The organism is Peribacillus sp. ACCC06369 (assembly GCF_030348945.1).
In the GTDB taxonomy this organism is placed as follows: domain Bacteria; phylum Bacillota; class Bacilli; order Bacillales; family DSM-1321; genus Peribacillus.
In genome coordinates this window covers 1,557,131-2,479,876 of the sequence record NZ_JAUCEN010000002.1, presented here as the reverse complement: position 1 = coordinate 2,479,876, position 922,746 = coordinate 1,557,131, and the positions used below count along the sequence as shown (strand labels likewise).

Annotated in this window: 836 protein-coding genes, 40 pseudogenes and 5 riboswitches (1 of these 881 running past the window's edge); of the genes and pseudogenes, 145 read left to right on the top strand and 731 right to left on the bottom strand. The window is 39.1% G+C overall.

What is annotated here, in order from left to right; all coding sequences use genetic code 11:
* On the bottom strand, positions 1-1,262 hold the beginning of the coding sequence (gene fdhF, locus QUF78_RS12885) for a formate dehydrogenase subunit alpha (RefSeq protein WP_289324954.1). It extends 1,720 nt beyond the left edge of the window; 1,262 of the gene's 2,982 nt are visible here — the first part of the coding sequence; its start codon is at positions 1,260-1,262; the stop codon falls past the left edge of the window.
* A gap of 270 nt (positions 1,263-1,532) precedes the next feature.
* Between fdhF and QUF78_RS12880 the strand changes: the two genes are divergently transcribed.
* Both QUF78_RS12880 and moaA read left to right on the top strand, forming a co-directional pair.
* Positions 1,533-1,751 carry a hypothetical protein gene (locus QUF78_RS12880; RefSeq protein WP_048683094.1) on the top strand — a complete coding sequence of 73 codons (219 nt, stop codon included), beginning with the start codon at positions 1,533-1,535 and terminating at the stop codon, positions 1,749-1,751.
* Between the two features lie 432 nt (positions 1,752-2,183).
* Complete coding sequence (gene moaA, locus QUF78_RS12875) at positions 2,184-3,197, top strand: GTP 3',8-cyclase MoaA (protein WP_289324953.1); 1,014 nt, start codon at positions 2,184-2,186, stop codon at positions 3,195-3,197.
* A 186-nt stretch (positions 3,198-3,383) separates the two neighbouring features.
* On the opposite strand, the pseudogene QUF78_RS12870 reads toward moaA, so the two are convergent.
* From QUF78_RS12870 to QUF78_RS12845, 6 genes and pseudogenes are all read right to left on the bottom strand, one after another.
* Positions 3,384-4,094 (bottom strand): annotated as a pseudogene (locus QUF78_RS12870) (GntP family permease); the annotation flags it as partial.
* A gap of 144 nt (positions 4,095-4,238) precedes the next feature.
* Entirely contained in the window at positions 4,239-5,702 is a 1,464-nt protein-coding gene (locus QUF78_RS12865; protein WP_289324952.1) for an NAD-dependent succinate-semialdehyde dehydrogenase, read from the bottom strand.
* A 58-nt stretch (positions 5,703-5,760) separates the two neighbouring features.
* Positions 5,761-7,056, bottom strand: a complete 1,296-nt coding sequence (locus QUF78_RS12860; protein ID WP_289324951.1) for an MFS transporter — start codon at positions 7,054-7,056, stop codon at positions 5,761-5,763.
* A gap of 131 nt (positions 7,057-7,187) precedes the next feature.
* Positions 7,188-8,432: an iron-containing alcohol dehydrogenase gene (locus QUF78_RS12855; protein WP_289324950.1), complete on the bottom strand. Its 1,245-nt coding sequence runs from the start codon at positions 8,430-8,432 to the stop codon at positions 7,188-7,190.
* Between the two features lie 115 nt (positions 8,433-8,547).
* Entirely contained in the window at positions 8,548-9,753 is a 1,206-nt protein-coding gene (locus QUF78_RS12850; RefSeq protein WP_289324949.1) for a hydroxyacid-oxoacid transhydrogenase, read from the bottom strand.
* A gap of 18 nt (positions 9,754-9,771) precedes the next feature.
* Positions 9,772-11,214, bottom strand: coding sequence for an aldehyde dehydrogenase family protein (locus tag QUF78_RS12845; RefSeq protein ID WP_289324948.1), 1,443 nt, complete (start codon positions 11,212-11,214; stop codon positions 9,772-9,774).
* Between the two features lie 597 nt (positions 11,215-11,811).
* Here QUF78_RS12845 and QUF78_RS12840 point away from each other — a divergent pair.
* On the top strand, positions 11,812-12,477 hold the full coding sequence (locus QUF78_RS12840) for a GntR family transcriptional regulator (RefSeq protein WP_057215460.1): 666 nt from the start codon (positions 11,812-11,814) through the stop codon (positions 12,475-12,477).
* A gap of 780 nt (positions 12,478-13,257) precedes the next feature.
* Here QUF78_RS12840 and QUF78_RS12835 read toward each other — a convergent pair.
* From QUF78_RS12835 to QUF78_RS12825, 3 genes are read right to left on the bottom strand one after another with little or no spacing between them, the layout of a single operon-like run.
* Positions 13,258-14,394 carry a zinc-dependent alcohol dehydrogenase gene (locus tag QUF78_RS12835; RefSeq protein WP_063575945.1) on the bottom strand — a complete coding sequence of 379 codons (1,137 nt, stop codon included), beginning with the start codon at positions 14,392-14,394 and terminating at the stop codon, positions 13,258-13,260.
* 15 nt (positions 14,395-14,409) lie between these two features.
* Complete coding sequence (locus QUF78_RS12830; protein WP_048682441.1) at positions 14,410-14,772, bottom strand: spore coat protein; 363 nt, start codon at positions 14,770-14,772, stop codon at positions 14,410-14,412.
* Positions 14,773-14,784: 12 nt separating this feature from the next.
* On the bottom strand, positions 14,785-15,000 hold the full coding sequence (locus tag QUF78_RS12825) for a hypothetical protein (RefSeq protein ID WP_056519692.1): 216 nt from the start codon (positions 14,998-15,000) through the stop codon (positions 14,785-14,787).
* A 389-nt stretch (positions 15,001-15,389) separates the two neighbouring features.
* On the opposite strand from QUF78_RS12825, the gene QUF78_RS12815 reads away from it, so the two are divergent.
* Positions 15,390-15,689, top strand: coding sequence for a spore coat protein (locus tag QUF78_RS12815; protein WP_048682429.1), 300 nt, complete (start codon positions 15,390-15,392; stop codon positions 15,687-15,689).
* 298 nt (positions 15,690-15,987) lie between these two features.
* On the opposite strand, the gene QUF78_RS12810 is transcribed toward QUF78_RS12815, so the two are convergent.
* The gene (locus QUF78_RS12810) at positions 15,988-16,410 is read right to left on the bottom strand and encodes an alpha/beta hydrolase family protein (RefSeq protein WP_289327420.1); all 423 of its coding nucleotides are present in this window, start codon (positions 16,408-16,410) and stop codon (positions 15,988-15,990) included.
* Positions 16,411-16,431: 21 nt separating this feature from the next.
* Between QUF78_RS12810 and QUF78_RS12805 the strand changes: the two are divergent.
* A pseudogene (locus tag QUF78_RS12805) lies at positions 16,432-16,593 on the top strand (transposase); the annotation flags it as partial.
* A 237-nt stretch (positions 16,594-16,830) separates the two neighbouring features.
* On the opposite strand, the gene QUF78_RS12800 reads toward QUF78_RS12805, so the two are convergent.
* The 25 genes and pseudogenes from QUF78_RS12800 to QUF78_RS12680 all read right to left on the bottom strand — a co-directional run bounded on the left by QUF78_RS12800 (position 16,831) and on the right by QUF78_RS12680 (position 50,022).
* Positions 16,831-18,213 (bottom strand): sigma-54 interaction domain-containing protein, encoded by a 1,383-nt coding sequence (locus QUF78_RS12800; RefSeq protein ID WP_289324947.1) that lies wholly within the window; start codon positions 18,211-18,213, stop codon positions 16,831-16,833.
* 203 nt (positions 18,214-18,416) lie between these two features.
* Positions 18,417-20,192, bottom strand: a complete 1,776-nt coding sequence (locus QUF78_RS12795) for a sigma 54-interacting transcriptional regulator (RefSeq protein WP_289324946.1) — start codon at positions 20,190-20,192, stop codon at positions 18,417-18,419.
* 409 nt (positions 20,193-20,601) lie between these two features.
* A complete protein-coding gene (locus tag QUF78_RS12790) occupies positions 20,602-21,393 on the bottom strand; it encodes an enoyl-CoA hydratase/isomerase family protein (protein ID WP_289324945.1) in 792 nt (263 codons plus the stop codon).
* A gap of 21 nt (positions 21,394-21,414) precedes the next feature.
* A complete protein-coding gene (locus QUF78_RS12785) occupies positions 21,415-21,900 on the bottom strand; it encodes a (2Fe-2S)-binding protein (protein ID WP_101225176.1) in 486 nt (161 codons plus the stop codon).
* 4 nt (positions 21,901-21,904) lie between these two features.
* A complete protein-coding gene (locus QUF78_RS12780) occupies positions 21,905-22,780 on the bottom strand; it encodes an FAD binding domain-containing protein (RefSeq protein WP_289324944.1) in 876 nt (291 codons plus the stop codon).
* A 51-nt stretch (positions 22,781-22,831) separates the two neighbouring features.
* The gene (locus QUF78_RS12775) at positions 22,832-25,252 is read right to left on the bottom strand and encodes a xanthine dehydrogenase family protein molybdopterin-binding subunit (protein WP_289324943.1); all 2,421 of its coding nucleotides are present in this window, start codon (positions 25,250-25,252) and stop codon (positions 22,832-22,834) included.
* Positions 25,233-25,874 (bottom strand): nucleotidyltransferase family protein, encoded by a 642-nt coding sequence (locus QUF78_RS12770; RefSeq protein ID WP_289324942.1) that lies wholly within the window; start codon positions 25,872-25,874, stop codon positions 25,233-25,235. Before QUF78_RS12770 ends, QUF78_RS12775 begins: the two co-directional genes overlap by 20 nt.
* Complete coding sequence (locus QUF78_RS12765) at positions 25,861-26,919, bottom strand: XdhC family protein (protein WP_289324941.1); 1,059 nt, start codon at positions 26,917-26,919, stop codon at positions 25,861-25,863. The genes QUF78_RS12770 and QUF78_RS12765 overlap by 14 nt, the downstream gene beginning before the upstream one ends.
* Positions 26,920-26,952: 33 nt before the next feature.
* Positions 26,953-27,720, bottom strand: coding sequence for a response regulator transcription factor (locus QUF78_RS12760; protein ID WP_144553659.1), 768 nt, complete (start codon positions 27,718-27,720; stop codon positions 26,953-26,955).
* A gap of 157 nt (positions 27,721-27,877) precedes the next feature.
* Positions 27,878-29,437 carry an AMP-binding protein gene (locus QUF78_RS12755; protein WP_289324940.1) on the bottom strand — a complete coding sequence of 520 codons (1,560 nt, stop codon included), beginning with the start codon at positions 29,435-29,437 and terminating at the stop codon, positions 27,878-27,880.
* 962 nt (positions 29,438-30,399) lie between these two features.
* Entirely contained in the window at positions 30,400-31,797 is a 1,398-nt protein-coding gene (locus QUF78_RS12750) for a UbiD family decarboxylase (RefSeq protein ID WP_289324939.1), read from the bottom strand.
* Positions 31,798-31,871: 74 nt separating this feature from the next.
* A complete protein-coding gene (locus tag QUF78_RS12745) occupies positions 31,872-33,284 on the bottom strand; it encodes a sodium:solute symporter family protein (protein WP_289324938.1) in 1,413 nt (470 codons plus the stop codon).
* 114 nt (positions 33,285-33,398) lie between these two features.
* Positions 33,399-34,247, bottom strand: coding sequence for a R2-like ligand-binding oxidase (locus QUF78_RS12740; protein WP_289324937.1), 849 nt, complete (start codon positions 34,245-34,247; stop codon positions 33,399-33,401).
* Positions 34,248-34,304: 57 nt separating this feature from the next.
* On the bottom strand, positions 34,305-35,456 hold the full coding sequence (locus tag QUF78_RS12735) for an iron-containing alcohol dehydrogenase (RefSeq protein ID WP_144553665.1): 1,152 nt from the start codon (positions 35,454-35,456) through the stop codon (positions 34,305-34,307).
* Between the two features lie 17 nt (positions 35,457-35,473).
* Complete coding sequence (locus tag QUF78_RS12730; protein WP_289324936.1) at positions 35,474-36,931, bottom strand: aldehyde dehydrogenase family protein; 1,458 nt, start codon at positions 36,929-36,931, stop codon at positions 35,474-35,476.
* Between the two features lie 18 nt (positions 36,932-36,949).
* Positions 36,950-38,284, bottom strand: a complete 1,335-nt coding sequence (locus tag QUF78_RS12725; RefSeq protein WP_289324935.1) for an MFS transporter — start codon at positions 38,282-38,284, stop codon at positions 36,950-36,952.
* Between the two features lie 81 nt (positions 38,285-38,365).
* Entirely contained in the window at positions 38,366-38,953 is a 588-nt protein-coding gene (locus tag QUF78_RS12720) for a UbiX family flavin prenyltransferase (protein ID WP_289324934.1), read from the bottom strand.
* Between the two features lie 511 nt (positions 38,954-39,464).
* Entirely contained in the window at positions 39,465-40,739 is a 1,275-nt protein-coding gene (locus QUF78_RS12715; RefSeq protein ID WP_289324933.1) for a benzoate/H(+) symporter BenE family transporter, read from the bottom strand.
* Positions 40,740-40,838: 99 nt separating this feature from the next.
* Positions 40,839-41,630, bottom strand: a complete 792-nt coding sequence (locus QUF78_RS12710; RefSeq protein ID WP_101225186.1) for an enoyl-CoA hydratase/isomerase family protein — start codon at positions 41,628-41,630, stop codon at positions 40,839-40,841.
* 31 nt (positions 41,631-41,661) lie between these two features.
* Entirely contained in the window at positions 41,662-43,230 is a 1,569-nt protein-coding gene (locus QUF78_RS12705) for a class I adenylate-forming enzyme family protein (RefSeq protein ID WP_289324932.1), read from the bottom strand.
* A 41-nt stretch (positions 43,231-43,271) separates the two neighbouring features.
* Positions 43,272-43,730: an SRPBCC family protein gene (locus QUF78_RS12700; RefSeq protein ID WP_230175739.1), complete on the bottom strand. Its 459-nt coding sequence runs from the start codon at positions 43,728-43,730 to the stop codon at positions 43,272-43,274.
* Positions 43,731-44,507: 777 nt separating this feature from the next.
* Positions 44,508-45,773: a benzoate/H(+) symporter BenE family transporter gene (locus QUF78_RS12695; protein ID WP_101225188.1), complete on the bottom strand. Its 1,266-nt coding sequence runs from the start codon at positions 45,771-45,773 to the stop codon at positions 44,508-44,510.
* 957 nt (positions 45,774-46,730) lie between these two features.
* Positions 46,731-47,012: a VOC family protein gene (locus tag QUF78_RS12690; RefSeq protein WP_289327308.1), complete on the bottom strand. Its 282-nt coding sequence runs from the start codon at positions 47,010-47,012 to the stop codon at positions 46,731-46,733.
* A gap of 604 nt (positions 47,013-47,616) precedes the next feature.
* Positions 47,617-48,889: pseudogene (locus QUF78_RS12685) on the bottom strand (IS110 family RNA-guided transposase).
* A 269-nt stretch (positions 48,890-49,158) separates the two neighbouring features.
* Complete coding sequence (locus tag QUF78_RS12680) at positions 49,159-50,022, bottom strand: SDR family oxidoreductase (RefSeq protein WP_289324931.1); 864 nt, start codon at positions 50,020-50,022, stop codon at positions 49,159-49,161.
* 226 nt (positions 50,023-50,248) lie between these two features.
* Between QUF78_RS12680 and QUF78_RS12675 the strand changes: the two genes are divergently transcribed.
* The 3 genes from QUF78_RS12675 to QUF78_RS12665 all read left to right on the top strand — a co-directional run bounded on the left by QUF78_RS12675 (position 50,249) and on the right by QUF78_RS12665 (position 53,935).
* The gene (locus tag QUF78_RS12675; protein WP_289324930.1) at positions 50,249-50,689 is read left to right on the top strand and encodes an Rrf2 family transcriptional regulator; all 441 of its coding nucleotides are present in this window, start codon (positions 50,249-50,251) and stop codon (positions 50,687-50,689) included.
* A 638-nt stretch (positions 50,690-51,327) separates the two neighbouring features.
* Positions 51,328-52,455 carry an IS110 family RNA-guided transposase gene (locus QUF78_RS12670; RefSeq protein ID WP_034306249.1) on the top strand — a complete coding sequence of 376 codons (1,128 nt, stop codon included), beginning with the start codon at positions 51,328-51,330 and terminating at the stop codon, positions 52,453-52,455.
* Between the two features lie 658 nt (positions 52,456-53,113).
* Positions 53,114-53,935: an STAS domain-containing protein gene (locus QUF78_RS12665; RefSeq protein ID WP_289324929.1), complete on the top strand. Its 822-nt coding sequence runs from the start codon at positions 53,114-53,116 to the stop codon at positions 53,933-53,935.
* A gap of 1,088 nt (positions 53,936-55,023) precedes the next feature.
* Here the strand turns inward: QUF78_RS12665 and QUF78_RS12660 are convergent.
* The 17 genes and pseudogenes from QUF78_RS12660 to QUF78_RS12580 form a co-directional block, all read right to left on the bottom strand.
* Positions 55,024-56,112 (bottom strand): GerAB/ArcD/ProY family transporter, encoded by a 1,089-nt coding sequence (locus QUF78_RS12660; RefSeq protein ID WP_289324928.1) that lies wholly within the window; start codon positions 56,110-56,112, stop codon positions 55,024-55,026.
* 26 nt (positions 56,113-56,138) lie between these two features.
* On the bottom strand, positions 56,139-57,218 hold the full coding sequence (locus QUF78_RS12655) for a Ger(x)C family spore germination protein (protein ID WP_289324927.1): 1,080 nt from the start codon (positions 57,216-57,218) through the stop codon (positions 56,139-56,141).
* Positions 57,219-57,246: 28 nt separating this feature from the next.
* Positions 57,247-58,782, bottom strand: coding sequence for a spore germination protein (locus tag QUF78_RS12650; protein WP_230162193.1), 1,536 nt, complete (start codon positions 58,780-58,782; stop codon positions 57,247-57,249).
* A gap of 1,044 nt (positions 58,783-59,826) precedes the next feature.
* A pseudogene (locus QUF78_RS12645) lies at positions 59,827-60,311 on the bottom strand (SDR family oxidoreductase); the annotation flags it as partial.
* 122 nt (positions 60,312-60,433) lie between these two features.
* Positions 60,434-61,963 (bottom strand): acyl-CoA carboxylase subunit beta, encoded by a 1,530-nt coding sequence (locus QUF78_RS12640; RefSeq protein WP_289324926.1) that lies wholly within the window; start codon positions 61,961-61,963, stop codon positions 60,434-60,436.
* 23 nt (positions 61,964-61,986) lie between these two features.
* Positions 61,987-62,769 (bottom strand): enoyl-CoA hydratase, encoded by a 783-nt coding sequence (locus QUF78_RS12635; RefSeq protein ID WP_289324925.1) that lies wholly within the window; start codon positions 62,767-62,769, stop codon positions 61,987-61,989.
* Between the two features lie 10 nt (positions 62,770-62,779).
* Positions 62,780-63,688, bottom strand: coding sequence for a hydroxymethylglutaryl-CoA lyase (locus QUF78_RS12630; protein WP_289324924.1), 909 nt, complete (start codon positions 63,686-63,688; stop codon positions 62,780-62,782).
* Between the two features lie 17 nt (positions 63,689-63,705).
* Positions 63,706-63,918, bottom strand: coding sequence for an acetyl-CoA carboxylase biotin carboxyl carrier protein subunit (locus QUF78_RS12625; RefSeq protein ID WP_289316554.1), 213 nt, complete (start codon positions 63,916-63,918; stop codon positions 63,706-63,708).
* A gap of 40 nt (positions 63,919-63,958) precedes the next feature.
* A complete protein-coding gene (locus QUF78_RS12620; protein ID WP_289324923.1) occupies positions 63,959-65,308 on the bottom strand; it encodes an acetyl-CoA carboxylase biotin carboxylase subunit in 1,350 nt (449 codons plus the stop codon).
* A 12-nt stretch (positions 65,309-65,320) separates the two neighbouring features.
* Positions 65,321-66,958 carry an AMP-binding protein gene (locus QUF78_RS12615; protein ID WP_289327307.1) on the bottom strand — a complete coding sequence of 546 codons (1,638 nt, stop codon included), beginning with the start codon at positions 66,956-66,958 and terminating at the stop codon, positions 65,321-65,323.
* Between the two features lie 123 nt (positions 66,959-67,081).
* Entirely contained in the window at positions 67,082-68,224 is a 1,143-nt protein-coding gene (locus QUF78_RS12610) for an acyl-CoA dehydrogenase (protein ID WP_289324922.1), read from the bottom strand.
* A 60-nt stretch (positions 68,225-68,284) separates the two neighbouring features.
* On the bottom strand, positions 68,285-68,896 hold the full coding sequence (locus QUF78_RS12605; protein WP_289327306.1) for a TetR/AcrR family transcriptional regulator: 612 nt from the start codon (positions 68,894-68,896) through the stop codon (positions 68,285-68,287).
* 244 nt (positions 68,897-69,140) lie between these two features.
* Positions 69,141-69,902: a hypothetical protein gene (locus QUF78_RS12600; protein ID WP_289324921.1), complete on the bottom strand. Its 762-nt coding sequence runs from the start codon at positions 69,900-69,902 to the stop codon at positions 69,141-69,143.
* Positions 69,903-69,930: 28 nt separating this feature from the next.
* Complete coding sequence (locus QUF78_RS12595; RefSeq protein ID WP_289324920.1) at positions 69,931-70,977, bottom strand: cytochrome d ubiquinol oxidase subunit II; 1,047 nt, start codon at positions 70,975-70,977, stop codon at positions 69,931-69,933.
* Between the two features lie 18 nt (positions 70,978-70,995).
* The gene (locus QUF78_RS12590; protein WP_289324919.1) at positions 70,996-72,357 is read right to left on the bottom strand and encodes a cytochrome ubiquinol oxidase subunit I; all 1,362 of its coding nucleotides are present in this window, start codon (positions 72,355-72,357) and stop codon (positions 70,996-70,998) included.
* A gap of 1,033 nt (positions 72,358-73,390) precedes the next feature.
* The gene (locus QUF78_RS12585) at positions 73,391-73,897 is read right to left on the bottom strand and encodes an acyl-CoA thioesterase (protein ID WP_289327305.1); all 507 of its coding nucleotides are present in this window, start codon (positions 73,895-73,897) and stop codon (positions 73,391-73,393) included.
* 552 nt (positions 73,898-74,449) lie between these two features.
* Positions 74,450-74,756: pseudogene (locus QUF78_RS12580) on the bottom strand (proline dehydrogenase family protein); the annotation flags it as partial.
* Positions 74,757-75,381: 625 nt separating this feature from the next.
* Between QUF78_RS12580 and QUF78_RS12575 the strand changes: the two are divergent.
* The gene (locus tag QUF78_RS12575; RefSeq protein ID WP_289327304.1) at positions 75,382-76,824 is read left to right on the top strand and encodes a flavin monoamine oxidase family protein; all 1,443 of its coding nucleotides are present in this window, start codon (positions 75,382-75,384) and stop codon (positions 76,822-76,824) included.
* Between the two features lie 102 nt (positions 76,825-76,926).
* Here the strand turns inward: QUF78_RS12575 and QUF78_RS12570 are convergent, their stop codons facing one another.
* Genes QUF78_RS12570 through QUF78_RS12560 form a run of 3 tightly spaced genes read right to left on the bottom strand, consistent with a single transcriptional unit; the run spans position 76,927 to position 80,557 of the window.
* A complete protein-coding gene (locus tag QUF78_RS12570) occupies positions 76,927-78,039 on the bottom strand; it encodes a Ger(x)C family spore germination protein (protein WP_289324918.1) in 1,113 nt (370 codons plus the stop codon).
* Positions 78,036-79,130, bottom strand: coding sequence for a GerAB/ArcD/ProY family transporter (locus QUF78_RS12565; RefSeq protein WP_289324917.1), 1,095 nt, complete (start codon positions 79,128-79,130; stop codon positions 78,036-78,038). Before QUF78_RS12565 ends, QUF78_RS12570 begins: the two co-directional genes overlap by 4 nt.
* Positions 79,127-80,557 (bottom strand): spore germination protein, encoded by a 1,431-nt coding sequence (locus QUF78_RS12560; RefSeq protein ID WP_289324916.1) that lies wholly within the window; start codon positions 80,555-80,557, stop codon positions 79,127-79,129. Before QUF78_RS12560 ends, QUF78_RS12565 begins: the two co-directional genes overlap by 4 nt.
* A 200-nt stretch (positions 80,558-80,757) precedes the next feature.
* On the opposite strand from QUF78_RS12560, the gene QUF78_RS12555 reads away from it, so the two are divergent.
* The 5 genes and pseudogenes from QUF78_RS12555 (at position 80,758) to QUF78_RS12535 (ending at position 85,469) form a co-directional block, all read left to right on the top strand.
* Positions 80,758-82,293 (top strand): spore germination protein, encoded by a 1,536-nt coding sequence (locus tag QUF78_RS12555; RefSeq protein WP_289324915.1) that lies wholly within the window; start codon positions 80,758-80,760, stop codon positions 82,291-82,293.
* A gap of 18 nt (positions 82,294-82,311) precedes the next feature.
* A complete protein-coding gene (locus QUF78_RS12550; RefSeq protein WP_289324914.1) occupies positions 82,312-83,403 on the top strand; it encodes a GerAB/ArcD/ProY family transporter in 1,092 nt (363 codons plus the stop codon).
* Positions 83,400-84,485, top strand: a complete 1,086-nt coding sequence (locus QUF78_RS12545) for a Ger(x)C family spore germination protein (RefSeq protein ID WP_289324913.1) — start codon at positions 83,400-83,402, stop codon at positions 84,483-84,485. The genes QUF78_RS12550 and QUF78_RS12545 overlap by 4 nt, the downstream gene beginning before the upstream one ends.
* Before the next feature lie 244 nt (positions 84,486-84,729).
* On the top strand, positions 84,730-85,119 hold the full coding sequence (locus QUF78_RS12540) for a RidA family protein (RefSeq protein WP_289324912.1): 390 nt from the start codon (positions 84,730-84,732) through the stop codon (positions 85,117-85,119).
* Between the two features lie 181 nt (positions 85,120-85,300).
* A pseudogene (locus QUF78_RS12535) lies at positions 85,301-85,469 on the top strand (twin-arginine translocase TatA/TatE family subunit).
* Between the two features lie 92 nt (positions 85,470-85,561).
* Here the strand turns inward: QUF78_RS12535 and cysI are convergent.
* Positions 85,562-87,280: an assimilatory sulfite reductase (NADPH) hemoprotein subunit gene (cysI, locus tag QUF78_RS12530; RefSeq protein ID WP_289324911.1), complete on the bottom strand. Its 1,719-nt coding sequence runs from the start codon at positions 87,278-87,280 to the stop codon at positions 85,562-85,564.
* Positions 87,281-87,306: 26 nt separating this feature from the next.
* A complete protein-coding gene (locus tag QUF78_RS12525; RefSeq protein WP_289324910.1) occupies positions 87,307-89,121 on the bottom strand; it encodes an assimilatory sulfite reductase (NADPH) flavoprotein subunit in 1,815 nt (604 codons plus the stop codon).
* Positions 89,122-89,471: 350 nt separating this feature from the next.
* Here QUF78_RS12525 and QUF78_RS12520 point away from each other — a divergent pair, with 350 nt between their 5' ends.
* On the top strand, positions 89,472-90,380 hold the full coding sequence (locus tag QUF78_RS12520) for a LysR family transcriptional regulator (RefSeq protein WP_289324909.1): 909 nt from the start codon (positions 89,472-89,474) through the stop codon (positions 90,378-90,380).
* Between the two features lie 215 nt (positions 90,381-90,595).
* Here the strand turns inward: QUF78_RS12520 and QUF78_RS12515 are convergent, their stop codons facing one another.
* The 4 genes from QUF78_RS12515 to cuyA form a co-directional block, all read right to left on the bottom strand.
* Positions 90,596-91,672 carry an alanine/ornithine racemase family PLP-dependent enzyme gene (locus QUF78_RS12515; protein ID WP_289324908.1) on the bottom strand — a complete coding sequence of 359 codons (1,077 nt, stop codon included), beginning with the start codon at positions 91,670-91,672 and terminating at the stop codon, positions 90,596-90,598.
* Positions 91,669-92,757: an N-acetyltransferase DgcN family protein gene (locus QUF78_RS12510; protein ID WP_289324907.1), complete on the bottom strand. Its 1,089-nt coding sequence runs from the start codon at positions 92,755-92,757 to the stop codon at positions 91,669-91,671. Before QUF78_RS12510 ends, QUF78_RS12515 begins: the two co-directional genes overlap by 4 nt.
* Positions 92,758-93,358: 601 nt before the next feature.
* Complete coding sequence (locus QUF78_RS12505; RefSeq protein ID WP_289324906.1) at positions 93,359-93,862, bottom strand: DinB family protein; 504 nt, start codon at positions 93,860-93,862, stop codon at positions 93,359-93,361.
* Positions 93,863-94,119: 257 nt separating this feature from the next.
* Positions 94,120-95,115, bottom strand: coding sequence for a D-cysteate sulfo-lyase (cuyA, locus tag QUF78_RS12500; protein WP_289324905.1), 996 nt, complete (start codon positions 95,113-95,115; stop codon positions 94,120-94,122).
* 454 nt (positions 95,116-95,569) lie between these two features.
* Between cuyA and QUF78_RS12495 the strand changes: the two genes are divergently transcribed.
* Complete coding sequence (locus QUF78_RS12495; protein WP_289316575.1) at positions 95,570-96,283, top strand: GntR family transcriptional regulator; 714 nt, start codon at positions 95,570-95,572, stop codon at positions 96,281-96,283.
* Between the two features lie 195 nt (positions 96,284-96,478).
* Here the strand turns inward: QUF78_RS12495 and QUF78_RS12490 are convergent, their stop codons facing one another.
* The 20 genes from QUF78_RS12490 to QUF78_RS12395 form a co-directional block, all read right to left on the bottom strand.
* Positions 96,479-97,087, bottom strand: a complete 609-nt coding sequence (locus QUF78_RS12490; protein ID WP_289324904.1) for a nucleotidyltransferase family protein — start codon at positions 97,085-97,087, stop codon at positions 96,479-96,481.
* A complete protein-coding gene (locus QUF78_RS12485; protein WP_289324903.1) occupies positions 97,080-98,129 on the bottom strand; it encodes an XdhC family protein in 1,050 nt (349 codons plus the stop codon). The genes QUF78_RS12490 and QUF78_RS12485 overlap by 8 nt, the downstream gene beginning before the upstream one ends.
* 121 nt (positions 98,130-98,250) lie before the next feature.
* On the bottom strand, positions 98,251-99,525 hold the full coding sequence (locus tag QUF78_RS12480) for an MFS transporter (RefSeq protein ID WP_289324902.1): 1,275 nt from the start codon (positions 99,523-99,525) through the stop codon (positions 98,251-98,253).
* A 144-nt stretch (positions 99,526-99,669) separates the two neighbouring features.
* A complete protein-coding gene (locus QUF78_RS12475) occupies positions 99,670-102,048 on the bottom strand; it encodes a xanthine dehydrogenase family protein molybdopterin-binding subunit (RefSeq protein ID WP_289324901.1) in 2,379 nt (792 codons plus the stop codon).
* Positions 102,049-102,061: 13 nt separating this feature from the next.
* Positions 102,062-102,538, bottom strand: coding sequence for a (2Fe-2S)-binding protein (locus QUF78_RS12470; RefSeq protein WP_289327303.1), 477 nt, complete (start codon positions 102,536-102,538; stop codon positions 102,062-102,064).
* Positions 102,538-103,419 carry an FAD binding domain-containing protein gene (locus tag QUF78_RS12465; RefSeq protein ID WP_289327302.1) on the bottom strand — a complete coding sequence of 294 codons (882 nt, stop codon included), beginning with the start codon at positions 103,417-103,419 and terminating at the stop codon, positions 102,538-102,540. The genes QUF78_RS12470 and QUF78_RS12465 overlap by 1 nt, the downstream gene beginning before the upstream one ends.
* Positions 103,420-103,470: 51 nt before the next feature.
* A complete protein-coding gene (locus tag QUF78_RS12460; RefSeq protein WP_289324900.1) occupies positions 103,471-103,920 on the bottom strand; it encodes an SRPBCC family protein in 450 nt (149 codons plus the stop codon).
* A gap of 445 nt (positions 103,921-104,365) precedes the next feature.
* Positions 104,366-105,346, bottom strand: a complete 981-nt coding sequence (locus QUF78_RS12455; RefSeq protein WP_289324899.1) for a VOC family protein — start codon at positions 105,344-105,346, stop codon at positions 104,366-104,368.
* Between the two features lie 19 nt (positions 105,347-105,365).
* Complete coding sequence (locus tag QUF78_RS12450) at positions 105,366-106,154, bottom strand: SDR family NAD(P)-dependent oxidoreductase (RefSeq protein WP_289324898.1); 789 nt, start codon at positions 106,152-106,154, stop codon at positions 105,366-105,368.
* Between the two features lie 42 nt (positions 106,155-106,196).
* Positions 106,197-106,706, bottom strand: a complete 510-nt coding sequence (locus QUF78_RS12445; protein ID WP_289324897.1) for an aromatic-ring-hydroxylating dioxygenase subunit beta — start codon at positions 106,704-106,706, stop codon at positions 106,197-106,199.
* 21 nt (positions 106,707-106,727) lie between these two features.
* The gene (locus QUF78_RS12440; protein WP_289324896.1) at positions 106,728-108,029 is read right to left on the bottom strand and encodes an aromatic ring-hydroxylating oxygenase subunit alpha; all 1,302 of its coding nucleotides are present in this window, start codon (positions 108,027-108,029) and stop codon (positions 106,728-106,730) included.
* A 39-nt stretch (positions 108,030-108,068) separates the two neighbouring features.
* On the bottom strand, positions 108,069-108,854 hold the full coding sequence (gene nadX / locus QUF78_RS12435; RefSeq protein WP_289324895.1) for an aspartate dehydrogenase: 786 nt from the start codon (positions 108,852-108,854) through the stop codon (positions 108,069-108,071).
* A 16-nt stretch (positions 108,855-108,870) separates the two neighbouring features.
* Complete coding sequence (locus QUF78_RS12430) at positions 108,871-110,316, bottom strand: aldehyde dehydrogenase family protein (RefSeq protein ID WP_289324894.1); 1,446 nt, start codon at positions 110,314-110,316, stop codon at positions 108,871-108,873.
* Between the two features lie 12 nt (positions 110,317-110,328).
* Complete coding sequence (locus tag QUF78_RS12425; protein ID WP_289324893.1) at positions 110,329-112,017, bottom strand: thiamine pyrophosphate-binding protein; 1,689 nt, start codon at positions 112,015-112,017, stop codon at positions 110,329-110,331.
* A gap of 30 nt (positions 112,018-112,047) precedes the next feature.
* A complete protein-coding gene (locus QUF78_RS12420) occupies positions 112,048-112,839 on the bottom strand; it encodes an SDR family oxidoreductase (protein ID WP_289324892.1) in 792 nt (263 codons plus the stop codon).
* Between the two features lie 121 nt (positions 112,840-112,960).
* The gene (locus tag QUF78_RS12415; protein WP_289324891.1) at positions 112,961-113,899 is read right to left on the bottom strand and encodes a VOC family protein; all 939 of its coding nucleotides are present in this window, start codon (positions 113,897-113,899) and stop codon (positions 112,961-112,963) included.
* Positions 113,900-114,022: 123 nt separating this feature from the next.
* Positions 114,023-114,556, bottom strand: coding sequence for a cupin domain-containing protein (locus QUF78_RS12410; RefSeq protein WP_289324890.1), 534 nt, complete (start codon positions 114,554-114,556; stop codon positions 114,023-114,025).
* 287 nt (positions 114,557-114,843) lie between these two features.
* Positions 114,844-115,659, bottom strand: coding sequence for an IclR family transcriptional regulator (locus QUF78_RS12405; RefSeq protein ID WP_289324889.1), 816 nt, complete (start codon positions 115,657-115,659; stop codon positions 114,844-114,846).
* Between the two features lie 147 nt (positions 115,660-115,806).
* Complete coding sequence (locus tag QUF78_RS12400; protein WP_289324888.1) at positions 115,807-116,130, bottom strand: alpha/beta fold hydrolase; 324 nt, start codon at positions 116,128-116,130, stop codon at positions 115,807-115,809.
* A complete protein-coding gene (locus QUF78_RS12395) occupies positions 116,109-116,261 on the bottom strand; it encodes a hypothetical protein (RefSeq protein WP_289324887.1) in 153 nt (50 codons plus the stop codon). The genes QUF78_RS12400 and QUF78_RS12395 overlap by 22 nt, the downstream gene beginning before the upstream one ends.
* Before the next feature lie 746 nt (positions 116,262-117,007).
* On the opposite strand from QUF78_RS12395, the gene QUF78_RS12390 reads away from it, so the two are divergent.
* Entirely contained in the window at positions 117,008-118,297 is a 1,290-nt protein-coding gene (locus QUF78_RS12390) for an MFS transporter (protein WP_289324886.1), read from the top strand.
* 315 nt (positions 118,298-118,612) lie between these two features.
* Positions 118,613-118,795 (top strand): YppF family protein, encoded by a 183-nt coding sequence (yppF, locus tag QUF78_RS12385; protein WP_081112928.1) that lies wholly within the window; start codon positions 118,613-118,615, stop codon positions 118,793-118,795.
* Between the two features lie 185 nt (positions 118,796-118,980).
* Here the strand turns inward: yppF and QUF78_RS12380 are convergent, their stop codons facing one another.
* The 6 genes from QUF78_RS12380 to QUF78_RS12355 are packed head-to-tail and all read right to left on the bottom strand — an operon-like array spanning position 118,981 to position 125,051.
* Positions 118,981-120,306 carry a GntT/GntP/DsdX family permease gene (locus QUF78_RS12380; protein ID WP_289316590.1) on the bottom strand — a complete coding sequence of 442 codons (1,326 nt, stop codon included), beginning with the start codon at positions 120,304-120,306 and terminating at the stop codon, positions 118,981-118,983.
* A gap of 56 nt (positions 120,307-120,362) precedes the next feature.
* A complete protein-coding gene (locus QUF78_RS12375; RefSeq protein WP_289324885.1) occupies positions 120,363-121,085 on the bottom strand; it encodes a GntR family transcriptional regulator in 723 nt (240 codons plus the stop codon).
* 17 nt (positions 121,086-121,102) lie between these two features.
* Positions 121,103-122,116 (bottom strand): sugar kinase, encoded by a 1,014-nt coding sequence (locus QUF78_RS12370; protein WP_289324884.1) that lies wholly within the window; start codon positions 122,114-122,116, stop codon positions 121,103-121,105.
* Positions 122,109-122,864: a 2-dehydro-3-deoxy-phosphogluconate aldolase gene (dagF, locus tag QUF78_RS12365; protein ID WP_289324883.1), complete on the bottom strand. Its 756-nt coding sequence runs from the start codon at positions 122,862-122,864 to the stop codon at positions 122,109-122,111. The genes QUF78_RS12370 and dagF overlap by 8 nt, the downstream gene beginning before the upstream one ends.
* Positions 122,861-123,970 carry a DgaE family pyridoxal phosphate-dependent ammonia lyase gene (locus QUF78_RS12360; protein WP_289324882.1) on the bottom strand — a complete coding sequence of 370 codons (1,110 nt, stop codon included), beginning with the start codon at positions 123,968-123,970 and terminating at the stop codon, positions 122,861-122,863. Before QUF78_RS12360 ends, dagF begins: the two co-directional genes overlap by 4 nt.
* Entirely contained in the window at positions 123,948-125,051 is a 1,104-nt protein-coding gene (locus tag QUF78_RS12355) for an amidohydrolase/deacetylase family metallohydrolase (protein WP_289324881.1), read from the bottom strand. Before QUF78_RS12355 ends, QUF78_RS12360 begins: the two co-directional genes overlap by 23 nt.
* Before the next feature lie 800 nt (positions 125,052-125,851).
* On the opposite strand from QUF78_RS12355, the gene QUF78_RS12350 reads away from it, so the two are divergent.
* Positions 125,852-126,358 carry a hypothetical protein gene (locus QUF78_RS12350; protein ID WP_289324880.1) on the top strand — a complete coding sequence of 169 codons (507 nt, stop codon included), beginning with the start codon at positions 125,852-125,854 and terminating at the stop codon, positions 126,356-126,358.
* A 343-nt stretch (positions 126,359-126,701) separates the two neighbouring features.
* On the opposite strand, the gene QUF78_RS12345 is transcribed toward QUF78_RS12350, so the two are convergent.
* Complete coding sequence (locus QUF78_RS12345; protein ID WP_289324879.1) at positions 126,702-127,055, bottom strand: GNAT family N-acetyltransferase; 354 nt, start codon at positions 127,053-127,055, stop codon at positions 126,702-126,704.
* A gap of 809 nt (positions 127,056-127,864) precedes the next feature.
* Positions 127,865-128,296: a MarR family winged helix-turn-helix transcriptional regulator gene (locus tag QUF78_RS12340; protein WP_289324878.1), complete on the bottom strand. Its 432-nt coding sequence runs from the start codon at positions 128,294-128,296 to the stop codon at positions 127,865-127,867.
* A gap of 139 nt (positions 128,297-128,435) precedes the next feature.
* Between QUF78_RS12340 and QUF78_RS12335 the strand changes: the two genes are divergently transcribed.
* Positions 128,436-129,623 carry an MFS transporter gene (locus QUF78_RS12335; RefSeq protein ID WP_289324877.1) on the top strand — a complete coding sequence of 396 codons (1,188 nt, stop codon included), beginning with the start codon at positions 128,436-128,438 and terminating at the stop codon, positions 129,621-129,623.
* Between the two features lie 544 nt (positions 129,624-130,167).
* Here the strand turns inward: QUF78_RS12335 and QUF78_RS12330 are convergent.
* The 24 genes from QUF78_RS12330 to QUF78_RS12215 form a co-directional block, all read right to left on the bottom strand.
* Positions 130,168-131,211, bottom strand: a complete 1,044-nt coding sequence (locus tag QUF78_RS12330; RefSeq protein ID WP_289324876.1) for an oxidoreductase — start codon at positions 131,209-131,211, stop codon at positions 130,168-130,170.
* A 58-nt stretch (positions 131,212-131,269) separates the two neighbouring features.
* The gene (locus QUF78_RS12325) at positions 131,270-131,701 is read right to left on the bottom strand and encodes a DUF1801 domain-containing protein (RefSeq protein ID WP_289316601.1); all 432 of its coding nucleotides are present in this window, start codon (positions 131,699-131,701) and stop codon (positions 131,270-131,272) included.
* A gap of 471 nt (positions 131,702-132,172) precedes the next feature.
* The gene (nagE, locus tag QUF78_RS12320) at positions 132,173-133,648 is read right to left on the bottom strand and encodes an N-acetylglucosamine-specific PTS transporter subunit IIBC (protein WP_289324875.1); all 1,476 of its coding nucleotides are present in this window, start codon (positions 133,646-133,648) and stop codon (positions 132,173-132,175) included.
* 192 nt (positions 133,649-133,840) lie between these two features.
* Positions 133,841-135,079 (bottom strand): exo-beta-N-acetylmuramidase NamZ family protein, encoded by a 1,239-nt coding sequence (locus tag QUF78_RS12315; protein ID WP_483313844.1) that lies wholly within the window; start codon positions 135,077-135,079, stop codon positions 133,841-133,843.
* Between the two features lie 13 nt (positions 135,080-135,092).
* Positions 135,093-137,039 carry a glycoside hydrolase family 3 protein gene (locus QUF78_RS12310; RefSeq protein WP_289324874.1) on the bottom strand — a complete coding sequence of 649 codons (1,947 nt, stop codon included), beginning with the start codon at positions 137,037-137,039 and terminating at the stop codon, positions 135,093-135,095.
* A gap of 208 nt (positions 137,040-137,247) precedes the next feature.
* Positions 137,248-138,258, bottom strand: a complete 1,011-nt coding sequence (locus tag QUF78_RS12305) for a MupG family TIM beta-alpha barrel fold protein (protein WP_289324873.1) — start codon at positions 138,256-138,258, stop codon at positions 137,248-137,250.
* Positions 138,255-139,622 (bottom strand): PTS transporter subunit EIIC, encoded by a 1,368-nt coding sequence (locus QUF78_RS12300; protein WP_289324872.1) that lies wholly within the window; start codon positions 139,620-139,622, stop codon positions 138,255-138,257. Before QUF78_RS12300 ends, QUF78_RS12305 begins: the two co-directional genes overlap by 4 nt.
* 32 nt (positions 139,623-139,654) lie before the next feature.
* On the bottom strand, positions 139,655-140,512 hold the full coding sequence (locus tag QUF78_RS12295; protein WP_289324871.1) for a MurR/RpiR family transcriptional regulator: 858 nt from the start codon (positions 140,510-140,512) through the stop codon (positions 139,655-139,657).
* Positions 140,513-140,523: 11 nt separating this feature from the next.
* On the bottom strand, positions 140,524-141,432 hold the full coding sequence (gene murQ / locus QUF78_RS12290; RefSeq protein WP_289327300.1) for an N-acetylmuramic acid 6-phosphate etherase: 909 nt from the start codon (positions 141,430-141,432) through the stop codon (positions 140,524-140,526).
* A gap of 415 nt (positions 141,433-141,847) precedes the next feature.
* The gene (locus QUF78_RS12285; RefSeq protein ID WP_289324870.1) at positions 141,848-143,029 is read right to left on the bottom strand and encodes an ABC transporter substrate-binding protein; all 1,182 of its coding nucleotides are present in this window, start codon (positions 143,027-143,029) and stop codon (positions 141,848-141,850) included.
* 21 nt (positions 143,030-143,050) lie between these two features.
* Positions 143,051-143,758 carry an ABC transporter ATP-binding protein gene (locus QUF78_RS12280; protein ID WP_289324869.1) on the bottom strand — a complete coding sequence of 236 codons (708 nt, stop codon included), beginning with the start codon at positions 143,756-143,758 and terminating at the stop codon, positions 143,051-143,053.
* The gene (locus tag QUF78_RS12275; RefSeq protein WP_289324868.1) at positions 143,751-144,521 is read right to left on the bottom strand and encodes an ABC transporter ATP-binding protein; all 771 of its coding nucleotides are present in this window, start codon (positions 144,519-144,521) and stop codon (positions 143,751-143,753) included. The genes QUF78_RS12280 and QUF78_RS12275 overlap by 8 nt, the downstream gene beginning before the upstream one ends.
* Positions 144,518-145,513 (bottom strand): branched-chain amino acid ABC transporter permease, encoded by a 996-nt coding sequence (locus QUF78_RS12270; protein WP_375088656.1) that lies wholly within the window; start codon positions 145,511-145,513, stop codon positions 144,518-144,520. The genes QUF78_RS12275 and QUF78_RS12270 overlap by 4 nt, the downstream gene beginning before the upstream one ends.
* 1 nt (position 145,514) lies before the next feature.
* The gene (locus QUF78_RS12265; RefSeq protein WP_289316610.1) at positions 145,515-146,378 is read right to left on the bottom strand and encodes a branched-chain amino acid ABC transporter permease; all 864 of its coding nucleotides are present in this window, start codon (positions 146,376-146,378) and stop codon (positions 145,515-145,517) included.
* 1,459 nt (positions 146,379-147,837) lie between these two features.
* Positions 147,838-149,526 carry a sigma-54 interaction domain-containing protein gene (locus QUF78_RS12260; RefSeq protein ID WP_289324867.1) on the bottom strand — a complete coding sequence of 563 codons (1,689 nt, stop codon included), beginning with the start codon at positions 149,524-149,526 and terminating at the stop codon, positions 147,838-147,840.
* 138 nt (positions 149,527-149,664) lie between these two features.
* Positions 149,665-150,066 carry a MaoC/PaaZ C-terminal domain-containing protein gene (locus QUF78_RS12255; RefSeq protein ID WP_289324866.1) on the bottom strand — a complete coding sequence of 134 codons (402 nt, stop codon included), beginning with the start codon at positions 150,064-150,066 and terminating at the stop codon, positions 149,665-149,667.
* Positions 150,063-150,515 carry a MaoC family dehydratase N-terminal domain-containing protein gene (locus QUF78_RS12250; protein ID WP_289324865.1) on the bottom strand — a complete coding sequence of 151 codons (453 nt, stop codon included), beginning with the start codon at positions 150,513-150,515 and terminating at the stop codon, positions 150,063-150,065. Before QUF78_RS12250 ends, QUF78_RS12255 begins: the two co-directional genes overlap by 4 nt.
* Before the next feature lie 18 nt (positions 150,516-150,533).
* On the bottom strand, positions 150,534-151,298 hold the full coding sequence (locus tag QUF78_RS12245; RefSeq protein ID WP_289324864.1) for an SDR family oxidoreductase: 765 nt from the start codon (positions 151,296-151,298) through the stop codon (positions 150,534-150,536).
* 20 nt (positions 151,299-151,318) lie between these two features.
* On the bottom strand, positions 151,319-152,494 hold the full coding sequence (locus QUF78_RS12240) for an acyl-CoA dehydrogenase family protein (RefSeq protein WP_289324863.1): 1,176 nt from the start codon (positions 152,492-152,494) through the stop codon (positions 151,319-151,321).
* A gap of 26 nt (positions 152,495-152,520) precedes the next feature.
* Positions 152,521-153,672, bottom strand: a complete 1,152-nt coding sequence (locus QUF78_RS12235; RefSeq protein ID WP_289324862.1) for an acyl-CoA dehydrogenase family protein — start codon at positions 153,670-153,672, stop codon at positions 152,521-152,523.
* A gap of 39 nt (positions 153,673-153,711) precedes the next feature.
* Positions 153,712-155,313: a long-chain-fatty-acid--CoA ligase gene (locus tag QUF78_RS12230; protein ID WP_289324861.1), complete on the bottom strand. Its 1,602-nt coding sequence runs from the start codon at positions 155,311-155,313 to the stop codon at positions 153,712-153,714.
* A gap of 330 nt (positions 155,314-155,643) precedes the next feature.
* Positions 155,644-158,088 carry a DNA topoisomerase IV subunit A gene (gene parC / locus QUF78_RS12225; protein WP_289324860.1) on the bottom strand — a complete coding sequence of 815 codons (2,445 nt, stop codon included), beginning with the start codon at positions 158,086-158,088 and terminating at the stop codon, positions 155,644-155,646.
* Positions 158,078-160,063, bottom strand: a complete 1,986-nt coding sequence (gene parE, locus QUF78_RS12220; RefSeq protein ID WP_289324859.1) for a DNA topoisomerase IV subunit B — start codon at positions 160,061-160,063, stop codon at positions 158,078-158,080. Before parE ends, parC begins: the two co-directional genes overlap by 11 nt.
* 384 nt (positions 160,064-160,447) lie before the next feature.
* Positions 160,448-160,858: a CoA-binding protein gene (locus QUF78_RS12215; RefSeq protein WP_289324858.1), complete on the bottom strand. Its 411-nt coding sequence runs from the start codon at positions 160,856-160,858 to the stop codon at positions 160,448-160,450.
* 511 nt (positions 160,859-161,369) lie between these two features.
* On the opposite strand from QUF78_RS12215, the gene plsY reads away from it, so the two are divergent.
* The gene (gene plsY / locus QUF78_RS12210) at positions 161,370-161,957 is read left to right on the top strand and encodes a glycerol-3-phosphate 1-O-acyltransferase PlsY (RefSeq protein WP_289316620.1); all 588 of its coding nucleotides are present in this window, start codon (positions 161,370-161,372) and stop codon (positions 161,955-161,957) included.
* Positions 161,958-162,010: 53 nt separating this feature from the next.
* Here the strand turns inward: plsY and QUF78_RS12205 are convergent, their stop codons facing one another.
* Positions 162,011-163,309, bottom strand: a complete 1,299-nt coding sequence (locus QUF78_RS12205) for a globin-coupled sensor protein (protein WP_289324857.1) — start codon at positions 163,307-163,309, stop codon at positions 162,011-162,013.
* 330 nt (positions 163,310-163,639) lie between these two features.
* On the opposite strand from QUF78_RS12205, the gene QUF78_RS12200 reads away from it, so the two are divergent.
* Entirely contained in the window at positions 163,640-163,783 is a 144-nt protein-coding gene (locus QUF78_RS12200; RefSeq protein ID WP_207438196.1) for a YycC family protein, read from the top strand.
* Positions 163,784-163,832: 49 nt separating this feature from the next.
* Here the strand turns inward: QUF78_RS12200 and QUF78_RS12195 are convergent, their stop codons facing one another.
* Positions 163,833-164,057, bottom strand: coding sequence for a hypothetical protein (locus QUF78_RS12195; RefSeq protein WP_289324856.1), 225 nt, complete (start codon positions 164,055-164,057; stop codon positions 163,833-163,835).
* Between the two features lie 295 nt (positions 164,058-164,352).
* Positions 164,353-164,841, bottom strand: coding sequence for an NUDIX hydrolase (locus QUF78_RS12190; protein WP_289324855.1), 489 nt, complete (start codon positions 164,839-164,841; stop codon positions 164,353-164,355).
* Between the two features lie 88 nt (positions 164,842-164,929).
* Here QUF78_RS12190 and QUF78_RS12185 point away from each other — a divergent pair, with 88 nt between their 5' ends.
* On the top strand, positions 164,930-165,226 hold the full coding sequence (locus tag QUF78_RS12185; RefSeq protein WP_289324854.1) for a HesB/YadR/YfhF family protein: 297 nt from the start codon (positions 164,930-164,932) through the stop codon (positions 165,224-165,226).
* A gap of 37 nt (positions 165,227-165,263) precedes the next feature.
* On the opposite strand, the gene QUF78_RS12180 is transcribed toward QUF78_RS12185, so the two are convergent.
* The 7 genes from QUF78_RS12180 to acnA all read right to left on the bottom strand — a co-directional run bounded on the left by QUF78_RS12180 (position 165,264) and on the right by acnA (position 171,039).
* On the bottom strand, positions 165,264-165,557 hold the full coding sequence (locus QUF78_RS12180; protein ID WP_289316624.1) for a hypothetical protein: 294 nt from the start codon (positions 165,555-165,557) through the stop codon (positions 165,264-165,266).
* 25 nt (positions 165,558-165,582) lie between these two features.
* A complete protein-coding gene (locus tag QUF78_RS12175; RefSeq protein ID WP_289316625.1) occupies positions 165,583-166,014 on the bottom strand; it encodes an acyl-CoA thioesterase in 432 nt (143 codons plus the stop codon).
* 146 nt (positions 166,015-166,160) lie between these two features.
* A complete protein-coding gene (gene tlp / locus QUF78_RS12170) occupies positions 166,161-166,406 on the bottom strand; it encodes a small acid-soluble spore protein Tlp (RefSeq protein WP_289324853.1) in 246 nt (81 codons plus the stop codon).
* Positions 166,407-166,470: 64 nt separating this feature from the next.
* A complete protein-coding gene (locus QUF78_RS12165; RefSeq protein ID WP_057275900.1) occupies positions 166,471-166,614 on the bottom strand; it encodes an acid-soluble spore protein N in 144 nt (47 codons plus the stop codon).
* 139 nt (positions 166,615-166,753) lie between these two features.
* The gene (locus tag QUF78_RS12160) at positions 166,754-166,882 is read right to left on the bottom strand and encodes an FbpB family small basic protein (protein ID WP_289324852.1); all 129 of its coding nucleotides are present in this window, start codon (positions 166,880-166,882) and stop codon (positions 166,754-166,756) included.
* 711 nt (positions 166,883-167,593) lie between these two features.
* Positions 167,594-168,124, bottom strand: coding sequence for a TlpA disulfide reductase family protein (locus tag QUF78_RS12155; protein WP_289324851.1), 531 nt, complete (start codon positions 168,122-168,124; stop codon positions 167,594-167,596).
* A gap of 203 nt (positions 168,125-168,327) precedes the next feature.
* Positions 168,328-171,039, bottom strand: a complete 2,712-nt coding sequence (acnA, locus tag QUF78_RS12150; protein ID WP_289324850.1) for an aconitate hydratase AcnA — start codon at positions 171,037-171,039, stop codon at positions 168,328-168,330.
* A 385-nt stretch (positions 171,040-171,424) separates the two neighbouring features.
* Between acnA and sspO the strand changes: the two genes are divergently transcribed.
* Entirely contained in the window at positions 171,425-171,577 is a 153-nt protein-coding gene (sspO, locus tag QUF78_RS12145) for a small acid-soluble spore protein O (protein WP_289324849.1), read from the top strand.
* Between the two features lie 117 nt (positions 171,578-171,694).
* On the opposite strand, the gene QUF78_RS12140 is transcribed toward sspO, so the two are convergent.
* Complete coding sequence (locus tag QUF78_RS12140; protein WP_289324848.1) at positions 171,695-171,958, bottom strand: hypothetical protein; 264 nt, start codon at positions 171,956-171,958, stop codon at positions 171,695-171,697.
* A gap of 116 nt (positions 171,959-172,074) precedes the next feature.
* Here QUF78_RS12140 and QUF78_RS12135 point away from each other — a divergent pair, with 116 nt between their 5' ends.
* Positions 172,075-172,218, top strand: coding sequence for a small acid-soluble spore protein P (locus QUF78_RS12135; RefSeq protein ID WP_083450736.1), 144 nt, complete (start codon positions 172,075-172,077; stop codon positions 172,216-172,218).
* Positions 172,219-172,410: 192 nt separating this feature from the next.
* On the opposite strand, the gene QUF78_RS12130 is transcribed toward QUF78_RS12135, so the two are convergent.
* The 15 genes from QUF78_RS12130 to QUF78_RS12060 all read right to left on the bottom strand — a co-directional run bounded on the left by QUF78_RS12130 (position 172,411) and on the right by QUF78_RS12060 (position 186,956).
* Positions 172,411-173,430, bottom strand: a complete 1,020-nt coding sequence (locus QUF78_RS12130) for a thiazole biosynthesis adenylyltransferase ThiF (RefSeq protein WP_289324847.1) — start codon at positions 173,428-173,430, stop codon at positions 172,411-172,413.
* Complete coding sequence (locus QUF78_RS12125) at positions 173,427-174,194, bottom strand: thiazole synthase (RefSeq protein ID WP_289324846.1); 768 nt, start codon at positions 174,192-174,194, stop codon at positions 173,427-173,429. The genes QUF78_RS12130 and QUF78_RS12125 overlap by 4 nt, the downstream gene beginning before the upstream one ends.
* A gap of 1 nt (position 174,195) precedes the next feature.
* A complete protein-coding gene (thiS, locus tag QUF78_RS12120) occupies positions 174,196-174,408 on the bottom strand; it encodes a sulfur carrier protein ThiS (protein WP_353957940.1) in 213 nt (70 codons plus the stop codon).
* A 5-nt stretch (positions 174,409-174,413) separates the two neighbouring features.
* Positions 174,414-175,538 carry a glycine oxidase ThiO gene (gene thiO, locus QUF78_RS12115; protein WP_289324844.1) on the bottom strand — a complete coding sequence of 375 codons (1,125 nt, stop codon included), beginning with the start codon at positions 175,536-175,538 and terminating at the stop codon, positions 174,414-174,416.
* Position 175,539: 1 nt separating this feature from the next.
* Positions 175,540-176,151 carry a thiazole tautomerase TenI gene (tenI, locus tag QUF78_RS12110; RefSeq protein WP_289324843.1) on the bottom strand — a complete coding sequence of 204 codons (612 nt, stop codon included), beginning with the start codon at positions 176,149-176,151 and terminating at the stop codon, positions 175,540-175,542.
* A gap of 32 nt (positions 176,152-176,183) precedes the next feature.
* Positions 176,184-176,966 (bottom strand): energy-coupling factor transporter transmembrane component T family protein, encoded by a 783-nt coding sequence (locus QUF78_RS12105; protein WP_289324842.1) that lies wholly within the window; start codon positions 176,964-176,966, stop codon positions 176,184-176,186.
* Positions 176,967-178,436: an ABC transporter ATP-binding protein gene (locus tag QUF78_RS12100; RefSeq protein WP_289324841.1), complete on the bottom strand. Its 1,470-nt coding sequence runs from the start codon at positions 178,434-178,436 to the stop codon at positions 176,967-176,969.
* A 12-nt stretch (positions 178,437-178,448) separates the two neighbouring features.
* On the bottom strand, positions 178,449-179,033 hold the full coding sequence (locus QUF78_RS12095; RefSeq protein WP_289316637.1) for an ECF transporter S component: 585 nt from the start codon (positions 179,031-179,033) through the stop codon (positions 178,449-178,451).
* 13 nt (positions 179,034-179,046) lie between these two features.
* Entirely contained in the window at positions 179,047-179,730 is a 684-nt protein-coding gene (gene tenA, locus QUF78_RS12090; protein ID WP_289316638.1) for a thiaminase II, read from the bottom strand.
* A gap of 136 nt (positions 179,731-179,866) precedes the next feature.
* Positions 179,867-179,995, bottom strand: a riboswitch (TPP riboswitch).
* 135 nt (positions 179,996-180,130) lie between these two features.
* Complete coding sequence (locus QUF78_RS12085) at positions 180,131-180,877, bottom strand: SDR family NAD(P)-dependent oxidoreductase (protein ID WP_289324840.1); 747 nt, start codon at positions 180,875-180,877, stop codon at positions 180,131-180,133.
* A 51-nt stretch (positions 180,878-180,928) separates the two neighbouring features.
* Positions 180,929-182,566, bottom strand: a complete 1,638-nt coding sequence (locus tag QUF78_RS12080) for an AMP-binding protein (RefSeq protein ID WP_289324839.1) — start codon at positions 182,564-182,566, stop codon at positions 180,929-180,931.
* 18 nt (positions 182,567-182,584) lie between these two features.
* Positions 182,585-183,385: a 1,4-dihydroxy-2-naphthoyl-CoA synthase gene (gene menB, locus QUF78_RS12075; RefSeq protein WP_289324838.1), complete on the bottom strand. Its 801-nt coding sequence runs from the start codon at positions 183,383-183,385 to the stop codon at positions 182,585-182,587.
* A 388-nt stretch (positions 183,386-183,773) separates the two neighbouring features.
* Positions 183,774-184,928 (bottom strand): acyl-CoA dehydrogenase family protein, encoded by a 1,155-nt coding sequence (locus QUF78_RS12070; protein WP_289324837.1) that lies wholly within the window; start codon positions 184,926-184,928, stop codon positions 183,774-183,776.
* A gap of 271 nt (positions 184,929-185,199) precedes the next feature.
* A complete protein-coding gene (locus QUF78_RS12065; protein WP_289324836.1) occupies positions 185,200-186,522 on the bottom strand; it encodes a sigma-54 interaction domain-containing protein in 1,323 nt (440 codons plus the stop codon).
* Between the two features lie 5 nt (positions 186,523-186,527).
* Positions 186,528-186,956, bottom strand: a complete 429-nt coding sequence (locus tag QUF78_RS12060; RefSeq protein WP_289324835.1) for a hotdog family protein — start codon at positions 186,954-186,956, stop codon at positions 186,528-186,530.
* A 107-nt stretch (positions 186,957-187,063) separates the two neighbouring features.
* On the opposite strand from QUF78_RS12060, the gene QUF78_RS12055 reads away from it, so the two are divergent.
* The 3 genes from QUF78_RS12055 to QUF78_RS12045 all read left to right on the top strand — a co-directional run bounded on the left by QUF78_RS12055 (position 187,064) and on the right by QUF78_RS12045 (position 187,695).
* A complete protein-coding gene (locus tag QUF78_RS12055) occupies positions 187,064-187,255 on the top strand; it encodes a hypothetical protein (RefSeq protein ID WP_289324834.1) in 192 nt (63 codons plus the stop codon).
* Positions 187,252-187,380, top strand: coding sequence for a hypothetical protein (locus tag QUF78_RS12050; RefSeq protein WP_289324833.1), 129 nt, complete (start codon positions 187,252-187,254; stop codon positions 187,378-187,380). Before QUF78_RS12055 ends, QUF78_RS12050 begins: the two co-directional genes overlap by 4 nt.
* 162 nt (positions 187,381-187,542) lie before the next feature.
* Entirely contained in the window at positions 187,543-187,695 is a 153-nt protein-coding gene (locus QUF78_RS12045; protein ID WP_289324832.1) for a hypothetical protein, read from the top strand.
* Here QUF78_RS12045 and QUF78_RS12040 read toward each other — a convergent pair.
* Positions 187,676-188,142, bottom strand: a pseudogene (locus QUF78_RS12040) (flavin reductase family protein). The gene QUF78_RS12045 and the pseudogene QUF78_RS12040 overlap by 20 nt on opposite strands.
* 325 nt (positions 188,143-188,467) lie before the next feature.
* Here QUF78_RS12040 and QUF78_RS12035 point away from each other — a divergent pair.
* Complete coding sequence (locus QUF78_RS12035) at positions 188,468-189,253, top strand: protein kinase domain-containing protein (protein WP_289324831.1); 786 nt, start codon at positions 188,468-188,470, stop codon at positions 189,251-189,253.
* On the opposite strand, the gene QUF78_RS12030 is transcribed toward QUF78_RS12035, so the two are convergent.
* The 18 genes from QUF78_RS12030 to QUF78_RS11945 form a co-directional block, all read right to left on the bottom strand.
* Positions 189,246-189,368, bottom strand: a complete 123-nt coding sequence (locus QUF78_RS12030) for a hypothetical protein (protein ID WP_289324830.1) — start codon at positions 189,366-189,368, stop codon at positions 189,246-189,248. The two genes, QUF78_RS12035 and QUF78_RS12030, sit on opposite strands and share 8 nt — an antisense overlap.
* 308 nt (positions 189,369-189,676) lie before the next feature.
* Entirely contained in the window at positions 189,677-190,069 is a 393-nt protein-coding gene (locus QUF78_RS12025) for a hypothetical protein (RefSeq protein WP_289324829.1), read from the bottom strand.
* Between the two features lie 206 nt (positions 190,070-190,275).
* The gene (locus QUF78_RS12020; RefSeq protein ID WP_063233522.1) at positions 190,276-190,548 is read right to left on the bottom strand and encodes an HU family DNA-binding protein; all 273 of its coding nucleotides are present in this window, start codon (positions 190,546-190,548) and stop codon (positions 190,276-190,278) included.
* 187 nt (positions 190,549-190,735) lie between these two features.
* Complete coding sequence (locus tag QUF78_RS12015) at positions 190,736-192,253, bottom strand: cobyric acid synthase (RefSeq protein ID WP_289324828.1); 1,518 nt, start codon at positions 192,251-192,253, stop codon at positions 190,736-190,738.
* A 12-nt stretch (positions 192,254-192,265) separates the two neighbouring features.
* A complete protein-coding gene (locus QUF78_RS12010) occupies positions 192,266-192,802 on the bottom strand; it encodes a cob(I)yrinic acid a,c-diamide adenosyltransferase (protein ID WP_289324827.1) in 537 nt (178 codons plus the stop codon).
* Positions 192,803-192,816: 14 nt separating this feature from the next.
* Positions 192,817-193,380 (bottom strand): nitroreductase family protein, encoded by a 564-nt coding sequence (locus tag QUF78_RS12005; RefSeq protein ID WP_289324826.1) that lies wholly within the window; start codon positions 193,378-193,380, stop codon positions 192,817-192,819.
* Positions 193,359-194,168: a uroporphyrinogen-III C-methyltransferase gene (gene cobA / locus QUF78_RS12000; RefSeq protein ID WP_289324825.1), complete on the bottom strand. Its 810-nt coding sequence runs from the start codon at positions 194,166-194,168 to the stop codon at positions 193,359-193,361. The genes QUF78_RS12005 and cobA overlap by 22 nt, the downstream gene beginning before the upstream one ends.
* 14 nt (positions 194,169-194,182) lie before the next feature.
* The gene (locus QUF78_RS11995; protein ID WP_289324824.1) at positions 194,183-195,598 is read right to left on the bottom strand and encodes a cobyrinic acid a,c-diamide synthase CobB; all 1,416 of its coding nucleotides are present in this window, start codon (positions 195,596-195,598) and stop codon (positions 194,183-194,185) included.
* A 16-nt stretch (positions 195,599-195,614) separates the two neighbouring features.
* Positions 195,615-196,739, bottom strand: a complete 1,125-nt coding sequence (locus QUF78_RS11990) for a cobalt-precorrin 5A hydrolase (RefSeq protein ID WP_289324823.1) — start codon at positions 196,737-196,739, stop codon at positions 195,615-195,617.
* A complete protein-coding gene (gene cobM / locus QUF78_RS11985; protein WP_289324822.1) occupies positions 196,736-197,512 on the bottom strand; it encodes a precorrin-4 C(11)-methyltransferase in 777 nt (258 codons plus the stop codon). Before cobM ends, QUF78_RS11990 begins: the two co-directional genes overlap by 4 nt.
* On the bottom strand, positions 197,509-198,216 hold the full coding sequence (cobI, locus tag QUF78_RS11980; protein ID WP_289324821.1) for a precorrin-2 C(20)-methyltransferase: 708 nt from the start codon (positions 198,214-198,216) through the stop codon (positions 197,509-197,511). Before cobI ends, cobM begins: the two co-directional genes overlap by 4 nt.
* The gene (cbiE, locus tag QUF78_RS11975) at positions 198,209-199,423 is read right to left on the bottom strand and encodes a precorrin-6y C5,15-methyltransferase (decarboxylating) subunit CbiE (RefSeq protein WP_289324820.1); all 1,215 of its coding nucleotides are present in this window, start codon (positions 199,421-199,423) and stop codon (positions 198,209-198,211) included. Before cbiE ends, cobI begins: the two co-directional genes overlap by 8 nt.
* Positions 199,386-200,519 (bottom strand): cobalt-precorrin-5B (C(1))-methyltransferase, encoded by a 1,134-nt coding sequence (locus tag QUF78_RS11970; RefSeq protein WP_289324819.1) that lies wholly within the window; start codon positions 200,517-200,519, stop codon positions 199,386-199,388. Before QUF78_RS11970 ends, cbiE begins: the two co-directional genes overlap by 38 nt.
* 5 nt (positions 200,520-200,524) lie before the next feature.
* Positions 200,525-201,172, bottom strand: a complete 648-nt coding sequence (locus QUF78_RS11965) for a precorrin-8X methylmutase (protein WP_230156409.1) — start codon at positions 201,170-201,172, stop codon at positions 200,525-200,527.
* 15 nt (positions 201,173-201,187) lie between these two features.
* Positions 201,188-201,955 (bottom strand): precorrin-6A reductase, encoded by a 768-nt coding sequence (gene cobK, locus QUF78_RS11960; protein WP_289324818.1) that lies wholly within the window; start codon positions 201,953-201,955, stop codon positions 201,188-201,190.
* On the bottom strand, positions 201,952-202,875 hold the full coding sequence (locus QUF78_RS11955) for a sirohydrochlorin chelatase (RefSeq protein WP_289324817.1): 924 nt from the start codon (positions 202,873-202,875) through the stop codon (positions 201,952-201,954). Before QUF78_RS11955 ends, cobK begins: the two co-directional genes overlap by 4 nt.
* An 18-nt stretch (positions 202,876-202,893) precedes the next feature.
* Entirely contained in the window at positions 202,894-204,549 is a 1,656-nt protein-coding gene (gene cobJ / locus QUF78_RS11950; RefSeq protein ID WP_289324816.1) for a precorrin-3B C(17)-methyltransferase, read from the bottom strand.
* 14 nt (positions 204,550-204,563) lie between these two features.
* Positions 204,564-204,932 (bottom strand): (2Fe-2S) ferredoxin domain-containing protein, encoded by a 369-nt coding sequence (locus QUF78_RS11945; protein WP_289316654.1) that lies wholly within the window; start codon positions 204,930-204,932, stop codon positions 204,564-204,566.
* A 149-nt stretch (positions 204,933-205,081) separates the two neighbouring features.
* Positions 205,082-205,271, bottom strand: a riboswitch (cobalamin riboswitch).
* 205 nt (positions 205,272-205,476) lie between these two features.
* Positions 205,477-205,672: riboswitch (cobalamin riboswitch) on the top strand.
* Here QUF78_RS11945 and QUF78_RS11940 point away from each other — a divergent pair.
* From QUF78_RS11940 to QUF78_RS11920, 5 genes are all read left to right on the top strand, one after another.
* Positions 205,656-205,826 carry a hypothetical protein gene (locus QUF78_RS11940; RefSeq protein ID WP_289324815.1) on the top strand — a complete coding sequence of 57 codons (171 nt, stop codon included), beginning with the start codon at positions 205,656-205,658 and terminating at the stop codon, positions 205,824-205,826. Its footprint overlaps the riboswitch before it by 17 nt.
* 20 nt (positions 205,827-205,846) lie before the next feature.
* Positions 205,847-206,590 carry an energy-coupling factor ABC transporter permease gene (locus tag QUF78_RS11935; protein ID WP_230156421.1) on the top strand — a complete coding sequence of 248 codons (744 nt, stop codon included), beginning with the start codon at positions 205,847-205,849 and terminating at the stop codon, positions 206,588-206,590.
* A gap of 1 nt (position 206,591) precedes the next feature.
* Positions 206,592-206,903 (top strand): energy-coupling factor ABC transporter substrate-binding protein, encoded by a 312-nt coding sequence (locus QUF78_RS11930; RefSeq protein ID WP_289324814.1) that lies wholly within the window; start codon positions 206,592-206,594, stop codon positions 206,901-206,903.
* A complete protein-coding gene (gene cbiQ, locus QUF78_RS11925; RefSeq protein ID WP_289324813.1) occupies positions 206,890-207,666 on the top strand; it encodes a cobalt ECF transporter T component CbiQ in 777 nt (258 codons plus the stop codon). The genes QUF78_RS11930 and cbiQ overlap by 14 nt, the downstream gene beginning before the upstream one ends.
* A gap of 18 nt (positions 207,667-207,684) precedes the next feature.
* Positions 207,685-208,530 carry an energy-coupling factor ABC transporter ATP-binding protein gene (locus tag QUF78_RS11920; RefSeq protein ID WP_289324812.1) on the top strand — a complete coding sequence of 282 codons (846 nt, stop codon included), beginning with the start codon at positions 207,685-207,687 and terminating at the stop codon, positions 208,528-208,530.
* Between the two features lie 103 nt (positions 208,531-208,633).
* Here QUF78_RS11920 and QUF78_RS11915 read toward each other — a convergent pair whose 3' ends face one another.
* The 6 genes from QUF78_RS11915 to QUF78_RS11890 form a co-directional block, all read right to left on the bottom strand.
* Positions 208,634-208,855 (bottom strand): YozQ family protein, encoded by a 222-nt coding sequence (locus QUF78_RS11915; protein WP_289324811.1) that lies wholly within the window; start codon positions 208,853-208,855, stop codon positions 208,634-208,636.
* Between the two features lie 214 nt (positions 208,856-209,069).
* On the bottom strand, positions 209,070-210,497 hold the full coding sequence (locus QUF78_RS11910) for an alanine/glycine:cation symporter family protein (RefSeq protein WP_289324810.1): 1,428 nt from the start codon (positions 210,495-210,497) through the stop codon (positions 209,070-209,072).
* A 468-nt stretch (positions 210,498-210,965) separates the two neighbouring features.
* Positions 210,966-212,540: a class I adenylate-forming enzyme family protein gene (locus QUF78_RS11905; protein WP_289324809.1), complete on the bottom strand. Its 1,575-nt coding sequence runs from the start codon at positions 212,538-212,540 to the stop codon at positions 210,966-210,968.
* A gap of 28 nt (positions 212,541-212,568) precedes the next feature.
* On the bottom strand, positions 212,569-213,744 hold the full coding sequence (locus tag QUF78_RS11900) for an acyl-CoA dehydrogenase family protein (RefSeq protein ID WP_289324808.1): 1,176 nt from the start codon (positions 213,742-213,744) through the stop codon (positions 212,569-212,571).
* Positions 213,745-213,913: 169 nt separating this feature from the next.
* The gene (locus QUF78_RS11895; protein ID WP_289316662.1) at positions 213,914-214,819 is read right to left on the bottom strand and encodes a LysR family transcriptional regulator; all 906 of its coding nucleotides are present in this window, start codon (positions 214,817-214,819) and stop codon (positions 213,914-213,916) included.
* 124 nt (positions 214,820-214,943) lie between these two features.
* The gene (locus tag QUF78_RS11890) at positions 214,944-216,182 is read right to left on the bottom strand and encodes an MFS transporter (RefSeq protein ID WP_289324807.1); all 1,239 of its coding nucleotides are present in this window, start codon (positions 216,180-216,182) and stop codon (positions 214,944-214,946) included.
* A 156-nt stretch (positions 216,183-216,338) separates the two neighbouring features.
* Between QUF78_RS11890 and QUF78_RS11885 the strand changes: the two genes are divergently transcribed.
* Positions 216,339-216,509 carry a hypothetical protein gene (locus QUF78_RS11885; protein ID WP_289324806.1) on the top strand — a complete coding sequence of 57 codons (171 nt, stop codon included), beginning with the start codon at positions 216,339-216,341 and terminating at the stop codon, positions 216,507-216,509.
* Here the strand turns inward: QUF78_RS11885 and QUF78_RS11880 are convergent.
* The 4 genes from QUF78_RS11880 to QUF78_RS11865 form a co-directional block, all read right to left on the bottom strand.
* Positions 216,479-216,928, bottom strand: a complete 450-nt coding sequence (locus QUF78_RS11880) for an alkyl sulfatase C-terminal domain-containing protein (RefSeq protein WP_289324805.1) — start codon at positions 216,926-216,928, stop codon at positions 216,479-216,481. The two genes, QUF78_RS11885 and QUF78_RS11880, sit on opposite strands and share 31 nt — an antisense overlap.
* A 21-nt stretch (positions 216,929-216,949) precedes the next feature.
* The gene (locus QUF78_RS11875) at positions 216,950-218,470 is read right to left on the bottom strand and encodes an alkyl/aryl-sulfatase (RefSeq protein WP_289324804.1); all 1,521 of its coding nucleotides are present in this window, start codon (positions 218,468-218,470) and stop codon (positions 216,950-216,952) included.
* Between the two features lie 739 nt (positions 218,471-219,209).
* Entirely contained in the window at positions 219,210-219,335 is a 126-nt protein-coding gene (locus QUF78_RS11870; RefSeq protein WP_289324803.1) for a hypothetical protein, read from the bottom strand.
* Between the two features lie 125 nt (positions 219,336-219,460).
* Positions 219,461-220,339 (bottom strand): LysR family transcriptional regulator, encoded by an 879-nt coding sequence (locus QUF78_RS11865; RefSeq protein ID WP_289324802.1) that lies wholly within the window; start codon positions 220,337-220,339, stop codon positions 219,461-219,463.
* 244 nt (positions 220,340-220,583) lie between these two features.
* Here QUF78_RS11865 and QUF78_RS11860 point away from each other — a divergent pair, with 244 nt between their 5' ends.
* A complete protein-coding gene (locus QUF78_RS11860) occupies positions 220,584-221,213 on the top strand; it encodes a chromate transporter (protein ID WP_289324801.1) in 630 nt (209 codons plus the stop codon).
* An 87-nt stretch (positions 221,214-221,300) separates the two neighbouring features.
* A complete protein-coding gene (locus QUF78_RS11855) occupies positions 221,301-221,843 on the top strand; it encodes a chromate transporter (protein ID WP_289324800.1) in 543 nt (180 codons plus the stop codon).
* Between the two features lie 200 nt (positions 221,844-222,043).
* Here the strand turns inward: QUF78_RS11855 and QUF78_RS11850 are convergent, their stop codons facing one another.
* From QUF78_RS11850 to hutG, 4 genes are all read right to left on the bottom strand, one after another.
* Positions 222,044-223,360, bottom strand: coding sequence for a Na+/H+ antiporter NhaC family protein (locus QUF78_RS11850; protein ID WP_289324799.1), 1,317 nt, complete (start codon positions 223,358-223,360; stop codon positions 222,044-222,046).
* A 173-nt stretch (positions 223,361-223,533) separates the two neighbouring features.
* Positions 223,534-223,642: riboswitch (SAM riboswitch) on the bottom strand.
* A 338-nt stretch (positions 223,643-223,980) separates the two neighbouring features.
* Entirely contained in the window at positions 223,981-224,652 is a 672-nt protein-coding gene (locus QUF78_RS11845) for an SOS response-associated peptidase (RefSeq protein ID WP_289324798.1), read from the bottom strand.
* 60 nt (positions 224,653-224,712) lie between these two features.
* Positions 224,713-224,868 (bottom strand): hypothetical protein, encoded by a 156-nt coding sequence (locus QUF78_RS11840; protein ID WP_155727292.1) that lies wholly within the window; start codon positions 224,866-224,868, stop codon positions 224,713-224,715.
* A gap of 294 nt (positions 224,869-225,162) precedes the next feature.
* On the bottom strand, positions 225,163-226,119 hold the full coding sequence (gene hutG / locus QUF78_RS11835) for a formimidoylglutamase (RefSeq protein ID WP_289324797.1): 957 nt from the start codon (positions 226,117-226,119) through the stop codon (positions 225,163-225,165).
* A 124-nt stretch (positions 226,120-226,243) separates the two neighbouring features.
* On the opposite strand from hutG, the gene QUF78_RS11830 reads away from it, so the two are divergent.
* Positions 226,244-227,146 carry a LysR family transcriptional regulator gene (locus tag QUF78_RS11830; protein ID WP_289324796.1) on the top strand — a complete coding sequence of 301 codons (903 nt, stop codon included), beginning with the start codon at positions 226,244-226,246 and terminating at the stop codon, positions 227,144-227,146.
* 224 nt (positions 227,147-227,370) lie between these two features.
* On the opposite strand, the gene QUF78_RS11825 is transcribed toward QUF78_RS11830, so the two are convergent.
* The 5 genes from QUF78_RS11825 to QUF78_RS11800 form a co-directional block, all read right to left on the bottom strand.
* Entirely contained in the window at positions 227,371-227,901 is a 531-nt protein-coding gene (locus tag QUF78_RS11825; protein ID WP_289324795.1) for an SF0329 family protein, read from the bottom strand.
* Positions 227,902-228,253: 352 nt separating this feature from the next.
* On the bottom strand, positions 228,254-229,009 hold the full coding sequence (locus tag QUF78_RS11815; protein WP_289324794.1) for an amino acid ABC transporter ATP-binding protein: 756 nt from the start codon (positions 229,007-229,009) through the stop codon (positions 228,254-228,256).
* Positions 229,010-229,029: 20 nt separating this feature from the next.
* On the bottom strand, positions 229,030-229,743 hold the full coding sequence (locus tag QUF78_RS11810) for an amino acid ABC transporter permease (RefSeq protein ID WP_241588817.1): 714 nt from the start codon (positions 229,741-229,743) through the stop codon (positions 229,030-229,032).
* A 12-nt stretch (positions 229,744-229,755) separates the two neighbouring features.
* Positions 229,756-230,463, bottom strand: coding sequence for an amino acid ABC transporter permease (locus QUF78_RS11805; RefSeq protein ID WP_289324793.1), 708 nt, complete (start codon positions 230,461-230,463; stop codon positions 229,756-229,758).
* A gap of 187 nt (positions 230,464-230,650) precedes the next feature.
* Positions 230,651-231,523 carry a transporter substrate-binding domain-containing protein gene (locus QUF78_RS11800; protein ID WP_289324792.1) on the bottom strand — a complete coding sequence of 291 codons (873 nt, stop codon included), beginning with the start codon at positions 231,521-231,523 and terminating at the stop codon, positions 230,651-230,653.
* Positions 231,524-231,865: 342 nt separating this feature from the next.
* On the opposite strand from QUF78_RS11800, the gene QUF78_RS11795 reads away from it, so the two are divergent.
* Positions 231,866-233,050, top strand: a complete 1,185-nt coding sequence (locus tag QUF78_RS11795; protein ID WP_289324791.1) for an acyl-CoA dehydrogenase family protein — start codon at positions 231,866-231,868, stop codon at positions 233,048-233,050.
* Between the two features lie 144 nt (positions 233,051-233,194).
* Here the strand turns inward: QUF78_RS11795 and ggt (QUF78_RS11790) are convergent, their stop codons facing one another.
* The 4 genes from ggt (QUF78_RS11790) to QUF78_RS11775 form a co-directional block, all read right to left on the bottom strand.
* On the bottom strand, positions 233,195-235,270 hold the full coding sequence (ggt, locus tag QUF78_RS11790) for a gamma-glutamyltransferase (protein WP_289324790.1): 2,076 nt from the start codon (positions 235,268-235,270) through the stop codon (positions 233,195-233,197).
* A 220-nt stretch (positions 235,271-235,490) separates the two neighbouring features.
* A complete protein-coding gene (locus tag QUF78_RS11785; protein WP_289324789.1) occupies positions 235,491-237,485 on the bottom strand; it encodes a TRAP transporter permease in 1,995 nt (664 codons plus the stop codon).
* Positions 237,478-237,984 (bottom strand): DUF1850 domain-containing protein, encoded by a 507-nt coding sequence (locus QUF78_RS11780; RefSeq protein WP_289324788.1) that lies wholly within the window; start codon positions 237,982-237,984, stop codon positions 237,478-237,480. Before QUF78_RS11780 ends, QUF78_RS11785 begins: the two co-directional genes overlap by 8 nt.
* A gap of 85 nt (positions 237,985-238,069) precedes the next feature.
* Positions 238,070-239,047, bottom strand: a complete 978-nt coding sequence (locus QUF78_RS11775; RefSeq protein ID WP_289324787.1) for a TAXI family TRAP transporter solute-binding subunit — start codon at positions 239,045-239,047, stop codon at positions 238,070-238,072.
* Between the two features lie 450 nt (positions 239,048-239,497).
* Between QUF78_RS11775 and QUF78_RS11770 the strand changes: the two genes are divergently transcribed.
* The gene (locus QUF78_RS11770) at positions 239,498-240,415 is read left to right on the top strand and encodes a LysR family transcriptional regulator (protein ID WP_289324786.1); all 918 of its coding nucleotides are present in this window, start codon (positions 239,498-239,500) and stop codon (positions 240,413-240,415) included.
* Positions 240,416-240,698: 283 nt separating this feature from the next.
* Here the strand turns inward: QUF78_RS11770 and QUF78_RS11765 are convergent, their stop codons facing one another.
* Entirely contained in the window at positions 240,699-242,741 is a 2,043-nt protein-coding gene (locus QUF78_RS11765; RefSeq protein WP_289324785.1) for a sigma-54 interaction domain-containing protein, read from the bottom strand.
* A 268-nt stretch (positions 242,742-243,009) separates the two neighbouring features.
* On the opposite strand from QUF78_RS11765, the gene QUF78_RS11760 reads away from it, so the two are divergent.
* On the top strand, positions 243,010-244,431 hold the full coding sequence (locus tag QUF78_RS11760) for a YfcC family protein (protein ID WP_289324784.1): 1,422 nt from the start codon (positions 243,010-243,012) through the stop codon (positions 244,429-244,431).
* Between the two features lie 36 nt (positions 244,432-244,467).
* Positions 244,468-245,640 (top strand): beta-aspartyl-peptidase, encoded by a 1,173-nt coding sequence (gene iadA, locus QUF78_RS11755; protein WP_289324783.1) that lies wholly within the window; start codon positions 244,468-244,470, stop codon positions 245,638-245,640.
* 26 nt (positions 245,641-245,666) lie between these two features.
* Here the strand turns inward: iadA and QUF78_RS11750 are convergent, their stop codons facing one another.
* From QUF78_RS11750 to QUF78_RS11715, 8 genes and pseudogenes are all read right to left on the bottom strand, one after another.
* Complete coding sequence (locus QUF78_RS11750) at positions 245,667-245,849, bottom strand: hypothetical protein (RefSeq protein WP_289324782.1); 183 nt, start codon at positions 245,847-245,849, stop codon at positions 245,667-245,669.
* 628 nt (positions 245,850-246,477) lie between these two features.
* A pseudogene (locus QUF78_RS11745) lies at positions 246,478-246,648 on the bottom strand (SDR family oxidoreductase); the annotation flags it as partial.
* Between the two features lie 18 nt (positions 246,649-246,666).
* Positions 246,667-246,996, bottom strand: a complete 330-nt coding sequence (locus QUF78_RS11740) for a carboxymuconolactone decarboxylase family protein (protein ID WP_289324781.1) — start codon at positions 246,994-246,996, stop codon at positions 246,667-246,669.
* A 968-nt stretch (positions 246,997-247,964) separates the two neighbouring features.
* Entirely contained in the window at positions 247,965-248,957 is a 993-nt protein-coding gene (locus tag QUF78_RS11735) for an NAD(P)/FAD-dependent oxidoreductase (protein WP_289327298.1), read from the bottom strand.
* Positions 248,958-249,161: 204 nt separating this feature from the next.
* Complete coding sequence (locus QUF78_RS11730; protein ID WP_289324780.1) at positions 249,162-249,410, bottom strand: ferredoxin; 249 nt, start codon at positions 249,408-249,410, stop codon at positions 249,162-249,164.
* A 44-nt stretch (positions 249,411-249,454) separates the two neighbouring features.
* Positions 249,455-250,249, bottom strand: coding sequence for an alpha/beta fold hydrolase (locus QUF78_RS11725; RefSeq protein ID WP_289324779.1), 795 nt, complete (start codon positions 250,247-250,249; stop codon positions 249,455-249,457).
* A 585-nt stretch (positions 250,250-250,834) separates the two neighbouring features.
* Positions 250,835-251,188, bottom strand: coding sequence for an MFS transporter (locus QUF78_RS11720; RefSeq protein ID WP_289324778.1), 354 nt, complete (start codon positions 251,186-251,188; stop codon positions 250,835-250,837).
* Positions 251,189-251,199: 11 nt separating this feature from the next.
* Entirely contained in the window at positions 251,200-252,114 is a 915-nt protein-coding gene (locus QUF78_RS11715) for an MFS transporter (RefSeq protein WP_289324777.1), read from the bottom strand.
* A gap of 733 nt (positions 252,115-252,847) precedes the next feature.
* On the opposite strand from QUF78_RS11715, the gene QUF78_RS11710 reads away from it, so the two are divergent.
* Positions 252,848-253,870 (top strand): NAD(P)H-dependent amine dehydrogenase family protein, encoded by a 1,023-nt coding sequence (locus tag QUF78_RS11710; RefSeq protein ID WP_289316695.1) that lies wholly within the window; start codon positions 252,848-252,850, stop codon positions 253,868-253,870.
* 369 nt (positions 253,871-254,239) lie between these two features.
* On the opposite strand, the gene QUF78_RS11705 is transcribed toward QUF78_RS11710, so the two are convergent.
* From QUF78_RS11705 to QUF78_RS11640, 14 genes are all read right to left on the bottom strand, one after another.
* Complete coding sequence (locus tag QUF78_RS11705) at positions 254,240-254,995, bottom strand: IclR family transcriptional regulator (RefSeq protein WP_289324776.1); 756 nt, start codon at positions 254,993-254,995, stop codon at positions 254,240-254,242.
* 166 nt (positions 254,996-255,161) lie between these two features.
* A complete protein-coding gene (locus QUF78_RS11700; protein ID WP_289324775.1) occupies positions 255,162-256,157 on the bottom strand; it encodes a 5-oxoprolinase subunit C family protein in 996 nt (331 codons plus the stop codon).
* Positions 256,154-256,912, bottom strand: a complete 759-nt coding sequence (gene pxpB / locus QUF78_RS11695) for a 5-oxoprolinase subunit PxpB (protein ID WP_289324774.1) — start codon at positions 256,910-256,912, stop codon at positions 256,154-256,156. The genes QUF78_RS11700 and pxpB overlap by 4 nt, the downstream gene beginning before the upstream one ends.
* 22 nt (positions 256,913-256,934) lie before the next feature.
* On the bottom strand, positions 256,935-257,726 hold the full coding sequence (locus QUF78_RS11690; RefSeq protein ID WP_289324773.1) for a putative hydro-lyase: 792 nt from the start codon (positions 257,724-257,726) through the stop codon (positions 256,935-256,937).
* Positions 257,727-257,816: 90 nt separating this feature from the next.
* Positions 257,817-258,956, bottom strand: a complete 1,140-nt coding sequence (locus QUF78_RS11685) for an NRAMP family divalent metal transporter (protein WP_289327297.1) — start codon at positions 258,954-258,956, stop codon at positions 257,817-257,819.
* A 121-nt stretch (positions 258,957-259,077) separates the two neighbouring features.
* Positions 259,078-259,836, bottom strand: coding sequence for a 5-oxoprolinase subunit PxpA (gene pxpA / locus QUF78_RS11680; protein WP_289324772.1), 759 nt, complete (start codon positions 259,834-259,836; stop codon positions 259,078-259,080).
* A gap of 327 nt (positions 259,837-260,163) precedes the next feature.
* Entirely contained in the window at positions 260,164-261,291 is a 1,128-nt protein-coding gene (gene solA, locus QUF78_RS11675) for an N-methyl-L-tryptophan oxidase (RefSeq protein ID WP_289324771.1), read from the bottom strand.
* Between the two features lie 92 nt (positions 261,292-261,383).
* Positions 261,384-262,943 carry a histidine ammonia-lyase gene (gene hutH, locus QUF78_RS11670; protein WP_289324770.1) on the bottom strand — a complete coding sequence of 520 codons (1,560 nt, stop codon included), beginning with the start codon at positions 262,941-262,943 and terminating at the stop codon, positions 261,384-261,386.
* Positions 262,944-263,026: 83 nt separating this feature from the next.
* Positions 263,027-264,412, bottom strand: coding sequence for an MFS transporter (locus QUF78_RS11665; protein WP_289324769.1), 1,386 nt, complete (start codon positions 264,410-264,412; stop codon positions 263,027-263,029).
* Between the two features lie 72 nt (positions 264,413-264,484).
* Positions 264,485-264,634: a hypothetical protein gene (locus QUF78_RS11660; protein WP_289324768.1), complete on the bottom strand. Its 150-nt coding sequence runs from the start codon at positions 264,632-264,634 to the stop codon at positions 264,485-264,487.
* A 246-nt stretch (positions 264,635-264,880) separates the two neighbouring features.
* Complete coding sequence (gene hutI / locus QUF78_RS11655; protein ID WP_289324767.1) at positions 264,881-266,179, bottom strand: imidazolonepropionase; 1,299 nt, start codon at positions 266,177-266,179, stop codon at positions 264,881-264,883.
* On the bottom strand, positions 266,176-267,852 hold the full coding sequence (gene hutU / locus QUF78_RS11650; RefSeq protein ID WP_289316713.1) for a urocanate hydratase: 1,677 nt from the start codon (positions 267,850-267,852) through the stop codon (positions 266,176-266,178). Before hutU ends, hutI begins: the two co-directional genes overlap by 4 nt.
* 192 nt (positions 267,853-268,044) lie before the next feature.
* Entirely contained in the window at positions 268,045-269,526 is a 1,482-nt protein-coding gene (locus tag QUF78_RS11645) for a response regulator transcription factor (RefSeq protein ID WP_289324766.1), read from the bottom strand.
* A gap of 333 nt (positions 269,527-269,859) precedes the next feature.
* Positions 269,860-271,179 (bottom strand): MFS transporter, encoded by a 1,320-nt coding sequence (locus tag QUF78_RS11640; protein ID WP_289324765.1) that lies wholly within the window; start codon positions 271,177-271,179, stop codon positions 269,860-269,862.
* 492 nt (positions 271,180-271,671) lie between these two features.
* Between QUF78_RS11640 and QUF78_RS11635 the strand changes: the two genes are divergently transcribed.
* The 3 genes from QUF78_RS11635 to QUF78_RS11625 all read left to right on the top strand — a co-directional run bounded on the left by QUF78_RS11635 (position 271,672) and on the right by QUF78_RS11625 (position 274,407).
* Positions 271,672-272,277 carry a TetR/AcrR family transcriptional regulator gene (locus tag QUF78_RS11635; protein ID WP_289324764.1) on the top strand — a complete coding sequence of 202 codons (606 nt, stop codon included), beginning with the start codon at positions 271,672-271,674 and terminating at the stop codon, positions 272,275-272,277.
* Positions 272,278-272,422: 145 nt separating this feature from the next.
* Positions 272,423-273,853, top strand: a complete 1,431-nt coding sequence (locus tag QUF78_RS11630; RefSeq protein ID WP_289324763.1) for an FAD-binding oxidoreductase — start codon at positions 272,423-272,425, stop codon at positions 273,851-273,853.
* A complete protein-coding gene (locus QUF78_RS11625; protein ID WP_289324762.1) occupies positions 273,850-274,407 on the top strand; it encodes an MFS transporter in 558 nt (185 codons plus the stop codon). The genes QUF78_RS11630 and QUF78_RS11625 overlap by 4 nt, the downstream gene beginning before the upstream one ends.
* A 285-nt stretch (positions 274,408-274,692) precedes the next feature.
* On the opposite strand, the gene QUF78_RS11620 is transcribed toward QUF78_RS11625, so the two are convergent.
* On the bottom strand, positions 274,693-275,577 hold the full coding sequence (locus QUF78_RS11620; RefSeq protein WP_289324761.1) for a DMT family transporter: 885 nt from the start codon (positions 275,575-275,577) through the stop codon (positions 274,693-274,695).
* Entirely contained in the window at positions 275,578-276,534 is a 957-nt protein-coding gene (locus QUF78_RS11615) for a DMT family transporter (protein ID WP_289324760.1), read from the bottom strand.
* A 117-nt stretch (positions 276,535-276,651) separates the two neighbouring features.
* On the opposite strand from QUF78_RS11615, the gene QUF78_RS11610 reads away from it, so the two are divergent.
* Entirely contained in the window at positions 276,652-277,995 is a 1,344-nt protein-coding gene (locus tag QUF78_RS11610; RefSeq protein WP_289324759.1) for an aminotransferase-like domain-containing protein, read from the top strand.
* Positions 277,996-278,503: 508 nt separating this feature from the next.
* Here QUF78_RS11610 and QUF78_RS11605 read toward each other — a convergent pair.
* The 10 genes from QUF78_RS11605 to QUF78_RS11560 form a co-directional block, all read right to left on the bottom strand.
* A complete protein-coding gene (locus QUF78_RS11605; protein WP_289324758.1) occupies positions 278,504-279,103 on the bottom strand; it encodes a nitroreductase family protein in 600 nt (199 codons plus the stop codon).
* 110 nt (positions 279,104-279,213) lie between these two features.
* On the bottom strand, positions 279,214-280,191 hold the full coding sequence (locus tag QUF78_RS11600) for a ring-cleaving dioxygenase (protein WP_289324757.1): 978 nt from the start codon (positions 280,189-280,191) through the stop codon (positions 279,214-279,216).
* A 492-nt stretch (positions 280,192-280,683) separates the two neighbouring features.
* Positions 280,684-281,607 carry a DMT family transporter gene (locus tag QUF78_RS11595; protein WP_289324756.1) on the bottom strand — a complete coding sequence of 308 codons (924 nt, stop codon included), beginning with the start codon at positions 281,605-281,607 and terminating at the stop codon, positions 280,684-280,686.
* Between the two features lie 391 nt (positions 281,608-281,998).
* Entirely contained in the window at positions 281,999-282,442 is a 444-nt protein-coding gene (locus QUF78_RS11590; protein WP_375088592.1) for a MaoC/PaaZ C-terminal domain-containing protein, read from the bottom strand.
* Between the two features lie 195 nt (positions 282,443-282,637).
* Positions 282,638-284,104 (bottom strand): GntP family permease, encoded by a 1,467-nt coding sequence (locus QUF78_RS11585; protein ID WP_289324755.1) that lies wholly within the window; start codon positions 284,102-284,104, stop codon positions 282,638-282,640.
* Between the two features lie 255 nt (positions 284,105-284,359).
* The gene (locus tag QUF78_RS11580) at positions 284,360-285,154 is read right to left on the bottom strand and encodes an enoyl-CoA hydratase/isomerase family protein (protein ID WP_289324754.1); all 795 of its coding nucleotides are present in this window, start codon (positions 285,152-285,154) and stop codon (positions 284,360-284,362) included.
* 187 nt (positions 285,155-285,341) lie between these two features.
* Positions 285,342-286,895 carry an acyl-CoA synthetase gene (locus QUF78_RS11575; RefSeq protein WP_289324753.1) on the bottom strand — a complete coding sequence of 518 codons (1,554 nt, stop codon included), beginning with the start codon at positions 286,893-286,895 and terminating at the stop codon, positions 285,342-285,344.
* Positions 286,896-287,339: 444 nt separating this feature from the next.
* Positions 287,340-288,710 (bottom strand): sigma-54 interaction domain-containing protein, encoded by a 1,371-nt coding sequence (locus tag QUF78_RS11570; protein WP_370014722.1) that lies wholly within the window; start codon positions 288,708-288,710, stop codon positions 287,340-287,342.
* 313 nt (positions 288,711-289,023) lie between these two features.
* Complete coding sequence (locus QUF78_RS11565; RefSeq protein ID WP_289316730.1) at positions 289,024-290,007, bottom strand: alpha-ketoacid dehydrogenase subunit beta; 984 nt, start codon at positions 290,005-290,007, stop codon at positions 289,024-289,026.
* Positions 290,008-290,019: 12 nt separating this feature from the next.
* Positions 290,020-291,015, bottom strand: a complete 996-nt coding sequence (locus QUF78_RS11560) for a thiamine pyrophosphate-dependent dehydrogenase E1 component subunit alpha (RefSeq protein ID WP_289324751.1) — start codon at positions 291,013-291,015, stop codon at positions 290,020-290,022.
* 511 nt (positions 291,016-291,526) lie between these two features.
* Here QUF78_RS11560 and QUF78_RS11555 point away from each other — a divergent pair.
* The 3 genes from QUF78_RS11555 to QUF78_RS11545 are packed head-to-tail and all read left to right on the top strand — an operon-like array spanning position 291,527 to position 295,583.
* On the top strand, positions 291,527-292,006 hold the full coding sequence (locus QUF78_RS11555; RefSeq protein WP_289324750.1) for a MarR family winged helix-turn-helix transcriptional regulator: 480 nt from the start codon (positions 291,527-291,529) through the stop codon (positions 292,004-292,006).
* Complete coding sequence (locus tag QUF78_RS11550) at positions 292,003-293,727, top strand: ABC transporter ATP-binding protein (RefSeq protein WP_289324749.1); 1,725 nt, start codon at positions 292,003-292,005, stop codon at positions 293,725-293,727. The genes QUF78_RS11555 and QUF78_RS11550 overlap by 4 nt, the downstream gene beginning before the upstream one ends.
* Positions 293,724-295,583 (top strand): ABC transporter ATP-binding protein, encoded by a 1,860-nt coding sequence (locus QUF78_RS11545; RefSeq protein ID WP_289324748.1) that lies wholly within the window; start codon positions 293,724-293,726, stop codon positions 295,581-295,583. Before QUF78_RS11550 ends, QUF78_RS11545 begins: the two co-directional genes overlap by 4 nt.
* 128 nt (positions 295,584-295,711) lie before the next feature.
* Here QUF78_RS11545 and QUF78_RS11540 read toward each other — a convergent pair whose 3' ends face one another.
* On the bottom strand, positions 295,712-296,164 hold the full coding sequence (locus QUF78_RS11540) for a MarR family winged helix-turn-helix transcriptional regulator (protein WP_289316735.1): 453 nt from the start codon (positions 296,162-296,164) through the stop codon (positions 295,712-295,714).
* 123 nt (positions 296,165-296,287) lie between these two features.
* On the opposite strand from QUF78_RS11540, the gene QUF78_RS11535 reads away from it, so the two are divergent.
* Complete coding sequence (locus QUF78_RS11535) at positions 296,288-296,728, top strand: GNAT family N-acetyltransferase (RefSeq protein ID WP_289324747.1); 441 nt, start codon at positions 296,288-296,290, stop codon at positions 296,726-296,728.
* A gap of 576 nt (positions 296,729-297,304) precedes the next feature.
* Here QUF78_RS11535 and QUF78_RS11525 read toward each other — a convergent pair.
* Both QUF78_RS11525 and QUF78_RS11520 read right to left on the bottom strand, forming a co-directional pair.
* Positions 297,305-298,573 (bottom strand): erythromycin esterase family protein, encoded by a 1,269-nt coding sequence (locus QUF78_RS11525; RefSeq protein ID WP_289324746.1) that lies wholly within the window; start codon positions 298,571-298,573, stop codon positions 297,305-297,307.
* Between the two features lie 30 nt (positions 298,574-298,603).
* Positions 298,604-298,975, bottom strand: coding sequence for a hypothetical protein (locus tag QUF78_RS11520; protein WP_289324745.1), 372 nt, complete (start codon positions 298,973-298,975; stop codon positions 298,604-298,606).
* Between the two features lie 250 nt (positions 298,976-299,225).
* On the opposite strand from QUF78_RS11520, the gene QUF78_RS11515 reads away from it, so the two are divergent.
* Positions 299,226-299,714: a divergent PAP2 family protein gene (locus QUF78_RS11515; protein WP_289324744.1), complete on the top strand. Its 489-nt coding sequence runs from the start codon at positions 299,226-299,228 to the stop codon at positions 299,712-299,714.
* A 287-nt stretch (positions 299,715-300,001) separates the two neighbouring features.
* Here QUF78_RS11515 and QUF78_RS11510 read toward each other — a convergent pair whose 3' ends face one another.
* The 7 genes from QUF78_RS11510 to nikA form a co-directional block, all read right to left on the bottom strand.
* Positions 300,002-300,160, bottom strand: a complete 159-nt coding sequence (locus tag QUF78_RS11510) for a UTRA domain-containing protein (protein ID WP_289324743.1) — start codon at positions 300,158-300,160, stop codon at positions 300,002-300,004.
* Between the two features lie 886 nt (positions 300,161-301,046).
* Positions 301,047-301,748, bottom strand: coding sequence for a twin-arginine translocase subunit TatC (gene tatC, locus QUF78_RS11505; protein ID WP_483313887.1), 702 nt, complete (start codon positions 301,746-301,748; stop codon positions 301,047-301,049).
* Positions 301,749-301,895: 147 nt separating this feature from the next.
* Complete coding sequence (locus tag QUF78_RS11500; RefSeq protein ID WP_063233420.1) at positions 301,896-302,108, bottom strand: twin-arginine translocase TatA/TatE family subunit; 213 nt, start codon at positions 302,106-302,108, stop codon at positions 301,896-301,898.
* 74 nt (positions 302,109-302,182) lie between these two features.
* Entirely contained in the window at positions 302,183-303,925 is a 1,743-nt protein-coding gene (locus QUF78_RS11495) for an alkaline phosphatase D family protein (RefSeq protein ID WP_289324741.1), read from the bottom strand.
* Positions 303,926-304,319: 394 nt separating this feature from the next.
* Positions 304,320-305,150: a nickel transporter permease gene (gene nikC / locus QUF78_RS11490; RefSeq protein ID WP_289324740.1), complete on the bottom strand. Its 831-nt coding sequence runs from the start codon at positions 305,148-305,150 to the stop codon at positions 304,320-304,322.
* 2 nt (positions 305,151-305,152) lie between these two features.
* Positions 305,153-306,091, bottom strand: coding sequence for a nickel ABC transporter permease (gene nikB, locus QUF78_RS11485; RefSeq protein ID WP_289324739.1), 939 nt, complete (start codon positions 306,089-306,091; stop codon positions 305,153-305,155).
* A gap of 37 nt (positions 306,092-306,128) precedes the next feature.
* The gene (gene nikA / locus QUF78_RS11480) at positions 306,129-307,760 is read right to left on the bottom strand and encodes a nickel ABC transporter substrate-binding protein (RefSeq protein ID WP_289324738.1); all 1,632 of its coding nucleotides are present in this window, start codon (positions 307,758-307,760) and stop codon (positions 306,129-306,131) included.
* Positions 307,761-307,914: 154 nt separating this feature from the next.
* Positions 307,915-308,103: riboswitch (cobalamin riboswitch) on the bottom strand.
* 582 nt (positions 308,104-308,685) lie between these two features.
* On the opposite strand from nikA, the gene QUF78_RS11475 reads away from it, so the two are divergent.
* Positions 308,686-308,877, top strand: a complete 192-nt coding sequence (locus QUF78_RS11475) for an aspartyl-phosphate phosphatase Spo0E family protein (RefSeq protein WP_289324737.1) — start codon at positions 308,686-308,688, stop codon at positions 308,875-308,877.
* A gap of 307 nt (positions 308,878-309,184) precedes the next feature.
* Positions 309,185-309,592 carry a DnaA N-terminal domain-containing protein gene (locus tag QUF78_RS11470; protein ID WP_289324736.1) on the top strand — a complete coding sequence of 136 codons (408 nt, stop codon included), beginning with the start codon at positions 309,185-309,187 and terminating at the stop codon, positions 309,590-309,592.
* A 173-nt stretch (positions 309,593-309,765) separates the two neighbouring features.
* Here QUF78_RS11470 and QUF78_RS11465 read toward each other — a convergent pair whose 3' ends face one another.
* The 3 genes from QUF78_RS11465 to QUF78_RS11455 all read right to left on the bottom strand — a co-directional run bounded on the left by QUF78_RS11465 (position 309,766) and on the right by QUF78_RS11455 (position 312,516).
* Positions 309,766-310,131, bottom strand: a complete 366-nt coding sequence (locus QUF78_RS11465; RefSeq protein WP_289324735.1) for a hypothetical protein — start codon at positions 310,129-310,131, stop codon at positions 309,766-309,768.
* A gap of 23 nt (positions 310,132-310,154) precedes the next feature.
* Positions 310,155-310,592 (bottom strand): hypothetical protein, encoded by a 438-nt coding sequence (locus QUF78_RS11460; protein WP_289324734.1) that lies wholly within the window; start codon positions 310,590-310,592, stop codon positions 310,155-310,157.
* Positions 310,593-311,343: 751 nt separating this feature from the next.
* Positions 311,344-312,516, bottom strand: a complete 1,173-nt coding sequence (locus QUF78_RS11455) for an FtsW/RodA/SpoVE family cell cycle protein (RefSeq protein WP_289324733.1) — start codon at positions 312,514-312,516, stop codon at positions 311,344-311,346.
* Between the two features lie 676 nt (positions 312,517-313,192).
* Here QUF78_RS11455 and QUF78_RS11450 point away from each other — a divergent pair.
* Positions 313,193-313,696, top strand: coding sequence for a DinB family protein (locus tag QUF78_RS11450; RefSeq protein WP_289324732.1), 504 nt, complete (start codon positions 313,193-313,195; stop codon positions 313,694-313,696).
* 211 nt (positions 313,697-313,907) lie between these two features.
* Here the strand turns inward: QUF78_RS11450 and QUF78_RS11445 are convergent, their stop codons facing one another.
* From QUF78_RS11445 to QUF78_RS11400, 10 genes are all read right to left on the bottom strand, one after another.
* Positions 313,908-316,295, bottom strand: a complete 2,388-nt coding sequence (locus QUF78_RS11445) for a heavy metal translocating P-type ATPase (RefSeq protein WP_483313886.1) — start codon at positions 316,293-316,295, stop codon at positions 313,908-313,910.
* Positions 316,296-316,399: 104 nt separating this feature from the next.
* The gene (gene copZ, locus QUF78_RS11440) at positions 316,400-316,606 is read right to left on the bottom strand and encodes a copper chaperone CopZ (RefSeq protein WP_289324730.1); all 207 of its coding nucleotides are present in this window, start codon (positions 316,604-316,606) and stop codon (positions 316,400-316,402) included.
* Positions 316,607-316,622: 16 nt separating this feature from the next.
* Positions 316,623-316,961, bottom strand: coding sequence for a metal-sensitive transcriptional regulator (locus QUF78_RS11435; RefSeq protein ID WP_370017022.1), 339 nt, complete (start codon positions 316,959-316,961; stop codon positions 316,623-316,625).
* 209 nt (positions 316,962-317,170) lie between these two features.
* Positions 317,171-318,058, bottom strand: a complete 888-nt coding sequence (locus tag QUF78_RS11430; RefSeq protein WP_289324729.1) for a glycoside hydrolase family 73 protein — start codon at positions 318,056-318,058, stop codon at positions 317,171-317,173.
* A gap of 117 nt (positions 318,059-318,175) precedes the next feature.
* A complete protein-coding gene (locus tag QUF78_RS11425; RefSeq protein ID WP_289324728.1) occupies positions 318,176-319,444 on the bottom strand; it encodes a sensor histidine kinase in 1,269 nt (422 codons plus the stop codon).
* A gap of 106 nt (positions 319,445-319,550) precedes the next feature.
* Entirely contained in the window at positions 319,551-320,198 is a 648-nt protein-coding gene (locus QUF78_RS11420) for a response regulator transcription factor (protein ID WP_289324727.1), read from the bottom strand.
* 83 nt (positions 320,199-320,281) lie between these two features.
* Positions 320,282-321,496, bottom strand: a complete 1,215-nt coding sequence (locus QUF78_RS11415; RefSeq protein ID WP_289324726.1) for a glycoside hydrolase family 5 protein — start codon at positions 321,494-321,496, stop codon at positions 320,282-320,284.
* 333 nt (positions 321,497-321,829) lie between these two features.
* Positions 321,830-322,132, bottom strand: a complete 303-nt coding sequence (locus QUF78_RS11410; RefSeq protein WP_289324725.1) for a hypothetical protein — start codon at positions 322,130-322,132, stop codon at positions 321,830-321,832.
* 175 nt (positions 322,133-322,307) lie between these two features.
* Entirely contained in the window at positions 322,308-323,558 is a 1,251-nt protein-coding gene (locus QUF78_RS11405) for an ABC transporter permease (RefSeq protein WP_289324724.1), read from the bottom strand.
* Positions 323,551-324,450, bottom strand: a complete 900-nt coding sequence (locus QUF78_RS11400) for an ABC transporter ATP-binding protein (protein ID WP_289324723.1) — start codon at positions 324,448-324,450, stop codon at positions 323,551-323,553. Before QUF78_RS11400 ends, QUF78_RS11405 begins: the two co-directional genes overlap by 8 nt.
* A gap of 424 nt (positions 324,451-324,874) precedes the next feature.
* Between QUF78_RS11400 and QUF78_RS11395 the strand changes: the two genes are divergently transcribed.
* A complete protein-coding gene (locus tag QUF78_RS11395) occupies positions 324,875-325,633 on the top strand; it encodes a GTP cyclohydrolase II (RefSeq protein WP_289324722.1) in 759 nt (252 codons plus the stop codon).
* Positions 325,634-326,188: 555 nt separating this feature from the next.
* Here QUF78_RS11395 and QUF78_RS11390 read toward each other — a convergent pair.
* The 26 genes from QUF78_RS11390 to QUF78_RS11265 form a co-directional block, all read right to left on the bottom strand.
* On the bottom strand, positions 326,189-326,416 hold the full coding sequence (locus QUF78_RS11390) for a hypothetical protein (protein WP_289324721.1): 228 nt from the start codon (positions 326,414-326,416) through the stop codon (positions 326,189-326,191).
* A gap of 1,015 nt (positions 326,417-327,431) precedes the next feature.
* On the bottom strand, positions 327,432-327,728 hold the full coding sequence (locus QUF78_RS11385) for a hypothetical protein (protein WP_289324720.1): 297 nt from the start codon (positions 327,726-327,728) through the stop codon (positions 327,432-327,434).
* Between the two features lie 503 nt (positions 327,729-328,231).
* Positions 328,232-329,494: a group II intron reverse transcriptase/maturase gene (gene ltrA / locus QUF78_RS11380; protein WP_289323195.1), complete on the bottom strand. Its 1,263-nt coding sequence runs from the start codon at positions 329,492-329,494 to the stop codon at positions 328,232-328,234.
* Positions 329,495-330,542: 1,048 nt separating this feature from the next.
* The gene (locus QUF78_RS11375; protein WP_289324719.1) at positions 330,543-330,887 is read right to left on the bottom strand and encodes a YolD-like family protein; all 345 of its coding nucleotides are present in this window, start codon (positions 330,885-330,887) and stop codon (positions 330,543-330,545) included.
* Between the two features lie 427 nt (positions 330,888-331,314).
* Positions 331,315-332,475, bottom strand: coding sequence for an acyl-CoA dehydrogenase family protein (locus QUF78_RS11370; protein ID WP_201225323.1), 1,161 nt, complete (start codon positions 332,473-332,475; stop codon positions 331,315-331,317).
* A 55-nt stretch (positions 332,476-332,530) separates the two neighbouring features.
* Positions 332,531-333,325 (bottom strand): enoyl-CoA hydratase/isomerase family protein, encoded by a 795-nt coding sequence (locus QUF78_RS11365; protein ID WP_056520262.1) that lies wholly within the window; start codon positions 333,323-333,325, stop codon positions 332,531-332,533.
* A gap of 47 nt (positions 333,326-333,372) precedes the next feature.
* Positions 333,373-334,299 carry a hydroxymethylglutaryl-CoA lyase gene (locus QUF78_RS11360; protein WP_289324718.1) on the bottom strand — a complete coding sequence of 309 codons (927 nt, stop codon included), beginning with the start codon at positions 334,297-334,299 and terminating at the stop codon, positions 333,373-333,375.
* 276 nt (positions 334,300-334,575) lie between these two features.
* Positions 334,576-335,220: a GntR family transcriptional regulator gene (locus QUF78_RS11355; protein ID WP_289327296.1), complete on the bottom strand. Its 645-nt coding sequence runs from the start codon at positions 335,218-335,220 to the stop codon at positions 334,576-334,578.
* Between the two features lie 171 nt (positions 335,221-335,391).
* The gene (locus QUF78_RS11350) at positions 335,392-336,576 is read right to left on the bottom strand and encodes a CaiB/BaiF CoA transferase family protein (protein WP_289324717.1); all 1,185 of its coding nucleotides are present in this window, start codon (positions 336,574-336,576) and stop codon (positions 335,392-335,394) included.
* Between the two features lie 44 nt (positions 336,577-336,620).
* The gene (locus QUF78_RS11345) at positions 336,621-337,184 is read right to left on the bottom strand and encodes a Fe-S-containing hydro-lyase (RefSeq protein ID WP_321177309.1); all 564 of its coding nucleotides are present in this window, start codon (positions 337,182-337,184) and stop codon (positions 336,621-336,623) included.
* Between the two features lie 5 nt (positions 337,185-337,189).
* Positions 337,190-338,035: a fumarate hydratase gene (locus QUF78_RS11340; RefSeq protein WP_056520270.1), complete on the bottom strand. Its 846-nt coding sequence runs from the start codon at positions 338,033-338,035 to the stop codon at positions 337,190-337,192.
* 4 nt (positions 338,036-338,039) lie between these two features.
* Positions 338,040-338,534 carry a PaaI family thioesterase gene (locus QUF78_RS11335; RefSeq protein ID WP_289324716.1) on the bottom strand — a complete coding sequence of 165 codons (495 nt, stop codon included), beginning with the start codon at positions 338,532-338,534 and terminating at the stop codon, positions 338,040-338,042.
* Between the two features lie 102 nt (positions 338,535-338,636).
* Positions 338,637-338,846 carry a hypothetical protein gene (locus QUF78_RS11330; RefSeq protein WP_289324715.1) on the bottom strand — a complete coding sequence of 70 codons (210 nt, stop codon included), beginning with the start codon at positions 338,844-338,846 and terminating at the stop codon, positions 338,637-338,639.
* Positions 338,816-340,198, bottom strand: a complete 1,383-nt coding sequence (locus tag QUF78_RS11325) for an MmgE/PrpD family protein (protein WP_289324714.1) — start codon at positions 340,196-340,198, stop codon at positions 338,816-338,818. The genes QUF78_RS11330 and QUF78_RS11325 overlap by 31 nt, the downstream gene beginning before the upstream one ends.
* Before the next feature lie 273 nt (positions 340,199-340,471).
* Positions 340,472-341,926 (bottom strand): SLC13 family permease, encoded by a 1,455-nt coding sequence (locus QUF78_RS11320; RefSeq protein ID WP_289324713.1) that lies wholly within the window; start codon positions 341,924-341,926, stop codon positions 340,472-340,474.
* A gap of 121 nt (positions 341,927-342,047) precedes the next feature.
* Positions 342,048-343,061, bottom strand: a complete 1,014-nt coding sequence (locus QUF78_RS11315; RefSeq protein ID WP_056520279.1) for a tripartite tricarboxylate transporter substrate binding protein — start codon at positions 343,059-343,061, stop codon at positions 342,048-342,050.
* A gap of 43 nt (positions 343,062-343,104) precedes the next feature.
* Positions 343,105-344,625, bottom strand: coding sequence for a tripartite tricarboxylate transporter permease (locus QUF78_RS11310; protein ID WP_056520281.1), 1,521 nt, complete (start codon positions 344,623-344,625; stop codon positions 343,105-343,107).
* Between the two features lie 18 nt (positions 344,626-344,643).
* Positions 344,644-345,102, bottom strand: coding sequence for a tripartite tricarboxylate transporter TctB family protein (locus QUF78_RS11305; protein WP_056520282.1), 459 nt, complete (start codon positions 345,100-345,102; stop codon positions 344,644-344,646).
* Positions 345,103-345,337: 235 nt separating this feature from the next.
* On the bottom strand, positions 345,338-346,195 hold the full coding sequence (locus QUF78_RS11300; RefSeq protein ID WP_289324712.1) for an HpcH/HpaI aldolase/citrate lyase family protein: 858 nt from the start codon (positions 346,193-346,195) through the stop codon (positions 345,338-345,340).
* Between the two features lie 616 nt (positions 346,196-346,811).
* Complete coding sequence (locus QUF78_RS11295) at positions 346,812-347,741, bottom strand: NAD(P)-dependent oxidoreductase (protein WP_289324711.1); 930 nt, start codon at positions 347,739-347,741, stop codon at positions 346,812-346,814.
* A gap of 9 nt (positions 347,742-347,750) precedes the next feature.
* A complete protein-coding gene (locus QUF78_RS11290; RefSeq protein WP_289324710.1) occupies positions 347,751-348,320 on the bottom strand; it encodes an amino acid synthesis family protein in 570 nt (189 codons plus the stop codon).
* A gap of 30 nt (positions 348,321-348,350) precedes the next feature.
* Entirely contained in the window at positions 348,351-348,989 is a 639-nt protein-coding gene (locus QUF78_RS11285) for a GntR family transcriptional regulator (protein WP_289324709.1), read from the bottom strand.
* Between the two features lie 331 nt (positions 348,990-349,320).
* A complete protein-coding gene (locus QUF78_RS11280; protein WP_289324708.1) occupies positions 349,321-350,742 on the bottom strand; it encodes an amidase in 1,422 nt (473 codons plus the stop codon).
* The gene (locus QUF78_RS11275) at positions 350,726-352,060 is read right to left on the bottom strand and encodes an MFS transporter (RefSeq protein WP_289324707.1); all 1,335 of its coding nucleotides are present in this window, start codon (positions 352,058-352,060) and stop codon (positions 350,726-350,728) included. Before QUF78_RS11275 ends, QUF78_RS11280 begins: the two co-directional genes overlap by 17 nt.
* A 121-nt stretch (positions 352,061-352,181) precedes the next feature.
* The gene (locus tag QUF78_RS11270; RefSeq protein WP_289324706.1) at positions 352,182-353,957 is read right to left on the bottom strand and encodes a hydantoinase B/oxoprolinase family protein; all 1,776 of its coding nucleotides are present in this window, start codon (positions 353,955-353,957) and stop codon (positions 352,182-352,184) included.
* An 81-nt stretch (positions 353,958-354,038) separates the two neighbouring features.
* Positions 354,039-356,165, bottom strand: coding sequence for a hydantoinase/oxoprolinase family protein (locus QUF78_RS11265; protein WP_289324705.1), 2,127 nt, complete (start codon positions 356,163-356,165; stop codon positions 354,039-354,041).
* A gap of 378 nt (positions 356,166-356,543) precedes the next feature.
* Between QUF78_RS11265 and QUF78_RS11260 the strand changes: the two genes are divergently transcribed.
* Positions 356,544-358,274 (top strand): sigma-54 interaction domain-containing protein, encoded by a 1,731-nt coding sequence (locus tag QUF78_RS11260; protein WP_289324704.1) that lies wholly within the window; start codon positions 356,544-356,546, stop codon positions 358,272-358,274.
* Positions 358,275-358,988: 714 nt separating this feature from the next.
* On the opposite strand, the gene QUF78_RS11255 is transcribed toward QUF78_RS11260, so the two are convergent.
* The 11 genes and pseudogenes from QUF78_RS11255 to QUF78_RS11205 all read right to left on the bottom strand — a co-directional run bounded on the left by QUF78_RS11255 (position 358,989) and on the right by QUF78_RS11205 (position 370,869).
* Positions 358,989-360,353, bottom strand: a complete 1,365-nt coding sequence (locus QUF78_RS11255; protein WP_289324703.1) for an MFS transporter — start codon at positions 360,351-360,353, stop codon at positions 358,989-358,991.
* A 56-nt stretch (positions 360,354-360,409) separates the two neighbouring features.
* Positions 360,410-361,060 carry an isochorismatase family protein gene (locus QUF78_RS11250; RefSeq protein WP_289324702.1) on the bottom strand — a complete coding sequence of 217 codons (651 nt, stop codon included), beginning with the start codon at positions 361,058-361,060 and terminating at the stop codon, positions 360,410-360,412.
* A gap of 102 nt (positions 361,061-361,162) precedes the next feature.
* Complete coding sequence (locus QUF78_RS11245) at positions 361,163-361,852, bottom strand: GntR family transcriptional regulator (protein WP_289324701.1); 690 nt, start codon at positions 361,850-361,852, stop codon at positions 361,163-361,165.
* A gap of 676 nt (positions 361,853-362,528) precedes the next feature.
* A complete protein-coding gene (locus QUF78_RS11240) occupies positions 362,529-363,818 on the bottom strand; it encodes an SLC13 family permease (protein WP_289324700.1) in 1,290 nt (429 codons plus the stop codon).
* A 722-nt stretch (positions 363,819-364,540) separates the two neighbouring features.
* Positions 364,541-364,777, bottom strand: a pseudogene (locus QUF78_RS11235) (hypothetical protein); the annotation flags it as partial.
* A 170-nt stretch (positions 364,778-364,947) separates the two neighbouring features.
* Positions 364,948-366,054 (bottom strand): tartrate dehydrogenase, encoded by a 1,107-nt coding sequence (locus tag QUF78_RS11230; RefSeq protein WP_289324699.1) that lies wholly within the window; start codon positions 366,052-366,054, stop codon positions 364,948-364,950.
* A gap of 115 nt (positions 366,055-366,169) precedes the next feature.
* On the bottom strand, positions 366,170-366,925 hold the full coding sequence (locus QUF78_RS11225; protein WP_289324698.1) for a maleate cis-trans isomerase family protein: 756 nt from the start codon (positions 366,923-366,925) through the stop codon (positions 366,170-366,172).
* A gap of 37 nt (positions 366,926-366,962) precedes the next feature.
* Positions 366,963-367,856 carry a hydroxymethylglutaryl-CoA lyase gene (locus QUF78_RS11220; RefSeq protein WP_260357384.1) on the bottom strand — a complete coding sequence of 298 codons (894 nt, stop codon included), beginning with the start codon at positions 367,854-367,856 and terminating at the stop codon, positions 366,963-366,965.
* Between the two features lie 21 nt (positions 367,857-367,877).
* On the bottom strand, positions 367,878-368,375 hold the full coding sequence (locus QUF78_RS11215; protein WP_260357383.1) for a LeuD/DmdB family oxidoreductase small subunit: 498 nt from the start codon (positions 368,373-368,375) through the stop codon (positions 367,878-367,880).
* Positions 368,375-369,652, bottom strand: a complete 1,278-nt coding sequence (locus QUF78_RS11210; RefSeq protein WP_289324697.1) for a 3-isopropylmalate dehydratase large subunit — start codon at positions 369,650-369,652, stop codon at positions 368,375-368,377. Before QUF78_RS11210 ends, QUF78_RS11215 begins: the two co-directional genes overlap by 1 nt.
* Positions 369,653-369,669: 17 nt before the next feature.
* A complete protein-coding gene (locus QUF78_RS11205) occupies positions 369,670-370,869 on the bottom strand; it encodes a CaiB/BaiF CoA transferase family protein (protein WP_289324696.1) in 1,200 nt (399 codons plus the stop codon).
* Positions 370,870-371,386: 517 nt separating this feature from the next.
* On the opposite strand from QUF78_RS11205, the gene QUF78_RS11200 reads away from it, so the two are divergent.
* On the top strand, positions 371,387-372,061 hold the full coding sequence (locus tag QUF78_RS11200) for a GntR family transcriptional regulator (RefSeq protein WP_289324695.1): 675 nt from the start codon (positions 371,387-371,389) through the stop codon (positions 372,059-372,061).
* 721 nt (positions 372,062-372,782) lie between these two features.
* On the opposite strand, the gene QUF78_RS11195 is transcribed toward QUF78_RS11200, so the two are convergent.
* The 4 genes from QUF78_RS11195 to QUF78_RS11180 form a co-directional block, all read right to left on the bottom strand.
* Positions 372,783-372,938 carry a hypothetical protein gene (locus QUF78_RS11195; protein ID WP_289324694.1) on the bottom strand — a complete coding sequence of 52 codons (156 nt, stop codon included), beginning with the start codon at positions 372,936-372,938 and terminating at the stop codon, positions 372,783-372,785.
* 219 nt (positions 372,939-373,157) lie between these two features.
* Positions 373,158-374,264, bottom strand: coding sequence for a hypothetical protein (locus QUF78_RS11190; RefSeq protein WP_289324693.1), 1,107 nt, complete (start codon positions 374,262-374,264; stop codon positions 373,158-373,160).
* Positions 374,265-374,501: 237 nt separating this feature from the next.
* A protein-coding gene (locus QUF78_RS11185; RefSeq protein WP_289324692.1) for an IS3 family transposase occupies positions 374,502-375,844 on the bottom strand; the annotation gives its coding sequence in 2 pieces (ribosomal slippage) (positions 374,502-375,403 and positions 375,403-375,844; 1,344 coding nt in all).
* 456 nt (positions 375,845-376,300) lie between these two features.
* The gene (locus tag QUF78_RS11180; protein WP_289324691.1) at positions 376,301-377,785 is read right to left on the bottom strand and encodes a PTS transporter subunit EIIC; all 1,485 of its coding nucleotides are present in this window, start codon (positions 377,783-377,785) and stop codon (positions 376,301-376,303) included.
* Between the two features lie 110 nt (positions 377,786-377,895).
* Here QUF78_RS11180 and QUF78_RS11175 point away from each other — a divergent pair, with 110 nt between their 5' ends.
* Positions 377,896-379,623 (top strand): amylo-alpha-1,6-glucosidase, encoded by a 1,728-nt coding sequence (locus QUF78_RS11175; RefSeq protein ID WP_289324690.1) that lies wholly within the window; start codon positions 377,896-377,898, stop codon positions 379,621-379,623.
* A 39-nt stretch (positions 379,624-379,662) separates the two neighbouring features.
* Here QUF78_RS11175 and QUF78_RS11170 read toward each other — a convergent pair whose 3' ends face one another.
* Positions 379,663-380,382, bottom strand: a complete 720-nt coding sequence (locus tag QUF78_RS11170) for a UTRA domain-containing protein (protein ID WP_144553238.1) — start codon at positions 380,380-380,382, stop codon at positions 379,663-379,665.
* A gap of 656 nt (positions 380,383-381,038) precedes the next feature.
* Here QUF78_RS11170 and QUF78_RS11165 point away from each other — a divergent pair.
* Complete coding sequence (locus tag QUF78_RS11165; protein WP_289324650.1) at positions 381,039-382,277, top strand: IS110 family RNA-guided transposase; 1,239 nt, start codon at positions 381,039-381,041, stop codon at positions 382,275-382,277.
* A gap of 216 nt (positions 382,278-382,493) precedes the next feature.
* Here the strand turns inward: QUF78_RS11165 and QUF78_RS11160 are convergent, their stop codons facing one another.
* The 15 genes and pseudogenes from QUF78_RS11160 to QUF78_RS11090 form a co-directional block, all read right to left on the bottom strand.
* Positions 382,494-382,937, bottom strand: a complete 444-nt coding sequence (locus QUF78_RS11160; RefSeq protein WP_289324689.1) for a hypothetical protein — start codon at positions 382,935-382,937, stop codon at positions 382,494-382,496.
* A 128-nt stretch (positions 382,938-383,065) separates the two neighbouring features.
* Positions 383,066-384,055 (bottom strand): annotated as a pseudogene (locus tag QUF78_RS11155) (IS110 family RNA-guided transposase); the annotation flags it as partial.
* A 974-nt stretch (positions 384,056-385,029) separates the two neighbouring features.
* Complete coding sequence (locus QUF78_RS11150) at positions 385,030-385,908, bottom strand: aldose 1-epimerase family protein (protein WP_289324688.1); 879 nt, start codon at positions 385,906-385,908, stop codon at positions 385,030-385,032.
* Between the two features lie 214 nt (positions 385,909-386,122).
* On the bottom strand, positions 386,123-386,866 hold the full coding sequence (gene nagB, locus QUF78_RS11145; RefSeq protein ID WP_289324687.1) for a glucosamine-6-phosphate deaminase: 744 nt from the start codon (positions 386,864-386,866) through the stop codon (positions 386,123-386,125).
* Between the two features lie 238 nt (positions 386,867-387,104).
* Positions 387,105-387,854: an HAD family hydrolase gene (locus QUF78_RS11140; protein WP_260357368.1), complete on the bottom strand. Its 750-nt coding sequence runs from the start codon at positions 387,852-387,854 to the stop codon at positions 387,105-387,107.
* Positions 387,855-388,002: 148 nt separating this feature from the next.
* Positions 388,003-389,154, bottom strand: coding sequence for a YhfX family PLP-dependent enzyme (locus QUF78_RS11135; RefSeq protein ID WP_289324686.1), 1,152 nt, complete (start codon positions 389,152-389,154; stop codon positions 388,003-388,005).
* Positions 389,155-389,169: 15 nt separating this feature from the next.
* Complete coding sequence (locus tag QUF78_RS11130; protein ID WP_289324685.1) at positions 389,170-390,390, bottom strand: phosphopentomutase; 1,221 nt, start codon at positions 390,388-390,390, stop codon at positions 389,170-389,172.
* A gap of 40 nt (positions 390,391-390,430) precedes the next feature.
* Positions 390,431-391,510 carry an aminotransferase class V-fold PLP-dependent enzyme gene (locus QUF78_RS11125; protein ID WP_289324684.1) on the bottom strand — a complete coding sequence of 360 codons (1,080 nt, stop codon included), beginning with the start codon at positions 391,508-391,510 and terminating at the stop codon, positions 390,431-390,433.
* Positions 391,511-391,549: 39 nt separating this feature from the next.
* Positions 391,550-392,419, bottom strand: a complete 870-nt coding sequence (locus QUF78_RS11120; RefSeq protein ID WP_289324683.1) for a phosphotriesterase family protein — start codon at positions 392,417-392,419, stop codon at positions 391,550-391,552.
* A gap of 146 nt (positions 392,420-392,565) precedes the next feature.
* Positions 392,566-393,864, bottom strand: coding sequence for a YhfT family protein (locus tag QUF78_RS11115; RefSeq protein ID WP_260357360.1), 1,299 nt, complete (start codon positions 393,862-393,864; stop codon positions 392,566-392,568).
* Between the two features lie 23 nt (positions 393,865-393,887).
* On the bottom strand, positions 393,888-394,250 hold the full coding sequence (locus QUF78_RS11110) for a DUF2620 domain-containing protein (RefSeq protein WP_260357359.1): 363 nt from the start codon (positions 394,248-394,250) through the stop codon (positions 393,888-393,890).
* 12 nt (positions 394,251-394,262) lie between these two features.
* Positions 394,263-394,628: a PRD domain-containing protein gene (locus QUF78_RS11105; protein ID WP_260357358.1), complete on the bottom strand. Its 366-nt coding sequence runs from the start codon at positions 394,626-394,628 to the stop codon at positions 394,263-394,265.
* Positions 394,629-394,696: 68 nt separating this feature from the next.
* Entirely contained in the window at positions 394,697-395,623 is a 927-nt protein-coding gene (gene yhfZ / locus QUF78_RS11100) for a GntR family transcriptional regulator YhfZ (protein WP_289324682.1), read from the bottom strand.
* 553 nt (positions 395,624-396,176) lie between these two features.
* The gene (locus QUF78_RS11095; RefSeq protein WP_289324681.1) at positions 396,177-396,986 is read right to left on the bottom strand and encodes a histidinol-phosphatase; all 810 of its coding nucleotides are present in this window, start codon (positions 396,984-396,986) and stop codon (positions 396,177-396,179) included.
* Between the two features lie 440 nt (positions 396,987-397,426).
* Complete coding sequence (locus tag QUF78_RS11090; RefSeq protein ID WP_289324680.1) at positions 397,427-397,591, bottom strand: hypothetical protein; 165 nt, start codon at positions 397,589-397,591, stop codon at positions 397,427-397,429.
* 256 nt (positions 397,592-397,847) lie between these two features.
* Between QUF78_RS11090 and QUF78_RS11085 the strand changes: the two genes are divergently transcribed.
* A complete protein-coding gene (locus QUF78_RS11085) occupies positions 397,848-398,087 on the top strand; it encodes a hypothetical protein (protein WP_289324679.1) in 240 nt (79 codons plus the stop codon).
* On the opposite strand, the gene QUF78_RS11080 is transcribed toward QUF78_RS11085, so the two are convergent.
* The 7 genes from QUF78_RS11080 to QUF78_RS11050 form a co-directional block, all read right to left on the bottom strand.
* Complete coding sequence (locus tag QUF78_RS11080; protein WP_289324678.1) at positions 398,080-399,540, bottom strand: NCS1 family nucleobase:cation symporter-1; 1,461 nt, start codon at positions 399,538-399,540, stop codon at positions 398,080-398,082. The genes QUF78_RS11085 and QUF78_RS11080 overlap by 8 nt on opposite strands.
* A gap of 285 nt (positions 399,541-399,825) precedes the next feature.
* A complete protein-coding gene (locus QUF78_RS11075) occupies positions 399,826-400,575 on the bottom strand; it encodes an aspartate/glutamate racemase family protein (protein WP_289324677.1) in 750 nt (249 codons plus the stop codon).
* A gap of 463 nt (positions 400,576-401,038) precedes the next feature.
* Positions 401,039-402,409: an NCS1 family nucleobase:cation symporter gene (gene ncs1, locus QUF78_RS11070; RefSeq protein WP_289327295.1), complete on the bottom strand. Its 1,371-nt coding sequence runs from the start codon at positions 402,407-402,409 to the stop codon at positions 401,039-401,041.
* 469 nt (positions 402,410-402,878) lie between these two features.
* On the bottom strand, positions 402,879-404,123 hold the full coding sequence (locus QUF78_RS11065; RefSeq protein WP_289324676.1) for a Zn-dependent hydrolase: 1,245 nt from the start codon (positions 404,121-404,123) through the stop codon (positions 402,879-402,881).
* 20 nt (positions 404,124-404,143) lie between these two features.
* Positions 404,144-405,922, bottom strand: coding sequence for a hydantoinase B/oxoprolinase family protein (locus QUF78_RS11060; RefSeq protein WP_289324675.1), 1,779 nt, complete (start codon positions 405,920-405,922; stop codon positions 404,144-404,146).
* A gap of 3 nt (positions 405,923-405,925) precedes the next feature.
* Positions 405,926-407,998, bottom strand: coding sequence for a hydantoinase/oxoprolinase family protein (locus tag QUF78_RS11055; protein ID WP_289324674.1), 2,073 nt, complete (start codon positions 407,996-407,998; stop codon positions 405,926-405,928).
* 195 nt (positions 407,999-408,193) lie between these two features.
* Entirely contained in the window at positions 408,194-409,900 is a 1,707-nt protein-coding gene (locus QUF78_RS11050) for a sigma-54 interaction domain-containing protein (RefSeq protein ID WP_289324673.1), read from the bottom strand.
* A gap of 619 nt (positions 409,901-410,519) precedes the next feature.
* Here QUF78_RS11050 and QUF78_RS11045 point away from each other — a divergent pair.
* Positions 410,520-410,681 (top strand): hypothetical protein, encoded by a 162-nt coding sequence (locus tag QUF78_RS11045; protein WP_289324672.1) that lies wholly within the window; start codon positions 410,520-410,522, stop codon positions 410,679-410,681.
* Positions 410,682-411,153: 472 nt separating this feature from the next.
* Here QUF78_RS11045 and QUF78_RS11040 read toward each other — a convergent pair whose 3' ends face one another.
* The 7 genes from QUF78_RS11040 to QUF78_RS11010 form a co-directional block, all read right to left on the bottom strand.
* Complete coding sequence (locus tag QUF78_RS11040; protein ID WP_260357344.1) at positions 411,154-411,297, bottom strand: hypothetical protein; 144 nt, start codon at positions 411,295-411,297, stop codon at positions 411,154-411,156.
* 740 nt (positions 411,298-412,037) lie between these two features.
* Positions 412,038-413,188, bottom strand: a protein-coding gene (locus QUF78_RS11035) for an IS3 family transposase (RefSeq protein ID WP_483313823.1) whose coding sequence is annotated in 2 segments (ribosomal slippage) — positions 412,038-412,939 and positions 412,939-413,188 — 1,152 coding nt in all. Because the reading frame shifts where the segments join, the coding sequence is not laid out codon by codon here.
* 120 nt (positions 413,189-413,308) lie between these two features.
* Entirely contained in the window at positions 413,309-414,406 is a 1,098-nt protein-coding gene (locus QUF78_RS11030; RefSeq protein WP_289324671.1) for a DNA polymerase III subunit gamma/tau, read from the bottom strand.
* 375 nt (positions 414,407-414,781) lie between these two features.
* The gene (locus tag QUF78_RS11025) at positions 414,782-415,492 is read right to left on the bottom strand and encodes a hypothetical protein (protein ID WP_289324670.1); all 711 of its coding nucleotides are present in this window, start codon (positions 415,490-415,492) and stop codon (positions 414,782-414,784) included.
* Positions 415,493-415,649: 157 nt separating this feature from the next.
* On the bottom strand, positions 415,650-416,669 hold the full coding sequence (locus QUF78_RS11020) for a bifunctional metallophosphatase/5'-nucleotidase (RefSeq protein WP_289324669.1): 1,020 nt from the start codon (positions 416,667-416,669) through the stop codon (positions 415,650-415,652).
* Positions 416,670-416,716: 47 nt separating this feature from the next.
* Complete coding sequence (gene tatA, locus QUF78_RS11015; protein ID WP_289324668.1) at positions 416,717-416,944, bottom strand: twin-arginine translocase TatA/TatE family subunit; 228 nt, start codon at positions 416,942-416,944, stop codon at positions 416,717-416,719.
* Between the two features lie 57 nt (positions 416,945-417,001).
* Entirely contained in the window at positions 417,002-418,447 is a 1,446-nt protein-coding gene (locus tag QUF78_RS11010) for an alkaline phosphatase PhoX (RefSeq protein ID WP_289324667.1), read from the bottom strand.
* Positions 418,448-418,963: 516 nt separating this feature from the next.
* Here QUF78_RS11010 and QUF78_RS27825 point away from each other — a divergent pair.
* Positions 418,964-419,140: an IS3 family transposase gene (locus QUF78_RS27825; RefSeq protein ID WP_353957906.1), complete on the top strand. Its 177-nt coding sequence runs from the start codon at positions 418,964-418,966 to the stop codon at positions 419,138-419,140.
* Between the two features lie 60 nt (positions 419,141-419,200).
* Here QUF78_RS27825 and QUF78_RS11005 read toward each other — a convergent pair whose 3' ends face one another.
* Complete coding sequence (locus QUF78_RS11005) at positions 419,201-420,184, bottom strand: tRNA dihydrouridine synthase (RefSeq protein WP_289316796.1); 984 nt, start codon at positions 420,182-420,184, stop codon at positions 419,201-419,203.
* A gap of 728 nt (positions 420,185-420,912) precedes the next feature.
* On the opposite strand from QUF78_RS11005, the gene QUF78_RS11000 reads away from it, so the two are divergent.
* Positions 420,913-422,049 carry a site-2 protease family protein gene (locus QUF78_RS11000; RefSeq protein ID WP_289324666.1) on the top strand — a complete coding sequence of 379 codons (1,137 nt, stop codon included), beginning with the start codon at positions 420,913-420,915 and terminating at the stop codon, positions 422,047-422,049.
* A 338-nt stretch (positions 422,050-422,387) separates the two neighbouring features.
* Here the strand turns inward: QUF78_RS11000 and QUF78_RS10995 are convergent, their stop codons facing one another.
* Both QUF78_RS10995 and QUF78_RS10990 read right to left on the bottom strand, forming a co-directional pair.
* Complete coding sequence (locus QUF78_RS10995; protein ID WP_289324665.1) at positions 422,388-422,804, bottom strand: hypothetical protein; 417 nt, start codon at positions 422,802-422,804, stop codon at positions 422,388-422,390.
* A 231-nt stretch (positions 422,805-423,035) separates the two neighbouring features.
* Positions 423,036-423,275, bottom strand: a complete 240-nt coding sequence (locus QUF78_RS10990) for a hypothetical protein (RefSeq protein WP_289324664.1) — start codon at positions 423,273-423,275, stop codon at positions 423,036-423,038.
* Between the two features lie 550 nt (positions 423,276-423,825).
* Here QUF78_RS10990 and QUF78_RS10985 point away from each other — a divergent pair.
* On the top strand, positions 423,826-424,308 hold the full coding sequence (locus QUF78_RS10985) for a DUF456 domain-containing protein (protein WP_289324663.1): 483 nt from the start codon (positions 423,826-423,828) through the stop codon (positions 424,306-424,308).
* A 260-nt stretch (positions 424,309-424,568) separates the two neighbouring features.
* Here QUF78_RS10985 and QUF78_RS10980 read toward each other — a convergent pair.
* From QUF78_RS10980 to QUF78_RS10945, 7 genes and pseudogenes are all read right to left on the bottom strand, one after another.
* Positions 424,569-425,110, bottom strand: a pseudogene (locus QUF78_RS10980) (recombinase family protein).
* Between the two features lie 76 nt (positions 425,111-425,186).
* Positions 425,187-425,396, bottom strand: coding sequence for an IDEAL domain-containing protein (locus QUF78_RS10975; protein ID WP_289324662.1), 210 nt, complete (start codon positions 425,394-425,396; stop codon positions 425,187-425,189).
* A 576-nt stretch (positions 425,397-425,972) separates the two neighbouring features.
* A pseudogene (locus QUF78_RS10970) lies at positions 425,973-426,202 on the bottom strand (transposase); the annotation flags it as partial.
* 300 nt (positions 426,203-426,502) lie between these two features.
* Positions 426,503-430,039, bottom strand: coding sequence for a GH32 C-terminal domain-containing protein (locus tag QUF78_RS28005; protein ID WP_483313843.1), 3,537 nt, complete (start codon positions 430,037-430,039; stop codon positions 426,503-426,505).
* A gap of 30 nt (positions 430,040-430,069) precedes the next feature.
* Complete coding sequence (locus QUF78_RS10955; RefSeq protein WP_285847389.1) at positions 430,070-431,056, bottom strand: ABC transporter permease; 987 nt, start codon at positions 431,054-431,056, stop codon at positions 430,070-430,072.
* A gap of 2 nt (positions 431,057-431,058) precedes the next feature.
* Positions 431,059-432,555, bottom strand: a complete 1,497-nt coding sequence (locus QUF78_RS10950) for a sugar ABC transporter ATP-binding protein (protein WP_289327293.1) — start codon at positions 432,553-432,555, stop codon at positions 431,059-431,061.
* 144 nt (positions 432,556-432,699) lie between these two features.
* Positions 432,700-433,686, bottom strand: coding sequence for an ABC transporter substrate-binding protein (locus QUF78_RS10945; RefSeq protein WP_289324661.1), 987 nt, complete (start codon positions 433,684-433,686; stop codon positions 432,700-432,702).
* Between the two features lie 269 nt (positions 433,687-433,955).
* On the opposite strand from QUF78_RS10945, the gene QUF78_RS10940 reads away from it, so the two are divergent.
* Positions 433,956-434,729 (top strand): DeoR/GlpR family DNA-binding transcription regulator, encoded by a 774-nt coding sequence (locus tag QUF78_RS10940; protein ID WP_289324660.1) that lies wholly within the window; start codon positions 433,956-433,958, stop codon positions 434,727-434,729.
* Between the two features lie 401 nt (positions 434,730-435,130).
* On the opposite strand, the pseudogene QUF78_RS10935 reads toward QUF78_RS10940, so the two are convergent.
* From QUF78_RS10935 to QUF78_RS10920, 4 genes and pseudogenes are all read right to left on the bottom strand, one after another.
* Positions 435,131-435,268: pseudogene (locus tag QUF78_RS10935) on the bottom strand (IS3 family transposase); the annotation flags it as partial.
* Positions 435,229-435,438: a hypothetical protein gene (locus QUF78_RS10930; RefSeq protein WP_289324659.1), complete on the bottom strand. Its 210-nt coding sequence runs from the start codon at positions 435,436-435,438 to the stop codon at positions 435,229-435,231. The pseudogene QUF78_RS10935 and the gene QUF78_RS10930, both read right to left, overlap by 40 nt.
* A gap of 114 nt (positions 435,439-435,552) precedes the next feature.
* Positions 435,553-436,156, bottom strand: a pseudogene (locus tag QUF78_RS10925) (transposase); the annotation flags it as partial.
* 311 nt (positions 436,157-436,467) lie between these two features.
* The gene (locus QUF78_RS10920) at positions 436,468-436,740 is read right to left on the bottom strand and encodes an HU family DNA-binding protein (RefSeq protein ID WP_207441015.1); all 273 of its coding nucleotides are present in this window, start codon (positions 436,738-436,740) and stop codon (positions 436,468-436,470) included.
* 903 nt (positions 436,741-437,643) lie between these two features.
* Between QUF78_RS10920 and QUF78_RS10915 the strand changes: the two genes are divergently transcribed.
* The 3 genes from QUF78_RS10915 to QUF78_RS10905 all read left to right on the top strand — a co-directional run bounded on the left by QUF78_RS10915 (position 437,644) and on the right by QUF78_RS10905 (position 439,187).
* Positions 437,644-438,072: a MarR family winged helix-turn-helix transcriptional regulator gene (locus QUF78_RS10915; protein WP_056529680.1), complete on the top strand. Its 429-nt coding sequence runs from the start codon at positions 437,644-437,646 to the stop codon at positions 438,070-438,072.
* A gap of 77 nt (positions 438,073-438,149) precedes the next feature.
* Positions 438,150-438,791 carry a nitroreductase family protein gene (locus QUF78_RS10910; protein ID WP_056529677.1) on the top strand — a complete coding sequence of 214 codons (642 nt, stop codon included), beginning with the start codon at positions 438,150-438,152 and terminating at the stop codon, positions 438,789-438,791.
* Positions 438,792-438,893: 102 nt separating this feature from the next.
* The gene (locus QUF78_RS10905) at positions 438,894-439,187 is read left to right on the top strand and encodes a putative quinol monooxygenase (RefSeq protein ID WP_289324658.1); all 294 of its coding nucleotides are present in this window, start codon (positions 438,894-438,896) and stop codon (positions 439,185-439,187) included.
* 193 nt (positions 439,188-439,380) lie between these two features.
* Here the strand turns inward: QUF78_RS10905 and QUF78_RS10900 are convergent, their stop codons facing one another.
* The 4 genes and pseudogenes from QUF78_RS10900 to QUF78_RS10885 all read right to left on the bottom strand — a co-directional run bounded on the left by QUF78_RS10900 (position 439,381) and on the right by QUF78_RS10885 (position 441,244).
* Positions 439,381-439,506: a hypothetical protein gene (locus QUF78_RS10900; RefSeq protein ID WP_289324657.1), complete on the bottom strand. Its 126-nt coding sequence runs from the start codon at positions 439,504-439,506 to the stop codon at positions 439,381-439,383.
* Positions 439,507-439,803: 297 nt separating this feature from the next.
* Positions 439,804-439,953 (bottom strand): annotated as a pseudogene (locus QUF78_RS10895) (IS110 family transposase); the annotation flags it as partial.
* Positions 439,954-440,220: 267 nt separating this feature from the next.
* Complete coding sequence (sigH, locus tag QUF78_RS10890; protein WP_289324656.1) at positions 440,221-440,889, bottom strand: RNA polymerase sporulation sigma factor SigH; 669 nt, start codon at positions 440,887-440,889, stop codon at positions 440,221-440,223.
* Between the two features lie 217 nt (positions 440,890-441,106).
* Complete coding sequence (locus QUF78_RS10885; RefSeq protein ID WP_289324655.1) at positions 441,107-441,244, bottom strand: hypothetical protein; 138 nt, start codon at positions 441,242-441,244, stop codon at positions 441,107-441,109.
* A gap of 203 nt (positions 441,245-441,447) precedes the next feature.
* Between QUF78_RS10885 and QUF78_RS10880 the strand changes: the two genes are divergently transcribed.
* On the top strand, positions 441,448-441,762 hold the full coding sequence (locus tag QUF78_RS10880) for a hypothetical protein (RefSeq protein ID WP_289324654.1): 315 nt from the start codon (positions 441,448-441,450) through the stop codon (positions 441,760-441,762).
* Positions 441,763-441,964: 202 nt separating this feature from the next.
* Here the strand turns inward: QUF78_RS10880 and QUF78_RS10875 are convergent, their stop codons facing one another.
* From QUF78_RS10875 to QUF78_RS10865, 3 genes are all read right to left on the bottom strand, one after another.
* Positions 441,965-442,363, bottom strand: coding sequence for a hypothetical protein (locus tag QUF78_RS10875; RefSeq protein ID WP_289324653.1), 399 nt, complete (start codon positions 442,361-442,363; stop codon positions 441,965-441,967).
* 111 nt (positions 442,364-442,474) lie between these two features.
* A complete protein-coding gene (locus tag QUF78_RS10870) occupies positions 442,475-442,855 on the bottom strand; it encodes a hypothetical protein (RefSeq protein ID WP_289324652.1) in 381 nt (126 codons plus the stop codon).
* 141 nt (positions 442,856-442,996) lie between these two features.
* Complete coding sequence (locus tag QUF78_RS10865; protein WP_289324651.1) at positions 442,997-443,461, bottom strand: helix-turn-helix transcriptional regulator; 465 nt, start codon at positions 443,459-443,461, stop codon at positions 442,997-442,999.
* Positions 443,462-444,195: 734 nt separating this feature from the next.
* Between QUF78_RS10865 and QUF78_RS10860 the strand changes: the two genes are divergently transcribed.
* The 5 genes from QUF78_RS10860 to QUF78_RS10840 all read left to right on the top strand — a co-directional run bounded on the left by QUF78_RS10860 (position 444,196) and on the right by QUF78_RS10840 (position 450,298).
* Complete coding sequence (locus QUF78_RS10860) at positions 444,196-445,434, top strand: IS110 family RNA-guided transposase (RefSeq protein ID WP_289324650.1); 1,239 nt, start codon at positions 444,196-444,198, stop codon at positions 445,432-445,434.
* 264 nt (positions 445,435-445,698) lie between these two features.
* On the top strand, positions 445,699-446,412 hold the full coding sequence (locus tag QUF78_RS10855) for a DUF4247 domain-containing protein (RefSeq protein WP_289324649.1): 714 nt from the start codon (positions 445,699-445,701) through the stop codon (positions 446,410-446,412).
* A gap of 17 nt (positions 446,413-446,429) precedes the next feature.
* Positions 446,430-446,843 (top strand): DUF350 domain-containing protein, encoded by a 414-nt coding sequence (locus QUF78_RS10850; RefSeq protein WP_289324648.1) that lies wholly within the window; start codon positions 446,430-446,432, stop codon positions 446,841-446,843.
* A 314-nt stretch (positions 446,844-447,157) separates the two neighbouring features.
* Entirely contained in the window at positions 447,158-448,516 is a 1,359-nt protein-coding gene (locus QUF78_RS10845; RefSeq protein ID WP_289323635.1) for an IS1182 family transposase, read from the top strand.
* Positions 448,517-448,750: 234 nt separating this feature from the next.
* Positions 448,751-450,298 carry a polyamine aminopropyltransferase gene (locus QUF78_RS10840; protein WP_289324647.1) on the top strand — a complete coding sequence of 516 codons (1,548 nt, stop codon included), beginning with the start codon at positions 448,751-448,753 and terminating at the stop codon, positions 450,296-450,298.
* A gap of 52 nt (positions 450,299-450,350) precedes the next feature.
* On the opposite strand, the gene QUF78_RS10835 is transcribed toward QUF78_RS10840, so the two are convergent.
* The 10 genes and pseudogenes from QUF78_RS10835 to QUF78_RS10790 form a co-directional block, all read right to left on the bottom strand.
* Entirely contained in the window at positions 450,351-450,569 is a 219-nt protein-coding gene (locus QUF78_RS10835; protein WP_289324646.1) for a hypothetical protein, read from the bottom strand.
* Between the two features lie 587 nt (positions 450,570-451,156).
* Positions 451,157-452,290 (bottom strand): MBL fold metallo-hydrolase, encoded by a 1,134-nt coding sequence (locus tag QUF78_RS10830; protein WP_289324645.1) that lies wholly within the window; start codon positions 452,288-452,290, stop codon positions 451,157-451,159.
* 48 nt (positions 452,291-452,338) lie between these two features.
* A pseudogene (locus QUF78_RS10825) lies at positions 452,339-452,460 on the bottom strand (DsrE/DsrF/DrsH-like family protein); the annotation flags it as partial.
* Between the two features lie 7 nt (positions 452,461-452,467).
* Complete coding sequence (locus QUF78_RS10820) at positions 452,468-453,040, bottom strand: sulfurtransferase TusA family protein (RefSeq protein ID WP_483313842.1); 573 nt, start codon at positions 453,038-453,040, stop codon at positions 452,468-452,470.
* Between the two features lie 54 nt (positions 453,041-453,094).
* A complete protein-coding gene (locus QUF78_RS10815) occupies positions 453,095-453,391 on the bottom strand; it encodes a rhodanese-like domain-containing protein (protein ID WP_289324644.1) in 297 nt (98 codons plus the stop codon).
* Between the two features lie 21 nt (positions 453,392-453,412).
* Positions 453,413-453,778: a rhodanese-like domain-containing protein gene (locus QUF78_RS10810; protein WP_289324643.1), complete on the bottom strand. Its 366-nt coding sequence runs from the start codon at positions 453,776-453,778 to the stop codon at positions 453,413-453,415.
* Between the two features lie 27 nt (positions 453,779-453,805).
* Positions 453,806-454,285 carry a DsrE/DsrF/DrsH-like family protein gene (locus tag QUF78_RS10805; RefSeq protein ID WP_289324642.1) on the bottom strand — a complete coding sequence of 160 codons (480 nt, stop codon included), beginning with the start codon at positions 454,283-454,285 and terminating at the stop codon, positions 453,806-453,808.
* 205 nt (positions 454,286-454,490) lie between these two features.
* On the bottom strand, positions 454,491-454,751 hold the full coding sequence (locus QUF78_RS10800; protein WP_289324641.1) for a metal-sensitive transcriptional regulator: 261 nt from the start codon (positions 454,749-454,751) through the stop codon (positions 454,491-454,493).
* 11 nt (positions 454,752-454,762) lie between these two features.
* Positions 454,763-455,083 (bottom strand): sulfurtransferase, encoded by a 321-nt coding sequence (locus QUF78_RS10795; RefSeq protein WP_289324640.1) that lies wholly within the window; start codon positions 455,081-455,083, stop codon positions 454,763-454,765.
* A 188-nt stretch (positions 455,084-455,271) separates the two neighbouring features.
* The gene (locus QUF78_RS10790; RefSeq protein WP_289324639.1) at positions 455,272-455,673 is read right to left on the bottom strand and encodes a YybH family protein; all 402 of its coding nucleotides are present in this window, start codon (positions 455,671-455,673) and stop codon (positions 455,272-455,274) included.
* A gap of 817 nt (positions 455,674-456,490) precedes the next feature.
* Here QUF78_RS10790 and QUF78_RS10785 point away from each other — a divergent pair.
* Entirely contained in the window at positions 456,491-458,125 is a 1,635-nt protein-coding gene (locus QUF78_RS10785; RefSeq protein WP_289324638.1) for an acetolactate synthase large subunit, read from the top strand.
* 27 nt (positions 458,126-458,152) lie between these two features.
* Positions 458,153-459,586, top strand: coding sequence for an aldehyde dehydrogenase family protein (locus tag QUF78_RS10780; protein WP_289324637.1), 1,434 nt, complete (start codon positions 458,153-458,155; stop codon positions 459,584-459,586).
* Between the two features lie 319 nt (positions 459,587-459,905).
* Here QUF78_RS10780 and QUF78_RS27820 read toward each other — a convergent pair whose 3' ends face one another.
* From QUF78_RS27820 to QUF78_RS10735, 10 genes are all read right to left on the bottom strand, one after another.
* A complete protein-coding gene (locus QUF78_RS27820; RefSeq protein ID WP_353957905.1) occupies positions 459,906-460,124 on the bottom strand; it encodes a hypothetical protein in 219 nt (72 codons plus the stop codon).
* Between the two features lie 102 nt (positions 460,125-460,226).
* Positions 460,227-460,406, bottom strand: a complete 180-nt coding sequence (locus tag QUF78_RS10775; RefSeq protein WP_289324636.1) for a hypothetical protein — start codon at positions 460,404-460,406, stop codon at positions 460,227-460,229.
* A 185-nt stretch (positions 460,407-460,591) separates the two neighbouring features.
* Positions 460,592-461,020 (bottom strand): Rrf2 family transcriptional regulator, encoded by a 429-nt coding sequence (locus QUF78_RS10770; RefSeq protein WP_289316855.1) that lies wholly within the window; start codon positions 461,018-461,020, stop codon positions 460,592-460,594.
* 200 nt (positions 461,021-461,220) lie between these two features.
* Positions 461,221-461,604, bottom strand: coding sequence for a YkvA family protein (locus tag QUF78_RS10765; RefSeq protein WP_289324635.1), 384 nt, complete (start codon positions 461,602-461,604; stop codon positions 461,221-461,223).
* A gap of 390 nt (positions 461,605-461,994) precedes the next feature.
* A complete protein-coding gene (gene menC, locus QUF78_RS10760) occupies positions 461,995-463,110 on the bottom strand; it encodes an o-succinylbenzoate synthase (protein WP_289324634.1) in 1,116 nt (371 codons plus the stop codon).
* A gap of 108 nt (positions 463,111-463,218) precedes the next feature.
* On the bottom strand, positions 463,219-464,049 hold the full coding sequence (locus QUF78_RS10755; protein ID WP_289324633.1) for a GNAT family N-acetyltransferase: 831 nt from the start codon (positions 464,047-464,049) through the stop codon (positions 463,219-463,221).
* A 148-nt stretch (positions 464,050-464,197) separates the two neighbouring features.
* On the bottom strand, positions 464,198-465,682 hold the full coding sequence (locus tag QUF78_RS10750) for an amino acid permease (RefSeq protein WP_289324632.1): 1,485 nt from the start codon (positions 465,680-465,682) through the stop codon (positions 464,198-464,200).
* 227 nt (positions 465,683-465,909) lie between these two features.
* Positions 465,910-466,764 (bottom strand): MurR/RpiR family transcriptional regulator, encoded by an 855-nt coding sequence (locus QUF78_RS10745; protein ID WP_289324631.1) that lies wholly within the window; start codon positions 466,762-466,764, stop codon positions 465,910-465,912.
* A 269-nt stretch (positions 466,765-467,033) separates the two neighbouring features.
* Positions 467,034-467,651, bottom strand: a complete 618-nt coding sequence (locus tag QUF78_RS10740; RefSeq protein WP_289324630.1) for an FMN-binding negative transcriptional regulator — start codon at positions 467,649-467,651, stop codon at positions 467,034-467,036.
* Positions 467,652-467,820: 169 nt separating this feature from the next.
* Positions 467,821-468,723: a DMT family transporter gene (locus tag QUF78_RS10735; RefSeq protein ID WP_289324629.1), complete on the bottom strand. Its 903-nt coding sequence runs from the start codon at positions 468,721-468,723 to the stop codon at positions 467,821-467,823.
* Positions 468,724-468,883: 160 nt separating this feature from the next.
* On the opposite strand from QUF78_RS10735, the pseudogene QUF78_RS10730 reads away from it, so the two are divergent.
* Positions 468,884-470,259, top strand: a pseudogene (locus tag QUF78_RS10730) (aminotransferase-like domain-containing protein).
* A 364-nt stretch (positions 470,260-470,623) separates the two neighbouring features.
* On the opposite strand, the gene QUF78_RS10725 reads toward QUF78_RS10730, so the two are convergent.
* Positions 470,624-470,809 (bottom strand): YjcZ family sporulation protein, encoded by a 186-nt coding sequence (locus QUF78_RS10725; protein WP_289324628.1) that lies wholly within the window; start codon positions 470,807-470,809, stop codon positions 470,624-470,626.
* A gap of 175 nt (positions 470,810-470,984) precedes the next feature.
* Here QUF78_RS10725 and QUF78_RS10720 point away from each other — a divergent pair, with 175 nt between their 5' ends.
* Positions 470,985-471,167, top strand: coding sequence for a hypothetical protein (locus tag QUF78_RS10720; protein ID WP_289324627.1), 183 nt, complete (start codon positions 470,985-470,987; stop codon positions 471,165-471,167).
* Positions 471,168-471,300: 133 nt separating this feature from the next.
* On the opposite strand, the gene QUF78_RS10715 is transcribed toward QUF78_RS10720, so the two are convergent.
* The 22 genes and pseudogenes from QUF78_RS10715 to QUF78_RS10610 all read right to left on the bottom strand — a co-directional run bounded on the left by QUF78_RS10715 (position 471,301) and on the right by QUF78_RS10610 (position 493,739).
* A complete protein-coding gene (locus QUF78_RS10715; RefSeq protein ID WP_156324934.1) occupies positions 471,301-471,459 on the bottom strand; it encodes a hypothetical protein in 159 nt (52 codons plus the stop codon).
* A gap of 557 nt (positions 471,460-472,016) precedes the next feature.
* Positions 472,017-473,336 (bottom strand): MFS transporter, encoded by a 1,320-nt coding sequence (locus QUF78_RS10710; protein WP_483313885.1) that lies wholly within the window; start codon positions 473,334-473,336, stop codon positions 472,017-472,019.
* Between the two features lie 940 nt (positions 473,337-474,276).
* Entirely contained in the window at positions 474,277-475,083 is an 807-nt protein-coding gene (locus tag QUF78_RS10705; protein WP_289324625.1) for a sugar phosphate isomerase/epimerase family protein, read from the bottom strand.
* A 29-nt stretch (positions 475,084-475,112) separates the two neighbouring features.
* A complete protein-coding gene (locus QUF78_RS10700) occupies positions 475,113-476,453 on the bottom strand; it encodes an MFS transporter (RefSeq protein ID WP_289324624.1) in 1,341 nt (446 codons plus the stop codon).
* A gap of 210 nt (positions 476,454-476,663) precedes the next feature.
* Positions 476,664-478,031, bottom strand: a complete 1,368-nt coding sequence (locus QUF78_RS10695) for an MFS transporter (RefSeq protein WP_289324623.1) — start codon at positions 478,029-478,031, stop codon at positions 476,664-476,666.
* Positions 478,032-478,289: 258 nt separating this feature from the next.
* Positions 478,290-479,102, bottom strand: a complete 813-nt coding sequence (locus QUF78_RS10690) for a dioxygenase family protein (RefSeq protein ID WP_289324622.1) — start codon at positions 479,100-479,102, stop codon at positions 478,290-478,292.
* A gap of 27 nt (positions 479,103-479,129) precedes the next feature.
* Positions 479,130-480,323 (bottom strand): thiolase family protein, encoded by a 1,194-nt coding sequence (locus QUF78_RS10685; protein WP_289324621.1) that lies wholly within the window; start codon positions 480,321-480,323, stop codon positions 479,130-479,132.
* 4 nt (positions 480,324-480,327) lie between these two features.
* A complete protein-coding gene (locus QUF78_RS10680; RefSeq protein WP_289324620.1) occupies positions 480,328-480,666 on the bottom strand; it encodes a DUF3870 domain-containing protein in 339 nt (112 codons plus the stop codon).
* A gap of 75 nt (positions 480,667-480,741) precedes the next feature.
* Entirely contained in the window at positions 480,742-481,857 is a 1,116-nt protein-coding gene (locus QUF78_RS10675) for a muconate cycloisomerase family protein (protein ID WP_289324619.1), read from the bottom strand.
* Between the two features lie 20 nt (positions 481,858-481,877).
* Positions 481,878-482,510, bottom strand: a complete 633-nt coding sequence (locus tag QUF78_RS10670) for a 3-oxoacid CoA-transferase subunit B (protein WP_289324618.1) — start codon at positions 482,508-482,510, stop codon at positions 481,878-481,880.
* On the bottom strand, positions 482,503-483,192 hold the full coding sequence (locus QUF78_RS10665; RefSeq protein ID WP_289324617.1) for a CoA transferase subunit A: 690 nt from the start codon (positions 483,190-483,192) through the stop codon (positions 482,503-482,505). Before QUF78_RS10665 ends, QUF78_RS10670 begins: the two co-directional genes overlap by 8 nt.
* Before the next feature lie 21 nt (positions 483,193-483,213).
* Positions 483,214-483,933, bottom strand: coding sequence for a carboxymuconolactone decarboxylase family protein (locus QUF78_RS10660; RefSeq protein WP_289324616.1), 720 nt, complete (start codon positions 483,931-483,933; stop codon positions 483,214-483,216).
* A 14-nt stretch (positions 483,934-483,947) separates the two neighbouring features.
* Positions 483,948-484,634, bottom strand: coding sequence for a cyclase family protein (locus tag QUF78_RS10655; RefSeq protein ID WP_289324615.1), 687 nt, complete (start codon positions 484,632-484,634; stop codon positions 483,948-483,950).
* A gap of 240 nt (positions 484,635-484,874) precedes the next feature.
* Positions 484,875-485,708: an alpha/beta fold hydrolase gene (locus QUF78_RS10650; protein ID WP_289324614.1), complete on the bottom strand. Its 834-nt coding sequence runs from the start codon at positions 485,706-485,708 to the stop codon at positions 484,875-484,877.
* Positions 485,709-485,964: 256 nt separating this feature from the next.
* Positions 485,965-486,450 (bottom strand): pyridoxamine 5'-phosphate oxidase family protein, encoded by a 486-nt coding sequence (locus QUF78_RS10645; protein WP_483313841.1) that lies wholly within the window; start codon positions 486,448-486,450, stop codon positions 485,965-485,967.
* A 58-nt stretch (positions 486,451-486,508) separates the two neighbouring features.
* Positions 486,509-487,084: a non-oxidative hydroxyarylic acid decarboxylases subunit B gene (locus QUF78_RS10640; RefSeq protein ID WP_289324613.1), complete on the bottom strand. Its 576-nt coding sequence runs from the start codon at positions 487,082-487,084 to the stop codon at positions 486,509-486,511.
* 44 nt (positions 487,085-487,128) lie between these two features.
* Entirely contained in the window at positions 487,129-488,616 is a 1,488-nt protein-coding gene (locus QUF78_RS10635; protein WP_289324612.1) for a UbiD family decarboxylase, read from the bottom strand.
* Positions 488,617-488,746: 130 nt separating this feature from the next.
* The gene (locus QUF78_RS10630; RefSeq protein ID WP_289324611.1) at positions 488,747-489,574 is read right to left on the bottom strand and encodes a MerR family transcriptional regulator; all 828 of its coding nucleotides are present in this window, start codon (positions 489,572-489,574) and stop codon (positions 488,747-488,749) included.
* Positions 489,575-489,870: 296 nt separating this feature from the next.
* A complete protein-coding gene (locus QUF78_RS10625) occupies positions 489,871-490,128 on the bottom strand; it encodes a hypothetical protein (RefSeq protein ID WP_289324610.1) in 258 nt (85 codons plus the stop codon).
* A gap of 257 nt (positions 490,129-490,385) precedes the next feature.
* Positions 490,386-491,038 (bottom strand): annotated as a pseudogene (locus QUF78_RS10620) (Vat family streptogramin A O-acetyltransferase).
* A gap of 25 nt (positions 491,039-491,063) precedes the next feature.
* Positions 491,064-491,951 (bottom strand): Vgb family protein, encoded by an 888-nt coding sequence (locus QUF78_RS10615; protein ID WP_289324609.1) that lies wholly within the window; start codon positions 491,949-491,951, stop codon positions 491,064-491,066.
* A gap of 1,215 nt (positions 491,952-493,166) precedes the next feature.
* Positions 493,167-493,739 (bottom strand): hypothetical protein, encoded by a 573-nt coding sequence (locus QUF78_RS10610; protein WP_289324608.1) that lies wholly within the window; start codon positions 493,737-493,739, stop codon positions 493,167-493,169.
* A gap of 585 nt (positions 493,740-494,324) precedes the next feature.
* On the opposite strand from QUF78_RS10610, the gene QUF78_RS10605 reads away from it, so the two are divergent.
* On the top strand, positions 494,325-495,080 hold the full coding sequence (locus QUF78_RS10605) for a hypothetical protein (protein ID WP_289324607.1): 756 nt from the start codon (positions 494,325-494,327) through the stop codon (positions 495,078-495,080).
* A 98-nt stretch (positions 495,081-495,178) separates the two neighbouring features.
* Here QUF78_RS10605 and QUF78_RS10600 read toward each other — a convergent pair whose 3' ends face one another.
* The 10 genes and pseudogenes from QUF78_RS10600 to QUF78_RS28000 form a co-directional block, all read right to left on the bottom strand.
* On the bottom strand, positions 495,179-496,777 hold the full coding sequence (locus QUF78_RS10600) for a long-chain-fatty-acid--CoA ligase (protein ID WP_289324606.1): 1,599 nt from the start codon (positions 496,775-496,777) through the stop codon (positions 495,179-495,181).
* 75 nt (positions 496,778-496,852) lie between these two features.
* Complete coding sequence (locus QUF78_RS10595; RefSeq protein WP_101221671.1) at positions 496,853-497,257, bottom strand: PaaI family thioesterase; 405 nt, start codon at positions 497,255-497,257, stop codon at positions 496,853-496,855.
* 82 nt (positions 497,258-497,339) lie between these two features.
* On the bottom strand, positions 497,340-498,524 hold the full coding sequence (locus QUF78_RS10590) for a thiolase family protein (RefSeq protein ID WP_289324605.1): 1,185 nt from the start codon (positions 498,522-498,524) through the stop codon (positions 497,340-497,342).
* A 114-nt stretch (positions 498,525-498,638) separates the two neighbouring features.
* The gene (locus tag QUF78_RS10585; protein WP_289324604.1) at positions 498,639-499,787 is read right to left on the bottom strand and encodes an acyl-CoA dehydrogenase family protein; all 1,149 of its coding nucleotides are present in this window, start codon (positions 499,785-499,787) and stop codon (positions 498,639-498,641) included.
* A gap of 155 nt (positions 499,788-499,942) precedes the next feature.
* The gene (locus QUF78_RS10580) at positions 499,943-501,115 is read right to left on the bottom strand and encodes a thiolase family protein (protein WP_289324603.1); all 1,173 of its coding nucleotides are present in this window, start codon (positions 501,113-501,115) and stop codon (positions 499,943-499,945) included.
* 98 nt (positions 501,116-501,213) lie between these two features.
* Complete coding sequence (locus QUF78_RS10575; protein ID WP_289324602.1) at positions 501,214-502,491, bottom strand: MFS transporter; 1,278 nt, start codon at positions 502,489-502,491, stop codon at positions 501,214-501,216.
* A gap of 95 nt (positions 502,492-502,586) precedes the next feature.
* On the bottom strand, positions 502,587-504,200 hold the full coding sequence (locus QUF78_RS10570; protein WP_483313840.1) for a long-chain-fatty-acid--CoA ligase: 1,614 nt from the start codon (positions 504,198-504,200) through the stop codon (positions 502,587-502,589).
* An 814-nt stretch (positions 504,201-505,014) separates the two neighbouring features.
* Positions 505,015-505,326: pseudogene (locus tag QUF78_RS10565) on the bottom strand (adenine deaminase C-terminal domain-containing protein); the annotation flags it as partial.
* Positions 505,327-505,378: 52 nt separating this feature from the next.
* Complete coding sequence (locus tag QUF78_RS10560; protein WP_289327290.1) at positions 505,379-506,941, bottom strand: benzoate-CoA ligase family protein; 1,563 nt, start codon at positions 506,939-506,941, stop codon at positions 505,379-505,381.
* A gap of 337 nt (positions 506,942-507,278) precedes the next feature.
* Positions 507,279-507,431, bottom strand: a complete 153-nt coding sequence (locus tag QUF78_RS28000) for a PaaD-like zinc ribbon domain-containing protein (RefSeq protein ID WP_483313884.1) — start codon at positions 507,429-507,431, stop codon at positions 507,279-507,281.
* Between the two features lie 557 nt (positions 507,432-507,988).
* Between QUF78_RS28000 and QUF78_RS10555 the strand changes: the two genes are divergently transcribed.
* Positions 507,989-508,396 carry an Hsp20/alpha crystallin family protein gene (locus QUF78_RS10555; protein WP_289324600.1) on the top strand — a complete coding sequence of 136 codons (408 nt, stop codon included), beginning with the start codon at positions 507,989-507,991 and terminating at the stop codon, positions 508,394-508,396.
* Positions 508,397-508,464: 68 nt separating this feature from the next.
* On the opposite strand, the gene QUF78_RS10550 is transcribed toward QUF78_RS10555, so the two are convergent.
* The 8 genes from QUF78_RS10550 to QUF78_RS10515 form a co-directional block, all read right to left on the bottom strand.
* The gene (locus QUF78_RS10550; protein WP_289324599.1) at positions 508,465-511,596 is read right to left on the bottom strand and encodes an AAA family ATPase; all 3,132 of its coding nucleotides are present in this window, start codon (positions 511,594-511,596) and stop codon (positions 508,465-508,467) included.
* Entirely contained in the window at positions 511,593-512,738 is a 1,146-nt protein-coding gene (locus QUF78_RS10545) for an exonuclease SbcCD subunit D (RefSeq protein WP_289324598.1), read from the bottom strand. Before QUF78_RS10545 ends, QUF78_RS10550 begins: the two co-directional genes overlap by 4 nt.
* Positions 512,739-512,901: 163 nt before the next feature.
* Positions 512,902-513,330, bottom strand: a complete 429-nt coding sequence (locus QUF78_RS10540) for a DUF2621 domain-containing protein (protein WP_034312903.1) — start codon at positions 513,328-513,330, stop codon at positions 512,902-512,904.
* An 80-nt stretch (positions 513,331-513,410) separates the two neighbouring features.
* Positions 513,411-513,716, bottom strand: coding sequence for a DUF3219 family protein (locus QUF78_RS10535; protein WP_289324597.1), 306 nt, complete (start codon positions 513,714-513,716; stop codon positions 513,411-513,413).
* A 125-nt stretch (positions 513,717-513,841) separates the two neighbouring features.
* A complete protein-coding gene (locus QUF78_RS10530) occupies positions 513,842-514,069 on the bottom strand; it encodes a sulfurtransferase TusA family protein (RefSeq protein WP_064466206.1) in 228 nt (75 codons plus the stop codon).
* Positions 514,070-514,109: 40 nt separating this feature from the next.
* Positions 514,110-515,165 carry a YeeE/YedE family protein gene (locus QUF78_RS10525; protein WP_289324596.1) on the bottom strand — a complete coding sequence of 352 codons (1,056 nt, stop codon included), beginning with the start codon at positions 515,163-515,165 and terminating at the stop codon, positions 514,110-514,112.
* Positions 515,166-515,379: 214 nt separating this feature from the next.
* A complete protein-coding gene (locus QUF78_RS10520) occupies positions 515,380-515,856 on the bottom strand; it encodes a CcdC family protein (RefSeq protein WP_289324595.1) in 477 nt (158 codons plus the stop codon).
* Between the two features lie 623 nt (positions 515,857-516,479).
* Complete coding sequence (locus QUF78_RS10515) at positions 516,480-517,187, bottom strand: cytochrome c biogenesis CcdA family protein (protein WP_289316882.1); 708 nt, start codon at positions 517,185-517,187, stop codon at positions 516,480-516,482.
* 224 nt (positions 517,188-517,411) lie between these two features.
* Between QUF78_RS10515 and QUF78_RS10510 the strand changes: the two genes are divergently transcribed.
* From QUF78_RS10510 to QUF78_RS10500, 3 genes are all read left to right on the top strand, one after another.
* Positions 517,412-517,618 (top strand): Spo0E family sporulation regulatory protein-aspartic acid phosphatase, encoded by a 207-nt coding sequence (locus tag QUF78_RS10510; RefSeq protein WP_353957904.1) that lies wholly within the window; start codon positions 517,412-517,414, stop codon positions 517,616-517,618.
* A 547-nt stretch (positions 517,619-518,165) separates the two neighbouring features.
* Positions 518,166-518,564: a DoxX family protein gene (locus QUF78_RS10505; protein ID WP_289324594.1), complete on the top strand. Its 399-nt coding sequence runs from the start codon at positions 518,166-518,168 to the stop codon at positions 518,562-518,564.
* Positions 518,565-519,479: 915 nt separating this feature from the next.
* Positions 519,480-520,298: a hypothetical protein gene (locus QUF78_RS10500; protein WP_289324593.1), complete on the top strand. Its 819-nt coding sequence runs from the start codon at positions 519,480-519,482 to the stop codon at positions 520,296-520,298.
* A gap of 680 nt (positions 520,299-520,978) precedes the next feature.
* Here the strand turns inward: QUF78_RS10500 and QUF78_RS10495 are convergent.
* From QUF78_RS10495 to QUF78_RS10470, 6 genes are all read right to left on the bottom strand, one after another.
* The gene (locus tag QUF78_RS10495; RefSeq protein WP_289324592.1) at positions 520,979-522,103 is read right to left on the bottom strand and encodes an NADH-dependent flavin oxidoreductase; all 1,125 of its coding nucleotides are present in this window, start codon (positions 522,101-522,103) and stop codon (positions 520,979-520,981) included.
* A 108-nt stretch (positions 522,104-522,211) separates the two neighbouring features.
* On the bottom strand, positions 522,212-522,526 hold the full coding sequence (trxA, locus tag QUF78_RS10490) for a thioredoxin (protein WP_289316887.1): 315 nt from the start codon (positions 522,524-522,526) through the stop codon (positions 522,212-522,214).
* A 46-nt stretch (positions 522,527-522,572) separates the two neighbouring features.
* Entirely contained in the window at positions 522,573-522,959 is a 387-nt protein-coding gene (locus tag QUF78_RS10485) for an IDEAL domain-containing protein (protein ID WP_289324591.1), read from the bottom strand.
* A gap of 101 nt (positions 522,960-523,060) precedes the next feature.
* On the bottom strand, positions 523,061-523,480 hold the full coding sequence (locus QUF78_RS10480) for an RrF2 family transcriptional regulator (protein ID WP_289324590.1): 420 nt from the start codon (positions 523,478-523,480) through the stop codon (positions 523,061-523,063).
* Between the two features lie 273 nt (positions 523,481-523,753).
* Positions 523,754-523,888 carry a spore coat protein gene (locus QUF78_RS27815; RefSeq protein WP_353957903.1) on the bottom strand — a complete coding sequence of 45 codons (135 nt, stop codon included), beginning with the start codon at positions 523,886-523,888 and terminating at the stop codon, positions 523,754-523,756.
* 52 nt (positions 523,889-523,940) lie between these two features.
* Positions 523,941-524,147 (bottom strand): hypothetical protein, encoded by a 207-nt coding sequence (locus QUF78_RS10470; RefSeq protein ID WP_289324589.1) that lies wholly within the window; start codon positions 524,145-524,147, stop codon positions 523,941-523,943.
* A gap of 184 nt (positions 524,148-524,331) precedes the next feature.
* Here QUF78_RS10470 and QUF78_RS10465 point away from each other — a divergent pair.
* Positions 524,332-524,546 (top strand): annotated as a pseudogene (locus tag QUF78_RS10465) (spore coat protein).
* A 763-nt stretch (positions 524,547-525,309) separates the two neighbouring features.
* On the opposite strand, the gene QUF78_RS10460 reads toward QUF78_RS10465, so the two are convergent.
* The 6 genes from QUF78_RS10460 to yneA form a co-directional block, all read right to left on the bottom strand.
* Positions 525,310-525,525 (bottom strand): YneF family protein, encoded by a 216-nt coding sequence (locus QUF78_RS10460; RefSeq protein ID WP_034312934.1) that lies wholly within the window; start codon positions 525,523-525,525, stop codon positions 525,310-525,312.
* An 84-nt stretch (positions 525,526-525,609) separates the two neighbouring features.
* Positions 525,610-526,050: a sporulation inhibitor of replication protein SirA gene (gene sirA, locus QUF78_RS10455; RefSeq protein WP_289316892.1), complete on the bottom strand. Its 441-nt coding sequence runs from the start codon at positions 526,048-526,050 to the stop codon at positions 525,610-525,612.
* 299 nt (positions 526,051-526,349) lie between these two features.
* Positions 526,350-528,353, bottom strand: coding sequence for a transketolase (gene tkt, locus QUF78_RS10450; RefSeq protein WP_289324588.1), 2,004 nt, complete (start codon positions 528,351-528,353; stop codon positions 526,350-526,352).
* 231 nt (positions 528,354-528,584) lie between these two features.
* Positions 528,585-528,818, bottom strand: coding sequence for a DUF896 domain-containing protein (locus QUF78_RS10445; RefSeq protein WP_289324587.1), 234 nt, complete (start codon positions 528,816-528,818; stop codon positions 528,585-528,587).
* 65 nt (positions 528,819-528,883) lie between these two features.
* Entirely contained in the window at positions 528,884-529,540 is a 657-nt protein-coding gene (locus tag QUF78_RS10440) for a YneB family resolvase-like protein (protein ID WP_289324586.1), read from the bottom strand.
* Between the two features lie 19 nt (positions 529,541-529,559).
* On the bottom strand, positions 529,560-529,871 hold the full coding sequence (yneA, locus tag QUF78_RS10435) for a cell division suppressor protein YneA (protein WP_289324585.1): 312 nt from the start codon (positions 529,869-529,871) through the stop codon (positions 529,560-529,562).
* 155 nt (positions 529,872-530,026) lie between these two features.
* On the opposite strand from yneA, the gene lexA reads away from it, so the two are divergent.
* Positions 530,027-530,650: a transcriptional repressor LexA gene (gene lexA, locus QUF78_RS10430; RefSeq protein ID WP_289316897.1), complete on the top strand. Its 624-nt coding sequence runs from the start codon at positions 530,027-530,029 to the stop codon at positions 530,648-530,650.
* A gap of 272 nt (positions 530,651-530,922) precedes the next feature.
* Here the strand turns inward: lexA and QUF78_RS27995 are convergent.
* Together QUF78_RS27995 and QUF78_RS10420 are read right to left on the bottom strand one after the other, a co-directional pair.
* Positions 530,923-531,288: pseudogene (locus tag QUF78_RS27995) on the bottom strand (LysM peptidoglycan-binding domain-containing protein); the annotation flags it as partial.
* Positions 531,216-531,446 (bottom strand): glucosaminidase domain-containing protein, encoded by a 231-nt coding sequence (locus QUF78_RS10420; RefSeq protein WP_483313883.1) that lies wholly within the window; start codon positions 531,444-531,446, stop codon positions 531,216-531,218. The pseudogene QUF78_RS27995 and the gene QUF78_RS10420, both read right to left, overlap by 73 nt.
* Positions 531,447-531,848: 402 nt before the next feature.
* On the opposite strand from QUF78_RS10420, the gene QUF78_RS10415 reads away from it, so the two are divergent.
* Positions 531,849-532,136 carry a hypothetical protein gene (locus tag QUF78_RS10415; protein ID WP_289324582.1) on the top strand — a complete coding sequence of 96 codons (288 nt, stop codon included), beginning with the start codon at positions 531,849-531,851 and terminating at the stop codon, positions 532,134-532,136.
* A gap of 201 nt (positions 532,137-532,337) precedes the next feature.
* On the opposite strand, the gene QUF78_RS10410 is transcribed toward QUF78_RS10415, so the two are convergent.
* The 4 genes and pseudogenes from QUF78_RS10410 to QUF78_RS10395 all read right to left on the bottom strand — a co-directional run.
* Positions 532,338-533,870, bottom strand: coding sequence for an esterase/lipase family protein (locus QUF78_RS10410; protein WP_289327289.1), 1,533 nt, complete (start codon positions 533,868-533,870; stop codon positions 532,338-532,340).
* A gap of 449 nt (positions 533,871-534,319) precedes the next feature.
* Positions 534,320-534,709: a tautomerase family protein gene (locus tag QUF78_RS10405; protein ID WP_289324581.1), complete on the bottom strand. Its 390-nt coding sequence runs from the start codon at positions 534,707-534,709 to the stop codon at positions 534,320-534,322.
* A 335-nt stretch (positions 534,710-535,044) separates the two neighbouring features.
* Positions 535,045-535,269, bottom strand: a pseudogene (locus QUF78_RS10400) (helix-turn-helix domain-containing protein); the annotation flags it as partial.
* 672 nt (positions 535,270-535,941) lie between these two features.
* Positions 535,942-536,169 (bottom strand): annotated as a pseudogene (locus QUF78_RS10395) (DUF817 family protein); the annotation flags it as partial.
* A gap of 42 nt (positions 536,170-536,211) precedes the next feature.
* Here QUF78_RS10395 and QUF78_RS10390 point away from each other — a divergent pair.
* Positions 536,212-536,702, top strand: a pseudogene (locus QUF78_RS10390) (DUF817 family protein); the annotation flags it as partial.
* 445 nt (positions 536,703-537,147) lie between these two features.
* Here QUF78_RS10390 and QUF78_RS10385 read toward each other — a convergent pair.
* Positions 537,148-537,303, bottom strand: a complete 156-nt coding sequence (locus QUF78_RS10385) for a hypothetical protein (protein WP_289324580.1) — start codon at positions 537,301-537,303, stop codon at positions 537,148-537,150.
* A gap of 47 nt (positions 537,304-537,350) precedes the next feature.
* Positions 537,351-537,575 carry a helix-turn-helix transcriptional regulator gene (locus QUF78_RS10380; RefSeq protein WP_289316901.1) on the bottom strand — a complete coding sequence of 75 codons (225 nt, stop codon included), beginning with the start codon at positions 537,573-537,575 and terminating at the stop codon, positions 537,351-537,353.
* 134 nt (positions 537,576-537,709) lie between these two features.
* On the opposite strand from QUF78_RS10380, the gene QUF78_RS10375 reads away from it, so the two are divergent.
* Positions 537,710-538,348 (top strand): LexA family protein, encoded by a 639-nt coding sequence (locus tag QUF78_RS10375; RefSeq protein ID WP_289324579.1) that lies wholly within the window; start codon positions 537,710-537,712, stop codon positions 538,346-538,348.
* A gap of 1,346 nt (positions 538,349-539,694) precedes the next feature.
* Here the strand turns inward: QUF78_RS10375 and QUF78_RS10370 are convergent.
* Together QUF78_RS10370 and QUF78_RS10365 are read right to left on the bottom strand one after the other, a co-directional pair.
* The gene (locus QUF78_RS10370; RefSeq protein WP_289324578.1) at positions 539,695-540,384 is read right to left on the bottom strand and encodes an N-acetylmuramoyl-L-alanine amidase; all 690 of its coding nucleotides are present in this window, start codon (positions 540,382-540,384) and stop codon (positions 539,695-539,697) included.
* A 528-nt stretch (positions 540,385-540,912) separates the two neighbouring features.
* On the bottom strand, positions 540,913-541,674 hold the full coding sequence (locus QUF78_RS10365) for an alpha/beta fold hydrolase (RefSeq protein WP_289324577.1): 762 nt from the start codon (positions 541,672-541,674) through the stop codon (positions 540,913-540,915).
* Positions 541,675-541,931: 257 nt separating this feature from the next.
* On the opposite strand from QUF78_RS10365, the gene QUF78_RS10360 reads away from it, so the two are divergent.
* Positions 541,932-542,846: a phosphotransferase family protein gene (locus QUF78_RS10360; protein WP_289324576.1), complete on the top strand. Its 915-nt coding sequence runs from the start codon at positions 541,932-541,934 to the stop codon at positions 542,844-542,846.
* A gap of 180 nt (positions 542,847-543,026) precedes the next feature.
* Positions 543,027-543,344 (top strand): CotD family spore coat protein, encoded by a 318-nt coding sequence (locus tag QUF78_RS10355; protein WP_353957902.1) that lies wholly within the window; start codon positions 543,027-543,029, stop codon positions 543,342-543,344.
* A 69-nt stretch (positions 543,345-543,413) separates the two neighbouring features.
* Here QUF78_RS10355 and QUF78_RS10350 read toward each other — a convergent pair whose 3' ends face one another.
* Positions 543,414-543,875 carry a GNAT family N-acetyltransferase gene (locus QUF78_RS10350; protein WP_289324575.1) on the bottom strand — a complete coding sequence of 154 codons (462 nt, stop codon included), beginning with the start codon at positions 543,873-543,875 and terminating at the stop codon, positions 543,414-543,416.
* Positions 543,876-544,561: 686 nt separating this feature from the next.
* Here QUF78_RS10350 and QUF78_RS10345 point away from each other — a divergent pair.
* A complete protein-coding gene (locus tag QUF78_RS10345; RefSeq protein WP_289327287.1) occupies positions 544,562-545,782 on the top strand; it encodes a GAF domain-containing sensor histidine kinase in 1,221 nt (406 codons plus the stop codon).
* A 199-nt stretch (positions 545,783-545,981) separates the two neighbouring features.
* On the opposite strand, the gene dnaN is transcribed toward QUF78_RS10345, so the two are convergent.
* Positions 545,982-547,112 (bottom strand): DNA polymerase III subunit beta, encoded by a 1,131-nt coding sequence (gene dnaN / locus QUF78_RS10340; protein ID WP_289324574.1) that lies wholly within the window; start codon positions 547,110-547,112, stop codon positions 545,982-545,984.
* Positions 547,113-547,655: 543 nt separating this feature from the next.
* Between dnaN and QUF78_RS10335 the strand changes: the two genes are divergently transcribed.
* Together QUF78_RS10335 and QUF78_RS10330 are read left to right on the top strand one after the other, a co-directional pair.
* Positions 547,656-547,985, top strand: coding sequence for a DMT family transporter (locus tag QUF78_RS10335; protein WP_289324573.1), 330 nt, complete (start codon positions 547,656-547,658; stop codon positions 547,983-547,985).
* Positions 547,986-548,010: 25 nt separating this feature from the next.
* On the top strand, positions 548,011-548,358 hold the full coding sequence (locus tag QUF78_RS10330; RefSeq protein ID WP_289316912.1) for a DMT family transporter: 348 nt from the start codon (positions 548,011-548,013) through the stop codon (positions 548,356-548,358).
* 220 nt (positions 548,359-548,578) lie between these two features.
* On the opposite strand, the gene treR is transcribed toward QUF78_RS10330, so the two are convergent.
* From treR to treP, 3 genes are all read right to left on the bottom strand, one after another.
* Positions 548,579-549,292 (bottom strand): trehalose operon repressor, encoded by a 714-nt coding sequence (treR, locus tag QUF78_RS10325; protein WP_289324572.1) that lies wholly within the window; start codon positions 549,290-549,292, stop codon positions 548,579-548,581.
* Positions 549,293-549,323: 31 nt separating this feature from the next.
* Positions 549,324-550,994 carry an alpha,alpha-phosphotrehalase gene (gene treC, locus QUF78_RS10320; protein ID WP_289324571.1) on the bottom strand — a complete coding sequence of 557 codons (1,671 nt, stop codon included), beginning with the start codon at positions 550,992-550,994 and terminating at the stop codon, positions 549,324-549,326.
* An 82-nt stretch (positions 550,995-551,076) separates the two neighbouring features.
* Positions 551,077-552,528 carry a PTS system trehalose-specific EIIBC component gene (gene treP, locus QUF78_RS10315; RefSeq protein ID WP_289324570.1) on the bottom strand — a complete coding sequence of 484 codons (1,452 nt, stop codon included), beginning with the start codon at positions 552,526-552,528 and terminating at the stop codon, positions 551,077-551,079.
* Positions 552,529-552,890: 362 nt separating this feature from the next.
* Here treP and QUF78_RS10310 point away from each other — a divergent pair, with 362 nt between their 5' ends.
* Both QUF78_RS10310 and QUF78_RS10305 read left to right on the top strand, forming a co-directional pair.
* Complete coding sequence (locus QUF78_RS10310; protein WP_289324569.1) at positions 552,891-553,475, top strand: CGNR zinc finger domain-containing protein; 585 nt, start codon at positions 552,891-552,893, stop codon at positions 553,473-553,475.
* Positions 553,476-553,598: 123 nt separating this feature from the next.
* On the top strand, positions 553,599-554,153 hold the full coding sequence (locus tag QUF78_RS10305; RefSeq protein WP_289324568.1) for an HPP family protein: 555 nt from the start codon (positions 553,599-553,601) through the stop codon (positions 554,151-554,153).
* Between the two features lie 204 nt (positions 554,154-554,357).
* Here QUF78_RS10305 and QUF78_RS10300 read toward each other — a convergent pair whose 3' ends face one another.
* The 10 genes from QUF78_RS10300 to QUF78_RS10255 all read right to left on the bottom strand — a co-directional run bounded on the left by QUF78_RS10300 (position 554,358) and on the right by QUF78_RS10255 (position 564,853).
* A complete protein-coding gene (locus QUF78_RS10300) occupies positions 554,358-555,470 on the bottom strand; it encodes a DNA alkylation repair protein (protein ID WP_289324567.1) in 1,113 nt (370 codons plus the stop codon).
* A gap of 144 nt (positions 555,471-555,614) precedes the next feature.
* Positions 555,615-555,830, bottom strand: coding sequence for a hypothetical protein (locus QUF78_RS10295; RefSeq protein ID WP_289324566.1), 216 nt, complete (start codon positions 555,828-555,830; stop codon positions 555,615-555,617).
* A gap of 202 nt (positions 555,831-556,032) precedes the next feature.
* Positions 556,033-556,494 carry a DMT family transporter gene (locus tag QUF78_RS10290; protein WP_289324565.1) on the bottom strand — a complete coding sequence of 154 codons (462 nt, stop codon included), beginning with the start codon at positions 556,492-556,494 and terminating at the stop codon, positions 556,033-556,035.
* A gap of 34 nt (positions 556,495-556,528) precedes the next feature.
* Positions 556,529-557,227 (bottom strand): Crp/Fnr family transcriptional regulator, encoded by a 699-nt coding sequence (locus tag QUF78_RS10285; protein WP_289324564.1) that lies wholly within the window; start codon positions 557,225-557,227, stop codon positions 556,529-556,531.
* Between the two features lie 42 nt (positions 557,228-557,269).
* Entirely contained in the window at positions 557,270-557,695 is a 426-nt protein-coding gene (locus QUF78_RS10280; protein WP_289324563.1) for a DMT family transporter, read from the bottom strand.
* Positions 557,696-558,091: 396 nt separating this feature from the next.
* Positions 558,092-559,000 carry an NAD(P)/FAD-dependent oxidoreductase gene (locus QUF78_RS10275; protein ID WP_289324562.1) on the bottom strand — a complete coding sequence of 303 codons (909 nt, stop codon included), beginning with the start codon at positions 558,998-559,000 and terminating at the stop codon, positions 558,092-558,094.
* A gap of 720 nt (positions 559,001-559,720) precedes the next feature.
* Positions 559,721-560,878, bottom strand: coding sequence for a M20 peptidase aminoacylase family protein (locus tag QUF78_RS10270; protein WP_289324561.1), 1,158 nt, complete (start codon positions 560,876-560,878; stop codon positions 559,721-559,723).
* Positions 560,879-560,897: 19 nt separating this feature from the next.
* Positions 560,898-562,316 carry a YfcC family protein gene (locus QUF78_RS10265; RefSeq protein ID WP_289324560.1) on the bottom strand — a complete coding sequence of 473 codons (1,419 nt, stop codon included), beginning with the start codon at positions 562,314-562,316 and terminating at the stop codon, positions 560,898-560,900.
* Positions 562,317-562,345: 29 nt separating this feature from the next.
* Positions 562,346-563,452 (bottom strand): mandelate racemase/muconate lactonizing enzyme family protein, encoded by a 1,107-nt coding sequence (locus QUF78_RS10260; protein ID WP_289324559.1) that lies wholly within the window; start codon positions 563,450-563,452, stop codon positions 562,346-562,348.
* A gap of 84 nt (positions 563,453-563,536) precedes the next feature.
* On the bottom strand, positions 563,537-564,853 hold the full coding sequence (locus tag QUF78_RS10255) for a MarR family transcriptional regulator (RefSeq protein ID WP_289324558.1): 1,317 nt from the start codon (positions 564,851-564,853) through the stop codon (positions 563,537-563,539).
* 499 nt (positions 564,854-565,352) lie between these two features.
* Here QUF78_RS10255 and QUF78_RS10250 point away from each other — a divergent pair.
* A pseudogene (locus QUF78_RS10250) lies at positions 565,353-565,814 on the top strand (VOC family protein).
* Positions 565,815-565,920: 106 nt separating this feature from the next.
* Here the strand turns inward: QUF78_RS10250 and QUF78_RS10245 are convergent.
* The 7 genes and pseudogenes from QUF78_RS10245 to QUF78_RS10215 form a co-directional block, all read right to left on the bottom strand.
* Complete coding sequence (locus tag QUF78_RS10245) at positions 565,921-566,238, bottom strand: aldo/keto reductase (protein ID WP_289327286.1); 318 nt, start codon at positions 566,236-566,238, stop codon at positions 565,921-565,923.
* A 610-nt stretch (positions 566,239-566,848) separates the two neighbouring features.
* The gene (locus QUF78_RS10240) at positions 566,849-566,974 is read right to left on the bottom strand and encodes a hypothetical protein (RefSeq protein ID WP_289324557.1); all 126 of its coding nucleotides are present in this window, start codon (positions 566,972-566,974) and stop codon (positions 566,849-566,851) included.
* A gap of 65 nt (positions 566,975-567,039) precedes the next feature.
* Positions 567,040-567,576 carry a HEAT repeat domain-containing protein gene (locus tag QUF78_RS10235; RefSeq protein WP_289324556.1) on the bottom strand — a complete coding sequence of 179 codons (537 nt, stop codon included), beginning with the start codon at positions 567,574-567,576 and terminating at the stop codon, positions 567,040-567,042.
* A 369-nt stretch (positions 567,577-567,945) separates the two neighbouring features.
* Positions 567,946-568,185 carry a hypothetical protein gene (locus QUF78_RS10230; protein ID WP_289327285.1) on the bottom strand — a complete coding sequence of 80 codons (240 nt, stop codon included), beginning with the start codon at positions 568,183-568,185 and terminating at the stop codon, positions 567,946-567,948.
* 969 nt (positions 568,186-569,154) lie between these two features.
* The gene (locus QUF78_RS10225) at positions 569,155-570,057 is read right to left on the bottom strand and encodes an aldo/keto reductase (RefSeq protein ID WP_289324555.1); all 903 of its coding nucleotides are present in this window, start codon (positions 570,055-570,057) and stop codon (positions 569,155-569,157) included.
* Positions 570,058-570,336: 279 nt separating this feature from the next.
* A complete protein-coding gene (locus QUF78_RS10220) occupies positions 570,337-570,663 on the bottom strand; it encodes a PTS sugar transporter subunit IIA (protein WP_289324554.1) in 327 nt (108 codons plus the stop codon).
* A 20-nt stretch (positions 570,664-570,683) separates the two neighbouring features.
* Positions 570,684-570,800: pseudogene (locus QUF78_RS10215) on the bottom strand (PTS sugar transporter subunit IIB); the annotation flags it as partial.
* A 331-nt stretch (positions 570,801-571,131) separates the two neighbouring features.
* Between QUF78_RS10215 and QUF78_RS10210 the strand changes: the two are divergent.
* Together QUF78_RS10210 and QUF78_RS10205 are read left to right on the top strand one after the other, a co-directional pair.
* Positions 571,132-571,674: a TetR/AcrR family transcriptional regulator gene (locus QUF78_RS10210; protein ID WP_289324553.1), complete on the top strand. Its 543-nt coding sequence runs from the start codon at positions 571,132-571,134 to the stop codon at positions 571,672-571,674.
* Positions 571,675-571,854: 180 nt separating this feature from the next.
* Complete coding sequence (locus QUF78_RS10205; RefSeq protein ID WP_289324552.1) at positions 571,855-572,148, top strand: ribbon-helix-helix domain-containing protein; 294 nt, start codon at positions 571,855-571,857, stop codon at positions 572,146-572,148.
* Positions 572,149-572,238: 90 nt separating this feature from the next.
* Here QUF78_RS10205 and QUF78_RS10200 read toward each other — a convergent pair whose 3' ends face one another.
* Complete coding sequence (locus tag QUF78_RS10200) at positions 572,239-572,661, bottom strand: VOC family protein (protein ID WP_289324551.1); 423 nt, start codon at positions 572,659-572,661, stop codon at positions 572,239-572,241.
* Positions 572,662-572,877: 216 nt separating this feature from the next.
* Between QUF78_RS10200 and QUF78_RS10195 the strand changes: the two genes are divergently transcribed.
* Positions 572,878-573,225 carry a potassium channel family protein gene (locus QUF78_RS10195; RefSeq protein WP_289324550.1) on the top strand — a complete coding sequence of 116 codons (348 nt, stop codon included), beginning with the start codon at positions 572,878-572,880 and terminating at the stop codon, positions 573,223-573,225.
* A gap of 613 nt (positions 573,226-573,838) precedes the next feature.
* Here the strand turns inward: QUF78_RS10195 and QUF78_RS10190 are convergent.
* The 11 genes from QUF78_RS10190 to QUF78_RS10140 form a co-directional block, all read right to left on the bottom strand.
* Positions 573,839-575,101 (bottom strand): MFS transporter, encoded by a 1,263-nt coding sequence (locus tag QUF78_RS10190; protein ID WP_289324549.1) that lies wholly within the window; start codon positions 575,099-575,101, stop codon positions 573,839-573,841.
* Between the two features lie 401 nt (positions 575,102-575,502).
* Positions 575,503-575,739, bottom strand: a complete 237-nt coding sequence (locus tag QUF78_RS10185; protein ID WP_483313839.1) for a chromate transporter — start codon at positions 575,737-575,739, stop codon at positions 575,503-575,505.
* Between the two features lie 156 nt (positions 575,740-575,895).
* Positions 575,896-577,512, bottom strand: coding sequence for a gamma-glutamyltransferase (gene ggt / locus QUF78_RS10180; RefSeq protein ID WP_289316934.1), 1,617 nt, complete (start codon positions 577,510-577,512; stop codon positions 575,896-575,898).
* A gap of 241 nt (positions 577,513-577,753) precedes the next feature.
* Positions 577,754-578,203 carry an Lrp/AsnC family transcriptional regulator gene (locus QUF78_RS10175; protein ID WP_056521307.1) on the bottom strand — a complete coding sequence of 150 codons (450 nt, stop codon included), beginning with the start codon at positions 578,201-578,203 and terminating at the stop codon, positions 577,754-577,756.
* Between the two features lie 18 nt (positions 578,204-578,221).
* Complete coding sequence (locus tag QUF78_RS10170; RefSeq protein ID WP_289324548.1) at positions 578,222-578,350, bottom strand: hypothetical protein; 129 nt, start codon at positions 578,348-578,350, stop codon at positions 578,222-578,224.
* A 115-nt stretch (positions 578,351-578,465) separates the two neighbouring features.
* Entirely contained in the window at positions 578,466-578,759 is a 294-nt protein-coding gene (locus QUF78_RS10165) for a SunI/YnzG family protein (RefSeq protein ID WP_289324547.1), read from the bottom strand.
* 224 nt (positions 578,760-578,983) lie between these two features.
* A complete protein-coding gene (locus QUF78_RS10160; protein ID WP_289324546.1) occupies positions 578,984-579,145 on the bottom strand; it encodes a hypothetical protein in 162 nt (53 codons plus the stop codon).
* A 5-nt stretch (positions 579,146-579,150) separates the two neighbouring features.
* A complete protein-coding gene (abc-f, locus tag QUF78_RS10155) occupies positions 579,151-580,464 on the bottom strand; it encodes a ribosomal protection-like ABC-F family protein (protein ID WP_289324545.1) in 1,314 nt (437 codons plus the stop codon).
* 433 nt (positions 580,465-580,897) lie between these two features.
* Positions 580,898-581,767 (bottom strand): cation diffusion facilitator family transporter, encoded by an 870-nt coding sequence (locus tag QUF78_RS10150; protein ID WP_289324544.1) that lies wholly within the window; start codon positions 581,765-581,767, stop codon positions 580,898-580,900.
* Positions 581,768-582,062: 295 nt separating this feature from the next.
* Positions 582,063-582,614 (bottom strand): dihydrofolate reductase family protein, encoded by a 552-nt coding sequence (locus QUF78_RS10145; protein ID WP_289324543.1) that lies wholly within the window; start codon positions 582,612-582,614, stop codon positions 582,063-582,065.
* 83 nt (positions 582,615-582,697) lie between these two features.
* A complete protein-coding gene (locus QUF78_RS10140) occupies positions 582,698-583,474 on the bottom strand; it encodes a nucleotidyltransferase domain-containing protein (protein WP_289324542.1) in 777 nt (258 codons plus the stop codon).
* 351 nt (positions 583,475-583,825) lie between these two features.
* Between QUF78_RS10140 and QUF78_RS10135 the strand changes: the two genes are divergently transcribed.
* Positions 583,826-584,152 carry an antibiotic biosynthesis monooxygenase family protein gene (locus tag QUF78_RS10135; RefSeq protein WP_289324541.1) on the top strand — a complete coding sequence of 109 codons (327 nt, stop codon included), beginning with the start codon at positions 583,826-583,828 and terminating at the stop codon, positions 584,150-584,152.
* 587 nt (positions 584,153-584,739) lie between these two features.
* Here the strand turns inward: QUF78_RS10135 and QUF78_RS10130 are convergent.
* On the bottom strand, positions 584,740-585,309 hold the full coding sequence (locus tag QUF78_RS10130; RefSeq protein WP_289324540.1) for a GNAT family N-acetyltransferase: 570 nt from the start codon (positions 585,307-585,309) through the stop codon (positions 584,740-584,742).
* 169 nt (positions 585,310-585,478) lie between these two features.
* On the bottom strand, positions 585,479-586,210 hold the full coding sequence (locus QUF78_RS10125) for a class I SAM-dependent methyltransferase (RefSeq protein WP_289324539.1): 732 nt from the start codon (positions 586,208-586,210) through the stop codon (positions 585,479-585,481).
* A gap of 455 nt (positions 586,211-586,665) precedes the next feature.
* On the opposite strand from QUF78_RS10125, the gene QUF78_RS10120 reads away from it, so the two are divergent.
* Positions 586,666-588,450, top strand: coding sequence for a laminin G domain-containing metallophosphoesterase family protein (locus tag QUF78_RS10120; RefSeq protein WP_289324538.1), 1,785 nt, complete (start codon positions 586,666-586,668; stop codon positions 588,448-588,450).
* Positions 588,451-588,733: 283 nt separating this feature from the next.
* Here QUF78_RS10120 and QUF78_RS10115 read toward each other — a convergent pair whose 3' ends face one another.
* The 4 genes and pseudogenes from QUF78_RS10115 to QUF78_RS10100 form a co-directional block, all read right to left on the bottom strand.
* Positions 588,734-589,159, bottom strand: a complete 426-nt coding sequence (locus QUF78_RS10115; protein WP_289324537.1) for a cytidine deaminase — start codon at positions 589,157-589,159, stop codon at positions 588,734-588,736.
* 52 nt (positions 589,160-589,211) lie between these two features.
* Positions 589,212-589,346, bottom strand: coding sequence for a hypothetical protein (locus QUF78_RS10110; RefSeq protein ID WP_289324536.1), 135 nt, complete (start codon positions 589,344-589,346; stop codon positions 589,212-589,214).
* A gap of 92 nt (positions 589,347-589,438) precedes the next feature.
* On the bottom strand, positions 589,439-590,335 hold the full coding sequence (locus QUF78_RS10105) for a DMT family transporter (protein WP_289324535.1): 897 nt from the start codon (positions 590,333-590,335) through the stop codon (positions 589,439-589,441).
* Between the two features lie 645 nt (positions 590,336-590,980).
* A pseudogene (locus QUF78_RS10100) lies at positions 590,981-591,357 on the bottom strand (DDE-type integrase/transposase/recombinase); the annotation flags it as partial.
* A gap of 60 nt (positions 591,358-591,417) precedes the next feature.
* Between QUF78_RS10100 and QUF78_RS10095 the strand changes: the two are divergent.
* A complete protein-coding gene (locus tag QUF78_RS10095) occupies positions 591,418-591,651 on the top strand; it encodes a hypothetical protein (RefSeq protein WP_289324534.1) in 234 nt (77 codons plus the stop codon).
* A gap of 117 nt (positions 591,652-591,768) precedes the next feature.
* Here QUF78_RS10095 and QUF78_RS10090 read toward each other — a convergent pair.
* Both QUF78_RS10090 and QUF78_RS27990 read right to left on the bottom strand, forming a co-directional pair.
* Positions 591,769-592,090 (bottom strand): annotated as a pseudogene (locus tag QUF78_RS10090) (VOC family protein); the annotation flags it as partial.
* Positions 592,091-592,371: 281 nt separating this feature from the next.
* Positions 592,372-592,658, bottom strand: a pseudogene (locus tag QUF78_RS27990) (hypothetical protein); the annotation flags it as partial.
* A gap of 389 nt (positions 592,659-593,047) precedes the next feature.
* Here QUF78_RS27990 and QUF78_RS10075 point away from each other — a divergent pair.
* Positions 593,048-594,265, top strand: a complete 1,218-nt coding sequence (locus QUF78_RS10075) for a cytochrome P450 (RefSeq protein ID WP_289324532.1) — start codon at positions 593,048-593,050, stop codon at positions 594,263-594,265.
* A 71-nt stretch (positions 594,266-594,336) separates the two neighbouring features.
* On the opposite strand, the gene QUF78_RS10070 is transcribed toward QUF78_RS10075, so the two are convergent.
* From QUF78_RS10070 to QUF78_RS10060, 3 genes are all read right to left on the bottom strand, one after another.
* Complete coding sequence (locus QUF78_RS10070) at positions 594,337-594,480, bottom strand: hypothetical protein (RefSeq protein WP_289324531.1); 144 nt, start codon at positions 594,478-594,480, stop codon at positions 594,337-594,339.
* Between the two features lie 157 nt (positions 594,481-594,637).
* Positions 594,638-595,138 (bottom strand): hypothetical protein, encoded by a 501-nt coding sequence (locus QUF78_RS10065; RefSeq protein WP_289324530.1) that lies wholly within the window; start codon positions 595,136-595,138, stop codon positions 594,638-594,640.
* A gap of 66 nt (positions 595,139-595,204) precedes the next feature.
* Positions 595,205-595,552, bottom strand: a complete 348-nt coding sequence (locus QUF78_RS10060) for a hypothetical protein (RefSeq protein WP_289324529.1) — start codon at positions 595,550-595,552, stop codon at positions 595,205-595,207.
* A gap of 503 nt (positions 595,553-596,055) precedes the next feature.
* Here QUF78_RS10060 and QUF78_RS10055 point away from each other — a divergent pair.
* Positions 596,056-596,211 carry a hypothetical protein gene (locus tag QUF78_RS10055; RefSeq protein ID WP_289324528.1) on the top strand — a complete coding sequence of 52 codons (156 nt, stop codon included), beginning with the start codon at positions 596,056-596,058 and terminating at the stop codon, positions 596,209-596,211.
* Positions 596,212-597,030: 819 nt separating this feature from the next.
* Here QUF78_RS10055 and QUF78_RS10050 read toward each other — a convergent pair.
* From QUF78_RS10050 to QUF78_RS10035, 4 genes and pseudogenes are all read right to left on the bottom strand, one after another.
* On the bottom strand, positions 597,031-597,576 hold the full coding sequence (locus tag QUF78_RS10050) for a hypothetical protein (RefSeq protein ID WP_289324527.1): 546 nt from the start codon (positions 597,574-597,576) through the stop codon (positions 597,031-597,033).
* On the bottom strand, positions 597,576-598,916 hold the full coding sequence (locus QUF78_RS10045; RefSeq protein WP_289324526.1) for an RHS repeat domain-containing protein: 1,341 nt from the start codon (positions 598,914-598,916) through the stop codon (positions 597,576-597,578). The genes QUF78_RS10050 and QUF78_RS10045 overlap by 1 nt, the downstream gene beginning before the upstream one ends.
* Before the next feature lie 412 nt (positions 598,917-599,328).
* Positions 599,329-599,460: pseudogene (locus QUF78_RS10040) on the bottom strand (hypothetical protein); the annotation flags it as partial.
* 11 nt (positions 599,461-599,471) lie between these two features.
* Positions 599,472-599,705, bottom strand: a complete 234-nt coding sequence (locus tag QUF78_RS10035) for a hypothetical protein (RefSeq protein WP_289324525.1) — start codon at positions 599,703-599,705, stop codon at positions 599,472-599,474.
* A gap of 510 nt (positions 599,706-600,215) precedes the next feature.
* Between QUF78_RS10035 and QUF78_RS10030 the strand changes: the two are divergent.
* Positions 600,216-600,921: pseudogene (locus QUF78_RS10030) on the top strand (IS6 family transposase).
* A 196-nt stretch (positions 600,922-601,117) separates the two neighbouring features.
* On the opposite strand, the gene QUF78_RS10025 reads toward QUF78_RS10030, so the two are convergent.
* From QUF78_RS10025 to melA, 9 genes and pseudogenes are all read right to left on the bottom strand, one after another.
* Positions 601,118-602,035 carry an aldo/keto reductase gene (locus tag QUF78_RS10025; RefSeq protein WP_289324524.1) on the bottom strand — a complete coding sequence of 306 codons (918 nt, stop codon included), beginning with the start codon at positions 602,033-602,035 and terminating at the stop codon, positions 601,118-601,120.
* Positions 602,036-602,705: 670 nt separating this feature from the next.
* Positions 602,706-604,205 (bottom strand): UDP-glucose--hexose-1-phosphate uridylyltransferase, encoded by a 1,500-nt coding sequence (galT, locus tag QUF78_RS10020; RefSeq protein WP_289324523.1) that lies wholly within the window; start codon positions 604,203-604,205, stop codon positions 602,706-602,708.
* A 14-nt stretch (positions 604,206-604,219) separates the two neighbouring features.
* Positions 604,220-605,209, bottom strand: a pseudogene (gene galE / locus QUF78_RS10015) (UDP-glucose 4-epimerase GalE).
* On the bottom strand, positions 605,206-606,387 hold the full coding sequence (locus QUF78_RS10010; RefSeq protein WP_289324522.1) for a galactokinase: 1,182 nt from the start codon (positions 606,385-606,387) through the stop codon (positions 605,206-605,208). Before QUF78_RS10010 ends, galE begins: the two are co-directional and overlap by 4 nt.
* Before the next feature lie 282 nt (positions 606,388-606,669).
* Positions 606,670-607,500, bottom strand: a complete 831-nt coding sequence (locus tag QUF78_RS10005; protein ID WP_289324521.1) for a carbohydrate ABC transporter permease — start codon at positions 607,498-607,500, stop codon at positions 606,670-606,672.
* Entirely contained in the window at positions 607,500-608,375 is an 876-nt protein-coding gene (locus QUF78_RS10000) for a carbohydrate ABC transporter permease (protein ID WP_289327283.1), read from the bottom strand. Before QUF78_RS10000 ends, QUF78_RS10005 begins: the two co-directional genes overlap by 1 nt.
* A 123-nt stretch (positions 608,376-608,498) precedes the next feature.
* Positions 608,499-609,764, bottom strand: a complete 1,266-nt coding sequence (locus tag QUF78_RS09995; RefSeq protein ID WP_289324520.1) for an ABC transporter substrate-binding protein — start codon at positions 609,762-609,764, stop codon at positions 608,499-608,501.
* Positions 609,761-610,876, bottom strand: coding sequence for a LacI family DNA-binding transcriptional regulator (locus tag QUF78_RS09990; protein WP_289324519.1), 1,116 nt, complete (start codon positions 610,874-610,876; stop codon positions 609,761-609,763). The genes QUF78_RS09995 and QUF78_RS09990 overlap by 4 nt, the downstream gene beginning before the upstream one ends.
* Before the next feature lie 111 nt (positions 610,877-610,987).
* The gene (gene melA, locus QUF78_RS09985) at positions 610,988-612,313 is read right to left on the bottom strand and encodes an alpha-glucosidase/alpha-galactosidase (RefSeq protein WP_289324518.1); all 1,326 of its coding nucleotides are present in this window, start codon (positions 612,311-612,313) and stop codon (positions 610,988-610,990) included.
* Between the two features lie 127 nt (positions 612,314-612,440).
* On the opposite strand from melA, the gene QUF78_RS09980 reads away from it, so the two are divergent.
* Complete coding sequence (locus QUF78_RS09980) at positions 612,441-613,334, top strand: AraC family transcriptional regulator (protein WP_289324517.1); 894 nt, start codon at positions 612,441-612,443, stop codon at positions 613,332-613,334.
* Positions 613,335-613,649: 315 nt separating this feature from the next.
* Here the strand turns inward: QUF78_RS09980 and QUF78_RS27985 are convergent.
* The 11 genes and pseudogenes from QUF78_RS27985 to QUF78_RS09920 form a co-directional block, all read right to left on the bottom strand.
* Positions 613,650-614,119: pseudogene (locus QUF78_RS27985) on the bottom strand (transposase); the annotation flags it as partial.
* Positions 614,116-614,295, bottom strand: a pseudogene (locus tag QUF78_RS09970) (SDR family oxidoreductase); the annotation flags it as partial. The pseudogenes QUF78_RS27985 and QUF78_RS09970, both read right to left, overlap by 4 nt.
* 422 nt (positions 614,296-614,717) lie before the next feature.
* Positions 614,718-615,218 carry a hypothetical protein gene (locus tag QUF78_RS09965; RefSeq protein WP_289324515.1) on the bottom strand — a complete coding sequence of 167 codons (501 nt, stop codon included), beginning with the start codon at positions 615,216-615,218 and terminating at the stop codon, positions 614,718-614,720.
* A gap of 143 nt (positions 615,219-615,361) precedes the next feature.
* Complete coding sequence (locus QUF78_RS09960) at positions 615,362-615,583, bottom strand: hypothetical protein (protein ID WP_289324514.1); 222 nt, start codon at positions 615,581-615,583, stop codon at positions 615,362-615,364.
* A 642-nt stretch (positions 615,584-616,225) separates the two neighbouring features.
* Positions 616,226-617,638, bottom strand: a complete 1,413-nt coding sequence (locus tag QUF78_RS09955; protein WP_289324513.1) for a DHA2 family efflux MFS transporter permease subunit — start codon at positions 617,636-617,638, stop codon at positions 616,226-616,228.
* A gap of 704 nt (positions 617,639-618,342) precedes the next feature.
* A pseudogene (locus QUF78_RS09945) lies at positions 618,343-619,340 on the bottom strand (ROK family glucokinase).
* A gap of 484 nt (positions 619,341-619,824) precedes the next feature.
* Positions 619,825-620,964 carry an ABC transporter ATP-binding protein gene (locus tag QUF78_RS09940; RefSeq protein ID WP_289324512.1) on the bottom strand — a complete coding sequence of 380 codons (1,140 nt, stop codon included), beginning with the start codon at positions 620,962-620,964 and terminating at the stop codon, positions 619,825-619,827.
* Positions 620,965-621,098: 134 nt separating this feature from the next.
* A complete protein-coding gene (locus QUF78_RS09935) occupies positions 621,099-622,067 on the bottom strand; it encodes a sugar phosphate isomerase/epimerase family protein (protein ID WP_063234584.1) in 969 nt (322 codons plus the stop codon).
* Between the two features lie 62 nt (positions 622,068-622,129).
* Positions 622,130-623,182 (bottom strand): Gfo/Idh/MocA family protein, encoded by a 1,053-nt coding sequence (locus tag QUF78_RS09930; protein WP_289324511.1) that lies wholly within the window; start codon positions 623,180-623,182, stop codon positions 622,130-622,132.
* 23 nt (positions 623,183-623,205) lie between these two features.
* The gene (locus QUF78_RS09925; protein ID WP_063234582.1) at positions 623,206-623,931 is read right to left on the bottom strand and encodes a ThuA domain-containing protein; all 726 of its coding nucleotides are present in this window, start codon (positions 623,929-623,931) and stop codon (positions 623,206-623,208) included.
* Positions 623,932-624,193: 262 nt separating this feature from the next.
* Positions 624,194-624,394, bottom strand: a complete 201-nt coding sequence (locus QUF78_RS09920; RefSeq protein WP_289324510.1) for a hypothetical protein — start codon at positions 624,392-624,394, stop codon at positions 624,194-624,196.
* Positions 624,395-625,563: 1,169 nt separating this feature from the next.
* On the opposite strand from QUF78_RS09920, the gene QUF78_RS09915 reads away from it, so the two are divergent.
* From QUF78_RS09915 to QUF78_RS09895, 5 genes are all read left to right on the top strand, one after another.
* A complete protein-coding gene (locus tag QUF78_RS09915; protein WP_289316957.1) occupies positions 625,564-626,556 on the top strand; it encodes a LacI family DNA-binding transcriptional regulator in 993 nt (330 codons plus the stop codon).
* Between the two features lie 149 nt (positions 626,557-626,705).
* A complete protein-coding gene (locus QUF78_RS09910; RefSeq protein WP_289324509.1) occupies positions 626,706-627,935 on the top strand; it encodes an ABC transporter substrate-binding protein in 1,230 nt (409 codons plus the stop codon).
* Positions 627,936-627,981: 46 nt separating this feature from the next.
* Positions 627,982-628,815, top strand: a complete 834-nt coding sequence (locus tag QUF78_RS09905; RefSeq protein WP_230162282.1) for a carbohydrate ABC transporter permease — start codon at positions 627,982-627,984, stop codon at positions 628,813-628,815.
* Entirely contained in the window at positions 628,815-629,636 is an 822-nt protein-coding gene (locus tag QUF78_RS09900; protein WP_063234577.1) for a carbohydrate ABC transporter permease, read from the top strand. Before QUF78_RS09905 ends, QUF78_RS09900 begins: the two co-directional genes overlap by 1 nt.
* Positions 629,637-629,688: 52 nt before the next feature.
* Positions 629,689-631,362 carry a glycoside hydrolase family 13 protein gene (locus tag QUF78_RS09895; protein ID WP_289316959.1) on the top strand — a complete coding sequence of 558 codons (1,674 nt, stop codon included), beginning with the start codon at positions 629,689-629,691 and terminating at the stop codon, positions 631,360-631,362.
* A 402-nt stretch (positions 631,363-631,764) separates the two neighbouring features.
* Here QUF78_RS09895 and QUF78_RS09890 read toward each other — a convergent pair whose 3' ends face one another.
* Both QUF78_RS09890 and QUF78_RS09885 read right to left on the bottom strand, forming a co-directional pair.
* Complete coding sequence (locus tag QUF78_RS09890; RefSeq protein ID WP_289324508.1) at positions 631,765-632,529, bottom strand: hypothetical protein; 765 nt, start codon at positions 632,527-632,529, stop codon at positions 631,765-631,767.
* Between the two features lie 194 nt (positions 632,530-632,723).
* Positions 632,724-632,994 (bottom strand): annotated as a pseudogene (locus QUF78_RS09885) (IS110 family transposase); the annotation flags it as partial.
* Between the two features lie 861 nt (positions 632,995-633,855).
* Between QUF78_RS09885 and QUF78_RS09880 the strand changes: the two are divergent.
* Positions 633,856-634,542 (top strand): ArsR/SmtB family transcription factor, encoded by a 687-nt coding sequence (locus QUF78_RS09880; RefSeq protein WP_289324507.1) that lies wholly within the window; start codon positions 633,856-633,858, stop codon positions 634,540-634,542.
* A 93-nt stretch (positions 634,543-634,635) separates the two neighbouring features.
* On the opposite strand, the gene QUF78_RS09875 is transcribed toward QUF78_RS09880, so the two are convergent.
* The 5 genes from QUF78_RS09875 to QUF78_RS09855 form a co-directional block, all read right to left on the bottom strand.
* Complete coding sequence (locus QUF78_RS09875; RefSeq protein ID WP_289324506.1) at positions 634,636-635,523, bottom strand: DMT family transporter; 888 nt, start codon at positions 635,521-635,523, stop codon at positions 634,636-634,638.
* 294 nt (positions 635,524-635,817) lie between these two features.
* Complete coding sequence (gene gloA2, locus QUF78_RS09870) at positions 635,818-636,204, bottom strand: SMU1112c/YaeR family gloxylase I-like metalloprotein (RefSeq protein ID WP_289324505.1); 387 nt, start codon at positions 636,202-636,204, stop codon at positions 635,818-635,820.
* A gap of 644 nt (positions 636,205-636,848) precedes the next feature.
* Positions 636,849-637,025: a small acid-soluble spore protein H gene (locus QUF78_RS09865; RefSeq protein ID WP_289316964.1), complete on the bottom strand. Its 177-nt coding sequence runs from the start codon at positions 637,023-637,025 to the stop codon at positions 636,849-636,851.
* Between the two features lie 256 nt (positions 637,026-637,281).
* The gene (locus QUF78_RS09860) at positions 637,282-637,713 is read right to left on the bottom strand and encodes a CBS domain-containing protein (RefSeq protein WP_289324504.1); all 432 of its coding nucleotides are present in this window, start codon (positions 637,711-637,713) and stop codon (positions 637,282-637,284) included.
* 355 nt (positions 637,714-638,068) lie between these two features.
* Positions 638,069-638,812: an SDR family NAD(P)-dependent oxidoreductase gene (locus QUF78_RS09855; protein ID WP_289327282.1), complete on the bottom strand. Its 744-nt coding sequence runs from the start codon at positions 638,810-638,812 to the stop codon at positions 638,069-638,071.
* A gap of 290 nt (positions 638,813-639,102) precedes the next feature.
* Between QUF78_RS09855 and QUF78_RS09850 the strand changes: the two genes are divergently transcribed.
* Together QUF78_RS09850 and QUF78_RS09845 are read left to right on the top strand one after the other, a co-directional pair.
* Positions 639,103-639,831, top strand: a complete 729-nt coding sequence (locus QUF78_RS09850) for a hypothetical protein (RefSeq protein ID WP_289324503.1) — start codon at positions 639,103-639,105, stop codon at positions 639,829-639,831.
* Entirely contained in the window at positions 639,773-640,243 is a 471-nt protein-coding gene (locus tag QUF78_RS09845; protein ID WP_289324502.1) for a LuxR C-terminal-related transcriptional regulator, read from the top strand. The genes QUF78_RS09850 and QUF78_RS09845 overlap by 59 nt, the downstream gene beginning before the upstream one ends.
* A gap of 248 nt (positions 640,244-640,491) precedes the next feature.
* Here QUF78_RS09845 and QUF78_RS09840 read toward each other — a convergent pair whose 3' ends face one another.
* Complete coding sequence (locus QUF78_RS09840) at positions 640,492-641,238, bottom strand: TerC family protein (RefSeq protein ID WP_289324501.1); 747 nt, start codon at positions 641,236-641,238, stop codon at positions 640,492-640,494.
* 321 nt (positions 641,239-641,559) lie between these two features.
* Positions 641,560-642,366, bottom strand: a complete 807-nt coding sequence (gene blaOXA / locus QUF78_RS09835) for a class D beta-lactamase (RefSeq protein WP_289324500.1) — start codon at positions 642,364-642,366, stop codon at positions 641,560-641,562.
* A gap of 197 nt (positions 642,367-642,563) precedes the next feature.
* Between blaOXA and QUF78_RS09830 the strand changes: the two genes are divergently transcribed.
* Positions 642,564-642,743 (top strand): H-type small acid-soluble spore protein, encoded by a 180-nt coding sequence (locus tag QUF78_RS09830; protein WP_289324499.1) that lies wholly within the window; start codon positions 642,564-642,566, stop codon positions 642,741-642,743.
* 49 nt (positions 642,744-642,792) lie between these two features.
* On the opposite strand, the gene QUF78_RS09825 is transcribed toward QUF78_RS09830, so the two are convergent.
* Positions 642,793-643,563 (bottom strand): GH25 family lysozyme, encoded by a 771-nt coding sequence (locus tag QUF78_RS09825; RefSeq protein WP_289324498.1) that lies wholly within the window; start codon positions 643,561-643,563, stop codon positions 642,793-642,795.
* A 557-nt stretch (positions 643,564-644,120) separates the two neighbouring features.
* Between QUF78_RS09825 and QUF78_RS09820 the strand changes: the two genes are divergently transcribed.
* Both QUF78_RS09820 and abc-f (QUF78_RS09815) read left to right on the top strand, forming a co-directional pair.
* Positions 644,121-644,582 carry a general stress protein gene (locus QUF78_RS09820; protein WP_289324497.1) on the top strand — a complete coding sequence of 154 codons (462 nt, stop codon included), beginning with the start codon at positions 644,121-644,123 and terminating at the stop codon, positions 644,580-644,582.
* A 329-nt stretch (positions 644,583-644,911) separates the two neighbouring features.
* Positions 644,912-646,549: a ribosomal protection-like ABC-F family protein gene (gene abc-f, locus QUF78_RS09815; RefSeq protein WP_289327281.1), complete on the top strand. Its 1,638-nt coding sequence runs from the start codon at positions 644,912-644,914 to the stop codon at positions 646,547-646,549.
* 184 nt (positions 646,550-646,733) lie between these two features.
* Here the strand turns inward: abc-f (QUF78_RS09815) and QUF78_RS09810 are convergent, their stop codons facing one another.
* Both QUF78_RS09810 and QUF78_RS09805 read right to left on the bottom strand, forming a co-directional pair.
* Positions 646,734-648,263, bottom strand: coding sequence for a multicopper oxidase family protein (locus QUF78_RS09810; protein ID WP_289324496.1), 1,530 nt, complete (start codon positions 648,261-648,263; stop codon positions 646,734-646,736).
* 196 nt (positions 648,264-648,459) lie between these two features.
* Positions 648,460-648,585 (bottom strand): annotated as a pseudogene (locus tag QUF78_RS09805) (ester cyclase); the annotation flags it as partial.
* A gap of 175 nt (positions 648,586-648,760) precedes the next feature.
* Here QUF78_RS09805 and QUF78_RS09800 point away from each other — a divergent pair.
* On the top strand, positions 648,761-649,597 hold the full coding sequence (locus QUF78_RS09800) for a DUF2935 domain-containing protein (RefSeq protein WP_289316973.1): 837 nt from the start codon (positions 648,761-648,763) through the stop codon (positions 649,595-649,597).
* 233 nt (positions 649,598-649,830) lie between these two features.
* Here the strand turns inward: QUF78_RS09800 and QUF78_RS09795 are convergent, their stop codons facing one another.
* Positions 649,831-650,169, bottom strand: a complete 339-nt coding sequence (locus QUF78_RS09795; protein WP_289324495.1) for a hypothetical protein — start codon at positions 650,167-650,169, stop codon at positions 649,831-649,833.
* Between the two features lie 311 nt (positions 650,170-650,480).
* Between QUF78_RS09795 and QUF78_RS09790 the strand changes: the two genes are divergently transcribed.
* Together QUF78_RS09790 and mscL are read left to right on the top strand one after the other, a co-directional pair.
* Positions 650,481-650,948 carry a DUF2306 domain-containing protein gene (locus QUF78_RS09790; protein ID WP_289324494.1) on the top strand — a complete coding sequence of 156 codons (468 nt, stop codon included), beginning with the start codon at positions 650,481-650,483 and terminating at the stop codon, positions 650,946-650,948.
* A gap of 566 nt (positions 650,949-651,514) precedes the next feature.
* Positions 651,515-651,913, top strand: coding sequence for a large conductance mechanosensitive channel protein MscL (mscL, locus tag QUF78_RS09785; RefSeq protein ID WP_289324493.1), 399 nt, complete (start codon positions 651,515-651,517; stop codon positions 651,911-651,913).
* A 557-nt stretch (positions 651,914-652,470) separates the two neighbouring features.
* Here mscL and QUF78_RS09780 read toward each other — a convergent pair.
* Complete coding sequence (locus QUF78_RS09780) at positions 652,471-652,677, bottom strand: hypothetical protein (protein ID WP_289316994.1); 207 nt, start codon at positions 652,675-652,677, stop codon at positions 652,471-652,473.
* Between the two features lie 303 nt (positions 652,678-652,980).
* On the opposite strand from QUF78_RS09780, the gene QUF78_RS09775 reads away from it, so the two are divergent.
* Together QUF78_RS09775 and QUF78_RS09770 are read left to right on the top strand one after the other, a co-directional pair.
* Positions 652,981-653,490, top strand: a complete 510-nt coding sequence (locus tag QUF78_RS09775; RefSeq protein WP_289324492.1) for a DinB family protein — start codon at positions 652,981-652,983, stop codon at positions 653,488-653,490.
* Positions 653,491-653,532: 42 nt separating this feature from the next.
* The gene (locus QUF78_RS09770; protein ID WP_289324491.1) at positions 653,533-653,697 is read left to right on the top strand and encodes a hypothetical protein; all 165 of its coding nucleotides are present in this window, start codon (positions 653,533-653,535) and stop codon (positions 653,695-653,697) included.
* A 221-nt stretch (positions 653,698-653,918) separates the two neighbouring features.
* Here QUF78_RS09770 and QUF78_RS09765 read toward each other — a convergent pair whose 3' ends face one another.
* The 5 genes from QUF78_RS09765 to QUF78_RS09745 form a co-directional block, all read right to left on the bottom strand.
* Positions 653,919-654,647, bottom strand: a complete 729-nt coding sequence (locus QUF78_RS09765) for a GntR family transcriptional regulator (protein WP_289324490.1) — start codon at positions 654,645-654,647, stop codon at positions 653,919-653,921.
* 67 nt (positions 654,648-654,714) lie between these two features.
* Positions 654,715-655,497 carry a fructoselysine 6-kinase gene (gene frlD, locus QUF78_RS09760; protein ID WP_289324489.1) on the bottom strand — a complete coding sequence of 261 codons (783 nt, stop codon included), beginning with the start codon at positions 655,495-655,497 and terminating at the stop codon, positions 654,715-654,717.
* A gap of 62 nt (positions 655,498-655,559) precedes the next feature.
* Positions 655,560-656,573, bottom strand: coding sequence for an SIS domain-containing protein (locus QUF78_RS09755; protein ID WP_289324488.1), 1,014 nt, complete (start codon positions 656,571-656,573; stop codon positions 655,560-655,562).
* A gap of 137 nt (positions 656,574-656,710) precedes the next feature.
* The gene (locus QUF78_RS09750; protein ID WP_289324487.1) at positions 656,711-658,054 is read right to left on the bottom strand and encodes an amino acid permease; all 1,344 of its coding nucleotides are present in this window, start codon (positions 658,052-658,054) and stop codon (positions 656,711-656,713) included.
* A gap of 24 nt (positions 658,055-658,078) precedes the next feature.
* A complete protein-coding gene (locus QUF78_RS09745; RefSeq protein ID WP_289324486.1) occupies positions 658,079-658,897 on the bottom strand; it encodes a TIM barrel protein in 819 nt (272 codons plus the stop codon).
* Between the two features lie 581 nt (positions 658,898-659,478).
* Between QUF78_RS09745 and QUF78_RS09740 the strand changes: the two genes are divergently transcribed.
* Positions 659,479-660,984: a DHA2 family efflux MFS transporter permease subunit gene (locus QUF78_RS09740; protein ID WP_289324485.1), complete on the top strand. Its 1,506-nt coding sequence runs from the start codon at positions 659,479-659,481 to the stop codon at positions 660,982-660,984.
* 302 nt (positions 660,985-661,286) lie between these two features.
* Positions 661,287-661,877 (top strand): YitT family protein, encoded by a 591-nt coding sequence (locus tag QUF78_RS09735; RefSeq protein ID WP_289324484.1) that lies wholly within the window; start codon positions 661,287-661,289, stop codon positions 661,875-661,877.
* 178 nt (positions 661,878-662,055) lie between these two features.
* Here the strand turns inward: QUF78_RS09735 and QUF78_RS27800 are convergent, their stop codons facing one another.
* Positions 662,056-662,244 carry a DUF2512 family protein gene (locus tag QUF78_RS27800; protein WP_353957938.1) on the bottom strand — a complete coding sequence of 63 codons (189 nt, stop codon included), beginning with the start codon at positions 662,242-662,244 and terminating at the stop codon, positions 662,056-662,058.
* A 169-nt stretch (positions 662,245-662,413) separates the two neighbouring features.
* Here QUF78_RS27800 and QUF78_RS09730 point away from each other — a divergent pair, with 169 nt between their 5' ends.
* Both QUF78_RS09730 and QUF78_RS09725 read left to right on the top strand, forming a co-directional pair.
* The gene (locus tag QUF78_RS09730; RefSeq protein ID WP_289324483.1) at positions 662,414-662,809 is read left to right on the top strand and encodes a hypothetical protein; all 396 of its coding nucleotides are present in this window, start codon (positions 662,414-662,416) and stop codon (positions 662,807-662,809) included.
* 210 nt (positions 662,810-663,019) lie between these two features.
* A complete protein-coding gene (locus tag QUF78_RS09725; RefSeq protein ID WP_289324482.1) occupies positions 663,020-663,418 on the top strand; it encodes a DoxX family protein in 399 nt (132 codons plus the stop codon).
* A 115-nt stretch (positions 663,419-663,533) separates the two neighbouring features.
* On the opposite strand, the gene QUF78_RS09720 is transcribed toward QUF78_RS09725, so the two are convergent.
* The 3 genes from QUF78_RS09720 to QUF78_RS09710 form a co-directional block, all read right to left on the bottom strand.
* Positions 663,534-664,172 carry a class D sortase gene (locus tag QUF78_RS09720; RefSeq protein ID WP_289324481.1) on the bottom strand — a complete coding sequence of 213 codons (639 nt, stop codon included), beginning with the start codon at positions 664,170-664,172 and terminating at the stop codon, positions 663,534-663,536.
* A gap of 1 nt (position 664,173) precedes the next feature.
* Complete coding sequence (locus tag QUF78_RS09715; RefSeq protein ID WP_289324480.1) at positions 664,174-665,586, bottom strand: processed acidic surface protein; 1,413 nt, start codon at positions 665,584-665,586, stop codon at positions 664,174-664,176.
* Between the two features lie 548 nt (positions 665,587-666,134).
* On the bottom strand, positions 666,135-667,199 hold the full coding sequence (locus QUF78_RS09710) for a sulfite oxidase (protein ID WP_289324479.1): 1,065 nt from the start codon (positions 667,197-667,199) through the stop codon (positions 666,135-666,137).
* A 208-nt stretch (positions 667,200-667,407) separates the two neighbouring features.
* Here QUF78_RS09710 and QUF78_RS09705 point away from each other — a divergent pair, with 208 nt between their 5' ends.
* Both QUF78_RS09705 and QUF78_RS09700 read left to right on the top strand, forming a co-directional pair.
* Positions 667,408-667,878 carry a hypothetical protein gene (locus QUF78_RS09705; RefSeq protein ID WP_289324478.1) on the top strand — a complete coding sequence of 157 codons (471 nt, stop codon included), beginning with the start codon at positions 667,408-667,410 and terminating at the stop codon, positions 667,876-667,878.
* 221 nt (positions 667,879-668,099) lie between these two features.
* Positions 668,100-668,564: a hypothetical protein gene (locus QUF78_RS09700; protein WP_289324477.1), complete on the top strand. Its 465-nt coding sequence runs from the start codon at positions 668,100-668,102 to the stop codon at positions 668,562-668,564.
* A 607-nt stretch (positions 668,565-669,171) separates the two neighbouring features.
* On the opposite strand, the gene QUF78_RS09695 is transcribed toward QUF78_RS09700, so the two are convergent.
* The gene (locus QUF78_RS09695; protein ID WP_289324476.1) at positions 669,172-669,486 is read right to left on the bottom strand and encodes an MTH1187 family thiamine-binding protein; all 315 of its coding nucleotides are present in this window, start codon (positions 669,484-669,486) and stop codon (positions 669,172-669,174) included.
* A gap of 529 nt (positions 669,487-670,015) precedes the next feature.
* The gene (locus tag QUF78_RS09690; protein ID WP_289324475.1) at positions 670,016-670,246 is read right to left on the bottom strand and encodes a hypothetical protein; all 231 of its coding nucleotides are present in this window, start codon (positions 670,244-670,246) and stop codon (positions 670,016-670,018) included.
* Positions 670,247-670,854: 608 nt separating this feature from the next.
* On the opposite strand from QUF78_RS09690, the gene QUF78_RS09685 reads away from it, so the two are divergent.
* Entirely contained in the window at positions 670,855-671,172 is a 318-nt protein-coding gene (locus tag QUF78_RS09685) for a hypothetical protein (RefSeq protein WP_289324474.1), read from the top strand.
* A 538-nt stretch (positions 671,173-671,710) separates the two neighbouring features.
* Here the strand turns inward: QUF78_RS09685 and QUF78_RS09680 are convergent.
* The 7 genes and pseudogenes from QUF78_RS09680 to QUF78_RS09650 all read right to left on the bottom strand — a co-directional run bounded on the left by QUF78_RS09680 (position 671,711) and on the right by QUF78_RS09650 (position 678,296).
* A complete protein-coding gene (locus QUF78_RS09680) occupies positions 671,711-673,048 on the bottom strand; it encodes a YjiH family protein (RefSeq protein WP_289324473.1) in 1,338 nt (445 codons plus the stop codon).
* A gap of 144 nt (positions 673,049-673,192) precedes the next feature.
* Positions 673,193-673,378, bottom strand: a pseudogene (locus tag QUF78_RS27980) (urocanate hydratase); the annotation flags it as partial.
* Positions 673,379-673,866: 488 nt separating this feature from the next.
* Positions 673,867-675,225, bottom strand: a complete 1,359-nt coding sequence (locus tag QUF78_RS09670) for an IS1182 family transposase (protein WP_289323635.1) — start codon at positions 675,223-675,225, stop codon at positions 673,867-673,869.
* Positions 675,226-675,547: 322 nt separating this feature from the next.
* Positions 675,548-676,426, bottom strand: coding sequence for a YitT family protein (locus QUF78_RS09665; protein WP_289327279.1), 879 nt, complete (start codon positions 676,424-676,426; stop codon positions 675,548-675,550).
* Positions 676,427-676,885: 459 nt separating this feature from the next.
* Complete coding sequence (locus tag QUF78_RS09660; protein WP_289324472.1) at positions 676,886-677,356, bottom strand: hypothetical protein; 471 nt, start codon at positions 677,354-677,356, stop codon at positions 676,886-676,888.
* Between the two features lie 443 nt (positions 677,357-677,799).
* A complete protein-coding gene (locus tag QUF78_RS09655; RefSeq protein WP_289324471.1) occupies positions 677,800-678,015 on the bottom strand; it encodes a hypothetical protein in 216 nt (71 codons plus the stop codon).
* An 86-nt stretch (positions 678,016-678,101) separates the two neighbouring features.
* Positions 678,102-678,296, bottom strand: coding sequence for a hypothetical protein (locus QUF78_RS09650; RefSeq protein ID WP_289324470.1), 195 nt, complete (start codon positions 678,294-678,296; stop codon positions 678,102-678,104).
* 98 nt (positions 678,297-678,394) lie between these two features.
* Here QUF78_RS09650 and QUF78_RS09645 point away from each other — a divergent pair.
* Both QUF78_RS09645 and QUF78_RS09640 read left to right on the top strand, forming a co-directional pair.
* Positions 678,395-678,633, top strand: a pseudogene (locus QUF78_RS09645) (site-specific integrase); the annotation flags it as partial.
* A gap of 349 nt (positions 678,634-678,982) precedes the next feature.
* On the top strand, positions 678,983-679,231 hold the full coding sequence (locus QUF78_RS09640; protein ID WP_289324469.1) for a hypothetical protein: 249 nt from the start codon (positions 678,983-678,985) through the stop codon (positions 679,229-679,231).
* Between the two features lie 217 nt (positions 679,232-679,448).
* Here the strand turns inward: QUF78_RS09640 and QUF78_RS09635 are convergent, their stop codons facing one another.
* From QUF78_RS09635 to QUF78_RS09625, 3 genes are all read right to left on the bottom strand, one after another.
* Positions 679,449-680,372: a hypothetical protein gene (locus tag QUF78_RS09635; protein ID WP_289324468.1), complete on the bottom strand. Its 924-nt coding sequence runs from the start codon at positions 680,370-680,372 to the stop codon at positions 679,449-679,451.
* A gap of 61 nt (positions 680,373-680,433) precedes the next feature.
* Positions 680,434-680,844: a hypothetical protein gene (locus QUF78_RS09630; RefSeq protein ID WP_289324467.1), complete on the bottom strand. Its 411-nt coding sequence runs from the start codon at positions 680,842-680,844 to the stop codon at positions 680,434-680,436.
* 957 nt (positions 680,845-681,801) lie between these two features.
* On the bottom strand, positions 681,802-682,044 hold the full coding sequence (locus QUF78_RS09625; RefSeq protein WP_289324466.1) for a peptidoglycan-binding domain-containing protein: 243 nt from the start codon (positions 682,042-682,044) through the stop codon (positions 681,802-681,804).
* Positions 682,045-682,085: 41 nt separating this feature from the next.
* On the opposite strand from QUF78_RS09625, the gene QUF78_RS09620 reads away from it, so the two are divergent.
* Positions 682,086-683,219 carry a site-specific integrase gene (locus QUF78_RS09620; RefSeq protein ID WP_289324465.1) on the top strand — a complete coding sequence of 378 codons (1,134 nt, stop codon included), beginning with the start codon at positions 682,086-682,088 and terminating at the stop codon, positions 683,217-683,219.
* Positions 683,220-683,336: 117 nt separating this feature from the next.
* On the opposite strand, the gene glnA is transcribed toward QUF78_RS09620, so the two are convergent.
* The 4 genes from glnA to hflX form a co-directional block, all read right to left on the bottom strand.
* A complete protein-coding gene (gene glnA / locus QUF78_RS09615; RefSeq protein WP_289324464.1) occupies positions 683,337-684,671 on the bottom strand; it encodes a type I glutamate--ammonia ligase in 1,335 nt (444 codons plus the stop codon).
* Between the two features lie 39 nt (positions 684,672-684,710).
* A complete protein-coding gene (locus tag QUF78_RS09610) occupies positions 684,711-685,115 on the bottom strand; it encodes a MerR family transcriptional regulator (RefSeq protein WP_053345434.1) in 405 nt (134 codons plus the stop codon).
* A 186-nt stretch (positions 685,116-685,301) separates the two neighbouring features.
* Positions 685,302-686,570 (bottom strand): methionine gamma-lyase family protein, encoded by a 1,269-nt coding sequence (locus QUF78_RS09605; RefSeq protein WP_289324463.1) that lies wholly within the window; start codon positions 686,568-686,570, stop codon positions 685,302-685,304.
* Between the two features lie 12 nt (positions 686,571-686,582).
* Positions 686,583-687,875 (bottom strand): GTPase HflX, encoded by a 1,293-nt coding sequence (hflX, locus tag QUF78_RS09600; RefSeq protein WP_289324462.1) that lies wholly within the window; start codon positions 687,873-687,875, stop codon positions 686,583-686,585.
* 128 nt (positions 687,876-688,003) lie between these two features.
* Between hflX and QUF78_RS09595 the strand changes: the two genes are divergently transcribed.
* Positions 688,004-688,612 carry a trimeric intracellular cation channel family protein gene (locus QUF78_RS09595; protein WP_289324461.1) on the top strand — a complete coding sequence of 203 codons (609 nt, stop codon included), beginning with the start codon at positions 688,004-688,006 and terminating at the stop codon, positions 688,610-688,612.
* A 36-nt stretch (positions 688,613-688,648) separates the two neighbouring features.
* Here QUF78_RS09595 and spoVK read toward each other — a convergent pair whose 3' ends face one another.
* From spoVK to QUF78_RS09550, 9 genes are all read right to left on the bottom strand, one after another.
* Positions 688,649-689,605 (bottom strand): stage V sporulation protein K, encoded by a 957-nt coding sequence (spoVK, locus tag QUF78_RS09590; protein ID WP_289327278.1) that lies wholly within the window; start codon positions 689,603-689,605, stop codon positions 688,649-688,651.
* 407 nt (positions 689,606-690,012) lie between these two features.
* Positions 690,013-690,246: an RNA chaperone Hfq gene (gene hfq, locus QUF78_RS09585; RefSeq protein ID WP_289317066.1), complete on the bottom strand. Its 234-nt coding sequence runs from the start codon at positions 690,244-690,246 to the stop codon at positions 690,013-690,015.
* A gap of 3 nt (positions 690,247-690,249) precedes the next feature.
* Positions 690,250-691,170, bottom strand: a complete 921-nt coding sequence (gene miaA, locus QUF78_RS09580) for a tRNA (adenosine(37)-N6)-dimethylallyltransferase MiaA (protein ID WP_370017007.1) — start codon at positions 691,168-691,170, stop codon at positions 690,250-690,252.
* A gap of 505 nt (positions 691,171-691,675) precedes the next feature.
* Entirely contained in the window at positions 691,676-692,998 is a 1,323-nt protein-coding gene (locus QUF78_RS09575; protein WP_289324459.1) for a sensor histidine kinase, read from the bottom strand.
* 576 nt (positions 692,999-693,574) lie between these two features.
* Positions 693,575-695,515 carry an FtsX-like permease family protein gene (locus QUF78_RS09570; RefSeq protein ID WP_289324458.1) on the bottom strand — a complete coding sequence of 647 codons (1,941 nt, stop codon included), beginning with the start codon at positions 695,513-695,515 and terminating at the stop codon, positions 693,575-693,577.
* Positions 695,493-696,269 (bottom strand): ABC transporter ATP-binding protein, encoded by a 777-nt coding sequence (locus QUF78_RS09565; protein ID WP_289324457.1) that lies wholly within the window; start codon positions 696,267-696,269, stop codon positions 695,493-695,495. The genes QUF78_RS09570 and QUF78_RS09565 overlap by 23 nt, the downstream gene beginning before the upstream one ends.
* 97 nt (positions 696,270-696,366) lie before the next feature.
* A complete protein-coding gene (locus QUF78_RS09560; RefSeq protein ID WP_289324456.1) occupies positions 696,367-697,428 on the bottom strand; it encodes a sensor histidine kinase in 1,062 nt (353 codons plus the stop codon).
* The gene (locus QUF78_RS09555; protein ID WP_289324455.1) at positions 697,425-698,132 is read right to left on the bottom strand and encodes a response regulator transcription factor; all 708 of its coding nucleotides are present in this window, start codon (positions 698,130-698,132) and stop codon (positions 697,425-697,427) included. Before QUF78_RS09555 ends, QUF78_RS09560 begins: the two co-directional genes overlap by 4 nt.
* 121 nt (positions 698,133-698,253) lie before the next feature.
* Positions 698,254-698,709: an SMI1/KNR4 family protein gene (locus QUF78_RS09550; RefSeq protein ID WP_289324454.1), complete on the bottom strand. Its 456-nt coding sequence runs from the start codon at positions 698,707-698,709 to the stop codon at positions 698,254-698,256.
* 1,182 nt (positions 698,710-699,891) lie between these two features.
* Between QUF78_RS09550 and QUF78_RS09545 the strand changes: the two genes are divergently transcribed.
* Both QUF78_RS09545 and QUF78_RS09540 read left to right on the top strand, forming a co-directional pair.
* Positions 699,892-700,329, top strand: a complete 438-nt coding sequence (locus tag QUF78_RS09545) for a helical membrane plugin domain-containing protein (protein WP_289324453.1) — start codon at positions 699,892-699,894, stop codon at positions 700,327-700,329.
* Positions 700,330-700,364: 35 nt separating this feature from the next.
* The gene (locus QUF78_RS09540) at positions 700,365-701,546 is read left to right on the top strand and encodes an NAD(P)/FAD-dependent oxidoreductase (protein ID WP_289324452.1); all 1,182 of its coding nucleotides are present in this window, start codon (positions 700,365-700,367) and stop codon (positions 701,544-701,546) included.
* 87 nt (positions 701,547-701,633) lie between these two features.
* On the opposite strand, the gene chbG is transcribed toward QUF78_RS09540, so the two are convergent.
* From chbG to QUF78_RS09515, 5 genes are read right to left on the bottom strand one after another with little or no spacing between them, the layout of a single operon-like run.
* Positions 701,634-702,365 (bottom strand): chitin disaccharide deacetylase, encoded by a 732-nt coding sequence (gene chbG / locus QUF78_RS09535; protein WP_289324451.1) that lies wholly within the window; start codon positions 702,363-702,365, stop codon positions 701,634-701,636.
* Positions 702,362-703,705: a 6-phospho-beta-glucosidase gene (locus QUF78_RS09530; protein WP_289324450.1), complete on the bottom strand. Its 1,344-nt coding sequence runs from the start codon at positions 703,703-703,705 to the stop codon at positions 702,362-702,364. Before QUF78_RS09530 ends, chbG begins: the two co-directional genes overlap by 4 nt.
* Positions 703,702-704,049 (bottom strand): PTS sugar transporter subunit IIA, encoded by a 348-nt coding sequence (locus QUF78_RS09525; RefSeq protein ID WP_289317078.1) that lies wholly within the window; start codon positions 704,047-704,049, stop codon positions 703,702-703,704. The genes QUF78_RS09530 and QUF78_RS09525 overlap by 4 nt, the downstream gene beginning before the upstream one ends.
* A 17-nt stretch (positions 704,050-704,066) precedes the next feature.
* The gene (locus tag QUF78_RS09520) at positions 704,067-705,416 is read right to left on the bottom strand and encodes a PTS sugar transporter subunit IIC (RefSeq protein ID WP_289317079.1); all 1,350 of its coding nucleotides are present in this window, start codon (positions 705,414-705,416) and stop codon (positions 704,067-704,069) included.
* A gap of 4 nt (positions 705,417-705,420) precedes the next feature.
* Positions 705,421-705,729: a PTS sugar transporter subunit IIB gene (locus QUF78_RS09515; RefSeq protein WP_289317080.1), complete on the bottom strand. Its 309-nt coding sequence runs from the start codon at positions 705,727-705,729 to the stop codon at positions 705,421-705,423.
* Between the two features lie 290 nt (positions 705,730-706,019).
* Here QUF78_RS09515 and QUF78_RS09510 point away from each other — a divergent pair, with 290 nt between their 5' ends.
* Positions 706,020-706,736, top strand: coding sequence for a GntR family transcriptional regulator (locus QUF78_RS09510; RefSeq protein WP_289318429.1), 717 nt, complete (start codon positions 706,020-706,022; stop codon positions 706,734-706,736).
* A gap of 364 nt (positions 706,737-707,100) precedes the next feature.
* A complete protein-coding gene (gene asnB, locus QUF78_RS09505) occupies positions 707,101-708,990 on the top strand; it encodes an asparagine synthase (glutamine-hydrolyzing) (RefSeq protein WP_289324449.1) in 1,890 nt (629 codons plus the stop codon).
* Between the two features lie 100 nt (positions 708,991-709,090).
* On the opposite strand, the gene QUF78_RS09500 is transcribed toward asnB, so the two are convergent.
* From QUF78_RS09500 to QUF78_RS09490, 3 genes are all read right to left on the bottom strand, one after another.
* Positions 709,091-709,699 carry a methyltransferase domain-containing protein gene (locus QUF78_RS09500; RefSeq protein WP_289324448.1) on the bottom strand — a complete coding sequence of 203 codons (609 nt, stop codon included), beginning with the start codon at positions 709,697-709,699 and terminating at the stop codon, positions 709,091-709,093.
* A 159-nt stretch (positions 709,700-709,858) separates the two neighbouring features.
* Positions 709,859-710,221, bottom strand: coding sequence for a PqqD family protein (locus QUF78_RS09495; protein WP_289317083.1), 363 nt, complete (start codon positions 710,219-710,221; stop codon positions 709,859-709,861).
* Positions 710,211-712,103, bottom strand: coding sequence for an OPT family oligopeptide transporter (locus QUF78_RS09490; protein WP_289317084.1), 1,893 nt, complete (start codon positions 712,101-712,103; stop codon positions 710,211-710,213). The genes QUF78_RS09495 and QUF78_RS09490 overlap by 11 nt, the downstream gene beginning before the upstream one ends.
* Positions 712,104-712,547: 444 nt before the next feature.
* Here QUF78_RS09490 and QUF78_RS09485 point away from each other — a divergent pair, with 444 nt between their 5' ends.
* Positions 712,548-713,201 (top strand): cupin domain-containing protein, encoded by a 654-nt coding sequence (locus tag QUF78_RS09485; RefSeq protein WP_289324447.1) that lies wholly within the window; start codon positions 712,548-712,550, stop codon positions 713,199-713,201.
* A gap of 375 nt (positions 713,202-713,576) precedes the next feature.
* Here QUF78_RS09485 and QUF78_RS09480 read toward each other — a convergent pair.
* Positions 713,577-713,834, bottom strand: a pseudogene (locus tag QUF78_RS09480) (terminase large subunit); the annotation flags it as partial.
* 29 nt (positions 713,835-713,863) lie between these two features.
* A complete protein-coding gene (locus QUF78_RS09475) occupies positions 713,864-714,286 on the bottom strand; it encodes a DoxX family protein (RefSeq protein WP_289324446.1) in 423 nt (140 codons plus the stop codon).
* Between the two features lie 840 nt (positions 714,287-715,126).
* Here QUF78_RS09475 and QUF78_RS09470 point away from each other — a divergent pair.
* A protein-coding gene (locus QUF78_RS09470) for an IS3 family transposase (RefSeq protein WP_483313823.1) occupies positions 715,127-716,277 on the top strand; the annotation gives its coding sequence in 2 pieces (ribosomal slippage) (positions 715,127-715,376 and positions 715,376-716,277; 1,152 coding nt in all).
* A 14-nt stretch (positions 716,278-716,291) separates the two neighbouring features.
* On the top strand, positions 716,292-717,056 hold the full coding sequence (locus QUF78_RS09465) for a hypothetical protein (protein WP_289324445.1): 765 nt from the start codon (positions 716,292-716,294) through the stop codon (positions 717,054-717,056).
* 74 nt (positions 717,057-717,130) lie between these two features.
* On the opposite strand, the gene QUF78_RS09460 is transcribed toward QUF78_RS09465, so the two are convergent.
* The 27 genes from QUF78_RS09460 to QUF78_RS09330 form a co-directional block, all read right to left on the bottom strand.
* Positions 717,131-717,556, bottom strand: coding sequence for a DUF5316 domain-containing protein (locus QUF78_RS09460; RefSeq protein ID WP_289324444.1), 426 nt, complete (start codon positions 717,554-717,556; stop codon positions 717,131-717,133).
* A 739-nt stretch (positions 717,557-718,295) separates the two neighbouring features.
* Positions 718,296-720,236 carry a DNA mismatch repair endonuclease MutL gene (gene mutL, locus QUF78_RS09455; RefSeq protein WP_289324443.1) on the bottom strand — a complete coding sequence of 647 codons (1,941 nt, stop codon included), beginning with the start codon at positions 720,234-720,236 and terminating at the stop codon, positions 718,296-718,298.
* Between the two features lie 23 nt (positions 720,237-720,259).
* The gene (gene mutS / locus QUF78_RS09450) at positions 720,260-722,899 is read right to left on the bottom strand and encodes a DNA mismatch repair protein MutS (protein ID WP_289324442.1); all 2,640 of its coding nucleotides are present in this window, start codon (positions 722,897-722,899) and stop codon (positions 720,260-720,262) included.
* A gap of 253 nt (positions 722,900-723,152) precedes the next feature.
* A complete protein-coding gene (locus tag QUF78_RS09445) occupies positions 723,153-723,692 on the bottom strand; it encodes an outer spore coat protein CotE (RefSeq protein WP_289324441.1) in 540 nt (179 codons plus the stop codon).
* A 212-nt stretch (positions 723,693-723,904) separates the two neighbouring features.
* On the bottom strand, positions 723,905-724,333 hold the full coding sequence (locus QUF78_RS09440; RefSeq protein WP_289317090.1) for a YlbF/YmcA family competence regulator: 429 nt from the start codon (positions 724,331-724,333) through the stop codon (positions 723,905-723,907).
* Between the two features lies 1 nt (position 724,334).
* Positions 724,335-725,879 (bottom strand): tRNA (N6-isopentenyl adenosine(37)-C2)-methylthiotransferase MiaB, encoded by a 1,545-nt coding sequence (gene miaB, locus QUF78_RS09435; protein ID WP_289324440.1) that lies wholly within the window; start codon positions 725,877-725,879, stop codon positions 724,335-724,337.
* Positions 725,880-726,269: 390 nt separating this feature from the next.
* Positions 726,270-727,310, bottom strand: a complete 1,041-nt coding sequence (gene tdh / locus QUF78_RS09430) for an L-threonine 3-dehydrogenase (RefSeq protein ID WP_289327277.1) — start codon at positions 727,308-727,310, stop codon at positions 726,270-726,272.
* Between the two features lie 588 nt (positions 727,311-727,898).
* Positions 727,899-728,765 (bottom strand): 2-oxoacid:ferredoxin oxidoreductase subunit beta, encoded by an 867-nt coding sequence (locus QUF78_RS09425; RefSeq protein WP_289324439.1) that lies wholly within the window; start codon positions 728,763-728,765, stop codon positions 727,899-727,901.
* Positions 728,752-730,509 carry a 2-oxoacid:acceptor oxidoreductase subunit alpha gene (locus QUF78_RS09420; RefSeq protein WP_289317094.1) on the bottom strand — a complete coding sequence of 586 codons (1,758 nt, stop codon included), beginning with the start codon at positions 730,507-730,509 and terminating at the stop codon, positions 728,752-728,754. The genes QUF78_RS09425 and QUF78_RS09420 overlap by 14 nt, the downstream gene beginning before the upstream one ends.
* Before the next feature lie 230 nt (positions 730,510-730,739).
* A complete protein-coding gene (locus QUF78_RS09415; protein ID WP_289324438.1) occupies positions 730,740-731,663 on the bottom strand; it encodes a dipeptidase in 924 nt (307 codons plus the stop codon).
* Between the two features lie 138 nt (positions 731,664-731,801).
* Entirely contained in the window at positions 731,802-732,062 is a 261-nt protein-coding gene (gene spoVS / locus QUF78_RS09410) for a stage V sporulation protein SpoVS (protein ID WP_029281188.1), read from the bottom strand.
* Between the two features lie 174 nt (positions 732,063-732,236).
* Positions 732,237-733,034 (bottom strand): TIGR00282 family metallophosphoesterase, encoded by a 798-nt coding sequence (locus QUF78_RS09405; RefSeq protein WP_289324437.1) that lies wholly within the window; start codon positions 733,032-733,034, stop codon positions 732,237-732,239.
* A 153-nt stretch (positions 733,035-733,187) separates the two neighbouring features.
* Positions 733,188-734,747: a ribonuclease Y gene (gene rny / locus QUF78_RS09400; RefSeq protein ID WP_289317097.1), complete on the bottom strand. Its 1,560-nt coding sequence runs from the start codon at positions 734,745-734,747 to the stop codon at positions 733,188-733,190.
* A 350-nt stretch (positions 734,748-735,097) separates the two neighbouring features.
* Positions 735,098-736,144: a recombinase RecA gene (recA, locus tag QUF78_RS09395; protein WP_289317098.1), complete on the bottom strand. Its 1,047-nt coding sequence runs from the start codon at positions 736,142-736,144 to the stop codon at positions 735,098-735,100.
* A 346-nt stretch (positions 736,145-736,490) separates the two neighbouring features.
* Entirely contained in the window at positions 736,491-737,723 is a 1,233-nt protein-coding gene (locus tag QUF78_RS09390) for a competence/damage-inducible protein A (protein WP_289327276.1), read from the bottom strand.
* 22 nt (positions 737,724-737,745) lie between these two features.
* Positions 737,746-738,330, bottom strand: coding sequence for a CDP-diacylglycerol--glycerol-3-phosphate 3-phosphatidyltransferase (gene pgsA, locus QUF78_RS09385; protein ID WP_034313524.1), 585 nt, complete (start codon positions 738,328-738,330; stop codon positions 737,746-737,748).
* A gap of 162 nt (positions 738,331-738,492) precedes the next feature.
* Entirely contained in the window at positions 738,493-739,401 is a 909-nt protein-coding gene (locus tag QUF78_RS09380; RefSeq protein ID WP_353957901.1) for a helix-turn-helix domain-containing protein, read from the bottom strand.
* Positions 739,402-739,409: 8 nt separating this feature from the next.
* Positions 739,410-740,201 carry a DUF3388 domain-containing protein gene (locus QUF78_RS09375; RefSeq protein ID WP_289324435.1) on the bottom strand — a complete coding sequence of 264 codons (792 nt, stop codon included), beginning with the start codon at positions 740,199-740,201 and terminating at the stop codon, positions 739,410-739,412.
* 239 nt (positions 740,202-740,440) lie between these two features.
* On the bottom strand, positions 740,441-740,698 hold the full coding sequence (locus QUF78_RS09370; protein WP_289324434.1) for a DUF3243 domain-containing protein: 258 nt from the start codon (positions 740,696-740,698) through the stop codon (positions 740,441-740,443).
* An 80-nt stretch (positions 740,699-740,778) separates the two neighbouring features.
* Positions 740,779-741,504 carry an elongation factor P 5-aminopentanone reductase gene (gene ymfI / locus QUF78_RS09365; RefSeq protein ID WP_289324433.1) on the bottom strand — a complete coding sequence of 242 codons (726 nt, stop codon included), beginning with the start codon at positions 741,502-741,504 and terminating at the stop codon, positions 740,779-740,781.
* Between the two features lie 19 nt (positions 741,505-741,523).
* Positions 741,524-742,810 (bottom strand): EF-P 5-aminopentanol modification-associated protein YfmH, encoded by a 1,287-nt coding sequence (gene yfmH / locus QUF78_RS09360; protein WP_289317103.1) that lies wholly within the window; start codon positions 742,808-742,810, stop codon positions 741,524-741,526.
* Positions 742,810-744,096 carry an EF-P 5-aminopentanol modification-associated protein YfmF gene (gene yfmF / locus QUF78_RS09355; RefSeq protein WP_289324432.1) on the bottom strand — a complete coding sequence of 429 codons (1,287 nt, stop codon included), beginning with the start codon at positions 744,094-744,096 and terminating at the stop codon, positions 742,810-742,812. The genes yfmH and yfmF overlap by 1 nt, the downstream gene beginning before the upstream one ends.
* 220 nt (positions 744,097-744,316) lie before the next feature.
* Complete coding sequence (locus QUF78_RS09350; RefSeq protein ID WP_289317105.1) at positions 744,317-745,276, bottom strand: ABC transporter permease; 960 nt, start codon at positions 745,274-745,276, stop codon at positions 744,317-744,319.
* Positions 745,277-746,320, bottom strand: coding sequence for an ABC transporter permease (locus QUF78_RS09345; protein WP_289317106.1), 1,044 nt, complete (start codon positions 746,318-746,320; stop codon positions 745,277-745,279).
* Complete coding sequence (locus QUF78_RS09340; RefSeq protein ID WP_289324431.1) at positions 746,313-747,848, bottom strand: ABC transporter ATP-binding protein; 1,536 nt, start codon at positions 747,846-747,848, stop codon at positions 746,313-746,315. The genes QUF78_RS09345 and QUF78_RS09340 overlap by 8 nt, the downstream gene beginning before the upstream one ends.
* 201 nt (positions 747,849-748,049) lie before the next feature.
* Positions 748,050-749,141, bottom strand: coding sequence for a BMP family lipoprotein (locus QUF78_RS09335; RefSeq protein ID WP_289324430.1), 1,092 nt, complete (start codon positions 749,139-749,141; stop codon positions 748,050-748,052).
* A 152-nt stretch (positions 749,142-749,293) separates the two neighbouring features.
* Positions 749,294-750,019 carry a GntR family transcriptional regulator gene (locus tag QUF78_RS09330; RefSeq protein WP_289324429.1) on the bottom strand — a complete coding sequence of 242 codons (726 nt, stop codon included), beginning with the start codon at positions 750,017-750,019 and terminating at the stop codon, positions 749,294-749,296.
* Positions 750,020-750,335: 316 nt separating this feature from the next.
* Between QUF78_RS09330 and QUF78_RS09325 the strand changes: the two genes are divergently transcribed.
* On the top strand, positions 750,336-750,635 hold the full coding sequence (locus QUF78_RS09325) for a DUF6509 family protein (RefSeq protein WP_289324428.1): 300 nt from the start codon (positions 750,336-750,338) through the stop codon (positions 750,633-750,635).
* Positions 750,636-750,668: 33 nt separating this feature from the next.
* On the opposite strand, the gene QUF78_RS09320 is transcribed toward QUF78_RS09325, so the two are convergent.
* The 102 genes from QUF78_RS09320 to QUF78_RS08815 all read right to left on the bottom strand — a co-directional run bounded on the left by QUF78_RS09320 (position 750,669) and on the right by QUF78_RS08815 (position 854,600).
* Positions 750,669-752,999: a DNA translocase FtsK gene (locus tag QUF78_RS09320; protein WP_289324427.1), complete on the bottom strand. Its 2,331-nt coding sequence runs from the start codon at positions 752,997-752,999 to the stop codon at positions 750,669-750,671.
* A gap of 239 nt (positions 753,000-753,238) precedes the next feature.
* Entirely contained in the window at positions 753,239-753,466 is a 228-nt protein-coding gene (locus tag QUF78_RS09315; protein ID WP_289317112.1) for a YlzJ-like family protein, read from the bottom strand.
* On the bottom strand, positions 753,463-754,212 hold the full coding sequence (locus tag QUF78_RS09310) for a ClpP family protease (RefSeq protein WP_483313882.1): 750 nt from the start codon (positions 754,210-754,212) through the stop codon (positions 753,463-753,465). The genes QUF78_RS09315 and QUF78_RS09310 overlap by 4 nt, the downstream gene beginning before the upstream one ends.
* A 124-nt stretch (positions 754,213-754,336) precedes the next feature.
* Entirely contained in the window at positions 754,337-756,007 is a 1,671-nt protein-coding gene (locus tag QUF78_RS09305; RefSeq protein ID WP_289317114.1) for a ribonuclease J, read from the bottom strand.
* Positions 756,008-756,282: 275 nt separating this feature from the next.
* Positions 756,283-757,152 (bottom strand): 4-hydroxy-tetrahydrodipicolinate synthase, encoded by an 870-nt coding sequence (gene dapA, locus QUF78_RS09300; protein WP_289324425.1) that lies wholly within the window; start codon positions 757,150-757,152, stop codon positions 756,283-756,285.
* Between the two features lie 49 nt (positions 757,153-757,201).
* Positions 757,202-758,428, bottom strand: a complete 1,227-nt coding sequence (gene dapG / locus QUF78_RS09295) for an aspartate kinase (protein ID WP_289324424.1) — start codon at positions 758,426-758,428, stop codon at positions 757,202-757,204.
* An 89-nt stretch (positions 758,429-758,517) separates the two neighbouring features.
* Positions 758,518-759,573 (bottom strand): aspartate-semialdehyde dehydrogenase, encoded by a 1,056-nt coding sequence (asd, locus tag QUF78_RS09290; RefSeq protein ID WP_289324423.1) that lies wholly within the window; start codon positions 759,571-759,573, stop codon positions 758,518-758,520.
* Between the two features lie 214 nt (positions 759,574-759,787).
* Entirely contained in the window at positions 759,788-760,390 is a 603-nt protein-coding gene (locus QUF78_RS09285) for a dipicolinate synthase subunit B (protein ID WP_289317118.1), read from the bottom strand.
* Positions 760,387-761,289, bottom strand: coding sequence for a dipicolinic acid synthetase subunit A (gene dpaA / locus QUF78_RS09280; RefSeq protein WP_289327275.1), 903 nt, complete (start codon positions 761,287-761,289; stop codon positions 760,387-760,389). Before dpaA ends, QUF78_RS09285 begins: the two co-directional genes overlap by 4 nt.
* A gap of 226 nt (positions 761,290-761,515) precedes the next feature.
* On the bottom strand, positions 761,516-761,782 hold the full coding sequence (locus tag QUF78_RS09275; RefSeq protein ID WP_289324422.1) for a YlmC/YmxH family sporulation protein: 267 nt from the start codon (positions 761,780-761,782) through the stop codon (positions 761,516-761,518).
* 169 nt (positions 761,783-761,951) lie between these two features.
* On the bottom strand, positions 761,952-763,178 hold the full coding sequence (locus QUF78_RS09270) for a M16 family metallopeptidase (protein WP_289324421.1): 1,227 nt from the start codon (positions 763,176-763,178) through the stop codon (positions 761,952-761,954).
* Between the two features lie 47 nt (positions 763,179-763,225).
* Complete coding sequence (locus tag QUF78_RS09265) at positions 763,226-764,185, bottom strand: polysaccharide deacetylase family protein (RefSeq protein ID WP_289317121.1); 960 nt, start codon at positions 764,183-764,185, stop codon at positions 763,226-763,228.
* Between the two features lie 156 nt (positions 764,186-764,341).
* Positions 764,342-766,459, bottom strand: a complete 2,118-nt coding sequence (gene pnp / locus QUF78_RS09260; protein WP_289324420.1) for a polyribonucleotide nucleotidyltransferase — start codon at positions 766,457-766,459, stop codon at positions 764,342-764,344.
* A gap of 320 nt (positions 766,460-766,779) precedes the next feature.
* A complete protein-coding gene (gene rpsO / locus QUF78_RS09255) occupies positions 766,780-767,049 on the bottom strand; it encodes a 30S ribosomal protein S15 (RefSeq protein ID WP_289324419.1) in 270 nt (89 codons plus the stop codon).
* Positions 767,050-767,196: 147 nt separating this feature from the next.
* The gene (ribF, locus tag QUF78_RS09250) at positions 767,197-768,147 is read right to left on the bottom strand and encodes a bifunctional riboflavin kinase/FAD synthetase (RefSeq protein ID WP_289324418.1); all 951 of its coding nucleotides are present in this window, start codon (positions 768,145-768,147) and stop codon (positions 767,197-767,199) included.
* 33 nt (positions 768,148-768,180) lie between these two features.
* Positions 768,181-769,101 carry a tRNA pseudouridine(55) synthase TruB gene (gene truB, locus QUF78_RS09245; RefSeq protein WP_289324417.1) on the bottom strand — a complete coding sequence of 307 codons (921 nt, stop codon included), beginning with the start codon at positions 769,099-769,101 and terminating at the stop codon, positions 768,181-768,183.
* A 167-nt stretch (positions 769,102-769,268) separates the two neighbouring features.
* Complete coding sequence (gene rbfA, locus QUF78_RS09240; protein WP_289317125.1) at positions 769,269-769,637, bottom strand: 30S ribosome-binding factor RbfA; 369 nt, start codon at positions 769,635-769,637, stop codon at positions 769,269-769,271.
* An 18-nt stretch (positions 769,638-769,655) separates the two neighbouring features.
* Entirely contained in the window at positions 769,656-769,937 is a 282-nt protein-coding gene (locus tag QUF78_RS09235) for a DUF503 domain-containing protein (protein WP_057913375.1), read from the bottom strand.
* Entirely contained in the window at positions 769,934-772,090 is a 2,157-nt protein-coding gene (gene infB, locus QUF78_RS09230) for a translation initiation factor IF-2 (protein WP_289324416.1), read from the bottom strand. The genes QUF78_RS09235 and infB overlap by 4 nt, the downstream gene beginning before the upstream one ends.
* 19 nt (positions 772,091-772,109) lie before the next feature.
* On the bottom strand, positions 772,110-772,415 hold the full coding sequence (locus tag QUF78_RS09225) for a YlxQ family RNA-binding protein (protein ID WP_061144653.1): 306 nt from the start codon (positions 772,413-772,415) through the stop codon (positions 772,110-772,112).
* Between the two features lie 4 nt (positions 772,416-772,419).
* Positions 772,420-772,695 (bottom strand): RNase P modulator RnpM, encoded by a 276-nt coding sequence (gene rnpM, locus QUF78_RS09220; RefSeq protein ID WP_076366461.1) that lies wholly within the window; start codon positions 772,693-772,695, stop codon positions 772,420-772,422.
* A gap of 17 nt (positions 772,696-772,712) precedes the next feature.
* Entirely contained in the window at positions 772,713-773,843 is a 1,131-nt protein-coding gene (gene nusA, locus QUF78_RS09215) for a transcription termination factor NusA (RefSeq protein WP_061462442.1), read from the bottom strand.
* Between the two features lie 43 nt (positions 773,844-773,886).
* Positions 773,887-774,360: a ribosome maturation factor RimP gene (rimP, locus tag QUF78_RS09210; RefSeq protein WP_289324415.1), complete on the bottom strand. Its 474-nt coding sequence runs from the start codon at positions 774,358-774,360 to the stop codon at positions 773,887-773,889.
* 193 nt (positions 774,361-774,553) lie between these two features.
* The gene (locus tag QUF78_RS09205) at positions 774,554-778,876 is read right to left on the bottom strand and encodes a PolC-type DNA polymerase III (RefSeq protein WP_289324414.1); all 4,323 of its coding nucleotides are present in this window, start codon (positions 778,874-778,876) and stop codon (positions 774,554-774,556) included.
* A gap of 168 nt (positions 778,877-779,044) precedes the next feature.
* Positions 779,045-780,745, bottom strand: coding sequence for a proline--tRNA ligase (locus QUF78_RS09200; RefSeq protein ID WP_289324413.1), 1,701 nt, complete (start codon positions 780,743-780,745; stop codon positions 779,045-779,047).
* 271 nt (positions 780,746-781,016) lie between these two features.
* Positions 781,017-782,285 (bottom strand): RIP metalloprotease RseP, encoded by a 1,269-nt coding sequence (gene rseP / locus QUF78_RS09195; protein ID WP_289324412.1) that lies wholly within the window; start codon positions 782,283-782,285, stop codon positions 781,017-781,019.
* 7 nt (positions 782,286-782,292) lie between these two features.
* Positions 782,293-783,453, bottom strand: a complete 1,161-nt coding sequence (gene dxr / locus QUF78_RS09190) for a 1-deoxy-D-xylulose-5-phosphate reductoisomerase (RefSeq protein ID WP_289324411.1) — start codon at positions 783,451-783,453, stop codon at positions 782,293-782,295.
* 43 nt (positions 783,454-783,496) lie between these two features.
* Positions 783,497-784,294: a phosphatidate cytidylyltransferase gene (locus tag QUF78_RS09185; protein WP_289317133.1), complete on the bottom strand. Its 798-nt coding sequence runs from the start codon at positions 784,292-784,294 to the stop codon at positions 783,497-783,499.
* 25 nt (positions 784,295-784,319) lie between these two features.
* The gene (locus QUF78_RS09180; RefSeq protein ID WP_289317134.1) at positions 784,320-785,093 is read right to left on the bottom strand and encodes an undecaprenyl pyrophosphate synthase; all 774 of its coding nucleotides are present in this window, start codon (positions 785,091-785,093) and stop codon (positions 784,320-784,322) included.
* A 399-nt stretch (positions 785,094-785,492) separates the two neighbouring features.
* On the bottom strand, positions 785,493-786,050 hold the full coding sequence (gene frr / locus QUF78_RS09175; RefSeq protein ID WP_289317136.1) for a ribosome recycling factor: 558 nt from the start codon (positions 786,048-786,050) through the stop codon (positions 785,493-785,495).
* Positions 786,051-786,053: 3 nt separating this feature from the next.
* Positions 786,054-786,776, bottom strand: coding sequence for a UMP kinase (gene pyrH / locus QUF78_RS09170; RefSeq protein ID WP_057913387.1), 723 nt, complete (start codon positions 786,774-786,776; stop codon positions 786,054-786,056).
* Positions 786,777-786,901: 125 nt separating this feature from the next.
* Positions 786,902-787,786, bottom strand: a complete 885-nt coding sequence (tsf, locus tag QUF78_RS09165) for a translation elongation factor Ts (RefSeq protein ID WP_289317137.1) — start codon at positions 787,784-787,786, stop codon at positions 786,902-786,904.
* 309 nt (positions 787,787-788,095) lie between these two features.
* On the bottom strand, positions 788,096-788,809 hold the full coding sequence (gene rpsB, locus QUF78_RS09160; protein WP_056526825.1) for a 30S ribosomal protein S2: 714 nt from the start codon (positions 788,807-788,809) through the stop codon (positions 788,096-788,098).
* 152 nt (positions 788,810-788,961) lie between these two features.
* Complete coding sequence (locus tag QUF78_RS09155) at positions 788,962-789,600, bottom strand: hypothetical protein (protein ID WP_289324410.1); 639 nt, start codon at positions 789,598-789,600, stop codon at positions 788,962-788,964.
* Between the two features lie 311 nt (positions 789,601-789,911).
* Entirely contained in the window at positions 789,912-790,682 is a 771-nt protein-coding gene (locus QUF78_RS09150) for a FliA/WhiG family RNA polymerase sigma factor (protein ID WP_289324409.1), read from the bottom strand.
* A 135-nt stretch (positions 790,683-790,817) separates the two neighbouring features.
* The gene (locus QUF78_RS09145; protein WP_289324408.1) at positions 790,818-791,321 is read right to left on the bottom strand and encodes a chemotaxis protein CheD; all 504 of its coding nucleotides are present in this window, start codon (positions 791,319-791,321) and stop codon (positions 790,818-790,820) included.
* Positions 791,314-791,952, bottom strand: a complete 639-nt coding sequence (locus QUF78_RS09140) for a chemotaxis protein CheC (protein WP_289324407.1) — start codon at positions 791,950-791,952, stop codon at positions 791,314-791,316. Before QUF78_RS09140 ends, QUF78_RS09145 begins: the two co-directional genes overlap by 8 nt.
* 4 nt (positions 791,953-791,956) lie before the next feature.
* A complete protein-coding gene (locus QUF78_RS09135; RefSeq protein ID WP_289324406.1) occupies positions 791,957-792,412 on the bottom strand; it encodes a chemotaxis protein CheW in 456 nt (151 codons plus the stop codon).
* A gap of 109 nt (positions 792,413-792,521) precedes the next feature.
* Positions 792,522-794,561 (bottom strand): chemotaxis protein CheA, encoded by a 2,040-nt coding sequence (locus QUF78_RS09130; protein WP_289324405.1) that lies wholly within the window; start codon positions 794,559-794,561, stop codon positions 792,522-792,524.
* 19 nt (positions 794,562-794,580) lie between these two features.
* Positions 794,581-795,678 carry a protein-glutamate methylesterase/protein-glutamine glutaminase gene (locus tag QUF78_RS09125; RefSeq protein ID WP_289324404.1) on the bottom strand — a complete coding sequence of 366 codons (1,098 nt, stop codon included), beginning with the start codon at positions 795,676-795,678 and terminating at the stop codon, positions 794,581-794,583.
* 10 nt (positions 795,679-795,688) lie between these two features.
* Positions 795,689-796,555, bottom strand: coding sequence for a MinD/ParA family protein (locus QUF78_RS09120; RefSeq protein ID WP_289324403.1), 867 nt, complete (start codon positions 796,553-796,555; stop codon positions 795,689-795,691).
* Positions 796,539-797,696 (bottom strand): flagellar biosynthesis GTPase FlhF, encoded by a 1,158-nt coding sequence (gene flhF, locus QUF78_RS09115; RefSeq protein WP_289324402.1) that lies wholly within the window; start codon positions 797,694-797,696, stop codon positions 796,539-796,541. Before flhF ends, QUF78_RS09120 begins: the two co-directional genes overlap by 17 nt.
* Positions 797,693-799,729, bottom strand: a complete 2,037-nt coding sequence (gene flhA / locus QUF78_RS09110; RefSeq protein ID WP_289324401.1) for a flagellar biosynthesis protein FlhA — start codon at positions 799,727-799,729, stop codon at positions 797,693-797,695. Before flhA ends, flhF begins: the two co-directional genes overlap by 4 nt.
* A gap of 40 nt (positions 799,730-799,769) precedes the next feature.
* On the bottom strand, positions 799,770-800,852 hold the full coding sequence (gene flhB / locus QUF78_RS09105; protein ID WP_289324400.1) for a flagellar biosynthesis protein FlhB: 1,083 nt from the start codon (positions 800,850-800,852) through the stop codon (positions 799,770-799,772).
* A 1-nt stretch (position 800,853) separates the two neighbouring features.
* A complete protein-coding gene (gene fliR / locus QUF78_RS09100) occupies positions 800,854-801,630 on the bottom strand; it encodes a flagellar biosynthetic protein FliR (RefSeq protein WP_289324399.1) in 777 nt (258 codons plus the stop codon).
* A 3-nt stretch (positions 801,631-801,633) separates the two neighbouring features.
* Positions 801,634-801,903: a flagellar biosynthesis protein FliQ gene (gene fliQ, locus QUF78_RS09095; RefSeq protein ID WP_289324398.1), complete on the bottom strand. Its 270-nt coding sequence runs from the start codon at positions 801,901-801,903 to the stop codon at positions 801,634-801,636.
* Between the two features lie 14 nt (positions 801,904-801,917).
* Positions 801,918-802,583 carry a flagellar type III secretion system pore protein FliP gene (fliP, locus tag QUF78_RS09090; RefSeq protein WP_289324397.1) on the bottom strand — a complete coding sequence of 222 codons (666 nt, stop codon included), beginning with the start codon at positions 802,581-802,583 and terminating at the stop codon, positions 801,918-801,920.
* Positions 802,576-803,238 carry a flagellar biosynthetic protein FliO gene (locus QUF78_RS09085; RefSeq protein WP_289324396.1) on the bottom strand — a complete coding sequence of 221 codons (663 nt, stop codon included), beginning with the start codon at positions 803,236-803,238 and terminating at the stop codon, positions 802,576-802,578. Before QUF78_RS09085 ends, fliP begins: the two co-directional genes overlap by 8 nt.
* Positions 803,239-803,253: 15 nt before the next feature.
* Positions 803,254-803,616, bottom strand: coding sequence for a chemotaxis protein CheY (locus tag QUF78_RS09080; protein WP_063231856.1), 363 nt, complete (start codon positions 803,614-803,616; stop codon positions 803,254-803,256).
* Positions 803,617-803,633: 17 nt separating this feature from the next.
* The gene (fliY, locus tag QUF78_RS09075) at positions 803,634-804,851 is read right to left on the bottom strand and encodes a flagellar motor switch phosphatase FliY (protein ID WP_289324395.1); all 1,218 of its coding nucleotides are present in this window, start codon (positions 804,849-804,851) and stop codon (positions 803,634-803,636) included.
* A complete protein-coding gene (gene fliM / locus QUF78_RS09070) occupies positions 804,841-805,839 on the bottom strand; it encodes a flagellar motor switch protein FliM (RefSeq protein WP_289324394.1) in 999 nt (332 codons plus the stop codon). Before fliM ends, fliY begins: the two co-directional genes overlap by 11 nt.
* Positions 805,840-805,891: 52 nt before the next feature.
* Positions 805,892-806,320 carry a flagellar basal body-associated protein FliL gene (fliL, locus tag QUF78_RS09065; protein ID WP_289324393.1) on the bottom strand — a complete coding sequence of 143 codons (429 nt, stop codon included), beginning with the start codon at positions 806,318-806,320 and terminating at the stop codon, positions 805,892-805,894.
* Complete coding sequence (locus tag QUF78_RS09060) at positions 806,317-806,553, bottom strand: flagellar FlbD family protein (protein WP_370014405.1); 237 nt, start codon at positions 806,551-806,553, stop codon at positions 806,317-806,319. The genes fliL and QUF78_RS09060 overlap by 4 nt, the downstream gene beginning before the upstream one ends.
* A gap of 28 nt (positions 806,554-806,581) precedes the next feature.
* Positions 806,582-807,847 carry a flagellar hook protein FlgE gene (locus QUF78_RS09055; RefSeq protein ID WP_289324392.1) on the bottom strand — a complete coding sequence of 422 codons (1,266 nt, stop codon included), beginning with the start codon at positions 807,845-807,847 and terminating at the stop codon, positions 806,582-806,584.
* A 75-nt stretch (positions 807,848-807,922) separates the two neighbouring features.
* The gene (locus QUF78_RS09050; protein WP_289327273.1) at positions 807,923-807,988 is read right to left on the bottom strand and encodes a hypothetical protein; all 66 of its coding nucleotides are present in this window, start codon (positions 807,986-807,988) and stop codon (positions 807,923-807,925) included.
* A 321-nt stretch (positions 807,989-808,309) separates the two neighbouring features.
* A complete protein-coding gene (gene flgD / locus QUF78_RS09045) occupies positions 808,310-808,945 on the bottom strand; it encodes a flagellar hook assembly protein FlgD (protein ID WP_289324391.1) in 636 nt (211 codons plus the stop codon).
* A gap of 8 nt (positions 808,946-808,953) precedes the next feature.
* Positions 808,954-810,264 carry a flagellar hook-length control protein FliK gene (locus QUF78_RS09040; protein WP_289324390.1) on the bottom strand — a complete coding sequence of 437 codons (1,311 nt, stop codon included), beginning with the start codon at positions 810,262-810,264 and terminating at the stop codon, positions 808,954-808,956.
* 28 nt (positions 810,265-810,292) lie between these two features.
* Positions 810,293-810,913 (bottom strand): MotE family protein, encoded by a 621-nt coding sequence (locus QUF78_RS09035; protein WP_289324389.1) that lies wholly within the window; start codon positions 810,911-810,913, stop codon positions 810,293-810,295.
* 4 nt (positions 810,914-810,917) lie between these two features.
* Entirely contained in the window at positions 810,918-811,364 is a 447-nt protein-coding gene (gene fliJ, locus QUF78_RS09030) for a flagellar export protein FliJ (RefSeq protein ID WP_289324388.1), read from the bottom strand.
* 2 nt (positions 811,365-811,366) lie between these two features.
* Positions 811,367-812,686, bottom strand: coding sequence for a flagellar protein export ATPase FliI (fliI, locus tag QUF78_RS09025; protein ID WP_289324387.1), 1,320 nt, complete (start codon positions 812,684-812,686; stop codon positions 811,367-811,369).
* A gap of 2 nt (positions 812,687-812,688) precedes the next feature.
* Positions 812,689-813,453, bottom strand: coding sequence for a flagellar assembly protein FliH (gene fliH, locus QUF78_RS09020; protein WP_289324386.1), 765 nt, complete (start codon positions 813,451-813,453; stop codon positions 812,689-812,691).
* The gene (gene fliG, locus QUF78_RS09015) at positions 813,446-814,465 is read right to left on the bottom strand and encodes a flagellar motor switch protein FliG (RefSeq protein ID WP_289324385.1); all 1,020 of its coding nucleotides are present in this window, start codon (positions 814,463-814,465) and stop codon (positions 813,446-813,448) included. The genes fliH and fliG overlap by 8 nt, the downstream gene beginning before the upstream one ends.
* Positions 814,466-814,477: 12 nt before the next feature.
* Positions 814,478-816,076, bottom strand: coding sequence for a flagellar basal-body MS-ring/collar protein FliF (gene fliF / locus QUF78_RS09010; protein ID WP_289324384.1), 1,599 nt, complete (start codon positions 816,074-816,076; stop codon positions 814,478-814,480).
* Positions 816,077-816,171: 95 nt separating this feature from the next.
* Complete coding sequence (gene fliE, locus QUF78_RS09005) at positions 816,172-816,480, bottom strand: flagellar hook-basal body complex protein FliE (RefSeq protein ID WP_483313838.1); 309 nt, start codon at positions 816,478-816,480, stop codon at positions 816,172-816,174.
* Between the two features lie 22 nt (positions 816,481-816,502).
* Positions 816,503-816,961: a flagellar basal body rod protein FlgC gene (gene flgC / locus QUF78_RS09000; RefSeq protein ID WP_289324383.1), complete on the bottom strand. Its 459-nt coding sequence runs from the start codon at positions 816,959-816,961 to the stop codon at positions 816,503-816,505.
* Positions 816,961-817,356 (bottom strand): flagellar basal body rod protein FlgB, encoded by a 396-nt coding sequence (flgB, locus tag QUF78_RS08995; protein WP_289324382.1) that lies wholly within the window; start codon positions 817,354-817,356, stop codon positions 816,961-816,963. Before flgB ends, flgC begins: the two co-directional genes overlap by 1 nt.
* 761 nt (positions 817,357-818,117) lie before the next feature.
* A complete protein-coding gene (gene codY, locus QUF78_RS08990) occupies positions 818,118-818,897 on the bottom strand; it encodes a GTP-sensing pleiotropic transcriptional regulator CodY (protein WP_053345318.1) in 780 nt (259 codons plus the stop codon).
* A 106-nt stretch (positions 818,898-819,003) separates the two neighbouring features.
* Positions 819,004-820,413: an ATP-dependent protease ATPase subunit HslU gene (gene hslU / locus QUF78_RS08985; protein ID WP_289324381.1), complete on the bottom strand. Its 1,410-nt coding sequence runs from the start codon at positions 820,411-820,413 to the stop codon at positions 819,004-819,006.
* Positions 820,414-820,425: 12 nt separating this feature from the next.
* Positions 820,426-820,953, bottom strand: a complete 528-nt coding sequence (gene hslV, locus QUF78_RS08980; RefSeq protein WP_289324380.1) for an HslVU peptidase proteolytic subunit — start codon at positions 820,951-820,953, stop codon at positions 820,426-820,428.
* Positions 820,954-820,973: 20 nt separating this feature from the next.
* Positions 820,974-821,876, bottom strand: a complete 903-nt coding sequence (gene xerC / locus QUF78_RS08975) for a tyrosine recombinase XerC (RefSeq protein WP_289324379.1) — start codon at positions 821,874-821,876, stop codon at positions 820,974-820,976.
* 59 nt (positions 821,877-821,935) lie between these two features.
* The gene (gene trmFO / locus QUF78_RS08970) at positions 821,936-823,243 is read right to left on the bottom strand and encodes an FADH(2)-oxidizing methylenetetrahydrofolate--tRNA-(uracil(54)-C(5))-methyltransferase TrmFO (RefSeq protein WP_289324378.1); all 1,308 of its coding nucleotides are present in this window, start codon (positions 823,241-823,243) and stop codon (positions 821,936-821,938) included.
* A gap of 419 nt (positions 823,244-823,662) precedes the next feature.
* Positions 823,663-825,738 carry a type I DNA topoisomerase gene (gene topA, locus QUF78_RS08965; protein WP_289324377.1) on the bottom strand — a complete coding sequence of 692 codons (2,076 nt, stop codon included), beginning with the start codon at positions 825,736-825,738 and terminating at the stop codon, positions 823,663-823,665.
* 266 nt (positions 825,739-826,004) lie between these two features.
* Entirely contained in the window at positions 826,005-826,871 is an 867-nt protein-coding gene (gene dprA / locus QUF78_RS08960; protein ID WP_289324376.1) for a DNA-processing protein DprA, read from the bottom strand.
* A gap of 131 nt (positions 826,872-827,002) precedes the next feature.
* Complete coding sequence (gene sucD, locus QUF78_RS08955; RefSeq protein WP_289324375.1) at positions 827,003-827,905, bottom strand: succinate--CoA ligase subunit alpha; 903 nt, start codon at positions 827,903-827,905, stop codon at positions 827,003-827,005.
* An 18-nt stretch (positions 827,906-827,923) separates the two neighbouring features.
* Positions 827,924-829,084: an ADP-forming succinate--CoA ligase subunit beta gene (sucC, locus tag QUF78_RS08950; protein ID WP_289324374.1), complete on the bottom strand. Its 1,161-nt coding sequence runs from the start codon at positions 829,082-829,084 to the stop codon at positions 827,924-827,926.
* Between the two features lie 488 nt (positions 829,085-829,572).
* Positions 829,573-829,845: an EscU/YscU/HrcU family type III secretion system export apparatus switch protein gene (locus QUF78_RS08945; protein ID WP_289324373.1), complete on the bottom strand. Its 273-nt coding sequence runs from the start codon at positions 829,843-829,845 to the stop codon at positions 829,573-829,575.
* On the bottom strand, positions 829,842-831,146 hold the full coding sequence (locus tag QUF78_RS08940; RefSeq protein WP_289324372.1) for a hypothetical protein: 1,305 nt from the start codon (positions 831,144-831,146) through the stop codon (positions 829,842-829,844). The genes QUF78_RS08945 and QUF78_RS08940 overlap by 4 nt, the downstream gene beginning before the upstream one ends.
* On the bottom strand, positions 831,095-831,754 hold the full coding sequence (locus QUF78_RS08935) for a hypothetical protein (RefSeq protein WP_289324371.1): 660 nt from the start codon (positions 831,752-831,754) through the stop codon (positions 831,095-831,097). The genes QUF78_RS08940 and QUF78_RS08935 overlap by 52 nt, the downstream gene beginning before the upstream one ends.
* A gap of 13 nt (positions 831,755-831,767) precedes the next feature.
* The gene (locus QUF78_RS08930) at positions 831,768-832,553 is read right to left on the bottom strand and encodes a ribonuclease HII (RefSeq protein WP_289324370.1); all 786 of its coding nucleotides are present in this window, start codon (positions 832,551-832,553) and stop codon (positions 831,768-831,770) included.
* 187 nt (positions 832,554-832,740) lie between these two features.
* Positions 832,741-833,613, bottom strand: coding sequence for a ribosome biogenesis GTPase YlqF (ylqF, locus tag QUF78_RS08925; RefSeq protein ID WP_289317177.1), 873 nt, complete (start codon positions 833,611-833,613; stop codon positions 832,741-832,743).
* Between the two features lie 17 nt (positions 833,614-833,630).
* On the bottom strand, positions 833,631-834,191 hold the full coding sequence (gene lepB / locus QUF78_RS08920) for a signal peptidase I (RefSeq protein ID WP_289317178.1): 561 nt from the start codon (positions 834,189-834,191) through the stop codon (positions 833,631-833,633).
* A 220-nt stretch (positions 834,192-834,411) separates the two neighbouring features.
* A complete protein-coding gene (gene rplS, locus QUF78_RS08915) occupies positions 834,412-834,759 on the bottom strand; it encodes a 50S ribosomal protein L19 (RefSeq protein ID WP_034313702.1) in 348 nt (115 codons plus the stop codon).
* A gap of 130 nt (positions 834,760-834,889) precedes the next feature.
* Entirely contained in the window at positions 834,890-835,624 is a 735-nt protein-coding gene (trmD, locus tag QUF78_RS08910; RefSeq protein ID WP_289324369.1) for a tRNA (guanosine(37)-N1)-methyltransferase TrmD, read from the bottom strand.
* Entirely contained in the window at positions 835,624-836,142 is a 519-nt protein-coding gene (gene rimM / locus QUF78_RS08905; protein WP_289324368.1) for a ribosome maturation factor RimM, read from the bottom strand. The genes trmD and rimM overlap by 1 nt, the downstream gene beginning before the upstream one ends.
* A gap of 10 nt (positions 836,143-836,152) precedes the next feature.
* Positions 836,153-836,539 carry a YlqD family protein gene (locus QUF78_RS08900; RefSeq protein ID WP_230158129.1) on the bottom strand — a complete coding sequence of 129 codons (387 nt, stop codon included), beginning with the start codon at positions 836,537-836,539 and terminating at the stop codon, positions 836,153-836,155.
* A gap of 224 nt (positions 836,540-836,763) precedes the next feature.
* Positions 836,764-836,994, bottom strand: a complete 231-nt coding sequence (locus tag QUF78_RS08895) for a KH domain-containing protein (protein ID WP_289317181.1) — start codon at positions 836,992-836,994, stop codon at positions 836,764-836,766.
* A 12-nt stretch (positions 836,995-837,006) separates the two neighbouring features.
* Positions 837,007-837,279 (bottom strand): 30S ribosomal protein S16, encoded by a 273-nt coding sequence (gene rpsP, locus QUF78_RS08890; protein ID WP_034313715.1) that lies wholly within the window; start codon positions 837,277-837,279, stop codon positions 837,007-837,009.
* A gap of 152 nt (positions 837,280-837,431) precedes the next feature.
* Positions 837,432-838,772: a signal recognition particle protein gene (gene ffh / locus QUF78_RS08885; RefSeq protein ID WP_289317182.1), complete on the bottom strand. Its 1,341-nt coding sequence runs from the start codon at positions 838,770-838,772 to the stop codon at positions 837,432-837,434.
* Positions 838,773-838,783: 11 nt separating this feature from the next.
* Positions 838,784-839,116, bottom strand: coding sequence for a putative DNA-binding protein (locus QUF78_RS08880; RefSeq protein ID WP_061462382.1), 333 nt, complete (start codon positions 839,114-839,116; stop codon positions 838,784-838,786).
* 270 nt (positions 839,117-839,386) lie between these two features.
* The gene (gene ftsY, locus QUF78_RS08875) at positions 839,387-840,403 is read right to left on the bottom strand and encodes a signal recognition particle-docking protein FtsY (RefSeq protein ID WP_289324367.1); all 1,017 of its coding nucleotides are present in this window, start codon (positions 840,401-840,403) and stop codon (positions 839,387-839,389) included.
* Positions 840,404-840,429: 26 nt separating this feature from the next.
* Entirely contained in the window at positions 840,430-843,993 is a 3,564-nt protein-coding gene (gene smc / locus QUF78_RS08870; RefSeq protein WP_289324366.1) for a chromosome segregation protein SMC, read from the bottom strand.
* Positions 843,994-844,013: 20 nt separating this feature from the next.
* On the bottom strand, positions 844,014-844,757 hold the full coding sequence (gene rnc / locus QUF78_RS08865) for a ribonuclease III (RefSeq protein WP_289318437.1): 744 nt from the start codon (positions 844,755-844,757) through the stop codon (positions 844,014-844,016).
* A gap of 240 nt (positions 844,758-844,997) precedes the next feature.
* Entirely contained in the window at positions 844,998-845,231 is a 234-nt protein-coding gene (locus QUF78_RS08860; protein WP_034313729.1) for an acyl carrier protein, read from the bottom strand.
* A 57-nt stretch (positions 845,232-845,288) separates the two neighbouring features.
* Positions 845,289-846,032 (bottom strand): 3-oxoacyl-[acyl-carrier-protein] reductase, encoded by a 744-nt coding sequence (gene fabG / locus QUF78_RS08855; protein ID WP_289324365.1) that lies wholly within the window; start codon positions 846,030-846,032, stop codon positions 845,289-845,291.
* Complete coding sequence (gene fabD / locus QUF78_RS08850) at positions 846,029-846,976, bottom strand: ACP S-malonyltransferase (RefSeq protein WP_289324364.1); 948 nt, start codon at positions 846,974-846,976, stop codon at positions 846,029-846,031. Before fabD ends, fabG begins: the two co-directional genes overlap by 4 nt.
* Positions 846,977-847,006: 30 nt before the next feature.
* Positions 847,007-847,993 (bottom strand): phosphate acyltransferase PlsX, encoded by a 987-nt coding sequence (gene plsX / locus QUF78_RS08845; protein WP_289317187.1) that lies wholly within the window; start codon positions 847,991-847,993, stop codon positions 847,007-847,009.
* A 24-nt stretch (positions 847,994-848,017) separates the two neighbouring features.
* A complete protein-coding gene (fapR, locus tag QUF78_RS08840; RefSeq protein ID WP_289317188.1) occupies positions 848,018-848,575 on the bottom strand; it encodes a transcription factor FapR in 558 nt (185 codons plus the stop codon).
* A gap of 117 nt (positions 848,576-848,692) precedes the next feature.
* Positions 848,693-850,744, bottom strand: coding sequence for an ATP-dependent DNA helicase RecG (recG, locus tag QUF78_RS08835; protein WP_289324363.1), 2,052 nt, complete (start codon positions 850,742-850,744; stop codon positions 848,693-848,695).
* Positions 850,741-851,625: an L-serine ammonia-lyase, iron-sulfur-dependent, subunit alpha gene (sdaAA, locus tag QUF78_RS08830; RefSeq protein WP_289324362.1), complete on the bottom strand. Its 885-nt coding sequence runs from the start codon at positions 851,623-851,625 to the stop codon at positions 850,741-850,743. The genes recG and sdaAA overlap by 4 nt, the downstream gene beginning before the upstream one ends.
* A 37-nt stretch (positions 851,626-851,662) precedes the next feature.
* Positions 851,663-852,325 carry an L-serine ammonia-lyase, iron-sulfur-dependent subunit beta gene (gene sdaAB, locus QUF78_RS08825; RefSeq protein ID WP_289317191.1) on the bottom strand — a complete coding sequence of 221 codons (663 nt, stop codon included), beginning with the start codon at positions 852,323-852,325 and terminating at the stop codon, positions 851,663-851,665.
* A gap of 223 nt (positions 852,326-852,548) precedes the next feature.
* Complete coding sequence (locus QUF78_RS08820; protein ID WP_289324361.1) at positions 852,549-854,219, bottom strand: DAK2 domain-containing protein; 1,671 nt, start codon at positions 854,217-854,219, stop codon at positions 852,549-852,551.
* An 18-nt stretch (positions 854,220-854,237) separates the two neighbouring features.
* On the bottom strand, positions 854,238-854,600 hold the full coding sequence (locus QUF78_RS08815; protein ID WP_289324360.1) for an Asp23/Gls24 family envelope stress response protein: 363 nt from the start codon (positions 854,598-854,600) through the stop codon (positions 854,238-854,240).
* A gap of 253 nt (positions 854,601-854,853) precedes the next feature.
* Here QUF78_RS08815 and rpmB point away from each other — a divergent pair, with 253 nt between their 5' ends.
* A complete protein-coding gene (rpmB, locus tag QUF78_RS08810) occupies positions 854,854-855,042 on the top strand; it encodes a 50S ribosomal protein L28 (protein WP_034313767.1) in 189 nt (62 codons plus the stop codon).
* 206 nt (positions 855,043-855,248) lie between these two features.
* Here the strand turns inward: rpmB and spoVM are convergent, their stop codons facing one another.
* The 17 genes from spoVM to QUF78_RS08725 form a co-directional block, all read right to left on the bottom strand.
* Positions 855,249-855,329, bottom strand: coding sequence for a stage V sporulation protein SpoVM (spoVM, locus tag QUF78_RS08805; RefSeq protein ID WP_034313769.1), 81 nt, complete (start codon positions 855,327-855,329; stop codon positions 855,249-855,251).
* Between the two features lie 122 nt (positions 855,330-855,451).
* On the bottom strand, positions 855,452-856,105 hold the full coding sequence (locus QUF78_RS08800) for a thiamine diphosphokinase (RefSeq protein ID WP_289324359.1): 654 nt from the start codon (positions 856,103-856,105) through the stop codon (positions 855,452-855,454).
* 102 nt (positions 856,106-856,207) lie between these two features.
* Positions 856,208-856,855 (bottom strand): ribulose-phosphate 3-epimerase, encoded by a 648-nt coding sequence (rpe, locus tag QUF78_RS08795; protein WP_289317195.1) that lies wholly within the window; start codon positions 856,853-856,855, stop codon positions 856,208-856,210.
* A 1-nt stretch (position 856,856) separates the two neighbouring features.
* Positions 856,857-857,738 (bottom strand): ribosome small subunit-dependent GTPase A, encoded by an 882-nt coding sequence (gene rsgA / locus QUF78_RS08790; protein WP_289324358.1) that lies wholly within the window; start codon positions 857,736-857,738, stop codon positions 856,857-856,859.
* A gap of 23 nt (positions 857,739-857,761) precedes the next feature.
* On the bottom strand, positions 857,762-859,783 hold the full coding sequence (gene pknB, locus QUF78_RS08785) for a Stk1 family PASTA domain-containing Ser/Thr kinase (RefSeq protein ID WP_289324357.1): 2,022 nt from the start codon (positions 859,781-859,783) through the stop codon (positions 857,762-857,764).
* Between the two features lie 5 nt (positions 859,784-859,788).
* A complete protein-coding gene (locus QUF78_RS08780; RefSeq protein ID WP_289317198.1) occupies positions 859,789-860,538 on the bottom strand; it encodes a Stp1/IreP family PP2C-type Ser/Thr phosphatase in 750 nt (249 codons plus the stop codon).
* Positions 860,539-860,542: 4 nt separating this feature from the next.
* A complete protein-coding gene (gene rlmN, locus QUF78_RS08775; protein ID WP_289324356.1) occupies positions 860,543-861,637 on the bottom strand; it encodes a dual-specificity RNA methyltransferase RlmN in 1,095 nt (364 codons plus the stop codon).
* Positions 861,637-862,989: a 16S rRNA (cytosine(967)-C(5))-methyltransferase RsmB gene (rsmB, locus tag QUF78_RS08770; protein ID WP_289324355.1), complete on the bottom strand. Its 1,353-nt coding sequence runs from the start codon at positions 862,987-862,989 to the stop codon at positions 861,637-861,639. The genes rlmN and rsmB overlap by 1 nt, the downstream gene beginning before the upstream one ends.
* On the bottom strand, positions 862,976-863,935 hold the full coding sequence (gene fmt, locus QUF78_RS08765) for a methionyl-tRNA formyltransferase (protein ID WP_289324354.1): 960 nt from the start codon (positions 863,933-863,935) through the stop codon (positions 862,976-862,978). The genes rsmB and fmt overlap by 14 nt, the downstream gene beginning before the upstream one ends.
* Positions 863,932-864,417 carry a peptide deformylase gene (gene def / locus QUF78_RS08760; protein WP_289324353.1) on the bottom strand — a complete coding sequence of 162 codons (486 nt, stop codon included), beginning with the start codon at positions 864,415-864,417 and terminating at the stop codon, positions 863,932-863,934. The genes fmt and def overlap by 4 nt, the downstream gene beginning before the upstream one ends.
* Before the next feature lie 95 nt (positions 864,418-864,512).
* Positions 864,513-866,924: a primosomal protein N' gene (gene priA, locus QUF78_RS08755; protein ID WP_289324352.1), complete on the bottom strand. Its 2,412-nt coding sequence runs from the start codon at positions 866,922-866,924 to the stop codon at positions 864,513-864,515.
* Positions 866,925-866,930: 6 nt separating this feature from the next.
* Positions 866,931-868,139 carry a bifunctional phosphopantothenoylcysteine decarboxylase/phosphopantothenate--cysteine ligase CoaBC gene (coaBC, locus tag QUF78_RS08750; protein ID WP_289324351.1) on the bottom strand — a complete coding sequence of 403 codons (1,209 nt, stop codon included), beginning with the start codon at positions 868,137-868,139 and terminating at the stop codon, positions 866,931-866,933.
* A 263-nt stretch (positions 868,140-868,402) separates the two neighbouring features.
* The gene (gene rpoZ, locus QUF78_RS08745) at positions 868,403-868,609 is read right to left on the bottom strand and encodes a DNA-directed RNA polymerase subunit omega (RefSeq protein ID WP_101224607.1); all 207 of its coding nucleotides are present in this window, start codon (positions 868,607-868,609) and stop codon (positions 868,403-868,405) included.
* 3 nt (positions 868,610-868,612) lie between these two features.
* Positions 868,613-869,227, bottom strand: coding sequence for a guanylate kinase (gmk, locus tag QUF78_RS08740; protein WP_034313809.1), 615 nt, complete (start codon positions 869,225-869,227; stop codon positions 868,613-868,615).
* Positions 869,228-869,237: 10 nt separating this feature from the next.
* On the bottom strand, positions 869,238-869,501 hold the full coding sequence (gene remA / locus QUF78_RS08735) for an extracellular matrix/biofilm regulator RemA (protein ID WP_034313813.1): 264 nt from the start codon (positions 869,499-869,501) through the stop codon (positions 869,238-869,240).
* 54 nt (positions 869,502-869,555) lie between these two features.
* Positions 869,556-870,431, bottom strand: coding sequence for a YicC/YloC family endoribonuclease (locus QUF78_RS08730; protein WP_289324350.1), 876 nt, complete (start codon positions 870,429-870,431; stop codon positions 869,556-869,558).
* 157 nt (positions 870,432-870,588) lie between these two features.
* The gene (locus QUF78_RS08725; protein WP_289327271.1) at positions 870,589-873,267 is read right to left on the bottom strand and encodes a calcium-translocating P-type ATPase, SERCA-type; all 2,679 of its coding nucleotides are present in this window, start codon (positions 873,265-873,267) and stop codon (positions 870,589-870,591) included.
* A 405-nt stretch (positions 873,268-873,672) separates the two neighbouring features.
* Here QUF78_RS08725 and QUF78_RS08720 point away from each other — a divergent pair, with 405 nt between their 5' ends.
* The gene (locus tag QUF78_RS08720) at positions 873,673-875,394 is read left to right on the top strand and encodes an Rqc2 family fibronectin-binding protein (protein WP_289324349.1); all 1,722 of its coding nucleotides are present in this window, start codon (positions 873,673-873,675) and stop codon (positions 875,392-875,394) included.
* 57 nt (positions 875,395-875,451) lie between these two features.
* Here QUF78_RS08720 and pyrE read toward each other — a convergent pair whose 3' ends face one another.
* The 42 genes from pyrE to QUF78_RS08510 form a co-directional block, all read right to left on the bottom strand.
* The gene (gene pyrE, locus QUF78_RS08715) at positions 875,452-876,087 is read right to left on the bottom strand and encodes an orotate phosphoribosyltransferase (protein WP_370014377.1); all 636 of its coding nucleotides are present in this window, start codon (positions 876,085-876,087) and stop codon (positions 875,452-875,454) included.
* Positions 876,084-876,797, bottom strand: coding sequence for an orotidine-5'-phosphate decarboxylase (gene pyrF / locus QUF78_RS08710; RefSeq protein WP_289317207.1), 714 nt, complete (start codon positions 876,795-876,797; stop codon positions 876,084-876,086). The genes pyrE and pyrF overlap by 4 nt, the downstream gene beginning before the upstream one ends.
* Positions 876,769-877,710, bottom strand: a complete 942-nt coding sequence (locus QUF78_RS08705) for a dihydroorotate dehydrogenase (protein ID WP_289317208.1) — start codon at positions 877,708-877,710, stop codon at positions 876,769-876,771. The genes pyrF and QUF78_RS08705 overlap by 29 nt, the downstream gene beginning before the upstream one ends.
* Positions 877,707-878,486: a dihydroorotate dehydrogenase electron transfer subunit gene (locus tag QUF78_RS08700; RefSeq protein ID WP_289324348.1), complete on the bottom strand. Its 780-nt coding sequence runs from the start codon at positions 878,484-878,486 to the stop codon at positions 877,707-877,709. The genes QUF78_RS08705 and QUF78_RS08700 overlap by 4 nt, the downstream gene beginning before the upstream one ends.
* Positions 878,483-881,689 (bottom strand): carbamoyl-phosphate synthase large subunit, encoded by a 3,207-nt coding sequence (gene carB / locus QUF78_RS08695; protein ID WP_289324347.1) that lies wholly within the window; start codon positions 881,687-881,689, stop codon positions 878,483-878,485. The genes QUF78_RS08700 and carB overlap by 4 nt, the downstream gene beginning before the upstream one ends.
* Positions 881,668-882,774 (bottom strand): carbamoyl phosphate synthase small subunit, encoded by a 1,107-nt coding sequence (locus QUF78_RS08690; protein ID WP_289324346.1) that lies wholly within the window; start codon positions 882,772-882,774, stop codon positions 881,668-881,670. Before QUF78_RS08690 ends, carB begins: the two co-directional genes overlap by 22 nt.
* Positions 882,771-884,057, bottom strand: coding sequence for a dihydroorotase (locus tag QUF78_RS08685; RefSeq protein ID WP_289317211.1), 1,287 nt, complete (start codon positions 884,055-884,057; stop codon positions 882,771-882,773). Before QUF78_RS08685 ends, QUF78_RS08690 begins: the two co-directional genes overlap by 4 nt.
* On the bottom strand, positions 884,020-884,955 hold the full coding sequence (locus QUF78_RS08680; RefSeq protein ID WP_289324345.1) for an aspartate carbamoyltransferase catalytic subunit: 936 nt from the start codon (positions 884,953-884,955) through the stop codon (positions 884,020-884,022). The genes QUF78_RS08685 and QUF78_RS08680 overlap by 38 nt, the downstream gene beginning before the upstream one ends.
* 202 nt (positions 884,956-885,157) lie before the next feature.
* Complete coding sequence (locus QUF78_RS08675) at positions 885,158-886,447, bottom strand: solute carrier family 23 protein (protein WP_289324344.1); 1,290 nt, start codon at positions 886,445-886,447, stop codon at positions 885,158-885,160.
* A 177-nt stretch (positions 886,448-886,624) separates the two neighbouring features.
* Positions 886,625-887,170 (bottom strand): bifunctional pyr operon transcriptional regulator/uracil phosphoribosyltransferase PyrR, encoded by a 546-nt coding sequence (pyrR, locus tag QUF78_RS08670; RefSeq protein WP_289318440.1) that lies wholly within the window; start codon positions 887,168-887,170, stop codon positions 886,625-886,627.
* 193 nt (positions 887,171-887,363) lie between these two features.
* Positions 887,364-888,281: an RluA family pseudouridine synthase gene (locus tag QUF78_RS08665; protein ID WP_289324343.1), complete on the bottom strand. Its 918-nt coding sequence runs from the start codon at positions 888,279-888,281 to the stop codon at positions 887,364-887,366.
* Positions 888,274-888,744 carry a signal peptidase II gene (gene lspA, locus QUF78_RS08660; RefSeq protein ID WP_289324342.1) on the bottom strand — a complete coding sequence of 157 codons (471 nt, stop codon included), beginning with the start codon at positions 888,742-888,744 and terminating at the stop codon, positions 888,274-888,276. Before lspA ends, QUF78_RS08665 begins: the two co-directional genes overlap by 8 nt.
* 238 nt (positions 888,745-888,982) lie before the next feature.
* Positions 888,983-891,751, bottom strand: coding sequence for an isoleucine--tRNA ligase (ileS, locus tag QUF78_RS08655; protein ID WP_289324341.1), 2,769 nt, complete (start codon positions 891,749-891,751; stop codon positions 888,983-888,985).
* Positions 891,752-892,144: 393 nt separating this feature from the next.
* Positions 892,145-892,660 (bottom strand): DivIVA domain-containing protein, encoded by a 516-nt coding sequence (locus QUF78_RS08650; RefSeq protein ID WP_057913479.1) that lies wholly within the window; start codon positions 892,658-892,660, stop codon positions 892,145-892,147.
* An 85-nt stretch (positions 892,661-892,745) separates the two neighbouring features.
* Positions 892,746-893,519: a YlmH family RNA-binding protein gene (locus tag QUF78_RS08645; protein ID WP_289324340.1), complete on the bottom strand. Its 774-nt coding sequence runs from the start codon at positions 893,517-893,519 to the stop codon at positions 892,746-892,748.
* Between the two features lie 138 nt (positions 893,520-893,657).
* Entirely contained in the window at positions 893,658-893,924 is a 267-nt protein-coding gene (locus tag QUF78_RS08640; RefSeq protein WP_289324339.1) for a YggT family protein, read from the bottom strand.
* Between the two features lie 6 nt (positions 893,925-893,930).
* Positions 893,931-894,395, bottom strand: a complete 465-nt coding sequence (locus QUF78_RS08635) for a cell division protein SepF (protein WP_289324338.1) — start codon at positions 894,393-894,395, stop codon at positions 893,931-893,933.
* 21 nt (positions 894,396-894,416) lie between these two features.
* Complete coding sequence (locus QUF78_RS08630) at positions 894,417-895,088, bottom strand: YggS family pyridoxal phosphate-dependent enzyme (protein WP_289324337.1); 672 nt, start codon at positions 895,086-895,088, stop codon at positions 894,417-894,419.
* A complete protein-coding gene (gene pgeF, locus QUF78_RS08625; RefSeq protein ID WP_289324336.1) occupies positions 895,089-895,916 on the bottom strand; it encodes a peptidoglycan editing factor PgeF in 828 nt (275 codons plus the stop codon).
* 55 nt (positions 895,917-895,971) lie between these two features.
* Positions 895,972-896,241, bottom strand: coding sequence for a YlmC/YmxH family sporulation protein (locus tag QUF78_RS08620; RefSeq protein WP_053345249.1), 270 nt, complete (start codon positions 896,239-896,241; stop codon positions 895,972-895,974).
* 231 nt (positions 896,242-896,472) lie between these two features.
* Positions 896,473-897,252: an RNA polymerase sporulation sigma factor SigG gene (gene sigG, locus QUF78_RS08615; RefSeq protein WP_034313871.1), complete on the bottom strand. Its 780-nt coding sequence runs from the start codon at positions 897,250-897,252 to the stop codon at positions 896,473-896,475.
* A 150-nt stretch (positions 897,253-897,402) separates the two neighbouring features.
* The gene (gene sigE / locus QUF78_RS08610) at positions 897,403-898,122 is read right to left on the bottom strand and encodes an RNA polymerase sporulation sigma factor SigE (protein ID WP_053345247.1); all 720 of its coding nucleotides are present in this window, start codon (positions 898,120-898,122) and stop codon (positions 897,403-897,405) included.
* Between the two features lie 58 nt (positions 898,123-898,180).
* Entirely contained in the window at positions 898,181-899,107 is a 927-nt protein-coding gene (spoIIGA, locus tag QUF78_RS08605) for a sigma-E processing peptidase SpoIIGA (protein ID WP_289324335.1), read from the bottom strand.
* Between the two features lie 524 nt (positions 899,108-899,631).
* Positions 899,632-900,789, bottom strand: coding sequence for a cell division protein FtsZ (gene ftsZ, locus QUF78_RS08600; protein ID WP_289317223.1), 1,158 nt, complete (start codon positions 900,787-900,789; stop codon positions 899,632-899,634).
* A 44-nt stretch (positions 900,790-900,833) separates the two neighbouring features.
* On the bottom strand, positions 900,834-902,132 hold the full coding sequence (gene ftsA, locus QUF78_RS08595) for a cell division protein FtsA (RefSeq protein WP_289324334.1): 1,299 nt from the start codon (positions 902,130-902,132) through the stop codon (positions 900,834-900,836).
* Between the two features lie 252 nt (positions 902,133-902,384).
* Positions 902,385-902,750, bottom strand: a complete 366-nt coding sequence (locus QUF78_RS08590) for a small basic family protein (protein ID WP_289317225.1) — start codon at positions 902,748-902,750, stop codon at positions 902,385-902,387.
* Complete coding sequence (locus QUF78_RS08585; RefSeq protein WP_289324333.1) at positions 902,750-903,460, bottom strand: DUF881 domain-containing protein; 711 nt, start codon at positions 903,458-903,460, stop codon at positions 902,750-902,752. Before QUF78_RS08585 ends, QUF78_RS08590 begins: the two co-directional genes overlap by 1 nt.
* Before the next feature lie 42 nt (positions 903,461-903,502).
* Positions 903,503-904,195, bottom strand: coding sequence for a DUF881 domain-containing protein (locus tag QUF78_RS08580; RefSeq protein WP_289324332.1), 693 nt, complete (start codon positions 904,193-904,195; stop codon positions 903,503-903,505).
* Entirely contained in the window at positions 904,182-904,964 is a 783-nt protein-coding gene (locus tag QUF78_RS08575) for a cell division protein FtsQ/DivIB (protein ID WP_289324331.1), read from the bottom strand. Before QUF78_RS08575 ends, QUF78_RS08580 begins: the two co-directional genes overlap by 14 nt.
* A gap of 138 nt (positions 904,965-905,102) precedes the next feature.
* Positions 905,103-906,011 carry a UDP-N-acetylmuramate dehydrogenase gene (murB, locus tag QUF78_RS08570; RefSeq protein ID WP_289324330.1) on the bottom strand — a complete coding sequence of 303 codons (909 nt, stop codon included), beginning with the start codon at positions 906,009-906,011 and terminating at the stop codon, positions 905,103-905,105.
* Between the two features lie 355 nt (positions 906,012-906,366).
* Positions 906,367-907,473, bottom strand: coding sequence for a stage V sporulation protein E (gene spoVE, locus QUF78_RS08565; protein ID WP_034313896.1), 1,107 nt, complete (start codon positions 907,471-907,473; stop codon positions 906,367-906,369).
* 155 nt (positions 907,474-907,628) lie between these two features.
* A complete protein-coding gene (gene murD / locus QUF78_RS08560) occupies positions 907,629-908,981 on the bottom strand; it encodes a UDP-N-acetylmuramoyl-L-alanine--D-glutamate ligase (protein ID WP_289324329.1) in 1,353 nt (450 codons plus the stop codon).
* On the bottom strand, positions 908,982-909,959 hold the full coding sequence (gene mraY, locus QUF78_RS08555; protein ID WP_289324328.1) for a phospho-N-acetylmuramoyl-pentapeptide-transferase: 978 nt from the start codon (positions 909,957-909,959) through the stop codon (positions 908,982-908,984).
* Positions 909,960-910,052: 93 nt separating this feature from the next.
* The gene (locus tag QUF78_RS08550; protein ID WP_289324327.1) at positions 910,053-911,525 is read right to left on the bottom strand and encodes a UDP-N-acetylmuramoyl-L-alanyl-D-glutamate--2,6-diaminopimelate ligase; all 1,473 of its coding nucleotides are present in this window, start codon (positions 911,523-911,525) and stop codon (positions 910,053-910,055) included.
* A gap of 158 nt (positions 911,526-911,683) precedes the next feature.
* Positions 911,684-913,606 carry a stage V sporulation protein D gene (locus QUF78_RS08545; RefSeq protein WP_289324326.1) on the bottom strand — a complete coding sequence of 641 codons (1,923 nt, stop codon included), beginning with the start codon at positions 913,604-913,606 and terminating at the stop codon, positions 911,684-911,686.
* Between the two features lie 115 nt (positions 913,607-913,721).
* Positions 913,722-915,878, bottom strand: a complete 2,157-nt coding sequence (locus QUF78_RS08540) for a penicillin-binding protein (RefSeq protein ID WP_289324325.1) — start codon at positions 915,876-915,878, stop codon at positions 913,722-913,724.
* Positions 915,879-915,880: 2 nt separating this feature from the next.
* Positions 915,881-916,237 (bottom strand): cell division protein FtsL, encoded by a 357-nt coding sequence (gene ftsL / locus QUF78_RS08535; RefSeq protein ID WP_289324324.1) that lies wholly within the window; start codon positions 916,235-916,237, stop codon positions 915,881-915,883.
* 32 nt (positions 916,238-916,269) lie between these two features.
* Positions 916,270-917,202, bottom strand: coding sequence for a 16S rRNA (cytosine(1402)-N(4))-methyltransferase RsmH (gene rsmH, locus QUF78_RS08530; protein ID WP_289324323.1), 933 nt, complete (start codon positions 917,200-917,202; stop codon positions 916,270-916,272).
* A gap of 52 nt (positions 917,203-917,254) precedes the next feature.
* Complete coding sequence (mraZ, locus tag QUF78_RS08525) at positions 917,255-917,686, bottom strand: division/cell wall cluster transcriptional repressor MraZ (protein ID WP_053345229.1); 432 nt, start codon at positions 917,684-917,686, stop codon at positions 917,255-917,257.
* A 342-nt stretch (positions 917,687-918,028) separates the two neighbouring features.
* A complete protein-coding gene (gene bshC, locus QUF78_RS08520) occupies positions 918,029-919,657 on the bottom strand; it encodes a bacillithiol biosynthesis cysteine-adding enzyme BshC (protein ID WP_289324322.1) in 1,629 nt (542 codons plus the stop codon).
* A 110-nt stretch (positions 919,658-919,767) separates the two neighbouring features.
* On the bottom strand, positions 919,768-920,160 hold the full coding sequence (locus tag QUF78_RS08515; protein ID WP_289324321.1) for a DUF3397 domain-containing protein: 393 nt from the start codon (positions 920,158-920,160) through the stop codon (positions 919,768-919,770).
* A 4-nt stretch (positions 920,161-920,164) separates the two neighbouring features.
* Positions 920,165-921,049 (bottom strand): 2-dehydropantoate 2-reductase, encoded by an 885-nt coding sequence (locus tag QUF78_RS08510; RefSeq protein ID WP_289324320.1) that lies wholly within the window; start codon positions 921,047-921,049, stop codon positions 920,165-920,167.
* 468 nt (positions 921,050-921,517) lie between these two features.
* On the opposite strand from QUF78_RS08510, the gene QUF78_RS08505 reads away from it, so the two are divergent.
* On the top strand, positions 921,518-922,006 hold the full coding sequence (locus tag QUF78_RS08505) for an N-acetyltransferase (protein ID WP_289324319.1): 489 nt from the start codon (positions 921,518-921,520) through the stop codon (positions 922,004-922,006).
* Between the two features lie 42 nt (positions 922,007-922,048).
* Here the strand turns inward: QUF78_RS08505 and QUF78_RS08500 are convergent, their stop codons facing one another.
* Positions 922,049-922,669, bottom strand: coding sequence for an RsfA family transcriptional regulator (locus tag QUF78_RS08500; RefSeq protein WP_289324318.1), 621 nt, complete (start codon positions 922,667-922,669; stop codon positions 922,049-922,051).
* Positions 922,670-922,746: the final 77 nt, after the last annotated feature.

Sequence of the window (922,746 nt, the reverse complement as noted above, 5' to 3'; positions counted from 1 at the left end):
AAGTCTGCAGTTTCAATATCCTGGATAGTTCCAGAATCTCCCCCCAATCCTACTGTCCTTAAGAGTCCTGCAGTAGCCGGAGATTGGCAGTATCTAGAGCAGTTGTCGATATTGTTTGTTCCGATAACCGCACGTGCAAATTTTTGCGCCACGAAGTTTTCTTCATTGGAGCACTTGGAAGAAGCGATCACTCCAATGGATTCAGGTCCATACTCTTCTTTTATTTCCGTAAGCTTACTTGAAATCAGATCTAACGCTTCATCCCAGGTCGCTTCTTCAAACTCTCCGTTTTTACGAATCAAAGGCTTGGTTAAGCGCTGGTCACTGTTAACAAAATCCCAGCCCCATTTCCCTTTTACACAGGTGGAAATACCGTTAACGGGAGCTTCATGGGTAGGCTGAATTTTTAAAATCTGCCTGTCCTTTGTCCATACTTCAAAGCTGCAGCCTACACCGCAGTATGTACAAACCGTCTTAGTCCTCTTAATCCGTGCTTTCCTCATGGCAGCTTCCACTTCTGATATCGCAAAAATTTCTTTATATCCAGGCTCCACTTCTTTAATTAAATCAACCATAGGCTCTAAAATTGGAGCCGGTAGGTTTGTTAAGAATCCTGCTTCACCGAGCATGGATGTTTCCATTAAAGCATTACATGGACACACGTTCACACAGTGTCCACAGGATACACAAGAAGACTCATCAATTGGAACATCATTATCCCAGATAACCCTTGGTCTTTCTCTTCCCCAGTCAATAGTTAAGGTTTCATTGACCTGTAAATCCTGACAGGCCTCAACACACCGGCCGCACAAAATACACTGATCCGGTTCATACCTATAGAAAGGATGGGAATTATCCGGAGGGTAGGGTTTTTCTCTAAATTCATATTTCTGATGCTCAATCTCTAAGTATTCGGCAGTATTATGGACGGTACAATTGCCGTTATTATTATCACAAACAGTACAATACAGTTCATGATTTTCTAGGATCCGTGACATCGCTTCATACTGGGCATCCTTAACAGACTTTGACATTGTATCAACCGTTAAACCTGGAACAGCCTTTGTCGAGCAAGCACGGACCAATTCCCCACCCACCTGCACAAAACATGTATCACAAGTTTGGATCGTCCCCAGATCGGGATGATAACAAATGCTTGGAATGTACAATTCATGACTTTGGGCGACTTGCAATATCGTTTGACCTGGCTGTGCTGTTAATTCCTTTTCGTTGATTCGTATGGAAAAAGAATGGTCAGACATGTGATTCCCTCCTATCTTCGCTGCCGTTAAGCTGAATTATTTTAATAATTAAGCCATACACCAGCAAATGCTGTTGATTCATCCTAGTATTCCCAAAAAGGATATGAATAAAATAAAATAAAATATATTTTTACAGCCCTTAAAAATTATTCTAAAACCACAGTGTATTAAACCTTTCTTTTTTGGCAAGTTTATAGGAGATGATTTGTTGATAGCGAATCGAGTCTACATATATAAAGAAATTTAACTGAAGGCAGGCGAACCGAAGCTATGGAAAAAGAAATTCTTTTGCAGCTAGTTCAATCAATGATCATGTCCTCATCAAAGAAACCAAAATACATGAGCATCTCTACGGTGAAAGTTGCAGACCTCCTAGAAACCTCCATCTCCCATATCGAAAAAGGATTGCAGGAACTTGTACAAGAAGGACGCCTCCGACAATCAAAACTGGAACAGCCGCCGCATAACACCATTTACATGCTGCCATAATAGGGGACCGGCCCCACTTCACTAATTATTTCCCAGAGTGAAGTTTTTTTTTCGCCCTTTTTATACAGTAAAATGGCCCCATCTTGATGGGGTCCTTCTTGTATCTTTAACAATAACCGTATTACCTTAAGCTAGTCCGTTAACTTTCAAGTCTTCTGTCAGAAAACCTAAACCAATCTACAAATTGAAGGTAATTTGGATTTTGAAAGGGTTAAGAATAAGCAAAAAAGCAAAGAGTTTGAGGAGTTTGTAAGAAGTTTTACTGATACTCTTAATTATTTGATGTTAGATGCATATACATTAATAACCTTTTTGAAAGTAGAAAACTATTCATCAGCTCTTTAACTGAAAGTGAACGCCAAAAAGCTTTAGACCGTGGCGCCACTTTTTATGATCTGTTTTTTTCTAATACTTGGGGATGGGAGTGGTTAAGTGAACCGTCATATAAAAGATTCATTGGACAGACCACTAAGGGATTTAAGGATTTCCGTCATTGATCGGTGTAACTTTCGCTGCCAGTATTGCATGCCTGCTGAAATTTTTCATGATAATTTTCAATTTTTGCCTAAAAGTGAGCTCTTGTCATTTAAGGAAATCGTAAGGCTTTCTAAAATATTTGCAAGCTTGGGAGTTATAAAACTAAGATTGACAGGCGGTGAACCTTTACTGCGGAAAGACCTTACAACTCTTATTTCAAAGCTCGTCAAAATTGAAGGTATAGAAGATATCGGTTTGACTACAAATGGTGTTTTTCTGAAAAAACAAGCCGGGAATTTGAAATCAGCGGGATTAAAGAGGGTGAATATCAGTTTAGATAGCCTGGATGATGAACTTTTTAAGCAGATGAACGGCAGGGGTATCGGGATAAAGCCTGTCATAGAAGGTATAGCTGCTGCCAAAGAAGCAGGCCTTGGAGTTAAAGTGAACATGGTAGTGAAAAAAGAAAACAATGAATCTCAAATTCTGCCGATGGCACGGTTTTGTAAAGAAGAGGGCATTCAATTACGTTATATAGAATTCATGGACGTCGGACATACAAATGGTTGGCAGATGAAGAATGTATTTACAAAAAAAGAGTTACTCGAAATCCTCCAAGCAAAATTTGATCTTGAACCAGTTGAAGAAGATTATTTTGGAGAAGTGGCACAACGCTTCCGGTATAAGGGAACTACAACCGAAGTGGGTTTTATAACATCCGTCTCTGAGTCTTTTTGTTCCAGTTGCACCCGTGCTCGTCTTTCTGCTAACGGAAGTTTATATACATGCCTGTTTAATGGAAAGGGGCATGACTTAAAGTCATTGCTCCGTTCCAAGATGTCAGATGAAGAATTGACTTGCTTCATCATTTCACTTTGGAACCAGAGGGACGACCGCTATTCGGATGAGCGGTCAGCGGGAACAGTGAAAAAACAGGATAAAATCGAAATGTCATTCATAGGCGGGTGACAAACAGCAAGTTCTCCTCAATCATAAAGGGGGATGGCAACGTTTCCATCCCTAATTCAAAAATTTGATTATGGAGGGCTTATTTGTTTTCATACAAAAAAGAGCTGCTAATCAGCTTCTGGTATTGAAGTAAAGTATCGTTACTTTAAGTACAATTTATCATGGTCTTCTAATTCCTTTTTATTATTAGACTAATCCAGTTGAGCTGTAGATTAAAATAATTACAAATGCTGCTAGTGTCTTAAAAATTGTAATCACAAAGATATCTCCATATGATTGTTTGTGTGTTAAGCCTGTAACCGCAAGTAAGGTAATAACAGCGCCGTTATGAGGTAACGAATCCATCCCGCTTGATGCCATCGCTATGACACGGTGCATTACATCGGGAGGAATATTATATTGATTAATAGCTTGTATATACTTATCTCCCATCGCACTAAGCGCAATTCCCATTCCACCAGACGAAGAACCAGTAATACCAGATAACTCGTTTGTTGTAACGGCCCCATTTACAAGTGGATTCGTAAAAGTGTGTGAAATACCATCACGTACAGTTGCGAATCCTGGTAATGAAGCAATGACCCCACCAAATTCAGAAGCAGTATTCATAGCTGCTAGTAACGCTCCACCAATACTGGCATTAATGCCCTGTTGAAACCCCGTTGTAACACGTCCCAAATCGTAAGCAACTGTTGCAATAATACCTAATACTAGAGCTAGTTCGACAGACCAAATACCTGTTACTGTCGCAAGATCTACATTCCCAAACAAATCTAGTCCTATCTTTGAAAAGTCAAATCCCTCTGGATACGATTTCGGAATAGAAATAGTAAAAAATTTATTCGCCACACCCACTAAAACTAGCGGTATAAATGCAAATATTTGTCGAACTGGACTTGTATTAACAGCTAAAGGAACCGGTAATGGAATTACTGTTTCTGCAGCAACTGCCGTTAATTGTACTTTTACGAACAGGATAATTATAGTAAACAGGAAAGGCTTAAGGATTCTACTTCACCTTAAGCCTTTTCTTGCCCTATTTTAAAAACCCATCGATATATATTTTTCTTCTAAATATTCTTCAAGGCCTTGATGGCCACCTTCCCTCCCCATGCCGCTTTCTTTCATGCCGCCAAATGGGGCTTGTGCAACGGTGGGAATGGCGTCGTTGTAGCCGATGATGCCAAACTCCAGAGCTTCGGATACCCTGACTCCCCTGCTTATATTCTGTGTGTAAAAATAAGCGGCCAGCCCGTACTCTGTATTGTTGGCAAGCTCGATCACCTCTTCTTCTGTATCAAACGGAATGATTGGCGCGACCGGTCCAAATGTTTCCTGGTATGTGATGAGCATATCCTTGTTCACTCCACCTAGAACGGTCGGTTCATAGAATAATCCATCAGCCAATTCCCCTTCAATTCTTTGTCCGCCACAAAGAAGGCTGGCACCTTTTTCCAGGGCATCTTGTACATGCTCCTCTACCTTTTCCAGGCCATCACTGCTGACAAGAGGCCCGACTTCAACGGTTGGATCAATGCTATTTCCGACTTTTAGAGCTTGTACCTTTTCAACAAAAAGTGTAGAGAATTTATTGATGACAGAACGGTGGACGTAAATTCGATTTGCGCATACGCACGTTTGTCCGGTGTTCCTGAATTTGCTTGCAACAGCACCAGCTGCTGCGGCTTCCAAATCAGCATCCTCAAAAACGATGAAGGGCGCGTGTCCTCCAAGCTCAAGGGAAAGTCTCTTGAGCTGCGGGGCTGACTTAGTAACCAGCAATTTTCCTACTTCAGTAGATCCGGTAAAAGATATTTTCCTTACTACCGGGTTTTCAAAAATTTCATCCGAGATAGGTCCGGCACTCCCTGTTACGATACTGACCACTCCAGCAGGCACTCCCGCCATTTCTACCAATTTACCAAACGCTAACGCACTAATAGGAGATTGTTTTGCAGGCTTGACAATGACTGTACATCCAGCGGCCATGGCAGGTCCTACTTTCCGCGTCATCATGGCCAACGGGAAATTCCAAGGGGTAATGGAAGCAACCACTCCAATCGGCTGGCGGATCACCGATAGCCTTTTATTTGCGGCAGAAGCAGGGATCATTTCCCCATAAATCCGGCGGCCCTCTTCAGCAAACCATTCCAGGTAGCTTGCAGCAAAATCCACTTCACCCCGGGCTTCCGTTAAGGGCTTGCCCATTTCCATACTCATGATTTCTGCTAATTCATCTTTATATTCATGCATAAGGTCATGCAATTTCTTAAGATATTTACTGCGTTCTTGTGCCGTCAGTTTTGACCAGGTTTTAAACGCTTCCTCAGCAGCTGCAATTGCGGCATGCGTTTCTTGGCGGCCTCCATTTGGAATCTTTGCCACCACTTTCCCTGTTGATGGATTTGTTACTGGTAAAGTTTCTCCGTTATGTGCTGCAGTCCATTTACCGTTTACATACATTTTCAGTTCAGATAAATTGATTAATCCACTAGTTTTAAGCATGAATAAGTCTCCTTTTTTTGTTGGATTTGCAAAGCACTTCATTATATACACAAAAAGATTAGAGCCCTGAAACTTTAGTTCCCCCGTCAATGTCCGTGTTAATGGAAATCCTTTCATTTTTAAGAACGAAGGTATACCCCACAGCGGCAATTAGGCAAATGACTACAGGTATGATCAGGGCTATATTGAAATTATTGAACTTCGCTACTAAGATCCCTGTTGCGACTGGAGCAATCCAGCCAGCGAGGTTCCCCACGAAGTTTTGCAGCCCGGCAAGCTTTCCTTCCGCACCCTTTGGAGCAACATCCGAAACAGTGGCCCAGAGAATGCCCGCAGCCAATCCTTCACCGCCGATTGCTATTGAGATGTACGTAAGTGCCATTATGGCGCTGTCTGTATAGATAGTCGGGATTATGGCTAATGGAAAAAGCATGCCTATGGTTAAAATAGTTTTTCTTGCTTTGATGGAATTCCAGCCTTTTTTAATTAAGAAATCCGACAACACACCTCCTAGAATATTTCCCAGAAAGGACATGATCCAAGGCAGCATCGTGAAAAATCCGGCTTTTAAAAGAGTCATTTGCCTTTCGACTACAAGATAAGTGGGAAGCCAGGTCATCATTAAATAAGTAAGATAGTTATGGGCAAACAAGCCATATAACATAGGGTAAACACTTCTGAATTTGAAGAATTTAAATGGCGAGATGTTTAGTGTCGTCGCTTTTTCGGTTTGACTTTGCTCCCCTTTGATATAGGCTACTTCGGCCTCGTTTGCAATCTTACTTTGCTCTGGATGGTTTTTGAAAAAGAATAACCAGAATGCCAGCCATACAAAACCGATGGATCCAATTACCACAAAGGATGCTTGCCATCCCCAAGTCTGGATGATCCATGCTAAAATGGGTGTCGTTATGCCAATCCCGATAGCTGTACCAGAATTAAATATCCCGTTTGCAATGCCCCGTTCGTGTGACGGCAGCCAGTCTGAAATAACGCGCGTATTAGTTGGAAACGCTGGAGCCTCTCCGATTCCCATTAAAACGCGGATACCGATCAGTCCGCCAAGCGAACGTCCCATTCCAGTAAACACCGTACAGAGCGACCACCAAACGATGGCAATCGAATACGTTAAGCGTGCCCCCAATTTATCAACGATTACGCCGACCGGGATCTGCATTAAGGCATACGACCAAAAGAACGCTGACCCCAATATCCCGAATTCTACTGCCGAAAGCGAAAGATCCTTCATCATCGAGGGTCCTGCAATGCCAAGAATTGCCCTATCCATATAATTGATTGTTGTTGCGACGAAAAGGAGTACCACTACAAGCCATCTTCCATTGGTCTTTTTCATACGTCACCTCATTAGATAATTATATTCAGGTAGAAAAATACTGCGGGAAATCCATGTCCGAAAAAAGTTAAAAAGGGGAAACTGATTCGAAACCCCCTGAAATTCCAGGTGATTTTCAAATTGAATGGTTTTTATACATTCACGATGGCTGTTTCTGAATTTTTTGCACTGCTTGCATTTCGATTACCATTATTAAAACCTTCAAAGTCCCCCTCATAAGCCTTCTCTATAATCAGTTGGATATCCGATGCCTTCGTCAGCCTTGGATTAACGACCACGTTACCGCTTCGCATGGAATCTTCCACTAATTTCGGCAAAACGTCCAATGATACTCCAAGCTCTTTAATATTAAGAGGAATATTCATGCTCCGATTCATTTCGATGATGGTTTCGATTGCTTTCTCGGCTGCTTGCGCATTGGATAAACCGCTTACATCCCTTCCTAAAGCTATTGCAATTTCTCTATACTGATCCTCACATGCCGGCAGGTTGAATCTCATGACGAATGGCAATAGTGCTGCATTTGCGATGCCATGCGGGATATTAAAGACTCCTCCAAATGTATGGGAAATGGCGTGTACATTACCCAGTCGGGATTGTGAAAAGGCTACACCAGCTAACAGGGAGGCTACAAGCATGTTTTCCCTGCTTTCCATGTCCGTTCCCACAAAGTACGATCGTGTTAAATTTTCACCGATCATCTTAATGGCATGCATCGCGAAAGCCTTGCTGACAGGGTTGGCAGATTTGGAGGTGTAAGATTCAATTGCATGAGTCAGTGCATCCATACCAGTAGCTGCAGTAATCTCTTGAGGCAAATTCAATGTAAGAGCAGGATCCAATATAGCTAGCTTTGGAAACAAAAGTGAACTAAGTACTCCTAATTTAAAAGAGGTGTCCTTATTCGTTACCACTGTCGAATTAGTAGCTTCACTGCCAGTTCCAGCCGTTGTAGGGATTGCTATGATCGGGAGCGGGGGATTGGAAATCTTTCCAACCCCTTCATAATCCAGGATATGGCCGGGATTAGTAGCCATTGCCGCGATGCCCTTGGCAGTGTCAATGCTGCTTCCTCCGCCTACAGCCAGAACCGCCTCCATCTTTTGTTGCCTAAGATACACTGTCCCCTGTTGGATTGTTTGAGCTGATGGATTAGGCTCCACCTCATCGTAAATCTCAAAATAAAGATTTGCCGAGGCAAGGGATTTTTCAATGCCTTGTAAGAGACCGGCTCCTCTAACCCCTTTATCTGTTACGATCAGCACACTCGATACACCTAAATCCTTAATTAGTTCCCCTGTTTTTCCAGATATTCCGTTACCGCATTCCACCCGTGTCGGCATACTATATGTAAAAGGCATAAGAGACATTTTCATCTTCCTCTCCATTTATATTCTATTAGATAGTGAAACCCTTTCCGCCCCGGTCTGCAGATCCATCATGAATGGTTATGATGCTTAAACTTCCAGGGACACCATTCCTTCAAGCAATCTATAAAGCTTTTCTAAGTAATTCTTCTAAACTACGCTGGGTTGGCACTCTTGGGTTATTCCGAATCAGGCGATCGATCTGGAGGGTCTTCTCAGCAATTTCGGGAATATCCTCTTCTTTGATCCCAATCTTCGTCAGCTTTGTAGGCAGTCCAATTTCCCCCAGCAGGGTAAGCACAGCTTTTGAAGCAGCCAAAGCGGCTTCCTTATCGGAGAGGCCATCCGAGTTCACATTGAATGCCTGGGAAATCCTCACCATTTTTTCTGTTTCTACAGCTGCATTATATTCCATGACATATGGAAGCAAGAGCCCGGTCACCTCTCCATGCGGTGACTTCACAAGCCCTCCGATTGGGTAAGCCAATGCATGGGCTGCTGCTGTACCTGCATTTGAAAAGGACATTCCAGCAAGCAGGCTGCCCATTAGCATATTGGAACGGGCCTCGAGATTGCTTCCTTGCTGCACAGCAAGCGGCAGGTTTTTTGCAATCAATTCAATAGCTCTGTAGGCGAGTGCATCGCTTATGGGGATTGAACCTTGGAATAAAATGTTTCCTTCTGCCTGGATATATGCAGAAGGTTTGGCTGTGTATGCCTCTATCGCATGTGATAAAGCATCAATTCCGGAACAAGCTGTTACATAAGCGGGAAGCCCTAACGTTAATTCTGGATCAAGCAGGGCAACGGTTGGTCTTAGGTAGTTATCCGAGATACCAACTTTCAGGTTATTTTCCACATCGGTCAATACCGCTACTGATGTCACTTCTGAACCGGTTCCAGCCGTCGTCGGAATCGCTACAAGAGGGGCGATTGGTCCGGGAACCTGGTTTTCCCCGCCATAATAGTCCAGGGGATGTCCACCATGGGCGACCAACAGGGCGACGATCTTGGCCATATCAATGCTGCTTCCTCCGCCAAGGCCAATTACTGCATCAATATCCATTTGAGATTTAGCAAACTTATAACAATCCATCGCCGAATCTACCGGAGGCTCCGGTACGACCTGGTCATAGATAACTGTTTCGTAATTTGCTTGCTCCAACAACGATGAAATTCTGTCCACGATACCAGCGTTTTTGATCCCTGGGTCAGTAACGAGCAAAATGTTTTTCGCCTTTAACCTTTGCAGGATTGAATCCAATTGCCCGATCGCCCCGTTTCCAAAAACGATTCTTTCGGTAGAATAAAAATCCCATGTGTTTCTCATATCCCTTACCTCCAAAGTCTATAGATTGATGACGACAAGTTTTTCGTCTGTCATCTCTTGCACGGCATAATGCGGTCCTTCTTTGCCAATTCCGCTGTCCTTCACGCCGCCATACGGCATGATGTCGGCACGGTATGTAGAAACATCATTGATGATCACACCGCCAAAATGAAGTTCCTGTGTTGCCCGCATCGCTAAAGTGATATCGGATGTAAATAAACCAACTTGTAAGCCGAACTTCGTATCATTGGCCTGACAGAAAGCCTCCTCGATGCTATCGAAAGGAATGATGCTGATCACCGGTGCGAACACTTCCTGGCAGACTACCTTCATTTCCGGTTTCACATCTATTAATATAGTAGGTTCTAGAATCGATTCCCGCCTTTTCCCTCCATATACCACTTTGGCCCCTAGACGCTCAGCTTCCTGAATCCATTCTTCCGCACGCCTTGCTTCCTTTTCGGAGATCATGGGACCAATGTCCGTGGAAGGATCTGCAGGATTTCCAACCTTCAAGCCCTGTGCCACCTTGACTGCCTTCTCCACAAACACATCGCAGATATCTCTATGAACGTAGATGCGCTGCACAGAGATGCAGGCTTGCCCTGCATTCACATACCCCCGCGTGACACAGAGTTCAACTGCTCTGTCTAAATCAGGGACATCCTTGTGGATGATATTAGGGGAGTTATTCCCTAATTCCAAGGTAACCTTACGAATTCCCGTACTGCTCTTAATGTGCCTGCCTACGCCGGGACTCCCTGTAAAAGTGAACAACGCAATTCGTTCATCCTCCAAAAGGTATTGACCTGTTTCCTGCCCAAACCCGTTAACCACATTGAGGAAACCTGCGGGCAATCCAGCTTCGGAAAAGATTTCTGCTATCTTGCATGCAATGAGCGGCGTCATTTCAGCCGGCTTCAACACGATTGTATTTCCCGCTGCCAACGCAGGAGCCACCTTGTGGATGGTGAGATTGAACGGGAAGTTAAACGGGGTGATCGCACCGATAACTCCAACAGGAACCCGGATGGTGAAAGCCATCTTATTGTCGTTACCAGACTGCCCCAAAGGAACACCCGTACCGGCAATCCGTTTTGCTTCTTCCGCTGATGCAATCATCGTTTGAATTCCTCTATCGATTTCCCCTCTGGCGTCCTTCAATACTTTACCAACTTCCTGAACCAGAATCATCGCCAGCTCTTCTTTTCTTTCTTTCGCGATTTCCGCTGCACGCATTAGAATCTCGTAGCGTTGATCGGAATCTAGCTTTCTCGTATTAAAGGTTTCCAAGGCATTGGTCACCGCTTCAGAAACAATTTCGCGGGATGCCCTGCCAATCTGGGCAATTTCTTCTTTGTTATATTTGTTCATAACAGCGATTGTTTGTTGATCGGATATCCATTGCCCATTTATGAAATGGCCATAAAATGCATTTTTTCTACTAAGCGATATGCTCATTGAAGATTCCTCCCTTTGAAAAATAACGATCACATTTTTTCACTTCACAGTTATTTCTGCTAATAGATGGAATAAATTCAATCAGGAAAACGCACAAGATAAAGCGCTTTCATTTAAATCTCATGATTTTGTCTGCCTATCAATGCTCTTTAACAAACTGTTTATCATATATTCCAAAAATCATATGTAATCGTTTCCGAAAATATATCACATAATATACAATTGTGTAAATATTTAAAATTAAAAATATTCTGTGTATTTTTTGTAAATGTTGATACAACAGCGTTTTTAACAAAAAAATAATAAATATAGATTAAATATTTCATAATTATTTAATAATTTTATATATAATCCCTCCGAAATCTATCAAATATCATATATAATTATCAGTAATGAGGATATTTTTGTAGCTATCCAGCAAACTATAGAGTCCCCTTATAAACTCTCTATTCTTGATATCAATATGGTTTCGCCTTATCTTATTGATAGGGGCAACAAGCAGAAAGCTACTTCAGTAATAATAATAATTTAAGTTGTTACATCTATATGAAATAACACTCGTTCTCATAGAAATTTTTTTAAGTTAGGGGCATTTCGATGATAAAGGAAAAAGAACGCGGAGAGACAACGGAATATGTCTACAATTTATTAAAAGAAAAGATTTTTGAATGGGATTTATCGCCGGGACAAAAAATCAATATCAGCCACTTAACCCGGGAAATCAACATTAGCGCCATACCTCTCAGAGAAGCATTATCTCGTCTGAACTCTGAGAACTTAGTCATCTTAGAACCAAATAAGGGGTATCGGGTCAGTGACATATTAGATACTGAAAATATGGCGAAAATGTTAGAGGCCCGGATATTACTGGAGACGCATGCGGTCCGGAATATTATCCGCTTAAATAATGTAAGCGTGACGGAAGAAATGGCCGCGCTTACAGATGAAATGTTTTCCACAAACACAGGTGCTTCCAACAAAAAAATACTAGATTTTACTCATTTAGATCAACAATTTCATCATGCCATCATGAACGCTGGAGGAAATCCGTTTTTATTTGAAGCATATAAAGGCATGCACTGTCATCTTCATATAGGCCGGTTTTATCACGTCAAAGGTGAGATCGACCAAAAAGACGCACCATCGGAACATATGGAAATCATTGAGGCCATCCGGACAAGGGATGTATACAGGGCCGAGATTGCGATCTCCAGCCACATACAGGATTCCATAGATCGTTTATTGGAGAGGACAAAAAGATAATACTTGGAAGCTATTGAGGATAATCTTCTTCGGATATCAGTCATCGTAATCGCTTTGATCAAATTTCCGGAATATTCAAGTGGGTGTAAACTATACATTCCCATCTCAAATGCTTGAAAAAAAAAAACAGAATAACATGTGAAAGATTTATGCACCAAGAAGAAAACAAGTGTGATCAAAGGAATGAAACTTAAGACTTCTCTTGTTTTGAAAGATGATGGATGGATTGAATTTGCAAAAAAAAAAACATTTGCTAAATCAAAGTAACAAACTAAAATCCCTATCACAATTGATAGGGATTTTACTATGAAAGAGTATATGCCGAATAATTCGCTGAATGAATCCACTTACTGCTATAACCTTTTCTGATTTTGATCTCCGAAGAAAAGAAAGAGTATATGTGATAAATCCAAACGAAAAAACGAAAAAAAGTAATAAATAACAAAAACCCTATAACTAATTGCCCCTTATAGTTTTTGTAGGTCGTGGGTTTTACTTAATGAAAAAAACCTCTTTGAAAAAAAGATAGCTTAGAGCACCAAAAAAACGATTTTCCCTTAACATGGGCAAAATCGTCTTTACTGGTGCTTAATTTGAATAAGGTAAATGTAGCTCTCAAGACAGGGGTGTTCACTTTTCTAAAATCTTCTTCTATGCGTATTTCATCCAGAAGTAAAAATTACTCCAAAAAGTTAAAAAAGGGTTTGATACCTTCCCTTCTTACTCATAGTCCATATCCATAGTTGTAAAATCTATTTTTCCAAATGAAAACAACCATCTTTATGGCTTAAGGACCACTTTAATACATCCATCTGTCCTTGTATCAAATACTTCATACCCATGCTTTGCTTGGTCAATTGGAAGTACATGGGTTACAACATCGCCAGGATCTACTTTTCCTTCTGATATTAGTTTATAAAGGTAGGGCATATAAGGAATTACAGGAGCCTGACCGGTTTTAATATCCACGTTTCTTTGGAAAATATCTCCTAGGGGGAATCCATTATAACGGCCGCCATAAACGCCTGTTATTTGTATGGTTCCCGCCTTACGCACGGCTTGGGACGCAATTACAATCCCTCCCATGGCTCCCCCATGTAATTTAAGACCCGATGCAAGATATTCCATCGGAGTCATTTTGCCACTCATTCCGGAACAGTCAATAACGATATCTGCACCACCTTTAGTGATTTCTTTAAGGTATTCGCCAGTGTTTTCATATTGTGCAAAATTTACGGTTTCGACTTTATTTGTCCTTTTTGCATGCTCTAAACGATAATCGAGATGGTCGACAGCAATCACTCTTTTCGCCCCTTTAAACCAAGCGAATTTTTGAGTAAGTAGACCTACAGGACCACAGCCTAAAACGATAACCGTATCGCCAGATTTGACACCTGCGTGATCTACACTCCAGAATGCTGTGGATGCTGCATCAGCGAGCAACACCAATTTTTCATCTTCTACCTCGCAGTCTTCTGGGATTTTGAAAGGGGTAAAGTTTCCATAAGGAACACGCATATATTCAGCTTGCCCGCCCGCATACCCACCAGTTGTTTCAGAGTATCCAAAAAAACCACCCATTTCCCCATGAGGATTTGAATTATCGCACTGACTTGTAAGGTCGTGGTCGCAATACCAGCAGCTCCCGCAGCTAACGTTAAAGGGAATAATGACCCGGTCTCCCTTCTTTACCTTAGTTACCCCTGGTCCAACTTCCTCAACAACCCCCATCGGCTCATGACCAATCACATAATCTGTAGGCATATTGGGAATTAATTGATGAATTAAGTGCAAATCGGAGCCGCAAATCGCTGAAGTAGTGACTTTTACAATAATATCATCCGAATTTTTGATGTTAGGGTCTTTAACTTCTTTAACCTGTACATTTTTATTGCCCTGGTAAGTTACGGCTTTCATGATGCTTTTCCTCCTTTATTTATTCGGCGTTGCGAACATGCCGAGTCTGTCAGTATCATTCGGGAAAAGATTCATTCCAGCGATACTAACCGCCATATCGGCTGATTTCAAATCTAATTCCACCTGTTTACCTACATCGTTCGGATAAAGCCAGCCCTTCCTGATCATTAAATCGGATAACTCACCATGTAAGTCAATAGATTGCTCCATTTGCTGGTACAATGCTTTTCTCAATGCGGGATTCGCTGTTTCAGATAATGCAATACCATAAGTATGAATCCCACTTTTGATAGAGAGTAGAAAATCTAGCGCGAAAGAGGAATCAGCCATTTCCGGCATATGTTCAGCGCCTTGAGGATCTAAAAAATCCATTTCCATTTAAATTTCACCTCATTTTTCATAGTTTGTTCGGGCTTCTGTATAAAATCCCTTTAGCTCGTTTATAGCAGCTATAGATTGTTGTACGTCTTTTTCCATTAATGCTTTTAAGTCATTGTCAAAGCAAATTCCTTGCATTAATTTTGATCTCATTAAACCGATTGTTTTAAAATTTAAAATTTCATGCGTTTCCATGGTTTCATGAAATGCCAAGCTTTCATTTTCCATACGTGCACCTCCCTAATCTATATACAAAAATACCTTTCCCAGTTCATCTGTTTGTTATACGGAATATTGACCGATAGGTAGTTTATTTCGCAAAATACACGTTACCTTTGCAAATGATGATGTATAAAAACTTTTGTATTACGAAAGATATGTAAGTGAATTCTCAAAGAAATGGAGTGAAAAATCATGACGAAAAATTTAGGACTGCATGAGACTTTAGAGGCGCACGAAATTTTAACTTTCAAGAGTCTTTGTCTAACAAAGTCCTCTACAATGAGCAGTTTAGTGCAGGATACAGAACTACAAAATATTCTATTAAAAGACATGAGCACTGGGACACAAGATATTCAAACACTCCAGGAAATTCTGACGAATCGAGGGGAACAGTAATGACAAATTTTTTGCAAAATATGGCGGGGATGGGTGGCATGACTGATCAGGTGATTGCAACGGACTTCTTAATATCCGCAAAATCTGGAATTAGAAATCTTGCTTTTGCCATTACAGAAACAAAAACACCTGAATTGAAAGCAGCCTTAAGAGAACAGCTTCGTGTCGCTGTAGAAAGACACGGAGAGATAAGTAACTATATGATTTCAAAAGGTTACTATCATCCACATGATTTAAGTGAACAATTACAAGTTGATTTAAATACAGCAAATACAGCCCTAAACCTTCCTCAACAATAAAGTCACCTCATGGATGTGAAAACAGACAGATTACACAGAGGTTCTGGCAAGTCGAAAAAAGCAATGAATTTCTCGAACTTGAGAAACATTGCTTTTTTTAGGGGTATATTATAGGAAGTTCTTAGCAAAACAAGGTAATAATGGTAATGTAGATGATCCAATCTAAACGATTTTTACTTCTTTCTTACTAGGGTTAAATCGATTTCTTCATGCCACACTCTCTGCATTTACGAATATATTTAACCGAACTTTCAAACTAAGCTTTACCGCAATTGTCATAGCGACCACTAACGTCAGGTTAATCTTCGTGGTCATAAATAATTATGGTGTCATATTCCTTTTTTTCCTCTAGAATTTCTTCAGACAAAGTAAAATCGCCCTGTTTAATAGCCCTACGATGATACTCAACACTCAAATCAACTGGAACATGGCGGTCTAACTCATCATGAATTAAAATTTGCTCGACATTCAAAGGCAACAATTCTATCGGTGAAGCTAACCTACAACGTTCAGATACTTCTTGAGCAGCTACGTGACTACTTCCCCCTTTTTCTTCATGGATTTCCCACATCTTCTTCAGATCCGAAACCCCTGCCAAACTTAATACGCTCTGTATAGGTACAAGCAGAGTATTTCCGATCCCCTTCCGTTTGAACTTTGTTAATTCGGGATGCCAGCCAGAGAGCCAAGTGTTTGCCAGGGCCACTATACGATTTTCCAAATCAGAAAGGTGTCCCTGGTATATAAGATCATCCAATCGATTTCCGGTATAGGAGAAAAAATCGCAGCCACGATTATCTCTGAAATTGGTGAAATCGATCGGTTTAATCATCCGAAAAAACTGGTTGCCTTCGCTGGAGTAGATCCAAGTGTTCACTCATCGGGTAAGTTTACGGCAACCATCTTTCTTCAGTGTGGATGGAAGGGGTGCAGGGTCAAGGAGGGCAAGTTCCTCAATTAAGAAAGTAGACTAGCAGAGAGTACGCTTATATTAATGAATAAAGAAATATGACTATTTAATTTTTTAGTCATTTACTTCGACATAACACTTTAGGGACTTCATCTAGCTGAGAGTGTACAACGACTATCTTTTCCATCTTAGACCCTGGAGAAGATGAGACTTTCCCCCTTTGAGTAGACGTTATAGACCATGTTTTTTCATTTTGCGGATTAAGGTCGTATGCGAAACGCCCAATACCTTGGCAGCCTTGCGAATACTCCCTTCCCGCTGAATCATGCTCTCGATTAGATTTTTCTCCACAGACTTAAATAAGTTACTTTTGGTATCCTCATTTCTTAAGAGTTTTGATAGACTGACTCCCGTATGTTGTTTTGCAATAGGCAAATCCTTCGGTTCTATTACATCGTTTTTAGTGGTTAGGACAAGTCGCTCTATAATATTTGACAATTCTCGGATGTTGCCTGGCCAGTGATATGCGCAAAGAATATCCATAGCATCCATCGTAAATGATTTATTCTTATTATATTCCTCATTAAAATTTTGGAGAAAATGGCCGATTAACAAGGGGATATCATCCTTTCGTTCCCTCAATGCTGGAGTCTGGATAGGGATGACATTCAATCGGTAATATAGGTCTTCCCGAAATTCTCCTCTCAGGACCATAGATTCTAAATCCCTATTGGTCGCTGCCACAATTCTTACATTGACCTGAATCACCTTCGTTCCACCGACCCGGGTAAACTGCTGGTCTTGTAGCACACTTAAAAGTTTTGCCTGAAGATATAAGGGAAACTCCCCGATTTCATCCAAAAATAAGGTTCCTTGATCAGCAAGTTCAAATAATCCCTGCTTCCCATCCTTCTTTGCACCGGTGAAGGCACCGGTATCATAGCCAAAGAACTCAGATTCCAAGAGATCCTTAGGGATGGCCCCGCAGTTCACTTTGATGAAGGCTCCGGAATCTTTCCGCTTACTTGTCTCATGAATTTCCCTAGCCAAGACATCTTTTCCTACTCCAGATTCACCCAACAGAAGTACTGTTGAGTCAGTTGGACCGATATGGTGAATAAGGTCGATAATTTCCTTCATTATCCGGTTAGCGGTAATGATTCCCCTTTTGGAATGGTGCTGTCGAAGTGATAAAAGTTCCATATAATATTTTGCTGAAAGCCTCTCTATTTCTTCTACCTTTTTCTTCATAATTATCTGATCGGTTATATCATGGGTGATGGATAACACCCGAATCAAACGGTTTCCTCCATCAAAGATAGGAATTGCAGTAACCAAGACAGTCCTTCCGTTCTGATACTGTTGGAAATCGGTCACCGTTTGTTTTTCCTGAATAGCCCTCAATGTGACAGATTCTTTTTGGAAGATTCCACTTTCCACAATATCCCTTATATTCCGCCCAGCATAAGCTTCGCGAGGTAAACCACTTAATTTAAGCATGGACTGATTGACCAATAGAATTTTCCCTTCCTGATTCATCGCCAAAATTCCATCATGAAAATTCTCCACAATTGTCCGATATAATTCTAAATCAGGTATCCTCGTAAACTCCATGTGCTCCTCCTACGATCCAAATTGTATAGTTATAAACCATTTCCAGTAACGCTTATGTGCCCTGTTAGCCCTTTCTGAAACGCTTCTCTATACAGTACAAAAGAAATGTACGACAAGCAGAACAAAACAACGACGAATATGAATCTCAATATATAACCGGATCCAAAACGAACAATAATTAGAATAGTAATGTACATAGTTCTTTAGCGTATCGCATTGAGGGTAACCCCAAACTCTTTCATCTTTTTGAGAACCATTGTATGAGTGACACCTATGGCCTTACCAGCTTTTCGCACTGATCCATATTTTTTCAGGGCTTGGATTAGCGCTTCCTTTTCCAGATCGACCAGGTTGCCTCCTTCTGCAGGACCGTAACAAGACAGCTTGAGGATTTGCAAGTCTACCTCAGGTTTACCTTCTTGAATCTTCAGTTTATTTTCTATCTCGTTACATTCACTTACTATATTTGGAATATGCTTCAATTTAATGACCTTGGCACGGCAGGTAAGCACTAGTCGTTCCACTATATTGGATAACTCCCGAACATTCCCGGGAAATTTATACATTAACAATTGATCCACAACTTCTTTTGATAAGCGTTTTGAATATTGATGTTTCTCATTAAATTTCTTCAAAAAATAACCAAGTAGCGGAGTAATATCATCCTTTCTTTCCCTTAGTGGCGGAATTGTTATTGGTATGATATTCAACCTATAATAGAGATCTAGCCTAAATGTTCCTTCCTCCACCATTCTTTCCAAGTTTCGATTGGTTGCAGCAATAACCCTTACATTAATTTTGATCGTTTGTGTTCCTCCAACTCGGATAAGTTCCTGTTCCTGAAGAACCCGCAGGAATTTTACCTGCATGTCTAATGGCAACTCTCCGATTTCGTCAAGGAAAAGAGTTCCGTTATTGGCCAATTCAAAAATACCCTGCTTACCTGCCTTTTTTGCCCCTGTAAAAGCACCCTGTTCATATCCGAACAACTCTGCCTCTAATAGATTAGGAGGAATCGCTCCACAGTTTACTTTCACGAATAATCCTTTTTCAAAACGCAAGCTGTTTTCATGTAGCACTTTGCCAATGACCTCTTTCCCAACTCCGGATTCCCCCAGCAATAATATAGTAGAATCGGATGATGCAACATGATAGACAAGATCAAGGACATCTAGCATTTCTTGGCTATAGGCTATCACTTCTCCTGAACTTTTTATATTTTGAATGCGCACCTGTTTGAGCTCGGTTTGGTAGCCCGAAGGTAAATTCTTGGATTCAGCAAGTTGCTCCTGAAGTCTAGTTAAGTCCGAAACGTCCCTGACGTTTGCCAGAACCCGGATCAATTCTCCTTTTTGGTTGCAAACCGGCGTAGCTGTAACCAGAGTATATATTCCAGTATTTTTATACTTCTGAACGTTTGTATAGGATCTTCCTGATTGTAGCGTCTTCATCACCACAGAATCATTCAGAAATAGGCCATTATCCACCATATCGTTCATGTGCGCCCCGACCATTACCTCCTTGTTCAGCAAAGTGATCTGTTCAAACTCTTTATTGATATGCAGAATATAACCTGTCTCATCTGTTATCAATATTCCATCATAAGAATTGTCTATAACGAGCATCAACTGATTTAATTCTTCCTGCAGGCAACGATGAATCTCATTCCATTTGATACTGCCGTAATAAATTCCATCCTTTACAACAGGAATAATTTGGTGGGTGTTGGAACACGGTAAGCCGTAAATCACTTCCGTCCCGTCGACTGAAACACAGTCTTTATCAATGTACTCTTCGACGAATCGGTCTGAATCAGTATTTAGTAAATCCCTTGCATGAATTATTCCTATGAAATTTTGACCCGACAAAACAGGGATCTCATTTAATTGTGAAGACTTCATGTATTCAGCCACTTTCCAGATAGGATCTGAACTTTGAACGACAGGAACATTTTGTTCAATACGATCTAACCAGTTCATGTATATCACCTTTTTTCATTCTTTTCGAACAGATTAAGGATATTTGGAATTGTTTCTTGTTAAATAGATGTGTAGAAATGAAGCTCTTATATATGAAAACGAATATAAAAATTAACCTAATAAACACCATCGTGAATAATATCAGTAGAGTAAACAACCTCTTAAAACAATAATATTATTACTCTTCAAATAGGTATAACTGTATATCATTCGATAGTTCATTGGTCAACTAAGGATAGAAGATTTTTCTTTTTAATTATTTTAAATATCCAAAGGTGTAAGTCCTTGTAAGGAAGTCAAAAGGAACAAAAAAAGCTTGTAGAGAGAGTAATACCACGCTTTCTCTACAAGCTGGGAAAGAACGGATTCAGGGGTTTCTCAACACCTCAGTTGACTTACTATCCATTATTTACTTTCCTTTAAAAATAGGTTTTCTCTTTTCGACGAACGCATCTACGCCTTCTTTAAAGTCTTCTGTTGTGCGAAGGAGGCCGTAGGCTTTCCCTTCCATTTTCAATCCGACTCCCAGCGGACTTTCTTCAGAAGCGTTCAACACTTCTTTTGCAACACGCTGAGCAAGCGGAGAAAATTGAACAAGCTCCTCAACTAACGAATCCACTGTTTGTTGAAGGTCCCCTTTGGACACTACTTGTGTTAATAGACCCCATTGATACGCTTCATTTGCAGGAATTTTTCTGGCACGCATGATCATGTCCTTTGCTCTTGTTAAGCCCACAATCTTTGCAATTCTCTGTGTACCTCCGCTCCCAGGAATCATTCCTAGGTTCATTTCCGGAAGGGCAAGCAGGGTATCTTCCCGTGCAATCCTGAAATCACAGGCCATCGCAAGTTCTAGGCCTACACCGAACGTATACCCCTGCAGCTGAGCGATGACAGGTTTTGGAGAGCGTTCAGGAGCAGCCACGTTTTCGGCTAAATGGGAAAGCTTTTCTTGATGGGTCGCCATAAATTCTGGGATGCTTCCTCCTGCACTGAAGCATACATCTCCTGCTCCTTTGAGGATAATGACACGCACTTCATCATCTTGATTCAAACCATCAAAAATCTCTGTCAGCTGTTCTCTGCCGAGCATACTGATATAATTCATTTTCTCTGGACGATCGAACACGATTGTTGCCGTTTGTTTTTCTGTATTTTTCTCTACCCGAATATGGTCATACGTTTGCTCTGTTATAGTCATTTGTTATTTCCCCTTTTCTATTTAAGATGAGATCGCTGTTTTTTTATTTACAATGGTTTTCTCGATGGCATTAATGATACCGTCATACCCCGTGCAGCGGCATAAATGGCCAGAAAGCATTTCTTTGATTTCCTTGGTAGAGGGATCTGGCTTTTTTTCAAGATAATCTGTTGTAGACATTAAGATACCTGGTGTACAAAATCCACATTGAAGACCGTGGCATTCGACAAAGTTTTTCTGTAGATCTGTCAACTCACCATTATTTGCTAACCCTTCAACGGTTTTAATTTCGTCCCCATCTATTTGTACAGCAAACATGAGACAACTTCTCACAGCTGTGCCATTTACGTGTACGGTACAAGCACCACAAACACCGTGTTCACATCCAACATGTGTTCCAGTCAGTCCGCATACATCTCGGATAAAATCACTTAACAGCATTCGTGATTCCACTTCTTCTTGATAGACTTTGCCATTAATAGTTACTTCCACTTGATGACGGCCCATTTCTCTACCTCCTTGCCCTTTCATAGGCTTGTGTTAACGTACGCTTCGTTAAAACTTTAGCAAGATGTGTTCGATACTCTGCTGAAGCATGAAGATCTGATTCGGGCTCAACTGCTAATTCTACACTTTCCACTATTTTTCCTAGCAAAGAATCGGACAGTGTTTCCCCTATCATGAAGTCTTCTGCATCCTCTATTAACAAAGGAATAGCCTCAACTCCGCCAAGGGCTAATCTTATGGATGAAATCTTGTCATGATCATCAACTGTCATATAGCAAGAAGCAGCAACTAACGCGAAGTCCCCATGCCTCCTGGCAATTTCCTGAAACGAATACCCTCGTCTACCTCCAATGATTGGAATATTAATCTCCGTTAAGATTTCTGTAGGCATAATATCTGTCGTCAAATAAGTAACAAAGAAATCTTCTGCACCAACGTTTCGAACCTCATCCTTTGATGCAATTTGCACTGAACCGTTCAGTGTTAGCAAGGCAAGCGGGAGCTCGGCACTTGGATCGGCATGAACAATGCTTCCGCCTATAGTTCCCCTATTCCTTGTTTGCACGTGTCCAATTTGGGTAATTGCTTCGGTTAATAGACCGCAGGTATTGGCTACCATTTCAGATTCTTCTACTTTACTTTGTCTTGTTAAAGTTCCTATTTGAAGTAGATTTTGATTTTCATCATTTTTAATATAATCTAGTTCTGTTAAGCCATTAATATCAATTAAGCACTTGGGTGATGCAAGTCGCATATTCATAATGGGAACTAAGCTTTGCCCACCGGCAATGATCTTTCCATCTTCACCGGCTTCTTCTAAAAGATTCAATGCTTCTTTTAGTGTGGTAGGTTTATAGTAATCAAACTTTGGTGGTTTCATATTTCCCCTCCCCTTCGGTAATCCTATTTTTATGAGATTCAGAATATTTGTTTAAGGAGCTGTCACTTTTTCCTTTGCCTCACTGAGTAACTTCCAAATGCGATTAGGACTTAATGGTAGCTCATCGATTATAATATCTAAATGGGCTAAGGCATCACTTACGGCATTGGCAATCGCCACCGGTGCACTCATGGTATTCCCTTCACCCAAGCCTTTGGCTCCTAAAGGAGTAAGAGGGGACGGAGACTCCGTATGTTTAATCGTTACATTAGGGATTTCTGGAGCAGTTGGGCATAAATAATCCATAAATGATCCCGTTAAGAACTGTCCATTCTTGTCATAAGCTAATTCCTCGTATAAAGCGCCACCAACACCATGAGCCAGACCACCCATGATTTGTCCATCAGCAATCAACGGATTTAAAAGCTTTCCAGCATCATGAACGGTGAAATAATCTATTATTTTCACTTCTGCTGTATCCGGATCAATTTCCACGGTCACCATATCCGCAACAAATCCGTATGTGACAGAGGAATTGATCAGGTCGTTATCATCCGGTGGTTCTGCAGCCTGAGGTGTATAATAATGAGTTTCATAGATTCCTGGTTCCATTCCTTCAGGTAATGCAAGCGGATTCCAATGTGCTAGACCTGCAAGGCGCTTGATAGGAAACTTTTTAGTAGGATTATCCCTTACGTAAATGAAACCCTCTCCCAGCTCGAGCTCAGAGACGTCTACACCAAGTTGAGAGGCAGTAATGTTAAAAAGTTTTTTCCTTACCTTTTGGGCTGCATAATAAATAGCGCTTGAACCTAACGAGGCAAATCGACTTGAATAGCTTCCTGAAGCGATGGACCAAGGACTAGTCGCTGTATCAAGTTCAGCGATTATATTTATTTGTTCCCTTGGTATCCCTAAAACTTCAGATACAATTTGGGCTGCCACAGTTTCGTGTCCTTGACCTGTTGGTGCAGTGCTAATTCTCACGTTTACACTTCCTAAGGGATCCATTGAAACAGTAGCCGCTTCTGATGCCCCTGATTTCGGTAAGGATTTCGCTCTTTCTTCTGGTGTTAAGGCAACCGTGATATATCCCATATTTGATCCGGATGGTTCGACGATACATGCAAGGCCGACGCCTAAAATTTTTCCGTTTTTACGCGCTTCTGCTTGTTTTTTTCTAAAGTTCTCATATTTCCCCGTTAAAAGGGCGAGTTCAAATGAATTCTCATAATCCCCACTGTCGTAAATTCCACCCGAAGCTGTTGTGAATGGAAATTGTTGTTTTTTAATCAGGTTTTTTCTAATCACTTCAGAGTGGTCCAAAGAAAGTTCTTTTGCAATAAGCTGCATAATTCTTTCGAGGGCAAAGTAATGCTCCTGTCCCCCGTAACCACGGATTAACCCGGTAGGTGACTTGTTTGTCATGACTGCAAACGCTTCAATATTTAAATTTGGTATATCGTATGCCCCGGTTGAGTTGGCATGGTTACGGTATAAGCAGGCTGGTTCTGGTGCGCGAATATAAGCACCAACATTATCCATTAATTTCATTCTTAAACCGGTGACCTTGCCATCATTTTTGACGGCGGCTTCAATGTAGGTCACGCGATCTGTTCCGCTCGCACTTGATGAAAGATGTTCCTGTCGATCTTCTATCCATTTAACTGGACAGCCGAGAAGTTTACTTGTGATGGAACAAAGAACGATATATGGGAAAAGCCCTGCCTTTATTCCATAACTTCCCCCAATATCCTTTGGAATGATCAGTCTTAATTTATTGCTGGGGACTTGTAAGGATTGAGCCATGATTGCCTGAATAATAAAGGGTCCATGAAAATTAGCATGAACATTATACTGATTATGAGCAGAATCATAGTTTGCAACCACACCATATGTTTCAACAGGGGTAGCCGTATATTTCGGAAACTTATATTTATGCTTGACGATATGATCTGCTTCTTTAAAGGCTTTGTCTGCATCTCCATAATGGAATTGACGATGATTGGCGATATTCGACCCAACATTTTCATGTAAGATCGGTGCATCCTCTTGTACCGTTTTCTCAATATCTACAATGGCTGGTAACTGTTTATAAGAAACTTTAATCTTTTCCATTGCGTCTTCGGCAGTATAACGATCCTTGGCAACTACAATGGCAACAGGTTCTCCAACATACCTCACCTTTTCGATGGCAAGAGGAAAATACTTAACTGGTGCCGTAACCCCAACACTAAATGGTTTTACATGGTCTTTTATGTCTTGACCGGTTACTACTCCCTTTACTCCCTGCATTTTTACCGCTTCGGTTGGGTCTATGGATATTATATAAGCATGAGGATGTGGACTACGTAAAATTGCCGCATAGCCTGTATTTGTTGTGTTACCAAGATCATCAATATAAGTTCCTTGACCGGTTAGTAGCCGTTTGTCCTCCACCCTCGTAGCAGACTTACCTATTACCTTTGTCATGTACAACCCCCCTCTTTTTAATCAATCTTTGATAATCGTCTATTGTGTCAACATCCGGAATAATGTGCTGATTCATTGGTGCATATACAACTTCCCTGCTAAACTTTTGAATGACGGACTTTCCACCACTATCTCCTTCTACCTGTAAAAGATGATGAAACATATCTCGTTTGAATAAAACAGGATGCCCCTTCTCGTTGTTTAAAAAAACCGACTGAACGATGGATGGCCTATTCTTTACTTGGTAGGTTTCAACAATTCTGTTTATTGAGCCTTCATCCATTTCAGGCTGATCGCCTAAAAGAATAACCATGGCCTCTACTTGTTGGGGTAAAGCTTCCAGTCCGACTTTAATCGAAGTAGACATACCTAAATGTGAATCATGATTCTCTACCACTTGTTTTATACCAGGAACAGATACCGCCTCTACCAACCCATTCACTTTTGGATTTATCACAACAACCATCCCATCAAGTACTGAGTGTAAACACGTTTCGATGACATGAAGAACTAGTGTCTTTTGTTGATAGGGCAAAAGCATTTTTGGAGTACCCATTCTGGTTGATAAGCCCGAAGCTAAAATGATCCCCCAGACTTCATGATTCTTATCATTGATAAGCAATCACTCCCCTATGATCTCTAGAGGTATACAAAAGTTCCTTACCCTTCGTTTGTTTTAAATGCATCGAATTACCACCACGATGAACATTAACCAATTCTGCAGCAATACTGATAGCAATTTCCTCAGGAGTTTTTGCACCAATATCAAGGCCTATAGGACTATAAATACGGTTTAACTGTATTTCATCAATAGTGAAACCGTTCATTATCGGTTGGAGCAACTGGTTTGTTCTAGTTGTTGGTCCTAACACTCCGATATAGGCTACCGATGAATGTAACAACGATTTTAGAACCAATTGGTCTTGAGTAAAATTGTGGCTCATCACAATAGCATAACTATGTTCACTTAATGGAACGGAAGTGGGGTGGTCTCGTTCATAGCATATTAATTCATCGGCTAAGGGAAAATTTCTTTTATTTACAAAGCCCGGTCGATGATCTAATACATTTACAGTCCAGCCTAAATTTTTAACCGTCTTCACCAATGGAACAGCGTCTGGTCCTGCACCAAATATGTAAAGGGTAGGAACCGGCGTAATATGGTCATAGAAGACTTCACTGTTATCTTTTATCTTGAGATCCATTGGTTTCCCAATTTGTAAATTGGAGTGAACCCATCTCTCACCGATCTTAGATTCTTCTTCATCACGAGTTATGGTTGCTATGATAATGGGCTGACTTGTTGTAAAAGCCTCTCTCATTAACTTGCTTCTTTCATGTTGACCAACAGGATCAAATAGCTCTATAAAAATCTCAATGGCTCCATTACACCCTACACCTAAGCCCCAAATTTGGTCTTCTTCGCCTCTGAAATCGTAATGGATTTTTTTGGGTTTTTCTGTCTGTAAAACTTCTTTTCCGTGCTCAAGGACATCACCTTCCACACATCCTCCACTTAATAAGCCTATTAACTCTCCATCTTCAGCAAAAAAACATTTTGCCCCTTCTTTCTGGTAGGTTGAACCTTCGACACGTATGACAGTGGCCAGAATTCCTCTTTTCTTTTCTCTGACACACCTGTCCATCTCATTTATTATGGTAATCATAACCACCCCTCCCAAAGTGAAAAAATATTTTTTTCAATTGATATCTTTTTTTCTTTCCCAGAAAAAATGCTCTCGATACTGAGTTGGAGTTTTTCCTTCTATTTTCTTGAATGTTGTTGCAAAGTAACTGGAATTTGCAAAACCGGTGTTATTAGCAATAACATCAATTGGTAGAGAAATCATTCTTAACATATTTTTTGCCTTCTGAACACGAATCCAAGATAAGTATTCTACAAATGTCATCCCTATTTCTTCCTTAAAAGATTTACTAAAGTAGGATGGGCTTAAATAAACCTTATCAGCAATATTTTTAAGAGTAAGACATTCATTGTAATGTAACTGAATGTATTGTACGGCACTTTGAATCGGTTTTCTTAAATCTAATTCGAATTCACCTTCATTTTTAACCGTCTGACTTATTTCCATTTTAATTATTGGTCTTAAAACACGATCGAATATGTTCAAAAGCTGGTTTTTAGTAAGCGGTTTCAATAAATAAGCTGAAAAACCCGCATTAATGGCTGATTGGACGATTTCAAACATTTTTAACCCTGTAATTGCAATGATGGGTAAGTCTGGATAGATAAGTAGTACGTTTTTCCCAAAATCTATGCCATCCATGTTCGGAAGTGAAACATCCATTATAAGCGCACTTGGACGGGATTGTTTAAGCATCATCATAGCCCGTTGTGCGTTATTAGCTTCATAAATACGAAGAAAGTTATAGTCGCTATTTTCAACAATATGACGAATATTGCTTATACAGCTTAGGTCTGTATCAACAATTAGCAGCTCTGCCATAGGACACCTCTTTACTTCTATGTAAATCTATTATAAAAATATTCAGAAATAATTAGTTTTAATTTTTTAAGATGAGAGTTATAAAAATTTAACCACTTTCACTAGAGTTAGAAAATACATCTTTTTCAACACTCTCAGCGGAGAGATTTATTTTATATCAGCCTACAGAATCGCTTTGATTTTGTAGTGCCTCAAAATCACCCTCACGTAATTTTCGGCGTAGGATTTTTCCAACGGGGCTTTTTGGCATTTCCTTAACAAATGTATACTTTCTTGGTCTTTTATAGTTCGACATGTTAGGATACCTTTTACAAAACTCATCTAACTCTTGTGCTGTAACCGTTTCGTTTTTAGAGACAATATAGGCGGATACGATTTGTCCCAATCGATCATCCTGCTCTCCAATAACAATAGCTTCCAAAACGTTTGGATGTTGTGACAGACAATCTTCAATTTCTAATGGATGAATATTTTCTCCCTCAGAGATAATCATATCGTCAAGCCGACCAACAACGAATAAATCGCCGTCTTCATCAAGAAAACCAATATCTCCTGTAAAATACCAACCATTGCGCATCGCTTTAACAGTAGCATCAGGGCGATTCCAATACCCCTTAAATGCTTCAATGGAATCTAAATTTGAAATTATTTCACCAATTTCTTTTTTCCCAACTATATCTTCGGGAGTAGAACGACCGTCGGGATCTGCTTTTACAATACGAAGATTTTGGTGAATACCTGGTTTACCTACACTGCCTGGCTTTTCAGATACATTAGGACAAATAGAAAACGTATATACTTCTGTACTGCCGTAATGATTTACAAATACCTTTGGTTTAAGTAACTTCACACATTGATTTACTAATGTAGTGGTCATTGCAGCACCTGCATATCCAACTTTTTCAAGCTTGGATAGGTCATATTTATTGAAGTCTGGATGTGTTAGCATATCATGATAAAGCGTAGGGATTAAATAAAGGGAAGAGATTCTTTCTCTGTAAATAATCTCAAGAGCATCTCCAGAATCAAAGTCTGGCAAAATAGCAATTTTTCCATTTAATAACGCCATGGTAAGCAGTGAACGAACGCCCATTGTATAATAAAGCGGCATTACTCCTAGTGTACTTTCCCACAACTTGTACTGGTTTTGGACGATATGTGCCATCGCTGAGGCATATTCATTCCTATGGGTACGTGGTACTCCCTTTGGACGTCCTGTTGTTCCTGACGTGTATAACATGATCGAAATATCATTTTCATCTAAAGTAGGCTTTTGATAGCTACCTGGGCTTCGGTCTACTAGTTCAGGATAAGAAATATCTACACCAATATAATTCTCATCACCTATCAAAATTGGCCTTTCAGAAAAGTTCGATCCTAATACGGCATTTTGACTGGCTGATTCATAGACGACAGCTTTCGCTTCAGCATCGTTTACACAATACTCGACCTCTTTAGTGGATAATCGGTCATTAAGCGGAGTATAGATCGCACCAAGTTTTTGTAATGCCCAATAAATGATTACATTTTCAACTCGGTTCTTTAAGATGACTACAACACGATCCTGCTTCTGAATGCCTAGACGCTGCAAAGAGGCTGCAATTTTTTCTATTTCCTGTTGTAATTGGACATAAGTATAGCGTTTTTGGTCTTGAACTAAAGCGACATGGTTTGGGTAGCGCTCAACTGCAAAATCGAATAATGTACCTAAATTCATTTTACATCTCTCCTTTTCCCCTTGAGTTGTGCTTATCTTATCTAAATCACTTTTTACTCGTTTTTTAATTCTAAGTAAGGCCAGTTGTGGTTTTTTAGCATGGAGGCTGTTGCGGGTATTATCCTTGAGTCAGTTGATTCCAAGGCCCCCACACCCTTTACGATTATTCGATAAGATATAGATTTACAATCGAGTAGTCACCCTTCACTGCTACACAACTATAGAAATATCAGCTTAATACATATTTTCTATTTTCTTTAACAAGCTCTATTTTTTTGCACCCCATGATGCATATTTTAAACACCTCTGAATCTACTCCCTAGACTGTTCAATTTCTGCTGACAATTTTAAACTCCCTATACCTTCCATCATGAATACCCCCTCGCTTTATATTACTTTACTAAAATAACATATGATAGAAGAGTTATGTTTCAAAAAATGATTTTAAAATTAAGAATGCATCTTTAAATTTATTAATAGACATAATAATCGATAACTTACTTTTGGTATTCAATATTTCACTTTCCTCATATCAATATTTTCCTTAGTACAAACAATGTACCTATATTGAATCTATTAAAACTGCAAAAAACAAGCCAAGTTCCATTTATAAAAAAACCTAGGCTTCCTGTTCCTTATAATTCCATCTAGAAAAGGTAGTTTAGTTGTTTTGATAGTGGTTTTAAAGGAAAAAAATAAAGCATGAAGCCGTTTATTTTTCAAGAGACTTTGCAGGTCTTTTTTACCCAGTGAATCAAAGGCATACTGTTCAACATGAATTCAAAAGTTTGACTAATACTTTTTGTACAGGTTTGCTTACAATCACATTGAATAGAGGAGAATATGAATGATAACTTGTAGGAAATGAGCGAAGTGTTTTTTTGATTACCCATGTTGAAAAGGCTGACACCAAAAGGTCAAGCACTAAGCCTTTTGAGTCAGCCACAATTTTTTCATATTTTTTAGAAGTCTATATCTCCTTCAAGATGAACTGATTGAATCAATTTATCAGGATTTATATAATCATCTAGATTACATTCATTGTAGCCGGGAATTTGAACTCGCAAGTATTGCATTTCTTCACTGTCTAAGGGGATTGTACAGTCAAATCCCATCTTCGAGCCCACTCCATCGCGTGTTGACGGGTCAAGCTTCGAACTTTGTGCTTCATGAACTACCACTAAGTCTCTGTCTGCTTGAAAGCGGGTTGCGATTGCCCATTCCACTTCTTCCATATTAAAAATATCAACCTCTTCATCCGTTACGACGACATGTTTAATATCAAAACTATTAGCAAGAGCAGCTAAAATTGCATTTTTCGCTTCGCCTTCATTCCGTTTTTTTATTGAAACAATCGCATGATAGCGACATGTGCCACCAGGGCTCATATGCACCGCTGTTACTGACGGGACGGTCTGGCGAATGCTTTGGAATAGACTTGCCTCACGTGGAATCCCACCAAGCAAAAGATGTTCGTATCCCGCAGGAACAATCGTATAAAAAATCGGATTGTTTCGGTGAGTTACTGCAGTAATCTCAATGACCTCCTTGTCACTGCGCGGTCCATAGTATTTTGGGAATTCTCCAAAAGGGCCTTCCGGCTCACGAACATGTGGAAGAATTTTTCCTTCTAATACAATTTCCGCATAAGCCGGGACATCAATATCAACCGTCTTACAACGAACCACTTCTAATGGTTCTCCACGGAGAGCACTTGAAATTTCAAGTTCATCTACTCCGAACGGAGTGCTAGCTTGAGACGCCAGTAAGGTCACCGGATCGACGCCAATGGCGATTGCACATTCCAGTGGTCTCCCCGCCTCTTCAGCCTGCTTATACAAATGAAAAGTATGGCGAGGCAAAATTAAGGCTCCTATCTTATTTTTCCCAGAAATTTGGAGACGATGAATTGAAACGTTCTGCTTCCGAGTAACTGGATCCCTAACAATAAACAATCCAGCGGTGATGTAATTACCCGAATCTTTCTCATGGTGAACCGGAATTGGAAACATCTTCATCAAATCGATATTTTCTAGAATAATATTTTCTTTAACAGGGGCTTCATTTTCATTAACTAGCAGACATGCTTCTGGAGCGGATACCGCCTCTGTGAATTTTGTTATAACATTGTATTGATCCGTTTCCAAAGCTTCTGCAAAATCCTCACGTGTTGAACAAATTCCTGATACGACAGGAATCTCATAATCTTCTACGCTAGTAAAATAGGTAGCCTTTTTTCCATCTAATTTTTTCGCAATAGCAGCAACCTCATATTCTAAACTGACATTTTTATCAATTGTCGCTAAACGACCCGTTGTTTGCAGGTGTGTAAGCCATGTCCGAAACGTCTTTGATCTCATAAATTGAATCCTCCTGATTTTTTTAATAGTTATTATTATTTACTTCATTTTAGCTTCAATTATAGCGTTCATCCCTATATGATTTCCGTCTTGACCTTAGGTTCGTTATACGAAACTCTATTATTCTTATTGATGAAATGATCAAACAACATGACAATTAATGGAGTAACTGCAGCGACATAGATATTATCTATCCCTAATGGATCACCGCCAAGATACCAGACAGTTGTCGTAATCACGGCAAAGACCATTCCCAATACTGCTCCTCGTCCACTACTAAAACGCGGGAAATAGAACATCAAAACGACAATAACGGCTAAGGTGGTTCTTAAAGCTCTAGCAAAAAAGACAGTGCTTAATATTTCTGGTGCAAAAATCGCAAATGGAATCGGAATCAGTCCCATAACAATTGTTGCAATTCGGGCAAACCGCAACGATTTCGTGTCAGAAGCATCTTTATTAAAAATGGGATTGTAGAAATCTTTCAATAGAAGGGCAGCCGACCCAATAGTTGAAGCTGCAACTGTACCAAAGACAGCGGCAATTAATCCAGCTACAACTAGTCCCGCCAGAAACGGATTCATTAACGTTGTCATCATAGGGAAAGCTTCTGCTGGCGCGATGTTCGGAAAAACAATTGAGGCAGTCATCCCAATCAAAGATGCAATGATACCAACGGGAATTACAAGGAAACCGGCATAGATGCTCGCTTTCTTGGCCTTAGCATCATCTTGTGTTGAAGATATCGCCTGGATAATATATTGAGTTGAAAAAATGGAACCGATATTAGCTATTGTCCAAGCAATGATTGTTGACAAGCCGATTCCCGTCCAGTCAAACATCTCAGACTCTAGATTCAAGGATAACCCGGAAAGTCCCCCCGCTGCCGCCAAACCAAATGCAAGCGCAAGTATCAAACCCAAGTACTTGATAAAGGCGTGAATTAAATTGGTATATGCAACTGCAAACATTCCACCTAATGAGACATATACTACGGTTATCACCCCAACAATTATTGCTGCCATTGTATGTGGGACATTAAGAATTGCTGATAATGTAGCCGCTCCGCCAGCGTACATTGAAACATTAACTACTGCCAGGGCATAGATCATAATTAGCGAGGTTATAACTCGTGCACCATTCCCATACGTTTTAGCAATGGCTCCCGAGATTGTATACTCTCCCCGTTCATGAAACTTTTTTGCCATAGTGTAAGCAAATAACGCAAATGCCAATGCAAGTGTAATCAAATTCCATGCTGCCGAAATACCTGTGCTGTAAGCAGTTTGGGCTGTTCCGATCGTTGATCCGGTACCAATAAACTCTGACATCATTAAAACTCCAATAATAAAAGGCCCAAACGCCTTTCCGCCTGTCATGTACTTATCGGAACTTTTTGAGAATTTTTTTGTATATAAACCAAAGAAAGCAGTAAGCAAAATATAAAAGACGACAATTCCTAAAATTATTATATTTCCATTAGGCACAGTAACTCCCCCATTTTAATCTAGAAATGAATTTATGAATTTTCATTTATTCATGTTTGAAGATGCCCAAGCCAGGTACGCAATGGCTATGCTTTCATAATAAAAGAATCCTCATTAAACGGTAACTGATGAACCTAATATGTCTTTAAGTCTGCGTTCTAACATTTTAGACACTCTTTCACGGCCTCGAACTTCAGGTGGAGTTGGGTATTCCCTACCGTCTACAATGACAGGTTGATCATATCGAACCAAGATAAGAGGAAGGTATTCTTCGTATAACGCACGAATTCTCTTGGCATGTTCTGGTTTACGGGCAAACAGCTTTAGCATACGAAGTCCAAAGCCTACATGCCGTCCTTCGTCTTCCTTGATTCGGGCAAATCCTTCACTCAAACCAGGCAATAGGCCCTTACTTCCGTATACACCTCGAAACACATCATATCCAGTCATCGCTTGAACACCTTCTATTATTCCTTGGTAATGGGTTAACCCTTCTACAAGTGCAGCCTCACGTTCCTCTTCTCCTTGTTCAAGAGCATTCAGCATTACTTTTACACGATTATCAAGTTTCTGCTGAACCATATTTTTCACTGAAGGAATTCGCTCACGACCAATTACTTCTTTAAAATAGCGCATAAAAAACTCAGTATGTTTAAATTCCTCGAGCAATTGAGTACTAAGGAATGCCTGTTGTTCTGTAGAGGTACCTAACATGATCCAGGGACAAAACTTTAAGGCAACATTTTCTTCAGCATCGAGAAATCCTGTACAAAAATGAATAAGATATCCTTTAAGGTCTTCATCAAGCGCTTCAAAATCCCTTTTATCCTGGCTAAGATCGATAGCAGCAGGATCCCAAGTCCCAAAACGAATCGCTTTTCGATATAAGTCCCATGCCACTTCATCCGTCGTCTTATCAATACTAGGGATTAGCTCTTCAGTTTTATCGATATTTTCTGTCATTACAATTACCTCCAATTTTATAATAGAATTAATAGTCTTTAATAAAAAAATCAAACTTTAAAACAGTTCTTTCAGTAGATCCAAAATCTCTTCTTCTGTTGCTAGCCAAGGATTAAATTTCCACATTCCACTTTTCACGGAGTCGTGTGCGATCCCCTTAAGGTGCTCTTCTTTAACCCCCACCTGCTGCAATTTCTGTGGAAGCCCGATATCGTTTCGTAATTTAGTCACATCTTCTATTAATTGGTCTGTAATCTTCCAACCAGGTAACGATGGATCAGTTACTCGAAAAACGCTCGCCATTTCAACATGCTTATCGACCAGGGATATCGAATTACGGCGGATAACCTCCGGTAAAAGCAGACCTATTGCCACTCCGTGACTAACATGGGCATATCCGCTTAACGCACTTCCAATGGCATGTGTCAATCCGAGGAATGATTGATTGAATGCCATACCGGCCAAGAGACTAGCTTCTGCCATTTTGATCCTTGCCTCTACATCATTTCCATTAAATACGGCCCGACGAAGGTATTTGCTAACAGTTCGCATGGCTGATAATGCAAGTGCGTCACTGGCAGGCTGGGATATCCGTGACACAAATGACTCTGCCCCATGTGCAAAGGCATCAAATCCTGAGGCTGCTGTAATTTTCGTTGGTGCAGTCATCGTCATTTTAGGGTCCACTATACTTATATCCGGTGCGATGAATGGGCTCGTTACCGTAACTTTTCGATTCTCCTCCCAATCCGAAAAAACAGCAAACATGGTCACTTCACTTCCGGTGCCGGATGTCGTAGGTATTGCAATGAGAGGAATATTGGATGATTGCTTGATAAGATTTACTCCAGCATAATCACGAATACTCCCTCCATTTCCAGCTATTACACGAACACCTTTGGCTGTATCGATCGGACTGCCCCCGCCAATGGCGATTAAAGCATCGCATTCTTCCTGTTGAAACCCGTGAGCTGCTTTGTCAACGGTTTCAACGCTCGGATCCGGTTCCACATCATCATAAATCACATAAGAAATGTGATTGTCCTCTAAGATTTTTGTTACATTTTCGATTAACCCTGATTTTAAGACACCGTTATCAGTAACGATAAAGGCACGTTTTACTTTAAAAGGTATATTGTTAAGTTCGTTGATTTTGTTATATCCAAAATAAATCTTTGTGGGAAGATGAAACTCAAATGATTGATACATAATAGATAGATTCCCCCCTATTCTTCTATTTCAATATTAATATGTTTTGTTTCGGTATATTCCATTAATCCTTCAATTCCCCTTGTACGCCCAATTCCGCTCTCTTTATAACCCCCAAATTCTGCCTGTGGGTAATTTTTGTTATAGGTATTAATCCAAACCGTTCCGGCCTCCACCTTTTTCGCAATTCTCACAGCTCTGTTGACATCCTTTGTCCAAACGCCAGCAGCTAAACCGAAAATTGTTCCATTAGCAAGTGAGATCGCTTCTTTCTCGTCCCTAAAAACTTGTATGGCCAGCACGGGCCCAAAAATCTCTTCTTGTGCTATTCTTGATTCAATTGGCACCTGATCAAAAATGGTTGGCTCAATATAATACCCTTTATCGTAATCTCCACCGGTCAACCTATTACCACCCGTAATAAGTTTTGCATCTTGTCTTCCAATCTCGCAATATTCCAAAATTTTATTAAGCTGTTCTTCCGAGATGACAGGTCCCATATCGGTTGTTTCAATTAACCCGTTACCAACTTTCAATTTTTCAGCCTGTTTACGCAATCCTTCCACCACTTCTTCATGAATCGACTCATGAACAATCACTCTTGATCCAGCAAAACACATTTGGCCGGCAGTAATAAAGGCTGATTTTGCAACGGCTTGAATTGCTTTGTTAAGGTTTGCATCAGGAAATATTATATTAGGAGATTTCCCCCCCAGTTCAAGAGCAAGTTTCTTCACCTTTTCTGCTGCTTTTTTCATTAAGTTTTTGCCAGTAGTCGTGTCACCTGTAAAGCTGATGGCATTAACATCGGGATTTGTAGTCATTTCATCTCCAATAACCTTTCCCGGACCAGACACGATATTCACAATTCCTGGTGGAAAATCGCTATTTTCCTCGATTAATTTGACAATGGCAGTGCTGATAAGTGGTGTCCGACTTGCCGGTTTTAAAACCACTGCGTTTCCTGCAGCAAGGGCTGGAGCAACCTCTCGAATCATTAGCATAGCCGGCCAGTTCCAAGGTGAAATAATCCCTACTACTCCAATCGGCTCTTTGTCAATGATGCCATATGACGTGGAGGAAAGATTTATCGACCTACCGAATATACTCCGAGCCATACCTGCAAAATATTTTAACGTATCAATACAGGCGTCCAATTCTATACGAGACTCCTTTATCGGCTTTCCGTTCTCTGTGGTTAAAATTCTAGCAATTTCTTCTCTATTTTCCTTCAATTTATAAGCCCATTGCATTAAAGCATCAGAACGTCGCGAAGAATTTGAACGCCAGTCGGATGTATGAAATGCTGCCTTCGCCAATTTAATTGCCAATTTAATATCTTCTAATCCCGATTTCTGTGACTCTCCAACGATCTCACCTGTAGCAGGATTTACGGATGTCATCGTTTCCCCAGTTTTGGCTTCTTGCCAATCGCCATTAATATAATTTCTAGTAATCTCTAATTTTGTAATCACTATTTACCCCCCCCGTTTCTATTTGAGATTGCCTTTTGTTTCTGGAACGATGAGGCTTCCAATAATGTAGACAAGAAAAATTACAATCACAAAATACATAAGTGTGTACGGTATATTTTCAATCGAACCGCTTGCTAATGTTACGAAAGTTGGCATCATACCGCCAATTGCAAATCCCATATTCCATGACAGTCCTGTACCCGTAGACCGTATTGATGTAGGAAAGCGTTCATTAAGAAAAATTAACACAGGTGCATAAGCAGCATTTCCTAAAAACACCAGACCCATCGTATTCAAATAAATCGAAGTCGTTGTAACAGAATCGGCTAATGCTAGATAAAAATATGGAAGTCCGACGATATTTAAACATCCAATAACTAAAAAGGTCTTTTTTCTTCCAATAATTTCACTAAGTTGTCCGAACAGTAAAGCCGAAATTATCGTGACAATACTTGAGACAATGAGAACACCTGATAAAACTTCTGAAGATACATTGTTAACTACTTTTAGAAATGTGGGAATAAAACCAGCTGTAAGGTAATAACCTGAACCACCACCAATAACAATCATTAGATTCACAGCTATAACTCGGAAATATTTTGTAAATAGGGTCTTAATAGGAGACTGCGGTATTACATCCTCTTGCCCTTTTTCTTCATTTTCTTTACGTAATTGTGCCCAAAGCGGAGACTCGTTAAGTGTTCTAAATACAAGTAGACCAGCTACTGCACCTAAAATCCCTGTAAAGAACATGACTCGCCAACCCCAATCATTAAACGCTTCACCAGGAAAAAAAGCAGAAACGATGGTAAACGTTAGTGAAGCGAATAATGCTCCTAACCCGGCTCCTCCCCCACCTATAAGACCAGACATCAATCCGCGCCATTTAGGCGACGCAGATTCTGTTCCAATTGTATGTGTAGATGCCACGACACCGCCGACAAAGACCCCTTGAACTAATCGTAGAATTAAAAAAAGGATTGCAGCCGTCACACCAATTTGTGGGACAGTAGGCAAAAGACCAAAGGCAGCTGTACTAACTCCAACCCCTACCACAGAAACAATCATTGCTTTCTTTCGCCCGTTTTTATCTGCATAGGATCCAAATATTGCCGACCCAAGAGGCCGCATCAAAAGCGTTACCCCAAAAGAAGCATAAACAGCAGCTAAAGAAAGCGTAGGGCTGGTTGTAGGGAAAAATAGTACACTAATTGTGGGAGCCACAAAAAGTAGAAGAAAAAGATCATAAAGATCAAAAGACCACCCTAATAGTGATGCTGTCATTGCAGAGACAACCTGACGTCTGTTAACGGTTACATTTTCTTGTTCAGAATGAGCGACTACATTAGACATTAGAGGACCTCCATTTTTTCATATTATGTTCTGAGTCATGTTAAACCGGAAAATAGTTTTTTAATACCCAAAAAATAATGATTATAGATTGGTTATTATTTCATCTTTATTGAGTCCCGACCACCGTTCAAACAGTCGAGCATCAATACCAAACTGATCTAACGCCTTACCTACACTTTGATTAACAATATCATCTAATGATGTTGGCTTATGATAAAAACTAGGAACAGGAGGGAGGATTACCGCACCATTCTCTGCAGCTGATTGCATTAGCCGCAAATGCCCTAAATGCAATGGTGTTTCACGGACCATTAGAACCAACTTCCTTTGTTCCTTCAAAGTTACATCAGCAGCTCTAGTGATTAAATTATCATTAAAACTGTTTGCGATAGATGATAGAGTTTTAATAGAACATGGAGCAATGATCATCCCGTCAACATGAAAGGAACCACTTGAGATGCTTGCACCTATATCATATGAGTCATATACATAACTGCACAGTGATTTTACTTGTTCCACCGAGTATTCTGTTTCATATTCGATGGTTTTTTCAGCAGAGGAACTAATAATTACATGACTTTCAATTTGAAGTTTGTTTAATGTCTCAAGACATCTAATACCGTATATGGATCCACTTGCCCCTGATATACCTATAACAATTTTTTTCACTCTGTTCCCTCCTATATTTGAAAAAAACTTTTTTGATCATGCACTTTGTAGCGGGTAATCCATCCACTTTTGTTCACTGCACGCTTTTCAAAGTTCCCCCCTTCAACTTTCAATATTCATCTCTTATATTTGCAAGTTTCATGCCATTAATAAACTGTTTAAAATTCACTCTTTCCTACCCATTAACCATCCAACTGGAACGAATGACGTTACAACTGGAACGCCTGCAGTTCCGCTTTTCTTGAAGACTAGGGTAAGGCTCGAACCTTACTGGATGGCAAATTTCAAATAAACAAAAAAAATTTTGCTCTTCCTCTGAAACGTCGACACCGATCTGAGTGGCATTCATTTTACTGTCACACCTTGTGAACTGCGTAATATATAGTACTAATTCCGATTCGGTACCTTTCAAAATTGAAGTAAAAAGGATATCCAACTGTGATTGTTTAATGTAAAAGCCCTTCTCTTAATCGAGAGGGCTTTTATTAGAGATGAATGTTTATTATTTATTTCAAACTCCTTGAGAAACGTTAGAATCTGTACTATTTTTACTTTGTTGAACAATGATGGTTTTAAAATCAGGCTTTTCAATAATTAGAGAAACAGCAACACCACCCAATATCGCCCAGAATGAAGAGCTTATATCATAAAAATGGACTCCTGACATCGCAATGATAAGGGCAAAAAATGAACCAACTTGGAATTGGGGTTTAGAAAACGCTTCTTGTAATGAACTTAAAAGCACTCCCATCATAGCCAGTCCTGCAACAGTACTGATTAATACTTTCGGCATTGCAGCTACAAAAGGCATGACTGTACCTGCAAACAATCCAAAGGTAGAAAATAACACACCACATACAACTACTGCTGCATATCTTCCTTCCATTTGACCAGCTTCTTTTGATGCGCAGATTGCAGTCATTGACCCCGCAATATTCGCATTATGACCTCCAAAAAAAGACGTAATAACCCCGCCAATTCCGCTTAAAATCGTCATCTCATTAACCGGTGGTTTATATCCTTGGGTGTTTAACACACCTGTAGCCTGGGCGTTTTCAGCACCAATTACTAAAAGTGCAAGAGGGGTGCCCATTGAAATAATCGCATCAATATTGAATGATGGAGTCACTAGTTGAGGAACGACAAAAACGGAACTCACATCTTTCACTTGGAATTCTCCCATCCAAACCGATAAAATGATAGCAACAGCAAATGATATTAAAATAGGTGGAAATTTTTTTATATAACGGAATGAGAGAAGATACACGAGGATGGATGAACCTGCAATGATTGGTGCTTTTTCGAGGGATGCAATCATCTCAGTCCCAAAACTAATCATTGTTCCAACGACCATCGACATAACAATTGGAACCGGAATCCAGTGCATAACTTTACCAATAACCCCTGCTATCCCTAACATAAAGACAATGAGGCCTGCTGCCAAATAAGCACCAGCAGCTTCATTTAAAGAATAGTTTGACAGTGAACCTACAACAAGTACAGCACCTGGAATTGAATAAGCGCCAGCAATCGGCTGCTTATTTCTTAAGGAGATGAGTATTCCTAATATCCCACCAAAAAAATAAATCGCAAATAACCAAGAAATCATTTGTGTTTGAGTTAATTCACCATTTGATGCTCCGTTTATTATAATTAGCGACGGACCACTACAGCCAAAAATTGCTGCCAGCGTTCCTGCACTAACCGTTCTTACATTTAAATGACTTAATAAACCTTTCTTGTTTTCAGAACTCTTTTTTAGCTGCATACCTTCAATCCTTCCCATATCGTTCTATTAACTTCCCTGAATCAAACATGATTTAAAGCGCTTTTCTTGATCTAAAATGAGAATCACCGGCAGAGGCTGCCGGTGATTCTCATTTTATTACTTCCCTGTAAAAACTGGTTTTCTCTTTTCTACGAACGCATCTACGCCTTCTTTAAAGTCTTCTGTTGTGCGAAGGAGGCCGTAGGCTTTCCCTTCCATTTTCAATCCGACTCCCAGCGGACTTTCTTCAGAAGCGTTCAACACTTCTTTTGCAACACGCTGAGCAAGCGGAGAAAATTGAACAAGCTCCTCAACTAACGAATCCACTGTTTGTTGAAGGTCCCCTTTGGACACTACTTGTGTTAATAGACCCCATTGATACGCTTCATTTGCAGGAATTTTTCTGGCACGCATGATCATGTCCTTTGCTCTTGTTAAGCCCACAATCTTTGCAATTCTCTGTGTACCTCCACTCCCAGGAATCATTCCTAGGTTCATTTCTGGAAGGGCAAGCAGGGTATCTTCCCGTGCAATCCTGAAATCACAGGCCATCGCAAGTTCTAGGCCTACACCGAACGTATATCCCTGCAGCTGAGCGATGACAGGTTTTGGAGAGCGTTCAGGAGCAGCCACGTTTTCGGCTAAATGGGAAAGTTTTTCTTGATGGGTCGCCATAAATTCTGGGATGCTTCCTCCTGCACTGAAGCATACATCTCCTGCTCCTTTGAGGATAATGACACGCACTTCATCATCTTGATTCAAACCATCAAAAATCTCTGTCAGCTGTTCTCTGCCGAGCATACTGATATAATTCATTTTCTCTGGACGATCGAACACGATTGTTGCCGTTTGTTTTTCTGCATTTTTCTCTACCCGAATATGGTCATACGTTTGCTCTGTTATAGTCATTTGTTATTTCCCCTTTTCTATTTTAAAATTTTTATTGGCTGATAGCTTCACTTTCATTGTGCGGTGCATCAATATCACCCTCGCGCAATTTACGGCGAAGAATTTTCCCTACAGGACTTTTTGGAATCTCTTTTACAAACGTATACTTACGAGGCCTTTTGAAATTTGATAAACTGGGTAGATTCTTGCAAAATTCATCCAGTTCTTGCTCTGTAACAGATTCGTCTTTAGCAACAATATAAGCGGTAACAATCTGTCCCCAGCGCTCATCAAGCTTCCCAATTACGGTAGCTTCCCTAACTTTTGGATGTTGAGTCAGACAATCCTCGACTTCTAATGGATGAATGTTTTCTCCCCCAGAGATAATCATATCGTCAACCCGGCCAACAACGAATAAGTCACCGTCTTTATCAATAAAGCCAATATCTCCTGTAAAATACCAGCCATCTCGAATAGTTTTATCCGTCGCCTCCGGGCGATTCCAATACCCTTTAAAGGCTTCAACGGACTTCAGATTTGCAATAATTTCGCCGACTTCTTCTCTCCCAACAATATCATCAGGAGTAGAATGACCGTCTGGATCTGCTTTTACCAGGCGAATATTTTGATGAATCCCCGGTTTACCTGCACTGCCTGGCTTTTCATGTACATCAGGGCAGATCGTAAACGTATATACCTCCGTACTACCGTAATGATTTACAAACAGTTTTGGTTTAAGTAACTCCACACATTGATTTACTAATGTAGTGGTCATTGCGGCACCAGCATACCCGATTTTTTCAAGCTTGGTAAGGTTATACCTGCCAAAATCCGGGTATGATAACATATCATGATAAAGCGTCGGAACTAAATAAAGGGATGAAATTTTTTCTCTTTCTACAATTTCAAGCGCCTCTCCAGCATCAAAGTCTAAGTTTGATAAAAGAGCAAACTTTCCATTTAAAAAAGTCATAGAGAGCAACGAACGAACACCCATTGTATGATAAAGCGGCATTACTCCTAATGTACTTTCCCACAACTGGTACTGGTTTTGGACGATATGTGCCATAGCCGAGGCATATTCATTCCTATGTGTTCGTGGTACTCCCTTTGGACGTCCTGTTGTACCGGATGTGTATAGCATTATCGATATATCATTCTCATCTAGAATTGGCCTTTGATAGCTTCCTGGGCTTCTGTCTACTAATTCCTGATAAGAAATATCCACACCATTATCATTTTCAACACCAATCAAGATTGGTCTTTCGAGAAAGTTCGCACCTGACACAGCACTTTGACTGGTTGATTCAAAGATGATGGCCTTCGCATCAGAATCGTTTACACAATACTCGACCTCTTTGGCGGATAAGCGGTGGTTTATTGGAGTATAGATTGCACCAATCTGTTGTATTGCCCAGTAAACCATAACATTTTCCTGTCTGTTCTTTAAGATGACAACAACACGGTCCTGTTTTTGAATGCCTAAACGCTGCAGAGAGGCAGCAACTTTTTCTACTTCCTTTTGTAATTGGGCATAAGTATAAGATTTCAGGCCTTGAACGAGAGCAATTTGATTTGGATAGCGTTCCACCGCAAAATCCAATAATGTACCTAAATTCATAAAAAATCTCTCCTTTCTCCCCTTGATGGTTCATTACTTATTTAATTGGTAACTTCAGCCTTTTTTAATTCTTTCCCAAATTTTTTGAAGAAGTCTTTAATAACCAGTTTAGATACGCCTCCTAGCATTCGCTGACCGACCATCGCAACTTTTCCTCCTACTTCTGCTTCAAAGCTGTAAGAGAGAACAGTGTTGTTTTCATCTACTGATTCAAGAGTAATATCTGCGACGGCTTCTATGCTTCCAGGTCCTCCCTCACCTTTAACGATCATTTGATAAGATATCGGTTTATTAATATTCGCTAATTCAATTGTTGTAGAGTAATCACCTTTCACTGATGCAACACCCATTGATATATCAGCTTCATATTTATTTTCTTCAACTAATTCCAATTTTTTGCACCCCATGATGCATCTCTTAAGCACCTCTGAATCTAATAACACATCCCAAGACTGTTCAATTCCTGCTGGCAAATTCAAACTCCCTTTACCTTCCATCATAAACTCCTCCTATCCTATCTTTAACAACGTTTTCAAGAAAGCGGTTTCAAATGATAAATAATAAATGAAAAAAAAGTATTACATTAATAATATGGATTGTTTTAATTGTGATTTCACCTTCCATTACTAGCATAATAATCTATAAACTTACTTTCCATTTTCAAAATCTTGTTTAAATCACTTAAAATATTTCTTATTATTTCGAAGATTCAATATTCCCCTTCTAAAATTGCGCACAGGCTTTTAATTTTTTTTAACTTAATATAAACTTAGAGAATACCATTTACTCCAAAGTTTTTTACTATGCCAATATGTTCCCATACCTCAAATATGTTGACTGATAAATTAATATGTCATCTATTAGGTAATTCTATTTTTTTACACATTGTGTAAATGGAAAGACGCTTAGTATAACAATTTCACCCTAATGTCATTTTCTATTTCTCCATTGGCTTCCATTACATCCTCCTCTTTTAAAAAAACTAAAGGTAACAGAATCAATGTCTCAAAAAAGAAGATTAGGATAATTCAAATTGTAATTATGTTGTCATCTTAAAGATGTAATGGATCATAAGTCACGTAAGAACTTAATGAAATAAAACAAAGGCAGACCATTTAGATACGATTATTATTTGAGAGAAACCAATGGAAATTAAAGAAAAGACTCCAGTTCAAATACCATGATCCATATTCTTATAGAGTACCCCTTTTTAATTTGTCCCTTTTAAGGGATATAGTCCAAAGGGGAGCTTCATAAATCCCAAACCCTTTATATTACTATGCAATCTTTGCTCCATCTTTTTTTGAATCCATTTTACTTTTTGCTTTGCTGTAGTCCTCTCGATCAAGTAATAATGAAACGACAAATCCTACCAATAGAGCCCAGAAAGCGGCACCAACAGTAAATACTGTTACATTAGAAATGGCTATAAGAAATGCTACCATGGCTCCATTTTTAAATTTCCCGTTGAAAGCCCCGGCAAATGTACTTATAAACACGTTAAAAATAGCAAGACCACCGAGCACAGAAAGCAATTGACCAGGAACCACCGTCGAAACCGCAATAACCATCCCGGCTACTAAACCAAAACATATCCAAAGTAATCCATCAAAAGTTGCCGCTACATATCTCAAATTTTTATCCTCACCTGCTGCATCGCTAGAAACCATTGCAGTACTTGGTCCAGCTATAACAGTTGGGTGTCCTCCAAAAAGAGAGTTAACGATTGTACCAATACCTGGAATAGTAAACATAGCATTGATAGGAGGTTTATATCCTGTAGCAAATAGGACCCCGACAGCCTGCATATTCTGAACACCAATTATCAATATAATTAAGGGCAACGTTAGTTCTAATGTAGCTTGAATACTAAAATGAGGTACTACAAATATAGGATGAGCAAATGAAGGTTGTATCGACCCCCAGTTCGTTTGCCCAAGGGCTGTTGCGATTATCCCTCCTATTATTATTGCTCCTAGAATAGGCGGGAATTTTCTTGAGAATTTTTTCATCGCCATTAAGAGGAAGAAGACTGCAAAAGAACTCCCTGCAACTGCTGGTGCCTCTACCACAGCCTGTATTGCTTTGATACCAAAAGATAGAAGGACACCCGCAATCATTCCTAGCATAACCGGAAGAGGAATTAATTCTATTACCTTCTTGATTACCCCTGACAATCCAAGAATTGTAACTACTATTCCAGCAACAATAGATGCACCAATTGCCTCATTAAAGGGTATATGCTTTAAGGCATTACCTATTAATATTGCACCAGGTATGCTATAGGCCACCACAATAGGTATGCGATAGCGGAGTGACAAGATAATCGTAAATATACCTCCCGCCGTATAAATAATAAACAACCAAGAAATTGCCTGCTCAACAGAAAGATTACCTTCTTTAGCTGAATTCATTACTATTAAACCTGGCCCCATAATGCTAAACAATGCAGCAACCAAACCAGTTCCAAGAGCAGCGGGAGTTAAATTACCAAAAAAATCCATAATGTTTTTCCTAACGTCTGTACCTCTTTCGATACTCATTTTGGGAACCTCCTTTTTTATCATCTCATTGGATAGAAAAAGATTCTGTCTCTGGCCAACTCCTAGGACGGAATCTAAAACGGAATACTATTACTTTTGGTATTAGCTAACGAAATAGTGGCCAGAGATTTACGTTTTCCTTTTATCGTCCACGTTGTCATCCCTCCTATTTTATGAATCAAATCCCCCCAAAAAAGAAAGCGTTTACCAATAAAGGTAAGGAAAATCTTATAAAGATATTTGAAGTAGAGTTAACCTTCCCTAATAACAGAATAATCAATTAATATAGATCAGTCTTTTAAAATCTTACTATTCTTATTTCAAAATAAATCTGTCAAACAAAACATTCCTCTTCTTTAGCACGCTATTACTGACAGTACGTGAAAAACATACTTCTCGCTTTGATCAGAGCAAACTCTAGTAATAAAGGTTTTTCCTATTACAAAGCTTCTTATCATAGTATTAATAGACAACTTCTTAAATTATTGAGTTATAAATTATTATGTAAATACCAGTTACATGTATATCTAAAGGCATTATAAAATGGTACTCAGCCGACGTAATTACATATTAGCTTTTTTTCTTCGTCTACAATTTTGATACCCATACCATTGTAGTACTACCCTTATGCAACGAATCAAGGAAAAATTAAAAGGCATGAGCCCGGTAGATTACCGGGTTCATGCCCTCAAGGCAACTTAAGTAAATAAAGTGTCTAACTTTTTGGGTTCACTTCAAATACTGATACTGACCTTAATCCAGTCAACCCTAATCCATAGACTAATTAATTAACGCTCTCTTCTTTTTTTAAACGATTGAGCAGGGTCTTCTTAAGTATTGTCATTTTTCATTTTTAAAGAAACTTATTTTCATGGTAGTTTCTTAAGACTTGTTGTAGAGTTGACGCAAACTGCGAAGTTAAAAGGAAGTAGTGTAGCCGACTACTCCCTAAGAAAATTAACCATTACAAATCATTAGTACATTACCATCCGGGTCTTGAAAATTAAAATAAGCAAAATCTCCAATTCGCTCTATTTCTTTGACAATGGATATGTTATTACTCTTGATGAATTGGTGAGCTTCGTCTATATCTTTTGCGTAAAAATTAAATAACACATTATTGGTTGGCTTAAATATAAAATTCGGATCAAACGTATGGTCATCTAAAGTTAATCCAGTTTCACTTGTTACAGGAATATTGTAAACAGGTGATTTTACAGAGTCATTATTCTGAGAGATGCCAAGGAGATTGCAATACCATTCAACTGATTTTTTAAATCTTTAACATGGATAAAAACATTGTTTATTTTACTATTAATCGGAGAACTGGCCATTTTCATCGTTTTCCACCTTTCATTGAATCTTACCTAAAGAAATTCAACAAGTTTCAAAAAATCCCTTTAAGGGTTCATCATAGTTCGATTACACTGCGCTTGTTGAACTCCCTCAGTTTAATCCGATTTTCTCACAAATACTCGCTTATTCGCAGGATTTAATAGTCATATCATTAACCGTTATCTAAGTAAGCTCAGCATTACTCCTCAAGGATAGGGATTTATCGAAAAAAGGGTATACTAAACTAGCCAATTATAGGAAAAAATTAGTTTGAGTAATGTTATGATTGCACTTTAGGATATCCACATGTCTCATGGAGGTCAACCCTCCCATGTCTCACAGAGTCGATGCTCCTACATTCCTTCGTTCAACCTTTCCATGAGGTGGATGTCGGTCATGCTGCCCCACAGGACTTAAGTCCTCACGTTAGTTGCTTTGCCGACTAATCCGTGCTTCACTTTTAAATAAGTGTTAATTAAATGACCGTGTAACCTTAAAATTCAATGAACTATGCGACAGTTTGATGGTCTACAAATGTTGCCATATGAGGGATATCCTTTAACACCTTGTCTTCTTGAAACGTAAATTGTTTTTTACCGATTGAAAACAGAATTCGAATAAGCTTGTTACACAACGCTATCAGAGATTGCATTTTCTTTAAGGGATTGTGAGAACGTGTTGTGTAATATATATGAAGAGCTTTAAAAGCCTTGTTCTTTGCCACCAGTATCATGGCTGCCCGGAATAAGAGAGCCCTTAATTTCTTTCGTCCCCGTTTGGTAATCTTGGTCTGACCTTTGTGCTTTCCGGATGTGTTTTCTTTTAAACTTAAACCTGCTAATTTTACGATTTGGCGAGGATGTTGATAGTCTCTGAGGTCGCCGACCTCTGCGAAAAACCCTGCTACTGTATCTCGACCGATTCCTGACACCTCTAACATCTGTGTGACACCTGGGATATGGTCTAATAACTGATCTAATTGATGATCTATTTCTTCGAATTTCATTTGAATAAAATCATACTTCTCTAGTAAAGCTCTCAACTCTAATTTCGCCATAGCTGCCCCTTGACGAATACCAATCGAACGATTGGCTGCTTCTTTAAGTGCTCGTATCTTCTTTAAGCCTATACTGCGTTTTACCACTTGTCTTAGGGAAAGTAAGAGCTCTTCATCCGTATACTTTACAAGTTCATGTGGCAAGGCTTCTAGCTTTAGAAAATGAATAGCTGCCTTGCCTTCCCAACTTTTGAACACCGTCAAAAATTCGGGAAAGTAACGATCAAGCCAGTTATGAACTTGTCCCTGAACGACCTGTAAATCAACGTTAAGAAGATCGCGAAGTTTTTTGGCCACTCGGAGTTCTGCATAAATTCCTCGTGGAATTGTTGGTTCGGCGTATCTTCCGTCTTTGACTAATTGTGCGATGACTTTCGCATCTTTCACGTAATTCTTTGTAGGTGAACTATCATCTAATTCTTTACTTCGTTTAACATGTAGTGGATTGACAGATACGAACTTAATATTATTCTCTTTTAGAAGATGAGCTAGATTTAACCAGTAGTGACCGGTTGGCTCCATGCCTACAATCACGCAAGTTGGTTAATCCAATCTAGAAATGAACGAAACATGCTTTCATATTTTCAAAGAAACACGTTTTACCCAGTTCCAATCCTCTAAAATCCTGTGCTCTCGCGACATGATTGTGCTTGGCTATATCTACTCCGACAATTAAGGTTTCAGTAGTAATTTGAGAGATTTTATGATTTTGGTTATAATTCATTGTGAGACCTCCAAATAGATGTATTGTCCTTTTTAGCTGGCTAGCTCAGGACACATTCATCTTATCAAGAGGTCTTTTTTCGTTCAAACCTCATTTTCAGTTATTACAGGAATGCTGCCCTTTAGCTCTATAAGAAAAAGGCTGCCTTAGCAACCTTCCCCATGAACATTTTACATATTGAATACAAGTAATCTCTTATTGGCGTTGCATGATTCTTATATTTAAAACCGACCGACCTTTCTAGTTTAAATTAAGTTCAATTATGCTGTTTAAGAGATACCTTTAATGATTTGAGTTAAGCCCTCACTAATTGGTGTAGCTGACCGTCCAAGAAGTTTTTCGAAATCATTGCTTTCTACTTCAAGGGTGCCTTCTCGAACGCCTTTTTGGATATCAATGAGCATAGGAATAAGGAAATCAGGTAAGCCAACACTTTTCATAATATTAGCATAAGTAGCATCATCAACCTGTTGAACAGGTACTTCTTTACCCAATACATTACCAACTGCAGATGCAAGTTCTTCCTGAGTCAATAACTTGCCAGAAAGCTCATAGATTGTATTTTCGTGTCCGTTACCAGATAGTACCGATGCCGCAGCTTCTGCATAATCTTGTTGTAGTGCCCATCCTACCTTGCCATTTCCTGCTGATGTCACCCAAGGAGCTCCTGCTTGAACACCTTGAATACTTGAAATTTCATTCTCCAAATACCAGTTGTTGCGTAAGAAGGAGTATGGAATGCCTGTTTTCAGAATGGATTCTTCTGTTGCCTGATGCGTTGGAGCAAGAAAATTTTTACTTTCCTTTGCATTGGCCAAGCTAGTATAAGCAATAAATTTAACTCCAGCACGCTCTGCCGCAACTACCGCATTTGAATGCTGACGTATCCTTGTTTCATTGTCTCCATCCGCAGAAATAATTAACAAGCGATCAATTCCTGCAAAAGCTGTATCCAATGTTTCTGGACGATCAAAATCTCCTTGACGTACGTCTACTCCGCGAGTTCTTAATTCTTCAGCTTTCTCTGGATTTCGCACACTTACAGCCAGTTGATTAGCTGGTACAGTTTTCAATAAGGTTTCTACAACTTTCGTTCCCAACTTTCCTGTTGCTCCTGTTACTAATATTTTCATTTGGTATTCCTCCAATAATATTTTATATTCAAATTAAACATCCATTAACCTGTATCTATATCTAATACATGTATTTATAATAGATACATGTAGTTGTCTTGTCAACCAATTTATAAACCTTTTATATTTTCTTCAAATTTTAAGGTATAATACGTTGTAATCAAATTAAATTCATGATTAATCTGTGTAATAAACTTTGCGATGAAGTAAAAGGTAGGTGAATGATATGTCCATCAGCAGCCGATTTACCGTTGGTGTTCATATATTAGCTCTTATTGAATTAAATAAAGAGGGAATAAGCTCATCGGAGTTCTTAGCGGGGAGCGTAAACACGAACCCAACCTTGATAAGAAAAATTATGGGTATGTTAAAAAAGGCAGGGTTAATTGAAGTACAACCTGGTATTGCAGGGGCAAAACTAGCCAAGGAACCTTCTTATATAACATTACTTAACGTTTATAAGGCGGTCGATGTTGTGCAGGAAAAAGAATTGTTTAGTGTGCATGAAAATCCGCACCCTGATTGCCTTGTGGGCAGGAACATTCAAGATTCGATCACTCCTGTGTTGTCAGCAGCTCAATTTGCTATGGAAAAGGTACTGGAAAATGTAACCATTGAAGATATTGCTAAGGATATTGTTGAAAAAGAAAAACTTAAAATACAATAATAAATTAATAAAAGACATTCTTGAAAACAGAATGTCTTTTTTTCGTAGTCCAAATCCCTTCTTTAACCTGCCCTGCACCGTTTGTTGCATAACAGAAGGAGCTACTGATTCGCTTGGTAAAGAAGTAAAGCACCCGTTAGTTCTATAAAGACTTATTGTAGAGTTGACACAAACTGTGCATTAATTAGGGTTTGTTAAATTAAAGTAAATAGCTAGTAAGTAAATAATTATATGACACACAGCCCAAATTCTAATCAAAAACATTAAGCAACCTTTTTCACTTTTTAAGAAAATAAGCACTCCAAGAGCCATTATTACAGTGATGATATATAAAGGGCTATAAGTTAGTTGGGCCAATAAAGTAGTCGTCGGTTGTCTTTCTAAGTCAGTCATGTTGCCTCCAAATTAATAAATAATATCTATTTTATCAGAATTATCTTAATGAGTAACTATGGGGAATATTTGAAAGAACCTATTGCGCAGTACGACTACACTACGCTTATGCAACTATCCTGCCCCGTTAGTCATAATGAACGAAAACGGCTCCCATCGCTTAACGTAGATTGCACTTGGTCATAATGTTACTACCAAAAATAAAAAACCAAGTGTAGAGCTACACACGAAAAGGAGCCTATATTATGAAGGATGTTCAAAAATTTGTTGGTTTAGACGTATCTAAAGATTCAATTGCTGTTGCGATTGCTGATTCTGGTCGTGGTGAACCTAGATTTCATGGAACTATTCAAAATAAACCAGAGGATATTCGCAAATTGATGAAAAAGTTAGGGAAGCCTGAAAGCCTATTAGTATGTTATGAAGCAGGATCTTCTGGGTATGGAATTTATCGATTTCTTCTATCTATGGACATTGATTGTATGGTTGTCGCACCCTCCCTTATTCCAAAGCGATCGGGCGATCGTGTAAAAACAGATAAAAGAGATTCTATTAGATTAGCTCAGCTACTTCGCGCTGGAGAGCTTACTTCTGTATGGGTTCCAGATGAAGATCATGAAGCATTGAGAGACTTAATTCGTGCTCGTCATGATGCTCGTGAGGATTTACAAAGTTCTCGCCAGAGACTTGTTCACTTCTTACTTCGCCATGGAATACGTCCTCCGCAAGGAGTTAGAAATTGGTCCGTAAAACATCGTGAATGGTTAAAACGATTAACATTTGAAAGAGCTTCTCAACGTATTGTTTTTCAAGAATATCTTCATGCAATCAATGAAGTTGAAGATCGTATGAAACGTATCGAAGCTCAAATTCATGAAGAAGCCCTTCAAAGTGAACATGCTCCGGTAATTCAAGCTCTTCAAACATTAAGAGGAGTCGCAGAAGTCACAGCTGTTACTTTGGTAGCTGAAATTGGACAGTTTTCTCGCTTTTCAAACCCAAGACAACTGATGTCCTATGCTGGACTTGTTCCAAAGGAATACTCGAGTGGGTCTAGTCGTTGGCAAGGTTCCATTACGAAAACCGGAAACTCCCAAATTCGTCGTTCCATAGTAGAAGTTTGTTGGTCTTATCGCCATCGACCATCTCTTAAAGGTGAATTGCTTAAACGTCAAGAAGGTCAAGATCCAGAGGCAAAACGTATTGCTTGGAAAGCTCAACACCGTCTTCATATGAAATATCATCGCATCTCTGCTAAAGGAAAAGGTGGAAAAGTAGCTGTTGTTGCAGTAGCCAGAGAATTACTTGGTTTTATTTGGGCTATCGGTTGTGCCATTGAGGATAAGCAAGTAAGTGTATCGAATGTTGCTTAAGTAGATCGAAAGTAAGATTATGTAATAAATGATTTTATCGAATCATAATTTTGTGATTTAGAATTGAAGATTTGGCTCGAAGGCAAACCCCCGGGAAGGAGAACCCTCATGTGCAACTATGCACTAGGTCTAGGAACTGAACGTGCGCCGTTAGTCCGAGGCAGCTCCGTGACGGATGGAGTGAAATGTGGTAACCAACCCACGCATATCAGTTTGTATACCACCGTCAACGTTTTTGCCTTCGTGCCAAGTTTTTAAGGTTATCCTTGTTCAACTTTTAGAATTGTATCCATTTCGATTTAGCTTATCAAGGGAAAGTACGCCCTTGACAAGCTAAATCCGAAAGGATATTTGGTTTATAAGTTGAACAAGGAATAACTCTATTCATAGCTGAATGAAACACCATTTAAAAACATTTGGGTGTGGTGGGTTGACAGTTTCGTTCATATCAGTTGCATAAAGAAAAAGCTGCCTTAAAGACAGCTCTGATCTTCAGATAACGCCCGTTAGTTTAAGTAAAAATCTTAACAAGATTAATTAACATAAATACATCCATTTTCCCTTTAAAGTAGAAGCTTATTATAGTGTAAACGGGTTTAGTAATTATAATTACAGGGTAATTATAGTTTTGGTATATAAAAAATAGGGGGATTAAATTATGAAGGGGTCACTAGATACATATAAATTACTGGAATTCATCCAAGAAAATAAAGCGGATTTTGAAAATTCATTATTAAACGAAGCATCTAATGTGAAAGAAAAAATTGAAGAAATTTTAACGATCGGTAATATTGACCTGATAAATAATGCCCATAGGCTGATTCAATACATTATTGAGGCTAAAGAACAGGAGCTTCAATCATTTGCTACACAAGAAGGTATAGCTTGGGCGACACACGCAATTCCATTAACTTTCAAATTAGAGTGGGTGCAAGCCATTCGAAGGACCTTGTGGAGGTTCCTACAAGAATATAACGAGGTAAAGAATAAGGTTATTACTGAAGAATTTTTTTCGGTAGAAAAACAAGTTAATAATCAGGTAGACAGATTTTTAAATGTTTTTTTTATTACATATTCTCAATACAAAGATTCGTTGATAATGGCTCAAAAAGAATTGGTTGAAAATCTTTCAGTGCCTATAATACCAATAACACCCACTATATGTATTTTGCCTCTTATTGGTGCGGTTGATCTTTACCGAACGAATATTCTCGAGGAAAAAGTTTTAATAGAGATTGGAAAATTACGTATTCAAACATTGATTATGGACTTATCTGGAATTATGGAAATCGAGACCGAAGTAATTGATCATTTAATGAAGATTATAGACGGCACTTCATTAATGGGATGTACCACTGTGATTACCGGGTTAAGAGCTGAAGTGGTCAGTAGTATGATAAACGTAGGAATAAGATTAAATGAAAAAGCACAAACATTAGGAACTTTACAACAAGCATTGAATAAATACTTATTAAGTTAAACACGGAGAATTTTAGAGGAGAGTCGCTTTGCCGACACTTTTTTCTTATTTAATATATTCTGACCAACTGTCTAAATATTTGTTCCTGCCCGGCAGTTACGCCTTGGTATAAGCTATAGTTAGGGTATTTAGTTTTTAATTCAACACTAATCAAATCATTTTTTTCTTCAACTAAAATGCCGTTACATAAAGAATGTGCTGCCTTAAAAACAGCTCCTGTTTTCAGCTAACGCACCCGTTAGCCATCCATGAAGCGCAAAAATCAGCGCTTCACCGCAGAGAATGAAAATTGGTCTCTAGGTCGATAATGTTTTAATGGCTGGCGAAGAAGGTTGTTGAACTATGGTGCCTTTGAGCCCATCAGTTAGTCTGACTCCGACGAGCACGGTGTACCATCGACTGCCGCGCCCTTTATGGGTAATACTTTTGGGAGATTAATCCTTTTTTGATCGTCGCGCTAGCCTTTACTTAATTTCCAATGATTGGAGGTTTTGTTTAACGATTTACCAAACTCAATCAGATCACTCATAAGGCTCAGCCTTTTTTAAAAAGCGTTTTTACTGGGTCTATTTTGTTGTGGTTTTTTCTGGATTTTGAGCTTTTTTAATTTTCATGGGAGCTCAATAAGAAAAACGATACCTCTTATTGAAGTATCGCACTCGTTAGTTTAAGAAGTACATCATTAATCAATCAAATGGTTCTCTTCAATTTTCTTTTCTTATTTTAATCTGTAATTAATATTAAAACTAAGATTCTTATGCTTATTCCAAGTATAATTGCACCTACCCTACTTACTCCCATTCCCCCCCTAATTAACTTCAAACCAACAAAATGCGTTATGATACCTTAATTTACAAGAACCAATGGAGAAATATATAGTGGTAAGCTTGATGGGTGTTAAAACATCAGTGTGACAAATCCCCGACTCAATAAGGCGAACTAACACCTCCCTTAGTTTAGGATCATCCATTGTAATTTCTGTGATTTGAATGGTTCACCTTCCTAAATGTAACTGCTGACCTTTTCTGTTGAATCCTTACAAAACGATCTGCCCAGATTGTATTATAAGTTTCTAGAAGCTTTCCGTCCTACTTAGTTATTTTATGCTTAATATGAATGTACAAAAAGAGAAAAGGAATATATAGATACACAAAGTAAAAAGCAATGTTTGAATACATTTCATTCAATCGCTCTATTTGACTCCTCTCTTTGAGCACATTAGCTATAATAAAGAATAGGACCAGAACAATGAACAGACTTATACGTTGTTTCACATTTATTACTTTCTTAATAGCACGACAACCTGCCCATATTTTCACACTGATATTGGGTAATATGAGAAGTAACCAAATCGAAACAACGATAAATTCGACTCTTTCTATTAGAGGGAATTTCGCAATTTTCATTTGAGTTAATGTTGGCCATATTGTATGGTTTAATTGTCCTTCACTAAAGAAGACAAATGTGATGAGTGCTATTATTAGATAAAGTAAGCTTGAGAACAAAAGTCCAAAATGGGCCCATTTTTGTGATCTGTCTGGATTTTTTATGAATGGGTAGAACATGAATAAGGTCTCAAAGCCAACATACTGAAACAACATAGCTTTAGAGGATGATACGATTTCCTTCAGAGAGTGGTTAAAGACGGGTAATAAATTGTGAAAATTGGCAAATTCCAACGAAAAAAAATTAAGGGGAAACAGGATAATAAAAGGTATAATAGTTCCCCAAAAACACATTCCAGTAATCACGCGGAATCCACCGGATACAACATAATAAATGAGGACTAGAAGAATGAGGCTTATTTGCCAGGTCTTCATTAAGGGAAACAGCCAAACTTGAACAACTTCAATATAAACACGGAAGACAATTAACGCTAATATAAGAAAGTAGAAAATCACAAAAATATTGAACAGTCCGCCAATCCATTTTCCAAAGCAAAATTTGTGAACATGTATGATATCATTTTTAGCAATTCCAAGAATACGATAGATCATCCAAACTAGTATATGAATGCTTATACTTGATAAAATGATGGATATCCATGCATCATAACCTGCGTCCTTCGTTATATCTCGTTGAAAACTCATGATTCCTATGCCAATAATACTCGTGTAGATCAGAAAGAAAACGTAAAAGGAAGATACTAAATGTCGTTGGTCTAGTAATGATTTCACGTGGCTCCTCCTCTTATCATGCAGACTTACTCTTCAATACCTGTATTTAGGATGTCAATATTTGTGTGTACAGTGGTTTTTACTTCTGGGTATATGTCCATAAACCGTTGATAGTCCCAATTTCTTGATTTGGCTCTAACCTTTTCTCCCAACCCAATGGGATCTACATTGTATCCTTGTGCCAGTGAAATTAAACGTTGGACCTCTTCCTTAAAGTGTTCATTTAAAATTCGTTCCAATTTTACAATATCTTTATCTTTTTTCAAATCAAACCAGGATGATGCTTTTTCAATCTCTGCATGGATGGTTAAATCAATGAATATACTCGGAATGCCTTCGCTTTTCTCAACCGTATATGTAGTTTTTGCATCCATGTTTTTCAAGAGAATAAAACCTTCCTTTTTATTTTGCGTGATTTTGGCTTTATATTGTCCATTTTGAGACCCATCAATTAATGTTTTTAGAATTAAGGACTGTCTTAAATTAATATGATTTATGTACTTTCCGTTTTTTAATAATGCTAACCCGTCAATTTTAATTTGATTTTCCTCTAGGATAAGGTAAGGTAAAATTTGATCCCTCCCTTCTTGATGAAAATTGTGCAAAAACATGTGCAGATTCATTTTTGGCAAATTACCACTTTTAATGTTTTGATTGATTTTTTTACTTAAATGGAATGAAAGATTCACATGTTTACTGGATTGAAGTATATCTTCGGCTTTGTTTTCAGCAATGCCCAACTGCATTCGACTCGCCGTTCTTGGATTTCGGGCAAAATTAGTGATAACATCTTCGATCCCTTGTCTGGCATATTCCTTGCCGAACAATACAAAATCTAATTTTCCTGTCTCAATAGGATAGGCTGATTTTGCATTCATTCTCGGGAGTATGTCTTCATTTGAATCAGACACCGTTTTATAAATCTTCAAATTGACATTTCCCTGCTCTGCGAAAGTAGGATAAATAGCAATTCCTTTAACTTTGCCTTCTTCCCGATCATATCCTAGAGCTTCAATTATCTGAACTTCATCAATGATCCTCTCATGTATACCACACCCTGATAAAAAGAAAGTTAAGCTAAAAGTTAACAGAAAACATAATTTCATTTAATTCACCTTTATTATCCTTTCCTGATTATTCATCAAAATCACTTTTCTTTTTTTTGTGATTATGTGGGTGGTATCTCCAAATTGATTTAGGACGTAAATAATTTGGCCTTTTGGATGTTTTACTATAAGAGGAACGGATCAGGCTGTCCGTTAAATCCTCAGGCCTAAAAGGATAAAATGGAACGGTATAGGGTGTTCCTAAAGATTCTAACCGTGTAAGGTGAATGATTAAAAAGGCAATCCCGATAACGATTCCTAGTCCCCCCCAAATAGATGCGAAGAGAATTAAAGGAAAACGTAAAAAACGTATAGTGTTCGACATTTTATAAATTGGAGTAGTAAAGGAAGCTAAGGCAGATAAGGCGACTATAATGAGTAAGACATTACTTGTAAGGGACGCCTCAACTGACGCTTGGCCGATAACAATACCGCCCACTATTCCCAATGTTTGTCCTACCTTTGTAGGTAACCGGACTCCCGCTTCACGTAATAGTTCAATCGTGAATTCCAGAAAAATCACCTCTAATACCGGCGGAAACGGGACATTATAACGAGAAATACTAAGTGAACCGAATAAATCGTTTGGAATCATCTCGTAATGGTAAGTGATAACAGCTATATAAATAGATGTTCCAAAAATGGAGAAAAGGACACTGCATACCCGTATTAAACGAAAAAAAGATCCAAGAATCCATGGGAGAAAGTAATCTTCAGGTGACATAAAATAATCAATGATCGTAGAAGGACCTGTAATGACATATGGCGACCCACTACTTAAAACAGCTACTTGTCCGTTAATAAGAGCTTGAACGGCCCTATCCACACGTTCAGTTGGAAGAAGCAAAGGAAACGGTGTAAGGGAATTATCTTCTATAAATTGATGCAGCTGAGAAGTATCAAAAATGACATCAAAATCAATATCTTGAAGCCGTTGGGTCATGGTATTAACATGCTGCTCACTCGTAATCCCATCAATATGAGCAATAATAACTCGAGTATTTGAAGTAGAACCAATGTTTACTTCCTTCGTAATTAGATCAGTTGTATTTATTTGTTGTCTTAATAAATGTATATTTACATCAATATTCTCAAGAAACCCAATTTGTGGCCCCACCACACTAAACTCATTTTCAACGTTATTTTGTTCACGCAATCCAGCTTTATCATTAGATAAGAGAATTAAAGCAACCCTTTGATCATTTTCCTTCATTTGAAGTATCGCATACCCTTTAAGTAACTTTGATTCAGCTTCGTTCTGATTATCCGTTATTACAATATCTTCTATTGCGATGATTTTCTTTATGTCATCAATTTTCTCTAGCCTGTCTAGTTCAAAAGGGGTCTCTCGGAAAATCATTAAAATTTTCAGTTGGAGTTGTTGTTGATCGACCAGTGTATTGTAGTAAGAAATGATTAAATGTCCCGCTTCATCCGTAAGTGGAAATTGTTTAAAATCACTGGATTTTTTAACCTTAGCAAACAGCTGGCCAATATCTTGTGAATTCTCAGTCACGGCCTGTTTGTCTTTATTATTTCTAATCTTTCGTTTTTTGAAGAACATCTAATCACCTCCCTATTACAAAAGAATTCATATCCTTCTATATTATGTAAAGGCATCCCCATTTTTATGTAAATCCGTTTTAGAATAAGCGAAAACTCATAATATAAATATAGCTTAGAGTAAGCAAAGGACCATGATCCTAATAGAAATAATCCCTGTAGGGGTAGGGTAGGACAGCAAAACACAAATTTACAAAGTTAAAACTTTTTCAAAATAAAAAGAGCCAAAAGGCTCTCTTAAATCATCGAATGGAGTTTAAACTCTAATGCCCCCCTCAATTTTATATCTAATTCAGGATACTCATTTAAACCGGTCCATACATTAACCCAACCCTCATTTTGTTCAAACAGTTTGCTATTAGTGTATCATCATTTTCTTTCAAACCTTTTTTAAACTTCATTGATTTATGCCCTCATTATCTACTATTTCAGTATAATCTTAATATCAGCTTCTTGATCATCCTCTACTTTTATATCTGTTGTAATTTTGCGCATGACCCAAATCCACACAAAATCCTCGAAATCATCAAGGGTAAGAATATCTATTCATCGATATTTCAACTACGTAAGACTAAAACTGTTACGCCTTATTGTTTGTACTTTGGTGTGTGCGTGGGAGGCTATTCGCCAGAAATTCTTCTCCCTATTAGTCTTGTTTAATTGATTTGCATGAAAGCCCTTCCACTAAATGATGTGCAATGATGGATCTAGGAGAAGTAGCTCCAGTATGTAACTTTTGTATTATGCTTTCAGCGGTCTGATATCTCAAATCGAAAATATTAATGTATAGAAGAAAAAGCAGGTAATGATAGTTAAGTTGAATGGACTTCCACACTGTGTATAGAAGTTTGTCTGTTATTTTTTAGATTATTGGATAATTCAGCTCGTAACTTGGGTAGCAATAGTATGGTGGTCTAAGTGCTATTTTAGACATTGGCCAGGAATCCTCCATATAGACCATCTTTACTTTTTCATTTGAATGGTTTACTAGCAATAGCTTTACTTCTGGATTAAATTCATATCTCAAAATGGTAACCCCCTTCCATTAGGAATGTTGTGATTCTCCCCCATCAACATGAAGAACTTGCCCAGTAACAAAACGAGAATCATCAGAAGCAAGATAGACAAAGGTTGGTGCGAGTTCAAATGGATGGGCAACTCGTTCCATTGGATTAAATGCTCCATATACAGCGACTTGGTCTGACGAGAAACTTGCTGAAATAAGTGGGGTCCAAATTCGGCCGGGGGCGACGGCATTGACTCGGATCCCTTGTTTCACGACATATTTACCAAGGCACGTGTCCAACCAACAATTGCGCCTTTTGTGGCCGTATAATCAATCATTTGCTGCTCACCTACATACGTCACCACTGAAGAAGTGCAAATGATAGAGCTGCCTGGTTTTAAATGAGGAAGCGCTGCTCTTGTTGTGTAAAAATGAGAGTATATATTAACTTTGAAGGTGTCATCGAATTGCTCATCTGTAATGTCAAGCAGACTTAGTTGTTGGAATTGGATACCAACGTGGTTACCTTCCTTGTGTGATTTAGCAACTCTAAATGGAAAAAAATTTTCTTATTATTTGAAAAGTCATTTATTTTAACACAAGATAAAAAGCCCGGTCATCATGACCGGGCTTTTTATTGAATTAATTAGACTGGATAGACTCCATGTTTACGATCGGTGAATGTCAATTGTTTACTGCTATATGCTTCAAACCTGGCGCACAATTCATCACGCAGGTCATTTGGCTGGATGATGCCATCAACAATCATCTCGGAGGCTAAGCGGTAGATATCAATGTCTTCATTGTATTCATTGCGCTTCTGTTCGATGAATGCCGGGCGCTCTTCTGGTTCCATCGCATTGATTTTATTGGCATAGACGGCATTGACCGCAGCTTCTGCCCCCATGACCGCAATCAATGCCGTCGGTAAGGCAAGAACGCAATCCGGTTCAAAAGCGGGACCGGCCATCGCATAAAGTCCAGCCCCATAAGCCTTACGGACAATGACTGAAATTTTTGGGACCGTGGCTTCACTCATGGCCGATATCATTTTCGCACCATGGCGAATGATGCCTGCCCGTTCGACCTTCGTCCCAATCATGAATCCAGGAATATCCACCAGGAACAACAACGGTATATGGAAAGCATCACATAAATTGATGAACTTGGCTGCCTTATCGGCTGAATCATGGAACAGGACGCCGCCCTTGACTCGCGGCTGATTGGCAATGATCCCTATCGTTTGCCCATTTAGCCTTGCAAGCCCAGTAATTAATTCAGGAGCAAATAGCTTCTTGATTTCACAAAACGATTGCCTGTCTATGATCCTATCGATCAGGTCATACATATTAAAGGCTGCATTCTGATTTTTTGGAATCAGTTCTTCCAATGTTTTTTCGAAATCCGCAGGCAGCTCAGGCTTTGTGGCTTTAGGCTTTTCTTGATAATTTCCTGGAAAATAGCTTAAGTATCGGCGTGCAAACGCGATGGATTCTTCTTCCGACTTAACAAGCACATCCCCGCACCCTGAAACAGAACAGTGCATTTTCGCCCCGCCCATTTCCTCTTCGCTCACCTTTTCGCCAATGACCATTTCTGCCATTCTCGGTGAACCTAAGTACATGGATGCATTTCCCTCAACCATTACGACAATGTCACAAAAAGCTGGAATATATGCCCCACCCGCCGCAGACGGACCGAACAATAGACAAATTTGCGGGACTTTTCCCGATAACTTCACTTGGTTGTAAAAGATTCGTCCTGCACCGCGGCGTCCCGGAAACATTTCTACCTGATCCGTGATTCGAGCACCGGCAGAATCGACTAAATAAAGGAGGGGCAACTGTAATTTATCAGCTGTTTCCTGAATGCGAATGATTTTCTCGACTGTCCTTGCTCCCCAGGAACCGGCCTTTACCGTCGAATCATTGGCCATGACACAGACCCTCTGACCATTGATTTTCCCGATACCTGTAACTACACCATCTGCGGGAAGGCCATCACTGGAACAATTCGCAAAGAAAGCGTCCTCTATTTCGACCCCTTCATCGAATAGAAGCTCTAGCCGTTCACGTACGAAAAGCTTTCCTTTTTCAGCATTTTTTTGATGATATTTTTCTAAACCGCCTTTTTTAATCGTTTCAACCGTTTCGGTTAGTTTATCCGTCGTTACCATTCATGTTCCTCCTTCAATTGAAATCATTTACCCGTAAATACCGGTTTGCGCTTTTCCTTGAATGCTGACAGACCCTCTAGTCGGTCGCGGGTTTTTAAGGTTGTCTGATAGCAGTCTTTTTCAATTTGCAATCCTGTGTTCAAGTCGGTATCAGCCCCTTGATTGATCGCCGCTTTTGCTGCCCTGAGTGCTAATGGGGCATTGCCCGCAATTTCCCCAGCCAGTTTTTTCGCTTCCTCAAGTAATTGTTGGGGCGGATATACATGACTGATGATTTTCAAGGCATGTGCTGCTTTTGCGTCCAATCTCCTTGCTGTATAAATCAGTTCTTTAGCTGTAGGTATTCCGACTATTCGCGGCAGGCGCTGAGTACCGCCGGCGCCCGGGATGATTCCTAATGCCGTTTCCGTCAATCCCACTTTTGCCGTTTCCGATGCGATGCGTATGTCACAAGCTAGAGCCAACTCCAGCCCTCCGCCAAAAGCCGAGCCGTTAATTGCAGCGATGACTGGGACTGGAAGGTTTTCTACAGCCGTAATCGTCTCACCGATCAGCTTGACTGTTTCCTTGACTTTATCATCATTCATCCCAGCTCGTTCCTTAAGGTCAGCACCTGCACAAAACGCCTTTTCCCCTGCTCCCGTTAATATGACGGTTCGTAAATTGGAATCCCTTTTCAGTTCATCCAACCCTTCGATTAAGCAATGAAGCAATTCCGTGGATAATGCATTGGCAGCATCCAGACGATTCAAAGTCACGATGGCAATTCCCTTTTCCTCATGACTGATCTCAACTAATGAAGTCATAAATTCCACCTCAATTTTCTTTTTCCGCGTTATATACAGCCATTTGATGGCTAGGCAATGGCTTTTCCAAAAAGCTTTGCATCATGGTCGCAGCCTTAGTTAGTTTTTCTTGATTGATTCCCGTGTGTATTCCCATATTATGAAGCATATGAATCAGGTCATCCGTTGCCACATTGCCGCTCGCACCTGGTGCATACGGGCATCCCCCTAAACCACCGAGCGAAGAGTCGAAAGTGACCACTCCATAATTCAGTGATTCGAGTACATTAGCGAGTGCCATGCCCCTTGTATCATGAAAATGGAGGGCAATTTGGCTGATATCATATCTTTTAACAGCCTGTTCAAGGAACAAGGCAACCTGTCTTGGAGATGCAACCCCGATGGTATCACCCAATGAGACCTCATTGATTCCGTATTCAAAAAGTTGATCACAAACACGGAAAACCTGTTCGGTTGAAACCTCCCCTTCATAAGGACAGCCGAAAACGGTTGAAACATAACCCCTAACCGTTTTCCCGCTTTTTGCTGCTGTCCCGATGACATCCTTCAATACTGGAAAGGTATCGGAAATCGATTTATTGATATTTTTAAGATTATGAGTTTCACTGGATGACATGAACACTGAAATTTCATCGATATTAGCCTCTAGCGCCGACTCAAGTCCCCTTTGATTGGGTACAAGGGCAGCATAAGTGATACCGGGATTGCGCTTAATTCCCTTAGCCACCTCAACGGCATCACTCAATTGAGGAATCCACTTTGGATGTACAAAAGAAGTGACTTCTATATAAGATAGTCCTGTATCAGAAAGATGGTCGATCCAATCGATTTTGCTTCGCGTAGGTATGATGACCTTTTCATTTTGTAGCCCATCACGCGGACCGACTTCCTTAATTATCACCTTTTCGGGCCAATTCATCTTACCCCTCCGTCCCTTTATTCAATGACGGCCAATACATCGCCCTCATTTACAAAATCCCCCTCATTCACTTTAAGTTCTTTGATGGTGCCGGCATCCTCAGCTCCAATCGGGATTTCCATTTTCATGGATTCCAAGATAATGATATCCTGTCCCTCGGTTACACTTTGCCCCTCGTTCGCTACGATCTTCCAAACGCTTCCTGCCATGCTTGCTTTTAATTCTGCCATCTTATATTCCCCCAGATCATTAATGTTTTAAAAATATGCGTTATACAGTCAATTTTTTTATATATTTCCCAATGAAATCCGTAGTCGTATCCCCTTGGGAAAAAGCTTCATGAGAAATTATTTCCCTCAGCAATGGAAGGTTTGTTTTGATTCCTTCTATGTTATAGCTTTCCAGCGCTTCTCTTAATCTCTCGATTGCTTTATCCCTCGAATCGCCGCTCACTACCAATTTGGCGATCATCGGATCATAAAAATGCGAGACGACAGAAGTTCCATGAACCGCCAATTCATGACGGATCCCCTCACCTTCAGGAAGTTCCATGCTGGTGATTTTCCCCGGTGCTGGGTAAAAGGTTTTCGGATCTTCAGCATATATGCGCACTTCAATGGAGTGTCCATCCTTTTTAATCTTTGCTTGTGTGAATTCCAGTTTGTTGCCTGACGCTATTTTAATTTGCTGCTCGACTAAATCCAGTCCCGTAATTTCTTCGGTGACAGGATGCTCAACCTGAAGGCGCGTATTCATTTCAAGGAAATAGAAATTTTTATCCGCATCAACTAAAAATTCGAGGGTACCCGCATTGCTATAACCAATGGATTTTACCGCTTTCACTGCAGCCATTCCCATCCTGTTTCTTGTTTCTTCGTCTAGGAAAGAAGAGGGAGCTTCTTCCACGACCTTCTGGTGACGCCTTTGAACGGAGCATTCCCTTTCCCATAAGTAAACAGCATTCCCAAAGGAATCCGCCAATACTTGAATTTCGATATGACGAGGTTTCTCTATCAATTTTTCAATGAACATATCTCCATTGCCAAAAAACAATTGGGCACGTTTTTGGTTCCCTTCGAAGGCTTTGGAAAGTTCATCTTCATCGGCAACGGCCTGCATGCCGATTCCCCCGCCGCCCGCCGCTGCTTTTAACATGACTGGATATCCAATCCTTTCGGCAACGGCTGCCGCTTCTGCGCTATCAATTAATGGACGTGAAAATCCTGGAACCAATGGAAGTCCCGCTTCCTCCATCTTTTTCCTTGCCTCGACTTTATTCCCCATCTGCTGGATGACCTCTGGTTTGGGACCAATGAATATCAAGCCGGCTTCTTCGCAAGAACGGGCGAAATCTGCATTTTCACTAAGAAATCCGTAACCTGGATGAATGGCATCGACTCCGGTTTCTTTAGCGAGTTCCAAAATCTTATCGACGTTCAAATAGCTTTCCTGTACTCTTGAACCACCCAATAAATATGCCTCATCTGCCAATCCCACAAATGGCGAATCCGAATCTGCTTCCGAATGGACGGCGACAGTAAGTATTCCCATCTTCTTGCATGTACGAATAATACGTGATGCTATTTCTCCTCTGTTTGCGATAAGAATTTTTCGAATCATTCGATATCCTCCTTATTTAGTGTGTTCCGATAGTAGGTCAAGAGTTTGTTCCCGAAGCTTATACTTTTGGATTTTTCCGGATGCAGTCATTGGATAAGCATCCGTAAATTGAATGTAACGGGGAATTTTATGAAAAGATATTTTCCCTTTGCAATACTCAATCAATTCTTTCTCCGTAAGGGTTTCTCCCGCTTTCAAAATGATCCATGCCGCTACCTCTTCCCCATACTTTTGATCTGGAACGCCGAGTACCTGTACATCGACTATTGCAGGATGTTGATAGAGGAATTCTTCTATCTCACGGGGATATATATTTTCCCCTCCGCGAATGATCATATCTTTCAGCCGACCTGTAATCTTGCAATAACCATTTTCGTCCATCACCGCTAAATCTCCCGTATGAAGCCAGCCTTCCCGGTCAATCGCCAGCTCAGTAGCTTCCGGGTTATTATAATATCCCTTCATCACATGGTATCCCCTTGAACAAAGTTCACCCTGTTTGCCCCGCTGGACTTCTTCCCCAGTAGCTGGATCGATAATTTTCACTTCCACTTTCGGCAAGGCCCTACCCACTGAGGAAACACGAAGTTCGATTGGGTCATCCGTTCTTGTCATCGTAATTCCTGGAGATGATTCCGTTTGACCATAGGTAATCGTAATTTCCGAGATCCCCATCTTATTCACCACACTTTTCATGACTTCGATCGGGCATGTTGAGCCTGCCATGATTCCAGTCCGTAACGAACGTAAATCATACTGGTCGAAGTCATCGAGATTAAGTTCAGCGATGAACATCGTCGGTACACCATGAAGCGCCGTACATTTTTCGGATTCAACGGCCTGAAGGACTGCGCGTGGATTGAATTCCACGATGGGCACCATTGTTGCCCCTACAGTAACAGAGGCCATCGTACCAAGGGAACAGCCGAAACAATGAAAAAACGGAACGGGGATGCAAAGCCGGTCATCCTTGGTAAGCTTCATGCATTCCGCAACATTCAATCCGTTGTTGACCAAGTTTGAATGCGTTAGCATCACACCTTTTGGAAATCCTGTCGTCCCTGATGTATATTGCATATTAATCACATCACTTGGACCCAATTCCCCCATCCTCATGTCCAGCGACTCCTCCGAAATGGATTCGCTCCCACTAATGACTTCATCCCAGGAAAACGTGCCGGGATAACGCGTTTCGCCTAAAACGATGATATTTTTCAATTTTGGCAGTTTCTCAGATTGTAATTTTCCCGGTTCTGCATTTTTCAATTCAGGTACGATTTCATACAGCGTTTCTATATAGGAATGATCCTTATATTGTTCCATCAGGATAATCGTCGTCGAATCCGATTGCTTTAGCAGGTATTCCAGTTCACTTGTACGGTAATTAGTATTGACCGTAACCAGCACCCCGCCCATTTTCGCAGTGGAAAATTGGGATATAAGCCATTCCGGTTTATTGGACGCCCAAATGGCGATATGTTCCCCTTTTTCAATATCGAGTGACATGAACCCCCGGGCTGCCTTTCGGCAAATCTTTTCAAATTCGCGATACGAATGGCGAAGGCCAAGTTCATGGTAAACCACAGCTTCATTATCACCATATTGTTCAGCTGTCTTTTCAAGCAGTTTCCCGATAGTAACATCTAGCAAATCGGACATCATACTCCTCCTATCAAATAAAAGTAAGGATGAACGCTTTTTGCTGTTTAGATAACATCTGCTTTTCACCTAAATGAACCCTAGCATCATTGTTCATTTTGCGTTCCAAAAAGATTAACAGCCTAATTGTCTGGCGATTACGATTCTTTGAATTTCGGATGTGCCTTCCCCAATTTCCAATAACTTAGCATCTCTTAAATAGCGTTCCACTTCATATTCGCGCATGTAGCCAGAACCGCCATGTATTTGAATCGCTTGATTGCTGGCACGGAACGCGGTCTCACTTGCAAAAAGCTTGGCGTATGCCGCTTCCTTTGCAAAAGGTTTTTTGTTGTCTTTTAACCATGCTGCCTTATATACCATATTCCTAGCCAATTCAATTTCCATCGCCATGTCTGCAAGCTTGAATTGAATCGCCTGGAAACTTGAAATGGATTTACCGAATTGAACCCGCTCTTTTGAAAAAGCTAAAGCCTTGTCAAAGGCTGCTTGTGCGATGCCGACGGCCAAAGCTGCAATCGAAATCCTGCCGCCATCCAGCGTGAATAAAAATTGTTTGAACCCTTTGTCTGGATCTCCCAATAAATTTTTCTTTGGCACGCGGACATTATCAAGAATGATTTCACACGTATTGGAAGCGCGAACTCCCATTTTTTCATAATTGCTATTGATAGTAAGTCCTTCTGTATCCGTTGGCACGATGAATGCAGAGATGATGTTCTTGCCCCGGGAATCCTTACCCGATACAGCGGTAACGGTGATGGTTCTTGAATAGCTGGCATTGGTTATCCATGTTTTCTCGCCATTAATCACATATTCATCACCTTCTAATACAGCAGTCGTTTTCGTACCCCCAGCATCCGAACCCGCATTGGGCTCTGTTAACCCGAATGCTGCCAGAGTTTCACCTGTCGTGATTGGAACGAGATATTTTTGCTTCTGTTCTTCGGTTCCAAAATAGTAAATTGGACTTGCCCCAAGTGAAACGGCTGCTGCATAGCTTAAGCCGGTTCCTCCGCATGCCTTGCCAATCTCTTCAACCGCAATGGCATACGAAATCGTATCTCCGCCCGAGCCGCCATATTCTTCGGGGAACGGAATTCCAAGCAACCCAAGTTTCCCCATTTTTTTGAATACATCCTCCGCAAACATCGACTTGGCATCCAATTCTATCGCAATTGGTTTAATTTCCTTTTCGGCAAATTCCCTAACCATTTCCTTAATCATCTGTTGTTCTTTTGTAAGTGAGAAATCCATTTGTTCATTCCCCTTCCTTTTAAGACCGACTAGTTGGTCTGTACAAGTCATATTTTCTGTTTAATCCGCAACCATTTGGTTTTTCAGTAAAAATGGCTGGGTTATTTCCGCTTTCTTTTGTTTATCTGTCAATAATGCCTGGAGAATTAAATCTACGTAGATATCACCGATTTCATCGATTGTTTTTCCGCCGTCCCTTTTGTACCATTTGTAGGACCAGTTCACCATGCCCAGAATCGACATCCCGGTTATTTCAACAGGCAATTCACTGCGGAACACTCCCTTATCAATACCTTCTTTGATGACGGAAAAAATGATTTCCTTATACATTTGACGCTTTTTTTTAATTGCTTCAACATAAGGTGGCTTTAAGTAAATGCTTTCTTGATAGAAAACTGAGATGTGTGGTTTATAGAGGTCAAAAACTTTAACGAATGATTGAATGATCTTTTGCATTTTTTCTGTTGGATGGGTACTTGCTGAAATGGCTTCTTGTGCTTTTGTTAAAACATATGAAATAAAGTAATCATGAATGACAAATAAGAGCTCATCTTTGGAAGAGAAATGGTGATAAAAACCACCCTTGCTAGTTCCGCATGCCTTAACGATTTCGTTAACGGAGACACCATGAAAACCATGCTGATCGAAGAGTGTCAACGATGTTTCAATTATTTTTTCTTTTAACTCCGTAAGACTGCACCCCCTATTTGTATCCGCTTACATTTAACAACATAAAGAGTGTTGCTATGTAGTTAATTGGATTTATTTAGATTTTACCAAATATTTAAAAATTGTCAATTTTTAATTATAAACAAAAAAACAGCCCTCAAATCCAAGAGCTGTCAACTTACTTTATTTAAGTAAGATATGCCTGAACAATGATTCATTCAAATTATCCCTTTACCAATCACACTGATTATTTATTATTCTTTGCCTTGACTGGTTTTACCTGGGCTTTTACAAGCTTCCATCCATGGTTATAATTCCAGACTGATTTAATCTCAAATATCGGATCACGTTCATCGGACCCTTTCACATTTTGGATTCCCATAAGCCCCTTTCCTTTTCCCAAAACGGTCTTGAGGTCCAGTGAAGAGTATGGATCAACCAAAAGCTCGGTAGGTTCATTAAGCTTTCCATTACGATAAATGCCCAATTCATCATACGTTTGTTTTCTGGAACTGACATCTATCACCACTGGCTTTTGCCCTTCAATTCTGATTTCCGCTTTGTATCCGTCTAAAAATTGGGCCATTACGGGAACGGATGGAGGTACTTCCAATTCCTTAACTTTTCCATCTTTAAACGTATAGGCGTAACTGGTTATCAAACGGTCCTTGCCTTCCATCAAAACCGTGACCAATACATCCTGGACCCCGTCATTATTCAAGTCCGCAACCTTGAGATCAGGTTTATACCCTGCGTCAAGCGAGACACTGATTGTACGGCGATTGCTTTCAACGCTTAACTCAATTTTCTTCAGAAACTTGCTTCCTTCCTCATATGGCAACCCCTGAACCTGGATGATGTCTATTTTCTGGTCACCTGTTACATCCCTTTTTGTTGAAATATATGTGCCATCAACCTGAAAATTCTTATCATGTGCTTCAACCGCTTGATAGCTCAAAAAGAGTGAGATGACTAAAACCGCATATTTTAGCAGATATAACTTTTTCATAGTGATAACCTCTCTTTTCCAAGATGAACTAATTTGACATTTGGCGCCGTTTGAACTTTCGACGCTGATCTTTCATGAAGATGGACCAGAAATAATAGAAACCTGGCACTAATATCGCAAAGCCCACGATATATGTGGCAAAAACGGCACGGAATGAAGTCGGGTCGGTAAATCCCGAAAGAATCGTGACATTCGGATAAATGATATAGGGTAAATGTGCGATTCCATACACATAACTGCCGATCAAATACTGAATGATAATCGCTATTACGGCGAGGCGAGGCATCCCTTTAACCTCCCGCTTAGAAAAATAGGGCAGGTACAGAGCTACCCCGCTAATGATGAAAAAGACGAGCGAGACGAGTAATAATGCAGAGTTTCTCATCATCCCTTCGTAGATCCAATACGCTTCATTTTTTAACGTGAGCATTACCAGCAGAGCCATGGCTAACATAAGCGGTCCCGTTATCATCGCATCCCTGCGGTATATTTTGTATGCTTTCATTTCATCAGCCTGTTTTGAGTAATCAGATAGGAGCAAAGATGATAAAAAAAGCGTGCTCATAATCCCAAACCCCACAAATGCATACTCATTCGGGCTCGTGAAAAGTCTCGAAAGATTCAATTCTTCATTCCCTCTCACTCCCTCGACAAATCCCAGATGGGTGATTGGCAATACGCTGATTAATAGTCCGGGTATGATCAATCCCGTTAATCCTGATATATACGTTAACGCTTTTTCATATTTGTCTACGCTATGCGAGAAAACCAAGAAAGCACTCCTAATGCATAGCAGGACCAAAATCAGGCTCGCGGGAACGATCAAAGCTACCCCGATCGGAAAAACTGCACCTGGAAATAAACTGTAAATCGCAATGACAAGACCAACGACAAAAGTATTAGTCACCTCCCAAGTCGGTGATAAATAGCTATTCGCTATCTTCGTAGCATTCGTTTCCTCCTTTTTAATGTAAGTCATTGCCCAGAAGCCAGCGCCAAAATCCATGGAGGCCATGATGGCATAAAGAAAAATAAAGCCCCACACAAGTGTTATTGCAAGAAGAGCATCACTCATTCGCCTTCCCTCCCCCTTTTATGAATTCGAATCGAAAAGCCTTACATTTTTCTGTTCGGCTTTATATATATCATCCATCACGGAATGTCGTTTGAAATAATACAAAAGTGTAAACACGACCGAAACGCATAAAATGATATATACAAGAATGAACATCGTGAAAAGAAATCCAAGGTTTTCGTACGAGGTGACTGAGTCCTCTGTGGTCAGCATCCTGTATATCGTCCATGGCTGCCTGCCTGTACAAGCAAAAATCCAACCGCATTCGATTGATATCACCGAAAGCGGCCCTGCAGCAACAAACAGCCAGAGAATCCATTTCGGATAAGTCTCCTTTTTCAGCCACTTATTCCAAACCAATGCAAACAGTGCTAACGCAATTAAACCTGAACCAATGAGGACCATGGCGTTGAATAAGATATGGACATAAAGCGGCGGCCAATACTCTTCTGGAAAATCATTCAAACCCGTTACGACCGTATCGAAACTATTTCCAGATAGGAAGCTTAGTACCCATGGAAATTCAATCCCATACTTCACTTCCTGGGCTTCCCTATCTGTATAACCGAATAAGGTAAGTCCAGCATGGTCCGTTGTTTCGAACAATCCTTCCGCAGCCGCCAATTTTTCTGGCTGTTCCCTATATAAATGCTGTGTAGTCGCATGACCATTCAGTGCCGTCAAAAAAGAAAAAACCAAACCTAATACAATACTGAGCCTGAGTGCTTTCTGGTGAAAATTAAATTCAGTAGTCCCATATTTATTTTTCAGCATCTTATAGGCTGCAACTGCCGCTACGACAAATGCTCCTGTAGTATAAGCAGTCAGGGCCGTATGTCCTGCAGTCACTAAGAAACTTGGGTTAAAAAATGCCGCCCAAGGGTCGACATCGACGATTTCCCCATTTTCAAACCGGAACCCAGCAGGTGTCCCTTCAAAAGCATGGACATTCGATATCAAAACAGCCGAAGCCATTGCTCCGAATGCAACAAAGAATAAACTCACGATTCGCGCCCATGGCTTGATTTTTTCAGCAGCATACACATAGATCGACATGAACAACGCTTCAACCATGAATGCATAAATCTCGATTTGGAACGGAAGCGCCATGACACGCCCAATCACTTCCATGAATCCAGGCCATAATAGTGACAATTGTACACCCGCAATCGTACCGGTCGGAATCCCGACCCCAAGTAAAACCCCTAATGTTTTGGTCCAGCGTTTAGCCATGACAACATACTGTAAATCCTTTGTCCTTTGATACATCAATTCCGCGGCCAACATCATCATCGGCAACCCGACGCCGATCGTTGCAAATATGATATGTACAGCCATATTCGTCCCGAACATCGCACGGGCCATTTGTATATGATCCATACTGTCTTCCTTTCTAACCTTTGTCTCTTGGTAGTATCTCCTCTGTAAAGGAAAATATTTAATAATTTTCCACAAACAAAGTTTTCAAAGATTTTACAGAAAGTCAGTAATTTACTTAATGATGTTTTTGGATTATTTTTTATTCAATATTCTATCGAGGTTATTCTTAGGATATATATTTCGGTTAATCGCTTCTTAACCTCGCTTAGATTGCATGTACGAACGGCAATTTTATTATAACTGTGCAAGTAATAAAGTATTTATAAAATAAATTACTTCCACTTTAACTTGTAATTTATTCTTCCGCATAACGATCGGGTCACCAAACCATTACCATTGACATCACTAGGAGTGGAATCAAAGATTGCCGCGAATTCTTCACAATCCTCTAAAGAACATTCATTTTTATATTTCCTTCACATAAAAAATACACACATACCCTACAAAATAGTAGTCTATGTGTGTATTGCGGCCGGCATTGACTTTTGCCCAGTTTTAGGAATGATTTTCCTATATATCAAATTAAAAGTACGGGTACTAGCCTATATATATTTATTTATTATCCGTAGAACTATCTTGGACATAAAAAGAACAATACAATTCAAAATTAACTTTATTGCAAAAATAGCTCTATGTTTCCATCGAGTGGTTTTGGCACCATAACGAAGGACTTCTATAATAAAAAAACTTTCAGAAGAGGACATGTTCGGGGGGATCTTTTCCTCCATCAAACATGGATAAAGCAGTTACTTCTGGGTGAAAACGGAAGGCTCAACTCCATCATTTTGTTGAGATCGATAGCCGGTGAAAACTTTTACTTATTCATCACCCATTCGAACAGGTTCTTTCAGTAACTCGTACAATGTTATCTAACTTTTGAATTACTTTTTTTATAATAAACTGGATTGAACTTAGTAAATCAAATACTTCACTTTGCTTATTGTCCGGATTTTCAGCTTGATCGATATTGATAAGGATTGCCTCTTACCTTCTTTCACCTCGTAGGTTATAAGTTTTATCTTCTATATGAAAGTTAAGGATAATCTACATTTAAAAACGTAGCCACATCTTTGCTTTTTTGTTTTCTCTGGTTCCGCATTTTTGCTCGATCTAATGCCGTTTCATGTAATTTTTTTTCTTCTTCTGTCTCCGGAATAACTTTTGGAACACGTGTTGGACGTTTTTGTTCATCAAGTGCAACAAATGTTAATAGAGCAGTCGCTGCAATTCTCCGTACACTGCTTTTTAAATCTTCAGCAATAATTTTTACAAATACCTCCATTGAAGAAGTGCCTGTCCATGCCACATAAGATATAAAACAAACTGAATCCGTTGTACGAATGGGATGTAAAAAGTCAACTGAATCTGTTGAAGCAGTTACACATTCACTTCGACTATGACGTGCTGCAGAAATCGATGCCACTTGATCGACGTCACTCATTAATCGGCCGCCAAATAATGTATTATGATTGTTCACATCATTTGGAAAAATACGACTCGTTCTTATCACCCTTGATTCTTTGCAATATTTTGCTTCTATAAACCCGTCCTCCTAAAACATGGGCCTGAAATCACCTATGTAAACTTTTAGTATATGGTAATATTATGATACAATTTTGAGTTTTTATCCTTCACTTTCGGCCTACATAGCTTAGTGTTCCGAGAATGCGCAGGTTGCTTTAAAATATCATTCACCATCTGCTGTTGCTCCAGCTCTTTGCGAAGCAATAAAAGCTCCTCCTGTTCGAGTAACTGTTGTCTTTCTCTTGGAAGGAACCAGACTTTTCATATTGGTGAAGCCACCGGTCAAGGGAGGACGTGGTCAGATCATACTCATCACTGAGGGTTTTCTTTAATTTCCACTTCCGTTGAAACTGAATCATTATCAATGAATTCTACTTATTATTAACAACGTAAATCTTGCTTCTTATGCATGATCAAAGATAAAGCGGAGAAAGAGACAAGATTTATGCTTATGTTTTTCTATTATAGAAAATAGTAGATGTGCCTATTTGTTTAATTTCCCAGTTTCGAACTCTAAACGTAAAATATCTTACTATGAAAACTTCACCCATTATTATTAACTCATCAATTATTTAGAAAAGAATCCTTTAAGGGCAAATGCAATATTTTGGGGTCTTTCTGCCAAGCGACGCATAACATAACCAAACCAGTCGTTACATAAAGGAATATACACACGCAAATATATCCTTCTTTAGCTAAAATTAGTTGCATGTCTATTCTAAATCCATATAACATCTGAAACTCAAATTGGTTACTTGGAATATTGTGTTTTTAAACAAATTCTTTTACGCTGGCAATTATACGATGATCATGGGACACAATCGCCGTATAACTACCACTCAGCAAATGCTCTTCATGATTCTCATATAATTTTTATGTGTGCACTCACTAAAAATATGAAACTATACGGACTCCAATTGTTGTGCTAAATTAACGTTTGGTTTCAATGGACAAAGCAAGAAAATAAATTCTTGAAATTCAAAACGATGAATTTAATCATTTTGAAAAACTTCCTTGCCACGCTTAATGCCTCAGTTATTTAATATCCACTTTCTTTATTGCTTGATCAACTTTTATTTATATATATTAGATTGGTGCGATCTTTCCAATATTTTAATAAGGTTGCGAATAGCATTCTTCGTTATTTCATCCCATTGTTCAAAAAAGGCTGAACACTGCTTCTCTAACTTTCTAAATTAATTTCGGCTCCATCATAAATAGTAGTCTTAAGATAGTTAGCTGCCGAAAAAAAGGCATCATCTTTTAACCACAAATCAGCAGCTTATTCATCTCCTGTACTTTTAAATTATCTAAAAATTGAGTATTCCACATAAGGGATAAACCTAGTGGAATATGATAGCAATAATCAATCATGACAAATTAATGAAGATCCTTCATAAATGGTGGACCCATGAGAATATGATAGCGTATTAGGAAAGTGTAACAAGAGAGGAGAAAAACACTTTGTCCTTTTTCAAAGATCCGCTATCACCCGATCAAATGCTTGCTGTGATCAGAAATGGCCTGGGTCCTTCCCAAATCCCCAAAAGGATAATAATCATTGGTGCCGGCATGTCAGGGTTAGTTGCAGCATCCCTTTTAAAAGAAGCGGGGCACGATGTAACGATATTGGAAGCAACCGGGAGGGTCGGAGGGCGTGTTTTGACCATACGGGAGCCATTTTCAGAAGGCTCCTACCTTGAAGCTGGTGCCATGCGCATTCCGAATTATCATTACTTAGTTGCGGAATACATCAAGAAGTATGGTTTACGAGTCAACACTTTTGTGAATGCGACTCCTAATGATCCCATTTATGCCAATGGAATCAAGACGACTGCTGCCATATATCAACGAAACCCGGATATACTGAGGTACCCTGTAGCTCCGCATGAAAGAGGTAAAACAGCTGAAGAATTACTCAACATGGCAATTAAGCCTGTGACTGACTTCATCATTCAAGACCCACGTAGAAATTGGGAAATAGTCATTAAAGAGTTTGATAAATACTCCATGAGCTTCTTTTTGCAGTACAATCCAGTAGGAATCAGTCTATCAACAGGGGCGATTGAAAGCATCAAAGTCCTGATGGGTATAGAAGGATTCCCTGAACTTTCTTTTCCTGCCATACTTCGGGAGCTTATGCCGCTCTTTAATCCAGACGTAAATTTTTTTGCAATCGAAGGAGGAAACGACCGGCTTCCTAATGCTTTTCTACCTGAATTGAAGGATAATCTAAACTTCAGATATGAAGTGACAAAGATCGTTCAACATGATAATCAAGTCACCATCCATTCCAAACATACTCAAAGCAAAAGACCCTTAACGGTCACCGGTGACCTTGCCATCGTGACTATCCCTCTTCAATTGCTGCAATTTATGGATATTGAACCCCGGAATTCCTTTTCCCATAATAAGTGGAAGGCAATAAGGGAACTCCATTATGCTGCGTCCACAAAAATTGGACTTCAGTTCACACATAGGTTTTGGGAAAAGGAAGGAATCTTCGGCGGTAAATTGACGACCGATTTGCCCATTAGATTTTCTTATTACCCCAGCCAAACGAGCAACCAGAGTGAATCCGGTCTCATCTTAGCAAGTTATACATGGGAAGATGACGCCACTTTGTGGGATATCCTTCCAGAAAAAGACCGTTTACAGCACGCATTGAAAAATTTGGCAGTGATCCATGGAAAACAAGTATATGATCATTTTTTATCAGGAGCTTCATATAGCTGGACCCTGAATCAGTACGCATACGGCGCTTTCTCCATGTTTAAACCCGGTCAGGAAACGGACTTATTCCCATACATTCCCACTCCAGAAGGAAGGGTCCACTTTGCTGGTGAGCATACATCAACCGTACCTGCTTGGATTGAAGGGGCCGTTCAATCCGGCATCAGGGTTGCACATGAAGTGACGAATCTGCCTAGAACTTTCTATTAGACTTTATATAACGAAGGGACTTTTTGAACCATAAAGTTTCAATCGACTAAAGAGCCATGACAAAAAACCTTCCCTTTGGAAGGTTTTTCTTCTTATGACCATTCACTTTATCCCTCCTTTTGAACCGAAGTCTATGACCCTTAAATCCACATCATAATTAATATCAGCTTTACTGAAAACTTCGTCCCATTTCTGCTTATTTTTCTCCCAAAACTTCGGATGCTGAATTTCCACATAACGATAAAATCCTGCTATCCCTGTTTTATATTCATGCTGTAATTTGTATACGATTTTCTCGACATCCTTCTCAACTTCATCCTCGGCAATTCGCTCAATCTCTTTTAAATAGGCTTCTTCAAATGAATTTTCCTGACCATACCAATCTTCCGAAAGTCTTCCTGTGTAACCGACCTTAACATTTATCGTCAAATGATCCCCGTTCAATTCCGTCGTGATTTTCCTCCTTGTCCTTTTGATCACTTCAACACTTAAAGGCTTACCGTGTTGGACCGTTTCGATTATCCCGCCTTTCAAATTTCCGTTCAACCAATTCAAAGCAGCTATATCCTCATCATTCATGACCCCGACCAACTTTGAATTGTTGATCACCCCTGCACCCTCCAAAATTAATTTCCCTCTCCTAATATTAACGGCCTGAATGGCAAAACTTCCATCTGATTGCAAATTTGAGGAAGCTTTGCCCATCGTTAAAGATGGAAGGATTTTATTCGTTCGATTCACATTATCTTTCAATTCATAAATTACATTCGAAGGGATTTCACCATCGTCGGATAGTCCCAAAATTTCTTTTGTCGGTCTCTTTGTTAAATAAACAAGACAACTTCTCCTTGTATTGTTATCTCGTATGGACTGATTAATGATAGCTTCCATAGGTACTTTCTTTAATACATCTTCATTAATGAGCAGGATACGCTGATGATTGGTTAAAACCGTATTGGTTATGAGCAAAGAATCCCTTATTGCTTCATGCAACGTTTTGGCACTGACGGTAACATTCTTATATTTTAGTTGAGCTTGATTCTCCTGAACACCACTTCCTGGAGGTACCAGAATTTGCTGTGTTAACATAATTTCGTCTTTCTTTTTACTATTATCGATTCCCATTCCGACCACAAGGGATAATTCTTCAATATTTTGACTGTCCCAACAGCCTGTAAGCAAAGGAATAAGCAAGATTAACCATAATCTTTTCATCCGCTTCTTCTACTCCTTTTCACTTGAACGATTGCGAATGTAATAATTGGCAAGCCAATCAATATAAAGGGAAATACATAGCCCAGCAAATCGCTCATTTTAAAAATCTCGGTTGTATTTTTAGGGATTTTGGCGAGAAAAAAAATGATTGGAACCAAAACAATAAGGTTCGTTGAATATGAATTGTTGAAAATTTTCGTCAGTCCTTCTGCTGCGAAGTAATAGTAAATTGCATGTGTACAAAAGAACTGAAGAATCCAGGTGATTAAGAGAAACAGCTCTAAACGCTCTATAAATATCCCTTTTACTTCATACGATTGAATAAAAGAAACGGTTGGCCATGTAACAGCTTTGACTTCAGGTACAGTCAGTGTAGCGACTACCAGAACATATGTAATCACATATAATATCATCGGTATGAAAAAACCCATTAAAACGCCACTTTTTACCTTGTTTTGATTTTTAACGACGCCAAACAAAAAGATGAATAGTTCAATTCCAAAAAAAGACAAAGCCCCGGAGCCCATTCCTTTCATCACAGGTAGAAACCCTTTTCCAAGAACAGGCTGCAGGTTTTTTATATCGACTACTTTTATACTGAACATATAAATGAACAAAACGATGACAATTGTCAGTGGTAGAAAGAAGACGCACACCTTTGCAATGGCTTTAATTTTGCCTGTCAATAGATGGACACTCGCTAAAATCAATGTGAGCATTACTATTTCAACCGGGGTATCCTCCAACAAATAAAATCGGACCATTTCACTCATTGCAAGAACTTCAAAACTGGACACACCTACAAAGTACACCACCACGATCAACCCAATAATTTTGGAGAGCCACTTTCCATATGCCTCCTCCATGTATGTGTAATAGTTAGCCACCTTATGTTTTTTTAACAGTACAACCAATAAGCATATGAAAAGGGCAATAATGATCCCATTAAAAATCAAGACGATCCATCCATCGGATGAATTAACTTTTTCCGTTATCGTCCTTGGAAGCGAAAGCATCCCAACTCCTAACATGGCGCATGAAATGATCGATGCCAATTCCCCACTAAAAATTTTGCCGTCTGCTTGGCTCAAGAAAGTTCTCCCCCCTTTTTCCGCTTCGGTAACCGGAGGAACGCGTCCTTCCAAGTCTTTTTACCGATAAAATCCGTTGGTTGAAAATAAGGTTCTTGAAAGCTAGTCAATTTCGACAAATGGCTGATAACGATGATAAAGAATAAAGTGGTTCCATATAGGCCTAGAACGGCGGAAAAAATCATCGCCCCGAACCTTAATGCCCTGAATGCCAGTCCAAAGCTATATTGTGGTACCGTAAAAGAGGTAATCGTCGTAATCGCAACGATTATGACCATGAGGGAACTCACAATATTCGCTTGAACGGCTGCTTGTCCAATAATGACACCACCAACCAATCCAACCGTTTGCCCAATGGGCGCCGGAAGCCGAATGCCTGCTTCACGAAGCAGTTCAATCGTCAATTCCATGATGATCGCTTCAACAAAAGGCGGAAATGGCACGTTCTCCCTTGTACCAGCAATGGTCATTGCTAGTTCCGTCGGCAGCAATCCAGGGTTGAACGAAACCAAGGAGATATAAATTCCTGAAAGAAAAACGGTAATAAATAAAGAAAAGTAACGAAGGACACGTAGAAAAGAACCCGCGACCCACCTTTCATAATAATCATCAGGTGACTGCAGCAGCATCGTGATCGTCGTAGGTGCCATCAACGCAAATGGCGAGCCGTCAACCATGATGACCACCCTTCCCTCCTGCAGTGCCGCCAATACTTTATCCGGACGCTCCGTATTCTGGATCTGTGGGAAAGGGCTAAACGATGTATCTTCAATTAATTCTTCAAGCATCCCCGAGTCTTGGAGATCGGTAGCTTTTACTCCGTTTATCCGATCATTCACTTCTTTTAACAAAGAATCGCTTGCTTTTCCTTCATAATAAACCAATGCAACTTCCCGCTTTTCAAGCGTCCCTAACTTCTGTTGTTTGACGATTAGGTTGGGATGGTTTGAATATTGTCTTATCAAGCCGATATTTTCCTGGAGACTTTCGATAAACCCAAGCTTCGGTCCACGGACAACCCTCTCTGTCGAAGGTTCACTCAGTGTACGAATTTTCTCCTTTTCCAGATTCAAAACATAACCATTTGTCATTCCATCTATAAATAGAAGTGTTTTCCCGTCAAAAATATGCTCTATGGCTTTTTCATATGTTTCAACATCTTGTTCCCTGACTGAACAGATTTTGGAAATGACCAGCTTCTCGATGGAAACCGGGTGCCTTGATTCGACCTGCGCAGCGGATAAATCCAGGACTATATCATTGAATGCTGGATAATCCATCGTTCCATTGACAAATATAAATAATCCTGAAACTTCATAACCGGGAATGAATATCTGTTTAAAAACTACATCATCCTGCATATCCAATTCAGATTTCAATTTTTCCTGCTTTTGATCCAATCTTATATGCAAGGGTTTACTTTTCATGGTGAACTCCTTTGATTAAATGCGTTTTATTTCAGTTTCCACTTTCTTCAATTATTTTATTCGAAAAGGATATGGTGACAGCTTTTAGACCAAGGATCTTTATAATGTATTCCCTTTCCGAAACGAGCATCCTAAACAATCCAAAATGGTTAATATGTAATTAAATTGCAAATGCTAGGATAACAAGCTTTAGTTTAGAGGTGACAGCATTGTTTAACCGCGGAAAGTTCAAAAAAAAACCCAATCAACCAAACGATAAAAATGATGAATTAAATAAAGTTTCGGATGTAAGGGACCTATTCAATACCCTTTCTTCATCCAATGATTTCATGAACCATCAAGGAACATATAATGGTGTAGGCTATTGGGTATCTTTTTATCGCTCTTTAATCGATGCACAGGAACTTCATAAAAGTGTTCTTTCTGTCATACCAACTCTGGAAGCGATAAATTTGGAGCAAATTAAAGAAAACGTTCCTATAGAAAATACACTTATCACCAATACCAAGGTTGTAATCGAAGAAAGGATCATGAGAGGCGAAATTGCCATTCGTTTAGATGCGAATCTTGATGAATGCCTATTAATCAATGTTGCGGCCCAACAAGGAAGGCAAGTTGATAAACCTGAACTTGAATTTGGAATCATAAGTGCTCAAGAAGCTTTTGTCGAGGATATTGATATCAATCTGAATCTAGTCAGAAAAAGGCTGCCTATCCCTGGATTGCAAGTAAGTGAACTGACTGTGGGGTCGTTGTCTAAAACGAAAGTGGCGGTTTTATCCATAGAAGGAATCGTTGATCAGGAAAATGTCGATAATGTTATCCAAAGGATCAATGACGTAGAGTTTGATGAAATATTGGACGGGTCATATCTCGCGCAATTGCTTTATGATGATTCAAATACCTTATTTCCCCTTTTTCTAAATACGGAAAGGCCTGATCGCATCGCAAGTGCATTGGCTGAAGGTAAAGTAGCCCTGTTAATCGATAGGTCGTCTTCTGCACTTATTACACCAACCATATTGTTGGAATACTTTATAACCATGGAAGATTATAATATGCCATGGGTTCCGGCATCTGCTTTCCGTTTATTAAGGATATTCGCGGTCGCTTTTTCGATATTTGCTACTCCTATTTATGTAGCCGTGCTGACTTATCATTATGAACTGATTCCTAAAGATCTTTTGGAAACGATCGTCACTTCAAGGAATTTGATACCTTTTCAGCCATTGATTGAAGCACTATTTTTAGAGATCTCCATTGAGTTATTACGTGAAGCGGCTGCCAGGCTGCCAACAAAGGTAGGTCAGACATTAGGTATCGTCGGCGGTATCGTTATCGGTCAAGCGGCAGTTGTAGCTGGTCTGACCAGTAATATCTTATTGATCATCGTTGCCCTCTCGGCATTGGCATCATTCGTTACTCCTATTTATAAAATGGGGAATGCCATTCGGTTACTGCGGTTCCCCTTTTTAGTGGGCGCCCAGATTTGGGGGCTGCTCGGCATTACCATAGCGGCCGTGTTTTTGTTGACCCACCTTATCAAATTAACGTCAATGGGACACCCCTACCTTGAACCGATATACCCATTTCGTATGCAAGATTGGAAAGATAGCTTTGTTCGGCTTCCTTTTAATCTTTTTAAATCTAGACCTGTAAATTTACGTCCTGATAATACGTCCAGACAGCCACAGCCCAAAAAAGCAAGAATCAAAAAAAATGATTTTAATGAATGATTTAAATGAGGGTCCTATATGAACCAAGCTGGAGTTAATGAAAAGTATAAAGTGTCACCGTTCTATGTGTTTTTTTTAGTGCATTCCATGCAAACAGGAGTAGGCGTTTTAAGTTTTCAAAGAGTTTTAGCGAAGTCAACGGGAACGGATGGCTGGATTTCGATATTACTAGCCGGACTGATCGTTCATATATTGATTGGGGTGATATATAAAATCTTCAGTATCGTCCCTGGTGATATCATTTCCGCAAATAATCATGCATTCGGGAAATGGATGGGGAATTTCTTCAGTCTATTATTCATTCTTTACTTTTTGATCCTTGGGATGACAGTCATGATCAGCTATATAAATGTCATACATGTATGGATGTTTGAAGAGGTACCATCTTGGGCGTTTGCTTTAATATTCCTGATCCTCATTTATTATATAAATACGGGAGGGTTCCGAACAATTACGGGTATTGCCTTTTTAAGCGTCATTTTGACATACTGGCTTTTATTTGTCCTGTTCTATGCCATGAAATACTCTGAATTCACTAATTTGCTCCCTATTTTTCACCACACTCTATTGGATATATTGAAAGGAACCAGAAGTACTTCCTTAACGATGCTTGGTTTTGAAATGATCCTGATGTTTTATCCGTTCATCAAAGATGCTAAAACTTCACAAAAATATGCTCATGGAGGGGCCTTGACAACAACCTTAATAAACTTATCCTTTTATTTGGTTTCACTGGTTTTTTATTCACAAAAACAATTGGAACTGACTATATGGCCGACACTGTCATTGACCAGCATTGTCGAATTGCCCTTTATTCAGCGATTTGAATATATAGATGTTTCTTGGTGGGCCATCGTAATCATTCCCAACATGACCATCGCCTTGTGGGCTGCCAGCAGGGGTTTCAAGCGTTTATTCAATGTTCAGCAAAAGTATCCATTATGGGTGATGTCCATTATCATCCTGCTTACAAATATTTTTGTTTTTGATGTCGATTCCCTATATATATTGAATAAAATAATCGATCCATACGGCGTGCTCTTCCTTGCTTTATACTTGCCTCTTCTTTTGGTCATCATTTATATAAAGAATAGGAGGAAACGCAAATGAGAAAGTTACTTCTTATTATCTTGACTTTCCCCCTCCTTTGCAGCTGTGCCCAGCCAAGGGTGGTTGACGAAGTCAATATGTCCCAAGCCATTGGCTACGATATACTCAAGAATGATATCGTCGAAGGGATGTTCGTCATCCCTATCTTCCAACAGGACAAGATCGGTAAATATCAAATCTTAACTGGAACATCGACGACAACGAGTGATGTTCAGGCTGTCGTTTCCAAAAAAGCGGATAAGCCTGTGTTTCTTGGACAGACACGCATCGTTTTATTTAGCGAAAAAATCGTTCATGAAATCGGAGTGACAGAACTGACTGATTATCTCTACCGTGAGCCACAACTTGGAAACAGGGTCATATTGGCCGTCGTTGAAGGAAAGGTCAAGGATGTAATAAATACGAAACCTCCAAATACGAATGTGAATGTTGGAATCTTTTTATCGGATTTGATTAATCAACAGAATGAAACAGGGAATGGACCCGATACAAACCTCCATCTTTTTTTAGGAAACGCCCTGGAAGATGGCGGAGATTCGTATCTTCCTTTAATTAAAATAATTAACAATGAAGTTGCGGTATCGGGAGTGGCCTTGTTTCATGAAAATAAAATCGTCAGTAAAGTCCGAACGAGAGATATGTTCGTTTTCAAGACATTGGTTCAATCTCATAGACGGGGAATTTACAAATTCAAATTAAAAGACAAGAAAAAAAGCGATATCGTAGTGGAAAGCATCCGAAGCGGTTCAAGTTATGAGGTCTCCGACTCAGAGAGAAATCCCTCAATCACGATTAAACTTAAAATAAAAGGGCAAATCAAGGAATCAATGCGAAGTGAAAATCTAACCAATAGAAAGATGATAAAAAAAATCGAACAGGATATGGAAGATGATTTAACGAGGCGAGCAAACCGTCTTATTAAAGATTTTCAGAAAAAAAACATTGATCCGATTGGCTTAAAGGAAAAATATCACGCCAAAAATAAAAAAATGACCTATGAACATTGGAAAAAGATTTATCCGAAGATGGACATTAAAGTAAAAACCAAAGTTGACATCATCCAAACCGGGGTCTCAGAATAATAAATATTAAACGAATATCAATAGGGCATTTAATATTCTTCATCTGTTCGTAAAAACTACTACCATATATTGAATATACAACAGGGTAGAATTCATTTTGCTTGTGAATATCACATTTATTAAATCGGTTGCACGGCAGGTGCTTTTAAATCAGCCAGATAGTATAAAAGAAGGTAAGGTCACTACTTGAGTAGGATAAAACATTAACCTTACGATGTTTTTATAATTGAAAGGAGCTGACTTTATGAAGAATACCATAATATCAGTCATCGCTACTTCAATATTAGGTATAAGTTTAATCGTCGGATTCTCTTTAGCTTCCGCAAGTAGCGAAAAAGATGAATTGAACTCGGATAAAGTGACCTTCTTTGGGTCCCCAACTTCTGCGATTTCCAGTTCAGTTGCTGTACCTCAAAGTTATAATCGGATAATGTTTAGTGGAACAGTCTCTCCTCTTTTAAACAAGGATGGAAAAACCACTTATGAGAGATATGGCAATACAGAAAGGCAGGCTATTGGAATTTTAGAAAAATTAAAAGCAGATTTGAAAACAAAAGGACTTTCCCTCGCTGATGTAACCTTTCTTCGTGTGTATGTCGCACCAGATCCAAACAAAGAAGGTACTCCAGACTAACAAGGTTGGTTTAATGCCTATGCTATGTTCTTTAATACAAAAGAAAATCCAGTAAAAACAGCTCGTTCCACAGTAGGGGTGCAAAGTCTGGTTTCGCCGGATTATCTCATTGAGATTGAAGCAGAGGTAGCCTTTAAAAATAACAGCAAGTCAAAAAAATAGACGATAGTAGTGAATGGTCATGTTTCAAAATCTCGGGGTTCCAGGCCTAGTTATCATTCTTATCACTTGTGATTTTTGGTCCTGAAAAATCACTGCGTGCTTTTGGACGAACTTTATCTGAATTCAAAAGTGCAACCAAGGGGTTGATTGATGAGGAAAGTTGGAAGAGAAAAAACTTGAGTTATTGAAGGATACAAGCCAGAAAACTTTTCTACTTAATAAAAAACACCTTAAATACAAACCGAGACAGGAATACTTTCCTGTCTCTCGTTCGTGTTAGTCAATCATGAAAATTCGTTCCATCCGTCACTTCTTTAACAATGCCTGCATTGATGACAAAGTCTCCGAAACGCTCCCCTTCCTGTCGTTCTTTCGCATAACGGGAAAGTAGCACACGCAACTCTTTTAAAATCTCATCTTCACCGATGTTCTCACGATACATTTTGCTTAATCGGCTTCCATCGAATGCAGCACCGAGATACATATTATATTTGCCAGGTGCTTTCCCGATAAAACCGATTTCTCCTAGTGCATGTCGGGCACAGCCATTCGGGCATCCGGTCATTCGTATCGTGATTTCTTCGTTCCTCAGCCCGTTTTCATCAACGATGGCCTCGACTTTATCAATCAGAATCGGCAAATAACGTTCCGCTTCTGCCATTGCCAACCCGCATGTTGGAAGCGACACGCATGCCATCGAGCTGCGTCGGAGCGCTGAATGGCGTGAACCATCCGTCAAACCGAATGTTTCGAGCAATTCAACGATCTTTTCCTTTGTCTCGCTTGATACATTGGCAATGATCAGGTTTTGATTGGCCGTCAAACGGAAATCGCCCGTGTGGATCTTAGCGATTTCGCGCAAGCCGGTCATCAGTTTGTAATCTTTAATATCGGCAATTCGGCCACCCTCGACAAATAGTGTAAAATGCCATTTGCCTTGAATGCCTTCTACCCAGCCATAGCGGTCACCATTATTGTCGAAATGATAAGTTCTCGCCTCCTCAAGTTTCCATCCAAGACGATTTTCCAGTTCAGCCTTTACCGGTTCAAGTCCAAGCCTGTCAACCGTATACTTGAACCGGGCATATTTCCGGACGGAACGGTTTCCGTAATCGCGCTGAATCGTAATGACCTTTTCCGCGACATCCAGTATGTGGTCAGGCTTGCAAAAGCCGATTATTTTGGCTAGCTGTGGATAAGTCTCTTTGTCACCATGGGTCATTCCCATACCGCCACCGATCGCCACATTAAAGCCAACGAGTTTCCCATTTTCAATAATGGCTATGAAGCCAAGATCCTGGGAGTAGACATCAATGTCATTGGAAGGCGGGACCGCAATGCCTATTTTAAACTTCCTTGGCAAATAAAGCGGACCGTACATTGGTTCGACTTCCTCCAATTCAGGTGTACCGACAACCTTTTCTTCATCCAGCCAGATTTCATGGTACGCCCTTGTACGTGGCAATAAATAATCACTCAATTTTTTCGACCATTCATATACTTCGGAATGAATTTCGGATTGAAATGGAATCGAATTGCACATTACGTTACGGTTTACATCCCCGCATGCAGCGATTGTATCCAGCATGGACGCATGGATTTCCTGAATGGTTTTTTTCATATTCCATTTTAAGATTCCATGCATTTGAAACGTCTGTCTTGTTGTCAATTTCAAGGTACCGTTACCGTATTTCTGAGCAAGGTCATCCATGACAAGCCATTGAGAAGGCTGTGCAACACCGCCTGGCATGCGGACACGCAACATGAACTGATAGGCAGGCTCAAGTTTTTGTTTTTGACGCTCATTGCGTAGGTCCCGATCATCCTGCAAATAGCTGCCGTGGTGTTTCATTAACCGATTGTCATCATCTGGAATACCGGCGCTGATTCGCTCCTGCATCACTTCTCCAAGTGTACCTCGCAAATAATTGCTTTTCGCTTTAATTTGCTCAACATCACTAGGCGGGCCTTCTGGTGCTTTTAATAGTGGGTTCACCATGTTGTTATCTCCTTTTCATCCATATTTCAGTACACATCACGTTGATAACGTTTATTCTGTTGCATATCTTCAAGATAAGCTTGCGCATCAGCATGGCTCATCTGACCTTCTTTTTCTATGATCTCAATAAGCGTATTATGGACGTCATGTGCCATGTTTTTCTCATCACCGCAAATGTAAACCGCTGCCCCTTCTTGAAGCCATTCGTATAATTCCGCGCTGTGCTCGAGCATCCGGTTTTGAACATACACTTTTTCATCCGCATCACGTGAAAAGGCAACATCCATTTTCGTAAGTACACCTGTTTTCAACCACTTTTGCCATTCAGTCTGATAAAGGAAATCCGTCACGAAATGCTGATCGCCGAAAAAGAGCCACGTTTTCCCTTTCGCTTCCGTTTCTTCGCGATCCTGGATAAAGGATCTGAACGGAGCAATGCCCGTTCCCGGTCCAACCATGATGATTGGAGCATCTGGATTCTTAGGCTGCTTGAAGTTCTGGTTATGCTGAATATAAACAGGCAGGGTGTCCCCTGGCTGTATTCGGTCCGCACATAATATGGAGCAGACTCCTTTTCGATCCCGACCGTGACTTTCATACCGGACAGCACCTATGGTCAAATGCACTTCATCCGGATAAGCGGATAAGCTATTCGCGATCGAATATAGACGTGCTGGCATTTTCCGGAGTATGGATACGAACTCTTGCGCCGTTTCACCCCATGAGCCAAAGTCACGGAGAAAATCAAGTAAATCACGGCCTTCACGATATTCTTTTAGTCCTTCTTCATTACCTGGTGATAGGAGCTCCTTTAATTCCTCGTTACCTGAAAGCTGGGCGGCCTGCTCAAGGAACGATTTTGTCAAAACCGTAATTTCAAAATCGGAGATGAGCGATTCCCTAAGCTGACGAAGATCCCCCTGCTTATTGACCTTCACGGTTTCTTCAGGGTCCCAATCGAGTTCCATAAGAAGCATATCCACTAATTCAGAATCATTTGTCGGATAAATACCAAGGCTGTCTCCAGGTTCGAATGTAAGACCAGATCCTTCAAGTGATAATTCAAGATGATGTGTCTCTTTATTAGAGCCACGGCCGTTCAAGTTTATATTTTCAAGCACTTCCGCTTTAAACGGATTTGTCCTGGAATACGTGTGTTCACTTTCTGGAGCTTTCGCTGCAGGGACTTCTGTAACGGTACTGCCTTGCTCTTCACTTAAACTGGAAATGACTCCTTCCAGCCATTCTGAAGCCGGCTCATCATAATCAAGGTCACAGTCCATTCGAGGAAATAACCTTGTCCCGCCAAGTTCCTCCAAGCGTTTATCGAATTGTTTTCCCGTTTCACAAAAAAACTCATATGAGCTGTCTCCAAGCGCCAATACCGAAAAGCGGAGTTCTTCAAGGCTTGGTGCCCTCCTGCCATGAAGGTACTCGTGGAAGGACAACGTATTATCCGGTGGATCACCTTCCCCATGCGTGCTAACGGCAATAAGAAGATTTTGGACTTTTTTCAAATTGTTCACCTTAAAGTCACTCATGGATGAAATGGTAACCTGAAAGCCATTACCCTCAAGCTTTCTCGCCGCATTTTCTGCCAGCCCTTGAGCATTGCCCGTCTGTGAACCATAAAGAATCGTAACTTCTTTTGATATTGTCTTCCCGCTGCTTTGAGCTTCCATTACCGGGGTTTCGGCCGTTCCCATATTCGAAACTGACAAAGATGCCGTCAGATAACCGCTCAACCAAATTTTTTGTGTTTCTGTCAAGCTAGGCAGTAGACTGTTAAGAATCTCTGCCTGCTCATGATTAAACGGACTGTTCATTACCTGAAGTTGCACGATTTCCACCTCACAAAGGGATATTAACTTATCTTAGTTGACTCTTATGTATAACGAGTGGGTTTAAACATTTATTTCCATCCGTAAAATCAATTAACTCGTTTACTCCTATAGACCAAGTCGGTTTTAACTGCAAAAAAAATCACAAAGTACAGTTCATACACGGAGGGAACATTTTTTCATAGCAAGCTAGAAATAAAAAATAAGGTTATAAAGGACGTTATCCTTCCCCAGTCTAGACTCTTCCTAAAATAAGTTTCTTATTAAACTTTACCGGAAGGCACATCATTAGTAAAATATATATAATTTATTGTAACTATTAAGAATATTAATAATAAGGTGGTAATTCTATGTACTATGATGCTCTAAAAACATTTGTGACCCTTGTGGAAGTCAAGAATTTTACTAAAACGGCAGAAATGCTTCTAATGTCACAACCAAGTGTTAGCTTGCACATAAAAAAATTAGAGGAAGAGTTCCAAACCAAATTATTTCTCCGCTCCCCTAAATTCCTAAAAGTCACCTTGACAGGAGAAATTCTTTACGATCGGGCTAAGCAAATGATCACAATATATGAACAGACCAGACAAGACATCCAGGAACATGATAGGTCCATTAAAGGAGAATTAAAGATAGGGGCAAGTTTTACGATAGGAGAGTATATCCTACCTTCGTTGCTCATCGACCTTCAAAAGGATTACCCTGAACTTGAACTTCAAGTCGTAATTGGAAACACTGAAGAAATCGTTCAAGCCGTTCGGTTATACAAAGTGGATATCGGCTTGATCGAGGGTCAAACTAATGAAAAAGAGCTTTCTGTACACCCCTTCATGCAAGATGAGCTTTTCGTTGTTTCTTCCAACGACCATGAACTCGCTTATAAAGAAGAAGTGGAAATTACCGATTTACATGACCAAGCATGGGTAACCAGGGAAGTTGGGTCCGGTACACGAGAATACCTTAACCATGTCATACGTTCAAATGGTTTGAAGATTAAATCGATACTTACGATTAGCAGCAATCAAGGTATTAAAGAAACACTTATAAAAAACGGCGTAGGGCTGGCTCTCCTTTCCCAAAGTGTCATTGAAAGGGATGTGCAAAATAAAATCCTTTCTATTATTCAGTTAAAAAATGAATCCTTTAACAGAACTCTTTCCTACGTGTATTCACCAATTATGGAAGATAAAAAGAATGTCAAGACTTTTATAACTGAATTAAACAAAAAATGGCCTATGAAAGCCAAGCCGATAGTTTGATCCTTGCAAAAGATACAATCTATGAATGAAGTACTTGCTGGTAATCCTGATGACAGGAACCTTTTTAAGTGATATAGACTAACAAACTTAACCGAATGATCCGGGATTAGGCTGTTTAACAGTTTGCTTCTGTACTTTATTAGCATTCACAGCCTGCCTTTTGATTTAATGAATGGAGAGGAAAATGGAGTTTATTACGTGGAATGATGACTTGCTTAAATGGCGTTGCTGTATTTTTTATAAACATAAGGAGAAGTCATAATGGAAAGAAGCGCACCATAGTTAAGGTTAAAAGTGACTTCGTCTCCTACTATCAGATTACACTTTTTTGGATCAAGCACGGTGTGATCACTACTCGAACCAAGGATCTCGATATCCGTTGTCGGAATTAACCCTGCCACCAGAACATCCTGATTACCCACTCCAAGAATAACTCTACTCATTTGGCCACGATCTTGAAATTGAGGAAAGACTCCAAAAGCATTCTGACCTATTTCCCCATAGGGTACGGATGGTTTTCTTTTCGATTCAATAACTTCAGTCACGAAAGTGAACGCATCAGTATATAAATCCGGGATGGCCAGTCTATCTAAGGTTTCACGACCCAAATAAATGGATTCGCCCAACCGTAAATTGTTAACCTTCCCTACTGAATCAACTGCCATGAACCAATTATAATTGGCAGAGTTCCCTCCCGATATATAGGAAAGAGGAAGAGAGAATTTCGTTTCAACTGCGCTGGCCAGTAAAGATAACATGCCCATTTTCTGCTCGTTTGGTTTTACTCCTCCAAAGCAGGCAAAGTTAACTCCTATGCCCACTATTTTGACACCTTGGAGTTTCAAGACCTCTGAAATAAAAGAATCTAGATCTTCAGGCATGATTCCTTCTCTTAAATCTCCCATTTCGATCATAAGAATAATCTTCTGCTCCTTGTTATGCCTTAAAGCAGCTTCTGATAATTTTCCAATAACGGAAAACTCGGTATTCAAGCTAATATCTGCATTTTTTATAACAGAATCCACTTCACTTAAAGAAGGAGATTTTAATAATACAAAGTTTGCCTTGATTCCTGCATCACGCATTTTTTGAAGATTGGCAACCTTCGAATCTGCGAGCATATGAATCCCTTGATCCAATAAGATCCTTGCTATTTCCGGAGCTCCGCAAACCGTTTTTGTAACGCCCATAATCTCAATATTTTTTGTGCCATATATTTTAACAAGCTCAGCTGCATTATGGGCAATTTTTGCAAGGTTGATTTCGATCCTTGGTGTAAAAGACTGTGTCATTTAATCAATGCTTTTTCCTGTTTACCATTCAAGTTGGGGAAGGCATCAAAAATACTTGCAATCAGTTTGTCGCAGCCAAATTTTAGTACATCAGTCGTTGGAAGTTTAATATCCTCTTCATATTCGGAAATTGTTTTAGCCAACTCATCATCGGACATGTTTTCATGGTTGATGGTCACCGCAATCACTTTTGCCTTTGAAAAGTTTTCAATAAGATCGATCTCGCTTTTTACCGTCGGCATTTCCATATAGCTAAAGTCACCTAAATGTTCCCGTTTGGGTGCGTGCTGAATGATGACCGCTCCAGGTCTTGAGCCTCTTATTATTCCACACGAACTTATATATGCTGGGTGGCTTAACGCCCCTTGGCCTTCGACAATAATAATATCCGGATTATCATTTTCATATGCCTTCATGATTTGGTTTTCAATTTCACCTGTCATGAATTGGGACGGGATTGCATCAATCGCCACACCGTATTTCGCCCCCTGTATCAGTCCCGTTTGTCCCGTCGCAATAAAAGCGACATTAAAGCCCCTTTTTAGTAAGGCATCTTCGAGCAGAACCGACGTTGTACGCTTGCCTATTGCACTATCCGTACCAAGAACGGCTACAATGGGTGTATCAATGTTTAAAATCCGTCCTGAAAAGAGATGCATATCCTTTTTTCGTGCAGGTTTTCTTACGTCATGGATCGTGATATTGAATTGTTCTGCGTGCTTAATGAACTCTGGGTCATCTGTAAAAAACTCATGAAGAGGGTTAACGATATTCATCCCATGTTCCATAGCTTTGAGAAGGAGATTTCTCTCATCCTTTTTAAGGAATGCCTCTGAAGGAGCTATTCCATATATGAATTGATCAGGAACATTCTGTATATTTTCGAGTGCCTGGTTAAGGTCCTTGAATATAGGTATTCCATTTTTCTCCCCAATAAGGTAATCGCCCGCATCCATTCCAGCCTTTGTACTATCAATCACACCAACAATCTCAAATTTCCTAGAGCTTCTAACTAGTCCATTAGCTGTCTTTCCATCCATTGTCCCAAAATTATTTTCACAATATACTATAGCTGTTTCTTTCATAAGGCTTTTCCTCCCAAAATCTATTTTTACGACCATATCTCGACTTAAAGATATTTTACATATTTAATCAATAAAAGAACTCCTGATCCATAAAAAAAAAGCCATATTTAGGAGAAAAATTGTAACTAATTTTCAAAATATACAAAATTTTCACCCACTTTTACAAGTATAGCATAGTTGACGAATAACTGTTCGATTTGTTTAGTTTTATTTCAAGACTTACGATTTGTTCCGTACCATCCATTTTTTATTATGTAAATATAGTAAGTAATCTCCTTTATCCCTATTTCAGCCGTAAGTATTTTTCAAAGTGAAGTTAAAGTGCTTTTCATTCAAAACAGCAAACTCATAGTAACTGTTCTTATGTTAAAGCCCCATTTTTACGTACAGCTTAATAGCTTTGTTCTCTGCAAAAGCACTTAGCTCCCCCCTTCTGTTTCATAAAAGGAAAAGCTCTTTAAGACAGCCCCGAAGTTTTAAGGGTATTCCACGATTAAAAATCCCAATTTCTCAGTCTATGAATGAGGAATTGGGATTTAAATATTAAACAATAGAACCTTTTTGTTGAAGATCATTACTTAAGCTTTATAAGATAGCATAATTATAGTGGTGGATTTTCCACACCTAAATGAATCCAATCTTCTTTTGGCGGCCCATAAACCCCAGAAGGTTTTATTCCTGCTTGACGCATCAGAACCGTAACTTGTCCCCGATGATGAACAATATGCTTGATTAGCCCCATAAGGATGGACGCATTTGTTTCCTGTCTTCCAAAAGCTTCTTGTATTTGTTCTAAGGATTCGTCTGTCCATTGATGTTCAATAATTTTGGCTGCATGAGAACTTACATTTTTAAAAGTAATAGCTATTTCCTGGGCTGAAGATGGGACGTTTTCTGCACTTTCTATCCGATCAATCTTTAAACCGAAATGAGCTAGATAATCTGGAATGCTTGTTGTGAGATGCCACGCAATTCTTCCCAAAGTACGACCTTCAGGATAAACTTGTTGTTCTAATGAATCATCTGTCAAGCTATCCAAAACCTTTTGAGTCAGTATAGCTTCTTTATTCCATTCTTTAATAAAATCTGAAATTGTAATATACATATAATCCCTCCCTATTCCGATAGATAATTACTTACTCAAAGAACATTATAAAACATATGTTCTCCCCATTCAAATTTAGTTGAAATAAAGAGTTATTAACTAAGAATTAATGACTCATATTGGAATTTGCCTGCATATTAAGTATAGAAAGAATCCCGTTTAGAATACTCTCACTGCTTCTGTTGTCTTGCCAATTGAGCTATGCAAATGAGCGAGCTTTTTCCACTTTAAGATTAGTATTTATTATTCAATGACATTTAATTAAAGAGAGAAGTATTGGCGTATAACGATGAAGCACCACCAGAGTGTACAAAAAGGATGTTATCCTCCGGCTTAAAGGTGCCTTTTTGGATTAAATCAATGAGTCCCGCTGCCGCTTTACCCGTGTATACCGGATCCAGCAAAATCCCTTCTGTTCTTGCCATAAGCTTGACAGCTTCCACCATTTCAGGGGTAGGCAAAGCATAACCAGGACCGACATACTCATCCAAACACGTAACAGCCTCACGAGGGATTGAATTTTCTATGCCGATGTGTGTTAAAGTTTCTCTAACAAGCTGAAAAACTTTCTCTTCTTGTTCAGCTTTCCCTCTGCTTACATTTATGCCAATTACTGAAATTCCACTTTGATTTCCATGAAATCCTGCCACCAAACCAGCATGCATTCCCCCACTGCCGCTTACACAAATAACTGCTTTCAAATCTATCCCTTGCTCAAAGGACTGTGCTAAAATCTCTTGAGCGCATGCAACATATCCCGTTGCACCAATGACATTGGATCCTCCAACGGGAATGATGTAAGGTTTATGTCCTTTCTCCGTTACCTCTTTAGACACTTTCTGCATTTCTTGCATTAAGTCCGCTCCATTAGGTACAACTATAATTTGGTCAGCCCCCAATAAATGATAGAGAAAATAGTTACCGTTAAAATCCGGCTCTGAATTTTTTGAAAGCCCCTCTTCCAACACAAGGATGCATTTCATTTTCTCTTTAACGGCAGCAGCTAGTGTCAAGCGGCAATGATTCGATTGAATGCCTCCACATGTAATCAACGTATCCGCGCCTTGTTCCAATGCATCGGCAACAAGGAATTCCAGTTTTCTTGTTTTATTTCCCCCAGCCGTCAGACCAAGCATATCATCTCGTTTAACATATATGGATGGGCCCCCAAGAACTTCAGAAAAATGATCTAATCTCTCAACTGATGTATATGTTGGTGTATATCGCTTTCTGGGAAATTGTGCTAAATTCATTATAAAAACTCCTCCTGTATCCTCTGTTGTCCATTTGAAAAAAAATCAATCTGACGTTCTCGTTACTTTAGAAAATAAATAATAGCAAACACTTCTATTTCCATCATAGCATGTTTAGGTAAACGAGCAACTTCATTGCACTTCTAGCAGGATAGAATACATCATTCATCACGGCAAAGTGACTATATCAAACCGATGTTTACTGTAAGTTTGCTTCCACTTATTCTATGACTCCCTTGTTTTCCACTATATTATCGGGCAATTCCCTAGATTATATAAGTCACCTCTTGGATTTGAAATAAATGCTAAATCATTAGTTATGCCGAAACAGAAACGGACTCGAACCATTGAAATGTATAAATAATCAAAAGTCTGAAGCATTGAAATGACTTCAATCGTTTTTTAAGATAAAATAAATATACTTGTATATAATTGGATTTTAGAAAGGAGCACCATGGAAACCAAACACTATCAATATATTACAGAACAAATAGAACATTATTCTTCTAAGCCCTTAAGGGAAGCTATATTTTTTGTTATTAAAAATGCGATCATCGAAGGGGTATTTTTACCAGGAGATCGTTTAACGGAAGATGATATCGCCCAACAATTCAATTGTAGCCGTACACCGGTTCGTGAAGCTTTGAGGAAATTAGAACAGGAAAATTTGCTTCAGGTGAAACCTGGTATAGGTATGGTCATATCCAATGTGGATATTGGACTTTTGCAGCAAGAATTGGAAATCAGGAAAATGCTCGAAAACTATTCGATACAAAAAGCATGTGAAGGAATTACGGAAGAGGAATTAAAAAAATTGGAATGGGCAACGGATAAACTGCAAGGGGCAATTAATAGTAATGACCGAATAGCGGCTAGTCGTGCAAACATTGAATTTCACCGCTTATTATATTCCTACTCGAGAAATACCTTTCTCCAAAAGACTACTGATTCATTATGGCTTTCTTTAAGAATTTCCTTTTTGTCGGCCCGTAATGAAGATGTTACAATGGTTGATAAAGGCTGGTATGAGGATCGGAACAACGAGCACTTACAGTTAATCCATGCAATTCGTGACAAAGATGTAGAAAAAGCAATAAAGGTCAATACAATCCATATCCAAAAAAGTCATGATTATTACCTTGATTACATAAAACGTATATCTGAATAAAATTAACATTAATAAAAGGGTGCCTATTTGCGATATTCAGTCCGCAATTGTAGGAACCCTTTTATTTTATGCCACATTTAAAGACCCTCAGGCAGTATACGATCGATTCGCGTGATATTCCAACCTTCTCTCGCTTATTCCGGCCATCCGCGCGATATTTCGTCCAGTATTACTCATGTCATTCATTGGTTTGCATTATGAATCCAAATGCAGTTTCACTTTCAGGAAGTCTTCTGGCGTGTCAATGTCAACTCCCCACATCGGATTATCAAAAGAAACTGTTTCAGTCACCCGGGCATATTTCCTGAGGATTTTTTTACCACCTTGATCACCTTCTATTGAATGGAATTCATTGAGGATCACTGCATCCACTAGTATCGGATGTCCTAAGTCTCCTTTATATTTCGGTTGTACGATCCGTATTCCTTCATCTTTACATGCTGTATATTTTTGAATTAAAGCTTGTATGATGTCAGGGGAAATGAGCGGCTGATCCGCAAGGAAGATCATGACTGCATCCACATGTTCTTTGATGGATTGAACTCCAAGTTTTAAGGAGGTGGACATTCCATCTGCATACTTCGGATTATGAATAATCTTCAATTCTGGAAAATCAGCACAATGTTGACGCATTTCTTCTATATATTTACCGGCAACCAAGAAGATGGGCTGCATGGAACTGCCAAGGATAGGATGAATGACATGACGAAAAAGAGGTTGGCCCCGTAAAGGAAGTAACAGTTTAGGTTCTCCCATTCGAATGGACATGCCTGCCGCAAGTATGATTGCGCCTATTTTAGGCATGAATCTTCACTTTACCATGCAAGGGTGCAGGAATTCTTCCATTCCTTACAGCCATAAGTTCTGACACAATACTTAGTGCAACTTCTTCCATCGTTTCAGCACCGAGGTCCAAACCAATTGGTGAGTGAATTGGACCGCTGTTGAAGTCTTCTCCAATGGTATTGAGCATTTCCGTTGTACGGGAGATTGGGCCAAGCACACCAATATATCGTGGGTCACTTTTTAAAGCCACTTGTAAGGTTTTCTCATCTAAAGACTGGACATGATTCATGACTACCCACCATGATCCAGTGAATTCACAAGGATTTATTTCCTCTGGGCATTTTTGCAAATTCGAACCCAAAGGAAACAGACGATCATTATTGAAATCTTTACGTGAGTCCAATACCGTTACGGAAAACCCAGCTTTTGCCGCCAAATCAACAACTGGTACAGCATCTCTGCCAGCCCCAGCGATTATCAAATGCTCACTAGGCTTTATAGCATCAATTAAAAACCGGTTTCCCTCCAGGTTCACCATTTCCGCACGAGTTTGTGTATCCATCACCATTCTTGCTTTTTCAATGACTTCAGAAGGCACATTCTCATGATTTCCAATGAGGTTACCATATTTATCGATGATTAACCCTTTACCGGTGGAGACATCCAATATCAATGTGAATTTTTGACCTTTCTGGACAATTTGATTGGTCATGATCCAGAATTCGTCATCTGGCTCAATAGGAAGGATAAATATATCCAATTTACCTTTGCATCCGATTCCCAATCCCCAAATTTCATTCTCGCTTAAGTCATATTGGTGTGTAAGGAAAGTGTTGGTTTCCATAGCTTTTTCCGCCCAGCCATATAAATCGTTTTCCAAACATCCGCCACTTATCGTGCCAAACATCTTGCCGTCCGATGCCATCATCATTTTTGCACCTGGAAGTCTGTATGCAGAACCTTTTACACCTATCTGCATGACCATAGCTGCTTTTTCGTGCCGCTCCCATGCTGAATTTATATTTTCCAATACATCCTTTAGTTCTTGTAACCTTGACATACTTAACCCCCTCTTGAAATCTGATATTCACATATTTGGAAGCAGAAAAAAGGGAGACAAATAGAAAATGCCCATTTGTCTCTCCCCCATTATTCATTTTCAGTAATTTAAATCAGATCACCTAATATCCTTTTCTGACTAAGAAAACACTTAAGATTAGGGAGAGGGCAACAAAACATAAAAGAGCAATAAACCCACCATTATATGAACCCCTCATTTGACTGAATAATCCGACAACCATAGGTCCTAGAGCTGCAATTAAATAAGATACACAGCCGAAAACCCCACTGATGCTCCCCATTACCTCCGGTGATGCGACACGGTGAAGCATGGTCATGGTAAGGGCAGCTGGCATAAACAAAAGACCTATCAGTAAAATGCTCAATACGGCCGCAACTGTGCTGTCAGTAGTGAAAAGGGAGAAAAGCATGAAAACGATGATAAGCCCGCATGCCCCGCATACAAAAACAGCCCTTTTCATGAATCGATCAGAGAGAAACCCAGCAACCATTTGTACAACAATCGCTAATGCAAAACCCCCGGCATTTATTACAGCGGAATTTACAAAAGCTATCCCTTTTTCTTCCGTTAAATAGCTTGGTAAAAAGGTGGAAATTCCATAGTAGGCAATGGAAATGCAAGAATAAACAATCGTTAAGATCCAGAACATCGGACTCGTAAGAACCGCTTTTACATTCCCCTTATTTGCGGCAGGAGTTTTCCCCTCTTTTTGATTACTTTGAATATAGTTTAATTCCATTGAATTAACTGCATAATGCTTAGCCGGATTATCTCTTGTCATGATCACAAATATAATCAAGCATACGACCGATAATGCTGCAAGTATAAAGTAACTTTCCCTCCAGCCGTATGTAGACGCTATGATGGCTATTAGCGGAAGCCCGATAACTGGCCCTATCGCATTCCCGTTATACCATGTTGTTTGTGCTTTTGCTTGTTCATTCTGCGGGAACCAGCTTGAGGTCAATTTCAGTGCCATTGGATACAGGACACCTTCTCCGATTCCCAATATGGCCCTGGACCATAAGATTGCACTAATGGAATCGGCCATTCCACCTAAAACCATCGCAAATGCCCATAGAGTGATCCCAATGAGACCGCTGCGTAGTGCACCAATCCTATCAACGATGAAACCCCAAGCTAATTGACCAAAAGCATAAGTCACTAAAAATATGCTGCTAAGTGTTCCTTTCACTAAGTTTCCATCAATGCCCAAATCAGTAAGAAAAGGCTTATTTGCCAGTAAAATATTTATATTTGCCTTATCCATCATGGAAACAGTGAAAAGAATGAGCAAAGGAAAAGCCGTAAAGAACCAACGAGTGTTCGTCATTTTCCCCGATGGAACTTGCAGTTGTGGATTTAAATTATTCAAGAAAATCAGCCCCTATTCATGAAATGTTCGTAACGAGTGTAATCCCCTATTTACACCTTCCATTTTCATGCTCGTCTGTCATTCTGTCATGGCATAGGGTAATATCCATCAACAATGAATCCTGAATCGCTAAAATGAATCCTTTTAACCTACTTCGATTTTATACTGTTTCCTTTCCGCTTCCTTAATCCAATTACGGAGTTTACTAGGGCTAATGGGCAATAGATTGATCATGATTTCTAATGGATCGAGCGCATCAACGACAGCATTCGCTATCGCTGCAGGCGGCGAAATGGCTCCACCTTCACCTACTCCCTTGATACCAAGTGGATTTCTGGTGGAGAGGAATTCTTGATGGGACTTTTCAACAGTCGGGATCTCCATGGATGTCGGCAATAAATAATCCATATAAGATCCAGTCAACAGTTGACCTTTCTCATCGTAAACGATTTCTTCATATAGGGCCGCACCAATTCCCTGGGCTATGCCACCCTGAACCTGACCATCCACGATCATTGGATTGATGACCTTTCCTGCGTCATGGACCACACTATAGCCCTTCAACTCGACAAAACCTGTTTTCTTATCCACCTCCACCATGGCAATGTGGACGGACGATGAAAAAGTAACAGTCGGCGGAACGAAGTAATGTGTGACTTGCAGGCCTGGTTCCATTCCTGCAGGCACCTTGCATCTGTTTCCTGGACGTGCCGCTTCCGCAATTTCCTTATAGGTCACACATTTTTCAGGTTGGGTCTTAACAAATGCTTTACCATTCTCCATTTGTAAATCAGAGGATTTCACTTCAAGCATGGCAGCTGCGACAACCAATACTTTTTCCCTTAACTTTGCTGAAGCAATTTGAATGGCAGATCCAGCATTTACTGCACTCCGGCTTGCGTACGTCCCGGCACCAAAGGCTAAGTTCGCTGTATCCCCGACCCTTATAGTAATTTCATTGGGGCTAAGCATTAATTCATCCGCACAGATTTGGGAGAATACCGTTTCGTGTCCCTGCCCCTGTGGGGATGCTCCAAGATATGCCACAACTTGACCGGAACCATCAATCGTGACATAGGCGCTTTCGAATGGACCAGCACCGGTTCCTTCTACATAAGTTGAAATGCCGACACCGACAAGCTTTCCTTGCTTTTTCCACTTTTTTTGCTGCTCTCTAAAGCCTTCGTAATCAACCATTTTCAACCCTTGATCCAGTGCTGCAGGATAATCCCCGCTATCATAAATCAGCTGTGCTCCATCTTTAACCAAAATCCCTTGGTCATAAGGCATATCCTCCGCTTGAATCATGTTCTTTCGCATAACTTCCACCGGATCCATTTTCAACTTTCTAGCGACCATATCGATAATTCGATCCATTACGAAAACGACCTCTGGTCTCCCCGCTCCCCTGAATGGAACATTCGGTGTTTTGTTCGTTAAGACAATCTGGCAAGTAGAATCATAGTTTGGAATCTTATATGCCCCCCTTAGATGGTAGGCACTATTGTAGGCGCATGTTAAACCAAAATAATTAACAGCGCCACTATCTATAATGAAATGATCTTTAATTCCTAAAATAGTGCCATCCCGATTATAAGCAACCTCAACATCATGGATTTGATCCCTTGAATGGCGGGCACTTGTCATATGTTCAAGGCGGTCTTCAATCCATTTTACAGGTCTATTCATTAACTTGGATAAATATGGAACCATGATTTCTTCTGGGTGAACCCCACCCTTTGGTCCGAAGCCTCCACCTACGTCGGGTGCTGTCACCCTGATTTGCTGTTCAACCAAATCCAATGATCTAGCTATATAAGTTCTAATCTCAAAAGGGAGCTGGGTGGAAGAATAAACATGTAATTGATTGGTTCGGTTTTCATAGGTTGAAACGACCCCCCTCGTTTCGAGCGGGTTGGAAGAAACTCTAGGCGTTTTGATTCTTGCCTTTAGAATATGATTTGCATCCTTAAGCGACTGTACGGCATTTCCTGTCGTAACATGAAAATTTGACTGGATGTTACTCTGTAAGTGTTCTTGAATCAATGGTGCGCCTTTTTCCAATGATTTGAATGGATCAACAACCACTGGTAATGTTTCATATTTCACTTTTATTAAATCTGCTGCATCTTCAGCCACATACCGGTTTTCTGCAACTACGACTGCAATTGGTTGCCCTACATACATCACCTTATTCTTGGCCAGGACATCTTCATAACAAAAATGGATAGTAGGATTGATCGCTTCCACTAGATTGGGAGGCAAAGCACAATGGGATTCAAATTGGACAAGAGGCTTTATTTTTCCATCTATATCCTTTCCGGTGAGGATTGCATGTACACCTTCCAATGCCTGAGCTTCGCTGATATCAATCCCTATGATGGTGGCATGTGCATGCGTGCTGCGGACAAAGACTGCTTCAACCATATTTGCCATTCGGATATCTCCCACGAATTGCCCTGTACCTGTAACCAAACGATAGTCTTCCTTCCGTTTAATACTTTGGCCAACGTATTTCGTCATGCCTCATCCCTCCTTAATTGGACACCGTCTGGGCAGCCTGCTTGACAGCTTTAATAATGTTTGAGTAGCCTGTGCATCGACATAAATTTCCTGATATGCATTTTCTTATTTCTTCTTCACTCGGATTTGAATTTTCTTCCAGGAAACTTGAAAGCGTCATCAAAAAACCTGGTGTACAAAATCCGCACTGCAGGGCATGATTGTCAGAAAATGCTTGCTGTAAGTGACTAAGTTCCCCATTCTCTTGGATCAGTGACTCCACAGTCTTGACTTCACATCCATCCGCTTGGACTGCAAGCATTAAACATGAGCGGACTGGATCACCATTAACCTGGATTGTACAAGCACCGCAAACTCCGTGTTCACAGCCAATATGTGTTCCAGTAAGTAACAGGTTCTCCCTGATAAAATCCGATAATAGCAATCTAGGATCTACTTCCCTCGAAATATCTTGTCCGTTAACTTTTAGGTGTATCTTAATTCCCTCCATCACATCACCCTGCCCCCTTGTGCACGATCGGTCGCTTGCTTTAAGGCCCGGATGACCATCGTACCAGATAGTTCCCTTCTATATTCGGCAGTACCATGGAGATCCGATTCAGGTTCGACCAACTCCATGGTTAAATCACCCGCTTCGTTAAAAATTTCCTCAGTAGGTTCCTTTCCAACTAAAAGCCTCTCCACATCCTCTAAAAGTGTGGGAACGGAGTTCACTCCACCAATAGCTAATTTAACATCAGAAAATCTGCCATCTTCACATAAATCCACTACTGCAGCCACCTCAACCAAACCAAAATCCCCATGCCTTCTGGCCACTTCAACAAATGCCGATCCACAAGTCGGTTTTATCCTCGGGAACCGAATCTCTTTAACCAATTGATCCGGCTGCAAGGATGTTAGCATATAGGTAAGGAAGAAATCTTCAGGGCTCACTATTTCTTCGCCATTTACATCGACAATGACAATTTCACCTCTTAATGCGGTTAAAACGCATGGTAGCTCCGCAGATGGATCCCCATGGGCAATACTGCCACCAACCGTTCCCCTATTGCGAATTTGTTCATGGCCTACCCACCGGATCGCTTCCGATAGCAATGGACACTTTCCCTTAACCAATTCAGATTTTTCTATTTCCGTGTGTTTCGTCAAAGTTCCGATAACCAGTGATTCACCATCTTCCTTTATATAGCTCAACCCTTCAGCCCTACCTATATCAATAAGGTATTTAGGTGTTGAAAGTCTCATATTCAATAATGGGATCAAACTTTGACCACCGGATAAAACTTTCGCATCTTCTCCGTATTCCGATAAATAGTGGACCGCTTCTTCCATGCTCGAAGGTCGAAGGTAATTAAACTTAGCTGGTTTGATAGGAACCCCTCCATTCTTATTTCACCTTTCAAATTGGTTTGAATGACCGCATCAAATTCTTTGATGTGTTTTTAACTGTTTCTCCATATCCTTAAAGAATTTACCTGCCATGAATTTTGCAATACCACCAATGACCCTGCTTCCCACACCAGCGATCATTCCACCTATATCTGCGTTACATTCCCAAATTAATTGGCATCCCTCACCATCAGGAACGATATTACAGGCCATTACCGCAGAAACAAAACCCGGCTTCCCGCTGCCTTCAGCATTTAAGACATACTGATAAGGCACTTCCAAATCCCTCAACTTAACCTTTCCCGTATAGTCACCTTTTACAGCTGCAACACCAAGCTTTAGTTCAACATCGTATTCGCCATCTGCAACTAATGACAGATCTTGACATCCTGGTATGGCATTCTTTAGTAATTTCGGATTATGCATGGCTTCCCAAATCACTTCTGTACTAAAATCAAAGTTTATTTTTCCCGATATCTCCAATTCATTCAGCCTCCATACGTACAAATTTTTGTTATAACCCGTTTGTTTCTTGAAAAGATTAACAACTTAAGATGCATACATGTATACATCTTAAATTAAATTTTTAGAACCAAAGGACGCCCTTTAATAATATTAATATTCAGAATTATTTGTCAACTACTTTTTTCTTTTGTTGCTAAATATCTCACTTTTATCCAACCGTACAAGGCAATGGTGAAGTCCCCCGCTTGCCCATTGCCTTGTAAATGCTTTCTACGGTTTTAATTTGTCCAGTAAGTTTATCAACTGCGAAGGGGGAATGCTGATGATTGGCTGAACTATAGATTATAGTGAATAAAAGTTTCGGATATATAGACTCCTGGAGTTCAATATTCCTGATTATGTAAGTTCAAAGGGCTCAGATAATTGCTTTCGGAACACTTTTTGATGATCAAATGAAATACGATTACGCATCAAAACGTTCTAGCAATTCAATAATCACTTTATAGGTCGAGGATGTATCCATATAGGCATATCGGCCTTTTCCGTTAAAAAAGTTCCCTGTCTGTATGACCGGGTACCCCATTTCTTCCAACATCCTCATTTTATCCTCCATGTCTTCTACGACAAACGAGATATGGTGAACTCCCTCTCCATATGTTTCAAGATGATCTTTCCACGTGCTAGGTGATTCGCCCGGCTCGATCAATTCAATCTGAATTAACGGAGTATCGATAAACATATATCTTGATTTTCCTTCAGTGGGCTGCCCTTTGTAAATCACATTTGTAATTTCGGTGGGACCCGAATGAATGATGGGAGGTTTTTCAATACCCAACAACTCACAATATGCATCTGCAGCCGCATCCAGATCTTTCACAACCAGTGCAAGTTGTTCCACTTTGTTTGTCCCTAATAGCGGCTGAACTCTTGCATCTTCAGGTCTTTCCCATTCCGTTTGTCTTGGTTCTGCACTTTCAAGCAGTTCAACTAAGGTTTTGTGATCATCCAGTGTATCCACATATACATATCTGCCGTCACTTGAAGTGAATTCGCCCGTTTGCAAAACCGGGTATCCACTTTTCTCCATGATTGGCAGTCTCTTTTGGATAGAGTCAACATCAAAAGCAATATGGTGGATCCCTTCGCCCACTTCATCCAGGAACTCACGCATCGTTCCTGGATTTTTATCCGGTTCTATTAGTTCAAATTGCACGGTTGGTGTATTCAGAAAAGCCAGTTTAGATTTTGATTCCGTCGGCACACCTCTAAAAGTGACTTTCGAAACAGAACTGTCCCCAGTTAAAAATGGTTCTGCCTTCTTAATGCCCAGCAGTTTTGTGAAAGCTAGGTTAGCAGCTTCAATATCTTTTACAACAAATGCGAGTTGATTAATATTCCTATTGCCCAATAGTGATTCAGCCATAATTATTAAGCTACTTCCCATAGTTTATTTTGTTATAAACTCATCCCAGTCCGCGAACTGACAATCCCCCATCACTGGAAATGACTTCTCCGGTAATTGCACGCGCTTCGTCCGATGCTAACAGGACATAAGCAGCTACATGATCTTCGGGCATCTGGGCAAGCTGAAGTGGGTTTCTTTTTTTTATGCTTTTGGCCTTCGTATCATTATCCACGATTTTCACGAATGGACTTAGAGGAGGAATGACGGATAATGCTGTCAGTGTACCACCAGGCGCAACAGCATTCACCCTAATATTCGGAGCGAGTTCAAAGGCAAGTTGGCGCATCAACCCTATTTGAGCATGCTTGCTTGCTGTGTACCAAACCCCGCCGCCATCAGGATAGAAACTAGCACCGGATACGGTGAAAATAATATTGCCATTCGATTTTTGCAGTTCTTTAAGAGCGGCTTTCGCACCGAAGAAAGATCCTTTTACGTTGATATCGAGCAGAAAATCATATGCATCGGAAAGTGCCTCGGGAGTTACGTCGGCAAATTTAGCAAATCCATCAAAGACTCCTGCATTGGCAACGAAAACATCCAGCTTTCCAAATTGCTTGACAGTGGCCTGTACAGCCCTCTCATTGTCTTCATATTTACTTACATCACCTTGGTTAATGAGAATCTCTTCACCAAATTCTTCTTTCATTTTCTTTAGCGTTTCTATCGAGCGGCCGATAATGCTGACTTTTGCCCCTTCTTGTATAAAACGTCTAGTGACAGCCTCTCCTATACCTGAATTGCCTCCGGTAATCAACACTACTTTATCCTTTAACGCCATTGCCATTGTAACCAGCCTCCTTGTTTTTCTCTTTTATCCAAGTCCATATTATACGAAGATAGCAAGATTCCTGGTATTTATCGTTGTTTGGTCAACAATGAATATCCGTTTGGAAAGTTTCCATTTACCTTCTTCGAATATGAATTCGTCATTTCGTTCCCCCGAAATCAAATCGTGTTGAATATCCGTGCTTCGGCTTCGATAGATAAGCAGATAACTCTTAACGACTGCCTTTTCACCTTCTACAAAATCTTTAACGCGTACATTAGAGACAAAACGCCGTGTTCTTGATGGTGGTATTTCCGCCCAGGCATAATCTGTTTTCAATCGATCCACGCGCAGCTTCAGCAGCTCAATATCATCATTAAATGTAAACATGTCAGTTGAATAATCCGGGCGTTCCACCCCTTCTTTATTAACACGAACAGGCATTTGATAACGCAAGCTGGTGTGCATTAGATCGAACCAATCATCAAATTCAATATCATCCAATAATTGTGCTTCATCATACAACCACTGTTCAAATTCACATATAAGCAACATTTTCTCCACGTTCATTTCCGTTCCCCCTCCCAGTTATTATTTCGTCATTAATTCCAGCCAGTACTTGTAAAAATTCCGTTGGCTCGCTTCTGTAAATTTATCATCGTAAGCAATACCCGGTCCAATAAAATCAACAGGATCACGATGTAGTCCCATGGTATAATTATAGGTTAAGTTCTTAAGGAAAGGCATTGGACCTTGGGCTGCTTCAGTAATATCAGTAAACACTTCAGTATCATCCTGTTCGAAAATACCGGATGGGCTAAAGGTCAATATAAACGAATCTCTTGATCTATCTTTCCAATCTTGGGAGGCGTTCTTTTCCACGAGCATCCAAGCGATCACTTCCATTTTATTGTGACCGATTGGACGCCACATTCTAATTGAAGTGTTGGAGATGAACTGGTCTTTGATTTTTGTATGGGATATTAAAAAGGATAAGTTGGGGAAAACGTTTCCAATCATATTCTTTAAGTTTGATAACACTTCATATTGTTCTTCAGTCAGGTTACTTTTAAATTCATCTTTCAATTCTTCAGGGAAAGCGAAGTCAGGGTTAGGTGTCCCTAAGTTTAGTCCATGTCCATTATCCATATGGATTTGAAAACCACGCTTTGAATAGGTAGCATTGGGCACCATCCCCAGTTTTGCGATGGAGCCGTGCGTGACCATCGTGTGATAGGAATCACCAGCAAAGTTATCGGAACCCACTTTCCAGTTGGAATTAACGACGAATCTTTGAGGGACGCCGATAACTTCCATTTCTGCACGACCTACAAGTAAGTCCAAATACCATTTAATATCTCCAAGAAACTCTTCAAGCGGCTCTGCATCTTCATTCCAAGTTCCAAATAAAAGACCTTTATAAGATTCAAGCTTCACTTTATGAAGGCCCATTTCTGAACGGTCAAGGGTGCCCCCATAAATGTCCTTTTGTAATGGTACCCCCACGAGCTCACCTGTGTTTTTAAAATTAAATCCATGATAGGGACATGTAAATAAAGACTTGTTCCCTTTATCTGCACGGCATAGTTTCATTCCGCGATGGGTGCACATATTATAAAACGCCCTGATTTCCCCTTCAGCATCACGAGTAATGATGAGCGAGTAGCCAGCAAGGTCACGGGTCATGAAGTCTCCTTTGTTGGGAACTTCAGATTCATGACCGACAAAAACCCATGTTTTCAAAAACACTTTTTCATGTTCTATATCATAAACCTTTTGATCTCCAAGGAGGTATACAGGTATAACGCCTTCCTCTGGTTTAACGGTTTCATTCAAATAGTTGACAACTTGCTGTTTTGACATTTCTTCTAAGGATTTATCAGTTTTAAGCATACTTAATCTCTCCCTTCCATAAACTTGACCAATAATTCATTACCCGATTTGAACGCTCTTTTCCTTGTTTTGCAGAGTAGACAAAACACTTAATGCGGCTAGATAACTCGTTTTCGGATTATTTGGCATCGGATCATTTTCCACTTCAAGCTTTAGTTTCCCGAATGAACCTGACGCTTCAATTAAGTGGTTGTTTTTAAACACTTTTGGATCGGCAATGATTTTCACTTTAGTCTTTTCAGATCCAAGACCAGCCAAAGATAGCACAATCGCGACATTAATGTTTCTCGGAAACTGTTTGATCGCTTCTGCAGCCGATCCTTCGAATAAAACCGTTTCTTCTTCCACTGAAGAACCTGTGGGCAATGCGTTTGGCGGTTTTCTCGTAGTGATGCAAACAGAATCGAGGCCATTCACCGCTTTTGCTGCTTTAAGGACATCGAGACCTCCAATCGCACCAGATGGAAGGAAAATATTCACTTTATTTTTTTTGCAAATCTGGTTTGATTGTTCTTCGAAGGCAGCATTCGCCATCACGCCTATACTGCTTAACAAGAGATTTCTCCCGCTTTTAAGCACTTTCAATGAGTACTCTTCAGCAGCTTCAATCGTTGCAGCCTCTATGACTAAATCTACATCCGATTTAAGGAGTTCGTCGACATCACTATATGGCTGTGTCCTGAAATCTTCAGCCAGTTGAGCTGCGATTTCTTCACGGCGGGCATAAATCGAAACGATTTTCCCACCTGGAAGAAGTCCGTCGTTATTAATTGCCTGAAGCAGAAATTTCCCGATATTGCCGCACCCGATTAAGCCTAACTTCATATAGTTTCATCCTTCCTCAATCAGCAAACCCGTATGAGTCCGCAAAGAATTCCAGCCCGCAATGCCTTGTTTCCCGGGAAACACCACTTTCTTTTAAGCCAGGGAAATCCAGAGCCAAGTCGCCGAAAACGGTATGATTATTATGGAAAACCGCACCAGCTTCGAGTCGATCTGCCATTTCAACAGCTATATCTTCATTATCGGTCCAAACAGACGCACGCAAGGCAAACTCACTATCATTCGCTAATTTTACAACTTCATCAATATCATTGAAAGGTAAAATTGGAATGACAGGACCGAATTGTTCTACCCTAACCACTTCACTCTGCTGATTGACACCAGTAATAATGGAAGGAAGCATATAATAACCTTTATCCCAAGTTTCAGGATTCAGTTGAATGCCAGCAGTGATTATGTTTCCTCCTTCCTTAGCGGTACGTTCGATCAAGCCATTCACATAGTCATACTGTACTTTATTATTCAATGGACCCATCGTTACGTCAGGCTGAATGCCATCCCCAATTACCACCCGGCTAAACTCTTTGGTCAGCTTCTCAACTACCTCGTCATAACGTGATTCATGGACATATACTCGTTTAACCGCAGAACACACCTGACCTGCAGCCCGTAAAATCCCCATCCTCAAACGTTTGATCGCCGCTTCATCCATAGTTGCGTCTTCCAAAATAATGGCAGGATCATTGCCGCCAAGTTCCATATACACTTTTTGCAGGTTTCCAGCTGATTTCTTCATGATATCTTTTCCAGTTTCTGTACTTCCGACAAATGCCACTGTCCGTACACGGGAATCGGAACAAAGTTTGTCGCCGATTGCTTTTCCTGATCCTGAGACTATATTGATGACTCCTGGAGGAAAATGTTCAGCAACTACTTTTAAACAGGTCATTATCGTTAACGGGCAATTCGTTGCAGGTTTTACTACAACCGCATTGCCTGCCAAGACAGCAGGTATGACCCTTTTAAATGTTAATATCATCGGAGAATTCCACGGTGTGATAATTGCCGTGACACCTCTTGCCCTTCTCCGGATTTGGACTTTTTGATTTCCTGGGAGCACTTCAGGCTTCCACCAATCAAGTAGTTCTGCCGCGCAGCCCTTCATGACTTCAACACAGCGTAATAAATCCTTTTTAGCTTCAACTAGTGTTTTGCCATTTTCACGTACAAACACTGTAACATTTTCCTCGATTATTTTTGAAAGTTCTTCTGCCGCTGAATTCATCCGGCTAGCCCGATCCCTGACATCAGAGCGAGACCACGTTTCAAAAGCATTTTCTGCCGCTTCAATCGCGTCATTCACGATTTCCCCAGGGCATTTTGCCACCTGGCCAACTACTTCCGATGTGTTTGCGGGATTGATCACATCGGCTTTTTCAATCATTTCTATCCATTCTCCATTAACAAGGCATTTTCCTGAAACAAATGGGTATGTCGAAATCATTCTCAATCCTCCTTATAGTTTTTTTGGCTTAAATGCTTCTGCAGCTCCTGGTGGTCCACCAAATGGCTTGGCCATTGGACCGACAGCATCCATATCAACAACGATCATTGAAGGTTTACGTCTTTCTTTTGCTTTTTTCAGTTCAGATATGAATTCATCTCCAGATCCAATCCGTACTGCATCAAAATGCATGGACTCAGCCAGTTTCACAAAATCTGGACTTAATAAATCCACGGCTACCTGCCGACCATATGCGGCAGTTTGAATATTGCGAAGAACCCCATAGCCTGAGTCATCGAACAATACGATGATAACTGGTAAGTTTTCTTCGGCTGCCGTAACCATTTCCCCGACATTCACCATAAATCCACCGTCTCCAGCCATAAGAACCACGGTTTTATCTTTACACCCCATTTGGGCACCGATTGCTGTTGGAAGACCTTGACCTATTCCACCGCCAGATGCATGAATGGATGTTCTCGGTTCATAGATTTCAAATAAACGGCTGCCCCACACGTTTGCCTGTACAGTTACATCTCGAACTAAAATGGTATCATCCGGTAATATCTCCCTCATGCCATCTACAAATTGCTCATAGGGTCCAAGCGTTTCCCGAAGTTGAGCACGCACTTCGTTTCTAAGCGAAAGGACTTCTCGTAAATAAGAAGGTTCAGCCTGCACTGAATTTCCTTCCAGATTTTGAATGATGGCAGCTAGCATATCTTTTGCATCGCCAACCAAACCCAGCGTGGCCTTATAATTCCGGTTAATGGCCTGCCAATCCGCATCGATCGCTATATGTTCCTCTGGCACCGGCACTTTCCAGTTGGATGTTTCATTTCCCCTGAATCTTACACCTACACTGATCAATAAATCCGCATTTCTCAAAAACTCTTTTGTTGTTTCATAAGCCGCAAAATGTCCGATGCATTGTTCATGGTTTTCTGGGATCGAACCTTTTCCTGACTGACTGGTTATAACTGCTGCACCAAGGATTTCCGCCAATTTTTGCAGCTCTTGCGAAGCATTGGCAGTGATGACTCCACCCCCGGCCCATATCACAGGACGGCGTGCTTCAACCATTTTTTGCACGGCTTGTTCGGGAATGAATGGCGTTGAATTTGTTTCAGACGTTGAAGCTCGTTGTCCTTCGAGGGTTAGATCTTCTATGATTGCCGATTGATAGTCAATGGGAATTTCCAATGTAACCGGTCCTGTTGGTGCAGTTAACGCCTCTTGGATCGCCTTCCTTACAACTGCCGCAGTTTGCTCAGGATTTCTCAGCCTCACTGCATTTTTACACGCTCCGCTCATCATTGAAAGCTGGTCTTTACACTCATGTATGTATCCTTTGCCTGTGCCAAGATAAGAAGAAGCTACCTCACCAGTAAGATGAAGAAGGGGAACACCAGCTGCCCAAGCTTCCACTAATGAACCAGCAGCATTACCTGCCCCTGTACCGGTACTCGTGATCACTACACCCAATTTTCCAGTAGCGCGGGCATATCCATCGGCCATATTGACGGCACCGCTCTCACCGCGTGAACAAATGAGTTTAATGCTCCCTTCTCTAAGAATTGCATCATAGATGGGCATATTGTGAATACTGACAATCCCGAAAGCCGCTTCCACTCCTGCTAGAACTAGTTCCTTTACGATGGAATCGGCAGTCGTAAACTCTATTTCTTCTTGTATTTTCATCGCGTTATCCTACCTTTTTTAGTAATATATTTAAAGTGCCTTTCCGATCGCTCCTGCTGTCTCAATCGTCGAACCCGCTACATAACTTGCTTTGTCTGAAGCAAGGAAAACAATGACACTGGCCACTTCTTCCGCTTCCCCTACGCGGCCGAGAGGGATATTCCGTTTTTTCGCAAGGTCTCCGTAATATTCTTCCGGGTCCATATCAGGCGCATTTTTCAATCTTCTTCGCTCCCATTGATCGGTCCGGATCAATCCAAGACTCACTGAATTCACCAGTATGTTGTCAAAGGCCAGTTCCTGGGACAAGGTTTTGCTTAAATTAAGGAGACCAGCCCTTGCTGCTGCAGTCGCTACCATGTGACGTTCAGGTTCTTTAGCAAGCGTTGCATTAATATTAATAATCCGCCCCCCTCCCCTTTTAACTAAATGAGGATGCGTTGCACGAACGGCATATATGATGGCAAAAAACTTTAATTGAATCTGTTCATCCCACTGTTCATCCGTAATGTCAAAAAAGTATCCCATAACACTTTGGCCGGCTGCATTCACCAATATATCGATCCCGCCAAACTTCTCAGCCGTACCATTAATGAAAGAATCCACATCCGATTTGGAGGTGACATCACAGGTTGAAGCAAAAATATCATCCTTAGTGCCAAATGAGAGCAATTGACTTTGTGCACTATCCATACGCTCTGTGCTTCTGCCGCATATAGCCACTTTCGCTCCTTCAGCTAAAAACATTTCTGCTGTTTTTAATCCCACGCCCGATGTGCCGCCCATAATGACAGCCACTTTCCCTTTCAATCCTAAATCCATCTTGTCACTCCTTTTCAAAGCCATTTTCCTTAAGTGCGCTGTCCTTTAAAATACAGGAAGTTGTTTCACTGTAACCAATACATCTAGCGCAAGTGCAAATGGAAGTAAGTGGAATACCTTCTCATTTTTTAGACATGACTGAATCATCTATAGCAGAGTCCACCCAGCCAGGATCGGGATCTCCGCCCATTGCTTTGCGGGCTTCGGGTTTCGGCGGCCCTGCAATCCCCCATTGATCCATTAAATGTGGTACCCGTTTCCATACACGTGCTCTCCATTCCGATTCATCTTCAATCGTTTCCAGATAACATGTATACTCCATAACAAAACCGCCTGGATCTTGAAAATAACAGAAAATATTGTCTCCAGGTCCATGACGTCCAGGTCCCCAAAGTTCTGACAGTCCCGCTTTCCGCACATTGCTTATGCCGCGCATCAGTTCATCCACGGAATCGACTTCGTAGGCGATATGATTGACTGACGCATGTTCATCTTGATTGAATGCAATGGAGTGATGCTTTCTGTTGCATCGCAGGAATGACATTTGATGCTCACTCCAATCGGTAACTTTAAAACCAAGTACGTTTGTATAAAACTCAACGATCATATCCAAGTTCTTAGTGTTCATTACAACATGATTCAGCTTCACTGGATCAACATTTTTATTGTTCCAAATTGACGTTTGAACTTCCACCCAAGCCGAAAGCTCTATCACGCGATTTTCCGGATCAATAAACCTTAGGCCATAACCAGCACCTGCTTCATCCAAATATCCAGGCGGTTCAATAATTCGAACACCCTTCGATTGTAATATTCCCGCTGCTCGATCCACCGCATTTTTATCGACCATGCCGAAAGATATATGGTGCAACCCACGTTTTTCTCCCTTGTGAAGGCTTAAAATATGATGTTCCGGTCCTGCCCCCCGAAAATAAACGGTGTTCTCCTCATCCGGAGCATCCACTCTATCCAGTCCCCAAACCTTTTCGTAAAACTCTGCTTGATCGTCGAAATTCGGAGTAATCATGCTAATATGTCGTAAATGAGTAATCCCTAGCATCTTTTTTTATACCTCCCATAAATCAGATTACCTTTAGAAAATTTGCATTGACCACATTAAAATCTATTCGAAAAGGGCGCCTCATTAATTTCCATAATGCAGGTGCCCTTTTCGGCTAAATGATCAGTCTTTAATGATGGCTTCTCTTTCTTTTGAGCGTTGTTTACGCAGTTCTTCCAGCTCGCTGCCTTCAGGATATGTTGGCAAGTTAGGTTTCACTGCCCCTAGCATCACGAGCATGCGCGCTTCAACATCACCGTCATTCCTAATTCCCCGATAAACCCCTGGTGGGCTGCTGATGCAGTCTCTCGCACTTAGTTTAATTTCATGCACTTCACTGAAGCTATCCTCTTGAATTAACGCCGTGACTTCACCCTCAAGAATGAAAAACACTTCTTCAACATCATCGTGAAGATGCAATGGCCCGATACATCCCGGCGGCAGCACCATTGTACTAAGAGTGAAATGCTCACCTGCAATTACATTTGTATCGTTATTTGCGGTGGCACCGCGTCCGATATATCTCATCTGTGCACGTCTATAAGCTGGATCGATTTCTTCTTGGAACTTCAAGACACCCCAATCAAGCGTACGGTCTTTCAATCGGGCAACATATTTTTTTTCAAAATCTTTCACTGAAAAAGTTTCTTTTGTCATTTTAAAATTCCTCCCTTATTTGTTGTTTCTAAACCCCATTGCGTTTCATAAGCAAAACATTGTTTCGTCTATGAATTAATACTAAAATGAAACCGCTTTATTGTCAATGAGTTTTTAGAATATTTAAAACTTTTTTTATAATTCAAACCTTCTCCCCTCTTGGTATAACTTGGAACGATGCAACCACCATATTCCTTTTTTAACACAAAAAAAGTGCGGATACCCTAGAGTAGGGGATCCACACTTTCGAAGATTATTCATTTTTTTAGATTGGCACTCAATCATGATCAGATATCTTCATGCTGAAACGGCGTCACCCCACTATATCCCATATAAACGGATAACTGCCGAGAAACATCAAGGAGTTTAGGCAAGGCGACTTTATCGATGAAATCTTCCTGATAAGCCGACTCCGTCGCCACGACATTCAAGGCAGCCAATACATTTCCTGTGCGGTCAAAAATCGGAGCGGCAACAGAACGGATGCCAGGGTGGAATTCCCCGCTTGTCATCGAATAACCATTTTGCCGAATCGATTCCAACTGTTTTTGAAACTCACCCGGCGTGGTAAGTGTTTTATCAGTATAAGGAGTTAGGTTTGAGATTTTGAACATTTGCATTAGCATTTCTTTCGGTTGATAGGCCAAAAGCAATTTTCCATTGGCCAAAGCATGTGCCGGCAGCCGCAAACCTATGTTCACATTGACAGCGGATACCCCTCTAATTGGGGCACTCCCAACATACACAACTTCCTGTCCATCCAAAATGGACAGATGGCAGGAGGCTCCGATTTCATCACGCAGGTTCTCCATATAAGGTTGGACAATTTCCTGGAACTTCAAGCTATTCAAATAGCTGAAGCCCAATTCAAGTACCTTTGGCGTTAAACTGTAACGTTTCGTATGTTCATCCTGAGACAGATAACCAATATTTTGTAATGTGAATAATAATCGATATGGTACCGTTCTGCTTACTCCCAGTTGTTTTGCAATTTCTGAAAGAGACAAACTCGGCTGTACTTCATTAAAGAGCTTAATGATTTCCAACCCTCTTACCAATGAATTAGCACTATATTTCTCTTTCTCTTTTTCTTCGCTTGCCATTCGAGTATTCCCCCCGTTGTTATTGATTTCTCTGCGAATTATGTACCCTATTGTTAAGATTTCTTCATCTCACTACCTAGAAGGAACTTGCAGTATATGTACATCTCTTCCTGCAATTTCTTTTGGTGAATATTTTTTCATGCTACTTCAATCTTTGCCTGCCTTTTGTCTCAGTAAAAACTCGGTAACATATTCATTGAAAACCCCTGGAACTTCCTGGTAACATAAATGGCCGGGATTCGGTACCATGGCAAACTCGGAATTAGGAATCAATTCATGAAAAATTCTTGATTCACTAACCTGTGTGACCTGATCCAGTTCACCACACATGACCATTGTCGGGATAGATATAGAAGAAAGGATGTCCATTTGGTTTAAATTTGATAAAGAGAAGGCAACGGACCGGTATCCAGCAGAACTTTCACCGTACCCTGGTGCGTCCCAGGCAATTACTCTAAATTCATCATCCAACTGACCGAGCTGTTGTCTCCATGATTAAGAATTGTTTCCCAAACCATGGAGGATAACAAGCGCTTTTCCTTCACCCGATTCCAGATAATGAATCGAGCAATCGAGCTTTCTTCTAAATGGCTAATTGGCATCCTTGCAACCTCACAATCCTTTACTCTTCATGAATATTAAGTGTTTATTTGTCAATTAAAGCATAATTACATTTATAAAACTATTTGAAGGGCCTAGCTTAATTGACGTAACGATAGAATTACACGACTTATCGAAGACATCCCGATCCACCAAATATATCTAAATATGCAAATAAGAACAAATGAAGAATCTTAATACATCAATATTTTTCTACCAAATCATGTGATTTTCCATAATAAGTATTTCATATATAAAACAACCTAAATGAATTATAAATTTTCCTGATTTTAAATTCAATATAAACAAGTCGGAATTTTTAATAATTTAATATTAATTCCTTTTTTTGACACAAATCTAATACACTTCTCTTTTTAAATCCTATATAAGTGCCTTTCCACTCATTTGCTTGTATGTTTTCCCCCACAACGTAAAATAGTGGGCAACGGAGGTCGATTTTAAACATGAATCCCAATGGGTTATTTAAAAATGGCCATCGAATCATTTATTCTAAAAATGGAGAATTATCAAAATATTAAATTGACAATCGAATTATTTTAATTTATCGTTAAGAAAGTAAAACTTTGTTTTCCTTGCAAAACACTTCTGTTCCTTTTTATCTATCAAAATTTTAAAGAAAGGCGGGAAAAATCAAAACTAGTACCTTTCTAAAGGGATAACCGAAAAACACTTATTCTCAAATGTAAGCGTTTTAAGGCATGTTAAAAAGCGATAAGGAGATGGTATTATGTTAAATGGGCAAAAAAGATGGTTGTATATTGCCGTTCCAATTTTTTTCTTTTGGTTTTTTGGACAAATTGATAAAGTTGGCATTTCCATCATTCAAACAGATCCGGAATTCTTGCATGCACTCGGTATGACAGGCGATGACAAAAATGCAAAGATCGGTCTTCTATCATTTGTATTCACCATTGCTTATGGAGTTTCAAATCTTTTTTGGGGCTTCATCATTGATAAATTAGGTGCACGTAAAACAGCCATCGCCGGTTTATTCGTTTGGACACTCACGATGATCACGTCAGGCCTGGCAAATTCATATGAAATGTTTTTAATAAGCAGGATCATTCTTGGTTTTGGTGAAGGGATGATGATTCCGGTTTCCGGAAAATTCATTTCTAACTGGTTTAATAAACGGGAATTGGGGAGGGCCCAGGCATCTTGGCTTACCGGAAACTATTTAGGACCGGCAATGGGAGCCATTTTCTTGGTGCTCGTGATATCTTTACTCCACTGGCAGGCAGCTTTCTTTATGCTTGCAGCATTCAACTTATTTATAAATATCCCGATGTTCATCTTTATGACTCGGAATACACCAGAAGAGCACCCCCGTATAAGTAAGGAGGAATTGGCTTTCATTCGCCAAACGGATGATGAAGTGAAAGAAACAGCTGCCTCCGAGAATAAGAGTTTCGCCCAAGATTATCGTTTCTGGATTGTTTGGTTCGGCATGCTCGTATGCTCCTTCTTATTTTTCGGAATCAGCATTTGGCTTCCTACCTACCTCATTGAAGCAAAAGGATTCGAAAAGGAAGGAATGTCGAGTATTACTTCACTTTCCTGGCTATTCGCTTTAGGATTTGTCTTGGCATGCGGTTTTCTGGCTGACAAAACCAGACGTCCAAGTTTGATGGCCTCGATTCTATTTTCATTGACGGCTGTCTTTCTGACTGTAGCGGTATTCATCCCCAATCCTATTTTGGCCGGGCTATGTATGGGACTGGCAATGGGATGTCAAGGCGGTGTGTTCCATCTAAGTAATATGCTCATGGTAAAATACTCAACACCTGAAACGGCAGGACGGGCCGCTGGTCTAATTGGATTCACGAATATCATGGGCGGCTTTTCGAGCTATATCATGGGATGGCTTCGTGACTTGTCTGGCGGGGATTTCAGTTCATCGATCGCCATGCTGATTTTTGCAGCCCTCTTAGGTTTGGCAGCTTATATATTCTCCATTAAGAGAGAAGCGGCAGAACTGCTTTTATCACCTTTGCCTGCTCAAAAGATACAAGTCTAAAGAGAACGTTCCTTGTAAAATCAGACGAACACTAGTTTAATGGACTATCTCCAACCCTTGAATTTCAAGGGTTTTTTTCTTGGGCGGACCTAAATGCAAGCCGGCACAATAAAAGTTGGAAAGAGCTCATATCAGCGGTATAGCTCTTTTTAGCATTTCCCGATAATAATTCGTCAATTTTTCCAGCGTTCATTCCTAATCATTCCTTTATTTGTATAAATATGTCGATAGTTAAAATATTCAAAAAATGATATTTTTTGTATTACCATGTTATATTGTTAATGGAAAAAAATACTTGTCAAGTAAGGTGAGTGTGTGAATATAGAAGTTTTAATCCTCCATTATATTCAGGAAAAACGTCAAAAGCCTAACCATGCCAATGAATTACTGGATTATATTCAGAATGAATATGTAAACGGGAAGCTGTCAATCTTTCAATATAGAAGTCTCTGTCAGGACTTATATCTTCGAGGAGCAAAACAAACGTCTTCTGGGTGAAAACTGCCCTTGTCACTAGTCAAATCACTTCCATAGCTAAGGCAACTATATTCAATCCTTTTCATTTACTTTAGAAGAGATCCCTTCCCAGAAAGCTTTTCAATAAATAAACCTCCGTGATATGTCACCCCAAGACATATCACGGAGGTAAAAGTTACTTATTCAACAATTGCATCCTTTGTTGACTATATGAATATATCCAAAATTAAAACCAGACCGAATGCCACGAAAGAAAGCAAGGTTTCCATGACTGTCCATGTTTTGAAGGTTTCTTTTACGGTTAATCCCATATATTCTTTTACTAACCAGAAACCGGCGTCATTAACATGGGAAAACATAAGTGAGCCTGCGCCCGTGGCAATAACGAGTAATTCTAGATTAACACCCGTCATATTGGCAACGACCGGTGATACAATTCCTGCTGCCGTGGTCAAAGCGACTGTTGCAGAACCTGTGGCAACCCGAATCAATCCGGCCACAAGGAATGCAAGGACGATGGGTGATAATGATATTTCTTCAGACATGGAAGCAATTGCAGTCCCTACGCCACTATCAATTAAAATTTGCTTGAATCCTCCACCTGCACCGATAATAAGGATTATGGAAGCTAATGGCAATAAGCATTCTTCCGTTAACTTTTTAAGTAGCGATTTGTCCATGCCCTGTCTGAAACCCAAGAAATAGTAAGCTGCAAAACAGGAGATTAATAAGGCGATCACTGGACTTCCGATAAACAATAGGAATTTTTCTATGGAACCTGGTAGCGACAGATAAGGCGCCACTACAGTTAAAACCATCAACAAAACCGGCAAAAGGATGATGAAGAACGAAACTCCAGTCCCCGGTAATCCACTTGACTTTGTTTCCACCCGAATCAATTCCGGTTCTCCAACAGGAATGACCCGTTTATGAAGCCATTTTGCAAATATTGGTCCGGCAATTACAGCTGTCGGGAATGCGATGATCAATGAGTACAGAAGTACGTGTCCCATGTTTGCATTATAGATTCCAATAGCTGTCATGGCTCCCGGATGCGGAGGTACCAGACCATGTACGATCGATAAACCAGCAAGCACGGGAATACCTATTAACAAGATGTTCACTTTGGTTGATTTTCGAATGGAAATGACCAAAGGCAGCAATATGACTAAACCAACTTCAAAAAATACCGGAATACCGATGATGAAACCAGATAAAAGCATGGCCCATGGAAGGTTCTTCACGCCGAATTTATCAATGAAAAAGTCGGCTACCTGCATACCAGCTCCTGAGTCGGACATCATCTTTCCTAAGATGGTCCCTAAGGCCAATATTCCAATAAGGTGACCAAGGACAGCTCCGACACCCGTTTCATAAGCTCCTACAATCTTGTCCATTGGCAGTCCGGAAAAAACCGCTAAAAATAAACTGGCTACAGTCAAGCTTATGAATGCATGCCATTTCCACCATGATACCCCCAAAATAACAATTACGATTGCTATCAGCGTGATTCCTAATAAATATAGATCCATATGTTCTCCCCATCCCTAAGAAATCGCTTACAATCAAACCAATACAATAAATGGGATTATTGTACCGGCTCGTTATATGTCACAATGTAGTTCTGTTTAGCCGTGTTGTAATACCCTTCACTGTATTCCATAACATTTCCGTCCCCATCACTGGAAATCCGAATCCTTTTCAATACTGGACTATTGTTTTCGATTTTCAGTGTTTCGCAAATGTGATCCGGAGCGATAGCAACGGCAAACTCATCTCTGAATGTTTCAAGTTTGACGTTTTGATCTTCCAAAAAGCGGTACAAAGAATTGATTTGGACCTCTTTAATCTCTTCTTGATTTATATTAAGTGAAACATAATGTGTAAAGTAAATATAAGGTTCATTGTCCAATAAATATATTCGTTCGATTTTTGTGCATTGGTCACCAAATAAAGAATGCAGCTTAGCGTCCGAAGAAAGGTCAACATGACTTATGTTTAACACCTTTTTTACAATGAAGTGCCCTTCTTCCACCAAAAGCTCTGTAAAACGCTTTCCTTTAGAAAGTTTGACAATAGATCCATTAGCTATGACCCTGGTGCCTTTGCCGCTTTTCTTTTCAACATACCCCTCTTGCACGAGTTCTTTGATTGCATTACGGACAGTGACCTTACTTACATTAAATTCTTCTTCCAATAGAGGCTCGGAGGGAATGTTTGTGTCGATGGCATAAACCCCATGTAAAATACGATCCTTCAATATTTCTTTTATTTGTAAATACATCGGTCCATTTTTTCTGTTCACATTCATTCCTAATCTCCTGCCTTTTATCTCTTAATATCTTCCATTTTACCTTCCATCGCCGAAAGTATCTCCTTTTCGGTTGCCAAAGGAGTATCTCCAACGACAGTACATGCCAGCATTCCTGATACAGCCGCAAACCAAACTGTCTTTTCAGGGGAATATCCCAGTAATTCACCATGTAAGATTCCGCTGGTATAGGCATCTCCAGAACCTATTCTATCATATACGGAAAATGATAGGATATCGGAAAAGTAAAATGTTCCTTCCTTATACATATATCCCCTCAACGTATGGGTATTATCGCTGTTGATCGAACGATGTGTCCCCGCTATCGATTGAATATTGAATGTCTCTGCTACTTTTGGGATCAACTCAACAAGCTGCCCTTCCCTTGTGGAGCCTTCTGACTTCATTCCTAAAATATATAGTGCGTCTTTTTCATTCATCATGACGATATCAGCCAAAGAAAGCATTTCTTCATAATGAGGCTTTGCGTCCGCGTAACCACCCTCCCATAAAGCGGGGCGGTAATTGCAATCGAAACAGACTGTACCGCCTTTTTCTTTGACTTTTCTAGCCAGCACCTTCATACTTTCCCGTACATTTTCCGCCATGGCAAGCGTGATTCCGCAAAAATGGATGATATCCGCCTTTTCTGAAATCATATCCATATCATAATCGGAAGAGTATGCTGTATTAAAACTGCTTTCCAATCGATTGGAGTATGTGACACGGCTCGCCCGCTGTCCAAAACCATTTTCCAAAAAATACATCCCCAAGTATTTTCCACCTCTAGAGATGAAGTTCCGTCCAATTCCTAAGCGCTGCAAAGCCGAAACCGCTGAATCCCCAAGGGGGTTATCCGGTAATTTTGTAACAAGATATCCATCATGTCCAAGCTTGGTCATAGCAGAAGCAACATTTACCCCCGTGCCTGAAAAGGAGTATTGCAGAGTGTTAGCCTGTGATAGCAATTCATACCCTGGTACCTGCAAACGCATCATTACTTCCCCGAATGCCACAATCCTTTTAGGCATGTTTTTCAACCAATTGTTTTGTTATGGCTAATAATTTCCGTACATCCTCCCCATTCGTTTTTCCAGTTTCTTCATCGATGATGGAAGAATAGACATGGGGAATGACTTTAGGCACTTTTGCTTCCAATGCAATTTCCAGTATGGTCTCGAAATTATTTAAATCGATTCCGCCTGTTGGTTCCAAAGCAAATCCCTCTTCACCACAAGCTTTTGCCACAGCACGATACTCATCTTCATGCTTCAGGCCTTTCATCGGGAAGTATTTCAATGCATTTCCTCCCATATCGCGAACCAGCGCAATGGCAGCTTTGATAGGCACAATGGCCGTTTCACTTGCACCTGCACTTACAGGACCAGTCGAAATATTCACATAACCGACTTTCCCCGTTGGAGAAACAAGTGAATTTATCCAGCTATCCTTCTCACCTAAATTAGCCCTTGTAGCACCTACAGCCGGAAAAACCTGATTAATATGACTGCCTGGATAGTATTTTGCAATTTCTGCGACAACTGCTGCCTGTCTATTATCGCCCGCGCCCAATCCTATGGAAACGGCCTCATCAATGGCTTCCCCGTATTCTTTCATTGCTGTAACACCAGCTTCCACAGTTGGATAATCCTTTGAGAGTACACCAACCAATACATGGCCTTCCGCTGCTTCAAAGACTTCCACTGCATTTTCTACACTGTTTGCTAGTACATTTAAGGCTACACGATCATTCAATAACCGTTTGTTTATGTTTGTCATCCTTGTTTTCCTCCTAAAATGGTTCTTAATTGAGCTTCAATGACGTTTATATCATCACCTTGCAATGGACGTGGATCTATATCGAAAAAGCCTTGCCGTATCCCATAATCACGTGTATAAATGGCTATATCCCCATTTCTGAGCTGCTCGTTCACTTCCTTCGCCGTTGTTTCCGTAATCAAAGGATCAATGGAAATACGTGCCCTATATATGGCACGACCGGCTTCATCCTGAACAATCGTTACTTTTACACCATCAATGGAGTCAAGTGAAGCGAGAACTTGTAAACTAGCTTTTTCTTTTTCACTATTATCCATTTTGACAAAATACTCATCCAATGCCTGAAGCAGCCCAAAGGTAGTTTCTTTACCGACCTTCATGCTCCTTCCGATACAGTGCAATTGAACCTTTAACCATTCGATATATTTTTTTCTGCCAGCTACGATACCGGATGTCGGTCCTTCAATGGCTTTTGATCCACTATAAATCGCCAAGTCGGCAAATTGTACATATTTCTCCAAGTCTTCCTCCGCTGCTGCATCGACAATCAGAGGGATATTATTCGTTTTGGCCACTTCCCATGCTTCTTCGACAGATATCATATTTTTCTGAACAGTATGATGTGATTTCACGTATAAAATGGCGGAAGTATTTTCATTAATGGCATCCGCAATATGTTCCGCTTTCCCTTCGTTTGCATACCCCACTTCAACCAATTTTCCGCCACCCAGGTAAATCATGGTTTCAACCGGTGCACCATACTGAACGTTATGGCCTTTCAGCATGATGATTTCATTCTTTTTAATCGGTTCTTGATGAAGCCTTTCGCTTTTTCTTCTGTTTCCTCCAGTAACGATCGCCGCTACTGAAAGGGCAATTCCACTTGATGCCGAGTTTACGACGACAGCTGCTTCAGACTGAAGCAAATTCGCTATATGCTGGCCTGACTTATCGACTAAATCAGAAATTTCAACATAATTTTGTCCACCTTTTTTCATCGCGTCCATCACTGTATCCGTTGGGGCAGAAACCCCCAATATGCTCATTCTTCCGCTTGCATTGATGACTCTTTTCAAACCGTATTTAGCATTCATTGTACTCTCCATTTATAACCACTCCTTTTACGACAACTCTTTTTTCTGCCATTCTTTTTTCGCCATCGGAATCCAATAAAAGCGTCCGCTCTTCCTCAATTGAGAATAAAGTTAAGTTCGCAATATCCCCAGCAGAAATCCTGCCTAACTCTGGTTTATGCAACCATGATGCTGCATTGACCGTAACGGCATCTATTACTTCTTTTAATGGATAGCCAAGATACAAAAATTTTGTAAGCACATGTGCCATATTAAAAACTGGGCCATTCTCTCTGTTTTTCCGATAGATATCCGTACTGATCGTATTGAAGCGGATTCCCCGCTTTTTCGCCGTTTCTGCCGTTTTAAAAGAAAAGCTTGCCGTTCCATGACCTACATCCAAATGAACACCACGTTCAATCGCCTTACTGAACTCAGGCAGTGGCTCTTCTCTTTCATCAAATAAATTATTCGCTTTACCATTTAAGAAATGTGTAATAATGTCCTTTTCCTCAAGTAAATCAAGGACTTCCTTAATATCAGGCGGCCCTGAACCGATATGAACCATTAAAGGTAAATCAGTTTCAACCGAGAACTTCCTAGCGATTTTCAATGGTTCGATACCATTTGGACCAACCACACTTTTACTTATTCTCGCTTTTAGTCCAACGACAAAATCCCCGTACTTGGAAATTGCCTTCCCGATCTCCCCTTCGTCCAGCCATGAAATATCCGATAACTCATCAATCCTTTTCAATCCAATCCGCGAAATATTCAGAAAGGCGAAAACATTCGTTTTGGAATTTTCACAACTGCTAACCAAATCAGATATCCTATCTGCCCCCGTGCTTCCCGCATCAATGACCGTTGTTACACCAGTTTTGTATCCAATCTCATCAACATCATCACCATAAGGATCGAATTCCGGGAAAGCATGTACATGCATATCGATCCATCCGCTGGAAACAAATACTTTTTGATCATAATCTATTACCTTATCTCCTGTTGCAGTTCCGGGAAGTGCGATTTCTTTAATCATCCCATTTTCCAGTATGATATCAGCTGCATATCCCTCTATCATCTTTACATTCTTCAGAACTAACGTATCTGTCATTTCCCTCATCCTTTTCGGTACATCCTATCGATTGCAAGGACTTTGTATACGGTTACACTGAATTGTGTGAGAATTCATTTCATTTCTCTTTACAAAAATAGATTATCATATTTTACCGAACTAATCAATATAACGTTATAATGTTTGGTTTGAATTTACAGAATACATAAATCATTCATTATTTTCTTTCGCCATAATTGTTAATTTCTCCCTTATATTGTGATCTAGTTTGGGGATCTTTTAAACAATTTGGGGACTGTCCAATGAAATAAAAGGCGGGAAGAAAAACAATCTGTTTTTCTTCCCGCCTTTTATTTTTTCACGGATTTATACAAAAAGACAATTGATGTAACAGATGTTCCAAAATTCTAAATTTCAAAAAATCATAGGTCCTATGGGAATACAAAAATAGCATTCCAGTCGGTTACCGTACTATATATCATAAAAAATAAAGATAACCTCTAGATACTTTAGGATATAGAGAGCATTGCAACATTTTATTCTAAATACATTATTAATTTTATCTTATTTTTTTCTTTTTATTCAAAAATATGATTAATCCAATTATGGCTATAATTAAAATTAATATGTCTATGTTGTAAATAGAAAATACTTTTTGATCAGCTATAATTACTGAAAACATCCTTATTATTAAACCTATACAAGTAGAGATAAGTACAATTTTCACTGATTTATATTTCCTTTCCTTTATTTCCATATTTATCTTGACCTCCCTTATATAGTTATATAGTATCAAATTATATCCAATATTCAAAAAAATACAAAGAGAGTGTTATTAAATGAAGAAAAAGTCCTTTTTTTCAATACTAATAACAAGTTTATTGGTGGTCTCTAATGTTCCTAATGCATTCACAGAAGAGAAAATTGAATTAACACCTTCATCAACAGCAGTAAATCCAATCGTAGAAGTCAATTTAATTAGTGAAGATTTTATACAAATACAACCAACTGCAAGCATTATTGAAATGAGCAAACCTATTGCTCATCAAGCTAAACTAACAAATGCCCAATTAGGAAAGATGGTAAAGGCTTATCAAAAGGGAACAACATGGTTAAGCATCGTAAGTACTCTTGTGTTTGCAAGTGGTCCAACAGCACCAGCAGGAGTAGCTACTGCACTGGCATCCGCACTCGCTGGCAGTCCAAATAGTTTAATTGCAGCATATCATTCCGGAAAACACGCTTACCACGTATCAGTCTATGCTAGTGGTAAAAAACCAAGTTTATCTAAAATAACTTATATTTATTACACTAAATCGAATCTTTCATTTAGAAGCCCTCGTTGATTAATCTACCTGCCAGTATACAGACTGATATAAGCCTACCTAAGTAATTGCTCTTAAAATTTAAATATATAAAGTATTACAAAAAAATAAATCAGTAAATTTATTATGTAATTCAGTACAATTAAATAAAGGTTCAGTCAAAATTATGCGCATATTGGCAATTTATGCATTTATTCATAGGATAATTCCAATCATTAATTCCAGCAGGGCACCTCCCCCTTTGAATAGGTGCATAGTATTCTTCCTGACTCATTTCATTTTTCATTTGGATCCCTTTAACTTATTTTTTACGAAAAAAAGGCTGCACCTAATAGGTACTAGCCTCCTAAAAAACGCGCCGAATTCACGATTCCAATGAAATATATTCAGCACCATTTTCTTTTGCCCAATTATGTATATAACTAAGCAGACTATATCCAAGGCCACTAGGACGATGATTTACATCAGTAACCAAATCTTGTACAAACACATAGCGTTCATTATATAAATCTTCACGCCAGCTAATACCCGCTAAAGCTACGATGCTTGTATCATGATATAAAGCAAATAGCTGTTTACCCTCCTTACGCATATCATTTAATAATTGTAGATATTCCTTTAGGGTCAAATCAGTTCGTAACTGACTCAATATAGGGTAAGCCTGTAAGAATTGATGTTCTACAGTTAACTCTACTATATTTTCCACTGGTATTTTCATACTAATAATCTCCTAACTTTTTTAAGTTTAATTGCATTACCTTGCCCATATAAATCGGGATTAATTTTCTGACATATAAACCTAGCCAATATGTTTTATAACCAAGGGGCTATAGGTATCCAAAGTTGAGAAATTAAACCTAAATTACATCGAACATGATAAGGTACTCAAATAAATGTTTTCAATAATTGTTCTTCCATCAGTTTCCTATTCTTTTCCTCCCCCATAAATAATTGTTAGATATATATGCAAAAATAATATGCAGGAATCGTGCCATTTCAAAGGAAATATACCAACTAATCCCTAAAATTCCTTTTCGGAAAGTTTATCCGCTAAGAGAATTCCAACCTAAAAAGTTCGATTTCCTCACGATAAGGAATCGACCTTTTTATCTTCTTATAGAACTACACACCAGTTTGTTTGAGTGTATCATTTTACAAGTTCCGTCATTAGTATGAACCATTTGCATTTCACATTAAAAAAAAATTCTTAATCTTTTGATACATATTCAATTTCCCATCATCATATCTTCTTTAATGGATTTCTGACATCATTTTTAAGAATCATTGAATTTGCTGAAATTAGACTACGGGGAATGTGTATGTGGTGAACAGATTACATCGTTGGGCATTTTATGAACACAATGAAAAAAAGTTTAGGAACATTTATCATTAATCATTCTGATAATTAATCACCTAAAAGCAATGAAGTTATAGTGGAATTCATTGCTCTAATTAATAAAAATGGCCAGAGTGAAAATCAATATAGTGCTTTTTCTTTCTATATATAAGGGAACCCCTCCAAGAAGACTATATTTTATTATCTATACGTGACGACACATGTTCTGTCAGTTTCCCAACGATTTGTTTAAGCCTTTCCGTTTCCTCTTCATTTAAGACGCTATAAAAATCACGAAAGATTTTGGCAAAACACTTATTGATGGAATGGTAGGTTTCCTTTCCACTTTCGGTTGATTGGATAAAAACGACCCGCCGATCATCCTTGCTGTGTACCCTTTCGATCAAATCCTTCCGTTCAAGCCGGTCAATTAGCGCAGTTCCTGCTGCAGGTTTAATCTTCAAATGATTCGAAACATTTTTAACAGCTATGGATTCATTTAAGACTATTAATTGCAATGCACGGTACTGTACAGAAGTTAAATCGTATTTAACCAATAACGGTTCCACCATTTCCTGTGAGAGGCTGCTTAGTTCTTTAATCTCTATATGTAAATTATACAATTCACTTGAATGCATGTTTGACAATCCTTTCTTATTGACAACTATCTATCTAAAACTATAACATAATTAACGTATCAAAAAATTAACCATGCGAACTAAAATGGTTATTGATTTTTAAAGAGAGAGAGAGAGGCTGTCCATGTCAGCAGAGCAACGTAAAAAGATCATAATCCTCATGATCAATATGTTTATAGCAATAGGAAGTTTCGGTATCATCATTCCCATTTTACCAGCATACCTGGCCTCCATTAATCAAGGCGGAACCGCCGCTGGCCTAATGATCGCCATTTTCGCAGGTGCACAACTTATCTTTTCGCCAATTGCCGGAAAATGGACTGACCAATTCGGGCGCAGAAAAATGATTATTTATGGATTGGTCGGTTTGACATTATCCATGTTTATTTTTTATGCAGTCAATTCCATTTGGTTATTGTATGCGTCGCGTATCATCGGTGGGATTGGAGCTGCTTTGCTTATACCCGCAATATTTGCTTATGTTGCTGACATCACCACATTTGATCAACGCGCTAAAGGCAATAGTTTAGTATCTGCCGCTATGTCCCTAGGAATTGTAGTCGGTCCAGGAATTGGAGGGTTTTTAGCTGACTTTGGCCTGAAGTTTCCCTTTTTAATTTCTGCACTGGTATCCCTATCAGCAGTGGTATTTTCGATTTTTGTATTAAAAGAAAGCGAAACGGCACAGGTTACTCAATCCATGGATGCAGAAACTGAAACAATGGTTCGGAAGATTGCCTTATCCGTGAAAATGCCCTATTTCATTCCACTTATCATTACTCTTGTAATGAGCTTTGGATTAATGGCATATGAGTCTGTAATTGGTCTTTATCTTGATAATCAATTCAACTCAAGTCCTAAGGACATCGCTGTCATGGTTACTGCAACAGGTATCGTCAGTGTAATCGTACAATTGTTTGTCGTCGACCGGATTGTACGGCGTTTTGGGGAAGTGAATGTGCTGAATATCTTTATCAGTGTTGCAGCCATAGGTTTCCTTCTATCACTTTTTGCTTCAAGTTACCTGATTTTCTTTTTAATCTCACTTATTATCTTCCTTTCCACTTCCATTTTACGGCCAGTTCTTAACACACTGATTTCCAAAATGGCAGGGAATGAGCAGGGATTTGCAATGGGTATGAATAATGCGTATATGAGCATCGGAAATGTGCTTGGACCCACACTTGCCGGAATGATGTATGATATCCACATCACCTATCCGTTCATGTTGGGCCTTTTCCTCTTAATCATTACTTTGATGATTACCATGGCTTGGCAAAAGCGATCTCTTCATGCAAAGGCATTAACCTAGAACTCAAAAAGGCATTTCAAGTTTTATAGCATGATGAAAACCCCGAGTAGCAGCGCTATTCGGGGTTTTTCATTAGGATTTTTATATCCTTTCCTCTTGTACTCGTGATCCTTCATTCAGTTTAATCACGAGTAATACGTTCGAATTCACGAGTAATGCTTCCAACTCTCTAATTTTTTCTCCAAACTTATGCATTTACAGCTCGAAATCTTGCGTAACGTTCGAATTCACGAGTATTTGGCTTAAATTCACGAGTATTGCTACCCTCTAATATTGGGGCCAAACTTATGCATTTACAGCTCGAAATCTTGCGTAACGTTCGAATTCACGAGTATTTGCTTCGAATTCACGAGTAAATGTACGAATTTCACGAGTATTTGCTCCAAATTCACGAGTAAATGCTTCATATGTTCCTTAAGTTAATGATTTCCCTAATAAACCAGGAAATCATACATTTGTCGATAATAAAAAGCGGCCTTTTTCCTCTTGAAAGAGGTTAACGCCGCTTATAGTTCTTCAAATTGTTATAAGGGGAAAATTAATTTCATTTAATATAAACGGCTTTCCTCAATTTACTGCTTTCAAAAGCCGCATCAATGATTTTAATGACGGCTAGTCCCTCTTCGGCAGTGACTGGAGCTTTTTTTCCGCTCAATATACTATCGGCAACTGCCTGGTAATACGTTAAATAAGAACCATGCAGTGTTTCAATGGTTTCATGTGTCTCATTTTCTCCTTCAACCGTAACCAGCTTACCATAAAATTCAGGAGCATCTGCACCCCAAGAGTCATCAATCGGTTTTTTACCATCACTTAGGTCGGCCTCTTGGCAATCATTACCGGACTTTATAAATGATCCTTTACTTCCATGAACCTGAAAACGAGGTCCATTAGTCGGGACGATTGAACCTGAATGCAATATAACTCTCAGCTTTTCATATCCTAATATCACATGGAAATAATCATCAGTTTCTGCATTTTCTTTTTGCGAAAATACATCTGCCCAAACGAACTGCGGCACCCCAAACAAATGCAAGGCTTGATCGATGAGATGTGAACCTAGATCAAATAGGATACCTGACCCCGGGCCTGGTTTTTCCCTCCATCTATCCCTGACCATTGGCCTGAACCGATCATAATGGACTTGGTATGTATTGATTTCCCCAAGCACTCCATCATCCATAAGTTTTTTCACCGTCAAAAAGTCATTATCCCATCTCCTGTTATGATAAACACTTAAGAGCAGATTCTTTTCCTCTGCAATCTTAATGAGCTCCTCTGCCTCCCAGGCTTCAACTACCATCGGCTTTTCAAGGATGACATGCTTCCCGGCTAACAAGCTTTGCTTGGCCATTTCATAATGTAAACCACTCGGTGTCGTAATAACGGCCAAATCGATTGACGAGTCTTCAAGAATTTCCTCCAAGCTGCCTACCACTTCCACATCCTTCAAATCTTTTAGGACTTTTTCCTTTTGGGAGCTGACAACTTTCACTATTTGAAATTGCCCTAAAACACTTAGTAAAGGCGCGTGAAATGTAGCGCCCGATAATCCATATCCAACTAAACCCACTTTAATTTTTCTCATTTTCGGTTCCCTCTCGCTTTCTTGTTCTCTGAAACAAATATTAAATTGATCAACCGCTTTATTTCACTTCATTGTTTGGATACTTTTCTCTCAAAAACTTGACAGACTGATTAATCAATTCTTTCAAAACATCAATTTCGATATCTGCCACTTTATTGATGTACACACACCCTTTTCCAGAAGTGTGTTTTCCAAATGCCTGTAACAATTCTTCCCTTTTTTTGTCACCCGGAGAAAAATATAAACTGATTTTTGCTTTTCGGGGTGAAAAGCCAACCAGAGGGGCATCGCCTTCGTGACCAGATTCATATTTATAATGATAGATACCGAATCCAATGATGCTCGGTCCCCACATCTTTGCCTCATAACCTGTCGTCTTGGCAAAAACATCCAATAATTGATATGCATCTTCACGCTTTTTAGGATTATCGACGTTCTCAATGAACTCAATGACACTACTGTCAGTTTCTTTGGTTTTTTGTTTATACATGATCGGAACCTCTCCTATACTAAAAGGTAGAAAAATTCAAAGATATCCTTTGCTCAAAACGAAGTACCCTATTCGATCGTGTTCTTTAAGGTTGTCTTTATGTATACAGCTACAGCCTACATTATCGATGAAATCCTTACTATTCAAATGAATGCGGACGAGCTTCATTTAGTAATTCTCCAAACTTCATTGCAAATCCTTTATTCAATACCCTTATATTATAGAACATTGATTCGTTTTATTCTAATTTAAAAGCAGAGATTAATAAGATATATCTAAGATTAGGAATTGATTTGATTCACATCAATTGATTGGTACCTATGAAACAGTACGTTATCATAAATATCTCTACGATCAGAATGATAAGGAAACTTAAAACTGATCGTAGAGTTAGTGTATCCATCCCATTTACATTAAACAAACAGTTGCATTAAAGGGCGAATTGGAAGCCAATATGCAGTTTATCCCGACCTAATGCCGTCGGATCTTTTCAATTTCATCTGCTATGAATTGTACCTGTGTCCCTACGATGACTTGAATGCTTTGGGGACCCACGATATTGATTCCAGCAACCCCTGTTGATTTGATTTTATTCTGATCGACAGCTCCCATATTCTCCACCTCAACCCTTAATCGGGTAACGCAGTTATCTACAGATGTTACGTTGGCGTCTCCGCCTAATCCCTCATAAATAACAGAAGCCATCCTAAAGAATTTACTCTCATTATTCCCGCCTTGACTGTTGTCCGCCTCCGCAATCACTCCTTCACCATCAAGCTCATCTTCTGTATCATCTTCTCTGCCGGGAGTCATTAAATTGAACCTTGTTATCAAGAATCGGAATAAGAAATAGTAGATGACAGCAAAAGCAAGTCCTTGAAGAAGTAGCATATAAGGTTCATTTGCCATTGGCAATCTTGAACTTAAAACAAAGTCAATGAATCCTGCACTAAAACCGAACCCTGCTGTCCATTGGAATGTCGCAGCAATAGCTAACGATATTCCTGTTAATAAGGCATGCACAACAAAAAGGGCTGGTGCAACAAACATGAAAGCAAATTCCAACGGTTCAGTGACGCCTGTGAAAAATGAAGCGAAACCGGCTGCAAGCATTAATGAAGCCACTTGTTTTTTCTTCCGTGATTTTGCTGTATGGTACATGGCAAGAGCCGCAGCCGGTAAACCGAACATCATGACGGGAAAGAATCCGGCTTGATACATACCCGTGGTTCCTTTTATTCCTGTTCCAGCCCAGAATTTACCAATATCGTTAAGACCTATTACATCAAACCAGAATACGGAGTTTAACGCATGATGTAAACCTGTTGGTATCAAAAGCCGATTGAAGAATCCATAGAGTCCTGCTCCAGCAGCACCTAATTCACTTATTCCTTCCCCAAATATTACTAACCAGGAATAGATGAGTGGCCAAACGAAGAATAATATAAGAGAAACCAGTAACATGGCAACCGCAGTAAGGATCGGGACAAGGCGTTTACCGCTAAAGAAAGCGAATGCATCCGGCAGTTCGACCTTACTGAACCGATTAAACATAGCTGCCGCTATTAGACCCGAGAGGATTCCGACAAATGCATTTTCTATTTTCTCAAATGCTGGGTTTACATCTTTTACATCAGTTCCCTGCAGCATCGCTACCGAATCCGTGGAAAGCAATGTAGTTACGACTAGATAGGCTACCAGCCCGCTCAAAGCGGCGGCTCCATCTTTTCCTTTCGACATCCCCAACGCCACTCCAACAGCAAACAAGATAGCCATATTGTCAATGATGGAAGACCCTGCTTTGATTAAGAAAGCCGCTAACGGACTTTCCGCTCCCCATCCTGCTGGGTCTATCCAATAACCGATCCCCATTAAAATGGCGGCTGCCGGTAATACGGCTACTGGCAGCATCAAGGAACGTCCAATTTTTTGAAGATATTTTTTCATTCCGCTTTCCTCCTGACAATTACTGATTTAGGGCAAACCCCATATTCTATTAGACAACGGTTCCTTCCATTTTAGAACTTCATTTCATTAATAAATTGACTATATTCAGGAAAAAAGTCTTAGCGATTTACTCCTCCTTCTAATGTTCATAAAAAAAAGAAAAGTCCAAATGGACTTTTCCTTTTTCTCCACTTATTTATAGAGTAAGTAATTTTTGCGAACCTTTTTAAAAGCATCCTGCTTTTCTTGATATTCTTTTATAATTTCATTTACTGAAGAACCTTCTTCAATTCTGGACCTTACCCAGCCATTTCCAATCAATAAATTGAAATTGTTGGCTGCAAGGAATTCGAAATCACCAGGATATAGGTCCTGAATGGTCTTGATGATGTGAAGTCCAGTAGGGACAGCCTTGAATTCCTCTCTATCCGTTATATAAATTTCCACTCCGTGGCTAAGTTTACCTGCATGCTTTGAAAACATAGGTGTAAAAGAGGCTGCCCTGAATTTTACACCAGGTAAACGAAGAGCATTTAATTTCCCAGCAAGCTCATCACCGTTTATATAAGGAGCACCAATCAACTCGAATGGTTTAGTCGTTCCTCTGCCTTCCGAGACATTCGTTCCCTCGATCAAGCCTGTAGCCGGATATACGAATGTAGTGGAGACTGTCGGCATATTCGGTGACGGCAAGACAAAAGGAAGCCCAGTATCGTCATAATCCATATCTCGCTTCCAGCCTTTCATCTTGATGACCTTTAGATCTGCACCAATTTTAAATTCCTTATTGAACAAAGTCGAGAGTTCCCCAACAGTCATCCCATGCTTAAGCGGTATTGGGTACAAACCAACAAACGATGAGAATTCAGGTTCAAGCACCGGTCCATCTACCGACTCCCCGCCTTGTGGGTTCGGCCGGTCCAGCACGATGAAGGGGATATCATTTTCTTTGGCTGCTTCCATTGCATAAGCCATCGTGTAGATATACGTGTAATAGCGTGTTCCGACATCCTGGATATCAAAGACAAGGACCTCAACATCTTTTAACATTTCGGGCGTCGGTTTTTTCGTTTTGCCATATAAGCTATAAACGGGCAACCCTGTTTTTTCATCAATATAATATTCAACGCTTGCACCTGCTTGCGCATCTCCTCGCACTCCATGTTCAGGACCGAATAACGCTGTCAAATTAATATCCGGATCATCATGAAGTAGATCTACGATGCTGGTTAATTTAGAATCGATGCCAGTTGGATTCGTGATCAAACCGACTTTCTTTCCGCTTAACACGTCCTTTTCTTCTTTTAAAAGGACTTCAATACCGGGATTGACTTTTTGTTTTTTCTTCTCTTTAACAGCGGTTACACTTTTTGAGGAAACGATGCCGAAAGAAAGCATGCAAATGGTAAATAAGATAATCATTCTTTTCAAATTGCTTCCCTCCCTATTTTTTAATGGATCTTCCTGATTTAATATCTAATCCATATCCAAATTTATAAATCCTTTCAGAGGGCTTAGTCACTGATGGTATATCGACCGGCAACGTGCCTTTAGGTTTTGATTCTCCAAAAATGGTCGAGATGCCTGCCGGGATATTCGGCTGTCTATAACGCCCATTCGAATAACCTTTGAACCCGTAAACAGCAAGAACCGCTTTCGCTTCTTCAAAGTTTGCAACATCATACGGGTTTCTTAAACTCATTAAAACAAATTCTTTATCCTTCTTATTAGCATGGTTCATGATCGCTCTTGGGAAGGCTGTTGCCCACTTCGACGAATCTTGAATGCTATCATCGATCACTCCATCATTTACAGCCGGATCGTTTTTGACAACATAGGAACCGGTTAAGACAAAATCCGATTCATCGATTAGTTTAGCCACTTCAACTGTAAATGACTTTCCTGAAAAACTCATACCCGTTATTTGGACTTTCTTTATTTTCTTTTTATCAGCTAATTCTAGGATGCTCCTTGACATGGATTCAACTTGATCATCAAAAGGGGCAAGAACTAAAACTTTATCATTTTTCTTAGGTTTGAAAGGCAATGTTCTATCTTCATTTTTCAATAGAGTGATGGCATCTTCCGCGATTTTCCTTTCTTTTTTTAAATGATCTTCATTCCCGACCACTTGAAGCGCGGTTTCGATTTTTTTATCGATCGGAGTATTATCAGGGTTTAATATCCCTCTTTTCACTTTCAGTTCAAGTATCCTTGTTACGGATTGATTGACTTGACTTAGAGGTAGTTCGCCGCTTTCCACTGCTGCCTTCACTGCATGGAATACAGAGGTTATATTCTTTTCCATTTGTAGCGAATTTACTTGTGCAGGCATTAACGCAATATCAACACCCGATTTCAGGGCAAGGACAACAGCTTCTTCCTGTCCGAAGTTGTCCGCAATGGCTTTCATATTCAAAGCATCTGTGACCACAACACCGTCAAAACCCATTTCTTCACGTAAAAGACCGGTTATGACCTTATGTGACAACGTTGCAGGAACCATAATTTCTTGTCCGTCATTTTTACTGATATACGTAGTGTCATCGAATGCAGGAAATTGAACATGTGCAGTCATCATCATATCCACTCCAGCATCGATGGCCTTTTGGAAAGGAACCAACTCTATGGAACGCAAACGCTCTTTATCATGAGAGACAAGTGGGAGTCCATAATGACTATCGACTGCTGTATCTCCATGACCAGGAAAATGCTTGGTCGTTGCTATCATGTTCTGGTTTTGCAATCCTTTTATCGTCTGAATGCCAAGCTTTGATACAAGTTCTGGATCAGAACTGAAGGAACGAACGCCAATAACTGGATTTCCGGGATTATTATTGACATCGACAGACGGCCCAAAATTGACATTTATGCCAAGTGACGAAAGTTCCTTTCCAATGATTTCTCCAGTTTGATAAGCGTAATTTCCATTTCTGGCTGCACCAAGCGCCATATTACCAGGAAGGTTCGTTCCAGTTTGAAGGCGAGTTACGATTCCTCCTTCCTGATCAATCGTAATGAACAGCGGAAGGTCTGGGCTTGCCATTTGCAAACCATCCGTGAGCCGAACAGTTTGTTCGGTATCGACTACATTTTCAGCAAACAGAATCACACCGCCCAGATGATATTTTTTGATGATGCTTGCAACTTCTGAGTTCATTTCAGTAAACCCTGTAGCCTTAGCTTCTCCTTGTTTTTGCCAATTGCGAAAATCCGGCATGAGCATTTGACCGACTTTTTCATCGATTGTCATGTTTTCTACGATTTCTTGAATTTCCGATACTAATTTTTCATTCTCATTCTCTGATCCCTTTGCTGTCGCATTCCCTCCCAGACTGGATAAAACCAAGAATAATGCGATTCCAGCAGGGGCACATATCCTTTTTATCATTTAGGCTTCCTCCCTTGTATACTTTTTAGTTCTGTTAGTAACAATTCCATATCCATAACCCTGAAAGGATGAGATTGGAAATGAGCTATTTAGGTCCTAAAAAGAAAATCAAGGCAGCATCCGGAACCCCATCAGCCGCCTTCTTTTAACAAGCCTTCATGAATATATCCATTTATCCCTGTATAATTGATTTTCAGAGCCCAATTGGTCACTCAATTATAAGTTTTATCGTTTGACCAGGCTTTAGAAGGGACAGCAAGGGAATATCTTCTTCTATAATTCGCCCTATCACATTGACCCGATGACTTGCCTCCAGGTCTCTCCTGCAAATTTGAACCTCTCCCCGATATCGACCGTATCCATCATTGTCCATCGTTATGGATCCAAGGGTGCGTGCAACAGTATTACTCGGTTCAACATTTCCTGTGACTCGGGTATTTTGCAGCCGGAAAACATCTTGAGAAACATCTGGCCTCAATTTAAACTGACCGCTTTGCAAGAGTCGGGATTTCACTCTAATAGATAGAATATTTAGACTTTTATAGGTAATTAGATTCTCAAGCAAATTATTCTCCGTTCCTTGATCTCCAACGAAAACTCCCTCCACTTGCTGAAACAGCTCAACACCGGCAGCATATGGATTCATCAACCTGTGTTTTTCAAGCGTTGGAAGGCCCTCATGCAGTGGGCCGCGTTTACTCCCAGCACCCGGGATGAAAGCAAAAATCGATATGCCGTATTTCTTGAACATACGATTTTGCACATGAAAGAATTCTTCCTCAAGTCCCGTTTCACGCCTTGGATAAAAGTTGTGCCAGGCTATCAAACTTTCCGGTTCCACCCCGCTCCCAAGCACGGCTAGAAGTTCATCTTCATTCCACGTACTTGCATTCAGTGAGAGGGAAAACACCTTAGATAAAGATGTAACCGCTTCTTGATCAAACCCTTCATCAAGGCGAATACCTTTAATCCCTAATGGCCATAAATCCTCAAGTTTGCTAATCCCCAAATGATTAAGCGTGTTTAATGATACATCTGCATGGATTTCCATTCCATAGGACTCTGAAAGCTTTAAAAGCTTGATCATCCTCTTTACGAGGTCACCCTTTTCTTCAGGAATATGAAGCGAGGTAAATGCCCTCTTCACTCCTAGGTTGGCGGCATGGATAATTTGTGCTTCTGCATGTGGATCCTGTAAATAAAAAGAGATTCCAATCACTTGAATTCTACTGCCATTTCATCTTTAAATCCAAACAAATACGTAAAAACAAATCCTGCTATATAGGAAATAAACAACCCTACGAGGAACAGACCGATTTGGTTTGGATGCACTAAAAAGGTAAGCGGCAGTCCAGAAACACCGATTGACGACGTTGCTATTCCGAAATGAGCTTGGAATGCCCCACCTACTCCTGCACCTAAACAGGCGGTTAAGAAAGGCCGGCCCAGTGGCAGCGTCACTCCAAATATAAGCGGTTCGCCGATACCAAGCATCCCTGAAGGAAGACCCCCGCCGATTGCTCTCTTTAAACTAGCTTTCTTCGTTTTCATATAGATGGCAAATGCCGCTCCTACTTGCCCTGCACCTCCCATTGCCAAAATGGGTAGCAGTGGATCATCTCCAATCGAATTGATCAATTCTAGATGAACTGGCGTTAAACCTTGATGTAAACCAGTAATGACGAGAGGTAGGAATGCCGCACCAAGCACGAATCCTGCTACAACACCGCCGATATCCAATATATTCAATAACCCTGTCGTAATGGCATCCGATAAAAACCCTCCTACCGGCATAAAAACAATGTAAGTGACAATCCCGGTAATGAGTAAAGCGATGGTTGGCGTCAAAATGATATCCAGTGATTGCGGAATGAATTTCCTGACCTGTTTTTCCACCAAGGCTATGAAGATAGCAGCAAAAAGGACTCCTATCAACCCACCGCGGCCAGGAAGTAAATTTTCACCGAACAATGAAATGTCGCCGACTGCCGGATTGATGACCAAGATACCCGCTACTGCACCAAGTGCAGGTGATCCGCCGTATTCCTTTGCCGCATTGGTCCCAACCAAAATTCCCAAATAGGCAAAGAGCCCTGACCCGATAACGGTTAAAATGATGGCTAATTGCGACTCTGCTGCAAGCCAGCCCGCTTGAACGATCGCTTTTGTAATACCGGTAATCAAACCTGATGCCACTAACGCGGGAATTAAGGGGATGAAAATGCTTGCAATCCTGCGTAAAAAAAGTTTAAAAGGTTTGGCGTTTTTCCTATCATTCTCGGATTTGTTCTTCGAGGCCACTTCTTTTAAGTCCAAACCGCCGGAAGACTCCAGAAGCTTTTCAAATTCTGTATGAACCTTGTTCACCACGCCTGGTCCCAGGACGATTTGGATCGTTTCTTCTTCAATGACGCCAAGAACGCCGTCCGTGTTTTTTATATCATCCATGTTTACTTTTGAACGATCGATTGGCATTACCCTTAGTCTGGTCATACAATGTGCAGCATCAGCAACATTCGATGCCCCACCTAATTTCCCCAATATCTCTTCTGCTAAACTGGCGTACTTATCCCCCTTACCCATTCAAAAACCCCCTTTGTCAAATCTCGTAATATTCATTTATATCGATCCGTCATCGATTTGATTGCGGACCTGGTGTTATCAATATATTGGACAGTTTCTTCATATTGCTCTGAAGCCATCCCCAAAAACAAAATGTCAATCATATATAACTGCGCCAATCGTGAGGATGTTGCTGCACTTCGAAACGGTGCTTCATTCGAAAAGGATGTATACAGTGTCGCATCACATAAAGAAGACACCGTTGTTTGGCCAAAATGAGTAAGCCCGATCGTCTTGACCCCACGTTCTTTAGCAAGCTTCAGTATATTGACAACTTCAGGTGTTTCCCCTGAGAATGAAATGGCAAAAACGATGTCATTTTCATCTGCATTTGCAATCAGGGTTGCAACTAAATGCATATCTGTAAAAGCAGTTGCCCCTTTATTGATGCGAAGTAATTTTTGCTGAGCATCTGCAGCAACTATATTCGAAGCACCCACTCCGCAAAAGTGGACGGTTTTAGCGTTCAGCATCAGCGTTATAGCCTGTTTGAGATTATCATGATCGATTATTTCAGATGTGTCCCGAATGGTCTGAATCGAATTACTCGTCGTTTTCTCAACAATCCGATACAGTGATTCGGAAGGCTCGATATCCCGGTAACCCTGTTCTACAGTCTTCATCAAATCTCCAGCTATCCTTATTTTCAGATCTTGAAACCCCTTTATTCCAAGCGATTTACACAACCTAATAACAGCAGCCCCGCTGGTTTGGGCAGACGTACTCAATTCCTGTACAGTGCTGTTCACAACTTCATGAGGATTCTGTAGAATATATTCTGCTAGTTTTTGTTCTGATTGCGGCAGCTTGCTCAACATCGTCTGTATGATGGATAATCCTCCTGTAGCCATTGTTTCCCTCCTTAATCTTTATGGATCGAGATGGCTTTTCTGACATCTCCATCAGCCTTTTCCAGTAACTCGATTGCTTTTTGATAATCTGTTGCCGATTTTATCATGACAATCGCTGGTTTAACTTGATTATTTGCCTTTTCAAGCGTATTCAAAGCTTGATCATAGTCAGCATTCGTTACAGTTTCTATGATGCCTATCGCACGGTCCTTCAGTTTTTGATTACTGACATTTACATCAACCATCAGATTTTCATAGACTTTTCCCAAGCGGATCATGGTTGCTGTTGAAATCATATTGAGTACCATTTTATGTGCGGTTGCCGCTTTCATTCTCGTGGATCCCGTTAACACTTCCGGTCCGACCACCACTTCAATCCCTATATCAGCTGCTTCTGTGATGCTCGCGTTTTTATTGCATGATAAAGCCACCGCTTTAGCCCCAACTTTCCTTGCATAACGTAAAGCGCCCCTCACATAAGGGGTACGGCCGCTTGCCGCAATGCCTATTACCGTATCATTTGCTGTAAGGTTCACGTCAATTAAATCAGATTCCCCAAACTCTTCTTTATCCTCCGCTCCTTCAACAGCCCGAACAAATGCCTTTTCCCCTCCTGCAATAATTCCCAGCACCCTATCAGGCGGGGTACTGAAAGTAGGTGGACATTCCACGGCATCCAGAACACCGAGTCTTCCGCTCGTTCCTGCTCCGATGTATATGAGTCTCCCACCTTTTTTTAACGATTCGTAAGCCCATTCAACTACCGTTTTTATTTCTGGCAAAACCTCCTGTACCGCTGCTGCCACCTTTGAATCTTCTTTATTGATTGCTGAAATGATTTCCATCGTATTTACACTATCGATATTCATCGTCCCTTCGTTCCGTAATTCAGTCGTTAACGAACGCAGATGTTCTTCCATAGACAATCAAATCCTCCTATTGCTTAAATATAATTTCAAAATTTGATAGAAAATAATGAAATTATATTTCATATTATATTCAATGATAGCGGTTTCATTACTTTGACACAAGATATTTTTGTAAAATTCACATTATTCATTCCCTTAAAATACCCCACACAGGCAATCTCCTTATTTGGAATCAAATAAAATTTCATTACATCCTGGGGAAATGGATGCATCTATAGCCGCCTTCTGCGTGTAATGATTTACCCATAGAAACCTCTAGTTTTGTAATATTGCACTCCTGATTTTTCCGACAATAAAAAAACGTGTACCGTTCCCAAACTTGGGTACGATACACGCATAAGTACTATAACAAAATGCTAAACTGGTTTACTCAAAGGACTCGGGACGCCTGCAACCCCTGACCCAGTTAACGGACGGGGACAACTTTCCCGTCTTCGACAGCGCCGACGACAATAGTTGATGCAAATCCTCCATTTTCATCAATTGAGGGAATATCATATATTTTTTGATCTGGCCCTATATTTGAAAGACCATCCTGCATATGTTTACGGATAGCCTTCGCATCATCCACACTGCCTGCAGATTTCATAGCTTCAACAAAGGCATACATGGCGATATAATTCAAACCTACTTCGGAACTTGGATCTTCCTTATAGTTCTTTTGATATTTCTCAACGAAAGCGGGAACTGCTTCTTCATCCGAATCCATCAGTGGAAGAACGCCAATCGAGCCTTCCAATGTTTCATATGAACCGGCAATCGGCTTCATTTGATCTAGCTTTGCTTGATCCATTATGATGAAACCGCCTTTAAACCCTAGCTCCCGAGCTTGCTTCGCTACTTTTGCCGTAGGTTCCGAAGCACCACCGATAAATAGAACATCAGGGTCTTTTTTCAAGGCATTGGTAACGATCGTGAAGAAATCGGTTTCTTTGGCGAAATCGATCGACGAATTATAAACGACTTTACCGCCTTGCTTTTCCCAATGTGGGAGAACGGCTTCCGTCCAGTCTTTACCATATTGGGAGGAAGTAGGTAAAGCGGCTATTTTCTTGCCGAAATTTTCCATTGCGTAAGTTGTAAAAGGTTCGATATACCCTTCGTAATTCGGCGGAATTCGAACGGTTAATGAATTTCCACTCTCGGTCACTGTCGGTTCACTCGTATAAGCACCAATGATGAATTCCTCTTGTTCATTAAAAACCTGCAGTGCCAACACACCTCCGCTATGAGGCGTGAAAATGATCGGCGTATCATGTTCCTGAATTAGCCGTTTTGCATTCGCACCTGTTTCATTTGGTAAGTATTTATCATCCAATGATACCAAATTCAATGTGTATTTCTTACCATCCACTTCAAAACCACCAGCATCGTTAATTTCATTGACGGCCATTTCGACACCATTCAATGTCCTTTTCCCATATAGCGCTGCTGCCCCGCTTAATGGACCGCTAAAACCAATGTTAACGACATTTTCACTTTTACCTTTACCGCCACTACTAGACACAGTGCTATCCCCTTTATTGCACCCAGTCAAAACAGTGATCATTAGCAGCATGAAGACAAATATTACTTTCAATTTTTTCATAAAAATCCCCCATTCAATTTTTCAGGCTCCAATATATGCTTTCCTTACTTCATCATTGGCTAATAAATCACTGGCTGTCCCTTGAACGACAATTTCCCCATTTCCAAAAACATATCCTTTATCTGCAATGCTAAGGGCAGCATTCGCGTTTTGTTCCGCAAGCAGGATCGTGATTCCTTCCCGGTTTATTTCTTCAATGACTTGAAACATCTGTTCGACAATAAGTGGAGCCAGTCCCACCGAAGGCTCATCAAGCATCAACAATTTGGGTTTCGACATCAAGGCCCTTCCAATTGCCAGCATTTGCTGTTGACCTCCGCTCAGGCTTCCCGCTTCATCATGATGCTTTTCTTTTAAAATCGGGAATAAATGATAGACGTATTCCAAGGAATCCTTGATCTCCGCCTTTTTCTTTCGATGCACATAGGCACCCATCCTCAGGTTTTCCTGGACGGTCATCTGTGGAAATAGTTTACGTCCCTCGGCACACTGGACTATTCCCTCCAGAACATTCTTATCCGGGGCACGGCCCCCTATGGGCATGCCCTGAAAATGAATTTCCCCCTTGGACAGCTTACTGATACCGCTTATGGAACGAAAAGTCGTGCTTTTCCCTGCCCCATTAGCTCCTAACAAAACTACGATTTCTCCCTTGGCAACTTCGATATTCACATGTTTTATCGCAGTGAAACTCCCATAATTCACGGCGACATCGGTTAACTTAAGCACTGGCACTACCTCCCAAATAGGCTTTAATCACCGCTTCATTTCCGCGGATCTCCTTAGGGGTGCCCTCGGCAATTTTTTCCCCGTAATTAAGGACCATGATTTGATCTGCCAAGTTCATGATCATATGCATTTTGTGCTCGATTAAACAAATGGTCAGTCCTGATCGATTTAATTTTTTAATCAGTTCTGTCAAACCTTCCGTTTCATCCGGGTTGATTCCCGCAGCAGGTTCATCGAGAAAGATAATTTCCGGTTCCGTTGCAAGGGCAAGGGCAATGGCTGTCCGTTTCTTTTCCTCCTGCGAGATGCTGGAGACCATTCTGTCAGCAGATTGCGTCAATCCAACAATATCAAGCACCTCCATTGCCTTATCCCTGCATGCCGCTTCCTCCCGTTTTAAACGGTTTGTTCTTAGAATGGCATCAACCAAATTGGATTTGGTACGCAGTCTATGCCCGACAATGACATTATCCAAGACGGTCGATTGATCAAAAAGGCTTGTCGTTTGAAAGGTCCTTGAAATTCCAAGCCCTGCAATTTCATTGGCAGGAAGTTTGGTGATATCTATCCCTTTAAAAAGGACCGTACCTGAAGTTGGGCGATGAAAGCCACTGATCAAGTTGAAAAAAGTTGATTTTCCTGCACCATTCGGTCCGATTATTGCATTGATTCTGCCTTTTTCAATCATAAAATCCACATTATTGACCGCCGCTAATCCGCCAAACCGCTTTGTCAAATTCCTCGTTTCGATAAGCAAACTCATCCCTCCTCCGCTTTCATGTGAATTTCGTTTCTCACCTTGGACCGCTTATTAACTTTTCGCTTGTTTTGCCAATCAAAGATGGCCCCTGAGATTCCGCGCGGATAAAAGATGATGATTATCGTAAGCAATGGTCCGAATATCAACATTCGATATTCTTGAAGGAATTGCAGATTCTGCGAAAGGATAACTAATAGTAATGTACCTACCAATGGACCTGAGAGTGTCCCGATTCCACCAACCAATAAATACATCAATAGATCGAACATTATGGCAGTTGATCCGATATCAGGTCCAATGAAGCGAATGAATGAAGCATACAAGGCACCTGCTAAACCTGCAAAGAATGTGGATAGGACAAATGCGGTTAACTTATTCTTCATTGTGGATATGCCTATCGTTTGTGCAAGGTCCTCGCTGTTCCTGATGGCCATATACGTCCTGCCGGTCAACGAGCGGATAATTCGATACACGATCAAAATCACTGCAAGCAGGAAAATGAGGACCAAATAATATTGTGATGCTGCAGTATCAAATGCGATTGGACCTATATTTCCAGGAGCAGGAATACCGATCAATCCCCTAACCCCTTCTGTAAGCCCCTCCCATTTATCGATGACCAGATATATGATGTAACCAACACATAGGGTATAAATCGCGAAAAAGTGTTCCTTTGTCCTCAACGCTATCAATCCGATTAAAAACCCAATTGCACATGTGATTAAACATGCCGTTACAAGTGCCAACCAAAAGTTCATTCCCGCTTTTACCGTCAGCAGCCCAAGTGAATATGCTCCAATGGCAAAAAATCCAGCATGTGCAAGTGAGAGATATCCAGTATATCCTGACAGTAAATTAATCCCATAAACAGCTATCGCCCAGATGAACGAAAGCGTCAGCATATGGAGATAATAGTCGTTTTGCGCGATAAAGGGGAATGAAAATGCAAAGATGATAAGAGCGATGATTCCATTTCTTTTCGTTAAGATCTTCACGCTACCTCTCCCCCTTGGCAAAAAGACCTGTTGGTTTCACGGTTAATATCACGACTAAAAGAATGAATGCGATGATGTCCTTATAATCATTTGAAATATAAGTTGCGCCCAGGCTCTCACTAAAACCTAGGATATATCCGCCTACGATCGCCCCCGGGATGCTCCCCATCCCGCCCAAGATGATAATGACGAATGCTTTTAGGATGACTAAATGCCCCATGCCGGGAAAAACAAGGTTAATCGGTGATGCAAGGGATGAAGCGATGGCAGCTAAACCACCCGATATCATGAAGGTCAGCATCGCGACTTTATTAATGTTGATTCCCACTAATGACGCACCTTCACGGCTTTGGGACATAGCTATTATCGTTGACCCGGTATAAGTTTTCTTAAGGAAAAGATAAAGTAAAACCATTACTGCGATAGCTGACACGATGATCAATAACCGCTGTAGTGTGAACGTCAAGCCCATGAAGTTGACGACTTGGCCGTATGGAGAAGTCATTGTATGGAAGTCTGCACCCCAGACAAATTGGGCAAAAGCTTCAAGAAAAAGGAGAATGCCGATTGCTGCTATCTTATCGTGCAATGGAGGTGCCTCCCTTAACAGACGAAACACGAAACGTTCCAAAAGGACTCCCAACAAACCAACAACGATAACGGATACAAACATGGCAATCCAGTAATTGACCCCATATAATGTCATCATTGACAACGTGATATATCCACCCAACATATATAGGGCACCGTGGGCAAAGTTCGGGATATGCAAAATTCCATATACTAGCGTCAATCCCAGGGCAACAAGACTATATACGCTGCCAATCGTCAAACCATTAAAAAGCTGCTGGATCAAAATATCCATTTACTTCCTCCCTGATAATTATTGAATTTCACTTTGCTCCTAGATTCATTCCCTGGCCCACATTCCTGTCCATATTTTGAAAGCACACTTCTGCGACGAAAAACACTTTCACTTATTCCTCACTGGCTCAACCTCTCGAGGAGGAGCAGTAACTCAATCATCGATCAATTAGATAGACACTGTTTATTTCCCTATTCTTTCCGCCTACAGATATAGCTTAGGAGTAGCGGATAACACCACTCGGGTTCTTGTTAGCGCTTTCATTTATAATGACTACTTATTTCAGTACATGCACCTAACGTTTTTAAGTCCTTATTCTTTCTGCCTAATGAATCCCAGGCGATACGATTATCTGAAATGCCTATGCTGTTTTTAGGGATAGCCACTGATTCCTTCTTCTCTGATTAACAGTTTCCCCACGGTAATCGTCTGGATCGTTCACCCCTTTCACCTCGCACTTTCTACAGGTTCTTCCGTAGATAGATTTAATTTCCTATTATGAATGCAAGTGCCGTGCCATAAGTAACACACTGTCCAACCGCCTATTCCCAGCAGTGTGAATTCATTATTGAATTGTAAAAACCAAATGTATGGGTTCCATATGGGTTATCCATCATTCACTTTTGACTGAAAAAATCATTTCTGAATCAGTAAAAGAATCAGAATGAAGAAATAAAAAGACAAGTATCTAAAAATACCCTTCACAACTACATTTATTTCTCGCAATAGGAGGTAATCATGCACAAAAAGCAACATTAAAAACGAAATTTTTTCGGGGGTAATTTTTGATATGAACAAAATATGTGGTAATTATCTATCTGTTGTTCTTGTAAAGAAGGCTCCTTACCAAGTTGAGGTAGTTTATTCATGAAAAGAATATTACTTCGTTATTCAGTAATGAGTTCTATGTTTCTTACTGATGTTGGTATCTCTGATGTGATGAAGTTAGAACTCAGTACTGTTCAATAGAAGCCCATGAGGTACGGAGACATTAAATTACAGTGCATATGGGGGGAGATTAAGTATTGAGCATCTCAAAATTCCAAGTTGAACGTTTCTTGAGTATATACAAGGGTTGCCAAAGACAAATATTGGTTGGAGACTACTTATTGAAAAAAGAAGGTGATTTCATGATTGTATATATTCTGGATAATTTAAAACCCTACCTTGATCTTGCTAACACAATAATATTTTTCCTTATTTATTTGAATATTAGAAAAAAGTAAATAACAATCTTTAATAAGGCAATTCCCCCCATCCCGTCTACTAGATAGCAAGTCACCCATCTTATTAGATGGATAAAACTACATTTCTTTCATCTGCGATGGATCTATAAAATTTTTCCCCTTCCAAGTACTTAACTCCATGTAATTTTTCGCCTATCCGGTATTTAGTCAAAAAAAATGCACCTCCCATTGTTGGATGGTGTCCAACAATGGGAGGTGCATTTCATACTTACCTATTCTTTTCCACTGACCTTCAATCGATATTTTTTAAGTTTCCGCACAATTGTTGCCTGGCTGGAATCAAGGGCTTCTGCGATTTCATATGTAGTTTGGTAGGTTTGAGCCGCTTTCGTCAGGATTTCCTTTTCGGCTCTTTCCACCGCTTCCTTTAAAGTTAGGGAAGAATTACGGTTGGGCTGATTCCGATTTTCCGGCTGATATTCTTCTGGAAGGTCGTTAATCGATAATAAATGATTATCCGTCAGTACGACGAGCCTTTCCACTATATTAATCAATTCACGGACATTTCCTGGCCAATCATGTTGATAAAAGTATTCCTTCAGCCTCGAATCTATTTCTTTTGAGAATTTATATTGTTCGTTTGCCTTTGTTAAAAATAGGTCAATCAATGCCAAGATATCTTCTCTTCTTTCCCTTAGGGGAGGAATCGTAATCGGAATGACATTCAGCCTATAAAAGAGGTCTTCACGAAAATCGCCCGATTTGACCATTTCCGATAGATTCCGGTTCGTGGCTGCGATTATGCGAACATCGATTTTCTTTGGCTTTGTACCTCCGATTCTTTGAATCTCCCTTTCCTGAAGGGCCCGAAGCAGCTTCACTTGAAGTTGCAGGGGAAGCTCACCGACTTCATCCAAGAACAAGATCCCACTTTCCGCCAGCTCAAACATCCCTGGTTTACCTTTTTGATTGGCACCGGTAAATGCCCCTCCTTCATATCCAAAGAGCTCGGATTCCAATAAATCAGCAGGAATTGCCCCACAATTTATTTTGATGAAATCTCCTTTTTTAGATCGGATGCTCCGATTATAAATATTACGGGCAAGGACATCTTTTCCAACGCCCGTTTCTCCTAAAATGAGTACGGTCGCATCAATATCCGATATTCTTTCAGCAATCTCATAAATCATTTTCATCTTATCACTGACGAATACGACGCCATCCTGGCTTGTTATCTTCCGCAGTTTTTCTATTTCCTGCTTATATTGATTATTCAATTCATTAACTTTCGTCAACTCATGCATCAGTTCATTTAAATCTGATAAATCTCTTATATTCGTAACGACTTGCTCTATTTCCCCTGCCGCATTAAAAACGGGACTTCCTGTAATCAATGTTTCTTTTCCAGCAAAATTATCCTGTACGACTGATACCGTTCGTCTCAGCTTCACTACCTTATGCGTCACCGAAGCATTCAGGATGCCGCGCTTAATCAATTGGTCCACCGACTTGCCTATATAATACTCTTTTGGAATGCCAGTGATCCGTTCAATTGCCGAATTGGTATAAAGGGTGATTCCATCTTGATCGGTGATGTATATCCCATCATAGGAATTTTCGATAATGGCATCCAGAGCGCGATTCAACTTATCCGTTTCATGAGCATCAATCAATAAATCATCCAAAAATTGTGTTTCTCTGCCTATATATAGAATATTGTCAGTATCCATTTGTTTCATCAATAAAAATAAATACCGTTTATCACGCAGCCTTGCAGCTGCAAGCCTTTTATTATCGAGAAATTGCCACTCATCGAATTGTTTGGTTAATATTTTATTACCATTCTGACCTAACAATTGATTAAAATAATAGCCCCAATCCTTTATCCGGTTTGCAGAATCCACGACTAGTGCAGGAAAGGTCCACTCTTTGAGCAAATTAAACTGAGAATCCTGTTTCACTTGATTCAATACTATTCACCGCCGCAAAAAGAATTCTTTTTAAGTACAATTCTGGATAAAATTCGAAATCCCTTTAAAATTGTCGAATTTCGTTCCTAAAAAAAGTAGTGATGAAATAACTTTCATCACTACTTTCCCTTAGTAGGCCTTAAAAATAACCTCTCCACTGATCGCTTCCTTACCTGACTGGTTAGTGGCCGCTACATTGAAAAAATATCTATCCCCACTTTTTTCTTTTAGATCGGCTTGAAGAGTTATGACATCATTCAAGAAAACCATACCTTTGAAACGAATCTTGTATTCTTCGATAAATCCGATTTCATAAAGATTACTGAAAATCTTTGCGAGGTTTCCCATCGTCCACATTCCATGTGCGATGATACCGGGAAGACCAGCATTTTTTGCTTCCTCATCAATCGTATGAATGGGATTAAAATCACCTGATGCACCAGCGTACTTAATGAGATCCAAACGCGTTACAGGTTCAAGCTCAATTGAATGTAACGAGTCACCAATATGAAGTTCGGTTAATGTCGTCACTTACTCATCACCATCCTTCTGATCGTTTCATTGATAATGACAAGCTGTTCAGCAGTGAAGACAATTTCCCCATCCGCATCCGTCCCATAATTTTTAAAGGCTAGAAATCCCATTTCCCCTTGTTTTCCCTTTTTCTCATAATAGTCTTTCACTTCCGTATAACAGGTGATTTCTTCCCCTACCTTCAGCGGCCTGTTGTAGCGATATATCTGCTCGCCGTGAATCAACCCTTTATTCGGGAGGTTTAAGCTTTCGATCGACCCAAAATCAAAAACCCTTGGGAAAGTTGGTGGTGCGATATTCGTTCCATACCTTGATTGCCTGCCTATTTCTTCATCGATGAAAATCGGGTGGGGATCACCAATCGATAATGCGAATTTTTTAACGGCACTCCGTTCAACCATATTTTTAACGGGTTTGGATCGTTTTCCAATACTTTCGTTGAACATAACATCCCGCCTTTTCCCTTAATTTTTTGGACCGCCTGCGACATATAAAACCTGTCCACTAATGAATGAGGATGCTTCATCAGCAAAGAATGCAACAGCATGAGCAATATCACTTGGCAAACCGCTTCTAGCAACAGGAATACTGTTTGCCCTATCCTGGATGAATTGTTCAAAACTCACTCCCACCCGCCTGGCTGTTTCTTTCGTCATTTCGGTTTCGATAAAACCTGGTGCGACCGAATTAGCCGTTATTCCATATTTTCCAAGTTCGATCGCTAGTGTTTTTGTTAACCCCTGAAGCCCGGCTTTTGCAGCTGAATAATTAGCCTGCCCACGATTCCCAAGGGCGGAGGTGGATGATATATTGATGATTCTTCCGTATTTATTTGCAACCATATGCTTCTGGGCGGAACGTACTGCATTGAAGGTACCCTTTAAATGCACATCCATCACCGTTTGCCAATCTGAATCGGTCATTTTAAAAAGTAGATTATCTCGGATGACCCCCGCATTATTCACGAGGATATCAAGGGAGCCGAATGTGTCGGCTATTTCTCTAATGGATGCTTCCACTTCTTCGGAATTGACCACATTGGCCACTTTTGTAAAAATGGTGTAACCCTTATCCCTTAATTCATTTCCTGTTGATGTCAAAACCTCTTCGTTGATATCGATAATGGCTACATTTGCGCCTTCGCTTGCAAATAGTTCGACGATCGCCAGGCCAATCCCTCTGCTTCCACCCGTAACTAAAGCCGTTTTCCCTGTAAATCTCCCTGTCATAATCGTTTCCTCCTAATCTATTATAAGAATTGTCCTAATTTAACATGTCCCTTAATCAAATTTCGGGAAATGATCATCCGCTGTATTTCATCCGTGCCATCATAAATCCTCCAAAGCCTAGCCTCACGGTACCAACGTTCAATAGGAAGCTCCTTCGTATAACCCATGCCACCGTGTATCTGCAATACGCGATCAACGACCCGATTCCCCATATTCGCTCCATAGAGTTTAGCCATTGAAGCTAAATGGCGATTGTCTTCTCCATTATCAAGTGTGAAAGCTGCATTCAAAACAAGCCATCTTGCAGCTTCGATTTCTACAGCCGAATCAGCAATCTGCCATTGAATGGCCTGTCGCTCAGCAATCGGTTTACCGAATGTAACACGTTCTTTAGCGTATTCTATAGCCATTTGCAGCAATCTTTCTGCAGAACCGACAGCGCGCGCCCCCACAATCCATCTTGCAAACCCAATCCATTCCAAGCCTAGTTTATAACCGCCATGCACTTCCCCTAAAATGTTTTCTTCAGGTACCCTGACATTATCAAAAACCAAACCGGCCGGTCCCCATTCTCCCATCGTATTGATATATTCTGATCTCCAGCCCATATCACGGTCTACAATGAAACAAGTTACCCCTTCCGTTCCGGTTGCTTGATGACTTTCTTTGTCGGTTACAGCAATGACCATGACGAAATCGGCATCGTTTCCTCCTGTAATGAAAGTTTTTTCCCCGTTAAGCACCCATTCGTTCCCTTCTTTTACTGCCGTCATTTTAATATTTCGCGTATCGGACCCTGCTCCCGGCTCCGTCATGGCAAAACAGGACTTTTTCTCCCCGTTAATCGTAGGGATCAGATATTTCTTTTTCTGTTCTTCATTACCATAATAAAGAATATTGTCCGCCGAACCTCCAAAGCTGAATGGTACAAACGTTTTTGATACTTCCATCAAGACAATGGCCATCATAAGCTGTCCTAAGTCTGCCCCACCAAATTCCTCCGGAGTATTGATGCCCCAAAACCCAGCTTTTTTTGCTTTTTCCTGTAATTCTTTTAATGTCCCCTCTGGTAAACTAGGTTTTCCAGCCATTTCATTCCGTAGTACTTCATTTTCCAAGGGAATCAATTCATTTTCCACAAACTTGCGTATTGTTTTTTGTACCATTTTTTGTTCATCCGATAATCGTAAATCCATTTTAACCCCTCCACTTTCCAATTAGACTAGTTTTGATATTTTCTCTTCAATTGCCCAGTAATGATATTTTTTTGGATTTCGGATGTGCCTTCATATATTCTAGTGATTCGGGCATCCCGATAGAAACGTTCAACTGGATAATCCTTCATGTATCCCATCCCGCCATGAATCTGAACGGCCTTATCAGCGACACGATTATATACTTCTGAACCATACAACTTAAGCATTGCCGCTTCTTTAATGATTTTTTCTTTCTGATCGACCATCCATGCGACACGGTATGTGAATGAGCGAAGTGCTTCTATTTCCATTGCCATCTCGGCAATCATATGAGATACGGCTTGATGATCAATGATAGGAACATCGAATTGTTCACGTTCGGTGGCATATTTAGTAGATAGATCCAGCAGGTATTGACAGGACCCCAAATTTCGTGCCGCAAGGCCTGCCCGGCCATTTGCAAGGATTTTCAATGCATTTACATACCCTTGACCAACGTCCCCCAGTACATTTTCAGCCGGAACCTCGCAATCTTCAAAAACCAATTCGGCCGAATGTGAGCCTCGTAGTCCCATTTTCCTTTCCAGGCTACCAACTCTAAAACCAGGAAAATCCTTTTCTACTATGAATGAAGTGATTCCTTTTGCCCCTTTATCTTTGTCCGTTACGGCCATAACTGTAAAAATATCCGCTACATCTGCATTCGTTATATAATGCTTAGTCCCATTTAGGATATACTTATCGCCACTTTTGACAGCCGTCATTTTGAGATTCGTCGCATGGGACCCCGCTGCAGGCTCAGTTAAAGCAAATGCGCCAATTTTATTACCGCTTGCCATATCTGGAAGATACTTTTCCTTTTGCATTTCATTGCCCATTTCAACTATCCCTACTGTCCCTATACCTGTGTGGGCCCCAATCAGAGTGGTATATCCATTATGTGTTTTGCCGATTTCCTCATATAAAGCACATTTCCCTACCATTCCGATTCCGAGCCCACCATAATTTTCCGGGATACTAAGTCCGAATAACCCGATTTCCTTCGATAAATTAATGATCGATTCCGGGATATGATCTTCATCCTCTATCTGCATGGAAAAAGGATCGATTTGCTCTTCGATAAACTGTCTTATATTTTCTTTTAATAGCAGGATGTCTTCATCTAAGCGAAAGTCCATTTTCATTCCCCTTTATCCGCGAATTGATTGTTAACGCTTTCATATTTTATCCGAATAAGCGATATGTTTTTCTTGAAGCTTGCGTTTCAAGATTTTACCGACCGCTGTCTTCGGAAGTTCACTTTCAAATGTGATTATTTTTGGGACTTTAAAGGCAGCGAGCTGTTTTCGGCAATAATCTTTCAACTCGTTTTCAGTTATCCTTTCACTTGGCTTTAAAACTACCGCAGCATGTACCGTTTCACCGCGATATTGATCGGGAACGCCAAAGACGGCAGCTTCAAGAACCTTATGATGGCTGTAGAGAATATCTTCAATTTCAATTGGATAAATATTGAATCCGCCTGCGATGATCATTTCTTTCTTGCGTCCCACAATGTAAAAGAAGCCATCTTCATCCATCTTGGCAATGTCACCGGTATGAAGCCATCCGTTTTGAATCGTATTTCGCGTCTCTTCAGGCATGCCCCAATAGCCTTTCATTACCTGTGGACCCTTTATGACCAATTCACCTGGTGTATCAACCAAGAGGGATGGTTCTCCTGTAATACTGTCAATTATGGCGGCATCAGTATTCTGTAAAGGAATCCCGATACTTCCAGATTTCTGGAGACCGCTAACTGGATTTCGGTGAGTGACTGGTGACGCCTCGGACAGGCCATAGCCCTCTGCAATCTTTGTTCCACTCAATTCGTTAAACCTTGACAATACATTCAATGGCAATGGTGACGAACCTGAAACGCAAGATTTCAATGTATGCAAATCAAATGGTTGGGACTGGTAATATTGTAATAAAGCAATATACATCGTTGGTACCCCTGGAAAAATGGTCGGTTTAAGTTTATTGATAATATCGACGATTTCCGTCACCTCAAACCGGGATACAAGAATTAATTCTCCACCATTATAAAATGTCAGGTTCATCCCTGAAGTCATCCCGTAAACATGAAATAATGGGGAAACTCCAAGTACCCTTTCCTTCCCCTTTTGAGTATTTATTCTTGAAGCAGCTGCACTTTGCAGCGTATTCGCAACGATATTACCATGGGTTAGCATCGCCCCTTTAGAACGCCCTGTCGTTCCTCCTGTATATTGGAGAACGGCGACATCTTCGGAGGGTTCAATCCGCACTGTGAAATCCGCCTCTGTTACTGATAGCAGCTTTTTTATCATTTCACATTTACCTTTTTCCAGAGACACACACAACATCTTTTCAACATCGGTTTCAGCCATTACGGCTTCAACTATTGGCAATAATTCGTCGAGCACAATGATGAGCCTTGCACCTGAGTCTTTCAGGACATGTATTAATTCGTTTTGCTTATACATCGGATTGATTTGGACAACTATTGCTCCATTCAAAAGAGTTCCGAAAAAACCAATCGGATATTGGGGACAATTAGGAAGCATAAGAGCCACACGATCCCCCTTTTTAATCCCTTCATCAGCAAGCAAGCGGGCACATTTTTTCACTAAGTTCCCTAACTCTGAATATGTATACCTTTGCTCCATGAACGTAACCGCTGTTTTATCCGAATATTGTTCGACTGATTGATAAAATAGTTCTGTTAAAGACATTTCAGGAATATCAATCTCCAGTGGATTTCCGGGCGGGATATGCTTTTTCCAAGGTCTATCCATTGGTCCTCCCCTTTCTTCATTCAAAAAATAAAGAAGTCATACTAACAATATGCAAGGAGTGTGCCAAAAATAAATCGTTATGTTATGTAGATTCTGTTAATATTAAAATTCAAAATTGAATTATTTGTTGTCCCATTAGAAATATATGGCTCGCAATGCTAGGATTTAAAATTGACTCAATAAGTCATTTTTGACTTAAAAGGTTACTCTCGTAAAAGGACTCAACCTGTAATGGGGATATGCGGGGATTATTTTCTTATAGGACTGTTCTTTTGTGAAAAAAATAAAAAGGGATGCTGATTATGATCAGCATCCCTATAAAAAAATGATTCACTGCTCTATGGCGGAGTCATCTTCCAATGATATCTTCCACAGTTCTTTCGCTTTTCCACTAACCGTTTCATCAAAAACAAATGATCCATTCGTGTATCGATCATGATTCTTTAATGAAGCGGCGTGGATCGTTTCAATGGTTCCCTTTTCAGAAAGAATGAATAGACTATCAGTTTTGTTGATGGTATCAAATCCAATGACCCTATGAGGATTCGATTTCAATTCCCTCAAGACCACGACACCGCGTTTTGCCCGGCTCGTTTTCTCAAACTCGGTTAATTTCATTTTCTTGATGGCTCCGCGCTGGGTAACGATAAGGATTGATTCTTTACTATCCTTGGCTAAAACCTTACCGCCAATGACATAGTCATCCTCTTTCAAATTAATCCCTTTGACTCCTGCTGCCCGGACACCTACAACACTTACTTCTTCTTCATCAAACCATAAACCATAGCCATTATGCGTGACTAGGAAAAGGTCTGCCTGTCCATCGGTATGATGGACATCGACCAGTTCATCATCACCTTTTAAATTGACACCGACCAGTGGTTTTGAATGTCTCTGGGCTTTGTAGGAAGCTATTTCAGTCTTTTTCACCATACCATTTTTAGTGATGAACACTAAGAATTGCGGCAGGGTGAAATCTTTGATAGGAATCGCTTTTATGATTTGTTCTTCCCTGTCGATAGGTATGATGTTCGCGATATGCTGACCGGTTTCCTTCCAACGAATATCAGGAAGCTGATGAACTGGACAATAGAGGAAGTTTCCTTTTGATGTGAACAGTAACAGGACATCTGTCGTATTCATCTCCAGCCTCTGGAGCAGGCGATCGGAATCCTTCATGCCAAAATCAAGACCGCCTGATGCTGCATAAGACCGTAATGAAGTCCGTTTGACATAGCCTTCTTTCGTCACGGTCACCATCACATCTTCACTCGCAATCAAGACTTCAAGATTAATTTTGATTTCTTCAATTTCTTTTTCGATTTTGGAACGCCGGCCGTCATCAAAACCTTTTTTAATGAATCGAAGTTCTTTTTTTATAACTTGAAAAAGAACTTTTTCACTGCCAAGAATCTTGGTCAATTCCTCAATTTTGTTCTTCAATTCCGCTGCCTCTGCTTCAAGCGCTGTAATATCCGTATTTGTCAGCCTATATAACTGTAAGGAGACAATGGCTTCAGCTTGAGCTTCTGTAAATGCGAAATTAGCGATGAGATTATCTTTGGCATTCCGTTTATCTTTAGAGGCACGGATTACAGCGATGACTTCATCCAATATAGATAAAGCCTTCACTAAACCATCGACAATATGTGCCCTGTCATGAGCTTTTTGCAACTCATAACGGGAGCGGTTCACGATTACCTCTTTACGGTGATCGATATAAGCATCTAGCATTTTTGGCAGGCTCATCAATGTCGGCCGCTTTTTATAAATCGCGACCATATTAAAATTGTAAGCAATTTGAAGATCGGAATTTTTATATAAATAATGCAGGACGCCATTGGCATCCGCTTCCTTTTTCAGTTCAATGACGATACGCAGTCCTGTACGGTCCGTTTCATCCCTTACTTCAGCGATACCTTCCACTTTCCGGTCAAGACGGAACTCATCCATTTTCTTGACAAGGTTCGCTTTATTGACTTCATAAGGGATTTCAGTGATGACGATTTGCTGTTTGCCGCCGCGAATCGTTTCAACTTCCGCCAACCCGCGAATGATTATTTTCCCTTTACCTGTTTCATAGGCTTTACGAATGCCTTCAATTCCTTGAATGATACCGCCTGTAGGGAAATCCGGCCCCTTAATGACCGTCATTAAGTCAGCGACTGTCGCTTCAGGCTTATCGATTCGCATTATGGCAGCATCAATGACTTCACCTATTTGATGTGGCGGGATTTCAGTGGCATAACCGGCAGAAATTCCTGTGGATCCGTTTACAAGCAAGTTAGGAAACATCGCTGGCAAAACAATAGGTTCTTCCGAAGTATCATCGAAGTTCGGTACAAAATCGACCGTCCTTTTTTCAATATCTCGTAACATCTCGGAGGCAATCGATGATAGCCTTGCTTCTGTATACCTCATCGCAGCAGGCGGATCACCATCAATACTACCGTTGTTTCCGTGCATTTGAACCATGACCTTTCGCAGCTTCCAGTCTTGGCTCATCCGGACCATTGCCTCATAAACAGATGAATCGCCATGAGGATGATAGTTACCAATTACATTACCGACCGTTTTTGCAGATTTCCTAAATCCTTTTTCCTGTGTATTTCCTTCTACATGCATCGCATACAATATCCTGCGCTGAACTGGCTTTAATCCGTCCCTTGCATCCGGCAGTGCCCGATCCTGGATAATATATTTACTATAACGCCCGAAGCGGTCCCCAATTACCTCTTCTAGCGGCAAATCTCGAAACGTTTCTTCAAATACCATCGTTATTGACCTCCTCTTCAATCGACATATTTTCATTATCTAAAATATTCGATTCCTCTTCGAGACCAAAAGCGACATTGGCTTCAATCCATTTACGGCGCGGTTCGACCTTATCTCCCATCAACGTTGTCACTCGTCTTTCTGCACGGGCACCGTCATCGATCTTCACACGTATCAATGTCCTAGTTTCCGGGTTCATGGTGGTATCCCATAATTGATCGGCATTCATCTCACCCAGCCCTTTATAGCGCTGAATCATATAGCCTTTCCCTACCTTGTCTATCGCTCCCTGAAGTTCCTCGTCGCTCCAAGCATATTCAATGACTTCTTTCTTCCCGGTCCCTTTACTCACTTTATATAAAGGGGGCAAGGCAATGTAAACCTTTCCTGCCTCTATCAACGGCTTCATATAGCGATAAAAGAAAGTCAGCAGCAGCACTTGGATATGGGCACCATCCGTATCGGCATCAGTCATGATGATAACTTTATCATAGTTGGTGTCCGGCGTATTGAACTCCGCCCCGACACCTCCACCGATAGCATGGATGATCGTATTTATTTCCTCGTTTTTAAAAATATCCGCTAGTTTTGCCTTTTCCGTATTGATAACTTTACCCCGTAATGGCAGTACTGCTTGGAATCGGCGATCGCGCCCTTGTTTTGCGGATCCTCCAGCAGAGTCCCCTTCCACGAGATATAATTCATTCCGTTCGGGATTTTTCGATTGAGCTGGTGTCAATTTCCCTGAAAGGATGGCGTCAGATTTTTTCCGTTTCTTTCCGCTTCTTGCATCTTCACGGGCTTTGCGCGCAGCTTCCCGGGCCTGGAACGCTTTAATCGCTTTTTTAACCAATAGTGTACTCGTGGTCGGATCTTCTTCAAAAAAGTAGGCTAAGTGCTCTGACACGATGGAATCGACTGCAGAACGGGCTTCACTAGTTCCAAGCTTGCTCTTGGTTTGTCCTTCGAATTGAAGAAGTTCTTCTGGGATACGAACAGAAATTATTGAAGACAAGCCTTCACGTATATCGGTACCTTCGAGGTTTTTATCTTTTTCCTTCAATAGCCCCATTTTTCTGGCATAATCATTAAATGCCCGTGTCATGGCCGTTTTTGCGCCAATCTCATGGGTGCCGCCGTCTTTTGTTCGAACGTTATTTACAAAGCTTAAAATATTTTCTGAATACCCATCGTTGAATTGAAAGGCGAGATCGACTTCTATCCCATTTTGTTCCCCTTCTAAGCTGACTACACTATGGAGGGTCTCTTTTTCCTCATTTAAGTAATCCACAAACGCTTCAATTCCATTTTCATAGTGAAAAGTTTCATTATGATCGTTTCGTTCATCCGTCAAATCTATCTTCATGCCTTTTAAAAGAAAAGCTGATTCGCGAAGACGCTCACATAGGATATCATAATTGAACGTTGTCACCGAAAATATTTTTGGATCGGGCTTGAAGTGGATTTTGGTACCAGCTTGATTGGTTTTACCGATTTTCTCCAGGGTGGTTTCCGGCTTGCCGCCATTGAAAAAACGTTGTTCGTAGATGAACCCGTCCCTTTTGATCGTCACGACAAGCCATTCAGACAACGCGTTAACGACCGAAGCACCAACCCCATGAAGGCCTCCACTCGTTTTATAACCGCCTTGTCCAAATTTCCCCCCGGCATGAAGAATCGTCAAAATGACTTCAGGCGTCGGTTTACCCAATTTATGCATACCGGTAGGCATTCCACGGCCTTTATCTGACACACTTACACTGTTATCTTTATGTATTTTCACACTAATTTGGTCTCCATATCCAGCCAAAGCCTCATCTACGGAGTTATCGACAATCTCGTACACTAAATGATGAAGTCCGCGTGCATCAGTACTGCCGATATACATACCGGGACGTTTTCTGACCGCTTCGAGTCCTTCCAGTACCTGAATTGCATCATCATTGTACTCGATTGTTTTTACTTTCTTTGCCACAGAAATTCCCCTTTCCTTACTAAACACAATTTCCGGGCCAAATCATACTGCAATGAAATGACTCACTAGCTTAACAAATTCATTCATACGTTAATATCATATAAAAAGTATAATACTTTCACGAACAAAGAACAAGTGTTCTATTTTTTTCGTCCCTTTTATTAGCGTTAGCACCTTTGTTTGGAACTGGTCACTTTTTTGAAAACGTATCATAGCTACCTTTCTAATTGTAGCGGTAAATTTTCATTTGGCAAATATACTTTTACTATTTTAATCAAATTAAGCTTAAATGGCTTAAATTTGCCCTGAAGCTCAATCCCCACTATTTCTCTGGTTGAGACACTGCCATCCTTAAAAAAGAGCGGAAGTTCCGCTCTTTTCATTTTACTTAGTAAGGGCGTGTTCGACTTTAATGCATCGATTCATGATGACAGTATATCCTTTTTCTTTTAAAAAATTATAGGCTTCTTCATTTTCCACCCCTAGCTGTGCCCAAAAGATATCAGCATCGATTTCTGCAAATTCCTTAGCAATCTCTGGAAGGAACTCTGAACGGCGGAAAACATTGACGATATCAATGTGCCCTTCAATATCTTTCAGGGCTTTTACAGCCTTGACACCTAGCACTTCAGATACAGCAGGGTTTACCGGGATGATTTCATAACCGCTTTCCTGCATGGCCTTTGATACCATATAAGAAGTTCGCTCAGGGTTATTTGATAAACCAACGACAGCGATGCGCTTTGATTTTTTCAACATCTGACCCATTTCTTCTCTGCTTGGATTCTCCATCATTCTTTTCAATCCCCTTTATAATAAAGTGTAATATTTGCATATAGAATATTCCTTAACACGGGTATTATTTAAGAGAAAAGCTGTTTATTACCTTTATTAAGAAAGACCATTATACAAGAAAGAATATGTTTCGAAAAGGTGTGACCCACTTAACTTAACTTATCTTAACTGTCTTTCTGTTCATACAGACTACCACGTATTGTAATAATTTATACAAAGAGGCTTCCATCAATTTATATTCACGAAAATAAGGAAGCGTAAACCTTTAACCCTTCATGAACTTAACGTATATCAAAAGATATAAGATCATCAAGGAAAATTCATTTTTTCAGTGGATTTTTTTTTGGACAGCCGTACCATTTTGTCACGAAAATGTTACAATAAGAGAAGCTTAACAGGTATTTTAAGGCTGTTTTTAGCTATTTCTACACGTTTATTTTTGAAAAAAGGAATAATCAGCTTCTTAAACGTGATAAAAAAGAAGATTTTTCTTTAAAGAAAGGGTCATAGAATGTTTACATTTATCACTCTACTGTCAGCCTACCTGATCGGTTCGATTCCTTCCGGTTTAATAATAGGTAAAACCTTTTACAAAATCGACATTCGGGAGCATGGCAGTAAAAATCTAGGCGGCACAAATACCTTCAGGACACTAGGTGTCAAAGCAGGGCTTACCGTTACCATCATGGATATACTTAAGGGTACCCTAGCAACGTTTCTTCCGTACTTGTTAGGCGTGGAAATGCATTTATTGCTAGCCGGCGTTTTTGCAGTCATCGGTCATATGTTTCCCATTTTCGCTAACTTTCGTGGCGGGAAAGCGGTGGCAACTTCAGCTGGTGTCATTCTTGCTTATGAACCATTGTTTTTTGTCTTTGCCGTTATCATATTCTTTATATCCTTATACATATCCAAATATGTCTCGCTTTCTTCCATGATTGCTTCTCTACTTGCTCTCATCTACAGTTTAGTGTTTCATGCCGGGGATTGGCCGCTTATTATTGTAATCGGTATATTAACGATTTTCATTTTTTACCGGCATCGTGCAAACATCAAGCGGATTATCAATAAAACTGAACCAAAAGTAAAATGGTTGTAAGAGGATCATAATGTCCATCGAAATAAGCCCTTATACACGGGCTTATTTCCATTCTACAGTTGATTTGCCGTGTTATTCAGTATACTGGCATGCCCTGACACCTTTTCCGTAGAGTTTCCGATTTCCTGGATGACTGATACTAATTCCTGAATTGTCCTTTCCATTTCATTTGAATCCGTTATATTCCCTTCGATCACTCCGATTATTTCATTGAAGGCCTTTTCGGTTAACTCAGATTCTTCCTCTCCTGCTTGAACGACCGCCTTGACCCTTTGGACTGATTCAACAACTTCTTTCATATATTCACCGGAAGTATGGACGATTGCATCTATTTCAGTGATTGAAGTTTTAGTCTGTTCAGCAAGCTTCCTGACTTCATTCGCAACAACTGCAAATCCTTTACCATGTTCACCTGCACGTGCTGCCTCGATGGCTGAGTTCAATGAGAGTAAATTTGTCTGGTCGGCTATCCCCTGTACAAGCTTTACAAACTCGGTAATGGTTAGGAAGGATTGGTTTAACAAACCGATGTTTTCATCAACATTTTTCATGAATATAACAAGGTTTTGTATCTTTTCCGTCATGATCTGCATACGATCCTGACCCTCTTCAGCTATCGTTCTTGAACGAAGTGATAGATTAGCACGCATTACGATCTGCGCTTTGACAAAATGCCCATTTTCTATCAATTGTTTAACGGATACATCCGTTTCTTTACTTAATAATAGTACTTCTTCACTAATCAATGAGATTTTCTTTTTCACTTCCTCCTTGATTTCTTTGTATTTATTTTCCCTTGCTTTTAAATTTTCCGCTTCATAGGCTTCAATGACTAACTGCTGTTCGAGATTGAGTATTTTTCCTATCGCTGATATCAATGCACGCTGCTCTTCTTCATTCTTGGTTTGCTCAAAGACAATCTTTTGCAAAAAATTCTGTACATTTTGAAAACCGGATGAATACCAACGTGGCTCTAATCCAATTCGATAATGAGTCTTCGCCACCTTCGTTCGCAATGCAACAAATTCATCGTCGATCACACCATTGAATAATGATAGCATATGAGAAATTAACGTTTTTCTCAATTTTTCCACTGTACTGTGCTCCGTGATTATCCCTTTCAATTCCGGAACTTGCAGAATCGTTTGGTAAAAGGAATCCACAACACTTTCGACCTTAGGTTCGATTGCCTCCCTAAAAGCATGAATCAGCTTTAAATCGAATTCTTTTAAATCAATGATATTTACCTGAAGTCTCACCTGTTCACTGCTTACATCCAATACACCATCCGTCTCTTTTGCTTTTTGCAGCCAGATTGCTTTTTCCGGCTTAGCTTTCATGAAAATCCCCATTTCCTAATCCCCCTGATCATGTAATTCGCAATAAGGCCAATCTTAACCATCAAATCAACATGAATCTTTGTACCCGTTTTATTGAAATTAAATAAAAATGCATGAATTACAAATGGTATTTATAGTCCATCCGGACTACCACTTATCCTATTCTGCCTTCAACCACACTCTATGTCAAGGTAAAATATACTGAAAATTCTTACGATAACTTCCATTCATATGTAAAGCATGGATTTTATTTGATCGAGAAATGGTCAAGTAAGGATTGTATAATTGTAGAACAAAGGCTACACTGGAACTAGCTAATAACCATCGATAGGAGAAAGTGCCATGAAGCCATTGCAAATATCACCGGAAACGGCATTAAAGTTATCCAAGTCGCTTAACTTGCCTTTAGAGCAAATCATGCATATGCCTACCCCAATCTTGCTGAGAAAGCTTGCAGAAGCTGAAGCAAAAGAAAATACAAAATAGCTGCAGGAATCTGCAGCTATTTTTGTGTGTCCATATGTTTTGGACGACCTTACTGATTAGTTATTGAAATCCGTTCCATTCCTTCCATTGACCTTGAAACTGGGTAACACCAAATTTCGTCGGATAATAGTATTTCCTTTTCGATCCTTCTAAAGAATCCCACAAGTCTTTTTAATTTCTCTTTCTCTTCCCGCCTTTTTAAAGCTGGGTAAAGCATCCCTTCTTTATAATGTAAATAACCATCACTTAATAACTGTTTGAGCTTTACAATCATCTCATACCCTTACATATCCTTTTAGGCTAATAATGATAATAATGAAAGCAACACCATATCCCTACTCCCTTTTAACAGCTCCGTTTTCCGCAAATCAGCAGCATTCTCTATATAAGGTAATTAAATAGATGGTATTATCGCTATATCTTCATACCATATAGTTTTTCGGTTTTATCCTTTTTATATGATATATATCTTCCTTAACTCATTAATTGTACCTATATTCTGAGTACTCCTATGCCACTTTTTGATATATAGCTTACTAATCAGCAAAAAAACCGCACATGGGCGGTTTTCAAATGGTGAGAGTCAATTCTTTTGCCAAATCAGGCAAAGGCTTCTTTTTGACGGATATTAAGTGTTCATTTTCATAGATACAGGCAAATTCCAGTGGTGGGTCATCCTGTAAAATATCTTTTAGATAATACTTTATATTGGACACCACTTCATCTGCCTCCATAACCCATTGATATGGCTTCCAGGCAAGTTCTCCTTCATCACAGGCATCAAGCACGCCCCCGGCATCTTCAGCTCGGTAAACATACATTCCACCCGTTTGATTCCATGTCACAATCCCTCGAAAGGCCAACCCCTTGACCTTCAATCCAGTTTCTTCAAGAATTTCGCGCTCCATCGATTCATCGATGGTTTCACCTTGTTCTAATTTCCCACCTACTCCATTCCATTTATGCCTATTCGGATTCTTTTTGCGAAATAGCATCAACACTTCAACTTCGTTGGATATTTTTCGAGTTATGAAACAAATATTATATATGATCTCCATAGTTGTTTCCTTTCTAAAACGCACATTATTCGCATCTACTTCATAATTACTTTATACTTAAATAACGAACCTCAGGAAGGAGAATTTTATGAAACTTACCATTTCCGATCAAGCAGCTAAGTGGTATATTGATGAACTGGGGCTTCAAGAAGGCTCTCATTTGCGCTTTTATGTAAGATATGGTGGACATAGTTCCGTCCAAAGCGGCTTTTCATTAGGTATCATGCAAGAAGAACCAGAAACTACAGGAGCCGTAACAACATTGAATAAGATTAATTTCTATGTAGAAGAGAAAGATATCTGGTACTTTGATGGCCATGATTTAATTATTACCTTTAACGAAAAACTGTCTGAACCTGAATTTCACTATGAAAAAGGTGCTTGACAATGCGCAGCGGTGTAAACTGCTGTTTTTTCTTGTTTCAATCGAGCAGACGCTCTTTAATTTCTTCTGCCTCAAGAATTTCCTTTTGCTTGTCCCCTAGAAGATCGAAATGAGAGTAACCATCCTTCCTGTGGTGAATCCACTCTTTTTTTAGGCCATATTTCTTACCCCACTCCGATAAACGCCCTAAATCTTTGCAGCCCACTTTTGTAACCGTCTTGCAACCAGGAAATCGGTCATCGATCCAATAATGAGTTAAAAAAGCTATTTGGCCTTGATCGATTCGCTGTTTCCAGGTTACGACGTCTACCCGTTTAATCCCAAAAGCCATTTCTTGATCACCTCAATAATTGTTATTAAACCAATTCATCCTGCTTTTTATTTTTTTCATAGGCCTCATGCCAATCAGGAAACATGCGTTTAATGGATATCGGGCGGAAGCTCTCCTTTTTAACGCAAACGTGAGAAGAATGACCTGTAGCCGCCACTTCATTTTTCCCATTAACGATCTCATATCCATAAATGACCCGTAAGCCGTCATACTTTTCAATCCAGGTTTTAACCTTTACCTTATCACCATATCGGACAGGGGTTTTATACGAAGCCTGAATATCCATAACAGGTGAGAGGATACCATCCGCTTCCATATCAGCATAATAAAAACCTAAATCATTTATCAATTTTGTCCTGCCCAGTTCCATCCATATAAAATAATTCGCATGGTAAACGACACCCATTTGATCCGTCTCTGCATACCGCACTTCAATTTCGTTTTCTGCTATGAACATTTTGTTTCCCCACTTTCATGTCTATTGCAATAAACATTTTACCATAATAACTATTCAAATTTCATTTAAGCTGTTTCAACGGTCTGCTTCGCAATATAAAGAAGGGGAGAAAGATTTCGCGCCTCTTTCTCCCCATTACCTATTTGCTAAATATTATCGTTACTATAACCGCTTTCCCGTGCTTCTTGCTCTTCTTGCATTTCTTCCTTCATCCCATCAATGCTCTTTCTTCTTCGTTCATTTTTGTCCTTAATTGCCTCTTTTTCCGCCCCTGAAGAGAATGATAACGTTTCATTTGCTGCGACTATGTTTTCTTCTGTATTTTGAATCGCATCTTGAATTTTTTCAACATTATCCAAACGGTTATCCTGATTGTGCTTATATGAGCCCATCAATTTCACCTCATGTTATTTTGTTTACATAATATTATTACGATTACTTTATAAAATCCCTTGATTACTCACCTTTAGTTTGAATGACTTGAGGATGTTTCCCTGATTTGTCCTGCATTTTCTTCCCGTTATTCCCACCTGCTGCTATTGGTTGTGTCCCCAGATGGCTTGGTCTAAAGTGTTTGGAATCTTTTTTTGGATTACCCATTCTATCGCCTCCTTCTCTTATCATGGATATAAATGAGGAAATTCATGAATGCCAGTTTTTGAAAAATCCAAAAAAAAGAGCCAGCACTTTGAAGGGACCTTCATGGCACTGACTCTTATTTCGAAATATTTTGCAAAACTTATTCAGCCTTTTGCATATGTTTTTTTTCAAGACGTTCCTCAAGTCTTTCCATTTGTTCCAGGTCCATCAGCAATTCTTTTTTGTTTTCTTTAATTAATTCTTCAAATGTCCTTTTTCTTTTTTTCATGGTTTTCACCTACTTATTTTTAGTATATCATTCAGCATTGACAAATTAATGTAAAATTATGACTATATGGTTGCAATCCATAAATTGTCATAATTATCAGATTTTTATTCCGATAAAAAATCCATTACTACACTCTCTATACTTTAACCCTTTTTTCATGAACATTAACCATATTTTTTTAATTTTTTTGATTTTTCCATTAACTTTTGACAACTTTGTTAACATTACAAAAAACGGAACCTCATAAAGGTTCCGCTGGAGCATATTCAATCTCGAAGAATATTGAGATTACCTAGAGTTTGTTGAAGAGAAATCCGCTCCCTTTCCGCCGACTTTCTGCCTCGCCGCAAGCGTCTGTGGGGTCTTGGCTAGCCAGCTATTCAGAAGGAGTGTCGCAAATATTATTCAATCTTGTGAGGGTTTATTTCAACCCATTTAAATCAGAAAAGGTCATGGAGTAGAACCAAATTTTGATTTAAGTAATAATCCCCTCGAGGTAACCAATATGATAATATCCAATGATACCAAATGAGATCCTCGCTTTAGACTATATTGTGTCCCCGAACCATGTATCCGAAAAATGGAAGCTGCCATTGATTTTTCTTTCATTTATGATTGCGTAGTCAAAGAATCGTGAAAGTGGTTTGGGATATGACCATTCCAAGCCACCTTTTGTAGACAAACTAACAGAACCTCAAAAAGGTTTCGCTATTACATGCTATTGATGTTACGTTCCATATCTTTAAGTTGCATGGCTGAAATTACCTTGTTCCTGATAATGCCTTTTTTGTCGATGAAGTAAGTTGTCGGAATACTAAGAATCTTATAGCGCTCATTCACTGGATTTTTTGCACTTTGACTATCCAGCGGTATGGTAAAAGTAATTCCATTATTGTCTACAAAGGATTGTACATCATTTTCCGGGTCTATATTGACAGCAAGAACAACAACATCATCACCCGCTTGTTGTGTATATTTCTCCATATCCGGCATTTCCTTCTTACAAGGCGGGCACCACGTTGCCCAAAAATTCAGCATTACCTTTTTCCCCTTATAATCCGATAATTCAACTTGTTTCCCATCCAAAGTTTTTAGGGAGAAATTCGGTGCTTTAGCTCCAATTTTCAATCCGCCCAGTGAATCTTTTTCATCATTTTCCTTCGGTTCATTATCCATCGCCTGCACGATCGCTATCGTAAAGAGTGACAGTAAGACAACCGAGGCAATAATTTTTTTAAGCATACTCGTCCCCCTAGTCCCATCACAATAAAAATATTAGTCCATTTCCAGAAATAGAACTACTTCCCTATTCCATCTTATCAATAAATGGACAGTCAGAAAAGTGAAATTCCTATCATCTTATCATGTTATCCCCTGTTTTCATAAACTTGACACAAAAAAAGCGGTAAACCTATCAAGTAGGTTTACCGCTTCCTAAGCAGAAATTAGCCTTTTAATTTATTGCGTAATACCATTTGAAGGATACCACCGTGACGGTAGTAATCGATTTCGATTTCGGAATCGAAACGAACAAGTACATCAAATTCTTTTACGTTTCCAGCTTCATCAGTAGCAGTAACTGTTACGATATCACGTGGTTTAACCGTTTCGTCGATTTTAACTGCAATCGCTTCTTTACCAGTCAATCCAAGTGTTTCAGCGTTTTCGCCTTCTTTGAATTGAAGTGGAAGAACACCCATTAACGCAAGGTTAGAACGGTGAATACGTTCAAAGCTTTCAGCGATGACTGTTTTGATGCCAAGAAGGTTAGTACCTTTCGCAGCCCAGTCACGAGAGCTTCCCATACCATAGTCTTTACCAGCGATGACTGCAAGACCTGTTCCGTCAGCTTTGTACTTCATACAAGCATCATAGATAGCCATTACATCGCCTGTTGGCCAGTAAGTTGTGTATCCACCTTCTGTACCTGGAGCAACTTGGTTACGGATACGGATGTTTGCGAACGTTCCGCGCATCATCGCTTCGTGGTTACCACGACGAGAACCGTAAGAGTTAAAGTCACGCGGTTTTACACCGTTTTCACGTAGGTAGATACCAGCTGGTGTATCTTTACCGATTGCACCTGCAGGAGAAATGTGGTCAGTTGTAACTGAGTCACCGAATTTACCTACTACACGCAAACCGGAAAGTGGGTTAACTGAACCTGGTTCTGGTGATAATCCTTCAAAGAATGGAGGATTTTGAATATATGTTGATTTAGAATCGAAAGCATAAATCGCTTCGTTGCTTGTTTGGATTTCATTCCAACGTTTGTTATCGTTGAATACTGTTTCGTATTCTTTACGGAATAATTCCGGTGTAACTGTTGCTTTAACAGCAGCGTTAACTTCTTCTTGTGATGGCCAGATATCAGCAAGATATACATCGTTACCATCTTTGTCTTTACCAAGTGAATCATTGTTAAGATCGAAGTCCACAGTACCAGCAAGTGCATATGCAACAACCAAAGTTGGAGAAGCAAGATAGTTTGCTTTCACTAGTGGATGAATACGACCTTCAAAGTTACGGTTACCGGAAAGTACTGAAGTTACTAGAAGATCTGCTTCAGCAACTGCTGCTTCGATTTCGTCCGCCAATGGACCTGAGTTACCGATACATGTTGTACAGCCGTAACCAACTACGTTGAATCCTAATTGATCAAGGTATGGTTGAAGACCTGCATCACGAAGGTAACCAGTAACAACTTTAGAACCTGGTGCCAATGATGTTTTTACATAATCCGGAACAGTCAAGCCTTTTTCAACTGCTTTTTTAGCAATAAGACCTGCTCCAAGCATTACGTACGGGTTAGAAGTGTTCGTACAGCTTGTGATTGCAGCAATTGCAATCGCACCTGTTTTCATTACCGTTTCTTTACCATCGGCAAATTTAACAGTTACTTCTTTATCCAATTCGGAATTGTCCATGCCAAAACCTTGGTTGCCCATAGGTGCATTGATAGCGTCATGGAAAGATGATTTCATTTGAGAAAGTGGAATCAAATCTTGCGGGCGTTTAGGGCCTGAAAGGTTTGGTTCAATTGCTGAAAGGTCGATTTCCACAACATCATTGTATGCTGGATCTTCGTTTTCAGGAGAGTAGAACAATCCATTTTCTTTGCAGTAAGATTCAACCACTTTAATTTGTTTTTCATCACGGCCTGTTAAACGCATGTAATCGATCGCTTCTGCATCAACAGGGAAGAAACCAACTGTAGCACCGTATTCAGGAGCCATGTTAGCGATTGTTGCACGGTCAGCAAGTGGAAGGTATCCTACTCCAGGGCCGTAGAACTCAACAAATTTACCAACTACGCCGTGTGCACGAAGAACTTGTGTCACTTTCAATGCAAGGTCAGTAGCTGTTGTACCTTTAGGAAGTTGGCCAGTCAATTTAACTCCAACTACTTTTGGAACCGGGAAGTAAGAAGGCTGTCCTAGCATGCCTGCTTCTGCTTCGATACCGCCGACACCCCAACCAAGAACACCAATACCGTTGATCATTGTAGTATGTGAATCTGTACCGAAAACAGAATCAGGGAACACTTCGAAGTCACCGTTTGGAGTTTCAACAGCATGAACCACGTTCGCAAGGTACTCAAGGTTAACTTGGTGAACGATACCAGTTGCCGGTGGAACTGCACGATAGTTGTTGAATGATTTTTGAGCCCAGCTTAGGAACTGATAACGCTCTGCATTACGTTCGAATTCAAGATCCATATTGGCATCAAGGGAATCCATTGTACCTGCTTTATCAACTTGTACAGAGTGGTCAATTACAAGGTCAACCGGAATTTCCGGGTTGATTTTGTCTGGATCTCCACCAAGTGCTGCGAAAGCATTACGTAAAGAAGCTAAATCCACAACAACTGGAACACCAGTGAAATCTTGTAGGATTACACGTGATGGCTTGAACGGAACATCTATATCTTGTTGCTCGCTTGTTCCCCATTTAGCAAGGTTTGCAACGTGTTCTTTTGTGATAACTCTTCCGTCTACTTGGCGAAGTACCGCTTCAAGTAATACTTTGATGGAATATGGAAGGCGTGATACTTGGCCATCCCCTGCTTTTTCAATAGCGTCTAGGCTGTAGTAGTTGTAGCGTTTTCCTTCAATTTCAAAGGACTTACGCGCTTGGTATACGTCATTTTTCGTCATGAATATTACCCCCTATTAAACTGTCAGAACTTATTCTGCACATAAAAGTAAAACCTGGTTCACTGAAACCATGTTTACTATAAATATAAATAAAAAAGTTAGTTTGTCGAATTTTCTCTCTCTTCTCCCACCCTAACTCTTCCTTCAACTTAATACTAATATAGAAATGAGTATAAGTAAATAACAAGAAAGTTATTGTTTTTGATAAGTTTCTCTTATAGAAAAAAATTCCCCACATGTTAAGGTGCATTTAGGAAGCCTTACTAACGTGCTTTTCATTGAAAATACTACCATTTAGGACCTGATAAATTATACCAGTAAAACATATTAGTCATACATACATAATCATTCAGCATTATCACATTCTATGGGTGGAGGTGTCGAAATGTCAAAACAAAAGGCAAATCATGTTATACCAGGAATGAATGCTACAAAAGCGCAAGGTAATGGAGCAGGTTACAATGATGAACTGGGAAATGAACCCCCATTATCGGAAATGCAAAGGCAAAATAATAAAAAAAGAAAGAAAAACCAATGATTTCCCTCTTTTCTAGGCTTTAAATAGGATAGGCTTTTTGAAATTGCAGATGTACTGCTCTTTTCAAAAAGCCTATTCCATTATAAAAATCAGGAAAATCCCGATAGACCTAGGCACTCAATAGTCCTCTGAATTGACCTCATTGACGATAGCCTGAATATCCTGCTCGAATTGCTTCAATTGTTCTCTCTGATGCTCGGAAGCGGTGACTAAAGCAGATTGTATTTGCTGATAGGCCTCATTCACTTCCTGCTTCACATGTTTCAATTCCGTTCCATAATTCGGTGCGTTTTTCTCGATCGATGAGTATACATCAAATACTTGTTTATAACTTTGCTGGGCTTCCTGGAAAGTCCTTCGCTTATCCTGTTTATCCTGCATTTGGGTTCAGCTCCTTAAATATAGTGTCCATCCATAGCATGTACGAGGTTTGCAAATATATGTATGTGAATAAAATTTCACGGACTGATTATCTTAAGTAGTAGGAGGGATCGCACATGAACAAAAATGATGGTAAAGATATTCGAAAAAATGCACCTAAAGGAAATAACCCAGGTCAACCTGCACCGTTAAGCGGTTCTCATAAGGTGAAAAATAGACAGCACTCCCGTCAGAAGCATAATAGCAGTCATGATATGTAAGCTGCTTATATAATGGATCCAAAGCGAAGCGGTGCCGCCCGAATGGGCAGACACCGCTTTCGTTTTATGTTTTCACTGCAATCAAGTCGCAAGAAGAATGTTCGATAACTTCCTATTATAATGCCAAATTCATTTGGCACCTCTTTCATTAATACGCTTGTTCATATCAGGTCAGTGCCATTCTCGTTTTCTTCACCCAACATAACGATGATATAATGTTTTGGCTTCTGCAATATCTTTAGTTCCATGGATCAAGGCCCTTCCATCTTTAAAAATAACCAACCGATGGTTTCCGTTCGTAAATGAAAGTAAATAAGGATTTCTAACGATTTTCCCACCTTGTGCAAGAAGATTTTTTTCCAGTTCCGCTAGGTCTCTTTCAAGTTTCATCGCCGGCCGGATCTGGACAGAATCCCTCCCGCATAAAACGGCGGTCTTTGTTTGATTTGAAAAGGAAAGATGTGGATAAGTACGATTTTCCCCGCATGACAAACAACTGTCTTTTTTTAATTTCGTTACATCAATGGACGAGTACTCATTTTTCCAAAGGTCGAATGATGCGATCTTGTTTCTAAGAGATGCATAATCTTCGACAAGGATTTTTAATGCTTCCGCCATTTGATGGGCAACGACCGTTTGAACGGCAGGGCTTATGATCCCAGCCGTATCACAGGTCAGCCCGCCAATTGGAACCGTTTCAAGCAAACAATTCAAACATGGGGTCACCTCTGGAATCACCGTGTAACTTATCCCATAACTCCCAACACAGGCTCCGTAAATCCAGGGTATTTTATATTTTTGTGCACTATCATTAATGATCATCCTGGTATCGAAATTATCAGTGGCATCCAATATTAAATCCACGTCTTCAACGAGCTTCGCCAATTCATCAACCGAGACATCCGCCACAAGCGATGTTACGGTAACATCTGAATTTAAAGCATTCAAACGATTCTTCGCTGCCACTGCTTTCGGTATTCTTTTTTCAGCATCTTCTTCACAATAAAGCTGTTGTCTTTGAAGGTTACTCCACTCCACATAATCCCTGTCTACAATGGTCAGCTTCCCAATTCCTGCTCGTACAAGGCCTTCCGCACTTCCTGTACCAAGAGCACCCGCTCCAATCACTAGAACGTGTTTTTTACGAATTTTCAATTGCCCTTCTTCCCCTATAGGTCCAAAAAGTTCTTGACGTGAATAACGTTCATTCATCCAATGCTCATTCCTTCAACTGGACTGCTTGCAATGGCGTATTCATTTTTTTCAATTCTTCCTGCTTCATACCCTAATCGACCTGCTTCAATGGCAAGCTTCATTGCTTTCGCCATTTTGACGGGGTCTTTTGCTCCGGAGACTGCAGTGTTAAGCAATACGCCATCCGCCCCTAATTCCATGGCGATTGCCGCATCGGAGGGCGTTCCAATCCCTGCGTCAACAATAACCGGAATCTCTGATTGTTCGATGATGAATCGTAAGTTCAGTGGGTTTATAATGCCTTGACCAGAGCCAATCGGTGAAGCACCAGGCATGATTGCATGACATCCCACTTCTTCCAGGCGTTTAGCAAGCAACACATCATCCGAGGTATAGGGTAATACAGTGAATCCCAGTTTCACTAATTCTTCAGCAGCTTTCAATGTTTCAATCGGATCGGGCAGAAGGGTTTTTTGACAGCCTATGACTTCTACCTTAATCATGTCACATAAACCTGAAGCCTTCGCAAGGTGGGCTATACGCACTGCTTCTTTAGCCGTTTTAGCTCCTGCTGTATTGGGAAGGAGTGTATATTTTTTCAAATCAAGCTTTTCTAAGAAATTAGGCTGACTGGCTTCAAAAATGTTCATTCTCCGGACCGCAAACGTTAATATTTCCGTCTCTGAAACCTCCACTGATTGCTTTTGAACATCGAAATTCGGATATTTCCCAGTACCTAATAATAACCTTGAAGAAAATTCATAAGAACCTATCTTTAACATTTCATCCGCCTCCTACAAAATGTACAATCTCGACCTTGTCTCCATTTGACAAAAGTGTTTCACTTAGATTTTCTTTTGTTAATATTTCATCATTCAATTCAACGATCACTACTTTTTGATGTAAATTAAAGTGTTTCAAAAGCGCTGTAACTGTTGATTCATCAGCAGATATCCGTATTTTTTCCCCGTTAATAATCAATTCCAATTCATCCACCTCCATTAAGAAAAAAGGGTCTGTATCGAACGATCCAATCGAAAAGCGGACCATTCAGGATTTGTCTTCCTTTCCACCATATCCGCTATAAGTACACCTGTAATTGGAGAAAGCAGGATGCCATTCCTGAAGTGCCCCGTTGCAATGAAAAGTCCTTTGCATGCTGGGTGTTCACCAAAATATGGCAATCCATCCCCTGTTTGGGGGCGTATACCTGCCCATGTCTTTTCCCACTCGGTTCCTTTAATTGCCGGAAGCAATTGCGTTGCCTTTTCTATTAACGTTGAAATCCCTTCCAAACTTACCTTTTGATCGAAAGTGTTCGCTTTAACCGTTGCGCCGACAATGATTCTTCCGCCAACTTTGGGCACAAGATAGCAGCCATGTGAAAAGATCGTTTTTTCAAGTAATGGGCGATCAGTCAGGACGGAAAAGCACTCTCCCTTTACCGGATATGTATCGAGGTTTATCCCTGATTTTTCAAGGAGGAAGGCACTCCACGCACCACTTGCCACAATTACATTTTCACTTGAAAATTCGCCTATATTTGTGACCACTCCTTTTACACATCCGTTTTCCGTACATAAATCAGAGACATGAACAAATTCCTTTATATCTACACCAAGGGAAGCTGCAGATTTAGCAAAAGCGAGCGACAGCCTGGTGGCTGAAACTTGTCCATCCTTCGGAATGAACATGGCTCCCTTAATCTCATCCGAAAGAAGCGGTTCCATTTTCCTTATGTCGGCAGTCGATAACCATTCCGCCTCTAGTCCCGCATCTTGCTGGACTTTGATCATGTCCTTCAATTCGGCTACCTGATCTTTCGTTAGCGCCACCTTAAACATACCCTTATTCACTAATTCGATGTCAATTCCACTTAAGTCCTTTAATTCTTCCGACAGTGCAGGAAACATCCCCCTGCTTCGGCTTGCCAAACTAAAAAGCGGGTTATCAGCATCTAATTCGGCTTGTGCTCCTAACATCCCGGCTGCAGCACTGGATGCTTTACTGGCAATTCTATCTTTTTCCAATAAAAGGACCTTTTTACCTCGTTTGGCTAATTGAAAAGCAATGGATCCACCAATTACTCCTCCCCCAACAATGATTGCATCATATATGGAATTCATTTTATGTCTCCTTTCCTAAAGACTTCGAATATTCTTTAACGGCTCTAACCGGGTTTTCAGCTTCAAGCACACCTGACATGACCGCAATTCCGTGTGCGCCCGCATCCTTTACAACTTGGCAATTGGAAGGAGTTATTCCGCCTATCGCAATAATCGGAAGATTGACATTTCTTGTGATTGCATGAAGTTCCTCCACTCCCTTAGGAGGTAGGCCGCGTTTTGAATTTGTTTCAAAAACATGTCCATAGATCGCGTAATCGGCCCCGTTACGGAAAGCGGCTTTCGCTTCATCCATGGAATGGATCGAACAGCCAACACTCATCCCTGGAAATGCTCCTTTTACGACTCCTGCATCTAAACTATGAAAAGCCAATTGCACACCAAATACTTTGTGTACCCAGGCTACATCCACACGATCATTTATGATGATCTTAGACAGCGGAATCTTACTATCATGCAATAGGGTCACTGCACGATAGAGTTCTGATGCAATCATGTGCTTTTCCCTTAGATAGAAGAAATCAACATGCTCCTGAATCCTAGAAGCGATTTCTACGAACTTCTCAATTGGCTGTTTCCCAGTAGAAATAATATGCAATTCTAGTGCATTCATACTAAGAACCCCTAACTAGTAAAGTTGTAATCTCATAAAATCAAAGATAGTAACGGGAATTGAATCGATAGATAAAACCCAGCCAACAGCAGGATGAAAAAATACAGAATGAACCCATGGTCCTTTCTTGAAAACCCAAATTCATAATAGTATGTTCGATCCCGAGTGTCTGTAAATCGCTTGGCCTCCATCGCAACCGCGATTCGGTGAGCACGTCTGATGCTTCCGGATAACAACGGGATGGAATAAGCTTTCATTTTAAAATATACCGATCTAATCCCTTTTCCCCTTTTGAAACCACGTACCTTCATCGCGTTTCGTATCGTTTGGAATTCCTCCATCATGATGGGGATGAGCCTTAATGCCGCCATGAAACTATAGGCATATTTCGGTTTAAGCTTTACTTGCTGCATTAAGGAATAAAACAAGTTCACTGGTCTCGTCGTTAAGGAAAAAGTTAAACCTAGTGCCGCAAAAAGCAATGCTCGAAAGCCTACCAGTAATCCCCTCATGAAACTTTCTTCCGAAATCGATATGAGACCCCACTCAAACCAAACCGTTTCACCTTGCCCGAATAATATCATTGCGGAAGAGGTGGATATAAAAATGAAACAAAAAGGGATCGACAAAAGTAAGATGCGTTTTATCGAATGCCCGGTAAAAAACAAAAATAAAAGTAAAACGCCAATGGTAATATTCATCATGTAATTCAGGTCATGAATGAATAGCGCCACGATGCATAACACGAGCAATACACAAAGTTTAAGGCTTGGATTAACCTTATGGAGCCATGTTTCTGCATTTGTAAGATTCATCTACATGACACTCCTTTTAACTTTTGTCTCCAAAAATCCTGATTGCGTGATGTTTTCATCACTTATTACGTATCCGTCTTTAACCGTCCAGATCCTGGTTGCAAAGTTGTTTGAAATATGATCGTCATGAGTTACCATGATCACTGTTGTTCCGCGCCTTCGGTATTCCTCAAACCATTCCAGTAATGCAAAGGTATTTTTCGAATCTTGGCCAAAGGTTGGCTCATCCAGGAGAATGATTTTTTTGTCTATTACGATTGAGGCAGCTACACTCAAGCGACGCTTTTGACCCATTGATAATTGAAACGGATGTTTATCCCGATGTGCCTCAAGGCGGAACACTCCAAGCAATGATTGGACTCTCTCCTCGATTTCTTGTTGCGGCCTTTTTTCAATTCTCAATGAATAAGCAATTTCTTCATATACAGAATTTGCAACGAACTGAAACTCAGGATTTTGAAAGACAAACGTCATATGATCCGTTAGATTTTTCACCCTTCTAATAGGGGACCCCATTAATTCATACTGACCACTCGTTTTTATGAACTGCATCAGTGCATGTAAAAGAGTACTCTTCCCCGCGCCATTTTCTCCACTGATAACAATCCATTCCCCTGAATGGACCTGCAGCTCTTCAACCTTGATTTTCGCTTCCTTTTTCCGGAATCCGCTAAAACCTTGCACATGCATAAGGGGGGAACCAACACTAAATGGGTTTGCTCGAATGAGCTCATGGTCAAGTACATACTCATCCCAAACACCAGGGAACCAAATTCCATGTTCTTTCATTTCATTTTTATATAGGGAAAGAATGGTATCTTTTGGACCATCAGCTATGATTTGACCGTCATCATTAAAAAGCACGATTCGTTCGATGAATTCTAAAACATGATCAATTTTATGTTCCACGATAATAACCGTCTTGTCTCGTCCGACTCCCTTCAACAAGTCCCAGATTTCTTTTGTTCCTTCCGGATCGAGCATGGCGGTTGGTTCATCTAAAAATATCACTTCCGGTTCAAGGACCAATACTGAAGCAATGGCCAGACGCTGTTTCATCCCGCCTGATAATGTATCAATACTTGTATGGATATCGTCTAGATTCAATCCTACCTCACGGATATGTTTTTGGATCTTCTCTTTCATTTCTTTTTTAGGGACGGAAAGATTCTCAAGGACGAAGGCAATTTCCTCATCAGCAAACGGCATGCAAAACTGACTATCAGGGTCTTGAAAAACATATCCCCATGAAGAAGGACACTTCAATTCTTCCGCCTTCATCGGAACTTCTATGGAATTCGGAATCAATCCGCTTAATACTTGCAAAAGAGTCGACTTACCACATCCTGATGGTCCCAACAATAGAACTTTTTCACCTTTATCAAATGAGACGGATAAGTCCTTGAAAATCAATGACTCATCACCTGGAAATTTCATTCTTAACTTCTCAACATGAACGATTCGTTCCATGGCCATCAACCTCTACTTTTGGTCCAGTTCTGCATAATCTTTACTTGAAACTGGACGAACAAGATTAGTTACTCCTGTTGCTTCCAGGACTTTAACTAGATAATAAGCTGTTACACCTGCAAAGAATATGGAACCCAAGAACCTCGCAATCATGAATAACGATAGATTCCAAAGGGAGAGCGCACCTATTTCCCCGTATGCAAAATCCATGATGACTGATCCCAGGCAGGAAGCCACCGCAGCTAAAACGGCCACCGACATATTGAATTTTTTATATCTGAACGCCATGAACAGCAGTTCAGCGAACAAACCTTGGACCACCCCATATAAGAGTACGGTCAGCCCCCATGGTGAACCCAGAAAGAATTCACCGGAAGCTGCAGCTATCTCTGCCAGAAGTGCTACACCCGGTTTCCGTAAAATCAAAAAGGCAACGGGGCCAGCAATAAACCACATTCCATAAATAAGTTGATCTAGATGTAATCCTAATGGTTTAACGGAATAATATATCGAACCCCAAAGGATATAAACGATTCCAAATGCTACGGCAATCACGATAGTGACTAATATATCCGTTAATTTCAATCCTTTTTTCATGTTTCATTCTCCTTTATACTTCCAGTATTTCCTTATGAACAGGCCATGTCTCTAAGCGATAAGCCATTTCCCAAAATGAGTATTCATATTGGCTGCTAAGGATAAAATGTTCCTTCATTCTTTCCTTATCTTCATCTGTTACTTTTTCAGCAATCTCATCAAGCCTCGCAATTTGTTCTTCCACCAAAGAGCGGAACCACTCTCCTCCGTAAGCCGCTATCCATTCTTGATAAATCGGCTCTTCCGGTTCACACCCTTGCAGCTTTTCGCCAATTTCATAATACAGCCAGTAACATGGCAAGATAGCTGCAATAACATCCCCTAAATGTCCAGAATAAGCCGCACGATACATATGGGAAGTATAAGCATAAGCAGTCGGGGCGGGTTTGAAATTTTCCCTTTCTTCTTTTGTGATGCCTAATCTCTCAGAAAAATTTTCATGAAGCTTCAACTCCGCTTCATATGTTCCTTGTGCGTGGCCGGCAAGCCTGCTTGTTGTATGTAAGTCTGTTGCCTTTACTGCTCCTAAAGCTTGAACTCTAGCAAAATGAGATAAATAATAGGCATCTTGCATGACATAAAAACGAAAACACTCTAATGGCAATGTGCCATCTCCAATTCCTGCAACAAACGGGTGATTAAAACTAGCTTCCCAAATATGATCAACTTCCTGGCGGATTTCCTCTGAAAACTTCATGTCCATTACCTCCAAATTCTATTTTTCAATGAATGATACGGGATAAAAACCTTAAATCACCTCTTTTTTTGCAAATAAAAAACCACTTTCTTTAACGTAAAGAAAGTGGTTGTACTTGAAATAATACAGAAACGTATTGTCCCAGACCCCACTTCCCTACGCTGGTATAAACCAGATCAGGTTCTAAGGGTCTTAAAGTCATACTTTAATCTCAGCTTCTCAGGTAAAACCAAATTTCACCTATAAAGCACCCCTAGTGGTACAAATTGTATATATAATTCATTTGCCTTTATATTAACACGATAAATCCAATTGTCAAACGATTAGAAAAAGTTTTCAAGCTATATTGCTTTAGGATTACTAGCCTTTCAATCTTGCATACTCACCTAACCACGATCAATTAAACCATTGTTAATCCACCATTTACGGAAAGAGTTTGCCCCGTAATATACCCTGCATCTTCCGAAACGAAATAGGCAACAGCACTGGCAATGTCCTCGGGTTGAGCTAGCCGACGGAATGGAATAGCTTTTTCCAAGGCGCTTGCTATACCAACATTATAAGAGCCTATTTCTTGAAATAAAGGAGTATCAGCAGGGCCTGGTGCAACACAATTGATGTTGAGTTTGTGACGTGCCATTTCTCTTGCTATCGTTTTTGTGAAGGCAATCACCCCTCCCTTAGCAGCCGAATAAACTGCCTCTCCACTTGATCCGACCCTAGCTGCATCTGATGCAATATTTACTACCTTGCCGTAACCATTTTCAATCATAAGAGGTAAAATTTCCTTGCAAGTATGGATCTGCCCAAGTAAATTAATATCGATAATCCTTTTCCAAGTGCTTGGATCACTTTTTAAAAAAGGTTCCACCTTATCCCAGCCTGCATTATTAACCAATATATCTATTCTTTGATAATGGTTCACTGATTCTTCAACGGCTTTTTTAACACTTTCTAATTTCGTTACATCACAATGGACCGCTCTGGCTTCAAAACCCGACTTTTCGATTATAGAAACCGTTTCCTCTGCATTTTTAAGATTTATATCAGCCACGATGATGTTAAAATTGCGAGAAGCCAATTTTTTTGCAATCTCTCTGCCAATTCCGCTCCCGGCACCTGTGATAAATGCCATTCTTTTATTCATCATATTCCCTCCACTTTCACCATTTAGTCAATATGGATTTATTTGAGCTGCTTATATATTGTCTATTATCTTTTCATTTATCATTTCCCGGAGCCGGAATTTCTGGATTTTCCCGCTTGCCGTACGAGGAAAGTCATCCATTATTTCAAGAAATTCAGGCCAATATTGTTTGGCCAAACCCTTTTCCGAGAGAAATTCCTGCATGGAATCCATCGTAATCGGGCTCTTTCCCATTTTCATGCTGATACATGCACATGCTTTTTCCTGAAGACGAGAATCTGGAACAGCGATAACCTGAGCGCTAGAAATATCCGGGTGTTCATACAATACATTTTCTACATAAGCAACTGGAATATTTTCGCCGCCACGTATGATTATGTCTTTGTTTCTTCCAGAAATCCGGATATATCCATCTTCATCAATAAATGCTCGATCACCGGTAATGAACCATCCGTCACTATACTCAGCTAAAGTATCATCGATCCGTTTAAAATAGCCGACAAAAAGAGCCGGACCCCTTACTAATAAAGAACCTTCTATATTCGGAGCACAGAGCTCCCCTTCAAGATCCACTACTTTTAGCTCCATCCCCGGAAAGGGAATTCCGTCGGTATTCGTCAGTTTTTCTTCTAGATCCTCAAGTCTCGTCAAGGTTACCAAGCCATCTTCCGTTTGTCCCCATCCTGACAATATCTTGAACGGTACTTTTTCCACGGCTTCCTTTACTAAATGCCTGGGAATCGGGGCACCTAGAGCTACGAAGACTCGTAGCGAATTGAGGTCATAACTTTCTATCCCTTCCATTTGAATCGTATCTTGCAGAAAAGGAGTAGCTCCCGCCGTAAACGTTATCTTTTCCTTCTCAACCCATTCAATAAACTCTCTCGGATTCCAAATGTCTTGATAGACTCCCGTACCTCCAATATGAGTAGGGAGCCTAACTCCATAACCAAAACCTGTTTGATGAGCGAACGTTGACGCCATGAAAAGAACGTCATCGGAGGTTAAATGTAAGTGGTCAATCCAATAATCCGTTGATATACAAAGAGTATTATGTGTATGCATTACTCCTTTTGGACTTCCAGTGGTTCCCGAGGTAAAGATAATTTCAGTCACATCATTGGGGTCATGTGTGATTTCATCCAAAATGGATGAATCCATCCGGTCTTCCCAAGGTTCCTCAAATAGTGAGGAGAACAGTTTCATCCCCTTCGGCGCCTTGTCCCCAATCACATATATATGTTTCATTGATGGCCATTGATGGCTTAGTCTCTCAATCATGTCAGGGTAATAAAACCCACGGAAATAATCTGGTACAACAATCATTTTTGATTCTGCCATCCCAACCATATAGCCAATTTCCCTATCTCGATAAATCGGTATCAAGGGATTGCTAATGGCACCGATTCTTGTAACAGCATAGTGTAAGATTATAAATTCATTCCAGTTAGGCAGTTGAACAGAGACAACATCCCCTTTACCCAATCCTATATGCAAGAGACCCAAAGCGATTCGATCGACCAACTTACCAAGCTGCTTGTAAGTAAAACTACTTTTTTTATCGATAATCGCTATCTTATCTGGATGCTTCACTATAGCATCATTCAAATAATCCAAGATCGTTCGGTTTGGCCAAACGCCTTGATATTTCCCCACATATTCCTGAGTCAAAATCGTCTCCAATTTCACCAGTTTCCATCCCCCTCATCAACCTCTGAATTTTTTAAAATCTACAGGCCTCTTTTCCAGGAAGGCATTTTTTCCTTCTTCCGATTCTTGTGTATTGTAAAACATCGCTAAACTGCCCATCGATAGCTGAGAAATCCCTTGAATGTTTGCACTATCTGCATTAAAGGAATATTTAAGCATTTTTAGCGCAGTAGGACTCTTATCAAGGATCTTTCTTGCCCATTCTTCTGCTACCTCGTGCAGTTGTTCTGGGGCAACGATTTTGTTCACAAGTCCCATTTCCTTTGCTTCTTGTGCAGAATATTGTTCACACAAATACCAGATTTCCCTTGCTTTCTTTTCTCCGACAATTCGTGCTAAATAAGCTGAACCAAAACCTGCATCATAACTACCGACCTTTGGCCCGCTCTGGCCGAATTTTGCCGTGTCAGATGCAATTGTTAGATCACAAATGACATGAAGGACATGTCCGCCTCCGATGGCAAACCCATTAACCGCTGCAATGACCGGCTTAGGAATGTTGCGGATCGTTTGGTGCAGCGTTTCGATTTCCAATCCCATTCCACCACCTAAACCACCCGAATGATCATATCCTCCTTCTTCTCCCTTTTCTTTTTGATCCCCACCTACACAAAATGCCTTCTCACCTGCTCCAGTCAGAATCACTATACCAACACGATTATCATCCCAAGCGTCCCGGAAGGCCCAAATTAATTCCTGAATGGTTCTGGCACGAAAAGCATTGTAAACTTTAGGTCTGTTCATTGTTATCTTTGCAATTCCACCTTTTTTTTCATAGATTACATCTGTTAATTCCATCGTTTTTCATTCCCTTCATTGTCCTAGTCCATTTAGGATGATTTACCTTGCATCACATCAATTCTTTGTTCATTACGAACGTAATCGGCACTATTACGACTGTAAATGTTTTCTATTTCTTCTTTAATCGTTTCGGTTTCAACTGAATGAAAAATACTAACCTTTATGAATGATTACCCATGTATCTTTTTCAACTCTTTACTTATGGCCTCGGCCATAAGCCCCTCTCTTAATCACTGGAACAGTGGTCTTATTACTTATTGAAGACTCTGGGCTCGCTGACTTCTTTGAAATAATTCATTGATAAACTCCATCGTTCCTAACACCCATGGTAAAAGTCCACTGTATTCTACGGTTTGACTTTTACCATAAACTACATTCCTTTGGATTAATGAGAACGGAACTCCTTTCCTATTATGTCCTTTGCAATGACCATCATATTGGCTTGTGCAGTGCCATCACCAATTTCCAACCCAATCACGTCACGCAAGCGTTGCTCAAGAGGCATTTCCTTCGTATAAGCATAATGACCATTCAACAGTAAACATTCATGGATAGCTTCTACACTATATTTAGGACCTAACCACTTAACAGAAGCCGATTCTTTACTATGATTCAACCCCTGGTCACGAAGCCAAAGTCCTCGATAGGCTTGCCACTTCACCAGTTCTAATTGGGTATAGTGGGTCACAATGGGGAAGGAGACCCCTTGATATGTCGCCAACGGTTTACCAAATGAATGTCTGATTTTCACATGTTCGATGGTTTCATCGATACTTTGTGAAGCGGTGCCCACACATTGCAGCCCTATTAACAGCCGACTTAAATCAAACCCATTCATCACTTGGGAAAACCCTTTATTTTGAAGACCAATCATATACTCTTCCGGAACCTCGACATCGGTTAAATATATCGAACCTCTTCCAATCGGGATATTCCCCATGTCTGTGTACCCTCTACATTCAACTCCTGGAATATCGGCAGGAACCATGAAAGCACTTATCCCTCGATTTCCCCATTCAGGTTCCGTCTTTGCAAATATAACAAAGGCATCTCCACACATAGCTACACTAATTCCAGACTTTTCTCCATTAAGCACATACTTATTTCCTTTATGGACAGCTGTTGTTTTAATTCCGCCTGCATCCGTACCGGCGGATGGCTCCGTAATGGCAATGCCAACAATTTTTTCACCACTTGAGATTTTGGGAAGCCACTCTTTTTTCAGTTCCTCGCTAGCGTGATTATTGATAATTTCACCAATTAATGCATTCAACATCACTGCGTAAGTAAGATTGAAATCTCCACGACCTATCTCCTCAGCAGCTATCCCAGTTGTCACACAATCCGCACCGCTTCCTCCATATTCCACTGGAATCCGAAGACCATTCACGCCAAGATCCCCCAGCCTTTCCCACAAATGTTTTGGAGTAATCCCTTCGCGATCCCATTTTGTATAATGTGGAAGCAACTCTTCCTTAGCAAATTCTTTCAATATTTTACGAAAATAATCCTGCTCTTCCGTAAAAGAAAAATTCAGCATATCATTACCTCCAAGTTTAATTACTAATTTATCCGATACCTATATTTTGGACATTCTACGAAACATGAAACCTCTTACATGACAAACTATTATTGCAAGTTGTGTGCCAACTAGAATTCGCTACAAATTTGGCTATTGTTTCCTAAAGCCTTCGCAAGTTTGCATTTTTTCGCAATACTGCAAATCGAATTTGCGAAACTTCACAAAAAAATACACACTTTATAAGTGTGCCCTAATGGTTAACCTGATTACCTTTCATTGGATGATTCTGCTATTTCAATTTGTACTTGGCAATTTTCCTATATAAACTAGCAACATGAATTTTCAGCTTTTGAGCTGCTAAAGAACGATCCCCTTCCGAATCTTTTAATGCTCGCTGAATGGCTGATTTTTCAGCATTACCTACAACTTCATCCAACGTACCGGACATAGAATTATCCATAGCTGAGGGAACCTCCAATATGAAGTTAGGTGTAAAATATATAGAATCCAGAGTTAGAGTCCCTCCATCCACGATATTCATTCCGCGTTCGATTATCGCTTTGATTTCACGGATGTTACCAGGCCAATCATATTGGATAAGCCAATCTTGGAGTTTAGGATCAATTTCTTTCACATTGGAGCCTAACTTGTTATTGAAATACTCGACGAAATGATATGCCAGAGGAAGAATATCTTCGTGCCGCTCCCTTAAAGAAGGAATTTTCAATTCAAAAACATAAAGTCGATAATATAAATCTTGGCGGAATTTTCCTTCTTGAATAAGGGTTCTTAAATCCCTGTTCGTCGCCGCAATAATACGTATATCAACATTTTTAGTCCCCGTCCCGCCTAGTCTTTCCACTTCTCTTTCCTGTAAAACTCGTAATAGCTTACCTTGAGCCTGATAAGGCAATTCTGAAATCTCATCTAAAAACAACGTACCATTTTGGGCTAATTCTATTTTTCCAGGCTTACCTTCTTTTTTCGCCCCGCTAAAAGCGCCAGCCTCATAACCAAAAATCTCCGATTCAAATAATTCATCTGGAATCGCGGCACAATTTACCGGCACAAAAGGCTGTGCTTTTCTTGTACTCAAACTATGGATCGCTTGGGCAAAAAGTTCCTTTCCCGTTCCCGTTTCCCCTGTAAGCAGCACGGTTGAACTGCTAGTAGCTATTCTGGCGGCCAGCTCTTTTACTCTCTCTATCTCCTCACTCTTTCCTACAATCTCTTCGAAGCTATATCTACTTTGTAACAAGGAATTTTTCTTGGCTTTATTCTTCTCCAAAGAGTTGGCAAAATACACTAAATCACTGTATTCCAGTTCATCTTGTCGGATGATTATTGTATAAAGGGTACCAGCTTCTCGTCGAACTACCCTTATGAAACAAGAGTGTCCGCTGATCACACCAGAAAATACATGTTTGTGAGCAAGACCTTTCAAAGAAAGGGTGGAAGAAGTGTGAATGACCCTCGTTATGGACTCTCCTATCAAATCAGTCGGCATAATCATGAAATATTCATAAAAGTCAGCAGTGGCGCCTATAACTCTTCCATTTTCATCAACTTCAATCGATCCCCAATTCCTTAACACGTTTTTGACATTTTCCATTTACATCACCTAATATCTTGATTACTTAAAACAAAAATTACAACTTGCCCCTTAATGACTTCAATTCCTTCCTGATTAAAACAAGTCACCTTTTGCGTAACCCAATTTCTATTCAAATTAATATCAATGATCTCCAGTTCAGCTGAAATCATATCGCATATATGTACTGGATGATAAAAGACCAATTCCTTTTGTAAAAGTATACAGGCACTACCAGGGAGTTTTTCACTGATCACTTGAGTGATAAGGCCTTCCGTTAACAAACCAGGTACAACCGGCTTGCTGAAATTACTTTTCCATGCTTCTTTATTCACTTGATAAATCGGACTGTAATCTTTTGTTAGTTCATTACATAATTTTACGTCAGATTCATTAAATGTGCGTTGCAAACTAGCAACCTGGCCGATGAACAAATCTGTGATTGTTAAACTCATAACATCCCTCCTTTATTTTTCTGAATATTCAATTTTAATATAATACTAACTATACATAACTTTCCAAGCAAATACTATAAAATGGGAGTTCATATGTTGTATTACTCGTGAATTTGGATGGTTTACTCGCGAGTTTGGATGGGTTACTCGTGAATTTGGTGGGTTTACTCGCGAGTTTCGCCGGTTTACTCGTGAGTTTAGCTGTTTTACTCATGAATTTAGCTGTTTTTCTCGTGAGTTTAGGTGGTTTACTCGTGAATTTAGCTGTTTTACTCGCGAGTTTCGCGGTTTACTCGTGAATTTAGCTGTTTTACTCGCGAGTTTCACCGGGTTACTCGTGAATTTAGCTGTTTTACTCGCGAGTTTCGCCGGTTTACTCGTGAATTTAGCTGTTTTACTCGCGAGTTTCGCGGTTTACTCGTGAATTTAGCTGTTTTACTCGCGAGTTTCGCCGGTTTACTCGTGAATTTAGCTGTTTTACTCGCAAGTTTCGCGGTTTACTCGTGAATTTAGCTGTTTTACTCGCGAGTTTCGCCGGTTTACTCGTGAATTTAGCTGTTTTACTCGCGAGTTTCGCGGTTTACTCATGAATTCTGCAGCTTTACTCGCAAGTTTCGCCGGTTTACTCGTGAATTTAGCTGTTTTACTCGCGAGTTTCGCCGGTTTACTCGTGAATTTAGCTGTTTTACTCGGGATTTTAATGCCCATAAGAATCCCCCTTATTTTACGAGTTGTTTAGCAGACCCATTTTCCCTTGACAGAAAGTAAGCGCTTCCAAATCTTCGAAATGTAATTCTCAGGATTTCACCTATGAACAAAATATGATCACCAGCATCATACTCTTCCCATGGTTTGCATTCCATCCATGCAACACTTCCATTTATTTTTGGCGAAATCCCCTTGTTATCCCAGTCAATTTCAAGTGTTTCCTGTTTACTGCCCGCAAATTGCCATGCAATGGATTCTTGTTCATCCGACAAAATATTAATGGTAAATGATCTACCCTTCATGCTATTGCAAGCTTTTGCTTCTTTATGAATTGACACTAAAGCAAGCGGGGATCCAATGAAACCGAGGTGAATGAATTCACAGTAATACCCTTTTGAACTTCCCCATCAAACCAGCTCACGATCGTAACTCCGGTTGGGAATTTACCAAAGCAATTTCTTAACTCTCGCCCATCCATCTTTTCACCTCCTGCTATTTTATTATGAATTCATTATAGTAAAGGTAAAAATTAAAAAAATCCGATAATTTCATAATATGAAATTACGTAAAATTTTTAATAGTCTTTCAATATTTTTTTCATTGATGGGAATTCTTACGATTGGTATTTTTTCAATATTTTATTGGATATCGTATAAAGGAACACCCCGAAGAAAAGACTTTCATTACCGCATTATCAAAAATCAGTGTTAAACTATCCATGAACATTCATATTTCCAGCTTAGTTAATCAGTACGGTGTATTCTTGACTCAAATAAATGAAAGTGGTGAGGGAAGTTTCATTTTTGCGTTCCATTCGAAAGATCTATCAATTTTTTGTGGATATACCTTTAAAAAAAGGAGTGGTTTTGAATAACCGCTACAAGGTAACGTCTGTAATAGGAACAGGTAGCTACGGCATTGTTTATCTTTGCAATGATTTGAAAACGAATGAAAATATAGTGATCAAACAGCTCCGGACAAGTAAACGCCGCAGCAAAAAAGAGCTTGAACAGTTTGAGAGTGAAATCTCCATATTACGAATGTTAAACCACAAAAACATGCCCAAATTTCACGAGAAATTTTCACAAGACGGACATGTTTATTTTGTGATGGATTTCATTAAAGGGGATAATTTAGAAGATCATATTTTCTTGAATCATATAACGTTCACTGAGAAAGAGTCTCTACTTTTTCTTGATGACCTGGTGGGGTTAGTATCTTTTCTACACAACCATGACATTTTCCATCAAGATTTACGTATACCAAATATTTTACTTAAAGACCATCATCCCATCTTGATAGACTTTGGTTTGTCTAAACGGGCCGTTTCGGCCAATCTCGCAAAAGAATCCATTTTGGAGATGAAAAGGCAGGATTTTTACGATTTGGGGGAAATACTCTTATATGTACTTTATACGACGTACGCTTCCAAAAGTAAAAAGGCTCTTCCTTGGACAGAAGAGCTTTCGTTAGAAAAAGAAACCGTGCATATACTGAAAAGGTTATTAAGCATCCACGAACCTTATTCAGATATTAAAGAACTCTCAATGGACCTGCATGCTGCTTTAGAGTCTAAGAATTTCAATTAGCTGCTACTGCCTCGTCCTTTTCTTTTGTAGCGGTCACTTCCACCCATGGGAGATCGTTTATACCCTCTGCTGCTACTGCTGCTGCCTCGGCGATAATGACCATGTCTTCGCTCACTGCTGCCTTGGGAAAGTTGTTTGATTTTTTTCATTATTTTCTTCAACATATCTTTCACCTCTTTTATATTGATTTTAAAGCTTGTTATTCATTAGCCTAACATAGTCACAGTATAAACCTTATTAATAAGTACTATAAATTTTTTTCATTCGGGTTAATTCCATTACTGCCTTACTTTTCTGGTGGAGTGAGATTATTTTCATTGTTGGTGAAATGATAATGCCCTTACTGCCATCCATTTAAAATGACATTATTAAAAAAAAATCGATAAACCGAATTGTATATTGGACCACTTCTCCTTAAGTGGACTAATTAGGTATGCCTTGCTGTTTCATCTTGAACGAAGGCTTTACATAAATGGAATATATCAAAACAATCATTGACCAAATCGAATTTCCAATAAAAGGCTGTTGATTGTGTGATAATAATAAAGTCAAACTAATCATTCCGAACAGGGCTGAATATCCAATCATCATCCAAAATCCCCACATTTCCAACCTCATATATCCGTAGATAATCACGATGGATATAAGCGCCACTAATACTCGAATCAAGCGTTCTGGTACATCAGCTAATCCAAATCTTGTCACCAACCCTATTTGATTGGCATTAGGATCATAGAAAACTGATGTAAACAGTAAAATGCTCGCACCGAAAATATAAAAATAACCAATTAAAGAAACTCCTAATGGCCTTTTCATAACTATATCCCGCCTCATAAAAAAATAACAGATCGTTATATACCTTTTCCATTTCAGTGAATTCTTGGTAACTCAAGAATAGCATAAGACGGGTTAATTGAAAATAATCTACCGTTTTACGAATCGCCCTGCTCAAGAACGAGTACCAGGCAGTAAATAAAAAAACCTGGCGAAAATTTCATCGCCAGGTTTTTCTTCATTGATTTTTATTTTACAGCTTCTTTTAATTCCTTACCTGCTTTAAAAGCGGGTACTTTACTAGCTGCAATTTGGATTTCTTCGCCAGTTTGCGGGTTTCTTCCTGTACGAGCTGCACGGTCACGCACTTCAAATGTACCGAAACCAACTAATTGGATTTTTTCTTCTTTAGCAAGAGTAGCCGTGATTGTTTCAAACAATGCATCCACTACTTTTTTTGCGTCGTCTTTTGTCAGTTCAGCTTGTGCTGCCACACTACTCACTAATTCTGTTTTATTCATATGAACACCTCATCCTTTTATATTCTTTAAAGTATGTAGAGAAGACAACATAACATATCTTATATGCGTCTGTCACTTAATATGGCTAAATAAAAGGAAGTGTAACCCTATACTGATGTGTTTTTTAGTCATTTTTTAAGGATGAGGGCTTTGATTAACTCATAATTTGATTCTGTCGTACCGTTTTTCAACTTTCTGTAGTTTCCAGCTGCAGCCATTGATAGATGGTATCCATATCAATGTTTTCTTCCAAATGGGAAGCCAAGAGATTGTACGCTTCCTCCCTACGCTCCGAGTCGCTTTGAACGTTTTCATTCACTTCATCCAACCCCTTGTTCCGCCGAATTTGGTTAACTAGTAATCTAGTGAACAAGCGATTATGGAAAATCCCATGAAGGTATGTTCCCATTACCTTGTTGTCAGTGGATATGGCTCCATCCTCTCTTCCATCCTTCAATAAAAGAAAGGGCTCTACTTGTGACTTCAATGTCGTTCTGCCTAAATGTATTTCGAAACCGTTAAGGTTCATTCGACCTTCCATTATCCCAGCAGAAAGTACACCTTCCATTTGTACTGTTTTCTTTTCTGCTTGAAATACGGTTTCCACCGGAAGAAGCGAAAGCCCTTCTGCGTTCTCACCATTACCTTCTACAGCGTCAGGATCGAAAAGTTTAGTCCCAAGCATTTGAAAACCGCCGCATATACCAAAGATCATCGTCCCTTGTTCACGCAGTTCATTGATGGCTCCATCCAACCCCACATGTTTCATCCACTCTAAATCTTCCATCGTGTTTTTTGTACCCGGCAAAATAAGAAGGTCAGGATTACCTAACTCATTGACACTGCTTACTAGCCGGACACCTACTCCAGGTTCATCAAAAAAAGGATCCACATCTGTAAAATTGGAAATCCGCGGAAATCTCAAGACGGCTACATCAATCGGAAACTCAGCCTTTTTAGGTTTTTTAAAACGTAAGGAAGAGAGTGCTAGCGAATCTTCCGCTTCAATATTCACATCTAAATAGGGAAGCACCCCGAGAACCGGAATCCCGGTTTCCTTTTCCAACCATTCAATGCCATCGTCCAACAGTTCTCGCATGCCACGAAATTTATTGATGATGATCCCCTTTACACAATCGCGTTCATCTTTATCCAATAAGGCAAGCGTCCCGATTATGGACGCAAATACTCCACCACGATCAATATCGGCCACTAAAATGACAGCCGCATCCGCGAGTTTGGCCATTCGCATATTCGCAATATCCCGGTCCTTAAGGTTAATTTCAGCCGGACTTCCTGCACCTTCGAGTACGATGATGTCATATTCATCTTGAAGCTTTTCCACCGATTTACGGATGATGGGCATGGCTTCTTGGACAAATTGATTCCGATAGCTTTTTGCATTCATATCAAGAAAATGCTTACCGTGCACGATGACTTCCGAAACCATATCCTGCTTCGGTTTCAGTAATATCGGATTCATATCCGTTGTTGCCGTGATCCGCGCTGCCTCCGCCTGTACTCCTTGAGCCCTTCCGATTTCACCGCCATCCAAGGTTACAAAAGAATTCAAAGCCATGTTTTGTGATTTGAATGGGACAACACGTAATCCTTTATTGGAAAATACCCGGCAAAATGCCGTACAAATCAAACTTTTCCCTACATCGGATGACGTCCCTTGTATCATGATGGATCGTGCCTTCATTCCGCTCACCCCCTAAAACTCTAATCCTTTGACAGCGCCGATACCCTCGTCATAATAATGCTTGGTCGCCTCAATGGATGAAACCAAATCCGCCATTTCCATAAGCTCTTGCTTGGCATCCCTACCGGTAATGACTAAATGCATATGAGCGGGACGATTACGAATCGCATCGATGATTTCAGTCAGTGGCAAGACATCTTCTATCGGGAATTTGGAGATGGCTAACGCATTGTTCAACTCATCCAGAACAAGTAAATCAATGTCAGGATCACCAAGGGCCTGTTTCGCCTTTTCCCAAGCTAACTGTAATGCGCTGCGATGCTCTTCTGGTGTTTTGGTCCATGTAAAACCAATGCCTAGCTGTTCCATTTCAACTCCTAATTTCTTTAAAGCCAATGCTTCCCCATATGTACGCTCTGGAGATTTTATGAACTGAAGGAATTTGACATTCATTCCTCTGCCGATCGCCCTTAAAGTCACCCCTAATGAGGCAGTCGTCTTCCCTTTCCCATTTCCCGTATAAATAAGGAATAATCCTCTGCGTGCCACTCACTCACCTACCTTCATAGCCATACTGTTTTCTCTATGTATGAAGTCCTTTTAGTAGCAGGAGCTGGTTGATCGTCTTTAGGATATCCGACAAAAATGGTGCCGATCACTTTTTTATTTTCCGGTGAACCGATGAATCCGTGCAGGCGTTCATCCCTGACAAGACCCACTCCCCTAGTGCGCCAAACGAATCCAAGACCAAGTTCTTTTGCGGCAAGCCACATCGAATGGACGGCACAACAAGAAGCAAAAACATTGTCTTCGGATGAATCCGGATCGTCAGGCAATATATCGGAAGTCACGACAATGATAAGCGGTGTCGTCTTTACGACTTCCAGTGAACTATCAATCAATTTTGGTTTGGTCGGGAAGCGTTCATGTAAATACTTTTCTGCCAATCTTTCATAACGTTGCTTCGCTTCTCCCTTGATCACATAAAAACTCCAAGGTTCACGTAAACGGTCATTTGGGGCATAGGTAGCCGCTTCCAATAACTGCCTGATTTTTTGGTCTTCCACTTCTTTTTCTTCGTAATTCCTTATTGCCCTGCGTTCCTTCAATTCTTGAATGATGGACATTCCGACTCATTCCCTTCAAAAGTGGACTCTGATTCAATCACTCTTTCAAACCATTGGATTTTCTCCCTTAATTGGACGACATCGCCTACTAGAAAGATTGACGGATTTTGAATTTCCTCTTTTATAGCCAGCAAAGAAATCGAACTCAAAGTACCTGTAATCGTCCTCTGTTTATCTGTCGTACCCCATTCGATGACAGCCACTGGCGTTTTACCGTCCCTGCCATGCTCCATCAATTTTTCACAGATAAACGGCATATTACCTATTCCCATATAAAAAGCGATGGTATCGATGCCTTGGGCCAATGCCTGCCAATTCAGGTTATCCTGCCCCTTGTAATCACGGCCATGTCCTGTCACAATTGCATAACTTGAGGCATGTTCACGGTGGGTAACCGGGATGCCCGCATAAGCCGGAGCTGCGATTCCCGCTGTGATTCCTGGGACGATATCATATTCAATTCCGTTAGCAGCCAGTATCTCTGCTTCCTCACCGCCCCGACCAAAGACAAATGGATCTCCACCTTTTAGACGGGTGACGTTTTTCCCCTGTAATGCTTTTTCCACTAAAAGTTCATGTATTTCATTTTGAATGAGATGATGTTTCCCTGGTGATTTTCCGCAATATACCAATTCTGCATTTTCTTTAGCATAGGTTAATAGTTCTGGATTGACAAGCCTGTCATATGCAATGACATCCGCCTTTTGGATACATTCCAGCCCATATACCGTAATCAGTTTCGGATCTCCGGGACCCGCACCGACCAGATGTACTTTTCCCGGTTTCATGCTCGCGCCTCCTCTTAATCTTCAAAAAATACCTTTTCCATGTTGATGGTTTCTTGTGTGAATCTGTTTTTTTGTTTTAAGCAAGCATTGATCCAGTTCTTTGCCAATATTGGATTGGAAGCAAAATGAAAGTGTGTATACCCTGCAACAAGGTTACCTAATACACACCCCTCTTGTTTGGAACCGAATCTGCCTTTGGCTTCGTAAGCATGTGTAAGATCATCATCCGCTTCAAATGTCGAGTAGTGGAATTCATGACCTTTTGCCTGTTCAGTTTCATTGATCAAAAAATTGCTTGAAGTTCCTGTAATTTCACGATACCCAAGTGCCGCAAGTTTTTTCTGCATTTTAATCCTGCCTGGTATCATTCCTGCCATCTGATGCGTTTCTCCTGAAGTTGTTTCAATCGATTTGCTCAAAAACATGAAACCCCCACATTCCGCCAGGGTCGGCATCCCCTTTTCAATGGAGGTTCTGATGGATCTGATAGCACCCACGTTCCCAGAAAGTTCATCTGCAAATTCCTCAGGAAAACCGCCTCCAAGGTATAAGCCATCAGCATCCATTGGAACTTCTTCCCCTTTTAATGGAGAAAAATACTTGATGTTCGCCCCATATGCTTCAAGCAACTCAAGATTTTCCTGATAATAGAAATTGAAGGCTGCATCTTTTGCGACGGCAATGCACACCTCCTTTTCATTTTGGGGTTGAAATATATTTGAGTTTCCACTGGAAACGGCCCTTGTCTTTGACAAACGGTATAACTGATCGATATCGATCGTTCCCATGACCAATTGTGCAAGCTTATCGAAAAACGGGTTAAGTTCACCGCGTTCAATCGCAGGAATCAAGCCCAAATGACGGCTAGGAATATCAATATCCATTTCCCGTTTCATATATCCCAGCACCGGTACATCGCATTCTTGCTCAATGGCTGATTTGACGATTTTGTAATGGCCTACACTTCCTACTTGATTGGCAATGACCCCAATGATGTTCGGACCGGTCGAAAAGTCCTGAAATCCTTTTACAATGGCAGCCGCGCTCCGTGCCATGCTGGCACAGTTGACTACCAACAGGACAGGGCTTTGCGTGATGACGCTGATTTCAGCGGTCGATCCTGTATTGGATAAAGGACTTTTGCCATCGAAAAAGCCCATGACTCCTTCGATGATCGATATATCAGCTCCAGTAGCTGCTTTGTTAAGAATTTCCTTGACGGTGTCATGTTCGAACATCCAACTGTCAAGATTACGTGAAATTCGTCCTGTAACTGCAGTATGATAGGTTGGATCAATATAGTCAGGACCACATTTGAACCCTTGAACCGTATAGCCTTTCTTCTGGAGGGCTGCCATGATTCCGATGGTCAATGTCGTTTTTCCGACACCGCTTCCGGTACCTGCAATTACCAATCTTCTATCGTTCATATAGGTTTCTGCCTCCTTAAAAAGGAATGATCCCAACTGATATGGTTACGTTCCCCGATTTTTTTTTAACCAGTTCCAATTGTTCGGCTTTCGTATAAATCCTGACAGCCGGTTCACTCACACCATATGCACCTGTATATTTAAATACTGTATCGGATGGCGCTTCGATCTGAGCTTGATTAAGCTCTTCCGGTTCATAATAAACAAATTCCCAGCCATATTTTTTAACAACTTCAATTAAGCCAATTTCGTCTTTCTTTAAGGAAATGGTACAGATCGCTTTAACGCTTTTTAAGGAAAACGATAATTCCGCTAGTGTTTCTTCAATCACCTGCTCAATTTCGGCAGCCGCTGTTCCTCTATTGCACCCGATACCGAGAGCAATGACTTGAGGGCGGTAGACAATCCCATTTTCCAAGATTTTCTTTTCCGGCTGGCTAAGCATGCGGTGAGTCACGACCAGGGCTGCTTGTGGCTTTGCTTGAAGCGCTTCTTCAATAGACGGGTATACGATTATCCGTTCAGGTAATGCCGTTTCATACGACCACCAGTTCCGTTCACCTGACTCCTGTACAACGGCAACATGCTCTTCATTTACAACGGACGCACTTACTGGCGTCAATTTTTCTGCAGAATCCCAAACCCAGCCAAAACGCTGGCCGAATAAGTCGACAGGAATCGTTTTTTGTACATCCGAAGCCGTAGTGATTATAGCTTTTGCGTCAAGGGCAGCAGCAACTTCCTTAGACAGTTCATTTGCTCCCCCAAGATGCCCTGACAGTACACTGATGACATTTTCCCCTTTGTCATCAATGACAACCACACCTGGATCCGTTTTCTTATCCTTCAAAATTGGTGCAATCATCCGCACGACTGCACCGAGTGAAATAATTAAAATGATTCCTTTATATTCCTTGAATAAAGCTGGTAAAAGCATACGGACACTTCCCGAAAAAAGCTGGATCTGTTTATGCTCTTCGTCCCCTTTTTCAAATTTGCTCATGTAATAAAGATCGGAATTCGAAAAAACGGTATGTAATTTTCGTGCCAGCTCGACACCATGCTTTGTAATCGCAACGATCGCATAAGTATGTGACCGTTTAATGGGAGCAAGTTCCTCTTCCTTCAATTCAATGATCATGGCTTAACACCTTTTCTGAAACCGTGGGTAAAACTCGCATCATATAGTTTGGAACGGTATTCATCTTTATCATGGATATTAGGATCTAACGCCCATCCAGCCAAAATCATTGCATGCTTGCGGATACCATTTTTACGCATATCATCATCTAAATTCACTAAAGTGGTACGGACGATTTTTTGGTCCGGCCATGTTGCCCGTTGAATGACTGCGACCGGAGTATCATCCTGCCAACCGGCTGCCTGGAGTTCTTTAACGATTTTTTTAGTCAAGGTCGCACTCAAGAAGAGGGCAATCGTACAGTGATGACTAGCCAAATCACGTAACTTCTCAAATTCCGGAACAGGCGTACGTCCTTCAGCCCTCGTCAATATGAGTGTCTGGGTTAAATCCGGGATAGTCAGCTCTGCTCCTATTGCCGCTGCCGAGGCGAACACCGAACTTACGCCAGGGATCACCTCATAACCAATACCTTCTTTCTTCAATAGGACAATTTGTTCCATGATTGCGCCGTACATGGCAGGATCCCCTGTATGGATCCTGGCAACCAGCTTTCCTTCTTTAACCCGATCAACCATAATGCCAACAATTTCTTCCAAATGCATTCCAGCCGTTTTTAGCACCTCGGCATCCGGTTTTGCCTTAGCAATCAATTCCTCATTCACTAACGAATCCGTATATAAAATCACATCCGCCGTTTGAAGAATGTTCAATCCTTTTACAGTAATCAAATCCGGATCTCCTGGGCCAGCGCCTACAATAAATATCTTCATTTTCTCACCACCATCAATGTTAAGTATTCTAGTTCAAGTCCTTCCAATTCACTCACTTTCCAAATCACTTCTTCATCGGATGTGACTTTCGTAACGACCGAGGCATTTTCAAGCAAGTCTAAATCTTTTAAAACAGTAATCATTAAATCGATGACTTTTGCCACTTTAATGAACACCACGGCATCATGATCTTCAATTGCCTTCTTCATCGCTTCATAATCATCCCTTGCCGGAACAATCGCGACATGATCATCACCATCTGCCAAAGCGATGCCCAACCTTGACGCCGATCCATTAAACGAAGAAATACCCGGGACTGTCTTGATTTCGACTTCGGGATGCAGCTCCTGCATTAATTTCATCATATGTATGAACGTACTATATAAAAGAGGATCACCTTCAGTAACGAAAGCGACATCTTTTCCTTCGTATAACTTTTGCCAAACCTTTTCAACCGTTCCGTTCCATTCCCGATCCAAAATCGCTTGATCTTTCGTCATCGGAAAAACAAGGCCCAGCATATCCTTCTCTTCAGGACGGATGTAAACTTCAACGATACGGTGGGCGTAGCTTTTACTGCCTTTTCTTTTTTTTGGATATGCAATGACCGGAGATTCCTGAATTACGCGAAATGCCTTTACTGTAATAAGCTCTGGATCGCCTGGGCCAACGCCAAGGCCATATAATGTACCAAGATTACTCATTCATGTCTTCCTTTCTTTGTGCAGTAATGATATAAACCGGATTAAGTGGTACAAATCTGTTCATTCCCAATATTGGCTTACTTCGGGAAATTTGCGCATGCATGATGGAAGTGTGAAAACCAGCTTCCGCAAATGCCTCATTAGCCCGGTAAAGATTCTCAATCGTTGCAGCATTTAGAACGATCCTGCCGCCCTCTTTAAGCCGTTTACAGCAGGTATTGATTAAATCTACCATTTCGCCGCCAGTCCCCCCAATGAAGATCGCATCAGGATCTGGAAAAGTTTCCAATCCTTGCGGAGCTTTACCATGAATGGCTGTTATATCGGTACGGAATTTACTTTGGTTTTGATAACAGTTTTCTAAGTCAGGTTCATTTTTTTCAATTGCGAAGATTTGTCCTTCGGATGCAAACTTAGCCGCTTCAATTGCCATTGACCCCGTACACGTCCCAACATCCCAAACTATGCTGTTTTTTCTGAGCTTCAGCGCATGCAGGCTTAATACTCTAATTTCCTTTTTGGTTATGAGTCCTTTATCCGGCTTACGTTGCGAAAATTCTTCATCTTCTATCCCTAAAGACCAACTTGGACCTTCAGATTTTCTTTTTAAAATGACGACATTCAACGGGGAAAATTCCCGCTCCATCATTTCCTCAAGTTCATACCAACCTGAGTTTTCAGTTTCTCCTTGAAGATTTTCAGCCACGAATGCCCGATATTCAGTCATTCCGAATGAAAGGAGATATTTAGCCAGTTGGTTGGGAGTATTTTCGACGTCAGTAAGCAAGGCAACTTTCGCTTGCCCATCAATCCTTTGGGCCAGCCCTTTCATACTGCGGCCATGAACACTAACTAGAAAAGCATCTTGCCAGCTTTCACCCATTTTTGCAAAAGCAAGCTGAATGGAACTGAAATATGGGTAAACCTCCATGTTGATTTTGCTGGAAAGATAGCCTCCCATTCCATAAAACAATGGGTCACCGGAAGCCAAGACAACAGTTGGACGAGTTTCATCCTGCAGTTGTTCTACCACTTTTTTCAAACCGCCCTTTATGACAATCTTCTTGCCGGAATAGTTAGGAAAGAAGGATAAGACCCTCTCACCCCCGACCAGCACTTCACTTTCTTCTATCCATTGGGCATATTGAGGCAGTAAGCTTTCCTGACCGTTATCCCCTATCCCAATTAATTTCATCGATTGACTCAATTCCAACAGCCCTTCCCAGTAATTGTCCTTTCAACGAATAAATCGCCGTTTCCATTTCAATGCCACCCTTCACTTGCTTTATAGCAGAGTGACAGCAGGATTCACATAGTTTATTAAAAAAATCAAAATTATTGATCGCTGACATCATATCCCCGACTTGTGACGCTGTATTTGCATTCTTGATTTCAAGAACAAGATCATCTTCAGCTCCGACGCTTTGGGCTATTTCCGATAGAAAACCGAAGTCGACCGGAGCGCTTTTTGAATGCACCATCATCACACCTTGGGCAACTTTAGAAAATTTCCCCATCATACCAATCAGTGATACCTTTTTAATTCCCTGCCTTTTACATTGCTTAAGTGAGAAGCCTACAAAATCACCCATTTCAATAAAGGCTTCCTCAGGTAAATCCTGAAGAAGGCCCATTGCATACTTTTCACTGCGCCCGCCAGTGGTTAAGACAAGATGCTCACACCCACTCGCCTTGGCGACACTGATAGCCTGGACAATACTTGCCATATAGGCGGAACTGGAAAAAGGGACGACGGTGCCCCTTGTTCCCAAAATGGAAATGCCTCCCACAATCCCGAGGCGGCCATTTAATGTTTTTTTCGCTATTTCTTCACCTGCAGGCACGGAGATAACGACTTTCACTCCTCTATTAATCTTAAATTCTTCCAAGGTTTGTTGCACAGTGGTTAATATCATTTTGCGCGGTACAGGATTAATGGCCGCTTCCCCTACAGGAACGGGAAGCCCGGGTTTGGTCACTCGCCCCACACCAATCCCTCCATCCAAGATGATTCCTGGTGCATCCGACCAGCTGACAGTAGAAATGATATGTGCCAAATGGGTGGCATCTGGATCATCTCCGGCATCTTTAATCGTTTCTGCACTAACCGAATTTTCCGATATATCATATCTCTCAATGGTGAAAGTGGCATCACGGCCGATAGGCAAGGAGATTGTAGCCTCCTCAAGGGCATCCCCCGTGATCAAAGCGGTCAATGCCGCTTTAGTCACGGCTGTCGAACATGCCCCCGTCGTATACCCATGGCGCATTTGTGAGGGATCTTTTTTTACTTTCTTTTCCATGTTTATTAACTATCAGCTAAAAGGGAAATTGCGTTCAATGCTGCAACCGTGACAGTACTTCCACCTTTTCGGCCAATATTCGTAATGAATGGCACTTCTGTGATCTTAGCCAGTTCCTCTTTCGATTCCGCTGCAGAAACGAACCCAACAGGCATTCCAATAATTAAGTCCGGCTTTGCAATCCCTTCTTTAATAAGGCGAATGAGCTCAAGTAAAGCTGTAGGTGCATTGCCAATGGCATAAATGCCCCCTTCATTTTCCTTTACGGCTTTTTGCATCGAAATGATCGCTCTTGTCGTATTCAAACGTTTTGCTTCGACCATCACATCTGGATCTGAAATGTAGCAATGAACGTCCCCGCCGTGTTTTTGAAATCTTTTTTTGCCTGTACCGCTCTCGATCATTTGCACATCCGCAATGACATGTCTACCTTTGCGAATGGCTTCCACACCAGCTTGAATGGCATTTGGATGGACGATGACACTTCTTCCCAATTCAAAATCAGCTGAAGCATGAATGACCCGGCGGACGATCTTCCATTCATCCTCAGAAAAATCATGATCGCCCATTTCTTCAGCTATCATTGAAAAACTATAATCATATATTTTGTCTGGATCTACCGTTAGTGGTTTGAAATCCGTTTTAAAGTCCATCTTGCATTCCTCCTATTATTTATTCAACTGATTATTCAACTCGGCAATGACATGATCAAAACTGGAATGAACATTTTGATAGTCAACATCTGGCCTTGATATCATAATCGTCTCTATTCCACATTCCAACGCGGCTTCCAATTTCTCATCAACCGCACCGACCTTGCCACTTTCTTTCGTTATCATCAATGTGACGCCATACTGTTTATATAGGGCTTTATTTAATTCTTTGGAAAATGGACCTTGAATCGCAACGATATTTTTTTGTTCAATGCCTAGCTGCGCACATTTTTCCATATTATCCATGCGTGGCAGCATTCTTGCTATGACTCTGGTATTCTCGAGTCCTACCAATTCTTTTGCGAACACCGCTAGGGTTTTACTTCCGGTCGTGAGCATGATGACTCCCCGTTTTGCAGCAGCCAGCTTGGAAGCTTCCTCATAATCACGGACAACTATCAATTTGTCATTCTGAAACCGTTGGCTTTCACGCTCATAACGAATATAAGGAACATTTGCTGCCTTTGCTCCGTTAAGAGCGTTTTTGGATGCTTCTTCCGCAAATGGGTGACTTGCATCAACTACAGCCTGAAAACCTTTTTCAGAGATTAAAGAGGTCATATCCTCTGCAGTTAATCGGCCAATCCGGGTGGATATCCCTGCATCTTGCAAACTCTTCGCCGCCGACTCGGTTACAACAGTTGCCAAAACCTTGAATCCCACCTGCTGCATCTCAATCGCTAATTCCCGCGCATCACTTGTACCCGCCAAGAACAAAATCATTTTGACGTACCCACCTCTTGCCCATCGTGCTGATGGTCGTGGTCATGATGGTCGTGGTCATGATGGTCATGGTCGTGATGGTCATGGTCGTGATGGTGATGATGGTGGGCATGTCCATGTTCCTCGACATATTTTCGATAGTTTTCCAAATCACGTGCCCCACTTGATCTGCCTTCACTAGCTTCAATTACTCGTTCTTGCAGAATGTTCTGTAAGGTTGGATGATACCCAAAATACTTCGCCAAAATAAATTCCCGATCAAGATATTGCTCTTGATAGCCTTTCAGCATATCCTCCATTCTTTCCATTAACACCCCCGTGAAGAGGAAATATGGCAGCATCACTATTTTTTTTGCCCCCAACCGGATGCATCGTTCAATGCCTTCATCAACATGCGGGTCCGTTACACCCATGAACGCTGTTTCGACCCATTTAACGTTTAATTTTTCCCATAACAATCGGGAAATTTTATATATATCACTATTTGCATCAGCATCACTGCCTCCTCGGCCAATTAGCAATATTGCTGTCTCAGCCTGTTCCGAGGATGTATCGAAGCCGGCTTCCTCAAGTCGGTCTGTCAGGATCGTCAATACATCATGGTGGACCCCGATCGTTTGACCATATGTGAATTTCACTTCTGGATATTTGGTTTTCCCATCCTCTATTTCAGCTGGGATATGTAATTTCGAATGTCCTGCATGCAACAAAATGATCGGTATGACGATAACTTCCGTAGCCCCTCGTTTTACACAATTATCAATGCCTTTTGATATATTCGGTGTCGCAAATTCCAGGAAGCACGTTTCTACCAAAAAACTGTCATCCATTGCCGGAATCATATTTTTAATAAAATGAACGACTTCTTCGTTTCCCGAAGCCAGGCGGCTTCCGTGTCCTACAAACAAAACTGCTTTCATTTACTTTCCCCCTCTTGATTAGTCTTCACAAGGCGCAGGCTCTATGTTTATTTTGGGAGCAATGTCCTGATAAGAAAAATTCTGTATCTTTTTTGAACGTTTGAAGTATTTAAAAAGCCGCTCATTTGGATGGGCATTTTGCTTATACTCCCCGACAATGTCCGTAATCAATTCAACAAGCCGTTCCGGTTCAATGCCTTCAGCTACCGGCTGACCTGGATGGGCCGTTCTTCCAACCGGTTTAGCTCCAAGAAATAAGTCGAACTTCCCTTTTCGGAAAACAATCCCGATGTCATCCATCACGGCACTATAACAAGCCATTCCACACCCATTAAATCCGATGTTCAGTTCCTTAGGCATTTTCATTCCGCCAAGCACCCGGTGTATTTCATCCGCATATGGTATGGATTCCGCTTTTTCACCATCACAGAAATCACAGGCTTTTAATGTCAGTACATCTCCAATCGGCGATAATAGAAAGTTTGCTGATTGCAATTTCCCCGTAATGACTTCCGGGTCCGTTGTCGGGATCTTTAAAACGATCTTATGATTTGGCGTGTATTCCATCGTTCCCTTTTCCCCGACAACTTCCGCAAGTGTCATCATTTGTTTGGGAGTGAATTGTTTATTCGCCACACCTGGACTTACGGCAAGTTCGAATACCGACTCCATTTTTTGCTGGACAATCGGCTTAATTGATTGCTGAACGGTTTGACCCTTCACTCTTGACAAGGCTTCCATTGCCATTTCAAAAGAAGCGGACTTCTTTTCTGGTGCTTTTGTAAGTAATCCAACTCCTCCAGCAGGCTCTGTTAAGGTTTCTTGCATGGAATCGGCTTCTTGATCTAATGCCCACGGTTCTGCTTCTTTTTGCAGACGCTGATGCGGCTTCAATGTTTGCTTTTCCGAATTCAATGTATATTTCCTCTGATAACCTCTTGGTGTGATGATTTTGTCATCGTATAAGAAGGTGGATGAATTACCGATAATGACGGTGGTCAACATTCCAATATCGTGATTCAACATATCTTTCAAATTGGTTATGACAATATCCTGCCGATCGCGATAAGCACTTTTCACCAACCCGACTGGTGTATCTGGCGAACGGTAGCGAAGGAGAATTTTCTGTGTTTCAACAATTTGCCTAGTCCGCCTGCCGCTGCGCGGATTATAAAGCGCAATGACAAAATCAGCCATTGCAGCTGCTTCCACCCTTTTAGCGATTAGGTCCCAAGGAGTTAAATGATCACTGAGGCTGATCGTACACGAATCGTGCATGACTGGTGCCCCAAGTAAAGACGCACAAGAGTTGATTGCAGAAATACCAGGAATGACTTCAATGCCCACTCCAGTTTCTTCTTTCCAACCTTTTTCAATCAATACTTCATAAACCAACCCTGCCATCCCGTACACTCCGGCATCCCCACTGGAAATGACAGCCACTTTTTTTCCCAACTCCGCTTGTTTTACTGCTTCCTGAGCACGTGATACCTCTTCAGTCATCCCCGTACTAATGATCGTTTGATCTGTAAGCAGTCCCTGAATGAGTTCAACATAAGTTTTATAACCAATGATGTAGTCACTTTCTTGAAGGGCTTCGACAGCACGTTTGGTAATGTGTTCAAAATTCCCTGGTCCAAAGCCCACGACGAATAATTTACCGTTTGTACTCATTAAGACATCTCCTTTTACGATTTGTTCTTTGAAATACCCGTATGAGCAGGAAAATCCGGATTAGGCGTCATTTCCCCATCACTGAATTGGTAGATCATCTGTGGAACATATTCCCCATCTTCGATATTGCTGACAATCTCCCGACCGAAATCAGGCGTATCCACTCTATACCATTTCCCTTGGGGATAGGCAATCACAACGCAGGCATCCTTACATCTTCCGTTACAGCGTGTCCTGGTTGTATGAATTTTCAAATCCAGTCCCTTTGAAGTAATTTCATCACGAATCGCTTGAGTTACTTCTTCCCCGCCCTTTTTCATGCAACTGCTTCCATTGCAAATCAACAAATGCGTATTTGTACCCTTCAAGTTCCAAGTAGTCATCTTCTTCCTCCTGAGTTCAGGGAAAAGGCAAAATAAAAAACCTTAACATAAGAGTCAAGGTTTAAAAAACTATATGAATGAGGAGCCCTCCGCAAATATGCTGAATCTCCCAAAATCGTCATAGTCCTTCTACCTTTCCCTCCGAAAAGTATCATACAATTTCAAAAGCAGGTTTCCTGGCTTACGCTTCATTTTACTTTGTCCCTTCCCGGCTTTAAGCCAGTGGTTATCGACAAATTCATCAGCGTTTACAGTAGCGGGGGCTGCATCGGATTTTCACCGATTTCCCTATTATCCCTTGCATATTCACACAAGAGCACTTTTAAAATGAAATATTTGGTTTTATTATACAATTATAGCTAACCTTATCTATCATATAACAACTTTAGCAAAATTCAATAGTTTATTCCGACTGTTTAGAAAAGTTTAATAGTGTAAATCCAGCCATAAGCCTTTCCTCTCTGCAATCTTAGTCAAAAAAAAAAAAAAAGAGAGTGTAGCTGGAATTATTTCTTTATGGTACACTATACGAGAATTTTCGAAATAATTACATAAGTTTTATGGTGTTGAATTTCTCGGAATTCAGCTTAAAAGGGAAGCCGGTGAAAGTCCGGAGCGGTCCCGCCACTGTAAAGGGAAGTCCTATTACGTTAACATTAATCCACTGTCAAATGAGATGGGAAGGATGTAACGGGACAATGAACCTAAGCCAGGAGACCTGCCATGAAGCGTGAAACTGTTTCAGCCTACGAGGATGGGTGTGCGGATCAGGCAGAATGGCCCATATTGGTTTATGCTGCAAAATTCCTGTTCATTACGCACTTCTTTCTTTTGAGAGAAGTGCTTTTTATGTTGGGCGCCGCTTTTCTTCTAAAGTTTTGGCAGAAAAATTAAAGGTGTTGAAAGGAGAAAGAATGAAAAGAGTCAATTGGAAAATTCTTTATTTTGTCATTTTACTGCTTCTTGTCCCAAAACGTGCGATGGCCATGCATATCATGGAGGGCTTTTTACCAATTGAATGGGCCATATTTTGGTGGGCCGTGACCCTTCCATTTCTAATCTTGGGTTACCGGTCCATTAGGTCCAAAGTAAGGGAAAACCCAGAAACAAAAATGATGCTCGGTCTATCGGGTGCATTCGTATTCATATTATCTGCCTTGAAGATTCCTTCCGTTACGGGAAGTTCTTCACACCCTACCGGAGTTGGTTTAGGTTCCATATTATTCGGGCCATTGGCCATGAGTGTCGTAGGCTCCATCGTTCTATTATTTCAAGCTGTTCTACTGGCTCACGGAGGATTGACGACATTAGGGGCCAATGCATTTTCCATGGCTGTATGCGGACCTTTCATTGCTTACTTTGTCTTCAAGGGCGCAACTAAATTGGGGTGGTCTTTTTCGCTGGCCGTTTTCTTGGCAGCTGCTTTTGGCGATTTAGGAACCTATGTGGTAACTTCCGTTCAACTTGCACTTGCTTTTCCATCCGAGGTAGGTGGATTCATGGCCTCATTCAATAAATTTGCTGGAATATTTGCCCTGACCCAAATTCCCTTGGCAATCAGCGAGGGATTATTGACAGTGGTTGTGATGAATTTCCTAAAAAAATACAATCTAGGCGAATTGAAATTGCTGCGAGTTTTATCTAAGGAGGCCCGTTAACATGAAAAAAAGTTTATTGCTGCTTTTCCTGGTCGTCATTCTTGCCACCATACCGTTAATAACCCAACAAGGAACGGAATTTGGCGGTGCCGACGGCGAAGCTGAAGAAGCCATCACTAAAATTCAGCCGGAATACAAGCCTTGGTTCAATAGTATTTGGGAGCCGCCAGGTGCAGAAACCGAGAGCTTATTATTTGCGCTGCAAGCTGCAATCGGAGCTGGTTTCATTGGATACTTCATTGGCGTAATGAGACAAAGGAATAAACAAACCAAACAAGAAATGAACGAAAAATCGAAACATGTTACTCATTGATAAATATGCCTATTTCAATGGGCTAAAGGATGTACATCCGTTGGAAAAGATGATTTTTGCACTCTCCCTTATGCTGTTTTCGTTAACGGTAAGGGATTTGGCCGTTTCGCTCATCACTTTTATGGTGATGAGCGCTTTAATCATTTTTGTGGCAAAAATCCCGCCTTCGTATTATCTGAAATTACTCTTATTACCAGGATTCTTTCTAGTATCAGGCACACTTACCATCCTTTTTTCTATCTCCAGTACATTTACTTCGATGCCGAATATTTGGTGGTCCTGGAAAGTCGGAAATTGGCAAATTTTCATCAGCGATGGCAGCATTGGTACAGTGACCAATTTGATCACTGTCGTATTTAGCAGTATAAGCTGTTTATATTTCTTAACCTTGACTACACCCATTACCGTCATTCTATCCGTACTGCGGAAACTTAAAGTCCCTTCCTTATTGATCGATTTAATAGAATTGACCTATCGCTTCATCTTTATTTTTTTAGATACAGCTTTGGCCATTCACTTAGCACAAGCTTCAAGACTGGGATATGGTTCGGTAAGGCAAGGCATTCGATCTCTCGGGTTACTAACCTCATCATTATTTTTGGGAGTATTCCAGCGCTCTGGGCAATTGACGATGGCCATGAACGCAAGAGGATATCAGGAGAACCTTTCTTATATCGAGGATACTTATACCTTTTCCTCACGCAATTGGCTGATCGCCATTGTAATACTAGGAAGCTTAATCCTTATTTATGGATATATGTAAATTGGAGGAAATTCAAAAATGGAAGAGCATTTCTTTAATATAGAGGGCCTCACGCATCAATATGCAGATGGGACGTTCGCGATAAAAGATCTTTCAATACTGATTCAACAAGGTAAAAAGATTGCATTATTAGGCAATAATGGAGCCGGTAAATCGACTCTATTCCTCCATTTAAATGGTCTTTTACAACCAACATCAGGAACAATCAGATTTAAAGGCAAGAAAATGAAATATGACCGTAAAGCATTATTATCATTACGAAAACAAGTCGGAATCGTTTTTCAAGATCCCGACTCCCAGCTTTTTTCCGCTAATGTTCAACAGGATATATCGTTTGGACCGATGAATTTAGGATGGGATAGAAATGTAGTCCAGGAGAAAGTGCAATGGGCGATGGATCAAACGGAAGTAACGGAAATGAAAGACAAACCTACCCATTTTTTGAGCTTAGGGCAAAAAAAACGTGTCGCCATTGCCGGGGTACTAGCCATGGAACCCGATGTCTGGCTCTTAGACGAGCCTACCGCTGGATTGGATCCTTATTTCTCCAGACAGATCATGGCTCTGCTGGACAGTATCCACCACCCAGACAAAACGATAATTCTATCAACTCATGATGTTAATTTAGCCTATCAATGGGCTGATGAAGTCGTTGTCATGAACGATGGTAAGGTCATATACCAAGGGGACCCTGTATCCGTTTTTCATGATGAAGACATTTTGATGAAGGCTCATCTCGAGAAGCCGTGGGTTTTTGAAATGTTTCAAGCCCTTCTTCAATCAAGAATACCCGGAGAAAAGGAACTTGTCCCCAGAACGAAGGAAGAATTGTTTCAAAAAATCGAGACAGAAAAAATTTATTAATTAAAATCCCCTAGCTTCTTTCATCATTCAAAAAGCTAGGGGATTAAATCATTATATTCTTAAAATATCAGTCGAAAATTCTTGACCCTAACCAAAAAACAAGTCATTTCCTTTCTTCCTCAGATTCTTCTTTTTTAATCTCGATATCCTTTCCGTTTACATCATCAATGACTGCTTTTATCTCGCCTTCCGCATAAGTATCCGAAACTTGTTCGTGGGTTGTAGCCAATCCAGAAGATAAAGTATCTTCCCGTTTATAATCGCTGACATCATATGTTCTTCCTGCGATTTCTGAAGATTCATTTTTTGATTGCTTGCTATCCATTGTTTTCACTCCCAGTTTTCAAATTGTCCAATCATCGATTGACGGCAGTAATAAAGACAAAGGTATTTTGTGTAAAAAACAAAGCAATATTCAATAATGATAAAAAAAGGAGGAAAAAAGGCTGACTCTACTTATTTTCAATCAATTGATTTCACAAAAAAACTTACAAGCAAAATCCCTTCTCAAGGACTTTACATGTAAGCTTAATAAGAGGTTAGGCCTCCTTCTTCACATCCACATTATCGTTTGGGTCACCCCAACATTCCACATTCTTCAAACCTTTAATATTGTTCACATGGAAGACAGGATTTTTCCCACTTTTCTTTTGCTTTTGATAATCCGCCAGTGCAGCAAATGCAATTTTCCCAAGTAATGCTATGGCTATTAGGTTGATAATGGCCATAAGGGCCATCAGCAAGTCAGCCAGTCCCCAAACAAATTTCAGTGAGGCAAGCGAACCGAATATCACCATCCCTACAACTGCGATACGATAGATGTTTAACCAAACCTTATTTTCATTGATGAAGCCAATGTTCGACTCTCCATAATAATAGTTACCCACAATGGAACTAAAGGCGAATAACAGTACAATGATGGCAAGGAAAATACCAGCCCAAGATCCCAATGCGGTTCCAAGGGCATTTTGGGTAAGAACGATTCCATCCGTTTCCTTCGATGTATAAAGACCTGAGAACAAAATGATGAAGGCAGTCGAACTGCAAATGATGAGCGTATCGACAAAAACACCCAGAGACTGAATGAGCCCTTGTTTGACAGGATGACTGACATCAGCAGTCGCACCAGCATTAGGTGCACTACCCATCCCGGCTTCATTTGAAAACAAGCCGCGCTTGATTCCCTGCATCATGGCTGCTCCCAGTACTCCGCCAGCCACTTCTTTTATTCCATCGAATGCACTTTCAAAGATCAAAGCAAAAACACTCGGTAACTCGGTAATATTCATGATGATGATGATCAACGCCACTATCACATAGGCTCCTGCCATGATGGGAACGATAACTTCAGATACCTTTGCAATCATTTTGATCCCGCCAAAAATGATGACAGCCGTGACGATAGCCAGGATGATTGCCGTAACCCACTTTTCAATTCCAAATGATTCGTTGAATGCGCTTGTAATCGTATTGGCTTGTACCGAATTGAAAGCAAGTCCAAATGTAAGCGAAATCAACACAGCGAACGTGATCCCCATCCAACGGGCATTCAATGCTTTTTCCATATAATAGGCAGGACCGCCACGGAATGCATCCCCATCCTTGACCTTATAGATTTGAGCAAGTGTACTTTCAATAAAAGCCGAAGCAGCTCCGATCAGTGCTATTAACCACATCCAGAAAACGGCTCCCGGACCTCCCATGGTGATTGCGATGGCAACACCTGCAAGGTTACCCGTTCCTACCCGCGATGCCGTGCTTATGCAAAATGCCTGAAACGATGTCACACCTTTTTTATCAGCTGTGGCCCCTTCGCCCAATAGCCTGAACATTTCCCCTACCATTCTGAATTGGACAAACTTCGTGCGGACGGAAAAATAAAGACCCAATCCAATCAACATGATGATCAATATGGAAGACCATAACACATCATTTGTCTCACTAATAAATTTTTCTAACATCTCCATTAAAACAAACCCCTCTACTTAACTCTAAATATTATTTCAAAAACTTATACAACTATAATTTATTTCCCGATTCATTAGGGAGATAAACAAATGAAGCCCATAAAAAAAGGAAATTCCAGAATGAATCTCCAATACAATAATATATTATATCCTAACTCACATTTTTTTTCATGCATGATTTGGTGGAATCAATCGAAAAAATATAATATTTCAATATCATTCTCTAATGATAATAAATCATTCTGACTCACTTCATTTAACATTCACTACAACGTTAAATAAATTCCATTGTTATCCTTAATATTCAAAAACATCTTACTATATAGTGCATAAAAGCCTCACACGTCCCGATTCCAGGTTATCATGCGAGGCTTATTTTGCATTCATCTGCTCTATCTTATATTCTGGTTTGCTGTAGGTCTCAATGTTGAAATTAGGCTTTTTTATGATATCCTTGTTCTGCCTCTCCTAGATGGTTGGAATACCTTGTGCAAACATCTTTCTTAATTCTTTCTTGTCAATTTTTCCAATCGGCGTTAATGGAAACTTATCAATAAAATAGGCTACTTTAGGAACCATATACTTAGAGGTTCTTTGTTTGCAGAAATCAATTAATTCCTCACTAGTACAGGTCAATCCTTCTCGCAGTGTTACCACGACACAAACTACTTCTCCCCAATCTGGATGGGGAACGCCTATGCAAGCACTTAATGCAACAGAAGGGTGCTGGTTCACCACTCGTTCCACTTCTGAAGAATATACATTCATCCCGCCTGTAATGATCATATCTTTCTTCCTATCTACAATATAAAGGTAACCGCTTTCATCCCATTTACCAATATCACCAGTGTAGAACCAACCATCACGGATGTATTCTTGAGTAAGATCAGGTCTTTGATAATAGCCTACCATCATTGCTGGTGATTTTACGATAATTTCTCCAAACTCGGATGGTTTTACATCATTTCCATCTTTATCAATCAGTCGAACTTCGGTGAAAATGCACGGTTTTCCACAGCTTTTCAAAATTTCCGAATTGTTATGATAAGCCCATAAATGAGCGCTTTTCGATAGTCTGGTAATGACAATATTACACTCTGTCATGCCGTATTGCTGGCGCATGATAGGCCCGAATACTTCAAAAGCTTCTTTAAGGCGCTTTTGTGAAATTGGTGACGCGCCGTAGAAGATATTGCGCATGGAGCTCATATCATATTCCATCTTCTTTGTCTGATCAAGGAGTCTGTATAACATTGTCGGTACCATGAATGTCGTCGTAATTTTATGTTCCTTTATCGCCTGTATGAATGCTGCAGCGTCAAATGAGCCCATCACATAGACATGGACGCCCGAAACAAGGGATCTCCAAAGTAATGAACCGGCAGAATGCACAATTGGCGTACTTAGCAATACCCGGTCTCGGTCGTCTAACGGGTCTTCGATAGCCGCAGAAAGTATGGCGGCGCCGAGTCCTTTCTGGGAATGCATGACGCCTTTGGGTGTACCCGTCGTCCCGCCTGTGTATGACAGAAGGGCAATGTCTTTTGCTTCAGCTAATGGCAAGTCCATATTTTTTATTTCACCGGGCCATTGAAACTGTTCAAACTCCTCCGGATAATTAATATTAAATCCAGGAAGCCCAATGATATGGACACCGTCCTTCTTCATTTCTTCTAAATACTCAAATAAGGTGTCAAAGTGTGTCTGCGTAGCTATTATGACCACTTCTGGTTTTGCTTCCTTTAAAATGAATTTTATTTCTCGTTTCCCCAGTTTTTCACTTAATGGCACTAGGGTAGCTCCACATTGCTGGATAGCCAAACCAAACATCACACTTTCCAAACTGTTTGGAATGATAGAAGCTATGCGGACACCCCTTCCTGCACCCAAGCGAAGTAAATAAGAAGAGATAAGTTCTGCTTTTCTCCATAACTCTTCGTAAGTTATCGTTTCTCCGTTTGGCAACAAGGTAATGGCCGGCAGTTCTCCAAATCGTTTCATTCCTTTATTCAACAGTGACTGAAATGTCAACTTATTCAGCATAGATCATTTCCTCCCTCGATAAAGGGTTTTACCCTTTTAATAATGCTTTGGCAATTGTATTTTTTTGAATTTCTGAGGTTCCGCTTAATATCCGATACATTCGTGCACTCCTGTACATCTTTTCTACTGGATGCCCTTTTACCAAGCCTTTAGAGCCAAAGATTTGGATAGCCTTATCGGCCACACGGCTATTTACTTCTGAAGCAAACAGTTTAGCCATGGAGGTGCCGGCCCGATCCTCTTGTCCTTGATCGATTTTTTCAACCACATCATAGACCATGCACTTTGCCGCGTAGATTTCCGTCGCCATTTCTGCGAGCATATGCTGAATTGCCTGGAAGTCACCGATAGGCCGGCCGAATTGGACTCGCTTTTTAGCATGTTCAATAGATAAATTGAGAAGGTGTTGAGCCATCCCGATGAAGCCGGCCGCATGGGAAGCGCGATTTGTGTTTATTCTTTTCAATCCGAGCAGTAACCCTTTTCCTCTTTCTCCGATTATATTGGCGGCAGGAACTCGACATTGATTGAAATTCAATTCAGCATGTATGCGTTCTCCTGATAGTGGGACTTGAATGTCTCCTAGTTCAAACCCCGAATGATGGGGTGTTTTTTTATCTACCAGGAAAGCAGTGATTCTATCTTCTTTTTCTCCTTTCTGAGTTTCTTTCGCTATGACAATGGCGAAATCAGCATAGGGGGCCGCACTGATAAAATGTTTTTTACCATTTAATATATAATCATTCCCGTCTTTAACGGCTGTTGTTTCGATAGCAAAAGCATCTGATCCAGCATTTGGTTCTGTAAGGGCAAAGCAGCAGCTAGCTTCTCCCCTCACCACCGGCATCACATATTTTTCTATTTGCTCCTGTGTAAAACTTTCCAACATCTGACCAATTCTTAGCGGCCCGCCAACCTCCCCTATAACCTGCCCCCATAAAACCGCTCCGGAACGGGCCAATTCTTCCTTAAACATGCATAGCCCTTTTAAGCTAACATCTTGTCCCCCATATTTTTCAGGGAGGTTAATCCCGTAAAAGCCCAATTCCCTGGAGCGTTTTCTTACCCATTGTATGGCTTCCATCGGGATATCCTCTTCAGCGTTTAATTCATGCTCCTGTTCGTAGGGAAGCAATTCATTTTGAATAAAATCCTGTAACTTTGTTTGAAGTACCTCTAATTTCTCTTCCTTCATAGTTACCATAGTTTTCCCCTTTCACCTTTAGATTTCGCATTTAATTTAATATTCAAAATGTTATAAAATTAATTTTAAATGTAAATTATATTTAAGTAAATTAAAGAAATATGATACAAACATAAGAAATATTGATGTAAATGCAAAAAAATATTAGTTTCCCAATCACCATAGGAAACTAATATTTAAGAGTAGTGTAGAATTCGAGACATTTAATAAACTCTCTTGCAGCTTTTGAAAAATGTTGCTTCTTAGAGCGAACGTAACCGAATTCCATTGAATTATTTTCTAGCTCCACCAAAGGAATAGCCACAAGTTCCCCGCTTAGGAAATAGGGATCGCTGTTAATTCCAATATCATACGAAAAGGAAATGGCTAATCCTTCAGCGACCGTTTTTTTGATAATCTCTGTATTATTTGTGAAAAACAAAATATTCATCTCACCGTATAGAGTAAAAAATTCTTTAATAAATGTCTTCATTCTTGGTCCATTGTAGACGACTAAATCTTGGTCCAGCAGCTCTTGTGGGGTTATGCTTTTCCGGTTCACTAGAGGGGAATTCTTACTGACCGACACAATCACTTTTGCTTCCATTAGGGGCTGAAATTCCAACTCATTTTCTTTCGGTTTAACCCTTGGGATATTTAATAGTCCGATGTCTATCTTATCATTCAGTATATCTTCGGTTATCTCTTGTCCCCCTTTCTCTTCAATCATAATTTTCACCTCGGGATACTTCTTCTTAAATAACGCTAATGATTTAGGTAAAACCGTAAGAAATAAACCTTGTGTAGATGATAGGCGTAACTCTTTTTCCATCGTATCTGAATGTATTTGGGCACTGTCTCTTATTTCTTCCAATTTGCTTAATACTTCAAGAGCTTTCTGGATGATTTCCTTTCCATCTTCTGTAGGTATGGTTCCTAATCGTGACCTCTTGAAGATTTTTATACCTAATTCCTTCTCCAAACTCGTAATGGCCATGCTGATTCCAGATTGAGAGATATGAAGGCTTTCTGAAGCCGTGGAAATCGAGTTAACCTCGGCTACCTTAATGATATATTCCAATTGTTCAATATTCATGGTTCATTCTCCTTCTATCCTATTACAAATATAATACCTCTAACAGTAAGCCCTTTCAATTATAGAGAAGGAGAATCAGAACCCATCACAATGTCTGCACCAAAGCAGGACTCCATTCCTAGTTTTAAACTATGGTAGTTGTTTTTTCGTATTCTTTAGCTGGCTGTGCCCGATTATTTTTAATAGATACGGCAACAACCGTTCCCAATAGCGCCGTTATCACCAAAAACAGGAAAGCTGCATTATAGGAGTCATTAAACAAACTGATAATCAAACCGAGGGCTAAAGGAGAAACCGCACCTGCAATTTGACCGGCAAAAGTTACGAGTCCCGATGCAGAGCCCGTAAGTTCCTTTGGTGAGTATTTTATGATGATCGTGTATAGAACGGTTCCAAAGAAGGACAGCGCTACGGAGTTGAGAGTGAGATAAGTGATGATAAGTGCTATAGACGTGGCGTTAGACATTAAAAAGAGAAAAATTGCCGATAATAAAGCACCTGCAGCAGCAAGATACTTCTCCCGGTTAGCCATATGCTTATCCAGAAGCCAACCGCTTACATTAAACATCAAGAAACCAAAAATATAAGGGATTGCCAATAAACCCCCGGCTGCTATTAAATCAACCCCTTTTTCCTTAACCAAATATATAGGCATCCAAGTGATCAGACCATAGTTGATAATATTTGATATAAACTTGAAAGTTATGAGTTTCCAAATGTTTTCAATTTTAAATAAAAGTTTCAGAGCTACCTTTTTTTGTTTCGGTTTATCTTTTTTAACCGCTTGAGTTTCTTGAGGCTTTAGAATGAACCAAATTCCGAAAGAAATTAATATCCCTAGAATTCCGGCAATGGTAAACAAGCCCCGCCAACCGAAAGCCACCACCATGGAAGCGGCAAGTGCAGTACCTAATATCCCGCCAATATTCTGGGCAGATAGGAAAAACGAATTTGCCCGGCCCCGTTCTTCTTCCGGGAAGTTATCTCTTATAGTGGACATACTGGCAGGATAGAAAGGCCCTTCACCTAACCCGAACAGAAAACGGATGAATAATAAAGACATAAATGACCAAGCAAACCCCGACATTACCGTGAACAAAGACCAACTGAATAAAGAAACAGTAACCATGACTCTGGCTCCGTACTTATCGGTCATCCATCCACCAAGCGGTTGCATGAGAGAGTAACTAACAAAAAATATACTGATTAAAAAACCTGTCTGGGACGTATTGAGATGAAACTCATCTGCAATTGGAATAATACCGACATTTATGGCAACACGATCAAAAAAGCTTAAAATCATTCCAACAAATAAAAGGCCGCTAATCATTAATTTTCGTTTCTTACTTGCATACAGCTGCATTCCCCATCACTCCATCTTTTATATTTTCACAAAACTCCCCCCCCTTGAAGGAAGCGCTTACAATCCCTTTCAAATTACAAGACTTGAAATTTTTCTTTTTATGGTTATTGATTATTGTTCTGTGACTTTTAGGAGCGTTTCATTCATTAAAAAACAATGAATGAATTTATTAAAACGAAAATGGATGCCTACAGGATAAATGATACATTCAAACCCACGAGACTATATATTAGACTCGTGGGTACAGATATTGGTCACCGATCCATCCTGCTTACAAAATATAAAGCGATTGATTATCACGGAGTAACGATATTAATCTTTGGTTGAAATTGATCCAGCAAAGACAAGAAATCTTCGAATTTTTCGTTATTACCAGAAATGGAAACTTTCCCGGCCGCCGCCATTTTGGATAAATCTTCACGTCCTAGAGCAATCTGATAGAAGGTTATTCTATCTAATGTTAATGTTGCATCAGGAGCGGACGCCATTTTCCCTTTTTTGAAATTTAACACAGTATTATCCAGATCAATCATGTAATTAGTTTTCGAATCTGTAAATGTCATATTGAATGTCATATTTTTATTTTCCGCTTTTGTTCCGTTTAATTTAATGGATAAGAATTTCAGGAAATCATCCATTGGCATATTGAGCAGCGTATCGAGATTCATCATTCCGCCACTTCCCTTCGAGTTTGCCACTCCATTCCTTAACTCATCTGCGCCGGTAAGATAGAAATTACGCCACACAGAAGATTCAGCTGAGTATCCTTATTGCTCATAAGCTTTAGCCAGTAAATTTTTTGCTTCTGTATTTTTGGGATTGGCCATGACTACATGCTTTAAGACTTGAGCAACCCAGCGATATTCCCCTTTTTTATAATCAAGTTTTGCCCGCTTGATGACCTTCTTTTCCCCACCCATATATTCTATATATTTAGCTCCCGATTCCTCTTGTGGTAATGGATCCAAGTCGGATGGATTACCGTTGAAATATCCTAAATAAAAGTTGTACACCGCTTTTACGTTGTGTTTCAATGTTCCGTAATACCCCCGATTGGCCCAGACTTTATCCAACATTTCAGGAAGCTTTAACTTTTCCGCGATTTCATCTGGTGTGAGACCTAAATTAGCTAATCGTATGGTTTGGTCATGAATATATTTGTACAAATCACGTTGACTTTCCAACTGTTCCAGAACACGGTCTTTCCCCCATATAGGCCATGTATGGGCGGTAACCATAGCATCTATATCTTCATTTCCAAACAGATCTACTGTTTCATCAAGTGCCTTTACCCATTTTAAGGTATCTCTGGTTTTAGCTCCCCTTAATGTATAAATATTATGTAACGTGTGTCCGGTGTTTTCGGCTACCACTAAAGTTTTGTAATCATTGATATAGTAATGCATCTCAGATGGAGCTTCTGAATCCGGCGTCAATAAAAATTTAAATGTTATTCCGTCTATTTCCACCGTTTGAATATCATCCTTTACTTCAATCGTTGGAGGTAAATAGCTAAAAGTTCCGTTACTTAATCCCGGGCCAATACCAGAAGTTACAAATCCTTTTTCATTTGCAGGTAAAAGATTTCCGAACATATACCCTGCACGCCGAGACATTATATTACCTAAAAGAATGTTCTCACTTAGCGCTTCTTCGTTAAATCCTTCTGGGACAATAATGGGCACCTTTGCTGGATTTTCAGCGTATTGAGCAATGCCTTTTATACCACCAAAGTGATCCGCGTGACTATGACTAATAACTATTGCAGTTACTGGTTTTTTGGGTCGATGTTCAAAATACAGTTCCATGGCTGCATTGGCTGTTTCAATTGTAGAAAGTGTATCCAAAACGATTAATCCTGTTCTTCCTTCAACTATGGTAAGCACTGATAGATCCTGTCCCCGAACTTGATAAACTCCATCTACAACTTTAAATAAGCCCGTTATATTTTGTAATTGAGCCTGTCTCCACAAGCTAGGGTTTACAGTATAACTTGCCGGCTGATCTTCTTTGATGAATGAATATCGATTGCTATCCCATACTACGTTACCTTTTGAATTTTTAATTGGATTCATATTTAAAGGTGCAATAAATCCCTTATGTGCATTTTCGAAATCTTCCTTATCTGTAAAATCCAACTGTTTATAAACAGCCTTATTTGCTGAAATTGTTGAATGTGTTGCCGGCATTGGCATATCGGGCGCAGCATTTGTAACAGAATGTCCTACTAGTAAAACAAAAACAAATGGAACGGAAACAATTCCTTTAATAAAAGATTTATTGGACATTCCATACCCCTTTCCCATTTGAGTTATTAGATATCAAAGTTGTAATTTCTTCTTTATATTGAAACGGTAGTCTTTCTATTTTTTAAATATTTAGAATAATGTAACTTTATTTTATAATTGATTTGTCATTAAGTAAATTTACTATTTTTCATAGTAACTTCAATTTTATTTATATAAAATCCACTTGTATCCATTAATACAATTCGTTTTTTAGCTATGGCTCGGAAGCTAAAAAGCATACATGCATACTTTATTTCCGGTATATTTTGAACATAAAGACATATGAGATAGTTTTTTCTATAGAAAATATGTAATGCCCCATTTTGTTATACATTTCATATAAAGGTGCGTAGGCTGTATATCCAAATGCAAAAATGCCCCTCTCTATTGAGAAGAACCTTTATCCAATGTAAACACCTCTAACTTTTTATATTGTAGAAGTCTTTGCTTTTGCATCTACTAATTCGAACCTTTAAGCTGGTTTAACGAAGATTGAGAACTCAATTCTAAAAATTAGAAGAAAGCCCGCGGCAAAAAAGCAGGAATACATAAAACCAAGTGATACGTTTTCATATGCGATTGTCAAGCACCAGTGATAAAAGGCCTCCCTGCTATATTCATAAACGAAGCGCTTTGGCTCGTCATTAATCCTGATCGGCCAGGAAGTAACTACATTAAAACCTGAAGGCTAGTCATTAAAAAGTATAGGCACAGCCTTTTGCCATGCTTTGAGCGATGGTTATCCAGGTAGGGGCATGAAAATCGTGGTGGAAGCCAAGACCATGCCTGCTATCAATACGCTATATCCCAATTTCATCTCTGCGATTCTATTAACGTAACCTGGCATCCATAGTCCCAGCCACATCATTAACCAAAACCATGAAAACGCTGCCAATAAACTATTTTCAAAAATCATTTGAACACTTTGTCACCTGCCAAAAATTTCACTTTAAATATAACCAAACGATGAGAGGTGACGTAATTCATTCACTATCGAAGAAAATCCACAAAATTAGACACCCCTATTTTATTAAAACGCTTGTTTTTCCTGACCAGCCACAGATTTCTTGTTATATCTATTCTGGAAATACCCACTTCCCGCAAAAAACCTTGTTCCAATTCCCTGGCAACTGTCAACCTTGGCAAAATGCTGATCCCAAGTCCAGCCTCAACCGCACTTTTTATCGCTTGAGTACTACCAATCTCCATGTAGCTTTCTATTTTTTCTAAAACCCCATGCTCCCTTAACGTGTTTTCTACGATAAGTCGTGTCCCTGATATGGATTCACGCCATATCATCCTTTCATTTCCCAATTCCTCTAGCTGGATTTCTTTTCTGTCTTTCCATGGGTGGTCAAATGGACAAACCAATATCAATTCGTCTTCGGCGAACTTGTCTACAATAAAATCGGTGTTTTCCACAAGTCCTTCCACCAAGGCCAAATCAATGACATCGTTTGATAAATCCTCCAGAACCCGGGGGGTATTTTTTATCGTTAATGTCACTTTTATTTCAGGCTGTTGTTTTTTGAATTTCCCAAGCAAGCTCGGCAACAAATACTCGCCGATTGTCAAGGATGCACCTACTATGAGGTTAGCATTGTACTCGCCCGTTGATTGCTGAATCACTACTTTTGAATGGTTAAAGTCATTTACAATAGCTTTTGCAAAAGGGTATAACAACTTTCCTGCTTCCGTCACTCTTAGCCTCCCTTCCTCACGGTCGAATAACAAAGTGTTATAAAAATTTTCCAATTGATGAATCTGTCTTGTTGCCGCGGGTTGAGATAAGAAGCTTAACCTCGCTGCCTGGCTTATACTTCCTTCATCCACCACTAAACAAAACATTCTTAGATTTTCTATTTTCAAGAAACCGACCTCCTTGTCTTTTAATGGTTTAATAAAATGATAGCATCATATAGCTAAATGGTGAAATAAGAAAACAACGCTATTTCCCCTGATTAGGTGGGCATTAATGAAATTCTATATAAAACGGATAAAGCTTCTGGGTATAACGTTTTGTTATACCCGATGATTTTGTTGCAATTTACCTAGTCCTTTTTCTTTGATATGTTAATGATAAGAATTAAACAGAGCAGCAAAGGAAGTGAGGATGTCAATGAAAGGACAATGGAAAACACTGTTCCAATTATTTTGGACCTTTTTTAAAATGGCACCTGTGACATTCGGAGGCGGGTTTGCGATGATCCCCTTAATCGAAAAAGAAGTAGTGGAGAAAAGAAAATGGCTGACAAACGAAGAAGTTACGGATGTTTTTGCTTTATCTCAATCCGTACCGGGAGCTGTCGCCATTAACTCCGCCACCTTTATCGGCCATCGAATTGCCGGAATGAAGGGCGCAATGGCAGCCATGATCGGTGTTTCATTACCTACATGTTTAATTGTTCTAATCCTCGGCATTTTGTATTTTTTCATTCACGATAATCCGAAGATAGAATCCGCATTCATATCGATTAGAGCTTCGATAGTGGCCATCATCGCTTATGCGGCTATCAAGATAGGAAAAACCGCTATTGTTGACAAATCAACTTTCTGTATTTTGATAGTTGGAATCCCAGTCCTTTTCTTCGTTCACCCTGTTTTGGTTATATTAGCAGGGGCTATAACAGGTATTGTGACCATCTCTATTAAGAGGAAATTAGGTTTCGATGTCAAGATGGACCGAAAAGAAAAGAAAATAGAAGAAAACGATTTCGAATACTTCATGGGTGCTGGCATATAGGTTCCATGAAAGATCACAGTTATTTTTCTGAAGGTTATAGGAATAAACGGTCTAACTAATTTTCAAGAAAGTGTGTGATGTATAATAATGGAATTGTGGGAGTTGTTTAGCACCTTCTTTATTATCGGCTTTGTATCGTTTGGAGGCGGATACGCCATGATTCCGGTAATAGAATCGGAAGTCTTACAGCATGGGTGGATGACGACGCAACAATTTACCGATGTAATCGCTATTTCCGGCATGTCTCCCGGGCCTATCACCACCAATAGTGCCATTCTCGTAGGCTATTCGACTGCTGGATTAGCAGGAGCCATATCATCCGTTCTCGGAATCTTGCTTCCAGCCATTATACTCGTAACCGTTATAGCCACCTTCTTCAGCAAATTGAATCATTATCCAGTTATTCAATCGATGTTTTATGGATTAAGACCCGTTGTCACTAGTTTAATCCTCTTTGCAGCTATCAGCTTTGCACTTTCCAATCATTTGATAGCCCTGAACTTTTCTTGGCATACGATAAGCTTATTACTCGTTTTTGGATTATCGTTATTTGCCCTATTGAAATTACGCTGGCACCCAGCCTATGTCATTATTCTTTCTGGTTTAGTTGGTGTTGTCCTCTATTCATAACGACTAGCTCACACAACCATTATGCGTTGGGTTAATCAATATGAATCGGAATTCTTAAACATTGATAACACTTAAACTGATGGAAGAGCGAGGGTGACATCGCTCTTTTTAATTATTTTTCACCAATGTTTCCATACACCTTACAAAGTAAAACCCTGAATCTAATGATTCAAGGTTTATTTTCATGCTTATTCTCATTATTAAGAAGTACGTTTCTTCGTTTCATTATCTACCGGCTGAAATCGCGGATAACCAATCAAGATGGCTATGACTCCACAAAGGCCAATTAGTATTGGGTAATATGAATACGGCAAGATGCTTATCGGAGAAATATGTGCTACCCCAGCAGCAACAAGCAGTTGTGCCCCATATGGAATTAACCCCTGAATGCAGCATGCAAAAACATCAAGCAAGCTCGCCGATTTACGCAGATCAATCCCATACTTTTCAGCAATATTTTTGGCAAGTGGCCCGGCAATGATAATTGATATCGTGTTATTTGCCGTGGAAAGGTTCGTCAAACCAACAAGCCCGGCAATGCTGAATTCAGCCCCTTTTTTAGTTTTGCTGTTTCTGGTCACGAGGTGGAGAAGATAATCGATACCGCCATTATGCTTGATTACAGCTACCATGCCTGCGATTAAAATGGCCAGGAAAGAGATTTCATACATTCCCGCCATCCCTTCTCCGATTTTTTGAATGACACCCAACGGTTGATAACTTCCATCCGCCAAGCCGATAATTCCGGCAAATACGATTCCGATGGATAGGACCAGGAACACATTGACACCTGCCAATGCAGTGATCAATACACAAAGATATGGAAGGATCTTCACCCAATTATAAGAATGTTGAGCGATGTCTGCTTGTTCACCCATTGTTAAAATTCCAAGGATGACACATGTGATGATGGCCGCAGGTAAAACAATGAAAAAATTCACTTTGAACTTATCCTTCATTTTCGTTCCCTGCGTACGAACTGCAGCGATTGTCGTATCTGAAATGAAGGAAAGGTTATCCCCAAACATCGCACCACCTATAACGGCCGCCATTGAAAAGGCAAGCGAAATATCGGTTTGCTCACTAATTCCCACCCCAATAGGTGCTAGTGCTACAATCGTTCCCATGCTCGTCCCCATGGATAGAGAGATAAAGCAAGCGATGATGAAAATCCCTACCATTAATAGATTTTGCGGAAAAACCGCTAAGGCAAGATTCACCGTAGATTCAACTGCCCCCATGCCATTTGCAACTTCGGCAAAAGCGCCTGCCAAAAGGAAAATGATAACCATTAACATAATATTGGCGTCCCCGGCACCTTTACAGAAGATATCAACCTTATGATTGAGTGTCTCTTTCCGATTCATTGCCAATGCTGCTGCCGATGCAATTGAAATCGCTACAATCACCGGAAAAGAATAAAAATCTTTAGTAATGATTCCGGACCCTATAAATAAAATTAAAAAAACGACAAATGGGATCAATGCCCACGGATTCCCTTTATTGTTTGCACTCATGATGAACACCTCTTTTTATTTTTCCCATGACATGTGTCACAGCACTTATTCTTCTAACATTTTTCGTAAATAACACCTTCATGGAAGCTATAGCTAAAAATACTTTCAGCATAAAAAAGACCTCTTCCATTAAACACAACAAGAAGAGGTCTTTTAATTTATAAAAAACGCTCTCCTTATCTTTCAGGCAAAAATCAGCCTGCTGGATTTGGCACAGCACTCCTATTAAAGTCTGCTGCCGAGACATCTTCGGGCCAGTCCCTCCGTCTCTCTTGATAAGAAGATTTAAATTATATAATGATATTATCAAATGCACCGGTGTCCAAGAGAAAAGAAGCAGGCTGGTAACTTGCTATAACCGCTCCAAGTTTACCTCTGTCCACTCTCGGAAAGTGACATCGAAAGCCCTTTTTGAAAAGCAAATATAAGAGTACAGCATTTTATGTATTTTCGCAAGGTTTAGTTTAAAAGTATTTCAAGTGTGGACCTTAATATTATAAAGGGACTTTTACATGTACAGTAAATAAGGTTTTTGGGTTAATTGTGATATTTGGATAAAAAATTTCGAATAATGTCATTTGTCGGGACGGAACTAAAATAAAAAGAGGTCTAAGGACCTCTTAGCAAATTTGTTGTATTAGGTTTGGTGAATTATTTTTAGTTGAATTCACATCAGTCGATACCTCAAATGCTTCCATTTGTTCAGAATCGAATGGTTTTAAATACTGCTGCAGAAAGGCAGGATCATTAATGGATGGATTCAACCAATCTTTTTCATCTTCAGGTTTAAGGATGACAGGCATGCGGTCATGAATGCTGGTCATTAGCTCATTAGGAACTGTTGTGATAACTGAGCACGAATAGATGTTGATTCCTTCTGGAGATTTCCAGGATTCCCAGAGACCGGCCATTCCAAATGCCGCATGATTTTTAAGCTTTATTCGCATGGGTATTTTTCGCCCGGGTTCCTTCTTCCACTCATAAAATGAATCAGCGATTATCAAGCATCGTTTCTTCTTATACGCATTCTTGAAGCTTGCCTTCTCAGCAATGGTTTCCGCTCTGGCATTGATCATTTTGTAGCCCAGTTTTTCATCTTTTGCCCAGAAAGGAATGAGTCCCCACCGAAGATATCCAAGTCGATTCCTTGCCCCGTCATTAGTGACGGATAGCACGGAGTGGGAAGGTGCAATATTGTAGCTGAATTGGTATTCTTCATCAAAAGGTCCTTGAATATTAAACCGTTCTTTTATTTCTTCAATGTCCGTGAAAAGCGTGAAACGTCCGCACATAATATCGCCTACCGTTTTAAGATTTATTACAGTGTAACAAATGGGACGGGTAGGTACAAATCAGCGTTCTAAAATCCTGATGTCGGTAAATGGTTGATTAAATAATTCGCTGGAAATCAAAAGTGTGCCCAGGACTTCTCTCTCATCTTCAGCTTTAATGATTTCTGACAAAATTAAGGTACTGCCATTCCTGACCGTTACATTATATTCATTCATAGGATCCCCCTCATTAGGCTAGATGGTTGTTATTATAAACCAAAAACCCACAATAATCATTTTTGACCTTTAGTAGAGTCGTAGTTAATCCACTAATGATGAGTCTATATAGGAGTTCACCGCTATTTACATATACATAAAAAAGACTGTCCATGAATGATCACAGACAGTCTGGTCAAAAGGTTTTTCACTTCAACAAATTTTTACTGATGATGATAATCGGGATAGCAAAAAGGTCGATGAGGAATACCTCTTGTTATTGCGTGGGAGTTACCCATAATCCATGTCCATATATTATTTAAAATTCAGCAAAACCTCATTTATTAAATGTGCTGCCAAAGTAACCGTTTTATTATTTTCGTCCAACGAAGGATTCACTTCCGAGATATCAAAGGAGAGGATCTTTTCATTTGATACGACATGCCTAATAATCGCACGGACCAATTTCGGATTAAGTCCAAACGGAGAGGGTGCACTTACCCCAGGTGCGTAGGCTGAATCAATAACGTCCGTACATAATGTAAGAATAATGAAGTCATTTTTCTTAACGAATTCATTAATCCGCTGCTTGGTTTCATCCATTTCGTTCAATGACAAATCTTCTTCCAATATGTAATCGACCTTATTCCTCTCAGCAGTTTCAAACAGGGCCTTCGTATTTCCCTGTTTCTGAATTCCGACACATAAATATCCACAACTTTGATCCTCGTCCAAAATCTGCTTAAACATCGTTCCTGATGAACTTTCTTTTTCATAAGGCCTCATATCAAAGTGAGCATCAATATTAATGATTCCTAACCTAGCCTTTGGTCCAATGTATTTTCTAATCCCAAGATAATGGCCATAAAAGGTTTCATGTCCTCCGCCAAGTATGATAGGAATCGCTTTACTCTCCAATATTTTGGCAACAGCTGATCCCAGTTGAGTTTGGGCAGCCTCCATCTCTGGACCTTCACACGTTACATTTCCAGCATCCAACAGCTCGGTTTGGGAAGATAAATGACATGGTAATTTTGCCAAGGACTTCCTAATGTGATCAGGACCCTCTGCAGCACCAATCCTGCCTTTATTCCTTTTGACTCCTTCATCACATTTGAAGCCAATCATTCCAAAGGTTCTGGATGCTTCGGAAGAGATGGGTAATTCCGAAATCGGTGCCAAACGTACTCGTTGGTGGTATCTGAAGCTGTCCATGTCAGTATGGGAATCAACCCTTCCATTCCAATAATCCAAATTCGGTTTAATATACATAATTTTCTCCTTTATTTTAAAAATTCCGAAATATCTTTTTTAAAAATTATAAATGAGATAATATATAATTACCAATACTAAATTTTAATATATCTATAGTTTAAAGCTATAGAAAGGAGAATATATGGATTTGCGCCAACTTCGTTATTTCACTACCATTGTCCAAGAAAAGAATTACTCCCAAGCTGCTAAAATACTACATATATCTCAACCTTCCTTAAGCAATGCCATCATGAAATTGGAAAAAGAAGTTAGTTTGCAGCTTTTGGAACGTAATACAAGGGGGCTAGAGCTTACGGAAGCAGGGGAGATTTTTTATACGAGATCTATTGACCTGTTAAGAAAATTCAATAATATGCAAGTGGAACTTGAGGAAATGAAGGATGTTGGAAGTGGAACAGTATCAATAGGTTCCATTGAATCATTCAAATTTTGGTTCCCGAAGTTAATCAGGAACTTTAAAGTCAATTATCCTAATATTCATATAAAAGTCAGGGAAATATTAGGGGAAGAGAAAGTTATCGATTCGTTAAATCGGTATAATGTTCATTTCACCATCACGAACCAGCCCATTAACAACGAGGAAATCGTGTCCACCCCCCTATATAATGAAAAATTCATGCTTTTGATCCATAAAGATGATGAATTAAACAAAAAAGAGTCCATCACTTTCCAAGACCTTGCAAAGAAAGAATTGATCATCAGTACAACTGGATTTCAAACAAGAGATGATATCTTAAAAGCATTTAAGGATGAAAATGCAATTCCCAATATCTTATACGAAATAGAAAGGCTTGAAGCAGCTTGCAGTTTGGTGGAAGAAGGACTTGGGGTTACAATTTTACCGGAAAGCTATATAAAATCCGCTGCAACACGCAATACTGCAATTCGTGCAATAGATTCGAATTCATTGGAAAGGACTGTTTACCTGGCCTATTTGAAAGATCGATATCTGTCTCCTGCAGTATGTAAGTTGGTAGAGGAAATACATAGCTTTTTTAAGTGGGATGTTAGGAACGATGCCTAAATGCTGATTCTCTACTTTAAAGGAAAAGACACCATTGCTCATTGTGATTCACTTTATACAAAGAAAATACTTTATACTTCCTGCCAATGAGCTAGGTTTCCCACTCATATTTGCAGGAGGTTCATGTTTTTTCACTATCCATCCGTATTGTTTTTCCTCACTAATAAATAACGTCCTAACGCTCACACTCCACGCATACTTGTTCAAGTATAGCATAGCGCTTTTTAGGAAGTTCTTATTCCCTCTGCTTCACATCGCAAGTTATAAAAATACTGGATAGTTTCCTTTTCATTTAGGATGGATTTTTTAAGTCCTTGTAACGTACGCATCCCAACTCTTCTATCTATCAGAGAAAGAATCTTTATAATCATATCATCTGATTTTAAGGAAATTTCTATTGGTAAATTAAAATATTCTTCAACCGCATAAAAAAAGTCATACTGTGCAAAAATCCCCTCTGCTTTAATCATTTCATGTGCTTGTATCCCTATCTCATAGTTCTGATTTCCATTATAGACATCGTATTCAATACTTTTGGCATTTCTTATTTCATTTTCTTTTCTGAACATTTCTCTATCAGATGTTATCGTACACATATTTAGGATTTCCTTTTTATCAACAGTAATAAAAGCTCGTCCTAATCGGTCGTGAGCCTTTCGATAATTCGTAACAGTAAACTGAACTCTATTTTTTAGAGAGTCACAGATAAAACTCTCTAACTTTTTCTTTACTTTACTCCATGGTTGATTACGCAAGTTTTTATTCTCCTTTACAGTTTTCAATTTCCACAAAAGTATATTTCTTTCATTATTCTATTCTGCTTGTAATGAACTATAGAGGTATATGTTTAAAGAGTCACAATCTACACAAGTTTAGCCATCTTTATTTTTGCGTTCGATCACTTGTTGAAATGCTTGTTCACTTGCAGAAAATGATGATGCAAGTAAATGGATAAAGAATTCTTTCAACCGTGTATTTTTGCTTTTGCTTAATTCAATTTTTGAATTTTTACTATCAATTCACTTAACGACATTCCGAATCCCTCGAACAAACGTTATTTTCATTCGTTTGTTTCAATCACATATCAAAAGAGAAAGTGAACATAACCTAAATATAAAAAATATAATCCTCCGGCAAAACTCTTTTTAAGAACCTCTTCGTTCTTTCTTCTTTTGGATTCACAAAAATTTCTTTAGGCGATCCCTCTTCCACTATGACACCTGCATCCATAAAAATCACTCTGTTTGCAACATCCTTTGCAAAAGACATTTCATGCGTGACGACTAACATCGTAGTTCCTTCTTTGGCAATTTGCTTCATCACCGTCAGTACTTCACCGACCAATTCCGGGTCCAATGCCGAAGTTGGTTCGTCAAATAAAATAATGTCAGGGTTTAAAGCAACCGCTCTCGCAATGCCCACCCTTTGCTGCTGCCCGCCTGAGAGTTCACTAGGGTAAGCATCATATTTTTCTGACAAGCCTACTTTTTCCAATGCTTTTTTACCAATCTCATATGCTTCTTCTTTCGCAATCTTCCTTCCAATAACCAGTCCTTCCGTTACATTTTCCAATGCGGTTTTATTAGTGAAAAGATTATAATTTTGAAAAACAAAGGCTATCTTTTGCCTTATTCCATGAATCACTTTTTTAGATGCTGTTTTAAGACTTACATCAATATCTCCAAAAACGGCATGTCCTTGATCTGCTTTTTCAAGAAAGTTAATGCATCGAAGTAAAGTTGTCTTACCTGAACCACTTGGACCCAGAATTACCACCACATCTCCCTTGTCTATATTTAAATCCACACCTTTTAAAATCTCATTCTCACCGAATGATTTATGAATATTTTTAATTTCTAGCATTTCGGCCACACCTCCTCATTTCAGATACTCACGGCTTTAAACCTGCTTACTCGTTTTTCATACCTTTTAAACAAGTATTCCACCAAACTACATAAAATTAGGTAAACAAGAAAGATATCAATATATGCTTCAACATAATTGTAGCCAACATTGGCAGCTACTTTGGCTTTTAAAGTGATTTCCTGCAATGACAAAGCATAACCTAATGATGTCGCTTTAATCAGATTGACTGTTGCTGTACATATATTCGGTAATGCCACTACCAATGTCTGTGGAATGATAATTCTTCTAAATGCTTGCACAGTTGTTAATCCGACAGCGTACGAAGCTTCAAGCTGCCCCTTGCTCACTGTGCTGATTGCCGAACGAAACACCTCTGTAAGAATAGCTGTCGTATTCAACGAGAAAACAATGAATGCGTACCATATCGGATTTACATCGTATACATTCATTTCGACAGCATACTTTTCAAATATCGAAGTCAGCATTAATGGCACACTGCTATATATAATGAAAATTTGGATAATGACGGGCGTTCCTCTGACAAATGAAACGTATATCTGTGCTAAGCGATTCAATACCGGGATTTGATTTATTCTTGATAAAGCAAGTAAAAACCCTAATGGCAAGGCAATAATCAAAGCAACAATTGTAATGAATAATGCGGTCGGCACCCCCGATAACGCTACAAAAAAGGTTTCCACTAAAAACCTATAATCCAGACCTTCTGACATTCTGTCACCCCTCTATGCAGTTGTTATCACTTGTTTTCCTTTACTGAATGCCTTTTCCAATTTTAAGAACAGTTGTTCAATGGCAATCGACAATGTCCAGTAAATAACCGCCAATGCAAGATAAATTTCTAATGCATGTGTGTTATAGTTCCCGGCGATTATAAGCTCTGCCTTCCCCATGATATCTATCAAGCCGATTGTATATGCTAAAGACCCTTCTTTCATTAATTCAAGTAAGCTGTTACCGAAGTTTGGTAATGCGACTACGAAAGCCTGGGGTAAAATAATTCTCCGGTAAGCTTGCGTATTGCTTAATCCAACGCTTACTGCCGCTTCAAATTGCCCTCTATCAATAGATTCAAGCGATGTTCTGATCACTTCTGACATTGCAGCCGCAAATTGAAGCGAAAAGGTTATGACTACAAATACTGCTTTATCAATGTCATTAAGATTTATGCCAAAATTCCCTGCAATTGCAGGGATACCATAATAAGTCAAAAAAAGCAGAACTATAGAGGGCGTACATCTCAGTACCGTTGTATATCCATAGGCAATTTCCCTGGCGATTTTACTATTTCCAAGTTTCATGACTGCTAAGATGAAACCTATGATTGTCCCGAACAAGACCGATAGACTCGTAACGATTAATGTTACTTTTAGAAAAGGAACTAACATTGGTACCGACTCTACTATGTAAGCTAAATCAAAGTATTTTTCCATGTTTCACCTCCATCTGCTTTCATTGAAGATTCGAATTTTCAAATCCAATCATTCTTTTGAAGGCCAGTACCTAGAAACTTGCCATCTCTTAAAATACCAAGAGTTATCCAAGAAAACCCATATTAAGAAAATGACAAGTCATAACCTATTGATTGACATTCTAATGCTTGTTTTGCTAAGGGCTTCGTTATCTCTCTACAGTTCCCAAAACTTCGAATAAATCCCGACCATAAAACTTTTTGCTTAACTCATTCGTCTTCTTTTCGTCTTTAATTTTTTTAATCGCTTCATCATAAGCATCTGCGAATTTTTGTTCTTTTTTGTTGAATAATGGCCAGGTTTTAATGACTGCAAATTCATTGTAAACTAGATCATCCACTAAATTATGATAGGGGCCATCGTCGGCCACTTGCTTCTTAAAAGCTCCCTCGATCGCTATTCCACCGTCGACACGGCCTTCATTTACCCATTGAATTACATCTACAGTGAATGCATCTCCGGCTTTCAATTTCACCTTATTGTCCGGATTCGCCTGATTATACTCATCAACGATCGTGTATTGAGCGTTGTTTGCTGCGATTGGTGCTAAGGAGAAGCCCGCTGAAGCAAAGTCCTTGAGATTTTTGATCTTTGAATTTTCTTTCTTTAAAACAAGGCCCGCACTGCTTAATCCAAGGAATTCTTTAGGAAAGATGAACTTCTCAGTCCTTTCCTCTGTCCAGAAAGCATTTTTAACCCCCACTTGATATTTACCTTGTTCAATGCCTACTAACAGGTCATCGCTTGATGTGCCAATATATTCGAATTCGTATGCCGGTAGTAATTCATCAACCAATTTCATAACTTCCACATCATATCCAGTTGGATTTCCCTTCTCATCCAGCCAAGACATAGGTTTTGACGCTTGGTCATAGGCTACTTTTACCTTTCGGACACCTGAAGTGCTACCTGAATTTGCATCGGCTTCATTACTCGTTGATGTACCTGATCCGCACCCCGCTAATATGGTTACCAACGCTAAACCGATAGTTAAAACATGGCTAATTTTTTTATTTTTCATAGTGAATCCCCTTTCGTTTTACGAAGTTTTTTTTTACTTGCATTTGTATTTCCTGAAATTCAAAGGAAATACATACATCACCTTCTCTACTCAATACCAACTATTTCGGTAGGTTAAGTAAGTCATTTGGTTATAAACATAATAGATGGATACTTTTGTAAAGTCAATGTGTATATTTAAAATTTTCAAGCAACTACACACACCTGTTTTATTAAAAGAGTTGTAGTTTATCTGCAAATCCTTAATTTCCTTGACAACTAAACACACCTTAATTATTATTTAAACCAATAAGATTAATAGGAATTAGAACAAAAACAGAAGGTAATAGAAGGAGGGAACCGTGTGATTAACCTATTCATTAAGACGGAGAGTCAAAAAACGTGGCTGAAAAAATTATATGAAGTAGAATCAAAATTCAAAAATAATTCTGCTCAAATTGATGAATTGGCCTTTTTTCCGAAAGAACATATTCAAGATTTAATTCGTATGGGATATACAAGTTCAACTCTTCCCAAATCCTATGGTGGCGGAGGGTTAAAAGTTTATGACATGATTCTCCTTCAAGAAACATTGGCTAGTTTTGATTCAGCGACTGCGCTATCCATTGGTTGGAACCTTGGAGTGATAGGAGACCTTTTTGAACAGGAAAGTTGGACAAAAAAGAACTTAGATTTTATTGCTGGGGAAGTTTTAAATGGCGCTTTAGTGAACCGTTCCGTTAGTGAAGCGCAAACTGGCAGTCCGACTCGCGGGGGACGCCCCGGAACGAAGGCAGTCAAAAAGGGAGATTACTGGGTTATTTCCGGACGTAAAACCTATACAACCATGTCCCCAGTTTTAACTTATTTCCTAGTTTCAGCATGGATCGAGGAAAGGCAAAAGGTTGGATTTTTTCTCCTGCATAAAGATTTGGATGGGCTCTACATAGATGAAACATGGGACGTAATTTCAATGAGGGGGACAGGAAGTCATGATTTGGTCCTTAAAGATGTTGAAGTGGATGATTCAAAACTTGTTGAGTTACCTGAAATGCCAAGTGGAAACAGATTCAATGCTTGGATCCTTCATATTCCAGCCTGTTACCTAGGCATTGCGCAAGCTGCAAGGGATTACGCCATACACTTTGCCAATAACTATACTCCAAACAGTATAAATGCACCTATCAGCCAGCTGGCTAATGTCCAACAACTGTTAGGAGAAATTGATTTGGAATTAATGAAAGCCAGGCATTTCTTATATAGCGTTGCCGAGGCTTATGATGATGAATCACGAAGAATTCATTTCACAAATGAGCTGGGGGCTGCAAAACATATTGTTACAAACTCAGCCATTACAATTGTCGATAAAGCCATGCGAATAGTCGGTGCAAAAAGTCTTCAACGCAATAATCCACTACAAAGGCACTATAGGGATGTAAGAGCTGGTTTACACAATCCTCCGATGGACGATGTAACGATAAAGAATTTAGCAAAATTGGCAATTGAACAGACAAAAACCAATTTAAGCGGCCATCCACTTTTAAAATGATCAAATTTGATAAAAGAAACGCTATGAACTAAAAATAACCCCTGAATTCTCTTTTCATAGAGAATCCTGGGGTTTTTCATTTTTTGAGTCATACAGAATTCGATTTTATTCTTGGAGCAGGCTTGGCTCCCTCAAGAAAAGAAATTAATTGGTGACACTACCATCATCGTCTGGATCTTCAATATCCGCCGGATCTTTTTCCAATAGTGCCTCTTTGTCTTTTTCGTTCCATTTTGCTTTATATCCTAGGGATTTCGCTACTCTTAACACCGGTAGATACGATTTTTTATCAGGTTTAAATGTTTCTAAGTCCCCTGATCCAATTACACCCAAACCAAGTAGCAATTTGTCTGATTGGATATAGGGTTTTTCATCTATCAGTTTCATTTGTTCAGCTGTATAAGGATAAACGGCTCCATTCACTTTTAAGGTAAACGGTCCTTTCTTTTCTTCTTTTATTTCTTTTGGCTGTTTCGATTTATGGGAAACATTATACACTCCTTGAACAGTTCCTTCTCTCGTATTATCGGCTCCTCCATACATTTTCCCCTTTTCAAAATCAAAAATAACAGCTTGCACATTTCCGATATGTTGGGGTTTTTCTTCATAAACATGGCCTTTTGCCATTAACTCTAACCTTGTATTTTGTTCAATTCCCGGTTCCCATCTAACTGTCGGATAACCAGCAGAATAAATACGTGGAGCATATATCGCATCTTGAATACGCATTTGATGATCAAGCACATTCATAATCGTTTCAGATACCGATGCGATTATCGTCGCCCCGCCTGGTGAACCAATGGCCATGAAGGGATTACCATCTTTTAATACGAAGGTCGGGGACATACTGCTTCTCGGTCTTTTTCTTGGTTCCACCTGGTTAACTCCACCGGGTGTGGCATCAAAATCGGTCATTTCATTATTAAGCATGAATCCATAATCAGGTACCATGATACCTGATCCGAACACTTGCTCGATTGTAGTCGTATAAGCAACCATATTTCCCCACTTATCAATTACAGAAAAGTGAGTCGTTTGTCCGATTGGGGTTTTCTCTTCTTTTACCTTCTCCATTGAAGTGGGTTCTTTGCCCTCATACTTCCATGGATCACCTGCTTTGACATCTGCTGTTGATCTATTTGGATTAATTAGTTTTCTTCTTTCTTTTATATAATCTTCATCCAATAGTCCTTTTGTTGGTACATCATAAAAATCTTCATCTGCCATATAGGCAGCGCGATCGGCAAATGCTAGATGCATGGCTTCAGTTAGATAATGAAGATACTCAGGGGAGTTCGCCCCCATCTTTTGTACATCGAATCCTTCCATTAGCTCCAGGATTTGTTGGACAGTCAAGCTGCCTGAACTTGGTGAAGCAGCCCCCACCACTTCAAATCCCCTATATTCCGATCTAATTGGCTCTCTCTCTTTCACCACATAGTTTTCCAAATCCTCGGTTGTCATCGTTCCTTCACGTTTTTGAACTTCTTTCGTAAGGGCTTCCCCGATTTCACCTTTATAAAAAACGTTAGAACCTTGTTTTTTTATTAACTTAAGAGTCTTTGCCAGATTCGGCTGAACGAGGGTATCTCCCTCTTCCAATGGTTTTCCATTTGGTACAAAAACTTTTGCAGCCGCTTGGTTATTTTCAAGTTTTTTTACATTTTCACCGATATATTGAGCTGTTGCCCAATTGACCTTTACCCCTTTTTCAGCTTGTCTAATGGCCGGGTCCATAACTTGAGATAATTTCAATGTTCCATATTTCTCAAGAGCCGTTTCCATCCCTTTTAGGGTTCCAGGAACAGCAACCGCTTTCCCGGATGTGTGTCGTTTACTAAAAGGAATAGGTTTTCCTTTTTCATCTAAAAAAAGTTCAGGCGTAACATTTTGCGGTGCCATTTCGCGGCTATCTATCATCGTTATTTTATTTTCCTTTTTATTATAAATCATGATAAAACCACCGCCGCCGATTCCAGACATCATTGGCTCAACTACATTTAACGATAATTGAATGGCAGCTGCTGCATCGACTGCATTTCCACCTTGTTTTAGTACCTTTATACCCGCTTCAGCTGCTAACGGATGGGAAACTGATACGATTCCTTTTGTTGCTCCCCTTCCCATTGACTCATCCACTCCAGGGACACTTGCAAAAGCTGGTGTGATCATACAAAAGAAACTGAAAGTAACTAAAATAAAACTTTTTAAAAATTTCATGAATTAGTCTCCTTTCAAAATAAAACAGATTAGGATTTTATCATAAGGCAAGTGGATATACGAGCAGATGTCTATAGTAGGAATATGCTGGTTGTCTCGATATAAAAGCAGTCTGCACATTCCCATTGGGCGTTGCGTTCTCAATGATGTTTCACTTCAAAAAATCACCCCCCAAATGGTTCAGCTCTACCCTTTACTTCGGGATCGATAATCCGAAGGCTTAATTCTTCTCTAGACTTTGCTTATGATTCAGGATATTGGGAGTGTCGTGTTTGTCAATCTTCCAAAGGTATTGTAAAGCCAGTAATACGATAAATGCAGATAACCCAACGATATCCGATATCGTTTCAGGATAGATTAATAGTAAACCAACGATTATGGCAAGGACTCTTTCTAACCAGTGCATCTTCCTCATCCAGTAACCTATAACACCAGCACCAATTGCAATCATGCCGGACATTGCTGTAAGAACGACCCAGACAACCTCCATCCAAGTTGTATCGATCATCAGCATTTGTGGGGAGAGAACAAAAATATATGGAATGATAAATGCAGCAATGGCAAGTTTCGATGACTCAATCCCCGTTTTTATCGGTTCACCGCCTGCCACACCCGCCGCTGCAAATGCCGCTAAAGCAACTGGAGGAGTTATATCTGCTATAATGCCAAAATAGAAGACGAATAAATGGGCTGATAAATCAGGAACACCAAGCAAAATTATTGCAGGTGCTGCAATCGTCGATGTGATTACATAATTGGCGGTCGTAGGTGAACCCATTCCCAAAATAAGTGCTGCTACCATCGTTAGCATCAGTGTTGGAATCAAATATCCACCAGACAAATCGATTAAACCATTAGCCAACTTCAGCCCTAACCCTGTTTTCGTAACGATTCCTACAATAATGCCGGCTGCTGCGGTAGCTGCTGCAACCGCAAGTGCTGTCCGAGCTCCATCCACCAATGCATAAATGATATCGATGAATTTCATGCGGACATCCTTGTTTATGAATCCTACGAGAACCGAAATAAGGATGGAATACAAGGCTGCATGTGTAACCGTGATATTCAGCATGAGCAAGATGATAATGGCGATGATCGGAATTAATAAATAAAATTTGCCGAACACTTCCTTTTTACTTGGCATTTCTTCCTTCGTCAATCCACGTAATCCCAGTCGTTTCGCTTCAAAATGGGTCATGATCCAAATTCCTGAAAAGTAAAGGATAGCTGGAATCGCAGCCGCCTTTGCTATATCCCAATACGTTATCCCGTTCCCGATGAACTCCACCATTAAAAATGCCGCTGCCCCCATTATCGGAGGCATTAATTGACCGCCTGTCGAAGCCGCTGCTTCCACTGCCCCAGCGAATTCCTTCTTATATCCAAGATTTTTCATCATTGGTATCGTAAATGCACCTGAAGTGACAACATTAGCTACAGAGCTCCCGCTGATCGTTCCTTGCAGAGCACTGGAAAAAATCGCAACCTTTGCGGGTCCCCCTATCCTTCTACCGGCAATAGCCGTTGAAAGATCATTGAAGTATTGACCGACACCCGTTCGGACAAGAAAGGAACCGAACAATAAAAATAGGAAGATGAATGTCGATGACACCGCTAACGGCGTACCCAAAATGCCCTCTGTCGAGAAGAACATCGTTTGTACCAAACGTTCCAGAGTTAAACCGCGATGGGCTAGGAAGCCCGGCATATACTGTCCAAAAATCCCATAGAAAACGAATAAAATTGCGATGACCATTATCGGAAGCCCTACTGCACGCCTCGTTGCCTCTAAAACCAACAGAATGGCCATTAAACCAACTGCAAAATCCAAAGCTCCTAAGCGCCCGACATTCATGACAATATCCTCGAAAAATAATGGCCAATAGGCACCTACCCCAATACTAAGGATCGCTAAAAGGATATCGAACCAGGCAATTTGAAGCTTTCCTTTTTGACGCTTTTTCCGGTTAGCAGGAAATAGTAAAAAAATCAGGGAGAGTGCAAACCCTAAATGTATCGTCCGTTGGATTTGTGCTGTAAAAACACCAAAGATAGCAGTATATAATTGGAATAGAGAAAAAGCTAAGAGTCCAAAAAATGCAATGTGTCCCAAGAAGCCAGTTAATTTCCTTGTCCCAGCTTCAGGATCGTACTTTTCCAATAACTCCTGTTGTTCCGCTTCGGTTAAATACTTCACTTTTTCTTTATCAGCCATTAATCCTCACTCCTTTCAACTGTTCCCATATTGAAATTTTTTCCGATGAAATCCTGACCCATGTTCCTGGCTTAATAAAGTCTGCCAATGTATATGTTTTTTCATCATATACTAATCGATGGTTAGCTCTGACTTGTCCTAGCCGTAAATCTATATAAGCGAAACTGCGATTCATATTTTTTATGAAGTAGGTCCCATCTTTCTCTTCGAATACTTCCTCCCCCTCTGCATTAGAAGGCATACCGACTGCAAAATCGTAAAAAGCAAGTTCGGTTTGTTTGATTTGCCTACCGGAAAAACGATATGATTCCAGTACATCCGAGAGGTGGATGGAGTGTGTATACTTAATTTGGAAATTTTTTTTGCTTTTCAATGGCAAGTACGCTACTAATTCCCCTTGGTCCTGGTAGGAAAATGCAATGACATGTTTATACGGAAAAAATAATAGAAAAGCGATGATCAGAGGTATACCAAACGCCATGAATTTCTTGAATTTCATAGGTACCCCTTTCAAAATAAGAAATCCCATTCAGAAAAAAATGAAGCCGATAGGCCACAATAAGCGAGCTACCGACCAAATTGCCTTACTTGGAAACACCTTTTTCTTTAAAGTATTTTGCTGCGCCAGGATGAACTTCCATATCCCCTAACCCTTCAAGTGCAGTTTCTGCTGTAATGTAATCGCCTTTTGCATGTGTGATTTGATCTGTGTTGTCATAAACAGCTTTTGTCATTTCATAAACTAAATCTTCATCCAGATCCTTTGTAACCACTAACATCGCTTTAACAGCAACTGTTTTTACCTCGGATTTGATTTTGTACGTACCACTTGGAATTGAATCTTCAGCATAGTATGGATACTTTTTAACCAAAGCTTGAATTTTGTCCTCTGCAATAGGCAGGATAATAATATCATTTTGTACGGACAGCGCCTCAACTGCACCAGTTGGTGTTCCGGCCGTAATGAAAGCTGCATCAATATTTCCTGCTTGGATTCCTTCCGCCGACTCATCGAAAGATAGATTTTGTCCTTTAATATCTTTCTCAGACAACCCATGGATTTCCAGTATTTGCATAGCATTGATGTATGCACCTGAACCCGGTGCACCTACTGATACCTTTTTACCCTTTAAATCCTCAATTGATTTAATGCCACTTTTTGCTGTCGTTACAATTTGAACCGTTTCAGGATATAAAGAACTGATCGCTTGTATATTGTCTATGGGTTTCCCGTCAAACATTTCTTTTCCTTCAAGTGCGTATGCGGCAATATCCGTTTGCGAAAAAGCGATTTCAGCTTCTCCAACTCTTAAAGTTTCCATATTTTCAGCCGAGGCACCGGATGTCTGAGGTGTTATATTCGCTTTTGTTTTATCGGAAATGATTTTTCCAATTTGTCCTCCGAGTGGATAGTATGTACCTCCCGTTCCACCAGTCAACAGACTCAGGTTTTGGTTTCCGCTGCCGGATCCACCACCTGTTTTACTGTCACCGCAGGCCGTGATAATACTGGTGACCGTCAAAATCATAACCAATATAAAGCACTTATGAAATTTTCTCATAAAACTCCCCCTCCTACGTTTTCATCATCTACAAGAAATGATATTGTTATTATTCTACCGACCACCTCACTTTACCTTTTTTTACAAAATTATACACCACAATCAAAAGCACTAGTAATCGATTAAAAAGTTTTATCGAAATCAAAAAAATCAGTATATATGTGTAAAAAAGCCTATTAAAACCAAGGAAATCCAGTTATTTAATGGGAGTATTTTACCTTTTTTTACTTATTATTCCTTTCTTTAAGGATAATATTGACTCTTCCATTTTAGAAATATATTATTGTTATAAACTTATAAGTCTATATTATAAAATGACCTTCCTTGCATTTTTCTAGCATTCAATAATTATATTCAGGTATTTTTTGAGAGGGAATATTAGAAGTCCACCCTTCCTTTTACCAGCTATTTAACAGTGTATTTTCAAATCAAACTGAAGTGGGTGATTGTTTGAATTTCCTGTCCCTCCGCTATTTCATAGAGGTTTCTAACCATCTTAGTTTCAGTGAGGCTTCCAAAACCCTGCATATCTCCCAGCCCGGACTTAGCCAACAGATTTCATCCCTCGAAAAACAATTAGGCTTTAAACTATTAAATCGAACGACAAGAAAAATCACTTTGACGGAAGAAGGAGAGTACATCTATAAAAAACTTGCTCCTTCCTTTGAAGATATCGAGAAAACAGTGAATTACATAGTTGAAAATAAAACCATCCCCAAGCCTAAAATGAAGATTGCTACCGTCCCCTCTGCAGCTAGCATATATATCCCGAAGTTATTGAAAAAGGTAGTGGAGGAATACCCTGAAACAGAATTTTACGTGCATGAAACAACATCCTCAAGAGCTGTGAAACTTGTAAACCAACAAAATTATCATATCGGATTCATCCGAACGCCCATACACAATAACATCATCGCAAATGAAGGATTAAGCATGATTGAATTCCTGAGATTTCCTTTACAATTGGTTGTTTCCATTGATCATCCACTAGCCCAGAAGGATTCCATACACTTATACGAAGCAAAAGACGAACCTTTTATCCATTATGATGCCGTTCAAGCACACTCCCTTCAATTCCTTTTGGAAAAAGCTTGTCTGACTGCTGGATTTTCACCTAAGGAATTATGTAAAGGATCCGAATTACTGACGATCGCCAATCTTATATCCAATAACTTAGGCGTTGCTCTCATGCCTGAAGATATGGTGAGCTTGTTGGGAAAAAGCAAAGTTAAAGCCTTGAACATCGATAACTCTGAATTATCCAGTTCCATTTCCGCAGTTTGGAAAAACAAGGATGAATCAATGCTGACTAAGCATATTTTGAAAACATTAAAAAATGAACATGCTTTTAACGATATATTTGGCTAAAATATCTGCGAAACAACTCGGAGTGAGAAGAACCTATCATCTTAATTAACGGTTTTAAAAATAATGGTTAGCTCTTCGTTACCTTTTCAATAAAAAAGATCCTCTCTCGATTAAAAGGATCAAAAGTAGTTTTACGCATTATGAAGTAAAAAAAGCCCAATTTCTCGTTTATGACGCTGAGAAATTGGGCTATACTAATTTTTTCTTCTATACTCCGCTAAGTAATATCATTTTAAAAACGTTCAAATATTCGGACCACCCCTATTGGTAGTGCCTAAGAATATCAATGCATCCCATGCTCCGACTTAAGAAAATATAAATACTCTATTCCGGCAACGGTGATTTTCGTACCGGCCCGTCCTCTGCCTTTGATGACAAACCCTTCGCTTTCTAAAATATTTAAGCGGCGTCGGATCTGCTGAGGGGACAAGAAAATGTCGGAATCTTGACTGTAACTTGAAATCAGTTCTCTACTTGCAGCTTTTCCTTTTTCGTTGCATTGCTTGATTACTTCCAGGATGAAAGCACGCTCCTGCATTTCCAGCATACTTTCACATGCGGGATATTCAGAAGGCACACTGTTTCCCGTAAGACCGTGAATGAACGGAAGGTCACTTTTCGTCACGACATTCCCCTCACAGACGGTCAGCATGTAATCAATTGTACTTTTCAGTTCTCGTATGTTGCCGGGCCATTCATATTGCATGAAATACTCCAGAACTTCTTGCTCCACCTTTACCCACTTCCCGCTTTTTGTGATGAGATGCTTTATCAAAAGCGGAATATCCGCTCTTCTTTCTTTGAGTGAGGGAATGTTCAGATTGAGTACATTCAGCCGGTAAAACAAGTCTGTTCTGAATGAACCGTCCCGCATCTTTCCTTGAAGATCTTTATTTGTTGCGGTAATCACTCTAACATTAATGGGAATGATTCTTTTTCCGCCAATCCTGCGAATTTCGCCCTCCTGCAGAACTCGAAGCAGATGGGATTGAACGGTGAGACTTATGTCGCCAATTTCATCTAAAAAAATGGTCCCATTATCCGCCATTTCAAACAGTCCTTTCTTGCCTCCCTTTTGTGCTCCTGTAAATGCCCCTTCTTCGTAGCCAAACAATTCGCTTTCAAGTAGCGTTTCTGTTAATGCGCTACAGTTCACAGCCAGAAACGGCCCGTTTTTTCGCAAGGAATGCTCATGAATGGCATGAGCAAACAGTTCTTTTCCTGTTCCTGTCTCGCCCTGAATCAAAATCGGATGCTCCGATAAGGCAAGCTTCTTGGCAATTTGTTTACGCTTTTTCATTACTTCATCCTCGCCGATAATATCATCAAAGCAGTATTTCGTATAGAATCCTTTATTTCGCATTTCTCTTTGTGCTGTCTTTTCTATTTCTAAGGCTTGATGTACACTTTTGAAGGTTGCGACGATTGTATGTTCTTTGATCATTTGCAATCGGAAAATTACGACATCCACGCTGTCTATTTCGAAGAACTTGCTTTCATCATTACCTTCCATGATGAATTGGGTAATATCTCGGCGATTCATTACTTGCTCTAGATACTTATTAACCACCTCTTGTGCCTCAACATGGAACAATGCCGCAAGCTGGTTATTGAATACTGAAATCAGTCCTTCTCCGTTAACGACCAAGATTCCATCATCGACTGTTCCCAACACATTTTGGATGTGTTCGCTCATTTGCTTGGCATCCCGCTCTGCATATACGAGCTTACGTTGTAATTCTATGATATTGCTAATATACCTTTCTGAAATCTTCGAGGATATATCCTTGTGCAAACCACAACTTTCTACTACTTCCAGAATTGTTGTTATATCGAAAAGACGCACGCCTATATCGATTACTTCTTTTATGTAAGGTGGACACAGATGTGTTTCTCCTGGTGAAACGGCAATTTGGACATCCTCATAAAACAATATACCCTTCCGAAAAGGGATAAATTGAATATGATCGACACCAAGCTGATATAAGGATTCAATAAGATTTATAGTTGCATCATCATCATCATTCACCAGAAGAACTGATGAACCATCTGGTATTCTTAAAAGTTTGTCAATGTACTCATGGTTAACCGTTCTTTTTCCCACAATTATTTTCCCGGCATTTACGCTATACATACCCTTTTTATTAGCATAAGCGGCATCTGATGAATACAAGATGATTTCATCTTCCAGAGAATGCGGTAAACCCTCATCTGCAGCATGGCTTTTGACATGAACATAGTCTCCAAGCAATAGTTCCAGCTGTTCCTGCAAGGCTTCCTTTGTTTTTGTGCTTCCCGCTATTAGTGTAAGTGAGGACCCTGACATAAAAACACCAACCTGTCTTTAAATTGGTTCTATTATATCACCAAAAAGGACCAATAAAGTCCTTATACTCTAATTCCGACAATTAAGTTTCCGTAAATATCATTCCCCCTTTAATGGCACAAGATTTGCATATATAAAGGATTGAAGTGCCTATGGATAAGGAGGGGACAGCATAATACTAGGAAACTGATGATAGCCCATAGGCCGGGAATATTTTGTAAGCGTCTTAATTCCATGCATTTATTTTAAAGACAAAGGAGAGACACTGATGAGCCAAATAGAAGAGAAGGTTGTTTCGCTTGGAACAGCGGGAAAAAAAGAGAGAAAAATCAATGTTTTTGTATTGCTGCTCTGCATTCTCGCAATAGCAACTCTATTCACCTACATTTTGCCTGCCGGGGAATATGCACGGATCGAAGCTGATGGAAGGACAACTGTAGATGCCAGTTCTTTTAAATGGATAGACTCTGCACCGGTCGGAATGTTCGATATGATAAAAGCTATTCACACCGGAATGGTGGAAGCCGGAAATATTATCTTTTTCTTATTGATTATCGGAGGATTTTTTGGTGTTTTAAGAGCAACAGGAACGGTTGATGTGCTTATCGCTACAATGGCTCGTAAGTTGGCGACGCGTGAAAAGCTATTGATTCCTGTCGTGATGCTGTTTTTCGCAGTAGGTGGCTCCTTAATGGGGATGGCGGAAGAAACACTTGCATATCTTCCTCTTATCATTCCGTTGGCGTTGGCCCTGGGATTCGATACAATTACAGGAACCGCCATCGTCATAGTGGGGGCATTGTCAGGGTTTACGACTGCCATCATGAATCCATTCACAGTAGGACTTGCGCAAGGAATTGCAGAATTGCCGATGTTCTCGGGCATAGGGTTGCGCCTTATTTTATTTTTCATCGTCTATATTGTTTCTGTTCTTTATATCTATCGTCATGCAATGAAGGTAAAGAAAAATCCTTCTATAGGAATATACGGAAAATATACAAAAGAAGAAGCGAAAAAACTGCTGCAATCAAGTGCAAAGTTAACAGCCAGACACAAGTTCATCTTAGGCGCCTTTTTAATTAACTATATCGTCTTGGCGTTTGGAGTCATCAAGTTCCAATGGTACATGACAGAAATAGCTGCCTTATTCATTGTATTGACAATCGTTATTGGAATCATCGGGAAATTGTCTGCAGATCACATTGTCAACTCCTTTACCAATGGATCTGCAGCCTTGCTCGGCGGCGCTCTGATAATCGGCGTATCACGCGCCATTCTTGTCGTATTGAATGAAGGACATATTGTTGACCCCATGTTGCATCAAGTAGCTGAATCCATCCAGCATATTCCGGCCTATTTAAGCGTTGCCGGCATGTACAGCTTCCAAACCATTATCCATTTCATTTTAGCGTCAGGCACCGGTCATGCGATGCTGACCATGCCAATTATGGTGCCGCTTGCAGACTTATTGGATATTACACGCCAAACTGCAGTGCTGTCTTTCTCTTTTGCGGACGGAATTGGAAATATGATTTTTCCGACAGCTACCACCTTGATGGCGGGCTTGGCAATCGCAGGCATTCCTTGGACAAAATGGGCGAAGTGGATTCTGCCGCTGGTGCTCATTCAATATCTCATCGGATTAATAGCTGTCATCACAGCTCACTTCATCGGATATGGTCCATTCTGATATAGATCACGACTTATTTACAGGAGGAGAAACGCATTGCTTACTTTAATCAAAAATGGCGAGATATACTCACCCAATTACTTAGGACGGAAAGACATATTAATTACAGATGATAAAATCGCATTCATAGATGATAGAATCGAGATTCCTGACAACTTTGCTCCTATTCAAATCATCGATGCGACTAATCTTTTGATTGTTCCGGGCTTTATAGATTCACATGTTCATATTATTGGCGGAGGCGGCGAGGGCGGATTCAAAACCCGCACCCCCGAGCTGATGCTCACGGATATTACAACTTCAGGAATTACTACGCTGGTCGGCTTACTTGGTACGGACGGAACTACACGTAGAATGGAAAGCCTCCTTGCCAAGGCGCGGGCCCTTGAAGAGGAAGGTATTTCCTGTTTCATTCATACAGGCTCCTATCAAGTACCCGTTAAAACATTGACCGGAAAAATCGAAGACGACATTATTCTAATCGACAAAATTATCGGTGTCGGGGAGATTGCTATCTCCGACCATAGATCATCAGAACCCACATTCGAAGAAATTATAAAAATCGCCACAGCGGCACGCAACGGCGGGATTCTATCAGGAAAAGCCGGTATATTGGAAGTTCATGTAGGGGATGGAAATGGAGAGCTTTCATTGTTACATGAAGTCGCAGATAAAACCAACATTCCCATACGGCAGCTCCATCCGACACATATTAACCGAAATGAAAAATTATTCAGGGCGGGAATTGATTACGCGAAACGAGGCGGATACGTAGACTTCACTACAAGCACCATTCCTCAGTTTTTAGAAGATGGCGAAGTGAAGTGCAGCATGGCCTTACGCATCATGCTTGAAGAAGGGATTCCAGTAGGAAACATCACTTTCTCTTCAGACGGGCAAGCAAGCCTTCCCTTTTTCAACATTCATGGAGAATATGCAGGCCTTCAAGTAGGAAAAGTATCATCCTTATATCACGAAGTCCGTGATTCTGTTTTAGAAGAAGGCATCCCTCTTGAAACGGCTCTGAAGGTCATCACCACGAATCCCGCACAAGTGCTGAAGCTTTCAAACAAGGGCAGTATTCAAATCGGGAAGGATGCTGATATCGTATTGTTGCAAAAGGAAACATTATCAATCGCCACTGTAGTGGCGAGAGGAAAAGTTATGGTAGAAAAAGGTGTTCCGTTGATAAAAGGAACATTTGAATGAGGAGACAGAATACCCGTTTATCGGAATCACGTCGCCTCACAGTGATTCGATTCCGTAATAAATATCCATCGCAATGTTGAAAATGGCATGCCACTTGCCAATATGTTACCTCCAGTTCCGACCAATATCGGGTGCGCAATCATTCTGGCTACCGAAGAAAAATCATAGCGGGACTGCTGAATGACCCGTCCGTTGCGGATCCGATTCAAGGCGGTGCGGGAAATTCTCGGCAGGAGCAAAGAATCATCTATTGGTAGATTTATGTCGACATCGGTAATAGCGTTTCTCCTAGGTCCGTTGCAGGTGCAGGAGTAATAGATAATGAAGATATTTCATTCCGCCATTCCAGGGTCATGTCCACATCAAAAGGAGCAAGGAAAGACTCGAGTTGTTATAAATTTCTTGACCCGATAATGGGTGCTGTTATTGCAGGCTCCGACATAACCCAGACAACCACAAATGTTTAGATGTCAATGCCATGTTCTGCAGCATACCCATTAAATCGGTCAGCTACAGCGATATTCATTTCATCCAAATAGCGATCAGAATATCGTTTATCTACCACTAACCGTCTTTCCTATGTTCGTTTATCCCCATGTTACCTTTTAAGAAGTCCAGCTCCTAAAGGGCTATAGCTAGAGGATACTCCAACCTGTTCGGAAGCGGGCAGAGGTGAAATTCCGACCTCAGTTTGACGTTTAACCAAGTAAAACATAGGTTGTATTACTTCAAAACGGGCAAAGTGTCCTTTTGTAGAAATCCCTAATGCCTTTTAAAACAAATAAAGTATTAAATGTCTATGTTTGCCCCAAAAATTAAAGTGGGGGCAAACTCATCATTAATGATGTGCCCGGATTTCTGTTCCCTCATTGTAGCCAGAACAACTGCAATGCCATAAAGTACGCCTTTGATGTTCACATTGATCATCATATTCCATTCATCGATTTTCTTCTTAAAAAGGAATGATTGTGGCATCACTCCTGCATTATTCACTAATACATCGATTTTACTTTTAAAATTTCATTGCTATTTTTCTTTCGAAAACAATTCCTTAGCAACCATGATTGCAGACATCGCTTTTGGCCAGCCAGCATAAAAAGCAAGATGGGTAATGACTTCAATAAGTTCTTCTTCAGAAAGACCGTTTTCCTTTGCTTTGTTTAAGTGAAATCCTAGTTGTTGTGTATTTCCACCGGTTATTAAAGAAGATACGGTAATTAAACTACGGTCACGGGGAGAAAGTTCCCCACGCTCCCATATATCCCCAAACAAAACATCATCGTTTAATTGTACAAGCTTGGGAGCAATATCTCCGATCATTTTCTGTGCTGGAGTAGGTTCTATTGAATTTGACATTTACTATCCCTTCTTTCATTTTTTTACTCTTCTATTTTGCCGTAGGTAGTTAAATTTGATGCCCAATAAAAATTACATATTGATGCGATATCGCACATTTGTGTATAATTTTAAATAAAAACAGAATGTCTGCAATAATCAAATGCACGGGAAATGTGCCTAATTGCACAATTCGATAAATATTGTGTGATTATTTTTCTGAACTGATGTCTGAAAAAAATTTCGATTAAATTACAAAGGATATTCCCGACATCGCAATTGTTGGCCGAAGAACCCATTTATCATCATCACATGGAAAAATTTAATTAACCGGATAAACTCATTGAAGAGCATATTAATGAACTTTAAACAATTGTGTGAATCTGAAACTGAAATGGATTTTAAAGATGGAAACCTGATTTGGTTTGAATAATTTGTAAGCAATTATTTCTATTTTCGACGATCTTAAAGAGTAAAGGGGCTTCTGCTTTTCGCAGCCCTACCCTGGAATTTGTCATTGAAGAATTAAAAGGAGATGTGAATATAAACGCAGGAAAAAATTAAGGATTAAATAAAGAGGTTATTCCTAAATTCTTTGGATCAGCTATCGTAGGGGTAGTGGAATCCTACGATAGCTGACCCACCCTAAGTCGTGGCAGAACAAGTAGGGATTTCGTTAGATAGGAACCTCTAGTTATTTTCTATTAATAACCTATTCAATACTATTTTTTACTTACGAAGAAACATATTGTGAAGAATCGCTATGGGGGACCTTACTTAAACGATCTAAAAGTCGAATTCCTATCTTTGAAGAAATTCGACTTTTATTTTTGAATGTGTAGCTTTGAATGTAATATTCGTCTTGACGTAGCGTTTATGTAATCAGGACCTATAATGAAGGCAATTGGACTGATTATTATTTATATAAGCTGTTCCCAATTAGTACCTTTCTATATCAAATTTATTAAATCTTTAAATTCCCTTTCAGGTTAATTAAATAAGGAAGTACTATGCATCGGCTGAACTTTCGCTTTGGGATCAATGTAGGCTTTAGCATTATTGACAGCCGTAGGACCTTCACCAAATCCAGAAGCAATCAATTTAACCTTTCCATCATACGTACAAATATCCCCGGCTGCATAAATGCCTGAAATATTCGTTTCTTGTTTGGAATTGACGATAATTGCATTTTTATTGATGTTTAGACCCCATTCTTTAATCGCGCCAAGAGAAGAGACAAAGCCGTAATTAATAATTAAATCATCTACCTCCACCACTTCTTTTTGTTGAGTCTTTGCGTGTTCCAAAACAATTTGAGTAATCTGATCCGACCCTACCAGTTCGGAGGGAATATATGGTGTCTTGACCTCAACAGAGGAATTCACTAATTGTTCTACACTATGTTCATGGGCACGAAATTTATCTCTTCTGTGTATCAATGTTACTTTTTCAGCAATGGGCTCTAACATAAGGGCCCAATCAACTGCAGAATCTCCACCGCCTAGAATCGCAACTTTTCTTCCTTTAAATTGGTTCATATCATTCACGAAATAATGCAAATTCTTATTTTCGAACTGTGTTGAATCTTCCAATTCTAGTTTACGGGGCTGAAAAGCTCCATTCCCAGCAGTAATAATTACTGATTTAGAGAAATGAGTATCGAGGTTCGTAGTGATCTTAAATGTTCCATCAGCTTGCTTTTCCATCTGTTCAACTGCTTCTTCAAGACAAATTGTTGGTTCGAATACTTTCATTTGTTCTTTTAAATTATCTATCAATTCCTGAGCCCTTACTTTTGGAAATCCAGCTATATCATAAATGAACTTTTCGGGGTAAAGAGCCGTGAGCTGTCCTCCCAATTGAGGAAGACTCTCAATGATTTTCACCTTTGCTTGCCTCATTCCCCCATAAAACGCCGTAAACAAGCCAACTGGGCCGCCGCCAATAATTGTTATGTCATAAACCTTCTTTTCTTCTGTCAAATTAATCACTCCTTGTTCTTCATGTTGTTGGTTGATCATACTGAAATTAGACCCATTAAGGGATAGACCTGTACAAGTAACCCTTCCCTTTCCCCGTAAAAATAATTGAATTTCCACCCTTTAAACCAAACTAGAGATGTTATCTCCATAGTTAAAAAAATCTATAAATCTATTAATTAATTGCAACCATCTTATCTAGAAATGTTATTCAAATTTATTAGGATTACCATCAAAGGACACTTGAGCTATTTTAATAGATTCGGTCGGACATCCTTCTGAAGCATCCAGCATATCCTCCTCGAGTTCATCAGGTATGATTGCAGCCCCATCATTATTATCCAATATAACAAACGCTATACCTTCATCATCGTAATCATAAATCTCCGGAGCTGTAGCACCACATGCTCCGCAAGCAATACAAGTTTCTTTATCCACGATTGTAAATTTAGCCATTTTCACTATCATTCCCCGCTTTAATCTAAGCTTAGCTTTTTTCCTTATTCACTTTTGTTCAAAAATTCTAGAATGCTTGAGTTAAACTTCTCTGGATTTTCTTGATAACACAGATGACCTCCTTCTGGAATTATAACTAGCTGGGAGTTCATTAATTTTTCATGAATTGCTTCCGACTCCTTTATAGGAGTTACAGTATCCAACTCACCACAAATAATAAGAACAGGAACATCTATATGAGATAACAAATTCATTTGATTTAGATGATAAAGTGAATATGCTACGGAACGATATCCTGCCGGCCTTACCTGTGTCATAATCTCTTTTACGCGCTTATGGACTTTTTCGGATGCATAGGAAGATAGCAATGCTTGTATCCTTTTTTCCGCTATCTCCCCAGGAGAAAGGTTTTCAATTGAAAATAATCGATTTTTCAATTTCATCTCGTTTTCTTCTGGGGTTAGGGCAGCAGCCCCTCTTGTCGAATCGGCTAATATAAGTTTATTAATCTTATTAGGGTACAGGCTACAGAACTCTATCGCAATTGCTGCTCCCATTGAATGGCCGAGCAGATGGATTTTTTCCAACTTTAGCTGATCAAGCATGCCGTTCAGAATACGCGCAAACTCTTTAAAATTTCTAAATCCTTCTGCCGGATCTGAACTTTTCCCATAACCCGGAGCATCCCATGCAATTACCGTGAAATGTTCCTTTAAATCATGAATTTGTTCCATCCATGACTGAGAATTATTACTCATACCATGCAACAATACTAAAGGTTCTCCATTACCTTCTATTTGATAATGAATACTTAAATCTTCAACTTGTACATAAGGCATGCAATCAGTCCCCCTTATTTGTTTTTGGCAAAGGCAACTCTATAAAACCTTTTTACAGAATCAAGTGTACGGTCTTGTAAGCGAGCCACAAATTCCTTATTCTAAAAGGTTTCTTTTGCCACTTTAAATTTCCTCAATAAATTCAACCTCACAAACCTAGTTGTTTCACATACAAAACATTGTTTTTTATATATTAACAATTTTAAAATGTAATCGCTTTATTGTCAATGTAAGTTATAAAAAAGGAAAAGTGTATTGGTTTTAACACTCTGTTTTTATAGTCAACAAAAGATGATTTACATATTTATAATACTCAACTTGTTCTTTCACTCGTGAGTCTAAAAATATATCAACCCATTGGCATTCTATCTTTAAGACTTATTTGGCTTCTCAGTAAGAATCCGGCGCCCCTTCTTACTGAGAAACCACTTCTAACTACGGTTTATTGAACACCAAGTCCACTTGAACTGAGACAGGCTATTCCACATTCGGTTCTTCTTTTACGGAGGGTGTCTGCGCGTGTGCTTTCACAACATTTGCGCTGTTTCTGCCAATCGTGTCGCTGCTGTCCCTTGATCCATCCATTTAAAAAGTTACTTTATTTCCGGTCCTATTACTTAGGTGATATTCAGCAGCCTCTCTTTTAATCATAAACAAGTAAGCCACAAACCCAAGCATAGCTGCCACAATCAGCATGCCGATGGAAGGACCAAAATCACCGCCAGACAAATCGCGACTCCACCCCATAATATAGCTTGAAAAGCCACCCATAATATTTGTGAAACCCATTAAACCACCTGCGCGGCCAGCTGTTTCAGGTGTCGAAAATTTGATGATGAAAAAATTGGTCAGATGAAACATTCCTCCCTGGGTTCCCATAGCGAGCCCCATAGAAACGCCTGCGACAATAGGATTTGGTGCAATAACGGCAATTGTCAAAAATACAGCTGTTAATATGAAAAGATCGTCGCTAGCAAACTCGGGCGTTTCGTTTTGTCCGCCAGAAATCCACCGGCCAGGACAAATCCAAGAGCAAATAGCCACGATAATGAAGTAATCCCCGTCATTGCTTCTCTTTCAAAGCCTTTGGCTTCAACGAGATAGGTTGGCAGCCAAATGCTGATTCCAAAGAATAGAAAGGACGACATCAAATTGCCAAACCAGACAATCCAATAACGATAATCCTTAGCGAAGAATTGCTTCTGCTCCGCATCATTTGCTTCGTCTTTCTGGCGAATGTAGGAGACCTCTTCTTTACTGAGACGTGGATGTTCTTCTGGCGTATTACGAGTCAAGAAAAGGAACATTGGAATATTAATGAATAAATTAAAGGCGGCGAGAACAAAGAATGCAGCCTGCCAATGAAAAGTTGAAATTATAAGAATGAGCATAACAGTACCCACTGCTGGGCCTAGATAGTTGCCGGTAATCCAGAATGACTGTGCCCGACCAAGCTCGCGTTTATGAAACCAATTCGAAATAAATTTACCCGATATCGGAATCATCATCCCTTCCCCAATTCCGAGGATGACCCTACTAATTAAAAACATTTCATATGAAGTAGACAGCCCCCCCATAACCATGGTCGCTGTCCAAACCAGCAAACCTAAAACAGCTGTTTTCCGTGCCCCTAACTTGTCAATAATAACCCCCCAAAAAATGTTGGAACACGAGTATGAAATCATGAATATAAAGGAGATTAAGCCAATTTTCGCATTTTTATCCGGGCCAGTTAAACCAAGGTCACTTAAAAATCCCGGATCAGTTTGGATAACAGAGATGCCCACTTTATCAATCTGACCGAAAAACCAGAAGAAAAAAATAGGAACCGCAATGTACAACCACCTTTTTTGACCTTGTAACATGTTATTACCCCCTTTTAATACTTTTTGGATGCGCTTTCATTATTAGTGATAAGATAATGCCTCGTATACTATTAAACTTATCCAACTCCCCCTTTCAAAATAAATAGCAGCAACTTTATGTTTTATATAAAAAACATTGTTACCGATATTTAATGTTATATTGAACTTTCTAAATAGTCAATATTATTCAGATAATATTTTTTCAATAAAAAAAATAGTTTTAAATAAAAAAAACAAAAAAAGTATTGTTTCGTTGACAACAACACGAAACAATACCGTCTTCACCATTATTGATTATGGATTCTAAGATCGCATCAACACTACTCGGCAAGGAGTAACCGGATTTACAACCATCCATACAACTCGTGATCGCAAAAAATAAAAACGTGCCTATTTGTGGACACGTTTTTGATATGAAGGAATGTTTAAATATATCTCTGAATTTTAATTTTTAGGGATTAATTCTTTACTTTGCTCGGTTAGAATACCGACACGCCTTGGAATGGTTGTTTTGCTTCAATCCCTTGCAACCGATAGCCACTTCGTCCAGCACAAAAAGTTGGGACTTTTCTTAATAAAACCTTTTGAAGCCTCTTTTACATACATCCGCCATATCATTACTGTCATTCCTTTTATAACGATAATTTATAAATATATAAAAATTAACTATTTTTATTATTTATCTATCAATGTTAGCCTTTTCTTATACGTTATTTGAAAGGATGAGAGATGAATGGCTAAACAATATTCTAAATTTACAGTATTCGGACTCGGCCCCATTGGTATTGAAATTCTACGCAGCGCTTATCAAACCAATCCACAATCGATTATCGGCGTTGTCGATATTGATCCCGATAAGGTAGGTAAGGATATTGGTTTACTCATCAATGAAAAAGAAACGAACAAGTGTGTAGTAACCCACATACAGGAAGTGAATTCTGCAGCTGACCACCCTATTGCCCTTCATGCAACCGGTTCAAACGCACAAAAAGTATGGCCACAAATCAAAGAGCTTTTAGATCATGGTTTTTCAGTTGTTTCCACCTGTGAGCAGCTTTCTTTCCCTTGGCATCGCTACCCTGTACTTGCAAAGGAAATAGATGATTACGCTAAAGCAAAAGGACTTAGTGTCATTGGAACCGGAATCAATCCAGGCTACATAATGGATACTATGGCCATTTCTTTTTCAACAATATTGACGACGGTTAACAAAATCAGGGTCAATCGTAAAGTGGATGTATCCAAAAGGCGCCTTCCCCTACAAAAAAAAGTCGGAATCGGTATGACCAAAGAAGAGTTTGAATTTTTAGCTGAACAGGATAAAATTGGTCATGTAGGACTTGAGGAGTCTGTAAGATTGATCGCTTATGGGCTCAATTGGAAACTTTCAAGCGTAATCAATATAATAGAACCAACGATTGCAAGTGAAAATATTACCGTTCCCCTAACTACATTAAAACCTGGGGATGTTAAGGGGCTCCATCAAATTTCCACGGGCAAGACAACGGACGGAAAGGAAATTTCACTGGATTTAACGATGTCTGCAGGTATTAAGCAAGAAGATGAAATCGTTATTGAGGGGAACGAAACCCAGAGGTTGATTGTCCCAAACGGCATTTTTGGCGATACCGCAACCGCAGCAATGATTATCAATACCGCAAAGCAAATTGATTCCCTCCGTAAACCAGGTTTACTTACAATGGCTGACATCGGCGTGCCGAGAAATATAAATCAATCAGATTTTGTGCGTATTTAGGGGCTAACTAACGATTATCCAATTAAGTGAAACCAGATTCCAAAGCTTGAATATAGCGATATTAGCAAAGGTGAACCATCTCGGATGGTTCACCTTTGCGTCTTGGTCAGTTAAATTTACCTTCCCTATGTTCATGAAATGGTTGATGATAAGCCCCTCCTAATAAAGCTGCTATCATTACACCGTTACTACTGAGTATGCCAAAATGACAAAAAAACCACCATAACCGGTGGCTTTGCAGATTATTCCTTTTTAAAAATCCGGGGACCCCTACTTTTTTGTCAACTATCATATGTAAGTCATCCTAATTAAGTAAACTAATCGATTTCGTAATGATGATAGTTTGGAAAAAATCATTTTCTATTTTCCTTAATGAACTTGAGAACCAAGTTTCATGGAAATTGCCTTGGCAGCATTCGTTACTTTGTCAATCAATTCAGGCAGGCGATCTTCCTGAAACCTTGCTTCAATACCGGCCACACTAATACCAGCTACTATTTGACCTTTGCCATTGAGTATCGGTGCACTCACCGCTTTTGTATAATCTTCAAGTTCTGATGAAGTTATCGTGTAACCATTCATTCTAGCTTCATCCAAAGCATGACGGAGTTTAGTTTTATCCGTTATCGTTCCCATGGCGATTGGTTTTAATTGAATACTTTCCAAATAATTTTCACGCTCTTCTTCAGGCAAATTCGCTAGGATGATTCGAGAGTCGCCAGCGTACAATGGCGAACGCCTTCCAATAGATGTATAAAGACGAACAGGATGCAGGGTGTCCACCTTTTCGATGTACATCGCTTCATCCTTATCCCTCACAATTAAATTCACTGCTTCTTCAACATCATCCCGAAGATCTTTCATGATGGGATAAGCGATTGACCTGATATCCAAACGCTCCCCTACCAGTTGACCAAACTGCAAGAATATCAGTCCAAGTGAATAATGGCCATCATCGTCCTTTGTTAAAAAGCCCATTTCTTCCAACGATCCCACCATTCGGTGCAAAGAGGTTTTCGGCAGTTTGGAGTGTTCCATCATTTCATTAAAGGTCAGTTTCGGATGATTTATGAAAAGGGTAAGGATCTGCATGGATTTCACGACCGTTTTGTTATGTGCCTGCATAGATTTCTCCTTTCATAATACATGTTTTCCTTATCTATCATTCTATTATAAAACACGGAAGAAAGGATGTAATGGCCTACAGTAAATTATATATTTAAGGGGAACAAAAAAAAGAAAGCACTCTTAAAGAGTACTTTCTCATCGTTGGCGTTTTTTGCCGGAGGAATTATATAGTAAGCCATTTTTTCAGGGCTATTGAAATCGAGACCTTCAATTCATTGAATTGTCGTTCTTTTTGAAGGAAAAGCCGTTCAGCCTCTTTTAAGTTCACCCGTGAGAATTGAATGGATTCCCCTGGCCTAACCTGAGCGATCAATGGTAAATCTGCCGTAATCACCTGAGCGATCTTAGGATATCCTCCCGTTGTTTGGCTATCGGCAAGGAGAATGATCGGGTTTCCATCTGGAGGAACCTGAACCGACCCATTCGTGACCGCTTCAGATAATAACTCCCCATTATCCTGTAACTCAAGTGTCGGGCCTGATATTCTATATCCCATGCGGTCGGATTGATTGGAAACTTTAAATGAACACTCTACAAAACTATCTTTACTTGATTCCGTGAAATAATCATATTGGCTTCCATCGATGAAATGGATGAGAGGTTTTCCCCCTGGCAAGAACTCTTTATCATTGACAAACCACTTTGGGAAGGAAAATGGACCTTTGAACTCCCGATCACCAAGGATTTTGGAAGGTTCATTAAACTCCAAGACATCGTCAGCCTTTAATGCCCTCCCTTTATAGCCGCCAATCCCTGCTCTTAGATATGTGCTTTTACTGTTCATCACTTCAGAAATCGCATAGCCCCCCGCAACTGTTAAGTATGCCCTGCAACCTGATTTACACCCTTCAAATCGAAGAATCGATCCCTCTTTTACATAAATAGGCTTCCACATCGGTACAGCCTTACTATCAATTGTTGGTGTTAAATTCCCACCCGTTATCGAAATCAGGCAATTTTTCTCCACTTTAATGGTCGGACCCATTAAGGTGATTTCCAAGGCCGCCTCTCCTTCTTCATTGCCTACCAACATATTGGCAATTCGTAAAGAATATCCATCCATCGCCCCACTTACAATCACCCCATGTTGTTGAAATCCTTTTCTTCCAAGATCCTGTATACTTGTCAATAATCCCGGTTTGATTACTCGCAGGCTCAATGTTCCCCCTCCTTACGAATCATATCTTTATATTCTTGAACAGAAATCGGATGGAATTTAACAATGTCCCCTGCTTGTAATAGACTGGGTGGATTTACATTTGGTAAGAATAGTTTGGTTGGCGTTTGTCCGATTAATTGCCATCCACCGGGTGTTGATATTGGATATACACCCGTTTGCATACCAGCGATTCCTACTGCCCCAGCCGGAATTGTCATCCGGGGAGAAGAACGCCTAGGCGTCGCGATGTCTTTTGATAGTCCGCCAAGAAACGGGAAACCAGGCGCAAATCCAATCATATAGGCCAAATACTCTCCGGTTGAATGAATATGAACGACTTCATCAGTAGTCAATTTATTATAACGGGCTACATATTCCAAATCCGGACCGTATTCTTTCCCATAACACACAGGAATGGAAACCGTTCGATGTGAGAGTTTTTTATCTTCTTTTATTTCCTGTAATTTCAATTCCAAGATGGAACGGACCACTTCATAGGGGGAAATGTTTTCAGTTTCACTGTTTTGTTTCCGATCCTTATAGATAACTAGCGGATCATAAAAAACCGTCAAATTGGTAAAAGCCGGCACACATTCTATAAATCCTGGAAAGGGTTCTTCTGCCAGCGAATCCATAAACAATTTAATGTTTTTGTGAATGCTGTATTCCATTCCATTCCCGAATGTAATCACGATTGCGGAATCGCCCAATGGAGAAAGTGTACAAGCAGATTTATTCAAAAGCTTTTCCGGCATAGGACTCATCTCTTTCCGTCAGTTATAAAACTCCTAATTTTTCATCACGAATGTCAGTTATGAACATATGTCCAGGTGCATGCGTGATCATGATCTCCGGTTTGGTCTCCATAGCAATGGATTGAGGCGTTACGCCACATGCCCAAAAGACCGGGACTTCCCCATCACGAATCGTTACTGGATCACCAAAATCCGGATGCTGAATGCTGGAAATACCGATTGCTTCAGGGTCACCAATATGAATCGGAGCCCCATGAACTGCAGGAAACCGCGATGTCACTTGAGCTGCCCTCACCACATCCTTTTGTGGAATCGGCCTCATGCTAGCTACCATTTTCCCATGGAAAATCCCTGCTTCAATACACGGAATATTGGTTTTATACATAGGTACATTGCATCCCTCTTCAATATGACGAATCGATATATCATTATTTAAAAGGGCGTGTTCGAAGGTAAAGCTGCACCCGATTAAAAATCCAACCATATCGTCTTCCCAATAGTTTGAAATATCCGTTACTTCTTCCACTAATTCTCCATATTTATATACCCTATATTTAGGAATATCTGTGCGTATATCCCCAGACTTTGCTGCAAATGCGGGAATGGGTGAACCAATTTCCGTTACGTCAAGCAATGGACAGGATTTAGGGTTGCGCTGACAGAATAATAAAAAATCAAAAGCATGCTCTTTTTTTAAGATGGCTAAGTTCGCTTGTGCATAACCGTTAGCCATTCCAGCAGTCGGTTTTACCAATTCGGTGTTTCGAATCATTGAACGCAACTCAGCCGGGGTAGCCTGAGAAAGATCGATCATTATTTTTCATCTCCTATTAAGAACTGGCAGTCAGTGACAAACTGGCACGCCACTTCCATCTGTATTTATTGGATTTTCACTCATTAATCATTAAAAAAGTGCGGGCAGTTGTTTCACTAATGTATACACGCCCATTAACGACATGATGACTACCACGAATACACCGGAAATCGTTAACCATAAAGGATGCTTATATTCACCCACGATGTTTTTCTTATATGCGGCAATTAGCAATGTACCAAGGGCAATTGGTAAAATTAATCCATTAATGGCTCCAACTACAAGCAGTACTTTAACCGGTTGACCAATCAATAGAAAACAAATGGTCGATACGACAATAAATCCAACGATTATCCAGTTAGCATTATTATTTATCTTTTCGCTGAATGTTCTGATAAACGAAACGGAAGTATATGCGGCTCCAACCACTGATGTGATTGCGGCAGCCCACATAACGATCCCGAAGATTTTATATCCTACATTCCCAGCTGCAAGTTGAAAAACGGATGCTGCAGGATTATCGGGATCAATTGATAAACCTTTCGATACAACACCCAGCACTGCTAGAAATAACGCTACACGCATTACCGTGGTGATCAATATGCCCACTACCGAACTCTTGGTTACTTCGGGTAATGCACCAACACCTTTCACGCCTGCATCCAAGAGACGGTGTCCCCCTGCGAATGTTATGTAACCGCCTACAGACCCTCCCACTAATGTAACGATTGCGATAATATCGATTTTATCAGGTGCAAAAGTCCTCACTACCGCTTCCCCGACTGGAGGAGAGGTTGTCCAAGCAACGTAAATCATCAAACAAATCATGAAAAACCCGGCAATTTGCGTAAAGCGGTCCATGGCTTTTCCCGCTTCTTTCACTACAAAAATCAATACGGCGATGACTGCGCTTATTGCCGCCCCGGCCGTTGGGGAGATTCCCGTCATCGCATTCAGACCTAATCCAGCTCCTGCGATATTTCCAATATTAAATGCCAGCCCACCCATAACAATCAGTGCGGCAAGTACATAACCCAGCCCTGGAAGGACCATGTTTGCAATTTCTTGACCCCGTTTTTCGGACACAGCAATAATTCGCCATACATTTGTTTGGGCAAATATATCAAGAATGACCGAAATAAGAATAACGAATCCGAAACTTGCTGCAAGACTTTGGGTATAAACGGTTGTTTGCATTAAAAAACCAGGTCCTATTGCCGATGTTGCCATTAGGAATGCTGCACCTAACAATAAAGTACGGTTTGTTTTTGGCTTAGTCGGATTCTTTTCCTGTGCTGCAGTATTTTTGATTGGCTCCAATGGAATCTACCTCCTGAATGTATTGGTTTTTTCAAGAAAAGGACTTGATTGTTATTTCAGATAATTGCAAGGATTTTTTCACATGCCGAGCAAAGGTTAAAGCATGTGCCCCATCCCCGTGAATGCAAATGGTATCTGCTCTTAAAGCCATATCTGAACCTTGTTGAGACAAAACCTTCCCTTCCTTCACCATGCGAATGACTTGTGCAACGGCATCATCATCATTTTCGATCAAGGCATCCTTCTCCAATCGGGAAGTCAATGAACCATCTTGTTGATAGGTACGATCAGCAAATACTTCACTGCCCGTTCGCAATCCGATAGCCTGTCCGGCACGGATTAATTCACTGCCCGACAAACCAAATAAGATTAGCTCAGGATTCACTTTATATACCGCTTCAGCGATGGCCAAGGATAACTCTTTGTTTTTTGCGGCCATATTGTACAAAGCCCCATGCGGTTTCACATGCTGCATACTTCCGCCTTCTGATTGCAGGAAGCCATTTAATGCACCAATTTGATAGACTACAATATCATAAGCTTCCTGTGGTGAAATATTCATATTGCGTCTGCCAAAACCTATTAAATCCTGGAAACCTGGGTGGGCCCCGATCTTGACATCTTTCCCTAAAGCAAGCTGAACCGTTTTTCTCATGACTGAAGGATCACCGGCGTGGAATCCACAAGCTACATTAACTGATGTTACATAATCTAAAATCTCTTGATCATTACCAATGCGGTATGCGCCGAAACTTTCTCCTAAATCACAATTCAAATCAACCGTTTTCATACTACCCTCTCCTTTAATGACGGAAATTTCAGTAAATAACCCAGATAAATATGTAAGCACTCTTTATTCACTCAATTTAACAATACCGAATTTCGGAATTAGAGTTTCATATTTCGGAATATTATAATTCTAGCATGTTTTAAATATTTCGACAATACCTCGTTAGATAATCTAACATTAATTCAAATTCAGTCTCTAAATGGTAGAATATTAAGTGATAATAAAAAAAAAAACCGTTGTTTCCTGTTATAAGGAATCAACGGCTTTTTTTAAGTTTAAAGCGTGGCGCATAAAAGGTTGTTCAATCTAAAGGTGAAAGGACTCATTTCATTTAAATCGATTAATAGAAAACAATGAAATATCTTCCTTGCTTGTACCGGAGATAATCAAGTCACTCAAAATTTCTCCCATGACACTGCTGAATTTAAACCCGTGACCAGAAAAACCTGCTGCTATAGCAATGTGTGGGTAATAAGGATGTTTATCCACTATAAAATGCTCATCAGGGGTCATGGTGTAGATGCAAGTTTTCCCATATTTCATTTTTTGATCAGTAGGCATATATTTCCGTAAAAACTTCATCAAATCTCCCTCATCTTCATCCAATTCACCAAAACCCTCAATACAGCCATCAGGATTTATACGGTTTCCTCCATCATGTCTCCCTATTTTCAATCCAGAACCATTTATACTAGGAAAGCCATAGTATGTACCCACTGAAGTATCAAAAGTAAAAGCTGGAAAATCATTATGATTATATAATTTCTCATTTGCATGAAACCAGGCAAATGTTTTTCTAATAGGTTCTAACGGCAGATTTAAATCTAACATCGCCAGTATTTTCGGGGCCCATGCCCCAACTGCAACCACTAAAGATTCTGAGTGGAATGTCTGTTCATCCGTTTTAATCGTGACCCCATTGCCATGAGCAACTATCTTCCTTACCTCACTGTTTACAATGATCTCGGCACCATGGGATTTCGCAAGTTGTTGATACGCTCTTAAGCACTCTTCACTTTTCAACACGCCCGAAGTCGATTCAAAGCACCCAATGTAGTCTTCTGGCAGTGTTATTCCAGGCCATCTATCATGAATTTCATGTGAATCCAAGATTTTCATAGGTAAACCATATTCCTTTGATCCCGCTTTCACTTGTTTAATGAAATCCGAATTTTCGCTTCCGGCATTCAGGACCCCTGTTGGAAGAAATAATTGTTTCCCCGAATCTCTTTCCAATTCACCCCATAGCTTTTGGGATTTAAGTGCCAAAGAAATATACTCCCTGCCTTCACCATAAGCATGTCTAATAATTCTTGTTTCCCCGTGATGGCTGCCCTTATTATGGGGAGGAGCAAAGGAATCTATTAATAATACTTTTTGTCCACTTTTTGATAGATAATAACCTGAAGACATACCCATAGATCCAGCTCCAATTACAATTACATCATAGTGCATCTTACATCCCTCCTCCTTTAAATATGAGCCTTCATATTAAAAAAAGGAAGCCATTACCTTATTAAATAAAGTAAAACAGCTTCCACATGGTTTTAGAACTCTATTTCCCCGATCGCCATTTCAACGAGCTTCACTATTTCACCTTCATGAATTTGCCTATGAATCGCTTCAATGTCAGGATGGAAAAAGCGATCTTCTTCAACCATCGGCACTTCGCTCCGAACTAAATGATATACCGCCTCCGTAGCCGGTGACGGTTTCAAGGGTAGATGAAAATCCATCGCTTGCGTTGCGGTCATCAGTTCAATGGCTAAAATATATTCAAGTTTCTTCGAAATCCGATAGGCTTTCTTCGAAGCGAAATAGGCAAAACTTATCACGTCTTCTTGATTTGCGCATGTAGGGATATTATCTATTGTGGCTGGATGCGAGAGCACCCTGATTTCATTTAATAGCCCGGCAGCTGTATATTGTGGAATCATGTAGCCACTATTTAAACCTGGATTAACCACTAAGAAATTAGGTAATTCACTAAGTTGATGGTTTACAAGGCGATCTATTCTGCGTTCTGTTATTTTTGCTAAGTTTGCTAACGCTATGGATATCGTATCCGCGTAAATCCCAACAAATGAACCATCAAAATTCCCAGCCATTAATGCAATTCCATCTTCCTCTTCCGGAAAAATCAGAGGATTGTCACTTACAGAGTTCATTTCATTCCCAATCGAAACAGCAGCGTCTTTCAATACTCTTTTTATGGCTCCATGGACTTGTGGAATGCATCGTAAACTAAGTGCATCTTGTAATCTATGTTCCTTGTAAGTATCAATGATTTGGCTACCTTCAAGAATCCTTGTAACATTTCTGGCTGTCATAGCCTGTTCTTCATGTTTTTTCAATGCGTGGGGACGAGGATCAAATGCTTTTATTGTTCCTTTTAGCACTTCTAAGGACATAGCTCCCGTAATGTCAGCGGTTTTCGCTGCTTGAATGCTATTGTATAAAGCCAGGACAGCCATCGCAGTGACGGAAGTAGTCCCGCTTGTAAGTGCCAGTCCTTCTTTACACCCAAGCGTAACTGGCTTCAATCCAGATTGTGCTAATGCATCCTTTCCCGGGAGAAGCTCATCGTTGTACCACGCCCGTCCCTCCCCGATCACCAATAAGGCCATGTGTGCTTCAGGAGACAGATACCCTACTGACCCCTCACCTGGAACATAGGGAAGTATATCGTGATTTAACAGTGAAGCGATTAGTTTTAAAACTTGTAAACGGACTCCTGAATAACCTTGGCCTAAATTCACGAGTATCATCAATTGAATGGCTCTTACTACTTCTTTTTCAAGAGTTTCCCCAACAGAAACAGCATGTGAACGAACAATATTCCGTTGAAGGGTTTCTGCGTCCTGTGGAGAAATCACCTCCGTCATATTACTGCCAAACCCTGTCGTTACGCCGTAAATCAATCGATTTTCATCTAAAAACTTATCTATTAGGCTACGGGATTTATCCACCCTATCACAATATGCCTCGGTGAAAGTAACTTTCGCACCATATCTTGCAACCGCAATTACCTCTTGGATTGAGATGGCATCATCGCCCAGTACAACCTCTTTAATATCCATAGGGTGTAAACAATCGGCTGTTGTCATCCTTACACATCTCCTCTCATATGACTCATCAAGAAGGAGAAAAAAGTTCTGGTCCTTCTCAATTATTTGCTGGAAAATTAATCTTATGTTATTTTCTTATTTTCTGTAAAGGGAATATCGGTTTCCATTATAGAGTGCTCCGCTTCAAGTAAAGGATTACTGGCATCATTAAGTGAAAGCGATTTAGTCTCAGGTGCCCAGGCGATTGATACGATCAAGCCGATTAGCAGAATGACTGCCATACCTGCCATTGAGGTACTTAATCCAAATGAACTTAAAGAAACAGGCAGCAGAAATGTTCCAATCGCAGAACCAATTCGACTAATTGCCGTAACCATACCTATTCCAGATCCACGAATCTCAGTTGGAAAAAGCTCTGCTGGGTATACTAATGTAAGGTTCGATGCTGCTGACATGAAAAAAGTAAAGATCAAGAAGGCTGTCAACATTAAGAATTGAGAACCATTGTGTAAGAAGCTGAGTGAAAACAATGAAACAGTAAGGATTGTAAAAGCCCCGATGGTAAATCCTCTACGAGAAAATTTCGCAAGCAACCAAAGACCAAAAATTGCCCCAATCAGCAAGAATAGATTTAACATTGTATCGGCAAAAAAGTTTTGTTCAAAACCCATTGTCCTTAATATGGACGGTAGGAAAGTGTAGATTGCAAAGTACGGAATTACAAGAGTTAATTTAAATATTCCACCAAAAGCCAGCCGCTTACGAAGCTTTTTACTGAAAAGTCCACGAAATCCTAGAGCCTTTTGATTTTCAGTGCCAGTAGTCGTTTCTCCCATTTCAACGTTCGATCCAATGTGTTTTTTTACAATCTGGCGAGCTTCTTCGACACGCCCCATGCTGACAAGCCATCTTGGTGATTCAGGGGTTCCAATTCTTAAGATTAAAACCAGAATAGCGGGAATAGCAGCACTAACAAGCATCCAACGCCATGAGTCTGAACCAACCTGTCCCAGGTAATGACCAACAAAGTTCGATGCCACATATCCAAGCGTCCATACTACGTTTATAGACGCGAGAAGCGAGGAGCGATACTTTTTGGGTGAAAACTCGGCGAGTAAAGTCGTACCGACAGCGTAATCTCCACCAAGTCCAAAACCAATTAACAAACGTAAAAAGAAAAGCTCTTCTGGACTATTAACAAAAAATTGTAAAAGAGTAGCAACCGTGATAAGTAAAAAGTTTACAAGAAAAATTTTCTGTCTTCCTACACGATCAGAAAGTCTTCCAAGTATTAAAGATCCCGCAAACAGACCGATTAAAGCAGAACTGCCGATCAGCCCTGTCCACATTGCATTCATATTCATTTGAGGCCCGAATACTGTCAGGGCCATTGCAATGATTCCAAGGGAATATCCATCACAGAAGCTAGAACCGAATGTAAGTCCTGCAATTCGAAAATGAAATTTATTAAATGGGGCATCGTCTATAGTGAATTTTTGTTCGTTCAAAGAATCCCCTCCATTTTTTGATTAATCAGATTTTCGGATCATAAAAACACTATTACTGTAATACTCCGGTAGTTAACCAGAAATTAAATGATCATTGAAATAAATGACTTCACTAAGGATTTTACGCCCTTCTATTACTTCGAATTTTTCCCTTGCTTCCTTTTCAGTGTAAAACTCAAACATTTTTAAGTTATCCTTCGAATGGATAGTGATTATCCACATAAAATTCCCTCCACATGGAAGATTCATTTCCACGATTTCCTTAAAACACTTTCATTAAATCTCACTGTAAAGCAGTAAAGTATTTAACGCTGGCAATGGGTAGGATGATAAACCACCATCCTACGATTCAACACCATTACATTTGATAAATACTTCTAAAAGCCCATCCCATCCCCTGAATTTTTCAGCGGATGGAATGGGTAGACATTGATTGAGAATCGAGGCCGTATCTTTTTTTAGTGAGTTTTAAAGGCCCGTCAGGCTTTTGGAATCAGTCTTCACTCTATCATTCACAACTTGAACACCGTTTTTCCATACAGTCTTAACGTGATTAACCCCAAATAAATATTGCAATTCCTGATAGTTTTCAACATTCCATAAAACGACATCCGCTTGTTTTCCTACTTCAAGCGAACCGATCTTTTCTTGTCTGTTGATTGCACAAGCAGCATTGTATGTTGCCGCCGTAAGCGCTTCAGCAGGGGTAAGCCGCATCGAGATGCATGCCAGATTCATGACAAGTGGCATAGAAGTCGTCGGTGAGGATCCGGGATTGCAATCGGTCGAAATGGCAACAGCTACACCTTCATCAACCATTCGGCGTCCTGGGGCCGCATCTTCTCTTAAATACAAAGCTGTGGCTGGAAGCAAGCAGGCAATGGTTCCTGACTTAGCCATGGCTTGAATTCCCTCTTCGGAAGCCTTCAATAAATGCTCAGCTGAAATCGCCCCTATTTTGGCAGCTAGTTCCGCTCCCCCGTATGGCTCAATTTCATCGGCATGAATTTTAGGGATCAAGCCGTACTTTTTCCCCGCCTTTAAAATCCGCTCTGATTGTTCAGGGGTAAAAACCCCCTTTTCACAAAATACATCATTGAATTCAGCAAGCTTTTCTTCAGAGACGATTGGAAGCATATCATTAATCAGATGATCGACAAATTCATCCTCACGGCCTTTATAATCCTTTGGAACCGCATGGGCTCCCATAAAGGTAGGAACTAAATCAATCGGATGCTCTTCCTGTAACTTCTTCATCACCCGCAACTGCTTCAATTCGGTTTCCAAATTCATTCCATAACCGCTTTTACCTTCTACTGTAGTCACGCCATGAGCGAGAAACGAATCAAGGCGTCGTTTGGTTTGTTCCATCAACTCTTCTTCACTTGCTTCCCTGGTCATGCGGGTGGTTGCATGAATGCCTCCACCTCCATTCATGATGTCCATATATGTTGCACCTTCAAGACGCATTTCAAATTCACGCTCACGACTCCCGCCATATACCACATGCGTATGGGGATCAACAAGCCCTGGTGTCACCAAATGGCCAGAAGCATCGAAAACTTCAGCTTCATGCAATCTATCAGCATAAAGTTCTTCCAATTCCTTGGTCGTACCTACAGCTTGAATCAAACCACACTCCATCCATATACTTCCATCTATTATCAAACCAAGCTCCGACATTCCCTCTTTGGAACGAGGACCTTTCCTTTCAGAGGTAAGGGTGGCAAGTTGAGCGGCATGTTTTATCCAAATTGGTTTTGTCATTGTTTATCAATTCCTTTATCAAGCATCGGGATATTAATACCTTTTTCACGAGCTGTTTCCTCTGCCAGTTCATACCCTGCATCAACATGACGCACTACGCCCATCCCAGGATCCGTTGTCAACACTCGCTCAATCCTGGCGCCTGCTTCTTTGGTGCCGTCTGCCACGATTACCACTCCTGCATGCATGGAGTATCCCATTCCTACACCACCGCCATGATGTACGGATACCCAAGTTGCACCGCCCACTGCATTAACCATTGCATTTAATATTGGCCAGTCAGCCACTACATCCGAACCATCCTTCATTGCTTCCGTTTCACGATTCGGCGAAGCGACAGAGCCTGAATCCAAATGGTCACGCCCAATTACTATCGGGGCCTTCAATTCTCCACTTGCAACCATATCATTGAGGATTTTACCAAAACGGGCGCGCTCCCCATAACCAAGCCAGCAAATGCGCGAAGGCAGACCTTGGAACTGAATTTTTTCTTGAGCCATTCTAATCCAGTTACATAAATGTTCATTATCAGCAAATTCGCGTAAAATGGCTTGGTCTGTTTTATAAATGTCTTCAGGATCACCAGATAAAGCCACCCAGCGGAATGGACCTTTTCCTTCACAAAATTGTGGACGGATATAAGCAGGAACGAAACCAGGGAAGTCAAAAGCATTCTCTACCCCTTCATCTTTCGCAACTTGACGGATATTGTTGCCATAATCAAACGTCACGGCTCCTTTTTCCATCATTTCAAGCATTGCTCTTACATGTTTGGCCATTGAAGCTTTAGAGAGTTTAATATACTCTTCTGGATTCGCATTCCGTAATTGTGCAGCTTCCTCCATTGACATACCAGATGGTGTATATCCATTTAACGGATCATGGGCGGAAGTTTGATCTGTCAAGACATCCGGAATAAAGTTTCTGGCGATCATTTCAGGAAGAAGATCGGACGCATTCCCAATCAAGCCAATCGATAATGCTTTTCCTGCAAGTTTTGCTTCTTTAGCTAGACGAATGGCTTCATCTAAAGAATCCGTTTTCACATCGGTATAACGAGTCTCGATCCTCCTGTCAATTCTTGTCTCATCAACATCGATTCCGATACAGACACCGCCGTTCATCGTAACTGCCAGTGGCTGTGCCCCTCCCATACCGCCTAGTCCTGCCGTTAGAGTAATGGTGCCTTTTAATGAGTTATTGAAATGTTGTTTTGCAAGCTCGGCAAATGTCTCGTATGTACCCTGTACGATTCCTTGAGAACCAATATATATCCAGCTACCAGCTGTCATTTGCCCATACATCATCAATCCCTTTTTATCAAGTTCATGGAATGTTTCCCAGTTCGCGTAAGCAGGGACGATATTTGAATTTGCAAGCAGGACACGTGGTGCATCCGAATGCGTTTTAAAAATGGCCACCGGTTTCCCTGATTGGACCAATAAAGTTTCATCTTCTTCAAGCTCTTTTAGTGATTTGACGATTGCATCAAAGCATTCCCAGTTACGAGCTGCTTTCCCAATCCCTCCGTATACCACCAAATCTTCTGGACGTTCAGCGACTTCAGGATCCAAATTATTCATTAACATTCTAAGCACCGCTTCTTGTTGCCATCCTTTTGTATGCAATTCTGTTCCAGTATAACGGATAACCTTGTTTGTAATCGTGTTCATTTTCATTTCCCCCTTGTTTTTGTTATATTTTCATTCTATAAGAAAAATTCAGAATAATTCATTATAATTTAATGATTATTTTATAAATTATTTCAAGTTTTTGTAGTTAACTTTATTTTTTTATGAATAATATTGAAAATTATATTGTTATGAAATAAAAAAGGACGATTCAATATTACTGAATCGTCCTTTTTATAATCCAGACCGATAAGCTGATGGAGTACAAGCTTCAAGCAGTTTGAATTTTGCATTAAAATAGGTCTGATGTGAATAACCGGCTAATTGTGCGATTTCCTCCAATGATAAATCCGTTTCCTTTAATAGGCGTTTAGCTTCCCTAATTCGAACTTGATGCAGCGTATTGCGAAAAGACTCGCCGGATTCAGCTGCAAAACGACGGCTGAGTGTGCTTTTATTGACACGCAGAGTATCTGCACAGGTCGATAGATTCCACTGGGAATCCCAATAGTTGGACTCGATCAGCTCTCTTGCTTTTTCGCTAAGAGTGCGTGCTCCTTCCTGTAATTGCCCGTGATCCTGAAGGAGCAAATGGGTGGTGAACGCATGCAGTTCTTTTACTATTTGATGAATGACTGGTTTATGTACGATTTGCTGAAATACATCATAGTATATTGCTTCTAGAGACGCATTTTGCAAGTTGTATGATTTCATATGCCTACGGATCTGTGCGAGTACACTTGTAAGGCGAATACGAACGATTTCCGGGTCAGGGTATGGTTGTTGAAAAGTTAGGAATTCACGTTCGATCCAGTTCCTGATGGCTTTCGCATCCCGTCTTTCGAGCATTTCTATCCAAAGCCTTTGTTCAAGAGGAGTGAGGAATGGATCCATCTCTTGAGGGGAAGTTTGTTGACTTTCCGCTAAAATGATATCATATCCATCGAAAAAGATTTGCCTCGTAAATTCACGTGTTTGCTGGTACATCCTTTTTAAAGACTCATCAGGCGTTGCCACTTTTATTATGATGGCAAGAGGCTCATCCATTCTTTCTTTCCAGTGAGCCAGGAATGCTTGATATTCTTCCTTATTTACATCAATTTCCTTTGTTTCCTGGACGCATAAAATAAAATCCGATAAAGCGAATATTTGATGCTTCCCAGTAAAAGAATATCGTTGCAGTTCATCATATACTAAAGGGAGGGCCCTATTATCAGGTGTCAAAAATGCCACCATGGTTATTCGACTATCATGCCTCCGCTCTGTCAAGAAGAAATCTGGATAACCAATATCAAGTGTATTCTCCTCATCCATGGTGCCTGTCGAGGAAAAACCTTGACCATTTCTTAATTGAAAACGTAATTGTTGGATATGCTTTACCAAATCCGCTGAAGAAAAAGGACGGAATAGAACATCATCCGCACGAAAACGTAAGGCCCGATAAGCTGTTTGAAAGATTCGCTCAGATGAAATCCCTAACCAACGAATTCCCCTCCGCTTTAACAAAGCGCCCATCGCCTCACTTTCATTCGTCCAAATATCCATATCTAAAATGACGAATTCCGGATGCCGATTGCGCATGCCCTTTTCAAATTCTTCAATCGTTTTCCATAGGATCAGTCGGACTCCCGTAAGGTGGGATTCAACTATCCAACGAATTCCTTGAGCCTCTATCTCATCTTTTGCCACCAAATGAATTTCCACATCATCACCCATTTCTCTCCCTGATATCCTTTTTATCGAATAAATGTGACGTTTGAAAGAAAAGGAATCCCTGTTCTTTACAAAGCTACTTGCATCTCATCTCCATTCTAATCCTGCCGAATCCTTCAAACAAGTCATATTGAGAAGAACCTGCGATCAAGATTAAATTTGGACATGCTCAAAATGGAATGCATCCATATCTATTACGTTTACTTCCCTCTTTAAAAACTACTTTTCTTTAATAATATGACTATATGAAAAAAGAAACACCATGGACCTTTGTGATTTCCACTGATGTTTCTATTTTAATATCTACGCTTTAATTCAATTTTCATTTAGAATTTTTTATAATTGCTTAATATTGACTTCAACTTCTTTTCCAATATTTCCAGCTGAAACATTAGTCAATTTTAATGATAATAAAGTAATGACTCCTATCACAAGTAATCCAGATAATATAAACATGCCTTGAGTAAATGCAACAGTTCCAAGAATCATCGGTCCTACAAAACCACCTAAAGCCGCAAATGAATTGACTAGGGCTATGCCAACTGGTGCAGTCGACTCAGTAAAGAAAAATGTCATATAGGCAAAGAAACATCCACTGAAACCGTATAACCCGAAAGATGTAATCGTTAACATAAGCACCATCATAAATACACTATCTGAAAAGCCGCACCCGATAAATCCGATAACTGCTATCATGAGACAAACAAGCAAGTGTGGTTTATGTTCATTGGTCCGATCTGAGTTCCAGCCAACAAACATAATGGCAGGTATACCGATTAATGATGGAATCATCGCTAACCAGCCTATTTCTAAATTGGTTGTTGCATTTTCCGATAAAGATTTAATGATGGTTGGCATCCAGAATGACAATCCATAGATAGATGTGTACCCTGCGAAATAAAAAAGGGCCAACTTCCAGATTTTCGAATCTTTCAGCATATCAAGCTTAGTTACTTTATTTATTTTCGAGCTAATTTTTCTTTCCGCACTCAATTCCCCTTCTAACCAATCACTTTCTTCCTTAGATAACCATTTAGCGTTAGTCGGTCTATTAGTTAAATAGAAAACAACAACAATTCCTATAATAATGGCCGGAATGCCTTCAAGGATGAACATCCATCTCCAGCCTGCCATACCAAACCAGGATATATTGTCAAGAATCCACGTCGACACAGGCGCACCAATCAATCCGCCAATCGGTAAGGCTAAAAGCAGGACCGCTGTTGCCCTTCCTCTTTCGCGGGCCCTGAACCAATAAGTTAAATATAAGATTATACCAGGGAAAAAACCAGCTTCGGCGACACCTAATAAAAAACGGAGAATATATAAATGCATAGTTGTTTGCGCAAAACCTGTTAATATTACCACGAGCCCCCACGAAATCATTATACGGGCAATCCATATCCGAGCTCCCACTTTATGCATGATCATGTTGCTTGGAACTTCAAAGAAGAAATAGCCTATAAAGAAAATACCAGAAAGTAATCCAAAAACCTCAGCGGATAAAGCTAATTCCGCATTCATTTGTAAAGCAGCATAGCCTAAATTGACCCTGTCCAAATATGCAATGATATAAAGGATCAAGATAAATGGAAGAATGCGTTTCATCGTTTTACTGATCGTCTTTTTCTCTATTTCACCACTGGAATGATTCATGATTATTTCCTCCCTTTTCAAGCTACATTTTCCCCATAAAAAAATGCGATTGCCGCTGATCGTTTCTTTCCTAGCTTCCCGACTCTCTGGTTCATTCCCGGTACCTTCAAAAAGTCGAAATACCACCTCCTCTCCATTTACATTTACTCATTCCCAATAATATTACAAAACGCATATCATCCAGGCTAAAAAAGAATTACCTTTTCTACCTGACAGTAACTAATAGGAAAGGGATCTTACGAACTCTAACCACCCTTTTCAGGTATTCTCCTATTTTTAAAAAATCCTCCTGATTTTGCTAGATTGACAACACCCATACTGACCAAGAAACATCGTAAGCGCTTTCCCGATATGCCAAATGAATTAGGAAAGCGTTGTGAATATTCATAATCTACGTTAAATTAAATAGACCATAAATTTCCTAAACCAGACTGTAGTCTGATAGTAAACTATATAGGAATATTCTGTAAATTATCACTAGGAGGTTTTTTTATGATTGAACCTAGAAAAAAACAGCTTAGGGGAGAAAAGACTCGTGAAAAAATTTTAAACATCTCTTTAAAGCTATTTAGCGAAAAGGGTTATGATAAAGTTACAGTAGACGAAATCGTGAAAAAAAGCGGCACTTCGAAAGGGTCATTTTATCAACACTTTTCAGCGAAATCGGACATTTTTTTAGCGAGGTTCACAGAAGTCGATGATTACTATCGTGAAGTCTTCCATTCGTTCCCAGCCGATATGGACGCTACCGAGAAATTGTTTGTTTTCATACGCAAATTGATGCGTTTTCTGGAAGAAGAGATGGGCAAAGATCTAATGAAAGTGATTTACAGTTCCGCATTAGATTCAAAAGAACATACATACTTTTCAAATTCAAATCGCTCACTCTTACAAATTATTCGTTCATTAATTGAAGAGGCGAAAAAACAAAACAGCATAGGCACGGAACAGTCAATAAATGAGATTTCAACACTCCTCACCCAAAGCCTGATGGGTATCATCTACCATTGGGGTTTAAACAACACAGAACAAAGCTTGGAATCTTTATCCATACCTCTAATCGAAACTATCATTAATGGGCTGAAAATGAAGCACTAATACATAAAAAGTTCAACATTATTTAAAGAATATTAAACCCAATCTCAATGAATGGCGAGGTAACTCAATTATTCAATAAATTTCATGCATTAATATATCTCTTGAGTGTCAAACATTTTTAACGAGGAGTCGAAAGCTAGTTATTATGAAACGATTTTTCTTTATCATCCCATATGCAATACTATTTGGTTTATCCCTGCAGGCTTTTAATTTCAAGCTTGACCACCCCATTGCAGAAGATATCAGCCGCCTGATGCCAGTTAAAATGAAAGCGATAAAAGCAGAAGATAGTGAAGGAGCAATCAAAAAGGTCATTAAAGAAGCTGTAAAAAACGGTGATTCCATTTCCATTGCCGGAATGCAGCATAGCCAAGGGGGACAGACATTATACCCAAACGGGATCCTGCTGGATATGAAGCATTATGACAAAATCCTTGATTTGGATGTAAAAGAAAAACACATCACGGTTCAAAGCGGAGCAACCTGGGCTGATCTACAGGAATATATCAACCCATATGGACTTGCACTGAAGGTCAGTCAATCTCAAAACATATTCACCATCGGCGGTTCTTTGAGCGTTAATGTCCATGGCCGTGATATCCGCCATCATGCCTTGATAGAAACCGTGGAATCTTTTAGATTGCTTAACGCGAAAGGACAAATCCTAACGGTGAGCCGCGAAGAAAATTCGGAGCTCTTCTCTTCGGTTATTGGCGGATATGGTTTGTTTGGAGTAATACTTGATGTTACACTCCAGCTAACCGATGACGAACTTTATAAAATTAAAACGAAATCACTCAATTATGATGAATATACTTCGTATTTTAAAAGAGATGTCCTTCAAAACGATGCTGTTAAAATGCATCTGGCAAGAATATCGGTTGCTCCTGGCTCCTATTTGGATGAAATGTATGTAACGGATTATTATAGGGCAAATGACCAAGCACAGCTATCGAACTACAATACTCTCAAACGGGAAACAATCGTTGCCGTGCCTAAATTCTTTCTTGGCCAATCGCGTTATAATGACTGGGGGAAAAAGAGGTTTTGGGAAACTCAAGAGACCTACATGGCCAATATTGATGGTAACTTGGTTTCCAGGAATAATGTGATGAGGTCGGACTCTGCCTTTATGGATTACAGCAATCCCTCCAAAACAGAAGTGTTGCAAGAATACTTCGTTCCGATAGATCAATTTACTGATTATATCGATGATCTAAGAAAAACTTTATCACATGAAAAAGATTTCAATTTATTAAATATTACAATTCGTTATGTGGAACATAATGATGAATCACTCATGTCCTATGCCAAGGATGATATGTTCGCTCTTGTTATGCTAATCAATCAAGGGACAGATAACGAAAGTAAGGAAAATACGGGAAGGGTCATCCGTAATATGATTAATGTGACGCTTGAGCATAATGGCAGCTACTATTTGCCCTATTATGGTTATCCAACCAAGACACAATTATTTGAAGCGTATCCGCGTGCTGAGGAATTCTTTCAATTAAAGAAGAAGTATGATCCTGATAATCGCTTCATGAATCTTTTCTACAAGGAGTATCATCCATGAATTATAAACGTTTTGTTATTTACCAAGGCACTGTTGGTATGGCTGCCAGCATGATTTTCCCTTTTTATATTTTGCTAATCAAGAATGTAGGTACCAGCTATTCGCAATTCGGATGGGCATATGGAATATTCTCACTGACAGCAGCACTTAGTTACCCTTTAATCGGAAAATTCGCTGACAAAGCCGGTGACAAAACATTTCTCATTATCTATTCATGGGGGATGGCACTAATTCTTCTTGCCTTTCCTCTCGCATATGAAATTTGGCATGTCTATCTCCTGCAAATTATAATGGGGGTCCTTGGGGCTGTACAAAAAAACACTGAAAAAACGGTACTTGCAAGATATGTTACGAAAACAACCGCGGGTAAGGAAATTGGAAACTACCATGTTTGGACATCCATTGGTGCTGCAGCTGCCGTGATAGCAACCGGATATTTAGTCGACTTTTTAACGATTGGAAGCATCTTTTACCTTGCATCCTTAATGTTTGCCTGGTCTGGATTTATTATAATGAAGATGGATAAAAACGCTCCACTATCTAATGCAGAATAAATAAAAACATAAGGGTTATGGCTAGTTAGTGATAATTTTTAGTAGAAGCAGCATCTGCTTTAACCTAAGTAGATGCTGCTTCTACTATATAAAAGTATATAAATCATTTGCGGATCAAACACCAAAAACCACATATTCTTTCAAAAAATGAATTTCCATCCTACAAAGATAAAATATAATCCACTTCTCTTTTCTCACTTTTACTGCGGTATTTTTTCGAAATTCTAAAATCTGCGGTTTATTAGTAAATTAAAGACTACGGACAATAGCACATATATTAAAATACTACTTTCTTATCAACTTGGTTATTATTTTTTTGTCTGAAAAAACCAATGACATCATAATTATACCCATCCCAATCATCTGATGAATAGACAACGCTTCATGTAAAAAGAAAAAGCCTAAAATCATACCGATGACAGGCACTATATAATTACTGAATGACGTAAATAACGCGCCTTCTTGCCGAATCAGCCTATTAAATAATGCATAAACTACTCCTGCATGGAAAATGCCTAAAATCGCTAAGTAGATAGATTGAGATCGTTCTAAATCCAATTTGAAAGATTGCTCAAATAAAAGGGACATTGGGATGAGAAATGCACTGGCAATCAATAATACATTTCTCATATGAATAACGGAAGATCCCTCATTTAATTTCTCCATGATAATCAATGATAATCCAAAACTCATGGCAGCCAATATCAATAGGATATTACCTTGAATACTGGTGAAAAGGTCATGGAATCCTTGTGTTGGCCAGGAAAGGAAGACAATACCTGCAAATCCGAATAGTATACTTGTAATCTCCGGCATTGTGCTTTTTCTTTTGTAAAATGTTATTAAAAAGAGGATGGTAAAGACAGGAACCATTCCAATCAACATCGATGCGATACTGCTTGGTACCGTTTTCTGACCTTGCGCAATAAATACGAATGGTAGTACAACTTCGAAAACCGCAATGATTATATACCATTTATAATAACTCCTATTTACTCTTCGCTCTTCTTTTGATAAGAAAAAACCAATGAAGAGTAAACAGATACCACCTATACATGCTTTGATGGCTGACAAAGTAATAACCCCAACATTATCTATAACTAATGCAATAAAGAAGAATTGAGATCCCCATATACAACTAATCACCAGTAATAACAAATATTTATTCATTCACTTTACCTCTCTCTTCATTAATGGATCGCCAATAACCTTACTGATATGCTTTGACCGATTTCCACCAAAATAGTTTGTGCCGATTACACCAACAAGAATAATCATTGCACCAATAACGTGATAATAGTGTATGGATTCATGTAAGAATATCACCCCTGCCATAACCGTAATCAATGTCGCTAAATTACTGAAAACGCTCATCTTAGATGCTGGTAATATAGATAATGCATAGTTTGATAAAAAAGCAGTAAGCAGTGACGATAATGCACCAAGATATATGATCGAAATGAGAAATGCACTACTTGTATAGGGTAAAAAAAAGCTACTAAAAGATTGGTTAATGATATGGTTGATGATGGCCATACTATTAAAAGCAAAAAAACCATAGAACGTCATCACATAAGTTAACGTAAATAGTGAATATCGCTTTGTTAACCTTCTTGCTACCACATTATAAAGAGCCGCAGCAATCGCAGATAATAAGATCAGGATCGTTCCTTTCAAACTGTGAGCCTCAAGTTGCAAGTCATTCATGACAAAGATAAAGATAACCCCCATCACAGATAAGTAAAGAAAAAATTTCTGACTTTTACCCGCGTATTCCTTCAAAAATAATGAAGCTGATAATAACGTGAAAATTGGTATGGTCGCTTGGATGATACCCGCTTCTGAAGATGAGGTATAAACGAGACCAAACACTTGGAATGTAAAGAATAAAATTGGATAAAGGAACACCAACGGAAGAGTTTTCAAAGTATCCTTTGCACTCATTTTCACTGATGTCCTCCTATACAGCTTAAAAATTATAGCGATCAAAAAAGCCATCGTAAATCGATGTGCCAATGTGTCTAACGGACTCGCTTCCATTAATGATATTTTTGTAAAGATAAATGAAAATCCAATAATAATGGCATATAGTATCGCCGCAAAATAGGCTTTTTTATGTTCTGGCATATAGAGTAAATCCTCCTTTTCAACACCCGGCCGGTTGTTAGTATCGTATTAAAAGTTCGACTACGATACAATACAAATAAAAAGCATCTGTAACGGTACAGTTTTTAGGAGGTATTCATGTTAAAATACGTAGCTTTGTTTAATGAATTTGAATCTCTCATCCAGAATGGACAGCTCAAAGCAGGATTTAAACTCCCATCAATTCGTCAACTAAGCGATCAACATCATTGTAGTAAAAGTACAGTCATAAAAGCCCTGCAAGAATTGGAAAAGAGGCATTTAATCTATGCGGTACCTAAAAGTGGATATTATGTCGTTCAAAAAGAATTTAATGGTAAAAGTGAACCAACTGCGGAAATCGATTTTGTTACCTCCGCTCCCGCTTGGCATCAATTTCCGTATCATGACTTTCAACATTGCATCAACAAAGCCATCGATACCTATCAGCAAGAATTGTTTATCTATGGCACTCCAAAAGGACTACCCTCTTTAATTAAAGTGATACAAAAGCAATTAGAGCAATATCAGGTTTTCGCAAAGGAAGAACAGATTTTCATTACTTCTGGTGTGCAACAAGCACTTTCCTTATTAACACTTATCCCCTTTCCAAATGAACGTACCCATATACTTGTTGAACAACCTAGTTATCATTTATTTGTGGAGCAATTGAAAGCGTACAAGATTTCCGTGCTAGGAATCCAACGAACGGCAGAAGGTATTGATTTAGAGGAATTAGAACGGATTTTTAGTGGTCAGGAAATTAAATTCTTTTATACGATGCCTCGTTTTCATAATCCGTTAGGGACTTCTTACTCTAAAAAGGACAGGGAAGAGATACTAAAACTTGCTGTAAAGTATGGTGTTTATATTGTCGAAGATGATTTTTTAGCAGATTTCGAAGAAAATATGAAGGTAGACCCTATTTTTTCCGAGGATACACATCACATGGTCATTTATTTAAAAAGCTTCTCTAAAATAATGTTTCCAGGATTACGTATAGGTGTTGCCGTATTGCCAAAACCATTAGCGAACAGCTTCCAACTATATAAAAGAACAGCTGATATCGATAGTTCCATGATTTCACAAGCAGCCCTGGAAATCTACATAAAAAGCGGTATGTTTGAACGCCATAGAAACAAAGTGCGCCTGTCCTATTTAGTGCGTGCAAACTTGCTATATGATGCTCTAGAAAAGCACTCAACTTCAGGCTTTCATCGCCCAGCATCCATATGTATGAACGCTCATATCATACTACCTCATCGTTTAAATAGTGCTCACCTAATCAAAAACTTACACAATCAACAAGTACTGGTAGAGACGATAGAGCAAAATTATATAGATGGCTTTCACCAGGAAAAAATATTAAAATTAAACGTGTCCAATACAAATATACAAAAACTTGATCAAGGAATAGCACTCATTTATAAAGAATTGAATAACAAGCAGAACTATTACTTATAAAGCTTTTACATAAGGTATAGTCACTTTCCACTCAGAACATTTATCAAAAAAGCAGTAAAAATATTTTTTCTGATAACAACGCAAAGCCATTAATATCTGTAAATTACATCCATTAACATTTGTAATTCTGAAAAGCATATGCAAAATGAGCTCAACTAAAAAAGAGCTAAATAGAGTTGGCTCTCGGTTTGTATACAAAAAGGGGGCGGGATGGTCTCTTCCCGAATCCTTTTCACGATTTTATCGAGGGGATCATTACCATAATTTCAAAACAAAACTTGGTTATACTCCATGATTTTTTACTGTTTTATATGGGATGGAACTCTCGCTAGGTTGAAGAAATTTGCGACACTCCTGCCGAATAACTGGCTAGCCGGGACACCAAAGACGCTTTCGGCGAGGGAATGTTTTTTAAAGAAAAAAACTGTAGACAAACTCGCTTTTCTTCGAGTTTGTCTACAGTCTGAGAGCCCGTTAGACTTGGCTTTAATAAAGTTGCTCTTACTAGTTATTTATAATATTTTATACGATCCTCAAGTGGTTTGAATTCTTTATCACCTGGTTGAGCTGTTGGATTACCGAATGGCATTTGCGCAATCAACTTCCAATTACTTGGAACATCCCATTCTTTTTTCACATCATCATCAATTAGAGGATTATAATGCTGTAAAGTTGCTCCCAATCCTTCTGCTTCAAGGGCAGTCCAAACAACTAATTGATGCATTCCTGATGTTTGTTGTGACCAGATTGGGAAGTTATCGGCATAAGTAGCAAATTGTTCTTGAAGTGATTTCACAACAGATTCATCTTCAAAGAATAAGATGGTTCCATATCCCGCTTTAAAGGAATCCATTTTTTGTTGAGTGCCAGAGAAATCTCCCTCACCGACCGCTTTCCTTAACGCTTGCGTCGTAATATCCCATAATTTATCATGTGCTGAGCCTGTTAAAACAATAAGGCGGGAAGATTGGGAATTAAAAGCCGATGGCGTGTGTTTAACGGCAAATTCAACAATTTCTTTTATTTTCTCATCAGATACTTGGACCTCTTTATTGATTCCATAATATGAACGTCTCTCTTTAATGGCCGTGTAAAAATCTTTTGTCATGATTCATTCCTCCAGAGCATTTTTTCTATTTCAAATGATTATTCCATGTTTTATTTCTACCTGTTTTAGTATGGGCATAAACCCATATATCATTCGCTTAAGGTTACCCATTATTCTTTAATGAATTCCTTTGTGCTTCTCACTGTATCAATGGGACGGACCAATTTTTCGATTTGATCCCTTTTAGGTTCTAAGAACGGTGGTAAGGATAACTTTTCCCCAAGGGTTTCATATGGTTCATCCCCCATAAATCCAGGACCATCAGTGGCAAATTCGAATAAAATTTGCGGCGCCACTCGTACGTAAAGCGACTCAAAAAAGTGACGATCAACATAACCAGACGTTTGAAATTGGAAGCTTTCCATTCGTTCGATCCATTCTTCCAGAACGGAACGGTCTTCTACCCGGAAGGCTGTATGGTGAACAGTCCCAAAACCTTGCCGTGCCTGAGGAAGGCTCGAATTATGCTCGACAATTACTTGTGCTCCATTCCCGCCTTCCCCTACTTCGAATAAATGAAAGGATCCTTCTTCGGCTATTTCTTTGAATAATAGAACTTTTTCCATCATTTCTTTAAAGTAATCGAAGTTGGCGATACGAATGAAAATTGGTCCTAATCCTGTAATGGCGTACTCCAGAGGAATCGGTCCTTTTTGCCAGGGGATTCCAGCTGCTACCCCTTCATTGTTTTCATCTGAGATCAATTGATATTGCTGATCATCAAAATCGACAAAAGAAATGACCTTTTTACCAAATTGTTCTTGGATTCCTGTATTCCCCACTTCTAAACGGTCGAGACGCTTAACCCAATACTCTAATGCGGCATCATTCGGTACACGGAAGGATGTTTTTGAAATCTCATTGGTCCCATGCACACCTTTTGGAATACCAGGGAAATCGAAGAAAGTCATGTCAGTACCTGGACCCCCAACATCGTCTGCAAAAAACAGGTGATAGGTTTGGATATCATCTTGGTTAACTGTTTTCTTGACTAAACGCATACCTAAAATATCAGTGAAAAATTCATAATTCTTTTCTGCGCTGCTTGTTATGGCCGTTACGTGGTGTATACCTTTTAATCCATTCATACTTGATTCCTCCCATTAAAACGATTCAACTTATGGTTGTTTAGCTTTTTCATTAGTTCCCTATATTTTTCCTTCAAGCAGAGTGGTCTATTCATTAAAGGAGTTTGTATAGGGTTTTACACTTTTTAATATCTCGAATTAAATTATCTTTACTTAAAGGTAATTTATCATGAATTAAATTTACTGTCAACAATATTATCTCAAATTAATATATCTCAACACCAAAATAATTTCAGGCAAAAAATACTGTCAATTTCCCTTTCTATAATAGGAGAAATTAATTCTAAATATTCTACGTAAGAATATCCATTCTAATGCAAATCCACTTCTGTATAAGGGTTAATGTCTATAGCTATAAATGCGGCAAAGATAATCAATCACTTCTTTGGCAAAATTGGATTAGAATAAGTAAAAAACTATTAATGCGATTCAATACGAAAGCCCTCAGGAAAAAACAAAATTTTTACGTGAGGGCTATTTCGTTTTGGTTTCTTATTTTACGTGATGCAAATCCGCTTGTTTTCCGGATGAAGAGTTTGTGCCATCATTTTCTTTTGACTTCTTAGAAGAAAGATAAACTCCTGCGAAAATAATCAGCAGGCCAATAATTACATTAGGATTTATCGCTTCTCCAAGCAGGACGTAGCCCCAAACCATAGCTGTTGCAGGAATAAGGTATGTAACCGATGCGGCTAACTCTGGGCTGCCATTTTTATTGATGTAAAAATAGATTAGCTGGCCAAGCCCAGAGCCAAAGCACCCAAGACCGACTATGGCGAAAATCGTCAGCGGTTCCATCAACATCACTGGCTTAATCGGCTCTGTTATTAGCATCCCGATCAAACCGATAACGGCACCCGTGAGCAGCGTAAACGTCGTAATGACCAATATGCTGGTACTGGAAAGAAATCTTTTCGTAAAATGACCAGCAAAACCATAACAGATGGACGCTAGCAGCATTGTCCCAATCCCGATGAATTCCTTTCCGAAAAGCTGACCGATTTGAAAATCCATCAATACTAGAATTCCGAAAAAACCAATTAGAATGCCCATCCATTGTCGGGCGGTTAGAACGTATGAAAAAATGATAAATCCGATGATCCCCGTCCAGATGGGTGTGGTTGCATTTAGAATCGATGCCGTACTGCTGTTAATCTCTGTTTCACTTAAAGGTATTAATCCCCATGCTAATCCGCAATTGAAGATTCCGACAACGACCAGTGCTTTCCACGGCAATTTCCAGTTGATTTCCCTGCGCTTCCACCATAACACGGGAAGCAGAACAACAGCACCCGCAAAACAGCGGAGAAACACAATGCCCCAAATTCCCGCTGGCGGGAGCATCCACTTCATAAAAACAAATGATAAACCCCATATCAAACTAAGGCCGATTAAAGCCCCGTATAATCGAAGCATGATGTTCCCCCTTCCTACTTTCTTATTATGACAAAAATTGTTAGGGATTTCATTTAAAATCTTGCTATATAAGATGAACTTGAAATTTTCTTCTGCCAAAATCGAAACAACACCCTATAAAGGCAAGACAAAGATGTCTTAAAAAACTAAAGAGGCGTGAGTTCATCAAAGAAGGCAAGCCAGTGTGCAGGCTTGCCTTCTTCTGAAAAATGAAGTAAAAAAACGCAGCTTGTTATTTTGTTTCTTCCACCTACCGCCGTTTAAATTTCTGTGCTAAAGTTTGGGATAATACCTTTCACTTCGAATTGCCTAATTTGATATTGATAGTAGTCATAAGTACGTTTTACCTGCTCGAATATTTAAGTTTGTCGCCTAATAGATCAAGTGATTATTATATTTTTACTTCGGCATCAGAATTGACCATTATTTTCATATTGGCGATGGCTACAGTTTCTCCGTTTTGTTTTTTTATTTCTTGGATGACTGTTACAACACCTTGATAGCCCTTTTCAAAAAGGTCAATCACCTTTAATTCTACATGTATCGTGTCCCCAATAAAGGTAGGGTTTGTAAATCGAACTTTCTCCAAACCATAAAATGCAACGACGATTCCTGGTTCAAATTGAAATAAGCCGGTTGCAGCCGAAAGTATAAGCATTCCGTGGGCTATCCTTTGCTTAAATTGTGTATTTGCTGCATACTCCTTATCAGTATGGAGGGGAAACCAGTCACCGCTAAATGCAGAAAACATTACTAGATCTGCTTCGGTTATAGTACGTCCTTTCGACACCCATGTTTCTCCGATTTCATATTGATGGAAATATTTATTAAACATTATTCCAATCTCCTTTATTTGGGCTTGAATTAGTTGGCGGAAAATTCAGATATTAAATACTATATACTATATAATTTAGTGATAGTTTTTAAAATCAACACTATAAAAAATGTTTTTCAAAGACGTACTATTCGATGTGAATAGCGTTTAAAGCTAGTAAATGAAATATATTTTCCAATGCTCACCGGCAAATATTTAAACGATGGCAAACAAGCTGAATATACCAATTACAAAGAATACAGCAAGTGTCTTTATAATGGTAATAACAAAAATGTCTTTATATGCCTGGCGATGTGTGAGTCCAGTAACAGCTAGAAGAGTAATTATAGCTCCGTTATGTGGCAAAGTATCAAACCCACCTGCTGACATAGCAATGACACGATGTAAAACTTCCAACGGAATGTCAAAATGAGCAGCTGTTTGTATATACGTATCCGCCATTAGGCTCAACGTAATGCTCATCCCGCCAGATCCTGAACCAGTAATGCCGCACAAAACATTTGTCATGATCGCCCCATTAATTAAAGGATTCGAAAACATTCCAGTAAGATAATCTTGTATCACAGTAAAGCCGGGTAAAGCAGCAATCACACCCCCAAAACCATATTCGGTTGCCGTATTCATGGTTGCAAGCAATGCCCCATTAATCCCTATATTAATACTCGAATTGAAATTTAATTTGACAGCTTTTAAGTTTAATAAGACGGTTGCTATTATTCCGAGAATAAGAGCCATCTCTACAGACCAAACACCAATAACTTTAGACATATCAACATTTCCATAATCTTTTAACCCAATTGTAGAAAAATCAAATCCTTTGGCATACCAAAGAGGAAAAGACTCAGTAAAAAACTTATTCATCACTCCAACTAACACCAACGGAATAAAAGCAAGCCAGTCTTTTCTACTTATAGCTTTTTCAGAATCCATTCCCAACTTATTAGTCGTTTCCAGCGATATAGCAGAACTAGCTGCCATTTCTGCTTCAGCAGCTTCCTTATCAATAGCTTTATCCCCCATTCCAAAATACCCTTCACCATTTCTAGCTGCCTTATGTCGACAATGATTTAAGTATAAAAGGCTCAAGGAAATGATAAATATTGCCCCAATAATTCCTAATGTCGGTGCAGCATAGATGTCAGTTTTAAAGAACCCCGTTGGAATGACATTCTGAATTTGCGGAGACCCTGGAAGTGAATCCATGGAAAAGGTAAAAGCACTAACTGCAATTGTCGCAGGAATTAAACGCTTTGGAATATTAGCTTCGCGAAACAGCTGAGCAGCAAATGGATAGATGGCAAACACTGCAACAAACAAACTAACTCCGCTATAAGTCAGGATTGCGCCCATTATCACAATGGCTAGAATGGCTTGTTTAGCCCCGATAAAACGGACAATAATTTTAGCTATGCTCTTTGCAACACCGCTTATTTCAACCAATTTCCCAAAAATAGCACCTAGTAGAAAAACCGGGAAATATAATTTAACAAATTCAACTAACTTAACCATAAATATATTAGAGAAGAAAGGTAAAACATGTCCAGGATCCGTTAAAAATACAGCAAACAAAGCGCACAATGGTGCAAAAAGTATAACAGAAAATCCTCGATATGCTAGAAACATAAGTAATCCTAGTGAAATAATAATAATTATTACATCCATATTGATTTCCCCCTTTTTCTCAAAATATAATATGTTATCATTTGTTGCTGGTTTGAATGCATTGCCCCAAGACTTCTTGGGCATCATAATTCACTTTTCTAGTGAACATAGTAAAGAACTCTAATTAATTTCCCGAATAGATCCATTGTTTTTTTAAAAATAACTTTATCTATTTAGTTTATAAACAAAAATTAGTTACATCAGAATCTTCTTTTTTTCAAAAATTGGACTTGACTCTGGTTTTGTCATGAAGGATTACTTATCAACGAAGTTAGGCTCTCTTTTATTAATAAAGGCTTCAACGCCTTCCTTAACGTCCCTAGTCTGAAAAACATGGCCAAAATTTTCAGCTTCAATCACAAGTCCATCTTCAAGTGTTTGTTCATAACCATAATCAATAGAGTGCTTTGCAAAAGTTAAAGATTGTAAAGAATAATTGCACATACATTTTGCGATTTCCATTGCTTTTTTTATGGATTCCCCCTTTGGCACGACATGATTAACAAGTCCTATTTGTTTGGCCTCTTCAGCAATCAGTGGCTCACCAGTAAAGATCAATTCTTTTGCTTTTGCTTTACCTATCAGTCTAGGAAGTCTTTGAGTTCCCCCTGCCCCTGGAAACAACCCCAATTTAATTTCAGGAAGCCCAATCCTAATTTGTTCCTCCGCAATCCGAATGTCACAACTTAAGGCAAGTTCACATCCTCCACCTAATGCTAATCCGTTGATTGCAGCAATGGTTGGTCGAGATAGACGTTCAATTTTATTAAGTGGTTCCTGAAGCCAAAGTGATTTCCCCTTTCCTTCTTCGACTCCTTTTCCTATCCATGCTGGAAATTCTTTAATATCTCCACCAGCAACAAAAGCTCTTTCGCCTTCACCTGTAAGGATAATGACCTTAACATTGTAATCGCTTTCAATTTCATCCACCACAAGATTCAATTGTTCTATAACATCTGCGCTTAATACATTAACAGGTGGATTATCAATAATAATCGTTGCAATATTACCCTGTTTCGACCATGAAACAACTTGATTTTTATTCTTCATCGGCTTTCCTCCTCAACCTTAAGTGTACTTGTGGGGTTCCAGATGTTCTTGCATTGCTGAAAACGTGCATCAGTGGGTAAACCAGTTATCTTTATAGAATCCTTTGTGGTTATGTGCATTTTTTAAACAAATTGAAATAATGTATTTAAAAAACCTGTACCTTTTTAACCTTTGGAAAATTCCTTATTTATTCCATACCACTATACTGTTTTCGAAGAATAAACTTTTGAACCTTACCAGATGGGGTACGTGGAATTTCATCAACAAATGTGACCTTTCTAGGTTTTTTGTAGCTAGCAAGATGTTCCTTACAGTAATTAACAACATCTTCTTCCGTAAGTTTGGCTCCTTCTTTTTTAACAATAACAGCACATACAGCCTCAATGTATTTCGGATCAGGAATACCAATTATAGAAACTTCCTTTACTTCCTCATGGCGGTATAAGACATCTTCAATTTCCGCTGAGTAAATGTTTTCACCACCGCTTCGAATCATATCTTTTTTTCTGCCTGCAATTGATAGATACCCATCATGATCGAATTTTCCCATGTCTCCTGTTTTACACCACCCATTCACAAATGTTTCCATTGTGGCATCGGGTTTCCTCCAATAACCCTCAGAAACCGCTGGACTTTTAATAGCAATTTCACCAATTTCACCAACAGGCAAGGGCGTTCCATCCTCATCGATAATATTAATTTCTGTAAGTGGCATCGGCTTTCCAACGGTATGGCCTTTTGTAAAAGCATCCTGTGGTTCAAGCGAAGCCGCAATTGGTTGTCCTTCAGTTAACCCGTAAACTTGAACAACTCCAATTTGAGGAAACCTCTTTTTTAATTGTTCTAATGCCCATGGCATTAGCGGGTCACCACCTGTATAAATAGTTTTTAAAGATTTTAGCTGATACTCTTCAATTTCAGGCAAATTTAGCATTTCATAAATCATAAAAGGGAATAAAAAAGCATCGGTCACATTTTCCTGTTCAATAACGGAAAGAATTCTTCCAATCTCGAATTCTTGGCTTTTTGTAATTACTACGCTTCCACCCATCATAAGAATAGGAAGTGCGATATCTTCCATCGCTCCAACATGATATAGTGGTCCTGTCGTCATCGCAACTTCTCTCCCTGTAAATTTCCATTTCAGCGCTTGTATCGTGGAAAACCAGAAAGTTGTATCATGAGTCCAAATCGCACCTTTAGGTCTTCCCGTTGTGCCTGATGTGTACATAAGCATGACCGGATCGTTTAATTTAATGTTATCGACTTTGACCTCATCTACCGAACCACTTTCTAAAACACTCCATGACTCAGACCAACCTGGGATTGAGCCATTTCTATGAGGAAGACAAAAATATCGCTCAACAGAAACATGATTACAAACTGATTCCAGCTGATTGGATAAGTTCGAATGGAAGCATAATATTTTTGTCTGTGAATCATTTAATGCATACTCAAGCTCAGCACTTGATAGCCTAAAGTTAAGTCGAACGGCAATTGCGCCGATTTTCGCAATGGCAAAATATAGACTAAAATATTCGAGACAGTTGTAAAGTAAAATACCGACACGATCCCCTTTTCGAACTCCTAATTCGTAAAGCTTGTTTGCATACGCATTTGATATATGGTGGAGATCCATGTACGTCATTGACTTTCCTACTTCTTCTTTTATTGCTATTTTTCTATGATTTATATTATTTAAATCATTTGCCATTTTTCTTGTTATAAAACCGACATCCAATGAAATTCCTCCTTTTCAATGTAAGCAGATTCAAATTACAGATATCAAAGCGCTAAATTCAATAATGTTCAAAGTAATTGTTACTAAACAAGTGCCTCTAAAATGCCATTAAATTGACCACTCGTCTTTATCGATTCCTTCCTCCTTTCTTCTAATTTGAATGCAAGATTCATTCCAAAACGTAAACCCCCTATACTGACTTACTTTTCCTAATTATTGAGGAATATCCAATTATTTATTTTCTGATTTTTCAGAAAAGAATCAAAAAAAATCAACTGAAGTTAGATCAGTTGATTTTTTATTCATTAATTTTCATAATTTAAATAAAAATTAAATCTGTTCTATAGCCTTTTTTCTCCTTTAATGTAACTTTATCTACACTAATACGGAAATTAAAATTAAATCCGGGATTTCGGAATGAATTCTGAAATCCTGGATTTATTTTTATTGGTCAGAAATTCGATATTTTTTTATTTTATCGTAAAGGGTAGAATTCCCTATTCCAAGAGTTTCCGCAACCCGCTTTTTATCAAACTTAAACCTCCTTAACGCTCTTTCGATTGCCTTCTTTTCTGTTTCCTCCACAATATCCTTTAAACTTTCTTCTTTCATTTTAACCTTATGAACTTTTAGATAATCAGGTAAAGCATCTTTTCCGATTACTTCGTCATTTGATAGGTGAACACCTGCATCAATCACATTCTCTAGTTCTCTGATATTCCCTGGCCAGTTATATTGCTCTATTAATGAAAGCACCTCAGGATGTACAGAGGTTACTCGTTTTCCTATTCGAGCTGTGACTTTTTTAAAAAAATAATCTACGAGTAAAGGGATATCTTCAATTCTATCTCTTAAAGGAGGAACAAATAATTGGACAGCATTAATTCTATAAAAAAGGTCTTCACGAAATAGTTTTTCTTCAACCAATTTTTCTAAAGGGCGATTTGTTGCAGCAATCACTCGAACATTTAGTTTTTTTGGATAAAGCGAACCTACAGGCTCAAATTCCTTCTCCTGAAGAACCCTTAATAACTTGACTTGCATTTGCTGAGGCATATCACCAATTTCGTCAAGGAAAACAGTCCCACCATCAGCAAATTGAAACTTTCCTATTTTACCTCCCTTGTTTGCCCCTGTAAAGGCACCTTCTTCATAACCGAAAAGTTCAGATTCTAACAAGTGTTCCGGAATTGAAGTACAATTTATTTTCACAAGTGGTTTGTCGCTTCTCCCACTTAACTGATGAATGCTATGTGCTATTATTTCCTTGCCTGTACCGCTTTCTCCTCTAATTAGTACAGAGATATCACCTCTAGCAACCCTTTTCACACGTTCTTTTAACTGTTGTATTTCTTGTGAATTTCCAATTAAATTGTGTAAGGAATACTTTACTCCATTTGTAACATCTCTTTCATTTGTGTAAAAATTATGTTTTGTCAGTATCTCCTTAATGTGGCTATTCATTTTGTTCCAGTCATCAAGATCACGAAACATTATTGTCCCAATCGCACCAATTATTTCCTTATTTTCGATAATAGGAATGCGATTAGCGATAACAAAATCACCACGAAGAAAATGTATATCAGCGATTTCAGATTTACCTATTTGCACTACTAGGTGTAGCCTTGTATTTTCAATTATATTCGTCACATGTTCACCAATCACTGTACTGCGTTCAACATTTAAAAATTCACAATATTTATTGCTAATATATTGAATTTTTGCGTTACTATCGACAATTACAATTCCATAATATGTACTTTCAAACACCATATCTAATAGTTTATTATTGGATAATTGTCCAGTATTCATCATTAGTTCTCCTTTACCTAGAATTCTTTCCCATATAATACCACGCATTTCTATTTAATATATATTTACTAAGTGAAAATTCCCCAAAAATCACTGCTAAATAAAGTGTTCATTAAAAAGAATTCGGTGGAGTTTTATATGCCCTCTCTAGCGTAATCAAACGGATTATTTTTTCACTATAGATGATTTATGTAGCGCAAAAAAAAGCCTGGCAACCTTTTTTATAGTTGCTAGACTTAAGTTCATTTTTAAGATCAATCCCAATATAAACAACAATTTAAACGGATGCGCAAGGTCGTTCCTCCATGCCAATCATTTAATAGGCAACCAGGTCCCGCAGTGCCTTTTCCACTTTTTCAGGATTAACCATGAAGGATTTCTCCAATGATGGTGAATATGGCATTGCTGGAACATCCGGACCCGCAAGTCTCATGATTGGGGCATCGAGATCGAAGAGGCAGTTTTCTGCAATGATCGCCGATACTTCACTAATGATGCTCCCTTCCTTATTATCTTCAGTAATCAATAGGACTTTTCCTGTTTTAGATGCAGCTTCCATAATGGCTTCTTGATCTAATGGGTAAACGGTTCGTAAATCAAGTATATGAACAGATATGCCATCACTGGCCAGCCTTTCAGCTGCCTGTAGCGCAAAATGAACACAAAGGCCGTAAGTAATCACTGTAACGTCCTCGCCTTCACGTTTTACATCCGCTTTACCAATGGGTAATACATAATCATCAGTCGGCACTTCTTCTTTAATAAGGCGATAGGCACGTTTATGTTCAAAGAAAAGGACTGGGTCGTCATCGCGAATGGCTGCTTTCAATAACCCTTTCACGTCATACGGTGTTGAGGGCATGACAATTTTAAGTCCTGGTTGATTGGCAAAAATGGCTTCAACGGATTGTGAATGGTATAACGCCCCATGTACGCCCCCACCGTATGGTGCCCTGATGACGATTGGGCATTGCCAGTCATTATTGGAGCGATAACGAATTTTAGCAGCTTCTGAAATAATTTGGTTGATTGCAGGCATGATAAAATCAGCGAATTGCATTTCCGCAATCGGCCTCATTCCATACATGGCCGCACCGATGCCAACTCCTGCGATTGCGGATTCAGCAAGCGGGGTATCAATGACACGCTGTTCCCCGAATTGTTCGTATAACCCTGAAGTCGCTTTAAAAACGCCGCCTTTTACCCCTACGTCCTCACCTAATACAAATACACGGGAATCACGTTCCATTTCTTCCCGCATCGCCATTATCACCGCATCTATATAAGATATCACTGCCATTTTCTTTCCTCCTTACCTTTCTGCGTAAACGTATTTTGAGAGCGTGTCTTCATTCGCAAATGGAGCATTTTCTGCATAATCCGTCGCTTCGTTCACTACTTCCATTATTTCCTCGTTCATTTGCTTCTCCAGTGAATCATCCATGATTCCTGCTGCTTTTAAATAGGCAGCAAAAGTAATGATCGAATCCATTTTTTTTGCCTCCGATACTTCATCAGGCGACCTGTATTGACTATCATCATCATCGCTTGAGTGTGGTGTAAGCCTGTATGAAACCGTTTCGATTAAGCTTGGGCCTTCACCACGCCTTCCTCTCTCAGCCGCTTCTTTCACCACCCGGTATACTTCGATCGGATCATTTCCATCAACCGTCACCCCTGGCATGCCGTAACCAATGGCCCGGTCCGAAACTTTCTTGCAAGCCAATTGCTTTTCTATCGGGATGGAAATGGCATACTGATTATTCTCGCACATCAAGATGACCGGAAGTTTATGTACACCTGCGAAATTCGCTCCTTCATGAAAATCACCTTGGTTTGATGAACCCTCTCCGAATGTAACGAATGAAACAATATCTTTTCCTTCCATTTTTGCAGCGAGTGCAATCCCCACTGCATGTGGCACTTGAGTGGTAACTGGCGAAGATCCCGTCACAATCCGATTCTTTTTTTGCCCAAAATGCCCAGGCATTTGACGCCCGCCTGAATTTGGATCTTCCGCTTTGGCAAAACTGGATAACATCAAATCCCTGGCGGTCATCCCAAACGCGAGCACCACTCCTAGATCCCGATAATAAGGAAGGACATAATCCTTTTCACGATTCAATGCAAAAGCTGCACCCACTTGCGCTGCTTCTTGTCCTTGACAAGAAACGACAAATGGGATTTTTCCAGATCTGTTCAACAGCCACATCCGTTCATCTATACGTCTTGCCAACAACATAACTCTATACATCTCAAGCACTTTTTCGTCACTGAGACCTACCTGTAGATGACGGTTTTCAACCATATGTCATCATCCCTCCTATTACCTAATAATTAAAACATTTCCCCGTTAAAACCAGAATATTTTCCTCATATTGGCACCTTATTTAAAATGGGGCTCTGTGTCACAAATTACCAATCTTTCTTATTATCTGTCTGTTTGTCTCGCAAACTTAAGTCCTGTTATGTTCTACGGAAGAAAAATTCTATTATGTATACATGCTTGCCATTTAACACCCGTACATTCTCATTTGCGTTATCATCTACTATTATTACCTGGTACTAACTCAATATTATCCTAACACTTATCAGTTCACATTTTCAAGTTAATTTCACATTGAATGGTTTGTTTTCACGCGAAAGCCTCCCCTGACTTTAAAACCCATTTCCATATATGTAGCAAAGTCCAGATAACCCTGGGGTGTTGAAGTCGTTTTTTTGTTGACGAAGCGGAAAGATAGATGTAAATTAAAATGATTCATAAAATTAATTGTTCAATATAGAACAGTTTGAAAAAGAAAGAATGGTGATGTTGAGTGGAGAATGAAAAACAGTTGATGCGTTCCGTACAACTTTTGCGTTCATTTTGGAACGTGCAGAAAAATATAATGCGGTTCGTTCAAAAGACAACGGCAGAAAATGGGTTGACAGTTCCGCAATATTCCATTTTGATGGCCATCACTCTTCAAACGGAGATGACTCAAAAAACCGTTGGGGCGAAAACATTTCTTCCAAAAAGCACCTTGAGCCAAGCGGTTGATGGTCTCGTTCGGGCAGGTATGCTCCATCGCGAGCATGTGGAGGGCAATCGGCGTGAGATTCAGTTGTCAATCACCGAAACGGGGGAAAATTTATTAAAAACGATCCATTTTCACGAAGGAAGCATTCACCAAATTTTCCAATCGGCCATTGAATTGCTTTCGGAAGAACAGTTTGAAGAGCTGCTTGAAACGCATCTTCAAATTACAAACTTTTTAGAAGCACAAGCTACCCAACAGGGAGAGTGTACAAAATGATAAAAATCCTGAAAAATTTATCCGTTTATAAGTGGATTATTTCAGCAGTCATCGGACTGGTTTTTATTCAATCGATGTCGGACCTCTTTTTGCCTACATTAATGGCCGATATTATTGACAAAGGCGTCGTTCAAGGAGACACTCCATACATTTGGAAAATTGGTGGTTTGATGCTGCTGGTTTCCGCTCTTGGCGCTTGCGCTTCCATAATCGCAAGCTACTATTCGTCAAAAGCGGCTATGGGAATGGGACGCGATCTCCGGCTGAAAGTCTTTAATCATGTTGAAAAATTTTCGTTACAAGAATTTGATGAAGTAGGTACCGCATCATTGATTACTCGGACGACCAATGATATAACACAAGTCCAGCAAGTGGTTATCATGATGCTACGTATGGTTATCAGTGCACCTATCATGTTAATCGGCGGTTTGATCATGGCAGTATCCATGGATGCAAAATTATCCCTTGTCATTGTTGTCACAATGCCTTTGTTGATTGGGTCGATCCTGCTTATTCTATATAAAGGTGTGCCACTCTTTCAAACGGTGCAAAAACGATTAGACAGGTTGAACCTTGTATTACGGGAAAATTTAACTGGTATTCGCGTCATTCGTGCCTTCAATCGTGAAACACAAGAGAAGGAACGACTTAAGAAAGCGAATAAAGAATTGACGGATGTCTCGATCAAGGTCAATAAAATCATGGCATTCATGATGCCTGTAATGATGCTAGTAATGAACTTGACGGTTGTTGGTATCATTTGGTTTGGTGGAATTCGTATTGATAACGGCGGTATGCAGATCGGGGACTTAATGGCCTTTATCCAATATGTTATGCAAATTATGTTCGCCCTCGTTATGGCATCCATGATGTTCGTTATGGTTCCACGTGCGGCCGTGTCGGCAACAAGGATAAACGAAGTCCTTGACATGAAACCTTCATTCCTGGATGAGGGTACAGAAAAGGCAGATCGTGAACAAGGTACACTTGAATTTGAACATGTGACGTTCAGTTACCCAGGAGCAGAAGAACCTGCATTATCGGATATTAGTTTTTCTGCAAGTCCTGGTGAAATCACCGCAATAATCGGTGGAACAGGCTCAGGGAAAACGACGCTCGTCAATTTGATCCCTCGCTTCTATGATATTTCAAGTGGAACGATTCGCGTCAATGGTGTTGATATTCGTAAGTCATCACAAGATGAAGTTCGCTCAAAAATTGGCTTTGTACCACAAAAGGCCGTCCTCTTTACTGGTACTATCGCTGAAAACATTCGCTTTGGAAAACAAACAGCCACACAAGATGAAGTCGAGCATGCGGCTCGGATCGCGCAAGCGGAAGATTTTATCAGCAAAATGAAAGACGGATATCAGGCAGAAATCGAACAAGGCGGTTCAAACCTATCAGGAGGGCAAAAACAACGACTTTCGATCGCACGGGCACTCATTCGGAAACCCGATATTTATATATTCGATGATAGTTTTTCTGCACTAGACTTCAAGACGGATGCCAACCTTCGCGCAGCCCTGAAAGATGAAACGAAAAATTCGACAGTACTACTCGTTGCCCAACGTGTCAGTACTGTCGTGGACGCTGACCGAATCATTGTGTTGGACGAAGGCCACATTGTAGGTATGGGAACACACCAAGAGTTGCTTAGTACAAACGACATTTACCGTGAGATCGCCTTATCACAGCTCACAGAGGAGGAAATTGCATGAGTAATCAAAAAAAACCTCAAAGCGGCGGTCAAGTTGGGCATGGTCCCGGTGGCGGTAACATGATGATGATGGGTCAAAAAGCAAAAGATTTTAAAGGAACACTAAGACGCCTCTTGGCCTATTTAAAACCGCGGCGCAACAAATTGATTTCCGTGTTCTTCGCTGCAATCATGAGTACCATTTTTATGATTGTTGGACCAAAGATCATGGGAAATGCAATTACAGAATTATTCGAAGGAGCTTACGGGAAATTCCAGGGAATACCAGGAGCAGCTATTAACTTTGATAAAATTGGCCAGATCCTTCTACTGCTTGCCGGACTTTATGCCTTAAGCAGCCTTTTCAACTATGTACAACAATACATTATGTCAAGTGTTGCACAGGACACAGTATATGATTTACGAGAAGATGTTAACGAAAAGCTCGGGAAACTTCCTCTCAAATATTTTGAGGGACGTCCAAACGGGGAAACACTTAGCCGAATGACAAATGATATTGATACGATCGGAAGCACCCTTCAGCAAAGCTTAACGCAGTTCATCACTTCGATCGTAACGATTTTGGGGATTATCATCATGATGCTTTCGATTAGCCCGTTATTGACATTAATCTCGATAGTAAGCTTACCTTTGTCAATATTTGCAATCCGGCCTATTTTAAAAAGATCCCAAAAACATTTCGCCGATCAACAGCGTACACTCGGACAATTAAATGGGCACATTGAAGAAATGTATACTGGCCATCAAGTCGTTAAAGCATTCGGACATGAAAAAAAGGCGAGTGCCCAGTTTACCATGGTTAATGAAGAGTTGTATAAAGCGGGAAGCAAAGCTCAGTTTATATCCGGTATCATCATGCCCATGATGTTCTTTATCGGAAATTTGAGTTATGTACTCATCAGCGTTGTCGGCGGAATATTGGTAACGCAACGTTCGATCTCGATTGGTGATATTCAGGCATTCATCACATATTCAAAGCAGTTCACCCAGCCGATCACACAGACAGCTAACATCGCAAACATTATTCAGTCGACGGTTGCAGCAGCTGAGCGTGTCTTTGAGCTACTTGATGAAGAAGAGGAAATGAAAGAAAAAACCACAGCTAATATAAAGAGAGCAAATGGTGCTGTCACTTTTGAACATGTGGACTTTGGATATGGGGAAGAAATGTTAATTGAAGATATGAACATCGATGTCTTGCCTGGACAGACGGTCGCAATTGTTGGACCGACTGGTGCTGGAAAAACGACCATGATAAATCTCTTGATGAGATTTTATGAACTCAATGGCGGAAAGATTAATATTGATGGTCTTGATACACGGAATATGTCCAGGAGTGATCTTCGAAAAAACTTTGGGATGGTGCTTCAAGATACCTGGCTCTTTAATGGCACGATTAAAGAAAATATAGCATATGGCAAAAATGGAGCAACTGATGAAGAAATTTTTGCAGCTGCCCGCACGGCACATGCCGACCATTTCATTCGGACACTGCCAGATGGGTATGAGACAATCTTAAACGAAGAAGCTTCTAACATCTCACAAGGACAAAAGCAGCTTTTGACAATCGCCCGAGCTGTTCTAGCAGATCCACCAATCATGATATTGGATGAAGCGACGTCCAGTGTTGACACTCGGACCGAAGTCTTTATCCAAAAGGCCATGAACCGACTCATGGAAGGACGAACTAGCTTTGTCATCGCCCATCGTCTCTCAACGATTAAGGATGCAGATTTGATTCTAGTTATGGATCAAGGAAAAGTGATAGAGAAAGGAACACATTCAGAACTTTTAAGGGTGAATGGTTTCTATGCAGAGTTATACAATAGTCAGTTCACTGAAAATGTAGCTGGATAATATGAAAGAGGCTCGATTTCCAAACGAAATCGAGCCTCTTTTTATCAATTTATCTCCACAACCAGCATAAGCGCTTTAACTAATAGCTCCAATCAGTCATCCATGAAGCAAATAACTTATAAGATGCGTCAATACTCCCTTTTATTGCCTTTTTTCACAAATTCCCAATCTACCTCAATATTTTTTCTGACCCTTTGAAGAAGATGAAAAATCAATTCCGTTTCGTCCCTAGAAAATCCGGTTAATGCCACCTTGTCGGTATACTCCCCTTCTTTCTGTAAAAAGGGATATACTTTTTCACCTTTATCAGTAGGGTATAACTTTTTGATTTTTTTGTTGTCAGCATCATCTTTCTTTTCAATAAAACCTTGTATCTCAAGTTTTTTAATTGCACGAGCTGCTGTCGTTCGGTCAACCTTTATCATTTCTGCTACCTTTTCCTGAATGATTCCTGGATTTTCACATATTCGTACAAGATACAAATACTGCCCTTTTGTAAGGTCTAATTCTTTAAATTCGATATTACTTATAGAATCCAATGCCCTTGCTATCATTCCAATTTCACGGAGTATTTCCTTCATTCAAAAAGCTCCCGACTTTTTTGTTGTATTTACAACAAAAATAATTTCGTATATACTATAAAAAGGATATACATATATTATGACTTGTCTTACTGAATAAATCTAGAAAAGGGATGAAGAACATTGGATTCAAAGAGAATAACTACAGAAAATGATTTAAAAATAGCCTTTCAAATCAGAAAAGAAGTATTTGTCGAGGAACAAGGTTTCCCTTTAGAAAGTGAATTTGATGAATTTGATACACTTAATGCTTTATCTGAACACATATTAGTCTATTATAATGAAAAACCAGTCGGAACTGGTAGGTTAAGAGTTGTTGATGGTTTAGGTAAATTAGAGAGAATTTGCATCTTAGAGCCTTACCGTAAATTTGGTCTTGGAAAAATAATAATTAAAACATTGGAAGAAATTGCAAATAAAAAGGAAATATCCCAGGTTAAATTACATGGGCAAACACAGGCAGAGGGTTTTTATAAAAAACTTGGCTATCACACTTCATCCGATGTCTTTATGGAAGATGGCGGTCCACATCTTTTGATGATAAAAGAATTAGTTAATGAATAAGTGTGTTAAATGCGAGTAAAACAAATATTAACCTTTATCTGATGGGGATCATACTATTAACCCTTGGTTGTTCTTTAACCATTCAATCAGACCTATCATGATATTTCTAAATTCGCTTTTAAAAAAAGGCAATGACCAGAATTATTGGGTCTAGTAACTGCTTTAATAACAGGTCTTGTTATTGATGAATGAATACACCATTCAAAAACATTCATTTATCTTTTCTTCTTAGTTATGGCAGTCATTTTCAGGATCAATTGGTTTCGGAACTTTATTAACCGTCTGTTTAGGGGGCCCGATTCTTAATTACTTCACCTTATTAATTGAAGGTTCATTTAAAAAATCCAGTCCATCCGCGAATAGATATCAAGATAAAAACCATTCTTTATAGAATGGTTTTTAAATATTTTAATCCCTTTTAATAAAGCTTAAAAAACAGAAGCGATCAAACGCAAAGACTTTAGTTTCCGTTAAGATGATAAGACTACATTGGGTAGCATTAAGAATTAGCACGAACAAAAAGGCAAAGCCCTTTATAACTCGACATGTTATAAAGGGCTTGTATATTTATATTTTTTACATAACGGGTGCTTTTTCATGAACAAGCGGGTGAAGGGCCTGAGTTTCATCAATGTAAACAAAAGCATCATATCTATTCGACATTACAGAAGGTACATAGTTTCCATATTGTTCATATTCCGGTCTGTAAACAACTCCAATCGCCCGATGTCCAATACTATCTTGGAATAGCTGACGATTTTCATCGGTGAAAATGAGCAACTTATCATTCGCCCCCGAAAGGTGCATTGCCTCCTCCCAACTTCCATTCATTGCCGGGGGTACTGTTTTTATTTCAAAATCCATGCCCCACTCATCTGCTGCAATAACAGTTCCCCTGTAGGTTCCGAAACCTGTGATAAATACATCTTCAGTTGGGTTTTGCTCACGAATGACCTGGCCGACATTAATCATCCCGGAATCCTTCATATCAGTAGCGCTGGCATCGCCGACATGGGTATTATGTTCCCATACAATCGCCTTGCCTTCTGAACCGTAAAAATCCATAATTTCATTAAGTGCATCCACCATATGCATATCTCGAATATTCCATGATCTATCGTCATGAACCACCATAGTCCTGTAATAATTTTCTGCATTATAAGCTACCAATGCATTCACTTGAAGATTCAAATTCAATTCCTCGTGATGGGGGTATTTTTCTTTTTTTCTCTGAATGGTTGTCAGTAATTTGGCTACTTCCTCTATGCAGCCTTCAGAAAAAATGCCTGCGGAAACTGCGTACTCTTCGTTATTCCGATTGAATGGCTCAAAGCATGTGAACGCCTGTCTGGCAGCTTCGAGGTCAGGTGAATCTATTTGTTTTAAGTAATGGATGACTTCATCCATGGATTCCCAAAGACTATAGATATCTATCCCATAAAATCCAACTTTCGTTTGTTTTTGTCCAGATTCATTGTATTCTTTCATCCATTCAATCAGGTCGATCATTTCCTCGTTTGCCCACATCCAGGTTGGCCAGCGGTCAAAACTTTTAAGCACATCCTTTGCGGTTTTCGTCACTAGGTCATAGCCTTTAACATATCTATTAATTGCCTGACATGCGGGCCAATCGCCTTCAACGGCTACAAAGGTGAACCCTTTTTCTTTAATCAGTTTTTTTGTTATTTCAACTCGGGCCGTGTAAAATTCGGATGTTCCATGTGATGCCTCTCCCAGCAAAACAAATTTTGAATTTTCAACTTGTTGAACGAGCTTACCCCAATCACCATCATTTGTAAGCGGTACTGAATGTTCGATTATTGATTGAACCAGATTATGATGCACAGTTTTTCCTCCTTATTCTTCTTACCACCATTACCGTTTGTACTCAGCATTATAAGAATTTGAACCTGCGTGCACTGACAGCAATGTATCAGCGTATCCTACCAGTCGATTTACAAGTTCATCACATATAGAGTAAACCAGTTGAAAATTTTCTTCCTCAAATAGAACAGGGTCATCCAGAATGACCGTTGTGTTAATAAACATATCTTTGTTCCCATATAGATTGTAGTGAACTATAGCCTTTCCAGCAGCACCCCCAGTAACTGGATCCTTAAAGCCGGGAATGAAAACAAACCATTCTTCAGCAGTAGCAGACCTGAAGTTTTTTGTGAAAGACAATTGCTTGGTTACAGTCTGAATCCTTTTTAACTCTTCCGGATTTATATCCTTGAACTTGTTCATTCCATAGCCACCTTAACACCTTGTTAATCTTCCGTTATAGATTTTCCTTAAGGGACCAATCCTATAAATATTAATATGAAATAACGCCTTTCCCCGTAAAAACTGAAGCAAAATATCACAAGTAGACTTTTAATAAATGCTGATAAATCATGGATGACTTCCGCATATAAAGATTATATTTTGGGTATCAAAAGAGAGAAGACAAATTCCCGGATTGGATTGGGACTGGTCTGGAGTGGAGGAGTTGCTCATGGAAAAGATGAATCGGGGAATTTTAACGGCGCTATCGGCAATTGGCATTGCTCAAGGATTGAAAATTTTAACGCATAATAGGCTTACGGGAAAGTGGGACTTGAAGCAGGCTTTAACAACAGGCGGCATGCCTAGTTCGCACTCTGCGGGTGTGGCAGCACTGGCATCCTATGTGGCAGCCAATAAAGGATGGTTGCATACGGAGACATCACTTGCGACAGTGTTTGGCGTAATTGTGATGTATGATGCTCAAGGGATTCGGCGCCATACAGGCGAAATTGCAAAGCTTGTGAATGATCTTGAAGATAATCTGGCGAAATTTTCTGGTGAGTTTCCAAGTTTTGAGTATGTGGAGCGTGAGAAAGAACTGAATGAACTGCTCGGCCATCAGCCTGTGGAAGTAGGAGCAGGTGCGCTGCTTGGAGTTCTACTTGGCCTTATTTCGGCTAAATTGGAGGATGGTAAGCCCACTAATTCGGCTGAATAAAAAAACCAGCTTATTAAAGGTGTTTTTTCTTAGTTATCCATCCGGAAAAATGTAAAGTCACGAATAATTTTGTTGATCATATTTATAAAATTTGAGAACCGAAAATGACCTAAACCACTCTAAAGGCTTAGGTCATTTTTTGCGTCGGTAAAATAAAATCAGTTATTCTTCCGGGACATTTTCATAGCGAATGAGTACATATCCGACCTGAATAAACCTTTATAATATTCTACTAAATTACCATCAGAATCAAAAATCATTCTTTCTGTAATCAGCAAGCACATCGTTTATGTTATACCTAAATGTTCAGCATCTTCTTTTGTTGGAAAGCCGCATGTTATAATTTGTTCCGCTTCACAAAAGTTAATGTTCAGATCACCTTCGAGCGCGTCATATAATACTGTGGTGCTTAAATCGAATTTCGTCAATTTTTGTCCTAAGTCCAAAGGATACTATTTATGTATAACAGCAAATGCATCCACTGTTGGGTTTGACGTGCTCGCCTTAATTCTACATCATAAAAATGAAAAAATAGATATTGCAGTTTGCATGCATTATCGGGTTATAACATTGCCATGCTCGCCAATTTCGTTACAGGATTCCTATTAATCATTTGTTTAGTTTTTCTGGATAAAATGGGGCATGTTTTATTTTATATTTTAGAAGGAGCGAGGATTCTGGTTAGCGAATAAATGTAATCACTTGAACTTAAAAACCAGTAATCTTCATTTCGCCCATTCCAACATGAATGAGGTAAGGGGTCATTTTGAAGATTAATTTGAGTAGAAAGGTGAATGATCCGGAAAAATTGGGATGCAGAAATGAATGTTGATTACGTCGTTCAAGTATAAATATATATCTAGGGGGGAAAAGCATCATCAAAATATTGAAAGGGATGGTGAGAAGTTTATGAGGGATTTAATGAAAATTATCGCAGGAAACATTTTATCGCTATCAAAATCGACGAAAAGATAATCACTAAAAAGATATTTACATCAAAATTAATATTCAATGAATAAAAAAAATTGAAAAACAGCATATAGCTAAGGGAACTTACAATCGACTTAAAAAAGTACTCTTTCCCTCAGGAGCATGTTTTTACGAATGACAAAGATTCAAATCCAAAAGATCTGGGAACCTGACAATTTTAAAATGGGTTACGCAATTCAAAAAGTCCACTTAGAGGAAGCAAAAGCTTATTTTTTAAGGGGAAGGCACTTACTTAATCCATCAAGTATTATTCCGCAATAAAAAAAGTTGAGGAATCGCCCCCTCAACTTTTAAGTGTGTTCCATTAACTATTTCCCAAGAAATGTTTTTTCAGAACGCATTTCATGTTACAGGTAATGCTGACTCATCTTTCATCAGCCTTTTTCGATAAACCATATTGGACAGCTGTACACTCACTTCATAAAGCACAAGCAATGGGACGATAACCAAAATGTCCGAAATTATATCAGGAGGCGTAATCAAGATTGAGATGATGACCAAGACGAAATAAGAAATCTTACGAGACTTTTTCAACACTGTTGGATTGATGATTCCTAATCTGGTCAGGAACATGACCACAAGCGGCATTTCGAATAAAACCCCGAATGGTAAGATCAAATTAATCATGAACCGAAAATACTTTTCCGCTGTGAACATCATCTCGAACTGCCCAGCGGATAGGGAAGTGAGGAAACCCAGCACTATCGGGAACAACACAAAATATCCAAATGAGATACCTGTTATGAATAGAATGAACAGCCCCGGAATGAACCGAAATGTAACTTTTCTCTCTTCAGGTTTCAACGCAGGAGCCACAAAGCGCCATAACTGATAGGCAGCTAGCGGAATTGTTGCGGCTATTGCGCAAATCGCGGCAATTATCATATATACCCACAGAATGTCACTTGGACCAAGCACAGCAAGCTTCCCATCTAAATCCTTAATGAGTAGTTCATAAATATCCTGTACAAATATGAAACTCACTATGAAGAAAACAAGAAAGCCTATCAGTGTTTTAATGATTCTTCCTCGTAGTTCCTCCATATGCTCTATAACATGTAAATCCTTACTCTCCACTTTCACTCCTCCTTTTTAGATATTTTCTTGCTATATTGCAAATAGCACTTCCACTCGAACTCTTTTCATGAAAAGAAGCAGGCGAGTCTTTCCGCCCGCTATATCTCATTTAATTCATCCCTCTTTTTTAACAGCTCTTAACGCGGCTTTATTCTCGTTTTCATCCTCTTTTTCTGAATCATTCACCAATCCTTTGGTTGCACTTTTGAATTCGGATAATGTCCGGCCAAATGCACGGCCTATTTCCGGAAGCTTGGACGGTCCAAAAATAATCAGTGCAATCACTAGGACGATTACCAGACCGGGTATTCCTATATTTGAAAGCATTCTTATTCACTCCTTTAATATTTTCATTTTTCTTCACAATGTCCTTGTCAAGCATCATAATCGTTCCCTATCAATTAGTGAGTAACTTTCCCCTGCTTGTTCAATCTTTGTTTTTCATGTGCGCGATTATGGGCACGTGTCCGATCGTCCTCGACTTCGTTCGTTTTTTGTACACCTTCCGTAACCGCTGCTGATGCAACCTTTCTCAGCCCTGTTTGATCCTTATCAAAAACAAAGGATGCTCTTGTCGATATATCCGCACCTGGTTCTGTCACGAATGGGACTACACGGTAGTCCGCCTTCCATTGTTCTGGTGTTACTTTGCATCGGACATATCCCCGGTAATCATTAAAGAACTTTATATGTGGATTCTGACTTAGTATTTTATCCGTATCCGCACGCTTATCCGCACCATTTCCACCAGATGTGATGGAAGTGCCAACAAACTCCACACCGAAAAGCTTGGAATTTGGATCATCGAAATCCGCCTTTAAATTGGCTGCCCAGCTTGCATGTACATCACCGGTCAACACGACCAGATTTTCCAGGTTGTTTCTTTTGATTACATCAATCAAACGATCACGCGCAGCCGGGTAACCATCCCAGGAATCCATGCTGAATTTGGGAGCGGTAGGTGTTCCATAATTCCGTTGTGAAAAGAAAATCTGCTGCGGCAGTACATTCCACTTCGTTTTTGATTTTGATAGATTGTCAGTTAGCCACTGTTCCTGCTCGGGACCTAGCAATGTCCGCTTCGGATCAAGTGACTCAGGCGTTTGCGGTGTACTTCCATCTCCGTTTGCCTGATCATCGCGGTATTGACGTGAATCCAGTACAAAGAAAGAGGCCAGGTCGCCATACGTGAAATTTCGGTATAACCGCATATCCGCTCCTTTAGGCAAAGACGATTTACGAAGGGGCATATGCTCATAATAAGCCTGATAAGCCGCTGCCCTTCTCTTGATGAACGCTTCAACCGATTGCCCTTTTTCCGGGATGACATTTGCATAATTGTTTTCAACTTCATGATCATCCCAAGTCACGACCCATGGGAAAGCTGCGTGTGCGGCTTTTAAATGGGTATCAGAGCGGTATTGTGCGTATCTATTTCGATAATCCTCAAGCGTGATGATCTCCGGACCACTATGTACACGGACATTACCTGTAGAAGCAACATATTCATTTGGTCCATATTCATATATATAATCGCCAAGGTGGAAGACAATATCCAAATCTTCTTTTGCCAAATGTTTATAGGCCGTATAATAACCATGCTCAAATTGCTGGCATGAAACAAACGCGAATGACAAGCTCGAAACACTTGAACCTACTGGCGGAAGTGTTTTCGTTTTCCCAGTCTGACTTACTTCCCCACCGCTTTTAAATCGGTAAAAATAGACCTTATCAGGTTTTAACCCGCTTACTTCCACATGAACGGAGTGGCCAAGTTCCGGCCTGGCTATTTCCTTGCCTTGCTGGACAATCTTTCTGAAATTCTCATCCTTTGCCACTTCCCATTTAACGGAAATGGCTTCTTGTGGCATTCCTCCGCCATTCAAAGGATCAGGTGCCAACCTTGTCCATAAAACTACACTATCCGAGAGCGGATCACCTGAAGCTACTCCGAGAGTAAATGGATAATCACTGAATTTCGGGGCAGCATTCACTTCAATACCGCCCATTGATTGGGCAAGGGCAAGACCTAATGAAAGTCCGGCAAGCTTACTTGCTCCCTGGATAAAGTTCCGGCGGTCCATGTTCTTACCTAATTCGCTCCAATTCTTAATTAAATCATCCATTGCTCTTTCATTATTCATTGATCTTTCCCTCCTATTATTTGAATCTGGTTCAAGTATAAAAGGACAATTTTAAAGGTGTATGAAGAAGTGTAAAAACAATAAAATCCCAACTAGGAGTTTTCATGCAGGTCCTATGGAACACTTTTTTTTAAAAAAAGGAAATTATTCACTCATGCATTTACATAGACCTATAAACTTTTACAAACAACGACAGTCTTTCAACCTATTTTTCTTCATGAATCATTTATTTAATCGTTACAAATAACTGGGTTTAAGCTCAAATAGGATGCAGCAATTAATGCTTCATATTATTTGATAATCGTTTAAGTTTTATTCACTTTTATCTGCGAATCATTTTCGTACCCTAAACGTTAGAATGGGGTGTTGTCCCATCTTCCATCCATCCTCCCTTCTATTCCTTTTTTAGGTCTAGAGCATCCCTCAAAGCTTCGCCAAACAAGTTAAAAGCAAACACAACGATGAAGATCATCAACCCAGGGTAAAGCATCAATGAAGGGGTTTCTCTAAAAAATGGCTTACTATCATTGATCATCATTCCCCACTCTGCCTCTGGCGGCTGTATGCCAAGACCAAGAAAAGAGAGTCCAGAAATTGCTAAAATAACTCCTCCGATGTCCATAAAGATTAATACAACAACTTGAGAAATGATGGCAGGTAAAATATGTTTGATGACAATTACTCTCATTGGTGTCCCGCATATTTTGGCTGCTAAGACAAAGTTTTGCTCCTTTACACTAAGAACCATTCCTCGGATGACGCGTGCATAAAAAACCCATTGGACAAGCACCATCGCCAAGATCAGATTGCCAAGACTTGGTCCTAAAATTCCGATTAAAGCTAAGGACAGCAGAAAGCTTGGAAATGCCATGAGAATGTCACACATTCTCATGAAGAGATAATCAACTTTACCCCCTATAAAGCCTGCATAAATACCAAGTGGGATACTAATAATCATCATTAATCCCATGACAAGGAAAGCTGTTCCCAACGAGGTTCGTGTTCCATAGATTAATCGGGACAATATACATCTCCCTAAATGATCAGTCCCCAATGGAAACTGAGAGGAGGGCCCTTGCAGCTTCTGAACGATATCAATCAAGTTCGGATCATTAGGAGCCAAAAAAGGAGCAAAAAGAGCCAATACTGTCAGAAAGGAAATAATCATGATACTGATCATCATGAGCATATGTGTCATCAGCATTCTTTTCATGTTTTGCACCATTCTTATTTCTCTCCTTCCCAGCGTATACGGGGATCCAGGAAAGAATAAGTAAGATCCACAAGAAGATTGCAGACCACAAAGATCACACCCATAAACAATACACACCCCTGAATCATTGGATAATCTTGATTTAAAATAGATGTGACAAATAACTGTCCCATGCCGGGCCAAGAAAAAATTGTTTCAACAATAACCGCTCCGCTTAGCATGTTCCCGAAGCTCATTCCAAGTCCAGTTATCATAGGTAATAAGGACATTTTTAAGACATGTCTGATAACGATTAGTCTTTGGCGTAACCCTCTCACTCTAGCATACACAACGAATGGCTCATTCAAATTTCCTAGCATACTAGCTCGAAGCAATCGCATATACGTCCCTATATAGGTAAAAGCCAATGTCAAGGAAGGAAGCACTAGATGCGCCAAGGTCCCCCTTCCCAATACAGGAAATAAATCTAACTTTACAGATAAAAAATAGATCAAAAGAAACCCAAACCAAAAGGTTGGCATAGAGACACTTACAAAGGCTGCTATTCTGCTAAACTGATCAACAAATTTCCCCTTGTAAATAGCAGAAATCATGCCTATAGGTAAACTAATAACAACAATTAAGATAAGCGAAGCAAATGTTAATTGAACTGTTGGGAAGAAATGTACCACAATTTCTTCCCATACGGAGTTATTGGACACGTAAGACATCCCTAAATCCAATTGCAACACTTTTCCCAGCCATCCAAAATACTGGACATATAAAGGCTTGTTTAAACCAAGCTCAACTCGAAGGGCAGCCACTGTCTCATTCGTAGGAGGAATATGTGACGCCCTTAAGTAAGCTACTGCCGGATCTCCAGGAATTAAGTGAAGCAAGATAAAAGTAATGAGCGAAACTCCGAATAATATTGGAATTAAACTTGTGAGACGTTTAAAAATAAACCAACTCATGTAGCACTCCTTAAGTTGTTTTTAAGTATCCCCTATTTCAATTAACATCAATTGAAGTTAAAGGGACCTCAGCTTCTTGAGGTAAAAAATCTACTCCACTAATGTTTTTTTGATACACCGCTATATTAGACTGATAAGATATCGGTAAATAAATGGCTTGTTCGTGCAATGTCGTTAATATATCTGAATACAGTATTTTTCTATCTTCCTCGTCAGTAGTTAATAATACTTTCTTAATTTTCTGGTCTATTTCTTTTTTTACTGGCAACCCTAATTGAGCGTTATAATCTGGACTACCATTTTCCGAATTAGTCGTCATAGACGCTAAATAGGAATGTGGATCAAACGGTACAGACCATGTTGCTGTAAATAATAAATCAAACTTACCTTGAAATGCCGTTGTCCAAAAAGTATTAGTTTCCTGACTGGTCAACTTAACATCTATTCCCAGTTTTCTAAAATCACCTTGTGTAAATTCTGCGATTGACTTTTGGATGTTATCTGTACTATTAAACAGTAATTCCAATTGCAATTCTTTTCCGTCTTTTTCTCTAAATGGTTTCCCCTTCACTTGTTTCCATCCAGCTTCATCCAATAACATTTTTGCTTTTTCTGCATCATACTCATATGGCTCTATATTAATTTTCGTATAAGGCAAAATAGGTGGAAACAAAGTATCAGCCTTTTTTTCCATACCATAAAAGATCTTATCGATAACAGCTTGTTTATTAAAAGCATGTTGGAGAGCTAACCGAACTTTAAGATCTTTAGTCGCTTCTCTGTTTGAGTTAAGAAGCAGCGTTCTTGTAGCTGTAGGTTCTGACAATTTGGTTTCATATTGCCCTGAATTCTTCAAAAATTGGAATGAATCTTGGCTGATGACCCCGTTTCCAAATATAAAGTCGAGTTCCTTTTTCTCAAAAGCTAACACTCTTGACTCTCCATCAGTAATGACTTTAACAACCACCTTATCTACTTTAGGCTTAGTGCCCCAATAATGTTCGTTCCTTTTGAAAACAGCAAACTCATTTTTCTTATACTCGCTCAATACCCACGGTCCAGTGCCAATCTGAGACTTGAGTCCGTCCTTAAATGTGTTTTGGCTGTCAGGAAAAGCAGCTTCTCCTACAAATCTCAAAGGTCTGATGTAAGTTAGTTCTTGAAGAGTTGGATAATACGCGTTGTTCAAAATAAGTTTAATAGTATATTCATCTATTATTTTTGTATCTTTGATTTGGTTAATTAATCCCACCCATTCATGTTGTTTGCGATTATCTAAAATGGTATCAAAGTTTTTCTTGACGATTGCAGCATTAAATACCGAACCATCGGAAAATTCAACATCTTTTCTTAGATGGAATACATATTCTTTTCCATCTTTCGATATATCCCAGCTCTCCGCAAGCCAAGGCTGAATTTCTCCACCTTTACCGTAATAAACAAGGGATTCATATACCATAGCCTGGGAAAAAAACTCATTCGGAAAATATGTGTGTGGATTTAAGTCACCTATATCCCCAGGCCATGAAAAAGTAACAACTTTTTGCTTTTCATTATCTAATGTATTTTCTTGATCTATTGTTGTGTTGCTGCAACCTGTAACTAAGATTGTGAAAATTACTAGTAGTCCAACAAAAGAATGGAATAAATTAGACCGTTTTATAAACATGCTTTCTCACCTTCAATTATGGAATTTTAACTATTTGAAAAATCACGAAATACAAAAAAGCATTTCCAACCAGATTTAACGGTCAGAAATGCTTATATATTAAGAACAAATTCGTCTTCTAGCACTCTAACACCTCCCTATCTCCCGTAGGTTAACAGCATTTCTAGAACAGGCAGGTCTTCTGACTTAGGTTCATCATCTCCATGCGTCTTCCCGGATATTATCCAGTGACTTTCTTGCATAGGACTCACCCTTACAGCGGCGGGACCGTGCCGGATTTTGCACCGGCTTCCCTTTTAAATATTCGCTATTAAACGAATATACCCATTCCAATAAAATATGAAATTTTTCCTCATCTTCATAGTAAAATATAGAGCTTGTCCATCTTAAAATTATTAAGTCAAAACCTCTTGATGCTTCTTAACACTTTAATAGTTTCATCTCTAATTAATTTTTGATAAACTCAGCAACTAATCATTTCCATCCTAGCAATAAACGAAAACAGTTAGTAAAAAGGAGAATAAATATCTATTCTTAAGAATTTAACAAATATTAAAAACTCTCCTATATTATACGGTTTTACGATTACAACTCTCTAAAAATGGATATTAACTATATGAAAATAAAATCAAAAAGTTTACCTAATACAAATTATATTCCTTATCACAAATTTATGCCATATCAAATTAAGATCCTGATGTTTTTAACGGTTCGTATTGTACGGAGGCAATAATCTTATACAAACAGTTATTTGTAACGACATATATGAATGATAGTATGTAGATTTTTCATTTTCAGATTTGTATTGCTCCCTCCCGAATAAGTTATTTTTTATAAGTGAACACTTACTTTGTATTTGAAAGCAACCTAATTTATGTAATAATAGATTCATAACAATAAAAGAAAGTACTTGAGGGATTTTGCATTGGTAAGTATTGAAGCATTACATGAAAAAATCGAGATATTGAGGAAAGATTTAATAACTACCGCATTGACATATGGATTAACTTCTCCAAAAACATTACATAATAGCCAGGAACTGGATAAACTATTGAATTTACTTGAGCATGAAAAAGAACCAAATGTACAATATTTCAAAAACAGGAATGAAATTTGATTTAATCTTTCTAACTTCATTCAATCATGATAGCTGTAGGAACTATCTCTCTGAATTATATTGGAATTATTTTTAATGATCACTGTGTATTTCATGCAGTATATTTCCCTTACTTAACCACCTCGTGTTCAATTCTTGGACTCGTGGACTAATTTTTCTGGATTATTTAATGAAAATGATCATCACTTCTTACATAAGGCTTCAGTATAGTTTTCTAGGTTTTATTTCGTGTAGAATTCGTCATGGGATTAGAACAAAAAGAAGTTATACTAAATAAAAAGATAACCAGATAGCAAGGGGACGTACAATGGATAGAAATGATAAATCTAAAGATATTTTAATGAAAGAGTTACAAGAGCTTAAACTTTCACTTGAACATGAATTAAATCGTGCCACTCAAATAATAAATCATTTAAAACCAGATAAAGAAGCTGTGCCACCGTTTGAAGATGTCACATTACAAACTGAATTGTTGGACGATCAAGATATATTCTCCCTCGTTAAAGTACAATTGCAGAAAAAGATCTCTAAGCCTAGCTATGAGACATGGTTGAAAGATGTATACTTGACTTCGATTGAAAATGACCAAATGACATTGGTTGCACCTAATGAGTTCGCCCGAGATTGGCTGGAGGAAAGGTACGCAAAATTAATAAAATCCTTGCTGAAGGGTATCAATGGAAAAGATTATAGCATTCAATTTATTGCGAAATAAGGGAACACTCTTAAACATTCAAACGAAGAAGCTATAAAGGCTTCTTCGTTTGTTATAAAAAATAATAAAGTACATGTACTGTTCCTAAAGCTTTTGAGTCTTAGATAATTTAAAGTAAAGAGGCAGCCATGTGGCTGTTTTTTATCGCCCCGAAATGCCCCGATTTCTTAAGTCTAGAGTTTGCTATCATTAATTTTCCTATATCTTAATGTCATATCAACTATTGTCAATAATAAAACAAACCATAAGATAGGATTTTTTAAGGAGATTCCTACAGTGGATTCTCCCCCCATTAATGTTAATACTCCTATTAGCACTAAAGTATAAAAAATAAATACTGCTTCTACAATTAATGAATGTTCACATTCTTTTTCAGTCTTTCGATTAAGGACAATATAGATAATCGCCACTGAGATAATTCCAAATGTCAGTGCCGTCTCAGGTATGTCATTGAAAACGATATGTGGGAAATAATCAAAAATCATTAGAAAAGAAAATAATAATAAGATACCTATTCTTAATAATATTTTCAATTTCATCTAATCCCCCATTCCCTAGATTATTATTTCCCGAACCAGTAATTGCATTGGAAATATTGAACAGATTTAGGTGATGTACAATTAATTTTTCCATAACGAACCACTATTGCATGATAATTCCTTTTCTTTTCTGCAGTGCTATAAGAACTTGATACCCAAGAACCCACATAAGTTGGACTAATTTTAGACCAGCTATTTAACTTTACAAAAAGCCAATTTAAAAATACGCTATCTGTTAATTTTTTAGGAATCTTTTTCATCATATATGCGAAAATTAGATTTTTAGCTTCATTTACACCAGTATTTTTGTAGGTTCTATAAATTGGAGGTATTTCTGTTTTCGTTGATCCACCTGAAATAGGAACATAGGAAGTAATACCACCAACGTTAGGTGTTCCAATACTCATAACTTCATTATACAAGTCTTCAATCTCTTGTTCCGTTAAAATTGTATTACTCATTATTTCTAGACCTTAAAAAAAAAGGCTTACTCTTTTAATTCTTGTTCTGTAGATGTCTCGGTGATAACTTCTTACTTGCAAAGGAAGGAGCTACAAAGGTAAATAAAATAACCAAAGATACTGAAAAAGCAAACATTTTTTTCATAATATTCGATTCCCCTTTTTGTAGTTTTTTAATCTAACATTTTTCCTACATTTAAAGAAAGAAGTAAAAATAAATTCCTTCATGGAACATGCACGTTTATGTAATGAATCTAAGTGGAAGGTGAAGCCGGAACTGTTCCAGTAAATAGAATGCGGCGCCCTTTAGAATGAGTATTAGTTACTATTAAACCTTAGCATTTATATGATAATATATCTATATTAAATGTATATTTTTTTAAAAAAATCTAAATTACAGGATTAAAGAACCATAAAACCAAAAATATCGATACCTATTTTGTTAGTCGCATTTTTTATGCTACCCCTGTGGAACCTCTGAACGGCCTACTAATTTATTAATTTTAAAATGGATCACATTCCTCCAACTTATGAATGCTGTAATAGTATTTGTTAAGCAGTATCCTACATTTCTTCATGCCGTTTATTCATAAAAAAAAGACCAAGCATTGCTTGATCTGAGTGCTAACATTTCTCTCCCGGTAAGAGTTAAGTAGGGGCACATATTTCTTAACCTTCCTCTTTGGGCTACACTTTCTATTATTGAAATTAGTTTAGCCTATCGTATTTTAAATAAATCCTAAAAGTTTTGTCACTTATTCGAAAACATATAATCCTTTTTCTTCAATGAAACATTCAATACCAAACCAAGTCCCATCATCGTAGCCATCACCGAACTCCCTCCATAGCTCATTAATGGCAGAGGAATTCCTGTGATTGGAATTAGACCGATGACCATTCCGATATTTTGAAATATGTGGAAGGTCAAGAAAGAGATGACACCTACACATATAAAAGATTCGAAAAAAGAAGAACTCAATGCAGTCGCAACGATTTTATAAATGATGAAGAAATATAGGGATATTAGCAAACTTGCCCCTATGAACCCAAATTCTTCAGCCACTATGGTAAATATAAAATCGGTATGTGCTTCAGGAATATATACATTGCTTTGGTTGAAGCCTTTCCCTTCAGTCATACCGGAACCAATCGCTAATATGGACTGCTTCAATTGATAACCGATTCCCTGGCCATGGCCAAATGGATCCAGCCAAGAATTTATCCTATCCAATTGATATCCATCCAGTAAGTTCAATAATAGATCAGGATCATATAGATAGATGATTACCAAAGAACATACAATACTGACCACTAAAGAAACTACAGAAGCTATCATTTTCCAATTGATCCCCGATACAAGGATGATTCCCATGGTGATGACGGCCATTACCAATGAAGTGCCAAAGTCATTCTGCAGAAGCGTAAGACCGATTGGCAAAGCAGCTATCAATCCCATTTTAAACAATAATTTAATATCTGTCCTTATATCCCCTACCGGAAACTTGTCAATATGTTTAGTCAGGATATAAGACAACATCAATATTAAAAATATTTTCATGAACTCGGATGGTTGTATGGAGCCTAATCCTGGAATTTCAATCCATGATTTAGCCCCCTTCCGGACTGGGGCTATACTATCGGGACCTAACAATACAAATAGTAGCAGCAAAATGCCGAATGAATATATAAAGGGAGTTAGTTTCATGATCGTCTCAAAATCAAAATAAAAAATGGCCAGAACAATCACTCCGCTTACTACAAACCAGACAATTTGCTGCTGAAAATAATCTATATCAAGCTGTGCATATTTTTGGGCACTGTATAAACTAACGCTACTGAAAACCATCAGAATGATGATTAACATAGCTAGATTTGAATCAAAGTAACTTTTACGTTTATTCACAAAATCACCGAATCTTTTCATTTTTTTTATAGTAATAATATCATTCTACTTAACCTTTTTATTTCTTTCTCATTCGAATCGATTATTCCAGATATGGTTTACACCGTTCCCTTCACTCCACCTCCGATCCATAATAACCACAATATAATGTTACCATTTTTTAGTGCGTTTATTTCATTTTTTTTCTAATTATCCCATCCCAATCCAAGGTTTACGTAGTGAGGATGGAGAATGTCTTTTAATAAAAGGAAACTTTTGTAATTACAGATCATAATAAACTAATAGGATAAAACTTTACTTGGGAGTTGTTGAGATGGACTATCGTTTATTGATTATTGGAATGGCTCTTTTATTGGTTTCCTATTTGGGGAATCAAAAAACAAACTTGGCTGTTAGCAGGATTTAATGAAAAGATGATTAATAATAAGTCTTTATTGGGGAAAGTGACTGGCGGGGGCTTTTTTCTTCCGTTAGGATTGTTAATAATTATAAATAGCATGACCGACTATCCTTATGAAGGTAAAACTCTTATCCTAGCCATATTAGTACTTTTAACAATTGTGTATGTGTTTATCAATAGGAAGTTACTGGATTAATAGTAAGGGGAATGCTCGGCATCTGGAACATTCAGCTTTTGATAAAGGTATTCTTTAAATTATGTCGAAAGGGATTTAGTAACAATGGAAGGAGTGAGAAAATGGAAAAGGACCGTGCCAAGAAAATGTATGATTACCACGTTTGGGCTAATCAGCAAGTGTTCCAAAACCTAAAACAATTACCGGACGGAGTCTATGGCGACACGTTAAAAAGTGTCTTTCCCTCCATAAAGGAAGTCCTGGTTCACCTTTACGCAACAGACGTCACATGGTTGGAGATAATGAAAGGAAGCACCATTCAAGATACTTTTAAGAAAGTTAAAAGGCGACGGGAAGAAGTGGATGGAGTTTCAATAAATGAACTTGAATCCTACTATGATGAACTTGCAAAGGATTATGACGTTTTTCTTGCTACGCAGCCTGATCTTGAACGGACCATTGTAACCGAACATCCCAAAATGGGGGCGTGTGAGTTTGTACTTGCCGACCTCATCCATCATGTAGTGAATCACGGGACCTATCATCGCGGTAATGTGTCGGCGATGCTCCATCAACAAGGCGAGCGTGGCACACCTACAGATTATGTATTTTACTGTTTAAAATAAGCTCGGTATGGCACCTCGAAAACAAAGAAACATCATTAGGGGTGGCTGTAAATATCTAAAGCTCATTCCAGATGAATGCAGATGATCCCCTTTCCAGGATCATCTGCTTTTTTACTATAAGGAATGACAATCCGATTGCTCGAGGCGTATGGCAGATAGAAAAAGGCATTGATATAAGTACCAATGCCTTCAATATATGGTTACATGCTCTTTAGAGCTTTACCCGTTGAAGACGAAGTGCATTTAATACGACTGATACAGAACTGAAAGCCATGGCAGCACCCGCTAACCATGGGGCAAGCAGTCCAATTGCCGCAATTGGTATTCCGATTACGTTATAGGCAAATGCCCAGAATAGGTTTTGTTTGATATTTCGCATCGTTTTCCTGCTCATGAGGATTGCATCTGCAATACTGTTCAAATCACCCCGGATCAAAGTGATATCAGCAGCTTCCATGGCTACGTCCGTCCCTGTTCCGATAGCCATTCCTATATCAGCAAGTGCAAGCGCGGGTGCATCATTAATCCCATCCCCGACCATTGCCACTCTTTTACCGGCTGACTGCAGTTTTTTAACTTCTTCCGCTTTCCCTTCTGGAAGGACTTCTGCAATCACTTGGTCAATGCCCACTTGATTGCCGATTGCATTTGCTGTCTTTTGATTATCCCCGGTTATCATGATGACCTGGATATCCATTGCTTTTAACCTTTTAATCGCCGTTAGGGAGGTATCTTTAATCGTATCCGCAACAGCAATGATGCCTGCATATTCTCCTCCAATGCTTGCGAGCATCGCGGTTTTCCCTTGCTCTTCAAGTTCTTCCATCGCTGTTAGCGCCTTTGTGATATCCACGTTATTTTGCTTCATCAATTTACGCGTTCCCACGAATAACACTTTTTGATCCACTACAGCTCTCACCCCGTAACCAGGAATCGCTTCAAATTCCTCAACCACCGCAAGTGATATCTGTCTTGCTTGAATTCCTTGAACGATCGATTGGGCAAGAGGGTGTTCAGATTGTTTTTCAGCTGCACCGATAAGAGATAAAAACTGTTCTTGTTCCATTCCATTCTCGATGAGGACATCGGTCAGTACAGGGGTACCATTCGTTACCGTTCCCGTCTTATCCAAAATGACCGTATCAATATGGTGAGTGGTTTCCAAGTGTTCCCCGCCTTTAAATAAAATACCGAATTCGGCGGCCCGACCTGATCCTGCCATGATGGATGTGGGGGTGGCCAGACCTAAAGCACATGGACAGGCTATGACAAGCACTGCAATCATCGCTTCAAAAGCTGGTGTGAATTCTCCAGGGTTAACCCATATTATCCAAACCAGAAAAGTTAAAAGGGCGATCCCGACAACAATTGGAACGAAAACACTGGAAATTTGGTCAGCAAGCCGTTGAATCGGAGCTTTGGACCCTTGCGCATCTTCGACGACTTTGATGATTTGGGAAAGAGCTGTATCCCTTCCGATCTTTGTCGCTTTCATTTTGAGAAAACCATTTTTATTCAATGTTGATCCGATCACAGGATCCCCGTTTGTTTTATCCACCGGAATGCTCTCACCCGTTAACATGGATTCATCTACTGCAGAGTTCCCTTCGATCACTTCTCCATCGACAGGGATCTTTTCACCCGGCTTCACCAAAACAGTATCCCCTACAATGACTTCTTCAAGCGGTATTTCACGTTCTTCCCCATTCCTTAACACCAATGCCGTTTTGGCCTGAAGCCCCATCAATTTTTTGATGGCCTCGGAAGAACGCCCTTTTGCTTTTGCTTCAAAAAGCTTCCCTAAAAGAATGAGGGTGATAAGAATCGAACTAGTTTCGAAGTAAAGTTGTGCTGTATTGTGATGGGAACCGCTTGAGATGATTGCCTGATAGACACTGTAAAAATAAGCAGCGGATGTTCCCATTGCAACCAATACATCCATATTGGCACTTTTGTTTTTCAAGGCTTTATAAGCACCAACATAAAACTGCTTCCCAATGATGAATTGCACAGGGGTGGCAAATGCCATTTGCACCCAGGGATTCATGAGGAAATCAGGCATATAGATGAACGAAGTAAAACTGAAATGACTTACCATCGCCCATAACAATGGAAAAGATAAAATCACCGAAAAGATGAAGTTATTCTTTTGTTTTTGAATTTCTTTCTGACGGAAATCCACTGAATCCCTATTATCTTCCTTGATGATCGCCCCATACCCCAACTTCTCCACTCGTTGAATGATATCAAGTGGGGAGGCTTCGGAAGGATCATACTCGACGGTCGCATTTTCGAGCGCAAGATTCACATTAGCCATACTCACTCCATCCAACTTATTTAACCCTTTCTCAATTCGGGTAGCACAGGCAGCACAGGTCATGCCAGTAATCGTAAAATCCTTTTTCTCTTTCACTACATCATAGCCAAGGTCTTGTATTTTCTTTTCAAAGTCATGGGTGCTTAATTTTTCCGAATCATATTTAATGACCGATTTCTCAAGGGCCAAATTAACGGTGGCTTCCTCAACGCCTTCCATCCTGTTTAACCCTTTTTCAATCCTGGTTGCACAGGCAGCGCAAGTCATGCCTGAAATCTGCATACTTGTTTCTTTTATCTGTCTGCTCACATCATCCCCGCCTTCCTATACCGCTATGGGGTATAATTCTTTGTAAAAAAGAAGTGCTTTAACAGCACCCTCAAATCTTACTCGACATCGTAGCCTTGATCATCAATCGTTTCTTTTATTTTTTCAAGTGATACTTTTTCATGATCAAACGCTACATCCACTTTGCCTGCATCCAAATGCACTTTTACGCTTTCAACACCTGCCAGTTTACCTACATTCCCTTCAACTGCATTCACACAATGACCACAAGACATTCCACTTACATTCAATGTTACCTTTTCCATTTTAACCACTACTCCTTTATTTTTTCATTAATTTTTGTATCGTTACAAGCACTTCATCTATAACCTCTGTATCCCCATCATTCAGGCGTTCGACCACACAATTCCTTAGATGGCCTTCCAATAAAATCTTGGCCACACTATTCATCGCACTTTGTGTAGCTGCTATTTGGGTAATCACATCATCACAGTACGTATCTTTTTCAATAAGACCCTTTATACCGCGAATTTGACCTTCGATTCGATTTAACCGGGTTGTTAAATTCTTTTTTACTGCTTCTGAGTGATGACTCTTTCGGCCGTGAGAAGAAGTCGTACAGCATTCTTCTTCATTCATAGAATCTTGACTATTCATCATTTCATCCATTCCCATCCCTCCTCGAAAATTAATATACCATACCCTCCTACCCTATGCAAAGAATTAGTTTTATGTTCATTATTTACTACAATCTTAGTTCTTTATTCATATCATTGGGATTAGGTCTTTCTAGCAACTAAACTCACTTTCACAATATACTGTTTAAGGGACAGGTAATTAGCAGATCATCCATACAGTTTATTAAAACATTAACCATAATTAAGATGTGCTTCACTATCAATCAATTGTAATTGATACTGCCTAATCAATTCTATTAATAACTCACTATATATTTTCTCGCCCGCTTCATTTTCTATTGTACTATACCCTGCTTCTTGTAATGCTGTCGCCTGCTCCGTATAAGTTTTAGAAGAAAATAAACCATTCTTTTCATATCGGGGATTTTTAGTTAAAAAAGCTGCATGATCTTGGAGAGAATCGGAAATCGTATCATACACTCTAAAATCAGCTTGAATATTCTCTTCATGAAATTCTCTCGTACTAATATTTGCCGACTTGCCATCCCAGTTATAACTTTTTATCCCAAATATATTGTTATACTTCACAGACAACTCTGATTTTCCCCAACCGGATTCCAATATAGCTTGTGCTATTGTAATAGAAGGAAGAATACCATTTTCTTTATAATTATCAATGGCCCCCTCTTTTATGCTGGAAATGAAACTCACTTGCAAGCTATCTTTATTTTCTTTATTTGAGCTAGTACCCTCAGCATTTAAATATTTCAAATATGCATGGACTTCTTTTTTTTGTTTTTCACTATAACCTAACGCTTCAATCACTTCATCAACCTCTTTCAATCGATATTGATTTTTCTTCTTCTCAATAAACAGATTTGCCGTCTTTTCTATTTCTTGCTTTGTCATTGTGTCTAGTGCATATTCCACACTCGCTATCGCAGCAACGTCTTTCCAGTTCACTTGTATTTTCCCAATACTTGTCTCATCAATAACATTTTGAATTTCTTTCATTTTTTCTGTAGAAATTGAGTTAATATCAAATAATTTTATAAAATTCAGAGCTCCTATCAATATCAATGCAAAAATAATAATTTTCCCTAATCTTACTCGTTTCACTTTTCTTCCCCTTTTCATCCCTTATTTGGAACATCGAAAGTCCATCTCTGATTAATATAGTACCTTTCATATGTCACAACAGTATGACAAAAAAAGCATCACCAATGTGGTGATGCCCTACTGTGTTTCAAACCATATCGTAAAATGAATATTCATCTCGTTTAAAGTAACTTCATATCTTAAATCATTTTTAGCCAATATATTGGCTACTATTGCCAAGCCCAATCCCGTTCCAGAAATTTCTTTATTTCTCGATTTTTCTATCACATAAAAAGAATCCCATATATTTTGCAAATGTTCTTCTTTTACTATTGTTGTTTTATTTTTTATTTCGAATTTCAAACTGCCGTCAAAATCATTCTCCAATGTTATGACAAAAAAATCTTCTTCCCCATACTTAATGGCGTTGCTAATAAGGTTGTTAAATACAATATCCATTTGTCTTTTATCTGCTTTTACCATGCATTTCTCAGCTGAATCTAAGTGATCGCGAACTTCTATGCCAGCGTTATTCAATAGAGCTTTATAATGGAAAATTAACTTTTGGAGAAACTCTCTTAAATCGAACGTTTCTTTGCTGGCATCCAAGGCTTGCACTTTAGCAAGCATAATTAAATGATCTACCATATCAGATGTATTTTTCACTTGTTCCAAGATAACATTTGTATATGTCCCATCATCTAAGCCATCCATTATGCCGATTGTATAGGCTTGTATTAATGATAACGGTGTCTTCACCTCATGGGATATGTTTGTTACCAATGAATTTAAATTCTGATTTTTCATTTCCAATTGTAAATGGGCATTTTTTAAGCGAGTGCTCATATCATTGATACTGTGAGATAATTCCTCTATTTCATCTCCTGACTTTATATCTACTTGTTTAAAGTTCAAATTGGCAATATCTTTTGCCACACTTTGTAGCTTTTCTAATGGAGTAATGATTTTTTTGGAATAATATGCGACTAACAATAAGATGATGATGATACCGAAAACAATGGAGTAAAAATTTAGTTGATTGATAATTTCCATGGCATCGGTATTATGAACGACAACTGTACCGATTAAAACCAGGTGACCCTCCTGCTCATACAATAAAGTCAGCAAGCTTGACTTTATTTTCCCTTGATTATATAACTGTTTGACAATTTCACCCTCGTTTACCTTTTTTAATGTATCCTCCGTTATCCAAAACTTATTCAATGGAATTTTTTCTTTATATAGACTAAATTGCATAAGCTCATTCAGTTCATCGATATTACTTTTATTTTCGATGATAACGATTGTTACATTGTTAGTAATTTCAGTGGAATTTTCAATTTCCTTTAATTTATTGATACTCAAATCATTTATTTCATCGTAAGTTGATGTGAGTTTTTGCTTCATTTTATACAAATAATAATCAGACAAAAAATAGTTGTTTAATAAATAAGATATACCGAAAACGATAACCATTATTATACTGACCATGGATAATAATTTAGTGCTTATTTTATTGCTCTTTATCATGGAAGCTATACCCCAATCCCCTATGAGTGAGAATGTTGTGAGCCCCAATCTTATCCCGCAATCTATTAATATGCGTGTCGACTGTTCTTTCTTCCCCGATATAACTCATTCCCCATACCATTGATAACAAAGTATCCCTGGACAATATTTGCCCCTTATTTTTATATAAAAATGCCAACAACTCAAATTCTTTTTTGTAAAGGATTACTTCATTACCATTTTTATATACTTTCAGTCTAAGCAAATCGATTTTCAAATCCCTGATCCCTACTATTTTTTCCATACCAAGCATCTTTTTCACTCTTAGAATCAATATTCGCGGGTCAAATGGTTTTCGTATATACTCATCGGCTCCAATATCTAGTGCACTGAATTCATCATCATTAGATGATCTAGCTGTCAGCATCACTACTTTCACCAAGCTCACTTTCTTTATTTCAGAACAGACTTCCATTCCATTTAATTTCGGCATCATCCAATCCAACACAACCAAATCGATTTTATTAGAAAAGAAGAGGTTCAAAGCCTCATCACCATCATAAGCAACATACACATTAAATCCTTCTTTCTCGAAATAAGTCTTCAATATGACTGTCAACCGTTTTTCATCATCAGCTATCAAAATGTTCATTGAAAACTCTCCTTATTCATCCAAAAAAGTGAAACCTTAATATAAGACTTAACTTTCTTTTTATGTTTTATTACAAATAGAAGTTATTTCCCCATTAATTCCTTTTTCAGCACATTCCAAATCGGATTATTTATTTCTATTTCTTCTCGGTTTGGCTTTTCACCATTATCCAACGCCCCCCAGTATTTCCAGTTAGGCGCCTGATTCCCGAGTTGATAATCCATCCCCTCCCAAGTATCTTCACGGAATGCATAAAAGGCCCAATGCCACCCATAATCATTGAAAACTGAAATTAAGTCATCAATATACCTGTCAGAGCCTTCGACCCTACGATTAATACCAAATTCTTCGGCAATAATACGATTATCTGGTATATTATTTTCTTTTGCCCACTTCCTAACAGGTTCTAAAAATTCCTTTAAGGCACTTTTATCAAATGTTTTCACTGTTTGCTGTTCTCCAACTCTCACGGGACCAGGGTATTTATATTTAAAACCTTTTCTTTTATTTTGACTTGTCATTTCATATGGCTCATACATATGGAACGCATATAAAACCTTATCATCCTTAATTGGTTTTAAATATTCAAATGCCCATGGCGTGGCATAAAGACCCGAATTAAGAATAATCGGTGTTTCTTTATCCACAGTTCGAACAGAATGTACAATTGTTTTATACAATTCATTTAAATCTGCTGCTGTATGTTCTACATTGTTATACCACTCCCTATAATCCTCTGTCCAAAAATCATTGAATCCTGTAGCTGTTTCGGGATGTGGTTCATTAATCAAGTTATAACCTACCACAGCCGGATGATCTTTCAATCTCTGTGCAAGATCTCTCCAGAATAAAGCGGATTGTTGATGATATCTAAAATCTTTCCAAATGCGATCATCGTTTTCATAATTGTTAAACTGTCTCCACCGGTTTCCTGGAAGACTGAGTACTGTCAAAACAACCTTAGATCCACGTTCATACGCAGCATCCAAATCTGACTTCAATTTAGAAAAATCTTCCTCATCAATACCTTTGTATTCATCTGCGTTTCCCATTAAAAAATCTCTTTTAGGATGATCATCAGGCTGGTCATTAAACAAAAAGTCATAGTCTTTTGCCCATTTATCGGGAGCCAAACGAATAAATTCAATATTAAACTCATTGGCTGCTTTATAGTTTTCAGGCAAGGATTTGGAATTCATGAAATTCGTTCCTCTTTTCTGTTCATCCCAAAACCCTACTTTACCACTAGAGGTGTCGTCAGCTATTAGTTCTAGCTCCTCCTCTTCCTTCGGAATCATCGTACTGCATCCAGATACGAATAATGCCATCATTGTCAATATAAAGGAAATCAAAATTTTAATGGACTTCATATAATTCTCTCCTAAACGTTATATTTTCTAGCTCTCAATTCAACATTTATTGTAGAAAATGTTTGTTACAGGAATGTCACATTTAAAGAAAGTATGATTTCTCTGGCTGACAAGACATCATTAAAGAATGTTCCGGAACTTATCGGCTGTGAATTATCGAAAACATAAAAAAAATGCAGTGAATACATTTTTTTTATGTATCCACTGCATTTATATAAAAGTTTTTATTTTCATATGATTTCAGATTCCAAAAAGCGATAATTACAGTTCTTTTGAAATATTATTATTCCTTTTCTTTTTCACTAAAAAAATGATGGCAATGATAAAGGCTACTGCGCTATATATCCAGGTATACATAAAGGCAAGGCCCAATCCGATATTCGCATCCATATAATCGTTTTTTAGATGATCTATGGCTAAATATAAAAGCGGTGCAGCTCCAATGATGAATAGGATGACAAAGAGAACATTCTTTTTCGGATTCCTGGTTGATAAAATAATAATGATGAAGGATAGCAAGAGAAACGCTTCTGAAGCTATCGTCAACGTTACCAGATTGCTCATTATAGTTCACTCCTAATCGTGGTTACATAAATGGAATATATTTATCTTCCCTTATATCTATGTTACTTTTCGTTCCTTTTTCATAACTCTTATAATATTTTTAATTTGAATGTTATTATCTTATTAAAAAACCTGAATACCTCCAACAGGAAATGTTGAAGGATTCAGGTTTCTTTTAATTTTTCTTTGATAATTGCAGGGCATTCTTGATGCTTTTCAGTGATTTTGAGCTACCGTACATCAAGACTCCGCCACGATAGATTTTTGCTCCGATTATTCCAAGTAAAACAATGGTTAGAATCAACACTGCAATGCTGATGGCGATTTCCCAGAATGGAACATCAAGCATGCCTACGCGCAAGAACATGATCATAGGCGTGAAAAATGGAATGAATGATGTAATCGTAATATAACTGGCTGACGGATTCCCCAGTCCAAACATCGCAATCATGAAGGCAATGACAACTAACATGGTCATCGGTGAAATCATTTGCTGGACATCTTCAATTTTGCTGACAACGGACCCAAGGCATGCCGCAAGAGTTGCGTACAGAAAATAACCAAGCAAAGCGAAAATGATTGCATAAATGATCGTTGAGATATCGGTGCTGCCGAAACCAAAAAACGAGAAGAATCCTTCATCCATTTCTATCAAGTTTTGTTTAATCGAGAAATAACCCACTCCAAAAAATAAAATCATTTGAGTAAGACTAAGCAAAGCCACCCCCATTATTTTGGCAAACATCTGCGTGACGGGCGGGACACTTGAAATCAGGATTTCCATGACTCGTGATGTTTTTTCAGTGGCTACTTCCATTGCAATCATCGTTGCATACATCAACACACCGAAGTAAATGACAAATAGGAGCACATACACGAGACCGCGCGCTTGATTAAGATCCTCTTCCGTTTTGGCATTTTTCTGAAGCGCAATCGTATCAAATGCTGGCGGCGTATTCAATTGAGCGATTTGCTGCTCTGTCAAATTCAATTCCTTCGCAGTTATTTGACCCTTCAATTGGGTAAGCGCTAAAAGCAAATCATTGCTTACCATGGAATCTGAAATTTGATTCGCTTTATACGTTCCCTTGAAACCGACGCTGTCATCGTTTTCGATTAACAGATACCCAACGATTTCTTCAGCGCTAACCATTTCCTCCGCTTCCTTTTCATCCTTGGCGGATAGTACCGAGAGATCTTCGTTCACACTTGCTACCGCACTCTTATAAGGAGCAAATAAGCGATTTTCAGTCTGATCGATGACGGCAACCTTTTCCTGATCATCACTATCGAATGAATCTATAAGTTTCGAAATATTCGTAAGGACGAGAATCAAGGCCATCATTATGATTGTAGAAATGATGAAGGATTTCGTTTTTAATTTTGATAGATATGTATGGGAAAGGACAATCCAAAATTTATTCATAGACAGCACCTACTTTTTCAATGAAAATATCCGTCAGCGATGGTTCTTCCAATTCGAATTTTCGAACGAAACCCCTTGGAACAAGGTCACGAATCATGTTCTCAGCTACATCTTCACCAGTGACTTGAAGAATTTTCCCTTCCATCGTGTTCTTAACTTTTGTTACACCTGAATAAGTATCCAAGAATGATAAATCAAAATCAGCTTTAATTGACACATTCTTTTTACCAAAAGAACGCTTAATTTCTTTTAATTTACCAGCCACAACGGGGGAACCTTTATGCATGATGCAAAGATGCTCACACATCTCCTCAACATGCTCCATGCGATGGCTCGAGAAAACGATTGTAGTGCCTCCGTCCTTTAAGTCGATGACCGCTTTCTTCAGTATTTCCACATTAACCGGATCCAGCCCACTGAAGGGTTCGTCAAGGATAAGTAATTTAGGTTTATGAATCATGGAGGCGATCAGCTGGATTTTTTGCTGATTTCCCTTTGAAAGCTCTTCAACTCGCTTGTCGATGTACTCGGGGACCATAAATCGATCCAGCCAATACTCCAACTCTTTCAAAGCATCCCGTTTGTTCATCCCTCTTAATCTAGCCAAATACACAATTTGATCACGGACCTTCAGTTTTGGATATAGTCCGCGTTCCTCAGGAAGATAGCCAATCAATGAACTGGTCGTATAATCAATTTTCTTACCTTCCCAGATCACTTCCCCTTCAGTGGGGTCAAGCAGGCCGAGTATCATCCGGAACGTGGTCGTTTTTCCCGCTCCGTTCCCACCTAAAAAACCGAACATTTCTTTCTCGGGAATAGTTAAATCAAGCTGATTGACAGCTGTGAAATCCCCGAACTTTTTCGTAACTTGATTGATTTGTAAAGCCAATGTATAACCTCCTAATATATGATTCTTATTCCATGTTAACGGAAATGTTTTCCAATTTCAACTATCACCAAGGACTAAATAACTCCTTTTCACCTTCGATTATATGCATGTTCCAGAAAAAAATTTCACTATCTAGCCCCTTGAATAAAACAATGGGTACAAACTGCAGTTCCTCGTCATTGAGGTTGTTGTAAGGGTCTTGTTAAATTTAGAGTATGGATATGAATTTTCCATCACCAAAAAAGGGGACTTTTACTCTTGTCCTTTGCTTTAGTAAATTTGGAGTTTTTTTCTACTTATAAAAAGATTCACAAAGAATGGATTGGGTACAATATGAAAAGAACTATTAAGCGTAGTATAAATTGTCAAAAATATTATTATGCAAACAGTAAACTAAATATTTTGAAGCATCAGGAGGAATTAAATGATTAATGAAAAAGTGGCTTTGATATTAGAAGATAAAATTAACGTTATTAAAAGTGATGAAACATCCATTTATTTAGTCGGCCCCATCAAATTACCAGTTAACTTAGAGGGCGAAACAATTATATTCCAATGGTATTGCTGGTTACGATGTGAGAATATGGCAGGTCATTTTTGTGGTGACGGCACTTATAATATAGAAAAGATCATTGAAACTTTAGCCTCTTCAAACTTAGCGGAAATGCAGCAATCAAGTGTGTTACTTTATGGAGATTTTCAAAGCTCCTCCGATGCCCTTATCCGTATGCATAGTATTTGTCATACTGGGGATATATTTGGCAGCAAACGCTGTGATTGTGGCTTTCAATTAAAGCAGGCTATGAAAATGATTGCGACTCATGGATCTGGTGCTTTATTTTATTTAGCGAATCACGAAGGAAGAGGCATCGGATTATTTAGTAAAGCCATGGCTTATGTTCTGCAAGAAAAAGGCTTGGATACGGTGGAAGCGAATTTGGAGCTTGGATTTGTGGATGATGCACGTAACTATGATGACGCCATTCGAGTGTTAAAAAACCTGCGTTCTAATCCAGTGACTCTTATCACCAACAATCCGAGAAAATTAGAAGCCCTTCAAAACTCAGGTGCCAATGTTGCAGGCAGAGTTCCGTTATGGGGAGATATTTCCGAGTTTAATGAAAAATATTTAAAAACTAAAGTCGTACGTTCCGGTCATTTAAAAGATATTAAAAATGAATGACTGATTTGTATCATATGAAATTGGTTATACCCCTGAATAGGTTTATACGAATCCGAATTGTTGGAATAACCAGGGGAACCACAAGAATTGTTGAATGTATCATTTGTCATGGAAATCAAATGTGTAAAAGAATATTTGATAAAAAGTAAGAAAAGATTTTCGATTCGACCAAACTAGTTGTTGAAGAAGGAATTAATTCCATAAAGACATATCTAATACAGAGTTCCTCACAATGTCATTCAATTCAATCGCAGATTTTTGGATGAATTATAAAAAAAGAGGGCATATCCCTCCTCTTTTTATATCATATTTATTTGTTGTTATATACCCTATGTCCAAATAGCTACAAGGTTGATGACCTTACCTTCCTTATTTGCTTATGCTGCTTAGGAATGGGAATCATCCCTATAACAATTGTGGTGGTCCTGCCAAATCGCAGTGATTCCTTGTCATTATTTCTTTATTAAAAATTGGATTGTAGAAATCTTTTAATTGAAGAGGAGCTTGAGTTAAATTAATAAAGAAATCCTTAATGTTTTTCCTAACTCTTCTCTGTTAATTTTGGACTTTTCCATTAATGACAACACGCTTCCCATTTGTAGGTTGCTTTATCACCCTTCCATCCTTGATGTATACAGTGTAAGTATTATTGACTTTAGCATCTAATTTTGCTAGGTCTCCCATTCCTGCTATGATATTTTTGACAGCTTCCTTCTTCAGATTATTCATAAATTGCTTTTTCCATTGTTCCCGTTTGTTTTTTTGTTTATTTTCATCAACCATCAGGATCCCATCCTTCTTGTTTGATTTATGCCTTCTCAGATATTAGTGTATTATTTTTTTATCATCTTGTTACACATATGCTTTTCATTATTGTGTTCTTTTTATAACATAAAATGAATCACCCTTGTGATAACAAGAAAAGAAAATACATAAAAACAGGATGCAACGGAAAGTTGCACCCTGTCTGAAAAAGGGGTTTGCTTCATTTCGAATCAGCATAAATTCTCTGCGATAAACACCTCATCTACATTAGAGTAAATACTGGTATCTACTAGAGTTTACCATCCAAAGCAACCATCCCCTATATCTTAAAAGTATTATCAACTTTCAAAGCATAAATGACAATTATTGAATGAGTTTTCTGCTTTTACGTGCAAGAGAACCATCTCCTTGCTCGAATCGATTTTTTAATGAAGCTTCCAGTAGTTAAGTTAAACGTCTTTAACCGACACCTCATTTACTATATGATGTGAATCATACGTAATCACTAGCCCCTTCTTCTTTATTTATAATGACCATCAGCGGGCAAAATATACTTGGTTGTTAATGAATATCGAGAATTGTTTAAAATCAGGTTATCTCTATATGAATGAAACTTGGTAAATGAACTCATTAGTACTAATTCAATCGATTTTCAGCAAATAAAAAAGGCTGCACCGTCTACACAAATCGAAAAGGAATAAATTATTTTTCACTGCGATTATTTAGGAACTTTTGTAGATGAATAAAAGCCTATAGTGATTCATTAGTTAAGGGTATTTTTATTGGTTCCATTATTTACGGAATGGAATGGGTCTTCTTGGGTATTGTCTTTATTATCAGTTACAGAAGTTTATTTTCATGGTATTTAATTAAAATCCTTCGTAATTTCTATAAATGGCATAAAAAAACTAACGAACCTTTTTAATTAAGTAGCGGAATTAAGCTAAAGGACACAGATAAAATCTACACTAAGCTCGACGCTCGACCGTGGAAAGGGCGGGAAAAGAGCAAAAATAAAAAGGCCGCCAGTCAGTTAGTTTTCACTGACTTTCTGGACAACCCCTTGCATTCTTATTTCATAATTAATAAAGAAACGACAAAGCGAATAACCTCGCTCTGTCCATACCTCAATTATGAAGACTTCATTTGGATTATTGCTATGGTTATTACCATATTGTTGCCAAACGTGATCGGAAAACATTGGCGTATTCCACTTGATTTGTGATTCCAAATTGGGGAATATATTAGCAACCCACGCCAAAATTTCCTCTGTTCGTTCGCAGTGCTCGGGGTTATCGATACCCGCTAAATATTTCGCAAAAACTTCCATGTTGTTCCCTCCTAAAATAAAAATTAGGTCGTTCAGAGAAATTCCTCAAACCATTCGTTTGTAACTTTTTAAACTTCTACAAATAATACACAAACTCCTTCTTCCATAAAACTTCCTTTTACTCGAATAAGAAAAAGCGATCCTTCATTATTGGGAATCGCACCCGTTAGACATAACAATTCATATTAAATACAGCTTTGTAAATCCATTACAATAAACATAAGAAGGCAACTCCCATAAGGGTTAGTTGCCTTCTTTTAAAATGAGCTGCGAGACACATTCAACATGTGTGGACTGCTGATTGTAGAAAAAATAATAAAGTGATGATGTAGCTTTGTTCACCTTACTATAAGCGTATTTTTACGCTTTTGAAATGGCATTTTTTAGATTATCAACCTCTCAAGGAAGATGTAACGGAACTAAAAGTAATGGTACACCTTAATTGATAAATTGTCCGTGAAAAATCGAGTAGGAGGAGGCGCCTAGCCTCCCGGCGGTTCAGTTTAAGTCTGACGTAGTTTTGTATATCGTTCATATAGATTTACTAACCCTTGGTGGTGCCAATAAACATTATTAAGGGTTTTGTCTAGAATAGGACTATGCGCTATGCGCCAATAACCCTTTCTGCTATTTCCCCATTCATACGCTTTTCCAAATGGGGCGCCTAATCCTTTGAGTTTCCTCACTCTCGTTCTTGGCAATTTCCATTGCTTCCATAGGCACATCCTGAGTCTTCTTCGAATCCATGAATCTAAATTCTTCAAAACGTTCGGAGTATCAATGAGGGCGAAATAACCCATCCAACCTCTAAGGTATTGCTTTAACTTATTTATTCGGAGTTTCATGGGTTTCGGTAATTTTCTCGAGGTCATTTCCCTGATTCGTTTCTTTACTCTCTTCACCGTTTGTTTAGCCAGTAGAACCTTCGGGTTCTTCTTTGACTTCGTGAAACTAAAACCGAGAAACGTTCTGTTCCAAGGGCGATCATACTTCGACTTCTCGTAGTTGACCTTTAGCTTCAGTTTATTTTCAATGAAGCTTGAGATATTTCCCATTGCACGTTTGGCGGCTTTTCGTGTCTTCACAAAGATAGTACTGTCATCCGCATACCTTACGAATCGAAGATTGCGTTTCTCTAGTTCTTTATCTAAATCGTCTAACATGATATTAGATAATAAAGGACTTAACGGACCTCCTTGCGGAGTTCCCTCCTCACTTTTATGAAAAAGTCCGCCTATCATAATGCCTGCTTGAAGGAATCTACGAATCAGTTTGAGAACTCGTTTATCTTCAATTTTCCGCTCTAACATTCCCATGAGCTTGTCATGATTCACTTTATCGAAGAACTTCTCCAAGTCCATATCCACTACCCATGTATAACCTTCGGTTATATAGGACTTTGCCTTTCGAACCGCCTGGTGCCCTTGTTTGTTAGGGCGAAAACCATAGCTATTCTCCGAAAAGGTTGAGTCATATATCCTGGTTAATATTTGGGCAATGGCTTGTTGAATGAAACGGTCTAGAACGGTTGGAATACCCAATAGCCGAACTCCGCCGTTTGGTTTCGGGATTTCGATACGACGGACGGGCTTCGGTTGATAGGTACCCTGTAAAAGGGCAGTTTTCATGTTGTACCATTCGGTTGCGAGGTGCGGTCTCAGGTTTTGAACCGGCATTCCATCTACACCATGGCTTCCCTTATTTCTTTCTACACGCTTCAATGCCTGTATTAAGTTTTCCCTCTCTAGTATCTGTTCCATTAACATCGTTGATATCCTTTCTACGTGGATAAATGGTCTATTTGTGCCTTTATCTGCTCCACCCTTTTGAAGTTCCCCGTGTATTCACCACATCTTCCTTCAAATAAGTTCCGTTAGGAATTGTTTGCTTCTTCGCAGATAACGAACGCCTAGTATTCATCCTCCTTAATCTGTTCGGTCCTTCCTTATCTTCTCGAGTAGACAAGTACTATGACCTCTGCTGACTTCTGATGATTCAGCTGTCCATCACTGGACAGGTTACCAAGTGTACTTGGCTGTCATCAGACCTCCCCGGGTAAGAGTGCAATCTTTCCCTCCATCTATCTGCTTCATTTACTCTGTACCACCTTCGGCAGTAAGGACTTTGTTTTGTTTCGCAAACTCATCCAATGATACCTAGCCTTATATGAAGTTCGTGTTCCTCAGACCGAAGGTTTGCCGCTTGCTTCCTTCAGATTCCACGTCACCGTGGACACCCTTGCATTAAGCTAACCACTACTACTGCCTTCATGGTTCGGGACTTTCACCCTATAGATTGCACCCATGCCGGGCGCACGAAAAGGAGCTGCTGATCAGCTCCTGGTAATGAAGTAAAGCACCTGTTAGTTTAACAAGAAAATATAATTAACTCTTGTACAAAGATATCCGTTAATATCTGCTATTTATGTACAGTGAAATAATTATGTACACACAATCAATTAGACGAAAACAAATGTTATATAAGCATATGGATATAATTTCAAATAATGTACATGAACATTTATGGAGATACCTTGAGCTCGGTTATAAAATCATCATCCTCAAAGGGTTGCTCTGTTTTGTGCAAAAGCATTGGAGAAATAAACAAAGTTATCACCTCAAGATAATTGTAGCACTAATATTACAATATTCTCTGAGGTAGATAATGTAAAAGCTAAAGAAAACCTCACTGAGACGTATCAGTACTATGCCTAACATCTACCTATTCCGCACCCTTGTAAAAAAACACCCTCGAAAGGATGCTTTAGCAATTCATTATTTTAAACAAGTAGATGTTTCAGTATTAGTTATATCTTCACTTTATTACATCTACAGCTACAAGATCCTCAAACTTCACCCTAATAATATGCCCCTTATCTTTCTCCAACTCTAAATGAATCAGCTTTGTCAACGGATCTAATCTGTGTATTATTCCCGTATATTCCCAATCAAAACCATCTTCAAAAACAGTAAACTTTACAGTTGAACTAAACTCCATAGCAGTGTGTATCTTGTTCTCAAACTCCTCTAACTGGTATTCATCTAATATTGGCTTTACTTGACGATAATAATCCTTATTTAAGTCTTTAAGCAGTTTAACGTGTTCGGGCAGAAACATCGACGATTGCCACTTTATGTTTCCACGATCTTTAAGCGTCATAAGAACATCTCCATTCATCCTATAACTCATATTATAGAACATAAGTTCTTATTTATGTATAAAAAAAGAAGAGAAAAATTTCCCTTCTTCAAAGTACTCCAGAATTATTATTTTTTAAGACAACAATTCACTGACTTAATAATTGCAACTACTGATAAAACAATTAGAAAGTAACCTATTATAAATTATAAGGGACAACTAATTCTTTTTTTCGATACCTTCTGGAAGGATTACCGAGGAACATTGAACTGGTGTCGTCTAATCTACTTATTATATGACTTTATTGTCACTTTACAATTTAACCTATAATTAGTATTATACGAATACTACCATTGTACATTTAAAAGTCGATCCTTGTTGGCTGAAAACTCCGGATAAAGATCGACTTTTAAGGTATTATTTAATTCTTATAAAATATCATCAGGGATTAAAATGATCGTGGTAATCCTAAAACATGTTGGCCAACATAACTCAATACAAGATTATTAGTAACTGGGGCCACAATAAACAATCGTGCTTCACGAAACTTTCTTTCAATATTATATTCAGTAGCAAAACCGTAGCCACCATATGTAGTCATAGCAGCATTAGCAGCCTTCCAAGTAGCTTCTGTTGCCAAATACTTCGACATATTAGCTTCTGCTCCACAGTTTTCACCTTTGTCGAACATTTCCGCTGCTTTATCTCTCATTAATTGAGCTGCTTGAATCTCCATATAGGACTGGGAAATTGGAAACTGAACTCCTTGATTTTGTCCGATTTGGCGGTCAAATACTACTCTCTCATTTGCGTATTGAACAGATTTATCAATGAAATATAATCCATCGCCAATGCTTTCAGCGGCAATAAGAATTCGTTCTGCATTCATTCCACTAAGTACATAACGAAATCCTTTTCCTTCTTCACCTATTAAATTTTCTTCTGGTATTTCTACATTCTCAAAGAATACTTCTGTTGTGTGATGGTTAATCATTGTGTCTATTGGCCGAATTGTAATATTATCTTTTTGGTCTTTCATATCAAGCAAGAATAAACTTAACCCATCGGTCTTTTTGGCAACCTGTTCCTTAGGTGTGGTTCTTGCTAAAAGTAACATCAAATCTGAATGTTCTGTACGTGAAATCCAAATTTTTTGTCCATTTACAATATATCGATTACCTTTCTTTACCGCTGTAGTCGTGATGCTTGTTGTATCACTACCAGCTGTAGGTTCGGTAATTCCAAATGCTTGAAGGCGGAGTTCACCACTGGCGATTTTAGGGAGGAATCTTTGTTTTTGTTCTTGGTTCCCATGACGAAGTACTGCTCCCATTGTATACATTTGCGCATGCCCTGCACCTGCGTTTCCACCAGATCTGTTCACTTCTTCAAGAATTACGCTAGCTTCCTTCATTCCTAAACCTGCACCGCCATATTCTTCAGGAATAAGAACTGATAACCATCCCTCTTGTGTTAGGGTTTTAATGAATTCTTCTGGATACGCTTTCTTTTCATCTAATTCCTTCCAATATGTTTCAGGGAACTTCGCACAAAGGGATCGAACACTTTTCCGAATTATATCAAGGTCTGTTACTGTACTTGTAGTCATTTTAATTCCTCCTAGTCATCTATAAAATTTTCATTTTGAGAACGATTTCCGATTATTATTTACCTTGCCAAACTGGCTCTCTTTTGTCATTGAATGCCTGGATTCCTTCTAATCTATCTTCAGAATCTGCACATTTATAATAAGCTTGAAGTTCGATCTTTAAAGCGGTGGTTAAATCTACTTGAGAGCCAGCATTCACAGCCATTTTAATCTGTTGAAGAGAAATAGGAGCATTTTTCGCGATATTTTTTACAAATGAAAGCGCTTCCTCTAGATTGTTATCAGTACTGATTACTTTATTAATTAACCCTATCTTCTCAGCTTCTGAGGCAGATATTTGTTTACCACTAAATAGTAATTCTTTCGCTAAACCAGTAGGCACCAATCGTGTTAATAGTTGTGTGCCTCCTATCCCTGGCAAAATTCCAATCTTTACTTCTGGAAAACCTAACTTTACATTAGAGGCAGCAATTCTCATGTCACAACTTAACGCTATTTCAAAGCCGCCACCAAGTGCGTAACCATTGAGTAAAGCTAGCACTGGAAAGGGAAATTCACGAATTAATAATGTTACTTCCTCAAAAATATCATGTTGATTTTTCCAATCTTCTTTTGTCATTCCATTTCTTTCCTTTAGATCAGCCCCGACACAGAAAGCTTTTTCTCCTGAACCTGTTAGTAGTAAAACCCTGCAATCACTTTGTTTTTTCAGCATTTTCAAGCATTCAATCAGATCATTGCCCATTTGTGTATTTAGAGCATTCATAGAATCAGGCCGATCTAAAGTTATGATATATACACCTTGAAGACGATCACTTTTTTCTAAAATGATGGTTTCCCATTGTTTCATATCTTCCAGCTCCTTGTACTATCATTTTTTCGCAGTAATATTGTTTACTAAATCGCTGGAACAGGATATAGTCTGGAACTCTTTCCAGATTTGAGAATTTGTCCAGGCAGCTCATGATCTAATATGCTTCGTAACATCTTGGAAGCTTCCAATAAGTCATCTAAGGAAATATCTGTTTTCAACTGCATCTCTTCTAACATATGAACTACATCTTCTGTGCAAATATTTCCTGTTGCTCCTGGTGCAAACGGACAACCTCCCAGGCCACCCAGTGATGCATCGAAACTACTAATACCCGCCTGGATCCCTCCTAATACGTTTGCCAAACCCATTCCTCTTGTGTTATGAAAATGTAAATTAAAAGGTTGGTTTGGCCATTTTTCCAACACATTTTTAGAAAGATCATAGACCTGTTTTGGGTTTGCCATACCCGTTGTATCTGCTAAAGTAATTACATTCACTCCAGCTTGGATCACGCTCTCGATAATTGAAAAGATGACTTCTTCGTGAATGTCCCCTTCAAATGGGCAACCGAATGTAGTAGCTATAGAACAATCAAGCAATATCTCCTTCTCTTCACAATATTCCTTTATTCTTAAAAATTCTTCTAATGATTGTCTTTTAGTTTTTCTTACATTTTGAAGATTATGAGTATTGCTAGCCGAAAGAACTGTATTCACCCGTTGAACTCCTACTTCTGCTGCAAGAATTACCCCTTTTAAATTAGGAATTAGCGCAATAAAGTCAATATCTTGATGCTTTTCAGATATCAATTCATATAGTTCTCTGGAATTTTTCATTTGAGGTACAAGCTTTGGATGAACAAATGAACCAAATTCAATAGTCTTAACATTTGCATCAATAAGAGCATCTACTAATTTGATTTTTTGTTCGACCGATAATATCCGATCTTCTAATTGAAGCCCATCTCTCAAACCCACTTCATTTATTTGAATACAACCTTGTAGTTTCAACAGCGTATCACTCCTTTTTATTATTTTATATAATAATAGGATACTGGATCCAATTTAATTTGTCTACATATTCGAAATATTTTAACAATTTATTTTGAGTTTTAATTTAACTACTGTGATTTCCCTTTTTCAATCTCTTTTATTTACTGAGTTTAAGCTGTATTTGTATTACCTCACTTGCAATTAACATCTTTTTACTTAAAGTGCGCAAAAAAACCTTATCTTTTGATAAGGTTTAGTCAAGAGAATAAAGGTATACTGTCTTTGAGTTCTATTTTACCTTTTCTTTCTATTCTCCTGCATATTTTTAACCAGTAAATTACCGGTTCGTTTAATATGATTCGACACAAGAACTCCTGCATGTTCTGCGTCATTTCTTTTGATTGCTTCTAAAATCTGTTCATGTTCTTTATTTGATTGATCTATTTGCCCTGACAGCATGGTAGGTGTTTGTTGGGGAAATCCATTCCATAGCTTTTCAATCACACCAATCAATCTTTTCCAGTTACAGTGCTTCATTAATATGGAATGAAATTCTATATTTGCTTTTACAAAGTCTTCTTCCTCATTATTGTTTTTCATTTGCATAGTCAACTTTTCCAATTCGATAATCTCTTCTTCACTTAGCTTATTTGCACTTATACTTACAGCTAACCCTTCAAGCCTTGACCTCATTTCATATATTTCTTCTACATCTTCCACATTCATGGATTTCACGATTGCACCTTTGTGAGGTTCAAGTTGAATTAATCCCTCTGCTTCTAACAATCGTAAAGCTTCTCGTACAGGCATTCTACTTACTCCTAAAGAATTAGCTAGCTCTTCTTGAACTAATCTTTCCCCGGGCTCAAAATTACCATTTAATATCTCTTGTCGTATTACATTCGTTACTTTTAAATGAAGAGTATCACGATCTTCCAATTTTAAATTCAAGTTTTTCTTCAATTATATCAATCCATTCTCGGTGAAATTATCTTATATTTAGAATATCATTACCCTTAGTAATTAACGATATAAATTTTCATTATCTTACAAAGTATACGGTAAAAAACCTACCATAAACAAAGGGATGATAGGTTTTATCAGTTTACTTTAATTCTGTAAAACATCTGTCTTTTTACTTTGTTGAAGTTTTTCTGTGTCAATTCCAAATTCTTTTAAAACTGATTCTGTATGTTCTCCTACTTCCGGTATAGGATTCATAATTACATCTAAATCTTCAAACGTTACGGGTGGCAATAATGCTTTTAAAGTTCCAACCGGTGAATGAACCTCCCTCCAACGATTCCGTTCCCTTAACTGAGGATGGTTAACCAGATCATTTACAGTATTTAGACGTGCATTTGCAATTTTTGCTTTCTCAAGAAGATCAATAACTTGATCTGCATTTAATTTATGGAAAGCAGAATCAATAATCGGTTTCAGTATATCCCTGTTAGAAACACGCTTCGAATTACTAATGAATTGACTATCAATGGCCAAATCAGGGCTTTCTAAAACTTTTTCGCAGAAATAAGCCCACTCTCTTTCATTTTGTATTCCCATAAAAACAAGCTTGTTATCTCCTGTTTTAAAAGGACCATACGGATAAATAGTAGCATGGCTTGAACCAGTCCGTTTTGGATCTGTCCCCCCATATTCAGAATAATAAATCGGATAACCCATCCATTCCGCAAGAGCCTCAAGCATAGACACTTCAATGACTGTACCCTTACCTGTTTTATGACGGGCAAGAAGCGCCGTTAAAATACCAGTATACGCATACATGCCTGCAGCTATATCTGCGATCGATATTCCAGATTTTGAGGGATTGTCATCGGTTCCCGTAATTGAAACTAAACCTGCCTCACATTGAATGAGTAAGTCATAGGCTTTTTTGTCCCGATAAGATCCATTCGATCCATATCCTGATATTCCACAAATAATGAGTTGAGGGTATTTTTCCTTGAGGATAGATGGGCTGAAACCCAGTCTATCAACTGCCCCTGGTGCTAAATTTTGTACAAAAACATCAGCTTGTGACAGAATTTTATCCAATATGATGGTTGATTCTTCTTGTTTTAAATCAAGACACACGGATTCCTTGGAACGATTTAACCAAACGAAATGGCTGGACATGCCGTGAACAGTTGTATCATAGTTTCGAGCAAAATCTCCTGTATTTGGCCTTTCAATTTTAATAACGCGCGCTCCTAAATCAGCTAATTGTCTGGTAGCAAAGGGGGCTGCTACTGCCTGCTCTAAGCTTACTACAGTTATACCTTCTAACGGCAACATAGAAATCCTCCTTATGTTTTAATATAAGAACCCTAAATATCATCCTAGATAATACGAAATTCTTCAGCGCTTTGTTTATACCAATCATTACCGAACGAATCATTTATGACAATAACCGGAAAATCTTCTATAACCATTTTACGAATGGCTTCGGTTCCTAAGTCTTCATAGGCGATTACTTCTACTTCTTTTATCGTACGCGCTAATAAAGCTCCAGAACCCCCTATAGCACCCAGATAAAGTGCCTGGTTACTTCTTATCGAATCAATAACATCCTGGCTTCGATATCCTTTACCAATCATCCCTTTTAAGCCTAGTTCCAACAGTGCTGGTGTATACTTATCCATCCTGCCGCTTGTAGTCGGTCCTGCAGAGCCTATGATTTGTCCTGTCTTGGCTGGAGTTGGACCGACATAATAAATGACTTCTCCATCCATATTAAAAGGAAGCTCTTCACCCTTTTCCAGGGATTCTGCCATTCGTTTGTGCGCAGCATCCCTTGCTGCGTAAACAGTTCCGCTTATTAACAACCGGTCTCCCGCTTTTAATGATTGAACAGTTTCTATATCAAAGGGAACAGTTACTCTTTTAACAGTCAAAATAAACACCTCATTTAAAGAGTGATTTCTTTATGTCGGCTTGCATGGCAGTTTAAGTTAATCGCTACTGGTAATGCGGCGATGTGGCAAGGAGCAATTTCAATCTTCACATCAAGTGCCGTTGTACTCCCCCCCATCCCTTGAGGACCGATACCCAGTTTGTTGATTTCCTCCATTAACTCCGCTTCGAGTACCGCTATTTCTTCAAGATGGCTTCGTACCCCGATTGGCCTGAACAAAGACTTTTTAGCCAAATAGGCGCATTTTTCAAAGTTCCCGCCGATTCCTACTCCTACTACAAGTGGGGGACACGCGTTGGGCCCTGCTGTTCGCACGGTTTCAAGGATAAAATTCTTTATTCCTTGAAGACCGTCCGAAGGCTTTAACATTTTAAGCGTGCTCATGTTTTCGCTTCCTCCACCTTTAGCTGACATGTGGATGATTAACTGATCTCCTGGTACAATTTCAACATGAATGATGGAAGGGGTATTATACCCAAGGCTTTTTTTTCGTGTAATTGGATGATCAACAATTGAGTGTCTTAAATAGCCTTCCTCATACCCTTTTTTGACTCCTTCATTGATTGCTTCATTTAAATTGCCTCCATCAATATGGCAATCTTGTCCTAATTCCACAATAAAAACAGAAACTCCTGTATCCTGACACATCGGAACTCGTTCTGTCGTTGCAATATTCGCATTCTCTATCAATTGGCCAAGAATATCTTTTCCTATTTCTGATGCTTCGTTTTTCATAGCAGTTTTAAATGCATGTACTACATCTTCTCCAAGGTCATAATTTGCTTCCTGGCAAATGACCGAAACCTTTTGAACAATATCTTTATAATGGATGGTTCTCAATCTATTAACCTCCCTTTAATAAATGGGTTGGCCTCATTACAAAAAAAGTTCCTAGCGCAGCAGCAATAACATCATTTTGTTCATCTAAAATCATACATTGTCCAACAACCGTACTTTTCCCCTGATGTAGAATAATGGGTTCTGCATAAAGTTTTCGGCCTTTTCCTTGCTTCATGTAATTGACCTTCAACTCAATGGTCAGAACTTTACTCTCGTCACCAACGTCTGAAATAATTTTATAACCAAGAGCGACATCGGCGAGAGTATATACAGCCCCACCTTGCGCTACTCCATATTTATTAGCATTTTGCATACCAAGATCCATCGAAATCCTATCTATTTCTGTTAGATTTATTCCCAGAAAGCTTCCTAAGTAATGTAAACCCCCTCTTTCTGGACTTTTCATCGTATGAATCATATGCTGTATATGTTTTAGCTCTTTCACGGTACAATTCTCTATACGCGCATTGATTTCTTGTTTTAATTTTTGTCCATCCATGATTTAAATGCCTCTTTGTATTATTTTTTAGTTGTAGGCCTCTGATCATCTACATCAGTTCTATTTTCACATCATACCTCCTTAAACATGGTTTAATAGATTTTAAATAAAGTGGTTCATAACTAAATTGCGGTACAGTGATGTATGCTTAGCAATAGTTACTTTCAACCAAATTTCATCAATGTTCTTCATAGCGTTCCGGAAATTTCCACTTAAATTGACCGTCTTATTATCCACCATCCCATTAACTCGATTCCAATGGAACCGCCATTTCTTGGTCATTAATGCTGGTGCAATTTCTCTTGCCCCCATGGTTCATCCCCCATTTGTTTCTCAAAAAAATCACTAACGACATGGAATGTCTCCAGATTCATTATCCGCTCAATATACATCTTGGTTTCATTTACATCGAATTCACTGGTAAGCTGTTCAAATTTTGCAATCAAATCTTGAGATGTAACAGCATTTTCAGGGTCCCCTTTGGGATAATTTGTTTGTTTGCTAAGGATTTTTCCGTTCGTTAATTCAATCTCTACCACAGCTCCCCATTTATCGGGATACGCCCTATTTACTTCTGGATCTACTGATACAGCTATTAGTGACATCGTTTTACGAATCGTTTCATCCCATAATGTATCTTCGTTATAATCATATAAACTGGCTGATTCGTTAATTAATCCCAGTGCTACGCAAAATTGAAGACTAAATTTGGCTGCATACACGGATTGAGGATCTGAATTATCCGTAATATCTAATGCGACTTGATAGGTTTTAACATTTATTTTAGAGACTTGGCTTAATTGAATTGGGTTTTCTTTCACTAGAGCAATAATCATATCTATGGCAGGATGGGTATGCCGACAAGATGCATGAATTTTAAAGGAATTTTCAATAATTTTATAGCTCTTTCCCAGCCCCTGAGTAATTTTCGATTCATCATATTCATCGGACATTGCTTTGAAGAATCCCCGTTTTCCTTCAAGAATTTTACTTGCTGATGTAAATCCTTTTTCCGCTAAAAGGGCAGAAATTAATCCATTTGAAGCGGCCTTTGCTGGATGAAGTTGTTTAGACATCGCCCCGTCCTCAATAAACTCCCATAAACCAGCCGCTTGTGTGCCTGCGCTTCCAAGAGCTGATGCAATTTGAGCCTCATTCAACCCCAATAGCTTAGCCGCAGCAGCTGCCGCACCAAAGGTTCCGCAAGTGGCTGTATTATGCCAGTAGTAATAATGAGAAGGTGAAACAGCCTCTCCAATTCTGAAACAGATTTCATAACCTACTACCACAGCTTCAATTAATTCCTTTCCGCTACAATTTTTTGCTTCTGCTATACTTAACGCGGCCGGTATCACGACAGTGCCAGCATGTAAAATAGAACCCTTATGAACGTCATCAAGTTCAACAATATGGCTTGCTGCCCCGTTTAGAAGCGCAGCGTTTACAGCCGAGGTTTTAATGCCTGTAATCGTTGTTGATTGAGGGTTTCCTCCAGTTTCCTCGACGAACTGGTTAATCATTTGAATAGGGGCCTTATCTTTTCCCGCAAGTGCAGTCCCGAGCCAATCAAGAATACAAAGCTTCGTAAATTCAATCACTTCATCTGGGATATTTTCATACTTTGTTTCAGAAATAAAACCTGCAAGTGTCTGGCTATGTGTCATTAAGAAACCCTCATTTCTCCTAAAATTTTTTAGTATATAAGTAGAAGTAAGTAAGAAATCTTCCTTGGATATTGGATCCAATTTTTTTATAAAAAAACAGTCACTTTAATGCTGTTTAAAACAGTATTCATTTATAGGATACAGGATCTAAAAAAAGAAGTCTATATATTTTAATAAATTTGAATATTTAAATTATATAACAGATCTCTTTATGTGTACATTGAAATTCCGCTCTTCTAATTCTTTCAAATGTGAAAGTTTTATAGTAACTATTTATAATAATCCCACCCAGTTCCACCAAGTAACAGCAGTTACGAGTGTTATGATGCTCATCCAAATTGTTAATTTTACTCCTGGTATAAAAAACTCCTTTTGTTGAATTCTCCCCGAACTATGGACAATTATATTTGGAGTAGCTTCAACAACCAAAATATATCCGTGCAAGCATGCTAGTGAGGCTGTCAAACAAATAAGAACAGCATCTGCTCCGGCTTGAGTCGCTAACCCTATAAAAATTGGGATCAAAGTTACTACTGCCGTAGAGACGTTTGCTACGGCAATGTGTAGTATTTGAGTAAGAACTAAGATGGTAATCACCGCCAATACAGGAGAACGCAGGAGGTCAATAATCCACTCTGTACTTAAACTTTTACCGACAAGAGTAGCAGCTCCGGATTTATTAAAGGCATAACCAAGTGATAACGTTACCCCCATTAAGAGAACCGTATCAAAATTAATTTTGATTATATGATCCCACTTTGTACACCCAATACCTGGAAGTGTCATTAATACGACCCCTATAAGCGCTGGGACACTAGGATGTAGACCATGCCAGGGCTCTGTAAACCAAAGTGCCACAATTAATAGTAATATACCAATACATCTTTTTTCCTCGTTGTTTACTTTACCAAGGTCAGCAAGTTTATTTTCTATTTCCTTTTTTACATGGGGAAAGTTTTTTTCTTCATCTGTTAATGGGAAACTTTTTAATAATACATACCAAGCTATAGGAATAAGGGCAATCCATATAGGAAACGTGTAAAAAAACCATTGAAGATAGGTAATCTTTATTTCGAGAAATTCTTTTAATAACTCAACGGTCAATATATTTCCAATAGCTGCTGTCATGACAGCTGTTCCACTAATAGTGGAACCGAACGCGACACCCAGCAAGATCAGTTTTGTAAGGTTACCTTTTCCTCGTTCTCCAATCGTATCAAGTGACATTAATGCAACAGGAAGGAGCAAAGCGGTTCTAACAGCGGCAGCTGGTATAAAAAACGATTGAATTTGCGGTATGACTAGAATGCTTGCTAATAGGCCCTTAGCTGTACCACCCCATTTTGCCAAAAATATATAGGCAATTCTTTCGGCAAGAGGAGTATCATTGACAGCCCGTGCCAACATCATTCCACCGATAATAAGAAAAATAGCGGGGGAGGCAAAGCCACTGTAAACCACTTCTGTAGAAACCACACCGAACACGAGCATAAAAACCAGTAAGATTAGTGCTGTTAACCCAATTGGTATAGGTTCAAACGTCCAATAAAATACACTAAGTGCAAGAAAGGCTAACATGATTCTTGCTGACTCTGTATACTCCTGCGGAAGAATAACGTAGACAACAATCATAATAATCAGACCTAAAGTGAGAGTAAGCACTTTAGGAATTTTAATAGACAAAGACTGTGACGGTTTCGCCGAAATTTTCATTTTTGGTGAATTCATATCCTCTCACCTCTCCTTCCTTTCAAAATTTGAGCTTTCGGATTTAACTTTTACCTAACGATACATAGAAAAAGAAAGGATATGTATACCCATATCCCCTTCACGTATTCGAAAAAATATACTATTTAACTAATCCTTTTTCCTTTGCAATTTTCGTATAATCTTTTGTTTCTTCTTTTACTGATTTGGTAAAATCAGCAGCATTTGCATAATTAGGGCGAACATTAATGCTGTCTAATTTTTTGAGAAATTTAGGGTCTTTTATCATTTTGTTAATTGTAGATTCCCACTTTTTCACTACATAATCAGGAGTTCCAGAAGGTGCGGTTACGCCGTACCATAACGTAACATCTATATTATTAACACCTTGTTCTTTCATGGTAGGAACATCAGGGAAGAACGGGCTTCTCTCAGGTGCTTCAATACCTAATATTTTCAACTTGCCTGCTTTCGTTAAATTGGATACCTCACTTACCCCTTGTACGGCAAGTGTAATATGTCCACCTGCCACCTTTGGAAGTGCGTCACCTGAACCATTGGTCGCAACAAGACTATCTTTTGAGAAATCAGCACCAATACTATCCATCCACTGGATCGTACCGAAAGTCCCTATAGCCGTGGGACCATTGCTAGCAAATGTAAACTTATCTGGATTTTTCTTTACCCACTCATTTAAATCATTTATATTCTGGAAGGGAGAATCTGCACTTACAACATATGCAAGAGGGTCGCCTGTCATTTTGGCTAGAAACTTTTGGTCTTTCATACTAAAAGGTAAATGTGTATTACCTGCGTAAAGTGCTGATACAGCAGAAACACTCTGAACCAATACGGTATGTCCGTCTTTAGAACCTTGCTTAAGAACCTCTTGAGTTCCTGTTGCACCGCCAGCACCTGGTTTATTTATGACTACTACTGACTTACCCCACTCTTCACTTAAATATTCACTCATTGCTCTGGCAGAAAGGTCAGTCCCACCTCCGGCTGCAAATGGTACGATTACCTCAATTTGTTTTGTCGGATATTCAGACACTTTTTTTTGATCGCCTGAAGCCGCATTTGAAGTACAGCCTGATAAAGCGATACTCAATGCCATCACACCAGAAAGTAAACCAAATAATTCTTTTTTCTTCATAATAATTCCCCCCTAATAGTTTATAGCAGAAAAAATTAATTGTTTATTCAGAAATATCAAGATCTGTACCCACCACTTCTTTAACTCGTGTTTTCGTGCGTTTTATTAAAATGATAGAAATAACAAACAACACCAGAGAAGCCAAGAGAATAGTCAATGAAATTGGACGGTCTATAAAAATGGAGAACTCTCCTTTTGACATAGATAATGATTGAACAAAGGATTGTTCTAACATTGGCCCGAGGATAAAGCATAAAATGAGCGGAACTACAGGCCAACGATATTTGTGTAAAAAATATCCTAGCACACCAAATATCAATGCAACGAATACATCGAATAGATTGTTTCGAACCGTGTAGGCACCAATAAAGCTAAGAATCAGAATAATAGGTGCAATCACCCCGTATGGAATTTGAGTCAACTTCGCCCACAAACCAACCAATGGCAAGTTTAACGCTAATAACATGATGTTTCCAATAAACATACTGGCAATAACGGTCCAAACAAAACTACCGCTTTGCTCAAACAGGACTGGTCCAGGCTGAAGACCATAAATCATTAGGCCAGCGAGAAGAATTGCCAAAGGCGGCGAACTCGGAATCCCGAGTGCAAACAATGGAATAAAACCAGCGGAACTTGTTGCGTTGTTTGCTGCTTCTGGTGCTGCAACTCCTTCAATTGCCCCTTTACCAAACTTTTCAGGATTTTTGGACATCTTCTTTTCAATGTCATAGGATAAAAACGTTGTAACTGCAGTTGAGCAACCAGGTAAAATTCCCATTATAAATCCTATGAACCCACCACGGATCATCGCTTTGGAACTCTTCCGTAAATCTGATTTGCTTGGATATACACTTCCAATCTTACCTACAGAAATTGCTGTTTGTTTTTCTTCCATTCCCTTTATAACTTCTGTAATAGCAAACAACCCTATAATAATGCTGATCATGTCAAATCCTGCAGAAAGAGCATCAATACCAAAATCAAATCGAGGTTGTCCTCCTGTAGGACCCATTCCCACCATCGATAGCATATAACCGAAAAGGCCCATAATTAAGCCCTTAATTATTGAATTACCTGCCAAATTAATAATGACAGTTAGAGCTAATATCATCAGGGCGAAGTATTCCGGAGGACCAAATTTCAGCGCTTGATTAGCAAGGATCGGAGCAAAAAATACGAGACCAATTACCCCTAAAACTCCTGCAACAAAAGATGATATCGCTGCGATGCCAAGCGCCGGCCCTCCCCTTCCCTGTTTAGCAAGCGGGTAACCATCTAGACAGGTGGGAACAGATGAAACCTCTCCTGGAATATTAAGCAAAATTGCTGTTGTAGAACCACCATACATGGCACCATAGTAAATGCCAGCCAACATAATGATCCCTTCAACAGGGCCAAGTACAGTTGTTAACGGCAACAAAATGGCAATTGCGGATGTAGGTCCGAGTCCTGGTAACATGCCAACTAATGTTCCTACCAAAACACCTATTACAGCCATCATTAGGTTAATTGGCGTTAAAGCTTCTGTAAAACCGGATATAAGCATACCCACTGCATCCATATCATCACCTCTACTTTATTAAATATTAAAAATTCCAGTTGGGAACGGCATACCGAGCCAAAAAATAAATAGTAAATAAAGAACCAATGTTAACAAAATTCCAAAAATAAGAGATTTGATTATGCTGTAGTTGCCAATAACTTTAAATAAACCTGTGGATACTAACAAGGTAGTAATGGTATAACCTAAAATACCAAGTAAAAACCAATAGATGAATAACAAACATAGTGTGAGAAGCATTCTTCTCATTGTTTTACTGTTGGGGTATTCAGTCTTAAAAATTTCTCCCTTAACAATGAAAATTAATAAACCGAACAAGATCATTAACCCGCCTATAACCCCCGGCATCGTATGGTCTCCTATTAACGGACCCGTCCGCATTGGGTACAAACGCACAGCTTCCGATAGCGCGATTCCACCAACAATAATACATATAATTCCTCCGATACGGTCGGCCAGCATATTTCTTGCTAACATACTTTCCCTCCCTTTATCAAACATTAAATAGATAGTTTTTACTATATTGTCCTTTTAATTTGTCTAATTGGATTCTGTATCCAATGATAATGCAAACTAATTTATTAATATTTTGTTTATTTGATATTCACTTATATTTCTTCTAATGAAATGAATGCGCTTTCAAAATTCATTCAAAATAAGCATTTTTTAAACTTTTCTATCAACTCCTTTATATAAAAGAACATTGATATTTTTATAAGCTGGCATATTGCAAAATTGTCTTTGCTTTTTTATAAACAGGATAGTCCACAAATTTTGTTCCAATTGAAATGGATGCACTCCCTTTTTGTTCAGCCAGTTCAAAAGCATTCACAATATACATTGCCTCTTCAACCTCTTTCTGGCTTGGTGTAAGAACATGATGAATGGGCTCCAATTGTTTTGGATGAATAGCTAATTTTGACCTAAATCCTAGCTTCCTTGATCTCAATGTCTCACTATTCAATCCTTGATCATTCCCAAGGTCTGGATAAGCTGAGTCCACCGGACTCCCAACACCTGCCGCCTTTGAAGCATTTACGATCTGTGACCTAGCATACAGTAGTTCATCTCCATGATCTGTTAACTGACAATCTATATCGAGGGAATAATCAAGAGAACCAAAGACTAGGCGTGAAATAAGGTAATGTGAAGTTGCAATATTATAAGCAAAATGTACCCCTCTTGCCGTTTCAATTAGAGGCAGAACCTCGAAATGTTTGCTTTTTTTATTTTTCTTATCGAAGTGTTCAAGTGCTGCATTGCAAATTATCTTCATGTTACCAGCACTTTCCGCCTTTGGTACGATTATTCCTTTTGAACCAGCATCTACAGCGGCCTCTAAATCTTCTCTCCATAGCGGGGTGGTAATCTCATTGATCCTTATATAAACATCCTTTTGAGAACGGCTGTTTTGCAGAGCAACTACTGCCATTTCCCTTGCTGTCTTCTTTTCATTAATGGCTACTGCATCTTCTAAATCAAGAATGACACAATCAGCTTCACTGCTAAGAGCTTTCTCAATCATTCTTGAATTGGCAGGAACGAACAAATAGGACCGTTTTATATTCAACTATAAGCCTCCTTTTAGGATATTGGATCCAAAAAAATAAAAAAAGAAATGACCTGCTATCCACTTCTTGAGAGGATCAGGCTAACTATCAATATTTTTATGTAGATTAGATCCAATTTTTTCTTTCTAATTTATAATATACAAGAATTTTATCCATAAATAAACAAAAATTTCAAAATATTATAATTATTTTTAAAAACTTTATCTATTCTTAAAGAAAGTGAAAACACTCTTTTGATAAACCGTTTCAATGCCCACATTAGCAGGTTTTTGAAAAGTTGGTATAAGTGAATAAACGTTCTTGAAAACATTTTAAAAAGATAAACCTGACAAATTTTTTGTTGTAAATTAAAGTCATATATAAAATTGTTCATGGATTAAAAAAAAATAGGATAGAAATTGATATGAGGAATGGTGGGTTCGATTCATAAGGTAATAAACTTAACGTAGACATAGTACAGAAAATCCCCTCCGATCTAACTGTGAAATTGAGAAACGAGAAAAACCAATTCTATCTGCTGAATAATGAAGAACGGAGGGTTCCAGTATATATATAATTTGCCAAAATCCAATAGTAATAAACTAATTTAAACGGATATTCCCTTACATTCTGTGCTTAGGTATGATTATTATGCTGCAACTCATCAACCTCTTGTAAACTGAAATTTGAAATTCTCTCCAAAAATTTAATAACCTCCGTATGATCCTGATTTTTTTCTCCTGTTCTACTTGCTGCTTCATAAATTTGTTCAACTATCGCAGCTAACAAAACTGGTATTTTAGTATCCTTTGCAATTGAAGATACCATTTTTACATCTTTTAGAAGTAAATCAAGTGAGAAACCCGAATCAAAACTACGCGGTAATATAAACGCTGGGTATTTATAATGTGTCGAAAAACTTTGACCAGAGCTTTTATTTATGGTATCTAAAGCAATTTCTAAATCAATTCCTAGCTTTTTAGCTAATATCATTGCTTCACTTGTGGCATATAGGGAAGTTGCTGAAAGAAAGTTATTGATAGCTTTCAGAGCATGACCTGATCCTGTATCTCCCACCAGATTGATTACTTTTCCCACGGCTTTTAAATAGGGGAGCACTTTCAAAAAATCTTCTTGATTTGCTCCGACCATAATTGTCAGAGTCCCCTCTTTAGCACCTTTTATACCACCGGAAACTGGTGCGTCTACCAACGTTAATCTTAATGCAGATGCTCTCTTTGCCAGTTGTTTTGTAGAAAAAACATAAGAACTGCTCATATCCACAATCATTCCACCTTGCTTCATAGAATGGAATAAACCATGTTCACCATCCAATACTGATTCTACTGAATGTGAATCTGGCAGCATAGTGAAAATGATGTCATTTCTTGTACCTATCTCGTGAACGGAAGACGCAATAATCGCCCCTTTTTCTTTTAATTGATTCATCGAATCTAAATTTTTATCATAAATAGAAAGTTTGTATCCACTATTCAATAAATTCTCTGACATCAATCGACCCATTTTCCCGATCCCGATAAAGCCAATATTAACCATTGCATTCATTCCTTCCAATTAATCCTGGTCTTCACCTTGTGCCGCTAATTCTGAATGCAGGGATCCAATTCTTGGGTGTGCTCTGCCGCTAGAAGTAACGGCTACAGCAACAAGAATTTCATCTGCTCTAGGTGCATCAGGAATTCTAAATTCAAAACTCATATGATGAGAGCGGACCTTTGGATCCATTTTGTGTTTGATCGCTAAATCGATAGACGCACCTGCAGTACCCCTTTTTTCAGCTGAAGGCAACAATGTCTTCGCATCGCCACAGATTTTTCGGATTTCGTTGCCAAATATCATCGTGTGGATAATTGCGGAACCATGTTCAATTTCTCCATCAATCCCAACGAGTGCGGCCTTTCCATAAGCCTCACATTCTTCGCCTGTTATCCCCAGTGCCTCAAGTGCCTTTGTAGGTAATAGTTGCCCTAAATTAGCAGAATAAGTATCGATTAAAGGCTGAAGATCCTCTACATATTTACCTGCATATGGATTTCTAATAACTGCCGCCACAACAGCAACCCTTACAGGTATCTCAACTTTCTTATAACCCTCAATAAATGTTTCCTCTAACACTGTATACAATTTTCTGATCTCCATCATGAATACTCCTCTCTATTCTGGAAATAGTATGTCTAACGATTGGAGTGAACGAATTTCTTGCTCATGTATAGCAAGCTTCCCTTCACTTACATCTTTGCCTGCCAGAGCTTTAACTTGTTTTTTATGCTCGTCTAACGATGAACTCAGATTACTTCCTTGAGCCATCGATAACATCCTGAAAGGCTTAGCTGACCGCCTAAGTGAAGAATACGTTTCACTCAATACTGTGTTTCCAGCAATGGAAAATATAAAGTTATGAAATTGTTCGTTTAAATCATAGTATTCCTCAATGTTATGATCCTTTACAGCCTGAATCTGTTTATCAACTACTTCTTCTAGGTTTTTTATATCTTCTTGACTAACCCTAGCAATCGCCTTTTCCATTGAAATTTCTTCAAGGCGGTAAATAACATCATATAGCTCATGAATATCGTTTCTAGTAAACCGTCTAACTACGACACCATGATGCGGGATACGTTGAACTAGCCGGTCACGCTCTAACATTAATAAAGCTTCTCGAACAGGAGCTCGACTAGTTTGAAATTCATCAGCTATAGCAGTCTCAATGAGATGTTCACCCGGATTTAAAATACGCTTTCCAATTCTTGCAGTAATTTCTTCTGCTATCTTTAAGGCTATTGTTTTTTTCACGTTTGCTAACCCTGACACCCCCTAAAAGAAAATTGTATTACGATATTGTCGACAATGTTTCCTCTTTTAAATATATAATATTTAATCAATTCACACAAGTGTGAATTTTTAGTTATAAATACATTCTAAGTTGAATATTGATTGAAACGATTTGCTCATCAGTCAATAACTATAAAAAATATGTTGAATATCTAACTTTTACTAATTAAAAAGGCGTCATCCGATTTCGGACGACACCTCATTTTATCTTTAGCTAAGGGCTCTAAACTACCAGTAATAGAGTTGTAAACTGTTTCAATGGGAACATCTAAGTAATGACTCACGAATTATCCTATATATTCATTTTTACTGTTGGGAGGGAGACTTCTTGCTCAAATGAATGAGCGAAACGATACAGATTAGCTTCATCCAACTGTTTTCCGATTAACTGAAGGCCAATTGGTATGCCTGACGATGAAAAGCCGCAAGGAATTTGTAAACTTGGAAAACCGTTTAAATTTGTTGGACCGTTAAGACGATTGATTGCGGAGCGGACATGTTCCGGATGGCCGTCAATCGTTACTTCTCGTTGTTCGATATCGGGAGGCAAAACGGATACTGTCGGAAATAATATGACATCTACCTTTTCAAGCACCTGGTTAAATTCATGAATAGCCACCTGTTTCATCTGTAAGGCTTTAACATACTCCAATGCTTTTGGTATTGAGCCGCTTAATAATCGTTCTTTTACTTCCGTGTCATACAACTCCGGGGAGTTGTCAAGCGGTGATTCATGAATGGTATATGCCTCACATTTAACTATCATTTGATGTGCCAAAGATATTTTCTGTATCTGAGGTATATTCACTGGACGAACTTCTGCACCGAGGCTTTTAAAAACTTCAATCGCTTGGAAGACCTGATTCTTTACTTCTGATTCGACTCTCTCAAAAAAGAAGGATGAAGGAATGCCGATTACACTTCCTTTTATTCCTTTATTTAATAGCCTAGTGAAGTCTTCCTTTGTTGTTTTGATAGAATAATAATCTTGGCTATCATACTCTGACAACACGTTTAAGAGAATCGCGTTGTCTTTTACACATCTTGTCATTGGCCCTATATGATCCAGCGTCCAGCTAGTCGGATATAACCCGTATTTGCTAACCCGTCCAAAAGTTGGTTTCATCCCAACAATCCCGCATATTGAAGAGGGGATTCTTACCGATCCGCCTGTATCAGTACCCAAAGCTCCGTAACATAATGCTGACGCAACAGCTGCAGCAGATCCACTGCTAGAACCACCCGTCATTTTTGACAAATCATATGGATTTCTTACAGGACCAAAATAGGAACGGTCGCCAGTAGGACCATAGGCAAATTCATGTGTATTTTGTTTTCCGATGATTATGGCACCAGCCCGCTTTAATTTTTCAACAACTGTGGCATTGTAATCCGGTAAAAAATTCTTAAACAATTCCGAACCCATCGTTGTTTTAATGTTTTTAGTATATATCATATCCTTCACACCTATTGGAATGCCGTGAAGGGGTCCTCTCCAATTCCCCATAGTGACTTCTTTCTCGGCTTGCTTCGCATCCTTTATCGCTTGATCTTCTAATACAGTAATATAGGCATTTATTTTTGGATTAACTTGAGAAATTCGTTCGATGATGTGCCCCGTTACTTCAACTGGCGAGATTTGTTTGTTGTAGATTGCATTGGACAATTTGAATAAGTCCCATTGGAGTATCTCATCTTTATAAGTTGCTTCCACTAGCGATATCCCCTTTCTGCTTGTTATTAATAACTGAGTTCCCTGGCTTTACGAACATCATAGCGACCATTCCGATAAGTGTTGCAACAACAGCTGCGGTAAACATCGAAGGATAACCATATTTGATAACCAAAAAACCTGTTAATGTAGGAGCAATAATGGTAGCTAGATTACAAATGAAGTGTGAGATTCCCCCAAATGTACCAGCGAGGTTTGGTTCAGTATCAAGAATGACAGACCAATAAACCGAATTAGGTAAAAAATTGAAAGCATTACCAATGCTCATCCAAAACATTACACCGACGATGCTGTCGGCCGTTGGTATTAACAGGAAGCAAACAGCAGTTAGGAATAGCGAAACGACCGCCAAACCAGAACGGGCAATTCGTAAATTTCCTGTTTTTCTTCTCAAGTAATCTGAAAGCTTTCCTCCTAAGATTACGGTAAAACAGGCACCGACCCAAGGGATCATCCCTAAATACCAGAGTGAAGAAAGTTCAAAGTCATAAACATCCTGAAGATATTTAGGAGTCCATGTTAAAAGAAGGAAGGTAATGTATTGTAAAGCAAAATAGCCAAACGCATTAAAGACTAAGGTTGGATTTTTGAAAAAGTGGTACCATTTTTTTGTGCTAGAAGAACCCCCCTCTACCAATTTTTCATTAGGAAGAAGGTCTGCTTTTGAGCGGATAAGAGCCAATTCTTCTTTGGAAACCCTTGGATTATCTTCCGGTAGGTTTGTAAAAACTTTTGACCAGGTTATAACCCAAAGAAGTCCTATTGCACCCAGAATGATAAACATCATCCTCCAATTTGTGATGGATAATAAACCAACAGCTATTGGTGCTGTCAACAATGCACCCAAAGGGCTTCCCAATAGCCCCAAAGATGCTGAAAAACCTCGCTCTTTCGTTGCTGCCCAATTGGCATTTGTTCGATTAATCGTAGAAAATGTCGGTCCCTCTGCCAAACCGAATAATATACGAAATACAGCGAACCCTGCTAAAGCCGAACCCCCAAAAAGCATCATACCAATTTCGCCTGCAAAGGCAGTGGCCAATTCAAAAATCGACCATGCTGTTCCTGCAACTATCCATACAAACTTGGGTCCTTTGAGATCAGCTAACAAACCGCCGAAAAAAGAACCAAACAGATAGCCATAACCAAAAAAACCAAGTACCGCTCCCCATGAAATGGCATCAAAACCAAATTCTTTAATCATTTCCTGCTGAGCATAAGAAAGGGCCCCGCGGTCAACATAATTAATCACGGTCATAAAAACAATCATCCCCATGATAAAGTAGCGGTAATTTTTCATATTCTACCCCCTTTTAAAACATTTTTTAGTTATGCTGTCACCCCAAGAAGTTAGTTTGGTTGTTCCTAGAACGGTAGTAGGGGGATAATCCCCCTCCAACTCGACTTATCACATTACATCTTTAACTATTTAATACTTCCAAACCTTTCCTTAATTGCTTCGTTGCTTCTTCATCAATTGTAAAATCATTACGAATAACGACTTTATAAACTTCTTTTACTGTTTCTTTAGAAATAAAATCATCAAGAATATCATCTAAAACCATTTGAGGATCCCGTTCATTTGGATTTCCATAACCACCTGCACAAGGAGTCCGAATTTCTAGTAAATCACCTTTTCGAATTTTATAGTTTGTTAGTTTAGCATGAAGATTTTGTTCACCATCAGTATTAGGATTCAATGTCATGGAACCGGTTAATCCGTCCTGGCCACCAAAGACACCACGCGGAGGGTCTGTATGTCTATCGCCTTCCCCTGTAAACAAGCTATCAGTTAAAAACTCCCACGTTCTAACAATACCAATTCCACCACGCCATTTTCCTGCTGAAGCACCTTCTTCTCGGAGCTCATATCTGTTACATCTCATTGGGAGCCGCATTTCCAATTCTTCAATAGGATTGTTTCTAGTATTTGCTACGAGATTATCGACACTATCTAATCCATCCTTTCCATGGCGTCCTCCATAGGAACCTTCATTTACTTCGATATATACCCAATAATCGCCTGAATCTTCTTTTATACCAGCATATGAGTTAAAGTGAACATGTGCTGAGTTACCCGCAGTAGTCTTATCAGGTAGGACCCCAGAAAGGGCTAAGTTGATTTGATCTGCCAATCGCTGCACCTGATTAATGCGGGCTGTACAGGCTGCAGGAGATTTAGGGTTCCATATACTTCCAATTGGAGCTTCCACTTTGATTGGTTTGAAGATCCCGCTATTTTGTGGAATAAAAACTTCTGAAATAGCTTCATCCAGCAAGATTGCTCGTACAATTGTATAAGTCGCAGGTAATGTCGAACCTGAGAAAGGGACATTATAAGCGGTTTCGACTTGATCTGAACTTCCTGATAAGTCGACGGTTAAATCACTTCCATTAACTTTTATGCTAGTTTCAATTCGTAAGCGATCACCATAATTTCTGCCATCATCATCAAGCCAACCTGTAGGGGCTTTGTACATACCATCTGGAATCTTTGCAATTTCTTTTCTAATCATTTCTTCAGAATAATTCATCCACCGTTTTTGAGCTGCCAACACGGTTTGTAAACCATATCGTTCAATCAGCTCGAGGTAGCGCCGTTTACCTAGCCTAGCCGATGCGATCATTGCCTCAACGTCACCTTTATTTTCCTTTGGTGTACGTACATTTTCAAAAATATGACGCCAGATTTCCTCGTTTTTTTCTCCTTTATTATATAATTTAATAGCGTTATAATGCTTTCCTTCGGCATAAACATCGACGACATCCACCATCAAACCTGGGGACATACCACCAGTATCAAGAACATGTCCTGTATTAGCTGCAAATGCAACAAGCTTACCCTCATAATAAATTGGAATTATTATTGCTAGATCTGGAGTATGTGAAGCCCCATAATAAGGGTTATTATGCAAAATTATATCTCCATCGTTAATATTATCCCCTAAAAAGTGACGTACCCCATCAATATATCCTGGCAGAGAACCAATATGCATAGGAGTGGAATCACTCTCACATATCTCATTACCATCTATATCAAACAATCCAGCACCGAGATCTTCAGACTCACGAATAATACTGGAATAAGCCATCCGGTAGAGTACTAGTGCCATTTCTTTGGCGATTGAATTAAATGATCCAGCAATAACCCCAAGTGTAACGGGATCAATATTTTCATATGCATTTTTATCAGTCATGTAAATCTCCTTTCTTTTTTAAAGTGTTGTATTAGGTAAAAAAAATTTCCAGTGTTGAAATGTAGACATTGAAATCTACTTTTATTTGGTTACCGTTGCTAATACATCTTTAGAATCTTTTGTAGAAAGTTTTGCTTTCATATCAATCACTATGTTTCCGTAATTATCAAAGGTAGCGGTACAGTTTGGAGGTAAAAGAGTAGTGCTATCCTTCTGTTGAATTACAACAGGTCCTACAAGTTTTGTTCCTACCGGTACATCCTCACGATTAATAAATTTTGTATCCTGCTTTTGAAGCTGATCTTTTATCCAGAAATAAACTGGATAAGAAGGGTAATTGTTTACAGTGAAATTTTCCTTTCCTTGATCTACGAATAATTGTTCTTTATTTGACTGAACAAGACCGGTACCAATAACACGAACATTAATTGCGACGACTTCTTGTTCTGGAAATTGACTAGCATACTCCCGTTCATGTACTTGGTGAAAGCGTTCAATGACTTCTTTTACCCACACTTCATTGATTTCGCCTTCTGGTGCATCAACACGAAGCTCGTAACCTTGACCAGTATAGCGGCAATCACATACTCGGCGTAGGAAAATTTGTTCATTTGAGAGGCCGTCCTCTTTTAGCGTTAATAATGATTCATTTTCAAGTTTTTCAATCACATCACGAATAGCTGGCACATCAGGATTTGTTAAGCTTCCCCATAGTGTATGAACTTTTTCATAAGCTATATCTGTGGATAGAAGTCCCATTGCAGCTGTAATTCCCGGATACGGTGGAACAACAACATACGGAATATTTAATTCCTCAGCAATATCACAAGCGAATAAAGGACCTGCACCGCCAGCTGCAACCAATGTAAAGTCGCGAGGATCATAGCCCTTCCGTACACTATTCATTTCTATGGCGTTTACCATGTTATGCGTCATGATTTTTAGCGCACCCGCTGCAGCTTCTAAAGGGGTCATATTTAACTTGGAAGCTATATGCCCATCAAATGCCTTTTCAGAAAGCTCTGGTCTAATTTGCATTGAACCTGCTAAACGACTTTGCGGATGAATACGCCCCAATAGAACATTTGCATCTGTAGAAGTTGGAACTGTTCCACCACGGTTATAACAAGCTGGACCAGGATCAGCACCTGCACTTTGAGGTCCTACGCGAAAAATTCCCCCTTCATCGACAAAAGCAATCGAACCTCCACCTGCACCAATCGTATCAATGTCCACCATTGGAACCATTGCATTATATTGACCAATACGAGTATCTAATAAATGACGCATTCTCATTTTCCCGTTTGGTGCAACACCAATGTCAGCTGATGTTCCACCAATATCAAGGGTAATAATATCTTCAAATTTTGCGTTCTTAGCTGCTTTAATTCCTCCGATTAGCCCACCAACAGGTCCGGATAAAAGTAAGCTAATTGGCTTTTCGGCCGCCACCTGAGCAGTAGCAATACCACCATTAGATTGCATTAAGTTTACACTCGTTTTTATACCCATCTTTTTTAATACATCTTCTAAACGTTTAATATATCGACTAGTTTTAGGTCCGATAAAGGCATTCAGAGCAACTGTACTAAAGCGCTCATACTCACGATATTGGGGTAAGATTTCGTTACTAATAGATAGATAGGCTTCCGGAAACTCTTCTTGAATAATTTCCTTTACGCGGTTTTCATGATTTGGGTTTTTAAATGAATATAAAAAGCAAACGGCGATAGCATCAACTTTTGCTTCTTTCAGTTTTCGTACTTGTTGACGAGTTGCTTCTTCATCTAATGGAGTCAATACTTCACCAGTTGCTGAAACCCTTTCAGGCACAACTAAACGATTACGACGCTTAATGAGTGGAAATTTTTGCCAGGGTAAATCTTGATATAAAGAAAAGTTGTATGGGCGTTTATGACGTGCTATGTGCAAGATATCTCTAAACCCTTCAGTCGTGATCATTCCAACATTTGCACCGTTATGTTCTAATACAATATTGGTTGCAACTGTAGTACCATGGAAAAATTGATCAATCTTAGACGGTTCAATACCTGCCAATACACATATTTCAGTGACACCATTAATAATAGCTACCGACGGATCTGAGGGTGTTGAAGGTACCTTATGAATCCAAGATTGATCGGTCTCCTCATGAATTAAAATCAAATCAGTAAATGTTCCTCCAACATCGACACCTAAGCGTACCATTGTATTCCTCCTTCACTAATTTGTTTAAACTTTAATATTCCCCATCAGAAACTTAAAAGGTTCGTGTCCCCACTTCTAATAAGTCGTTTTTCATCCAAATTATTAACACCAACCTTTTCATTTCTCCTAAATCCTTCTTATCAAATGAAATCCCCCTCCCTTACAGGCGATTAATTTAAATAAAGCAATTAAAGTGCCAATATTGTAACTTTTAATTTTTTTTGTATAAAAATCCCTAGAATTATTGATTTGAAAGGGATTTTTTTATTTTTTTCTTTTGGATTTACAAATCTAATAATCTGAAAATTGATCTTTTTATCATTTGAGTTATTATAATAATCATAATGTTTAGTTAATTTAGAATATAGGGGGGATTTTATGACGTCTGTAACATCTTTTTTATCAGATAAAATTTTAACTGAAGTAATCAATTCGTCTGGTATTTCCTATCAGGTTTATAATCAAAATCAAAAACTAATTTATGAGATCCTTAATTATGAAGTTTATGATTTGTTTGAGTACCAAAAGGAAGAGTTTCTCCAATATATAAGTTATGCATTTGAATCAAAGGATTTGTGGCAAGGAACAATTGTTAGTAAAAAAAATACTGATATGCAAGTAACTATACGAATGATCCCGATTTTTGAAAAACAAATTTTTGAAGGTATCTTAGTTATCTATTTCAAACCAGTTATTAAAAACATTGAAGAATATCAAGAAATGGCAACAGATTTAAAAGTTTTGTTTGATTCTTCCTATGATGCTATTTTTGTTTCAGATGCCAATGGAAAAACGTTAAGGGTAAGTTCTGCTTGTGAGCGATATTGGGGAATTAGCAAAAAAGAGTTTTTAGAACAAAATGTTTATGAATTAGAAAAACAGAAAATTTTTACTCCTTCAATCACGAAAATGGTACTTCAAGAAAAGCGTAAGATATCAACTATCCAAAAAACTTCAACTGGTAAAACCCTGCTCGTAGTCGGTACGCCTGTAAAAGATAAAGATGGAAATATTATTAGAGTAGTGAATGCTTCAAGAGATATAACAGAAATCAATAAGTTACAGGATGAATTACTTGAAGTTCGTTCAATTGTTGAACGCTATCAAAGGGAGCTTGAAAAAGTAAAAAGAGACTATTCAAGTCCTAAAAAGCTTCTTTTTTCAAGTGAAACAATGGACAAAATCTCAGAACAGACAAAAAGGATTGCAAGATATAACAGTTCAGTTCTAATAACAGGAGAGTCGGGTGTTGGAAAAGAAATCATTGCTTCTATGATACATGAATATAGTAACCGTGCTGCTCAACCCTTTATCAAAATAAACTGTGGTGCAATTCCTGAGAGTTTATTAGAGTCTGAATTATTCGGTTATGAAAAGGGTACATTCACAGGAGCAGTTAAAGAGGGTAAAGATGGCTTATTTCTTGCCGCTAACAATGGAACAATACTTTTAGATGAAATTACAGAAATGCCACTTTCTCTTCAAGTGAAGCTGCTACGTGTATTACAAGAATCAGAAATACGCCCAATTGGCAGTGTGAAAACTAATAAGATCAACGTACGTATAATAGCTTCCACAAATCGAAAAATAGAGACTTTAATCAGGGAAGGTAAATTTAGGGAAGATTTATTCTATCGATTAAATGTTATTCCAATTGAAATACCGCCTCTTCGTGAAAGAAAAGAAGACATTCCTCTTTTAGTAGATTACTTCACCCAAGAATTTTGCATGGAATATAAGGTTGAGAAAACTCTTTCTAAGGATGCAATCCACGAAATACTTAAACAACCCTGGAAAGGTAATATCCGTGAACTAAAAAACTTTGTTGAGAGATTATTAATCATTTCAAAGAATGATGAAATAAATAAAAAGGATATTAAATATTTACTATCAAATCATTCACAAGAAACACTACCTATTAATATTTACTTTGAAGATAAGTTGGACTTGTTTAAAACTTTAGAGTCAATTGAAGCTCTAATTATAAAACGCGCCTCGATGAAATATAGAACAACAACAGAAATTGCTGAAGCCTTAAGTGTAAATCAATCAACCATTAGTAAAAAGTTGAAAAAATATAATATTAACCATAGAAATATAAAACAATAGGGTTATTGGCGGACAGCTCCATTACTTTCAATAAGGTTGCCACATAGTAAAATTCAATACTATAAATATTGTATATACAAGTAAAACCACCTCTCAAAACTGATTGTTAGAGGTGGTTACTGGTTTAATCTTTGATTTTAGAACTTTTTCTTTATTTGAAAAATGAGGGTATACCTTTGTGAATGAGTTACACATGGTGGACCTGCGATATAGTCATACTTTTAAAATTAGGATCTTATCATGGTTCTTTAAAGCGTATTGTATGTTCTCCACACTCACTTCAGCAAATTTTGATAATTCATGTTTAATATTATTTGCTCTATCTGGAAAATATTATAATATACCAGTGTTTTATCTTCGAAATGAGTTTAAGTTATAAAATTATTAGCATGGCCCAACTCCTTCTTCAATCCCCAGGTAATTAACATTTTCTATCCCACCTGGCCCTGCAAGCTCAAATTTCCACTTATTAACATTATTACTATATGTTCATCATTACAAACGATGTATGACATTATTTTCCGACGATTATAAGGAGCTGATACAGTGCCATCAATCTTTGTATCAGCTCCTAAAAATTTCATGTCTTGAATATTGCGAGGTGTCATACCTTTCTATACAAAATGCAAAATGAGCAATCAGATAAAAACCCTTAAAGAATTCCAGTTCACTATTCAATGCCTATAGTATAATGGACATACAAGGTGCACCTATTTAAGATGCATGTGTACTTTCCTCGACATTATCCAGGGATATGCCTGTTGTCCGTGGTGCAAGTATGGCAATGTCCAGTATAAGAATTAACATCGCTGCTGCAATTATCATAAACACTGTCGTTGCTCCACTTGCATGTAACACTGGCAGTAAGATAAATGGTAGTAATCCACTCGTTAAACGGCTCAAACTGTATGCGCTTCCGGATGCTGTCGCTCGAATCGATGTTGGAAAAATCTCAGCTTGGAAAACATTAAAGGTACTGGTAAAGATATTGCTGACTACTGTAAATAGAAATCCTGCAAACACAATGAGGAATGGGGTTTCAGCCATGCCGAACGTCATGCCAAACACTCCCATACCGAAGGCGGTCAGGACAATTAACCATTTGCGGTCAATGCGTTCAATCAATGGCACAGCAAGCAAAGAGCCTAAAGGATATCCAAGGAAAGACAGAGCTGTGTACTCTAGAGATGAAGTAACTGTATATCCCTTGGAGCTTAAAATGATCGGTGCGAGTGTCCCAAAACCATAATATCCAACTGTTTGGAATATTTGGAATATATACATCATTAAAGTTCGCCTGATATATTGCTTTTGAAAGATAGCAGAAAAGGGTGCATGTTGTGCGACTTTAGCTTTAGCTGGACTGGTTATCTGTTTTAATGGAGTCTCACTAACACAGTTATCATTTCCTTCAAATTGTTTCATGATCTCCTCTGCTTTATCTTTCCGTCCATCTAACTCTAACCATCTAGGTGATTCTGGCAATTTTTTAATACGTAAAAATACGATTATAGCTCCAATGGATCCAATTATGAACATCCATCGCCATCCATCAATTCCAAGGGGGGTTAGAGGAACGAGAAGTCTTGCTAAAAAACCTTCAATTGGAATCGCTAAAAACGCGATCGTATAGGCCCAAGCAATAAATTTTCCGCGTTTAGAAGCCGGAAGAATTTCACTCAGATATGTTGCACACAGTGGTGGTTGTGCCCCAAGACCTACCCCTGCTAAGAATCTAAACAGAATAATAAAGGTTACGTCTGGGCTCAGCGCTATTAAAAAGGTAAACACAGAATAGATAGACAAATTGATGACAAACGCCTTTTTCCGACCGTATTTATCAGCAACCCGACTTAGGAAGATTGCTCCAAAAAACATTCCAAAGAAACTAGAGCCCAACATAAGAGGCATCAAACCCTTATCTATTTGAAATTCATTTTGGAGAACTGAGGCCAAAACACCAGTTAAAAACACTTCGAAAAATTCAAAGAATAGGGCTGTACCAATCAATATTGTTGCTGTTTTATGGATCTTTTTAACAGGAAGTCGATCTAGGCGCTGTGAAATGGTTGCTTCCATTCTATTTTCCCCCTTTGAAAAAAATTAAGTTGTTATTATTTAGTGTTATGGCCACTTTATGAAATAGGGGCATATTTAGATGTCACAGTTTCAATGACTTGATCCGTTTTTATGACATCAGCATATTTTTGTTGTAAATCAAACAGACTTTGTTCATGCGAGGCCAATGAGCGATCCCCTACTGCATCTTCAACTACAATCGGTCTGTAACCATATTGCAGCGCATCCACAGCTGTGGCACGAATGCATCCACATGTAGTACACCCAACGATTATAACTGTATCAATATCGTTTGTATTAAGGCGTGAAATTAGGTCTGTCCCAAAGAAGGCTGAGGCATATTTTTTAACAATTAAGCTATCTCCTGCCCGAAAGTCTAGTCGGCTATCAACCTTTACAGCTTCCGTGCTAGTTCTTAATGTGTGTAACCCTTCCATTTTTTGATGCCATAATCCAGCATCCGCCAGTGTATCATCATCGTAAGAAATGGTAGTAAAGAATACTGGAAGATTAAGTGTATGCATAGTATGTAAAAGCTTATTAACTTGAGAAATCTGTGGGGTTAAATCAGAACCCATAGGCATTGTAGGATCAGTAAATCCTGTAATGATATCCACGACTACCAATCCTGGTTTCTTACCGAATCCTAATAATTTTCCAAATCCTCTTTCTTTAAATAAAGTATCATCTGCTTCATTTTTAGCCATGATATTTTTCCCTTCGTAAACCTCCAAGATCTTGTAAAACCTATCTTGAAAATCATTATATTTTTAATAATCTTTAAAACTTTTCCGAAATTCACCAAACTATCATTTGTTACAAATATTTACATTGTCCAACGTTTTATTTTTAAATAAATCATTGAAAGCACTTAAATCATTATTAATGTGCTTACTCATCTCTTCTTCGGCTTTAATTGGATCTTGTTCTATAATTGCCTTGAAGATTTGTTCATGTTCACCAATATAGCTCTTACGATTTGAAGTCAAATAATAGTCCCGAAGAATATTATTACGCATATATAAGCTCTTGGTCCTAATCGTTTCCAACAACCCCATAAGTGGATTATTACGGGAAGCTCTAATGATCAGTTCGTGAAATTGTGTATTTAATTCAACTAATTTAGATGGATGTTCTTCTGCTAAAGCTTTTTTTGACTTCATTAAGACTTCATTAATTTGTTTCTCAAGAGACTCTGTCATATTTTCAACTGCTAATTTAGCAGCAAGGGATTCTAATCTTTCTCGGCATTCGTATAGATCAATAACATCTTGAAGTGTTGGTTTATAAACGCTGATAACGCTTTCATTCTGAATTAAAAGGCCATCCTTTATTAGCATCCGAATTGATTCTCGGATGGTTCCTCGGCTTACTCCAAGTTTTTCTGCTAATTTTGTTTCTACCAAACGTTCCCCAGGTTGATATTCCCCTTCTAAAAGCATAGTGAGAAGGATCTGATAGGCTTGCTCATGAAGTGGCCCAGGACGTATAATCTGCATGGCTGTATCCCCTTTCCTTAGTACTGAATTTTTAAAATATTATGTCTATTATAATATACAGACTTATATGTTTACTGTCAACCGTTTACACTATTATAGTTTTTATTAACCTATTTAATAGAACTGTTATTATACTTTTTTTAAATCCACTAAAAAAGGATTGATTTAATGACTCCACCCTCTATTAATTTTTATCCTTCTGGATTCTGTTGACTCCGTTAAAACTTCCCTGATAGCAAGTGTCCTCCATTCCCAACCTCATTCTTAAGGTTTAATTGCTAGGATCTTACATACAGTAGAAACTCCTGCCGATAGAACCGGCAGTCCTAAACGATCTTGCACAGCTTGAATCGCTGTGAGGGAAGGCATCTGTACAGAAGCGGATAATACTGAACATAATAAATAATTAGATTGTTACCATACAACAGCATCTGCTCCTTCAAGCGGACAAAGTCCATTAGGTTAATAAATTATTTAATTCTAGGCATGTACTCCAGCCTAGCGACCAAAAGGAAAAGCACCCCAACTTTTTCTAGTCGAAGTGCTGTTAATATAAACATCCATATTGTCCATTATCTGGATCAAAAACAATTTCCATTGCTTCTTTTGATGTGTTAAAGCGAGACTCCAAATTCCATCAGCGGCAGAGTCAATTTTATATTAATAATCTTATCTATTACCAAGGTGTTCCGATAACAACGAAAATCAACCAAGCTAGTCCTGGTCCAATTGCAATGAAGAGACCAGCAATCATTAATAGCTTTTTGAAGAATAGACTCTCATTTACCCCTTGTACGTTTGCCATAATTAGTGCCCCGTTTGTAGAGAAAGGACTGATGTCCACAACACTGGCTGCTACAGCTAGTGCAGAAACTACACCGATTGACGACATAGTAGGATCCTGTAAGATAGGAGCCGAAAGTGGAATGACAGCCGCTAGGAAACCTGTTGTAGAAGCAAACGCTGAGATAATCCCACCAACATATGAAGCCATAAGAGATGCAAGTACAGGATTACCTACGCTTGCGATTTGTTCAGTCATGTAGTCCATCGTTCCAACCTTTTCCATTACCCCTACATATGTCATGATACCTGTTACCATGATCATTACAGCCCATGGCATTTGCTTTATAATTTGGGTTTGTTTTGAAGGGGCCATAAATCCAAGAACCAGACCAATCATCAATGCGCCAAAGCCCATGTTCATTTCGAATGCAAGAGCCATAGTGATAAGAAGACCGATACCGAAAAGTGTCGCAACTTGATACCATAAAGTAGCATGGTCTTCTTTTTCGTTAGGAATACTTCCGGCATTCCCTTCAGTTGTAGCTGCTATTTCCAATTGAGCACTTGTAGTGTGCTTAAGTAAACGAAGTCCTCCGAAAGCTATAAATATAACGATTGAAATTAATACATAAAAAATAAAACTGTTGATGAAAAGCATTATAGGTGAATGTGGGATTTTTTCCGAATGCATGATACCGTTTACAACCAAGCCGAAGATATTCAGTGGCGAGAAGGAACCGGCATACATTCCAGTAGAAATCAAAGTACCCATCAGGATCGGATTAATCTTATGTTGGTGAGCTAATCTTAAAGCGATTGGGAATAAAATAGGGCCAACTGCAACGGTTGATGCTCCAACTGCCGATAACAACGCTGCAAGTGAAAATAATACCCAAGGCAGGAGGCCAACGTTACCCTTAACCAATTTGAGCCCCCCGGAAATAATTAAGTCAAGAGTACCGTTGTTTAGTGCAATTGCAAACAAGTAGGTGACCCCTGTGAGAAGAATAAACATGTCAATAGGAAAAGCGGCATAGATATCCTCTACAGCTAAACCACTGACATACGTACCGACGACAAAAGCAGCAACCATTCCTAAAATACCCATGTTAACAGAAATAACGGAACCGATAATGAACATGGCTAAAAGCACAAAAATTGTAATAAGTTCTAGACTCATTTTATTCGCCTCCTAATTAAATGTGTGCTAACGTTTTTGGGTGACAAATCTGGTACCGGAAAAGCCCCGTTACATTCAATGAAATACTATGAAAACTGCCTATAGATCTTTACACTCAAATAAATTGTAAATTTTTTGCCAACCTGAACCAACTATCAATTATGTAATCTTAATCAATAATCTACATGACCAGCCTCTGCACAGTATTCACAAAATTCATTTATCCGCCGTTATATGTAAAACGCTTACATTTGGTTCGCAAAAAAATAATCCTATCGTCACCCGAACAACTTATTCGTTCATAACTAAGGACTCTGACTACTCTTTTACTTAATTATAGAAATAGGTATAATGAATATTTGAAATCTAAGTGCCAATAATTTTCAGTCCCTTGAGATTTTACATCTTGTATTCTTCACTAAATCTCGATTCTATTTTTCTTAAAGTTTATTGAAAGCTTCACATGTAGCGGTCGAGACTCAAAAGAATTATAATTCCCCTAATCACTTTTTAAAATTTTAAAATATTCTGTTTAATAAAAAATCTCAACCATTTACCGTTAACAGTCTACATTAAAAACCTACAAAATTTTTAGTAGGACACTGCTTACAACTATGCAAGCTCCAATTTCTTTTTTCCATTGCTGTAAACAGAGTCACTTCCAAGACTTGAAATCGCTTATAACACTAACTCAAAGCTTTCTTTGAAGCTAGTAGGACAAGAGACAATGCTGCTGCAACTAACATAGAAACTGCCAATAGTCCGGGAGATAAAGATAGTGTTAAACTAGAGGCTGGAGCTGAAATATGAAATTCCTTAGCGAAGATCGGAAGCAACGGCTGTGTTGTATAAAGGATCGCAAATGTAACAAATCCTCCAAGGAATAATGCAAGACTAGCTTGTCTATATTGTTTTGAGCCTTTTAAAATATAACCCGAAAACCTCTCCTCTTTCTTTATAGCACCGGCTTAACTTTTCTCGTTAAACCTTTAGGCTCTTATCTAAAGAGAATGTTTCTTTTAGTTGTGTTTGATTTAGTTTCTTACATGACTTTATTGTATAAACACCTGATAACTGAAGAATAATCCCAGTTCTGCAACCATTAGTTCAGAATTCACTTCTATAAAAATTATAGGGTAGGTTGAACAGTCGATATATCACTAGTGTGGATATCTTGGATTTCATCTATAACTCTAGCTCCAACTTGAGTGGTGCTAGAAGTCCCACCCATATCTGGTGTCAATACCTCTGCTTCAATCATCACTCTTTCCATGGCACTTAAAACTCTTTTACCCCAGTCCTCGTGACCGAAAAAATCTAACATTTGACTAGCGGACCATATCGAAGCCAATGGGTTAGCTATTCCTTTTCCTGCGATATCAGGAGCGGATCCATGAATTGGCTCGAACATGGATGGATATTCTCGTTCTGGATTGATATTTGCACCTGCTGCAAGTCCTAGTCCCCCTGCAATGGCGGCTCCTAAATCGGTAACGATGTCTCCAAATAAATTGGAAGTAACAACCACTTCAAAGCGCCATGGTTGCTTCACGAAGAACATTGCAGCAGCATCCACTAAATATGAATAAGTTTTCACATCAGGATACTCTTTGGCTACTTCGTCAAAGACTTCATCCCAAAAAACCATGGAATAATTCAATGCATTTCCTTTACTAATGCTCGTCAAAGATCTTCCCTGTTTTCTTGCTTCTTCAAAGGCATAGCGAATAATCCGTTCAGTACCTATGCGAGAAAATACCCCAGTCTGCAAGACCACTTCATGAGGCTGCCCTTTAAATAACCAATCACCGACCCCTGCATACTCGCCTTCACTATTTTCGCGGATGACTAACATATCAATTTGCTCACGACTTACATCCTTTAACGGACATGGCGCTCCTTCTAGAAGTGTAATCGGACGGATATTTACATACTGATTAAAGCCTTTGCGTATCTTAAGCAAAAGATCCCATAAGGAAATATGATCCGGAACACCCGGATACCCTACTGCTCCTAGATAAATGGAATCAAACGCCTTTAGCTGTTCTAATCCATCAACATCCATCATTTTTCCATGCTTCAGGTAATATTCACAGCCCCATGGAAAATAGGTGAATTGAAACTCAAACGATCCGTCCAGCTCTGCCGTTTTGTTTAATACGTTGATTCCCTCGGTCAATACTTCCGGACCGATTCCATCTCCAGCAATAACGGCAATTTTGTATTGTTTTCTCATCGTTTTTTGTTCTCCTATCCTATTAAATATTCGGCTGGCGCCGTCCTATAGAAAAAGGACGGCAAATTCTGAGTCATTCTTTATTCTTTTCGCCAGTTGATTAGCTTCGCTTTTCTTAATACTTCCCTGATAGCAATGCTCCAGTATTCGGAACTTCAGTTTTCAAGCCCAATTGCTTAAGAATCTTATAAACCGTAGCAACTCCAGCAGATAGAACCGGTACCCCTATACGATCCTGCACCGCTTGAATCGCTGGAAGAGAAGGCATCTGAACGCAAGCCGATAATACCACAGCGTCTGCACCTTCAATATTCAAACGATCTGCATGCTCAATCAAGTTCATAGGATTCAAACGGCCAACTTCGAGATTGTCTGCCACTTCTAGACTGATAGAATCGATTACCTCAATACCAGCTGCGTTTAAATATTCAATAACTGTTTTAGTCAGAGGCTTCATATACGGTGTAATGATAGAAACCTTTTTCGCACCCATAGTGTTTAAGCCTTCAATTAATGCACCAGCACTACTGACCATTGGAGCTGCCCCACCATTTTCTTCAGTTGCCTTTCCAAGGCGTTCTTCAGAGATTTCGTGGTATCCAGGACCTTGACACATGATGGCAACCAAACAAGCATATGCTAAAACATCACAACGAGCATCAGAAAGCTCAACTGCACAACGTACGCTATCCACGTCCATTTTTTTCAATTCTTCTGGATTAACATGCATCATACGCATACGTGATGAATGGAATGTGAACGTCTCTTCCGGTTCTACCTGAATTCTAGAATGAAGCATGGCCGGAATTTCTGTTTCCATTGTTGTGTTTGAACTTGGTACGATTAGACCTACTCGATAATTTTTACTCATAATTGTTTCCTCCTAATGAAATGATATTTTTGTTGGATCATGCTTTGACTTTATGGTAATGACCTTTTAATTCACGAATGGTTAACGATTCTACTAATTCTACACAAGAAAGAAGGGAAGGAAGATCAATTCCTGTTTCAATCCCCATTTCATGCAGCATGCATACTACATCTTCAGTAGCGACGTTTCCTGCCGCACCTGGGGCAAACGGGCATCCTCCAAGGCCTCCAACGGAAGTGTCAAAACGTGTAACCCCTGCTAGAAGGGCTGCTATAATATTTGCCTGCGCAAAGCCATATGTATCATGGAAATGTGCGCTTATCATCGCTTTCGGCTGCACCTTTGAGATTTGCTCGAATAAATTATGAACTTGTGCCGGATTTGCACGGCCGATTGTATCACAAACAACAATTTCATCAACACCTAAACTGTCAACTCGACGAACGATTTCCAATACCACATCTGGATGTACCTTTCCTTCAAAAGGGCACCAGAACGAAGTTGCGATATTAAACCGAATGAAAATACCATTTGCTTTTGCCTTCTCAATCACACTAACAAATTTCGTGATGGATTCTTCACTGGTCATTTTGACATTTTTCAGATTAAAGCTGTCACTTGCTCCTACTACGAGAGAAAGGGCCTTTACCCCATTCTCAATCGCTCGGTCATAGCCTTTTTCATTCGGAATCAAGGCCATATACTGCACATCAAGTTCGCGTTCCATACCTTCCAGCACTTCTTTAGCGTCCTTCATTTGGGGTACATACACCGGATGTACAAAAGATGTAGCTTCCATTCTTTTAATGCCGGTTTTGTTTAACGCATTAATCAAATCAATCTTTTTTCCTGTTGGGATAAAGTTTGCTTCATTTTGAAGGCCGTCCCTTGGTCCAACTTCAATTATCTCTACCGTTTTTGGTAAATTCATGGTTAACATCTCCTTTCTGACTTACGAGATACCTAGTTTCTTAGCTAGATAAGGCTCTAAACCGCCAAGCGTCACCATTTCGATTAAATGTTCAGGGAGTTTTGTACCTTTGTATTCTGTCCCTTGCGTGTGGTTAATGATTTTACCAGCCAAAAGATCGACTTCAACCTTATCACCTTCTTGAATGACAGAGGTGTCCATCATTTCCACTACCGGAAGACCAACATTGATCGAATTCCGATAAAAAATACGTGCGAAGGAATCTGCAATAATTGCGCCGATTTGGAAATGCTTCAATACCATTTGTGCCGTTTCCCGACTGGAGCCTGACCCGAAATTTTTTCCTGCTACCAGTATGTCACCAGCCTGAACCTTTCCCGCAAAACCAGGATCAATCGCTTCCATGGCATGCACGGCCTGTTTTTCTACAGGCAAACCCATGTATTGCCCAGGTGAAATGATGTCAGTATTAATATTATCCCCATATTTCCATACACGACCTCGGATGATAAGTGACATTATACCCTAACCTCCTTTGGCAGATATTTACGCGGATCAGCGATTTTTCCTTCGATTGCAGTGGCAGCGACTGTAGCAGGAGATCCTAAATACACTTCACCTTTTGGAGAACCCATTCTTCCTCTAAAGTTCCGGTTCGACGAAGACATGACCACCTCTCCTGCCCCGATGACTCCGCTGGTGAATCCTCCACAAGCGCCGCAAGATGGCATGTTTACAAAGCATCCTGCTTCCGTCAAAATGTCCAAAATTCCTTCTTTATTTGCCTGCATCCAAATATGCTGTGAGGCTGGTACCACGAGACAACGAATATTTTTAGAGATCTTTTTCCCCTTCAGGATTTGAGCAGCAATCCGCAGATCTTCTAATCGACCATTTGTGCAGGAACCTAAATATACCTGATCCACTGCTTTTCCTTCTACTGCACTAATAGGATGAACATTATCGACTTCATGCGGACAGGCTACCTGGGGTTCTAATTCAGAAGCATTATAATGTAAGGTTGTGATAAAAGATGCATCATCATCACTCTTTATCATATCAAGTTCTTCGAGAACACCTTTCGAGCGTAAAAATTCAGCAGCAGTTTCATCTGGTTGGATCAGCCCTGTTTTTGCACCGGCTTCAACCGCCATATTAGATAAAACCAAGCGTTCATCCATGGATAAGCCTCTTATGGCACTGCCGGAAAATTCAATGGTTTGGTACGTTGCTCCTGCATGTCCAATATCTTTGATTGTTTTAAGTACTAGATCTTTGGAGTACACACCATGAGGCAATTCCCCATCCCACATAACTTTGATAGTTTCTGGAACCTTTAGCCAGGTTTCACCTGTCAATAAGACCCCAATCATTTCGGTGGAACCAATACCGGTTGCGAAAGCTCCTAGCCCCCCGGCCATACACGTATGAGAATCTGTTCCAAGTATCAATCGCCCCGGACGGACATGACCGTGTTCCATAATTACCTGATGACAAGGACCTTCAAATTCGTAATAGTATGGAAGTTCTTGTTGTCGTGCCCATTCCCGCGTGAACTTCAGAATATCTGCTTGTTGAACGGTTGCTGGTGGGGTACAGTGATCAGAAACGACGACAACCTTTTCTTTATCAAACAATTTCCCGCCTAGACGACGGAAGCCACCGTCTACCAGCCAGGGTCCGAGCAAATCGTGCATCATCGCAATATCTACATTGACCCATACAATATCCCCGGCTTTCACGCCAGGCTGTCCAGAGGCTCTTGCCAAGATCTTTTCCGACATAGTCATTCCCATTATCATCCAACCCCTTATTAGATAATTCCTTTTTCCTTCAGGCTTTTGATTTGTTCTTCGGATAAATGGATTTTCTCTGATAACACTTCATCAGTGTGCTCACCTAATTTCGGGCCTGCCCATTCGATTTTACCAGGTGTTTCACTCATTTTAGGCACAATTCCTGGCATTTTTAATGTCCCTAACTCTTCAACGTTCACTTCTTGAATCATTTGACGGGCTTGATAATGCGGATCGTTCACAATATCCTCAATGGAGTAAATCGCACCGGCTGGAACCTTTGCATCATCTAAACATGTCATTACTTCATCAAAAGGCATAGTCTTCGTCCATTCTTCGATTAATGCATCTAAGAAATCTGCATGCTCAGAGCGTTTCGAGTTATTTTCAAAACGAGGATCCTCCGCGATATCACTGCGACCCATTGCATTCATAAGACGTTTGAATATAGCATCACCGTTTGCTCCAATAACAACATATTTTCCATCACTAGATAAATATGTGTTAGATGGGGTGATTCCAGGCAGCGTACTTCCCGTTCTTTCACGAATTACTCCCGCACGGTCAAATTCAGGAAGTGTACTTTCCATCATGCTAAATACAGATTCATACAGTGCAACATCGATAACTTGTCCTTCTCCAGTTCCGTTTACATCTCGATGATGAACGGCCATTAATGCCCCAATTACGGAGTAAAGAGCAGATAATGAGTCACCAATACTAATCCCTACACGTGTAGGTGGACGGTCCGGATAACCAGTTATGTAACGAAGTCCTCCTAGTGCTTCACCAATCGAACCAAATCCGGCCTTATCACGATATGGCCCATCCTGTCCATAGCCTGATACACGAATCATAATCAGACGTGGGTTGATTGCCTTTAAATCTTCATATCCCAATCCCCATTTTTCCATTGTTCCTGGGCGGAAGTTTTCTATTAAAATATCAATTTCCTTAACAAGTTCACGAATTAATCGCTGGCCTTCAGCTTCACGCAGGTTAATCGTGATTGATTTTTTATTTCGAGATTGAACATACCACCAAAGGCTGGTTCCATTCTCAACAACACGCCATGTTCGGATCGGATCACCAGTCTCAGGAGTTTCGACCTTAATTACCTCTGCTCCAAATTCACCTAACAGTCTTGATGCGGAAGGTCCCGCAATCAATTGTCCCATTTCCAAAACTCTTAATCCCTCAAGTGCTTTCTTTGCCATGTCGAACATCCCCTGAATTAGAATTATTAATTATGTATATAAATCTAAAATTCTGTAAGAAACTGTATATCAGCGTTCTTGCGCTTAAATCTACAAAATATTGGTAAGCGATTTCATTTTTTTATTTTAATCTCAAAATGGTAGACTGTCAACAGTTAACACTAAATTTTCTGACTTTTTATTCTTACATATTCACTCTATAATTAAATCATCTTATTTAAATCATCTTAAGTCTATTTGCATGGTGTAAATTTACGGAGCGAGGGTTTACTGTTCTAGCTTTTCACTTACACATGAAGTATAGTAAACTATTGTTAATAAATAATGATACAAATCAATAAATACAAGAAGCCTTTTACCGTCAGAAGAAGCATTCCTGATTAACTTTTAAGATGTTTATAAGCAGACAAGGGAGAATCTAGGGAGCCCTCTATAAATATTCTAAGAAGTAACCGTTTCAAAAACTTTCACCAATGAGTGAAAGTTCAAATTATTTACATACCGTGGGAGGATTGTTATGAGGGGAATTACAAAAACTGAACCGCTTCATAGCCAGGTTTATACTATTGTTAAAGAAATGATTATGGAAGGAAAATACATGCCCGGAGAACGTCTAGTCGAAACCAAGGTAGCAGAATATATTGGGGTAAGCAGAGGGACAGTTCGCGAAGCGTTTCGAATGCTTACAAAAGATGACATGCTTGTTCAAAGTGGTAATATCTTATTAGTTTATAACCCTAATGCTCAAGATATTTTAGATATCTATGAATGCCGGAAAAGCCTTGAATCACTATCAGCAAAACTGGCAGCCACTCATATCACAGAGGACCAATTAAACGAATTGGAACAAATTATTATTGAATCAAAGGAAGCTCTGAGAAAAAACGACAAGCAGAAGCTTACATGCTTAAATCAACAATTCCATGATATTATTGCAAGTGCATCTCTAAATAAGCAGCTTATTAAATTATTTGAAGTAATTAAAACTAAAGTACTCTATATTCGGAACTGTATCCTTAAGGAACGTACAGATTGTTTTCCTGAACTGGTTGAAGATCACATTCAAATTTACACCGCTCTGAGAAACCGAGATCCTTTAAAAACCGAAGAAAAAATGAGTGAACATATTCAAAGAAGCTTAAAGGTAGCCCATGCCGCACTTAATAAGCAATTGGATTTGCCAAAAAAGTAAACTAAATTACATTGGAATCAACAGCTAAATGATATAAACCGTTTCATAGAAAGCAATAAAACGAACGAACTATCTAAACCGTAGGCCAGTTTTACTCTAATGTAAAGCTGCCTTTTTTGTAAGTTTTCATGTGCCGCTTCTTGATCACATTTACTTTCGTACTACAATCAGCAGCTTACTTACAATATCATTCTCCATTTAAAGCGCCGTATATTGGAATTGTTCTCTTATTCTTCATTTATTAGATCTTCTTTTAAAGTTGAATGATCCAGATGTTATGATTTTGCCTCACCTATTAATCCATGATGATAGAGTGGTATTATATTCTTTAACACGGCTTTATATATTAAGGGGGGATATTCAGGCAACTGCGTTTTCCTAAACATTATAAATCCACATTTTTCTGACTGTACTGTACCCTTATCTGAAACTATAGTTTTTTTAGGACAATTAGAGTGATAGAGAATTAGTTCATTAAAAACGTACGTCTTAGTATCTCTCAGGATTGTAAAGTATCAGAATTGAAATGTTTTTAAGTAGGGGAAAGAAATTCTAGCTGAGAGAGGGAACCAAAAGAAGTTTGTTAGGAAGTAGTCTGTGTCGATTTTGTATCTATTTGGAAAATTTCTCTTTATTTTGTAGTGAGCAATTGCGGAAACCAGATAGTCCATGTGGAAAGGACTTGAGCCGCAAGTCGATTTTCCAGGTTGCTTTTTACCTATTAACCGTATTGGATAATAGCCGGGGAATGAGTGAGATCCAGCGCAGCGGGTGCTACAACAGATGACGTTTCTTCTGCCTTTACAATACTAGAAGGTGTTGCTGCGATACTTGTAAAAAGATTTGTTGCCAACAAAGTAATAATTATTTTTTTCAACGTTGATTTCCCCTCTCGATTTATCTGTTGAACTCATCAACATTCCCCTTTAAGCAGGTCTCGTTAAAGGTTGAATATCTTTTTCTCACAATACGAAAGATAATGAAAGCCTACTTCCCTGAATAACAAGGATCGTAGGCTCGTTTTTTTATGTAAAATCGTATATACAATATGTGCCAGCTTTGGAACAGATTTCGAACTACCGATCGATTTCTTCTTTTAATAACCTACTTCTTCATCAGTAAAAGTTTCTGTCCAATTCCCTTCTGGATCAAGTCTTTTTCTTCCATTTTCGTCTCGTTCAACATATCTATATCCATTCATACCGGCATGTAAGCCATAAAGGATTCTATGAGGCATGTAAATATCTCCACCATTTTCATAATCAAATCCTGTTCTCATTTCTCCAACAACATTTCCTAAATCTCGATCAAGAGTACTACTTTTGGTTGGGATTAAAGCTTCAATTTCATCAGCTCTTTTTTTCACTTCTGATTTGATTTCTTCAGTTAGCCAAACATCCTCTTTACCTTCGTCAAAAATTGGGTCGTTTTCGTCAGCATTTCGAGATTTGTAGAAGTAATCGCTATTGAGAATCTTGTCAAAATACTCGAAATTATCTTTAACCACTTTTTTGAGCTCTGGAGTGATAGCTGCTTCACGAGCATCTATTCTATCTTGATTAGAACCTTTGATAAATTCTTCAAGTTCGTCGGTTTTCTTACCACCAGCTTGGTATGAGTATCCAGTCAGTTCTCCTTTACCTTCGCTTATTGCAATATCAAGGTCATTTAACAAGCCTTTCATGTACTTGATAGCTTGTTTCATTCTCTTAGTCGGTGGATTCCAATACTTTTGTTCATCATATTCCGAGGGATGACTTTTTGGTAAGGTAACCCCATCTAAAACTTTGGCTTGTTCTCCTTTAATGATGTACGATAGAGACTTCATATTTTTGAAGTCTTTTTCTATGGACTCGCCTTCGACTACGATAGGTAAATCTAGAAGAGAGTTATCTAGAGATATAGATTCTTCATAGTAGTAGTATTCGATAGTAGATAAGACATCTTCAGTTCGCTGATTAAACGCGATTTCAACATTTGCATTGAAAGATTCGTCATACATCGAAATAAACTCTTTTGCTGATTGAGGTCCTTCAATTATATCATTCGCCACCGTTAAATCTTTCCATTCTTTTGAAACTACAGTTTCCGTTTCTTCTTTTGCCACAGCCGTGGCCTTTGTATCTTCTGTTTTTTCTGTTTGACTGCAAGCTCCAAGCAATCCGATTGAGATAACACTTGCTGCTAAAATACATTTGCTCATCATAATAAATCCCCTATTTTCTCTCGTTTAGTAAAGATATCCTGCTTCATTTTAATCTAATTGAACCATAAAAGCACTATGATTATTCAGAGTACTTAAATAAATAACTGCCAGTTTTTATTTCCTACCTGCCGTATCTTTTTTTGTTAGGCTTTGTTAAACAATAATGTTGATTTTTTGAAGAAATAAAAGAGACCACTTATGAAGTGAACCCAAAAAGTTAGACACTTTATTTAATTAGGCAGCCCTGAGGGCATGAACCCGGTAATCTACTGGGCTCATGCCTTTTAATTTCACTTTGATTCGTCGGTGATTATAATAATGGATATAATCCTCAAGTTCTTGTTTGAAATGCTCCATGCTTTCGAACTTCTGTAAATAAAGTAATTCAGATTTTAGTAAGCCAAAGAAGTTTTCAATGACCGCATTCTCTAAACAATTTCCTTTTCGGGACATACTTTGAGTAAGACCATGTGTTTTCAGGGCTTGTGAATAAGATTTCATTTGGTAATGCCAGCCTTGATCCGAATGAAGAATGGGGGAATCTTTCGATTCCAATCGAATAAAGGCTTGGTCCAGCATCTTGGAGACTAAGGGATAAATAGGACGTGATTCGATATTGTAAGCAATGATCTCTCCATTAAATAAGTCGAGAATAGGTGATAAATACAACTTCTCACCGTATAAATGAAACTCAGTTACGTCCGTGACCCATTTTTGATTGGGCTTTGTTGCTTTAAAATTGCGATTGAGAATATTGGGAGCAACCTTTCCAATCTTGCCTTTGTATGAACGGTATTTCTTCATACGGACCAGACACTTTAGCCCCAACTCCTTCATTAATCGAAGAACCGTTTTATGGTTCATTTGAATCCCTCTATTACGTAATTCCAATGTAATGCGTCGATACCCGTATCTCCCTTTATTCGTATGAAATATCTCTTTGATAACTGGCTTTATTTCTTCGTATTTATCCTGACGCCCGAAGGTGTTTATCCAATAATAATAGGTACTCCGTGCGAGATTTGCGACGGACAGAAGTAGCTTTAAATTAAAATCTCCCCTTAGTTCATGTACTACTTTCGCTTTTTGCGTTCGGACGCTTCGCTTTCTTGAACTAAGGCTCTCAACTTTTTTAAATATGCATTCTCTGCACGTAATCGTTCATTTTCTGCCTGTAACGCCTCAAATGACCCTTCTACTGGCTTTTTCTTCGTTTCTTTTTTCATGGATGGACGCCCCTTTTTATTCGTTTCAAGAGCGTCAACCCCGTTCTCCTCCAATTGCTTTAGCCACTTATTAATAGTAGAAGGAGAAGCAATGTTATACACAGCAGCTGCATGGGTACTAGACACTCCAAAATCGTTCATATAGTTTAGTACATCCATCTTAAAGCTAATATCATAATTTGTATAGGTAGACATTAGCCCTTCTATACCATGTTCTTTATAATGCGCCACCCAATGCTTTAAAGGAGTCGAACTGGTATTAAATTGTTTGGCGACAGTTCTAAATGAGTCAGCTCCTTCTAAATAAGCAAGGACAGCTTTTAATTTCAACTCTAATGAATATTTTGTCATAAAAAATAGCACCTCCTATTGTTAGATGGTGTCTAACAATTGGGGTGCAGTTCATTATCGTGGTCTCTTTAGTGCATCCTATGGAAGCAAGGAAAATAAATAAAGAGATAGTAATCTTCATATACCCCCAAAATCCTATTCTGTCTTTTTAAAGTTTGGCTAATCCTGCCACCAACATAAGTGCCCCAAGGAAAACACATAATACGCCATTAACTCCAAGGTTTGATTTATTAGACTATAACCTGATAGAACAATAACCACTATTGCTATGATAATTCTAACCATGTTCAAGAATATATTTCCCTCTAAAAATTAACTGTTCTATCCCTTATAGCACATTTTTCGAAAGGTTTTACATTCATTTCATGAGATTATCCATTACTTACTAATATTGAATCTTTTTATTAAAGGTTAACTTTGTTGCACAATATGTGAGTGGTTTTTAATCATTTACCTTTAAACGTTTTTTGATAGCGTTTTTAATTCTAAAGATTTTTTACCCTTATCCTCTGTTTTTTTTTCAATAGTTTTATCAGCCTTAAATAAATTACTTTTAAAGAACCCAAAAGTTAACGTAACGGTGATGATAAATGTAATGGCCATCCCAATGAAATAGACGCTCCAATGTTCCGGATAAACAGAAAGGAAAGATAGAACTCCTCCCACTCCGACAGAAGTAGCTTTCACACCTTGTGCTGCTAGATACGCACTTCCGAATGCACTTCCTACCATAACGGCAATGAAAGGATACCTGAATCGAAGATTGATCCCGTAAATCGCTGGTTCAGTAACCCCAAGCCATGCGGATAACGTTGCAGTAAGTGACACACCTTTTAATTTTTGATTTTGCTTCAGAATAAAGAACATAGTCAACGCAGCAGCGCCTTGAGCTAGTGTAACCGTTTCCCCTATCGGCCATAAAGTAACATAGCCAAGTGTACCGGCCATTTGCAAATTCACTCCTAAGAAGATGTGGTGCATTCCAGTAATGACAAGAGGACCGGAAATAAATCCATACACGCCTCCGGCAAACGCAGGGGATACTTCAAACAGATAAAGAATACCATCCGTAATCCAGTTTGAACCTGTCATCGTAATCGGCCCGATGACTCCGAATGTTAAGAGGCCAGCGAAGACTAATGAAATCGGTGCCACAAATAACATTTGTAAATTATCTGGAATGAAGCTTTTCAAACGTTTCTCAGACCATGTTAAAACCCATGTCGCAAAAATAACAGGAAGAACCTGTCCTTGATAACCGATTTTGGCAATGTCCCATCCAAATAGACTCCAGTATTCCACTTCACTTGGATTTTCTGCATACGCATAAGCAGACATTAATGAAGGATGCACTAATAATAGACCTAACACGATTCCTAATAATGGATTCCCACCAAATTTCTTAGCAGCAGACCACGCGATGAGTACAGGAAGGAATGTAAATGCCGTATTGGCAATGACATTGATAAATTCTGCAAATCCTGTCCAGCCCGTATACACATCCAACAAGGATTTTTTGTCATAGAAAATACCAGAGTTTGCCAGAAGGTTATTTAATCCTAATAAAAGACCTGCAGCAACGATTGCCGGTAGGATCGGAATGAAGATGTCTGCCAAGACCCGGACACCTTTTTGAATGATGTTCCCTTTTTCACTAGTAATCTTCTTCATTTCATCTTTACTTACTTCTTCTGTACCGGTCTGATTTACAAACTCATTGTACACTTTCTCTACAAGCCCTGGACCAATAATGACTTGAAACTGGCCATTCACTGAGAAAGTCCCCTTCACCAGTTCATTTTCCTCTAACGCCTCTTTATTGATCAGGCTTTCATCTACTAATACCAGGCGTAGCCTTGTCACGCAGTGGGATGCATTAATGACGTTTTTTGACCCGCCGATATTATTTATGATGCTGGATACATGATCTTTAAAATCCATTTGATAACCTCCTCTACTTAAGCGTTTACATAAATTTTTAACTTGTTTAAACAAGTTTATTTTAGTACAGTATAAATTGTCAAGAAAAATTGTAAAAAGGAGTGCTCACTTTGGATATACGAATGACACCTATGAGTCATTATGGTTCTTACATGGCTCTCACTTACCAAGAAAGCCAGACCCCAGAGAAAAATGGGCTCTATATTAATTCAGTAAGAGGCAAATCAAAACAGCATCAAAATGCTCTTAAAATCATCCCAACAATAAATGGGACTCCAGTTGAGTACACCTATGAAGCCGATGAATTTAAGATTGTCCTGACATTTAATGGTGGGGAAATCTTTGTATGCTTTGAAGATGCTGAAAGAATCTTTGTACAAGGCCGAGGGGAAAAAGTAGGTCTAACACTTGATTCCCAGCCAATCTTCAATTTCGAATATAACTATCTTTTGGGAAAAACCGGTGAAGACTACTGCATTGTCAATAGCTACAAGAATCTGACCAAATACATGATCTTTGCACCTCAAGGATCAGTCATGCTTCAACAAAACGTATTCATGGATACGACAGGCAGCACAAACAAAGCAGATAACCTGTCGAGTATCCAAATCACCTCAACGGATGAGTCAGATAAATTTTTATGTGTCATTGAAGACATTCCTACAAGTGGGGCAATTCCAGTAAAAAGGGAGTATAAGTTTGAAGAAGCATTGGATAAGAGCACGAATCATTTTCTAGAATTCTTATCTAAACAGCCTGCTGTTCTCGAAAGGTATCAAAAAACCCTAAGGGAAGCTGCTTATCTGAATTGGACATGTATTGTGAATGAACAAGGGCTGTTGAAGAGAAAAGCCATGTATATGTCGAATACAAATTTCCCAGGTGTTTGGAGTTGGGATAATGCCTTCAACGCATTAGCACTTGCTGGTGTTGATAATGAGCTCGCATGGGATCAAATTCAGTTATTATTCGATTATCAGGACGTAAACGGACAAATTCCAGGTTCCCTCAGCGATTCGACCATCCGTTGGAATTTCTCCAAGCCTCCCGTACAAGGGTTATTCGTGTTGAAAATGATGGAAAAAATGACATTGACTACTGAACAATTAAAGAGAATATATACTCAAATCAAGAGACATGTAGAATTTTATCTTCAGTACAAAGATTTCAATGGCGACGGGATTTGCGAGTACCATCACGGGAATGATTCCGGACAGGATAACAGCACGGTGTTCAGAGATGCAAACATCATCGACTCACCAGACTTAACAGCATTCTTGATTAAGTCGATGGATATGCTGGCTGTTGTGGCAGAAAAACTTGATAAAGTAGAAGATAAGAAATATTGGGAAGAACAATCCACAAAATACATGCAGAAATTTTGCGACTATTTCCTTATTGAGGACCTTCCATTTGCTCGCTTTACAAGAGACGGTAAAGTAATTGAGAGCCAAGGAATCCTGCCTTTAATGTCAATTATCTTGGGAAACAAACTTCCTGAAGCTGCTAAAAAGAACATCCTCAATCTTCTAAAGAGCGAAAGGTATTTAACAAAGTGGGGAATTGCGTCGGAAGCCATCGACAGTCCTTATTATGAGGAGGACGCTTACTGGAGAGGACCAATCTGGGCTCCTACCACTCTCTTGTTTATAGAAGCATTTGAAGAATGCGGCGAACAACAATTAGCAAATGAAGTAACCGAGAAGTTCCTAGAGCTTTGTAAATATGGAGGGTTTGCGGAAAACTTCCATGCTGAAACGGGGGAAGGATTGCGAGACCTTGCCCATACGTGGACGTCCAGCGTGTTTATCCATTTAGCATCAAAACTGGCAAATTAATTAAAAAAGTGTATGAGAACTTCATCTCATACACTTTTCTTATTTTCGCTGTGTTTGGTCGAAGAACACAAAGTTACCCGGAGTATGCCTTGATTGAGTATGTTCAAACATCACTCCATCCGCATTAAAAACATGACTGGTCACAACGACAACACTATTAAACCCATCTAATTTTAAATATTTCTCATCCATCTCAGTAGTTCTTTCTACCACCATTTTCCGCTTTGCAGTGACCGCCCGTTGGTTCAGCTCTCTATCTAAGTATTCATAAATGGAATCCTCTGCTACCTCAATCGTTAATCCTTTAGCAATATCTTTCCTAAAATAATTATAATCCATAATTACGGGATTGCCTTCTAAATAACGGACACGCTTCAGGTGATACACTTCAACACCGATTGGAAACCTGGTATGCTCATGAATGCCTTCATCTACAACCAATTCCTCAAAGACGGTGACGTCTGTCCGATGTTTCTTATTGTTTCGAATAGCAAACTCCTTAAACGTTTCCGTCTCACCAAACATATATTCATTTCCCTTAAAATCTTGATAAATCACGCGGGCACCTTTCCCATGCTTGGTTTGTACATACCCTTCGTTTACAAGATTTCCGATTGCTCTTCGTAATGTGTTTCTTGAGCAGTCATACTCTATGATCAATGTATTCTCTGAAGGAAGGAGTTGTTGATACTGATAATCATTCTGTTCAATTTTCTTTTTTAAATCTTCATATATTTCTACGTACTTTGTTCTTGGCATGACAGCCTCCTATGCCCTATCTGTATGTAGTAAGTTTGGAGTACACATAATGTCTCCCCACTTTCCTTTTTTAAGTATATCATTAAAACTTTATACATTACTTTTCTTAAGTTAATGATGCCTGTTTATTCAATAAACATTATTCAATTAATTGGCCCTGATCTACAGTATCAGCTCAAAAAAGTTGAAAGCTCCATTGGGATGGGAGCATATCAACTTTCTTGGCGAGTATCGTTTTGACCCAAAAGGAGTTACTACCTTAGAGTCATTACGACCGTTAAACCAATGATAGCTATCAGCCGGTTACACTTTATCGTGGTGAAAACCGGCTATTTTTGTTTCCGAATTCCCTTAACGTTGTAAATCCGCGTTTTGCTGGTGGTACCCCTTCAAGTAACCTGCCCCGTTCGTATTATTAGGTCAGCCAGATATTTCTGGTTGACCAATTTTTATATAGTTTTAATATAACGGTAGCCGGGGTAGAACGTACCTGCCCGTGGGGCTTAAGATCCCGTCAACTAAACAGTTCGCCCCCTACTTGCTTAAACATGATTTGGCTGGTTGGGACCAAGATCTCGTATAACAAGCGAAGCTATGATACTGCAAGAAGGATTAGGGGTTACCGGCAAATATTATGTTTTTGGAGGAGATAAAAAATGAATCCAGTGGTTGGTCTGGATGTAGCTAAAGGTGAAAGTCAGGTTCAAGCATTCTTGGAAAAGAAGAAGCCTTATCAAGGCAGTTTCAAAGTTACACATACCATTGAAGGATTAGAAACGCTATTTCAGTTTCTGAGAAAAATAGAAAATAAAACAGGAATCAAACCTCCGATTGTATTGGAATCCACGGGGCATTATCATACGCCAGTTGTACAGTATTTTGAGGAGAGAGGCTACTTATTAATTGTCGTTAACCCACTCATTTCTTATCGTGCGAAGAGCTCAAGTTTACGCAAAGTAAAGACAGATATAATCGATGCACGTCACCTCTGCGAGCTGTACTATAAAGAGGATTTAGAGCCTTATAAAAAACGAGGGATACAACTCTTAAATCTTCGTAATCTTTCAAGACAACACGAAAATATAACAGGTATCTATGTACAAACAAAACTACAGTTCCAGGCTGTTCTTGATCAAGTATTTCCTGAATATAGAGGGGTTTTTGGAGATTTGTATTCGGTTGTTTCTTTGCTTACTCTATTAGAATTCCCTACTTCTGAAGACATATTAGCAGTCGGTGAAGAAACTGTAGCAAATAGGATTAATGAACTTTGTCCAAGTCGTTCTAAAAAGTGGGCGAATACACAGGCAGAGAAACTTACGGCTGCCTCAGCTCGAAACCCTTTTCAGAGAACCTTATATCAGAGTCACATTTTAAGCCTTGAAATGTATATAAAAATGCTTCTAGAATACCAAAAGCACCTATCCAAATTTGAAGACGAGATAGATGCTTTGGCAAAAGAAATTGAAGAATATAAGATTATCCAATCCATCCCTGGAATCGGTGAAAAAATCGCTGCAACGATTATTTCTGAAATTGGAGAGATTGAACGGTTTAATCACCCTAAAAAACTAGTGGCATTTGCCGGAATTGATCCAAGTATCTTTGAATCAGGTAAATTTAAAGGCACAGTAAATCGGATTACCAAAAGAGGTTCTGGCAGACTAAGACACGCCTTGTATATGGCTGTTAAATGTGCCATTCGTGATTGTCGCAAGAAGAAAACGACAGATGAAATCATCCCTCGTAACAAGCGATTACGAGAGTTTTATGATAAGAAACGTGAAGAAGGAAAGCCCTTTAAAGTAGCTGTGATAGCATGTGCCAATAAACTCTTACATTGGATTTATGCACTTTTAAAAAGCAACTCACCTTTCCAAGATAGGCTAGTTTGAAAGTATAACTAAACCACCCAGAACTTTCCAAACACAGAAACTTGGAAGGTTATTTGGTATGCACAAATTTAGTATAGCATGAAATATTTTAAGGTTTTATTGAAAAATATTGACAAACTATTGGCTGGTTTAGTTACATAAGGAATTTCAGATTTTTTGCTTCAATTCTTTGATATTTTTATTATTTTACTACATTAATCTTAACAAAATAACTTGCTACTTTTCCTGATTCAAATTCAGATAAGTATTCAAGAATATAATGACCAGGTTCTGAAATGGATTGAACGGTTGATTCGGTTTCAAAACGTGGTATAACTTTATTTCGATCTCACTGTAAAAAAATATGTTCGTAGCAGTAGTTGATGCACTATTTTTATAAGTAAAATGATGGTTAGAAATGACCGTCATTTCTGGTTCATTTTGTAAATATGTATCTAGTTCATTTACGCTTTTATAAGTAAGATTTTTTGTAATACTTTTGCCAAAAGCACTATAATCATAATCTTTTGCTTTCAATTCATATGTCTTATGCTCATTTTTTATCGAAGCGGTTGGTACAGTTGGAAAATAAAAAAAGCTATAATAAACAAAGAAGAGTACTATGAATATGCCAATTAACTTCCACGTTTTCTTCATTTTATTGTTGCGAGCTTTATTCATTTAAATTCTCCTTATTGTTCAATTAATTAATTTTTTTCTCTAATCTTATTTATTCTGTAATTTTTCTAATAGTCCTTCCGTATTCAACTAACCTGCCCCGAGGAGAGCTCATTTTTAAGTTTTATAAGGTTGGCTGTCTTTCCAGTACCTTTTCTCCCTACAATTTGGTGAGGATGTTGATAGTCTCTGAGGTCGCCGACCTCTGCGAAAAACCCTGCTACTGTATCTCGACCGATTCCTGACACCTCTAACATCTGTGTGACACCTGGGATATGGTCTTAATAACTGTTCTAATTGATGATCTAATTCTTCGAATTTCATTTGAATAAAATCATACTTCTCTAGTAAAGCTCTCAACTCTAATTTCGCCATAGCTGCCCCTTGACGAATACCATCGAACGATTGGCTACTCCTTTAAGTGCTCGTATCTTCTTTAAGCCTATACTGCGTTTTACCACTCGTCTTTAAGAAAGTAAGAGCTCTTCATCCGTATACTTTACAAGTTCATGTGGCAAGGCTTCTAGCTTTAGAAAATGAATAGCTGTCTTGCCTTCCCAACTTTTGAACACCGTCAAAAATTCGGGAAAGTAACGATCAAGCCAGTTATGAACTTGTCCGTGAACGACCTGTAAATCAACGTTGAGAAGATCGCGAAGTTTTTTTGCCACTCGGAGTTCTGCATAAATTCCTTGTGGAATTGTCGGTTCGGCGTATCTTCCGTCTTTGACTAACTGTGCGATGACTTTTGCATCTTTCACGTCATTCTTTGTAGGTGAATTATCGTCTAATTCTTTACTTCGTTTAACATGTAGTGGATTGACAGATACGAACTTAATATTATTCTCTTTTAGAAGATGAGCTAGATTTAACCAGTAGTGACCGGTTGGCTCCATGCCTACAATCACTTGATTTAGATTATACCCTTTAACAAGTTGGTTAATCCAATCTAGAAACGAATGAAATCCTGCTTTCGTATTTTCAAAAAAACACGTTTTACCCAGTTCCAATCCTCTAAAATCCTGTGCTCTCGCGACATGATTGTGCTTGGCGATATCTACTCCGACTATTAAGGTTTCAGAAGTAATTTGAGAGATTTTGTGATTTTGGTTATAATTCATTGTGAGACCTCCAAATAGATGTTTTTGTCCTTTTTAGCTGGCCAGCTTAGGACACATTCATCTTATCAAGAGGTCTTTTTCCGTTCAAACCTCATTTTCAGTATTACAGGAATGCTGCCCCTTTCGTATTATAAGGTCAGCCAGATATTTAAACTGTACCCTTTGTAAAGGACGTTAAAAAAACGAAAAGAAGATGTTTGTACTCGCACGACATACTCTTCATAGCCTTCGTTATTTCAAGTTATAAGAATAAATATCGTAAAGCTACCGGACCCCAATAATAGAAAAGCCGATCATTCCTTAGCGTAGGAAAAATCGGCTTTTCTCATTCAAAAGTTTTCTTAGCGTGTTTTTTTTCCGATTTGCTGGCGGTACCCCTAATATATCTCCTTCTTCAACTCCCTCAAATCTTTATTTGTTCAACAGTAAAGTCATAAAGTATAAAAAACCAAAAAAAGTATTTAAGAAATACATCATCTACATTTTATAAATAACGATTTTACCCGCGTCAATTAGACACTAGTAAAAAGCTTACACTCTCTATTCCTTAGAGAAACTATACATGCTAAACAGCATTACCCTTACTATTAATAGACAAGGGCTGTTTAGCATGTTTATAAAAGTGTACTTTTACGTCTAAAATGTCTTTCTTCCTATTTTATATGAGGTTTGATTAGCTTCTGATGTAATCATTGTCCAAACCATATTTATAAGGGATTGTAAGATGATGATTAGTGAAATGCAATGGTAACTTTGAATGTCTTCAAATCAACATTTTTGATTTAGAGTTTAAATGGGAAAGAACAGAATGTAAATACATTATAAGAAAAAGTATGAGGTTTATATCCAAAAATAACTCTAGTGGTTGACTCGACCTTTTATTTACTTCTACTACAAAATATAGTAGCAAACAATGGCCTTGGTCTGTGCTACTAATCTTAGTATGTTTTTATTTTGTCATACTCTAAAAAATGTCAAATGAATGTCATCGTATAGTTTGCTTCAAACCAGCCGCCTGCTTCAAGCTTATTAATTCCTATTTTTTCCTTTAACTGACCAGATGTGTCTTCCGTATCGGCAAGACCGTACCAAGGTTCAATGCATACAAACGGAGCCATCGTGCCATTTGATTGATTGTAGCTCGACCATATTCCGACAAATGGAAAAGCAGCCAAGTCAACTTCAACTCCATGACCTGTCCGGTCTGATAAAAGCGAAACATGGTCAATGTGACTGTATATAAATGCATCATTCTTAAATAAAGACGCTTGAATAGAGATCGGCTCAATCGTTTCAGCCGATTCTTTTTCTTTGATCAATGATTTGGCCAGTTCATATCGCGTGACGCGTTTGCCAATGGCCGATGTAAAAGCTAACGTATACTCTTCCGCTTTTTCCTCGCTTGTGAGCGGCACGTTAAATGCAGGATGAGCTCCAATGGAAAAATACATTGTCTCTTTCTGTTCATTTTTAATTTCCCAGCGGACGTTCAGTGACTGCTCCTTCAATGCATAGTGAATTACTGCCTGAAACCGGTACGGGTACACATCCAAAAAATCATCAGACGACTCAAAGCAGAAAGAAACATGATCTACATGCTGCGCCTGAACAGTAAATCCAACATCTCGCAGAAAACCGTGCTGCGACAAGTGATATGTTTTTCCATTCAGCTTATATTGATCCTTTTTTAACCGCCCAACAATTGGAAACAGAATCGGCGACACTCTTCCCCAATGCGTGCTTTCGCCGCTCCACAGATAACTCAGCCCTGTTTTTTTATTTAGAACCTCACGTACTTCTGCACCGGAAGTGGAGATACTTACTTTTAATGCTTCATTTTCAAGGACTATCATTGCAGGCTCCTTTCTGTTCCGTTATTGATTCTTTCGCACTTATTATATAACATTGGATTTGCAATCTTTCATCTACCTTTTGAACGATATATATCTTTTCATCACAAAGTAAGAGGAAACAAAGACAAAAAAAGTAACTATTCTCGGACAGAAATAGTTACATTATGAAAATGAACATTATTAAGGTTTTAGAACTAAACACCCCAGATAAACATTAACAATACAAATAATGTTCCAATTTGGAGACGGCCTTCTCATCTGCAACTACTACCACATTTGAGTGGTTTCTTAGTACAGTAGCTGGACAGTTACTACCTACCTCTTCTGTAAACATGCGGTATATTGCTTCTGCCTTACTTTCTCCAGAAGCAAGAAGTATTATTTCTTTACTTTTTAAAATAGTTGATATGCCCATTGTGATTGCATGATTTGGTACTTCATCATAATTATTAAAATAACGTGCATTTACTTGCCGGGTTGACTCTGTAAGAGCCAACACATGTGTTGGCATATTTAGCGCTGTTCCAGGTTCATTGAAACCAATATGTCCGTTTTCACCGATTCCCAACAGTTGTAAATCCACACCACGTACTTTGTCTATTTTTGCTTCATAGCTTATAGCTTCTTGTTTCAGATTGCTTGCCATACCATTAGGAATATTTACATTTTTGCTTGGTATATCAATGTAATTAAATAAATGATTATACATGTAATAATGATAGCTATTTGGATGGCTAGATTCTAATCCAACATATTCATCTAGATTATACGTAAAAACATGCCTGTAGGTTGTTTTTTTCTTCTTATAGTCATCAATTAAAAATTCATAAGTACCAACAGGTGTACCCCCTGTTGCAAGACCAAGTGATAACATAGAGGAAGAACTTACTTTTTCAATGATTCGTCTTGCTGTAAAAGCGCTCATCTCTTCAGGATTTCTAACTTTAACAAGTTTCATCTTAACACTCCTAAATTTTTAGAAAAAATTATCGTTTTATCCTACGTTCCTTTAAATACTATTATCGAACTCAGGTCTCATACACTTTCCAAGTTGCCTAAGATTGCTGAGGTATCTATAACGCTTCTTTATTTCCAATAACTATTTTTATTTTTTGCAAACTATTTATAAGTAGGTGTTCCCATTAGGGTTCGACCGTGGGACCATTACCATGGTTTGTTACTTATTGATTAATGGCTTATAAATTAAATATTTCTTCTAATGCTAATGCAACACCATCGTGATCATTATCCTCAGTTATCAAATTCGCACATTTTTTTACGTAATCAGGTGAGTTTCCCATAGCGATTCCTAATCCGGCTGCTTCTAGCATCTCTATATCATTTATGCCATTACCAATTGCCACTACTTCACTCGCAGAAATTCCCAGCCGATTCAAGATAGGTATAATGCCAGACCATTTAGATCCAACCGGATAAACTTCCAATCGATTGCCTTCATCAAAAACATATTCATCCGTTATTTCAGCTCTAAGGGATTCACGGTCTTTAGTAGAATCAAGATAAAGGGCTAAGCGGTGAGCGTCGCGATTTGTATCAGTAAGATTAGATTGTGTAGCTTGTGGCAGTAAATGTTCAATATCAGGCTGGGGACGATTCGAACGGGAAGTCTTATATGAAAAATGAAAATAAGCACCATTGTATTCTTTCGTTTTGCTGCATAAATTAAAAGCTAACTGTGATGGTATTTTGACATCATATAATACCTCATTATTCGAAATGACAAAGCTCCCATTGTATGTTACATATATCGAGCATCTAAATTTTTCTCCATATATTTTTGAAGCAACCAAAGATCTTCCTGAAGCTAAAGCTACCAATATACCCTTTTGTTGTAACTTAATGATGTTTTCAATGAGTCTTTCTTCAAGTTGTTCATTAGAGTTTAAAATAGTTCCATCAATATCCAGAAAAACAATTCGATACATACTATCACACATCCTTATTATGGTGGACCCACTGCCTATGTCATTGGATATACAGGCGAGTAGGAAGAAGGGGGCTTAGCCCACAAGTTAAAAGAAGTTAATGTATCATTGAGTCTTCAACTTATTTAAAGTTTAGCGCCTTTTTCTCTTAATTTACTAAATTACCAGTTGCATCATAAATCCCAAGAAGTTCCGGTTTAGTTGAAAGATTTTTTACAATTGCTATTTGGGCATGAGTGACAAATATTTGAGTACGAAAAGCAAATATGGCAGTGTCACCAATTTTGACATCACGTGTATTTAATGTTCCATAGTAATCGATATTGGAGGGGTCATTTACTATGATAGGCACTTTTTTCAAACTATTTATATTTTTCCCTACAAAAGCATTTTGCATATGGGAACGCGGATAAAAACCGCCTCCAAAGACAATAGCTCGATCTTGATAAAAATGAGAAACTTCAGAAACGTATGTCATTGCTGGTCTTTCTTCTAAATGTTGGATTGCGTGTAAAGGGGTCGTACCAGTAAGAGCGTGTCCTGGCTCTCCTTGAGTTGCTCCGTTTTCTTTTAACAATTGTATCGTTGATACGGAAGTTGCACTCGGCATATTCATCTGCAAATGTTGATGTCCTCTTTGCTGAAGCAATTCTTTTGCCAGTTGCATCGACTTGACATTCTGTGTAACGGCAGGAGTATCGTTTTGTATTAATATGCAAGGAAAACTCGTTAATCCCGCTATAACAATACCATCCAACTCTTCAAGTTTCTTTACTTCTTCCTGGAGCTGATGAAGAGTAAAACCACCCTCTTGACCGTTATAAATAAAGTCACCAATGTTTGCAATGCGCAAGAAAATTTTTTGGATTCTTCCCACCAGTTTTGCAGCATCACTAACATTCTTTGCATTTTCATAGCTAAAAACGGTGATAAAATCGGGTTCGATATTTAAAATCTTCGGTATCATTCTTTTTGGCAATTGAACAAGATGTCCAACATGACCAATTTTAATTCCATTTTTGCTGAGAGTGAGGGCTTCCCACGGATCCACAGCCACTGCTTTTTCAATTCCTGCCGCAACAATAGCTTTAGCTACCAACGGATTTCGACCGAATTGTTTGGACATAAACAATAATTCAATATCCTGTTTTTTGGCTTCTCTGGCTAAAAGAGTAGCATTCGATTTTATGGTATCCAGATCTAGTACGTACGTATTTGGAGAAATAGCGCCTTGTTGATGTAGTTCTAAGGAAGCTTCTATTAACTTCGGATTGCGTTGTTGAGTTATGTCTAAAAACATTAATATCTCTCCAATCTAATTTCCTTTGTTACTTTCCTTGATATTGTAAAGACTCGTCCCGTTTTCAGTGGCATCAAGCCCTAAATATTCAGCCGCTGTTGCAGCTATATCAGAAAGTGTTTCTCTTTCTCCAAGATTCATTGGTTTAAGCAATTTATTATAGACTAACAAAAATGCTTTTTCTCGTGTATGCTGGCTATGGCCGATGGTAGGATCGTTTCCATGATCTGCACTTATGATTAGTAAATCTTGTTCCGTCATTTTTTCTACTATTGTTGCTAAATATTGATCTACTAACGAAATCCGGTTAGCATAGCGCTCTGGATCTTGAGCATGCCCAGCTAAATCTGTTTCCTGTATAGTTGCAGCAATTAATCCATTTTGAACATGGTCCATTTGATTTAGGATATCCTTCATTACTTGTTCAGTATCAACACCAGGGAATTTATTTGCCCCTTCACAATAGATCACATCCTGCATTTTACCCACGAGAGAAACTTCTACTCCCTCTTTAACAGCCAAAGTTGGCAATTGTTGATCAGGTAAAATGCCAAACCCTAAGTGCCGAACTTGATATCCCTTTTTATATACATTTGACTTTGGTGAGTTAACCCCAACCAATCCATCTTCACGAAGTTCCACTGAATTTTGTAGGTGTTCAGGTGTTACGTTCTCACCGCCTAGCGCAATTACTCGATTGACCCTCACATTTCTCCGAACACATTCGCCTATTTTTAGAACTTCCTCAAAGGATATATTGTCCAGCGGCGCACTCACATTATAAATTTGTCCAAAATCAGTCTCAATGTTATCTGCGACGATGACCAAATCATTCACCAATAAATAGGGGAGATCCCGATTAGGAATATTTACTTTATAGCCATCTAATTCAAGGGCAGTTCGAACTTCAGTCATATTATCGATAAAAGGGGCAAGATAGGCCTTTTTAGGCTTTGAGCCCATTATTTCATTATGACCTTCATAACTATCAGCACCATGGTGCATAAGTTTTAATACACCGTAGCTGGCCAGGTTTTCTTTCTTTTCTAAACTTGGATGATTCAGGACTTTATTAATTCCTAACTTTTCAAAAGTAGGAATCCGAAGTGATGGAACGGCATCTAAAATGTGATAAAAGGTGTTTGCACCAACATCTTGGGGATGATATTCTACTGCATCATCCATATAACCAACACCTAAACTGTCTAAAATTATAACGATTACTCTTTTATTCATTAGTTATTACTCCTCCATCTAGTGCAGTCTGACCCAAAAGTCACTGACTTTTAGCTTGAGCCTTATGAATGGATTGCGTTAATATCCTGATAATCGTATCTGTTCCACTTCTTAGTGGATTGATCCGAATCATTTTTTTATTTAAAGTAGGATCTGATGTAAGAAAGGTATTTGAAACTCTATAGAACATAGGAACAAATTCATACTTGGATTCGGCACCTACTGGATACGGGGCTGCCCCAAGTTCGTTTGCATAATGGAGTACGTCTTCTGCGATTGGTTCCGTTAGCTCTACTAATACTACTTTTGATTGCGCATTTGCTAAGAAAGCACGTTTTACACCTGTTACTATCCCTTGATTAAGATTTGATACTAATTTTTCATTTACTTCAGCTTGAATGGCTAACATAACTGGAGCATAGACAAGCCCACGTAAAGCTTCTAGCGCCTCATAACCTTGTACCTGGCTACCACCAGAGTAGTTCATTTTTTCTATTTTTCTAATCAAGTCTGCCTTACCAATTATGAGACCGATTCCTTCTGGACCTAACAATTTAAATAATGAGAAGGTTGTCAAATCAGCACCAGCTTGAACCCCTACTTGTTCTACTTTCATTGTTGCATAATTATCATCAGTAAGGATGTAAAGAGAAGGATTCATTGAACGAATGTGCCCAATGACTTTGCCTATATCGTAATGATCATCCATTTTTTGACGTGTATGTTGAATGAGTGCGCCTTTTAATTCAGGATGAAGTTGAATCACTTTTTTCACTTTCTCTTTTTGATGAAAGTCAACAAATATCGCTTCTATCCCCATGCTATCTAGCGTTGTCTTGCTTGTTGGATAAATGGGTGCGTCATGGACCAAGATTTGGTCGCCTGGTTTCAAAAAACTCATAAAACCATATCGTAGTGCTCCAGTTCCTGCGCCTCGTACAAACAAGGCTCTTTCGACATGAAAAAAATCTGCCAATATTTCTTCTACCTTTTTTGTATATTGGGGTTTATTCACACCTCTCACAACACCTAAATCTCCAAGCGAAAGTATTTCATCACCTCGAAAATAACGAGTAATGATATCAATTAACTGAAATTGCTTTTGTTGGGCTTCTTCCATTGAAAGACTTTTTAAAGGGAATGTTTGCATTTTATCACCTCATTGATTCATAAATACCAAGGGATTTGTGACTAACATTTTTTCAATAGAATCATCTGTTAGTCCATGGCTAGTAAGTAAAGGAATGAAGGAGTCTAGTAAAAAGTTGTAACCTAGCCCACCTTTATATTCCAGATGTGATTTTCTTGTGATATCCATTGAAAGGAAAACATGATCGATATATCCTGCATCCTGAATTTTTTTCAAGATTTCTGCACGTGTTCGGTCAGGCATATAGCTCTCTTTTCCTACAGTATCAAACTCAACATAAACACCATCTTTTAACATTTTCAATATATAATCAGCATCCCCAGTTAAATCAACATGACCAATAACAACACGATTTAAGTCGACATTATGCTTTTTAAAGAAGTCTACTTGTTCATGTCCCAATGTACCAATTGAGGTATGAGTGGTTATAGGTTTTTTGGTTTCTTGATGGGCAATTACAACCGCTTCAAACACTTTTTTCTCTGTATCTGTCCATACGTTATAGCTTGTTCCGATTTCACCAATGATTTCTGCTTTTACTCCCGTTCCCTTAATTCCATGGTTGATTTCATTAATCATTCTTTCAACTAATTGTTCCCGTGTTTCACGAAATACCTGGATTGGATAAAATTCCTCTTGATAAAAACCAGTAGAATAAATAATGTTGATGCCACTTTCTTCAGCTATCTTTTGGACAAACGGGATATTCCTTCCCATTCCAAAAACGGTTACATCTACAATGTTTCTAACACCCTTTTCATATAATTTTTTGTATTCTTTTAAAGTTTCACTAAAGACATCAAGTTGACAATCCTCTGTATTTTTAACTTCTGATAAATCAATCGTAGTATGTTCGTGCATAAGAGTAATACCGTCCATTAACACTAAAATCACTTTCTTTCATAAAATTTTGATTGAATTGATTTAGTTTTGTTGATAATTAGATGCGTAGTTTCTATTAACTAATGAATACCTCCCCCATTATTATCTTTAAAATAATCACGGAAGAGGTATTCTCTTTTCCTTTATTTAGACCATAAACCAAATAAATGAAGAATATTCACTAAGATACCTAAGGCAATAACCCCTACTGGTCCAACTGCTAATTCCACTAATGGCTTTTTCGCTATACGATTAAGCAGATAAAAGCCCATTACCCAGAAGAAGCCCATTCCTGGTGCAATTTTTTCTCCTGCCATCGCACTACCAATTAAGATAGCCATCCCGAGAACATCAGCTAAGGACGTACGAATGTGTTCTCCCATTTCTCGTACACCAGGCAATTTATCCATGCTTTTTGTAACAACAGATAACAGCATAACTTCCCCATACATAACGACTGCACCAACAAAAAATGCTAGAATCGGCATTTCTCTAAAAATGATCCCTACCACAAACACCATAGTTGTACCGGCTAATCCATATACACCTGTCACAATGGCAGTCGAGAATACTAAAGGTATAAATCCTATGGCACGTGCTAAAGTTGCTATTGCTGCTTCCGAGTATTTCCCATCATTAATTAAAGCTTGTGGCATCGCGTCAACCGCAAGAATCATCTGGGCTGAAACTAATGCAACCAAGCCACCCATAATCGCAAGCAACCAGCGATTTTTTTTAATTCTGTTCACGCGTTCTGTAAATATATTAACTAAATCTGCGTTTGTAGTACCTTCCCCACCTTTTACTCTTGCTGCAAAATAAACCATCATAAACATCCCAAATAATAAAGACATTCCTTCAGGACTTAATGCAATTTTGTAGCTTGAAATAGTAAAAGTTCCAAAGCGAGCGAACAATAGATAAGAAATAAATGTAATGCTAGCAGTAATTACAGCCTTCTTAAAACCATGCTGGTAACCTACGGCTACAGCAGGGAATACAGTAAATGCAATAATAATAGGTGTACCTACTAGACTTAAAGAGTCAAGGAAGTTAATAGGTAGTTTATCAAAAAGATCAACAACAAATTGTAGTCCAAGGCATACACCAATACTATAAACAGCACCTACGACACCAGAAATGATTATGCCCTTTTTATTGTCAGGTGACCATATTCCGATAATGTCACATGCAAGTAAAATACTATGCGCAATAATGATTGTTGCACCTATGGATAGCGGGATACCAAACCCAATAATTAATCCAAAGCTTAACGCAAAACTGGTTGCTGCCAATTCTTTTCTGGTAATGCGGCCTTCTAAAAACTCTGGAACAATTGGACGTAAACCGTCATTAAAAACAGCTACACCTCGGTTAACAAGAATGGAACCCATAGAACCAAGAGCGGCTATGGTTATTAGTTGCATGATAGTAAAATCCAAAAGTACTCCCCCTGATATTTTTTTTATTTATTAAGTAATGCTGGAACTAAAGCTTTTAACACATTAGCGGACGAAGGGGCAGTAAAGCCAAAAGCGATTTTCCCACTATTAACTTCTTCAAGAATTTCTTCTTGATTCTTAACTTTACTTGGGGAAGCAAGTGCTACACAATGATCATGTCCTAAAAGTGCTAATGCCATAGCAAGCGCCCCACCAGACCCTGTTTCACAAGCTCCAACATAATAATCAACCTGTTTATTTTTTAACGCCATTACGGCTTCTAAATCACTCTTAACACTTACTTCAACCTCACTTCCTCCTAACTCCTTGATTTGCTTTTCGATTGTTTGCTTATTTAACTGTCCACCTACTACAATTTTGATCATTATTAAAACCTCCTATTGATTTTTATCTAGTACTTGATGTAGATGCAGATAGAAATAATCCTGTTCTTCTTTAGGAATTCCCTGAGGAAATCTATTATTAACAAATTTGATAATTTCCTCTATTTCATTTTTATAAGGTGTTTGTCTGATTTCTACCATAATCATTTCAAGTGGTCCTTCTATAGATTCCTCACATTGAATCCTTGTTAATGCCATGCACATATGTGTCCAAAACATATCGGATTCAGATAAATCGGTCTTTTTGTACTTTTCTGACATTAAATCAAATGTTTCGTTTGTAATGTCATAGGCTAAATCGGTAATAATCTTATTGTCTTTTAATATATCTAATTTTTGATTCATTTCTGCTTTATTCAATTTCACATACTCCAATCTACTGTATTTAGTATTTTGATAAAAATATTTTAGAAATTTCCTCGATATTTTTAATACCGAGGAATCTTTTCTCCTGTTTCAACAAGTGCTTGAACTTTAAGAATCATTTCTTTGGTTACACAGTTCCATTTTTGTTTAATTTCATCTTCCCTGTTACCATCAATAACTATGACAGCTTCGGATGTGTCCAATGACAATTGCCGAGCTAAAGGTGATTGAAACTCTACAGCTCTAAAGGTTTCAATCATTTTTTTTTCATCCACATTCCAAATAGTTGCATCTATCTGTTTGGCATGTAGCATATCAAACAACTGCATATAGTTTACATGAACTAACTGAACGTCCATGCCCTCAACTTCTGCAAACGTTAATCTGCTTTGGTCAAGGGATTCAATGTCCAAACCGATTTTCATTCCTTGTCTAATTCTAGTTTCACTCGAATTAGACAGAAACACTTTATGAGCTGATACATAACTATTATGCGTAAGCTCTTCGAATATTTTTAAATTTGGAAACTGTAATATTTGTGCTTCTGCAGTCAATTTAGAAACAACTGCGAAATCGCATCTTTTCATACGAATGGATTCAATTCGATTAATTCCCCCCCGGATAAAAGTTAAATTGATTCTTTTACCTTTTGATTCGAAGGCTTCAACTAACCCTGTTGCCAACCCTTCATATTTGCGTGAATAAGGAAGCGGCATGGATCCAACCAAAGGTGCAATACCAGCAATTTCAAGTAACAACTCATCATCTTTTCCTAATAAAAAGGTTCCAAGATGACCACGCGCTTCCAATTTAATCGCTTTCATTTCTTCTAACAAATTAAGAGCGCTTTGAATGGTCCCGCGTCCAAATGAAAGTACTTCACAAAAATCTGAAACCCGGGGTATTCTTTTGCCTATCTCTAGTTCTATCAACACTTTGGCTATATTTTTAGCAGCTAACCCATTTTTAGAATAAAATTTATCCCACATAATCAACTTCCTATAACAAATTAAATATACTAAATTTAGTATATTGCAAGTGTAAACGTTTTTACACGATTTCACAATAGTTTTTACTACTTTTTTAAAAAAATTAGATTATTCACTCTAATTCCCAAAACACATTTAAGCATATGTACCAAGTAATCTCTCTATAAATACACTTCACGAAAAAAGTGAGTATATGCCAAACCTTCGTAATTTAACAAGACAACACGAGAATTATGTAAAGGACCCCCACTAATTAAACGGAGTTAGTTAAGCAGGTTAAACCTACCATTCAGATGATTTACCTTTTTAAACAGAAATAAGCCACTCTCAATCGAGAAGGGCTTTTTATTAAGATATATCCAGAGGGGTTTTTTGTAAAATCTAGATGGAGAATTAATTAGTTCTTTGAGTTTACAAATAACTTTGAAGGAAGTGTTACCTTGACTGCAGAAATATCCAATCAATCGCCCAATAAGGATCAAATCAATCACACCAGTTTCCGGCAGAAGAATCGCCACCTGTTTGTAATATACTATTATTATTGATAAATTTTCTATAGAGGAATAAGGAACATGGCCTTTTCTCTAAAAAATGCCCATTCCTTATAGCCGATTTCTTTGAGTCTCAGTCTTACCAATTCAAAATCATCAGCTACACGGTCCGGGTTATGTGCATCTGAACCAAAGGTAACCTTTACTCCGTAATGTAGTGCCATCTCAAGGATATCATCTGCCGGGTACCAGCCCCCGGAGTATTTGGTTTTACCGGACGTATTTACTTCAATTGCAATATCATATCCTGCAATAACTTTTAATGTATGTTCTATAGCCTCCGTTTGAATTGAGGAAAAAGAAGGATAAAAACCCTTCATCGCATCAATGTGGCCAAGAATCTGAAACATCCCGCTCTTGGCGGATTGTTCTATGAGTTTATAATATGTTTCTTTCGTTTGTAATTTTTCTTTATTCGAAAGACCATCCCACCGGTCCTTCTTAAATATGCTTATGCCATCCACATGGTGTACGGAACCAATAATATAATCAAATGGGTAACGTTCGTAATAACTACGATAATTTTCTACATGTTCCGGAAAAAAGTCTGATTCCACACCAAGCAAAACTTCAATCTTCCCTTTATACTCTTCTTTAAGCTGCAGAACCTCTGATACGTATTCAGGAAATTGGCTTTTGCTCATGGCGATAAGAGGATAACGCTGATCTTCTTCACTTGTAAAATATGGTGAATGATCAGATATACCAATCATACCTAGCCCATTGCGGTTAGCAGCTTCAATATAATCACGAATATTCCCCCGAGCATGTCCACAGCGTTGGTGATGGGTATGAAGATCAAATGGATTCATTTTTTAGTTCCCACCTCTATCAAAATAAATTTCATTTCAACTTATATCGTACTCCCCAAGGAAAACAAATTAACATTCCATCAAAATTAGAGTTATAAACAAAATCCCCGACTCCTAAAAAATGAACAAGGAATATTAAGTTTGTTTTATTGACGAATTTCATTCATCTAAAATGTGAAAAATCTATCTTAAATCCACCATGTTACAATCATGGGAAAGTGTGTGTCTTGTTTATGCAATGAACCACTGCTTGCTCCCCACACATGTTGTGGAGATCCCTCTCCAATGAATTCAAACCTAGGTTTCGTGATAACTTACCAGGAAGTTTCCTGTGTGGGATTAGAAATAACTGTAAAGGCGTGCAAGTGAATCCAGATAATCACCATATTCAATCGAATGACCGCTCTTTATCTTGATATTAAGAATATCAGTATCTCCATCTATTTTCCAGCATCAGAACTGTTTCCAAGCTCCCGTCTAATTTGGTGAAGGTTATCTTTTAATATACCGTGAAGGGAAAGTCCGCCTGTATTACATGAAGTTTCCAGGTTATCACTTCGTTTTTCCCTCCTCGTTATTTTACGGTACCGATTCTGAAACCACATGTTTATACCCCCTGCACATATTTCCTTTATTTCCAGACACTTGAGTTAGCCAGGATTCAAAAATATCAGCCATTAAGGGATCATTATTATGAGGGGAAAATTCACCAAGATGCTTTGGATTCAGCGTTAATGATTGGAATGTAAGCTGGTTGTTCAGACGCTAAAAAAAGTTCAGAAGGAAGCGATACCGATACGATTAAAATTGGGGCTAACATGGAATTATCCGGTGCTATGGCTTGTTATGGAGAATTTCTCGTTGACAGGATCTAAGGGTGTACCTCCAAGTTTTACTATATACATTCCAAGTGAAAAAAAAGGCGTTTATATATTGTCAGCTTTCCGCCAAAAGCGCAAGATGAAGCTACAGATATTAGCTTGGGGTATTACCTTGCATAAAGGGACTCAATTTAGTTTGGCTTGGGCACCTTCTCTTTTTAACAAGCACGCAAAAAACCGCTCTACCTATATAGGTATGAGCGGTCTTCGTTTTATTTAATAATAGCATTCTCCTCCACAACAGTGGTTATGGACTTTTGGTTTGAACGCATCAAGAAAAAGTAGGATACTCCGCCTACTGCTATCCCTAAAAACCAGTTATAGGTATAGAGAGAATGTAAAGAAGGTACCACTAGTCCTATCAAGGCAACAATTACACCCATTGACATTGCAATAAACGCCCGCGGGTTCCACCCGTTACGGTATGTATACTGCCCATCCTTCACGAAGAAACTATTTAAATCATATTGACTGCGTCTGACAAGGAAATAATCCACGATCATAATTCCTGATACTGGTCCTAATGTTCCTCCTATAGCACCAATGATATTAAAAATCGTGCCTGCGTTGTTAAACCATAGCCAAGGTGCAAAAAATACACCAATCACTATAGAAATAATTCCTGCTTTGACAAAATTGAGCTTTCTTGGAAACAAGTTAATAAGATCGTATGCCGGCGAGACAACGTTAGCAACAACGTTAACGGAAAGGGTCGCTATTAGCAGGGAAAATGCCCCCAATAATACAACAATAGGATTATCAAATTGGACTAGTAGTTGTACTGGATCTGTTATCGGCTTTCCGAATGCAATAATTGTTCCTGCCGTGATCATGATACTCATAAATGCAAAAAACGTCATCATAATGGGTAATCCTACAGCCTGGCCAATGACTTGATCTCTTTGGCTTTTTGAAAATCGAGTAAGGTCGGGAATGTTTAAAACTAAGGTTGCTAATACACCAATCATCCCCGTAACTGAAAGAAAAAAGCTTTTCCAGAACTCATCTCCAGTAAGGGTACCAGGAATGGAGAAAAGCGGCCCAAAGCCATTTGCTACATCAACTGCCCAATACACCAAACCTAAACCTAATACAATGACTAACGGTCCAGCCCACATTTCAAAACGTCTAACCCTCTCCATCCCATGAGAAATCACCAAAGCATGGAGCAACCAAAACGTCCCAAAGCCTATCCAATCATTAAGGCCCATTCCCCAAAAAGAGTAGTCTCCAAGAGAAGCCCATCCAGGATAAAGTACAGTTATTACAGCACCAACTGCTTTACTCCCAGCATACGCCTGCACAGCAAACCAAAAAATGGCCACGAACGCCCGAGTTAATACTGGTATATGTGCCCCTTTATATCCGAATGAGGCTCTTATCAAAACAGGAAAGGGCAAACCATACTTTGTACCCGCCGCACTGTTTAACCAAATGGCCGCAATTAGCGCTACGTTTGCAAAGATAACTGCACCCAATGCCTGCCATACACTCATTCCCATAGCAATTAAACTTCCGGCAAGCTCATAAGAAACGATATTGTGTATCATTCCCATCCAAATCATTGAGTAGGATATCCAATTCCATGTTCTCTTTTCTTTTGGAACCGGGGCAAGATCTTCATTGTATAACGAAGGATCTGGATTGATGACGCTGTTAGAATTTGAATCCATGAATATCTCCACTCCTTTTTCATTTTATTGATATATATTGATGTAAGAACTTTTACAGTTCACCCATTCGATTAAAAATGCAATAATTCATTCAAGGGATGTATAATATAATTTCTGTTCTGCCTAACAGTCAATATCACTGAAATCCCTGTTATGCTTTTAAAAAATGGGCAATTTCACTAGTAAGTGAAATTCGCCCAAAATTAAATAAAATTGATATAAACTATCTATCATTTAACAAGTGTGAAAACTCTTTAATTTTTGTGCACAAAACCAATTAATTTTTTATTTTGTAGTTGTTTGATTCCGTCCAAAGTTCTCCAATGCCCCAACATATTCTTTTTTCTCTGGATATTTATAAGTTTTTAGTTTACTTGTTTTCTTTCCTAGATCAACAATTGCTTCGGCGAATTTCACACCCGCTACAACTCCATCGATAACGGGAACTCCTAATTCTTTTTCAAGGCTATCCGCAAATTCTGCCATACCAGCACATCCAAGTAGAATAGCTTCTGCATTATCTTCCTCTACCGCTCTTTTCCCTTCCTGCCTTAACATTTCAATTCCTGCTTCTGGATCTCTCTCAAAATCTAATACGCCCATCGGTGTCGTACGGATGTTTAGTACACGTTTTTGCATACCATATGAATCAACCAGGTCTTCTAACATTGTTTTAATTCTAGGTAAAACTGTGACCACGGAAAATCTGGCAGCAAGCATTGATGCTAAAAAAACGGAGGATTCCGCAATGCCTACAACTGGTTTATCTGTTACTTCTCTCGCAGCATGCAATCCAGGGTCTCCCCAGCATGCTATAACAAATGCATCTACTCCTTCTTCTTCTCCCTTTTTAATTTCCTCAATTACTCCTGGAATGCTTAAATATTCATCATAGTAGGATTCAATTGAAGCCGGACCCATTTTAGGACTCACTGCAACAATTTGAGTATCAGATCTTGCAGCTGACTTAGCAGCATGTTCAATTCCCTTTGTCATTGCCAAAGTGGTATTCGGGTTGATAACTTTAATTTTCATAACCATTTTCCTCCTAGAATTTAGTGAATTTATTTTATAGCTTTTTCCACGGACCCAAATTTCTTAATTTCCCGCTATATTCTTTCTTTTCAGGAGATTTATAAGTTTTTAGTTTGCTTGTTTTTTCCAAGGGTCAACAATTGTTTCTATAAACTATCAATCACTACTACACCATCAATTTCAGGTACCCCAAGTTCTTTCTCGAGTTTATCGGTTAAATCCGCCATACCGGCACAACCTAGTAACTTACCTTCCTCAACTGAAAGTGTAGTGCCCTCTACATTTCTTTTGTATTATCAGGAGTACTCCAGAAATACTCAAGTATTCCATCATAGTAGGCTTCAATTGATGCGTGACCCATTTCGGGTACCGTAATGATCTGTATGTCCGATCCAGCTCACTTTTTGACCTGTGTACAATGCCATTCGTCATTTCTCGGGTTAATTACTTTAATTTTTATACATTATCCCTCCTTCGTAAATCCTTGACTTTTTATATTAAAATTTGCATCGGTAATTTCAGGCTGTTCATATATCTTGCAAATCCAATATTTCATTAAGGTATAGTACAAAACCATAGAAATTAACAATGCTGTAACAAATCCATAATCAGGAAACAAAAGAACTGACAAACCGGATGGAATGTATGCAATGATGGCTGCGGGATTAACATTTTTCCAATACTTATATTGACCATCGACTTTATACAGTTCATCTAAGTTCAGCCTGCGTTTTCTAAGCAAATAATAATCGGTAAACATAATACCTACGATTGGGGCTAGTGTGGCTGTTATAACCATTAGAATTTGAGGAACAAACTCCGCATAATTCCATGGTTGAATAAGTAATCCAATAATCCCTGCTATTATCGCACCCATCGGAAATGATATCTTACGTGGGAATAGGTTTACTATGATATAACCTGGAGGCAATAGATTCGCACTAATATTTGTAGACCATTGAGCTAAAATAACAAAGGCTAAACATACAATTAAAAGGAAAGGGTTATCTTTTCCCATTGTTTGGATCATAGCATCAATTGGATTCCATGTTCCCGTTGCAACCCCACTTGTTAAACCGATAATCGTAAAGAGTAGCATTGATCCTACCAAACCAAATGTATGTGCCCAAAAACTTCCTTTATTGACTTTCCACCAATTAGGCTCACCACTACCAGTTTTTGTCTTTAAGAACCGGGTAAAATCCGGGGCATTTAAAGCCATCGTAATATATGTTCCCATCATTACGACGACAGCATAGCCCATTGAAACACCACCGTCACCCCCATGGGAGAAAATCTCACTGAATGTTAAATGATGCTGTTTCATAATATATACTTGTAAAATAATACCTATAATTAAAATACTAGGAGAAGCCAGCCATTCAAATTTTGTAATAGCTTCCATTCCCATGGCAGTGTTAATGATTTGCACTACACCAAATAAAATAATTAACAATTTAAGGTTCGAGTAACCCGTTAACATTTCCATGATTGCATCCAAGGCATATGCACCCATCCATGTTTGAAAACCAAACCAGAATACCGCTGGAACGGCACGTACAATACCTGGTATATGGGCTCCTAAATAACCGAAGCTCGCCCTAATATAAACCGCATATGGAATTCCATATCTCACCCCAATATCCCCTAATAATGTTAAAAGAATAGAGACAATTAGATTACCAAGGATACAAGCTATGATGATTTGCAGGGGTGATAATGCTGGATAAAGCTGAGCCGCTGTTATGGGGGTTACTAGTTGTACAGCTATCCCAACCCATAAAATAAAATACGCTATTGCGGACATATTTCTTTCCTTGTTCACTGTCGGCATGATGTCTTTTCCCTTTAAACTAATCCCCTTTTCATTAACGTTATTCAAAGAAATTACCTCCTTTTAATTTTTCCTTAGAAAGAAATCTTCTTTGAAGTTCTTCATAATGTTCCGATTGATTCTCTCATAACAGGACATTTTGTTTGTGTTACTAGTTTTTATTGTGATGATTGTCTAAGAGCAAAACCATTTCTAATACTTATGGAGAAAATAACGTTGATGTTGGGGCCTAACATCAATAATTCACCTTCAAATAGTTAATTAACAATTATTTTTCCACCTATCAGTAAGTATTCTAAGATTCGAAGTTTTGAGATTTAGTCCACTTCATTTACCTTCAATAGGTGTTACTAATTCCTTTGTTCGTGAAATCTAAAAACGTTATTTTTTTAAAATTAAGAATTTTCCGAAAATAAATGTTATAATTATTCAATTGTATGGCAGTCCATACAGACCGCCATACAACAGTTTATATATGTTTTATAATTGATTCATACAGTATCTTAGTTCCAATGAGAATATCATCTATTTCCGCCCACTCTTTTGGTGAGTGGCTTATACCATTACGGCAACGGACAAACACCATTCCTATTTCTGTTATTTCCGCTAAAAACATCGCATCGTGTCCTGCACCGCTAACGATAATTGGTGCATCTATCTCCAGCTCCTTGCATGATTGTTTTAAGCAGTTGATTAGATTTTCAGAGCATTTCACAGGAACTGTAGCCATGTTTTTTTCAACCTGATATTCCAATCCTCTGGTTTTACTTACAAGTTTGATCTTTTCTTCTATTTTCTCAATAATTTTGTTTCGTCTCTCCAGTTCAATATCCCTGATATCAAGGGTAAACTCCACTGATTCAGGAATAATATTACTTCCTCCAGGAAAAGCCGCTATTCTACCAACAGTGCCGACTGTGGGAGCATTTGGATCGTTCATACAAAGAGTTTCTACTTCTTTAATGACTTCCGCAGCCCCGACCAGGGGGTCTTTGCGTAGACTCATAGGAACAGTCCCCGCATGGCCAGCTTCTCCAACTAGCCTTACCTTGAACCAAGAAGGACCCGCAATCCCACTTACAATCCCTATTGGGTAATTATTCTTTTCTAGATATGGCCCTTGCTCAATATGCATCTCAAAATAATGTTTAATGTCACCAATCTCCCGTATAGATTGCTGGGTAAAATCAGGATCTATCCCAAAGCCAAAGGTTTTTAGCGCTTCATATCTAGTTACATTGTTATCGTCAACTTTTTGTAAATCCTCTGGTTTTACCTTTCCAACCATGCCTCTACTTCCGAATAATCCATCATTAAACCTTGAACCTTCCTCTTCACAAAAAGCTACCACTTCAATTGAATGTTCATGAACGACATTTGCCTCGGATATGGCGTGGACAATTTCAATCCCTGCCAGTACTCCAATAACCCCATCAAACTTACCGCCATTTCGAACAGAATCAATATGAGAACCGATCATTACGGAAGGAAGGCTTGGTTTTTCTCCCTCTTTCCGTCCAATTAAATTCCCAAAATGATCATGAGTAACAGTAAGGCCGGCCTCTCTCATCCATTCAGAAACTAGCAGGGTAGCTTCTCTATCTTCTTTGGATAATGCAAGACGTTGTACGCCCTTATCTTTCGTCTTTCCTATTTCACCTAGTTGTTCTATATGGATGCGTAACCTTTCTTTACTAATAGTTACTGTTTTCATAGCGTCCTCCATTTTTAACTTTAAACCTTTCTTAACTCGTTCGTTTTCTCATAATCTATTTCCTCTGAATCAGTAATCGTGACTCCATATTCCACTAGAGCTTTTTCCCTTGTAATAAATCCATCTAAATAGTCTGATAGAACTTTCTCAGGCTCCCTTTCAAGTGGATTGCCATAACCTCCTCCACATGGGCCTACTAATTGAATGGTGCTTCCGGATTGAGCGTGTCTATTAGGGAGCTTGGAAGGCAATTGGACGAGTTCATTAGTTTCATTGTCCCGAATAGACAAGCTTCCGACATAGCCGTCTTGCCCGTCTTCAAATCCCCACGGTGCATATTTATGTCCATCCGCTTCAACAGAGAAACTTCCATCAGCCAAGAAACTGACCTCACGAATGGATCCTATTCCTCCGCGCCACTTCCCTGGAGCACTTTCATTATCTCTTAGCTCATATCGATTTACTCTTAGAGGATAGTGAGATTCAATATCTTCTATCGGATTATTTCTCGTGTTAGCGTATAAAGTATCTACTGCATCCATTCCATCCTTGCCGTAGCGACCTCCATAGCTCCCTTCCATGATATCCATATAAACCCAGTAATTCTCATTACTTTGACCGCTGAATGCCACAACCTGAAGGTTACCGACACCAGCACTGACCTGATGCGGAACAACCTGTGCTAAAGCTTTCATTAAAGTATCAGCAACTGCATTCCCAGAATTGAATCGAGCAATCGTCGGCGCAGGAAAGATTGGATTACATAATGTACCTTTCGGTGCCACAATCTTAATTGGCCGGATTAACCCTGAATTTTGCGGGAAATTCCCATATACTGTGGAATCTAGTAAGATTGACCGTAATGTAAGATAGATAGCAATATCGACTGTTCCTAATAATGGCATATTGATTGGTTTGTCAGTCACTTGAGGAGATGTCCCAGTCAAATCGACTGTCAAATTACTCCCATCAACCTTCACTGTTACATTGATTCTTAAATCTTTTTTAGCAGGATCGTCACTGTCTAAATATCCATCCAAAAAACCTTCAGCAGTGTATTCTCCATCTGGCAGCTTTTTAATGGCATCCCGCATCATTTTTTCTGAGTAGTTCATCAGTTCTTCACTTGCTGCTTGAACGGTGTCTAATCCATATTTTTCAATAATCTCTATATACCTTTGTGCACCGATTCTAGCGGCTGCTATTTGGGCTTCCATATCACCAACGACTAATTTCGGAGCGCGTATGTTATCTTTCAAAATATCCCATACATAACGGTTTTTAACACCTTGGTCATAGACTTTTATAGCTTTAAATTGAAGGCCTTCGGCATAGGCATCTACCGCATCTACGATCCCACAGCTTCCTGGAGTTGATGATCCTATATCTAAATGGTGTGCCGTCGTAACAGAGAATCCAATTAATTCGTCCTTATAAAACACCGGAATACAAAATCCTACATCTGGACCGTGGGAAGCTCCATGATATGGTGAATTATGCATAATGACATCACCTTGATTGAAGGTATCGTTGCGATCCTCCATGATTTCACGGATCCCCTTTATATATCCCGGAATCGGACCAGATTGAAGAGGTGTACTGTGAGAGGACTCACATAGCTGTTGTCCTCTGACATCAACTAGCGCACAACCAAAGTCTTCAGATTCCCGAATAATACTGGAATAAGACATCCGGGCAAGCTTGTGTCCCATTTCAACCGCAACATTTTCTAAAGAACCTAGAACAACCTGAACCGTAATTGGGTCGATCTGCTTTAAGTCAGTATGGATTTTTGACATAAATTAAACACCTACCTTAATAATCATATTTCCGTATTCCTCGATATAAGCAGTACAGTTAGGAGGAATGACAGTGGTTGTATCTTTTTGTAGCACAATACAAGGACCATTAAATTCAGCACCAACAGGAATCTTCTCTCTTTGATAGAAATTGATTTCGACTTTTACTAGGCTTCCATCGATATTAAAAATAGCATCACCTGTTTTTAACAATGCATCTTCCAATTGATACTCGTGATGGATTGCCTGCTTTTCGATTTTCGGCATGTAGCCAGTTCCAGTTACGCGAATATTGACAAACTCAATTGGGCTGTCTGTAAAGTTATGTCCATACTCTGCTTTATGGCTCTCATGAAAATTGTTCAATGCATCGACAATAGTTTCTTCATCAAGAAATACGTCTGGCAGATCAACACGCAACTCATACCCCTGACCGGCATATCGGCAATCAGCACTTCGAAGAATGCGAATATCTTGTTTGGAGACTCCGTCTTCTTTTAGTTGATTAATAAGCTGGGTTTCTAATCCAGCTAAATCTTCGTTTAAGCCGGAGAAATCCATATTAGTACTCATCATAAATTCCGTTTTGATAACGTCATATTTTAAATCTGTCGTTAATAATCCAGTGGCGGAGTTGATTCCTGGGTATAACGGTATAATTACCTCTGGTATATTTAAAATCTGAGCGACTTCTACGGCATGTAGCGGACCGGCTCCGCCAAAAGCAACCAATGAGAACTCCCTCGGGTCCTCGCCTTTTTGAATCGTTTTTTCACGAATCGCATTTGCCATGTTGTTATTCATTATTTGCAAGACACCTTCAGCTGTTCTTTCTCTACTTAAATCCAATTGTCCCGCTAATTCGTCTATTACCTTGTATGCTGCATTTGTATAGATTTTCATCTCTCCACCAAGGAAATTATGTTCATCAATCCTTCCGAGCACAACGTTAGCATCACTTACTGTTGGCTTTAACCCGCCATGGCCGTAACAGGCTGGTCCTGGACGAGAACCTGCACTTCTTGGCCCAACCTTAAATGCACCGCCTTCATCAATATGGGCTATACTGCCGCCACCTGCGCCGATTGTATGAATATCAATCATCGGTACCATGACTGGATAACCAGCTATCCATGTATCACGAGCTGACGATTCGCCATAACCGCTATCAGTGATAATACCTATGTCAGCACTAGTGCCGCCTACGTCAAAGGTAATCAGTTTTTGACGATTTGTTAATTCCCCGGCCCAAGCTCCTCCCAGGATACCTGCTGCAGGCCCTGACAACAGCGTATTGACAGGCTTTTCAGATACAGTTTTAGGCGTTGCTACTCCACCGTTTGAGCACATAATATGAAGTTCAGCAGAGATTCCTGAATCTTTCAAACTCTGTTCCAAGTTTTGAATGTAATTTTTCACCTTCGGCCCCACAAAGCCGTTAATGGAAGCTGTGGTAAAACGTTCAAACTCACGAAATTGCGGTGAAACTTCAGAAGAAATCGTGACGAATGCTTCCGGATATTCTTCTTCGATAATTTCTTTTACACGTTGTTCATGCTCAGGGTTGGTATAGGAAAATAAGAAGTTAACAATAATAGAATCAACGCCCCTTTCCTTTAACGTTGCAACCGCACCCCGAACTTGATCTTCCTGTACTGGAGTGATGACCTGGCCTTTAACTGGGCCCATACGCTCTGCAATCGCTAATCGATGTCTTCGCTGGACTAATGGTCTATCCTGCCATGGAATTTCTTGCATGATGGAATAGTTTTGTGGTCGTTGATGCCTCCCGATATGTATGATATCCCTGTATCCTTCTGTTGTGATCATCCCTGTTTTAGCCCCGTCATACTCAAGAATCGCATTAGTGGCAATCGTTGTTCCGTGAAACACATGATCAATTGCAGTTCTGTCAATATATTGACGGTCACAAAGTTCAAGAATACCCTGAACCACACCGGTTGATGGATCGTCTAATGTTGTCGGGACTTTATGAATAGCTGTCACCCGTGTTTCAGTATCGCTAAAAATTATATCGGTAAAAGTTCCTCCGACGTCTACGCCAAATAATTTCATAACACTTTCCCCCTTTAAATTGTGTTCTATTATTATTTAAAGCAAGTTTCATGCCAAAGTATAAAAAGCTGATAAAAATAGCTTTTTAATATTGAGAATAAATCGAAATTGCAAAGGTGCAATCCTAAATGGACTAACATCCATAATTTATATCAGAAAATTCATAAAACTAGGTTTAAAATAAAAATTGCAAAATCACAATAGAAATTGCAATTTTGCAACGTTAATGTTGTATTTTTTAACTTTTCTGGTAATCGTCGATGCATCCACTCCCAATTTTTTACTTGCTTCTTTCATTGTATTAGACGTTTCTAAAGTTTGAACAAGGATTTGTTTTTCAAATTGCTCCATTTTTTGCTTTAGATTCAAACCTTCGCCACTGATTCCTTTAGTGTGAGAAGTGGCCTTTTTAAATTTATCTGATAGATCACTTAACTCTATTTGCTGAGCTGATGATATAAGAACGAGTCTTTCAATAGTATTTTGTAATTCTCTTACATTTCCCTTCCATTCATAATCTATGAAAAACTGTACTACTTCCTTATCAATTGTTTTATATAATTTGTATTTATGGTTAAATGTTTCTAAAAAATGGTTGATTAGAAAGGGTATGTCCTCTCTTCGTTCTGATAAAGAGGGAATAGTAATAGGTATAACAAATAAACGATAATATAGGTCTTCACGAAAAGTTCCCTCTCTCACCATATCCTCTAAATTACGATTGGTTGCAGCTATAAATCGAACATCTACTTGTACTGGCTTTATTTCTCCAAGTGGAGTGAACTGCTTTTCATTTAAAAGTTGAAGTAATTTCGCCTGTAAATTAAGTGGTAATTCACCAATCTCATCTAAAAATAAAGTTCCTTTATGCGCTGCCAGGGCTAACCCCTTTTTTCCATCTTTATTCCCACCGGTGAAAGTGCCTTTTGAATAACCAAAAAGCTCAGATTCCATAATACTTTCCGGAATTGCTCCACAATTAACTTTTATAAACGGAGCTTCTTTTCTAATGCTGGAATTATGAATCGTTCTAGCCAGAACTTCCTTACCTACACCTGTTTCCCCTTGCAGAAAAATGGTGGCATCCGAATCGGCTACTCTACATGCCAGTTCATAAACCTTTTCCATAGCCATGGATTTAACAACTATTTCTTGATCTTTTTTCTGAAGAATACTAAGTTCCTGCTGATAGTAATCTAGAATGCTTTTGGTTTCTTCTAATTTTTTTTGAAGGTTTGATATCTCTGTTACATCTTTTGAAATATTAATAACTTTACTCAATGACCCATCATCATTAAAAATTGGGTGCGCATCAACCATTAACCGCCGTCCAGACATCGTTGTTTGATTCATGGTTATTTTACACTTGTGCTTTATTACATGCTTTGTTGAGGATGAGTCTATAACACCATTTTTTTCCATGATAGAGGCGAATCTGCCAATAACATCAGATTCCTTTACTCCTAGAATCTGCTCGCATGCTTTATTAACTCGCAGTACGATTCCCTCAGCATCTGTGATTGTTACAAGCTCACCACTCAAATTCATAATCGCTTCCAGTTCTTGTTTTAACTCAATAACATTAGGAGACTTACTTATGATGTCATCATTATAAACTTCTTTAGGAATGAATAGAATTATCCCAAGATTCCCAGTCATCAATGAGATACACATGAGGTGCATTTCCTCTAAAGAGTTATGAGCGGTAATTTCAAATCCGCCTTCTTTGATTACTTTTATTATGTTACAACCTGGTAATATAACTTGTATAAGATTCTTATCTAGTTTTTTGACTCCTAGTATACTTTCACAAAGTTCATTCCCATATCGTATTTCACCCTTATTGTTTACTAATAGCAGACCAAAGGGAAAATATTTTACTATTTCTTGTAAATTACGCAAATTAATACACCCCTTTTAACATCTGTTTTGAGAACATAGATTTAATAAAATTTTTTTAGGATGAATCCGCTCAGCAGCTAAAGAAAGCACCCAAGCATATAAGTATCTCCATTCCCCACTACATACCAATACGGCAACCCGCCAGTTTGAAAGTTGAATACAATCCCTACGTCTCTTGAACTGGGAACCACATGGAACTGATCTTGGGATACTTCAATCAATTAAGTCTTTCCCTTGTTTTATTGCTTCAATTTTTTTTGACAACTTTGTAGAATTACTATTATGAATTTTCTGCTTTTTTAAGTTGGAGATAAATTCAAAACCATTATCATAAAAAAACTTTTGATTCCTTATAAGAGTAGGATTCTTTCATTATATCATTTACTTATATTTTAATCAGAGAGGTCCGCCCTAACAAGTACATCAAAGAAACAGGTCTCACACGCTCAAAAGCTACTTGAGAGCCATGCATTTAAACGAGTGAAGGAATTAAAATGAATTAGCAAAAGTTCTCTTATACGGAGCAAAAAAGTAGAAGAAAAAAGCCATGTATAATCTCTTCTGATCAGCCTATGGTCGCTAATCGATTAGAGGAACTTCAAGCCGGATATAGGATTGATTGCATGAAGTAAGTGTAAAAAAGCTGCAAGAAGCTGTGCAACTCATATTGTCCACTGCTTCATATCGTGAGAATGCTAAAATGATAAGTAAAAGCTTTAAAGAATCCGGAGGAGAAAAGAAAGCTTTAAAAGCTATAGATGAGTATTTAGCGTTGATTTAAAATAAAGTTTGATTAAAATTCCTGTATTGATATGCAGGAATTTTTTATGCTGCAATACGATCGGGCACGATTGTGGTGAGAAATATTTTTAGCTTAAATGGAGGATGGTCACATCTCTCAGGTAAAGGCTAGATAGTTCCATTTTCTTGAATAGACCTTCTTTTTCGAGTGATAAATCAATAAAGAGAACTGATGTTGGTATATCAGTTCTCTAGTTTACGCAAAATTTAAATGTTAAAGCGTGCGTTCCGCTCCCTTTCCAACTACTCAGAAATTCGAATCAGTATTCAGCCTTACCAGCACTTCATTAAGTTTATTAAAAGTAAAGGATTTTATATCAGGGTTATTTCTGTGTAGTTCATTAATCATAGTAGTTAAAGTCCGCTTTTTTATATCTTTTGCGATGATATCATTGACTTTTTGAATCCTATAAACAAAAGGTTCATAGCTATAATACTTTTCAAGATCACTTTTAAATTTTGCTAACTGTCCATAAATAGGTTTGTTCCAACAAATAATTAACAAATTTATGGCGATGATTTGTAAACAATGAAACCTTTTTTGCCTCATCTAATAATCTTTGCTCCTCTATTTCATAAAAATACTTTAAAGACATAAGTACCCCCTTAATAATTGGTTTGAGTAATAATATCTATTACAATCAATAATCAATTACTTTTTATAAACATTTTTAAATAACAAGTTAATCTAATATAAATATAAAATTAGTTAAGATAATTTGCTCTTAATAATAAAAAAAGTAGCTTATTTTATTATTTGAGAAGAGTACCTCATGTCGAACAACATTTTTAAAATTCTAATAACTATAATTAAATATTTAATTGCCTAACTAACTCAGTTTCACTGTCGTATTCCATTATCTCTACATCTTCTGGGATCATGTGACGATATGTCCTAATATAATATTCTCCCAATGTTTCGCTCCTTTTCTTACAATAATCTTTTAATATGAAAAATATCTTTCTATATTCCATAGGCGCTAAAAAAAGTAATACATTGCCTCATTCCACACGGTTAATTTAGCACGCGGAACATTTCCACTCGAAGTCCACTTGTGTGATTTACATTCTATAATAAGTTTAGGAAAGTCTGTTGCATTTCCCAAGTCAAATATATGATATTTCTTCACTTTGTTTATCCCAACAGGAATACTGACACTTTTATTTAAAATAATATTGTGTGAATTAAAATAATTAAACGCTATCTGTTCAAAGTCCCTGCCTACATGTGCATTACTGATTGAATATTCTCTCTGAAAATTATTCATATGTTACACCTCTAATTATTGTAAACTGTGGATTTGAGTCAATATTTTGGACACTAAAAAGTTAAATCTTAAGCTGTATTCCTAATTCGATCTTCAATGGCTTGTGGGGTTTGATAACCCAAGCTGCTGTGAATTCTTTTTCGGTTATACCAACCTTCAATAAATTGGAACATCGCTAATTTAGCTGTTTGATAGTCTAGATATTGTACGTGGTTGACTTCTTCCTTCTTTAATAGGGCATGAAAGGATTCAATACAGGCATTATCGTACGGGCAACCTTTCTGACTAAAGGATTGCTTAATATGATGGTTTTGGATATGTTGAGTAAACTCACTGCTTGTATATTGTGAGCCAAGATCGGTATGAAGAACTAAGCCCTCCGAGGGCTTTTGTGATAGGTGTGCGTTATTGAAAGCTTTTATGACCAGTTCTGTCGTCATTGAACGAGAAAATGAATACCCTACTATTTTCTTAGAATGAAGGTCTAATACCGAAGCTAAATAACACCATCCGTCTTTTAACGTATGGATATACGTAATATCTGCTACCCATTTCTCATTAATGGTCTGAGTAGTGAAGTCTCGTTTTAACAAATTATCCAATTGAATAACCTTTTCTTTAGATGGATAGGGACGGTATTTTTTCTTAGTAATAGAACGAATTCTCGCCTTGCTCATTAAGCGTTGAACACGCTTTAGACTTAGGGAAAACCCTTTGGTTAATAAGCTTTCATGAATCTTTGGAGCCCCATATCGTCCCTTGCTTTCCAGGTAAATGAGATGAATTTCCTTCGTGATTTCTTGGTTTTCCTGTTCGCGATTTGATACGACTATTTGAAGGGACTGATAATGGCTGCTTCTTGGGATTTCTAGTATTTCACACATCTTCTGTACGGGATATTGTTTCTTGTGTTCCTCAATAAATTCGGTAAGATCTGTTTCGGTTACTTTTTCGCGAATATGGCCATAGCCTTTTTTAAGATTTCAACTTCTTGCTTTAACCGAAGGTTTTCCTTTTGAATGGCGGCTAATTCCTTTGGAGTCATGGACTCTTCCCCTAAACCGATTGGAGTAAATTCTTTAACCCATTTATAAATGGTAACTTCTGATACGCCATATTCGCCGCTTAATTCTTTGACCGAATTACCCGAGTGATAAAGATCTACAATAGTCTTCTTGAATTCATTATTGTATTTTTTACCTGTATTCTTACGTTCCAAGACGGACACATCCTCTCAAAAATCATTGTAAGGACTTAACTAAAATGTGTCCATGAAACTATACTAACTCCACTGCATTTGTTCTTAGTCGATTTTGTATAGAATATTAACTTTAAAGTATTAAGATTCTCTGAAATCATTTCTCTTAACTAATGAAAATAACCTTCTTGCTATCTTCTCCAAATCATTCATGCTTCTCATATCATTAATCTTTAAATAATTTGAAATTAATTTACTCAAAGGTTCCATGTAGTCTATAACCAGCTTATATGTAAGATTATTTATATAATTACAATCTTCTCTAAATTTATTATTGACGTAATCCAGAAAGTTTCTTTCATTCTCATCGTAATGAATCATATTTCTTAATTGAACACATTCATTTCTTAACTCTTTATCAAAATCACTTATTATCTTTGAAAAGCTAAGATTGCATTCATCATCAACTTGGTGAAAAATCTCAGGTAAAAAGGTTTGCATATTTTTCAAGTTATCCATTACTTCATCAGCTTTTATTGAAAGCAACCTTAGTAAAATATAATTATCTAATTTTAGGCTATTAGCATCAGGTATTCCTTTATAAAGCCAATTACAAGTCGAGGCTTCTTGAAGACTAATTACTAATCTTGTTAAAAAAACATTTTTAGGTTCTTTAACAAAAAATTGGGTGTTAAGAATATCCTTCTCTGTGTAAGCTTTTTCATCGTTATAGACAAATGTGGGAGGATCGAAAATAGGTAAAGAGTGATTTGACTTTTCTATAAGTTTTTCAATAGTTATTGCAACGGTCTCTCCAACTAATTTCAAAAAATTGTATATATTGTTACTGGTTTCTTTTGGATTATTGGAAAAAAATTGAGTATCTTGAAATATATAAGTAGTATATATTGTACTCCCAACTAATTGCTTACCATCTAAATAAAAACCTAAATTATCAATGTCATTTCCAAATTGATTAATATGGTTATCTATAATACGTTGATATGTTTTAAGGTTATTTTTCTTTTGAAACAACTTCACACGGTGACGTATTTTTTTAATATCAGGATCTAAATCAATAGATTCATCTAATATTTCTTTATTTATTTGATAAATCATTAAGCATATATCTCTAACTAAAGGAAAAACTGGAACAGCCGGATGCTTCTTATTATTTCTCAACATTATTAATCCTATCATCCCCATTAAATCATAGTATGCTGTGTAAATAGCAGACATAAACACCCTTCCTTCCTTAGAAAAAATTCATATTGTTTCTTAGTATTACATGCCAATATATAATATTTTAGCTGCTTACTAAGTTCGGGGGAGAAACTTGGGCTTGTTGCTGATGGGATTCAATCCGTTCGCTTATTTCAATATTGTTATAGAGAGTCGCATTGCTATACAAGCCTCACTTGCTACGCTATTTAAATTAACGCTCTCTTTGTATCTAATAAGTCGATTAATAAATTTATCCACCTTATGCTGAGTATTCGCTCTTCTCGCCTCATGAACCTGCTTTAATAGTATTAAAGTTGTAGTTATTCTAAAACGAGTTTCTATGGGCTAAGAAGGAGCTTTGATTAAAATACAAAGCTCCACATGTATAAGTTATTTATTTAATCCCTTTTCAAACTCTCTCCATATGTCTTCAATAAAATGAATTGGATAATACCCAGCATCAAGTAAAAACTCTTTGTATTTAGGGTGACTCTGAAAAAATCGAGAAGCATAAGATTTCCTACGTGGTAAATTTGTGGCAGCCTTAAAATCTGGATCTTTAAAAATGAGTTCTTTTAACTCTTCTTTTTCTTTTTCTATTTTAGCCTGACGTTCTTTCTCCATTTCTTCTCTTTTTTCTATGGGAATTTCCTGTAATACTTCTTTAACTATGTAGTTCATCATATAATCACAACTCGAAAGGTCATAAATTTTTTCATTACTAGTACAGTTATAGAACAGAAACCCGTCTTTTATATAGTACATCAATAGACCTGCTGGCTTATCAAAATCAATGTCTTTTACGCCTTTATTATGTTCATGGATTTTTACACTTATCTGTTCTTGTATTATTTTTTCTTCATATTTATGATGATATTCGTCAGGAATTCTGAAGATCGATTCGTATACATACTCATAAGAGTAAAATAGTAATCTATTTTCTACATTCTTATGAAAGTTTAAAAAATCCTTCTGATTTGGTATTTCTATTTTATTATTTAATATCTCCATTTCTATTTCTACGTTAATTAGGGAAAAACCCATCATGTGAGCTTGATTTTCTAAGTCTTCTTTTAGCAAAACCTGATCTTTATTTTCCATAAATACCTCTCCCGAATGAATACAAATTATTGTTTAAGTATACAAATCCCGAAAACAATTAAAGAACACAAAAATTGTGTTCTTTAATTATGGCTATTTTTTTAGTAATAGTTAACACACTTTGAATATGTAAAAATTTTAAACAGCGACTCCCTCTCTAGTCCAATTGCGCATTCAACTCTGCACGATAATCGTCTATAATCGCTTGTATCTCCGGATCTGCCGGAACATTTGTGACGTCGTAGAGGAATCCGTCGGATTCGACCAACGTCATTTTGCCGTCAACGACTTCAAAAGCCAAATCCAGGCGGCCCAAATAATGTTCTTGTTCACCGCCGGCTTGAGTAATTGGCACCAACACCTCTCCGTTGAATTCGTATTCGGGAGTTTTGATGACCTTGTGTGTATCTGCGCCGATTACCGCCGAAACTCCGGGAACCTGAGCCAGCTTATGGTCTTCAGGGTTTCCGGCATGCGAAAGGACAATGTTAATGTCCGACTTTTCACTCACTTCAGGAAGCAACGCATTCAACGCTTCAACCGGTTCGATGAAATCGAGATCTGCTACATCATCCCAACCGCGAATTTCCGGCTTCATCGAAGTAAGGCCGATCATGCCGACTTTTACGCCAGTGAAGGTATAACTCTTCCAAGGCTTTACATTCTGTATGTACTTACCTGTTTCCCTGACAATGACATTACCAGTAAGGATGGGGAAATTCACGTTGCGGTGGTAATCCTTTAACTGTTCATAACGGCTGTCCGGTGTGCCCTCTCCGGCAGGGTAAACGCGGAAGTCGTTGTTTCCGAGAGCCATCGCATCATAGTTCAAAGCTTTCAAAAGAGACGTCTCCAACTCACCTTGCCCCGCTTGAAACTCGCCGCGTAGGAAGACATCCCCGCCATCAACAAGAAGCACATTCTCCTCTTCATTGCGCACATTTTCAATGATGGTGGCATACTTCGCAATAGAATTGTGATGAACGGTTCCATCATCCAGCGTGACGATGTCATCCAAATAACCATGAAAGTCATTCGTCTGGAGAATGGTGAGTTCAAACTTCTCCCCCTCCTTGAGCTTTTCCTCCGCATCTGCCATAACGGGCATTGCGACGAAAGCGGCAGCCATCGCCAGCGAAAAGCAGCCCGTCAATAAATTATTTTTCATTTTATTCATACTATTTCCTCCAAGCAATTACTCTATTAAATTGTAAAACAAGTTATTTAGTTTCCAGTCTTTTCGGATTTTTCAAGAGCTACTAGTTTATTTTTTTCTTCAGAGTTAGTTTTTTCTTCTTTGTCATTGCTAATCACATCATTTGTTGCTTTTTTAAATTCTTTTAAAGTGTTTCCAAAAGCCTTTCCAATTTCCGGTAATTTAGAAGGACCAAAAATGATTAACGCAATGACTAGAATGAGAATTAGGCCAGGAATGCCAATGCTAGATAACAAACGTCTCACCTCCTATCCAATGATGGTTTGTTAGTACTAAAAAAATGTGATCATTACTTATAAAATTGGCATACCATGACGTTCTAAAGCTGCTGCTTCTAATAATGACATGCCTTGTTCTTCTGCGAATGCAGTAAGTTTATCCGAAACAACAGGAGCAAGACTAGCTGGCGGTAGAGCCTGGTTCATAGCTCGTCTACGGGTAGAATTTCTGCGTGCAAATGGTCCCCAAATCGCAAAGGTGATACCTGGTGTTTGCATATTTACAAAGAAAGTATTTCCATCTGGAGAAAATGTAGGGCCAGCAAATTCAGAACCATTCATCATATTTTCAGCGAAAGTATAAATTTTTCCGTCAGGAGTTAATCCAACAATACGGTCATTACCGCCACCATCTTCGGCGATCCAAAGATCTCCCCAAGGTGTAATTGTAATGTTATCTGGTGCTTCTAAATCATTTTTATCAGTAGACTCATAGAATAGTTCTAAGGTGTTTGTCGCTGGCGTGTAGCGATAAACCCGGCCAAGGCGTGCTGAACCTGCACTTGTATCATCAAACCATAAAGTACCTTCTGAAAAATAAGCCCCTTCTAAGCGGCTAAACTGAATACAGCCTTTATCCTTAGCATCTTGCTGTGCGATTTCAGGATTTAATTTTTTCCAAACAATCCCGAATTTTTGTCTAGTACTAAATTGACTTGCAGCTGCAGCTGGTAATTCATCAATCGCTGCTGCTTCAAGGGTACCGCCCTGTTGAAGGGAACCTAGCTTTTGGCTTCGGTCATGTGGTGTAAAACGGTACAAGAAGCTTGGACTTGCGTCTTCCGTTAAATACCAAATTCCTGTTGAAGGGTCGACATGCCCAGCTTCATGGGAGAAATAACCCATATCACGGATCGGTGTTCTTGACATTTCGTTTTCAGGATCAAGCGGATTTACTTCAAATACAAAGCCATGTCCCATATCACGAGTTTCTTCCATTGTTAACCAAGTACCCCAAGTCGTAGCTCCACCCGCACAGTTACGGATTGTACCTGAACTTGATACATACTGATCAATGACTTTGTTATTTTGTCCAACGATTAACGTGGTTGTGCCGCCGGCAGCACCAGCGCTCCAAGGTTTTTTTCCGTTTACAGGGTAATCTGAATTTGTTCCATTTTCATGGTTTCTTACAAGAATGGTTGTACCCTTCTCTCCTTTATAGGCAGCCATTCCATCGTGAGCAGAAGGGACAAGGTCACCATTAGGCATGATATCACCAGTTCGTGAAAGCATTTTGTAATGAAATCCCCTTGGTAGATCAAGAACTCCATTTGGATCCTTTACTAGTGGGCCATATCCACCAAATCCGCTTGTTGGATTGTTAGATTTCGCTGCAAATCCTTTTGTAGTTCCCGCAAGAGAAAATAGCCCCGTTGAACCAAGTGTTAATGCTAAAGTACTCATTCCGCCGACTTTTAAGAAATTACGTCTGTTTAAACCGCTATTGCTAGATATCATCAACATTACCTCCAAATTTTTTTTGAGGAATGCTATATTCCTAATAGCAAACTCTACCCTCAAAATTAACAGACCTTTTTAAATGCTCTGTTAATCCCATGTGATTTTATTCCTTCGCATGAAAAATAAACCAAAAGTCACGGTTTATATGAATAAAGAAGATGGTTATAACCAAATTTTCACATAAAATAGGTGGTATGATCCAAATTGGAGGAAAAACTAAGGATTTTGTCATAAAAAGACCGATGCAGATTATTAAAACTTATTAATAGTTTGTAAATATATGAGATACACACTATTGCAAACTAGTTAAAAATAGCATTTGATGAACATGTCAAACAAATGCTTATTTCTGCCTGTCGAAAGTCAAATCACAAAACAGTAGAAACGTTGAGATGTGCTTAACTAATTAAAAGGCGTATATTTATTGCTTCCAGGAAATAACTCGTTTAAAATAAATATCCTGTTACAACGAAAAAACCTTGATACCACCAGGGGTACCAAGGCTCAAATCAGGTGATACTGGTTCCGTTAGTTTTTTTAAAATCACCAACACCCCTTGTGTTGTCAATTACAGTCCAACCTAATATAGATTACTATAATAACAAACATATAAAGCAAAAATTGGCGGGAATGAGTCCGGTTCAATACCGCCTTCACACCAGCCAATTAACTGCTTTGTATAAACTCTAACTTTTTGGGGTCACACCAGTTTAACGTCCTACTTCGCTTTTACCTTGAATTGGGACACTTCTACTGTTCACCCATTCCATCAAGATTCTTTGACCCAAAGTTATCAAGCAATGCACGCACTTCATCTGTTGACTCTGTGCTCATTAATTGATTTCTTAATTCACTTGCCCCTCGAAACCCACGGACATATATCTTAAAAAAGCGATGAAGAGCCTTGAACGGGCGTAGCCCTAATTTTGAATATTTATCATGGAGATCCAGATGCAACCTTAAGAGATCAAGCAATTCCTTACTACTATGATCTTTCGGCTGCTTTTCAAAGGCAAATGGATTATTGAAAACACCACGCCCAATCATAATCCCATCAATACCGTATTGATGAGCGAGTTTTAAGCCAGTTTGACGGTCAGGAATATCCCCATTGATCGTCAAGAGTGTATCTGGTGCCACCTGGTCACGAAGTTTCTTAATCTCCGGGATTAGTTCCCAATGAGCATCTACTTTGCTCATTTCCTTTCTTGTACGCAGATGAATGGAAAGATTAACAATGTCTTGTTTCAATATGTGTGTTAGCCAGTCGTGCCATTCGTCTACATCCGTGTAACCAATCCTTGTCTTTACACTTACGGGCAATCCTCCTGCTTTTGCTGCTTGTATTATTTCTGCCGCAACTTCTGGACGACGGATAAGGCCACTTCCCTTCCCATTCTGTGCCACATTAGGTACAGGACAGCCCATATTGATATCCACACCCCGATAGCCTAGTTTCGCCATACCAATACTCATTTGCCGAAAGTATTCAGGCTTATCCCCCCATATATGGGCTACAATTGGTTGTTCATCCTCTGTAAAAGTCAAACGCCCACGCACACTATGGATGCCCTCTGGGTGACAATAGCTCTCCGTGTTTGTAAACTCTGTAAAAAACACGTCAGGTCTGGCTGCTTCACTCACCACATGGCGAAAAACAACATCCGTCACTTCTTCCATTGGTGCCAGTATAAAAAAAGGTCGTGGTAAATCACGCCAAAAATTATCTATCATATTCAAATTCAAATCCTCTCAAAATGGGATACCAGGCCAACCCCTTATCCCAAAATTAAAAAAGCAAAATGTACCTGCTTCTTTTACACTTATACCATGCTTAAACACTTTTTATCAAACTGATCAAAAATGTTTATTTTCACGAAATCGGGGTTTGTATCGGAAATATTTATTATAACTTCACAATAGCTGTACCACAACCAAAATATCTCCTGCTGAAATCCACCCCATCAACCAGCATTCCACTGTTCGAGTTAAAATAAAGGTTTGCTAAAAAGACTGAAAAGAAAATTGGAAGAACACTGGATTGACAAGGGGTTAAAAGGATAAAGACCCCGAAATCGCAAAAGTATTTTTTAAAGAAATAAGGGTCGGACTGGCAAATGTTTATTTTAACTAACAAGAGCGTTTTTTAATTAGACATCTTCAATTCCAAATCCGTCACGACTTCTACATGTCCAGAGTGTATGTGGCAACACATGGGGTGCTCGGGAGATAATTTTTGATTAATAAATCATCCTGATAAATATTCGTACACCGCTGCAAGTCCTACATTACGAAAAAAAGGGGTTGTTTTCAATGATGGTAGGTTACGCAAGAATTTCAACGATTACGATATAATAAGGATATTAGCAAGTTGAAGTAAAATCGATCAGGACCTCAGATAGAAATACTTAGTTGAATAACTAGGATTATCTGAATTCCCATTATCTCTAGGAGGTACATATTTGAAACAAACTAAATCGAATAAAGGTTGGTTAAGTCTTGGGGCAATCGGTTTATTTTTTCTTGGGAAAATGAAATGGTTGTTTGCATTATTAAAAATAGCAAAAGTAGGTTCATTGATTTCTATTTTTATCTCATTAGGAGCGTATGCCTTGGTTTACGGTTGGAAATTTGCCGTAGCCCTAGTCTATCTAATTTACATCCATGAAATGGGGCATTTACTTGCTGCTAAGAGAAAAGGCATCAAAACATCCAATGCCATTTTCATCCCGTTTGTCGGAGCGTTAATTGCCCTTAAAGAAGAACCCAAGAATGCTAACCAAGAAGCTTATCTTGCGTTCGGAGGTCCTTTATTAGGTACATTAGCATTTCTACCAGCCATCCCCCTATTTATGATGACCGAAAATCCGTTTTGGCTATTGGTTATTACACTGGGGGCAATGATTAATCTATTTAATCTAATGCCTGTACATCCTCTAGATGGAGGACGTATAGTAGGAGTCATCTCTACTAAGATTTGGGTATTAGGGATTATCGGAATGGTCGTATATATGTTCTTCCATCCAAATCCATTTTTAATTCTTTTCTTGTTATTAGGTATTACAAAGTGGTGGAAAGAATTCCGCAGCGAGATAACTAGAAATCAAAGAGATAGCGTAATCGAATTCAATCAATTTGGTTTAGAGCAGCTAGAGGAATATGCAGGTGCGACAGAAGAAGAAAAAATTCGCCTGTTTAATATTTGGAATGTGGAATTAAATCAACTAAGTCAGAAGCTAAACAAAACGAAGACTTGGCATATCCCACTCCTAGAAGATAATAAGCTAAAAGAAAGACAAGTGAACGAGTTAAAAGAAAATATATATAAGTCATTAGTTGATGCTGCTAATTCGAATGAATATCAGTACGGACCGACCGATTTTGAAAATATAGGCACGTATGAACGAACGGTTGCAACTTTCTTTAAAGAAGTGCAAGAACAAACAGAAATCAGGGATAAAGAACAATCCTATTACTCATCGAGTCTAAAAACAAAAATCATCTGGTTCTCATTATATATTGGACTCGCAATTTTCTTAATGTTAACAAGCTTTTATGCTGGTGATTTAATGGAACAATACAAAACGTTTTTGCCTTAATTTATTACTAAGGGGACCTATTATGATGGTCCCCTTTTAACTTATACGATTTATTGTTGTTTAGGCATTGTAAATCATTAATATTGATTGTGTACACATAAAAGAGACCGCTTGTGTTTAACGGGTTCAGTTTTTGAGTACAAAAAGAGAATTCGCATAAGTATTAGCACGGATTTAATATATAAATTTGTTGCTTTATTTTTGTTGGTATAGTAGTAAATTGATATTTCTTTACATTTGGCAAGTCAAACTCAAAAGTCAGCTCCAGAGAGATTCTCCAAGGAGGCTTCTTTTTCTTGTTTTAGTTTAAAGTCGGGTCTCCATTTTCTTAGAGTACATTAATTTATTAGCATTTTATCTAATTCACGAACTTTATCATATGACTCCAATAGTTGTTCAGGCATTAATGTTCTCCCATAATCCCAAGCATTAGTTTCTATTTCAGATTTTAGCTTTTCTTTTTCTTCTTCGTGACCATACATTAAAATCCTTAAATCATGTTTGTTCTTCTTAAAATCTAAATAATAACCAATCATACGATAAAGAATAATTTTAACAAAGTCTTCCTCTGTCTCTTTAATTCTAATTTTCCCTTTATAACCGTTAACTTGAAGGTAATTGTATTTTATAGTATTGGTCGATACGTTATAACTCATAGGTGCACTTAGATTATTGTCAAATTCATAAATAATATCCAAATTGTGCTCATTTAATGTGTTATTAATTATCTTTTCGATATCGCTTATATAAAGCATTTAACTATCACTTCCCTTTTAAAGATATACTTCATTATAGTTGTAGATTAAGTTATTCTTCCTTTATCAATATAATAAACTGTTGAGATATTAAAATCACACAGTTAAAAACAAAGGAAATATTTACTATATAATACTGAAGTGGAGGTAAGTCCTACGAGAAGTGTGATTAATCCCCTAATAGGAAAGGAATTTGCTTTTAATTACTCTTCCATACTTTCCTCCTTCTATTTATTTCACTTTAAAACTTTCTATCATTGTTTGTAATTCTTCTTGATATTGTTCTACCATCATTTCAAGTGAAGGCTTTGTATTATACTTTTCAAGCCAAGAAACGTAATGAAGTGCTCCATTATGCGCAATATCAAAGTAGTGGACAGGTTCGTTGTAACCACTCTCTCTGTGAGCTGAAAATTTATCTCTGAAGTCTTTCATCGTTTGCCAATATTTTGCATAGTCTTCATGCGTCATGTTCAGAGCTTCCAAGAAGTATTCCCGTGCATGGTATTTGGTAGTAAAGGTAATCCAACACATTATAGTAAAGTGGATTTTACCGAAGAATATCATTATGTACCTTAGAAAAGCCAAAAATACGGTCTTATTTTTAACATCCATCGTGAGCTGAATAAGCAAAAGGCTTTACCTACAGTTCCTTGAAATATTAATTATTACAAATAATTGTCCTGTAATACGTTTTAATCCTTCTCTATCCGCCACCAATTGAGTAAATAATACATAATGAACTATATCTTTAAAAACAAAAAAAGACCCAAATCCTTGTTATATCAAGGATTTGAGCCTTTGTTAGTTGATGACCTGTGAGGGATTCGAACCCACAACCCCTTCCCTGTCAATTTTGTTTCATTAAAACTGGTAAGTGCTTTTGTTTAAAAAAGGTTGAAGTTGAAGTATTAAGTCTGCTTCTTTTTATATACAAAAAAAGAATAAATGGTTTTTGTCCCTAAATAGAAATATAATTTAGTAGATATATGATAAGTAAGTATGAAAAGGTGGAGTTTTATTGGATATTTTATGGTGGGGATTAACAATCGTCTTATTTGCTTTAAGTTTTGTAGGAATTGTCTATCCTATTATTCCCTCGGTTGTTGCCATTTGGGGAGGATTTGCAGTTTATCAATTCCTCATTGATTCTGATGAGTTATCCTTATGGTTCTGGATCAGTATGGTTGTGTTGAGCGGTGTATTAATCGCGGCCGACATTATCGCAAATAGTTATTTCGTTAAAAAGTATGGGGGGTCAAAAAAATCCGAGACAATAGCAGCTATTGCCACGATTGTTGGGTCATTTGTCATCCCTCCTTTTGGAATAATTCTCGTACCATTTTTAGCAGTCCTCGTTTCGGAATTAATCATTCAAAAAGATATAAGGAAGGCTACTAAAGTTGGGTTTGCTACTATAATCGGTTTTTTAGGCGGCAGTTTAGCCAAAGTATTAATTCAATTATTGATGATCGTTTTTTTTATTTTAGCGGTAATTTTTTAATTACTTATCAACGGCCAAATTAGGAAAAAGCTGACTTTCAACAGTCAGCTTTTTCTATGAACAGAAGTCCGGATTGACTTATCCGGTACAAGAGAATAAGAGAAAAAAGTGATGGAGGAAAAGGAACTATTAGTGAGATAAGTAGATTGAAAGGATGTCACTTTAGGCGATAATTTGCACTTATTTTAAGTGCCATTTTGCACATGCAACTTTAAAACCCAGCTACCTTCATAAGAGAAGATTAGCAGGTTTCTTCATTATTACTGCTTTTCTAAATATCGATAAATCGTTGTTCGAGATACGCCCCATTTTTCTGCGACGTCTTTAATCGGTGTACCATTTTCAATTAGGGACTTCATCATTTCAATATCTTTCGGTCCAAATTTTTCAGGACGTCCACCAAGACGACCACGTGCACTAGCTGCAGCTAGTCCGGCAGCCGAACGTTCCTCAATTAAATTACGTTCAAATTCCGCAAACAAATGAAACATCAATTGGCCAGTGGCATTGCTTTTTTCCATTGTTAAATTTTCTTGTAGACTGTGGAAGCCCACACCACGTTCATTTAAGTTATTCACAATTTGAATTAACTCTTGCATATTGCGTCCTAATGGATCCTATCGCCAAACTACAATCGTATCGCCTTCACGTGCATACTGAAGTGCTTCCTCTAAACCAGAACGCTGTCTTTTTGCCCCACTCATTTTATCATGAAAAATTTTGGAACAGCCATATTGCGTAAGTCCATCTGTAAATGTAAATTTTGTAATCCCGTCGACACACGTGCATATCCAATTAACACTCAAACGCCAATCCCTTATAGATATGGGATTGGCGTTTGGCGTACTTCTTAAAGTTACAAATATGTTAAGTTCATTTTATAAACAACATTTCAAGAAATGTTTTTCAATTCCTGTTAATCGTAGGAATTCTTCTTTGTTTTGATCCTGTAATGACTGGTCAATCTCTTTTCGGATTTGCTCTTTTCGGAAATCAAGAAAGGCTTTGTTTATCACCATTTCAGCAAATTCAGAATCCTTGACGTTTATTTCAGGTTGTGGTGGTGTATTAGCCAAATTCTTTTCCATAGGAAACCAACTCCTTAACCTTTTTTCTATTATACCAAAAATTTTCAGATTATTCAAATAATTGAACAAGTAGTTCCAATGAAATAATCCGTTTGCTCAATGAAAATGAGTCAGTGAAAAATATAATTGAAAAAACAGGTAACAAGAATGACTATCTATAATATAAAGAAGAAAATATGAATTTGTGTAATTGTACAATTGTGTAGTTGAGTTAGAATTACAAAGTACAAATAAAGCCTACATCCCGATTAAGGATGTAGGCTGGTGATACTTTTGGTTGTTACTTTCCAATTATCCAGTTGAAAAGCCTATATTCTTTAAATATATATAAGAACAATTAGTTGCCTAAATATAAAGCCTGTATCTTAGATTACCGAATAATCATTGATACAGGCTTTTTTTATACTCCTTCTTGAACTAAACCAGCTAATTGGATGTCAATATCTTTCTCTAAAATTTTCATTTCCCTTATGATATACTATTTTTGGCCACGTCAAATACCCCTCCAAAACCCTTTTGGAAGGATTTTTCTCTGTTTCACAAAACCGTTAATTAGGCTAAATCTAGGAACGTTTCTTATCTCTTTAATAGAGCGTAAATCCAATTAAGAACTTATTCATACAGGCAACGATTGACACTTTGGCCGGTTTTCCTTCTGATTTTTTCTTATCATAGAATTCTTTAAGCTTTTTGTTCCTTGAACTTCTTATGCCGCATAGTACGGCAAGATACAGAGAATGACGTAGTCTGCTCGAACCTCTTTTTGTCATACGATTAATGGTTGCCGTAAACTTACCCGATGAGTGCCGGTTTTGGAGAAGATGCGACGACTTCTGTTTATGATTTTCGGGATGGCTGAGGGGGACTTCTTTACATTATTATTAATGACTTCAGTTGGTTGCCGAAATCTTATTTTTTAAAGAATAAAAATGAAGCATTCAAAACGTTCGTAAAAGTAATTGTAAGTTCTTGAAACTAGTTTGTACTTAAAAATGGATGTTTCAGGGTAAAACGCCGCCCTTAGTGAACGTGTACTTATATCAACGGTACTAATGCTTATATTCCATGATAAAAGAGCTGCTGGCTATGCCAACAGCCCTTACTTATCATTTTTTATTTTGTGTCTCTAAAGAAAGATGATTAAAGACAGTAGTTGAATTCCATACATTTAACCCTACACGCCCATTGTTAAAAGTCGTATCAGACTTTTCTAGGATCAGATTATCATCCAAATAAGTTTGGATGATACTGCCTTTTGCTGTAACTTTTAATTTGTATGTTTGATTAGGATTAAGTACCATATGTTCTTCCTGTAGAACTTCAATCTTCCCATCTACAATTTTAAACAATTTCAATATATCATTACGTACATCCACTGTAGCTATATAACCATTTTCGGCTTTTTCATCTGCTCGGAATAAAAGAGCTCCAGCTCCCTCGTTTAATACCTTCACCTCGGTTTTGTATGTGAAATCACTTGCGGTTTGAGAGGCAACTATAAAGCTGTCAGCATCGCTGCGGCCTTGTTTCCCTTCCCTAGTGTCTCCCCATTCACCATTGATTGTAGTCCATCCAGATAGATTGGAAACAATCGGACTGCTTCCCCATATACTTTTTAATGTATACATATCAAGAGAGTGTAAATGAGCAGTACCGCCAAGACTATAAAGTTCGACACCCTGATTCTCTGGTGATGAGAAAATTTGATCAGTTATCACTTGTTTCCCTTCATTAACAAACACTTCGACGGACGAACGATCTAGAAGAACTTTCAATTTCACTTTTCCATTTGTATTTTGTACGGGGGCTTCATGTATTTTTTTAACATTTGGACCAAAATCATATCCTGAATGGGTTCGGTCAATAAACACTGTTTCATTGCTAGGGTTGTATCCAATGGTCGTATATTGTCCATTACCATTTCTTACTTTAAATCCAACTTCACTTGCTTTATTTGCTGAAAATTCCGCTTCGATTTCTAACGTATCTCCCTTAATATTTTTCAATAGATTTTTACCAGGGATAATAGATTGGTTGCTTAACTTAAGACCTTTATCTCGTAAGGTTAATAATTGTTGTACAGGTGTTTGTTTCAATTGTAACCCCTTCTTTGTCTGCACTAACGATAATTCACGTGGAACAGTGGTTGAGCTTCTCCATGGGGAAGTTGGGGTGTCGTTCGCATATTGCCAGTTACTCATCCATCCCAACCATAATGGGTTGCCTTCATTCCCAGTATTACTCCATGTCACACCTGCATAAAAGTCTGCCCCATAATCCGTCCATAGAACCTTGTCTGACGAATTATTATTCGTGAATTTTTTTCCATCAAAGTCACCCACAAAGTATTGCATTCCTGAACCCCCGGCTGCTGCTCCATCATTTATACTTACAGACAACACCCACTTTTTCTTATTCGGATTCCCTTCAACCGGCACCTGAATTAATTCTGGACATTCCCACACTCCGCTATAAGATCCTTGTGTCCCTTCTGTCCATTCACCATTTATAAAGTCCCATTCTTTAATCAAGCCCTTTTGCTTACCTACGAATGGTGTATCAGTCTTAGTTGGATCATTGTCAAAAACAATAGGCAGTGACCCCTGATTGTATACATGAAAATCGTCCACATTAATGTGTCCCCAACCTCCAGTTTTATTGTCCACCACTTTCATATAGACGGTCTCTCCAATATATTTTGAAGCATCCCATGTCACACGGCGATACTTTTCATCCTCCGCCCACTTGGTGTTTTCTGCACGAATTAATTCCTTATTATCAGAGGCGCGGACGAGCGCTACATAAAGGTTTTTATCATATCCCCCACCAATCAAGAAATTAATTTCGCCGCTTCCCCCCAGTGTAAAATAGGAAGATCGAATCGAACCGGTTGCATCATCACCTTTTTCTGCTGTATATCCCCATAAATGATATTTATTCTGTTGTCCGAATGAACCACCCCAATAAGAAGTAGCTTTTGTAACATTTGCTGCCCCAAAAGCATCACCGTCAAGTACGTTCCATCCCTCTAGACTTCCTGACTCGAAATCAGGATTAGCAATATTTTGTTCCTTTGCCACAATGTAATTTTCTTTATTCACGTCTTGAAAGGTTACATTTGAATTACTGACAGTTAAACCAAAATGCCCGCTCTCATACGTTGTATCAACCTGTTCTATGATTTCTTTATTATCTATCAATACCTTTATCTTGCTGCCATTAGTATAAACAGAAACATCATAAACTTGATTTGAATCAATACTTATGGATTTTTCAGCTAAGATAGTAGGTCTATCGTTTTCAATTTTTAAAAGACTAACCTTACCCTTCCCAGCATCCAATTGGGCAATGTATCCATTTTCACCGTTTTTGTCAGCTCTGAAAAGAAGTCCACCTCTCGCATTTTTCCCATTTAGTATAACGTTCGCTCTATATCCAAATTGATCACCAACCTGTGAAGATACGTAATTACCGTTTGTTTTAGAATTCCCTACCTTCCCTTCCAACGTACTTTCCCATTTTCCATCTATAGCTTTCCAGCTAAGGATATTTGTTTTAAAGTTTGTCGCATTTTTAAAGAAAACATTCCTAAAAACAGAAACAGCATTTCTATTATATAAGCCAAAATTCCCACTTTCATACGAATTATCCGTTATTTTTATAACCGGTTTGTTTCCTATAGAAAGTTTTATGAAATCCTTTTTAGTTTCCACTCTCAACTTAGTTGAATCTTCATCCATCACTTTAATTTTCTTTTCCTGAAGGACGATTTTCTTTCCATCAACCAATTTGCTTAAAGTCACTTTCCCGGATTTGGCATCCAATCCAGCAAGATAAGCATTTTTTAAGGTAGAATCAGAACGAAAGACCAGTTCCCCGGAACCCTTTCGACCATTTTTTTCTCGTACACTTATATCCGCTTCATAAACAAAGTCACTGCCTGTTTGTTTGGATAACACTGATCCATCCTTATCTAGGCTTGTGGCTTGCACCGATTTCGGATCAACACCAAATGAACTCCCGTAGCTCCAGTCCTTTAAATTGGGTGAAGTGTAAATCATAACATCGTTTTTCGCTGCAAGCGTCATCACCCACTTTTTTGATTGATCATGCCAAAAAACCTTTGGATCCCGCCAATCTGAAATAGGAGGATTCGGCATAACCGGGTTCCCTTCATATTTTTTCCATGTTCTTCCTTTATCATTGCTATAAGCAAGACTTTGCACTTGCTTTGCCCCATCAGCATGAGTAAAAATCGCCACCATTGCTTCTTTTCCAAATCCTGCAGTATTGTTATAATCAATCACTGCGCTTCCTGAGAATATCATTCCATTTTCATCTGGATACAGAGCAACAGGCAAATGCTCCCAGTGAACTAAGTCTTTACTGACCGCATGTCCCCAATGCATAGGACCCCATTTAGAACTATAAGGATCGTTTTGATAAAAAAGGTGGTATTCCCCATCATAATAGACCATCCCATTCGGGTCATTCATCCAACTTGCTTCAGGTGAAAAATGAAATTGATTTCGGTTACTTTCATTATAATAGTTTGAATCGGCTGCAAATGTCGGAACAACTAGGATTAATGCTAGAGTACAAATTACACCACATGCTAAAAGTTTTTCTATTGCTTTTTTCAACGGCCTCACACCTTTGCAATTTGTTTTACTTTATAATGATTGAGACTGGCTTCTTAATCGGTCAATAAGTACAGCAGCAATGATCACACCGCCTTTAACAACGAGTTGCCAGTAATATCCAACATCCATTAACGTTAGTCCATTGCTTATTACACCCATTATTAAAACTCCTATAATGGTCCCTTGTATTCTCCCAACACCACCCGTTAAACTCGTGCCGCCTAATATTACTGCGGCAATAGCATCAAGTTCATACCCTAAACCTGCTGTTGGCTGTCCAGAAAATAATCGACCTGCCAGAACAACACCCGCAAGACCCGCTAATAGCCCGCTTAACGAATAAACTTTCATTAAAGTACGCTCTACTTTAATACCTGTAAGACGTGCCGCTTCCTCACTTCCACCAATTGCGTATACATGACGACCAAACATAGTATATTTCAAGACAAAGAACATACCAATATACACAATAACCATGATATAGATAGGAGTGGGGATTAAAAACAGCCGACCAGCTCCTAAAAATTTAAACAAATCTGACTCCACAACAATAGGGTAGCCACCGCTAATCACGTATGCAAGCCCTCTTACATATGTGAAACTTCCAAGGGTGACAATAAAGGCTGGCAATTTAGTTTTTGCTGTAAAAAATCCATTTACAAGTCCAAAGAAAGCCCCCACTAAAAGTCCAGCAGAGATTGACACCAACGGATGTACTCCCGCTTGGGAAATCATTACGGAAACAACACCTGATAAAGCAACAATGGCACCTACAGATAAATCAATTCCGCCTGTTAAAATGACAAGCGTCATTCCAGCTGCCAGTACACCATTTATGGACACTTGTTTAAGTACATTTAACAAGTTCGACATCTCCAGGAAATTTGGTGCAGTAAAAGCCAGCACAACACATAATAATACTAAAATAATGAGCATTCCTAAGCGATTCCAAATTTGTAGAGCTTCCTTTCCATATCGGGCTTTATCAGTGGTCACAACCGTTGTATTCGCTTTCATTTTCATTGCCCCCCTGTAGCAAAAAACATGATTTTTTCTTGTGTTGCTTCTTGCCTTGTTAAATGCCTTTGTAATTTACCTTCATGCATTACTAGAATTCGATCACTAATTCCCAAAATTTCAGGCAGCTCGGAGGAAACTACTAACACTGCCAATCCAGCTTCAGCTAACTTTGATACAATTTTATGAATCTCTGTTTTTGCCCCAATGTCCACACCTCTAGTTGGTTCATCGAGAAGTAGCACCTTTGGACCAATCGAGAGCCACCGTGCGATGACAACCTTTTGCTGGTTTCCACCGCTTAAATTGGCAACAAGCTGTTCAGACGAAGAAACCTTTACTCCTAATTCTTTTATAAGGTAATCTGCTTTTTGACCAATTTCTTTCCAGTTCAATTTACCAGCTTTGCGAAATTTTTTTAATTCATTCATAATAATATTTTCTTTGACACTCATGTTCAGAAACAATCCTTGCTCCTTTCGACTTTCCGGCACATGGGCAATTCCATGTCGGATTGCATCATTCGGAGAGGTAATATTCACTTTTTCTCCATTAACCAGAATTTCACCACCTGTTTTTTGAGAAGCTCCAAAGATAGTTCGAATTAATTCGGTTCTACCTGCCCCTACGAGACCAGCAAGTCCTACAATTTCTCCAGGATATATTTTAAACGAAACATTTTTCACAACCCTTTTATCAGATATTCCATTTATTTCGAGGGCGGGCTTCGTGTCATCGACACGAGAAGTAGCTACTTTTGTGTGCCTCTTAAAAAGGGAGTTTAATTCTCTTCCGACCATTAACTTTACAAGATGCTCAGGATTTGTTTCCTTGATTGGTCCACTATTTATCCACTCGCCATCTCTTAGAACGGTATACCTGTTTGAAATTCGAAAAATTTCATCCATTCGATGAGAGATATAAACAATAGCAACACCTTTCTTTTTTAAATCCTCAATTATCTCAAATAACTTTTCAATTTCTTTATCAGTTAACGACGCGGTCGGCTCATCCATAATTAACACGTCTGCCTTATATGAAAGAGCACGAGCAATTTCTACAACTTGTTGCTGTGCCACACTTAATGTGGATACTATCGTTTTGGGATTTAATTCAGATCCCATTGAATGTAAAATTTCTTTTGCTTTATGATAAACATCATCCCATTTAACCATGCCAAATTTATTTTCAGGAAATTTAGTACCCATTAAAATATTTTCACTTATTGTCAAATTTGGAGATAGCTTCAGTTCTTGGTGAATCACACTAATTCCTTGTTTCCTAGCTTCCACTGGACCACTCCAAGTGACAGAATTATTCTTATATATGATGCTGCCACCATTTGCATCAGGCTGATAGATACCTGATAATATTTTAATAAGAGTAGATTTCCCTGCTCCATTCTCCCCCATTAATGCATGAACTTCCCCCTTATAGAGTTCAAGATTAATATTTTTTAAAACAGTAACTCCTGAAAATGTCTTACTGGTCCCTTTCATTTTGAGAATGGGAGTGGGAGAGTCAGATACCGAAACAACATCATTCTCAATTAATTGTACACTGTTCACATTATTGTCCCCCTTAATGAATTAATTTCTTAAAAAAGATAAGATCTTCTAAGGAAGATCTTATTCAGCATCTCATTACCAACCTTTATAGTTGTTCACATTCTCTTGAGTAACTAATTCAACAGGAACTTTGACTAACTTGTCTACTTTCTTTCCATCCAACACATTTTTCCCAATTTCCAATGCTTTTCTCATCATCTCATCTGGATGCTGTGCAGAAGTAGCTGTAAAACTTTTTTTCTCTTTTAAAGCTTCGACTGCTTCTGGAGCACCATCTACACCCACTATAAAAAATTCCTTCTCACGTTCTGCTTGTTCTTGAGCAATCTTTACTCCAAGTGCTTCAGGATCATTAATAGCAAAAATTGCATCAATAGAGCCTTTCGAATGTGCTTGCAAGATATTTTCTGTTGCAGATAACGCTTTTTCTCTATTTCCTTCTCCATTTTGTTTAGCAATCACCTTAATCTCTGATTTCTTAATCGCTTCTTCAAAACCATTTATACGATCAGTAACTGCAGATACCGGTGGTCCTTCAATTATTGCTATATTTCCTTTCCCTTTTAATTGTTTGATCATATACTCACCTGCAATTTTGCCTGCTTGGTAATTGTCAGATGTAACGACACTGTCCACTCCGCCTTCTGCAGCTACATCAACTGCAATAACCGGGATACCCGCTGATTTGGCTTGTTGTACTGCCGCAGCAATTCCTTTTGAATCGACTGCATTTAATAGAATTAAATCAACTTCTTTTGTAATGAAATCTTCAATTTGAGAAGTTTGCTTCGCCAAATCATAGTCTGCACTCACCGTAATTAACTCAGCCCCCATTTCTTTTGTCGCTTCCTTCGCTCCTTTTGACATAGAAACAAAGAAAGGATTAGAGAGCGTTCCTAGTGTTAACCCTATTTTTAATTTTTGGTCACTTTTATTTTTTTCAACACTTCTCGTACTGTTTGATTGTGAATCTGATCCTGTATCAATTACGCTACAAGCAGTCAAAACAACCAGAAACAACATGATAATCAGAATAAATGACGATTTTAGATAAGTTTTCATAAAATCCTCCTGTTTTTTGAATTTCGCCTGTTATTGAGTTAGATTCTTAGTTAAAAAATGTATCACCTCCCCATTTTACATTTGGAATCGCTTTCATAATTGATCATTTATGATTTTTTTTGACCAACTATGATTATATATGACCATTTTATGAGAATCTTAAGTAATTGTCAATGTTTTCTAAAAATTTAGAATTCTTTTAAAAATAATGTATTGCTCTGCTTAATCGTGTACAATTACGATGTACACTGTGATGGAGGTAGATTTTTTTGTACAGTGAAGAGAGAAAATTAAAAATTATTGATTTTATTACTAACTATTCTAGAGCCTCAGTCCAAGATTTAAGTGATTTTCTAAAAGTATCGCAATCAACGATTCGAAGAGATTTGAAAGAACTTCAAACAACTAACCAGATTCAAAGAACTCATGGGGGAGCTGTTTCTTTACAAGCTGTTAATTTTGAACCAAAGATTATGGATAAAGAAGTTGAATATGTACAAGAAAAAAAAGCCATTGCAAAAAAAGCTGTTGAATTTATAGACGATGGAGATACAATTCTTTTAGATGCTGGAACAACTACTCTGCCAATCCTCGAAGATCTTCAACAGTTTTCCCAGTTAACAATAGTCACCAATTCCATACTGATTATGAGAAATTTCAAACCCACTGCAGGTATAGAAATATTGTTTTTAGGCGGAAGCCTGCGAAATGAAACGCTTGCATCGGTAGGATCATTTGCTGAAAACAACTTGGAAATGATCCGTGTGGACAAAGCTTTTGTGGCAATAAATGGTGTTCATTTAACTGAAGGTTTGACAACACCAAATTTAATTGAAGCTAGGATAAAAAAATTGATGATCCAGAATGCACAGCAAGTTTTCCTATTAAGCGACTCTAGCAAAATGGGAAAGGTCTCTTTTGCAAAGGTTGCAGACTTGCAGGAAATTGACAAATTTATTGTGGATGATCGACTCCACCCTTCCTTTAAAAAATCATTGGAAGACCTTGGGGTTGAGGTTATTTCTGTTCATACTCGACCTTGAAGCTATTTAACAGAAAAAAAACACTCCTTAATCTAAGAAGTGACTGACGATTGACCCTTATACAGTGATTGAAATTGAAAAAAATTCGTTTTTATATCGAATCATTTATCATAACGGCATAAATTTAGAATAAGGATTTTACAAAAGAAAATAGTCATTTTCTAAATATTTCTATCCAAAAGAAAAATAAACTTGCACAATTTGTTCTACCTTCGGCTGGAGTGTTTAACAAGTTACTCATAAGAGGAATTACAGACAAGGATTAAGTGAAATACAGAATTCCAATTAATTATTAAAAAAGGGATAAATTTAATATCTTCCTATCAGTAGAATGGTTTGTTAAATAAAAAAGAAAACGTCTGCACACAACCCTGTCAAGTAGACAATAAAAAAAGAGTAGTTCAAGCTGCGGCCTTTTCCTGGTATTCAATCGGGGAAAGGCCGTTAAATCTTTCTTGGAAGCGATCGGTATTGTAGAAGTCTATATACTCCTGAATAGCTATATAAGCTTGCTCTGCTGTTTTTGGGTGTACCAAATACTTCCTCCTTTTTCATAAATTAAAACTTCCATAATTTTCCCAATATCCTGTTTTGTTACTCCATTAACCTGCCCATTTAGTTCATTAAGTAAAAAAGCCAACAAATGGCAGCTCCGAATCTCAACTAAACCAGCTAATATGATGTCAATATCTTTCTCTAAAATTTCCATTTCCCTTATGATATACTATTTTTGACCATGCCAAATAACCCTCCAAAACCCTTTTGAAAGGATTTTCCTCCGTTTCACAAAACCGTTAATTAGGCTAAATCTAGGAATGTTTTCTTTTCTCTTTAATAGAGCGTAAATCCAATGAAGCAACTTATTCATACAGGCAACGATTGACACTTTGGCAGGTTTTTTCTTCTGTTTTTTTCTTATCATAGAATGCTTTAAGCTTTTTGTTCCTTGAACTTCTTATGCCGCATAGTACGGCAAGATACAGAGAATGACGTAGTCTGCTCGAACCTCTTTTTTAATGGTTGCGGTAAACTTACCCAATGAGTGAACACTTGGATCTACTCCAGCGAAGGCAACCAGTTTTTTCGGATGATTAAACCGATCGGTTTCACCAATTTCAGAGATAATCGTGTCTGCGATTTTTTCTCCGATACCGGGAATCGATTGGATGATCTTATATTCTTCCAGTTCATTTGCCAGGGCCACTATTCGATCTTCTAAATCAGAAAGGTTTCCCTGATAATGAAAAAGCAACTCCATATACATACAAAGATTGATTACGTGACTTTCATTAGTTTTTGGCTTTCCCCCACGCCCAGTGACCAGATCGGCTAGGACAGAACTCCATAACTCTCTCTGCTAGTTTACTTTCTCCGGCTGTTAATATCGCCTCTGAGGTAGGATATTGCTTTAACATCGATAAAGAAACCTCTAAATATATATCCTAATTTGTTCCGTTACTTTTAGCTTTATAAAATCTTGCAATAGCATTTGATGTTTTAGTCCTCTCGCTATTTTCCCACCTCAATTTTCTGCTGTAAAATCTTCGACTTTATTTCAAATCCACACGCCTAAAAACTCTTTTCCCATTGCAGGGTGTAAGTCTATCCATCAAGTTACTGGTGTAGATTGTCGGTATGCTGCTCTAGCTTTCTACTATCTCAATAACCAACGTTTAAATAGAAAATACTCTGGAGACTCATCTCCAGAGTATTTTCACACTATTATAAATATATATATTTATTTAACGGCTTCTTTTAATTCCTTACCTGGTTTAAAAGCTGGAACTTTAGAAGCAGCAATGCTTATTTCTTCACCAGTTTGTGGGTTTCGGCCAGTTCTTGCTGCACGTTCACGTACTTCAAACGTACCAAATCCAATTAATTGGATTTTTTCTTCCTTAGCAAGGGTGTTAGAAATCGTTTCAAATAACGCATCAACTGCCTTTGCAGCATCTTTTTGTGTCAGTTCAGCTTGTGTTGATACAGCTTTCACTAATTCAGTTTTATTCATTTAGACACCTCAATTTTATAAATATACTATAGACCCAAACATAACATATATCCCCTTTGTTTTCCACTTCAAGGAAGGAAAGAAACTGGACTGACTGTTAATAATCAGTATTATGTAAACTAAAATGAGCTCACTTTTCTGTAACCTTATATTGAGCATAGTAAACATAGCAAACCACAAATGTTGAACTTCCGTACTTGGACCTGTAAATTCAATTCATCTTCATTATTGCATCCTGCGAAGGAATCCCGAAAGGACTATTATAATACTCCTAGACCACAGTTTATAAAAAAGCAACCGTTTTATATCCAAACGGTTGCTTTTTTTCATTGCTATAAACGATTCCAAATTCTCTTTAAATCTATTGGTATGATGAGATGTGAAAAGTATGGTTCTAAACTTAACCCTTCTGTTTTATGTCTAGCTGGATTTATTGATGATAGGAGCCCATTCAGCGCACTTACACCATTAGATTTAAATCTCCACACCATAACTTACAAAGAACTTGAATATCATTTACAGGCATCATACTCAATGAAATTTAATTGATTGAAGTAGCATACAGAAAAGGATGGAGCATTCGCTCCTTCACTTTCTGTATTATGGCACATAAATCGAAGAATAGTCTTGGTCTACGACTATCAGATGAACTTTTCCACTTTATTTAAGGGCAGTTTTATTATACTTATACCTTGGCTAAAAGCTCCAAAGGTTTACTGAGCTTTCTTGAAAAGATTGCCTAATCAAAAAGGAGATAGAGCAACATTTTGGTCTAGATCATATTTAAGCAAAAGTTGCAGTACTAAAATACTTGCTTTATTATTTAGGGTATAGTATATTAATTGACACATCAACTATTGAGCTATCAATTATTTTGTCTAACGTATGAAAAGAGGGTGTTTCTTGACGAATTCATGTTCTAATGAATCTTTTATTTTATATATAATGAACTGCCTTAACAAACAGATAAGTTCAAAATTTGAAAGTTGTACCGGCATTAGTCAATCAAGACATGATATCTTATATCAGCTTTATCAAGTTGATGAAATTAGTCAAACAGCACTTCAAAAAGAGGTTAACATTGACGGTGCAGCGATTACCCGGCATTTAAAACAACTTGAAGCGACTGGGATGATTTTAAGACGCAAAGATCCGGAGGATAATCGATTTACACTTGTCTGTCTTTCAGATCATGGTCGCAAACAAATTATTCTCTACCAAGCTGAAAAGGCTCGTTTTGTCACTTTGATGCTTAAAGATTTTAAAGAAGAAGAACGTCAAGAGTTAACAGATATGCTGACACGCATTCAAAAAAATATAAGCCAAGTCTAACACTTGATTCGTTACAATTTGAAATGAGAATAACTATAAATTAAACTACTAAAGTTAAAAAGAGGAGACTAGCAACTATGACTACTACAGCACAATTAACAAATGATTTCAAAGAAATTGTCACTGGACGCCGTTCCATAAAAAATTACGACAAATCCGTAAAAATCAGTAGGGAAGAAATGGAGGAAATACTTACCTTAGCGACACTTGCTCCTTCTTCAGTTAATATGCAACCATGGCGCTTCCTTGTAATTGATAGTCCTGAGGGAAAAGCAACACTTGCACCTCTTGCTCGCTTTAACCAAAATCAAGTCGAAACATCTTCCGCAGTAATTGCCGTATTTGGTGATATGAACAATTTTGATAACGGCGAAGAAATCTACGGTAAAGCTGTAGATTTAGGGCTTATGCCTTTAGAAGTAAAAGAAAACATATTAGCCTCATTTGCTGGATATTTCGAAAAAATCACTAGTGAAGAAATGAAAGAGGTCGTTCTAGTTGATGGTGGTCTTGTATCCATGCAACTAATGCTTGCGGCTCGTGCTTATGGCTATGATACAAATCCAATCGGCGGCTATGAAAAAGACCAAATCGCAGAAGCTTTTGGATTAGATAAAGATCGATACGTACCAGTTATGCTAATTTCAATCGGTAAAGCAGCAGATAATGGCCATCAATCAGTTCGTCTTCCAATTGATAAAGTCGCACAATGGAAGTAATGTAATAAAGAATCCATTCATTAAATTTCAACCGAGTATGTTATTTTTACTATAATTATATATTAAGTTTATTATGCTTAACAAAAGAGAGGATGACGATTAATGATTATCATTCATGCCGTATTCAATATTAATCCAGCAAAACAAGATGCATTTCTAGAGGAGATTCAACCGCTAATCGTAGCTTCAAGAGCGGAAAGTGGAAATGTTTCTTACACTCTTCACAAAGCTACAGAAAAAGACAATGAATTTACAATGGTTGAAGTTTGGCAAGATCATCTAGCGGTTGAAAGCCATAATTCAAGTGAGCACTTCACCTCGTTTGTTGGTAAAGCTAAAGAATTCCTCTCTTCACCTTTAAATGTTAACGCATTTGAAGGACAACCATTAAAATAATGAGTTAAAATGTATGGGATTTCCTATATCCCATCTTATAAAACAAAGAGTTGCTGCTTCGGTAAAACAAGCTGCAACTCTTGTTTATTTCTATTCCATTTTCTCGAACATCACGCGCTTATTCGGCGTACATAATCTGTGTGACAATTTCCATGGAAAGAGGAATGCAAATAGTTCCATTTATTTATCGAATTCAGTTTTCCAAAGCATCCGCCAATGTTGTATTTCTCGGTTCTTCTATATTTTGCTTCTCCATTAAATTGGAGATTTCGTTGTTTGACACTTTTTGATTTTTGTTGTTAATTATTTTGATGTTCATGCGAATTCTAAAAGGGGGGCTGAAAGTGTATATGCTTCATTCACCCAGGATGGGTATCATCCACCATGAAGCGAAATATCTAGGGATGGCCGGCTAATTTTTTGACGATTTTCTTCTATTATAAAATAATCTTTTTAAAGTCATTTTCATACTCTTTAACTAGTTTATAAAAAGACGTCTTTTTAACCCCTAATTCCGACATGGCTTTAACAGCTGTCATCTCTCCTACTTTCCATAAATCATAGACTTCTTTAAACTCTTCCGTTACTTGAGCTTTGGTCGCCCGAAAGGCACACCTTCAATTTCTTTTAGAAATTCTAAAAAATGCTCTAACTCCTTTTTGATATGCTTCATTGAAAAGCTCTTCCCATAGGGTTTAGATTGATCTAAGAATGCCTGTACTTGACTCTCTCCTTTTGCCACATCCAGACCAACAACTGGATTCATTATCTTTACCTCCTCTACTTATTAACTAGTACCCCTAATCCTCCATGTAGTGTCATAGCTTCGCTTGTTATACGAGATCTGCGTCCCAACCAGACTCAAACATGTTTCTACAAGTAGGGGGCGGACAGTTTAGTTCACGGGATCAAGCCCCACGCACCCGTACGTCCTACCCTGGCAACTGATATAATAGATTCTATTAAAAAAGGTCAACCAGTAAAATAAACTGTACCATTTGTAAAAGACGTTAAAAAAAGACGACTCTTTTATCTATCGAAGGTGACCTTCTATTGCTTGGCTATTTCTAAGTTCCAATAAACTCTCCAATTTTCTCTTCACTCTCTGCAACGCATTATCTATAGACTTGGCGTGAGTATTTAATTTATTAGACATTTCTATATAGGTAAGGTCCTCTAAGTAAAAAGCCAAAACCTTCTTTTCTAACGGACTTAGAACCTCAGATAATTTTAATTCCAAATCATCAGCAGATTCTTTATCAATCAATATCGCAACGGGATCAGAAATAACGGTGTCTGTCGTTACTTCCATAAGAGTATGGCCCGGATTTTCTTCATATATAGGCATATCAAGCGAAATAGAAGAATTTAACGGAGTATGTTTTTGACGAGTAGCTGCCTTGATGGCTGTAATAATTTGCCTCGTGATACATAGTTCTGCAAACGCTTTAAAATAAGATTGTTTCTCGCCATTATAATCCCTAATGGCTTTGAACAATCCTATCATCCCCTCTTGGATAATATCTTCTTTATCTGCCCCAATTAGGAAGTACTTGTTAGCCTTAACCTTTACAAATGATTGGTATTTCTTCAAGAGAACTTCTAATGCCTCCATATTTCCTTGTCGGACTTTTTCTATTAATACTCCATCTTCTAAATTAGCACATAGGAATGACGGCTTTACTTCGATAGCTATACTCACTCAAATCCCTCCAGCGGCTGCATTCAGTTGAGCCGTGTTGTTTAAACAGACGACCATTTTATATGCGATAAATTACCAGTTTATTTAATAATAACCTATAGCAACCTCTGATGATATTAGATTATTTCGACAATTAACTACATTCCTATACACCTTCGTTTAGTTTGAAGGAACCGTTTACACCTTTTTTTAGGCTGTTTTCTAAAAGATCGTTGCTCTAAGGATAAACATTTCTTATCCATTTCCACTTCTTAACTTCCTTCAGATGTTCCTCTTCCGTATATTTTAACAAAACAAATATGAAAAAGATTATTCCTGGAATTATAAACAATAATCCAACAACCAAAGCATCCAATCCTTCTCCTCCTAAAAGGCTGTAATTCACATCATTTTATCAGAAAACAATCATATAGCCTTTAGGTAGAATATGGACATTCTTCTTCAACAAACCTGCCCCTTTAGTATAGTAACTAAACTGTAAACGGATTGTTACGCTAATAGCATTGTTGTAGAAGACTTCAATGTATATAATTAATACTCGTTAAGGAGTGAAGAAAGATGATAAGCGTAACAGTAGATAAGTTAAAATTCAAGAAACAATTATCGGTGGTTGAACAAATCACACTGAAAAATTTTCTGTATACCTGGGTAGGTAACTCAAGCAAGGGATTGGATGATTTTTTTCACCTTGAGTACACAGTAGATGTATTTGCTAAAATGGAAAAAACGACGAATGACACCGATTTGTTGATTTCTGATGATGATTATTTCAGATACATAACAGTGACGGAAGATAATCAAATTGTGATAGGTGTTTTAGATATGAATTCAGAATTAAAAAATAGAATAATTTCACTAGATAAGATGAAATAATTCTTCGTTTTCTTTAACCCATACAAAAAGAGGCAGCGTGGTACACTGTCTTTTTTTATTTGTTCGCTATATGTCTTATGCAACGTTACTGAATTATCCTGCCCCGTTAGTTCCATAAATAAAAAGCTGCCTTAATGACAGCTTTGATCTTCAGCTAACGCACCCGTTAGATCAGCAAGAAATGGATTCCAATAACTTAGTTTTAACCTATTACCTCAGTTATTTTTGGTACTTCACAAGAAATAACATCAATCGTGTGATTTAAGCAGGGAAACTGATAATGAACGTAATTTTCAGAGAGACATATATCTTCTCGTTCATTCGTGGCTAGTTTTATGAAATCCAAGTACCTTGACTTGGTATAGATTCGAAATAGCTTTCCTTTTGATATTTCAGAATTATCTATAGAATATGAAAAACATTCATCGATAACAGAATATGAAATATATGATTCAAATTCAAATTGCACCATAGGTAAATCATTATTGAGGCTGCTTCTATTAATAAGCATTCGTAATGAATTTTCTTTGGATTCTAATATTTCTTCCAAATAAATATATCCTTTCCATTGCAACAATTCATTAAAGTCCAACTTCATCATCACTCATTTCTTAAATTGACTATTTTTTATTTATGCTTCATTTCCCCGTCGTCTTCTTCAACTAGCCTGCCCCGTTAGTTCCATAAGAAAAGTTCTGCCATAGCAACCCTTTTACCTAATTTGTTGATATTTAACTTTATTTTTATATTTATTTGCTAACTTCATAACGAGAAGCTGAGGTATCAAATTCAAAAAACTAACGAATATTAATAATTGATTTGGTGTGAGAGGCTTAAAATAGCCTCCCCATCGTTCGTTTCCAGCCATCTCACTGATGAAATAAAATGAAACTATCCCAGATACTATATTGCCAATAATAAAAGGGATAGAGTTGCCAAAGATTCTTCCAAAGAACGCAAGGAGCGAGGTCGCTACAATCATTATTAAATAACCAAACATTGAACTATTAGCAAAGTCTTGATACATCGAAAAATATACAAATGGAAAACAGTATAAACAAACTATTAAAATGCTAATTCCTATTTTTTTCATATTTCACCTACTTTTCTTATTAAGTACACATTATTCAGTCAGAAACCATTTTCCGAATATATACAAATTTATTCCTAAACTTATTATCAATAGAACAAGTAAAATCTTATTCTTCATATATCCCCATCCCTATACCTTTGTCTATCTCGATAGTCCCTCCTCCTGTAATTCATTTAAACGACTTAAACTCTCTTCTTCATTAAAAGAACTATGCCAACGATAATCATATTGATCCAATATACGGTAATGGTTACTAATCAAATTTTGTTGTAAACGAAAATCCCCTCTATATTCGATTTCTTTCCACCATATCTTACCACCCAATGTTTTTTCTTTAGGAGTACCACCATTTTTGCTAACAATTAACTGAACAAAATCAACTGGATTGTCACCAATTGATGATATTAACAATTGGCTATGATTAAACAAAGCACAAAATGCAACAACGGTGGTCCAATTGGCTTCTGTTCTTCTTTTTTCAATTTGAACTAGTGTTTTTTTTGAAATCCCTAGAATTTCAGACATCTTATCTTGAGAAAAACTTTGCTCTGTTCGGACAAGTTTCATTTTTTCTGATATTAAATTGATGAATTCTTCTTTTTCCATATATACTAAATTCTCCTTTTTAGTGTAATTTTACACTAAAAGTATTATTTTTCAATGAAAAAATACCCTTTTTGAATAAAAAGCAACTTTAAAACACAAAGAAAAAAGCAACAATAACCTTACTCTCTAAATAAGTTTGAAATGGGAATATTTCTTAATTAAAGCTTGTTGAACTAACCTGCACCTATAGTTCCATAAGAAAAGGAGCTGCTGATCAGCTCCTAGTAATGAACTAATGTACCCGTTAGTTGATTAAGATTCTATGTTATAAATTTGTTTATAAACATTCACCCTGAAAAGTGTAAGGTGACGAGGATATTAGTAATCTTTCTACTCCATCTCTATGGTAAGGCATTAAGTTATTAGCAGTATTTATGTCCACCCATTTAATCTCAGCAATTTCATTCTTGTCTTCAATTGTAATTTCTCCGTCAAAAAAATGTAAAATCCTTCTATTTTTTTCTTATTCAACTAACCTGCCCCTTTCGTATTATTAGGTCAGCCAGATATTTCTGGTTGACCAATTTTTATATAGTTTTAATATAACGGTAGCCGGGGTAGAACGTACCTGCCCGTGGGGCTTAAGATCCCGTCAACTAAACAGTTCGCCCCCTACTTGCTTAAACATGATTTGGCTGGTTGGGACCAAGATCTCGTATAACAAGCGAAGCTATGATACTGCAAGAAGGATTAGGGGTTACCGGCAAATATTATGTTTTTGGAGGAGATAAAAAATGAATCCAGTGGTTGGTCTGGATGTAGCTAAAGGTGAAAGTCAGGTTCAAGCATTCTTGGAAAAGAAGAAGCCTTATCAAGGCAGTTTCAAAGTTACACATACCATTGAAGGATTAGAAACGCTATTTCAGTTTCTGAGAAAAATAGAAAATAAAACAGGAATCAAACCTCCGATTGTATTGGAATCCACGGGGCATTATCATACGCCAGTTGTACAGTATTTTGAGGAGAGAGGCTACTTATTAATTGTCGTTAACCCACTCATTTCTTATCGTGCGAAGAGCTCAAGTTTACGCAAAGTAAAGACAGATATAATCGATGCACGTCACCTCTGCGAGCTGTACTATAAAGAGGATTTAGAGCCTTATAAAAAACGAGGGATACAACTCTTAAATCTTCGTAATCTTTCAAGACAACACGAAAATATAACAGGTATCTATGTACAAACAAAACTACAGTTCCAGGCTGTTCTTGATCAAGTATTTCCTGAATATAGAGGGGTTTTTGGAGATTTGTATTCGGTTGTTTCTTTGCTTACTCTATTAGAATTCCCTACTTCTGAAGACATATTAGCAGTCGGTGAAGAAACTGTAGCAAATAGGATTAATGAACTTTGTCCAAGTCGTTCTAAAAAGTGGGCGAATACACAGGCAGAGAAACTTACGGCTGCCTCAGCTCGAAACCCTTTTCAGAGAACCTTATATCAGAGTCACATTTTAAGCCTTGAAATGTATATAAAAATGCTTCTAGAATACCAAAAGCACCTATCCAAATTTGAAGACGAGATAGATGCTTTGGCAAAAGAAATTGAAGAATATAAGATTATCCAATCCATCCCTGGAATCGGTGAAAAAATCGCTGCAACGATTATTTCTGAAATTGGAGAGATTGAACGGTTTAATCACCCTAAAAAACTAGTGGCATTTGCCGGAATTGATCCAAGTATCTTTGAATCAGGTAAATTTAAAGGCACAGTAAATCGGATTACCAAAAGAGGTTCTGGCAGACTAAGACACGCCTTGTATATGGCTGTTAAATGTGCCATTCGTGATTGTCGCAAGAAGAAAACGACAGATGAAATCATCCCTCGTAACAAGCGATTACGAGAGTTTTATGATAAGAAACGTGAAGAAGGAAAGCCCTTTAAAGTAGCTGTGATAGCATGTGCCAATAAACTCTTACATTGGATTTATGCACTTTTAAAAAGCAACTCACCTTTCCAAGATAGGCTAGTTTGAAAGTATAACTAAACCACCCAGAACTTTCCAAACACAGAAACTTGGAAGGTTATTTGGTATGCACAAATTTAGTATAGCATGAAATATTTTAAGGTTTTATTGAAAAATATTGACAAACTATTGGCTGGTTTAGTTCTATAAAAGATACATTACTCTCTCCACTAATCCAATAATCTATAATTTTTTTTACCATTATTTATTTTTTTAAGATTTTATTATAAGAATATACTATTATATAAAAGACAATAATCAGGGAGGAAAATAATGAAGAAAATCGCCATCATAATTACTTCGTTATCCGTATTTTTAGCTGCTTGTGGAAATCAGCCCTTTATTTCTTCTAATTATCAAGAAATCGACACGATTGAAAATGATTTAGGGGATTATGGGACTGTTTATCAGGCCGAGGGTAAAAGTGTTTCTCAGGTAGTAAGGGAGATTCAAAAGAATGCTCAACCCGATCATTCATCCAAAAAGAGTGAGGACGAGATGTTTCTTCTATACCCAGAAGACTCGCCCGAAGAAGTTGTACATATTATGAAAGATGATGAAAACCCAGAAAACACGATTATAGAAGTGGTTGAAGAGGATTTTGCTGAAAATAGCTATGACTTCCCTCTTATGGAAACACTCGGAGTATTGGGAGTTGCTACTGCTTTATATGGTTGGAATAAGTCAGACTCTAAAAAGAAAAGGATCGGTTATAAGGGATATAACAAGGCTTTTCGTAACAAGGCCACCACTAGTATCCCCACCAATAATGTTTTGCCGGATGAAGAAGATGAGGACGACGAATATACTTCATCCGGTTCTTCATCTACGACATCTACTGGTACGAGCTCAAGTAACAGTGGGAATCCACCTACTACGGGTACTTCGTCAAATAGTGGGGCAAGCAACGTAAAAAAATCATCGAATTCGGATGGCATTCGTAATGGTGCTGCTGTTCGTGGTGGTGGTCCGGGAACTGGTAAATAACAAGGAGGATATTAGATATGTTTGAAAACATTATAGATGTACAGGAAGTACTATTAACCTTATATTATTTTGTCGTATTGGGTTTGGTGTCCATTGCTTGTATGTGGATATTTGCAAAACTTACCCCTTACAAAGACTTTGAACTTATACGAAATGGGAATATCGCTGTTGCTATTCAATTTGCTGGAAAGATCTTAGGGATTACACATATTATGAGCGCTGCGGTCAACACAAACGATTCGTTATTGGGTGCAGCTGTCTGGGGCATTATTGGATTTATCTTGATGGTAGTCGGTTATTTTATATTTGAAATGGCTACGCCTAAATTAGATGTTCGAAAAGAAATCGAAAAAGGGAAAGTATCGGTTGGAATCATTGCAGCCTCTATTTCCCTGGCTATATCCTTTATCATATCTGGAGCCATTTCATAAGTATTAAAAACAAAAAGAATCTGAATTCTTTCAGATTCTTCAGACTGTAGACAAACTCGATGAAAATCGAGTTTGTCTATTTTTTATGAGTTGTACAATTTGGCCGTTGATTTTCCACTCCAGGCACTCGCTTTCCGCGGGCGGTCGGGGAGCCTCCTCGGCTTTCGCCTGCGGGGTCTCCCCTAGACGCGCTTTTCCCGCAGGAGTCTCGTACCTTCCGTTCCAATCAACTTTGTCTTACCTTTTAGATAAACACTTTTGCCTGGAGTCATTTTTGTTTTAAAATAGAAGTATTAAAACTTGAGGTGATGAGGATGCTTTCTAAACATGATTCTATTCAGCGAGATCAACTTGAAATGATTACGTTAGATCAACTGGTGCCACTGAACCATTTGGTTCGTAAAATGGAGGCTGCCATTGACTTCACTTTCATTTATGACTTGGTGAAAGAGATGTATTCAGAGGTAGGACGCCCAAGTATTGATCCAGTTATTTTAGTTAAACTGACATTCATTCAATATACCTTCGGTATTCGTTCCATGCGTAAAACGATTGAAGAAGTTGAAACCAATATGGCTTACCGTTGGTTCTTAGGCTATGGTTTCCATGATAAAGTACCTCATTTCTCTACGTTCGGGAAAAATTATGAGCGACGCTTTAAAGATACAGACCTGTTTGAACAGATTTTCTATCGCATTTTAATGACAGCTGCTAATAAAAAGTTAATAAGTGCTGAACACGTTTTCGTGGATTCCACACATGTGAAAGCCAGTGCGAATAAAAGGAAATTTGAAAAGAAAATCGTTCGTAAAGAAACACGAGCGTATCAAGGGCGTCTTCAAGAAGAAATCAATCAAGATCGTGAAAAACATGGAAAGAAGCCTTTTCCATCAGATAAATTTGATAAAGAAGAGACCAAAGAGATTAAAGAAAGTACAACGGATTCTGAGAGTGGCTACTATGTGAAAGATGAACGAACAAAACAGTTTGCCTATTCATTCCATGCGGCCGCAGACCGCAACGGTTTTGTATTGGGAACGATTGTAACACCTGGAAATATACATGACAGTCAGATCTTAGAGCCACTAGTTGAACAAGTGATTGAGAAAGTTGGAAAACCGGAAGCCGTTGCCGCAGATGCAGCTTATAAAACACCAGCGATTACAAGCTACCTATTTAACAAAGAAATCATACCGGCTTTACCTTATACACGTCCTCGCACCAAAGAAGGATTTTTCCGCAAACAGGACTATGTATACGATGAACATTTTGATTGTTACCTTTGTCCTTCGGGAGAGCTATTAAAGTACTCAACAACCAATAAAGAGGGCTATCGCGAGTATAAATCACCCAAACACACTTGTGCGACATGCTCATTTTTATCTCAGTGTACAGAAAGCAAAGACCATCAAAAAGTGGTGACACGGCATATTTGGCAAACACATGTGGAAGAAGCAGATCATCTGCGTCATCATCAAGATGTAAAAACTATATATGCGAAACGTAAAGAAACGATTGAGCGTGTATTCGCAGATGCAAAAGAAAAGCATGGTATGCGTTGGACAACTTTAAGGGGACTTAAAAAATTGTCGATGCAGGCGATGCTTACTTTCGCTGCCATTAATTTAAAGAAGATGGCCAATTGGACATGGCGAGGTCCAAAAATGGCCTAACATAGTGGGCTCGTAGAGCCCCAATCTCCTAACTTCAGGCAAAAATTCAAAGGGAATCTCAAAAAGGGGTTCGGAATTTTTTAATTCCGAACCCCTTTTGTCTACAAACTGAAGAATCTGAATTCTTTCAGATTCTTTTTTCTTTGTTTGGTATGGAATTATTCTTATTTATTTTTTTGCTATAGATTTTTATCTATATAATAAATATAGATAAAGCATTAAGGAGAGAACATTATGACAGAGAGAGAAAACCACATACAAAAAAGAAGAATCTTTACGTCTTCTGGGATTGTATCGATATGTGGAATTGTGTACCAAGTACTTTATGGAGCAGCTGGTGGCTATCTTTTCGGTGATTCCACATTATTTTACTGTTTAACGATTGGATTGTTTTTAAGCGGTATGGGAATTGGTGCTATGCATAGTGGTAAATTCCATCGACACTTAATGTCTAAATTCGTTATAACCGAATACTTGATTGCTATAATAGGTGGCTTTTCCATCTTTTCGGTTTTTTACATACAAGCAAATTTCGGTGATGGAACAGCCAAAGTATTTTTATATGTAATAATTATTATCACCGGTTATCTTACTGGATTAGAAGTACCCTTACTTATTCGTAAATCAGAAGAAATTGATTCTGACTTAAAGGGATCGACTGCGAATGTGTTGGGGTGGGACTATGTAGGTAGTTTATTAGGGACAGTTGCTTTTGCTTTTTGGTTAAAACCTACTCTAGGACTAATCAAGACCGGATTCTTTATCGCTTTTATTAATATTATAGTAGCCCTCTGGATAAGCTTTGCCTTTAAAAAAGAGATCAAACAAAACTATATAAGACTGATGGGGATTTTATTAACGGTCGTTATTGGTTTAGGATTTTTGTATGGTGAGAAGTATGCACATACATTGGAACAGAAGCTTTATAGAGACCCTATCGTTTTTTCTAAAGATACTAAATACCAGAAGATTATTATGACTAAAGATACCGGTGATTTACGTTTATATCAAAATGGACAACTCCAATTCGCTGAGTCTGATGAACATAGATATCACGAAGCATTGGTTCATATTCCGATGTCTCTTTCCGACAAGAAAACAAATATATTGGTTCTTGGTGGTGGTGATGGATTGGCTACAAGGGAGTTATTAAAGTATAAAGAAGTTCAAAAAATAACACTGGTTGACCTGGATCCTGAAATGACCAATCTTTCCAAAGAGAACCCTCTTTTGACTAAGTTAAATAAAAACTCATTTCACTCTAAAAAAGTACATATCGTTAATAAAGATGCCTTTAATTATTTAAAGAGTGCCGATGACCTATATGATGTAATTCTTGTCGATTTACCTGACCCAAATAACGAATCATTAAATAAACTCTATACTTGGGAATTCTACAGTTTAGTTAGAAACCACTTAACACCAACAGGCCTTGTTTCTATTCAATCTACTTCCCCTGTATTTGCTACAGCCGCTTATTGGACGATTAGTAACACTGTGAAATCCACAGGGTTATATGTTGATAATTATCATTTAGATATTCCTTCGTTTGGAAACTGGGGCTTCACACTAGCATCCAGGGAAAAGTTTGATGTTGTAAATATTAAGCTAGAAGTGAAAACAACCTATCTTGCGAATGAAATGATTGCATCCCTCTTTTATTTTGGCAAAGATGAAGATCAAGATATAACCATTAAGGGGAAGCACGTTGATATCCCCGTTAATTCGTTAAATAGACCAGATCTTCTCGACTTATATGAAAACGCTTGGGATTATTATTAAAAAACAAAAAGAACTAGATTATACTTCTAGTTCTTTTTTAATATTGTTTTTATTAGTTAGTATCTTTCCCTTTATGGGTCAAAATCGACTCAATGACTCCTTTGAAAACGACCTCAGGATCATCATTTTCTTTTTCAGGTTCCTCTATGTCTAAGCCATACTGAATTTTCTTCTCTTCTAAATTGATGTCCAAATCTGTTATACCTTTTAACATATATTTTTTACCGTCGACGACAATTTGAGTATCAGTCTTTACGACAGCCTCTTTCACATAAGGAGTAACCCATTACAAAAAGGAATGCACAGAATGACCTTTTTCTATATACTGATTGTGTTTTGCCACCAACTTGCCACCATTATTATATTTATCAAACCCTTGATTTTTAAGTGTTTAACAGATCTTTCATAAATCAAATATCTTTCAATGAATTAGACTTTAGGTAGATATGTATTAACACTTTCAGCAACTCTTTTCCACACTAAACATTTTTATTTAGTGATTCTTGAATATTTATTTCATATTCACTTTTAAATCGAAATGATGGGGGCAGTGATGTGAACTTTTTTTTCAGAAATCTTCTTCCTTCAATCTGAACCTAGCTGAAACCTAAACGAAAGTTGAAACATAGGTTTTATTTACACTATAATAAGACAGCTTCTTACTTAAGATTAGTATATAAATTTACTTATTATTATATAGGAAAAGCCATGGACCCTATGAAATCATGGCCTTTTGTTTACCGTTGCATATGTAGTAGTTGCTTTAGTTCACTTTTTGATAACCACGGTCGTTTACGGTGTAGCATACGGTGGCAGTTAGCACATACTAGAGCAATATCATCTACCTTTGTTTCTTGGTTATCGTCCATTTCCGATACAGCGATTTGGTCCGATTTCCATTTCGCGCTGTTTTTCATAATCAGGTTCAATTTTCCCCATATTGGTTTCGCGAATTTCTTGATAAGCGTTTGGTTGAGGCGGTAAATTACCTGTTACCAGCGCTCTGAATTTCGTTTCATCGGCAATGTTCAATCCATGATTGTCTGCAAACAGCGCACCCAACTTTTTAGCGACACTTCCGTCTTCATTCATTTCATCGATGATCATGAAATGAGATGGCAATACGATTAACTCGTCTGATAATTCCCTATAACGTGTATACAGTGTTTCTCTCAAGTCTCCAACCCAATCCTCAGCCAATCCAGCTAGGTCCGGTCTGCCAATGGAATCGATGAATAGTATATCTCCGGAAAGCAAGTATTTTTGATCGACCACAAATGAAGTGGATCCAATGGTATGGCCCGGGGAATATAATGCTTGGATATCAAACGATGTATGACCAATCGTTATCACTTTACCGCTTTCTAATGGCTGATATTCAAAAGTTACTTCAGCCGCATCTTTTGGCGGCAGCCAGTAAGCTGCATTTGTTATTTCCGCTATTCGTCTTCCACCTGAAATATGATCGGCATGTAGGTGCGTATCAAGAACATGCGTAATTTTCACCCCGATATCATCGGCGAAATCTAGGTATGCATCAATCATTCTAGTAGAATCAATAACGGCAGCTTCACCATTGGAAATGGCCATGTAAGATAAACAGCCCTTACCTAGTCGAACAAATTGGTAAATTTCTCCCCCCTTGGTCAACTCGCCGATTTTCACTGGTTCCAAGTGTTCACTCCATGCTTTCATGCCGCCCTTTAAATAAAAAACATCCAATCCAGCTTCAGATAGCATTTCAGCTACCATAATAGATGAGCCTTCCTTTGAACATACTACCAGGATTTCTTTATTGGACGGAATTTGATCGAGAATTTCTACTACGCCATCCAGTAGATCGAAGTAAGGGATATTGAGAAATTCAAAGTTCTGTCCATCAATTTTCCAATCATTAAAGTCACTTTCATTTCGAACATCCAAGATGAATAAGTCCGTTTTATTGATTACTTTCTTTGCTACCTCAGCGGCTGTCATTTGCTTAAACGTCATCTTTCATACCCCTTATAGTATTTAATATTTCAAAAATTTTTACCTTCATTAAAAGGTTAATGTAACATCAGCATCTATAGCGAACTCTAAAAATGTGACCGCTCCACCCACTTCGATGCCGTCAACGAAAACTACTTTTTCCATGCCAAAACGTCCATGGTCATTTGACACACCCTTTTATTCATTTACGGATTTTTGTATAGGACCACTCCATTGGCTCATGCCAGGTTCAACATTGAATACCTGTTCAAATCCAGCTGCCATCAGTTTTTGTGCAGCAAGATCACTTCGGCTGCCAGTTCGGCAAATCACGAAAATCTCTGACTCTTTATCCAGTTCACCCATACGTTGTTCCAATTCACCCAATGGTAGGGATTTAGCTGCAGGAATATGATTAAAAGCGTACTCTGCAGATTCTCGTACATCCAGGATGATCGTATTTTTATTTTCTTCCAATACTTGTAGAAGTTCTTCATTTGAAATGATTTTTTCATGCTTCTTCAATTCTGTTTCTTCTCCGCTTGCTTTCCGAAGATAATGTTTTAGTGTGGTTCCTTCTTCAACGGTACCCAAATATTGATGACCTGTACTTTCCGCCCAGGCTTTCATATCGACAGTTGACCCTTTATCAGTCGCTTGAACTTCCAGCACTTCCCCTGCTTCCAATCCGTTCATGGCTTTTTTCGTTTTTACGATTGGCATTGGACAAGCTAAACCTTTAGCATCCAAAACGGAATTTGTTTTAATCATTTTTATTTCCTCCTTTTATTAAAATAGAGGTGGGGGTATATTTAGATTTAAAAATTATTCTATGGGACCTTCCCATTCATTCATACCTCCCATCATGTTCACCACTTTATATCCATGATCCTCTAGTAAATGTGCAGCCCTTGAACTTCTTCCCCCTGATCGGCAGACCATGATATACTCGTTTGAATTATCCAGATCCTGCATTCTAAATTCCACTAGCCCCAACGGGATATTCAAAGCATTTGGTATTTTCCCTGCCTTTACTTCATCGACCTCCCGCACATCAATAATATGGACTGGCGAGTTTCCCTTCAATAATGCCTTCACTTCATCCGGTAAAATTTCTTTCATCTTTTGGAGACCCTCCTTTTATTAGCGCCAAGAACTCATGCCGCCTTTTACGTTGGTGACTTCTTTAAATCCGAGTTTTTTCAATGCTTTACTTGCATGACTGCTTCTCATCCCGCTTTGGCAGATCACAACTACTTCTTTATCTTTTGAAAGTTCTTGCGCCCTTTTGCCAAGATCGTTTAAAGGTATATTTCTAAAGTCCTTAATGTGGTTGCCCCTATATTCATTAGGCGTACGGACATCAATGAATTGCTTATCTCCTTTGTAATTCAACTCCGCTTTTAACTCAGTCGCATTTATATTTTTTATCCCCTTTACCGGGACAAATCGCTGATATAGAAACCAAACGATGACACCTAATATGATGATATTAAATATAGTTCCCATTTAGCCTAATCCCTCCTGTACCCATATTTAAATAAATAAGTTTACATTTCCATCCTCTGCTTCAGCTAAATAAGCCGCAACACCAGCATACTCAATTCCATCCAATAATTCCTCTTGCTGCAAGCCCAATAAATCCATTGTCATCGTACAGGCTATTAGTTTGATTTCCTGTTCTTGGGCCAACTCAATTAAATTCGGGAGTGACATGGCGTTATGTTTTTTCATCACATGTTTGATCATTTTGGGACCCATTCCAGCAAAGTTCATGTTGGATAGACCCATTTTGTCAGAACCACGGGGCATCAATTTTGCAAACATTTTTTCAAGAAATCCTTTTTTTAATATCATCGACTCATCTTTCCTTAAAGCATTCAATCCCCAAAATGTATGGAAGATGGTCACTTCATGATCGTAAGCTGCCGCACCATTGGCAATGATATATGCAGCCATTGCCTTATCATAATCACCACTAAATAAAATGATCGTCGTTCTTTTCTTTTCAGTCATATATGTGTTCCCCCTGAATGATATTTAATTTCATTTATACCCTAAGGGGTATAAATTTTGCCAAAAAATATAGTTCGTCATCCCTATAAACTAAAAAATGAACGGAATAGGGTTTTCTTTATTTAATTGGGTCCATGATTGATTTGAGTCAAACCTTCATTCACTTCGAATGTTTTGCCATTTACCTTCTCGATGCCAAATTCTTTTACCTGCTTTTAATCAGTAACTCAACCGCTTCATTGACTAGATGTTCAGTGCCTTCGCCTTTCTCGACGTTTTCCCGAACGCATTTCTCAAGATTGTCACTTACAATAACGCCCTTGGTCCTGTCGATGGCATTACGTGAAGCAGATAACTGAATGACGATTTCCCTACAATCTTTCCCCTGCTCCATCATTCCAAGAACACCTTTAATTTGTCCTTCAATCCGCTTCAAGCGATTAATGACGCTTTTATCATATTCCATACTCTACCCACCTATCTATTTACAAAGACAATCACTAATCTGGTTACCTTAATTCCTTTGCCAATTAAGAAGCGCAGCCCCAAGTTCACTTCCAATTTATCAGAAGCAATTACATGAATGTTTTCATGTGGGATTACTTCATTAAAACGTTTCAAATAGGCATAAGGAATATTCAAAACCTCCTTATCGACATCATCACACTTATGATTAAAAGCCCTTATATCCAATAAAATGGCATCCTGTACTTCATTCTTTTGACAAGGAATGTCCTTAACAGGTACATATAGTTTATACGTAAACAGGACCAAAATAACGAAGATTATTATAAGCAATGACTAGAATTGTGCGCTTTACTCGTAAGTTTGCACGATTTACTCGTGAGTTTGGACATTTTACTCGTGAATTTATGTGTTCTTAACTTGTGAGTTCATATTATACCTATGGGGGTATATTGTCAAGCCGTTTAATTCATACTTTTATTAAAAAAATAAAAGCCACCTAGTACGGCAGCTTTCACTAATTACTTTAATTCTTCAATTATTTCAGCACCATAAGAGTTGTCGATTATACAGCGCCATGTACCCGTGGAATCCTTTTTAAATACATATGTCGCGGTTCTTTCCATAGAGAATTCGGAATCGTCTTTTTGATTGGCACTAAGCTGGGCTTTTGCCACAACCAATGCCGTATCACCCGTTTCGATTATTGCCATCTTTTCTTGATTGACTATTAAACTATGATTAAAGTAATCAGCGATAGCAACGAATGCCCGACGTATTTCTTCTTTCCCTTTTGCGAATGTTCCAGGTTTGACAATTAAAGTTGCATCCTCTGAATAGAATTCCATCAAATGATCGAAATCCTCGTTATTTATTGCCCTGTCTGCATTTTTTATGACTTGTTCCAGTTCATGATTTTGCATATTCACCCTCCTATTCCACCTCTCGCACATGAGACCCGACTAATACTAATGGATATTCGACTGCCTTGTTGGGTTATCCTGCTCATAAAGTGAATAAGAAAAATAAACAGTGTAATGAACAGTAAGAATGAAATACAGTGGTGCCATCTCTTCTATGTTTAAGATTCAACTCACGACATGAACTGTGAATTCCAGGAAATGACCCTGGTATCACGAGAGAACCCTTCCGCACTTCCTCTAGATATACTTCTGCCCGTACTATTTTTAATTGGTGCTTGAGTTTTTTGCTACCATCATAATCCACTGTTTTTCTTTTCCAGCGTTAAAATTTTTCCAAAGAAATAATTTTAATTATTCATTAAGACTAGTAGATCGCCTATACTTTGCGCTTTTAACAATATGTTCGTAGTCATCCCTTGAAAATGGCTTCCCTTCAGTTTCCTCGTTAAATAAATATTGCCGAAATTCCGGTCCGACTTTTTCTAAAAAAAATAGCGCACCCTGCCTAGTTCTGGATAATTCCGTAGTATGGCGTGATGCTTCTGATTTCGGTCAAATATTAATAAATTGATATGGAAAAGGACAAGTGCTATTACAACAAGTGCAACAGTAATAAATGAGATGATAATTAATCGACTTGCGATATCCATTTTACCCAACCTAGTTATGACTATTGAGGTTCATTTACTTGAACCTGAATTTCTTTATACAGAGTTGCAAATGTTCGAATTGGTTTTAATATACGCAAATACATAATTTCTAGTAGGCAAAGCCAACATATAGGGAAAGAAATTGAAATGGTCGAGGAGGGAATAATTTGAAGGCATCTGATTTGTTTGTAAGATGTTTAGAGAATGAAGGGGTTCAGTATATTTTTGGGATACCTGGTGAGGAAAATACAGATTTTATTGATTCTCTAATAAGCTCTGATATTAAATTTATCTTGGTTCATCATGAACAAGCTGCAGCTTTTATGGCAGACATTTATGGCCGGCTAACTGGAAAGCCCGGCGTCTGTTTGGGCACATTGGGACCGGGTGCAACTAATTTATTGACAGGGATAGGAAGTGCTTATCTGGATTATTCCCCTGTTGTTGCGATTACTGGTCAGGCGGGCCTTGATCGAATTCATAAGGAGTCGCATCAATATGTGGACATTATTGGGGTTTTTAATGAAGTAACGAAATGGAATCAACAAATTAAGGTGCCGCATACGATTCCGGAAATTATCCGTAAAGCATTTAAAACTGCTGTCATAGAAAAGCCGGGAGCTGTTCATATAGAACTCCCGGAAGATGTGGCGATGATGGATACAGAAGGTGAACCTCTTCCGGTTACACCAATGCCTAGATCCCGCCCAGCCGAGGAAGAAATCAAAAAAGCCGTCGATTTAATAAATCGTGCTAAAAAGCCTATTATTCTAGCTGGTAATGGCGTAGTCCGCGATGGAGCTGCTGAGTCCTTACGGAAATTTGCAGAAGAGAAGCAAATTCCCGTTGTGAATTCGTTCATGGCCAAGGGAGTTTTACCTTCTAACCATCCATTGACCCTTTTTACAGTAGGGATGCAAGCAAGGGATTATGTTCTATGCGGGTTTGATTTGGCTGATCTTATTATCACCGTCGGCTATGATTTCGTCGAGTATTTGCCAAAGTATTGGAACGATGAGGCAATGAATCCGATTATTCATATTGATGCTCGACCGGCTGAGATTGATGCTTATTACCCCGTTCAAGCTGAGTTGGTCGGGAACGTTACGGAGGCACTTGAAGCCTTGACCACTGGTGTAGCAAAAAAAGAGCTTTGGCCAGAAGTGAAAAAGTTAAGGTCTCAAATCATTGAACAATTTCATTCTTCTGATGATGTATCAGGAAGCCCTATCATCCCTCAGCGAATTATCGCCGATTTGAAAAGGGCGGAAAAGGGTAATGCGATTGTCATTTCGGATGTGGGTGCCCATAAATTATGGATTGCCCGGATGTATCAGCCGGAAATGCCTAATCACACTATCATTTCCAATGGCTTTGCATCGATGGGAATTGCCATTCCCGGCGCAATCGCAGCCAAACTGGCAAAACCTGATAAACCTGTCATTGCGGTTACAGGGGATGGTGGATTTCTGATGAATGGGGTTGAATTGGCAACTGCAAAACGTCTAGGTCTTGCTTTCGTGATAGTCATTTTCCATGATTCAAAATACGGCCTAATTGAGTGGAAGCAATTGAATAAATTTGATCGTACGAATGCGATTGAATTTACAGACCCAGACTTTTTAGGGTTCGCAAAAAGTTTTGGGGTTAAAGGAGTGAAAGTAACCCACTCCGATGAATTGCTTCATGCATTAGAAGAAGCTATTTCGAGTCAGGAAATTGTCTTGATTGATGTGGATGTCGATTATTCGGAAAATGTAAAGCTCTCGAAAACACTAGGTGATTATATTTGTAAATTATAAAAGCAGATATTATTGGAGGGATTTCAGATGAAGAAAAAGTGGCAATTGTGGATTGGTGGTAAATGGCGGGAGGCTAAATCATATGAGCCATTATATAATCCCCATTCAAACGAAGAAATTGCACAAATTGGACAGGCTGAACCAGCGGATGCCGTTGAAGCGATTGTTGAGGCCAATGCCGCTTTTCAGAAATACCGATCCTACCCGGCTCATGCACGAGCAGAAATTTTATTTAAAGCTGCAGCAATCATGGAAGAACGCAGTGAAGAACTTGCGAAAATCATTTCTCTAGAGGCGGCGAAAACGATTCGAAATGCTCGTGAAGAAATGAATCGTACGGTTCAGACTTATCGTTTTGCTGCAGAAGCATCAAAGAACAATTATGGAGAACAAATCCCGATGGATGCGGCAGTGGGTGGGGTAAACCGTTTTGGCTTCACGGTTCGCACCCCGATTGGCGTCGTTACAGCGATTACCCCATTTAACTTTCCATTTAATCTGGTAGCCCATAAAGTTGGTCCAGCTATTGCGGCTGGAAATTCGATTGTGTTAAAACCTGCCGAACAAACCCCGTTGAGTGCACTGGTTCTTGCCGATATTTTTAAAGAAGCAGGGTTGCCAGATGGAGTATTGAACATCATACCGGGCAAAGGGGATGTTTTAAGTGAAGCCTTGACGACCCATCCACATGTAAAAAAAGTGACTTTCACAGGCAGTGTAGAGGTCGGACACCTTATCCAGCAGCAGGCAGGCTTCCGTAAGCTTACCCTTGAACTCGGATCCAATTCGCCGTTCATCATTGATGAAGGAGTCGACATCGATAAAATTATTCAAAGAAGTGTGATGGGTTCATTTACGAATAATGGGCAGGTGTGTATCTCGATTCAACGAATTTATGTCCACAAATCACTATATCAACAATTTTTAGATCGATTCGTAAGTACAACAAAACAGCTTGTCATCGGTCCCCCACTGGAGGAAAGTACAAATATTACAGCGGTTATTTCAAAAAAATCATTGGAACGGTTACAAAGTTGGATTGACGAGGCAGTACAGGAAGGAGCAAAAATTGAGTGCGGCGGTACAGTGGAGGGCAATGTACTATTGCCTACCGTCTTAACCAATGTAAATCGTGACTCAAAGGTATTTCGTTTCGAAGTATTTGGTCCAATTGTCTGCATTTACCCATTCGATACGTTGGATGAAGCCATCAATGATGCAAATGATTCGCGCTACGGATTGAATTCAGGAGTGATGACACCGAGTATAGAACGAGCTTTTTATGCGGCGGAACGATTGGAAACAGGTGGAGTCGTAATCAATGATATCCCAACTTATCGGATTGATAATATGCCTTATGGTGGCTGGAAGGACAGCGGTGTTGGCCGAGAAGGCGTCAAATATGCGATGCATGAAATGATGGAGCAAAAGTTTATCAGCTTTAAAATAAGCGACAAATGAACATAGGGGAAATTATAAACCCGTAGTATATGAGACGGCGATATCTTAAAGATTTCGTCTTCTTGTTTTGTCGTAAATTAATGTTTTTATTGTATTATTAATGGGCACAATCAGAAATTATTATTTCCTTAACGTTGCAAATCCGGATTTTCCTGCCTGTACCCCTATAGGGTTAACTCATCGCTGTTATTTACAATAAATCATTCAGCCTGGCAAATCCAGCCCGCAAAAAGTCCAGTAGAATAAAATCTGGTTATATTCGAAAAGCCGGCTCCTGCCAATAGCCTTTCAATATGATTTTCAGGTACAAAGGAGATTTTCATAATGCTTTTGTTAACAAGCTCGTCAAGTTCGGATGAATTGTATCTCGCATCCCAAAAAAGGTTTTCCAAACATTTATTCTGTCTTGAAGTTCTGCATCACCTCGGTCTCCGTACGCACTAACGAGAACGAAAGGAGTTCCTGATCTCAAATTACCTTTAATGGTTCGGAGTAGTTTCAGCTTCTCTTGTTCATCATCAATGAAATGAAGAACCAAGATACAACTTGCCGCATCGAACTTCGAGTCTGAAAGTGGTAAGTCGTCAAGAGTCTGACGCGACTTTCCAAGCCTAGCTAAACTACTTTATTTTCAGCAATCTTAAGCACTTTTCAAGAGGATCAACTCCAGTGAATGATCATTTTGGGTTAGATGGTCCCCATGCCGAATTTCATTTCCGCCACCTGCACCGATCACAAGCAGTAATGCCTCTTTTTCGCCCAATTTAATTCGATAATAAGATTGAACCATCTCAAATAAGGTATCATATGTGGGAACCATTGTTTATCGCCTCCATCGTTTGATTATGCAATGCCCGACAATACTCACCTGCCCTATATCTTTATTAACAGCAGGCATCCCGGCATTTTGGATGACTAATCAAGAGGGTCCCCACATTTCACCCCATGATTAAATTAAGTGTTTTACAGACACTTAATATCTATAATTAGTATAAAAAATTAGAATCATAAACCTTCATGATTCTTTGTTGATTTGATTTGTTTAGCAATATCAATAATATATCTATTATTTAGTTCATCCTTCATCTTTTTTTCTGCTTCAATCATCACATTTTCAATTAAACAATCTTCATTATTAAAAACCTCATGTTCCAATGAACAATTGAATAAAGTTGCCTTACCTTCGATTGCATGAATTACATCTAAAAAAGAAATCTCATGAGATTGTCTTACTATACTATATCCGCCATTAACACCAGGATTGGATTCAATTAGTCCTGCTTTAACAAGCTTTGTTAAAATCTTAGAAAGGTATGTTGGTGAGAGCTCCTGTAATTTGGCTAATTGTTCTACTCCAATAGACTTTCCCTTTGGAGTTATAGTTAAATATACCATTGTGTGTAAAGCATAATTTGTGGCTCTTGAATATTTCATGGTTTCTCTCCCTTATAAATACATTAAAGACCCTCAATGTCTGTAATTGATTATAATTTAAGAGGAGATCAATAACAAGGTATTGATCTCCTCTATTCGCAAATCCGACTCACCTAGGACCTCTTCACCTTTCCTGCCCCGATAGCTGCATACAAATAAGAGCCGATGAACAGCTCCTCCGTCATGAAGTATAGCACCTGTTAGTTGAGTAAGCGATAAATATTAATAATTGCCCATATTAAAATTAAGCCCCAAATCAATACTATTATTGAACCGACTATCCAATTCTTTGGCTTACCGTTTTTCATCATTTTTTCTGCCTTACATTCACAGTCGTTTAAAACAGTCTTTGGTATTATCTTTAATGCAATAATTATCCCTAATGGCACGAGAATTACATCGTCTAAGTAACCAAGAATCGGTATAAAATCTGGTATTAGGTCAATCGGACTGAATGCATAAGCTACAACACAAGCCGTAAACACTTTTGCATACCAAGGCACCCGTTCATCTTTACAAGCAAAGTAAAGGATAAAAATCTGTCGTTTTAAATTTCTCGTCCAAGTCTTAATTTCCTTAAGCATCTTATCTCCTATAATGGTTAAGATTTTATTACCATTATAACAAAGTAAGATTTACAAAAGATTGTTATTGCCCTAACCTCTCTCAATGAAGATAGCATAAGCTGACTTAAGGACAGCCCCGATCTTAAGCTAAAGCTCCATTAGGTCATTAAGGAATTCGACTTTAGTTAAAATAAAAGACTCAATATATCAAATATACATAGTCCTATAAGCCAAAAAGAGATTCCTATTTATCAAGATAAGAAGGAAGAAAAGTTAGTACGATAAACTATAGAAATACCCCTCACTACATAAAAAGGCATGTTCCCTTTTTAGGGAATCATGCCTTTAATGAAAGGAAACTGATGTTGAACCAAGAAACTGCCCTAGACGTATCTTTCAAACCCTATTCTAACTTAAATTATAAGTTTGACTATGTATAGTATACTTATTAATTTTTTCCAAACTTGGTTCATAGCCAATTCCGGGCAATTCTGGAACCCTGATCATTCCGTTTTCCACTGTAACTTCAGGGTCAATAATATCTTCTGCCCAGTAGAGGGAGGAAGCTGCGGTATCTCCAGGAAGAGTGAAGTTTGGCAGGGATGTGATTGCGATATTATGCGCTCTTCCGATGCCGGATTCTAGCATCCCCCCACACCAAAGTGGAATTTCATGTTCAAGACATAAATCATGGATTTTCTTGGATTCAGTCAAACCTCCGACACGGCCAATCTTGATATTAATAATTTTACAGCTGCCTAATTTAATCGCTTTCCTTGCATCCTCTAATGAGTGAATGCTTTCATCCAGACAAATAGGTGTTTTTAGCCTTGACTGTAAATCTGCATGGTCAATGATATCGTTATAGGCAAGCGGCTGTTCAATCATCATTAAATTAAATTCATCCAAGGCGGATAGCCGGTCTAAATCTTGTAAGGTATAAGCTGAATTTGCATCTGCCATGAGAGGGATTTCAGGATATACTTTTCGGACCTTGTCTATTAATTCAACATCCCAGCCCGGTTTGATTTTTAGTTTAAAACGCTTGTAGCCTTCACCGAGGCGAGCCTCGATCATATCTAGAGTCGAATCAATCGAGTCCTTTATTCCGATGCTTACCCCCACTTCGATTTCCTTTTTTGTTCCACCTAACACACTCGATAGAGAAGCATTTTGCCTTTTCGCATACAGATCCCAAACAGCACCCTCTAAAGCAGCTTTTGCCATATAATTACCGCGAATATGAGAAAAATATTTTTCGGAGATTTCATCAGGATGCCGGATTTCGTTTTTTAGAATAATTGGAATTAGATAATCTTCGAGTATGTGCCAGTTTGTTTTAAGGGTTTCTTCATTATAAAGAGGGTCGAGCATCGCAACAGATTCGGCCCATCCGGATATGCCATCATCGCTTTTGGCTTCAACAAGGATAAAATCCCTATTGTATTCCGTCCCAAAGCTAGTTGTAAAAGGTTGAAGCAAGTCTAGCTTCAGATGCCTCAAAATAACTTGTTTAATTTTCATTAGAAAATTCTCCTTTTGGTTATAAAACCGTTAAATAACAGTCTTACCATTTTGTATTTAAGGCTGACAGCAGCCTGAATTTTCGAACTCTCATTAAAATTAACTAGTTTATTTTAATGAGAGTACATAAAAATGAACGGGAATTTCTGTTTTAGAATTCTTTATAAAATCTGTTACCTGCCATCCTTGCTGAAATAGATTGGTGAAAATTTCACTAGTTATCATTCGCCATTCAGTGGCCGCTTGAATATTTGTGTCTCTTATTGTTCGGAAATCCTTTGGAATGGCCACAAAAGCTGTGCCACATTCCTGTTCAGGCAACGGAAGAGTGAGAGAAGGAACAGGTAATCCTTTTTTATCGGTATCCCATTGAATTAGCGAGTTATCCATCACATAGTCCAGCGCGATTCCCGGTTCTCTATAATCCGTTGTTTCCTGCTTTCCAATATGCCATTCGACAAGGAAGCGGTCTGTAGGAATTCCACTGTTTAACAGGTCATCCATTTCACCATAGCAGTTTGCGATATAAGTAGAACAGACCCCACCAAGCTTGGCTATATTTAAATACCCATTAACACTTTCCAACGGATCGTATGTCCAGGTAATAACGGAATAGCCGAGCTTTATCGCTTCCTCACGTTGTGCCAGCTTTAGCTTTTCCCCTATTCCTTTGTTGCGAAATTGCACATCTATACCCAGCATATGTGAACAAAGATAGGCTGATTGCCCATTGAATCCCGGAAAGCTGTATTGAAATCCAACCAGCTGCTCCTCCATATAAGCTCCTAAAACCAAACCACCGTTTTTCACAGCTGTTATGGTTTGGTGTGAGGGGGTTGAATCGGTTTCTCCCCAAATGGTAGATTCTAGCTTTCTTACGTCCTCTAGCTCTTCAATTCGATGAAGGGAACGAATTACAATTTCCTGTGTTTTCGTCATGGTCATCCTCCTTGGAATAGCACAAGTGCCTTGATAAACCCAACCATAAGATGGCAAAGTTAGTTTCACAGCTGACGGCTTGTCGTCGCTAGGCACTGAAGCTATCATTTAAATACATTATTTTTAAATGGAATACTTTCCATAGAACTTATTCCACTTTACTGAAATCAGCCTCTTGCAATGGAATCATTTTTGTTCTCTTAAAGATTTTATAGCCTAGAAAAGCCAGGAAAAATAACGGAAGCCCGATATACGAAATTAAAATTCCATACCAGTCAATCTCAGGGCCGAAAAAAGCAGAGTAATTTTGTCCCAGGATAGCCGTTACACATAAAATTGTGGCTAATATCGGACCGAATGGATACCATTTTGATACATAAGGCAAATCTTTCAAATCTCTTCCTTGTGCAATATACGCCTTCCGGAAACGATAATGTGTAATCGAAATTCCTAACCAGGATATAAAGCCGGATAATCCTGCAGCATTTAATAACCAAGTATAAATAGTGCCTTCACCAAAAAGAGAGGTTAGAAAAGCTGCCATCCCAACGATGGTAGAAAAGTACACAGCGTTCACTGGAATGCCGCCTGCATTCACTTTTTTTAGAAACGAAGGGGCTTTTCCTTCTTTCGCAAGCACCCAAAGGACACGAGAAGCTCCGTACATGGCAGAATTGCCTGCAGAAAGAACCGAAGTAAGGATTACCACATTCATAACGGAGGCAGCGATGGCAAGCCCTGCGTTTTGAAAAACTAGAGTGAAGGGACTTACCGCAATATCTTCAATATCCGAGCTTAACAAACGCGGATCATTATAGCTGATTAAAAATCCAATCACAATTATCGCCAAAACATAGAACAAGAGTAGTCTCCAGAAGATTTGCTTAATAGCCTTGGGAATATTTTTGCTTGGGTTTTCACTCTCCCCGGCCGCAATTCCTACTAACTCGGTGCCTTGAAAGGCAAACCCAACCACCATAAAGACGCTTATAACGGATAAAAAGCCTCCTTTAAACGGTGCCTCTCCTTTGGTGATATTTTCAAAACCTACGGCATCCCCTCCCATGATTCCTACAATCATTAATAGCCCTACTGCTATAAAAATGATAATCGTCAAAACCTTTATTATGGCAAACCAGAATTCTGATTCTCCATATCCTTTTACCGATAAAATATTCAGGCCAAATATGATTGCAAGAAATAATGCGCTCCAAATGATGCCCGGAACAGAAGGCAGCCAATATTTCATAATCAGGGAGGAAGCTGCTAATTCAAGAGCGACTACGATTGCATTGTTATACCAATAGTTCCATCCGATCGCAAATCCTAATGCCGGGTCGACAAACCTTGATGTATAGGTACTAAAAGAGCCTGTAATAGGAATAAGGGCAGCCATTTCGGCTAAACTTGTCATCAGAAAGAAAACCATGATTCCGGCAATTATATAGGCAGCTACAGCTCCTCCAGGACCCGCGGTATGAATGATGGAACCGCTTGCTAAAAATAGTCCCGTTCCAATGGTTCCACCGATTGCAATCATGGAAAGATGCCTTGGTTTCAGCTTGCGCTCCAGTTGTTTTTCATCAGTAGCTGCTTGGCCACCGGTTTGTGATGTTTGTGCGATATTTCCCATAAAACACCCCTTCATTAATTTTTAAAGTGAAAAATTTTATTCTCCTGCCGCCATAATTACTGTGTTAATTAAAATATTCGTTCCATAAATAACCTAGATTAAATTTCATATCAGGATGGTGCAGACCAGGCGTTAAATCGCAGCCTAAACCTATCATGGTTGCTGTAATATTAGGATTTTGGGCTGTATATTCACCTCCTTTACATGAATTTTAACTTCATTAAAACTCACTCATTAAACACTTCATAGCTTGAATATAGATTTTCTAATTTTTGCTGATGGGTATGGATCCGTTTTGCGTCTTTATCATGTATGCCTGCAATAACCAAGTCCAATAAGCTAATAACGGAAGCGATTGAATTGGTTCCGGTCTCTGCGTTCTCTTCAGTTGTCAGTGCAATATCAGAGATACGACCAACAGGTGACAGGAGGCGGTCTGTAACTGAGATTAAACAAACTCCTTGTTCTTTGGCGCACTCAGCAACTTTTAATGTTTCATTCGCATATCTTGGAAAGGAAAAAACAACTAAAACAGACTTGTCAGTGAGATTACAAAACTTTTCATAGAAGTCACCTGTTGGTGAACATAAACTTACATTTTCCCTTAATGAACTTAGCGTATAGGAGAACCAATAGGCGGCAGCATGGGAAATCCGATGCCCTGCAATTAATATTTGGTCAGCCTTTATCAGGACATCGACTGCTTTCCATATATCCTGAACGTTCGTATGATCTAATAGATGTCGTAAAATATGTACTTCGTTTTCTATCACTTTGGTAAATGGATCTTGCTTGTCATCCATGCGGAGAATGGCATCCCCATTGGACATATCTATTTGAGTTTGGTGCAGCAGCTGTTTTTGAATTCTGTCCTGCATTTTACTAAACCCTTCAAATCCTAATGAATAGGAAAACCGAATGACCGTTGTTTCACTAACCTCCGCTTTCCGACCAATTTGAAAAGCCGTTTTAAAGGCGGCTTCATCCAAATTTTCAATCAGGTAAGCGGCAACTTTTTTTTGACCTGTCGATAAATGGTGAAATTTTTCTTTCACTAATAATTTAAAAGGAAGATGTTCCATAATATAACTCCTATTCTGATGAATTAAATACTTCTTTATAAAAAAATGTTGAAGTTAATACTTCTATATTTTATACATTATCACAACTAAATTAGAAAAAGAAGAAGTTTTTAGATTTTTTTGATAATTATTAATATCAGTCACGGCAACAAATTTGTCATTAAGATCGTATTAAGTTTTGGAAACCAGATTTTGATTATGATCAAGTTTTTTCCACAAAAAGAGCGTTAATCCATACTGGATCAACACTCCCGCTAGTGCAGTACCATTCAAGGTTGTTTTTTTAGGTTTCCTCTCATTAAAAGTGAAATCTGTTGCTCATCTGTATTTGAAATCTGTTCCAGTTGATTAACGATCAGCTCTTGTCTTTGCAATGGATGGTTTTGACTTAACTTTGCTTTCGTTTCTATTTTATTGATTTTCATTTTAAATCCTTGAACTCCTTTGTTCATGCCAGTGAGAAACACAGGATCTACATCTTGCAAACTGTATGAACTGTCAGGAGCTTCGTACTTCGACACCATATCATGTAGAGAGCTCATTAACTCATGTTCATCCTCTTGCAGTTCGACTTCTCCGTAAACATGAACGGTCACATAATTCCATGTTGGTACGGCATTATTCGTCTCATACCATGATGGGGAGATATAACAATGCGGACCATGAAAAATAGCTAAGACGGTTTGATTTTTGATGTCTTTCCATTGAGGATTAGGACGAGCAAAATGTCCATATAAGTATGAATTATCCTTGTTTAAAATTAATGGTAAATGAGTCGCAAAAGGTATTCCATTATGTTGAGAAAAAAGAGTCACAAAACTATGTTCCCTCATAATATCGAAGGCAAGTTTTTCGTCATTAATTTTAAAATGTGCAGGAATATACATGTTTTTTCTCCACTTAGAATTTTTTCTTATCATTAAGATTTATATAAGATAACCGTTTTTCAACCACAATCCTCATTATTCATGACAACACCCATTACAATTCGATCGTTCCATAAGCTATATGCCATACGATTCATTTCATATTTAGCTATCTGAATTGAACATGCAGTTAGTTTTTCTCTGATACAGCTCCTTTTATTGATACGTGAGCATTTTTGCCTAATATAACAGAAAAGACAACAATCACTGCTATTCCAAGAGTGAAAAATGTGATGGATTCATCTAGAAATACTGTTGCAAATAGAATCATTAAAAATGGTTGTAAGTATTGAATCTGACTAACTCTTGCTATTCCTCCCATAGCCATTCCGCTATACCAAGCAACATATGCTAGAAATTGACTAACCACTGCGAGATAAATTAAACTTACCCAAGCTTGTAAAGGGGCATGGAGCATATCAGTTGTAAGGTTTAGCCCTACTGGAATAATGAAAAATGGAGCACCAATCATAATTGCCCAAGCAATCACTTGCCAGCTACCTATTTCTTTCGCTAATTTCCCCCCTTCTGCATAACTAAGTCCCAGTATAATTACTGCTGCCAATAAAGCTAAATCGGCAAATTGTAATTGTCCGAATCCAAGATGAAGTGCATACATAATGACAGCTAAAGAGCCGATCATACTTGAAACCCAGAATTTGCGAGAAGGGATTTCACCTGCCCTAAACATAGCAAATCCGGCTGTTGATAACGGTAACAGGGCTAATTCCACAGCCCCATGAGAAACAGGCAAGGATTCCATTGCCCAAGAAGTGAGGAGAGGAAATCCTAAAACTGCACCAACAGCAACAATAAGTAGACTTTTAAATTGCCCTGAAGAAGGTAGTTTTTCTTTTCGAACGATCAATACCACAGCTACTAAAATAGCAGCAACAACTGTTCTTCCTAAACCGACGACCGTAGTCCCAAAATACGCTACAGCAATACTTGTAGCAGGGAGCGTTAAGCTAAAACAAATGACACCCACTAATCCCAAAAACAATCCTAATTTCGCTCTGGTTTCTCCCTGCATCTTACCCAACCCCAGTCTTTATATTTTGTATCATATCTGTACCATCGTTTACTTATCTTAAAAACAGTTCTGATATAATTAACATACTATGAGTACTTACAATAAAAATAAACCATTTTTTTACCTATCTGTCCTGGTACAGTTGAAAGGGGATCAATAAATGAACTCAAAATATATTAAGATAATGGAAGAAATTAAGCTTCGACTAGCAGAAGGTTCGCTAATTGCAGGTAGCAAACTCCCTTCTGTTCGTCAGTCATCCGAGTATTTTTCATGTAGCAAAAATACAGTCATTAAAGCATACGCCGAACTTGAAAAGGAGCATTTAATTTATTCTGTTCCTAAAAGCGGCTACTATGTTGTGAATGAATTTCAAAAAGCGACGGAAGAAATGAGGTGATTGATTTCTTGTCTGCAGGTCCAGATAAAAATGTTATGCCTTATGTGGAATTTCAACATTGTATGAATCAAGCAATTGACCAATATAAAGAAGAGCTTTTTACATACTCTGATCAACAAGGGCTTTACTTACTACGAGTACAGTTAGTGAAATATTTGCAAAATTTACAGGTGTTCACTCAACCTGAAAGGCTAGTCGTTGTGTCTGGCTCGCAGCAAGCCCTTAATTTATTGGTTTCTATGCCATTTCCAAATGGGAAAAACAATATTCTGATTGAACAGCCTACTTATTTCGGATTCATTGAGTCCATCAATCTGCATCAAGCTACTACTTTTGGGATTGAATTATCGATGGAAGGGATTGATCTTGATCGTCTGGAATACATTTTTCGAAATAATGATATAAAATTTTTCTATATTATCCCGAGATTTCACAATCCACTTGGACATTCTTACACGAATGGCGAAAAGAAGAAAATCGTTGAGTTAGCTGAAAAATACGATGTGTATATAGTGGAGGATGATATTTTAGGAGACCTTGATCCAAATCCAAAATCAGATCCTTTATTTTCTTTTGATCCTTCTGGGCGAGTGATTTATATTAAAAGCCTTTCGAAAATTTTTCTCCCAGGGTTAAGGATTGGTACTGTCGTTCTTCCTGCATTAATGATTAACAATTTTTTACGATATAAATTCAGTTCGGATTTTAATAGTTCAGCACTTTCTCAAGGTGCGCTAGAAATCTATTTAAAAAGTGGTATGTTTAATAGCCATCTCAAAAAAGTAAAAGAGGTATATCGTACTAAAATGCAACTTCTTCAAGAAGCATGTGAATTATTGCTGCCGGCTAATACTTCTTTTTCCAAACCGACTTCAGGTTTCTATCTATCCATCAGTTTGCCCGAAAATGTGAAAGCAAAACAGGTAGTTCATATGCTAAATGAGCAGCATATATATGTAGATGATGCATCTAGAATGTTTTTAGCTGAATATAAAAAGGAAAATCTCGTTCGTTTAAGTATTTCTCAAGTGAACGAAAGCCAAATTAAACCAGGGGTAGAGCGATTGGCTCACTGTATTGCTTTGATTGACAGTAGAAAAAATCATATTACTCCAAATAACTTTTTACTCATTTAGTATGGGTAAGTTTAAAATTGGGGGTATCATCACAGGATTATGCCGCTTAAGAAATATGATCAAAACGTTTGTTTATGTGACTTAGAAGTTGTGCAATCATTTGAGAGACCCAAATCTACAACTTTTAAATAAAATAAGACCCTCTCAAACCGATGATTTTTGGAGGGGTCTTTTTATTTAACTTGTCTCCGAAGTCTTGAAAACTGCCACGTTATGAAACTAAACTCCCCATATAGTTGCATTAGAAAAAGAGCTGCTGATTTAGCTCCTCAAATCATCATCTTCTTTCAAGCTATGTAACAAAGGGACAGATTAATTGAAGAAGCCGACCAATAAAGAGTCGGCTTTTTTTCATATACTATTTTTAACAGAAACCGCCATACCCTTGAACGGCGCCATAACCGCCACCGTTACCTCCATCACCACCGAAGCAAGCAGCTCCAACAATGATTAAGAGTATAAACAATACAACTATAAATGCGAAACCTCCACCAAATCCACCAACACCGTTATCACAACCACAACTTGATTCATGACCACAACTTGACAATAAAAACATCTCCTTTTTTGTTTAAGGGGGAAAATAATTAAATGGGTTACTCCACCTTATGTTCTAATTAAGATAATGACACAATAATACCCAAAAACTTATGCGAAATTCACATTCCTTTTATTGACCATCCTTACGAACTGAAATCACCTGACACGGAATCGACCATATCTTCATGAGCCGATTCTTACGGTTTTCGGTCGTTCGATTTGGCGGCAGCAGCCGTAATTGGTATAGGAAGGAACCTACGGAATGTAGGCGAAGCATCATACAGGTAGTCGTTATCTCATCATTTAATGCCGAAGCGACACGTAAAGAATGTAAGGAAGCGGTTTTTTCCTTACTTTACAGTCTGTAGTGCCAAGAAGGAAGTTCAATAAGAAAAAGCGTCCATACTTTCTTGTAGAGACGCCCCATTGTTAAAAATTTAAATGGTAACAAACAAAATTAACCAATCGTTCAAGTCGTGTATTCTTAAAACAAGAAACTATTTATTCCATCATCTTCCTCATATTCTGTATCTCAATATTAATCTTCCGTATTTGCTTGTCAATTTCATCAATTTGAAGGTCAGTGGCTCCCTGTTTTCTTTTTTCCAACAGTTCATCTCGTAATCTTTTTAAAAAAACCACTCTACCTAACAAGCCCATCTCATACCCACCTTTGTTTATAAATTTCTTTAACCAAAGAGGACTAATTTAAATTTGTTAACTTTCTGGACCAGTGCCTCAAATGAATGTTCATTTCCCCATTCATTTTTCCTTTATAACTAACCACTTCAATAAAACTCATTTCTGAGCTATAGTCAGACATAACAGAAGGTATTTTAATAAATATAATTGGTAATGGAAAAAAAAGCAATTGACATGTCAGGTTAAGTAACATAGTTTCAATGACCATAATAATCAACTAATATATTTTCTGGTTTAACTAGTACGATGACAAATAATATCGACCGAGGATAGCTTTCCTTCTGATTTTTTCTTATCATGGAATGCTCTAAGCTTTTTGTTTCTTGAACTCCTTATGCCGCAAAATAAGGCAAGATACAAGCAATTGTAGAACAACCTCCAAAATAATTATCTTTCTTCATATGTAAATATTGATATTAAAAAAACTCATAACAGTTTCCTATGAAGTATAAATTACTACCCATGGAGATCTGTAATGAGCTATTAACCTCTCTTTTTTACTTTAAAAATGGCATTTATTCATTTTCGGGTATTTCAATCCTTTTAACATCGCCTACAATGAAGATGTATGATAAAGCTCCAATTAAGGCAACTACACCTACGAAAACGATAGCCCCATTAAATGAATTAGTTGCGCTCAAAATTATTCCAATGACGATAGGCGTAACAATTGCTGATAAGTTTCCTGCAAAATTAAATATCCCGCCTGCTAATCCGACTAGCTCTTTTGGAGCCATATCCGAAACCAGAGTCCATGTAATGGCTGACATTCCTTGTGAAAAGAATGCGAACGACATAACCGCGATAACCAAAGCAATAGACGTTGTATAGTTGGCCAGTATAATTGTACAAGCACCCAACAATCCAAGGATAATTGGGGTTTTACGTGCAACACCAACGGATACTCCACGTTTTACCATTTTATCTGACCAATAACCACCTACAAGCACTCCAATCCCTGCCGCAATGTATGGAATAGAACCAACAAAGCCAGCTTTTAGCAAAGTAATCCCTTTTTCTTGAACAAGATAGCTTGGAAACCAGGTGAGAAAGAAGTACAGAGTTGATGCAACGGCAAATTGTCCAATATAGATACCCCAGAATTGACGATGCTTAAAAAGATGCCGTGCCTTTGACCAATTAATTTTTTGACCTTGACCAGCGCTTTCGGCGAGTCCGCCTCCTTCACGTATATAATCCATTTCTTCCTTGTTTATATACTTACTGTCCTTCGGATCCTTGTAAAACTTGTACCAAACTAAAGCAAAAATCAATCCAATTATACCTGTTACTATAAAGATTGAATGCCAGCCGAAAGAGGACAATAGCCAAAATAGTAAAGGAGTCGCGATTGCTAACCCTACATATTCACCTGCTGTGTATACCCCAGTAGCTAGCGCACGTTCCCGTTGTGGAAACCAAGAGGCGACAACACGGCTGTTTGCAGGAAAGGCAGGTGATTCTGCAAATCCAAGGCCAAGACGAAGTCCGAATAAGGTCCCAAAGTTTTTGGCAAATCCTTGAGTGAGAGTAAACAGTGAAAATAATATAAGAGAGATGCCATATACCACCCGAGGGCCAAAACGATCGGTAAGCCATCCTCCGGGAACTTGCATGAACGCATACGTCCAACCAAAAGCAGATAGAATTAGACCTAACATAGCTGGATCTAATCCCAAATCATCTTGAATAGCAGAAGCGGCTACAGCCATATTCGTACGGTCAAGGTAATTTATTGCAGTTCCAAAAAACAAAAGGGCAAGAATCATAAATCTGGCACGAGATGGTTTTCTATGTTTAATGGATATAGATACATTTTCATTTTCCACTTTCAATGGTTCGCTCATAGTAACTCCTCCTTAAGATTTTCTTTTTTTAAAACCTGAAGTCTTCCCTTCTGCTGGTTTATCCTATATTCTCATTTTTGGGTCATAACCATCTTGAACTTAATATAATCAAAAATTGTAAGGATCTTAAATAATGGATCAAATTTATTGCTGTTTTTATGAATTAATTTAGGACGCTCAAATATAACGCTTACATTCCTAGAAATGAATCGTTTAACCTTGAGCCTAGCTAATAAGGACACCCATCATCAATTTTAAATTTAATAAACATCTTGGTTTACAGAAGCAGCTACTGCCATGTTTATACGGTAAAGATAATTAATCTCACTTCCCAACAATAGCTCATCAATTTTAAATCTAGCCGGTGATGGTTTCTTTTTTTAGTGGGAATATGTACATGTCATTTCCCGTTTTTCATAAGTTGACTCAAATTATCCCTTTTCACCACAATTTAGTTAAAATAGAAAGCTGAGGATAACACCCCTAACTGTGTTACAGTTAGCCCTAATTCTTGCTGTAGAGAGAACTACCACAGACAGGTTCTCTCGTTCCATATAGTTGATAGTGGTCGCACAACCATTTTACATTTCCCCAGAGGCTGTGATTAAAACACATTTATTATGAAAAGCCACCAAATATGGCAGCTTTCACTAATTACTTCAATTGTTCAATTATTTCAGCACCATAAGAGTTGTCGATTATGCAGAGCCATGTACCACTGGAATCCTTTTTAAATCAATATGTCGCGCTTCTTTCCATGGAGAATTCGACTGACTTGTTCAGGTTCAAGATTTTGTATTCAACCTCTCGCAAATGAGGACCCTCTTATACTACTGGATATTCGACTGCATTGTTGTCGTATCAATCTCTTAAGATTTTAATAAAAGATGAATTTCCCACCATTATTTTTCATCTAAAATACATAGAATCAATATGTCAGTTGTTGTTTCCATTGTTCTAGTGAGGCAAGCAAGTTAGGCATTCCTTCCTGACCAAAATATTCCAAAGAAACAAAGCCTGTATAATTTCGCTTTCTCAATTCTTCGAGTAAGCGAATATTGTCAACATCCCCACTAAAAATGGGTGCCGGCTTGTTTTTATAACGCTCTTTATGATTGTAGTGATAATTTTTTAAATGTACATGGCTGACATGAGGGAAAATGGATTCCAATACCTCTTTCGGATTCAATTGATCAACGTATAAGTTTGCTCCATCGAAAATCAGTTTTATCCGTGGATGGTTGATATCTTCTAAAAGCTTATGTATGGCTTCGAGGTTATCAGCAAAGGAGTCATAGTGAATTTCTATTGCAACATCCACTCCATAGAGATCTGCCATTTGCCCTAATTTATTTAATTCGGTAGCCGTTTCCGACCATTGCTCTGGTGAGGCATTCCTTGATGCTATATGCCCAGCGAACGTCCGTATTAATGGGCAGTTTAATTGATGGGCCATATCTAACAATGTTCTTGCTTGATTGATTTCGTTTTGATGTTCTTTTTGGTTCCAGAGTTTCGAAAAAGTCGTATATCCACTAATGGAAGGTATTTGTAAATCATTTTTTTCAAGTAATTGGACTAATTTGTCCAGTGGTCCGTGCTTCTCCTGATATCGTTCTATATGTTTATTCCATAATTCAAGTCCTTTAACATCCGCTTGCAACGGATGCAGCCAATTTATTATTTCCTCTATATCCCACTCTTTAAATCCTGTAGTGCATAAACTCAGTTTCAATGTAATTCCGCCTTTCTCCTTTTATTTTTTCATTCAGTGATTTCTATACGCCTGACTTTTCCTAGAAGAAAGATATAAGCAAAAGCACCAATAAGGGCCACTACGGATATGAAGGTTAGCGCTGCGGCATAAGAATGGGTCGCACTAATGATTAAACCGACGATTAACGGTGATAATGCCCCGCCAATATTAGCTACAAAATATAGTGAGGAACCCGTTAGGCCTACCATTCCTTTCGGGGCAATATCAGCTAAAAGAGCACCGGTAACCGTTGATGCCATCCCCTGTCCAAAGAATGCTATCGCCATAAAGGTGATGACCATGTTTGGTGAATCCGTATAATTCCCCCCGAGGATCAAACAAGAAAGTAACAATCCGACAATAATAGGCAGTTTACGGGCCATTCCGGTTGATAACCCGCGTATTATCATCCAATCGGAACATCGGCCGCCAATGAGTGTTCCTAGTATCGCGACAATGTATGGGATACTGGCATAAATTCCGGTTTTTAACATTGTCATTCCCTTTTCATCAATCAAATAGGATGGAAACCAAGTCATAAAGAAAAACAAAGTAGTTTGAATGGAAAATTGCCCGATGAACATTCCCCAGATTTGACGGTGTTTAAGCAGTTGGCCCATTCGTTTCCAGGAGAACGGATGCTTCTCTTCAGTTCCTATCATCCCTCCGCCTTCTTTGATATAATTTAGCTCTTCTTGAGAAATCCACTTATGTTCCCTTGGGTTCCGATAGAATCCATACCAAACAAATCCAATAAGAATCCCTATAATTCCGGCGATATAAAAAAGGTAATTCCAGCCAAATGTTATGATAATCCAAGTAAAAACTGGAGTCAGGAAGGCTAACCCAATATATTGGGTACCCGTATAAATCCCTACAGCTGTAGCCCGTTCTTTTTTAGGAAACCACTCGGATACACACCAGGCATTTGTAGGAATGGAAGGAGATTCAAATGCACCGAGTCCTATGCGATATGCAACCAGTGATGATATACTTTTCGCGGTTCCTACCATGAATGTAAATACAGACCAAAAAATCAAGGAAACCGTGTATACCTTTCTAGGACCAAATCTATCAAGAAAGTAGCCGCTAAATAACATGGAAAAGGTATAACTCCAGCCAAAAACGGAAAATATGATTCCCATTAAAGCCGGATCTATTTGTAAATCGGCTTGAATATTCGGAGCCGCAAGCGAAATGATGGCACGGTCGATGTAATTAATGCAAGTGACTAAAGCAATTAGAAATAAGATAAACCATCGAACAGTTTTCTGTTTTCCTTTTATTGATCTGTCAGTTTCCAGTTCCGATGTGCAATCTTCTATTATTGCCTTTAATTCTGAGCTCAATATTTCCCCCCCTAACCTAATACCCAACACTAGTACATCGTTCTACTAATTTTATTGAAATTATATAAATGCTTGTATATTTCCTGCAATCACTTAGCAACCTGAGTTTAATATTTTCAAGAGCAGCTCCTAAGAACTTAGAATAGCAGATTCCCCTTATTGCAAAGTTAAACAACTAAGGGGAAGTATTCCGAATTGTGAATCATTTCTTTAGTTAGTTACAGCCTTCTCTGATTCTACCTCTTCATTATCCTCCTTGACTACCCTGTCAAAAGATCCATATTTCTCTTGGACAAGAAGATAACCGATTGCTGCGATGATACTTGGAAGGGCAAATGTAGCAAAAGCCATCTTTGGATTCATGCCTGTTGACAGAAGAAAGGCAATTAAAGTAGGAGCGAGGATTGAGCCAATCCTGCCTATAGCTTGCGAATAGCCCATCCCCGTCGTACGGATCTCACGGGGGTAATATTCTGTGATATACGGATTGGCCAAGTTCATGGCACCTACAGTGCAGGCACCCCCCACGAAGATCAGTAAATATACTCCGACGGTATTAGTCGTAGCGCTCAATGCGACAAAGGTAACGGCCCCTATCAAGAATAGTGTAACAAGAATTTTACGATGTCCCATTTTTCCAGCATAATAACCGCCTACTAAGGAACCTCCAATTTGACCAAGGCATAAAACCAGGTTAAATGAAAGGCTCGAGGTGATACTGAATCCGGAATCCTGCATCATTTTTGGAAGCCATGTATTTAATCCGTAAGCCATCATCAATGTACAGAACACAGCCACCCATATTGAAATCGTACTGAATGCCCGTTTGTTCGTGAAGAGTTTTTTTACTGGAGATCCTTTCCCCATCTGTACAGCTTCATTAAGCCTGAAATCGTCTGTTTCCTTAAAATCCCCTTCTGGTTTGACTTTATTGAGGATTTCAACAACCTTACCAATTTCCTTCTTTGCTAAATAGTAGGAAAGGGATTCAGGAAACTGCTTCATGAAAATTGGAAGTGTAAGTAATGGGAGAATTCCAATAAAGTACAATACACGCCAATCCGTATAAGGAACGATATACATTCCTACTAACGATGCCATGATTCCACCGATTGAATAGCCACAATACATCGCAGCTACAATGATGGCCCGATTTTGTTTTGGGGAATATTCAGTCATTAGCGATATAACATTCGGCATCAAGGCACCCATGCCAATTGCAGCAATGAAGCGCATGACGGTGAACCATGTGAGGTTGGGTGCAATCCCTGCCCCCAAGGTAAATAAGCTGAACAAAATCATACAAATAACGAGAACATTTTTCCGGCCATATTTATCTGCAATCGGTGCTAAAATCAGGGCCCCCATCATCATGCCAAATAAGGAATAACTGCCGACTGCCCCTGCCTGAATGGAAGTTAAATTCCACTCTTCCATCATCCATGGCAAGCCCACACCATACATCGCAATATCATACCCGTCGAATGCGATGGCATAAAAGCACCAAAGAAAAACAAGTAAATGAAAGCGGTTAAATTTACTGACAGCAATAATATCCGAAGCAACTACACTACGCATTTTCCGCCTCCCATCCTTTTAAAAAATGTCCGTTCGAATGTTTTTTCCGAGTTCCAATACAGGAACTCGGAAAAATCTAAAAAATCAGATAATATATACTAAGATTGTTCATTAGCAAACTATTTCAATTTCATTACCCACTTAGGCACTTTCGTTTAAAAGGATCAATCCCGGTTATATATAATTTTGAAAAGATTCATGGGTATATATGAACAAACACTTTTTTCAAGATTCTTGTCTGCATATTCTTAGGGATGATTAGTTTTTCACGACAGCTTTATTGAAAACAGGTTTATCTTGTAATCTAAGTTCAAAATCTAAATGAGCTGTATAATATTCATTTTTCAATCCTTTTTCAGCACCGGAATGTTTTTGTAACTTTGTAATTAAGCTTCCGCGAACACCTTGTGCAACATCATTTTCTAAATATTCGTCGCCTTCAAAATAAATTTGTGTTACTAATCTATCGCCATTTTCCGGTTGGAATAACAGGTGCAAATGTGCTGGACGAAATGAATGATGATCAATCCACTTTAAGAACTGACCAGAAGGTCCATCTGTTGGAATTGAGTAATTACCCGGTACAACTGTTTTAATTTCGAAATTACCATTCGCATCCGTATAAAAAACACCACGTAGATTATCATTTGGAATTCCTTCGGCGAAGTATGAGTATTCACCATTAGTATCGGCCTGCCACATATCTATTTTTGTATTTGCCAACGGGTTTCCATTTACATCTTTCACAGATCCTGAAAAGTAAAGGGCGTCACCTGGTTCATTTTCACGTTGTGGCAGCACTCCAGGATTTTGAACGACTGGCGTATTTTCAATGTAATATGGTCCTAGAATAGTAGGTTCAGTTCCTTTTACACTTTTATACATTTCTTGAAGTGCATGAGTTTCAAAGAAAACATCCATAAACAACGGAATTTCCCCTGCCCTTCCTAATTGATCCATCCAATCAACAAGAGCTTGATAGTCATTATGATCAATTTCGTATTCACTGACTAATTCCTTGAATTTAACTACCAATCCATTATAAACGTCGATTACTTTTTGATTCTTCATAATAATTCCTCCAATTTTTATAAGTTTTTATATCTGTTTATTTTCAATAATCGTACTGATTCCCAATCCACCTGCTATACATAGTGTGATTAGCCCATATCTTTTTCCGGTTCTTTCTAGCTCATGTATCAATTTGGTTGCTAAAATTGCACCAGTGGCACCAATTGGATGTCCCATGGCAATGGCACCGCCGTTAGGGTTCACCTTATTCATATCAAGGTTCAATTCTTTGATCACTGCCAAAGCTTGTGCAGAAAAGGCTTCGTTCAGTTCTATTAAATCAATATCATTCAGTTTCAACCCTGACTTTTGAAGCGCTTTCAAGGTAGAGTCAACAGGCCCCAGCCCCATGAAATTCGGTGATACGCCTGCTACAGCTTGAGCAATCACTCTTGCTTTCGGCTTTTTACCACTCCTTTTGGCTACTTCTTCCGACATAAGTATCAGAGCGGATGCACCATCATTCCTTCCACTACTATTTCCTGCGGTTACCGTTCCATTTTTTTTGAAAACCGGTTTTAAACTAGCCAACTTTTCCAGACTGGTTTCTCTTGGGTGCTCATCCACATTAAATTCCATTAACCCCTTTTTCGTTTTAATTTGATAGGGAACGATTTCTTTCGAAAATATTTCCGTAGAAATTGCCCGTCTTGCATTTTCCTGGCTCCTTAAAGCAAATTCATCTTGTTCAGTCCTTGAAATGGAATATTTTTCAGCCAGATTTTCTGCTGTCATTCCCATCGTTAACATACCGTAATCTTCTATGGGCTGTGAACCTGGCTGGCTTTCCGTATTCGGGTCCAATAACTGTCCATTGCCTGATTTCAACCCAAAACGGATATTTCTCATATAGTATGGAGCCGTGCTCATTGATTCCGCTCCACCTGCAATGATTACATCTCCAAATCCGCATTGTATTTGTTGACTGGCAGAATTGATCGCCTGGATGCCGGATCCGCATTGTCGGTGAACAGTATAACCTGGTACTTCCACAGGGAAGCCTGCCCTGAGCGATGCAACCCTTGCCAAATTTGACGCGTCTGAACTTTGTTTGGCTTGTCCCATAATCACTTCATCAATACTCTCTTTAGGAATATCCGCTCTCTTGATAACTTCATCAAGGACAGCGGCTGCCAGGAAATCGGCAGGAACATTTTCCAATGCTCCCCCTAATTTCCCTATAGCGGTGCGAACCGAGTCTATAATAACTACATTGCTCAACTTTCTACCCCCTCCTATTTTTATTTCTTTCTTCTAAACTATCCTTATATCTTTGGTGAGCTATTTTCAAGGCAACAATCACCGACTGCTGCGATGGAGCCAAAAAGTCCGTTTTAATATTATCTATTAAGGAATCAATATTTTTACTAAAATCAAAACCAACTATCATTCGCTTAAAAAAATCCTGGGCCAAAGTTGTTAAAAACGTAAATTCTGCATTAATGATAATGTGACTTTCCTTGTGGATTTCAAGTACCATCCCAGCGTATTTATAATTTTCATACATGCTCGTATTTTGCGGTGCCTTCGCATAGGCGGTGATTAATAATGTTGGCTGTCCCATATAAAACTACATCCTCTCAAGATTACTTGCATAAACCAGTGGGTGTTCCATAATCCCCTTTCCAGTTTATATTAATTAAAGACCTCTTGAAAAATGTTTTACTTTTTCCATATCTATCTCCATGCCAAATCCTGGCCCATCCGGGATGATTATTTCAAAATTCTCATATTTAATTTGGTTTAGCGTAATATTTTCTTTGAAAAGTAACGGTCCAAATAATTCAGTACCGAATTCAAATTTTGGAATGGTTGAATAAAGTTGTGCACAAATGGCCGTTCCTAATGATGATTCAATCATCGTTCCGCCATACAAACCAAAACCTACACCTTCTGCAATCGCAGCCACCTTTTTCGTTTGGGTCATTCCACCATGTTTACATATTTTCAACGCAAAGGAATTACCTGCTCTATGTTTAGCTATTTGGAATGAATCTTGTAAAGTATTCAATGATTCATCGGCCATGATCGGAACCTTAAAACGTTCGGTCAATCTTGACATCCCTTCATTATCCCAAGCTGGCAGCGGCTGTTCGACCATGGAAACCCCACCTTCCTGTAAAGCTTCAATGCAATACGTAGCCGTTGTTTCATCCCATGCTTGATTAACATCAACCGTAATGCGGGCTTGATCTCCTACTGCTTCAATAATTTTCAATACATGCTCCACATTCTTATATGGATTACCTTTGCCAATTTTCAATTTAAAGATATTATGACGTTTTTGGTGTAAGGATTCTTTCGCTTCTTCGATATCTTTATTCGTATCCCCACTTGCCAAAGTCCATGCCACCGGCAATGATTTATGAATTTGCCCTCCGAATAATTCATAGGCAGGGATGTTTCTCCTTCTAGCTACTAAATCCACCATGGCCGATTCAACGACAGCCTTTGCAAAATTATTCCCTCTAACATTAAGTGAAACCTCATGCATGATTTTGTCATAATGGATTGGGTTTTTACCTATGATAAGTGGGGCGATATAAGTATCAATATTCACTTTTATCGCCTCAGGCGTCCCCTCACCATATGAAGCCCCGCCTATTGTCGCCACCTCTGCCCAACCTTCCGCTCCCTCTTCATCCATGACACGGGCAAGAATGATTGTTTGTTCCACGATCGTATGCATGGCAAGCTGATGAGGACGAATTGTGGGTAAATCAATAATGTATACATCTACTGAACGTATTTTCATTTAATCCACCTTTTTAACATTTAATAGATAAAATCCGCTTCCGTTTTTGCTCTTACTTCTTCGATCGTTACACCGGGCATCAATTCAATCAGGTGCAACTGTTTGTCAATAACTTCAAAGACAGCCAATTCAGTGATGATCATGTCAACGCTTCGATTGGAAGTAATGGGGTAGGTGCACTCTTTTAAAACTTTACTTTGACCTTCCTTACTTGTATGTGTCATTGTCACGATCACTTTTTTGGCACCAACCAATAGGTCCATCGCTCCTCCAACACCCATGATATTCTTGCCAGGCACCGCCCAATTTGCAATTTCCCCGGTTTGACCTACCTGCAAAACACCTAAGATAGCAACATCGATGTGGCCTCCACGGATCATTGCAAACGATTCTGCACTATTAAAGAATGATGCACCAATCGATTCCCCTACTGGTAACTTGCCTGCATTTACTAAATTGGGATCGATTTTATCTTCATCCACTTCTGCAACCCCTAATAATCCATTTTCCGTATGGAAAAAAACATTTTCATCATCAATGTATTTTGCAACCAAGGTCGGAATCCCGATTCCAAGGTTCACTATACAAGGACCGGTCAATTCTTTTGCCGCGCGTCTTGCTATCATATTTTGCATTGATTCTTTTTCACTCATAATCTTTGACACCTTCCTTCGTCAGGAATTTCTTCGCCTTAATAATTCCATCGACGAATAGATGCGGTGTTACAATCTCCTCTGGCGAGAGTTCACCAGGTTCAACTATCTCATCCACTTCTGCAATTACGACGTCTGCGGCTGTTGCCATAACCGGATTAAAGTTTCGAGCAGTTTTATAATAAACAAGATTACCAAGCGCATCTGCCTTCCATGCCCGGATCAAAGCTACATTTGCTCTTATGGCAGGTTCAAACATATATGTAGCTCCATTTATCTCCCTTTCTTCTTTTCCTTTTGCTAATTCGGTCCCTACACTCGTTTTCGTATAGTAACCGCCTATGCCAGCACCGCCAGCACGAATGGATTCCGCTAATGTCCCCTGTGGTAAAAGTTCTAATTCAATTTCACCACGTAGGTAAAGCTCCCCAATTTCACGATTGCTTGTAAAATAAGAACCAATCGCTTTTTTTATTTTCTTCTGACTTAGGAGAACTCCCAGACCTTTCCCTTTCTCGCCTAAATTGTTACTGATGACAGTTAAGCCTGCTACATCCTTTTTGGCCAAACCATCAATTAAAGTAAGAGGGGCACCGATCAAGCCAAACCCTCCAACCATTAATGTATGACCGTTCTTCACACAAGATAAAGCTGCTTCTATATCTTGATGTACTTTCGTCATGTTTTCCCCACCAATCTCACGTTACTTATTTTCTATTAATGAATCACTTGCTTCAAACCAAGCAGGTATTCCAGCAGTCAATAAGCATATTAGTCCCACTTCCGCTAATTGTTCTTCCGAAGCTCCATTTAACCTTGAGGTCCCCATCCATTCCCCAACCTGTTTCCCTTTTAATTCTGTAATGAATATTCCTGTCATCAGGATATGTTTTAGCTTTTTTGTAACGACTGAATCACTCAATATATAATCTTTGAGGGAGTTTTGGTCTTCAGATTTAACCAGTTTCAAAACATTCGAGACGAATGCCGTCTCCTCATCACCTAATAGCTCAATCATATAAAGCAGGATTTCTTCTGCTGTTTCTTTATGGCCACTTATTTCGGGATATCGAATGCCTTTAAGTGTAAGGGCATATTCCAAAGACTTAATTCCTATACTTAAGGCTTTAGTTCCGTTATATAAGTATGAAACAATTAGGTATTCCACCAGTTCCGGTAATGTTGCTCCACCATCCATTGCCCCTTTTGTATGGTAAACCATACTCCGTTCATACAACCTTGCAGCATTCATGCCTACCAGTAAGATATCTTTCTCCTTCTTCGTCAAGGCTCCCTCTTGCATGATGTTACTGCGTAAGTTTGTATAGTGATCAAGTGCATTTGGGCTATAATCGTGCATTTTTTGCACCCAGCCTGGTACCACATCATAAACTTCTTTAAAATACGATAATCCTTCGCTCATTCGTCTGCACCTCTTTAAATTAATTGAGAGTCAAGTATCGATAGTGCTCTAATAGGTGAGGCTGTTGCATTTTTTAGTTTTAAAGGGATCCCGAAAAAAAGAAAGCGAGAGTGCTTAGGTAATTTTTCCAGATTCACTAGATTTTCGACGATATATATATCATTGTTCAGTAATTTTTGATGAATTCCACTTTCTGAATCCTGGTTCGAATCGGCATTGGGCAAATCCAACCCGACAATATGCACTTGCTTTTCGATAAACCATTCGGCCACACTATTATCTAAAGCCTGCGCTTCAAAAAAGCCTTCTTTCCCCCATTCTTGTCCCCATATCCTGATGAGGACAATATCGTCTTTTTCAACATATACTCCCTGCCTGCGTTCCGCCTCTTCAAGTAAATCTTTCGTAACAGGTTCATCTGTTGCTTTTAACATGCTTACATCCAGTATGAGGGCATCCCCAAACATTTTCTTCAGCTTGATGTTTTCAAACGACTCCTCATTTACAGAGAAATGTGAAGGTACATCGACATGTGTCCCACTATGATCAGAAAAAGAGATCAACTTGGTACGGAATCCTTTAGGAAGCGAATCATGTTTTCCCTTATGTTCAAGAGGTTCATCTTTAATGCCTATTGCAGGTAAATCATTATTTGTAACTAGACCATCGTACAGTTCCAATGTTAAATCAATGATTTTCAATGGTAAAACCCCCAAATTCATTAAGCGTTTACATTATCACGACAAAAATGGCTACCCTAAACATTACTATCAATAATTGACAGCAGGTGTTTAAGGTAGCCAGTTGTTCACCAGTTGTTATTAAAAAAGGTTATTTTTTAATAGCTAGTGAATAGGCAATAATTAAGTTTATTTTATATTCTAAATATTACACTATTTTCTGTTAATTTCAATATTTTTTTAAAAATTATTTTTTAAAAATTAAATTCGTTTTAAGAAAGACTTTATCCCTTCATTAATTTCCACTCTATTTTCAAACACCATTGTATAGTGGTTACAAGTTGAAACGATCGTTTCAATATCAGGTGTATATTTCTTCGTATCATCATAGGCTTCTTCATAAAATAATGGAGGAAAATCCCCTATTTTCCCACTGGCATAAACCAATAAGGTTTTACAGGTAATTAGACTACAAACTTCTTTAGGGACAAAAGAATAAAAACTAGTGAAATCTGAAAGAATGCTATCTTCTGATGATTTATTCTCCCAGTGACCATCCACTTCATGAACCTCATACTCCACCACACTTTGCAGATGATCCGTCCATTTGATACCCAAACGGCTATAGATTTCCTTAATTTCCGCAATATAACTTTCTTGAGATTCATATTCTTTACTTAATCGGCCTAGTGATGGTTGTACGATGTCCCTTTGTTGTTGAGAGGAAGTGGCCGCACCATCCAATAATATCAGGGCTTGTACCGAGGTTAATTTACTGGCTACAACGCTTGAGATGAATGCTCCCATTGAATACCCAATCAAAATTGGATTATTAATCTTTAACTCCTGAATTAACTCAATTACATCCTCTGCATGATTGAAAATAGAAGACTGCTCATCTGCACTTGAACTATTTCCCCTCCCTCTCAAGTCAATCGAAATGACTCTGTACTCGCCTTTTAACATTTCTGCATAATAATGCATTTGCTTATGATTACCCGTTAAACCATGTATGGCGATGATTGTCCCTTTCGTTCCTGGATAATCTGCAATTTGGATTCTATGATCCCCCAATTCCTTTACATACATTTCCATAGTAATACTCCTCCATATCCTTGATTATCAACATAAACCAGCCAGCCTACATATTTAAAAAAAGCTATCTTAACTTAACCATCAAGGTAACTTGATCGCGAAATTAAGATAGCCAGTCACTTCATTAATTTTCATTAAAAAAGGGCTTTTTTTAATGATTAATGAATAGGCATGATATAAATACATGTAATGCTTCCATTTTACAGGAAGTTCATATTATTTCAAATATAATTTGATAATTTCGATTTCTTTGTAACTAAAAGTTGTTACTTGCGGAATTTTTTTGAAGGAGGTCCTCTATGGTCTCACTCCATCGTTCTACGACTTCTTTGGAATTTTTCAAGTCGATTTTAATTCCAGAGGTTATTTCAGCATACTTAGCAATATCCTCCCGTGCCTCTACTATTTTGGCGTAGAACCTTTCTCTTTGGTACCGGGCATTTGGCAGCTCTTTTAATCTCTCTATCGATAGTCGAATATAATGAGCTTTCCCTTTCCAAAACAAAACCAGTGTAGCTTTATGGGTACGAATGACATTGGTTGTAGTCGAAGTATCCGGCCATAGACCAATCCTTAATTCCCCACGGCTTAATGCTACGATCTCACCCACACTAATCATAGCAGTATGTGGCCATCCTTCTTCACTTACCGTCAACAACATCATGGCTTCATGTTGTTTGTCGGCCAATTCTTTGCCATTTAACAAGGTAAATACCTCTATTGGCATTTCCATTCCATTCATTTTTTCACCTTTTTCTTTAATTCCCCAGTAATTAACACCAAGTCCCCTGGCAATTGTATTATATTTTGGCGCGATATTTCATTCCGTCCCATCGCTTCGCACCATGAGCATCAATTTCAAATTGATCTAACGCCCTATAAGCAAGATGATCAATGATATCGTTAACGTTCTCAGGATGATTATAGAAGGCTGGCATCGGAGGGAATATAATGGTCCCCATTTTGGAAAGCTCCGTCATATTCTCCAAATGAATCGTATTTAGAGGGGTTTCTCTTGTCATTAGCAATAATTTTTTTCTTTCCTTCAACATGACGTCAGCAGATCGCGTTAACAAATTATCGGCAAGTCCCATGCGAATGGAAGCTAGTGTTTTCATACTGCAAGGTGCTACGATCATTCCATCAACCCGGAAAGATCCACTTGATATTCTTGCTGCTTGATCTTTATAAGAATAGGAATGATCAGCTAATCCCTCCACGTCTTTAACAGAATATGAAGTTTCATGTTGAATGGTGGCATGTGCCCAAGGGGACATGATTAAATGGGTCTCCACTTCACTGCTTTTAAGCATCTGAAGAATCCTAATTCCGAAAATGGCTCCAGTCGCCCCTGTTATCCCAACGATGATTTTCATTAATTCCCCTCCTTATTCATTGGTCCTTGTATCGAAACGAGAACTTATACATTGGAAAAACCAGGAACGAACCGCCTTGGATCTACCTCTTTAAATTCAGACCTTTTAAATTCCTCTTTTAAATGAAACGGTACTGTACAGTCAAAAATGGTCTTACAGGAAATCCCCTTTTCCTGAATGGTAGGGCTGTATGCGGGATCTTGTGAAGGATCTAACGGGTGACAGCGCACTCCAGGAATGAAAACCGTATCAACATCACCTTGATAACGAGTATTTAACGCCCACAAAACATCATTACTATCGAATGGATCCACATCTTCATCCACTATGAATACATGCTTTAGTTCAGAAAAGGCAGAGAAAGCCAACAGTGCAGCTTGTCTTTGTCGTCCTTCATCACTCGGCTGACTTTTCTTGAATTGAAGAACAGCCATGTATTTACCACCACCAGAAGTATGGGCATAAACATTCAATAACTTGCCTGGCATGGCCTTTTCCACCATTTGAAGAATGCTTGCTTCAGTTGGAATGCCAGCCATATTCACATGTTCTTCACTTGGACCAATAACTGTTTGCATGATTGGATTGACACGATGCGTTACAGCTTTCACTTTGATTAGAGGCAGTTCCGCAACAGCTGAACCTGTATAACCTGGGAATTCCGGCATTGCTTTTCCGGTATTGGTGTTTTGATCTTCCCGAACACGCACTCCAGGAACCAATTCCCCTTCTATTACATATTCAGCATTCGCTATGGCTTTTTCATCAATGGTCAAGCATTGGACCAATTCAACCGCTTCTTTCCTGATCGCCCCTGCAACACTCAACTCATTAAAGCCAAGGGGGGTCGTAGGTGCTTCAAAACAAGCAGCGATTTCAATAGCAGGATCAACACCGATACTAATGGAAATAGGTAATGGTTTCCCTGCTTTTTCAGCCTTTTCACGAAAAACTTCCAAATGGCGGCCAGGAACAAAATACATGGACATCTCATCTTTACTTTGTAAACATAAACGATGTATCGTAATATCAGATTCACCTGTTTCTGAATCGGAGGCATAGCACATGCCAATGGTGATATACGGGCCTGCATCTTCCTCTGTATTCGTAGGCGCAGGAATTAATTTTCTGATATCGAAATCCGGATCATCCGCATAGTGAACCACTTCTTGAGCTTTCGCTTTATCATTTGAAATGGTTATTGGATCAATTGGATTTTTTACAGCTTCATTTAAAAGGAACCCGAGTCTATCCGGTTTTGTATCCAGCATGAGTCCGACTCTTTCCCGGCTGGCTAAAAGTCCGATCACCACGCTTGAATCTTCGTGACCCAATACATGTTTGAAAACCATGGCAGGTCCGATTTTTGTTGGACGCATTACTGTTCCGCCAGCCCCGACATGACGATAAACCCCAGATAATTCAGCATGAGGATCGACTGGTTCATCCGTTTCAATCAATTGTCCTGGAATGGACTTCAATAGTTCCAAGGCAGAACGTAAATCTGTCACTTTATTCATTTTTTCAGCCATAAAAAATCCCCCTATCACTTTATGATCAGTATCCTATGTATCAATCAATTTCAAATAACCTTAATGTTATCGGTTACAAATGATATTCTAAAGTGTATTTCTACTATACAGTCAATGGATATTTGAAAATTCAAGTAATTTTCTCTACAGGGATTTGCAGCTGACAAAAATCAACACTATTATCATTCTCGTAAAAGGTCGTATCCAATAAGCAAGCGTCCACGACGTCCCCTACAATTCTATACTGATTTTCACTGATCCATTGAACCAATTCATTTAAAAACTCAATGTTATATGGCATTCCATATTTATACACACACGCATATTGCCCAGCAGGCAAAGTCATCATGTTATCCATATCAGGATCTATAAAAGGTAATGAAGTATATATTCCCGCACCCTCGAAAACATCATCCGTTCCAAGCTTATCCTTTAAAATAACCGTGCCGAATCCCTCGGACGGAAGCATCTCATGTTTACTTAATACATTCCAAGCTTTCATCAGCGTTAAATGTAATTCTTCACGGCACAATTTATTTTCAAATGGTATAAACAAGATATCCCTTTCAGGAAATTCTTCAATAATAGGTTTATCCAATTCACTTTTAATATTTTTTGCTTCTGAATATTTCATTAATCTCTGTTGAATAAATGTACGTGTATTCATCAAGGAGTTTATTTCTTTATCTATGAATTCTTGGTGAAATTCCAAAAGTGACATGGCAGTGGTTAAATTCCGATTTCCTATATGGTGTTTAATATCATTCAGTTTGATGCCAATCGACTTCAAAAAGCAAATTTCCCTTAGAAATGGAATCTGAATTGCACTATAATATCGATAACCATGTTCATCAATATGTACAGGTTTAAATAATTCGATCTTATCGTAATAAATGAGTGTTTGCCTTGAGATACTGTGAATGGAAGCCATTTCACTGATTGATAAGTAATCTCCCAAATGTACTCCTCCTCTGCAAAGCCTTTTTGTGAAGTTCTTTCTAAATCTTACATTTACTGTTATCTTCCATTATTCATATGCGGAGCCATGTCCTGTTGGAGAGGGTCGGTTTGACAACATCTATCCTCCCCTAACTTTACCATTTTTTCTTTTAAAATGAATGGAATTTAAAAGGCCCTTTCTATCGAAAAAACTGGATCATATCAACTTCTTCAGTTATTACAGGAATGCTGCCCCGTTTGTTGCACAAGAAAAGGAGCTGCCAAAGCAACTCTCTTATTAAAGTTAAGCATCTGTTAGTTCATTAACTTTTCATACGATAAAATTACTATTCCACATATTACAGATACTCCTAAAAATGAAAGTACATAAAAATGAGATGGCGTAACACTCACAAACTCTATCTCGTTTTGAAGGGTTTCTACTTTATCCCATGCACTCTTTACATCTGGTTTATAGTTTTTTGTTCTAATATAACCGACTAACATCACAACGACTACATAGATTACATGAAGAGAAAATGAACCTATAATTGCTTGAAGAACCACCTTCATAACGCCCCTCCCTTTTTATTCATTTCACCATATTCAGCAACATGTGTTCTTGAACTATCCTGCCCCGTAAGTTGCATAAAGGGGTTCCGACAACACTGATTTACAACGTTAAGGATATTCCAGTATCAAAAAAACAATTTCTCAGTGATAGTAATAAGAAATTGGGATTTAATTATGCAACAATTGCCCCCGTTTTTGGAACCAGAAACATATTTCTTTTTCTGCCGAACGCGGATTCTCTGAAGTTCTTCACTTTGTCATATTTTATTTTTTAAATTTCTTAGATTCTCCATGTCTCCATTTACTATCACATCTATATGAGCAGAAATGATATCAATATCCAAATCCCACCATTTAATTTCCAGTAATTCGTTAATGATTTCTTCTGAGAAACGGTTTTTAAGGTGCTTTACAGGATTTCCTCCAACGATAGTGTAAGGTTCCACATCTTTGGTAATAACCGATTTGGCCGCGACAATTGCACCATCCCCTATTTTTATTCCAGGCATTATGACCGTATCCATTCCAATCCAAACGTCATTTCCAATTATGGTATCACCTTTAAACGGCAACTGATCTAATGTTGGTGTATATTTCCCCCAACCGTGTCCGAAAATATTGAATGGTAGGACGAAAAACCATCCATTCTATGATTAGCTCCATTCATAATAAACGTTACACCAGGTGCTATTGCACAAAATTTGCCAATGACAAGTCGGTCACCGAAGAATTCGTAGTGATATAACACTTGATCCTCAAAGGTTTCACCATTTCTTGCATCGTAATACGAGTATTCACCCACAATAATGTTTGGTCTAGTAATTGTATTTTTTATAAATTGCACAACGCAATTTCCTTTAATCGGATATTTATCTTTAGGATTTGGCCCATGTTGCCTATTTGATTCCATGGATATCCACTGCCTTTCAGGAATTTTATAATACACTTAGCCGACCTATTTTATTGCATTCCTCAGCGAACCAAATGGCACCGTCAGGTCCTAATATAATTCCATGTGGCTCCGCATTTTGTGTAGGAATTAGATATTCCGTAATTTCACCTTGCATTGAAATTCGGCCAATTTGATTTCTTCCCCATTCAGTGAACCATAAAGCACGGTCAGGACCCGTTACTATTGCGTGTGGGCGAGCATTTGCAGTAGGGATGGAGTATTCACTTATTGTTCCAGAGGTAGTAATTCGACCGATTTTATTTCCGTTAATTTCCACAAACCAGAGTGCATCGTCCGGTCCACTTGTAATACCTACAGGACCAGCATGTTTTGTTGGCAAAGTGTAATTAGTCACTTCTCCGAGCATCGTAATCCGACCAATTTGATTACTCTGATTCTCTGTAAACCACATGGCACCGTCAGGTCCAGCAACAATAAAAGAGGGATAGGAGCAAGGACTCGGTAAATCATACTGAATAATTTCACCTGATGGTAAAATTCGCCCTATTCTATTTCCATTCATTTCGGTAAACCAAATGTCTCCATTGTGTCCTTCAGTTATTCCAAAAGGTGCTGAATTTGGACTCGGGAGAGTATATTCGATGATTTCACCTGTTACTGTCAGTTTTCCAATTTTATTCGCCCTATTTTCCGTGAACCATATATCACCCTGAGTTGTGGAGGTTATAGATAGGACACCTGCATCAGGTGTAGGAACAACGAAATGAGTAACTTCACCGTTAACAGTCATTCGACCAATTTGATTTGCTTTATGTTGTGTAAACCATAGCGCACCATCTTTTCCCGTAGTTATTCCATAAGGGCCAGAATCTTTGTCAAGAAGTTCGTATTCGTCAATATTTATCTCCACTATAATCCTCCTTCTTCTTATATAAAATTCTTCTAGTAATTCGTTACAAAATAATGGATATCCTGCAAAGAAGGTTTTACTTCTTATTCAAGAATATGGCCCGATTGTTGAACACAGATATAAAATTTTTCTTCAACTAACTGCCCCGTTAGTGACATGAGAAAAAAGGCTGCCTCAGCAACCTTCATTATTGTAGTAAAGCAAGCGTTCCTCTAATAAGCAAATCCAACTATAAGATGACTATATCAGACCGTTTTTCTAGTTTGTTTACTTTTTCTTTTTACCATAACCTTTCCATCTTCTATCCCTTCAACAAACTATAAGATCTTTTCCAGTTCCTCTAATCGTATAGCCTTTCTAAGATATTTTATATATTTATCTACAACTGTATCTGAAGATTGAATAAGGAACTCGTCATTCTTAGCCCCAACTTCTAATTACCCATCCCCCCATTTAACAATCCACCACTACTCTCTGCAAACTTTAACCTAAAATATTCTAGCGAGGTCTTCACTTAAATATATTGTTATTTGTTTACAACATCCTACTTGTTAAAGTAAAAACCTTTTTCATTACCTCACTATATGTTCTCGGCGAAATGGTATAAAGATATTAGTTGTAAATTAAAAAACAAGCGGAAATCTCTTGTTTGAGTTTATCGACAAAATGAGGTTCGGATTGGTCTCAATCCCTTTCAGAATTTTTCGAGGGAATGAATACCATAACTTTAAAACGAGACTTAGTTATACTCCATGGTTTTTATGAAACCCTCACTGGATTGAAGAAATTTGCGACCCTCCTTCCGAATAACTGGCTAGCCGAGACACCAAAGACGCTTGCGGCGAGGAGTCTTGGCAGACCGTCGGAGGAAGGGAGGAATTTCTGAAAACAACTTAAACGTTTTTAAATAAAAAAACTGCAGGCTAACTCGCTTTCCTTCGAGTTGGTCTACAGTCTGAAACAAGAGGAGATCTCTTGTTTTGCTTTTTTTATATTGATTCTGAAACTACTAATGTCAATTAATATAAGCAATCAATCTTTTTTTAGGTCTTTAACAATTTTTCTATATCTTTTTATAGACTGCTGTTTCTTCGCAAGATTTGTAATGTTAAAGCCAGTTCCTTTTTTTTTGCTACAAACAGATTTGATTTATAGAGCAAACCACCATTTAATTTAACTACCTTTGTTATCTTGTGTCTATGGATAGAACCATCATCAAACTAACCAACGCAGCACAGGACTATTTAGATCCATGGTGAAGAGACCGTAATCAATGACAACCATTTCATCATTCTCGGTAAAACCGACATTAGCAAAACGCAAATCTATTGGAATGATACCGTACTTTAGAAACTTTAGTTCCAACTTGATAAGTTTCGGATATTCCATGATTGCACGTGGCATATTAATGTCCATCTTCTTCATGATGATCCAGCCAGTTCCATACTCCTTAACCGGACATAAATACTTTTTGACTTCCTCATTACAGTTATTATAAATATAGGCTTCATTTGCAGTGCTTATTAATCCTACTTCTGACAATGCAATTTTTAATATATAGCCATTATTTAAATCAAAGACGACCCGGTTAAATCCATGTCCAACCATTTTATACTTGAACTTTAGCGTTTTTCTAGCAGTAGACACATTTTGTATTACGGTTTTATAAAATTGAAATGGCCCCATTTGAGATATCCAGGACTCAATGGCCTTTATCTCTTGCCGGGACAGCATTTTACTTTTATTCGGCTGATGTATCCGTTCCTTACCATTGTTAATTGGCCACATTCCCTAAACGTCTCCTTTTTAATTTTTTTACTAGAAGATGGATTCCAGGGAGATGAAAAAACAAGTACATAGAAGAATTAATAATAAGCAAAAGATTTAGTGTTGGAAACCCCATTCCTGAATGCTGAGAAAGCAAAAATAATGTCCAGGAAAGAGCAATAGCAGCAGTTTCACGAAACGGCAAAGAAATTTAAATAAGTAAGGACCTATCTATTTGTCGTTCGTAAGTCATTTTCTTCATCCATGGATCCCTTTACCAAGCATGTCTTCAGTTTCTCTTTCCTAATATGATATGACTTTAATATAAAATGGCTTGTACTGTAGCTGAGATATCATCATGGACAGGAAACATTGATTATTTGGGCGAGCAAATGAAAAAACAAGCATTTTTTCTCTCTCCATCCTTTCTGTGAAAGGAACAGGTAACATGTCAATTGTTCTAGTAATTAAAAGGGTCAATATGGAGGTACTCTTTCCTTCATTTACGAAAAAAATGGTATATTATTGTTTATGACTTCAATGGTTTAAGACAAGGAGTGATGAATTATCCGTAAAAGATGGATTATTTCAACAATTGTTGGATTATTGCTTATTTTTTTATGTGTAATAGCCTTCAATTATATCGACAGCGATAATAAAACGGAAAAAAGGAAAAATGCAGAAGCCAAGGGGGCCAAAATTCCTGAGGTTCAGGAATATGGCGGGACCAAGCTTGAAAAAGTCGGAGATAAGGTCCGCCAAAAAGATTGGGGAACATTCACATTACTAGAAACGAAGTCTATAAATGAGTCATTTGAATTGGCTCCCATGGTCATTACAATCAACGATATCCGCAGAATTCAATTATCTTCACTCACAGATGAAGTAAAGGAGGAGCTCAAGTCCTATACTGGTTTGAGCTTTGAAGAAGCTTATTCGATATACTATAAAGAGAATTTATCCATGGAGGAAATCGACCAACAGACTGTGTTGTCTAAAACGGATATTGGTGAAGAGGTTTCTTATCTGGAGATCACTTATTCTGTGGAAAATAAAGATTCGGAGGAACTTCAGTTCTTCAGCATGGAGCAAGTTACTTTCAATGATGATCTTACATATAATGTGCCTTCTAAAAATTTCATCCACTCCGGGGATACTTTTATGGGGAAAAAAAAAGTAAGTCGATCAGATTACCAGCCCGGAGAAACTAGAAAAGGCACAATTGGCTTATTAGTTGATCCTGATGAAAAATTCAAAGGGCTCGATTCCTTTTCATTCACTACCGATGATATAGCAGATGGAGAGTCTCACGAATTATTGGTGGATGGGACTTCATTTGAAATCCCCCTAAATGGAAAGTAGTTTTATAGACTAGTAAAAAACCCTATATAAGGGGAACTTCGAAAAAAGCTTTCCCTTATTAGGGTTCCATACGAACTCTCATTCTATAACAGATATGCTTATCTCTCCCCGACAGTGGGGCTCCGAGTTTCTTCTTCAAATAATAATCGCCGTAAAACTTTCCCTACAGCTGATTTCGGCAGCTGTTCCCTGAACTCAAATCTTCGCGGCACTTTAAATCTGGCCAATCGCTGCAGGCAAAACTCACTGATTTCCTTCTCTGAGACAGACTTTCCTTTCTTTAAGACTATGGCCGCTTTTACCATTTCCCCACGGTATGTATCCGGCACACCATATACACATGTCTCTTTCACGGCTGGATGCTCATAAATAATATCTTCGACTTCGTTTGGATAGACATTATAGCCGCTTGCAATGATCATATCTTTCTTCCTGCCCACTATATAAAAATATCCATCCTCATCCATCTTCGCGATATCCCCGGTGTATAGCCATCCGTCCCGCAATGCCGTTGCCGTTTCCTCTGAATTTTTCCAATATCCCTTCATTACTTGCGGGCCTTTAATGAGCAGTTCGCCTATTTCGCCGGTTGGCAATTCATCAATGCCTGTTTTCAGATCAACGATTTTGGCATCGGTATTAGGGTATGGAACTCCGATACTTCCTGGCTTTTTTTGTCCTGTAACTGGATTGCGGTGGCTTGTAGGTGAAGTTTCCGACATTCCGAATCCTTCCGATATCGAAACGCCTAATTTTGTTTCGAACTGATGAATGATCTCCATAGGGAGCGGGGCTGAACCACAGCTGCAGTATTTAAAGCAACTTAAATCTTCCGCCGTTAAATCCGGATGATTCAGTAAAGCAATATACATGGTCGGGACACCAGGAAAAATGGTTGGCCTATGTGTGCGAATCAAATCGACCACTTTGTTTATTTCAAATTTTTCTAATGTGATATAAGTCGATCCGGCATAAATGGCACTATTCAATCTCCCATTTCCAAACACATGGAATAATGGGGTCAATCCAAGCATCCGTTCGCCAGGCCTTTGGAGTTGAAGGGCATCTGCCGTAAAGGCAAAGTCTTGGAAGACATTGGAGACCAAATTAAAATGCGTAAGCATGACCCCTTTCGATTTCCCTGTAGTCCCTCCTGTATATTGAAGTACGGCCAGAGCTTCCTTTGGGTCGATGGTCAAAGCAGGAAGTGCCATATCTACCCTTGATAAACCCGTTCCGGTTTCGATTAATTTTTCGGCAGAAATGAACGTTAACCCGTCAGAAAAACCCGTTAGCACTAATTTTTCCTGTTGTTCCTCACGCCCAATGAACCAATCGGCTTCCGAATCCCGTAATATATAATCCAATTCACTTGACTGATAGAGGGGGTTTACTTGAACGACCACACCACCCAAACGATGAATGGCATAATAGGCAATGATATATTCTAGACAATTTGGCAGCATGATCGCTATACGATCGTTCATTTGAAATCCACGGTTGTATAATTTCACGGCAAAACGATCTGAGGCATCCTTCAATTCCATATATGTCATTTCCCGTTCTCCATCTATGACCGCTTTGCAGGTTGGGTAATGTCGGGCCGAACGTTCTAAAAGTCCGTATAATGACATCAATGGAATGTCAATTTCAGCAGGAGTTTCTATCGGATAAAATCCATGCCAAGTTCTAGTCAATTTTTTTCACACCTCATTCTTTTCTAATTAAATGAAATATAGCCATTTATCAGCCAATTTTGATCTTCCTTGCTTTCATTTATCACGAATGATTTTAAATATTCCTGTGCCCTTTGCAATGATGTTGCCTTCAGTATCTTTTATTTCTCCTTCAGTAAAGGCAATTTTGTACCCTTTTTGAAGGACTTTTGCTTCCGCAAATAATTCACCGCTCGATATGCTGGCTAAATAATGTACAGTTAAGCTTGTCGTTACAACTTTAGATTTGGTAACGGAACGAGTTACCATTCCTAGAATGGTATCCAGCATGGTAGCATGAATGCCGCCGTGCAGTGATCCGTTAACATTAAGTAAATGTTCTTCTATGTTTAACTTTATCGTAACATTCCCTTCTTCAAACCGAATGATTTCAAACCCTATATGTGAAAAGAATGCACTACTTTCGAATTGATTGCGAATATCCTCCACTTCAACAGGCAATCTTCTTCCCCCTCACTTTTGCGCGATTCAACTTATGGAAAGGAGCAGAAACACATTGGGTTTCCACTCCTTTATCGTTGGCCTATATCGTTTCAACCATGATCGCCATTCCCTGTCCGCCGCCAACACAAAGTGTGGCAACTCCATATCTTTCTTTCCTGCGAATCAGTTCATATATTAGCGTAGTCACTATCCGGGCACCCGTCGATCCGACTGGGTGTCCAAGTGCTATGGCTCCCCCATTCACATTAACCTTATTTTCATCAAGCGATAAATCCCGGATTACGGCCAATGCCTGTGAAGCGAACGCCTCATTCAGTTCAAAAAGCCCAATCTCCTCTAGCTTTTTTCCGGTGCGTTCCAAAAGTTTTCCAACGGCTGGTACTGGACCAATTCCCATCACTTCAGGGGAAACTCCCGCAGTCGCCCAATCCACAATCTTTGCGATTGGCTGTACTTGTAACCGTTCAGCTTCACTAGCTTTCATTAATACCAAGGCAGTAGCCCCGTCATTACGGCCACAGGCATTCCCTGCAGTGACGGTTCCATTTTCCTTGAATGCCGGTTTTAAGCTTGCAAGCTTTTCCATTGTGGTTTCCGGGCGGGGATATTCATCCGTTTCAATGGTAACCGTACTCTTCCTGTCAAATAGCTGGACAGGAACTATCTCATCCTTGAACTTTCCTTCTTCCATCGCTTTTGCCGCTCTTCTTTGACTTTCCACTGAAAAGGCATCTTGTTCTTCCCTGGAAATGTTGTATCGCTGTGCGACATTTTCAGCGGTGATTCCCATCCCCAAGTTCTTTCCATAAATTTCTTGAGGTTGCTGGCCTGCTTCAGTATTAGAGTCCACTAGTTTGGTCCGGTCTCCCCCAAAACGGGCACTTCTTAAATAAAGGGGGGCACGGCTCATGCTTTCCGTACCGCCGGCAACGATTATTTTGGCTTGGCCTGAGCTTATTTGCTGTGCAGCTGATGTGATGGCCTGCATTCCAGATGCACATAATCGATTTACCGTAAAAGCAGTTACAGTATCGGGAATCCCTGAGCGCAGCGCTGCCACTCTCGCTACATTCGAGGATTCGGTCGTTTGCCTAACCTCCCCGAAAATGACTTCATCCACTTGTTCAGCTGCAATATTAGCCCGCTTGATCGCTTCTTTGATGGCTATGCTCGCCAAATGACCGGAACTAATGTCTTTAAATGCGCCTCCGTACCTTCCAATTGGCGTTCGCACAGCACTCACGATTACAATATCTTCTCCCATTTCGTTCCTCCCCCTTGAAATTACAGATACATGAGCAATAGAATGCCTGCCAGCAAGCTTTTTCTAATAGCGCTCAAAGTTCTTTACGTTTTTGCTAATTAATGCAAAAATCGCCTAACACTCTTCCAAGACATTACGAGCAATGATTAATCGTTGGATTTCATTCGTTCCTTCATAAATCTTCGTTATGCGGGCATCCCGATAAAAACGTTCAACTGGATATTCGGCCATATATCCCATTCCGCCATGAATTTGAACCGCTTTATCCGCCACCCGATTAAAAACGTCTGAAGCGAACAGTTTTGCCATTGATGCTTCCTTGATCACTTTTTTTCCTTCATCAATCTTTTGTGCCGCCATCATCGTCAATGCTCTTGCGGCTTCCGTTTCGGTTGCCATATCAGCAAGCATCCATTGAATCGCTTGGTTGTCCGCGATTGGTTTACCGAATTGAATGCGCTCTTTTGCATATTTAGCTGACAATTCAATCAATTTCCCGCTTGATCCCACTGCTCTTGCAGCCAATCCTACCCGCCCTTCACCTAAAATTTTAAGGGCAGAGATATATCCCATTCCAACCTCGCCGATAACATTTTCTTCAGGTATGATACAATCCTCGAAAATGACCTGTGAGGTATATGATCCCCTTAACCCCATTTTTTTGTCCTTTTTGCCGACTGTCAAACCGGGAAAATCTCTTTCTACTAAAAAAGCAGTAATCCCTCCCTTTGCCCCTTTATCTTTATCCGTTAAAGCGAATACTGTATAAACATCAGCTATCGGCCCATTCGTGATGAAATGTTTGGTCCCGTTCATCACCCAGTAATCACCCTTCTTTTCTGCACTTGTTGCCAAATTGGTTGCATCCGATCCCGCTCCGGGTTCAGATAAAGCAAAGGCGCCAATTTTATTGCCTGCTGCCATTTCAGGCAAGTATTTATTTTTCAAATGTTCGGATGCAAGCTTAACCAGACCTGTACTGCCAATCCCGGTGTGAGCGCTAATTAATGAAACAAAACCATTATGGGTCCTTCCTAACTGCTCCAATACGGTAGCCTTTCCAACCGCATTTAAGCCAATTCCACCGTATTGTTCGGGAATGCTTATTCCAAATAAGCCAAGGTCTTTTGCTTTTTCCACCAAATGCTGCGGGATGGCATCTTCTTCTTCAATTTGTATGGCGTAAGGCTCCACTTCCCTTTCAACGAAATTACGGATCATTTCCTTCATTTGCTGCATTTCCTTGGTTAAAGTGATTGTCATGAGTTACTCCTCCTTAGGTCTGTTCATGTAAAGTGAGACATGGATAAGGTTTTTTCATATTATGGGGCTTCATTTGAATGTCGTGTTATCACCTAGTCAGTCAATTGACCAAATACTTAATTTTCTAGTTAACTAGAGTCCTCACACTAACAAAATCAGGCTTCACGCTCAATTATCGTAGCAATCCCCTGCCCGCCTCCAATGCAAGCTGTAATAAGAGCAAATCTTCCCGCAGAACGCATCAATTCGTAAACCGCTTTCGTAATGAGAATTGCGCCAGTCGCACCAAGTGGGTGTCCGTGTGCAATGGCTCCCCCGTTCACATTCACTCTGGCGGGATCCATATCAAGCTCCCTATTACAAGCAATGACTTGAGCAGCAAAGGCTTCATTAATTTCTATGATGTCCATATCATTTAAGGAAAGCCCTGACTTTTCCATTACCCTTCTTATAGCGGGAACAGGTCCTATTCCCATATAATTTGGATCCACCCCTGCAACTGCCTGAGCCCTGATCGTCGCTAAAGGCTTTATCCCCAATTCCTCCGCTTTGCCCCTCGACATTATCACCAGGGCTGATGCGGCATCATTCAATCCTGAACTATTTCCTGCAGTCACGGACCCACCTTCTAAAAACGCCGGAGATAATTTGGCTAGCCCTTCCTTCGTTATTTGCGGTCGTGGATGTTCATCCAATTTAAATTCGACGGCTTCACCTTTTCTGACCGGAATGGAAACTGGCACAATTTGTTCATTAAAACGGCCCTCTTCCACGGCTCTAGCCATATTTTTTTGGCTTTGTAGAGCGAATTCATCCTTTTCTTCCCTGCTGACCTCATATTTTCCAGCTAAGTTTTCAGCTGTGATTCCCATTGGGGGATCGCCAATTTCTTTTGGGGACAACCGGGATTTCCTGAACTGCGGTGGCTTTGCACTGTATGTTTTTTCCGGACGGTCCATCAAGTAAGGCGCCCTGCTCATACTCTCTACCCCACCGGCGATATAGACATCGCCTTCGCCAGCACGGATCGCTTGTGCAGCCAGATTGACAGCATTTATTCCCGAGCCGCATTGACGGTCAATAGTCAGTCCCGGAAGATGAATGGAAAGGCCAGTTTCCAACGCGGTTAACCTGGCTATATTTCCACCCCCGCTCAATACATTCCCCATGATGACATCATCTATCATTTCAGGGTCGACATTCGCTCGTTTTATCGCTTCTTTCATCACTTCTGCTCCAAATACGTGGGCAGGTACAGACGCAAGTGCACCTCCCTGTTTTCCAATAGCTGTTCGTACTGCAGAAACTATGACGGCATCTCTATTCATTTCAACATCCGCTCCTTTTCCTTTTCTTACATAACATTATTTGATGGCCCTTCCTTCATTTCACTAGTTTCATTGAATTTAAGCAGGTTCGACCCTGCTTATGAGGACTTAAGATCAAAGTTATCCGAACCTTTATTTTTATGATTCACTTTTGATTTGGCAGGTTTTACGAATATCGCAAATAGGATGCCAAAAGCCAAGACTAGGATGGCCATGAACAATATCGATAAGTTATAACCCATTAGTTGGTTTCCTCCAGCTAAACTTATGATATAGCCAGTTAATAGAGGTGCGACAATGCCTGCTAAATTTCCAGACGATGTTAAAATGCTCGTCATCAATCCCCCCCGCTCTTGCATTTCATTGATCATGATTGTTGGTCCAATCGGTAAAATGGCGTATGTCAGGCCCTTTGCCAAACACATGGCGACTATCACCCAGATTGGATTTTGAAACACCATGATCGAGGAAAAGAACAATGCACCAAGAATCATTGCGCCCGCGACGACAAATACCCTTGATGACCGCCAATTCTGATTCTTTTTGAATAAATGATCGGACACCATCGAAACACCCATATAAATGCATACGGAAACGACTCCGATTATGGCAACACTGGTTCCCATCTGACCGGGAGTCATTTTTACGGCTTCCACTAAATAAATCGGGAGCCAAACTGAAAACCAAACAACTAATATATAAGTTGAAAAATAAGCGAGGGTAGTAAATAAAGCAGTAGGTGAAGCCAGCAGCAACAAAAAGTCTTTCACTTTTATTTTTTCAAGTTTTACTTTCTTTTTCTTTTGTACATTTTCATATACTTCAACTGGATTCTCCTTTGTTAAAAATTGAAAGAGGAAGAACCAAATTAGGCTTGCTGCACCAAGAGTGGCAAAGGCAACCTTCCAACCGAATATCGTAATTAAGGAAACGAGGATCGGCGCCACGATCATCGCACCAACCGTTCCTCCGCCAACCACTACCGAATTGGCAAAGCCTTTTAATTTCGGCGGAAACCACTTATCTGCATGACTATAAGCAATTGGGCTATAGGGCCCTTCGAATGCGCCCAGTAAAATCCTGTATAAAATTAATAATGGAAGTGCGGTAATGGCTAAAACACCAAATTGCAAAACAGTCCATGTCAGCATGATGAATCCAAGCACTTTTTTAGCACCCAGCCGATCAGCCCATGCTGCCCCAAAAATCCCCGTTACTGGATAGAGCCAATAATAACTGCTTCCGACAAGACCCCACTCCGCATAGGAAAGATCGAATTCCTTCATGATAGGAACAGCTGCAAGTCCTATGATCGATTTATCTGCAAAATTAATCACGGCTCCAAAGAACAATAGAATGAGAACAACCCAACGCATAATGAATCCCTCCTCTTCTTTATGTGTGTTTGACATCCCATCCAATGCAGGTTTCAACCTGAATGGTTGGAATGAGCAAACGAACTGCATCCCCCTTAGTCTTTTCTTCCTTCCTTTTCAAGTTCTTCTTTAACTAACAATCTTTTTAATAGTTTACCCACTGTATTTCGCGGCAGTTCTTTTCTCACTTCAAATACTTTCGGCACCTTATAAGGCGTCAATTGGGAATAGCAATAACCTTCTATTTCTTCAAGGTCTACGGAATCGCTTTCTTTAGGAACGATGAATGCTTTCACAACTTCGCCTTTTTCTTTATGGGGAATACCCACCACAGCTGCCTCTTTAATTGCCGGATGTTCATATAGAACCCCTTCCACCTCCTGCGGGTAAATATTGAATCCGCCGACGATGATCATTTCTTTTTTCCTGCCGACTATGTAGAAATATCCTTCGTCATCCATAACAGCAAGATCGCCGGTATATAGCCAGTCATTCTGTAAGGCTTTTTTTGTTTCGGCTTCGTTATTCCAGTATCCCTTCATGATTTGCGGGCCTTTTATCAGCAGCTCCCCGACACCTGTGTTAGGCACTTCATTATTTTCATCGTCAATGATCATACAATCCGTGCCTGGAAAAGGGATTCCAATGCTTCCAATTTTCCTTTTTCCGAAAGGCGGATTACGATGAGTGGAAGGTGAAGCTTCCGACAAGCCGAAACCCTCTCCTATTTTGGCACTGGTCAACACCTCAAATCGCTTGATCACTTCAACTGGAAGGGGGGCCGAGCCACAAGAACAACTTTTTAAACAATCCAGTCCATAGTTTTCAATTCCTGGATGATTGACGAAAGCATTATACATCTTTGGAACACCTGGAAAGAAAGTCGGGCGATATTTTTTAATGTTTGAAAGGACATCTTGAAGATCGAATTTGGGAAACAAGAGAATGGCTGCTCCAATATAGATACCTAGATTCATCGCACTTGTCATGGCATAAACATGATAAAGTGGCGTAGCTGCCAACACGATTTCTTCACCAGGTTTCAAAGAATCCCCATACATTTCAAAGCTCTGCACGACGTTGGAGGTTAAATTATGGTGAGTGAGCATGACCCCCTTCATCTTCCCAGTTGTGCCGCCTGTGTATTGGATGACTGCAATATCTTCATGAGGGTTTATGATTTCGGACTCTTTAATGGCCTCTCCGGATTGAATCAACGTTTGAAGGGAGTATGAGCCATTTTGATCATCTTCCGTTTTCATGCAGACATCAAATGCATATATCGCTTTCGTTTCTTCGATTGTATCCGCGGCCGTATGATCAAATACAATATACTTAGCATCCGAGTCTAGTAAAATTTGCAAAAGTTCCCTCGGTTTATACATGGGATTCATCTGTACAACTATTAGACCAAGTGCCTGCGCGGCGTAATAACTGATTATGAAATAAGGGTGGTTGGCCAGCATCAGACCAATCCGTTCACCTTTAACAAAGCCCATTTCACGCCACTTTCCTGCAAGTTTGTCTACCTGCATTTTAAGATTCATATAATCCAATGAATCGTCTTCATAAATGATGGCTGTATGGTGAGGAAACTTACTTGCTGTTTTATCAAGCAGGGAATAGACGGATATTTCCGGTAGCTTCATAGATTTCATTCTTTCAACATACCATTGCTCCCATGGTTTATTTATCGTTTTTCGCACCATTTATCCCTCCACACATAAACGAATGTCATATCGTACATGTTTGATTTATACTTATTTATTATGCAACTTGCATGCCAAGTCCTATAAAGGAGTAAAACAGCAAGATTTTACGTGTAACTCAATTCATTTATGAATTTTATTCACAAATAAAGCCTTTCTGTAGAGGATTCATCGAAATGCCAATAATTCATTTATGAATTTTCACAGGCTCTAGTTGGTTTTCTAACGATCGTGAAAAGTAGGTTTTTACCATATTATAGATTATACCTACTCACAAATCATAATTTTGATCATATCCATGGTGTATTATTAAATTTGAAAAGCCCATCTAAGGATGGGCAAGTTCATTGTTTATTGAAAGTTGGCTTACGAGTAATTAAATAAAAAATCTATAGCTTAACTTTCATGCCTAGATTTTTAGCTTTTGCGCATTCGTAAACTTATTATTTCTTCACCGTGTCCAAGAATCATCCAAGCGACATAACTGGTTCAATCGATCGAACCATCCTGTATAGATCTTATATATACGCTCAGTCACTTTTTAATCTCCTTAATTAAAACACTCAAAAATTCCAGGGTGGGCGCATCCCTAAATAATACATATGGCAGTAAATATGAACGAATATAGATTGGGATAATCGGCGTTTTGAAGTATTTCTATACATCGATTTGGAGTTCCCTGGGAATTTTTATATGAGCCACATTAACGAAAATCAGGCTGCCGTTTCCCAAATAATTTGGTGAAACGGCAGCCCCGCAAGCCCACTAATATCATCTGTTCTTTTCTACGCTTTCCTTTCATTTAAAAAGTTCGTCATGGATGTGGAAGGAAATAAGATTCTATGTTTTTCACATCATATAGCCCAAAGGGTTTTAAACGCAGCCCAGGAAGAAAGTAGCAAGTTAAAAATAATAATGTATACAAAATGGCTTGAAAAGGATAGCCTCTCGCTTGAAGCATCTTTAATTATTTTTTATTAAATTCTACTGCCCTATTAAATGAAGGATCAGAAGTCACCGTAAGCTGTAATGGAATTTCAAGTATTATTACATTTCCATCGACAATTACGATTCCTCCTCCCAGTTCATGGACACGTGAAGTAGCTTTTGCCATCGCCTCTGGATTTCAGACATTCATTTTCAATCCACATTCAAGGAGATGGAATCATCCTTCTTGTTTACGATTGTGATTTGATCTCTGGCTCTCTTAATTTAAATCTTTTTATCTTTCCGGTCGAAGTCTTTGGTAACTCGTTCACGAATTCAATGTCGCGAGGAACTTTATATGACGCTAACACTTTTTTGACAAATCCTTTTATTCCTGCTTTTACTCCTTCACCTGATTCCGCACTTTCTTTTAATACTATGAAGGCTTTTGGTTTTATTAAACCATTTTCATCCTTTACAGCAACAACAGCAGTTTCCAGTATATCGGGATGTGATAAGAATGCGTTTTCTATTTCTATTGGCGATACCCAAATTCCATTTACCTTCATCATGTCATCATTGCGGCCCGCGTACCAATAGAAGCCACCTTCATCCTTAAAGTATTTATCTCCTGTCAACAGCCAATTACCGAAAAACTTCTTTTTGTTTTCATCATCAAGATTCCAATAAGAGGCTGCAATGCTTTCTCCCTTAATTAAAAGGTCTCCCACTTCATTCACCTGAGTTTCATGACCTTGTTCATCCACAATTTTAGCTTCATAACCGGGAACGATTTTTCCTGTGCTTCCTTGCCGAATATCATCTACTTGATTGGAAATGTATATATGAAGTGATTCGGTCGAACCAATTCCGTCTATAATATCCAATCCAAAAACTCTCTTCCATTGTTCAATATAAGTAGCCGGCAGTGCCTCTCCTGCTGATACGCAAAGTCTAACTGAAGAAAGATCATAGGTTTCCTTCGTCTTCTCAAGGTAATTGAGCATCGATCCATACAGGGTCGGGACACCAAAAAAAATGGTTGGACGATACTTTTCAATCGTCTCGAACACCTTTTCTGCAGTCGGTCTGTCCGGCATTAAAACAGTCGTAGCCCCGGCTCCAAAAGGATAATACATCGCATTTCCCAAACCATAAGCAAAGAAAAGCTTCGAAGCCGAAAAAGTAATGTCATTTTCGGTGATTTGCAAAATGTTTTTGGCGTAGTTTTTGAAAGCTTCTTCCATATCGGTTTGAAGGTGTATAACCCCTTTTGGCTCACCTGTACTTCCTGATGTATAGAGCCAGAACGCTTGATCATTAATGTTGCTAAAACAAGGCGGCAGATCCTTATTTTGTCTGCGAGTAAGACCCTGAAAAGAATGTTCGTTATCTTCCTCGAAATTGTGATCAACCCCATCAACCAAGATGACATGCCTTAAGAAAAGCAATCTATTTTTAACAAGCTTTAACTTCTCCCACTGTTCATAAGTAGTGACCAACACTTTTGAACGGCTATTATTCAAAAGATACTCATAATCCTTTGTAAGCAAAAGCGTATTGGATGGAATCGGGATTACCCCAACTTTTATTGCACCGAAGAAACTAATGATAAATTCTGGAGAATCATGTAATAAAAGTAGGATGCGCTGTTCCATCTCTATGCCCAGATCTTTTAATGCCGCACCAAATTGATTGCCAATGGTGTCGATTTCTTGATAAGTATAAGATTGATTTCCATAATAAATCGCGGTTTTTTCCCCTCTGCCAGCTTCAATATTTTTCTGTAAGAAATTATAGGAAGCATTGTACATCGAGCCTAACCCTCTAATTTTACATTCGGTTTTTATCACACATATATCCTCCTCAAAAAGCTACTGGTTTTAAAAGCGTCATCCCACCGTCTTCTTTTATTCCAAAAAGAAGACGGATTCCATTACAAAGCCGGATAAATTCCTTAACCTTCCATTTTCATTCATTTGGAAACGCCATACGAACTAATTTGAGCGAATTCCCTTCCTGACAATGCTCTTTTTCATTCAGTTAATCAAGGGTAAGTGATTCCATCAGGCTATGAAACTTATATTCTGATAAGCCATCCCCCTTAACAGGTATTGACACCCATTCATATCGGTTGGCTAATGAGGTCGATCAGTAGAAAGAACCTTTCCATCCTATATTTTTAAAAAAAGTTTTACAGTTTAAGCAATAGTATTTCCTAACGAACTGTGCAGTACCGAAGGATGAATATAATTCCACATGTTTGCCATCACAAAATGGGCATGTCGGATTTTCCTTTTCAATGGAAATAAAGAAATACTTAATGCAGGTTTACGAACATTTTAAACCTTCTTGATTTTTTTCCATTATCATTACCTCCTAACTATATATCTAGTGAATCTATAATAAACTAAGTTTCAACTTGATAAATTCCAAAAGTGATCAGTGGGATTTCAGAAATGATACGGTTCTTCTGAATTTGTAACAAAGTTTGCTTAAGAGGAAATAGATCGAAGGTATTTTCAGAATTGCAATGAAATACAATTAATATGACATTTGAAATTGTATTAACTTTAATGGCAGTATGGTGCGGGCATGATCAATCAACACGATTGTTTATAAAAAAATGACCAACTCATTTAGAATTGGTCATCATTTTTTTATTGAATTCCTTCTACTTTTTGATTCCCTTTTATACCCACATACCATCGTTCCTTTGCTTTGATTACTTCTCTACTGCTTTTTATATTTTTTGAACCACGTTTTCGGAAATCTTTTTATCATCATCCATTTTCACTTTTTCAAGCACCATTTTCTTACTCCAACATATAATGCAACAAAGGAAAACCGGGGGTATCAACATGCAAGACAATCAACATGTATCGCAAATGAATGAGGTTGAAAAGTTTGATGAATGGGTAAAAAATTTTTTTCTGGATCCGGAAACTTGTGCGTTGGATCATCAACTTTTTTCAATTGATATATACGAAAGTGACGATGAGTATATGGTGGAAGCGGTTTTGGAAAATCATGATGTAAAAGATATTAAAGTTTGCTTAAGTGATAATGAGCTATCGATCATCGTTGACGATACTCATAAACCATTTCTTGAAAATAAAGCGGATACAATACCTACACAGAGAAAAATCCCTTTCCCCTTTTCGATTTGCTCTCGAAGAATTACCGCTGAATTCTCAAATCCGATATTGGTGATTCGCATCCATAAGTTTTCCCCCGGAATAACAGCCGATGATATTAACATAGAGTAGTTCATTAATAATAATAAAAAGAATGGCATAGGGAGCCACATTCTCCTTAGCCATTCTTTTTTTTTGTTTTATCCAGCAAAGTAAAAGGAAGTACGACTTCCTTTTTGTGTCGAAATGACTTGAAGCTGGGCATCGATTCTTTCTTTCAGCTCTGGAACATGTGAAATTATCCCGACTAATCTCCCGGTACTTTGTATATCCATCAATGCTTCTATCGCATGATCAAGAGATTCGGGGTCTAGCGTACCGAACCCTTCATCGATGAACATCGTTTCGAGTGAGATCCCGCCTGCATTCTGCTGGACAACATCCGCAAGACCCAAAGCAAGTGCAAGTGATGCCTTAAAGCTTTCACCTCCCGAAAGGGTTTTGACATGCCTCTCCTGTCCTGTATATTGGTCGTACACGGATAACTCCAGACCGCTCTGGATATTCCTGCGTGTAGGATCCAGCTTTCGCAACAGCTGATATCTGCCGCTTGTCATTTTCAGTAATCTTGAATTGGCTTCTTTTAGGATATCATCTAAAAAGGCTGCCAATACATACCGTTCAAAAGTTATTTTGAAGGAGTTTTGGCCTTTGGAAATCTCAGACAGGTGACCGACGATACTGTACCTTTCATCCAGACTTTTCTGATCTTCCCTGATTTGCGCCAGTTTCCTTTCGATTTCTTCGTTAGTCCGTTTTTCTGCATGTAATTCATTCTGATTTTGGCGTAACGACTCCAATTCCAAATCTATGAAATCAAAAGTCTTTTTCAATCCTTCAAGGTCCGGTTTGATCACATCTTTCAGCTTCAATTCCAAATCATGAAACAGACTTAAAACACTTTGCCAATTTTGATTATACTGCTGGATTTGGTCCTCCAAATTTCCAAGTGCCGCTTCCGATTTTTTTGCGGCGGTATATTCTTTATAATTGGAAAAGCCTTGATTGGTCATATCAGTAATTAACTTTTCCCGTTCCTCTTTCAATTCTTGATTTAAAGCCTCTATATTTCCAATTAGAGATTCTTTTTTTGCATTGATGACCGATTCTTTGTCCTTAACCATTTGGAGGTTTTTTTGTGCATCTTCCAAGGCAATTTGTAATTTTTTCTGTGTTTTTACAGCCATTTGGTATGCTGCATCATATTCTTCCTTTGTTCGTATTCCATCTGGAAGGGAATCGGTTAATCCTGTCAGTTTTGTAGAGTTCTCAATATACCTGGTTTTCCCTTGGTCCTCTTTTCTTTCTAGCGAGGCCAGATTCTCCTTTAGCATGGATGCTTTCTCTTTTAATTCCAGCAACTTTCTTTCCAGATCATTAAATAAAGACTTTTTCCGCATCAATTCATTTAACTGTTCTTGCAGCGCTTTTCCTTTTTCTGCAAATCGTTTCAAATGACCAGCAAGATCTTCAAACCTAAACTCCGGCAGGTCATTTTGTAAGTCCCTAAGCTTTTCTTGTGACGAATCGACTAGTGCATCATATTTAGATTTTGCTTGATAAAATTCACTTTCGGCTTGGCTTTTTTGTTGTTCTACAGTTTTCAGCTTGTTTTCTTGCTCTTTCAGTTCCAAATCCGTTGGCATATCCTCATGCATTCGTGCTGGGTCAGGATGACTTAACGAACCGCACACAGGACAATTTTCTCCTGGGTGTAACATGGTAGCAAGCATGCCCGCTTGGCCTGATCGCCAATTTTGATTCAGAGCATCCAGTTTTCCCTTTTCCTGGATTTGAATCCTTTGAATATCTTGAAATCGATTATTCTTTTCTTCCAGAACCCGCTTCACATTCTGAGTCTCGGAAAGAACTTCTTGAAGCTTTTTTATTTTCAATAACGATTGATTATTTCTTTCAGCTTCGATTTCCTTATCGCGATGAAGAACTGCCGCTTTTTCCGCTTCTGTTTTTTCACGAGCAACTCTCTCTGCTTCCTCTTCGATTGCTAGATGTTCCGAAACATTTTTTTCACGAAGCCCTTTACTGGTTCTCCACTCTTTTTCATCCAATGCAACCTGTGCTTTTAAGCTTACAAAAGTCATGACAGCATCTTTTACCTGCTCAAGCTGATGAACAGTTCGTACGGCCTGATCCCTCTGGTTTTCCTTCAGCATTTCCTGCTCATAGGAAGCCTGCTTCTCGATATGCTCAGCCCGTAACTTTTCGGCCTGCTCACTTAACTTTTGAACTTCAACATTCGCATCTTGTACTTGTTTGCCAATTCGCAAATAGTATTGTTCCTGCTTTTCAAGCGAAGCCGCTTTGTGTGCCATTTTTATTTGGCCTTTCACTAGTTCCATTTCAGGCTGTTTTGCTTCAAGGTCCTCCTTTTCTTTTCGTAGCTTTTCTTTTTCCGAAAATCTATTTATTAAATCGACCGCCTTTGAAAGCTCTTGATTTACTTGATCGCGAGCTTTCTGCTTTTCCTTTATTTGTTTATTTACATACTCATTTTTTTCTGCTGCTGCCAAAATGACTCCCTGTAACAGTGGTAAAACCTGTTGTTCGTTAGGCTCTTCCGCTTGCAATTGTGCCTGCAATTCTTCATGGTTGCCTGGTTTGATACCTTTCATTAATTCAATTCGCCGCTGAGCGCTTTTTTCACTTTTCTTTCTAAGGATGGAAGCCTCTTCTTTTAATTTTTCTTCTATTCGTTTATAAAGTTCAGTATGAAATAATTTCTGGAGAATCAGTTCCTTATCTTTGCTGTCGGAAGTTAACAGTTTTCGGAATTCATTCTGTGGAATCATCAGGATTTGCCGGAATTGATTGGCATCAAGTCCAATGAGTAATTTGATTTTTTCCTCAACCTCACGCACATTTGCACCAAGCAATTTTTTCCCTTCCGCCAATATCTCATATAATTCAGCCTTTGCTCCAACCGTCGTCGTTCCTTCTCCTGATTTTTTCTTTCGTTCCTGCTGCGGAGACCGGGTCACCAAATACGTTTTCCCACGCAGGGTAAATTGCAGCGAGACTTCCGTTAACATATCATCTTCGGCAAACTGACTTCGTAAATCTTGCCCGCTTCGGTCTTCTCCACTGGCTTTTCCATATATCGCAAAACTGATCCCATCAAATATCGTTGTTTTCCCTGCGCCTGTCTTTCCAGAGATGACAAACATGGTCCGTTCTCCAAGGGAATTAAAATCGATGGTTTCCCTTCCTGCATATGGTCCGAATGCCTGCATCGTTAAAATATGAGGTCTCATTTCAATGCCTCCTCTTTCTTCACGGCTTCAATTACCGAAACCATCAAATCCTGCTTTTGAGAATCAAAGTCCCGATCTGTCATTTCTTGATAAAACGTTTCGAACAGGTCCAATTCTGATTTTCGTTCATCCTTTATAGAAGAGAAGGATTTTTTTCTTCTAAGGTCGGTCAGATCCCATTTTCGCTCTAGATGCAGTACATTAGGGTAAATCTGGCGCAAGCGATTAATCGGATCGATGAGCGAACCCTCATCATTTAGTGTTATTTTCAAGTAGTCATCCTTTTTTTGCGATTGATAAAAAGAAGGATCGAGTAACTCTTCCATCGTTCCGGATATTTCCCTCATATCCAGCTTGGGTGCCAATGATCGATAGTTTATTTTGAAACTTCCATCTTCGTGCATATCGACAATGGAAAGCGACTTATTTTGCTTAGCCTCTGAAAAAGAGTATTTTAATAGTGATCCAGAGTAAAACACCTTAGGATGACGTATTGCGTCTGGACTATGTAAATGTCCAAGTGCCGTATAATCGAACGCATCGAATAAGTCAGATGAAACACAGCCAGAACCACCCACCGACAAGACTCGTTCCGAATCGCTCGTTTTTCCGCCTAATACAAAAGCATGTCCTACGAAGACATTCGGTTCATCCTTATTGAAAGTCTCCGTAATCGTTCCGGTTATCCGCTTCATCGCTTCTTGGTGGGAATGGATACTATCATCTTCAAAAAGATGGCGAACCGTTCCAGGTTCTGCATATGGAACACAATAAAAATTCACGCCCTTGATGCGAACCGGCTCACATGCCTTTGTCAATTTCCCATGAATGTATAACTGGCTATGACGATACCATGATGAACCGAATGCAAGCCTTTCCGCAGAATCATGGTTTCCTGATATTGCAACGATCGGTGTATTCATTTTCACATTAATCGTATAGAGGATTTCATCAAGAAGCTCTACCGCTTCAGTCGGCGGAACGGAACGATCATATAGGTCACCGGCAATCACAACCGCATCAGGTTTTTCATCCTCGACAATTTCTATGAATTGCAAGAGTGCATGCCTTTGGTCATCTGTCATATGTACCCCGTGAACGATTTTTCCTAAATGCCAATCGGCCGTATGGATAAATTTCATAGTTTCACTCCGTCCTCATTTTTACTTACTATTATTATATCAAAAATTTAACGAATAGCATGGTTTGGGTACAAACGTTCTAATTTTTACCACACTGCCCTATTATTTTCAATTATTTAGAATAAAAAAAGGCAAACTCCAAAAGAGTCTGCCTTTTTCAGCATTAGCTGAATAAGTGTTCATATGGACCCATATTCACTTTTCTTTCAGCTAATTTTTTTTGTAAAAATTTATGATCACGTTTTGGTGTGGCAATGATATAGCCGCGTATCACTAAATCTTCCGTAATATCGCCCGCTTTTTCTTTTAATGCCAATTCACCGATTTTCCCCGCAATTTTATGACGTGCAACATCACGAAAAAGTTCTGGTACAGGGCTCACTAAATCTTCGAGTAATTCCTTTTGCTGCTTTGACCATAAGTGCTTAGTTTGGTCCAAATAGTATTCTTCCCAATCCATATCGGATTTCCCATCTTCTTTGGGAAATCTTTTCAGGAACTTCCGAAACATGAAAAAGCCACCTATGCTCATCAATATAATTAAAAGGGCTACCCAAAATAGAATAAACCATAAAAACCATCCACTAAGCAAAGTACCACCTCATATGTATAGAATGATCGTCACTATTATTATAGACAGTAACCCATATCTTTACAAGACTGGCAATGTAATCATTCGGGCTCGTTCACTTCCAGCAAGACCAGCGAAAAATCCCCTACGGCATTTTCTTCATAAAGATTCGTGACCGAAGTCGCATAGTTAAAGATCTCTGCTCGAAATTCCTCGTTTGTCTGAGGGATCTTTATATCAAATACCATTTGATAAAGCAGTGTTGTAATATCATGATATTCACTATGTGTAACCTTGAAATTGAAACTGACTTTTCTGACTTCCTTGCCTCCAGAATCCTTTACAGTTTCAGAAAGAAAATCAGTAACATGCAGGGGAACATCGTTTAAAATGACCTCGTCTACCATTATCAACATCTCCTTAAAAAGTAGTTAAAGACATGTTATCACTAGAAACTTTCAGCGCCAATGATTCAGCCTTGAAAAATTCGAAAACGTGCACAGGAACCCTGGCACGTTTTCTTTGAATCAATTTAATTTCCCTTTTTGACGATGATCCGCCATTTAGCGTCATCGATTTGCTCAAACTCCGTGATTTCATGACCTTCAGTTGCGGCCCAACGCGGAATGCTCTCCGTTGCTTGTGTGCAATCGAAATTAATGATCAATTCCTCTCCTTTTGCCATATCCACTATCGCTTCTTTTGCTTCCACTAAAGGGAATGGGCATACCATTCCAGTCGTTTCCAATACTTTCGCCATTTATATTCCACTCCTTGTTTAATGTTTTTTGCCTTTTACCTTAAGCCGCTTTTGATGTAGCTGCTGCCTGCTTTTGCTTACGGATAATCGTGAAATAAGTTGCTACCCATGTACCTAGTAGGAAAAAGACAATCGCAATCCAGCCTTGCCAAGCAAATAACGCCGAGTTCACCAGACCATTACCGATTGTGCACCCTCCGGCAACACTTGCACCGAACCCCATGATTACACCGCCGATTGCATTGTTCCGTAACGTCTTTATATCGGGCAAGCGCCAACGGAATTCCCCACTTCCTTTTGCAGCAATGAAAGCACCAAGGAAAATGCCCAATACCAAAAACGTACCCCAATCGATTAACGCATCATCGCCTGTAATAAGGAAGGTTAGAATGTTCGCAGAAGGTGCTGTAATTCCAAGTCCGAACATTCTGCCTGTCATAGCACTTAGCGGCCATGCCATGATTGCAATAAGGCCAACCAATAATGCTGTAACAAAGGGATGCCACCGTTTTTCGAATAAGATGTGGGCCAATCCCGTTTTTTTCGGTTTCATTTTAAAAATTGGCAGTTTCGGTTTTCTCAATTCACGAATCACCAAGATGCCAACCAAAAGTGTCACAATAAGCACAAGCACCCACGGCGAAACATTAAATGTTTCATGAATGTACGTATCACTCGTACGATAGGACAACAAATTATCCCCAGCAACTTTCCATACACCATATTTCGTCATGGCTGCCCCTAACATATATCCAAAAAGGGCAACCCAACTCCCAATCATGCCCTCTCCGGCACGATACCATGTTCCAGTGGCACAACCGCCTGCCAGAACCATTCCAATACCAAAAATGAAGCCACCCACGATTGTTCCCAACCATGGAAAACCATCATTTCCAAACTGAATGACCCCTGTATCATTCAATGCATAAACACCAATACTTTGTATTGCTATAACAACGAATGTAGCTAAGAACATTCGTCCATCTTTAGCTAAAATCAAATCACGATATGCACCAACAACACAGAAACGGCCTCTTTGAAGCACAAACCCCAGCAATAAACCACAAATAATCCCGAACACAATCATTTGTAACATTAACCGTTTCCTCCTTAAGTAAAATATATATAGTACCAATATAATATAATCCGGATGAAATTACTAGGGTTTTGATTGTGTTTTATAGAATCTAGTAATCATGAATGTCTTTATTGACTTGAAAGGTTCCCAGGCAAATCAAAAAACCTGAGTCATTTTAATATCGACTCAGGTTTCCTGGATTGTCCCTTTTATCCATTCTCATTTACTTTTATCACACCATATTACTTCCACTAAAACTGGCTGCTTTAACTTTTTTGTATTGGTATAGCATGGCAATTCTCCATGGAACGATCATGGCAAAAGCAAGTAAGAAAAACATTCCGCTCAAGACACCGATTTCAATCGTGCTTCCCAGCATCAGTTTCGCCACCAGCCGAACCACCATGAGACCAATCAATATGAATATGAAAGCTTTAGAGCGCTGAATATAAATTTTTTCATCTCTAACTTCGAATTTTGATGTTTTAATTAATAGGATGGAAAATAACATCCCTGCAACAAGAGCCTCCAAAAATTCGTATCGAGTCACCCGGAACATAGGAAAAATAAACATCAAAGCACCCGTACTCATAAAAAGCGGCGGTAAGATGATTTTCTTTTCGTTCACTGGTTTTTTTGTTTCCTTCATCCGGAACATGAAAACACCCATAGCCATCACAATCGCTATACCTGTTGATATATATATCATCTCTTAACCATCCCTTTTAACTAAAAATAGGTAAGTACCATTAAAAATTATATATGACTTCAATTTATAAACAAAGTATATATTACCTACTTAAGATAAACAAGGTGAGGGTTTTTAATTAAGCGCCCTATTGATGCATTCAATTCCCTGCTCTCGTCAAAAAGATTGACCATAAAATCTTTCGTCCCGGCTTCTATAGCTCGACAACCATTTTTTGCTGAACCATAACAGAGCACATTATACCCTTTGCAACCGAAGTTCCTTCTCAATTTCTTTAACGGCATCCAGACGGTAATATCCATCGTCACTGGGCCAGGATTCAAATTTCGATATTATTCAAGGTCACTACTTGTCCTGATTTTGATAAAATATTTGAAAGTATCATTCTCATAAACTTTGGCATCATCAACTATTAATATTTGGGCCATGGCCTTTCATCTTCATTTCAAACAACAGTATTATAAAACCTTATTAGAAATGTAGTGATTCTATAATACGCAAAGATTTTGTGACTTTAGACACAAAATAACAAGAAAAACGAATAAAAAAATAATATACCAATAATAAGTCCTGACGAAGGGTAATGCCAATTGAATATTTTTGAAAAAATAGCTTATTATGGACTAAAACCCCGTAAAGCCACCGAATAGTCTAGACAGGACTGCAATTATTTTGGTCATCCAATCAAAAAACAAAATCACACCCATTACAATCATTAAATATCCGCCAATCTTCATGATGTATTGGCTGTACTTTTTGATCCATTTCAACTTTCCGACAAAGAAAGATAATATGAAAAACGGTATGGCAAATCCTAATATATAGGCAGTCATATAGCTCATGGCGGCGCTAGGGTTAGTTGCACCCAAAGAAACGACAGCACCTAAAAGTGGACCTGCACAAGGCGTCCATCCAGCAGCAAAGGCAAGTCCGATTAGAATGGAACCAATATATCCGCTAGGTCGGTTTTTAAATTCAAAACGACTATCTTTCATCAATGATTTCGGCTGAAAGATTCCAACAACGAATAAACCAAAAATGATAATCAGGATGGCACCAATCTGACGAATCAATTCTTTGTAATTCGAGAAAAAAGAACCTAGATAGGTCGTACTAAAACCAATCGCAATAAAAACCAGAGAAAAACCAAGCAGGAAGAATAAAGTATGCAGCATACTTCTTCTTTGGAGCATGGCGTTCTCGGATTTGATTTCACCAACGCTCATACCAGTGATATAAGATAAAAAAGCTGGATATAGCGGTAAGCAGCATGGCGAAATAAAACTCAAAAAGCCTGCCCCAAAAGCTAAAAACATATTTATATCATTCAAATGAGCTCACTCCTATGTATGTCAACCTATAAACATTGTAACAAATAAGATAAAAAAATACATTTATGGAACTGTGAATATTTCATGACAACTAAATGGCTGACATCGAAATGAGCCACGGGTTCAATTTTCATTAAGTTAACTTATTTGAATTCATTGGTCCAAGTCGATATAATTGTTATATTCATACAAATTTTACAACGAAAACATAAATAAAAGGTACCTTGAAAAAAAGTTGGGGCCAGAAAGGAAATATAATGGCTAAGAAGAATGAATTTCTCGAACAGATCGAATTAAAGAGAAATGAGCTTATCAAAATTGTTGCTAAAGATGGTTTAAACTCCCATGTTGCCGTTGAATATAGCCAGCAACTTGATCAATTATTAAATAAATATAATGAACTTTTTTATAAAACTGGTACAGGCCTTTAATCCCCTAATCTCTTACCAGTTCATCTCCCATTGATAACCACCATGTCATTATATGCTTACTTTGAACGGACTATCTCCTCTTTTTCCTTTTCGTTCCACAAATGAATACATAAGCATATCCTTAACTATCCTAAAAAACAGGCAAACGCCATCGGCACTGCCTGTTTTCTTGTTTTTTAATTTAATATCATGTACATGAATTACATAGCAATATCAACATCTGATGTCGGTGCATAGTTTATCACGACAAGAATAATAGGAGACCCAGCCAAGATGGAAGAACCGTCCGGAACATTAATCACTAAACGACTATGAATGTGTTAGGATTTCTAATTTATTGTAGGCCTCCAAGCTGAAATCACCCGGTTTTTTCAGTACCTTTCCCGATGAACGAGCCTTAAGCGTTAAAATAAAGTTTGACAAATCACTCAAAAGATATTATCTTTAATTAAAGATAAATCAATTCGAGATATTGCAGTGTTTTTTTAAACATAAGTCTCGAATTAAAAATATCTAAATTAAAAATAAATTCCAGGAGGAATCATAAATGATTGGTATCGGTTTATTAGTTATACGTGTAGTAATTGGATTATCGTTTGTTGGACACGGGGCGCAAAAACTGTTTGGATGGTTTGGCGGTCATGGCTTGAAAGGTACTGGAGGCTGGTTTGACTCAATTGGCATGAAGCCAGGAGTTACCATGGCCCTATTTGCTGGTCTATCAGAGCTTATTGGCGGAGCCTTATTTGCTTTAGGTTTCCTTACACCCTTTGCAGGTATATTGATTGCACTTACAATGCTCGTTGCGATTGTTAAAGTTCACGGCGCAAATGGCTACTGGGCAACTCAAAACGGTTATGAATATAATCTTGCCATCCTTGCAGTGGCGATTGGTGTAGCGATGAGCGGAGCTGGCCCATACTCACTTGATTCCTATCTTTTTTAAGGAAATCGCTTGGATATGCTAATGCCTATTATCGAAAAACACGGAGTGGATAAATCCACTCCGTGTTTTTTCATTTCCCCCATCGTCTCTATAAAACAACAGATCATACTTTCTCCAAACCTAATCCTCGGTACGAGTGCTTAAGCATCAAACTTCGAACCATTTAATTTTAAACTTTATATGCTTATTAATATTGGCATTAATACTAGTTTCCTTTTTCACCTCTTATACGTAAACATTTTCTCGTATATCCCAAATATAAAATAGATGGTTTCAATTATATACGCAAACCGCCTTTGCATCATGGATGTACGGTAGGATTTATAACCGTAAATGACTATCTTTGTCAAACTTTAAGTTCATCTTACAAGCTGGGTTAATGCCATTAAATTATTGTGTTCTATCTATTTCATTCTGTTCCTCCTCTTCCGTTTAGGTATAAATTTTTCACAGGACTAGTGCCTATATAAAGTAAAATATTAAACTTTGGATAAAAACAAAAGTTCCCAATTTGAAATATCATGTCTAAAAACTAAAACTAAAAATCAGGAAAAATAGAGTACAGTAATAATGAGAATAATCATAACCTCATGTTTTTTTATCTCCGGCGTGTCCTCTCTAAATCAAAAGATCCGCTATAAGATAAATATTCCCTCAGATACAGTTAAAGTGCTCCAATTCAATCTGAGGATAATAGAAATCAATGGTACTTTAATTTAAATACGATAGATATTTAGACTCTAGTAAAAAAAAATATGAAATTACTACTAAGATAAACAATATAAATCCCCGAGTGATGACATTATTATTTACTGTTTCATAAACTTTACTTCGATTAATACTTTTTAATCCTTAAAAACAAGAAAATACAGAAATAAATAGTTTAGTTATTAAATGAAAAAGGGGGCAAAATAAATGAAGTTTTTATCTTTTGTGGCAGTATTTTTATTTTCTTTTAGTCTTGCTACACCAGGATTTGCTGGGGAAAATGGTCTAAGCGTTAGCAAGGAAAGACTCACAGTAGCAGAGTTGGATTACCTTGTAAATGAAGTCGGCAATACTCAAGAAGAATCCGAGGATTTACCTATTGAAATTTCAAGGCGATTAATTGAAGAGAAAGCTAAAGTTATAGATTCTGGATCAGAAATTATGGGTATTTATGATTCAGAAGTTAATAGCCCAGGGCAAATCAGTACTTTTGCATCTATCGCTGCAACAACTTTAAAATTAGGTGGAACTGTATATAAAGTAAAAAGTGATCGTTCAAAAGAAGATAAATTTTATATATACGGTAATTTTCAATGGTTAAAAACACCTTCATATAATTTAGTGGATAAAATGACAATTGGTTTCCCTTCAAGTTCAGGACTGTACCTGCCAACCAGTGGAGGGAAAGTAAAACAACACCAACACAGATATTCTCAAGATCAACAAGGAAATGGACGTTGGATTGATTATGCAATCAAGTATTCTCCAAGTCATTGGGAACCAAGTGCTGGTGTGGCTGGTTCATATGATTTAAAAGCTTCTACTAGTAAAACCAAGCATAAAGGGTATATTGGACAATATGTATATGTTCCCACATCCAAAAATGGTAAAATAAACATTAAAATAACTTATGGTCATAGAAGAATTGCTGGTACACCTTCTGTGTCAGTTTATCCGGCCGGTTTATCTATTACACCAACAACAGCTACAGATACAAGGTCATATGCGTTAACACTATCTTATTGATCTGTTGTTAGAATGGGGGGACCATGAGGCAAATCATTATTAATTTCATTTTCATTCTAGTAATATCAGTAATCTTATTTTTTATCTTTAGCTATGATGCATCTTTAGATAGTGATTTTATGTTGTCTCTTTTACTTATAATTACTCTCCAAATATCTTTGATATTAGCTATTCTATTAAAAAGAAGATAACATCAGAAGAGCAGCCATTAATGGTTGCTCTTCTATGTTGTTGAATAGCAGTCTTCTTAGGTTGGTCCACTACAGACTGTGACTTGGAAGAGCTGTGTGCTCCTTCCATATCCACGGCGTTCCGTAAAGGTAGCCCCCTTTACTCACAGAAATTTCCGAATGCATCTGCCGTTGAGACTTAATTACTGGTCAATGAAAATTCGTAAGTCTTTCCCCTTTTTATTTTCCGAAACAGCTTAGAAATAGAATACTCGGTTATTCATTCCTTTAAGGATTCAATCTAAAAATCACTATATAGATTCTTTACTCTTTTCAATGACCCTTCCATAAACATAAAAACCCCTTGATAAGGAACACTTTTTTATGTGTGTCCGTTATCCGGGGGGTATCGGTCAATTCGATTGGGATTTTCATTATCCAAGTACAATCATTCCATACGATTTTGCACACTATTAGCATCGTTTAATTCACTAATATATGAACGTCTACCTATTCAATGCCTGGAAACCATCCTGGGGAATGGATGATCGCTTGCCATAATGGATCTGGTATATCAAGTTGCTGCTGATTATCCTTGTTTATTTTTGTAACGATTTCTGTTTCTTTTCCTTTTTCCACTTTTTGTACCCACTCTGGATCGATTATGAGTTCACGTCCTAATGCGATTAATGGAACGCCAGATTGAAGTGCTTCGATCGCATCATCCGCTGTATAGATGGAACCAACACCGATGATAGGAACTTGATCTCCGACACGTTCTTTTATAATTTCTATCCGAGGTCGGTCAACCTCTGCTCCCCGTCTTGCTTTCGACCAGAATTCCATTAAAGAAACATGGAGATAATCCAGTTCCTTTGTCGCAAGTCCATCAATTAATGAGAGTGTATCATCCATAGTGATTCCTGGTGTTTCCGGTTCCTCCGGTGAAAAACGATATCCCACGATGAACGGATCCTTGGCATGTTCTGCAACAGCCTTTTTCACTTCATCCACAACAGCTAATGGGAAATTCAGCCGTTTTTCCAGAGATCCTCCCCACTTGTCTTCACGACGGTTTGAATGTGGCGAAAAGAATTGCTGAAGCAAGTAACCATTCGCACCGTGAATTTCGACACCATCAAATCCCGCTTCTATGGCACGTCGGGTGGTTTCACCAAAATCCAGAATGATCGATTCAATTTCCTTTTCAGATAGTGGACGCGGAACTGCTTTCCCTTCTCCCTCCGATGGAATATTGCTTGCACTGACTACATCGCCATTTGGTATTAATTCCGGTGGAACCTCGCGTCCACCATGAAAAATCTGGAGGATTGCTTTTGCACCTTTCGCTTTAATCGCTGAAGCTAAACGACTTAGGCTAGGAATCAATTCATCTTGATCACCGCCAAATTCACCATGAAAACCTTTTCCATTTGCCGTCACGTAGGTACATGCCGTTATTACCATGCCTACCCCGCTTGACCGTCGTTCATAATAAGTAATTTCGGCATCGGTTACAGTGCCGTCAGGATTCGAAGAGAAATTTGTCATAGGCGCCATCACCAGCCGATTTTTCACCTCTATCCCCTTTCCTAAATTGAACGATTCAAATAATGGTGTATATTTAGAATTCATTTAGTAATCCTCCATTTAGTTACCCACCCTTTACGGTGTTGGTTGGTATAAGTCCTTACCTTACCTTACCTTGCATTACAATACACAGCACGCATTTTAAAATCTTAATCATGCATGTTTTGCAATTAATTCCGCAATGGCTTCTTTTGGCTGGAAGCCAATTGCCTGATCTACCTTTTCTCCATCTTTGAATAGGATAAGGGCTGGAATCCCCATCACTCCATATTCGCTTGTCGTATCTGAATTTTCATCCACATTAAGTTTTACGATTTTAACCCGATCACCCATTTCAACATCAATTTCATTAAGCACTGGGGCAATCATTTTGCATGGACCGCACCACGGTGCCCAAAAATCAACCAGTACCAACCCTTCCTTGATTTCACTAGCAAAATTATCATCCGTTACATGTTCTATTGTCATGTTCATTTCCTCCTTGTATTATCCGCATATTTATGGTCTTTACTCATCATCTATTTAAATCAAGTTTAGCGATTCTATTTCCCGGAATAAGAAACTCTGATTTCCTGGCATTTATTTTCGGATGGATTTTGATGGATTCCAATTTACCGGATAACTCCATAAACCACGTTTCATCTTTAGAAAGCAACGCCAAATCAATTAAAGCCAAAAGATCATTTTCGTTACTGATTTCTAGATCCGGCAGTTTTTCAGCCCATTTACTCGGAATCCAAATCGATTTCCCCACCGCTTTTTCATTGTCACTTTCCACCACGTTCACTTTAACGATTTCTCGATCCGCGCTTACTTTTTCAATGAAACCATGGATAAGTTCCCCTTCTCTTGATCTTCCCTGTACCCAATCCTCATTTTTGAACTGATTATTTTCAGCCATAATCATTAACACCCCTTTATGTTCATTTGGTATTCAATTTATAGTTATTAACTGTAATAAAAAAATATACAGTAAGTGCAAAAGAAAAAACTAAATCAATATCACGGACATTGTTTAATTTTTTCCAAAAAAGTGCTAAGCGTTATATTTTCTAAATATTTTTCAAAATATAACTCAGCTTCATCGAATATTTGATCCATGACCACCTGGGTGTTGGAAGATATGACACATTTTTTCTCGGGATCACCTGTACACCACTTAGGCTTCAAAGTTCCATGTGATACCGTTATATAAATATTCGCCAAACTCACCTCTTCAGGATTACAGTCTAGAATATAGCCTCCGCCCACACCTTCTTTAGTCTTAACAAATCCTTTATTCCTTAAGCAGCTCATCATTTTCCGAATCCTTGCAGAGTTTGTACCAACGTTTTCTGCGATAGACTCACTGCTTGCCATATGATCTGGTAGATAAGCTAAATAGACCAAACTATGCACAGCTATTGTAAAATCACTATTCACTTTTGCATCCTCCTCAAGGGGATTACTGTAATATTAATATTTACAGTTGATAAAGTCAACATAAAAAACTCAACAGCCTACTCATCTTTGTTGATTAATTTATAAATGCAGTGAAATTCCCCCCTATCAAATAATAGAGGGCATTTGTTGGAAAATGAAAACCTTATTTTTGAGAAAGACTCAATGCCGTATTAGCCGCTTTTAAATTCACCGGTGACTGCTCACTTATATCCTGTGGATGATAATAACCTTTTGAAACTATATAATCACTTATTAACCCAGATGTTCTACAGCAGATCTCTGCTGTTCCCGAAATGCAGCCCTCAATTCAGGTGAAGCTGTTTCTGTTATGGCGAAAGCCGTATTTCTTATTCCTGATTTGGCTGAATTCAGAAAGTTCAGTAGCAATCACCTGATCTGTCATACCGCCCATACCGCCATATTTTGCAAAAGGTAGTCATTATTTTTTCCCTCTCCTTAGATTAACCAGGATTTCCTGTAATCTTTGAATGTGCTCTCTGCCGCTGCTCATGTCCTGTAAAAGAATGTTTTTCAATTCCGTATCTTGGACTAATCCCTTCATTGTAGAAGCTTTTGATAGACAAAGGCTTTTGAAATTCAATATTTCATGCAATTCTAACGTTACATGCAATCCTAACTTTTCCACTAAGTATCTCTCCTTTCATTTAAATTCACTTACTTATCTTTCGTTGTTCAAAATGTCTTATTCATTACTTTTCATTTTTTTATAAAAGGTTACAACCTTTAGAAAAACAACATGTAGCCCTCTGTATACCTGAGAGTTGAATAGGGAGAATTACCTTTGTTACATAGACTGAGGAGGTGATTGAATGGGAAATGAAAAGCTGGCCTTTCACGAGACCTTGGAAACCCATGAAATATTAAATTTTAAAACAATATGCTTAATGAAATCCAAATTAATGCAAGGAATTTGTTTTGACAATGACTTAAAAGCATAATGGAAAAAGACGTACAGCAATCTATAATAGCCATTAATGAGCTTAAGACTTTTTACGAAGGTGCCCGAACAAACTATATGCAATGAGGTTAGCATTTCCCTTTATCTTGTCCCATTTTAATAGTTTGATTGTACTTCTTATTTCTATATACCTGCTTCTTACACTAACTATAAAGCACTAACTTTAAACTACTTTAACCAATTTTATAACCTTACCAGATTTATCAGGTAACGTAACTCAGACTTTTTAGATCTATATAGCTGATTTTAATCATTATCTCAATTATTTATATTCATCAACGGACGTTGGAAAATGCTTTATTTGATAATGGAGTGTAAATATCGCTCTGTTACTTAAATATCTCCGTGTCCTAAAAGTCGTGAGAGACTATAGATATTCTATATTACCAACTCTAAAGCACTTCACAACCCTTCATGTGGACAATAATACTCGTATCTCTAACAATCTCGAAGGGTAATTCCCGTAATTCCATAGCTATAAGCCCAGCATCAGATAAAGTGGCAATTATAACCTTATTACGCGCTTCTATGAACGACTTAGTATCAAAAGCATTAATCGTGTCTCTGACTTCATCTTGGGTAAATCCTTTTGCTAAACAATGGTAATCATACTCTTTTACTCATATCTATTAATTCCAAAACAAAAACCACCTTTTCTGAATCATTCATTCAGAAAAAGTGGCTTTAGGAACAACAATGAAAGATAAACCAAAATTTTATATAAAATCGGCGGAAGGATTCAGCCTGAATGAAGCTACCATTTCGATATTATATAAAATTTTGCATCTAATCTTCCAATAACATTGATATATCAAGGTTTCATGCTATCTTATTTTGTTTGTTGTTTATTCATGGCGCTCATCATTTGATTAATTTTCTTTTGGGATGGCTTCATACCCATTTGCATCATCATCATTTTTAACATCTGTTCGTTAATTGGCGGATTTTTCTTTAAGTAATCCATCATGTATTTACGAGCGATGAAAAATCCCAGCACTACTCCAGCAATCAATGCCAGTACGCCAACTAGAATGTAAACCCACATACTATTTCCTCCTTCGTGTTGTCTAACATCAGTGTACTAGACCAAAGGTTATTATACAATACCCGCTACCCAAAAGTCCCCCATTTAGACAAATTTTCTTTCTTTTATCGGTTTTAACCAACCGTATTTTTCGTGTTCAAAATCTATGGCTAGAAAACTCGCTTCATATTTTCGAATGCACTCAAAGAAGGCCGTTTCCGCTTCATAGTCTCCTTCAGCTTTAAGCATAATGGAATCATCCTGGATGATTAAAACGGCTTTACTGGATCCGTTTGTTTTTTCTAAATAGTATTTTCCATTTTGAGACCAAAAATTCATCTTTTTTTGCAAACGTTGTTCAATAGCTACCTGCAACTGGATAATCGGGACTGTTTTGGTGACATATTCGATTTGTTTTTGCAAAATACTCTTCAGTCTGCCCCTAGCTTGAATATACTCCAAAAACAAATTGAAAAATAGCTTTTCTCTACCATAATAATGATGGGCAAATTCATCTTCGATTAAAAAAATTTCATAGGTTCTCATCAGCCAATGCCTCCTAGCATTCCTATTTTGGTTTGGTCACCAGAACAATTAACAATCAGGACCTTTCCACCATTTTCCACTCTTGATGACTTTCCCCTTTAACTGACACATTCAAACGAAATTTATTTATTCTCATTATATATTGACAAACTGAAAAGATATGTTGTTTGCTGGAGAAATTTTCTTCTTTTTTTGTCGAATGAAAGATTCCCCTTAGAATAAGAGCACTTTCAACATACAATACGAAGTTTTGATAAAAAAACTGACACCAAACTAGTTGGTGTCAGTCCCCATTACGATTATTTTAGCATTTCTTTAACTCGAGCAACTACATTTTCTACTGTGAAACCAAATTCCTGCATGATTTTACCGCCTGGTGCCGAAGCTCCAAAATGATTGATGGCCAATATTTCACCCTCATCACCTGCATAACGATCCCAGCCAAACGGTGAAGCCACTTCAATGGCCAGACGTTTTTTCACTGCCGGATTGATTACACTTTGTTTATATTCTTTAGATTGAGTTTCGAATCGATCCCATGATGGCATGCTGATTACCGAAACATCAATTCCTTCGTTCGCTAAAGCTTTCTGTGCTTCGACAGCCAAGTTCACTTCGGAACCAGTCGCAAGAAGTAATGCATCGGCTACTTCTTTCTTAGAAGCGGAGATGATGTAAGCCCCTTTTGAAACACCTTCATACGCAGTTTCGGAAGTGTCTTTTATTGTTGGCAATCCTTGACGAGTCAGTACAAGGGCAGTTGGTTTATTTGTAGACTCCATTGCCACTTTCCAGGCTGCTGCCGTTTCATTGCCATCAGCCGGACGGATTACCCCTAGGTTAGGCATTGCCCGTAATGATGCTAATTGTTCGATTGGCTCATGTGTCGGTCCGTCTTCCCCAACAGCAATGCTGTCATGGGTGAATACATACGTTACAGGAAGTCCCATCAGTGCTGCCATTCTTATAGCAGGACGCAAATAATCAGAGAATACGAAGAATGTTCCTCCGTACACTTTTAATCCACCATGAAGGGTCATACCATTTAAGGCCGCACCCATAGCGAATTCACGTACACCAAACCAAATATTACGACCACTGTAATTACCAGGTAATAGGTCTGTCTCACCTTTAATGGCAGTATTATTAGATCCGGCTAAATCTGCAGAACCACCAATGAAGCTAGGCACCCTTTTGGCAATCGCATTTAACACTTCTCCACTTGAAGCACGGGAAGCTAATGTTTTTCCTTCTTCATAAACCGGAATTTCCTGATCCCAGTCAGCAGGCAGTTCACCTTTGATTGCCAGCTCCAATTGCTCGGCTAACTCAGGATGTGCTTCTTTGTAATTTTTGAACAATTCATTCCAAGCTTCTTCTTTTTGAGCGCCTGCGTCCACAACAGATTCATTGAAGTGTGAATACACTTCTTCTGGAACATGGAAATCCGCTTCGAATGTCCATTTATATGCTTCTTTAGTCAACTTAAGCTCATCTGCACCAAGCGGAGCGCCGTGAACAGCTGATTTACCTGAACGGTTTGGTGAACCGTAACCAATAACCGTTTTGACTTCTATTAAAGTTGGGCGTGCTTCGTCGGTTTTCGCTTCTTCAAGTGCTTTGGCTATTTCCTGAAGATCGTTCCCATCCTCAACGCGGATATATTGCCATCCATAAGATTCGAACCGGTTTGCTACGCTTTCACTAAATGATTGACTTAAGTCGCCGTCAAGGGAAATATCATTAGAATCATATAAAACAACAAGCCTTCCAAGTTGTAGATGTCCAGCTAATGAAGCAGCTTCAGCAGAAACCCCTTCCATTAAATCTCCATCTCCACAAATGCTATATGTATAATGATCGACTACATTATAAGAATCACGGTTGTAGCTTTCTGCCAAGTGGCGTTCTGCCATTGCCATGCCGACTGCCATTGCGATACCTTGTCCAAGCGGTCCCGTGGTTGCATCTACACCTGCAGTATGTCCGAATTCAGGATGTCCCGGAGTTTTACTTCCCCATTGGCGAAAGCTTTTCAAATCATCGATAGATAAGCCATAGCCCGATAAATGAAGAAGACTGTATAACAGCATAGACCCATGACCAGCTGAAAGAACAAAGCGATCCCTATTAAACCAATCCGGATTTTTCGGGTTATGATTCATATATTCAGTCCATAGTTTATACGCCATCGGCGCTGCCCCCATCGGCATACCTGGATGGCCGGAATTAGCCTTTTCAATTGCATCAATCGATAACGTACGAATCGTATTGATAGAAAGTGCATCTAATTTATCTAACATATAGTAAAACATCCCTTCCTGTAATGTACCTCTTTATATTATAGTGACCAGCATAATATCACAACTAAAATCACTATTTACTAACCCAATATTACAATTTTCTACAAATTTGAGAAGTCCCCTATTTAGATTAAGCTAAATAGGGGAATACATACATGAATGCACTCTCTTTTTATTCCTAAAGGCTAAAAGAATCCACAAATGGAGTGTTCCATGAGAATAGTCCAAGCATTAATGTAAGTTTCTTTTTTCTTTAATACTCTTTATCTTTTGAGGAGTGACGTCATTACCTTCTGGATCAACGACTTTCACATGCTCCAACGTATCGGACATGGACCGTCTGAATGTCTCCAAATACTCACTTCTTAATTGGGTTTGCTCTTTCGCCTCAACTTCCGTCAAACCTTCAGCCTTGGCCTTTTTTGAAAGTTCATTAATACGGGCTAATTTTTCTTTTGATAGCATAATTTCGCTCCTTCGTAATCTGCGGATATTGTCATGGTATTAAAAAAAAAGCGAAATTACAAGTTCTATGATTGACTTTCCTCTGTATTGAGTTGATGTTCGAGAAAACGCCTGTTCACAGTGGCTTTAGATACATTGTATCCAAAGCCCCTTAAAGTGGCTGCGATTTCTGCAAATGTCAATCCATTGGCCCGGAGTTTAATAATTTCTTCAATTGGAATCTCCATACGTTCCCTTCCAGTAGAATTCCTTTGGTTATGAAGATTTTTTTGCGGACGGTATCCTTTTTCAACCGCTCTTATCATCCCGCGTTTTATTTTTAGATTATGTAGTTTCCTTTGATATTCTTCTACAATACCGACTATCTGGATGACCATGGCATCCGAATCAGATAACTCAAGTTCTCCATCGTGTGAGAGCGTATAAATTTTCACGTCTTCTTTAAGGATGACATGGAAAAGGGCTATTTTGGCATTTCCCCTCCCCAGTCTAGTTTCGTCCTGGATTAATAGAACTTCAGCTTCTTTGGTTTTAAATAGTTCAAGCATGTCAAATATGCCATCCCGATTTAACTCATAACCGCTTGCCTGTTCTTTTATTATGGAAACAACTTCCACATCCATCTTTTCCGCCAATTTAACTAATTCATCTTCCTGCCGTGCCAATGATGTTTCCTGGGATTCTTTTTCTGTGCTAACCCTACAATAGATTACTGCCTTCATAATACCCTACCTTCACTACTTACTGCTGACTGGCCAAATTCTGAACAAGTTCTTCCCCTTTAACCGGTATGACAATGACTTGACCAGGTTTAATCGTATCCGCCCTGACTCCATTATGCTCTTCTATCCAACCAATGAATTCTTTTTTTGTCAAATCAGCTTCTTCATACTCTTCGGCAATTCCCCATAGGGTGTCGCCTTCACTTACTTCTATAGAAAGGAAATCCTTTTTTTGATCATTGTCTAATGTACAAGAGAATAAAATTGAAAAGATGAATACCGATCCCGCTAATAGAATCGTAGAAATATAATTTTTGTATAATTTTTTCATAAATATCCCTCCAAAGCGAATGTTCGTTCGTATGTTACGTTCAAATTATAATACGAACGTTTGTTTCAGTCAACAACAAAATTCGAACTTATGTTTGTATAGAGTTGGGGGCCATGCTATAATGTAGCAAAGAACATTGGAGAAGAGGTGCACATATGACTAAACTATCAAAACGGCAGCAAGATATCCTTGATTTCATTAAAGAAGAGGTCCGCCAAAAAGGGTATCCACCTTCCGTACGGGAGATTGGTGAAGCAGTTGGACTTGCATCAAGTTCAACAGTACACGGACATTTATCCCGCCTGGAAAGTAAAGGCCTGATAAGACGTGACCCAACCAAGCCGAGGGCCATTGAAATACTGAATTTGGAGGAAGCGAACAATATCCCCAAAGTTAATGTCGTGAACGTTCCGTTACTTGGAAAAGTAACAGCGGGCATGCCGATAACGGCCATCGAAAACATAGAAGAATACTTTCCGCTTCCCGAAAGCATGGTTCCGCATGATGACCATGTATTCATGCTGGAAATCATGGGTGAAAGTATGATCGAAGCAGGAATTCATGATGGAGATTATGTCATCGTGAAACAACAAAGCAGCGCCAATAATGGAGATATCGTCGTGGCCATGACGGAAGATGATGAAGCCACTGTAAAACGATTCTTTAAGGAACCGGATTACATAAGGCTTCAGCCTGAGAACTCGAATATGGAACCAATTATTTTAAGAGATGTTTCGATACTTGGAAAAGTTATAGGCTTATATAGACAAATACACTAAAAGCGCTAACCGCGCTTTTTTTGTTTGTTTAATTTATGTCTCGAATTCTCTTATTATGCATATGGAAGACTAGGTTTTGATATATTTTTTTGATAGAATCGAGTTTTCTTAAGATTATTAACATCCATTCTCATTTATGCAGGATGAAAGGGAAACTAACGCCTTTCTGGATATATGTATTTTGAAAAATAGGAAACCCGCATTCAAATAAAAAAAGGGAGCGTTAAAATCCCGCTCCCTGTTAAAAGTTCATTTCACTCTTAATCTTTGGTTCACTTTAATGAGATTAAGATCGGCCAACCCTTCCACTGTTGAATCTGCACTTGTGTAGAACCATATGCTTTGGCAAGTTCAGAGACGGATTCCCCCTTTTTGACTATATGATAGACCTCTTCGTTGCTTGCGTCATATTTAGTTAAATCACTTGTTTCGATTAGATTCACCAGTTTTTCTATATATTTCGGGTCCGAGGCGTAGCCCGCATCGAATATTGCTTGAAGTGCCTTTTTGTAATCTTTTTTACTAATGACAGCTGTATACAAACTTCTATTCCATGAAGTCCCCTTTACATATAGATTGGCAAGATCTTGTAAACTTTCTGCCCATGTTGGATATCTTCTGAATTTGGACCATACTTGAACAGGCGTATCGTTGACTTATTCGATTGTTTGAATAATGACAGATTCTCCTTTATAGTCACCTTTTGTACGAATATATTTTTCCCTTGATTTGCTAATAAGCTTGTCCCATAACCACTCTCCAAACAAGCTTGTGCAATGACAACAGAAGGTAAAATTTTAAATTCCTATTGAATTTTTTGGGCATAAGGAGCAATTTCCTTAATAAACGATTCCTCGCTCATTAGAACCTCCCATTATTAGTTGGATATCTTCATTCTTATCGTATTCTAAACTATGAGAAACTTTACAGCTTGTCCAGCAAAAAAAATGTTATTAATTGTTTTCACTATTATCAATAAGGTGATAACTTACAAAGTACGGCTTCAATTTGGATTAATCATTCTCACTCTCTAGTAAAAGCCATCAAACCAATTAATATTCAATGGATTGATGGCTTTTTAATTGAAGCTGAAAATCTTCATAACCATTTGCATAAACTTTTGAATTACTATGGTATAAACCTTTTATAATTGGTAAAAATTAATTTTATAAAACTTCTAAATTAAGGTGGTGACATTATGGACTACCCAACCATCCATACAAACTTTTGGGATGCAGTGATAGCCATTCCTACCATCATGATTCTTACTCAACTTATTAAGGTCATTTTTCATATTCCACCAAAATTCATCCCTACCATCGCTTTGGGTATTGGCTTATTCATTTCCATTTTCATTAGCCACCGTCATCATTTGGTTGCAGGAATTTTCATGGGCTGGTTTTATGGCTATGCAAGCATTGGCAATTATTCTGCACTCAAAACTGGTATTTTATCTTATAGGGAATCTTATCAAAAGACGGATTAGACCCTAGATGGCACTCGTTGGATTTCATGAATCTTTTTTGTTGCAGGGGGATTTGACTTGCTAAATACCCTTCGATCAACCGCTCACTTAGTACCAATATGAAATACGGCCTGGCTGTTTCCTTTTGCTGAATCATTTCAATACATTTCACCCCAAAAAAAAACCTCTCAATTAAGAGAAGGTCTTTTCTAATCATTTTTACTATTTTTCTATATAGACCGAACGAATCAATGTACGGGTTCTTTCAGTACCATTCACATTTTTTTCCTTGACATCAATCGTTACATTATAAACACCTGATTTAGGTACTTCTGGAAGAGTACCAGAAAAATTTTCGGCGTCCATTACCTTAATGGAGCTTTTTTCACGAATTTCATTACCGTTTTCATCTATTAGATGAACCGAAAATGTTGTGCTGATTGGCCTTTTGTTATCATTCATTGGATTCTTTATTAAAAATTTTGCATCTTTTTGCTTAACTTTTCCGGCCATACTTAATGTAATGGGATTCTTTTCGTTAAAATGTGCTGTGAACAGGTATGCGTCTTTTGGCGATTTAGTCTTCAGTCGAACTCTCCAGTCACCAATTTCTAGGTTATTTCTAATAAATGTTTGGATGGTGGCACCATTAAAAAAGGAAGTTTCATTTTTTGCAGAATGAACTTTTAAGGAAGGTGCATACTTTTTATTGGAAGGAGAAATTAATTCGACCTCGACATCATTTGAAGCTGTATATATGGTTATATTACCTGGGGCTGCTTCATTTACATGGAAACTTTTTTCGTTCCAGACATTTTGTTGCAGGACATCTCCCAGGACGGTTTGAGAGAGTGCGGTTGTGATGACATCATCTTCAACCCGTTCTTTATAATTGACATTTAAACCAGGAATCCCAGCAGTAGAATTGCTTCTTAAATAGGGTTCAATTCTTGAAAATACTGCTGAACCTACTCGAATATTGTCGTGATCATAGTTGGGATCCGTAAATAAATGTGATGCGTAGGGTATTTTTGTACTCCAAACATTCACTAGACCATCATTTTCTCCATATGAAGATAAATATTGTCCACCCATTGATAAAGCTGAAAGAACCGGCCCCCTATTCATACCGGCCACGGTGAAATACATATTTTTACGGGAGTTAACATGGTTATCCGTGACAGATCGAAATTCCGCCATTTTACCAACTTGTAAAGAATAAGTTCCTTCATCTTTCTGACCCAATAGGGAACCAAGCCAGCCCGCATACCAGCTATAAGCCAAATCAGCTAGGTTAGAACCGTGATGAGGGGACGCTAAAGTGATGACCCTTCCGACATATTGGTGCGCTCCATAGTGTACTAGAGCCGCTTGGGTGTCTGGCCCCCCTTTACTGTGGGCTATTATATTTACTTTTTCGCCGCCGAAATGGTTACTGATTTCTGCAAGCATTTGAGCTAACAGCCTTCCATTAGCATATTGGCTCGCTGATCCATTTCCAGCTGAATCATAAAGCTGAACAAAAACCGTTTGGTAACCGGCTTCATATGCTTTGGTATACATATCATTGACACCATGATAGTCTGTTTCACCGTACCAGCTGGTTGAACTGCCATTTTTCCCTTGGACAAAAACGATCGGAGGTCTATTTGTGTCAAGATTGGGAGGGATACTTCCCAAAAACCAATCCCCTGGGTTGAAAGTTTCGGATGGCGGCTTCAATTTTCCTGCTGAGGAAATGTTAGGCTTAGCCATTATTAATATGGTAAGAATGAGGACAAGAAAAACGACATAATTGATTACTTTCTTTTTCAATTGCTATCTCCCCCTATATCCTATGGATTTTTTCGAATTCGCCTATTATCAATGCCCTCCTTTACAGGTCTTCTATAGCATTCATTAGTTTATATTTGTACTATCGCATGCCATTACCTGCTGAATTCATAAAAGATGGGAGAAAAAAACTAGAAGAAAATTCATTAACATAGAGATAAAGTATGAAGATTTCCTTGAACTCATCTAATATACAGGCTTTTTCATTTATGAAGCTGTTCATGGAGTACGCCTTGTGAAAATTCTATTTAGGTTGATGCCTACGTGAATTTACCTGGCTCCCAAACATTAAAACCGCGTGAGAGGATCGTGTAGTTTCTGGTGGGTTAGATTTCCACGCGACCCCGCCATCCTTTTTAAGAGAATTTCATTTATAATTTACCATTTAAAAATTGGGCTTCCCCTAGTCCAAAACTCCAATCAGCATCCCCATTGGTAACAATTGAAACCATAATATCATTTGGTTCTATTCCACAATTTTCTCCCAACTCTTGAACCAAAACTTTATAAAAATATTGCTTCTGATCTTCCCTTCTTTGTTTACTAGTTACACTTATTACTACTAAGTTCTTACTTCTCTTAAAACCTAACCCGGTATCTTCTATTATTAATTCATGAGCTGGATGCTGATGAACTATTTGATATCGATCTTTTTCGGGTACATCGAAAGCTTTAACAACTGCCCGGTGAGCAGCATCCAATAGCTTTCTTAAAGAATTCTTATCTCGCCCTTCGATTAAATCAAATCTGATTAGTGGCATTATAAATACCCTCCATAGTTAATATTTGATTTCGTTACCCTGGCGCTAGCATAAATAGGATTACTTTAGAGTTAGAACTTTTCATCTACTCTATACGTTACTTTTTAACCCTAAGTAAGGCATTTTTTACAACTAGATTTCCCCTCGATAAATCGAACAGTACTGGATTTTGCATTACTATTTAATGTGTTGACCCCGTGTATCCTTTTAAAGGAACCCTCTTATTACATCTTTTGGCCCCATTGCAAAGTCAATTTCAGCATCTGTTGCCACTTGGCCATTAACAAGGTGAAACATTCCTGTTAATTTTCCTTTATTAGAATTATGGTTCTATACTATAGTAATTGTTTTTGCACCTGCCCCTCTGTATAGGTAGTTGCTTTTAAGTCTATATAGAGAGAGCGAAAACGCCCAGGCGAAGAACCCATTGCGGTAGTAAAAACACGAGTAAAATAGTGAATATTTTTAAAGCCGGTTTCTTCCGAAATATCTTTAATGGATAAATCTGTTGTTTTGAGTAAGGTCGCAGCTCTCTGTATTCTCTCATTTTGAACAAACTCCGGTAAAGTTAATTATTTTAAAATTCAGAAATTTAATGATATACAATTGGTTTACACTTGTTCACCTTATAAGGATAGAATATGCTAAACAATGAGAAAATCTGGGCTTTTAAAATAGCTAATAACCTTATAATAATTCAGTTAAAGAACTTTTAAAAGTCCTCTACTCAAAATGTAATATTCCCTTGGGTGGCAAGCCATATATGGATCTAGTTCAATTTTCTATTTTACTTTTATATAAAGTTATTACAGGACAATACATTTTAACCAATGTTATTTTATGAAGACTCCTTTTAATACTTTGACATTTTGTTTTCAAATAAATATTCCACTCGGCATCTTCACCATTAGTTCCTATGAAAGTTGTCACTTATTGATTGCTCATTACATGTAAACGCTTTATATTAGCTGGAAGTTTAACTAATAGTTACTTACTACATTTGTAATTATAAGATATTATGTAGGAATCGTATTTCCATTTTGAAGATACCTTTTTATACTTTAAAGACATATTATCAAACAAACCAATGATCGATAGAGAATGAATGAAACATACATAAAAGTAAAAAGCAATCCGATTACTTAGATTTAAAATCAGAAAATGACTTAATAGTCTGTGGTGAATAACGTGGCAATTATAATTGAAGTGATGCTGGCTCAAGGGCAAGCCCAAATAAGGTGGAGAAATGTGATAACCTTTGGCTCATCCCTTGTTTCAAGCCCGGAACGCACCATCCGCCACTGCATCAGAAGGCAGATGATGATCAGCCAGTCATACCATGGCAGGAAGGGAAGTGGCATGATTTTTGTAAAAGCCAAAGAGGCAAAAATAACTACAGGAAACAAACATGATAGGGCCTGCTCCCAACCAAAATGAACGAGTGGTTTTAGTGATCTCAGGATTTGTGCCTCCATTGTTGAATGGTTAAATTCATAAGTAACTCTTATCCAGAGGGAGGACATTTCAAAATTTTTGGAGTGCCTTTGTTTAGCGGATTCATGTAAGGAGTATAGTCAGTTATCTTTGCCAGACATGGAGGAGGTTAAAGGTTGAACTGGTTAAGTGGCCACCGTTTTTTCTAGTAGTACCTCTGCAGCTGCGTTTGAATTTCTTCACCCACATTATTGGATTGACGTTCATTGGTGTTTATCTGGACTTGATATTATCGTTTTTTGGCAATCATGGGGCACATACGAGGTTGATGGAACTCGTTACCGTATGCCACTCGCACTTTATTTTGCTCATCGGATTTTTTTTATCGATAGCCGAAAATATCGCAACATTCTTTGGAGCGTGGGAATATCCAAACCAATCCAATGCATGGAGTATCGGTCATCTAGGAAAGGTGAGTGCATGCTTCTTATTAGTGATTGTTAGCTTTCTTATAGTAGCGACATTAAAGCAGGTTAAGGGAAAAATCCCAATAGGATAATTGGGCTCCAGAACAAATTATGAAGGAAATACTTAACAGCGATTGTTATATAAATACAAAAAATAGAACAAGCCCTTCTCCTGCATGGGATAGAGGGCTTGACTTTTTTTATGAACATCCTTATAAAATTCCCCTTCGAATGTGCCACTGTCCAATTGCCCCTAATCATGATTCTTCATCAATAAAATTTCCCCATTACAATTGGGTCCCCCATCGAAATTGCATTTCCATCAAAATCACCACCATCATGTTCCGATTGGGAGTTTACATGCAAGCGACTTTTTTTTGTTAAAAACTCCTTTAAGCCCCCTCCTCCCACATACCCGTAATTAACCCTGAGAACGGGAAAATTAATTTCATTTAAAAGCTCGTCCATTCGATTGAACAATTTGAATACACCGTCGTGAACGATAATATCATCAATGAACTCTCCACGAATTTCCTTTCAAATCGCAAAGGTGCTAACGGTAGCTCCTACTGCAACTTCAGAGGACCTAATTTCCCTTTCCACTTTTTTCACCCTCTTTCCATCCTCACTTAAATCATCATAATCATGAATTTTGTCCCTTGGCAGATCAGTGCTATTGATTAAATTTTTCAACCCAGGAATGGTCACACTAGTAACGGAAGCTGATAACCTTTAAATCTTCAACTACATTTGAAGTGTAGGTCAGGGTCAAAAAAAATGATATCGTCGATCGAGAATCCTACACATTCAGCGAACATATACGCCTTATCAATTCGCAAAGGAATCTTATATTGTTCATAATCAATGTAGGTTCTCTTGGCCATCTTTAGCACTTTAGCCATTTCGTCTTGAGTTAATCCTTTATACTTCCTCGCTTGTTTAAGTGTGAACTTAACGTTTGTCATATCTTGTCACCACCTGTCTAAAAAAATGATATCACACTTGAAGTATAGTTTTCAACAAATTTTTGTAAAATTCACGCACTTCAAGTTTACTCACTTTCACTCATAGTGTATATTCAAGTTAGAGGTGAAGAAATATGCACATTGGTGAACGTATTAAAATGTTAAGAAAAGAAAGAAAAATGACACAAGAAGATTTGGCAAATATATTAAAAGTGGCCCCAACGGCAGTATCAGCTTGGGAATCCGGACGGAATAAACCTTTAATGGATAAATTGAGCATGATGTCCTCATGCTTTGAAATCCCGCTGTCCCACCTTATTGAAGGAGCACCAATCGTTAGAAACAATCCTACAATGGAATTTTTAAATGAAAAGAATGTAAGATTAATTGGTGTCTACGGAAATATCCCTGCTGGAGAGCCTAATTTCACCAACGAATATATAGAAGCGTATATGCCGACATTAAATTCCATGCTAAAATCGAATGAAGAGTATTTTTTCCTTAGAGTGAAAGGCAACAGCATGAACAAAGAATTCAGTGACGGATCATTGATCCTTGTTGAAAAAACAACCTACGTCGAAAGCGGAAAAATTGGTGTGGTTATGGTAAATGGTCACGATGCCACAGTCAAAAAAGTGAATATTAATGAAGAAAATATCACACTCATGCCCTGCAGCACGGATCCTTTTTATGAAGAAAAAACCTATAACATCAAAAATGATAGAGTCCGAATTTTAGGAAAAGTGGTTCAAGCCATTAAAATATACGATTAATATCCATCACTAGGGTTTCAATTGCGGCAATGAATAAATTAATGACAAGCAATAATACATTAATTAGATTCAATTCGTTCAGTTCAGGCCTGTATTCCCTGATACATATTAGGTACAAATCATTTTGGTTTGTGCTTTTTAGTATTGTTTTTTGATGATTTGCCTTATCCAAAAGATATAAATTTGTGTCAACCTATTAATAAAGCATACCTTACATTAGTAAAGGAGTGAAATGATTCATGCAATATGATCGTTATGAAACCAGGATACCGTCTCCTGGACATTATTCCTATATAGCAACTTTCCGAAAACGATGAAAAGTTCATCACCAACTTATACAATTCCTACAGAACCAGTTTTCTTTGACCATTTACTGATGAATTTAGGAAAAACAATAACTGCCGTACCAATAAATGAATCCTTTAAGGGAAAACTAACGGGAGTCGCTAATCACCAGCAACTGTCAATCGGCGATTTAAAACATCATATCGGTTTTTTATTTCATTGAGTGAACGGGTTGGCAAATATATGCGTCCGAGGACGCTTTTTTTAGTCTCCTTGCTTTCGAATTGCAGACTATTCCATTTCATCAATCCAACCAAGGTTTTCCTTTAGTTATTACAGTAAATATTTCATTAAGTAATATCTGTATTTGACAATCACATTTTCAATCTTTTATTCTTCGGTTCACAACCTCATATAAGAATCGTATAATGGGATGATAAGCATTCGCCTCTGTAGCTCTAGAAGGGAAGAGCGCCGGAAAACATTGTAGCCACCGGGTCGTAAGGCAAGGGTTTCAGAAGCACCGAAAAGCAAATAAGCTGAGGAAGGTGGAATTCCTGCCGGTGAAAATCCGTAGGGAAGCGTGTTCTCTCCCTAGCCTATGCTTACGAAAGGAGTGCGGGTTCGAATCCAGAGGCTTGATTCCATGATAAACTGCAATTAATATAGACTGCCAGGCCAGGCTTGATGAATAAGAATGGATTTAGTTATATTCAAGGCATTACATATAATGAGGTGGAATCCATGGTTAATAGATAAGACATTCGTTAAGGATGTTTTTTCTTCTAAAAATAATAAGAATCTTTGTTTATCAGTTTTAAGAATTGGTTTTTAATAGACTTTGTAAAAGATCAACTTTAGGTAATAATATTTTAGTCATAAAATACCATTTCTCTCTTTTTTAACAAAGATTTTCTCTATTATCGAAAGAATGGACAAGATTATTTCTTAACTTGAATATTCCAGAACCAGAAAAAGCCCCTCTCTTTTAGAGAAGGGCTTCCCTGCGTGGTGTGCTTACTGGAAATTATAAATAATTTAACCAGTCAATTATTAATTATTCATTTCACCCGCAATTTCTGGTTTACTGTAATGGTGAACTGACTGTCAAGACCGTTCCAATCTTTAATTTGCTGAACAGTACTGCCATAGGTCATACTTAAGGAATATACGGTGTCCCCACTATCGACATTGTGGTATACAGCAGTACTTTTCTTTGTAAGTTTGAAGCATTTAACTAAACCGTTTACATGTCCGCGAGCCAGTGATTCGATAAAGAATGACGTTTTCAACTTGGCTGCGTCATTGACATTATCAATAAATCCATTTTCAGTCAGGAGTGCAGGCATATCCGTTTCACGGAGTACATGTAGATCTCCTGTTTTTTGTCCTCTGTCTTGGATGTTGATAAGCTTCATGACCTCTGAATGAATATAATCTTGATACGTTTTCGTTACCTGATTAGTTGACGTATAAATGTAATCCTCATACCCAGTGCCGCCGCCAGCATTAATGTGGATGGAGAGGTAGAAGTCAGCTCCCCAAGCGTTCGCTTGATTCGTCCGATCGTTTAAAGAGACGGACGTATCTTGGGTCCTGCTCATTTTTACAAAAACGTTATTATATTCTATTAATAAGATGTCTTTTATTCGAGTTGCAATGGATAAAGTTAAATCCTTTTCTTTCAATCCATTCCCCACCGAGCCTGGATCCGTACCACCGTGGCCGGGATCAATAAACACTTTTACCATTTCGATCACCTCTATTAATCTTATGTTACGTATAAACAAATGCTTGTACACATAACCATCGGATTAAAGAAATTTTATAATAATAGAGATTCTTCTTCGTTTTCCGTACAAGTTGTCTCTATTAACAAGAAATGATGCCCTCCTTCTCCCTTTCGTCCAAAAAAAATACACCACTGCTGGTGTATTATTACAACCCCATGGGCGAGAATCTTTCGACTTCTTGAAAAAGATTCATTCCATTATTTCACTTTGGTAAATTCAAACAGGAGTAATTGCCATCAAACTATCAACAAGGTGATGGAAGGAGATAGAGGGCTTAAGGATTATATTTTGAATTGAATTGGATTAGCGACAATTAAAATTTGTTTAAAGCTAAACTATAATAAATATTTAAAAATAGGACCTAGAGGAGTTCCAATACTTTTTGAATTTTATCAACGTATAGAAAGAACATAGCCTAAACATAATTCAACCTTTATCTTTAACATAGCATGTAAACAACAATACTCTAAATAAAAGTCTTTGCATTTATTGGCTATGGTTTGTTATTTTTTCTGCACAATCTTTTATTGAGTCAATCACTACAGTTGGTTCGGTTAATTGTGGAAAATGTCCACTTTTTTCAGCGACAATGTGTTTGCTGTTTCTTGACAATGAAAGTAATTCCAATTGATTCTCAAGTCGTTTTTTTCGAACTTCCTCTGGCATCATTCGATTTTCTTGTCCACCTGTAATGACAAATACAGGTATATCGGGAAATTCATTAATTTGATGGATTTGATTTATAGTTTTTTTTACAAAATTAACTTCGTTGAATTTTTTATGTGAAGATAAGGAATCAAACATCTTGAAGATCTTATTAATGATTCTTACTGCCTTGCCTTGATATTCATTAAGACTTATATCTTTCGGGTGGCTGGATTCCAAAAAAACAATTCCTTCTACTTCATTTGGATAAAGTCTGGCATATAAATTAGCATATAAGCCGCCTAGCGAATGTCCAACCAATAAGAAAGGAGGTTTAAAGCCCACTATTGTTAGTGCTTCACGTAAAGTGTTAACAATATTTATCCCGTCTTGGTTTTCCTTCGGTTTATCGCTGCCAGCAACCCCCAAACGATTATAGGAAAATACTGATGATGATTCCGAAATTGCCGGTAGGATTTTCATCCAACCCTCCATCGGTCCCGAACCACCGTTAATCAAAACTATATTGGGTTTTCCGCTTCCACTAATATTATATTGTAACGTCCCTTGCAGTGTTTCCACTTTATATTTCTCTATTTTCAATGTATGACACCTCACTTTGTTTTACATTACGTTACGTGTGTAACAAGCGATTGGTTTCATTTATTGAAGTTCTAGCCAAATGCTAATGGGATTCACTTTTACGAAAGTAATAGGAAAACTGGACATTTGTAGCATTCAATTGGTTTTCAATTTATATTTTTTATAAATCAACCTTACCTTTAACATTGCCAAAAAGAAAAAAGTGCGAATGATACCCATATAAAATGTGAACTTAAACCCTTAAAAGGAGTGGGCCTATGAATAATGAATGTAGTAAGTTTGAAGAATTGGTTCAAAAGTTGGATCCAGGAAATAAGCTCATTCGCACATGGGAATTAAAAGGCGGGATTTCTGCACAGGTGACAGGACTTGAATTGTTACAATCTACAGGGCAAATCATAAAAATGATCATTCGTCAGCATGGTGATAATGACTTGAAACGGAATCCAAATATTGCGGCAGATGAACACAAGCTCTTAGGAATATTGAAATCTGCAGGTTTGCCTGTACCGACTCCCTATTACTTCGAATCCTGCGGGTTTTTTTCCAAACCATGTATACTTATCGAGTTTATTGAGGGCAAGCCAGAGTTCACCCCCTCAAATCTTAATGATCATATCTTACAAATTGCAAGCAATCTAGCAAAGATCCATCGTGTTGATTGTGCAAATCTATCTTTATCATTCCTGCCCAAACTAGAAAATTCATATGTAGAAATGTTAAATAAAGAAAGGGTAATCAAGGACGAAGGATTAAATCTGAGCTTAATTAGAGATGTGTTAAAATCATTCATGCCATTATCCTCAATGAATAAGGAAGTGATCCTTCATGGTGATTATTGGCCTGGAAATATATTATGGAAGGAGGATAAATTAGTTTCCATTATTGATTGGGAAGACTCAGGCTTAGGGGACCCTTTGGCTGACCTTGCCAATAGCCAACTCGAAATTTCATTTCATTATGGAATGGAAGCAATGAATGACTTCTCCAATCAATATAAATCCATGATGCCTGAAGTGAATTTTACAAACTTACCCTTCTGGCAATTATTTGCTGCATTACGGTTATCTTCATTTCCTGAATGGGGCTTGGAAAAAAGCAAGGAAAATATCTGGCGGGAAAGACACAAGTCATTTGTTCATCAAGCGATTACCCAGATTGGAAAAAATTAATAACCGTTTAATAAGTGAGATATTATTCCTTAGATAAATTCTCTTTCCCCAACTACGGGAAAGTTTATGACAGGTTCATGATGCAGCCATTATTTTTGATAAAGGCATTTATACTAGTCCCTTTATCATTTATTTTCATAAACTAACAATGAGTTTCAAAAAAATATAGGAGGTGTTGAAATGTATAATAAGCCCTGGAGACATCCGAAAGGCAGTCAATGTCCACCACAATATTGCCCACCTCAAACAATGCCTACTCAGTATAATCCGCCACAAACCTCTCCAACAAAGCAATATGTTAAAACAAATGTCATTAACACTGTGATTCCAGTTTTTCATCCGACACATACAACTACCGTGAATAAGCACTTCATCACGTATAAGCATAATTTTCCGCATACCCGAAGTGTCGTGGCAGAGTGTTATACCCAAAGCCAAAGATTTATTTGTGGAGTTCCTCAACCCCCCTGTTTTTCAAGGAGAATGTTAAGATATTAATTAAAAAACCCCGATTCGGGGTTTTGTTTCCTTCCTCCAAACCTTTAAAAAACGGGAAATTCAAAGTGGTTATAACTGTCTAAATGCAAACTCCCTATAACTTTTAAAGTGTTGCTTCTTATAAAACTCTTTTGCATCATTGTTTCCAAACCAATAATCCAGTTCAATTAAATCTATATCATTCTTTTTCGCAATTTCATATACCTCATTCATTAGTTGCTTACCATAACCTTTTTGGGTTTGACTTTCAACGATACTAAGCTGATGCACATATACAGATTTATACCCATATTTAAAAGCATTTTCTGGATAGCTTTTTATTTCAATCCAAGCGTAACCAATCGGTTCCTCATGTTCTTTTAATAGAAGAAAAACAAATCTGTCATTTTTAATCAAATTTTTAAAAGTTTCTTCCATTGCGCTATACTTATATTCCTTAAAATACTTAGGATATAGTTTCGCATGCAGGCTGTGAACAGTTTGATTTAATTTTGCAATTACTACATGATCCCAGGTTTGACTAACATACATAATAATTATCCCCCTTTAAAGTATGTACGGATACAGCTATTAACGGCAAGTGGCACATGGACAGTGGATAGCATTAAATATATGAATATACTTTCTGTGGAGTTAGTTTGCGAAGCCAAAAATGCAGTTATACCGATACCGACTCTGGATACTACAAACTCCCTCCACCCCAAGTTGCTAAGTTAATAAAAATATGGAGGCTTCTGATGAAACTCCCACAGTTTTTTCCGAAAGCTCACTTATCTGCTGCTTGGTTATTAAGAAAGTCCAAGCCATACCACGTTCAAATGAAATACTAACGTTTATCATAATCATTAATTAATTTTTTACCACTTTACTATTCCGAAGATTCATAGAAAAAAGATTCCGCTGCCCCGAATAAGGGACAAGTCCGTCAAAATTCAATCCAGCCGTGACTTAGTGTTATAATTAGTAGTAATCAGAAGAATAAACAACATTTTGAAAGACTTTAGTGCCTTTCATTAAAGAGGGCTTACCGGAAATTTTAAGTCGAAGAAACAAAATTTCTTTAATAACTTGATGAAGTCTCACATTATGTTGCTGTTTAGGAATGTCAGATAGGATTCTAATGTAATTCCCTTTTAATTTTAAAAGGGATCCTATTATAATGGGCTTTTACTACCCTTGGCAAACCGTATGACATAGGAGGAATAATATTGAACAATATGAAAGAAAAAAGCCAACTTGAGCGAGAGCGTTTAAATGCTTTACAGCGGTATCAAATACTTGATACACCGCCAGATGGCGCTTTTGACAGGGTTACAGCCCTTGCATCGCAACTACTCAATGTCCCTATCGCAATAACAAGCCTCGTCGACACGGATCGGATTTGGTTCAAGTCCCATCATGGTTTGGATGTGGAGGAAATAGATAGGGAGCCAGGGCTTTGTGCTTCGGCCATTCTTAATAATGTTCCTTATATTCTTAATGATGCTAGTTTAGACCCCCGATCATTAGCGAATCCTTTGGTTGCAGGTGAAAACGGATTTCGTTTTTATGCAGGCATCCCATTGAATACCCATGATAACCATAACCTTGGCGTGTTGTGTGTCATTGATTATAAACCGCGTACAATTACAGAAGAAGAGTTGGATATGCTCAGGTCTCTTGCACAAATCGTCATGGATGAAATGGAATTGCGTCTGGCTTCACTTCACATAAATAAACTCAGTAAGGATAAATCTGACTTATTGGCGGTCTTAAGTCATGAAATCAGAAACCCCTTGAACGGGATTATGGGAATGGCAGAACTGTTACATTCAACTGAATTGACTGAAGAACAAAAAGAATATACAGAAATCATTGAAACGAGCGGAAAATCACTGCTTACGGTGCTCAGTCATATATTGGATTATTCGAAAATCGATGAAGGTAAAATGGAAATGAACATTCAACCATTTGATATCCGTTCCTGTGTGGAACAGGTCATCCAACTATTCACAGCGGAAACCGCTAAAAAGGAAATCCGACTACTAGGGGAAATCGATTCTAATATTCCTATGGTATTATTGGGCGATGATCATAAGATTCGTCAAATCCTCGTTAATCTAGTAGGAAATGCCATTAAATTTACGAATAACGGGGAAATTAACATTGCCGCCGCTTTGATTCCCGATGAAAAAAACCTTGATTTCATTCGTCTATCCTTCACTGTGAGGGATACAGGAATCGGTATCCCAACTGACAAAATCAATGGATTGTTCCATTCTTTCAATCATATGCATCCCCAAGGATATGAAGAAATGAACAGAGGAACCGGATTGGGGCTTTCCATTTGCAAACGTTTGACGGAATTGATGGACGGACGCATTTGGCTTTCTGGGACAAGCGAAAAAGGTTCTATCTTTACCTTCGAAATAAAGTTGCCGGCATTAAGCCAGGAATGAAAACCTATAGTAAACTATTACTTCAATCGATATGAATACAATGGGCCCAGACTTTTATAAGTTTTCTACTGGGTCTCTTTTCTTTGTTCTTTTTTTATGGTGGATGATGCTATTGACCTTTCCCCATCATAACTTTCTATTAATTGCTGCTTTGTTAATCGATTTAACCTTTTATTCGTTTCCTTTATACTTTAATCCTTTAGTTTGTTCTCACTGGTGAAATAAGATGACGATATGAAGAATTACCGCTTGGCTCGATTAAGACAGGTCTCATTGGACCACCAAAACTTAGTCTGACCTCTTTTTCTTTTATCGCTTTTAAGGCATCCATTAAAAAACTTCCATCTAGTGATATACTTAGCCCCTCCTCTCCTGTGATTGCCATGATGCTTTGCGTTTCTTCTATTTCCCCTAGTTCTGATGTGGTAGAAGAAATTCTTAACTTAGTATTATCCAGGATTTCCAGATGTACATTGTTATTCCTCGATTCACTTGCAAAAAGGCAGGCTCTATCAATACCTTTCAACAGTAGATTTGTATCCAAGGTGATGATCGTTTTTAAATCTTTTGGCAGCAACCCTGATACATTAGGGTAATTACCTTCAATCAGCCTAGAAAAAAGTGAGAAGTTGTTTGATTTAAACACCATATGGCTTCTCGAGATGAAAATATGTATAACACCCGATTGATTATTAATTAAATTGGTTAACTCATTAAGGCTTTTACTTGGAATGATGAACGAACCATTCACCTTCGATTCTAACGCAAGTTCTCTTACCGCTAAACGATGAGTATTTGTTGCAACACAAGAAAGTATGTTATCCCTGAATGTCATATTGACGCCTGTCAGAACGGGTCTGGCCTCAGTTTTAGAAACGGCAAACGCAGTCTGCTTAATGATTTCCAGTAATTCAACACTTGGGATTTTAAAATGACCATCTTCATCAACTTGAGGAAGGTTTGGGTATTCCTCAGAATGGAATCCATTTAGATTCGTTACAATTTCATTTGATATAATGGTAACTGATTGATTTTCGTTCAGCTTTACATGGATATCATCAGGTGATTTTTTAACGATCTCACTTAAATATTTTGCCGATAATACGACAGTACCCTTTTGGTAAACCTCCAATACCCTTACTCCATCAATCGTTAAAGGAATGTTTTTTTCAATGACAATATCGGAATCACTGCCAATAAGGATTAAGCTATCGTCATTAGCCACTATCATTATTCCTGATAAAATGGGTATTGGTGTTTTTATGGAAACTGCATGACTGACTTCAGAAATCGCTTTAATGAAACACTCTTTTTTTATTAAAAATTCCATGAAAGAAGTTCACCCCATCATAATCGTTTAATGAACTTAATTCGACAAAATCCCTAAAAATCCCTGTTTGACCTTATTATTAAGCAAGTCTTGCAAAAGAAAACTCCCCAGCAACATTTCTATAATAGGAAAGGCAAGCATGCAATGCATATCTCATAACGATACTCTTAATCTTTCTATACAAATTTCCATACTTTTACTGGAAGATGTTGAATTTCAAGAGTACTAGATGCACTTGACAAGTAACCTGCAGGTATCGTTAAATATAAAAAAGACCGTCTGGACGGTTTTGTGTTTCAATGTTACTCATGGATTCAATTGACTAAAAGGAATTTGTTCTTTTATCGTAAGATCGGCTGCGAAACAAGTTTTAATAGCTGAAGTGGCTAATTATATTCTTTTTCAACTAGGATAGGATATATTTTTTAACGATAGAAAATATTAGACTCGCAATAAGGTTTTAGTTTAATATGGGGACTTTAGATGATAAGATGCTTGGGAATATGATTGGAAAGAGTAATGAATATACAGGAGGAGATTATCTTGAATCCTTATGCATTTTTGGCAATAGCCATCATAAGTGAAGTTTTTGGTAGTTCGATGTTAAAAGTATCAAACGGATTTAAAAAGTTATACCCTTCCATTGGTGTGGTAATGGGAATGGGGGTGGCTTTTTATTGCCTGTCTTTATCTCTTATTTCCATTCCGCTTGGAACGGCTTATGCTATTTGGTCGGGAATAGGGACTGCTTTAACTGCTTTAGTGGGAGTTATCGTTTATAAAGAGAGCTTTCACCTGAAAAAATTTTTAGGTCTAGCCCTAATCATTGGAGGAGTGGTTGTTTTGAAACTCTCCAGTGGCGGATCTCATTAACATTTTAATAATCGGAGGTAATAATATGAAAGGGTACATAGCTTTAGGAGTATCTATCATAAGTGAATTATTTGGTACGACCATGCTTAAGTTATCTGAAGGATTCACACATTTATTCGCGTCATTTGGGGTTATTATAGGATTTGGAATAGCATTTTACAGCTTATCTTTATGTCTTAAAACAATTCCGTTAAGCTTGGCATATGCCATTTGGGCAGGAATAGGGACTGCTTTAACAGCATTAATTGGCGTATTATTATGGAATGAGCCATTTAGTATCATTACGTTGGGTGGCTTGGTATTGATCATTGGTGGAGTGGTTTTGCTAAATGCTTCACACACACCGAAACAAGCAGGAGAAACGTCAAACTAATGGTTTGACGATCCTCTTTCCCCGCTCGTTGAACAAGAAAAAGAGCCGATGTCGTCTTTACTCCTTAGATTTTTACCTTACACCTTGAACCGCATTAGAAAAGGCCGCCATGGCGACCTTCTCTTTTTGAATATTGAATTTAATTCTTTGACCTTTTTTTTGATAACCTAATTGGTTATCACATGTCTTCCTTAGCCTTTTCCTCTTATAGCTCAGGCTTTCACCAAGTCCTTCGTGCAAAGTCCGTGAACTTGAATTTATCAGGTCTATGCCTTGATTCGCTATATTGAAACAAGCTTCCATCGATTAAATGGACGGTACTTTTCACAACTGCCACCATATCGTAGTCTTCTATGTCCAATAATTGTTTATCTTCTTCACTGCATGGCTCCACGGTAATTTCCTTATTGGAAAAACCAATCTGGAGCCCGAGTTCCTTTTCGATATAACCATAAATCGAATCCTCACAAATTTCCTTTGTCAGGTTAGTTACGAACTCACTATTGAAATAGTCTTTATCCAAAATGATTTTCTTCCCATTAATTTGCCGAACCCGGAACACTTTCCATACTTCCTCACCTTCAGTTAAGTCAAGAAGCTTGATCAGGCTTGAGTCGGGAGTCTCAAGCTCCATGGTATGGATGATCGTTTTGGAATGCAGATTCAACTTTTCCACCATTTCTTTATAGGAAATCAAGCCTGCTACAGGAAAATTAAATTTACTGAAATCCAACACAAAGGAACCCTTGCCTTTGATTTTATGGATATACCCATTTTGTTCGAGCAAATGTAAGGACTTTCTCACAGTATCCCTGGATATCTCGTACTCTTCCATGAAGCTGCTTTCGGAAGGAAGCTTTGAATTTGTCGGAAAGGTTCCTTCTTCGATTTTTGAAACAATATCACCATAAAGCGATAGGTATTTGCTGTTCATTTCATCACCACAATATATTTTTGTTAGTCCCCTACTCTTCCTTTTTCAACAAATAGACAACCGATTCATAGGGACGAAGGATAATATCATCTGCAAGGTCTTTCGAATCGATATAATTTGAAAGTAGGAGCTCTGACTTGAATCCGGATAGGTCAGCATCTTTTGGAATTTCGAAGGACGATTCTTTTGCATAAAAGTTATTGATGACCAAAAGTTTCTCATCTTCATAACTGCGTATATAGGAGAACAATTGATCATGATCTCCTAGAATTTCCTGATAGTCCCCATATGCAATGATATCATGTTTCTTCCTTAAGAATATAAGTTTTTGGTAATGATGAAAAATGGAGTCCTTATCCTTCAGTGCTTGTTCAGCGTTGATGATCCTAGCATTATCAGGCACTGTAATCCATGGCGTCCCTTTTGTAAAGCCTGCATGCTCCGTATTTTCCCATTGCATGGGAGTTCGCGAGTTATCACGGGATTTAGCTTGAAGGATTTCGATTATTTCCTTTTCATCCTTGCCTGCCTCTTTTAAAATATTGTAATAATTAATCGATTCCACATCCCGATATTGTTCAATATCATTGAATTTCGGGTTGGTCATCCCTATTTCTTCCCCTTGATATATATAAGGGGTCCCCCTGAGCATATGAATGGCTGTTGCCAGCATCTTGGCCGATTCCTTTTGATACTCTTGATCATTTCCAAACCTGGACACAATCCTCGGCTGGTCATGGTTACACCAGAACAGTGCATTCCACCCATTTCCCTCTTGCATCCCATATTGCCAGCTGCTTAGGATATCCTTTAACTTCCTGAAGTCAAAATCTGCAAGTGACCACTTTTCCCCATCCTTGTAATCCACCTTTAGATGATGGAAACTGAATACCATGGATAGCTCCTTTTCATCTGGAGATGAATATTTGATGCAATGGTCAATGGTCGTTGATGACATTTCCCCTACTGTCATCACCTCTTCATCCTTACCAAAAGTTTCTTCATTCAGGTCTTTAAGGAATTGATGAATTTTCGGGCCATCTGTATAATAGCAACGTCCATCTCCATCTTTGTCATTTTCAAATAAATCGGGTTTCGATATAAGATTGATGACATCCAACCGGAATCCTTTGACACCTTTATCCATCCAAAAGTTTACTACATTGAAAATTTCCTCCCTTACTCTGGGATTTTCCCAGTTAAGGTCAGCTTGTGTCCGATCGAACAAATGAAGGTAGTATTCATCATGTTCCGCTAAATATTCCCATGCAGAGCCTCCAAATTTCGAAATCCAATTCGTAGGGGGCTCTCCATCTTTCGATTTCTTGAAAATATAATAGTCTTTATATTCTTTCTCTCCAGCCAACGCTTTTTGGAACCATTCATGCTCCGTTGATGTATGGTTGAATACCATATCCAGCATGATGTGGATATCCCGTGAATTAGCTTCCTTCACCAATCTCTCGAAATCATCCATTGTCCCAAACATAGGATCAATAGATGTGTAATCCGCTACATCATATCCATTATCATTTTGAGGTGAACGATAAAAGGGGGTCAGCCAAATATAATCCACTCCCAGTTTATCAAGGTAATCAAGTTTTTCAATTACACCATTTATGTCACCGATGCCGTCACCGTTTGAGTCCTTAAAAGACTTCGGATAAATTTGATATATGGTACTTTTTTTAAAATCCTTCAATTTATATCCTCCTCTGCTGTCCCGGATGTATCTTTTTGGTCAATATGGTAAAAAGGAGGGAGAATGCTCTCCCTCCGCATTATTAAGCATTTAATTTCGTTGGTTTCGTTCTTGTTTTCAAGTTCATTTGTGGACGCTTGGAGAATGCTATAGTCAAAATGAATGGGACAACGAAAGCAACCAACATCGCGAGTGCAAACATTCCCATATGCTGTGGCTGGATGGAAAGGATCCCTGGAATACCCCCGACACCGATTGAGTTTGCCATTACTCCAGATCCGACAGAAACGATTCCTGCGAAAAGTGAACCGATCATACCGGCTAAGAACGGATAGCCGTACTTCAGATTAATGCCGAACATGGCTGGCTCTGTTACACCGAGATAACATGAAATCGTAGCAGGAATCGAAACTTGTCTTTCCTCCTGATCCTTTCTGTTGATGTAAATCATCGCAAGCACTGCTGTACCTTGTGCAATATTGGATAAGGCGATCATCGGCCATAGGTTCGTTCCACCCAATTCACTCATAAGCTGAAGATCGATTGCGTTTGTCATGTGATGCAGTCCTGTGATGACAAGCGGTGCATAGGCAAAGCCGAAAACGGCAGCAAATAGCCAGCCCACTGATGAATTCAATCCGGAATATACAACCGTAGAAATGACTGAACCGATTTTCCATCCTAAAGGCCCCAAAATGGTGTGGGCAATGATTACAGTTGGTAGTAAAGCAAAAAATGGAACGACGATCATGGAAATGGAATTGTGTACTTTATCTCTTAAGAACCGTTCTAAATACGCCAAAACGAACCCTGCAAGTATAGCTGGGATGACTTGGGCCTGATAGCCGATCATATCGACCTGGGCAAAACCGAAATCCCAAAAAGGTATGTCACTTGCCTTTGTGCCTGCAACTGCATATGCATTAAGAAGTTGTGGGGAAACCAGGGTTAACCCAAGGACGATACCGAGAATTTGAGTCGTGCCCATTTTCTTTGAGATGGACCAGGTAATCCCAACTGGAAGAAAATGAAAAATAGCTTCACCTATCAACCAAAGGAAGGCATGGACCCCTGCCCAAAATTGTGAAATATCCACAAGGGTTTTCGTGCTATCATCGAACATTTTAATATCGCCGATGATATTACGGAAACCAAGGATGAGTCCGCCAACGACTATGGCAGGAATCAGTGGGGTGAAAATATCCGCAAGATGGGAAATCAAACGCTGCAACCAGCTCATATTCTGTTTAGCTGCCGTTTTCACATCTTCCTTTGATGCTTCCTGCAATCCAGCTATGGAAACGAATTCATTATAAAAGGATGATACTTCATTGCCGATTATGACCTGGAACTGGCCAGCTTGTGTAAAGGTTCCTTTCACAAGTTTAATCGATTCAATATTCGTTACGTCCGCCTTGGCGGGATCTTTCAATGCAAAACGCATTCTTGTCGCACAATGCGTAACTGTTGCAATATTCTCTTTCCCTCCAACATGTTGAAGCAAATCCATTGCTGGTTCTGTGTATTTACTCATCTCACTACTTCCTTTCCCTAGAAAGCAAAATATAGTTGATTTAACAACCTGTACGTATAGGTTCTGTATACGCTTTCATATTATCCTGTACGTACAGGTTCTGTCAAGAACTTTTTTCCTCTCTTGCATTTATCTTTTAAAACGATTGATTCTCACGGGCTTTGATTTACCGATCTGGAAATTGATAAAAAAGTTGTTAACACGATTCATGTTATCCCGTAAAAGTTGCATGTAATACAGTAAGTTCTTCCTAACATGATAAGTATCTCTGAGAAATGCCTATATAGGGTATAATGATGATATAACCTCTTAAATAACATTTCAATGGTTAGAATATAAAAGGCAAACGGGGGATGAATTTTATGTCTGAAACTAATAAATTCCCACTTATATCCGGTTATCTATCTCTGGATTTAGTGAACACAGAACTTGTAAGTCGTGGTCAACGTCAAGACTTATTGCTTTCAGAAGGCGATGCGCTGGACTGGATTCAGGTAATAAAAGGGGAAAACTCATTTTGGGATGATCAGCTAATCCTAAAAATAAAAGAGAGAATCGGACAGGTATTAGAAAGTATTCTAGAAATGCGTACTATTTTAAGAATACAATTTGAATCAATAGCTGATGGGAATCCAATTCCTGATGAATTTATCGCTTTTTTAGAAAAAAAAATCAAAAAATCACCTTTCACTTATAAATTAATGGATCAAAAACTGATTGCCATACCTATTGGAGAAGCCGAAGATATCCTGCTGTCTTTTATTGCTTATGACTTTTTAACTTTAATTGAAAAGAATAAGCTTACATCATTAAAGCGATGCTCGAATAATGATTGCGTGCTGTTATTTATTGATGAAAGTGGAAGACGCAAGTGGTGTTCAATGAAAATATGCGGTAATAGAAAAAAGGTAGCCCGCTTTCAACACCGCAAATCTGATGATGAATGAAGTTCCAACTTATTGAAAGAGTTGGTTCTTTTTTTATGGTTTTTTAACTAACCATTAAAAACAACTTTGACAGGTTAGTTCATTTCGTGTAATGTTTACATATATAAAAAAGGAGGGCTAATGATGGACCGCATATCAGTAGCGAGGGAAAAAGAAACACGTTTTTTTCATATACGCTATTTATCTAAGATGAAGGGAAAAGGAAGAAGTCCTTTACAGATAAATGTAAAGGACGCAATAACGGGATTGATTGGTGGATTTTTAACGATCTTCGCTTTAATTCTTTTAACAAACATGACATCAGCAGTGTGGTTAATGGCTCCATTTGGTGCCAGCTGTGTACTGGCGTTCGGTCTGTGGAACGCACCGTTATCACAGCCACGGAATATTATTGGAGGCCATTTTGTTTCAACATTCGTAGGTTTAGCTTTCTATCATCTTTTTGGCGACGAGCCTTGGGCGATCGGCTTAGCTGTCGGATTAGCGATTGCTGTGATGATGCTGACAAAAACGACCCATCCTCCAGCCGGGGCAGACCCACTTGTTGTTATGCTTGGCCACTATAGCTGGAGCTATTTAATTACGCCTGTTTTAACTGGTGCTGTTATAATCGTTTTCCTGGCATTATTAATTAATAATTTGCGCAGCAATCGGAACTATCCAACTTTTTGGATTTGATGTAAACCGATTTAATGAATTATTCAAAAGTAAAAGAAGAATGATTATTTAGATTGAACCGTAATGATATTTTGCAATGTTTCACTATAATGAAATAATTTTATTTTTGTACCGACTACTTATCTAACAAAAAAGAGGATCATCTCAACTCCCTTCTTTGTTAGATATTCGTAAGGAAATCCTGTAGTTAACTCTTCAAAATATTTAACTTTCAGCGTTTAGTTTTACATGCGTTCCTGCTACTTCCACTCCGTTAACAAGGAGTGATATTCGATGGATTCCCTTGTAATGGCGACGTGTGGTCAAATTTTTCCAATTGTGAATCCTCACTCTTTCAACTGCCTCACTATCTGTGAAATTCCTATCTGCCAGAAGGAAAATTTTACGGGAAGTTTTCTGATTCGCTTTTACAAAATCGATGGCGTACTCAATACGCAGTTTCACTGGATTCTTTTCTTGCACACGAAAGCCGAAATGAAGTTCACTGGTTTCGCCAATAAAAATCGAGTCTGGTTCATTTCTAATAAAAGCGTTTGAAATGATATTAGGATTATTCAAGACATCCGTGTAACCAAATAATGAAAGGACTTCTGGATCAGCCTGACGAACAAGGTTCCTGCATCCCCGCCGGACAATCCAAATCGTGTTGGCGTCTCCACTTTCATGCCAGCGCTTGGAAGTTTCTATTACGGCTTTGGGATGATCTTTGGCAATATCATTCAAGTTATTGGCCACACTTTTACGAACATATAGGGATGAATCTTTTTTCAGGTTCTCAAGTAATTCCAAGACTGGTTTCGGATCGGATTTGAACATCGGTAAAGATAGCCCCCAAGGTAACCTGGGCCTACATCCCTCACTTGCCAGCCTGCGGACATGTTCGTCCCCATGTTTTGTCCAGTCTTTCATCTTTTCGATCATTTGAGCGGGATCGAGTAAGATAAAAGCACGTACTGCAAATTCCGAAGATGACTTTGAAGTAAACCGCTCCAAGGCAGCAAGCGATAACTGCCAATCCTTCTTATTCAATCCATGTACCTCTACAAAATCCGGGAAAAATAAATACCTAAAACCTTCACAATCCTTATCAAGCCGATACAATATACCCAAAGCCTTTTGATAATCACTAGGTAGATGCTTTCCAAGGGTTATGGAAATATGTCTGATACGTTCTTTTAATTTCCTATCATCCCAATGTTCATCCATAACTTCCTCAATAAACGATTCAGAAGAAAAGGACGGATGGACATCTCTTACTTTTTCACTGAATTCACGAATGAAAGTTTCACTATATAAATCCTTTAAAGGCTCAGCCATTTATTTCACTCCTTTTCTTCAGGTTATATTTCCTTTAGTAAGCCATCCCTTTATCATTTATGTACTAAAAGCAAAATACGATGACAAGGCGACTAGATGTCTTAACTCAAGTCACAAGCTTTTTTGAATATGGCATTAAGATCACTAAGCTGATTGATTTCGTAGGTTGGCTATTCCCGTTTCTCTAAATTCGCCACCAATCAAGTGCCCCATTAACAGCCAGGTGCCCTTGTTCAAGTAACTACGATAGGTTTTCTTCAGTGCAAACCCATCAACCACCCGGCCATATTCTTTAAAAAAAGTGAAAAAGCGCGTATTGATTACCTCTTCCAGCGATATTCCCCCCAAGGACTTCCACAAGCCTGGTTGATGGTTTTATAATACGCTTCCACTTGTGGTATAAACCTCATTTGTTCTCATTGAGAAGCAAGCGCAGTGCATCACTTCAACCTTACGAAAATCTAAAAGAGTATCATCTATATCAAAAAATAAAGATTTGTATCTGTTCAAGTGTATCACTCCATACCGTATTCCATCTAACTTTGACCATGCCAGAGCCTGACTAGGTCATTTCAGGAGCCCTTTGTCTTTTCCCTCCTATTTTGAATATTATCATCCCTGCAATGATTATCAGGATACCTGCCAACTTCTTAAACGTAAAAGGAACCTTCTCCAACCCTAACCAGCCTGTAGAATCCCAAGATAAAGCAAACACAAGCTGTGAGGCCATAACGATTGAGATCGCGAAGGTAGGTCCGAGAAGCTTTACTCCCTGCGTCACACAAGTGACTACGCCTATGCCAACCAAACCACTGAACCAATACCAGGGCTTCATGTTTTGCAGTTGAAAAAGATCCCATCCCTCAAATACGAACCCGCTTAATAATGAGGCAAGAAACCCCAATCCTAATATAAGAGTAGTCGTTGACCATGGATTGACATGTTCATTTACCTTACTATTAAAAACGTTTTGCAAACTAACCATTGATCCCGCGAGGATTGCCCAACTTAATCCAAGTAACATCGTATCTCCTCCTCCAATTCTCTTATCAAACAATCTATTCATAGATATTATGGCTGGATAGTGCCTTTAACCCTTCCCAGTCTTTAACTTGGATGTAGCCGTTGGACCGATCAATTAAACCGTCCTTGCAAAGCTGCTGGATGACTCGATTCAGGTGCCTGTAACTTGTTCCAATAAAGTTTGCAGTATCCTTCAAGCTCTCTGTATTCAGGCGTCCAGTTATTTGGGCACTTGTTTCATCAAACGAAACAGATAGGAGGTAACTTGCAAGCCTTACTTCAACTGGATGCATTAAATTAAAACTAAGTGACTTGGATTTAATGTAAAACTTCTGAGTGATGACTCTTAGTAAAAATTGCAGGAAGGACGGATGACCTTCAGCATACTTTTTTAACCATTGATGATGGATGCCGATTACACAGACACCTGATACCGCTTCAACAGTATTAATGATATCTATACTCTGTATGTATTCAATATCCCCGATTACCTCAAGAGGTGTTTTAAAGGACAGAATCAGATTCTTGCCTTCAACTGAAGTCGTATACACTTTAACTTTTCCCTTAACCAGCACGTACAAATAATTCAAGCGATCGCCTTGGGAGCAAATGCACTCGCCTTGCTCAACCTGGTATAGAGATAAATGGGGCACCAATGCTCCCTTAAAAACGTTTTCCAACTGATGGACCTTCAAATAGTGATTGAGTTTTTCAGTATCCATTATTTCTTTCATCTGTTAAGATTCACTTCCTGCCTATTTCTTATATCCTTACAATTATACAGCTAATAAAATGATGCCTGCCATCATCAAGCCAAGCCCAATGAACTGTGGCAGTTGCATCTTCTGTTTCGTTACCCCAAACCAACCCTTGCTATCAATGATAAAGCTAAAACTTAGCTGAGCTAATAATAGAGCTGATACCGAAAATGTTACACCAATTTGTTTATAAGCAGTAATATTGCTGAAAATAATCACCGCAGCAAAAGTGCCACCTGACAAATACAATGGTTTGACTTTTTTGAATTCAAGCGCATCCCCTTTACGTATCAGAATTAAAATCAACCCGGCAATGATGAAACCAGTGAACTGGGTGATTGTTGCGACTTGCCACGTGCTAAGGTCCCGGCTAATCTGGGAATTGGCTACACCTTGCAACGTTAGAAAGGCTCCGCCAAAAAATGAAAAGAAAATCCCTTTCACTGTGTCTTCCCCCCTTCAATCTCTCCATCATTAAATAACAGAAAGAGAATTCAGGAAAGGACATATGTCCCGCAATGTGAATCTAGGAAAAAAGAGAAGGACCTGTAGAGCATCATTTACAGAGTAGATTCATCCTAAAGTTCAAACATAAAAATTTTGAATGTTTTTCTTTTGATAAATGCCTCATTTCTGTACCTCTCCATATTTCCGTTTGGTTCTTTGAACAATATCCTTTCATCACTAAAAAAATTCATGGAATACTCTTTATTATCCTTGGATTCTTCATCTGTTAAAACGAAGAAAAACCCCACTTCAACTCAACATAAAAAAGCTGCCGCATCGACAGCTTCAATTTTAAAAACTATTACTATACTTTATCCATATTCCTGGTATGCTCTAGAATCTTTCATTGGTGATATCTGCATTTACAGCAAATGCAGACTTACTACCCTCTGCGGCAGCAAGGGTTAATGAAGATGGACCTGCTTGAGAAGACTCCCCTGCGGTATAAATATTTTTTTGAGAGGTACGACCGGCATCATCCGTTACGATAGCTCCATTTTCTTGCAGTTCACAACCCAGTATTTCAGCAAATTGATGAGGTCGATAAAATGATGGCACAATAAATCCCCCAGTCCTTTCCACTTTAAGACCTGAAGCAAATTCAACCATTTGCAAGTACCCATCTTTGCCATGCAGTTTTGTTATAGGCTCTGTCACGATAGTGATGTTCCTTTGTTGCAGTTCATCCTTTTTCATTTTAGACATTTCATGCCCATTCGTTGCCACCACTAAATTTTCTGACCAATTGTAAACGAGTTTTGCCATATGATGTGCAGCATCTTCATTCTCTGTAATTATAATTAGAGGTTGATCTCTTAATTCCCATCCATCGCAATATGGGCAACTATAAATACTTTTCCCATAAAAACTTTTTATATCTGGTCCGGAAGGAAATTCTTCATGAACACCTGTTGCAATTATTATCTTTTCTGCAAAGTACACTTTTTCATCCACTGTCAGTATTCTAAATATATCGTTAACCGCTTCTCTCGAAATTTGTATTACGGTTTCTTCGAAATATTGAATAGATGGATAGCTTTTCAGTTCATTCAATGCAATTCTTTTAAACTCTGCGGGTTTAATACCATCGCGGGTTATAAAACCATGAGATTCAGTCGTGACTCGATTCCTGTTCGTTCCGTTATCAAACAAAGCTATTTTCCTGCGCGCCCTACCTAAAACTAAACTAGCATTTAAACCAGCAGGGCCGGCTCCTAGAACTACACAATCGAATACCATCATATTCATTCCCCCTTACTGAAATAGGAAAAAATCTAAGCCTTTACCAATCCAAAAAATGATGTTCATCTCAAATTGGTTCAATAGTGATAACCAAATTAACCTATATCATTAAAGACATCAAAGGCTAACTTTATCTATAGAAGATGGACGAATCAATTACAGATATTGTGACTCTATAATAGCTTCAATGATTACAGGAGTCAATCTAATAGCTCGACCTGACTTGACGGCCGTTTTGTTAAAACAGTAATAATGGTTCATACAGACTTTTTATGATGGAATAGGTGGTTTTAATGAAATATACAATAAACGGGGGGGTTCTTCGACCTACTTGTCGAAAGTTCTAACGAAGTTAGCGAAACATGGCCTGATCGATCCAGCCTCAGGTGTTCAAGGGGGATAGCGTCTAAACAAGGATAAAATGGAAACTTCCTACTTGGATATCATTCGTGCAGTTGAAGGGGCGAGGACAATAATGGAGCTAGGTGATTCATAAAAAAAGTAATAATGGAATCTGAGCAGATCATGGAAGATTTTTTGCAATATAATCAATTGGATAAAATAGGGGAAAACTTCTCTGACAGAACAAACAATTAATAAGCGAAGGTCACCAATCCTTTGGTGACCTTCGCTTGTTTTCCATTTACATGAACAATAAAAGATTCTTTCAACTAATAGGTCTGGCCCCAAAGAAATATTCATCATCTTTACGAAGACCGGTTAAATGATACCTTCTTTATTGTTATATTTAGAAAAGGTTTCAATGACTGCCCTCGTTAATATTTCAATACCTGTGAAAATGGCTTCCTGATTAAATGCCATGTTGGGATGGTGTAACCCTGGCTTTAAATCGCAGCCCACTCCAAGCATCGTGGCTTTGATTGCAGGTCTTTCCTTTGTATAAAAATGAAAATCCTCCCCGCCGGGGGTAATGATGGGCTTAACGACCCCTTTAGCCCCTAAGGTTTTTTCGATTGCCTTCTCCATAAATCGTTCCGCTTCTTGGTCAATGCATGCGGCATAAACTCTTTCTTTGTGCTTGAAGCTAATTTGACATTGATGGAAGACCGACATTTTCGTCAAGACATCGTCCACCTTCTCGATCAATTCATCCATCGCTTCATTCGTTTGGGCGCGTAAGTCAAGACTGAACTTGGAGGACCCAGGTATAATATTCGCATTTTCCCCTCCTGCAGAAACCTGTGTCATTTTTACTGAATAGGATAATTGCGGGTTTAGCCGTATTCCTTTAAGCTTTTCAACGATGTCAGTGATCACTTCAATGGCATTTAAAGTCAAATGGGGCCTGGCTCCATGCCCGTCAAATCCGTGAATCTCCCCGAACACTGTATCGGCTGACCCGTGAATGATTCCTGAAGCAGCTTGTCCATACTTAATTTCCTGAATGGGGCGCAAATGAAGACCATAGAGAAAATCAATATCATCCAATACCTGTTTTTCAATCATCTTTAAAGCACCTTCACCAACTTCCTCGGCAGGCTGAAAAATAAACTTCAACGTACCAGGAAGATTGGACTTCATTTTTCTTAATAACAGCAAGACACCCAATACAATCGTCATGTGAGCATCGTGCCCACATGAGTGGTTGGCACGTATTGTCCCGTCGACCTCCTGAAGGAGAGCATCCATATCAGCCCGCAATCCGACCGTTAACTTATTTCGCCCTTCCTTTGGATACCAATTGCCCACGATCCCAGGCATATCCCCAAAACTTGTCACCTCAAGATCGTTTTTCATGAGAATCTCTGAAATATAAGCTGTAGTCTGATATTCATTCCAGCTTACTTCAGGATTCTCATGAAGATGGTGGAAAATCTCCAAAACTTGAGGTTTAATTTCATTCAATAATTCCTTCATCAAACCACTCCTTATTCTCTCAGGAGATACCGAGGGCCACTGCTGCAATTAATGCGATGCAAGCAATCAAAGTCCACCCGAGAATTAATTTCCAAATGAATTTCACCCATCGCTCATAGGGAATCCCAGCGATGGCCAAATATCCCATTAACGCTGATGACGTTGGGATGATGGAATTCGTAACCGAATCCCCATATTGGAAGGCAAGTACGGCAAGCTGTCTTTCCAAACCCAATATATCCGTAATGGGAACCATGATCGGCATTGTTGCCGCAGCTTGTCCGCTACCCGAAGAAATGAATAAGTTCAGGATTGCTTGGGTGAAGAACATGCCTACGACATTCAACGTTTGCGGTAAATGACTTATCCCGGACGCCGCCATGAAGACCAATGAATCTATGATTTTCCCTTCTTCCAGCACTACTGTTATAGCCCTTGCAAAGCCGACGATCAATGCCCCAAATGTTACCGCTTTGGCTCCCTCGATAAATGAATCGAATATTTTCCCAAGCTGTAAACCGCCGACAAGCCCGCTAACGATACCCATAATCAAAAATGAAGCGGTGAGCTCGGTTAAAAACCAACCCCATTTAAACACGCCATAAATGTTAAAAGCCAGCCCAAAGATCATCGCTATGAAGACTAGCTTGTGACGCGCCGTCAATTCAGGGAAATCGACCAAACCATCCGTGCGTTTTTCTTTTTGTTCAATATCGTAGATTACGCTTTTTTCAGGATTAAGCTTTACCTTATTTGCATAACGGCTAACATACCAAATGGCAAATGCCAGTACAAAAATATAGACTGCAAAGCGAAAACCGATTCCAGAGAATAAAGGTACTTCAGCCAGTGATTGTGCCACCCCGACCGTAAAGGGATTGAGCATGCCTCCGAAAAACCCGCTGGCTGCCCCAAGTGTAATCATGGCCGTTCCAGTAACTGCATCAAAGCCCATCGCCCTTGCTATGGCGATACCAATCGGTACAAAGATGATGGTCTCTTCTGCCATCCCCATGCTAAAACCGCCAATTGAAAAAAGCAGCATACTCAACGGAATTAAAAGCTTCTCCCTCCCCTCAAGTGATCGGACCCCTTTGTAGACCCCCGCTTCAATGGCCCCAGTAGTGCGTATGATCCCGAATGCACCACTTACAAGAAAAATGTAAAAAATAATTTGGGCTCCCTTTTCCAATCCCAATGGAATGGAGGTGAAAAGGTCAAAGAAGCTCACAGGGTCTTGTTCAATAGCTTGATAGCTTCCGTCGACTACAAGCATTCTACCCGATTCTTTATCTTCAACCCGGTCAAATTCACCAGCCGGAATTACATATGAGGCTAGTCCTGCCAAGATGATTATGATAAAAATAAGCGTGTATGTATGCGGTACTTTTAACCTTGTCTTTTTCTTGACCGGTACACTATTTTTTTCGGTTTCCATCCATTCACCTCATCATGTACGAATTATATTTAAACCTGTTCTTTTTTTATGGTTAATTGCTCAAGAATTTCCTCGTTAATTATGATTCCAAGCCCAGGTTCCTTTGTTAGATGGACGTATGGAATTTCATAATCAAGATTTCCAATATCGAGACTGAATAGCAGCGGACCCGTCAATTCAGTACTGGTAATGTTTTTTCGTGAAATGGCTGTATGATACCCTGCTGCGGACCCGATTGATGATTCTACCATTGAACCGATTTGGCAGCTGATTCCTGCAAATTCTGCTGTTTTTGCCAATTGGATAGCCTGATAGATTCCGCCGCATTTCATTAGTTTAATATTGATTATATCTACGGCATTCTTTTTAATGATTTCTTGTAAATGGGTTCCGTGATGGATGCTTTCATCAGCCATAAGTGGTATGTTCGTTTTTTCCTTAAGCTTTGCAAGACCGTCAATGTCCCCCATTCTAATCGGCTGTTCCAACCATGAAAGGTTAAAAGGTTCCAGAGCCTTCACTGCTGGAAGTGCATTGGCATAAGTTCCCCATCCTTGATTGGCATCGACCCGAATTGGAACCTTCTTCCCGACTTTTTGTCGAACCGCAGCAATCCGTTCCACATCTGAGTCAATATCCCAACCGACCTTAAGTTTTAATGAACTATAACCTTGGGCGACTGCTTCCTGTGCTTTTTCAGCCATAATCCCAGGTTCGTCAATACTTAAAACCTTAGCGAAAGAGAGGGATCCATGGAATTTCCCACCTAATAAATCATAAATCGGTAATTTGGTATATTTACCCATCAAGTCATAGCAAGCTATATCAATGGCCGCTTTTGCGGAGGGATTTCCAATGATGGCAGAGTTCATGATATCGTGTATCTTTTCTAAATTAAAAGGATTTTCCTGTTTTACAACCGGTAACAGGACATGCTTCAGTACTTCGAATGTCGCATAAAACGTTTCCCCAGTCACATGTTCATCAGGCACTGCCTCCCCATATCCCACCATCCCGTTATCGGCTATTAATTTTACGATAATAGAGGGCATATGCTTGTATGTTTCATAGGAAATGACAAATGGCTCTTTTAATGGCAAATGAATGGCATGAATTTCACAACGTTCAATAAACAAAACTATCCTCCCCTTTCACTGTCGCTATATGTCGTTAATAAAAACAATATATACCATTCTACTTTTTCTGTAAAGTCTGAAAATTTAATTTTCAGTAATTTTCTTGAATTTTTCCGCAGGTACATATAAATTCCGAGGTCTTCCTTGCCCATATGGGTGTTCCTCTCCAATTTTGTTGAGACAGCCTCCTTCAGTGAGTCTTTTAACGAATCTTTCTGCCGATCTTCTGGTACAGCTCATGTATTCCTCCAGCTCTGCTGCAGAAAAAGCCCGAAAATGATTTATCGAAATGAACTGATGAATCATTTTTATATTTTTCGCACTCATTTTTAGTTCCCTGGCTAGTTTTTGAATGGATTCATCTTCATTTTTCAATTCCACCTGTTGATTTCCTTCAAATAATGGTCCCTGAAGTTTTTGATCTTCATCAACTAAGCAAGCTACCGTTTTTCTCTTTAGAAATTTATTGGTAAAAAATAATGCTTGTGCCGAATGTTTTTCCGCCTCTTGAATCGTATATCCATATCCAATGCCAATTTGGAAGAAAGTTTGAAACTCTTGTTCCATTTGTCCGATGATTTCATCATAAATTTCTGATTCAAACGCCTGCAGTGCTCCGCGTGTAGTATAAATCAAATGTGGATTTAAGTATTCAAGAGAAACACGAGCCTGTAATCTCTTACTCACTTTCTGTAAAAAATTTAAAAATAGATCACTTTCTTTAAGATTTTGTTGATAATCTTGAATGGAAATGACAGCAATCTGGGATTCTTCCGTTTTCTTTAGCTTCAACAAGGAAATACCTTTTGTGAGACTGTCCATTAAAGTATGTTTGGGCTGAACCATATATCTACAAGGAATTGATAGCCTTTGAAGCTCCTGATAAACAGCATGAATGCTCGTTAGTGCGAAATGAGTTTTTCCTTCCTTATGCATATTTCTGTGGAATTGAACGAATTCTGCTATGTTTAGGATCTGGGTATCTTCTTCCCTCTTGTATATCCAAGGATAATCCTTCACATAAAGGGGTTTTTCAGCGATTTCTGATTCTTCCAATACCTTCATTAACCGGTTTTTGTCCGGTAAATCGATTGAGATTTCATTTATAGTAACCTGTTCCCTATGAGAAATCGATAACAACGAAAGCGCAACTGTCAATTCATCAAAAGGGACATAGATAGCTTCTATTAAATTCCGTTTAACTTGTTCGTATCCATAATAAAAAGGGATGGAACCTGAAAACAGTATTAGATCGGTTTGTTTGCCCGCATTTTCAATTAATAGACTGGTTTCTTCCGGCATATCATATTGAAAGGAAATGAATTGAACCTCAGGAAACATGGGAAAGTGGACAGATAAGGATTCCAAAAAATACTTTGAGCCTATAACACCGATTTTCATGTTGTTTCACCTCTAAAATGAAATATTATTTTTATTATAACGCTAGAATCTTATTAGTAGCTAAAAAACATTCACCAAAATCATGCTTGCAAGTGGTAGTCCATCACGTTCCCAAGAACTTATGAAAATGATAATGTCACTTACGATAAACTAACATCACCCATATTTGTATTTTTTTAGTATATTATGAATAAGGAATGGAGAATCGGGAGAAATAAGGAAGTATTAATGACTTTGTCATTTCCTCCTTACAACCCTATCCTTCTTTTCCGATTGATCATGATAATTGGAACCATTTCTGCCACCCTTTTAGTTTACTTTAGTCAGAAAAGTAAATGTAGTAGCTTTTCCATTGGCATGCTTATTTCACTTAGCATGGTGTATTACATTTCTGCGGAATTATCGGGTTGCTTTTTCGGATTACCGGCTTTTAGCTTCCACATATAAAGTATTCATTTCTAATTCACCAACAAAACATTTGTTCTGAAGGGAGTTCAAGATGATCAAAGGTCTCTATGAAGCACATTTACCAGTATCAGATTTGCAAAGGTCGATTGATTTTTACCACAAACTTGAATTAGAGCTTGCCTATCGAAGCGAGAGGGTCGTTTTCTTCTGGCTTGAGAAAGGGAAAAGTTGGCTTGGTCTTTGGAAAACGGACCAAGTGGAAATCCCCTATCATCCTTCCATCCGTCATGTGGCTTTACAAATTGATTTAGGTGACATGCCATCTGCGAAGGATTGGCTGAAAGATAGATGAATTGACATTCGCCCATTCTTTAATTTTACTGAAGGACAGCAGCCTTTAGTTCTCGATAATAACCCTCAAGCTCATGCTGCCGTTTATTTTGAGGACCCAGATGGAAATGTCCTTGAATTGATTGCTCCATTAAGGTTGGACTTTGAAGAAAGTTTTGGGGAGATGTCATTAGAAGATTGGTATAAACGATTCCCAATATAAATGGAGAGATGATTCCCAGTTGTTTGTTGCAGTTTAAGAATGGGGATCTCCTTACGGAAGTCCCCATTGATCTAGGCAAAGGATTCTTGTACAAATGTATAGATTATTACGGGATATCATGTCCCATCGAGCTGGTTAAAATGTTAAACCATTGTTCTTTTTCCATGCTAAGGTTTAGTGAATCAATGGCACTGTCCAGACGTTCTTTCTTACCGGATCCAACGATAGGAACGATTTTTGCTGGATGTCTCAACAGCCATGCATACATAACTTCATCTATTCCTTTAGCACCGATTTCCTCTTTTACGATTTCTAACGTTTTTCTTAAGCGGACAGCCTTTTCATTCGATTCCTCAAAGATGCTTCCTCCTGCAAGCGGTGACCATGCCATCGGAGCCACTCCCGTTTGCTGACAAAAGTTCAGGGTTCCATCTGTTCAACAAGATTGACAGGATTGTTGTCCGCATAAGCGAAACCTTATACCAATACAATTGTTGTCCAGTCTTTAAAGCGTATCTAGCTTTTACTCAAGTCAGGAATTTCGAGGAAAATTCAATAATCGCATCACTAAAAAGAATAAATGTTCTTAAAATTGAGATTTTACGAACGTGCATGTACAACTACCCTCATTTAATCAGAGGTACCATCCGAATTTTCTTTAATATCTTTTTTTGCGCTATAATAACCACATAAAAAGATGGTCAGGATAAAAATTATATAAAAAGAAAGACCTACAGCCCAACTGGGGATGAAATCTAGAATATCTGTATAGGAGAGGATTTTTAAACACGCCACTGGTATAAAGATAATGAACCATAAATACATTTTATTTCTAATGAAAAAAATAGTACATATGATTGAACATATTACAACATACAAATTATCAAACAATTGAATCACCTATTCATTTTTTTCCTCTTCTTAAGATATTACATTTAATTGAGGTAGAGAAGTTACTATTTTTCTACTAAGTTACATTTCTGTCCCTCTGCTTCGTCAAATTATATAGACAGGTCATTTCTAACGCTGCTCAATTATGAGTTTAATTCTTCAAGAGCTCCTTGTAATGAAGAACGTGCTGCATCTGTCTGTTCGTTCTTTAAAGCGGATAGTAAACTTTTTTTTATTAGATTTGCATTCTCTTGATCTAATAAATCCACAACGCTATTGGCAACAGCACACCTTACTCTATAAGAGGGGTCTTTAAGTAAAGCTAGAATTAATTTTAAATATTTTTTTCACCTAAAAGGTATAATCCCACAAAAAAACCTAGTTTTGACAAACTGTTTGTTTCGGATGTAATGAATTTTTCTAAGATAGTTATAGATTCCGCTTTTCCAATCTTACCAATCCCTTCTGCTGCATAACCCCTCACAATTTCATCCTTGTCTGTTAATGCTTTGTAAAGGTGATCAAGTCCTTTTATATCGTTTAGATCACCTATGGCTTCTACCGCTGAAATACGAACCAATTCATCACTATCATTTAAATTTCTCACTATTGCTTCGAAAACATCTTCTCCAGCATATCCCTTAAGTGATTCCAGAGCATAATAACGAATTTCTTCATCGGAATTTTTTGTTAATTTAATTAGAATCGACTTAATACTTTCGCTATTGGGCAATTCCCCCAATGCTTCTATTGCCGTTAATTTAACAGCCAGATCATCATCTTCTAAAAAGAAAGCAATTTTCAAAATTGAATCCAGTTCAACATTATTTTGTAGTTCTTTTATTTTGTTTATTTTTTGCTCAGTATTCATGGGATAACCTCCTATAAACTTAAGGCACAAGTTTTAACCTGAAAAAATCGCCCCAACTATGTTCCTAATCCCGGGCATTTGTTATATGTCAAAATGTAAAATGGTTTTCCATTATTTCAGCATACTCATCGACAAGTTTCCTCAGCTTCTTCATCATTTCTTTTCTTCTATTTGTATAGCAGGACCCTTTTTCGGGCCCGTAGCACCTTAAGCAGTTCTATTGGTGTACCGTCTAATAAACTAAAGTAAACGTCTGTGTTGAAAAAATCAAACTGTTGCTGCTAGATGGTAAGAACTAAATAACAGTTATCAATGTTAAATCTACTGACCTGGTCAACCAACTAATGATATTAAAATTTATAGTTATAATTAGTTAAGCTTGTATAACCTTTTCAAGTCCTTTTTCAAGCTTTTATAGTGCCAATTGATGTGGTCTAGTTCAATCTCTATTTCGATTAATTTGTTTATCATTGCCTGTTTATCTTCTATAGATTCTATATCATCCATTAATTTCCCCAAGTTGTTACTACTTTCATAAATATCATGTAAATCAACGGCTGTTACAACCGGTTCTTTTGGTTGTGATAATAGAGACAGTTTTTTTTTTATTTGCTCTCATTTAATATCTTCCATGTTGTTCCTCACCTCCTCATTTTAAACGTTTCTTCAGCCTCGCTATCTCCTTTTCCCAAGCCCTAATTTCCTTTTCCCAATGTTTCCTATCTCTAGAACGATGAATCTTCTTCCGTTTCTGGTTTTGCGACTTGGAATAGAAGGCCTGGCCTGGAGAACAATTGGATTTTAGATACCTACTTATGCAGCTTTTATGGGGTTCATCCTGAATGGAATGTGGTTTTAAAGTGGAAATAAGCGGTAGGCGGATGGTCGTTCGAATAATAAATTTTGTGGTTAGCGTTTCATCTTGAAGAAATTGAACAACAACACCCTGATTGGCAGCTCCAATGTACCAGTCATTGGTGATTGACTACTACCAAATGAATCATCAACATATGTGGAAGTACTTATCCAGTTGAAGATATGGTTGCTTCAGTCTCAAAAACTTGTAATATGGAAAAATTCCTTGTACATACTTTTTTTCATTAGCATCCTCCTATATTTCTACAAATTTCCCCAAATAGGATTAGGAAAAGTATAATTCGACCCATAAAAAATAGGAATAGGCCAAAAGATTACTAGGTATAAATATCTATATATTTGAATAAACATTAAAAAAATATCATTTTAATAGGTATATTTATTCTCACTATTAATTTTACTCAATAAAACTTTCTTATCCGCAGATTTTAAACGAATGGAGAAATTGAATGACTCGTAGAGTAGACATAACCTTTTATCTTGGAGTTCGTACAGTTACAAACACATTTTATTTAATTACTTACAATGATTTTTCAGAGGAAGTTTTCGTTTAATAATATTTCAGTAGAACATTTTTAGTCTTTATCACTTGGGACATTCGGTCAAAAAAAGGTCAACTGAGTTGATTCCCAATGATTTTTTACGCAAAAAGAAAAGACTCCCTCTTGGAAGTCCCATTCTTTTTGTTCAAAGGTCTGTTTATTACGGGATATCATGTCCCATCGAGCTGGTTAAGATGTTAAACCATTGTTCTTTTTCCATGCTTAGGTTTAGTGAATCAATGGCGCTGTCCAAACGTTCTTTCTTACCTGACCCAACGATCGGCATGATTTTTGCAGGATGTCTCAACAGCCATGCATACATCACTTCATCTATTCCATTGGCCCCGATTTCTTCTTTTACGATTTCTAACGTTTTTCTTAAGCGGACAGCCTTTTCATTCGATTCCTCAAAGATGCTTCCTCCTGCAAGCGGTGACCATGCCATAGGAGCCACTCTCATTTCCTGACATAAGTTAATGGTTCCGTCTTCGAAGTTTTCAAGATTGTATGCAGAAAGTTCAAGTTGATTCGTCACAAGAGGAAATTCAAGGTAAGATTGAAGCATATCCCATTGCGTTTTTTTGAAGTTCGATACTCCAAAGTTTCGGACCTTTCCTGATTCTTTTAATTGATTAAATGCTTCAGCCGTTTCCGCCGGGTCCATTAGGGGATCCGGACGATGGATAAGTAATAAATCAATATAATCCGTTTTAAGATTTATAAGAGATTGTTCAACAGACTTTATAATGTGAGTTTTATCGGTGTTGTAATGGTGACTTTTATGAGAAGGACGGTTTTCTGATCGGATGACTATGCCACATTTTGTGACAATCTCCATTTTATCGCGTAAAGATGGCTTTAATGAAAGTGCGTTCCCAAAAATCCCCTCACATGTATAGCTACCATATATATCAGCGTGATCGTATGTAGTGACCCCCCGATCCATTCCATGTTCAATAAGAGATAGGATTTCCTCGTTGGAAAGTTTCCAATCAGCCAATCTCCACATACCGTGAACAATGCGCGAAAGACTAAGATCTTCAGTTAGATTGACTCTTTGCATGTTTTTTCTCCCCTTTTATATCATGATCGGCTAGTTAATTAGTTGTTTGTTATGGCTTTCCTGTGTTCTTGTTTTTATTTTTGTGCCAGTATCTTTCGCTACTGCCATGAACCTTAGTATAATTTAAAATTCAGCAGAATTCTAATCTTGAGTGACCCTTTAATTCCACATTTATTTATCGCCACTTTAAGAGTGCAGATTCCCACGTTTGATCCATAAGAAAAAGGCTGCCGTAGCAACCTCCTTCCCCTTTCCAGCACGAAATATCAAATCACTTAGTTAGTCCCTTTGTATTTTCTCGTGTAATTCCACGATTTCTATCGCTAAATCTTTTGTTGTCATGGATGTCATCAAGTGATCTTGAGCATGGATTAAGAGCATTGGAATTTCGAATTCCTCACCATTCACTTCTTGTTGGATCAATGCGGTTTGGATTTTATGTGCAGCGACAAACTCATGTTCCGCTTCCTTTAATTTATCTTGGGCATCGCTTGATTTACCTTGTTTTTGCAATGCGATGGCTTCCATTGCACAACTGCGGGCATTCCCGCTATGGAGAATCAATTGAAATGATAATTGAGATAGATCCTCTTTCGTTTTCGTCATATTAACACCCCATAATATTGTTATTTTGAAATCAATTGGAGAGCCGTACGTAATACTTCCTTGCCGTTACATGATCCATAATGCATTGGATTGATCGTATCTACCGGTACCCCTTTCTCATCCCCTATTTTCTTTAGCTATGGTTTTGAACGAATTTTCACGTGTTTATTATCGGTTTCAAAACCTTATGAAATTGTTATGGAAGAATATAAAAATATTATTTCTTATGCGAAACCTTTCGTAGATTCCCTTTAACAATGGAACTTTTTATACTCTTAAGACTATTCCTATTGGAAATTACCGCCCTACTTCTCTAAAATGTTCTTAAAATGCGTGAGTGTACGTTATTCAATGATTTCCCCAGCTTTTTACACGCTATTATTTATGGAACCAATTTGATGAAAAAACATCTAAAGGTATAATAAATAAAAGACCGTCTGGTCAGTTGTTTTATAAGGAGCGAACCATATGGAATCAAAAGCCAGTATCAAGCGTCAACATATCTTAAAATCTGCAACAGAATTCATTCTCCAAAATGATTTTAATTCATTAACTTTAGACTCTGTGGCAAAACAAGCAGGAGTCAGCAAAGGTGGATTATTATATCACTTCCCAAGTAAGGAAGCTTTGATGATCGGTTTAGCGGAATATATTTTCGAAAAATTCAATATACGGTTTAATGAGCATGCAGAGAACGTAGACCCTATTGAAAAAGGTAAATGGTGTCGTGCATTAATCGAAGTTTCCAAATGGGATTTGGAACATAACGCCGAATTGAATATTGGAATAATTGCTGCCTCCATGTTAAATCCCGATTTATCTGAGAGAATTTCACATGGTTATCAATATGTTCAAAAGAAAGTGGAACAGGATAATATTGATCCGATAACAGCAACCATTATTCGATTGGCAATTGATGGTCTTTATTACTCAGAACTTTTCAATATAGCCCCGTTGGATGAAGACTTACGTGAAAAAGTGATTCAGCAATTAATGACTATGACAAAATAGGCAAAACTAGATTTTCATCTGAATGTTTAGAATAAAAAGCGTCACCCACTCTTTTTTAAATATACATCCCATGATTGCGGGGGCCTTTATGCTCTCTGATTCTTTCGATTCTGTACAAGCCCATTCCTACATACATATCCCTGCATTAATATTTGTTTACCTTCAATTGTAGGTATATAATTGATAAAAAGACTAAAGGTGGAACGACCTATTAATTCCGAAACGAGAAAACCAATAATCATTACACTCAATCCGTATTTGACTAATAGACTTACTAATCTGGTTGAAGAAAGAAATATCCCCATCGAAAGATTGATGGACAAAGCTGTAGACTTGCTGCTTGAATACATGGAAGATAACGATACCGTTAATGCGCAGGTGAAATACAGTAATAACGAAGCGATTGAAAAGAATAAAGAAATGATTGCAAAAAGTAGGGAATTCATTAATAAAAAACAAGCACTTAACCTCTAGGTAAAGTGCTTGTTTCATTTTATTAACCTGTTTGCTTTCTGCATTAATCCCCTTGATCTGGAGAAGGTGCTTCCAACAACACTCAATACATTATTCGTTGATGTCCCACTGTGGATTCCAAACTACTTCCCATAGGTGCCCATCCGGGTCTTGAAAGTGTGCAGAGTATCCTCCCCAGAAAGTGTCATGTGCCGGATCGGTTATAATCGCGCCAGCTTTTCTTGCTTGTTCCAATACGATATCCACATCTTCCTTGCTACCTACATTGTGACCAATGGTAAATTCAGTAGGACTTGCCGGGGACAAAGAGACCTTGGCCTCATGTGCTATATCCTCTCGACCCCATATGGCAAGCTTAAGGCCTGCTTGTAGATCGAAAAAGGCAACGGCGCCATGCTCAAATTCTTTGCCCACTATCCCTTCTGTTTGAAACCCCAGGCCATCCCGATAGAATTCCAGTGATTTTTCCAAGTCATCCACACCTAATGTAATGACAGTAATACGTGGTTTCATGATCGGCTCCCTTCTTACTTTATCCCCTATCATTCATTCCCAATTCCTGAAACTTATTAGACAATAATAAAATTGAGTAACTTTGTTCAAACCAGACCAAAATGAAAACGTTTTTTTGTAAATCTGAACTGTCTTCCTGTATAGTAGAATGATTAACTAATCAAGACGAATAACATTTACTACTAGTAATGAAACCGAAAGGAAAAGCGATTACCAATGATTTCATTTATCCTCACCTTGAAACGTTTCTTAAAAGCGCTTTGGTCCGCTTTTAAATTGAAGAACTTCCAAGTTCTTTTCGTATTGGTCATGGTTATGTTATTTTCCGGCACCATCTTCTATGTTAAGCAGGAAGGTTTAACTGTGATTGAATCCCTTTACTTCTGTGTTGTCACTCTTAGCACGGTTGGGCACCCGAGTTTTGAACCGCAGACAAACTTCGGAAAAGTGTTTACAATGATTTATATTGTAGGCGGCACCGGATTGTTCATGGGCTTAATAGGATACCTTGCATATGCCATTATAAAGAAACCGGAAAACGAGAGCAACAGTAGCGAAATCTAAATGAATAGGAATGCTTATCAAAATTGGCATTCCTATTTGTGTCCTAGTTCAAACCTTCACTACTAGTACTCTGCACATCATTGATCTTACTATACGTATAAAATTGTCTCTTTTCCCCGTGGATTTACTACAAAAAAACAGGTGCTTTAATGGCCCAAATCCCTCTATTTATTCGTCCTCTCTGTTGGCAAGTGTTTGTCTACGATTTGCAAGCTAAACGATAGACTTTGCGAAAGAGTTATACTGGGCCTTACCTCTTGAGGGGATACCCCAACATTTTTGTCTCTGTCCGTTCCACCCAAATCGGAAATCTAACAGTCAGATGAATATATTTTCAGGCTGATAATGCTTTCATTAAACAAATTTTCATTGCCATATTTGATCCACATCTCTTTTAGATTAGTATCAGTATGTTCAGATTTAAAGATTAATTGCACTTATTTTGAAGGTTTTGCACCAGAACCCTACACAAAAACCCTCGATAATTCCTATTGGAATCATCAAGGGCACTAAAGCGTCTATGAAAGATATTCTATTCTGGATTTAACTTAATTGAACCGCCGTTACCAGACGGTTTTCGGAAAGGTCGGTTGTTAGCTTTCTTTTTAAATTTCTATAAATTCACAACTTTAGAAGATGATGATATATTTTTAACGGGTTTATCAGGTTTAGTAAAAATGCTGAAAATAAGACTGGCAATTAATAATAAAGTGGCAGTCATTATAACAGAGTAATTAAATCCGGTCTTAATGTTATCGCCTGCAGATTGGACAACAAAACCTGTTACAGCTGGGCCAATAATTCCTGACAAGTTTGCAAGCCCTAGCAAAACACCCGACATTAATCCTCTTCGTTCAGGAAGTAAGTGATTCACAATCTGGGGTGCAAGTGGGAACATACCATTTACAAACGCCATTCCCAAAAATAAGGCAATAATTGCTCCAAATTCATTTTGGATTAATGTTGTAGAGTAAAAACATACAGCTGCTAATATTAGAGATGGTCCAGCAACAAGCACACGGGATTTTCGAAGATTTTTTGTCTTTTTAAGTAACCGATCTGAGATAAATGAGATAAGTATACCACCAATAGCAGAACCAAGACCTATGAACATAACTGCATAGCCCATCTGTGTTTGTGTTAAATGCACAATTTTAACAAGATAGGTCGGCATCCATATAAACGACCATGTGAGAATCCAGTAAGCCATGAATAGAGCAAGGCAAGTAAAGATAAAAGTTGAAGATAGAAAAAGTGGATATATCTCTGACCATTTTACTTTTTCGGAAACTATGGTAGATTCACTTTTCACTATATTTCTCTCATTTTTCCTTTTAAAAGTTAATAGCCACAGAACTGCCCAAACCAGGCTTAATACTCCTAAAAAAACCATTACCATTCGCCAACCATAAATTCCAATCATGTAAATAAGAATAGGGACCATAAATTTAGCGAGCATGCTTCCTGTATTCATAATGGAAATCGCAAGGCCTCGCTGTTCAGGAACGAAATGTTTGCTTATATGGCTAATAGCAGTTGCATGAAACGGTCCTTCAATAGCACCTAGAAGGACACGACACATAACTAGCATTGGCAACCCATAAATTGTCAATGCTCCAAACTGTACTATTGACAAACCAATAGCCATGAATACGAGCATTTTACCCGTTCCAATTCGATCTGACAATGCAGCTCCAACTATAGACATTATTGAAAAGAACCAAAAGAAGCTGCTACCAACTATACCCCATTGACCATAGTTTAGATCCAAATCTTCCATAATAGGAATAGCTGCGTACCCGATAATCGCCTTATCTGTAAAGTTAATCAAGTAAAGAACAGACAAAAAAGCTATAACAACCCATTTTAATTTCATACCAGTAAACACATCCTTTTTTGATAATAAAATGATATTGGTTCAATACATGAGACAACTTAGATAAGGAAGCACAATAGACTTTATTAATTTTAATTAAGATCAATACGGCTGGATTTTTTATCATAATTTAAAAATGAAAGCGCTTTAATTTTTGGGAATGATGAATATAAAGTGTAATACTCATCTGTGATTTTAGTAGTAGGGTTTAAGAACATACCCTATTGTGTAATCTGTAGATCCTATAAATAGAGACTCTACAGATTACACTACAAATTGATAGCACCGTATATGAGTGAAGCAAATACTACTAATCCAGGGTGTACTTTCACTTTTTTTCTTTAATAAATAACTGCCTATTCCTATTTGAAAGTAAGATTAATAGAATGATTGAAATGCCATCATTCCAAGAAGCACCGCAATTGTCGGTTTAACATAAGCGTCATGCATTTAACTTGCGGATAAGTTCCAAATTTATACAGAAGAACCATTAGAGTTAGCATGTGTATGAGAGACGGAGCAACTGTTGCAAATACTGCTGCCAGGAATGAGCCAAGGTATCCACCTTCTTGAAATCCGATGTAGATTTCCATCTTTGTTGCGATTGGACCAGGTAACGTATATTCAATCCCTAACACTTCGCCAAATTCCTCATTGTCATCTATTTAAACGCTCTACTACCTCTTCTTGAACGAGAGGAATCGTGTAGGTCCCCCACTATATCCAAGCATGCTGCTGCGAAAAACGCGTCAAAAATGTCTAGTTGTTTATTGAAATTAATCCTTTACTGTGGATTACCAACTGGCAATTGCCCCATCTGTCCTTGATTCTGTGCCACCAATCAGTACACCTGTTTCAGGATTTCGCCATATAATTTGACCCCGTCCAAACGAACCTGAGTCTACCGCTACTTTAATATCATGGCCTTTTCGTACTAATTCTTCTGCAATGTGGGATGGGAATGTTTTTTCTACTTCAACTGTTTTTTCATTCTTCCACTGCCATCTTGGTGCATCTAAAGCAGCTTGAGGATGTAAGTGAAAATCTATTGTATTCATAATGACTTGAACATGCCCTTGCGGCTGCATATATCCTCCCATTACACCGAATGGTCCAACAGGTTGATTATCCTTCGTTAAAAATCCTGGAATAATCGTATGGTATGTTTTCTTACCGCCCTTAAGGCAGTTATAATGAGTAGGATCAAGGCTGAAATCATGTCCTCGGTTTTGTAAGGCAATTCCTGTTCCGGGTACTACAACCGCAGAACCGAAGCCCATGTAATTACTTTGGATAAAAGATACCATGTTGCCCTCTCCGTCTGCTGTTGCAAGGTACACTGTTCCTCCACGTGGCGGTACACCTGGAGCTGGCATGCATGCTTCACTTCCAATCTGTGCTTGACGCTGCTGGCCATACGAAGTACTTAATAGCTCTTCTGCAGTTACACCCATATGCTTAGGGTCTGTAATGTATTGCTTTCCGCAAGTATAAGCAAGTTTCATTGCTTCGATTTGTTTGTGGTATGTATTTGTTTCTTCTTTTGCTGTAAAATCAAATCCTTTTAGTATGTTTAGTGCCATAAGAGCTACGATACCTTGTCCATTTGGTGGGATTTCCCAAACATCATAGCCGCGATAGTTTACCTTAATGGGATCAACCCACTCTGGTTTAAAGTTTCCTAAATCATCTTTTGTTAAATAGCCCCCGTAAGTCGCAGAAGCTGCTGCAATTTTTTCTGCAAGTGCCCCTTTGTAAAAGCTTTCTCCGTTTGTTCTTGCGATTTCTTCTAGTGTGTCAGCGTGGTCAAGAGACGACCATATTTCTCCGACTTCAGGTGCTCGTTCCTTAGGAGCAAAGGTCTCAAACCAAGCTTCGAACTCTGCTCCTGTACATTCCTGTTTATATTGTTCAAATGCCTTTTTCCAAAAGCGGCCTAGCGTAGGTGAAATAGGAAAGCCGTTTGCAGCATATTCAATTGCTGGTTTCATAACTTCTAAAAGCGGTAGTCTGCCAAAACGTTTTGATAATTCTACCCAAGCTGCCGGAGCACCTGGTACAGTTACCGGCAGCCAGCCGTACTTTGGCATACTTTCGTGTCCATTTTCTTTTACCTTCTCTATAGAGATATTCATAGGTGCTGGACCGCTTGCATTTAGTCCGTGTAATTGTCCTTTAGTCCAAACAAGCGCAAAAGCGTCCCCCCCAATTCCGTTTGAGGTAGGCTCTACTACTGTCAAACAAGCAGCTGTTGCAATGGCTGCATCAATCGCATTACCGCCTTTTTTCAAAATATCTAACCCTGCTTGTGCAGCTAAAGGCTGAGACGTAGCGACCATTCCATTCTTGGCATATACTACATTTCGTTGTGATGTGTAAGGTGAATAATGTGGATCTAACTGTAAAGCCATTATAATACCCCTCCCTTTAAACGTAATATCACTCATTTTCAAGTAAAAATAACAAAACGAACGAAAAAAATGTTTTTTCTAACGTTTGTTAATTAAAATGCAATTTTTCATTAACAATTGCACGATTTCAAAATAACTATATACTATTTTCCGGAAAAACAAAACATATTTTTACAAAAGTTTTTAATTTTCAATACAATCACTTAAAAAAAATAAACTCCCCGATTATAAGAGGAGTTTATTATAGTTTTAATCCTGATCTGCTTTTGAAACGACGTAGTAAAATATGACTTTCCACTCGAGAAATACCTTCTATCCCGTATAGTTCATTATTGATAAAGAATTCCAAGGAAGAAAAGTCCTCAACTAAAACGTGCATATGTAAAGTACTAGGTCCTGTCATTTGGTAACAGCTTGCAACACTTGGATTTTTAGCTAGTTTTTCTGCAACTTTCACTAAGTCTGCAGGTTCGCAATCCACTTCAAAAAAGGCCGATACTTTTTTACCTACAGCTTCAGCGTTGACAACAGCGCTGATTTTTTCAATAACACCCTTTTCCATTAGTTGCTGCACACGATCACGTACAACATTGCGTGATAGATTTAGTTCTTTTCCTATATCCGAATACGAAGTTCGACCATTTTGCATTAATATCTCTAAGATTTTTTTATCAGTATCGTTAATTTCCATCTGCTTCACTCACCTTGCCTAGTGATCGGGATTCCTAAGACAAGCATCTTGAATCGGTGTCCCTTTTTCTGTAATCATGTACCTTAAATCATTATTATCTTTTGCAACCTCTACCCGAATGCCATAATGGTGCAGACTATTTGCCAATAGATGCCCCCACCCTTTTAATATATCGTATACACTTTTAAATCTGTCTACTAATTATATCTTCCTTATTTAGCAGCTTTTAAGCTTTAGTGTATACTATAAATCTATCGTTTACTTAATAGTAACAGAACGAGATCGTCGTACTTTCATTAATAAATGATGTTAATCTGTTCTTAAGCGACACGGCATTTGAAGTGAACAATATATATTTCTCTTCAGTTGTTTTGATCATGATTCTGTCCGTGGCAGGATACGGAGAACCGATTCTAATCGCACTCTTCCCTTCTCCCCCGTACGTATTATCATCATTAGTTATTGCTAAGATGTCCGAGAAGGGAATTGTCACCTTGGAAAACTGCCATTTAATGATCAAATTTTCATTTATTTTTTCAATTCGAATTCCAATCAAAATAAGTACCTCCTTAAAGTGTCTGGTTAATTTTAACATTCCTTAACCGTTTTTTCACCTTCATGTTTTGAGGAACCAAATTCTTTACTTACTATAGCTTTTTATCCATTAAAAGGCCCTTCTCGAATGAGAAGGGCCTTTTAATGGATTGCATTTAACCTTCAAGCTCCTTTTTCTTTTTCAAGAGTTGTAGGAATTCCCTATCCAATTCCTCTTTTTCCTCTTCATTCATAACGCTGGACAGTATTCAAATTTGTTGATTCTTGATTTACAGCCCTTACTCTCGGAGTTTCATCTTCAAATGAAAGTGCATGTGTTGCAAGTGATTGAATCAATGAACGATCATGAGTCACAAAAATGATGGTTCCTGGATATGCTTTTAACACTTCGGTTAAAGCCTCTTTAGTATGAATATCCAAGTAGTTTGTTGGTTCATCCAAAACCAGTACATTATAGTTTCCAAAAAAACTTTTGCTAGCGAAGCCCTGACTCTTTCCCCACCGCTTAAGACTGTTACTTGTTTGTGAACGTCATTTCCTTTAAAAGCTAATCGTGATAATACTGTGCGAATAAAGGCTTGATTGTAGGGACTATCCTCCAAAACATTTTCAAGTACCGTTTTACTTTCATTCAAATTTTCTTGTTGTTGTGCAAAAAAACCTACCTTTGCTGGCTTCGCGACATATAAATCTGCATGTCTTTCCACTATCTTTTTCAGCAATGTGGTTTTTCCTGAACCATTTTGACCATTGATGGCGAGTCTGCATGCTAGGGGTACATCTCCATAAATATGTTGTTTCAACATTCTAGATCCGACGCTCAGGGAACAGCCATTAAATCGAATGACCCTTTTGCTGCGCAGAGATGGAAATTCTGAAATATCAAAGATGATGGGGGTATCTTCCTTAGGTTTTTCTTTTTTTGCTAACTTATCGATTCGAGTTTCAATCGCTTCGGCAGAACGGTTCAATTTCGCCTTCTGTTTTCCAGAGCTGCGTTTATGGAGCCTTGCTTCTGAATTGCCCATTCGTTTAGGGGCTTTCCTGATTGAATCAGATTTGGCTTGGAGGTTTTGTGCAGCCTGTTTCAACCTATTCTTTTCGCGAGTATACTCTTCATATTCCTTATTTTCCTTTTCTGTTTTTGCTTGCTTTTGTGAGGTATATGCTTCGTAATTCCCTTCATATACAGTAACCTTGCCTTTCTCAACTTCCCATATTGTCGTACACAGATGATTTAAAAATGATTTATCATGTGAAGTAAGCAATATAGCGCCATTAAATGACTTTAAATCCTTTTCCAATTGTTCAATTCCGAATACATCTAAATGGCTGGTAGGTTCATCCGCGATCAATACATCCGCATTGGAAGTCAACGCGGCGGCAATTTTTCTTCGAGTACGTTCGCCGCCACTTACCATTTCTTGATTCTCATTGGGCAGTTTCCATATACTCGTTAACTCCCCGCTTATTTCTAGTTCAGTTTCTTCTATCTGTGGGATGTAACTGACTGTCCCATAGCTCTCTATATAACCGGAATCAGGTTCCTTAACGCCTGCCAAAATAGAAAGCAGGGTCGTTTTACCTTCTCCATTTTTACCAACCAAGCCAATACGATCATGACTGTATAGATGAAGTGAATCAACGGAAATAACTTCACGGTTCCCGTAGCTTTTCTTTAAATCATTAGCTTTTAAAAATAACATGAAAAATCCCCCTCTATTTTTCTAGAGAGGGATCGCCTGTTACTAAATTCATATACATAAACCAAATATACCTCTCCGATTTCGATAACGGAAAAAGTATTTGTATATGAATTAGTACCTATAAATGAACAGACGAATCCCATCTCTAAACATAATCATTAAAATCTCACAAGGGTATCTAAAAAGAATCTTGTTCAAATGAAAAAGTGATGCTCACTTTACTCACCAATATCAGGAGAGCTAACAAGCGTCCTTCCATTGAACATCCTAACCGTTTACACCCAGTGAAATAGATTTAGATTTACTGTTTATTAGATAAGATTACTGCTTCATTGTATGAGGTACCTTTTCCTTCCAATGTAATGAATTAATGATTGCATAGTATCATATGTTTGTAAAGCTTGATTGATGCCCGTTTTCCTTAAAGTTCATGTTAATTGGGCTCTACATGGACATGAACATCGTAAACTCCATGATCTTTCATCATCACTTTTTCTACATGGGTCGCTATATCATGAGCTTCTTTAATATCTAACGTAGAATTGACAAGGATGACAACATCAATCACTTCATTATTCCCGTAATTTCTCCCTTTAATTTCTTTTATCCCCTTGACCCCATCCACATTTGTAATTACATCCTTATAAAGATGAATTTTATTTTCATCGAATCCGTCAGAAAGTTCATGAGAGGCTTGACTGAATATATCCCAAGCTGTTTTGCATATTAATAATCCAACAATGATTGCAGTCAGGGAATCCAGCCAAGGCATGTCTAATTGGGAGCCGAAAATCCCTATAGCTGTTCCGATACTTACCCAAGCATCGGAAATATTATCTTTTGAAGCTGCCATAACGGCTTTACTATTAATTTTGAGAGCAAGTTTTTTATTATATCGGTATACAAAATACATGACTATTGCAGATAAAACGCCTACATACCCTGCAATAATGTCAGGTGATTCCTTTCCACCTTTAAGCATGGAAGCAACTGCATCTATTAAAACTTGTACACCAACGGCAAACATAATAAATGAAGCTACCATTGAAGCAATCGTTTCACTTTTCCAATGACCATAACCATGATCTTTATCCGGGGGTCTTTGAGCTAGCCTTAAACCGATCAATACAGCAATCGATGCGATAATATCAGTGGTATTGTTCAAACCATCCGCTTTTAAAGCGGCTGAGTCGCTTATGTATCCTATAGCCAGTTTCATGATAGATAGACAAATATAAGCAATTATACTAATGATTGCACCACGTTCGCCTAATTTGAGGTCATTATACTTCTGTTCTTCCATTCAACTTCCCCCCACAATTAAGTACATGAATATAATATCAACTTAAAAATGGGTGGGTCTATAGCAACCTTTTTGTATCGTTTTATATAAGTAAGTGATAGATAACTATGTTGCACACGGCAAAATATCTGAAAAGTGTAATCTTTATGGAACTTTTATTAAGAAAAGCCCTTGAGATGCTAAATATCCCCTCCGAATGAAGATTTGTTGCATTAAAAAAGGGGGCTGCTCCAACGCCCCCCCACTACTGCAGTAAAACACCCCTGAATTGGGAGATGAAGTTTTACCCATATTCCTAAGTATAAATAATATTATATGTGGGTTTAATCACTCCGTTTGGATATTGTTTCATTTCAACTAAATCTAATTTTAGACTCGGCTTAACGCTGCCGAAAAGAGGGATGCCTTCACCGATTATGACTGGATTCACTTTCAACACCAATTGATCAATGAGTTTATGTTTTAATAACGTTCCAGCCAGTTCTCCGCCTCCGCAAAGCCATAGCTTTCCGTCAGCTTGCTGCTTGAGGTTTTTAATAAACGCCACGGCGTTTCCTTTGATAAGTTCTACCTCCTCATTCGATTCAAACTGAAGGGAGCTCGAGAATATATAATGTTTCAAACCCTTATAGCCTGGTTCACCCGGTTTAGATCCGAATTGAAATCCAAATTCATATGTTTTACTTCCCATCAACACCGCTTCATAATGCTGGATATCAGATAAAAAGTCTGGGACATGATCTCCTTCAAATAAGAAAAAAGAATGATTGATATCCCCTTCCAACATTGCTTGATCGGCAATGAAATTGTCCAGTGAAACGGCTACATGATATACCAATTCTGCCACTTAGTCATCCCTCCAAAAGTGATTACACTAATGTTATTTCCTGAGTTCCAAATGTAGGATGTCCCTTAACCTTAGCAAAAGTATCAGATAGCCATATCCATTATTCGTTTGATATGGTCTTCATTTGCTTCGACACCCACTTGTGTGCAAAGGTATTTATTAAGTCTAAGGAATTCTGGGATCATATCTCTTAACGTTTTCATGATTTCATTTGTATTACGGCCACAATCCCAACCTTCCAAAAGGGATAATTGCTTTTCATCTAATTTACTTCTTTCACCTTCGATTTTCGTCCATACTCCATAGGGTCCATCTACGTGTTCTTCCATTTCCATATACCAACCAGACACAATCAACCATCGTATCCTATCAAGATTGGATAGTGCATGAAATATTTCTTCCCTCATAATAGCTCGGTAGGTTTCGTGGACAAATGCAAGCAGCTTTCCTCTCCAATGGTCAACTTCATCCGGTGAGGGTTTATACACTTGCTTAGCTGATTCCTTAATAACATGGCTCAAAATATTTAGGGGATCATAAAGGACTTCAACCTCTTTTAACCAAATAGAAGGTACCATTTCCTCAGGTGAGTGATACCAGCTATCCACTTTCACAAAGGACTCATAATGAGAGACAACGTACGGTGATGAAGGATTGTAGTCTTCGTGAAATGAAACATATCCCCAGTTATTGGCTCTATTCCTTTTTTCCTTTAAAAAACCTGCTTTCCGTTCTGGTATAACAATGGTATGCAAATCGATATCAGAGTAATTATCATAGTTTCCTTTTGCTAATGAACCGGCTAGGTAAATAGCCAAAACATCTGGATCTGCCGATAAATCTTTTAATGCATTTCCCAAAAGAATATCGCGATGTTTCGGTAAAAATGCATCCCTTTCTATATGTTTACTGACGAATCCCGCACAAGAAAACCATCTCCTTTTTTTGTAAAACCTTCAAATTAATATATTCGTGAATCAGAAAAAAATCCCTTCTTCCTATGACCTGCGGATTAGTGGACTTTCTGTCTTGTGCTAGTTTCTTGGCTGAAGACCAACGCCCACCATCACCTTCATTGACTGTCTGAAAATGGTTACTTTCCGGGAATGGCTTTTCATATTACAATCAGCTTTATCAGGAGACAGACCCTCCCCATGTTCTTCCGGATGTGTTATTATTTTGAATATTAAGTTAGAAGGAGGCATCATTTCATGTTTTTTGCAAATACCCCTGAACCGCCCTATTACGCTTGTATTTTCACTTCTGAAAGAAGCGATACGGATGACACAAGTTACAATTCAACCGCTGATTTCATGGATGAACTTGCCGCTCAACAAGATGGCTATTTAGGAGTCGAAAGTGTAAGAGATCAAAACGGGTTAGGAATTACCGTATCCTACTGGAAGTCCCTGGATGCCATAAAGCTTTGGAAAGAAAATGCTGCTCACAAAAAGGCACAAGAAAAAGGCATGAAAGATTGGTACTCGTCATACTCAACCCGAATTTGTAAGGTTGAAAGAGATTATACAAGCAAATAGGGAGACTGAAATTTATGAATTTTCAGCTATAAAAAAGACCGCTTTTACTTTTTTGAGGGTTTGTAAATTTGAACGTTGATTTCCATTCCAGGCACTCGCTTTCCGCGGGCGGTCCGGGAGCCTCCTCGGCGCTCTTTGCGCCTGTGGGGTCTCCCTTGGACGCGCTTATCCCGCAGGAGTCTCGTACCTTCCATTCCAATCAACTAGAATTTTTTTACATTAGGCTGTTCATCCCGAACCATGTTTAAGACTAGTTTCCATTATGGATTTTTACTGTTTTATGAAACACTTATTAGATTGAAGAAATTCACACGACACTCCTGGAGTAACTGGCAGACACCAAAGACGCCTGCGGTTAGGTGGTCTTGGCATACAGTCGGCCGAAAGGGAGCTGATTTCTGAAAAAAACCGGAACGTTTTTTAAACTGAAGTCAAACTCGCTTTCCATTGAGTTTGTCTTCAGCATGAGACCGCTAAAATCCCCTTAAAAAAAGTGGTAATCATTCCCTCCGTAAAATCGTGAAAGGGTTTCGGGATGAATGCATTCCGAAACCCATTTTGTCGACAAAATGTGACCGCGCACTTAGTTAGCGGTCTTCACAATGCATGATGCCGTTAAGATCTTCTTTTATGAGTGAGTACATATATAAATCATCGAATTTGCCACAAGTATATTCATAATGCCTAAGCAAACCTTCTCTTCTAAAGCCTTGTTTTTCGACTAGTTTTTGGGATGGGTGATTATCTGGTTCAATTAAAGCTTGAATCCTTTCTAGGTGAAAGTGACAATAACCATACATAACAACGGCTTCCAATGCCTCACTAGCAATGCCTTTTCGCCAATGATCTTTACTTAACTCATATCCAATTTCAGCTCTTTGATGATTGGTGACCATATTCAGAAAACCACAACTTCCTATAACCCTACCGGAATCTTTTAATGTAATTCCCCATCTAATTCCCGAACCTTCTTGGAATATAGATTCGTACCACTTAATTTCATCCCATACGTCATTTACTGATTGGCATGGATCTAACCCCATTGGCTTCACTACATCCGTATCAGATAGATATTTAAACATATCACCCGCGTCTTCTATCGTTACTTCCCTTAAAATCAATCGTCGTGTTTCAATAAGCGGAAATACATTCCCCATCCTATTTCCCTCCTCCAAAGTCCTCTTTTCCATATTTTACTGTTTTAATCATTACCTAATTAACACCGATAATCAACGCTTTATTGCTTAGAGAATAAATGTAATAACTAAAAGGCGTCCCTACTTTCGTAGAAACGCCTTACTTGTTTCAATCATTTAAAGAATCCATTTACTTCACTGCTGAAATCATTAGAAACATCGGCCTTCGATTTTCATCTTTCATTTCAGGAACACTTCTTAGCATTTCATCAGAAGGCATCGGTTCCTTTACTGCCCTAATGCTGAAACCAGCACCAATCAAGTCATTTATATAAGTTGAACTCGTACGATGATACTTTACAACGTTTTCAGTTAAAAAGGTTGTTTCACGTACACCTTCGGATTGATAGTTGTCAACTGGCCAATGCAGATGATTTCCTTGTTTATCTACATACCATGCTTGCTCGTTTCGAGAAGTAAAAATTGGATGTTCAACCGAGAAAACAAAAGTGCCTCCAGGCTTTAGACAATCATAGACCTTCTTGCAGATTGCCTCATACGACTCAATGTAATGAAAAGCCAACGAACTGATGACCACATCAAATTCAGAGCCGGAAAAATCGATGTCTTCAATTGGCATCTTAATATACGAAATGAAACGGTCATCCGTTTTTTCACGAGCTCTTTGAAGCATATTGTCCGAAATATCCACACCAATCACGGAACTAGCTTGTTGCTCACGGGCAAATCGGCAATGCCATCCGAAACCGCAGCCCAAATCAAGTACACTCTTATTGCGCAGATTTGGCATTAGTTCTTTTAATACATGCCATTTTCCCGCAGCTTCAAGTCCTTTGATCGATCGGGGCATTTGCTCATAAGCAGAAAAGAAATTTGTATCATCATATTTGTTTTGTTTCATTATTCATACATCTCCTATAAATCAAGATAGCCTCCTAAGATTAATACCACATCTATTTCAGGAGGCTACCTATCTCCTTCTTACCATTTCTTTCACCTCGTTATCTTGATGAATCACTGTCCTTATAGTAGCATCGCTTGTCTACCTTCCGGCTGTCAGAAGTTCAATTTTATAATGAATCTTCATATTGATCCTATTTTCAATTACCTAGTAATCCTTGATTAGAGCGAACCTTCAAAAAGTCAAATCGAATCCATTAGGCCTTATCTCCTAATGTCTTTATTAGGAATAAGACTTTTTTACTCATCCTTAATAAGTTATCGAGAAGATAAGCAAACTATACCATATTGCAGCTGTACGGAATCTACCTTGGCTTAGTACGCTACAAATTAATCCAGGTAGTAAAAAGGTTAAATGTATATCGCTTAATCAAAATGTAATGGGGTGAATGTTTTATGAGAATGAAAAAAGCATTAATAGGTCTCTCACTCTTATGTATGATTGTTCCTGGTATTGCCAAATCGGCTGATTCCGTTGCTGAAAATAATCGAAGCAATATCGTGGCAAATTGGAAATTCACAAAACAACATGTTAAAAGCGGTTCAATCGATAAAGGTAATTTAATTATAGAAGATACAAGCAAACATGGAAATGATTTAGAGTTAGTGACGATAGGGGATCCTGCCTCGCCTAAGTTAAAAAATATGATGAAATGGTCTGCAGAAGATTATTATGATCAAGAAGAAGTGGATAGCTTGGCGTTCGCTAATTACGAAAACGCCCCTTCAGGAAGATATTTTAAAACCATAAAGGGTTCACCCATCAATTCGGAGAAATTCGATAAGGGTTTTACCATTGAAGCGATTTTTAAGTTGCCAAGTGATTCCAAGAGTGTCATGGGGCTTTTTTCTAGACAAGGACAGGCTACCGATCTTAATAAATTGGAAGGTGAGAAGAAAATCCTTTCTGCTTTAACTGTATCCAGTGATCAAAAAATCCAATGGACAAGCCATCCATCTAATTTAAATTACAATGTAAGCAATTGGTCTCGATCATTAAATGCTGATGAATGGTACCATTTGGCGGTTGTTAATGACGGTAACACGACGACTTTAACTTTGAATGGCGTTAGTGATTACGGAAAATCAGAAAAAGTAATAGGTATTGCAGCAGTTAAAGGTAAAGGCTGGAACATCGGAGCATCTGAGTGGGGAAATAAGTTTAATGCACTATTCAAAGGGAATATCCAGGAAATAAGAATTGCTAATAAGGCTTTGACTGAAAAAGAATGGCTTGTGCAGGATGCTCGTGATGATGAACCATTCGAAGGATCAAACAAGGCTTTACCCTTTCTAACGAATAAAAAGAATTACAATTTCCTTTTCATTCCAGATACCCAGAAATATTCAAGCCAAAACCCAGAGATTTTCAAAAGCCAAATGAACTGGATTTCCAATAACACAAAGAAGAACAATATCGTTATGAATACATTTGTTGGGGACATTGTCGATAGTGATTCAGAAAAACAATGGCAGATTTCCCTCGGAGCCATTTCCCATCTGGATAAAAATCAAGTTCCATATATGATGGCTGCAGGGAATCATGACTATGCTGACGGAGATCCTTTCTTAACACATTATGGGCCGCAGCGTTTTATGAATAAAAAATACTATAAGGGGTCGTCTCACTCTGGGTATAGCTCATATGCAATAGCTAAGGCAGGGAGCTATGAATACTTAGTCTTAATAGTGGATATGAAAAATCTGCATAAGGACTTGGAATGGTCAAAACAGGTTCTGAATCAGCATAAAGATAAACCGACCATCCTCGTCTCACATGATATTATTTTTCCAAAGGTTAAGGATGATAAAACCAATGCCGTCGAGTCATCTAATGGCAAACTGATTTGGGATGAACTTGTAAAGAACCACAATCAAGTGTTCATGACTGTAAATGGACATTATTTCGGGATAGCACATCGTGTAAAACAAAACACAGCAGGAAATGATGTCATTCAAATGCTAGTCAATTACCAAACAAATTATCGAGGGGGAAATGGCTGGCTAAGACTAGTAGAATTTGATGAAAAGAAGAACAAACTGTTTTTCCGTACCTATTCCCCATTTGTCGATGAAATGTCTAAAAAAGAAAAATCCTACGTCGATTATAAATTTTTAACAGGTGAAAATAATTCATTTAAATTAGATTGGGACTTTAAAAATAGATTTAATTTTAATTAATTTAAAAGACGAAAAAATCCAATTCCCCAGGTATAATTAACAATCTCATCAACCTGGGGGGATTCCCTTATTTTGGAGCCAAATATAATGTTGAATTTTTCAAACCGTCATGCTCTAATCATCATTTTGTTTTTTCCAAAACCGGTTATCTTTAGATTTAGATGTTATTATCTCTTTTTCATTAGCGTAATCTGTATATCTTTTAAGACCTGAAATATCTTTCTCTTTTCTAAATAAGCTCGCACCCTATCTAAGACTCAACCGACATTGTACTTTCTTGAATTTATTTATCAGTCCATTTTTCCTTATATTCATCATAAGCTGCAGTCCAATGATACGGTTGCACTTCTGCTAATGTTTTGAACGTTAGGTCGTGTCTTGGTAAACTTACTGCCACTTTAACTGACGGACCCCAGTAAAAAAGCCTTTCTTGACATATTCCACAGGGAGAAAGCACTTTAAATTCTGACTTCTCATCATCACGAACTACACATATTGAATGAGTAATTTTCTTATTCAATTTATGAGCCTCTAATATGGCTCCTGTTTCCATACAAAGATTTGTTGAATCGTTTATTATATCAGGAGCTACGCTGGTTAAAGCCGTACCATCTTCTAACCATACTGCCGCTGCACCGCCCCATCCTTCAGGGTATCTTTCCTTTATTAAGTCAATGACCATTTCGTACAGTCTTTGTTCAATTTCCAAGTGATTGCCTCCCATGAATCTTTAGGATCCGATGTCATTTCCAACTACTTTACTAGGATTTTAAACAATCTTTGTTTAACCAAGCACAGTCTGCAACCCAGCGTGTAGCTATTTGATGATTAACAATTTCAAGCAACTTTTCGATTGCTTCTTTCATATCTGTATCCATGAATTTTCGTTTTACCAATTTTACCTCCCCACTTTTCTTTAAAACATTTCATCCTTTATATCCATCATTTCATCTCCAACTCCCGCTTTCCCGAGTTTGGAAAAACGTTTTCATGCTGCTTTTTTCATCACTGATTTGTACTTTCCGAACCCATTAACGACAAGGACCCCTAATATCGCAATCACACCACCAATGACCGAAAGAGTACTGGGTACCTCCTGCAGCCAAACCCATGCGATGAAAATGGCAATTACAGGTTCAATGTATAACAGACTGGATACGGAGCTGGCTTTTCCTAACGAGAGTGCGACTGCCCATGTAACATAACCGATGGCCGCAGGGAAAATACCAACAAAAATCGCTGATAAATGTCCTTCCATTGTAGCGTGTTGCATTTCTTGAAATAGCCCTGGAAAAAATATAAAAAAGGGTATTGTACCGATCCATGTGAAATAAGCTGTCAATTCAATCGGATTATAACGGCTAAACAACGGCTTTTGGAAAACAAAAAACACCGCAGAAGCAACAGCAGACATCAGCACTAAAAAGGCTCCTTCAGAAATAGTTAGCGAAGGGCCTGCAGTACCCAATGTAATTAAGGTGATCCCTGTGAATCCTATTCCTAAACCAATCCATCCGAATAAGCCGAGGCGTTCTTTTAAAACGATAGCAGCAATGATCGCAATGAAAACGGGTGCTGAACCAATCAGCATTCCAGCGGTTCCCGCCGAAACGGTAAGTTCCCCGAATGTCACCCCGATATGGTACATACTAATACCAATAAATGCAAGGATCGATATTCTCAACAAATCCTCCTTTTTCGGGAGTCGAAATTTCACGCCAGGCCATAGAGCATATAGGACAAAAATCCCTGATGCAATAAGATAACGCACAAGTACCAAATGGCCAGCTGAATACCCGCCATGTAAGCCTGCACGAATAGCAGCGAATGTAGATCCCCAAATAATAACTGTAATGGATGCCAATAAAAATGCTTTAGTGTTCAAAACCAATTCCTCCCATACCATTCACTATAACCTGAAGGTATCATGGATACGTAAGAACTTCAATAAAATTCCTATCTCGCTGTGAAGTGGCATAGTAAGAAAAGGAATTTGTGTTCACTCTGGGCTGTAATCATCGCTGAAGAAAGCTAATACCTGATGGGCTTGGTCAGAAAATTTTGATGGATTGGGTTAGAAAAGCACGCTAAACAAAAGGTGCTTCGTATAGGAAGCACCTTTTGTTCAGACTGTAGACAAACTCGATATTAAGATTGCCTACATTTTTTTGAGGGAGTGTAAAATATGAACGTTGATTTCGACTCCAGGCACTTGCTTTCCGCGGGCGGTCCGGGAGCCTCCTCGGCGCTCTTGGCGCCTGTGGGTCTCCCATGGACGCGCTTTTCCCGCAGGAGTCACGCACCTTCCGTTCCAATCAACTTTGCAGATGGAACCCCTTTTGTCTACAAACTCGTTTACAATTACCTTGTCCACATTTAAGCTTACTTGAAATATTGTCTTGAGGCTTTTACACTGTAACAGTTTTGTGGAGCAATACTGCAATAATAACGTTAAAAGTGTAAAATATTGTGAATTTGAAAAAACTAATAGGATTTCTAACGGAATGCTACTTTATGGTTAATCCAAGAGTTAGTGGATACAATTCACCTGATTTTGGACAGACTCCTCCTTGGAACGTTTGGTCCTTTTTAGATCATGTGCATAGCTTCAATCCCCGCAATAATCCGTTTAGCAGTTCGAAAGGACTTTAAGCCAAGCATTCTGTACAATACGCTTTTTAATAAATCGTTGATCCTGCTACACGATAATGTTGAGATAACTAACTTGCGTTATTTGTATGCCTTCGGGCTACTCTTCTTCTTTTAACTCCTGAATGGCTACAGGATACGCTGGGTTTTTATCCACTGTTATGATAAGGGTCTTGAAACATACGAAAAAACCAAGGCTTTCTTGAGAAAGCGTTTGGCTGCTTGATTATCTCTGGATTCACTTAGATAAAAATCAACCTTCAGAACCCACTTCACGATACAGGTAGTATAATTGATGGTAAAGGAATCGGAACATACATGGAAGAAAATGATAAATTCCGAGAGTTTATATCGGATGATTTTAGGCTGTGGATAGATGGCGTGAAATTTAATCAAAGGGGTTCTCTTATTTTTAACAGTAACAGGCTGCATCGAATGGTTACACTTAATCAAGAAAGTTTTCTGACTGGAACTACCCGTACAGGGAAAGCATTTGTCGTAGAAACCCCAATCTTTATTCCAAGTAAAGGAAAAATGAATACACTAAGTTAATTCGGATTTTATGTCCTAAAAAATAAAGAAGCGAAAATGGAAATCACAAAATGATTTCCATTTTCATTTTAAATACTTTTTGGTTTTAGGTCGCCTTGATGAAAGGCTTTTCTTATATCAAAATAAACATAACCCTACTGGTGATTGCAATTTTTCATATATTTCAAGAGGCAAATCATCCGGATCACAAAAAAAGGTAAACCTTTTTCCTGTTAACTCATCAACACGGATAGGTTCGACTAGGTTCGACTGGAATGTTTTCTTTTTCTAAATCTTCAATCGCTTGATTAATATCTTCCACTTCAAAAGCAAGATGTCTAAGCCCTCTTGCTTCAGGATAACTTGGACGATGAGGGCTATCAGGAAATGAAAACAATTCCAACTGATATTCCCCTCCGACCATTAGATCCAATTTATACGATTTCCTTTCTGTCCGATAGTTATGAAATTTCCTTTAAATGTAGCCAGCATCCCTAGATTGACACACCCTTTGCAGAAACCCACCTATTGCTTCTGGTAAAAACTTCAGCGGCAGACTAAAAATAATAGTGGATAAGGCTGAATATAGGTATAATGGTTTGTTAGATGATCTCCCGTTACAATTTCTGCGTGAAATATGTGATAAATTAATATTGGAAGACCTAATCCACTAAGCCCCCTATCCATTTTTCCGCTATATTTTAGATTACTTTTTATTAATATAATTCCCCTTAATACATTTCATGCTTTCGGTATCTTTTGGGCGAAGGTTTCGCCTGTTACCTTCTTCATGAACATTCCTTTTCTAAATGCTATATCCCGTCCAAAGATAGCCACATTTTGACGGTCAGGACCTAACTGCCGTTCCATTTCAATACGGTCTGTACAACTCCGAGTTAATCGGCATTGTACCTTCCGGCTATCCTTTGATATGTTTCGAGCTCATATATCCCGTCCCTATTAAAATCTACCGGATATAAAGCAGATAAAGGATCGACCCATCCTGCTATCGGTGCCTTCAAAACACCATACTTGTATAATAATGAATCACTTTTCTGATATCATACGTATCCAATTTTCATCCCAACTGTTTCTTTATTATCAATATAGATTTATATGTAGGAATTTTGTGGATAGCTTGAGAGTTTTTTGAAATATAAATATAAAAAGCTAAGTATTACACTGCTGGCATGACTTGGGGTACCTGCATAACCTTAAACGAGAAGCTATGAAACTCAAAAGAGTTTTTCAATAGGTGGTGAATCAAATTTTCCGAGTTATTACTTTCTTCTTATTGAAAAATATCTCAATTTATGTCAATTGAAACCAAATTACGAGTTTGTTATCTTAGTTAATGAACCGGTTCATGACTATTTTCAGTATGAATATTAGGCACAATAAAAGGAGAAATGAAACCATGACACAAGAACGTAAATCAACAAGCGCAGTGGAGCAGTATGCTAATCTCATTCCCATGAGCGAAATTGATTCGAACGCAGATCAATTATTTCCTTTTCCAATCTTTAATAGTTTACGACAAAAAACTCCCGTAAGGTACGACGAGGCTCGAAGCTGCTGGGATGTGTTTCGATATGAAGACGTTCATTATATTCTAAAAAATCCAAAACTGTTTTCATCGGAACGAGGGGCTGGAACTCTTCAAGGAAGCATTTTGACAATGGACCCTCCTAGACACACGAAAATGAGAAACTTAGTGAACAAGGCATTCACTCCTAAAGCAGTGAAGGATTTAAAAAATAAAATCGAAGAGGTGACACTTTACCTTCTCGATCAAGTTAATGAGAAGGGGACTATGGATCTCGTTCATAATCTTGCTGGTCCGTTGCCTGTCATTATAATTGCCGAATTATTAGGGGTCCCTGCTAAGGATCGGGATCTTTTTAAAACCTATTCTGATGTTCTCGTGGCAGGGGCCAAAGATGGTTCAAATGAAGCCTTCCAAAGAATGGCACAAAAACGTAAGGAAGGAAGTGGGTTTCTTAAAGAATATTTCAAAAAAATAATTTTAGAGAGAAAAATTAATCCTGAAGAAGATTTAATTTCGCTATTATTAGCGGCAAAAATTGATGGGGAAAAATTAACAGAAGACGAGGTACTATCTTTCTGTGTTTTATTATTAGTTGCGGGCAATGAAACAACAACTAATTTAATTACAAATGCCGTACGCTATATGACAGAAGATAAAAACATTCAAGAACAAGCTAGGACAAATTTGCCTTTAATACCAAAATTGGTAGAAGAAACACTACGCTTTTATCCTCCAATACAGGCAATTGGCCGTGTTACAAAGGAACATGTCAAAGTTGGGGGCACAACAATCCAAAAGGGGGAACAAGTAATTTGCTGGGTCGCTTCGGCAAACCGGGATGAACAAAAGTTTGCAGAACCTAATCGGTTTACGTTAGAAAGAAAATTAAATCCTCATTTGAGTTTCGGGTTTGGTATTCATTTTTGTTTAGGTGCCCCGCTTGCACGTCTAGAAGCAGAAGTAGCTCTCGTGACACTATTAAGTACATTTGCAAAATTAGAAGGTGTAAAAGGGACTGAGCTGGAGGCGATTCCAAGTCCGTTCGTTTTTGGAGTGAAAAGACTTCCTTTAAAAATCACAAGATAATGAGCCTTGCTGCCTAAGAATATATAGATTAGGTAATACAAAAACCTATCAATAACAAAAAATGAATTTTTTTATATAATCTCAATGACGAACTTATCAGCTTGTCCAGCCTTTTCTTCCGCATATTTAAGTGTAGCATTCAAGTTTTTAATTGTATTGTTAGCTGCAGCAAGCTCTTTAACCTTTGCGTTATATTCAGCTGTTTTGATGGCCAACTGATCCTTAGTGGCCTGAGATTAGCTGTTTCAGTATAAATCTGCGAAAGCTTTGGTTGCAAATTTAAGATGTTTAAATATAAGCTATATTAATCGTTAATGTTGATATTTCGATAATAAAAAAGAATGCCTTTATATAGGCATTCTTCATCGTTTCTTATGACCATTTTTCATCATCAATCCATTGATTATTCTTTAACTCGTATGATTTAGTATCATCGTTGAAAACAAAGAATGATGGTAAATTCAATATATCTCCACCTGATTTTTTCCAACATTGACTAAACCAATCTGTAAATGCTTTTTGTTCTAACTCGTATATTGCTGGATAGTTTTCTTCGTAAAAATTATCAAGAAAATTATCCAATGAATTGTCGATTAACTGATAGTATGTTACATCAGGAATTACATCAACACTACCTGCATAAACTGTTGTGTCATTACCTTCATAGAAAACTTCGTTAGCTTCTCTATCCATAGAGAACATCCTTATTGAAATTTCAAAATTTGCAGGCTCAATAAATGCGGTAAAATCCAACAAATCTATATCAGAAAAATAGTTGTATGTAATGATATTTTTAAGGTTACCTACTAACAAATCTGAATGTTTCTCAAGGTTAGCTTTTATAGAATCAATATAATTATCGACTGTTAACATATTTTATGGTCTCCTTTTTTAATGCCTTATTCAAACAAATGCACCTGCTATTATGAAGTCACTAAGCTAATTTTGCTTACGGAATCCATATCTATATAAACCTAGAAAGAAAGGATACATTATGATAAGCGTGAAAGCTGTAACAAAAATCATTCCTCCTACTCCAAGTTCTGGATTATTAAGCACATCCAACATTGTATATGCAAGCACTTCAATTACAGTAATTATAAATATGAATTTCCAGAATGACTTTGATAACAATTGTTTGTTATATACATAACCAAAAAATCCAATTGTGGAAATAATACTGATTACAGTATCCGTAGTTTCTATCACCGGACCATGAACCGCTTCTACAAACATCGAAGCTATCGAAATAGCTATAATTAGCCAAAAGTAAATTTTCCACAGCATTTTTTACACTTCCCTATTCATTAAAATGACCCTCTCAATTTTTCCATTTCTAGTATATCAAACCAACCTAGTAAAATGGGCTTATTTTTAAAATAATCCTTTTGAAGCGCATCCAATACAATATACGCTCATTACTCCCAGAATACCTAGAATTAATTGAGTATTTATATTGCAACAAAAAGAGCCCTCAAAATGAGGACCTCGAAAAAACCTACTCTTATGTAAATCCCTCGGAAATTGCTTCATTGAGCAGATCTTGTTGGATGGGCTTTATAAACTTATTTCGCTGCTCTTCAATCACCACGAGCAATTCTTCCCGCGTCTTATATTATTGGGTTTGTGGTCTTCACTCATTTTGTATAGAACTAAAGTACCATTAGTCAAAGGTTTTCCTCTTTACAACCGCGCCATCTAGGCTTTAGTAAAGAAATACACCAAAGCCTTTAAGTCCAATAATTCCATGTCCCCACACAAACTGTAGGCATACCTATGGGACGAATTTAATGGAACAATCAGGAGATATTCATTTGTTGATGACTCAATTTGGTCATACTTCAACCACAACGGCTGCCCTCTATACAAATCCTGAGCAGGAGAAGTCTAAAATGGCCGCAAAACAGATGGAAGAGAGAAGAACAAATTATTGTGAAAAAGATTAAATAAAAAAAGAGAAGATTTTCTAGTCTTCTCTTTTTGTTATGAAAGAACCTTCTCTGGTGAATATTCTTTTTATCCTTACGAATCATCTGTGAAGAGGGATCGACTATCAAGTGAAGTTGGTGACCCAATATTTCATCTCTGGAACCTGGAAAATCAAAATATAGACGCTGTATCTCATTTAAATATAAAGATTAGCATAAAGTTCTTCATGTTATTCGGGTATATTTTATTAAAAATCCTGTGCTTCAATGTCGTATTGCGAATTATAATCAATTCGAAATGTACAACCGGTTACTAATTCTAACTGTAGGATTAAAGTAAAGTTTGATCAAAAGTGTGCTGCAAAAGCTGAATTTATAATAGAACAACCCACACATTTTGAACAAAATTATCAAAATGTGGATTTCATTTTTATAGGTTATAGAGATTTTTATAAAAAGATTGATTATAAATACACGGATTCTTTTAAATGAATTAACTTCCAATAAGCACGTATGATTACAAGTAGTACAATTCTTGTTATTTTAAATGATTTACGTATCTTGAATAATCGAATTTAATCAACTGTACCTCATTAAAAAGCCCGACCATTTTGAACGAATGGTCGGGCTTTACTATAGAACTTTTTGTCAATTGTTGTTTCTTTGAATAAACGTTAAAAGGTGTTGGAGGTGTTGGAAATGAATCGAGTTACGTCCTTTTCTCCATGCTTTGATTGATTCTATAACAAGTTCTATAAATATTTTATAATTTTCATAATCATCTTCCAATATTAAGTCATAACCTTTAATAAACATGATAAATTGATACGTTTTCGTTTAATCCTCATCACTTGTAATCTGAACTTTATTGTACGGATAATCAGAAAAATTCGAAATGAAGTCAAAACCTATTCCGTCATGACCTACCCAAAGATAATATCTATCTTTTGATATCGTTTTTGTATAGTCCAAAATAAATCTCGCTAAACCAATGTCACTCGTAAAATCCATTTCTATTGTTTTCTCAGTAGAAAACAAAATACTCTCATTGTTAAAAGCGTCCAAATAGGCTATAGGAAAATAATTGACTAGTTCTTCAATATTATTTATTTCTACTAAATGATGATAATTTCTAGGCGAAATTTTCGATGTTTTTGCACCTTTCGTTATATTAATTTCCATCGAACCACTAATTCCATGCAAATAAATCGGATACTTATTTAACTTTTTTAAAAATTCTTTTAAGCTTTGGCTATAACTCGTAGTTAAATCCTCTTCAACCGAATCAATAAAAAAATAAAAATTTATCAAACCTCTCTTCCCAGATTTAAAAATATATGAAAAACCGTCACCAACTAAAAAATCATTTAATGATATTTCCATTACCATACCACCTTATATTTTGCTGATGTTTTTATATAGACATTAGATGGTATAAATTCAGCTATAATGTAATGCACCTCTGATTTATAATGATAATGCCAAATTCCTTTTCCATATTGCTTACTGGTTTTCTTTCCCCATTTTTTCAAATAAGCTACCTTTGGTAGTGTATGATAGTCTAGAGAAAAAACTCGTCCTTTCCCTTTCTCTCTAACTTTAAGTAATACTCCTCCATTAGACTCAATGATATATTTAGAACCCCATTTTTTTAAATATTTAGAAGCTTTTTGAATCATATACTTTCTTGCTTTTGTTAAAGCTGCTCCTCCATATTTCTTTATTAAAGGTTTTGCCAAAAAAAGTAATGCTTGAGCAATATATTTTGCAATTTGCCCATTTGGATCTGTATACATTACGGGATTATTATTCGCATAAGTATACCCATTCTGCGAAAGTGGTTCATCATCGTCACCTGAATGTGGATCTAATGCTAGGAATGATCCATTCTGTGGATTGTAATAACGGGCTTGTAAATAATAATTTTTCGTTTCTTCATCATAGTAATAACCGGCATAACGTACTGGGTTTTCTTCCGCCACTGTGCCTTTTACGGCTAAAATATTGCCATACGTATCGTATTGATATGAACCGACTTCTTTATCTTCGCTGTCACGAATGCTTAAGACATCACCACGTTGGTTCGTGATAAATTGATATGCTTTGGTGTCAAACTTACCTGCATCATCTTTTGCTTTGACAATCATACCAAGTGGTGTATAACCACTCCATTCATATGAACGATACTGTTTGATGTCATTGTCCACTTTAACAACTTCCATATTTAACACTTCATCATTATAAAAGTACTCATGTGTTGTGTCACCGACTGTTTTGCTCATACGTAAACCATTTTCATTATTCGTGTAAGACGCGACATCTTTCCCATCCACTGTCTGAACTATTGTTAAACGCTGTTGTTCATTATATGTGTATTGATAGTTTTCATCTTGCACTAAATTACCATCGGCATCATATTTGTATGTTGCGTCATTTTTCTTCGTAATTTGGTTGGCATCATTATACGTGAATGTAGATTCGTTTCCATCTACATTCGATTTTGTACGATTTCCTACTGCATCATACGTATACGTATTCACCGTTCCACCTGGTAAGTTTTCTATTGTCAATTGATTGTTTTGATCATACGCAAAAGTACTTTCTTGTCCATTTGCTGTTTCTTTAGCAATATTACCATTTTTCGTATAGTCATACGTAATTTTAAATGGTTGTTGTACTTTGCTTGTATATGTCAAAGTACTTAATAAGTTGGCATCATTCATTTGTGTCACTTGGCCGGTACTCAACAATGATATCCATTGTTTAAAAGAAAAACGCCATAATACATAAAGGTATAACAACGATGGTATTCTTTATTACTAGACTCGTCTCTATTTCTATATAATAAAATGGGTATCATAAAAAATAAGTTCTCCATATTGGTGAGCTATAGAAATTAAGTAGCCAATTACAGTATTGGTGCTAGTAGAATGGCATAGTCTATTCCACTTGCTTGTTGCGAGAATAATTGTTTTAATCTTTCTGATAACATCAGTGCCCTTCCTTCCATACCGGTGTTTGTTGTTTTTTTAATTGCACTACGAAATACTATTAAGGTTTTTCAAACACATAAAGCCAAAGGATTTTATAACCCTTTGGCCAAAAGAGCAACTTAATAGCAAACGGCTCTTTTAACTATTGAAGGTGACCTTCAATTGCGTGTCTATTTCTAAGTTCTAATAAACTCTCCAATTTTCTCTTCACTCTCTGCAACGCATTATCTATAGACTTGGCGTGAGTATTTAATTTATCAGACATTTCTATATAGGTAAGGTCCTCTAGGCCCCTGCTTCTTTCCCTTTTTCTGCCGTATCTACCATCCCAAAGTTATGAATTTCTCCCCATTTCCCCATTTTCTCGGCGATGAAATTCCCATAATTAACAAGGCGATCATGTAATATGGGAAACTGCTCCCAATAAGCTGCAAGCCCTGTTGAGTACAAACCGATACGTGGTTTTTTATACATTCTTAATGAGTTTTGTACATTTTCTAAAGATATAGATGATTGCATAATTTACGACCTCCTAACTATAATACATATATCGTAAACGGTTTTATAAAGAAGGTCATCTATCTTTCTTGGTTATAAATATAGCAATCTTGGTATTTTTAAGATTTTGATTTGAATGGAACTGCAATGATGGTATTCCATTGGGAAGGCCCTGCATTATTGGTCAGAAGATTCATTATTTAGTAAAATTAAAGGATATTTTCCCCATTTGTATTCCACTTAAAAACCATATTAATGTCATATTGGACATTAATATGGTTAGTCTTTAAATTATTTAAAAATTAATGTATTCAAGTATAATTTTTCATAAAGTGTTTTCAAATAAAAGCTTTCATTTTACTAAAACTTTTGGTTGATGTCACATATCTACAATATGGTCCGATTGCTTAATAAGAAAAAATCAACACATAAACGGTCGAACGGTTCTGGTGCAAAAATTTAATACACTTGCAAGTAATCTCTTAAACTTGGACATACTAATACTATTAATCTAAAAAGAACGTGATTAGTATGGAAAAGCAGAATGTATTTAAGTGTAAACATTATCAGCCGGACCTTTTTTCTAACAGTCAGATGGTACCTTCGATACAACCTAAGTTTTCGTGATGTAGTGGAAATGATGGAGGAACGAGGCTTATCAATTGCTCACACAACGATTATGCGTTGGGTTCAACAGTATGGTCCTGAATTAGATGAGCGAATACGACGTCATCTTAAGCCAATCAATGATTCATGAAAAGTAGATGAAAAGTATATCAAAGTAAAAGGTCAATGGATGTATCTGTATCGTGCAGTGGATTCCAAAGGAAACACGATTTATTTTTATCTCAGTAAAACAAGAAACAATAAGGCTGCAAAGCGCTTTTTCAAGAAAGCTTTACGGTCTTTTCATGTTTCTAAGCCTCGTGTCATGACGGTCGATAAGAATCCGGCTTATCCTATAGTAATTGAAGAGGTGAAAAAAGAGAAAAGCATACCTGATGGTATGCAACTTAGACAACAGAAGTACTTGAATAACATAGTGGAGCAAGATCATCGCTTTATAAAGTAGCGATTCCGTTCTATGCTAGGATTAAAAACGTTTCGAACAGCCAAACAAATCATATGTGGAGTGGAGGTGATGCATATGCTGAAAAAAGGACAACTTCAACAAGGGGTAAAGTCTGTCCAAAGTGAGATTGAATTTATACATAAATTATTTGGAGTAGCCTCATAATTCATAGATGAAAAGGATATTGAGGTTCTATGTTCCTAACAAGTCATATTTGCACCAGAACCACAAGAAATACTCTATCGGTTGTTCAACTGAAAAATAAAGCACCCTTTGTCAACAATGACTTTAGGGTGCTTTATTTTATAGGACGTGTTTTGGATTCTTTATTTACATTTGTATAAATTATAGAAAAAAGAAATTAAGGCAGTACATTACCTGCAGCACGATAGATGCCATACCACTCTTCGCGAGTAAGAAGGATATCACCTGACTTACAGCAATCCTTTAAACGGCCTTCATTCATCGTACCGATAACCGGTTGCATGTTTGCTGGATGACGCAATAACCACGCGATAGCGATGGTTGTGTTGCTTACTTCATATTTATTCGCGACTTCATCAATCTTTTGATTCAATTCAGGAAACTTGTCGTTACCTAGGAATACTCCCTCAAAGAACCCGTATTGGAAAGGGGACCATGGCTGAATGGTAATATCGTTCAGTCTACTATAATCAAGTATGCTACCATCTCTGTTCACAGCAGAATCATTTTCCATGTTCACATTAAATCCATTAGAGATCATATTTGTATTGGTAATACTTAATTGAAGTTGATTAGCAACGATTGTTTGCTTCACCGACTTCTTAAGTAATTCGATCTGCATTGGATTCTGATTGGAAACACCAAAGTGACGAACTTTTCCTGAACTTTCAAGAATATCGAAAGCCTCTGCCACTTCTTCTGGTTCAACCAAAGTATCCGGACGGTGTAGCAGCAGAATATCTAGGTAATCTGTATTTAATCTCTTTAAGCTTCCGTCAACTGATTCTAAAATATGTTCTTTTGAAAAGTCGAACATTCCTTCTCGAATACCGCACTTAGATTGCAAAAAAATCTTTTCACGAATATCATCGTTCATATGGATGGCTTCAGCAAATATTTCCTCGCATGTTCCACCCCCATAAATATCAGCATGGTCGAAGAAATTTGCACCTAATTCAAGTGCTGATTGGACAAAGTGCTCAGCCTCGGCCTTTTCCAGAGAATTAATGCGCATACAGCCGACTGAAACAACCGGCACCTCTAAAGTACTTTTTCCAAGTTTCATAGTCCGCATGATATATCCTCCTTGATTGTAATTTTGTAATTTCATATAACGCGTTTGAACTTTTCTTCCACGCTGGTGGCAAAAGTATATATATACGACAATGGAAAATTTGGCGTATGTATCCCTTATTGATTGTGACTCACAGGTACAGCGTTTTCATTACTACGCAGTATTCAACCTTGTCCTCCATGCAGAAGGCAGTTGCTTTTTATAATTATTTAACTTTATTTTATAGAATATTTTCGTAAAGGGAATTAGTAATTATATCAATATAAGTTGGGATATTTTTATGGGCACTTTGGATATTCATTGCAACTAACTAATAACCTTATTCAACAATCGGGCGCTTTAATGAAGTAACTAAAGCCTAATTTCTCAGTGTTGAAAGCGAGAAATTGGGCTTTTTTATATTTGGATTTCCTTACCATTGTAAATCCGTATTTTCCTGATGTTACTCCTTAGCGTAGGAAAAATCGGATTTTTTATCCTGAATTTCTCTTAGCGTATGTTTTTCGCGTTTTGTTGGTAGGACCCCTTGATTGCATATTACTCCAAACTTCTGTGAAATTCCCTTCATTAATTCTCAACCCCCTTGCGTTTTTATAGCTCCCATAACAGCGCGATCGGATCAATTAATCATCAGTGAGGAAGAAGGTCCCCGCTAATGGTTAGTTAAAACTTATAATGTCTCTATAAATCTCTTAAATGCCACTGCACCGTCTTCATTGCGCTTAAACACACCAGCATCTTCTAAGCAACGTAAGAATTTCTTACCTACTTCTTCCTTAACGATTCTATTTACACTCTCTTTATCGATTTTGTGACGATATTTAACCTTTAACTCCTCTGCCCAGGTCATATGATGATGGGCGATGTTATGAGAAAGGTCTATTAAAAATTTTTCTACCTCAGCAAGTTCTGATTTCAAACGTGCTGGCAACACAGCTAATCCCATCACTTCTATCAGACCGATATTTTCCTTTTTGATATGATGTACATCATGATGCGGATGGAATATACCAAGCGGATGCTCAATGTTTGTTCGATTATTTCGAAGAACAAGATCTAATTCGTATAGATTATTTTTCTTCCTTGCAATTGGCGTAATTGTATTATGTTCTGTGTTATTAGTAAAGGCATGAATATCAACAGATCGATCGCTATAACCTTTCCACTTTTCTAAGATATATCCACCAGCTTCGACCAATGAATGGATATCCTCACTTCTCATTCGAATAACTGACATTGGCCATTTTAACACAGAAAATTTAACTTGAGGGTGGCTGTCTATATTAAAGGAAAACTCATCTTTCGCCTTGGACATAGCAAATTCATAGCGGCCGCCTTGATAGTGATCATGGGTTAAAATAGACCCGCCTACAATTGGCAAATCAGCATTAGAACCAGTAAAATAGTGGGGAAACTTTTCTACAAACAGCAGTAAACGTAAAAAAGCTTCCTTGCAAATTTTCATATCACGATGTTCTTTTGATAACAAAATGCAGTGTTCATTGTAATATACATAAGGCGAATACTGTAGAAACCATTCCTCATTCCTAAGATTAAATCGTATCATTCTATGGTTAGATCGTGCAGGATGTCCTATTCTTCCCTCAAACCCTTCATTTTCAATACAGAGCAAACATTTAGGGTAATTTGTTTTAGTACCACCATCCGCTTTTTCTTTAGCAATTTGTTTTGGATCTTTCTCCGGTTTGGATAGGTTAATCGTAATGTCCAGCTCTCCGTACTCTGTGTTTACCCTATAACTGACATTCTTATTAATTCTCTTAGTTTGAATATAATTGCTATTCTTACTTAACTCATAGAAATAGTCAGTTGCATATTCAGTTTTTTCTTCATACCTTTCATAAAAGTTATGATTAATAACAGAAGGTTTTGAAATAAAGCAGTCCATCATTTTGCTGGCTAAAATTTCTTTAGCATCCAAAAAGTCTTCGATGATTTTTTGCTCACAAGCATAAGCAATTAGGGACTCTAAAATATCTGGAATTTCTGGAATCTCTCTTTCTGATACAATGGGCTCCCCTTCGATAAAGTTGTCCATATTTAACAAGGAAAGGATTCGGTTTCTTACATATAACTCATCTTCCGGCTCGATCAGCTTCTTTTCCAGACCTTTATTAATCAGCTCTTGAATCAATTGATAAATATTCATAAACCTCTCCTTCCTTAATCCTCATACCCATTTGGGTTATGTTTATGCCAGTTCCAAGCTTCTTCTATAATCTTGTAAACTGACGTACGTTTTGGATACCACCCTAAAATCTCTTGAGCTTTTGATGAAGACGCCACCAATTTGCTTGGATCCCCAGCTCTTCTTGTCCCTATCTTTTCCGGAATCGCATGTCCTGTCACTTCCCTTACGGCATTTATAATTTCTTTTACAGAGAATCCTTGATTGTTACCTAAATTAAAAATGTCGCTTTTTCCACCATTTTGCAAATAACGAAGGGATAGAATATGAGCCTCTATTAAATCCTCAACGTGGATATAATCACGAATACATGTGCCGTCAGGAGTATCATAATCCTCTCCAAAAATAGTAATCGACTCTCTCTTACCGAGGGGTACTTCTAATACGACAGGAATGAGAGGAGTTTCCGGTGAGTGATCTTCTCCGATGGCACCATCTTCCCTGGCTCCTGCCACGTTAAAATAACGAAAGGATACATACCTCATACCGTATGCCTCACTGCACCAATGCATCATTTTTTCCATGGCTAATTTTGTTTCTCCGTACGGGCTAGTTGGGCATGTTGGCATGTCCTCTGTAATCGGAACTTGAGTTGGCTCTCCATATGTTGCAGCGGTAGAAGAGAAGACAATATGATTGACTCCAAATTCATTCATCACTTCTAATAATATTTGAGTACCGTATAAATTATTATCATAATATTTAAGAGGGATTTTTACAGATTCTCCAACTAATGAGTTCGCTGCAAAATGCATTACTCCATCAATATGTTCTTGTTCAAAAACCTCACTTTAAAAGCTTTTATCACGAATATCTCCTTTATAGAATGCAGCTTTAGGATGAATAGCTTTTTCATGGCCCGTTTGCAAATTGTCTATGACGACTACATTGAAATTTTGTTCTATTAACTGGTAAACAGCATGTGAACCAATATATCCTGCGCCTCCAAGAACTAAAATACTCATACTAATTCCTCCCCTGTGATTTCTCTCGCTCCATCTCCGATATGAGCAACATAAAAGGTTGCTTCATAACCGACCTTTTCTTTATACAAACTGCCAACATCCATAATAAACTGATCTACTTGATCAGATTTTACAATCGCTATGGCACATCCGCCAAAACCGGCCCCTGTCATTCGGGCTCCGATTACGCCTTTTTGCTGCCAGACAGCTTCTACTAATGCATCTAACTCTTTTCCCGTTACTTCATAATCATCACGTAAAGAACGATGAGAATCATTCATTAATTCTCCGAATGTATATAAGTTACCGTTTTTTAACTCTTTCAACGCTTTAATCGTCCGGCAATTTTCATAAACGACATGCTTTGCCCGTCTTCGAATCCCTTCATCCTCAATAACATTTTGATAACTGTTAAATAATTCTTCCGTTAATTCCCCAAGTGATGCAATATTTACGTGTTCCTGCAGTTTTTTAAGCGCACACTCACATTCACTTTTTCGTTTATTGTACTTAGAGTCGGCTAATTCGCGCCGCTTATTCGTATTCATAATAATGATGTTGTAATTATTTAAATCAATAGGGGCATATTCAAAAGATAACGTCTGGCAATTTAAAAGCATTCCAAATCCTTTTTTTCCCATACCAATAGCAAACTGGTCCATAATGCCGCTATTGACGCCGATAAAATGGTTTTCAACTTTCTGACCGATTTTAACTAGCTCCACTCTGTCTATAGCCAGATTCAAGAGCTCCTGCACTGCAACACCAGTGACCAATTCAATCGAAGCGGAAGAGGATAAACCTGCACCATTAGGGATATTGCCGTAAACCAATATATCTAAACCGGTCTCAATTTCATAGCCACCCTCTCTTAAAAAGCGAATCATCCCTTTCGGGTAATTAGTCCAAGAATGTTTTGGGTCATATTGTAAGTTATCCAAGTGAAGCTGAATAAGCCCTTCTTCAGGAAAATTCACTGAATATAAGCGAATAAGTTTATCGTCTCGTTTGCTTGCTAAAGCATAAGTACCAGAAGTAATGGCACATGGAAATACATGCCCGCCATTATAATCAGTGTGTTCTCCAATTAGATTAATACGACCAGGTGCAAAAAATAAACGATAGTTGTTATGTTCAAACTTCTCTTGAAATAATGCTTCTAGTTCTTGTTGTTTCATAATAATACTTTAACTCCTTCCTCTGCTTCTCCTCAGATCATTAAACGATCGCTCTTTTTTTATTTTCTATATAAATCGGCACCTCTCCATTCGAGTGGTGTGTTCTGGACATTCTGTGTCCAACCTCAAAGGTTCACCTAAGCGGCTGGCGCCAACCCCGAAAGGGAGATGTGATCCAAATCTGATAATCCAAGGAAACATTAGGTTTAGTAAGTGGGCTTGCTCAAGGTTTTCCCACAATGTTAAAAGAAAAAATCCCGGTATAAAACCGGACCTGAAGGATTATCCCTTTACACTTCCAGCCGCCAGTCCTTCGATAAAGAACCTCTGTAGGAATAGGAAGACAATAACCATCGGAAGCGACGCCATTAAAGCGGCTGCTGCAACCAGGTTAAGCTGGCTGGCATTCTGTCCAAAGAATCCTGCGAGTGCGACAGTCAATGTCTGCACACTTGAATCCTGAAGGAAGAAAATTGCAAACTGGTAGTCGTTCCAGATGTATACGGATGAGATAATCAATACTGTTGCTGTAATCGGTTTTAAGAGTGGAAATACCACTTTGAAAAATACACCAAGCGTGCTAGCGCCGTCTAGTTTTGCGGCTTCTTCCAGTTCTTTCGGAATGGTTGAACGGATAAAACCTGCATACAAGAAAATCGTCAATGGCATAAATGCCGCGACGTTGTTTAAAATCGCAACCAAATGCGTATTCATGAGTCCGATATCGACAACAAGGCGGTACAATGGAACAAGTGCTGTAAGTGGAGGGATAACCATAACCCCTACAAACAGCAAATACATGTATTTGTTTAGCTTTGTTGTTCTTCTTGCCAGTGCATATGCTGACATTGAGCCGAAAAAGATGAGAAGCACTGCAGAGAAGATTGTAATAATTGCCGTGTTTACAAATGCATTTCCGAGATTAGCTTGTTCCCAGGCGAGCGCGAAGTTTTCTGTGTCAAAGTAATCGGGAAAAGACCATTTGGATGTGAAATCGTCCGTCTTTTTTAAGGACGTCGTGATTAAAATATAAAATGGGATCAGGTGAAACGCAGTGATCAACAGCGCCATTCCGGTCAACAGCCATTTTGTCCGTGATGAAAGTTGCCCCATTAAGCTTCAACCTCTTTTCGTTTAAAGTAGAAAAGTGCCGCCATACTGATGAATAAAATAATCAAAGCCATCAATATCCCTTGCGTTGCCGCGTATCCCGCATCCTGTCTTGAAAAATACAAGTTATACATAAATGTCGACATCGACTGAGATGCATTTCCCGGCCCGCCGTTCGTCAATGCAACGATTACATCAAACAGCTTTAATCCTCCGATAATGTTCAGTACCATATTAATTGTGATCGAAGGCATTAATAGAGGAATGGTAATGTTTTTAAACTTTTGCCAGCCAGTCGCCCCATCAATATCCGCTGCTTCAAAGTAATCTTTTGAAATGCTTTGCAAGCCAGCAAGATAAATAATCATCGCAATGCCAACAAACTGGAACGTGTTAACGAATACAATTATGTAAGGATTGACCGCTGGATTGCCGAGTGCGTTAATTGGCTCTTTGCCGAAAAACATAATAATATCGTTTAACGCACCGCCCTGGAATGCAAAGAAGAAATACCAGATGTACCCCATAATAAGTGGGCTGATAATAACAGGCAAATAAATGATCGTTCTCGTAAAGGATCGTACTTTTAAATTGTGATTGAGCAATAAAGCGTATCCAAGTCCAACGATGTTTTGTAAAATCGTGCTGCCGATGCCAAAAAGCAATGTATTTTTTACTACTAGCCATGTATCAGGGTCGGCAAACATCCGCTTATATTGATCAATCCCAACGTAGTCATACGTCTGCGAGAAGCCGTTCCAGTTTGTAAATGAAATCCTGATGCCGTCCAAGAACGGATAGATAATAAACAAAAACACAATTAGTACACTTGGCAGATACATCCACCACAGTGACGATTCCCGCCGGCTTTTTTTCATTTTTCGACTCGTCGTTTTCGTTTTTTCAGATGCCTTCGTTAGCACTACAGCCATTTTTATCCATCTCCTTTTTCTAAGCGATTGGAGAAAAGGAGCTGGTGCCCGCTCCTTTTCCCGATGCTGTTATTTCCCTCTTAAACGTGTGTATTCCTGTGCCATTTTTTCAGAAACCTGTTCTGGCTTCATCGTCCCGGCAATAAGTTCTTGTCCGGTTGAACCCATTGGATCCCACATACCGCTTGGCAAATACTCGCGATCAAAGTAAGGATGAATCTGTGTTCCTTTATATTGTTTATAAAATTCCGCAAAGTAGTTGTCTGCTTCTACATTTGTCAACGCTGATGGAAGAGACGTACCTTCCGCGAACTTTTTCGCTACTTCCGGCTGGGCAATATACTTGATAAATTGCTTTGCTTCTTCGAGATGCTCCGATTTTTTCGATACAGCAAGCGTCAGTCGTTCGCCCCCGATCCAGCTTGGTGAATCGCCTGGATGAATAGCCGGAACCGGCATTGTGCCAACTTTCACTTCCGGATTCAGCCCCGTTACTTCACGGCCAATCGAACCGTTCAGCATCGTAAACGCAATTTTATTTTGTGCCATCAATTCAGGCCCCTGTGTTACCTGGGCTGTCAGCACGTCTTTATTCAGCAGTCCTTTATCATTCATTTCTTTCAGCTTTTCAGGAAGATACGTGTAGTTGGACCAGTCAAAGGAACCGTCCAAAAGCTCTTTTTTATAGCTGTCTTCTTTATCGGTGAGAAGGAGAGGCGTTGAAAATTGATCAAAATATTGGCCAAATTGGCTTTTATCTGATCCGCCCAACCAAAATGGAACCACTTCTCCATTGCTTTTTTCTTTAACGGCTTCGAGTGCCGCCATGAATTCATCGAATGTTGACGGTGCTTCAATGCCATATTCATCTAACAAGGTTTTGTTGTATGACAATCCATCCAGAGCCTGGTTAATTGGATAGGCGTGAAGTTTTCCTTCATCGTCCGTCAAAATAGGCTTCATCGCCGGATCCAAGTTTGCTGCCCATTCCATATCACCTAAATCTTCAGTGTATTCTCCATACCGGCTTTTTGCCCATCCGTGCGTATCAAATAAGTCCGGCATATCGTCCGCTGCCATTTTAACGCGTGCAAGGTCTTCATAACCGTCCCCCGGGTATGTATCTTCAATATCAATATTTGGATTTTCTTTCTCGAAATCCGCTACGATTTCTTTAAAAGTATCCATGTCCGCTTTTACCGTTGCCGTGGACATGAGTGTTAATTTAACTTGACCGCCGCTTTCTCCTCCGCCATCCACGCTGTTATTTCCACAGGCTGTCAGTGCCATAATTGCTGATAAAGAAAGTACAGATAATGACATTCGTTTTTTCATGGATTTCCCTCCGATTGTAAATGAATATCTTTTAGTGAATGATTTTCTGCCCGCTTCTTTTGCTTTACACCGCAGCTTTCCCGGACAATTAAAGTGGTTGGAACCATAATCTTTACGGGCATTTCCCGGCCTTCTAGCCTATCAAGCATCATTTTGACGCCAAACCGCCCCATTTCTTCTGTAGGGATTTTCACAGTTGTCAGCGGAGGTGTTGTAAATTGGGCCATTTCGATATCGTTAAAACTGACGATTGCTACATCTTCCGGGACCCGGATATTTGCCTCCTGGAGCGCTCTTATGGCACCAATCGCCATAGAGTCACTCGCGATAAAAAATGCTTCTGGCAAGCTGCCCTTTTCAACCGCTTCTTTCATTAAATCGTAGCCGGACTGAATTGAATATTCTTTTACAAACAGCAAATCCGGATTATAGGCATTTCGCTGCTTCATTTTGCTTTCATAAACGGTTTTACGCGCATCAGGTGTATAAATCTTCTTCAATGCCTGTGCATCTTCGACGGATATTCGTTCTGTCCCTCCAATATAGCCAATTCGCTTGTACCCACAATATCCCAAATGGTCCATCGCCAGACTGGCTGCTTTTTCATAATCAAAGATGATTGAATCGAATTGATCTTTATGCGCGTCTTGGTTAATAAGAACAATATTGCGGTTATATTCGTAAATTGATTCAAGAATATGAGCGTCTATCCGTCCAACAACAACCAATCCGTCCAGTTCTGAAAGTTCTTCTTTTGCTTTGACCATATGCTGAAGGCGAATTAACTTTAACGAAGTGATTCCCCTGTCAGCACTTTCTTTTTCAATGCCTTCCCTAATGGACTGCCAGTAAGGATCCTTTGCTTCTTCCTCTTGTGACTGAAGCAGTACCATTCCAATTTTTATATCTTCTGTTTTAACTGCTTCTTTTTGATGGACCTGATTTTGCATGCGCCTACTTTTGACCGTCTGGTAATTTAACTCTCGGGCCATCTGGAAAACTTTTTGTTTAGTTTCTGGTGAAGCAGAAAGTGTTTCATCATGATTTAAGACTCGCGACACTGTGGCAGCGGATAAATTCGTTAGCTTGGCAATATCTTTTATTGTTGCCATAAGACTTCCCTCATTTTTAGTAAAATTTACTGAATAAAATGAGTGTAGCACGGAAAGTTAGCGCTTACAATAATATCTACTGAATATTCAGTTATTAGCCATCAGACAGTTTTACTGTCTGATAGCTTGTATATTCGTTTTATATTCCGGAAGCATCTCACCATGCGCTTCAATTAAGTCGTCACACATGCTGATAATATCATCCATGGAAAGCTCGGCCGCTGTATGCGGATCAAGCATTGCTGCCTGATAAATTTTTTCTGTTAATTTTGTCATAGCCGCTTCAATGGTCAATAGCTGTGTATTAATATTAGAGCGGTTCAACGCCGCAAGCTGTTCCGGAAGTTCACCCACATAAGCTGGTGTAATGCCATTTCGATTCGCAATACAAGGCACTTCTACAACTGCTTTTTCCGGCAGATTGGAAATGAGGCCGCCGGTATTTAACACGTTGCCGCCAAATACGAATGGTTCGTTCGTTTCCATCGCTTCGATAATGCGCGATCCATATTCTTTGGAGCGTTCATGCGCCAAGTTTTGGTCATTCATCAGCTCTTCTTTCGTTCTTAACCAATTGGTAATTTGTTCTTCACATCGACGCGGATATTCATCAAGGGGGATATTGAATCGGTCAATTAATTCAGGATATTTACCTTTGATGAAGAAAGGATGATATTCCGAATTATGTTCAGAAGATTCCGTCACATAGTATCCGAATTTGTCCATTAGCTCATATCGGACCATGTCATGATGCTTTGATTTTTGCTTTTCTTTCGCCCGTTTCTTAATTTCAGGATATAAATCCTTGCCATTGGATTTGATTTCAAGCAGCCATGCCATATGATTAATACCGGCAATTCGTTCATCAATGTTTTCATATGGTATATCAAGATCTTTTAGTAAATCGCTTGTACATACTTGAACGCTGTGGCATAAGCCAACCATTTTCACATTTGTATGCCGTGAGACAGCTCCTGTTAGTGTGGCCATCGGATTTGTGTAATTTAAGAGCCATGCATCCGGGCAAACTTCTTCTATATCTTTGGCAACTTCCAACATGACCGGAATCGTACGTAGCGCACGGAACAGTCCCCCAATTCCAATTGTGTCAGCAATTGTCTGACGAAGGCCATACTTTTTCGGAATGTCAAAATCAATAACTGTACTTGGCTTGTAACCTCCAACTTGAATGGCGTTGATCACATATTTTGCACCATGCAATGCTTCTTTTCGATCTGTGTATGTCTTGATTGTAACACCGGCATTTAATGTTCTTTTCAAAGCATTGAGTAATACCCCTGATTCTGAAAGACGGTCGGAATCGATATCGAACAAAGCAAATTCAAAATCCTGAAGAGCAGGAGACAACATGCAGTCACCCAATACGTTTTTGGTAAAAATGGTACTTCCTGCGCCGATGAATGTAATTTTTTTCATTTGTCTTCCTCCATTAAAAGTTAGTGTTGAAAATTTAGTAAATTTTAATTAACATATTGTTAAATAAATAATACAGCGCTTCCATTATCCAGGCAATGGTAAATAAAATCGGAAAAGAGGTAATATATTGCTATCTCGGTCAAATGACAATAACCATAGCTTTGTGTATCATATTTCAAAGGAGCCTTTAACTGAGGCAGCTCGGATAACCTCCATCGGTTTTGAAAAACGAACATCGACTGATTATTACTGGGATGGCCGTATGCGTCAAAATGATTTAAAAACGTGTATTTTCCAATATACACTGAATGGATATGGAGAAGTTCGGGTAGGTGAAAAAACGTATACAGTTAAACCTGGCGAAGCGTTTATCGTCAAAGTACCAAGTGAACATTGTTATTATCTTCCTGAAGAAAGTCCTGAGTGGGAATTTATTTTCATTACACTGGAGGGGACGAAAGCCGAGGAGTGCTGGGACTACCTGATTAGCCAATTTGAGCTGGTAGTCCCTGTGGATGCAAATGCCCCGTTAATTTTTTTACTACAAAAAATTTATCAATTTGCTTTAAAAGAAGGCATTGAAGATACCTTTACTTCTTCTGCATATGCATATGAATTTATCATGGGGTTGTATCGCTTTGCGAAAGGACTGGACAACCAACAAACTGGGATACCGGATGATATACTCATGGCGATTCAATTCATGACGACACGCTATCATGAACCGCTGTCATTGGAGTCCATTGCGGAGCACGCCGGACTGTCCAAATACTACTTTACGAATAAATTCCAAAAGTACATGAAAACAACCCCCATTCAATTTTTGACAAAGAGACGTATACAGAAAGCAATGGAACTTTTATCAACAACAAATAAGACGATTCAGGAAGTTGCAATGGAAACGGGCTATGACAATGCGAATTATTTTAGTAAAGTTTTCAAAAAAATGATTGGCACCTCTGCTGACAGTTTTCGAAAAGATAAAAAAATGCCAGACTTTGAGCATGTTATTATTGATTAGCTATATAAGTTGAATGAATGGATTCTGCACTCACATCGCCTGGTATACTTAAAGAAAAACCTTGCGAGAGGATGTATCCGTGTAACAAAAGGACAAGTACTGCCCTAACTTCAAGCTGCCATGAATTCTACAAAAGGGCACCATAATTTTGAACGGTATCAGGCCGTTTAACTTTCGCTGATGTTGTTTTAAAATAAAGTTTGATCAATTTTAATGCTAATAATTGATATAAGATTAAATAGAAAGAACATGTTTTGATAAAGGATTATTCAAAACATGCTCTTAATATAATTAATTGGATAATTATTTACAGCAACCAACGAAGGCAGCCAGGTTTTTCGGATGATTAAACCGATCGATTTCACCAATTTCTGAGATAATCATGGCTGCGATTTTTTCTCCTATACCGGGAATCGATTGGCTGATCTTATATTCTTCCATTTCATTTGCCAGGGCCACTATTCTTCCAAGTCAACTAGGTGTCCCTGATAATGAAAAAACAACTCAATATATACGAAGATTGATTACCTGACTTTCATACACGCTTTTTTGAAATGGATTTCGAGATGCGGAATCCATTATTTTTTTGCTTTTTCCCATGCCCATTCACCCGATTGGCTAGAACAGAACTCTATAACACTCTCTGCTAGTCTACTTTCTCCGGCTGTTAATACCACCTCTGAAGTAGGATATTCCTTTAACATCAATAAAGAAACCCTTGAATATAGATCCCAAAAAACCTTCCGGTATTCAGGGAACACTTGATCTAAAATGGTGTGAAACTGACCATGCGAATCACTTCCATTAGGTTGCGAACAGCAAACTTCGTTGCACCATAAACTCCTGCATTTGGAAATGATTTAATGCCCGGAACACTTGAAGATGTGATAATTTGACCAGACTTTTGTTTGGTAAATTCCGGAATAACGGAGGCTACTCCATATAAAACGCCTTTTAAATTTGCCGTAGGAGGATTATTCCTATCAGGTATGGGAATCCAATACGTCTTATGGGGAGGATTCCCATACCTGATTATGGGCTTGGTGACCCAACATTCATTATGTTAATTTTTTTTAACTTAAACTCTCATTTACGTTTTAATTATAATATTCAATTTTAAAAAGGGCCCCTCTTGCTAATGAAGTGAACCAAAAAGTTAGACACTTTAATTAGGCAGCCTTGAGGGCATGAACTCGGTAATCTTTAGGGCTCATGCCTTTTAATTTCACCATGATTCATAGATGATTGTAATAACGGATATATTCACCTAGTCTATTTCACCCATATAAGAAGCCTGTAAAAAATTTATATCTTGTGGATATTCATAAAGTTGGATACCGCTTCCATATTTTGATATATCCCAAAAATAATATTTTTTTATAGTTATTTTATTTTCGACGATAATTTGTCCTCAACCCATTTACTAATACTAATCCCTTCTTGTTTAGCTAAATCTGAAATTTTTTCTAACAATTCATTTGGTAATTCAAAACTAGTTTTTCTATATGGGCTTCGTAATATCAAAGTACCTTCTTCATGGTGCATTTCACCATTGATTAAATTCGGTAAGATATCAGCAATACTAATCATCTCTGGCATTAACGGTCTTTCCCCTGCCCGAATGAAGAGTAAAACTGAACTATCTTGCTCTCTCATTCTTACGTTTTCAACACCCCAGTTTTTATATAAATAGTCAATGAAGGGATAAAATACAACTTCGTTTTTCGGTACCTGAAGCTCTACATAGCCTTTATAATCCAAAGGAGGTTGGTGTATCGAGTATGATGGCTTTAAGGTATAAGTTTTCATTCCTTCTTCATACGTCAACCACTTTTGGATATTGGGTAGGTAGAAACCAAATACATTTTCTTCATTACGAACCACACGTGCCTCTGGTATTTTAGACGAATGAAATCTTTGATACAAAGCAATGTCATTTTTCGAGTCATAATATTCATATTTTTTTGGTCGCTGTGTTTCAGTTGGTTTGAGTGACTTCTCTGCTTCATGATAGGCTGTTTCCGAAATTACATACGTGATTCTTTCATCCCATACGGGACAGCCTTAGCTTTTATCGAACCATCTTGAATATACTTATAAACACTTTGTACAGATAACCCCAATTTCTTTGCAACATCATTCGGACTCATACCTGTAGGTAAAGATTGCTTTGCATACACTAATCGATCCACTTCCGCTTTTTCATAACGTGCCTCTTTATGTAATCGATGGGGGTCCTGAATTTTCATGATTTTCTTCTGTTTTCCATAATGATAGATTATGAAGAGTCTGGCCATGAGCAGCTTTTCACTTCAGAAATATATTTAGAGAAAGTTTTTGAAAAAGACGCCAAGCGATTCATTTCTGGTTTGGGGAGTATATATATATAAGAAGGTCTTTTTATTCAGAGGGGTTTTTGCTGATTTTGGACTTTATTGAATAGCGCGCTCTCAAAAGATCCAGTTTCGAATATGGTAAAATAAAGAAAATGATAAAAGAGGGAGAACAAATCACCTGGATGACTTGTTCTCCCTCTTTTTTTTTAGAATCCCTTAGATAGGCTTGACGTAGGAATGATACGACATGGGAGGGTAAGCCTCCAGGGCGGCGTTGGAAAACGTTCATAATATGGTAAAAAATGAAGTTCTATTATTCTTTTATTTCACGATACCTTAATGTCCCTACCTTACTTAATTTATCCGTTAACATACATTCAATATGGAACCCTGCGAATAAGCTGGTAATTGCGAGAAAATCGTATCAAACTGAGGGAGTTCAATAAGGTGAGCGAGCCTGGCTGCGAAAATAGGATATTTAGTTAAAAAAGAATCACAAGTAGATGAATCTATATTGTGATTCTTTTCAAGCTTAAAAAACTCATATTCACATATTTAATTCTTCTCCCCGAACTCTTTTCCTGCTGATTTTTGATCCTTTATTTTGAAAGAAATGAGGAAGCTAATTAACGAAAGTACAGCGATGACAATAAATGAGATTTGCGCGCCATACATATCAGGATGGACTATCTCGGGACGCTGCTGAGCATTTTCGGTAGCTGATGTCATCACAGTAACAAGTATTGCTGTACCTACAGATGCGGCAATCATTTTCATCGTATTATCCATTGCTGCACCATGGGCGATTAATCGTTTAGGCAGCTGGTTTAAGGCGGCCGTTGAAACAGGCATCATAACCATGGCTAATCCGAACATTCGTATACTGTACATAACCATAATAAATGTAAAACTTGTCGAAGGACCCACATCGATAAAAGTAAAGGAGGAAGCGGTTATGAGGAGTAATCCGCCAATAACCAACCATCTGGCCCCAATCCGGTCAAAAATACGTCCAATGAACGGGGACATTATTCCGGTAATAAGTGCTCCAGGGAGTATCGCTAATCCAGCTTCAAACGCAGTAAATCCTCGCATGTTTTGCATAAATAGCGGGATAAGCGTTTCGGCACCTATCAGACCCATAAAGGTAATGGCTCCAATAATAATGGCCAGCGGGAATAATGAATACGTGAACACACGGAACTCCAGCATTGGGTGCTTCAATCGTAATTGCCTTTTGATAAACCAAACAAGTGAAATTGTTCCGATGCCTAGGGATATGATAGTACTCTCGTCTGTCCAGCCATAATTACCAGCCGCTGTAAAGCCATACAATAATCCACCGAAACCCACGGAAGATAAAACAATCGAAAGCACATCCACTTTTGGCCGTGTAACTTCTGTTACATTTTTTAAAGCGAAGAACGCAACTATGATATCAATAATAGCAATTGGAAGAATGATAAAGAATAACACCCTCCATGAGTAGGTCTCGGTAACCCAGCCCGACAAAGCGGGCCCAATAGCCGGCGCGAAGGAAATGACCAGCCCGACCAGTCCCATAGCTGCACCCCGTTTTTGAACAGGGAAAATCATTAGGAAGACTGTTTGCATTAACGGGAGCATAATTCCGGCTCCGCTCGACTGAATCATCCTTCCTAGCAGCAGCATTTCAAAATTAGGAGCTAGCCCCGCAACCAATGTACCAGTAGCAAAAATCCCCATAGCTGAAAGGAAGAGCTGTCTGGTGGTAAAGCGCTCCAGTAAAAACGCGCTCACAGGGATCATGATCCCATTAACCAGCATAAAAACAGTAGTTAGCCACTGTGCACTATTTGCCGTAATATTCATTTCCTCCATTACAGGAGGAATCGCGGTAATCATTAATGTTTGATTCAAGATCGCAATAAATGTACCCGCAAGCAAAAGAGCAACAATTGTTGTCTGTTTACGATTTGTTAAACTCAATTATGGTCCCCCTTTACGATTTGGAAAAAAACATACTTTTGTAGATTACACGAATTTACATCAGATTTCCAGTAATTTGCTGTTAAAATGAAAGCAATAAAGTGGCATTAAATAATTACTTTCCCTACAAATAAAAGGGGATTTCCTTTGAAGAACCAGCTGCAATTGATGTACTTTCTATTGGCCTAGTCATAGGGTTGCTGTCACAGACCGCAAAGTAGCAGATTAGTAGAGAGATGATGGGGAACACAGGAGCAAAGTGTATGCTCCTTATGTTGTTTATAGGGTCCGTTTCTGAATAGCTCTGTATAAAAAAACCTGTTAAATAATTCCTTTAATGGAGTATTCCTTACTGTCATACATTCGTAGGACCAAGACTATTTTATCCTTGGTTATATATGATCTCATCTTTCAAGTAATTTTTCGTGTCTCGGTTTCTTCTTGTATAAATATTGTCAACTAAGGATAATGTCATTTTATAGAGTAGGTTACCTTGTTTCGTTAGTGGCTTGATGAATAGCCAGAGTGTTCTTATCTTTAGTCTTCCCTACCCATTTCGTCATTTACATTGTATCCCCTTGTAGAATATAAGTTTTGTGCTGAAATTAAAAAAGAGCACTTTGAAAATACCGATGCTCTTTAAATAGTAAAAAATAAAATTATTATTTATTATTTTCTGATTCTTATACCTTTTCATTGTGCTATCACAAATATAAAGGTGTATTTCCATTCCTGTTTAGTAATCTTTTTTTCACCAACCAAGCGCCTCCCATAATTCCTGCATCATTTCTTAACGTGGCATTGGCTAACTCCACTCCTTGCAATACTCTTGGAAAAGCAAAACGAGTAAATTGCTCTTTTAAAGGTACTAACAGTGCATCCCCTGCTTTGGAAACTCCTCCACCAATGATAATTTTCTCAGGATTTAAACCATTCGCAAGATGAGCTAATGCTAATACTAAATAAAGGGTAACTTTCCCAATCACTCTATTAGCTAATTCATCACCTCATTCGCTACTTCAAATACTAGCTCAGATGATAATATTTGATGTTCATTGTAAAAATCCCTCAGTCTACTTGGTGTCTCGGTAAAAGATAATTCTTCAATCGCTAAACGAACAATACCTGTGGCAGATGCTATGGTTTCAATACATCCCGTTTTCCCACAATTACAAGGTGCCCCATCCTCTACGAGAGAGGTAATATGCCCTATTTCGCCACCTGCCCCATTTATTCCATGTACAATTTGCCCATTGGAAATAATTCCACCACCAACGCCCGTTCCCAAGGTGATACATAATAAATCTTTTGACCCTTGTCCAGCACCTTTCCACATCTCCCCAATGGCTGCTGCATTTGCGTCATTATCAACTATGACTGGCAAAGATGTTCCCATTTCAAGTAGATCCTTCAAAGGAAAGTTATTCCACCCTAAGTTAACTGCGACATCAATAGAACCATTCCCCAAGTTAACAGGACCGGGTGCTCCAACCCCAATACCAATTAACTTCTGTTTTTCTTGCCCCAACTCACTTAATGTTTGATCTATTGATTTAGCCATCTCCTTAGGAATATTTTTCCCTTTTTCATTTATATTGGTAGGAATTTCCCATTTATATATAATCTCACCATTTTGATTGATAAATGCCATTTTAATAGTTGTACCGCCTATATCTGCACCCACTAACCATTTTTCATCCATCAATACTCACCCTTTTTCATTCAAGTTGGCAAGGAACTGTATGCCTTAACCTTACGGCAAGTTAAGATTAAATTCGTTAATCTTGTACTAGCTATCGACTATACAGCTTTACTTTTTTATATAGTAATTAAGAAGTTTAACTCCTATCTTTCCTTGTTCAATAGAAATTTTTCTAGAGCTACGATAGCCCTTTGTTCATCGTCTCCATCTGCATTAAATTTAAACTCCTTTGCTATGTCTAACTGTCAGGGCCATTCCCCCGATATTACTTTTCTCAACTACCTTTTTTCCTTTTTCACAATATTAATGTCACTGTTAAAAGATATTGCTTTTCCTACAAATTTCAGCACCAGATCGAGATTGGAGTCCATGACGAAGAAGTACGTCAATTTTTTTCTACCATTAATCCTCACTCTACCCTTACTAATTTATCTATATTTTTAATTGAAATTAAAAAACTTATTTCTCGTAGTTCATACATCTGTTATAAGACACCAGCTCCTCTTCTTTTATGTGTTTTCATAGGAAGTGGAATACGAGTCTCCGTTTTACTATCAAAGAAGTGTACCTTGTTCATGTCTATAGCTAATTTCATTTGTTGACCTGCTTTCACTTCTGTACGAGCATCCACGCGCGAAACAAAGTTCTGATCATTAATTTGTGAATAAACCATTATTTCAGCACCCATTAATTCTGCCACTTCCACTTTAATATTTATTGTTGTATTCGGTGAGGCATCAACGAAAATCAGCTCATCATGAAAATCTTCTGGACGTACACCTAAAATTATTTGTTCACCTATATATCCTTGCTCACGTAATCCTTTCATTTTTCCCTCTGGCACCTCAATACGTACCGGTCCGATATGGAAGATACCCTCTTTTAAGGTACCAGTAAAGAAGTTCATCGCAGGAGAACCAATGAACCCGCCAACAAATACATTTGCAGGTTCGTCATATACTTCTTTTGGTGCACCAACTTGTTGAACAATTCCATCTTTCATAACAACAAGACGAGTTGCCATGGTCATCGCTTCTGTTTGATCATGCGTTACATAAATTGTGGTGGTTTGTAAGCGTTGATGTAGTTTAGCAATTTCAGAACGCATTTGGACACGCAGTTTTGCATCCAAATTGGACAAAGGTTCATCCATTAAAAATACTTTTGCATCACGAACGATTGCACGACCTAAAGCAACACGTTGACGTTGCCCACCCGAAAGGGCCTTTGGTTTACGCTGTAAGTATTGCTCTAGACCAAGGATATGGGCAGCCTCTTGTACACGACGATCAATTTCCTCTTTCGCGAATTTACGTAATTTCAGACCGAATGCCATATTGTCATAGACGCTCATATGGGGATATAAAGCATAGTTTTGGAAGACCATTGCAATATCTCGGTCTTTTGGTGCCACGTCGTTGACACGTTTACCATCGATAAAAAAATCGCCTTTTGAAATCTCTTCAAGTCCTGCAATCATGCGAAGAGTAGTTGACTTACCACAACCAGATGGACCAACAAAGACAATAAATTCTTTATCTTCAATCTGAAGGTTAAAATCTTTCACTGCTGTTACGTTTTTATCGTAGATTTTATAAATATGATTTAAACTTAACTCGGCCATTGTTTTCTCCTTCTTGAATCAGATTTTTTAATTTGTAATAGACTAGAATTTTATGATAATTTGATTTTGAAAAAATATTGTGATATGGATCAAGTAGATTCATACCACAACGATCTTTCAATAAAATTAACTTGTTATGCCCACCACATCTGTGAAGGTGATTCCTCAATTAAAACCGTTTGTAAGTTTGTCACTGCACGTTCGAATCCCTCATCAATAGACATGATCGCATCTTCATGCTCGATACTTACCACATAATCATACCCGTATGTGCGTAGTGCACTCATCATATCTGACCATTCTTTTAAACTATGTCCACAACCAACTGAACGGAACGTCCATGCCCGCGAGCGAACTTCTCCATATGGTTGCATATCGGTTAACCCAAACATATTAATATTTTCTTGATCTAAATAAGTATCTTTGGCATGAAAATGATGAATGGCATTTTCTTTGGCTAAAATCTTAATGGCTGCCACTGGATCAATTCCTTGCCACCATAAGTGACTTGGATCTAAATTCGCTCCAATTGCATCACATGTTTGTTCTCGAAGTTTTAACAAGGTATAAGGTGTATGAACTAAAAATCCTCCGTGCAATTCTAATCCGATTTTCACGTTATTCTCTTTTGCATACTCTCCTACCTCTTTCCAATAAGGAATGAGCTTTTGTTCCCATTGCCAAGTTAAGATCTCACCATATTCATTTGGCCATGGAGTAACCGGCCAGTTTGGGTATTTAGCCCCCTCGTGATCACCAGCTGTTCCTGAAAAGCAGTTGACAACAGGTACATCAAGTAAAGAGGCCAGCTTAATCGTTTTACGTAAGGTTTCATTGGATTCTTTTGCAAACCCTTCTTCTGGTGAGATAGGATTTCCGTGACAACTAAATGCACTAATCGTCAATCCACGATCCGCTACTTTCTTTTTATAGCTTTCTCTCGCATTCGCATCTTCTAATAATTCATCTAACGGGCAATGATGGTTTCCTGGATAGCAGCCTGTCCCAATTTCCACGGTATGTAACCCAGCTGTTTGCACTTTATCTAGCATGTCTTCAAATGAATAGTTTGCAAATAGAACAGTAAATACACCCAATTTCACGTTGTTTTCCTCCTATAGGTCCCAAATTCTTAATATGGTAAGATATTTTTATAAAGCAGATTTTAAACTGCTGGCTCTTTTATCGCTAAAAAGGTACTTACAATTTGTTTGGTTTCATGAGATTCAATAGCGGCTAGAATAACAGATAGAGATTTTGCCCCTTCCTCTCCTGAAACGGCTGGCTCTTTATCCTCTACGATAGCATTTACGAATTGTTCAATCACATGTGAGTTGTCTTGGCCGCCCTCATCGTTTGATTGAATTTTGCCAAGCTCATAATTTGCAACCTCACCTGATGCGTATTGAACGATTAAGGAATACGTTGGATGATCTTCTAAACGAAGAATTCCTTTCTCACCGTAAATAATCGTGGAGTTATCTTCTTGACCCACGTACGCCCAACTAGATGCGAGCGTTCCAATAATTCCACTTTCTGTTTTTAACACACATACTGCGTTGTCATCGACATTAGCAAAATCTTTAGCGTTCGTTTGCACAAATGCACCTACTTCAACGATTTCTTCACCAAGAATGTAACGAAGTAAATCTGTTTTATGCACACCTAAATCTCCCATGGCTCCAATAAACGCTTCATTCTTTTTAAAGAACCAACTCTCTTTACCGTCAACACTCCATTGCTCAGGTCCTCCATGACCAAATGCGGTACGGAAGCTATATATTCTTCCAATTTCACCACATTCAATAAGCTGACGTGCTTTTTGATGGGATGAAACGAAGCGTTGATTGTGACCGATCATAAGTTTTTTGCCACTTTCTTTTGCTGCTTGAATCATAGCCTGAGCTTCTTCTTTTGACGTAGCCATTGGTTTTTCACACAATACATGAACGCCTTTGTTTAAAGCTGCGATTGATATGGGCGCATGCAAATAATTTGGTGTACAAACACTCACTGCATCTACCGTTTTGCTTGCGAGTAATTCTTCATAATTTTTATATACTTTTGCACCATACTGCTTGGAAATTTCAATGGCGCGCTGTTCATTTATATCACAAACTGCTACAATCTCTACTTCTTTATTCATTTTATATTCTGGTAAATGACGAAGTTGAGCGATACTTCCACAACCTATAATCCCTACTTTTACTGTTTTCATAATCAGTTTCCCCTTTAATATCCTTAATTTTTCACTGCAATTCGTTCCAGTGGTGTTGCATTTCCGTATATAGGACGTTTTCTGTCAACTGGGTGTGCCCATTTCACGCCATTTATAATGACACGTTGAATATCTTTATTGTGATATGTTGGATACGTTTCATGGCCTGGTCTAAAATAAAAGACTTTTCCATTGCCTCGTTTATATGTGCAACCACTGCGGAAAACTTCCCCACCTTCGAACCAACTCGTAAAGACTAATTCGTCTGGAGCCGGGATATCAAAATGTTCCCCGTACATTTCTTCGCGTTCTAGCTCGATATATTCTGAAATACCTTCAGTAATCGGATGACTAGGATCTGTTACCCAAAGACGCTCTTTTTCATCTGCTTCGCGCCATTTTAAATCACAACTTGTACCCATTAATGTTTTGAAAATTTTGGAGAAATGGCCTGAATGCAATACGATTAAGCCCATTCCATCTAATACACGCTGCTTTACCTTTTTAACAATTACATCGTCTACTTCATCGTGAGCTAAATGCCCCCACCAAATCAGCACATCTGTTTCTTCTAATACAGCATCTGTTAAACCGTGTTCGGGATCATCCAATGTAGCTGTTTTTGCATCAAATCCGCTTTCTTTTAAAAATGCTGCAATAGCACCATGAATACCTTCAGGGTAGACTTCTCTTACAACTGGATTTTTTTGTTCATGTCGATTTTCATTCCATACAGTTACTTTTACCATCATAAATACTCCCTCTCATTTTGATTTGATGTATTGAAATTATTATCCGTAAATCTCCAACTTCACAATACATAAGCTGTCGATTTGACTGCCCAACCGCTTTCTAATCTATTTGCTTTAGAGGTCTGCCTGCCAACCTATCACTCTATGGACTGCACTGAATTAAGTCGTTAAAAACAACGTAAACGTTTACGTTAATGGTACTGTAGTCTTCCTCATAGCGGATAACGGCTGTCAATGCCCGTGAGTTGTGGAACAGCCATTACATCACTTGAACAGAATACGGCTGTAAATGTTGGATAGTCCAAACTTGAACCACCCTTTCTATTCCACGTTGAAGTCCATAATACCCATATGTACTCATTTGAATGGTTACCGTAACACCAACATCATTTATAGCGTCCTTAAATCCATTTACACGAGGAATTGTCGAAATGACATCTCCTTTTGTTCCGGAAATCATCCCAACATCAATTCCTGTTAAAACTTCACTTGTTAATTGTTTCGATAATTTGTGAACCAGTAAGCAATATATCTAGTACAACAGCCTTAGCCTGATAACCAATCTCGTCAATCACTTTTCTGAATGCCAGAAACAGATAAAACTGGCTTTCTTTGCTGCATCAATAATTGTAATTTCCACCAACTTTCTACGTAAACGTTTTCCTAAAAACACACTAGCACATGTGTAAAACCTTTTCAACGATTTTTCAGATATTTTTGAATTTTATAAGATATTCTGTTACTGCAAAAAAAAGTGGTATCACCCCTTTATGGGTATATTTGTATAGTGTTTATGGAAAATGAGTGTCTAAGCTTGAAAAGCATGTACAGACAGAAAAATTACTATAAAAAAGGGAACTATTCTTGCACAAATAGCTACTTCAAATCAAAGGATAGAATGACTTATCTGGGGCTTAGATTCAAAGGTGAAAATTTTTTATTCGATTGATGATCAGTCCGGATAAACTATGCTTCTTCCTTCTTGAATAAAACCCGCGCCCGTTAGCTGAAAGAATGTTGTTTTACCTGTACAATTAGCATTAGCAATCTTTTAACTATCTCACGTGAACTTTCGGAAGTTTCGCTTACTTTTATCCACGAACTTCGGCTTTCTAAAGACACATCTTCTATCCTGGAGACTCTTCTTTTTATAGGCTGTGCTTCCTATGATTTCTTTCATTTCCCATCTCCAACGAGTCTTTTTCTCTCCCCTAAGATGGCAGAAATAGTCGCCTATTTTGTGTTGGTAATTTCGGTTTTCTGTGAATGTTTTTTTGATTTCGCTTATGTTAACCTCTCTTCACTCCAACTATTTGCAACTGTATATTTATCATTGTGTATGTGTGTAACATCACATCATATTATGTTTTCGTTTTCTATCTGGGGCATTTGTTTTCGAAAACCTTCATTTACATCTACATCCACCTCTATTAACCCTTTTTTCAAAATATATGCTTCATATATTTTTCATTCACATAATCGTGAAATTAACGGATTAAATGTTTACATATGAAACAAGTCGTTTGACGAAAGTTAGAATATTCAAATTTTGAAATAAATTGTATTGAAAACGCTTTATTTATATGTTAAGGTTTTTTAGAAAACGTTTACGTAGAAAGTTGGTGAAACATGTCGATTACCATTAAAGATGTAGCAAAGCAAGCAAATGTATCCGTTGCGACTGTTTCTCGTATTTTAAATAATTTGCCTGGCTACTCGGATGAAACACAACAACGAGTAAAAAAGGTAATCAAAGAACTTGGTTATCAACCTAATGCCGTTGCAAGAGGTTTAATTAATCGCAAAACAAAAACGATAGGTGTACTTGTTCCCAATGTTTCTGATTTATTTGCAAGTGAGGTTTTAGCCGGAATTGAGGAACAAGCTCATGAGTTTGGTTACAGTGTAATGATATGTAAAACCAATCATGATGGTAAACGAACGATCAACTACTTGCAGGCATTGTATGAAAAACGGGTGGATGGAATTATTATCGTCAGTGAATTTATCACGCTAGATTACTATAAAGCGATTGAAACAAACAATGTACCGGTTGTATTAGTGGCAACACAATCAGACTATCCCCTTCCCTTTATTAAAGTAGATGATTATCAAGCTGCTTACGATGCCACGACCTATTTAGTAGAAAAAGGGCATTCACATATTGGAATGATTGCAGGAACAAAAAGCGATATCATTTCGACAACTCCACGTGTAAAAGGCTTTACAGACGCATTAAATCACGTGGGAATAACAGTGACCAATGAAATGATCACGTATGGAGATTTTTCTTTCAAGAGTGGTATTAAGGGGATGGACGATTTATTGAAAAGTTACCCAAAAGTAAGAGCTGTATTTTGTGCAAGCGATGAAATGGCTGTAGGAGCCTTATCACTTTTATATAAAAAAGGAATTAGAGTACCGGAAAGTATATCCATTATAGGATACGATAATACAGCTACAGCTGAGAAGGCCATTCCCCCACTTACGACGGTAGCGCAGCCCTTATATAAGATGGGTAAAGATTCCATTCAACTTTTATTGGATCCATCTTTAAAAATAAACCAGCTTTATCCTCATCATATTGCTGAGCGTGATACAGTCCATTCATATAGCGAATAAAGGTTATGTTACAAGTTGGGGTGATTACACTATTATCACTCCAATTATAAAAGGCCTTACGTAAACGTTTACTATCATTGATGATTCCATTAGAGTAAACGTTTACTTATGCATAAAATAGACGAAATTTTCAGACGGGAGATACGTATATGAAGAATAAGTGGCGTTACCTCTGTACTACAGCATTTATAGCCAGTTTACTTACAGGATGTACTAATCAAACAACAGCTGATGAAAAAATCCATATTGAATTTTTTCAAAATAAGCCGGAAGCTGTTGCGACATTTGATCATTTAATTGAAAGGTTTGAAAAATTGCACCCCAATATTGATATTGAACAGAATAACGTTCCTGATTCCGAGACGGTATTACGGACGAGATTGGTGAAAGAAGATGTACCAGACCTTTTAGCGATCGGAGGCAATGCTACGTATGGCGATATTGCAGAAGAAGGATTATTTCATGATTTTTCAAGGGATTCAGCCATCAATAAAGTTATACCAGACTATGTTAATATGCTTAATTTATTAGGTAGAACGAATAATGAGGATAATGGAATTCCCTTTGCGACGAATGCAAATATGCTTTTATATAACAAGGATAAATTTAAAGAGTTAGGGTTACAAGTTCCCAAAACATGGGATGAGCTAATTAACGTTTCAAAACGGATTCAAAAACAAGGAGAATTACCTTTTTATTTTACGTATAAAGATGCTTGGACTGCAATGGTCTCATTTAATGCATTAGCAGGAAACTTGCAAGGTGACAACTTTATCCAGGATCGCAATTCCAATAAAACAACTTTTACAGAGCATTACAAGGAAACTTTAGTAAAAATGCTTACATTGCTCGATTATGGTCATAAGGATAATTTTGGCCGTGACTATAATGCAGGCAATCGGGCGTTTGCAAATGGTGAATCAGTTATGTATATCCAAGGAAGCTGGGCAATCTCATCAATTAAAGCAATTAACCCAAATATAAAACTCGGTTCCTTTCCCTTACCTGCATCCAATGATTCATCTCAAAACAAACTCGTATCAGGTGTAGATACTGTATTAACGATGTCAAAAGATACACCACATAAAAAAGAAGCGTTAATGTTTATTCATTTTTTATTAGAAAAGGAAAATTCACAGTATTACATTAAAGAACAAAACAGTTTTTCTGCAGTTAAAAATGTTTTACAAAATGATGAAGCTTTAAAAGAGTTAAACCCTTATTTTGTACAACAAAAAATCACTAGTTTTCCGGAACACTATTTCCCTGCTAGTATGCAAGCAGCCAATTTAGTACAGGATTTTCTAATTAAAGGAGAAGTCAAACCGTTCCTTTCAAAACTGGATGATGAGTGGAATAAAGTCAAAGCGAGAGAATAACAAGGGGGAAAAACGAGTGGTTAAACAATCCAAAGCCTATTACTGGATGGTGCTTCCAGCATTTTTAATATTTTTTGTATTTCATACAGTTCCAGTTTTTCAAGGAATGATTTATAGTTTTACAAATTATAAAGGGTATGGGGATTTTAATTTTGTTGGCTTAAAAAACTATGTGAATTTATTCCAAGACCAACGTATTTTGGCTTCCTATGGCTTTACATTTAAATTTGCCATTGTTTCCACTTTACTCGTAAATATCATTAGTTTGGCAATTGCCATAGGACTTAATGCAAAGATTAAATTTCAAAATACACTTAGAGCTGTGTTTTTCGTGCCGAATATTCTAAGCGTATTAATCGTTGGGTTTATCTTTAATTATTTATTTGCATTTTTTATCCCTCAAATTGCTGAAAAGTTGGGCATCACATCTTTAACACAAAATATTCTTGGTAACCCAGATTTAGCATGGGTTGGAATTGTGATTGTGGCTGTATGGCAAGCCGTTGCATTTAATACCATTCTCTATTTAGCAGGATTACAAACGATTCCAACTGAATTGTATGAAGCTGCTAGTTTAGATGGTGCGGGAAAATGGAAAAGTTTTAAACACATTACATTTCCACTTATTGCATCTTTCTTCACCATAAATATGGTGCTTGCGATGAAAAACTTTTTGATGGTATTTGACCATATTATTGCAATGACAAATGGAGGTCCAGGTCAATCCACGGAAGCCATTTCGGTATTGATATATAAAGGGGGCTTCTCAGGGGGGGAGTTCGCTTATCAGGCAGCAAATTCTGTGATCTACTTTATTTTAATTGTGGTTATATCAATCCTGCAAATTAAATTCCTTCAAAAACGTGAGGTGGATATGTAATGGAAAGTAAAAAAGTAAATTGGCCTATAACCATACTGCTAATTTTTTGCTCACTGGTTATCTTATTTCCCCTCTACCTAACAGTCGTGACAGCATTCAAGTCACCAGATGAAATGAGTAAATCCCTTTTGTCTCTGCCTCATACATTAAGATGGGAAAACTTCGCTGAAGCCATTCGCCTGACGAATTTTTTTCAATCTATTAAAAATAGCTTTATCGTTACAGTTTTTACAGTTGCTCTTACATTACTGACAAATTCGATGGTGGCTTATGCCATTGCACGGAATATGCATAGACGATTCTTTAAGTTGCTTTATTACTATTTTGTTAGTGCGATGTTTGTACCTTTTCCGATCATTATGTTGCCTGTTGTAAAGCAAACTAGCCTATTCGGATTAAATAATATGACAGGACTTATCTTTCTGTATATTGTATACGGTTTGGCTTTTAATATTTTTATTTATGTGGGCTATATACGTTCGATTCCCAAGTCATTAGAAGAAGCAGCTTATGTAGATGGAGCAAGTATTTGGACAGTATTTTGGAAAGTTATTTTTCCATTATTAAGCCCAATAAACGCAACAGTCGGAATTTTAACATGTTTGTGGGCATGGAATGATTTTATGTTACCACTTGTAATTTTAAGTGATCGTGATTCGATGACATTGCCGCTTGTTCAATATGTATTCCAGTCACAGTTTACAACAAATTATAACTTAGCATTTGCCTCCTATTTAATGGCACTCTCCCCTATGGTCCTTGTTTATATCATAGCTCAAAAATGGATTATTAGTGGTGTGACAAAAGGTGCTGTTAAATAAGGGGAATATGAGACTGATTAAGAAACAAATTAGAAGTGAAAGGAAGATGAAATTGGAGAAAAAATGGTGGAAAGAAAGTGTTGTTTATCAAATTTATCCTCGGAGTTTCATGGATAGTAATGGGGACGGAATTGGAGATTTACGTGGAATTATTTCAAAACTTGATTATTTAAATGAATTAGGAGTTAATGTCGTTTGGCTATCACCTGTTTTCAAATCTCCAAACGATGATAATGGCTATGATATTAGTGACTATCAAGACATTATGGATGAGTTTGGTACCCTGAATGACTGGGATGAACTTTTGGAAGGATTACATTCACGCAATATGAAATTAATGATGGATCTAGTTGTTAATCACTCATCAGATGAACATAAATGGTTCATTGAATCCCGATCATCAAAAGATGATCCGTACAGAGACTACTATATTTGGCGCCCCGGCAAAGATGGAAAAGAGCCAAACAATTGGACATCAGTTTTTAGTGGTCCAGCTTGGCAATATGATAAAGAAACAGATGAATACTATCTTCATCTGTTTAGCAAAAAACAGCCTGATTTAAATTGGGCAAACCCTACAGTAAGAAAAGAAATTCATGACATGATGATATGGTGGCTTGATAAGGGCATTGATGGTTTTCGAATGGATGTGATTAACCTCATTTCCAAAGCGGAAGGATTGCCCAGCACTCCAGGCGGAAAGCGATACGACTGGGGTGGCGATTTCTTTATGAATGGTCCTCGTGTGCATGAGTATCTACAAGAGATGAATCGTGAGGTACTTTCGAAATATGACATGATGACAGTCGGCGAATGTCCTGGGGCATCCGTTGAAGATGCCACTAAGTATGCGAATAGTGAAGGTACTGAACTAAATATGATTTTCACATTCGAACATATGGATTTAGACTCAGGACCAGGCGGAAAATGGGATGTAAAGCCTTTAAAGCTGGACGATCTTAAAGAATGCATGACAAAATGGCAGAAAGGATTGGAAGGAAAAGGATGGAATAGCCTTTATTTAAACAACCATGATCAACCAAGAATGGTCTCTCGCTTTGGCAATGATACATCTTACCGAGTAGAATCCGCAAAAATGCTTGGAACATTCCTTCATATGATGCAGGGAACGCCTTATATTTATCAAGGTGAGGAAATAGGTATGACAAATGTTAAATTTGGTCTTGATGATTATAAGGATATTGAGATTCTGAATATGTACCGTGAAAAAGTTATAGAGGGTCAAGAGGATAAAGCTAAAGTAATGGAATCCATTTATATTAAAGGCCGTGATAACGCTAGAACTCCTATGCAATGGGACGATAGTAAAAATGCTGGTTTTACAACAAGTACTCCTTGGTTAAAAGTAAACCCAAACTATAGAGAAATTAATGTGAAACAATCATTAGAAGACTCGAATTCTATCTTTTACTACTATCAAAAACTAATTAAGTTAAGAAAAAAATATGACGTAATTGTGTACGGTGCATATGATCTTATTTTAAAAGAAAATGAGCAAATTTATGCGTATATACGTACTTTAGATAACGAAACATTACTTGTTATTTGCAACTTTACAGGGGAAGCAGCCTACTTTGAATTACCAGAACACATTAGTTGTGAAGCTAGACAACTGCTAATCAATAACTACGCGGATCAAAACAGTGATGAAATTTCTTCTAATACATTAAAACCTTATGAAGCGCGCGTTTATCTCTCAAAGTAACGAAAAAAAGTAACCTCGATCGTTTTTGACTTTATGCAGAGTTCACCTTTTGATGAACCTATTCTTTTTAAGCATATGCATCGTAAGGTTCGTGTGCGAGGACTTACAATTAATATTCTAAAACTAGATATACGGATACTTTCAGATTAAAAAGGCATGTGTATAGGAATAAAAAATAACTTTATATCCAAAAAACTTACCCATTAGGTAAGTTTTTCTTTTTTTTCGTTTTAAATTACCGATAACAATACTAGTGAATTTAAATGAGTTATTATAATTCATGTTTTTTGCCTTAACCATGTGGATGCAATAATCCTAGACTTTGCGGTTATTTTAACTCTTCTATTCCATTCTTTAAAAAGTTCAACATCTTTTTCCCTCCTACGAATAAAAGCACCCAATTTAATGGATGCTTAGATTTCCTTTCTTTCGTAATCTTATTTCAAATTTATCACTGAAAAATTCATTGGCATTAAATATAGTACTAATGTCTGAAATATCACCTACGTTCACAATTAAAGCATCATCAACTTCTTGATCTGTGAGAACTATGCGATATTCATATTGATTTTCAAAGTATTTATCTTTCCAAAAATAAATATCTGTCCCTTGATTTTTATAAGATCTCATCCTAGCTGTGGAATTGATGTTATAATCATCATATTTTACCAACCCACCTCTGTAAGCATACCCTTTTTCATTGAGTGTTTTAGTAAGTCTGTCAATAAATTGCGATGGGGTAACAAAAATTAATCTATCTCCGAACTCGCTGATCATTTTATCGATTTGTTCTTTAGGTAAATCAAATTTGGTATAGTAATACTTTTCATCCTCCATAACCACTTTTAACATATCGCCGACAATTGCAAACATACAATATAATGGTCTTTTTTCATTTATATTTTTTCTAAAATTCATCTTTTTAGTTCGCCCCGACATTATTAATTCATCGGTATCTTGAGTAAAGAAATTCATTGTTAATTCCGTAAAAACATGTGAAGCTTCAAATTTGTCTCCTACACCTTTTTCTCCCGAAGCACTTTCCATATCAATATACTTTTTGAAATTGTTCATATATAAATCTCCAGACAAGAAACTTTCAACAAAAGGTGTGAACTTTATAAATCCAAAAACTTGACCTTTAAATCCTACGTCTGATATTTTCATACTCTTCTTTCCCTCCTATTTGACTACTAAATTCGAAAAAGGGACTATTCACCGGTATCTATTCAATCTAATCTATTCACAAGACTATTAAGGAACGTTTACTGTTAGTGAACATGTAAGAATGTATGCCTAGTTTACAAAGAATATACTTCATTAAAAAAAGCTTATCCAAAGGATAGACAGTCTTTCTTCTGTTTAGCTTCCACATGCATATTCGTTATGATTTCCTGTTGTCTTAACAAATTATGAAGGACTAAAAGCTGAATTCCTCTAATTTTATGAGGTTCACCTTTGTAATACAGTACACACAACTGGTACGCATCGATTGCGTCTGTTTTTACCTTTCGTAAACTGGACTTCTTTGCCTGATAAGAAATAATCGGATTTAGTAAGTTATAGAATCCCTTGTTCCTCCAGATATTGAATAACGGGAGAATGGTAATGCCCTGTAGATTCTAAAATGACCATATCCATCCTTAAAGAACTTTCAGAGCTTCAGCCATTATTTCGGCCGTTTCTTTATCAGGTAATGTACCTGTTAATAAGCGGAAACGGTTATTTTCCGCGTTAATTATTTCTTATTTCATTGCTTGTACCTCCTTTTTAATATCTTATAAAGCTTTCTATAAATATGTACAGGACTTAATAGATTCACTAACAGCCCTTTTTATGTTTCTGAAAATTAAAAGAAGTCCTACTCTGATAAAGTGGACCTGTTGGGTGCTGAAGTAAAAATGCGGAACGCATTGAATGGCTATTCTAAAACCCATCCGGATTATGATTTGATTAGGGTAATGGATTGGAAAGCAATCCATTCAAGGACATCTGAACATTTTCAAAGAAATTACTTAATCACAACCTGAACGTTAAAGCGGTAGTGCCTAAATGAGATGGTGATTTTACAGAAATTCATTTGAAACATCTTTAAGGAGTTAGCTGCACTGATAGCATCTATATAATTACCCGTCCAAGCTTTTCGTTGAAGTGAAATTCAAACTGGAGTGCCCAGGGTTTAAGGCTACACGGAAAGGTCAAATCTTTTAAAATCTATGATTTCTCCCTGCACTGCGATTTGGAACCCTTTTATCTGTCATCATCTTTCTGCGTATACACACCGAAAAAATACGCAATAAACGATATCCACTTTTATTGCAGGGTCCAATATCCTTTTTCAGGGGAATCGTGAATATACAGAATATCACCAGGGCAGCGGTACTGTATAATAGAAAAATAAGCTTACATATTTATAGGGCTAATTACTAAGTGTTAAGCTTCTGACAAACTATACCTATATCTAAATATCGGGCGGAAAGGTTGGTAACTATCTTGAGTATAAATCCAAATATGGCGGAGGTAGCCTCCCTCCTTGGGGAAACGTCACGTGCAACAATACTTACAAGTTTACTGGACGGACGTTTTCATACGGCAGGTGAATTAGCATTGATGGCTGTAATAACACCGCAAACCGCCAGCTTTCACCTCTCAAAATTAGTGGAAGGTAACCTTGTTAATGTTGAAAAACACGGACGACATCGTTACTATCAGCTAGCAAATGGAGAAATTGCGCGCATTTTAGAATCATTTCTTGCCATTTCCCCACCACCTGAAGTTCGGTCGTTAAAACAATCAAGACAAGTTAAAATGCTTCAGGAAGCCAGAACTTGCTATGATCATTTGGCCGGAAAACTAGGAGTCGATCTAACTGAATCGATGTTGAAAGCCGGATATTTGAAAAAAGAAGAGAGAGAATTTGCAGTTACACCCAAAGGAGACTATTTTTTTTCTGAATTCGGCATCGATTTACTTGATTTAAGAAGAAAACGCCGTTCATTTTCCCATTCATGTTTAGACTGGAGTGAACGTCATCATCATCTTGGTGGAGCCTTAGGAAATGGACTCCTTACACATTTTTTTGATTTAGGCTGGATAGTCCGTGTTCCATCTATTCGCGCAGTAAAAGTAACACCTGAAGGGAAAGAAGGATTTAAAGAAGTTTTTTGTATAGAGGTATAATTTGATAATCCCTCATTAGTGGATAGAAAAGGGGCTCTTTCTTTTTCACCATGAGGGGATTTCTGTCCTTTGCAGCTTAGAACAATCCTACGATTACTCTAAAGCCCTTTTAACTAATTTATTTTCCTTTTGGAACTGGCCATTTACAAGATAGATGCCTATGATAATAAACAGTCCGCCAATTAGGAGTGAAGTGTATATCTTTTCACCTAATAGTGCCCATCCTGATAATACACCGAAGAAAGGTGCCAAAAATAAAAAGGCACTCGTTTTTCCTGGATCACTCTTTTGTAAAAGGTAATACCAAACTGCAAATTGCACAATCGATGACATGATACTTAACCATAATAAAATGAATAACGAATTTCCACTAATTATGAAAAATGGTTTTTCAAGAGTAAAGCTGCCAAGTAAAAGCAGTAAACCACCAAAAAGCATCTGATAGGCAGATAAAACCCATGTATCGAAAATCGCTCCCCATTTTTTCGCCAATAAAGTGGAAATGGCCCAGAAAATAGCAGAAAGAATGCCGAAAAGAATGCCAATCTTAAATTCAAGTTGCGCTCCCATCGTAATAATTACTCCCACTAATCCTAATAATACTCCAATCCATTGATATAGTTTATAGCGTGTTTGTGAAAAAATTGTACCGAATACAACAACGAGTAACGGGTTCGTGAAAGTAAGAATTGAGGATTCACTTGCTGTAATAGTGCGTAAACTCAGGAAAATGCACCCCATTACTCCGGCTGTTTGAAAAGTGCCGATAATAAGCATTTTTATCCAATCCCCTTTAGAGTTTGGATGCGGTCTTCTTAAAAAGAATACGATCATCGCCATTATGAATCCAGCAAGTGTGAAGCGTAATGCTGCTAATAATAATGGCGATGAATAAGGTAGACCAATTTTAACTACCGCAAAAGAAGAACCCATTAAAAATGTCGTTAAAAGTATCAACAGTGTAAATTTGAAAACATTCATTTTTTTATCTCCTGACATATTTAAATGACCGATCTATAGCTATTATAGCTGGTGATTATTTCAGCTATCATCGAAATATGGAATGCAAGTGGAGATAAATTTAATAGTATCGACATATCATAGGGAACCTTCATAGTTTAATTGGCATAACTAACTTCTTTAAATCATCGTATTCATCTATTGAAATCAACTAAAAAAAATAAAGTTTACCTCAATTCCCGAACCATCACCTCTCCCATCAGACTTCATGCCTTAAAGTTCACTCATCATCCTAGCTAAGCTTGTAATTCCTACTCACTTTTCATATATCTCAAGAGGCAAATCATCCGGATCACAAAAAAAAGTAAATCTTTTTCCTGTTAACTCATCAACACGGATAGGTTCGACCGGAATGTTTTCTTTTTCCAAATCTTTAACAGCTTGATTAATATCTTCAACTTCAAAAGCAAGATGTCTTAGCCCTTTTGCTTCTGGATAACTTAGACGATTGGGACTTTCAGGAAATGAGAACAATTCCAGCTGATATTCCCCTCCGACCATTAGATCCAATTTATACGACTTCCTTTCTGCCCGATATGTCTCCTGCACGATTTCACACCCTAAAATGTTCACATAGAAGTTTTTTGATTTTTCATAATCGGAACAAATTATCGCTACATGATGTATTTTTTTTAGTTTCATTTTCTTCCTCCCTAAAATGACTTTGGTTAGTAGGTTAACGTAGCGTCCGCACCTATGGGATATGATTCCCGTCAACTAATCAGTTCGCCCCTACTTGTAAAAATTTGTTGTGACTAGATCTCGTTTAAAAAGCAAGGTGCGATACTACATGAATGAAATAGGCGATGGATCTAGCTCTAAACCTACGTAACATTATAAGGCAGCAGCATGCATATTTGTACAAACTAAACTAAAATCCCAAGCAGTTTTGGATAAGGTATTTCCTGAGTGCTTTAGAGTTCAGTATTTAGATGTTTCTGGTACATTCAAAAGACTTTAAATCGAATTATCAAAAGAGGTGCAAGCAGGCTACGATAGTCATTGAATATGGCTGTTACATAAGCCATTCGGGATTGTCGCAAAAAAAGAAAACGACGGATGAAATCATTCACCACAACAAGAGATTACGAGAGTTTTAGGATAGAACGTGAAGAAGGAATGCCCTTTAAAGTAGCATGTTGGATTCATGCCCTAGGTTAAGAAGTTGAAGCCTACGATATTTAGGACCTTTGCATCCATGATAAAAACCCCTTGGTCTCAAGGGGTTTTTATACATTCAATTACGACAAACCAGTGACCCAAGTAACACGCTCTCACTTGACGGCTTATTCTTTTAAATTGGATAAAGGGACCTCTTGTTCATTCTCTGGTTCATCAAGAGGATAGATTCTAGCTGTTTCATTATTTTCATCCACATTTTGAATATAGATTGGAACCTCATTGTGGGTTACATTAGCCATAACTGGTGAAGCCGCAATCTCTTTTGCTCGTTGTTTGTTCATTATATTGACCTCCTTTTGATTTGGAATTTTTATAATGTTTATTTACAATTCTTTCATTATTTTTATCATTGGAGCCAGGAAACAAATCAAAATATACTTTAAGAACCCTATGTTTCTGACTGTACCCGTTTCTCAATCGAATAAAGGAAAATCATCCGGACCGTTAAAGATGAACTTTCTCAACTTTAATTGGTTTTCTCATGCATCAGATTGGGTAAAACCCTAGACCGCTCATGCATTCATTTTTTGCATCGATTTAATGTTCTAAATGAGTAGATTCAGAAATGTGACTTAACGCTTCACCAGCTTCATTAACATGAATATCCACTGTTACAAGATCACCAATAGCACAAATACCAACAATTTCATCATTTTCTACAATAGGAATACGACGGATTTGATGATCGGCCATCATACGGGCACATTCGTGTGCATCTGTATCCGGATCACAACTGATTACATTCGAAGTCATAGAATCATGGCAATGAGAAGTATTGCAATCTTTACCGTCTGCCACACAATTCAAAATAATATCACGATCTGTAATCATGCCTATGACTTTCTTACCTTCACATACTGGAACGGAACCACAATTGATATCTCGCATAATACTTGCTGCTGCTGTTACAGAATCATGTGGTGCACATACCTTCACATCTTTGGTCATAATGTCACGTACCGTTGTCATGTTTATCATCCGCCTTTATCAATAATTTTTATCGACTATGATATTTTTCACTGTTTTTTTTAAGTTATTCCTACTACTTGAAAAGTACCTCATTGTAAAACAACATTCGCGGCATAAACACTCTATGGATCAATATAATATAGTCCTATTATCGTAAAGGAAATACAAAAACGCCTGTCAACAGTAAATGGCTGACTGTAACGTAGTGGAAGGAATTTTAAGGGATTAAATGTAAAAAAGAGCCCTTCCGTTTGAATGCTCATCTTACGGAAAAAGCTCTAAAATAAATGTAACTAGTACATCAAACGAAATGTACCGATTGAGAACCACCGATTAATCCTTGGGTGTAAAAGCTTTATACTGCCGTATATCCGCCGTCTACAATAAGGCTTGTGCCTGTTACAAATGATGCATCATCACTTGCAAGGAAGAGAACAGCCTTAGCCACTTCTTCCGCTCTGCCTAAACGGCCGATTGGATGTAAATCGATCAATCCTTGTCGTATCTCACCTTGCGCTTCCGCAATAAGTGGTGTATCAATATATCCTGGGCAAACTGCATTGACACGAATGCCATCTTTCGCATAAGTCGATCCTAACGTTTGTGTTAAAAGCTTAACCCCGCCTTTTGCTGCAGAATAAGCTGTCACCTCCGGCTTCCCAGCATGGCTATGGATGGAGCCTGTATTGACAATGGCACCGCCAGTGGATTGTTTCCGCATTTGCTCTATCGCATATTTATCAGATAGGAAGACACCGGATAAATTAATATCAATTGTTCTTTGCCATTGCTCATAGCTTAACTCATGTATGTTTCCGTCTCTTGCAATCCCTGCATTTGCAAACATGATATCCAGTTTTCCATATTTGTTAACCGTTTCTTCGATCATATTCTTAATGTCATTTTCATTCGTCACATCGGTTTTAACAAAAAGAGTATCATACCCTTTTCCATTTAATTCATCTGATACAGCTTGTCCATGATCTGCAAAATCTGCAATGACCACCTTTGCGCCTTCTTCTGCAAATAATTGAACCGTACTGGCTCCAATCCCACTTGCTCCCCCTGTTACGATCGCCACTTTATTTTCAAGTCTCATCATATACCCAGATCTCCTTTACTTTTTTCTATGCTACAGATTCCTCGAGAACCTGAAATCCTCATCCCTAGAGGTTCTCCCTAGACGATGATTCATATACCATTCAATGAAAGCTGACTACAATAAGCAATCCTTAAGAAATGGAAAGGCCAATAAAAAGCTTCATTGTATGTTCATACCTTTATTCTACTCCTCACAATTTGAAATACTATCCTATAAAGTGCTGTATAATAATAGGGTAAGCTTCCCCCTTTTATAGGGGCATTTTGTTTTAAGGAGAAGGAATTCGCATGGCTCAACCTATACATGCATATGAAGAAATACCGTTTCGGCAATTCATATTATTCATAAAAAGTCATAACAAACAGATTGAAGAAAATATCAATATTTATTTAAATCTAGAACCCTTCATATTAGAACCTGAACGTAAGATGATACAATCATTACTGGACTCATTTTTACTATTTTTATCGGCTCCAAACATCGAGGACATAAGAGACACTTACGAAAAGCATTTGGACACATGGCTGCAATCACATTTACCCATTTTAAATGTGAATCATTTTAGTATGTTCCGATTAATCTTTGAAAAGGCCATCGTTACCTTAATGGTAAACCTGAAACATGCCCAAACCATATCCATTCTTATGTTCTTATTATCCATTTTCTCTCATCTTATCCATAGCTATAACAAATGGGTGGATGACGAACCTGGGCAGCATTCTAAAACCATTCAAGAAAATGCAGAACTTAAAAGACTGCAGCTACTGGACCAATTAGATGAACTTCTGATTAACTCAGCAGGATTTAAAGATTTTGCTTTTATCCTAAAAAAATGTGAAGAATTCTTTAACTATAAAAGATGTGTTTTTTATGCTTATATTCCTTGGTCCAATCAATTGTACGGGACCATTGGATCGGAATTGCCAAAGGATCAAAGCATGAGGGGGCCAACTCAGCTTGAAGCAATCCATGGTGTTCAATTCCAAAAAACCGGTATATTTAAAGGATCCCCATAATTACATCAAAGAGGAACATATACAGTTATTTAATCTTTCATCGGTCATTTTTGTACCCATTGTTCATGAACAGCAAGTGTTCGGTTGGCTGACCTTTGATCAATTAGGAGAGGAATTCGATTATTCAATAGATGAACTGACTTTACTTGATCAGGTCGGAAAACGGCTAGGTTTATATTTATCAAGGAAGGATGATGAGGTTTCATTTGGTACCGACATACAATTGACGGAAAGGGAATCCATGATCCTGAATTTGCTGGCAGAGGGATATAACAATAAAAAAATGGCCGAATTATTGCAATTAAGCGAGCATACCGTTAGAGATTATGTAAGCAGCTTAATGACAAAGTTCAAAGCAAAAAACCGTACACAAGTAGTCGTTTATGGATTTCGCTTAGGTCTATTAAAGTAATATCGGCATTTTTTATTAGTTCTTCATCAAATAGGTCTGTTACATACAGTTACTGGACTTGAAAAACTGAATACAACTATCGTTTGTATTTTCCTTGTAATTGCAAAGGGTCAAATTTTCTTTGCTTCATAATGTAAAAAAGGTCAATCTACCGCCAAAACTTTTTAGCTCAAAAATTAAAATAAAGACCGAATTTTTACATCGGTCTTTAATCTTTTGAAATTTTCATTCATTACAATTGAATATCTTTATTTACCTTCACCTTTTTTTTCTGTTTTTCCAGATAAAAACCATCCGCCTACAGCAATAAGAAGCATGACTGTCCAAAAGATTATATTCCAAATGGGTCCTTCAACAAACTCGTGAGAAATAATGTGCACGGATGGATGCGCAAGAGTATGCATTAATAACTTAACCCCTACCCAACCAACGATTAACATGGCTGCCGTTTCGAGGCTAGGCCGTTCTGTCAATATCTTAACGAAGTATCCTGCTGCAAACCGGATGACGATTAAGCCTGCAATTGCTCCTAATAAAATAACGATGAATTTAGCCCCATCCATACCTCCTATATCACCCATTGGTGTATCTGGTAAGGCAATGACAAGAGCGACTGCAGCTAAAATGGAATCGATGGCAAAGGCAATATCAGCTAATGCAATTTGCGCAACAGTCATTCGGTAGCTTGTCACTTTTTTATCTTTTTCCCCGTGGTCCCTTTTTAATAAATGTTTCAATGAGATGAAAATTAAATAAGCAGCCCCGATTGCCTGAACTTGCCAAACATGGAACAGGTACGAAATAATAAAGATGGCACCAATCCTAAAAATAAATGCCAATAGCAATCCAATATTGATCGCTTTTTTTTGCTGTTCTTTTGGTAAATGCTTTGACATAATGGCTAAAACCAATGCATTATCAGCAGATAATAAACCTTCTAAAAAAATTAAAATAATTAAAACCCAGCCATATTCCAATAATAACGATAGTTCCATAATACCCCCCTATAAGCATTTTTAAGTATGTGTAATTATCTTCAAACCCTCCAACACTTTCTCTCCAATATTGTCCCATGTATCAACTTCCTTATTCAACACTTCCGTCCCATTAGCTCCATAAGAAAAAGAGCTGCCGAAGCAACTCCCTTATTGAAGTAAAGCATCCGTTAACTCTATACTATATTCTTTTATGCTTAAACTTAGTTCCCATTGAAAAAGATTGGGATTTAAATTTTCAATTTGACTAATCCAAAATATTTCATTAAGTTTGGTAAGCATCACCTCGGTTGAATTACCAAATGAGGTATTAGTCCCTACCTACTCTTCCATTAAATGATATTTCTTTAAAATGTCCATTGTGATGTTTTTAGCGTCTGCTGAAGTACCGGAGATATTCGTTACAAAGACATAGTCACGATCCTTTGTTTCAATAAAGCCAACATACCAGCCAATGTTTGACCCCTGTCCTGTTTTCCCGTAAAGCGTATAGTTGTCCCCTTCAGATTGGATCATCATCCGTTTTACGGTTTTCATGACATCCTTATCAAAAGGAAGTTTCTCTGTATATAAATTTTCCATAAAATCCGCTTGTTCAATGGGTGAAATTTCGAGTGAACTACTTAGCCAAAACTGATCGATTCCTCCACTAATATCTTGGTTGCCATATGAAATCTTATGAACCCACTCCTCCATTCGACTCTTTCCAATGTCACGGGCCATGGCTTGATAGTACCAAACAACGGAGTTCCTTAGACCAGACCCAAGCGTATGATCCTGGTTCCAAACCTCAATTTCCCGTTTCATTCCGTCCCAATATTTAATATCATATTCATCTTCAACAGCCCCTACCTGTAATCCGATGAGTGCATTAGGCACCTTAAATGTCGATTGCGGCGCAAACCTTTGTTCAGCTCGATCATTATTATGGATGAAAGTCCTGCCTTTTTTCATTTCACGTATTATGAAAGTTCCGTCGCGTTCAGCAAAAAATTCATCGACGTCAAGCTTCTTAATGTTTAGGTTAACCTTGGCAGCATTGGCTCCACTTGGTTGTTGCAAGCATGTAAACAGAACGGCTGCACCAATAAGTATTAAAAGGACTGTCAAGACCTTAAGTTTTTTCATATTAATCACCCCCGAATTCATTTTTACAATCATATCCATTCTAGCAGATTAACCCAGTATTTTAAGATTAAGAATTGTCACCTTTTTATTAAGTACATGAAACGCTAGAAGGGTTAATTTTTTACTATCCTTAAAAACGAATAAAATTCAGTCTTTCCCCAAATAATAAGTAGACTAATAAACAGGGAGGGATTTATGTGGATGTTAATCGTGTAAAACAGATTCTTTCTTCTTCATCTGACATTGAGGTGAGATATAATGGCACGTCAGTATGGATTGATAATTTAAATGAAGATGGCAGAACTGCTACAGTACATCTAAGAGGACCATTAGAGGAAAGATCAAAAGTGGAAATTGAAGAACTTAAAGAAATATAATGAAGTTCAATTAAAAATATGCTCCTCTCGTAAAGAGAAGAGCCTTTATTTATTTCATCCTTAATTTTTGACCGATATAAATTTTGTCCGGGTTTTTAATGCCGTTAAGACTAACAAGAGATTTTACGGTTGTTTTGTTGTTTTTTGCAATCAAGCTAAGTGTGTCGCCTCTTTTTACAGTATAATCTGATGATGAAGTTTCCCATGCACGGGAGTTGGGTGACCTAAAAGAATTTACGTTATTGGTAAAATCCCTATAGGCTATATTCAAATCCACCTTTGTGCTGATCCCGCTTACCTTACCTGAATCTGAATGCTGCCAAATATCTGCGCTACGCCCCAACGTGCTGTTGTATCTGGCAATCCACAAAGCGTAGTTCGCCAATCTTGATTCATCTAATGTATTTTCAAGAAAGTATTTACCGGTATAAAGCATGGCAGAGTATCCAGCTTCTTCAATTGCTTCTAAAAAAACTAGTGCTGCATCGGTTAGCGTTTTTTTCTTTGCCTCTTTTTTATTTTCTTCAAGGTCAAGAACAACAGGATAGTTTAGAGCAATAGAGCTTATCGAATCCAGAAAATAAACAGCCTCAGCTTTTGCTTCTGCAACAGTAGCAAACTTTGCATAGTGATAGGCCCCGACTTTCAATCCCGCTGTCAAAGCTTGAGGGGCATTTTCTTTAAAATAAGAGAGTTTAGAATAACTCGTTCCCTCGGTTGCTTTAATAAATACAAACTTCACGCCGGCCTTTGCGACTTCATCCCAATTTATAGTACCTTGCCAATGTGAAACATCGATTCCCTTTATATTTTCTTCCATATTAATATCCTCCTCAAGGGAATAACCCTATGGTTGTGCATGATTTTAATCGTTATTCTAATTTTATTATGTAATAATTCTTTTAAATACCTCATTTGAAACATACACGCTATTGCAGGATATTATTGCGGTTATGATACAAATGAAAACATGACAATCCTTTACCTTCTTTTTAAATTCTTCGATCTGGCTTGTAACGAGAAGTTGTCTATTTTATTCTCTCCAATATCAATACCCCATTCCCCAACATCTAGACAAAATGACATACCCTAATTACATTTTAAGCTCAAGCATCGATTATGTTGCTGAAAGTGCTTCGTTCCCTAAAAAATTAGAGCAATCTAACTAGTAAAATTTATGTCTCCCTCCTTACCCTACCTGGAGAAATTTTAACTGCATCATTTGAACCTTTTATTCAGGCAAAAAGTGATGAATCTATCGAGTCACCCAGCCTAAAATCCTTATTATCATTGTTATTTCAACGTAAAGAATATAAACCATTTATGATTCATATGATGAGGTGAACAATAGGTGGAAATTAAAGGAGGATGACTTTAATGAGTAAGCAAGTGGTAGGGATATATGAAAACGGTGAAGGTGCGGTAAAAGTTGTTGAAGAACTTTTGATACAAGGGTATAAACGTGATGAAATTTCTGTTGTTGCAAAAGATCGCAAGGAAACAAAAGTGGTCGAGAGAAAAACTGGTACGAAAGCTGAAGAAGGGTTAGCAACCGGAGCTGCTACAGGTGGAGTTATTGGCGGGACGGCTGGCCTTCTTGCCGGCGCGGGTGCATTGGCTATTCCAGGAATAGGACCGCTGCTCGCTGCTGGACCTATCGTTTCAGCGCTGGCAGGAGTTGCTGTTGGTGCAGGAACCGGGGGATTGGCTGGTACTCTGATTGGATTGGGTATTTCGGAAAAAGAGGCAGAAAGTTATGAAACGGATATAAAAGCCGGAAAAGTTTTAATTTTAGTAGATAATGATATAAAAGAAGGCCCCACTACTTATAGAAGATAACCTGCACATATCATTAAAAACAAAAAATTAGATTGAAGTAAAGTTAGTATTTCTACTTACTTTTGTTTTCAAAGATTATTTTATGCTATACTGATTTTATTAATATTAGAAGGGATGATGGGTGGCCGATGATTAACTAATCTTATTTTTTAAAATTTGAAATCACATATTTCAAATCAAACGAAATAGGATTAGTCTGCCCATTTTCTATAAATTGTCGAGCTATATTGAAAATAGCTCTTATTTGATTATGCACAGGTACGACTAATCCTTCCAAATGAACTGGGAGGATTTTTTTCATTCTCCCTTTACGGAGAGGGATGGATTATATGAAAGAACTATTAAAACTAGCCAATATTAGCTATGAAGTATTGGACTTTAACATTTTTGAAAATGTAAATGCCAGTGTTCAACAAGGGGATATCATCGGTGTCATTGGCAAAAATGGTGCCGGTAAATCTACATTGTTGCAATTGATTAATAATGACTTAGTGCCTGCACAAGGACAAATTCAATGGCTTCAGCAAGACTTGAAAGTTTTTATGGTCGAACAAGAAGCTGAATCGCATTCTTTCGAAGATAAGACCCCTTTTGAAGTCAAATTACTAGATAAAATGCATGTACCAAGCCATGACTTCGCGCAATTAAGCGGTGGAGAAAAACTGAAAGCCCGACTTGCAAAAGGTCTTTCAAAAGATGCAGACCTTTTACTATTGGATGAACCGACAAACCATCTTGATGCGGAAAGTTTAGAATTCCTCAATGGACAAATTAATAATTATAGAGGTACTATTATTTTTGTTTCTCACGATCGTTATTTTTTGGATGCTGTTGCAACGAAAATTTGGTCGATCGAAGGTAAAAAGATAATTGAACACAGAGGGAATTATTCAAGTTATATGGAAGTTCGCAAACAGAAAAGACTTACGCAACAACGTGAATATGAAAAACAACAAAAAATGGTTGAACGGATCGAAGGACAAATGAATGAAATCACTTCTTGGTCGAAAAAAGCCCATGCCCAATCGACGAAAAAGGAAGGAGTTAAAGAATACTATCGCGTAAAAGCAAAGCGAATGGATGCACAAGTAAAATCTAAACAAAAGCGCCTTGAAAAAGAGCTTGAAAAAGCAAAAGCTGAGCCTGTTGAGTCAGATTATACTGTCCGCTTTTCAATTAAAGCAAACAACAAATCCGGCAAACGTTTTTTGGAAGTTAAGAATTTATCTAAGTCTTTTATCGGACGATCACTATTTAATAACGTCAATTTTACGATTCAGCATGGTGAGAAGGTTTCAATAATAGGTCCAAATGGCAGTGGAAAGACGACATTATTAAAAATAATTCTTGGACATGAAACTTTTTCGGGCGATGTATGGATTTCACCATCTTCAAAAATTGGCTATTTGACGCAAGAAGTGTTTGATTTACCTCTTGATCAAACACCAGCACAGCTATTTCATAAAGAAACATTCGAGGCAAGAGGGAAAGTTCAAACTTTAATGAAGCATTTAGGATTCATGACATCTCATTGGACAGAACCCATTAGAAATATGAGTATGGGTGAGCGTGTGAAATGTAAGTTAATGGAATATATATTAAAAGAAAAAGATGTGCTTATTTTGGATGAGCCGACAAATCACCTAGACTTAGCTTCACGGGAACAACTTGAAGATACCTTAGCACAGTATACTGGAACACTAATCATCGTTTCGCATGATCGATATTTTCTTGAGAAAACGACAAGCAGCAAACTCGTCATTTCGGATAATCGTATACAAAAGCAATTGTTTGAATCATCCTCAAAAAGAGATGATCTGGAGGAACTACGATTAAAACTTGAAACAGAAAGACAAGAAGTTTTGGGAAAGCTCAGCTTTATGACTTCAAACGATAAAGCGTACACAGAACTCGAGAAGAAGTTTAATGAGCTTACGAAAAAAATAAATGAACTTCGTGACAAATGACTACCGCCCCCCCTGCCGGTGCTCTAGGATTGTCCATAGGTGTGATTTAGTGACCCAGTAACTTAGTTCGGCTGTGGCCTCTTCCTTAAATCGGCCAAAGCCGAACTAAAATAAAAACCCCTGAAAAAATTTTTTTCAGGGGTTTTAGTATTTTTTCATTATATTAAGGAACAGTTACCAACCATTATGGAATAACTATATACGGTCTCATCATCTCATAATCCTCATGCTCCAAGATGTGACAATGCCATACATACCGCCCTGAATATGGACCAAAATTCATAATAATTCGCGTTACCTGTTTCGGATTAGCTCTTACAGTATCTTTCATTCCTCGCTCTTGTGGTTCAGCTGGAATTGCCGGGCCAGTATAATGGATGACCCCCTCCTTATTATATATATCTACATCAAAAGGCCTTCGATCCATCACATGGAAATCAATTAAGTGAACGTGAATTGGGTGTGTATCCGTAGTTAAGTTAATTAGATACCATATTTCGGTTGATCCCAATTTTGGATTTTCCGTTATGGGGGCATCCCACTGTTTATTATCCAATAACATGAATTCACGACCATACTTATCCATATTGTCATTTAATGTAAGGTAACGGACTTTAGATGCTAACTGCTCATTAATTTTTGGAAGAGGCATCATAAAAGCGGGAATCACACTGGTATCAACACTTGTAAGAGGAAGAGAGATTCTGAATTCCATCACAGTATCTACAGCATTTGCGGGATCCCCTTCTGGAAAAGGAGCAGGGGCGTCATTTGTCACGATAATGTTCTTTCCGCCAAGATTGGTAAAGTCAATGATGACATCCGCTCTTTCTGCTGGAGCAAGTATGATTTCTTTCACCCCTATCGGATATTCCATTAATCCGCTATCCGTCCCGATTTGAAAAATGAGTTGCCCTGAATCAAGCTTGATCCTATAAAATCGGGTGTTAGATCCATTTAACAGCCGGAATCGGTATTTTCGTGGTTCCACTTTTAAATGGGGCCATACTTTGCCATTAACCAGGATGGTGTCCCCAAAAAATTCAGGAACGATTGATGTTCCTAATTCCTTGACTGGGTTAACCGGCTGATTTGGATAATAAAGGGAACCATTAATATGAAAAGACCTATCTTGGATAATTAGAGGGACCTCATAGTCACCGCAAGGTAAATTCAATGAACATTCCCGTTTATCCCTTATGAGATAAAAACCTGCCAATCCCGCATATACATTGAGTCTGGTAATCCCAAGTGCATGGTCATGATACCATTGAGTAACAGAATTCTGGTTATTATCATATTGATATACTTCCTTTTTAAAATAAGGTCCCACTCGTTCGAAACCTTTTGTAAACCAAGCCTCCGGGTAACCATCACTTTCCGATTCAACACTAGCTCCATGTACATGTACCACCGTCCGTACTTCCGGTACATCCACTTGGGCACCATGAACCGTATGATCTACCGGGAAAAGATGTTTATCCGGAAGATTGTTGATCCATTTAATAAATACTTTCTCCCCGCTCTCCACTTCAATTGTAGGTCCTGGATAGCTGCCTTCATAGCCCCAAACAGTTGTATCATTTAACTCACTATGAAGTGATTGCTTAAATTCAGTCATATTCACTTCATAATAAGTATGAATTTGATCTTTCCATCGAGGTTTTAAAATAGGGAGAATTGGGAGTTCATCTATAAATTTAGAGAGAATCATATTTCCGCTCCTTACTACCTTGTGTTTTTAATTACCCTTTCTTTCTAATGTTTATAAAAAGTACAAACCCTGTATTCAAGCAAATCAAAGAAAAAAACCAAGAAGCTCGTCTCTGTCTTGGTTTTGGCGCTTGTTCAAATATTCAACTCTTGTCATACCTAATTATTTATCAAGCTTTTTTCGAATAAGATAAATCTTAAATATATTTATTTCTCTCCAGTTGTTTCTGAATTCCTGACCTATAAATTTGAATCCAATACTCTGAAATTTTTTCATTTTCTATTCTATATACTGCACTTGCTAGTTCAATAACTGGTAGACCTGCTACAAGTCCTTTAAGGATACTTATTGAGCTCTTTCTTTTTTACTTAACTAATATAAGGCAATGATTTAATAAAACAAAATAGATTTATTAGTAACTTTATATGTAATCGAGTATACAATGGCCCACTTGTTAATAAGATTTTAAGGATGGTTTAATAAAGGAGGCTTTAGTTATGAGTGAGAACACACAGGAAGCTAATATGCGAAATAACTCTGCGATGTTTGTAGAACGTTCCTTAGATGAGATTCGTTTTTGGTCAAGAATAATGAAGGAACACTCGTTATTTCTAAGACTTGGTTTTAGATGTGAAGATACACAGCTAATTGAGGAAGCCAATCAGTTTTATCATTTATTTGAACGGATAGAACAGCAATCCCATTCATTTACAAATCAAACTGACCCAGAACAGATTAGAAGATTTAATGCGGAAGTGCAACAAGCTGCTACAGGCATATTTTTTTTCAAAAGGAAGGTATTGGGATTAATACTTACTTGTAAATTGCCTGGTGCAAACAATTTCCCACTTTTAGTCGACCATACAAGCCGGGAAGCCAATTATTTTAGAAAGCGATTAAAAGAATTAAATGAGGGTAAATTGAAACCACTTGAAGATGCTATCATCAAAGAAAATGTATTCTTTTTAAGGATAATGGCTGATCATGCAAAATTTATCGGACATCTCCTTGATCCATCGGAAAGAAAGCTTGTAGATATGGCACGAAACTTCAGCAATGATTTTGACCAATTAGTCTTTCAGGCTGTTGACTTAGAGTCCATGAAACCGCAATCTCAAACCGTCCCTCTTTTGGATCAATTTCTAGATCAGAATCGTGTTTCAGTAGTATCACTTCGAGACTTTAAGAAAACCGCCAGAGATTTAATCGAAGAATGCAAAATCAAGAGCATTATCCATCCACTATTGGCAGATCACGTTTTCCGTGAAGCCGAACGTTTTCTTGCAATTATCGATATGTTTGAATCCCATCTTACTGGTGAAACATACAATTAATATAGTATGGAGAATTGTTTTTTATAAAATTGCAATTATCGTTTAGATATTCCAAACCAATTAGGCCCCTCTCGAATATGAGAAGGGCTTTTACAATGTTTAGCAGATAACGTCTTAGGCAGCCACTAACTGCCTCCACCCATTCACACTCTTTTTGGTATTTCTGTAATCCACATTATAGGGGGCAATTTCTCACGGTTGTAATAATTCCCTGTTATGTCGGACTATACTTTTCATTTTAGGTATTTTTTAAGTTTCTCTTTATCAGAAACATGAATCCATGGTAAATCTAGATTATCATCATTAATACCAGGTTGGATAACGCGGCTATATAAAAGGTCATAAATACAATCATTCATTAACTGGATATCTTCGTCTGATATTTTCCGGTTATATGTTATCGTAGCGGCTCCTGTTTGAGTTATCCCTCCTATTAAACCCCGTTGTTTTAATGAACTTCCAATCACTTCTCGGATAGCCTCTAGACTAGTCAACGGGAATACTTCAAGGTGTTTAACAATCATTCTTAAAATATCCTCTTTAGATAAATCCTGTTCAATATTTTGTCGCAATTATTCCACCCCCATTTGTAAAAAACATTCTTCAAACGAACCGTAATTTCCTCCTTTATCCATAAAAAGAACGATATTCTGATGCCTCCCTCTTCTTTATTCTCAATGATTATAAATAAAAAACCAGATTACTGAGACTTTCAGTCACAATGAAGAAGTTGAGTTTCTATACAATCGAGTATCCTTCTTTCCGGAAATTTCAAAGGGTCCAGGCGCTGTATGAGTGGTTTGATTTTTGCAGATTAAATTCATGGTAAATATTTGAATTGTGATAACATATAAATTAATAATCAATATTCACGAGGGGAAAGTTGCTTATCTTTAAATTCATTCTGTTCATTCATATTTTTGCTGGAGCAATCTGTCTTATTAGTGGAATAGGTGCTATGTCTTCAAAGAAAAAAAGAGGTAAGCATACAACCTTTGGTGAAATTTATCATAGTGCGTACGTTGTTGTTTTTGTCACATCCCTGACAATGGCAATTTTGAATTGGGAAAGCAGTGCCTATTTATTTTTCATTGGGATATTTTCATATTCTTTCGCATTTATAGGCTATGTATCTGCCAAGAAGAAATGGAAAAACTGGATTTCATCTCATATAAGCGGGATGCTCGGTTCCTATATTGCTATTTGTACAGCAATTCTTGTAGTTAATGTATCGAATATAACTATCTTGAATGAATGGAATCCATTAATCTTTTGGTTTCTTCCAACCATAATAGGTTCTCCTCTAATATTTTTGGTTGGACTGAAATATAAAAAATTCAAATCAATTTAAATGCAGTCAAAAAGGCTACCCCAAAACAAAGAAGATGAATATAAATGGATTTAATTGGCGATAATTATATTATTGTACTACCCCCTAAGTGGTACTCCTCCATTGTTAAAAGCCCTTCTCTTAATCGAGAGGGCTTTTTTTGTTTTTGGCTTTGTTAAATATTTTGTTGAGATGCGATAAAAATCAAAAGGAGCAAGTTGGTCCACCTGCATTCCAGACTGTGATGATTGCTGCCTTACTCTTTCCCCATCTGCCTTCCATAACATTTTTCATTGAATTCACTTTTTGTTCTATTTGTAAAGCTTTAATTAGTGCTTGATTTCTAGGACCATTAAATCCATCCGTACTCTGCTTTAATTAGGGCTTGTTACGTTTTTTGATGATAACTGGAGTTCTTCCCCTTTGATTGGACTGCTGTCATTGCATTGCTACATATTAAAGGATTCAAAAGATTAAACGGATGCTTGTTCCTATCTTTGGAAATAATAGATACCTCTTACTCTATTCAATTTTCACCATGTTTCTGATATGCTTTTATCAATTAAAAAAAGAAAGGTGTAGTTACGATGATAAAGGAATTCAGGGAGTTTATAACTAAAGGAAACGTTCTCGATCTTGCTATAGCTGTAGTGATGGGTGCTGCGTTTGGGAAAATCGTTTCATCACTAGTCGAAAATATTATCACACCGCTAGTTGGAATTATATTAGGGGGGATCAATGTTTCTTCGTTAACCATTAAAGTTGGAAACGCAGTTCTTAAATACGGTATATTTGTTCAAGCTGTGATTGATTTCTTGATTATTTCGTTTGCGATTTTCATGTTTATGAAGATAGCGAATTCAATTATTAGAAAAAAACAAGCCAAAGAGGAAGAGGTAATAGAAGTGGTACCGGCAACCGAGCAGTATTTAAAGGAAATCCGTGACCTTTTACAAAAAAATTCAAGGCAGGACGAAACATTATAAGTCCATACTTTAATTCAAGATACGGAACAATTCTTTAGGTCGCATGTCTTCTTGAAGTAACGGATACGTATTTCAAGAAGACACATATAAAATTTTAGCTTTAAACTAGCCACTCTCAATTAAGAGAAGGGCTTTATCTTATTCTGGACGTAATTATTGACCAATTCTTATTCCAATTTTCAAAGAAAAACTGAATGTAAATCTACAATATAAAATATTCCCTCTAAATTGACAATGGTGTTTTCTTGTTTAATTAAATAACGCTGAAAGTTCAAAATTTCCAGAATCCCTCTCATTTTCCAAAATGAAAAGCATCCTCGAAAGGATGCTCCAGACTGTAGACAAATTCGAAAAACGGGTTTGCCTACAGTATTGCGGGGTCTTGGCTAGCCAGTTTTCTGCAGGAGTGTCGCAAATTTCTTCAATCCAGTAAAGGTTTCATAAACCAGTAAAAAACCATAAAGTATAGCCTAGTCATGTTTTAAATTCATGGTTCCGGATGAAATCATTCCCCCCCCCTTTTGTCAACAAACTAAAACATCCTCGAAAGGGTAATCTTACATTGATTCATAGTTTTTAATTTCAAATTCATTCTCAGGCCGATTAATCGACTTTCCCAATTTTTTAATAAGCTCCTGGTAATCCTTAGTATCATTAGGATCTATACCTTCTCTGACGTTCAGTATCTCGTATCGGTCATACTTCTCTGGAATAAGTTTTCCGTCAGCATGAATATAAAGCCTATATTTAATTCTCAGATTCATATTACCATCTCCTTTACTATCATTTCGATATAGGGAGCTAATTTCCTGCAAGAAAGAATACCTATATATGGCCAAAACTATTCGTTTATGATCAGAATGCTCGTAGCTCGTACCATCTCTTTTCTAAACATGTATATTCGCGATTTCAGCAGGGGGGAAGTATGAAGTAACTTCATCCCTTTACCTAAGGGTTGTTGTATATAAAATAGAAAAACCAGATTAATATACTTTCACCTGAATTTTTTTTGTTATTCAGGCATAAATTGTTCAATACGAAAAAAAAGAGAAGTGGAGGTTTTTTATATGACACACCCCGAACCAGTATTAAAAATGTACAACTACCACGTGTGGGCAAATGGCGTTATCATTGATCGTTTAAAAGAACTTCCACAGCACATTTATCATAAGGATATTCAGAGTGGTTTTTCTTCGGTATCAAAAGTGTTGTCTCACATTTATCTCACAGATTACGCTTGGTTTGACATTATCTCCGGTAATAGTATGAATGAAGCAATGGCGTCTTCTGACCAATTAAGAGAAGTGATGGAAAAGAAAAGTATTGAGGAAATGAAAAAAATATTTCTAGACTTATCTGAAAGAAACAAAGCACTTCTGAACAGTCAAGAAGATATGGATAAGGTAATTGTGGTGGATAACCCGTATGCTGGTTTGCTTGAAACTTCCATTTCCGAATCGGTATTACACGTTGTCACTCACGGATCATATCATCGAGGCAATATTGCTACCATGTTGCGGCAAATGGGGCACACTTCCGTAATGCAAGATTTTGGGCTTTATCTTTATTCAAAATAGCACACCAAACTATAAACCATTATCCTATAGGGGGATGTATCGATGGATGAACTAGTTGGCTCTTGTGTGCACTGTGGTCACGATGTATATTGCACGGCTGGTTTTCTGAACGGTATTCTGTTAGATAACAAGAAAATCTTATGTTTTAATTGTAAGGAAATTTTAAATCCAGTCATTGAAGCAGAAGGGTCAGGGGAGCAACTTTGAATAATCCATTTTCGGATTTGCAGGACCCAAATAAAATTAGAAGTTTTACTAAGTGAATAGGATGTGGGAAATGTGTAATCACGCTTTTTAGTAAACTAGAGAAAATTCTTTTATATAATTGAGCATTGTTTAAAATTGTTGATTATTGGATACCCGTTTTGCGTTGAATCCCACCTTTTTTATAAGGCTACAAATAGGTCATGCCAATGATTTGGCATGACCTATTTTGCCCGATGAACGGTCAGATTGACCTTGTTGGTTTCACACATAAAGGTTGAGAGATGTACTGGTTGGTCGTTTGCATCGAAAGCAATCTTTAATATTCTAAATAGATTAGCGCCAATATCACATTCTAAAAATTTAGCATAGTTTTTTGTAGCAGCAATCACGTCTATAATTTTATCGTTACTTACTATTTCCGTGTGGTAATCTTCCAAAAGGATTTTATAAGTTGATTCATCCCTAGCAATTTTCTTTTCTAAATCCGGAAAACGAATTAATGAATAATGAGCGGTATCGTAGAAAAGCGGACGATCATTTACATACATGAGCCGCTCAAGTTCCAAAACGGGAGTTCCTTCTTCAATGAGGAGATGACCTGCCACATCTTTTGGTGCTGGCATCACCTCACTTCTTAAAATTCGCGAATTGGGTATCATCCCGAGCTGATGACTAAACTCCGAGAAACCACTTATAGATAACAACTCATTATGGAACTTATTTGATGCAACAAAGGTACCTCTACGTGGAATTCGTGTCAGAGTTCCTTCCTTCACCAATTCCTCTATTGCTTTGCGTATGGTAATGCGACTAACGTTATAAGCTTCACACAGCTCTGCTTCGGTTGGGATCTGATCATCTGGTTTATATTTCCCGTTCTGAATATCATTCTTCAACATTTGCCTTATTTGCATATATAATGGCTGGGGGGTTGAAGGATTTAAATTCATATTAGTTTCATCCTTATCCGTCAAAATTTATTATATAATATCCATTATACATTATTTCCAGCCCCAGTCACCACGCACCGAAATATCCAATTGTTTTCGCAGCAGACTCTGTACCCAATTCTAAACAATTGCAGATAGAATGGCCTTTCAATATCCCATAGATAAAACCGGAAATGAAGGAATCCCCTGCCCCCATCGTATCCACCACATTCACTTCAACGACACCGGATTGATAAAATTGACCGCCATCGTAGGCAAGTGAACCATTTTCACCTAAAGTGGCAACCGCAATTTTAGATCCTTGATTTTTTACATCCTTTAAAAATTCGCGGATAAAAGCATCATCCTTCGTATAAGAAAAGAAAGGATAATCAACAAACGTCGGTAAAATTTTCACGAGATCGTGATCTAGCTGATCTGAGAAATCAAAAGACGTGAGCATTCCTTTTTCTTTAAAAAAGGGATAGTACTTATCCGCATGTCCCCAAATCCCTGAATGTATGAGCTGATAGGTTTGAATGAAATGGAGCTCTTCTGTCGTTAAGCTGAAATGTTTCATGACACCTTCGTCGTATTCTCCGAACCTGCGATCATTTCCTACCATTTCAACGAAAGTAACAGCAGTTTTTCCTTCTTTCCTCGAAAGATGAGAAATATCAACCCCTTTTCCCTGAATCGCTTTAACCATTTTGTCACTGTATCGATCGGAACCCACCCAGCCAATATAAGCAGATTCCGCACCTAACCCTTTCAAATAGACTGCTACATTTAAAGGATTACCACCAGGATAGACCTCCCCGCTTGTTTGATAGACATCCATACAGTTATCTCCGACTGAAATCGTTCTCATCATTTCCCCCCGCTTTCTTTGAACTTAAGAAATGAGCACTACTAAGTAGCGCTCCACATATCTTAATATTCCATTTGTCGATAGTATCTTCTAAGTGTTAATGGATGATTTCTTTCACGCTCTAGGTAAACGCTAATCCTACTTAATAGTGACCAGTTAATACTAACTGAAAAGTGCTTTCTGAATTCTTCGCTAATGCCTTCCATTTCGAAGCATTTGGTATCAATGACCGTTACATTTTTTGTGATTTTTTCTACAAATCTCTCTACACGGTCCATCAGCGGTCTTGTTTCATCTTCTCCTTTTAGTAAAATAACACTTGTATCTTCAACAACAAGTTCAAGCGTTCCATGGAAAAACTCTGCCGCGTGGATGGATTTCGCTTGGATCCATTGCATTTCCTCTAAAATACACATTGCATAAGAATAGGTGTTTCCCCATAGATTACCCGAACCCACCATCATGTGGTAATCCGTGTCTTTATGTGTAACGGCAAATTCCTCTGCTCTTTTGTCAAAAGATTTAACAGCACTTAGAATTGCACGTGGAAGCAGCGAAACTTCCTTCGTGAATTGCTCATATTGTGGGAATTCATCTTTGTTATACATGAAACGGAAGACGACCATGTATAGAAGCATAAAGAAAGTATCAAAAGAGTGCGTTTCAGAACCTGTCGTGATACAGAAATCCGCAATTTGTGTTAACGGAGTATTTGGCTCTGCAACTAATGCGATTGTAGTAGCCCCCCTTTCTTTGCAATACTCTGCCGCTGCAACTGTTTCTTGAGTAGTCCCGGATACGGATGTAAAAATACAGACTGAATCTTTGCTAAAATGCTTATGATTCATAACCATAAATTCAGCAGCAATTTCTGCATGGACATCAATGGTGGAATTAGATTTTAAAATGTATTCATAAGGATACATCATGGCTATGGTTCCTCCAGCCCCGATCAAAAAAATATTACTGTATCCCCTTTTTGTGATTCCATCTACCATTTCCTCAATCTGGCCTCTAAAAGCAAGCCCCTCTTTTTCTACCAGATTTAGAAATAATCCCTCATCAAATTTCAACATCAACATCTTCCTCCCTTTATCCCTCGTTTAATTGTTATGTCTTGTATTATACCCAAACATAATAAATTGTACAATTTTTATTAATCGATATTTCAAGGAAGTTTGTCATATAGGTCAAACTTCTTTCCATCATTCTGCTAAGCCACTATATCGCTGTCGTTTTTATTCTTTGTTCCATATTTTCTTTCCCAATAATAGTAAACTGGTAGCCCTGTTGCTATAACAATCAATGCTGCAATCACTCCTTGGATAGGTGCCCAAGTAAATGTTCCCCAGGCCAGCCATGACGCTCCAAGAATGGCTAAAATCGTCGTTAATCTCCACTTTGGCATTCGATAGATTGGGTTATAATCCTCCCTTTTTCGACATTTATATACTGCCGCAAAATCCATGATGTTAATAACCAATTGAATGAGTGTGAAATATCCAAGTAATACCGTTAAATTACTAAAGCATACAAGAATGCATGCATACGTAATCTGAATGATGATGGAGAAACTTGGAGTTTCATATTTAGGATGGACTTTTGCAAAGCGTTGAAAGAATAGTCCGTCCTTTGCCATTGCATACTCAAGGCGAGGCTGAAACATTATGCAAGAGCTCAGTGAACCCAAGATAACAATAATAGCCGTAACGGCCACAAATGATGATGCAATATCAGATAGTCCTGGAATGTACTTAACAGCTTCAGAAACAGCAGCATTTGAGTTCATTAATTTATCAAATGGCATCAAGCCGATGACACAAACCGCTAGCAACGTATACAAAGCCAACACAATGAAAACCGAACTAATAAGTGCTCGTGGAAGTATTTTCCCTGGGTTTTTGAACTCTCCAGCCATGAAACAAATCGCTGCCATCCCCGTATATGCCCAAGTGGTTGCGGATACACCACCTATTAAACTTGTCTTTTCAGCACCAGGTCCGGGAGTGTAAGCAAAATTATCGAAGTTCATATACATTAACCCTAGGACAATGACAATCAGGAAAGGAATGATTTTAATAGCCGTGATAATGACTTGGAAAAGGCCGCCTTCTTTCACACTTCGATAATGAATAGATGTGATGATCAGGATGATCGCAATACCCAATAATTTCCCGGCCATTCCAGAGAAGAATGGAAAAAAGGTTGCTAAGTATGAAACAATCGCTAAAGCCATAATCGATATGGATGGAGGATCCAACGCCCAGAACGTAGCCCATCCATATAGAAAGGCTAGAGGTCTCCACCCAGCTTTATTCAAGTAAACGTAACCGCTTCCATTTTGGGGGTATGCTGTCGATAACTCTGCCAATACCATTACTTGCGGAATGGCAATTACCCCGCCTATTATCCAAGCTAGAATGGAAATGGAAGGGGTACCCGCAGCTTTTGCAACATCACCAGATGAGACAAAAATACCTGATCCTATAGTAGTTCCAACAGCGATCGCCAGAGCAGACCAAAAACCCAGTTTTCGTGTAAGTGAGCCATTACTCATAAAGAGTTCCTCCAAATCAGATGATTAAATTCCCAATTCCCTTACTTTTTTAATAGATTTCATGATTGCATCATTTGGATTATGATAATAATTTGATCCCATGATCTCTAGAGTACATGTCCCTTTGTAACTGTGGCTCTGAAGGCTTGTTAAGTATTCTCTCCAATTTAAAACCCCATCATCCAGTGCCAAATGAGCATCTGATTGACCGTCTCCGTCTATTAGGTGAAAATGGCTTAATTCTGGAAGGATGGAAAAGTAGTCATCAGGTGTTTCACCTGCAAGCTGCATTGCAACTGTATCGATCATTCCTGTTAATGAAGAAGATTGGATTTCCTCTAACATTTTCTTTTGCCCTATAGAGTCGATAACCAGATTGGTTTCATACCTAGTTAATGGCTCTAAAGCAAGAATCAAGCCTTCCATCTCAGCTACTTTGGATAATTGATAGATTGAGTCACTTGCATACTTCCATGATTCCTCCTTAGTGACAGAAAAGTCTCCTATTCCAGAAGTAATGAGCATCATGTTTGTATCTAACTCCAGGGCAGCGTATAGATTTTCCATAAAATATTCAATGCTTTTTTTTCGCCAATGAACATCTGAGGATGCAATGTTATAAGGATAGATACATTGTTCTGGAGTATAGCAGATGATTTTCATATTCCTTGATTTGATTTCCCTTCTCAAACTTCTTATATTTCCCAGAATGTTGCGATAAACATACAGATGTGGCTCCCCACCCCATAATTCAATACTATTAATCTCAAGGCTGTCCATACAATCCAAAAAATAGTGAAAAGGGAAATGCCTAAAAGTGATATTCATCCCTGCAATATTCAATTCTTTCACCTCCTCTTTAATAAATATATTTTCATTTGTTATGCTTTGTATTATAATTAATCAATACAAAGATTGCAATTAATATTTTGAATATTTAAATAAAATAAATTGATTCTCAAAATGCGTTAAAAGGCATGATTTTAATCACGCCTTCATACCAATTAATTATTTTTCACTAAATATGTTAGAATGTGTTTAGATTGATTGAAATAATTCTTTTGATTCGTTTACCATGACTTTGCCCGAATTGAACGGACTTTTAAATGAGCTTTCGAACCGTTACTGCAGCGAAATAAAAATCGTATCACTCCTCTCATTTATCACCTTTATTTCCTGATATTTTCTTAACAACATCCAAAAGAATACACCTTTAAATATTGTCCCTGTGAGTTGTGAAAAAAAAAGAAAAAACACCTTCAAAAGCCGTAATAGAGGTTATACATCTTAAGATGGTGTATATTATTGGAAAAGATAGGTTGTATTACTTGAAAACTTAGTGAAGTCGCATTAGCGTCTAATACTTGAAAATATAGCAGGAAATACAATATGTACTAACTCAACAAAAAGGACGTGCCATAATAATGAATCACGATAAAACAGCAATCACTAAAGTTCGTACAGGCCCCATGTTTGCAGTGATGCTGGCTGGTGCTCTGGTCGCTTTCTTAAATCAGACTCTAATCAATATCGCATTGCCACAATTAATGAATCATTTTGAAATATCAGCTGCAACAGCTAATTGGCTTACAACTATCTTTTTACTGGTCAATGGGATTGTCATACCGATTACAGCTTTCTTAATGGAACGATTCAACACAAGGCAATTATATCTTGCTTCGATGGGACTCTTTGCTTTAGGAACTTTTCTATGTGGAGTTGCCCCTAGCTTCTCCGTCTTATTGATCGGACGTGTGGTTCAAGCTGCAGGTGCAGGGATTTTATTCCCTTTGATTACAAATGTAATTTTCACTTTATTCCCTCCTAACAGACGCGGTTTCGCAATGGGTATATTTGGTATCGCCATGAATTTTGCACCAGCCGTGGGACCGACGTTATCAGGATGGATCATACAAAACTATTCATGGCGGGTTCTGTTTTTCATCATTTTCCCATTTGCCCTTCTTGACTTTATATTTGCAATTTTCATCATTAAAAAAGTAGGGAATACTAGCAGACCCAAACTCGATAAAACGGGTGTAATTCTATCCACTATCGGATTTGGCGGAGTTCTATACGGATTTGCTACAGGCGGTACCAAGGGCTGGGGCAGTTTCGAAGTCCTGACCATGTTCCTTGTTGGAGGAATCAGTTTAGCTTTATTTGTCTGGAGGCAATTTACTGTAAAGCATCCTATTCTGGAATTTAGAATTTTTCGTTACCGAATGTTCACATTAACGACAATCATCAACATCATCGCGACTATGGGTATGTTCTCTGGAATGATCATCATGCCAATCTATATGCAGAATATCCGTGGGTTCACTCCGATGGAATCCGGTCTCATGCTATTGCCTGGCGGTATTTTAATGGGAATCATGTCTCCTATCACAGGTAAGCTTTTTGATCGATTTGGTGCGAGATGGCTTGCGGTAAGCGGACTTGCCATCACTATTATTACAACCTATCTTTTAACACGGCTTGAAACAGATACGTCTTATTCTTATGTGGTGTGGGTATATACCATTAGAATGTTCGGCATGTCGATACTGATGATGCCTATCTTCACAGCTGGATTAAATGAATTGGCACTTAGCCTGAATAAATATGGAACAGCCATGGTCAATACGTTGAGAATGGTGGCAGGTGCCGTTGGCATGGCATTCTTTGTGTCTGTCATGACAAATCAGGGAACGAAACATGTACAGGAAATTTTAACTCAAAGAAACATATCACCAGAAAATACATCTCAAATGACCATGGCCATTAAACAAGGAAGCGTAATGGGAGTAGATGATGCATTCATGATAGCTACATGTTTAACCATAGTTGCGTTCATACTGGCCTTTTTCATACGGCGAACTTCACCACAAGAAGATACCATCACAAATCGTCTATCAAAAAAAATCAGCTTGAATAAGCAAAGTTAAACCTAACCTAGTTTCCAAGGTTAAATACATCCTCTTATTTACGGACTTGCCCCATTAAGACATATAATTACTGAATAAGGGACACCTTTTTATGAGTGTCTCTTATTTTTGCCCTGATTACATGGTCTCAAGGAGACGGCCTTTATTTTAATCCTGCTGAACTCAGCAAAACTTCAGAAAATCATCTGAAAAACAAAGCCAACAATATACAAATAGCAATCGTAATTTCCAGTCAGCTAAGTATATATTTAAATTCCTCTCATATATTTTAAGATAATGATTTGGACAAGGGGAATATTTTTATGAAAAAGTTTGTTACTCTGCTTTTTTCAAGTTTTTGCATTGGAATTGGTCTTAACCTGTTTATAATCCCCATTCATATAATAAATGGCGGGATATTTGGAATAAGTTTGTTAATCAAAGTTTGGGGTATCCAGGTTGGGCATACCATGATCATGATCATGATCATGATCAACATTCCCATATACCTTCTATCTCTTCTATACGATAAGTCTTATTTCTTTAATGCCATATTGGGGTTAGCTTTTACTTCAACCATTATTGATTTGCTAACACCACTAAACGGTTTGGTTCATCTACCGATCATTACGAGTGCCATTATCGGTGGAATGACGATTGGGATTGGTGTTGGCTTTATGCTGAGACAACATATTAGCCCCGGTGGAGTGGATTTGCTAGCACTATTAATCTCAAAATCCACAGCAACTAATCCTGGAATAGTTATTTTCATTATGGATACACTAATAGTAATTGCGGGAATTATTATATTGAACGACTTAAAGTTAATATATTCCATCCTCACGATTTCCTGTGTCGGGATATGCGTCATTTTAATCAATTCTTTTAAGTCAATAAATTTTTTTATTAGATAAAGCCATGCCTACAGGGCTGCAACAGGTCAAATACAGTGGCGCAATGTTACACTATTCATTTCTGCCAACACTTCAGGGATAAAAGCAGCAAAGCTAATCATGTAACATTCTTAAAATCACATCAAAAAGGCAGTGGTTAAATTATCCACTGCCTTTTACAAAAAAGAAAACTCCAAAATTACCTGCAAGCGGTGGACTTTTGGACTTTCCCTGATGTAATTAAAAACCTGTGAGTAAAGTATTCTATTACACCAAGTAATAATCCTACAATAATTGCTCCTATAAAAGTGATGGAAGCATTCCATAAAAGATTAGAAAGAAAATACACAATCAAAACGGTAGCTACAAAATCCGCTCCAACACTTATCCATAAAGTTCCGTTTTTTTATATGAAATATTCCATACCAACCCCGACAATCGCAAGTAAAAGACCTATAATAATTGGTTGCCAAAGAGATGAATAATTTATACCTTCATAGAAAAACCGGTGTAATTGCTTTACTTCATGTTTACTGTTTTATGCAACCCTCACTAGATTGAAGAAATTTGCGACACTATTACCGAATAACTGGAGACGCTTGCTGCGAGGAGGCTTGGGGCAGCCAGTCGCACTTTTACTCGTGAATTCAGCATATTTACTCGTGAGTTTGAGCTATTTACTCGTGTATTCGTGCTGTACCCATGATTTCGCACGTTTACTCGTGATTTCGCGCCGTTTACTCGTGAATTTTGCTGTTTTACTCGTGAGTTTGAGCTATTTACTCGTGAATTCAGCATATTTACTCGTGAGTTTGCGCTATTTACTCGTGAATTCATGCTACACCAGTGATTTCGCGCCGTTTACTCGTGAATTTTGCTGTTTTACTCGTGAATTCAGCATATTTACTCGTGAGTTTGAGCTATTTACTCGTGAATTCGTGCTGCACCCATGATTTCGCACGTTTCTGAAATCAACTGAAACGTTTTTAATGAAAAAAAACTTCAGGCAAACTCGTTTTTCTTCGAGTTAGCCTACAGTCAAGCAATTCTTAAAGAATCGCGTCACGATTGTTGAAGTTCAATTATTTTTTTATAGACTGCATTAATAAAAGGGAAGTGGAATATGATTAACATGTCAATCTCAGGGAGGGAATGAATAATAAATGAAAAAAATAAATATTATATACTGGATTTTCACAGGGCTTTTGGCGGCATTAATGGTTTTAGGTTCCATTCCGGATATAATGTCTGTTCCCAATGCAGTCGCTTTATTTAATCATTTAGGTTATCCTACCTACCTTCTACCCTTTCTTGGTATTGCCAAATTATTAGGTGTCGTGGCGATAATTATTCCTGGTTTTCCGAGAATTAAAGAATGGGCATATGCCGGTTTTGTATTTGATTTGACTGGTGCTATGTATTCAAGCATATCAGTGGGCGACCCTGCCAGTGAATGGCTTCTATTCATTATTGGGTATATTTTGATTGCCGGCTCTTATATTTTCCATCACAAAAAAGTAAAATCCGCTTCATTAAGTAATAAGAATAGCGTAACAGTATAATAAATTGGCAACCTCCTACACATTTAAGGAGAATTGGATACTAAAAGAGTCCCAATAAGATTTACATTATTGGGACTCTGCTTATCTTTCAGACCATTAGGTGTTATTAAAAATCTTAACTTCCTGTTTTTGAAGATAAATAAGCGACAAGTATATAGCGTTCAGGTGCTGATCCGATAAAATCAAAGGGATAGCAGGTACTGACGGTAAGCGTTGCTCGTGGTTTTGGTACGATTACGGTTCGATCATCCTCATCCACAATTCGAACTTTGTTGACTTTGTATGTGAACTCTCCTGCAGATGTTCTTACAATCAACAAATCTCCCTCGCCTACTTGCCCGAGTTTACGGAATACCGTATCTCTATGACCGGAAAGAACGGAATTGTCATTTTCACCTGGTAGCACACTTTCTGCAAAGTGACCAACGCCTTTCTCCAATTCATCCTCATTTGTTCCATGAAAAATAGGTAGTTTCGCTTTTAATTTTGGGATATAGAGTTCCCCAATTTCTTCACCTGTTTTAGGCCGGACAGGATAAAGCTCCTTCGTTGTTGCTTTCTTACTTGGTGGTTTCTGCACTGTTTCTGTTTCTGTTTCTGCTTCTTTTACTTGGCTACTTGGAGCGTGAGTTTTGTAAAGAAAGTATCCTTTTGCAAACTTATACATATTAGTTGTGGAGAACCAAACCCCAAATAAAATGATAACAATAGAACAAGCAAGCAGAAGCAACCGCTTTTTTTTAAATTGTTTCATATTAAGCTTTCCTGATTTTTCGATACATCAAACTTCCGAACAAGACAATGAACAGTCCTAAAAGGGCATTAGGGATATAATCGGAAGCGGTGTTTGGAAGTTTAGCCCCTTTTACCGTTTGATGTTCCGAATTCTTATGAGTGCTGATGATCTTTTGTTTAACTGGTTTAGCAACTGGTGCCTTTTCAATCGTCTTTGTCACTTCTTTAGCAGATTCCTTTATTTGTTGGCCTGCATTAGTAACAGTGTTAGAATCGACCATATCACCCGTAATTAAAAGATCGGCTAAGAACTTCCCGTCAGTTGTGTATATCGCTATTTTCAGGTTAGCACCCTTCAACTCTTCCAATTTCATTAAATCCAAAAGGGATACAGGTGATTCCGTGCCACTTTTCACAAGGGAATAGGATACTTTTAGCTTAAAGATAGAAAGTAATTCTTCATAGATAGATGCCATTTCAGCTATCTGCTCAGCTGTAAGCTCCGTTGCTACTTCAAATTCCTCAAAAGCCATCATGCGGTTGCCCAATTCTTCAAGTCGCTCGACTGTTGCCGGATCGGAAAGATGCTCTTCCAAAGACATTAAATGGTCTTCAAGTCGCAATAGTTCCTCTTCCGTAAGACCGAGTTCTTCTTCGAAAATAGGAAGCAGATCCTCGACAACTTCACCTTCCAACTCCCCACCAGTAAGGGTCCAAACAGTTTCTTCAAGATTATCTATGTAAATATAATCGTTAATATCTTCACCATTTTCTTCTAACATTTGAAGCAGGGATTGTTTATCCAGTCCATAAGCCTCATTAAAATAATCTAAGTTGCTTAGGTCTGCCTTTATGACGTCACCTAAGAATTCGCTAAGCTCTTCGACAGACTCAAATTCTTCCGTGCTAAAATCATATAAGTCTAATGACGCTTCAATGTCTTCTTTTGTTACTTCGAAACCTCTTTCCTTGCTAACCCTGGCTAAATATTTGACTAATTCCTGGTCAAAGTTTGGATCGCGTTCAAAATCTCCCTCTTCTGCATAGAAATATACAGCTTCATCAAGGTTCCAGATAAAGATATAATCGTCAAGTTCTTCGCCATTTTCGTGTAATAGTTTAATTAGGCCTTCATGGGTTAGGTTATTATCCTCATAAATGGCATCTAAATTACTTAAATCCGCTTTAATAACTTCGCCTAAAGCATCTTTAAGATCATCAATAGATTGAAAGTTTTCAATACCCTCATCGTAATAAGAAAGAGAATTTTCAATATCATCCTTCGTCACTTCAAAGCCCCTTACATGGCTTACCTCTTTTAAATACTTTGTAAGTTCTTGCTCAAAATTTTTGCTTTGTGCTGCCAATGTTAATTGTGGGAATAAGCTAATTAACATCGTAATTGAAAGTAAAATGGTCAACAGTTTTTTCATACTTTTCTCCTATTCATAACATTTCTATGTTTCTAGAAAATTATAAAGGAATAACCATAACTTAACAACGAGGTTATTTTTCCCAAAAGGAGAAAAATGATATTTTTCTTACTTTGCCAACAAAATTTTAATAAGTATTAACCTCAAAACAAACTGCTTAAAAATTACGGGAGATGGATTAATTCTCTTATTGAGTTAAACAGCTAATAGTTTGCCAACATTTTTCAATCAGATAACAATAACCCACATGATTCAAGAACGGCGTTAGTTAAAAGGTTAGACATAAAATATAAGACCGTAATGAATGATGCGTTTTCAGGGCCCTTTCTCCTACGCTCCCTGCTGGTTCAGATGAGGCCATTTCGCCCTCCCCTTTTGTTGACAAACTGGATCCCCTATATAAGAGGGCTTATCAGGGTGTGCAATAATTTCCGGGAGTTGCACAATCAAATTATATCGATTGAATTCCTGAATATATTCATCTATTTTGTTATGAAGCAAACATTTTGATAGTTGCTTTACCAGATTTCTTTAAAATGAATTTCTATTTATTCTACCTTAACCTGAATTTTATCAATCGCATTATACCCATAACCCTTTTCATTCCAAAAAGGTAATAAAGGTTGAATTTGACCAAATGAATCTGTTGCTCTAGATATTATCGTATATTCACCTTTTTCTAATATATTCCATTCAAATGACCAAGTAACCCATCCATAACCTACATTCTTACCAGGTGAAATATCGGCGTTTCTCCATGTATTTCCACCATCAATACTTATTTCCAGCTTTGTAATAACTCCTTTTCCTGTCCATGCAATCCCTTTTATTGAATGCTTACCAGTATTTAAAATTTCCATATCCAGCGGTTTTTGTATAGTCGAATTTATATTTATCGTAGTGACTGGAAATGCATCTAGGTCATTGTCTTTATTTGGATAATACATGTAATCAATTGTTTGAAAAGGGCCAGTGAAATTAGAATTAATAACACTTATTTGTTTTATCCATTTAACGGATGCCATTGCATACCACTGCGGAACTATTAACCTCAGTGGATAACCATGTTTAAAAGGAATTGGCTGGTTATTATACTCATATGCAATAATGGTATCCGGGTGCAGTGCTTTCTCGATAGGCAAACTCCTAGTGTAGGTGTAAACCTCATCTAGATCGGTTCTGCTTCCATAATCATAACCCTCCACGACAACTTCTTTTGCCCCATCTCCAATTCCAGATAGTTCAAGTAAGGTCCGTAAGGGTACCCCCCTCCAAATACCTTGGCTAATTGCTCCCTTTCCCCATTGTTCTCCAAAAATTTTAGGTTCGAAGAGATTACGCTTGTCTCCCGAACATTCAAGGACAACTTCCACCGTTTTTGAGGGGTATTGAAGAATGTCTTGTATAGACAGTAGTAATGGAGCTGAAACTAGCCCAGTTATGGGGAGCCAATAGTTTGAATAGGAAAGAGTCGGATATGAAAAGTGGTTCCTTCTATAAAATAATTGATTTTCCATACTATCATTATTGATGAATTGAATGGGTGTCTCCTGATTTTCCGGTAGCAAACTACGTGTCGTTAAATAGGGTTTCACTTTATGATGTTTTGTCATAATTCCCTCCTAATTAGATTGAATCATAATAGATGTATACGTTCAGTAGAGTCCAATTAGGTTAATTGATTAAAATTCCTTTATTCGTAATTATTTATTGGGAGCTTCGATTATCTGAAGACCTTCTCCTACTATCTTGATAAAGATGGCTTTTCATTGAACCCTAACCTATAATTAGTCTGATAATCTACTACATAAGGAGACAACAATGTATATCTGGAATATTAATAAACTCGTCATGGCTTTACAGGAAGGAACAATAACTGATCAACAAAGGAAAAGGTACCGGATAACTTTTTGGGTACTAGTTGCTCTTACAGTGTTTTCACTGCCTGGAGTTTATAATCCTTCATCTATGAATACGTATGATGTTATTGATCTTATTTTGACTACAATTATCAATGTGATTGCACTCTATCTGTTAATCATTATTTATAAAAATAGAAGTAGAAAAGATTTAGATTTTTTCTTACCCCTTTTTAGCTTAACGATTCCACTATTTTTAAGGAGCATTTTATGGTCAATACCTTTATTTATCATAGGTTATACATATATTGAACTTTTCGCACCTTATCATTCCCTGGATGAAACTAATTTGATCGATATTATTATGTTTGCGATAGTCGAAATTGTCATGAACATAATGTTTGTTCATTACTTTAAAAAGATTTATAACTAGGAAGCACCTTTTTTGGTGCTTTTTAATTTTGACTCAATCATACATCCTCCTCACAGCTCAAGATCCAATCCCATTAATTCTTCATTATCTTTTAATTATTCTTTTCAAATATTTAAACGAGAATCAGAAATAAAAAATATTTTTGCTCCTTAGCAGGTTCTTTGTACTAATCTCTTTTTCTCCTAATAAACTTAATAAAAAAACTATTTAGGAGGGGTCCAATGTTTAATAAATCTACGAATAGAAATCTGAATAGTAATACTCCAACTATTTGTAAAATAAATGACGTCACTTACCAAAAGTACCATCTATATAAGAAATCATATGAGCGGGAAGTATTGGTCATAAAAGATTACGGTGAAGACCGTGGTGTTACCAATAAAAGTATTGTGTTATTCGAAGCAGTTAAAGACCAATTTGACCGTTTTAAAATTGCAAAAATTGTTAAAGAAATTAATGACGACAATATTTTGGTCGATAGCGACCTCATCCTTATAGACAAAAAAGGAAATGAGCTACACCTATCTGGTTGTAGTTGCGGGTATGCTGGAACTGGTTCACATGGGACAGTTGAAATTTTGAATATGGCTGGATTCGAGATAGATAGAAGGTTTGTGATTTGCTCAAAAGGATTCACTCTTTTTCATCCAAATGAAGAAAAAGAACTTTATGGCGAACGTTTATAATTTTCAGTGAATATAGAATAAATACTGGAACCACTTTTCAAACAATTGTCCTTTATAGATTCTTATCTACACTACTGTTCTTTTTCATCTTTTTTTGAGCCTCATTTGTCATTATCACTACCTATTCTCATAGCATGAAATATATACGCTTGGGCACGGCAGGATGCGAACAACAGCAGGTGCCTAAGGAACTCGAAGAAAAAATGAGGATGGATATTCAAAATACATGGGTTATGCCAATAAAAATACGAAATAGCATGCATGTGGGCAGCCTGTTGGTTCCCTTTCATTATATAAAAAGCCTTGGTAACTGAGACACTCAGTAATACCAAGGCTTTAAAGCTATTAATACATGGACATTTATTGTTCGCGTTACCATGGGTAACCTGTGTCCGGAACATACTTCATAGCATAATCAGCCCCCAATTGACTGTCAAGTCCACAAGTCTCGAATTCCATGTCTCTTAAGGATTCCCATGGTTCCCACAGTCCCCCTAGTCAAAAAATCAGCTCTCATAATGGACTAACTATCCTATGAAGTATTATTCTATCTAATACTCAGTTCTCCTGTTTTTTAACCATTTACTGGAGACCCTTATAGAAGCTGTTATTCCTCAAGCATGCCCTTCACTCGATTTACTTTGTCTTCCATCTTGCGTTCTTTATCACGACGGTCATCGATTCGGATATTCGTACAAACTCTAGCAAGACCTTTTTCAAAAGGTACTTCGTGCATCGCTTGGATCACTTCAAACAATTTAGGCAGGTCGCCTTCAATGATTGTATTCATTGGTGTCAGTTGAAAACGAATTTCTCCCTTTTTTTCATATTCCTTTAATACTCTTTGAATATCTGCCACATAGCTGCTAACACTTGGAGTTTGTGTACCAACTGGAATAACCGTTACATCAACTACTGCCATTCTTATTCACCAATCCTTTTTATGTATTTCACTCAAGAAGCTTACTGTCATCTATCCTAGACGGATGTTTTTTACTAGTATAACTCAAACTTGGCACATACGTAATTAAATATAAGCTTTGAGCTAGTTACCACTTTATTGTTTCATAAATACATCTTTCGCATTAATTTTTCCTTACAAGTAGTGAATACTGCTACTCCACATGTGCTGTGTGTATGTGGCAATACATGAGATGTCGGAATTTTTTTTTGAGAAGCAGTTTATTTTACAGAATCATTCGGTACAATATCCACATTTCACATAAATTCAGATTGGCTGATCGTGCATCCGATCCAATTGATACATGTTGTTGATTGGCAATTTCTTAAATTGAATTTTCTTTGAGGTTTCTTTGTTTAATTTTAAATCAAACATGAATTCAGATTCCTTATTTCTGCTTTTTATCGAATTTGGAAATCCCCCTATCTCACCTTCTACTCGAAATTTTTTGGACTTTGCAACAGGCAAGGTCTATATTTATTCCTAACATCTAGTCCATTGTTATTAATTCAATTGCATTTTTTAGAACTTTCGGTGCCTTTTTAATTCCTTCTGTTCCAATAAAACTGCTCACACTCGCTATTAATACGCTTGAAGAAATATATTTGACTACATAAAAAATTCCTGATCCAATAATTAGATCTAGGATTAAAAATTTTTTAATTGTTGAGCCTTTTATTATATAAATAACGATTTGATTGTTTTTTTCCCTACTCAGCATTGTCACACCCTTATCTTTTTCTAAATGGTATGACAAAGAGAGGTTGTCATATACTTTGTTATTGCCAATCTATTATGGGGTAATACAATCCAACTCCTCTGATTATTCCACACCAATCCGAAGAGCTTACGAAACAAGGGATATAGTTAATTTTTCCGATTACAAAAAAACCTTTATTGTCTGTGGAAATGCTTTCCATGGACTAATACAACCATTGCAAATGCAATCGACCGAGTTTCACTTAACGTAGAACTTCAAGAAGAAGTCAAGGAGTTAAATAAAAACGCTTTGCCTGATTTATTGGTTGTTTCGTCAAAGATGGTATGAGAAGTTTACTTTACTAATTGATGTTGTTCACGAATCAACGAGAAAGGCTATTAGGGGAGACTTTCCACAACTACCGCAGTAATTATCCTTTTTCAAATTCATGGCATCCTTTTTACTTTTATCCGCAAAGCTTACTATCCTGCCTTCAACCGCTCTTCGAATATCTTTGACCCCTATGTACGCACGATAAGTTACCATCATACAATAGAAGTGTTTTTCAACTTTCTCACCTACATTTACGGTATAATAGACCTATAAGATTTTATAGGAGGTGTTAAAACATGGTTAAACTAAAAAAAATTACCGAAGTATTGATTGAGGTAAGAGAATCTGCTTTAACAATAGATTCAAAAGAATCTTGGAAAAAGATCACCAAAAAATACGATATGATTATAGTTGGTGAAAAATTCAACAAAATCAGCACTATAGAACTAGGACATTCATTAAAATCAACCTATAATTATGAAATCGCCAATGATGAAATTCTTGAATTGGTCCCTAGAGCATGTAAAGAACTTGGAATGAAAACAGAGGAAATGAGATTATTAAAAGAAAAAGACCCCAGAAAAATAGATGCATATTCTATTGATTTATTTTAATAGTTACTAGTAGTCTCTGTTGTTACTGGGTTAGAAATCAGAAAATTCAGTTATAAGTGAGGGTGATTTTCCTTTTAGTTTCATGTTTTTTAACAGTTCGATAACCTTTAAATCCTCACATTCCGTTTTTGTGAGGGTTTTTTAGTTAGCCGTTTTCTCCTAACTCCTTTCAATTTGTTTCCCCGTTCTCCATATGCATGAATATTTGAAAAAGCCATTCCAGTTTTATTATGTGACGTATATGGGTGAAGAATTAATACTAGATCAGAAATTTAAAAGATGCGCGAAAATAGTACTGATCCGAAATGGTTTCTTCATGTATGTGATTAGTAAATAAAGCACACTTTTTAAGCGTGCTTCATTCATTTGACTTTCCGCCAGTATGAGCAGTTTTTTTCGTGGTGATGCCATGTATATCCTACAGGTTGATTTCCCTTTCGAGTAAAAACTATCTTTTACTGGTCGACCTTATAATACAATTGCATATGTTCGACTTGTGATCGAATAAGTTCCCATATATTTAATTCGTTGATTTTTACTAAAGCAGCAATATTGCGATAGGTGCAGTAATAATTAGCGTGATGAGCGTCCGTTCAAACCAGATTACAACCAACTTCGTAATGCTGATTGGGATTTCAGTTGATAGGATACAAGGTATCGTCGCTGAAAAGAACAATATGGATGATACAGATACCACGGCAATAATGAACTTAGTTACTAGGGGTGCTTTAACTACAAGAAGCGCCGGCAGGAACATTTCTGCAATTCCTATAGCTGAAGCTTTTGCAGCCAAAAATGGTTCAGGTATTTGTAATGCCCAGGTAAATGGGTAAAAAAGATAGGCAAGTAAATTAAATAGCTGAGTATACTCCGCTAATACAAGGCTGATGAGACCAACGGATAAAATGGACGGTAGAATGCTCATTGTCATAAGAAAACCGTCCTTTAAGTTTTCCCATAAATTCTTGCCAAGACTTACGGAATTGTTTGCTCCTATCATCGCACTGTTCCAGGCATTTCGGAAAAGTCCTTCTTTGATTACTTCTTCTGGATCCGCATTATCCGAATAATAATCGTCGCTCATTTTATTTAATGGCCAAATACGTACGGTAATAGCAGTGACAAGATACGTTATCCCTAAAGAAACCCAAAAGAAAAGGGACCATAAGTCCATAAGCCCAAGAGTTTTTGCTACAACGATCATGAACGTTGCTGAAACGGTTGAAAAACCGGTTGCAATAATAGCAGCTTCTTTAAGGGTGTATTTACCTTCTTTATATAGTCGATTCGTAATAAGCATACCAATCGAGTAGCTTCCAGCTAAATCAGCAACCATATCAACCGCTGAGCGCCCTGGCGTTTTAAATATCGGCCTCATGATTGGCTGCATCAGTACACCCAAAAATTCGAGAAGCCCGTATCCAATGAGTAGCGCCAAAAATATAGCACCAAAGGGAACGACAAGTCCAACAGGTATGACAAGTTTTTCGAAAAGGAAAGGACCCATACTTGGGACCATTAACCATTCAGGTCCAATCTTGAAATATATTAAGATCGCAACAACAGCGCCTATAACTTTTAAGAAAGAAAAAACTATTGATACCTTATCTTTTCTCCAGCTTTTTGAAATGAATGGATAAACAGCTCCTAATAGAATGACAATTAGAGCATAAACAGGAACGGCTGACGGCAAGGTTACTTTGATCCATGTTACTATATGATCAATTGGTATGCTTGAAACATCATTTATGGTAATAGGAATAAAAAACATAAAACTTCCTATTAAACTATATATAATAAACTTCAATATATTCGTAGTTGATTGAATTTGCGGCTTCTCTTGTTTCGTATTTGTCGCCACATATGGTGATCCCATAATTATTCCCCCTATTATATAATTCATGCTGGGTAAATTCTTGGCGCTCAAACGGGCAAAGCCCCGTGGATTGCCGTTTCTTCGATCATACCTGATCAGTTCATGTATCAAGCATTGGAATGTTAATTCCTTATACACGTTGTTTTAATTTTCCAGCTCATATTCGGCATCAGCGACGCACTACACCCCATACGAAGCTGTGGTCAATACAAGGTTCAATGCGTGACTCTGCTTCTTTCGTACCGTCTGCCACAATAACCACTCCTGCATGTAAAAAGAGTAACCCAATCCGACTCCGCCGCCGTGATGGACTGATACCCATGTAACGCCTTCATCAAAGAACTATTTTAATTTTTGTATTCGCTTTCATTTTATAGACCTCCTCATTATTTAACATTCATTGTATACTGAAAATTCTAATAATATATGTAGTGTTTGATGATTATTTTATAATTTATTTACAAAAATTCATCTATTAACGTTCATTTTATAATCTATATTAAATTAGAGCGAAATTTAATTGCAGAATGTGTGGTTTTGGTGCAAAAAACTTAAACTGATGGAAATATGAGATTTTCCCATACTTACCTACTAAATAGGTTTCTTTATACTCAATTAAACGAGATTATAGGACTACAAGAACGATAAGGATATACAACAAAAGTATGATATAACAAAAAAATCCCTCTCCATTTGGAGAGGGATTTCAGTTTGTAGACAAAAGGGGTTCGGAATTAAAAAATTCCGAACCCCTTTTTGAGATTCCCTTTGAATTTTTGCCTGAAGTTAGGAGATTGGGGCTCTACGAGCCCACTATGTTAGGCCATTTTTGGACCTCGCCATGTCCAATTGGCCATCTTCTTTAAATTAATGGCAGCGAAAGTAAGCATCGCCTGCATCGACAATTTTTTAAGTCCCCTTAAAGTTGTCCAACGCATACCATGCTTTTCTTTTGCATCTGCGAATACACGCTCAATCGTTTCTTTACGTTTCGCATATATAGTTTTTACATCTTGATGATGACGCAGATGATCTGCTTCTTCCACATGTGTTTGCCAAATATGCCGTGTCACCACTTTTTGATGGTCTTTGCTTTCTGTACACTGAGATAAAAATGAGCATGTCGCACAAGTGTGTTTGGGTGATTTATACTCGCGATAGCCCTCTTTATTGGTTGTTGAGTACTTTAATAGCTCTCCCGAAGGACAAAGGTAACAATCAAAATGTTCATCGTATACATAGTCCTGTTTGCGGAAAAATCCTTCTTTGGTGCGAGGACGTGTATAAGGTAAAGCCGGTATGATTTCTTTGTTAAATAGGTAGCTTGTAATCGCTGGTGTTTTATAAGCTGCATCTGCGGCAACGGCTTCCGGTTTTCCAACTTTCTCAATCACTTGTTCAACTAGTGGCTCTAAGATCTGACTGTCATGTATATTTCCAGGTGTTACAATCGTTCCCAATACAAAACCGTTGCGGTCTGCGGCCGCATGGAATGAATAGGCAAACTGTTTTGTTCGTTCATCTTTCACATAGTAGCCACTCTCAGAATCCGTTGTACTTTCTTTAATCTCTTTGGTCTCTTCTTTATCAAATTTATCTGATGGAAAAGGCTTCTTTCCATGTTTTTCACGATCTTGATTGATTTCTTCTTGAAGACGCCCTTGATACGCTCGTGTTTCTTTACGAACGATTTTCTTTTCAAATTTCCTTTTATTCGCACTGGCTTTCACATGTGTGGAATCCACGAAAACGTGTTCAGCACTTATTAACTTTTTATTAGCAGCTGTCATTAAAATGCGATAGAAAATCTGTTCAAACAGGTCTGTATCTTTAAAGCGTCGCTCATAATTTTTCCCGAACGTAGAGAAATGAGGTACTTTATCATGGAAACCATAGCCTAAGAACCAACGGTAAGCCATATTGGTTTCAACTTCTTCAATCGTTTTACGCATGGAACGAATACCGAAGGTATATTGAATGAATGTCAGTTTAACTAAAATAACTGGATCAATACTTGGGCGTCCTACCTCTGAATACATCTCTTTCACCAAGTCATAAATGAAAGTGAAGTCAATGGCAGCCTCCATTTTACGAACCAAATGGTTCAGTGGCACCAGTTGATCTAACGTAATCATTTCAAGTTGATCTCGCTGAATAGAATCATGTTTAGAAAGCATCCTCATCACCTCAAGTTTTAATACTTCTATTTTAAAACAAAAATGACTCCAGGCAAAAGTGTTTATCTAAAAGGTAAGACAAAGTTGATTGGAACGGAAGGTACGAGACTCCTGCGGGAAAAGCGCGTCTAGGGGAGACCCCGCAGGCGAAAGCCGAGGAGGCTCCCCGACCGCCCGCGGAAAGCGAGTGCCTGGAGTGGAAAATCAACGGCCAAATTGTACAACTCATAAAAAATAGACAATCTCGATTTTCATCGAGTTTGTCTACAGTCTGAAGCCAACATCAAAATGTTGGCTCTGTTAATAATTATTATTTTATAAATTAATGAATATCTCTCTTTTTGAACCGTCCTCCACGTACTTCCGCAATATTTGCTATTGCTAAGAAAGATGAAGGGTCAATATCTTCAACAATAGTAGTTAACTTAGATTCTTCAAGTCTGGTAATTATACAGAAAATAACCTTCTTGTCCTCTCCAGAAAAGGCACCTTCACCATGTAAGTATGTCACACCCCGTCCTAAGCGACTATTGATTGCATCACCTATCTCTCTTGCTTCATCGCTAATTATCCATACTGACTTTGTTTCTTCCATTCCAGTAATCACAATGTCAATGGCTTTAGCAGCTATTACATAAGCTAAAATTGAATACATAGCTCTATCCCAAGTGTAAACGAATCCGGCAGAACCAAGTATAAATAGATTGATGAACATAACAATTTCGCCAACAGAAAAAGGCACTTTTTTACTTATTACAATCGAAAGTATTTCTGTACCATCAAGTGCACCACCGATACGAATTACTAGTCCTACACCTACACCTAAAAAAATGCCGCCAAAAATTGTAGCAAGAAGGATATCTTCAGTGAAGGGTGGAATAGGATGAAAATATGTTGCAAAAATGGAAAGCATTATAATCCCATATATAGTAGATATAGCAAAGGTTTTTCCAAACTGTTTATATCCCAGATATACAAATGGTAGATTCAATAGAAAAAGAAAGATTCCCAGTTTTATACCTGTAATGTGAGAAATCATAATTGAAATACCTGTAATGCCTCCATCAATTACATGATTGGGAATTAAAAAGATTTCCAATCCAGTGGCCATTAGCAAAGCACCAATTGTAATAAGAATGGTCCGTTGGATAATTATCAAACTAGATAACTTTCTATGCTGCTTTTTTAGTGCTTCCGTCAGAAAAATCACACCTTTTATTCATTTATTTCTATTATATCCTAATATCAAATTAGGAAAAATAAATTTAAATAAAAGAAGAAGTTCTAACCTACCTACAGTTTGTTCCAACTAAGTTTGTTAATTTCTCTGGCTTCTTAACAGGTTTCTTCTTCTCATCACGGCTCATCATTCTCACCCCAATAAAAAAAAGCACCCAAATTAATGTATGCCTACTTTTTACTCTTATTAATGTTATCTTGTAAAATTTGTTGATTTTTTTTCAATGTTTCTTTAACTTTTGCTAATGGATCGAATGAACTTAAATTTAGCAGCTTATCCTTTTCAAATTTCAATCCTTCAGGACCAACTATCTCTTTTTACTTCTCTTTATCTACAAGAACTTGCCGTTTTATTTGTTGGCTATGTTAAAGTTCTTGGTTGATTTTACGCCTATAATTCTCTTTGCCCCTTAGGGCTACATCACTGAATTAAGATATTTCCTACATATTGGGCAGTACCTCTTGAACTTGTGAATACAACTTCTAAAACATAACTCCCTTTGTTATTGGGGATTTGAAATTCCCTATCTTCATGCAATTCGAGTTCAATTCGTTGTTCATCTTTCAGTAGGGCAACTGTTATTTTTTGGTCAGTCCAAATGTCTCCACCATTTCTTACGTTCTCTTGAAAATCCAAGGAAACTTTTTCGTTGGCAGTAACCTTCATTTTTTCTTGTGATAATCCTAATTCTTGAATATCTTCTATTTTTTGATCTACATCTCCACTTGATGAACTCCAACTGATATTTCCTTCTGTTAATTGCAAAGTTGTAGCAAGGTCTTCTGAATATAAATGAGCAGTTGGAACACCAACATCATAATCTTCTCCTATGCATCCTGTTAATATAAATATTAAGAACATTCCTATAAATAATCTAAAAAAGCCTTTCATTTCATCCCCCCGTATTTTTTTGCTATACACAACTTATTTAACAATCCTGAACCGTTAGTTGTAGTAGAAATCCTCATATTTCCTATTTAATCTAACATAAATTCCCATTTCAACCTTTACCTTAACCTAGCCTATTGGTTTAATAAATCAATTAGTTCTTGTTTGTTCTCTGCCGAAAGTTAATGCCCACTTTCTAACCATTCCTTAACTAATTTAAACATTCCGTGAGGTTGTAAACTTATCTTTTTATCTCGGCCTTGTTCTATGCTAATATCCACTCTTCCATTCATTTCCACTTTGTAAAAAGCAGAAGGTGCGTTGTGATAATTTGCAAAGTCCTCTTGATTCCAACTGATAATATCATCTCCCTTTGCCTACCTAATTCGACAAAAAGGACTTTTCTGCAAATAAAAAGCACCCGGATTAATGGATGCCTTCTCCTTTTATTCACTACTCTTGAAGTCTTTTATTAAATCATCTCTAAATGACTTTGCATCTCTTTCAAAAACTTTTTCAAACCTTTTTTCATACTCTTCGTAGGTTATTTGACCTTTTTCAGTTAGTAATTCTACTATAGCTTTAACCCTCACTCTACTCGACACTAATTCGTTTGTCATATTGGACAATAAAATACCGACTTTCTCATAATCATCATTCATTTTGTCATCCCCTTCGTTTAACCAATACGACAAAAGGAGGCGTTTTCCTGCATATAAAAAGCACCCAAATGTATGGGTGCCCAAATTTAATTAAATTCATAGCGATTATCAAATGTTCTTTCTAATTTGCTCAAAACGTAGTATTCCTTTTTTAATGTTTGCAACTGATTCTCCAACTCTGAATTTATGCCGTTTCCCATTTTCTCTATAATTTCTTTTTGGGCTTTTTTATTATCAAACATCTTTTTTAGCACTTTCGCATGTTCATCAAATATATCCACCTTTTCTCCCCCTTAGTTTCACACTATTTATATTCAACTAAAAGGCAAGGATTCCTATTTGTTTATTCACTCTAAGCTAGGCACATGCCAAAGCCTGTTCTCGGATACTAAAACGCGCTTTTATTCCGGAAATTCAATACATTGTTTACGTCATACCCACGCTGTCTTACTACTTGAATCTGGAGCCACAATGAAGTATATTCAGGAACGTTTAGGCGGATGCGCTCAAATTACAGCTGATGTATATGCTCATATCTCTAAAAAAATCGAGAAAGATACCATGAGTAATTTTGAGGATTACTCAATAGTATTAGAAAGAGGGGTAAAAAAGGGGTGAACCTCCTATCTCTAATTCATATTAATTATTACCCCACAAATAAAAAACCCCTGACCCCAGAGGTGCCAAGGGTTTGAGATATTAATACATTGACATATATTGTTCGCGTTCCCATGGGTGAACTTGTGTGCGGAACATACTTCTTAGCATAATCAAGCATCATAAAACATCACAAATGCCTGTTTAACAGCTTTTTCAAAAATTGATTCTGCATAAACAAGAGTAAAATATTATGTTTAATCGGGCATTTATCGGGCACTTTTCGGGCAAAATAAACTCACTTATTATGAGCAACTTGATATAAACTATATGTATAAATTACTAAACTAAACCGAAAAGAGCAAAATGAATGAACATTAATATAAAGGTTTACTTGCATGCAAAAGAAACAAATTTTTTACAGAGTGGAAGCTTCCCTATAGTACCCTCTGACTATAGAAAAGATCCAGATTGGACAGCTGCTAATACGGCATACGAGTGGATTCAGCAAATTAAAATTAACTTTGCAGCTAGTAAGGATTTTCGTATAGATCAAGTGGTTTATAACGATGATATTGATATTACGGAATTAGTTAAGAAGGTTAAACCTATACTTTAGAAAAGCCCTTCTCAATTTAGAGAAGGGTTTCAAATAAGCTAAGGAAGTTTTTCTCTACCTGTATGGACATTACTTTGAATTACTAGACCTAGCATCAAAAAATCCAGACAAACTGACAAACATATATATTTTTATCAACTTGATAAAAACTGTCAGAGAATTTGATTTGTTTTTATATCTAAGGTTAATGAGCTGTTCGGTCCTATTATTATACTATTTAGGGTTTTATAACCGCTCGCATTGACCCCTCTGCTCTTGTGCTCTCATAATCTTTTTCGCTAACTTCATAGGGTCTTGGTAAAGCAATAACTTGAAAATTCGAGTTAGCCTTTACAAATGGCAGTTTAAATTTAAAAACTTTTCTTTCACCTGGATTAACTAATACATTACCTACTACTTCATTATTTTCAAAAGGAACTTGCTTCCAATTACTTAAAGCAATAATATTGTAGTTTTCTTTTTCCTCATTAATATTTCCGACGGATATATAAATATCTTCCCCACTTCTTTCTGTTGGAAGAATCGTTAGTTCCTCTTTTTGTTTACTTATAAATATGGTATCGTTTGGTCCTTCGTTAAACATTTCTTCAGGAGTAAAGGTAGCTGTTTTTTGTTTCTGACTGTTGTTCTTAACCTGAAAGCGCAAAGGTAAAATTTCTTGTAATGAATGCATCTTTGGAATATCTAATTTCTCTGTAAAATAATTAGGTTTTTTAATAACAAGATAATCAATTTCACTTGTATCTTTTTTAACGGAAATACTTGTCTTGAAATCAACGGTTTTATTTGCCTTCGCATTAAAAGGATATACATTGTACTGCTTTCCCTGTACTGTAAAAGGAATTTGTTTAAAGTTATCAAGGACAATTAATGCATAGTCCCTTTCCACTTCGATAAAATTAGATAGAGATAAGGTATACTCGAGCTTATTTTCCTTTGGTTCTAGTATACTTCCGTTATTTACTACTTTATCGTTTTCATCTAATAGGCCGAAGGATATGGTGTTAGAACCTTCCTCAAATCCTGGTTGAACTCCTTTTGTATTTCCATTTGTTTTTTCAGGTTTGTTATTATCATATAATAACCAACCTGAAATCCCAATTAATAAAATGGCCGTTATTACCATAATTTGTTTTTTCATATAACCCGCTCCAGAAAAGAAGTTAAGGCTAACTAATGTCAGCCTTAACTTCTTCTATTATTTAATATGTATCCACAGTTTCATGCCTGACAGTCTTATAACTTTTCTTAATATAATTATGATTGCCAAAAGCTTTAGAAGGCAATGAACCAGATTTACTAGTATATGTTGCCCCAGCATACTTCGAGTAAGACTGTTTATCTTCTTTTGACCCTTGTAAACCTCCCTTACTGGTATATACCCTAACTTTTGCACTGATAGAGTCCTCGGTTGCACTTGCTGATGAAGTAGCAGTTGCATGTGGAGATCCCACAAGTGGGTTCTTTGCATTTATCTTGGAGGTAACTTTAATCGTTTTACCAGCTGTAGCTGTTGCAATACCAGGAGTTACACTGCTAACTTCAGATAGAACTGATATGTTAGTAATAGTTGTTTCCGTTTCTACTTCAGCTGCCAGAGCGCTATTCCCCATGGTTAGACCTGCAAAAATTGTACCTACAACACATAATTTCTTCAACATTAAATATTCCATCTCCTTCAATACTCAATAACCAAATTTTGACACAAGAAGATTATAACATATATTTCTATTAAATTACAATTTTTTTACAAATAAATTACAACTTTTGTCTATTCCAACAGATCACTATTCAACACTAATAACATTTAGTATGTCCAAAAAGTGGACTTTATGGACGTCCATCTTTGTATCTCTGATATGGATTAGTTTTGTATTAGCATCCATTTTCGGTAACCTCACCTCTAAGTTGTTGCTCAAATTGGTAAATAAGATAGTCCTTTATCTCCTTATTTTCTTTTGTTTCATTTAGGGTATATGCCACTTCTTCCAAATCCCATTCATCTCGTTCTAAGTGTTTAGGCACACGTTTAGTAGCTGAGACCCTTTCAATGTTGGGTTCGTCGTTTCTTACTTTTAGTTTTTTTCACTGGTTTAGGAACAGGCGTAAAAATGGCGTTCATTTTCATTCCACCCCAAGTCATTGTATTTGTTACTACAATTTTATAAGAACAATCGTTCTTTTTCAAAATGATTACGAACAAGTGTTTGTATATACTGATTTAAAAAGGAGGAATTCACTTGAAACTAATAAATATTACAAAAGAGAATCTAGATATCTGTTATAATATGAAAAAAATAAATGGCGATGAATGTAAAGTCGAAATTTTTCAATACCAAGATACGTATGTTATTTATACTTTTAAAGATAACTATATGCATGTAAGCCTATCTAACCCATACAGAAAAAAAAAGTAAAGAAATAGATTACACAATTAAGAAAATCATGAAAGTGTCTAGTGATATTTGTGAAATACTCAAAACATCGAATTCAGAGGTTATACATATAAATGCTATTATTTAACCTACTAAACAAAATAGCCCTTACTCAAAACGAGTAAGGACTTTTGATTATGAAGCAAACAATTCAGCAAAAGTACCTTTACCTGCCTTCTTATTTGCAGTAATCTTTTTGGCTTTCTGGAACTTTTCTAATGCTGTTTCAGTACCTTTTCCAAAGATGGAATCCAGTGATCCAGGGTTATATCCTTCGGTGTAAAGCGCAGCCTGCAGAATCCAAGTAAGGTTGCCTTTTGCACCTTTTTTTATCGTGACAATGGCCGCCTTTGTCTTAGCTCCCCATTTCCCGTCCACAACAAGCAAATTTTATTCTATTTATATTGGAGGAGATAATTATGGCCAGCTTTAGAAAACGTGGAGATAATTGGGAATATCGAATAAAATATAAAGACCCCTTCTCTCAATCCCAAAAGGAAAAAATGAAGGGTGGGTTTAAAACGAAGAAAGAAGCCCAATTGGCTGCAAGAGAAATGGAGATACATTTAGGTGAAGGGCTAGAACAGAAACCTATCCTACTAAAAACCTTTCTAAACGAATGGCTTCATGAATATAAGAAAGGGTCAGTTCGTAAAAATACCTTTGAACTTCACGAAGTAAATATCAGAAATCATATCCTTCCGCATTTCAAGGATATATTATTAAGCGATGTTAAGCCTGTTATGTATCAAAAGTTTTTGAATTACATACACGAAGCAGGATATAGTCGTAGAACGGTAGAGATTATTCACAGTACAATGTCAAACGCTATGAGTAAAGCCGTTACAATTGGGAAAATACAGAAAAACCCTTGTATAGGAGTAACTATCAAAGGGAAACCAAAAGAAAAAGGAATTAAATATTTGGAAAGCGATCAGATCCCCCTCTTTCTACAAACCGCACATCAATATGGCTACAATTATTGGATATTTTTCCGTCTGCTTATCGAAACAGGAATGCGTAAAGGCGAAGCTGCTGCCTTGCAATGGAACGATATTGATCTAAAAGAACAAACCATTTCTATTACAAAAACTCTAGATTTTACAGCTAAATCCAAACAAGAACTGTTCGGTGATCCAAAAACATTTAACTCCAAGCGGATTATTTCCATTAGCCAGACACTCACTCAAGTACTTCAACATCACCTACGGCATCAAAACCAACATAAACTAGCCTTGAATGAATTATATCACCATGATCTAAATCTAGTTCTTAGTAGGGATGATGGCAGCTTCATGCCAAAGTCTACCTTATTTAACGCATTCAGCCGTATCCTAAAAAAAGCTGAGTTGCCTTCTCTTCCCATCCACTCCTTACGTCATACACATGCAGTGCTCCAGTTAGAAGCTGGAGCCGATATGAAATATGTTCAGGAAAGATTAGGTCATGGCAGCCTTGCTATTACTGCTGATGTTTACGCCCATATAAGCAAAAAACTCGAAAAGAAAAATATGGACAAGTTTGAGGAATACACCAAGGGAATAATCGATTAATTTTTTTGCTGATTTTGGTGGGCAAATAGTGGGCATATATCCACTTCATTTAAATAACTTGGATTTGCCCACCAAATAAAAAACCCCTGACACCAAAGGTGCCAAGGGTTTGAGATATTAATACATTGACATATATTGTTCGCGTTCCCATGGGTGAACTTGTGTTCTAAACATATCCCACTCGATTTCTTTTGCTTCGATGAAGTGTTCAAGTAAGTGTTCGCCTAACGCTTCTTTGATTACTTCATCAGATTTTAATGTTTCCAATGCAGCATATAAAGTAGCTGGTAGATCAACGATGCCTACTTCTTCACGTTCTTCTTTATTCATAACATAGATGTTGCGGTCTACTGGAGCTGGAGGAGTCAAGTCGTTTTTGATTCCGTCAAGACCAGCTTTTAGCAGAACAGCAAGAGCCAAGTATGGGTTTGCTGCTGGATCGACACTACGTACCTCTACGCGAGTACTCACTCCACGTGAAGCTGGGATACGAATTAATGGGCTGCGGTTTTTAGCGGACCATGCAACATAACAAGGAGCTTCGTAACCAGGAACTAGACGTTTGTATGAGTTAACAGTTGGGTTTGTTACCGCTGTGAAGCTTGGAGCATGCTTAATGATACCAGCGATGAATTGCTCAGCTGTTTTACTTAATTCCAATTTTCCTTCTTTATCATAAAATGCATTTTGGTTTCCTTTGAATAGAGAAACGTTACAGTGCATACCAGATCCATTAACACCGAACAATGGTTTTGGCATGAATGTTGCGTGTAAACCATGTTTACGGGCAATCGTCTTAACAACCAATTTAAATGTTTGGATGTTATCACAAGCTGAGATTGCATCTGCGTATTTAAAGTCAATTTCATGTTGTCCTGGAGCTACTTCATGGTGGGAAGCTTCGATTTCAAATCCCATTTCTTCAAGCTCAAGCACGATATCACGACGGCAGTTTTCTCCTAGGTCAGTAGGTGCAAGGTCAAAGTATCCGCCTTTATCGTTCAATTCTAGAGTAGGTTCGCCTGCTGCGTCCAGTTTGAATAAGAAGAATTCAGGCTCAGGTCCAAGATTGAAATCTGTGAAGCCCATTTCTCTTGCTTCTGCAAGAACGCGTTTTAGGTTAGCACGGGGATCCCCATCAAATGGTGTTCCATCCGTATTGTAGATATCACAGATCAAACGTGCAACTTTACCTTTTTCCGAAGTCCAAGGGAAGATAACCCATGTATTTAAATCAGGATATAGGTACATATCAGACTCTTCGATACGGACGAATCCTTCAATGGAAGATCCGTCAAACATCATTTTATTATCAAGTGCTTTCTCTAATTGACTGACTGGGATTTCAACGTTTTTTATCGTCCCTAAAATGTCAGTAAACTGTAAACGGATGTACTTAACATTTTCTTCTTTCGCTAAACGAGTGATGTCTTCACGTGTGAACTTTGCCAATTTCTATTCCCCCTAATAATCATTCATAAATCATATTTTTTATTGGAAAAAACGAGACATATCCCCTTGTCGAAGAGATGTTCGATGCTTACTTCCTTGTAAAAGCTCGGCACGCAGAAGCTTGCGAAGCTCCTCGTCACTAAGGTCCTGTCTTATTTTTTCCGCTTGTTCTAAATCTTGAGTTTTAGGTAAATTCTGTTCCTTTACAGTGAAAATCTTTTTTATGCCGGCCAGATTGACTCCTTGTTCGATTAAATCTTTAATCTCAAGCAGTCGATCGATATCGTTTAAAGAAAAAACCCGACGATTTCCATCTGTTCTCATAGGAGTAATAAGTTGATGCTCTTCGTAATACCGAATTTGGCGTGCAGACAACTCAGTTAGCTGCATGACGATTCCGATGGAAAAAAGAGGCATCGAACGCCGAATGTTGTTGCCGCTCATTCTTAGCATCCTCCTTTTGTTTATCTTAAAATAATCATATATCATGTTATTAAACTTGTCAATATGATGTTACATTTTATAACGTGTTTTTTTCAGAAAAGTTAAATGATTTGTAACTACTCAAATATTATGACTATTGTTTATTTTGCAGGAACCCAATTGATTTGGATTCCCATTATGCAACATTTATAATTGAATCAGTTTTTTATCCATTAGCGCATTCACGGCAGTCAATACTGCAATTTTAACATGGGCGTAAGTCAAGCCACCCTGAACGTAGGCTACATATGGAGCCCTTGTCGGACCATCTGCCGTCAGTTCAATGCTGGCTCCCTGTATAAAAGTGCCCGCAGCCATGATTACATCGTCTTCATATCCTGGCATATAGGCTGGATATGGTGTCACATGGGAATTGATCGGTGATGCATATTGGATGGCCTGACAGAAGGCAACCATTTTATCCCGGTCATCAAATTGGACGGATTGAATCAAATCAGTGCGCTTAGCATCCCATTTAGGATAGGTATTCATACCGATTTTTTCTAAAAAGGCTGCTGTGAACATGGCTCCTTTAACAGCTTGGCCCACGACATGTGGTGCAAGGAAGAATCCTTGGTACATTTCCTGCAGACTATAAAGCGACGCACCCGCTTCCGCACCTATTCCGGGTGATGTTAATCGATAAGAGCAAGCTTCAACCAGGTCCTTTTTACCAACAATGTATCCACCTGTTTTCACTATCCCGCCACCTGGGTTTTTAATGAGTGAACCAGCCATCAAATCCGCTCCGACATGACATGGTTCTTGCGTCTCAACAAACTCTCCATAACAATTGTCCACGAACACGACTATTTCCGGGTTAATGTTTTTAACAAAAGAAATCATTTCCTTAATTTCATCAATCGTAAAGGAAGGACGTGTAGCATACCCTTTTGAACGTTGTATGCCGATCATCTTCGTATTTGGCTGAATGGCTTGTTTGACGGCTTCGAAATCAACTGATCCAGTTTCCGCTAACGGAACGGCCTTATAGCTAATTTGAAAATCGCGCAAAGATCCGATACCCGATCCCCTTATACCGACAATCTCTTCCAAAGTATCATACGGCTTTCCTGTTATGTATAACAATTCATCACCTGGGCGCAATATCCCGAACAGGGCAGTGGAGATGGCGTGTGTGCCTGAAATAATTTGCGGGCGCACCAATCCAGCTTCTGCACCAAAAACATCTGCATATATCAATTCAAGCGTATCGCGGCCCATATCATCGTATCCATACCCTGTAGTCGGGATGAAATGGGAATCACTCACTCTATGTGCTTGATAACTTTGTAATACACGAAATTGATTTTCTTCAATACGTTCGTCCACTTGCTTATGTAACGGAGAAATCATTGCTTCCACTTCCTGGGCAATGTTTTTCAACACTTCTCCATTTGTTAACTGCTGATACATCAAAATTCCCCTTTATAATGAATATTTCTCCAGCTGTCCGGTTAATGGATGATCAGCTAGACAAAAACCTTTGCATTCATATCTTTCCGATTCTTCATTAAAGGAGAGAGTGCGCAATATGGTTTCATTTTTCAGCTGTGATAATAGTTTACCCTCACTCGACGGCAGGAAAACATAATACGGGACCATTTCTTCAATCACGTACTTTTCAATTTCTTCCATGATTTGATTCAGGTCCGATTGTTCATAGGCACTGATCATTAATGAAGCACGACTGCCTGACCTTACGAAATCAGCGTGAATCCTATCTTTCTTATTATACAATGTTAGCTGTGGAATGGAAGGGACTTCTAAGTCATTTAGCAAATCATGCACCGTTTTCTGATGATTAAAGTAATCCGTGCTTGATGAATCCACCACATGGAGCAATAGATCCGCTTCTTTCACTTCTTCCAGGGTGGAGCGGAATGCGGCGATTAATGATGTCGGCAAATCTTGAATGAATCCAACCGTATCCGTCAGCAGCACGGTAAATCCGCTAGGAAGAATGGCTTTTCGCGTCATGGGATCCAGTGTAGCGAATAACTGGTTCTCTTCGAATGAATCCGCCTCCGTCAAACGGTTGAACAGCGTTGATTTACCTGCATTCGTGTATCCCACAAGGGCAATTTGAAAGGTCTTATTACGTTTCCTTCTATCACGATAGCGTTCTCGATGCTTCACTATGCCGCTTAATTGTTGCTTGATTTCATCTATTTTCCCACGAATGTGTCGACGGTCGCTTTCCAGCTTCGTTTCTCCTGGTCCCCTGGTGCCTATTCCGCCTCCAAGCCTGGACATTTCCGTCCCCTGTCCGACCAAACGCGGTAATAAATATTGGAGCTGAGCAAGTTCAACCTGCAGCTTCCCTTCTCTGGAACGCGCCCGCTGAGCAAATATATCCAAAATAAGCTGTGTCCGGTCAATGATCCTTGCCTCCAATTGTTTCGAGAGGTTCCGAATCTGGCTCGGGGAAAGTTCATCATTAAAGATAAATAAATCCGGCTCAAGCTCCTCTTCCAGATTCCGAAGCTCCTCCACTTTTCCCTTTCCTATATATGTAGCCGGATCGACGCTTTCCCTTTTCTGGGTAATGGTCATTAACACCTCACCATTGGCCGTCTTCGCCAATGAAGCCAGCTCATCGAGTGAATATTCAAAACGTTCGTTAGCCTCTGTTGTTTGACATCCAATCAACACGGCCTTTTCCTTTATTGTTTGTTCCAAATCACATGCACCACCTTCTCGAAGATTTTTGTTAATCATAACAAAAAAAGTGAATATATAAAAATTTCCTGAAAACAAAGCTTTTACCCGTTTTAAAAATTCCGATAACATGCTAAAATCATATTGGCTTTACCATCAAAATCGAAAAGACATCGAGGGACATTCATATGACATGGGAAGTATTAAGCTTCATAGGTACGATTGCATTCGCCATTAGCGGGACCATCATAGCCATGGAAGAAGAGTATGATATTTTAGGAGTATATATTTTAGGAATCATAACCGCCTTTGGCGGAGGGGCAATCCGTAATCTGCTTATAGGTGTCCCCGTTTCAGCGTTATGGGATCAGAGTTTCTATTTTGCCATCGCTTTAGTATCCATCACCATCGTTTTTGTTTTTCCCACAAACCTTTCAAGGCACTGGGACAGATGGGGAAACCTCAGTGATGCCATTGGCCTTTCAGCCTTTGCCATCCAAGGCGCGATGTATGCCGTGGAACTTAATCATCCAATAAGTGCCGTCATTGTATCTGCTGCATTAACCGGTTGCGGCGGAGGGATAATCCGTGACGTGCTTGCCGGAAGAAAGCCACTGGTCTTCAGGAAAGAAATCTACGTAGTATGGGCCATCATTGCAGGCTTGGCTTTAGGCAGTGGTGTATTATCCCAGTCTTGGCAGCTTTATTCGCTCTTTGCCGTCATTACGATATTGCGAATCCTTTCTTACACTAATAATTGGCATCTTCCTAATAAAAAATGGGTGCCGAAAACATAAATTGAAAAGCCCGCCATCTTGGTGGGCTTTTCTATGTCATTCTTTCTCATCATCCTCAAAAATCAAATCTTGGCTGGTAAGCGTCAGTAAATCGGTTTTTTCAAACGAATCCTCCAGTAAAAGCCGCATCGCCTGCGCCCTAATCGTCTTTTCAAGTACATTGCGGATATAACGTCCGTTAGAAAATGAAATAGGCCCCCGGAATGATCGTAATATGATTAAATGTTCTTTTAATTTCCTTTCGGCATCCTGATTCATTAGATATTCCCTTTCCTGCAACATCCGATCGGCTATTTCCATTAACTGATCGATCGTATAATCCGGAAAATCAACAACAAGCGGGAATCTAGAATGAAGGCCAGGGTTAAGACTGAGGAAATAATCCATTTCCCTCGAATATCCAGCAAGGATCAATATGAATTCATGCTGACGATCCTCCATATGCTTGACAAGGGTATCTATGGCTTCTTTACCAAAATCCTTTTCGCCGCCTCTTCCCAAGGAATAGGCTTCATCAATAAATAAGATCCCTCCAATGGCCTTTTTAATTAAATCCCTTGTTTTTTGGGCAGTATGACCAATGTATTCCCCGACCAAATCTGCTCTCTCCGCTTCAATTAAATGACCTTTCGATAATACATTCATTTTTTGAAACAACTTTCCGATTAAACGTGCAACCGTCGTTTTCCCTGTTCCGGGATTTCCTTTAAACATCATATGCAGTGCTTGTCGGCCAGTCTTCAGCCCCTTTGCCTCACGTTGTTTATTGATGTAAATCCAGGCATATATTTCTTTAATCATCCGTTTCATTTCTTCCATTCCGACCAGCGATTTCAGTTCATCTTCAATTTCTTTCAACGCCACATGCTGGTGGGGGATTTCTTGCACCAAAATTTCTTTTATCGGCAGATCCTTTTGTAGCGCTTTTCTGTTTTCAGCATTAAACACAATATTGATTTGCCCGTTATTTTTCATACGGATCGGTTGTTCCAATGCATTCACCTCTCCATCTTGGCCCCTGACTCCACAATTTTCATTCAATTTATGATGGTAATAGGCATATGTAGCATAGCCAAAACTATCCCATCGGAGAATTTCATTATATCTTTTCGTGAATACCCAAGATTTCAGTATAATTAGCCATATTCCCTTCCAAACGGCGACTTATTCTGACAGGATTCTTTCCTTGGAGGATTTTTTACGACAAGTTTCATTCCCGATCATCAATTTATATGGAAGAATGTCATTTCCTGCGGTTTCCCGGAAAATAATCCGTCCCTTAATATATATTCAAAACAGGTGCGTAAAATTATCGATTCTTTGAAAAAGAACCGAGAAATGCAAGCAAAAAAAAACAGGTCGCTATAAGCGAAACCTGTTTTTCACATTCATATATATGATTATTCCTTCACTTCGTAATCAATCTGAACATTACGTTGTGGAGCAAATGTAGAGATCGCATGTTTAAAGACTAACTGCTGTTTGCCCTCCGATTCAAATAAAACGGTAAAATTATCGAACCCCTTAACTTGTCCCCTAATCTGGAACCCGTTTAATAAAAATACCGTCACATACGTACCATCTTTCCGTAATTGATTAAGAAACTGATCTTGAATATTTACTGACTGTTTCATGTATTAGTCCTCCTCTTTTCTCTCTAAATTTATGTATTCGCCTTCACTGAAAAGCTTTCCTGCTATAAATCCAGATATTTCATGTATTTTTTTTGAAAAATCCTCTAAATCGGTCATATTAAACCAAATGACATCCATTTTATTTCGAAACCAAGTTAATTGCCTTTTGGCATATCGACGGGAATTCTGCTTTAAAGTTTCAATCGCTTCATCCAATGAAGCTCTTCCATCAAAAAAATCATAGATTTCTTTATAGCCTATAGCCTGAATTGATTGGCAATCCCTTAAACCTTTTTCATGAAATGACTCCACCTCTTGAATCAGGCCTTCTTCTACCATCCCATCAACACGTTGATCGATGCGTTTGTACAGCTTTTCTCGTTCCATTGTCAATCCAATGATGCACGTATCATATTTCAATTCTGTAGGCTGTTCATTCAGCTGCTCACTCATCGTTTTACCTGTACAATGAAAAATCTCAAGTGCCCTAATCACCCTTCTTACATTATTAGGATGAATCCGATTCGCGCTTTCTGGGTCAACCTTACGTAATTGTTCAAAAACAGGATCGATCCCTATCTCCCTTACCTGTTTTTCGAGTCCTTCCCTATAAACAGGGTCGGATGGTGCTTCCGAAAATTGATAATCATAAATGACCGATTGTATGTATAATCCTGTTCCACCGACGATAATAGGGAGTTTACCTCTACTTTGGATATCCTCGATACAAGCATTAGCACGCTCCTGGAACTCTGCCGCACTAAATGGTTCATCAGGGTCCTTGATATCAAGTAAATAATGAGGAATTCCTTCTGTTTCTTCCCTCTTGATTTTTGCAGTCCCAATATCCATCCCTTTATAAACCTGCATGGAGTCTCCGCTGATAATTTCACCATTAAATAACTTTGCCATCTCAATGCTCATCTTTGTCTTGCCAACAGCAGTCGGTCCAATGATAACGAGAAGTTTTCCTTTTTGTTGTTTCACATTCTCACTGCCTTATATGATTTTTTCCCTATCTTATCATAATCCCGATGGAAGCAGCTAAACATCTACCCATTATGTCCAGTTCAGGTTCTTTTATTCACCTTTTTATCGGATTAATCGTCATCTTGAAATCACTTAATTCACATTCAATACTGATCCATTAAAAAGGTTGTAATGCCTTCTTTTTTCATATAGTACAGCTTTATTGTCTTAGATTTCCAGAGTATAACATACCGAAAATATAGATGAAGTTCCCAGCTGCATTTACGCATTTAGCAAGATATAGGACACCGGCTGAGAATATAAATTCTGTATGGATACCTATTAAGGAAAAAATGAAATACATAATATAATCCCGAGAACGGAAAAAAAGTATGATTCCTTCTTTTTTTGAGGAATCATACCTTTTTTATCAATATTCTGCTTCCCTTTGATTATCCGTTCAGCCCATTCTTCCATTTACAGGTATCATCATCGTAACGGTCGTTTCTTTTTCAGTGGATTTTACATGAATCTCTCCATCATATCTGTTAACCAAGTCTTTAACGATGAACAATCCTTGTCCGCGTATTTTTCCCTTTTGTGCCTTTTTGGTAGAAAATCCGCTGGCGAATATGTTCTCCTGATCTAATTCGGAAATCATCGGTCCGGTATTAGTGACCATAAACGTATACTTTTCATCATCAGCTTTGCAGGCAATATTCATTCGGCGTTCATGCTCTGGCAATTCAATCGTTGCCTCGATAGCATTATCGATGACATTCGATAATAGTTTAATCAAGTCGATTGTTTTGACCCGATTGAAGGATTTGTGTGAAACATCAATCTCAATATCGATGTTATAATTCTGGGCCGAGAGCCTTTTCGTCTCTAACAGGACAGATAAGCCCGGATGTATCACATCCAATTTCATTGATTCAATCGAATGCACTTCTTTTGAAAGGCCAGTTAAATAATCGAGCGCTTTTGAGTTCTCCTCTAATTTAAGCAGTCCATGTATCACCTGAATATGATTGGAAAAATCATGCCTTAATGAGCGGACTGAAGCAATGAGCGATTGAAATTCCGAATGATACGTATCTTCCGTATCCCCGACTTCACGTGTCAGTTCTTTTTGATACCATTTTTGAAGGACAAAAAAGGTAACCAGCAACATGATAACAAATCCCCCATTATATACAAGGATGGCAATGCTGCTTTTCAATACCTTTCCGTTAATGGCATTAATATCTTCTGCGCTCACATCAATGCCCAAAAAACCAATAATGGTGCCATCTTGATTTTTCATTGGCACACCCACAGTCAAATACTCCCCATATTCGGGATCTTCCAGAATCCCGGTAATAAAGCTTTTGCCTTCATACGCCTGTTTGACCTGCTCCGAAGGAACAGTACATACGCCGCCGATAGGAAAATCGCCTTTATGATCTTTAGAAAATCCAGTAATCATGGCTTTGGATACTTTCGGGTTATCAACCATGATTGTATAAACATATAATGCACCTATTTTTTCACGGGCATCCTCTAAGTAAGCTTTTATATCCCTATATTCCCGGCTCTTTACTTGGTTATTAAGAAATCGCTGATAGGCCTCTACATCCATTGAGTCGGCAATAGATCTAGCAGCTACCAAGTTTTGATTAGCAACGGATTTTTGCACAGAATTTTTAATGCTTAAATATGTAGAAAGCATATTTAGAAGAATGAAAACAATTAATAAAAGAATACTCAAATAAAGAAATGCCCTTAACTTTTTATTTTTCATAGGATTAAACTTACCTCATCTCTAGCAGCTAAAAGTTAACGAACCTATTTTGAGTTTACTATATAAAGGGACAAAGAAATAGAGAAAAATCTAATATTCTCCATAACTGCAGGCATATCATACTATAATTAATCAAGTAATTAACAGATTACCCACTTCTTTTTTGATAGTTTCGCCACTTTTTTGATCCTATAACTTTTTAAATTTTAATCTACATTAAATCCAATACTAAATATTTCAAATAAAACATTTTTTTTACCTATATAGTTTATTATATTAATATAATTTCATATGAGAATATGAAAAATCAAAAGTCGTCGAACTCGATATTTCCTCATGAAATAAATAATTTTACCCTTTATATGAAAATATTACAAGAATCTAGAGGTGCCATCAGTAAAATCACACCAAAATTTACATTTTTCATATTCAGGTGCAAGAAAAATCGGATTACTCTCTTTCAATAGTACATATTAACTGATTTATCATTAAGGGAAACGCCAATTCAAAAGAGAAGTTTTCCTTTTAATGAAAAATGGAATCAGAAGATTATCCCCTGATTCCATTTTGATAGCTTTATTTAATCGAATTGATGACTGCCCGCTCATACATTTTTTTAGTTACTTGATAATATAGCAGTTGAAGAAGAAAATACGTAGCGATGACCATGGCCGAATAACCAAACAAATTGGAGCCCAATAAATTGCTTAATGCCACGTAGGCAACTATGGCATGCATCATCCCTATCACAAAAGGAGCGAAAAAGAGGATGCGTATTTCCGCACTTAAAATTTGCTGTATTTCTTTTTTTGTTAGACCCAATCGATGAAGGGCATGAATTTGGATCTTCTTATCTTCTAAATTCGTAAAAACTCGCAGGTACATCATGCTTCCTTGGACGATAAAGAATAATAAACTGACAAACAAACCGATAAATAAGATCAATATGCTACCTTGTTTCATTTTATGATAAATAGGTGCTCTTGTTTGCAATTGATGGTCAGGATTGTTAGACATTTTTTCGATTTCCCCAGAGGTTTCCATCGATTCTTCCCAATCTTTCACTTCGTACCCGCGTACTCTTACCATCTCTTTTAAAGGCATATCAGCAGTTATTTCATTATACAGCTGATCATCGACCACCATCAGGGTGGTTGCTGATTTGATGGGAGCGATTATGGAATGATTGCGCTGACCCGCCATTGTAACCCGTATGATTTGTTTACCATAGTGAAGCTCCTTTTGTTCGCCATTTTGGACGAATTGATAATCCAGTCCCCCTCCATAAGGAAAAACGTATAACGCTTCTTTTCCAGATAACTTTGCGGAATCTAATTTTCGCAAAGTTGCCGCTTTGTTATAATCACTTTCCGAGATTAATAATGACCTATTTTCACTGGGTTCTCCCGTTCTCATATGGGGAAGCATGTGAGTGATGGGCACACCTGTCATATTTACTTTGTAAAGGATCTTGAATCCATCTTCCTTTAAAGTTTTCTCTACTTCGGATGGTTCAATGACGGAATAGATGGAAGCGTCATTTTCAACCCAGCCAATTGATTGTGGAATGTTATCCACCCCTTGCTTCTTTAAATCTGCACTGAACATGAAAAGTGTTCCTGCAGCTGTCAAAATGACGGCCGTAATGATCGAGGTTAAAAAGAATAACCTGGAATAATCCTTAATATTAAATATCAGGTTTGTTTGGTTAATTAAATTCGTTCCATTGTACAAGCTTTTCTTCTTCTGATAAAGCCTTCTGCATAGAGCGACAATACTTTGACTGAATAAAAAATAGGTTCCGATCAGTATGAATATTAAAATGGGCAATACCCGAATATATGAATTGTTCATTGACATCGTGACTGCCAAATAATAAGAAATGCTTAAGCAAACAACTGATAGTGCAATTAACCACTTTGAAACAATGGGCGTCTTTTTTGGTTTTTGTTTATCTTTTAGTAAATCGACCACTTCTGCATTTCCAATGTAAAACAATGAAAGTAGCGATAATAGCTGAAATAATAAAATGAAACCAACAATCGTATATATGAAGGCCTTAGGGACAAAGACAAACGATAATGGTTGTTCTACAGCCAATAACCAAGAAACTGTCATTAAGAATAACTTTGAGAACAAAAACCCCAATCCTACCCCAATCATGATTGATATGAGGGAAACGATCGTTTGCTCCAGGTAAATCAGTTTTCTAAGTTGGGATTTGGACATTCCAAGTAGTGTGAGCAAACCAAACTCTTTTTTTCGCGGCTGTAAAAATGCGGCATTCGAATAAGCTATAAAGAAAACCGAAAATATGATGATCACAATTTCAGCAGCAATGAGCCCCTTACTAATAAGCTTTCCCCCAGGGATATTAGTATGGACCACATCAGGATGAAAGATAAATGATGCATAAATAAAAAAGATTGAGACGGAAAGTACGATACTGAAAAAATAAGCAAGATAACGTTGGGCATTTCCTTGGATGTTTCTCTTAGCGAGAAGTCGAATGTTCATGATAGACTCCTCCCAAAACACTTAACGTATCTAAAATCCTATGATAGAAGCTCTGTATTTCCCCTCCATTATGAACCTCCGAAAAGAACTTGCCATCCTTTATGAATAAAACCCGGTCACAGAAACTGGCGGCAGTCGGGTCATGAGTGACCATGAGGATTGTTGCTCCCTTTTTCTCCTGGAGTGTCGTGAGGGTATCCATTACCTGCTTGGCAGACTTGGAATCCAAATTACCTGTAGGTTCATCTGCTAAAATAATGGATGGTTCATGAATCATCGCTCTTGCACACGACGTTCGTTGCTGCTGACCTCCGGATATTTCAAAAGTCCGTTTTTCTAAAATCCCTTCAATCCCCAGAAGGTGTGCCAACTGATTTACCCTATTTTCCATTTCATCGAGTTTATAATGATCTAACGCTAAAGGAAGGAGGATATTTTCGCGAACGGTAAGTGTATCAAGAAGATTAAAGTCTTGAAAAACAAATCCAATCTCCCTCCTTCGAAACAAAGCCAGGTCCTGATTTTTTAATTCATTAGGATTTTGATCATTTAGAATGACTTTCCCGGTGGTGGGCTTATCAATCGTGGCCATTAAATTAAGCAGAGTGGTTTTCCCGCTGCCCGATGGACCCATCACTCCGACAAATTCCCCTTTCTGTACATTCATGGTGAAATTATCTAACGCTTTATGAAATAAATTCCCCTGCTTTTGAAAATAAGTTTTGGATAATTGCTCCGCTTTTAAAATCGACATCCTGCATACCTCCCTTTCTTACCACAAGTATAATGAATATAGTGGGAGGCTCCCATCGAAGTTTATTACATAACCGCTTAACAGCCTTACAATTTTGTCACCTTTCATATAAGGTATTTGTATTAAAGAGAAACTCCACTGTAGTCCCTTCGGATACAGTCGATTGTATGGTAATCCCATGCCCAAGTCTGTTAACGATTTCCTTCACTAGATATAGTCCCATTCCAGTTGACTCTTGTTGGGCCCGCCCGTTCTCTCCTGTAAAAAATGGATCAAACACTCGTTTTACATCATGTGGGACAATTCCAATGCCCTGATCCGTTATCCTAAGTAAAACCTCTGACTTTTTTTCAACAATGTTGAATGTTATGCTGTCATGCTCTCCCTGCCTTGAATACTTCAGTGCATTAAAGACCACCTGACTAATGGCAAAGTGAAGCCACTTACGATCCGAATGCACATATAAATTCTCATGCTCCGTGTCAAGTCTAGGATAAATGAACCGTTTGATGAACTGTTTCTTTTCCTCGTTAATCACTTGCTTGACTAGATTAATCAAGTCAACCCGCTCCGATTTTACATCCTCTGAAAAACGCTGCAGCCTTGCTCCATGCAAGATAATTTCCAGCCCTCTACGAAAACGATCATTTTCTTCTTCAATCTCTTTAAGATAATCCTTCATCGACTCATTCGAAAATGTCCTTTTCCCTTCTTGAACCAGTAAAGAAATGACGGAAACAGGTGTCTTCATTTGATGTACCCATTGGTGAATCAACAGTTCATATTGCTCCTTCTGATTGATCTGTTCTTGTAATTGTTCTATCGTAGCCTGGTTCATTTGTTGAAAAAGCTCAATCCACAATTTTTGTTCATTTGACAGGGGATCCCTAAAGGCTTCGACATATTCAAACGTCAAGCTCGGTTCTTGCTTCATCCTTACTAACTGATTAAGAAAACGGTAATGCCTTATGTAATCTATCGCTAAAAATAGTAACATCAAAAACAACGCGAGAATAAATAAATAGATGATATTGGAAATCGATATCTGATTTCCCGCTTCCAAAACGGCTAATGCATAAGCAATAATAAGCAGGCTTCCCAATAGAACAGTATAAAATATAAAATAAAGACGGTCTTTAATGTAGGATTTTAGCTTCACTTTTCTTCACCTTGCACTATTTTTAGTCGATATCCTTTTCCCCTGCTGGTTGTTATGGCATGCGTTACGCCAATATCCTCAAGTTTTCTCCTCACTCTAGTGACATTGACAGTCAAAGTATTGTCATCAACAAATGAATCATCATTCCAAAGTGCTTCAAGTAAATCTTCACGCGAGACAATGGTGTCATACTGTCGTAGTAAACAACTCAATAATTTCAACTCATTTTGAGTTAACGTTACCTGATTGTGTTGATATTCGATCATCGCTTTTTCCGTATAAAGCGTTAATCCATCCATTTCCTTTACTTGTTGTTGGAATGAAGATATTTCAGCATATTCACCATAAACCCTGCGTAGGACGCTCTTTATTTTCGCTAGTACCACTTCCAAATGAAACGGTTTTGTTAAATAATCATCTCCCCCATATTCAATGGCCATGACTTGGTTCATTTCATCTGTCCTTGCAGAGATAAATATGATGGGAACCTTTGAAACCGTCCTTATTAGTCGGCACCAATGGAAACCATCATAATATGGCAGATTGATATCCAATAAAACCAAATCTGGCCTTATCTCCTGGAACTCCGCAAATACTTTGTCCAATTGCTTAACTTCAAAAACCTCATATCCATACCTTTTTATATAATTGACCAAGATTCCAGCTATTTTGACATCATCTTCAATCAATAAGATTTTATACATTTTCTTCACCTCTTTAACATAACAATCCTTACTATCACTCTTACATATCATCAATCTTGTTATTGAATTTACAATAAAAAACCTTGAATGGTCTGAGCCAATCAAGGGGATTCAAATAAAATTAGATTTCCTCCGGGATTTTCAATCCCTCAATGAAGGAATTAAAACTCTCTGCAACTTTATAAATATTTTCATCCTGGCTTGATGGATCGGAATACCACCCCTGATCCCAGAAGTAAACTCCCTTTTCCTCTTCGTTATCTATCAGCAAGATTTTACCTGTACACGTATCATTACCTATAATAATGCAATTCTTATGTAAGTCTTCTCTGTTTTCTTCATGCCATTTCTGTAAATCCAGTTCTTTATCCGGAAGCTCTAACCCATAAAGTACATTTAAGCAAACGAGTGTGTCTAATGCATCTACATAAAACTTACTGTTTTGCACGGCAGTTGTGCCGCCATTATGGGTAAGGAGAAAATGTTTATAATCTCCAGGGATTTCAAATCCCACATATTTCTGAAAATTATTCACTGATTCTTGTGTCGCTTTTCCATATCCCTTAATACTAACCATTCTACCAACTCCTATACAGTTTATTGTCGCAAAAACTTTAAGGCCATTTCCCTGCTTATAAAATGGACCGGGCCCTACACAGCCAAATGGCATTGCACTCTGGTATCTAAACTTTCCTTTTTCTTATTGGATATCCTTAACAATAAATTATTCATTATTTGTTAGAAAATAACACTTTTTTAAATATATTAACATAATTTTACTATCCTTTTCAGTATTTTCTGATATTTTTTTGACAATTTCGTTGCTTTTTATTAATAAAATAGCTTTTTTTAAAAAAGAGTTTTTGTCGAAAAATCGATAAATTGTATAATTTGTAGATTAATTAGGAGTTTTCGATGATATATCTCCATTTCCGAAGATATATTCCCGATTTCGCAGATAAATGAAACATAGCATTAAATATTATTCAATAAAAAAGGCGCCCAACCATCATCTTCGAGGTTGTGCGCCTTGTCCCTATCTATTTATTAATTCCATTACATCTCATACAATTTTATAGTCATCATAAGTAATTAATAACCTGCTCATAGAAACTGTCTCAGCACGAAGCTTATTCTTATCACGGCAATAAGCTATTAAGGAACTATTGGGAAGTTTAGCAGTACAGTTCCATTTTCTATATTTCTCACAATACCTGGAAGATATTTCGATAACTTCTCCACGTATCTTTAACATCCTGCGTTCTACCAAGGGCATCATCTCCAATTCCGATAATATTATTTACCCTAAATCAGATAAAATATTCTTGGGGTCCATACTTGCATGACATCTTCAAAGATTATGGACATTATAGTACAACTAACATCCATGTGAAACTAAAGATGTCTATTTAGGAATCACGGTGTAAGAGCTAAATGTAGCCATCATTTATTACTTGGACAAGCTATAGAACAAGCCACACCATAATAATAAAGTGAATCACAATCGTTATCTTATATAAAAAAAGAATGTCCCTAATAAAAAGCTATATTTAAGGTATTAAAACCAGAATAATCTTAATATTTTTTTGGAATATTAAGATAAATCACAAAATCCACCTACTAGCTATTAATTATAACTATTAAATTATATTCCTATCACAAAAAATATATTTGAAATTAAGGGATTAGAGTCGTATGATTAGTAGTATCGGCGGAAAACACATAAAACAAAATAATTAAGTTTAAAGGGGAATTAGATATGGTAGATGTAGTCTCAAAACCTGAACATGAAACATTTAATATTTCTGCAAACCAAGAACAATTGGATATCCTAGATCAGCTTTTAAAGCCTGAGGTTCAGGAATCCTTGAACACTTTAGTTGAGCAGTTACCAAAGCTGACTGAGTTAGTGAATATTTTAACAAAGTCTTATGATTTCGCTCAATCAGTAGCGACTGATGATGTTTTGAAAAATGATACGGTCAGCGCCATTTCGGAGATCGCAGGACCTGTAGTCGGTTCAGTGAAAGGGCTTGCGGCTAATGCCATCGAAGCTAAGGATCGTGCTGAAGTGAATACTGATGTGATTGGTCTTTTTGGTCTGTTAAGAATGATGAAAGATCCGCAAGCACAAAAGCTTTTCCGTTTCGCCCAAGCTTTTCTTGAAGTCTCTTCAGAACGTAAAAACCAAAAATAATTTGATAAACTTTCAGTAAGAACGGGGGATTAACTATGTCAAAACAAATCGTCATCTTAGGTGCAGGTTACGCTGGTTTACTATCTGCCTTATCCGTACGTGAATATTACAAAAAGGATGAAGTGCAGGTTACAGTGGTGAATCAATTTCCAACACACCAAATCATCACCGAATTGCACCGTCTTGCAGGCGGATCCATTTCTGAACAAGCTGTTTCCATTCCTTTGGAAAAGCTTTTTAAAGGAAAAGATATCGACCTTGCCATTTCCAAAGTGGAGTCTTTCTCAGTCGATAAAAAAGAAGTGAAGCTTTCCAATGGCTCCACTTTATCTTATGATGCCCTGGTTGTTGCTTTGGGAAGCCAAACAGGATTCTTCGGCATTCCGGGTCTTGAGGAAAACAGCATGGTCTTGAAATCCGTAAATGATGCAAACAAGATTTACAAACATATCGAAGATCGCATCCGCGAATATGCACAAACGAATAATGAAGCCGACGCAACAATCGTGATCGGCGGCGGCGGCTTGACGGGCGTCGAGTTAATCGGTGAAATCGTGGATCATTTCCCTAAAATCGCCAAAAAGTTCGGAGTGGACTTCAAGGACTTGAAAATCAAGCTTGTGGAAGCTGGTCCAAAAATCCTTCCGGTCCTGCCTGATCACTTAATCGAACGTGCCATGACAAGCTTGGAAGCACGCGGCGTTGAATTCTTGACAGGTCTGCCTGTTACGGGTGTTAAAGGAAACCAAATCGAATTGAAAGATGGACAAACCATAACTGCCAATACGCTTGTTTGGACAGGCGGAGTCGCAGCCCTTCCTATCGTAGGCGAATCAGGCCTTGAAGTGGATCGCGGCAAAGCAACCGTTAATGAGTATTTGCAATCCAAATCCCATAATGACGTTTTCGTCGTCGGGGACAATGCCGTTGCATTCCCTCCAGAAGGCGGCCGTCCATACGCTCCTACTGCACAAAATGCTTGGCAAATGGGTGAGCTTGTTGGATACAACCTATATGCAGCCTTTGAAGGCAAGAAACTTGAAGAATTTTCACCTGTAAACTCAGGTACACTTGCGAGCCTTGGCCGTAAGGATGCGGTGGCAACCGTTGGGGCCAATAACACTTCCCTTAAAGGTCTGCCGGCTACATTGATGAAAGAAGCAAGTAATGTTCGCTATCTATCACACATCAAAGCCCTATTCAGTTTGGCTTATTAATTTTAGATAAAGCAATCATGAATTATAAAGGACCATTCATCATTTGATGAATGGTCCTCTTTGTAATTAAAGGGCTACAATTTAAAATCAAATCTTAACTTGGTTGATGTTGAATCTAAGGAAAAATCCCTCTGGTAATTTTGCATTTGTCAAAATCCGGAGTTCTTTTATGCGTTTATCATTATAAGAGGAAACTTTCATCAATTCTTCATCCATATAAGCAGGATGAGTCATTATCTCTACGCTTGCCCCATCCATTACCCTTCCCTTCAGGTTTTGAAAGTAGTCTTCAACCGCCATTTCTCCATAAAAGTCATCCAGGAATACATCTGTAACGGTTTGAATCCCAGCAAGGTGCTTTCCGGCATTACGCACTGGCAATCCGTATTTATCGGATAGCTTTTGAATAACTGGCAGAAACTCTGTTATCCCGTGTACATGATGATGACTGTCGAAATGAGTCGGTAACAGACCGAATTCCAAGAATCTTTCGATCTGTGCTGACCACTCCCTCTCCAATTCGCTCAAGGAAATACCGTTAGTGTCACCATATACCAAACCTTGCTTCTTAAAGAAACCAGATTCGTCAACTAAGCTCGGCACGTCGCTCAACAAAGGTTTTCCCCATGTCAGCACTAAGTGTATACCTACTTTCAACGACGGTGTCTTCTTTGCGATTTCAATCGCATGCTCCGTTGCTTTCGCATTCATCATGATCGTTGCCGAATTGACAATTCCATATTTGTGGCTATCCAAAATCCCATAATTTACCGCTTTAGTTAACCCGAAATCATCTGCATTTACAAGGACCTCAATCATGATAAATTATCCTGCAACTCCTTTTTTTCAAAAAACTGAGGCAGATAATCTTTATGTGCCTCAAGCATTTCGTCTAAGATAAGTTTCGCTACCCTATCACTTGGAACGAGTGGATTAATCGTCATGGCTAGCAATGCAGTATCATAGTCACCTGATACCGCAGCTTCGATGGCTACCCTTTCAAAGGACTTGATTTGTTGAATTAATCCGCGAACGGCGACAGGAAGCTCTCCTACATTGATTGGCTTGGGACCATCCTTAGTTATCACGCAACTGGTTTCAATAGCCGATCCATACGGGATGCCTTCAATCGCACCATGGTTGATGGTATTTACCGCTTGAATATCTCGCTTATCCGTATGCATCGAGCAAATCAACCGTACAGCCGCATCACTGTAGTACGCACCTCCGCGCTCTTCAAGCTGCGGCGGCTTGATAGCCAGATCCTCGTCTTTGTAAAGCTCGAATAATCCTGCTTCAAGTCTTTGAACGACCTCAGCACGTGTTTCCCCTTTTTCAGCATCCTTCAATTCTTGGGCCAGTACATCACCCGTTTTATAATAGTAGTTGTGGTATGGACACGGAAACAGGTCCAACGCTCTAAGGAATTCCGGCTCCCAGCCCATTGCATGGATATTCTTCATCGTGACCGCTTTAGCTGGATCTGTAATCAGATTGATGATTTGATCTTTGACACTCTCCCCATCAACGAATACATCCAAGCCGTAAACCATATGGTTCAAACCAGCAAAGTCGATCCGGACTCTTGATGGCTCGACATCCATCAAATCCGCAACACCTCGTTCCATGCCAATCGGAACATTGCAAAGGCCGATGATCTTGGAAATATTACTGTGACGCAGAACTGCTTCCGTTACCATTCCAGCAGGGTTCGTGAAATTAATCAGCCATGCATCCGGACATAACTCCTCCATTTCACGAGCAATATCCAGAATGACGGGAATCGTTCTAAAAGCCTTGAAAAGCCCGCCTGGTCCATTCGTCTCCTGTCCAATCACTCCGTGTTTCAATGGTATCTTTTCATCAAGAGCCCTTGCTGCGAGCTGACCAACCCGCAGTTGGGTTGTTACATAATCCGCCCCTTTAAGCGCTTTCTTTCTGTCTAGAGTGAGATGGACATCAATATTCACACCGGCCTTTTCAATCATCCTTCTTGCCAAATCCCCGACAATTTCAAGCTTTTCCTTCCCCGCTTCGATGTCCACGAGCCAAATTTCACTCACGGGAAGTTCTTCATGATATTTAATGAAACCTTCGATCAGTTCTGGCGTATAGCTCGATCCTCCGCCAATCGTGACAATCTTCAGCCCCTTGCTCATTCGGCAGTCCTCTCCTTCACAACATTTGCATGTAAGAATTCTTCGCGTAGATCGATCATTTCCATTGCAAGATCCTTTACTGTCATCGCCGTCATTAAATGATCCTGTGCATGCACTAGGATGATGGGAAGATCAAAATGGTCCCCGCCCGCCTCGGCATGGATTAATTGAGTTTGGTATTTATGGGCCTGCAGTAATTCCGTTTCGGCCTCGGCGATTTTCAAACGGGCAGAATCAAAATTCTTTTTCTTTGCTTCCTGCAACGCTTCCATTGCAAAGCTTCTCGCATTCCCACTATATAAAATCAATTGAAAGGATAGTTGGTATAATTCTTCTTTTTCCATTTTTCATCACTACTTTCTTAAACGCTTAGCGTTTCTGAATCTTTTGTAAGCTTTGTTTCATTTTTGGTGTCTATCTTCACTTGAGCATAAACGAATGGTAAATAAATAGCTGTTGAAATGACTAGATTGATTGCAGCCAAGACCGCTCCAGATACATGTCCGCCTGTGGCCAGGAATCCACCCACAATCGGTGGGGTAACCCATGGGATCTTAGCAACGATCGGGAAAACCATTCCGCTGCTTACCGCTATATAAGAGATCACCGTGGTAATTACCGGACCGAGAACAAATGGGATGAACCACATTGGATTCAGCACGATAGGCAAACCGAATAAAATAGGTTCATTAATCTGGAACACCCCTGGAGCCCCACCGAGTGCAATCATCTGTTTATAACGTTTCCGACCGGCAATGATCATTGCGATGATGAGGCCCAATGTTGCACCAGATCCGCCTAAATAAACAAATGCATCCAGGAAAGAACCTGCCAATACTCCGTATTGGTCCATGTCTTTGACACCTTGTGCATATAAATCAATATTTTTCACTCCCGAACTTTCAAAAAGCGGTGTCGTTATCCCTCCAAGGATATTTGGACCGTGCAAACCGATCATCCATAATAAATGAACAAGAAAGACTAGTAAAATAGCGAATGGCAATGAATCTACAGCACTTTGTAAGGGGGATACAATCACTTTACTAAGCCAGTCATTCAGTACCTGACCATCCGTAGCTTTACGGAATAGCAGTCCGAACACACCAGCGACAAAGATCGTTGCCATACCCGGCACTAACTTTGCAAATGAACGGGCTACCGCTGGAGGTACTCCATCAGGCAATTTAATGACTAAATATTTAACTCGGGAAAGTCTCACAAATATTTCGGTTGCTATTAAGGCTACTACTATTCCTGTAAATAGAGCCGTGGCATTAAAATAGTTCACGCTTACGAAACCCCATGCCCCTCCTGTAACATCCTTATCATCGATGGTTAAAGTGACATTTCCGATTTGAGGCAATAATAGGAAGAAACAGGCCGCGGAAACCAGCATCGCTTCAAAACCATCGTCACCGTATGACCTTGCTAGTTTATAAGAAATGCCGAATACAGCGAATACCGTCATGAATGCAAAAGTTCCAAACCAAATATCACCGCCTAGCGTATTCCATGCAGGACCGAAAATGGCCTCCATCATTCTTCCGTAAGGCTTGATGACTTGCCCAAGATTATTGAACAGGACGGCGAATGACCCGATCATTGTAATCGCTATCATTCCAATCAATGCGTCACGAATCGCGAGCAGATGCCGGTTATTTCCTACTTTTACAGCGCCGGGCATAATATACTTATCAATAAAAGTCATCATATCCTTATTCTCCTTTTATTAAAGTAGTGGCTTGTTTAAGTACTTCTTCACCATTACATAGCCCATAGAACATTGGATGGATGGTTGCGACCGGAATTCCCTTTTCTTTTCCCGCTTCCTGTAATTTGGAAAGAAGATATCGAACCTGCGGACCTAATAAAATTACATCAGCCTTATCCATTTCATTGTTCACTTCTGTAGAACCAACAGCCCATATATTGCACTCTACTCCTTGTTTTTTAGCGCTTTCCTCCATCTTGGTAACTAATAAACTAGTAGACATCCCTGCCGAACAACATAATAAGATATTCATTGAAAGTACCCCCCTGTTTAATGATTGATTATTCAGTATTTTCAAGCAAAATTAAACCGTAATTTTATAATGAACGATGTTCCCTTGCTTTATCACTTCCCTTGAAAGGCATTTATAATATGGGTATTATTACCTCCATACATATATTGTAGTTACAAATCAAAAAAATATCAACACAATTTTTAATTTGTTACTACAAATTTGTGATTTAAAGTTGATTATTGAACTTATCCGAGATAATCTATATGTATATATTGGAATGAGTATAGGAGGAATCATCTGTGGAAACCATGAATAAAGAAGCGGCATTGCATTCCATAGTTAAGGAATCGATCATCGATCTCATAAAAAATGGCGAATATCAAACTAATACAAAATTACCGACTGAGGCTGAGTTTTGTAAAATATACGGAGTAAGCAGGACAACAGTTCGCACGGCCTTACAGCAATTGACCGTCGAAGGCTATATCTACCGTGTTCAAGGCAAAGGGACTTTCGTTTCGGAAAATAAAGTGAAGCAATTCCTTTCAAGCACGGTTGAAAAGTTCTCTGAGCAAGTCACGATGCAAGGAAAAAATCCTTCCACAAAGGTCATTAGCTTAAAGGTGATTGAAGCAAACGCTACCCTTGCCAAGCTTTTTAAACAAAATATTGGAGACCCAGTAAACAAACTGGAACGGATACGTTACGTAAACGACGTCCCCCTTCAATATGAAATTGCCTATCTCCCATGGTATAAAACTCCCGGGCTAAATATCGAAGCCTGTGAACACTCACTCTTTAAAGTACTTGAAACACAATTCAATTTAAAAGTAAAAAAAACGGTCGAACACTTGGAGTTTTCACTAGCCGACGATTCCATTTCTGACAAATTGGATGTACCCAACGGTTCACCTTGTTTTTCATTAGAAACTTACACATATGAGAATGATGGATCGGTCATTGAATTCTCTAAAACTCTCTTTAGAGGCGATCGTGCACACTTTGTCATCGAACGGAACTATTGATTAATAAATACAAGGAGTCAGATGCTTATTTCAGTGAGGCAGCCCATTTTTTTCGGCATTTTCGATCTATTGCAGTTGGATTGTCCCTTATGCTCAAGTTAAAGTTAAGTGTTTTTTTATATGCGTTTAGAGGCAATCATATCGATTGCCTCTTTTTTTGCTTGGATTCATTGTGACCACATAAAAACAGACTTACAAATTAATTCATCAAATGAGCAAAATTGACAAATATAGCATTATAATCTAACCTAGTAGACTAGAGATATTTTACTACTTAGATTGACATCCAAACTTTATACCTATATTTCTTGATGAAAGTTACTGGGGAATCTCTTACTATTAAATAATTAGGCAGGTGGATTTTATGTGCGGTTTTGTTGGATGTATTCAAAAATATCCGAAAGCCATAAATTCAAATATGAAAGACACGATCAAGAAAATGAACACGATCATCACCCATAGGGGCCCAGATGATGAAGGATATTTTTTTGATGAATTTGTGAATTTTGGATTTAGGAGATTAAGCATAATCGATATAGATAATGGTAACCAACCTCTTTCATATGAAAATGAAAGATATTGGATCATTTTTAATGGCGAAATCTATAATTATATTGAACTAAGGAAAGAACTCACTGATGAAGGATATGAGTTTACTACGGATTCTGATACGGAGGTAATATTGGCTCTCTATAGTAGCCAAAAAGAGCAAACCGTCCAGAAACTGCGCGGCATGTTCGCTTTTATCATTTGGGATAAACTCGAGCAAAAACTTTTTGGTGCAAGGGACCATTTTGGAATCAAGCCTTTTTTCTACTGTGAACAAGATGATGTCACATATTTCGCATCAGAAAAAAAGAGTATCTTGACAGCAATGAATGAAGAGTTGGACGTGAATTCATTACAGCATTTTCTCAGTTTTCAATATGTTCCCGAACCTTCCACCCTTTCAAAAAACATTAACAAGTTATCTCCTGGACATTATTTCACAAAAGAGCCCGGAAAGAAAATGGAGATAAAAAAGTTCTGGAAACCTATTTTTCGCCCTTCCAATATAGAAGATTCAAAGGTCATGAAAGAAATACAAGAAACTTTAATGGACTCCGTGAACGTACATATGAGAAGTGATGTTCCGGTTGGATCTTTTCTATCAGGAGGGATTGATTCATCATTTATCTGCTCCATCGCAAAACAGATTAACCCTAAGATCAAAACTTTCTCTGTAGGATTCGAAAGAGATGGATATAGTGAAATAAACGTTGCACAGGAAACGGCAGCCGCTCTAAATGTAGAAAATATAAGTTATATCATAAGTCCTGAAGAATTCTTGGCAGAACTTCCAAAGATTATCTGGCATATGGATGACCCTTTAGCTGACCCAGCTGCCGTTCCGCTATATTTTGTGGCACGGGAAGCTAAAAAGCATGTCAAGGTCGCCTTGTCCGGGGAGGGTGCAGACGAGTTATTCGGCGGATATAATATATACCGGGAGCCTCATTCACTGCGCATGTTTTCCTATATACCAGCTCAGTTGAACAGCATGTTGAAGGCACTTTCATCTGTTTTGCCAGAAGGGGTTAAAGGAAAGAGTTTTATAGAGCGCGGAGTTACACCTTTAGACGAACGATATATTGGAAACGCAAACATATTCGGCGAGAAAGAGAAAAAACTTTTATTAGTGAATTATCGCAACGGATTAGAAAATGAAAAAGTGACAAATCCCATCTATCAAAGTGCTTTAGAGTATGATCCTATTACCCAAATGCAAAACATTGATATTCAAACTTGGCTAAAAGGGGATATTTTATTGAAGGCAGATAAAATGTCCATGGCGAATTCTTTAGAGGTAAGAGTTCCATTTTTGGATAAGTGCGTTTTCGATACGGCTTCAAAACTTAGCATGGATCAAAAGGTAAGAAATGGAACGACCAAATACATGCTCCGAAAAGCTGCCCGCGGGATAGTGCCGGAACATGTATGGAGCAGAAAGAAGCTAGGCTTTCCAGTTCCTATACGCCATTGGTTAAAGGATGAATTATACGATTGGGCAGTAAGATTAATCCAGGAGAGCCCAACTGACCACCTTTTTAACAAACCGCAAATTATGAAATTACTTGAAAACCATGTAAATAATAAAACGGATAACAGCCGGAAGCTCTGGACCATTTTAACCTTTATGATTTGGCATCAAATTTATATAGAAAAACAATATGAGCCACAGCCTCAAAAGATTTTACAATATGCTGTACATTAAACATCCCTTATGATTTTTCTCATTTCACCCAAGCATCCATGAAACATTGCTTGGGTGTTTTTTATATTTACTTGTTTATCATTAAGAAACTAAAATCCAGTCAATTTAACAATTGGTATATGACGAATTTCTCAAAAGGATTAGATTCAGTCAAGCCAGGTAACATCACTTCGTCTTTCATCTCGAAGGCGGTTTGATTTTCGAGGAAAAAAATATAATCCTGTGAAGGATAAAATAAAATCAGCTCGATTTGGCGCGGTTCTTTTTCAAAGGAAAGCAATATGTTATTGATGATTTTCATAAAAATCTGTACAGAGAACGGATTAAAGAAATAAAAACGATTGTCCTTCGGATCAATATCATATTCTTCAGCCAAACAACATTGGAATTCTATATTGCCATAGTTGTTTTTCCTTTTTTTCATGTAGCCATTCAGATTCTCGATCGCTTCTTTGTAGAAATTTTCATTCATCTCCACGCCAACCACAGATGATTGATATAAGTGATGGATAAAAAAATTCAACCGTCCTTTACCGCATCCAAAATCCACAATGCGATCATTTCGTTTCAGTGGATATTTTTTGAATAAATGTTCTAATGCGTTATATGGCGTAGGCTCGTATCGGTGATAATGCAAAGAATCATTGAATTTTTTTTGTTCACCTTCCGTTTTGATGTTCAGCATTTCATCATAATTCGTGTCTTCCATTGTTATGTGCACCTGCTTCATGTTTTTTCATTAAAGGTGATCTTATCCAGGGTAAAGTTTTGTTATATGAATGTCCAGACAATTAATTGGATTTTGCTTTAGTTACATAATCATTAAACTAAAAAAAGCTGAAGCATCAAAAAGAGCTTCAGCTTTTTTTCATTTTTCTTCTTCATCCCATATGATCCAGTCATGAACCTCAAGGATTTCCAGAAATTTCATCAATCGCGGCAAGGCTGGTTCCGCTTCCTCACCAAAGTGTTCACTCATCGCTTCAGAAATCTGATTGACATTGCTTTGGAACTCCATTTGTTTAATGGCAAATGCGCCAAACTTATCAAGCTTGATTTTCCGGACTGATGGTTGTTTAAAGAAACGAATCGTAATTCGTTCCACGAAATTGGTCCGTTGAATGACTAAAAAAGTTGCTTCCGGGGATTCTTGTTCCATAGTGACGCGTCTTTCCAAAAGAGGAACCATAGTTAACAGGTTCCTCTTTTTTGATTGGCGTTTACGAAGCATCTTCTTTTTTCCCTTTGCTAGATACGAACCAAAGCAATCCAGCTAGAGCAAGGAATAGTAAGAAAGGTATCAAATTGCTGGCTAATTTAGCCGCAGCCGGTACTTGGACACCTGCTGCAATCAATATGGCAATAAGTACACCAATCAATGATTCACCTGCTATTAAACCAGATGCAAATAATACACCTCTATCAACACGTGCTTTAAGCGCTTCTTTTGTTTTCGAGAAGAATTCAACGAAGAAACGGATAAATCCACCGATCATGATTGGGGCACTAGTATGAACCGGCAAGTATATGCCGACTGCAACAACAAGTGAATTCAGACCGAAAAACTCTAATGTTATGGCAATAGCCGCACCGATAAAGATAAGGGTCCAAGGTAAATCTCCCCCAAGAACACCTTCAGCAAGTATTTTCATTAGTGCCGCTTTAGGTGCAGGTAGTTCTGCAGATCCCATCGTATAAGCGTTATCCATTAGAACCAGGATAAAACCAATGACAGAAGCAGACGCAACGACACCAATCATCATGGCAACTTGTTGTTTCCATGGTGTACCGCCCACGATATATCCTGTTTTTAAATCTTGAGAAACATCACCTGAAACCGCAAGTGCTGTACAAATAATCGCAGCAACGGTTAAAGCGGCTACCATTCCTGTCGTACCAGTAAAACCAGTAGCTTTATAGACAATTGCTACAATCAATAGTGTGGCTATCGTCATTCCAGAAACCGGGGAAGAAGAACTTCCGACGATTCCAACAACCCTTGAAGCCACCGTCACGAATAAAAATCCAAAAATCGCAATTGCAATCGCACCAATGATACCAACATCAGTTATTGGTGTGAAAGCAATGATTAAAATAACAATGATCGTTCCCAGCCAAACATATTTAGCCGGTATGTCTTTTTCAGTACGGATTGAACCTGATTTAAGTTGCCCTTTATTGGCTTTTACGCCTTTAAGAGTATCAATAACTGAACTGAAAAGTATAGGTAATGTTTTGATCAATGTGATCAATCCGCCAGTTGCAACGGCACCAGCACCAATATAACGTATATAATTATCCCAAATTCCCCATGCATCCAATTCACCGATCGGTACATCAGAAGGGAAAATGGCTGTCCCATTGCTGCCGCCAAAAAAGCTGATGGCCGGTATTAGAACGACCCAGGCTAATAACCCCCCACCTAGCATTTGTCCTGCAACACGCGGTCCAATAATATAACCTACACCCAAAAGGGAAGGAAAGGCATCAAGACCAACCACTGCATTTTTAAAATTCGTGATTCCTGTTTCAACCTCTGTCTTGAAGAGCTTGAACCCATCACCAAGCCCTTTAACCACACCGCCGATAACCAAACCGGCTCCGATTAATTTCGCGCTTGTACCACCCTTTTCTCCTGACTTCAGGACCTCGGCACATGCCGTACCTTCAGGATAAGGTAATGTTTCATGTTCCCTTACAATCAAAAGCTGGCGAAGGGGAACCATCATGAAGACCCCTAAAAATCCCCCAGTTAATACAACGAAAATGATGAATGCTTGACTCACGTCCATGTCCCACATGAATAATGCTGGAATGGTAAATACAGCACCGGCACCAATAGCCTCACCTGCCGTGGTCATCGTTTGCACAATATTGTTTTCTAATATTGAATCCCTGCGAAAAACCCCTCTTAAGATAGCCATTGAAATTACCGCTGCGGGTATCGAAGCAGAGACAGTCAACCCAATAAGTAAGCCTAAGTATGCATTTGCCGCCCCAAATACGATTGCAAGAATGATCCCTAAAATTATTGCAGTTGCAGTTAATTCTGGTAGAGATTTAGATGCAGAGACGTACGGAACGAATTTACTCTCTTTTGAATTGTTCGACAATTTTAGCCACTTCCTATGTTTAACTTTAAAATCACAGAGAACATTATATCACTGTAATTTAAAGACACGCAATGGAAAAATACTGCTTGTTAAAAGTTTGATTATATCAAAAATTCAGTTTAGTAGTTTCGGTTTTATAGTATATAAAAATAATATTTATCTAATATTACACCAAATCAATGCATCTCTTTCATACTATGACGGGATCACAAGGGACTCCTAAACCCTTTTCATCTAATTGTGTTTTATGGTCAATTTGATTCATTTGCATTAAATTCAACAGGCTATTATATAATAATTTAATCTGTGTCCTTTCCTAAAAGATAGACAGGGATCATATACGATCATTAGGACCATAGGCAAATAACCCTGGGTTTTTGCACATTACAATGAAATCTAACATATCCTGAAAAATGAACTCATTAGAAAAGGAATGATACATTCATGGTCTCCTATATGGACTATACCTCACCATCCACACAATATTTTTTCGATGTTAATCAAAGCAATTTAATGAAAAAAGACAATCAAAACTATATAAATGTATTAGGTATCAAACAATTGAACACACTCGAAAATGTTTCACTATTAGATATTTACCTTAGTAAGAACAATGTCGTAGAACCGCATTATCACCAAAATGCTGCAGAGCTAGTGTATTGCATTACTGGAGCTGCAACCGTTTCATTACTGAATCCTTTTACTAAGCAAATACAAAATTACCCCATTAAACCCGGTCAAGTAGCTAATGTTCCACAAGGTTGGTGGCATTATGAAGTGGCTAATACCGATAACACTCATCTGCTGGCCATTTTTAACGCATCAACACCTGAGGTGATCCTCGGTTCGGATATCTTGAAATTGACACCTGCAAATATTATGGCACATACGTATTGCATGGATGAAAACCAATGGAAAAAAGCAATTGCACCGGTCCAACCATCAACATTCATCGGTCCGCCAGCAAACTGCCATCGAGCGCCCGAAGAAGACATTCAGCAATATCCGCAATATATTAATCACTATGATAACCAGATGTATCCTGCCCCTGCACCCAACTATCAATTCCAACCTAATCCCCAGTATTATTATTATTGAAGATAAGTGTCGGGAACTTGATTAACCCTATTCAATTCCTATACCCCCTTCATGGATGAGGTCTAATAAATCGGAATCGAAAAAAGCAATGGAGAACCCCATTACATAAGGGTTCTCCATTGCTTTTAATTACATGATCGGTTAAAAAAGTCGATTTCATTTAACCTCGTAACATCTCACATTAGTTGCGTTTACTTATTTATTTGAATTTATCCATCCCTTGAATTCATGACATTTCATTTCCGAATAGAAAATTTGTGGTCATTCATATTATGGTGGTCACCCAATGTGGTTAATGGGTTAAAAATCCAGCACTCACTTGGATACGGTTATTCAATACTAGGATTTATCTTAAACAATTTATATATTCCACCGAGTTTCAAGTATTTCTTCCCAGGAAGCAACAGCTCTATTTAAATCTACTTCAGGTAGATTCATCCGCTTGGTCATGAACTCTTCACGGTTAGAAGGATCGTTGGTAAAATCGTATTCTTCATGAACAATATATAAAAGCCCTTCCGCATATTCGCTTCTAGGCTCACAAAACATTGGGTTTGCTTTTTCCCGCTTGCTTATATCTCCGACTTCTTTCTTGTCATCTAGCTTACAGATAAACGGGAAAATTGATGGTACGAAGGGACTCCCGTTAATTTCACCACTTCCTAAAGTTTGCGGCTATTCGGACGTAGCGCCCACGAGGCGATATTTAATGCAGCATATGACAGCGGTAGGATAATAGAAAACCCGTAATCACCATAATCGTTAGCAAACGCATGAGATATAGCGGCACCAGTCATTAAAAAGAAGATACCAGCGTGAACCCATTCTTTAAGCCGCGGAACACCTGGCACAACCAGAGCAATGGCTCCAAGCACTTTCCAAATCCCGAGAATGGTCAAGACGTATAATGGGTAACCAAGATTCGTCACTAACTCGATGTTTCCCCCATATTGCATAAGTTGCCCTATACCACTTAACATAACAGCTGCTGCGAGTAGTAATGTGACTGACCAATAAGCAATCATTTTTCCTCGGGGCTGGGTTTCTACTTTCTCGGTTGTTTCCGCACCGATAATCTTACTCATTTGTTTCCTCCTCATAATTGTTTCAAGTGAAACTTATTCAGGTTCCAAACTTTCCAAATGACTAACTCCTAATACTGAGTTACAGTAAACTCGGTACCTAAAAAAAGTTTATGACCGAATGAAAGATAAGAGACGTAAGTAAATAAAATAAATACAATTGAATTGTCTTAGGTATTCCATTTCCAGCAGGTTTCCTTGTTGTAATCACATGCTTATAACATTTAGCACAGATAAGGTTATCGTGTTGATTATCCGGCAGTCTTACTACCAAGCCACACTTCTTGCAATAGTAATCCGTTAGTTCCATCCCTACTCACTCCTTCTCATCATAATAATTTCTTCCATATGACCTTTCATGATTAATGCTAATGAAGCCTTTTGTATAGCTTTATTCTTAATCCTTTTATTTTTGGTACGATTCATCATGAAGGTGTATCTCTTATTCTTTTTTATATAAGATATAAGCCAATGATCAAGACACTCAGATACCGTCATACACACTCACCTTCCTTATTCATAATAAAAAGCCATCCACTAATTTGTCTGTAAGGGCGCAGGGAGAAATTATATAATTGCGGAATAGACTAATGAACTATCATATCCTTTAAAAATTAAAAAAAAATAAAAGAAGGGAAAATATGTGGTTATATAGAACTATTATTTAGGACTTTAGATTCAATATCATTTGTTGAAAAAAGCCCTAAAAAAATATTGGAGGTTATTGTAATGAAAAGAAAAGTAATTAGTACAGCTCTATTATCTTTAACATGGAGTTAGTATAGTTTCATGGACACATTTTAGTTAAGTCCTTACAATGATTTTTGAGAGGATGTGTCCGTCTTGGAACGTAAGAATACAGGTAAAAAATACAATAATGAATTCAAGAAGACTATTGTAGATCTTTATCACTCGGGTAATTCGGTCAAAGAATTAAGCGGCGAATATGGCGTATCAGAAGTTACCATTTATAAATGGGTTAAAGAATTTACTCCAATCGGTTTAGGGGAAGAGTCCATGACTCCAAAGGAATTAGCCGCCATTCAAAAGGAAAACCTTCGGTTAAAGCAAGAAGTTGAAATCTTAAAAAAGGCTATGGCCATATTCGCGAAAAAGTAACCGAAACAGATCTTACCGAATTTATTGAGGAACACAAGAAACAATATCCCGTACAGAAGATGTGTGAAATACTAGAAATCCCAAGAAGCAGCCATTATCAGTCCCTTCAAATAGTCGTATCAAATCGCGAACAGGAAAACCAAGAAATCACGAAGGAAATTCATCTCATTTACCTGGAAAGCAAGGGACGATATGGGGCTCCAAAGATTCATGAAAGCTTATTAACCAAAGGGTTTTCCCTAAGTCTAAAGCGTGTTCAACGCTTAATGAGCAAGGCGAGAATTCGTTCTATTACTAAGAAAAAATACCGTCCCTATCCATCTAAAGAAAAGGTTATTCAATTGGATAATTTGTTAAAACGAGACTTCACTACTCAGACCATTAATGAGAAATGGGTAGCAGATATTACGTATATCCATACGTTAAAAGACGGATGGTGTTATTTAGCTTCGGTATTAGACCTTCATTCTAAGAAAATAGTAGGGTATTCATTTTCTCGTTCAATGACGACAGAACTGGTCATAAAAGCTTTCAATAACGCACACCTATCACAAAAGCCCTCGGAGGGCTTAGTTCTTCATACCGATCTTGGCTCACAATATACAAGCAGTGAGTTTACTCAACATATCCAAAACCATCATATTAAGCAATCCTTTAGTCAGAAAGGTTGCCCGTACGATAATGCCTGTATTGAATCCTTTCATGCCCTATTAAAGAAGGAAGAAGTCAACCACGTACAATATCTAGACTATCAAACAGCTAAATTAGCGATGTTCCAATTTATTGAAGGTTGGTATAACCGAAAAAGAATTCACAGCAGCTTGGGTTATCAAACCCCACAAGCCATTGAAGATCGAATTAGGAATACAGCTTAAGATTTAACTTTTTAGTGTCCAAAATATTGACTCAAATCCAAACAATGTTATTTAGTTTTGGTGGTTCTTCATTTGCTTCGAGCGAAAAGTTAAATAAAAAAGTAATTAAATATGAACAAATCACTGATCTTAATGAACTTTATACTAGAGCTTTAAATGGTGTTTCAGATTTATCTAGTCAACAGGATGATTTAGAGAAATTTGAGCTTTCAACAAAATCTGTGGAAAAATTAGAATTAGAAACTCAATCTCATTCAACTAGTCAATTACTAGAAGTAGAAAATGTGGATGGTCAATTGGTTGAAACATATGCAACTACTACATTCCATGTTGCTCAAGATATTACTGATAAAATTGAACAACAAAAACTAGATACTAAGATTCAACCTTTTGCATCAAAAAAAGATGATAAATGGGACTCTACAAAGGGCGTAAAAGCTTATTCGACTATTACTTGGTCTAATGTTTTTGATAAAAATCAAGTAAAACATTTTAAATTAACAAAGGTTACAGGTGGATGGAGCTATAATGGAGCAGGCAACTATGTTTTATCAAATCGATCAGCTATTGTTGGCCAAGTTGGTCCAGGAAGCTTTGGTTCTACTTCTGGACAATCAAAACAGATTGCTACTGGATCAAATACCTATTCCTATAATATCCCGTCTAGTTGGAAAGCAGTAATTGCATCTAAATATAATACATGTGGTGTTAGTACAAACCTAAAAATTAGTAGAGGATCTTCAAGTTGGACTTTACCCTTCCAAAATCATGCAAGTTGAATTTTCTATTCCAGGAAATCGATAAACAAAAGGCTAACCTAGTGGTTAGCCTTTTGTTTAATTTGGAGCATTATTTAGATTAAAAAATAAACAGTTAAAGCTGTAAGAAAGTTAGGAAGCCCTATTAATAAAAGTCTTGTAGTCAAGAAAACTCTTTCTTTTTTATCTTCTTTCGTTTCAGAAAATAAATTTCTTCCCATTCTATCACCATCTACAAATCCACCAGAAAATAATGCACATAATACTAATACTATTGCAGTAATGCCTCCTGTAATTTTATACAAAAGTGTCCAATCACTAGTGAAAACCGAAATAAGAAGTGATATTAAAACGATAACAATACCTAAATAAAATGATTTCATATACTTTTCTCCTTTAGAAATAAAACATTTTTTTATTAAATTTTCTAAAATATATACTGTTGAAGACACTATTATACCCTCTATCAGTTTTTGTTTAAGCTTTTCTAAATTCTTGAAATGGAGCTCTTTGTCATTCATCTTTCTTCATCCTCCACTTTAGGTATAGATTAAGTATCGCAATCAATAGGGCAAGGACTGACAAAACTATAGCCATATTATCCATCCAGTGAGGGTTCTTATATCTGTTTATTCGCTCTTTAATAAAACTAATGGACCTACCTTTTAATAAAAGTTCAGTCGTAACCATCAGGAAAAATAAAAGTGGCATTACAGTATTTCAAAAATAAAAACCACCTTTCATTAAAGGTTCTACTAAAAAAAGATAAGTCCTTGTGACAACTTTTTGGATATTAGTTTTCATATTTCCACTTTCTGTTCACAAATAATTCATAAAGGAGTATATCAAAAAATTTAAAAGGGATTAACTAAGAAATGGTCAGCAAACTTCATCGAACTCTCTTTTCTTTTTGCAAAATAAAAAGGACTATAAAAAATGCTCAGAATTAGCATTCGAGTTTAATAGGCATTTCAGAACTACTTCGCTTTTTATAATATTCTTCTAATTCTTCTTGACTTTAGGAATTCTCCTTATTGACACTCTTAACACCATCAGCGTTGGCATCTATATATATGTATTTTCTCCTTTTACTAATGGCATACTCTTTAAGCTTTTTAATATAATGACTAGATATCCCTTCCTTTCTAGAAGAAGGATCATAAAAAAGAGCATGGACCAATAAATGTGGTCATTTTGTGGTCATTTAACTAAAAAAGCAATGGAGAACCCCATTACATAAGGGTTCTCCATTGCTTTTAATTACATGATTCTCTTAAACATTTTCTCCATTTCATAAATGGAGTAAGAGATGATGATCGGTCTTCCATGAGGGCATGTGAAGGGATCGGTTGTCCGTCTTAGTTCATCCAATAGTGCTTGAATTTCATCATTGCGCAGATGGCGGTTTGCCTTAATGGAGGCTTTACAGCTCATCATGATAGCTGCTTCTTCGCGCAATTTTTTGATGTCGACCTTTTTCATCGATAGCAATTGTTCTATCATTTCTTCAAGGATTTCCTGTTCAATTCCTTTAGGGAACCATTGTGGATGCGATCTGACAATATAGGCGTTATAGCCAAACTCTTCTAAATAGACTCCGACTTTTTCCAACTCATGCCGATATTCATTTATCCGGATACATTGGTCGGTCGAAAATTCAAGGGTGATGGGGACTAGCATATCTTGTAGTTCGTTTTCGACCCGTCCGACTTTTTCTTTAAAATATTCGTATTTGATCCGTTCCTGGGCAGCATGTTGGTCTATGATGTACAAACCTTTTTCGTTTTGGGCGAAAATATATGTTCCATGCATTTGTCCAATTGGGTACATGGGAGGGATTCGACTATCCGGTTCATTCCCCTCGATTTCTTCCTCTTGTTCGACAGTATAGGTTGTATACTTTTCAGCCGACTCGAAATATGGTTTGCTTTCATCATCTTGTAAGACCGGTATATAGGTATCTGCCATTTGTTGCTGTTCGTTGCTGTAGATTAATTCCTTTATTGGTTCGAGATTGAAATCCTCAACAAGCTCCATATGTTTCTTTTGGTCCTGCTTTTCCCGGATCAAGGTATCCTTCAAGAGTGAAGCTTCTTTCCTGGCTTCTTCAAGGACGCGCTTCCCGCTTTCCACGACATGGTCCAATTCCAGCGTAGTTTGCTCACTTTTCACTTGTTCCGACTTTGGTGCAGGTGTATATCCACTTGGAATTAGAGATATCTTTTTAAAGGAAGATTTAATCGTTTCTGATACGAGACTGTACAATTCCTGTTCCTTGCTGAGCCTTACCTCCATTTTGGATGGATGTACGTTGACATCGACAAGAATCGGATCCATTTTAATATTCAACAAAGCGATTGGAAAACGGCCAATTGGAAGAAGTGTATGGTACCCATCCAAGATCGCTTTCACGAGTGCATAGTTTTTAATGAAGCGGTCGTTTATCATGGTTGATATATAATTCCTTGAAGCCCGGGTGACCTCAGGCATAACGATATAGCCGGATAATTTGAAGTCCAAGGAGCTTGCCTGAATCGGAATCATCTTTTTGGCGATATTCGTACCATAGATTGCAGCTAGCACCTGCCTGACATCCCCGTTCCCATTCGTATGCAGGATACGCTTCCCATTGTGTGATAACCGTATTGAAACATCCGGGTGCGAAAGTGCGAGCCTATTAGCGACATCCGTAATATTTCCTAGCTCGGTATGAATGGTCTTCATATATTTCAACCTTGCAGGAGTATTGTAAAACAAGTCGGAAACCAGGATATCCGTTCCTTTACGGCCGGATGAAGCCTCGAGTTCCTTAACCATGCCGCCTTCTAGAAGTATGCGCGTCCCTACACCTTCACCCGTGCTGCTTTTCAATTCGAAATGGGAAACTGAAGCAATACTGGGCATTGCTTCACCGCGAAAGCCAAGTGTTCGAATTCGGAAGAGGTCATTTTCATCTTTTATTTTACTTGTGGCATGTCGTTTAAATGCTGCCTCTATGTCATCGGCCAAAATCCCATCGCCATTGTCCACGATCCGGATGGAACCAAGGCCAGCCTCCACCAATTCAATCTCTATTATGGTACTGTTTGCATCTATTGAATTTTCCACAAGTTCCTTAACGACTGAGGCTGGGCGTTCCACAACTTCGCCAGCTGCGATTTTATTGGACAAAGCCTCGTCAAGCTGCATGATTTTTCCCATTATTATCGCCTCGCTTTATTTTCTCATTTAAGTTTCTTTTGTAATTTATAAAGGATATTCATCGCCTCAAGCGGCGTCATTTCAAGGATATCGAGTGATTTAATGTCATCCAGCACCTTTTTTTCCTTAGGTGAAGAATTCACTTTCCCTTTAGGAGCCTCTTCCCCAAATAAGGAAAGCTGTGCCTCATTGGCGGATGTTACAGGAGAGGCTTCAGCTTCAGCTTCGGCAATTGGTGCTTTGACAACAGCAGCGGGCTGTTCAGCCATCGCCTTTGCTTGTCCATTTTCATTCTCTAATTGCGCTAAAATGGCTGCCGCCCGATCAATTAACTGCTTCGGTAAATCAGCAAGCTTTGCAACATGAATACCATAACTTTTATCCGCTGGACCTTCTTTAATTTTATGAAGGAAAACGACATTTCCATTTTGCTCAATAGCACTGACATGGATATTTTTCAATTTAGGCAGTTCTGATGCCAATACCGTCAATTCGTGATAATGAGTCGAAAAGAGGGTCTTGGCTCCAATTTCCTCATGAATGTATTCAATGATGGCCTGGGCAAGCGCCATTCCATCGTAAGTTGATGTTCCCCGCCCGATCTCATCAAATAATATCAAACTGTTTTCTGTCGCATTCATAATCGCATTTCTTGCTTCAAGCATTTCGACCATGAATGTACTTTGACCGGAAATCAAATCATCAGCCGCGCCAATCCTAGTAAATACCTTATCAAAAATAGGCAATTCAGCTATACTTGCGGACACGAAGCATCCAATTTGCGCTAGAATCGATGTTAGCGCAATCTGACGCATATACGTACTTTTCCCCGACATATTGGGCCCTGTGATCAAGAGTAACTCCCGTTCTCCATCCATAAAGCAGTCATTGGGGACATACTCCTGTGATTGAAGGACTTTCTCGACCACTGGATGCCTGCCCTCCTTCAGGACGATTCTTCTATCATCAGAAAATACAGGCTTCACATAATGGCGTTCTTCGCTAATCGTCGCAAAGCACTGCAGGACATCCAGTTCACTGACGCCTTTCGCTAAATCCTGTAAGCGCGGGATATAGCTTTTGACCTCTTCACGAAGATTAAGGAATAGGTCATATTCCAAACTGACGCTTTTTTCCTCTGCTTGTAAAATCAAAGCTTCCTTTTCTTTTAATTCAGGTGTGATATAACGTTCGGCATTCGTTAGTGTTTGCTTCCGTTCATAACGCCCTTCTTCAAGCAGATGCAAATTGGCTCGTGTGACTTCAATATAATAGCCAAAAACACGATTATATCCGATTTTCAATGATCTGATCCCTGTGCGTTCCCGCTCTTCTCGTTCCAGCTGTGCAATCCAGGTTTTCCCGTTTCTGCTGGCATCCCTGTACGTATCCAGCTCCTTATGGAAACCGTCCTGAATGATATTCCCTTCCTTCACGGACAATGGCGGGTTTTCTACAAGCGCCGTTTCAAGCAGATCCGTCACTTCTTCACAAGGGTCCAATTTATCGGCAAGAATTGAAATATCCTGATTGGAAGCCATGGACTTCACGATTTCACGAATGATTGGCACTTGTTGCAATGAACGTTTCAATTGAATCAAGTCCCGAGCGTTTACATTCCCGAAGGCGACCCTTCCGGCAAGCCGCTCCAAGTCGTACACTTCCTTAAGCCGTTCACGTAAGTCTTGCCGTTCGAAGTATTGATTTTTCAGGGTTTCAACAAGGCTTTGCCTCCGCTCGATCTGTTTTTTATTAATGAGCGGTCTATCAATCCATTGCTTCAACATCCTTCCGCCCATGGCTGTTTTCGTTTCATCAAGCAGCCATAGTAATGAACCTTTTTTGCCTTTCGAACGAATGGTTTCAGTCAATTCCAAATTGCGTTTGCTATAATAATCAATTTTCATATATTGTGACGTTTCATATGCAAGCACTGGCTGTAAATGATCCAGGCTGCGCTTTTGAGTACGGTATAGATAATTTAATAAACGTGTGGTCGTCGTTGCCAGTTTCTGGTCTTTTAACAGATGAAGCAATGCAACGAATGACTCGCTTTGAACCAAATTATTCTCTAGGGATAAAGCGGCAGCACCCCGTTCTTGCAGCTTTTTTTTCCATTCTTCATTAAAATCTTCAGCAATGACCACTTCGCTCGCACCCAGGATGGCAAATTCATTCAGAACTTCTTCAAAACTCTCAATCAAAGTGACGTTATTCTCCCCGGTCGATAAATCATTGTACCCAAAGCCAAACTGCCCATCCGTAAAATAAGTGATAGTGGCTATATAATTATTTTCCTTTTCCCGAAGGCCCTTACTATCCATTTTCGTTCCCGGTGTAATCAGCTGGACAACTTCCCTGCGTACCACACCTTTGGCTTGCTTGGGATCTTCAGTCTGTTCACATATAGCTACTTTAAATCCTTTTTCTATCAATATATCAATATAATTAGCAGCCGAGTGATACGGAATGCCGCACATCGGAATTCGGTCTTCACTACCACCTTCTCGGCTCGTTAATGTGATTTCGAGCTCCCGGGATGCATTCAGTGCATCGTCAAAAAACATTTCATAAAAATCGCCTAAACGAAAAAATAAAAAGGCATCCTGGTACTCTGCCTTAATTTTTAAGTATTGCTGTATCATCGGAGTATATCCAGCCATTCCTTCAAAACCTTTCCAAACTAAAATCTATTACTCATTTATGTCCTTCATTATAACATACGGGAAAGCAACATTGCCTGAATTCGAAATTGAATGGTAAATCAATTATCCTTGTGAGATTAACTGTTGTATGCTTGCAGTATCTGCAAACTTTTTTTGGTTTCTCATCGTTATGCCTGCAAGGGTCCTGTCCTGTTTCAAATTAAATAAAACCGGATGAAGGGAATGTCATCCGGTAGTTACTTTCTATATTCTATTCGTCTTCGAATTCATCAAGGAAATCCGGATCTAAATCTTCAAATTCCTCATCATCGAAATCAGAGCCCCAGTCATCCTCACAGCAGCCATCCGGACTAACAGCGACACAAATTTTCGTTTCGCCGACGACTTCCACAAAGAATTCCCTTTCCACATGGACAATGATTTTTTGTCCACATGGGGAGATGCAAGCTTCTAAACAATTCGGCTGTTGGACAGCTTTTGCAAAAATTTCATGGTCATCAAGACAATCGGGATCACGGTATTTCAGCGAAATCACGTCGGTATATTGCACTTTTTCAGTTACAACTTCCGTCTTCGAATTATGGTTATAAGAATACCAGACGTTGATTTCGTAGCTGCCGTGAATTTCTACCTTTTTGCCGACTTTCTTTGCATCGTATTTATGGTTGATGATCCAACAACCTAGAATGCTAGAAGGATGATGAGCCGGGCAAATGGTGTGAGAGGACTTTGTGAATTTACGTCCTTTTGCCACCACCGCTTTAGTAATTATCTCTCTATATTGTGACATGCTAGCGAACCCTCCTCATACAGTTTCCATTCATCCTATGCGTGGTAAAAGTCTAGTGTGCGTAGAATTTTAATTGTTTGAAAACTGCAGTAATGTTTTAAACCTAGGTTATTTTATGCTCATGTTTTGGGATATGTGTCACGAATGGGCGCTGTATAAGGATTTACGCAATATAAAAAAGCCCTTCTGAAATCAGAAGGGCTTTGCCATATTCATGAACAGCTTCCGCCGCCGGCTTGTACCTGTGAACCAGTCTCCCCACGAAGGACGTCGCCTTCGGTCGATTCAATGATCAGGTCCGTCACCTTATTCGATACTTGTGATGAGACCATTTGTAAGAGATCATTTACATCAACTTGGGATTGCTTGAATTCTTGGACGATCGGAAGTTCATCCAATTGTTTTTCCAGTGCATCAATTTTGGCCTGAACTTGGCTGTATGCTTTCTCTTTTCCGTAATGCTGGAAGTTTACCGCCTGTTTTTGCAAACTCTTGATACTTGCGATCATTTCACGGATTTTTTGGTTTTCATTGATGTGAGCTTCTGCCCGTTTAAAGAAATCAACTTCTTCCGTGCTGGCAATCATTTCAGCAAGCTCGGCCGCTTTTGACAGGATGTCATCTTTAGTATATTTCGTCATATTACTCCACCTCAATCGCCGTTGCTTCTTCAACCATATCCCCATTTAATGACCATGTTTTCGTACCGGTGATTTTCACTTTTACGATTTGGCCAATAGCGGATTTTGGTCCTTTGAAGTTCACGAGCTTATTTTTCGTTGTATAACCTGCTAATACTTCCGCATTCTTCTTGCTTTCGCCTTCAACAAGCACTTCAACAATCTGTCCATCATACTCTTTCATTTTCAACGCGCACGTATCATTGACAAGGGCATTCAAGCGTTGCAGACGTTCCTTTTTCACTTCCATCGGTACATTATCCTGCATTTTCGCAGCCGGTGTTCCCTCACGTGGTGAATAAATGTAAGTATACGCTGCATCGAAACCAACTTCGCGGTATAAAGACATCGTTTCTTCAAAATGCTCTTCCGTTTCATTCGGATAGCCTACAATGATGTCAGTTGTTAGCGATGCACTGGGGATAGCATCCTTAATCTTTCTTACCAGCTCTAAATATTGCTCGCGTGTATATTTACGGGCCATGATTTTAAGTGTTTCCGTACTTCCAGATTGAACAGGAAGGTGGATATGGTCAACGAGATTTCCGCCTTTAGCCAGGACTTCGATCAAGTGATCATCAAAGTCACGGGGATGACTTGTCGTAAAACGAATACGCGGAATATCGATTTTGCGGATTTCATCCATCAAATCACCGAAACGATATTCGATATCCGTAAAATCTTTACCATAAGCATTCACATTCTGTCCAAGCAGAGTTATTTCTTTGTAACCCTGAGCCGCTAAATGACGGACTTCCTGTATGATATCTTCAGGTCTGCGGCTTCTTTCTTTCCCCCTTGTGTAAGGTACGATGCAGTATGTACAAAACTTATCGCAGCCATACATGATATTGACCCATGCCTTCGTTTTACCTTTACGCACCTTCGGAAGATTCTCGATTACATCACCTTCTTTAGACCAAACCTCAATGACCATTTCCTTGGATAGATAAGCTTCATTAAGAATTTGCGGCAGCCTGTGGATATTATGCGTTCCGAAAATCATATCTACAAAATGGTGCTTCTCAAGAATCCGCTTTACAACTGACTCCTCTTGCGACATACAACCGCAAACCCCAAGCAATAGATCCGGCTTTTCCAATTTTAATGACTTTAAATGCCCCAATTCACCGAACACTTTATTCTCTGCGTTTTCCCGAATTGCACATGTGTTAAGTAAAATGACGTTAGCATCATCCACCGTGTTTGTCGGTTCATAACCAAGTGCCGTAAAGATGCCCGCCATGACTTCAGTATCATGTTCGTTCATTTGACAGCCGTATGTACGAATGTAAAACTTTTTGCCTTCTCCCATCCCACGGAAACCTTCAGGAATTGCAAAGTCATCATGATATTCTACTTCTTCTTTTCCTCGCTTTTTCGCATCTTTTAAGGAAGGCGGAATATAAACGGCTTGAAAGTACTTACTGAAGTCCTTATCGGATTTTTTGTCCGCTGGATTTTCAGCCTGTACTTGTTGTGATTCTAATCGTTGTTTCTCGTTCATAGTTAATCTCCTTTCAAAATAGTTAGTTTATTTCTTTCCCCAACTATTTCAAGACCTATCTTCTAATGGTTTTTATACGGATTCCTTATTAAGAATTACCAGTAAATATTAGCTTTTAAGTGTGATATATCCACATTAACATAGTATAAAGCTTTTAACAGCAAGAAACAATCATTCTGTCGTGCCTTCTTCAATTGTAAGAAACTTTTCACAAATGCGGAAAATAAGAACATGAAAGAAGAGGCTTTATTCGTATATTCACTATGACGAAATTAGCCTCTTCTTATTCATTTATTGGATGACCCCTGGCACCTTATCAGCTTTTTCAAATCCAGATAATCCTATTTCCAGTTGATTCAAAACCTCTCATTTCTCCTCCTTTTCAGATGGTTAAGGTATCAGAAGCACCTTACCACACTGACCTTTGATCATCAGTTCAAATCCCTTCTCAAAATCGCTTAGCGGAAAACGGTGTGTAATCATTGGTTTTACATCAACCTTGCCACTTCCAAGCAGACTGGAAACCTGTTGCCAGGTTGAAAACATTTTCCTTCCGGTTATCCCTTGGACAATAAGACCCTTGAATACAATATCATCCGTTATATTAAGAGTGACGGGCTGAGACGGCAGACTTAGAATTGATATCCTTCCACCGTTTGTCGCCATCTTAAACCCTTGTTCGATAGCTATCGGATTACCGCTCATTTCGCAAACCACATCCACTCCATCCCCATTTGTCAGACCTTTCGTGATTTCCAGTGGATTCTGTTTAATTGAATGAATGAGGTCTGTAGCCCCCATCTTTTTGGCAAGCTGAAGTCGATAATCATTAATATCAAGAGCGATTACTTTATCAGCACCTGCAGCCTTCGCTACAGCAACTGCCATAAGCCCAATTGGACCACAGCCGATTATGGCCACCGTTTTACCCAGTACCTCGCCAGCAAGCACTGAATGGACGGCATTTCCCATCGGTTCTTGGATGGTAGCGATATCGAGTGGCATATCATTTGGATTTTTCCATAGATTTTTGGCGGGCAGAGCTATATACTCTGCAAAGCACCCTTGTTTATCGACACCGATAATGTTGGTTTTTTTACAAATATGGAATTGTCCGGTTAAGCACTGCCTGCATGTACCGCAAACTATATGTGTTTCGGCAGATACACAATCACCAACTGAAACATTGCTCACACTTGCCCCTATCTCGATTACTTCCCCAGCAAATTCGTGTCCAAATACGTATGGCGGATTCACTCTTCCCTGCGACCATTTATCCCAGGTGAAAATATGAATATCCGTTCCACAGATCGAGGTCAATTTCACTCGAATCAAGACTTCGTCATCACGAATATCTGGAATATCCACAACTTGTAATTGTGCCCCAAAACCTCGGTGATGTTTGACCACTGCTTTCATTTTCCCTCTCAACATTTACACTCCCCCTGAAATAGGGCTGTTCTATTCATCTACCTTAATATGTAAAGATATGAAAAACTAATTAAAAAAATACCATAATCGCTTTTGTACCAGCCTTTTCACATAAATAACGATGATCTTGGGGCATACGTACATTTTCGTTAAATGGGCCATGTTTCTATAGCATCTTGTCCGCTCTCGAATAAGATATCTTGTACAACCAAAATAAACGAAGGAGTGACTTATATGTCATGTAACAATAATCACCATCATGATAATAATAACGACAGAATCGCAGACGATTTTTGTCGTGCTGTGAGAGGCTGTAATAGGCGCGACCGCGATAGAGACCGTGATCGGGACCACGACCGGGACCGCGATAGAGACCGCGATCGGGATCGGGACCGCGATCGGGACCGCGATCGGGACCGCCATCACCATTGTTGTTGCAGAAGGAATCGTTGCAATTTCTTCGGCGGCTTTGGATGCAATAACGGTTGGTGGTAAGCTAATCCAGAGAGTATAGTGATTCTCTCTACTTGAGCTTTCCAATTAATCACAAAAAAGGTTCACCCCATCTTAGGGGTGAACCTTTTCGTTTTACATAAATTCTTCAACAAGCTTATCAAAATGTGCTTGATCCAGTGTAAGATCTGATTTATTTAACGCTTCTTCAGCATAACCCGGCACTAATTCCTGGTACGAAGGACGTGAAGAGTCTTGATAAATAATCCCTGTCACAAGGCCGTCATGTTTCATCAAAGTCTGCATCGCCTGTTCTTTATTCGATGAATCATAGCCTTCAATCGTGTTCAATTTAGTTAAGTTTTGTTTAAACCAATCATACGTATTGATCTTATTATAAGTTACGCATGGAGAGAAAACATTGATAAAGGAGAATCCTTTATGGTTTATCCCTGCTTCAATGATCGCCGTCAGGTCTTTTAAGTCAGTGGAAAAGCTTTGGGCTACAAACGTAGCGCCAGCTGACAATGCTAATTCCATAGGTGAAACAGACTGTTCTATTGATCCTTCTGGAGTGGATTTCGTTTTAAATCCAGCAGCGGACCTAGGAGAAGTCTGGCCTTTTGTCAATCCATAAATTTGGTTATCCATGACAATATAAGTAATGTCGATATTACGACGGATCGCATGAATGGTGTGTCCCATCCCGATTGCAAATCCATCTCCGTCACCGCCAGAAGCTATAACGGTCAATTCACGGTTGGCCATTTTCACTCCCTGGGCAATTGGCAGTGAACGGCCATGGATTCCGTGGAAACCATATGACTTGATGTAACCGGATATACGCCCTGAACAGCCGATACCGGAAACTACAGCCAAATTCTCCGGCTCCAATCCTACATTTGCTGCCGCACGCTGCATGGCAGCCTGAACGGAGAAATCACCGCAGCCAGGACACCAGTTAGGTTTTACATCATTACGAAACTCTTTAAACGTTGCCATATTCGAACATCTCCTTGCATTGTGTGTGAATTTCATGCGGGAGGAATGGGTTGCCATCATATTTTAGGATGCTTTTAATTTTATTAACATGTCCGACATTCATCTTGATAATATTAGCCAATTGTCCAGTCGCATTATTTTCAATAACTACTACTTTCTTGGCACTTTGCACCAATGATAGGACTTCATCAGCTGGGAAAGGATGTATCAACCGGATTTGCGCATGATTCACTTTCATTCCATCCGTTTCTAACCGGCCGATTGCTTCATCAATCGTCCCGCGTGTTGAGTTAAAACCAAGAATTAATAAATCCGCTTCTTCATGCGGTGTGTTTTTGTATACTGGCGTATGGAATGTGTTTGTAAGATTATTAAGCTTACGCATCCGTTTATCCATTTGCACTTTACGATTCAAAGCCGTTTCAGAAGGTCTGCCCGTTTCATCATGTTCAACACCTGTAACATGGTGAATTCCATTTTTCATTCCAGGAACTACACGTGGGGAAACCCCGTCTTCAGTTACTTCATAACGCTTGAAGTATGATTTGTTTTCATCCTCTTCAATTTCAAAGTCCACCAATTTACCGCGTCTTATCTCCACTTTTCCGTAATCAAGCGGCTGAACCGTCTGTTTACCTAGTGATAGCTGTAAGTCGGATAAAATGATAACTGGACATTGATATTCCTCTGCAAGGTTGAATGCTTCTGCCGTATCATAAAAAGCTTCCTCGACTGTACTCGGAGCCATGACGATTTTAGGAATTTCACCATGTGTACCATAAATCATGGCCATTAAATCGGATTGCTCCTGTTTTGTAGGAAGTCCTGTAGATGGACCGCCACGTTGAGTATCGACAATGACAATTGGCGTCTCGGTAATGCCCGCTAGACCAATCGCTTCCATTTTCAATGAAAGTCCAGGTCCAGCTGAAGCTGTGATGGCACGTACACCACCATAGTTTGCACCAATCGCCATTGTAGCTGCTGCGATTTCATCTTCAGTCTGTATGACCGTCCCACCCAATTGAGGAAGTTTTTTAATTAGGTATTCCATAATTTCCGAGGCCGGAGTAATCGGGTAAGCTGCCATGAAGCGGCAACCGCCTGCAACTGCGCCTAAAGCGATAGCATCGTTTCCGATCATGAACAATCGTTTTTGGCCGTCTGCCTTTTCCAGCTCCATTGCGCCCAGTTTTTCTCCAAGCATCACTTCCATTGCTTTGTAGCCAGCAGTAATGGCATCCATATTCTTCTTAACGATTTCTTCACCTTTACGGCCGAATATTTCATCAACCACATCGTTGAATACGGAAATTTCCATTCCCAGAACAGCACATGTCGCACCGATAGCGACCATATTTTTCATTAATGATGTTCCTAATTCCGCTGCTATTTCCGTAAATGGAACAATATATAATTCTGCCTTTGTATCTTCTGGGCAGACAGGTTTGAATTTTGCATCTGCGATTATGATGCCACCTTCATGTAATTCTTTATAATTGACGTCAATTGTTTCTTGGTCAAAAGCAACTAAGATGTCTAAATCATCAGAGATAGCACGAGTTTCCGTAGTACTTACACGAATTTTGTTATTCGTGTGTCCACCCTTGATTCGGGATGAGAAATGACGGTAGCCATACAAGTAATAACCTAAGCGATTGAGGGCAATACAGAATATTTCTCCTGTACTTTCAATACCTTCACCTTGTTGTCCGCCAACTTTCCATGAAAGTTGATTGATCATGTCTTACACTCCTTTAGGACGTTCGTATATAAATGCATTTAAAACGCACCTCTCTTCAGAACATTCGACTATGTATAATTAATCGTTCTAATATAGAAAAGGTGTACTAAACGCTTTCAATTCTATCGGTTAAATCATTAAATTGCAACCTTTTTGCTTTTATTTTTTATATTTTCAGAATATTTATTCATATCTATATAGTAAGAATTAAAAATCACTTAAAATATTTCCTATTTAAGCGGAAAATTACGAGTGAAATTACCAAAAAGGAGGCCTTTTACAAACTCACTTGAATAAAGCCTGTTCAGTTCATTGATAAGGTTATGATAATCCTTATATGACATTAATTCTTCTACCATATGATCGATTCCATCAAAGTCAGAGCCTAATCCAATTTGTCTTTCCCCGCCCAAATTGCATATATGCTCTATATGTTTCAAGATATCCTTTATCGAAGCCGAATCACCATTTGATAGAAATTGAGGGACAAAGGTTACCCCTATCACTCCATTTTTTTGTAAAAGGGCTTTTATCTGGCCGTCTTTCAAATTTCGCGGATTCGAACAAAGATGATAGGCATTCGAATGTGAGGCAATTGGGAATTTTGCCAGTTTTAGGGTGTCCCAAAATCCAGCTTCAGATAAATGGGATAAATCACACCAAATTGACTTCTCATTCAAAAGCGCCACCACCTCCGCTCCAAACCCTGTCAATCCGCCGCCTCTTGATTCTAATGCACCATCAGCTACCAAGTTGGCGTAATTCCAAGTTAGACCTACTGAGGACACTCCAAGATGAATTAAGGTTTTAAGTTTCAACAAATCATTTCCAATGCAATCGCACCCCTCCAAAGTTAGCACCGCACCTATTTCCTTTTCTTTTAGAGAATCGATATCTGCCTTGGTTTTTATAAATTTCATTTCCGGCTCTGATAAAATCTTTTCATGAAAAAGATCCACCATTGCCAAAGCCGCTTGAAATCTCATATCAGGGTGTACTTTTTCAGGAATATATATTGCAAAACATTGGACTTTTCCTCCTTGATCCAATAATCCCCGCTTCGTTATATGTAATTTATCACTATCCAAAAAAGTAATATCCGGATCTATGAACATCTTCATCAACACATCACAATGTGCATCAAAAATTGCCAATGTAATCCCCCTTCCTGTCCCTGTCCCTTAAAGGATCATATACTCCATTATAAAGGGACCCGGGTTTTTCGTCATTTGGATTTCAGGACAAAAAAGAGCCTGCTCGCCATTCGACAAACAGGACACCCACTCATGAAATTATCTTGGTTCAATGATTAGCTTTATTGCCGTTCTCTCTTCGCCGTCAATAAGTATATCTGTAAAGGCAGGAATACAAATCAAGTCAACTCCACTAGGTGCGACAAACCCTCTTGCGATTGCTACTGCCTTGACGGCTTGATTTAACGCACCTGCACCGATTGCTTGTATTTCGGCTGCCCCTCTTTCCCTGAGCACTCCCGCTAGTGCGCCTGCTACAGAATTAGGATTAGATTTTGCTGAAACTTTTAATATTTCCATTCCTAGTCCTCCTTGTTTTCCCTGCCGATTCTAACTTGGCTCAATAGTTATAACACTTTCCACTGCTACTATATTCATCAAGTAAAACTTGTATGACAAAGAAAACCGGGATTGTCCACCATTTATTAAAGAATGAAAAAATGGATGGCCAGTTTGACTGGCCATCCATTCAAATCAATTATAAAAGGGGTGATCTTCGTTAATCAAAATTCTTTCTATTTTTTTAGCACTGCCAGTTTTATCATCAATTTCAAGGAGAACTCCACTTAATAGGGTCCGCCCCTCTTTAGGCACTTCGAAACGGACAGGGAGGCTAGTTAAGAACCGATGAATGACTGCCCCTCTGTCCATACCAAGGATGCCATCATACGGTCCTGTCATGCCTACATCTGATATGTAAGCGGTGCCCGCAGGTAAAATACGGTTATCGGCTGTCTGGACGTGTGTGTGTGTACCAACAACGGCTGTAACCTTACCATCCAGGAACCACCCCATAGCTTGCTTTTCACTTGTAGCTTCTCCATGAAAATCGACAAAAATGATTGGTGTCCTTTTTTGAGCCTCCGCCACTAGTTCTACCGCCTTTTTGAACGGACAGTCCAAATCCGGCATGAATGTTCTAGCTTGCAAATTGATGACCGCTATTTCCTGCTGATTCAATTTTAAAAATTTCATTCCTTCTCCTGGTGCTCCATCTGGAAAATTCGCTGGACGGACGAGATATTTCGCATCATCAATAAAATTAAAAATGTCGCGATTATCCCATGTATGGTTTCCCATGGTCACCGCCTGCGCTCCCCACTCTAAAAAACTGCGGTAAATCTTTTCTGTAATTCCCCGGCCACTTGCAGCATTTTCCCCATTGATTACCGTGATATGCGGACGATACTTTTCTTTTAACTTAGGAAGGTATTCTTGGATCATGTCACGTCCAGGAGACCCCACTACATCTCCAATAAATAACAATTTCATTGTAAAACCCTTTCTAGATTCACCTAATTATATGAATTATTCAAGTATGTATTGTAACATAATTTGGGGTAATTATAGGAATTACGCTTAACGATTAATATCTGAAAAAGAAAAAACGAAGTGGTTTGCACCACTTCGTCTTTCATTAACAATTTATTTGGCGTATTCGACTGCTCTTGTTTCACGGATGACCGTAACTTTTATATGACCTGGATAATCGAGCTCTTCTTCAATCCTTTTTCGGATATCACGTGCGAGTCGATGAGCCGAAAGATCATCGATTTGTTCTGGTTTCACTAGAATCCGCACTTCACGTCCGGCTTGAATCGCAAATGATTTTTCCACTCCGTCATAGGATTCGGAAATTTCCTCAAGTTTTTCAAGTCTTCTAATGTAATTTTCAAGCGTTTCACTTCTAGCACCTGGTCTTGCAGCTGATAATGCATCAGCGGCAGCCACAAGAACTGAAATGATGGAAGTTGGTTCCGTATCGCCATGATGTGAAGCGATGCTGTTAATGACCGTTGGATGCTCTTTATATTTGGTTGCTAATTCAACGCCAATTTCAACGTGACTGCCTTCCACTTCATGATCAATCGCTTTCCCAATATCATGCAATAAACCTGCACGGCGGGCAAGAACCTCATCCTCACCAAGCTCAGCGGCCAGTAAACCTGAAAGCTGGGCCACTTCAATTGAATGCTTAAGTACGTTTTGCCCATAACTTGTACGGAACTTCAAACGCCCTAGTATTTTGATGAGATCTGGATGGAGACCGTGAACTCCAACTTCAAAAGTTGTTTGTTCACCAATTTCACGAATATGTTCATCTACCTCACGTCTTGCTTTGTCAACCATTTCTTCAATTCGAGCCGGATGGATCCGTCCGTCCTGAACAAGTTTTTCAAGAGCCAAGCGTGCCGTTTCCCGTCTAATTGGATCAAATCCAGATAAAATGACAGCTTCAGGAGTATCATCGATAATAAGGTCAATACCTGTTAGCGTTTCTAACGTCCGGATATTTCGTCCTTCACGTCCGATAATCCGTCCTTTCATTTCATCGTTTGGAAGATTTACTACAGAAACGGTGGTTTCTGCAACATGATCAGCCGCACAACGCTGAATGGCAAGAGAAAGAACTTCTTTTGCTTTTTTATCAGCTTCTTCTTTGGCACGGGTATCACTTTCTTTAATCATAAGCGCTACATCGTGAGCCAGCTCGTTTTCCATTCGGTCTATAATGATTGCTTTAGCTTCTTCACGAGTTAAACCGGAAACACGTTCAAGCTCTGTTTGCTGCTTACGAACCGTCTCGTCCACTTTGCTTTCCATCTCTTCAATATGCTGTTGTCTTTGGTTTAGAGAATCTTCTTTTTTCTCCAAAAGGCTTTCACGTTTGTCTAACGTTTCATCCTTGCGGTCCAGATTCTCTTCTCTTTGCAATAACCGATTTTCTTGTTTTTGTAATTCGTTCCTTCTTTCACGGGATTCCCGATCCGAATCGGAACGAACTTTATGAATTTCATCTTTTGCTTCCAACAAGGCTTCTTTCTTAAGTGCTTCCGCTTCACGTTTTGCATCCTCAAGGATGTGTTCCGCAGAGCCCTTTGCCCCTGCTATTTTACTCTCAAATTTTGATTTGTGAATAAAATAACCAACAACTGCACCGACGATTAGGCCAAGCAAAGTGAAGATGATTGTCATGGGTTCCATCGTTTCACCTCCCCTTGCTATGAACTTTTTACATAAAATGTTGAACTGTCGGCAAGTACATTGCACATAAATTCAATATACAGCACTTAATTTTCAAAATTTTAGTTTGAAAAATTGTAAAATATACATATTAATTGTATAGTTGAGAATTTTTATTGTCAAGCGTTTGTCCCTTATGTATCAATGATTATTCAAGTTTTCTTAATATCAACCATCATTAACTACAGCATTCATTATGGAAGAAGTCTGGATATCTGTTTTCAATGCCATTTAATCCGCTGAAAATTTCGCACTTTTCTCACAATATATAGAAAAGGCCTAAGCGAACAAGCTTAGGCCTTTTCCTACCATTAATCAAGTAATTCAAAATGCTCTTCTGTTTCATTTTCTTCTGGTGGTAATTCATGCTCTCCATCAAGATTATAGTGATCCCTGATTTTCTGAGAAATTTCCAGAGCGATATCCTGATTTTCTTTCAAGAACAGCTTCGCATTTTCGCGGCCTTGTCCGACACGCTCTTCATTGTATGAGTACCACGATCCGCTTTTAAGGACGATATCAAGATCTGCACCCATATCGATGATTTCACCTTCCTGGGAAATCCCTTGACCATACATGATGTCAACTTCTGCTTGACGGAATGGTGGAGCAACTTTGTTTTTTACAACTTTGATTTTGGTTTTATTACCGACGATTTCATTACCTTGTTTTAATTGTTCCGCACGACGCACTTCCAGACGAACTGTTGAATAGAACTTCAATGCCCGGCCTCCCGGAGTCGTTTCTGGATTTCCAAACATAACACCGATTTTTTCACGTACTTGGTTAATGAAAATGGCAATGGTATTTGATTTATTAATGGCACCAGACAGTTTTCTAAGTGCCTGAGACATCATCCGGGCTTGAAGACCCATATGGGAATCTCCCATTTCGCCTTCTATTTCAGCTTTAGGAACAAGTGCTGCCACCGAGTCAATGACAATGATATCTACCGCTCCACTTCGAACTAACGCTTCAGCGATCTCTAAGGCTTGTTCACCAGTATCAGGCTGCGAAAGCAGTAACTCATCAATATTCACACCAAGTTTTTCTGAATACGCTGGATCTAAAGCATGCTCGGCATCAATGAATGCAGCCGTGCCTCCAGTTTTTTGTACTTCTGCAATAGCATGTAAGGCAACAGTCGTTTTACCAGAGCTTTCAGGTCCATATATCTCAATGACCCGGCCTCTTGGATATCCGCCCACTCCCAATGCTACGTCCAATGCTAAAGAACCGCTTGAAATCGTTGAAATCCTACGATCAGTCTGTTCCCCAAGTTTCATAATAGAACCTTTACCAAATTGTTTTTCAATTTGTTTTAACGCCATATCTAAAGCCGCTTGACGATCACTCACTCAATTTCCTCCTCTATATTCAAATAATCGGCTGTCCGATTAAAGGTGTACTACGTTAGCAATTTATTTGAGATCAACGTTTGCATCCTGTCTCAAAACCTATCTTTACTATATACTCTTTTTACTATTTTGCCAAGCAAAAAGTCGAACATTCATTCGTTTTTTTCTTGCGGGATATTCTTTGTAAAAAAGCTTTTTATCTTAATGAAATCTCCATTTCCTTTCACTTACTCCCTAAAAAAAACATTTTCATTGAATTAACTTTTTTCTTTTTTCCCTTTTTTTCAAGAAACAAACTTCTTGAACCAAATAAAAAGCAGAGCTGTAAAAAGCTCTGCTTCAGCGTTCATAAATCCCTTAATAGGTAATGACATCCGTACTTCACACTGCGAATACGGTTCTGCGCCCTGCTTCCGGAAAGGTTCAACTCTTTGAAATGAGTGTTTCCATCCCGATATGAAATGCCGATAAATACTGTCCCTACAGGCTTGCCTTCTTGTTCATCCGGCCCTGCGACACCCGTAAAGCTTATGCCTACATCCGCATCGAGCTTTTTCCGGACATTAGAGGCCATTTCCATTGCACACTCACCGCTGACCACCCCATGCTCGGAGATGGTATCATCACTGACGCCGAGGACATTCGACTTCGCATCATTCGTATAGCTGACAATACCGCCTTTGAAGACTTTACCGGCGCCTGGGATGGTTGTCAGCTGTTCTTGGAACATCCCTCCGGTCAAACTTTCGGCTGCCGCGATCGAAAGCTTGCGGACCGTCAATTCTTTTACAAGTTCCTTTATTAGCGAAGTATTATCACTTCCATAATAGAACTTACCTACCCTGCTAAGAATTTCTTTTTCCGCTTCTAAAATAAGCTCATCGCATTTTTCTTTAGAAGAGTCTTTAGCGGTGATCCTTAACGTCACTTCCCCTTCGGCTGCCAACGGAGCAATTGTCGGATTCGTTTGATTGACAAGGAGATCTTCAATCACCGTTTCCAGTTCGGCTTCACCTATCCCGTAAAACCGAAGAACCTTGGAATCGATCCGTTCATGCTTTTCCAATTTATTCATGATCGATTCATAACCATAACTTAAAAACATCGGCTCCATTTCACTTGGCGGCCCAGGCAGGAGCATATATGTAATCCCGGATTTGGACAAGACCATTCCCGGTGCCATGCCATGATCGTTTGCCAACACTTCACTGCCTTCTAAGACAAGGGCCTGCTTTTTGTTGTTTTCCGTCATGGTCCGTTCCCGTTTTTGGAAGTAAGCTTCAATGGATTGCAAAGCTTCATCATTAAAAACCAGCTTTTTCCCTATATGGCGAGCAATCGTTTCCTTCGTTAAATCATCTTTGGTAGGACCGAGTCCACCGGTAAAGACAATCAAGTTCGCCCTTGATTCAGCGATTTCTATAGCTTGTTGCAATCGTCGGTCGTTATCCCCAACCACAGTATGGTAAAAAACATTGATCCCCATTTCCGCAAACTGCTGCGATAAGAATCTTCCATTAGTGTTATTGATTTGTCCTAAAAGAAGCTCTGAGCCCACTGCAATGATTTCTGCATCCATCTTTTCAAAACCACCATTCGTTTTACTTAGAATTAACAAATACTTCTTTGTTTTTTATAAAATAATCCAAACCTGACCATATTGTAAAGATTAATGCAATCCATAATGCGATATTAGCAAACGGAAGTGAAATGAGGGCAAATGGAAGGTTATGCAGCAATAATGCTGAAATGGAAACGATTTGTGCCCATGTTTTAATTTTACCAAGCTGGTTCGCTGCAACGACTTCGCCTGTACCCGCTAATACCAAACGCAAACCGGTCACGGCAAACTCACGACTTATGATCACGATGGCAATCCAAGACTGACCGTACATTAAATCCAGATCAACCAAAACAATTAGGGCAGCCGAAACCAGAAGCTTATCAGCCAATGGATCTAAAAATTTCCCTAAATCAGTAATCATATTATATTTTCTGGCAAAATGGCCATCGATCCAATCCGTAGTAGAAGCGATAATAAAGAGGATGGCTCCAGCTAGGTGCGCCACTGGCAAACTGTATTCTCCCCAAGTCAACGTCCCCCATGAAAAAGGTACGAGCATGATAATTAAAAATACTGGTATTAAACAGATTCTTGCTACTGTAATCTTATTAGGCAAATTCAAAACTTTTAACCTCCAAAATTTACGCCTGCCATTTCGGCAATGCGTTTTAGATCTTAACATAATGCTTATATGTATAATTTAACTCAAAATACAATCTAATATGCCGGGTGGACCATTTCCCGGCTGAATTATATAGAGAAAAAATAGTCATCTATAAGATGACTATTCGGCTTTCGTAAATTGTATCGTTACCAATTGCGTATTCACTTCAGTCGGTGAAATGGAATACTCCAGCTTCTCATCATTCACAAAAATTTCCGTTTCATACGCTCTGCCAACATTGATGACAGCTTCTTTTTCATTGGTGAAATCAACTTCCTGGCTTTTGTTCTTGTCGATGGTGCCCTGGAATAGTAATTTACCTTCACCATTTTTTATGCCAACCCATGGTGAGCCTTTGGAAGTCACCTTTAATTTAAAGGTATCCGTATCTTTTAATTCATACGTACTATTTTTACCGGTGGAACTGATGACGCTAAGTTTTTGCTCTTTCTTTTCATCTTTAACATCTGATTCATCTTCAGTCTTCTTATCAGATGAATCTGGTTTTACTTCATTCTGTTTCTTGTCTGCATTCTCTTTTTCTTCGTTAAACCCATCACTTTTATTGTAGCCCACGGCTTCATTCTCTTTAGCGTTCTTTTTATCATCATTATCTGGGTTACCCATATAGTTCAATACCAGTACCCATATCAAAACGGCCACACCAATTACTAAAACGACAGCCAAGATCTTCGGTAACATTTCTACAACCTTCGAATCCCCTGCCGGTATCGTTTTTCTGGATTGGACCCTTGAAAGCTGTTCTGGCAATTCCTCGCTATAGACGGAGGGCACTTCACTCTTATATTGTTCAAAAATCTCTTCTGAATCCACCCCGACCGCTTCACAATATTGCTTTATGAATGCCCGTACATAGAACTTTCCAGGCATCATACTGTAATTTCCCTCTTCAATGCCAATGAGGTAACGCTTTTGAATCTTCGTTAATTCCTGTAAATCTTCTAGGCTAAGACCTTTTGCTTCCCTAGCTTCCTTTAATCGATTACCTAACTCAGTCAAATAAAACACCTGCCATTTTAAAAGTCAAAGGAACCAAAATCGGACCCTGAAAACTGGTCTTTTTGGTCTACAACTTCATATGTTATTTCTTCTTCTGGATTGTTTCGCAATTCAATAATATAATCAAAGTCTTCTAGGGTATACTCCGTATTTTGGACAAAAACATCCGGATGTTCAATGACTTTAACAGCATCAAGCCTCATTATTTCGCGAATCAACTGCCAATGACGCTCATTTGCACGGCGAGTGGAAACAATTCCATCTAAAATGAACAAATTATCATTATTATATTCATCCTCAATAAGCTGACTGCGGATAGTCTGCTTCAAAAGGGTCGATGACACAAACAACCATCTCTTATTAGCACATACACTCGAAGCAACGATAGATTCAGTTTTCCCGACACGCGGCATGCCTCGTATCCCGATTAATTTATGACCTTCCTGTTTAAATAGCTCGGCCATGAAATCGACAAGCAAGCCTAGCTCATCACGGACAAACCTAAAAGTGTTCTTCTCATCAGCATCGCGCTGAATATAACGGCCATGCCTGACAGCGAGACGATCACGCAATTTAGGTTCCCGCAGCTTAATGACCTTTATCGTATCCATCGTATGGAGGATTGATTCGAATCTTTCTATATTACGGCTGTCTTTCGCCAACAAAAGTAAACCACGCCTGCCTTCATCGACCCCGTTAATAGTGATGATATTGATGGACAGCATACCCAGCAGGGAGGAAATATCCCCTAATAAACCAGGACGGTTCACTTGAATTTCATATTCAAAATACCATTCTTTATTCTCCACGATAACACTCCTTAAGCCTAAAAGCTTTTACCCAACATCCGGGGCAAAACTTATCCACCGTAAATTTCAAGATCTGCACCCATTAATTATTATTGTCTAGCTTCTATAATATAGCATTTCGGGATAAGTTAAAAGGAAAAACCCTATAAAAATATTCATTTTTATATAAGAGGATAAATAGTGATCAACTTCAATCCAAAGGCCCTGTTAATTAATAACAGGGCCTTTGGATTGATATTTTACTTTGATCCATTGTTCTCGACTAACTTGACCATAACGCTTGCCATGGCATGTTTTTCTTGATCGCTTGCGACCGACCAAAGATCAGCAAGTACTTTCTCTTGATCATTCTGGGGCTCAACCTGCTTAGCAAGGTAATCACCGATTTCGTAAGCCAAGTTGTTAACAGCACCTTCTGACAAACCTTGTTGTTCACCTTGATTTAATCTGTCGCCTAAGAAATTTTTCCATTGATCCCAATTGTCTAGTACAGACATGAATGGTCACCCTTTCCTTCAAAATAGTACAAAGATATTTTGTGAAGGAACCGAGGAAATTATACATGTCTTTAAAAAAATCATGTGTACCATCCACCATTTACGCCTAAGATTTGTCCAGTTATATAAGATGACTTGTCAGAAAGCAAATAATATACGGCCTCGGCGACTTCTTTCGAATTGCCCATCCTGCCCATTGGGATATCACCTTTGATGATTTCCAAATCTTCAGCACTGAAGGATTCGAGCATGGAAGTGGAAATCGCACCGGGGGCAACGGCATTCACCCGGATTCCATTAAGGGATACTTCTTTGCTAAGCGCCTTGATAAAAGCATTTTGACTGCCCTTGACCATTGAATATAATACTTCACAAGATGCACCCGTCTGCCCCCAAATGGATGTGACCGCAACAATGGCGGCCTGTTCTTGGTACATCAGCTTAGGAAGAAGTTCCTTTGTTAATTGGAAAGGGCTCGTTACATGCAACTGGACCATTTCATTGACGATTTTCTCATCCATGTCCGATATGAGCCCATAATAACTATTGCCACTATTTAGGACGATTGCATGAAGGGCAAAAATATTTTCCGCCAATTTCTTATAGCCGTCCGGTGCAGCCAAATCTGCTTGAACCGGAATAAGTTCTACTTGATGAGGCTTCAGTTCTTCAATTAGTTCAAGGATCGCTTCTTCGTTGCTGTTATAATGTAAATAAAGTGAATAATTCTCCTCGGCGAGCTTTATAGCGATTTCCCTGCCGATTCCTCCACTGGCTCCAGTAATAAGGGCAAAACGTTTCCCCACATTCCCGCCCCCTTTTATATTATTTAGGAAGTACCTGACAGACAGTCATCCGTTCTTCGGATATTAAGTCATTGGCGACGTTCCTGATATCTTCCATCTTTAGTTTTTCCAATACTGACACCACATCGAACAGGTTCATATCATTGAAAGCATATCTGGTGAATTGGTTCGCTATATATTCCGGCGAATTCAGAGAACGAAGGAAAGAACCGATTTTTTTCTTGATCGTCCTTTGCAGGCTTTCTTCATTCAAGCCGGTTCCTGCTTTTGATTTTTGCAGGATAGCAAATAAAGACTCGGTCAACTCATCAGGTTTGGCACTGTCCCCGCCAATTAACGCAAACCCAAAACCTTGTTCCTGTGTATAATCATAGGAGAAGCTTTGATCGATCAACCCTTTCTCGTATAGCTCCTCATGCAAAGGTGAACTCTTGCCAAACAGCATTTCCAAATAAATATTGGTCGCCAATTCCCTTTTCAAAAGCTGTGAACCGGATTGATGGACATTGATGGCCTTGATGCCCAGCATCACTTTCGGTGTCTGGACATTCATTTTTAAGATTTCCTTATCCTTGGCAACTGTTTCCGGCTCTTGGTCAAATTTACGTTCCACCTCAGGCTGTTCGTTGTACCCTTTATTATTTTGATTATCCCGAATCAGCTTCATGGTACTTTCGACTTCTACCGGTCCTACAACGAATAAGAGCATGTTGCTAGGATGATAAAACGTATTATAACATTCGTAAAGCATATCTTTGGTAATATCAGCAATCGATTCCACAGTACCGGCAATATCAATTTTCACTGGATGTTGATGATACATATTGGCTATCGTCCCGAAATATAACCGCCAGTCTGAATTATCATCATACATATTGATTTCCTGCCCAATGATCCCTTTTTCCTTCTCTACCGTCTTTTCCGAAAAGTAAGGATCCTGGACAAAGTCGATTAAAGTCGTTAGATTCCTATCGAAATCGGACGTGCTTGAAAATAAATAAGCTGTACGGGTGAAGGAAGTAAAAGCATTTGCAGAAGCTCCCTGCTTTGAAAATTGCTGAAAAACATCGCCATCTTCCTTTTCAAAAAGCTTATGTTCAAGAAAATGGGCAATACCATCGGGTACTTTAGAGAATTCCGTTTGATTCAATGGTTTGAAATGGTTGTCGACTGAACCATAATTGGTCGTGAACGTCGCAAATGATTTATTGAACCCACTTTTCGGAAGAATATATACTTCGAGGCCATTATCCATTTTTTCATGGAAAAGTTCCTCTTTCAATTGAGTGAATGCTATTTTCTCCATTACCCTTGCACCTCCGCTTCTGTTAGGAAGTAAATCGTATCAAGCTGAATCTTTTGACCTACGGCAATGATTTCTTCCTTTGTCGTCCGTTCTGTTTTTGCAAACCACTCGTCGAGTGGTATATTCTGCCCGGAAACCACATTATGATATAAAATTTCTACCAGTCCTCTCGAAACGTCTATCGTTTCAAGGAGCTGGTTCTTGACGACCGCCTTTGTCTGTGCCAGTTCTTCTTCAGAAAAGTTCCCTTGCTTCATTTCCTTCATTTGTGCATGAATGATCTCCAGTGCTTGCTTGTAGTTGGCATTTTCGATGCCGGCCATGACCATTAACAGACCTTTATGGCTTTCGAGCCTTGAAGCTGCGTAATAAGCAAGGCTGGCTTTCTCCCTGACATTAATGAAAAGTTTTGAATGTGAAAACCCACCAAAAATACCATTGAATAGCTGAAGTGCATAATAATCCGGATCACCATATGCAACATGGGTTCGATAACCGATATTCAATTTCCCTTGTTTCACATCCGAATTTTCTATGATCTCTTTTTCCTTCTCCATCTCCACTACCTTGCCCGTCTTCCTTGGCAGGCTCACCGGCACTCGTTCTTCTAGTGACACATACTTATCAGCTAGAGCCTCTACTTCTGCTTCATCGATATCACCTATCACATATAAATCGATTTCATCCTCAGTCAGAATTTTTTTATAATAAGCGAAAAGGGACTCAGGCGTTATCGTTTCCAAGTCTTGTATGTTACCGCTCGCTTCTAAAGCATATGGTTCGTTTTTGCACATTTCCTCTACAAGCCGAGTAGCTGAATATCGCATTTTGTCATCGGAAATGGATTGAATTCGCTGTTTTAAAGAACGGATTTCATTGGAAACCGTTTTAGAGTCAAAGGCTTCGCCATTCGTTTTCGGATGAAAGATCACCTCTGATAGTAATCCAAAAGCCTTTTCCAGAAGCGGCGTTGAATCACTGAGGAATTTTTCATTGACGATATCGATCGTAAAACTTATGATTTGATATTCACCTTTTTTAGCTACATCGACATAAAACCCTGCCCCATATAAATCATCAAGATAAGATCGAAGCTCGGGTGTTGTAGGATATTTACTTGTATTGCTTTGTAACACATATGGCAGCAATGCACGATATGTAACTTCCTCTTTTGTCAAAGGGGCTTTCATCTTCAGCACGAGAGTATTCGTTTTATATTTATCCGTACGGACCACATGAAGCTTGTAGCCGCTTTTTTCCGTAATTGTATCGGAAGCAATAGACATGAATAATCCTCCTCATTATATAAATCACCTTTATTAGCTTATTGTTTGTAGATCTGAACCCTTTTAAACATCTACTTAAAATATACATGTGAAAGGAAAAATCATGCAAGTTACAGCTACTTTTTTTGGTTTTTCACCAGATCTCCATCAATAAGGCCCGAACTTCTGCTTATATAAAAGGAAAAACCGGTCAGCAAAGTTTGCTGACCGGTTAAGTAACTTATCTTTTTCCTTTGATGTATGGCTGTCCGGATGCTTTTGGAGCATCTGCACGTCCAATGAAACCAGTTAGTGCAATGATCGTCAGAACATAAGGAGCGATCAAGAGGTAAACCGATGGAATATCCTTGAAGAAAGGAAGGCTCGAGCCAACGATACTTAAACTTTGAGCCAAACCAAAGAATAACGCTGCACCCATTGCCCCGATTGGGTGCCACTTACCAAAAATCATGGCGGCGATGGCCATGAAACCTTGACCATTTATTGTCGCATGATTGAATTCATTCGAAAAGATGGTAGCATAAATCGCTCCGCCGATACCGCCAAAAGCACCTGATAATAAAACGGCGGCATATCGGATTTTCGTAACATTGACACCCATCGTGTCAGCAGCCATGGGATGCTCGCCAACCGCCCGAATCCTTAAACCAAATGGTGTTTTATATAGTACATACCAAACGACAAATGATATTAGAACCGCTATATATACGATATAATAACCATTTGCGAAAAAGATAGGTCCTATAAATGGAATATCACTTAATAATGGAACATCAATCCTTGGGAATGTTTCTGTGATTCTGTCAGTTTGTCCTTTATCAAAAATCAACTTCACCAAAAACATGGTTAGACCTATTGCCAATAAGTTGATGGCGACCCCACTAACCGTTTGGTCCGCCCTGAACGTAATGCATGCCACAGCGTGTAGAATGGAAAATAGCAAGCCAGCGATCATAGCCGCCAAGACTGCAAGCCAAGGAGTCCATTCTCCAAAGACATCAGCGAACATTAAGTTAAAAACAATCCCTGTAAAGGCACCAATGACCATCAATCCTTCTAAACCGATGTTTATGACACCTGCTCGTTCAGAAAATACTCCTCCGAGTGAAGTAAAAATAAGTGGAGCAGCTAGAGCAATCATAGAAGGAATAATAATTTGTAACACTTGGTAAAAATCCACTTATTTCACCCCTTTCTTAAATCGAGCGGCAATCCAACGAATAAAATAACTGGATGCGACGAAGAAAATAATCAATGCTATGACAATATCTACAATTTCACTTGGTATGCCAGTTTCTAGCGGCATATTTAAGGCCCCTGCTTTCAGTCCCCCAAATAATAAGGCTGCTAGAACAACACCAATAGCCGTATTCGCTCCAAGTAAGGCTACCGCAATCCCGTCAAAGCCCATACCTGTGAATCCACCTTTGACCGCTGCATAACCAAAAGTTCCAAGGCCTTCCATAGCACCCGCAAGTCCTGCAAACGCACCCGAAATAACCATGGAAAGGATGATGTTCTTATTTACGCTCATCCCTGCATATTCGGAAGCGTGCTGATTAAAACCTACAGCTTTCAGTTCAAATCCCGTTTTTGTCCTTTCGAGAATGAACCACATGATGATGACGCAGATTATCGCTACCACTATCCCCCAATGCATCCGGGAAAAATCCGTAATGCTTTCAAAAAAAGGAGACCGAAGTGATGCTGTATCAGCAATTCTTTCTGTTTTATCCAGCTTTTCTGTCATAACGTTCCGGATTAAGTAATTCGTTACATATAAAGCTGTATAATTCAACATGATAGAAACGATTACTTCATGCACACGAAACTTCGCTTTTAAATAACCAGGGATGAATGCCCACAAGGCACCAGCAGCTGCCCCAGCTAAGATTGCCAACGGCAAATGTATGATCCTAGGAAGCTCGAAAGCAATTCCGACCCAAACTGCCGCAAGCCAGCCAACAATCAATTGCCCTTCAACGCCGATATTGAATAGGCCCGTACGAAAAGCAAAAGCCACTGCCAAACCAGCTAGGATATAAGGAATGATTGTCCTGACGGATTCCCCTACATAATACGAATCCCCAATAATCCCGTTTATCATGGAGCCATAGCCGGCAATTGGGTCATAGCCGCTTACTAACATGATTATGGCCCCAACGACTAAGCCGAGGATAACCGCTATTAACGGACTGGTTAATTTAGATAAATACTTAGACATTTTGTTTCCCACCTGCTTCCGTCCGTTTACTGCCGGCCATAAGAAGACCCAGCTCCTGTTCAGTCGTTTCTTTCGGATCGACGATTGCGACGATTTCCCCTTCGTATATAACGGCAATTTTATCGCTTACATTCATGATTTCTTCCAATTCAAATGATATGAGGAGTACCGCTTTTCCCGCATCCCGCTGTTCAATCAGACGTCTATGGATAAATTCGATCGCTCCTACATCAAGCCCGCGAGTAGGCTGTGCGGCAATCAACAAATCCGGATTCCTATCAACTTCCCGGCCGATGATTGCTTTTTGCTGATTCCCGCCAGAAAGAGCCCTTGCCGGGGTATATTCACTCGGAGTTCGAACATCGTAACTTTTAATCAAGGAACGGGCTTTTTCAAATATTTTTTTTGAATTCAAGATACCAGCTTTTGAGAAAGGCTTTTGATAGTAGGTTTGCAAGACAATATTTTCCCCAATGCTGTAATCGAGAACCAAACCATGCTTATGTCTGTCTTCTGGTATATGGCCGACGCCTGCTTCAGTGATTTTACGCGGCTTCAGATTCCTGATTTCTTTTCCATTTAGCTTTATGGAACCTGCTGTTGTCTTCCTTAGGCCAGCCAATGCTTCGATTAATTCGGATTGACCATTTCCATCTACACCGGCGATTCCGACAATTTCTCCTGCACGGACAGCTAAATCCAAGTTCCGAACTGCCGAAACTCCCCGGGAATCCTTGACTTCCAGTTCCCGAACCTCGAGAACTACATCAGAAGGGGCGGCTGCCGTTTTTTCCGTTTTAAAAAGAACTTCCCTACCGACCATTAAGCTGGCCAATTCGTTAGGGTTCGTTTCGTTGACATTCACTGTACCAATTCCTTGCCCTTTGCGTATAACCGTTACTCGGTCACAAACCTCCATGATTTCCTTAAGTTTGTGTGTAATTAAAATGATGGATTTCCCCTCTTTGATAAGGGCTTTCATAATATTAATCAATTCCTTGATTTCTTGAGGAGTCAGCACAGCGGTTGGTTCATCAAAAATCAATATCTCCGCTCCTCGGTAAAGCGTTTTAAGAATTTCGACCCGCTGCTGCATCCCTATCGAAATATCGGCAATTATTGCATAAGGATCAACACTAAGCTGATATTGTTCTGATAGTTTCCTAACTTCCTCACTCGCTTCTTTTAAATCGATCTTACCCGCTTTTGATGGTTCTTTTCCTAAAATTATATTTTCCGTTACTGTAAAAGGATCAACTAGCATAAAATGCTGATGGACCATTCCAATCCCTAACTCATTAGCAATGTTTGGACTTGTAATCTTGACTGGCTTACCATTCACACGAATTTCTCCCTGCTCAGGCTGGTATAAGCCAAATAAAACATTCATCAAAGTAGATTTACCCGCGCCATTTTCACCTAATAATGCGTGAATTTCCCCTTTTTTCACCTGAAGGGTAACGTTATCATTTGCCACGATGCCTGGGAATTCCTTACGGATATTGAGCATCTCAATTACATATTCCACGTATTATCAACTCCTAAAATGAGTGTAATTATCTTAATTATTTAATTGCTGATCCTAACTTTTTGATTTTTTCAAAAAAACCAAATGAAAAACTACGATTCTATCATAGTTTTTCATTCGATATTTTAGTTGCAAAGAGCAATTGGGGAAAAGAAAGAATAGAGGGCAAGTCTGCCTCCCTATTCTTTCTTAAATTACAGCTTATAAATCAAGTTTTTCGAATTCCTTATCCGTACCTGGAACAACGAATTCACCTGATTTAATTTTTTCTGTCCATTCTTCTACCGCTTTTAAAGATTCTTCTGTAACGTTATCTTTTGTATCAGAAATGCCTACACCATTTTCTTCGATACCGTACTCAATTACTTTTCCACCTGGGAAGTTTCCTTCTTTCGCTTTCTCGGAAAGGTCTTTAACTGCTACGTCAACACGTTTTAACATAGAAGTCAGTGTGATATTGTCGTCAGTTCCTGGCACTGCTCCTAATTTAGCTTGGTCGCTATCTACACCGATAACATATATTTCTCTCTTAGGATCTTTTTGCTTTTGCTCTACAGCTTCAGTGAATACGCCTTTTCCAGTTCCTCCAGCAGCATGATAAATGATATCGATGCCTGAAGAATACATGGAGCCTGCAGTGGATTTACCGATGTCGGCTTTATTGAAATCACCGGCATATTTAACTTCCACTTTCGCATCCGGATTTACAGATAAAACCCCAGCCTTAAAGCCAACTTCGAATTTTTTGATTAATTCAGATTCAACTCCGCCGATAAAACCTACCTTGTTTGTTTTCGTTTGCAATCCTGCAATTACACCTACAAGGAACGATCCTTGCTGCTCTTTAAAACTAATGCTGGCAACATTCTTTTTATCCACAACCGTATCCACGATTGCAAATTGTGAATCCGGACGTTGGTCAGCCACTTCACCAACAGCTTCGGCTAAAAGAAAACCGATACCATAGATAAGTTTGTAATCTTCACGTACAAGCGTATTCAGGTTTTTAGCGTAGTCAGCATCAGATTTGGATTGCAGATAGTTGAAGCCATCTTTACCTTTTTCCAAACCATTGTCCTTACCGAATTCCTGAATTCCTTTCCAAGCGGATTGGTTGAACGACTCGTCATCCACGCCGCCAGTATCAGTTACCATGGCAACTGTGAAGTTATCTTTCTTGTCTTTACCATTTGAGGATTCTTTATCATCATTCTCTGAATTACCACATGCTCCCAATAGCGTACCGGCTGCAAGAACAAGTGAAAGAGCTAGACCTAATTTGCGCTTTTTCAATTTTTATCCCCCTAATTTACATAGTTTTTTGAGCAGGAATGTTCTGAAAAGTCATTCATGTTTGCGTTTTCACTTCTCGTTAATTTTTTTTACATGCATTTGATCGACTTTACGCAATCGAAACAAACGCTTGCATTCACACGTATGCAGAGTTACACACGTTTACGAAGAACATGAAAGCTGAACATATTGGCTTTAAAGTAGTTAACAGAATACAGGATAGGCTGGTCCCAATCATCCAGATGCATCTGCTTTAGAACGAGTAATGCGGCTTCTGGCGAACATTTAAGGATAGGAGAAACTTTCTCGTGATATCCAATAGGTTCAATCTCTGCTACGGCATGCGTAATTTTTCGATTCGCATCTCTTTCCAAAATATCAAAAAGAGACTCATCATTACGGTCGAAATTTTCTGATAGTATTGATTCAGGAATTTTGTCGACACAGTAGACAACCGGCTCCCCATTCGCTGTCCTTACACGTTCGATGATGACGATGCGTTCATCTGTTGAACAAGAAAACCTGCGAATATCCTCTTCTGTAGGTTCTTGGGCCGTCAAACTTAAGAAAATCGTACCCGGATTCATTCCTGCCTCTTCAATCATGTTCGTGACACTTTTTAATTGCTCGATACCTGAAGTGAACCGAGGTTTTGGATTGACAAAAGTACCAACTCCATGGCGGCGAATGATGATGTTTTCTTCTTCTAAAATTCGCAGCGCTTCACGAAGTGTCGCCCTACTCACTCCCAATTTTTTGGCAAGATCGAATTCTGAAGGGAATTTTTCATTTTCCTGATAGACTCCTGCTTCAATATCCTGCTTCAGGTAATCAATGACCTGCAAATATAAATGTCGACTATCTGATTTTATTGACATACAGTTTCCCCCAGCTAATTTCTTTCTTAAGACATCAGACCTCTGATGTTGAATCATTCCTACTAATCGAAAATAATATAACATTTTTTTTGATATAAATAAATAGTGTTTTACTATTTACTTTAAAAGAATTTAGGAGAAATTACCCTCATCTGTGTCTTTCAATCTAGGAACGGCCACGGAATTTGCACGATTATTCTCCTAAATCAGACTAAAAAAAATTTTGAAAATGTAAACTGAAAATAGCCAGCTTTCTTTTCAAGATACTGTTTTCCTGTATAATAAGATTTATCTTCTTTGAAGGGATGTACACATGATGTTAAAGATTACAGAATACACGATCGAAAAATTGAATGATCCATTCGGAATTTTAACCGGGGAACGTTACGAGTTGTTCTTGGATATTGAAGTGCCTGAAGAGGATGAGCTCTTTTCAGAAAATGGTTTATATATCCGGGTGCTTTTTGTAGTGGAAGAACAAATAGGCAAACTGATTAAATATGATATTTTTGAAAAAGGGAACGAAGGCGCACTCGAATTCGATTTAGAGGAAGATGAAGAAGCGATGATTGCCGACTTCTGCCTTAAACATTTAGACGAGGCGATGAATAATTAAAAAACCGGGCTGCAGCCCGGTTTTTTTTATTACCTATGATAAATGCGCTTCATCCTGTTCATCTTTTGTAACCAATACATTTCGTGGTTTACTGCCTTCATACGGACCGACAATTCCCCTCGCTTCCATTTCATCAATCAACCTGGCTGCCCGCGTGTAGCCAATCCGGAAACGGCGCTGCAGCATGGAAACCGATGCGGTTTGCATTTCTATGATCAAGGAGACGGCATCCCCGTATAAACTATCTTCGACTTCACCATTTGAAGTGTCCGCAATTTCATCAGGTATCATCTCTTCGTTATATTGGGCTTTTTGTTGTGAAATGACATATGTGACAACTTCCTCGACTTCATTGTCGGATAAAAATGCCCCTTGGACCCGAACCGGTTTTGAAGCTCCTGCAGGCAGGAAGAGCATGTCACCCCGTCCCAACAGTTTTTCGGCTCCGCCCATGTCCAGAATCGTTCTCGAATCGGTCATTGATGAAACACTAAAAGCAATCCGAGATGGGATGTTCGCTTTAATGACCCCTGTAATAACATCGACGGAGGGCCGCTGAGTGGCAATTATCAAATGGATGCCAGCTGCCCGTGCCATTTGTGCAAGTCGTGTGATGGCATCCTCTACATCATTTGAGGCGACCATCATGAGATCTGCCAGCTCATCGACAATGACTACGATATAAGGCAGGAGCGGTTGCTTGGCATCCTCTTCAATGTTATGCCGGTTAATATAATCGTTGTAGCCTTCAATATTACGCGTACCAGAATGAGAAAATAGCTCGTAGCGCCTTTCCATTTCACTGACCACTTTTTGCAAAGCCTGTGCAGCTTTCTTTGGATTTGTCACTACGGGTGCGAGTAAATGGGGAATTCCATTATAGACATTGAGCTCCACCATTTTTGGATCGATCATCATCATTTTCACTTCATGCGGTTTTGCCCTCATCAAGATACTCGTGATAATCCCGTTGATACAAACGGATTTCCCGCTGCCAGTAGCTCCAGCCACTAGTAAATGCGGCATTTTATTGAGCTCAGCCTTAACAGCTTCACCAGAAATATTCCGCCCTAAGCCTATTTGCAGTTTTGCGTCAGGCTTGTCAACTTCTTTGGCTTCCAAAACTTCCCTTAAAGACACCATCGCCACTTCGGAGTTAGGCACTTCTATTCCAATAGCCGATTTTCCGGGAATCGGAGCTTCGATCCTAATATCCTTTGCGGCCAGTGCAAGGGCCAAGTCATCGGATAGGCTGACAATCTTACTTACCTTCACCCCTACATCGGGATGCACTTCATATTTGGTTACGGCTGGCCCTAAATGAACTTGAGTGACCCTCGCTTTCACTCCAAAGCTATGAAAAGTGCGTTCAAGCTTTGCCGCATTTTCATGGATCAATTGGTACTCTCCGCTTTGGTCCGTTTTCTTGGGCTGCAATAATAGTGAAAGGGGCGGTAAAAGATATTCTTTATTTTCCACTTCTGTGAAATTCATTGGCAGAACGGCATCATCCTGTTCCTCTGCACTTTCAGCTGCAGGTTCCATTGCAACGGGAATTATTTCAGTTTCGTCATTATATGCTTTATCAGCAAAGCTGGAAATGATACGTTCCGTCGCCATTTGCTGTGTTTCCTCTTCTTGATGAAGGGGCTGATCCGTTTCTTCCACCAAACCTTTTTCTCGCTTCTTCTTTTTCACGGGATTTTTTTTCTTTTCTTTTTTGTCTTCATTCCACGTTTTCATATCATCTCTGAATGCAGCCCATTGCTTTTTGAAAAAGCCGCCAAGACCCATGAAAAACTTCCCGAGGGTTTCACCTAAAGTTTTCCCGGTCAATAGCACGGCACCTACAATGATAAAAAGGAATGAAACGATTTTCGATCCAGCTTCGTCGAATAAAAAGTATGAGGCTGCAAATAATATCGCTCCAATCATACCTCCTCCAAGGTCCTTTGTGCTTGCCTTGCCGGTCACTTCCATCCAGAATAGTTCCCATGTATTCGAGATCACGCTGGGCTTCGTAAACGGGCCTCCATCTGCAAGCATGTTAAACAGCGTCACATGACTTAGCAAGAGCATGCTCGCGACAAGGAAGTACATCCCGATGAATTGCCGTTTTAACAGGTAAGGAACCTCCCTCTTTATCATCAAATAGAATCCAGTAGCAATCGCTCCCAACAAAAAGAGGATATACCATTCCCCCATGAAGAAGCGGATTAAAAAGACCGTCCCATTTCCCACTGCTCCAAGCTTGGCAATGGCTATGATGGCCAACCCTATTAAAGTAAGGCCAATCAATTCATATTTAAGCGTTAATTTTAACTTCTCTGTACTTTTCTTATTTCTGCGTTTCTTCTTTGCCATAATATCACCTGATTCTTCATGAAACTATTCTAACTTTCCTATTCAACATCACAACCTGATTTCCCTTCACGAAACAAATGTTCGCTTGCTGATTATACCAAAAAAATATGACCCTGTCCTTGATATATATCCCATTTCTTCTTAAGTCGGACAATATGTCCAGATAATGAATAAAGCAGCCAAGAGGCTGCTGATTATCATTCCAGTATATCATAATTTACCTTAGTTAGTCGTTTTTACTAGGTATTCATTTGTCCGAACACATTGATGACTGCCCCCGGCTGAATGTGTACATTCATATAATCTTCAGGATCCGTGCTCACAATTCGATCAATGCGAAACGTGCGTCCACCGTCATGTTCAACCATTACATGTACACCATTATAGATCATTTCTATTAAATTCGCCGTTTTCTCATGGTGATGGGGGAAAATGATTTCTTCAGGAACGATCGTATAAAGTGTCATTGCAGAAGCCCCTCTTCTGTCCCGGCAATTTTGGGCCTTCTTTCTTCCATGAAGGTATTTAGTTTTCTCATGGCTTGGCCTACTCCTCCTACATCATCGATCATACCGATTTCAACTGCCTCGGCCCCGATTACATTCGTGCCTATATCACGGGTTAAATTTCCTTTAGCAAACATTAAATCCTTAAAACTTTCTTCCGTAACATTGGAGTGCCTTGTAACAAATTTAATGACCCTTTCCTGCATTTTATCCAAGTATTCAAAGGTTTGAGGCACTCCAATGACTAGACCTGTCAAACGAATGGGATGAATCGTCATCGTTGCCGTTTCCGCTATAAAGGAATGGTCACACGAAACCGCAATCGGCACACCGATCGAATGGCCTCCCCCAAGTACAATCGAGACGGACGGCTTGGACAGGGAAGCCAGCATCTCTGCGATGGCTAGTCCCGCTTCGACATCTCCTCCTACTGTATTTAAAATGACAAGCAGCCCCTCAATATTGGGATTTTGTTCAATTGCCACAATTTGTGGGATAACATGTTCATACTTGGTCGTTTTATTTTGAGGAGGCAGCTGCATATGTCCTTCAATTTGTCCAATGATCGTCAAACAATGGATTTTTGAGTCCTGAGATAGTTGCGGGACATTAGTAGCCCCCAGCTGCTGGATCTTTTCGATTAATGTTGAATTTTTACCTTCCTGCCGGCCTTCATTTTCATTTGGTAATGGTGCATTATTCACTATGCCAACCCCTTTCTCTTAAGCCTATAGCTTTATTATGTCTCGAGTCTCGGACTTCATTCTTCAAGATATAAGAGGTTTGGCACACAAAAAAAACCCCTGACTTTTCAGATCAGGGGTTTTTGACTTAATATTCCATGATGATCGGTAAAATCATTGGCCGGCGTTTCGTTTTTTCATAGAAGAATTGGTTTAATGCATCACGCATTTCCTGCTTTAACGTAGACCAATCGAAAGGTTGGCGCGATCCATTTTTCTTCACGATTTCACTTACTATTTCGGTTGCTTCCCCAATCATTTTTTCTGATTCACGAACATAAACGAATCCCCTTGAAATGATTTCAGGACCTGCTGCAATACTTTTATCCTGACGATTCAACGTGACGACTACAATCAAAATGCCATCCTGGGATAACAAGCGCCGATCACGAAGGACGATATTACCCACATCTCCAACACCGCTGCCATCAATCAAGATATTTCCTGCTGAAACTTTGCCGGATAGACCCATTTTATCGCCCTTTAATTCAATGACATCGCCTTTTTCGGCAATTATGATGTTCTCACGTTTAATCCCCGCTGCAATCCCAACTTTTTGATGGGCATATAAATGGCGGTATTCCCCATGCACAGGAATGAAAAATTTAGGATTCATCAAATTGATCATCATTTTCAGTTCTTCCTGGCTACCATGACCTGTTACGTGCACTTTATATTTATTCGCAGATACCACCTCAGCGCCTACCCTGTATAGCAAATCGACGGTTTTGGATAAGATAAGTTCGCCGCCCTGAAGGGGTGATGCACTGATCAAAACTGTGTCTCCCTTTTTGATCGTTACCTGCTTATGAGTCTGTTTTGCCATTTTTTGAAGTGCCGCAATGGGCTCCCCTTGATGACCTGTCGATAACACGACGATTTCTCGGTCGTTATACTGGCTAATTTCGTTTATTGGGATAATCAGCTCTTCTTCGACCTTTAAATAGCCTAAATTCAAGGCTGTTTCATATACGCGTTGCAGGCTTTTTCCTACAACTGCCACTTTCCTGCGACTAGCTGCCGCTGCATTGAAGACATGTTGAATCCGGTTGATGTTCGAAGCGAAGCACGCAACGATGATCCTTCCGGAGGCAGCATGGAAAACCTCTGTAATATCTCTGGCCACAACTGCTTCTGATGGGGTATAACCTGGCCTCTCGGCACCAGTACTATCCGAAAGCAAGCATAGGACACCTTCTTCACCGATACTAGCCATTTTACCGATTTCCGGTTTATACAGATCGGTTGCCGCTTGATCGAATTTGAAATCCCCTGTATATACGATTGCACCTTCACGCGTATGGATCACGACTCCGACAGAATCGGGGATACTATGGTTAGTCCGGAAAAAAGACACGGCCGCTTGAGGAAAACTTAAAAGGGAATCTGAATCGATCTCAGTAAATATTGCCCTGCCGTTAAAGCCATCTTCCTTTAATTTCGTTTTGATTAAAGCAAGTGTAAGCTTTGTTCCATAAACTGGAACCGGTAAATATTTCAAAACATAAGCAAGCGCTCCCATATGGTCTTCATGACCATGGGTAATGAATATCCCCTGCACCCGTTCCTTATTATCCATCAAATAAGAAATATCAGGAATAACTGCATCGATTCCCAGCATTTCTTCTTCTGGCAGCATTAACCCTGCATCAAGAAGATAGATGTCCTCGTTCACCTCAACGACGTACATATTTTTACCAAGTTCCCCTTGTCCTCCAAGAGAAATGACTTTTATCCCACTACTTTTATCTTTACCCAATCGAATATCCTCCTTAAAAAATCCCGTTCATAATTTCCCAATGATTTCATTATAACCGATGTTCAAAAAACATGACAACACTTACCATTTTCAAAGGGACTTTTTCATTTCATCCCTAAAAAAGCTTTTCCTTGTATGTATAAGACAATCATCCCTGTATATTACCCTATACAGTTTCGATCGATCATTTAAGAAATTGGATAGTATATCCCTTTCATATACATCATTATGTAAAAACAAGCCAATCTTCAACGATCAGCTTGTTCCTTGTCTTTTTATTTTTTTAATACCTTAGTTAAAGCCAAGCGTTCCTGCTCCGTCAATGGCACGATTGGAAGTCTGACCGATCCAACGTCAATTCCATATAACTGAAGCGCTGTTTTGACAGGTGCCGGGCTTGGCGCTGCAAACAAACCTTTAATAAGCGGTAACAGTTCCTGATGCAGCCGAGCCGCCTCTTTCAAGTTCCCGCTGATAAAAGCCTCCACTATTTTCTGTAACTCATTACCAGCAATATGTGAAGCAACCGAAACTACACCCACACCACCAATCGCTAGTACAGGCAGTGTTAAAGCGTCGTCCCCACTGTATAATGCAAAATCCTCATCCGTTCCGGCTATGATTTGGGTCATGGCGTTTAAATCCCCGCTCGCTTCCTTCACGGCTACGATATTGGGAATTTTTGAAAGTCGGATGATTGTTTCCGGTTCAATGTTAACCGAAGCACGCCCAGGGATATTATATACCATTACAGGGAGAGTCGTACTAGCTGCAATAGCTTTAAAATGCTGGTACAGACCTTCCTGATTCGTTTTACTATAATACGGGGCCACCAGCATGATTGCATCGGCGCCATTTTGTTCTGCTTTTTTTGTCAACTCGATGGATGCATACGTATTGTTGCTTCCTGTACCCATGATGATGGGCACCCGCTTTTCAACAACCTTGGAAACATGACGCAATAGCGCAATCTTCTCCTCGGAAGATAAAGTTGGAGATTCCCCTGTCGTTCCCGAAAGCACAAGCGAATCCGTTCCATTCGTTAATAAGTAATTAACCAATGAAGTCGTTTTTTGAAAATCAACATTTCCCTTGCTATCGAAAGGGGTGACCATTGCGGTTGATACTCTACCAAATATCATCATCTAACACCTCTTTAATTTTTAAAACCTTTATTTATTGAAAACCCTATGATTATAGGACTTCACTTTCATGCAGTTGAAATGCATAGTGCAGGGAATTAACAGCTTCTATTAAATCTTCTTCTTTTACGAGCACCCAAATAGTCGTATGGCTGTCCGCTGACTGGAGAATGGCAATTTCCTTCTCGGAAAGCGCTGTAACAATCTTAGCCGCAACGCCCGGCACACCGTTGATGCCTGCACCGACTACGGACACCTTGGCACAATTTCGTTCAATGACCGGTTCATGACCAAGCTCGGCCAAAATCGAGAGGGCAAGCTCTGTCATCTCTTCCGAAACTGTATAAACTACGCCACTTGGATAAATATTTATAAAGTCCACTGAAATGGAGGCATTGGCCATCGCTTTGAAAACTTCTGCCTGTAGATTATATTGATCTTTTTTCGCACGCACCTTGATTTGAGTGATTTTTGGCACATGGGCAATCCCGGTTACGAGCCTTTCACGTATGTCACTACCCTGGCTTCCCTTGTTCACACTAGTAACAAGTGTTCCCAAACCTTCGCTGTATGTTGATCTTATCCGAATCGGCACTTTGGCCTGCATGGCAATTTCAACAGCTCTTGGGTGAATGACTTTCGCGCCTTGATAGGCCATGTTGCAAACTTCCGTATATGAAACAATTGATAATGGACGGGCTTTATCGGCAATACGTGGATCTGCCGTCATGATTCCTTCAACATCCGTAAAAATATCGACCCGTTCAGCTTGCAATGCTGCACCTAATGCAGCAGCTGAAGTATCACTTCCACCACGGCCGATGGTCGTGATGTCCCCATTTTTAGCCGCTCCCTGGAATCCTGCTACAACGACAACATCCTTCACTTCCAGTTCTTTCATGAGACGGTCACACTTCATTTCGATTATTTTCGCACTTGAATAGTCGGTATTCGTCATGAATCCAGCTTGAGCCCCAGTATAAGCGACGGCATCAATACCGTGTTCTAACAGCATGTTCGTAAATACAACAGAAGATATCGTTTCTCCTACTGACATAAGTAAATCCTGTTCTCGTTTTGAAAGGCTGGCTTTTGCTCCATTTACTAGTGAAAGTAAGGTATCAGTTGCATAAGGATCGCCTTTTCTTCCCATTGCTGAAACCACAACCACCACTTTATAGCCTTCTTTAATCGCATTTTCAATATGCCCTTTGGCAAACGAACGGCTTTCCTCATCTCGAACGGATGTCCCACCGTATTTCTGGACGATGATTTTCATTATATGCACCCCAAATATAAGCCAGCTTCCCGATTCGGGAAGCTGACAAAAACTCTCTATCCTATTGGTAATTAATTAAGAATAAATTATTACTTAACGGTAACCAAACCTAATTTCAAAAGGCTTTCAGCAATTTGAACAGAATTCCAAGCTGCTCCTTTTAATAGATTATCGGAAACCACCCATAAATGGAAGCCTTTATCTTCATCCAAATCTTTGCGAATCCGACCGACGAATACATCATTCTTGCCGACGGATGAAGCAGGCGTTGGGTATACTTGTTGTTCCGGTTCATCTTCTAACACTATTCCAGGTGCCGTTCTCATTAAATCTTTGATTTGAGAAGCCGCTATGCCATCCTTTTCGACTTCAATGTAAACAGATTCGGAATGACCCGTTACAACAGGAAGCCTTACGCATGTTGCAGCTACTGAAAGGTCATGCATATGCATGATTTTCTTTGTTTCATTAATCATTTTCATCTCTTCGAATGTGAACCCATTATCTTGGAATTTATCGATTTGGGGAATGACGTTAAATGCGATTTGATAATGCTTTTCGTCCCCTTTTACCGGTAAAATTTTCGGATCTATTTCTTTTTCATCAAGCAAGTCGCGAGCTTGTTCCTTTAATTCATTTATCGCTGCAGCCCCTGCACCCGAAACAGCTTGATAGGTAGAAACAACAACTTTTGATAAGCCATATGTCTGGCGGATAGGTTCTAATGCCACAACCATTTGGATAGTTGAACAATTCGGGTTTGCAATGATCCCATTATGAAGTTTCAAGTCTTCTTCATTTACTTCAGGAACGACTAGCGGCACATTTTCATCCATGCGGAATGCGCTCGTATTATCCACCACTATCGCTCCGCGTTTCACTGCTTCTGGAGCCAATTCCTTAGACACGCTTCCTCCAGCACTGAATAAAGCGATATCGATGCCTTCAAAGCTTTCAGGTTTTGCTTCCTGCACTTCGATTTCTTCGCCCTTAAACGTAAGTTTGATTCCTGCGGAACGAGCCGATGATAAAAAGATGATTTGTTTAATCGGTAAGTCCCTTTGTTCGAGTGTTGAAATCATTTGTTGTCCTACTGCTCCAGTTGCTCCCACAACTGCAATACGCAATCCCTGTGTCTCAGTCATTTATACATACTCCTTTTCTATCTCTTAAAATTAGTTGTTTTTTTGGATTTACTACTTCTTGTTTAGAATATCATTTATTTTATCACATTAACATTCCAAAGGGTCGCACTTTAACAAAATATTCTGGTAGCGGAGTGGTTTTTTATAACTTCAAGCTACAAATTTATGCATATATGCCAGTCATTAGAAAGCGGGAGCGTGCCAGAAAACTCGTTCAGTCTAAATCATCCTTGAACCTTTCGACGATGACCGGTTGAATCTGTTCCCTTTCCAGTGCTGAAATGATCGTATCCCTAATCATGCTCATCCTGGCAACCATGGAACTTGGCTTGCCTGTTGGATTATCCTGGCCATATGGAACAAAATAAATATCTTTTGCTGCCATCAGCCTCATTAGATTGACACCATTTAACCCAAGTGCATCATTTGTTGATATCGCGACCACGACTGGACGGTGATTTCTCATCGTCGCTTTTGCAGCCATAAGTACAGGCGAATCGGTAAGTGCATTTGCCATTTTACTCATTGAGTTACCCGTTAAAGGAGCGATCACCATACAATCCAGTGGCAATTTAGGTCCTAATGGCTCCGCTTTGACGATTGTATCAACGACATGATTCCCCGTCAATTTTTCAATTCTTTCGACCCAGTCCTCGCCCTTTCCAAAACGGGTTTCCGTGTTCTGTACAGTCGATGTTACGATTGGAATGACTTCCGCCCCTTCATTTACAAGTTTTTCTATTTCCGGAAACACTTCATCATAAGTGCAATGTGATCCTGTTAATCCGAAACCAATCCTTTTCCCTTGGAGACTCATAGTTTTTTCCCCTTCCTTATCAAGCACTCGTCTTGAATCAATAACCCCAGTGCATTCGCTAATATCTGACCAGCTGTTTTCGGGGCAACTATACCCGGTAGGCTCGGTGCCAACAGCGCTTTAATTCCCCTTTTTTCAGCGTAACGAAAATCCGTCCCCCCCGGTTTTGAAGCAAGGTCGATGATTAATGTATGAACTGGCATATTAGCTATGACTTTTGCGGTAATTATCGGAAAAGGAATCGTATTGATGCATATATCAACATTTTTCATTTCTGAAGCAAGATCATTTAAATGAAAAGGGGTTAATGCCATTTCACTGATCCTTGCAATATCCTCGCTTTTTCTTGCCCCCACCTTTACTTTTGCTCCAAGGGCCTGGAATGACCTGGCTACACTCATACCGACCCTTCCCAGTCCGAGAACAGCTACATTCGAACCATGGATAGTAAAATCAGTATGTTGAATGGCCATCATGATCGCACCCTCTACAGTGGGAATCGAATTATAAATAGCCACATCATCACGTTCGAACAATAGAACGAGTTTGCGATCCGCTTTCTTAAATATCCCATTGAGGTAATCGTTACTGATTCCTGCATAAAAAGTGCAATGTGCCGGGGTATTTTTTATCATTTCTTCAGTCAAAACAACCTCTTCACTGGAAAAGATAGTCTCCACTTTCCCATCTGAATCCGTGCCCCGGACAGGTAAAATAACTGAATCTATTTCCTTGAAATTTATATCTTCCATTTTTTCCTTAACCGCTCCGGTAAAAGCATGGTCGAGCTGTTCAAAACCTACCAATAATAGCTTCGCATCAAGCTCCGTCAATTTACGGACAACTTCAAGCTGACGCGCATCTCCACCAATTACAGCGATATGCATGCCTGTGAGCATTAAAACTGTCACCTTCTTTATATAAAAGATCCTAAACATTCCTCGCTTCATGATAAATTTCCTCAAGAAGCAATTCGGTTTTTGCTACATTCTCTAGTTACCTTGCCATCTTATGTTTTCACTTAAAAAACGGTGATAAGAAAAGAAAAAACGCCTTAGCTATTGACAGCTGAGGCGTTTCGAAAGACCATTTCCAGATAACCCTAGGAGTATGGTACGAGCGTTTTTACCCGTCCATATGCTCTCCATCTTTAAGTAGTCCTTCCTGAAAATCAATGATGACCATATCCGTACCGACTTTTTTTATATGTTCCCATGGCACTCTTATTTCACTGCCATTCCTTAAGAGGCCGAACCATTTGACAGAAGGGATGATTAACGTGGTAATTTGTCCAGTTTCATCTATTTCCAAATCCGTCTGACCAAGGATTCCTAATCGTTGCGCTCTATTCACATCGACTATTTCCTTACCGCTAAGCTCACTCAATCTCAATTGTGATTCCCCCTTTTTCACCTTCTATTCAATCTATATCCGAAAAAGGTAAACTTAGAATGCATTTATCGAAATATTTGTCCATTACACTGGACCCCTCCATTTTCAAAGGCATTTAATAAAAAAAAGCCTGCCCCCCCATATAAGGAAGGTGCAGACTTGTTTGTTTTTATTTGTCCCAGTTTTCCAGCGGGCTCACTAATGACAAGGAATGTTCCGTAAAGATCTGGTTTGCCAGTTCATTGACGGTATCCTCTGTAACCTCGTCAATTTTGATGATGATATCATCAAGGGAACGGTGCTCACCCAACATAAGCTCATTTTTTCCGTTTCGGCTCATGCGGCTATTCGTGCTCTCAAGGCTGAGCATCAAGCTTCCTTTAAGTTGCTCTTTACTATTTCGTAATTCCTTTTCCGTAATACCATCTCTTTTTAATGTATCCAGTGTTTCCTGAATGGTTTCATACAAGCTGTCAAGTTGATTTGTGCCTGTCCCCCCATATACTGTCACCATACCGCTATCTTGATAGCTGGAATGATAGGAGTAAACGGAATAGGCAAGGCCGCGTTGTTCCCTCACGTCCTGGAATAGGCGGCTACTCATGCTTCCTCCAAGAATATTATTCAAGGTGATTAAGCTGTATGTTTTATCATTACCGATTTCCAACCCTTTGTAACCAAGGCATAAGTGGGCTTGTTCCGTATCTTTTTTACGGGTGATCCTATTTTCATGGAAGGAAGGTTTGACCAATTCAAGTCGGTCTTCTCCTCCTTGATACGAACCAAAGTAGCTTTCGACTTCTTGAATCAATTTTTCATCCACATTCCCGGCAATGGATACCACCACTTTATCAGGTGTATACATGTCATGGACGTATTTTTTTAATGTATCACTATTGAATGTTTCAAGCGTATTTTCCGTTCCTAGTATAGGATAGCCAAGAGGATGATTTTCATATACTGCCTTGCTTAAGAGATCATGAACAATGTCATCCGGTGTGTCTTCGTACATTTTGATTTCTTCGTAGACCACATTTTTTTCTTTTTTCAATTCTTCCCCGTCAAAAGTTGAATTGAAGAACATATCAGCAAGGATTTCAAGCGCATAGCTTGCATGGTTATCCATTACTTTAGCATAATAGCAGGTATATTCTTTTGATGTGAATGCATTCACCTGTCCGCCAATACTATCGAACGACTCGGCAATTTCACGCGCATTTCTTGTAGTTGTCCCTTTGAAGAACATATGCTCCAGGAAATGTGAAACCCCATTCAATTCAGGTGTTTCATTTCGTGAACCGGTTTTGATCCATACTCCAATTGCTGCTGAGCGTACAGTTGGAATATTTTCCAATACAATTCTAACTCCATTTTGACACGTGTATTTCTTAATCAACTAACATTCCTCCCAATCATTCTATGCTGCTATCGTTAACCAATACATCATGGATTCGATCGCTCTTCATCTACTGCTTCCGAAACGGTAACAACATCTAAGTCTTTCTTTTTTATTTCAATTATTAACGTTTCCAATGATTTTGCAGTAGATTCCGTCGGATGCATTAAAATAAATGCTCCTGGGTGTACCTTAGAAAGCACTCGTTGTTGAAGGACTTCAGGGCTTGGTTTTTGCCAGTCGATCGTATCCACACTCCACATGACAGTCTCCATACCGAAAGAATCCGCGATTTTCACCGTTTCATCCCGATAGCTTCCACTTGGTGGTGCGAACCATTTCATTTTCAAACCTGTCACCGCTTCAATGACTTCGTTCGTTTTTCGAATTTCCTCACGTGTAGCTTGGGCGGATATGTTTTTCATATCGGGATGCGAATAAGAATGATTGCCAATTTCATGCCCACCACCCACGATCATCTTGGCCAAATCTGGATTTTTCTTGGTCCAATTACCTTCAAGGAAAAAAGTGGCTTTGACATTATTCTTTTTTAACACAGCCAACATATCTTGTAAGTATTCATTCCCCCAGGCCACATTGATTAAAAATGAAACCACTGGCTTTTCGGGATGGGCCCGGTAAATCGGAGCAGGATCCAAATCCTCTATATGTATCTTTGCAGGGACCTGCTGAAATACCAGCTTATCCTTATCGAACACACCTACCTTCTTCATAGCTTTATACGAATCATCAATATTTACCTTAAGTCCATTATATGCAGGAACGGTTTTCCAAACCGAATCTATTCGTGCATCCTGTGGTGCAATCTCATATTTTTTTGTTGATTCTTTTATTTGTAAAAGAAGCTCATCTTCTTGCTTCATTGAAGCAACTGAATGATCTGTTAATTGGGTCAAATAAATTTGTGTATATGGATTTTGCACTAATAACCATGATATACCTGCAATGGCACTTATCGCAACTATCTGCTTCCATTTATTATTCATTTTTTACGCCCCCTTCATACCAAAATGTATGAAGAAAACGGACAAGGTAGAACATGACATACTTTTAATGCCATTACAACTATGCTTATCCCAATACTTTTAAACAAAAAAAGCATGCAGATTCACAAGGAATCGCATGCCGGATTTTCATTTCTATTACGATTGAGAAGGGTTAGCTGCCTCTTTTTGCTCTTTCAGGACCGCTTTACGGGAAAGGTTTACCCTTCCTTGCTTATCAATCTCAGTTACTTTAACCAATAATTCATCGCCAAGTGAAACGACATCTTCCACTTTTCCGACTCTTTCTTCAGCCAGTTCAGAAATATGTACCAAACCGTCTTTACCATTGAAGATTTCAACGAATGCACCGAACTTTTCGATACGTTTAACTTTACCTAAGTATAGTTCGCCCACAACGACTTCACGTACGATATCCTCGATGATTTTCTTCGCTTTTTGAATCATTGGTTCATCTGTAGAAGATATGAATACCGTTCCATCTTGTTCGATGTCGATTTTCACGCCAGTTTCTTCAATGATTTTATTGATATGTTTTCCGCTCGGTCCAATGACATCACGGATCTTATCCGGATTTATAGACATTGTAACGATTTTTGGGGCATATTTGGATAACTGCTCACGCGGTTGATTGATCGTTGACATCATTGATTCCAAAATATGCATCCGGCCATGTTTGGCTTGAAGTAAAGCTTCTTCAAGGATTTCTCTTGAAAGTCCCTCAATCTTAATATCCATTTGTAGGGCAGTTACACCTTTTGAAGTCCCTGCGACTTTAAAGTCCATGTCTCCTAGATGATCTTCCATACCTTGAATATCCGTTAAGATTGTATAGTGCTCACCTGTTTTGACAAGTCCCATTGCAATACCGGCAACTGGAGCTTTCAATGGAACACCAGCATCCATCATTGCCAAAGTGCTTGCACAGATACTTGCTTGTGATGTTGAACCGTTCGATTCAAGTACTTCCGACACTAGTCTGATTGTATAAGGGAAATCCTTATCGTTTGGAATGACCGGCTCCAATGCTCTTTCACCAAGTGCACCATGACCAATTTCGCGGCGCCCTGCCCCACGGATAGGACCAGTTTCACCAACACTGAAATGTGGGAAGTTATAGTGGTGCATAAAACGTTTCGACTCTTCGGTTCCAAGTCCGTCCAGAATCTGCACATCACCAAGTGCACCTAATGTACAGATCGATAGCGCTTGGGTTTGTCCGCGTGTGAACAATCCAGAACCATGTGTACGAGGCAGAATTGTAACTTCCGATGATAATGGTCTGATTTCGTCAGGATTACGGCCATCCGGACGCACTTTTTCTTCCGTAATTAAACGACGGACTTCGGATTTCACCAATTTATTAAGGATTTCTTTGATTTGTTTTAATTTAGCTTCATCAGTTTCTTCTTCATAATGAGCCAACACACGATCTTTCACTTCTTTAATCGCGTCTTCACGAGCATGTTTTTCCTGAACTTGTACAGCTTTGTTCAAGTCTGCTTCACATAGACCCTTCACTTCTGCTTCCAGTTCTGCATCCACTTGATATAAAGCGATTTGCATTTTTTCCTTGCCGATTTCAGCAACGATTTTCTCTTGGAATGCAATGATCTTCTTGATTTCATCATGTCCAAACATGATTGCTTCAAGCATGGTTTCCTCTGGTACTTCATTTGCGCCTGCTTCAACCATGTTGATAGCATCTTTAGTACCTGCAACCGTCAAATTGATGTCACTTTTTGCAAGTTGGTCAACTGTAGGGTTAATCATGAATTCATTATTGATTCTTCCTACTACAACTCCGGCAATTGGACCTTCGAACGGAATGTCGGAAACTGAAAGTGCAAGGGATGAACCAAGCATCGCTGCCATTTCCGTAGAGCAATCTTGATCGACACTCATGACCATGCTGATGATCTGAACATCGTTCCTGAAGCCATCAGCGAATAACGGGCGTATTGGACGATCAATTAAACGGCTTGCAAGAATTGCCCTTTCACTCGGTCGGCCTTCACGTTTGATGAAGCCCCCTGGAATTTTACCGACTGCATAAAGTCTTTCTTCGTAGTTAACCGTCAAAGGGAAAAAGTCGACATTTCTCGGTTCCTTCGAAGCTGTTGCTGTACTTAATACAGCAGTTTCTCCATAACGGACTAAAACTGCCCCGTTCGCTTGTTTGGCCAATTGCCCTATCTCTACCGTTACATTACGGCCGGCCCAGTCAAATGAATACGTATGTTTTTCCTGTCCCATTTATTAAACCCCTCTCTGAATCTTCACTTAGAGGCTTAGTTTACCTAAACCTGTATTGGATTAAATCATTTATATGTGAAAGTAACTGAACTCGAGTTAAAACCAAACTATTCCTATTATGCACGAAAAAAACAAGCATTAACAGTAAAATGAATAAAAATTTCATTCATTTGATTATGTATATCCTAATCATCTATAAATGGAAAAGGACCCGGCACCTGCCGAGTCCCAAGGACGAAGGCTCAGCCTTTAAGTAGAACACGTCCAAATCATTTGATTAACATCAAAAAAGCGGGAAATTTCCCGCCTTCCTGAAAAAATTATCTACGTAGACCTAATTTGTTAATTAGTGTACGGTAACGAGTAACGTCTTTGTTACGTAGGTAAGTTAAAAGATTACGACGTTTACCTACCATTTTAAGAAGACCGCGACGTGAATGGTGGTCTTTTTTATGTGTGCGTAAGTGACCGTTCAAGTTGTTGATTTCTTCTGTTAATACTGCGATTTGAACTTCTGGAGACCCAGTGTCAGTATCGTGAGTTCTGAACTCAACGATAAGTTCGTTTTTGCGTACTTGTGTAATTGCCATGTTATTATTCCTCCTAAAATTCTGTAAAATCACCTATTACCGAGCCAGCGTCGGAGTCTCGACTAGCCAAGCAATGGTTATTTTCATACATACAATAGAATACACGTTTTTCATTAAAATTGCAAGTCCTGTCTATCTAGTGCCCTTTTATGCTTCCAGCTTTGAAAAATAGGATATTGCATTTTGCTTATCCGTTTCTATCTGAGCGACTAATGCTTCAAGTCCGGAAAATTTCTGCTCACTCCGAAGTCTTGTATGCCATTCAACCGTAACCTGGCTGCCATAAATATCTCCCGAGAACTCCAAGGCATGTACCTCTACAGTTGGATATTTAGGTTTTTCTTCGTGGAACGTCGGTTTGTAACCGACATTGCAAACTCCATCATACCATTTACCGCTTATTTTGATCCTTACAGCATAAACGCCAGCAGCAGGGAAGATATAATCGTCGCTTACTTCAATATTAGCTGTGGGGAATCCCAACTTCCTGCCCCGCTTTTCACCGTGAATGACATGACCTTTCGTCAAATAGCGTCGGCCAGCCAAATGATAAAAGTCGGAAAAGTTGCCATTACCGAGAGTTTCCCTGATTCTTGTCGAGCTAACCTTCTCATCTTCAAGTGTCTGTTTTGCAACGACCGTCTGCGAAAACCTTCCTTGTGCGTAAACAGGCAAATCTTCCATCGACCCTTGACCATAGCGGCCGTATGAATAATCAAACCCGGCTACTACGTGACGGACATTCAGACCGGCAATGTATTCGTCAACGAACCGTTCCGGCAGTACCGAAGCAAATTCCTTGCTGAAATGGACAATGAATAAATAATCTATCTCCATCGACTCTATGATATCCACCTTATCTTCAAGTGGAGTGATATAGCGGATATTTTCCGTTTTCCTCCCCAGTACTGCAGAAGGATGGGGGTCAAATGTCATGACTGCTGACTTAAGATTCATTTCATCGGCTTTTTGCTTGGCGGTTTGAATAACGATCTGATGTCCTTTATGTATACCATCAAAAAATCCAAGCGCCATTACAAGCTCAGGAAAATCATCCGATTTATATTGATGAGGATGCTCTATTGCGATCACTTTCACCTTTCAATCTCCTCTTTCCGACGGTAAAACGGTCTATAATTCTTGTGCCAATACTTTTACAGGTTTAATTAATCCCACTTTTGTCGGATGTATTTGATAAATGGCAATGGCCTTACCGGATGTGTCAACCATCACAAAAGGCTTCCCTTTTTCAACAACGACATCCTCTGTTTGTTCCAATACCGCACCGTTAAGTACTTTCTTTGCTACTTTATCACTAATCTGAAATTTGGGCAAATGAAATAATCCCCGCTCCAAAGGCAATAGAAAATCATCCGTTCTTCCGGTTTCCATGAATGCTTCCACCTCAGCAAAAGTAAAACAGTCCTCTTGCTTAAAACCTGCTGATTCAATACGGGTCAAATCTGACATATGTGCAGGAAACCCAAGTGCTTCACCCATCATGACTGCTAGCGTCCGAATGTACGTTCCTTTGCTGCACTTGACGCGAAAACGAAAAGAAATGGTTTCCCCTTTGAATTCAGACCGATCATCGAGTAGGGTAATATCGTAGATGGATACCTCCCTTGTCGGCCTTTCCACTTCCACCCCTGCACGAGCATATTCATATAACTTCTTCCCGTTTACCTTTACGGCTGAAAACATCGGTGGCGTCTGTTTAATTTTCCCAGTCAATGATTCTAACACTTCTAGGATCCGCTCACGCTGAATCACTTGATCAATCTTTTTCTCTTCCACTTTTTCACCGCTTGCGTCTTCAGTTGTCGTTGAAAAACCAAGGGTCACTTCCCCTTCATACGCTTTACCGGCTTCTGTCAAATATTCAGCGATTTTAGTTGCCCTGCCAATACAAATAGGTAAAACCCCTGTTACATCAGGATCTAAAGTGCCTGTATGCCCAACCTTTTTTGTCTTTAAAATTTTTCTTAATTTAAAAACACAATCATGGGATGTCAATCCCTTGGGTTTCCATAATGGAAGAATACCGTTCACGCTTTCACCTCATCATTTATAAAACACCCTAAACGTTATCATGTAGCAAAATGGATTCCATTCCGAAAGGTGTTTTTGGCTTTATTACATATTTCGTTTTCAAAAAAAAGAGACCGACTTCAAGAAGTGCAAAGCACTTATTGAGTCGGCCTCCTTTTACTGCTTGCTTATTCTTCGTCTTTTTCAGCCGGTTTTTCCTCTGAATTGATTTGGGAAATCAACGACTCGATACGATTACCATAATCGACCGATTCATCAAATTCAAAAAACAGCTCAGGGGTTTTGCGCAGGCGGATTCTTTGCCCAATTTCTGAACGCATGAATCCTTTGGCCTTTGCTAGGCCTTGAAGGGTTTTCTCCCGTTGTTCCTGATCACCCAAAACGGAAATATAAACTGTTGCCTGTTGTAAATCGCCTGTGACCGCGACATCCGTCACGGTAACAAATCCGATTCTTGGATCTTTAATTTTTCGGCCGATAATTTCACTCAGCTCTTTTTTCATTTGTTCGCCAACACGATTTGAACGAAGGCTCATTAATATCACCTCGATAGCCTAAAGCCAGTCTATATCTGTTATTGTTCGCTCTAGTTCCGGAAAAGAATCTAGAAATTTAAGGGCATTTTGAAGTTCCCGCTCTGTAGCCTTCCTTGAGGACGTTACGGTTACGATAGTAATCTTTGTCCGCTGCCATAAATCCTGAAAATCGGTCTCGGCTACAGAAATATTGAACTTCTGTTTAAGCCGTGTCATGACACGCTGAAGCACGGCCCGTTTTTCTTTCAAAGAATGGGTGTCATGGATGATGCATTCACATTGGACGGAGCCAACGATCATTTACGTTCGATCTCTTCCATTACATACGCTTCGATTACATCGCCTTCTTTAAGGTCGTTGTAATTTTTAATGGTAATACCGCACTCATAGTTCGTTGCCACTTCTTTAACATCATCTTTAAAACGTTTCAATGCATCAATTTCACCTTCGTAAATGACGACACCTTCACGAATTAAGCGAATTCCGCTATCACGTGTAATTTTTCCTTCTGTAACATATGAACCGGCGATAGTACCAACTTTTGATACTTTGAATGTCGTACGAACTTCGGCCTGACCAATAATTTTTTCTTCGAATTCAGGGTCAAGCATCCCTTTCATAGCCGATTCGATCTCTTCGATCGCTTTATAGATGATGCGGTGAAGGCGTACATCAACATTTTCCGATTCAGCTGCACGCTTAGCATTCACGTCAGGACGGACGTTAAATCCGATGACGATTGCATTGGAAGCTGTAGCAAGGATGATATCAGACTCTGTTATTGCACCGACGCCAGTGTGTATGATTTTCACTTTAGCGCCTTCCACTTCTATTTTATTCAGGGAAGCGGCTACTGCTTCCGCAGAACCTTGAACATCCGCTTTTAGAATGATGTTCAATTCTTTAATTTCCCCTTCTTTCATTTGCTCGAACAATGTATCAAGCGTTACACGGGATTTTTCATTACGTTGTGAAGCAAGTTGTCTCTGCGCACGCACTTCCCCAACTTGACGGGCCGTTTTCTCATCTTCAAAGACGATGAAACGATCTCCGGCCTGCGGCACTTCATTCAATCCAGTGATTTCAACCGGTGTTGAAGGACCTGCATCCTTAACACGGCGTCCAAGGTCGTTAAGCATAGCACGTACACGTCCGAATGTATTACCGATAACAATCGGATCTCCGACCTTCAACGTTCCGTTTTGAACTAACAAAGTAGCAACCGATCCGCGACCTTTATCCAAACGCGCTTCGATAACCGTACCATTCGCTTTACGAGTTGGATTCGCTTTATACTCTTCCACTTCACTGACAAGAAGAATCATTTCAAGCAAGCTATCGATACCTTCACCGTTTTTGGCTGAAATAGGTACGAAAATTGTGTCTCCGCCCCACGCTTCAGAAACTAAGCCATGTTCTGTCAATTCTTGCATGACACGGTCCGGATTAGCAGCTTCTTTATCCATTTTATTAACAGCAACGATAATTGGAACTTCTGCCGCTTTAGCATGGTTAATCGCTTCAACCGTTTGAGGCATTACACCATCATCCGCAGCTACAACTAGGATTGTGATATCCGTAACCAGAGCTCCACGAGCACGCATTGTTGTAAACGCAGCATGTCCTGGTGTATCAAGGAATGTAATTTTCTTGTCGTTAACATTAACTTGATAAGCACCAATATGCTGAGTGATTCCGCCTGCTTCACCTTCCGTTACTTTCGTATGGCGAATAGAATCAAGCAATGTTGTTTTACCATGGTCAACGTGTCCCATGATCGTTACGACAGCCGGACGCTCGATCAAATCTTCAGAAGCATCTTCGGTTACCAATGACTCAAGGTCAGTTAAGTCAACACGAATCTCTTCTTCAGCCAATACACCGTATTCCGTACAGATTAATTCGATAGCATCTTTATCCAAAGTTTGGTTAATTGTAGCCATCACACCAAGCATAAAGAGCTTTTTAATGATTTCAGATGGTTCACGGTGAAGCTTTTTACCAAGTTCCATTACAGTCAAAGACTCATAAAACGTAATTTTCTCTGGTAATTCTCTTTCTTTACGTTTTGTAACGGGAGCCTGAGGTGCTTGTTGTCTTTGTTTATTATTTTTATTCTTATTATTGCGGCCCCTGTTAAACTGCCCAGTTGGTTTTTTCGTACCTACAGGCTTAACTGGTGGTTTCTTCTTCAGTTTTTCTTTATTGACTGTGCTCTTTTCATCTGCTTCAGCTTCGTACTTCGCAACCGTAGCGTTAGCTTTTGGTTCAGCAGCTTGGCTTTTATCTTCGTTTTTAGGTTTAATTGAATCGTTTAATTTATTTACAGTTGAATCGTCTAATGCTGTCATATGGTTTGTTACCTCTATATTCATTTCTTTAAGTTTATTTATTACATCCTTGCTTGAAACGTTCTTTTGTTTTGCATATTCATATACACGCAATTTTGTCATACGTTCACCCCCGTAAAATTTAATCGAGCAGCGTTCGGAGTTTTTGTGCAAAACCTTCATCCAGAACTGCGACGGCAACTCTAGCATCCTTACCTATCGCATGGCCGAGCATAGACCTGCTTTCGACTCTTTTTAAAGGAACCTGATAAAATGCGCACTTATCAGATATTTTTTTTTCAGTGTTTTTTGAAGCGTCCGCGGATAAAATAACAACTTTGGCATTACCGCTTCTAATCTCTTTAACCACTAATTCTTCACCCGAAATTAGCTTGCGTGCTCGATTGGCCAAACCTAATAGAGACATCCATTGTTGTTGTTGGGTCATGGTGTTAGTTGTTCTCCTTATTCACTAATTCAAGCAATTGTTCATAAAGGGAAGAATCGATTTGGGTACTAAGGTGATTAGCCAGCACATTTTTCTTTTTGGCCAGCTCGATAACATCCCGATCAAGAGTCAAATAAGCTCCCCTTCCCGATTTCTTTCCGGTCGGATCAAGGCTGACTTCCCCTTCTTTAGATCGAACGATGCGAATGAGTTCTTTTTTCGGCTTCATTTCGCCTGTAGCCACACATTTACGCATCGGGATTTTTTTTCGGCTATTCATCTTTTTTCACCTCTGAATTACTCGTTATCCTCTTCGAAATCTGTTTCCTCTTCATTAACATAACTATCTCTGCTCAAAAGGAATTCCTGTTCTTCCACTGGATAAATACCAGCTTCGCGGGCTTCCGTTTCACTCTTGATATCAATTTTCCAGCCTGTAAGTTTGGCAGCTAAACGGGCATTTTGTCCACGCTTACCAATTGCCAGGGAAAGTTGATAATCAGGAACGATTACAGTCGTTGCCTTTTCTTCTTCTTTTACGATGACTTCAAGTACTTTTGAAGGGCTTAAAGCATTCGCAACGAAAATGACCGGATTCTCCGACCATTTAACGATATCGATCTTTTCACCTTTCAATTCATTGACGATGGCCTGAACACGTTGTCCTTTTTGGCCTACACAGGAACCGACAGGATCGACTTCTTCGTTATCGGAATGCACGGAAATTTTTGAACGGTCGCCTGCTTCGCGGGCAACTGACTTAATTTCCACTGTTCCATCAAAAATTTCTGGCACTTCGATTTCGAATAAACGTTTTAAAAGGCCAGGATGTGAACGGGATACAAAAATTTGCGGGCCCTTGGAAGTCTTTTCAACTTTAGTGATGAAAACTTTAATGCGATCATGAGGTTTATACTGTTCATTCGGCATTTGCTCATTCACCGGGAGCAAAGCTTCGATTTTACCTAGGCTCACATAAATGAATCGGGAATCCTGGCGTTGAACGATGCCAGTCATGATATCCTCTTCGCGATCGATGAACTCGGCGTAAATGATGCCTCTTTCTGCTTCACGCACCCTTTGAGTAACGACTTGTTTGGCAGTTTGTGCTGCAATACGGCCGAAATCCTTTGGTGTTACTTCCATTTCGACAATATCCTCTAACTGGTAGTTGGGATCAATTGCTCTTGCTTCTTCAACAGAAATTTCCAGACGTGAATCGAATACTTCGTCAACAACGTCTTTTCTGGCAAATACACGCATAGTTCCTTTACCAAGATTCAAGTCGATACGTACATTTTGTGCTTGGTTAAAGTTACGGCGGTATGCCGATATAAGAGCAGCTTCAATCGCGTCGATCAAAACTTCCCTGGAAATTCCTTTTTCGTTTTCTAAAATATAGAGAGCATCCAATAACTCATTGCCCATGGTGATCCCCCTTACGGATATTTAAATTAATGATTTGCTTGACTTAAGAGAAGGTAATCGCCAATCTTGCTTTGGCCACCTTTTCGAATGGTATGACAATCGTTTTCTTTCTTGTCTTGATTCTGACTTCGAGTGTCACTTCTTTACCATCGAAACTGGTTAAGATTCCTTCGAATTCTTTTTCATCTAAAATGGGCTCGTATGTTTTTATGTAAACATTTTTACCGATAGCTTTAAGGAAATCCTTCTCTTTTTTCAGAGGCCTTTCAGCTCCGGGTGATGAAACTTCGAGAAAATAATTTTGTGGAATCGGATCAACCTCATCAAGCTTTTCACTGAGTTTTTCACTTACATTTCCGCAATCTTCAATATCTACGCCTGTTTCTTTATCAATGTATACTCGAAGGAACCAGGTTTTACCTTCCTTCACATACTCCACTTCGACTAATTCAAGCTGCAATTCTTCAAGAATTGGTAATGCTAATTCTTCTACAACTTCCGTTACCTTTTTACTCATTTGTTTCCTCCATACGTGCGTTGTATGCGCTTGGTTTCGGATTCAAAATTAAATGGTCAATACAACACGAAAGAGTGGGTTTCCCCACTCTTGCCATTGGTTCCTCTTAGTATTTCCAATAAAAATATACCATAATCAAGATATTTATGCAAATATCATGTCTGTTTCTTCCTTTTTTCCATCAGTTTCCTCTTTAAAATAAAGATAACTGATTTTGTTCGGGTAATGATTCCAGGCATCCTTGTTTATCAAGGTATTCAAGGATGGTCTTCGAAACCTTTCCCCGTTGCTGAAGGTCTTCTTTCGAAAGGAATTCACCATTCTTGCGTGCGTTGACGATATTGATGGCCGCATTCGTGCCAAGACCAGGTATCGAATTGAAAGGCGGAATCAAATTATTGCCTTCAATTATGAATTGATCAGCACTGGATTTGTACAAATCCACTTTAGCGAATGCATATCCGCGTTCACACATTTCCAAAGCTAGTTCAAGAACCGTCAATGTATTCTTTTCCTTTGTGGATGCATCCAATCCCTTTACGGTAATTTCTTCAATTTTCGATTTGATTGCTTGCGATCCCCGTGTCATGGCGTCGATTTCAAAATCATCGGCACGTACCGTGAAATAGGCTGCATAATACAATAAAGGCAGATGCACTTTAAAATAGGCAATCCGGACAGCCATTAAGACGTAAGCTGCAGCATGGGCTTTCGGGAACATGTATTTAATCTTCTTACATGAATCGATATACCATTCCGGCACCTCATTTTTCCTCATTTCCTCTTCGAATTCCTCCGAGAGCCCTTTCCCTTTACGTACAGATTCCATTATTTTAAACGCTAGGGAAGGATCTAGTCCTTGATAAATCAGATAGACCATAATATCATCCCGGCAACCGATAACCTCACTTAGTGTACATATCCGGTTGTGGATCAGCTCCTGTGCATTGCTCAACCATACATCCGTACCGTGAGAAAGCCCTGAGATCTGAACAAGCTCGGAAAATGTTGTAGGTTTCGTATCTTCAAGCATCTGCCGGACGAAACGGGTTCCAAATTCGGGAATGCCGAGCGTACCCGTTTTACACATGATCTGTTCTTCGGTAACACCTAAAGATTCGGTACTGCTGAATATTTTCATTACTTCAGGATCATCAGTAGGAACGGTCTTTGGATCGATGCCGCTTAAATCTTGAAGCATCCGGATCACGGTCGGATCATCATGTCCAAGTATATCGAGTTTCAAAATATTATCGTGAATGGAATGGAAATCAAAGTGAGTTGTTTTCCACTCGGAATTCCTGTCATCCGCAGGGAACTGAATAGGTGTGAAATCATAAATATCCATATAATCCGGAACAACTATGATTCCGCCAGGATGCTGTCCTGTCGTCCGTTTCACCCCAGTACAACCGGCAACAAGGCGGTCAGTCTCAGCTCCGCGCATATGGATGTTATTATCAGCGGAATACCCCTTTACATACCCATAAGCTGTTTTTTCAGCGACCGTGCCAATCGTTCCCGCACGATAGACATATTCTTCACCGAATAAAACTTTCGTATAGTTATGGGCCTTCGGCTGATATTCACCCGAGAAGTTCAAGTCGATATCGGGAACCTTATCCCCTTTAAATCCAAGGAAGGTTTCAAACGGGATATCATGCCCGTCTTTTGTATAAGCAATGTCACAATCGGGACAATCTTTATCTGGCAGGTCAAATCCCGAACCTACCGAACCGTCATTGAAGAATTCGGATTTCTTGCACTCCGGACATACATAATGCGGTGGAAGCGGATTTACCTCCGTTATTTCAGTCATCGTGGCAACGAAAGATGATCCAACCGATCCCCTTGAGCCAACTAGATAACCATCATTCAATGATTTTTTTACTAGTTTGTGAGAAATTAAATAAATAACGGCAAACCCGTGGCCAATGATGCTTTTCAATTCTTTCTCAAGACGGGCTTCCACGATTTCCGGCAGGTTCTCTCCATAAATCTTCCTTGCCATGCCATAGCTCATCTCACGCATCTCTTCTTCGGCACCTTCGATTTTAGGTGTATATAGCTCGTCCTTGATTGGCTTGATTTCTTCAATCATATCAGCGATTTTATTCGTATTAGTTACCACGACCTCTTTGGCTTTCTCAGAACCAAGGAAGGAAAATTCCCGTAGCATTTCATCAGTTGTCCGAAAATGTACGTCAGGCAGCTTATGACGATTCAGCGGATTTGCTCCACCTTGTGAATTTACAAGGATTTTCCGGTAAATTTTATCATTCGGATCCAAATAATGCACATTTCCCGTGGCTACGACAGGTTTATCCAATTTTTCACCAAGCTTGACGATATTGGAGATGATTGTTTCTAACGATTTATCATCCCGGACATATTCAAGCTCAATCAAATGTTGATACACTTCCTTCGGATGGATTTCAAGATAATCGTAGAATTCGGCGATATCGACGACTTCCTCAAAACCCTTCTGCATCATCCCTTCAAAAACTTCCCCTTTATCGCATCCGGACCCTACCAAAATTCCTTCACGATACTTTTTAAGTTGTGAGCGCGGTATCCGGGGCACACGATAATAATAATCGATGTGAGATATCGAAACTAATTTGAAAAGGTTTTTTAAGCCTGCCTGTGTTTGCGCGATCAACGTACAATGGGACGGCCGGGAACGCTGATAAGCATTTCCTTTACCCATATTGTCATTAAGCTGATCATGATGGGTAATCTCTTTTTCCATTGCATCCTTCAGCATCTTCAGCATAAGGTAACCTGTAGCTTCGGCATCATAAATGGCCCTATGATGCTGGGTCAAATCAATATCGAACTTTTTACATAATGTATTCAACCGGTGATTTTTAAACTCCGGATATAAGAATCGGGCAAGTTCCAATGTATCAAGAACAGGATTGGAAGCTTTAGGATAACCCATGTTTTTATAACCTATATTCAAAAAGCCCATATCGAAGGCTGCGTTGTGGGCAACCAGGATCGCATCGCCTGCCCAGTTCTTGAACTTTTCAAGTACTTCCGAGACTTCTGGAGCATTTTCTACAAGATCATCAGTGATTCCAGTCAAGTCTATCGTCGTATTGGATAATGGGTGATGCGGATTTGCAAATGACTCGAATCGATCAATGATGTCACCGTCACGAATTTTCACTGCAGCAAATTCAATGATCGTATCATATACGGCCGACAGGCCTGTCGTCTCAACGTCAAACACAACGTAGGTGGCATCTGCCAAAGCGATATGCGCCTCATTATAAACAATGGGCACCCCATCATTCACAAGGTTCACTTCGACGCCATAAAGGATTTTGATACCATTCTTTTTCCCGGCACTATAAGCTTCAGGAAATGATTGTGCACCTGCATGATCTGTAATGGCAACAGCCTTATGCCCCCACTTGGCTGCCTGGGCAACTAACGCAGAAGTAGGTGTCACTGCATCCATCTGGCTCATCGGGGTATGCATATGCAGTTCTACACGCTTTTCTCCTTCAGGTGCCTTATCCTGCCGTCCTTGTTTAGAAATTTCATTTATATCATTTGCGATCATTACCAGGTCACGTACGAATGTATCATTTTGGATACTGCCTTGGGCACGTACCCACATCCCTTTTTTCACTCTGGCAAGTATGGCCGCATCCTCTTTATCACGCGAAAACATTTTGACCAATATCGAGCTTGTATAATCGGTGACTTTAAATGTCAACAGGCTCCGTCCGCTGCGTAACTCACGCACTTCTGCATCAAACACGAAGCCTTCGATAGCAATCCTGCGCTCTTCATCGATAATCTGTTCGATTCTGCGGAAATCCGCATCTTCTTTAATCGTATAGCCAATTTTAACCGGTCCTTCGTAGGCGCCATCGTCGCCGCCTTTTTCCGATTCTTTCTTCTGCATTTCCACCAGGGCAGCAAGTCCCTTTTCCGCGTCTTCCTTTTGTTTCTCTTCTAGAAACTTCTGGTAATCAGGGTTCGAAACAGTTTCCTTCACTTCCGCTTCCAGAGTCAACGGGGGAAAACCGAATGTTTGGTAGATATTCGAAATGATGCCGGAGTATTTTCGTTTCAACTGTCCAGCCTCCGTATCATTTCGGGCGCTTACGATAAGTTTATATCCATTCACTGTGGGTTCTTGTTCATTCAGAAGTGATAACAGTGCTGGAGACATGCCTTCAAGCTCGCCAATGCAGTTTTTCCAATACTCTTTTACCAATTGTTCCGTCACTTGCGGGTTGGCGACATTCAAGTTGAATGTAACCTTCGCAATATGGGAAAACGTACTTGCTAAATGAGTAGCTAATCTTGTATGAACACTGCATGGAATTAATGCAGGTATATTAAAGGCAAAATGCCATGTTTTGGATTCCCTCTCGATTGAGAGTTTATCAATTTCGGCACCTATGAAATAATTCACAAAGGCATCCTCAGTCAAGTCCATTTGCTGGAGCAAGAGTTGAAATCTCTCTCTACCGCTATTTGGATTTTGATCCATTTCCTCTCTCCCCTATCTACTATCTCTCAAGATATTATTCACTTTCATTTTCACTACGATATCAGAGGCTATTATAACATATCACGAATGTTTCACTAGTATCTAAATCCATGAAAAGGAAAGGCATCATCCAATTGAATGATGCCTACCTATTTTTAAATTTATTATTTATCCTAGTATTTCGTGAAGTTTTTGAGTTAGTTCAGATCTTTCAATTTCAAGAACCTCACCCGTTTTACGGATTTTCACTTCGACGATACCCTCGGATGCCTTTTTACCGACCGTCACCCTTACAGGAAGACCGATCAGGTCAGAGTCAGCAAATTTTACGCCAGCACGTTCTTGACGATCATCCATAAGAACATCCATGCCTTGTGCCTTTAGGTCATTATATAAATCTTCTGCCAGCGCAGCCTGAGCCTCATCCTTCATATTGATTGGAATCAAATGAACTTGGTATGGCGCTAAATTCGATGGCCAGACCAATCCTTTTTCATCGTTGAATTGTTCAGCTACAGCTGCAAGTGTACGGGAAACACCAATACCATAACAGCCCATGATCATAGGCTGCGACCGTCCATTCTCATCCAGGAATGTCGCATTCATAGCTTCGGAATATTTAGTTCCCAGTTTGAATACATGGCCAACCTCAATCCCTTTGGCAAATTTAATTTTTCCGTTTCCGTCCGGTGATGGGTCACCCTCTTGAATGAAACGAAGATCTATATAATTAGCCACGTTAAAATCACGATCGGGATTTACGTTCACATAATGATGGTCTTCATCATTTGCACCACAGATACCATTAACCATTGCTTCGACGGCAACATCGGCAATCACTTCCACTTCAGAAGTGACGTTGATTGGTCCAAGAGATCCAATTGTACATCCTAGGACTTCTTTCGTCTCATTTGGATCGACCAATTCAACGATTGAAGCGTTATAGAAATTCTTCAGCTTGATATCATTGACTTCATGATCTCCTCGTACCAATACAAGCACATACTTTTCATCCACTTTGAACAATAACGATTTGATCAGTTTCTCTGCTTCGGTATTTAAGAATGAAGCCACTTCTTCAATCGATTTTTGACCAGGTGTATGAATTTTTTCAAGTGCGATTTGTGCTTCGGAGCTTTTTTCATATATTACACTCACCGGTGCCATTTCAATATTTGCTGCATAATCGGAAGTATCAGAATAGGCAATGGTATCTTCCCCTATTTCAGATAGGACCATGAATTCATGTGTATCCTTTCCGCCCATCGCCCCCGAATCGGCAATGACGGCACGGAAGTCCAACCCACAACGGCTAAATATATTTGAATATGCCGCATATAAATTTTTATAAACAGCATCCAAGCTTTCTTGATTGGCATGAAAGGAATAAGCATCCTTCATGATGAACTCACGTCCACGCAACAATCCGAAACGTGGTCTTTTTTCATCACGGAATTTGGTTTGGATTTGGTAAACCGTTAAAGGAAGACGCTTGTAGGATTTCACTTCATCACGAACTAAGCTGGTAATCACTTCTTCATGTGTGGCACCAAGCGCAAATTCACGGTTGTTGCGGTCCCTAAGGCGCATCAACTCTGGACCATAGGTATACCAGCGTCCAGATTCCTGCCAGAATTCGGCTTGTTGTAGAGCCGGCATCAATAGTTCTACTGCGCCAGCATTCTCCATCTCTTCCCGAACAATCGCTTCAACCTTTTGAAGCACTCTTTTTCCAAGCGGCATAAAACTATAAACCCCGCTGGAGTTTTGTCTCATAAATCCTGCACGTAATAGAAGCTGATGACTTTTGATTTCAGCATCCGCAGGCACTTCTCTCAATGTAGGGATCAACGTCATACTTTGTTTCATATCTGCACCTCTTCAATATTTCCTTTTAATTTAACTCTTCTACGGTAAGATTCATACCGCAGCATGATTACGGTCATATCATACAAAAAAGACTTTCTGCGTTATTCAGAAAAGCTAATTTAATATACTCATTCTCGATTATACTTACGATTTCCCTAGAAAACAAACTATTTCCCCAAAACCGTTAAAAAACTAGGAAATGACTTTCTTTCTTCAGAAAGAAACAGCCAACAGAAAAATCTGCTGGCCTGTTTACTTACCCAAACATGTCTTATAAGAAGAATCGCTGAATGTCATTCCATGTAACGACAATCATCAATAACATCAGCAATGCAAAGCCGATGAAGTGAACCATTCCTTCTTTTTGGCGATCGATCGGTTTCCCTCTTAAGAATTCGACCACAAAGAATAACAATCTTCCTCCATCCAATGCCGGTAGCGGCAGCAGGTTCATGATTCCCAGGTTAATGCTGAGCAGCCCTGCCCATTTCATTAAAGTGAATAAACCTTGTTTCGCTACTTCTTCAGTTGATTTATATATTCCTACAGGACCGGATAGACTGTCAATCGTAAATCCACCCGTTACGAGGTCACCAAGGATGATGAAGATTTGTTTTGTCCAGAAATACGTTTCTGTAAAACCATATTGTATGGCTTTAATCGGTGCTTTTTCAACTGGAGGGTAAACACCGATAATCCCGATTTTCTTACCTTCCCTCTCCACTTCTTGTGGAACAACCGGCACTTCTAATGTTTTCCCGTCCCTGTCAACGACAAACTCGATCTCTTGTCCGGGGTTCTTTTGAATGCTTTCCTGAACATCCCCCCAAGAAGACACTTCCGTCCCTTCTATGGATTGAATGACATCCCCAGATTTTAAACCGGCATTTACAGCCGAACCATCTGGAGTCAACTCACCAAGTTTCGCTTCATCCACCACGACTCCTTGAAACAAGCCGATCAACACAAAAATGACAAAAGCCAAAACGAAGTTCATTGCCGGACCAGCTATAATCGTAAGAAAACGATGCCCAAGCGACTTTGAGGCAAATTGCCGGTCAAATGGAGCAATCTGGTTCTCCACACCATTTTCAACGATTACCGCTTCTTTATGAATGGTAAACGTTTTTAATGTAGCTTCCTCGCCCTCTTCATAACCAGTAAGGATAAGTTTATGATCAAGGTCGATCACTTCAACTTCCACAATACGAATATCAGGATATTTATCTTTGTTGTTCAAAATGATTTTTGTAACATTCTCTTCATTATCAAACATTAATCCTACTCGATAGCCGGGCTTCAATTCGATATTTTCTGCGTCTTCACCAGCCATACGCACATATCCGCCCAATGGAAGCAATCGAATGGTATAAACGGTTTCCTTCTTTTTATATGTGAATACTTTTGGCCCGAAACCTATTGCGAACTCACGGCATAAAATTCCGGCACGCTTTGCGAATACTAAGTGTCCAAGCTCATGGAAAAATACAAGAGCGCCAAAAATGATGATGAACGCTATAATCGTTTCTAAAGTCTGCATGTTCCGGTCACCTATCTTTCACTAAAGATTCTATATACTGCCTAGTCATATTATCCACTTCCTGAATCGTTTCTAAATCAGGAAGGGCTATGACAGAATGCTGATTCAGCGCTTTTTCAATTAACGTTTCAATTTCAAGGAAGGATACCTTTCCAGATAAGAACGCAGAAACTGCCGCTTCATTGGCGGCATTCAAAACGGTAGTCATCGTTCCGCCCATTTTACCCGCTTTATAGGCGAATTGCAAACAAGGATATCTGCTGAAATCCATATCGCTAAAATGCAGTTTGCCCGCTTCAGCAAGGTTCAGGCGTTTACGCCCTTCTAGCGGCATACGGTCTGGATAAGTAAGTGCATATTGTATCGGCACTCGCATATCCGGTGAACCCAGTTGCGCTATCACGCTGGAGTCATGAAACTCAACCATGGAATGGATGACGCTCTCCTTATGTAGCAATACATCAATTTTATCGTATGGAAGATCGAATAGCCAGTGGGCCTCAATCACTTCCAAACCCTTATTCATCATTGAAGCTGAATCGATCGTGATTTTCGCTCCCATTGACCAGTTCGGATGGTTCAGCGCCTCTTCCACCGTTACACCCTTCAATTCTTCCCTGGTCCGATCGCGAAAACTGCCTCCTGAAGCAGTGATGACAAGACGTTCTATATTTTTTTCCCTTTCACCCTGCAATGCCTGAAAAATAGCGGAATGCTCACTATCAACCGGCAGCAATCTAACCCCCGCCTTTTTAGCTTCACTTATAACCAAATGACCTGCCGTTACCAAAGTTTCCTTGTTGGCGATAGCAATATCCTTTTTAGCCTTTATTGCTTGAAGTGTCGGATAAAGGCCCACGCTTCCGATGACGGCATTGACCAATATCGTCGCTTGATCAAACACAGCAACAGCAGTCATTCCCTCATCGCCATACATGAACTCGATATCCTTGCGGCTGAAGAATTCACTTTTCAAAACATGATAATCTTCTTCCGTCTGGACTGAAACTAGTTTCGGTTCAAACTCTTGTATATAGGCCCTTACCAATTCTATATTCTTTCCAGCAGAAAGCGCCACTATCTTGAATTGATCGGGATGGGACCTTACCACATCCGCTGTTTGTTGACCAATCGAACCTGTCGCGCCCAAAAGGCTGATATTTTTCAAATTGCTCATCTCCTAATTCATTAAACACTTGCCTATATTTATATTATAAAACATGCAATAAATGCAAAATCGGTAAAATGAATATCACGCTATCAAGCCTGTCCAAAATTCCACCGTGTCCCGGGAGAAGCTTCCCGGAATCCTTAACCCCATAATGACGTTTATACGCCGATTGGACGAGATCGCCCAATTGGCCGAATACCCCAATGATCAATGAAATCAATAATAATTGTAATAATGTGTAGTCAAGACTGGAGAAGGCGTAAAATAGCACACCCACTACCATCGCGGAACATAACCCGCCGATAAATCCTTCAACCGTCTTGTTTGGACTTATTTCTGGCCATAGCTTTCTTTTACCAAGTGATTTACCTATGAAGTATGCTCCGGAATCGGTTGCCCAGATCGTAAATAATGTAAGCAAGATATAGATAAGACCCAACCCTAAAGAGTCACGTGTTTCGAATAGGTAGTAGAAACCCATTCCCAGGTATAGGACCGAAATCACTAAAAATCCTGCATCATCAAAAGTAAAACGGTTTTTTGAAACGACTGTATAAAGTAATAGCAGCAATACCCCGATTAAGAAGACTTGCACTTTATCGTAATTTATTTCCGCTAAAAAAGCGGTATGTTCATTAGGCAATAAAAGTACCCACAATAATATGTGAGAAAGAAATGCTTCAAAAGATAGTACACGTAAATTTTTCATTTTCATCAGTTCATACAAACCAATGGACCCCAACAGATAAACCGTCAGTAAAAAGGGAATGCCCCCTAAAATGACTAGTGGAATGAAGATAGCGGCAACTACGACCGCCGTAATAATTCGTTGTTTCATTATTCCATTTTCCTCGCCTTCTACATTAAACGCCACCGAATCTTCGTGAACGTTTTTGATACTCCTCAACTGCCTGCAATAAATGCTCTTCACTAAAATCCGGCCATAGCACCTCTGTAAACCAAAGCTCAGTATAAGCCGCCTGCCAAAGCATGAAATTACTCAAACGGATTTCACCGCTTGTACGGATCAGTAAATCCGGATCCGACAAATGTTTGGTCATCAGATAACTGGATAGCATTTCCTCAGTTACATTTTCCTTTACTATACCATTCTTAGCATCTTGAATGATGCTATTCACTGCAGATACAATCTCCCCACGGCTTCCATAGTTAAGGGCAAAATTCAGAATCATCCCATCATTATCCTTCGTATCTTCCATTGCCCGTTTAACGGCATTTTGAGTATGTGCAGGAATGAGTGATATGTCCCCGATCGTTTCAACTCTTACATTTTCGGAAATGAGCTCAGGTAAAAATGTCCCAAGAAATTCCTGGGGAAGCTTCATCAAAAAGTCGACTTCACTTTTCGGACGTTTCCAGTTTTCAGTGGAAAACGCATAGACTGTCAAAGTTTTGACCCCTAATTTATTGGCAACTTTCGTAATTTTACGAACGGTTTTCATTCCTTCATGATGACCCGCCACACGTGGCAATGCACGCTTTTTGGCCCAACGGCCGTTTCCATCCATTATGATGGCGATATGCTGAGGAACATCAAACTGTTTAATATGCTGAATCCTATTTGTTACATCGGAAGAAGCATCTTTATTAACGAAACGCTTCCAAAGTGAATACATATGTTAGTCCCCCATCAGGTTGTACTTATCTCTCTACAAAGGCAAAGTTTTCGTGCACTATGTATATCAAGCTTTCTGCCGCTTAAAAAGAATCTATATTATAATATCAAAAAAAAACTCGTTCTCATATTATTATTATGAAAATTATTTCTTCATTAGAAGCTAGAAAGGGAGAAATCATTACTTCTTTTATTCTAAAACCGGTTATGATTACAATGAAAAATGCAAAAAAAGGACCACCTCCAACGTTTGCATGCAACATACTAACTCAAGGAGTAATCATTATCGGAGAAACCTTATTATAACAGTTTTCTCTTTTAAGCACACCTATATGTTAGAACCAAGACATGACCCTGTATGGATTCGGCCCTCTTTATTTAAAAAATTCTTAAATGGAAATTATACTTCCAAAATTTCTTTTTCTTTATCTTTTGTAATCTCATCGATTTTCGTGATATTGCCATCTGTCATCTTTTGGATGTCATCAGCATAGCCACGTAAATCATCTTCAGTGATTTCACCATTTTTTTCAAGCTTTTTCAAATCATCATTAGCATCGCGACGCACATTACGGACAGCTATTTTTGCTTCTTCCGCTTCTTTTTTGACAACTTTCACAAGCTCTTTTCTGCGTTCTTCAGTTAAAGCCGGGATGGCTATCCTGATGATCGATCCATCATTAGAAGGATTTAAGCCTAAATCCGATTTCAAAATCGCCTTTTCAATTTCACCTAATACTGTCTTATCATATGGTTGAATGACCAAAAGTCTTGCTTCCGGGACAGAAATACCAGCCACCTGATTAACTGGTGTCGGCGAACCATAATAATCAATCGAGATTCTATCAAGCAATGAGGCATTTGCCCTTCCGGCACGGATGCTGGCTAATTCACGTGTGTACGCTCCAATGGCTTTTTCCATTTTCGTTTTCGCATTCGAAATAACTTGTTTCGGCATCTTTTATTTCCCCCTTACAATAGTTCCAAGCGTTTCGCCTAGAACGGCTCGTTTAATATTACCTTTTTCCATAATCGAGAAGACAATCAATGGTATATCATTGTCCATGCATAATGAGGACGCAGTCGAATCCATTACTTCCAATCCTTCTTTAATCACATCAAGATAGGAAAGTTCATCATACTTCACTGCATTTTTGTCCTTAACCGGATCTGCATTGTAAACGCCATCCACATTATTCTTCGCCATCAAGATGACATCAGCTTCAATTTCAGCAGCGCGCAGGGCGGCAGTGGTATCCGTCGAAAAGTATGGATTACCTGTACCAGCTGCAAAAATCACCACTCTTTTTTTCTCTAGATGCCTGATTGCACGGCGTCTGATATATGGTTCTGCAACTTGTCTCATCTCAATGGAAGTTTGAACGCGCGTTTCAATTCCAAGCTGATCAAGGCTGTCTTGTAATGCCAATGAGTTCATGACTGTAGCAAGCATACCCATATAATCGGCATTAGCACGATCCATACCCATTTCACTGCCTATTTTCCCGCGCCAAATGTTTCCGCCGCCGACAACGACAGCCACTTCCACATCAAGCTCAGCCACTTCCTTGACTTGTTCAGCAATAGATTTAATTACTGCAGGGTTAATTCCAAATCCTTCTTCACCGGCTAATGCTTCGCCACTTAGTTTTAGAACGACACGTTTATATTTAGCGTTACTCATGAGAACCTCCAACTATGTAATCTTTTCGTTCGTTCATCATGCTTTCTTGCAATACTACCAAAAATTCATGACATTTCAAAAAATAGGGAACACCAGAGTGTTCCCTATTATTAATTATCTGACAATTAGTCTTTTTTAACTTGGTTCATTACTTCTTCAGCAAAGTTTTCTTGACGTTTTTCAAGACCTTCCCCTACTTCATAACGAACGAATGATTGGATTTTTCCGCCTTTTGATTCTACGAATTGTCCCACTTTTTGATCTGGGTTTTTAACGAAAGCTTGTTCGTTTACACAGATTTCTTCGTAGAATTTATTGATACGGCCTTCAACCATTTTTGCAACGATTTTTTCCGGCTTGCCTTCGTTAAGCGCTTGTTGAGTAAGAACTTCGCGTTCGCGATCTAATTCGCTAGCATCGACTTGGTCGCGAGAGATATATTTTGGGTTAATTGCAGCGATATGCATTGAAACGCCTTTAGCTGCATCTTCGTCAGTTGTACCTTCAAGAACTGATAGTACGCTGATACGTCCACCCATGTGAAGGTATGCACCAAATGCGTCGTTATCTGTTTTAGTAACGACTTGGAAGCGGCGAAGAGTTAATTTTTCCCCGATTTTAGCAACTGCAGCATTAATATGATCTGCAACTTTTGCACCATTTTCCATTGTTTGCTCAAGAGCAACTTCAACGCTTTCAGGTTTGTTAGCAAGAAGGAATGCAGCCAATTCTTTAACAAGTGCTTGGAAGCCTTCGTTTTTAGCAACGAAATCAGTTTCTGAGTTCACTTCAAGAATAACCGCTTGGTTTCCTTCTACAACGATAGAAGTTAAACCTTCAGCAGCAATACGGTCGCCTTTATTAGCAGCTTTTGCAATTCCTTTTTCACGTAGGAAATCGATTGCTTTTTCCATATCGCCTTCTGTTTGTACAAGTGCCTTTTTACAGTCCATCATACCAGCACCAGTTTTTTCACGCAATTCTTTAACTAATTGTGCAGTGATTGCCATAATATATATCCTCCTCAAATTAAATGCAGTTTATTCAATCTTTACCCATTATTGCCAAAAAATACTTGTTATCATCAAAGAATAATTACGAGCCTTGGCAATATTCCAGAAAAACCATCCACTTATTCAGTCAATTTGACTGAACTCAATACCTGATGACTTTCTAACCTCGAAAATCGACCATACCTTTTTAAAAAAACATTCCGTACAGTGATTTATGTATGCTTATTTAGTGCAAAAAAAAGGGATAAAAGGCATTATCCTCTTATCACCTTTTTTTCTTACTGAATAAGCAACCTTTTTTACTTATTAAGCAGTAGTTGTTTCAGTTGCTGTTTCTTCGCCTTGTTTAGCTTCTAAGATAGCATCTGCCATTTTACCTGTTAATAATTTAACAGCACGGATTGCATCGTCATTCGCAGGAATGACTACATCGATTTCATCCGGATCACAGTTTGTATCAACGATACCAACAAGTGGAATGTGTAATTTGTGTGCTTCCGCAACAGCAATACGCTCTTTGCGAGGGTCGATAACGAAGATCGCATCTGGAAGAGTCTTCATATCTTTAATTCCGCCTAAGAATTTCTCTAAGCGATCCCATTCTTTTTTAAGTTGGATAACTTCTTTTTTAGGAAGGACTTCGAAAGTTCCGTTTGCTTCCATTTTTTCGATATCTTTAAGACGAGTAATACGTTTTTGGATTGTTTCAAAGTTTGTTAAAGTTCCACCTAACCAGCGTTGGTTTACATAGTACATACCAGAACGGATAGCTTCTTCTTTAACAGATTCTTGAGCTTGTTTTTTAGTACCAACGAAAAGAACAGTTCCACCGTTAGCAGCTAGTTCTTTCACGAAGTTATAAGCTTCTTCAACCTTTTTAACTGTTTTTTGAAGGTCGATGATGTAGATGCCGTTACGCTCAGTGAAGATATATTTCTTCATTTTCGGGTTCCAGCGACGTGTTTGGTGTCCGAAATGCACACCAGCTTCAAGCAATTGTTTCATAGAAATGACTGACATTTTATTTCCTCCTAAATGGTTTTGTTTTTCCTCCGCACCGATCATTTTCATACAGAAACTGTCGAAACAGCACCATCTGCAAGAATCACGGGGCGTGTGTATTAACACCATTTCATAATATACCATAATGATTCTGCTCAATCAAGAAATATTTATCTATTCATGCGAAACTTTAGTAATAGCTCTATTTCCGTTTGACCGCGACCTAACTTTTTGGCGATTTCTTCAATTGAATGACCTTGATCCGCTAACATATCCACTTGTTCATTTAATGTTCGCGCATTTACCGAGGCCTGTAATATGTCCGAAAATTCTTTACCAGTCCGTTTCCCTTCGTTTGGAAGGGAAGTGGCTGCTGATGAAAGCTCTAATTTGTCTTCAACTTTTACGGGTAAAGAATTGTCATCTTGTTCTTCAGGCATTATTTTGTAGGCGGTGATCGCCTGCTTTTTAGAGGCAGTACGACTTCCCTCTTTAAATGCTTGCAGCATGTTTTGCTCTTGTTTTACTTCTTTATCTTCCATGGTTTCTTTTATTGACCCATGTTCTTGACTTTTTTGTCCATACTCGGGATTCATTGCAACCGAATTGGTGAATGCCTTTACCATTGTCTCGTTGTCCTCTTTCATTTCCATCAAATAACCAGACATAAGTTGTTCCATTTCACCAATGATTGCCTTTTGATCTTTTTCCAGCTGACTTAAACGATTTTGTCGAAGATATAAAACGATGATGGCAAAAATGGTGAATATATTTAATACAAACAACAGAAACATAAAAAATACTAACATGTTGCCTCCTAATTAACCGGAATATTCAACCCTCGGTTGGGGATCTTTTTTCACTGTTGTTTTTTTCTTGATTACTTTTTGTTTATATTTTTTTGGAGACTGGCGCCTGTTTGCATTTCCTTCTTTTTCATGAAAATGGGCGTGGATGCTTTTGCACCCTGGATTCGGGGAAATACATCTCAATCGGTTTTAAGCTCATAGGCTACCCAACTTCCTTTGAAAACCCTTTTTCATTTCCAATCATCGAACAAAACCGAGCGAAAGTGTGTTTTCATTGGATTTCCATATGAGGATGAATTTGAACTGTACTTCTAGTTCAACTTTTGATCATTCATCGCGTTTCTTAATTTATATATCGCTTTCGAGTGAATCTGGGAAATCCGGGACGTAGATAGACTCATCACTTGTCCAATTTCGGTCAATGTTAGTTCCTCTTTATAAAAAAGCTGTAAAACCAACTGTTCCTTTTCATTAAGGGTTTCTATGACTTGGGCTAATTCCACATACAGTTCTTCCCTTAACACATGTTCCTCAGGTAAATCCGCTTTTTCATCTTTAATATGAAAATTCGTGCTTTCTTTATCGTCTTGTTCTTGGGGATTTTCATCCATTGATAGTACATTGGCAAAGAAATTCTCATTTAATGCAGCATATACTTCCTCTTCCGGGATATTCAATTCAGCTGCAATCTCGTTTGGAGAAAGGTTCCTCATGTATTGCTGCTCTAGCTTTTCTATTGCAGATTCAATTTTCTTGGCTTTATCTCTTGCACTCCGTGGAAGCCAATCCTCTTTTCTTAATCCATCTAAAATAGCACCACGAATTCTAAATGAGGCATATGTATCAAACTTCAGGTCACGCTTCGTATCAAAACGTTCCAGGGCATCGAATAACCCCATCATCCCTAAACTCCTTATATCATCTCGACTCACATTTTTAGGAAGACTCACTGAAATGCGTTGAACATGATACGATACGAGTGGGATGTATTTCTTAACCAAAATGTCCCCGGCCAGCGGATCTTTGCAACCAACCCAATTTTTCCAACATAACTGCTCTTCTTCGGTGGTAAGATGAGACATTGGACATCCTCCTAACATTGTATATGTTTTGTAATCAAAACGGCCCTTAAAGGCCATAAAAGAAACAATAATTCGATTGCAGTGTAACTTTCAGAGTTTTGGCTGTTCTTTTTTTAAGAAAAGCCTGATACGTTCCTATATGTTTTTTGTCCCTTTAGTAACGGTCCGTATATTTAGCAAACAATCTTTCAAATTGAATTCGATCGTTCTCCCGAAATTCCCGCCTACATCTTCGGCAACGACTCGAATGTGCAAGTCAGATAACTCTTTCCGGACCGCTTCAACATTCCGGGGTCCTATTCTCAATAAATCCCCTCCGGAGGCAAATTGAAACATTTGCGCACCTCCAGCCAACTTCGCTTTTAGGAATCGCATTCTCGCGCCTTCTTGTACTAAGAGCTGCACTAATTCCTTTATCGCCGTATCTGCAAATTTGGCAACGTTTATCTGTCCCGATTTAGCAAGTGAAGAGTCAGGCAGCATGATGTGGGCCAAACCTGCAATTTCTTTTTTTTCATCATAAATCACAACACCAACACACGACCCCAACCCAGAAGTACGAATCGAATAGGGAGTTTTTATAATATTCATATCCGCTATTCCAACCTTAATAACCTTGACCTTTAACAGTTCAGTCATTAGGTGACATTCCTAAAGCGGAAAAAATGATATCAAAAAAATCGGGATCGGGTAAGAGAAAGAAATGACCATTAATGGATTCAGCAAATAGCTGGTCTTTTTCAAGTACAGTATCAATGACAATGGCTGTGTCACTTACTTGAGATAATCCCAATAATCCATAACTGATCGATGCCCCGACCATATCGATACTCAATGACGGAACGGATGGATAGATATTCAATCGGGTGAAATCAGAGAGTGATGAGAGATAGGATCCCGATAAAATATTCCCTAATTCCTCAAGGCAGGAGAGTGCCAATTCATTATAAGGTGTGGAATCTATCAAAAAGGTTTCAACACCAGTCAGCTGACGAATCAAGTATTCAGCTACTGGAAGCGATAGGACAAAAAACATACTCCCGGAAGCATCCCCTTCTATTCTAAGGAAAACACTGGCAACGACGTGATCGGCCCCGCCGGCCATTACCATCATTTCATCAAAGGAAACGATTTGGACATTAGGAACATTCATATCAATTTTCCTATTTAGGATGGCAGAAAGCGCCGTTGCTGCGTTCCCTGCACCTATATTGCCAATTTCCTTCAAAATATCGAGTTGAAGAGGATTGATTTTCTCAATGAACGACATATGATTATCCTTCTCTTAATATATTTTCAGTCATTTCTAGACTCAAAGCCTTTTTCAAATTAATTAGGACGAGCAGACGCTTTTCAATTTTAGCCACCCCGCTAATGTATTCTGAAGCCACATGTCCCACAACTTCTGGCTGCGGCTCGATACTATCCACTGGAATATCCAAAACATCATTGGCAGAGTCCACTATTAATCCCACTTCCATATCATCCAGAATGACAATGATGATCCGTGTTGAACCATCGTATTCCACCTCTTCGAAACCAAAACGGACCCGTAAATCAATAATTGGAGTGATTACACCCCTTAAATTTATGACTCCCTTAACAAACAGTGCAGCCTTTGGAACTCTGGTAATATGAAGAAGCTTTTCGATACCGCTTACCTTATCCACTGGAATGGCATATTCTTTATCCTTAATTTGAAATACGATTACTTTCATATCCTGCGACATCTCATTCCCCTCCTCTAAAAAAACTCATGATGACAGGTTACTCTTAAAGCAAAACTATATACGAAATTATGAACCAACTTCCCATCACCCTGCCCTAGTTATCTATTATTCAATGAATCAATGTGTTGCAATCTATGATTAAGGCAACTTGGCCATCACCAAGAATCGTTGCCCCCGATATTGCAAATGCAGTTGTTAAATAATTACCTAGTGATTTCAATACGATTTCCAGCTGCCCGATAAATGAATCAACGACCAATCCCGCTAATTTATCGCCTTTTCTTACAATGACCACGGAGAGGAACTCTTCATCTTCCTGGCTGAAAGGCACTTCAAATATATCTTTCAGGAACAGCAGTGGTAGAACTTTCCCCCTGAAGTCAATAACTTGTTGATTATGGGCATTCATGATATCTTCTTTTTTTATGATTGCCGTTTCTATAATAGAAGAAAGCGGTATCGCATATTTTTCATTTTGGATTGCAACCAGCATGACAGAAATAATGGACAATGTAAGCGGAAGCTGAATAAGGAAGATGGAACCTTCATTCTCCTTGGAATCGATCGTGACAGTTCCACCGAGAGACTCAATAGTATTTTTAACTACATCCAGCCCTACACCGCGCCCTGAAACATCCGATATGGTTTCCGCTGTTGAGAAACCTGAAGCGAATATCAATTCATAGATTTGCTTATCCGAGAGGGTGGCGGCAGTTTCCTTAGTTAATATCCCATTGGATAGCGCCTTGTTCAAGACCCGCTCTTTATTGATGCCTGCACCGTCATCATCGATTTCAATGAAAACATGATTGCCGCTGTGATATGCTTTTAAAAGGATTTTACCTTCTTCAACCTTTCCTTTTGCCAGACGTTCTTCAGGTGTTTCAATCCCATGATCCATGGCGTTCCTTAATAAATGGACGAGAGGATCACCGATTTCATCAATGACTGTACGATCAAGTTCCGTTTCAGCTCCGATGATTTCCAAATCGACTTTCTTGTTTAAATCCCTTGCTAATTGACGAACCATTTTAGGAAAACGATTGAATACCGTTTCCACTGGCACCATCCGCATATTCAATACGATTGTTTGTAAATCACTTGTTATACGGGACATTCTTTCGACTGTTTCATGCAATTCCTGATTATCCAAATCACTTGAAATTTGATCAAGTCTGCCTCTATCGATTACAAGTTCCTCGAATAAGTTCATTAGTATATCAAGCCGCTCAATGTTCACCCGAATGGTCTTGCTTGATGCCGGCTTAGCGGGTGACTGTTTTTTCTTCTCATTAATATCAGTTGGAAGCACTGCATGATTAGTCTCTTGTTCCTGAACTTCAGCAACTTTATCCACTTTAACATTGGCAGCATGTCGCAAGCCTTCAAGGTCAAGGGTATTTATAACAACGTGATCCACTTCAGAAACCTTCATGATTTTTTTCTTTATCACTTCACTCGACTCTGTTGTTACCATGGTGACAGTAAATTGCTGATCGAACTGTTCTTCTTCCAAAAGCTCTACGGGTGGGTGTGACTTGATTACTTCACCTGATTTTTCAAGCACCTCGAATACCATAAAAACCCGGGCAGCTTTTAAAAGACAGTCCTCACGCAAACCTATCGAAATTTCAAAGCTGTTGAAGCCTTGATCATTGGACTGCTGAAGTACTGTCCATTCAAATTCATCGTACTCTCCCGCAATCATTTCCTCCTTTTCAAGAGCGACAGAAGCTGCAACTTCTGCAATGGAGGTAGACACGGGTGACTCCCCATTTTCAATCAATTCCAGCTGGCGGACAACACTCTTCACATTTCTTTTTCCATCTCCACCTTCAGCAATGGACATGACCATCGCCTCTAAATCATCAACAGCTAAAAATAACACATCGAACAATTCAGGCGTAAGAATGATTTGACTGTTTCGGATCGCATCCAAAACATTCTCCATCTTATGGGTTAAATTGGCTAAGTCCTCATACCCCATTGTTGCCGACATCCCTTTTAGGGTATGGGCGGAACGAAAGATTTCGTTGACAATCGAGAGGTCTTCCGGGTTCTTTTCGAGTACCAGCATCTGTTCGCTGCACATTTGTAAATGTTCTTTACTTTCTTCTATAAATACCTCTAAATACTGGTTCATATCCATACAATCCCACCTCCATGTGTTAAAAATAGCTTATTATCGCTTTAGCTATTTTTTCTACATCCTCTATGCTATCTATTAAATTGGTATTGATTGCGGCTTTCGGCATACCAAAAACGATTGATGTCTCCTGAGATTCGGCTATCGCTTTTAAAGGACCCTCTTGTTTCAGCTTAGTAAGCCCCAGCGACCCATCCATTCCCATTCCGGTCATGATAACGGCTATTTTCGCAAGATCATTCATTTCACTTACCGACTCAAATAGCACATCAACTGACGGGCGATGTCCATTACGCAATTCGGATTGATCCAAAAGGACTGCCCAGCTCATTCCGACTTTCCTCACTTTCAAGTGAAAACCTCCAGGTGCGATGTAGGCGACACCTTTTTGGATCAGTTCACCCTCTTCAGCTTCCTTCACTTTAATCTTGCATAATGAATTCAGGCGTGTTGCCAAGGTTTTTGTAAAACCGGGGGGCATATGCTGAACAATGAGTATGGGCGCATCAATTTCTTCTGGAAGTTCCGTCAAGACGGTCTGCAGAGCTCTTGGACCTCCTGTAGATGTACCAATGACTATTACCTTCCTGTTTCCATAGGACCATGTTTTTTCATTTTTTTCAATTTTAATCAATTCTTTTGAATCTATTTTACTATATTTTCCCCAGACTAATGGACTTATTTCCATATTTATTGCATTTTTTTGTAGTTTGTGAACATTTGCCCTGCTGGCTGCCATAACTTTTTCATGGAGTTCTTTCTTGATCTTATGTAAATCCAATGAAATGGCACCTGAGGGTTTAGCCACAAAGTCAAAGGCCCCATTGTTCATGGCAGCAAATGTATTTTCCGTTCCTTCTTTCGTTGTGCTTGACAACATGACTACAGCTGTTGGACATTCATTCATGATCCGGTTTAATGCTTCCAATCCGTCCATAACCGGCATTTCCACATCCAAAGTCACGACATCGGGTTTTAAAGACTTTATTTTATCTAAGGCATCTCTCCCATTCCTGGCAGTCCCGATGACCTCAACCCTGCTATCTTCTGCTAAAAACTCTGAAATTAACTTTCTCATAAACGCAGAATCATCCACTATCAGCACTTTTACTTTACCCATGTAAGGAGACCTACTTTCCTAGAAAATATCTCTTCATATTTCGGAGAAAACCGCTTTTTTGTAAAGTCAATTCTTCCCCAAATGAATGATTCGCATATCTCGATGCAATGTCCAAAATAGCTTTGGATACATCGGCTTCAGAATCGAAAAGGATAAAGGGCATTTGTTTGGAAACAGATTTTGATACTGTTCTATCGTCTGGTAAGAACCCTAGAGCAACCGTTTCCAGACCCAAAAATTTCATCAGTGCATTTTGGAGACGATTAATCGTTTTTTTGCCATCCTTGCTAGTGAAAACCCTATTGCAAACAAGGAACAGTGGAATCTCTTTATTTACGGAATGAATATATTTAATCGTGGAGTATGCATCCATGATAGAAGTAGGTTCAGGCGTCGTGATAACGACCCATTCATCCACACATAAAAGGAATTTCATAGAATCCTGTGTGATACCTGCACCCATATCAAATAAAATATAATCGTAGTTTGCCAACAACAAACTGAATTCTTCATTAAAACGGGTATACGAATCTTCATTAAACGCAAAGAGATTCTTCAATCCTGTTCCACCTGTAATGATTGAAATATTCCCCGGTCCGGTCGTAATGATATCATTCAAACTATAATCATTTTCAAAGAAATCAATAATACTGCAAGGAGATTGTCCCCCAATCAAAATATCAATATTCCCCATACCGATATCCATGTCGAACAACAGGACCCTTTTCCCCCTTTGGGATAAAGCAATGGAAAAGTTCAAAGAAAAGTTTGATTTTCCCACCCCACCTTTACCGCTTAAAACGGAAATCGTCCTGGCCATTGATTGATTTTGGCGGGCTTCCAATCGTCTTCGTAAGTTCTCAGCTTGATCTTTCATATTTTTTAGCCCCAAAAATCATTTTCAATAACTGTGATGATGTAGCTATTTCAATATCGTCTGGCACATTCTGTCCATCTGTTATAAAAGCGGCTCCTACTTCATGAGTGTGTATAAAATTGAATATAGCCCCGAAAGTGGAAGTTTCGTCCGCTTTTGTAAAAATGACCTGTTTAATCGGTATCGTAGCAAACTGTCGATAAATATCTTCCATATCCTTTTGTTTAGAGGTTAATGACAAAACTAAATAGGTTTCCATCTCAGCTGTAAAATGGATGATTTCATTAAGATCCTTAACGTATTGAGGGTTACGGAAATTTCTCCCGGCCGTATCAATAAAAACATAATCATAATGGGAGAAACGTTCAGTTGCCCTTTTGAAATCTTCCAAATTATAAGCGACTTCAATTGGAACGTTTAAAATCTTTGCATATGTCTTAAGCTGATCTATTGCAGCAATCCTGTACGTATCCGTCGTAATGAAAGCCACCTTTTTATCATGCTTCAACATGGTTTCCGCAGCTACTTTTGCAAGGGTTGTCGTCTTTCCCACACCTGTTGGACCAACAATATTAATATACTTTTTTTGCAGCCCAGGTTTTCCGTTTTCAACCTTTTCCAAAATCCCGAACATGGCTTCTTCCAACCAAACTTGAACCTCTTCATCTGTAGATTGTTGTTTGAAAACGAACCATTTCTCAAATAGTTCATCCATGATTTGAGACCGAAGTGATATATCCACTTCCTGCTCTGTTAGGTAATCGTGGATTTTTTGCAGTTTCCCTGGATATTTTCTATCAGGTGAATAGATTTGTAAACTCTTGATCATATCTTTCAAACCTTCGATTTCTGTTAATAAATCAGCACTTTCCCTATTACCTTCATTCGTATCAGTGGCATGACTTGCCACTTCCGGTTTCGCTGGCAACTTTTTCGATTTCTGTTTGATTTTCATTTGGATAGGCTGGGAAACCGGGTCTATGGCTGCAATCACTTCAATATTCCTCTTTTTGAATAAACCTAGGAAACCACCATTATATACAGCCTTTGCACTTAAGATGACCGCATCACTGCCTAGTTCACCCCTTATTCGCTTCATCGCCTCGTTCATAGATGGTGCCAAATATTTCTTTACCTTCAATCGACATTCACCACCCCTACACTTTGTACTTCTACATTCGATTCGTGTTCATTGTATGAAAGAATCGGTACATTGGGAAAATAACGTTCAGTTAATTGCCGTACATACATCCTTACTGCTGGAGAGCAGAGTAAGATCGGTTGGTGATCCATTAACGTCAACTCTTCCAATTTGGCTGCAATTGCCTCCAATATGGATTGCGATATAGTTGGATCCAATGATAAAAAGTTACCATGTTCGGTTTGCTGTACACCATCCGCGATGGTCTTTTCCACTTTGCCCGATAATGTTATGACTTTAATTCTATTTTCATCCGTAATAAAAGAATTCGTAATCTGTCTAGCTAAATTCTGTCTTACATACTCAGTAAGCAAGTCTGTGTCAGTCGATAACTTGCCATAATCAGCAAGTGTTTCGAAAATGATCGGTAAGTTCCTTATAGAAACTTTTTCCTTCAATAATTTTGCCAATACCTTTTGTACATCTCCTATAGACAACGGATTCGGAGTGACTTCCTCTACTAGGATAGGTGAGGATTCATGGAGATGATCGATTAATTGTTTCGTTTCCTGCCTGCCCAGTAGTTCCTGTGCATTGGCCTTTATGACTTCCGTCAAGTGTGTGGATACTACACTTGGCGGGTCTACAACTGTATATCCCATCATCTCGGCATGTTCTTTCATATCATCCGTGATCCATTTGGCGGGTAAACCGAAGGACGGCTCTATCGTATCGATTCCTTCTATTGAATCATCCTCAATCCCTGGACTCATGGCCAAGAAATGATTAAGGAGCAATTCCCCCTTTGCCATGACACTTCCCTTAATTTTCAGCCGATACTCATTAGGATTCAACTGAATGTTATCACGTATTCTGACGACAGGAATCACGAGCCCCAATTCAATTGCAAGCTGCCTGCGAATCATGACGACTCGGTCCAGTAGGTCTCCACCTTGATTGGCATCCGCAAGCGGAATCAATCCATATCCAAACTCAAATTCGATCGGGTCGACATTTAAAAGGTTAACGACGCTTTCTGGACTTTTCATTTCATCGGTTTCCAGCACTTCTTCCATTTCTAGTATTTCCCTTTCATCCTGCTGCGGTATCCTTGAAATCGAATACCCGCCAACGACTAATAAAGCAGCAATCGGTAAGGTGAATAAGTCGGAAATGGGCGTGAATAACCCTAAAAGGAAAATGGTCGCTGCTGTCAGGTAAAGCATTTTAGGAAATTGAAATAACTGTTCAACAATATCCGCACCGAGGTTTCCATTCGAGGCTGCCCGGGTTACGACTATTCCCGTAGCTGTGGAAATCAATAAGGCAGGTACCTGACTCACGATTCCGTCACCAACCGATAACATGGAAAAATGTACGGCGGACTCTCCAAAACTCATGTCCAATTGCATGACGCCAATGATCATACCGAAAATCAAGTTAATGATGACTATGATGATGCCCGCTATGGCATCCCCTTTAACAAACTTACTCGCTCCATCCATGGATCCATAAAAGTCTGCTTCGTTACTAATTTTTTCCCTTCTGGCACGTGCTTCGTTTTCGGAGATCATCCCAGCATTTAAATCTGCATCAATGGCCATCTGTTTCCCTGGCATCGCATCCAGTGTAAACCTTGCCGCTACCTCCGAGACCCGTTCGGATCCTTTCGTGATGACGATGAAATTGATGATGACCAAAATGATGAATACAACTAATCCCACAAGCACGTTACCTCCGACTACAAACGATCCAAAGGTTTCTACAACTCCTCCAGCATCACCATAGGTCAAAATGGCACGAGTCGTCGAAACATTCAACCCCAGCCTGAACAATGTCAGTAAAAGGAGCAAGGAAGGAAAGATTGAAAATTCGAGAGGTTCTTTCATATTCATCGTAGTCAATAGAACCAGCAGCGCAAGAGAGATATTTAAAAGGAGTAAAATACTTAACAACCATGTTGGCAATGGAATGACCAACATGGCAACGATCATGATGACGCTCGATATAACAACCAAATCTCTTGCTCGCATGTTTTTTCTCTCCTAACTAACGGGTTACCCTAATACTTCTTTACAGTTTACCTTTGGTTTTATATACAAAGGCCAGTATTTCAGCGACCGCCTTAAAGAACTCCTCAGGTATTGCCTGGCCTAATTCAGCTTGATCATATAAAGACCTGGCCAAAGGCCGATTTTCCACCATGATCACATCGTTTTCTTTAGCAATGAATTTAATTTTCTGAGCAACAAAATCAACGCCTTTTGCCACTACGTACGGAGCCTCTGCCTTATCTTCATCGTATTTTAAAGCAATTGCAAAATGCGTCGGGTTAGTGATTACGACATCCGCATTGGGAATTTCCTGCATCATTCTTTGAGCGGCAATCTGCCTTTGCTTTTGCCTAATCTTGGATTTGATAAGAGGGTCCCCTTCGGAATTTTTATACTCATCCTTAATATCCTGTTTGGACATCCGGATGTTTTTTTCAAAGTCATATTTTTGATACAAATAGTCCAAAAGAGCAATGAACAATAAAGCCACGGCAGCATAAAATCCTACTTTAATCGTAATATCCGCCAATGTTGCCATCGCTGCTTCCACAGAAATCTGTGATAAAATCATAATTTCGTCCATGCGCTGCCAAAGTACATTAAAGGCAACAAAACCAACAAATGATATTTTAAGAATGGATTTCAAAAATTCAACAATGGCCCTCATTGAAAAAATTCGTTTGAACCCTTTAATGGGATCCAATTTTTCAAGTTTGAACTGAATGGATTCAGTCGAAAACAAAAAACCGATTTGCATGACATTAGCCAATACTCCAGCCACTATCGCTGCCGTAAAAACCGGTCCAAGAATAAGACCCATCTCCTTTAAAACATCAATCATGATAATTTGTATATTCTCCTCGCTGAATCCAGTCAAGGTAAAATGCTGCAGATATTCTTTCATGAGACCAAGCAGGTGATTATACATGTAAGGTCCCATAAGCAGTAGCACTGAAAGCACGGCAATTAAATTAACAGAGGTATTTACATCCTGACTCTTTGCCACCTGACCTTTTTTCTTCGAATCCTGACGTTTTTTTGGAGTCGCCTTTTCGGTCTTCTCACCAGCGAAAAACTGTAAATCCAGCTGGAACCTCTCCATATTAAACGCCTCCGATCAACTGCATTAGTTGACGCATAGTCAAAAGCAAGAAATTGAAGAGTTGGGTGACAACCGTCATCATCATCCCCATCACCAGTACGATAACCGCTAAGCCGGCTATGATTTTCACTGGAATTCCGACAACGAACACATTTAATTGAGGGACTGTCCTAGCAAGGATCCCTAGAGTGACATCCACTAAGAAAATACTTCCCACTACAGGTATGGACATTTGAAAAGCAATCATGAAAGCTTTGCTGAAAGCTTTGGCCAAATATTCTATCAGTGTATTATTTCCGAATGGTACAAATAATTGGTCAATCGGGATGAACTGATAACTATAAAAGATTCCGTCCAAAAGCAAATGATGGCCGTTAGTACTCAATAGGAATAATAAAGCGATTGTATAAAGATATTGTCCCATCAACGGGCTTTGTACCCCAGTTTGGGGATCGATGACATTGGCAATTGAAAAACCCATTTGAAAATCAATCAATCCTCCAGCGATTTGAACGGCCGATAAAATCATATAGGCAGCAAACCCAATGAAGAGCCCAACAACTGCTTCCTTTATGATTAATAAATAAAATGTGACATCCAAGTCCAGAATCGGGGCTTCAATGGTAAAGTACATGATCCAGGCAAGGAAGACCCCAAGCCCCACTCGATGTTGTACCGGTATTGAACGGTACGAAAAAATCGGCATAGCCACAAAAAACGTAGTGACCCTGACCACAATTAATAAAAAGGCGGGAAAGTGCGGAAATAATTCCTCCATGCCCTACCCTACAAATCGATTCAGATTACCGAATATTTCATTTGCATATGATAATAGATGGCTCAGCATCCATGGAGCCAATAGTATGAGACCCAATAAGACGGCCACGATTTTTGGAACAAAAGCCAAGGTTTGTTCCTGAATCTGTGTAGTCGCCTGAAAGATGCTTACTAATAGCCCTACAATAAGAGCGATTACCATCAATGGGCCTGCGATAATCAATACCATATAAATTCCTTTTTCTGCTACATCAACAACAAACTCTGCACTCATTTTTTCTCACCTGCTTAAAAACTCTGTAATAATGACTTCACTACTAAATACCATCCGTCAACAAGAATGAAAAGGAGGATTTTAAATGGCAGTGAAATCATGACCGGCGGCAACATCATCATACCCATCGACATCAAGACACTTGCAACGACCATATCAATAACCAAAAATGGAATGAAAATCATAAAACCTATTTGAAAAGCTGTTTTGATTTCACTGATTGCAAAAGCTGGTACAAAGGCAGTCAAGGGAATGTCCTGTATCGTTTCCGGCTTATCAACCTTGGCATACTCCAAGAATAACTCCAAATCCTTTTGCCTAGTATGGGCACTCATGAATTGCTTAAAAGGTATCGAGGCCTGTACATATGCCTCTTCTAAATCTATTTCTTCATTAAATAACGGGGTTAATGCCTTTTCATTCACTTCCTGAAAAGTCGGTGCCATTATGAAGAATGTCATGAAAAGAGCCAGGCCGACCAACACCTGATTCGGCGGCATCTGCTGTGTAGCTAGCGACGTTCTCACAAAACTCAGGACAATGATGATTCTTGTAAAACAGGTCATCAAGATCAATATGCTTGGCGCCAGCGATAAAACGGTCATTAGAAGAACAAGTTTGACGGAAGTAGAGACATTAGTGGGATCACTGTTATTAAAAAACTCCATGAACTCATTCATTGTCTCTCCCTTTCCTTTCAAGCTCATTTAACAGCTTCTTCCTACTATCAGACATTTGATCGAGTTGATTTTTGAACTCTGTAGAGAAACTTGCGGTTTCGGGTTCTCTTTTCTTCAACAACTTATGTTTCACCTTAATTGCAAATTCTCCAGGCTGGATCATTTGATCCATCTTATCGTTGTAATCTTTCAAAAGCTGCTCATATTCCTCAGGATTATCTATTTCTTTCAAGAGTTGAATATTTTCGCCAACCCCGATCACCAATATTCGCCCGCCGACTTTAACAAGCTGGACAGAACGATTTGCGCCAAGGCTCGTACCGCCTAAATTCTCCACTGAATTTGCCTTTTGATACGATTTACTTTTTTTATTGATGAACTTTAATAGGATATATAGAAGCGCAACTACAAAAATGGTAGCAAAAATCATCCTCAGAAACTCCCAAACGGTTATCCCCACTTTATTTGGATTCGTAGCCTGGTTGGTAGATTGCGAGTCTTTTGATTCATCCTTATCCACTTTTAAATCATCTGGCTGTTCATAAACATCCTTCACCGTTTTTTCAAGATCTTCTGCATGGGCCTGTATGGCCCCTGAAAAGATTACTGCTATCAGCAGTGTGGCCTGAAGCCATTTTTTAATAAAAAACAACAATATGAAGACACCCTCTTAACTTAATGCTTTATTTATGGCTTCCAACACCCGGTCTGCCTGGAATGGCTTCACGATAAAGTCTTTTGCGCCCGCCTGGATTGCATCAATGACCATGGCTTGTTGCCCCATTGCTGAACACATAATGACCTTCGCTTGAGGATTTACCTTTTTAATTTCCTTTAATGCTGTAATTCCATCCATTTCAGGCATAGTAATATCCATCGTTACAAGATCCGGATGCGTTTCTTTATATTTTTCCACTGCTTGGGCACCATCCGCTGCTTCCCCTACTATTTCAAAACCATTTTTAGAAAGGATATCCTTTATCATCATTCTCATAAATGCTGCATCGTCCACAATTAAAATTCTATTAGCCATTATTTTCGTCCCCCAAATTACCTGATTTTATTTAATCTTTCACTTTGACTCATGATATCCGTAACACGCACTCCAAAATTTTCATCAATCACCACTACCTCACCTTTTGCTATCAAGCGGCTGTTTACCAGGATATCCACTGGCTCGCCTGCTAATTTATCCAATTCGATGATAGATCCGGATGACAGCTCCAAAATATCCTTGACTGAGCGCTTCGTTCTCCCAAGCTCCACAGTTACTTGCAAAGGGATATCCATCAGCATACTGAGATTTTTCGATTCAGACTCTTGAAGCTGATAAGGCTGAAAACTAGTGAAACTGGCAGGCTGAACATTTACCGGCTGCCCTGTTGGTACGGATGAAGCCCCAAAATGCTGCGGCACATTCGGTATTTGGTTCGTAGGTTGGGGTTGGTAACCCCCTTGTCCATAAAATTCATTAGACGATTGAGTAGGCCGGGAGTTCTGGACTGCCGCCGGCTCCTGAGATGGAATGCTTGTTACTGGATCACTTAGTGCCTTTTGCGTTTTCATATCGGTAGGTTCGCTATCGCTTGTTCCCTTTAATAATTCAGAAACTAACCCTTTAGCAAATTCCACTGGCAACAATTGCATAATACTGGAATCAATTAAGTTACCGACACGAAGACGGAACGAGATTTTCGCAAATAAATCCTCGTCCGGTATCGCATTTTCACCTTGTCCTTTTATAAAGTTAAGTAAATCTATGCTAGGAGGAGAAATATCCACCTTTTTACCAAAAATGGTGGACATCGATGTCGCAGCAGAACCCATCATCTGGTTCATGGCTTCCTGGACCGCACTCAATTGAATTTCTCCCAGCAGGTCAGAAGGATTCTCCCCATCACCGCCAAGCATCAAATCTGCAATGATAGCAGCATCGCTCTGCTTGATGACCAGCATATTAATACCTGAGAAACCTTCTGTATATTGCACTTGAATCGCTACATACGGATGCGGAAATTCTTCCGTGATCTGTCCCCTTTCAATTAAGGTAACCGTCGGGGTGGTGATATCCACTTTCTGATTCAACAAAGTGGATAGGGCAGTGGCCGAACTTCCGAAGGAGATATTACCAATTTCACCAAGGGCGTCGAGTTCCATCATTGATAAATAATCGTCAATCGAAAGAGAGTTCACCTCACCTTCTATATCACTTGTACCTTTTAAAAGGGCATCTATCTCGTCTTGTGAAAGCATTTCATCACTTACCATCTTCGTCTCCCCCTTTCAAAATTTCAAGAATCTGGATGGCGTGTTTTTTTCCCACTTTTCCTGGCTGCCCACTGTATTTGGGGACCCCTCCAATTTTAATCGTCAAAGGTTCATCTATTGTCTTATTTAAATCAATGACATCACCAACATCAAGCAGCAAAAAATCCTGGATGGTGATATCCGTAGAACCAAGTTCCGATATTATGGGAAGGTCTGCGTTTCTGATACGCTTTTCCAAAATCATGATTTCCTCTGGGATTTTTTCCTTTTGGGAATTTTCCATCCAATAATGAGCAGATAACTTTGGTATGATTGGTTCTAATACGACGTGTGGAATGCAAATATTAATCATTCCGCTCGTTTCGCCGATTTGTGTATTCAAGGAAATGACAACAACAGTATCGTTTGGCGAAACCAGTTGAAGAAATTGTGGGTTCACCTCGAACTCTGTCATCACCGGTTCGATTTCAACAATCGTACTCCAAGCCTCCTGTAAATTTTCAAAAGCCTTCTCGAATAAATTCGACATGATTTTCGTTTCTATTTCCGTTAAACTATCTACCTTATTCACACTTATGCCCCGCCCGCCCAAAACTCGATCCATCATGGAATAGGCGATATTCGGGTTGACCTCAAGAATGATACGTCCATCCAAGGGTGGCACCTCAAACACATTCAGGATGGTCATTTTCGGGATTGATCGAATAAACTCTTCGTATGGTATTTGATCTGCCGAAGCAACGGATATTTGAACATATGTCCTAAGTTGAGCCGAAAAGTATGTGGTCAGCAACCTTGCAAAGTTCTCGTGTATCCTGGTCAAACTCCGGATTTGATCCTTTGAAAACCGAAGGGCCCTTTTAAAGTCGTAAACTTTCACTCTTTTTTCTACTTCTTCTTTCTTTAAATCATCTGCATCCATTTCACCTGTGGAAATGGCCGATAACAAAGCATCGATTTCATTTTGCGATAATATTTCCCCGGACATTAACACTCACCTCCAAAGCTTCTCCTTCTTATTTAAAGTCGCAAGGATGTCCTTATTGAAGAATCGAGGAGGTTATATAAACCTTTTCAACGTTTCCTTCTTCCATTAATTCATTCATTCTAGTCTTTAGCGCTTCCTGAAGCTTTTCCTTACCTTTTTTACCGGTCAACTCTTCCGCTTTCATTTCGGAAAGTTCGGTAATGATGATATTTTTCACTTGAAAACTTCTTTTTTCCAACTCTTCTTTTGCCTTTTTATTTTCTGTTTGGACCATAAATGAGATTTTAATATAATCATTGCCGGCAAGATTCGTTGTAATTTCGGGAATTTCAACTGATGATTCGACTATTTCGTCAATGCTGGGTTTTTCTTCGGCAGATGTGGGATCAGATAACTTTGTCACAACCACGACCGCTATGACACCAACAAGCGTGATGGCTACGAGTATAATCAACATAATAGTCCATAGATTTTTTTTCATGATCTTTCCTCCACATCATTACGAAAACCGAGAATTTTCACGGTACGATAAAATTGTATAATGGCTTCAACCATTTCCTCTTCCTTCTCAAGCACAACGATTTTCTTACCATTTGTAAAAGTAATGGTCGTATCTGGCAATGACTCGACTGTATTTATGTACAATGCATTGATATGAAAGCATTTTCCATTGAGCCTTGTAACTTTGATAATGATATTTAGGAGCCAAAGCAATAAGCCCCTGGCTCCTCCCTCCCTTAACCTATCGTTTTAAGTTGACCAATTCTTGTAAAATTTCATCCGATGTCGTGATAATCCGGGAATTCGACTGGAACCCACGTTGCGCAACGATCATTTCAGTAAACTCTTCGGATAAATCCACATTGGACATTTCCAAAGAACCTGATGCAATCACCCCGCGGCCCTCACCTGCAATATTGATGTTTGCAGTACCTGAATTGATAGATTCCTGAAAAGTATTACCACCGGTTTTCGTCAAGCCTGATGAATTGGAAAACTTGGCAACGGCCAATTGGCCTAATGTTGTGATCAGACCGTTGGAATATACGCCATTTATTTCCCCTGATGAACCAATATTAAAGCTCTCCAGTTTCCCTTCTTTATTACCATTCGGATTGACAAGAGCAGTCGTAGAACCTTTAACTTGAGTAAGGTTCGAGAAATCAAAATCCAATTTAATCTTCTGAACGCTTTCGTCAACTGCTGTATTCGAGTCATCCTCTTTGCCGCTTGAAATGTTAATGGTTTGACCAGCCAGGGTTTTATCAGCTGCCACTAACTGACCATTAGCATCGAAGTTCAACGAAGTGAACGATTTTGGTTTAGTAGCTGAAGTATCCCCAAAAGTAGCAGGTTCTTCATCAAAAAGCTCCCATTTATCATCACCGGTCTTTTGGAAATAGATAGTTGCCGTTTGTTCTTTACCCTTTTCATCCACAACTTTCATTTGCTGGCTAAATACGGTACCATCAATTGCGTCAGCAGCTAGATTTTCACTTACTGATATTTTAGTAGAGGTTACAGCAGGTAAAATCGCATTGACGTTAACAGCAACGTCACCGATTGTTTTTGATCGTTTTCCGTTTTCATCAACCTTATAAGCCTGTACCTTCAAACCATTCGAGTTGACAAGCGTACCATTATCATCCAGATAAAAGTTTCCTGCACGTGTATACGAAAGTGCATCGCCTTGTTTGACGATGAAATAGCCATCCCCTGATATACCTAAGTCAAGATCACGGCCAGTGGTTTGCAAGCTTGACTGTGTATGTATGGTATCGATTGTAGCAATCGTTGAGCCCAACCCAATTTGTTTAGAATTGGTTCCACCTTTATTGGCTGTTGCTGCACTTGCACCAGATACCGTTTGGTTCATCGCATCGCTGAATGTCACGCGGCTTTTTTTGAAACCGTAAGTATTGACATTGGCGACGTTATTACCGATAACATCCAATTTTGTTTGTAGGTTTTTTAATCCGCTTATTCCCGAATACATTGAACGAAGCATGTAAAAGCTCCCCTTTCATATAGCGACTGCTTCTGTCATTTCACAGTCCAGGCTTCCTTTTCTAGGTCAAGCCCATTAATCCAAAATTATGGTTCCATTGATGTTCGTGAAAATTCGAGATGATGCTTCATCCCTGTCCATGACTGTGATGACTTTGTTGTTTTTCGTACTTACTATGAGTGCCTATTATCTGAAATTATAAGAGATTCGGTCACGCCCATCTTTTTGGCCTCATTAGCTTTATCGGCTATTTGGTTTGCGGTGCTATTTCTATATTTCTTTCATACATCCGCATTTGAGCATGTTTACTAATGGTCAACTTTTCATAAGTGGAAACAGCTGCTTGAAAATGCTGTTGAAAACCTTGTCGGACGATCTACCTTTGCGGCAAAGGTACTTTTGTTTGTGACATCATCTGAGCGGAATTTGCTTGAAAACCAAGTTCATTCATATTCCCGCTCCTTAAGCTTCAGCGATTTTAATCAATTGCTCTGATGATAGCTTGGTGTTGTTTTCATCATCCACTTCAATTTGCAGCTTGCCTTTATTCAGGGATACCGAGATTACGACAGCAGACGACTCTCCATTTTTTTCATCCATCCAGGAAACACGCTTGCCTATTAATTCACTTGCCGACGTCAAGCTATTCGTCGTGGAACTAGATTGTTTCATCGCTGAAATATTTGCGGGTTCAAGCTTTGTGCCATCTTCCAGAAGGAAATGAACACCATCACCTTTATATTGGATCGACTTAACGATGCCTGTCCCTTCTTCTATCGCAAGGTCATCATCACCTTCATCCAATTTGTGCCAAGTGACTTCCTTACCGACAAAAGAGTTATAGTTCATTAAACTATTTTGTTGATTGATCCCAATTATTTCTTCCATTTGGGATCCCATATTCATCATTTGTTCCAGAGAAGAAAAAGTGGCCATTTGGGCGATGAATTCCGTATTGTCCATCGGACTTGACGGATCTTGGTTTTGAAGCTGGGTAAGCAGCAATTTCAAGAAATCATCTTTTCCCAATGCATCCCCGGTTTTTCTGTTTTCAGTTTGGGATTTTGATAATAATAGTGACTTATCGATGGTCGTCATTTTTCCACCTACACTTCCAGATTTAACAGAGCATCGGCAAGGGATCCCGTAAACTCGCTTTCCGTCTCATCATTGCTTTCTTCCTTACTCTCTTGTTGCTCATTATGTTCATCCGTGTCTTTCTGGCTGAATTTCTCGGAGTTAAAAGCATTGAAGGACTGTGATATTTCAATTTTTTCTATCTGAATGTTTTGGCCGCTAAATGCTTGTTTTAAGCCATGAATCTGTTTTTCAAGTATATCTTTGGCCTGAGCAGTAGTAGCCATAATCTTGGCTGACAGCATACCATCCTTTTGAATCAACTCGATCCTAAGGGAGCCCAAATGTTCGGGATTCAATCTGATCAACAGTTTATTTACTCCGTTAGTTCCGCTAAAGTTCGTTTTACTCAAAATATTTTCAAATTGTTTGATAAACTCTTCTTGACTTACAGTTTGATCACCTTTGGACGCTGCCAAGACAAATTGCTCCAACTTTGTCATGAGAAAAGGCATGGAACCTTGATGGTTACCGCTATCCCCATTCTGCAATGTCACACCGCTTCGGATTGTCCCTTCTTTACTTACCTTGTCACTCCCGGATAATTGTGAGAATGCGCTTTTCAATGTTTCCATTGTTTTATTTTGCCCTTTTTCCACAATGTCGGAATGTTCAGGTTCTGACTTTTGTTTTGACTGATTGGACAGCATTTTCTCCAGTTTTCCCGTCATACCTTCAAGCAGGTTTTTCAATTGTTTCTGGATAGCTGCTTCATCTTGTGTCATATCCTTATTCTCCGAGAGAAGATCTTGAATTTTCACCAATTTCAAAAGATTCACCACACCAGGTAAAGGGAGCCCATTCGATTCTTCATCACTCAAGACTGTAACTTTTTTAAGGATTGAATAAAGTTCCATGACATTGGCTGATAACAAACTTTGTGGATTCAGGCTCAAGTCATCCTGTTCTTGTTCTAAATCCATTTCCTCGATGCTCGCAAAGAAATCAGTAAGGGCACCCTCATCATTTCCGGTTACTTTTTTTAATACCAGTAAAAGAAGGTTGCTAAATTCTTCTTGGTTGTTTACTGACTGACTTTCAACAACACTCTCTTCGCCTGGATCACTTAACCTTTCAAGTTTCAAAAAAACAAGCAAATCCTTTAAAACGGACAATCGTTCTTCAGTGATGCCACCTGATTCCGATGGAAGGGATGGTTCCACCTCTACGACAGACTGAAGGACGAAACCAAACCCGGTATAAGTTTGCTGATTTTGCTTAATTGGTATCTTTTGATCTAATGATGCCAAGGTAAGTAAAGAATTGATGGCTGAATTCATATATTATTCACCTCCGTACTCTTTTCTCTTAAGAACTTTGTTCCGTTAGTTTCTTCGTTAACCTTGCAGCATCAGCGGTTGTCATTTGCTCCAATACCTTAGCTAAAGTGGCTGCCTTCATACTTGAGAGAATCTCCACCGCGTCTTCATCATTCATTTCTGTAATGATGGGTGCAGACTTCTTGGGAGCCATGGTTTCATAAGTGCGGATTATATCTTTGAATGCCTGTTTACTAGCATTCTGACTATCCTTAAGTAGATTCATTTCTGTTTGAAGCTGCTGTTTTTCAGCTTCTGCCTTTTCAATGGCCTTGTCACGTGTATCAATGATGCCCTCAAGCTTGTCTATCTCTTTTTCCTTGTTTTCAATCTCGGTTTCTAATTTTTCGAGCTTCATCAAAACTTTCTCATCATTCTTGGATGGATTACCTTTCTCTTCACCATTTTGATTCGATTCAATGAATGGTATTTTCCCTGACATTTCCTTTGCCTTTTCCACAACATCGACCCCCGCAACTGTAAAAACGATCAACGCTACAGTTACCGCAAAGATTAAAGGAATGAAGATGACAAGAAACCATTGAAACTTACTTATTTTGTTTTCTTCCAATTCTTCCATTCCAGTAGATTCATTACTTTTTTTACGCATTTTATCACCTAACGCCTTTGCTTAAGAATTGCCGGATTGATATTTCATCCATTTGTTTATTCTCAGCTTCCTTAATGACATCCAGAAATTTATGAAAATCATTTTCTTTCATTTTCTCGTACTTTTTAACCTCAATATTCCTTGCCATCAATATACCCCGTTGAACATTCATCTTGTATCGCGCTTCAATGACCTCCTGTTGACAGTGGCTTAAGAGTTTCTCCAAGTTGTCCATAAATAACTGATGGTGACGAATTTCCTGAACGGATAATCCATTTCGCAGCTTTTCCTGTTGAAACTCGAGCAACTCTTCTTTTTTCCTTAAAAGCTTATATAACTTTTCTGCCACTTCTTCAAATTTTTTTAAAGCAGTATTATATTTAGCTAGTGCATCGGTTTTTTCTTTTTCTTTGATGGTCAGGATCTTCTCGAATTTGTATTGATAAATCATAACTAATCACCTTTCTCCATCAATTCGACAAGGGCGTTAATACTATTATCTTTGGGAGCTTTTTCATGGGTGCCTTGCTTTAAAAATGAAATGATTTCCGGATAGCGGGTAATGGAGTTATCAATTTGTTTGGAAGACCCTTTCTTATAAGCTCCTATATTAATCAAATCTTCCGATTCCATATAGGTTGATAAACTTGCCCTTAATCTTTCTGCGGAGTTTTTATGCTTGTCCCCAACAATATTATTCATGACACGACTTATGCTCTTTAATACATTGAGGGCTGGAAACTGACCTTTATTGGCTAAGTTACGGTCTAGTATGAAGTGACCATCCAAAATCCCCCTGACAGCATCAGCAATCGGCTCATTCATATCATCACCGTCGACTAGAACCGTATAAAACGCTGTAATGGTACCTAGCTGATTTGTTCCAGTTCTCTCGAGTAATCTTGGAAGGATGGCAAAAACGGATGGCGTATACCCTTTGGTCGTCGGCGGTTCTCCGATAGCAAGTCCGATTTCCCTCTGGGCCATCGCAACCCTCGTGACTGAATCCATCATCAGCATCACGTTCAATCCCTTATCACGAAAATGTTCGGCGATGGCCGTTGCCGTTAAAGCACCTTTTATCCTCATCAACGCTGGTTGATCAGATGTTGCCACTACAACGATTGATCGTGCCAGCCCTTCAGGTCCAAGATCTTTCTCAATGAATTCACGAACTTCCCGGCCACGTTCTCCAACAAGACCGATTACGTTTAAGTCAGCTGTCGTATTCCTTGCTACCATTCCAAGTAGCGTACTTTTCCCTACTCCGCTCCCTGCAAAGATACCAACACGTTGACCTTTTCCAACTGTTAATAAACTATCAATCACTCGCACTCCTACATCTATCTGTTCATCAATGGGAGGTCGTTTCATCGGATTTGGCGGATCTTGATCCACAGGAACTGTAGCTAGACCTTTTGGAAGCCGTGAATCATCAATCGGATGTCCCAATGGATCGACTACCTTCCCAATAAGTCCACTTCCCACCTTTATCTCAAGGCTCCGTCCGCTTCCTTCCACGATACAACCCGGTGCAATATCGCTAACTGCTGTAAATGGCATTAAAATAACCATTTCATCACGGAAACCGACAACTTCAGCTAATATTCTGTTTTTCTTTTTTTGTATACCCGTATAGATATAACAAACATCGCCTACAGAGCTTTCAGGGCCTTGAGATTCTATCATTAACCCTACGACACGCTTGACCCGTCCATAATGTTTGAATGGATCAACTTCATCGACTAAGGGCAATAGGTCTCTAGTTTTCATCTTTACTCCCCTTCCAGCAATTCAGTTAGTTTCACTTTTATTTCCTGCAACTGACTGTCGACACTTGCATCCATTCTTCCATTTTCGGATTCGATAATACAGCTGTTTTCTTCAAGTTCATCATCCGGAAAGATATATAACTCGGTATCCTTTGGAAAGATTGCCATCAACTCTTCCTTATGAGAGAGAATCGATTGATATTGGACCGGGTGGATATGCAATTGTACTTCTCGGTAATCCCTCACCTCTTTGATGGCTCTCTTGACTATGGATAGAAAAGACACTTCATCGTTTTCAAGCTGATGCCCGATAATTTTCTCCGCCACCTTCACGGCAAGATTCAAAATAACGGTTTCAGATGATTCGATATGCTGCCGATAATCTTTTTTAGAGGACTCTACCACTTCTTTTGCGAAAGCTATTTCCCCTGCAATCTCGTTATAACCCTTTTGGATTCCATCTTCGACTCCTTGCTGATACCCTTCTTTTTGAGCTTGTTCGATAAACATCACTTTTTCTTGATTTTCCCAATGTTCTCGTTCTAACTGGATTTCTGCAGCTATCGTTTGGGCTTTTTGTTTAGCATCCAGTAATAACATTTCGGCTTCCTGCTTAGCATCATTCAGAAATTCATCAGATTGAAAATGTTGAACGTTTCTCCGTTCATCTGCATCATCATTTTGAAGAAAGTAAAAAGGTCGAACTTTTATCGCTATCTTTTTGCTTTTCTCCTGATGGGCCTGCTGGGATTTGATAATCCTAGACAATGATATCATCCCCTCCACCGCGGGCAATCACAATATCACCATTTTCTTCCAGGTTACGAATGACAGCAACTATTCTGGATTGTGCTTCTTCTACATCACGCAAACGTACAGGCCCCATATATTCCATTTCTTCCTGGAACGTTTCGACCATGCGTTTTGACATGTTTCGGAAAACGATTTCTTTCACTTCATCACTTGCCACTTTAAGAGAAAGTTTAAGGTCTTCATTATCAGAATCCCTTACTACACGCTGAATCGTCCTGCCATCAAGGGTCACGATATCTTCAAAAACAAACATTCGTTTCTTGATTTCCTCAGCAAGCTCTGGATCTTGAATTTCGAGTGCATCCAAGATCGTTCTTTCCGTGGAACGGTCAACACCATTCAACACATCCACAACCGATTCTACTCCACCAGTCTGTGTATAATCTTGGGTCACGGTCGCAGAAAGTTTCCTTTCGAGTATTTGCTCGACTTCATTGATGATTTCCGGCGACGTGCTGTCCATTAAAGCTATCCTTCTTGCAATATCGGCCTGCACCTCTTGCGGAAGTTCAGACAATATTTGTCCAGCCTGTGTGGGATCAAGATAGGACAAAATTAATGCAATAGTCTGCGGATGCTCGTTCTGGATGAAATTCAAGATCTGTCCAGGATCTGCCTTTCGGGCAAAGTCGAATGGACGAACTTGTAAGGAAGATGTTAAACGGTTAATGATGGCGGCTGCCTGATCAGTACCTAATGCCTTTTCAAGTACCTGCTTCGCGTATCCTATCCCGCCCTGTGAGATGTAATCCTGTGCTAAAGCAATATTATGGAATTCTTCCAGGATTTCTTCTTTATCATGGGAGTCCACTTTCCTCACTCCCGAAATTTCTAGAGTCAATCTTTCAATTTCCTCTTCAGAGAGATGCTTATATACGGATGCAGAAACATCCGGGCCTAAGGAAATAAGGAGGATGGCAGCTTTCTGTTTGCCAGTCAATCCAGTCTTTTTTTTTCTTTCTGTCACTTTCCCTGCCTCCTAGTCTTCTGCTATCCAGCTTCTTAATAATTTTGCAAATTCATCTGGTTTTTCTTTTGCAAGTTTCTCAAGCTGTTTTCGTTTTAAAGATGCTTCCGTTTCCTTCTCTTTGTTTAAATCCGGAACATCAAATACAACTTCTTCCTCTTCAACCTCGTACTCCTCTTCCATTTCAGCTTTCTTTCGGGAACGGAAGAATAAGATTAAGAGAATGATAATGACTAGTAAAAGCACTCCACCGACGATGTATGCCCATATTGGTAACGATGGACTCGTTTCATCTTTTGGCAACTTCATTTTTCCGTTAAAAGGTTGAACGGAAATAGCAATTTTATTATTAAGCTCCTCTTCCGTCAGTTCTTCCCCTTCAACTTTTTTCTCGATTGTCGTGCGTATTATCGTACCAAGGATTTGGGAAATATCATCCACACTCTGTTGAGATAAAGAATTTGGATCGTCAGCAGTGGGCGGTTCAACCATGACCTGAATGCCTAAATCCTTAACTTTATATGGGCTTCCGACTATTTCCTTCTTGATTCGGTTCACTTCACTATTTATCTTTTCATCCACTTTTTCATAATCACCGTATCCGGTTGTGCCTTCAACGTAACTGGATCCCAATGAATCAGAGGAATCCTCACTTTGCGGAACGCCTCCTGCACCTGCTGCGTCCCCACTATACGATTCATTGATCCTTTGCGCAGAAATCTCAATTCCAGCCATATTTTCTTCATCGACCGGTTCAACTAAATTCTCTTCCCGGTTTTCTTGAGTGAAATCAACGTCTGTCGTGACAGAAACAACCACTTTGTCTCTCCCCATTATCGTTCCAAGCATATTTTGTACCTGTCTTTGAATATCGCGTTCTATTTCTTTTTTAATTTCGTTTTGGGTAGCAAAAGCCGACGCAAAAGAAGAATTTTTATTTTCAAGATCGAAGTACTCAAAGTCTTGGTTCATAATGACGATATTATTTGTAGGAAGATTAGGGACACTTTTTGAGACCAGATGATAAAGGGAATTGATTTGACTTTCTTCAAATTTATAACCGGGTTTTGTATTCAATACAATGGATGCTGACGATTCCCCAGCTGAATCACTGACGAAAACTCCTTTATCAGGAAGAGTGATCATTACACTGGCATCTTCTACTCCATCAATTTTTTTTATTAAACTGGCCAATTCCGTTTGCATCGAGTCCAGTTTAATGACATTGAATTCATTTTCAGTCATCCCGATACCAGCACTTTGACTAAAAAAAGAATAGTCGATACTGCCGGATTCCGGAATTCCTTCAGCTGCCAGTTCCACTTTCAGTGAATCCAGGCTTTCTTCAGGAACCATTATGGTCGTACCATTTTCAGATACTTCGTTCTTAATCCCTTGACTGTCTAAATTTTCTTTGATACTCCCCGTCTCCGATGGAGTTAAATTGGAATATAAGGGCACCAGCGTCGTACGAGTGGTTAAAATTGAAACAGCCGTAATGATGATGATAATCAATGCTGCTGAACCAATCATCATCATTTTTTGTTTTTTACTGCGGCTCTTCCAGTAAGTAGTTAATTTGTTCTTAACATTCACTAATACTTCATTCATTTAAATCCCCCGGTCAGTCTATGAATTTATGAGTGGGGGATTCATTTTCCCCCTGGTCATTTTTCTCAATATTAATGAGGTCTTAAAAATGAATGCTATATACTCATTCTCATCATTTCTTGGTAGGCTTCAACAACCTTATTCCGAACCTCTAATGTAGCCTGCATGGTAACGCTGGCTTTTTGTGAAGCTATCATCACCGAATGAAGCTCAACATCATCTCCATTAACCAGTTTGGTTGTAAGGTCATCAGATGTTGCTTGTGTTTCGTTGACTTTATCCATTGATTCTTTTAATACCGACGCAAAATTCCGGTGTGCTTCGTATGGTGTATTAGTATTGTTCTGATTTTTTTTCAGCACATTACCTGGATGGTCCATTGGCGAAAGAGAAATCCCCTCCATATCAACACTCTCCATTCAAATTTTATTTTCCGATTTCCAACGCTTTCATCATCATTCCCTTTGATGCATTTAAAACTGTCACATTTGCTTCGTATGAACGTGTTACATTCATTAAATCGACCATTTCCCTAAGCGGGTCGACATTTGGCATTTCAACATAACCGTCTTCATTGGCATCTGGGTGTTCGGGATTGTAATCCAGTTCAAAAGGTGTTTTGTCTTTAACAATTCCAGTCACCTTTACTCCATTCCCGACCTCGCTTGTTTTTCCGGATGCTGCGTTTAAAAAACTTGAAAAACCTTCTTCCTTACTTTGCATCACAACCGCTTTTCTTGTGTATGGTTTCCATGTTTTCGATTCCGCGTCATATTCTCCCCTGGTCGTATCGGCATTAGCCATATTCGCAGATATTACATCCATCCTTAACCTTTGACTGGTCAGACTAGACCCAGTCATATTTATACTTTGGAAGATTCCCATCACTTACCTCCTCTAATTACATTCTCCAATGATTGAAACTTACCTGAAAGCCTGTCTGTGACTGCATTATAATAAATCTGATTGGCAGCAAGATCCGTCATTTCCTTATCAACGTCCACACTATTTCCGTTATTGTTATATTGGACGTTTTTCTGCGTCACGATGGGAGAAACATGACTGCCCTCTGAATTGAAGGTGAAATGTCGTTCATCGGTTCGATATGACTCCAGGGAAGCTTCCAGCTCTGCTTTAAAGGATTGTGTTTTGTCGACCTCTTTAGCTTTATAGTTAGGCGTATCCGAATTGGCTATGTTCTGTGAAATGACTTTTTGTTTTGTATTAGAATAATTAAGAGCATTTTCTAGTGATTGAAAAGTATTCGAAAATAATTCCATATCGATCACCTCTTTCTTTATTTAACAGATAATTACTTTACCAATAAATTAACCCAATGCATTTATGGTTTAATTTTAAAGAAACATAATAAGTATGTCCATAAACAATACAAAGACTTTAGACCTATTATCGTCGAAATTTGTCACAATTTGCTCAAATTTGGCGTAATTTTTAGTATTATTCTATGATTAATATTACGTTATATTACATTTTATTATGATATTCTACATTTTAACCAAATTTTACTTCTATTAGCTTATTTATCATATCGAAAAACCGATCTATATACCTGATACTTTAGAACTAATTTTCACATTTACTTTCAAGTAATTATTTCCATTTAATTAATTTCATCCTTTTAAATAAAGGGTTTATTAAAAAACATATGGCAAATGCACTATTTTGTTTTTTTAAAAAAACGAATCTTTTCAAAGTTATTACCCATTCGACAAATTTCCCTTTTACAATAAAGAAGGACTGAAACTCTTTACCTAAAAGTCATTGATTACATAAAAATAATTACCCCCAGCAACTTTTAGTTTTCATCATTTCAATAGTTATAATAATATAATTACCCTTTTAAAGAAAAATTTAACTATATTTAATGCTCCTCGTAGAAAACACGCTTTATTCGCATTTCCATTTAAGATCTTTAATTCGAATTACCTCTTTTTGCTTGTTTGTCTTGTCCTAGCCAGCTTCACATGGAAAAAGTTCACAAAAAAAGGCAGCCCTTTTTCAAGGGCTGCCTTTCTGTATGTTAATTATTTTTAAGCTTTTCTAATTCAAGAAGGAATTTATCATTCAATACTTTGATATAAGTACCTTTCATCCCAAGGGAGCGTGATTCAATGACTCCTGCACTCTCTAGTTTCCTAAGCGCATTTACGATTACGGAACGAGTGATGCCTACACGGTCTGCGATTTTTGATGCTACAAGCAGGCCTTCATTACCTTTAAGCTCTTCAAAAATGTGCTCAATAGCTTCCAATTCGCTGTACGATAACGAGGAAATTGCCATTTGAACGACAGCTTTACTACGAGCTTCTTCTTCTATCTCTTCTGATTTTTCACGAAGGATTTCCATACCTACTACAGTCGCACCATACTCAGCCAAAATTAAATCGTCATCGTGAAATTTTTCTTGTAATCGAGCAAGAACCAGAGTTCCTAAACGCTCTCCCCCACCCATAATCGGTACGATCGTTGTTAAACCAGTTGCGAAAAGCTCTTTGTTTTCCACTGGGAAAGCAGTGTATTCACTTTCGATATCAAGATTGGAAGATGTTTCGGGAATATTGAATAGGTTTTTTGTGTACACTTCAGGGAATTGTTTATCTTCCAACATTTTGTACATGCGTTCATTTTCGATTTGCTGACTTACCGCTATGCCTAGCAATTTCCCGCGGCGGCTGACGACGAAAACATTTGCTTCGATAACTTCACTTAAACTTTCGGCCATTTCTTTGAAGTTAACTGCTTTACCTGCTGCTTTTTGGAGCATTGCATTGATTTTTCTTGTTTTTGCTAATAAGTTCATTTGATTTGTTCCTCCTAAAAATACCATGGTTCACAATAACTATGAAGTTGTATTTCCGTAATTTTATGTTCATTGCATAGGCAAATTATTGCCAATTTTTTCTAAATTAAAGGATAAACTGGCTTAAATCTTTGTTCCGGGCGATAGAACCAAGCTTACCTTCGACATATTGGGGCGTAATTGTAATCTTCTCCATCGTAATTTCCGGTGCTTCAAACGATAAGTCTTCCAGCAGCCGTTCTAAAATGGTATGAAGTCTTCTTGCACCTATATTGTCTGTGTTTTGATTCACCTCGAAGGCCACTTCAGCTATCTTACGAACAGCATCGTCAGAAAATTCAATTTCTATACCTTCAGTTTCTAATAAAGCAACATATTGTTTTAACAAGGCATTATCCGGTTCATGAAGAATCCGTACAAAGTCGTCTACAGTCAGTTTGTTCAATTCTACACGGATTGGAAATCTACCTTGTAATTCAGGGATAAGGTCGGATGGTTTAGCCATATGAAAGGCTCCTGCTGCAATGAATAAGACATGATCCGTTTTAACTGAACCATATTTAGTCACGACTGTCGAACCTTCAACAATTGGCAGGATATCCCTTTGGACACCTTCTCTTGATACATCCGCGGATGAACTTCCAGACTTCTTACTGGCAATTTTGTCGATTTCATCAATGAAGATAATTCCATTTTGCTCAGCACCGTATACTGCATCGGACGTTACTTCATCCATATCAATCAATTTTGCCGCTTCTTCATTTGTTAAAACGATTCTCGCTTCACTTACCTTCAATTTGCGCTTCTTGCTTTTCTTTGGCATCAAGCTTCCTAAAGCGTCCTGCATGTTCATCCCCATTTGTTCCATTCCCGAACCTTGGAGCATATCAAACATCGAAGCAGCCTGTTCTTCCACTTCGACTGTTATCATTTCACTTTCTAACTCACCATTTGTCAGTTTTTCAGCGACGATTTTTCTTTTTTCCTGCAAACTTAAATCTTCGGAATTTTCTTCCGAATCCTGTTCATCTTGATTGTTATTGCCTCCAAAAAAGACTTCAAGAGGATTCTTGAAATTACTCTGTTTTTTGGTTGATGGCACTAATAGCTCTATTAAACGTCTATTTGCATTTTCTTCAGCCCGTTCCTTTACGCTGGCCATCTTTTCTTCCTTCACGAGGCGGACGGAAGTCTCCACCAAATCACGAACCATGGACTCTACATCCCGGCCGACATATCCGACTTCCGTAAATTTCGTTGCTTCGACTTTTACAAAAGGAGCACCTACCAATTTAGCCATTCTCCGAGCTATTTCTGTTTTCCCAACGCCAGTCGGTCCAATCATTAATATGTTCTTCGGAACGACTTCATCACGAAGTTGATCCGAGAGAAGGGAACGTCGGTAGCGATTCCGAAGAGCCACTGCCACTGCCCGTTTTGCTTCACGCTGCCCTACGATATACTGATCCAGTTTTTCAACGATTTGCCTCGGTGTTAAATTAGCTTTTTTTGACATTTGCGCTCCTCCTTACAACTCTTCCACGATTATATTCGTATTGGTAAATACACAAATTTCCGCTGCAATTTGTAAAGATGATTCTGCGATTTCCTTTGCCGATAAATGGTCACTGGAAAACCGCATTAATGCCCTGCCGGCAGCCAGTGCATAATTCCCTCCCGATCCTATGGCGAGAATTCCGTCATCCGGTTCAATTACTTCCCCGGTACCAGAAACGAGCAGCAAATGGTTCTTATCCATCACGACCAGCATGGCTTCGAGCTTTCTCAATACATTGTCACTTCTCCATTGTTTTGCCATTTCGACGGCAGCACGCTGAAGATTGCCATTATACTCTTCAAGTTTAGCTTCGAACATCTCAAATAAAGTGAATGCATCTGCAACAGAACCTGCAAAACCTGCAAGTACATTACCATTAAAGATTTTTCTTACTTTCCTTGCTGTATGCTTCATCACTACTGAATTTCCTAAAGTAACCTGCCCATCACCGGACATGGCACATTCACCTTTATGATGCACTGCAAATATCGTTGTCATAAAGTGTCCCCTTTCAACATTTAAGGCCGCGGATGTGATGCATTGTAGACTTTTTTTAATTGGTCTTTTGTAACATGCGTATACACTTGCGTTGATGAAATTTTAGAATGACCAAGCAATTCCTGTACTGTCCGAATGTCCGCCCCATTATTCAATAGGTGTGTAGCAAAGGAATGCCTTAGCATATGGGGATGAAGACTTCCATCTGCGGCTGACTTTTTAATCAATTCATTCAATATATAGCGAACTCCCCTAGGTGTAAGAGGGTCTCCACGAAAATTAACAAATAAATAAACATGCGCCTTGGCGTCAGACGAAGTCATTTCCATCCGGGCTGTACGTATGTATAAATCTATCGCTTCTTGAGCATATCTACCAACCGGAACGTAGCGATCTTTTTTTCCTTTTCCATGGACCAGTACTGTACCTAAGGAAAGATCGATATCCTGCAGTTTAATCTCACAGCATTCACTAACGCGAATGCCTGTCGCATAAAGTAATTCCAATAATGCATTGTTCCTTATTCCTATCGGTGAATCTTTCTTTAAAGAAGAAAACAACAGTTTCATTTCCTTCTCATAAAGAAAACGTGGCAGTCTTTGATCCTTTTTAGGTAAAGAAACAAGAGAAAAAGGATTATCCTTCACATCACCTTCACGTAGTAAAAATTTATAAAAGCTCCGTAAGCAAGAAGTCTTTCTGGCTACAGTGCGCTTAGAAAGTTTTTTCTCATATAAATTCGTTAAAAACAACCGGACATCAAAATATTCAACAGACGTGATATCGGCAATGCCCTGTTCGTTAAGGAACAGGAAAAATTCTTGAATATCACGTTTGTAATTTTCAATGGTGTAATGTGAACTGTTTTTTTCAATTTGTAAATATTCGATGAAGGATGATAATGCCTTTTTTTGATTAATCATGGAAACACCTCGCAAAGGCTAATAAATAGTATCATACTTTAAAACAGCAGGCAAATATTTTACAAATTTTTCACAAAGTTCTGAATTGTGTCCAAAGCGCGTTTAGCATGTGTTTCGTTACGCTCTTTTTTGGATTTGATTCTCACTTCAAGGTCTGGAAGCAATCCAAAGTTGGCATTCATCGGCTGAAAACTCTTTCCATTTGTCGACGTTATGTACCTTGCCATGCTGCCCATTGTCGTCTCAGCAGGGAAAATGGTAGGCTCCAATCCCTGGACGATCCTTGCAGCATTGATACCTGCAACTAGTCCCGATGCTGCCGATTCTACATACCCTTCGACGCCAGTCATCTGACCTGCAAAGAATAAATCATCCCGATTTTTGAATTGGTACGTAGGCTTCAGAACATTAGGTGAGTTTATGAAAGTGTTGCGATGCATAACTCCATAACGTACAATTTCCGCATTTTCCAATCCAGGTATGAGCTGCAATACATCTTTTTGGGGCCCCCATTTCAAATGTGTCTGAAAACCAACAATGTTGTAGAGAGTTCCTGCCGCATCATCTTGGCGCAATTGAACTACAGCAAAAGGGCGTTTTCCTGTTTTCGGATCTTCCAATCCAACAGGTTTCAATGGACCAAATAACATCGTTTTCTTCCCACGTGAGGCCATCACTTCAATCGGCATGCAACCTTCAAAAAAGATTTCTTTTTCAAATTCTTTAAGTGGGACTGTTTCAGCGGCAATCAATGCTTCATAAAAGCGGTCAAACTCCTCTTCCGTCATCGGACAGTTCAAATAAGCGGCTTCCCCTTTATCATAGCGGGATTTCAAATATACTTTATCCATGTTGATGCTGTCTTTTTCAAGAATTGGAGCGGCAGCATCGTAGAAATACAAGTATTCTTCATCCATGATTTGCTTTAAGCTGTCCGAAAGTGACTGGCTTGTAAGCGGACCGGTTGCAATGACCGTAGGACCATCCGGAATTTCCGTCACTTCCTCATTAATGACCGTTACATTTGGGTGATTTTTGACCTTTTCCGTCACTAGTCCGGCAAATTCATGGCGATCAACAGCTAAAGCACCCCCAGCCGGCACAGCGCAAGCATCTGCTGCGGACATGATGACCGAATCAAGTATACGCATTTCTTCTTTTAATACACCAACTGCATTTGTTAACGTATTTGCCCGAAGTGAATTGGAACAAACAAGTTCAGCGAATTTATCGGTATGATGGGCTGGCGTTTGTTTTACCGGGCGCATTTCGTATAGATCGACTTTAATTCCTCTTTTAGCTAACTGCCACGCCGCTTCACTTCCAGCAAGCCCAGCACCGATTACACTTACTTTTGTTTCTTTCATTTTTCGAACCTCCATGTATAGATATGATAAGACAGGATCATTTATCATTAAAATTGCTTTCATAAAAGTTTCATTTTTAACGATATCTATGTATTTATACCCAAAATACCCATTCCTGTTATTATTTTAGCATATGCCGCAATCCGGCATTCTTCCTGCAATCCATCTTTTCTAAAAAGGATAACGGACGCAAATAGGAATTATATCTTTAAAAGAATATACTTGTCCACTGAATTTTACATCACATGGCCCAAATAAAAAAGTTTCAAGCTTTATCCATTTTCTTCTTAGAAGTAATTCCACTCATTATCATGATATCACACTTCCCCGAACATAAAGAAACTCGGCAGATGCCGAGTTCATTCATATTAGGATTTCTCACTTGTAAATAAGGAAAGTAAACGAATTCACGGTCTTTTCTATGCTTGAGGCGTTTCTTTGAAATCACAATCCATGCACTGAACCTGGACGCCTTTTTTGAGTTTTTTCTCAACAAGTGTACCTTCACATTTTGGACAACTCCGTGGAAGCGGCTTATCCCAAGAAATGAAGTCACATCCAGGGTAGGTATCACACCCGTAAAATATGCGGCGTTTTTTACTTTTCCTTTCAATGATGTTTCCTTCTTTACATTTCGGGCATTTGACACCGATTTCTTTAACGATTGGTTTTGTGTTACGGCAATCCGGGAAATTACTGCATGCCATGAACTTTCCATAACGCCCCATCTTATAGACCATCTCATGTCCGCATTCCAAGCAATCTTCACCAGCAGGCTCATCTTTAATTTCTATTTTCTCCATTTCGACTTCGGCTTTAGCCAAATGAACGGCAAATTCTTTATAAAATTCATCGATGACCTTTATCCATTCGATACTGCCCTCTTCGACGCTATCAAACTCCTGTTCCATCTTGGCAGTGAACTCTGCATCAAGAATATCCGGGAAGAACTCACGTATTAATTCAAGAACGATCTCACCAAGCTCAGTAGGGATGAACCGTTTATTATCCAAGGTAACATAGCCCCGTTTTTGAATCGTATCCAAGGTAGGAGCATATGTAGAAGGACGGCCTATTCCCAGTTCCTCTAGCGTTTTGACAAGACGGGCTTCAGTATATCGGGGCGGAGGCTGAGTGAAATGCTGCTTCGGCTCGACATCTTTTGAAAAGAATTGATCTCCTTTTTTCACATCCGGTAAAGCATTTTCCTTTTCTTCCACTGAGTCATCGGACCCTTCAACATATACCTTCATGAAGCCCGGAAATTTAATTTTTGAACCATTGGCCCTGAAGATGACATCCCCGTTATGCAGGTCGATGCTCATCGTATCCATGACCGCCGAAGACATTTGACTAGAAACGAATCGTTCCCAAATCAATTTATAAAGACGGAATTGATCTCTGGATAAGAACTCCTTGACTATACCCGGTTCACGCAATGTGCTTGTTGGTCTAACCGCTTCATGGGCGTCCTGAGCATTAGTCTGTTTTTTCTCCTTGCGCTGTTCAACCTGAACATATTCTTCTCCGTAACTATTTTGAATGAAGGTATGGGCTTCCTGTTTCGCAACATCGGAAATCCGGGTCGAATCGGTTCTCATATAAGTGATTAACCCGACTGTACCTTCCTTTCCAAGCTCGATTCCCTCATAAAGCTGCTGAGCGAGCATCATGGTTTTCTTTGCACGGAAATTTAATTTACGAGCCGCTTCTTGTTGCAGGGAAGAAGTTGTAAAAGGTGCAGCCGGATTACGTCTTCTTTCCTTTTTAGCCACAGCCCCTATCGTAAATTCGCCACCATTTAAAGAAGCGAGTACTTTTTTTACATCCTCTTCTGTATTTAATTCCTTCCGCTCGCCACCCAGGCTGAAAAAGGAACCTTCAAACTGTTCTTTTCCTTTTACAAAATCCGCCTTGATTGTCCAATACTCCTCTGGGATAAAATCTTTGATCTCTTTCTCCCGGTCTATGATCATCCGTACAGCGACCGATTGGACCCGGCCTGCACTTAAGCCTTTTTTCACTTTTTTCCATAAAAGCGGGCTGATATTGTATCCGACCAAACGATCCAAGACCCTTCTTGCCTGCTGGGCATCAACCAATTTCATATTTATTGGCCTCGGTGATTTAAATGATTCTTTGATTGCCTCTTTCGTGATCTCGTTGAATACCACGCGGCAATCTGAATTAATGTCAACATCGAGACTGTGAGCCAAATGCCAGGCAATGGCTTCCCCTTCTCTGTCGGGGTCAGCCGCGAGATAGATTTTTTTCGCTTTTTTTGCAGCGGTTTTCAATTCTTTTAAAACCGGGCCTTTGCCGCGGATAGTTATATATTTAGGTTCATATTCATGTTCAACATCGACACCCATTTGACTTTTAGGCAAATCGCGCACATGCCCCATGGAAGCCTTTACTTTATATTTTTTTCCCAAGTAACGTTCTATTGTTTTCGCCTTTGCGGGCGATTCCACAATCACTAAGTATTCTGACATCCAATAAATCCTCCTCAAAGAGGTAATATAAATCTTCACTATTATTAATCATTCAAAAATCATTTGTCAACACCTCTTTACTTTTCAAAGCATGCTGATTTATTTATTTATAGGGAATTTGACAAGAGGTGCATTTGCAAAACTTATAACAGTTTTACAATATTTTCAACCTTTTTGTCTAATATTTCAACCCATCTCACTAAAATAATACCTTATTTTTCTATTTTTTTCATTTGATTCTCCGTCTATCTTCTATATTATATCGTTCAAAATTCTTCTTCAATCTGCTTAGAACTCAAAACAAGTTTTGCACCATCCTGAATCAATTGATTGGTCCCTAGTGATTCGGGACTCGTTACGTTACCAGGAAGCGCAAATACCTCCCTGCCGTGTTCCAAAGCAGCTTGTGCCGTAATGAGGGAACCGCTTTTTTCTTTTGCCTCGACTACGAATACGCCCTGTGATAATCCACTGATGATTCGATTCCTAAGCGGAAACATCCAGGGTTTCGCTATCATTTCCGGTGGAGTCTCAGATATAAGTAACCCTCTATCGCTGATTTCCTCAGCAAGGGAAATATTGGATTTAGGATATATTTGCAAAAGCCCTCCTCCTAAAACCCCAATCGTATCTCCGCCTTCCTCCAAAGTTATCTTATGTGACTCTGCGTCGATTCCTGCCGCCACCCCACTTATGATCACGAATTCTTTCTTTACAAGGGGTAACAGAATCGTTTTTAAGGCCCCCAGTCCATACGAGGTTGGCTTACGTGTCCCAACAACACCTAAGGTATTCCTCCTCGCTAGAAGCTTCTTATCGCCCTTAAAATAAAGAACCCACGGAGGATCGAATATTTGCTTCAGCAAAAATGGGTAATCATCATCGAAGATGGTCAAACAATGAATTTGACTATCTTCGTAAAGTTTAAGTTTATCGATGACATTGAGTGAATATAAATCTTTGAGAAAAAGGTTGAGCTTATTTGAAGGGATAGGAAGCATTTTCACCCATTCAATGTGGTTTGTTGTAAAGAGGGAAGATAGTGATGGGTCATTGGACATGATTTTTTGGATTGTTTTCCATCCTGCTCCGCGACAATGATGGAGATGGATTAACTTTTCAATTTTATTCAATTGGAAACGCCCCTAATCGGATATTTTTAAAAGTAGGTTGATTGTGATGGACTGGGTAAACGAAATGTGTTACCGAGGATATTGGAGGGAAATAAAGACCGACCCAAAAAAACAGGTCGGCCCAACTTAAATCAATGGGTTTTACAAGGTTCGTAAATATCTTTTTCTTTTAGAACGGAAATCAAAGTTTCACCCATTACGGATGGAGTCTCAGCAACTTTAATTCCACATTCGTTCATTACGCGGATTTTCTCGTCAGCTGTCCCTTTTCCTCCAGAGATAATGGCACCAGCATGTCCCATGCGTTTACCGGCTGGAGCCGTACGGCCACCAATGAAACCAACAACTGGCTTAGTCATATTTTCTTTCACCCAGATAGCTGCTTCTTCTTCTGCCGTTCCGCCGATTTCCCCGATCATGATCACCGCATGTGTTTCCGGATCTTCATTGAACGCTTTCAGTACATCGATGAAGTCGGTTCCATTAACGGGATCTCCACCGATACCGACAGCCGATGATTGCCCAATTCCTGCTTGCGATAATTGGTGAACGGCTTCGTACGTTAAAGTTCCAGAACGTGAAACTACACCTACATGGCCTTTTTTGTGGATATATCCTGGCATGATACCAATCTTACACTCTTCCGGACTAATGACACCCGGGCAGTTAGGTCCGATCAAGCGAGTTTTTTTACCTTCCATGTATCGCTTCACCTTGACCATATCCAGGACAGGAATATGTTCAGTTATACAAATAACAAGATCAAGTTCTGCGTCAACGGCTTCTAGAATCGCATCGGCAGCAAATGGAGCCGGTACATAGATAACCGATGCATTCGCTCCGGTTTCATTGACAGCTTCGGAAACTGTATTGAATACAGGTACCCCTTCCGCTTCTGTTCCGCCTTTACCCGGAGTGACGCCTCCAACGATTTTCGTGCCGTATTCCAACATTTGTTTTGTATGAAATAATGCTGTTGAACCAGTGATTCCCTGAACGATCACTTTCGTATCTTTATTAATATAAACGCTCATAATGTTCCCCCCTGCCTATTATCCTACAAGTGATACTATTTTTTGTGCTCCATCTGCCATTGATTCAGCAGCCGTAATATTTAAACCTGACTCTTTTAGAATCTTTTTACCAAGGTCCACATTCGTTCCTTCAAGACGAACAACAAGAGGGACATCCAGGCCAAGCTCTTTAGCAGCAGATACTACGCCTGCAGCGATGATGTCACATTTCATGATTCCTCCGAAGATGTTAACGAAGATGCCTTTAACATTTTGATCGGATAGGATGATTTTGAAAGCCTCTTTTACTTTTTCCTCAGTAGCGCCGCCACCAACGTCAAGGAAGTTAGCCGGGTCTCCCATATAATGTTTAATGATGTCCATCGTTGCCATAGCAAGTCCTGCACCATTAACCATGCATCCGATATTTCCGTCAAGCGATATGTAACTTAGGCCATGTTTTGATGCTTCAATCTCTTTCGCATCCTCTTCATCCAAATCACGGTACTCCGCGATGTCTTTATGGCGGTAAATGGCATTATCATCGAAATTCAATTTAGCATCCAGCGCCATTACATTACCATCGCCCGTTACCACTAATGGGTTGATTTCAGCGATTGAGCAATCTTTTTCAACGAAAGCTGTATATAAGTTAACCATAAGTTTGGAAGCTTTATTTATAAGTGAAGTCGGAATATTGATATTGAATGCAATCCTACGTGCCTGGAAGCCAGTCAGGCCGACAACCGGATCGATTACTTCTTTGAAAATTTTCTCTGGTGTCTTTTCAGCCACTTCCTCAATTTCCGTTCCGCCTTCTTCAGAAGCCATCAATACGACACTGTTCGTAGCACGGTCAAGGACCAGCCCGATATAATATTCCTTCGTAATGTCGCAGCCTTCTTCAATAAGTAAACGCTTAACTTCCTTGCCTGCAGGTCCTGTTTGATGGGTCACCAGCGTCTTACCAAGAATCTCTTCTGCATATGTACGCGCTTCATCAAGGTTCTTCGCTACCTTAACTCCGCCGGCTTTCCCGCGGCCGCCCGCATGAATTTGAGCTTTGACGACAACAACTTCCGTACCTAACTCCTTCGCTGCTTCCACTGCTTCATCAACAGTAAAGGCAACCCGGCCATTTGGAACGGATACCCCGTATTGTCGCAATATCTCTTTCCCCTGATACTCATGGATATTCATTTCCCATCCTCCTTATCTACTAAAAAACAACTTTGAAATTTAATGCGCGATTTCTCTACTATATTACAACAAAATTCTCCTTCGTGCATAATTTTCTTTCACATAATTTTTAAAATATTATTATAATATACTTCCACAACCTTGTATAAAGTGGGAAAAACTTTCTTCGCCGTTGTGTTTTTTCTTATGAAAAATCATCTATTTTGTTTCTGAACTTCTATTACAACAAAAGCCATTCCAGTTATAAGACTAGTAAAAACACCTCCTATCAAAGCCTTTATCGCCATTTTAATCCAGACATCCTTTCATGAAAAATTTGGGTTTCCATTGTGTTGATTCATAGGAAAAGCAAAAGGACAAAGCTGTGGCTTTGTCCTTTTGCTGATAGTTTAGTATTTTTTTAATATAATGAAAATTCGTTATTGTTTTCCCTAAAATTCTACATGAACCAACATGAATCTCTTTAGTGAAATTAAATAATCAGTCTCCTACCGATTCATGTCCTTGTCAACTTTATAAATGAATGCAAATACCTCAGCAACAGCTCCGTACAATTCTTCGGGAATTGTTTGATTTATATCTAATTGACCTAAAAGTGCAGCAAGCGATCCGTCCTTTTGGACCGGTATATCCAGTTTCATAGCCTTTTCCAGAATATTTTCAGCCGTTTTACCTTTCCCTTTCGCCAATATGACGGGAGCCTTTGATGTCGTTTGATCATACTTTAAAGCAATCGCTTCTTTTCGTCTATCATTTTTCATATTCGAATATCCACTCCACTATATGGACCTGTTTCTGAAAAAGGAACGGATTTCAAACCCTTGTCCCTCTCTTTTCCATTCACGGGGTTTACAAAGGAAACCCCTGATAATTTGTAATCCATTTTTTCCAGATTCTCTCTCAGGAGGTCTAGATATTGATCAACTGCCTCTTCAAGGACTGCACCATACCCATTAATGACAGTCACTTTTATGATTCGATTTTGAACCTGCATGTCGATGACCACCTCTTTAAGGCGTTCTAGTTCTAAATAAAATAGGACTCGGCAGTAATTCGGGTCTATCTTGCCATCTTTTGTTTTCCTTCCGCTCCATTGTAATGTTAGGTCCGTTTGTGTAGATCCCAGATTAAGCGGAAGTGTAAGGAGCAAATTCTGAATCGGCCCATTTTCCTGTGAAAGGATCTGTTGAGCAGTAATCCGATTAAGGATTTGTTCTGCCATCTCCTTTATGGCTCCCGGAATTTGCTCATTCAGCAATTTAAGCAGCAGTGGTTTAAGTGTCTCTAAATCCTTCGAGAACTCCGACATATCATCTCCAGAACGATTAATGAGTGCATGTTCCAGCTGAAGACCAAGGATCTTGGTCCATTCTTTAAGTTGGTGTGCAACTGATGGCCCATTTGTGAAATCGATTGTTTGAAACTCAGCATCCAATACATGTGCAAGGGCCAGTTTCTCATTACCCATGACGGATAGAGCCTCAGGAAGCTGTTTAAGCGACTGAAAAAGCAATTCAGCCACCATACCCTTCGACTTAACCACCTGCTCTGTATCCTTATTCAAATAGCCTAAAAGGTCATCCACTACTATTTTTCCGCCTACTCCCTTTATTTCTGCCGTTGCTTCTGTAAAAGTACTCTCAAGCAAACGAAAGGCAAGAAGAGAAAGTTTTTCTGCAGAAATGTTTATTTTCTGAATCGATTGGATATCAGGTCTCATTTTTGCCCCTTCATGATCAAGTCCGTTCAATATGCGATTTATATTCAATTCTATATCTTCAACTTTACCAAATGCTCCGATTTTCACCTTGGAAAGCAATTGCAATCCTTGGTGTAATTTTTCAATCGCTGAATTTTCTGGAATACTGGACCTCGCCTCAGCTCCATAAATTAAATCCTCCAGAAAAACAGATTCCGTTATTCCCTTTGGAACAAAACCCGTTTTTTGAAGCAGGGAAAATGCGCCGGATTTCATTACGGGTGTTGAATCGGAATCCAGCCAAGCGGTAACTAGCTTTTGCAAACCGATTTGTTGTAGCTGGTTCTTTCTGGCAACATGCAAGGAATCCAATACCTCCAAGCCGTCCTCGTTTCCGAACCCCAACCCTGCAGTAGCTGTTTAAGGCCACTGAGCAGTTTGTGGAAAGGTTCGCCTTTAGCCTGTGCAAATAATGCATAAAATACTTCTTTTACAAAAGGCAATTGCTGAACGAACATTGTTTTTATGACTGGCAGACCAACTTCTTCAGCATCAGCAGCTTTTAGCCATTGCAAAGCGGACTGAAAAGTTTCCTTGGTTATCGGGAGACGATTTTTCAGGAGATATTCGGCAAGCTTCGCTGCGGCCGGTTCGTGCGTCATGCCGAGATGAGCGGTTAATTGTGCAGCTGTTCCCTTTAAGCTGGAATAGTTCAAATTCAGGGGATCTAACGCTTTTAACACGACCTTCCCCTCATTTGTCTGCTGTACTTGAAACCAATACCTTTCACCTGTCCGAAGCGGGATATCGAGAGTGGCAATCATTTTTTGATGGCCAATCTGTACCTCGGCCGTCTGGTTAGGAGAAACCTTATTCACTTTGCCGAAAAGGATTTGCCCGTTTTTCAAACTTGCAGTTCCATGCATTTCAACGGGTGAAGATACGGTTTGACCGCTTGTTATGGATTGCATCACTCATCCTCCCTTAGTCCTTCGTTCGTGCAGCGATTTCCTTTACTGGTGCAAAACTTCTTCTATGCCAAGGTGTAAGCCCGTGCTTGTCGAGCGCTTCTAAATGTTGGCTTGTCCCATAACCCATGTGCTTGTCGAAACCATATTCCGGATATTTTTCACCATATTCCTTCATCATCCTATCACGAGTCACTTTCGCGATAATGGAGGCCGCAGAGATGGTAATGCTTCTTGCGTCCCCCTTTATGAGTGAAAGCTGCGGAATCGGCACATCCAGTTCCATCGCATCGACCAACAAATGATCAGGAAGTTCTGAAAGATCGTTCACTGCGGCCACCATCGCTTTTTTCGTAGCTTGGTATATATTGATTTCATCAATTACTTCGCTATGTACAACACCTATACCTATGGATAGTGCTTCCTTAAAAATCATTTCATAAAACAGTTCCCTTTTTGACTCTGGAATCTTTTTAGAATCATTCAGCCCTGGCAAATAAAAAGATTCCGGCAAGATGACTGCACTCGTCACAACTGGTCCTGCCAGCGGCCCTCTCCCTACTTCATCGATACCAGCAAGAATGGAAAACCCCTGTTTTCGCAATTGCCGCTCAAACTCCGTCATTTCCGTGAAAGCATCCTTTACCTGTTGTTCTTTTTCATAGGCTCTTTGCCATTTGCTCACTAAGTCGGTTACACCCTTTCGGCTGTCCTCCCGGCATTCCTGTAAAAATAAATCTCCAGGCTCACTTATTGTCTTTAACTTTGAGGAGATTTCCTTAATGCTCATTGCAGTTTTCATCATCTATCACCCATCATATTAATTATCGGCAGTCTTGCTTTCCTTCTACAGTTCAAACAAAAATACGGAGTGGAAAAGAGACATCAAAAAGAAATAACCTTTTCGACATCCAACTCCAGCTCCGTATCAACCTTTTCACTGACTGTCTTCAAAAATCAGGTCAATGTCTTGTAAATTCTACTTAATGTTATTCGGGGATATTATCTTCTTCATAATCCTTAGGGACCTCAAACGTAAGCGGACCCATCTTTTCTGAACGGATTTCACGTACGACCAACTCTGCGGTTTTGTCATAATCAATGAAGCCTCCAGATGCTAAACAGCCCCTGAACTTTCCGACCGCATCGAATAGTTCGAGCGTTTCCTGAGGAATTGCATCCAAGTTATAACGGGATTTCAATCTATCCGGATATTCTTTTTCCAAAAAGCGAAGACCGTATAACGAAACTTCGTGCAAGTTTAAAATCGTATCCTTGATCGCTCCTGTCAAAGCAAGCTTCAAGCCTACTTGCTGATCCTCGAATTTAGGCCAAAGAATCCCCGGCGTGTCCAGCAATTCCAATTCCTTACCAACTTTTATCCATTGCTGTGCTTTCGTGACACCAGGTGTATTCCCTGTTTTGGCAATGTTCTTTTTGGCAAGTCGATTTATTAAAGTTGATTTCCCTACGTTCGGAATACCTACTATCATGGCGCGGATCGCTCTCGGTTTTATTCCTCTTGATTCCATCCGGTCATACTTCTCTTTTAAAAGTTTTTTAGAAGCAGTTGTAATCTGGTTTAAACCGTTTCCTGCCTGTGAGTTAATGGCTATTGCCGTTTTTCCCTGCGATTTATAATATTCAAGCCACTTATTCGTTTTTACAGGATCGGCCATATCAGCTTTATTCAAAAGGATAACCCTCGGTTTATGCTGTATGATTTCATCGATCATCGGATTTCGTGAAGATGCCGGAATCCGGGCATCCACAAGTTCAAAGATGATGTCGATCAGTTTTAATTTCTCTGTTACTTCCCGTCTTGCTTTGGCCATATGGCCAGGGAACCACTGTATTGTCAATGGAATCCACCTTCCTACTATTCCGCCAATCGAAGGTCTTCGATCGGCCAATAAACTAATTTAGTTTTTCCTAACACTTTATCGTAAGGAACGACACCAACGCCAATATGGCGGCTGTCCTTACTGAAACGGCGATTATCCCCTAAGACGAATAGGTGGTCTTCAGGCACCGTTCCTTGTTCTATGACATCACTTAATGTAAAAGGTTCCGTCAAAGCCCCGCCATCAATCAATTGTTTTTTATATTCATCCAAGTATGGCTCAGAATAAGCTTTTCCATTCACGTAAAGAGTATCATCTTTATATTCCACTTTTTCCCCTGGCAATCCGATGACCCGCTTTATGTAATCCTTGCCTTCTGGAGCTTCGAAAACGATAATGTCGAATCTTTTCGGTTCACCAATCGAATAGGAGATTTTATTAACGATCATGCGGTCCGTATCCTTTAATGTCGGCATCATGGAATTACCGTCCACAACAATAGGAGCCAGGAGGAAATAACGAATCAGTGTCGCAGCTATAACCGCTATTATGACCGCCTTTGTCCATTCCCACAATTCATTTTTCTTTTTCGCCATCCTTACCCACCCTTTTAGAAAGCATATCAACAATTATTTTAACATGTTGCGGACGCTATAGCGAGCAAGATTCTATATGGTTTTTACCTTATCTGTGCATTGATGGTTTCTTAAAGTGCAAAAAAGGGAGCCTGATAAACAAGCTCCCTTTTTGCATGATACTGTTTGGTTATTCACCTTATGTGGATCATGGTAAACCCGCATGAAGATATTCGAAGAATTAACGACGAATTTCTTTAATACGTGCTTTTTTACCACGAAGTTCGCGTAGGTAATAAAGTTTCGCACGACGTACTTTACCGTGACGGATAACTTCTAGTTTCGCAATTTTTGGTGTGTGAACAGGGAAAGCACGTTCTACTCCAACGCCGTAAGAGATCTTACGTACTGTGAAAGTTTCACTAACTCCGCCGCCACGACGTTTGATTACAACGCCTTCAAACAACTGGATACGTTCGCGAGTTCCTTCAATAACCTTTACGTGTACACGTACTGTGTCACCAGGTCTGAATGATGGAAGATCTGAGCGAAGTTGTTCTTTTGTGATTTCGTTAATAAGATTTTGCATCGATTTCAACTCCTCCTGGACGCTCTTGCAAATACTTATTGTTTGCAGCGGAACATCGTTATAAGACTGAGCATTTTGCCCAAGTCACAAGGTATATCCTATCATACTATAAACGTCGATGCAATAGACATCAGTCTTCTTTTTTAATCTCGGACAATAATTTTTTTTCAACTTCCGATAGTTCATAGCTATCGAGCAAATCCGGACGTCGCATCCAGGTTCTACGCAGAGATTCCTTCATCCGCCATTCATCGATTTTTTTATGATTTCCGGATATTAGCGGATCGGGAACTTTCATTCCCCGGAAATCTGCAGGTCTAGTATAATGGGGATGCTCTAATAATCCAGAAGAATAGGAATCAAGAATCGGGGAGTCAACATTTCCCAGAACGCCAGGAAGCAAGCGAACAACACTGTCAATAATGACCATTGCACCCAATTCCCCGCCTGTAAGCACAAAGTCACCAATCGATATTTCATCCGTGACGACATGCTCCCGGATGCGCTCATCATACCCTTCATAATGCCCGCAAATGAAAATGAGATGTTCTTCTTTTGCAAACTCTTCAGCTTTTTTCTGCGTGTAACGCTCTCCCTGAGGGCAAAGCAGGACCACCCTTGGGGTTAGCTCCGCTTGCCCTTTAAGAGCCTCCACAGCATCAAAAATCGGTTGTGCCTTCAATACCATTCCGGCACCGCCGCCATACGGATAATCGTCTACCGTCGAATGCTTATTATCTGCATAATCTCGGAAATTGGTCACCTTATAGCTGACAGCTTGCTTTTCTGCAGCTTTTTTTAAAATTGACGAACCGAATACCCCTTCGAACATTTCTGGAAAAAGCGAAAGCACATCGATTTTCATCAGTCTAAAAGTCCTTCCATCGGTGTAATGATGACTTTTTTAGCGGAAATATCTACTTCTTTTACAATTTGTTCAATATACGGGATCAAAATATCCTTACTGCCAGCTTTCTTAATGACCCAAACATCATTGGCACCAGGCGTAAGAACCTCAATGATTTCCCCAATTTCCATACCTTCATCCGTAAATACCGAACAGCCGATGATTTCATGGAAGTAGAACTCACCTTCGTCCAATTTACCAAGCTGTGCTTCCTTGACTTTCAGGACCCCGTTTCTAAAAGCCTCGACCTGTCCGACGTTATAATAGTTCTCGAACGTCAATAGGTTAAAGTTTTTATGGGTGCGGTGCGACCTGATGACAAGCGGCAAAGGCTTTTTATCCGTGTCCCTAAATAAATACAGTGTATTTCCCACTTTGTATCGTTTTTCAGGAAAGTCTGTTGAAGAAATAACACGGACTTCTCCTAAAAGACCATGTGTGTTGACAATTTTACCTACATTAAACCAATTTTCCATTCTTTCACCTCTAACGAATTTCCGAGACGATTCCATCTTTAATGACAATGGTCTTCGTTGCCATGATTTCGTCCCAATCTGCCCCAATTTCCACATCAATGATACTTTGAACTTCCCGTTCCTTCAATTCGCTTCCGGTGGGAAGGATCTCCAACTGCTCCATTTGGAATTCAAGCAGTTTAATTTTTTCTTGCCTCTGGTTTATTTCTTTTTCGAAATGAGCACGGAGACTGGCAGGCTGGAGATTTCTTGTTTTTTCAAGCTTTTTCAGTTCAAAGCGAAGCTGTTCACTCTCTTTTTGAAGCTGAAGGCGTTTTGACTTGTACTTCTCGAGGAGCTGATTCTTGCTGGATTCCGTTAATACTTGGTTAACGATTACATTTTGGAGAATTTTCATTCCAGCACCTCCTATTATCTATGATTTCTTATTTCCTTCAAAAAATATGTATGATTGGGTAATCTTTTTGAAAAAGGGGGGGCATTCTCCTAAGTATAACGTAAATCGGTAAAAGATGCGTCTTAAAAAGGCGTAAAGTTTAAACTCAAGGTCATAATCAAATAGGATCCAAGGCGGGATTTCACTTTCTTGAAGTACAAAAAAAGGAGGGGTATTAGCCCTCCTTATTCGGAAATCTCCAAATAGATTTTCTTCTGCTGTGAAGATCCTGCTGCATATACCACAGTACGAATCGCCTTAGCAACACGCCCTTGTTTACCGATGACTTTACCCATGTCCTCCTTATGAACGGAGAGGGTATAAACAATCCGGTCGGACTCTTCCTTGGAAGCCACGATGACCTCTTCCGGATAATCCACAAGTGCTGAAACAATCGTTTCAATTAGTGCTTTCATCAACTACGTCGATTACTTGCTGTTTTTTGCAACATGGAATTTTTCCATGATGCCTTGTGTTGAGAATAAGTTACGAACTGTATCAGATGGTTTAGCTCCATCTTGTAACCATTTAAGAGCAAGCTCTTCGTTGATTTCAACTTTAGCTGGTTGAGTCACCGGGTTATAAGTTCCAACCACTTCAATGTAACGTCCGTCACGTGGTGAACGAGAATCTGCAACTACAATACGATAGAAAGGAGATTTTTTAGCTCCCATACGTTTTAAGCGAATTTTTACTGCCATTTTAAATAAGCACCTCCGAATAGTTTCACACAAGATAGTATAATATCAAATGTCTTGTATGTTTGTAAAGGTTTTTTTCTTAACAGGTAAAAAAAGTGTTGAAATACATGGCTTTGACCCGTATTTCCACCAGTTTCGACCTAAAAAAAACCTTACATGAACGGGAATTTGAATCCCTTTTTCTTACCTTTTTGCATGTTCGTAACCTGTTTCATCATCTTTTTCATTTCTTCGAATTGCTTCAGTAGACGGTTCACTTCCTGAATCGATCTGCCGCTTCCTTTGGCAATCCGTTTCTTGCGGGATGCATTCATGGTTTCTGGATGTTCCTTTTCCTGCGTTGTCATTGAACGGATGATAGCTTCGACATGACCGATTTGTTTCTCATCGATCTGAAGGTTGTCCATCCCTTTCATTTTATTCGCACCGGGAATCATTTTCAGAATATCATCAAGCGGTCCCATATTCCGCACCTGACCAAGTTGCTCAAGGAAATCATCAAAGGTAAAAGTGGCTGTACGCATCTTTTTCTCTAATTCTTTCGCTTTTTCTTCATCTACATTGGCCTGTGCTTTTTCGATAAGGGTCAATACATCACCCATGCCAAGGATCCGCGAAGCCATCCGTTCTGGATGGAATGCTTCGAGTGCATCCAATTTTTCTCCCATACCGACGAATTTAATCGGCGTGTTGGTGACTGAACGAATCGAAAGTGCCGCACCACCACGTGTGTCCCCATCAAGTTTCGTTAATACGACACCAGTCAGGCCTAGCTGTTCATTAAAGCTTTGGGCTACATTGACCGCATCTTGACCGGTCATCGCATCGACAACCAGGAAGATTTCATCAGGTTTTGTCAATTCTTTGATATCCTTCAGTTCACCCATCAAGTTTTCATCAACATGAAGGCGGCCTGCGGTATCAATCAACACATAATCATGATGTTCTTCCTTAGCTTTTTCAATCGCCTGTTTGGCAATTTCAACAGGACTAACCTGGTCCCCAAGGGAGAAAACAGGCATGCTTAATTGTTTGCCAAGTGTTTCAAGCTGCTTAATCGCCGCCGGACGGTAAATATCAGCCGCAACGAGCAATGGCTTGCGGTTGTATTTTTTTCTAAGAAGATTGGCTAGCTTTCCGGTGGTCGTCGTTTTACCTGCACCTTGAAGCCCTACCATCATAATGACGGTCGGTGGTTTCGAGGCAACAGCAATCTTGCTCTGTTCGCCGCCCATCAGATCCGTCAATTCTTCCTTTACTACTTTAATTACCTGCTGACCGGGGGTTAAGCTTTTCAGCACTTCCTGACCTACCGAACGTTCACTGACACGTTTTACAAAATCCTTCACGACTTTAAAGTTAACATCCGCTTCAAGCAGGGCCAATCGAACTTCACGCATCATTTCTTTAACGTCCGCTTCGTTGACCTTCCCTTTTCCACGGATCTTTTGCATCGTGCTCTGCAGTCGGTCGGCCAATCCTTCAAATGCCATATTGCCGCCTCCTAATCCAACTTCTCAAGCGTTGTGATTGCGTCTAGCAGCTTCTCTTTTGAAAAGGAATCCTTTTCTATGAGTCCCTTCATATTCGCAATCCACTGGTTACGCTCTTGAAATTTTTGAAATAACAATAGCTTAGCTTCGTATTCCTCAAGCATCGCTTCTGTTCTTTTTATATTATCATAGACTGCCTGCCTACTGACTTCGTATTCATCGGCAATCTCGCCAAGAGAGTAATCATCCAGATAGTAGAGGGACATGTAGCTCTGCTGCTTCTCTGTTAACAACGATTGGTAAAAGTCATACAAATAATTAATCCGCGTTGTCTTTTCAAGCATCTTAGCAAGCCTCCCTGCTGTTAAGTGAAAACCCTTTACAAGTTTATATTGTATAGCCTTGTTTATTTGATGTCAAGTTAAACTCCTTACCACTTGTTTGCAAATCATTATTTTTTTCTTTTTCCCGCTACAAGGAGGATTTCCCCTCCTCTTTTTTAGGTAGTTCTTCTGCTAGATCACAGTGAGTCCCATAATGATCTTGAGTCCTCTTGGAAAAATGGTCAAAAAAAAACCAGAAGAGAAAATCTCTTCCGGTTTACACTTTTTTTCTTAAACCTCTTCTTTATCGATGATATCTGCAAAAAGGCCATAAACATATTTCTCAGCATCGAATTCCTGCAGATCGTCCATTTTTTCACCAAGCCCGACAAATTTAACCGGAATGGCCAATTCATTGCGAATTGCCAAGACAATTCCACCTTTTGCCGTGCCATCAAGCTTTGTTAAAACAATACCGGAAACATTGGTCGCTTCCTTGAATGTCTTGGCTTGAATGAGGGCATTTTGTCCAGTTGTTGCATCAAGGGCAAGCAACACCTCGTGTGGTGCGCCGGGTACTTCACGTTCAATTACACGTTTCACCTTTTCCAATTCCTTCATTAAATTCACTTTATTCTGTAAGCGACCGGCAGTGTCACAGATCAGGATATCAGCTTTTCGTGCCTTGGCGGCCTGAATCGCATCGAACATGACCGCTGCAGGGTCAGAGCCTTCACCCTGTTTGATTACACTGACACCCACACGCTCTCCCCAAACCTCTAACTGTTCAATCGCACCGGCACGGAAAGTATCCCCGGCAGCCAATACAACAGATTTTCCTTCTTCCTTGAATTTATGGGCAAGTTTTCCGATTGTCGTCGTTTTGCCTACCCCATTAACCCCTACAAACAAGATGACCGTCAAACCTTCTTCTTGTATATTCAAGCTTGAAGTTGCCTCTTCATTGCCTTGGTAGATTTCAACAAGCTTTTCGGAAATGACGGATTGCACTTCCCTCGTATCAGAGATATTGCGGAGTTTGACTTCCATTTTCAATTGATCAATTAGTTCCATCACAGTATCAAAGCCTACATCAGCCTGTATTAGGATTTCTTCAAGTTCTTCAAAAAAGTCCTCATCCACCTTCCGATAACGGGCAACAAGTTCATTAACCCTTCCAGTAAAGGAATTTCTCGTCTTTGTCAAACCTTGCTTGAATTTTTCCCCAATGGATACTTCTGCTTCAACTTCTTTTTCTTTTTGTTCCTGGGTCGTAAATTTCTCTTTTAGCTTTTTGAAAAAACTCATTATCCCACTTCCTCTAATTAATGAATTTAAACTTCAATAAAGTTTTCCGATTCTTCCATCCTGACGGAAACAAGTTTGGAAACACCTGACTCCTGCATCGTAATGCCATATAGGACATCAGCCTCTTCCATCGTACCTTTACGGTGGGTAATCACGATAAACTGCGTTTCCCTGCTGAACTTCCTTAAAAATTGGCTGAACCGGACGACATTCGCCTCATCAAGGGCTGCCTCGACTTCATCAAGGATACAGAAAGGCACCGGCCGCACTTTTAGAATGGAGAATAAAAGGGCTATGGCTGTCAATGCCCGTTCTCCCCCGGATAAGAGGCTCAAATTCTGAAGTTTTTTTCCAGGCGGCTGTGCAATGATATCTACCCCTGTATTTAGTAAATCATCCGGATTAGTCAGTTTCAGCTCAGCTCTGCCTCCTCCAAATAAAGCTTTGAAGACTTGTTCGAATTCTTCACGGATCGAATAAAAGGTATCGGCAAAGCGTCGCTTCATTTCATCATCCATTTCATCGATGACTTGGAATAGTGTATCTTTTGCCTGTTGAAGGTCTTCCTTTTGGCTTAGAAGGAATTCATAGCGTTCAGCTACACGGGCATATTCATCAATCGCACCTATATTTACCGTTCCTAATTCCTCGATTGCAAGCTTGATGAGCTTCACCCTTTTTTGAGCTTCTTCTATAGGCATCATCAATGGATACTGTTCTTTAGCACCTTCAAAGGAAAGCGTATATTCTTCTCTCAAGTGGTCGAGGCGATTTTCCAGTTCCACATCCAGACGAGTTAATTTTACTTCTTCATCCTTTATCACTTCAACAATGCCTCTATAAACTCGATTTTCTTCCTTCAAGGCCAGTTCAAGCGTTTCAACTTGTTTTAAAAGTTCATTTTTTTCCTGTTTTTTTATCGTGATTCCTTCAATTGCTCCATTTTTATCGAGCAATTTCTTCTGCGCCATATCTTCCAGGGACTCTTCCCCGCTTGAACTGTCTGTCATTTCATTGGTCAGGAGCCCCAAATCATCTTTATTTTCGGCAAGCCTGCTTGTTTCCTTTGAAAGATCCGCTTCAATGCGTTCCATCTTCTCTTTTTGGTTTTGTAACTGCCCGCGCTTAGAGGCCAGTGTTACCCTCAGTTCATTCGTTTCTTCAGCAAGGCTCTCTTTTGAGGATTGTTGAGATTGCTTTTGTTCCGTCATGTCGGAAATTAACCGGTCAAGCCCTTCAATTTCCGTTTTACATGATTCCAAAAGTTCTTCCAGCTCTTCAAGTCTTGCTGTTTTTTGCTGTTGTTCTTCTAAATATGAATTTTTATCCAAATCATATAGGTGGAGCCGGTCATTCACATTTCTTTCCTGTAGCTCCACTTCACGAAGTTCGCCCTTGAGGGTTTGTTCTTGTAACCGAAGGCTCTCTCCTGTTTTTCTCGTTTGTTCAAGCGTTTGCTCTTGAACACCCACATCCACTTTGAGCTGTTTAACCTGCTTTTCTAGCTGGTTCGTTTTCGCTTCCATGGCGGCAAGTTTTTGATTGAGCTCTTCCAATTCCGTTTTCCTCGAAAGCAAGGAAGTCGTTTTTTGCTTTAAGGCTCCACCAGTCATCGAACCACCTGGATTGACGATATCCCCTTCAAGTGTTACGAAGCGGAAACGGTGCTGCATCATTTTCGCCAAATCATTTGCACCCTTTAAATCTGTGGTGATTATGACGGTTCCTAACAGGTTTTCCGCAATTGCTGCATGTCTATCATCATATTGGATCAATGAGGAACCTGTCCCCACAAAAGCTGAATGGCTCTTCAGCATCGATAATTGGTTCACTGAAATCTCTCTTGCCTTTATGACTGACAAAGGCAAGAACGTTGCACGTCCATACCTATTTTTCTTCAAGAAGGAAATGGCTTCTCGTGCATGCTCTTCGCGTTCCACGACCACATGCTGCATCGCTCCACCTAGAGCCGTTTCTATGGCCGTTTCATATTCCTTTGGAACCTTTATCAATTCCGCAACTGCCCCTTCAATGCCTTGAAGGGTTTCTTTCGCTTTCAAAACTTCTTTAACACCCTGAAAAAAGCCTGCATAATCCTCTTCCATTTCTTCAAGAAGTTCCTTACGTGATTTTGCCTGTTGAAGGAATTGATAGGCCTTATATAGGGTGGTTTCTTGTTTTTGATACGTATCTTTTGCCGCATTCAATTTATTCTGCTGATTTCGGAAATAAGTGACATGCTCTTCAAGCTGCTTGGTCACATTGGCCATCAGCTGTGAATATTCCACTTTTTTCGCAGTGATATCCATTCTTTCGGTTAAGAACTTTTCATTTTCCATATCAAGTTTAGCATTTTTATGTTCCTGCTGTGTTAGCTGCTGAAGCAGGTACTGTTTTTCGTTTTTAGCCGTGGCCTGCTTGTTCAACCACTCGATATAGTCACTCTTTTTCACTTCAATCATGGCTTCGATATCACTATTGAATAGGCCTAAGCTTTTTTGTTTTTCATGCAGGCTTTCCTGTATCCCTTTTACTTCCAATTTCAATGCATTCAGGATTTCCGTTTCTCTTTCCTTTTGCAATGATAAACGCTCGACAGCAGCCTCACCTTCCACAATCGCTTTTTCAAGCTGTGACTTGTTTTGGGCAGCATTTTTTTTCCGTTCTTTCAAAACCTCTTTACGGCCTTCAAGCTTTTCAAGTTCTTCGCTGGCATTCAGAAGAATTTCCTGAAGTCCATTGATCGATGTCTCAAGCGTCGCAAGATTATCCCGAAGCTTTTTGAGATGCGCTTCCCTATCATGAAGCTGCCCTGCCATTTGCTGTTCCATTTCATTATGTTTTTCAAGTTCCTGGGACAGGTTTTCCCATTTTTCATAAAGTTCTTCTATTTCAAAAACGGTTAAAGCTACTTCTATTTGCTCAAGCTCTTCTTTCTTCTCCAAAAATTCCTTGGCGAGGGAAGACTGAATTTTCAACGGTTCCACCTGTGCCTCCAATTCATGGAGGATATCATGGACACGGTTTAAGTTATCCTGCGTTTCCGTCAGCTTCGATTCCGCTTTTCGTTTCCTTGTTTTATATTTCAGGACACCGGCGGCTTCTTCAAAGATCACTCTTCTTTCTTCTGCCTTACTGCTCAGGATTTCTTCGACTTTCCCTTGGCTGATGATGGAAAATGCTTCACGCCCAAGACCAGAATCCATGAACAGGTCTATGATGTCTTTCAGACGGCAACCTTGATTATTAATAAAGAATTCACTTTCTCCCGATCGATAAACCCTTCTTGTCACACTGACTTCATGAAAGTCAATTGGTAGGGAATTGGTCTCGTTATCGAGGGTCAATGATACTTCTGCAAAATTCAACGCTTTCCTCGTGTCACTTCCCGAAAAGATGATATCTTCCATTTTTGCTCCACGCAGCGATTTTGCAGACTGTTCTCCAAGCACCCATCGGACTGCATCGGTCACATTACTTTTACCGCTTCCGTTCGGTCCAACCACTGCCGTGACACCAGGTACAAAATCAATCGAAATTTTTTCTGCGAAAGATTTAAATCCTACAACGTCCAAGCGTTTGAGGAACATGACCTTTCCCCCTCTACTGTTCAACTATCTTGTTGGTTTTTTTCTTTTAAAACGATCAATGCATGCTCGGCAGCATGCTGCTCCGCTTCTTTTTTGGACTTTCCTATACCAGATCCCAGCTCTTCCCCATTCAGAGAGACGGTCGAAACAAACTCACGATTATGGGCTGGTCCTTTTTCCTGCAAGATCTTATATTGCAGGACACCGATAGCATCACGCTGGATCAGCTCTTGAAGCTGGCTCTTATAATCCATCACATGAGAAAAAGCACCCTCGTCTATCTTCGGAAACACAACATTTTTTAAAAACTGTACAACTGGCTCTAATCCTTGATCAAGGTACAAAGCCCCAATATAGGCTTCGAATACATCCGCAAGCATGGCAGGGCGTTCTCTTCCACCTGTCATTTCTTCCCCTTTGCCGAGCAATACATATTCCCCGTAAGAAAGGCTATTGGCAAAAGCAACAAGTGAAGGCTCACACACAATGGCTGCCCTTAATTTGGTAAGTTCACCTTCGCTCATCATCGGATATTTTTGATATAAGTATTTAGAGATGGTCAGTTCAAGTACAGCGTCTCCCAAGAATTCAAGCCTTTCATTATCTTCATAAGGCTTACGGCGATGCTCATTCACATAAGATGAATGTGTAAAAGCTTGTTTCAATAAATTTTCATCTTTAAAATGAAAACCAAGACTTTCTTGCAACTGTTTGAATTTATTATCCTTGATTGATGGTTTACGATTATTTCCGTTCCTACGCATCACACAAAACCCTCCACAACGGTTCAAAAAACATATTTTTCCTATATATAAAAAGAAACCTGGCAGGAATTCCTGTCAAGCTTTCCTATGTACCATCATACATTATTATCCGCTTAAAGAAAACTAATGGCAAAAGACCACTGCCATGCAGGCGGAGCCTTATCGCCTCTGCATCAAACTTCTTTAAGAATAAGAGAAAGCCCCGTTAAAAAACGGAGCTTCTAGTCAAATGACAATTCATTACATAGTGCTTTGTATGTAATTCACAGCATCACCTACTGTGGCGATTTTTTCAGCGTCATCGTCCGAAATTTCCATATCGAACTCGTCTTCGAATTCCATGACTAGTTCAACTACATCTAGGGAATCGGCACCAAGATCTTCTTTGAAAGAAGCTTCAAGTTTTACCTCTGATTCTTCTACGTTCAAACGATCTACAACGATTTTAGTTACTCTTTCTAATACATCTGCCAATGTGTTCACCTCCCCTCAAAACATTATAAATTAATTTTGAAAAAAATCAAAGGAAACTTACATGACCATACCGCCATCTACATGAAGAGTTTGCCCAGTCATATATTTGCTGGCATCAGAAGCGAGGAAAGACGCCACTGCAGCGATATCTTTAGGGTCACCGAACCGGGCAAGCGGAATTTGGGCCAACATGGCTTTTTGGACGTCTTCAGGCAATTCCCCTGTCATATCCGTCGAGATGAAACCGGGGGCAATCGCATTGACCGTAATGCCTCTTGAAGCAAGTTCCTTTGCCGTAGTTTTAGTCAGGCCGATCACACCAGCTTTGGCCGCTACATAATTAGCCTGCCCTGCATTTCCGCTGACGCCGACGATCGATGCCATATTGATGATCCTGCCGCTGCGCTGCTTCATCATTTGTCTTGTGACTGCTTTTGTGCAAAGGAACACTCCTTTAAGATTCGTATTGATCACCGAATCCCATTCCTCTTCTTTCATGCGCATCAATAGGTTGTCACGTGTGATACCGGCATTATTAACCAGAATATCGACTCTGCCAAACTGTTCGACAACTTCCTTGATCATACTTGTCACAGATTCACTATTTGCAACATCGCATTGGACGGCAAATGCTTTACGGCCCAATGCCTTGATTTCATCCACCACTTCATTCGCTTTAGCTTCACTGCCAGAGTAGTTGATGGCAACGTCTGCTCCCTGACGGGCAAGTTCTAAAGCAACTTCCCTGCCAATACCTCGTGAAGCTCCCGTTACAAGTGCTTTTTTACCTTCGAGGATCATGCTTGTTCCCCCTTCAATGTTTCAATAGTTTTAGTTAGTGTATCTATATCGGAAACCGAGTGAATTTGAACGGAACGATCAATTTTCTTAATTAATCCACCCAATACTTTCCCAGGGCCAACCTCGATGAACGTATCCACGCCCAATTCAAGGAGATTTTTTACACTGTCCTCCCAAAGTACCGGTGAATACAACTGTTCGATTAATTTTTCTTTTATTTCAGCAGGTGCAGTAATCGGCTTGGCCGTTACATTTGAAATGACAGGAATTTCTGCCTGTTTGAAGCTAACTTCATCTAGGACCCCCTGTAACTTTTCTGCAGCCGGTTTCATCAACTCCGAGTGGAACGGTCCACTCACTTCAAGAGGAAGAGCCCGTTTAGCTCCATTCTCCTTAGCTTTTTCACTTGCAAGTTTAACCCCTTCTGAAGTACCTGAAATGACGATTTGCCCCGGACAATTAATATTGGCTAATTGGACGGATTCCCCTGTGGCCGTTATTTCAGAAGTCACTTCAGATAGAGCTTCACGGTCCATTCCCAGTATCGCAGCCATTGAGCCTTGACCATTCGGTACCGCAGCTTCCATGAATTCACCACGCTTACGCACAGTATAAACGGCATCTTCAAAAGAAATTGCACCTGATGCCACTAAAGCTGTATATTCACCTAAACTATGCCCTGCTGTATAATCGGGTTTGATTCCCGCTTCTTGCAACTCCTTGACAAAGGCATAACTCGTGGTCAATAGAGCTGGCTGCGCATTATAGGTTACCGTTAATTCTTGTTGTGTGCCGTTAAAGATCAGTTCGGAAAGTGGAAAATCAAGTTTTTCATCAGCTGTTCGAAAAATTTGCTGAGCACGCTCGTTTTCCTGAAATAAGCCATGGCCCATTCCTATTGACTGTGAACCTTGTCCTGGAAAGACAAAAGCAATTTTACCCATTTGTTACTCCCCTGCCTCTACTAAGATTTATTATTGTTTTTCTATCGTCTTTGCAATGGTCGATATGACGTCATTGCCAACCATATCGCGAGTCTGGCGTATTGCATTATAGACTGCGTTCGCATCTGAAGAACCATGCGCCTTAATGACAGGGGCCTTCAAACCGAATAGGCCAGCACCGCCATACTCCGAATAATCCATTTTATTTTTAATGCCTTTTAGTTCAGGCTTTACCATTGCTGCAGCCAACTTACTCTTGATGTTGCTCATCAAGGCCGTTTTCACCATTTTAAATACACCCATAGCAGTACCTTCTAGTGTCTTCAACACCATATTTCCCGTGAATCCGTCCGTTACGACAACATCTGCCGGCCCATTTAGGAGGTCCCTGGCCTCTACGTTACCTATAAAGGATATCTCCGGTGATTGCTGTAATAATGTAAAGGCATGCTTAGTCAGTTCATTCCCCTTTTTTTCTTCCGTTCCAATATTAAGTAATCCGACACGGGGCTTTTCAATTCCCCGCACTTTTTGGGCATAAACAGAACCCATTATGGCGAATTGAAGCAGATGCTCCGGTTTCGCATCGGAGTTCGCACCTACATCCAGAAGTACAAAACCTTTACCATCGATTGTCGGAAGGGTGGGAGCTAAAGCCGGACGTTCAATGCCTTCTATCCTTCCAACAACAAACAGGCCTGCAGCCATTAGCGCACCGGTATTGCCTGAAGAAATGCACGCATCGGCTTCTCCGTCAGCGACTTGTTGTGCCGCCAATACCATCGAGGCGCTTTTCTTGCGGCGAACCGCACGAACCGGTTCATCGGTACTTAATATTTTTTCATCAGTATGTACAACCTTTATTCGACCGTGTTTCGCTAAGTATTGGTTAATCTCGGCTTCATTTCCCACCAAGGTAATTTCCACATCGGAAAAAGTCTCGACAGCTTTCATTGCTCCCAAAACCTGTGCTTTGGGAGCATTATCGCCACCCATTGCATCTATTGTTATTTTCATTTTCTTTCATCCTTTACTAGAAAGTTAAGAGCGATACATTTCGAACTCGCCTTTAAAAACCAGTTCATTACCCACGTAGCTTCTAACCTCCACCACGGATCGATCGTTGGTGTGGTCCACGTTTTTAACCTTCGCTTTAGCTACCACTCTTTCATTTTCCTTTACAGAACGAGTAAATAAAATGGATGCTTTTGCAGTTAATGCCAGTTCATCATTTATGACCGCTACAGCTAATGAATTTGCTTGGGCAAAAAGGTGATGTCCCCTTGCAATCCCATTCCGCTTAAAGACATGCTCTTTATTTATATCCAAAATCGAAATTGCATTGTCATCTAAATTAAGATCAATTACTTCCCCGATGATTTCATCCAAAGGCAATGCCCTGATTTCGTCACTGAATTTCTTCTCGGCCACGTTTTTAATACGTTCACGCAGTTCCGGTATCGATAATTCAAGACGGTCAAGCCTAATAGTCTGGACGCTCACCGAATATTTTTCAGCCAGCTCCTCATCCGTTACAAAAGGATTCTGTTTAATCGTTTCGATTAATAATTGCTGGCGTTCCTTCTTATTTCTTCGCATTTGAAGGTCACCATCCGTAGTATTATGACTAGGTACTAATAGTAGTATATATATTTTAAAAACAGATTGCAAGATATTGTGGAAAATCTCACAATCTGTTATTGATTTTCACTCGGTTCAGTCCAGTTTTTCTCCCGTAAATACGCCCGTTCCCTCTAAATAGTTCCGAAGCGGCGCATACTCCGGGGAATGCCAAAAGCTTTGTGAGGCAATTAATTTTGCTGCATCCACCCTTGCCACTTCCAGGGTCCTGTAATCATGGACCATGTCCGCTACTTTGAACTCAGGAAGACCGCTTTGTTTTTTACCGAAGAAGTCCCCAGGTCCCCGAAGTTCCAAATCTTTCTCGGAAAGGGCAAAACCATCGTTTGTCTCGGTCATGATTTTCATCCGTTCTTTGCCGACTTCGGTTTTCGGATCAGCCAGGAGGATGCAAAAGGACTGATCACTCCCCCGTCCAACCCTTCCCCGTAACTGATGCAACTGTGAAAGCCCAAAGCGCTCCGCATCATAAATGACCATTACCGTTGCATTAGGAACATTCACCCCAACTTCGACAACCGTCGTGGAGACAAGGATTTGTGCTTCATTTGCACTAAACTGCTGCATCACTTCGTCTTTTTCATCAGCTGGCAGACGCCCATGCATGAGTCCCACTTTATACCTGTTCGCAAAGTACTGTGTAAGCATTGCATGAACATCAAGAACATTTTGTAAAGAATCAAGTTTCTCCGACTCCTCAATCAATGGACAGATGATGTATGCCTGTCTCCCTTGCTTTAGTTCCTTTTCGACAAAAGTCAAGATCCGATCAAGCATTTGGTGTTTCGCCCAATAGGTTTCGATCGCTTTACGACCAGCCGGCATTTCGTCTATCGTGGAGACGTCCATTTCTCCAAATACTGTAATTGCGAGCGTTCGTGGAATCGGTGTTGCCGTCATGAACAGGACATCTGGATTTGCACCTTTTTCACGAAGGATCCGACGCTGTTCCACTCCGAAACGATGTTGTTCATCCGTAATGACAAGACCGAGGTTCCGAAAATTCACTTCATCCTGTATCAATGCATGAGTTCCTATTAAAAGGTCGAGCTCCCCGGATTCCAGCATTTGCAATAGTTCCTTGCGCTTCTTGCCTTTTACCGAACTAGTCAACAATGCGACCTTTACTCCACTGGGTTCCAACATGGCTTTCAGGGATTGTGTATGCTGCTCAGCCAGAATCTCCGTCGGGACCATAAGAGCACCTTGGAAACCTGCTGTAATCGTCGCCTTCAGGCATATGGCGGCCACCACCGTTTTTCCTGACCCGACATCACCTTGAAGTAGACGATTCATCCGATAGGGAGATTTCATGTCATTCAATATTTCCTCGACAACCCTATTTTGAGCATTCGTTAAAGGAAAAGGAAGAGTTTCAACGAATTTTTCCACTTGCTTCTCGTCAAACTCCTGGCCAATTCCTTTTGACTGCTCTCGCTGCACTTTACGAAGCGCCTGCATTTTAAGTTGGAACAATAAAAATTCTTCATACACAAAACGGCGTCGTGCCTTTTTCACATCATTGGCCGATAGAGGGAAATGCATGGTACGAAGAGCATCGTTACGCGGCATCAGTTTGTATGTCGCCAACAATTGTATGGGCAGATTTTCTTCGATCAATGTCCCATACTGGGAAAATGCATTGGAGATAAAGCGGCGCAGCCCTTTAACAGTAATGCTGCCCTTCACTGAATACACAGGTTCGAACTCTTTCTCCCGGCTATGATCACCAACATGGCATTCCGATCCTGTAATGGTTTGGCGATGCCGATCCCATTTTCCAGTTACCGTTACGGTTTCGCCTATCGCAAGCTTTTGCTTCAGATATGGCTGGTTAAAAAAAATGACATTTATTAAATATCTCCCAGTCAATAATTTAATAGTAAGCCTGGATTTTTTCTTACCAAAGTAACCTAAAGTGGGCACCGTATGAATCTTTCCTTCTACGGTAACCCTCTCATCATGCTCAACCGTTTCTAAATCCCTCAATCGGTAATCTTCATAGCGATAGGGAAGGTGCTCAAGGAGATCCGCGACGGTATGGATCTCCATTTCCTCCAAAGCTGCTGCCGTTTCTCCCCCAATGCCTTTAACTGCCGTTATGGGTTCCTGTAAAGTGGAGTTCACTTCTTATTCAGCGGCAAGCCAAAGATTTTCGCTTCCAACTCCCGTCCAGTCGGTGTAGCCGCTAAACCTCCTTGTGCAGTTTCCCTTAGAGCAGATGGCATCGTTTGCCCGATTTTGTACATCGCATCAATTACTTCATCACACGGTATGCGGCTTGTAATCCCCGCTAAAGCCATATCTGCGGCAACCATAGCATTAGCTGCCCCCATGGCATTCCGCTTCACACAAGGTACTTCCACAAGCCCAGCAACAGGGTCACATACAAGACCAAGCATGTTCTTTAATGTGATGGCCATTGCTTCTGCACTTTGTGCCGGTGTTCCTCCTGCCATTTCAACGATGGCTGCAGCTGCCATGCCCGAAGCAGAACCGACCTCCGCCTGACAGCCCCCTGCAGCTCCAGAGATCGAAGCATTATTCGCTACTACGAAACCAAATGCCCCTGCTGTAAATAAGAACTCAATTTTCTGTTCCCGATTAGGTTTTAATTTATTTTGCAAAGCAAAGAGGGTTCCAGGCACAACACCCGCTGATCCGGCAGTGGGTGTCGCACAAATCGTTCCCATGGCTGCGTTCACTTCGTTTGTTGCCACGGCTTTGCTGACAGCATCCAGTAGCATTTCACCGGATAAGGAATTTCCGGATTTAATGTAATTCTGAAGAAGGACTGCGTCCCCGCCCGTAAGCCCGGAAACGGATCGCACACCTTGGAGTCCCTTTTCCACAGCCTGCTCCATCACATCCAGGTTGACTCCCATTTGATGGATGATTTGTTCACGGCTTTTTCCCGTTACTTCCATTTCCTGTTCTATCATCAGTTCTGATATTTTTTTCTGCTTTGAGTCAGCTAATTCTATTAATTCCGCTACATTCCGAAACATGATATCTTCTCCTTCCTAAGTGGAAACGATTGCCCTATCAATCAACAATCCTCGCAACTTGGGTGATGTTGGGGAGTGCTGTAATTTCATCGATGACGTGGTCCTCCAAGTTATGGTCCACTTCAATGGTCATCAAGGCCATCTTCCCTTTCTCCTTACGGGAGACTTCCATCTGGCCAATGTTGATTTGATGCTTAGCTAAAATGTTTGAAACATTGGCAATGGCACCAAATCGGTCATCATGAACGACGAGTATGGCAGGATTGTGGCCAGATAGCCTCAATTTAAACCCATTCAATTCGATGATTTCAATCTTTCCCCCGCCAATCGATATTCCGACAAGTTCCAGTTCGCCATCATCATCGCCCACCGTTATTTTTGCTGTATTGGGATGTTCCGGTACGGCTTCTTCTTCGCGAAAAGTAATTTTCATTTTCTTTTTGCGGGCTATTTCCAGCGATTCTTTAATTCTCTCATCAAATGTATCAAAATCAAGTAAGCCTCCTACAATGGCTACATCCGTTCCATGGCCTTTATAGGTTTTGGCAAACGATCCGTAAAAAGAAATATGGGCCCATTTTGGTTCCCGGTCGAATAAATTCCTGGCAACCCTTCCGATTCTCGCAGCTCCTGCTGTATGAGAACTAGAGGGACCAATCATAACAGGACCAATTATATCGAATACACTTCTAAATTTCATGAATTGCTCCTCCTTCTTTAGAACTGAACCCAAAGGAAACACTGGGAGTTAGTTTAATAATAACGCCATATTTATTGTAATTCCAAGCGTGCTGTCCCTAATCCTTCATTTCATAAAAAATAAAACTGCATAGCCTAATGACATATGCAGTTTATTGCCTTTTATTTTTTTCTGGATCCTTCAAAGAGACGATTAAATCTCCCTTATCTTCATGATTCTCAACTTATTCAATTGAAAAAATAAAAGAATATAAAGGTTGTTTCCCATTATGGACTTCAACTTCAACGTCCTCGAAATTCTCATTACAAAACGCAACAAGACCTTCTACTTCTTCTGTTGTTGCATCTTCTCCATATAAAATGGTAAGGATTTCGGAATCTTCATCAATCATATCGGAGAGAAGGTCTTTTGCCGCTTGAGTCATGTCTTTATCCTTCACTTTGATGGTTCCTTCAGCAATTCCCATGAAGTCCCCGGTCTCAATTGCAAGACCGTCTATGTTGGTATCCCTGACAGCATAAGTAATCTGGCCCGTTTTCACATGTGAAAGGGCTTCGATCATCGCTTTTTTATTCTCTTCAGCATCAAGTGAAGGGTTGAAAGCCAACAATGCCGCCATTCCCTGTGGTACTGTTTTCGTTGGAATAACAGTCACATGATCACCAAGTACATCTGCAGCTTGATTGGCCGCCATGATGATATTTTTATTGTTAGGCAAGATGATGACATGATCCGCATATGCCTCTTCGACAGCCTTAACAATATCTTCTGTGCTAGGATTCATCGTTTGTCCGCCTTCGATGACGGACTTAGCGCCGATGCTTTTGAATAACTCGCTTATGCCAGCACCCATCGCTACGGACACTACACCATACTTCTCTTTGGTGGACGGTTTCGTTTGAAGCGGTGTATTCGTTTCACCTACGATCGCAGTATGCTGTTCACGCATATTATCGATTTTCAGTTTGATTAAACTACCGTATTGCTGGCCATAATTCAGGCACGTGCCAGGCTGTTCAGAGTGAATATGTACTTTGACGACTTCATCATCTGAGATGACTAATAAAGAATCTCCGTATTCACTTAAATCATTTCGGAATTTTTCTTCATCGAACGAATTATTGGCAAGTTTCTCACTTTCCAATCGGACCATGAATTCCGTGCAGTAACCATATACGATATCTTCCGTGTTCATATGCCCTTGTACGTTCATGTGATGTTCGGCACTGATCATGTCATCCATGCTTGGTCCATTTGCAGATCGGACTGGAAGGGCTTCCCCTTTAAGCTCAGCAAGGAAACCTTCATAAACGAACACCAACCCTTGCCCGCCACTGTCAACGACCCCCACTTCTTTTAAGACTGGAAGTAGATCAGGAGTGCGTTTTAATGAAGCATTGGCTTCCGTAACGATTTCTTCCATTACCTGAATAAAGTCTTGGTGCTTTGATGCTGATGAAACCGCTTGCTTGGCTGCATCTTTTGCAACCGTTAAAATGGTTCCTTCAACAGGTTTCATTACCGCTTTATAAGCTGTCTGAACCCCTGCTTCAAATGCTTGGGCAAATTCCTCACTATTGATTTCCGATTTATGTTCAATCGCTTTAGCAAAACCGCGGAAAAGTTGCGAAAGGATAACACCTGAATTGCCGCGTGCACCCATTAGCAGTCCTCTTGATAGGGATGTACCCACTTTCCCGATATGCTCCTGGACGTTATTTTGCACTTCCTTCGCTCCGGAAGTCATCGATAAATTCATATTCGTTCCAGTATCTCCATCTGGAACTGGGAAAACATTCAAAGCATCAACCATTTGGGCATTAGCCGCTAAATGGTTGGCACCTTGAATGATCATTTCTGCAAAGCGCTTTCCGTTTAAACTTGTAATTGACACAAAACTTTCCTCCTATACTTAAGGGTTCGTCACACGAACTCCCTGTACAAAAATGTTAACGGAATCAACAGCTAATCCTACAGTTTTGTCCAGAGTGTATTTTACCTTTGATTGCACATTATGTGCAACTTCCGAGATTTTTGTTCCATAACTTACGATAATATACATATCGATATGAACTTCTTCCTCTTCTTGACGGACTATTACACCCTTAGTAAAGTTTTCTTTTCTTAAAATTTCGGCAATGCCGTCTTTAAATTGTTTTTTGGAAGCCATTCCTATAATTCCGTAGCAATCCACAGCTGCGCCGCCTGCTACAGTAGCGACAACATCATTAGAGATATCAATTTGTCCATATTTCGTTTGTAATTCGATAGACATTTTCTTTTCCCTCCCAAAAAATCAAGTCAACTAAAGACATTTTACTATAATGTCCATGGTTTTAAAAGTAAATGTCATACGGCACTTTATATATTTCAATTTTCAAGTAGGTATGTCAAGGTTTTTTTCTTGAAAGTAATGAACTGAAGTATTGCATTCTATCGGTAGGTATGATAAATTATTAAAGTATTTTACAAAGACTTAAGACGACTGCGAATAACTTAAGCTTGTTGTAGTTAGGAGGGAATTTAACATGGCACGTAAATGTGTAATCACTGGAAGAAGAACTCGTTCTGGTAACAGCCGCTCTCACGCAATGAACGCTAGCAAGCGTACATGGGGCGCTAACCTTCAAAAAGTACGTATTTTAGTTGACGGTAAACCTAAACGTGTATACGTTTCTGCAAGAGCTCTTAAATCGGGCAAAGTAGAACGCGTATAATGTTACGGCATCCTCTTAGGATGCCTTTTTACTTGTAATGGCCTGCATTTTAATGGGGATGGTTTTAATTTCGTTGATAAGGTACAGTCTGCATCAGGAAAAGAAGTCATCTCCCATTAATGGATGGCCAACCCCCTATCATTCCCCCAGAAATCCCGAAAAAAATAACACCTCCCTGAATTTGAGAGGTGTCATGGAGATAAGTATCAGCCTTTTTTAAACGCTCCGAGCATAGCCCTTACCAAACTGCCCAGAACTTTTGGCAATTTAATCGTATAAAATTTCATCATGCCCCTCCTCTTTGCATCCCACAAATAAAGATGAAGTGGAATTTTTCTATTACAACATAAGCTTTTAAGCGGATATAGGATGATCGTAATTATATCCGAATCTGCTCTAAGCATGAATTTTAATCACTGCTTCTTATCACCATTAATATGCCTTTCTCAAATGAAACATTCCCAGATTCGGAAATTAGTTCATTGCTGATGCAAAGCGTCGAACCTATTTCCAAGCTTGCATCACTCAGAGGGTATTTGAAACCCGAAAGTGTAATGCCGGTGACTTCTGCCGTTACAGGGAGCAATGACAGGTATTTCTTATCTTGCAAAGCGGTGACTTCATATGCCCCCGCTGTTTTTACTGTGAATATATTTTGCTTATCAACTATGTATATATCAATGTCACCATGATAAGGGAGGACACTTTCTTTTTGGAGCAGCTGGATATTACCAAGAAAATGGTCCATTCTTCCTCCTGTAGCGCCCAATATGTGAATTTCACTTGGTTTTTTCCCTATTGCCCATTTAAATGCGATTTCTAAATCGGTTTCATCCTTTTCCGATGAATATAAATTGATTTGTTCCAGCCTTTGCTCAATTTTCTTGTATTCACTTTCCGAAACTGAATCAAAATCCCCAAATCCGCACTTAGGTTCGATACCTTCTTCAAGCAATGCCCATACTCCCCTGTCAACCCCGACCCATAGATCAGTCATCTCTATATACCTTGTTAAATCTGGCCAAAAACATTCCGGACCTCCAGCCATTATACTAATAATCATCGTAATCATCCTTTTCTATGTATATTCATATACAAGATGTTTTGTATAATTGATAAAAAAAGCCGATCACTATCATTTGAATACGATAGTGTCGGCTTTATATCACTTTCCCCGAATCTTTTGAATCGCTGCGTGTCGATCTTCTTGATTATATATTGCCGAGCCGGCCACTAGGATTGTCGCCCCTTGTTCAATACATAGTTTAGCCGTTTCTTCATTTACTCCACCATCAATCTCTATTTCCAGATTTTGGTTATGCATTTCTGCCATCGCCTTCACTTCAGCAATTTTGGGCAGTACGGATGAAATGAACTTTTGCCCGCCAAAACCTGGGTTAACCGTCATCAGTAATACCATGTCAATATCTTCGATTATGGGTTGGATCAAGGAAGCCGGAGTGGCTGGGTTAAGCACCACGCCAGCCCTTACACCAAAAGATTTAATCAATTGGATTGTCCGATGCAAATGAGTGCATGCCTCTACATGTACAGTTATATAATCGGCTCCAGCTTTCGCAAACGCCTCGATATAACGATCAGGTTGTTCGATCATTAAGTGAACATCCAGCGGAAGCTTTGTCACCGGCCGGATAGCGTCTACAATCAGGGAGCCTATCGTAATATTCGGCACGAAATGCCCATCCATGACATCTACATGGATTAAATCCGCTCCGCCCCTTTCAACATCAATGATTTCTTCTCCCAATTTTGCAAAGTTAGCTGATAAAATGGATGGTGCGATTTTAACCATTTTAATACCTCGGCTTTCTATCTCTAATTTCTTCTAAGAATTGCATATAGTGTTCATATCGATAATGTGGAATTTCCCCTGTCTCAACCGCTTCCTTCACAGCACACTTCGGTTCTTTATCATGCAGGCAAGCCCGGAATTTACAGTCTTCCCCATGCTTATGCATTTCCGGGAAGCAATAGGATAACCGTTCAGCTTCCATTTCCATGAATTCAAGTGAACTGAATCCTGGTGTATCCGCGACAAGCCCAGAGCCAATATGAATCAATTCAACGTGGCGTGTCGTATGCTTCCCACGTCCTAGGTGTGACGAAATATCATCCGTCTTTAAAGCCAATTCAGGATTGATCGCATTCAGCAAGGACGATTTCCCAACACCTGACTGACCAGCAAATACACTCGTTTTCTCTTCTAAATACGGCACTAGTTCTTCAATGCCCCCAGCGGTAACTGAAGATGTCTCCAGTACAGTATAGCCAAGTTTCTGATAGTCCTTGATATACTGAGACAGTTTCTTTTGGTTTTCAGAAGTAACCAAGTCAAGTTTAGTCACGACGATAATGGGTTCGATTTCGTTATCTTCGATAAGTACGAGAAATCGATCAAGCAATGCTGGACTGAAATCAGGTTCCACTGCCGAAAAGACTAGGATGGCTTGGTCTACATTTGAAATTTGTGGCCGGATCAATTCATTCTTTCGCGGTTTTATTTCGGTCACGGTCCCATCCGTTTTATTTTCCGCTTGAAAAACAACATAATCACCTACAAGTGGCGTCACCTTATTTTTCCTGAATACTCCCCGTCCGCGGCATTGATAGACTTCTTCACCTTCAAGGACATAATAAAATCCACTTAATGCTTTGATAATTTTTCCTTCGGGCATAACCACACTCCTAATTATTAAATTTATTCTGGATAAGAGACGGCTTGGTCGATGATGACCTGATTATCACGCATGACTTTATATCCTGCTTTCTTATCTGGGGAAACCGTTAATTCGATCGTTCGCTTGGAATCCTCCACGATAAAGAATGATTCTTTAGGCTCCGTCATGCTATTGTTGATATCCTCTATGAAGATTTGGATCTTTTGCGCTTTGCCTGGTTCAACCGGGTCATACTCGATTTTGATTTCCTCCGTCACATTCTTAGGAGGAATCTCTTCTTTCCCTTTCGAAATGACCACTTTCACCGTACTGCCCTTTTCCACCTTCGTAGTAGGTTCTGGAGACTGGGAAATGACAAGCCCCTCTGCAACGGAATCGTCATAAACTTCTTCTTCCACATCGATCTTTATTCCACTTTCACTGGAATAATCATTAAGGCCAGCTTCATTGAACCCTGTTAAGTTCTTCAAGCTCAATAGGTCTTCCCCTTTACTTACCGTTAGCTCAAGCTCCGTTTCAGATGGTACGATTTCAGTGGCACCAGAAGGCGTTTGTTCTATGATCGTACCGGCAGCACTGTCATCATATTTTTCGGTCACGCTTATGTTTTTAAAACCCATTTTATCAAGCAGGGATTTTACATCTGAGTAATCCCGTCCTTCATAGCTGGACAATGAAATCGTTTCTTTACCAATACTTTGATAAATATCGATTTCTGCTCCGGCCTTGACCGTCTTACCTTCTTTAGGATTGGTTTTGATCACAAGACTCGCTTCAACCTCTTCATCTTCAATCTCAATCGTGTCTCCGATGACCAAATCCAATTCAAGTAATTCAGTAATGGCATCATCCAATTCTTTCCCTTTTAGGTCAGGGATCGTCACTTCCTTGGAAACAAACAAAGAAGGTAATAAAAGAGATGTACCAGCAATCAGGGCCAGAACTAAAAAGGTGGTCACCAAAATGGCAGGCATTTTCTTTCGTTTTTTATCTTTTTGTTTCGACTTCGTTTTTTGTTTTTTCTGTTTCTTCTGTTTCTTTTTCGATTTACTCTCTACTTCTGATTCACTTTCCCCATCATCCGAATAGACTAAAGTATTTTTTTCAGGCCCCCTAATGATTGTCTCATCGATGCTTGAAAGCTGATCATCCGTGATGACGGGGATGGCTTTTGTTGCATCATGATCTTCAGGAATCGCAAAAGGAAGTTCATTCGAACGCTCAGGATTAAGTGACGTCCGCATGTCATCTTCCATTGAGTCTACGCTCTCATAGCGGTAATATGAATCTTTGGCTGTCGCTTTCAAGATAATATTTTCCACACTCTGAGGTATTTCAGGGTTCCAGCGTTTTGGCGAAGGAGTTTCCGATTGTAAATGTTTAAGAGCTATCGAAACGGCTGATTCACCCGAAAAAGGCAATCTCCCCGTCAGCAATTCAAACATGACGATGCCAAGTGAATAAATGTCCGATTTCTTATTGGCCATCCCGCCTCTGGCCTGTTCCGGAGATAAATAATGAACTGACCCTAGGACTGCATTAGTCTGAGTTATGTTCGTTGCACTTAGGGCCAGTGCAATTCCAAAGTCCGTAATCTTGACGGTTCCTTCTTTATCAATCAGAATGTTCTGTGGCTTGATGTCACGATGGATGATCCCATTATGATGGGCATGAGAAATTGCTGCCGTGATTTGCTTCATGATATCCAATGCTTCATCAACTGGAATTGGAAAATATTTTTGTATGTATTGCTTAAGTGTAAAACCGTCCACGTATTCCATTACAATATAATAGATGGAATCTTCTTCACCAACATCATAAATACTTACGATATTGGGATGGGCCAAACTGGTTGCCGATTGAGCTTCCCGATTGAAGCGCTTGATGAACTCTTCGTCATTATTAAAGTCCATGCGAAGGATTTTCAATGCAACATCCCTATCTAAAATCATATCCCTTGCAAGGTAAACATTTGCCATACCGCCGCCACCGACCATCTGGATCAGTTTATAACGGCCGTTGATTCTTCTACCAATCAACATTCAATTCACCTGCTTTCACTTTCTTCAGTAAATTGAACAAGCACAAGGGTGATATTATCTTCCCCACCGTAGTGATTGGCCTTATCTATTAATGAAATTGCCTTTTCTTCAAGTGGCTGCCCATTGGTTACAGTTTCTTCAAGTTCCTGTTCATTCACTTTATTCGTCAAACCATCCGAACAAAGCAATAGTAAATCATTTTCTTCGAAAATGACCGTCGTAATGTCCATTTCAACTTGCATTTCTGTCCCCAAGGCTCGTAATAAAACATTTTTTCGTGGGTGGTTCTCAGCATCTTCCTTCGAAATCTGCCCAGAACGGACCAATTCGTTAACAAGTGAATGATCTTCCGTGACCTGCTTAAAACCGCTCTCATTATACAAATAACATCGGCTGTCCCCGATGTTGGCAATGGTAGCAAACTTATCGGTGCAAATGGCAGCAACAATCGTGGTCCCCATGCCCTTACATTCCGTATTCGCTTCGGCATGTTCAAAAAGCAACTGATTGACCAAGAAGATTTGCTGTTTCAGCCAATCCTCGGCATCATTTGCCGTATCGATCCCGCGGGACACTTCCCAGCTCTTTTTCAAAAGGTCTATCGTCATTGCACTGGCTACATCCCCGGCACGGTGGCCGCCCATGCCATCTGCAACGATGGCAAGGCGAACGCCTTCCGAGTTCTTAAAAATTCCGCCATTATCTTCATTATGCTGGCGGACTTTTCCACGGTCTGTTTTAAATATTGCCCTCATAGGATCACCTCGTCTCTTCTTTGCGCTCCTTGGCCCGAAGCTGGCCGCAGGCTGCGTCAATATCACTGCCTTGTTCCCTACGGATCGTTACATTAATGCCGCGCTTTTTCAATGTTTTTTCAAACTCAAAAATTTGGTCCCGAGGTGTACGTACATAGTTGCGTTCAGGTACATAGTTAACCGGTATTAAGTTGACATGGCATTTTATCCCGGTTATCAAATCCGCTAATTCTTCGGCGTGTTCCACTGTATCATTTTCGCCGCCGAATAGACCATATTCAAAACTTACACGGCGCCCTGTTTTTTCTGTATAGTATTTGATGGCTTCAATCAGGTCTGGCAGTTTGTAGGCCTTGTTGATCGGCATCAATTTACTTCTCAATTCCGTGTTCGGTGCATGAAGGGAAACAGCAAAGTTGATTTGCATGCTTTCTTCTGCAAACTTATAGATTTTAGGAATGATTCCACTTGTGGAAACCGTAATATGACGTGCCCCGATGTTCAAGCCCTTTTCATGATTTATATTCTTTAAGAATGACATCATATTATCGTAGTTATCGAACGGTTCACCGATTCCCATGATAACGACAGAACTAACACGTTCTTCCACTTCGTCAAGTGCTTGCTGAACTTTAACGACCTGGGCAACAATTTCCCCCGATTCAAGATTTCGCTTTAATCCGCCAAGTGTTGACGCACAGAATGTACAGCCAATTCTGCAGCCTACCTGTGTCGTCACACAAATGGAGTTTCCGTATTCATGGCGCATCAGCACCGTTTCAATCGAATACCCATCATGGAGTTCAAATAAAAACTTCATGGTTCCGTCATTGGACGTTTGCTGAATCAAAGTTTTCAATGTAGTGAAGGTGAATTGTGATTCCAGCTTATCCCGTAAAGATTTCGAAAGGTTGGACATATCTTCAAAACTGGAAACACGCTTTTTATAAAGCCAGTCATATACTTGATCGGCCCGGAATGCCTTCTCACCATTTTCAATGAGCCATTCTTTAATTTGGTGTAGCTCCAATGAATAGATTGATGGTTTTTCTGGTGTTGTGTCTTTTCTTACTCTTGATGATTTAGTGATTTCTGCCATTACAGCACCTTCTTTCTAAAACTCGCAATAAAGAATCCGTCACTGCTAAAATATTGCGGAAAAACTTGCAGCGTATGACCCTCGATAAATGGCTGAACGCTTTCAGGCATTCTTGTAGACAAGGTTGCATCGCTTTCAAAATCAGGATGGCTTTCCAAAAATGCTGCAGCGACTTGGTCATTTTCTTCTTTATCCACCGTACAGGTACTATATACTAACCGTCCGCCTTGCTTTACGAGCGGGGCAGCCGCTTCCAATAATTGTTTTTGTATGCTTGAGAGTTTCATTATATCATCTTTTGTTTTTGTATACTTAACATCAGGCTTCCGGCGCATGACTCCCAATCCGGAACATGGTGCATCGATCAGGACCCTGTCAAACCCTTCCTTATTAAAGTGTTCTTGCACTTTTCTGCTATCGAGGGCCATTGTCTTAATATTGTTTCTGAGTTTCAGGCGCTCCGCCTGCTCTTTAATGAGCTTGACCTTATGTTCATGAAGGTCAAGTGCATATACTTGTCCAGTGGTCAAGCCTTCTGCGATATGTGTCGTTTTCCCTCCGGGTGCAGCACAGCAATCGAGTACAGCATCATTTTCATTTGCACCTAATGCATGGGCGACAAGCATCGAACTTTCATCCTGAATCGATAAATATCCCAATTTATAACTTTCTGAATGAGCAAGATTACCTTTATAGCTGACGATTGCTTCGGGAACGACTTCACTCGCTTCAACATCATATCCTTCTTCCGTTAATATGCTGATTATTTCACTGCGTGAAATCTTCTTTAAATTTACCCGTCCCGTCTGTAATGGTGCAGTTAAGTTGATTTCACACATTTCCTTGGTTTTTTCATAACCAAATTGCTCTACCCAACGCTTGACCAACCAAATTGGATGACTTACTTCGATGGAAAGCCGCTCCAGATCATCTTTGATATCATCAACGGAAGGAACACCATTTCTTTGAATATTACGAAGCACGCCATTGACCATTGAAGATGTACCCTTATGTCCACGCTTTTTGGAAATTTCAACAGCCTCGAAAATGATTGCATGATCTGGCACTTTATCTAAATAGACCATTTGATAAATGGAAAGTCTAAGTAAATTGATTACCCAGCTTTGCGTTTTTTTAGGTTGTTTAATATACGGTTTCAAAAAGTAATCCAAAGTCATCTTCCGCTGTATGGTACCGTAGCTTATTTCTGTAAGTAAACCGCTGTCCACACCGGATAACTGGTGCTTGTTAATCAAGTTGTTCAGTAATAGGTTACTGTAGGATTGGTTTTTCTCTACAGATTCCAAAATATCGAGAGCGATTTCACGTACTCCCTTTTTAGTTTGCTTCATTCTGTTCTCCTAACTTCATGCCTGCTTTAATGAACGACCCGGCTCCGCGCAAGTAATCTTTCGCCGGCATTTTTTTCTTTCCCGAAGGCTGCAGTTCAGTAACTAGTATTGCCGTCTCATTACCTGTCGAAACGATGAAACCATCATTTTGCACATCAATTATCGTGCCCGGTACGGCCAGATTGCTATCTTCCAGTTTCTTTGCCTGCCAAATTTTTAAAATGGATCCGTCCAAGGTTGTATACGCAACAGGCCAAGGATTCAGGCCACGTATATGGTTATAGATGTCTTCTCCTGATTTCGACCAGTCGATTTTTTCCTCCGACCGTTTAATGTTAGGCGCAAAAGTCGCTTGATCCTCCTCTTGCTTGATCGCCTGTAACTCCTGATTTAAAAGTTTCGGCAATGTCTCTGCTAGTAAGTCGGACCCTATCTTGCTTAATTTATCATGCAGTGTACCGACATTATCTTCTTCCCCTATGGCTACTTCGGCCTGAGTCAATATATCCCCGGCATCCAATTTCTCCGCCATATACATGATGGTTATTCCAGTTTTTTCTTTCCCCTGTAAAATGGAATAATGGATGGGCGCCCCTCCACGCAGTTCAGGAAGAAGGGAGGCATGTACATTAATGCATCCGTACTTAGGTGCATCCAACAATTCATTCGGAAGGATTTGTCCGAAAGCCGCCGTCACCACTAAATCAGGATTCAATGCAATGATCTTTTCAAGTTCTTCTTTTTCACGGATTTTTTCGGGCTGATAAACGGGAATCCCCTGCTTTTCGGCTTCGACCTTAACTGGCGGCGGCGTTAGCACCTTTTTACGGCCAACTGGACGATCGGGCTGTGTGACGACAGCAATCACGTCATACCCTTCATCAATGATTCTTTTCAATACCGGCACTGAAAAGTCCGGTGTTCCCATAAAGATGATTTTTGTCATTCTTCTTCAAACCTTTCTAACTCTTCTTCCGAAATATAGCGGGAAACCTTACTTGTAAATAAAACTCCTTGCAAATGATCGATTTCGTGCTGTAGGGCCCTTGCGAGGAAATCTTCCGCTTCTATCTCGAAAAAAGATCCTTTTCGGTCTTGCGCACGGACTTTGACGCGGTATGGTCGCGATACTTCACCATATAAACTCGGGAAGCTCAAGCATCCTTCAACACCCGTCTGTTCGCCTTCCACTTCCAGCACTTCTGGATTAATCAGTTCGATTGCACCTGATCCTTCCTCTATTTCGATGACGGCCACTTGCTTTTTCACGCCAACCTGAGGTGCTGCAAGCCCAACGCCATCCGCCTCCACCATCGTTTCGTACATGTTATTTAACAGCTTTGCCAATTTCTTATCAAAACTTGTTATTTTATCGCATTTTTGTTGTAAAATTTTTTCAGGAAACAAGACAATCGGTAAAATAGCCAAAATTAAAGGTAACCTCCTAGATATGAAAAACAACACTTCATTATATAAAAACGCAAGCTTGAACAGCTCGCGGTAATCATCCATCGCCTAAACAATTACATCATGATCTGTGGATTTAAATCTATTGAAATCTGCAGATGATTTTGAGCCGTTTCTTTTTGATAATGCTCTAAAAGTGTACGTAAATGCTGATTAAGGTCCGGCTCTCGTCTGTATTTTATCAGACATTGATAACGATATCTATTGTTGATTCGACTAATGGGTGAAGCAACGGGACCGAGAACGATAGAATCCCGATTCAATCGTGAGCCTAAATAATTGGTGATTTTTTCAGTGACACTCACCGTCTTCATTAAGTCTTCATGTGAAACGGTTATAAGGACAACGTAATAATATGGAGGGTAATGACTTTGCCTGCGCAGATGCATCTCCCGTTCATAAAAAGCATCATAATCCTGCAAGGCAGAAAGCTCGATGCTGTAGTGCTCAGGCGTATAGGTTTGGATGACCACTTCTCCCGGAAGCTGATGACGTCCTGCCCTTCCGCTGACCTGTGTCAGCAGCTGGAATGTCTTTTCCGAAGAACGGAAATCAGGCAGATGGAGCATCGTATCCGCTGAAAGGACTCCAACAAGTGTGATATTAGGAAAATCAAGGCCCTTGGCAATCATTTGAGTGCCTAGCAATATATCGGCCTTCCCTTCACCAAAGGCATTCAGCAACCGCTCATGTGAACCCTTCTTACTCGTCGTGTCGACATCCATTCTTATTACCCGTGCATCAGGGAGGATTTTCGCAAGCTCTTCTTCAACCTTTTGAGTGCCTGTACCGAAGAACCTTATATGTTCACTTTCGCATTCTGGGCAAACGGAAGGCATTCCCTCTTCAAATCCACAATAATGGCATTTCATTATATCATTAAAGCGATGATAGGTGAGTGAAATGTCACAATTAGGGCAGTTGATGACCAATCCACAGCTTCGACACATCACAAAGGAAGAATGTCCCCGTTTATTTAGCATCAAGACGGTTTGCTCCCCCTTCTCAAGCCGGTCTTTCAGCTTGGTGAAGAGCAGCTCCGAAAACATGGAACGATTCCCGGTCCTTAGTTCTTCCCTCATATCTACAATATCGACTGCTGGCAATGCATTTTTATTCATCCTCTGGCTAAGGGTCAGTAATTTATAAACGTTTTTCTTGGCTCGAGCAAAAGATTCAAGTGTCGGAGTGGCGCTACCAAGTATAACCGGACACTTATATGATTTTGCTCTTTCAATTGCAACGTCCCTGGCATGGTACCTTGGCGTTTCTTCCTGCTTATAACTGGATTCGTGCTCTTCATCAATGATGACCAGTCCCAGGTTTTCAAACGGAGCGAATACGGCTGAACGTGCGCCCACCACCACTTTTACCTCTTTACGGTGAATTTTCCGCCATTCATCATATTTTTCACCTACGGATAAACCGCTATGCATGACAGCAACCTGCTCCCCGAATCGTTCCTTGAACCTCTTCACCGTTTGTGGCGTCAAGGAGATTTCAGGTACCAGCATGATGGCTTCCTTCCCTTTTTCAATGACAGAGGCAATTGCCTGCAGATACACTTCCGTCTTCCCGCTGCCGGTTACACCATATAAAAGGAAAACATCATGTTCATCATGATGTATTTTCTCATGGATGGGCTTCAAGGCAGCCGCTTGTTCATCCGTTAAAGTAAAGGGATTGGATTTTTCGAACACACGGTTCTCATAAGGGTCACGGTATATTTCCTGATCCATTTCCGCCAAGGCCCCTTTTGACACTAGGGCTTTGACCGTACCGCTTGATGTATTGATCAATTCAAGCAATTCTTTTAACGGAACGGGCTCTTGATGTTCTATAAAGTATTGAAGGAGTTCCTGCTGTTTTTTTGCATGACTGGAAATGGACGACGCCATTTCTGTCAGTTCCTTAGAGGAAAGCAAAGATTTAATGACACGGACGGTCTTCTTGTTAAGACGGTTTTTCACATTATACACGAGCTCTAGATTGCCATTTTGTATTTCCTTTTGAAAAAGGGAGGCATTCTCCCCTTCTATCACTTCTTTCCAAGATATTGAATCGTTCTTTCCGAAAAGATTTTGAATGAAGGGCGGGAGCTGATTCTTTTTATCTTCTATGACATTGATCACTTTTTCATATTTCGCTTTCATCGCTGCCGGAAGCATGGCCTGAAGCGCTGAAATTTTAAAACACATGGCCTCTTTGGTCAACCAGTCACCAAGCTTAAGCAATTCATCATTAAGGATGGGCTCCAAATCCATTGGTTCTTTTATATAGCGTAATTTCGCAAAGTCGCTTTCAGCTTTTAAACCGGTGATGAATCCCTGCACCATTCTTGGACCGAATGGCACGATGACTCGCATGCCGGGCTTAATGACTTGGTTCCACTTTTCAGGTATGCGATAGTCAAATTCTCGATCCGTTTGTTTAGCAGGTACATCCACGATGACGGATGCAATATCCATAAGACATCATTCCTTTTGCATGCGAGATACTTCTGCCAGGATGCTTTTAGCTATATCCGCTTTACTCATTTTTGGAAGTTCGGTAGCACTTCCATCTTTATCGTAAATGGTCACGATGTTCGTATCCGTTCCAAACCCTGCCCCTGCGATGGTAACATTATTGGCAACGATCATATCTGCATTCTTTTTCACTAATTTCCCTCTTGCGTATTCTTCAACGTTGTTGGTTTCCGCCGCAAATCCCACCAAGATCTGATGGGTTTTATTCTCACCGAGTTCCTTAAGGATATCCTTTGTCCGTTCAAATTCAATCACATTTTCCCCTGGCTGCTTTTTCATCTTTTGAGCATGAAAAATCTTCGGTTTATAATCCGCCACCGCAGCCGTCATGATTACGACGTCACTGGTATCGAACTGATCGAATACCTCATCGTACATATCTGCTGCCGATTCCACAGGTATTACTCTAGCCTTGGAAGGTGGCATCAAATTCACTGGGCCAGTAATCAATGTCACCTCAGCGCCCATTTCAATTGCCTGCTCAGCTAGGGCATAGCCCATTTTCCCACTGGAATGATTCGTCACGTAACGCACCGGATCAATTGCTTCACGAGTCGGTCCTGCCGTTATCAAATATTTCTTTCCCTTTAGTGGCTGAGGCTGTGATTTCCGTTCACCGAAATAAAGATTGAGCTGTTCGACAATTGTTTCCGGTTCCTCCAATCGTCCCTTCCCTACATAACCGCAAGCCAAATACCCTTCACCCGGTTCAATGAATTGATATCCGAACGTACGAAGTGTCTCCATGTTTTTCTGAACCGCTGGGTGGGCGTACATATGGACGTTCATTGCCGGCGCTACCCAAACTGGTGCCTCCGTTGCCAGAAGTGTGGTCGTGATCATATCATCCGCGATGCCATTGGCTACCTTGCCAATGACATTCGCTGTAGCTGGAGCCAAAAGTATGATGTCAGCCCAATCAGCCAAGTCGATGTGGGCAATGACTGAAGAATCCTTCTCATCAAATGTATCTGTGTACACATCATTTCTCGAAAGTGCTTGAAAAGTGAGCGGCGTCACGAACTTACGTGCCGATTCACTCATGATCACTTTAACATGCGCTCCTTCCTGAGTTAATTTACTTGTCAGGGCAGCAGCCTTATATACAGCAATCCCGCCGGTGACACAAAGAAGTACTTTTTTATCGATAAGCATGCAAATTTCCCCTAACTATACATTCTATTTTTATCAATTATGAAGCATAACAGAAGAAATTTCATTTGAAATGCGCAATAAATATATGGATTTCCGTAAACAATCCATCTCTTTCCCCGCTAGATCAATTCTTCCGTTACTTTTGAAAAATCAAAACAAACAGGCCTGACACCTTGGCCGCAGGAAGGAAGCAACTTTCCAAATGTAACGCATCCTGTTTGCTTTAGGGTGTCAGGCCCGATAGGTCAAGCTTATGTGTTCTCTTAGTTTTCTTCGTAAGAATTATCGTAAGTCAATTTACCTGAATGAATTTCTTCAAGGGCACGACCTACGGATTTATGGGAGACCGGTTTGGTTATAAGGCAATTATCTTTAATTTGCATTTCCCTGGCACGTTTAGCTGCCACTGATACAAGCGAGTATTTTGAATCGATTTTAAGTAATAGTGAATCAATTGATGGATATAACATAGTTTATTCCGCCTCCAACATTTTTTTATATAAAACAGCAACTCTTTCCCGACGGCAATGCTCGGCAATCACAATTGCATTAATTCTAGCACATGCGGCATCCACATGATCATTTTCTACAACATAATCATAAAGATCCATAAGTTCTATTTCTTCCTTGGCCACTTTCATCCGACCTTTTATCGCTTCCTCCGTCTCGGTTCCGCGAGTAACGATGCGGCTTTCAAGCTCAGTCAAGCTTGGAGGAGCAAGGAAAATGAAAAGTCCTTCAGGGAATTTCTCCCTGACCTGTTTAGCTCCTTGAACTTCAATTTCCAGAAATACATCTTTTCCGGAATCAATTGTTTCACGGACATAATCCACCGGTGTTCCATAATAATTACCGACGAACTCAGCATATTCCAGCAATTTTCCTTCTTCGATCAGTGCTTCGAATTCCTCGCGTTTTTTGAAGAAATAATCCACTCCGTCCACTTCTCCATGGCGAGGCAGCCGTGTCGTCATCGAAATTGAATATTCAAATGCCGTTCCAGGCTGGGAAAAAATCGCCTTCCTTACTGTTCCTTTACCAACACCGGATGGACCGGACAAAACGATTAATAAACCTTTTTCTCTCATATTGTTTCAGTTACCCCTCTTCTACGCTGTCATCTCTATCTTGAAGCCGTGCGGCAACCGTTTCCGGTTGAACGGCAGATAAGATGACATGGTCGCTGTCTGTAATTATAACGGCCCTAGTTCTTCTACCATATGTAGCATCTATTAAGGATCCGCGGTCTCGGGCGTCTTGGATAATCCTTTTAATCGGAGCCGATTCAGGGCTCACGATGGATACGATCCGGTTTGCGGAAACGATATTCCCAAAACCAATATTAATGAGCTTAATTGACATTTTTGTCCCCCATTCATATTCTATTGTCACCTTGTTAGGTTCATCATAAACCGACTACTCGATATTTTGAACCTGTTCCTTTAATTTTTCAAGCAGACTTTTCATTTCCACCACTTCTTTGGTAATGGCCGAATCATTTGCCTTTGATCCAATCGTATTGACTTCCCTGTTCATTTCCTGAACAAGGAAGTCGAGTTTTCTTCCAATTGGTTCACTATGGGTAAGCGTCCTTGAAAATTGCTGTATATGGCTTTCGAGTCTGGTCAGTTCTTCATTTATATCACATTTATCAGCGAAAATGGCCGCTTCCGTCACAATACGGCTATCTTCAATCAATCCCTCCGTCAACTCGGCTAGCTTGATTTCCAACCGGGCTTTATATTTCCCGACGACTGAAGGTGCATAGTTTTTGACTCCTGCAACAATCTCACCAAACTTTTCAAGCTGGTGTTTCATGTCCAAGGCCAGTTCCTGACCTTCCAGAGTCCGCATTTTTTTCAGATTTTCCAATGCCCCCGTAACAGCCTTCAATAACAGGGATTCCAAAACTACAGGAACCGCAGGTACTTCTTCCGTCACGAAAATCGACTCAAGTTGCAGCATATCCTGTAATGTAATGGAACTTTCCAGATTGTATTTTCCCTTGACTTCATCCATCAAACCCACATATTGATCAGCAAGATCCCAATCGATCTTCACCTTTTTGGAAACCAGGCTCTCACCTTCCACAGTAATGAAGATTTCCACCCGTCCCCTTCTTATGTATTGATTCGCCTTTTTCTTCACCTTTTCTTCCAAAACCAAAAGCTGGCGCGGCATTCGAATCGTATATTCACAAAAACGATGGTTCACTGTCTTAATTTCGGCAAAAATCTTGACCTGTTCGTTTTCCGCTTCTTCTCTTCCATAGCCCGTCATACTGGTAACCATGGTTCCACATCCTATCAAACATAATGTAGTAATTTGACGTTTACATTCATTTATATAATAGCTACAGCACGAAAACTTTAGCTTACAAATAAAATACTACAAAAAAATAAAAAGGCAATAGAGCAAGACTCTACCACCTTAAAGATTATATCATATTTCATTGTGCTTTTCTTGCTAAAAAGGTTCCAGCCAGTAAAAAAGTTGGGATCGATGCCATTCCTATTACCAATAGCCAATCCCTTCCCGAAATCGGTACCGTATGGAAGATTGTTTGCAAGGGCTGCACATACATGACGGCAATCATTAATAATAGGGAGGACAGTACCGCCCCGACTAGATATAGGTTACCGAATGGGTTTCTCGAGAAGATCGAACGTTCACTTCGGCAATCGAAAACATGTATTAGTTGAGCTAATACCAGGGTAGCGAATGCGATTGTTTGTGCATAAGCAAGGTTATCCGGATTTGAACGGTATACCACATAAAATGCTATCAATGTAGATATCCCAATCAGAAAACCGCGTGAGATGATTTTCCAGCCAAGCCCTCTTCCGAAAACACCTTCGTTAGCATTTCGTGGATTTCTTTTCATTACATCTTCTTCTGCCGAATCCAAGCCCAACGCCATCGCAGGCAGTCCGTCCGTAACAAGGTTTACGAATAAGATCTGGATTGGTATCAAAGGCAGTGGCAAGGCACATAGCATCGCAAAAAACATGACCAAAATCTCCCCAACATTTGAGGCAAGCAAATAACGGATGAACTTCCTTATGTTTTCATAAATATTCCTGCCTTCTTTGATGGCCGATTTAATGGTGGCAAAATTATCGTCAACCAAAATCAAGGAGGAAGCTTCCTTAGCGACATCAGTCCCCGTGATACCCATGGATATACCGATATCCGCTGATTTTATCGCAGGTGCATCATTGACACCATCCCCTGTCATTGCAACGACATGTCCTTTATTTTGCAAGGCTTTTACTATTTTTAACTTATGTTCCGGGGAAACGCGGGCAAATACCGAAACACTTTCAACAACTTCCTCAAGTTCCCCGACTTCCATGTCCGCCAATTGCCGTCCTTCAAGTACACGGTCTTTTCCTTTTAAAATACCAAGTTCTTTAGCTATTGCCTTTGCGGTTATGACATGGTCGCCAGTAATCATGACAGTTTTGATCCCGGCATCCCGGCATTCCTTAACTGCCTGCTTCACTTCCGGACGTGGGGGATCGATCATGCCCTGCAGTCCCATGAAGGTTAAATTGTGCTCAGCTTCGGTTTCATGAAGCAAAATCGTTCCTTTTGAAAGGGGTTTATAACCAACGGCAATCATTCGAAGTGCCTGTGAGGCAAGCTCATTCATGTCCTGTTGCACCCTTTCCATACTCCTCTGATTCAATATTTCCGACTTTCCTTCCCAAAGAATCGTGTCGGACTGGGCGATCAATACGTCAGGTGCCCCTTTTACGATGACGAAATGATTATCTTTTTCATCCTTCACTATGACACTCATCATTTTGCGGCTCGAGTCAAATGGAAACTCCTTGACTATCGTAAACTTCTTAGACAAGTGTTCCCTCGTCAAACCCGCTTTCATGGCTGCGACCAACATCGCCCCTTCTGTCGGATCACCGTCCAATATAAATTGTTTACCATTCTCGTTTAACTCAGCTTTGTTACAGAGCATGCCGAAAGTAATCATTTGAAGCAAGGCATTATGGTTTTTCGGGGCAACTGAAACTCCATTTAAAGAAAACTCTCCGACAGGATTATAACCAGTCCCGCCGACATTCCAAGTTTTTCCTCCACTCCAAACCTTCGTCACTGTCATTTTGTTTTGTGTCAGTGTACCTGTCTTATCTGAGCAAATCACCGTTGCGCAGCCAAGCGTTTCTACGGCAGGAAGCTTGCGGACTATCGCTTTTTGTTTGATCATACGCTGAACGCCTAAAGACAAGGCTACGGTCACAATGGCTGGCAAGCCTTCGGGAATCGCTGCAACAGCCAAGGATACCCCGGCCAAAAACATCGTATAGAGGTCATGCCCTTGAATGACGCCAGTCAGGACCACGATTACGGTTAATATTAAAGCCGTGACGATCAAAATTTTCCCTAGCTGCTCCAACCTCCGTTGAAGAGGTGTTTCTTTTGTTTCTGCAGTCTGCAGGAGGTCCGCAATCTTGCCCATCGCCGTGTTCATACCTGTAGCGATTACGATTCCGACTCCATTTCCTCTTGTAACCATCGTTCCCATAAAAGCCATATTTTCCTGATCACCAATACCTTCGACCTCATTCATCAACGGATCGGAACATTTAACGGCGGGAAGAGACTCGCCGGTAAGTGCAGACTCTTCTATTTCAAGGCTTGAATGGTCGATGATCCGTAAATCGGCACCAATTCGGTCACCGCTCGAGAATTTCAGGATATCCCCTATAACGACTTCTCTTGAAGGGATTTTCAGCCATTGGCCATCCCGAAGAACGTTAACTTGCGGCGCTGCCATTTCCTTTAGGGCATCCAGGGATTTTTCTGCCTTCCGTTCTTGAAAAAACCCAAGTAATCCATTCAAAAAAACAATCGCCATGATGGCAATCGCATCGATATATTCACCTAATATCCCTGAGACCAATGTCGCGGCAAGTAAAACTATGACCATGAAATCTTTGAATTGGGCGAAAAATAAAAGAATGGCAGACTGTTTTTCTCCTTCCTTCAATTCGTTAAAGCCATGCTTACGCAGCCTGTCCTTTACTTCATCATCGTCCAAACCGTGTGTAACGTTTGTTTGAAGCGCTTTCTCCATTTCTTGATTATTCATTTCCTTGAACTCCATCAAGTATCACACATCCCTTTGAATAGAATGAAATAGGCTCCTGTATACATCTCAACAGGCGCTCTTTGCTTTACTCATCCAACACCTGCCTGCTTACCGATACATAAAACAACCTGCTCTTCTTCCATGATTATTCAGACTCGTCCAAAATAATGCTATAATTAAACAGAATTGCGGAAAGAAGAACGATTCGGATAATATAATGAATGAACGACCGCCATTAATGATGAATGGTCTAAATTTGCAATTAATCTCAGGAACCTAACAAAAAGCATCCATTCAATATACCTGAACTGCAGCTTTTCACCCAGTTCGCTACAGCTATAATGGACAGCCCTGATGCATTGCTAACGCCTAGCAAAATGAGTATCTTAGAAAATCTTATGTAAAGGAAGTAAAAATAGAATGTCATTTGATGGATTATTTACGAAAGCGATGACGGAAGAAATCGCTTCTTTATTAAAAGGTGGACGAATCAATAAAGTACATCAGCCTTATAAAAATGAAGTAATACTGGTTGTTCGTGCTGGAGGTAAGAACCATAAGCTCTTATTATCGGCACACCCAAGTTATTCAAGGGTGCAATTGACCGAGGAAAGTTATGAAAATCCTAAAGAAGCACCCATGTTCTGCATGCTTCTTAGAAAGCACCTCGAAGGCTATACGATAGAAGATATTTATCAGTATGAACTTGATAGGATGATCATTTTTGAGGTGAAGGGCCGCAATGAGCTTGGCGATGTCTCTCAAAAGCAATTAATCATTGAAATTATGGGGCGTCACAGCAACATTGTTTTAGTCGATAAAGAACGGAATATGATTTTAGACAGCATTAAGCATGTTTCCCATGCCGTGAACAGTTATCGGGCGATATTGCCAGGCCAGGAATATAAGGTGCCACCCGCACAAGCAAAGGATAATCCCTTCAATGCTACTGAAGACGATATTAGGAAGAATATTGACTTCAATGCAGGAAAACTAGATCGACAGCTTGTTGCCCATTTTTCAGGAATTTCACCATTGGTTGCAAAGGAAGCCGTTTACCGGGCTGGATTAGCCAACAGCACCACCCTTCCATTAGCTTTTTCAGGCCTTATCCAAGAAATCTCGGAACATAAATATGCTGCGTCGATCAAACAAGATGGCAATAAAGAAGTTTTTTATATGCTTTCACTAGAGCATCTAACAGGAAAACAGCGTACGTTTTCTTCATTAAGCGAGATGCTCGACCGCTATTATTTCGGAAAGGCAGAACGAGATCGAGTTAAGCAAAAGAGTCAGGATGTAGAACGTTTCATTTCCAATGAAATCGAAAAGAACTCAAAAAAAATCGGCAAGCTCGAACGTACATTAAAAGATACGGAACGGGGAGAACAGTATCAATTATTCGGTGAACTGCTTACAGCTAATCTATATCAAATGAAAAAAGGCATGAAGGAAATCGAAGTCGTCAATTATTATGATGAAGAACAGAATACGGTCACCATTCCGCTTGACCCCTTAAAAAATCCATCCGATAATGCACAAAAGTACTTCTCTAGATACCAAAAGTCCAAAAATGCAGTCGGTGTCGTTCAAGAACAAATTGAAAAGACAAAATTGGAATTGACCTACTTTGAAGCCTTGCATCAGCAGCTCCAATCAGCTTCACCCAAAGATATAGAGGAGATTCGCGAAGAACTTCAGGAAGAAGGGTACATTCGGCAAAAAAAGAAAAAAGGCATGAAAAAGCCTGCAAATGCAAAACCGCAGCTTGAAACATATTATGCTACGGATGGAGATCTCATTTTTGTCGGAAAAAATAATAAACAAAATGATTATCTAACGAATAAGTTTGCACGCCGTGATGAAATATGGCTTCATACCAAAGATATCCCTGGATCCCATGTTGTGATTCGAAATGAATCACCAAGTGAAAAAACGATAAAAGAGGCAGCCGTATTAGCAGCTTTCTTCAGTAAAGCAAAGCAATCGAGCTCAGTGCCCGTTGACTTCACACAAGTTCGCCATGTTAAGAAACCGAATGGCTCAAAGCCCGGTTTCGTGATTTATGAGCAACAGCAGACCGTATATATTACACCAGATGCCGATATCGTCATTCGCTTAAAGGAAGCGGTAAAGGATTGAATGGTATATAAATAAATAGAGGTGGCCCAATCCTGTGTGATTGGGTCACCTCTATTTTCATGCTGAAATCCAAGCGGTATCTGCCGGATTCTCCCGCCATTTTTTCAACTTTTCCAATTCATCTTCTGTGATATACCCTTTTTCATTAGCGACTTTTATCAAAGTCGAGTAGTCACTCAACGAGTGGTTAGTGATGCCCGCAGCATCGAATTTTTCTTTTCCCTTTTCCAATTCGTAAGTAAAGATCGAAACGACTCCAAGAACATCACAACCAGCTTCTTTCAACGCGTTAACAGCAGTAATCACACTGCCGCCGGTTGAAATCAAGTCTTCCACAACAACCACTTTTTGTCCTGGAACAGCGCGGCCTTCGATTTGATTACCCTTTCCGTGCTCTTTAGCTTTCGAGCGGACATAGCACATCGGTGCATTTAATTTTTCACTCACCCAAGCAGCATGCGGAATGCCAGCAGTTGCAGTGCCTGCGATCAGTTCAACCTCAGGGAAATGCTGTTCAATCAATCCTTTCAAACCTTCCGCTATTTCATTGCGAACCTCTGGGTATGAAAGGGTTAAGCGGTTGTCGCAATAAATGGGTGATTGAATTCCTGATGCCCAAGTAAAGGGGTCATTCGGCTGTAGGTACACTGCTTTTATTTCCAATAAATGTTCAGCTATCTTTTGATTTATCATGATATTCCCTCCCAAGCTGCTTTCATATCCAAATACGCCCTTAATGGATCTTTCGCCCCCGTTATGGCTCTCCCTACAACGATGGCATCCGCTCCAAAATCCCTTGCCTGTTCAGGCGTGGCAATTCTCTTTTGATCATGCGTCTGTCCACCTGCACTTCGGATTCCAGGTGTGACCGTTAAGAATTCATGTCCGATGCGTTCATGTATGTTCTTTACTTCATGTGTGGAACAGACGACGCCATCCAATCCAGCCTGTTGAGTAAGTTTTGCATAATGGAGGACCGAATCCTCCAGAGATCCGGCAATGTTTTGCTCATCATTCATTTGTTCTTGTGACGTGCTAGTCAGTTGGGTAACCCCTATGCATAACGGACGCTTTTTACCAGCGGACGTTCCTTTATCAAGACCCTCCATAGCTGCTTCCATCATCTTTTGGCCACCCGCCGCATGTACATTGACCATGTCAGCTCCTAAAGTTGCCAAACCTGTCATGGCCATTTTGACAGTATTCGGAATATCATGAAGCTTCAAGTCCAAAAACACATCGTGGCCTTGCTCTTTTACGAAAGAAATAATTGATGGTCCATTCTGATAAAATAATTCCATCCCCACTTTTACAGCAAGTTTTTCCGAGGGGAACTGTTTAAGGAATCTCTCTGTTTGAATGAGATCAGGGAAATCAAGAGCGATAATTAATGACTGCTTCATTCTGCTTCCAGCTCCTTCCGGTACATTCTGAGATATGGTCAAATCCCAGCTCATCCAACAATTTCGGTAAATCTTCTATGATGGTCGGGCATACGAAGGGATCCACGAAGTTGGCAGTTCCCACCGCCACAGCACTGGCACCTGCATAGAAAAATTCAATGACGTCTTCTGCTGTAGCGATTCCGCCCATTCCGATTATTGGAATCGACACTTGCTGGCTTACCTCATAAATCATCCGGAGAGCAACCGGTTTTATTGCAGGACCAGATAACCCACCCGTTCTGTTCGAAAGGATCGGCCTGCCAGTTTTTAAATCCAATCGCATGCCGACTAATGTGTTTATCATTGTCAACCCGTCGGCTCCGCCTTCTTCTACAGCTTTGGCCATTTCCACAATGTTACTGACATTCGGTGAAAGCTTTACATATACAGGAACCGAAGATACTTCCTTGACCGCCTTGGTTACCTCTTTGGCAACTTCCGGTACCGTCCCGAAAGCTATGCCTCCTTCTTTTACATTCGGACAAGAGATATTCAATTCGAGTGCTTTTACATTCCCGACCTTACTAATGTCACTGGCTACCTTTACATAGTCAGCTATTTGTGAACCCGCAACGTTGGCGATGATTGGGACATCATACCCACCTAGCCATGCCAGTTCTTCACTGATGACCTTTTCTAAACCTGGATTCTGCAGCCCGATGGCGTTCAGCATTCCCGAAGAGGTCTCCGCTACACGCGGAGTCGGGTTACCGAACCTCGGTTCAGGAGTGGTCGCTTTGATCATGATCGCTCCAAGAATATCCAAGTCGAAAAATTGACTGTATTCACGGCCGAAACCAAAGCATCCAGATGCTGGCATGACCGGGTTTTTCAAGTGTAATCCTGGTAACTCAACTGAAAGCCTGTTCATAATAGCACCTCTCCTGCCCGGAATACGGGTCCATCACTGCATACCTTTTTATAACTGAAACCAGTTGGATCATCCCCTGTATGACATACGCAGGCAAAGCATGCACCGATGCCGCAACCCATCCTTTCCTCGAGGGACAAGAAAAGTTTTTTCTCACGATAGCCCGCTTCCAATGCTTTTAACATTGGTGTAGGGCCGCATGAAAAGATCGTTGCAAACTCCTGCTCCAGGTTGTCAATCACAGTCGTAACAAATCCTTTTATCCCATATGAACCATCCACTGTGGCAATATGGGTATCACCTAATTCACTAAACTCTTTTTCATAAAAGATGGCTGACTTGGTCTGGAAGCCCAATACATGGATTACCCTGACACCATTCGCAACCAACATCTGTGATAATTGATACAGGGGCGGGACACCAATCCCACCACCAACCAATAACGCTGTTTCGCCCTTCTTCGCTTCATGAACGGGAAATCCATTGCCAAGGGGACCAAGGATATCGACCGCTTCTGCTTGTTTACGCTGTGATAACAACGTTGTTCCTTTACCTTCAGCCCTATAAATCATCGTGAACTGTTTTTCACTGCCATTATAAGAAGAAATTGAAATCGGGCGTCTTAACAATGGCTCAGTACCATCTGTTGTCTTGACTTGGACAAACTGGCCTGGTTGCTTCATCTCTGAAACCAATTCACCTTGCAGAGTAAGTTCAAAGATGGATGGAGCCAGTTCTTTATGAGTTAACACCTTCATTCTTTCCTTCTTGATCATATATAGCTCACCTCACGACTTATTTCCGTTTTTCCCATCGCTTCTGCCGAGAAGGTCATGGATTCTATCACTCTTAAAATGGCTTCTGCCGTATCGAGTGATGTTAGGCATGTCACTCCATTTTCAACCGATTCACGTCGGATTCTAAAACCATCGCGTTCCGGCTGCTTTCCTTTGGTCAAAGTGTTAATGACAAATTGTGCATCCCCGTTTCGGATAACATCCAGTAGGTTTGTACCTTCTTCGCCAATTTTACCGACAATTGCAGTCGGGATGCCGGATTGCTCCAATAGGGCAGCAGTTCCGCTGGTGGCTATCAGCTTGAAACCGATATTATGGAAACGTCTTGCTAAAAGCAGCGCCTCTTGCTTATCTTTATCGGATATCGTCAATAAGACCGAACCATGCCCTTCAATTTTGAAGCCGGAAGCGACCAGGCCTTTATATAAAGCCTTTTCAAGTGTGCTATCTTTCCCCATTACTTCACCAGTCGATTTCATTTCAGGTCCAAGCGAAATGTCCACACCTCTTAATTTCGCAAAAGAGAAGACCGGCACTTTCACATAGACCCCAGATTGTTCTGGCACTAATCCTGATTGGTAACCTTGGCTTTCAAGCGAGTGGCCCAAGATGACCTTCGTTGCTAAGTTAGCCATCGGCACATTCGTAATTTTACTTAAGAATGGAACGGTTCGGCTAGAACGTGGATTTACTTCAATGACATACACTTCTTCATTGCTGATGACATATTGAATGTTCAAGAGACCAATTATATTCAAGCCTTTTGCCAATCGGGTCGTATAGTCGATGATTACTTCTTTTTGTTTTTCCGTTAAATTTTGAGGCGGATAGACTGCAATCGAATCACCGGAATGGACGCCGGCACGTTCGATATGCTCCATGATCCCTGGGATAACGACCGTTTCGCCATCGGAAATGCCATCGACTTCGACTTCCTTACCCGTCAAGTAGCGGTCTATCAGGACAGGATGATCTGGATTTATTTTCACGGCATTTTTCATGTAATGCAGCAATTCCTCTTGTTTATAGACGATTTCCATCGCTCTTCCTCCGAGTACGTACGATGGCCTTACTAATACCGGGTAACCAATGTCTTCGGCAATGACGATCGCTTCATCAACCGATGTTGCGGTTTTACCTTTTGGCTGCGGAATGCCTAAATCCTTAAGTGCCTTTTCGAATTTATTACGATTTTCCGCCCTATCCAGGTCTTCAAGTGAAGTACCAAGGATCTTCACTCCTCTTTCAACAAGACCATCTGCAAGGTTAATCGCTGTCTGTCCGCCAAACTGGACGATGACCCCTTCTGGTTTTTCCAAATCGATGACATGCATGACATCTTCAAGAGTCAATGGTTCGAAATAAAGTTTGTCGGAGATACTGAAGTCCGTTGAAACTGTTTCGGGATTGTTGTTAATGATGATCGCTTCATATCCCGCTTCTTTAATTGCCCATACCGAATGTACGGTCGCATAATCAAACTCTACTCCTTGCCCTATCCGAATTGGGCCAGACCCCAGAACAATGACACTTTTCTTGTCAGTAACGATGGATTCATTTTCATCTTCGTAAGTTCCATAAAAATACGGTGTTTCCGATTCGAACTCGGCAGCACATGTATCGACCATTTTGTAAACAGGGATGATCCCTTGCTTTTTCCGGTACTCATAGACGTCAATTTCGGGAACTTCCCAGATTTCTGCAATCGTTTTGTCAGAAAACCCTAGTTCTTTAGCCTTTTGCAATACTTCACTATCAAAGGAATGTTCTTTAAGTTCCTTTTCAAAGTCGATTATCTTTTTCAACTTATGCAAGAAGAATAAATCGATCTCGCTCCATTCGTGAATGGTTTCGATCGTCTTCCCTCTTCTTAATGCTTCGCCGATATAGAATAACCGTTCATCTCCAGCTTTTCGGATCCGTTTCTCTATTTTTTCATCCTCAAACTCGTCATTCAATTCAAGATGGTATATACCCGCTTCAAGGGAACGAACAGCTTTTAAGATGGATTCTTCGAATGTACGGCCGATTGCCATGACTTCTCCGGTCGCTTTCATTTGTGTCCCGAGCCTGCGGTTGGCGCTTTCGAACTTATCAAAAGGCCAGCGCGGAATCTTTGTAACGACATAGTCCAGGGCCGGTTCAAAGCTCGCATAGGTTTTACCTGTGACCGGGTTCATCATTTCATCAAGCGTCAAACCAACTGCTATCTTTGCTGCAAGCTTTGCAATTGGATAACCTGTTGCTTTTGAAGCAAGTGCCGACGAACGGCTGACCCTTGGGTTCACTTCAATGACATAATATTGATAGCTGTTTGGATCTAGCGCAAGCTGAACATTGCATCCACCTTCAATTTTCAAGGCACGGATAATCTTCAAAGACGTATTTCTGAGCATTTGATATTCTCTGTCACTTAAAGTTTGGCTAGGTGCGGCAACTATCGAATCGCCAGTATGGACACCGACAGGGTCGAAGTTTTCCATATTACATACAACTATTGCATTATCATTGGAATCACGCATCACTTCATATTCAACTTCTTTGAACCCGGCAATGCTCTTCTCTAGCAGACATTGGTGAACTGGACTGCTTTTCAGGCCACCCTCAACAATCTCAATCAGTTGCTCTTCGTCATCACAAATCCCACCGCCTGTTCCGCCAAGCGTGAAGGCAGGACGAACAATGACCGGATAGCCGACTCGTTCCACGAATGTATAAGCCTCTTCCAAGTTATGAATGATGTCGCTGTCTGGTACTGGTTCTCCAAGATCGTTCATGAGGGTACGGAACAGGTCACGATCTTCCGCTTGTTGGATGGCGGAAAGTTTCGTCCCAAGGATCTGTACATTGCATTCTTCAAGAATTCCCGCTTCGGCAAGTTCGACAGCCATGTTCAGGCCAGTCTGTCCGCCCAAGGTAGGTAACAGTGCATCCGGGCGCTCTTTACGAATGATTTTGCTGACAAATTCCAATGTGATCGGTTCGATATAGACCGCATCAGCCATTTCACTGTCAGTCATGATTGTGGCAGGGTTGGAGTTGATCAGGATCACTCGATAACCTTCTTCTTTTAAGGCTATACATGCTTGGGTTCCTGCATAATCGAACTCGGCGGCCTGTCCGATGACGATCGGACCGGAACCAATTACTAGGATGCTTTTTATATCAGTGCGTTTTGGCATGTTTTTTCCCCCTTGGTGTTTGCAGCTTCAATCATTTGTAAGAATTCATTGAATAAGTAGTTTGCGTCTTCCGGCCCTGGTGATGCTTCCGGGTGATATTGTACGGTGAAAGCTGGATATTTTTTATGGCGCAGTCCTTCAATCGTATCGTCATTCAATGCTGTATGTGTCACAATAAGATCAGTCTTTTCAATTGAAAACTCTTCTACTGTATATCCATGATTTTGAGATGTGATGGATATCTTCCCGGTGCGAAGGTCTTTAACCGGATGATTTGAACCTCGATGGCCGAATTTTAATTTTTCCGTATCCGCCCCGTTTGCAAGTGCGAATAATTGATGTCCTAAACAGATTCCAAATAATGGCACTTGCGTTTGGATTGTACGGATCATTTCAAGTGTCTCATGAACACTTTTCGGATCCCCAGGACCGTTTGAAAGCATCACACCATCTGGATGATATTGCATCACTTCCTCGGCAGTGACGTTATAAGGCACAACCACGACATCACAGCCGCGCTTCGTCAACTCACGTAAAATCCCATGCTTCATGCCATAGTCTACAAGAACTACCCGCGGGCCTCTGCCCGGGCTAGAATAAGGTGATTTTGTTGAAACCTGTTTCACTTGATTAGAAGGAATCACCGTTGCTTTCAACTGGGAAACAACCTCTTTTGCATCTTTATTGATATTGCAGAGCGCTCCTTTAAGTGCACCTGATTTCCTGATGATCCTTGTCAGCTTTCTCGTATCGATTCCGCTTATTCCAGGTATGTTCTTCATTTTCAGATATTCATCTAGGGATGTTTGGCTTCGCCAGTTAGAAGGAAGTTCTGCTGTTTCCTTAACAACGAATCCTGCTATCGCTGGATTGATGGATTCAAAGTCATCCCGGTTTATCCCGTAGTTCCCGATCAATGGATACGTAAGTGTAACGATTTGACCGCAATAAGATGGATCGGATAGAATCTCCTGGTATCCTGTCATTCCTGTGTTAAAAACGACTTCACCTATTTTTTCTACGTCCCCTCCGAATGCTTCCCCAAGGAAAACCGTTCCATCTTCTAAAATAAGCTGTCTTTTCATCCTTGAACACGTCCTTTTTCCCAAGCTGTTTTTCCTTCTGCAATCGTCATGACTGGCCAGCCATAACATTTCTTTTCATTAAAAGGTGTATTTTTCCCTTTTGAAGCAAACTCTTCATTATTGATTTCTTTTTCCGTTTCCAAATCGATGAGCACGATATCGGCAGTAGCACCTTCTTTAAGCTCTCCATATGGAAGGGAGAAACATTCAGACGGTTTGATTGTCAGGAAATCGACTAATTGCTTTAATGTTAAGACGCCCTTTTTGACCAATTCGGTATAAAGCAGCGGGAAGGCCGTTTCCAATCCTACTATTCCGAAAGGTGCTAGCTGCATTCCCTGCGCCTTTTCCTCAGCCGCATGCGGGGCATGGTCTGTTGCTATAAAATCGATGGTTCCGTCAAGCAGTCCTTCTATCAACGCGTCCCGATCTTCACGGCCCCTTAAAGGCGGGTTCATTTTATAATTCGTATCAAGTCCCGGTATATCATCTTCACACAATAATAAGTGATGCGGTGTAACTTCGGCTGTGACCCGGATACCGGCGCGTTTGGCATCCCTTACCGTTCTAACCGATTCCTTCGTGGATATATGACAAACGTGATAATGGCAATCCGCCGCTTCCGCAAGGAGGATATCCCGGGCAATATGTACAGCTTCACATACCGACGGAATTCCATTGATCCCCTGTTCCTTTGAGAATCTTCCTTCATGGACGGAGCCTTTATTGATTAAGCTATTATCTTCACAATGAGCAACTATGGCCATATCCTGAGCGGCTGCCCGCTTCATGGCCTCCAGCATCATCCCAGCTTCTTGAATTCCTACGCCATCGTCCGTAAAGGCGAAAGCACCCGTTTGTTTTAATGAAGAAAAGTCGGTCAATTCCTTGCCAGCTTCCCTAATCGTTATGGATGCATAAGGGAGTACCCGGACATGCGCCGTTTCTTCAATTTTCCGGTTAAGCGCTTCAAGGTTTTCCACTGTATCAGGAACGGGCCGAGTATTAGGCATCGCCGCTACAGTAGTGAAACCGCCTCTTGCCGCTGCAAGCGTTCCACTTGCGATTGTTTCCTTGTGTTCACCGCCCGGTTCGCGTAAATGGACATGCAGGTCAATAAATCCCGATGTAATGAGTAACCCTTCAGCGTCAACTACCTTACAATTTTCCGTAGCCAGGTTCTCGCCGATTTTTGTGATGACCTTTCCTTCTATTTCGATGTCCGCTTTTTTGAATGAGTTTTGATTATCTAGCAATACTCCATTTTTGATTACGGTTTTCATGGATGATTCCCCCTTCAGATTGTTCAAGCACATTTTTTAATACGGCCATTCTGATGAACACGCCATTTTCCATTTGTTTGAAAATTCTTGAGCGGCTGCATTCGACTAAATCACTGTCTATTTCAACACCGCGGTTTATTGGTGCAGGATGCATGATGATCGCATCCGGTTTCATATTTTTTTCACGTTGTTTGGTCAGGCCGAAACTTTCGAGATAATTTCCGTTTGCCTGATCGTATTTTTCATTATGCCTTTCATGCTGGATTCTGAGCAGCATGACCACATCCGAAGTAGCTACCGCTTGATCGATGTCTTCATACCTTCCTAAACTGTTTGTTCTGTCAAACCATTCAGGCGGACCTGAAAATACGACATTCGCTCCTAATCGAGTTAATGCTTCTGCATTCGATTTCGCAACCCGACTATGCCTGACATCCCCGATTATCGCAATTTTCAGACCTTCGAAACTTTTAAACTCTTGTTTTATCGTCAATAAGTCCAGTAATGACTGGGTTGGATGATTCCCGCATCCATCCCCTGCATTGATTATCGGGATCCTTATCCTCCCTTTCAATTCGTCAAAATAATTATCCTGCTCATGACGGATGATCAAGGCATTGATGCCTATCGCTTCTAACGTTTTAACAGTGTCATATAAGGTTTCGCCTTTTAACACGGATGATGTACCCGCATCAAAAGGAATGACCTCAAGGCCCAGTTTTCTTTCAGCCATTTCAAAGCTTGATTTTGTACGTGTGCTTGGTTCAAAGAAGAGATTGGCAACTGTGGTCTGCTGTTTAGGATTCCATCCCGAGCCATTGGCAAATCCCTCAGCCTCGTCTAGAATTCTTTCAATTTCAGGTATAGTCAATTCATTCATCGTCAATAATTTTTTCATCGATCCTGCTCCTTTCACATTTGTGATGCGGGGCATAAAAAAACACCCCGCCATTAAGGACAGGGTGTAGGTCATAAAGAAGCGTGAGGTCACGGAATGGTTATAACAACCTATCCCGTTCTCATTCATCTTTACAGCAACACCCTTTTAAGCCTCTCTGGACTTCTTTTAAAAGGTGATCTATTGTTTAATGCAGTTTCACTTATTTTTCAAAGATGTCTCCTGATATTTTTTCCCTGTCAGGAAGAATCAAGTTAAGAAGGATTCCGACGATGGCTGAAAGTGCCATTCCGGAAAGCGATACCGTGTCCGATAGTTGTACGAACGCTCCCCCGATTCCTAACACCAGGATGACTGAAGCTATCATCAGGTTTCTTTTCTTGTCAAAATCAACCTTATTATCAATCAGCATCCTTAATCCACTTGATGCGATGATACCGAAGAGTAAGATGGAAATGCCGCCCATTACAGCTGTAGGTATCGAGCTGATGACTGCTGATATCTTACCGTTAAAGCCAAAGATGATCGCAGTTAACGCTGCCCCTCCGATGATATACACACTAAATGCCTTTGTCATCGTAAGGACCCCAATATTTTCACCATATGATGTCAGCGGTGGACCACCGATGAACGAACCAATCATGATTCCTGCTCCATCTCCTAAAATCGAACGATGCAAACCGGGCTTTTCCAAAAAGTTTCTGCCAACTACTTTGCTCAGTACCATCTGGTGCCCGATATGTTCTGATAAAGTCACGATGGCAACGGGTACCATGATGGCAATGACCTCCCATGAGAAGGTCGGTGTATAGGTTACATATGGAAACATGAAGTCAGGCATTTCCCACCATTGTGCTGACTTGATAGGTTCATAATCTATTATTCCTGCAACTGCCGAACAGCTGTAGCCCACTATGATTCCCATTAAGATGGGAATCAAGTTGATGAATCCCTTAAAGAACACGTTGCAGATAATGGTTACCGCTAAAGTGATCAGCGCTATAACTATATATGTGACGCTGTATTTATCTTGTGGATCATACATTGCCATTTCCACGGCCGTTCCGGCAAGGCTTAATCCGATTACGATAATGACCGGACCCACCACAACCGGAGGAAGTAAATTCATTAACCAGCGCAACCCGACTTTTTGGATGATCAAAGCTACTATCCCATATATGAATCCTGCTGCAAAACAGCCGATCATGGCCGCCTCCGGACCTCCTAAAGCCTTTGCCGCGATGATTGGCGTAATGAAGGCGAAAGATGAACCGAGATAAGCAGGTATCTGCCCTTTGGTAATCAATAAGTAAGAAAGTGTGCCTAATCCGCTTGAAACCAGTGCTACCGCTGGACTTAACCCTACCAGGAATGGCACTAGCACCGTTGCACCGAACATGGCGAACAAATGCTGGATGCTTAACGTAATCCACTGGCCAACCTTTGGCACGTCCTCGACATCCAGTACGATGTCACTTTTTGTTTCTTCCATTTTCGTATCCCCCTCATGAAAATTGCATCAAAACTGCAAAAACCCTCTTTGCAGTATATACAAAGAGGGTTTCTCAGAAGGTGAATGCCTATGCATGGCACAACTCTCCCGATTGACTCCCCTTTGCCAGCCTCTCTGGACTGTCTTTAAAAGGGTGATATGAAATTTTCATGTTGTTTAGTTTTCTAATATAGTAACTTGATCTACTTCATCTACTTCTGTTAAAGTAACGGTAATTTTTTCAGATTGGGAAGTCGGAACGTTTTTCCCGACGAAATCTGCACGTATAGGCAGTTCCCTATGTCCCCTATCCACTAATACGGCAAGCTGGATTTGCGAAGGTCTTCCCAAATCCACCAGAGCATCCATTGCCGCTCTAACGGTCCTGCCGGTGAAAAGGACATCATCCACTAAAATCACTTTCTTGTCGCTGATATTGACCGGGATGTCTGAACCTTTTACGATGGGTTCCCCATCATTGGTCTTTTTTGAGAGGTCATCGCGATAAAGTGTAATATCCAGTTCACCCAGCTCTATTTCCTTACCTTCTATTTGATTGATGCGCTTTGCGAGTCGGTCAGCAAGGAAAATCCCGCGTGTGCGTATCCCGATTAAGACGCAATCTTCAATCCCCTTATTCTTCTCAATAATTTCATGGGCAATTCTCGTCAAGGCTCTGCTAATGGCCTGCTCATCAAGTACTATGGCTTTCTCATTCAACATGTCGGCCACCCCGATTCCTTTTTTCTGATAGGTCTGTTTCAACAAAAAATCCTCATGCCAAGAAGGCATGAGGATTTTATCGCCATGGGTATAATTATCCCACATTGCGTATCCGTTTCCTTCTCAGTCTCTCTGAACTGTGTTAAAGGTTCTTATTAAGTTGTTATTATAATATATCAGAAAAACGTATTTGTCAATCCTTACTTCTACGTAATTGATTAATTAGATTTTCAAACTCTTCCGGAATCGGAGCTTCGAATTCCATATACTCATTCGTACGTGGATGAATGAAACCAAGAAGTCCCGCGTGCAATGCTTGTCCATCTAATTTCAGGGTCTTTTTCGGACCATATTTCGGATCTCCCGCTAGTGGGAAGCCAATATATTTCATGTGAACACGGATTTGATGTGTTCTGCCTGTTTCAAGCTGGCATTCCACCAAAGTGAAACCATTGAAACGTTCGATGACCCGGAAATGTGTGACAGCATTTTTGGAATTTGAATCTGTGACAGTCATGCTTTGGCGATCTTTTTTATCCCGGCCGATCGGTGCATCAATCGTTCCGAAGTCATGAGGGATCACACCATGAACTACAGCTTGATACTTACGTGTAACCGTTTTGTCAACCAGCTGCTGTACAAGTTTTTCATGTGCCATATCATTTTTTGCAACCATCAATAGACCTGATGTATCTTTGTCGATTCGATGGACGATTCCAGGACGCATGACTCCGTTGATTCCAGAAAGATCCTTGCAGTGAGCCATCAATCCATTTACAAGCGTGCCAGATACATGTCCCGGTGCCGGGTGGACGACCATACCGCTTGGTTTATTAACAACGAGTACATCTGCATCTTCATAATAGATATCCAAATCCATTTCCTCTGCTACCGCATCCAATTCCTCAAGTTCAGGAATGGTTACTTCGATTGTATCGCCAGGGATAGCTTTGTAATTCGTCTTTATAGCCGAGCCATTTACTAAAACATGGTCATCCTTAATCCATTGCTGGACTTGAGTACGTGACCATTCCTCATTCAAAGTGGAAAGAGCTTTATCAATCCTGACTCCTTTTAGTGTTTCATCGATGCTGTATAACCTTTTATCCATTATCTTTCTCCTTAGCGTTTTTTTCTTCTAAAAACATATGAATCACGAGCAGACCGACACCAATTGAAAGCGCAGCATCAGCAACATTAAATACCGGGAAACTGTAGCTGAAAATATAGGTATGAACGAAATCCACTACTTCCTGACGAGCAACACGATCGATGAAATTACCAATCGCACCGCCTAGCATGAGAGCAAGTGCAACTCCAAGCAAACGGCTGTCCTTCGCCATTTTCTGAATATAATAGACAAGTCCAATAATGACAGCGATGGTGATGATGTAGAAAAACCACATTTGACCTTGTAGAATTCCCCATGCTGCCCCACGATTACGATGCGAGGTGATATATAGAAGGTTTTCAATAATTTCAATGCTTTCTCCGTACTCCATTTTTTTCACAATCATCCATTTTGTCAGCTGATCGAGAGCTATGACCAAAAGGGCAATCAAATAATAAAACACATTTTTTCCCCCAAACTAATCAAATCTTCACTTTTGAATTGTAGCATAAACTAGAAATAATGACTAATCCGAAAAACAGAAGTCAGTTATCTGTACCTGAAGAATAAAGGGCCGATTGAAAAAAGGCAACATTCCTTATGGAGGTTGTTATACTATCAAAAAAGTTTTTAGCCTTTGCTTATATCATTTCCACCAAAAAGCCGGTCCCTTCATAAAGGGACCGGCTTACCTTTTGGAATTATTGATTCACATAATGCTCTTTAACGACTGTTGCACAACGCGGGCAAAGTGTTGGATGCTCTTCCACGTGACCTACTTCTTTCGAAACATTCCAGCAACGTTCACACGTTTCACCTTCTGCTTTGGTAACAAGAATCGCTATATCCTCAAGCTTCACCGCTTCTGTTGGGGCACTTGCCACATCGCCAGCGATTTCAAATTCGGATACAATGAATAACTGTTCAAAGCTTTCCTTGATGCTATCCAGCAGATTCTTCGTTTCTTCATTAACATATACCATCACTTTTGCGTTCAGTGATTTTCCGATGACCTTCTGGTTACGGGCTTCTTCTAATGCTTTTAGTACATTATCACGGACGTTCATGAACGCCGTCCATTTTTCTTCAATGACGTCAGCACCATCAATGGAAATTGCTTCAGGCATCAATGTCAACTGTACACTTTCTTCCGTTACACCCGGAATGAACGCCCATACTTCATCAGATGTATGCGAAAGGATCGGTGACACCAATTTCGTTAAGCTGACCAATGATTCGTAAAGGACAGTCTGAATGGCTAACCGCTCTTTACCATTTGGTGCTTCACAATAAAGAATGTCTTTTGCATAATCCAGGTAGAACGAACTTAAATCCTGAGTGCAGAAATTATTGACCATATTATAAATTGTAGCAAACTCATAATTTTCATAACTTAGCTTCGACTGGGTGATCAGCTTATTCAATTTAACTAGCATGTACCGATCGACTTCAGGTAACTCCTGGACTGCCACTTTATCGGTTTCTGGATTAAATCCATCCAAGTTCCCTAACAGGAAGCGGAATGTATTACGGATTTTACGGTACACTTCCGAAACTTGTTTTAAAATAGGATCGGAAACCCTGACATCCGATTGGTAATCCACCGAAGCAACCCAAAGGCGTAAAATATCTGCACCAAGTTGGTTCATGACCTTGGATGGCAGGACAACGTTCCCAATTGACTTACTCATTTTACGGCCTTCGCCATCCAATGCGAACCCGTGGCTCAACACACCTTTATATGGTGCTTTGCCCGTAACCGCAACACTTGTTGAAAGTGACGAGTTAAACCAGCCGCGGTACTGATCGGAACCTTCTAAATAAAGGTCAGCAGGGCGCTGCAGGTCGTCTCTTTCTTCAAGTACCGCTTGATGAGAAGAACCTGAGTCAAACCATACGTCCATGATATCCGTTTCTTTCGTGAAGATGCCATTCGGGCTGCCTTCATGTGTATAACCTTCAGGCAGAATGTCTTTCGCTTCACGCTCAAACCAGATGTTCGAACCGTGTTCGCGGAATAGATTTGAAATATGGTTGATGGTTTCATCTGTAATGATCGGCTCGCCATTTTCTGCATAAATGACTGGAATTGGCACGCCCCATGCACGTTGGCGGGAAATACACCAATCCCCGCGGTCACGGACCATATTGAATAAGCGAGTTTCGCCCCAAGCGGGTACCCATTTGGTTTCTTCAATCGCTTCCAGAAGTCCACTTCGGAAGTCTTTGATTGACGCAAACCATTGTGCTGTTGCACGGAAAATCGTTGGTTTCTTAGTCCGCCAGTCATGTGGGTAAGAGTGTGTAATGAACGTCAAGTTCAATAACGCGCCTGCTTCTGTTAATTTTTCAGTAATTGGTTTATTCGCTTGATCATAAAATAACCCAGCAAATTCCCCTGCCTCTTCCGTCATGACTCCTTTTTCATCTACAGGACAAAGTACGTCCAAGCCGTATTTTTGCCCAATGATAAAGTCATCTTCACCATGTCCAGGTGCAGTATGAACACACCCCGTACCTGCTTCAGTTGTTACGTGCTCACCCAACATGATTAAAGATTCGCGGTCATAAAGAGGGTGTTTGGCAACAGCACGGTCCAACTCGCTCCCTTTTACCGTTTTCAGGATAGACGGGTTATCCCAGCCTAAAGTTTCTGTAACCGATTCAAGGAGTGCTTCAGCAATTAAGAATTTGTCATTTTCGACAGCCACTACTACGTAATTTAATTGCGGATGTAATGAGATACCAAGGTTAGCAGGAATCGTCCATGGAGTTGTCGTCCAGATGATGATTTTTACGCCTTCTTCGATTACACCTTTGCCATCCGTGACTTCAAAAGCAACATAGATTGACGCAGAACGTTTGTCTTGATATTCAATTTCAGCTTCGGCTAGGGCTGATTCACTTGATGGAGACCAGTAAACAGGTTTTTTCCCTTTATAGATATAGCCTTTTTTCGCCATTTCACCGAAGACCTTGATTTGCTGTGCTTCATATTCAGGCTTTAATGTGATATAAGGATTATCCCAATCACCACGGACCCCTATTCTCTTAAACTGCTCACGTTGATTATCAATCTGAACATAAGCATACTCTTCACAAAGCTTCCTGAACTCGGCAACGCTCATTTCTTTCCGTTTCACGCCTTTTTTTGTCAATGCCGTTTCGATTGGAAGCCCATGCGTATCCCAGCCAGGTACATACGGTGCTTGAAAACCGCTCATCGATTTAAATCGGACAATGAAATCCTTTAAAACCTTATTCATTGCATGGCCCATATGGATATCGCCGTTAGCATATGGAGGTCCATCATGCAAAATGAATAAAGGGCGTCCTTCCGTTTGTTCCTGCACTTTTTTATAGATGTTCATTTCTTTCCATTTTTCTTGAATTTCCGGCTCACGTTTCGGCAAATTCCCCCGCATTGGAAATTCAGTTTTAGGCATCAATAAGGTATCTTTGTATTCCATCATAAAATCCTCCATCCGTCTTTACAAAAATTCATTCGAACCAATGACTTGATATCCGGCCAAAATAAAAAGCCTTCTCATCCCTGAAAAAAGGGACGAGAAAGCTTAGCTTCCCGCGGTACCACCCTGGCTAGAAAGATCCACAAAGTGAATCCAACCTCTCGAGATTCGTAACGTGAATGAAACGCTTCATTTACTTACTGCAAAAGCAGGTTCAACTCAGAACTCAAGGGTGATCTTCAATATCTTCGCTTATTCCGGGCTTTCACCATCCCCGGTTCGCTAAAAATAAGTGTGTGAAGAATTTACTTTCCCTGTCATCGCCTAATGTCATAATGAATAGTATTGTTAAAAAATTATATGCGAAAAAAGTGTTCAAAGTCAAGGAATCGTTTAAATTTCCTCTTCCACTCTCTCATTTAATTCAATTTCAGTCGCATCTACTTCATAATCCAGAAGATGATCCCAATCGTCATTGTCCAGCAAATCCAGCTGTGCACCGACAAGCATTTTGAAACGCGTCCGGAATACTTTGGATTGCTTTTTCAAATCTTCGATATCCATAGCAATTTTCCTTGCTTTCACAAGTGACTCATTGACGATCCGGTCAGCATTTTTCTCTGCTTCCTTTATGATCAGTTTCGCTTCTTTTTGGGCATTGCGCCTTAATTCTTCGGCTGCTTCTTGTGCGACAATAATCGACTTATTAAGTGTACCCTCAATTGTCGTAAAATGTCCCAAACGATCATATGTCTCGTTTAGTTTATCTTCAATTTCTTTCTTCTCCCTCAAAATCAGTTCATAATCTTTAATGACCTGGTCGAGAAATTCATTTACTTCATCTTCATCATACCCACGAAATACTTTGTTAAATTCCTTGTTATGTATATCTATCGGGGTTAAGGGCATTACGGCACCTCCAGAACGGTTTCTACTCTAGTATGTTAAAACTCTATATTCGACAATAAATGTATGAATCCTGCTTGATATTGAATTATTTTTGTCTGCCTAACGAGATTCTCCACTTATCCTTCTTGGTTTTCCCATCAATTGAAGCTATTTTACATCTGCCAAAACCTCTGATGGAAAGTGTATCACCCTCACGGCATTCTTCCGAGACGTTTTCCGTTTGCTTGAAATTCACCTTTACTTTTCCTGACGTTATCAAGGCTTGCGTATTTTGACGGGACATATTCAGGACGGACGATAGCACACTGTCAAGCCTAAGAGAACTGACGGTGGATACTTGCTCTTCCCATTTTTCGTTAACTTGGATGATATTCCCGATTGGAATCCGTTTGATGGTAACGGAAGCGTTACCTATTTTCTCCAGGTTTCCTGTGAGATATAAATCCATCTCCTCGGCAGCTATAAATTGAATATGCTCCTCCGTCACTATTATATCACCAAATTTTTCACGTTTTACCCCAAGTGACATCAAGGTTCCAAGTATTTGCCTATGTTCAAGCGTAACAAACTTTTTTGGATAGGAGATATCGTATAAGGAGATATTGAAATCCGATGGTTCAGGAGAGTAATAATCAGGGTAAATGAGCACACGTTTTCGCTCTACGTAATCGCTCCCGCCATTAAATTGCAGTTTCGCATCCGGATCATTCCCTAATAAGGATGTAAGAATTTCCTGCTGACGCGGATCAAGGAAATCAGATAGTTTCGGAGCGTAGGAATTTTTAACCTGATCAATCCAATTCATTGCCTGGTCAATAAATTCTTTTTCCTCCGGCCTGAAATGCTGATAAATACTCATGATTGAATAAATGCTCCTTAGCTATCAAGTTAATGGTCGATCATAAGGAATTGATTAACTGGTTCTTCGTTGCTTGCTACTACACAGCGGAAATTCTTCCGACTGTGTAGTAATGATGCATGTCAGGTTAATTGTTGATCATCCTATTAAAGTCTGTAAGTAATTGATTCCGTAACCGCTGGCAAAATTAAGCACCAGCAAGGCCACAAGAGGTGAAAGATCGATCATCCCAAGTGACGGTATGAACTTTCTGAACGGTTCTAAATACGGTTCGCAAATCTTTTCAAGGAATTTACCAATCGATGTCTCCCTTGCATTTGGGAACCATGACATCAATATGTAACCGATTAATGCCATTGAATAAATTTCTATTAAATAATATAAACCCTGAAGCACTAAACCCATTAACCATTACCACCTCGCTTCTTCGTACTCCTCTTCGGCCGCAAAGCCGGTAATATTACCGGAAACATCGACGTTGTCCGGGGTACATAAGAATATATCTGTTCCGATTTTTTGGATATCCCCGCTGATTGCATAGACAGTCCCACTTAGAAAATCGATGATTCGTTTTCCTTGATCATGCTGGATTCGTTGAAGGTTCACAACAACAGCACGTCTGTTTTTTAAATGATCAGCTACTTCCTGGGCTTCTGCATAAGCACGAGGCTCCAATAATACTACTTTAGAAGATTTCTGTACGCTTTGCAAACTTACGATATTCTGATTGGTATTATTCCCTGCAGAAGCGGGCTGCTGCTGTTTACCTGACTTCACGACTTTTGGTTCAGCCTCCTCTTCTTCCATCACTTCATCCTTGTACTCATACTCATCATCCAGAGCGAAATAAGATTTAAATTTTGATACGAACGACATCTATAGCGTACCTCCTTAAAATTATTCGCCTACAAGTGCAGTACCAATCCTAATCATTGTTGCGCCTTCTTCAATGGCAATCATGAAATCATTGGACATCCCCATGGACAATTCAGTGCAGGGGGCATGCTTCAACCCGGCATTTTGTATTTCCACCTGGATGCCCTTCAGTTTCCGGAAGCATTTCCGCAAAACCTGTTCATCATCCGTCAAAGGAGCCATCGTCATCAATCCTGCAACATTCACCTTATCAAAAACAGCTAACCCTTTTATGAAATCCATTGTCGCCTCAGAATTCAGGCCATGTTTCGATTCCTCACCTGAAACGTTCACCTGCACTAAACAGTTTATCGGCTCATTTGCGCGTTTTTGAATTTCTTCCGCCAAAGAAATGCGATCCAACGAATGGATATAAGAAATTTTATCGATGACATTCTTTACTTTTCGTGTTTGCATGGAACCAATATAATGCCAGTGGGGCTTGTCCTTCAGCACTTCATATTTATTCAAAAGCCCTTCGTCACGGTTTTCACCCAAATCAATTATTCCCGCTTCCAATGCTTCATTTGCCCTCTCGACCGAAACATATTTCGTCACTGCGATTAACCTTATATCTTTACGGTCCCTTCCACTATTTTCACATGCTATATTTATTTTTTCTTCGATGTTTTTTAAATTGTCCACTACTTTCACTTACCCTAAATCCTCCTTCCAACCGATAAAACTCATCAATCTACCTGTCTTCCCGTTATCACGGCGATGCGAAAAAAACAATTCATGATCACAGCTTGTACAGTATGATGTAACGTCGATCTGACTTTTTGGAATTCCTGATTTTTGAAGAATCAATGCATTAAGTTGCTTAAGATCTAACTGATATTGACCTTCACTGATTAAATTATATGGCTTTTCGTCATTATCTACCAGCAAATTCTGCACTAAATCCATAACATGATCATCCACTACATAGCACTTCGAACAAATCGAAGGTCCAATAACAGCAAATATCTCCGTTGCCTTTATACCCTTATCTAGCCATGCCTCAACCATTTTTCGGGCAATTCCATTAACGGTACCCTTCCAGCCAGCATGTGCCACCCCTATCATACCATGTGCCGGAGCAAGAAAGTATAAGGGCACGCAGTCCGCATAGCAAAGGGTCAGCAAAACATTTTGATCCTTTGTATAAAATCCGTCAGTTGCTTTAAAGGCAGAATCATAATCCATTGCACCTCTTCCGCCATCGCGGCTGGTAACTTGATGGATATTCGTTTCATGTGTCTGCTCGGCGCCTATCCATTCATTAAGCGGAAACAACAGCTTATCGGCTAAAATCCTGCGGTTTCCCTGGACATCTTCAAGCTTATCCCCGACATGAAAACCGGTATTCAATGTTTGAAAATCCCCTGAACTGACTCCCCCATTTTTTGTGGTGAAGCCCGCTACGAGCTGGAGATTTTGTTGTCTCCAGCTGTCAATGAGCATATATTGGTCTTTTACTAAAACAAATGGCTCTTTCATGCTATAAACCTCTTTAGTTTTAGTCTAGTGTATCATATATTTACGCCATGTACCTTTAAAACCGTTCATCTTTCAGCTCTGCTTGAAATACCGTCTGATGTTCAACAAGAATGACATCTGCACCGATTTTTTTTATTTTGCGCCAGGGAATCACAATATCCTGTTCCCTCCCGAAGAAACCCATTAGCCTTGTTCCATTTGAAACGATGATGGCCTCTATTTTCCCTGTGGCCGTATTGATTTCAAGATCTGACATATTACCTAATTTCTTTCCATCGGCTATATTGACGATATCCTTAATTTGAAATTCGGAAATCCTGGTCATATCACTCAACTCCTCAAAATTTCATCATAGATGAAGGTCCTATTCCTATGTATATGACATGATTCACTCAAGGATGAAGAATACGATAAATAAACGTACATACAGTTTCCGATTCCCTTCTGGAAGGGATTTTCACAAAATAAAAAAGCCGCTATGGATAAGTTGCTGATAAGCGGGTAATCGACATTTTTGCCCTACCCGCTTCAGCTAACTTTTTCTCATGCTCAGCTTCTACTGTTGGATATTTTTATTCATTTGCTTGATTGCCGCTTTTTCCAATCGGGATACTTGCGCTTGTGAAATGCCAATTTCCTCGGCTACCTCCATTTGCGTCTTCCCTTGGAAAAACCGTTTGCGAAGGATCATTTTTTCCCGGTCATTCAACCGTCTCATGCCTTCATTTATAGCTATTTCATCAATCCAGGTACTATCTTTATTTTTTTCGTCACTCAGTTGGTCGAGTACATAAATCGGATCCCCGCCATCATTATAAATCGGTTCAAAAAGTGAAACTGGATCTTGTATTGCATCTAGTGCAAAAACAATTTCTTCATGAGGTACTTCCAACACCTTGGCGATTTCTTCAGCTGTCGGCTCACGAAGGGTCTGACTTATGAGCTTTTCTTTTACCTGCAAAGCTTTGTAAGCGATGTCTCTTAAAGAACGGGATACCCGAATCGGATTATTGTCACGAAGATATCTTCTGATTTCTCCAATAATCATCGGTACAGCATACGTTGAAAACTTAACATTTTGACCTAGGTCAAAGTTATCTATCGACTTCATTAACCCTATACAGCCTACCTGAAATAGATCATCTACATACTCTCCCCGATTGTTGAAGCGCTGAATGACGCTTAGAACGAGTCGAAGATTCCCGTTTACCAGTTTCTCTCTTGCTGAAATATCGCCATCTTGCAGTTCTTTAAAGAGTTTTCTCATTTCTTCATTCTTTAAAACCGGTAATTTTGATGTATCCACACCGCAGATTTCAACCTTATTACGAGACAAAATTATTCCCTCCTCACAGGAGCGCTGTACAAAAAACAGTATTTCCGCGGGAGGAAAAAATATGCACATGGCTAGAACGGAAAATCATCATTATTTTTCAAAATAGCTAACAAAGTATTGATTTAATTGGCATTTAAGCTCTTTATTTTTTTACACCATTTTATTAAATTCTTTTCGAAGCCTCTTAATAATCCTTTTTTCCAAACGTGAAATGTAGGATTGGGAAATCCCCAGCATATCGGCAACATCCTTTTGTGTTTTTTCTTCCCCACCTGCAAGTCCAAAACGGAGTTCCATTATCTGTTTTTCACGTTCGGATAACTGCGTAAGTGCTTTTGTCAGCAGCTTGCGGTCAACGTTTGCCTCGAGGTCCTTCGTGATGATGTCATCGTCAGTTCCAAGGACATCGGATAACAGTAGTTCATTTCCATCCCAATCGATATTCAGAGGTTCATCAAAAGAAACTTCAGAACGGATTTTGTTATTTCTGCGTAAATACATTAATATTTCATTCTCGATGCATCTCGAAGCATATGTAGCCAGTTTAATTTTCTTCTCAGGATTGAATGTATTCACAGCTTTGATCAAACCTATGGTACCAATGCTGATTAAATCTTCAATATTGATGCCCGTATTTTCAAATTTCCTGGCAATATAAACCACCAGCCTTAAATTCCGTTCAATTAAGATCGATCGTGCAGCTTCATCGCCCTTGGGTAATTTATTGATCAGTATTGCCTCTTCTTCCTTTGAAAGGGGCGGCGGCAGTGCCTCACTCCCTCCTATATAAAATATTTCGTCCGTTTTCAATCCGAGCTTGAACAATAGTTTGTACCAAAAATAAGTGAGCCGAAGAATGAATTTCTTCAAAATAATTCTCCCTTCTAATAAACGGATTATGGTTCAAATTTAAGAATGAATCAATGAATCAGGAGGCATTTTGCACCGGTATTCCGGTTAACATTTTCGGGTGAACGATAGATTGATAGCTATTGTCGGGAGAGAGTTGCTGAAAGGTAAACGAAACGAGACCCTGCTTGACATGATATTCTTTTTCCCCTTGAACGATTTTAATGTAATCCGGCTTGATTGCGGTTAACAGCTGATGTTCATGACCCACGACTTTATAAGGGATGACACGCATTCTTCCGGTCCATGAATATTCGGGCTGTACTTCCTGCTTAATCAGGTTATCAGGGTTTTTAAAGAGCTCTAGCATGTCGTTTGGAATTCCTGCTTCTCCGCCTGAAAGAGAGATGATCATCACTGGGGAACGTGTAATCGGATCATATAATTGATTGCCGCTATCCACCAAACCAAGAAACGTACCTTCAAATTCAGAAATTTTAACCGAGACCGAAACCATTTGTTCATGTGTAAGCTTTGTCATCTCCATCCCTTCAAGTGTTCGCTTGGAAAATTGCCAAGCGAGCGGGAACCCAATCATTACAAATATCCAGCTGACAGGGTCACCAAAACGATTGATTCCTGCATATTGACCAGGGTCCTTGGAAACGATTTGAAATTCAAATAGGTAGTGAAGTCCCAGCAGGATACCTCCCGATAAAAACGTCACAAAATATAAAGTGGCCACCGATTTCATAAAAAGTTTTAACCTATTGAACCCAAAGGTTGCCAGCACCATGACCAGGGATACAAAAATCTTCATGTACGCTCGGTCGGCAATTGCATAAAAAGGAGTGAACGCCAATACGATAATGAAGGAACCGATCAGCCCGCCGATGCATACCCGCCAAAGAGCTACCCTACGTTTGAGAATGATGGCGGTCCAATATAAAAGGAGGCAGTCAAATAACCAATTCAATAACCAGATCACATCTAAATATAAGGTCAAACACCCTCCCCTCCTTTTATGAACTAACCTTCCACTAGCAAAAAGTATAGCGTACCTGCCCTTAGAAAGTGTGTCACTTTTTGTACTGAAAAACTTAAGATTTTTTCAGTCATTTTTACCCTTTTTGTAGAAAAACAGCTATTGATATTTTCAATACTGTCTTAGAGACTATCCTGCTCCCTTTTACTACTGTCGATTTATGTTATAAAAGTTTAATAATTTATTGACTCTCTTATCTTGTTACATTTACCAAATATAAATGGCCCGACCCGGTAACCGTAAACGAAGGTGCATGACCAGGAACTCCATCAAGATGCGGAATCGGGCCTTCCACCGAACCGGAGCATTCAGACACCGATCAAGGGTGCAATTTTCCAGATTTCGATTAGCCATTCGATCAGAGTGACAATGCCCGAGAAAACCCCATCATCATTAAGGTCAATGGACACAATAGCATTTTTATGAATTCATTTTTCAGACGACAAAAAACCGTCCCCAAATGGGAACGGCATATGACGTCGATATTAACGGCGTCTATTACGGTTACGGAGGAAGGTTGGAATATCCAAGGCCTCTTCACCTTGATTGGCATTACGTGCAGGCTGTTCATTGACTTCTTCTCTCTTCACTTCACGCTTCACGTTTGACTGTGGCGTTTGTTGTGTCTGAGGTCTTGATTGCTGCTGTTGTCCGAGTGTCGGACGTCCTGTAGGCCTTATTGAAGCTTCAACCTCGTTAAAGCCTGTTGCAATTACTGTAACGACGATTTCATCTTTAAGGTTTTCATTGATAACCGAACCAAAAATCATGTTTACGTCTTGATCGGATGCAGTAGCCACGATATCGGCCGCTTCCTGGACTTCAAAAAGACTTAGGTTCGTACCACCGGTAATATTCATCAGCACGCCTTGGGCACCATCAATCGATGTTTCAAGCAGCGGACTGGAGATGGCTTTTTTCGCCGCTTCTGCTGCACGGTTTTCCCCTGAGGAAATCCCGATTCCCATTAGTGCGGAACCTTTGTTGGACATGATGGTCTTAACATCGGCAAAGTCCAAGTTTATAAGACCTGGAACAGCGATTAAATCTGAAATCCCTTGTACACCTTGACGAAGTACATTATCGGCTTCACGGAATGCTTCAAGCATTGGTGTGCTTTTATCGACGATTTCAAGGAGACGGTCATTCGGAATGACGATCAGTGTGTCAACCGATTCCTTCATGGATGAAATGCCGCCTTGTGCCTGTGTTGCACGTTTTCGGCCTTCGAACGTAAATGGGCGAGTAACTACACCGACTGTAAGCGCCCCTAAATCTTTAGCAATGCCAGCGATGACAGGAGCAGCCCCCGTTCCCGTACCGCCGCCCATTCCAGCCGTTACGAATACCATATCGGCACCTTTTAGCGCTTCTTCAATCTGCTCTTTGCTTTCTTCTGCAGCTTTTTTTCCTACCTCCGGATTGGCACCTGCACCCAAACCGCGTGTAAGCTTCCCACCGATTTGCATTTTAATTTCTGCTTTTGATAGATTAAGAGCCTGTGCATCAGTATTGACAGAAATAAACTCAACACCCTGTACACCATGCTCGATCATTCTGTTTACCGCATTGTTTCCGCCGCCGCCAACACCTATTACTTTTATCGTTGCTAATTGTTCTAAATTAGAATCAAACTCCAACATGACAATCCTCCTATTTTGACGAAATTCCCGATTCTTTATGATTGTTATTCAAAAAAGTAACCCAGGATTTTTTTGAATTTAGATTCACCTTTTTCACCTTGTTTTTTAGCCGTGTTCTCTTTGCTTTTCTGAGAAACCTTCTGGCTGCGCTGGTCGTTATCTTCATGTGCTTGTCCAGCTGCTACAGGGGTTTTATTAGCGGTGTTTTTTTGCATTCTCTCTTTCTTGCATGCATGTTTAATCAGACCAACAGCTGTCGTATATTGGGGTTCCCTTACTCCGATGTAATTCGGCTCAGCTGTCCTGACGCGATTTTGGAACACATATTGAGCAAGCTCCAGGACTCCCGGCATCTTGACGACGCCTCCGGTCAACACGAAACCACCCGGTATATCCTGGAAGCCAAGTCTCCTCAAATCATCTTGAATCAACTCGAATATTTCGGTCACCCGCGCTTCAATGATATCCGAAAGCATTAGCTGGTTGCAGGTCTGCTGCTGGTCGCTGCCGATGATAGGTATTTGAAATACTTCATCTTCAGACGCATCATCATAAAAGGCATGTCCATGCTTTACTTTTATTTTCTCAGCTTCTTCCATCGTTGTCCTTAGAACGATGGAAAGGTCCTTCGTAAGTGTTTCACCGCCTATAGGTATCACAGACGTATATTGTAAATAGCCTTGTTCGAAAATTGCCAGAGTCGTGGAACCTCCGCCAATATCGACAAGTGCAACACCAAGTTCTTTTTCATCCTTGGATAAAACAAGGGAACCTGCGGCTAATGGCTGAAGAGCGATATCTGTTATTTCTAACCCTGCCCTTTCCACACAACGCAGCGTATTATGTAAAATTGTCCGAAGACCTGTGATTAAAATCCCTCTCATTTCCAACCGAACACCTATCATGCCCCTTGGATCACTTATTTCATCAAGTTCATCAACTTTGTAATGAATCGGCACCACGTCGATTATTTCCCTGTCGGATGGTATCGTTATTAACTCCGCTGCTTCCCTAACACGGAAAACGTCATGCTCAGTAATCTCTTTATTTTCACTGGATACCGCTACTACCCCATGACAAGGCTGAAGCGTCACGTGATTTCCGCTTATACCGACGATTACCTTTTTTATCTCCATCCCTATCATCCGTTCTGCTTGCTCTACAGCCTTTTGAATGGATTGGACGGTTTCATCTATACCGACGATCGAACCCTTTTTGAGCCCCTCTGATTTAACATTTCCCACGCCGATTATATTTAATGTGTCATTGACCATTTCCCCAATGATAACTTTTACACTGGATGTACCGATGTCAAGACTTACGTATATTTCATTGCTGTTCATTCCATGGCACCTCCTTCAGTTTTATACATGTATTAGTAGAATAACATTTTTATATCGAAAGACTTATTCATTATAGAATAACAGAACTGATTACAACAGTCATACTAAGCAGTTCATTTGTATTTCCCAAACAGAACTCGTAGATTCCTCACTTTAAGATTCTAATTGTTCGCTTCTCAACTTAACTGATATATTACTAAACTAGATACTGCCATAAACTATTCGTCATTTATAACTTAATTCCCTTTAAAATTAAAGATTTTTTTTCTGCTTTTTCCGGGAAATGGACCATTTTTCAATTAGGATCCTTCTAATCAGGGCGATATTTTGAAAGAGCCTTACGCCGAACACGAAGATTGCGGCTAAATATAAGTCTACACCAAGATGTACACCTAGAAAAGCCAAACCTGCGGCCAAAACAATATTAAAGAAGAATCCTGTTACAAATACTACTTCATCATAAAGATTTTGCAGATGCGCCCGTATGCCTCCAAACAAGGTATCAAAAGCAGCAAGCACGGCAATGGAGAGATAATTTGAATATTCTTGGGGAATATCAAAATCCACCAAAAAACCAAGGGTGATCCCAATTAAGAGTCCAAAAACTGGCAACCACATCACGATTCCCCCCCATCCATAATGGGTTCCATGTGTTCCACATTAATAGCATTTTGGTATGCCGGCAATGTTAATTCACCAGTCGGCACCTTAATCTGCACTTCAAAATTATCTATAAAGAAATCATCCATAAGTTCAGAACCTTCAATGCGCTGCTTAAGTTTCTTTGGATTAACGGTTATTGCCTGCATTTCGACAGGGTAATTGACTAGGGGATATCCGTCCATTTTCGGCTGTCCATTAATATCACGAATAACCGATGTCGATATATACCTTTGCCCTGAAATGGAAATTTCGTCAGCTCCAAACCTATACATTTCATTAATGAGCCGAATTATCAGCACAGGTGAAATATACTCGATTCTCTCACCAAGTAGGATATCTTCTTTGATAGGCTGTATAGACACGATTACCCCATTACCTTTTATTTCAGTCAACCCTGCGTCAGTCTTTAATTCGGTCAGGGTGTCACGCAATACTTCTTCTTTACTCTCATTTTTCTTTGTTTCATAGGAGGCAATTTTCCCCTCAAGCTTACTGATATCCTCAATTAATTCCACCTGGGTCTGCTGTTCTTTCAATAAATCATTTTTCAGCTCCCACATATCCCTTGTATCGGAAATGACAGGCTGATTCACCAAATTGAATTGAATAGCGAGCATGAAGCCAGCAATCAACGTAACCAAACTAAAAGAAAGCTTTTTTTTCATTTCCAGTTTCTCACCAATCTTTCATCGAATCCGGCGATCTAATCACCCTCCAATAATTGGATCAAAAATGATATTCTTTTGTTTTTCCACTGTAAAGATAATATTCTCATTAACCAGCTGTTCCTTAATGCCACCTGGTAAGTCCAGGGAAGCACCCAGGACATCAGGGTCCCCAATCGCAGAAATGGTAAATGGAGCAGGATGCTGATGGCCATCGATTGTGATCACTGGCCCATTACAGATTATGTACGAATTATGATTTAACCTTTGACCGTTAATCGCAACAGCCTCTGCACCTGATATGTATAGTTCATTGACGACCTTGAAGACATGCTGTTCGTGGACCAGGTAGTTATTGACATTGGCTTTTGAGTCCATATCTGTACCATCTTCAAGAGTCACCTGAAGGCCTGTGCCTTTCACTTTCACTTTTCCGAGAAACATCCGGTATTTCTCCGTATCCTTTGCCAAATTGAAAAAAAGCTGCTTTTCCTGTGCTAGGTCCTTTTCTATTTTGGATACATTTTCTTGCTTTTGAAGGAGTTCCTTCTGAAGGTCCCGGTTCTGTTTCTCTTGTTCGATCAATTGTTGCCTGAGTTCATATTCCTGATCCCAGGCTTTGTCCTTCCCTACTCCTTTACCATCTTTGGTCAGATTGTAAGAGAAGGCAATCATAAATCCGAGAACTACGCAAACTAGGGGCAAAACCACCCGTTTGCCATTAATTTTCCTCATTAGTGTCTTCCTTTTGTTCAGCGTCTTCATATGCTTTAAAATAAGAACCCACTTCCAGATCAATGACACCCTTTACATCAGGATCCAACTGGCTGACAATCGATGGATAGTGAATCATTTTTTCGTATAAAGTCCGGCTTGTCGCACTTACCTCAAACCCATCGTTCATAAACATGACGATATGATAGGCATCTGTTTTGGTTGGAGCATAATGAATTTCGGAAATGGCATTCTGAATCTCGACAGGAAGCTTGTCCAATTCTTCTAAAAGCAACTTTAATGCTTTACCCTCTTTGAAACCAATTAAAACCGGGGCAAATACTGGAATTTCTCCTGTTGCTAGCTCCTCCAAAACGGTCCCATTTTCCAAAATAGGGGCAAACTTCCCATTATTGGACAGGTATGCCATCCTATTATGTTCCGAAACCGTAATTTTAATGGCATTAGGAAATACAGGTGTTACCTTAACGCTTTTTATTTCCTGATTCTTTTTGATATTAGCCGCGGTTACCCCTGTATCAACCTTCCAGATGCTTCGATCCTTCTTCACCTTACTCAATTTAATGATCTGCTTGGAAGTAATATAACGATTACCCTCCACCTGCACGGATTTCACATAGCTCAAAGGGGATAAAAAATATAGCACACAAGCAACCAGAATGAAGAAAAGGGAAAGCAAAAGAACAAGCCGCCTGTTTGCTTTACTTTTTCTTAATTGTTTTAATTTCGGGATGCGGTCCTCAATGGAAACTATTTTTCCCTTTTCCATCCCTTTCACCTCTTCCTGAAAAAATGGATGGTTTTTGACACAGTACGAAATCAATCAAACTCAAAATTCGGTTATAAATAAACTTTAAAAGGTAACACATTATATCACAAAATTTGGATATAAAAAATAACTCCATTATTATTTCCGGCCGATAATTTCCACTTCTGTTTCCATTTCAATTTCAAACATATCATACACAGTATCCTTCACATGCTGTATCAAGGCTTGAACATCCGCTGCACTTCCATTACCTGTGTTAACGATAAAGTTCCCATGCATCGGTGAAATCTGAGCTCCGCCAATCGAGTGTCCCTTCAGGCCTGCATTCTCCACCAGTTTACCTGCATGATGCGGAAGAGGATTCCTAAATATGCTCCCGGCACATGGAAGATTATACGGCTGCGTCTCTTTACGGTAATTTTTGTTATTCTGCATTCTTTCAACGATTTCGGTTTTATCACCCTCAGTCAATTGAAAAATTGCTTCAAGTACGATTCCAGGTCTTTTCTTCTGAAGTAGGGAAGTACGATAAGAAAAATCCATTTCTTCCTTAGAAAGCCAAGCTAGGGTTCCATCTTCAAAAAGGACATGTGCCGCCTTGAGAATTTCACTCATATCGGAACCGTGCGCACCAGCGTTCATATAGACAGCTCCGCCGACCGAACCAGGGATTCCACTGGCAAATTCCAATCCTGCATACCCTTTTTTACTGATTTGTACGGACAGGCTGACAAGTGATACCCCAGCCCCTGCTTTAATCTCGGCGCCATTTATCTCAAGATGATCAAGTCCTCTACCCAATTTAAGCACGGCACCTTCAATTCCGCCATCACTTACAAGTAGGTTCGAGCCCCTGCCAATCGCCCTCCATGGTATCCCATGTTCTTTAATGACCTGCATCGTTTTTTCTATATTTTCAATGGAAGATGGCACGATGAATAAATCAGCCGGCCCCCCAATTTTCATAGTTGTATGATTCGCAAGCGGTTCCTGTTCTAGAACTTTGCCGATTTTCATTTCAGTTAATTGCTTTATCACTTTATCCATGATAAACCTCCTTGTTGTTCCAAAAATTCCAAGTTACGATTTTCAATTCCTCTTCCATGAGGTCACTTATTTTAGAAGATTAATAACACCTTTTAAGCAGAAAAATAAACAGAAGCAAGCCCCAGTACGGCCTAACCCTCTTATACTATAGTCTAAACAAAGCTGTATTGCCAATATTTATTGTGGATTCCCCAACATTCATACATGGTAATATTTAAGCGACATTTCAATTATTTCTAAATTCCGGCAAGGTCCCCTCCAAAATCTTTTTCCTGCAAGGGCTTTCAACGTAAAAAAAAGGGAGCCCTGCATTTAACAGGACTTCCCTTTTCTCATATCATATATTTTCCTGATGTCAGAATCTTGAATAACGACTTATATTCAGGAGCACTCCGATCGCCATCAACATTAGTGTCAGAGATGAACCACCATAACTCAAGAGGGGCAAGGTGATACCCGTAACCGGCATCAATCCCGTTACCACCCCTATATTGATCATCACTTGAATGGCGACCATTGCAATGATTCCCACCGCTACAAGGCTCCCATATAAATCAGGGGCACCAAGCGCGATCCGTATGCCCCGCCAAAGCATAAGCGCAAATAACAAAATGACCAGAGAGCCTCCGATGAAGCCAAGTTCCTCGGACAGTATGGCAAAAATGAAATCAGTCTGAGGTTCTGGTAAATAGAAAAACTTTTGGCGGCTTTGCCCGAGTCCCAGCCCGAATAATCCCCCGGGCCCAATTGCATAGAACGATTGAATCATCTGAAATCCACTACCCAAAGGATCTTCCCAAGGATCTAGAAAAGATGTGATCCTTTTTATCCGGTAAGGCGCTGACAAAATCAGACCGATAAAACCAGCCACCCCGATAAGACCCAAGCCGACAAAATGGCTGATTCTTGCCCCGGAAATAAAGATCATGACGATGCAGGTTCCTACCATTACCGTTCCCGTTCCAAGGTCGGGCTGTAACATGATCAATCCAAATGCCAAAAACACTAAACCCAAGGATGGAAGCATACCTTTTTTGAAGGAGGTGATCAGCTTTTGCCGTTCGGATAAAAACTTAGCTAAAAAAGCGATCATCGCTAGCTTCATGAACTCAGAAGGTTGGACCGAAAAGGCACCTACACCAATCCAGCTCCTCGAACCATTTCTCGCCATCCCTATACCCGGCACCAGCACAGCCAGTAACATAATGAAACAAATGATGATCAAAATCTTGGCCCAAGTCCGCCACGTCCAGTAATCCACATTCATGATGAAAAACATGGCTATGACACCAACGCAGGCAAACAGCAACTGTCTTTTTGCAAAATAAAAGGAATCATCAAATTTATATGTTGCCCAAATGGCACTCGCGCTGTAAACCATGATTAATCCAACGGTCAAAAGACTTAAGGTGACGATAATGAGAATGAGATCAGGATTCGATTTTTTTAATGGCACGGACATCCACCTCTAGGAAGTTTTTCGAGCCTGTACGAATAAAAACATCATTGCTGATTGCTTGTCAGCACTTTAGTCAAAAAAAAAGCGATAACGGCTCATTATCGCTTTTTTCCAAGGTGTCAACGTAGAAGCAAGTTCACTTCTCTCTGCGAAAGCTCTTACTTAAGTTTATGCACGGCCTCCATAAACATGTCTCCTCTTTGCTCAAAAGTTTTATATTGATCCCAGCTTGCACAAGCCGGGGAGAGAAGAATGCAGTCGCCTTCATTTGATAATTCAAATGCAGCCGGTACGGCCTTTTCTACATTATCGACACGTTTTATATTCGCTATTCCTATTTCTTTTGCTACCCGCTCAATTTTTTCTGCGGTTTCGCCAAAAGTTATCAAGGCTTTGACATTTTTCATAGCCGGTTTCAACTCATCGAATTCATTCCCGCGGTCCAACCCGCCTGCCAATAAGATGACAGGTTCCGTAAAGGATGTTAATGCTTTGGACGCCGCTAGAATGTTCGTCGCTTTCGAATCATTATAAAATTTACGGTTTTCGATCGTTGCAACAAACTGCAAACGGTGCTCCACACCATAAAATGTTTTCAATACAGTCTGAATGGCTTCGTTGGCAACACCCTTCAGTTTCGCCGCTGATATGGCCGCGAGCACATTTTCCAAATTATGTTTTCCAGGAAGCGCTATCTCTGAAACATCAATGATTTTTTCTCCTCTGAAGTATGCGGCACCTTCTTCTACATAGGCTCCATTCTCATGTTTCACTTCAGTTGAAAAAGGTACAAGTTCAGCCTTGGTCTTTTTCGCCATGGATACAACGGGATCTTGATCTGCATTATAAATCATGAAATCTGAACCTATTTGATTTTTCGCAATCGCAGCTTTTGCTTCGGCATATTCCTGTTTGGAACTATGATAATCCAAATGCGCATCATACAAATTTGTCAAGACTGAGATTTCAGGACGAAATTCCTCTATTCCCATTAACTGAAACGATGATAATTCAATGACGATCGAGTCATCTGATTTTGCCTTTTCAGCAACCCCCGAAGCCACTGTCCCGATATTCCCAGCAATAAGTGGGGACTTTTCACCGGTCTTCAACATTTCGAATATTAATGTTGTCGTAGTCGTTTTCCCATTTGTACCAGTGATGCCTATGAAAGGGGCCTCACTGATTTGATAGGCCAATTCAACTTCCGTAATAACCGGAATCTCTTTTTCCAATGCCCCTTTTACGATAGGGTTCCGATAAGGGATTCCCGGGTTTTTCACGATCAACTCGAAACCCTCATCAAGAAGCTCGATCGGATGACTACCGCAGATGACTTTAATTCCTTGTTCAAGAAGTCCTTGAGCCTCAGGATTTTCCGATAATGGCTTCATGTCATTCACCGTTACGAAAGCTCCTAATTTATGTAGAAGCGAAGCTGCCGTCACTCCGCTTTTTGCCAATCCCAATACCAATATCTTTTTCTCTGAATACTTTGCAGTCTCTTTCAATTATATCCACACCTCTAAATAGATTCCGAGTACCGCACACAGCAGCCCCACTGTCCAGAAAGTCACGACGACGCGCCATTCCGACCAGCCGGAAAGCTCATAATGATGATGAAGCGGACTCATTTTAAAAATACGTTTTCCAGTCGTTTTAAAAGATCCTACCTGTAGGATGACTGAGAGCGTCTCAATGACGAAGACTCCGCCAATGATTACCAGGAGGATTTCAAGCTTCGTTAACAGGGCGATGGTAGCGATCGCTCCTCCAAGGGCCAAGGAACCCGTATCCCCCATGAATACCTTTGCAGGATGTGCATTGAATACCAAAAATCCGAGCACCGCACCGACAACCGCCACCGAAAAAATAGCGACATCGTATTGTGACTGACTCCAGGCCAATATGGCAAAAGCACCAAAAGCAATGGCTGATGTTCCTGAGACAAGTCCATCAAGTCCATCCGTCAAATTGACGGCATTCGAAAAACCTACCAGCCAGAAAATAACGATAAAGAGATAAAACCAGCCAAAATCAACGGCAAAATCAGTGCCTGGAATCGTCAATTCAGGATTAAAACGGTCTGTCTGTTTAAAGACGAAGTAAAAGATCACCGAAATCACAATTTGCCCAAGCAATTTTTGCTTAGAAGTCAGTCCCAGGTTTCGCTTCATGACCACTTTGATGAAATCGTCCAAGAAACCTAATAAACCAAATCCTAAAGTAACGAATAATAATAAATACGTTTCGGTCGAAGGTACCGAAAATTTCAAAGTCATGACCAGTGTAGCGATGGTAACAGATAATAATATGACCAAACCGCCCATGGTGGGTGTTCCCGTTTTCTTCAGATGCGATTGTGGACCTTCTTCCCTGATACTTTGCCCGAATTTCAATCTTCTTAAAAACGGGATAAAAATCGGCGAAAGAAGAACGGTTACTAAAAACGCCACCAAAATCGTATAAAAAATTACTTGTTCCAACATTCCTTACTCCCTCATTCCTAACACAATTCAAATATAAAATTCTGCTTGTTGTCTGTTCTTATTTGCAGCAGGGCAAATTCATTCACCGATTGTTCAAACTGAACCCAAACGACTTTGAATCGCCTTTTTTGCTTCTTCACGGTCATCGAAGTGAAGCACTTCGTCACCGACCAATTGATATGTTTCATGACCTTTTCCAGCTATTAAAATAACGTCGCCCTCTTCCGCCTTGGAAACAGCATAAGCAATCGCCTGCCTACGGTCTTCAATTACCGTATATTCTTTGCCTGCTACGCCAGTTTCCATATCCCGCAGGATCTGGGCAGCATCTTCACTGCGTGGATTATCCGATGTGAAAATCGCGTCAGTCGCCAAGCTGCATGCAATTTCGGCCATGATAGGACGTTTTGTCTTGTCTCGGTCCCCACCGCAGCCCACTATCACAAAGATTTTCTTTTGAGCAAACTCACCAACAGTTCTTAAAACATTTTCTAAACTGTCCGGGGTATGGGCATAGTCAACTATGACCGGGAAGGCCTGATTCGCTGTAATGAGTTCAAAACGGCCTGCAACACCATTTATTGCCTCGATGGATTTAATGGTCTCATCTAGATCGTTACCGGCGCACAGAGCAGCAGAGATGGCTGAGAGGACATTGTAAACACTGAATTTACCAATTAGCTTCAGCTGAATGTAACGCTCTTCTTTACCTGCTGTCAAGGTGAACGATGTTCCTTTTGCGTCAATTTTTATATCCTTCGCCCTGATATCCGCTTCTTTGTCGATGCCGTAAGTAACGACTGTAGCAGCTGTCGCTTTAATGAAATCAGCTGTTGCCTCATCATCAGCATTAAGCACAGCATATTTAGGACGACTCTCTATGTAAGCATTGCCGAGCTGTGAGAAAAATAAGGATTTTGCCTGCCTGTATCTGTCCATGGTTTTATGGAAGTCCAAATGATCCTGTGTGAGATTCGTAAAAACGGCAATATCATAATCACAGCCATGGACGCGCCCAAGTTCAAGTGCATGCGAAGAAACTTCCATAATGGCCGTGGAGACAGACGCTTTGGCCATTTCATGAAATGCCTTCTGGAGCGTAACGCTATCTGGCGTCGTGTTCTTGGTTTCATATACCGTATCGGCAATTTTTGTATACATCGTGCCAATCAGTCCTGTTTTTTCATGTCGATCCTCGAAAATCTTTTCCAATAAGTGACTGGTCGTCGTTTTTCCATTCGTTCCTGTAATTCCAATCAAACGCATCTTTTGAGTCGGATGTCCATAAAATGCATCGGCAAGCACGGCCATCGCCCTGCTTGAATCCCTGACAACGATCACGGGAACATCGAGTTCAAGCGGCCTTTCCGCAATGACTGCTGCAGCTCCATGTTCTACAGCGAGTTGGGCAAAATCATGACCATCGACTGTATAACCTTTTATACAAACAAATAAACTTCCGTCTATGACTTTACGGTTATCATTTTCTATGGAGGTGATTTCAGGATTTTCTCCTTCATACGTAAATAAGGAGTTTAAATAAGATAGTAATTTGTGAAGCTTCATTTTTCCATCCCTCTCAACTTAATTTGAGGATTCATTATATGTGATTAGCCTTGGCTTGTCGAGAAACCAATTTCAATTATACGTGGTTTTCACGACTCCGTAAACAAAGCGGCTGATGATTCTTCAGCCGCTTTAACTATTCATCTATTATATTATACTTATTCTGTATTTTCGCCAAGATAAATTCTTATTGTAGAGCCTTGTTTTACTTTAACACCTGGATCCGGTGCTTGATTTATGACTTTTTCCCCATTACCGGCAATATCCAGCTTAAGATCGATGAGCTGTGTTTGCAACTCTTTTTTACTAAGTCCAACAACGTCAGGTACCTCGACCATGACGGGATCCGTCCAGACCGTTTCCTTCTCAATCTGGTTTTTTCTTGGCTTGACGTCCATTGCCCTAAGTGAATCCTCCATGATATTCCCAACGATCGGTGCTGCAACGACACCGCCGAATTGTACCGTTCCTTTCGGATTATCCACAGCTATATAGACGACGATTTGCGGATCATCCGCTGGAGCGACACCAATGAATGAGAGAATATAATTATTTTCAAGGTATCGGCCATTTTCAGCTTTTTGGGCTGTACCCGTCTTCCCGCCAACTCGGTACGACTCCACGAATGCTCCTTTACCGCTCCCTTGAGCAACAACGGATTCAAGTGCTTCACGGACTTTCTTTGAGGTTGCTTCTGAAATCACCTTTTTCTTCGCCTGTGGGGTCTTTCGCATCAGCACTTCCCCATTTTTTGGATTCACCAGTTCCTTTGCGATATAAGGTGTATACAAAGTCCCACCATTCACGGCCGCCGACACCGCTGTCACCTGCTGAATGGGCGTTACGGCAACACCTTGTCCAAACGCAGTGGTTGCCTGCTCAACCGGACCCACTCGATCCATGTTGAACATGATTCCTTTTCCTTCTCCGGTTAAATCAATCCCCGTCTTTTGCCCAAAACCGAAATCATTTATATATTTAAACAGCTTGTCTTTACCAAGCCGGTTCCCTAATTCTACAAAACCAGGGTTACATGAGTTCTCGACGACTTCAAGAAAAGTTTGGTCCCCATGTCCTCCGCTTTTCCAGCAATGCAGTGTAGACCCTGACACTTCCACATGTCCTGAGTCATAAAAATGTTCCTTTTGTAAGTCGACCTTCCCTTCCTCCAGCGCTGCAGCAAGCGTGATGATCTTAAAGGTCGAACCTGGTTCATATATACTCCAAACTGGTAAATTGCGATTATACACTTCTGAAGGTACATTTTGAAAATTGGCTGGATCAAAAGTTGGCCTGCTCGACATTGCCAATATTTCCCCTGTGTTCGGGTCCATGGCAATGGCAATAATACCATCGGGATTATATGTGGCCTCCGCATTATCGAGCTCCCTCTCCACGATTGTCTGGATTTTGCTATCGATCGTAAGCTTCAGGTTATCACCGTCAACAGGAGGCTTATAGTCATCTGCCATATTCTCAAGCCTTTTCCCTTTCGCATCAGAATAAAATTTAACAAATCCTCTTTCCCCACTCAGTTCCTTATCATAAGACAATTCAATACCCATCAGCCCTTGATTATCAGATCCCGTAAAGCCAAGAACATGCGAAAGATATTCACCAAAGGGGTAATGGCGCTTTGAATCTTCAGCGATATAAACGCCCTTTATCCCTAATGCTTTAATTTCCTTCGCCTTTTCATGAGATATCTTTCTGCCTTCCGGGATTCTGACGCTCATCGCCTGTTTCGTTAACCATTGATAAGCCTTTTCCTTTGTCATATCCAATATTGAAGCAAGCTGTTCCGCCGTCTCCCCAGGATTCTCAATCTGTCTTGGGATGACATAGACTGTTGGCGCGGATATATTCGTTGCCAGCTCGACACCATTCCGATCCAGAATTTCTCCTCGTTTGGCTTCAAAAGGAATATTCCTGCTCCAGGAATCTTTAGCCAGCCCCGTCAACTTATCCCCTAGATAAAACTGCACAATTCCCAAACGGATATCAATGATAAAAAAAACAACGATACCTACTGCCAATGCGATTGCCAGCCGTTTTCGGACAGTAACATTCGAAACACGCAAAAACAGGCACCTCCATTTCATACATGCTTCAATATATGCTTGTCTACTCGTTGCTAGACTAAGAAACATTCAAAAAAATAACGATGGGGGTCCAAATGGACCCCCATCGTTATTTTCACTCTGTTTTCTCATTAGTCTGTATATCTTCAGCAGCCCCTTCAGGCTGGGATAATTCAATATTGAAGGTTTCTCCTTCCTTCACCCTTTTTCCGGCCCCGAGACTCTGTTTACTCACATAACCAGTTCCTTTAGTTTTTAGATCCAGTTTTGCAACCTTAGCTAATTTCATGACATCGCGCAAAGACCATCCCTTCATCTCCGGAACTTTCATTTCGCCTTCGGTCCTCAGGATTATTTTTTCACCCTGTAAGAGTATACTCCCGGCTTTTGGGGATTGATCGAGCACTTTACGTCCACTCCCGATCGTACTTACATCATAGCCAAGTTCCTTCAGTTCTGCGACCGCCGAACTCTCGGTCTGGTTCGTATAGTCAACGATTTTATTTGCTTTTTGTTTTTTAACATCAGAAGGTTTGATGTTTAGATATTGCAGGCTATTTTGCATGACAGGATTAAATATCTCTGATAATGGATCAGCCCCAACATAAGATACACCTAACTTCGGCTGCTTGACCGCCACATAAATGACCAACTGCGGATCATCTTTTGGAGCCATACCTAAAAAGGAGAATACATAGTTATTTTTTCCTTCTAAATATCTACCTGTCGGGCCCGCAATTTGTGCAGTACCGGTTTTCCCCGCTACTTCATATCCATCAATGGCATATTTTTTCCCTGTTCCTTTTTTCGCGGAAATCACCGTTTCCAAATAATCACGGACTTGTTTTGCAGTTTCTGCCGAAATCGGTTCCCCTGTCACTTTCGGCTTTGTCGTTTTCAAAACTTTTCCGGTATCCTGATCGGAAATGCTTTTTATCACGTACGGCCGCATCATTTTTCCGTCATTGGCTATTGCGGATGCAGCTTGGATCTGTTGAATCGGCGTAACGGTCGAACCTTGTCCAAAGGAAGTAGTAACTTTTTCAAGCTTATACTTGTATTGAATTTTACCGGTTATCTCGTTCGGCAGGTCAATTCCCGTTTTTTTATCGAAACCGAACTTAGTCAAATATTCACGAAAAGTATCCGCTCCGATCTTATCCATTGCAAGAGTGGCAAATGCGACGTTTGAAGAACGTTGAACCCCTTCCAGAAAGGTCATGCTCTTCCCTCTTTCGATTCCGCTATGATCACCGATTTTGCCCGATCCGGCTTTATAGGTTCCCGCGACAAAACTTTCGTTTGGATTAAAGACCCCTTCCTCAACAGCCGCGGCAAGGGTGAATGTTTTCATGGTTGATCCCGGTTCGAAGCTTTCTTCAATAGCCAGGTTACGCCATGTATCCGTAAGCCCGACTTTCGTTGTCGGATGGAAGGTAGGCCTTTGCCCCATCGCGACAATCTCCCCCGTTTTGGGATTGGACACAATCGCTATGATTTGCTCGGGATCGTATTTTGCTTGCACTTTACTCAGCGAATCTTCCAGGAACGTTTGTATTTTCTTATCGATGGTAAGCATGACATCACTGCCATTATCCGGAGCAACCACCTTTTCCTTTGAATCCGGTAAAAGCAGTCCCCATGAGTCACTGTCATATGTAAGCTTCCCGTCCGTTTCCTGCAATTCTTTATTGAGGTACTTTTCAATGCCGAACTTACCGGCCATTTCTCCCGTTTCTTCATCTTTTTCTACATAACCAATCAGATGGGATGCGAAAATCCCATTAGGATAAAAACGTTTATTGGTTCTTCCAAATGTAATTCCCGGCAGTTCCAGTTTTTCTATATTCTGCTTGACGACCTGGGTCAAATCCTTGCCGGCACTGCCAAACTCTACCTGGTATGCCTCTTTTTTTGTAAGTCTTTCATAGATGTCCTGTTCATCCATGTCGATATATTTTGCAAGCTTGTTCGCGGTCATCTCAGGATCTTTGACATGCTCTGGTTCCTTTTCACTGAGTACAGCCCTTAAAATATAGGACGAAGTATCCTCGGCGATGACATCACCTTTTGTATCGAGTATGCTTCCCCTTTTTGCTTCTATGACCTGTTTCTTTTCATATTTCTTGTCGATTTTCGAAGCAAGTACCTCCCCGCCTGCTGTACCTGTCACCTGAATATACAAAAAGCGGCAGACTAATACAAAAAAGAGCAGGCCGAATAAGAAGAATAATCCGGCTGCCCCATGCTTCATATTTTTTTGTTTCTGCATTATCACTGCACACCCTTCACATTATTCTCATTTAACTTGAACCCTAGCGCTGCAGCTTTTTTCCAAATTCTTTCGTATGTACTAAGTTCAGCAACCTGCACTTTCAAATCATCATTCACTTTACCCTGTTCTTCAATTGAAGTTTCCACTAGCTGGATTTCTTTATTCGTTTCATAAATTGCCGCTTGATTAGAGACTATTTTCACTCCCATAAAGGTAACCATTATAGCAAGGGCACATAGTAAGAAAACTTCACCAATGGATATCTTCGCTTTACGGATGACCACTGTTTGATGTGTCTGTTGCTGTTGTTGGTCTTCATATTGCTGTTCTTGCATTTTTTTGGCTATGGAACTCATTCATGTTCCCCCTTACTGATTTTTTTCTGTAATTATTGCTTTTCGGCGATTCTTAGTTTAGCCGATCGGGAACGATTATTCCCTTCCAATTCTTCTTCTGAAGGTAATATCGGTTTTCTCGTTATTATTTTCATGGTAGGTTTGAATTCATCCGGGATAATTGGAAGTCCAGGCGGAAGGTCTGGAAGGGCACTCGCTTTTTTAAATACCGTTTTACAAATTCTATCTTCAAGCGAATGGAATGTAATGACAGATATTCTTCCTTCTTTATCCAATAGCGATATAGCTTGCTCTAACGAATCTTCAAAGACACCAAGTTCATCATTCACAGCGATTCTTATTGCTTGGAATACTCTTTTCGCAGGATGTCCGCCTTTACGTCTTGCCGGAGCAGGTATCCCATCCTTAATCAACTCAACAAGCTCAAACGTCGTTTCAATCGGTTTTATTTCACGTGCCGCTTCAATTTTCCTGGCGATTTGCTTCGAAAACTTTTCTTCTCCATATTGAAAGAAAATTCTCAGCAAATCATGGAATGACCAGTTATTCACGACATCATAGGCAGAAATTGCAGCACTTTGGTCCATCCTCATATCCAAAGGGGCATCATGGTTATAACTGAAACCGCGCTCCGGTGTGTCCAATTGCGGGGATGATACACCTAAATCATAAAGAATCCCGTCCACTTTTTCGATTCCCCGGGCATTCAACTCTTCTTTTAAGTATTTAAAATTATTAGGAACAAGAACAATACGATCGCCATAGCTTTCCAATTTTTCCTTAGCATTCCGAATCGCCGTTTCGTCCTGATCAAAAGCATAAAGCCTGCCCTTGTCAGAGAGCTGTGAAAGTAAGTATTCGCTGTGACCGGCTCCTCCTAAAGTACAATCCACATAAATTCCATCAGGTTTGATGTTCAATCCATCAACCGTCTCTTTTAATAACACTGTTGTATGTTGAAACATGCTAGACATCCTTCCAATCGGTTATTGAGTGACTCTATTTCTGAGGGCAGCCTTAAATATCAAAGCCAATCATATTTTCTGCTATCTCAGCGAAAGAATCCTCCGAAGCTGAAAAATAGTTTTCCCAAAGGGATTTGCTCCAAATCTCAATACGATTGGTAACACCAAGAATTACACATTCTTTTTCCAATTGGCCATATGAAGTAAGCGGCGTGGGGATATTAATTCGCCCTTGTTTATCAATTTCGCATTCTGTAGCTGCAGAAAAGAAAAAACGGGTAAAGGCTCGGGCATCTTTTTTTGTTAAAGGCAGGGCTTTCAGCTTTTCTTCAAGCAGCTTCCACTCTTCCATAGGGTAACCAAATAAACATTGATCGAGTCCGCGGGTAAGAACAAATTGCTCCCCTAGATTGTCCCTGAATTTCACTGGGACTATCAAACGGCCCTTTATATCGATGTTATGATGGTACTCTCCCATGAACATACCCATTACCCCCACATTCTAATCTCAATGTACCACAATCCCCCACCTTTCTCCACTTGTTTTTACTTTCTCCTTCCAAGTAAAAATTCCCTTCTTTTCTACTTAAGTTTATTTAGCCAATTTATTTAAAGAAATCTGCATTTCGCTCGAATGGACTCAGACTACGACGCAGTCCCACTATTACTGTCGAAGCACTACCTGTCAAATGCCTGTAACCAGAAAAAAAGACAGGCTTTAGCACCTGTCTTTTTTCCACTTTTCAACCCCTCCGTCAGGATAGGAAAGTGGGAACCCTTATTCAATATGTTTGGTCCACCACTTTTCCCCAAACGGATGGTTTTTCTACATGAAAATCAATTTATGCTGATTATTGAACCGGTATTCCAGTTTCATGATATCCTGAATGAACTCTGGCCCATATTGATTCAGGTAATAAAAAACATTCCAAATCCTCTCCTGGGGTGATCCAAGGGGATACAGCGAATTTGCTATCCGTTCATATTTCTTCAATATCACCGAATGACGTTCCTTTGTTCGGTCACCGATTTTCCCATACATGAAATCCAATTGCTTTTGGATAAATTCAATGTTTTTGTTCAACATCGGTTCAAGTCCTCTATCTAAAGAGACAGCGTGGACAAAAAGCTTTTCATGGTTCTCTTCAAGCTGTGATTTCAGCGTCCCGAACAGGCTGTCAATCGTCTCATCTTTCACGGAATCGAGGTAACTTTTTACAGCATTAGCGGTTCCTTCTGTCAGAACAGTTTCCAAACTGAGTCCCATTTCCTCAAGATCCGTATGGACACTACGCTCTACAAGCGTGATGTTTAACCTAGGAATGATTGGTGGCATCTTCATGGAAAACAACTCAAATGCCTGTTTTAATTCTGCCCAATAGGCTATTTCCCCTGGACCAGAAACGAAAGCCAATACAGGGAAAAGCATTTCTTGCATAAGCGGACGTGTAATGACATTGTTGCTTAATCGTTCTGGATGATTTTTGGCTATCTGCAGAAGTTCCTGCCCGGTAAATGATACCTCACCATTTTTCCCGCTGAAGCCGCCGTCCACACGTTCGAGTAAACATCGATCTTTTTTTTCTGGATCATAATAAAATAAGTTCGCTGCCTGTCTATCCATTTCTATCATTTTTGCATACCCTTTTGCATGCATGAATGATTGTTGTTCCTCGACCAATTTAGCAATCCGTTCACTTTTATTAACCATCGATTCAAAGTAGTCCTTCTCGATTTGCCTTAATTCCGGATCTCCAGCATCAACTAGTAAAAGGCCATATTCTTTGAACCACTCATGTATCAACCTGGCGAAGAAGTCGACGAAGGTCTTCGATTGCCTAATGGTTTCCTTCATATCAAACAGGAGTTTATTCGTAAAGGAAGTTTCACCATATGTTTCAATGATTTCTTCGAACCACTTCTCTGCCTTTTCCGTTTCCAGTTCCACATCAGAAACCATTGTTTTATACGGCTGATAGGAAGGATAGGTTTTTTTGTAGGGTTTTCCGTTTTTCATAACATAAACATGATTGACTTCAGCCAAATCATGATCTTCTCCAGCTATCCAAAAAACTGGAATGACCGGCTGCCCCAGTTCTTTTTCCTGTTCTTCCGCAAGCTTAATGATCGAAATCACTTTATGAATGGTATACAGCGGACCGGATAATAACCCAGCCTGCTGTCCTCCAATCACAACCACGGAATCATCCCTGCGCAACCTTTCAACATTTCCCTTAACGGCATCATTGCATGAAAAACGAGACATGTATTGTTTTATGTAATCCGACAATTCATCACGTAAAAAAGAGCGGTTCATCAATTCATCATATCTATTGCGATAAATGTCAGGCTTAGACAAGTCATAGTGAAAATAATCCTCTGTTTCAAGATGGTTTTGTAAATAGTCCGATGCAAAACGGTTTAAAGATGGTAACGCGAGATCTTTCATCTCCATTTCTGTTCTCCCTTTCTCTGCCAACTACAATTCTTTTTAGAGTATAACATTCCCGTTTAAGAAAACAAAAGAAGTTGCCCAGCAGCAGAAAATTGATGCGTTGTACTATGTTATGTAGTCAATATCTTAGTAATACTTGTAATAACACCGATGGAAAATAATAGAAGGTATGCCAAGAAAAAGAAGGCGAAATTCACTCTCCAAAAACCCTTTAATACCTTATGGAAGATGATTTCTTCTTTCACCTTGTAATGGACAAGGACCACCGCGAATGCGTTAATGAGCATGATGAGCATGATCACCCAAAGAATTTGCTTATCCCAAATTGTAATGATCAAATAATGGACGGATATTACGAACAGCAGCGTACTCATGTCCATTGCAAATTGAACGGAGCGCCTATGGTTACCAGTGAATTGTTTGGCACTTATAAAAAAAAGTATATACCCTACGAATGGCAGGGTAATAAATATCGCGGCAAGGCTCGAAACTACGTTCGGCACACCCTCATCCCCCCTGAGACTCTTTTCCTTTGACCATCCTATATAGAGAAGACGTCAGGCAATCACTTTTCCCTTTACTCTTTGCCTCCGAGAGGACATGACCCAAAATAGCATCAATTTCCGTTCTACGGCCATTTTCTAAATCTTTTAGCATCGATGATCGATTTTCCGCTGTCGCCATACAAACGGATTTCACATGTTCAAATGACTCTGTTTTATTTCGCACTTCCAAAATATCGGAAATTTCTTCAAAAAGGTCTTGAAACAATTGATAGTAAAAAGCATTTGTGATCAAACCACCATTTTCAACTTCAAGTATCGCTGTTAATGGATTTATCACCGCATTGACGACAAGCTTATCAATCAGCATCGAGTGATAGTCCTCACTCTTTTTAAAGGGAAAATGATCGATCCTTCCATTCACTAAGGAGAGTTGTTCAAGTTCCCCTTTAAAGGAAGCGATCCTTGTAATGCCGAGCCCTGTATGCTCCACGGTGTTCCCATCATGTTTCATTGCCCCATGCTCTACTACCCCCAAATAGATGGCTGGGGATTGAAGCCTCTTTAAATAAGAAATATGCCCATAGCCATTCTGCAAGAATAGCAAGGGAACCTGAATACCATTGATCCTAGGCAGTATTTGCGGCAGGTGATATTGCTTGACGGCCACTATAAGTAGATCCTCATCGTATATCCCCTCATCCAAGCCCTTCGAAATGATGCCTGTCAGCAGCCGGCTTTCACCACCCTCAATAAGACGGATACCATCACGATTGATGATCGAGGCCTGTTCCTCAGTATGGGTATAGAGAGTCACTCTATGTTTTTCACTCAAATGAGACGCAAACAGAAGCCCGATAGCCCCTCCACCAACGATTCCAATTCTCATAATACCCTTCCTTACCCTTCCTTACTTTTTTAAATATATTTACTATTTTATCACATTATCTTTTTTATCTTGCATCAATTTTCACATCAATAACTATAGAAAACGCCGGTAATCAGATTGAATGATCTAGCCTGCCCATCAACACGCTCGCAATAAAATCCCATTAATGCGCCAATGAAGATATATTTTCTTCTTAAAGCGGTAATTTAATGGTATATTAGATACGAAAAGCTTAGCCAATCTTTAGACTTTATAGGAACAAAAGATACCTCCAATCTCAACCGACGAGAAATCGAAGGGAATAGGGCGGGGGATAAAAGGCTGTAAGCATTTAGTCAGCAAGGATAAATCGGTCGATGACATTCTAGATTTAGCCTAAGCTGGAATTCCACAGGGTAATGATCAGTGGGATGACTTTCAATGGGTATTATCGGAAGAGGTTTATCAGAATTAAGGGGGAGCTTTTTTATGGAATACAAGGTGGAACGATTACTTGTAAATTTTAAAACGCTTGAGGAATTCAAAAAATTCAAAGAATACGGGATACAGGAACTGTCAATGCTAGATGATTTAGAGGGTAACATCATTGAAAATGACAGCCAATCACCTTTTTACGGAATCTTTTATGGCGACAAACTTGTAGCCCGGATGAGCCTGTATAAAAGAAGTGCTAAATTTGACCAGTATTTTGACAATTCAAGGGACTTCCTTGTTCTTTGGAAACTTGAAGTCCTGCCTAACTATCAGAAAAAAGGATATGGAAGAGCTTTAGTCGAATTCGCCAAAAGCCTGCAAATGCCTATCAAAACCAACCCACGAGTTCATTCACAGGACTTTTGGAAAAAGATGGGCTTTTCTGCAGTTTCCTATGATATGGACAGGGACCTTGGAGAAAACCCGCTGATTTGGAGCCCATTTACAGAACAAGAAAATAAAGAAATGGATACACAAGAATAAGGAAATGAAGAAAATGCGGGCGGATTTTCCCACCCGCATTTTTTATTTATTGACCCTCTCTAAATTACCATTTTTATCCATTTGAAAACTTACCTTAGGATTCGTCTTTTCGTCCTCTTGTACACTTAGCTTTCTTGCACGCTCCATTATCTGCATCAAGGCACGATAATCTTCCTCTACCGCTTTCAGGTTATCTTTAAGCAGGGCATTTTCTTCCTTTAATCGGACATTTTCCCGTTCAAGGAATAGGGACCGCTCAGAAATCCGTTCTTTTTCCTTATTATCAAGCTGAAAGAATTCATCCATTTTGGTTAAATATAATATAACTTCCTGGAGGGTAATAGATTCATTTTCTTCCTGCTGTGGCGTCTTTTGTTCAATAGTGTTATTTTCCACCACTGCACTGGAATCCCTTTCCACATCAGGATCAATGACTACCTGTTCTTTCCTTTGTTTCTTCGCCAGCTCTATCCCTGACTTATATTGCTTCCTTACAAATGAATTCCAACGGAATCCACATGCAGCCGATGTCCTCGATAACTGTTTCCCCACTTCTTCAAACGCCTTTAATTGTGTACTGCCTTCTCGTATATGCCTTAGCACCACTTCAGCCAACAAAAGATCCTCATCGTGAGTCCATGCATCTTGTCTCGCAATCGACATCTCTCTACCTCCCAGCAAGTTTTAATTCATAATATGCACATGCTAGGAAAGATAGAAGATATATAGAGCGTGTAATA

What these genes read in the sequence shown, in the direction of transcription:
- QUF78_RS12880 (WP_048683094.1), top strand. Translation starts at nt 1,533, where the DNA reads ATGGAAAAAGAAATTCTTTTGCAGCTAGTTCAATCAATGATCATGTCC.
- QUF78_RS12865 (WP_289324952.1), bottom strand. Translation starts at nt 5,702, where the DNA reads ATGCTTAAAACTAGTGGATTAATCAATTTATCTGAACTGAAAATGTAT.
- QUF78_RS12860 (WP_289324951.1), bottom strand. Translation starts at nt 7,056, where the DNA reads ATGAAAAAGACCAATGGAAGATGGCTTGTAGTGGTACTCCTTTTCGTC.
- QUF78_RS12855 (WP_289324950.1), bottom strand. Translation starts at nt 8,432, where the DNA reads ATGAAAATGTCTCTTATGCCTTTTACATATAGTATGCCGACACGGGTG.
- QUF78_RS12850 (WP_289324949.1), bottom strand. Translation starts at nt 9,753, where the DNA reads ATGAGAAACACATGGGATTTTTATTCTACCGAAAGAATCGTTTTTGGA.
- QUF78_RS12845 (WP_289324948.1), bottom strand. Translation starts at nt 11,214, where the DNA reads ATGAGCATATCGCTTAGTAGAAAAAATGCATTTTATGGCCATTTCATA.
- QUF78_RS12840 (WP_057215460.1), top strand. Translation starts at nt 11,812, where the DNA reads ATGATAAAGGAAAAAGAACGCGGAGAGACAACGGAATATGTCTACAAT.
- QUF78_RS12835 (WP_063575945.1), bottom strand. Translation starts at nt 14,394, where the DNA reads ATGAAAGCCGTAACTTACCAGGGCAATAAAAATGTACAGGTTAAAGAA.
- QUF78_RS12830 (WP_048682441.1), bottom strand. Translation starts at nt 14,772, where the DNA reads ATGGAAATGGATTTTTTAGATCCTCAAGGCGCTGAACATATGCCGGAA.
- QUF78_RS12825 (WP_056519692.1), bottom strand. Translation starts at nt 15,000, where the DNA reads ATGGAAAATGAAAGCTTGGCATTTCATGAAACCATGGAAACGCATGAA.
- QUF78_RS12815 (WP_048682429.1), top strand. Translation starts at nt 15,390, where the DNA reads ATGACAAATTTTTTGCAAAATATGGCGGGGATGGGTGGCATGACTGAT.
- QUF78_RS12800 (WP_289324947.1), bottom strand. Translation starts at nt 18,213, where the DNA reads ATGGAGTTTACGAGGATACCTGATTTAGAATTATATCGGACAATTGTG.
- QUF78_RS12795 (WP_289324946.1), bottom strand. Translation starts at nt 20,192, where the DNA reads ATGAACTGGTTAGATCGTATTGAACAAAATGTTCCTGTCGTTCAAAGT.
- QUF78_RS12790 (WP_289324945.1), bottom strand. Translation starts at nt 21,393, where the DNA reads ATGACTATAACAGAGCAAACGTATGACCATATTCGGGTAGAGAAAAAT.
- QUF78_RS12785 (WP_101225176.1), bottom strand. Translation starts at nt 21,900, where the DNA reads ATGGGCCGTCATCAAGTGGAAGTAACTATTAATGGCAAAGTCTATCAA.
- QUF78_RS12780 (WP_289324944.1), bottom strand. Translation starts at nt 22,780, where the DNA reads ATGAAACCACCAAAGTTTGATTACTATAAACCTACCACACTAAAAGAA.
- QUF78_RS12775 (WP_289324943.1), bottom strand. Translation starts at nt 25,252, where the DNA reads ATGACAAAGGTAATAGGTAAGTCTGCTACGAGGGTGGAGGACAAACGG.
- QUF78_RS12765 (WP_289324941.1), bottom strand. Translation starts at nt 26,919, where the DNA reads ATGATTACCATAATAAATGAGATGGACAGGTGTGTCAGAGAAAAGAAA.
- QUF78_RS12760 (WP_144553659.1), bottom strand. Translation starts at nt 27,720, where the DNA reads ATGGCAGAGCTGCTAATTGTTGATACAGACCTAAGCTGTATAAGCAAT.
- QUF78_RS12755 (WP_289324940.1), bottom strand. Translation starts at nt 29,437, where the DNA reads ATGAATTTAGGTACATTATTCGATTTTGCAGTTGAGCGCTACCCAAAC.
- QUF78_RS12750 (WP_289324939.1), bottom strand. Translation starts at nt 31,797, where the DNA reads ATGAGATCAAAGACGTTTCGGACATGGCTTACACACCTGCAAACAACG.
- QUF78_RS12740 (WP_289324937.1), bottom strand. Translation starts at nt 34,247, where the DNA reads ATGACAGAAAATATCGATAAAACTGAAGAGCTAATCCCTAGTATTGAT.
- QUF78_RS12735 (WP_144553665.1), bottom strand. Translation starts at nt 35,456, where the DNA reads ATGTATCAATCATTTGAGTTTCATCTTCCCACAAAGATTTATTTTGGA.
- QUF78_RS12725 (WP_289324935.1), bottom strand. Translation starts at nt 38,284, where the DNA reads ATGTCTAATGTAGTCGCTCATTCTGAACAAGAAAATGTAACCGTTAAC.
- QUF78_RS12715 (WP_289324933.1), bottom strand. Translation starts at nt 40,739, where the DNA reads ATGGGAAGGATTGAAGGTATGCAGCTAAAAAAGAGTTCTGAAAACAAG.
- QUF78_RS12710 (WP_101225186.1), bottom strand. Translation starts at nt 41,630, where the DNA reads ATGACTATAACAGAGCAAACGTATGACCATATTCGGGTAGAGAAAAAT.
- QUF78_RS12705 (WP_289324932.1), bottom strand. Translation starts at nt 43,230, where the DNA reads ATGAATTTAGGTACATTATTGGATTTTGCGGTGGAACGCTATCCAAAT.
- QUF78_RS12700 (WP_230175739.1), bottom strand. Translation starts at nt 43,730, where the DNA reads ATGATGGAAGGTAAAGGGAGTTTGAATTTGCCAGCAGGAATTGAACAG.
- QUF78_RS12695 (WP_101225188.1), bottom strand. Translation starts at nt 45,773, where the DNA reads ATGAGTATCGAAAGAGGTACAGACGTTAGGAAAAACATTATGGATTTT.
- QUF78_RS12680 (WP_289324931.1), bottom strand. Translation starts at nt 50,022, where the DNA reads ATGAAAATATTAGTAACAGGAGCAACAGGAAAGTTGGGAACGAAAGTT.
- QUF78_RS12675 (WP_289324930.1), top strand. Translation starts at nt 50,249, where the DNA reads ATGTCCATCAGCAGCCGATTTACCGTTGGTGTTCATATATTAGCTCTT.
- QUF78_RS12670 (WP_034306249.1), top strand. Translation starts at nt 51,328, where the DNA reads ATGAAGGATGTTCAAAAATTTGTTGGTTTAGACGTATCTAAAGATTCA.
- QUF78_RS12665 (WP_289324929.1), top strand. Translation starts at nt 53,114, where the DNA reads ATGAAGGGGTCACTAGATACATATAAATTACTGGAATTCATCCAAGAA.
- QUF78_RS12655 (WP_289324927.1), bottom strand. Translation starts at nt 57,218, where the DNA reads ATGAAATTATGTTTTCTGTTAACTTTTAGCTTAACTTTCTTTTTATCA.
- QUF78_RS12650 (WP_230162193.1), bottom strand. Translation starts at nt 58,782, where the DNA reads ATGTTCTTCAAAAAACGAAAGATTAGAAATAATAAAGACAAACAGGCC.
- QUF78_RS12640 (WP_289324926.1), bottom strand. Translation starts at nt 61,963, where the DNA reads ATGGTAACGACGGATAAACTAACCGAAACGGTTGAAACGATTAAAAAA.
- QUF78_RS12635 (WP_289324925.1), bottom strand. Translation starts at nt 62,769, where the DNA reads ATGACTTCATTAGTTGAGATCAGTCATGAGGAAAAGGGAATTGCCATC.
- QUF78_RS12630 (WP_289324924.1), bottom strand. Translation starts at nt 63,688, where the DNA reads ATGAATTGGCCCGAAAAGGTGATAATTAAGGAAGTCGGTCCGCGTGAT.
- QUF78_RS12625 (WP_289316554.1), bottom strand. Translation starts at nt 63,918, where the DNA reads ATGGCAGAATTAAAAGCAAGCATGGCAGGAAGCGTTTGGAAGATCGTA.
- QUF78_RS12620 (WP_289324923.1), bottom strand. Translation starts at nt 65,308, where the DNA reads ATGATTCGAAAAATTCTTATCGCAAACAGAGGAGAAATAGCATCACGT.
- QUF78_RS12610 (WP_289324922.1), bottom strand. Translation starts at nt 68,224, where the DNA reads ATGGATTTCTCACTTACAAAAGAACAACAGATGATTAAGGAAATGGTT.
- QUF78_RS12600 (WP_289324921.1), bottom strand. Translation starts at nt 69,902, where the DNA reads ATGAAAAAGTTATATCTGCTAAAATATGCGGTTTTAGTCATCTCACTC.
- QUF78_RS12595 (WP_289324920.1), bottom strand. Translation starts at nt 70,977, where the DNA reads ATGAGTGATGCTCTTCTTGCAATAACACTTGTGTGGGGCTTTATTTTT.
- QUF78_RS12590 (WP_289324919.1), bottom strand. Translation starts at nt 72,357, where the DNA reads ATGGATCATATACAAATGGCCCGTGCGATGTTCGGGACGAATATGGCT.
- QUF78_RS12575 (WP_289327304.1), top strand. Translation starts at nt 75,382, where the DNA reads ATGCTTGCTGTGATCAGAAATGGCCTGGGTCCTTCCCAAATCCCCAAA.
- QUF78_RS12570 (WP_289324918.1), bottom strand. Translation starts at nt 78,039, where the DNA reads ATGAAAAGATTATGGTTAATCTTGCTTATTCCTTTGCTTACAGGCTGT.
- QUF78_RS12560 (WP_289324916.1), bottom strand. Translation starts at nt 80,557, where the DNA reads ATGAAAAGTAAACCCTTGCATATAAGATTGGATCAAAAGCAGGAAAAA.
- QUF78_RS12550 (WP_289324914.1), top strand. Translation starts at nt 82,312, where the DNA reads ATGAACCAAGCTGGAGTTAATGAAAAGTATAAAGTGTCACCGTTCTAT.
- QUF78_RS12545 (WP_289324913.1), top strand. Translation starts at nt 83,400, where the DNA reads ATGAGAAAGTTACTTCTTATTATCTTGACTTTCCCCCTCCTTTGCAGC.
- QUF78_RS12540 (WP_289324912.1), top strand. Translation starts at nt 84,730, where the DNA reads ATGAAGAATACCATAATATCAGTCATCGCTACTTCAATATTAGGTATA.
- cysI (WP_289324911.1), bottom strand. Translation starts at nt 87,280, where the DNA reads ATGGTGAACCCACTATTAAAAGCACCAGAAGGCCCGCCTAGTGATGTT.
- QUF78_RS12520 (WP_289324909.1), top strand. Translation starts at nt 89,472, where the DNA reads ATGTACTATGATGCTCTAAAAACATTTGTGACCCTTGTGGAAGTCAAG.
- QUF78_RS12515 (WP_289324908.1), bottom strand. Translation starts at nt 91,672, where the DNA reads ATGACACAGTCTTTTACACCAAGGATCGAAATCAACCTTGCAAAAATT.
- QUF78_RS12510 (WP_289324907.1), bottom strand. Translation starts at nt 92,757, where the DNA reads ATGAAAGAAACAGCTATAGTATATTGTGAAAATAATTTTGGGACAATG.
- QUF78_RS12505 (WP_289324906.1), bottom strand. Translation starts at nt 93,862, where the DNA reads ATGTATATTACAATTTCAGATTTTATTAAAGAATGGAATAAAGAAGCT.
- cuyA (WP_289324905.1), bottom strand. Translation starts at nt 95,115, where the DNA reads ATGAATTTAGCACAATTTCCCAGAAAGCGATATACACCAACATATACA.
- QUF78_RS12495 (WP_289316575.1), top strand. Translation starts at nt 95,570, where the DNA reads ATGGAAACCAAACACTATCAATATATTACAGAACAAATAGAACATTAT.
- QUF78_RS12490 (WP_289324904.1), bottom strand. Translation starts at nt 97,087, where the DNA reads ATGCCTAAAATAGGCGCAATCATACTTGCGGCAGGCATGTCCATTCGA.
- QUF78_RS12485 (WP_289324903.1), bottom strand. Translation starts at nt 98,129, where the DNA reads ATGTCAAGGTTACAAGAACTAAAGGATGTATTGGAAAATATAAATTCA.
- QUF78_RS12475 (WP_289324901.1), bottom strand. Translation starts at nt 102,048, where the DNA reads ATGACGAAATACGTTGGCCAAAGTATTAAACGGAAGGAAGACTATCGT.
- QUF78_RS12470 (WP_289327303.1), bottom strand. Translation starts at nt 102,538, where the DNA reads ATGGAGGGAATTAAGATACACCTAAAAGTTAACGGACAAGATATTTCG.
- QUF78_RS12455 (WP_289324899.1), bottom strand. Translation starts at nt 105,346, where the DNA reads ATGGGAAGTAGCTTAATAATTATGGCTGAATCACTATTGGGCAATAGG.
- QUF78_RS12450 (WP_289324898.1), bottom strand. Translation starts at nt 106,154, where the DNA reads ATGGCAATGGCGTTAAAGGATAAAGTAGTGTTGATTACCGGAGGCAAT.
- QUF78_RS12445 (WP_289324897.1), bottom strand. Translation starts at nt 106,706, where the DNA reads ATGAACGTGGAGAAAATGTTGCTTATATGTGAATTTGAACAGTGGTTG.
- QUF78_RS12440 (WP_289324896.1), bottom strand. Translation starts at nt 108,029, where the DNA reads ATGCTTAAAACTGATAAATCCTTAGAAGAAATGTCAAAACAGCAAGTT.
- nadX (WP_289324895.1), bottom strand. Translation starts at nt 108,854, where the DNA reads ATGAAGTTAGGCTTAATCGGGTGCGGCAATATCGGGAAATTTCTGCTT.
- QUF78_RS12430 (WP_289324894.1), bottom strand. Translation starts at nt 110,316, where the DNA reads ATGATTTCGACATACCCATTTGTTTCAGGAAAATGCCTTGTTAATGGA.
- QUF78_RS12425 (WP_289324893.1), bottom strand. Translation starts at nt 112,017, where the DNA reads ATGAAAATACAAGAAGAAATAGAGTTTACGACTGCCGATTCCATCGTA.
- QUF78_RS12420 (WP_289324892.1), bottom strand. Translation starts at nt 112,839, where the DNA reads ATGGATTTAGGATTGAAAGGGAAAGTGGCTGTCATTATGGGCGGCACA.
- QUF78_RS12415 (WP_289324891.1), bottom strand. Translation starts at nt 113,899, where the DNA reads ATGCTAGGGATTACTCATTTACGACATATTAGCATGATTACTCCGAAT.
- QUF78_RS12410 (WP_289324890.1), bottom strand. Translation starts at nt 114,556, where the DNA reads ATGACAAAAGAAACTTTTTCAGTGAAAGATTTTGAAAAAAAATATGTT.
- QUF78_RS12405 (WP_289324889.1), bottom strand. Translation starts at nt 115,659, where the DNA reads ATGGCAAGCGAAGAAAAAGAGAAAGAGAAATATAGTGCTAATTCATTG.
- QUF78_RS12395 (WP_289324887.1), bottom strand. Translation starts at nt 116,261, where the DNA reads ATGCCAATTAGCCATTTAGAAGAAAGCTCGATTGCTCGATTCATTATC.
- QUF78_RS12390 (WP_289324886.1), top strand. Translation starts at nt 117,008, where the DNA reads ATGTTAAATGGGCAAAAAAGATGGTTGTATATTGCCGTTCCAATTTTT.
- QUF78_RS12380 (WP_289316590.1), bottom strand. Translation starts at nt 120,306, where the DNA reads ATGGATCTATATTTATTAGGAATCACGCTGATAGCAATCGTAATTGTT.
- QUF78_RS12375 (WP_289324885.1), bottom strand. Translation starts at nt 121,085, where the DNA reads ATGAATGTGAACAGAAAAAATGGACCGATGTATTTACAAATAAAAGAA.
- QUF78_RS12370 (WP_289324884.1), bottom strand. Translation starts at nt 122,116, where the DNA reads ATGCCTAAAAGGATTGTGGCATTCGGGGAAGTAATGATGCGTTTGCAG.
- dagF (WP_289324883.1), bottom strand. Translation starts at nt 122,864, where the DNA reads ATGACAAACATAAACAAACGGTTATTGAATGATCGTGTAGCCTTAAAT.
- QUF78_RS12360 (WP_289324882.1), bottom strand. Translation starts at nt 123,970, where the DNA reads ATGGAGAGTACAATGAATGCTAAATACGGTTTGAAAAGAGTCATCAAT.
- QUF78_RS12355 (WP_289324881.1), bottom strand. Translation starts at nt 125,051, where the DNA reads ATGACAGATACGTTAGTTCTGAAGAATGTAAAGATGATAGAGGGATAT.
- QUF78_RS12350 (WP_289324880.1), top strand. Translation starts at nt 125,852, where the DNA reads ATGAAGAAAAAGTCCTTTTTTTCAATACTAATAACAAGTTTATTGGTG.
- QUF78_RS12345 (WP_289324879.1), bottom strand. Translation starts at nt 127,055, where the DNA reads ATGAAAATACCAGTGGAAAATATAGTAGAGTTAACTGTAGAACATCAA.
- QUF78_RS12335 (WP_289324877.1), top strand. Translation starts at nt 128,436, where the DNA reads ATGTCAGCAGAGCAACGTAAAAAGATCATAATCCTCATGATCAATATG.
- QUF78_RS12330 (WP_289324876.1), bottom strand. Translation starts at nt 131,211, where the DNA reads ATGAGAAAAATTAAAGTGGGTTTAGTTGGATATGGATTATCGGGCGCT.
- QUF78_RS12325 (WP_289316601.1), bottom strand. Translation starts at nt 131,701, where the DNA reads ATGTATAAACAAAAAACCAAAGAAACTGACAGTAGTGTCATTGAGTTC.
- nagE (WP_289324875.1), bottom strand. Translation starts at nt 133,648, where the DNA reads ATGAAAAAATATCTTCAAAAAATTGGACGTTCCTTGATGCTGCCAGTA.
- QUF78_RS12310 (WP_289324874.1), bottom strand. Translation starts at nt 137,039, where the DNA reads ATGATAAAAAGGATATGTGCCCCTGCTGGAATCGCATTATTCTTGGTT.
- QUF78_RS12300 (WP_289324872.1), bottom strand. Translation starts at nt 139,622, where the DNA reads ATGGGTAAGGGGGATAAGTACGCCAGTTTAGCAGAAGAGATATTGGGG.
- QUF78_RS12295 (WP_289324871.1), bottom strand. Translation starts at nt 140,512, where the DNA reads ATGGCTACAGGAGGATTATCCATCATACAGACGATGTTGAGCAAGCTG.
- murQ (WP_289327300.1), bottom strand. Translation starts at nt 141,432, where the DNA reads ATGGAAGAACATCTGCGTTCGTTAACGACTGAATTACGGAACGAAGGG.
- QUF78_RS12285 (WP_289324870.1), bottom strand. Translation starts at nt 143,029, where the DNA reads ATGAAAAAATTGAAAGTAATATTTGTCTTCATGCTGCTAATGATCACT.
- QUF78_RS12275 (WP_289324868.1), bottom strand. Translation starts at nt 144,521, where the DNA reads ATGAGTTTGCTTATCGAAACGAGGAATTTGACAAAGCGGTTTGGCGGA.
- QUF78_RS12265 (WP_289316610.1), bottom strand. Translation starts at nt 146,378, where the DNA reads ATGGATATTTTGATCCAGCAGCTTTTTAATGGTTTGACGATTGGCAGC.
- QUF78_RS12250 (WP_289324865.1), bottom strand. Translation starts at nt 150,515, where the DNA reads ATGTTCAACGAAAGTATTGGAAAACGATCCAAACCCGTTAAAAATATG.
- QUF78_RS12245 (WP_289324864.1), bottom strand. Translation starts at nt 151,298, where the DNA reads ATGACAGGGAGATTTACAGGGAAAACGGCTTTAGTTACGGGTGGAAGC.
- QUF78_RS12240 (WP_289324863.1), bottom strand. Translation starts at nt 152,494, where the DNA reads ATGGATTTACGATTATCGGATGAACAAAAAATGGTACAAAAAACAATA.
- QUF78_RS12235 (WP_289324862.1), bottom strand. Translation starts at nt 153,672, where the DNA reads ATGGACTTTCGCTTAGATGAAGACATCCTGCTATTAAAAGAAAATATA.
- QUF78_RS12230 (WP_289324861.1), bottom strand. Translation starts at nt 155,313, where the DNA reads ATGGATAGACCTTGGAAAAAGCATATCCCGCCCGGAAATCCACTGGAG.
- parC (WP_289324860.1), bottom strand. Translation starts at nt 158,088, where the DNA reads ATGGTATTTGAAGAAACGTTTCGAGATTTGCCGCTAGAAGAGGTAATT.
- QUF78_RS12215 (WP_289324858.1), bottom strand. Translation starts at nt 160,858, where the DNA reads ATGATGGAGAATCCAAGCAGAGAAGAAATGGGTCAGATGTTGAAAAAA.
- plsY (WP_289316620.1), top strand. Translation starts at nt 161,370, where the DNA reads ATGTTTACATTTATCACTCTACTGTCAGCCTACCTGATCGGTTCGATT.
- QUF78_RS12205 (WP_289324857.1), bottom strand. Translation starts at nt 163,309, where the DNA reads ATGGGGATTTTCATGAAAGCTAAGCCGGAAAAAGCAATCTGGCTGCAA.
- QUF78_RS12200 (WP_207438196.1), top strand. Translation starts at nt 163,640, where the DNA reads ATGAAGCCATTGCAAATATCACCGGAAACGGCATTAAAGTTATCCAAG.
- QUF78_RS12195 (WP_289324856.1), bottom strand. Translation starts at nt 164,057, where the DNA reads ATGATTGTAAAGCTCAAACAGTTATTAAGTGATGGTTATTTACATTAT.
- QUF78_RS12190 (WP_289324855.1), bottom strand. Translation starts at nt 164,841, where the DNA reads ATGGAGATCATATATAATATTTGTTTCATAACTCGAAAAATATCCAAC.
- QUF78_RS12185 (WP_289324854.1), top strand. Translation starts at nt 164,930, where the DNA reads ATGAAACTTACCATTTCCGATCAAGCAGCTAAGTGGTATATTGATGAA.
- QUF78_RS12180 (WP_289316624.1), bottom strand. Translation starts at nt 165,557, where the DNA reads ATGGCTTTTGGGATTAAACGGGTAGACGTCGTAACCTGGAAACAGCGA.
- QUF78_RS12175 (WP_289316625.1), bottom strand. Translation starts at nt 166,014, where the DNA reads ATGTTCATAGCAGAAAACGAAATTGAAGTGCGGTATGCAGAGACGGAT.
- tlp (WP_289324853.1), bottom strand. Translation starts at nt 166,406, where the DNA reads ATGGGCTCATATAAGCACAATCAGGATAACCGTTTGGATAATGTTGAA.
- QUF78_RS12165 (WP_057275900.1), bottom strand. Translation starts at nt 166,614, where the DNA reads ATGGGTAATCCAAAAAAAGATTCCAAACACTTTAGACCAAGCCATCTG.
- QUF78_RS12160 (WP_289324852.1), bottom strand. Translation starts at nt 166,882, where the DNA reads ATGAAAAAAAGAAAAAGGACATTTGAAGAATTAATTAAAGAAAACAAA.
- QUF78_RS12155 (WP_289324851.1), bottom strand. Translation starts at nt 168,124, where the DNA reads ATGCTTAAAAAAATTATTGCCTCGGTTGTCTTACTGTCACTCTTTACG.
- acnA (WP_289324850.1), bottom strand. Translation starts at nt 171,039, where the DNA reads ATGACGAAAAATGACGTATACCAAGCGCGTAAGTCCTTTGAAATTGAA.
- sspO (WP_289324849.1), top strand. Translation starts at nt 171,425, where the DNA reads ATGTCAAAACAAAAGGCAAATCATGTTATACCAGGAATGAATGCTACA.
- QUF78_RS12140 (WP_289324848.1), bottom strand. Translation starts at nt 171,958, where the DNA reads ATGCAGGATAAACAGGATAAGCGAAGGACTTTCCAGGAAGCCCAGCAA.
- QUF78_RS12135 (WP_083450736.1), top strand. Translation starts at nt 172,075, where the DNA reads ATGAACAAAAATGATGGTAAAGATATTCGAAAAAATGCACCTAAAGGA.
- QUF78_RS12130 (WP_289324847.1), bottom strand. Translation starts at nt 173,430, where the DNA reads ATGAATGAACGTTATTCACGTCAAGAACTTTTTGGACCTATAGGGGAA.
- QUF78_RS12125 (WP_289324846.1), bottom strand. Translation starts at nt 174,194, where the DNA reads ATGTTAAAGATAGGTTCTTATGAATTTTCTTCAAGGTTATTATTAGGT.
- thiO (WP_289324844.1), bottom strand. Translation starts at nt 175,538, where the DNA reads ATGAATTCCATATATGATGCAATCATTGTTGGGGGAGGAGTAATTGGT.
- tenI (WP_289324843.1), bottom strand. Translation starts at nt 176,151, where the DNA reads ATGAATGCACTAGAATTGCATATTATTTCTACTGGGAAACAGCCAATT.
- QUF78_RS12105 (WP_289324842.1), bottom strand. Translation starts at nt 176,966, where the DNA reads ATGAATCTTACAAATGCAGAAACATGGCTCCATAAGGTTAATCCAAGC.
- QUF78_RS12100 (WP_289324841.1), bottom strand. Translation starts at nt 178,436, where the DNA reads ATGGAACGAATCGTTCATGTTGAGAAGTTAAGAATGAAATTTCCAGGT.
- QUF78_RS12095 (WP_289316637.1), bottom strand. Translation starts at nt 179,033, where the DNA reads ATGAAAAAAGGATTGAAATTAACGGATATATTAGTCACTATCGTGATT.
- tenA (WP_289316638.1), bottom strand. Translation starts at nt 179,730, where the DNA reads ATGAAGTTTTCAGAGGAAATCCGCCAGGAAGTTGATCATATTTGGGAA.
- QUF78_RS12085 (WP_289324840.1), bottom strand. Translation starts at nt 180,877, where the DNA reads ATGAATAAAAGAATGGCATTTATCACAGGTGCCGGGAGCGGAATTGGC.
- menB (WP_289324838.1), bottom strand. Translation starts at nt 183,385, where the DNA reads ATGGAATTAACAGATGTAATCTATGAAAAAAAAGGTGGAATTGCAAAG.
- QUF78_RS12070 (WP_289324837.1), bottom strand. Translation starts at nt 184,928, where the DNA reads ATGCTGAATTTTTCTTTTACGGAAGAGCAGGATTATTTTCGTAAAATA.
- QUF78_RS12065 (WP_289324836.1), bottom strand. Translation starts at nt 186,522, where the DNA reads ATGGAAAATGTCAAAAACGTGTTAAGGAATTGGGGATCGATTGAAGTT.
- QUF78_RS12060 (WP_289324835.1), bottom strand. Translation starts at nt 186,956, where the DNA reads ATGAGTTTAACAATCACAGATTTGTTCATCGGCCAGGTTGCTAGTTTG.
- QUF78_RS12045 (WP_289324832.1), top strand. Translation starts at nt 187,543, where the DNA reads ATGAATTCTGCAGCTTTACTCGCAAGTTTCGCCGGTTTACTCGTGAAT.
- QUF78_RS12025 (WP_289324829.1), bottom strand. Translation starts at nt 190,069, where the DNA reads ATGAAAAGGCCATTAGGAGTTTCTTTAATTGGTTATTTTTATATTTTC.
- QUF78_RS12020 (WP_063233522.1), bottom strand. Translation starts at nt 190,548, where the DNA reads ATGAATAAAACAGAATTAGTGAGTAGTGTGGCAGCACAAGCTGAACTG.
- QUF78_RS12015 (WP_289324828.1), bottom strand. Translation starts at nt 192,253, where the DNA reads ATGAAGGCACGATCCATCATGATACAAGGGACGTCATCCGATGTAGGG.
- QUF78_RS12005 (WP_289324826.1), bottom strand. Translation starts at nt 193,380, where the DNA reads ATGTCCATCATTCAAGAATTGAAGGAACGCAGGGCAATAAGGAATTAC.
- cobA (WP_289324825.1), bottom strand. Translation starts at nt 194,168, where the DNA reads ATGAAACCGGGAAAAGTACATCTGGTCGGTGCGGGTCCCGGAGATCCG.
- QUF78_RS11995 (WP_289324824.1), bottom strand. Translation starts at nt 195,598, where the DNA reads ATGAACGATAGAAGATTGGTAATTGCAGGTACCGGAAGCGGTGTCGGA.
- QUF78_RS11990 (WP_289324823.1), bottom strand. Translation starts at nt 196,739, where the DNA reads ATGATCATTGAATTGAAGGAAGAGGAACTTGCTCCCATTAAACGGTCA.
- cobM (WP_289324822.1), bottom strand. Translation starts at nt 197,512, where the DNA reads ATGAAGATATTTATTGTAGGCGCTGGCCCAGGAGATCCGGATTTGATT.
- cobI (WP_289324821.1), bottom strand. Translation starts at nt 198,216, where the DNA reads ATGAGTAATCTTGGTACATTATATGGCCTTGGCGTTGGCCCAGGCGAT.
- QUF78_RS11970 (WP_289324819.1), bottom strand. Translation starts at nt 200,519, where the DNA reads ATGGAAAAGAAAGTAAAAAAAGATCCCTCACAAATGCGCCATGGGTAT.
- QUF78_RS11965 (WP_230156409.1), bottom strand. Translation starts at nt 201,172, where the DNA reads ATGGACTTTAAAACGGATTTCAAACCACTAACGGTAGATCCAGACAAA.
- cobK (WP_289324818.1), bottom strand. Translation starts at nt 201,955, where the DNA reads ATGATTTTGTTCTTGGCGGGTACAAGTGATGCGCGGGAATTAGCGATT.
- QUF78_RS11955 (WP_289324817.1), bottom strand. Translation starts at nt 202,875, where the DNA reads ATGAAAGCAGTTTTGTTTGTAGGACACGGAAGCCGCCTGGCTTCGGGA.
- cobJ (WP_289324816.1), bottom strand. Translation starts at nt 204,549, where the DNA reads ATGAGTACAAACGGTAAATTATTCGTCGTGGGCTTTGGACCAGGGAAT.
- QUF78_RS11945 (WP_289316654.1), bottom strand. Translation starts at nt 204,932, where the DNA reads ATGACTACTTGGAACTTGAAGGGTACAAATACGCATTTGTTGATTTGC.
- QUF78_RS11940 (WP_289324815.1), top strand. Translation starts at nt 205,656, where the DNA reads ATGAAGCGTGAAACTGTTTCAGCCTACGAGGATGGGTGTGCGGATCAG.
- QUF78_RS11935 (WP_230156421.1), top strand. Translation starts at nt 205,847, where the DNA reads ATGAAAAGAGTCAATTGGAAAATTCTTTATTTTGTCATTTTACTGCTT.
- QUF78_RS11930 (WP_289324814.1), top strand. Translation starts at nt 206,592, where the DNA reads ATGAAAAAAAGTTTATTGCTGCTTTTCCTGGTCGTCATTCTTGCCACC.
- cbiQ (WP_289324813.1), top strand. Translation starts at nt 206,890, where the DNA reads ATGTTACTCATTGATAAATATGCCTATTTCAATGGGCTAAAGGATGTA.
- QUF78_RS11920 (WP_289324812.1), top strand. Translation starts at nt 207,685, where the DNA reads ATGGAAGAGCATTTCTTTAATATAGAGGGCCTCACGCATCAATATGCA.
- QUF78_RS11915 (WP_289324811.1), bottom strand. Translation starts at nt 208,855, where the DNA reads ATGGATAGCAAGCAATCAAAAAATGAATCTTCAGAAATCGCAGGAAGA.
- QUF78_RS11910 (WP_289324810.1), bottom strand. Translation starts at nt 210,497, where the DNA reads ATGGAGATGTTAGAAAAATTTATTAGTGAGACAAATGATGTGTTATGG.
- QUF78_RS11905 (WP_289324809.1), bottom strand. Translation starts at nt 212,540, where the DNA reads ATGCTGAATAAGTTGACATTTCAGTCACTGTTGAATAAAGGAATGAAA.
- QUF78_RS11900 (WP_289324808.1), bottom strand. Translation starts at nt 213,744, where the DNA reads ATGGTAACTATGAAGGAAGAGAAATTAGAGGTACTTCAAACAAAGTTA.
- QUF78_RS11895 (WP_289316662.1), bottom strand. Translation starts at nt 214,819, where the DNA reads ATGAATATTGAACAATTGGAATATATCATTAAGGTAGCCGAGGTTAAC.
- QUF78_RS11890 (WP_289324807.1), bottom strand. Translation starts at nt 216,182, where the DNA reads ATGCAGCTGTATGCAAGTAAGAAACGAAAATTAATGATTAGCGGCCTT.
- QUF78_RS11885 (WP_289324806.1), top strand. Translation starts at nt 216,339, where the DNA reads ATGAATGAATTTATTAAAACGAAAATGGATGCCTACAGGATAAATGAT.
- QUF78_RS11875 (WP_289324804.1), bottom strand. Translation starts at nt 218,470, where the DNA reads ATGTCCAATAAATCTTTTATTAAAGGAATTGTTTCCGTTCCATTTGTT.
- QUF78_RS11870 (WP_289324803.1), bottom strand. Translation starts at nt 219,335, where the DNA reads ATGTGGCTGGGACTATGGATGCCAGGTTACGTTAATAGAATCGCAGAG.
- QUF78_RS11860 (WP_289324801.1), top strand. Translation starts at nt 220,584, where the DNA reads ATGTCAATGAAAGGACAATGGAAAACACTGTTCCAATTATTTTGGACC.
- QUF78_RS11855 (WP_289324800.1), top strand. Translation starts at nt 221,301, where the DNA reads ATGGAATTGTGGGAGTTGTTTAGCACCTTCTTTATTATCGGCTTTGTA.
- QUF78_RS11850 (WP_289324799.1), bottom strand. Translation starts at nt 223,360, where the DNA reads ATGAGTGCAAACAATAAAGGGAATCCGTGGGCATTGATCCCATTTGTC.
- QUF78_RS11845 (WP_289324798.1), bottom strand. Translation starts at nt 224,652, where the DNA reads ATGTGCGGACGTTTCACGCTTTTCACGGACATTGAAGAAATAAAAGAA.
- QUF78_RS11840 (WP_155727292.1), bottom strand. Translation starts at nt 224,868, where the DNA reads ATGAATGAATATAATGTAACGGTCAGGAATGGCAGTACCTTAATTTTG.
- hutG (WP_289324797.1), bottom strand. Translation starts at nt 226,119, where the DNA reads ATGTATATTAAACCGAATTTGGATTATTGGAATGGAAGGGTTGATTCC.
- QUF78_RS11830 (WP_289324796.1), top strand. Translation starts at nt 226,244, where the DNA reads ATGGATTTGCGCCAACTTCGTTATTTCACTACCATTGTCCAAGAAAAG.
- QUF78_RS11815 (WP_289324794.1), bottom strand. Translation starts at nt 229,009, where the DNA reads ATGCTAGAAATTAAAAATATTCATAAATCATTCGGTGAGAATGAGATT.
- QUF78_RS11810 (WP_241588817.1), bottom strand. Translation starts at nt 229,743, where the DNA reads ATGTCAGAAGGTCTGGATTATAGGTTTTTAGTGGAAACCTTTTTTGTA.
- QUF78_RS11805 (WP_289324793.1), bottom strand. Translation starts at nt 230,463, where the DNA reads ATGGAAAAATACTTTGATTTAGCTTACATAGTAGAGTCGGTACCAATG.
- QUF78_RS11800 (WP_289324792.1), bottom strand. Translation starts at nt 231,523, where the DNA reads ATGAAAAATAAAAAAATTAGCCATGTTTTAACTATCGGTTTAGCGTTG.
- ggt (WP_289324790.1), bottom strand. Translation starts at nt 235,270, where the DNA reads ATGAAATTTTTAAAAAGTTTTATTTTAGTTACTTTCAGTTTCTTTTGT.
- QUF78_RS11785 (WP_289324789.1), bottom strand. Translation starts at nt 237,485, where the DNA reads ATGGCTGATAAAGAAAAAGTGAAGTATTTAACCGAAGCGGAACAACAG.
- QUF78_RS11780 (WP_289324788.1), bottom strand. Translation starts at nt 237,984, where the DNA reads ATGAAATTCAAGAAATTCATGGCGTTTGGTATACCTCTGATCATCGCT.
- QUF78_RS11775 (WP_289324787.1), bottom strand. Translation starts at nt 239,047, where the DNA reads ATGAGAAAATTTCATAAGTGCTTTATATTGGTTATGATTTTGACGGTC.
- QUF78_RS11765 (WP_289324785.1), bottom strand. Translation starts at nt 242,741, where the DNA reads ATGTCAGGGTCCTCACTTACACTAATAGCGGGAAGCACAAAAACAAAG.
- QUF78_RS11760 (WP_289324784.1), top strand. Translation starts at nt 243,010, where the DNA reads ATGAGCCAAATAGAAGAGAAGGTTGTTTCGCTTGGAACAGCGGGAAAA.
- QUF78_RS11740 (WP_289324781.1), bottom strand. Translation starts at nt 246,996, where the DNA reads ATGTCAAATTCAATAGAACCTACTCCAGCACAGAAAATGATCGGAGAT.
- QUF78_RS11730 (WP_289324780.1), bottom strand. Translation starts at nt 249,410, where the DNA reads ATGGCTAAATTTACAATCGTGGATAAAGAAACTTGTATTGCTTGCGGA.
- QUF78_RS11725 (WP_289324779.1), bottom strand. Translation starts at nt 250,249, where the DNA reads ATGCCTTATGTACAAGTTGAAGATTTAAGTATTCATTATCAAATAGAA.
- QUF78_RS11715 (WP_289324777.1), bottom strand. Translation starts at nt 252,114, where the DNA reads ATGTTACAAGGTCAAAAAAGGTGGTTGTACATTGCGGTTCCTATTTTT.
- QUF78_RS11710 (WP_289316695.1), top strand. Translation starts at nt 252,848, where the DNA reads ATGGCTAAACAATATTCTAAATTTACAGTATTCGGACTCGGCCCCATT.
- QUF78_RS11705 (WP_289324776.1), bottom strand. Translation starts at nt 254,995, where the DNA reads ATGCAGGCACATAACAAAACGGTCGTGAAATCCATGCAGATCCTTACC.
- pxpB (WP_289324774.1), bottom strand. Translation starts at nt 256,912, where the DNA reads ATGCCGGAAAAGCTTTTGAATAAATCTGCTTGTACACTTTCTCCATTG.
- QUF78_RS11690 (WP_289324773.1), bottom strand. Translation starts at nt 257,726, where the DNA reads ATGATCGATCTTTCTCAGGCTACCCCGGCTGAGTTGCGTTCAATGATT.
- QUF78_RS11685 (WP_289327297.1), bottom strand. Translation starts at nt 258,956, where the DNA reads ATGGCAACATCGGCAATAGGACCTGGTTTTTTAATGCAAACAACCGTT.
- pxpA (WP_289324772.1), bottom strand. Translation starts at nt 259,836, where the DNA reads ATGAAAACGGTTGATTTGAATTGTGATTTAGGAGAAAGTTTCGGCGCA.
- solA (WP_289324771.1), bottom strand. Translation starts at nt 261,291, where the DNA reads ATGCACTATGATGTAATTGTAATTGGAGCTGGATCTATGGGTATGTCT.
- hutH (WP_289324770.1), bottom strand. Translation starts at nt 262,943, where the DNA reads ATGACAACAGCCGATTGTTTACACCCTATGGATATTAAAGAGGTTGTA.
- QUF78_RS11660 (WP_289324768.1), bottom strand. Translation starts at nt 264,634, where the DNA reads ATGTGGATAATCACTATCCATTCGAAGGATAACTTAAAAATGTTTGAG.
- hutI (WP_289324767.1), bottom strand. Translation starts at nt 266,179, where the DNA reads ATGACAAAACCAATTTGGATAAAACATGCCGCTCAACTTGCCACCCTT.
- hutU (WP_289316713.1), bottom strand. Translation starts at nt 267,852, where the DNA reads ATGAACACGATTACAAACAAGGTTATCCGTTATACTGGAACAGAATTG.
- QUF78_RS11645 (WP_289324766.1), bottom strand. Translation starts at nt 269,526, where the DNA reads ATGGGTGATGATGTGGAAATTCATTTGGTGGCAAAAGATGAGATAGAG.
- QUF78_RS11640 (WP_289324765.1), bottom strand. Translation starts at nt 271,179, where the DNA reads ATGAATCATTCCAGTGGTGAAATAGAGAAAAAGACGATCAGTAAAACG.
- QUF78_RS11635 (WP_289324764.1), top strand. Translation starts at nt 271,672, where the DNA reads ATGATTGAACCTAGAAAAAAACAGCTTAGGGGAGAAAAGACTCGTGAA.
- QUF78_RS11630 (WP_289324763.1), top strand. Translation starts at nt 272,423, where the DNA reads ATGAAACGATTTTTCTTTATCATCCCATATGCAATACTATTTGGTTTA.
- QUF78_RS11625 (WP_289324762.1), top strand. Translation starts at nt 273,850, where the DNA reads ATGAATTATAAACGTTTTGTTATTTACCAAGGCACTGTTGGTATGGCT.
- QUF78_RS11620 (WP_289324761.1), bottom strand. Translation starts at nt 275,577, where the DNA reads ATGAATAAATATTTGTTATTACTGGTGATTAGTTGTATATGGGGATCT.
- QUF78_RS11615 (WP_289324760.1), bottom strand. Translation starts at nt 276,534, where the DNA reads ATGCCAGAACATAAAAAAGCCTATTTTGCGGCGATACTATATGCCATT.
- QUF78_RS11610 (WP_289324759.1), top strand. Translation starts at nt 276,652, where the DNA reads ATGTTAAAATACGTAGCTTTGTTTAATGAATTTGAATCTCTCATCCAG.
- QUF78_RS11605 (WP_289324758.1), bottom strand. Translation starts at nt 279,103, where the DNA reads ATGACAAAAGATTTTTACACGGCCATTAAAGAGAGACGTTCATATTAT.
- QUF78_RS11600 (WP_289324757.1), bottom strand. Translation starts at nt 280,191, where the DNA reads ATGAATGGATTAAAAGGTATACACCACGTAACGGCCATAACAAGCAGC.
- QUF78_RS11595 (WP_289324756.1), bottom strand. Translation starts at nt 281,607, where the DNA reads ATGCTTCGATTATACGGGGCTTTAATCGGCCTTAGTTTGATATGGGGT.
- QUF78_RS11590 (WP_375088592.1), bottom strand. Translation starts at nt 282,442, where the DNA reads ATGTTTAATAAATATTTCCATCAATATGAAATCGGAGAAACATGGGTG.
- QUF78_RS11585 (WP_289324755.1), bottom strand. Translation starts at nt 284,104, where the DNA reads ATGGATGTAATAATTATTATTATTTCACTAGGATTACTTATGTTTCTA.
- QUF78_RS11580 (WP_289324754.1), bottom strand. Translation starts at nt 285,154, where the DNA reads ATGAAGAATAAAAATCAAGTTGTTTCATGGTCGAAACAGGGTAATATT.
- QUF78_RS11570 (WP_370014722.1), bottom strand. Translation starts at nt 288,710, where the DNA reads ATGATGAATACTGGACAATTATCCAATAATAAACTATTAGATATGGTG.
- QUF78_RS11565 (WP_289316730.1), bottom strand. Translation starts at nt 290,007, where the DNA reads ATGGCAGTGATATCTTATATAGATGCGGTGATAATGGCGATGCGGGAA.
- QUF78_RS11560 (WP_289324751.1), bottom strand. Translation starts at nt 291,015, where the DNA reads ATGGTTGAAAACCGTCATCTACAGGTAGGTCTCAGTGACGAAAAAGTG.
- QUF78_RS11550 (WP_289324749.1), top strand. Translation starts at nt 292,003, where the DNA reads ATGATAAAAATCCTGAAAAATTTATCCGTTTATAAGTGGATTATTTCA.
- QUF78_RS11545 (WP_289324748.1), top strand. Translation starts at nt 293,724, where the DNA reads ATGAGTAATCAAAAAAAACCTCAAAGCGGCGGTCAAGTTGGGCATGGT.
- QUF78_RS11540 (WP_289316735.1), bottom strand. Translation starts at nt 296,164, where the DNA reads ATGAAGGAAATACTCCGTGAAATTGGAATGATAGCAAGGGCATTGGAT.
- QUF78_RS11520 (WP_289324745.1), bottom strand. Translation starts at nt 298,975, where the DNA reads ATGAACAAGTTCAAGGATATAAATCCGGAAGAGTTAAAAAGGATTCAG.
- QUF78_RS11515 (WP_289324744.1), top strand. Translation starts at nt 299,226, where the DNA reads ATGGAAAAGATGAATCGGGGAATTTTAACGGCGCTATCGGCAATTGGC.
- tatC (WP_483313887.1), bottom strand. Translation starts at nt 301,748, where the DNA reads ATGGAGGAACTACGAGGAAGAATCATTAAAACACTGATAGGCTTTCTT.
- QUF78_RS11500 (WP_063233420.1), bottom strand. Translation starts at nt 302,108, where the DNA reads ATGCTTTCAAATATAGGAATACCCGGTCTGGTAATCGTCCTAGTGATT.
- QUF78_RS11495 (WP_289324741.1), bottom strand. Translation starts at nt 303,925, where the DNA reads ATGAATAATGAAAGAGCAATGGATGATTTAATTAAGAATTGGAGCGAA.
- nikC (WP_289324740.1), bottom strand. Translation starts at nt 305,150, where the DNA reads ATGGTGCAAAACATGAAAAGAATGCTGATGACACATATGCTCATGATG.
- nikB (WP_289324739.1), bottom strand. Translation starts at nt 306,091, where the DNA reads ATGAGTTGGTTTATTTTTAAACGTCTCACAAGTTTAATTCCAATATTA.
- nikA (WP_289324738.1), bottom strand. Translation starts at nt 307,760, where the DNA reads ATGTTTATAAAACGGTCTAATTTATTCCATTCTTTTGTTGGACTACTA.
- QUF78_RS11470 (WP_289324736.1), top strand. Translation starts at nt 309,185, where the DNA reads ATGGATAGAAATGATAAATCTAAAGATATTTTAATGAAAGAGTTACAA.
- QUF78_RS11465 (WP_289324735.1), bottom strand. Translation starts at nt 310,131, where the DNA reads ATGAAATTGAAAATATTATTAAGAATAGGTATCTTATTATTATTTTCT.
- QUF78_RS11460 (WP_289324734.1), bottom strand. Translation starts at nt 310,592, where the DNA reads ATGAGTAATACAATTTTAACGGAACAAGAGATTGAAGACTTGTATAAT.
- QUF78_RS11455 (WP_289324733.1), bottom strand. Translation starts at nt 312,516, where the DNA reads ATGAAAAGATTCGGTGATTTTGTGAATAAACGTAAAAGTTACTTTGAT.
- QUF78_RS11450 (WP_289324732.1), top strand. Translation starts at nt 313,193, where the DNA reads ATGGAAAAGGACCGTGCCAAGAAAATGTATGATTACCACGTTTGGGCT.
- QUF78_RS11445 (WP_483313886.1), bottom strand. Translation starts at nt 316,295, where the DNA reads ATGCAGATTTCAGGCATGACTTGCGCTGCCTGTGCAACCAGGATTGAA.
- copZ (WP_289324730.1), bottom strand. Translation starts at nt 316,606, where the DNA reads ATGGAAAAGGTAACATTGAATGTAAGTGGAATGTCTTGTGGTCATTGT.
- QUF78_RS11435 (WP_370017022.1), bottom strand. Translation starts at nt 316,961, where the DNA reads ATGATGAATAGTCAAGATTCTATGAATGAAGAAGAATGCTGTACGACT.
- QUF78_RS11425 (WP_289324728.1), bottom strand. Translation starts at nt 319,444, where the DNA reads ATGAAGCAAAAACTCACATCAACTTACGATGAAATAAATGATTTGAGT.
- QUF78_RS11420 (WP_289324727.1), bottom strand. Translation starts at nt 320,198, where the DNA reads ATGAACATTTTGATAGCTGATGATGAAAAACGGTTGACAGTCATATTG.
- QUF78_RS11415 (WP_289324726.1), bottom strand. Translation starts at nt 321,496, where the DNA reads ATGATTCCGAAGGAAGAGGAGGAGCTAGAACTAATAGCTGACGACACC.
- QUF78_RS11410 (WP_289324725.1), bottom strand. Translation starts at nt 322,132, where the DNA reads ATGAGCAATCTGGTAACGTTGACGATAGCTTCAGAAGCGTTTCTCTTG.
- QUF78_RS11405 (WP_289324724.1), bottom strand. Translation starts at nt 323,558, where the DNA reads ATGAATAAATTTTGGATTGTCCTTTCCCATACATATCTATCAAAATTA.
- QUF78_RS11395 (WP_289324722.1), top strand. Translation starts at nt 324,875, where the DNA reads ATGATTAATGAAAAAGTGGCTTTGATATTAGAAGATAAAATTAACGTT.
- QUF78_RS11390 (WP_289324721.1), bottom strand. Translation starts at nt 326,416, where the DNA reads ATGGTTGATGAAAATAAACAAAAAAACAAACGGGAACAATGGAAAAAG.
- QUF78_RS11385 (WP_289324720.1), bottom strand. Translation starts at nt 327,728, where the DNA reads ATGGAAGTTTTTGCGAAATATTTAGCGGGTATCGATAACCCCGAGCAC.
- ltrA (WP_289323195.1), bottom strand. Translation starts at nt 329,494, where the DNA reads ATGTTAATGGAACAGATACTAGAGAGGGAAAACTTAATACAGGCATTG.
- QUF78_RS11375 (WP_289324719.1), bottom strand. Translation starts at nt 330,887, where the DNA reads ATGACGCTTAAAGATCGTGGAAACATAAAGTGGCAATCGTCGATGTTT.
- QUF78_RS11370 (WP_201225323.1), bottom strand. Translation starts at nt 332,475, where the DNA reads ATGACTACAAGTACAGTAACAGACCTTGATATAATTCGGAAAAGTGTT.
- QUF78_RS11365 (WP_056520262.1), bottom strand. Translation starts at nt 333,325, where the DNA reads ATGAAACAATGGGAAACCATCATTTTAGAAAAAAGTGATCGTCTTCAA.
- QUF78_RS11350 (WP_289324717.1), bottom strand. Translation starts at nt 336,576, where the DNA reads ATGTTGCCGTTAGAAGGTATAACTGTAGTAAGCTTAGAGCAGGCAGTA.
- QUF78_RS11335 (WP_289324716.1), bottom strand. Translation starts at nt 338,534, where the DNA reads ATGGATGGACAAAAATTAAAACAAGAAATCAATGCGCGTATAGAGAAT.
- QUF78_RS11330 (WP_289324715.1), bottom strand. Translation starts at nt 338,846, where the DNA reads ATGGGGGCAAGAGAAATTGCACCAGCATTAATGACCAAGAAATGGCGG.
- QUF78_RS11325 (WP_289324714.1), bottom strand. Translation starts at nt 340,198, where the DNA reads ATGACACATAGCCAGACACTTGCAGGTTTTATTTCTGAAACAAAGTAT.
- QUF78_RS11320 (WP_289324713.1), bottom strand. Translation starts at nt 341,926, where the DNA reads ATGAATTCACCAAAAATGAAAATTTCGGCGAAACCGTCACAGTCTTTG.
- QUF78_RS11315 (WP_056520279.1), bottom strand. Translation starts at nt 343,061, where the DNA reads ATGAAGAAAAAAGAATTATTTGGTTTACTTTCTGGTGTGATGGCATTG.
- QUF78_RS11310 (WP_056520281.1), bottom strand. Translation starts at nt 344,625, where the DNA reads ATGGATGCAGTGGGTATGCTTATATCCGGTTTTACAGAAGCTTTAACG.
- QUF78_RS11305 (WP_056520282.1), bottom strand. Translation starts at nt 345,102, where the DNA reads ATGTTAGCAAGAAATATGCTGGCCGACCGTATCGGAGGAATTATATGT.
- QUF78_RS11295 (WP_289324711.1), bottom strand. Translation starts at nt 347,741, where the DNA reads ATGAATGCAATGGTTAATATTGGCTTTATCGGGATCGGGAAAATGGGT.
- QUF78_RS11275 (WP_289324707.1), bottom strand. Translation starts at nt 352,060, where the DNA reads ATGAAAAATTACCGCTACTTTATCATGGGGATGATTGTTTTTATGACC.
- QUF78_RS11270 (WP_289324706.1), bottom strand. Translation starts at nt 353,957, where the DNA reads ATGACTGATAAAAATGCATATGAAAATATTGATCCCGTTACACTTGGG.
- QUF78_RS11265 (WP_289324705.1), bottom strand. Translation starts at nt 356,165, where the DNA reads ATGGTACGCTTAGGTGTCGATGTTGGAGGAACATTTACTGATTTGATT.
- QUF78_RS11260 (WP_289324704.1), top strand. Translation starts at nt 356,544, where the DNA reads ATGACGTCTGTAACATCTTTTTTATCAGATAAAATTTTAACTGAAGTA.
- QUF78_RS11255 (WP_289324703.1), bottom strand. Translation starts at nt 360,353, where the DNA reads ATGGAAGCAACCATTTCACAGCGCCTAGATCGACTTCCTGTTAAAAAG.
- QUF78_RS11250 (WP_289324702.1), bottom strand. Translation starts at nt 361,060, where the DNA reads ATGGCTAAAAATGAAGCAGATGATACTTTATTTAAAGAAAGAGGATTT.
- QUF78_RS11245 (WP_289324701.1), bottom strand. Translation starts at nt 361,852, where the DNA reads ATGCAGATTATACGTCCTGGGCCACTTCATGAGCAAGCCTATCAGATC.
- QUF78_RS11240 (WP_289324700.1), bottom strand. Translation starts at nt 363,818, where the DNA reads ATGAGTCTAGAACTTATTACAATTTTTGTGCTTTTAGCCATGTTCATT.
- QUF78_RS11230 (WP_289324699.1), bottom strand. Translation starts at nt 366,054, where the DNA reads ATGAGAAAACAATACAAAATTGCCGTTATTGCTGGAGATGGAATCGGT.
- QUF78_RS11225 (WP_289324698.1), bottom strand. Translation starts at nt 366,925, where the DNA reads ATGAGTAAAAATTATCGAGTAGGTCTAATCGTACCAAGTTCAAACACA.
- QUF78_RS11220 (WP_260357384.1), bottom strand. Translation starts at nt 367,856, where the DNA reads ATGAATTTACCAAAAACGGTAGAGATAATTGAAGTTGGACCAAGGGAC.
- QUF78_RS11215 (WP_260357383.1), bottom strand. Translation starts at nt 368,375, where the DNA reads ATGTCACTTATCATCCGAGGTCGTGTATGGAAATATGGGGATAATATT.
- QUF78_RS11210 (WP_289324697.1), bottom strand. Translation starts at nt 369,652, where the DNA reads ATGGGAATGACTATGTCGGAAAAGATCTTGGCAAGAGCCTCTGGACAG.
- QUF78_RS11205 (WP_289324696.1), bottom strand. Translation starts at nt 370,869, where the DNA reads ATGGCAAAGAAAGCACTTGAGGGATTAAGAGTTTTGGAAATGGGACAA.
- QUF78_RS11200 (WP_289324695.1), top strand. Translation starts at nt 371,387, where the DNA reads ATGAGGGGAATTACAAAAACTGAACCGCTTCATAGCCAGGTTTATACT.
- QUF78_RS11190 (WP_289324693.1), bottom strand. Translation starts at nt 374,264, where the DNA reads ATGAGCAAATGTATTTTAGCAGCAAGTGTTATCTCAATCGGATTGCTT.
- QUF78_RS11180 (WP_289324691.1), bottom strand. Translation starts at nt 377,785, where the DNA reads ATGGATTTTAAAGATCATGTATCCAGCATCATAAATAATATCGGCGGG.
- QUF78_RS11170 (WP_144553238.1), bottom strand. Translation starts at nt 380,382, where the DNA reads ATGCCAAGAACAAAGTACGTAGAAATATATGAAGATTTAAAAAAGAAA.
- QUF78_RS11165 (WP_289324650.1), top strand. Translation starts at nt 381,039, where the DNA reads ATGAATCCAGTGGTTGGTCTGGATGTAGCTAAAGGTGAAAGTCAGGTT.
- QUF78_RS11160 (WP_289324689.1), bottom strand. Translation starts at nt 382,937, where the DNA reads ATGAATAAAGCTCGCAACAATAAAATGAAGAAAACGTGGAAGTTAATT.
- QUF78_RS11150 (WP_289324688.1), bottom strand. Translation starts at nt 385,908, where the DNA reads ATGATAGTCCTTGAAAATGAAGCATTAAAAGTAAGTATCTCCACTTCC.
- nagB (WP_289324687.1), bottom strand. Translation starts at nt 386,866, where the DNA reads ATGAAACTTGTTAAAGTTAGAAATCCTGAAGAGATGAGCGCTTTTACA.
- QUF78_RS11140 (WP_260357368.1), bottom strand. Translation starts at nt 387,854, where the DNA reads ATGTATCGAATTGTTTTTCTGGATATTGATGGAACTATTTTAAACTCT.
- QUF78_RS11135 (WP_289324686.1), bottom strand. Translation starts at nt 389,154, where the DNA reads ATGTTTTTAGACATAACTCAACAACGCAATCCGAAGTTAATAGAAGCT.
- QUF78_RS11130 (WP_289324685.1), bottom strand. Translation starts at nt 390,390, where the DNA reads ATGAATAAAAGAGTAATCGTTATAATTTTAGACAGTTTAGGTGTTGGT.
- QUF78_RS11125 (WP_289324684.1), bottom strand. Translation starts at nt 391,510, where the DNA reads ATGGAAGAAGCCCAACAAAAGCAATTTCAGTTAATTGATATCATTACT.
- QUF78_RS11120 (WP_289324683.1), bottom strand. Translation starts at nt 392,419, where the DNA reads ATGGACGGTATTACTCTTATGCACGAACATACTACGATTGATTTATCA.
- QUF78_RS11110 (WP_260357359.1), bottom strand. Translation starts at nt 394,250, where the DNA reads ATGATCAAAATTGTAGTAGGTGGACAGTTAAATAAGCAAACAATCGAA.
- yhfZ (WP_289324682.1), bottom strand. Translation starts at nt 395,623, where the DNA reads ATGTGGGATAAATTTTATTCTAAAAATGGGTTAGCTGCTAAAAATATA.
- QUF78_RS11095 (WP_289324681.1), bottom strand. Translation starts at nt 396,986, where the DNA reads ATGAATCCATTTGATCTTCATACCCATCACCAACGCTGTGGACATGCT.
- QUF78_RS11090 (WP_289324680.1), bottom strand. Translation starts at nt 397,591, where the DNA reads ATGTGGTTTCAGAATCGGTACCGTAAAATAACGAGGAGGGAAAAACGA.
- QUF78_RS11080 (WP_289324678.1), bottom strand. Translation starts at nt 399,540, where the DNA reads ATGGATTCAAATTCTAACAGCGTCATCAATCCAGATCCTTCGTTATAC.
- QUF78_RS11075 (WP_289324677.1), bottom strand. Translation starts at nt 400,575, where the DNA reads ATGAAAATTAAAGTTATCAACCCGAATACCACTTTGGCAATGACAAAG.
- ncs1 (WP_289327295.1), bottom strand. Translation starts at nt 402,409, where the DNA reads ATGCCGACAGTGAACAAGGAAAGAAATATGTCCGCAATAGCGTATTTT.
- QUF78_RS11065 (WP_289324676.1), bottom strand. Translation starts at nt 404,123, where the DNA reads ATGAAAACAGTAACTATTAGTAAAGAAAGGTTACGCATCCATATAGAA.
- QUF78_RS11060 (WP_289324675.1), bottom strand. Translation starts at nt 405,922, where the DNA reads ATGTCAAAAATCCATACTGACTTAAAGCAGATCGACCCAATTACGGTT.
- QUF78_RS11055 (WP_289324674.1), bottom strand. Translation starts at nt 407,998, where the DNA reads ATGAAATTATTTGGCGTAGACGTCGGAGGAACTTTTACCGATATAATT.
- QUF78_RS11040 (WP_260357344.1), bottom strand. Translation starts at nt 411,297, where the DNA reads ATGTCTTTAAAGTATTTTTATGAAATAGAGGAGCAAAGATTATTAGAT.
- QUF78_RS11030 (WP_289324671.1), bottom strand. Translation starts at nt 414,406, where the DNA reads ATGTCTGCTATTTACACAGCATACTATGATTTAATGGGGATGATAGGA.
- QUF78_RS11025 (WP_289324670.1), bottom strand. Translation starts at nt 415,492, where the DNA reads ATGGAAAATAAAGATCAGGTTTTGCTAAAAGAAGACTTAGAAAATCAA.
- QUF78_RS11020 (WP_289324669.1), bottom strand. Translation starts at nt 416,669, where the DNA reads ATGAATAAAATGAAAAATAATTTATTGACGGGCTGCTTTTCGCTGGCG.
- QUF78_RS11010 (WP_289324667.1), bottom strand. Translation starts at nt 418,447, where the DNA reads ATGATATCTAGCAATAGCGGTTTAAACAGACGTAATTTCTTAAAAGTC.
- QUF78_RS11005 (WP_289316796.1), bottom strand. Translation starts at nt 420,184, where the DNA reads ATGATAGATAATTTTTGGCGTGATTTACCACGACCTTTTTTTATACTG.
- QUF78_RS10995 (WP_289324665.1), bottom strand. Translation starts at nt 422,804, where the DNA reads ATGCTTTATATAAGCGATATCGAAAAGATAATTAATAACACATTAAAT.
- QUF78_RS10990 (WP_289324664.1), bottom strand. Translation starts at nt 423,275, where the DNA reads ATGACGCATGAAGACTATGCAAAATATTGGCAAACGATGAAAGACTTC.
- QUF78_RS10975 (WP_289324662.1), bottom strand. Translation starts at nt 425,396, where the DNA reads ATGGAAAAGAATTTGGCTAATACACCACCACAACCTGAAATAAACGTC.
- QUF78_RS10955 (WP_285847389.1), bottom strand. Translation starts at nt 431,056, where the DNA reads ATGAAAGCGAATACAACGGTTGTGACCACTGATAAAGCCCGATATGGA.
- QUF78_RS10950 (WP_289327293.1), bottom strand. Translation starts at nt 432,555, where the DNA reads ATGAAAGGGACCAGTAAGACATTTTCAGGAGTTACTGTTTTAAAAAAT.
- QUF78_RS10945 (WP_289324661.1), bottom strand. Translation starts at nt 433,686, where the DNA reads ATGAAAACTTATCTAAAATCGTCATTTATTCTGATTATCATGTTGTTT.
- QUF78_RS10930 (WP_289324659.1), bottom strand. Translation starts at nt 435,438, where the DNA reads ATGGAAATTTTAGAGAAAGATATTGACATCATATTAGCTGGTTTAGTT.
- QUF78_RS10920 (WP_207441015.1), bottom strand. Translation starts at nt 436,740, where the DNA reads ATGAATAAAACTGAATTAGTGAAAGCTGTATCAACACAAGCTGAACTG.
- QUF78_RS10910 (WP_056529677.1), top strand. Translation starts at nt 438,150, where the DNA reads ATGACTACTACAGCACAATTAACAAATGATTTCAAAGAAATTGTCACT.
- QUF78_RS10905 (WP_289324658.1), top strand. Translation starts at nt 438,894, where the DNA reads ATGATTATCATTCATGCCGTATTCAATATTAATCCAGCAAAACAAGAT.
- QUF78_RS10900 (WP_289324657.1), bottom strand. Translation starts at nt 439,506, where the DNA reads ATGAACATCAAAATAATTAACAACAAAAATCAAAAAGTGTCAAACAAC.
- QUF78_RS10880 (WP_289324654.1), top strand. Translation starts at nt 441,448, where the DNA reads ATGATAAGCGTAACAGTAGATAAGTTAAAATTCAAGAAACAATTATCG.
- QUF78_RS10875 (WP_289324653.1), bottom strand. Translation starts at nt 442,363, where the DNA reads ATGATGAAGTTGGACTTTAATGAATTGTTGCAATGGAAAGGATATATT.
- QUF78_RS10870 (WP_289324652.1), bottom strand. Translation starts at nt 442,855, where the DNA reads ATGAAAAAAATAGGAATTAGCATTTTAATAGTTTGTTTATACTGTTTT.
- QUF78_RS10865 (WP_289324651.1), bottom strand. Translation starts at nt 443,461, where the DNA reads ATGGAAAAAGAAGAATTCATCAATTTAATATCAGAAAAAATGAAACTT.
- QUF78_RS10860 (WP_289324650.1), top strand. Translation starts at nt 444,196, where the DNA reads ATGAATCCAGTGGTTGGTCTGGATGTAGCTAAAGGTGAAAGTCAGGTT.
- QUF78_RS10855 (WP_289324649.1), top strand. Translation starts at nt 445,699, where the DNA reads ATGAAGAAAATCGCCATCATAATTACTTCGTTATCCGTATTTTTAGCT.
- QUF78_RS10850 (WP_289324648.1), top strand. Translation starts at nt 446,430, where the DNA reads ATGTTTGAAAACATTATAGATGTACAGGAAGTACTATTAACCTTATAT.
- QUF78_RS10845 (WP_289323635.1), top strand. Translation starts at nt 447,158, where the DNA reads ATGCTTTCTAAACATGATTCTATTCAGCGAGATCAACTTGAAATGATT.
- QUF78_RS10840 (WP_289324647.1), top strand. Translation starts at nt 448,751, where the DNA reads ATGACAGAGAGAGAAAACCACATACAAAAAAGAAGAATCTTTACGTCT.
- QUF78_RS10830 (WP_289324645.1), bottom strand. Translation starts at nt 452,290, where the DNA reads ATGACGTTTAAGCAAATGACAGCCGCTGAGGTAGCAAAGAAAGTAATC.
- QUF78_RS10820 (WP_483313842.1), bottom strand. Translation starts at nt 453,040, where the DNA reads ATGATTAAAACAAATTCCGTTTTGGATGCTAAAGGTTTAGCTTGTCCA.
- QUF78_RS10815 (WP_289324644.1), bottom strand. Translation starts at nt 453,391, where the DNA reads ATGAAAGAAATTTTACCGGATGAAGTGAAGGCATTATTGAAGGGAAAC.
- QUF78_RS10810 (WP_289324643.1), bottom strand. Translation starts at nt 453,778, where the DNA reads ATGGGAACTATATTTAATATCATCATATTAGGTGTCATCGTTTGGTTT.
- QUF78_RS10805 (WP_289324642.1), bottom strand. Translation starts at nt 454,285, where the DNA reads ATGACTGAAAAGAAAAGAACGACGATCATTTTATTTAGTGGTGATTAT.
- QUF78_RS10800 (WP_289324641.1), bottom strand. Translation starts at nt 454,751, where the DNA reads ATGGAATATGATAAAAGCGTCATTAATCGCTTGAAGCGGATTGAAGGA.
- QUF78_RS10790 (WP_289324639.1), bottom strand. Translation starts at nt 455,673, where the DNA reads ATGCAAAATCATGAACTGGAACAAGTCATAAAAAATGCAGACAGGGCA.
- QUF78_RS10780 (WP_289324637.1), top strand. Translation starts at nt 458,153, where the DNA reads ATGAAGAAAAAGTGGCAATTGTGGATTGGTGGTAAATGGCGGGAGGCT.
- QUF78_RS10775 (WP_289324636.1), bottom strand. Translation starts at nt 460,406, where the DNA reads ATGGTTCCCACATATGATACCTTATTTGAGATGGTTCAATCTTATTAT.
- QUF78_RS10770 (WP_289316855.1), bottom strand. Translation starts at nt 461,020, where the DNA reads ATGAAATATTCAAGAGCCACAAATTATGCTTTACACACAATGGTATAT.
- QUF78_RS10765 (WP_289324635.1), bottom strand. Translation starts at nt 461,604, where the DNA reads ATGCTTAAGGAAATTAAGACTTGGACGAGAAATTTAAAACGACAGATT.
- menC (WP_289324634.1), bottom strand. Translation starts at nt 463,110, where the DNA reads ATGAAAATTAAACAAGTTATTTTGAGGCATCTGAAGCTAGACTTGCTT.
- QUF78_RS10755 (WP_289324633.1), bottom strand. Translation starts at nt 464,049, where the DNA reads ATGACGAAAACACAGGAAATTGTAATTCGTTCCCTTCATCGAATTGAA.
- QUF78_RS10750 (WP_289324632.1), bottom strand. Translation starts at nt 465,682, where the DNA reads ATGGGAAATATCGCACAAACATCACAAACCGGTGGCCAAGCAGCTACT.
- QUF78_RS10745 (WP_289324631.1), bottom strand. Translation starts at nt 466,764, where the DNA reads ATGGAACATCTTCCTTTTAAATTATTAGTGAAAGAAAAATTTCACCAT.
- QUF78_RS10740 (WP_289324630.1), bottom strand. Translation starts at nt 467,651, where the DNA reads ATGTATATTCCTGCACATTTTAAAATTAATGACGAAAAACTTGCCTTC.
- QUF78_RS10735 (WP_289324629.1), bottom strand. Translation starts at nt 468,723, where the DNA reads ATGCAGGGAGAAACCAGAGCGAAATTAGGATTGTTTTTGGGATTAGTG.
- QUF78_RS10720 (WP_289324627.1), top strand. Translation starts at nt 470,985, where the DNA reads ATGAGCCGATTCTTACGGTTTTCGGTCGTTCGATTTGGCGGCAGCAGC.
- QUF78_RS10715 (WP_156324934.1), bottom strand. Translation starts at nt 471,459, where the DNA reads ATGGGCTTGTTAGGTAGAGTGGTTTTTTTAAAAAGATTACGAGATGAA.
- QUF78_RS10695 (WP_289324623.1), bottom strand. Translation starts at nt 478,031, where the DNA reads ATGCGTAGTGTAGTTGCTTCGGATATTATTGCTGTCAGTAAATTTAAC.
- QUF78_RS10690 (WP_289324622.1), bottom strand. Translation starts at nt 479,102, where the DNA reads ATGAAGAATCAAAAAGTAATCGACGTTTATAATGGATTGGTAGTTAAA.
- QUF78_RS10680 (WP_289324620.1), bottom strand. Translation starts at nt 480,666, where the DNA reads ATGGGACAGCCAACATTATTAATCACCGCCTATGCGAAGGCACCGCAA.
- QUF78_RS10675 (WP_289324619.1), bottom strand. Translation starts at nt 481,857, where the DNA reads ATGAAAATACGTTCAGTAGATGTATACATTATTGATTTACCCACAATT.
- QUF78_RS10670 (WP_289324618.1), bottom strand. Translation starts at nt 482,510, where the DNA reads ATGAGTGAAAAAGAATCAATGCAAAATATGATAGCAAGACGCGCGGCA.
- QUF78_RS10665 (WP_289324617.1), bottom strand. Translation starts at nt 483,192, where the DNA reads ATGACGAAAGTACATCAAGATATAGAAGCAGCTTTATCTTGTGTGAAG.
- QUF78_RS10660 (WP_289324616.1), bottom strand. Translation starts at nt 483,933, where the DNA reads ATGAGCGAAGGATTATCGTATTTTAAAGAAGTTTATGATGTGGTACCA.
- QUF78_RS10650 (WP_289324614.1), bottom strand. Translation starts at nt 485,708, where the DNA reads ATGGAAATGTATGTAAAGGAATTGGGGGATCATAGAATCCAAATTGCA.
- QUF78_RS10645 (WP_483313841.1), bottom strand. Translation starts at nt 486,450, where the DNA reads ATGAATGGAATGGAAATGCCAATAGAGGTATTTACCTTGTTAAATGGC.
- QUF78_RS10640 (WP_289324613.1), bottom strand. Translation starts at nt 487,084, where the DNA reads ATGAAAATCATCGTTGGGATAACAGGGGCGACTGGAGCCATTTTCGGA.
- QUF78_RS10635 (WP_289324612.1), bottom strand. Translation starts at nt 488,616, where the DNA reads ATGGCTGAAAAAATGAATAAAGTGACAGATTTACGTTCTGCCTTGGAA.
- QUF78_RS10625 (WP_289324610.1), bottom strand. Translation starts at nt 490,128, where the DNA reads ATGAAGGTGGTTCTTCAAGCAATTATAGGTTCATTTTCTCTTCATGTA.
- QUF78_RS10610 (WP_289324608.1), bottom strand. Translation starts at nt 493,739, where the DNA reads ATGTGGCCAATTAACAATGGTAAGGAACGGATACATCAGCCGAATAAA.
- QUF78_RS10590 (WP_289324605.1), bottom strand. Translation starts at nt 498,524, where the DNA reads ATGGGAGAAGATATTGTAATCGTGAGTGCTGTGCGAACGCCAATTGGA.
- QUF78_RS10585 (WP_289324604.1), bottom strand. Translation starts at nt 499,787, where the DNA reads ATGACAATCACTTTAACCAAGGAAATGCAGCAAATGAAGGAAATGATC.
- QUF78_RS10580 (WP_289324603.1), bottom strand. Translation starts at nt 501,115, where the DNA reads ATGAATAGAGATGCCGTCATAGTTTCTGCAGTACGAACAGCTATTGGA.
- QUF78_RS10575 (WP_289324602.1), bottom strand. Translation starts at nt 502,491, where the DNA reads ATGCGTTGGGTTGTTCTCATTCTATTGTTCTTTGGAGCCGTGATTAAT.
- QUF78_RS10570 (WP_483313840.1), bottom strand. Translation starts at nt 504,200, where the DNA reads ATGGTGCGAAAAACGATAAATAAACCATGGGAGCAATGGTATGTTGAA.
- QUF78_RS10560 (WP_289327290.1), bottom strand. Translation starts at nt 506,941, where the DNA reads ATGTACAATGCTTCCTATAATTTCTTACAGAAAAATATTGAAGCTGGC.
- QUF78_RS10555 (WP_289324600.1), top strand. Translation starts at nt 507,989, where the DNA reads ATGCAAGACAATCAACATGTATCGCAAATGAATGAGGTTGAAAAGTTT.
- QUF78_RS10550 (WP_289324599.1), bottom strand. Translation starts at nt 511,596, where the DNA reads ATGAGACCTCATATTTTAACGATGCAGGCATTCGGACCATATGCAGGA.
- QUF78_RS10545 (WP_289324598.1), bottom strand. Translation starts at nt 512,738, where the DNA reads ATGAAATTTATCCATACGGCCGATTGGCATTTAGGAAAAATCGTTCAC.
- QUF78_RS10535 (WP_289324597.1), bottom strand. Translation starts at nt 513,716, where the DNA reads ATGGTAGACGAGGTCATTTTAAACGATGTTCCCCTGCATGTTACTGAT.
- QUF78_RS10530 (WP_064466206.1), bottom strand. Translation starts at nt 514,069, where the DNA reads ATGGCGAAAGTATTGGAAACGACTGGAATGGTATGCCCATTCCCTTTA.
- QUF78_RS10525 (WP_289324596.1), bottom strand. Translation starts at nt 515,165, where the DNA reads ATGTTACAAATGATTGTGTTCGGGATTATTTGTGGTTTATTGCTGGGG.
- QUF78_RS10520 (WP_289324595.1), bottom strand. Translation starts at nt 515,856, where the DNA reads ATGATATATATATCAACAGGTATAGCGATTGTGATGGCTATGGGTGTT.
- QUF78_RS10505 (WP_289324594.1), top strand. Translation starts at nt 518,166, where the DNA reads ATGATTGGTATCGGTTTATTAGTTATACGTGTAGTAATTGGATTATCG.
- QUF78_RS10500 (WP_289324593.1), top strand. Translation starts at nt 519,480, where the DNA reads ATGAAGTTTTTATCTTTTGTGGCAGTATTTTTATTTTCTTTTAGTCTT.
- QUF78_RS10495 (WP_289324592.1), bottom strand. Translation starts at nt 522,103, where the DNA reads ATGAATTCTAAATATACACCATTATTTGAATCGTTCAATTTAGGAAAG.
- trxA (WP_289316887.1), bottom strand. Translation starts at nt 522,526, where the DNA reads ATGACAATAGAACATGTAACGGATGATAATTTTGCTAGTGAAATCAAG.
- QUF78_RS10485 (WP_289324591.1), bottom strand. Translation starts at nt 522,959, where the DNA reads ATGGCTGAAAATAATCAGTTCAAAAATGAGGATTGGGTACAGGGAAGA.
- QUF78_RS10460 (WP_034312934.1), bottom strand. Translation starts at nt 525,525, where the DNA reads ATGTGGGTTTACATTCTAGTTGGCGTACTGGCATTGATTGCTGGAGTA.
- sirA (WP_289316892.1), bottom strand. Translation starts at nt 526,050, where the DNA reads ATGAGAACCTATGAAATTTTTTTAATCGAAGATGAATTTGCCCATCAT.
- tkt (WP_289324588.1), bottom strand. Translation starts at nt 528,353, where the DNA reads ATGTTAGATAAATTAGATGCACTTTCTATCAATACGATTCGTACGTTA.
- QUF78_RS10445 (WP_289324587.1), bottom strand. Translation starts at nt 528,818, where the DNA reads ATGCTATCAAAAGAAAAATTAGCCCGTATTAATGAACTTTCAAAAAAG.
- QUF78_RS10440 (WP_289324586.1), bottom strand. Translation starts at nt 529,540, where the DNA reads ATGAAGGCAGTAATCTATTGTAGGGTTAGCACAGAAAAAGAATCCCAG.
- yneA (WP_289324585.1), bottom strand. Translation starts at nt 529,871, where the DNA reads ATGAAAAAATTATACAAAAATTATATTTCTACGATTCTATTAGCGGGA.
- lexA (WP_289316897.1), top strand. Translation starts at nt 530,027, where the DNA reads ATGACTAAACTATCAAAACGGCAGCAAGATATCCTTGATTTCATTAAA.
- QUF78_RS10415 (WP_289324582.1), top strand. Translation starts at nt 531,849, where the DNA reads ATGGACTACCCAACCATCCATACAAACTTTTGGGATGCAGTGATAGCC.
- QUF78_RS10410 (WP_289327289.1), bottom strand. Translation starts at nt 533,870, where the DNA reads ATGGCTAAGCCTAACATTTCCTCAGCAGGAAAATTGAAGCCGCCATCC.
- QUF78_RS10405 (WP_289324581.1), bottom strand. Translation starts at nt 534,709, where the DNA reads ATGCCACTAATCAGATTTGATTTAATCGAAGGGCGAGATAAGAATTCT.
- QUF78_RS10380 (WP_289316901.1), bottom strand. Translation starts at nt 537,575, where the DNA reads ATGACAAACGTTAAGTTCACACTTAAACAAGCGAGGAAGTATAAAGGA.
- QUF78_RS10375 (WP_289324579.1), top strand. Translation starts at nt 537,710, where the DNA reads ATGCACATTGGTGAACGTATTAAAATGTTAAGAAAAGAAAGAAAAATG.
- QUF78_RS10370 (WP_289324578.1), bottom strand. Translation starts at nt 540,384, where the DNA reads ATGGTAAAAGTGTTTATTGATCCCGGCCACGGTGGTACGGATCCAGGC.
- QUF78_RS10360 (WP_289324576.1), top strand. Translation starts at nt 541,932, where the DNA reads ATGAATAATGAATGTAGTAAGTTTGAAGAATTGGTTCAAAAGTTGGAT.
- QUF78_RS10355 (WP_353957902.1), top strand. Translation starts at nt 543,027, where the DNA reads ATGTATAATAAGCCCTGGAGACATCCGAAAGGCAGTCAATGTCCACCA.
- QUF78_RS10350 (WP_289324575.1), bottom strand. Translation starts at nt 543,875, where the DNA reads ATGTATGTTAGTCAAACCTGGGATCATGTAGTAATTGCAAAATTAAAT.
- QUF78_RS10345 (WP_289327287.1), top strand. Translation starts at nt 544,562, where the DNA reads ATGAAAGAAAAAAGCCAACTTGAGCGAGAGCGTTTAAATGCTTTACAG.
- dnaN (WP_289324574.1), bottom strand. Translation starts at nt 547,112, where the DNA reads ATGGAATTTTTAATAAAAAAAGAGTGTTTCATTAAAGCGATTTCTGAA.
- QUF78_RS10330 (WP_289316912.1), top strand. Translation starts at nt 548,011, where the DNA reads ATGAAAGGGTACATAGCTTTAGGAGTATCTATCATAAGTGAATTATTT.
- treR (WP_289324572.1), bottom strand. Translation starts at nt 549,292, where the DNA reads ATGAACAGCAAATACCTATCGCTTTATGGTGATATTGTTTCAAAAATC.
- treP (WP_289324570.1), bottom strand. Translation starts at nt 552,528, where the DNA reads ATGAGTAAATACACAGAACCAGCAATGGATTTGCTTCAACATGTTGGA.
- QUF78_RS10310 (WP_289324569.1), top strand. Translation starts at nt 552,891, where the DNA reads ATGTCTGAAACTAATAAATTCCCACTTATATCCGGTTATCTATCTCTG.
- QUF78_RS10305 (WP_289324568.1), top strand. Translation starts at nt 553,599, where the DNA reads ATGGACCGCATATCAGTAGCGAGGGAAAAAGAAACACGTTTTTTTCAT.
- QUF78_RS10300 (WP_289324567.1), bottom strand. Translation starts at nt 555,470, where the DNA reads ATGGCTGAGCCTTTAAAGGATTTATATAGTGAAACTTTCATTCGTGAA.
- QUF78_RS10290 (WP_289324565.1), bottom strand. Translation starts at nt 556,494, where the DNA reads ATGTTACTTGGATTAAGTTGGGCAATCCTCGCGGGATCAATGGTTAGT.
- QUF78_RS10285 (WP_289324564.1), bottom strand. Translation starts at nt 557,227, where the DNA reads ATGAAAGAAATAATGGATACTGAAAAACTCAATCACTATTTGAAGGTC.
- QUF78_RS10275 (WP_289324562.1), bottom strand. Translation starts at nt 559,000, where the DNA reads ATGATGGTATTCGATTGTGTAGTTCTAGGAGCCGGCCCTGCTGGTTTA.
- QUF78_RS10270 (WP_289324561.1), bottom strand. Translation starts at nt 560,878, where the DNA reads ATGAAGGAATTATTGAATGAAATTAAACCTCAAGTTTTGGAGATTTTC.
- QUF78_RS10265 (WP_289324560.1), bottom strand. Translation starts at nt 562,316, where the DNA reads ATGGAAACCGAAAAAAATAGTGTACCGGTCAAGAAAAAGACAAGGTTA.
- QUF78_RS10255 (WP_289324558.1), bottom strand. Translation starts at nt 564,853, where the DNA reads ATGAAAATCGGTGTTATAGGCTCAAAGTATTTTTTGGAATCCTTATCT.
- QUF78_RS10235 (WP_289324556.1), bottom strand. Translation starts at nt 567,576, where the DNA reads ATGAATACTGAGCAAAAAATAAACAAAATAAAAGAACTACAAAATAAT.
- QUF78_RS10225 (WP_289324555.1), bottom strand. Translation starts at nt 570,057, where the DNA reads ATGCAAAGAGTCAATCTAACTGAAGATCTTAGTCTTTCGCGCATTGTT.
- QUF78_RS10220 (WP_289324554.1), bottom strand. Translation starts at nt 570,663, where the DNA reads ATGACGAAAACGAAAGAGGATCTATCTCAATTATCATTTCAATTGATT.
- QUF78_RS10210 (WP_289324553.1), top strand. Translation starts at nt 571,132, where the DNA reads ATGGAATCAAAAGCCAGTATCAAGCGTCAACATATCTTAAAATCTGCA.
- QUF78_RS10200 (WP_289324551.1), bottom strand. Translation starts at nt 572,661, where the DNA reads ATGAAACCACGTATTACTGTCATTACATTAGGTGTGGATGACTTGGAA.
- QUF78_RS10195 (WP_289324550.1), top strand. Translation starts at nt 572,878, where the DNA reads ATGATTTCATTTATCCTCACCTTGAAACGTTTCTTAAAAGCGCTTTGG.
- QUF78_RS10190 (WP_289324549.1), bottom strand. Translation starts at nt 575,101, where the DNA reads ATGAAATTAAAATGGGTTGTTATAGCTTTTTTGTCTGTTCTTTACTTG.
- ggt (WP_289316934.1), bottom strand. Translation starts at nt 577,512, where the DNA reads ATGGCTTTACAGTTAGATCCACATTATTCACCTTACACATCACAACGA.
- QUF78_RS10175 (WP_056521307.1), bottom strand. Translation starts at nt 578,203, where the DNA reads ATGGAAATTAACGATACTGATAAAAAAATCTTAGAGATATTAATGCAA.
- abc-f (WP_289324545.1), bottom strand. Translation starts at nt 580,464, where the DNA reads ATGTTATTTTTAAAAGCTAATGATTTAAAGAAAAGCTACGGGAACCGT.
- QUF78_RS10150 (WP_289324544.1), bottom strand. Translation starts at nt 581,767, where the DNA reads ATGGAAGAACAGAAGTATAATGACCTCAAATTAGGCGAACGTGGTGCA.
- QUF78_RS10135 (WP_289324541.1), top strand. Translation starts at nt 583,826, where the DNA reads ATGTTTTTTGCAAATACCCCTGAACCGCCCTATTACGCTTGTATTTTC.
- QUF78_RS10130 (WP_289324540.1), bottom strand. Translation starts at nt 585,309, where the DNA reads ATGGGGAATGTATTTCCGCTTATTGAAACACGACGATTGATTTTAAGG.
- QUF78_RS10125 (WP_289324539.1), bottom strand. Translation starts at nt 586,210, where the DNA reads ATGAAACAAAACAAATATGATGATACAAATTTCTTTTCTGCTTATGAG.
- QUF78_RS10120 (WP_289324538.1), top strand. Translation starts at nt 586,666, where the DNA reads ATGAGAATGAAAAAAGCATTAATAGGTCTCTCACTCTTATGTATGATT.
- QUF78_RS10095 (WP_289324534.1), top strand. Translation starts at nt 591,418, where the DNA reads ATGGAAGAAAATGATAAATTCCGAGAGTTTATATCGGATGATTTTAGG.
- QUF78_RS10075 (WP_289324532.1), top strand. Translation starts at nt 593,048, where the DNA reads ATGACACAAGAACGTAAATCAACAAGCGCAGTGGAGCAGTATGCTAAT.
- QUF78_RS10065 (WP_289324530.1), bottom strand. Translation starts at nt 595,138, where the DNA reads ATGTTAACAGTCGATAATTATATTGATTCTATAAAAGCTAACCTTGAG.
- QUF78_RS10060 (WP_289324529.1), bottom strand. Translation starts at nt 595,552, where the DNA reads ATGCTGTGGAAAATTTACTTTTGGCTAATTATAGCTATTTCGATAGCT.
- QUF78_RS10055 (WP_289324528.1), top strand. Translation starts at nt 596,056, where the DNA reads ATGGAACAATCAGGAGATATTCATTTGTTGATGACTCAATTTGGTCAT.
- QUF78_RS10050 (WP_289324527.1), bottom strand. Translation starts at nt 597,576, where the DNA reads ATGGAAATATCATTAAATGATTTTTTAGTTGGTGACGGTTTTTCATAT.
- QUF78_RS10045 (WP_289324526.1), bottom strand. Translation starts at nt 598,916, where the DNA reads ATGAATGATGCCAACTTATTAAGTACTTTGACATATACAAGCAAAGTA.
- QUF78_RS10035 (WP_289324525.1), bottom strand. Translation starts at nt 599,705, where the DNA reads ATGCAATCATCTATATCTTTAGAAAATGTACAAAACTCATTAAGAATG.
- QUF78_RS10025 (WP_289324524.1), bottom strand. Translation starts at nt 602,035, where the DNA reads ATGCGGACTATGAAACTTGGAAAAAGTACTTTAGAGGTGCCGGTTGTT.
- galT (WP_289324523.1), bottom strand. Translation starts at nt 604,205, where the DNA reads ATGAATATTTATCAATTGATTCAAGAGCTGATTAATAAAGGTCTGGAA.
- QUF78_RS10010 (WP_289324522.1), bottom strand. Translation starts at nt 606,387, where the DNA reads ATGAAACAACAAGAACTAGAAGCATTATTTCAAGAGAAGTTTGAACAT.
- QUF78_RS10005 (WP_289324521.1), bottom strand. Translation starts at nt 607,500, where the DNA reads ATGGGGCAACTTTCATCACGGACAAAATGGCTGTTGACCGGAATGGCG.
- QUF78_RS10000 (WP_289327283.1), bottom strand. Translation starts at nt 608,375, where the DNA reads ATGAAAAAAAGCCGGCGGGAATCGTCACTGTGGTGGATGTATCTGCCA.
- QUF78_RS09995 (WP_289324520.1), bottom strand. Translation starts at nt 609,764, where the DNA reads ATGAAAAAACGAATGTCATTATCTGTACTTTCTTTATCAGCAATTATG.
- QUF78_RS09990 (WP_289324519.1), bottom strand. Translation starts at nt 610,876, where the DNA reads ATGGCAACAATAAAAGATATTGCCAAGCTAACGAATTTATCCGCTGCC.
- melA (WP_289324518.1), bottom strand. Translation starts at nt 612,313, where the DNA reads ATGAAAAAAATTACATTCATCGGCGCAGGAAGTACCATTTTTACCAAA.
- QUF78_RS09960 (WP_289324514.1), bottom strand. Translation starts at nt 615,583, where the DNA reads ATGAAAATTCAGGACCCCCATCGATTACATAAAGAGGCACGTTATGAA.
- QUF78_RS09940 (WP_289324512.1), bottom strand. Translation starts at nt 620,964, where the DNA reads ATGGCCGAGTTAAGTTTAAATCATATTTATAAAATCTACGATAAAAAC.
- QUF78_RS09930 (WP_289324511.1), bottom strand. Translation starts at nt 623,182, where the DNA reads ATGAAAACAGTAAAAGTAGGGATTATAGGTTGTGGAAGTATCGCTCAA.
- QUF78_RS09925 (WP_063234582.1), bottom strand. Translation starts at nt 623,931, where the DNA reads ATGGTAAAAGTAACTGTATGGAATGAAAATCGACATGAACAAAAAAAT.
- QUF78_RS09920 (WP_289324510.1), bottom strand. Translation starts at nt 624,394, where the DNA reads ATGATTTCCGGAACAAAAGGAGATGTCATTTCGACAATTCCTCGTGTA.
- QUF78_RS09915 (WP_289316957.1), top strand. Translation starts at nt 625,564, where the DNA reads ATGTCGATTACCATTAAAGATGTAGCAAAGCAAGCAAATGTATCCGTT.
- QUF78_RS09910 (WP_289324509.1), top strand. Translation starts at nt 626,706, where the DNA reads ATGAAGAATAAGTGGCGTTACCTCTGTACTACAGCATTTATAGCCAGT.
- QUF78_RS09905 (WP_230162282.1), top strand. Translation starts at nt 627,982, where the DNA reads ATGGTGCTTCCAGCATTTTTAATATTTTTTGTATTTCATACAGTTCCA.
- QUF78_RS09900 (WP_063234577.1), top strand. Translation starts at nt 628,815, where the DNA reads ATGGAAAGTAAAAAAGTAAATTGGCCTATAACCATACTGCTAATTTTT.
- QUF78_RS09890 (WP_289324508.1), bottom strand. Translation starts at nt 632,529, where the DNA reads ATGAAAATATCAGACGTAGGATTTAAAGGTCAAGTTTTTGGATTTATA.
- QUF78_RS09875 (WP_289324506.1), bottom strand. Translation starts at nt 635,523, where the DNA reads ATGAATGTTTTCAAATTTACACTGTTGATACTTTTAACGACATTTTTA.
- gloA2 (WP_289324505.1), bottom strand. Translation starts at nt 636,204, where the DNA reads ATGAAACTAAAAAAAATACATCATGTAGCGATAATTTGTTCCGATTAT.
- QUF78_RS09865 (WP_289316964.1), bottom strand. Translation starts at nt 637,025, where the DNA reads ATGAACAAACAACGAGCAAAAGAGATTGCGGCTTCACCAGTTATGGCT.
- QUF78_RS09860 (WP_289324504.1), bottom strand. Translation starts at nt 637,713, where the DNA reads ATGACAACGGTACGTGACATTATGACCAAAGATGTGAAGGTATGTGCA.
- QUF78_RS09855 (WP_289327282.1), bottom strand. Translation starts at nt 638,812, where the DNA reads ATGAGACTTGAAAATAAAGTGGCGATCGTAACAGGGGGAGCAAGTGGG.
- QUF78_RS09850 (WP_289324503.1), top strand. Translation starts at nt 639,103, where the DNA reads ATGGCTCAACCTATACATGCATATGAAGAAATACCGTTTCGGCAATTC.
- QUF78_RS09840 (WP_289324501.1), bottom strand. Translation starts at nt 641,238, where the DNA reads ATGGAACTATCGTTATTATTGGAATATGGCTGGGTTTTAATTATTTTA.
- blaOXA (WP_289324500.1), bottom strand. Translation starts at nt 642,366, where the DNA reads ATGAAAAAACTTAAGGTCTTGACAGTCCTTTTAATACTTATTGGTGCA.
- QUF78_RS09825 (WP_289324498.1), bottom strand. Translation starts at nt 643,563, where the DNA reads ATGGAAGAAAATATAAAGGGAATCGATGTTTCACATTGGCAAGGTACT.
- QUF78_RS09820 (WP_289324497.1), top strand. Translation starts at nt 644,121, where the DNA reads ATGAGTAAGCAAGTGGTAGGGATATATGAAAACGGTGAAGGTGCGGTA.
- abc-f (WP_289327281.1), top strand. Translation starts at nt 644,912, where the DNA reads ATGAAAGAACTATTAAAACTAGCCAATATTAGCTATGAAGTATTGGAC.
- QUF78_RS09810 (WP_289324496.1), bottom strand. Translation starts at nt 648,263, where the DNA reads ATGATTCTCTCTAAATTTATAGATGAACTCCCAATTCTCCCTATTTTA.
- QUF78_RS09800 (WP_289316973.1), top strand. Translation starts at nt 648,761, where the DNA reads ATGAGTGAGAACACACAGGAAGCTAATATGCGAAATAACTCTGCGATG.
- mscL (WP_289324493.1), top strand. Translation starts at nt 651,515, where the DNA reads ATGATAAAGGAATTCAGGGAGTTTATAACTAAAGGAAACGTTCTCGAT.
- QUF78_RS09780 (WP_289316994.1), bottom strand. Translation starts at nt 652,677, where the DNA reads ATGAATCTGAGAATTAAATATAGGCTTTATATTCATGCTGACGGAAAA.
- QUF78_RS09775 (WP_289324492.1), top strand. Translation starts at nt 652,981, where the DNA reads ATGACACACCCCGAACCAGTATTAAAAATGTACAACTACCACGTGTGG.
- QUF78_RS09770 (WP_289324491.1), top strand. Translation starts at nt 653,533, where the DNA reads ATGGATGAACTAGTTGGCTCTTGTGTGCACTGTGGTCACGATGTATAT.
- QUF78_RS09765 (WP_289324490.1), bottom strand. Translation starts at nt 654,647, where the DNA reads ATGAATTTAAATCCTTCAACCCCCCAGCCATTATATATGCAAATAAGG.
- frlD (WP_289324489.1), bottom strand. Translation starts at nt 655,497, where the DNA reads ATGAGAACGATTTCAGTCGGAGATAACTGTATGGATGTCTATCAAACA.
- QUF78_RS09755 (WP_289324488.1), bottom strand. Translation starts at nt 656,573, where the DNA reads ATGTTGAAATTTGATGAGGGATTATTTCTAAATCTGGTAGAAAAAGAG.
- QUF78_RS09750 (WP_289324487.1), bottom strand. Translation starts at nt 658,054, where the DNA reads ATGAGTAATGGCTCACTTACACGAAAACTGGGTTTTTGGTCTGCTCTG.
- QUF78_RS09740 (WP_289324485.1), top strand. Translation starts at nt 659,479, where the DNA reads ATGAATCACGATAAAACAGCAATCACTAAAGTTCGTACAGGCCCCATG.
- QUF78_RS09735 (WP_289324484.1), top strand. Translation starts at nt 661,287, where the DNA reads ATGAAAAAGTTTGTTACTCTGCTTTTTTCAAGTTTTTGCATTGGAATT.
- QUF78_RS09725 (WP_289324482.1), top strand. Translation starts at nt 663,020, where the DNA reads ATGAAAAAAATAAATATTATATACTGGATTTTCACAGGGCTTTTGGCG.
- QUF78_RS09720 (WP_289324481.1), bottom strand. Translation starts at nt 664,172, where the DNA reads ATGAAACAATTTAAAAAAAAGCGGTTGCTTCTGCTTGCTTGTTCTATT.
- QUF78_RS09715 (WP_289324480.1), bottom strand. Translation starts at nt 665,586, where the DNA reads ATGAAAAAACTGTTGACCATTTTACTTTCAATTACGATGTTAATTAGC.
- QUF78_RS09710 (WP_289324479.1), bottom strand. Translation starts at nt 667,199, where the DNA reads ATGACAAAACATCATAAAGTGAAACCCTATTTAACGACACGTAGTTTG.
- QUF78_RS09705 (WP_289324478.1), top strand. Translation starts at nt 667,408, where the DNA reads ATGTATATCTGGAATATTAATAAACTCGTCATGGCTTTACAGGAAGGA.
- QUF78_RS09700 (WP_289324477.1), top strand. Translation starts at nt 668,100, where the DNA reads ATGTTTAATAAATCTACGAATAGAAATCTGAATAGTAATACTCCAACT.
- QUF78_RS09695 (WP_289324476.1), bottom strand. Translation starts at nt 669,486, where the DNA reads ATGGCAGTAGTTGATGTAACGGTTATTCCAGTTGGTACACAAACTCCA.
- QUF78_RS09690 (WP_289324475.1), bottom strand. Translation starts at nt 670,246, where the DNA reads ATGCTGAGTAGGGAAAAAAACAATCAAATCGTTATTTATATAATAAAA.
- QUF78_RS09685 (WP_289324474.1), top strand. Translation starts at nt 670,855, where the DNA reads ATGGTTAAACTAAAAAAAATTACCGAAGTATTGATTGAGGTAAGAGAA.
- QUF78_RS09680 (WP_289324473.1), bottom strand. Translation starts at nt 673,048, where the DNA reads ATGGGATCACCATATGTGGCGACAAATACGAAACAAGAGAAGCCGCAA.
- QUF78_RS09670 (WP_289323635.1), bottom strand. Translation starts at nt 675,225, where the DNA reads ATGCTTTCTAAACATGATTCTATTCAGCGAGATCAACTTGAAATGATT.
- QUF78_RS09660 (WP_289324472.1), bottom strand. Translation starts at nt 677,356, where the DNA reads ATGAAAGGCTTTTTTAGATTATTTATAGGAATGTTCTTAATATTTATA.
- QUF78_RS09655 (WP_289324471.1), bottom strand. Translation starts at nt 678,015, where the DNA reads ATGAATGATGATTATGAGAAAGTCGGTATTTTATTGTCCAATATGACA.
- QUF78_RS09640 (WP_289324469.1), top strand. Translation starts at nt 678,983, where the DNA reads ATGAACATTAATATAAAGGTTTACTTGCATGCAAAAGAAACAAATTTT.
- QUF78_RS09635 (WP_289324468.1), bottom strand. Translation starts at nt 680,372, where the DNA reads ATGAAAAAACAAATTATGGTAATAACGGCCATTTTATTAATTGGGATT.
- QUF78_RS09630 (WP_289324467.1), bottom strand. Translation starts at nt 680,844, where the DNA reads ATGGGGAATAGCGCTCTGGCAGCTGAAGTAGAAACGGAAACAACTATT.
- QUF78_RS09620 (WP_289324465.1), top strand. Translation starts at nt 682,086, where the DNA reads ATGGCCAGCTTTAGAAAACGTGGAGATAATTGGGAATATCGAATAAAA.
- QUF78_RS09610 (WP_053345434.1), bottom strand. Translation starts at nt 685,115, where the DNA reads ATGAGCGGCAACAACATTCGGCGTTCGATGCCTCTTTTTTCCATCGGA.
- QUF78_RS09605 (WP_289324463.1), bottom strand. Translation starts at nt 686,570, where the DNA reads ATGTATCAGCAGTTAACAAATGGAGAAGTGTTGAAAAACATTGCCCAG.
- hflX (WP_289324462.1), bottom strand. Translation starts at nt 687,875, where the DNA reads ATGATTAACAAAAATCTTCGAGAAGGTGGTGCATGTGATTTGGAACAA.
- QUF78_RS09595 (WP_289324461.1), top strand. Translation starts at nt 688,004, where the DNA reads ATGACATGGGAAGTATTAAGCTTCATAGGTACGATTGCATTCGCCATT.
- hfq (WP_289317066.1), bottom strand. Translation starts at nt 690,246, where the DNA reads ATGAAACAGTCAGTAAATATTCAAGATCAGTTTCTTAATCAATTACGG.
- miaA (WP_370017007.1), bottom strand. Translation starts at nt 691,170, where the DNA reads ATGAGCATTGAGATGGCAAAGTTATTTAATGGTGAAATTATCAGCGGA.
- QUF78_RS09575 (WP_289324459.1), bottom strand. Translation starts at nt 692,998, where the DNA reads ATGAAAAATAAAAAGTTAAGGGCATTTCTTTATTTGAGTATTCTTTTA.
- QUF78_RS09570 (WP_289324458.1), bottom strand. Translation starts at nt 695,515, where the DNA reads ATGAACATTCGACTTCTCGCTAAGAGAAACATCCAAGGAAATGCCCAA.
- QUF78_RS09565 (WP_289324457.1), bottom strand. Translation starts at nt 696,269, where the DNA reads ATGTCGATTTTAAAAGCGGAGCAATTATCCAAAACTTATTTTCAAAAG.
- QUF78_RS09555 (WP_289324455.1), bottom strand. Translation starts at nt 698,132, where the DNA reads ATGTATAAAATCTTATTGATTGAAGATGATGTCAAAATAGCTGGAATC.
- QUF78_RS09550 (WP_289324454.1), bottom strand. Translation starts at nt 698,709, where the DNA reads ATGGTTAGTATTAAGGGATATGGAAAAGCGACACAAGAATCAGTGAAT.
- QUF78_RS09545 (WP_289324453.1), top strand. Translation starts at nt 699,892, where the DNA reads ATGGTAGATGTAGTCTCAAAACCTGAACATGAAACATTTAATATTTCT.
- QUF78_RS09540 (WP_289324452.1), top strand. Translation starts at nt 700,365, where the DNA reads ATGTCAAAACAAATCGTCATCTTAGGTGCAGGTTACGCTGGTTTACTA.
- chbG (WP_289324451.1), bottom strand. Translation starts at nt 702,365, where the DNA reads ATGATTGAGGTCCTTGTAAATGCAGATGATTTCGGGTTAACTAAAGCG.
- QUF78_RS09530 (WP_289324450.1), bottom strand. Translation starts at nt 703,705, where the DNA reads ATGAGCAAGGGGCTGAAGATTGTCACGATTGGCGGAGGATCGAGCTAT.
- QUF78_RS09525 (WP_289317078.1), bottom strand. Translation starts at nt 704,049, where the DNA reads ATGGAAAAAGAAGAATTATACCAACTATCCTTTCAATTGATTTTATAT.
- QUF78_RS09520 (WP_289317079.1), bottom strand. Translation starts at nt 705,416, where the DNA reads ATGATGACTTTTATTGATAAGTATATTATGCCCGGCGCTGTAAAAGTA.
- QUF78_RS09515 (WP_289317080.1), bottom strand. Translation starts at nt 705,729, where the DNA reads ATGAATATCTTATTATGTTGTTCGGCAGGGATGTCTACTAGTTTATTA.
- QUF78_RS09510 (WP_289318429.1), top strand. Translation starts at nt 706,020, where the DNA reads ATGAATAAAGAAGCGGCATTGCATTCCATAGTTAAGGAATCGATCATC.
- asnB (WP_289324449.1), top strand. Translation starts at nt 707,101, where the DNA reads ATGTGCGGTTTTGTTGGATGTATTCAAAAATATCCGAAAGCCATAAAT.
- QUF78_RS09500 (WP_289324448.1), bottom strand. Translation starts at nt 709,699, where the DNA reads ATGGAAGACACGAATTATGATGAAATGCTGAACATCAAAACGGAAGGT.
- QUF78_RS09495 (WP_289317083.1), bottom strand. Translation starts at nt 710,221, where the DNA reads ATGCTTCGTAAACGCCAATCAAAAAAGAGGAACCTGTTAACTATGGTT.
- QUF78_RS09485 (WP_289324447.1), top strand. Translation starts at nt 712,548, where the DNA reads ATGGTCTCCTATATGGACTATACCTCACCATCCACACAATATTTTTTC.
- QUF78_RS09475 (WP_289324446.1), bottom strand. Translation starts at nt 714,286, where the DNA reads ATGAGTAAGATTATCGGTGCGGAAACAACCGAGAAAGTAGAAACCCAG.
- QUF78_RS09460 (WP_289324444.1), bottom strand. Translation starts at nt 717,556, where the DNA reads ATGAATGACAAAGAGCTCCATTTCAAGAATTTAGAAAAGCTTAAACAA.
- mutL (WP_289324443.1), bottom strand. Translation starts at nt 720,236, where the DNA reads ATGGGAAAAATCATGCAGCTTGACGAGGCTTTGTCCAATAAAATCGCA.
- mutS (WP_289324442.1), bottom strand. Translation starts at nt 722,899, where the DNA reads ATGGCTGGATATACTCCGATGATACAGCAATACTTAAAAATTAAGGCA.
- QUF78_RS09445 (WP_289324441.1), bottom strand. Translation starts at nt 723,692, where the DNA reads ATGTCACAATATAGAGAGATAATTACTAAAGCGGTGGTGGCAAAAGGA.
- QUF78_RS09440 (WP_289317090.1), bottom strand. Translation starts at nt 724,333, where the DNA reads ATGACGAAATATACTAAAGATGACATCCTGTCAAAAGCGGCCGAGCTT.
- miaB (WP_289324440.1), bottom strand. Translation starts at nt 725,879, where the DNA reads ATGAACGAGAAACAACGATTAGAATCACAACAAGTACAGGCTGAAAAT.
- QUF78_RS09425 (WP_289324439.1), bottom strand. Translation starts at nt 728,765, where the DNA reads ATGGCAACGTTTAAAGAGTTTCGTAATGATGTAAAACCTAACTGGTGT.
- QUF78_RS09420 (WP_289317094.1), bottom strand. Translation starts at nt 730,509, where the DNA reads ATGATCAATCAACTTTCATGGAAAGTTGGCGGACAACAAGGTGAAGGT.
- spoVS (WP_029281188.1), bottom strand. Translation starts at nt 732,062, where the DNA reads ATGGAAATATTAAAAGTTTCAGCAAAATCTAATCCTAATTCTGTAGCA.
- QUF78_RS09405 (WP_289324437.1), bottom strand. Translation starts at nt 733,034, where the DNA reads ATGAAATTGTTATTTATTGGAGATGTAGTGGGGTCTCCTGGACGTGAC.
- rny (WP_289317097.1), bottom strand. Translation starts at nt 734,747, where the DNA reads ATGGAACCCATGACAATCATCTTCACTTTGCTTGGCCTAATCGTCGGT.
- QUF78_RS09390 (WP_289327276.1), bottom strand. Translation starts at nt 737,723, where the DNA reads ATGGATGCAGAAATCATTGCAGTGGGCTCAGAGCTTCTTTTAGGACAA.
- QUF78_RS09370 (WP_289324434.1), bottom strand. Translation starts at nt 740,698, where the DNA reads ATGTCTGTACTAGACAATTGGGATCAATGGAAAAATTTCTTAGGCGAC.
- yfmH (WP_289317103.1), bottom strand. Translation starts at nt 742,810, where the DNA reads ATGGAGAAAATAGCATTCACTCAATTGAAAGAGGAACTTTTCCATGAA.
- yfmF (WP_289324432.1), bottom strand. Translation starts at nt 744,096, where the DNA reads ATGTCTATTGCTTCCGATACAATTACGGAAAAAAGCGGCTACAAGCTT.
- QUF78_RS09345 (WP_289317106.1), bottom strand. Translation starts at nt 746,320, where the DNA reads ATGTCTAAGTATTTATCTAAATTAACCAGTCCGTTAATAGCGGTTATC.
- QUF78_RS09330 (WP_289324429.1), bottom strand. Translation starts at nt 750,019, where the DNA reads ATGTCAATAAAATCAGATAGTCGACATTTATATTTGCAGGTCATTGAT.
- QUF78_RS09325 (WP_289324428.1), top strand. Translation starts at nt 750,336, where the DNA reads ATGTTAAAGATTACAGAATACACGATCGAAAAATTGAATGATCCATTC.
- QUF78_RS09320 (WP_289324427.1), bottom strand. Translation starts at nt 752,999, where the DNA reads ATGGCAAAGAAGAAACGCAGAAATAAGAAAAGTACAGAGAAGTTAAAA.
- QUF78_RS09315 (WP_289317112.1), bottom strand. Translation starts at nt 753,466, where the DNA reads ATGACACTTTATACGATCGTTCCTGAAGAAATCATTTTCCCCCATCAC.
- dapA (WP_289324425.1), bottom strand. Translation starts at nt 757,152, where the DNA reads ATGATGATATTTGGTAGAGTATCAACCGCAATGGTCACCCCTTTCGAT.
- dapG (WP_289324424.1), bottom strand. Translation starts at nt 758,428, where the DNA reads ATGAAAATCATCGTCCAGAAATACGGTGGGACATCCGTTCGAGATGAG.
- asd (WP_289324423.1), bottom strand. Translation starts at nt 759,573, where the DNA reads ATGACTGAGACACAGGGATTGCGTATTGCAGTTGTGGGAGCAACTGGA.
- QUF78_RS09285 (WP_289317118.1), bottom strand. Translation starts at nt 760,390, where the DNA reads ATGAGTCTCCAAGGGAAAAGGATTGGTTTCGGATTAACAGGATCACAT.
- dpaA (WP_289327275.1), bottom strand. Translation starts at nt 761,289, where the DNA reads ATGCTCACAGGCATGCATATCGCTGTAATTGGTGGAGATGCGCGTCAG.
- QUF78_RS09265 (WP_289317121.1), bottom strand. Translation starts at nt 764,185, where the DNA reads ATGAATAATAAATGGAAGCAGATAGTTGCGATAAGTGCCATTGCAGGT.
- pnp (WP_289324420.1), bottom strand. Translation starts at nt 766,459, where the DNA reads ATGGGACAGGAAAAACATACGTATTCATTTGACTGGGCCGGCCGTAAT.
- rpsO (WP_289324419.1), bottom strand. Translation starts at nt 767,049, where the DNA reads ATGGCAATTACACAAGTACGCAAAAACGAACTTATCGTTGAGTTCAGA.
- rbfA (WP_289317125.1), bottom strand. Translation starts at nt 769,637, where the DNA reads ATGAGCCTTCGTTCAAATCGTGTTGGCGAACAAATGAAAAAAGAGCTG.
- QUF78_RS09235 (WP_057913375.1), bottom strand. Translation starts at nt 769,937, where the DNA reads ATGATCGTTGGCTCCGTCCAATGTGAATGCATCATCCATGACACCCAT.
- infB (WP_289324416.1), bottom strand. Translation starts at nt 772,090, where the DNA reads ATGACAAAATTGCGTGTATATGAATATGCAAAACAAAAGAACGTTTCA.
- QUF78_RS09225 (WP_061144653.1), bottom strand. Translation starts at nt 772,415, where the DNA reads ATGACCCAACAACAACAATGGATGTCTCTATTAGGTTTGGCCAATCGA.
- rnpM (WP_076366461.1), bottom strand. Translation starts at nt 772,695, where the DNA reads ATGAATAGCCGAAAAAAAATCCCGATGCGTAAATGTGTGGCTACAGGC.
- nusA (WP_061462442.1), bottom strand. Translation starts at nt 773,843, where the DNA reads ATGGGCAATGAGTTATTGGATGCTCTCTATATTTTAGAAAACGAAAAA.
- rimP (WP_289324415.1), bottom strand. Translation starts at nt 774,360, where the DNA reads ATGAGTAAAAAGGTAACGGAAGTTGTAGAAGAATTAGCATTACCAATT.
- QUF78_RS09205 (WP_289324414.1), bottom strand. Translation starts at nt 778,876, where the DNA reads ATGGATCAAAATCCAAATAGCGGTAGAGAGAGATTTCAACTCTTGCTC.
- QUF78_RS09200 (WP_289324413.1), bottom strand. Translation starts at nt 780,745, where the DNA reads ATGAAACAAAGTATGACGTTGATCCCTACATTGAGAGAAGTGCCTGCG.
- rseP (WP_289324412.1), bottom strand. Translation starts at nt 782,285, where the DNA reads ATGCAGACTTTAGAAACGATTATAGCGTTCATCATCATTTTTGGCGCT.
- QUF78_RS09185 (WP_289317133.1), bottom strand. Translation starts at nt 784,294, where the DNA reads ATGAAACAACGAATTATTACGGCGGTCGTAGTTGCCGCTATCTTCATT.
- QUF78_RS09180 (WP_289317134.1), bottom strand. Translation starts at nt 785,093, where the DNA reads ATGTATTCACTTTGGAAGCGTTTCGTTAATAAAGATGCTTCTTCCGAT.
- frr (WP_289317136.1), bottom strand. Translation starts at nt 786,050, where the DNA reads ATGCCGAAACAAGTTATTTCGAATGCGAAAACGAAAATGGAAAAAGCC.
- pyrH (WP_057913387.1), bottom strand. Translation starts at nt 786,776, where the DNA reads ATGAGTAACGCTAAATATAAACGTGTCGTTCTAAAACTAAGTGGCGAA.
- tsf (WP_289317137.1), bottom strand. Translation starts at nt 787,786, where the DNA reads ATGGCAATCACTGCACAATTAGTTAAAGAATTGCGTGAAAAAACTGGT.
- rpsB (WP_056526825.1), bottom strand. Translation starts at nt 788,809, where the DNA reads ATGTCAGTCATTTCTATGAAACAATTGCTTGAAGCTGGTGTGCATTTC.
- QUF78_RS09155 (WP_289324410.1), bottom strand. Translation starts at nt 789,600, where the DNA reads ATGTTAGTATTTTTTATGTTTCTGTTGTTTGTATTAAATATATTCACC.
- QUF78_RS09150 (WP_289324409.1), bottom strand. Translation starts at nt 790,682, where the DNA reads ATGTCTCATCTTACCACCGAAGAAGAGCAGTTATGTTGGAAAAATTGG.
- QUF78_RS09145 (WP_289324408.1), bottom strand. Translation starts at nt 791,321, where the DNA reads ATGACTGAACTGTTAAAGGTCAAGGTTATTAAGGTTGGAATAGCGGAT.
- QUF78_RS09140 (WP_289324407.1), bottom strand. Translation starts at nt 791,952, where the DNA reads ATGTCGTTCATTGAGAAAATCAATCCTCTTCAACTCGATATTTTGAAG.
- QUF78_RS09135 (WP_289324406.1), bottom strand. Translation starts at nt 792,412, where the DNA reads ATGTCGCAGGATATGAAAGTAATCGTATTTCAAATTAAGGATAAAGAA.
- QUF78_RS09130 (WP_289324405.1), bottom strand. Translation starts at nt 794,561, where the DNA reads ATGGATATGAACCAGTATTTAGAGGTATTTATAGAAGAAAGTAAAGAA.
- QUF78_RS09125 (WP_289324404.1), bottom strand. Translation starts at nt 795,678, where the DNA reads ATGGGTAAAGTAAAAGTGCTGATAGTGGATGATTCTGCGTTTATGAGA.
- QUF78_RS09120 (WP_289324403.1), bottom strand. Translation starts at nt 796,555, where the DNA reads ATGAAAGATCAAGCTGAGAACTTACGAAGACGATTGGAAGCCCGCCAA.
- flhA (WP_289324401.1), bottom strand. Translation starts at nt 799,729, where the DNA reads ATGCGAGCAAGAGATTTGGTTGTTATATCGAGCGTCATCATGATCGTT.
- flhB (WP_289324400.1), bottom strand. Translation starts at nt 800,852, where the DNA reads ATGGAGAGGTTCCAGCTGGATTTACAGTTTTTCGCTGGTGAGAAGACC.
- fliR (WP_289324399.1), bottom strand. Translation starts at nt 801,630, where the DNA reads ATGGAGGAATTATTTCCGCACTTTCCCGCCTTTTTATTAATTGTGGTC.
- fliQ (WP_289324398.1), bottom strand. Translation starts at nt 801,903, where the DNA reads ATGAGTGCAGAGTTTGTTGTTGATGTAGCAGAAAAAGGAATTTATATG.
- fliP (WP_289324397.1), bottom strand. Translation starts at nt 802,583, where the DNA reads ATGAATGAGTTCATGGAGTTTTTTAATAACAGTGATCCCACTAATGTC.
- QUF78_RS09080 (WP_063231856.1), bottom strand. Translation starts at nt 803,616, where the DNA reads ATGGCTAATAGAATTTTAATTGTGGACGATGCAGCATTTATGAGAATG.
- fliY (WP_289324395.1), bottom strand. Translation starts at nt 804,851, where the DNA reads ATGGTAAGTGATGAAATGCTTTCACAAGACGAGATAGATGCCCTTTTA.
- fliM (WP_289324394.1), bottom strand. Translation starts at nt 805,839, where the DNA reads ATGTCCGGGGAAATATTATCGCAAAATGAAATCGATGCTTTGTTATCG.
- fliL (WP_289324393.1), bottom strand. Translation starts at nt 806,320, where the DNA reads ATGAAAAAAAATCTATGGACTATTATGTTGATTATACTCGTAGCCATC.
- QUF78_RS09055 (WP_289324392.1), bottom strand. Translation starts at nt 807,847, where the DNA reads ATGCTTCGTTCAATGTATTCGGGAATAAGCGGATTAAAAAACCTACAA.
- flgD (WP_289324391.1), bottom strand. Translation starts at nt 808,945, where the DNA reads ATGACGACCATCGATAAGTCACTATTATTATCAAAATCCCAAACTGAA.
- QUF78_RS09040 (WP_289324390.1), bottom strand. Translation starts at nt 810,264, where the DNA reads ATGAATTCAGCCATCAATTCTTTACTTACCTTGGCATCATTAGATCAA.
- QUF78_RS09035 (WP_289324389.1), bottom strand. Translation starts at nt 810,913, where the DNA reads ATGCGTAAAAAAAGTAATGAATCTACTGGAATGGAAGAATTGGAAGAA.
- fliJ (WP_289324388.1), bottom strand. Translation starts at nt 811,364, where the DNA reads ATGATTTATCAATACAAATTCGAGAAGATCCTGACCATCAAAGAAAAA.
- fliI (WP_289324387.1), bottom strand. Translation starts at nt 812,686, where the DNA reads ATGAAAACTAGAGACCTATTGCCCTTAGTCGATGAAGTTGATCCATTC.
- fliF (WP_289324384.1), bottom strand. Translation starts at nt 816,076, where the DNA reads ATGAATGAAGTATTAGTGAATGTTAAGAACAAATTAACTACTTACTGG.
- fliE (WP_483313838.1), bottom strand. Translation starts at nt 816,480, where the DNA reads ATGGAGGGGATTTCTCTTTCGCCAATGGACCATCCAGGTAATGTGCTG.
- flgC (WP_289324383.1), bottom strand. Translation starts at nt 816,961, where the DNA reads ATGGGAATCTTCCAAAGTATAAATATGACTGGGTCTAGTCTGACCAGT.
- flgB (WP_289324382.1), bottom strand. Translation starts at nt 817,356, where the DNA reads ATGGAATTATTTTCGAATACTTTTCAATCACTAGAAAATGCTCTTAAT.
- codY (WP_053345318.1), bottom strand. Translation starts at nt 818,897, where the DNA reads ATGAACTTATTAGCAAAAACAAGAAAAATCAATGCAATGCTCCAAAAA.
- hslU (WP_289324381.1), bottom strand. Translation starts at nt 820,413, where the DNA reads ATGTCAAAAAAAGCTAATTTAACACCGAGGCAAATCGTTGAAAAACTG.
- hslV (WP_289324380.1), bottom strand. Translation starts at nt 820,953, where the DNA reads ATGACAACGATATTTGCAGTGCATCATAAAGGTGAATGTGCCATGTCC.
- xerC (WP_289324379.1), bottom strand. Translation starts at nt 821,876, where the DNA reads ATGATTAATCAAAAAAAGGCATTATCATCCTTCATCGAATATTTACAA.
- trmFO (WP_289324378.1), bottom strand. Translation starts at nt 823,243, where the DNA reads ATGAAAGAAACAAAAGTAAGTGTAATCGGTGCTGGGCTTGCTGGAAGT.
- topA (WP_289324377.1), bottom strand. Translation starts at nt 825,738, where the DNA reads ATGTCAGAATACTTAGTGATTGTGGAATCGCCCGCAAAGGCGAAAACA.
- sucD (WP_289324375.1), bottom strand. Translation starts at nt 827,905, where the DNA reads ATGAGCGTTTATATTAATAAAGATACGAAAGTGATCGTTCAGGGAATC.
- sucC (WP_289324374.1), bottom strand. Translation starts at nt 829,084, where the DNA reads ATGAATATCCATGAGTATCAGGGGAAAGAGATATTGCGACAATACGGG.
- QUF78_RS08945 (WP_289324373.1), bottom strand. Translation starts at nt 829,845, where the DNA reads ATGAAAAATGATAGACGAAAAGAAGCGATTGCTTTAAAGTATGATCAA.
- QUF78_RS08935 (WP_289324371.1), bottom strand. Translation starts at nt 831,754, where the DNA reads ATGCAATCCATAACAAGCGGTCAAACCGTATCTTCACCCGTTGAAATG.
- QUF78_RS08930 (WP_289324370.1), bottom strand. Translation starts at nt 832,553, where the DNA reads ATGAAAACTGCAATGAGCATTAAGGAAATCTCCTCAAAGTTAAAGACA.
- lepB (WP_289317178.1), bottom strand. Translation starts at nt 834,191, where the DNA reads ATGGCGAAAAAGAAAAATGAATTGTGGGAATGGACAAAGGCGGTCATA.
- rplS (WP_034313702.1), bottom strand. Translation starts at nt 834,759, where the DNA reads ATGCAAAATCTTATTAACGAAATCACAAAAGAACAACTTCGCTCAGAT.
- trmD (WP_289324369.1), bottom strand. Translation starts at nt 835,624, where the DNA reads ATGAAAATCGATGTGCTTTCGCTTTTTCCAGAAATGTTCGAAGGGGTA.
- rimM (WP_289324368.1), bottom strand. Translation starts at nt 836,142, where the DNA reads ATGGAAAATTGGTTTAATGTAGGTAAAATTGTCAACACACATGGTCTT.
- QUF78_RS08900 (WP_230158129.1), bottom strand. Translation starts at nt 836,539, where the DNA reads ATGAAAATTCTCCAAAATGTAATCGTTAACCAAGTATTAACGGAATCC.
- QUF78_RS08895 (WP_289317181.1), bottom strand. Translation starts at nt 836,994, where the DNA reads ATGAAAGCACTAATTGAAACGATTGTTTCAGCACTTGTGGATTATCCG.
- rpsP (WP_034313715.1), bottom strand. Translation starts at nt 837,279, where the DNA reads ATGGCAGTAAAAATTCGCTTAAAACGTATGGGAGCTAAAAAATCTCCT.
- ffh (WP_289317182.1), bottom strand. Translation starts at nt 838,772, where the DNA reads ATGGCATTTGAAGGATTGGCCGACCGACTGCAGAGCACGATGCAAAAG.
- QUF78_RS08880 (WP_061462382.1), bottom strand. Translation starts at nt 839,116, where the DNA reads ATGCTTGAAAAGACAACGCGGATTAATTATTTGTATGACTTTTACCAA.
- ftsY (WP_289324367.1), bottom strand. Translation starts at nt 840,403, where the DNA reads ATGAGTTTTTTCAAAAAGCTAAAAGAGAAATTTACGACCCAGGAACAA.
- smc (WP_289324366.1), bottom strand. Translation starts at nt 843,993, where the DNA reads ATGTTCCTCAAACGCTTGGACGTTGTAGGATTTAAATCTTTCGCAGAA.
- rnc (WP_289318437.1), bottom strand. Translation starts at nt 844,757, where the DNA reads ATGCGTAGGAACGGAAATAATCGTAAACCATCAATCAAGGATAATAAA.
- fabG (WP_289324365.1), bottom strand. Translation starts at nt 846,032, where the DNA reads ATGATCCTCGAAGGTAAAAAAGCACTTGTAACGGGAGCTTCACGAGGT.
- fabD (WP_289324364.1), bottom strand. Translation starts at nt 846,976, where the DNA reads ATGGGTAAAATTGCTTTTGTCTTTCCAGGACAAGGTTCACAGTCAATA.
- plsX (WP_289317187.1), bottom strand. Translation starts at nt 847,993, where the DNA reads ATGAAAATAACAATAGATGCAATGGGTGGCGATAATGCTCCCAAAGCA.
- fapR (WP_289317188.1), bottom strand. Translation starts at nt 848,575, where the DNA reads ATGCGAAGAAATAAGAAGGAACGCCAGCAATTATTAATCGAAACGATT.
- sdaAA (WP_289324362.1), bottom strand. Translation starts at nt 851,625, where the DNA reads ATGTTTCGGAATGTAGCGGAATTAATAGAATTAGCTGACTCAAAGCAG.
- sdaAB (WP_289317191.1), bottom strand. Translation starts at nt 852,325, where the DNA reads ATGAAATTTAGAAGTGTATTCGATATAATTGGTCCTGTTATGATTGGT.
- QUF78_RS08815 (WP_289324360.1), bottom strand. Translation starts at nt 854,600, where the DNA reads ATGTCTATCGAATTACAAACGAAATATGGACAAATTGATATCTCTAAT.
- rpmB (WP_034313767.1), top strand. Translation starts at nt 854,854, where the DNA reads ATGGCACGTAAATGTGTAATCACTGGAAGAAGAACTCGTTCTGGTAAC.
- spoVM (WP_034313769.1), bottom strand. Translation starts at nt 855,329, where the DNA reads ATGAAATTTTATACGATTAAATTGCCAAAAGTTCTGGGCAGTTTGGTA.
- QUF78_RS08800 (WP_289324359.1), bottom strand. Translation starts at nt 856,105, where the DNA reads ATGATTATTAGTATAATGGCTGGAGGTCCGGAATGTTTTTGGCCAGAT.
- rpe (WP_289317195.1), bottom strand. Translation starts at nt 856,855, where the DNA reads ATGGTTAAAATCGCACCATCCATTTTATCAGCTAACTTTGCAAAATTG.
- rsgA (WP_289324358.1), bottom strand. Translation starts at nt 857,738, where the DNA reads ATGCCCGAAGGAAAAATTATCAAAGCATTAAGTGGATTTTATTATGTC.
- pknB (WP_289324357.1), bottom strand. Translation starts at nt 859,783, where the DNA reads ATGTTGATTGGTAGAAGAATCAACGGCCGTTATAAACTGATCCAGATG.
- QUF78_RS08780 (WP_289317198.1), bottom strand. Translation starts at nt 860,538, where the DNA reads ATGAGGGCAATATTTAAAACAGACCGTGGAAAAGTCCGCCAGCATAAT.
- rlmN (WP_289324356.1), bottom strand. Translation starts at nt 861,637, where the DNA reads ATGGCAGAAATCACTAAATCATCAAGAGTAAGAAAAGACACAACACCA.
- rsmB (WP_289324355.1), bottom strand. Translation starts at nt 862,989, where the DNA reads ATGAAGCAAACTAAAAAGGGAGTACGTGAAATCGCTCTCGATATTTTG.
- fmt (WP_289324354.1), bottom strand. Translation starts at nt 863,935, where the DNA reads ATGACAAAAATCATCTTTATGGGAACACCGGACTTTTCAGTGCCGGTA.
- priA (WP_289324352.1), bottom strand. Translation starts at nt 866,924, where the DNA reads ATGGATATTGCATCCGTCATCGTGGATGTACCTGCTAAACAAACGGAT.
- coaBC (WP_289324351.1), bottom strand. Translation starts at nt 868,139, where the DNA reads ATGCTTATCGATAAAAAAGTACTTCTTTGTGTCACCGGCGGGATTGCT.
- rpoZ (WP_101224607.1), bottom strand. Translation starts at nt 868,609, where the DNA reads ATGTTATATCCATCAATTGATTCACTATTACTTAAAATCGATTCAAAA.
- gmk (WP_034313809.1), bottom strand. Translation starts at nt 869,227, where the DNA reads ATGAGAGAAAAAGGTTTATTAATCGTTTTGTCCGGTCCATCCGGTGTT.
- remA (WP_034313813.1), bottom strand. Translation starts at nt 869,501, where the DNA reads ATGTCAATTAAGCTCATTAATATTGGTTTTGGGAATATCGTTTCCGCA.
- QUF78_RS08730 (WP_289324350.1), bottom strand. Translation starts at nt 870,431, where the DNA reads ATGGTTACCAGTATGACGGGCTATGGAAGAGAAGAAGCGGAAAACGAA.
- QUF78_RS08725 (WP_289327271.1), bottom strand. Translation starts at nt 873,267, where the DNA reads ATGGAGTTCAAGGAAATGAATAATCAAGAAATGGAGAAAGCGCTTCAA.
- QUF78_RS08720 (WP_289324349.1), top strand. Translation starts at nt 873,673, where the DNA reads ATGTCATTTGATGGATTATTTACGAAAGCGATGACGGAAGAAATCGCT.
- pyrE (WP_370014377.1), bottom strand. Translation starts at nt 876,087, where the DNA reads ATGATAAATCAAAAGATAGCTGAACATTTATTGGAAATAAAAGCAGTG.
- pyrF (WP_289317207.1), bottom strand. Translation starts at nt 876,797, where the DNA reads ATGAAGCAGTCATTAATTATCGCTCTTGATTTCCCTGATCTCATTCAA.
- QUF78_RS08705 (WP_289317208.1), bottom strand. Translation starts at nt 877,710, where the DNA reads ATGAACAGGCTTTCAGTTGAGTTACCAGGATTACACTTGAAAAACCCG.
- QUF78_RS08700 (WP_289324348.1), bottom strand. Translation starts at nt 878,486, where the DNA reads ATGATCAAGAAGGAAAGAATGAAGGTGTTAACTCATAAAGAACTGGCT.
- carB (WP_289324347.1), bottom strand. Translation starts at nt 881,689, where the DNA reads ATGCCAAAACGCACTGATATAAAAAGCATCCTAGTAATTGGTTCCGGT.
- QUF78_RS08690 (WP_289324346.1), bottom strand. Translation starts at nt 882,774, where the DNA reads ATGAAAAGACAGCTTATTTTAGAAGATGGAACGGTTTTCCTTGGGGAA.
- QUF78_RS08685 (WP_289317211.1), bottom strand. Translation starts at nt 884,057, where the DNA reads ATGAAAACCGTAATCAAAAATGGAGTATTGCTAGATAATCAAAACTCA.
- QUF78_RS08680 (WP_289324345.1), bottom strand. Translation starts at nt 884,955, where the DNA reads ATGAAAAAATTATTGACGATGAATGAATTGACTATACCTGAAATTGAA.
- QUF78_RS08675 (WP_289324344.1), bottom strand. Translation starts at nt 886,447, where the DNA reads ATGGAAGAAACAAAAAGTGACATCGTACTGGATGTCGAGGACGTGCCA.
- pyrR (WP_289318440.1), bottom strand. Translation starts at nt 887,170, where the DNA reads ATGTTGAATGAGAAAGCCATAGTACTTGATGAGCAGGCCATTAGCAGA.
- QUF78_RS08665 (WP_289324343.1), bottom strand. Translation starts at nt 888,281, where the DNA reads ATGGATAAAAGGTTATACAGCATCGATGAAACACTAAAAGGAGTCAGG.
- ileS (WP_289324341.1), bottom strand. Translation starts at nt 891,751, where the DNA reads ATGGAATACAAAGATACCTTATTGATGCCTAAAACTGAATTTCCAATG.
- QUF78_RS08650 (WP_057913479.1), bottom strand. Translation starts at nt 892,660, where the DNA reads ATGCCCTTAACCCCGATAGATATACATAACAAGGAATTTAACAAAGTA.
- QUF78_RS08645 (WP_289324340.1), bottom strand. Translation starts at nt 893,519, where the DNA reads ATGAGTATTTATCAGCATTTCAGGCCGGAGGAAAAAGAATTTATTGAC.
- QUF78_RS08640 (WP_289324339.1), bottom strand. Translation starts at nt 893,924, where the DNA reads ATGGGTTTAGTGCTTCAGGGTTTATATTATTTAATAGAAATTTATTCA.
- QUF78_RS08635 (WP_289324338.1), bottom strand. Translation starts at nt 894,395, where the DNA reads ATGTCGTTCGTATCAAAATTTAAATCTTATTTCGCTCTGGATGATGAG.
- pgeF (WP_289324336.1), bottom strand. Translation starts at nt 895,916, where the DNA reads ATGAAAGAGCCATTTGTTTTAGTAAAAGACCAATATATGCTCATTGAC.
- QUF78_RS08620 (WP_053345249.1), bottom strand. Translation starts at nt 896,241, where the DNA reads ATGACCAGGATTTCCGAATTTCAAATTAAGGATATCGTCAATATAGCC.
- ftsZ (WP_289317223.1), bottom strand. Translation starts at nt 900,789, where the DNA reads ATGTTGGAGTTTGATTCTAATTTAGAACAATTAGCAACGATAAAAGTA.
- ftsA (WP_289324334.1), bottom strand. Translation starts at nt 902,132, where the DNA reads ATGAACAGCAATGAAATATACGTAAGTCTTGACATCGGTACATCCAGT.
- QUF78_RS08590 (WP_289317225.1), bottom strand. Translation starts at nt 902,750, where the DNA reads ATGTGGTTGCCAGTTTTTGGACTCTTAATTGGGATCACCCTTGGTTTT.
- QUF78_RS08585 (WP_289324333.1), bottom strand. Translation starts at nt 903,460, where the DNA reads ATGAAAAAAAAGCTTTCTTTTAGTTTGGTTACGTTGATTGCTGGCTTC.
- QUF78_RS08580 (WP_289324332.1), bottom strand. Translation starts at nt 904,195, where the DNA reads ATGAGGAAAATTAATGGCAAACGGGTGGTTTTGCCCCTAGTTTGCGTA.
- QUF78_RS08575 (WP_289324331.1), bottom strand. Translation starts at nt 904,964, where the DNA reads ATGGAAAAGGGAAAAATAGTTTCCATTGAGGACCGCATCCCGAAATTA.
- murB (WP_289324330.1), bottom strand. Translation starts at nt 906,011, where the DNA reads ATGGATAAAGTGATAAAGCAATTAACTGAAATGAAAATCGGCAAAGTT.
- spoVE (WP_034313896.1), bottom strand. Translation starts at nt 907,473, where the DNA reads ATGTCCGTGCCATTAAAAAAATCGAATCCTGATCTCATTCTCATTATC.
- mraY (WP_289324328.1), bottom strand. Translation starts at nt 909,959, where the DNA reads ATGTTGGAACAAGTAATTTTTTATACGATTTTGGTGGCGTTTTTAGTA.
- QUF78_RS08550 (WP_289324327.1), bottom strand. Translation starts at nt 911,525, where the DNA reads ATGAAGCTTCACAAATTACTATCTTATTTAAACTCCTTATTTACGTAT.
- QUF78_RS08540 (WP_289324325.1), bottom strand. Translation starts at nt 915,878, where the DNA reads ATGCAGAAACAAAAAAATATGAAGCATGGGGCAGCCGGATTATTCTTC.
- ftsL (WP_289324324.1), bottom strand. Translation starts at nt 916,237, where the DNA reads ATGAGTTCCATAGCCAAAAAAATGCAAGAACAGCAATATGAAGACCAA.
- rsmH (WP_289324323.1), bottom strand. Translation starts at nt 917,202, where the DNA reads ATGTTTCAACATACAACAGTGTTATTAAAAGAGACGGTTGATGGATTG.
- mraZ (WP_053345229.1), bottom strand. Translation starts at nt 917,686, where the DNA reads ATGTTCATGGGAGAGTACCATCATAACATCGATATAAAGGGCCGTTTG.
- bshC (WP_289324322.1), bottom strand. Translation starts at nt 919,657, where the DNA reads ATGGAGATGAAAGATCTCGCGTTACCATCTTTAAACCGTTTTGCATCG.
- QUF78_RS08510 (WP_289324320.1), bottom strand. Translation starts at nt 921,049, where the DNA reads ATGAGAATTGGAATCGTTGGTGGAGGGGCTATCGGGCTTCTGTTTGCG.
- QUF78_RS08505 (WP_289324319.1), top strand. Translation starts at nt 921,518, where the DNA reads ATGGAATACAAGGTGGAACGATTACTTGTAAATTTTAAAACGCTTGAG.
- QUF78_RS08500 (WP_289324318.1), bottom strand. Translation starts at nt 922,669, where the DNA reads ATGTCGATTGCGAGACAAGATGCATGGACTCACGATGAGGATCTTTTG.